This window comes from Pedobacter aquae (assembly GCF_008195825.1).
In the GTDB taxonomy this organism is placed as follows: domain Bacteria; phylum Bacteroidota; class Bacteroidia; order Sphingobacteriales; family Sphingobacteriaceae; genus Pseudopedobacter; species Pseudopedobacter aquae.
The window spans coordinates 633,344-1,556,089 of record NZ_CP043329.1; the positions used below are offsets into that span (position 1 = coordinate 633,344).

The 922,746-nt window shown below is 34.9% G+C and carries 773 protein-coding genes, 9 tRNA genes, 2 other RNA genes, 16 pseudogenes and 2 riboswitches (2 of these 802 only partly in view); of the genes and pseudogenes, 460 read left to right on the forward strand and 340 right to left on the reverse strand.

Annotated features, from left to right (window positions below):
- The 9 genes from FYC62_RS02900 to FYC62_RS02940 form a co-directional block, all read right to left on the reverse strand.
- On the reverse strand, positions 1-357 hold the 5' portion of the coding sequence (locus FYC62_RS02900) for an FMN-binding negative transcriptional regulator (protein ID WP_149073848.1). 252 nt of this gene lie to the left of the window's left edge; 357 of the gene's 609 nt are visible here — the first part of the coding sequence; it begins with the start codon at positions 355-357; its stop codon lies off the left edge, out of view.
- A gap of 27 nt (positions 358-384) precedes the next feature.
- Entirely contained in the window at positions 385-2,223 is a 1,839-nt protein-coding gene (locus tag FYC62_RS02905) for a UbiD family decarboxylase (protein WP_149073849.1), read from the reverse strand.
- Positions 2,224-2,614: 391 nt separating this feature from the next.
- On the reverse strand, positions 2,615-5,041 hold the full coding sequence (locus FYC62_RS02910; RefSeq protein WP_149073850.1) for a TonB-dependent receptor: 2,427 nt from the start codon (positions 5,039-5,041) through the stop codon (positions 2,615-2,617).
- A gap of 246 nt (positions 5,042-5,287) precedes the next feature.
- Positions 5,288-8,104, reverse strand: coding sequence for an alpha/beta hydrolase family protein (locus FYC62_RS02915; RefSeq protein WP_149073851.1), 2,817 nt, complete (start codon positions 8,102-8,104; stop codon positions 5,288-5,290).
- Positions 8,105-8,275: 171 nt separating this feature from the next.
- Positions 8,276-8,467 (reverse strand): cold-shock protein, encoded by a 192-nt coding sequence (locus tag FYC62_RS02920; RefSeq protein ID WP_026904784.1) that lies wholly within the window; start codon positions 8,465-8,467, stop codon positions 8,276-8,278.
- Positions 8,468-8,678: 211 nt separating this feature from the next.
- On the reverse strand, positions 8,679-8,870 hold the full coding sequence (locus tag FYC62_RS02925) for a cold-shock protein (protein WP_039451762.1): 192 nt from the start codon (positions 8,868-8,870) through the stop codon (positions 8,679-8,681).
- A 134-nt stretch (positions 8,871-9,004) separates the two neighbouring features.
- On the reverse strand, positions 9,005-9,331 hold the full coding sequence (locus FYC62_RS02930) for a DUF3276 family protein (protein ID WP_039451759.1): 327 nt from the start codon (positions 9,329-9,331) through the stop codon (positions 9,005-9,007).
- A 90-nt stretch (positions 9,332-9,421) separates the two neighbouring features.
- Positions 9,422-11,212: an ABC transporter ATP-binding protein gene (locus FYC62_RS02935; protein ID WP_149073852.1), complete on the reverse strand. Its 1,791-nt coding sequence runs from the start codon at positions 11,210-11,212 to the stop codon at positions 9,422-9,424.
- Positions 11,213-11,346: 134 nt separating this feature from the next.
- Positions 11,347-12,519 (reverse strand): IS4 family transposase, encoded by a 1,173-nt coding sequence (locus FYC62_RS02940; protein ID WP_149073853.1) that lies wholly within the window; start codon positions 12,517-12,519, stop codon positions 11,347-11,349.
- Positions 12,520-12,729: 210 nt separating this feature from the next.
- Here FYC62_RS02940 and FYC62_RS02945 point away from each other — a divergent pair, with 210 nt between their 5' ends.
- From FYC62_RS02945 to FYC62_RS02980, 9 genes are all read left to right on the forward strand, one after another.
- Positions 12,730-13,818, forward strand: coding sequence for a Glu/Leu/Phe/Val family dehydrogenase (locus tag FYC62_RS02945; protein WP_039451755.1), 1,089 nt, complete (start codon positions 12,730-12,732; stop codon positions 13,816-13,818).
- A 51-nt stretch (positions 13,819-13,869) separates the two neighbouring features.
- Positions 13,870-14,811 (forward strand): transcription antitermination factor NusB, encoded by a 942-nt coding sequence (gene nusB / locus FYC62_RS02950; protein WP_149073854.1) that lies wholly within the window; start codon positions 13,870-13,872, stop codon positions 14,809-14,811.
- 8 nt (positions 14,812-14,819) lie between these two features.
- A complete protein-coding gene (locus FYC62_RS02955; RefSeq protein WP_039451751.1) occupies positions 14,820-15,251 on the forward strand; it encodes a DUF1573 domain-containing protein in 432 nt (143 codons plus the stop codon).
- 14 nt (positions 15,252-15,265) lie between these two features.
- A complete protein-coding gene (gene yajC / locus FYC62_RS02960) occupies positions 15,266-15,565 on the forward strand; it encodes a preprotein translocase subunit YajC (protein WP_039451858.1) in 300 nt (99 codons plus the stop codon).
- 87 nt (positions 15,566-15,652) lie between these two features.
- Positions 15,653-16,600 carry a YbbR-like domain-containing protein gene (locus tag FYC62_RS02965; protein ID WP_149073855.1) on the forward strand — a complete coding sequence of 316 codons (948 nt, stop codon included), beginning with the start codon at positions 15,653-15,655 and terminating at the stop codon, positions 16,598-16,600.
- Entirely contained in the window at positions 16,600-17,196 is a 597-nt protein-coding gene (gene coaE, locus FYC62_RS02970) for a dephospho-CoA kinase (protein WP_205943764.1), read from the forward strand. Before FYC62_RS02965 ends, coaE begins: the two co-directional genes overlap by 1 nt.
- Entirely contained in the window at positions 17,193-18,131 is a 939-nt protein-coding gene (locus FYC62_RS02975) for an MBL fold metallo-hydrolase (protein ID WP_149073857.1), read from the forward strand. Before coaE ends, FYC62_RS02975 begins: the two co-directional genes overlap by 4 nt.
- The gene (locus FYC62_RS17010; RefSeq protein ID WP_168199362.1) at positions 18,131-18,289 is read left to right on the forward strand and encodes a DUF5522 domain-containing protein; all 159 of its coding nucleotides are present in this window, start codon (positions 18,131-18,133) and stop codon (positions 18,287-18,289) included. The genes FYC62_RS02975 and FYC62_RS17010 overlap by 1 nt, the downstream gene beginning before the upstream one ends.
- A 13-nt stretch (positions 18,290-18,302) precedes the next feature.
- Positions 18,303-18,752, forward strand: coding sequence for a MarR family winged helix-turn-helix transcriptional regulator (locus tag FYC62_RS02980; protein ID WP_149073858.1), 450 nt, complete (start codon positions 18,303-18,305; stop codon positions 18,750-18,752).
- 1 nt (position 18,753) lies between these two features.
- Here the strand turns inward: FYC62_RS02980 and FYC62_RS02985 are convergent, their stop codons facing one another.
- Genes FYC62_RS02985 through FYC62_RS02995 form a run of 3 tightly spaced genes read right to left on the reverse strand, consistent with a single transcriptional unit; the run spans position 18,754 to position 20,755 of the window.
- Entirely contained in the window at positions 18,754-19,458 is a 705-nt protein-coding gene (locus tag FYC62_RS02985; protein ID WP_039451737.1) for a ZIP family metal transporter, read from the reverse strand.
- Entirely contained in the window at positions 19,455-20,027 is a 573-nt protein-coding gene (locus FYC62_RS02990; protein WP_149073859.1) for a phosphatase PAP2 family protein, read from the reverse strand. Before FYC62_RS02990 ends, FYC62_RS02985 begins: the two co-directional genes overlap by 4 nt.
- Positions 20,024-20,755 carry an SAM-dependent methyltransferase gene (locus tag FYC62_RS02995; protein WP_149073860.1) on the reverse strand — a complete coding sequence of 244 codons (732 nt, stop codon included), beginning with the start codon at positions 20,753-20,755 and terminating at the stop codon, positions 20,024-20,026. Before FYC62_RS02995 ends, FYC62_RS02990 begins: the two co-directional genes overlap by 4 nt.
- A gap of 115 nt (positions 20,756-20,870) precedes the next feature.
- On the opposite strand from FYC62_RS02995, the gene glmM reads away from it, so the two are divergent.
- The 5 genes from glmM (at position 20,871) to FYC62_RS03020 (ending at position 25,353) form a co-directional block, all read left to right on the forward strand.
- Complete coding sequence (gene glmM / locus FYC62_RS03000; RefSeq protein ID WP_149073861.1) at positions 20,871-22,253, forward strand: phosphoglucosamine mutase; 1,383 nt, start codon at positions 20,871-20,873, stop codon at positions 22,251-22,253.
- A gap of 214 nt (positions 22,254-22,467) precedes the next feature.
- Complete coding sequence (locus FYC62_RS03005; protein ID WP_149073862.1) at positions 22,468-22,863, forward strand: four helix bundle protein; 396 nt, start codon at positions 22,468-22,470, stop codon at positions 22,861-22,863.
- Between the two features lie 95 nt (positions 22,864-22,958).
- Entirely contained in the window at positions 22,959-24,092 is a 1,134-nt protein-coding gene (locus FYC62_RS03010; protein ID WP_149073863.1) for a cysteine desulfurase family protein, read from the forward strand.
- A gap of 63 nt (positions 24,093-24,155) precedes the next feature.
- The gene (locus FYC62_RS03015) at positions 24,156-24,365 is read left to right on the forward strand and encodes a hypothetical protein (protein ID WP_149073864.1); all 210 of its coding nucleotides are present in this window, start codon (positions 24,156-24,158) and stop codon (positions 24,363-24,365) included.
- Between the two features lie 88 nt (positions 24,366-24,453).
- Positions 24,454-25,353, forward strand: coding sequence for an MBL fold metallo-hydrolase (locus FYC62_RS03020; protein ID WP_149073865.1), 900 nt, complete (start codon positions 24,454-24,456; stop codon positions 25,351-25,353).
- Between the two features lie 36 nt (positions 25,354-25,389).
- Here FYC62_RS03020 and accD read toward each other — a convergent pair whose 3' ends face one another.
- Positions 25,390-26,235, reverse strand: coding sequence for an acetyl-CoA carboxylase, carboxyltransferase subunit beta (gene accD / locus FYC62_RS03025; protein WP_039451722.1), 846 nt, complete (start codon positions 26,233-26,235; stop codon positions 25,390-25,392).
- A gap of 163 nt (positions 26,236-26,398) precedes the next feature.
- Between accD and fbaA the strand changes: the two are divergent.
- The 9 genes and pseudogenes from fbaA (at position 26,399) to rluF (ending at position 33,305) form a co-directional block, all read left to right on the forward strand.
- Positions 26,399-27,477, forward strand: a pseudogene (gene fbaA / locus FYC62_RS03030) (class II fructose-bisphosphate aldolase).
- A gap of 83 nt (positions 27,478-27,560) precedes the next feature.
- Positions 27,561-27,980 carry a GNAT family N-acetyltransferase gene (locus FYC62_RS03035; RefSeq protein ID WP_149073866.1) on the forward strand — a complete coding sequence of 140 codons (420 nt, stop codon included), beginning with the start codon at positions 27,561-27,563 and terminating at the stop codon, positions 27,978-27,980.
- A gap of 11 nt (positions 27,981-27,991) precedes the next feature.
- On the forward strand, positions 27,992-28,732 hold the full coding sequence (locus FYC62_RS03040) for an SGNH/GDSL hydrolase family protein (RefSeq protein WP_039451855.1): 741 nt from the start codon (positions 27,992-27,994) through the stop codon (positions 28,730-28,732).
- Positions 28,733-28,893: 161 nt separating this feature from the next.
- Positions 28,894-29,850: a fasciclin domain-containing protein gene (locus tag FYC62_RS03045; RefSeq protein WP_052176894.1), complete on the forward strand. Its 957-nt coding sequence runs from the start codon at positions 28,894-28,896 to the stop codon at positions 29,848-29,850.
- Positions 29,851-29,900: 50 nt separating this feature from the next.
- The gene (locus FYC62_RS17015) at positions 29,901-30,062 is read left to right on the forward strand and encodes a hypothetical protein (protein ID WP_168199363.1); all 162 of its coding nucleotides are present in this window, start codon (positions 29,901-29,903) and stop codon (positions 30,060-30,062) included.
- A complete protein-coding gene (locus tag FYC62_RS03050; protein WP_168199364.1) occupies positions 30,053-30,946 on the forward strand; it encodes a sensor histidine kinase in 894 nt (297 codons plus the stop codon). The genes FYC62_RS17015 and FYC62_RS03050 overlap by 10 nt, the downstream gene beginning before the upstream one ends.
- A complete protein-coding gene (locus FYC62_RS03055; RefSeq protein WP_149073868.1) occupies positions 30,927-31,673 on the forward strand; it encodes a LytR/AlgR family response regulator transcription factor in 747 nt (248 codons plus the stop codon). Before FYC62_RS03050 ends, FYC62_RS03055 begins: the two co-directional genes overlap by 20 nt.
- A gap of 21 nt (positions 31,674-31,694) precedes the next feature.
- The gene (locus FYC62_RS03060) at positions 31,695-32,402 is read left to right on the forward strand and encodes a hypothetical protein (RefSeq protein ID WP_149073869.1); all 708 of its coding nucleotides are present in this window, start codon (positions 31,695-31,697) and stop codon (positions 32,400-32,402) included.
- 81 nt (positions 32,403-32,483) lie between these two features.
- The gene (gene rluF, locus FYC62_RS03065; protein WP_149073870.1) at positions 32,484-33,305 is read left to right on the forward strand and encodes a 23S rRNA pseudouridine(2604) synthase RluF; all 822 of its coding nucleotides are present in this window, start codon (positions 32,484-32,486) and stop codon (positions 33,303-33,305) included.
- Between the two features lie 121 nt (positions 33,306-33,426).
- On the opposite strand, the gene FYC62_RS03070 is transcribed toward rluF, so the two are convergent.
- From FYC62_RS03070 to FYC62_RS03100, 7 genes are all read right to left on the reverse strand, one after another.
- Positions 33,427-34,722, reverse strand: coding sequence for an NAD(P)/FAD-dependent oxidoreductase (locus FYC62_RS03070; protein ID WP_149073871.1), 1,296 nt, complete (start codon positions 34,720-34,722; stop codon positions 33,427-33,429).
- 10 nt (positions 34,723-34,732) lie between these two features.
- Positions 34,733-35,053, reverse strand: coding sequence for a 2Fe-2S iron-sulfur cluster-binding protein (locus tag FYC62_RS03075; protein ID WP_149073872.1), 321 nt, complete (start codon positions 35,051-35,053; stop codon positions 34,733-34,735).
- Positions 35,054-35,055: 2 nt separating this feature from the next.
- The gene (locus tag FYC62_RS03080) at positions 35,056-36,069 is read right to left on the reverse strand and encodes an NAD(P)/FAD-dependent oxidoreductase (RefSeq protein WP_039451696.1); all 1,014 of its coding nucleotides are present in this window, start codon (positions 36,067-36,069) and stop codon (positions 35,056-35,058) included.
- Positions 36,066-36,500: a MarR family winged helix-turn-helix transcriptional regulator gene (locus FYC62_RS03085; protein WP_039451694.1), complete on the reverse strand. Its 435-nt coding sequence runs from the start codon at positions 36,498-36,500 to the stop codon at positions 36,066-36,068. The genes FYC62_RS03080 and FYC62_RS03085 overlap by 4 nt, the downstream gene beginning before the upstream one ends.
- A 180-nt stretch (positions 36,501-36,680) precedes the next feature.
- Positions 36,681-39,638, reverse strand: a complete 2,958-nt coding sequence (gene secDF / locus FYC62_RS03090) for a protein translocase subunit SecDF (RefSeq protein ID WP_149073873.1) — start codon at positions 39,636-39,638, stop codon at positions 36,681-36,683.
- Between the two features lie 104 nt (positions 39,639-39,742).
- A complete protein-coding gene (locus tag FYC62_RS03095; RefSeq protein WP_149073874.1) occupies positions 39,743-40,255 on the reverse strand; it encodes a dihydrofolate reductase in 513 nt (170 codons plus the stop codon).
- Positions 40,256-40,295: 40 nt separating this feature from the next.
- Complete coding sequence (locus FYC62_RS03100) at positions 40,296-41,090, reverse strand: thymidylate synthase (RefSeq protein ID WP_149073875.1); 795 nt, start codon at positions 41,088-41,090, stop codon at positions 40,296-40,298.
- Positions 41,091-41,172: 82 nt separating this feature from the next.
- Between FYC62_RS03100 and ispE the strand changes: the two genes are divergently transcribed.
- Positions 41,173-41,976 carry a 4-(cytidine 5'-diphospho)-2-C-methyl-D-erythritol kinase gene (gene ispE, locus FYC62_RS03105; RefSeq protein WP_149073876.1) on the forward strand — a complete coding sequence of 268 codons (804 nt, stop codon included), beginning with the start codon at positions 41,173-41,175 and terminating at the stop codon, positions 41,974-41,976.
- A gap of 1,067 nt (positions 41,977-43,043) precedes the next feature.
- Complete coding sequence (locus tag FYC62_RS03110; RefSeq protein ID WP_039451679.1) at positions 43,044-44,090, forward strand: tyrosine-type recombinase/integrase; 1,047 nt, start codon at positions 43,044-43,046, stop codon at positions 44,088-44,090.
- A 480-nt stretch (positions 44,091-44,570) separates the two neighbouring features.
- Here the strand turns inward: FYC62_RS03110 and FYC62_RS17205 are convergent, their stop codons facing one another.
- Complete coding sequence (locus FYC62_RS17205; protein ID WP_149073877.1) at positions 44,571-44,957, reverse strand: hypothetical protein; 387 nt, start codon at positions 44,955-44,957, stop codon at positions 44,571-44,573.
- Positions 44,958-45,147: 190 nt separating this feature from the next.
- Here FYC62_RS17205 and FYC62_RS03120 point away from each other — a divergent pair, with 190 nt between their 5' ends.
- The 10 genes from FYC62_RS03120 to FYC62_RS17215 all read left to right on the forward strand — a co-directional run bounded on the left by FYC62_RS03120 (position 45,148) and on the right by FYC62_RS17215 (position 57,883).
- The gene (locus tag FYC62_RS03120; RefSeq protein WP_149073878.1) at positions 45,148-47,370 is read left to right on the forward strand and encodes an N-6 DNA methylase; all 2,223 of its coding nucleotides are present in this window, start codon (positions 45,148-45,150) and stop codon (positions 47,368-47,370) included.
- Positions 47,371-47,571: 201 nt separating this feature from the next.
- Positions 47,572-47,877, forward strand: a complete 306-nt coding sequence (locus tag FYC62_RS03125) for a hypothetical protein (protein WP_149073879.1) — start codon at positions 47,572-47,574, stop codon at positions 47,875-47,877.
- A 117-nt stretch (positions 47,878-47,994) separates the two neighbouring features.
- Positions 47,995-49,545, forward strand: a complete 1,551-nt coding sequence (istA, locus tag FYC62_RS03130; RefSeq protein WP_039454395.1) for an IS21 family transposase — start codon at positions 47,995-47,997, stop codon at positions 49,543-49,545.
- 11 nt (positions 49,546-49,556) lie between these two features.
- Entirely contained in the window at positions 49,557-50,306 is a 750-nt protein-coding gene (gene istB / locus FYC62_RS03135; protein ID WP_039454396.1) for an IS21-like element helper ATPase IstB, read from the forward strand.
- Positions 50,307-50,401: 95 nt separating this feature from the next.
- The gene (locus tag FYC62_RS03140; protein ID WP_149073880.1) at positions 50,402-51,376 is read left to right on the forward strand and encodes an adenine-specific methyltransferase EcoRI family protein; all 975 of its coding nucleotides are present in this window, start codon (positions 50,402-50,404) and stop codon (positions 51,374-51,376) included.
- A 2-nt stretch (positions 51,377-51,378) separates the two neighbouring features.
- Positions 51,379-52,473 carry a GmrSD restriction endonuclease domain-containing protein gene (locus tag FYC62_RS03145; protein WP_149073881.1) on the forward strand — a complete coding sequence of 365 codons (1,095 nt, stop codon included), beginning with the start codon at positions 51,379-51,381 and terminating at the stop codon, positions 52,471-52,473.
- Positions 52,474-52,580: 107 nt separating this feature from the next.
- Complete coding sequence (locus tag FYC62_RS03150; RefSeq protein ID WP_149073882.1) at positions 52,581-55,301, forward strand: HsdM family class I SAM-dependent methyltransferase; 2,721 nt, start codon at positions 52,581-52,583, stop codon at positions 55,299-55,301.
- Positions 55,298-55,999 (forward strand): hypothetical protein, encoded by a 702-nt coding sequence (locus FYC62_RS03155; RefSeq protein WP_149073883.1) that lies wholly within the window; start codon positions 55,298-55,300, stop codon positions 55,997-55,999. Before FYC62_RS03150 ends, FYC62_RS03155 begins: the two co-directional genes overlap by 4 nt.
- Positions 56,000-56,297: 298 nt before the next feature.
- Entirely contained in the window at positions 56,298-56,870 is a 573-nt protein-coding gene (locus FYC62_RS17210) for a transposase (RefSeq protein ID WP_205943765.1), read from the forward strand.
- 41 nt (positions 56,871-56,911) lie between these two features.
- Positions 56,912-57,883, forward strand: a complete 972-nt coding sequence (locus FYC62_RS17215; protein WP_205943766.1) for a transposase — start codon at positions 56,912-56,914, stop codon at positions 57,881-57,883.
- A gap of 31 nt (positions 57,884-57,914) precedes the next feature.
- Here FYC62_RS17215 and FYC62_RS03165 read toward each other — a convergent pair whose 3' ends face one another.
- Both FYC62_RS03165 and FYC62_RS03170 read right to left on the reverse strand, forming a co-directional pair.
- Entirely contained in the window at positions 57,915-58,142 is a 228-nt protein-coding gene (locus FYC62_RS03165; protein WP_149073884.1) for a hypothetical protein, read from the reverse strand.
- 30 nt (positions 58,143-58,172) lie between these two features.
- Positions 58,173-58,373 carry a hypothetical protein gene (locus FYC62_RS03170; protein WP_149073885.1) on the reverse strand — a complete coding sequence of 67 codons (201 nt, stop codon included), beginning with the start codon at positions 58,371-58,373 and terminating at the stop codon, positions 58,173-58,175.
- Here FYC62_RS03170 and FYC62_RS03175 point away from each other — a divergent pair.
- From FYC62_RS03175 to FYC62_RS03240, 14 genes are all read left to right on the forward strand, one after another.
- Positions 58,363-59,220: a hypothetical protein gene (locus FYC62_RS03175; RefSeq protein WP_149073886.1), complete on the forward strand. Its 858-nt coding sequence runs from the start codon at positions 58,363-58,365 to the stop codon at positions 59,218-59,220. The genes FYC62_RS03170 and FYC62_RS03175 overlap by 11 nt on opposite strands.
- A gap of 186 nt (positions 59,221-59,406) precedes the next feature.
- Entirely contained in the window at positions 59,407-60,264 is an 858-nt protein-coding gene (locus tag FYC62_RS03180; protein WP_149073886.1) for a hypothetical protein, read from the forward strand.
- Positions 60,265-60,639: 375 nt separating this feature from the next.
- A complete protein-coding gene (locus FYC62_RS03185; protein ID WP_168199366.1) occupies positions 60,640-60,834 on the forward strand; it encodes a hypothetical protein in 195 nt (64 codons plus the stop codon).
- Between the two features lie 63 nt (positions 60,835-60,897).
- Positions 60,898-61,809, forward strand: coding sequence for a carboxypeptidase-like regulatory domain-containing protein (locus tag FYC62_RS03190; RefSeq protein WP_149073888.1), 912 nt, complete (start codon positions 60,898-60,900; stop codon positions 61,807-61,809).
- 459 nt (positions 61,810-62,268) lie between these two features.
- Positions 62,269-63,603, forward strand: coding sequence for a DUF3825 domain-containing protein (locus tag FYC62_RS03195; RefSeq protein ID WP_168199367.1), 1,335 nt, complete (start codon positions 62,269-62,271; stop codon positions 63,601-63,603).
- 267 nt (positions 63,604-63,870) lie between these two features.
- Positions 63,871-64,203 (forward strand): helix-turn-helix domain-containing protein, encoded by a 333-nt coding sequence (locus tag FYC62_RS03200; protein ID WP_205943767.1) that lies wholly within the window; start codon positions 63,871-63,873, stop codon positions 64,201-64,203.
- Positions 64,196-65,851 carry an Eco57I restriction-modification methylase domain-containing protein gene (locus FYC62_RS03205; RefSeq protein ID WP_149073890.1) on the forward strand — a complete coding sequence of 552 codons (1,656 nt, stop codon included), beginning with the start codon at positions 64,196-64,198 and terminating at the stop codon, positions 65,849-65,851. The genes FYC62_RS03200 and FYC62_RS03205 overlap by 8 nt, the downstream gene beginning before the upstream one ends.
- Before the next feature lies 1 nt (position 65,852).
- A complete protein-coding gene (locus tag FYC62_RS03210; protein WP_149073891.1) occupies positions 65,853-68,675 on the forward strand; it encodes a BpuSI family type II restriction endonuclease in 2,823 nt (940 codons plus the stop codon).
- Positions 68,672-69,877, forward strand: coding sequence for a DNA cytosine methyltransferase (locus tag FYC62_RS03215; protein ID WP_149073892.1), 1,206 nt, complete (start codon positions 68,672-68,674; stop codon positions 69,875-69,877). The genes FYC62_RS03210 and FYC62_RS03215 overlap by 4 nt, the downstream gene beginning before the upstream one ends.
- A gap of 164 nt (positions 69,878-70,041) precedes the next feature.
- Complete coding sequence (locus FYC62_RS03220) at positions 70,042-70,482, forward strand: DUF4844 domain-containing protein (RefSeq protein ID WP_205943768.1); 441 nt, start codon at positions 70,042-70,044, stop codon at positions 70,480-70,482.
- 62 nt (positions 70,483-70,544) lie between these two features.
- The gene (locus FYC62_RS03225) at positions 70,545-70,946 is read left to right on the forward strand and encodes a hypothetical protein (protein ID WP_149073893.1); all 402 of its coding nucleotides are present in this window, start codon (positions 70,545-70,547) and stop codon (positions 70,944-70,946) included.
- A gap of 188 nt (positions 70,947-71,134) precedes the next feature.
- Complete coding sequence (locus tag FYC62_RS03230; protein WP_039455209.1) at positions 71,135-71,860, forward strand: superoxide dismutase; 726 nt, start codon at positions 71,135-71,137, stop codon at positions 71,858-71,860.
- A gap of 10 nt (positions 71,861-71,870) precedes the next feature.
- Entirely contained in the window at positions 71,871-72,269 is a 399-nt protein-coding gene (locus FYC62_RS03235; protein WP_052177066.1) for a hypothetical protein, read from the forward strand.
- A 166-nt stretch (positions 72,270-72,435) separates the two neighbouring features.
- Positions 72,436-72,807: a DUF2490 domain-containing protein gene (locus FYC62_RS03240; RefSeq protein WP_149073894.1), complete on the forward strand. Its 372-nt coding sequence runs from the start codon at positions 72,436-72,438 to the stop codon at positions 72,805-72,807.
- An 81-nt stretch (positions 72,808-72,888) separates the two neighbouring features.
- Here the strand turns inward: FYC62_RS03240 and FYC62_RS03245 are convergent, their stop codons facing one another.
- The 3 genes from FYC62_RS03245 to FYC62_RS03255 form a co-directional block, all read right to left on the reverse strand.
- Positions 72,889-73,872, reverse strand: coding sequence for an aldo/keto reductase (locus FYC62_RS03245; protein ID WP_149073895.1), 984 nt, complete (start codon positions 73,870-73,872; stop codon positions 72,889-72,891).
- Positions 73,873-73,906: 34 nt separating this feature from the next.
- On the reverse strand, positions 73,907-75,184 hold the full coding sequence (locus FYC62_RS03250; RefSeq protein ID WP_149073896.1) for a hypothetical protein: 1,278 nt from the start codon (positions 75,182-75,184) through the stop codon (positions 73,907-73,909).
- 128 nt (positions 75,185-75,312) lie between these two features.
- Positions 75,313-76,614: a hypothetical protein gene (locus FYC62_RS03255; RefSeq protein WP_149073897.1), complete on the reverse strand. Its 1,302-nt coding sequence runs from the start codon at positions 76,612-76,614 to the stop codon at positions 75,313-75,315.
- A 173-nt stretch (positions 76,615-76,787) separates the two neighbouring features.
- Between FYC62_RS03255 and FYC62_RS03260 the strand changes: the two genes are divergently transcribed.
- The 7 genes from FYC62_RS03260 (at position 76,788) to FYC62_RS03290 (ending at position 83,579) form a co-directional block, all read left to right on the forward strand.
- Positions 76,788-77,222: a DUF2147 domain-containing protein gene (locus FYC62_RS03260; RefSeq protein WP_317131512.1), complete on the forward strand. Its 435-nt coding sequence runs from the start codon at positions 76,788-76,790 to the stop codon at positions 77,220-77,222.
- A gap of 316 nt (positions 77,223-77,538) precedes the next feature.
- The gene (locus FYC62_RS03265) at positions 77,539-77,904 is read left to right on the forward strand and encodes a response regulator transcription factor (protein ID WP_149073898.1); all 366 of its coding nucleotides are present in this window, start codon (positions 77,539-77,541) and stop codon (positions 77,902-77,904) included.
- 2 nt (positions 77,905-77,906) lie between these two features.
- Positions 77,907-78,344, forward strand: coding sequence for a hypothetical protein (locus tag FYC62_RS03270; protein ID WP_149073899.1), 438 nt, complete (start codon positions 77,907-77,909; stop codon positions 78,342-78,344).
- 74 nt (positions 78,345-78,418) lie between these two features.
- Positions 78,419-79,048 carry a HEAT repeat domain-containing protein gene (locus FYC62_RS03275; RefSeq protein WP_149073900.1) on the forward strand — a complete coding sequence of 210 codons (630 nt, stop codon included), beginning with the start codon at positions 78,419-78,421 and terminating at the stop codon, positions 79,046-79,048.
- 120 nt (positions 79,049-79,168) lie between these two features.
- A complete protein-coding gene (locus tag FYC62_RS03280) occupies positions 79,169-80,545 on the forward strand; it encodes a glycosyltransferase family 2 protein (protein WP_240534795.1) in 1,377 nt (458 codons plus the stop codon).
- Between the two features lie 12 nt (positions 80,546-80,557).
- Positions 80,558-82,615 (forward strand): LTA synthase family protein, encoded by a 2,058-nt coding sequence (locus tag FYC62_RS03285; protein ID WP_149073902.1) that lies wholly within the window; start codon positions 80,558-80,560, stop codon positions 82,613-82,615.
- 73 nt (positions 82,616-82,688) lie between these two features.
- Entirely contained in the window at positions 82,689-83,579 is an 891-nt protein-coding gene (locus FYC62_RS03290; RefSeq protein WP_149073903.1) for a glycerophosphodiester phosphodiesterase, read from the forward strand.
- Here the strand turns inward: FYC62_RS03290 and FYC62_RS03295 are convergent.
- The gene (locus tag FYC62_RS03295) at positions 83,566-84,681 is read right to left on the reverse strand and encodes a hypothetical protein (RefSeq protein ID WP_205943770.1); all 1,116 of its coding nucleotides are present in this window, start codon (positions 84,679-84,681) and stop codon (positions 83,566-83,568) included. The two genes, FYC62_RS03290 and FYC62_RS03295, sit on opposite strands and share 14 nt — an antisense overlap.
- A 68-nt stretch (positions 84,682-84,749) precedes the next feature.
- Positions 84,750-86,495 (reverse strand): YaiO family outer membrane beta-barrel protein, encoded by a 1,746-nt coding sequence (locus FYC62_RS03300; protein ID WP_149073905.1) that lies wholly within the window; start codon positions 86,493-86,495, stop codon positions 84,750-84,752.
- 228 nt (positions 86,496-86,723) lie between these two features.
- Between FYC62_RS03300 and FYC62_RS03305 the strand changes: the two genes are divergently transcribed.
- The 6 genes from FYC62_RS03305 to FYC62_RS03330 are packed head-to-tail and all read left to right on the forward strand — an operon-like array spanning position 86,724 to position 91,528.
- On the forward strand, positions 86,724-87,131 hold the full coding sequence (locus FYC62_RS03305; RefSeq protein WP_026903408.1) for a cytochrome c maturation protein CcmE domain-containing protein: 408 nt from the start codon (positions 86,724-86,726) through the stop codon (positions 87,129-87,131).
- A gap of 9 nt (positions 87,132-87,140) precedes the next feature.
- Positions 87,141-89,585 carry a heme lyase CcmF/NrfE family subunit gene (locus FYC62_RS03310; protein ID WP_149073906.1) on the forward strand — a complete coding sequence of 815 codons (2,445 nt, stop codon included), beginning with the start codon at positions 87,141-87,143 and terminating at the stop codon, positions 89,583-89,585.
- 1 nt (position 89,586) lies between these two features.
- Entirely contained in the window at positions 89,587-90,375 is a 789-nt protein-coding gene (locus tag FYC62_RS03315; RefSeq protein WP_149073907.1) for a Rossmann-like and DUF2520 domain-containing protein, read from the forward strand.
- Positions 90,376-90,395: 20 nt separating this feature from the next.
- Positions 90,396-90,728, forward strand: a complete 333-nt coding sequence (locus FYC62_RS03320; protein WP_149073908.1) for a 2Fe-2S iron-sulfur cluster-binding protein — start codon at positions 90,396-90,398, stop codon at positions 90,726-90,728.
- Between the two features lie 11 nt (positions 90,729-90,739).
- On the forward strand, positions 90,740-90,982 hold the full coding sequence (gene iscX, locus FYC62_RS03325) for a Fe-S cluster assembly protein IscX (RefSeq protein ID WP_026903412.1): 243 nt from the start codon (positions 90,740-90,742) through the stop codon (positions 90,980-90,982).
- Between the two features lie 15 nt (positions 90,983-90,997).
- Positions 90,998-91,528, forward strand: coding sequence for a KdsC family phosphatase (locus FYC62_RS03330; protein WP_149073909.1), 531 nt, complete (start codon positions 90,998-91,000; stop codon positions 91,526-91,528).
- Here FYC62_RS03330 and FYC62_RS03335 read toward each other — a convergent pair.
- Positions 91,518-92,084, reverse strand: a complete 567-nt coding sequence (locus FYC62_RS03335) for a hypothetical protein (protein WP_149073910.1) — start codon at positions 92,082-92,084, stop codon at positions 91,518-91,520. The two genes, FYC62_RS03330 and FYC62_RS03335, sit on opposite strands and share 11 nt — an antisense overlap.
- A 123-nt stretch (positions 92,085-92,207) precedes the next feature.
- Between FYC62_RS03335 and FYC62_RS03340 the strand changes: the two genes are divergently transcribed.
- Positions 92,208-92,774 (forward strand): Maf family nucleotide pyrophosphatase, encoded by a 567-nt coding sequence (locus FYC62_RS03340; protein WP_149073911.1) that lies wholly within the window; start codon positions 92,208-92,210, stop codon positions 92,772-92,774.
- 133 nt (positions 92,775-92,907) lie between these two features.
- Here FYC62_RS03340 and FYC62_RS03345 read toward each other — a convergent pair whose 3' ends face one another.
- On the reverse strand, positions 92,908-93,456 hold the full coding sequence (locus FYC62_RS03345) for a hypothetical protein (protein WP_039453041.1): 549 nt from the start codon (positions 93,454-93,456) through the stop codon (positions 92,908-92,910).
- A 71-nt stretch (positions 93,457-93,527) separates the two neighbouring features.
- Positions 93,528-94,316: a DUF4382 domain-containing protein gene (locus tag FYC62_RS03350; protein WP_149073912.1), complete on the reverse strand. Its 789-nt coding sequence runs from the start codon at positions 94,314-94,316 to the stop codon at positions 93,528-93,530.
- Between the two features lie 218 nt (positions 94,317-94,534).
- Here FYC62_RS03350 and FYC62_RS03355 point away from each other — a divergent pair, with 218 nt between their 5' ends.
- The 7 genes from FYC62_RS03355 to FYC62_RS03385 all read left to right on the forward strand — a co-directional run bounded on the left by FYC62_RS03355 (position 94,535) and on the right by FYC62_RS03385 (position 99,212).
- A complete protein-coding gene (locus FYC62_RS03355; protein WP_149073913.1) occupies positions 94,535-94,813 on the forward strand; it encodes a hypothetical protein in 279 nt (92 codons plus the stop codon).
- A 14-nt stretch (positions 94,814-94,827) separates the two neighbouring features.
- Positions 94,828-95,094 carry a hypothetical protein gene (locus FYC62_RS03360; RefSeq protein WP_149073914.1) on the forward strand — a complete coding sequence of 89 codons (267 nt, stop codon included), beginning with the start codon at positions 94,828-94,830 and terminating at the stop codon, positions 95,092-95,094.
- Between the two features lie 119 nt (positions 95,095-95,213).
- Positions 95,214-95,678, forward strand: a complete 465-nt coding sequence (locus FYC62_RS03365) for a hypothetical protein (protein WP_149073915.1) — start codon at positions 95,214-95,216, stop codon at positions 95,676-95,678.
- Between the two features lie 4 nt (positions 95,679-95,682).
- Positions 95,683-96,357: a response regulator transcription factor gene (locus tag FYC62_RS03370; protein ID WP_149073916.1), complete on the forward strand. Its 675-nt coding sequence runs from the start codon at positions 95,683-95,685 to the stop codon at positions 96,355-96,357.
- Positions 96,357-97,673: a sensor histidine kinase gene (locus FYC62_RS03375; protein ID WP_149073917.1), complete on the forward strand. Its 1,317-nt coding sequence runs from the start codon at positions 96,357-96,359 to the stop codon at positions 97,671-97,673. Before FYC62_RS03370 ends, FYC62_RS03375 begins: the two co-directional genes overlap by 1 nt.
- Complete coding sequence (locus tag FYC62_RS03380; RefSeq protein ID WP_317131513.1) at positions 97,673-98,269, forward strand: Crp/Fnr family transcriptional regulator; 597 nt, start codon at positions 97,673-97,675, stop codon at positions 98,267-98,269. Before FYC62_RS03375 ends, FYC62_RS03380 begins: the two co-directional genes overlap by 1 nt.
- Before the next feature lie 67 nt (positions 98,270-98,336).
- Positions 98,337-99,212, forward strand: coding sequence for a pirin family protein (locus FYC62_RS03385; RefSeq protein ID WP_149073918.1), 876 nt, complete (start codon positions 98,337-98,339; stop codon positions 99,210-99,212).
- Between the two features lie 153 nt (positions 99,213-99,365).
- Here FYC62_RS03385 and FYC62_RS03390 read toward each other — a convergent pair whose 3' ends face one another.
- Positions 99,366-100,265, reverse strand: a complete 900-nt coding sequence (locus tag FYC62_RS03390) for an IS982 family transposase (protein ID WP_149073919.1) — start codon at positions 100,263-100,265, stop codon at positions 99,366-99,368.
- A gap of 431 nt (positions 100,266-100,696) precedes the next feature.
- A complete protein-coding gene (nfi, locus tag FYC62_RS03400; protein ID WP_240534796.1) occupies positions 100,697-101,407 on the reverse strand; it encodes a deoxyribonuclease V in 711 nt (236 codons plus the stop codon).
- Positions 101,408-101,486: 79 nt separating this feature from the next.
- On the opposite strand from nfi, the gene FYC62_RS03405 reads away from it, so the two are divergent.
- The 5 genes from FYC62_RS03405 to FYC62_RS03420 all read left to right on the forward strand — a co-directional run bounded on the left by FYC62_RS03405 (position 101,487) and on the right by FYC62_RS03420 (position 105,827).
- Positions 101,487-102,002: a C40 family peptidase gene (locus FYC62_RS03405; protein ID WP_149073921.1), complete on the forward strand. Its 516-nt coding sequence runs from the start codon at positions 101,487-101,489 to the stop codon at positions 102,000-102,002.
- Between the two features lie 52 nt (positions 102,003-102,054).
- Positions 102,055-102,177: a hypothetical protein gene (locus tag FYC62_RS17765; protein ID WP_262713578.1), complete on the forward strand. Its 123-nt coding sequence runs from the start codon at positions 102,055-102,057 to the stop codon at positions 102,175-102,177.
- A gap of 63 nt (positions 102,178-102,240) precedes the next feature.
- Positions 102,241-103,206 carry a 3'-5' exonuclease gene (locus FYC62_RS03410; RefSeq protein WP_039453023.1) on the forward strand — a complete coding sequence of 322 codons (966 nt, stop codon included), beginning with the start codon at positions 102,241-102,243 and terminating at the stop codon, positions 103,204-103,206.
- A gap of 11 nt (positions 103,207-103,217) precedes the next feature.
- On the forward strand, positions 103,218-104,081 hold the full coding sequence (locus FYC62_RS03415; RefSeq protein WP_149073922.1) for an aldose 1-epimerase family protein: 864 nt from the start codon (positions 103,218-103,220) through the stop codon (positions 104,079-104,081).
- A 393-nt stretch (positions 104,082-104,474) separates the two neighbouring features.
- Positions 104,475-105,827: a GH1 family beta-glucosidase gene (locus FYC62_RS03420; protein WP_149073923.1), complete on the forward strand. Its 1,353-nt coding sequence runs from the start codon at positions 104,475-104,477 to the stop codon at positions 105,825-105,827.
- Between the two features lie 289 nt (positions 105,828-106,116).
- Here the strand turns inward: FYC62_RS03420 and istB (FYC62_RS03425) are convergent, their stop codons facing one another.
- Positions 106,117-106,866, reverse strand: coding sequence for an IS21-like element helper ATPase IstB (gene istB / locus FYC62_RS03425; protein ID WP_039454396.1), 750 nt, complete (start codon positions 106,864-106,866; stop codon positions 106,117-106,119).
- Positions 106,867-106,877: 11 nt separating this feature from the next.
- Positions 106,878-108,428: an IS21 family transposase gene (gene istA / locus FYC62_RS03430; RefSeq protein ID WP_039454395.1), complete on the reverse strand. Its 1,551-nt coding sequence runs from the start codon at positions 108,426-108,428 to the stop codon at positions 106,878-106,880.
- Between the two features lie 241 nt (positions 108,429-108,669).
- On the opposite strand from istA (FYC62_RS03430), the gene FYC62_RS03435 reads away from it, so the two are divergent.
- The 13 genes from FYC62_RS03435 to FYC62_RS03495 all read left to right on the forward strand — a co-directional run bounded on the left by FYC62_RS03435 (position 108,670) and on the right by FYC62_RS03495 (position 125,163).
- Positions 108,670-113,766 (forward strand): RHS repeat-associated core domain-containing protein, encoded by a 5,097-nt coding sequence (locus tag FYC62_RS03435; RefSeq protein WP_149073924.1) that lies wholly within the window; start codon positions 108,670-108,672, stop codon positions 113,764-113,766.
- 4 nt (positions 113,767-113,770) lie between these two features.
- The gene (locus tag FYC62_RS03440) at positions 113,771-114,211 is read left to right on the forward strand and encodes a hypothetical protein (RefSeq protein ID WP_168199368.1); all 441 of its coding nucleotides are present in this window, start codon (positions 113,771-113,773) and stop codon (positions 114,209-114,211) included.
- Between the two features lie 166 nt (positions 114,212-114,377).
- Positions 114,378-115,949 carry an RHS repeat domain-containing protein gene (locus FYC62_RS03445; RefSeq protein ID WP_205943771.1) on the forward strand — a complete coding sequence of 524 codons (1,572 nt, stop codon included), beginning with the start codon at positions 114,378-114,380 and terminating at the stop codon, positions 115,947-115,949.
- A gap of 7 nt (positions 115,950-115,956) precedes the next feature.
- Positions 115,957-116,418, forward strand: a complete 462-nt coding sequence (locus tag FYC62_RS03450; protein WP_149073927.1) for a hypothetical protein — start codon at positions 115,957-115,959, stop codon at positions 116,416-116,418.
- Between the two features lie 178 nt (positions 116,419-116,596).
- Positions 116,597-117,796: an RHS repeat domain-containing protein gene (locus tag FYC62_RS03455; RefSeq protein WP_149073928.1), complete on the forward strand. Its 1,200-nt coding sequence runs from the start codon at positions 116,597-116,599 to the stop codon at positions 117,794-117,796.
- An 870-nt stretch (positions 117,797-118,666) separates the two neighbouring features.
- Positions 118,667-119,314 carry a hypothetical protein gene (locus tag FYC62_RS03460; protein WP_168199369.1) on the forward strand — a complete coding sequence of 216 codons (648 nt, stop codon included), beginning with the start codon at positions 118,667-118,669 and terminating at the stop codon, positions 119,312-119,314.
- 260 nt (positions 119,315-119,574) lie between these two features.
- A complete protein-coding gene (locus FYC62_RS17220) occupies positions 119,575-120,966 on the forward strand; it encodes an RHS repeat-associated core domain-containing protein (RefSeq protein WP_205943772.1) in 1,392 nt (463 codons plus the stop codon).
- Positions 120,957-121,367, forward strand: coding sequence for a hypothetical protein (locus FYC62_RS03470; protein WP_149073930.1), 411 nt, complete (start codon positions 120,957-120,959; stop codon positions 121,365-121,367). Before FYC62_RS17220 ends, FYC62_RS03470 begins: the two co-directional genes overlap by 10 nt.
- A gap of 22 nt (positions 121,368-121,389) precedes the next feature.
- Entirely contained in the window at positions 121,390-121,701 is a 312-nt protein-coding gene (locus FYC62_RS03475) for a hypothetical protein (RefSeq protein ID WP_149073931.1), read from the forward strand.
- Positions 121,702-122,045: 344 nt separating this feature from the next.
- Positions 122,046-123,194, forward strand: coding sequence for an RHS repeat domain-containing protein (locus FYC62_RS03480; RefSeq protein ID WP_205943773.1), 1,149 nt, complete (start codon positions 122,046-122,048; stop codon positions 123,192-123,194).
- Complete coding sequence (locus tag FYC62_RS03485) at positions 123,191-123,484, forward strand: hypothetical protein (RefSeq protein ID WP_149073932.1); 294 nt, start codon at positions 123,191-123,193, stop codon at positions 123,482-123,484. Before FYC62_RS03480 ends, FYC62_RS03485 begins: the two co-directional genes overlap by 4 nt.
- Positions 123,485-123,511: 27 nt before the next feature.
- Positions 123,512-123,961 carry a hypothetical protein gene (locus FYC62_RS03490; protein ID WP_149073933.1) on the forward strand — a complete coding sequence of 150 codons (450 nt, stop codon included), beginning with the start codon at positions 123,512-123,514 and terminating at the stop codon, positions 123,959-123,961.
- A 623-nt stretch (positions 123,962-124,584) separates the two neighbouring features.
- A complete protein-coding gene (locus tag FYC62_RS03495) occupies positions 124,585-125,163 on the forward strand; it encodes a hypothetical protein (RefSeq protein ID WP_149073934.1) in 579 nt (192 codons plus the stop codon).
- Positions 125,164-125,802: 639 nt separating this feature from the next.
- Here the strand turns inward: FYC62_RS03495 and FYC62_RS03500 are convergent.
- Complete coding sequence (locus FYC62_RS03500) at positions 125,803-129,051, reverse strand: amidohydrolase family protein (RefSeq protein ID WP_240534797.1); 3,249 nt, start codon at positions 129,049-129,051, stop codon at positions 125,803-125,805.
- 65 nt (positions 129,052-129,116) lie between these two features.
- Between FYC62_RS03500 and FYC62_RS18110 the strand changes: the two are divergent.
- The 3 genes and pseudogenes from FYC62_RS18110 to FYC62_RS17405 all read left to right on the forward strand — a co-directional run.
- Positions 129,117-130,066, forward strand: a pseudogene (locus FYC62_RS18110) (RecQ family ATP-dependent DNA helicase); the annotation flags it as partial.
- A gap of 636 nt (positions 130,067-130,702) precedes the next feature.
- Positions 130,703-130,825, forward strand: a complete 123-nt coding sequence (locus FYC62_RS18115) for a RecQ family zinc-binding domain-containing protein (protein WP_394348900.1) — start codon at positions 130,703-130,705, stop codon at positions 130,823-130,825.
- A gap of 8 nt (positions 130,826-130,833) precedes the next feature.
- Complete coding sequence (locus FYC62_RS17405) at positions 130,834-131,001, forward strand: hypothetical protein (protein WP_240534800.1); 168 nt, start codon at positions 130,834-130,836, stop codon at positions 130,999-131,001.
- Here the strand turns inward: FYC62_RS17405 and FYC62_RS03510 are convergent.
- Both FYC62_RS03510 and FYC62_RS03515 read right to left on the reverse strand, forming a co-directional pair.
- Entirely contained in the window at positions 130,986-131,855 is an 870-nt protein-coding gene (locus FYC62_RS03510) for a glycosyltransferase family 2 protein (protein ID WP_168199370.1), read from the reverse strand. The two genes, FYC62_RS17405 and FYC62_RS03510, sit on opposite strands and share 16 nt — an antisense overlap.
- 479 nt (positions 131,856-132,334) lie before the next feature.
- Complete coding sequence (locus FYC62_RS03515; protein ID WP_052176941.1) at positions 132,335-133,381, reverse strand: helix-turn-helix domain-containing protein; 1,047 nt, start codon at positions 133,379-133,381, stop codon at positions 132,335-132,337.
- Positions 133,382-133,555: 174 nt separating this feature from the next.
- On the opposite strand from FYC62_RS03515, the gene FYC62_RS03520 reads away from it, so the two are divergent.
- The gene (locus FYC62_RS03520) at positions 133,556-133,951 is read left to right on the forward strand and encodes a hypothetical protein (protein ID WP_149073936.1); all 396 of its coding nucleotides are present in this window, start codon (positions 133,556-133,558) and stop codon (positions 133,949-133,951) included.
- Positions 133,952-134,016: 65 nt separating this feature from the next.
- Here the strand turns inward: FYC62_RS03520 and FYC62_RS03525 are convergent, their stop codons facing one another.
- Both FYC62_RS03525 and purB read right to left on the reverse strand, forming a co-directional pair.
- A complete protein-coding gene (locus FYC62_RS03525) occupies positions 134,017-134,568 on the reverse strand; it encodes a NifU family protein (protein ID WP_039452990.1) in 552 nt (183 codons plus the stop codon).
- 144 nt (positions 134,569-134,712) lie between these two features.
- Positions 134,713-136,059 (reverse strand): adenylosuccinate lyase, encoded by a 1,347-nt coding sequence (gene purB, locus FYC62_RS03530; protein ID WP_149073937.1) that lies wholly within the window; start codon positions 136,057-136,059, stop codon positions 134,713-134,715.
- 159 nt (positions 136,060-136,218) lie between these two features.
- On the opposite strand from purB, the gene FYC62_RS03535 reads away from it, so the two are divergent.
- The 4 genes from FYC62_RS03535 to FYC62_RS03550 are packed head-to-tail and all read left to right on the forward strand — an operon-like array spanning position 136,219 to position 142,736.
- Entirely contained in the window at positions 136,219-136,830 is a 612-nt protein-coding gene (locus FYC62_RS03535; RefSeq protein WP_149073938.1) for a TetR/AcrR family transcriptional regulator, read from the forward strand.
- A 7-nt stretch (positions 136,831-136,837) separates the two neighbouring features.
- Positions 136,838-138,190, forward strand: a complete 1,353-nt coding sequence (locus tag FYC62_RS03540) for a TolC family protein (protein ID WP_240534801.1) — start codon at positions 136,838-136,840, stop codon at positions 138,188-138,190.
- 25 nt (positions 138,191-138,215) lie between these two features.
- Positions 138,216-139,304 (forward strand): efflux RND transporter periplasmic adaptor subunit, encoded by a 1,089-nt coding sequence (locus FYC62_RS03545; RefSeq protein ID WP_039453105.1) that lies wholly within the window; start codon positions 138,216-138,218, stop codon positions 139,302-139,304.
- Positions 139,305-139,364: 60 nt separating this feature from the next.
- On the forward strand, positions 139,365-142,736 hold the full coding sequence (locus tag FYC62_RS03550; RefSeq protein WP_149073939.1) for an efflux RND transporter permease subunit: 3,372 nt from the start codon (positions 139,365-139,367) through the stop codon (positions 142,734-142,736).
- Positions 142,737-142,790: 54 nt separating this feature from the next.
- Here FYC62_RS03550 and FYC62_RS03555 read toward each other — a convergent pair whose 3' ends face one another.
- Positions 142,791-143,312 carry a DUF3347 domain-containing protein gene (locus FYC62_RS03555; protein WP_149073940.1) on the reverse strand — a complete coding sequence of 174 codons (522 nt, stop codon included), beginning with the start codon at positions 143,310-143,312 and terminating at the stop codon, positions 142,791-142,793.
- Between the two features lie 45 nt (positions 143,313-143,357).
- Positions 143,358-143,705 carry a hypothetical protein gene (locus FYC62_RS03560; RefSeq protein WP_039452970.1) on the reverse strand — a complete coding sequence of 116 codons (348 nt, stop codon included), beginning with the start codon at positions 143,703-143,705 and terminating at the stop codon, positions 143,358-143,360.
- Positions 143,706-143,983: 278 nt separating this feature from the next.
- Here FYC62_RS03560 and dinB point away from each other — a divergent pair, with 278 nt between their 5' ends.
- From dinB to FYC62_RS03615, 11 genes are all read left to right on the forward strand, one after another.
- Positions 143,984-145,078, forward strand: coding sequence for a DNA polymerase IV (dinB, locus tag FYC62_RS03565; RefSeq protein WP_317131514.1), 1,095 nt, complete (start codon positions 143,984-143,986; stop codon positions 145,076-145,078).
- Positions 145,079-145,474: 396 nt separating this feature from the next.
- Entirely contained in the window at positions 145,475-148,426 is a 2,952-nt protein-coding gene (locus FYC62_RS03570; protein WP_149073941.1) for a DNA polymerase III subunit alpha, read from the forward strand.
- Positions 148,427-148,558: 132 nt separating this feature from the next.
- Positions 148,559-149,752, forward strand: coding sequence for an N-acetylglucosamine-6-phosphate deacetylase (gene nagA / locus FYC62_RS03575; RefSeq protein ID WP_149073942.1), 1,194 nt, complete (start codon positions 148,559-148,561; stop codon positions 149,750-149,752).
- A 26-nt stretch (positions 149,753-149,778) separates the two neighbouring features.
- On the forward strand, positions 149,779-150,510 hold the full coding sequence (locus tag FYC62_RS03580) for a glucosamine-6-phosphate deaminase (protein ID WP_240534802.1): 732 nt from the start codon (positions 149,779-149,781) through the stop codon (positions 150,508-150,510).
- Between the two features lie 74 nt (positions 150,511-150,584).
- A complete protein-coding gene (locus FYC62_RS03585) occupies positions 150,585-151,649 on the forward strand; it encodes a LacI family DNA-binding transcriptional regulator (RefSeq protein ID WP_149073944.1) in 1,065 nt (354 codons plus the stop codon).
- Positions 151,650-151,781: 132 nt separating this feature from the next.
- Positions 151,782-152,990, forward strand: coding sequence for a Gfo/Idh/MocA family protein (locus FYC62_RS03590; protein ID WP_149073945.1), 1,209 nt, complete (start codon positions 151,782-151,784; stop codon positions 152,988-152,990).
- Positions 152,991-153,103: 113 nt separating this feature from the next.
- Entirely contained in the window at positions 153,104-154,123 is a 1,020-nt protein-coding gene (locus FYC62_RS03595) for a Gfo/Idh/MocA family protein (RefSeq protein WP_149073946.1), read from the forward strand.
- Between the two features lie 12 nt (positions 154,124-154,135).
- A complete protein-coding gene (locus tag FYC62_RS03600) occupies positions 154,136-155,491 on the forward strand; it encodes a Gfo/Idh/MocA family protein (protein WP_149073947.1) in 1,356 nt (451 codons plus the stop codon).
- A 12-nt stretch (positions 155,492-155,503) separates the two neighbouring features.
- Positions 155,504-156,826: a sugar MFS transporter gene (locus FYC62_RS03605; RefSeq protein WP_149073948.1), complete on the forward strand. Its 1,323-nt coding sequence runs from the start codon at positions 155,504-155,506 to the stop codon at positions 156,824-156,826.
- A 103-nt stretch (positions 156,827-156,929) separates the two neighbouring features.
- On the forward strand, positions 156,930-158,213 hold the full coding sequence (locus tag FYC62_RS03610) for a putative oxidoreductase C-terminal domain-containing protein (RefSeq protein WP_240534803.1): 1,284 nt from the start codon (positions 156,930-156,932) through the stop codon (positions 158,211-158,213).
- 4 nt (positions 158,214-158,217) lie between these two features.
- A complete protein-coding gene (locus tag FYC62_RS03615; RefSeq protein WP_149073950.1) occupies positions 158,218-158,871 on the forward strand; it encodes a carbohydrate-binding family 9-like protein in 654 nt (217 codons plus the stop codon).
- A 66-nt stretch (positions 158,872-158,937) separates the two neighbouring features.
- Here FYC62_RS03615 and FYC62_RS03620 read toward each other — a convergent pair whose 3' ends face one another.
- Entirely contained in the window at positions 158,938-159,606 is a 669-nt protein-coding gene (locus FYC62_RS03620; protein WP_149073951.1) for an outer membrane beta-barrel protein, read from the reverse strand.
- Between the two features lie 224 nt (positions 159,607-159,830).
- On the opposite strand from FYC62_RS03620, the gene FYC62_RS03625 reads away from it, so the two are divergent.
- From FYC62_RS03625 to FYC62_RS03640, 4 genes are read left to right on the forward strand one after another with little or no spacing between them, the layout of a single operon-like run.
- The gene (locus tag FYC62_RS03625) at positions 159,831-160,196 is read left to right on the forward strand and encodes a hypothetical protein (RefSeq protein ID WP_149073952.1); all 366 of its coding nucleotides are present in this window, start codon (positions 159,831-159,833) and stop codon (positions 160,194-160,196) included.
- 10 nt (positions 160,197-160,206) lie between these two features.
- Entirely contained in the window at positions 160,207-160,920 is a 714-nt protein-coding gene (locus FYC62_RS03630; RefSeq protein ID WP_168199371.1) for a head GIN domain-containing protein, read from the forward strand.
- Positions 160,921-160,974: 54 nt separating this feature from the next.
- Positions 160,975-162,303, forward strand: coding sequence for an MFS transporter (locus tag FYC62_RS03635; protein WP_149073954.1), 1,329 nt, complete (start codon positions 160,975-160,977; stop codon positions 162,301-162,303).
- Positions 162,304-162,360: 57 nt separating this feature from the next.
- The gene (locus FYC62_RS03640) at positions 162,361-163,098 is read left to right on the forward strand and encodes a (Fe-S)-binding protein (protein WP_149073955.1); all 738 of its coding nucleotides are present in this window, start codon (positions 162,361-162,363) and stop codon (positions 163,096-163,098) included.
- 52 nt (positions 163,099-163,150) lie between these two features.
- Here the strand turns inward: FYC62_RS03640 and FYC62_RS03645 are convergent, their stop codons facing one another.
- The 3 genes from FYC62_RS03645 to FYC62_RS03655 all read right to left on the reverse strand — a co-directional run bounded on the left by FYC62_RS03645 (position 163,151) and on the right by FYC62_RS03655 (position 165,410).
- On the reverse strand, positions 163,151-164,032 hold the full coding sequence (locus FYC62_RS03645; protein WP_149073956.1) for an SPFH domain-containing protein: 882 nt from the start codon (positions 164,030-164,032) through the stop codon (positions 163,151-163,153).
- A gap of 177 nt (positions 164,033-164,209) precedes the next feature.
- Positions 164,210-164,530, reverse strand: coding sequence for a bleomycin resistance protein (locus FYC62_RS03650; RefSeq protein WP_240534804.1), 321 nt, complete (start codon positions 164,528-164,530; stop codon positions 164,210-164,212).
- A gap of 61 nt (positions 164,531-164,591) precedes the next feature.
- Positions 164,592-165,410: a BRO-N domain-containing protein gene (locus FYC62_RS03655; protein ID WP_149073958.1), complete on the reverse strand. Its 819-nt coding sequence runs from the start codon at positions 165,408-165,410 to the stop codon at positions 164,592-164,594.
- Positions 165,411-165,677: 267 nt separating this feature from the next.
- Between FYC62_RS03655 and FYC62_RS03660 the strand changes: the two genes are divergently transcribed.
- The 5 genes from FYC62_RS03660 to FYC62_RS03680 all read left to right on the forward strand — a co-directional run bounded on the left by FYC62_RS03660 (position 165,678) and on the right by FYC62_RS03680 (position 178,032).
- Entirely contained in the window at positions 165,678-168,407 is a 2,730-nt protein-coding gene (locus tag FYC62_RS03660; protein WP_149073959.1) for an alpha-d-galacturonidase, read from the forward strand.
- Between the two features lie 5 nt (positions 168,408-168,412).
- Positions 168,413-169,954 carry an MGH1-like glycoside hydrolase domain-containing protein gene (locus FYC62_RS03665; protein ID WP_149073960.1) on the forward strand — a complete coding sequence of 514 codons (1,542 nt, stop codon included), beginning with the start codon at positions 168,413-168,415 and terminating at the stop codon, positions 169,952-169,954.
- A 26-nt stretch (positions 169,955-169,980) separates the two neighbouring features.
- Positions 169,981-171,543: a glycoside hydrolase family 28 protein gene (locus tag FYC62_RS03670; protein ID WP_039453553.1), complete on the forward strand. Its 1,563-nt coding sequence runs from the start codon at positions 169,981-169,983 to the stop codon at positions 171,541-171,543.
- 135 nt (positions 171,544-171,678) lie between these two features.
- Positions 171,679-174,477 carry a glycoside hydrolase family 95 protein gene (locus FYC62_RS03675; protein ID WP_149073961.1) on the forward strand — a complete coding sequence of 933 codons (2,799 nt, stop codon included), beginning with the start codon at positions 171,679-171,681 and terminating at the stop codon, positions 174,475-174,477.
- Positions 174,478-174,495: 18 nt separating this feature from the next.
- Positions 174,496-178,032, forward strand: coding sequence for a malectin domain-containing carbohydrate-binding protein (locus FYC62_RS03680; RefSeq protein ID WP_149073962.1), 3,537 nt, complete (start codon positions 174,496-174,498; stop codon positions 178,030-178,032).
- A 3-nt stretch (positions 178,033-178,035) separates the two neighbouring features.
- Here FYC62_RS03680 and FYC62_RS03685 read toward each other — a convergent pair whose 3' ends face one another.
- Positions 178,036-178,911: an AraC family transcriptional regulator gene (locus FYC62_RS03685; protein ID WP_149073963.1), complete on the reverse strand. Its 876-nt coding sequence runs from the start codon at positions 178,909-178,911 to the stop codon at positions 178,036-178,038.
- A gap of 185 nt (positions 178,912-179,096) precedes the next feature.
- Here FYC62_RS03685 and FYC62_RS03690 point away from each other — a divergent pair, with 185 nt between their 5' ends.
- From FYC62_RS03690 to FYC62_RS03815, 27 genes are all read left to right on the forward strand, one after another.
- Positions 179,097-179,780 (forward strand): DUF3826 domain-containing protein, encoded by a 684-nt coding sequence (locus tag FYC62_RS03690; RefSeq protein WP_149073964.1) that lies wholly within the window; start codon positions 179,097-179,099, stop codon positions 179,778-179,780.
- A 283-nt stretch (positions 179,781-180,063) separates the two neighbouring features.
- The gene (locus tag FYC62_RS03695) at positions 180,064-183,276 is read left to right on the forward strand and encodes a SusC/RagA family TonB-linked outer membrane protein (protein ID WP_149073965.1); all 3,213 of its coding nucleotides are present in this window, start codon (positions 180,064-180,066) and stop codon (positions 183,274-183,276) included.
- Between the two features lie 13 nt (positions 183,277-183,289).
- Complete coding sequence (locus FYC62_RS03700) at positions 183,290-185,158, forward strand: RagB/SusD family nutrient uptake outer membrane protein (protein WP_039453561.1); 1,869 nt, start codon at positions 183,290-183,292, stop codon at positions 185,156-185,158.
- Positions 185,159-185,229: 71 nt separating this feature from the next.
- Positions 185,230-186,159: a hypothetical protein gene (locus tag FYC62_RS03705; RefSeq protein WP_149073966.1), complete on the forward strand. Its 930-nt coding sequence runs from the start codon at positions 185,230-185,232 to the stop codon at positions 186,157-186,159.
- Between the two features lie 186 nt (positions 186,160-186,345).
- Complete coding sequence (locus FYC62_RS03710; protein ID WP_149073967.1) at positions 186,346-187,989, forward strand: pectate lyase family protein; 1,644 nt, start codon at positions 186,346-186,348, stop codon at positions 187,987-187,989.
- Positions 187,990-188,203: 214 nt separating this feature from the next.
- Positions 188,204-189,445 carry a PAS domain-containing protein gene (locus FYC62_RS03715; protein ID WP_149073968.1) on the forward strand — a complete coding sequence of 414 codons (1,242 nt, stop codon included), beginning with the start codon at positions 188,204-188,206 and terminating at the stop codon, positions 189,443-189,445.
- 41 nt (positions 189,446-189,486) lie between these two features.
- Complete coding sequence (locus FYC62_RS18120; RefSeq protein WP_394348901.1) at positions 189,487-189,651, forward strand: hypothetical protein; 165 nt, start codon at positions 189,487-189,489, stop codon at positions 189,649-189,651.
- 589 nt (positions 189,652-190,240) lie between these two features.
- Positions 190,241-193,393, forward strand: a complete 3,153-nt coding sequence (locus FYC62_RS03725) for a DUF6298 domain-containing protein (RefSeq protein ID WP_149073969.1) — start codon at positions 190,241-190,243, stop codon at positions 193,391-193,393.
- A gap of 7 nt (positions 193,394-193,400) precedes the next feature.
- A complete protein-coding gene (locus tag FYC62_RS03730; protein ID WP_149073970.1) occupies positions 193,401-194,795 on the forward strand; it encodes a glycoside hydrolase family 140 protein in 1,395 nt (464 codons plus the stop codon).
- Positions 194,796-195,034: 239 nt separating this feature from the next.
- Complete coding sequence (locus tag FYC62_RS03735; protein ID WP_240534805.1) at positions 195,035-195,886, forward strand: glycoside hydrolase family 43 protein; 852 nt, start codon at positions 195,035-195,037, stop codon at positions 195,884-195,886.
- Position 195,887: 1 nt separating this feature from the next.
- Entirely contained in the window at positions 195,888-197,732 is a 1,845-nt protein-coding gene (locus FYC62_RS03740) for an exo-alpha-sialidase (RefSeq protein ID WP_149073972.1), read from the forward strand.
- Between the two features lie 2 nt (positions 197,733-197,734).
- Positions 197,735-200,509, forward strand: coding sequence for a glycoside hydrolase family 2 protein (locus FYC62_RS03745; protein ID WP_149073973.1), 2,775 nt, complete (start codon positions 197,735-197,737; stop codon positions 200,507-200,509).
- Positions 200,510-200,511: 2 nt separating this feature from the next.
- Positions 200,512-202,980: a family 78 glycoside hydrolase catalytic domain gene (locus FYC62_RS03750; protein WP_240534806.1), complete on the forward strand. Its 2,469-nt coding sequence runs from the start codon at positions 200,512-200,514 to the stop codon at positions 202,978-202,980.
- Positions 202,977-203,264, forward strand: coding sequence for an alpha-L-rhamnosidase C-terminal domain-containing protein (locus FYC62_RS17410; RefSeq protein ID WP_240534807.1), 288 nt, complete (start codon positions 202,977-202,979; stop codon positions 203,262-203,264). The genes FYC62_RS03750 and FYC62_RS17410 overlap by 4 nt, the downstream gene beginning before the upstream one ends.
- 1 nt (position 203,265) lies before the next feature.
- Entirely contained in the window at positions 203,266-203,904 is a 639-nt protein-coding gene (locus FYC62_RS03755) for a DUF3826 domain-containing protein (protein ID WP_149073974.1), read from the forward strand.
- Entirely contained in the window at positions 203,864-205,048 is a 1,185-nt protein-coding gene (locus FYC62_RS03760) for a sialidase family protein (RefSeq protein WP_240534808.1), read from the forward strand. The genes FYC62_RS03755 and FYC62_RS03760 overlap by 41 nt, the downstream gene beginning before the upstream one ends.
- 16 nt (positions 205,049-205,064) lie before the next feature.
- Positions 205,065-206,207, forward strand: coding sequence for an iron-containing alcohol dehydrogenase (locus FYC62_RS03765; protein WP_149073975.1), 1,143 nt, complete (start codon positions 205,065-205,067; stop codon positions 206,205-206,207).
- Positions 206,208-206,210: 3 nt separating this feature from the next.
- On the forward strand, positions 206,211-207,152 hold the full coding sequence (locus FYC62_RS03770; protein WP_149073976.1) for a dihydrodipicolinate synthase family protein: 942 nt from the start codon (positions 206,211-206,213) through the stop codon (positions 207,150-207,152).
- The gene (gene pdxA / locus FYC62_RS03775; RefSeq protein ID WP_149073977.1) at positions 207,142-208,191 is read left to right on the forward strand and encodes a 4-hydroxythreonine-4-phosphate dehydrogenase PdxA; all 1,050 of its coding nucleotides are present in this window, start codon (positions 207,142-207,144) and stop codon (positions 208,189-208,191) included. The genes FYC62_RS03770 and pdxA overlap by 11 nt, the downstream gene beginning before the upstream one ends.
- 4 nt (positions 208,192-208,195) lie before the next feature.
- Complete coding sequence (locus FYC62_RS03780) at positions 208,196-209,350, forward strand: four-carbon acid sugar kinase family protein (protein ID WP_149073978.1); 1,155 nt, start codon at positions 208,196-208,198, stop codon at positions 209,348-209,350.
- 27 nt (positions 209,351-209,377) lie between these two features.
- Positions 209,378-210,961 (forward strand): sodium:solute symporter, encoded by a 1,584-nt coding sequence (locus FYC62_RS03785; RefSeq protein WP_039453510.1) that lies wholly within the window; start codon positions 209,378-209,380, stop codon positions 210,959-210,961.
- Positions 210,962-210,969: 8 nt separating this feature from the next.
- Positions 210,970-212,346: an alpha/beta hydrolase family protein gene (locus FYC62_RS03790; RefSeq protein WP_149073979.1), complete on the forward strand. Its 1,377-nt coding sequence runs from the start codon at positions 210,970-210,972 to the stop codon at positions 212,344-212,346.
- A gap of 15 nt (positions 212,347-212,361) precedes the next feature.
- On the forward strand, positions 212,362-213,252 hold the full coding sequence (locus FYC62_RS03795; RefSeq protein ID WP_149073980.1) for a sugar phosphate isomerase/epimerase family protein: 891 nt from the start codon (positions 212,362-212,364) through the stop codon (positions 213,250-213,252).
- Positions 213,253-214,722: 1,470 nt separating this feature from the next.
- Positions 214,723-218,148, forward strand: coding sequence for a glycosyl hydrolase (locus FYC62_RS03800; protein WP_240534809.1), 3,426 nt, complete (start codon positions 214,723-214,725; stop codon positions 218,146-218,148).
- Positions 218,145-220,178, forward strand: coding sequence for an aceric acid hydrolase (locus FYC62_RS03805; protein WP_205943775.1), 2,034 nt, complete (start codon positions 218,145-218,147; stop codon positions 220,176-220,178). The genes FYC62_RS03800 and FYC62_RS03805 overlap by 4 nt, the downstream gene beginning before the upstream one ends.
- Positions 220,179-221,218: 1,040 nt before the next feature.
- Complete coding sequence (locus FYC62_RS03810) at positions 221,219-222,076, forward strand: hypothetical protein (RefSeq protein ID WP_149073981.1); 858 nt, start codon at positions 221,219-221,221, stop codon at positions 222,074-222,076.
- Positions 222,077-222,225: 149 nt separating this feature from the next.
- The gene (locus FYC62_RS03815) at positions 222,226-223,128 is read left to right on the forward strand and encodes a leucine-rich repeat domain-containing protein (RefSeq protein ID WP_168199373.1); all 903 of its coding nucleotides are present in this window, start codon (positions 222,226-222,228) and stop codon (positions 223,126-223,128) included.
- Positions 223,129-223,298: 170 nt separating this feature from the next.
- Here FYC62_RS03815 and FYC62_RS03820 read toward each other — a convergent pair whose 3' ends face one another.
- Positions 223,299-224,858, reverse strand: coding sequence for an IS1182 family transposase (locus tag FYC62_RS03820; protein WP_149073983.1), 1,560 nt, complete (start codon positions 224,856-224,858; stop codon positions 223,299-223,301).
- 271 nt (positions 224,859-225,129) lie between these two features.
- On the opposite strand from FYC62_RS03820, the gene FYC62_RS03825 reads away from it, so the two are divergent.
- The 18 genes from FYC62_RS03825 to FYC62_RS03910 all read left to right on the forward strand — a co-directional run bounded on the left by FYC62_RS03825 (position 225,130) and on the right by FYC62_RS03910 (position 242,308).
- The gene (locus FYC62_RS03825) at positions 225,130-225,597 is read left to right on the forward strand and encodes a DUF2062 domain-containing protein (RefSeq protein WP_114237619.1); all 468 of its coding nucleotides are present in this window, start codon (positions 225,130-225,132) and stop codon (positions 225,595-225,597) included.
- Positions 225,598-225,648: 51 nt separating this feature from the next.
- On the forward strand, positions 225,649-226,479 hold the full coding sequence (locus FYC62_RS03830) for a universal stress protein (protein ID WP_149073984.1): 831 nt from the start codon (positions 225,649-225,651) through the stop codon (positions 226,477-226,479).
- Positions 226,476-226,952: a DUF2062 domain-containing protein gene (locus FYC62_RS03835; RefSeq protein WP_114237599.1), complete on the forward strand. Its 477-nt coding sequence runs from the start codon at positions 226,476-226,478 to the stop codon at positions 226,950-226,952. The genes FYC62_RS03830 and FYC62_RS03835 overlap by 4 nt, the downstream gene beginning before the upstream one ends.
- A complete protein-coding gene (locus FYC62_RS03840; protein ID WP_149073985.1) occupies positions 226,949-229,531 on the forward strand; it encodes a calcium-translocating P-type ATPase, PMCA-type in 2,583 nt (860 codons plus the stop codon). Before FYC62_RS03835 ends, FYC62_RS03840 begins: the two co-directional genes overlap by 4 nt.
- Before the next feature lie 217 nt (positions 229,532-229,748).
- Positions 229,749-230,402 carry a DUF2490 domain-containing protein gene (locus FYC62_RS03850; RefSeq protein ID WP_116545011.1) on the forward strand — a complete coding sequence of 218 codons (654 nt, stop codon included), beginning with the start codon at positions 229,749-229,751 and terminating at the stop codon, positions 230,400-230,402.
- Positions 230,403-230,462: 60 nt separating this feature from the next.
- Complete coding sequence (locus FYC62_RS03855) at positions 230,463-231,209, forward strand: carbonic anhydrase family protein (RefSeq protein WP_205943776.1); 747 nt, start codon at positions 230,463-230,465, stop codon at positions 231,207-231,209.
- Between the two features lie 172 nt (positions 231,210-231,381).
- Positions 231,382-231,675: a hypothetical protein gene (locus FYC62_RS03860; RefSeq protein ID WP_116544989.1), complete on the forward strand. Its 294-nt coding sequence runs from the start codon at positions 231,382-231,384 to the stop codon at positions 231,673-231,675.
- Positions 231,676-231,685: 10 nt separating this feature from the next.
- Positions 231,686-231,934, forward strand: coding sequence for a TFIIB-type zinc ribbon-containing protein (locus FYC62_RS03865; RefSeq protein WP_116544990.1), 249 nt, complete (start codon positions 231,686-231,688; stop codon positions 231,932-231,934).
- A gap of 513 nt (positions 231,935-232,447) precedes the next feature.
- Positions 232,448-233,644, forward strand: coding sequence for a hypothetical protein (locus FYC62_RS03870; RefSeq protein ID WP_149073986.1), 1,197 nt, complete (start codon positions 232,448-232,450; stop codon positions 233,642-233,644).
- Positions 233,645-233,648: 4 nt separating this feature from the next.
- On the forward strand, positions 233,649-234,221 hold the full coding sequence (locus tag FYC62_RS03875) for a condensin complex protein MksE (RefSeq protein ID WP_149073987.1): 573 nt from the start codon (positions 233,649-233,651) through the stop codon (positions 234,219-234,221).
- On the forward strand, positions 234,205-237,891 hold the full coding sequence (locus FYC62_RS03880; RefSeq protein WP_149073988.1) for an ATP-binding protein: 3,687 nt from the start codon (positions 234,205-234,207) through the stop codon (positions 237,889-237,891). The genes FYC62_RS03875 and FYC62_RS03880 overlap by 17 nt, the downstream gene beginning before the upstream one ends.
- Positions 237,891-238,742: a DUF7281 domain-containing protein gene (locus FYC62_RS03885; RefSeq protein ID WP_149073989.1), complete on the forward strand. Its 852-nt coding sequence runs from the start codon at positions 237,891-237,893 to the stop codon at positions 238,740-238,742. Before FYC62_RS03880 ends, FYC62_RS03885 begins: the two co-directional genes overlap by 1 nt.
- Positions 238,735-239,091, forward strand: a complete 357-nt coding sequence (locus FYC62_RS17030) for a hypothetical protein (protein WP_168199374.1) — start codon at positions 238,735-238,737, stop codon at positions 239,089-239,091. The genes FYC62_RS03885 and FYC62_RS17030 overlap by 8 nt, the downstream gene beginning before the upstream one ends.
- Positions 239,092-239,101: 10 nt before the next feature.
- The gene (locus FYC62_RS03890) at positions 239,102-239,764 is read left to right on the forward strand and encodes a hypothetical protein (protein ID WP_149073990.1); all 663 of its coding nucleotides are present in this window, start codon (positions 239,102-239,104) and stop codon (positions 239,762-239,764) included.
- A 166-nt stretch (positions 239,765-239,930) separates the two neighbouring features.
- On the forward strand, positions 239,931-240,647 hold the full coding sequence (locus FYC62_RS03895) for a hypothetical protein (protein ID WP_149073991.1): 717 nt from the start codon (positions 239,931-239,933) through the stop codon (positions 240,645-240,647).
- Positions 240,648-240,814: 167 nt separating this feature from the next.
- Positions 240,815-241,045, forward strand: a complete 231-nt coding sequence (locus FYC62_RS03900) for a hypothetical protein (RefSeq protein WP_149073992.1) — start codon at positions 240,815-240,817, stop codon at positions 241,043-241,045.
- Positions 241,046-241,274: 229 nt separating this feature from the next.
- The gene (locus FYC62_RS18125) at positions 241,275-241,448 is read left to right on the forward strand and encodes a DUF2158 domain-containing protein (RefSeq protein ID WP_394348902.1); all 174 of its coding nucleotides are present in this window, start codon (positions 241,275-241,277) and stop codon (positions 241,446-241,448) included.
- Positions 241,449-241,612: 164 nt separating this feature from the next.
- Positions 241,613-242,308, forward strand: a complete 696-nt coding sequence (locus tag FYC62_RS03910; RefSeq protein WP_149073994.1) for a hypothetical protein — start codon at positions 241,613-241,615, stop codon at positions 242,306-242,308.
- Positions 242,309-242,369: 61 nt separating this feature from the next.
- On the opposite strand, the gene FYC62_RS03915 is transcribed toward FYC62_RS03910, so the two are convergent.
- A complete protein-coding gene (locus FYC62_RS03915) occupies positions 242,370-243,542 on the reverse strand; it encodes an IS4 family transposase (RefSeq protein WP_149073853.1) in 1,173 nt (390 codons plus the stop codon).
- 214 nt (positions 243,543-243,756) lie between these two features.
- Between FYC62_RS03915 and FYC62_RS17035 the strand changes: the two genes are divergently transcribed.
- Both FYC62_RS17035 and FYC62_RS03920 read left to right on the forward strand, forming a co-directional pair.
- A complete protein-coding gene (locus FYC62_RS17035; RefSeq protein ID WP_168199375.1) occupies positions 243,757-243,897 on the forward strand; it encodes a hypothetical protein in 141 nt (46 codons plus the stop codon).
- A complete protein-coding gene (locus FYC62_RS03920) occupies positions 243,881-244,381 on the forward strand; it encodes a DUF6169 family protein (protein ID WP_149073995.1) in 501 nt (166 codons plus the stop codon). Before FYC62_RS17035 ends, FYC62_RS03920 begins: the two co-directional genes overlap by 17 nt.
- Before the next feature lie 199 nt (positions 244,382-244,580).
- On the opposite strand, the gene FYC62_RS03925 is transcribed toward FYC62_RS03920, so the two are convergent.
- The 3 genes from FYC62_RS03925 to FYC62_RS03935 are packed head-to-tail and all read right to left on the reverse strand — an operon-like array spanning position 244,581 to position 245,853.
- Positions 244,581-244,778, reverse strand: coding sequence for a transposase (locus tag FYC62_RS03925; RefSeq protein ID WP_149073996.1), 198 nt, complete (start codon positions 244,776-244,778; stop codon positions 244,581-244,583).
- The gene (locus FYC62_RS03930) at positions 244,775-245,515 is read right to left on the reverse strand and encodes a DDE-type integrase/transposase/recombinase (RefSeq protein ID WP_240534810.1); all 741 of its coding nucleotides are present in this window, start codon (positions 245,513-245,515) and stop codon (positions 244,775-244,777) included. The genes FYC62_RS03925 and FYC62_RS03930 overlap by 4 nt, the downstream gene beginning before the upstream one ends.
- 29 nt (positions 245,516-245,544) lie before the next feature.
- The gene (locus tag FYC62_RS03935; protein WP_205943777.1) at positions 245,545-245,853 is read right to left on the reverse strand and encodes a transposase; all 309 of its coding nucleotides are present in this window, start codon (positions 245,851-245,853) and stop codon (positions 245,545-245,547) included.
- Between the two features lie 89 nt (positions 245,854-245,942).
- Here FYC62_RS03935 and FYC62_RS03940 point away from each other — a divergent pair, with 89 nt between their 5' ends.
- Together FYC62_RS03940 and FYC62_RS03945 are read left to right on the forward strand one after the other, a co-directional pair.
- On the forward strand, positions 245,943-246,587 hold the full coding sequence (locus FYC62_RS03940) for a VOC family protein (protein WP_149073999.1): 645 nt from the start codon (positions 245,943-245,945) through the stop codon (positions 246,585-246,587).
- A gap of 92 nt (positions 246,588-246,679) precedes the next feature.
- On the forward strand, positions 246,680-247,516 hold the full coding sequence (locus tag FYC62_RS03945; protein WP_149074000.1) for a DUF6671 family protein: 837 nt from the start codon (positions 246,680-246,682) through the stop codon (positions 247,514-247,516).
- A 33-nt stretch (positions 247,517-247,549) separates the two neighbouring features.
- Here the strand turns inward: FYC62_RS03945 and FYC62_RS03950 are convergent, their stop codons facing one another.
- Both FYC62_RS03950 and FYC62_RS03955 read right to left on the reverse strand, forming a co-directional pair.
- Positions 247,550-249,847: a DUF5703 domain-containing protein gene (locus FYC62_RS03950; protein WP_149074001.1), complete on the reverse strand. Its 2,298-nt coding sequence runs from the start codon at positions 249,845-249,847 to the stop codon at positions 247,550-247,552.
- The gene (locus FYC62_RS03955; protein ID WP_149074002.1) at positions 249,848-251,281 is read right to left on the reverse strand and encodes a sialate O-acetylesterase; all 1,434 of its coding nucleotides are present in this window, start codon (positions 251,279-251,281) and stop codon (positions 249,848-249,850) included.
- A gap of 510 nt (positions 251,282-251,791) precedes the next feature.
- On the opposite strand from FYC62_RS03955, the gene FYC62_RS03965 reads away from it, so the two are divergent.
- Positions 251,792-253,051 (forward strand): glycoside hydrolase family 88 protein, encoded by a 1,260-nt coding sequence (locus FYC62_RS03965; RefSeq protein ID WP_149074004.1) that lies wholly within the window; start codon positions 251,792-251,794, stop codon positions 253,049-253,051.
- Between the two features lies 1 nt (position 253,052).
- Entirely contained in the window at positions 253,053-253,844 is a 792-nt protein-coding gene (locus FYC62_RS03970) for an endonuclease/exonuclease/phosphatase family protein (protein WP_149074005.1), read from the forward strand.
- 245 nt (positions 253,845-254,089) lie between these two features.
- Here the strand turns inward: FYC62_RS03970 and FYC62_RS03975 are convergent, their stop codons facing one another.
- The 3 genes from FYC62_RS03975 to FYC62_RS03985 form a co-directional block, all read right to left on the reverse strand.
- Positions 254,090-254,965 carry a Brp/Blh family beta-carotene 15,15'-dioxygenase gene (locus tag FYC62_RS03975; RefSeq protein WP_149074006.1) on the reverse strand — a complete coding sequence of 292 codons (876 nt, stop codon included), beginning with the start codon at positions 254,963-254,965 and terminating at the stop codon, positions 254,090-254,092.
- Positions 254,966-254,969: 4 nt separating this feature from the next.
- Complete coding sequence (locus tag FYC62_RS03980) at positions 254,970-256,163, reverse strand: lycopene cyclase family protein (RefSeq protein WP_149074007.1); 1,194 nt, start codon at positions 256,161-256,163, stop codon at positions 254,970-254,972.
- Between the two features lie 75 nt (positions 256,164-256,238).
- A complete protein-coding gene (locus tag FYC62_RS03985) occupies positions 256,239-256,973 on the reverse strand; it encodes a bacteriorhodopsin-like (protein WP_149074008.1) in 735 nt (244 codons plus the stop codon).
- Positions 256,974-258,316: 1,343 nt separating this feature from the next.
- On the opposite strand from FYC62_RS03985, the pseudogene FYC62_RS03990 reads away from it, so the two are divergent.
- The 9 genes and pseudogenes from FYC62_RS03990 to FYC62_RS04030 all read left to right on the forward strand — a co-directional run bounded on the left by FYC62_RS03990 (position 258,317) and on the right by FYC62_RS04030 (position 272,942).
- A pseudogene (locus tag FYC62_RS03990) lies at positions 258,317-261,087 on the forward strand (type I restriction-modification system subunit M).
- Positions 261,080-262,240: a restriction endonuclease subunit S gene (locus tag FYC62_RS03995; protein WP_149074009.1), complete on the forward strand. Its 1,161-nt coding sequence runs from the start codon at positions 261,080-261,082 to the stop codon at positions 262,238-262,240. Before FYC62_RS03990 ends, FYC62_RS03995 begins: the two are co-directional and overlap by 8 nt.
- Before the next feature lie 13 nt (positions 262,241-262,253).
- Positions 262,254-265,382, forward strand: coding sequence for a type I restriction endonuclease subunit R (locus tag FYC62_RS04000; protein ID WP_149074010.1), 3,129 nt, complete (start codon positions 262,254-262,256; stop codon positions 265,380-265,382).
- Positions 265,383-266,063: 681 nt separating this feature from the next.
- Positions 266,064-266,849: a hypothetical protein gene (locus FYC62_RS04005; protein WP_168199376.1), complete on the forward strand. Its 786-nt coding sequence runs from the start codon at positions 266,064-266,066 to the stop codon at positions 266,847-266,849.
- A 65-nt stretch (positions 266,850-266,914) separates the two neighbouring features.
- Positions 266,915-267,109, forward strand: a complete 195-nt coding sequence (locus FYC62_RS04010) for a hypothetical protein (RefSeq protein ID WP_149074012.1) — start codon at positions 266,915-266,917, stop codon at positions 267,107-267,109.
- A gap of 194 nt (positions 267,110-267,303) precedes the next feature.
- The gene (locus FYC62_RS04015) at positions 267,304-267,792 is read left to right on the forward strand and encodes a hypothetical protein (RefSeq protein ID WP_149074013.1); all 489 of its coding nucleotides are present in this window, start codon (positions 267,304-267,306) and stop codon (positions 267,790-267,792) included.
- 105 nt (positions 267,793-267,897) lie between these two features.
- Entirely contained in the window at positions 267,898-268,269 is a 372-nt protein-coding gene (locus FYC62_RS04020; RefSeq protein ID WP_149074014.1) for a hypothetical protein, read from the forward strand.
- A gap of 126 nt (positions 268,270-268,395) precedes the next feature.
- Entirely contained in the window at positions 268,396-271,710 is a 3,315-nt protein-coding gene (locus tag FYC62_RS04025; protein ID WP_168199377.1) for a reverse transcriptase domain-containing protein, read from the forward strand.
- 173 nt (positions 271,711-271,883) lie between these two features.
- Positions 271,884-272,942, forward strand: coding sequence for a hypothetical protein (locus FYC62_RS04030; protein WP_149074016.1), 1,059 nt, complete (start codon positions 271,884-271,886; stop codon positions 272,940-272,942).
- A 368-nt stretch (positions 272,943-273,310) separates the two neighbouring features.
- Here FYC62_RS04030 and FYC62_RS04035 read toward each other — a convergent pair whose 3' ends face one another.
- Positions 273,311-273,541: a helix-turn-helix domain-containing protein gene (locus FYC62_RS04035; protein WP_149074017.1), complete on the reverse strand. Its 231-nt coding sequence runs from the start codon at positions 273,539-273,541 to the stop codon at positions 273,311-273,313.
- Between the two features lie 605 nt (positions 273,542-274,146).
- Between FYC62_RS04035 and FYC62_RS04040 the strand changes: the two genes are divergently transcribed.
- Genes FYC62_RS04040 through FYC62_RS04055 form a run of 4 tightly spaced genes read left to right on the forward strand, consistent with a single transcriptional unit; the run spans position 274,147 to position 280,105 of the window.
- Entirely contained in the window at positions 274,147-275,463 is a 1,317-nt protein-coding gene (locus tag FYC62_RS04040; RefSeq protein ID WP_149074018.1) for a TlpA family protein disulfide reductase, read from the forward strand.
- A gap of 5 nt (positions 275,464-275,468) precedes the next feature.
- Positions 275,469-275,990 carry a carboxypeptidase-like regulatory domain-containing protein gene (locus tag FYC62_RS04045; protein WP_149074019.1) on the forward strand — a complete coding sequence of 174 codons (522 nt, stop codon included), beginning with the start codon at positions 275,469-275,471 and terminating at the stop codon, positions 275,988-275,990.
- 5 nt (positions 275,991-275,995) lie between these two features.
- Complete coding sequence (locus FYC62_RS04050; RefSeq protein WP_149074020.1) at positions 275,996-278,686, forward strand: SusC/RagA family TonB-linked outer membrane protein; 2,691 nt, start codon at positions 275,996-275,998, stop codon at positions 278,684-278,686.
- Between the two features lie 18 nt (positions 278,687-278,704).
- The gene (locus FYC62_RS04055) at positions 278,705-280,105 is read left to right on the forward strand and encodes a RagB/SusD family nutrient uptake outer membrane protein (RefSeq protein WP_168199378.1); all 1,401 of its coding nucleotides are present in this window, start codon (positions 278,705-278,707) and stop codon (positions 280,103-280,105) included.
- Between the two features lie 49 nt (positions 280,106-280,154).
- Here the strand turns inward: FYC62_RS04055 and FYC62_RS04060 are convergent, their stop codons facing one another.
- Positions 280,155-280,490, reverse strand: coding sequence for a hypothetical protein (locus tag FYC62_RS04060; RefSeq protein ID WP_149074022.1), 336 nt, complete (start codon positions 280,488-280,490; stop codon positions 280,155-280,157).
- Positions 280,491-280,662: 172 nt separating this feature from the next.
- Positions 280,663-281,058, reverse strand: coding sequence for a hypothetical protein (locus tag FYC62_RS04065; RefSeq protein ID WP_149074023.1), 396 nt, complete (start codon positions 281,056-281,058; stop codon positions 280,663-280,665).
- 266 nt (positions 281,059-281,324) lie between these two features.
- Between FYC62_RS04065 and FYC62_RS04070 the strand changes: the two genes are divergently transcribed.
- The 9 genes from FYC62_RS04070 (at position 281,325) to FYC62_RS04110 (ending at position 291,071) form a co-directional block, all read left to right on the forward strand.
- Entirely contained in the window at positions 281,325-282,167 is an 843-nt protein-coding gene (locus FYC62_RS04070; protein ID WP_149074024.1) for a LytTR family transcriptional regulator DNA-binding domain-containing protein, read from the forward strand.
- Positions 282,168-282,914: 747 nt separating this feature from the next.
- Positions 282,915-283,187, forward strand: a complete 273-nt coding sequence (locus FYC62_RS04075) for a helix-turn-helix domain-containing protein (RefSeq protein WP_149074025.1) — start codon at positions 282,915-282,917, stop codon at positions 283,185-283,187.
- 1,215 nt (positions 283,188-284,402) lie between these two features.
- On the forward strand, positions 284,403-284,969 hold the full coding sequence (locus FYC62_RS04080; protein ID WP_149073563.1) for a hypothetical protein: 567 nt from the start codon (positions 284,403-284,405) through the stop codon (positions 284,967-284,969).
- Positions 284,970-285,022: 53 nt separating this feature from the next.
- Positions 285,023-285,652 carry a DUF6266 family protein gene (locus tag FYC62_RS04085; RefSeq protein ID WP_149073564.1) on the forward strand — a complete coding sequence of 210 codons (630 nt, stop codon included), beginning with the start codon at positions 285,023-285,025 and terminating at the stop codon, positions 285,650-285,652.
- A 317-nt stretch (positions 285,653-285,969) separates the two neighbouring features.
- Positions 285,970-286,548, forward strand: a complete 579-nt coding sequence (locus FYC62_RS04090; protein WP_149074026.1) for a CHAP domain-containing protein — start codon at positions 285,970-285,972, stop codon at positions 286,546-286,548.
- A gap of 23 nt (positions 286,549-286,571) precedes the next feature.
- Positions 286,572-287,027 (forward strand): hypothetical protein, encoded by a 456-nt coding sequence (locus FYC62_RS04095; protein ID WP_149074027.1) that lies wholly within the window; start codon positions 286,572-286,574, stop codon positions 287,025-287,027.
- Between the two features lie 349 nt (positions 287,028-287,376).
- Entirely contained in the window at positions 287,377-289,602 is a 2,226-nt protein-coding gene (locus FYC62_RS04100; protein WP_149074028.1) for a heavy metal translocating P-type ATPase, read from the forward strand.
- Positions 289,603-289,613: 11 nt separating this feature from the next.
- Complete coding sequence (locus FYC62_RS04105; RefSeq protein WP_149074029.1) at positions 289,614-289,823, forward strand: heavy-metal-associated domain-containing protein; 210 nt, start codon at positions 289,614-289,616, stop codon at positions 289,821-289,823.
- 84 nt (positions 289,824-289,907) lie between these two features.
- A complete protein-coding gene (locus FYC62_RS04110) occupies positions 289,908-291,071 on the forward strand; it encodes a GTP-binding protein (protein WP_149074030.1) in 1,164 nt (387 codons plus the stop codon).
- A gap of 72 nt (positions 291,072-291,143) precedes the next feature.
- Here the strand turns inward: FYC62_RS04110 and FYC62_RS04115 are convergent, their stop codons facing one another.
- The 4 genes from FYC62_RS04115 to FYC62_RS04130 form a co-directional block, all read right to left on the reverse strand.
- Positions 291,144-292,532 (reverse strand): TolC family protein, encoded by a 1,389-nt coding sequence (locus tag FYC62_RS04115; RefSeq protein ID WP_081987694.1) that lies wholly within the window; start codon positions 292,530-292,532, stop codon positions 291,144-291,146.
- Entirely contained in the window at positions 292,529-293,899 is a 1,371-nt protein-coding gene (locus tag FYC62_RS04120) for an HlyD family secretion protein (RefSeq protein ID WP_149074031.1), read from the reverse strand. Before FYC62_RS04120 ends, FYC62_RS04115 begins: the two co-directional genes overlap by 4 nt.
- Positions 293,900-293,909: 10 nt before the next feature.
- Positions 293,910-295,592 carry a peptidase domain-containing ABC transporter gene (locus FYC62_RS04125; RefSeq protein WP_149074032.1) on the reverse strand — a complete coding sequence of 561 codons (1,683 nt, stop codon included), beginning with the start codon at positions 295,590-295,592 and terminating at the stop codon, positions 293,910-293,912.
- Between the two features lie 477 nt (positions 295,593-296,069).
- Positions 296,070-296,348 (reverse strand): hypothetical protein, encoded by a 279-nt coding sequence (locus FYC62_RS04130; RefSeq protein WP_149074033.1) that lies wholly within the window; start codon positions 296,346-296,348, stop codon positions 296,070-296,072.
- Between the two features lie 89 nt (positions 296,349-296,437).
- Here FYC62_RS04130 and FYC62_RS04135 point away from each other — a divergent pair, with 89 nt between their 5' ends.
- The 6 genes from FYC62_RS04135 (at position 296,438) to FYC62_RS04160 (ending at position 301,937) form a co-directional block, all read left to right on the forward strand.
- Positions 296,438-297,370, forward strand: a complete 933-nt coding sequence (locus FYC62_RS04135; RefSeq protein ID WP_149074034.1) for a LysR family transcriptional regulator — start codon at positions 296,438-296,440, stop codon at positions 297,368-297,370.
- Between the two features lie 45 nt (positions 297,371-297,415).
- Complete coding sequence (locus tag FYC62_RS04140) at positions 297,416-298,609, forward strand: porin (protein ID WP_149074035.1); 1,194 nt, start codon at positions 297,416-297,418, stop codon at positions 298,607-298,609.
- Positions 298,610-298,852: 243 nt separating this feature from the next.
- Positions 298,853-299,446, forward strand: a complete 594-nt coding sequence (locus FYC62_RS04145) for a YceI family protein (RefSeq protein WP_039454452.1) — start codon at positions 298,853-298,855, stop codon at positions 299,444-299,446.
- Positions 299,447-299,491: 45 nt separating this feature from the next.
- The gene (locus FYC62_RS04150) at positions 299,492-300,820 is read left to right on the forward strand and encodes a hypothetical protein (protein ID WP_149074036.1); all 1,329 of its coding nucleotides are present in this window, start codon (positions 299,492-299,494) and stop codon (positions 300,818-300,820) included.
- A gap of 86 nt (positions 300,821-300,906) precedes the next feature.
- Positions 300,907-301,503, forward strand: coding sequence for a YceI family protein (locus FYC62_RS04155; RefSeq protein WP_168199379.1), 597 nt, complete (start codon positions 300,907-300,909; stop codon positions 301,501-301,503).
- A gap of 26 nt (positions 301,504-301,529) precedes the next feature.
- A complete protein-coding gene (locus FYC62_RS04160; protein WP_149074038.1) occupies positions 301,530-301,937 on the forward strand; it encodes a hypothetical protein in 408 nt (135 codons plus the stop codon).
- Here FYC62_RS04160 and FYC62_RS04165 read toward each other — a convergent pair.
- A complete protein-coding gene (locus FYC62_RS04165; RefSeq protein ID WP_149074039.1) occupies positions 301,934-302,425 on the reverse strand; it encodes a D-glycero-alpha-D-manno-heptose-1,7-bisphosphate 7-phosphatase in 492 nt (163 codons plus the stop codon). The genes FYC62_RS04160 and FYC62_RS04165 overlap by 4 nt on opposite strands.
- A gap of 354 nt (positions 302,426-302,779) precedes the next feature.
- On the opposite strand from FYC62_RS04165, the gene gltB reads away from it, so the two are divergent.
- Together gltB and FYC62_RS04175 are read left to right on the forward strand one after the other, a co-directional pair.
- Complete coding sequence (gene gltB, locus FYC62_RS04170) at positions 302,780-307,309, forward strand: glutamate synthase large subunit (protein WP_039453223.1); 4,530 nt, start codon at positions 302,780-302,782, stop codon at positions 307,307-307,309.
- Positions 307,310-307,314: 5 nt separating this feature from the next.
- Positions 307,315-308,793: a glutamate synthase subunit beta gene (locus tag FYC62_RS04175; protein ID WP_039453222.1), complete on the forward strand. Its 1,479-nt coding sequence runs from the start codon at positions 307,315-307,317 to the stop codon at positions 308,791-308,793.
- 51 nt (positions 308,794-308,844) lie between these two features.
- On the opposite strand, the gene FYC62_RS04180 is transcribed toward FYC62_RS04175, so the two are convergent.
- Both FYC62_RS04180 and FYC62_RS04185 read right to left on the reverse strand, forming a co-directional pair.
- Positions 308,845-309,492 carry a DUF4397 domain-containing protein gene (locus FYC62_RS04180; RefSeq protein ID WP_149074040.1) on the reverse strand — a complete coding sequence of 216 codons (648 nt, stop codon included), beginning with the start codon at positions 309,490-309,492 and terminating at the stop codon, positions 308,845-308,847.
- 10 nt (positions 309,493-309,502) lie between these two features.
- Positions 309,503-310,033 (reverse strand): RNA methyltransferase, encoded by a 531-nt coding sequence (locus tag FYC62_RS04185; RefSeq protein WP_149074041.1) that lies wholly within the window; start codon positions 310,031-310,033, stop codon positions 309,503-309,505.
- A gap of 83 nt (positions 310,034-310,116) precedes the next feature.
- Between FYC62_RS04185 and FYC62_RS04190 the strand changes: the two genes are divergently transcribed.
- From FYC62_RS04190 to FYC62_RS04220, 7 genes are all read left to right on the forward strand, one after another.
- A complete protein-coding gene (locus tag FYC62_RS04190; RefSeq protein WP_149074042.1) occupies positions 310,117-311,427 on the forward strand; it encodes a DEAD/DEAH box helicase in 1,311 nt (436 codons plus the stop codon).
- 80 nt (positions 311,428-311,507) lie between these two features.
- The gene (locus FYC62_RS04195; protein ID WP_149074043.1) at positions 311,508-312,650 is read left to right on the forward strand and encodes a FecR family protein; all 1,143 of its coding nucleotides are present in this window, start codon (positions 311,508-311,510) and stop codon (positions 312,648-312,650) included.
- Between the two features lie 56 nt (positions 312,651-312,706).
- Positions 312,707-316,150: a TonB-dependent receptor gene (locus tag FYC62_RS04200; protein WP_149074044.1), complete on the forward strand. Its 3,444-nt coding sequence runs from the start codon at positions 312,707-312,709 to the stop codon at positions 316,148-316,150.
- 1 nt (position 316,151) lies between these two features.
- Positions 316,152-317,744, forward strand: coding sequence for a RagB/SusD family nutrient uptake outer membrane protein (locus FYC62_RS04205; protein ID WP_149074045.1), 1,593 nt, complete (start codon positions 316,152-316,154; stop codon positions 317,742-317,744).
- A gap of 233 nt (positions 317,745-317,977) precedes the next feature.
- Positions 317,978-318,832, forward strand: coding sequence for a polysaccharide lyase (locus FYC62_RS04210; RefSeq protein ID WP_240534812.1), 855 nt, complete (start codon positions 317,978-317,980; stop codon positions 318,830-318,832).
- Between the two features lie 72 nt (positions 318,833-318,904).
- Complete coding sequence (locus FYC62_RS04215) at positions 318,905-319,768, forward strand: hypothetical protein (protein WP_149074046.1); 864 nt, start codon at positions 318,905-318,907, stop codon at positions 319,766-319,768.
- A 13-nt stretch (positions 319,769-319,781) separates the two neighbouring features.
- On the forward strand, positions 319,782-321,299 hold the full coding sequence (locus FYC62_RS04220; RefSeq protein ID WP_149074047.1) for a DUF4955 domain-containing protein: 1,518 nt from the start codon (positions 319,782-319,784) through the stop codon (positions 321,297-321,299).
- A 4-nt stretch (positions 321,300-321,303) separates the two neighbouring features.
- On the opposite strand, the gene FYC62_RS04225 is transcribed toward FYC62_RS04220, so the two are convergent.
- Positions 321,304-321,900 (reverse strand): RNA polymerase sigma-70 factor, encoded by a 597-nt coding sequence (locus tag FYC62_RS04225; protein WP_149074048.1) that lies wholly within the window; start codon positions 321,898-321,900, stop codon positions 321,304-321,306.
- Positions 321,901-322,256: 356 nt separating this feature from the next.
- Here FYC62_RS04225 and FYC62_RS04230 point away from each other — a divergent pair, with 356 nt between their 5' ends.
- From FYC62_RS04230 to FYC62_RS04295, 15 genes and pseudogenes are all read left to right on the forward strand, one after another.
- The gene (locus FYC62_RS04230; RefSeq protein ID WP_317131515.1) at positions 322,257-323,141 is read left to right on the forward strand and encodes an AraC family transcriptional regulator; all 885 of its coding nucleotides are present in this window, start codon (positions 322,257-322,259) and stop codon (positions 323,139-323,141) included.
- A gap of 57 nt (positions 323,142-323,198) precedes the next feature.
- Positions 323,199-324,638: a sulfatase gene (locus FYC62_RS04235; RefSeq protein WP_168199380.1), complete on the forward strand. Its 1,440-nt coding sequence runs from the start codon at positions 323,199-323,201 to the stop codon at positions 324,636-324,638.
- Positions 324,639-324,649: 11 nt separating this feature from the next.
- Entirely contained in the window at positions 324,650-325,441 is a 792-nt protein-coding gene (locus FYC62_RS04240; protein WP_039453196.1) for a DUF1961 family protein, read from the forward strand.
- Between the two features lie 61 nt (positions 325,442-325,502).
- Positions 325,503-327,071, forward strand: coding sequence for a glycoside hydrolase family 43 protein (locus FYC62_RS04245; RefSeq protein WP_039453260.1), 1,569 nt, complete (start codon positions 325,503-325,505; stop codon positions 327,069-327,071).
- Between the two features lie 17 nt (positions 327,072-327,088).
- On the forward strand, positions 327,089-328,717 hold the full coding sequence (locus tag FYC62_RS04250; protein ID WP_149074050.1) for a sulfatase family protein: 1,629 nt from the start codon (positions 327,089-327,091) through the stop codon (positions 328,715-328,717).
- A 51-nt stretch (positions 328,718-328,768) separates the two neighbouring features.
- A pseudogene (locus FYC62_RS17230) lies at positions 328,769-329,625 on the forward strand (family 43 glycosylhydrolase); the annotation flags it as partial.
- 63 nt (positions 329,626-329,688) lie between these two features.
- Positions 329,689-330,363 carry a beta-xylosidase family glycoside hydrolase gene (locus tag FYC62_RS17235; protein WP_240534875.1) on the forward strand — a complete coding sequence of 225 codons (675 nt, stop codon included), beginning with the start codon at positions 329,689-329,691 and terminating at the stop codon, positions 330,361-330,363.
- Positions 330,364-330,374: 11 nt separating this feature from the next.
- Positions 330,375-331,136 (forward strand): sulfatase-like hydrolase/transferase, encoded by a 762-nt coding sequence (locus FYC62_RS04260; protein ID WP_149074051.1) that lies wholly within the window; start codon positions 330,375-330,377, stop codon positions 331,134-331,136.
- Positions 331,115-331,912, forward strand: coding sequence for a sulfatase-like hydrolase/transferase (locus tag FYC62_RS04265; protein WP_149074052.1), 798 nt, complete (start codon positions 331,115-331,117; stop codon positions 331,910-331,912). Before FYC62_RS04260 ends, FYC62_RS04265 begins: the two co-directional genes overlap by 22 nt.
- 24 nt (positions 331,913-331,936) lie before the next feature.
- The gene (locus FYC62_RS04270) at positions 331,937-332,977 is read left to right on the forward strand and encodes a glycoside hydrolase family 88 protein (protein ID WP_317131516.1); all 1,041 of its coding nucleotides are present in this window, start codon (positions 331,937-331,939) and stop codon (positions 332,975-332,977) included.
- Between the two features lie 153 nt (positions 332,978-333,130).
- Positions 333,131-333,781, forward strand: a complete 651-nt coding sequence (locus FYC62_RS04275) for an SGNH/GDSL hydrolase family protein (protein WP_149074053.1) — start codon at positions 333,131-333,133, stop codon at positions 333,779-333,781.
- A 3-nt stretch (positions 333,782-333,784) separates the two neighbouring features.
- On the forward strand, positions 333,785-335,326 hold the full coding sequence (locus FYC62_RS04280) for a hypothetical protein (protein ID WP_240534813.1): 1,542 nt from the start codon (positions 333,785-333,787) through the stop codon (positions 335,324-335,326).
- A gap of 62 nt (positions 335,327-335,388) precedes the next feature.
- Positions 335,389-336,603 carry a DUF2264 domain-containing protein gene (locus FYC62_RS04285; protein ID WP_168199381.1) on the forward strand — a complete coding sequence of 405 codons (1,215 nt, stop codon included), beginning with the start codon at positions 335,389-335,391 and terminating at the stop codon, positions 336,601-336,603.
- A 78-nt stretch (positions 336,604-336,681) separates the two neighbouring features.
- Positions 336,682-337,020 (forward strand): type II toxin-antitoxin system RelE/ParE family toxin, encoded by a 339-nt coding sequence (locus tag FYC62_RS04290; RefSeq protein WP_149074054.1) that lies wholly within the window; start codon positions 336,682-336,684, stop codon positions 337,018-337,020.
- 4 nt (positions 337,021-337,024) lie between these two features.
- Complete coding sequence (locus tag FYC62_RS04295; RefSeq protein ID WP_149074055.1) at positions 337,025-337,315, forward strand: helix-turn-helix domain-containing protein; 291 nt, start codon at positions 337,025-337,027, stop codon at positions 337,313-337,315.
- Between the two features lie 61 nt (positions 337,316-337,376).
- Here FYC62_RS04295 and yiaK read toward each other — a convergent pair whose 3' ends face one another.
- The 3 genes and pseudogenes from yiaK to FYC62_RS04310 all read right to left on the reverse strand — a co-directional run bounded on the left by yiaK (position 337,377) and on the right by FYC62_RS04310 (position 341,405).
- The gene (gene yiaK, locus FYC62_RS04300; RefSeq protein ID WP_240534876.1) at positions 337,377-338,270 is read right to left on the reverse strand and encodes a 3-dehydro-L-gulonate 2-dehydrogenase; all 894 of its coding nucleotides are present in this window, start codon (positions 338,268-338,270) and stop codon (positions 337,377-337,379) included.
- Positions 338,271-338,455: 185 nt separating this feature from the next.
- Positions 338,456-340,077, reverse strand: a pseudogene (locus FYC62_RS04305) (ABC-F family ATP-binding cassette domain-containing protein).
- A gap of 156 nt (positions 340,078-340,233) precedes the next feature.
- Positions 340,234-341,405: pseudogene (locus FYC62_RS04310) on the reverse strand (IS4 family transposase).
- Between the two features lie 85 nt (positions 341,406-341,490).
- On the opposite strand from FYC62_RS04310, the gene FYC62_RS04315 reads away from it, so the two are divergent.
- Positions 341,491-342,054 carry a hypothetical protein gene (locus tag FYC62_RS04315; RefSeq protein WP_149074057.1) on the forward strand — a complete coding sequence of 188 codons (564 nt, stop codon included), beginning with the start codon at positions 341,491-341,493 and terminating at the stop codon, positions 342,052-342,054.
- Between the two features lie 37 nt (positions 342,055-342,091).
- On the opposite strand, the gene FYC62_RS04320 is transcribed toward FYC62_RS04315, so the two are convergent.
- The 8 genes from FYC62_RS04320 to FYC62_RS04355 form a co-directional block, all read right to left on the reverse strand.
- Complete coding sequence (locus FYC62_RS04320; RefSeq protein WP_149074058.1) at positions 342,092-342,883, reverse strand: DUF3050 domain-containing protein; 792 nt, start codon at positions 342,881-342,883, stop codon at positions 342,092-342,094.
- A gap of 77 nt (positions 342,884-342,960) precedes the next feature.
- Positions 342,961-343,251, reverse strand: coding sequence for a DUF3817 domain-containing protein (locus FYC62_RS04325; RefSeq protein ID WP_039453175.1), 291 nt, complete (start codon positions 343,249-343,251; stop codon positions 342,961-342,963).
- A 1-nt stretch (position 343,252) separates the two neighbouring features.
- The gene (locus FYC62_RS04330) at positions 343,253-343,630 is read right to left on the reverse strand and encodes a hypothetical protein (protein WP_149074059.1); all 378 of its coding nucleotides are present in this window, start codon (positions 343,628-343,630) and stop codon (positions 343,253-343,255) included.
- A gap of 1 nt (position 343,631) precedes the next feature.
- Positions 343,632-344,981, reverse strand: coding sequence for an MATE family efflux transporter (locus tag FYC62_RS04335; RefSeq protein WP_039453169.1), 1,350 nt, complete (start codon positions 344,979-344,981; stop codon positions 343,632-343,634).
- A gap of 13 nt (positions 344,982-344,994) precedes the next feature.
- Positions 344,995-345,630, reverse strand: coding sequence for an RNA-binding domain-containing protein (locus FYC62_RS04340; RefSeq protein ID WP_149074060.1), 636 nt, complete (start codon positions 345,628-345,630; stop codon positions 344,995-344,997).
- Between the two features lies 1 nt (position 345,631).
- Positions 345,632-346,096 (reverse strand): GNAT family N-acetyltransferase, encoded by a 465-nt coding sequence (locus tag FYC62_RS04345; RefSeq protein ID WP_149074061.1) that lies wholly within the window; start codon positions 346,094-346,096, stop codon positions 345,632-345,634.
- Positions 346,097-346,582 (reverse strand): DUF4442 domain-containing protein, encoded by a 486-nt coding sequence (locus FYC62_RS04350; protein ID WP_039453163.1) that lies wholly within the window; start codon positions 346,580-346,582, stop codon positions 346,097-346,099.
- A gap of 73 nt (positions 346,583-346,655) precedes the next feature.
- Positions 346,656-347,174, reverse strand: a complete 519-nt coding sequence (locus FYC62_RS04355) for a hypothetical protein (protein ID WP_149074062.1) — start codon at positions 347,172-347,174, stop codon at positions 346,656-346,658.
- A 64-nt stretch (positions 347,175-347,238) separates the two neighbouring features.
- On the opposite strand from FYC62_RS04355, the gene FYC62_RS04360 reads away from it, so the two are divergent.
- The 4 genes from FYC62_RS04360 (at position 347,239) to rpmA (ending at position 350,007) form a co-directional block, all read left to right on the forward strand.
- On the forward strand, positions 347,239-348,618 hold the full coding sequence (locus FYC62_RS04360; RefSeq protein WP_039453160.1) for a dicarboxylate/amino acid:cation symporter: 1,380 nt from the start codon (positions 347,239-347,241) through the stop codon (positions 348,616-348,618).
- Complete coding sequence (locus FYC62_RS04365; RefSeq protein WP_052176946.1) at positions 348,615-349,115, forward strand: hypothetical protein; 501 nt, start codon at positions 348,615-348,617, stop codon at positions 349,113-349,115. The genes FYC62_RS04360 and FYC62_RS04365 overlap by 4 nt, the downstream gene beginning before the upstream one ends.
- 90 nt (positions 349,116-349,205) lie before the next feature.
- Positions 349,206-349,517 carry a 50S ribosomal protein L21 gene (gene rplU / locus FYC62_RS04370; protein WP_026903110.1) on the forward strand — a complete coding sequence of 104 codons (312 nt, stop codon included), beginning with the start codon at positions 349,206-349,208 and terminating at the stop codon, positions 349,515-349,517.
- A 52-nt stretch (positions 349,518-349,569) separates the two neighbouring features.
- Entirely contained in the window at positions 349,570-350,007 is a 438-nt protein-coding gene (gene rpmA / locus FYC62_RS04375; RefSeq protein ID WP_081987665.1) for a 50S ribosomal protein L27, read from the forward strand.
- A 222-nt stretch (positions 350,008-350,229) separates the two neighbouring features.
- Here rpmA and FYC62_RS04380 read toward each other — a convergent pair whose 3' ends face one another.
- The 5 genes from FYC62_RS04380 to FYC62_RS04400 form a co-directional block, all read right to left on the reverse strand.
- Entirely contained in the window at positions 350,230-352,101 is a 1,872-nt protein-coding gene (locus tag FYC62_RS04380; RefSeq protein ID WP_039453159.1) for an LTA synthase family protein, read from the reverse strand.
- A 59-nt stretch (positions 352,102-352,160) separates the two neighbouring features.
- Positions 352,161-352,832: a hypothetical protein gene (locus FYC62_RS04385; protein WP_149074063.1), complete on the reverse strand. Its 672-nt coding sequence runs from the start codon at positions 352,830-352,832 to the stop codon at positions 352,161-352,163.
- An 87-nt stretch (positions 352,833-352,919) separates the two neighbouring features.
- On the reverse strand, positions 352,920-354,986 hold the full coding sequence (locus tag FYC62_RS04390) for a ComEC/Rec2 family competence protein (protein ID WP_149074064.1): 2,067 nt from the start codon (positions 354,984-354,986) through the stop codon (positions 352,920-352,922).
- Between the two features lie 62 nt (positions 354,987-355,048).
- Positions 355,049-357,112: a helix-hairpin-helix domain-containing protein gene (locus FYC62_RS04395; protein WP_039453150.1), complete on the reverse strand. Its 2,064-nt coding sequence runs from the start codon at positions 357,110-357,112 to the stop codon at positions 355,049-355,051.
- Positions 357,102-357,902 (reverse strand): PorV/PorQ family protein, encoded by an 801-nt coding sequence (locus FYC62_RS04400; protein WP_039453148.1) that lies wholly within the window; start codon positions 357,900-357,902, stop codon positions 357,102-357,104. The genes FYC62_RS04395 and FYC62_RS04400 overlap by 11 nt, the downstream gene beginning before the upstream one ends.
- 81 nt (positions 357,903-357,983) lie before the next feature.
- On the opposite strand from FYC62_RS04400, the gene FYC62_RS04405 reads away from it, so the two are divergent.
- A complete protein-coding gene (locus tag FYC62_RS04405; RefSeq protein ID WP_149074065.1) occupies positions 357,984-359,030 on the forward strand; it encodes a metallophosphoesterase in 1,047 nt (348 codons plus the stop codon).
- Here the strand turns inward: FYC62_RS04405 and FYC62_RS04410 are convergent.
- Genes FYC62_RS04410 through FYC62_RS04420 form a run of 3 tightly spaced genes read right to left on the reverse strand, consistent with a single transcriptional unit; the run spans position 359,004 to position 361,284 of the window.
- A complete protein-coding gene (locus FYC62_RS04410; RefSeq protein ID WP_039453142.1) occupies positions 359,004-359,903 on the reverse strand; it encodes a diacylglycerol/lipid kinase family protein in 900 nt (299 codons plus the stop codon). The two genes, FYC62_RS04405 and FYC62_RS04410, sit on opposite strands and share 27 nt — an antisense overlap.
- A gap of 45 nt (positions 359,904-359,948) precedes the next feature.
- Complete coding sequence (locus FYC62_RS04415; protein ID WP_039453233.1) at positions 359,949-360,284, reverse strand: MerR family transcriptional regulator; 336 nt, start codon at positions 360,282-360,284, stop codon at positions 359,949-359,951.
- A gap of 31 nt (positions 360,285-360,315) precedes the next feature.
- The gene (locus FYC62_RS04420; RefSeq protein WP_149074066.1) at positions 360,316-361,284 is read right to left on the reverse strand and encodes a M23 family metallopeptidase; all 969 of its coding nucleotides are present in this window, start codon (positions 361,282-361,284) and stop codon (positions 360,316-360,318) included.
- Between the two features lie 145 nt (positions 361,285-361,429).
- Here FYC62_RS04420 and argS point away from each other — a divergent pair, with 145 nt between their 5' ends.
- Positions 361,430-363,202, forward strand: coding sequence for an arginine--tRNA ligase (gene argS, locus FYC62_RS04425; protein WP_149074067.1), 1,773 nt, complete (start codon positions 361,430-361,432; stop codon positions 363,200-363,202).
- A gap of 664 nt (positions 363,203-363,866) precedes the next feature.
- Here argS and FYC62_RS17240 read toward each other — a convergent pair.
- Positions 363,867-364,019: a hypothetical protein gene (locus FYC62_RS17240; protein ID WP_205943781.1), complete on the reverse strand. Its 153-nt coding sequence runs from the start codon at positions 364,017-364,019 to the stop codon at positions 363,867-363,869.
- Positions 364,020-364,595: 576 nt separating this feature from the next.
- On the opposite strand from FYC62_RS17240, the gene FYC62_RS04430 reads away from it, so the two are divergent.
- The 17 genes from FYC62_RS04430 (at position 364,596) to FYC62_RS04515 (ending at position 383,434) form a co-directional block, all read left to right on the forward strand.
- Positions 364,596-366,059 carry a ligand-binding sensor domain-containing protein gene (locus FYC62_RS04430; protein WP_149074068.1) on the forward strand — a complete coding sequence of 488 codons (1,464 nt, stop codon included), beginning with the start codon at positions 364,596-364,598 and terminating at the stop codon, positions 366,057-366,059.
- A 151-nt stretch (positions 366,060-366,210) separates the two neighbouring features.
- Positions 366,211-367,416, forward strand: coding sequence for an HNH endonuclease (locus FYC62_RS04435; RefSeq protein WP_149074069.1), 1,206 nt, complete (start codon positions 366,211-366,213; stop codon positions 367,414-367,416).
- 260 nt (positions 367,417-367,676) lie between these two features.
- A complete protein-coding gene (locus tag FYC62_RS04440; RefSeq protein WP_149075848.1) occupies positions 367,677-368,051 on the forward strand; it encodes an ArsR/SmtB family transcription factor in 375 nt (124 codons plus the stop codon).
- Complete coding sequence (merTP, locus tag FYC62_RS04445) at positions 368,048-368,647, forward strand: mercuric transport protein MerTP (protein WP_149074070.1); 600 nt, start codon at positions 368,048-368,050, stop codon at positions 368,645-368,647. The genes FYC62_RS04440 and merTP overlap by 4 nt, the downstream gene beginning before the upstream one ends.
- A 1-nt stretch (position 368,648) precedes the next feature.
- Positions 368,649-368,855, forward strand: coding sequence for a GDCCVxC domain-containing (seleno)protein (locus FYC62_RS17940; RefSeq protein WP_069796431.1), 207 nt, complete (start codon positions 368,649-368,651; stop codon positions 368,853-368,855).
- Positions 368,856-369,149: 294 nt separating this feature from the next.
- The gene (locus FYC62_RS04455; RefSeq protein ID WP_205943782.1) at positions 369,150-369,425 is read left to right on the forward strand and encodes a hypothetical protein; all 276 of its coding nucleotides are present in this window, start codon (positions 369,150-369,152) and stop codon (positions 369,423-369,425) included.
- Positions 369,426-369,615: 190 nt separating this feature from the next.
- Positions 369,616-370,479, forward strand: a complete 864-nt coding sequence (locus FYC62_RS04460) for a DUF3347 domain-containing protein (protein WP_149074071.1) — start codon at positions 369,616-369,618, stop codon at positions 370,477-370,479.
- A complete protein-coding gene (locus FYC62_RS04465; protein WP_149074072.1) occupies positions 370,480-371,040 on the forward strand; it encodes a helix-turn-helix domain-containing protein in 561 nt (186 codons plus the stop codon).
- Between the two features lie 93 nt (positions 371,041-371,133).
- Complete coding sequence (locus FYC62_RS04470) at positions 371,134-371,847, forward strand: heavy-metal-associated domain-containing protein (protein WP_149074073.1); 714 nt, start codon at positions 371,134-371,136, stop codon at positions 371,845-371,847.
- Positions 371,848-371,859: 12 nt separating this feature from the next.
- The gene (locus FYC62_RS04475) at positions 371,860-372,408 is read left to right on the forward strand and encodes a DUF2911 domain-containing protein (protein ID WP_149074074.1); all 549 of its coding nucleotides are present in this window, start codon (positions 371,860-371,862) and stop codon (positions 372,406-372,408) included.
- A gap of 9 nt (positions 372,409-372,417) precedes the next feature.
- On the forward strand, positions 372,418-374,646 hold the full coding sequence (locus FYC62_RS04480; RefSeq protein ID WP_149074075.1) for a multicopper oxidase domain-containing protein: 2,229 nt from the start codon (positions 372,418-372,420) through the stop codon (positions 374,644-374,646).
- A 349-nt stretch (positions 374,647-374,995) separates the two neighbouring features.
- Positions 374,996-375,670 (forward strand): response regulator transcription factor, encoded by a 675-nt coding sequence (locus FYC62_RS04485; RefSeq protein ID WP_149074076.1) that lies wholly within the window; start codon positions 374,996-374,998, stop codon positions 375,668-375,670.
- The gene (locus tag FYC62_RS04490; protein ID WP_149074077.1) at positions 375,667-376,953 is read left to right on the forward strand and encodes a sensor histidine kinase; all 1,287 of its coding nucleotides are present in this window, start codon (positions 375,667-375,669) and stop codon (positions 376,951-376,953) included. Before FYC62_RS04485 ends, FYC62_RS04490 begins: the two co-directional genes overlap by 4 nt.
- Positions 376,954-377,020: 67 nt before the next feature.
- Positions 377,021-378,409, forward strand: a complete 1,389-nt coding sequence (gene omp85, locus FYC62_RS04495) for an Omp85 family outer membrane protein (protein WP_149074078.1) — start codon at positions 377,021-377,023, stop codon at positions 378,407-378,409.
- 378 nt (positions 378,410-378,787) lie between these two features.
- Positions 378,788-379,177, forward strand: coding sequence for a helix-turn-helix domain-containing protein (locus FYC62_RS04500; RefSeq protein ID WP_205943783.1), 390 nt, complete (start codon positions 378,788-378,790; stop codon positions 379,175-379,177).
- Positions 379,174-382,305 carry an N-6 DNA methylase gene (locus FYC62_RS04505; RefSeq protein ID WP_149074079.1) on the forward strand — a complete coding sequence of 1,044 codons (3,132 nt, stop codon included), beginning with the start codon at positions 379,174-379,176 and terminating at the stop codon, positions 382,303-382,305. Before FYC62_RS04500 ends, FYC62_RS04505 begins: the two co-directional genes overlap by 4 nt.
- Positions 382,306-383,149: 844 nt before the next feature.
- On the forward strand, positions 383,150-383,434 hold the full coding sequence (locus FYC62_RS04515) for a DUF1016 N-terminal domain-containing protein (protein WP_205943784.1): 285 nt from the start codon (positions 383,150-383,152) through the stop codon (positions 383,432-383,434).
- Between the two features lie 438 nt (positions 383,435-383,872).
- Here the strand turns inward: FYC62_RS04515 and FYC62_RS04520 are convergent, their stop codons facing one another.
- The 5 genes from FYC62_RS04520 to FYC62_RS04540 form a co-directional block, all read right to left on the reverse strand.
- Positions 383,873-384,760, reverse strand: coding sequence for a 3-hydroxyacyl-CoA dehydrogenase family protein (locus FYC62_RS04520; RefSeq protein ID WP_149074081.1), 888 nt, complete (start codon positions 384,758-384,760; stop codon positions 383,873-383,875).
- A 13-nt stretch (positions 384,761-384,773) separates the two neighbouring features.
- Positions 384,774-385,382 carry a dethiobiotin synthase gene (gene bioD / locus FYC62_RS04525; protein ID WP_149074082.1) on the reverse strand — a complete coding sequence of 203 codons (609 nt, stop codon included), beginning with the start codon at positions 385,380-385,382 and terminating at the stop codon, positions 384,774-384,776.
- Between the two features lies 1 nt (position 385,383).
- Positions 385,384-386,490 (reverse strand): aminotransferase class I/II-fold pyridoxal phosphate-dependent enzyme, encoded by a 1,107-nt coding sequence (locus FYC62_RS04530; protein WP_149074083.1) that lies wholly within the window; start codon positions 386,488-386,490, stop codon positions 385,384-385,386.
- A gap of 6 nt (positions 386,491-386,496) precedes the next feature.
- Positions 386,497-386,742: a hypothetical protein gene (locus FYC62_RS04535; protein ID WP_149074084.1), complete on the reverse strand. Its 246-nt coding sequence runs from the start codon at positions 386,740-386,742 to the stop codon at positions 386,497-386,499.
- Between the two features lie 361 nt (positions 386,743-387,103).
- A complete protein-coding gene (locus FYC62_RS04540; RefSeq protein ID WP_149074085.1) occupies positions 387,104-387,886 on the reverse strand; it encodes an XRE family transcriptional regulator in 783 nt (260 codons plus the stop codon).
- A gap of 84 nt (positions 387,887-387,970) precedes the next feature.
- On the opposite strand from FYC62_RS04540, the gene FYC62_RS04545 reads away from it, so the two are divergent.
- Positions 387,971-388,339, forward strand: coding sequence for a GIY-YIG nuclease family protein (locus tag FYC62_RS04545; RefSeq protein ID WP_317131517.1), 369 nt, complete (start codon positions 387,971-387,973; stop codon positions 388,337-388,339).
- On the opposite strand, the gene msrB is transcribed toward FYC62_RS04545, so the two are convergent.
- The 5 genes from msrB to FYC62_RS04570 form a co-directional block, all read right to left on the reverse strand.
- Entirely contained in the window at positions 388,340-388,837 is a 498-nt protein-coding gene (msrB, locus tag FYC62_RS04550; protein ID WP_149074086.1) for a peptide-methionine (R)-S-oxide reductase MsrB, read from the reverse strand.
- A 41-nt stretch (positions 388,838-388,878) separates the two neighbouring features.
- Positions 388,879-392,031, reverse strand: a complete 3,153-nt coding sequence (locus FYC62_RS04555; RefSeq protein WP_149074087.1) for a peptidase MA family metallohydrolase — start codon at positions 392,029-392,031, stop codon at positions 388,879-388,881.
- A 39-nt stretch (positions 392,032-392,070) separates the two neighbouring features.
- The gene (locus FYC62_RS04560; protein ID WP_149074088.1) at positions 392,071-394,527 is read right to left on the reverse strand and encodes a transglycosylase domain-containing protein; all 2,457 of its coding nucleotides are present in this window, start codon (positions 394,525-394,527) and stop codon (positions 392,071-392,073) included.
- A 112-nt stretch (positions 394,528-394,639) separates the two neighbouring features.
- The gene (locus FYC62_RS04565) at positions 394,640-395,416 is read right to left on the reverse strand and encodes an amidohydrolase (protein WP_149074089.1); all 777 of its coding nucleotides are present in this window, start codon (positions 395,414-395,416) and stop codon (positions 394,640-394,642) included.
- Between the two features lie 3 nt (positions 395,417-395,419).
- The gene (locus tag FYC62_RS04570) at positions 395,420-396,565 is read right to left on the reverse strand and encodes a methionine aminotransferase (protein WP_149074090.1); all 1,146 of its coding nucleotides are present in this window, start codon (positions 396,563-396,565) and stop codon (positions 395,420-395,422) included.
- A 92-nt stretch (positions 396,566-396,657) separates the two neighbouring features.
- Here FYC62_RS04570 and FYC62_RS04575 point away from each other — a divergent pair, with 92 nt between their 5' ends.
- The 11 genes from FYC62_RS04575 (at position 396,658) to FYC62_RS04625 (ending at position 410,855) form a co-directional block, all read left to right on the forward strand.
- Entirely contained in the window at positions 396,658-397,437 is a 780-nt protein-coding gene (locus FYC62_RS04575) for a queuosine precursor transporter (RefSeq protein WP_039454409.1), read from the forward strand.
- Positions 397,438-397,455: 18 nt separating this feature from the next.
- The gene (locus FYC62_RS04580; protein ID WP_149074091.1) at positions 397,456-398,151 is read left to right on the forward strand and encodes a phosphatase PAP2 family protein; all 696 of its coding nucleotides are present in this window, start codon (positions 397,456-397,458) and stop codon (positions 398,149-398,151) included.
- Positions 398,152-398,844: 693 nt separating this feature from the next.
- The gene (locus FYC62_RS04585; RefSeq protein WP_168199382.1) at positions 398,845-399,522 is read left to right on the forward strand and encodes a hypothetical protein; all 678 of its coding nucleotides are present in this window, start codon (positions 398,845-398,847) and stop codon (positions 399,520-399,522) included.
- Between the two features lie 424 nt (positions 399,523-399,946).
- The gene (locus tag FYC62_RS04590) at positions 399,947-400,507 is read left to right on the forward strand and encodes a hypothetical protein (RefSeq protein WP_149074093.1); all 561 of its coding nucleotides are present in this window, start codon (positions 399,947-399,949) and stop codon (positions 400,505-400,507) included.
- A gap of 388 nt (positions 400,508-400,895) precedes the next feature.
- On the forward strand, positions 400,896-402,518 hold the full coding sequence (locus FYC62_RS04595) for a type I restriction-modification system subunit M (RefSeq protein WP_149074094.1): 1,623 nt from the start codon (positions 400,896-400,898) through the stop codon (positions 402,516-402,518).
- A complete protein-coding gene (locus FYC62_RS04600) occupies positions 402,508-403,635 on the forward strand; it encodes a restriction endonuclease subunit S (protein ID WP_149074095.1) in 1,128 nt (375 codons plus the stop codon). The genes FYC62_RS04595 and FYC62_RS04600 overlap by 11 nt, the downstream gene beginning before the upstream one ends.
- Positions 403,636-403,638: 3 nt before the next feature.
- A complete protein-coding gene (locus FYC62_RS04605) occupies positions 403,639-404,625 on the forward strand; it encodes a hypothetical protein (protein WP_149074096.1) in 987 nt (328 codons plus the stop codon).
- 148 nt (positions 404,626-404,773) lie between these two features.
- Positions 404,774-405,865 carry an AAA family ATPase gene (locus tag FYC62_RS04610; RefSeq protein WP_149074097.1) on the forward strand — a complete coding sequence of 364 codons (1,092 nt, stop codon included), beginning with the start codon at positions 404,774-404,776 and terminating at the stop codon, positions 405,863-405,865.
- A complete protein-coding gene (locus FYC62_RS04615) occupies positions 405,865-406,506 on the forward strand; it encodes a DUF4276 family protein (protein WP_149074098.1) in 642 nt (213 codons plus the stop codon). The genes FYC62_RS04610 and FYC62_RS04615 overlap by 1 nt, the downstream gene beginning before the upstream one ends.
- A 126-nt stretch (positions 406,507-406,632) precedes the next feature.
- Positions 406,633-407,646 (forward strand): virulence RhuM family protein, encoded by a 1,014-nt coding sequence (locus tag FYC62_RS04620; RefSeq protein ID WP_149074099.1) that lies wholly within the window; start codon positions 406,633-406,635, stop codon positions 407,644-407,646.
- Positions 407,643-410,855: a type I restriction endonuclease subunit R gene (locus FYC62_RS04625; RefSeq protein ID WP_149074100.1), complete on the forward strand. Its 3,213-nt coding sequence runs from the start codon at positions 407,643-407,645 to the stop codon at positions 410,853-410,855. The genes FYC62_RS04620 and FYC62_RS04625 overlap by 4 nt, the downstream gene beginning before the upstream one ends.
- Positions 410,856-411,135: 280 nt before the next feature.
- On the opposite strand, the gene FYC62_RS04630 is transcribed toward FYC62_RS04625, so the two are convergent.
- On the reverse strand, positions 411,136-411,858 hold the full coding sequence (locus tag FYC62_RS04630; protein WP_149074101.1) for an FKBP-type peptidyl-prolyl cis-trans isomerase: 723 nt from the start codon (positions 411,856-411,858) through the stop codon (positions 411,136-411,138).
- Positions 411,859-411,965: 107 nt separating this feature from the next.
- On the opposite strand from FYC62_RS04630, the gene FYC62_RS17415 reads away from it, so the two are divergent.
- The 4 genes from FYC62_RS17415 (at position 411,966) to FYC62_RS04645 (ending at position 415,383) form a co-directional block, all read left to right on the forward strand.
- Positions 411,966-412,817, forward strand: coding sequence for an exonuclease domain-containing protein (locus tag FYC62_RS17415; RefSeq protein WP_240534814.1), 852 nt, complete (start codon positions 411,966-411,968; stop codon positions 412,815-412,817).
- Entirely contained in the window at positions 412,814-413,338 is a 525-nt protein-coding gene (locus tag FYC62_RS17420; protein ID WP_240534815.1) for a hypothetical protein, read from the forward strand. Before FYC62_RS17415 ends, FYC62_RS17420 begins: the two co-directional genes overlap by 4 nt.
- A 31-nt stretch (positions 413,339-413,369) precedes the next feature.
- A complete protein-coding gene (locus FYC62_RS04640; RefSeq protein WP_149074102.1) occupies positions 413,370-414,947 on the forward strand; it encodes a M28 family peptidase in 1,578 nt (525 codons plus the stop codon).
- Between the two features lie 127 nt (positions 414,948-415,074).
- Complete coding sequence (locus FYC62_RS04645; RefSeq protein ID WP_039454415.1) at positions 415,075-415,383, forward strand: seryl-tRNA synthetase; 309 nt, start codon at positions 415,075-415,077, stop codon at positions 415,381-415,383.
- Positions 415,384-415,554: 171 nt separating this feature from the next.
- Here FYC62_RS04645 and FYC62_RS04650 read toward each other — a convergent pair whose 3' ends face one another.
- The gene (locus FYC62_RS04650; protein WP_149074103.1) at positions 415,555-416,598 is read right to left on the reverse strand and encodes a UDP-glucose--hexose-1-phosphate uridylyltransferase; all 1,044 of its coding nucleotides are present in this window, start codon (positions 416,596-416,598) and stop codon (positions 415,555-415,557) included.
- On the reverse strand, positions 416,598-417,755 hold the full coding sequence (gene galK / locus FYC62_RS04655; protein ID WP_149074104.1) for a galactokinase: 1,158 nt from the start codon (positions 417,753-417,755) through the stop codon (positions 416,598-416,600). The genes FYC62_RS04650 and galK overlap by 1 nt, the downstream gene beginning before the upstream one ends.
- A gap of 186 nt (positions 417,756-417,941) precedes the next feature.
- Between galK and FYC62_RS04660 the strand changes: the two genes are divergently transcribed.
- The 4 genes from FYC62_RS04660 to FYC62_RS17040 all read left to right on the forward strand — a co-directional run bounded on the left by FYC62_RS04660 (position 417,942) and on the right by FYC62_RS17040 (position 422,296).
- Positions 417,942-418,811: an AraC family transcriptional regulator gene (locus FYC62_RS04660; RefSeq protein WP_149074105.1), complete on the forward strand. Its 870-nt coding sequence runs from the start codon at positions 417,942-417,944 to the stop codon at positions 418,809-418,811.
- A 131-nt stretch (positions 418,812-418,942) separates the two neighbouring features.
- Positions 418,943-419,473 carry a hypothetical protein gene (locus tag FYC62_RS04665; RefSeq protein WP_052176892.1) on the forward strand — a complete coding sequence of 177 codons (531 nt, stop codon included), beginning with the start codon at positions 418,943-418,945 and terminating at the stop codon, positions 419,471-419,473.
- Positions 419,474-419,685: 212 nt separating this feature from the next.
- A complete protein-coding gene (locus FYC62_RS04670) occupies positions 419,686-420,972 on the forward strand; it encodes a citrate synthase (protein ID WP_039451634.1) in 1,287 nt (428 codons plus the stop codon).
- A 1,045-nt stretch (positions 420,973-422,017) separates the two neighbouring features.
- On the forward strand, positions 422,018-422,296 hold the full coding sequence (locus FYC62_RS17040; RefSeq protein WP_168199383.1) for a hypothetical protein: 279 nt from the start codon (positions 422,018-422,020) through the stop codon (positions 422,294-422,296).
- 90 nt (positions 422,297-422,386) lie between these two features.
- Here the strand turns inward: FYC62_RS17040 and FYC62_RS17425 are convergent, their stop codons facing one another.
- From FYC62_RS17425 to FYC62_RS04680, 3 genes are read right to left on the reverse strand one after another with little or no spacing between them, the layout of a single operon-like run.
- Entirely contained in the window at positions 422,387-422,887 is a 501-nt protein-coding gene (locus FYC62_RS17425; protein WP_240534816.1) for a putative nucleotidyltransferase substrate binding domain-containing protein, read from the reverse strand.
- On the reverse strand, positions 422,884-424,296 hold the full coding sequence (locus FYC62_RS04675; RefSeq protein ID WP_240534817.1) for a DUF294 nucleotidyltransferase-like domain-containing protein: 1,413 nt from the start codon (positions 424,294-424,296) through the stop codon (positions 422,884-422,886). Before FYC62_RS04675 ends, FYC62_RS17425 begins: the two co-directional genes overlap by 4 nt.
- Positions 424,297-424,312: 16 nt before the next feature.
- Positions 424,313-424,975: a 3'-5' exonuclease gene (locus tag FYC62_RS04680; protein WP_149074106.1), complete on the reverse strand. Its 663-nt coding sequence runs from the start codon at positions 424,973-424,975 to the stop codon at positions 424,313-424,315.
- Positions 424,976-425,101: 126 nt separating this feature from the next.
- Here FYC62_RS04680 and glgX point away from each other — a divergent pair, with 126 nt between their 5' ends.
- The 8 genes and pseudogenes from glgX to FYC62_RS04715 all read left to right on the forward strand — a co-directional run bounded on the left by glgX (position 425,102) and on the right by FYC62_RS04715 (position 440,899).
- Entirely contained in the window at positions 425,102-427,219 is a 2,118-nt protein-coding gene (gene glgX, locus FYC62_RS04685; RefSeq protein ID WP_149074107.1) for a glycogen debranching protein GlgX, read from the forward strand.
- Between the two features lie 2 nt (positions 427,220-427,221).
- Positions 427,222-429,021: a malto-oligosyltrehalose trehalohydrolase gene (gene treZ / locus FYC62_RS04690; protein WP_205943785.1), complete on the forward strand. Its 1,800-nt coding sequence runs from the start codon at positions 427,222-427,224 to the stop codon at positions 429,019-429,021.
- The gene (gene treY / locus FYC62_RS04695) at positions 429,018-433,187 is read left to right on the forward strand and encodes a malto-oligosyltrehalose synthase (protein WP_149074109.1); all 4,170 of its coding nucleotides are present in this window, start codon (positions 429,018-429,020) and stop codon (positions 433,185-433,187) included. The genes treZ and treY overlap by 4 nt, the downstream gene beginning before the upstream one ends.
- A gap of 58 nt (positions 433,188-433,245) precedes the next feature.
- Entirely contained in the window at positions 433,246-434,127 is an 882-nt protein-coding gene (locus FYC62_RS04700; RefSeq protein WP_149074110.1) for a mechanosensitive ion channel family protein, read from the forward strand.
- A gap of 452 nt (positions 434,128-434,579) precedes the next feature.
- Positions 434,580-437,285, forward strand: a pseudogene (locus FYC62_RS18235) (DUF7149 domain-containing protein); the annotation flags it as partial.
- A gap of 285 nt (positions 437,286-437,570) precedes the next feature.
- A complete protein-coding gene (locus FYC62_RS18240) occupies positions 437,571-438,338 on the forward strand; it encodes a TaqI-like C-terminal specificity domain-containing protein (protein ID WP_449406389.1) in 768 nt (255 codons plus the stop codon).
- On the forward strand, positions 438,338-439,351 hold the full coding sequence (locus FYC62_RS04710; RefSeq protein WP_149074111.1) for a DUF2971 domain-containing protein: 1,014 nt from the start codon (positions 438,338-438,340) through the stop codon (positions 439,349-439,351). Before FYC62_RS18240 ends, FYC62_RS04710 begins: the two co-directional genes overlap by 1 nt.
- A 957-nt stretch (positions 439,352-440,308) precedes the next feature.
- Positions 440,309-440,899 carry a hypothetical protein gene (locus FYC62_RS04715; protein ID WP_205943789.1) on the forward strand — a complete coding sequence of 197 codons (591 nt, stop codon included), beginning with the start codon at positions 440,309-440,311 and terminating at the stop codon, positions 440,897-440,899.
- A 59-nt stretch (positions 440,900-440,958) separates the two neighbouring features.
- Here FYC62_RS04715 and cobC read toward each other — a convergent pair whose 3' ends face one another.
- The 6 genes from cobC to FYC62_RS04745 form a co-directional block, all read right to left on the reverse strand.
- Positions 440,959-441,546, reverse strand: coding sequence for an alpha-ribazole phosphatase (gene cobC, locus FYC62_RS04720; RefSeq protein WP_149074113.1), 588 nt, complete (start codon positions 441,544-441,546; stop codon positions 440,959-440,961).
- Positions 441,547-441,548: 2 nt separating this feature from the next.
- Positions 441,549-442,313 carry an adenosylcobinamide-GDP ribazoletransferase gene (locus FYC62_RS04725; RefSeq protein ID WP_149074114.1) on the reverse strand — a complete coding sequence of 255 codons (765 nt, stop codon included), beginning with the start codon at positions 442,311-442,313 and terminating at the stop codon, positions 441,549-441,551.
- 545 nt (positions 442,314-442,858) lie between these two features.
- Positions 442,859-443,902 carry a nicotinate-nucleotide--dimethylbenzimidazole phosphoribosyltransferase gene (gene cobT / locus FYC62_RS04730; RefSeq protein ID WP_149074115.1) on the reverse strand — a complete coding sequence of 348 codons (1,044 nt, stop codon included), beginning with the start codon at positions 443,900-443,902 and terminating at the stop codon, positions 442,859-442,861.
- Positions 443,903-444,116: 214 nt separating this feature from the next.
- The gene (locus FYC62_RS04735; RefSeq protein ID WP_039451621.1) at positions 444,117-444,362 is read right to left on the reverse strand and encodes a hypothetical protein; all 246 of its coding nucleotides are present in this window, start codon (positions 444,360-444,362) and stop codon (positions 444,117-444,119) included.
- A gap of 298 nt (positions 444,363-444,660) precedes the next feature.
- On the reverse strand, positions 444,661-445,356 hold the full coding sequence (locus tag FYC62_RS04740; protein WP_149074116.1) for a DUF3291 domain-containing protein: 696 nt from the start codon (positions 445,354-445,356) through the stop codon (positions 444,661-444,663).
- A gap of 77 nt (positions 445,357-445,433) precedes the next feature.
- Entirely contained in the window at positions 445,434-447,593 is a 2,160-nt protein-coding gene (locus tag FYC62_RS04745) for a S46 family peptidase (RefSeq protein ID WP_449406390.1), read from the reverse strand.
- Positions 447,594-447,740: 147 nt separating this feature from the next.
- Here FYC62_RS04745 and FYC62_RS04750 point away from each other — a divergent pair, with 147 nt between their 5' ends.
- The 17 genes and pseudogenes from FYC62_RS04750 to FYC62_RS04830 all read left to right on the forward strand — a co-directional run bounded on the left by FYC62_RS04750 (position 447,741) and on the right by FYC62_RS04830 (position 470,232).
- Positions 447,741-448,208 (forward strand): GAF domain-containing protein, encoded by a 468-nt coding sequence (locus tag FYC62_RS04750; RefSeq protein ID WP_149074118.1) that lies wholly within the window; start codon positions 447,741-447,743, stop codon positions 448,206-448,208.
- Positions 448,209-448,231: 23 nt separating this feature from the next.
- Entirely contained in the window at positions 448,232-449,089 is an 858-nt protein-coding gene (locus tag FYC62_RS04755; protein WP_149074119.1) for a bestrophin family protein, read from the forward strand.
- A 313-nt stretch (positions 449,090-449,402) separates the two neighbouring features.
- Positions 449,403-449,777, forward strand: coding sequence for a hypothetical protein (locus FYC62_RS04760; RefSeq protein WP_149074120.1), 375 nt, complete (start codon positions 449,403-449,405; stop codon positions 449,775-449,777).
- Positions 449,778-449,904: 127 nt separating this feature from the next.
- On the forward strand, positions 449,905-451,092 hold the full coding sequence (locus FYC62_RS04765) for a glycoside hydrolase family 88 protein (RefSeq protein WP_317131518.1): 1,188 nt from the start codon (positions 449,905-449,907) through the stop codon (positions 451,090-451,092).
- 531 nt (positions 451,093-451,623) lie between these two features.
- Complete coding sequence (locus tag FYC62_RS04770; protein WP_149074122.1) at positions 451,624-452,211, forward strand: RNA polymerase sigma factor; 588 nt, start codon at positions 451,624-451,626, stop codon at positions 452,209-452,211.
- Between the two features lie 69 nt (positions 452,212-452,280).
- On the forward strand, positions 452,281-453,417 hold the full coding sequence (locus FYC62_RS04775) for a FecR family protein (protein ID WP_149074123.1): 1,137 nt from the start codon (positions 452,281-452,283) through the stop codon (positions 453,415-453,417).
- Positions 453,418-453,616: 199 nt separating this feature from the next.
- Positions 453,617-456,907 carry a TonB-dependent receptor gene (locus FYC62_RS04780; protein ID WP_168199384.1) on the forward strand — a complete coding sequence of 1,097 codons (3,291 nt, stop codon included), beginning with the start codon at positions 453,617-453,619 and terminating at the stop codon, positions 456,905-456,907.
- Positions 456,908-456,926: 19 nt separating this feature from the next.
- Positions 456,927-458,543, forward strand: coding sequence for a RagB/SusD family nutrient uptake outer membrane protein (locus FYC62_RS04785; protein WP_149074125.1), 1,617 nt, complete (start codon positions 456,927-456,929; stop codon positions 458,541-458,543).
- A 39-nt stretch (positions 458,544-458,582) separates the two neighbouring features.
- The gene (locus FYC62_RS04790; protein WP_168199385.1) at positions 458,583-460,115 is read left to right on the forward strand and encodes a right-handed parallel beta-helix repeat-containing protein; all 1,533 of its coding nucleotides are present in this window, start codon (positions 458,583-458,585) and stop codon (positions 460,113-460,115) included.
- Between the two features lie 123 nt (positions 460,116-460,238).
- Positions 460,239-461,453: an IPT/TIG domain-containing protein gene (locus tag FYC62_RS04795; protein WP_168199386.1), complete on the forward strand. Its 1,215-nt coding sequence runs from the start codon at positions 460,239-460,241 to the stop codon at positions 461,451-461,453.
- A 178-nt stretch (positions 461,454-461,631) separates the two neighbouring features.
- A pseudogene (locus FYC62_RS18130) lies at positions 461,632-463,719 on the forward strand (alpha-N-acetylglucosaminidase TIM-barrel domain-containing protein); the annotation flags it as partial.
- 93 nt (positions 463,720-463,812) lie between these two features.
- Positions 463,813-464,988, forward strand: coding sequence for a hypothetical protein (locus FYC62_RS04810; protein WP_149074130.1), 1,176 nt, complete (start codon positions 463,813-463,815; stop codon positions 464,986-464,988).
- A gap of 106 nt (positions 464,989-465,094) precedes the next feature.
- Positions 465,095-465,280, forward strand: a complete 186-nt coding sequence (locus FYC62_RS17945) for a hypothetical protein (protein WP_317131519.1) — start codon at positions 465,095-465,097, stop codon at positions 465,278-465,280.
- Positions 465,277-465,933: an N-acetylmuramic acid 6-phosphate etherase gene (locus FYC62_RS04815; protein ID WP_317131520.1), complete on the forward strand. Its 657-nt coding sequence runs from the start codon at positions 465,277-465,279 to the stop codon at positions 465,931-465,933. Before FYC62_RS17945 ends, FYC62_RS04815 begins: the two co-directional genes overlap by 4 nt.
- The gene (locus FYC62_RS04820; protein WP_149074131.1) at positions 465,927-467,201 is read left to right on the forward strand and encodes a sugar MFS transporter; all 1,275 of its coding nucleotides are present in this window, start codon (positions 465,927-465,929) and stop codon (positions 467,199-467,201) included. Before FYC62_RS04815 ends, FYC62_RS04820 begins: the two co-directional genes overlap by 7 nt.
- A 50-nt stretch (positions 467,202-467,251) precedes the next feature.
- On the forward strand, positions 467,252-468,808 hold the full coding sequence (locus FYC62_RS04825) for a right-handed parallel beta-helix repeat-containing protein (RefSeq protein ID WP_168199387.1): 1,557 nt from the start codon (positions 467,252-467,254) through the stop codon (positions 468,806-468,808).
- Positions 468,809-468,882: 74 nt separating this feature from the next.
- A complete protein-coding gene (locus FYC62_RS04830) occupies positions 468,883-470,232 on the forward strand; it encodes a Gfo/Idh/MocA family protein (RefSeq protein ID WP_149074133.1) in 1,350 nt (449 codons plus the stop codon).
- A gap of 366 nt (positions 470,233-470,598) precedes the next feature.
- On the opposite strand, the gene FYC62_RS04835 is transcribed toward FYC62_RS04830, so the two are convergent.
- From FYC62_RS04835 to FYC62_RS04870, 8 genes are all read right to left on the reverse strand, one after another.
- Positions 470,599-471,918, reverse strand: coding sequence for an ISAon1 family transposase (locus FYC62_RS04835; RefSeq protein ID WP_240534818.1), 1,320 nt, complete (start codon positions 471,916-471,918; stop codon positions 470,599-470,601).
- Positions 471,919-472,070: 152 nt separating this feature from the next.
- Positions 472,071-472,154, reverse strand: a tRNA-Ser gene (locus tag FYC62_RS04840).
- Positions 472,155-472,274: 120 nt separating this feature from the next.
- The gene (locus FYC62_RS04845) at positions 472,275-472,616 is read right to left on the reverse strand and encodes a cupin domain-containing protein (protein ID WP_149074135.1); all 342 of its coding nucleotides are present in this window, start codon (positions 472,614-472,616) and stop codon (positions 472,275-472,277) included.
- Between the two features lies 1 nt (position 472,617).
- Positions 472,618-473,604 (reverse strand): YihY/virulence factor BrkB family protein, encoded by a 987-nt coding sequence (locus FYC62_RS04850; RefSeq protein WP_149074136.1) that lies wholly within the window; start codon positions 473,602-473,604, stop codon positions 472,618-472,620.
- A gap of 9 nt (positions 473,605-473,613) precedes the next feature.
- Complete coding sequence (locus tag FYC62_RS04855; protein ID WP_039454997.1) at positions 473,614-474,021, reverse strand: acyl-CoA thioesterase; 408 nt, start codon at positions 474,019-474,021, stop codon at positions 473,614-473,616.
- Between the two features lie 3 nt (positions 474,022-474,024).
- Positions 474,025-475,074, reverse strand: coding sequence for an endolytic transglycosylase MltG (gene mltG, locus FYC62_RS04860; RefSeq protein WP_039455000.1), 1,050 nt, complete (start codon positions 475,072-475,074; stop codon positions 474,025-474,027).
- A gap of 18 nt (positions 475,075-475,092) precedes the next feature.
- Positions 475,093-475,401 (reverse strand): rhodanese-like domain-containing protein, encoded by a 309-nt coding sequence (locus FYC62_RS04865; RefSeq protein ID WP_149074137.1) that lies wholly within the window; start codon positions 475,399-475,401, stop codon positions 475,093-475,095.
- Positions 475,402-475,408: 7 nt separating this feature from the next.
- Positions 475,409-476,173: a PASTA domain-containing protein gene (locus FYC62_RS04870; RefSeq protein WP_149074138.1), complete on the reverse strand. Its 765-nt coding sequence runs from the start codon at positions 476,171-476,173 to the stop codon at positions 475,409-475,411.
- A 116-nt stretch (positions 476,174-476,289) separates the two neighbouring features.
- Between FYC62_RS04870 and FYC62_RS04875 the strand changes: the two genes are divergently transcribed.
- A complete protein-coding gene (locus FYC62_RS04875) occupies positions 476,290-477,282 on the forward strand; it encodes a D-alanine--D-alanine ligase (protein ID WP_317131521.1) in 993 nt (330 codons plus the stop codon).
- A gap of 645 nt (positions 477,283-477,927) precedes the next feature.
- Here the strand turns inward: FYC62_RS04875 and FYC62_RS04880 are convergent.
- Both FYC62_RS04880 and FYC62_RS04885 read right to left on the reverse strand, forming a co-directional pair.
- Complete coding sequence (locus FYC62_RS04880) at positions 477,928-478,341, reverse strand: acyl-CoA thioesterase (protein WP_149074139.1); 414 nt, start codon at positions 478,339-478,341, stop codon at positions 477,928-477,930.
- Positions 478,342-480,099, reverse strand: a complete 1,758-nt coding sequence (locus tag FYC62_RS04885; protein ID WP_039455184.1) for an SLC13 family permease — start codon at positions 480,097-480,099, stop codon at positions 478,342-478,344.
- A 178-nt stretch (positions 480,100-480,277) separates the two neighbouring features.
- Here FYC62_RS04885 and rpsO point away from each other — a divergent pair, with 178 nt between their 5' ends.
- Entirely contained in the window at positions 480,278-480,562 is a 285-nt protein-coding gene (rpsO, locus tag FYC62_RS04890) for a 30S ribosomal protein S15 (protein WP_039453799.1), read from the forward strand.
- A 73-nt stretch (positions 480,563-480,635) separates the two neighbouring features.
- Here rpsO and FYC62_RS04895 read toward each other — a convergent pair whose 3' ends face one another.
- Positions 480,636-481,796 carry an iron-containing alcohol dehydrogenase gene (locus FYC62_RS04895; RefSeq protein ID WP_149074140.1) on the reverse strand — a complete coding sequence of 387 codons (1,161 nt, stop codon included), beginning with the start codon at positions 481,794-481,796 and terminating at the stop codon, positions 480,636-480,638.
- A 158-nt stretch (positions 481,797-481,954) separates the two neighbouring features.
- Positions 481,955-483,126, reverse strand: a pseudogene (locus FYC62_RS04900) (IS4 family transposase).
- A gap of 159 nt (positions 483,127-483,285) precedes the next feature.
- On the opposite strand from FYC62_RS04900, the gene FYC62_RS04905 reads away from it, so the two are divergent.
- The 5 genes from FYC62_RS04905 (at position 483,286) to FYC62_RS04925 (ending at position 489,123) form a co-directional block, all read left to right on the forward strand.
- The gene (locus tag FYC62_RS04905) at positions 483,286-484,506 is read left to right on the forward strand and encodes an MFS transporter (protein WP_149074141.1); all 1,221 of its coding nucleotides are present in this window, start codon (positions 483,286-483,288) and stop codon (positions 484,504-484,506) included.
- Position 484,507: 1 nt separating this feature from the next.
- Positions 484,508-486,286, forward strand: a complete 1,779-nt coding sequence (locus FYC62_RS04910; protein WP_149074142.1) for a chloride channel protein — start codon at positions 484,508-484,510, stop codon at positions 486,284-486,286.
- Complete coding sequence (hemF, locus tag FYC62_RS04915) at positions 486,286-487,194, forward strand: oxygen-dependent coproporphyrinogen oxidase (RefSeq protein WP_149074143.1); 909 nt, start codon at positions 486,286-486,288, stop codon at positions 487,192-487,194. Before FYC62_RS04910 ends, hemF begins: the two co-directional genes overlap by 1 nt.
- A gap of 45 nt (positions 487,195-487,239) precedes the next feature.
- Positions 487,240-487,773 (forward strand): pyridoxamine 5'-phosphate oxidase family protein, encoded by a 534-nt coding sequence (locus FYC62_RS04920; protein ID WP_149074144.1) that lies wholly within the window; start codon positions 487,240-487,242, stop codon positions 487,771-487,773.
- A 180-nt stretch (positions 487,774-487,953) separates the two neighbouring features.
- Positions 487,954-489,123, forward strand: coding sequence for a hypothetical protein (locus tag FYC62_RS04925; protein ID WP_149074145.1), 1,170 nt, complete (start codon positions 487,954-487,956; stop codon positions 489,121-489,123).
- Between the two features lie 4 nt (positions 489,124-489,127).
- Here the strand turns inward: FYC62_RS04925 and dctA are convergent, their stop codons facing one another.
- Entirely contained in the window at positions 489,128-490,372 is a 1,245-nt protein-coding gene (gene dctA, locus FYC62_RS04930; protein ID WP_149074146.1) for a C4-dicarboxylate transporter DctA, read from the reverse strand.
- Between the two features lie 117 nt (positions 490,373-490,489).
- Here dctA and FYC62_RS04935 point away from each other — a divergent pair, with 117 nt between their 5' ends.
- Genes FYC62_RS04935 through FYC62_RS04955 form a run of 5 tightly spaced genes read left to right on the forward strand, consistent with a single transcriptional unit; the run spans position 490,490 to position 494,474 of the window.
- The gene (locus FYC62_RS04935) at positions 490,490-491,308 is read left to right on the forward strand and encodes a hypothetical protein (RefSeq protein WP_149074147.1); all 819 of its coding nucleotides are present in this window, start codon (positions 490,490-490,492) and stop codon (positions 491,306-491,308) included.
- A gap of 45 nt (positions 491,309-491,353) precedes the next feature.
- Positions 491,354-492,256 carry a histone deacetylase family protein gene (locus FYC62_RS04940; RefSeq protein ID WP_149074148.1) on the forward strand — a complete coding sequence of 301 codons (903 nt, stop codon included), beginning with the start codon at positions 491,354-491,356 and terminating at the stop codon, positions 492,254-492,256.
- A gap of 3 nt (positions 492,257-492,259) precedes the next feature.
- Positions 492,260-493,315, forward strand: a complete 1,056-nt coding sequence (locus tag FYC62_RS04945) for a nucleoid-associated protein (protein WP_039453775.1) — start codon at positions 492,260-492,262, stop codon at positions 493,313-493,315.
- A 15-nt stretch (positions 493,316-493,330) separates the two neighbouring features.
- Positions 493,331-494,104: a HipA family kinase gene (locus FYC62_RS04950; protein ID WP_149074149.1), complete on the forward strand. Its 774-nt coding sequence runs from the start codon at positions 493,331-493,333 to the stop codon at positions 494,102-494,104.
- The gene (locus tag FYC62_RS04955) at positions 494,091-494,474 is read left to right on the forward strand and encodes a DUF3037 domain-containing protein (RefSeq protein WP_149074150.1); all 384 of its coding nucleotides are present in this window, start codon (positions 494,091-494,093) and stop codon (positions 494,472-494,474) included. The genes FYC62_RS04950 and FYC62_RS04955 overlap by 14 nt, the downstream gene beginning before the upstream one ends.
- Positions 494,475-494,494: 20 nt before the next feature.
- Here the strand turns inward: FYC62_RS04955 and FYC62_RS04960 are convergent, their stop codons facing one another.
- Together FYC62_RS04960 and FYC62_RS04965 are read right to left on the reverse strand one after the other, a co-directional pair.
- Positions 494,495-494,719 (reverse strand): hypothetical protein, encoded by a 225-nt coding sequence (locus FYC62_RS04960; RefSeq protein ID WP_149074151.1) that lies wholly within the window; start codon positions 494,717-494,719, stop codon positions 494,495-494,497.
- Between the two features lie 352 nt (positions 494,720-495,071).
- Positions 495,072-496,007 (reverse strand): hypothetical protein, encoded by a 936-nt coding sequence (locus FYC62_RS04965; RefSeq protein ID WP_149074152.1) that lies wholly within the window; start codon positions 496,005-496,007, stop codon positions 495,072-495,074.
- Positions 496,008-496,996: 989 nt separating this feature from the next.
- Between FYC62_RS04965 and FYC62_RS04970 the strand changes: the two genes are divergently transcribed.
- The gene (locus FYC62_RS04970) at positions 496,997-497,296 is read left to right on the forward strand and encodes a hypothetical protein (protein ID WP_149074153.1); all 300 of its coding nucleotides are present in this window, start codon (positions 496,997-496,999) and stop codon (positions 497,294-497,296) included.
- A gap of 6 nt (positions 497,297-497,302) precedes the next feature.
- Positions 497,303-498,058, forward strand: a complete 756-nt coding sequence (locus FYC62_RS04975; RefSeq protein ID WP_149074154.1) for a methylamine utilization protein MauJ — start codon at positions 497,303-497,305, stop codon at positions 498,056-498,058.
- A 167-nt stretch (positions 498,059-498,225) separates the two neighbouring features.
- Here the strand turns inward: FYC62_RS04975 and FYC62_RS04980 are convergent, their stop codons facing one another.
- A complete protein-coding gene (locus FYC62_RS04980; protein WP_149074155.1) occupies positions 498,226-499,776 on the reverse strand; it encodes an IS1182 family transposase in 1,551 nt (516 codons plus the stop codon).
- 572 nt (positions 499,777-500,348) lie between these two features.
- Here FYC62_RS04980 and FYC62_RS04985 point away from each other — a divergent pair.
- From FYC62_RS04985 to FYC62_RS05000, 3 genes are all read left to right on the forward strand, one after another.
- The gene (locus FYC62_RS04985; RefSeq protein WP_149074156.1) at positions 500,349-501,830 is read left to right on the forward strand and encodes a metallophosphoesterase family protein; all 1,482 of its coding nucleotides are present in this window, start codon (positions 500,349-500,351) and stop codon (positions 501,828-501,830) included.
- Positions 501,827-504,151: an ATP-binding protein gene (locus FYC62_RS04990; protein WP_149074157.1), complete on the forward strand. Its 2,325-nt coding sequence runs from the start codon at positions 501,827-501,829 to the stop codon at positions 504,149-504,151. The genes FYC62_RS04985 and FYC62_RS04990 overlap by 4 nt, the downstream gene beginning before the upstream one ends.
- Positions 504,152-504,545: 394 nt before the next feature.
- Complete coding sequence (locus tag FYC62_RS05000; protein WP_205943790.1) at positions 504,546-505,550, forward strand: transposase; 1,005 nt, start codon at positions 504,546-504,548, stop codon at positions 505,548-505,550.
- 15 nt (positions 505,551-505,565) lie between these two features.
- Here the strand turns inward: FYC62_RS05000 and FYC62_RS05005 are convergent.
- Positions 505,566-506,707, reverse strand: a protein-coding gene (locus FYC62_RS05005; RefSeq protein ID WP_394348895.1) for an IS3 family transposase whose coding sequence is annotated in 2 segments (ribosomal slippage) — positions 505,566-506,446 and positions 506,446-506,707 — 1,143 coding nt in all. Because the reading frame shifts where the segments join, the coding sequence is not laid out codon by codon here.
- Positions 506,708-506,868: 161 nt separating this feature from the next.
- Here FYC62_RS05005 and FYC62_RS05015 point away from each other — a divergent pair.
- The 8 genes from FYC62_RS05015 (at position 506,869) to FYC62_RS05050 (ending at position 513,743) form a co-directional block, all read left to right on the forward strand.
- Entirely contained in the window at positions 506,869-507,498 is a 630-nt protein-coding gene (locus FYC62_RS05015) for a hypothetical protein (protein WP_149074160.1), read from the forward strand.
- Between the two features lie 219 nt (positions 507,499-507,717).
- Positions 507,718-508,290, forward strand: coding sequence for a UbiX family flavin prenyltransferase (locus FYC62_RS05020; RefSeq protein WP_149074161.1), 573 nt, complete (start codon positions 507,718-507,720; stop codon positions 508,288-508,290).
- Positions 508,291-508,414: 124 nt separating this feature from the next.
- Positions 508,415-509,671 carry a tRNA (N(6)-L-threonylcarbamoyladenosine(37)-C(2))-methylthiotransferase MtaB gene (mtaB, locus tag FYC62_RS05025; protein WP_240534878.1) on the forward strand — a complete coding sequence of 419 codons (1,257 nt, stop codon included), beginning with the start codon at positions 508,415-508,417 and terminating at the stop codon, positions 509,669-509,671.
- A gap of 16 nt (positions 509,672-509,687) precedes the next feature.
- On the forward strand, positions 509,688-510,851 hold the full coding sequence (locus FYC62_RS05030; protein WP_149074162.1) for a prolipoprotein diacylglyceryl transferase: 1,164 nt from the start codon (positions 509,688-509,690) through the stop codon (positions 510,849-510,851).
- Complete coding sequence (locus tag FYC62_RS05035) at positions 510,851-511,186, forward strand: GtrA family protein (protein WP_149074163.1); 336 nt, start codon at positions 510,851-510,853, stop codon at positions 511,184-511,186. The genes FYC62_RS05030 and FYC62_RS05035 overlap by 1 nt, the downstream gene beginning before the upstream one ends.
- A gap of 117 nt (positions 511,187-511,303) precedes the next feature.
- Positions 511,304-512,098: an inositol monophosphatase family protein gene (locus FYC62_RS05040; RefSeq protein ID WP_149074164.1), complete on the forward strand. Its 795-nt coding sequence runs from the start codon at positions 511,304-511,306 to the stop codon at positions 512,096-512,098.
- A complete protein-coding gene (locus tag FYC62_RS05045) occupies positions 512,095-512,580 on the forward strand; it encodes a heme-binding domain-containing protein (RefSeq protein ID WP_149074165.1) in 486 nt (161 codons plus the stop codon). Before FYC62_RS05040 ends, FYC62_RS05045 begins: the two co-directional genes overlap by 4 nt.
- A 20-nt stretch (positions 512,581-512,600) precedes the next feature.
- Complete coding sequence (locus tag FYC62_RS05050; protein ID WP_149074166.1) at positions 512,601-513,743, forward strand: putative sensor domain DACNV-containing protein; 1,143 nt, start codon at positions 512,601-512,603, stop codon at positions 513,741-513,743.
- Here FYC62_RS05050 and FYC62_RS17045 read toward each other — a convergent pair.
- Positions 513,732-513,908 carry a hypothetical protein gene (locus FYC62_RS17045; protein WP_168199389.1) on the reverse strand — a complete coding sequence of 59 codons (177 nt, stop codon included), beginning with the start codon at positions 513,906-513,908 and terminating at the stop codon, positions 513,732-513,734. The two genes, FYC62_RS05050 and FYC62_RS17045, sit on opposite strands and share 12 nt — an antisense overlap.
- Positions 513,895-514,170, reverse strand: a complete 276-nt coding sequence (locus tag FYC62_RS05055; RefSeq protein ID WP_149074167.1) for a hypothetical protein — start codon at positions 514,168-514,170, stop codon at positions 513,895-513,897. The genes FYC62_RS17045 and FYC62_RS05055 overlap by 14 nt, the downstream gene beginning before the upstream one ends.
- 183 nt (positions 514,171-514,353) lie before the next feature.
- A riboswitch (cobalamin riboswitch) is annotated at positions 514,354-514,544 on the forward strand.
- A gap of 211 nt (positions 514,545-514,755) precedes the next feature.
- Between FYC62_RS05055 and FYC62_RS05060 the strand changes: the two genes are divergently transcribed.
- The 5 genes from FYC62_RS05060 (at position 514,756) to FYC62_RS05080 (ending at position 519,265) form a co-directional block, all read left to right on the forward strand.
- Complete coding sequence (locus FYC62_RS05060; protein WP_149074168.1) at positions 514,756-516,561, forward strand: TonB-dependent receptor plug domain-containing protein; 1,806 nt, start codon at positions 514,756-514,758, stop codon at positions 516,559-516,561.
- Between the two features lie 35 nt (positions 516,562-516,596).
- Positions 516,597-517,175: a DUF6580 family putative transport protein gene (locus FYC62_RS05065; protein ID WP_149074169.1), complete on the forward strand. Its 579-nt coding sequence runs from the start codon at positions 516,597-516,599 to the stop codon at positions 517,173-517,175.
- A gap of 170 nt (positions 517,176-517,345) precedes the next feature.
- A complete protein-coding gene (locus FYC62_RS05070) occupies positions 517,346-517,849 on the forward strand; it encodes a bifunctional adenosylcobinamide kinase/adenosylcobinamide-phosphate guanylyltransferase (RefSeq protein WP_149074170.1) in 504 nt (167 codons plus the stop codon).
- 8 nt (positions 517,850-517,857) lie between these two features.
- Positions 517,858-518,550 (forward strand): SIR2 family NAD-dependent protein deacylase, encoded by a 693-nt coding sequence (locus tag FYC62_RS05075; protein ID WP_149074171.1) that lies wholly within the window; start codon positions 517,858-517,860, stop codon positions 518,548-518,550.
- Positions 518,543-519,265: a Dph6-related ATP pyrophosphatase gene (locus FYC62_RS05080; protein WP_149074172.1), complete on the forward strand. Its 723-nt coding sequence runs from the start codon at positions 518,543-518,545 to the stop codon at positions 519,263-519,265. Before FYC62_RS05075 ends, FYC62_RS05080 begins: the two co-directional genes overlap by 8 nt.
- Positions 519,266-519,726: 461 nt before the next feature.
- Here the strand turns inward: FYC62_RS05080 and FYC62_RS05085 are convergent, their stop codons facing one another.
- From FYC62_RS05085 to FYC62_RS17955, 4 genes are all read right to left on the reverse strand, one after another.
- A complete protein-coding gene (locus FYC62_RS05085) occupies positions 519,727-521,118 on the reverse strand; it encodes an arginine decarboxylase (RefSeq protein ID WP_149074173.1) in 1,392 nt (463 codons plus the stop codon).
- Positions 521,119-521,206: 88 nt separating this feature from the next.
- Entirely contained in the window at positions 521,207-522,124 is a 918-nt protein-coding gene (gene ctlX / locus FYC62_RS05090) for a citrulline utilization hydrolase CtlX (RefSeq protein WP_149074174.1), read from the reverse strand.
- A gap of 22 nt (positions 522,125-522,146) precedes the next feature.
- Positions 522,147-523,037: an arginine deiminase family protein gene (locus FYC62_RS17950; RefSeq protein WP_317131522.1), complete on the reverse strand. Its 891-nt coding sequence runs from the start codon at positions 523,035-523,037 to the stop codon at positions 522,147-522,149.
- Between the two features lie 23 nt (positions 523,038-523,060).
- Positions 523,061-523,588, reverse strand: coding sequence for an amidinotransferase domain-containing protein (locus tag FYC62_RS17955; RefSeq protein WP_317131523.1), 528 nt, complete (start codon positions 523,586-523,588; stop codon positions 523,061-523,063).
- Positions 523,589-523,707: 119 nt separating this feature from the next.
- On the opposite strand from FYC62_RS17955, the gene mnmE reads away from it, so the two are divergent.
- The 7 genes from mnmE to FYC62_RS17250 all read left to right on the forward strand — a co-directional run bounded on the left by mnmE (position 523,708) and on the right by FYC62_RS17250 (position 528,748).
- Positions 523,708-525,093 (forward strand): tRNA uridine-5-carboxymethylaminomethyl(34) synthesis GTPase MnmE, encoded by a 1,386-nt coding sequence (gene mnmE, locus FYC62_RS05100; RefSeq protein ID WP_149074175.1) that lies wholly within the window; start codon positions 523,708-523,710, stop codon positions 525,091-525,093.
- A 256-nt stretch (positions 525,094-525,349) separates the two neighbouring features.
- A complete protein-coding gene (locus FYC62_RS05105; protein ID WP_205943791.1) occupies positions 525,350-525,517 on the forward strand; it encodes a type I restriction-modification system subunit M N-terminal domain-containing protein in 168 nt (55 codons plus the stop codon).
- A 61-nt stretch (positions 525,518-525,578) separates the two neighbouring features.
- Entirely contained in the window at positions 525,579-526,103 is a 525-nt protein-coding gene (locus FYC62_RS05110) for a hypothetical protein (RefSeq protein WP_039453719.1), read from the forward strand.
- A 7-nt stretch (positions 526,104-526,110) separates the two neighbouring features.
- Positions 526,111-526,491, forward strand: a complete 381-nt coding sequence (locus FYC62_RS05115) for a helix-turn-helix domain-containing protein (RefSeq protein WP_149074176.1) — start codon at positions 526,111-526,113, stop codon at positions 526,489-526,491.
- 9 nt (positions 526,492-526,500) lie between these two features.
- A complete protein-coding gene (locus tag FYC62_RS05120) occupies positions 526,501-526,923 on the forward strand; it encodes a hypothetical protein (protein ID WP_149074177.1) in 423 nt (140 codons plus the stop codon).
- 209 nt (positions 526,924-527,132) lie between these two features.
- Positions 527,133-528,305, forward strand: coding sequence for a family 43 glycosylhydrolase (locus FYC62_RS05125; protein WP_205943792.1), 1,173 nt, complete (start codon positions 527,133-527,135; stop codon positions 528,303-528,305).
- A complete protein-coding gene (locus FYC62_RS17250) occupies positions 528,269-528,748 on the forward strand; it encodes a hypothetical protein (RefSeq protein WP_205943793.1) in 480 nt (159 codons plus the stop codon). The genes FYC62_RS05125 and FYC62_RS17250 overlap by 37 nt, the downstream gene beginning before the upstream one ends.
- A gap of 74 nt (positions 528,749-528,822) precedes the next feature.
- On the opposite strand, the gene sucC is transcribed toward FYC62_RS17250, so the two are convergent.
- Positions 528,823-530,013, reverse strand: a complete 1,191-nt coding sequence (gene sucC, locus FYC62_RS05130) for an ADP-forming succinate--CoA ligase subunit beta (protein ID WP_149074178.1) — start codon at positions 530,011-530,013, stop codon at positions 528,823-528,825.
- A 214-nt stretch (positions 530,014-530,227) separates the two neighbouring features.
- Between sucC and FYC62_RS05135 the strand changes: the two genes are divergently transcribed.
- From FYC62_RS05135 to FYC62_RS05155, 5 genes are all read left to right on the forward strand, one after another.
- The gene (locus FYC62_RS05135; protein ID WP_039453705.1) at positions 530,228-530,881 is read left to right on the forward strand and encodes an ABC transporter ATP-binding protein; all 654 of its coding nucleotides are present in this window, start codon (positions 530,228-530,230) and stop codon (positions 530,879-530,881) included.
- Between the two features lie 2 nt (positions 530,882-530,883).
- A complete protein-coding gene (locus tag FYC62_RS05140) occupies positions 530,884-531,627 on the forward strand; it encodes a hypothetical protein (RefSeq protein WP_149074179.1) in 744 nt (247 codons plus the stop codon).
- Positions 531,624-532,232 carry an HAD hydrolase-like protein gene (locus FYC62_RS05145; protein WP_149074180.1) on the forward strand — a complete coding sequence of 203 codons (609 nt, stop codon included), beginning with the start codon at positions 531,624-531,626 and terminating at the stop codon, positions 532,230-532,232. Before FYC62_RS05140 ends, FYC62_RS05145 begins: the two co-directional genes overlap by 4 nt.
- A gap of 74 nt (positions 532,233-532,306) precedes the next feature.
- Positions 532,307-533,902 carry a S41 family peptidase gene (locus FYC62_RS05150; protein ID WP_149074181.1) on the forward strand — a complete coding sequence of 532 codons (1,596 nt, stop codon included), beginning with the start codon at positions 532,307-532,309 and terminating at the stop codon, positions 533,900-533,902.
- A 94-nt stretch (positions 533,903-533,996) separates the two neighbouring features.
- Positions 533,997-534,263 (forward strand): hypothetical protein, encoded by a 267-nt coding sequence (locus FYC62_RS05155; protein WP_240534819.1) that lies wholly within the window; start codon positions 533,997-533,999, stop codon positions 534,261-534,263.
- A gap of 1,202 nt (positions 534,264-535,465) precedes the next feature.
- On the opposite strand, the gene FYC62_RS05160 is transcribed toward FYC62_RS05155, so the two are convergent.
- From FYC62_RS05160 to smc, 6 genes are all read right to left on the reverse strand, one after another.
- Positions 535,466-535,960 carry an FKBP-type peptidyl-prolyl cis-trans isomerase gene (locus tag FYC62_RS05160; RefSeq protein ID WP_039453696.1) on the reverse strand — a complete coding sequence of 165 codons (495 nt, stop codon included), beginning with the start codon at positions 535,958-535,960 and terminating at the stop codon, positions 535,466-535,468.
- Positions 535,961-535,993: 33 nt separating this feature from the next.
- A complete protein-coding gene (locus FYC62_RS05165; protein WP_149074182.1) occupies positions 535,994-538,000 on the reverse strand; it encodes a thioredoxin domain-containing protein in 2,007 nt (668 codons plus the stop codon).
- Positions 538,001-539,623: 1,623 nt separating this feature from the next.
- The gene (locus FYC62_RS17050; RefSeq protein ID WP_168199390.1) at positions 539,624-539,785 is read right to left on the reverse strand and encodes a hypothetical protein; all 162 of its coding nucleotides are present in this window, start codon (positions 539,783-539,785) and stop codon (positions 539,624-539,626) included.
- A 45-nt stretch (positions 539,786-539,830) separates the two neighbouring features.
- Positions 539,831-540,235, reverse strand: a complete 405-nt coding sequence (locus tag FYC62_RS05170) for a PIN domain-containing protein (RefSeq protein WP_205943794.1) — start codon at positions 540,233-540,235, stop codon at positions 539,831-539,833.
- A gap of 70 nt (positions 540,236-540,305) precedes the next feature.
- On the reverse strand, positions 540,306-541,190 hold the full coding sequence (locus FYC62_RS05175; protein WP_149074183.1) for a glycoside hydrolase family 25 protein: 885 nt from the start codon (positions 541,188-541,190) through the stop codon (positions 540,306-540,308).
- A 3-nt stretch (positions 541,191-541,193) separates the two neighbouring features.
- Positions 541,194-544,730 carry a chromosome segregation protein SMC gene (gene smc / locus FYC62_RS05180; protein ID WP_149074184.1) on the reverse strand — a complete coding sequence of 1,179 codons (3,537 nt, stop codon included), beginning with the start codon at positions 544,728-544,730 and terminating at the stop codon, positions 541,194-541,196.
- 61 nt (positions 544,731-544,791) lie between these two features.
- On the opposite strand from smc, the gene FYC62_RS05185 reads away from it, so the two are divergent.
- A complete protein-coding gene (locus FYC62_RS05185; protein WP_149074185.1) occupies positions 544,792-545,247 on the forward strand; it encodes a hypothetical protein in 456 nt (151 codons plus the stop codon).
- Positions 545,248-545,683: 436 nt separating this feature from the next.
- Here FYC62_RS05185 and FYC62_RS05190 read toward each other — a convergent pair whose 3' ends face one another.
- The 12 genes from FYC62_RS05190 to FYC62_RS05245 form a co-directional block, all read right to left on the reverse strand.
- The gene (locus FYC62_RS05190; protein ID WP_149074186.1) at positions 545,684-546,007 is read right to left on the reverse strand and encodes a type II toxin-antitoxin system RelE/ParE family toxin; all 324 of its coding nucleotides are present in this window, start codon (positions 546,005-546,007) and stop codon (positions 545,684-545,686) included.
- The gene (locus FYC62_RS05195; RefSeq protein WP_039455199.1) at positions 545,997-546,203 is read right to left on the reverse strand and encodes a hypothetical protein; all 207 of its coding nucleotides are present in this window, start codon (positions 546,201-546,203) and stop codon (positions 545,997-545,999) included. Before FYC62_RS05195 ends, FYC62_RS05190 begins: the two co-directional genes overlap by 11 nt.
- 1,108 nt (positions 546,204-547,311) lie before the next feature.
- Complete coding sequence (locus FYC62_RS05200; RefSeq protein WP_149074187.1) at positions 547,312-547,833, reverse strand: acyl-CoA thioesterase; 522 nt, start codon at positions 547,831-547,833, stop codon at positions 547,312-547,314.
- A gap of 5 nt (positions 547,834-547,838) precedes the next feature.
- The gene (locus FYC62_RS05205) at positions 547,839-549,161 is read right to left on the reverse strand and encodes a type IX secretion system plug protein (RefSeq protein ID WP_149074188.1); all 1,323 of its coding nucleotides are present in this window, start codon (positions 549,159-549,161) and stop codon (positions 547,839-547,841) included.
- 21 nt (positions 549,162-549,182) lie between these two features.
- Entirely contained in the window at positions 549,183-551,102 is a 1,920-nt protein-coding gene (locus FYC62_RS05210) for an ABC-F family ATP-binding cassette domain-containing protein (protein ID WP_149074189.1), read from the reverse strand.
- A gap of 54 nt (positions 551,103-551,156) precedes the next feature.
- Positions 551,157-551,546, reverse strand: coding sequence for an SMU1112c/YaeR family gloxylase I-like metalloprotein (gloA2, locus tag FYC62_RS05215; RefSeq protein WP_149074190.1), 390 nt, complete (start codon positions 551,544-551,546; stop codon positions 551,157-551,159).
- Between the two features lie 9 nt (positions 551,547-551,555).
- On the reverse strand, positions 551,556-552,530 hold the full coding sequence (locus tag FYC62_RS05220; RefSeq protein ID WP_039454337.1) for a polyprenyl synthetase family protein: 975 nt from the start codon (positions 552,528-552,530) through the stop codon (positions 551,556-551,558).
- A 21-nt stretch (positions 552,531-552,551) separates the two neighbouring features.
- The gene (gene rnr / locus FYC62_RS05225; RefSeq protein ID WP_039454336.1) at positions 552,552-554,681 is read right to left on the reverse strand and encodes a ribonuclease R; all 2,130 of its coding nucleotides are present in this window, start codon (positions 554,679-554,681) and stop codon (positions 552,552-552,554) included.
- Positions 554,682-555,882: 1,201 nt separating this feature from the next.
- Entirely contained in the window at positions 555,883-557,187 is a 1,305-nt protein-coding gene (gene murA / locus FYC62_RS05230; RefSeq protein WP_039454334.1) for a UDP-N-acetylglucosamine 1-carboxyvinyltransferase, read from the reverse strand.
- A 27-nt stretch (positions 557,188-557,214) separates the two neighbouring features.
- Positions 557,215-557,946 carry a DUF4290 domain-containing protein gene (locus FYC62_RS05235; protein WP_039454333.1) on the reverse strand — a complete coding sequence of 244 codons (732 nt, stop codon included), beginning with the start codon at positions 557,944-557,946 and terminating at the stop codon, positions 557,215-557,217.
- Positions 557,947-558,166: 220 nt separating this feature from the next.
- Positions 558,167-560,470: an ATP-dependent helicase gene (locus FYC62_RS05240; RefSeq protein WP_149075852.1), complete on the reverse strand. Its 2,304-nt coding sequence runs from the start codon at positions 560,468-560,470 to the stop codon at positions 558,167-558,169.
- A 64-nt stretch (positions 560,471-560,534) separates the two neighbouring features.
- Positions 560,535-561,992 (reverse strand): tetratricopeptide repeat protein, encoded by a 1,458-nt coding sequence (locus FYC62_RS05245; RefSeq protein ID WP_149074191.1) that lies wholly within the window; start codon positions 561,990-561,992, stop codon positions 560,535-560,537.
- A gap of 212 nt (positions 561,993-562,204) precedes the next feature.
- Here FYC62_RS05245 and FYC62_RS17055 point away from each other — a divergent pair, with 212 nt between their 5' ends.
- The 3 genes from FYC62_RS17055 to FYC62_RS05255 all read left to right on the forward strand — a co-directional run bounded on the left by FYC62_RS17055 (position 562,205) and on the right by FYC62_RS05255 (position 564,751).
- Positions 562,205-562,348: a hypothetical protein gene (locus tag FYC62_RS17055; RefSeq protein ID WP_168199391.1), complete on the forward strand. Its 144-nt coding sequence runs from the start codon at positions 562,205-562,207 to the stop codon at positions 562,346-562,348.
- Positions 562,349-562,458: 110 nt separating this feature from the next.
- A complete protein-coding gene (locus tag FYC62_RS05250) occupies positions 562,459-563,829 on the forward strand; it encodes a dipeptidase (protein ID WP_149074192.1) in 1,371 nt (456 codons plus the stop codon).
- Between the two features lie 292 nt (positions 563,830-564,121).
- Positions 564,122-564,751: a hypothetical protein gene (locus tag FYC62_RS05255; RefSeq protein ID WP_168199392.1), complete on the forward strand. Its 630-nt coding sequence runs from the start codon at positions 564,122-564,124 to the stop codon at positions 564,749-564,751.
- A gap of 56 nt (positions 564,752-564,807) precedes the next feature.
- On the opposite strand, the gene FYC62_RS05260 is transcribed toward FYC62_RS05255, so the two are convergent.
- The 4 genes from FYC62_RS05260 to FYC62_RS05275 form a co-directional block, all read right to left on the reverse strand.
- Complete coding sequence (locus tag FYC62_RS05260; RefSeq protein ID WP_149074194.1) at positions 564,808-566,070, reverse strand: nucleoside permease; 1,263 nt, start codon at positions 566,068-566,070, stop codon at positions 564,808-564,810.
- Between the two features lie 109 nt (positions 566,071-566,179).
- Positions 566,180-566,800: a bifunctional nuclease family protein gene (locus tag FYC62_RS05265; protein ID WP_039454325.1), complete on the reverse strand. Its 621-nt coding sequence runs from the start codon at positions 566,798-566,800 to the stop codon at positions 566,180-566,182.
- Positions 566,801-566,814: 14 nt separating this feature from the next.
- Positions 566,815-567,792 (reverse strand): electron transfer flavoprotein subunit alpha/FixB family protein, encoded by a 978-nt coding sequence (locus tag FYC62_RS05270; protein WP_149074195.1) that lies wholly within the window; start codon positions 567,790-567,792, stop codon positions 566,815-566,817.
- 26 nt (positions 567,793-567,818) lie between these two features.
- The gene (locus tag FYC62_RS05275; protein WP_149074196.1) at positions 567,819-568,556 is read right to left on the reverse strand and encodes an electron transfer flavoprotein subunit beta/FixA family protein; all 738 of its coding nucleotides are present in this window, start codon (positions 568,554-568,556) and stop codon (positions 567,819-567,821) included.
- 120 nt (positions 568,557-568,676) lie between these two features.
- Between FYC62_RS05275 and FYC62_RS05280 the strand changes: the two genes are divergently transcribed.
- Genes FYC62_RS05280 through FYC62_RS17960 form a run of 3 tightly spaced genes read left to right on the forward strand, consistent with a single transcriptional unit; the run spans position 568,677 to position 570,221 of the window.
- Positions 568,677-569,006, forward strand: coding sequence for a tetratricopeptide repeat protein (locus FYC62_RS05280; protein WP_149074198.1), 330 nt, complete (start codon positions 568,677-568,679; stop codon positions 569,004-569,006).
- A 49-nt stretch (positions 569,007-569,055) separates the two neighbouring features.
- Positions 569,056-569,937, forward strand: coding sequence for a chromate transporter (locus FYC62_RS05285; RefSeq protein WP_317131524.1), 882 nt, complete (start codon positions 569,056-569,058; stop codon positions 569,935-569,937).
- Positions 569,938-569,972: 35 nt separating this feature from the next.
- The gene (locus tag FYC62_RS17960) at positions 569,973-570,221 is read left to right on the forward strand and encodes a chromate transporter (RefSeq protein ID WP_317131539.1); all 249 of its coding nucleotides are present in this window, start codon (positions 569,973-569,975) and stop codon (positions 570,219-570,221) included.
- Here the strand turns inward: FYC62_RS17960 and dnaB are convergent.
- Entirely contained in the window at positions 570,218-571,765 is a 1,548-nt protein-coding gene (dnaB, locus tag FYC62_RS05290) for a replicative DNA helicase (protein WP_039454321.1), read from the reverse strand. The two genes, FYC62_RS17960 and dnaB, sit on opposite strands and share 4 nt — an antisense overlap.
- A 266-nt stretch (positions 571,766-572,031) precedes the next feature.
- Here dnaB and rlmB point away from each other — a divergent pair, with 266 nt between their 5' ends.
- Complete coding sequence (gene rlmB / locus FYC62_RS05295; protein WP_149074199.1) at positions 572,032-572,811, forward strand: 23S rRNA (guanosine(2251)-2'-O)-methyltransferase RlmB; 780 nt, start codon at positions 572,032-572,034, stop codon at positions 572,809-572,811.
- Between the two features lie 1,119 nt (positions 572,812-573,930).
- Here the strand turns inward: rlmB and FYC62_RS05300 are convergent.
- Positions 573,931-575,013 (reverse strand): mannose-1-phosphate guanylyltransferase, encoded by a 1,083-nt coding sequence (locus tag FYC62_RS05300; protein ID WP_149074200.1) that lies wholly within the window; start codon positions 575,011-575,013, stop codon positions 573,931-573,933.
- A 2-nt stretch (positions 575,014-575,015) separates the two neighbouring features.
- On the reverse strand, positions 575,016-575,981 hold the full coding sequence (locus tag FYC62_RS05305; protein ID WP_149074201.1) for a KpsF/GutQ family sugar-phosphate isomerase: 966 nt from the start codon (positions 575,979-575,981) through the stop codon (positions 575,016-575,018).
- A 91-nt stretch (positions 575,982-576,072) separates the two neighbouring features.
- On the opposite strand from FYC62_RS05305, the gene recQ reads away from it, so the two are divergent.
- Together recQ and kdsA are read left to right on the forward strand one after the other, a co-directional pair.
- Entirely contained in the window at positions 576,073-578,262 is a 2,190-nt protein-coding gene (recQ, locus tag FYC62_RS05310; RefSeq protein WP_149074202.1) for a DNA helicase RecQ, read from the forward strand.
- Positions 578,263-578,284: 22 nt separating this feature from the next.
- Positions 578,285-579,091, forward strand: a complete 807-nt coding sequence (gene kdsA / locus FYC62_RS05315) for a 3-deoxy-8-phosphooctulonate synthase (RefSeq protein WP_205943838.1) — start codon at positions 578,285-578,287, stop codon at positions 579,089-579,091.
- On the opposite strand, the gene FYC62_RS05320 is transcribed toward kdsA, so the two are convergent.
- The gene (locus FYC62_RS05320) at positions 579,084-581,000 is read right to left on the reverse strand and encodes an OmpA family protein (RefSeq protein WP_149074204.1); all 1,917 of its coding nucleotides are present in this window, start codon (positions 580,998-581,000) and stop codon (positions 579,084-579,086) included. The genes kdsA and FYC62_RS05320 overlap by 8 nt on opposite strands.
- Positions 581,001-581,038: 38 nt before the next feature.
- Positions 581,039-581,662, reverse strand: coding sequence for a 7-carboxy-7-deazaguanine synthase QueE (locus tag FYC62_RS05325; RefSeq protein WP_237612940.1), 624 nt, complete (start codon positions 581,660-581,662; stop codon positions 581,039-581,041).
- A gap of 73 nt (positions 581,663-581,735) precedes the next feature.
- Here FYC62_RS05325 and FYC62_RS05330 point away from each other — a divergent pair, with 73 nt between their 5' ends.
- From FYC62_RS05330 to FYC62_RS17445, 10 genes and pseudogenes are all read left to right on the forward strand, one after another.
- Positions 581,736-582,032 (forward strand): Rieske (2Fe-2S) protein, encoded by a 297-nt coding sequence (locus FYC62_RS05330; RefSeq protein WP_149074205.1) that lies wholly within the window; start codon positions 581,736-581,738, stop codon positions 582,030-582,032.
- A gap of 131 nt (positions 582,033-582,163) precedes the next feature.
- Positions 582,164-584,761, forward strand: a complete 2,598-nt coding sequence (gyrA, locus tag FYC62_RS05335) for a DNA gyrase subunit A (protein WP_039452596.1) — start codon at positions 582,164-582,166, stop codon at positions 584,759-584,761.
- Between the two features lie 41 nt (positions 584,762-584,802).
- Positions 584,803-585,981 carry a tetratricopeptide repeat protein gene (locus FYC62_RS05340; protein WP_149074206.1) on the forward strand — a complete coding sequence of 393 codons (1,179 nt, stop codon included), beginning with the start codon at positions 584,803-584,805 and terminating at the stop codon, positions 585,979-585,981.
- 156 nt (positions 585,982-586,137) lie between these two features.
- Positions 586,138-588,726, forward strand: coding sequence for a phosphoenolpyruvate carboxylase (locus FYC62_RS05345; protein WP_149074207.1), 2,589 nt, complete (start codon positions 586,138-586,140; stop codon positions 588,724-588,726).
- 102 nt (positions 588,727-588,828) lie between these two features.
- Entirely contained in the window at positions 588,829-589,596 is a 768-nt protein-coding gene (ku, locus tag FYC62_RS05350; RefSeq protein WP_149074208.1) for a non-homologous end joining protein Ku, read from the forward strand.
- A 1-nt stretch (position 589,597) separates the two neighbouring features.
- Positions 589,598-592,051: a DNA ligase D gene (gene ligD, locus FYC62_RS05355; RefSeq protein ID WP_149074209.1), complete on the forward strand. Its 2,454-nt coding sequence runs from the start codon at positions 589,598-589,600 to the stop codon at positions 592,049-592,051.
- Between the two features lie 27 nt (positions 592,052-592,078).
- Complete coding sequence (locus FYC62_RS05360) at positions 592,079-592,444, forward strand: hypothetical protein (RefSeq protein WP_149074210.1); 366 nt, start codon at positions 592,079-592,081, stop codon at positions 592,442-592,444.
- A 41-nt stretch (positions 592,445-592,485) separates the two neighbouring features.
- Positions 592,486-593,768 (forward strand): annotated as a pseudogene (locus FYC62_RS17435) (cation:proton antiporter).
- The gene (locus FYC62_RS17440) at positions 593,729-594,211 is read left to right on the forward strand and encodes a hypothetical protein (protein ID WP_240534820.1); all 483 of its coding nucleotides are present in this window, start codon (positions 593,729-593,731) and stop codon (positions 594,209-594,211) included. Before FYC62_RS17435 ends, FYC62_RS17440 begins: the two are co-directional and overlap by 40 nt.
- A 26-nt stretch (positions 594,212-594,237) precedes the next feature.
- Positions 594,238-594,696: a cation:proton antiporter regulatory subunit gene (locus FYC62_RS17445; RefSeq protein WP_262713585.1), complete on the forward strand. Its 459-nt coding sequence runs from the start codon at positions 594,238-594,240 to the stop codon at positions 594,694-594,696.
- 106 nt (positions 594,697-594,802) lie between these two features.
- Here the strand turns inward: FYC62_RS17445 and FYC62_RS05370 are convergent, their stop codons facing one another.
- The 3 genes from FYC62_RS05370 to FYC62_RS05380 are packed head-to-tail and all read right to left on the reverse strand — an operon-like array spanning position 594,803 to position 596,918.
- Positions 594,803-595,018 carry a VF530 family protein gene (locus FYC62_RS05370; protein ID WP_039452572.1) on the reverse strand — a complete coding sequence of 72 codons (216 nt, stop codon included), beginning with the start codon at positions 595,016-595,018 and terminating at the stop codon, positions 594,803-594,805.
- Between the two features lie 5 nt (positions 595,019-595,023).
- On the reverse strand, positions 595,024-596,145 hold the full coding sequence (locus FYC62_RS05375) for a DEAD/DEAH box helicase (protein ID WP_149074211.1): 1,122 nt from the start codon (positions 596,143-596,145) through the stop codon (positions 595,024-595,026).
- A gap of 47 nt (positions 596,146-596,192) precedes the next feature.
- A complete protein-coding gene (locus FYC62_RS05380; RefSeq protein ID WP_149074212.1) occupies positions 596,193-596,918 on the reverse strand; it encodes a ThuA domain-containing protein in 726 nt (241 codons plus the stop codon).
- A gap of 101 nt (positions 596,919-597,019) precedes the next feature.
- Between FYC62_RS05380 and FYC62_RS05385 the strand changes: the two genes are divergently transcribed.
- Entirely contained in the window at positions 597,020-599,146 is a 2,127-nt protein-coding gene (locus FYC62_RS05385) for an FUSC family protein (protein WP_149074213.1), read from the forward strand.
- Between the two features lie 7 nt (positions 599,147-599,153).
- Here FYC62_RS05385 and FYC62_RS05390 read toward each other — a convergent pair whose 3' ends face one another.
- The 9 genes and pseudogenes from FYC62_RS05390 to FYC62_RS05430 all read right to left on the reverse strand — a co-directional run bounded on the left by FYC62_RS05390 (position 599,154) and on the right by FYC62_RS05430 (position 607,539).
- Positions 599,154-599,921, reverse strand: coding sequence for a TIGR03915 family putative DNA repair protein (locus FYC62_RS05390; RefSeq protein WP_168199393.1), 768 nt, complete (start codon positions 599,919-599,921; stop codon positions 599,154-599,156).
- Positions 599,921-601,180: a putative DNA modification/repair radical SAM protein gene (locus tag FYC62_RS05395; protein WP_039452563.1), complete on the reverse strand. Its 1,260-nt coding sequence runs from the start codon at positions 601,178-601,180 to the stop codon at positions 599,921-599,923. Before FYC62_RS05395 ends, FYC62_RS05390 begins: the two co-directional genes overlap by 1 nt.
- A gap of 50 nt (positions 601,181-601,230) precedes the next feature.
- Positions 601,231-602,103, reverse strand: coding sequence for an SDR family oxidoreductase (locus tag FYC62_RS05400; protein ID WP_149074215.1), 873 nt, complete (start codon positions 602,101-602,103; stop codon positions 601,231-601,233).
- Positions 602,100-602,750, reverse strand: coding sequence for a DsbA family protein (locus FYC62_RS05405; RefSeq protein WP_149074216.1), 651 nt, complete (start codon positions 602,748-602,750; stop codon positions 602,100-602,102). The genes FYC62_RS05400 and FYC62_RS05405 overlap by 4 nt, the downstream gene beginning before the upstream one ends.
- A 63-nt stretch (positions 602,751-602,813) precedes the next feature.
- Positions 602,814-603,296, reverse strand: a complete 483-nt coding sequence (locus FYC62_RS05410; RefSeq protein ID WP_149074217.1) for a GNAT family N-acetyltransferase — start codon at positions 603,294-603,296, stop codon at positions 602,814-602,816.
- A gap of 59 nt (positions 603,297-603,355) precedes the next feature.
- Positions 603,356-604,351 carry a biotin synthase BioB gene (gene bioB, locus FYC62_RS05415; RefSeq protein ID WP_394348896.1) on the reverse strand — a complete coding sequence of 332 codons (996 nt, stop codon included), beginning with the start codon at positions 604,349-604,351 and terminating at the stop codon, positions 603,356-603,358.
- 59 nt (positions 604,352-604,410) lie between these two features.
- The gene (gene mgtE, locus FYC62_RS05420; protein ID WP_149074218.1) at positions 604,411-605,760 is read right to left on the reverse strand and encodes a magnesium transporter; all 1,350 of its coding nucleotides are present in this window, start codon (positions 605,758-605,760) and stop codon (positions 604,411-604,413) included.
- 39 nt (positions 605,761-605,799) lie between these two features.
- A pseudogene (gene corA, locus FYC62_RS17965) lies at positions 605,800-606,926 on the reverse strand (magnesium/cobalt transporter CorA).
- 1 nt (position 606,927) lies between these two features.
- Entirely contained in the window at positions 606,928-607,539 is a 612-nt protein-coding gene (locus tag FYC62_RS05430) for a WbqC family protein (RefSeq protein ID WP_039452556.1), read from the reverse strand.
- 40 nt (positions 607,540-607,579) lie between these two features.
- Between FYC62_RS05430 and FYC62_RS05435 the strand changes: the two genes are divergently transcribed.
- Both FYC62_RS05435 and FYC62_RS05440 read left to right on the forward strand, forming a co-directional pair.
- Entirely contained in the window at positions 607,580-608,479 is a 900-nt protein-coding gene (locus FYC62_RS05435; protein WP_149074219.1) for a lysophospholipid acyltransferase family protein, read from the forward strand.
- Entirely contained in the window at positions 608,466-609,482 is a 1,017-nt protein-coding gene (locus FYC62_RS05440) for a glycosyltransferase family 2 protein (RefSeq protein ID WP_149074220.1), read from the forward strand. Before FYC62_RS05435 ends, FYC62_RS05440 begins: the two co-directional genes overlap by 14 nt.
- On the opposite strand, the gene aroQ is transcribed toward FYC62_RS05440, so the two are convergent.
- Positions 609,483-609,896 (reverse strand): type II 3-dehydroquinate dehydratase, encoded by a 414-nt coding sequence (aroQ, locus tag FYC62_RS05445; protein ID WP_039452552.1) that lies wholly within the window; start codon positions 609,894-609,896, stop codon positions 609,483-609,485. It lies immediately after the preceding gene.
- A 36-nt stretch (positions 609,897-609,932) separates the two neighbouring features.
- On the opposite strand from aroQ, the gene xerD reads away from it, so the two are divergent.
- Positions 609,933-610,832 carry a site-specific tyrosine recombinase XerD gene (gene xerD / locus FYC62_RS05450; protein ID WP_039452628.1) on the forward strand — a complete coding sequence of 300 codons (900 nt, stop codon included), beginning with the start codon at positions 609,933-609,935 and terminating at the stop codon, positions 610,830-610,832.
- Here the strand turns inward: xerD and prmC are convergent.
- Together prmC and FYC62_RS05460 are read right to left on the reverse strand one after the other, a co-directional pair.
- The gene (gene prmC, locus FYC62_RS05455; RefSeq protein ID WP_149074221.1) at positions 610,817-611,635 is read right to left on the reverse strand and encodes a peptide chain release factor N(5)-glutamine methyltransferase; all 819 of its coding nucleotides are present in this window, start codon (positions 611,633-611,635) and stop codon (positions 610,817-610,819) included. The two genes, xerD and prmC, sit on opposite strands and share 16 nt — an antisense overlap.
- The gene (locus FYC62_RS05460; protein WP_149074222.1) at positions 611,613-612,680 is read right to left on the reverse strand and encodes a sensor histidine kinase; all 1,068 of its coding nucleotides are present in this window, start codon (positions 612,678-612,680) and stop codon (positions 611,613-611,615) included. The genes prmC and FYC62_RS05460 overlap by 23 nt, the downstream gene beginning before the upstream one ends.
- 59 nt (positions 612,681-612,739) lie before the next feature.
- Between FYC62_RS05460 and ribD the strand changes: the two genes are divergently transcribed.
- Genes ribD through FYC62_RS05475 form a run of 3 tightly spaced genes read left to right on the forward strand, consistent with a single transcriptional unit; the run spans position 612,740 to position 615,251 of the window.
- Positions 612,740-613,792, forward strand: a complete 1,053-nt coding sequence (gene ribD, locus FYC62_RS05465) for a bifunctional diaminohydroxyphosphoribosylaminopyrimidine deaminase/5-amino-6-(5-phosphoribosylamino)uracil reductase RibD (protein ID WP_149074223.1) — start codon at positions 612,740-612,742, stop codon at positions 613,790-613,792.
- Entirely contained in the window at positions 613,789-614,637 is an 849-nt protein-coding gene (locus tag FYC62_RS05470; RefSeq protein WP_149074224.1) for an EamA/RhaT family transporter, read from the forward strand. Before ribD ends, FYC62_RS05470 begins: the two co-directional genes overlap by 4 nt.
- Positions 614,637-615,251, forward strand: coding sequence for an IMPACT family protein (locus tag FYC62_RS05475; RefSeq protein WP_149074225.1), 615 nt, complete (start codon positions 614,637-614,639; stop codon positions 615,249-615,251). Before FYC62_RS05470 ends, FYC62_RS05475 begins: the two co-directional genes overlap by 1 nt.
- Here the strand turns inward: FYC62_RS05475 and FYC62_RS05480 are convergent.
- A complete protein-coding gene (locus tag FYC62_RS05480) occupies positions 615,244-616,542 on the reverse strand; it encodes a hypothetical protein (protein WP_039452542.1) in 1,299 nt (432 codons plus the stop codon). The two genes, FYC62_RS05475 and FYC62_RS05480, sit on opposite strands and share 8 nt — an antisense overlap.
- A 103-nt stretch (positions 616,543-616,645) precedes the next feature.
- Positions 616,646-617,086: an Hsp20/alpha crystallin family protein gene (locus FYC62_RS05485; RefSeq protein WP_039452539.1), complete on the reverse strand. Its 441-nt coding sequence runs from the start codon at positions 617,084-617,086 to the stop codon at positions 616,646-616,648.
- Between the two features lie 141 nt (positions 617,087-617,227).
- Here FYC62_RS05485 and FYC62_RS05490 point away from each other — a divergent pair, with 141 nt between their 5' ends.
- Both FYC62_RS05490 and FYC62_RS05495 read left to right on the forward strand, forming a co-directional pair.
- Complete coding sequence (locus FYC62_RS05490; protein ID WP_149074226.1) at positions 617,228-617,665, forward strand: acyl-CoA thioesterase; 438 nt, start codon at positions 617,228-617,230, stop codon at positions 617,663-617,665.
- Positions 617,665-618,048 carry an acyl-CoA thioesterase gene (locus FYC62_RS05495; protein WP_149074227.1) on the forward strand — a complete coding sequence of 128 codons (384 nt, stop codon included), beginning with the start codon at positions 617,665-617,667 and terminating at the stop codon, positions 618,046-618,048. Before FYC62_RS05490 ends, FYC62_RS05495 begins: the two co-directional genes overlap by 1 nt.
- Positions 618,049-618,067: 19 nt before the next feature.
- Here FYC62_RS05495 and FYC62_RS05500 read toward each other — a convergent pair whose 3' ends face one another.
- Positions 618,068-619,462 (reverse strand): FAD-binding oxidoreductase, encoded by a 1,395-nt coding sequence (locus tag FYC62_RS05500; protein WP_149074228.1) that lies wholly within the window; start codon positions 619,460-619,462, stop codon positions 618,068-618,070.
- Positions 619,455-619,832: a dihydroneopterin aldolase gene (gene folB / locus FYC62_RS05505; RefSeq protein ID WP_149074229.1), complete on the reverse strand. Its 378-nt coding sequence runs from the start codon at positions 619,830-619,832 to the stop codon at positions 619,455-619,457. The genes FYC62_RS05500 and folB overlap by 8 nt, the downstream gene beginning before the upstream one ends.
- Positions 619,833-619,915: 83 nt before the next feature.
- Between folB and FYC62_RS05510 the strand changes: the two genes are divergently transcribed.
- From FYC62_RS05510 to FYC62_RS05520, 3 genes are all read left to right on the forward strand, one after another.
- On the forward strand, positions 619,916-621,109 hold the full coding sequence (locus tag FYC62_RS05510; protein WP_149075853.1) for an acyl-CoA dehydrogenase family protein: 1,194 nt from the start codon (positions 619,916-619,918) through the stop codon (positions 621,107-621,109).
- A 60-nt stretch (positions 621,110-621,169) separates the two neighbouring features.
- On the forward strand, positions 621,170-621,382 hold the full coding sequence (locus tag FYC62_RS05515; RefSeq protein WP_149074230.1) for a hypothetical protein: 213 nt from the start codon (positions 621,170-621,172) through the stop codon (positions 621,380-621,382).
- Between the two features lie 110 nt (positions 621,383-621,492).
- Positions 621,493-621,873, forward strand: coding sequence for an SRPBCC domain-containing protein (locus tag FYC62_RS05520; protein WP_149074231.1), 381 nt, complete (start codon positions 621,493-621,495; stop codon positions 621,871-621,873).
- Between the two features lie 121 nt (positions 621,874-621,994).
- Here FYC62_RS05520 and lysA read toward each other — a convergent pair whose 3' ends face one another.
- Positions 621,995-623,176, reverse strand: coding sequence for a diaminopimelate decarboxylase (lysA, locus tag FYC62_RS05525; RefSeq protein WP_039452523.1), 1,182 nt, complete (start codon positions 623,174-623,176; stop codon positions 621,995-621,997).
- A gap of 22 nt (positions 623,177-623,198) precedes the next feature.
- Positions 623,199-624,512 (reverse strand): aspartate kinase, encoded by a 1,314-nt coding sequence (locus FYC62_RS05530; protein WP_039452520.1) that lies wholly within the window; start codon positions 624,510-624,512, stop codon positions 623,199-623,201.
- Positions 624,513-624,684: 172 nt separating this feature from the next.
- On the opposite strand from FYC62_RS05530, the gene FYC62_RS05535 reads away from it, so the two are divergent.
- The 3 genes from FYC62_RS05535 (at position 624,685) to FYC62_RS05545 (ending at position 627,907) form a co-directional block, all read left to right on the forward strand.
- On the forward strand, positions 624,685-626,421 hold the full coding sequence (locus FYC62_RS05535) for a phospho-sugar mutase (RefSeq protein WP_149074232.1): 1,737 nt from the start codon (positions 624,685-624,687) through the stop codon (positions 626,419-626,421).
- A gap of 152 nt (positions 626,422-626,573) precedes the next feature.
- Positions 626,574-627,182 (forward strand): transcriptional regulator, encoded by a 609-nt coding sequence (locus FYC62_RS05540; protein WP_149074233.1) that lies wholly within the window; start codon positions 626,574-626,576, stop codon positions 627,180-627,182.
- Positions 627,176-627,907 carry a DUF3307 domain-containing protein gene (locus FYC62_RS05545; protein WP_149074234.1) on the forward strand — a complete coding sequence of 244 codons (732 nt, stop codon included), beginning with the start codon at positions 627,176-627,178 and terminating at the stop codon, positions 627,905-627,907. The genes FYC62_RS05540 and FYC62_RS05545 overlap by 7 nt, the downstream gene beginning before the upstream one ends.
- Here FYC62_RS05545 and FYC62_RS05550 read toward each other — a convergent pair.
- Positions 627,902-628,135 carry a 4a-hydroxytetrahydrobiopterin dehydratase gene (locus FYC62_RS05550; RefSeq protein ID WP_149074235.1) on the reverse strand — a complete coding sequence of 78 codons (234 nt, stop codon included), beginning with the start codon at positions 628,133-628,135 and terminating at the stop codon, positions 627,902-627,904. The genes FYC62_RS05545 and FYC62_RS05550 overlap by 6 nt on opposite strands.
- 1 nt (position 628,136) lies before the next feature.
- On the reverse strand, positions 628,137-628,847 hold the full coding sequence (locus FYC62_RS05555; protein WP_149074236.1) for a membrane or secreted protein: 711 nt from the start codon (positions 628,845-628,847) through the stop codon (positions 628,137-628,139).
- 81 nt (positions 628,848-628,928) lie between these two features.
- Here FYC62_RS05555 and FYC62_RS05560 point away from each other — a divergent pair, with 81 nt between their 5' ends.
- The 8 genes from FYC62_RS05560 to FYC62_RS05595 all read left to right on the forward strand — a co-directional run bounded on the left by FYC62_RS05560 (position 628,929) and on the right by FYC62_RS05595 (position 636,664).
- On the forward strand, positions 628,929-629,294 hold the full coding sequence (locus FYC62_RS05560) for a hypothetical protein (protein ID WP_149074237.1): 366 nt from the start codon (positions 628,929-628,931) through the stop codon (positions 629,292-629,294).
- 75 nt (positions 629,295-629,369) lie between these two features.
- Entirely contained in the window at positions 629,370-631,730 is a 2,361-nt protein-coding gene (locus tag FYC62_RS05565) for a TonB-dependent receptor (protein ID WP_149074238.1), read from the forward strand.
- Positions 631,731-631,782: 52 nt separating this feature from the next.
- Positions 631,783-633,276, forward strand: a complete 1,494-nt coding sequence (locus tag FYC62_RS05570; RefSeq protein ID WP_149074239.1) for a PepSY domain-containing protein — start codon at positions 631,783-631,785, stop codon at positions 633,274-633,276.
- A 7-nt stretch (positions 633,277-633,283) separates the two neighbouring features.
- Positions 633,284-633,721: a hypothetical protein gene (locus FYC62_RS05575; protein WP_149074240.1), complete on the forward strand. Its 438-nt coding sequence runs from the start codon at positions 633,284-633,286 to the stop codon at positions 633,719-633,721.
- A gap of 1 nt (position 633,722) precedes the next feature.
- Positions 633,723-634,346 carry an SCO family protein gene (locus FYC62_RS05580; protein ID WP_149074241.1) on the forward strand — a complete coding sequence of 208 codons (624 nt, stop codon included), beginning with the start codon at positions 633,723-633,725 and terminating at the stop codon, positions 634,344-634,346.
- Positions 634,343-634,765 carry a c-type cytochrome gene (locus tag FYC62_RS05585; protein ID WP_149074242.1) on the forward strand — a complete coding sequence of 141 codons (423 nt, stop codon included), beginning with the start codon at positions 634,343-634,345 and terminating at the stop codon, positions 634,763-634,765. The genes FYC62_RS05580 and FYC62_RS05585 overlap by 4 nt, the downstream gene beginning before the upstream one ends.
- Before the next feature lie 14 nt (positions 634,766-634,779).
- Positions 634,780-635,180: RNase P RNA component class A (rnpB, locus tag FYC62_RS05590), an RNA gene on the forward strand.
- A 98-nt stretch (positions 635,181-635,278) separates the two neighbouring features.
- A complete protein-coding gene (locus tag FYC62_RS05595) occupies positions 635,279-636,664 on the forward strand; it encodes a sigma-54-dependent transcriptional regulator (RefSeq protein WP_149074243.1) in 1,386 nt (461 codons plus the stop codon).
- Positions 636,665-636,686: 22 nt separating this feature from the next.
- Here FYC62_RS05595 and FYC62_RS05600 read toward each other — a convergent pair whose 3' ends face one another.
- Positions 636,687-637,064, reverse strand: a complete 378-nt coding sequence (locus FYC62_RS05600) for a hypothetical protein (protein ID WP_149074244.1) — start codon at positions 637,062-637,064, stop codon at positions 636,687-636,689.
- Between the two features lie 106 nt (positions 637,065-637,170).
- Here FYC62_RS05600 and lepA point away from each other — a divergent pair, with 106 nt between their 5' ends.
- From lepA to FYC62_RS05620, 4 genes are all read left to right on the forward strand, one after another.
- The gene (lepA, locus tag FYC62_RS05605) at positions 637,171-638,955 is read left to right on the forward strand and encodes a translation elongation factor 4 (RefSeq protein ID WP_039452486.1); all 1,785 of its coding nucleotides are present in this window, start codon (positions 637,171-637,173) and stop codon (positions 638,953-638,955) included.
- Positions 638,956-639,037: 82 nt separating this feature from the next.
- Positions 639,038-639,916 (forward strand): bifunctional 5,10-methylenetetrahydrofolate dehydrogenase/5,10-methenyltetrahydrofolate cyclohydrolase, encoded by an 879-nt coding sequence (locus FYC62_RS05610; RefSeq protein WP_149074245.1) that lies wholly within the window; start codon positions 639,038-639,040, stop codon positions 639,914-639,916.
- A 72-nt stretch (positions 639,917-639,988) separates the two neighbouring features.
- Positions 639,989-640,246, forward strand: a complete 258-nt coding sequence (locus tag FYC62_RS05615; protein WP_039452483.1) for a DUF6364 family protein — start codon at positions 639,989-639,991, stop codon at positions 640,244-640,246.
- Positions 640,243-640,665: a type II toxin-antitoxin system VapC family toxin gene (locus FYC62_RS05620; protein ID WP_149074246.1), complete on the forward strand. Its 423-nt coding sequence runs from the start codon at positions 640,243-640,245 to the stop codon at positions 640,663-640,665. Before FYC62_RS05615 ends, FYC62_RS05620 begins: the two co-directional genes overlap by 4 nt.
- On the opposite strand, the gene FYC62_RS05625 is transcribed toward FYC62_RS05620, so the two are convergent.
- From FYC62_RS05625 to FYC62_RS17980, 4 genes are read right to left on the reverse strand one after another with little or no spacing between them, the layout of a single operon-like run.
- The gene (locus FYC62_RS05625; protein WP_149074247.1) at positions 640,662-641,258 is read right to left on the reverse strand and encodes a DUF502 domain-containing protein; all 597 of its coding nucleotides are present in this window, start codon (positions 641,256-641,258) and stop codon (positions 640,662-640,664) included. The two genes, FYC62_RS05620 and FYC62_RS05625, sit on opposite strands and share 4 nt — an antisense overlap.
- Before the next feature lie 3 nt (positions 641,259-641,261).
- Entirely contained in the window at positions 641,262-641,564 is a 303-nt protein-coding gene (locus FYC62_RS17970; protein WP_317131525.1) for an alanine racemase C-terminal domain-containing protein, read from the reverse strand.
- Between the two features lie 5 nt (positions 641,565-641,569).
- Positions 641,570-643,060 carry an alanine racemase gene (gene alr, locus FYC62_RS17975; RefSeq protein WP_317131526.1) on the reverse strand — a complete coding sequence of 497 codons (1,491 nt, stop codon included), beginning with the start codon at positions 643,058-643,060 and terminating at the stop codon, positions 641,570-641,572.
- Between the two features lie 26 nt (positions 643,061-643,086).
- Complete coding sequence (locus FYC62_RS17980; RefSeq protein ID WP_317131527.1) at positions 643,087-643,713, reverse strand: Mur ligase family protein; 627 nt, start codon at positions 643,711-643,713, stop codon at positions 643,087-643,089.
- Positions 643,714-643,765: 52 nt separating this feature from the next.
- Between FYC62_RS17980 and FYC62_RS05635 the strand changes: the two genes are divergently transcribed.
- From FYC62_RS05635 to FYC62_RS05665, 7 genes are all read left to right on the forward strand, one after another.
- Positions 643,766-644,230, forward strand: a complete 465-nt coding sequence (locus FYC62_RS05635; RefSeq protein ID WP_149074248.1) for a regulatory protein RecX — start codon at positions 643,766-643,768, stop codon at positions 644,228-644,230.
- Positions 644,231-644,348: 118 nt separating this feature from the next.
- Positions 644,349-644,421: transfer RNA gene (locus FYC62_RS05640), tRNA-Gly, on the forward strand.
- Between the two features lie 35 nt (positions 644,422-644,456).
- A tRNA-Leu gene (locus tag FYC62_RS05645) sits at positions 644,457-644,542 on the forward strand.
- 59 nt (positions 644,543-644,601) lie between these two features.
- Positions 644,602-644,677 (forward strand) — tRNA-Gly (locus FYC62_RS05650).
- 49 nt (positions 644,678-644,726) lie between these two features.
- Positions 644,727-644,812 (forward strand) — tRNA-Leu (locus FYC62_RS05655).
- 265 nt (positions 644,813-645,077) lie between these two features.
- A complete protein-coding gene (locus tag FYC62_RS05660) occupies positions 645,078-645,302 on the forward strand; it encodes a hypothetical protein (protein ID WP_039451488.1) in 225 nt (74 codons plus the stop codon).
- 152 nt (positions 645,303-645,454) lie between these two features.
- Entirely contained in the window at positions 645,455-646,477 is a 1,023-nt protein-coding gene (locus FYC62_RS05665) for a DNA/RNA non-specific endonuclease (RefSeq protein WP_149074249.1), read from the forward strand.
- Here FYC62_RS05665 and FYC62_RS05670 read toward each other — a convergent pair.
- Positions 646,474-646,905, reverse strand: coding sequence for a hypothetical protein (locus FYC62_RS05670; RefSeq protein WP_149074250.1), 432 nt, complete (start codon positions 646,903-646,905; stop codon positions 646,474-646,476). The two genes, FYC62_RS05665 and FYC62_RS05670, sit on opposite strands and share 4 nt — an antisense overlap.
- Before the next feature lie 245 nt (positions 646,906-647,150).
- Here FYC62_RS05670 and FYC62_RS05675 point away from each other — a divergent pair.
- The 12 genes and pseudogenes from FYC62_RS05675 to FYC62_RS05725 all read left to right on the forward strand — a co-directional run bounded on the left by FYC62_RS05675 (position 647,151) and on the right by FYC62_RS05725 (position 660,968).
- A pseudogene (locus tag FYC62_RS05675) lies at positions 647,151-648,763 on the forward strand (CTP synthase).
- A 22-nt stretch (positions 648,764-648,785) separates the two neighbouring features.
- Positions 648,786-650,573: a membrane protein insertase YidC gene (gene yidC, locus FYC62_RS05680; protein ID WP_149074252.1), complete on the forward strand. Its 1,788-nt coding sequence runs from the start codon at positions 648,786-648,788 to the stop codon at positions 650,571-650,573.
- 360 nt (positions 650,574-650,933) lie between these two features.
- Positions 650,934-651,329 (forward strand): response regulator, encoded by a 396-nt coding sequence (locus tag FYC62_RS05685; protein ID WP_240534822.1) that lies wholly within the window; start codon positions 650,934-650,936, stop codon positions 651,327-651,329.
- A gap of 3 nt (positions 651,330-651,332) precedes the next feature.
- Positions 651,333-652,415 (forward strand): sugar transferase, encoded by a 1,083-nt coding sequence (locus tag FYC62_RS05690; protein WP_149074253.1) that lies wholly within the window; start codon positions 651,333-651,335, stop codon positions 652,413-652,415.
- Positions 652,415-653,119 (forward strand): TolC family protein, encoded by a 705-nt coding sequence (locus tag FYC62_RS05695; protein WP_149074254.1) that lies wholly within the window; start codon positions 652,415-652,417, stop codon positions 653,117-653,119. Before FYC62_RS05690 ends, FYC62_RS05695 begins: the two co-directional genes overlap by 1 nt.
- Positions 653,106-655,082 (forward strand): exopolysaccharide transport family protein, encoded by a 1,977-nt coding sequence (locus FYC62_RS05700; protein WP_149074255.1) that lies wholly within the window; start codon positions 653,106-653,108, stop codon positions 655,080-655,082. Before FYC62_RS05695 ends, FYC62_RS05700 begins: the two co-directional genes overlap by 14 nt.
- Positions 655,083-655,102: 20 nt before the next feature.
- Positions 655,103-655,249 carry a hypothetical protein gene (locus tag FYC62_RS17060; RefSeq protein WP_168199394.1) on the forward strand — a complete coding sequence of 49 codons (147 nt, stop codon included), beginning with the start codon at positions 655,103-655,105 and terminating at the stop codon, positions 655,247-655,249.
- An 11-nt stretch (positions 655,250-655,260) separates the two neighbouring features.
- Positions 655,261-656,445, forward strand: a complete 1,185-nt coding sequence (locus tag FYC62_RS05705; protein WP_149074256.1) for a glycosyltransferase — start codon at positions 655,261-655,263, stop codon at positions 656,443-656,445.
- A 2-nt stretch (positions 656,446-656,447) separates the two neighbouring features.
- Positions 656,448-657,887, forward strand: a complete 1,440-nt coding sequence (locus FYC62_RS05710; protein WP_149074257.1) for an O-antigen ligase family protein — start codon at positions 656,448-656,450, stop codon at positions 657,885-657,887.
- Positions 657,888-657,995: 108 nt separating this feature from the next.
- Positions 657,996-659,153 (forward strand): acyltransferase family protein, encoded by a 1,158-nt coding sequence (locus tag FYC62_RS05715; protein WP_149074258.1) that lies wholly within the window; start codon positions 657,996-657,998, stop codon positions 659,151-659,153.
- Positions 659,150-660,346, forward strand: a complete 1,197-nt coding sequence (locus tag FYC62_RS05720; RefSeq protein ID WP_149074259.1) for a glycosyltransferase — start codon at positions 659,150-659,152, stop codon at positions 660,344-660,346. The genes FYC62_RS05715 and FYC62_RS05720 overlap by 4 nt, the downstream gene beginning before the upstream one ends.
- A 4-nt stretch (positions 660,347-660,350) precedes the next feature.
- Complete coding sequence (locus FYC62_RS05725; RefSeq protein WP_149074260.1) at positions 660,351-660,968, forward strand: acyltransferase; 618 nt, start codon at positions 660,351-660,353, stop codon at positions 660,966-660,968.
- Here FYC62_RS05725 and FYC62_RS05730 read toward each other — a convergent pair.
- Genes FYC62_RS05730 through FYC62_RS05755 form a run of 6 tightly spaced genes read right to left on the reverse strand, consistent with a single transcriptional unit; the run spans position 660,965 to position 665,677 of the window.
- Positions 660,965-661,813, reverse strand: a complete 849-nt coding sequence (locus FYC62_RS05730; RefSeq protein WP_149074261.1) for a beta-1,6-N-acetylglucosaminyltransferase — start codon at positions 661,811-661,813, stop codon at positions 660,965-660,967. The two genes, FYC62_RS05725 and FYC62_RS05730, sit on opposite strands and share 4 nt — an antisense overlap.
- A gap of 9 nt (positions 661,814-661,822) precedes the next feature.
- Complete coding sequence (locus FYC62_RS05735; protein ID WP_149074262.1) at positions 661,823-663,163, reverse strand: oligosaccharide flippase family protein; 1,341 nt, start codon at positions 663,161-663,163, stop codon at positions 661,823-661,825.
- A 1-nt stretch (position 663,164) separates the two neighbouring features.
- Positions 663,165-663,659 carry a hypothetical protein gene (locus FYC62_RS05740; RefSeq protein WP_149074263.1) on the reverse strand — a complete coding sequence of 165 codons (495 nt, stop codon included), beginning with the start codon at positions 663,657-663,659 and terminating at the stop codon, positions 663,165-663,167.
- A complete protein-coding gene (locus tag FYC62_RS05745; protein ID WP_149074264.1) occupies positions 663,659-663,994 on the reverse strand; it encodes an STAS domain-containing protein in 336 nt (111 codons plus the stop codon). The genes FYC62_RS05740 and FYC62_RS05745 overlap by 1 nt, the downstream gene beginning before the upstream one ends.
- 12 nt (positions 663,995-664,006) lie before the next feature.
- Entirely contained in the window at positions 664,007-665,131 is a 1,125-nt protein-coding gene (locus FYC62_RS05750) for a response regulator (RefSeq protein WP_149074265.1), read from the reverse strand.
- A 9-nt stretch (positions 665,132-665,140) separates the two neighbouring features.
- On the reverse strand, positions 665,141-665,677 hold the full coding sequence (locus FYC62_RS05755) for a hypothetical protein (RefSeq protein WP_149074266.1): 537 nt from the start codon (positions 665,675-665,677) through the stop codon (positions 665,141-665,143).
- 45 nt (positions 665,678-665,722) lie between these two features.
- On the opposite strand from FYC62_RS05755, the gene FYC62_RS05760 reads away from it, so the two are divergent.
- Together FYC62_RS05760 and FYC62_RS05765 are read left to right on the forward strand one after the other, a co-directional pair.
- Entirely contained in the window at positions 665,723-666,643 is a 921-nt protein-coding gene (locus tag FYC62_RS05760) for a glycosyltransferase family 2 protein (RefSeq protein ID WP_149074267.1), read from the forward strand.
- Positions 666,640-667,731 carry a glycosyltransferase family 2 protein gene (locus FYC62_RS05765; RefSeq protein WP_240534823.1) on the forward strand — a complete coding sequence of 364 codons (1,092 nt, stop codon included), beginning with the start codon at positions 666,640-666,642 and terminating at the stop codon, positions 667,729-667,731. The genes FYC62_RS05760 and FYC62_RS05765 overlap by 4 nt, the downstream gene beginning before the upstream one ends.
- An 85-nt stretch (positions 667,732-667,816) precedes the next feature.
- On the opposite strand, the gene moeB is transcribed toward FYC62_RS05765, so the two are convergent.
- From moeB to FYC62_RS05850, 17 genes are all read right to left on the reverse strand, one after another.
- Complete coding sequence (moeB, locus tag FYC62_RS05770) at positions 667,817-668,857, reverse strand: HesA/MoeB/ThiF family protein (RefSeq protein WP_149074268.1); 1,041 nt, start codon at positions 668,855-668,857, stop codon at positions 667,817-667,819.
- Between the two features lie 26 nt (positions 668,858-668,883).
- Positions 668,884-669,993: a 2-iminoacetate synthase ThiH gene (thiH, locus tag FYC62_RS05775; RefSeq protein ID WP_149074269.1), complete on the reverse strand. Its 1,110-nt coding sequence runs from the start codon at positions 669,991-669,993 to the stop codon at positions 668,884-668,886.
- The gene (locus FYC62_RS05780) at positions 669,986-670,750 is read right to left on the reverse strand and encodes a thiazole synthase (protein ID WP_149074270.1); all 765 of its coding nucleotides are present in this window, start codon (positions 670,748-670,750) and stop codon (positions 669,986-669,988) included. Before FYC62_RS05780 ends, thiH begins: the two co-directional genes overlap by 8 nt.
- A gap of 14 nt (positions 670,751-670,764) precedes the next feature.
- Positions 670,765-671,394, reverse strand: a complete 630-nt coding sequence (locus FYC62_RS05785; RefSeq protein ID WP_149074271.1) for a thiamine phosphate synthase — start codon at positions 671,392-671,394, stop codon at positions 670,765-670,767.
- Positions 671,391-672,143: a hydroxymethylpyrimidine/phosphomethylpyrimidine kinase gene (locus tag FYC62_RS05790; RefSeq protein ID WP_149074272.1), complete on the reverse strand. Its 753-nt coding sequence runs from the start codon at positions 672,141-672,143 to the stop codon at positions 671,391-671,393. Before FYC62_RS05790 ends, FYC62_RS05785 begins: the two co-directional genes overlap by 4 nt.
- Positions 672,116-672,727, reverse strand: coding sequence for a thiamine phosphate synthase (locus FYC62_RS05795; protein WP_149074273.1), 612 nt, complete (start codon positions 672,725-672,727; stop codon positions 672,116-672,118). The genes FYC62_RS05790 and FYC62_RS05795 overlap by 28 nt, the downstream gene beginning before the upstream one ends.
- Positions 672,727-674,610: a phosphomethylpyrimidine synthase ThiC gene (gene thiC / locus FYC62_RS05800; protein ID WP_149074274.1), complete on the reverse strand. Its 1,884-nt coding sequence runs from the start codon at positions 674,608-674,610 to the stop codon at positions 672,727-672,729. The genes FYC62_RS05795 and thiC overlap by 1 nt, the downstream gene beginning before the upstream one ends.
- 22 nt (positions 674,611-674,632) lie before the next feature.
- Positions 674,633-674,839: a sulfur carrier protein ThiS gene (gene thiS, locus FYC62_RS05805; protein ID WP_149074275.1), complete on the reverse strand. Its 207-nt coding sequence runs from the start codon at positions 674,837-674,839 to the stop codon at positions 674,633-674,635.
- Positions 674,840-674,904: 65 nt separating this feature from the next.
- A riboswitch (TPP riboswitch) is annotated at positions 674,905-674,999 on the reverse strand.
- A gap of 63 nt (positions 675,000-675,062) precedes the next feature.
- On the reverse strand, positions 675,063-675,779 hold the full coding sequence (locus FYC62_RS05810) for an RluA family pseudouridine synthase (protein WP_039451559.1): 717 nt from the start codon (positions 675,777-675,779) through the stop codon (positions 675,063-675,065).
- Positions 675,780-675,943: 164 nt separating this feature from the next.
- The gene (locus FYC62_RS05815) at positions 675,944-676,630 is read right to left on the reverse strand and encodes a response regulator transcription factor (RefSeq protein WP_039451562.1); all 687 of its coding nucleotides are present in this window, start codon (positions 676,628-676,630) and stop codon (positions 675,944-675,946) included.
- Positions 676,631-676,760: 130 nt separating this feature from the next.
- The gene (locus FYC62_RS05820; protein WP_149074276.1) at positions 676,761-677,879 is read right to left on the reverse strand and encodes a TlpA disulfide reductase family protein; all 1,119 of its coding nucleotides are present in this window, start codon (positions 677,877-677,879) and stop codon (positions 676,761-676,763) included.
- Positions 677,879-679,351, reverse strand: a complete 1,473-nt coding sequence (gene gatB / locus FYC62_RS05825) for an Asp-tRNA(Asn)/Glu-tRNA(Gln) amidotransferase subunit GatB (RefSeq protein ID WP_205943799.1) — start codon at positions 679,349-679,351, stop codon at positions 677,879-677,881. Before gatB ends, FYC62_RS05820 begins: the two co-directional genes overlap by 1 nt.
- Before the next feature lie 332 nt (positions 679,352-679,683).
- Entirely contained in the window at positions 679,684-680,130 is a 447-nt protein-coding gene (gene tnpA, locus FYC62_RS05830; protein ID WP_039451568.1) for an IS200/IS605 family transposase, read from the reverse strand.
- A 463-nt stretch (positions 680,131-680,593) separates the two neighbouring features.
- Positions 680,594-683,227, reverse strand: coding sequence for an alanine--tRNA ligase (alaS, locus tag FYC62_RS05835; protein WP_149075856.1), 2,634 nt, complete (start codon positions 683,225-683,227; stop codon positions 680,594-680,596).
- 59 nt (positions 683,228-683,286) lie between these two features.
- Complete coding sequence (locus tag FYC62_RS05840; protein ID WP_205943800.1) at positions 683,287-684,528, reverse strand: DEAD/DEAH box helicase; 1,242 nt, start codon at positions 684,526-684,528, stop codon at positions 683,287-683,289.
- 129 nt (positions 684,529-684,657) lie between these two features.
- Complete coding sequence (locus tag FYC62_RS05845; RefSeq protein WP_149074277.1) at positions 684,658-685,830, reverse strand: IS4 family transposase; 1,173 nt, start codon at positions 685,828-685,830, stop codon at positions 684,658-684,660.
- Between the two features lie 101 nt (positions 685,831-685,931).
- Entirely contained in the window at positions 685,932-686,408 is a 477-nt protein-coding gene (locus FYC62_RS05850) for a DUF6702 family protein (RefSeq protein ID WP_149074278.1), read from the reverse strand.
- A gap of 51 nt (positions 686,409-686,459) precedes the next feature.
- Here FYC62_RS05850 and FYC62_RS05855 point away from each other — a divergent pair, with 51 nt between their 5' ends.
- Positions 686,460-687,035, forward strand: coding sequence for a HupE/UreJ family protein (locus tag FYC62_RS05855; protein ID WP_149074279.1), 576 nt, complete (start codon positions 686,460-686,462; stop codon positions 687,033-687,035).
- A gap of 8 nt (positions 687,036-687,043) precedes the next feature.
- Entirely contained in the window at positions 687,044-689,377 is a 2,334-nt protein-coding gene (locus FYC62_RS05860; RefSeq protein WP_149074280.1) for a M1 family metallopeptidase, read from the forward strand.
- 410 nt (positions 689,378-689,787) lie between these two features.
- Here the strand turns inward: FYC62_RS05860 and FYC62_RS05865 are convergent, their stop codons facing one another.
- From FYC62_RS05865 to FYC62_RS05880, 4 genes are all read right to left on the reverse strand, one after another.
- Positions 689,788-689,949: a hypothetical protein gene (locus FYC62_RS05865; protein WP_205943801.1), complete on the reverse strand. Its 162-nt coding sequence runs from the start codon at positions 689,947-689,949 to the stop codon at positions 689,788-689,790.
- A 170-nt stretch (positions 689,950-690,119) separates the two neighbouring features.
- Positions 690,120-690,290: a hypothetical protein gene (locus tag FYC62_RS17065; RefSeq protein WP_168199395.1), complete on the reverse strand. Its 171-nt coding sequence runs from the start codon at positions 690,288-690,290 to the stop codon at positions 690,120-690,122.
- 329 nt (positions 690,291-690,619) lie between these two features.
- Positions 690,620-692,953 carry an AAA family ATPase gene (locus tag FYC62_RS05875; protein ID WP_168199396.1) on the reverse strand — a complete coding sequence of 778 codons (2,334 nt, stop codon included), beginning with the start codon at positions 692,951-692,953 and terminating at the stop codon, positions 690,620-690,622.
- Positions 692,940-693,131 (reverse strand): hypothetical protein, encoded by a 192-nt coding sequence (locus tag FYC62_RS05880; protein ID WP_149074283.1) that lies wholly within the window; start codon positions 693,129-693,131, stop codon positions 692,940-692,942. The genes FYC62_RS05875 and FYC62_RS05880 overlap by 14 nt, the downstream gene beginning before the upstream one ends.
- A gap of 580 nt (positions 693,132-693,711) precedes the next feature.
- Here FYC62_RS05880 and FYC62_RS05885 point away from each other — a divergent pair.
- Positions 693,712-693,927 (forward strand): hypothetical protein, encoded by a 216-nt coding sequence (locus FYC62_RS05885; protein WP_149074284.1) that lies wholly within the window; start codon positions 693,712-693,714, stop codon positions 693,925-693,927.
- 44 nt (positions 693,928-693,971) lie between these two features.
- Here the strand turns inward: FYC62_RS05885 and FYC62_RS05890 are convergent, their stop codons facing one another.
- Positions 693,972-694,835: an N-acetylglucosamine kinase gene (locus tag FYC62_RS05890; protein ID WP_149074285.1), complete on the reverse strand. Its 864-nt coding sequence runs from the start codon at positions 694,833-694,835 to the stop codon at positions 693,972-693,974.
- 205 nt (positions 694,836-695,040) lie between these two features.
- Here FYC62_RS05890 and FYC62_RS05895 point away from each other — a divergent pair, with 205 nt between their 5' ends.
- Complete coding sequence (locus tag FYC62_RS05895) at positions 695,041-696,237, forward strand: ROK family transcriptional regulator (protein ID WP_149074286.1); 1,197 nt, start codon at positions 695,041-695,043, stop codon at positions 696,235-696,237.
- A 390-nt stretch (positions 696,238-696,627) separates the two neighbouring features.
- On the opposite strand, the gene FYC62_RS05900 is transcribed toward FYC62_RS05895, so the two are convergent.
- A tRNA-Arg gene (locus FYC62_RS05900) sits at positions 696,628-696,699 on the reverse strand.
- A 204-nt stretch (positions 696,700-696,903) separates the two neighbouring features.
- Between FYC62_RS05900 and FYC62_RS05905 the strand changes: the two genes are divergently transcribed.
- From FYC62_RS05905 to FYC62_RS05955, 12 genes are all read left to right on the forward strand, one after another.
- Entirely contained in the window at positions 696,904-699,288 is a 2,385-nt protein-coding gene (locus FYC62_RS05905; RefSeq protein ID WP_149074287.1) for a heavy metal translocating P-type ATPase, read from the forward strand.
- Positions 699,285-699,467: a cbb3-type cytochrome oxidase assembly protein CcoS gene (gene ccoS, locus FYC62_RS05910; protein WP_039451594.1), complete on the forward strand. Its 183-nt coding sequence runs from the start codon at positions 699,285-699,287 to the stop codon at positions 699,465-699,467. The genes FYC62_RS05905 and ccoS overlap by 4 nt, the downstream gene beginning before the upstream one ends.
- Before the next feature lie 108 nt (positions 699,468-699,575).
- On the forward strand, positions 699,576-701,693 hold the full coding sequence (gene ccoN, locus FYC62_RS05915) for a cytochrome-c oxidase, cbb3-type subunit I (RefSeq protein ID WP_149074288.1): 2,118 nt from the start codon (positions 699,576-699,578) through the stop codon (positions 701,691-701,693).
- 11 nt (positions 701,694-701,704) lie between these two features.
- The gene (locus FYC62_RS17070; RefSeq protein WP_168199397.1) at positions 701,705-701,869 is read left to right on the forward strand and encodes a hypothetical protein; all 165 of its coding nucleotides are present in this window, start codon (positions 701,705-701,707) and stop codon (positions 701,867-701,869) included.
- A gap of 11 nt (positions 701,870-701,880) precedes the next feature.
- The gene (locus FYC62_RS05920) at positions 701,881-702,750 is read left to right on the forward strand and encodes a cbb3-type cytochrome c oxidase N-terminal domain-containing protein (RefSeq protein WP_149074289.1); all 870 of its coding nucleotides are present in this window, start codon (positions 701,881-701,883) and stop codon (positions 702,748-702,750) included.
- 111 nt (positions 702,751-702,861) lie between these two features.
- Positions 702,862-704,238 (forward strand): cytochrome c oxidase accessory protein CcoG, encoded by a 1,377-nt coding sequence (gene ccoG, locus FYC62_RS05925; protein WP_149074290.1) that lies wholly within the window; start codon positions 702,862-702,864, stop codon positions 704,236-704,238.
- Positions 704,239-704,246: 8 nt separating this feature from the next.
- Entirely contained in the window at positions 704,247-704,660 is a 414-nt protein-coding gene (locus tag FYC62_RS05930; RefSeq protein WP_149074291.1) for a FixH family protein, read from the forward strand.
- On the forward strand, positions 704,657-705,340 hold the full coding sequence (locus FYC62_RS05935) for a sulfite exporter TauE/SafE family protein (protein ID WP_149074292.1): 684 nt from the start codon (positions 704,657-704,659) through the stop codon (positions 705,338-705,340). The genes FYC62_RS05930 and FYC62_RS05935 overlap by 4 nt, the downstream gene beginning before the upstream one ends.
- Positions 705,341-705,443: 103 nt before the next feature.
- Positions 705,444-705,528: transfer RNA gene (locus tag FYC62_RS05940), tRNA-Ser, on the forward strand.
- A gap of 287 nt (positions 705,529-705,815) precedes the next feature.
- Positions 705,816-706,829: a LacI family DNA-binding transcriptional regulator gene (locus FYC62_RS05945; protein ID WP_149074293.1), complete on the forward strand. Its 1,014-nt coding sequence runs from the start codon at positions 705,816-705,818 to the stop codon at positions 706,827-706,829.
- A complete protein-coding gene (gene kduI / locus FYC62_RS05950; RefSeq protein WP_149074294.1) occupies positions 706,826-707,662 on the forward strand; it encodes a 5-dehydro-4-deoxy-D-glucuronate isomerase in 837 nt (278 codons plus the stop codon). Before FYC62_RS05945 ends, kduI begins: the two co-directional genes overlap by 4 nt.
- Positions 707,663-707,679: 17 nt before the next feature.
- The gene (locus FYC62_RS05955) at positions 707,680-708,477 is read left to right on the forward strand and encodes a gluconate 5-dehydrogenase (protein WP_039451462.1); all 798 of its coding nucleotides are present in this window, start codon (positions 707,680-707,682) and stop codon (positions 708,475-708,477) included.
- 296 nt (positions 708,478-708,773) lie between these two features.
- On the opposite strand, the gene FYC62_RS05960 is transcribed toward FYC62_RS05955, so the two are convergent.
- Both FYC62_RS05960 and FYC62_RS05965 read right to left on the reverse strand, forming a co-directional pair.
- Positions 708,774-709,907 (reverse strand): acyltransferase family protein, encoded by a 1,134-nt coding sequence (locus tag FYC62_RS05960; protein WP_149074295.1) that lies wholly within the window; start codon positions 709,905-709,907, stop codon positions 708,774-708,776.
- Positions 709,908-710,146: 239 nt separating this feature from the next.
- The gene (locus FYC62_RS05965; RefSeq protein ID WP_149074296.1) at positions 710,147-711,280 is read right to left on the reverse strand and encodes an acyltransferase family protein; all 1,134 of its coding nucleotides are present in this window, start codon (positions 711,278-711,280) and stop codon (positions 710,147-710,149) included.
- A 133-nt stretch (positions 711,281-711,413) separates the two neighbouring features.
- Between FYC62_RS05965 and nagB the strand changes: the two genes are divergently transcribed.
- Together nagB and FYC62_RS05975 are read left to right on the forward strand one after the other, a co-directional pair.
- The gene (nagB, locus tag FYC62_RS05970; RefSeq protein ID WP_149074297.1) at positions 711,414-713,333 is read left to right on the forward strand and encodes a glucosamine-6-phosphate deaminase; all 1,920 of its coding nucleotides are present in this window, start codon (positions 711,414-711,416) and stop codon (positions 713,331-713,333) included.
- Between the two features lie 26 nt (positions 713,334-713,359).
- The gene (locus FYC62_RS05975; protein ID WP_149074298.1) at positions 713,360-714,628 is read left to right on the forward strand and encodes a sugar MFS transporter; all 1,269 of its coding nucleotides are present in this window, start codon (positions 713,360-713,362) and stop codon (positions 714,626-714,628) included.
- A gap of 1,008 nt (positions 714,629-715,636) precedes the next feature.
- On the opposite strand, the gene FYC62_RS05980 is transcribed toward FYC62_RS05975, so the two are convergent.
- The 22 genes and pseudogenes from FYC62_RS05980 to FYC62_RS17465 all read right to left on the reverse strand — a co-directional run bounded on the left by FYC62_RS05980 (position 715,637) and on the right by FYC62_RS17465 (position 741,870).
- Complete coding sequence (locus tag FYC62_RS05980; protein WP_240534824.1) at positions 715,637-718,168, reverse strand: family 20 glycosylhydrolase; 2,532 nt, start codon at positions 718,166-718,168, stop codon at positions 715,637-715,639.
- 57 nt (positions 718,169-718,225) lie between these two features.
- Positions 718,226-720,178, reverse strand: a complete 1,953-nt coding sequence (locus tag FYC62_RS05985; protein ID WP_205943802.1) for a hypothetical protein — start codon at positions 720,176-720,178, stop codon at positions 718,226-718,228.
- A gap of 1 nt (position 720,179) precedes the next feature.
- Entirely contained in the window at positions 720,180-721,241 is a 1,062-nt protein-coding gene (locus FYC62_RS05990) for a dihydrodipicolinate synthase family protein (RefSeq protein WP_149074299.1), read from the reverse strand.
- Complete coding sequence (locus tag FYC62_RS05995) at positions 721,241-722,257, reverse strand: NAD-dependent epimerase/dehydratase family protein (protein ID WP_149074300.1); 1,017 nt, start codon at positions 722,255-722,257, stop codon at positions 721,241-721,243. The genes FYC62_RS05990 and FYC62_RS05995 overlap by 1 nt, the downstream gene beginning before the upstream one ends.
- 25 nt (positions 722,258-722,282) lie before the next feature.
- Positions 722,283-723,497, reverse strand: a complete 1,215-nt coding sequence (locus FYC62_RS06000) for an Nramp family divalent metal transporter (RefSeq protein WP_149074301.1) — start codon at positions 723,495-723,497, stop codon at positions 722,283-722,285.
- A gap of 1 nt (position 723,498) precedes the next feature.
- On the reverse strand, positions 723,499-725,025 hold the full coding sequence (locus tag FYC62_RS06005) for a PQQ-dependent sugar dehydrogenase (protein ID WP_149074302.1): 1,527 nt from the start codon (positions 725,023-725,025) through the stop codon (positions 723,499-723,501).
- A gap of 102 nt (positions 725,026-725,127) precedes the next feature.
- Positions 725,128-726,588: a BNR-4 repeat-containing protein gene (locus FYC62_RS06010; RefSeq protein ID WP_149074303.1), complete on the reverse strand. Its 1,461-nt coding sequence runs from the start codon at positions 726,586-726,588 to the stop codon at positions 725,128-725,130.
- A 115-nt stretch (positions 726,589-726,703) separates the two neighbouring features.
- On the reverse strand, positions 726,704-727,267 hold the full coding sequence (locus FYC62_RS17265) for a RagB/SusD family nutrient uptake outer membrane protein (RefSeq protein WP_205943803.1): 564 nt from the start codon (positions 727,265-727,267) through the stop codon (positions 726,704-726,706).
- A 206-nt stretch (positions 727,268-727,473) separates the two neighbouring features.
- On the reverse strand, positions 727,474-728,169 hold the full coding sequence (locus tag FYC62_RS17270; protein WP_205943804.1) for a RagB/SusD family nutrient uptake outer membrane protein: 696 nt from the start codon (positions 728,167-728,169) through the stop codon (positions 727,474-727,476).
- Positions 728,170-728,182: 13 nt separating this feature from the next.
- Positions 728,183-731,434: a TonB-dependent receptor gene (locus FYC62_RS06020; protein ID WP_149074304.1), complete on the reverse strand. Its 3,252-nt coding sequence runs from the start codon at positions 731,432-731,434 to the stop codon at positions 728,183-728,185.
- The gene (locus tag FYC62_RS17075) at positions 731,428-731,664 is read right to left on the reverse strand and encodes a hypothetical protein (RefSeq protein WP_168199398.1); all 237 of its coding nucleotides are present in this window, start codon (positions 731,662-731,664) and stop codon (positions 731,428-731,430) included. Before FYC62_RS17075 ends, FYC62_RS06020 begins: the two co-directional genes overlap by 7 nt.
- Before the next feature lie 193 nt (positions 731,665-731,857).
- Positions 731,858-733,027, reverse strand: coding sequence for a FecR family protein (locus FYC62_RS06025; RefSeq protein ID WP_149074305.1), 1,170 nt, complete (start codon positions 733,025-733,027; stop codon positions 731,858-731,860).
- Positions 733,028-733,107: 80 nt separating this feature from the next.
- Positions 733,108-733,683: an RNA polymerase sigma factor gene (locus FYC62_RS06030; RefSeq protein ID WP_039451342.1), complete on the reverse strand. Its 576-nt coding sequence runs from the start codon at positions 733,681-733,683 to the stop codon at positions 733,108-733,110.
- 181 nt (positions 733,684-733,864) lie between these two features.
- A complete protein-coding gene (locus FYC62_RS06035; RefSeq protein WP_149075860.1) occupies positions 733,865-734,662 on the reverse strand; it encodes a cation transporter in 798 nt (265 codons plus the stop codon).
- A gap of 90 nt (positions 734,663-734,752) precedes the next feature.
- The gene (locus FYC62_RS06040) at positions 734,753-734,947 is read right to left on the reverse strand and encodes a cold-shock protein (protein WP_039451338.1); all 195 of its coding nucleotides are present in this window, start codon (positions 734,945-734,947) and stop codon (positions 734,753-734,755) included.
- Between the two features lie 143 nt (positions 734,948-735,090).
- Positions 735,091-735,726: a peroxiredoxin gene (locus tag FYC62_RS06045; RefSeq protein ID WP_039451337.1), complete on the reverse strand. Its 636-nt coding sequence runs from the start codon at positions 735,724-735,726 to the stop codon at positions 735,091-735,093.
- 105 nt (positions 735,727-735,831) lie between these two features.
- Positions 735,832-737,193: an oxygen-independent coproporphyrinogen III oxidase gene (hemN, locus tag FYC62_RS06050; protein ID WP_149074306.1), complete on the reverse strand. Its 1,362-nt coding sequence runs from the start codon at positions 737,191-737,193 to the stop codon at positions 735,832-735,834.
- A 1-nt stretch (position 737,194) separates the two neighbouring features.
- Positions 737,195-738,232 carry a 2-hydroxyacid dehydrogenase gene (locus FYC62_RS06055; protein WP_149074307.1) on the reverse strand — a complete coding sequence of 346 codons (1,038 nt, stop codon included), beginning with the start codon at positions 738,230-738,232 and terminating at the stop codon, positions 737,195-737,197.
- A gap of 81 nt (positions 738,233-738,313) precedes the next feature.
- Positions 738,314-739,363: a response regulator gene (locus FYC62_RS06060; RefSeq protein WP_039451330.1), complete on the reverse strand. Its 1,050-nt coding sequence runs from the start codon at positions 739,361-739,363 to the stop codon at positions 738,314-738,316.
- A 1-nt stretch (position 739,364) separates the two neighbouring features.
- A pseudogene (locus FYC62_RS06065) lies at positions 739,365-740,548 on the reverse strand (PAS domain-containing sensor histidine kinase).
- A 48-nt stretch (positions 740,549-740,596) separates the two neighbouring features.
- The gene (locus tag FYC62_RS17460; protein WP_240534825.1) at positions 740,597-741,091 is read right to left on the reverse strand and encodes an acetyl-CoA hydrolase/transferase family protein; all 495 of its coding nucleotides are present in this window, start codon (positions 741,089-741,091) and stop codon (positions 740,597-740,599) included.
- The gene (locus FYC62_RS17465) at positions 741,088-741,870 is read right to left on the reverse strand and encodes an acetyl-CoA hydrolase/transferase family protein (protein WP_240534826.1); all 783 of its coding nucleotides are present in this window, start codon (positions 741,868-741,870) and stop codon (positions 741,088-741,090) included. Before FYC62_RS17465 ends, FYC62_RS17460 begins: the two co-directional genes overlap by 4 nt.
- Before the next feature lie 171 nt (positions 741,871-742,041).
- Between FYC62_RS17465 and FYC62_RS06075 the strand changes: the two genes are divergently transcribed.
- Positions 742,042-743,832 (forward strand): hypothetical protein, encoded by a 1,791-nt coding sequence (locus tag FYC62_RS06075; RefSeq protein WP_149074308.1) that lies wholly within the window; start codon positions 742,042-742,044, stop codon positions 743,830-743,832.
- A gap of 20 nt (positions 743,833-743,852) precedes the next feature.
- Here FYC62_RS06075 and FYC62_RS06080 read toward each other — a convergent pair whose 3' ends face one another.
- The 4 genes from FYC62_RS06080 to FYC62_RS06095 form a co-directional block, all read right to left on the reverse strand.
- Positions 743,853-744,833, reverse strand: coding sequence for a YpdA family putative bacillithiol disulfide reductase (locus tag FYC62_RS06080; protein WP_149074309.1), 981 nt, complete (start codon positions 744,831-744,833; stop codon positions 743,853-743,855).
- A gap of 87 nt (positions 744,834-744,920) precedes the next feature.
- Positions 744,921-745,580: a fructose-6-phosphate aldolase gene (gene fsa, locus FYC62_RS06085; RefSeq protein WP_026903537.1), complete on the reverse strand. Its 660-nt coding sequence runs from the start codon at positions 745,578-745,580 to the stop codon at positions 744,921-744,923.
- Between the two features lie 179 nt (positions 745,581-745,759).
- An RNA gene (gene ffs / locus FYC62_RS06090) (signal recognition particle sRNA small type) lies at positions 745,760-745,858 on the reverse strand.
- An 80-nt stretch (positions 745,859-745,938) separates the two neighbouring features.
- Positions 745,939-747,168, reverse strand: a complete 1,230-nt coding sequence (locus FYC62_RS06095) for a DEAD/DEAH box helicase (RefSeq protein WP_039451322.1) — start codon at positions 747,166-747,168, stop codon at positions 745,939-745,941.
- A gap of 48 nt (positions 747,169-747,216) precedes the next feature.
- On the opposite strand from FYC62_RS06095, the gene FYC62_RS06100 reads away from it, so the two are divergent.
- Entirely contained in the window at positions 747,217-749,529 is a 2,313-nt protein-coding gene (locus tag FYC62_RS06100) for a patatin-like phospholipase family protein (RefSeq protein ID WP_149074310.1), read from the forward strand.
- Entirely contained in the window at positions 749,526-750,068 is a 543-nt protein-coding gene (locus tag FYC62_RS06105; RefSeq protein WP_240534827.1) for a hypothetical protein, read from the forward strand. The genes FYC62_RS06100 and FYC62_RS06105 overlap by 4 nt, the downstream gene beginning before the upstream one ends.
- 3 nt (positions 750,069-750,071) lie before the next feature.
- Here FYC62_RS06105 and tamL read toward each other — a convergent pair whose 3' ends face one another.
- Positions 750,072-752,399 carry a translocation and assembly module lipoprotein TamL gene (gene tamL, locus FYC62_RS06110; protein WP_240534828.1) on the reverse strand — a complete coding sequence of 776 codons (2,328 nt, stop codon included), beginning with the start codon at positions 752,397-752,399 and terminating at the stop codon, positions 750,072-750,074.
- 76 nt (positions 752,400-752,475) lie between these two features.
- Between tamL and FYC62_RS06115 the strand changes: the two genes are divergently transcribed.
- The 3 genes from FYC62_RS06115 to FYC62_RS06125 all read left to right on the forward strand — a co-directional run bounded on the left by FYC62_RS06115 (position 752,476) and on the right by FYC62_RS06125 (position 753,462).
- Entirely contained in the window at positions 752,476-753,144 is a 669-nt protein-coding gene (locus FYC62_RS06115; protein ID WP_317131528.1) for an RNA methyltransferase, read from the forward strand.
- A gap of 43 nt (positions 753,145-753,187) precedes the next feature.
- Positions 753,188-753,258: transfer RNA gene (locus FYC62_RS06120), tRNA-Cys, on the forward strand.
- A 30-nt stretch (positions 753,259-753,288) separates the two neighbouring features.
- Positions 753,289-753,462: a hypothetical protein gene (locus FYC62_RS06125; RefSeq protein WP_026903530.1), complete on the forward strand. Its 174-nt coding sequence runs from the start codon at positions 753,289-753,291 to the stop codon at positions 753,460-753,462.
- A gap of 96 nt (positions 753,463-753,558) precedes the next feature.
- Here the strand turns inward: FYC62_RS06125 and FYC62_RS06130 are convergent, their stop codons facing one another.
- From FYC62_RS06130 to FYC62_RS06165, 8 genes are all read right to left on the reverse strand, one after another.
- Positions 753,559-753,849 (reverse strand): HepT-like ribonuclease domain-containing protein, encoded by a 291-nt coding sequence (locus FYC62_RS06130; protein WP_149074311.1) that lies wholly within the window; start codon positions 753,847-753,849, stop codon positions 753,559-753,561.
- A 46-nt stretch (positions 753,850-753,895) separates the two neighbouring features.
- Entirely contained in the window at positions 753,896-754,903 is a 1,008-nt protein-coding gene (locus tag FYC62_RS06135) for an ISAon1 family transposase (protein WP_449406386.1), read from the reverse strand.
- Positions 754,854-755,216 carry an ISAon1 family transposase N-terminal region protein gene (locus FYC62_RS06140; protein ID WP_039455242.1) on the reverse strand — a complete coding sequence of 121 codons (363 nt, stop codon included), beginning with the start codon at positions 755,214-755,216 and terminating at the stop codon, positions 754,854-754,856. The genes FYC62_RS06135 and FYC62_RS06140 overlap by 50 nt, the downstream gene beginning before the upstream one ends.
- 141 nt (positions 755,217-755,357) lie before the next feature.
- Entirely contained in the window at positions 755,358-755,663 is a 306-nt protein-coding gene (locus FYC62_RS06145) for a nucleotidyltransferase family protein (RefSeq protein WP_039451313.1), read from the reverse strand.
- Between the two features lie 37 nt (positions 755,664-755,700).
- The gene (locus tag FYC62_RS06150; protein WP_149074313.1) at positions 755,701-756,723 is read right to left on the reverse strand and encodes a quinone-dependent dihydroorotate dehydrogenase; all 1,023 of its coding nucleotides are present in this window, start codon (positions 756,721-756,723) and stop codon (positions 755,701-755,703) included.
- 130 nt (positions 756,724-756,853) lie between these two features.
- Positions 756,854-757,411, reverse strand: a complete 558-nt coding sequence (locus FYC62_RS06155; RefSeq protein WP_039451309.1) for a YciE/YciF ferroxidase family protein — start codon at positions 757,409-757,411, stop codon at positions 756,854-756,856.
- A 111-nt stretch (positions 757,412-757,522) separates the two neighbouring features.
- Positions 757,523-758,230 carry an LOG family protein gene (locus FYC62_RS06160; RefSeq protein ID WP_026904732.1) on the reverse strand — a complete coding sequence of 236 codons (708 nt, stop codon included), beginning with the start codon at positions 758,228-758,230 and terminating at the stop codon, positions 757,523-757,525.
- Positions 758,227-759,744: a sodium:solute symporter gene (locus FYC62_RS06165; protein WP_149074314.1), complete on the reverse strand. Its 1,518-nt coding sequence runs from the start codon at positions 759,742-759,744 to the stop codon at positions 758,227-758,229. The genes FYC62_RS06160 and FYC62_RS06165 overlap by 4 nt, the downstream gene beginning before the upstream one ends.
- A gap of 53 nt (positions 759,745-759,797) precedes the next feature.
- On the opposite strand from FYC62_RS06165, the gene recR reads away from it, so the two are divergent.
- The 7 genes from recR (at position 759,798) to trpA (ending at position 765,894) form a co-directional block, all read left to right on the forward strand.
- On the forward strand, positions 759,798-760,415 hold the full coding sequence (gene recR / locus FYC62_RS06170) for a recombination mediator RecR (RefSeq protein WP_149074315.1): 618 nt from the start codon (positions 759,798-759,800) through the stop codon (positions 760,413-760,415).
- Positions 760,416-760,417: 2 nt separating this feature from the next.
- On the forward strand, positions 760,418-761,194 hold the full coding sequence (locus FYC62_RS06175; protein ID WP_168199399.1) for a glycosyltransferase family 2 protein: 777 nt from the start codon (positions 760,418-760,420) through the stop codon (positions 761,192-761,194).
- 3 nt (positions 761,195-761,197) lie between these two features.
- The gene (locus tag FYC62_RS06180; RefSeq protein WP_149074317.1) at positions 761,198-762,013 is read left to right on the forward strand and encodes an SDR family oxidoreductase; all 816 of its coding nucleotides are present in this window, start codon (positions 761,198-761,200) and stop codon (positions 762,011-762,013) included.
- Between the two features lie 231 nt (positions 762,014-762,244).
- Positions 762,245-763,246: an anthranilate phosphoribosyltransferase gene (gene trpD, locus FYC62_RS06185; protein WP_149074318.1), complete on the forward strand. Its 1,002-nt coding sequence runs from the start codon at positions 762,245-762,247 to the stop codon at positions 763,244-763,246.
- Between the two features lies 1 nt (position 763,247).
- Positions 763,248-763,838 (forward strand): phosphoribosylanthranilate isomerase, encoded by a 591-nt coding sequence (locus FYC62_RS06190; RefSeq protein WP_240534830.1) that lies wholly within the window; start codon positions 763,248-763,250, stop codon positions 763,836-763,838.
- Between the two features lie 40 nt (positions 763,839-763,878).
- The gene (gene trpB / locus FYC62_RS06195; RefSeq protein ID WP_149074319.1) at positions 763,879-765,069 is read left to right on the forward strand and encodes a tryptophan synthase subunit beta; all 1,191 of its coding nucleotides are present in this window, start codon (positions 763,879-763,881) and stop codon (positions 765,067-765,069) included.
- Positions 765,070-765,120: 51 nt separating this feature from the next.
- The gene (gene trpA / locus FYC62_RS06200; RefSeq protein WP_149074320.1) at positions 765,121-765,894 is read left to right on the forward strand and encodes a tryptophan synthase subunit alpha; all 774 of its coding nucleotides are present in this window, start codon (positions 765,121-765,123) and stop codon (positions 765,892-765,894) included.
- A gap of 243 nt (positions 765,895-766,137) precedes the next feature.
- On the opposite strand, the gene FYC62_RS17275 is transcribed toward trpA, so the two are convergent.
- The 7 genes from FYC62_RS17275 to FYC62_RS06230 all read right to left on the reverse strand — a co-directional run bounded on the left by FYC62_RS17275 (position 766,138) and on the right by FYC62_RS06230 (position 770,687).
- Positions 766,138-766,290, reverse strand: a complete 153-nt coding sequence (locus FYC62_RS17275; protein WP_205943805.1) for a hypothetical protein — start codon at positions 766,288-766,290, stop codon at positions 766,138-766,140.
- Positions 766,287-766,799, reverse strand: coding sequence for a hypothetical protein (locus tag FYC62_RS06205; RefSeq protein ID WP_205943806.1), 513 nt, complete (start codon positions 766,797-766,799; stop codon positions 766,287-766,289). Before FYC62_RS06205 ends, FYC62_RS17275 begins: the two co-directional genes overlap by 4 nt.
- Positions 766,800-766,816: 17 nt before the next feature.
- Positions 766,817-767,182, reverse strand: coding sequence for a hypothetical protein (locus FYC62_RS06210; protein ID WP_149074321.1), 366 nt, complete (start codon positions 767,180-767,182; stop codon positions 766,817-766,819).
- An 80-nt stretch (positions 767,183-767,262) separates the two neighbouring features.
- Positions 767,263-767,727, reverse strand: a complete 465-nt coding sequence (locus FYC62_RS06215; RefSeq protein WP_149074322.1) for a hypothetical protein — start codon at positions 767,725-767,727, stop codon at positions 767,263-767,265.
- A 187-nt stretch (positions 767,728-767,914) separates the two neighbouring features.
- Complete coding sequence (locus tag FYC62_RS06220; RefSeq protein ID WP_149074323.1) at positions 767,915-768,652, reverse strand: DUF6794 domain-containing protein; 738 nt, start codon at positions 768,650-768,652, stop codon at positions 767,915-767,917.
- Between the two features lie 209 nt (positions 768,653-768,861).
- The gene (gene nhaA / locus FYC62_RS06225; protein ID WP_149074324.1) at positions 768,862-770,043 is read right to left on the reverse strand and encodes a Na+/H+ antiporter NhaA; all 1,182 of its coding nucleotides are present in this window, start codon (positions 770,041-770,043) and stop codon (positions 768,862-768,864) included.
- Positions 770,044-770,066: 23 nt separating this feature from the next.
- On the reverse strand, positions 770,067-770,687 hold the full coding sequence (locus tag FYC62_RS06230; protein WP_039451284.1) for an L-threonylcarbamoyladenylate synthase: 621 nt from the start codon (positions 770,685-770,687) through the stop codon (positions 770,067-770,069).
- Between the two features lie 208 nt (positions 770,688-770,895).
- On the opposite strand from FYC62_RS06230, the gene FYC62_RS06235 reads away from it, so the two are divergent.
- Positions 770,896-771,120, forward strand: coding sequence for a hypothetical protein (locus tag FYC62_RS06235; RefSeq protein WP_039451283.1), 225 nt, complete (start codon positions 770,896-770,898; stop codon positions 771,118-771,120).
- A gap of 105 nt (positions 771,121-771,225) precedes the next feature.
- Here FYC62_RS06235 and asnS read toward each other — a convergent pair.
- Positions 771,226-772,673: pseudogene (asnS, locus tag FYC62_RS06240) on the reverse strand (asparagine--tRNA ligase).
- A 186-nt stretch (positions 772,674-772,859) separates the two neighbouring features.
- On the opposite strand from asnS, the gene FYC62_RS06245 reads away from it, so the two are divergent.
- Both FYC62_RS06245 and FYC62_RS06250 read left to right on the forward strand, forming a co-directional pair.
- Positions 772,860-773,336, forward strand: a complete 477-nt coding sequence (locus tag FYC62_RS06245; protein WP_149074325.1) for a hypothetical protein — start codon at positions 772,860-772,862, stop codon at positions 773,334-773,336.
- Positions 773,337-773,521: 185 nt separating this feature from the next.
- Positions 773,522-773,595, forward strand: a tRNA-Arg gene (locus FYC62_RS06250).
- 1,105 nt (positions 773,596-774,700) lie between these two features.
- Here FYC62_RS06250 and FYC62_RS06255 read toward each other — a convergent pair.
- The 11 genes from FYC62_RS06255 to FYC62_RS06305 form a co-directional block, all read right to left on the reverse strand.
- Positions 774,701-775,063, reverse strand: a complete 363-nt coding sequence (locus FYC62_RS06255) for a DUF2200 domain-containing protein (protein WP_149074326.1) — start codon at positions 775,061-775,063, stop codon at positions 774,701-774,703.
- A gap of 18 nt (positions 775,064-775,081) precedes the next feature.
- Positions 775,082-775,432: an MmcQ/YjbR family DNA-binding protein gene (locus FYC62_RS06260; RefSeq protein WP_149074327.1), complete on the reverse strand. Its 351-nt coding sequence runs from the start codon at positions 775,430-775,432 to the stop codon at positions 775,082-775,084.
- 37 nt (positions 775,433-775,469) lie between these two features.
- Complete coding sequence (locus tag FYC62_RS06265; RefSeq protein ID WP_149074328.1) at positions 775,470-776,009, reverse strand: hypothetical protein; 540 nt, start codon at positions 776,007-776,009, stop codon at positions 775,470-775,472.
- A gap of 62 nt (positions 776,010-776,071) precedes the next feature.
- Positions 776,072-776,305 (reverse strand): hypothetical protein, encoded by a 234-nt coding sequence (locus FYC62_RS06270; RefSeq protein ID WP_149074329.1) that lies wholly within the window; start codon positions 776,303-776,305, stop codon positions 776,072-776,074.
- Positions 776,274-776,690, reverse strand: a complete 417-nt coding sequence (locus FYC62_RS06275; protein WP_149074330.1) for an SPW repeat protein — start codon at positions 776,688-776,690, stop codon at positions 776,274-776,276. Before FYC62_RS06275 ends, FYC62_RS06270 begins: the two co-directional genes overlap by 32 nt.
- A 5-nt stretch (positions 776,691-776,695) precedes the next feature.
- Positions 776,696-776,926, reverse strand: coding sequence for a hypothetical protein (locus FYC62_RS06280; protein WP_149074331.1), 231 nt, complete (start codon positions 776,924-776,926; stop codon positions 776,696-776,698).
- 43 nt (positions 776,927-776,969) lie between these two features.
- Positions 776,970-777,818, reverse strand: a complete 849-nt coding sequence (locus FYC62_RS06285; RefSeq protein ID WP_149074332.1) for a manganese catalase family protein — start codon at positions 777,816-777,818, stop codon at positions 776,970-776,972.
- Between the two features lie 103 nt (positions 777,819-777,921).
- A complete protein-coding gene (locus FYC62_RS06290) occupies positions 777,922-778,173 on the reverse strand; it encodes a hypothetical protein (protein WP_149074333.1) in 252 nt (83 codons plus the stop codon).
- A complete protein-coding gene (locus FYC62_RS06295) occupies positions 778,148-778,816 on the reverse strand; it encodes a DUF2243 domain-containing protein (protein WP_149074334.1) in 669 nt (222 codons plus the stop codon). Before FYC62_RS06295 ends, FYC62_RS06290 begins: the two co-directional genes overlap by 26 nt.
- 17 nt (positions 778,817-778,833) lie before the next feature.
- Positions 778,834-780,009 (reverse strand): zinc-dependent alcohol dehydrogenase, encoded by a 1,176-nt coding sequence (locus FYC62_RS06300; protein ID WP_149074335.1) that lies wholly within the window; start codon positions 780,007-780,009, stop codon positions 778,834-778,836.
- Positions 780,010-780,032: 23 nt separating this feature from the next.
- Positions 780,033-780,755 carry an SRPBCC family protein gene (locus FYC62_RS06305; protein ID WP_149074336.1) on the reverse strand — a complete coding sequence of 241 codons (723 nt, stop codon included), beginning with the start codon at positions 780,753-780,755 and terminating at the stop codon, positions 780,033-780,035.
- Positions 780,756-781,172: 417 nt separating this feature from the next.
- Here FYC62_RS06305 and FYC62_RS06310 point away from each other — a divergent pair, with 417 nt between their 5' ends.
- The 10 genes and pseudogenes from FYC62_RS06310 to FYC62_RS06355 all read left to right on the forward strand — a co-directional run bounded on the left by FYC62_RS06310 (position 781,173) and on the right by FYC62_RS06355 (position 790,865).
- The gene (locus FYC62_RS06310) at positions 781,173-782,288 is read left to right on the forward strand and encodes an NAD-dependent epimerase/dehydratase family protein (RefSeq protein ID WP_149074337.1); all 1,116 of its coding nucleotides are present in this window, start codon (positions 781,173-781,175) and stop codon (positions 782,286-782,288) included.
- Positions 782,289-782,297: 9 nt separating this feature from the next.
- Positions 782,298-783,209, forward strand: coding sequence for a hypothetical protein (locus tag FYC62_RS06315; RefSeq protein ID WP_149074338.1), 912 nt, complete (start codon positions 782,298-782,300; stop codon positions 783,207-783,209).
- Positions 783,210-783,268: 59 nt separating this feature from the next.
- Positions 783,269-784,312: an NAD-dependent epimerase/dehydratase family protein gene (locus tag FYC62_RS06320; RefSeq protein ID WP_262713586.1), complete on the forward strand. Its 1,044-nt coding sequence runs from the start codon at positions 783,269-783,271 to the stop codon at positions 784,310-784,312.
- Complete coding sequence (locus tag FYC62_RS06325; protein ID WP_149074340.1) at positions 784,309-785,316, forward strand: MDR/zinc-dependent alcohol dehydrogenase-like family protein; 1,008 nt, start codon at positions 784,309-784,311, stop codon at positions 785,314-785,316. Before FYC62_RS06320 ends, FYC62_RS06325 begins: the two co-directional genes overlap by 4 nt.
- Positions 785,316-786,308 (forward strand): Gfo/Idh/MocA family protein, encoded by a 993-nt coding sequence (locus tag FYC62_RS06330; protein WP_149074341.1) that lies wholly within the window; start codon positions 785,316-785,318, stop codon positions 786,306-786,308. Before FYC62_RS06325 ends, FYC62_RS06330 begins: the two co-directional genes overlap by 1 nt.
- Positions 786,295-787,389, forward strand: a complete 1,095-nt coding sequence (locus FYC62_RS06335; RefSeq protein WP_168199401.1) for a glycosyltransferase family 4 protein — start codon at positions 786,295-786,297, stop codon at positions 787,387-787,389. Before FYC62_RS06330 ends, FYC62_RS06335 begins: the two co-directional genes overlap by 14 nt.
- Before the next feature lies 1 nt (position 787,390).
- Positions 787,391-788,491 carry a CgeB family protein gene (locus FYC62_RS06340; RefSeq protein WP_149074343.1) on the forward strand — a complete coding sequence of 367 codons (1,101 nt, stop codon included), beginning with the start codon at positions 787,391-787,393 and terminating at the stop codon, positions 788,489-788,491.
- Positions 788,492-788,494: 3 nt separating this feature from the next.
- Complete coding sequence (locus FYC62_RS06345; protein ID WP_149074344.1) at positions 788,495-789,586, forward strand: CgeB family protein; 1,092 nt, start codon at positions 788,495-788,497, stop codon at positions 789,584-789,586.
- Positions 789,587-790,238: 652 nt separating this feature from the next.
- A pseudogene (locus FYC62_RS18135) lies at positions 790,239-790,669 on the forward strand (CgeB family protein).
- A gap of 10 nt (positions 790,670-790,679) precedes the next feature.
- Positions 790,680-790,865, forward strand: coding sequence for a hypothetical protein (locus tag FYC62_RS06355; protein ID WP_149074345.1), 186 nt, complete (start codon positions 790,680-790,682; stop codon positions 790,863-790,865).
- 105 nt (positions 790,866-790,970) lie between these two features.
- On the opposite strand, the gene FYC62_RS06360 is transcribed toward FYC62_RS06355, so the two are convergent.
- The 4 genes from FYC62_RS06360 to FYC62_RS06375 form a co-directional block, all read right to left on the reverse strand.
- A complete protein-coding gene (locus FYC62_RS06360) occupies positions 790,971-792,446 on the reverse strand; it encodes a sensor histidine kinase (protein WP_149074346.1) in 1,476 nt (491 codons plus the stop codon).
- Entirely contained in the window at positions 792,412-792,810 is a 399-nt protein-coding gene (locus FYC62_RS06365; RefSeq protein ID WP_149074347.1) for a response regulator, read from the reverse strand. The genes FYC62_RS06360 and FYC62_RS06365 overlap by 35 nt, the downstream gene beginning before the upstream one ends.
- 97 nt (positions 792,811-792,907) lie before the next feature.
- Entirely contained in the window at positions 792,908-793,555 is a 648-nt protein-coding gene (locus tag FYC62_RS06370; RefSeq protein WP_149074348.1) for a response regulator transcription factor, read from the reverse strand.
- Positions 793,552-794,868: a sensor histidine kinase gene (locus FYC62_RS06375; protein ID WP_149074349.1), complete on the reverse strand. Its 1,317-nt coding sequence runs from the start codon at positions 794,866-794,868 to the stop codon at positions 793,552-793,554. The genes FYC62_RS06370 and FYC62_RS06375 overlap by 4 nt, the downstream gene beginning before the upstream one ends.
- A 370-nt stretch (positions 794,869-795,238) precedes the next feature.
- On the opposite strand from FYC62_RS06375, the gene FYC62_RS06380 reads away from it, so the two are divergent.
- Positions 795,239-795,700, forward strand: coding sequence for an SdpI family protein (locus FYC62_RS06380; RefSeq protein WP_149074350.1), 462 nt, complete (start codon positions 795,239-795,241; stop codon positions 795,698-795,700).
- Between the two features lie 10 nt (positions 795,701-795,710).
- A complete protein-coding gene (locus FYC62_RS06385) occupies positions 795,711-796,679 on the forward strand; it encodes a sodium-dependent bicarbonate transport family permease (protein WP_149074351.1) in 969 nt (322 codons plus the stop codon).
- A gap of 658 nt (positions 796,680-797,337) precedes the next feature.
- Here FYC62_RS06385 and FYC62_RS06390 read toward each other — a convergent pair.
- The 5 genes from FYC62_RS06390 to FYC62_RS06410 form a co-directional block, all read right to left on the reverse strand.
- Positions 797,338-800,664, reverse strand: coding sequence for a glycoside hydrolase family 2 TIM barrel-domain containing protein (locus FYC62_RS06390; protein WP_149074352.1), 3,327 nt, complete (start codon positions 800,662-800,664; stop codon positions 797,338-797,340).
- A gap of 9 nt (positions 800,665-800,673) precedes the next feature.
- Positions 800,674-801,747 (reverse strand): mandelate racemase/muconate lactonizing enzyme family protein, encoded by a 1,074-nt coding sequence (locus FYC62_RS06395; protein WP_149074353.1) that lies wholly within the window; start codon positions 801,745-801,747, stop codon positions 800,674-800,676.
- A gap of 7 nt (positions 801,748-801,754) precedes the next feature.
- A complete protein-coding gene (locus tag FYC62_RS06400; RefSeq protein WP_149074354.1) occupies positions 801,755-803,956 on the reverse strand; it encodes an alpha-L-rhamnosidase-related protein in 2,202 nt (733 codons plus the stop codon).
- A gap of 257 nt (positions 803,957-804,213) precedes the next feature.
- Positions 804,214-804,741 (reverse strand): hypothetical protein, encoded by a 528-nt coding sequence (locus FYC62_RS06405; protein WP_149074355.1) that lies wholly within the window; start codon positions 804,739-804,741, stop codon positions 804,214-804,216.
- 169 nt (positions 804,742-804,910) lie between these two features.
- Positions 804,911-805,990 carry a formylglycine-generating enzyme family protein gene (locus FYC62_RS06410; RefSeq protein WP_240534832.1) on the reverse strand — a complete coding sequence of 360 codons (1,080 nt, stop codon included), beginning with the start codon at positions 805,988-805,990 and terminating at the stop codon, positions 804,911-804,913.
- Between the two features lie 108 nt (positions 805,991-806,098).
- Here FYC62_RS06410 and FYC62_RS06415 point away from each other — a divergent pair, with 108 nt between their 5' ends.
- Positions 806,099-806,596 (forward strand): RNA polymerase sigma factor, encoded by a 498-nt coding sequence (locus FYC62_RS06415; protein WP_039454513.1) that lies wholly within the window; start codon positions 806,099-806,101, stop codon positions 806,594-806,596.
- Positions 806,583-807,188: a hypothetical protein gene (locus FYC62_RS06420; RefSeq protein ID WP_149074356.1), complete on the forward strand. Its 606-nt coding sequence runs from the start codon at positions 806,583-806,585 to the stop codon at positions 807,186-807,188. The genes FYC62_RS06415 and FYC62_RS06420 overlap by 14 nt, the downstream gene beginning before the upstream one ends.
- Here FYC62_RS06420 and FYC62_RS06425 read toward each other — a convergent pair.
- Genes FYC62_RS06425 through FYC62_RS06435 form a run of 3 tightly spaced genes read right to left on the reverse strand, consistent with a single transcriptional unit; the run spans position 807,185 to position 810,629 of the window.
- Complete coding sequence (locus FYC62_RS06425) at positions 807,185-807,787, reverse strand: hypothetical protein (protein WP_149074357.1); 603 nt, start codon at positions 807,785-807,787, stop codon at positions 807,185-807,187. The two genes, FYC62_RS06420 and FYC62_RS06425, sit on opposite strands and share 4 nt — an antisense overlap.
- Before the next feature lie 10 nt (positions 807,788-807,797).
- Positions 807,798-810,101, reverse strand: coding sequence for a family 20 glycosylhydrolase (locus tag FYC62_RS06430; protein ID WP_149074358.1), 2,304 nt, complete (start codon positions 810,099-810,101; stop codon positions 807,798-807,800).
- 36 nt (positions 810,102-810,137) lie between these two features.
- Positions 810,138-810,629, reverse strand: a complete 492-nt coding sequence (locus tag FYC62_RS06435) for a DUF5362 family protein (protein ID WP_149074359.1) — start codon at positions 810,627-810,629, stop codon at positions 810,138-810,140.
- 170 nt (positions 810,630-810,799) lie between these two features.
- On the opposite strand from FYC62_RS06435, the gene ychF reads away from it, so the two are divergent.
- From ychF to FYC62_RS06460, 5 genes are all read left to right on the forward strand, one after another.
- Positions 810,800-811,900 (forward strand): redox-regulated ATPase YchF, encoded by a 1,101-nt coding sequence (gene ychF, locus FYC62_RS06440; protein WP_149074360.1) that lies wholly within the window; start codon positions 810,800-810,802, stop codon positions 811,898-811,900.
- 893 nt (positions 811,901-812,793) lie between these two features.
- Positions 812,794-814,353 (forward strand): IS1182 family transposase, encoded by a 1,560-nt coding sequence (locus FYC62_RS06445; protein WP_149073983.1) that lies wholly within the window; start codon positions 812,794-812,796, stop codon positions 814,351-814,353.
- 346 nt (positions 814,354-814,699) lie between these two features.
- Positions 814,700-816,925 carry a DNA cytosine methyltransferase gene (locus FYC62_RS06450; protein WP_149074361.1) on the forward strand — a complete coding sequence of 742 codons (2,226 nt, stop codon included), beginning with the start codon at positions 814,700-814,702 and terminating at the stop codon, positions 816,923-816,925.
- 2 nt (positions 816,926-816,927) lie between these two features.
- Positions 816,928-818,115 carry an MvaI/BcnI family restriction endonuclease gene (locus FYC62_RS06455; protein WP_149074362.1) on the forward strand — a complete coding sequence of 396 codons (1,188 nt, stop codon included), beginning with the start codon at positions 816,928-816,930 and terminating at the stop codon, positions 818,113-818,115.
- Positions 818,116-819,098: 983 nt separating this feature from the next.
- Positions 819,099-820,118 (forward strand): IS110 family RNA-guided transposase, encoded by a 1,020-nt coding sequence (locus FYC62_RS06460; RefSeq protein WP_149074363.1) that lies wholly within the window; start codon positions 819,099-819,101, stop codon positions 820,116-820,118.
- Positions 820,119-820,474: 356 nt separating this feature from the next.
- Here the strand turns inward: FYC62_RS06460 and FYC62_RS06465 are convergent, their stop codons facing one another.
- The 8 genes from FYC62_RS06465 to FYC62_RS17475 all read right to left on the reverse strand — a co-directional run bounded on the left by FYC62_RS06465 (position 820,475) and on the right by FYC62_RS17475 (position 832,333).
- A complete protein-coding gene (locus FYC62_RS06465; RefSeq protein WP_149074364.1) occupies positions 820,475-822,067 on the reverse strand; it encodes a sodium:solute symporter family transporter in 1,593 nt (530 codons plus the stop codon).
- Between the two features lie 81 nt (positions 822,068-822,148).
- A complete protein-coding gene (locus FYC62_RS06470) occupies positions 822,149-823,219 on the reverse strand; it encodes a Gfo/Idh/MocA family protein (protein WP_149074365.1) in 1,071 nt (356 codons plus the stop codon).
- 234 nt (positions 823,220-823,453) lie between these two features.
- Entirely contained in the window at positions 823,454-824,143 is a 690-nt protein-coding gene (locus FYC62_RS06475; protein ID WP_149074366.1) for an L-rhamnose mutarotase, read from the reverse strand.
- A complete protein-coding gene (locus FYC62_RS06480; protein WP_149074367.1) occupies positions 824,130-826,055 on the reverse strand; it encodes a right-handed parallel beta-helix repeat-containing protein in 1,926 nt (641 codons plus the stop codon). The genes FYC62_RS06475 and FYC62_RS06480 overlap by 14 nt, the downstream gene beginning before the upstream one ends.
- A 1-nt stretch (position 826,056) precedes the next feature.
- Complete coding sequence (locus tag FYC62_RS06485) at positions 826,057-828,462, reverse strand: glycoside hydrolase family 2 TIM barrel-domain containing protein (protein WP_149074368.1); 2,406 nt, start codon at positions 828,460-828,462, stop codon at positions 826,057-826,059.
- 9 nt (positions 828,463-828,471) lie between these two features.
- Positions 828,472-829,575 (reverse strand): glycoside hydrolase family protein, encoded by a 1,104-nt coding sequence (locus FYC62_RS06490; protein ID WP_149074369.1) that lies wholly within the window; start codon positions 829,573-829,575, stop codon positions 828,472-828,474.
- A complete protein-coding gene (locus FYC62_RS17470) occupies positions 829,572-831,347 on the reverse strand; it encodes a family 78 glycoside hydrolase catalytic domain (RefSeq protein WP_240534833.1) in 1,776 nt (591 codons plus the stop codon). The genes FYC62_RS06490 and FYC62_RS17470 overlap by 4 nt, the downstream gene beginning before the upstream one ends.
- On the reverse strand, positions 831,326-832,333 hold the full coding sequence (locus tag FYC62_RS17475; RefSeq protein WP_240534834.1) for an alpha-L-rhamnosidase N-terminal domain-containing protein: 1,008 nt from the start codon (positions 832,331-832,333) through the stop codon (positions 831,326-831,328). The genes FYC62_RS17470 and FYC62_RS17475 overlap by 22 nt, the downstream gene beginning before the upstream one ends.
- 226 nt (positions 832,334-832,559) lie before the next feature.
- Here FYC62_RS17475 and FYC62_RS06500 point away from each other — a divergent pair, with 226 nt between their 5' ends.
- On the forward strand, positions 832,560-833,093 hold the full coding sequence (locus FYC62_RS06500) for a DUF3575 domain-containing protein (protein WP_149074370.1): 534 nt from the start codon (positions 832,560-832,562) through the stop codon (positions 833,091-833,093).
- Positions 833,094-833,205: 112 nt separating this feature from the next.
- Complete coding sequence (locus tag FYC62_RS06505) at positions 833,206-834,417, forward strand: DUF6807 domain-containing protein (RefSeq protein WP_149074371.1); 1,212 nt, start codon at positions 833,206-833,208, stop codon at positions 834,415-834,417.
- A gap of 119 nt (positions 834,418-834,536) precedes the next feature.
- Here the strand turns inward: FYC62_RS06505 and FYC62_RS06510 are convergent, their stop codons facing one another.
- The 3 genes from FYC62_RS06510 to FYC62_RS06520 are packed head-to-tail and all read right to left on the reverse strand — an operon-like array spanning position 834,537 to position 838,721.
- Complete coding sequence (locus tag FYC62_RS06510; protein ID WP_149074372.1) at positions 834,537-836,153, reverse strand: fucose isomerase; 1,617 nt, start codon at positions 836,151-836,153, stop codon at positions 834,537-834,539.
- Between the two features lie 45 nt (positions 836,154-836,198).
- Positions 836,199-837,137 (reverse strand): dihydrodipicolinate synthase family protein, encoded by a 939-nt coding sequence (locus FYC62_RS06515; RefSeq protein ID WP_149074373.1) that lies wholly within the window; start codon positions 837,135-837,137, stop codon positions 836,199-836,201.
- A 24-nt stretch (positions 837,138-837,161) separates the two neighbouring features.
- Positions 837,162-838,721 (reverse strand): sodium:solute symporter, encoded by a 1,560-nt coding sequence (locus FYC62_RS06520; protein ID WP_240534835.1) that lies wholly within the window; start codon positions 838,719-838,721, stop codon positions 837,162-837,164.
- Positions 838,722-839,014: 293 nt separating this feature from the next.
- Here FYC62_RS06520 and FYC62_RS17285 point away from each other — a divergent pair, with 293 nt between their 5' ends.
- From FYC62_RS17285 to FYC62_RS06535, 3 genes are all read left to right on the forward strand, one after another.
- Positions 839,015-839,320 carry a rhamnogalacturonan endolyase family protein gene (locus tag FYC62_RS17285; RefSeq protein ID WP_149074374.1) on the forward strand — a complete coding sequence of 102 codons (306 nt, stop codon included), beginning with the start codon at positions 839,015-839,017 and terminating at the stop codon, positions 839,318-839,320.
- Positions 839,302-841,098, forward strand: coding sequence for a rhamnogalacturonan lyase family protein (locus FYC62_RS06530; protein ID WP_149074375.1), 1,797 nt, complete (start codon positions 839,302-839,304; stop codon positions 841,096-841,098). Before FYC62_RS17285 ends, FYC62_RS06530 begins: the two co-directional genes overlap by 19 nt.
- 68 nt (positions 841,099-841,166) lie before the next feature.
- A complete protein-coding gene (locus tag FYC62_RS06535) occupies positions 841,167-843,590 on the forward strand; it encodes a hypothetical protein (protein ID WP_149074376.1) in 2,424 nt (807 codons plus the stop codon).
- A gap of 1 nt (position 843,591) precedes the next feature.
- On the opposite strand, the gene FYC62_RS06540 is transcribed toward FYC62_RS06535, so the two are convergent.
- From FYC62_RS06540 to FYC62_RS06630, 20 genes are all read right to left on the reverse strand, one after another.
- On the reverse strand, positions 843,592-844,602 hold the full coding sequence (locus tag FYC62_RS06540; RefSeq protein ID WP_149074377.1) for a family 43 glycosylhydrolase: 1,011 nt from the start codon (positions 844,600-844,602) through the stop codon (positions 843,592-843,594).
- A gap of 2 nt (positions 844,603-844,604) precedes the next feature.
- Complete coding sequence (locus FYC62_RS06545; protein ID WP_149074378.1) at positions 844,605-846,575, reverse strand: alpha-L-arabinofuranosidase C-terminal domain-containing protein; 1,971 nt, start codon at positions 846,573-846,575, stop codon at positions 844,605-844,607.
- 22 nt (positions 846,576-846,597) lie between these two features.
- Positions 846,598-847,593 (reverse strand): glycoside hydrolase family 43 protein, encoded by a 996-nt coding sequence (locus tag FYC62_RS06550; RefSeq protein WP_240534836.1) that lies wholly within the window; start codon positions 847,591-847,593, stop codon positions 846,598-846,600.
- A 4-nt stretch (positions 847,594-847,597) separates the two neighbouring features.
- A complete protein-coding gene (locus tag FYC62_RS06555) occupies positions 847,598-849,154 on the reverse strand; it encodes an alpha-N-arabinofuranosidase (protein WP_149074379.1) in 1,557 nt (518 codons plus the stop codon).
- A gap of 106 nt (positions 849,155-849,260) precedes the next feature.
- Positions 849,261-850,712 carry an arabinan endo-1,5-alpha-L-arabinosidase gene (locus tag FYC62_RS06560; protein WP_205943809.1) on the reverse strand — a complete coding sequence of 484 codons (1,452 nt, stop codon included), beginning with the start codon at positions 850,710-850,712 and terminating at the stop codon, positions 849,261-849,263.
- A gap of 56 nt (positions 850,713-850,768) precedes the next feature.
- The gene (locus tag FYC62_RS06565) at positions 850,769-852,319 is read right to left on the reverse strand and encodes a RagB/SusD family nutrient uptake outer membrane protein (protein WP_149074381.1); all 1,551 of its coding nucleotides are present in this window, start codon (positions 852,317-852,319) and stop codon (positions 850,769-850,771) included.
- Between the two features lie 30 nt (positions 852,320-852,349).
- Entirely contained in the window at positions 852,350-855,688 is a 3,339-nt protein-coding gene (locus tag FYC62_RS06570) for a SusC/RagA family TonB-linked outer membrane protein (RefSeq protein WP_149074382.1), read from the reverse strand.
- 24 nt (positions 855,689-855,712) lie between these two features.
- A complete protein-coding gene (locus FYC62_RS06575) occupies positions 855,713-856,729 on the reverse strand; it encodes a FecR family protein (RefSeq protein WP_149074383.1) in 1,017 nt (338 codons plus the stop codon).
- A gap of 109 nt (positions 856,730-856,838) precedes the next feature.
- Positions 856,839-857,444 (reverse strand): RNA polymerase sigma factor, encoded by a 606-nt coding sequence (locus FYC62_RS06580; protein WP_149074384.1) that lies wholly within the window; start codon positions 857,442-857,444, stop codon positions 856,839-856,841.
- A 270-nt stretch (positions 857,445-857,714) separates the two neighbouring features.
- The gene (locus tag FYC62_RS06585; protein WP_149074385.1) at positions 857,715-858,746 is read right to left on the reverse strand and encodes a GntR family transcriptional regulator; all 1,032 of its coding nucleotides are present in this window, start codon (positions 858,744-858,746) and stop codon (positions 857,715-857,717) included.
- A 2-nt stretch (positions 858,747-858,748) separates the two neighbouring features.
- Complete coding sequence (locus FYC62_RS06590) at positions 858,749-859,690, reverse strand: glycoside hydrolase family 43 protein (RefSeq protein WP_149074386.1); 942 nt, start codon at positions 859,688-859,690, stop codon at positions 858,749-858,751.
- 4 nt (positions 859,691-859,694) lie between these two features.
- Positions 859,695-860,003, reverse strand: a complete 309-nt coding sequence (gene rhaM / locus FYC62_RS06595) for an L-rhamnose mutarotase (protein ID WP_039448668.1) — start codon at positions 860,001-860,003, stop codon at positions 859,695-859,697.
- A 22-nt stretch (positions 860,004-860,025) separates the two neighbouring features.
- The gene (locus FYC62_RS06600; RefSeq protein WP_240534837.1) at positions 860,026-861,606 is read right to left on the reverse strand and encodes a glycoside hydrolase family 31 protein; all 1,581 of its coding nucleotides are present in this window, start codon (positions 861,604-861,606) and stop codon (positions 860,026-860,028) included.
- Positions 861,588-862,433: an alpha-glucosidase domain-containing protein gene (locus FYC62_RS17480; RefSeq protein WP_240534838.1), complete on the reverse strand. Its 846-nt coding sequence runs from the start codon at positions 862,431-862,433 to the stop codon at positions 861,588-861,590. Before FYC62_RS17480 ends, FYC62_RS06600 begins: the two co-directional genes overlap by 19 nt.
- Positions 862,433-863,575: a glycoside hydrolase family 88/105 protein gene (locus tag FYC62_RS06605; RefSeq protein ID WP_205943810.1), complete on the reverse strand. Its 1,143-nt coding sequence runs from the start codon at positions 863,573-863,575 to the stop codon at positions 862,433-862,435. Before FYC62_RS06605 ends, FYC62_RS17480 begins: the two co-directional genes overlap by 1 nt.
- 423 nt (positions 863,576-863,998) lie before the next feature.
- The gene (locus tag FYC62_RS06610) at positions 863,999-865,597 is read right to left on the reverse strand and encodes an arylsulfatase (RefSeq protein ID WP_149074388.1); all 1,599 of its coding nucleotides are present in this window, start codon (positions 865,595-865,597) and stop codon (positions 863,999-864,001) included.
- Positions 865,598-865,636: 39 nt separating this feature from the next.
- Positions 865,637-866,422 (reverse strand): rhamnogalacturonan acetylesterase, encoded by a 786-nt coding sequence (locus FYC62_RS06615; protein ID WP_149074389.1) that lies wholly within the window; start codon positions 866,420-866,422, stop codon positions 865,637-865,639.
- A gap of 7 nt (positions 866,423-866,429) precedes the next feature.
- Positions 866,430-867,200 carry a rhamnogalacturonan acetylesterase gene (locus FYC62_RS06620; RefSeq protein WP_240534839.1) on the reverse strand — a complete coding sequence of 257 codons (771 nt, stop codon included), beginning with the start codon at positions 867,198-867,200 and terminating at the stop codon, positions 866,430-866,432.
- A 3-nt stretch (positions 867,201-867,203) separates the two neighbouring features.
- Complete coding sequence (locus tag FYC62_RS06625; RefSeq protein ID WP_149074391.1) at positions 867,204-868,208, reverse strand: family 43 glycosylhydrolase; 1,005 nt, start codon at positions 868,206-868,208, stop codon at positions 867,204-867,206.
- Between the two features lie 3 nt (positions 868,209-868,211).
- Positions 868,212-870,089, reverse strand: coding sequence for a rhamnogalacturonan lyase (locus FYC62_RS06630; RefSeq protein WP_149074392.1), 1,878 nt, complete (start codon positions 870,087-870,089; stop codon positions 868,212-868,214).
- Between the two features lie 168 nt (positions 870,090-870,257).
- Between FYC62_RS06630 and FYC62_RS06635 the strand changes: the two genes are divergently transcribed.
- Complete coding sequence (locus FYC62_RS06635; RefSeq protein ID WP_168199402.1) at positions 870,258-871,886, forward strand: right-handed parallel beta-helix repeat-containing protein; 1,629 nt, start codon at positions 870,258-870,260, stop codon at positions 871,884-871,886.
- A gap of 20 nt (positions 871,887-871,906) precedes the next feature.
- On the opposite strand, the gene FYC62_RS06640 is transcribed toward FYC62_RS06635, so the two are convergent.
- The 14 genes and pseudogenes from FYC62_RS06640 to FYC62_RS06705 all read right to left on the reverse strand — a co-directional run bounded on the left by FYC62_RS06640 (position 871,907) and on the right by FYC62_RS06705 (position 903,744).
- On the reverse strand, positions 871,907-874,030 hold the full coding sequence (locus tag FYC62_RS06640; RefSeq protein WP_149074393.1) for a hypothetical protein: 2,124 nt from the start codon (positions 874,028-874,030) through the stop codon (positions 871,907-871,909).
- Complete coding sequence (locus tag FYC62_RS06645) at positions 874,030-875,457, reverse strand: glycoside hydrolase family 28 protein (protein ID WP_149074394.1); 1,428 nt, start codon at positions 875,455-875,457, stop codon at positions 874,030-874,032. The genes FYC62_RS06640 and FYC62_RS06645 overlap by 1 nt, the downstream gene beginning before the upstream one ends.
- Before the next feature lie 23 nt (positions 875,458-875,480).
- Positions 875,481-878,327 (reverse strand): glycoside hydrolase family 2 protein, encoded by a 2,847-nt coding sequence (locus FYC62_RS06650; protein ID WP_149074395.1) that lies wholly within the window; start codon positions 878,325-878,327, stop codon positions 875,481-875,483.
- 12 nt (positions 878,328-878,339) lie between these two features.
- On the reverse strand, positions 878,340-881,192 hold the full coding sequence (locus tag FYC62_RS06655; RefSeq protein WP_149074396.1) for a glycosyl hydrolase: 2,853 nt from the start codon (positions 881,190-881,192) through the stop codon (positions 878,340-878,342).
- A gap of 181 nt (positions 881,193-881,373) precedes the next feature.
- The gene (locus FYC62_RS06660) at positions 881,374-884,214 is read right to left on the reverse strand and encodes a glycosyl hydrolase 115 family protein (RefSeq protein ID WP_168199403.1); all 2,841 of its coding nucleotides are present in this window, start codon (positions 884,212-884,214) and stop codon (positions 881,374-881,376) included.
- 186 nt (positions 884,215-884,400) lie between these two features.
- Positions 884,401-886,161, reverse strand: coding sequence for a RagB/SusD family nutrient uptake outer membrane protein (locus FYC62_RS06665; protein ID WP_205943811.1), 1,761 nt, complete (start codon positions 886,159-886,161; stop codon positions 884,401-884,403).
- 25 nt (positions 886,162-886,186) lie between these two features.
- Positions 886,187-889,381, reverse strand: a complete 3,195-nt coding sequence (locus FYC62_RS06670; RefSeq protein WP_149074398.1) for a SusC/RagA family TonB-linked outer membrane protein — start codon at positions 889,379-889,381, stop codon at positions 886,187-886,189.
- 27 nt (positions 889,382-889,408) lie between these two features.
- A complete protein-coding gene (locus FYC62_RS06675) occupies positions 889,409-890,833 on the reverse strand; it encodes a fasciclin domain-containing protein (RefSeq protein ID WP_149074399.1) in 1,425 nt (474 codons plus the stop codon).
- Positions 890,834-890,910: 77 nt separating this feature from the next.
- Positions 890,911-892,623, reverse strand: a complete 1,713-nt coding sequence (locus FYC62_RS06680) for a fasciclin domain-containing protein (RefSeq protein ID WP_039448642.1) — start codon at positions 892,621-892,623, stop codon at positions 890,911-890,913.
- A gap of 17 nt (positions 892,624-892,640) precedes the next feature.
- On the reverse strand, positions 892,641-894,146 hold the full coding sequence (locus FYC62_RS06685; protein WP_039448729.1) for a RagB/SusD family nutrient uptake outer membrane protein: 1,506 nt from the start codon (positions 894,144-894,146) through the stop codon (positions 892,641-892,643).
- 18 nt (positions 894,147-894,164) lie between these two features.
- Entirely contained in the window at positions 894,165-897,455 is a 3,291-nt protein-coding gene (locus FYC62_RS06690) for a SusC/RagA family TonB-linked outer membrane protein (protein WP_149074400.1), read from the reverse strand.
- Between the two features lie 1,865 nt (positions 897,456-899,320).
- Positions 899,321-899,680, reverse strand: a pseudogene (locus tag FYC62_RS18140) (fasciclin domain-containing protein); the annotation flags it as partial.
- A gap of 318 nt (positions 899,681-899,998) precedes the next feature.
- Positions 899,999-901,312 carry a rhamnogalacturonan acetylesterase gene (locus tag FYC62_RS06700; RefSeq protein WP_149074402.1) on the reverse strand — a complete coding sequence of 438 codons (1,314 nt, stop codon included), beginning with the start codon at positions 901,310-901,312 and terminating at the stop codon, positions 899,999-900,001.
- Complete coding sequence (locus FYC62_RS06705; RefSeq protein WP_149074403.1) at positions 901,309-903,744, reverse strand: glycoside hydrolase family 95 protein; 2,436 nt, start codon at positions 903,742-903,744, stop codon at positions 901,309-901,311. Before FYC62_RS06705 ends, FYC62_RS06700 begins: the two co-directional genes overlap by 4 nt.
- 265 nt (positions 903,745-904,009) lie before the next feature.
- On the opposite strand from FYC62_RS06705, the gene FYC62_RS06710 reads away from it, so the two are divergent.
- Together FYC62_RS06710 and FYC62_RS06715 are read left to right on the forward strand one after the other, a co-directional pair.
- Positions 904,010-907,198 carry a SusC/RagA family TonB-linked outer membrane protein gene (locus FYC62_RS06710; protein WP_149074404.1) on the forward strand — a complete coding sequence of 1,063 codons (3,189 nt, stop codon included), beginning with the start codon at positions 904,010-904,012 and terminating at the stop codon, positions 907,196-907,198.
- Between the two features lie 10 nt (positions 907,199-907,208).
- Complete coding sequence (locus tag FYC62_RS06715; protein WP_149074405.1) at positions 907,209-909,089, forward strand: RagB/SusD family nutrient uptake outer membrane protein; 1,881 nt, start codon at positions 907,209-907,211, stop codon at positions 909,087-909,089.
- 147 nt (positions 909,090-909,236) lie between these two features.
- On the opposite strand, the gene FYC62_RS17290 is transcribed toward FYC62_RS06715, so the two are convergent.
- The 7 genes from FYC62_RS17290 to FYC62_RS06740 all read right to left on the reverse strand — a co-directional run bounded on the left by FYC62_RS17290 (position 909,237) and on the right by FYC62_RS06740 (position 919,704).
- Positions 909,237-910,391: a discoidin domain-containing protein gene (locus tag FYC62_RS17290; protein ID WP_205943812.1), complete on the reverse strand. Its 1,155-nt coding sequence runs from the start codon at positions 910,389-910,391 to the stop codon at positions 909,237-909,239.
- Positions 910,392-910,453: 62 nt separating this feature from the next.
- Positions 910,454-911,581, reverse strand: coding sequence for a glycoside hydrolase family 35 protein (locus tag FYC62_RS17295; RefSeq protein WP_205943813.1), 1,128 nt, complete (start codon positions 911,579-911,581; stop codon positions 910,454-910,456).
- A gap of 15 nt (positions 911,582-911,596) precedes the next feature.
- Positions 911,597-912,877, reverse strand: coding sequence for a BNR repeat-containing protein (locus FYC62_RS06725; RefSeq protein ID WP_149074406.1), 1,281 nt, complete (start codon positions 912,875-912,877; stop codon positions 911,597-911,599).
- 141 nt (positions 912,878-913,018) lie between these two features.
- Complete coding sequence (locus FYC62_RS06730) at positions 913,019-915,172, reverse strand: SDR family oxidoreductase (RefSeq protein ID WP_149074407.1); 2,154 nt, start codon at positions 915,170-915,172, stop codon at positions 913,019-913,021.
- A gap of 1 nt (position 915,173) precedes the next feature.
- Complete coding sequence (gene glf, locus FYC62_RS17300) at positions 915,174-916,295, reverse strand: UDP-galactopyranose mutase (protein ID WP_205943814.1); 1,122 nt, start codon at positions 916,293-916,295, stop codon at positions 915,174-915,176.
- A 15-nt stretch (positions 916,296-916,310) separates the two neighbouring features.
- Positions 916,311-917,345 (reverse strand): glycosyltransferase, encoded by a 1,035-nt coding sequence (locus tag FYC62_RS17305; protein ID WP_240534840.1) that lies wholly within the window; start codon positions 917,343-917,345, stop codon positions 916,311-916,313.
- Between the two features lie 517 nt (positions 917,346-917,862).
- Complete coding sequence (locus FYC62_RS06740; protein WP_149074408.1) at positions 917,863-919,704, reverse strand: sugar-binding domain-containing protein; 1,842 nt, start codon at positions 919,702-919,704, stop codon at positions 917,863-917,865.
- Positions 919,705-919,859: 155 nt separating this feature from the next.
- On the opposite strand from FYC62_RS06740, the gene uxuA reads away from it, so the two are divergent.
- Complete coding sequence (gene uxuA, locus FYC62_RS06745) at positions 919,860-921,071, forward strand: mannonate dehydratase (RefSeq protein ID WP_149074409.1); 1,212 nt, start codon at positions 919,860-919,862, stop codon at positions 921,069-921,071.
- An 84-nt stretch (positions 921,072-921,155) separates the two neighbouring features.
- Here the strand turns inward: uxuA and FYC62_RS06750 are convergent, their stop codons facing one another.
- Positions 921,156-922,746, reverse strand: partial view of a DUF4982 domain-containing protein gene (locus tag FYC62_RS06750; RefSeq protein ID WP_149074410.1) — the 3' portion only. Its footprint extends 830 nt past the window's final position; only the last 1,591 of its 2,421 coding nucleotides appear in the window; the start codon falls outside the window, past its right edge; it ends in the stop codon at positions 921,156-921,158.

Here is a 922,746-nt window from a genome sequence, read left to right on the forward strand (position 1 = left end):
CTGATAGGCTAAAGATTCATCAGTTAAGATTTTACCAAAACCATAGGCATGAACTGAGATATAATTCCATGTAGGAACATTTAGTTCTTTTTCATAATTTTTGGGTGATATGTAGGCATGTGGTTCAGAAAATATGATTAAGTTTTTGTTATTTTCTATGCTCTGCCACTGCTGGTTAACTTTAGCAAAATGAGATGTTATCATGATTTTGCCATTTCTTAGCTCTGTAATAAAAGGTAAATGTGTGGCAACTGGTTCGTTGTTAATAGTTGTAATGATAGAACCAAAGCTGAATTTTTGCATAAACTGTATGCTTTCAGCTTGATCATCCATTAAATTAATTTTTGATACATACATGAGGGTAGATTCATTTTAAATACTAAATTAACTTATTCCATACAAACTACCACCTTTATCCCATAACCTATCAATTTTCTTTTCAACTTCTGGGTTTTGAATTAGTGGGGGAGCGTGATGAGGTTTTATTCTGGCATCAATCACAATTGGGCCTTTACAAGCCCAATGTTTATGTTCTATATAGCTATTGATACCGTAAATATCATGCGAAGGATTACTTCTGGTAAAACTCACCCAAACAAAATTATTAGGAGTTTTAGCCGTAAACTCAGCATCATCACATAAAATAATAAGACCTAAACCTCCTAAATCCTGTGTTTTTAAATAATCGTTTAGGATTTGAGTTTCTTCCTCGGCTTTCTTATAATCTGTAAAAGCAGGTGCTTGTATGGCTATTATACCCGGCATCACCATTTTAAATGCTGAATATAGATTTGGGACACTAAAACTTGCAGGAACTTCATTCCATAAAGTACGTTTTACCTCTCCGGCAATGGCAATGGCAACTTTAGAGCCTGCGTTAATATCGGTTCCGCTGTAATCTAAAGTATCAATAGTGGTTTTGGTGTAGAAATGTAAATCGCGGGTAAAATCTATTCTTTCCAAAACATGCTGCATAAAGGCAGGAATATCATGGATATCCAGCTCAGGATTATCTTCCTTAGCACAAATAAATAAGTATTTAGCTAAGCTGAGTTGATTTTTACCTAAAACATGGTTAGCAATGGTTAATATTTCCTGGGGTTTACGCTCTTTTAAATACGGAGTGTAGCGTTCGCTTCCTAAGGCAAAAAGTAAAGGGTGAACGCCTGCTGCATCTACAGCATTTACAGCATGTAAGCCCGGCACTTCCTGCGGTATGGCAGCTCCAGTAATTTCATGAATAAGCGCACCAAAGCTGGTATCTTCTTGTGGCGGTCTGCCTACAACAGTAAAACTCCAAATAGCATCTTTTTTATGGTAAACCTGATGCACTTTCATTAAAGGGAAAGGATGTGTTAAACTGTAATAGCCTAAATGGTCGCCAAAAGGTCCTTCAGGTTTGTTTTCTTGCGGATAAACAGTCCCAGTAATCACAAAATCAGCATCGGCAGAAATACAAAAACCTTCTTCATCATAAAAATATCTAAACCTACGATTGCCCAAAGCACCAGCAAAAGTCATTTCAGATAAGCCTTCTGGTAAAGGCATAACTGCAGCTAAAGGATGCGATGGTGGGCCGCCAACAAAAATGCTTACTTTTAAAGGTTTTCCTAAAGCATTTGCCTTGGTTTGGTGTACACCGATACCTCGGTGTAATTGGTAATGTAAGCCAATTTCCTTATCGGTGATGTATTCGTTTCCACTGAGTTGTATACGATACATCCCCAAGTTAGCATTCATGATACCTGGTTTTGCAATGTCTTCGGTATAAACCTGAGGCATAGTCACAAAAGGGCCGCCATCCATTGGCCAATTTACAATAGGTGGGATATCAGAAATTTTTGCTCTACCATAATTTATAGGACTATTTCTGCTGGTTTTCATAGGTAAGGCAGAAAGCGCTGTTAAAGAAACATCCAAATATTTAAAAGGCGCTTTTAAAGCTCTCATGGGGTCTCCTTTTAAATCTACCAACACTTTAAGTTTCTCTAAGGTATCTCTAAACATAAACTTGCTACGCTCTAGCGTACCAAAAAGATTAGATACGGCAGGAAACTTACTACCTTTAATATTTTCGAAATACAATGCTGGTCCCTGCTGTTCGTAAACACGATGATGAATAGCCGCAGCTTCTAAATAAGGGTCTACTTCCTCCTTAATCCTAACCAAATGTCCGTTACGTTCTAAATCGTTAACGCAGTCTCTTAAACTATGATATCCCATGATAGACAAATATCATGATAATGAATTTTGTTTTCAGGAAAAGATTAAATTTTTGGAAATAAGTAGAAAGACCTTGTAATGCGGATATCTAGGAGCTACCTTTAATATTAAAACCAAATCTTGACGGAGAAAGAAGCCGCTATCTGGCTAGAGTATCTCTACTTAAAAGAAGAAAGGCAAATCCTTGAAAAAGGAAATTCTTTGCTTTAGCATATACTTTCTATAGATAAAAGTGCTTAAAACAGCGATATTATACAAGGCAAATATAGAGAGTAGGATAAGGGTAGCTGTATCTTTCATACCTTAAATATAGTTTAATCTGTTAGTGAAAACAAAAAAAGCCTCAGGAAATTTCCCGAGGCCTCAAACTATAATTTAAAAAGGGTATTGATTAAAATTTCACACCTAAAGAAAGGTAAGCAATACGACCATCAGCAGGCATTAGACCCGGACCTGGATAACCTCCAGCTCTACGGGTAAAATAACGCTCATCTGTTAAGTTATTAACACCCGCTTTAATATTGTAGTGTTTTAAGAATTTATAACTTGCTGATAAATCTTGTACGCTGTAAGCCGGAATTAAACCTGTTGTAGCAGCAGCATTTGGTGTTTCTGTATTAGAAGCATCGGCGTAAGCCTTACCAATTTGACTTAACTGCCATGTCATAGAGAAACCTTTTAAGCTGTAAGTAGCACCAAAACGATTGATGCTTCTTGGCGCATTTTCCACTCTTTTTCCTGCTAAGTTACTTTCAACAATTTGTCCGTTGCTTACAGATGTAGTTTTGAAATCTTGGTAAGTAGCATCAATATGAGCTAATGAAGCAAATAAGCTTACGTAACCTACTTTAGAGCGTTTGAAAATTGCTGTAACTGGGTCTACTTCTACATAGGCTTCAAAACCTTTACTTACTGATCTACCTAAATTTGTGCGGAATTGGAAGGTTTGTGAAGTAGGATCATTAGGGTTGATTCTTTGTGCGATAGTTCCAATACGGTCATCATAACTTAAATGGAAATAGTCAATATCAAAATTTAAGAAATTACTTACCTGACCACGGTATCCAAAATCAAAATTATAACCTCTTGAGTCTTGTAAATTAGGGTCAATAACATCCGTAGTAGCTGGCGGAGTTAAATCAGAAATTAATACCGGACGATAAGCTTGTGAGATGTTTGAATAGAATTTAGTTGTTGGTGTAATTTTATACTCAGCACCTGCGCCAAAAAGTAAGAAGTTACGTTTACGGGTAATAGGAGCTAAGTTAGATGTTGCATTAAACTTTCCTTCCATAGTTGAACTGATGTTTTCTAAACGTACACCACCTGTTACTAGAAATTTATCAGTAATATGGAAAATATTTTCTACAAAGGCTGCTGAGTTTACGTTGGCAAAATCAAGATCACGTGGGTAAACGCCACTAGATAAGTTAAAATCCATCTCGGTACCGTTGGTTCCAACACCTTGTTGCTTACGGTCTATATGGCCATTAAAATATCTTACACCTGCCGCTAAAGTATTGTTTAAGCCTAAAGCGCTATATTCTGTTAATAAACGTAACTCAGAACCGTAAGTAGTATAATAATCGCGGTCTACTTGTCTGTTACCTAAATTATCAGGCGTTGTAATAGCATTGACAAAACCAACACTATTTCTTTCAGCAATGGTACCAAAAGCTTTCCAGCTAAGTTTAGTTTTTTCGTTAAAGATGTATTCGGCATTAAGCGTTGGTATTAACCAAGGAGTACTAAACCAGTTTCTACTTCTACTACTTTGGCGAGCATCTTGACTAAACTGTACATCAGTTAAACCACCAGGTTGCTGGCTCTCAGTAGTCATATAAGTAACCTCTGTTCCTATTTTAAACTTTTTAGAAACCGCATAGCTTAATTCAAAATGCGCATGGTCTGTATCAAAATATCCATTATCTCTCCATCCATCGCCTCTACGTTTTTGATAATAAGCTGTGTAACTTAAACGTCCCACAGTACCACCTATATAATTAAAAGTACTTAATAAGCCATTACTACCAACGGTGTTTTGAGATTCAAACGTTAAGCGGGTAGAGATATCCGGCTTACGCACCACGAAATTCATTAAACCACCAAACTGAGGACCATACTGTAATGATGAAGCACCACGAATAATCTCGATACGGTCTACAACTTCCATTGGTGGCGTGTAGTAAGCTTCAGGATAACCCATTGGATCTGGAGTAACATCGTAGCCATCCATTCTGACGTTAAATTCCCAAGAACGGTTAGGATTTAAACCACGTGAAGCAACTCCTAATTGTATACCAGAGCCATCATTTTCCCAAATTGAAATACCAGGTGTACGACCAAAAATTTGGCGACTGTTGTTCATAGCCAAGTTAGCATTGATATTATCTAACTTGATTAATTCGTTTTTCTTAGCCGCATTGATTCTGAAGTCAGTAACATCAGGAAGAGTTTCATTACCTTTTATACCTCTTCTTGTAGATACTGCAACTTCGTTTAAAGAGATGCCATCATCTTCAAGTTTAAAATCAACAGAAACACTTTGATTGTCTGATAAACTAACCTGAGAAGTTTTGCTTTTTAGGCCAACAAAACTTACTACGATAGTGTAATCGCCTTTTTCAAGGCCTTTGATAACATACTCACCTTTATTATTGGTTTGTGCAGCTCTTACCGTTCCTTTAAGAGTTATGGTAGCTCCAACTACTGCTTGCTCATTACGGTCTGTAACTTTACCGCTTAAAGAAGCTTTTTGTGCAAATACTATACTTGATAAGGAAACCAAGGCTAGTAATAAAGTAATACGCAATTTCATATACGCTTTATTAAATTAGTAAATTAGATTAATTATAAATAACGAGGCAAACGTATAGATTATTTAGATTAAATCCAAATAAAAAAGATTAGAAATTAATTTTTTTTGGAGGATTAATTTCTAAGCTTAAAACATCTTTATAGCACTTTAAATGATGTTTAAGATGAGTTTTATCATAAAAAAAAGCAGAGTACCAGACTATCGGGAGATAGTAACACAGTCTCTGCTTTTTTAAAATTGTTTCAGTTATTTAACCAGTTCTAAGCCAAAATTTCTGCCTTTTTGTACGGCAGGTACACCTTTTACCATCCAAACTGGGGCTGGGGCGTCTTTTAAATAATGATCAAAAAATTGTAATTCTCTTATGGAGATGTCTTTACGATTTTCTCTTTTAATAAGATTATGTGCTTCGCCATTGTATTGTAGCATCCACACTGGTTTGCCCAATCTTCTTAAGGCAGTAAACATTTCAATACCTTGATACCAAGGCACTGCACCATCAGCATCATTAGCCATAATAACTACCGGAGTTTCTACTTTTGGTAATTGAAACAGTGGTGAGTTTTTGATGTATAATTCTGGCTTCTCCCATAAAGTACTACCAATCCTGCTTTGGGTATGCTCATACTGAAATTGTCTGCTCATACCAGATTCCCAACGTATGCCTCCATAAGCCGATGTCATATTTACAACAGGTGCACCAGACCAAGCCGCAGCATACATATTGTTATGTGTGATAAGGTAAGCTACTTGATAACCTCCCCAACTTTGCCCTTGTATACCTATTTTAGAGCCATTTACCCAACTGTTCTTTTTTAAATGTTCTACCCCAGAGTTGATAAATTCCACAGCAGATGGGCCTGGTTCACCAATGGTATAACTGATGTCTGGTGCGAAAACCAAATAACCATTACTGGCAAACATGGCAATATCTAAACGAGATGGAGTAGGTGCCGGGGCTTGGTAACGGTATAAGCCATCAGACAATTTTTCATAAAAATAAACCACCATTGGATATTTTTTTGTTGGATCAAAGTTTTCTGGTTTGTATAAAATACCTGTTGAGGTATAGCCTTTTGGTGTTTTCCAACTCACCAATTCAGAGCTAAACCAATTATATTCTTTTTGTTGAGGATTGATATTACTCAGTTGCACTTCTTTTCTAAAATCGGTGCTGCTATATAAATCTGCTGGTTTAGCAACGTTAGATTTGGTATAGATATAAACCTCAGCATCTTTAGCTTTGATAGCTTCAGAATATCCCATAGGTACGAATGGCAACTGAGTAGGATTTTTTAAACTAGCAATGTTCTTTTTATAGTATGCCCATTGTTTGCTGATGGTATTTTGGGCCATTAACCATAAATCTTCTTTAGCACCAATAAAGTATTGTTTATCAACTGGGATGTTGTATCTGATAGTTGTTTTGTTTAAGCGACCTATATTGGTGAAATTTTGGCTTTCTGCAGTTATAGGATTGATTTTCCAAATATCATAACGGTCGTAAATTAAAACAGCTTCATCATTTTCTGTCCAAGCGGCTATACCATATGGTTGCGGGTCATCTGGCGAATCATTTTCTTCATCACTAAATGAAACTGCTATTCTACCAGTGAGATTTACCGTTTTGCGGGTAGCTGTAGCAAATGAGAACCAATTTTTTCGCTCATAATCATACCATATAACGTATTTGCCTGCTGGCGATAGTTGAAACCTTCCTTTAGCTGCCTTAGAATTAATAGGAATGCGCTCTTCGGTTATGGTAGATATTAAATAAGCGTGTTTTAACGTATTACCTTTCCACTGCATAGATACTCTTTTACCTGTATCTGTTACAGCTAATATATATGCTGCATGGTTAAGCTGCGCTACATAAGAATCAGAAAGGTATTCATCTTCTAGCTGAATAAATTTTTTATCTTTTTGCTGAGGATAAATAACCGCTAAAAAATTTTGTTGTAAATCTCTTCGCAGATTTTTAAGCTGCATAGGCTGCAAATAATCATCTTGGTAATGCCATATGTCTAATTTAGCCGTTTCAAAATCAACCTGTGTGGTATCTTGTGGGATAGGATTTGGTGCAGTACCAAAATAAAGTTTAGCTCCATTTTTATCAAAACGTAATCTAGAAAAGCCACTTGGCGACCAGTTTTCTTTCAATTGCTTATCATTATTAGCGATAAGAACCTGTGCCGTATCATTTACAAAATCATAATAGTACAAACTAAAAGGTTTTGATAAAGCTTTTTCAGGGTATTTTTCTGCAACAAAAGCAAATTGTTTAGCTTGCTCATCAAAAACTAGACTTTTATAAGTTCCTTTTCCAGAGCTAATCAATTTTGATGTTCCAGCCAAAACATCATACATATACAATCCGGATTTTACTTGTTTATTGTTCTTAGGAGCAGCTATTACATAAGCTATTTGTGTACCTTCTTTACTTATCTCATAATCCGTAACATGTTCAATTTCTTTGATACTACCATTTTTGAATTGAACAATTTTAAGAACAGCACCTGCTTTTTTACTTTCTAAAAGTTGGTCGCTTATTTTCTTAACTGTATCTGCAGCTGGTTTTTTTAAGGTGTCTTTTAGGGGAGTTTTAGTTGCTAAAAATGCTAAGAAAGCACCTTTTTCTGCCAGTTTAAATGATTTCGCATCCGGATATTTTTGAAGTTTACCTGTTTCTAAAGCAAGAATACCAATAGAATCTTTTGGCATTTCTTCTGGTTTTTTCTTCTTGATTTTTGCCTCTCTGGTATCTTTATACCAAGGTTTTATAGTGAAAATGGCGTATTTAGAATCAGAAGTGAATAAGGCAGAGTCACCACGACTTACACTTTGCAATAGCTTATTATTTACCGTTTTGATGTATAATTTAGCATCTCCCTGTTGCGGTTTTACTTGGTAAAGCACATACTTTCCATTATTACTTATTTTTGGGCTTGCTACACTTTGCCATTCGTCATAGACAGTATGGTCTAGCGGTTTTTTTGAACTTTGCTGTGCAAAGCCAATTTGATAAAGCAATAAGCTGAAGATTAGGAGTATAAATTTCTGCATGATACATTCGTTTTAACCAAATGTAACGAATAAGGTAGGTGGACATCTCTAAGAAACAGAAAAATTACTTAAGCTGAGGGAGGAGCTTTAGAAGACATAAAAAAAGCCATCACAATAATTGCGATGGCTTTTGTAATGACTTTAAATGTTTAATTATATAAAAAGCTGCAATTAAGCAAGTCTTACATTAGCAGCATTTAATCCTTTTTTACCATTTTGAAGGTCGAAAGTTACTTCGTCATTTTCTCTGATATCATCTACCAGACCCGAAACGTGTACAAAATACTCATTGTTTGTTCCGTCTTCTTTAATAAAACCAAAACCTTTGGTAGAATTAAAGAACTTTACTGTTCCATTATTCATGTTATAATTTTTAATTGAGGCAAATATAATAAAAATAAAAATGTAAAACTAATTTTTAATAAAATTAATAATTGGTTAAAATTAAAAGCTATATATTATTTATTTAACTCTGTAGGGATAATGGGGGAGTTGATTAAACAAAAAAGCCCTTGTTTCTATGAAACAAGGGCTTTGATGACTTTAAATGTGATCTATATTAAGAGACCTGCAATTAAGCAAGTTTAACATTCACTGCATTTAATCCTTTTTTTCCGTCCTGTAGGTCGAAAGTAACTTCGTCATTTTCTCTGATTTCGTCAACCAGACCTGAAACGTGTACAAAGTATTCTTTGCTCGTTCCATCTTCTTTAATAAAACCAAATCCTTTGGTTGAGTTAAAGAACTTTACTGTTCCATTGTTCATTGTAATTGTTATTAATTATATCAAATGTATATATAATAATTTAGAATTACTATTGTTTTAAATTTTCTCTAAAAATATGACAATAAAAAAGCCATGAAGGCTATTTATGGCTTTATATCGTTTAAAGGCAATAATTAAATCTCGAAAGAGAAATCGTCATCTACCTTTTGTGGTGCCCCATCAGGGTTATATTCGTATCTTTTTTCTACAACTTCTTGGTGTGATTTTATATAATCTACCGTTTCTGCAAGACCTTCAGCAAATTTCTCAAAATCTTCTTTGTAAAGGAAAATCTTATGTTTTACAAATACACCGTCTTCTAGTCTTTTTTTGCTTTCGGTTACAGTAATGTAATAATCATTTGATCTTGTTGATTTTACATCAAAAAAATAAGTTCTTTTTCCTGCTCTTACTTTTTTAGAAAAAACCTCTTCTCTCTCTTTGTTTTCGTAATCTCCCATTGCTGTTGTCAAGTTTTTAGTTTTGATTGGTTAAATAAAGAAAGAAAAAACTAAAGTTCCAAATAATTGTTAAAGCAAATTCATTAAAAATCAACTAATCTGCTCTTCTTCTAGCAATTGCTTCTCATATAAATCATAATACAAGCCTCTTTTAGCCAATAAACTTTCATGATTTCCAATTTCAGCAATTTCCCCTTGCTCTAAAACGATAATTTTATCAGCATTTTTTATGGTAGATACCCTATGCGCAATGATGACACTGGTTTTATGACGCATAATTTTCCCTAAATTATTTAAAATGGTTTCTTCTGTTTTGGTATCAACAGCAGATAAGCTATCATCAAAAATGAGTATTTGTGGAGCGTTGATGATGGCTCTGGCGATAGAAACACGTTGTTTTTGTCCGCCCGATAAGGTAATGCCTCTTTCTCCAATAAAAGTTTCAAATTGCTGGTCAAACTCCATAATGTTATGGTAAACAGCAGCATCTTTAGCTGCTTGTTCTACTTTAGGCATATCCATCTTATCTAAACTGAAAGCAATATTGCGGGCAATCGTATCAGAAAATAAGAAAACCTCTTGCGGTACAAAACCAATCTGACTGCGGTAGTTTTCTAAATTTAATTGATGAATAGGAGCGCCATCAATTAAAATTTCTCCTTTATCAATATCATACATCCTTAATAAAAGATTAGCCAGTGTAGATTTTCCAGAGCCTGTTTTACCAATAACAGCTAGTATTTCTCCAGATTTTACATCAAAGCTTACATTTTTTAAGGCTTCAATACCCGTATCCGGATAGGTGAAATTAACATTCTGGAATTGTATATCTCCGCTAATGGTCTTGGTTATGGCTTGCGGATGCGTAGCAATGTCTGGTTTTATGCTTAAAAAATTATTGATTCTTTTTTGTGATGCTGCAGCCCTCTGGATTAAAGAAGTTACCCATCCTAAAGACATCACCGGAAAGGTTAACTGGTTTACATAAATGATAAATTCAGCAATATTACCAGCTGTAATTTTTCCTTGCATAACCTCAATACCTCCCATATAAACGGTTATGATGGTACTTAAGCCAATCATCAATAACATAAAAGGATAAAATAAAGCTTGTACTTTAACTAGGGATAATGATTCTGATTTATAACCTTCGCTTTCTTTTGCAAAACCTGCTCTTATTTGTTCTTCTCTGCCATAAGATTTAATTACCCTAATGCCTGCAAAAGATTCTTGTACGTAAGAAGATAAATCGCTTAAGCGTTCCTGTATTTTCTCGCTTTTTAAGTTGATGATGCTGTTTACGTAATAAATAGCAATGGCTAATATAGGTAGAGGAGCTAAACAATATAGGGCTAGTTTTAGGTTAACACCTACCATAGTTATAATAATAAGTGCAAACAGTACAATGGTATTAATGGCATACATGATAGCCGGACCAACATACATTCTTACCCTACTCACATCTTCAGTAACACGGTTCATTAAATCTCCGGTGTTGTTTTTTCTGAAGAAAGCCATATCCAACTTCTGATATTGGTTATAGATGTCGTTTTTTAAATCGTACTCTATATGCCTAGAGGTAAGGATAATAGTTTGCCTCATGAAAAAGAGGAAAATACCACGAGTTAAAGCCATTAACAACACGAGCAAACCAAAAAATAACAGGCTGGTGCCAAATAAATCGTAAATAATTTCTTGCCTGTTGAAGCCAGAGAATAACCTGTATAAAGCTATATTTTCATTCACCAAGTCTAATGCCAAGCGAATAATTTGAGCAGGTACAACAGCAAAAAAGTTAGAGATGATAACGAATAGGATACCTGGTATAAGTTTCCAGCGGTACTTAAAGAAAAATTTATTGAGATAAGCTAATTCTTTCATGGATTTCATCAAAGTTACAGCATTATTTTGTTTATCACATTTAGTTTTTAAAACAAGATCAATACTGTCCTAAACGTTTATGAAAACATCAAAAGTAACGCAATAGCTTAAAATTTATGAGATAAAAATAGATTTCAGAAAAGAACCCCTTGAATAACTTGTTTATCTTTTAGCTCATCGGGTTCTTCAAAAGGCCTATCGAGCCAATTCTGTAGATTTATTTTCACAAATATGTTAAGTCTGATAAATGCGATAAGGTTGGAGAGCTGCCATCCATATTTAGCCATTGCTTTAAGTGCTTTAAGGATGAGGATGGTAATTAGCGCTGTCCATATCTGTATCATCACGGCATTTTCTGTGGTTCCGATAAATGATTTGATATGCAGGTTCTGTTTGATCTCTCTAAAAAAGATTTCAATCTGCCATCTGCTTTTATAAAGCTCACTGATGGTGTTTGCTGTCCAATACATTTGATTGGTAATAATTTCTATAGTTTGTTCATTTTTATCATCCCAAACAGCCACTCTTCTTAAGTTTTTGGGATAGCTGTCCTTTGATTTTGCGGTTTTAAGCTCAATAATCTCGTCAATCAGGATATTCTTATGCCTGTTCTCCGGCAATATATTTTCCTTAACTGTAGTATATTGGAGGTTTTCTTTATGTCTGATCACAAAAAATACGCCGTTGCTGTCCCAAACATTCAGCAGGGCAAAGTCATTATAGAATCGGTCTGCAACAATAACACTTCCTTTGTGTAAAGGCACATCATAAGCTCCTTTGTTATCCGCAGTTTTGCCGTTGGTAATATTGACATATGCTGGTAGATTGCCATCATAATCAAGCAGAGTATGCAGTTTAACCGCTCCTTTAGCTGTTTTGTACCTGGCCCAATCAAATAGAGAAAGACACAGACTGATAGTAGTGGAGTCTAACAGGAAGATTTTGGACTTAATCCTGAACTTTATTTGTTTAAAGCCTGCCTGCTGTCCCAAACTTTCTAACAGTATGAAATAATAGGACTTGAAGATGTTATAGTCCCTGTGCTTGTTCTGATAGCTTACACTAGATTTAGATGGAGCTTTTTGAATACCTAAATGATTGAGGTTGCCAGTAGCTGAACGAAGACCGTTACTAATATCACGTACCGATTGGCTTTTGGCAAACTGGCAGAACAACATCGATACTAGATGTGTCCAGCTTGTATAACCTTTATTATGTTTGTCGCTCTGAGATGTAGATACCAGTTTGTTGAACTTTGAACGCTCAAGTTTTGATATGATTTGGGAGAATAGTGTTACATTTACCATTGAGAAAGGGTTTGTTTTTGTGCAACCTCAAAGGTAACGATGAGTTAAAACTTTCCTTTCTCCTTTTTTATTCGTTTAGGACGCTATTGAAACAAGATATAAAAATGGCTATCCATTAAAATTGTTACGCTCTTGGCTGTTACTGTATATGAAATTCAAAAAAAACAGCTACTTTTGTCAAAGATCTTCGGGTTCAATTATATTGATTTTATGTCGTCTGTACGTTTAGAAGAAAGTTCCGTATTTAGCCAATTAGGCTTATTAAATCACCAGCAAGTTGTATTTTGTAACGATGAAGAAACTGGTTTAAAAGCTATTATCGCTATACATAATACTGTTTTGGGGCCTGCCCTTGGAGGTACCAGAATGTGGGATTACGCTACAGAGGCTGAAGCTTTAAATGACGTTTTGCGTTTATCGCAAGCCATGACTTATAAAGCAGCCATTACCGGTTTAAACTTAGGAGGTGGTAAAGCGGTAATTATTGGCGATAGCAGAAAAGACAAAAACGAAGTGATGATGCGCAGATTTGGACGTTTCATCCAAAACTTAAACGGTGCTTTTATTACCACACAAGATGTAGGAACCAGTCCTAAAGATATGGAGTACATCCGTATGGAAACTAAATATGTAACCGGTATACCTGAAGTAATGGGTGGAAACGGAGATTTATCTCCTGTTACAGCAAAAGGTGTTTTCATGGGAATAAAAGCCTGTGTTAAAGAAATGTTTGGGACAGATTCTTTAGCAGGAAGAACCGTTGCCGTACAAGGAACGGGGCATGTAGGCGAAAACTTGGTAAGTCTTTTAAGGGCAGAAAATGCTAAAGTTTATGTAAGTGATATAAATGAAGAGCGATTGATAAAAGTAGCTCGTCAATACGGTGCAGAAGCAGTAAACAACAGTCGTTTATTTGATATAGATTTCGATATTTATGCTCCTTGTGCTTTAGGTTCTACCGTAAATTCAGAAACCATAGCTAAAATGAAATGTGCTATTATAGCAGGTTCTGCCAATAACCAATTGGCAGATGAAAAAGCTGATGGACAACTACTTTTAGAAAAAGGCATTTTATATGCACCAGATTACTTAATTAATGCTGGAGGTTTAATTAACTGCTACTCTGAATTAGAAGGTTACTCTAGAAAAAGAACCATGCAACTTGCAGAAAACATTTATGAGGCAACCAGAGAAGTGTTAAAAAAATCAAAAGAAGAAGAAATTCCAACTTACTTAGCTGCTAATAAAATAGCAGAGAAGAGAATTGCAGATATTAGAAAAATAAAATCATCAAATTAATTATACCCAAACAAAAATTAGGTTTTTTAAAACCAAATCGTTCTTTAAAATATGTTAAATAGAAGGCATTTAAGAGTAAAAGTAATGCAAACGTTGTATGCATTTCAACAAACCGAGTCTACAGATTACAGGCTGCAAGAGAAAAATCTGCTAGCAAGTGTAGATAAAGTATATGAAATGTATATCAGCTTATTAGCTTTAATTAATGATGTTGTACAATATGCAGATATTGATGCCATAGAAAGGTCTAACAAGCATTTGCCTTCAGAAGAGGATTTAAATCCGAATCTTAAAATATTAAATAATTTATTTATAAAACTTTTGCTAGACTGTGAAGATTATCAGCAGGCTATAAAAAAGTATAGAACTTCTTGGGATTTTGATCCAGAACTTGCCCGTTCTTTATTTGCATCTTTAAAGGCTTCTACAGAATATCAGGAATACATCAAAGCTGAAGGCCAAGATTTACATACTGATAAAGATATCATCAAATTTATTTTCAAGAAAATCATCTTAAAATCTTCTTTAGCACAATCTGCTTTAGAAGAAAAACATATCAATTGGCAGGTAGACCAAGATGTTTTACAGGCCATGATTGCTAAAACCTTAAAGAATTTCTCTTCTTTAGAGGGAGACCATAAATTAGCGCAAATAAGCTCTAATTGGGCAGAAGATAAAGAGTTTATCATAGATTTATTTCATAAAACTGTGGCTAACGAAGCGTCTTTTCAAGAGCTTATTGCAGGTAAAACAAAGAATTGGGAAGCAGATAGAATTGCCATGATGGATGTCATCATCATGAAAATGGCTATCGCAGAAATGATTTACTTTTCTAGTATCCCGGTTAAGGTTACCATTAATGAATATCTTGAAATAGCAAAAGAATTTAGTACACCTAAGAGTAATTCATTCATAAATGGTATTTTAGACAAAATATTTGAGGAATTAAGCTCACAAAACAAAATAAGAAAATACGGAAGAGGTTTAAATTAAGAAGCGATATGAAAAAATGTTTTTTAGTACTAGGTGTTGCTATTTTTCTTTTTACAGGATGTAGCAATAATGGTTCAACAAAAAGTGATACTAACAGTGCTGATACTACCAGCGCATCTACTAAAGGTGCGGCAGCTATTACTTTTAAAGAAGGAACTTATGATTTTGGTAAGATAAAAGATGGCGAGAAGGTATCTCACGACTTTGTTTTTGAAAATACAGGAGAAGCACCTTTGATTATCTTAAATGCAACAGCAACTTGTGGTTGTACAGTTCCAGAATGGCCAAAAGAACCAATTGCAGTTGGCGGTACTGCAAAAATTACCGTAGTTTTTGATAGCGCAGGTAAAGTTGGCTTACAAGATAAAGTGGTAACTATTTTGGCTAATACCGTTCCAAACACCACACAAATACACTTAATAGGAGAAGTAACTCAATAAATTAAATGATAGATATGTTAAATTTTGTTTTATTACAAGCAGGCAGCGGAGTAATGCAATTCCTTCCAATGCTATTAATCGTTGTGGTTTTCTATTTTTTCATGATTAGACCACAAATGAAAAAAGCTAAAGACCATAAAAAGTTTGTTGCTGAATTAAAAAAAGGAGATAAAGTAATTACCACTGCCGGTATACACGGTAGAATTGTTGATTTAAATGAAACCACTATAGTTGTAGAAACAGAAGGTGGTGGTAAAATCAGATTTGAAAAAGCGGCAGTTTCTTTAGAATCTTCTAAAAGCTTAAATAGCTAATTAAAAAAGTAAATTAAAGATGCCGTTTTGATATATTCGAAACGGCATTTTTGTTGTAAATAAACAAATAGCCTTAATTTTTAATCTATGTCAATCATCCGGTTATCTGCAGCAGAGCGTAAAAAAATAAGTATCTTTTTTACTTGTTTGCTTTTAGCTGTTACCGCCTGGATGTTTTACTCCCTATCTCTTAAATATGATTATCAGCTTAAAACGTTGGTAACATTTAAAAATTTACCTCAATACAAAGCTTTTTACCCTTTACAGTCTGATACGGTTATGCTAAACGTACAAGGTACAGGCTGGCAGCTTTTATTTAATAGAATAGGAGTAGGTTCTAAAGAGATAAAAGTAGATTTAGCTTCCTTAGAAAAGCAGCATTTTGTAACTTTTACCGAGCAATTGCCAACCATCAATAAACAGTTTTCATCTTTACAAAAAATCATCAGCGTACAGCCAGATACTCTTTTCTTTGATTTTACAACTCGGAAAGTTAAGCGTGTACCTGTGAAGTTTATTGCTGATGTTAATTATAAAAAGCAATTTGGGCAATCAAAAGATACCAAATTAAAGCCTGCTTATGTTACCATAACTGGTCCTCAAGAGCAATTGCAGCGCATTAGTTATTGGGAAACAGATACTTTCAGGAAGAAAAATGTAGACGCTTCTTTATCCTCAAAGGTATATTTACAAGAGCCTTCAGAACCTAATATCAGCTTATTTCCACTATCGGTAGAAATGCAGCTGCCTGTAGAAGAATTTACAGAAAAAGTGATCACTATTCCAGTTAGGGTTATCAATAACCCAGATTACCAGCAGGTTAAAATCATCCCTGAAAAGGTTAGCCTTACGGTGATGGTTGCGCTTTCTTATTATGCCGATATTACTGAAGAAGACTTTACTGTAACGGCTGATTTAAGTTTATGGAGAAGATCTGGTGCTAACAAGCTTCCGGTTGTCATCAGAAATAAAAATGCTTATGTTAAGATAAGTCAGGTAATTCCTCAGCAGGTAGATTTTATGATTCTTAAATAATGATGAAAGTAGGAATTACAGGCGGTATTGGTAGTGGCAAAACCACAGTATGTAAGTTTTTTGAGCTTCTTGGCATTCCTGTTTTTTATGCTGATACAGCAGGGAAAGAATTGATGTTAAGTGATTTAGACGTAAAAAAAGCTGTCGTTAATTTATTTGGAGAGGCTGCTTATTTCCCAGATGCTAGCTTAAATAGGAAATATATAGCTGATATTGTTTTCAAGGATAGTCAAAAATTAGATGCTTTAAATGCTATTATTCATCCCGCTGTTAAAAATGCCTTTTTACTTTGGAGCGAGGAACAAAAAGCGCCTTACGTTTTAAAAGAAGCAGCTTTACTTTTTGAAAGTAAATCTTATTTAGATAATGATTATAATATTTTAGTTTCTTCGCCAGTAGCGTTACGGATTCAAAGGGTAATGGCAAGAGACCAAACCAGCAGAGAAAAAGTTTTAGAACGTATAGAAAAGCAGCTTCCAGAAGAAGAAAAAGAAAAACTTGCTGATTTTTTTATCCTCAATAATGAGGAATTACACCTCATACCACAGGTCTTAAAATTACATCAGCAATTGATGCTTTTAGCTCAACAGAAATGATTATAGATGATTTTTTAGTCCTTAAACCAGAAGGAATATATTGCCGATACGCTGATTTTTATTTAGATCCACAATTACCAGTACAGCATGCCGTAATTTCTCATGCACACGGAGACCATGCAAAGGCTAACAACCACAGCGTTTATTGTACCGCATTTACCAGAAAGTTAATGGAGCTTCGTTATAAAAAACAAGCCGCTAAAGATTTTATCCTTATCCATTATCATCAAGAGTTTTTTATTAAGGATGTGAAGCTAACTTTTTATCCGGCTGGGCATATTTTAGGTTCTGCCATGATAAAGATGGAATATCAAGGCTGCTCTTATTTATATACTGGTGATTATAAGTTACAAGAAGACGCTACCTGCGAGCCAGCCGAATTGGTTAAAGCCGATGTTCTGATTACCGAAACTACCTTTGCAAATCCAGAAATACAACATCCAAACGTAGAGGATGAGATAAAAAAGTTAAATAAAATAGAACAAAATATTATTCTTGGAGTGTACGGTTTAGGTAAAGCACAAAGGATTACAAGTTTAATAAACCAGTTTTGTCCACAAAAAGAAGTTCATCTTCATTATGCTATTTATCCAATACATCAGCTTTATGAAACTTTTGGGTACCAATTAGGTAAATATCAATTATATAATAGAAAAAGTTTAAAACAAAATCAGTTACATCAAGTATATTTAGTGCCACCATTAACTTTTAATAGTTATACAAGAGCTAAAGGAGTAGCTAGGGTATTTGCCTCGGGATGGAAATATTTACAAAAAGGTAATGATGCTGCTTTATATATTTCTGACCATGTAGATTGGAACGATATTTTGTATACCATAAAAGAGGTTAAACCTAAAGAAATTTGGACTTTACATGGTGATGGTATGGCACTTAAACAATATTTTAAAAAGGATTTAGTAGTTAAGTTGCTTTAATGTTGGTAGAAAATATTGATTATTATATTAACGAAGATGGTAATTTTGTATTTACAGAAGCTTACCATTTAAAGCGTGGCTATTGCTGTAAAAACGGATGTAAACATTGCCCTTGGTCTTATAAAAAAGAAAAGCCTGATAAAAATATAAAGAAGTAAACTTGCTTAAATTATGGAATTAGAAAAAGAGATATTTAGCAAAGGTTTTGATAGTTTTTACAATAAAGCTATCGTGAATATTCTTTACACACATGGTTGGTTAAGCAATCATTTAAAAAGCGAATTAGATAAATCTAATATTACTCCGCAACAGTATAATGTTCTTAGAATTTTAAGGGGACAACTTCCTAATCCGGCCACTATAAACTTATTAAAAGAACGTATGTTAGATAAAATGTCTGACGCCTCTCGTATAGTTGATCGTTTGGTTCAGAAAGAACTGGTTAAACGCTCTATCAATAAAAAAGATAGGAGAGCGGTTGATATCATCATTACTGATAAAGGGCTGAAATTGCTAGAAAGTATCCCTATGGAAGCACATGTTATCAATATTTTGAAAAACAATCTTTCAGAGGAAGAAGCAAAACAATTGAGCGATTTATTAGATAAATTTAGAGGTTAATTTAGTGTAAAAGGTAACCTACTAAAGCTAATAACAATCCTAAAGACACGGCTAAAGTCTTTTTTAAAGTAAAACGATGATCTACCGTAGATTCAAATAATATGGTGGTAGAGATGTGTAAAAATATACCAATTACAATACCCATAATAGAAGAATAATACTCGCCCAATAAAGCCCCATTTTTAAGAGAAAAGCTAAATAAATAGCCAAAAGGCGACATTAAGGCGAAAACAATCAATAAAATAGAGGTTGTTTTCTTGCTGATGTGGTTGCTTAATAAAACACTTCCTAGTGCAAAAGCGGCCGGTATATGGTGAATTGCAATTCCTAAAACCAATTCTTGATTATGAGCCGCTGCAATAGGCATTCCTTCTAAAAAAGCATGCAAACTTAAACTCAGCATAATTCCCCAAGGAAAGCTTTTCTGATGGCTGTGTTTATGGATATGGCCATGCTCAATACCATCAGAAAATTGCTCTAATAGTATTTGTAAGATAAAACCTCCTAAAATAAATAGGCCAACTTCATGGTTATTCCCTTGGTAAACATCAGGTAAAAGGTGTAAAACGGTTATGGCAAACAAATAAGCACCACTAAAAGCTAAAATAAGTTTAAGCCTTTGCGGATGATCTTTTTTAACAAAAAATACAGAAAAACCGCCTATGATTGCTCCGGTTGTAAGGATAAAGAGGATTAAATAATTCATGATTGCGTAGAAAGAGCAAAATATTTTTGATATAATTTAGCTATACCAAAGCCAATAAAAGAACCTAATAAAGCACCAACAGTAATATCTACAGGGAAATGTACCCCAACATAAACTTGGGCAATAGCTATAGAAGCTGCCCAAATAACACCTGTTATTAAAGTGTTTTTCCAGCGTTTTCTAAATATGGTGATAAGAAATACAGCTATTGCGAAATGGTCGGTAGCATGAGTGGAAGGGAAGCTTAAACCAGAACCACAAGGAACCCTACTGATTACCTGTTCTTTAAGCGCTGTATTATTGCAAGGCCTTACTCTTTTAAAGGCAGGTTTTAAGATACTGGCACTTCCAAAATCTGCTATAGAAACGCTAATAGCTAAAAAAATAACCAGATATAAACCTTTTATTTTATACCATTTGATAGCGAAAAATATAATAGCTAAATAAAGCGGAATCCAAGTGTATTTATTACGCAAGATAGGCATCAGGAAATCAAAAACTGGATTACTTAAGCCCTTATTGATAGCGAAAAATAGCTGATGGTCTAGTTGTATAAGCTGTTCTATCATATTTTTTTACAAACAAAAATAAGTCTATCAGATTGATTGATATCAAACTCATTTAATTGATAATCGCCAAAGGTATGAGATATTTCTAAGCCAGCTAGTTTAAACATCCTTTCAAAATCTGCTAGTTTAAAATCTCTTACTTCTTCTTTAAAAGAATAATGTTTAGCATGATGTTCAAAATCTATAGTTTTGATAATCTTACCCTCTTTAACCATTCTGCTGATATGAAATTCTATACCATCTACATCTTTTATTTCTCTTAAAACCAGTTTATTGATGATTTTCTGACTATTCATATAATCAAAAACTAGTTTGCCATCCGCTTTAAGCGATTTACGGAAACTTTTAAGCGCATTGATATGCTCTTTTTCTGTCTCAAAATACCCAAAGCTGGTAAACAGGTTAAAGGCAAAATCAAAATAATTGATGTAAAATAGGTGGCGCATATCATGCACTAAAAAGTGCAAGCGGCTATTTTCAAAAGAGTGTGCGTATTTTATATTGGCAATAGAAAGGTCTATTCCGCTAACGTCAAATCCTTTTTTATTGAGGTAAATGGCATGTCGGCCTCTGCCACAAGCAATGTCTAGCATTCTTGATTCTTTGGCAGGCTTTAGCAAAGTACAAAGGTTATCAATAAAAAGTTCTGCCTCTTCATCGTCTCTTTGTTTGTAAAGAATATGATAGAAAGGCGAGTTAAACCAATTCTGAAACCACTTTTTCGGCATAAATAACAATATTTTAAGAGTTGCAAATATAGCTAATTAAGCTTTCAATTTGTTTTTATCCCCAATATTAAGAATTGCAAATGCTTATGTTTATTTTTGCCCAAAATATACGATCGTGACTTTAATAAAATCAATCTCAGGAATAAGAGGTACTATAGGTGGTAAAGCAGGAGACGCTTTAACCCCATTTGATGTTGTGAAATTTACTGCCGCTTTTGGTAGCTGGGTAATACAACAAGGTGGCAATAAGAAGATTGTAGTGGGAAGAGACGCTCGTATTTCGGGAGAAATGGTGAGAAACTTGGTTGTAGGTACTTTACAAGGTTTAGGTATTGATGTTGTTGATTTAGGTTTATCTACCACACCTACAGTAGAAATTGCTGTACCCGATGAACAAGCCGGTGGAGGTATTATCTTAACTGCTAGCCACAACCCAAAACAGTGGAACGCTTTAAAATTATTAAATCATAAAGGCGAATTTATCAATGATGATGAAGGTAAAAAGGTTTTAGAAATTGCAGAAAGCGATGCTTTAACTTTTGCTGATGTGAATGATTTAGGTACTGTTAAATTTGATGATTCTTATCTTCAAAAACATATCGATAAAATTTTAGCATTGCCTTTGGTTGATGTTGAAGCTATTAAAAAAGCTAATTTTAAAATAGCTGTAGATGCTGTAAACTCTAGCGGAGGTATTTATGTACCCGCTTTATTAAGAGCTTTAGGCGTGGAAACAGTTTATGAACTCTATTGTACACCTGATGGGCATTTTCCTCATAATCCAGAGCCATTACCAGAAAACTTAACCGAAATTTCTAAAGTAGTGGTACAAAACAGAGCAGATTTAGGCATTGTTGTAGACCCTGATGTTGATAGACTTTGTTTTGTTTGTGAAGATGGTTCTATGTTTGGCGAGGAATATACTTTGGTAGCTGTTGCTGATTATATCTTAAAACATAATCCAGGTAATACGGTTTCTAATTTGTCTTCTACCAGAGCGCTAAAAGACGTTACGGAAGCTGCCGGTGGTATTTACAAAGCTTCTGCGGTAGGTGAAGTAAATGTTGTTAACCTGATGAAAGCAGAAAACGCTGTAATTGGTGGTGAAGGAAATGGTGGAATTATATATCCAGAATTACATTACGGAAGAGATGCTTTAGTTGGAATTGCTTTGTTTTTAACGCATTTAGCTAAATATGGTAAGTCTATTTCTTTGTTAAGGAAAAGCTATCCATCTTACTTTATTTCAAAAAATAAAATCACGCTTACACCAGAAATGGATATCGATAACTTGTTAAAGCAAGTTGAAGAAAAATATAAAAACCAGCCTTATTCTACTATAGATGGTTTAAAAATAGAATTTGATAAACAATGGGTACACCTACGCAGGTCTAATACAGAGCCTATCATCAGGATTTATTCTGAAGGAGATTCTGAAACTGTTGCAGATAACCTAGCTAATAAGATTATTGCAGATATTAAGGAGATATTGAAATAATATTGATTGATTTTTGAATGATAGAATGATAGATTAGATATTGAAGTAATATTGATTGATTTTTGAATGATAGAATGATAGATTAGATATTGAAGTAATATTGATTGATTTTTGAATGATAGAATGATAGATTAGATATTGAAGTAATATTGATTCATTTTTTAACAATAGAATAACTGATTTTGTATAGTGATTAACTGATTAGAATTAATAAATGGAAAGAATAAGTAAATCTGAATTTGCAGATGTTTTTAAGTCTAGAACCAAGCAATTCGTAATAGACAATATTGCACTTTTCAGGTTGCTTCCTAAAACAGAAGAAGCTAAAATAATAGGTAAGCAGTTATTAAGGTCTTCATCTTCAGTTGGTGCAAATTATAAAGCAGCTTGTAGAGCAAGGTCAAAAGCAGAATTTTATTCTAAATTATCAATTGTAGTAGAAGAGGCTGATGAAAGTGCATTTTGGTTAGAAGTTTTGGTTGAAAGTCAAATTTTAAAAATTTTACACGTAGAACGACTTTTAAAGGAAGCAAATGAAATCTTAAAAGTAGTTGCTTCAGCAAGAAAAACAGTATCAGTAAATAATAAGAAATTATTTATCATTCAATAAATATTCATTCAATCAAAAATCACTCAATCATTCAATAAATATTCACTCAATCAAAAATCACTCAATCAATAAATAAGTAATCACTCAATAAAAAAATGACCTGTGTATATTTAGATAATGCTGCAACTACGCCGCTTGATAAGGAGGTGATGAAGGCTATGGTAGAAGTGATGGAGCAAAGTTATGGCAACCCGTCTTCTATACATGCGCATGGTAGGGAGGTAAGAACTATTGTGGAGAAGGCAAGGAAAAACGTTGCCAACTTGCTTCATACAGCCCCGGCAAATATATTTTTTACTTCCGGAGGTACAGAGGCAGATAATACAGCTATACGTTCTGCTATCCAAGATTTAGGAATTACTCACGCCATCACTTCAAAAATAGAGCATCATGCTGTTGGGCATACTTTAGAAATGCTCGAGAAAACAGGTAAAATAACCCTTAGCTATGTGGATATTGATAGCAAGGGAAATATAGATTTTACCCATTTAGAGGAGTTATTAAGCAAAGCTGATAGATCTTTAGTGTCTTTAATGCATGCTAATAATGAGATTGCCACCATTACCGATATTGAAAGCGTAGGAGAACTTTGCGAGCAATATGGCGCTATTTTTCATTGTGATACAGTGCAAACCATGGGGCATTACCCTTTTGATGTAAGTAAGCTAAAGGCACATTTTGTTGTCTGTTCTGCCCATAAGTTACACGGCCCCAAAGGTGTAGGTTTTTTATATGTTCATCCATCTATCAAAATAAACCCTATGATTTATGGTGGTTCGCAAGAGCGTAATATGCGTGGCGGAACAGAAAATGTTTATGGCATAGCAGGTTTGTCTAAAGCGCTTTCTATCGCTCATGAGCATATGCAAGATCATCGAGAGCATATACAATCGCTCAAAACATATATGATGGAACAGTTAAAAGCAGCTATCCCAAATATCCATTTTAATGGAGAAACAGCTGCTGATAAAAGTTTATATACCGTTTTAAGTGTTTGTTTTCCGGAGATGGATATGGCAGATATGCTCTTATTTAATTTAGATATCAATGGTATTTCTGCATCGGGTGGTAGTGCATGTTCATCAGGAACGGATATTGGCTCGCATGTGCTTACAGCTATTGGTGCAGATGCTAACCGACCATCAGTAAGGTTCTCCTTTTCTAAACTTAATACCAAAGAAGAGATTGATTATGTGGTAGAAAAGGTTAAAGAAGTATATAAACTGTAAGTCTACTGGCAAGCTATTTGTTTTAAACATCATGCATAAATCTTTTATTTAAAACATGATGTTATGGAAAGTAAAGTAGAAAAGCTAAACGAGCTTAAAGAAAAAGAGCTAAAGCTAAAAGAAGAGTTGTTAAGAGAAGGGCATGAGGGTATAAAAGATAATAATCCAGACCCTGTTATAGATGCTAAAGATACTTTTACAGTATCGCCAGCAAATAAATCAAGAGCGCATAAAGGACATATTGGGCCTGATAAAGAACCCGGAACGTTTTAAAATAAAGGAGAGTCTGCCAAAAGCAGGCTCTTTTTTTTAGAACATTTTATCTTGCTTAACTGTAGTATGCTTGTAAACTATTAAACGTATGAAAAGAAGAGGTTTTATTAAAAGCGCTGCTTTGGCAGTTGCAGCTTCTCAAATACCAGGAAAATCCTGGGCTTCTTGGTTCGGTATGGCTGATTATCAAATCAGGATGTTGAGCGATAACTTAGGCATTTTTACAGAGCAAGGGGGCACTATTGCATTTTTAAAATCCAAGAGTGGAATAGCAGTGGTCGACTCTCAGTTTCCAAATCCGGCCCAACATTTAATTGATGAGTTGAGGAAAAGATATGATGAAACTCCTTTTCAATTATTGATTAATACACACCATCATGCCGACCATAGCAGCGGTAATATCGCTTTTAAAGGATTAGTGAAACATGTGGTGGCACATGAAAACTCTGCTAAAAACCAAATTAGAGTATCAGAAGAAGCCAAAAAAGTAGGTAAAGAAAGCGTGATTTTAGCTCCGGATAAAACTTTTCAAACCACGTGGAATTATAAATTAGATAAGGAAAATATCAAGCTCCATTATTTTGGAGCTGGGCATACCAATGGAGATTCATTTGTGCATTTTGAAAATCAAAACACAGTGCATACCGGAGATTTAGTTTTTAATAGAAGATTTCCTTATATCGATAAAACAGCAGGAGCAGATATCCAAAATTGGATTAAGGTTTTGGATAAAGCGATGGATACCTTTGATTCAAAAACGCAATATATTTTTGGTCATGCTTTAGACCCACAAAAGATTATTGGAACACAAGAAGATATTAAAGCCTATCAGAATTATTTAGAAAAGCTTTTAGAATATGTTTCTAAAGAGAAAAAAGCAGGTAAAAGCTTAGCCGAAATCTCAAAAGTTAAAGTTATACCGGGGGCAGAAGAGTGGCAAGGGCAGGGCATAGAAAGAGGTATAAGTGCAGCTTACCAAGAGTTATAAAACAAAAAGAGCCGATTTAAAATCGGCTCTTTTTGTTTAGTTATTCATGATTCTGATGAAAGTAGAGAGCTTATTTTTGATTTCTCTTCTATCCACAATAAAATCAAGGAAACCATGCTCTAAAACAAATTCAGATGTTTGGAAACCTTTTGGTAAGTCTTTTTTGATAGTTTCTTTGATAACCCTTGGGCCTGCAAAGCCAATTAAAGCGCCTGGTTCTGCAATATTAATATCGCCAAGCATCGCATAAGAAGCAGTAACACCACCTGTTGTAGGGTCTGTTAATAAAGAAATATAAGGGATTTTTGCTTTGCTTAATAAAGCTAGTTTTGCTGATGTTTTAGCCATTTGCATTAAAGAGAATGCAGCTTCCATCATCCTTGCTCCGCCAGATTTAGAAATCATCAGGAAAGGGATTTTGTGCTCGATACAATAATCTATAGATCTTGCAATTTTTTCTCCTACTACAGAACCCATAGAGCCTCCAATAAAGCTGAAATCCATACAAGCAATCACTAAATCTTGTCCGTCTATTTTACCATGGGCAGCTCTTATTGCGTCTTTTAATCCTGTTTTCTTATAACTTTCAACTAATCTATTTTTATATGATTTCGTATCTGTAAAATTAAGCGGATCGCCAGAGGTTAAATTACCAAATAGCTCTGCGAAAGCATTATCATCAAAGAAAATTTCAAAATACTCTTTAGAACCTACTCTTAAATGATAATCGCAATACTGACAAACGTATTTATGCTCAACCTGTTCAGAGTAATGGAGTGCTTTTTTACAATTAGGACACTTGTTCCATACGCCGTCTGGTGCTTCTTTTTTATCCTCTGTTGAGGTAAATATTCCTTTTGTACTTCTTTTAAACCAAGCCATTCTTTTAAAAAAGTGAGAATGCAAATAAACAAAAAATTGATGAATACTTAACCCTTAATGTTTTTTAGTAGGTGTAGAATTTACAAAAGGCTTATTTTCAATAACTATTCAGCCGGTTTAATAAATTTTTTTAACTTCGAGTCTTAGAAAAATTGAAATAGAAATGAGTTTAAAAGATTTTAAAGGGGTAATTACCGGAGAGCAAGTTCAAGAATTATTTGAAGCCGCAAAAAAACATCAGTTTGCTTTACCTGCCGTTAATGTAATTGGTACCAATTCTATTAACGCTGTAATGGAAACAGCTAAAGCTGTTAATTCGCCAGTTATTGTGCAACTATCTAACGGAGGGGCGCAATTTTATGCAGGTAAATCTCTTGATAATGATAAATTACAAGCATGCATTTTAGGTGGTGTTTCTGCTGCACAGCATGTGCATTTATTGGCAGAACATTACGGTGTTGCCGTTATTTTGCATACAGACCATTGCGCTAAGAAATTATTGCCTTGGTTAGATGGATTGTTAGATGCTGGAGAGAAATTTTACGCACAGCATGGCAAACCATTATTTTCTTCGCACATGATAGATTTATCTGAAGAGTCTATTGAAGAGAATATTGAAATTTGCAAAACCTATTTAGAGCGTATGAGCAAAATGGGTATGACTTTAGAAATAGAGTTAGGTGTAACAGGTGGTGAAGAAGATGGTGTTGATAATTCTGATGTTGATTCATCAAAACTATATACCCAACCAGAAGAAGTTTCTTATGCTTATGAAGAATTAAGTAAAATAAGTCACAGATTTACTGTTGCAGCAGCTTTTGGTAACGTACATGGTGTTTACAAGCCAGGAAACGTAAAACTACAGCCTGTAATTTTACACAACTCACAAGAGTATGTAAAACAGAAATTTAGCTTAGCTGCTGAGAAACCTATCAACTTTGTATTCCATGGTGGTTCTGGTTCTTCACAAGAAGAAATTAGAGAAGCTATTTCTTATGGAGCTATTAAAATGAATATCGATACAGATATGCAATGGGCATTCTGGGAAGGTATTTTAAACTACTATAAAGGAAAAGAAGGTTATTTACAAGGCCAAATTGGTAACCCTGAAGGTGATGATTCTCCAAACAAAAATATTACGACCCAAGAGTTTGGTTAAGAAAAGGTGAAGATCAATTTGTGAAGCGCTTAACCGCAGCATTTGAAGATTTAAATTGCATAGATGCAAATTCAAAACTTTAATAAAAATAATTGAGAGGAGAGGGTAGGAGAAATTCTACCCTTTTTTATTTGGTAAAAATGCCAAAATAAAATAAGTTTAAGGTATGATAGAAGTTAAAAAGGTAATAGCGCAAGAAGAGCTTGAAAAGGTTTTTGCTATCAGAAAAGAAGTTTTTGTGGTAGAACAAAATTGTCCGCCAGAGCTAGAATGGGAAAATGAAGATATCTCTCATCATTTTTTAGCTTTATTAAATGCAGAGCCAGCAGGCGCTTGCAGATGGCGCAAAACAGATAAAGGTTATAAGCTAGAGCGTTTTGCTGTATTAAAATCTTGTAGAGGTAAAGGAGTAGCGCAGGCTATGCTTAAAACAGTTTTGGCAGATTTACCCAAAGATGCTGAGTATGTTTATTTACATGCACAAATAACCGCTATGGGTTTATATCAGAAATTTAACTTTCAAGCGGTAGGCGATATTTTTGAAGAAGCTGGTATACAGCATTATAAAATGGTTTTAAATAAATAATGATAAACCTCATGATAAAAAGAAGAGCATTTTTAAAAGGCACCTCTATGGCAGGTGTTTTAGCTTTAAGCATACCTGAAATTGTACAGGCTGCTATGCCTAAAGCAGCAGGCATAAAACTCCAAAAAGGTGATGTTATCCTTTTTCAAGGAGATTCTATTACAGATGCTGGAAGAAAAAAAGATGATTTAAATTTTAACACCCCTAATAGCTTAGGTGGAGGTTATGCCGTACAAGCAGCAGCAGAAATGCTTCTAAAACATCCTGATAAAGAGCTTAAGATTTATAATAAAGGCATTAGTGGAAACAAAGTTTACCAATTGGCAGAAAGATGGGAAAAAGATTGCTTAGAGCTGAAGCCTCAGGTTTTAAGTATTTTAATTGGTGTTAATGATTATTGGCATAAACACAATGGTAAATATGATGGTACTATAGAAACCTATAAGAAAGACTTTAGGGCTTTATTGACTAAAACCAAAGCTAGTTTGCCCAACATTAAGTTTATTATAGGCGAACCTTTTGCTGTTAAAGGTATTAAAGCTGTTGATGAATCTTGGTATCCGGCTTTTGATGAATATAGAAAAGCAGCTAAAGAAATAGCAGACGAGTTTCAAGCGGTATTTATTCCTTATCAAAAGGTTTTTGATGAAGCGCAGAAATCTGCTCCGGGTGTTTACTGGACTTATGATGGTGTGCATCCTTCTTTGGCTGGTGCAAAACTCATGGCTGAAGCTTGGCTAAAAGCCATATAATTTCTCGCCTCAGATGAAAATTGCTCATCTGAGGGGAATTTTTAAAAACGTTTAAGTTTCCATTAGGTACAATTCATCCAATAAAATGGCTGCTTCAGTAGGTTAAGCAAATCTAATTTTCGTCTTTAAAGTTATTTGAACATAACATAAAACGAAAAATTATGAGAAGCACAGCAACAAAAAAATGGATGAAATTAGGCATCATCACAAGCCTAATTCTAGTAACAGTTTCTTTTACAGGATGTAAAAAAGACGATGAACCAGTACAACCACAAAACAACATTGTACAGTTGGTGGTAAACAACCCAGAGTTTAGTTTCTTAGAAGCTGCAGTAATTAAAGCAGATTTAGTAGGTGCATTAAGCGGTGCAGGCCCACTTACTGTATTTGCGCCAACCAACCAAGCTTTTATAGCAGCAGGTTTTGCAAATGAAGCGGCAGTTTCTGCTTTGTCAAAAGAGACTTTAGTTTCTATTTTAACTTATCATGTGGTTGGTAGCCGCATCCTATCGTCTCAGATTCAAACAGCATCTAATACACCGGTACAAACTTTAGCACAAACAAATATATTTGTAACTAAAGACCAAAGAGGTGTTTTTGTAAATGGTGCTCAAGTAACACAAGCAGATGTACAAGCTTCAAATGGCGTTATCCATGTAATTAACAAAGTTTTAATGCCAGCCGTTGGTAATATTGTACAAGCAGCACAAGGTAATGCTAATTTAAGTTATTTGGTTGCAGCAGTATTAAGAGCTAGCGAGGGCACTACCAATGTAGCTGCAGCATTATCTGCCGCGGGTCCTTTAACTGTATTTGCCCCAACCAACCAAGCTTTTATCAATGCAGGTTTTGCAACTACAGCAGCTATTCAAGCGGCTAGTCCGGCAACTTTAACCAGTATTTTAACTTACCATGTTATCAGTGCCAGAGTTTTATCATCAGATTTAACAGAAGGCGCAACACCAGCTACACTAAATGGCGGTACAGTTACCATAACTTTATCAGGTGGAGCTAAAGTTAGAGGTAGAGCTAATACTTCCGCATCTAACATCATAGCTGCAGATGTTATTACAACCAATGGTGTGGTACATGTCATAGATCAAGTACTGTTACCATAAATAAATTAATCAATAAAAATTCATAGTATTGATGTAAGAAATTTTCTAATATGTTTGGTTTAAAATATAGGTATATAATCATCGTAGCTTTAGGGATTTATTCTTACATCAATACCTATTTTACAGACTTTTTCAATCATTATCAAGTTAAGGCTTCATCAGAAGCCTTAATACTTTCTTTTATACTTATTGTATTTTTTGTTTGGGATTAAGTAGGCTGGCAGAGCAAGTTTTAAGACGCTATTACAGAACGCCATCGGCTGTTAAATTTTTGGCTCTTTTATTCCTAAGCAGTTTACCACTTACTTTTATTGCCGCCATTGTAGTTATTGCTATAGCTGGTATTTGGTATTCGGGTTATCAGCTTTCAGAAATCCAAACAGAGATTAAACTAACCTTTTTACTAGCTTTCAGAATCAATTTATTCTTACACTGTATCAACTCCATCGTATATTTCTTTAAGCAATTAAGAGAAAAACAATTAGAAGCAGAGGAGTTAAAAAGAGCACAAATTCAGGCTCAGCTACAGCAAATTAAAACCCAAATTAATCCTCATTTTTTATTCAACAATCTTAATGTATTGGCCTCTCTTATCATGAATAAAAGCGAAGAAGCCAATCAGTTTATAGAGAGTTTTTCTGAAGTTTACCGTTATATCTTAAAAAATCAAGAACAAGAGTTGGTTAGCTTAAAGGACGAACTTAAAGTGATGGATTTGTACATCTTCTTATTAAAAAAGCGCTTTGCAGAAGCTATTAAGTTTAATATTTCTTTTGATGAGCACCACCTAGAAAACACTTTTATTGTACCAGCAACCCTTCAAATTTTAATAGAAAACGCTATCAAACATAATATTGCATCTTCATCAAAACCACTTTCAATAGATATTGTTATAAACAGTAATACTTTGATGGTGCGAAACAATCATCAGCCTAAGCAAACACTAGAAAAATCTAGTCAGATAGGTTTAAAAAGCATCAATCAACAGTATAAAATAATCTGTGGAAAAGAAATTACCGTGAAAAACCAAGATGATTATTTTGAAATAACTTTACCTGTTTTAAAAGTAGAAAACTATGAAGTTTTTAATCATTGAAGATGAGCCACTTGCAGCAGAAAGATTAGGTCATTTAATACTTCAACATTATCCTCAAACAGAAAAAACCGAAACTTGTGATAGTGTAGAAAGTGCAGTTTTATGGCTTAGAAGCAACCCTATGCCTAATTGTATTTTTATGGATATTCAATTATCTGATGGTTTAAGTTTTAGCATTAGCCACGATGTTGAAATTACCTGCCCTGTGATATTTACAACAGCTTATGAAAACTATGCTTTAAAAGCTTTTGAACTATTTAGTATAGACTATTTATTAAAACCAGTAACTCTTAAAAGCCTTAAGCAAGCGCTTACTAAGCTAGAAACCTATACAAACGCTACCCTAACTGCGCAACAAAATTTATTAGATATTCCAGCATCAAAGTATAAAAACCGCTTTCTAATTAAGATTGGTAATAAAATGTTTTTTGTTGATGTAAGCGATGTAGCCTATTTTCTGTCTGATGATAAATCAGTTTACCTTTATACTACAGATGGAAAAGCTTTCCCGATAGATTATACTTTAGATAGCTTGATGGAGCACTTAAACGAAAAGGAGTTTTTTAGACTTAATAGGCAGGTTATTGCCAGAATTGATGCTATTAAGGATATTAAATTGTATACCAATAGACGATTAAAACTTAGCCTAAACAGCGGTAATGCAGTAAATGATTTTATAGTGAGTAGAGAAAGAGTGGCTGCATTTAAAACCTGGGCAGGAAACTAATTATTTACCCTTATTTTTATCATGAAGATTCAACTACTCGCTATCATTTTTATTGTTTTATTTGGCTTACAAAGCTTTGCTCAAAAAAAAGAAGATGTTATTTATTTGCTTAACGGATGGGTTATTCGAGGTAAAATCATTAATAAAGAACAGGATAAAATAAGTATACAATCTGTAGATAGGAATTTATACGTATTTAAATCCAATGAAATTAAAGAAATTAGAGAAGAGGAAATTCCTCCAGTTTTTAATATCAAGCAAAAAGGATTTGGACATTTTACCGAGCTTGGTCCGCTAGCTTCACAAAATACCGGCGAACTTAATGTGAATACCTCTGCATTTTCTTTTCAGACTATTAATGGCTATAAGTTTAATCAGTTTTTATTTGCAGGTGTTGGTGCCGGGATAGATTTATATGCGACACAAACTTTTTTCCCGGTGATAGGTACCTTACGTGGAGATTTTAGAGCAGGTAAGCAATTTGTACCCTTTTACTTTACTGATTTTGGTTACGGCTTTAACGGAACTAAAAATACCATAACCGGTATTTCTTATGAAGGTGGGACTGTTTTTGCAGCAGGTCTTGGATTAAAAATTGGCTTAAGTAATAATGCTGGCGTGATGATTAGTATTGGCTACCGCGATCAACGCTATGGTACCGTTCAACAAAATATCAATCTTCAAAATAATTATCAAAGAATAGCTTTAAGGGCTGGTTTTTATTTGTAGGGGGTGTGTTAGTGGCCTAAAAGAATACTCCTTAATATTAAACGTTAATTTTAATACTTTTGCTCTTCAGATTTTAGGATAATGAGTAACGCAAACGATTTACGTTTAAATAAAGCTATCAGCGATACAGGTTTTTGCTCTAGGCGAGAGGCCGATAGGCTAATAGAAGAGGGTAGGGTAACGATAAACGGTAAAACTGGTGTTTTAGGAGATCGTGTAAATCATGAAGATGATGTAAGGGTAGATGGTAGAAGGATAAAGTTTAAAAGTCCTGAGCAAGATATATATATCGCTTTTAATAAACCCCGAGGCATTACTTGTACCACAGAAAGAAATGTAGAAGGCAATATCATTGATTATATCAACCATCCTAAAAGAATTTTTCCTGTCGGGAGGTTAGATAAACCCTCTGAAGGTTTGATTTTCTTAACCAGCGATGGGAATATTGTGAACAAGATTTTAAGAGCTGGTAATAACCACGAAAAAGAATATGTGGTTACAGTGAATAAGCCTATCACGACAGATTTTTTACGAAAAATGGCTGCCGGAGTACCTGTTTTGGGTACCATCACCAATAAATGTGTGATTAAAAAGGAGAGCGATTTTATCTTCAAAATTGTGTTGACACAAGGTTTAAATAGGCAAATTAGAAGGATGTGTGAGTATTTGGACTATGAAGTTACCCGTTTAAAGCGTGTCAGGATTATGAATGTTTCTTTACAGAATATCCCTTTAGGTAAATGGCGTAATTTAACCAAAGAAGAATTGGCAGAGATCATGCAGATGGTGGCCCAATCTAGTAAAACAGAAGAGGCCTCAGTCATGAGCAAGCCTAAACAAAGCTATAAGCAATTTAAAAGCAAGGGGAACTATCCTCAAAAACGTGATAAACCGAAGTCTTAATTAAAGTATCGAGAAGATAGAAAAATCAAAAGCCCCGCAAATGCATGCAGGGCTTTTCTTATTTTTCTGTAGTTGTAATGATTCTTGACAGTGCTTAAAGGTAATCATTTAATATGAAATTTTAAATAGCCTCTGCTTCTTCTTTCATTAAATCTCTATCAAACTTCCTGATAATCAAACGTGTCCCTCTGTCGTAACTGAAATAGTTTACAATCCAATTCATCAGGGTAACCATTTTATTTCTAAAACCTACCAGGAAAAGGAGGTGAATAAACATCCAGGTTAACCAAGCAAAAAAGCCTTGGAACTTCCAGTATTTTAAATCTACTACGGCTTTATTTCTACCAATGGTAGCCATAGCACCTTTGTCATAATAATCAAAAGCTTGGGTAGGTTGGTTATTGATGATTCTAACTAAGTTTTTAGCCAATTGCTGCCCTTGCTGTATAGCTACCTGAGCCACACCGGGGTGACCATATGGATATTCAGGACTTTCTATAGCAGCTAAATCTCCAATAGCGAAGATATTGTTGTAGCCAACAATCAAATTATCGGGCTGTGTTTTAATACGGCCACCTCTAACAATTTGTGCTTTATCCAATCCCGGAATGGTAGCACCTTTAACACCAGCGCTCCAGATAACTGCTTTGGTAGGTAAAATTTCACCATCTTTTAAAACTACTCTATCGCCATCATAAGCAGCAACTAGTTTTTGAAGCATCACGGTAACGCCCATATTTTCTAAAAACTCTTGTGCTTTGTAAGAAGCTTGTTCAGAAAAAGGTGTTAAAACACGTTCAGAATTCTCTATCAAGAAAATACGCATCCTTTGTATATCCAGTTCTGGATAATCAGCCGGAAGTACGTGGTTTTTAAGTTCAGCTAGTGCACCTGCAGTTTCTACGCCTGTAGGGCCGCCACCTACTACTACAAAATTTAGAAGCGCATCTCTCCTGATGGGGTCTTCCTCAATAAGTGCTTCCTCTAAGTTCTGTAGAATTAAAGAACGTAAGTTTAAAGCTTCGGGAACGGTTTTCATCGGCATGGCATAATGCTCTATCTCTTTCTGCCCGAAAAAGTTAGTCTCAGACCCCGTTGCTAAAACCAAGTAATCATAATCAAAATCACCAATACTGGTACTAATGGTATTATTTTCTGTATGGATAGCTGTAACATTTGCCACCCTAAAGGCTAAGTTTTTTTGTTCGCGAAATACTTTACGGATAGGGAAAGCAATAGAATCTGGCTCTAAACCACCTGTAGCAACCTGATAGAGTAAAGGTTGGAAGGTATGGTAGTTATGCCTATCTAGCATCAAGATGTTTACTTCTGCATGTCTGAGCTTTTTAGCCAGTTGGATACCTCCAAATCCACCACCAATGATGATGACTTTTGGGAATTTTTTATCGCTTTTCATATCGTGATTATTAAGCTTCTTCGCCTCTAATTTTTACTTTGATGCCATTCAATTGTTCATTAACCTTCAACTGACATGCCAATCTGCTATCAGTACCTGCATCTGGGAGGGTGTCTAGCATATCTAGTTCGGCATCTTGGGCATCTGTCAATTGTTCTAAGCCTTCTAAAACCTGTACATGGCAAGTGGCGCATAAGGCCATGCCTCCGCAAGTGGCTAATATATTATATTCAGAAGCTTTTAAAACTTCCATTAAGTTGAGGTTAATATCCGTAGGAATTTCAATCTCTTGCTCTGTATCGTCTCTATCTACAACTGTTAGCTTTATCATATTTAAAAAGTATTTACACCATAAACGGTAGTATATTTAAAAGATAATTTTTGATCGGGATAAACATATTTAAAAGCGCTCTGGCACATTAAAGCTGCCTCATGGAAACCACTTAAAATGAGTTTTAGTTTACCCGGATAGGTGTTGATATCGCCAATGGCATAAATTCTTTCTACGTTGGTAGAATAGTCTTCTGTATTTACTGCAATAGCCGATTTTTCAATATTTAAACCCCATTCACCAATCGGGCCAAGTTTTGGGCTTAAGCCAAATAAGGGGATGAGATAATCTGCATCCAATATTTTTTCTTCTTTAGTTTTGCTAAGCAGATGCACTTTTTCTAAATGCGTATCGCCATTAATTTTGTTAAGGTGAGCAGAAAGAACCAGGTTGATTTTTCCCATTTCGGCAAGCTTAAATACTTTTTCTGCCGAGTCTGGTGCACCTCTAAAAGTATCACCACGGTGTACTAAAGTAACTTCTTGTGCAATATTAGCCAGAAAAATAGTCCAGTCTAAAGCAGAGTCGCCGCCACCAGCTAGTACCACTTTTCTATCACGATAAAGCTCTGGATCTTTCACCATATAGCTTACACCTTTACCTTCAAACAATTGAAGATTTTCTATATCTGGTTTACGAGGTTCAAAACAACCTAAGCCGCCCGCAATAACCACTACTTTACAGTGGATACTTGTCTTATCACTGGTCATCACCTGGTAGCTGCCGTCTTCTTGCTTAGTTAAGCGTTCAACTCTTTCTCCTAAGGTAAAGCCCGGGTCAAATGGTTTAATCTGTTCCATCAAATTATCTACTAGCTCCTGAGCTTTAATTTCTGGATAACCCGGGATATCGTAAATAGGTTTTTGAGGATATATTTCTGATAACTGTCCGCCTACTTGTGGTAAAACATCAACCAAGTGGCAACGCATTTTAAGTAAACCTGCTTCAAAAACGGCAAATAAGCCAACCGGACCTGCGCCTATAATGCAAATGTCTGTACTAATTTGTGTGTTCATATTTCTAGAGATTGATAGATGGTATTTAAAATTCTTTTTAAGTCTTCGTAATCTTTTTCGGTGAGGTTCTCCCAGGCTTTCATTCTTATTTCCGCAACTTTAGGAGCCCATTCTTCCATTTTTTGTTTTCCTTTTTCTGTAAGATGTATTGTAAAACAACGTCTATCGCTGGCTAATTGTCTTCGTTCAATCAATTCTTTTTTACACAGTAAATCAATAATACGGGTTAGGGTAGGATGGTCTTTCCCAATCTGCTCGGCCAACTCGCTTTGGTTTTGGTCATTTTCTTCATTTAATGATTTTAAAACCAGCCATTGGTCTACCGTAATATCAAAGCTTTCTTCTTTAAACCTTTTTTGTGCGAACTGTTTAATTCTTCTATTCGTACGGTCTAAGAGGTAAGAGTAGGTATTAAAAGATTCTTTTGTCATAACAATAATTAGTACAACAAATATATAGGAATTATTTTAAACTATACTATTTTAGTAGAGATTAATAGGCTAAATGATTTTGGATAGACAATTATTAGAGGCTGGGGGGGAGCTAATAGCTCAACAAAAAAGGCTTTCCGATTTAAATGGAAAGCCTTTTCATATGGGTTTAAAAGAAGATTATTTCTTTTCTTCTCCTTTATTTCTCATAAACTCAACAACTACTGGTGTTGCCACAAATAATGAAGAGTAAGTACCTACAATTACACCAATTAACATAGCGAAAGAGAAGCCTCTTAAAATCTCGCCACCAAAGATGAATAGGATAATCAATACAAATATGGTAGACAGACCCGTAACAACCGTTCTACTTAATGTGCTATTAAGGGCGTTGTTAATGATGGTTCCCATGGTTTCGTTTTTGTTTCTATTATCGTTTAAGTACTCTCTTACCCTATCGAAGATAACAACCGTATCGTTGATAGAATAACCCATTACAGTTAAAATAGCCGCGATAAATGATTGATCGATATCTAAAGAGAATGGTACAAAACCGTTTAGTAAGGAGAAGAAAGCTAATACTATTAAAACGTCATGCGCTAAGGCAATAATAGAAGCTATACCAAATTCTATTTTTCTAAAACGGATGAAGATATAAATGAAGATAGCGAAAATAGATAATAATACAGCGTAAATAGCGGATGTTTTAATGTCATTAGCTACTGTTGGTCCTACTTTCTGAGCATCCTTAATTTCGTAAGGAGCGTTTAACTTTTTAAGACCTTCATTAAGTTTATTCTCAACAATTTTTTCCGTATCGGCACCTTCATCAGTAATAAGATAATCTGTAGTTACTCTTACACCATTACCATAGCTTTTCACCTCTGGAGCATCGTTTTCAAATGCATCGGTTAAAACGTTTCTTACCTCTAAAGTGCTTATCTCTTTTTGGAATTCGATTACATAAGTTCTACCACCTTGGAAATCTACACCTAAACTGAAACCTCTAGTGAAGATAGAAATGATACCCGCAATAATGATGATAGAAGAGATGATATAGAATTTCTTACGTTCTTTTACGAAATCAAAAGTAGAGCCTTTGAATAATTTTTTGGTGAAAGAAGTAGAGAAAGGTACGTTCTGGCCTTTATCAACTTTTTGGTCTAATACCAATCTACTGATAAATATAGCTGTAAATAAAGAACAGATAATACCAATTACTAAAGTAGTTGCGAAACCTAAAATTGGTCCAGAACCCATCACCATTAAAATAACACCTGTTATTAAGGTTGTGATGTTAGAGTCTAAGATAGCCGAGTAAGAGTTAGAGAAACCATCGGCAACAGCCAATCTTAAAGATTTTCCAGATTCTAACTCTTCTTTAATTCTTTCATAAATCAATACGTTAGCATCTACCGCCATACCTATGGTAAGTACCAAACCTGCAATACCAGGTAAAGTCCATACAGCACCTAAAGATGCCATTACACCAATTAAGAAGAATAAGTTAGCTAGTAGGGCAAGATTTGCAATCCAACCTGCTCTGTTATAATAGAACAGCATGAATAACAATACCACTAATAAACCTGCTACAGAAGAAGCTAAACCTTTATCAATAGACTCTTTACCTAGGGTAGGACCTACAACGTATTCTCCAACAATTTTAGCAGGAGCAGGTAATTTACCAGCTTTTAATACGTTAGCTAAATCTTTTGTTTCTTCTGGTGTAAAGTTTCCTGATATAGAAGAGATACCATTAGGGATTTCTCCTGATACTCTTGGAGCGGTATAAACCATGCCATCTAAAACAATAGCAATAGATTTATTATCCTCTTCGCTTTGTGCAGAACCTGCAGCAGCAGCTGTAATTCTTTTCCACTCACGAGCACCTTCTGAGTTCATTACCATCACTACCTCAGGATTTCCTTTTTGGTCGAAATCGTCACGAGCGTTAGAGATAACGTCACCTTCTAAAGCTGGTTCTCCGTTTAAGCCGGTAGCTTTAATGGCATATAATTCAAAAACCTTATCAGTTTCTGAGATAGCTTTTACACCCCACATTAACTTTACGTTAGGCGGGATAACAGCTTTAATATCTTGCTCAGCAAAAATAGCGTTGATTTTAGCTGTATCTCTTTGGTTGGCATAACCTACTACAGCACCTGGTCTTAAACCTTGTTGGCCGTTAGCACCTTGGAAAGTTGCTGGAGCCAATAAAGCAAATAAAGGGTTAGACTTAGCTAATGCAGCACTTGCCGCAGCAGAGTCTTTTGCTACCGTATCTTTTTTAGCACTTAATAAAGCAGGTTTGTCACCAGCTTTTGCAAGGCTATCAGCACTTTTTATAGCTGGTTTTGCTTCCTCTTTAGGTTGTTTAGCAGCTAAAATATTGTTGATATTTTGAATAAGAGGGAAAATCTCTTGGTTTTCAAAAGTTTCGTAGAACTCTAATTTAGCAGAACCTTGTAATAGTTTACGAACACGTTCTTTATCTGTTACACCAGGTAGCTCAACCAAAATTCTGTTAGAACCTTCTTGTAATTGGATATTGGGTTGTGTTACGCCAAATTTATCTATACGAGTTCTTAAGATGTTGAAAGATCTTTCAACCGCAGAGTTTGCTTGTTTATCTAAGAAAGTTTTTACTTGAGCGTTGGTAGCATCTAACTTGAGCTCGGCAGCATTTTCTTTTGTCGAATAAAAAGTTGCTAGCTTACCACTAGGGCTTAATTTTTCATACTCTTGTACGAAAAGCGTTACTAAACTTTCCTGACTTGTTTTTAATCTGTTTTGAGCATTTTTTAATGCCTGATTGAAATTGGCGTCATCCGGATTGTTGGCTAAACTTCTAATCAATGCAGATAAATCTATCTCCATGGTTACGTTCATACCACCTTTTAAGTCTAAACCTAACTGTATTTCTCTTTCTTTTACATACTGGTAAGTATGACCAAGTAGAGGGTAAACAGGTTGTGAAGACATAGAATCTAAATAGATTCTTTCTTTTTCAGGATCGCCTTTTGCATACTCTTTAGCATCACTTTCTACCTTGTTGGCAAAAAATGTAAAAGAAAGGGCATACAAACTCAGTAATGTTAAAATAACTGCTGCAAACTTAATTACTCCTTTGTTTTGCATTTTGTTTTTAATTGATTATTAGTACTTCTCTTCTATATAAGACGGCAAAGCTAATTAAATTTTTAAATTATAAAATTTCTAAAATTAATTTATTCATATATGTATCAAGGCTTTTGCAGTATCAAGAAAGAATAATCATAAGCATGCTTCTCATCCTTACTAAAATCCTCTCTGCTTAGGATGTTCCAATCTTCTAATTTTAAGTCGGTTAGATAAGTGTCTGCCTCAAAAACATGATGTACCAGCGTTAAATAAATCTTATGAGCCAGGCCTAAAGATTGTTTGTAAATTTCTGCTCCGCCGATGATAAAAACTTCATTTTCGTTTTTAGTTTGTATTAAAGCTTCGGCAAGGCTGCTGTACAGCTCGGCACCATCAATTTGTAAATCTTTTTGGCGGGTAATGATGATATTTCTTCTATTAGGCAAAGGTTTACCTATAGAATCGTATGTTTTACGTCCCATAATAATGCTATGGCCAGATGTTGTTTTTTTAAAAAACTTCAAGTCGTTGGGTAAGTGCCATAGCAATTGGTTGTCTTTACCAATGGCATTATGTTGGTCTACCGCAACAATTAAAGATATATTTTGAGCTTCTTGAGCCTCTTGGTTTTGCATATTTTCTATTGAACGCTTTAATCTATGGTATGGATGAACTTTATACGGCTACTTCTGCTTTAATATGCGGATGCGGGTCGTAATTTAATAAAGTGAAATCATCGTATTTAAAACCAAAAATATCTTTCACCTCTGGGTTAATTTGCATGGTGGGTAAAGGTCTTGTCTCTCTACTCAATTGTAATTTGGTTTGCTCAAGATGGTTATTGTATAGGTGAGCATCGCCAAGGGTATGTACAAAATCGCCAGGTTTTAAATCGCAAACTTGTGCCACCATCATGGTAAGTAGGGCATAAGAAGCAATATTAAAAGGCACACCCAAGAAAATATCGGCACTACGTTGGTACAGTTGGCAGCTTAGTTTACCATCGGCAACGTAAAATTGAAAAAAGCTATGGCAAGGTGGCAAGGCCATGTTTTCTATTTCGGCAACATTCCAAGCAGAAACAATAATTCTTCTAGAATCGGGGTTGTTTTTAATTTGGTTGATGATTTGCGAAATCTGGTCGATATGCCTACCATCTGGTGTAGGCCAAGAACGCCATTGCGAACCGTAAACCGGACCTAAATTTCCATTTTCATCGGCCCATTCGTCCCAAATTCTTACCCCATTATCTTTTAAGTATTTGATATTGGTATCGCCACTTAAAAACCAAATCAACTCGTGGATGATAGATTTAAGATGCAGTTTTTTGGTGGTTACCATAGGGAAACCTTCTTCAAGGTTAAAACGCATTTGATAACCAAAAACACTGATGGTGCCGGTACCCGTTCTATCATGTTTTTGTGTGCCATTTTCTAAAACATGGCGCATTAAATCTAAATATTGTTTCATTTGGAATATACTGAACCTACAAATTAAAATAATCTATATTTGCTATCCTATTAATGTGCAAAACTCTTAATTGTTAATATCCATGATAGCTTTCCCAAATGCTAAAATAAACATTGGTTTAAATATCATCAGTCGTAGAAATGACGGTTATCATAACCTAGAAACTATTTTTTACCCTGTACAAATTAAGGATGCTTTGGAAGTTGTGGAAGCTAGCGACATGAGTTTTGAATCATCGGGAATAGAAATTCCGGGACATGCCAATGAAAACCTTTGTTTAAAAGCTTATGATTTATTAAGGAAAGATTTTGATTTACCCAATATCAGCATTCATTTACATAAGCAAATTCCTATAGGTGCAGGTTTAGGCGGAGGCTCGGCAGATGCCGCTTTTTTCTTGAAATTGATAAACGAGAAATTTGGCTTAGGCTTAAGCCTAGAGCAGCTGCAAGGCTACTGCCGTAAGTTGGGTGCAGATTGTGCTTTTTTTATAGAAAATAAACCACTTTTTGCACATGGAAAAGGAGATTATTTTGAGCCTATAGCCTTAGATTTATCGGCCTATTATATGGTTTTGGTGATGCCACCTGTACATGTTTCTACTGGCGAAGCTTACCGAGGCGTAAAACCACAAGCGCCTGCTATTTCTTTAAAAGACCTTGTACAATTACCTATTGGAGCTTGGCAGGGTAAAGTTAAAAACGATTTTGAAGGGCATATTTTACAAGCCCATCCTGCTATAAGAGGCGCAAAAGCTGCTTTACTAGAAGCAGGTGCTTTGTTTGCTTTGATGAGTGGGAGCGGGGCTTCTGTGTATGGTATCTTTAAAGCAGAACCAGATTTGAGTGCTTTGGCTAAGGATTGTGTTATTTTTAAGGGGATTTGAGGCGTATCGGTTGCAGGTTGTGAGTATTATTGATTGATTTTTGATGGATTGAATGATTGATTAAGCTTTCCTAGATTTTTTAATTTTGAATTTTTCCTTTTGAATTTTTCATTCAGTTGGCTGTTGACAGTTTTGAGTTTCCAGTTCTGGGTGGTGACTTTTCTTTAATTTTTAATTTTTCCTTTTGAATTTTTCATTCAGTTGCCAGTTGTGAGTTTCTTGTTTCCAATGTTATTGATTGATTTTTGATGGATTGAATGATTGATTAAGCTTTCCTAGATTTTTTAATTTTTAATTTTTCCTTTTGAATTTTTCATTCAGTTGCCAGTTGTGAGTTTCTTGTTTCCAATGTTATTGATTGATTTTTGATGGATTGAATGATTGATTAAGCTTTCCTAGATTTTTTAATTTTTAATTTTTCCTTTTTCATTCAGTAGCCAGTTGTGAGTTTCCTGTTTCCAGTTCTGGGTGGTGACTTTTCTTTTTTTTAATTTTGAATTTTTCCTTTTGAATTTTTCATTCAGTTGCCAGTTGTGAGTTTCCTGTTTCCAATGTTATTGATTGATTTTTGATGGATTGAATGAGTGATTAAGCTTTCCTAGATTTTTGAATTTTTAATTTTTCCTTTTGAATTATATTTAACCACCAAGTTCGCAGAGGACACAAAGCTGGGCAGAGACTTATAATATTCATATGATGATTTAAAGCTTTCGGCCTTCAGCTTTACACCTTCTCCCTACCATGTTCGAGACTTGTTCGGGAAATAGCCCCATTTTTCCGAAGGTGTCTGGGAGAAGCTTAAAAGAAGCCTCGAAGGAAGTATGGAGAAAACGTGGATAAAAGGTGGAGTATAGGTGGGCTATACGTGGACTTAAGTTAATGAATTTTCTTATTGATGTGGTTTGTTGTAATAGAGGTTAAACAAACTTAAGCAATGAAGCGTAAATTTCAAACAAAATTTATATTTAATAAGAAAATCTTTCTGAGTATTTTTAAAGCATACTTCTTTTTTGATTTTAAACGAATATTTACTTATTTAGAGTTAAATAATATTTTCCTTCTACCTCATGAATTGGAAAGCAGAAATAAAAACTCATAAAGGGCAAAAAAGAGTAGTTGTTTATTTTGATTATAACTCTTCAGCAATTGAAAGGTTAAAACAACTCGAAGATGCAAAATGGAGCAAGACTTTAAATGCCTGGCATTTACCAGCCACACAAGGAAATAGGATAAGGTTTAATTTAGAGTCTGATAGCAGTAGTATTATACCAAAAGAAGAAGCTATTATTCAGATAGAAGAATTTAGAAAATATTTAAAAACCAAACGTTATAGTTTAAATACGATTAAAACATATACTGAAGCTTTAAAATCTTTTTTAATATTTTATCGTGATAAGATGGTAGCTGAAATTGACAATAAAGATGTTATTAACTATCATCAGAACTATATTCTTAAAAATAATTTATCTAGCTCTTATCAAAACCAAATCATTAATGCCATTAAGCTATATTTTAAAACCTTAAAAAATACCAATATAGTTGTTGATAAAATTTACAGACCAAAAAAAGAGAGGCTACTACCTAATGTTTTAAGTAAGGAAGAAGTTAAGCTCATTTTAGATGCTCACGCCAATATTAAACATAAGACAATGTTATGTTTAATTTATAGTTGTGGTCTTAGACGGAGTGAACTCTTGAATTTAAAACCTAAGGACATAGATTCTAAAAGGAATTTGGTTATTATAAGACAGGCTAAAGGCAAAAAAGATAGAATTGCACCTTTATCTAAAGCTATACTTGGTTTATTAAGAAACTATTATAAACTTTATTCGCCAAAGGAGTGGTTGTTTGAAGGCCAGTACGCGGGTACACCTTATGATGAAAGAAGCTTAGGTAATGTTTTGAAACTTGCTTTAAAAAAAGCAAAAATATATAAACCAGTTACTTTACATTGGTTAAGACATAGTTATGCTACTCATTTATTAGAAAGCGGAACAGATTTACGCTACATACAGGAAATTTTAGGTCACAATAGTAGTCGTACCACAGAGATTTATACCCATGTGAGTACTAAAAGTTTACAGAATGTTAAAAGCCCTTTTGATGATTTATAGTATTTTTAGAAAAATAAGTAATAATCCAAGTTGCACAAATACCACCGTATTATGTTGTATTTGTGCAACTTTATGAGACATATATACAAGTTACCGCCAATTGTAAAACGACCGACACTACTATGAAATGTAAGCATTGCGACAGCAGGAACGGAAAAATTAATTCTACTTATAAATTCTACGACATTTTTGAATGCCATGATTGCCAAAGATGGACAAGGCAAATGATTGACGATTGTTGTAGAAGTCCTGATGAACAATATGTTTTTGGACTTCAAAACGGAGTTGTATTTACTGTTTACGTACAATGCTTGAATTGTTTTGGTTGTAAGAATCGAACAAAAGGACTTTCTCCAAAAACCTATTCTGATAAAGTAAGAAAAGAAAGCATCTTTCGTGAGACCGAATTCAAAAATTGGATTAAAGCCAAACAAGATGAATCTCAAGAAATTTATGAAATTGAAAAGCATTTGAATTATCTTAAGACCAACGACTATTTTTATAGAACTCATCTACAATCAGAATACTGGAAAACGATAAGGCTAAAGGCATTAGAAAGAGATAACAAAATTTGCCAATCCTGTAAACTGGAACAAGCCACAGAGGTTCACCATTTGACCTATAAAAATTTAGGAAACGAGTCTTTAGACGAATTAATATCATACTGTAGAGCTTGCCACGAAAAAGTTCACGAAAAGACAAATTTGGATTAAAAACATTTTTAGTCTTTAATTCAATAGTTTTTTTATCAGTTATTTTAAGCTTATAAATAATATCATAAACCGACGATGTTTGTAATTCTAAATTTAAGTCATCAACCATTTTATCAAGTTTCATGGCGTACAATTCTTTTTCTATATTTTTCATTATATTTAATTTAATGAAAGAAAAACAACTGGCGGTAACAACAAATTTGTGTTATAACGGCCGAAGTGCTTTTACTTCCTGTTATCTAATTAATTTACTTTTTTGCGGGTTGAAAAGCTATTGCTATAAAGCCATTACAACCCAAATTCGCAACCGTTACAGGCAAGCTTAAAAAAAACAGACGCAAAAAATGACAATAGACGAATTGACTTCAAAAAATATAAAAACCTTAGCCGACTTTGAATTATTATCAAATCGTGGTAGACAAGAGGGTTTATTCTTTGTGCCTGACACTATATCAAATATAGTTGCGGACTTAGCAAATATTTCAAATCCAAAGAATGCTATTGTACTTAATTCAAACTATGGCGAAATTTCCTCAAAACTTTCTGAAATTGAAAGTCTTGTAAGTATTGACATAAATGAAAACAACATTGAACTTTCTAAATATCTGAACCCAAAACTAACATTTATAAATTCAGACCCTTTAAGTTATTCTCTATCTGACAAGTTTGATTTTGTTGTTACTTTTCCACCACTTGGACAAAGACTTGAATTTAACGGGAGACGAACTTCAAGCGAAATATTATATATTGAAAAAGCACTTGATATGCTAAATGAAAATGGCGAAGCCATTTTCATTTTATCAAGCAATTTCTTGACAGCACCAGTTTACGCTGAACAAAGAAATTTAATTCTAAATAATTTTGGATTAAGCAAAATCATATCATTGCCACAAGGAACAATTAGAAACACCGGAATTGAACTTTCTATTTTAGTAGTAAGCAAAGCCAATGTTTTAAAAACAGATTATTATGCTGTCAATCAAGGGTTTAATTTGAAAAAGGCAAAACCAACTTTTTCGGTTTCCAAAGAAGAATTAATCGAAAGATGGGATTTGAATTTTCATAATCCCCAAAATCAAAAGTACCAAGAACAATTAAACGAAAACGAAACCCAAAAAATTGGAGATTTAGTTGAAATTTGCCTTGGAATCCCTTTTAACCAAGAAGAAAGGAAACCAAAAGGAACCTATAAAATTCTTTCTCCAAGAAATATTTTGAACGGTTTTCTTGAAGAAACAACAAGTGATAATTTTATCGAAAAAGATAATTTCAATACAAGGGAACAAAAAGCTATACTACGAAAAGGAGATATACTTTTTCCTCGATTCAACAGAGAAAAAGTTACGATATATGTTCACAATTTAGATGATAATAAATTTATTGCCAATCAACATATTGTTATACTTCGTGGTAAAAATGCTGAATATGTTGCAACTTACCTTAACACAGATAGCGGTTTAAGTTTGTTTAATCAACAAATTAAAAGACACGCAAGAGGTGGAGCACTTCCAACAATATCAATACAAGACCTAACAAATATTCAAATACCTATTCTTCCAATAGCAGATTTAGAATATGCTTCAAAAAGCAAACTTGAAAAATTATCGTATCAACAACTTCTTGATATAAAAGAGAAATACGATCTATTAAAAACCAAGTATTCTAATCTTAAAAATGAAAAAACAGTTAGTCCACACGAGGAACAATTACAAAGTTTGCAAAATACTTTACAGCAAGTTTTATCAAATCAACAAGAACACACTCGCAAGCTTACTATTATTGAAAGTAAAATTGATGATATTAAAACTGTAATTCTCAATTTGTCAGTTGATTTTAAAGAAATACAAAATTTACCACGTGAAATTGAGGATAAAATTTCACGATTAAACCAAAAATTGGAAGAACAAATTTCCAATCTACATTTTGAACAAAAACAAATTGACTCCTATATCAAAGAAATTAAAAATTGGTTTGACTATTATGACTTGTTAGAATCAAAAAGTCAAAAATATTTACCTGAGGCTGAATATATCTTCGACCAAATTTCAAAACTTGACAATCCAGACTACTCACCTTTCATTCTTCAATATTGTAGAGCATTGGAAAACGAATTATTAAGTAAAATATTTAGAGCGTATGTTCAATCGTTGATTAATAGAAATATTGATTTTGAAAAACAATTTGCTTGGGATTTAGGGAAAAAAGATTCAGGCAAACCAAATGATGAAAATACTTTTAGGTTATCGAAACATATTCAAAAGTGCCTTACTAAAAATAATGAAGAATGGTTTTTTGAATTAGGCTCAATGGAAGTAAATCTTAGATATTTAACAGGTAGGACAATTGAAAAAAGCCCACTATTGCAAGATTTAAAAGAGTTTGTTTTAGACCGTTTTGAAAAGGAATTATTAAATATTGAATATCTTGATGAAATAAAAACAATAATCAGGGACTATCGAAATCAATCGGCACACCCAAATTTAATGGACACTGAAAAAGCAACGACATTTCACAAACAAATGAAAGAATGTTTAATCAATTTAATGGAAAACTACAAGACGAAATAAAAAGCCAGCCTGTAACAGGGGTTTTGCAAAAAAGCGGGTTCAGTGCTAAATTGAACATTTGGAATTCTAATGAACTTTTGTGCTAAACTGAACATTTGAGCTTCTAATTCCGCTTCTTCGCAAAGCCCCAAAACGTTAGCGGCAAGCATAGACCTACACCAAACAGACACAGAAACAATATAAACATCATACTTTTGACAAATGAAATTCACGATATTATCAGCAGTTTTAATTCTTGCAACAGGACAGGTTTCAGGACAAACAGACCTTGCCTTTAATTTTACCAAAAAACCAAGTGGACAATTTTCAAGTTTAACAACCAAATCACTTGACGACATAACTTCAACAAAAGAAGTTCTTGTTAGACCATTCATTACAGACGATGCAAGAGTAGTTGGAGAACGACTTGCCCAACTTGAAACTTGGGTACGGTTTGACAAAGAAGCAGGACAACATTGGATATTAGGTGGAGATTCCGATGAAGTTGACCACCCTATTCCGATTTAACTTGACCAGTCATTCCGTTAGAAACTGACCAGTGTATTCCGCTGGAAACTGACCAGGTAAGGACGTTGAAAGATGCTGTAAGATCAAGCCTATTTTTGGGGGATTAACATCTCAGAAATGGCAAATACGACAATCAGCATGAATAAGATAAGACAAATCCTCAGGATGTCCCATCAGGGGCGCAGCATCATGTCCATTACGGTACAGAGCGGTTGTTCCCGTAATACGGTAAGGAAATACATTTCTGCCTTCAATCAGGGAGGCTTTAGCTTTGATGAGGTAAACGCCCTTAATGACAAAGAACTGGAAGACCTTTTTGGAAAGAGCAGGGAGCAGCCCCCTAGTTCTCGTATGCAAGCCCTTCAACGATGTTTCCCTGCTATGGACAAAGAACTCAAGCGTACAGGGGTAAACCGGCAAATGTTATGGGAGGCTTACCTGAAAGAATTCCCCCAAGGCTACCGTTACAGCCAGTTCTGTCTCTATTATAAGCAATGGAAGTCTCGTGTGAACCCGGTAATGCATATGGACCATAAGGCAGGCGATATGCTGTATGTTGATTTTGCCGGCCAGAAGCTGAGTTATGTAAATGAGGAAACCGGCGAAGTGATCCTAGTAGAGGTATTCGTCGCTATCCTTGGCGCCAGCCAGCTCACTTATGTAGAGGCGGTAGCAACCCAGCAGAAAGAGGACTTCATCATGGCCTGTGACCATGCCTTCCATTATATCGGAGGGGTGCCGGGAGCTATTGTGCCGGACAACCTGAAAGCGGCAGTGACCAAGAGCAGCCGTTATGAACCTCTGCTGAACGAGGCCTTTTCAGATTTTGCCGACCATTATGGCACCACAATATTGCCTGCCAGAGCCTATAAACCCCGCGATAAGGCTTTGGTAGAAGGAGCCGTCAAGATCATCTATTCCCGTGTCTATGCTCCTTTGAGGAAGATGGTTTTCCACTCCATCGAATCCTTGAATGCCGCAATAAAGATAAGCCTGGAAGAACATAACAACCAATTATTGAAAGGTCGTAACTACAGCCGGCGCCTACAGTTTGAAGAGATAGAACGGGGAGCCCTTTCTACCCTCCCTCTGATTCCCTACGAACTCAAAAAACAATGTTACGCTACGGTAATGAAGAACGGCCACGTCTGCCTAGGCATAGACAAACATTATTATAGTGTGCCATACCGCTTTATCGGGAAGAAGATAAAGCTGTTATATTCCAGATCCACAGTAGAGGCTTTCTTCCATTACGAGCGTATAGCGATACATAAACGTATCAAAAGCCCGTACAATTATAGCACCGACAAGGACCACATGGCCACCTCGCACAGGTTTGTGGCAGAATGGACACCGGAGAAGTTTCTGGGCTGGGCCTCCTCCATCCATGAGGATGTAAGGCTATATATCCTAAAAATACTGGAACGTAAACAACATCCCGAACAAGCTTATAAATCCTGTGTAGGAATACTCAGCTTTTCCAGAAAAGTAGGGAACGAGCGGCTTCAGATGGCCTGCAGAAGGGCGTTGGGCTATGGAATATACAACTATAAGACCATACAATCTATACTAGAAAACAAGATGGACAGCTATCAGGATAATCTTTTTGCGGATGAACTGCCCATGCCCAGCCATGAAAATATTAGGGGAGAAGATTATTATCAATAAACAAATAATATATGAACACCAACACTTTAGAAAAAATGAGGTCGATGAAATTCTTCGGCATGTTCCACGCTTTCAAAAGCAGCCTGGAGAGCGGGCAGACTGATGGTTATACTGGCGATGAGTTATTGGCCCACCTATTGGAAGCCGAATGGGATTACCGGCAGAACAGACGTATAGAACGACAGTTATTGTATGCCCGCTTCCGCTATAAAGCAACCATAGAGGAGATAAAGCACTATATAGAGCGAAATATCGACAGGAACCAGCTGATGCGCCTTGCCGAATGTAGCTTTATCGACCGCAATGAAAACCTGCTGATTACCGGAAGCACCGGTATCGGAAAGAGCTATGTGGCCTCAGCCATTGGACACCAGGCCTGCTTTTCAGGCTATAGAGTACTTTATGCAAGCACTCCTAAATTATTCGCTAAATTGAAGATGGCCAAGGCTGATGGATCCTATAGTAAGGAAATCCTTAAAATAGAAAGGCAACAGTTACTGATACTCGATGACTTTGGTATCCAGCCCTTTGATGCCCAAAACCGGGCAGCACTGATGGAAATCATTGAGGACAGGCATGGGAAATCCTCTATGATCATCACTTCCCAGCTTCCTGTCGGCAAATGGCATGAACTTATCGGTGAGAAAACCATTGCCGATGCAATCCTGGATCGTATCGTACATGATGCGCATAGAATGGAGCTACAGGGGGAATCGATGAGAAAAAAAAGAAATCAGGAACCACTAAAAAATCACTCATAAATCTTTAAAATAATTATTACTTTTATCGAAGATCATAAGGCATCTTTCAACCCTCTTCGCCAGCTTAATCACTGGTCAGTTTGCCACGGAATTACATGGTCATTTTCATCGGAATATACAACGACCCGAGAGTTAGTAATTTCTTCCATTATTTTTCACATAATTTCGAGAAACTCGGATTGAAAAAACTTATCACGACTTGTTATAAAAATCAAGAACGTGATTTATTCAGCCAACATAATTCTGAAAATGCAATTTATCTCGAATACAACGGAGATAAAAATGGAAATTTCGTTCCCGACATTAACGAAATTGGTATAAAACCACTAAAAGGCGATGGCGATTTTCGCAGTAGCGAAAGTATCAGCTTGCTAACGCAAGCCGATATTGTCGTTACAAATCCGCCTTTTTCATTGTTTCGTGAATACATTGCTCAACTTATTGAGTACGACAAAAAATTTGTAGTAATCGGACATCAAAACGCCACCAAATACAAGGAAATTTTTAGACTTATAAAGGATAATAAAATTTGGTTAGGAAACGGATTTAAAGGTGGAGCTGGTCATTTTATCAATGAACATTATGAAGATTATGCAACTGCAACCGACCGTAAAGAAGGGATGATTAGAGTTTCGGGTGTTCATTGGTTTACAAATCTTGACCTAAATAAACGACACGAAGATTTAATCCTTTACAAAACTTACAACGAGGAAGAATATCCCAAATACGATAATTACGATGCAATCGAAGTAAGTAAAACAAACGAAATTCCAATCGACTACGATGGAGTTATGGGAGTTCCAATTACTTTTTTAGACAAATACAATCCCGACCAATTCGACATTGTTGGTATGACTTCGGGCAGAGATGAATTTGAAGCGACACCAACGAAAAAATATATCAATCCAAAACAGCATAACGAAAACGGAACAATAACAAATGGAAGTAAAGCAAATACCAGTTCAACTATTCTTTACAAAACCAAACCCGAAGGAGTTTACTATACAGCGGATAATGCTGACGGATATTTGAAAGTACTTTATACCCGATTTCTAATCAAAAGAAAATAATAATGAACATAGAACTGAAAGAAATTACGATACGTGAATTAACGAACGGATACGAGGACAACAATGAAAATGGCGTGGTTGGTTTTGGTGGAAAACTTGACATCCGTCCTCCCTATCAACGTGAATTTATTTACAAGGACAAACAGCGTGAAGCTGTTATTGACACGGCAACAAAAAATTTTCCATTAAATGTAATGTATTGGGCTGTTCGTGAAGATGGAAATTTTGAAGTTATAGACGGACAACAAAGAACAATCTCAATCAGCCAATTCGTTGAGGGCGATTTTGCATACAAAAACAGGTTTTTTCACAATTTGCAAAAAGACGAACAAGAGCAAATTTTGAATTACAAATTGATGGTTTATTTGTGTAGCGGAACAGATAGCGAAAAATTAGATTGGTTTGAAACGATAAATATTGCAGGAGAAAAATTAACTGCTCAAGAATTAAGAAACGCTGTATATTCAGGTTCTTGGGTTTCTGATGCCAAAAGATATTTCAGCAAAAACAATTGTGTTGCTTATGGTTTAGGTGGCGATTATTTAAATGGTTCAGCAATTCGTCAAGACTATTTAGAAACTACAATAGGTTGGATTTGTGGCGATGCCAGTAATGACGGCATAAAAAATTATATGGCAAAGCAACAACACGAGCCAAATGCAAACGAACTTTGGCTGTATTTTCAAAATGTCATAAATTGGGTAAAAGTTGTTTTCCCAAAGTACCGAAAAGAAATGAAAGGTATTTCGTGGGGCTTTTTGTACAATGAATTTCACAAACAGAGTTTTGACTCCAAAAAGTTAGAAAAACAAGTTTCGGACTTAATGCAAGACGAAGACGTAACCAACAAAAAAGGCATTTACGAATACGTTTTGACAGGCAAAGAACGATACTTAAATATTCGTGCATTTACAGACAATCAAAAACGTGAAGCCTACGAACGACAAAAAGGAATTTGTCCAGTTTGCACCGAACATTACGAAATTGGCGGAATGGAAGGCGACCACATTACACCTTGGCATTTAGGCGGAAAAACTTCGGCTGAAAACTGTCAAATGCTGTGTAAGGAAGATAATCGCAGAAAATCGGGGAAGTAATCAAATTATTTCGGGCAAATTGCTAATGTTTCTTTTTCAAAGAAACCAATCAATATCTTTCTTTGGGAAGTATTTTTATGTAAATTTGTCGCTATATTAATTGATTTGTGATAGCTACAGGAAATTTACAAAAAGGACTTCAAGCGATTGGTTTTCAAATAAATGAAACCAAAGAAGATTCTATTGTATTTACTTCTGAACTTCGAAATTCAAACAAAAATCTTACACCTTTTCAAATTCTTGAATTAGAAAAGGCTATTTTGTTTAAAGCTGATGCTGTATTTTTCAGGTATTTTGAAGATAATCGTCCACCACTGCCACAAGTATATATCTATGATAATTCAAGCAATAGATTAAATAACGACTACACACAAATTCATAAAGAATTATGGAGTAGTTGTCATATTCCTACGTTTATCGTAATTGAAAACACTAAAATCAAATTCTTTGACAGTAGAAAACCTGTTTCGATTCTTTCTGATGGAAGTGTTTATACAAAAGAAATTGCATTAATTGATTTAGATGACATTGCTCAATACGCAAACGTATTAGAAAAGTATAATGCTGAAAAATTTAAAAACGGTAGCTTTTGGGAAAGTGAAGAAGCACACCAAAATTATTTATATGGCAAAACTGCCTACAATAATTTAATAGACAAATTAAAAGCACTTCGCAAAGAGTATAAGAAAAGTAGTAAAATTTCGACTCAATTATTTGATTATGTTATTATCATTACTACTCTTATAAAATTTTTAGAGGAAAATGGTGTTGATTCCAGCGGAGAGAATTTAGCAAGTAAATTTTTTCAAGAGTCTGTACAGTGTAATTCCTTTATTGAAATTTTAGAACAGAATAAATTAGTAGATATTTTAGAAAAATTATCGACAAAATTTAATGGTGGGATTTTCAACTTATCTGACGAGGGTAAAACCGCTTTAAAAGGAGCTGATTTAAGTCAAATCGTTACTTTCTTTGACACAAAAATTGATAGAAAAAGTCAATTAGTGCTATGGGATTTATATTCTTTTAAGCATATTCCTGTTGAGCTTATAAGTAATATTTACGAGGAATTTTTACCTGCGGAAGACAAAGGTTCTGTATATACGCCTCATTATCTTGTTAATTTCCTAATTGATGAATGTCTGCCAATTCCAACAATAAACAACTCTGTTTCATATAATAGAAAAACGATTGACGTTAGTTGTGGTTCGGGTATTTTCTTGGTAAATTGTTTTAAACGCCTTGTTGAAATTTATAAAATAAACGAGTATTATAAAACTAATTCTTTGCCTCAAAAATTGGGTATAACTACACTTCAAAAAATGTTGAAAGACAATATTTTTGGTGTAGATATAAACAAAAATGCTGTTGAACTAACAAAATTTAGTTTGCAGTTAGCTTTGTGTCAAATGTTGTCGCCTAAACAAATTTGGACAGAATTGACATTTCAAGATTTAGGGAAGAAAAACATTGTTCAAAGTGATTTTTTTGACTTTATTACCAATGAGAAAGTTGATAAAAACTTCGATTTAGTAATTGGTAATCCGCCTTTTAATCCACCGCCTAAACAAGACGGAACAGAATATAAAAATTCAGAGTATTTTAATGAAGTTGTTGAGAAACATAAAATACAACCTTACTCTATCAAAGATAGTAATGTTGCGTTATTATTTCTTCAACTATCTACAAAATTGTTAAAGGAAGAAAGCGGTTTATTATGTTTAATTCAACCAGCTTTGCCTTTACTTCACAAAAAAGATAATGAAGTATTTAGACAGGAATTGTTTTCATACCACAACGTTCTTCAAGTAATTGACTTTACAACGCATAGAAGAATTTTGTTTCCGTCTGCAACTATTCCAACTTGTGCAATATTCATTGAAAATTCAACGAAGAAAAACGATGAAATTACTCACGTTGTTATCAGAAGAACTAATCCGAGTAAAGAAAGACTTTATTTTGAAATAGATACTTATGATGTTCATAGTGTAAAAAGAGAAAATGCTTCTTCAAATTATGCTTGGAAAAGCAATTTATTTGGTGGATATAGATTATTTAATCTTGTAGAAAGAATAATATCGGGCAACGGATATGAAAAAGTAGAGAATGTCATTAGCAAGGCTGAAACGCAACCGATAACAAACTATTCGCTATTAAAAATAGTGAAAGAAAAAACTTTTCCTGCATTTGTAAAATCAAATAGTCTTAAAAAATATTTTGACAAATATTACAGCTTCCTTGTAGCATATATAGCGGGAACAAGCACAAGGCAAGGAATAGACAGACCGTATGATGTATTAAAATCCGACTTTTTAAAGTTACCTTTAATTGGAGAAAATACATTAACCAAAGCAGATGTTATTTTGGCAAATGACATTGCCGATTATAAAATTTCAGAATTTGGAAATGGAGAAAAAGCGGATACTAATAAAGAAATACAAGTAAAGGCGAGTAGCAAGATACCTAATTCTTTGGTTGATTATTCTGATGTTTATTTAGAAGCTATAAATTCAGTGTATGATGTAAACAACAAGAAGTTTAGATTAAAAACATTTTACAACACTTCTGCCTGTTTTATAATGCACTATGAATATAGTAATTCTGACATTACAGTTGAAATTGTTAAAAACGACAACTTCGATTTATCCACTTTAATAAGTGATAAAAAACAGACAATAAACATTAAAAAAATATCACTGATATACAGCCAAAATCAAATATTTATTATCAAACCAAAACAGTTACGTTATTGGTTAAAATCTGTTGCATTACTTGACGTTGATACAACTATTGCAGATATAATAAACTTAAATTTGGTTGAAAGATGATTTGCAATAGAAGTAATGAAAATCCTATAGGAAACACAACAATCCCTATTAAACCATTGATAGATAGTGTACTTAACTTTATTGACACGCATTTACCATTATTTCCTAATGCTCTGAAAAATAACGGCATAAATTCAGAAAATGAAGTAGAAAAATTGCTAAATCAGTATTTGATAGATTTTTTCAATGGACATTCTCATAATTTTAGCCCATATCTACAATGTAAATTTCTGTTCAGAAAAGATGATGAAAATAAAGGAACGAACTATAAGCCTGATATTGGAGTAACTATATGGAATAATCAGCTTCAAAATTTTCAAAAGCAATCATTTTTTCAAATCGAGTGTAAAAGACTTCCAATTCCCAATGTTTCAAGCACTCGAAGCGAAAAAGAATATGTAATAGGAATAGTAGAAAATACAGGAGGAATAGAGCGTTTTAAGAATAAAAAACACGGAGAGCATTTGGAAGAATCTTCGTTAATCGGATTTATTCAAGACGGGACTATAAATGATTGGCACATTAAAATTAACGAATGGGTAAAAATTGAAGTCGATAATAAATCTACTCATTGGACAAAAGATGATTATTTGACTACTGTTTCAAGTTCAATAATTCTAAACAGATACAGTTCATTGTGCCAAAGAGAAGATTTAAAGGAGATTACTATTCATCATTTCTTAATAAATATTCAATAGTAAGCTTGCTATGAAAAACTATTTAAGCTTGGAGAATAGCTATTAATAATTTAGACCATTATACGGACAATGAAAAGCCCAGCTGCCAACAGCAGTTTGGCAAAATGGCGGGTTTAGTGCTAAATTCAAGTTCAGTTCTTCGATTGAACTTATGTGCAAAACTGAACATTTGTGCTTCGATTTCCGCCACTTCGCCAAGCTGCAAACCGTCAAACTGTCTAAAAACCTTCACTAACTTTTCCACAGGCTCTTAATAAGTAAAGTACTTTTCCTATGCTTCATTTTGGTATTTTGTAATATGAAATTCATCACAGGAATAGATAGAAACCAAACCGAGTTTTTTTGCTTAGAGCAAGCCATCTCAAGGGATCATGAAGTTCGTTTGATAGACTTGTTTGTAAACACGATAAAGATGTCTGATTATGGATTTGCTATGGATTTTACAGATAACGGTCGTCCTGCGTACGATCCGGCAGATTTACTAAAGCTTTTTATTTATGGTTATCTTAATAGAACTCGCTCTTCTAGGCAATTGGAAAAAGAATGTCGCCGTAATATAGAGGTGATGTGGTTGATGAAAGGTTTGGTACCAGACCATAATACGATTTCTAATTTCAGGAAGGACAATCCTAAAGCCATTCGCAAAGTGTTTTCGGCAACGGTAGCATTAGCAAAAAACTTTGAACTGATAGGAGGAAAGTTGTTGGCAGGCGACAGCACTAAACTGCGAGCACAAAACTCTAAGAAGAACAATTTCAATCCTTCAAAAATAGAAAGGCATATCGCTTACATTGATGATAAGCTAGAGCAGTATCACACATTGCTAGCTCAAGAAGATGGAGATAGTATGAGTACAGATAAAAAGAACTGACCTATAAAATAGCAAAACACGATAAGCAAAGGAATAAATACTTGGGCTTTAAAAAAGCGCTTGAAGAAAGCGGAGAAGTACAGATTTCAACCTCAGACCCAGACAGTCGGCAGTTGATTACCCGAAACAATATTACAGAGGTTGCTTATAATGTACAGGCAACAGTTGATAGCAAATATAATCTAGCGATAGATTTTAAAGTAACCAATCAGAATGATAGTAAAGCCATGGGAAATATGGTACGCAGAGCAAAAGCCATATTGGGAAAGCGAGATTTTACCATACTTTACGATAAAGGCTACCATACAGGAACAGAGTTTGCTTATGCCGATAAACAAGGGATTGAAGTTATGGTAGCTATACCAGAGGTAGCCTCGCATGCTCCGGATATAGCATTTGATGTTGCCAACTTTACTTATGATAAAGGGCAGGATGTATATACGTGTCCAGCAGGAGCGACCTTAATCAGTAATGGCCGATGGTACTTAAAGAAGCATGGAAAAACCACCAACAGGATGAAGCATTATAAAACTGCTTCCTGTAAAGCATGTGCAATGTTTGAGAGCTGCACCAAGAACAAAGCAGGCAGATTGATAGAGCGAACTGAACATGCAGAGGTCATTGAAGCCAATAAACAACGAATCGAGCTTAACAAAGAAATTTACCGGAAGCGGCAGGCAATAGTAGAGCATCCCTTCGGGATCATCAAAAGGCAGTGGGATTTCTATTATATCATGACAAAGAAAACCATTAACCACGCATCAGCTGATGTAGGGCTTATCTTTACCGCCTTTAACCTGCGAAGGATATTCAATATTATTGATAAAAACCTACTGAAAGAGTACCTCAAAGTACTTGCCTTGATTTTGCTGCTACAGAAGGCTTATTTTAAGCACTTATCAGCAACAATTATTTCTTATAGCATGAAAGCAAAAGTGAAAACTACAGATTTTTTAATGCGCTATAATCGCTTATATTTAACTCCTGATAAGCTCGACTTTAACCTATTTTAGGTTTTTAGACGGACTGCCGTTAGCGGCAACCCTATTCAGACCAGTGTCCGAGAAGTTCCGTTAACATTTTTGCTTGGTTAAATGAAATTGGCATACAATTCAATTCTGAAATTGTTACATCGTGAGTAAGCAACTCTTTACCCTCATAGGTAAATTCAATTTCCATACATCCGAGCTTGTATCGGTTAGTATGATATTGGTTGTGGTTGTATTGTTTAACGAGTTTCCAACCAAGCTCTTTAATTTGTTCTTCTGTCATTTTATTACGATTTGTGAAGAAGGGCAGCCGCTAACATGGTATTAGCAATATGGCGGCAGACGTACTTCGGTTAAACATTTTTACTTTAATCAACTGTGGTGCTTCGTATCGGCTTTGGTGCGTAAAATCCGCCACATCGCTAATACCTACACCGTTAGCGGCAAGCATAGACCTACACCAAACAGACACAGAAACAATATAAACATCATACTTTTGACAAATGAAATTCACGATATTATCAGCAGTTTTAATTCTTGCAACAGGACAGGTTTCAGGACAAACAGACCTTGCCTTTAATTTTACCAAAAAACCAAGTGGACAATTTTCAAGTTTAACAACCAAATCACTTGACGACATAACTTCAACAAAAGAAGTTCTTGTTAGACCATTCATTACAGACGATGCAAGAGTAGTTGGAGAACGACTTGCCCAACTTGAAACTTGGGTACGGTTTGACAAAGAAGCAGGACAACATTGGATATTAGGAGCATACGGACCGAACAAAAAACTTGAACTGACAGTAGGAGGCGTTTATGGCTATCAAGTTGACCACGACAGCAAAAAGACTTTTTCATATGCTTTACCATTGCTACAAGCAAAAATTTTGTTTAAAGAATACAAACCAAACAAAGCACCCGGTTTTGGAATGGTAATGGGGACATTTTTACCAGTTGGACAAGGCTCATTTAAACCAGCAGGTTACGGAACTTTTGGCTATCTGACAGTTTCGCAATGTTTTGGCGAAGGTGACAAATTTTTATTTCACGGAAATCTTGGTGGAAACTATATACACATTGACGGCACAAACAATCTTATTCCAACGTGGGGCCTTGGGACGCAAATAAAAACCTACAAAGGACTGCACTTGGTGGGTGAAATATTTTCAGGCGACCCATACATTCCAGGAACAGGAACTTCTTGGCAAGCAGGTTATCGTTACTTTTTCAGCGACCTTGTACAAATTGATATGACAGTTGGTAATGGAATAGCAGGAGATATAATAATGCCATTTTGGGGCACGGCAGGTATCAGAATTGTGACAGAGAAATTCCTCAAAAAGAAGAATGCCAGCCGCTAACAGCCGTTTTGCAAAAGCGGGGGTTTTGTGCTTCTATGACAGTGAAGTGCTAAATTCAAGCTTCGTGCATCTAATGAACTTTTGTGCTAAAAATCCCCGCCTTCGCAAAGCGGCAAACCGTTAGCGGCAAGCATAGACCTACACCAAACAGACACAGAAACAATATAAACATCATACTTTTGACAAATGAAATTCACGATATTATCAGCAGTTTTAATTCTTGCAACAGGACAGGTTTCAGGACAAACAGACCTTGCCTTTAATTTTACCAAAAAACCAAGTGGACAATTTTCAAGTTTAACAACCAAATCACTTGACGACATAACTTCAACAAAAGAAGTTCTTGTTAGACCATTCATTACAGACGATGCAAGAGTAGTTGGAGAACGACTTGCCCAACTTGAAACTTGGGTACGGTTTGACAAAGAAGCAGGACAACATTGGATATTAGGAGCATACGGACCGAACAAAAAACTTGAACTGACAGTAGGAGGCGTTTATGGCTATCAAGTTGACCACGACAGCAAAAAGACTTTTTCATATGCTTTACCATTGCTACAAGCAAAAATTTTGTTTAAAGAATACAAACCAAACAAAGCACCCGGTTTTGGAATGGTAATGGGGACATTTTTACCAGTTGGACAAGGCTCATTTAAACCAGCAGGTTACGGAACTTTTGGCTATCTGACAGTTTCGCAATGTTTTGGCGAAGGTGACAAATTTTTATTTCACGGAAATCTTGGTGGAAACTATATACACATTGACGGCACAAACAATCTTATTCCAACGTGGGGCCTTGGGACGCAAATAAAAACCTACAAAGGACTGCACTTGGTGGGTGAAATATTTTCAGGCGACCCATACATTCCAGGAACAGGAACTTCTTGGCAAGCAGGTTATCGTTACTTTTTCAGCGACCTTGTACAAATTGATATGACAGTTGGTAATGGAATAGCAGGAGATATAATAATGCCATTTTGGGGCACGGCAGGTATCAGAATTGTGACAGAGAAATTCCTCAAAAAGAAGAATGCCAGCCGCTAACAGCCGTTTTGCAAAAGCGGGGGTTTTGTGCTTCTATGACAGTGAAGTGCTAAATTCAAGCTTCGTGCATCTAATGAACTTTTGTGCTAAAAATCCCCGCCTTCGCAAAGCGGCAAACCGTTATAAGTAATTGCCTCCGAACGAAATACATCTGTCAACGAAAGAAAGATAGAAGGGAATTATAAATCGAAAACTATGTACCAAACTTATTTAGTTCTGTACCGAATAAAGGGAAACTGAGTAAATGTCAGTTTTTAACTACATAAATTATGTATAAAGCAAAACAGGAGTAACAAGCCCTCTGAGAGCCTGAGTTTTAAAATGGATGAGGCATAAATTAATTTTGAAATGAAAAAAACAACAATTTTTTCAATCTTGACATTCTTAATAATGTCAACATCGGTAAGCCAAGCAAAAGCAGGCTGGTTATTTGGGAAGCATGAATATCATGAAGGCGCTTGGTCTGATGGTAATTGTGCTTATATTAGGCATTATTACACAAATCGTTTTTTCGGATTTGATGTAGGGGATGGAGGCTATTATGACGAAACAGTTGCATGTGTCGATTAATTGATTAAAAACGAACACATAAATTTAAGTTTATGTGTTCGTTTTGTATTAAATTCAAAAAAAATGAAAAAAAATGAAATTGTAACCTACTATTTATTATTCTTTTTAATGTTTTCAAGCTCATGTTTTTCTCAAGAAGAAAACAAATTGCCTGTTCCCTCTAGTAAGAAAAATAATACCTTTAAAATTAAAGTTAAAGACACAAATGGCAAATCAATCGAATCTGTGTCAATTGTATATTTAAAACATAATTTAGGAAATTATACTAATTCAAATGGAGAAGCTATTTTGCCTTTAATTAACGATTCATTAAAAGTAAGTTGTATTGGGTTTAGGGACACAATATTTATGCTAAATATTTCAAAAGAAAATGAAAAATTAATTGTACTTCAAAATCAAATTCAACAATTGCAAACCGTTAATGTATTTTCAAATTCCGCTTTTAAAAATGAAGTTCTTTTGGGACTGGATGAATCCACAAATAATTTTTTTAAGCCTGGATATGGAAATCAAATTGCTATCAAAATTTACAATTCTAAAATAGGACTTCTAAAATCAATAAAATTAAATCACTTGAAAACACAATATATTTCAGATATCAAAATTGAAATAAAATCTGATGAAAATGGATTTCCTTCTAATAATTCTTTATTAACTGACACTTTAGTTTCAACAAAGAAGGGAAAGCGATTTACCGAAATTGAATTTTTAGATAATAACATTATTTTAGAGAAAGGTTATTTTTATATCGTAGTAACTCATTTAGGGTTAAAGAATTTTTCCGATGGAGATTACATTAAATATAAAGGACAGCCAATTGAGCCTTTCTTTTTGTTAACTGACCAAGAAAAAAATGAAAATACTTATTTAAATTATCTAAATAGAAAGTGGCGGTTATATCCAAAATTGATGAATGAAAATAATGGTAAAGAGGTTTCTAATGTTGTTTTTTCTTGTAAAATATTATATCCCTAAATAATCATATCGGCTATTGCAACTACTTATAACCGCAAGTTTAATCTATGCCCGGGCGAAGTGCTTTTACTTCCTTTACTGCAAATTAATTATGTTTGTACTTGGACAGAAAGTAGTGCTATAAAACGGGCACAAATTAAACTAGCCAAACGTTAGGCGATATTTCACCTAACGTTTGGTTTTAAAGTTCTATCTAAATTACCGCACAAGCTACATTTTGAGCCTTTGCATTTTCCACGCTTCCAGTAATAACTATACAAGTGCTTACAAGAAGAAACATCGCCTAACAATGGTTTTGCCGCAGGCGGGGTTTTGTGTTTTAATGATATTTTCGTTTCCATATAAAATTTTGTGTTAAGTTGATAAATTCGTTTTCAAAAATCCCGCCCGACAGCAAAGCCATCGGACGTTATGTGTGATTTTAAAAGAAACGACAACAACAACTTAAACAATAATATAATGACAATCAAGGTAGGAAAAGTAAAATACTTCAACCCGACTGCATTTCACGGAATGATTTCAGTTGAAGGACTTGACAAAGACGTATATGTAAATACTCAAGACATACAAGAAGATGCCACTTATCTTTTGAAGGATGAAGAAGTACAATTTGAACTAATTCCCGGAAAATTAGAAGATAGTTTTGCTGCTAAGAACCTAACGAGAATAAAGAAAAGACATACTGGGATAGTATTAGATTTTGACGAAGGAAAAGGAACAATAAAATGTTTTCAGAATAATGAAGAGTATTCTCTTTATTATAGAGATTTTGTTACCACTTCTTTAGAACCAGCTTTTGAACGGACACGAATAAAAATAGAAAGTGGTGACGAACTTGAATTTGATGCAGAAGAAGATGATAGATATGGGAAAAAGGCGGTTAGGATATTTTATGATGGACGAAAACCACTTGATAGATTTGCCGTTTTACCAAATTGGGAGAGTAAAATTGCCCTATTAGCTACCACTTCACCCGAACCGTGGGACTACTTGAATTCAGACCCTGAGAACAGATTTTTACCTGTCTTGTCTAATTATCTTTACTACACTTTTTCAAGGTTACGAAAAGAAGAACATTTGTACAACGAAAAAAGAATAGCAATTGCAAAGACAGAGTTTTCTTACAGAGACAAGGTAACTAAAAAGTCAATCAAAAAGGAAATTGAATGTGCTTGTTTTAATACTGGTTTAGCTACTAAACACCAAGAAGAAATATTTGCATATTTAACAAAGAATAGTAACAAAAGAACGAAAATTGACCCTGATTGGGTTTTAAATAAATTTTGCAAATCAAGTGACCCAGAAATGAGTGCTTTTTCTGAGAAACCAGAATGGGCAAATTATTTCAAAGAAATGGAAGACCATTCGGAAATTCTTTATGATACAACTTTACACCACGAATTGAAATATGACCATATTTTACGTGACAGACAAGAACGTTTCCCTCCAGAACTAAAATCTTTACCTGACAGCGTTCTGAAAGACCTGCTCGACCAAGGATTAGACAAGGCAAGAAAAAGAGTTAGACGAAATTATAAAGCAGCTGTTCCACATTATTATAATGGTAAAATTCAACTCTTGTTACCATTAAGCCTTCTTTCACAAGACAAGGCAGACTTAGCATTAGCAGTTGAAAAAGAAGGGAAAAGATATATTAGTCGAACAGTTTTAAAATTGGAATGGGCGTATAGTAATGCAAGACTTTTAGCAAAACCTGACAGAGAATGGTTAGACCCAGTAAAAGAAACAGATAAAAGTACGCTTGAAGACAAAGCTAAAATGACAGAAGAATAAAAACCCACACATAACAGCACCTACCCAAAAGTGGCGGTTCAGTGGTTAAATCAAGCTTTGTACTTCTATCAAAGTTTGTACTTGGTTGACAGTGAAGTGCTTCGAAATCGCCACCTTCGGGTAGCTGCAAAACGTTATCGCTCAGTGTAAAAAGCCAACCGCACAAATGGCACATTTGGTTTTTCCGACACACAAGCCAACGCTCAAAAACCAAAAGAGCCATTTTTTTCCAACGCTCGACAACCAATTGAAAATAAATTATTATATTTGACCAAATTTAGACAAGTACAAAATAAGACAATGACACTTGGACAAAAAATAAGAGAATTAAGGGAACAGGCTGGCCTTAAACAAAGAGAGCTTGCATATCAGCTTGGAATTGGAGAAGGTTTTCTAAGCAAAGTTGAAAATGACCAAAAACCCTTAAAGAGAGAGGATTTAACTAAGTTGAATGAACTCTTTAAAATACCGATTGAAGAACTTGAATCATTGTGGCTTGCTAACAAGCTTTACTCAATTGTAAGAGATGAGGAATCAGCCTTGACAGCTTTAAAAGTAGCTGAAGAACAAGTAAAATATAAAAGTCTAAAAAATGCTTAATTACGTTTGTGAACCATACAAAGAATTAGAAGAGGTCGTTCAAACTTTTGAGGAACAATTAGAATTGTTCTTTTCAAAGGACTTTGAGACTAAAACCAACAAGCCTAAACAAGATGAAAATTTAGGGCAAGTTTTTACATCTGCAATTCTTGCAAAGTTTATGATTGGTTTATTGAAAGAAAGCCTAAAACCTTACTCCTCTATACTTGATCCGTGTATTGGACCAAACACATTTTTTAAAGCAATGAATGAGGACTTTTCAAATTGTAATTTGAAAGGAATTGAAATTGATATTAGTCTAATCACTGAAGAAATTAAAAAGTTTTACGAAAGCCCAAATAGAACTTTAATCAAGGGCAGCTTCTTTGATTTTCCAATTACTGAAAAGTTTGACCAGATTGTCCAAAATCCACCTTATGTAAGACAAGAACTATTGATTGAAGGTGCAAATTCAAAAGATAGTATAAGGTACAATGTGTCTTCACTTTTATCAACAATTCCATCACAATCAAATTTATATATCTACTTTTTATTGAAGTCCATTTTGCATTTAAAGGAAGGAGGCGTAATGGTTGCTGTGATATATGACAGTTGGCTTTACAGCAGTTTTGGAAAATTTTTAAAAGAATCATTCCTTAAACTAGGACGTTTAGAAAGTATTTATCATTTCAAGAAAAGTGCTTTTGATAATGTAGAAGTAGGTGCTACCGTAATAAAATTTGTAAAGGATAATAATCATAAGAAATCTATATCATATATTCCTCTGAATGATTTGAACGATTTAAGAACTTACAATGGATTAAATGCAAATTGTATAAAACTAAAACAACAAGAGTTGTTGACTTATAGCTTCAATAATCAAAGTCAAATCAATTACAAGTCCAGCCTCTTTAAAGAGCTTAAAACAATTGTATCACAACCAATCCAAAGAGGAACATCGGCAGTAGTAAATAGCCATTTTATCTTCTCAAAAAATGAACTCCCTGAACTAAAACCTATTATCAAAGATGTTTCACGGATTAAAACCTACACCGTGAACGAAGAGAATGCTTACATTCTAGCAGTTAATGGCTCAATATCTAATGAAACTAAACAGTATTTAGAATCAGTTAAAAACGAAATTCTAAAAACACCTACTCAAAAGTTTATAGCAGTAAAAAGAGATATTGAAACTAAAAGAGATTGGTATAAAATCAATTTGAAAGCAACAGGTAATTTTATTTTCAACTATTATTTACGAAACAATATTGATTTCATTTATAATCCAAACAAGTTTTTGTCTTCTGATAACTTTTATATTCTCAATATCAAGAATAATGAGTTAGCTAATTTTGCAATTTTAAACTCATCTTTTACGAGATTAAATACACTAAGCAATTCAAGAAGTCAAGGAAATGGCTTGAGAAAAATACAGCTTTACGAATTTAAAGAAGTAAAAGTAATTGACGTAAATAAACTTTCAGAGCTGACTATAAAAAAACTGGAATTACTGGGAAAAGAATTGATGAACGTTAGCAGGTACGAAGACGACCAAAAGCACATAATTGAAAGTATTGATTTGTTGCTGATTGAAGAATACAATGCAATTAATTGCTCTTCATTAACGATAGACGTGCTAATTAATGAAATAAAAGAATACTTGAATTAAAATGATAAACCTTTGGTATAACTCTGATGAGGTTGCTGACTTTCATCCGCTTGTTGAGAAAGCACTAAACGATGCTTTGGTGAATGTTGGTTACAATAATATTGCAGAAGTAATTCACCACCCTGCAATTCCTAATAGCACAATAATCCCCGACTTTGCAATAAAATTAAAAGGAAGCCAACGTTACGTTTTTATTGTTGAAGTAAAAAGAACTCAAAGAGATGTTGAATCACAGCGTTACCAAAATCAATCACGTTCTTACGTAACCGAATTTGGTCCTCATTGGGAACCGAGTTATCACAAATACTTTTGTGTAACCAACATTGAAAGGTTGGTTTTGTTTGCGGACAGAAATGGTGTACCGCTGACAAGTTGTTTACTTAAAGGAAATCCACGACAACATTCGCTTTTCAATCCAGTTAATCACGATGCGACAGCATCGGTAGCAGAACTGCAAGCAACTTTTGAAAATATTTTGCCGAAAATATTCAATCGTGTACCACCAGATTGGGATAACAACTGGCAGCTTGTAATTGAAAGTTTTCACAACAACTATGTTGCGTTAAATAATTTACTTGGCTATCCGGAAGCAGTAAAAAAGGAGCTGACACTTTACGAGTTGTTCCGACTTCTTGCATATGCTTACTTGAAAGATTACTATACACAAACTGCAAATCCGAATGCCGCATATTTCCACAACTACCCACCAAACAACGCAACACTACCGCAGTTCACAAACAATCTTTCAAATAATTACAACAGAATAATACAATTGGATTTTCAGCAAATTTTTACTGATCACCCAAATCAAGGACAACGACTTTTCCCAAATAACTTTACTGCAAACTACTTGCAGTATTTCAGAGATTTAATTCAGTGCTTTATTCAGCACAACGCTAATGCAGTTGCAAACAACCCTTCACCTTCTTATATCTTTAATCTTCTTACTTCAAAAATTTATATCAGAGAAGAATTACACAGCAAGGGAAAAGTTATGTCTGATGCTGAGTTATCAAACTTACTTGCTACTCTTTGCATTGATTCTCCAAACGCAAAGGTTTTAGACCCAGGTTGTGGTGATGGTGCATTGCTTGATGCTGCATATGACCAGATAAGTTTGCTTGCCGCGACAGCTAACCAAGCTAAGACACACAACCAAATTTTAAATCAAATTGATGGGATTGAAATTGACCCGTTCCTTTCGCAATTATCTGCTTTCAGGTTGCTTTCAAAAAATCTTGCACAGGTAAATAACAATACGTCTGCAAACATTGTAATTGGAGATATATTTCATAACGCAAGAGCAAATCAGTATGATGCTGTTGTAATGAATCCACCGTTTTTGCGGAACGACAACCCTGATGCACCAATAACAGCAGCGGATAAAACCAAAATGAGAACTGCAATTACAGGGCAAGGTTTGAATTACTTTGTTGCAAATGCTTCACAGCCTAACCTCTATTTCTACTTCACTAATTTCATTTGGCATTATTTGCGAAACAATGGCAAAGCAGGAATTATTTTAATGACAAAATTCCTGAACAATGAAGACGGTGAACATTTGAAACAATTTATCTCTGACAAGGTTGAAGCTATCGTTTCTTATCCGAGAAAATATTTTCAAGAGTTTGTTGTAACAACAGTAATTGTGATTTTGAAGAAGGGAAACAATTCGGCAAATGTTTCTTTCGTAAGAGTTTCAGATGAAAATATTTTGCTTAATCCAGATAATCTGAAAGCGATACTTGCTTTGAATGCGGATACAACAACGGCATCTTACAAACTAAGAATTGTTCCAAGAAACACACTTGTTCCAACTACAAATTGGAAACAATATTTGAATGATAAAAACTATGACGATTTCTTAAACTTAAATTTCTTAGTTGATATTGACCATCATTTTGCTAGTATTGGAAGAGGCGGTGCAGAAGCTAGTGGAGCATCAACAATTATTTTTCCAACGTTTGACCAACAAGCCAACAATTTTTTTGGCCTAGGCAAACGCCTGACACCTGCACAACGAAACGCAGGAGTTCAGAGAACAAGAATTAATATCCCAGTTGGACTTAATCCAAGAGTAAGTTACGGTATTCAAAATAATTTTCACCGTAGGAATTATGTATTGAGTATTAATGATATTGAACTTGATAAAGCATTTCACTTTCCTGCAAGAGCGGATAGAAATGAAGCCAATGCTTTACCAGTTGCATTACAAGGCAATCAAGATTTGGTTAACTTCTTCGATCATTGCGTTGCTGAATTTGGTTTGCAGAAATGGGGAACGATTGTAAATGCAGCTTTCAGAAACACTATTAATCCAAAAATTTTAATTCCTAGAGCAGACAGGACAAAGCATTGTGTTTATTACAATCCACACAATCACAACTTAACTCTTTCAACAAATTTCTTTTACTGTAATGATTTGCGAAATCAAAATGCTAATGCAACTGATGAACAACAATACAAATTCATAACCGCATTCTTGCTATCAGCATTCGGACAAATTCAGTTTGAACTCAATGCAAACAATCAAGAAGGTTTAAGAAAATTGGAGGGTTTTCAAATCAACCGCTTCAAAATTCCTGACTTGACACAATTTACACAAGCAGAAATTTTGTCTGTTGTAGCAGCGTTTGATGCAATCAATATTGCTAATCCCGATTTTAGTGGTGATGAAGGAATAATGACACCAAGAAGAAATCTTGATTTAGAAATTGCCCAAATCATTTTTACTAGAAATAATTTGGGCTTTGCAAATGCAATAGCAATGACAGATTATTTTGAACTCTTTTTAGCTGACCTAGTAGAAGACAGAAGATTATGAAAAAAAATAAGATTAAAGTAATAGGTTTATTTTCAGGATGCGGTGGTTTAGATTTAGGATTTAAACAAGCTGGCTATGATTTGATATGGGCAAATGATATTTTGAAAGATGCTTGTGATACCTACAGATTGAACATAGGAGGCCACATTGTAAATGAAGATATTACAAAAATTGACTTAAATACAATTCCAAATGCTGACATAATTATTGGTGGTCCACCTTGTCAAGGCTTTTCAGGAATCGGCAAACGAGACCCTAATGACAATAGGTCTGCATTAGTGTATTCTTACTTAGATGTTGTAAACAAAGTACAACCGAAAATATTCCTTTTTGAAAACGTCACGGGTATTAAATCATCTAAAGCAGCAGATGGTTCAAAAGTAATTGACAACTTAAAACAAGCATTTGAGAACATCGGTTATCATATCAATATTTTCACACTTAACGCAGCCGATTACGGTGTACCTCAAAGAAGAAAAAGAGTATTTATAATTGGCAACAAATTAGGAGTTGATATTTCAGTACCACCACAAACCCATTTTGAGAACAAAGAGGGTAAGAGAAAATGGATTTCTTCTTTTGAAGCTATCTCTGATTTGGATTCACCAACAGAAAATGGAGAAACAAAATATAAACACCAGCCGAAAAATGAATATCAGACGTTAATGCGAAAAAATGCTGACAAAACAACATTACATATAGTTCCTTATTCTAGCCCAACGGATAAACAAATTATTAGCCACGTCAAGCCAGGCGGTAATTATATGGACATTCCTGATAGTGTTTCAACAAAAAGAATTATGTATTTCAAGAGCACTGGAGGAAGAACTACAACTTATGGAAGACTTGACCCTGAAATGCCAAATTATACAATTAACACTCACTTCAATCGTCCAAATATTGGTTGTAACATCCATTACGAAGAAGATAGAATGATCACTATTCGAGAGGGTTTAAGATTTCAGTCATTCCCTGATGATTTTCAACTGATTTCAAAAACTCAAAGAAATTATTATGTACAAGTTGGAAATGCAGTTCCTCCATTACTATCGAAAGCTTGGGCAGAACATTTATTAAAGTATTTAGAAGATATCCCCTCACCTAAAGCCATACACATTGCCAAGTCGCTCGAAAGCCAAACGCACAAGCCAGAACTTGTCAATGAGTATGCCTTTGCCAACGCAGAAAACCATACCGAATGAAAGAACACCGAAGCGATAACAGGCGTTTGGCAAAAAAGCGGGTTCAGTGCTTAAATGAAGCTTTGTGCTTCGTATCAAGTTTAGTGCTGGCAGAAAATTTAGTGCTTCGAAATCCGCTTCTTCGCCAAGCGCCAAACCGTTATAGGGCATTTTAAAAGACGACCGTGAAACAGACAATAAACATAATATTCGGACTGACTTTATTTCTTTTCACTGCTTGTGGACAAGGACAAATAAAAACACCTAAAAACGCAATGACTAAATTTGACGAGTTTAAAAACAAAGAAAAATTTCTACAAGACGACAAACTATTTTATCCAGGAATTGGCGACCCAAACCTAAAACCTGTTTTAACAGAAAAAATAAACCTTGCAGCAGACGACTTTAAAAAACTTGCTGACAAAGGAAATGCAACAGACAAGGAATATCAAAACGTAATAAAATTTGGACTTGACCGATTTGCTGACCTTTACTTACAACTTGACACCGAAGACAGAGAACGAGTTTGTAGTTACTTTGAAGAACTAATGGACATTGTAGGACTTGAAAGTTCAGACGGACACTTGAACAACTTTATGTATGGTTTTGACCCGACAAAAAAATGAGATGGTTTCCAATACATATTGCAATCAAAGACTTGTCATTTATGGTATTTTACTTTGTAATTATGAAATACGATTTGACAAATGAGACTTATCTGCCGGAAACAATTAGTAATTTTCCGGGAGCCCCAAAAATGACATTCGGAAATATGATAAGTGCTTCATTATTTTATAACATAATTCCATTGACTGCAAGTTTTTTGCTTTATTATCCAATCGTTTATTTAGCAAAAAAGTTGTTTAAGAAACAAAACATTTTATCGTTGATATTGACAGGTTTAACCTTGACAGCCACAACTCCAATTCTCTATTTTGCATTTAGTGAATGGAAACATAACGACTATTACTTAAAAACTGCTGAAATAATTGCTTGGACACTTTGTTTCATAGTTTCTATATCGACTTATGTTTTATTGAATAAGAATGAACGAAAATATCAAACCGAAAGTATCAAACTTAACGAATGACAAGAAAAACGCCCTATAACACGGGTTTTGCGTCAGGCGGGGTGACGTGCAAACTTGAAGCTTTGTGCTTCTATTCAAGTTCAGTGCAGGTTGACAGTTTTGTGCTCCGAAACCCGCCCGAACGCAAAGCCCGAAAACGTTATGTGCAACCCTAAAAGACGACAGTGCAAACATTAAACATATAAAAAATGGACAGAAAAGATTTTCTAAAAACAGGACTTATACTTGGCGGAGCGACACTTGTTCCGACCGCTTCGGCATTTGCCCAAAACCTGACCGAGAACACTATTGACAAGTTGGTTGACAAGGACGGCAACTTTATTCATCAACCTTTGGCTTATACAAATAATCATTTGGAGCCATATATGGACGAAGAAACTTTGCATTTGCATTATACCTTTCATCACGGTGGAGCAGTAAAAGGGGCAAACAAAGACCAGCAGATGATTAGAAAGGCATTGGACGACAATAACCTTGAAACCGTTGACTTTTGGACAAAGAAATTGGCTTTTCATCTTTCATCGCATATACTTCATTCCATATTTTGGACTAACCTCACAAACAAAAAGAGCGACCCAAAAGGCGACTTGCTCAAACGTATTGAAAAAGATTTTGGCAGTTACGACAAACTGAAAATGTATCTCGCCAAGACTTCCAAAGACGTTGACGGAAATGGTTGGGGAATTTTAGGCTATCAACCTTACACCGACAAGTTGACAATTTTACAATGTGAAAACCACGAAAAATTGACGCAGTGGGGAGTTATTCCGTTGCTCGTAATTGACGTTTGGGAACATTCTTACTACCTCAAATACAAAAACAAAAGAGCTGACTTTGTGGACAATCTTTTTAACATTATCAATTGGGACAATTCAGCTTACAGATTAGAAAATGCCCTAAAACTTACGAAATAAACAAGAAAGAATGAATTTTAAAAGAACGATAATATTAGGCATAGCATTTCTAATTTCAACATTAACTTATGCCCAAGAACAAGAGAAAAAAATAGAAGAAAATCCAAAATGGGATATTGGTTTAGAAGGTATGTTAGGATTTGCAGTAGGTAAAGACTTTTACGCATTTAATGTAGGTGGTCCAAGCCTAATGTTAAGACTGAATAACAATTGGAAACTTGGTGTTGGTGCTTTACCATCTTTCTACATAAAGAACGGAAAGACAGGTGCTAAACTTGGAGTTGCCCCTCGAATTGACTATAAAAACTTCGCTTTAATTGCACCATTTTTCCATTTCGACAGCACAGACGAATGGGTTTGGTCAATTGGTTTAGGATATAGATTTCACAGGAAAGATAAAGCGAAATAAAGGGTATGCACATAACATCGGTTTTGCGTAATGGCGGGTTCAGTGCTTCGTATGACAGTTTTGTGCTAAGTTCAAGTTCAGTTCTTCGATTAAACTTTTGTGCTAAAAATCCGCCACTACGCAAAGCCGAAAACCGTTATAGCCAATGGTAAGAACCCAACACGTAATGAAGAAAATTTTCCTGATTTTGACACTTTCCCCTTTTTCCTTGCTTGCGCAGCAAAGCGACATAGGAAACTGGTTTATCTACTTTGGTGACAAAAAGATAAACAATAGATTCAATTGGCACCACGAAGTGCAGTATCGAAACTTCAATTTTATCGGTGATACAGAACAGCTACTGCTCCGTACGGGCATAGGATACAATCTGACCGAAAATAACAACAATGTTCATTTAGGTTATGCTTTTATATACAGCGAACCATACACTGCAGGAACCGATGACAAGACCAATTTCAACGAACATCGTGTTTACCAGCAGTTTATTACAAGGCAAGTATTTGGCAGTGTAAGCTCCCCAAAAACTAGTACCGTTTAAAACTATAACAATTCACTTTTAAACCAAAAAAGCCAAATCACTTCTAAAATGATATGGCTTTGTATATGCTAACAAAAATATTTACCAAAGCTGGTGAACATCTGCTTTGATATAAGTATCATAAATGTGTTTAATGGCATCTTTTTGTTGTTGGGTTAAAGCTGGTGCGTCTTCCATTTTTAAGTTGTTTAATATTTGTTGCGGGCTAGAGGCGCCTGGTATCACACAGCTAATCTCTTCAAATTCTAATATCCATTTTAAAGCTAAAAGAGGTAAGTCATAATCAGGGAACTGCTTTTTAAGTTCTTCTACAGCATCCAAACCTTTGTTATAATCTATACCAGAGAAAGTTTCGCCTTTATCAAAAGCTTCGCCATTTCTGTTGAAAGTTCTATGGTCGTCTTTACCAAAAGTGGTTTCTTTAGTGAATTTTCCGGTTAATAAACCGCTTGCTAAAGGCACACGAGCAATAAGACCGATGTTTTTCTTTTTGGCTTGCTCAAACAAAAGCTCTGTTGGGCGTTGTCTAAAAATATTAAAAATCAGTTGCAGGCTGCAAACATTGTCAAATTCTATAGCTTTTAATCCTTCCTCAATTTTCTCTACACTAACGCCAAGATTTAAGATTTTACCTTCGTCTTTAAGTCTGTCAAACAATTCAAAAATTTCTGGGCGGTATAAAACTTCAGTAGGAGGGCAGTGTAACTGAATAAGATCTATTTTTTCTAGATTCATATTTTTTAAGCTGCTTTCTACAAAGTTTCTTAAAGCTTTTACCGTATAAGATTGGTTAATGTGTGGGTTAAGCTGGCGGCCACACTTAGTAGCCACGTAAATTTCTTCTTTTCTGGCTTTTACAATTCTGCCAACGGCTTTTTCACTTTCACCATCGCCATAAACATCGGCAGTATCAATAAAGTTAATACCCGCATCTATGGCGGCGTTTAAGATGGTATCGGCATTGTTGTGGTCAAATGTATCTCCCCATTTGCCGCCCACTTGCCAGGTTCCTAAGCTAATTTCGGAGATTTTTAAGTTTGTTTTTCCTAAAATTCTGTAGTTCATGTATAATTAAAATTGGTTTATCTTTTTGCTGGGTCTACTTTACTTGATAACGATAAATAGAGCGTCCAAAGTTGCCATTTTTATCCATACCTTCAATCACAATTTTACGCATACCTTTATCATCACTATTAAAAAACTCGAAGCTAGCTTTCCCGTCTTTATCGGTGTTTATAAAAGGGTTCCAATAAATGGTAGAACGTATATCTTGTGCTTGTAGGCTAGTTCTTGGGCCAGTGTATTTTGGTTGATAGAATTGTCTTTCTACCGCATAGCCTTTTGGTTTAATGGTAACCACATTGGTTGGGGCAAACAATTCTTTAATTTGAGCCTGTGTAGCAGGTACTTTTTTAATCTCTTTCATGATGATAACTAAAACACCGCTGGTATTGGTTCTTCTGTTGATACCAGATAAGCCATCGTTATTAAAAACCTGAACAGATTCTATCCCTTTTGCATCCAAACTATTAAGGTAAGCAATGTCTACAGGCATATCGTTTACATAAATTTCTACTGGTACTCTTATCCCTTGGTTATAAGTTCTGGTGATGAATAAATTATTATCTACGAAAGTAAGTCCGGATGAAACTAAACAGTTGACCAATAAGCCACCACAGCCAGTGAGCTGGTCGCCGGTTGTACTTCTATCAGCCATCATATTTAATCCAGATAGCGCAGAAAAATCTAAATGACTTTTTTTAGTTGTAGCAGTAGATTTTACAACAACTTCTCGTAACATGAGCGAGTTGTTATTTATCATTTTACTGTTTCTGAGGTAAGTATTTAAAGTGCTATCTATATTTAAAATATCATCAGCAGCGTTTACATTGGCATAAACTGCGGGGAAAGCTTCGCCATCAACTTGAATTCTTAAATCTTTAGAGTTAAGGTTGTTACGGGCATTCACAATTACCTCGGCAGAATCTTTAAAAACCATATTACTGAATTTAAATTTACCTTCAGCATCAGTTAGGGTGGTGGTAGAATAGTATTTCTCTGGAATTTGCAAAAGCAATCGGCCTTTATCTAAAGGCATACCATTACTTTTTCTGATGGTTCCGGTAATATCAATACCCTGCTCTGGTAAAAAAGTTAAGTTTGGCGCTTTATCAGCAATAATATCTTTATAGCTAAACCTTCTGTAGCCTTGGGTAAGCATCAATAAATCTAGATGAGCAAGTTTTTGATCATCCATTTTATGGAAATAGTAATTAGGTTTTTCTATATAACCTTCTAGGTTAGAGCTTAGCAGTAAATTGCTGTAAATGGTGGTTTCGGTATCTTCATTTACAGGAACTTTGGTTTCATCTATCACGGCAACAGAAAAACTTCCCTCGGCAATTTCAGTCCCGCCGCTATTGGCAATGTTTACTTTAACTTTTTGTCGGCTATTATAAGCTTGTAAATCTGTATTTACATTGATTTTTAAATCGTCATTACGCTTTAAAAAATGATACGCTCGCTTAAAGGTTCTCCGGTTGAGGAAATCAAGGTAACTTGTAAAATACCGGTTGGGAATTTGTCTTTAGCTATTTGGCCAGTAAAAACGGTGCTTTTTAAATTACTTTGGGCTGCATAATAAACCACACCGGCACTTTTAGCAATGATGTAAAAAGTTTTATTTAAGTTTTTATCTACATACTTCTGGTTGGCATAAATTTTTAAAACCAAATTATCATCGATGGTTTTAAGTGCAATACGCATGCCTTCTGCTTTAACCTCTGGTAGAGGGATGGTTTTCTGGTTACCATCGGCAAAAGTAACTTTTGCCTGATATTTTTTATTTAACTCTGGTACAAAAGTGAATACACCCATACCTAAATGCTGTGAGGTAAATTGAGCTATCTCTTTACCGCTTTCATCCAAAATAACACCTTTTGAATGGATACCTAATCCGTCTGATTTTATCGCTTTAAAAGCAACTTGTGTAGGTATACCATCAATTAACTCTCCTCCTTCAGGAAAAAACTGAATATCATGTTCTAGCAAAGCCGTTTTTAAAGGGAAAGAAGCCTTTAAATTGGTAATGCTATTGATTTCTACTGTGGTAAAAAGTTCGCCACGGTTAATGCCAACTTTTGGCGAAGTGCTTATTTCTATGTTTACAAAGCCTTTATCATCAGTAGTTTCCCTGCCTTTGGCAACACGTTCAAAATCTGCCATAACTTCCCAGCTTACCTTTTTATTGATGATGGGCATGCCACGGTCATCTTTAAACTGAATTCTAGAGTTTATTTTAATGGCTTTATCTGTAAAAGTGCCTTTATAAGCAATGTTGGTATTTAAGTTTTTATTGATAGCATCGCCAACAACAATGTTTTTGCTAAATAAGTAAGCTTGGTTTTGGTTGAGCATCCATTTGGTATAGGCTCTAATGCGGTAATTACCTTGCTTATAATTCAGGTAATTTAAAACTAAGCTTCCTTGGGCTACGCTATTTTTTATGGGTAATTTTAAACTTTCTACCAAAGAGTCTTTGCTATTGATGAACTCGACATGTAAAACTTTACTTAGCGGCGAAGGCACATGCTGCTCTAGGGCAACATAAGCTTTAAACCAAATGGTATCGCCAACAGCATAATAAGGTTTATCAAAATGCAGGTGTAGTTTTTCTGCCGGATAGGTTTGATAATGTTTAGCAGTTTTTTCTAAAATATCTTTTAACGGTATTTCTGTTTGCGCCAAAGCGATAGCTACTTGGCAAAAAGAGAAAAGGGAAAGCAGTACGATTTTAATTTTGTTCATCAGGAAAATTATAAGCTAAAACAAAGGTTAAATATAAAGATAGCAGCTATTAAAACAGGATGTTTTAACATTTTTTACATTACTATTTATTTCTGAACAATTTTGAAACGATTTTGTAGTTTATGAGAGAGCTTAATTTTTAAATAATAAAACCAGTTTTAAACCGGCATGAAATGATGAGGAAAAGTTTATTCGTATTTACACTATTGGTAGCAAGTTTAAGCAGCTTTGCCCAAAATGCTGATGCAATTATAGGGAAATGGTTAAATAAGGATAAAAATGCGCATATCCAGATTTTTAAGAAAGGAAATACCTATCTTGGTAAGATAGCTTGGTTAAAAGAGCCTTTAAATGAGGCTAATAAACCAAAAGTAGATGTTCAAAATCCGGATGTAAATTTAAGAACAAGGCCAATTCTGAATTTAGAAATTTTACAAAATTTTAAATTTAATAATGGTATTTGGGAAAATGGTACAATTTATGATCCTAGATATGGGAAGACATATAGTTGCAAAATTTCTTTAGAAGGAAATGATAAGCTCAATGTTAGAGGTTTTATAGGTGTCTCTTTGATAGGAAGAACAGATACCTGGACCCGAGTAAAGTAAACTCCCTACATTTTAAAATACAGTTATGATGCCTCATTCCTTCGGGTTTGGGGCATTTTTTATAACATCATTTTTACACAGGTATAGTAATTGTCTTGTATAACCTTAGTAACGATATTCTTATAGTAAATATGCTGGTACAAAGGTGTAATAAGCTGTTTAGTGTACAATTAAGGGATATAAATAATTATTGAAATGGGTATAATTGTAGAGAATATTTCTGAGTGAGGAAATAATTACTCGTTTATTAAAAAATAATAAGTCTGTTTAAGATTTAATTACGTATAAAGTTTTACACATAATCATATTTGCGAAGATGGCTAAGATTTTAATTATAGAAGACGAAGAGCTCATGTTAAAAGCATTAGAGTTTAGATTAAAGAAAGATGAGCATGAAGTTGTGGTAGCTAAAGATGGTAGAGAAGCTTTGCAGAAAATTCAATCGGATACATATGATTTGATTATTACTGATATTATGCTACCATTTGTTAGTGGTTTAGAAATTATAGGTAAGGTTAAACAAACGCCTCATTTGGCTCATGTACCCATGATTGTTTTATCTGCTGTAGGTTTAGAAAATGTTATTCTAGAAGCTTTTGATTTAGGTGTAGATGATTTTATAACGAAGCCTTTCAATTTAACAGAGCTTACTATAAGAGTTAAAAAGCTACTTAAAAAATAGGCATGTTTATCATTCTTTCTACAGGCGCTTATTTAGAAAATCTGTTTTTTCACAGGTTACCATTTTTTCCAGAAAATATCAGGATATCTTTGTTTATTATCATGTTTTGCCTGATAGCTACTGTAGAAATTTACTTATATGTTTTTCTTAAAAAGGCTAAAATGAAGAGAGAGAAATATCTTCAGGCTAAATGGAAAGAAAAAATAAGTAATATGCTAAGTAACATTATTATTTATGGCGATGAAGATGATGGTTTAGAAAAAGTTGTTGATCATTTTCTTCCACGTTTTAAAAAGCTACCCTTAAATAATAAAAGGGTAAGAGAAATATTGATAGACGAAATTAGGGTCTACCATGCCAATTTCACAGGCTTTACTGCCGATGTTTTGAAAGAGCTTTTTGTAAGGCTAAAACTTTATCAATACACCTTAAAAAACTAAAAAGTAGGCTTTGGGAAGTACAAGTAGAAGGTATTAGAGAAGTAGCGCAATTTTGGCTTTATGATTATGATAGTTTGGTTTTTGCCTTAACAGATCATGAACATGAAATTGTGCGTATGGAAGCTCAAACGGCATATGTACGGCTAAATAAAGAATATCCTTTTAAATTTTTAGACCATATGCGAGGAAGAATTTTACCCTGGCATCAACTGATTCTTTTTGAAATTATAACCAAAGCTCAGCATGTTAAAATACCATCTTTTTCTACATGGTTAAGCTCTGCTAACGATTCTATCATTGTTTTTTGTTTGAAATTGATAAGTCATTACCAACAATTAGATGCCATAGGAGAATTAATTCGCTTGCTCAAACATCCTAGCGAAGAAATTAGAAAAATGTCTGTTATGGTGATAGGGAAGCTAGAGGCCGAGTTTGTGGAAGAAGAATTATTGCATATCTATCATCAGGAAACTTTAAAAGTAAAGGTGGAGATTCTTACATCAATTGGTAGAATATCCTCAGGAAACTATTTCGATTTTTTAAAGGGCTGCTTAGATGCAGATTTTTTTGAAATAAGAATGGCCGCTATGAAAGCCATATTAGGGCATGGTAGAAAAGGTAAATTGATGCTTGAGGAATTGCAAGAAAGGGTTTCTCACCAAAATAGGGAAATCATAACCCATGTTTTAGATACAAGAATATAATTATTATAAATGGACGCAGGTTTTTATTTTTTTGAGCAGATCTTCAACAGTGCGATATTTTATTTCGCTTTGGTGGTGATGAGCTCATACATTTTTCTTTGCTTTTTTTCTGCATTGGAAATGAAAGCCTATATGCGTAAAAATAGTTTTATAGATTATCGCGAAATTCTAGTTTCGCCATACGCTCCTTCGGTTTCTATTTTAGCGCCTGCTTATAACGAAGAAGCTACCATTGTTGATAATGTAAAATCTATCATGTCTTTGCATTATGGCAATTTCGAAATTATCATCATTAATGACGGTAGTAAAGATAATTCTCTACAAAAGCTGATAGATGCCTACCAACTAGAAAAGGTTAATTTTTGCGTTAATGAGCAGATAAATCATAAGCCTATACGTGGTATTTATAAATCTAGAAATTCATCCTATTCTAAATTGATTGTTATTGATAAAGAAAATGGTGGTAAATCAGATGCTTTAAATGCCGGAATAAATGTTTCTTCTAAAGATTTATTGTTATGTATTGATGTTGATTGTATTGTAGAACAAGATGCTTTATTAAAATTAGTAAAACCCTACCTGGAAGAAAAGAAAAGGGTTATTGCTACGGGAGGTGTGGTACGTATAGCCAATTCTTGCGAGGTAGAAGATGGACGCTTAGTTAAGGTTCACATGCCTAAAAATATCATTTCTAGGTTTCAGGTGCTTGAGTATATCCGAGCATTTTTAATGGGCAGGATGGCTTGGAGCCGTTTAAATGGCTTATTGATTATTTCAGGCGCTATGGGTTTATTTGATAAGGAAATTGTTATCAAATCTGGTGGTTATAGTCATGAAACAGTAGGAGAAGATATGGAGTTGGTAGTGCGTATGCGTAGGTATATGCATGATCATAATCTTAAATACCAGGTTGTTTATATCCCAGATCCTTTATGCTGGACAGAAAGTCCTATAGATTTTAAGGTTCTTGGTAGACAAAGAAATAGGTGGACAAGAGGTACTATAGAAACTTTATGGACACATCGTGATTTGTTCTTTAACCCAAAATATAGCATACTAGGCTTGTTAAGTTACCCTTACTGGTTGTTTTTTGAGTGGTTAGCCCCAATTTTAGAAGGTATAGGTATCATTTCATTTATATTATTGGCTTCTTTAGGTAAAATAAATTGGGAGTTCTCCGGTATATTGTTTTTTATGGTATACTCTTTTTCTATTTTATTATCTACCATAGCTGTACTTTTTGAAGAGCGTTCTTATCACCAGTATACCTCTGGAAAAGATGTTCTTAAATTATTGTTACTGGCTTTTATAGAGCCCATAGTTTACCATCCTTTAACCATATATTGGTCTGTAAGAGGTAATATTGATAAGTTTACAGGAAAGAAAACTTGGGGAACGATGACTAGGGCTGGTTTTGCAGGTAATCAAAAAAATAAGGTGGAGCCCACTACTGTAGCAGTAAGCCCTGTTATCATTAAAGAAGAACAAAGCGTTTAACCAATTTTTAATATGATTAAAGATCCATATAATTTTGATGAAGAAAATCTACTAATTAAAAAAACTAAAAGGGCTATATTACAATTTGCTCATGCTTCTTTGGCCTTCTTTATCATTATTTTATTGTTAAGATTGGTAGAAGTTGCTGTCATGATAAAGAGCTATCAAAATCCGGCAAATTGGTTACAGGTATCTGTTTATGCTTTATTATTAGATATTTTATTGTTTCTTAAGATTAGTTTTTTCTTCTTTATCATTTACCTGCTTACCGTTCAAATTGTAATTGGTGATAGGCGTACTCAGGTGTATGTTTATGCAGGTTTAAGTAGTGTAGGGCTTATTGTAGCCTTACTTTTAACCAAATATTACCATACAACTTTACTGCCTCTTGGCGATGATATTTATGGCTACTCTTTTGCGGAAATTCAGCAAACAGCTTTAGCCGGAGCCTCTGTAGATATCTTCTCTATCTTGTTTTTTTTAATCTTATTGGCGCTGCTCTGGATTCTAGTAATTTTCATCAGTAAACTAATTTTTATTCCGTTTAAAGTAGCCCTTGGGTTTATAGGCGTTTCATTTCTTGCTATTTTATCTGGTATCAGCTTTCTTCCCGAGTCTAAGAAGTTTAAATCTGATTATGATTTTAATTTAGCGGTTAACAAAACAGGTTTTTTCTTCCAGAAATCTTATGATTACTTTACCAGAAACGAACCCGAGGTTGATATCTATGCAGAAAATTACATTGAAGATTCGGCTCAAGGTAATAATAACGATGGTATAAATTCTTTTAAATATGTAGATGCTAAGTATCCATTTTTAAGAGAAAATGATACTAAAGATGTTTTAGGTAATTTCTTTGACAGATTTGACGCTCCTCCAAATATCATTTACATACAAGTAGAAGGCTTAGGTAGGGCTTTTAGCGGAGAAAGCTCTTATCTAGGTAGTTTTACACCTTTTCTAGATAGTTTAGCGCAAAAGAGTTTATACTTCGAAAATTTTCTTGCCGCCCAAGGCAGAACTTTTGCGTCTCTACCATCGGTATTAGGTTCTTTACCTTTTGCAGAACATGGTTTTGCCGATTTAGGTAATAAAATGCCTAACCATTTAAATCTGATTAATATCCTAAAAGCTAATAATTATCATACACGTTTTTTATCTGGTTTTGATTTAGCTTTTGATAATGAAGGACTTTACCTTTTGAAAAGCAAGATAGATGAAACAGTTTCTATCTCTAATTTTGGCTCTGGTTACAAGCAAATGCCAGCTAATAGTGGAGGCTTTACTTGGGGTTATGGCGATATGGATTTAATGCTGAAAAGCGCTCTTTATTTAAGTAAAGCTCCTACAAAACCTGGTTTAACTATCATACAAACGGTAAGTATGCATACGCCTTACCAAGTTCTTAACCAGCCGCAGTATGTGAAAAAGTTTGAGCAGCAACTTACAGCCTTAGGTGTTACAGAAGAGAAGAAAGAGGATTATAGAAAGTATAAGAATATTTATGCTACCATATTGTATAGCGATGATGCCATTAAAGCATTCATCAATAGTTATGCTAAAAATCCGGCTTTTAACAATACTATTTTTATCATTTCTGGTGATCATCGTTTACCGGAGATTCCTATAGCAACCAAAATAGACCGTTACCATGTACCATTAATTATTTATTCGCCTAAACTAAAGCGTACCGCTCGTATCAAGTCTATATCTAGTCATTTAGATATAACGCCATCTATTTTAGCTTTTTTAAATGTCAATTATAATTTAAAAGTACCCAAGCTAGTGAATTTTATAGGTTCTGGTTTAGATACGGTTAGGGCATTTAGAAGCGTACATAAATATCCACTCATGCAAACAAAGAATGAGCTTAATGATTTTGTTTATGGTAAGTTTTTTCTCAATCAAAATACTTTATTTGCTATAGATGATAAAATGGGCGTAGAACCAGTAGAGAATGAGCAGATAAAAATGCAACTAGTTAGCGAGTTGAAGCAATATAAAACTAGAAATAATTTAGTTTCTAAGGTAAATAGGTTGATGCCAGATTCTATTTATTTACAGTTTTAAATAGATTTAATAATTAAAACAAATAAATATTTTTAAACGTATAATAGAATATTTCACCATTAACAATTAATAAATGAAGATTATGTATAGAGATTTTCTTAGACATGCATTTTTTCTTCTTTTAATCTTACAGGTTTCGCTTTATGGGTGTAGAAAAATTATACCAGAAGCAGAAACTGATGTTTTATTTCTAGGGCACAAAGGTGCTGGAAGTAATAATTTTAATGATGTAAATATGGAAAATACCCTTAATGCAGTAAAGGAAGGGGTTACCAATTTAGATGGTGTTGAAATTGATTTACAGATGAGTAAAGATGGCACCATTTGGGTAAACCATAATTTTAGTGTTAATGATTTTAATTGTATCACTAATTTACCTGAAGCTTATATTCCTATATTAACAGATGCTGAAATAGAACAAATTGCTGTTTGCCATAAGGGTAAAAGAGACAGATTATATAAATTATCAGAAATTATTGATTATTGGAATACCACACTAGATGGTTTTTATATTTCTCTGGAAGTTAAGATATTTTATGACCCAATATTTAATCAGCTAGGAGGGGTAGATGCTTATTTAACCAGGATGGCGCAATCTATGGTTGCTACTTTAGCTAATGCTAATCATACCAATAAATTATTAATAGAAGTAAATAGTAAAGCTTTTATTGATATCATCAACGCTAATGAGAAGACTAAGGATATCAAATGTTTATTAATAAGGTCTGGAACACTTGAAAGAAGAATTCAAATAGCTCAGCAAGATGGTTATGATGGTTTAAGCTTAAATTATGATGATGAAGAATTAACTAAAGAAACGGTTAGAGCTGCAAAAAATTTAGGTTTATTTATCAATTTATACACACCTTATTATAAGTCTGAGATTGTAAGAGCTTTTGAAATGGAGCCTCATTCTATACAAACAGATAATATGGATGCTAAGCGCTATCTTAATGTGAAGTAGTTTTAGCTTTTAATTCTTGCTCATATCCGCTCACAATAGTATTAATCAGTGGATAGTAATATTCCCAAAAAAAGCTCACTCTTTCAGAAGCAATACTTCTATCGTAAAAGAATTTTCTAAAGAAATGTATTCCTTTAAAGCTAGAGGCATTTAATGCGATAGGATTATCGGCAAAGTCACCAGCAAAATAAAAGAATTTATAATCATCACGATAATGTTCTATAACTGCAGGAAATTGCGGTGGGATACCGTTATCTTCTAAAATCTTTCTTCCTTTATCATTTACTTTTAAATCATAAAAAGAGATGATATGATTTTCTCTAGAGGTTTGTACGATATCAAACCAAAAAGGATATTTCATGCTTAATGGAATATTGTATTTTTCTCTATCTTCTTTAGCAGTGAGAATATACGGTACCTCAGAATCTAGGTGTTCAATATTTTCAAGGATTAAAATTTTATCATCTTCATTAACAAAAGCAATCCCTGATTTATCAAATGGCCATTGAAAATTATTTTGAACCAGATAATTGTTGATTAGCCATCTAGGTAATTCTTTATTTTTATTAGTGTCTAAAGAATCAAAATACCTGCCCACCCAGCCAGTCCATTTCATTTTAAATTCTTTCTCAAAGTCTTCCCTTATTGGTTTAGGGGTTGGTGTACCTATACAATTAAATTCAGTTATGATTAGCTTATTTTTGGCTTTCATCTTCTTTAAAAATGTCAAATCGGGAACAGACATTCCGCCATAAATTAGTTTGGATCTTTCTGTACTTTCTGTTAATTCTAACCATTCTTTTAAATAAATTCCATAAGTATCTGTAATGTAGGTTAAGTCACTATCATCAGCTAATTGCTCTAATTGCTTTTCGTCAAACCTTTCTAATCCTTTTAGGGTGTATTCTTGATTAGGCTTTGGGAAAAATCCAAAGTAATCATTTCCAACATTATATAGTTTTTCTGATGTTTTAGAATACTTATTATACCTTAAAAACCAAGTTAAAGAGGCATGCTCTTGTCCTTTTTTATTTAAAACAGTTTTATCAACAATAGCAATTACCAGTTTTGTTTTAGGCCATAAAACCCAGACTAAATACATCCATAAGGGTAAGAATATAACCGCGAAAAACAATATCGAATTAAGTTTAAACTTCTTGTTCTTCATCCTTAAAATCTTCTGCTATAACTTATCCCAAAAGTATATTGATTTCCCCAGGTATCTGTAGCGTATTCTTCGTTTACCCAGCTGATATCTAAGCCTAACATATGCTTTCTTTTTAAAACCCTGTTATAGCTTATAGCGGCTTTATAAGATCTTAAATCCGCAAAACTATTGATAAAAAGAACCCTCACCGGGTCGTCAGGAGATACTCCAGTTCCGGCGGCAATATTTAAGAAATCATCCATGTCATCAGAAAAAAACAATCTGGCTGATGCTGTGAATGAGTATGACCATGCTGTTTCTCCGGGAGATACGAAGGAGCGGATATTATAAAAATTATTTCCTACATATTTACCTATAGCACCTGTAAATAGGAAGGTGTTTTCAGAAAATCTTAAATATCTAAATCCAATCTCTCCTTCAAAACTTTTGGGTAAAGAAGCAAATAAAGAGTAACCTGCTCTAAAGCGAGGGAATATAGGTGATTCCGAAACGGCAAAACCAATATACTGATAGCCAACGTTTTTTAATGTTGGATAAGCTTCTATTTCTCCTTGTAAGCCTTTAGATCCAAAGCGGTCTGCATAATAGAATCTGGTATTTACTCTTCCCAATTTTTTTGATCTGTAGCCATAACTAAGGGTTACAAAATTCCAAGGTTCATCAAAGCGTTTGTCAAAATCAACATATTCATAACTTATGCCTATTCTATTTCTCAGATGGGTTAGTTTTAAATCGTCTAAGTAAGCTTTTGCTGTACTGTCTTTTAATATTTTAGAATTGCTTTCTAAGAAATCAATAGCATCAAAGGGTTTAAACTGAGCGTTGATAACTTTTGCTTTTCCTATGTAAAACAAAGCCGTATCTGGATGATAATTAATGCCTAATTCAGCAGTTTTTATAGCCAAATCATACCTATCAGCCCAGTAATCAGCATCATAAATTCCGTTTAAAGCATCAATATCATCGTATTGCTTTAATAAAATTTTTTGATATTCATTTTTAGCGCTATCTGTTTTATCACTAAAAGTATAAAGCCTACCTAATAATATTCTTAAGTCTTTATAATCCGGACTTTGCTTAATGGCTTGTTTCATCAAAGCGATAGCTTTAGGATAGTTGTTATTACCGTAACCCTCCTTTTTAGCTAAAATCATTAAAGAATCAGAACTTAAACTAACCGGATTATCCCATATCTTTTTTCTTTCTTGGTAGGCGAGTTCTGCGTTTTGTACTACAGCTAGTTCTGTTTTAAATTTCTCTCTAATAAGGTTATTAAGCTTCCTAGACTCGCTAATGTCATCATTTAACAATAATGCTTTTAATTTTTTGATATAAAATGAACTAGAGTCTGGATAAAATTGGATTCCTACATCGGCAGCTTTAACAGCTTGTGGGTAAAGATTATTCCAATAAGAAACATCATAAAGACCATTGATAGCATCAATATTATTAGGTTCTTGCTTCAAAACTAAATCAAAAGCATTTTTAGCGCTATCTATTTGGTCTGAGAATGTGTAAATTCTCCCCAATAGCACTCGGATATCAGTATAAGTGGGGCTTTTTATCAACGCTTTTTTTAGTAATTCTACAGCTCTAGGATAATTATTATTAGTATAGGCCTCTTTTTTAGCCAATACCATCAAAGAATCAGAACTTAGTTCTTCTTGAGCAATACTGATTTTAGCGTTTATAAGTATAAATAGAGAGAGTAGGAAGATATTTTTAGTGACTTTGAGCAATATTTGCATTTTAAAAAAAGCTGAATTCTAGTTTAAAGATTGGTCAAATGCTGTTCCATATCATTTGCTTATTTATAATGATTCTAATTATATTAACATTCTTGATATAATTATACGTAAAACTTAGGGTTTTGTATTTTTGTAAAGATAAAATAAGATTATATATTTTTTTGAAACCTTTAATTAGGCAAAACATTGTAAAGCCCAGGAGGTTTATAAGGCAATAACTATAAAGAGATGAAAAAGAGTTCAATTATTGGGATGATTATAATTGCAATAGCAATTGGTGTTATCATGAGTACTTATGCAGATAGCAGTACCTATGGTTCATTTGGTGATGCACAAGAAACTCAAAAAGAATTACATGTTGTTGGTACTTTAGTGAAAGAGAAGGAGATGGTTTACAATCCTGAGAAGGATGCTAATTATTTCTCTTTTTATATGTTAGACAACAAAGGAAAAGAATGTAAAGTAGTGTTTAGTGGCTCTAAACCACAAGACTTTGAGCGTTCTGAACAAATTGTTTTAACCGGACAAATGGTTGGCTCAAGTTTTCATGCCAATAAAATTCTTATGAAATGCCCTTCTAAATACACAGAAGATCAAGTAGAGGTTGTAGAAGTTAGTGCACAAGCTAAAATTTAAAAATTTTTAATGGATATACAATTCGCAGGTGAACACCTGTTGCCGGGCAAGCTCGGCCAGTTCTTTATTATACTTTCTTTTGGTACATCTTTATTATCTTTAATTGCTTATTATGTAGCAACGGTTAATAAAGATAAAAGCGATTTATCTTGGGCGAAAATTGCCAGATATAGCTTTTTTGTTAATGTTTTAGCTATTATTGGAATAGGTTCTTGCCTGTTTTATATCATCTATAACCACATGTTTGAGTACCATTATGCATGGGCTCACTCCTCTACCAAGCTTCCTGTTTATTATATTATTTCTAGTTTCTGGGAAGGGCAAGAGGGTAGTTTCTGGTTATGGGCTTTTTGGCAAGCTGTTTTGGGTTTAATTCTTATTAAATATTCTAAAACATGGGAAAACGGTGTCATGACTGTGATGGCATTGTCTCAGTTATTCTTATGTTCTATGCTTTTAGGTGTAGAAATTTTAGGTATTAAAATCGGATCTTCTCCGTTTATACTTTTAAGAGATGCCATGGAAGCGCCAATTTTCTCTAGAGCAGATTATCTTTCTCTTATCCCTGATGGAAATGGCTTAAACCCATTATTACAGAACTATTGGATGGTTATACACCCACCAACTTTATTTTTAGGTTTTGCCTCCATGATTGTACCTTTTGCTTATGGTATAGCTGGTATTTGGGAGAGAAGATATCAAGAATGGGTAAAACCTGCTTTGCCTTGGTCTTTATTTGCTGTAATGATTTTAGGTACGGGTATCATTATGGGCTCTTTCTGGGCTTATGAGGCTTTAAACTTTGGTGGTTTTTGGGCTTGGGATCCGGTAGAAAATGCTTCTATTATTCCGTGGTTAACCTTAATTGCTGGTGTTCACGTATTGATAGCTTATAAAAACTCTGGACATAGCTATTTTACAGCCTTATTCTTAATATTTATAAGCTTTATATTGGTTTTATACGCTTCTTTTTTAACCCGAAGTGGTATTTTAGGAGATACATCTGTACATGCTTTTACCTCTATGGGTATGGATATTCAGTTATTGATATATCTAGGCGTGTTCTTTATCATTCCAACTATTCTGATAGTAAAACATTGGAAAAACTTCCCAATCACCAAAAAAGATGAGGATACTTATTCCAGAGAGTTTTGGTTGTTTATAGGAGCCATTACACTTTCAGTTTCTTGCATTCAGATTATAGCCACAACATCTATACCTGTATTTAATGCTATTTTTGGTACAGAAGTAGCGCCGCCAACAGATGTTATAGAACATTATAATAAATGGCAAATTGCTTTTGCTGTAGCAGTGGCAGTTATTTCTGCTTTCTCACAGTTTTTGAAATATAAAAAGACCGATGTACGTAAATTCTACATCAGTATAGCTGTTTCTTTTGTGGTTTCTTTATTAATTACTGCGGTTTTAGTTTACGTAACTAAAGTTTATACCAATTTCATGCACATCATGTTAACATGGGCAGCAGTATTTGCAATTTTATGTAATGCTAAAATTCTAGGTGAAGCCTTTAAGGGTAAGTGGAAACTTTCTGGTTCTGCGGTTGCACACATTGGTTTTGCTTTATTATTGATAGGCGCTTTAGTTGCTGCGGCTACCAATAAAGTAATATCTATCAATAATACCAGTATAGGTTTTGGCGAGGAGTTTGCGAAAAACAACAATCCAAGAGAGAATATTATTCTTTATAAAAATGATCCTGTGAAGATGGATAGGTATACGGTAACCTATCTGGGCGATTCAACATCAGGTGTTAATACCTATTATAAGGTAAATTACAAAGCTTTTGATGATGAGGGTAAAGTTAGAGAGAACTTTATTTTATATCCTAATGCACAGCAAAATGCAAAAATGAGACAAATTATTGCTTCGCCAGATACCAAGCATTATTTGTTACATGATGTTTATACCCACGTAAGTAGTGTGCCTTTAAAAGAAGAGGAGCATGTGCATGATGAGCATACAGACCATTCTGAGGACGAGCATTATGAAGAGCCTGTGCCTCATGAAGTTTCTATTGGCGATACCGTAAGATTTAGAGAAGGGATGATTATTGTGAGAGGTGTTAATAAAAATGCCGAGATAGAAAACATTGCACTTTCTAAAAATGATGTTGCTATTGGCCTACAACTAGATGTTGTTACAGAAAATAGTACTTATAAATCAGAGCCTATATTCTTGATTAAAGGAAATGCGAAAGTAGATTTTGGTAAAAAAGTAGATGAAGCTGGTTTAAAACTACGTTTCACTAATATTATGCCTGAAAAAGATAAATTAGAGCTTACTGTTTATCAAAAACCAAAACAAGATAAAAAGGATTGGATTGTGATGAAAGCCATCATGTTCCCTTACATTAATTTATTCTGGGGAGGTACCATCATCATGGTTATTGGCTTTATTCTTTCTATTTTTAGAAGACAAAAGGAATTAAAATAGGATGAATATTGCTGTTTTAGGAGCAGGAAATATGGCCTGGCATTTATCAAAAGCTTTGATACATGCCGGGCATCCCGTAAAACAAATCTGGAACAGAACAGCTGATAAGGCAGTAGCTTTAGCTTTAGAAATTGGTGCCGATTCTATCACCAATTTAAACCAAATTGATACCGATATTGATTTAATTATCATTGCTGTAAGTGATGAAGCTATTGCCTCTGTAGCTAAAGAGCTGAAACTATTACCGCAACAGTTATTGGTACACACATCCGGTTCAACCGTTTTAGATGTACTATTGCCATTTACCCAAAAAGCAGGCGTAATTTATCCTTTACAAACATTCTCTAAAGCTGTTGAGCTTGATTTTTCTCAAATTCCGATAGGTATAGAAGCCTTTGATGAAAGCAGTACACAGGCTTTATTTAATTTAGTTAAGGCATTATCTACCAAAACTTACTACATCAATTCTCAGCAAAGGTTAATACTGCATACAGCTGCTGTATTTGCTTGTAATTTTACCAACCATTTTTATAGCATAGCACAAGCATTAATGCAGCAATCTGGTCTTGATTTTAACTTGATAAGACCTCTAATACAAGAAACGGCTGCAAAAGTGCAGCAAGTACTGCCATCAGAAGCGCAAACTGGTCCGGCGAAGAGAAACGACCAGCTTACCATCCAAAAACATCTTGATTTATTACAAACTAATACAGCGTGGAAATTGTTGTACGAGCAAATAAGTCAAGACATAGTCAAAATGTATGCAAAAGACACGTCTTCGCTTAAATAAATTATTACTTTTGCCGAGGCATGAATATTTACAAGATTAAAATAAATTTCGAGGAAAAAGGTTTAGAGCCAAAGGAGCTGGCCATTGCAGAAGGTGAATCTGTCTTAGACATTTGTCTGGATAACGGTATAGAGTTACAGCATAATTGTGGTGGAGTTTGCGGTTGCAGTACCTGCCATGTTTATGTAAACAAAGGCGAAGACAATATTCAGGAAATATCTGATAAAGAAGAAGATTTTATAGACAGAGCGATAAATCCAAGAATTAATTCCAGACTAGGTTGCCAGTGTGTGATGATAGATGGAGATATAGAAATTACAATTCCAGACCAATCTCAATTCTTAGGTCATTAATATAATTATACATGAATAACGATAAATACGCTTTACCCATTCATTGGAATGACTATGAAGATATTGCCATGGGACTTTACGAAAAGTTTGGCGATGAATTTGGCGAATCTAAAATATACCGCATACGCTTTACAGATTTGATGAATTGGGTATTAGAACTACCTAGTTTTGCAGGTACTAAAGAAGAGTGTAATGAGGGGCATTTAGAGCAAATCCAATCTGCTTGGGTGTACGAGTGGAGAGACAATCAATAAGTTCTTTAAGTACACATGCTAGAAAAACTCAAAGATATAAGCACTTTCATTTTTGATGTTGATGGTGTTTTAACCAATGGTAATGTTTTAGTAACAGAAACCGGCGAGCAGTTAAGGCAATTCAATATCAAAGATGGTTATGCTTTACAATTGGCTGTAAAGAAAGGTTATAACATTATTGTTATTTCTGGTGCAAAATCTTCCGGAGTTGAGAAAAGACTTTTAGGCTTAGGTATCCAACATATATTTTTGGGTATCTCAGATAAAATAGCTGTATATCATCAACTTATTAAAGAAGAAAAGCTTAAAGCTGATGATTTTCTTTACGTGGGGGATGATATTCCTGATTTACCTATGATGCAAATAGCACCTTTAGCCGTTTGCCCGGCTGATGCTGTTGAAGAAATAAAAGCTGTAGCCCACTATATATCTCCCCAAAATGGTGGCTCTGGGGTAGCTAGAGATATTATAGAAAAGGTCTTGAAAATCCAGCATAACTGGTTTGATGCCCAGCCTAATGCGCATGATGGCTCTATCAGCAAGTAATATCTTTTAAAACATAATCCCATTTAAAATTATAAAGCCATTTTATATCCTTTTTAGAGTGGTAAAAATTTGGTGTTGTTGTTTGCTCATTAACCTTTATATGGGCTAAAATGGTATTCAATACCCTTCTGATACTTATCATACAACTCTCTACACCAAGTTTAGAATATCTATCTGTTTGGTATTTAGGGTCATCTGCGGTTTTTAAATTCATGATAACACTTTCCTCGCTGCTGTCAAATTCATGGTTAAAGGCTATACTTTCTATTTCTAACCAAAAGATGTTTTTTTGAGAAAAACAGTTGTTTAAAATTTTAATATAATCCCCAACTTGAGCTGTCCTCTGCACCTCGTAGCCAAAGCTATCATGTAAGATAAATTGAGCATTTAAATGTTGCAAATAGTGCTTCCCCCAGTCGTTAACCATCAATAAACGCTGTCTGCAATTTCTATATAATTGCCAAATTTGCGAGGTGTTGTCCATTCTTATAAACTCTCTAAACTCTTTTTCTTGATGAGTAGAAGGATGATGAATGGGTTGAAATTGGTTTTTCATGTTTCAAACTCCAGTAGGTATCTGCCAAAGCATCAACATAATTGATACCAAAAAATATAATTTTTAAAATAGCTGTTTATTTGGGCTATTTTTGCGGGCTTAAAGGCTATTAATTTCTAATTCATGAACACAAAACTATATCTGGCATCAAAATCACCAAGAAGACAAGAGTTATTAAACCTTATGGGATATAGCTTTGAGCTGCTTTTAAAAGATGTTGATGAAAGTTATCCTGGTGATTTAGCTCTTACAGAGGTAGCTGCCTTTATTGCGGATAAAAAAGCTGCTGCATTTGATATTCCTGATGATGGCATATTAATTACCGCTGATACCATTGTTTTGATAAATAATGAGATTTTAGGAAAACCTATAGATGAAACTGATGCTATAGCCATGATTGGTAAACTAGCAGGAAGAAAACACCAAGTCATTACGGGTGTAAGTGTAAGATCGGCGGTAAAGCAAATTACTTTTAGCGAGGAAACTTTGGTTTATTTTAACCCTTTAAGTCTTGATGAAATAAGCTATTATGTGAAAAACCATAGACCTTTTGATAAGGCAGGGGCTTACGGCATTCAAGATTGGATAGGTTTAGTAGCTGTAAATAGGATAGAGGGTTCTTATACCAATGTAATGGGTTTACCTACAGATAGGTTAAGAGCTGTTTTGAAAAAAGAATTTTCATGGTAAGGAATCTTTAAATATAAGGACCTGCTTCGGTTAGCTGCATCGAGAATCGTTTGGGGAAATCTCATAAATTGAAGCAGTTTTAAATTTACCAAAGCAGGTGCCTTATGGTACAACAGTTTTAATTGTTTTAGGGTTAATCTCTTTCTTTATTTTTACCGTTTCCATGGCCTTTACCTTTATGGCCGCGGTAGTTGCCCCTGTAGTCTCGGTCATAAGAAGCATACCTAGATCTATCATAACGGTCGTCGTCATCATCATCATGGTGTCTGTATCTTGGATGTCCTTTTACGATATAATATCTCGGGTTATTACTTCTATAAATAATAGACTGAGATCTATTGTGTTTATATTTCGAGTATCTAACTCTATGATCTCTAAAATGTAAATAGGGTCTTGGCGAGTTGATGACTACTTTATAACCACTATATAAATCGTAATTTCTATACCTAGTAGGCAAAGAAGTGGCAAAAACCCAGTTTCCATTACTAAGGTAAATAAACTGCCTGCTGGGCACATTATAATAGCTTTCTATTTCAGGTAAATAGTAATAATCTACTCGGTCATATCCAACCGGCCCCCAGGCTGGTTGAGAACCTATATTGACATTGATATTTACTTGTGATTGTGCGCTATGAGCGATAAAACCTATCATCGCTATAGCTATGAAAATTGCCTTCCTCATCTTTCTTGCTCCTTCTAAATGAAATGATTAAAAGGCAGGCTTTTTTCATTACCTGCCTTTCTGATATATAATTACGGTTTAAGTACTACGGTTCCAAGGCTTTTAATTTGCCCGGCAGTTACGCTCACATTGGTTATGGTAGAGTCTTTAAAACCAGCTACTGGTACAAATTTTACCGAATAAGTTCCGGCTCTTAAGCCTCCAACGGTAAATGCGCCAGTTTCTGCATGAGGTACAGTACCCACAGTATCAGTACCTGATATCACTAAAACTTCTGGCGCACTTTCTAATGGTAAAACAGTGCCAGCAATTAAACCTGTTGTAGCTGCCGTTATACCTCTAACTACAGGTTTTAAAAGATATTTGCCGTTTCCAGTTTTAACAATTGATTTAGCAGCATCAAAATCTAGCAATAAGGTATAAGCTGCACCAGATAATAATTCTGGATTTTCTGTGAGTTTAACTTTAAATCCTGATGATTGTCCGCTTGGCGTTTGTAGCGGCATTTCTTTACCATCAATAACAATGGTATTTCCTTCATTAAGTACTAATCTTATTTCTGTAATTTCTCCAGCAGGCATTTCTCCGCTTGCCACTAAAATATCTGGATTGCTGGTGCCAATTCTAAAATCAAGGATATTAAAAATATTGGTGGTTACCGGAAATACATAAGGCTCATCATCAGATAGCAATATAATTTCTTTAACATCTAAATTAATAGCGTCAAAGCTACCAGGTGCATCAGTCATCCTGATTTCTACTTTACTTTTACCATCTGTAATTTCTTCTTTCTGGCAAGCAGAGAATACACCTAAACCTAATACCAGTGCAAATATTGAATATGCTAATTTCTTTTTCATGTCTATAATAATTAAAAAGGTTAAACCATAAGTTTTACATCATCAAAGTTGTGAGGGCAACATGAAAAGAACATGAAAAAGAAATTTTTTTTTATTTCTAAAATTTCATCAAAATTTCATTTAAGGGATACATCTTTGTTGTACTTAACGAACTCCATGTTAAGGATAGGTAGATGAGTTTGTCTCCTCAGGGAGACAAACTTTTTTATATTTACAGCATGAACAGAATTTTTCCTCTTCGGTTATTGGCTTTAGCATTGTTATTTAGCGTGTATGCAAATGCTGTTGCTGCTTCGGAAGTTGATTTTTATCAAGAAAAGGATAAAAAAACGGTGGAGACAAAACAGGCAGACCCTAAAGAAACACAGGCAAAACCAGCACAGCCAGAGATAAAGCAAGTTCCTAAAGCAAAAAAACAACTTAAACCTGCTAGTGTAAAGCCTAAAGTGCAACCTAAAAAGATTAAGATTGTAAAGCCAAATATTAAGAAACGTTAATTAATATCTACCTCATGATTAGGAAAACTACATTTCTACTCATGCTATTGAATGTTTTAGCAGTTGCCTTAAAGGCGCAGACAGATACTGTAAAGGAGGCTAAAACATTAACATTAGCAGCTTTATACAACAGTAATATTAGTTATTACGGACAAGTAACATCAGAGAAACTACCCTATGCCTTGTTAAACGCTACGCTAAGGTTTCCTTCTGGTTTTTATGTTTCTGCCGGTTCTTACAGGTTGTTTAGTGATAGTTCTTTCGTTTCTGAAGGGATTTAGGAATAGGTTATGATTATGAAATTAATGATAAGTTTAGCGTTGGTCTTTCTTATTATAAATTCTTTTATCCTAAAAATTCACCTTTACTACAAGCAGCTAATACCAATAATGTAAGTTTTATGGCCACATATCATTTACCTTGGTTTAAAAGTGTTTTCAGTACAGATTATTCTTTCGGCAAAGCAGATGATATTTTCATGAGTTGGGGCCAATCAAAAGATATTTCTTTGTTTAATATCACAGAAAATGATTTAATATCTATTGAGCCTTGTATAGAGCTAGTGGCTGGTAGCCGAAATTTTTTTGAAACTTATACCATAGAAAAGGAAAAGAGAGGGAAGGGAAATAGTAAAAACCCCAATGCTGGAAGTGGTAATGCAGGCAATGCAGGTAGCGTTACAGAAACTATAGAAGCCTCTACTTTTAGTATGTTGGCCTATAATTTTAAACTACCTATAAATTACAGTCGGGCAAATTACTTAGCAGAACTTAGCTATCAATTCACCATTTTAGGGCATGAGACAGAGCCTGGTGTAAAACGAAATCAGTCTTTTTTTGGTTTAGCATTTTATTATCAATTCTAATTATATGAAAGTTTTAATCATAGAAGATGAAAAAACCTTGGCTTACGAAATGGAAACCTTTCTTAAGAAGGCTTTTTATGTTTGTGATTTGGCACATACCTTTCATGACGGATTAGAAAAAGCACAAATTAACAGCTATGATTTTATCCTGATAGATTTAGGTTTACCCGATGGTGATGGCCTTGATATTCTGAAAAAGATAAAAAAATCGCATCCAGAAGCGGTATTTATCATCATTACCGCCCGAGGGAATTTAGAAGATAAAATAACAGGTTTAGATTTAGGTGCTGATGATTATTTAGCAAAACCTTTTTACCTATTAGAACTACAATCTAGAATGCAGGCTATTGCCCGTAGGAAGTTTAACGTTCAGGATGAGTTATTAACTATAGGAGATTTTGAGATAGATATACAAAAACGCTTGGTTATCCATAACAAACAAGAGATAGAGCTATCCAGAAAGGAATTTGATTTGTTGAGTTATTTGCTTCTGCATAAAAACAGGGTGTTAACGCGTATGCAATTAAGCGAGCATATTTGGGGTACCTTTGCCGATGTAGATTATGATTCTAATTATATAGATGCACATATCAAGAACATTAGAAAAAAATTGAATGTTTTAGCCTCTACAGAATGGTTAGAAACTGTAAGAGGTGTAGGTTATAGAATAAGAAAATAATGAAACTAGCTACCAAATTGCTCTTGTTTATTGCTGGTTCTAAGCTTGCTGTTGCGGCTTTGTTTATTTTGTTATTGCCATTTTTGGTAGATCAAATTGCATCAGAATACACCAATTATATTTTAAAAGAGCAGCAAGAAAAGGTGATGGATATTGTTGCAGAAAATGGTATTCAGCATTACCTGCAAGGTGAAGATAGTTATGGTAGCTACACACTTTTAAAAGAAGAGTACATCGCTTTAGAGCCTCATCAAGAGAAAACCATTTTAGACACCATAAAAGACACCAAAAGAATTATTGAAGGAGATACGCTTAACTACCGAGTTTTAAGTTATACGTTTAACTATCAAAATAAGCCTTATTTATTAGAGGTGGGTAAAACTTTAGCCAGCATCCATCAATACAACCAACCTTTACAGCGTTTTGCATTGTATGTGCTCATTAGTTTAATTGTTTTTACTGTTTTAATTGATGTTACTTTTACCCGTTTATTGGTTAAACCATTAGGGCAAATTATTAAAACCAGATTGGTGAACCGTAAATTTCCGTTTAAAGATCAAGACACTAAAATAAATACCAGTACAACAGATTTTACCTATTTGGATGAATCTATCCTGATTTTGATGAAGCAAATTAATGAAGCTTTTGCCAAAGAAAGGGAGTTTACGGCCAATGCATCTCATGAATTGATGACGCCCATCAGCATTTTACAGCATAAGCTAGAAAACTTATTACGAGATGAAGATTTATCAGAATCTGCTGAATTAGGTATCCTCGAAACCATGAAAACTTTGGATAGGCTAAAGAAGATTTCGAGTTCTTTATTGCTTATCTCAAGGATAGATAATGAGCAATTTGTAAAAAAGGATGAAGTAAAACCTATAGCATTGCTACAGGATATTCTGGAAGAAATAAGTCATCGTTTAGAAGAGAAAAACATCCAAATTCATTTAAATCTAAAAGAAGATGTGTTGCTCAAGCAAGTTAATCAAGACTTACTTTTTCAGCTTTTTTATAACCTCATCAATAATGCCATCAAATTCAATAAAGAAAAAGGTAGCATTGAAATTTTTGACGAGTTATTAAGCTTTAATCAATACCAGATAACGGTAAAAGATACAGGTAGAGGCATCGCTAAAGCACAAATCCCTTTTATATTTAATAGGTTCAGAAAAAGTGATCAGGCAGAAAATCCTGGCTATGGTTTGGGCTTAGCTATAGTAAAAAGTATTGCATCTTACCATCAAATAACTATTCAGGTAAGTTCTGAACTAGGTAAAGGAACCAGTTTTAAAGTTTTATTTAATTTGTTTTAATGATGCTTGATAACTTTAAAAACTATATCCAAAAGCATTCTGATATTACTGATGAGCAATTTTTAGAAATTAGCCATTATTTAAAATCTAAATCTATTAAAAAAGGTGATTTTGTATTGCGGCAAGGAGAAATTTGTAGCTCTTCTTTCTTCGTATCAAAAGGTTTATTACGTTCTTACACCATTGATGAGCAAGGGAAGGAACATATTATCCAATTTGCGCCAGAAGATTGGATGATTGTAGATAGAAGCAGCTTTTTTTTTAATGAACCTTCTGAATTGTTTATTGATGCTGTAGAAGATACCGAATTGGTGATGCTAAATGAAGATTTTATCACCCTAGCCAGTAATATCAGTACGGTTTACAGGGCTTTTAACCATAAAGCATTGCATAGCCATATTAGGCATTTACAAAAAAGAGTAAATCTTTTATTGGGCGCTACTGCAGAGCAACGTTATCTAGATTTTATAAAACTTTATCCAGAACTTACATTACGTTTACCACAATGGATGATAGCTTCTTACTTAGGGTTAACGCCAGAATCTTTAAGTAGGGTACGTAAAGAATTAGCGAGAAGAAATTTCAAACCTCATTAATTTCTTATCATACATCAATGCCCAGCTTTTTTCTTTCCTGTAAATTTGAATCATAAAATTAAAAAAGATGAAAACTAAAAGCATTGAACATATTTTTACTCCGCCAGCACCACATATGGTAGGCGATGGTTTTAGAGTACACAATTTTATACCAGGAAGCTATGGTTTAAGCATGCAAAGGATGAGTCCTTTTATCATGTTAGATTATAATTCTAAATTTTATTTCCCACCAACAGATAAGCCAAGAGGTGTAAGCGTACACCCTCACCGTGGTTTTGAGACGGTAACCATAGCTTATAAAGGGAAAATAGCTCATCATGATAGCGCTGGAAATAGCGGTATCATAGGTGAAGGGGATGTGCAATGGATGACAGCCGCTTCAGGTATTTTGCATAAAGAATATCACGAGCAAGAGTTTAGCAAAGCTGGTGGCGATTTCCAAATGGTACAGCTATGGGTTAATTTACCTGCTAAGGATAAAATGTCTAAGCCTAAATATCAGGAAATCACCAAAGAAAATATTCAAAGATATACTTTGGATAACAATGGAGGAACTATAGACATTATTTCTGGGGCTTACCAAGATACACATGGTGCGGCGTCAACTTTTACGCCGGTTCATTTGCAAAATGCAAAACTTAATACAGGCGGCAAAGCAACATTCTCTTTTCCTGCGCATTACAATACCGCCTTATTGGTGGTAGAAGGCAGCATTAAGGTAAATGATGACAAAACTGTAGCTACCGATAATTTCTTGCTATTTAAAAATGAAGGGGAAGATTTTACCATTGAAGCATTAGAACATAGTGTGGTTTTAATTTTAAGCGGAGAGCCTATTTTAGAGCCTATTGCAGCTCATGGTCCTTTCGTAATGAATACCCGCGAAGAAATTGTCCAAGCCTTTGAAGATGTGAATTTAGGTAAGTTTGGTTATTTGGACTAGGTGGTTAGTTGATTAGTTTGTTAGGTGGTTAGTTGATTAGTTTGTTAGGTGGTTAGTTGATTAGTTTGTTAGGTGGTTAGTTTGTTAGGTGGTTAGTTTGTTAGGTATTAGTTTGTTAGTTGGTTGGGTTGTTAGGTATTAACCTGAGTTCGATTATAAAAATAGGCTCACCTGCGAGGTTTTTTGTACTTCATATTTGATAGCCGGTTTTTTAGGAAAGAAGCTGTAAGCGATTAGTCCTGATAAAATATTAGTCAAAAAATTACCAAAAGAGCGATGTCTTGAATGCTCAATCTGGCACATATTTTTTAATTCATCATTGATGGTTTCAATCACCGAGCGCTTTCTTAGCATAATTTTATCTTTCAATTCCATTAAACAATTCTTCATATTGTTTCTGATGTTGGTAATTAGATGTAATCCGTCCACAAACAGCATGTGGGTCAGTTCTTTGGATAAGTATCCTTTATCGGCATATAGCTTACCCTTGACAGCCTGGATAAACCGTTCATTTTTAAGCGGTTCTCTGTCATCTACATTGCCTTGGGTAATGACAAAGTTTAGAATTTCACCCTTGTCATTAATAATTAGATGAAGCTTAAACCCAAAGAAATACCCCATGGTCGATTTACCTACGGTAGCAATATCCTTGAATACCCGATTGCGTTTGATACGTTTGTTCTTACATACCCGGATAGGAGTAGAATCAACAAAAGAGATCCCTGTGCATTCGCCCAGGCACATCGTTTTAAGAAAGATTGTCATGGGTAAAACGGCTGATTGCATCAGCTCTGTAAATCGATTATAGGAAACCGTTTGAGGAAATTCTGATAGCAGATGTTTCTGAACATACTGCTGGTAAAAGTGCTTCATGTTTCTAAAACTGCCCGAGTGAAAAAGAACCATTAAGGTAATGACTTCGCTATCAGACATCAGGGGCTTCCTTTTCGGAATGTTTCCTATCCTAAAAGAGCTAATATTGGCTGTAAAATGATTGCAAAACTCATCTGTTAAATAGAAAATTTCAGTAACTTTATCAATGGTAATATTCATGTTTTGTTTATCTATATACTTAAATTTCAGATACTTAAATATATAAAACACAACTGAATATTACCTCTTTATTCCTAAGATTTATTTATCATTTATCCTTTTATTATTAATCGAACTCAGGTTATTAGTTTGTTAGGCCCGAGCTATCGGGTATTAGGTCATGGCGATGAGGAACGAAGAAGCAATCTTTTCTTATGGGTTGCTACTTCTTACTTTTTCCACCCATACTTCAGACAGAGGTCTACGAACTTCCTACTTTTTCCACCCAGACTTCTGACAGCGGTCTGCGGACGCTCAACTTCCTGCTTTTTCCACCCAGACTTCGGACAGCGGTCTACGAACTTCCTACTTTTTTTTACGCCCAGACTTCGGACAGCGGTCTACGGACTTCAGACAGCGGTCCTCGGACTTCAGACAGCGGTCTATGGACTTCAGACAGCGGTCTGCGGACGCTCAACTTTCACCTTATCCTCAATCCTAATCCTATTAACCAGTAAATGAGCTAATCGGGTTGGTTCTGGGATACGGTATTTGGTGATACAGTTTTTAATAATTTCTACGCTTTGGTCTAAAGAAATTTTATGACCAGGCGATACAAAAATAGGTTTGCACTTGGCTTTGCTTCTAAAGGCAAAGCCAACTGTTTCCTGTTTACTTAATAGTGGAGTTTTATCAAAAGGCTTACTGCCCGGTTCTTTATAAAGACCATGTAACCTGCTCTTTGCAGAGCCAATGCTAGGTATATCAGTTAATAAACCAAAATGCGTAGCAATACCCAATCTTCTTTCATGTGCTATCCCTTGTCCGTCTAATACCATCACATCTGGCAATTGCTTCAATTTTTTAAAAGCCTCTAACAAAGCTGGTATTTCTCTAAAAGCTAATAATCCGGATACGTAAGGGAAAGTAGTGCTAGAAATAGCGGTGGCTTCCTCAACAAGAATCAAATCTGGGTAAGTTAAAATCACAATACCAGCATAAACAGTTTCTTCATATTTATTAAAAGAAATATCAGCGCCAGCGATATAACGGATAGGTTGATCAAGCTCTTGAAGATTAATCAACGCTCTTAATTCTTTTTGATAAGCTATGGCTTCCCTAGGGCTTAAATCCTGATATTTTTCTGGTGCTATCATCTTCATTTCTATTTGTAGCGCTATCACAATAGTAATACCATATTAAATTTTGCGTTAATGCATCAATAAATTGTTAATTTTAACTATGCAAAAGAGGATATTACTATTTTACTTCCTTTCTACCTTTCTATTTATTTCCTGTTCTTCTAAGAAAAATATTACACAAGCATCCAAAAATAGTACGGCTGTAGTACAAAAATATGCCCGCTTAATGGATGTTCCGAAAAAGAAAATCAAAAATCCAGAGCTTTATCAGTTTATTGATGAATGGCTAGGGACAAGATATCAATTCGGTGGATTAAGTAAAAACGGTATAGATTGCTCTGGTTTTACCCATCTGCTTTATAAAGAAGTTTATGATAAAAGCATCCCCAGAAATACCTCAGAACAAGTAAATATCATTAAAAGGAAATATGAAGGGCAGCTTAAAGAAGGTGATTTAGTTTTCTTCAATTATGACAAAAAGAAATTTAGCCATGTAGGTGTATTTCTGCAAAATGGCTACTACGTACATGCCAGTACTAAAAAAGGTGTCATGGTTCAAAAACTTAAAGACCCTTACACTTATAAGTATTTTTCTAGAGGCGGTTCTGTTAAATAAGAAAATTTTGCTTTCTATAGCCATATAAATTACTCACCTTTGGTACAGGTTTATGAACAAAGACGATAAGGGATATAATTTTTGGGGCAAATACAAGCAATTTGCATCTAATGAAATATTGCTTTATCTCATTATGGTGGTAGGTATATGGTTAGGTATCCTTATATTGGGTTAAGGTTTTACCTTAAAGTCCATCATCAATAGGTTTATAAATTTCCATCTTTTAAGAGCAAAATAAATGAAATTAAAGCTAAAGCGCCCCCTGGCATTTTTTGATTTAGAGGCAACAGGAGTAAATGTTGCATCAGACCGTATTGTAGAAATCTCTATTCTGAAAGCTATGCCAGACGGTACCGAGCTGATTAAAACGCTTAAAATAAACCCTCAAATGCCTATTCCTTTAGAGTCTAGCTTAATACATGGTATTTATGATGAGGATATAAAAGATGCGCCAACGTTTAAAGATGTAGCTCAGGAAATTATAGATTTCCTAGGCGATGCCGATTTAGCCGGTTACAACTCCAATAAATTTGATATCCCGATGTTGATGGAAGAGTTTTTACGAGTAAAAGCTCCTTTTGATATTGATAATAGGCATTTTGTAGATGTACAAAATATCTTCCACCAGATGGAACAGCGCACCTTAAAAGCGGCTTATAAGTTTTATTGCGGAAAAGACATTATCAATGCGCACTCTGCCGAGGCTGATATAAAAGCAACTTATGAGGTTTTATTAGCTCAAATTGAAAAGTATGAGGGGAAAGATTGGGAAGATAGAAGTGGTAAAGTATCGCAACCGGTAGTAAATGACGTTGCCGCTTTACACCAATTTACCAACCTTAATAAACCTGTAGATTTTGCAGGTAGAATGGTTTTTAATAACGATAATATCCCTTGTTTTAACTTCGGTAAGCATAAGGGAAAAACTGTTTTTCAGGTTTTTGATGAAGAACCTAGTTACTACGCCTGGATGATGAACGGAGATTTTCCTTTATACACCAAGCATCGTTTAGAAAAACTTTGGAGCGATTATAAAAACCAAAAGAACGAAAACAGACAGCAACAACAGCCAAAGCCACAACAAGGACAGCAAATAAAAGCACAGTTTAACAAGCCTGTAGCTAAAGCTCAGGAGCCTGATTTGGCTAAACCAGCCGATGAAGACATGCTGAAAATGTTAGCCAGCAAATTCAAAAAAATTTAATTGTTACACCTATGATAATTTTAGAAAACAGCCAGCTAAAAGCTACTATCAATATGAAAGGGGCAGAGCTAAGCTCCCTCTTTGATAAAGAAAGTCAAACAGAATACATGTGGGATGCACAGGAAGATCTTTGGGCTTATCATGCGCCAAATCTTTTTCCCATAGTAGGTACTTTAAAAGATAATACACTTTTGGTTGATGGTAAAACTTATCAAATGAATAGGCATGGCTTTGCCAGAACCAGCACTTTCAGAAGGATAGAATCTGCACCAGACCATGCACATTTTGCTTTGCGTTTTAACGATGATACCCTGCAACAATATCCCTATAAATTCGAGTTTCAAGTGGTATATCAGCTTAAAGGGCGCTCTTTAAAAGTAATATACAAAGTCATCAATTTAGACGATAAACGTGTTTATTTTTCTATAGGTGCACACCCAGGCTTTAAAGTTCCGTTAACAGCAGGCGAAGCCTATGAAGATTATACCTTGTTTTTTGAGCATCCAGAACATTTAGAAAGCTCACTTCTTTCTGCCAATGGTTTATTTAACGGCAAAACCACACCTGTAGCAGATAAGGGCGAATTAAAACTGAATAAAACTTTATTTGATGCCGATGCACTGGTGTTTAAAAATCTAACATCCAGAAGCGTAACTTTAAAAAGCCAGCGAGGAGATAAATTTGTAAAACTTGATTTCCCTCATTTCACCTCCTTAGGTGTTTGGGCAAAACCTGGTGCAAATTTTCTTTGCATAGAGCCTTGGTTGGGTTATGCAGATAGCGATCAAGATTTGCAAGAAATCAGCAAAAAAGAAGCGATACAATTTGTAGAACATGGCCATGTTTTCGAAATCGATTTTACCATCAGCATCTAAAAACTTAACCATTTCTTCATCTTAAATAAACGTCAAGTTCATAAGCTATAGCTACTTTCATACATCATTAAAATAAAGCATGATGTATAACTGGTTTATAAAATATCTAGATAAAATAAAAGAACTGTTGTTTTTAAATAGGATACGTTCTTTATTTACGCACTAATCTTCGTTTACTAATAGGGTGTGTTTTGGGCGTTTTAACACGCTGTCCGCTGTATCTTTTTGGCAGAAAAAGCCAAAAAGGATGCCGCTTCCATCGTTAACGCAAAAGTCATAACGTTCAAACAGCTCAAATAACCAAAATAAATCGTTTCTAAAGCCACTAAATCCCAAAGCTGTTTTGATATCTAATTTTTGGATGTATTTTGCAGTCGTAATTTTTGTTAAGGCATGCCGTTAAATCCAGAAGAATTTCCATCTAAAGAAGCATTTGACCCTCATTTTAAATGGGGCGTTTCTGTTGCAGCTTATCAAATAGAAGGCGCTCATGATGCTGATGGTAAAGGTCCATCTATTTGGGATGTTTTTACCAGCAAAAGGGGCAAAGTCTTAAACGGAGATCATGGTAATATAGCTTGTGATTTTTATCATCGTTACACAGAAGATATTGCCCTCGTCAAAAAACTAAATATCCCCAATTTTAGGTTTTCCATTTCTTGGTCTCGTATTTTGCCAAAAGGTACAGGCGAAGTAAACCCTGCCGGTATAGCCTATTATCATCAACTTATTGATGAATGTTTGGCCAAAGGCATAACTCCTTGGATTACCCTTTACCATTGGGATTTGCCTCAAGAGCTAGAAAAACAAGGCGGCTGGACAAATAGGAAAGTCATCACTTGGTTTGAAGAGTTTACCCGATTGTGTATCACCACTTATGGAGATAAAGTACATAACTGGATTGTGATGAACGAGCCAGTAGTTTTTACCGGGGCAGGCTATTTTTTAGGGCTACATGCTCCAGGTAGGCGAGGGATGAGCAATTTTCTACCGGCTATTCATCACGCTACTATGGCTATTGCGGCTAGCGCCAGAATCATCAGGCAAATAAAACCAGAAGCTAATATTGGCACTACCTTTTCCTGTTCTTATTTAGAACCCTATCGCAATTTAGAGAGAGATAGAAAGGCAGTTGCCCGAGTAAATGCGCTACTAAACCGTTTATATATTGAGCCTTTATTAGGCTTGGGTTATCCTGTAAAAGAACTTCCCGTACTTAAAGGTTTACAGAAATATATCTTAGCAGGAGACTTAGAACAGCTAAGCTTCAATTTTGATTTCATCGGTATACAAAATTATACCAGAGAAATCATCAAAAACTCGTGGTTAACACCCTATATTGGTGCCTCCCTAATCAAAGCCGAAAAAAGAAAAGTACCCATCACCAGTATGAAATGGGAAGTTTATCCGGAAGCTATCTACCAAATGATAAAGCAGTTTAACGCTTATCCTCAAATAAAAAAACTCCTGATTACAGAAAATGGTGCTGCTTTTCCTGATGTTAAAAAAGACGGACATATTCATGATACAGAAAGGTTGAAATACCTTCAAGACAATATCAAACAGGTTTTAAGAGCTAAAGAAGAAGGTTATAAAGTTGATGGCTATTTCGTTTGGACCTTAACTGATAATTTCGAATGGGCAGAAGGTTATCACCCTCGCTTTGGCCTTGTTCATATAGATTTTGAGACCCAAGAAAGAACCATCAAAGATTCTGGTTGGTGGATAAGCAAATTTTTGTCTTGATGTTGGGAGAAGGAAGACCGAAGTTTGAAGACCGAAGTCCGATTTAGAAGAAATTGAGGATAAAGTATGGCTTAGTTTTAAGCTTGCAGTAAGCTATTAATACTTAGAAGAATAACTTTATGAGGTTATTGCAGTAAAAATATCACTTGAGAAAAACCGCTAGCCGTAGTGTATATTCCGATGAAAATGACCATGTAATTCCGTGGCAAACTGACCAGTGATTAAGCTGGCGAAGAGGGTTGAAAGATGCCTTATGATCTTCGATAAAAGTAATAATTATTTTAAAGATTTATGAGTGATTTTTTAGTGGTTCCTGATTTCTTTTTTTTCTCATCGATTCCCCCTGTAGCTCCATTCTATGCGCATCATGTACGATACGATCCAGGATTGCATCGGCAATGGTTTTCTCACCGATAAGTTCATGCCATTTGCCGACAGGAAGCTGGGAAGTGATGATCATAGAGGATTTCCCATGCCTGTCCTCAATGATTTCCATCAGTGCTGCCCGGTTTTGGGCATCAAAGGGCTGGATACCAAAGTCATCGAGTATCAGTAACTGTTGCCTTTCTATTTTAAGGATTTCCTTACTATAGGATCCATCAGCCTTGGCCATCTTCAATTTAGCGAATAATTTAGGAGTGCTTGCATAAAGTACTCTATAGCCTGAAAAGCAGGCCTGGTGTCCAATGGCTGAGGCCACATAGCTCTTTCCGATACCGGTGCTTCCGGTAATCAGCAGGTTTTCATTGCGGTCGATAAAGCTACATTCGGCAAGGCGCATCAGCTGGTTCCTGTCGATATTTCGCTCTATATAGTGCTTTATCTCCTCTATGGTTGCTTTATAGCGGAAGCGGGCATACAATAACTGTCGTTCTATACGTCTGTTCTGCCGGTAATCCCATTCGGCTTCCAATAGGTGGGCCAATAACTCATCGCCAGTATAACCATCAGTCTGCCCGCTCTCCAGGCTGCTTTTGAAAGCGTGGAACATGCCGAAGAATTTCATCGACCTCATTTTTTCTAAAGTGTTGGTGTTCATATATTATTTGTTTATTGATAATAATCTTCTCCCCTAATATTTTCATGGCTGGGCATGGGCAGTTCATCCGCAAAAAGATTATCCTGATAGCTGTCCATCTTGTTTTCTAGTATAGATTGTATGGTCTTATAGTTGTATATTCCATAGCCCAACGCCCTTCTGCAGGCCATCTGAAGCCGCTCGTTCCCTACTTTTCTGGAAAAGCTGAGTATTCCTACACAGGATTTGTAAGCTTGTTCGGGATGTTGTTTACGTTCCAGTATTTTTAGGATATATAGCCTTACATCCTCATGGATGGAGGAGGCCCAGCCCAGAAACTTCTCCGGTGTCCATTCTGCCACAAACCTGTGCGAGGTGGCCATGTGGTCCTTGTCGGTGCTATAATTGTACGGGCTTTTGATACGTTTATGTATCGCTATACGCTCGTAATGGAAGAAAGCCTCTACTGTGGATCTGGAATATAACAGCTTTATCTTCTTCCCGATAAAGCGGTATGGCACACTATAATAATGTTTGTCTATGCCTAGGCAGACGTGGCCGTTCTTCATTACCGTAGCGTAACATTGTTTTTTGAGTTCGTAGGGAATCAGAGGGAGGGTAGAAAGGGCTCCCCGTTCTATCTCTTCAAACTGTAGGCGCCGGCTGTAGTTACGACCTTTCAATAATTGGTTGTTATGTTCTTCCAGGCTTATCTTTATTGCGGCATTCAAGGATTCGATGGAGTGGAAAACCATCTTCCTCAAAGGAGCATAGACACGGGAATAGATGATCTTGACGGCTCCTTCTACCAAAGCCTTATCGCGGGGTTTATAGGCCCTGGCAGGCAATATTGTGGTGCCATAATGGTCGGCAAAATCTGAAAAGGCCTCGTTCAGCAGAGGTTCATAACGGCTGCTCTTGGTCACTGCCGCTTTCAGGTTGTCCGGCACAATAGCTCCCGGCACCCCTCCGATATAATGGAAGGCATGGTCACAGGCCATGATGAAGTCCTCTTTCTGCTGGGTTGCTACCGCCTCTACATAAGTGAGCTGGCTGGCGCCAAGGATAGCGACGAATACCTCTACTAGGATCACTTCGCCGGTTTCCTCATTTACATAACTCAGCTTCTGGCCGGCAAAATCAACATACAGCATATCGCCTGCCTTATGGTCCATATGCATTACCGGGTTCACACGAGACTTCCATTGCTTATAATAGAGACAGAACTGGCTGTAACGGTAGCCTTGGGGGAATTCTTTCAGGTAAGCCTCCCATAACATTTGTCGGTTTACCCCTGTACGCTTGAGTTCTTTGTCCATAGCAGGGAAACATCGTTGAAGGGCTTGCATACGAGAACTAGGGGGCTGCTCCCTGCTTTTTCCAAAAAGGTCTTCCAGTTCTTTGTCATTAAGGGCGTTTACCTCATCAAAGCTAAAGCCTCCCTGATTGAAGGCAGAAATGTATTTCCTTACCGTATTACGGGAACAACCGCTCTGTACCGTAATGGACATGATGCTGCGCCCCTGATGGGACATCCTGAGGATTTGTCTTATCTTATTCATGCTGATTGTCGTATTTGCCATTTCTGAGATGTTAATCCCCCAAAAATAGGCTTGATCTTACAGCATCTTTCAACGTCCTTACCTGGTCAGTTTCCAGCGGAATACACTGGTCAGTTTCTAACGGAATGACTGGTCAAGTTAAATCGGAATAGGGTGGTCAACTTCATCGGAATCTCCAGTTCAGGAAGAAGCAACTTATAAAGTCAAAGTTTACGCTGCTAGTCAAAGTTACTCACCTCTTATTTATCAGTATACTAAAGAAATGGTATCTCCTCCTCAGAATAATTCATATTATTCTGAATGTGCACAAACAATGATTCCAGGAACTTTAATTCCATTAGAATATATATCAGGAGATTTTAATGGTGATGGGTTAACAGATATAATTGGTATAGCGAAACCTCATACTTATATAACGGGAGAGCATTATGATTTTGAGTTTAACAGCTGTTCTCCAAACTTTGGGTTCAGTACAGTAGCTAAAACATATTTTATTAATATGGATAGGCGATTAAACGATGAAGCTCAAGAAATAGGAACATTATTACAACCTTATGATTCTATTGATAAGCTTTATACAGCTGATTTTAATGGAGATGGAAAAACAGACATTATGCATGTACGTAATGGTATTGTTTATGTTTATGGTTTAAATGCTACTAATCAATTAGTACTTCTTTGGCAAAAATCAAATTCTAGAATAAAAACCACTTTACCTCTTTTACTGGGAGACTATAATGGTGACGGAAAGATAGACTTTATGCAACCTGTTGCTAATGAAGGAAGCGACCGTAATCTATACGTTCATTTGTATTCAACAGGCAATGATTTTAAAGTATTTGAAAAAAGACATTCATTTAACTATGATAAACCTTTGCAAGATGGAAATACATTATATATATACAGTTTAATACCTACGGATTTAAATAGTGATGGGAAAACAGATTTACTATATACCAGAACGAAAACAGTAACAAATTCGTCTTCTGGCGAAATTATAACAATTGCATTTTATAATACAGGAATGCCTAATTTTCTAGAGGCTCATAGTTTTATAAGTTCAGGTATAAATACTAGATATGCAACTTTAAGGCATCATCCAATCCCAATTGCATTAAATCCAACAAAACCAAATCACAGACTAGAATTTGGTTTTATTAGTCATAATACGATTACCTTGTACAATTTCTTACGTGATGTTAGTAAAGAAACTCGATTAAAATCTGTATTTCAAGATGGTGTTTCTCATTCTTTTAATTATCAAACGCCAATAGAAGAGTCAGATCCTTATGATTATATGCCATTTTATAGTAGTAGCAGCTCACTAACATATCCATATAATAATTTGCGGCTTATACCAGGGCTAAACATGGTGAAGAGAATAGATCGAGTTACAAGTTCTAATACTTTACGACAAATATTTTCTTACAAAAATGCTGTTACCAATGTTGAAGGACTTGGGTTTATGGGATTTGGAGAAATTATTAAAAGTAACTGGCATGCTGATGAATATGATGAAAATAAAATATTCAATATCAATATTCATAATCCTTTACTAAGGGGAAGTTTGGTAAAAAGTTTTACATCAAAAAATCCATATATCAGTTCACTTATTAGTAATGTTGCTGCCTCAGAGCCGCATCTTAAAATGAATGATGTACAAACGGCAGCAAAAACAGTTAAAGCCTCTCAAACTGTAAGCTTGCTCCCTGGTTTTCAAGCAAATGCGAGTAATGGAGCCTTTATAGCTACTATAGCAAACCCGGCAACAGGCGTAGCAGATGGAGCAACATTGAATGATTACATCACCAGAACAGATTACACCTACCAAGCCGAATTGCTTTCAAATAAAGTTTATAAAAATCTTGCTACTTCTATATCTGTAAAAGATAACTTATCAGGAACCAACACTTTAAAAACTTTTGAATACGATAGCTACCTAAATTTAGTAAAAGAGCAGCAAAATTTCTCAGGGCAAGGGACAACTATAACAGAGATGACTTATAGTAATGATGTAGGTAATACCAATTATCATATAGGAAGACCTCTTAACAAAAAAACTACTGCAAATGCCGCAGGAGACGTTTATACAACAGAAGAAGAGTATACCTATACAGATTACCTACCTACACAAATCAAAAAGAAAGGACATAGCACCCCTTTTATTACGGAGAATTTAACTTATGATAATTTTGGCAATATTTTATCCAAAACACTAGTTACAGCTGATGGGCAGCGTACATCATCTAAAACCTATGACCCTACAGGAAGGTTTGTTGTTTCTGAAACAGATACGGAAGGGATGACTACGACATATACTCATAATCTTATAACAGGAAGTGTTTTATCAAGGACTAATCCTTATAATCAGACAGAAAGTTTTGTATATGATAGCTGGGGTAATTTAATCGAGACTACGAATTATTTGGGCTATAAAAGTTATACCTCTTATTCAAAATCTGGTTTTGATACTTATATCTTTCAAAGCAATGATGAAGGACAAGAGGCTCATGAAATCATCAATAATTTAGGCCAGAAAATACAAAGCTCATCTAAAGATTTATTAGGACAATGGATAAACTCAGACATAGAATATGATATTTATGGAAGATTAAAAAAGCAAAGTGAACCCTACTTTAGTAATAGTACAGTTAGTCAATGGAACGAAACTACTTACGACGAGTATGGGCGAAGCACCAGTACAACAAGTTATACAGGTAAGGTAACCAATATCAGCTATAATGGTTTAACAACCACTGTTAATGATGGTACAAAAACTACCATTACAACCAAAAATGCTTTAGGACAAATAGCCAGTGTGCAAGATCCAGGGGGGACCATCAACTATATTTATGATGCAGCCGGTAATTTAAAGACAGCTAATTATGATGGTATAGCCCAGCAAATTACTTATGATGGTTGGGGCAGAAAAATACAATTGACAGATCCCTCTGCGGGAGTTTATCAATATACTTATGACCAATTTGGACAAGTATTACAAGAAATAACGCCTAAAGGTACAACAACTTATACTTATCTACCTTCTGGCAGGCTAAATAGTAAAATTATAACGGGTGATGCTACCAATATGAGTTACCAGTACACTTATGATGCCAGCACTCGTTTACTTACACAATTAAATCTAACCAATGCAGATGGTAATAATGCTAACTATACTTATAGTTATGATAATTATAAACGTTTACTTTCTACTGTAGAGGATAATACTTATGCCAGATTTACCAAAACACTGGAATATGATATGTTTGGTAAAGTATTTTCAGAAACTTCAGAAGCAAAAAATAAAGCCAATAATAAAGTTGCACAAAAAACCTTGTTGTTTGAATATATGAGCGGAGAAGTATTTGCTTTACATGATGGACAAACAGGTCAAGTGATTCATCAATCAATAGGCTTGAATGAAAGAGGGCAGCCTACGGCGTCTTATTTTGAAGGAGGGCAGAGACTCATTAATACTTATGACCAATATGGCTATATTCAACAATCGCAATTAGAAAGGTATATGAATAATCCTAGTGTATTAATGACTCTTGGCTACACTTTTAATACATCCAGAGGCTTATTAACCAACAGAAGCAATAGCGCCTTTAGTTGGAACGATAGTTTTGCTTATGACAGCCAAGACCGTTTAACTAATTTTAACGATAATAATGGCAATAACAGTCATATTTATGATAATAAAGGGCGTATCACCAATAACAGCCAGTTAGGAGATTATACCTATAATAATTACCAACAAACCCAGTTAAATAATTTGGTAAGTACAGCTCAGACATGGTATCAAGATAGGGCTTTACAGCAAATTAACTATAACGCTTTTAAAAGCCCGGTAGAAATAAACGAAGAGGGTAAAGAAAGAATAAGTTTTCAGTACAATGCAGGTTTGCAGCGGGCCCACATGTATTATGGCAGCACAGCAACAGAAAAAATGGACCGTCCTTACCGTCGCCATTACAGTGAAGACGGTACAATGGAAATCACCGAAGATATACAAAACGGTACCACCAATTTTGTGTTTTATTTAGGAGGTGATGCTTATAGCGCACCTGCCATTTGGAAAGAAATACACCATAGCAATGCCCAACCTTTAGATGCGCAGTTATATTTTCTTCATCGCGACCATTTAGGTAGCATTGTGATGATTACAGATGCAGCAGGTAACATAGCAGAAAAAAGACAATTTGATGCTTGGGGAAATATCGTTAAATTAGAAAATGGAAATGGTGTTCCATTAAGTGCTTTTGTCATCCTCGACCGTGGATATACCGGGCATGAACATTTGTTAGGCGTAGGCTTGATACACATGAACGGCCGTTTGTACGACCCTAAATTACACAGGTTCTTACAGCCAGATAATTATGTGCAGGACCCTTATAATAGCCAAAACTTTAACAGGTATGGTTATGTGTTGAATAATCCATTGAGCCATGTGGACCCGAGTGGGGAGTTTATTTTTACAACGCTTGCAGCAATATTCTGTCCCCCATTACTCCCCGTAGCAATTGGTGCTGATTTGGGTATGTGGAGCGGTGGTAGTATGGCTAACGGGACAGCTAACCCTTTTAAGTGGGATTATAGTTCAGGTAAAACTTGGGGGTACATGTTAGGTGGTGCTATTACCGGAGGTTTGTCGGGAGGAGTAGCCAATACAATAGCAACTTCAGGAATTGCTTTCTCTAATACGCTTGCTATTGCTGGAGGTTCGTTAATCAATTCCGCTGGAACTTATATGTATACAGGAGGTAAAACAGACTTATCTATTAATTTTGGTTTTGGAAGCTATAATTTTTCAACTGGTGAATTTGGTTATTTGGGTAAGAAGGGTAATTCATTTATGGAAAATTTAGGGTATGGACTAGGAACTCTCGCTAACGTGAGTGATGTTTTGGCTGGTTTTAAACCGGGTGAAGTTCAGCTTAATACTGAAAACTCGGATGCAATAGGCCATAGTGCTCTTACAAAAGTAGGTGAAACAAATCCAGATAACTCTTTAGTTTCAGTAGGTCCCGATCCAGGAGGTAAGTGGATATTCAATCCTTTTAAATTTAAAAAGGGCACTAATAGTTGGAAAAATTATGTTGATGCTGGAGATGACGTCTCAAAAGTCAGTGTTAGAGGAGTTAATTTGGAACGGATTGCTAATTATGGATCAAATTTAAATAAGGGTGTAAACTATAACTTATATTTTAGTAGCTGTGTTAATCATACCGCAAGAGCCTTAACTTTAGCTGGTGTTCCTGCAATAGGGATTCATCCTTTTATTCTGCATTCACAAATGGTATTACGTTCAATCGGTATTAGACCGATGTTGTATTCGTATCATCTTTATCAATATTAATCTAATGATGATGGGTAAAATAATATTGCTGATTTCTTTTATATTATTAAGCTGTAATAGTATGTCGCAAAGTCAGAAAAGCATCGAACAAAATCAAGTTCAGAATTCAGATAAAAAAAGTAATGAAATGTTAAACACAGAAGAAGCCGAATTATTGAATTTTCTTCTAAAGGACTCAAGAGGTACATTTGATTTTCAGGGGAAAAAGATTGCTTTTATAATGGGGAGCTCTGGGAGCCGTATTTTGTCAAAAGCGGATTATTTCATTCAAATTAACCCTTGGTTAGAAAGAGGTAATAATCCCCAAATTTTTATGGTGTTACTAACACCTGAGCAGAAAGATAGGTCAGGAGGCTACGATGCGTTTGTCTTATCTTGGGTAAAAGTTTTTACTGATAGAAAAAAGGATAAGGTTATTGACGGACTGGCAGTCCGGTATCGTTGATAATAATACACTAAGCTGGAAAATGCCAATAAAGCCCTCAGATGGTGCAAGTATGAGTTGTGAGCAAGAGGGTAAAAGCTGCTTGTGTCTTTTGTGTAGTCTTATGAAACAGTAAGAGTATAAGACTACGGTTTCAATATTAAGAGAGTTTTAACTCATTTGTTCTTTGAAAATTAACTATAACGCCTTTAAAAGCCCGGTAGAAATAAACGAAGAGGGTAAAGAAAGAATAAGTTTTCAGTACAATGCAGGTTTGCAACGGGCACACATGTACTATGGCAGTACAGCAACAGAAAAAATGGACCGTCCGTATCGTCGCCATTACAGTGAAGACGGTACAATGGAAATCACCGAAGATATACAAAACGGTACCACCAATTTTGTGTTTTACTTAGGAGGTGATGCTTATAACGCACCTGCCATTTGGAAAGAAATACACCATAGCAATGCCCAACCTTTAGATGCACAGTTATATTTTCTTCATCGCGACCATTTAGGTAGCATCGTGATGATTACAGATGCAGCAGGTAATGTGGCTGAAAAAAGACAATTTGATGCTTGGGGGAATATTGTTAAATTAGAAGATGGGAATGGTGTTCCATTAAGTGCTTTTGTTATCCTCGACCGTGGATATACCGGGCATGAGCATTTGTTAGGCGTAGGCTTAATACACATGAATGGCCGCTTGTATGATCCTAAATTACACAGGTTTTTACAGCCAGATAATTATGTACAAGACCCATACAATAGCCAAAACTTTAACAGGTATGGTTATGTGTATAATAACCCGCTAAGCCATGTGGACCCTAGTGGGGAGTTTATACATTTAATAGTAGGAGCTGTAATAGGTGGTGTGATAAATTGGGCTGCTAATGGCGCTAAGTTTAGTTGGAAAGGATTAGCACATTTTGGTATTGGGGCTTTGGCTGGTGCAGCGGCGGCTGGTATTGGAGCAGGTGTTAATGTTGCTATGGCAGGCGGAAGTTTTGGCGCAGGATTTATGGGTACGGCTGCAGGAGTTTCATCAACAGGCTTTATTGCTGGTGCAGCTACCGGAGCAAGTGCAGGTTTTACCAATGGATTTGTTAGTGGAATTGGGAATACAGCATTAAATGGTGGGAATATAGGTGAATCTTTAGGTGCCGGTTTTAAAAATGGGTTTAAACAGGGAATAGCTGGAGGAATAACAGGAGGAGTTTTTGGAGGGATAGATGCTTTAACCAAGGATGTAAACTTTTTTACAGGGAAGGCTAATATGGATTTATCTAATGGAATCGGAGCTCATAACATATCTAATACCAATCAATCAGTAAGTAGTAAGTATGTAGGGAAATATGAAGGAACAAATGTATATGAATCTTCTCAATTAGGAAGTGGAAGAAATAGTGGTGGAATCACATTACCAGGCAAGGGTATTGTAGTTGGCAAAGGAGCATTCTCTAATACTATGAATCGTTATACAGAATTAATGCAACATGAGTTTGGACATATACTACAAGCGAAAGAAATAGGTAATATTGCGTTTTACAAAGTTATTGGTAAGCAAAGTTTAGTAAGTGCCTCTTTAGATGGAGTGGGAAGTTATGCACACCGGAATTTTTGGACGGAAACATGGGCTAATTATTTGTCAAGTCAATACTTTGGTTCGCGTTACTTGTACTCTTCTGAATTCCCAATAAAAAACATTAGTAGCGCTTTAAGATTAAATATATTTTTTTCAACACTTTTTCCTTTTTAATAATCTTATGAAATATTTATTGTTTTTGATGCTTTGTTTAATTTTATATGGTTGCCCTTCATATGATCCTCAAACAGCTGTTTTAACGGTATATAATTTATCTGACTCAGCAGTTTACGTATATAAGACTTGTGAAAACTCAATTGAAATACTGCCTAGACTAAAACTTTTTGAGGTATCTGGTGCAATTATGGAGGATGAGAAAGGTAATCAAATTGATTCTATATATTCTCCTAATTATAGAGTTAACGCATACAATAGTTCAGAATTTTCGGGCTTTGGAAATATTGATAATCCGACCATATTCTGCAATAATTCTGATTATATTAATTTATTTTTCATAAAAGAGACCACAATCAAAAATTATAGTTGGGAAGAGATTGTAGAGAAGCAAATTTATGTTAAGAAAATGAGGTTTAATAGTAAGCAACTAGATAGTTTAAATTGGAAGGTTAAATATATTCCTTAACCAGATCTGACCTCAGATGGCGCAAGGTGTGTCGTGAGAGTTGATGTGAATCAACACATGCTATATAAAAGATGGTAGTAGGTCTACCGCAATCGCTGTTGTAAGCGGAGGTTGCAATGCCCAACCTTTAGATGCACAGTTATATTTTCTTCATCGCGACCATTTAGGTAGCATTGTGATGATTACAGATGCAGCAGGTAACATAGCAGAAAAAAGACAATTTGATGCATGGGGAAATATTGTTAAATTAGAAAATGGAAATGGTGTTCCATTAAGTGCTTTTGTCATCCTCGACCGTGGATATACCGGGCATGAGCATTTGTTAGGCGTAGGCTTGATACACATGAATGGACGTTTGTATGATCCTAAATTACACAGGTTCTTACAGCCGGATAATTATGTGCAGGACCCATACAATAGCCAGAATTTTAATAGGTATGGTTATGTGTATAATAATCCGTTGAGCCATGTGGACCCGAGTGGGGAGATTGTATGGTTTGTACCTGCCTTAATCTTTATCGCTAAAGCGGCAGCAACAGGAGCAGCTATAGCTGCGGTTGGTTATACAGCTAGTGTAGCATTAAGTCCTGGAGGTTTTAACAACTGGGATTGGGGACAATTTGGGAAATCTGTGGGAATTGGGGCAATTTCGGGTGTAGTTACAGGAGGTATAGGGGAAGTGTTTGGACATGCTGCAGGTTCATTCTTAAATGAGGTCGGAAGAGCAGCAACACATGGTTTTGCTAACGGTGTAATATCCGAGTTTACTGGTGGAGATTTTATGCAGGGCTTTTTATCCGGAGGTTTAGGCTCATTAGCAGGAAGCGGTTTCCAGGCTTGGGGTGGTGATTTTGCAAAGAGTTTTGGCGGGACTGTTGGATTTTCTGCGCTAGCAGGTGGAGTTGGAGCAGAATTGAGTGGAGGAGATTTCTGGAGAGGAGCAGCAACTGGAGCTACGGTTGCAACTTTAAATCATTTTGGCGGTAAAGTGCTAGGGAATGATAAAAAGAAATCACAGCAAAAGAAAAGTGCTACAGAAAAAACTGAAGAAATAGCTGGTGGAGCAGGTATATATGCCAAAACTAAAGAAGCATTATTAGAAATTGCAAAAAGTGAAGGTGATTTGGGTAAAGCAGGAGAATACACATTAAAAACTGCTAAATGGATGGGAAGAGCGAGTGGTTTTACTCAGGTTGGAACTTCTTTCTATGAACTTCGTAACTCCGGTTTTCAATCTCATGGAGCTTGGGCTAAATTCGGTGTTTCAGTATTGTCATTAACAAAGTTAAATCCATATGTAAGTATAGGATTGGGAGTCTTAGATGCCTCAGGTGGAACAAAATGGATTTACAATAAAATTGATACATATGCTAAATAAATTGAACACTAGAAATCCTTTAAAAATTCTATTTATACTTATATATAAGACATATAAAGGAAGAAAATCAGATGAGGGAATTGAGTATTTTAGTGCAACTTGTTTTTTTTTAGCAATAGTTTATATCTATATATTCGCTTTATTTGAATTTCTTGGTCTCATTGATCAGATTTTTTCACCTCTATTCAAGCAAAATTATTTAGTAATCTTTTTAGTGTTTTTTTCAATAAGTGGTATATCTTATTTTGTTTTAAAATCATTTATTGATGAGAATTACGTTAATGAAATCCATTTTAGTAAACAGGGCAAGTTATTTGGAAATACCATTATTTGGATTACCCTTTTTATAGGAATTCTTCTGTCAATATTAGGTAATAATTATAATAGATGTAATGCGTTCTCGATGAAACCAGGTTATGGATTCACAAAAGAGGACCCTAGATGTTGTGAAAAATGTGAATAATGTTAAATAAAATAGTTTCCCCTTCAATGGCGCAAGAATGAGGAGTAAGCCAAGCGGGCAAAGGCTTCTTGTGCTGGGATGGAGCCAGGAATGGGGCTATTAGTGCAGGGTTAAATCATGCGGCACATATCATACAGGACAACGTATATTTAGAGCAGCTTGCCCGAAAACAGTTTGGAAAGGATTATAGAGAAGTATATGGGGTAAAGTCCCCTTCAATGGCGCAAGAATGAGGAGTAAGCCAAGCGGGCAAAGGCTTCTTGTGCCTTATAAAGCAGAAACTTTGAGATATAGCACTAAATGAAAGAAATTACAAGGCACAAGTATCCAATACACAGGCTTAGGCTACATACTTGCGCCATCTCTGGTGGGTATATGCGAAGTGGTTCAGTTATTAATTGGATAAAATGGTAATGGTTATGCGGTTAATTTTATTAGCTAGTCTGTTAAGTATTGTAAATACTGTGTATTCTCAGACAGAAAAAGAGATCTTAGAATCTGCAATTAAAAACTACAGGAGTATTCTTCCTACCTTAGAAAAACGAGCTTTAAAACTACTACAAAAATTAGATAAGGAAAAGAGAAAACTTAAGAAAAGAGAATTTGATCGGTATAATTTTATTATAATACCGATGTTTAAACTTAAAAAAGCTTATATAAATTATGAAGAGGGGGATATTTTTGCTAAAAACATTGACTTCTATAAATTTTATGATGATTTTACTGCTTTTGTGTTTAAAGACACAGTTTTCTGTGGATCTTTACACATGAGCAATTATGATAATTCATATTTTTCGTTAAATAAGCTAAACGCCAATAATACTTCAGCTTTTATGGCTCAATCTAACTTAGTAAAACAAATTATAAAGTTTAATCCAACTTTAGTCTTTTACACTCAATCCCCGTTGTTTATCTCTTTTATTAAAGATGATAAGTTATATATGGGCACTGGGAAAAAGCAAATGAAACCGGTGGATAATATTATTCTAATAGATGATGTTATAAAACAAGATAAGTCATTTATAAAAGATTTACATGAATTGAAATATCCCTAAATAGTCTCCTTGATGGCGCAATTTTAAATACCCCCCAATAGCAATTATGAGTTTTGGGCAAGAGTGTAAAAGCTACTTGTGCCTTTTTGTCTTATTCTTATGAAACAGTAAGAGTATAGGTGCAGACTACGGGTTCAATATTAAAAGACAATTTTAAACTCGTTTGTTCTTGAGTATAGATTAATGATAACGCTTTTAAAAGCCCGGTAGAAATAAACGAGGAGGGTAAAGAAAGAATAAGTTTTCAGTACAATGCAGGTTTGCAGCGGGCACACATGTATTATGGCAGTACAGCAACAGAAAAAATGGACCGTCCGTATCGTCGCCATTACAGTGAAGATGGTACAATGGAAATCACCGAAGATATACAAAACGGTACCACCAATTTTGTATTTTACTTAGGAGGTGATGCTTACAGTGCACCTGCCATTTGGAAAGAAATACACCATAGCAATGCCCAACCTTTAGATGCGCAGTTATATTTTCTTCATCGCGACCATTTAGGTAGTATTGTGATGATTACAGATGCAGCAGGTAACATAGCAGAAAAAAGACAATTTGATGCTTGGGGGAATATTGTTAAATTAGAAAATGGAAATGGTGTTCCATTAAGTGCTTTTGTCATCCTCGACCGTGGATATACCGGGCATGAACATTTGTTGGGCGTAGGCTTGATACACATGAATGGCCGTTTGTACGACCCTAAATTACACAGGTTTTTACAGCCAGATAATTATGTGCAAGACCCATACAATAGCCAAAACTTTAACAGGTATGGTTATGTGTATAATAACCCATTGAGTCATGTGGACCCGAGTGGGGAGTTAGCATTCTTAGCCATAGTAGGTATAGCTGCCTTAATAGGAGGAAGCGCAAATCTAACTGTAAAGATAGTTCAAGGAAAAGTAACAGATTTTAGTAGTGGATTAAAAGCTTTTGGCATTGGTGCTGTGGCTGGTGCAGCAGGGGCAATAACGGGTGGTGCTGCATTAGGGGCAAGTGGATTAGCAGGAGCATCTATTGCAGGTGGTGCATTAGCAGGAGCAGCTGGTGCAGCAGTAGCAAGTCCAATTCAGGGAATAGGAAATATGTTGTTCTTTGGAGATAGATACTCTTTAAAACAATGGGGTAAAGATGTTTTATTTGGAGGTATAGCAGGCGGTGTAGTTGGAGGAGCTACTGCTTTATTTAAGAATAAACCGACCAATGTATGGTGGGGTGATGATGTAGCTTCTGGAAGAACACGTTTTAGCTTTAATAATACAGCTAAATATACTTCAACTAATACAAACTACTCTATCACAATAGAAGGAATTCAGAGAAATATTACTCCAGATTATATTTCCGAGGCATTAGACAATTTCGGTATCCAGGCTCAAGTTAAAAACCCTATTTATAAATCTGTTGTTGATGATTATTTGAATCAAATGAATAACGGGACATTTAACTTAAAAAGTGGTGCTGGAGGTTTTATAAATGGTAATCAAGCGTTAATTACCGATGGACATCACAAAATTATAGCTGCGACTATAAAAGGTATGCAAACAGGTAATTATGGGATTCTTAATAAAATTTTAAATAACAGTAATTTCCGACAATGGTCATCGAGTTATGGTTATAACTTTTCAAAATTTCGCACAGTATGGCAATAGTGAAGATTAATGAGCTAATTATAAACTTAGATAAAAATGCAGAATCTTATGTTTTAGGTCCTAGTAGTAATTTTGTAATAAAAATAGAATCTGATGATTATGAAATATACAACAAAATATTATTTATGGGCTTTCCTAATAATGATAATAATTCTATTTCAAATATTATTTTATCTGAAATACTTGATATTAAATATCGGTTAAAATCTAATAATGCTACTTGTTTTCTTTATAGGATTTTAGAAGAAATATATAAATATGATTACTTCATATTATTTCCAGCAGGATTAGATCCAGCAGGCATAAATTTTTTAAAAAAATTACCAAGACTGTTTAAAGAAATAGACAAAAAAATTTATGTTGTAGATCAAATGAGTTTTTCAAAGCATTTTGATTTTTAGTGATTAGGAACTTTATAAAATAATGGAAATATCTACTAAAATAAGATTATCTCTACAGCGAGCTCTAATCGGCAATTTAAGCTCTCATGTAAGAGGTATATGTTGTGACTGGAATGAATCGGAAAAATGGTTTAAGTTAAGATATTATTTGGATATTGAACCAAATGCGGAGGAAAAAGAATTACAATCAATAGTAATGACAGAATTTGAATGTGATATAAAAGATTTTGAAAAATTACATGAAGAATGTATTTATTCAAATGAACCATTCCATGTCATAGACAAATTGAAATTAGTAATCTTATGGAAAAATGAAATTGATATATTTGGTTGAGAGACTATTAGTTGTTCACCTCACTGGTCTCAGGCTTGGGGTGGTGATTTTGCAAAGAGTTTTGGCGGGACTGTTGGGTTTTCTGCGCTAGCAGGTGGAGTTGGAGCAGAATTGAGTGGAGGAGATTTTTGGAGAGGGGCTGCAACAGGGGCGACTGTGGGAGCTTTAAATCATATGGGAAATAAGGTTTTAGGAGGAGATCCTAAAAAGGCAAAATCAAAGACAACCACCCCTTCAATGGCGCAAGAATGAGGAGTAAGCCAAGCGGGCAAAGGCTTCTTGTGCCTTATAAAGCAGAAACTTTAAGATATAGCACTAAATGAAAGAAATTACAAGGCGCAGGTTTGCAGCGGGCACAAATGTACTATGGCAGTACAGCAACAGAAAAAATGGACCGTCCGTATCGTCGCCATTACAGTGAAGACGGTACGATGGAAATCACCGAAGATATACAAAACGGTACCACAAATTTTGTATTTTACTTAGGAGGTGATGCTTACAGCGCACCCGCCATTTGGAAAGAAATACACCATAGCAATGCCCAACCTTTAGATGCGCAGTTATATTTTCTTCATCGCGACCATTTAGGTAGCATCGTGATGATTACAGATGCAACAGGTAACATAGCAGAAAAAAGACAATTTGATGCCTGGGGAAATATCGTTAAATTAGAAAATGGAAACGGTGTTCCATTAACAGCCTTTGTTATCCTCGACCGTGGATATACCGGGCATGAGCATTTGTTAGGCGTAGGCTTGATACACATGAACGGCAGGTTGTATGATCCTAAATTGCATAGATTCTTACAACCGGATAATTATGTGCAGGACCCATACAATAGCCAGAATTTTAATAGGTATGGTTATGTGTTGAATAACCCGTTAAGTCATGTGGATCCGAGTGGTGAGATTGTATGGTTTGTACCTGCCTTAATCTTTATCGCTAAAGCAGCAGCAACAGGAGCAGCTATAGCTGCGGTTGGTTATACAGCTAGTGTAGCATTAAGTCCTGGAGGTTTTAACAATTGGGATTGGGGACAATTTGGGAAATCTGTGGGAATTGGGGCAATTTCGGGTGTAGTTACAGGAGGTATAGGGGAAGTGTTTGGACATGCTGCAGGTTCATTCTTAAATGAGGTTGGAAGAGCAGCAACACATGGTTTCGCTAACGGTGTAATATCCGAATTTACTGGTGGAGATTTTATGCAGGGCTTTTTATCCGGAGGTTTAGGCTCATTAGCAGGTAGCGGTTTCCAAGCTTGGGGTGGTGATTTTGCAAAGAGTTTTGGCGGGACTGTTGGGTTTTCTGCGCTAGCTGGTGGAGTTGGAGCAGAATTAACAGGTGGAGACTTTTGGAGAGGCGCAGCAGTAGGGGCTACTGTTGGGGCTTTGAATCATATGGGAAAACATTTGGGTGACGGAGATAAAAAAGAACTGACGGAAAAGGAAATTCTTTCCGTGGAGGGAAACAGAGTAAAAGAGATGGAGATATGAAAAAATATCCAAAAGAATTTAACGATTGGTACCATCAGAAAGGTAATTCTAAGCATTATAAATTGCCTGGTCAACCTGATCCTGACTTAAATGATCCATATAATGACTGGTTGCAGTTAGGTAAGCCAAAGGCATTTACAGCACCTCAAACTAACTGGAGTTGGAATGATATGAGAAATCATATTTCTACAGTTACCGGTTTAACAGGAGCTGCATTAACTACATATATTATTATCTCAGAAGGTTCAAGATTTCTTTTTCCAGTTAGGAATCTGATTCCGATTCCTTAATATTTAAAATTATTTGTAAAAAAAATTATGAGTTGTATATTATCCATTTTAGGTGAAAATTTTGATGTCGATCAGTTTGTAAACAAAACAAATATTTCTTTTAGTATAAGACATCGTGGAGATATTATTTCTGGTACTTCACCCATTGTTCGTAAAAGTAAGTTTTCTATGGCTTCAATAAGTACTAGTGAGAAAAATTACTGCAATATTACTAACCAAATTGAAGAAACTTTAGATTTCCTAATCAAGCACAAGAAAAAACTCCAGATTATTAATACTTTTCCGAGTATTGATTTTGCTACTGTAAACTTTGGTATAGATTCTACTATTGATGAAGAACATCTTACTCAAAGCTTTTATTTTCCATTAGAGTTAATAAAGATTTGTGCGGAATTGGGAATATCAATAGAAACTACTTTATATAAAAATGACATGGAGATAATTTTAGAAAAGAAACATAAGAAGAAAAGCATATAGGTTTGTTTCCCATTTTGGCAAGTTTAAGTTTTGAGCAAGAGGGTAAAAGCTGCTTGTGTCTTTTGTGTAGTCTTATGAAACAGTAAGAGTATAAGACTACGGTTTCAATATTAAGAGAGTTTTAACTCATTTGTTCTTTGAAAATTAACTATAAACCTGAGTTCGATTATAAAAATAGGCTCACCTGCGAGGTTTTTTGTACTTCATATTTGATAGCCGGTTTTTTAGGAAAGAAGCTGTAAGCCCCCATTTTGGCGCAAGTATGCAGCCAGGGTAATGAGAAGAGGGTACTTGTGCCTGAGTAAGAATTTTGTATAATTATAACGGTATGATAGAGGTTATTAAAGGTTTTGCTAATAAAGGCACAAGTACTCAGCCGCACATGGCTAAGGCTGCATACTTGCGCCAAACAGGGCTACAGGTCATATGGGTATTATGAGAAATAATATGTCGCTTGTGTATACAAACGCAACTCATGTTGCTAGTACACCAATTACTGTTAAAGGTTGGGGTGATAAAAATTGGGTTTTTAGAAGATATACAGGTAAATAAAACATATTATGTTAAGAATATCATATATAACATTTATTATATTGTTAATAAATTGTAATTTAAGTAATAGTATGGCTGTTGATTATAAATCTACTGTTACGTTATTTTTCAAAGCTGAAAATCAACTTATAAAACATCGAATATTACAAAAAGAAATATTTAATGATCCTATAGAGATATTTGAAAATAAGTTAAGTGTAATAAAGAAAGAAGCGCCTTTGATATTAATTAATACTAAAATGTATGAAAAACATTTAATAATGATGCTTAGTGATAGTTCTTTAAAAAGAGATCAGGAAACAAATACTGACATTATATTTATTTTATATCATTTATGCTATAACGATTATATAAAATCACTCAGGAGTATATTTGAAATATATAAATCAAAAAAAATTCCTTTCGATGATTTTTCGTTTGCAGTTTATCAGGATTGTTTTTTCTCCTGCCAGCTTGTACAGAATTATCATGATGAAGAATTAAAAAAACTTTATAAAGAAGTTTTAATATTTATATCCGGAAAAAGGGATAGAAAATATATTATTTTGAAAGAAAATTTAATAGGAGTGTTGAATGGACAAGCTTGGGAAATATGTAAAAAAGATATAAAAATCCAGCCTCCTATTATAGGGAGTTGTAATAGCAAATAGAATAGTCTTCAGGTGGCTGAAATGAGCCTTAACCCCCTTTGTTATCCCCCAAATGGCGCAAGAATGAGGGGCAGGCTAAAGCGGTAACGGCTTCTTGTGCCAGATAAAGCAGGGAATTTAGTTTTTTGCATAAGCCAATAAAACCCTTATTTTCATACAATGAGCAGGAAGTATAAGTTTCGCGACTAAAGCCGATTGTATTTCATAAGTTTTGTAGTAGTCTATTAGATAGACTTATTTATAAGGATTTCCTCCCTCTTTTATTCTCCCTCCAGAGGGAGATACTGGGTGGCATATCTAACCAGTGTATTAAATAGAAATTATTATTTTATAAGAATAAAATTTATGCTCCTTCTACTTTCTACTCAAAATCCCTCCAGAGGGAGATACTAGGATGCAAACCTAGCAAGCGAGTTAAGCAAAAGCTCATTTTATAAGATAAAAGGTATCCTCCTCTTTGAGGAGGTGCAGGAGGAGGTAAATAAAACTATTTTTAAGAGGTTATCAATCAACCAACTAACTCCGGACAGTTATCGAGACTAACCACCTAACCACCTAACCAACTAATACCTAACCACCTAACCAACTAATACCTAACCACCTAACCAACTAACCAACTAACACCTAACCAACTAAACCCTAATCACACTCTGGTACAGTGAAAGTCCAGGTTTGTACTTCACCATCTGGTACTAAATAGTTTTCGGTTTTACTGTATTGCCACCAGAATTTACCTCTAGGCTGTATATTATCGCCTAATTCTCGCATGGTTTCGCCTTCAAATAAGCGGCCATTCATCATCACATATTGGATACTTTCTGTATTTCTGATGTCTTCCAATGGGTTTTCATTTAGCACAATTAAATCTGCTAGTTTGCCTTTTTCTAGAGAGCCAATTTCTTTACTCATACCCAAATAATCTGCACCGTTGATGGTAGCGGCTTTAAGGGCTTCATGTGGGCTCATTCCGCCTTGTGCCAACATCCACAGTTCCCAATGTGCACCTAAACCTTGTAATTGCCCATGCGCACCTAAATTTACTTTGGTGCCACCAGCAGCAAGTTGGTTAACAGCTTTAGAAACTTCTATATGGCCGTAATCGCCATATTCAGAAGTATTTCTTCTTCTAGACCTAGGGTCTATAATAGAACGAGGAACAAATTCGCCCAGTTTTTCATTCTCCCAAACATTGGTTCTATCGTACCAATAGTTTTCACCAGATTGCGAGCCATAAGAAACAATTAAAGTTGGGGTATAAGCTGTTTTGCTGGCATTCCAGAAAGTAGTCACGTCTTTATAAATAGGCACTACTGGAATATTATGCTCTATGCCCGTATGTCCATCGGCAATCATATTCATATTATGGAAGAAAGTAGAACCGCCTTCTGGCATCACTTCCATTTTAAGTTCTCTAGCGGCTTGCAAAACTTGTTGTCTTTGCTCTCTTCTAGGCTGGTTATAAGATTTTACAGAAAAAGCACCAACCGCTTGCATCCTTTTTAAATGGAATCTGGCATCATCAATACTATTGATAACGGCTTTGAAATCTCCATCGGCACCATATAAAATAGTACCGGTAGAGTATAATCTTGGTCCAATTAATCGGCCTGATTTAATCATCTCAGACTGGCTGAATACCATTTCTGTGTTGCTTGAGGGGTCATGAGCAGTGGTAACACCATAAGCTAAATTAGCAAAGTAAGACCAATCTTGTTGCGGACTAATGCCATCCGGACTGGTATGTAAATGTGCATGCACATCAATTAAACCGGGGATGATCGTTTTTCCATATACACCATAAACTTTTGCATCTGCTGGAATGGTTACTTCGCTCTCTTTTCCTAAGGCTATAATCTTATTTTTTTCGATGATGATGGTGCCATTTTCTATCACTTCATTATCTTTCATGGTGATAATTTTTGCGCCTTTTAAAGCTATTTTACCACTAGGCGTAGCGGTTTTAAGTTTTAAATCTATGAGCAGGCCAAGGCTATCTGTCTTGGTGATTTTACTGCCCGGTTCATCCACAAAATCAAAAGCATCTTTAATTTCTCTGCTATAGTATTTTGGGCCTAATGTCCAGTGGATAGCTTTGCTGTCTTTACTCCAATGTACATAGCTACCTGCATCTTTACTTAGTTTTTTTAGCGGATAAGCTTTTTGGTTAGCAGATAAATCTATGTTTTGTACGGTTTGTAGTAAAGGCACTAAATACACATTAAACAATTCTTGAAAAGCTAGCCATTTGCCATCTGGACTAGGAATAAAATCTGTGGTATAAGTTGAGGTATAATGAATTTTGGTGTGGTTACCATTTAAATCGCAACTGCTTAATGTTTTTTTGCCGTTTTCTCTGGCTTGGTAATAAATACGGTTATCTTGTTCATTAAACATAGGTTTAACACCTTTTTTGGTGATTAATTTTGCTTGTCCGCCGTTGGCAGATACCATATAAATACCCGGATTTTTGCCATAAGTATAGCCCAAAACATCATTACCAACACCTTTTACATATACAATTTGGTCGCCTTTGTTATTAAATTTTGGAGAATAGTAAAAGCCACGCTCCGGACTTATGGTCGTAATTCTTTTGGTTTTAAGATCTATTTTTTGGATGCTTCCGCGGAGTTCATCGTTCCAAGTGGTGTAAACGATAGATTTTCCATCAGGACTAAAGGATGGTTCAAATTCCCAGTCGTTGCCCTCTGTTAATCTTTCTACTTTTCCGCTAGGTAGGGCTTTGGTATAAATATATCCCGCAGCGTTAAAAGCTACCGATTTACCATCTGGAGAGGTAGCCAGTTGTCTCACCATTTTAACATCAAAATCATCTGTGAAAACAGTTTGGTTAAACCTTACCGCATCAGCAATGTTTTGTTTTACATTTACTTGAAACGGAATTTCTGTCACCACTAAGTTTTGTACATCAACTTTTTTGATTTTTCCTTTGGCATAAAATATTAAGGAGTGATTATCTGGTGTCCAATTAAAGTTTGGATACAAACCAAAAATAGCCCATGCTTCTTGTTGGTCTCTTGATAAATCATCAAAAACAGGGTATTCTTCTCCGGTTTCTAGGTTATGTACAAAAAGCTGAGATTTTAAACGCACCCTTTTTACAAAAGCTAGCATTTTGCCATCTCTGGAAATTTGCGGCCTAACAGCACCGCCTGGGCCACCTATAACAGTTTCTATGCTGCCATCATTGAAATTAAGTTTTTTAATGGCGTAAATATCCCCATTAGGGTCTTTATTGTATTGGAAATATGGTCCCGGACTAACATCTTCACTAAAATAGACTGATTTGCCATCAGGAGCAGTATGAGGCTCGCCCAAATCTTGCTGATCGTTTTTTCTTTTGGTGAGTTGGATGCCTTCTAAACCGCCAGAAATATGGTACATCCAAAGTTCTCCAGCACCTAAAGAACGGTAGCCGGTATAATGCTTTCTAGCGATGATATATTTGCTATCAGCCGTCCAAACGGCATTATTTAATAAACGGAAATCTTCTTTGGTAACTTGTTTTTTGCCTGTACCATCGCTATTCATGATCCAGATATTATCGCCTCCATTTTTATCACTGGTAAAGGAAATGTATTTCCCATCGGGTGAGTAGCGGGGTTGTACTTCCCAAGCAAAACCTCCAGATAGCAATTCTGCACTGCCTCCGGTAATAGGTATTCTGTAAATATCACCTAAAAGGTCAAATATGATGTGTTTTCCATCCGGACTAACATCTAAATTCATCCAAGTTCCTTCATCGGTTGTAAAGGATAATGGCTTTAAGGTAGTACCGGGGTTTTCTATATTCCATTTTTGATTTTCTTGTGCCAACGCTGCCATAGCGAAACCGCAAAGAAAAAGACTTAGTTTTAGAAAATTTTTCATCACAAATACATCTTATTAAAGCTGCAATTTAATAAATTTTATAGCTTTGGTTAGCTAGGCTTTTTATGACGATATACGAAATTTTAAAGCAATATTGGGGTTACGATAGCTTTAGACCACTTCAAGAGGATATTGTAACATCTGTATTAAACAAAAATGATACATTGGCTTTGCTGCCTACCGGCGGAGGTAAATCTATATGCTTCCAAGTTCCGGCTATGGCTATGCCAGGCATTTGTATTGTGGTTTCGCCATTAATTGCTTTGATGAAAGACCAGGTAGAGAACCTACAAAAAAAGGTATCAATGCGATGGCCATCATATCAGGTATGGGGAAACGGGAGATTGATATTGCCTTAGATAATTGTATTTATGGACCTGTAAAATTCCTCTACATATCTCCAGAAAGATTGGCTACAGATTTGGTTCGAGAGCGCATTAAATACATGAAAGTGAATTTGTTTGCGGTAGATGAAGCCCACTGTATATCTCAATGGGGATATGATTTTAGGCCTCCTTATTTGCAGCTTACCGCGATGCGGGCTTTACACCCAGATGTGCCTATGTTGGCCTTAACAGCATCGGCAACAGAGCAGGTACAGGCAGATATCATGCAAAAATTGGAGTTTAAAAGCGCTAAAGTTTTTAGAAAGAGCTTTGAACGAAGTAACCTTTCTTACTCGGTTTTAAACCTTGAAAATAAGTTACAAAAACTGATAGAAGTTTGTCAGAAAGTACCTGGAAGCGGTATTGTTTACGTAAAAACCAGAAAGGATACTGTTGAAATTGCTAAATATCTTTACCAACACGGTATTAGCGCTAGTTATTACCATGCAGGTTTAGATGCTGATGCCAGAAGTAAAGCCCAACAAATGTGGATTGGCAATCAGCTTAGGGTAATGGTAGCTACCAATGCTTTTGGTATGGGTATAGATAAGCCCGATGTGCGTTTTGTGATACATTACGAAATGCCCGAGAGTTTAGAAGCTTATTACCAAGAAGCGGGTAGGGCAGGTAGAGATGAGAAAAAGGCTTTTGCCGTATTATTTTATCAAAAAATAGATAAAATATTGTTTGAGAAGCGCTTTGAACAGAATTTTCCACCTTTAGAAGAAGTTAGAAGATACTACCATTTATTGTGTAATTATTTAAAAATACCTTTTGAAGCAGGGGAAGGGGTTATGTATGAGTTTCATGTTGGGGATTTTTGTCAGAAATTCCAGTTAGATGTTATTACGGCTTTAAGTGCTATTAAAACTTTAGAGCAAAATGCTTATTTGGCTTTAAGCGAGCAAGCTTTATTGCCAAGCAGAATTCAGTTTTTGGTTAACGGAGAAGATTTATATAAATTTCAGGTAGAGCAAGCTCGTTACGATTTATTTATCAAAAGTATTTTAAGAGCTTATGGCGGTGCTTTCGATTATTTTGTAGCTATAAAAGAGGTTGATTTGGCCTCTAAAAACCAAATCAGGTTTGATGATGTGGTGAAAATGCTTCAAGAAATGCATGATTTAGGCGTAATCAGTTATATCAAAAAAACAGATAAACCTTTGCTCACCTTTTTGAAACCACGCTATAAAACAGAAGATTTATACCTCGATTTTAACTTTTATCAAGAAAGAAAAGCCATTTACCAAAGTAAAATGACAGCCATGCTGGCTTATGTAGCACAAGATAAATGCAGAAGCGAGCAAATTTTAGCTTATTTTGATGAAACAGATACCAAATCTTGTGGCGTTTGCGATGTTTGTATCAATAAAAAAGAGCGCTTTTAAAAGCCGAGATGATTGCAGCCGTTTTAGAAACTTTAGCTTTTAAACCGCTTGGCTTGGATGATTTGGTAAAAGCTATTAAAATAGGTTCAGAAAAAGATAAGTTGAGTGTGATAAGGCTTTTGTTAGAAGCTGGAGATATTTATAAAGCCGAAGACCAGTATCAGCTTAAAAAATGATGTAACTGCAATAGCTTGTATAATTGTAGTTTTTTGATGGTAAAATAGCTTGGCTTTTCTTGTGCTAGACTTTTTCTTAAAAAAGGCTTTAAATTCTTTAATAAACTCAATAATCCAGTTTTCTGTAATATCAGATAATGACGAACAAGCGGAATTTCTTTTAAAAGATGATTATAACGAGGCTCTTTTATCAGTTGAGCTAAGTTTTGTACAGCATCATCAGTATCAGTAATAAATTCTTGGTTTGTTTTCAATTGCAGATGCATAACAGGGTTATCTAAATTTCTAATGGTATAACCCTTAGCTTTAGCCATCAGACCAAAAAGGACATCTTCATAGCCATAATGCGTTAAATCTTCATCAAATTGTACCTCCTTAAAAACTTCTTTTTTGATGAAGAAATTATTGCTATGGAAGGCTTGTTTTGCAGCCAACATTTCTTGTTTGGTGCCATAAAAATGATGTAAAGCTTCTTCTTCTTTAGTTTTTTCAGGATAATTTCTTAAACCACAAATAATATCAATATTGGGGTTTTGATGATGAAAATTGATGTAGTTGATGATGAAGTTTGGGTTTATGATATGGCTATCTCCATCCAAAAATAATAAAAAAGGGTAGGAGGCCTCAGTGGCTAAAAGGTTTCTAATGGCTGCTCTACCGATGTTTTTCTCTAGCAAAATGATTTTAAAACCCGCTTTTTTAAACTGTTGTAAATAGCTTTTTTGTGCTGGTAAAGAAGCATCATCAATAATAATAATCTCAAAATTTAAGCGCAGGTTTAAGCATTGCTGTTCTAATTCTATAAACAGCGCTTCATTAATGAAATTATAATGTGGTACAACTATAGAAAGCACTTTGCAAAATACAATTCTTTCATCTTAAATGGATAATGCTCTAAAACGTAATATTTTTATCACTATTCAATTTATTGATAAAGAGTGTTTTATAATTGTTTATAAGATGCTTAAATTTATATCATAAGCTACGGTATCTTATGATGCAAAGGTTAAACAAGAGGTGCTGTAGCTTATTAAAACTCTTTTTTTATTCTATCTATCCAACGAGAGAGTTCTGATATCCGGAGCTCTCTCATTTTTTTAGAATAAGCCTAATAATAAAAATAACAAGCATTAAAAATGCCAACCAAAAGCCTATAATAAGGTTGTCAATATTATGGGTATAAATGAGGTTTAATGCTGTAATAAAAATAAGAATGATAAGAGTAATTAAGATGATGATAATGCGCATAAATAGAGATATGCTGCAATATTAAGGGCATCTTTCTTTTTATTTAAGCTTTTGCTTAATTAGACTATTATATTATGCTTATGAATTAATAATCCTTTAGGCTAGCCCTTTTAGCCAAAGATTTTATCTGTTGCGATAGCTCTTTTGGATTTAACCCATAAGCTTCTTTAAAAATCCTAGAAAAATAGCTTTTATTAATAATACCAATCTGTTCTGCTATCTCGCTAATATTTAATTCGCCTAAAATAAGTTGGTCGCGGGCAAATTCTAATCTTAAGTTTCTAAGGTAGTTATTTACCGATGTTTCAAACATATGCTGGAAACCTTCTTGTAGCTTGGTGGTATTGGTACCTACTCTTTTAGCTAAATCTTTAATAGTAATGGGCTTGGCTAACTCTTCTTTAAGGATTTTAGCAGCGTTTTCAATTTGTCTTAAATCAGCTTTTCTAAGTATTTTTTTTCTAGAATCTTTACGTTGGTCGTCTTCAAAATCTTGAATTTGTATGCTCAATATTTCGTTTGCTTTACCTTCTAATAATAACCTTCTAGCAAAGCGTTTTTGTTTAGAAGAATTAATGTCTTGTATACATTTTGCCATAGCTAAACTATAATTGCCATGATAATAAAATAAATGTTTAGCTCTTAAATCTTTAAAAACACTTCTTAGTCTTTTGTCTAGATTATCGATATCGCAATCTATTTTAGTCTTAAAATCAGTACGATTAATTTCTAAGCTATTCATCCTAATTTGTGTGTTTTTAGGAAATATCAGCACATGCCCGTTTTTAGAAGAACTAGAAACCACCACATTCTGAAACTGATCTATTTGGTGGATGTCTTCTTTCTCCTCAAAACGATGTTTTAAACAGCCTTCGCTACAATAAATAAATTTTAAGGGGTGTATATTGTTTAAAGAGAAATGAATATGCACATCTTCTTTAAAAAAGCAGTTGTATTCTATTAAACCAAAACCCAGCGTAAAATTTATACCTCTAATTAATCCTTTACCATAAGTTGCTGGTATATTTAGGATATACTCGTTACAGTTTTTATCATAAGAAGTTTTCATTTCTTCTGCCAGGTTAGCAATTACATCTTTAAGAGGTAATGATCTTACATAGAGCTCCATCATGGTATTGGTAGTTATAAATATGTTATTTAAGTCAAATAAATACTTTACAATTCAATTGCCAGAAATGATAAAATCAACAAAAGGGGGCTATAAATTATTTGATTATAAGTGCTTTATATTTTGGAACGGTTTTTTAAGTATCCTACCTGCATTTATCAATTTATCTATACAGCTATGAAAACATCAATTTTAACAGCGGCAATACTTGCAGGTTCTGTGGCCTATGCTACAAATGTATTGCGGGTGTCTTCTAATGAAGCCATTTATGGTTATGAGCTTCTATCTGATACTACCGATACGAGTAGGAAAAACAAAAGTGATAAAACCATTAGAGATACAACTAGCAAGCCAATTTTAAAATCAGCACCTGTACCGGGTAGGTCTAATATTCCTGATCCAAAATATCCAGTACCTAATAACCCTATAGATACGGTTAGGGTAAACCCTGATGTTACTAAAGATCCAAACAGGCAGCCAAATGTGCCGCCTCCGGTTCCTACTCCAAGTCAGCCTAATCCGCCAACTTCGTCACCAGCACCTATTCAGCCCGGTACGCCACCACAACCTTAAGAAGTAATAAAAAAGGGATATCCTGTTTTAAGAATGTCCCTTTTTAAAATGTTTTTAACGGTATTTTAAAGTGCCTCAGAAACTACTTCTTTAACCTCCGGAACCATTCTTTGTAATAAACTTTGGATACCAGATTTTAAAGTAATGGTAGAAGAAGGGCAACCGCTGCAAGAACCTCTTAGCTCTACTGTTACGATACCATCTTCAAAAGATTTGTAGCTGATAGCACCACCATCTTGCTCCACTGCTGGTCTTACATAATCGTATAAAATTTGCTGAATTTTAACTTCTACCTCAGTACCTTCAAAATTTACATTTTCATCTTGTGCTTTTTCTTGTACATTGTATTCTGATTCTACAGCACCTTTTACAAATTCTTTTAAGATAGGTTCAATATCGTTCCAATCTGCATCTTCTGTTTTGGTAACAGTAACAAAGTTACTTGCGAAAAATACGCCATTAACAAAGCTAAATTTGTATAATTCTGATGCAAATCTTGATACAGAAGCACTTTCTTTAGTGGCGTAATCTACACTTCCGTTGATTAATAATTTGTTAACAATGAATTTCATTGTTGACGGGTTAGGTGTTGATTCTGTATATACTGTAATGTTCATGTCCTTGAGATTTTTCACAAAAATACTATCATTATGACTAACCCTATCATGTAGATTTAGTTTTTACCTCTTCATGACTGTTTAAAAAAGAAAACGCCAATTTGAAATGCATCAAATTGGCGTTTTACAAAGCTGAATTAAATCTTAAAATATCCCAGTATAATTAGACGGAGTAATTTGCTTCAATTCGGCTTTTATAGTATCAGAAACATCTAAAGTATTTACAAACTCTGCAATAACGGTGGCATTTATGCCTGTATTGGTACGTGTTAAGGCTTTTAAGGCTTCGTAAGGGTTAGGGTAGTTTTCTCTTCTTAAAATAGTTTGTATAGCCTCTGCTACTACAGCCCAATTGTCTTCTAAATCTTGAGCTATTGCATCTTGGTTTAACAATAATTTATTTAAACCTTTAACCGTTGATTTTAAGGCTATTAAAGTATGTGCTAATGGCACACCTACATTTCTTAAAACGGTAGAATCTGTTAAATCTCTTTGTAAACGACTAACCGGTAGTTTAGCTGCTAAATGCTCGTAAAGGGCGTTTGCAATACCCACATTTCCTTCAGAGTTTTCAAAATCTATCGGGTTAACTTTATGTGGCATCGCCGATGAACCAACTTCGCCAGCTTTTATTTTCTGCTTAAAGTAGTTCATAGAAATATAGGTCCACATATCTCTATCTAAGTCTAAAATGATATTATTGATTCTTTTTAGCGCATCAAATTGTGCTGCCAGATTATCATAATGTTCTATTTGTGTGGTGTATTGAGACCGACTTAAACCTAATTGTTGGTTTACAAATTTATTACCGAAATCTTGCCAATTGATATTGCCATAAGCTACGTGGTGGGCATTAAAGTTTCCAGTAGCACCACCAAATTTTGCCGCAAAAGGAACAGCTTTTAGTTGTTGATATTGTTTTTCTAAGCGCTCTACAAACACCAAAATTTCTTTACCCAGTTTGGTTGGCGATGCTGGCTGCCCATGCGTATGTGCGAGTAGAGAAATATCTTTCCAATCTGAAGCTAATTGTTTTAATAGCGCAATTACAGCCTCTATTTCAGGATAAATAACTTGTTCTAACCCTAATTTTAAAGAATAAGGGATAGCTGTATTATTGATGTCTTGTGAGGTTAAGCCAAAATGGATAAACTCTTTAAATTCACCTAATCCTAATTCATCAAACCTGTTTTTAATAAAATATTCTACAGCTTTAACGTCGTGGTTGGTGGTTTTTTCAATCTCTTTAATTTCTAAAGCATATTCTTCTTTAAAGTCTTGATAAATCTTTCTTAAATCAGGGAACTTTTTAGCGTCAAAGTTTTGAAGTTGCGGCAGCTTTACTTCGCACAAAGCGATAAAGTATTCTATTTCAACAAAAACACGGTATTTTATTAAGCCAGCTTCAGAAAAAAACTCACCTAATTGTTTAGTTGCTTGATGATATCTGCCATCAACTGGAGAAATCGCGTATAAAGAAGATAAACTCATGTTAAAAATTTTTGCAAAAATACAAAAATGAGCGGGATAGGCTAAGGAAAGATGAAATGATTCTTGTGAATTGTCATAAATCAGTCTATAAATAATTTTTTTAAATGGAAACTTTGGAAATGATAAAAGTTTCCATAGTTTTGTCGGCGATTAGAAATTATGGAAGAAGTGCAGTTATACATCATTAAAGAAGCAGAAAAGCTGTTTATGAAATACGGTTTGCGCAGTGTTACCATGGATGATATTGCTAAGCATTTGGGTATGTCTAAAAAAACACTCTATGTAAACTTTAAGGATAAGAATGATTTAGTAAACCACATGTTTACAACAATTTTAAAGGAAGATGAATGTCAGTTAGCATGTTGTAGTGCCGAGGCTGAAAACGCTATAGATGAGATGTTCAAAATTATGAATTATCTAAAAGATAGTCTTTCTGGTATCAATCCGATTGTTTTTTACGATTTAGAGAAATACCATGCAGAAGCAAACGGCATTATGAAAGATTTTAAACATGGCCATATTTTTCAGAAATGTAAAATCAATTTAGAACGCGGTATCAAAGAGGGTTTATATCGTGAGGATTTGAATATCGAAGTTTTGGCAGCTTCTAGGGTAAGCCAGATAGATTGGGTATTTGAATCAGACTTGGTACGTGGTGGAAAATACAGCCTTTATGAAGTTATCAATGAAATTACTTACCACTTTGTTTGTGGTGTAGTTAATGATAAGGGATCAAAATTAATTAATGAATATAAAGATAAGTACAAATAATAAACACATGATAGCCAACAGAATGCTGCTTGCAGCAATATTAAGTTTAATTTCTTCTTCTGTTTTACTGGCCCAAACAGATACGGTAACCACACACAGTTTTACCTTAGAAGAGTGTATTCAGTATGCTTATAAACATCAAACAGATGTTTTAAATGCAGACATAGACCAGAAAATTGCCGATGCTAAAGTAAAAGAAACGATTGGTATAGGTTTACCGCAAATTAGTGGAAATGCTAGGTTTCAGGATTTCTTGAAGATACCAACTTCTTTAATACCTTCAGAAATCTTTGGTGGGGCTCCAGGTACTTTTACACCAGTACAATTTGGGGTTAAGTACCAATCAACCACGGGTATAGATGTTAGTCAGCTTTTATTTGACGGAAGTTATATTGTAGGTTTACAAGCCTCTAAAACTTTTAAAGAACTTTCTCAAAGAGCTTTTACAAGAACTAAAATAGAAACTAATGTTTCTGTAAGAAAAGCTTATTACATGGTTTTAGTAAATAATGAGCAGTTAGACTTATTAAATGCAAACATTAGCCAATTAGGAGAGCAATTAAAACAAACAAAAGCTTTAAATGAAAATGGTTTTGCAGAAAAAATTGATGTAGATAGGTTAAATGTGTTGTACAATAACCTAGTTACAGAAAGAGAAAACATAAAACGTTTATTAGCATTAGGCAACCAAATGTTAAAGTTTCAAATAGGGATGCCTGTTGAGCATACTTTAATCGTAGAGGGTAAAATTGCAGATGTTAATTTAGCTGATAATGAAGAAGTTGTTTTAGATACCACAGCTTACAAAAGTAGAATTGAGTACAGCCTAACCCAAACTCAAATTAAGTTGAATGAGTTAGATTTAAAGAGATATAAATCTCAATACCTACCTAGTTTGGCAGCTTTTGGTTCTGGTGCTTACCAATTCCAAAGTAATAATTTTAACCAGCTTTACGATAATAGGTTTCCAACAGTAGTGGTAGGCTTACAATTAAATGTTCCCATTTTTAGTGGTTTCCAAAAAGCAAACCGAGTGGCGCAAGCTAAACTAGAACTACAAAAATCTAATAATAACTTGTTTCAGGTTAAAAACTCCATCAACCTAGATATTAAAAATAGCGCTACCAGTTTCAGAAATAGCATAGCCTCTTTAAACAACCAAAGAGCTAATTTAAACCTAGCTAATGAAATCTTAAGGGTTTCTAAAATTAAATACGAACAAGGTGTGGGATCTAGTATAGAAGTTACACAAGCGCAAACATCATTAAAAGAAGCAGAAAATAACTATATCAACGCGTTATATGATGCTTTAGTAAATAAAGTAAACTTAGACAAGGCAAGCGGTAAAATCAATGAATAATCAAAAAAATATAATCCATAATACAATGAGAAATTTTATATACCTAATCGTTATCGTGTTTTTAGCAGCTTGCGGAAGCGGCGATGATAATAAAAAAGCGCAGTTAGATAAGCTTAAAAAAGAACAAGCTGAGATAAATGCTAAAATAGCTAAGCTAGAAGCCGAGCTAGGTTCTAACAAAGACACTTTGTACAAAGATGTAAATGTTCACGAGGTTAAATCATCAACCTTTAAAAACTATATAGAAATACAAGGTAGGGTAGATGCCGAAGAAAACGTACAAGTTAACCCACAAGCTGCAGGTGTATTAACTAAAATATTTGTAAACATTGGGCAAAATGTTTCAAAAGGACAAGTTATTGCTCAGATAGATGATGCTGTTCTTCGTCAGAGTATGGCACAATTACAAACACAATTAGACTTAGCTACAAATCTTTACAACCGCCAGAAAAATCTTTGGGACCAAAAAATTGGTACAGAGGTACAGTTCTTAAATGCTAAAACTCAAAAAGAAGGTTTAGAAAAGCAAATGGCAGTTTTAAGACAGCAAGCTGCTATGTATCAAGTAAAATCGCCAATAAATGGTACCATAGATCAATTAGACTGGAAAATTGGTATGGCTGTACAACCAGGTGCACCAGGCGTAAGAATTGTAAATGCTAATGATTTAAAAGCAAAAGCTTTATTGTCTGAAACTTACGCATCAAGAATAGATAAAGGTGATGAAGTAGAAATCATCATTCCAGATGCTAAAGATTCTTTAACTACGAAACTTTCTTTTACTTCTAAAGTGATAGATCCAACTTCAAGAAGTTTTAGTATTGAGGTAAACTTACCAAGCAAGAAAATTTATCGTCCTAATATGTTAGCAGTTTTAAGAATTGTTGATTACGAAAAAGCAAATGCCTTAACTGTACCTATTAAAGCTGTACAAAAATCAGAAGCGGGAGATTATTTACTACTTGCTGATAATGGAAAAGCAAAACGCGTAGCCGTTAAAATAGGTAATGTTTATAACGGTATGGCAGAAGTGTTAAGTGGTTTAAATGCTGGTGATAAAGTTATTACCATAGGCTTTAACAACCTTAACGAAGGTGATTTAGTTAAGTTTTAATCGTACTATAAATAAGATGTTTTTACCTGTTCATAAACAGGGTTGATTAAATAAACAACAATGAAAGACGTACAAAAAGAATTTAAACCCGCCAGTTGGGCAATAGATAACAAGACGGCTATCTATGTCCTTACGGTGATATTATTAATAGCAGGTTACTTTGCCTATGTAAGCCTGCCTAAAGAAAACTTTCCGGAGATTTCTATCCCTAAGATATTTGTAACCACAGTATATCCGGGTACTTCTCCAGAAAATATGGAGAATTTAGTAACCAAGCAGTTAGAAAAGCAAATAAAGTCTCAGCAAGGGCTAAAAAAAGTTACTTCTAATTCTTATCAGGATTTTTCTTTCATCACAGCAGAGTTTAATGCCGATGTTGACATTAAAGATGCAAAACAAAGAATTAAAGATGCTGTAGATAAAGCTAAGCAAGATTTACCTACTGATTTGCCAGATGATCCTGAGGTTTTAGATATTAATTTATCTGATTTGCCTATCATGTATCTCAACTTATCTGGAGATTATGATTTGAAAACCTTAAAGCAATATGCTGATGATTTAAAAGATAGGGTAGAGGCTTTACCAGAAATTTCGGGTGTTGATATTGTTGGTGCTTTAGATCCAGAAGTTCAAATCAATGTAGATATGAATAAAATGGCGGCTGCACAAATATCTTTTTCTGATATAGGTAGAGCTGTTGAGTACGAGAATGTTTCAGCATCTGGAGGTACTGTTCCTATGGATGGCGTTAGACGTACCTTAAACATTAAAAAAGAATTTGCTTCTGCCGAGGAGATAGCCAATATCGTAGTTAAAAACCCGATGGGGGCGTCTGTTTATTTGAGAGACATTGCTCAAGTTGTAGATGGTTTTAAAGAGCAAGAATCTTTTGCTCGTTTATATGGTAAAAACGTAATTACACTAAACGTTAAAAAGCGTTCTGGAGAGAACTTAATTGAAGCTTCTGATAAAATAGAGGCTGTAATTGCCGAAATGAAGGCAAAGCAGTTTCCTAAAGGCTTAGAAATTGTTACTACCGGAGACCAATCAGACCAAACCCGTGTTACTTTACACGATTTAATCAATACCATCATCATTGGTTTTATTTTGGTTACCCTGATATTGATGTTCTTTATGGGAGTTACCAACGCGTTTTTCGTGGCATTATCGGTACCATTATCTATGTGTGTGGCTTTCTTATTGATGCCTACTATTGGTTTTACCATGAACATGATTGTATTGTTCTCTTTCCTACTCGCTTTAGGGATTGTGGTGGATGATGCCGTGGTGGTTATAGAAAATACGCACCGTATTTTCGATAATGGAAAAGTTCCTATTAAACAAGCTGCAAAAATGGCTGCTGGAGAGGTGTTTTTACCCGTGTTCTCTGGTACCATGACAACCTTAGCGCCATTTATTCCATTAGCATTTTGGCCAGGTATTATAGGCGAGTTTATGTTCTTCTTACCTATAACACTTATCATTACCTTGTTAGCTTCTTTATTGGTTGCTTATATCATTAACCCGGTTTTTGCGGTTGATTTTATGACTGCTCATGAGCATGATGATACACATAAGCCAACTTTTGATAAACAAGTTAAAAAGGTACTTAAATATTTTGCTGGTGCTGCTTTATTAGCCTATATCATTGATTTTGGCTTTGGTAATATGGTAGTTGTATTGGCACTATTTTACTTATTACAGCATTTTTATCTTAACAGGGTTATCTATAAATTCCAAAATCAAGTATGGCCAAGGTATCAAGATAAATATGCCAATTTCTTGAAATGGGCATTGCACAGGCCTTATACTATTTTAGGAAGTACTTTAGGTTTATTGGTGTTTTCCATCATCTTCACCATGATTATGAAACCTAAATTTGTATTCTTCCCAACGGCCGATCCTAACTTTACTTATGTATACATCAGTTTACCTGTTGGTACAGACCAAGCTTATACCAACGAAGTAACCAAAAAGGTTGAAGCTAAAGTTGCAGCCGTAGTAGATAGTATGGGGAAACACAATGTTTCTTCTATCATCTCTAACGTAACTAAAGGTGTAACCGATCCTCAGGATGAAGATCAAGGTGATTATCCAAACCGTGGAAAGGTTACCGTGGCTTTTGTGGAGTTTGGTAAACGTAGCGGCAAGCCAACAACAGAGTACATGGCTGCTATAAGAGAAGCTGTAAAAGGTGTTCCTGGGGCAGAAATTTCTGTTACGCAAGAGCAATCTGGTCCGCCAACTGCTAAACCTATAAGTATAGAAATTACTGGTGATGATTTAGACTCTTTAGTAGTAACATCAGAAAGATTAAAAAAATATTTAGTAGCTAAAAATATACCTGGGGTAGAGGAGTTAAAATCAGACTTCCAAAACAATAAGCCAGAAATCATTTTTGATATTGATAGAGAAAGAGCCAACCGCGAAGGTATTTCTACCGGACAAATTGCTCTTGATTTAAGAACAGCTCTTTATGGTAAAGAAGTTTCTAAATTCCGTGATTTGGATGAGGATTATGAAATTAATGTAAGAGCTCAGGAAGACCAACGTAATAGTTTAGAAGCTTTAAGAAACTTAAAAATCACTTATCGTGATATGGGTATGGGCGGCATGATTCGTCAAGTACCACTTTCTTCTTTTGCTGATATTGATTATGTAAATACTTACGGAGGCATCAAGCGTAAGCAACAAAAAAGAATCATTATTTTATCATCAAACGTATTGTCTGATTATAATGAGAACGAAGTTGTAGCCAATATTCAAAGAGAAATTAATCAGTTTAACGCTCCTGATGGCGTATTGGTGAAAATGGCTGGTGCACAAGAAGAACAGGCAGAAACGGCAGCTTTCTTAGGTCTAGCCTTAGGAGTAGCTTTCTTCCTGATTTTGATTATTCTGGTTATACAGTTTAACTCGGTAGGTAAGCCAATCATCATTTTAAGTGAAATTCTGTTCAGTATCATTGGGGTATTGTTAGGTATTAGCTTATTTAAAATGGAAATGTCTATTGTAATGATGGGGGTAGGTATTGTTGCGCTAGCTGGTATTGTGGTGCGTAACGGTATATTACTGGTAGAATTTGCCGATTTAATGATAGAGCAAGGTATGCAACCTTTTGAAGCTGTTTTAGAAGCTGGTAGAACCAGGATGACGCCGGTATTGCTTACTGCAACTGCAACCATGTTAGGTTTAGTGCCATTGGCGGTAGGCTTAAACTTAGATTTTGCTAAGCTCTTCTCAGAAGGTAATCCGCATATTTATTTTGGTGGAGATAACGTAGCTTTCTGGGGGCCTTTATCATGGACTATGATATTTGGTTTAAGTTTCGCAACCTTCTTAACCTTAATACTTGTACCTTCTATGTACTTGATTAGGATAAGAATAAAAGAAAGATTATTCAAAAAGAAAACTCAAGAAGTTGAGGCATAAAAAAAGGGAGCGAAAGCTCCCTTTTTTGTTTTTTATCAGATAAATCTGTTATCCTTATTTAATTTCTTCTTCTACTGTACCGCAAGACAACATCGCTTCGCCGTAATAAGGGTTTTTAATTTCTTTCTCACTTGCTAACCAGAAACCTCCCTTGCCATCATTAGCCATAGGGCAATGTTGTTTGTATATGGTTCCACCGCTTACTTGAGTGCGTATTTCTTTTAAGATATTCTCTGTAAAATCATTAAAAGCTAATCTTTTATCGGCAACGGTAGCTGCTGTGCTAATTTTGCCCGCTTGTACAGCTAAAGAGTCATTAGTGGTTTTTAAAATACCTTCTAAGCTAGCGCTTGCTTTTTTTGCGTCTTCTTCGTTATTAGCCACCAAAGCATTTTTTAAGCTGATATAACCTTGATAAATACTATCAGCTTTGCTGTCTTTGAAAGTTACTGGTGTGCTGGCCTCTGCCGTTACCGCTGTAGAGTCTTTTGTTTCTGTACCAGATTGTTGGTTGTTGCAACCGTAGCTAGCTAGTAAAGCAGCGCATAATACAGTGTGGATATAAATTTTCCTCATGATGTATGATAATAAAATAATTTGTTAATTGTAGATGAAGAAATGCTATTTCCTCATCTGATTTAGAATAACTTTAAAGCCTTCTTTAAGAAGTGGGAACAAAGAAAAGCTATTGTTGTTTTCTTCTTGCTCTTCTTTTTCGTCAGAACTAAAGCTAATGAAATCTTTAAAATAGTTAGAAGAAGGGGTTTCTTTTTTTACTTCTTTTGGTTTTGCTGCCGTTGTAGCTTTCTTTACAACTGAAGAGTCTTTCTTAACTAATGTTAAAGAAGTGTTTTGTGTGGTGTAATTTTTCTTTTGATTGATAAAAGGATGTATACCCGCTAATACTGATGATACCAGAAGTATAACAGCTATAGATGAGAGTAATATTCTTTTGGTAGAAAAATTCATATGTTCAAAAATAGAAATAATATTATAAATCGCAACAATTTATGTGTAAATTTTTAGCTATCTGTTTGATTGTGATTTGATTAATTTCTTGAGAATAAATTGTTGAAACATCTTTAATTTTATACTAATTATTTTAGTAAATTTGTATGAAAACTAATTTATTTAGTTTTTAAGTTTAAGAATTTGGATAAGATGGAAAGGCAAATCATACATATAGATTTAGATTCTTTTTTGTTTCGGTAGAATGCCGTAGCAACCCACGTTTATTAAACAGGCCTGTGGCTATAGGTGGTTCTGGAGACCGTGGCGTAGTAGCTTCTTGTAGTTACGAGGCTAGAAAATACGGTGTACACTCGGCCATGCCCGGTAAACTAGCCAAACAACTTTGCCCTGATTTAATTTTTGTCCGTGGTGATTATGAAAGTTATAGCCAAGCATCTTTAGAGGTTACTCAAATTATAGATGAGCAAGTTCCGGTTTTTGAAAAAACATCTATCGACGAGTTTTATATAGATATGACGGGTATGGATAAGTTTTTTGGAACCTTAAAACATGCCAGAGAGTTAAGAGAAAAAGTGATACATGAAACCGGTTTGCCTATATCTTTTGGTTTATCAAAAAATAAAACTGTTTCAAAAGTAGCTACTGGTTTAGCTAAACCCAACGGTTATAAGCATGTGGATTATGGTACAGAACGACCGTTTTTAGCACCTCTACCCGTTCAAAAAATACCTATGATTGGCGATAAAACGGCAGAAAGCTTACGCAGAATGGGTGTGCAAAAAGTACAAACTTTACAAGAAATGCCTTGCCGTTTATTAGAATCTGCTTTTGGTAAATCGGGTATCATGATTTGGGAAAAAGCAAATGGTATAGATTTGAGTCCGGTAGTGCCTTATACCGAGCGTAAATCCCTATCTAGCGAAAATACTTTTGAAAAAGATACCATGGATATAGAAATGCTGGAAGCTTTACTGGTTTCTATGACAGAAGATTTATGTTCTAAAATGCGAAAAGAGCATTTTTTGTGTGGATGCGTAGCTGTTAAAATACGATATTCTGATTTTAATACCCATACACAACAAATTAAGCTGCCTTATACTTCGGCAGATCATCTGCTTATTCCGCAAGTAAAAGAGCTTTTTAAGAAACTGTATAACCGCCGCATGCTCATCAGGCTCATAGGCGTACGTTTTAGCAATTTGGTTCATGGGCATCATCAAATTAATCTTTTTCAAGATAGCGAAGAGCAAATTCATCTTTACCAAGCTATGGATAAACTTAATAAAAGATTTGGTAGCAAAACCGTATTCCGGGCCATAGGTATGGGTATAGAAAATAAAAGTTTCAATCCGTTTAATGGGATGATATAAGAAGTCCGAAGACCGCAGACCGCTGTCTGAAGTCTAGGGTGGAAAGAATTGGAAGTTGAACGTCCGCAGACCGCAGACGGCTGTCTGAAGTCTGGGGTGGAAAGAGTTGGAAGTTGAACGTCCGCAGACCGCTGTCCGAAGTCTAGGGTGGAAAGAGTTGGAAGTAGCAATCAATAAGAAAAGATTGCTTCTTCGTTCCTCATCGCAATGACCTAATCACCTAATTAACCAGCTCCTAATGACCAATGAACCAATTCCTAATAACTAACCACCTAACCACCTAACCACCTAACCACCTAACAAACTAACCAACTAACAACCTAACCACCTAACCAACTAACCACCTAACAAACTAACCACCTAACAAACTAACCACCTAACAAACTAACCACCTAAATGTACCTCCACTGTCAAACCTATTTCAGCTTTTTGTATGGCACTATCAAGCCTCAGGATTTGGTGCAACAGGCTAGGAGTATAGGTTTAGAGCGTTTGGTTGTGGCAGATATCAATAATACATCGGCAGTTATAGAAAGTGTAAGAGTAGCCGGTAGTTTAGATATCATCCCCGGTATAGATTTTAGAAATGGTGTGAAGCAGCAATTCATCGGTATAGCTAAAAACGAGAAAGGTTTTGAAGAACTTAACCGTTTACTATCATCCTATCTAAAAGAAAAAAGTATCATTCCTGAGAGATGTCCTTACTTGAAGAATAGCTTTGTAGTTTATCCTTTTCATCCCGATAAGGTATTTACGGTGCTTCAAAATCATGAATTTATAGGGGTAAAACCTGCTGATTTACGCTACATCCACCTACCACGTTACCATAAATACCGCCATAAAATGGTATTGCTGCATACGGTTTGTTTTAACCATCCTCAAGACTGGAAATTACATAAATTGTTACGCTGTATAGATGAAAACACCATTTTTTCTAAAGCACCAGAGCTAACAACTAACGGAAAAGAAGTTTTTTTAGATGAAATGGCTTTCGCCGATGCTTATCAAGATTATCCGCAAATTTTGGCTCAAACAGCGCAGTTATTATATGCTTGTAAACCTGTAGATTTTAAACTGGGCGAACATAAAAATAAAGCCGTTTTAAGCTCGCATCTGGAACTCGAAGAAGCGTTAAATCTGGATTTTGAAAAGCTAAAAAAGCTTACTTACGAAGGAGCTAAAGAACGTTATAAAGATATTACATCAACTATAGAAACGCGTATCAAAAAAGAGCTAAATCTCATTAAACAGCAGCGTTATGTATCTTATTTCTTAATCAATCATGAGATTATTTCTTTTGCTAATCGACGTGGTTTTTACTACATAGGCAGAGGTAGCGGTGTCAATAGTATTGTAGCTTACTGTTTAAAAATTACCGATGTAGACCCTATCAAGCTCGATTTATATTTTGAGCGTTTCATGAATATGTATCGCAAAACGCCACCCGATTTTGATATCGATTTTTCTTGGCAAGATAGGGATGAAATTATCCAGTTTATATTTGATACCTACGGCACAGAGCATACTTGTTTACAGGCTACGTATACCACTTTTCAGGTTAAATCTGCCATTAGAGAACTAGGAAAAGTTTATGGTTTGCCCCTTGCAGAAATAGAAGAAATTTTGGCTCGATTAGAACTGCCAGATTCCTTGGAACCATTACACAAAGAAATTGTGCGTTTTGCTAAAAAATTGCATGATTTTCCGCGTAATTTAAGTATCCATGCCGGAGGGATTTTAATTTCTGAAAAGCCTATTTATTGTTATACAGCTACTTCACATCCGCCTAAAGGCTTTCCTATCAGTCAGTTTGATATGTATAATGCCGAAGATTTAGGGCTTTATAAATTTGATATTTTAAGTCAGCGAGGTTTAGGGCATATTAAAGATACCATTAGCATAGTGCAAGAAAACAGGGGAGTAGCTATTGATATTCATAATATCCCTCGTTTCATGGAAGATAAGAAGATTATAGCGCACTTAGAATGTGGTAACCTGATGGGCTGTTTTTATGTGGAATCTCCAGCCATGCGGATGTTACTAGCAAAATTAGCTTGTAAAGATTACCTCACTTTAGTAGCTGCTAGTTCTATCATTAGGCCTGGTGTAGCACAATCTGGTATGATGCGAGAATATGTTTTAAGGCATCAAATGCCCGATAATGGGGAGTCTATCGCTCATCCAACCATGTGGAATTTAATGAAAGAAACTTATGGTATCATGGTTTATCAAGAAGATGTTATTAAAGTAGCGCATGAATTTGCAAAACTAGATTTAGCTGAAGCTGATGTTTTACGAAGAGGAATGTCTGGTAAATACCGTTCTAGAAACGAGTTTCAGATGGTAAGAGAAAAATATTTTAACAATTGCCAGCAGTTAGGTTATGAGGCTGGTTTAGCAGCAGAAATATGGCGACAAATAGAGTCTTTTGCTGGTTATTCTTTTGCTAAGGGGCACTCGGCTTCTTTTGCGGTAGAAAGCTACCAAAGTATGTTTTTAAAAGCACACTTTCCTCTAGAATTTATGGTTGGTGTTATCAATAACTCGGGTGGTTTTTACCAAACCGAGTTTTATGTACACGAAGCCCGCAAGGCTGGCGCAACTGTAGAACTGCCGTGTGTAAACCAAAGCCATTACCTTACTCGTATAACGCAAACTACTATTTATTTAGGTTTAAGACATATTGGTAATTTAGAACAGCGTAGCATAGCAATACTTTTACAAGAAAGGCGAAAGGGTAATTATTTAAACCTAGCAGATTTTGTAGAACGTACAGCCATGAGTTTAGAGCAAACCATTATTTTAATAAGAATTGGTGCTTTTAGGTTTACTCAAAAAAGTAAACAGGCCTTGCTTTGGGAAGCACACTTTCTATTAAATAAGCCCTTACAAGCCCCTATACAAGATACTTTGTTTAGACAACCTGTAAATAGCGATTTTAAAATGCCAGCCTTGCATTATGATGAACGTAATGATATGCTTGATGAGCTAGAAATTTTAGGTTTTACCATCCAACCGCCTTTTAAACTGATAGATGAGCCTGATATTCGGGGTATAAAAGCTAAAGATATTCCTCAGTATCTAAACCAAGAAATACAAATTATTGGGCATTTAGTAACTACCAAATACGCCCGTACCAAACATGGTATAGTGATGTATTTTGGAACTTTTTTAGATGAAGAGGGTAACTGGGTAGATACCGTTTTGTTTCCTGATGTTGCTGCTAAATATACGTTTAAGGGGAAAGGTTGTTATCTGCTAAGAGGGAAAGTAACTTGTGAGTTTAACTTTTACACCTTAGAAGTAAACTATATGCGCAAGTTACACTGGTGGAATGCCAGAGATTAATAACAGACTATAGTTTTTTTGTAAGGGTATTGATGCTAGAATTTATAAAAGAAAGTGGTAAAAGGTATAGGAATTTTCAGTTAAAGTTGATAATTTCGGGTACGTACACAGTCAATCATAAATGAATCGTTAATGGCCAATCAATTAAAAATTATTCATGCAAAAGTTATTTTGCCATCTCAGATTTTAGAAGACGCAACGCTTCTGGTATGCGATGGTGTAATAACTGCCATAAGTGATAAAGATATAGATGCGCCTTTAGCAGATGTCCTAGATGCAGAAGGTAACTACTTGTCGCCTGGTTTCATAGATTTACATGTACATGGTGGCGGAGGATACGATTTTATGGATAGGAGTGTAGATGCATTCTTAAAAATAGCAGAAACACATCTGCGATATGGAACAACCGCTATGTTTCCTACTACATTAACCAGCACTACAGAAAAACTTATAGAAACTTTATCCTGCTATGAAGAGGCTCACAAGCTCAACCATAAAGGCGCACAATTTATGGGGATGCACTTAGAAGGGCCCTATTTTGCCATGAGCCAAAGAGGTGCTCAAGACCCAAGGTATATCAGAAACCCAGATCCAAAAGAATATCAAAAAATTTTGGAGACAGCAGGGCATTTGATAAAAAGATGGAGTGCGGCACCAGAACTAGAAGGCGCAATAGCCTTTGCCAAGCAATTAAAGAAATATCATATTTTACCGGCCATTGCACATACCGATGCTATTTATGAAGAAGTTATAGAAGCTTTCCATCATGGCTACACATTGGCAACGCATTTTTATTCGGCTATGTCTGGCGTAACACGTAGAAATGCATATCGCTACGCTGGTGTTATAGAAAGCGGGTATTTGATAGATGATATGGATGTAGAGATTATTGCAGATGGCGCTCATTTGCCTGCTCCATTACTTAAACTGATTTATAAAATTAAAGGACCCTCCAGAACAGCTTTGATTACAGATGCTATGCGAGCTGCCGGTATGCCAGAGGGAGAAACTATTCTTGGAGATGTAGAAGATGGAATTAAAGTAATTGTAGAAGATGGTGTGGCAAAACTTCCGGATAGAAGTGCTTTTGCAGGCAGTGTAGCAACGGCAGATAGATTGGTTAGAACCATGATAAATATAGCCGAAATACCTTTGCTAGATGCTATCACGATGATAACGGCTACACCAGCCAGAATTATGGGAATTCAAAAACAGAAAGGTTCAATTGAAATAGGGAAAGATGCAGATTTAGTGGTTTTTGACGATGAAATCAATATCAAAGCTACCATTGTAAAAGGAACTATTTTATACCAAAAACCTGAATAGCTAAAGTGAAATTTAAGAATAACATATTGAAAACACTTGTTTTAGAAAACAGAGAGGAACTAGGGAAGACTGCTGCTATAGCTGCGGCGACTTGTATTCAGCAATTATTGCAAACCAAAGATTATGTCAATCTAATTTTTGCTGCTGCGCCATCGCAAAACGAGTTTCTATCTAATTTATTAAAGCTATCTATTGATTGGGGAAGAATAAATGCTTTCCACATGGATGAATATGTGGGTTTGTTAGAAGATGCTCCACAAGGTTTTGGTAACTTTTTAAGAAGAAATATTTTTGATCAAGTTCATTTTAAAAGTGTTCACTTCATCAATGGTCAAGCAGTTTCTGCTCAAGAAGAGTGCGCTAGGTATACAAAGCTTCTTCAACAATTTCCGCCAGATATGGTATTAATGGGAATAGGAGAGAATACACATATTGCTTTTAACGACCCTCATGTTGCTGATTTTCAGGATAAGGAAATTGTTAAAGTTGTTGATTTAGATAGCGCTTGTAGGCAACAACAAGTTAATGATGGGTGTTTTTCTAGTTTAGTTGAAGTACCTCTTTATGCTATCACATTAACAGTTCCAATTTTGGTGTCAGCACCTCATATTTTTTGCATGGTACCGGGTGAAAAAAAATCAGAGGCTGTTTTACATACGCTCAAAAGTGAAATTTCTGAGAAATATCCATCAACAATTCTGAGAAATCATCCTAATGTGAATTTGTTTTTAGATAAAGATAGCGCCAAACTGCTTTAATAGTTGTCTGATTAACTTTCTTTTGATAAAAACCAATTAAACTTTAGTTTAGTTTAAAGAAACCAAAAAATTAAATGGATAAAGATTCTGAAAAAGAGCTGGTAGGCGTAAAAGAAATAGCTAGAAGAGCAAATGTTTCTATAGCAACGGTTGATAGGGTTTTGCATCATAGATCTGGCGTATCAGAAAAAACAAAAGCAAAAATCCAAGCTATTATAGAAGAGCTTGATTATAAGCCTAATATTCTTGCTCGTAGGTTAGCCTCAAAGAAAGTTCTTCATTTAGCCGTTTTAATTCCTCTGGTATCTCAAGAAACAGATTATTGGAATGCACCTTTGATGGGCATTGCACAAGCTGAAGAAGAGATTGCTTCTTATGGTGTTAAAATTCATAAATACTTTTTCGATTTAAATGATAGGAGTTCTTTTGTTGAGCAAGCTGATTTAATTGCAGATAGTCAATGCGACGGTGTTTTGCTAGCACCTATGTTTATAGAAGAATCAAAAAGTTTTATTCAAAACTGTATTGCAAAAGGTATTCCTTATGTGCTTATCAATTCTGATATTCCAGAGCAAAATAGCTTGTGTTATATAGGACCTAATTTATATGCAAGTGGGTATTTAGCAGCTCATCTTTCTGGTTTTTTGGTGACAGAAACAGATCAAATTTTAATTGTAAATATCTCTAAAGAAATAGATAATCATCACCACTTATTAAGAAAAGAAGAAGGTTTTAGAGAGTATTTTTCGGTTAATAACAAAGCTAACGATATTTTTAAAATAGATATCAGGCAAACTGCCTATGAATCTGTAAAATCAAGTATGCAAAAAGCGCTAGACAATAAAAACATTAAGCTAATTTTTGTTACCAATTCCAGAGTGTCTTCTGTAGCTAGGTTTTTAGAGGATACAAATATCAATGGCATAAAAGTAATCGGTTTTGATTTCTTAAAAGACAATATAGAGTTTCTGAAAAAAGGCACTATAGACTTTTTGATTTGCCAAAAACCTATTGAACAAGGTTATAAAGGCATCATGACATTGTATAATCACTTGGTTTTTTCTCAAGAGGTAGAAAAAGTATATCATATGCCCATAGATATCATCACTAAAGAGAACTATCTTTATTATAGAAATTAAAATGATGGTTCTTAGTTATTTGGGTTAAATCTATTTCATAAAACTTGTATTTCTTAGGTATAAACTATTTGTAAATTTTAAAATATTCTTTAACTTCGGTTACGTACACGGAACTAATAAGAATTATAAACCATGTCTCATAAAAAGCCAATCACAAGAAGAAAATTTATATCAGGTAGTGCTTTAACCTTAGCAACTTTAAGTACAATGAACTTAACTTCTTTTGCTCAAGAAAAGTCTAAAAAAGTAAGATTAGGACTTATTGGTTTTGGACAAAGAGGGGCCGGAATTGTGAGTGTTACTAAAGATATTCAAGGAATTGAATTTGTGGCTTTTTGTGATAATGATACACGTAGATTAGCAGAAGCCAAAAAATGGGGCAATGCACAAACACAGTATTTTTCTGATTATAAAAAGATGCTTGCCCAAGCAGAAATAGACGCTGTTATTATTGCTAGCCCTTTATTTATGCATTATGAAATGTGCTTAGAAGCTATTAAAAACAAGAAGCACATTTTTGTAGAAAAAACAATGACTTTCAATATAGAACAAGCATTGTCTTTAGTAAAAGAAGTACAAAAAACAGATTTAGTTTTTCAAGTAGGTCATCAATACCGTTATTACGATTTATACTATAAGGTAAAAGAAATTCTAGACAAAGGTTGGTTAGGTAAAATCTCTCATATAGAGTCTCAATACAACAGAAATTCTGATTGGCGCAGGCCTGTTTTAAGTGGTCAGGAAGAGCGTGTGATTAATTGGAGATTATATAAAGAGTTTTCTGGAGGTTTAGTTGCCGAACTTTGTGCCCATCAAATTGATGTTGTTAACTGGATGTTGGGCTCAAATCCTAAAAAAGTTATCGGTTTTGGTGGTGTTGATTATTGGAAAGACGGAAGAGATACTTATGATAATATTAGGGTTATTTATGAGTATGAAAACGGCATAAAGTCTTGTGTTACCTCTGTTTCTAATAATCAGCATAATAGCTATGCCATAAAAATATTGGGTTCTAAAGGCACCTTAGATATCAAACGAAATAATGTTTATTTCTATCCGGAGCCCGTAAAGAAAGAATTAGGGGTGGTAGATGGGGTAACTGGTGCAACTTTAGAAGCTATAAAGCCTGGTGAAGCTAAAGAAATTAAGTTTTCATCTCCTGATGGTGAAGATAGAGACCCAACTGTATATGCTTTATTAGATTTTATCAACTGCATACAAAATAATAAAAAACCTTTCTGTGATGTTGTTGCGGGTAAAAATGTAGCTATTGCTGTTCATATGGCAAATGCAGCTATTGAAACAGGAAATATGCAACATTGGAAAGAAGAATATTCTTAACAGTATGTTTTTATTTTTTACTGTATTTAAAAGATTATAGACTATCAGTTATCATAAATTTTAGGCATATTAAACTCCATTATCATTAATATTTGAGCGTATAATAAATCATCATGAAACATCCTTACAGCAGAAGAAAGTTTATTGAAATGGCAACTATAGCAGGTACTAGCATCGGTTTATCGGGAGTGCTGCATCCATTAATGGCAAAAAATATTAACCAAAAAGGGAAAAGAGTAGGTATTATAGGTTTAGATACTTCGCATGTTGTAGCATTTACTAAAACATTAAATGCCGAGGATTCAGCTAATACATATCTTGGTTATAAGGTAGTTGCGGCTTATCCTCATGGTAGCTTGGATATTAAAAGTAGTGTAGATAGAATTCCAGGTTATACAGAAGATGTTAAAAAGCTAGGTGTAGAAATTGTATCATCTATAGATGAGCTGCTAAAAAAAGTTGATGTTGTTTTATTAGAAACTAATGACGGTAGAAGGCACTTAGAACAAGCTTTACCTGTTTTAAAAGCTGGTAAACGTATGTTTATTGATAAACCTATAGCAGCTTCTTTGGCTGATGCTAAAGCTATATTTAAGGCTTCTGAAAAATATAAAACTCCTGTTTTTTCATCTTCATCATTAAGATATTTAGAAGGGTTAGATGATGCTAGAAATGGTAAATACGGGAAAGTTTTAGGTGCAGAAACCTATAGTCCAGCTCTTTTAGAGCCAACCCATCCAGATTTTTTCTGGTATGGGATACATGGTGTAGAAATGCTTTTTACCATTATGGGAACAGGTTGTAAATCAGTTTCAAGAGTACATACAGAAGATACCGACCTTGTTGTTGGTGTTTGGGAAGGAAATAGGATAGGGACTTTTAGAGGTATAAGAGCAGGTAAAAGAGATTACGGCGCTACAGTTTTTGGTGAGCATAGTGTTGTAGAATTAAAAAATTACAAGGGTTATAATCCTTTGTTGCAAAAAATAATACAGTTTTTTGATACGGGTGAAGTACCTGTAACTATGCAAGAAACCTTAGAAATTTGTGCATTTATAGAAGCTGCTGATGAAAGCAAAAGAAATAATGGAGCTAGCATAAGTATAGAAGCTGTTTTTAACAAGGTAAAGTAATTGATTTTAGATATGGAAAAAGGCAGCAACAACACAAGAAGAAGCTTTATCAAAACGGCAGTAACCGGTGCGGCAGCAGTTACCTTTGGTGGTGTTTTACCGGGCTTCAGCGCTAAAAGCTATGCTAGTATTTTAGGTGCTAATGAAAGGGTAAGGGTAGCCATGATGGGGGTAAATGCTAGAGGTTTAGCCTTAGCAACAAATTTTGCTATGCAACCCAACTGTGAAGTTATTTATGTTTGTGATGTTGATGAAAGGGCTGCCCAAAAATGTATTACCAAAGTAGAAGAAACTCAAAACAAAAAAACTAAGGCACAGCCCGATTTTAGGAAAGCTTTAGAGGATAAAAATTTAGATGCTTTAGTTGTGGCTGCTCCAGATCATTGGCATGCTCCAGCGGCTATCTTAGCATCAAAAGCTGGTAAACACGTTTATTTAGAGAAACCTTGCAGCCATAATCCTCATGAAGGAGAATTATTAGTTGCTGCGGTTAATAAGTATAAAAATGTAATCCAAATGGGCAATCAAAGGAGATCATGGCCAAATGTTGTTGCAGGTATTAAAGAGCTGCATAATGGCATAATCGGTCGCCCATATTTTGCTAAAACTTGGTATACCAACAATCGTAAACCTATCGGGATTGGAAAAGAAGCCCTTGTGCCATCTTGGTTAAATTATGATTTATGGCAGGGGCCAGCTCCGCGTAAAGCCTATAAAGACAATGTTATACACTACAACTGGCATTGGTTCTGGCATTGGGGAACAGGAGAAGCTTTAAACAACGGAACACATATGGTAGATATTGCTAGATGGGGTTTAAAGGTAGATTATCCTACAAAAGTTAGCTCAAACGGTGGAAGATATCATTATAAAGATGATTGGGAAACTCCAGATACCCAAATCATCAATATGGAGTTTGGTCATGATAAATTCATCAGTTGGGAGGGAAGAAGTTGTAACAGTGTGCCTGTTGAGGGTAGTATGGTAGGCGTGATTTTCTATGGCGAAAACGGTTCTTTACAAATTGACGGCTCTAATGCGTATAAGATTTTTGATTTAAAAGGTAAACTTTTGAAAGAAGTGAAAGACGATACCAAAGTTGAAGCCGCCAGTTTAACCAATCCTTCACAAGTATTAGATGCTTATCATCTACAAAATTTCTTTGACGCTATTAAGAAAGGGAGTTCTTTAAATTCTGATATGATGAGTGGCCACCAAAGTACGCTGTTGGTTCAGTTAGGTAATATTGCTTTAAGAACTGGTACTACCTTAAATATTAATCCTAAAAACGGAAGAATTATAGATAATCCAGAAGCTATGAAATATTGGAGCAGAGCTTATGAGCCAGGTTGGGAGCCTACTATTTAATCAAAATCAAGTATGAAAAATCATTTAGAATCAGTTGATGTAAACTCTCTAAGTAAGCGTGATACCACGATTTCTATCATGATTATAGCGGTATTATTCTTTATTTTTGGTTTTGTGAGTTGGATAAATGCTATCCTTATCCCGTATTTTAAAATCGCTTGCGAGCTTACAAATTTTCAATCCTATCTGGTAACCTTTGCATTTTATATATCTTATTTTGTGATGTCTATACCATCGTCTTTTCTTTTAAAAAAGTTTGGATTTAAAAAAGGGATGATGCTAGGTTTCTGGACAATGGCTATAGGTGCTTTTATTTTTGTGCCTGCCGCTTTTACTAGAACCTATGAAATCTTTTTAATCGGATTATTCACTTTAGGTTCTGGTTTAGCCATCTTGCAAACAGCAGCAAACCCATATATTACAGTATTAGGCGCAAAAGAAAGGGCTGCACAACGTATTAGTATTATGGGGATATGTAACAAAGGGGCAGGGATATTAGCACCTCTAATTTTTGCAGCCGTAATTCTTAAAGCTACAGATGGCGAATTGTTTAAACAACTTCCTACGATGGATGATGCTCAGCGAAATACCGCTTTAGACGAACTCATTAGGAGAGTAATCTTACCTTACGCTTGTGTTGGCGCTGTTTTGCTTGGTTTAGGCTTATTTGTAAGATACTCGCCTTTACCAGAAATTAATACCGAACAAGAAAGTGAAGCAGTTGCTCTAGCTAATTCAGATAAGACGAGTATTTTTCAATTCCCTCATTTAATATTGGGGGCTATAGCTATTTTCTTACATGTAGGTACACAAGTAATTGCTATTGATACTATAATTGGATATGCCGGCTCTATGAATATTCAACTCCTAGAAGCTAAAGTTTTTCCTTCTTACACCTTATTTTTAACTATTTGCGGTTACATCTTAGGTATCATTACTATCCCTAGATTTATGAGTCAGGTTAATGCTTTAAGGCTCTGTACTGTATTAGGCACTATCTTCACCTTAGCTATTATTTATACCGAAGGAAATATTAATTTTTTAGGTCATCAAGCAGATATTTCTATATGGTTTGTGGTTCTTTTAGGATTTGCGAACTCTTTAGTTTGGGCGGGTATTTGGCCTCTTGCTTTGGATGGTTTAGGTAGGTTTACCAAACTAGGCGCTTCTATCATGATTATGGGTTTATGTGGCAACGCTATAGTTCCTTTATTTTATGGTTATTTTGCTGATGAGTTTGGTTTAAAACAAGCTTATTGGGTGTTATTTCCATGTTATTTGTACCTTGTATTTTATGCAGTAAAGGGTTTTAAAATAAGGCGATGGAGCATTTAAACCGTCATTTAGAATGAAAGACAACTTCATAAAATTATCCGCTATTATTGTTCTTGTTTTAATTTGCTCCGCTTGTAGGGTACAAAAAAACAGCAAATTAGGTATGATTAAACTTTTAACCTTTAATCCGGGACATTTTCATGCAGCCTTAGTTCAAAAAATAATGTTTGATAAGGTGAGCAAAGAAGTTAATGTTTATGCCCCAGACGGTGCCGAATTAGCCACACATCTCAAACTGATAAATTCCTATAATACGAGAGAAAATAATCCTACCAACTGGCAATTAAAAATCTATAAAGGTGAAGATTATCTTCAGAAGATGCTGGATGAAAAGAAAGGCAATGTTGTCATCTTAGCAGGAAACAACCAGAAAAAAACTACTTATATCAATGAAGCCGTTCAAGCCGGATTAAATGTTTTGGCTGATAAGCCTATGGCTATTGATAAAGGAGGATTTGAAATTCTTGAAAAAGCTTTTCAAAAGGCAGATGCTCATGATTTACTTCTTTTTGATATCATGACAGAACGTTATGAAATCACAAACTTATTACAAAAAGAACTAGCACAAAACAAAGATATTTTTGGAACTATAGAGAAAGGAAGCCTTAAACAGCCTGCTGTGGAAAAGTTAAGTGTACATCATTTTTTTAAATATGTTTCTGGTGCGCCATTAATAAGACCAGCTTGGTATTTTGATGTTGAACAAGAAGGTGAGGGTTTGGTAGATGTTACTACCCATTTGGTTGATTTAATACAATGGTCTGTTTTTCCTGAGACGGTTTTTGATTATAAAAATGATGTGGAAATACTTTCCGCACAAAAATGGTCTACCCCTTTAAGTTTAGCAGAGTTTACCATGTCAACCAGATTAGATACTTTTCCTGATTATCTTAAAAAAGATCTTAAAAATGGTGTTTTACAGGTAAATGCCAACGGAGAAATGATTTATACTTTAAAAGGTGTACATGTAAAAGTTGGTGTAAAATGGGATTTTGAAGCGCCTAAAGGAAGTGGCGATACGCATTACTCTTTGATGCGTGGCACAAAAGCACATTTGCTTATTAAACAAGGTAAAGAGCAGAATTTTAAGCCTATTTTGTATATAAAACCATTAAAGCAAACAGCAGCTTATACAAAGCAATTAAATCAAAACATTAAAAAACTGAGTTTAAAGTATCCCGGTATAGCTTTAAAACCTTCTGATGAAGGTTGGGAAATTATCATTCCAGAAAAGTACCATGTAGGACATGAAGCTCATTTCGCAGAAGTTGCTAAGAAGTATTTTTCTTATTTAAAAAAAGGCGAGCTTCCGGCTTGGGAAAAATCTTATATGCTTACCAAATATTACACAACAACATCCGCTTTAAGTAAAGCATCATTAAAATAGGTTTATGTTGGATACGCACCCTCGCATTTTTGTGCCTGATATTTCTAAAGATATAAGCACTTTAGATTTAAATATTATAGCTAAACAACTAAACACTTTAAAACCTCATAAGCTCATAAACTCCTCTTGGCCTAGTTTCAAAACCGATACAGAATCGTCTTTTTATATTGCCCATTTACAGGATACTTTACTATTAAAATTTAAAGTTTCTGAAACCTATTTTAAAGCATCCACTAGAAAAATTAATGATGATGTTCATCTAGATAATGGTGTAGAGTGTTTTATTTCCTTTTTTAATGATGAAAATTACTATAACCTAGAATTTAATTGTTTGGGGAGTTTAAAAGTAGGTTATGGTGCAGGTAGGTTTAATAGGGAGCTATTGCCAGAAAAAATATTAAAATCGATAAAAACGTATACTACACTTCAACATGATAAGACATTAAATCAATTTAATTGGGAAATATTGATTTCAGTACCGATAGATGTTTTTATGTTTTCTAACTTAAAGACTTTAAAAGGATTATCGGCAAAAGCCAATTTTTACAAATGTGGAGATGATTTACCAAAGCCAGATTATCTTTCTTGGACTTTTATGGATACTCTTGAACCAGATTTTCATCAACCAAATTTTTTTGGCGATGTATTTTTTAGCTGATTTATAAACAAATAAAGCGAACCATTATGGCTCGCTTTATTTATTTCAATATCTATAGGTATTAGCTTAAAAAGCGAACCCTACAGAGAAAGATAAAACACGGTTATTTTTCTCTACGTTAGTTGAGCTGGTACTACCCGGACGTAAGTTTGTTAAACCTAAACCGTAACCTGCACCAATATTAAAGCCAGAGGTAAACTGGTATCCTGTTAAGAAATTAAAACCAAAATCTAGAGGTTTAATATCATCTCCAGAGTCGTTACCAATATTCATATCCGTTTCTCCTTCGTAATCAATACCAAAGAAAGAACCTTCGCCTTTTAATTGGCCTGCTACGTTAAAACCAGCATAAGGACCTGCACCTAAAAAGAATTTGCCTGGTCCGGCTGGTACATTTAAAACAAAGTTTACAGGTACCTCAACAGCTAAAACATTTTCTGTAAGTTCATTATTTCCGCTAGTATACTTAGCGCCTTTACCTTGTAAAGAAATACCAGGTTGTACAGAGAACATCCCTGATAAAGGAACATCAGCATAACCCGTTACATGAAAGTTTACCGCACTTTCAGTATCGTTAGAGGTGTTAGCGTCATCATCAGTAAACTGATACTTAGGTAAGTTAACTCCGGCTTTTAAACCAAATCTGGTTGCTCCGGCAGAAGATGTTGTAGTTGTTTGTGCATATACAGTGCTTCCGAAAATGAAAGCTGCTGCTACTAAAAAAACTTTTTTCATAATTGTGTTATTTAAAATTAAATAAGTTCAATGCCCTTTGTTCAATATCAGGTCCAATTGGCATAGCCTATCGTATTTTTACATTATCTAACTGAAAATGAGCCTGATTTTTGCTGTAAACAGGATACTGGCCTTTCTTTGGTTTGTAGTTTATAAAATACATTTGTGTCACTTTTACGTTACAATATGTCGATTAAAGTATCATCTATATTTAATTTTGTTTTATGCAGGAGTTCAGGAACATCAGCGTAAGCGAAGAAGAAAAAAATAAATGGCTAGGAGAGCAGCATAAAAAAGAATTATGCGTTTTCCTTAAATATCAAGAGACTTTAATACACGATTTAATTTTTAGCTATCATTATCATAAAAAAGAAAGGGTGTATGATTTAGTGATACAAGAAAATCAAATCTTTTATAAAACTGCTGATAGCGGATATTTTATAGTTCATTATCAGATAGGTTTTTTTAATGCTTGTGCAGATTTAGATTACCATGCACCAGAAAAAATGAAAATTGATTTTAATTTTACCGATACTACTTTACAGCTGAAGGGCGAGTATATCCCAGAAAGAGAACCAGATGAAATTTAAAACGAAAAACATGAGAAACTATATTTTTTACACATTAGCATTATTCATAACTGTATTATCCTCTTGCGGAGGTTCTGGCTGTATTACCGGTTCCGGAGAGCAAATTGTTGAACAAAGAAGTATTGGCGATTTTTCTAAATTAGAAATATCGGGCGATTTTAAGGTGTTGATATTCCAATCAGATTCTAGCGCTATGAGTATCATGGCTGATGACAATATTATCCCTCATGTAAAGCAAAAAATATCTGGCGATGTATTAACCATAGTATTGGATGAAGATATATGCGATGGTGGTCCGGTTGCCATAAGTTTATCTTCTAAAACTTGGAATGCTATTAAAGCATCCGGTGCGGTAGAAGTGATAGGAGAAAGTAAAATTGTAGCTCAAGATTTTGAATTAGATTTAAGCGGTGCAACAGATGTAGCTTTAGTTTTAGAAGCGGCAAGATTAACCACCAAAACATCTGGAGCGGCAGAAATAAGTTTAAAAGGGCAAAGCCGACAGCATTTTATAGAAACCAGCGGTTCTAGCACCATTAAAGCATTTGATTTTGTAGTTAGTGATTATAGGTTGGAAAGTAGCGGTGCTAGTGATGCGCAAATAAATGTTTTAAATAGTTTAGAGGTAAAATCATCAGGGCAAAGCAATATTGTTTATAAAGGAAATCCAAAAACCATTAAGAGAGATGAAAGTGGTGCTGCAAGCATCACGCAAGCAAATTAAGCTTGGGAAATTGCCGTGTTAGAATTATAAAATATTTCTATAATTTTAAGCCCAATGTTTAAAGACAATAAAAAAACCATTCGTTCATGGGCTATGTTCGATTGGGCAAATTCTTCTTATAATCTGGTTATAACATCAACTATTTTTCCGGCTTATTATACGGCTATAACCACTACAAAAACAGCAACAGGCACAACAGATAAAGTTTCTTTCTTTGGTTTAGAGTTTGTAAACACGGCTTTATCTAATTACGCTTTAGCTGTAGCTTATTTAATTATTGCTATAATCACCCCTTTTTTAACCGCTACTGCCGATTATCGTGGTAACAAAAAGGTTTTCTTACGATTATTTACTTGGTTAGGAGCTTTATCTTGTGCAGGTTTATACTTTTTTAAGTCTGATACATTAGAACTTGGCGTTATTTTATTTGCCCTTGCAGCTATAGGCTATTGCGGCGGAATTGTATTCATAAATTCTTATTTACCAGAAATTGCCAGTAAAGAAAAACAAGATGCTGTAAGTGCCAAGGGTTTTGCCTATGGTTATGTTGGTAGTGTTATTTTACAAATTATATGTTTTGTTTTTGTATTAATGCCTGATCTTTTTGGTATTACAGATGCTACTTTTCCTGCTCGTTTATCTTTTCTTTTGGTAGGTATCTGGTGGATAAGCTTTGCGCATATCTCTTTTAGGGTTTTACCTAAAGGAAGCCCCAATTTTAATAAAGTAGACAAAGCCAAGATACATAGTGGTTTTCAGGAATTATTAAAAGTTTGGAAACAGGTGAGTCAAATGGCAGTGTTAAAATGCTATTTACTAGCCTTCTTTTTCTATGCTATGGGTGTGCAAACCATTATGTTGGTAGCTGCAAATTTTGGCGAGAAGGTATTGCATTTAGGTACAGAGAAGCTCATCATCACCATCTTAATTATTCAGTTGGTAGCCATTATAGGAGCCATTTTAATGTCTAAACTATCTAAACGCTTTGGCAATATACAAGTACTTATTTTTGTGGTAAGTATTTGGATATTGGTTTGTATTGCAGCATATCATATTACAAATCAGATAGAATTTTTTGCTTTAGCGGCTGTTGTAGGTTTGTTTATGGGGGGTATACAATCCTTATCACGCTCTACGTTTTCTAAGTTTATTCCAGAAAATACACCAGATACGGCTTCCTTTTTTAGTTTTTACGATGTTACAGAGAAGCTGGCCATAGTAGCTGGTTTATTTAGTTTCGGATTGATAGAAGAACTTACAGGTAGCATGCGAAATTCAACTTTGGCTTTAGCGTCTTTCTTTACTGTAGGTTTATGGGTGCTTTTTACAGTTTTAAACTCACAAAAGAAGCATAAAAATCAGGCTAGTATTCAGGCAATTTAAAATTGCCTAACGCTTTTTAACTTATATCCTTTACTTTTGAGCTTTTAACGCCCACAAATGAACGTAGAACTATTTATACCTTGCTTTGTTGATCAGCTTTATGCAGAAACAGCACATAATACCGTAAAACTTTTAGAAAAAGCAGGTTGTAAGGTAATTTATAATCCAGAACAAACTTGCTGTGGGCAGCCGGCATATAACGCAGGTTTTTGGGATGAAGCTAAAGAAGTAGGAAGTAAATTTTTAAATGATTTTTCTGAACAAAATTATATCGTTTCTCCTTCTGCTTCTTGCACCGGGATGGTGAAAAACGCTTATAATAACTTGTTTTTCAATACCGCTATTCATAATAAATGCAGAACCATACAAAGCCATATTTTTGAGTTATCAGACTTTTTAGTAAACATCGCAAAGAGAGATTATTTTGGTGCCGAGCTAGAAGCTAAAGTTGTTTATCATGATTCTTGTAGCGCATTAAGAGAATGTAAAATTAAAGAAGAACCACGCTTGTTGCTAGCCAAAGTACATGGTTTAGAGCTGGTAGAGATGAAAGATAATGAAACTTGCTGTGGTTTTGGTGGTACTTTCTCTGTTAAATTTCCTGATATTTCATCGGCTATGGCGGATCAAAAAGTGCAAAACGCTTTAGAAACCGGGGCAGAGTATATTGTTTCTACAGATGCTTCTTGCTTATTGCAATTACAAGCTTATATAGATGCGCATCAATTACCCATTAAAACCATGCATTTAGCAGATGTTTTAACTACCGGTTGGATGGAAGATGCTTCTTTATAAACTATAAAATTTCTTAAGGGATGGTTTTCTAACCTCCCTTAAGAAATCGTATTTATTCTTTTACTTGAGGGCTTTCTATTTTATTTTCCACAACAATTTTAGTTGCACCAGCTCTTTGAGACATCACTTGTTTACCAAGGTCTTGCAAACCTTTACTTTCATAAATTTTCATAGCCGTAGAAACGTCTATTGCTTGTCTGGTTTGCTCATCTAAATCAAAAGTTAGGGTAATAAAATTTAGTCTAACGCCAAGCGGCTCTAGTATTTTATTACTTTTATTTAATAGATGAGATTCAATTTCTGATTGGTCTAATTCAACAATATCTTCATTGATAAAAACAGATTTTGCAACATCTTTAATTCTTTTATCAATCACCATATTTTCTGCACTTTCAAAAGCTTTTTCATTAATAGCATCTGGATCATCCGCATTAGCGTTTGCTCTGCCAATATGCTTAGCTTGTTTTATAAATGCTAGAGGTTCAGTAATAGAGTAATCATAATCAATGTGAACGTTGGCTCTAACCCTGTCTTTAAGGTTAGAAATAAATTTACTCTCGCCTTGCATAGGGTAGTTAGGAATTACAACCTTCATGTAACAAGCGTTTAAGCCACCTTTGGGTACAGCATCGCCGGCGTTAATTTTTTTCCAGCTCATACCGCAATCATCAGAAACAACTACTTGCTGGTTTGATTTTGCATAATTACAGCTTTGCACAGTGAATAAAACAGCTATGGCACATAAAGTCCAAACGTATTTAGCGCCTTTTACAAAAGCATAAATGGCTAATGAAACACCTAAAAGTATGAAAATGCCGTTGATAGGGTTGTTAATCATGTAATTGCCAAGCATAGCTTTTGTAACACTGTAGATGAAGATACTTACCATAGCAACTGCTATTGCGATGAGAAAGAGTTTAAGGGTTTTGTTCATATGAGTTTAATTACTGAGTATGATATTGAGATTCCAAATTCTTGTTTTTATTACAATTATAGCCGATTATTTTTTTAATTCTTTTTATGGTAACTGATTTGACTAACTATCTGTACTTAACAAATGTAATATGTTGGGTAGCTGCTTTTAAAAATCATAATAAATTCTAATGAATTTTTAAGCTTCTTCACCAAAAGTTAACAAGTTAAAATCAGGGTCTAACAAGGCAAATTCTTTTTGTCTCCAAGGTTTGGTTTCTAAAGGTCCATTAGGATGTATTTCTACTCCATGTGTGATAAAGCCTTGATAGATTTCATCAATAGCTTTCAATCTGATGTAAACCTGACCGTAATTGTTTTTAGGATCTAAATCTTTAAACTCAAAAAAATGTAGTTCAATCTGGTCTTTAGCAACTATAAGATAATCACCATAATCTCCAGATACTTTAAAACCAAGTTTATTTACATAATACTCTAGCGTTATAGTTTTATTACGCATAGGGAGTTTGGGGCAGGTGGATGTTAACATAGATAAATAATTATATGATGATAAGATAAGTTTAATTTTTATTTTCTTTTTTAGGAGGAAGAAAATTATCTCCAGTAATTATACTTTTCCCAGTTTTAGCCTCTAATGCTTTACGAGCATTTTTTGCAATTTTACCACCCTTTTTACTAGCTAAGGCATTTTCTTTTAATCCTTCTGCTTGCTCTACCTCAGCTATTTGACGAGTTGAGAGCTCTGCTAAAGCAGTAAAAAGTAACTCTGCTTCGCTCATATGATCTCTTAGGTTTTGCGATTTCAAGTTTTTAAGCTCTTTATGTTTTTTTACCGTTAGGCCAGTCCATTCTTGGTGTATAATATTTGTAAGGAGTGCAAACTCGTCTTGTTTACTGATGCCATTTTCTTTCCAATAATCTGTTAGCTTATTACGAGTTTCTTGACCAGTCATACGTTGCTGAATCCATTTTTCGCTTCGTCCCATCTTCTGCCAATTTTCTCGAGCTCTATCCATACTAAGACTAGGGTCTTGTATTTCTTGTAAACGTTCATATCCTACTTTGGCCAACCATTGTCTAAATGGTTCTGCTTTGGGAGAGGGGATGGATTGGATGAGTCGAAATATATTTTCGGTATCTCCAGCTAATGTTTTACGATTTTTTCCATTAGTTAACATTGCTACCTGGGGACAATTTGTCCCTATGTACAGATTAAGTTCATGATCACGTTTCCTCATCTTTTTTAAATAGTCGGTAGGGTTTAAAGAATCTGTAAGTGCGGCAACTATATCAACTAAAGAAAAATACCAAGTTTCTTTTTCTTCATCGTAATGTCTTCTGATTTGTTTACTCTCAAACACAGCTATTGAATTTTCCATAGATATTTTTTCAAATATTTTTTAATGTAAGTTTAAATCAATATTACAAAAAATAAAACCCAACCATAAAAAGATACTATTGAAAATAAAATTTTTAGTAAAGCTGAGCTTACTTCAATAACCTTCCTGTTACAGAGATAAGATGCTATAATTCTTAGAGAAAAAACTACAAAGAATAAGCCTTTTAATAACCTATTTTTGAATTTAATATGCTTAATAGCAATTGTTGTTAAGGTTTTTATAAAAATCTGCAAACCTAAATTATATATGAAGTTCATTCTCAGATTTACAGGATACACTGTTTGTATGATGTTTTCTTTACTGCTCAACTCGGCGATAGCCAAAACAGCCAAAGAAAAAATTAATGTTGTGATACCCGCACAAGCTAACGTAAGAGTAGTGTTTGGTGCTACACAGTTAGTAAAACAGCTTAATCAATTAAATTACCAAGCGCAAATTGCTAAGAACAATAAGCCCAATACAAGGGTGAAAAATATCACCTTAACCAATCAAAAAACAAATGGTAAAGAAAGTTATGCGATTGTTTCTGATGCGAAAGGAAACATCAACATAGCTGGTGGAGATGATTCTGGAATTTTATACGCTTTTACCACTTTAACAGAACAAGTTAAAGCGCAGGGTAAATTGCCTCAAAATCTACAAATTAAAGATAAGCCAGAAATGGTTTTGCGTGGTACGGCAATAGGTTTACAAAAGCCAGATTATCTGCCTGGTCGTGATGTTTATGAATATCCATACACTCCAGAAACTTTTCCTTGGTTTTACGATAAGCAACAGTGGATAGCCTACTTAGATATGATGCTGGCTAACCGTTATAACTCTTTGTATTTATGGAACGGACATCCTTTTTCTTCTTTAGTAAAGCTAAAAGAATATCCTTACGCTTTAGAAGTTGATGAAGCTACGTTTAAAAAGAACGAAGAGATATTTAAATTTTTAACCGAGGAGGCCGATAAACGTGGGATTTGGGTTATTCAGATGTTTTATAACATCTTGATACCAAAACCTTTTGCAGAAAAACACGGATTAAAAACTCAGGATAGAAACCGCCCAATCATCCCAATTATTGCAGATTATACGCAGAAATCTATTGCTGCTTTTGTACAAAAATATCCTAACGTAGGTTTATTGGTTACTTTGGGCGAGGCTATGGAAGGCGTAGGGCAAGATGATATTGATTGGTTCACAAAAACCATTATCCCCGGTGTACAAGATGGTTTAAAAGCGCTAGGAAGTAAAACCGAGCCACCTATTGTATTAAGAGCACATGATAGTGATGCGCCTGCGGTTATGAAAGCAGCTTTACCATTGTATAAAAATTTATATACCATGGCTAAATACAATGGCGAGGCTTTAACAACTTATACGCCACGTGGTAAATGGGCCGATTTACACCGTAGTTTGAGCAGAATAGGAACCGTACATGTTCAAAATGTACATATTTTAGCTAATCTAGAGCCTTTTAGATATGGCTCGGCAGATTTTATTCAAAAATCTGTACAGGCTATGCACCATGTTTATGAGGCTAATGCCTTGCATCTTTACCCGCAAGCATCTTATTGGGATTGGCCTTATACAGCCGATAAAGCACCAAATAGATTGATGCAGTTGGACCGCGATTGGATTTGGTATAAAGCCTGGGCCAGATACGCATGGGATTCTAAAAGAGAGCGTTCAGCAGAAATTGCCTATTGGTCTAAAGAGTTAGGCGCAAAATACGGTGCAAATCAAGAAACGGGTAAATATATTTTAGATGCTTACGAAGAATCAGGAGAGATTTCTCCTAAATTATTAAGACGTTTTGGTATTACCGATGGAAATAGGCAAACGCTTACTTTAGGGATGCTTACCACACAATTTATAAATCCTTTCCGTTACGGAGTTTTTACTTTGATGTACGAGTCTGAAGCGCCCGAAGGCGAGATGATTATTGACTATGCCGAGAAAGAGTGGAAAAAACAAGGTCATATAGGCGAAACGCCTGTTCAAGTTGCTAAAGAAGTGGTTGAGCATGGTAGAAAAGCTATTGCCGCAATAGAAAAAGCAAAAACTGGTGTAAAGGCAAATCAGGATGAGTTTGATAGATTGCTTAACGATATGTATTGCTACGATGCTATGGCAAACTTCTATGCCGATAAAGTAACCGCAGCATTATGGATTTTGAAATTCAAATATTCTAACGATGTTAAAGATTTAGACCAAGCATTACCATTCTTAGAAAGTAGCGTTCAGCATTATCAGAAATTGGTCAGACTAACAGAAAATCATTATTTATACGCCAACAGCATGCAAACCAAGCAGCGTAAAATACCTATGCGTGGTGTTGATAAAACTTTTATCCATTGGAAAGAAGTATTGCCTGTTTTTGAAACCGAATTGAAGAATTTTAAGCATAGTATAGATTCTTTAAAAAGTACCAAAACAGCCAGTAATATCGCCTTTAAGGCTTATGAAAATGCGGTAGTTAAATTTCAAGACAAGCAATTGTACTATACTGTAAAAGAGCAAGCTAAGGCTTTCACCGATGAAGATTTGCAAATAAAAGCTTTAACACCAGAACTTGTTGGTTTAAACGCTTTACAATTATCAGCGGAAGCACAAATAAAAAATGGTACGCAAATTACCTTTACCAATGTTAAACCTGTAACCGTTTTGGTAGGATTTTTTAATAAAAAGGATGCTCAGTTCTCACCAACGCCAGAGTTAGAGACTGATGCTAGTGCTAACAATTACGGACAAGCAGAAAGTAAACTTTCTAATGCTATCATTATAGAAAATTATCCGGCTATAAATGTACATGCTTATACTTTCCCTGCCGGAAAAAATACCTTAAGTTTAGCTAAAGGAAAAGCCTTAGTTTTAGGTTTTATAGATGCAAATCAGAAAATTAAAATTTTTGATGCAGGCTTAAATGGCAATGGCAGAGATATAGATTGGCTTTTTGGTCATTACGCACCAACTGATGTTAAATTGTAAAACCCATGAAGAAATTATTGTATAGCTTTTTAATAATCTTATGTGCTAAAACTTCGGTTTTAGCGCAGCAGGTAAATCTTAGCCAAAAATTAAATCAATACGTTAAGCAATTTAATACCGATGATAACGAAGCGGTAAAAAATCTGGTGCCTAATGCCGATGCTTATAACTGGTTGAATGAGAATATTCCTTTGTTAGATTTTCCTGATAAAGAGATAGAAGAGAAGTATTATTTCCGTTGGTGGTCTTTTAGAAAACATCTGAAACAAACGCCTGATGGCTACATCTTTACCGAGTTTATAGAACCTGTAAAACATGCCGGAAAGCATCAATCTATCAGTTGTGCTTTAGGTCATCATATCTACGAAGGTAGGTGGTTAAAAAATCAAGAATACATGAAGCAATATCTTAATTTTTGGTTGTATGATGCTGATAAAGGACAATCAAAACCACGTTTCCATCAGTTTAGCAGTTGGGTAGATGATGCTGTTTTAGCACAATACATGGTTCATCCTGATAAGGCATATCTGCAAAAAATACTACCTGCTTTAGATGCCGATTATGAAAAATGGGAGCAAGAGCGTAAGCTTAAAAACGGTATGTTTTGGCAGCATGATGTTAAAGATGGCATGGAAGAATCTGTTAGCGGAAGCAGAAAAGACGAGAATATGCGCCCAACCATTAACAGCTATATGTATGGTAATGCCAAGGCTTTAGCTTTATTAGCACAAGAAGTTAATAACCCAGCATTAAAGCAAAAATATACTAGCAGAGCAGCTGTTTTAAAGCAATTGGTTCTGGATTCTTTATGGGATGCCAAAGAGAAATTTTTTAAAACCAGAATGGCTAAAGGAGATACTTTAAATGGCGCCAGAGAAGCCATAGGTTTTATTCCTTGGTATTTTAACTTGCCTGCCGATAAAAAGGAATACGCCACAGCTTGGAGTCAGTTATTAGATACTGTTGGTTTCAAGGCTAAATGGGGCTTAACAACTGCCGAGCGTAGAGAGCCTACTTTTAGAACTCGCGGAAGCGGTCATGGCTGCGAGTGGGATGGTGCTGTTTGGCCTTTTGCTACCTCGCAAACTTTACGTAGTTTATCTAATTTATTGAATGATTACAGCAAAAAAGGTAAAATGAATGCTTCTGTTTTTTATGATGAGCTGCATAAATATGCTTGGTCTCAGCAAATGTACGGTAAGCCTTACATTGGCGAGTATCAGGATGAAAGTAATGGCGAATGGCTAAAAGGAGATCATCCGAGAAGTAAATTTTATAACCACTCTACCTTTATGGATTTGGTTATTCAGGATTTAATAGGCTTAAAGCCACAGCTAAATAACTCAATTATTATTAAACCCTTAATCCCGAAAGGTAAAGCAGATTGGTTTCAATTAAGTCAGGTGCCTTATAAAGGTAAAATACTCACCATTATTTGGGATAAAACCGGGGAGCGCTATCAAAAAGGAAAAGGTTTAATGCTTTTTGCTGATGGTAAACTTATAGCTCAATCTAAAAAATTGCAAACTTTAAAAGTTAATTTATAAATCTCACAAATTTTCATCAATATCACATGTTCAAGATTATTAAAAGCATAAGTTTTATTTGCTGCTTAAGTCTTTGCTTAAATGCTTACTCGCAAAACTTCTATAATGTTGTAAAATATGGTGCAAAAAACGACAGTAGCAAGCTAGCCACACAAGCTATAAGCAAAGCTATAGCAGCGGCCTCAAAAGCTGGCGGTGGTACGGTTTATTTTCCTGCTGGGAAATATTTAACAGGCCCTATTCACTTAAAAAGTAACATTACCATTTTTATTGATGCTGGTGCTGAGCTTCATTTTAGCGATAATTTTGATGATTATTTGCCGATGGTAAAATCTAGATGGGAAGGTACAGAGGTTACCAATTTCTCGCCATTTTTTTATGGTTATGAATTAGAAAATATTGCCATTGTTGGCAGAGGAAAAATAGATGGACATGGTAAAAAATGGTGGGCTTTTTCTGAAGTTCATGTAAAGAAATTAACAGAAGATTCTAAATGGCAAAAAGAGTTTAAAAGGTTAAATAAAGATGTTTTAGCTCCGGATTTACCGGGCTGGATAGAAAGAGGATTTTTACGTCCGCCTTTTATACAATTTATGTATTGCAAAAATGTGCAAATTAAGGATATTACTATTGTAAACTCTCCATTTTGGACGGTTAACCCACAATTTTGTGAAAACGTTACTATTGATGGCGTTACAATAGAAAATCCACCTTCACCAAATACAGACGGTATTAACCCAGAATCTTGCAATAATGTACATATTTCTAATTGCCATATTAGCGTTGGTGATGATTGTATAACGATAAAATCTGGTAAAGACCGCTCGGGCCGAAAATTAAATGTACCGGCCGAAAATTATACCATTACCAATTGTACCATGTTGCGTGGTCATGGTGGTGTGGTTATAGGTAGCGAAATGTCTGGCGGTGTTAAGAAAATCACCATTTCTAATTGTGTTTTTGATGGTACAGATAGAGGCTTGCGTATTAAAACCGCTCGTGGTAGAGGTGGCGTGGTAGAAGAAATCAGGGTGGATAATATCATCATGAAAAATATCCGAGACCAAGCTATTGTTTTAGATATGCAATACGCAAAAACAGATGTAGAGCCTATTTCAGAAAGAACTCCGGCATTTAGAAATATACATTTTAGTAATATCACCGCTCAGGTAAATCAAGCTGCATATTTGAATGGTTTAGAAGAAATGCCTATAGAAAATATCAGTTTTAATGATATTAATATTGATGCAAAAAGTGGCTTTAAGATTAAAAATGCAAATCGTATTTCTTTCCATAATGTGCAAGTAAATACCAAAATGGGCTCTGCCATAGTTGCAGAAAACGTAAAAGATTTAGTTATTGATGATGTTAAATCTTACAGTCCTATAAAAGGTGTTCCTTTAATTGATTTCATGAATGTAGAAGACGCTTTTCTTTACAATTCTTATCCTGTAAAAGGAACTGATATTTTCTTAAGATTAAAAGGCGAGTTAACCAAAGATATTACCGTTAAAAACAACTTGTTAAAGCATGTTGTAACGCCAGTATTAAAAGAAAAAGAGGTAAAGATTGATGTTGTTGCCGATTAATTATTTAGTTGTTTTAAACCCCGATTTTGTGTCAGGCTGAGCGGAGTCGAAGCCCTTTCTGAGTATATCAAAGAGAGCATGTTTTGACTACGTTAGAAATGGTTTATGGTTTAAGATAGCCTCAAAATGCAATTCATGAAAAATGTAATATTAAAATATTGTTTTTTATTGGGGATGATGGCTAGTCAGGTTGCTTATGCCCAGCAAAGCCAGCAACTTTGGTACAAGCAAGCTGCTGCAAAATGGACAGATGCTTTGCCTATTGGTAACGGTAGGCTAGGCGCTATGATATTTGCTGGCGTTACAGAAGACCATATCCAATTTAACGAAGAAACATTATGGACTGGCCAACCACGTAATTATAACCGAGAAGGTGCAGCGGCTTATTTGCCTAAAATAAGACAGCTTTTGGCCGATGGTAAACAAAAAGAAGCTGAGGATTTGGCTGCCCAGCATTTTATGGGCTTAAAAAGTAAAGAGGGAGATAAAGCTAGTTGGACAAAAGCTGTAAGCACTCAAAAATCTTTTGCTGAGGTAAATTTTAACGATAGTCAATGGAAAACTTTTCCAGTTCCTACTTATGAAGGTTGGGAATCTGCCGGATTAGAAGGTTTAGATGGCGCTTTATGGTTTAGAACAACTTTTACAGTACCAGAAAATATTGTCAATAAGAAACTAGTTTTAGATTTAAACAGAATCAGAAATTACGATTTAACCTACATCAACGGTAAATTAATTGGAAGCACAGAAGGGGATGGAGCTAGAAAATACAGGATCCCGGCAGGTTTATTAAAAGTTGGTAAAAACACTATTGCCGTACAAGTACTCAATTATTACGATAAAGGCGGAATTGCTGGTTTTAAAGATACTTCAAGGCATATTGGCATTTATCCAGAAGGGCAAAGTATAAAAGAAGGCATTTCTTTAAATGGCAATTGGAAATATTTTGTTCAAGATGATAATCCGCCAGAAGTAGCACAATTTCAGGCAGCTTATCAGCCTTTCGGCGATATATACTTGCGTTTTAAAGGGCATGAAAAGTATCAAAACTATAGAAGGACTTTAGATTTAGAAACCGCAATTAGCACTACCAGCTATACCGTTAACGGAGTAGATTTCAAAAGAGAATATTTTGCTTCGCAGCCAGACCAAGCAGTAGTTATGAGGCTAAGCGCTAATAAAGCTAAGAGTTTAAATCTCGAGGCTGTATTAGCATCAGTACATCAGAATTTTAGCTTAAGTAAGGTAGATAACCAAACCATAGCTCTAAAAGTAAAGGTAAAACATGGTGCTTTACATGGCGAAAGTTGGTTAAAAGCAACAGTTAAAGATGGTATTATCAATCAAAAAAATGGTAAACTTATCATCAGTAATGCTAGCGAAGTAGTTTTGTATTTGGTTGCAGCTAGTAATTTTCAGAACTATGAAAATGTAGGAGGAAATCCTCAGTTACTATGCCAGCAAGCTATGCAGAGGCTAAAAACAAAATCTTATCAAGATATTTTATCCTCTCACCTTAAAGAATATCAAAGCTATTACAAAGCGTTTTCTATAAAACTCGGGCAACAAGATTTGAGCTATTTACCCACCGATGTAAGGATAGACAAATTTGAAGAAGGCAAAGACGCAGATTTAGCAGCACTTTACGTACAATACGGAAGGTATTTATTAATTGCTAGCTCTAGACCGGGTACACAACCTGCTAACTTACAAGGTATTTGGAACGATTTACTATCGCCACCATGGGGAAGTAAATACACCACCAATATCAATGCTGAGATGAATTATTGGCCAGCAGAAGTCCTTAATTTATCGGCAACGCATCAAGCATTTTTTAAAATGGTTGAGGAATTGGCTTTTAGAGGTACAGAAACTGCACAAAAATATTATGGCGCAAGAGGCTGGGTTTTACACCATAATACAGATTTATGGCGAGGAACAGCACCCATAAACGCATCAAACCATGGTATTTGGCAAGGTGGTTCTGGCTGGGTGAGCAGTCATTTATACGAGCATTATTTGTTTACACAGGATAAAGAATTTCTGAAAAATAAAGCCTATCCTTTAATGAAAAGTGCTGCTCAGTTTTATGTTGATGTATTGGTAAAAGATCCAAAAACGGGGTGGCTCATCAGTACGCCATCAAATTCGCCCGAGAATGGGGGCTTAGTTGCTGGTCCAACTATGGATCATCAAATCATCAGAAATTTATTTAAAAGTTGTATAGCTGCCGCTGATGTTTTGGGTATTGATACAGATTTTAGAGATACTTTAAAGCAAAAATATCTGCAAATAGCACCTAACCAAATTGGTAAGCATGGGCAGTTACAAGAGTGGTTGCAAGATATAGACGACCCGCAAAATAAACACCGTCATGTTTCGCATTTATGGGCTGTGCATCCCGGAAATGAAATCAATTACGATGAAACACCAGATTTAATGAAAGCCGCTAAACAATCTTTAATTTACCGTGGCGATGAAGGTACAGGCTGGAGTTTAGCTTGGAAAATTAATTTCTGGGCTAGATTTAAGGATGCTGAGCATAGTTTAAAAATGCTTAAAATGCTCATTAAGCCAGCAGAAAAAGGTGGTGGTGCTTATGTAAATTTATTTGATGCGCATCCGCCATTTCAAATTGATGGCAATTTTGGAGGTGCTGCTGGTATTGCAGAAATGTTAGTGCAAAGTCAGTTAAATTACATCGATTTATTGCCTGCTTTACCAGCAGCTTGGTCTAGCGGAGAAGTTAAAGGCATTTGTGCCCGTGGTGGTTTCGAGCTTAGTTTTAGCTGGGCAAATGGTAAACTTAAAGAAGTTAAGGTTTTATCTAAAGCTGGGCAACCTTGTGTACTCAAATACGGAAATGCACAAATGACTATCCATACAGAAATAGGTAGAACTTACACATTAAATCAAGATTTAAAGCCATTATAATTTTCTGATTTCTAAATCATGATAAAAAACATCCTGAAAGGTTATACATTATTTTTAGTTGTCTTTTTACCGCTAATGAGCTCGGTTTTAAAAGCGCAAGAGCCTCGTATAAGTATTTCTTTAAATAGCAATTGGCGTTCAGTTGCAGATGATTATAACCCTAAGAAATATAACGGATTTGAAAATCCTGATTTCAAAGACCACGCTTGGGAAAAAGTTCAAGTTCCGCACAATTGGGATAAATATCATGGTTATAGGCGTATGCTACACGGCAACAGACATGGTTATGCTTGGTATCGTAAAAGCTTTAAAATCAATCAACAACAAAAGAATAAGCGTTATTTTTTATATTTTGAAGGTGTAGGTTCTTATGCTACGGTTTGGTTAAATGGTAAAAAAGTAGGTTACCATGCTGGCGGAAGAACAACTTTTACTTTGGATGTATCTGCAGTTATCAAACTCAATGGCGATGAAAATATTTTAGCTGTAAGAGCAGACCACCCCGCAGAAATTCGTGATTTACCTTGGGTAGATGGTGGATGCTCTACAGAACGTGGTTTTTCTGAAGGTTCGCAGCCTATGGGGATTTTTAGACCTGTACATTTAGTAGTTACCGATGCGGTAAGAATAGAACCTTTTGGTGTACATATCTGGAACGATAAACAAATATCAGCGAAAGCGGTAAAACTTTTCATCAATACCGAACTTAAAAATTACAGCGCCAAGAAAGAAGATGTTTTAGTACTGCAAGAATTTAAAAATCATGAGGGTAAAGTGGTTTTTACTTTACGTCAACAGGTGGTTTTAGAACCTCAAGCTACTAAAATAGCCAAACAAGAAACTACTATTCAGAACCCGCGGTTATGGTCTTTAGAAAATCCGTATTTGTATCAATTACAAACCAAAATCATTAGAAATAAGAAACTTACCGACGAGCTAACAACACCATACGGCATCCGTTGGATTAGCTGGCCTATAGGCGAAGATGCCCGACTTTCTAAACAGTTTTTGTTAAACGGGAAATCTGTTTTTATCAACGGAATTGCAGAATATGAACATTTAATAGGCAATAGTCATGCTTTTAGCGATGAGCAAATACGGTCTAGGGTTTTACAAATGAAGGGGGCTGGTTTTAACGCTTTCCGCGATGCTCATCAGCCACATAACCTTTTGTATCAAACCTATTGGGATAAACTAGGCATATTATCTTGGACACAAATGGCTGCGCATATTTGGTTTGATAATGAGGCTTTTAGAACCAATTTTAAAAATCTACTGAAAGATTGGGTGAAAGAACGAAGAAACAGCCCTTCTGTTGTGCTTTGGGGTTTAGAAAACGAGAGTACTTTACCCGAAGATTTTGCTAAAGAATGTTCAGAACTGATACGTTCTTTAGACCCAACAGCATCATCGCAAAGAAAAATAACCACTTGTAATGGCGGTAGCGGTACAGATTGGGATGTACCCCAAAACTGGACAGGTACTTATGGTGGCAATCCGCTAAACTATGGCGAGGATTTAAAAAGACAGATTTTGGTAGGGGAGTATGGCGCATGGCGAACATTAGATTACCATAGCGAAGGTCCGCATTTGCCCAATGTGAGCGATTATAACGAAGACCGTTTTACCGAGTTGATGGAAACTAAAGTAAGACTGGCAGATTCTGTAAAAAATGAAGTGACTGGGCATTATTTCTGGTTATGGACATCGCATGATAACCCGGGTAGGGTACAAGGTGGCGAAGGTTTAAGAGAGTTAGATAGAATTGGGCCGGTAAATTATAAAGGCTTATTAACACCTTGGGAAGAGCCTTTGGATGCTTATTATATGTTTAGGTCTAATTTTGCGCCCAAAGATAAAGAGCCAATGGTTTACATTGCCTCGCATACTTGGCCACAAAGGTGGACGAGCCCTGGTGTAAAAAACAACATCAGAATATATTCTAATTGCGATGAAGTAGAACTTTTTAATGATTTAAATGCATCTTCTTTAGGCAGAAGAAAGAAAAATGGTATAGGTACACATTTCCGTTGGGATGGAGTGATGATTAAGTACAATATCCTTTATGCTATTGCTTATGTTAACGGAAAAGCCGTTGCCCGGGATACCATTGTTTTACAAAATTTACCTAAAGCACCAAATTTCAATCTTTTATATGAAGGTGCTCAAAATATAACAGCATCAGCGAAAGCTTATAATTACTTATATAGGGTAAATTGTGGTGGCCCAGATTATCAGGATGAAAACGGACAAACTTGGATGGCAGATAGGTCATTACAAGATAAAAATACTTGGGGTTCAATATCCTGGGCAGCAGATTTTTCTTTGCAACCGACTTTCTTTGCTAGTCAGCGTAGAACCTTTGACCCCATAAGAGGCACAAAAGATTGGGCTCTTTTTCAGGATTTTAGGTATGGAAGGGACGAGTTAAGCTATCATTTTCCAGTACCAGATGGCGAGTATTTGGTAGAGCTTTATTTTACTGAACCTTGGCTAGGTACAGGCGGAGGGATAGATTGTACAGGCTTTAGGTTGTTTGATGTTGCTGTAAATGATGAAGTTGTGATAAACGATTTAGACATCTGGAAAGAAAGCGGACATGATGGTGCTTTAAAAAAATCTATTAAAGTACAGGTAAAAGGCGGTTTGCTTAAAATACACTTCCCAGAAGTAAAAGCAGGCCAAGCTTTAATTTCTGCTATCGCTGTAGCGAGCTTGAATCAGGATGTAAAGCCTGTAACTGCAAAGGCTTCTCTCATTAAAGAATTAAATGTTAAAGGCGATAGTTTTGAAGAAGCTAGCTGGTTAGATATTGGTCAGCAGCAATTTACCCAAAGTGATGAAACTTTTGTGAGCTTACCTGTTGTATTGTATGGTGCACATTGGTTAAAAAACTCAGGAAAAGTATTGGATGCATTAAGCTTCAAGGCTAAACAAAAACTCGATTTTTATATAGGCATTAAGCAGTCTTCAACCTTACCACTTTGGATAAAAGATTTTGAAGATACCCAAGCCTTTATCACCAACAGTAGCGGGGCGCAATATCGTGTTTACAAAAAGAAATTAGCCGAAGATGAATTGTTTTCTATTAACGATTTTAAGCAAGAAAAAGGAGTTTTTGTCGCTTTTATGCCAGAAAATAACTTACAACCAGCTTTCGATTTAAAGAAGAATACTTCTTACAAAGCAGCGCTTACATCGCTAGATAAAGGTGTAGAAAAACACCAATTGATGAATCAAGAAAGGCTAATATTTAAAGAAAATAATGCACAGGTTAAGTTTGATATTAAAGTTGGTGTAGCAGATGTTTATTCATTAACGATAAAATATCATAACCCTTTTAAAGAAGTTAAACAAGCCATTATTAGTGTTTTTGCTGCAGATGGTACTTTAATGAAAACAGCAGAATTGTTTGATTTAGAGCCTAGCAAAGAAGGTAAGTGGAGCTATTTCAGCACCACAACCGGTACCATGATAAACGCTGGTTCTTATCAGGTGATTATTACAGCAAAAGAGGCAGTTGGTATAAGTTTAGACGCTTTAGATGTACAATAAGCGTTAACTTCTATCTAAGTATTTCTTTTTGTAATCTAACGGAGTCATACCCGTTACTTTTTTAAAATGCCTGTAGAAATTAGATACATTGTTAAAACCGCAATCAAAGCAAATAACTTCTGTTGGGAGTTTATTTTCTACCAATAAGCGGCAGGCATGGCTAATTCTAATCTCAATCAAGAAATCGTAATAAGTTTTCTTGGTCATGAGTTTAAAATACCTACAAAAAGAGGTTACACTTAAATTACTGATGGAAGCAATTTCCTCTAAAGTAATATCCTTTTTATAATTACTGTGGGTGTAATTAAATACTTTATTTAATCGTATTGTGTCAGATTCGTTAGATTGATAGAAAGAACCTTGTCCGTTTACAATAGGTTCATATTCATGTGTTTCTGCTAATACTTTTAAGATAGAAAGGAGTAGAATAATTTTATCTAAACCTTCGGCTTGTGCGGTATTGCGCATTAAATCAGCAACTTTATCTCTAGCTTTTCCTTTAATAATCATACCACTTTTAGCTTTTTCATAAAGCTTTAAAAGCTGATAAGTTTCTGGTAAGGTAAGTAAGGTTTTACCCAAGCAGTCTGGTAAAAACTGCATTACAATACCTTCAATATTTAAATCTGTATTATTTTGATAGTAAGCCTCATTGCATCTCCATGCATGAGGTAAATTTTCGCCCAATAAAATAATCTCACCCGGTATAAAATTGCTGATATTATCACCAATAAAGCGTACACCTTCGCCAGCAATATTATAATGTAATTCAAGCTCTGGATGGTAATGCCATACATTGCCGTAATTGGGCATGATATGGTGCTTAATATTGAAAGAGCTTTCTATTTCTATAGATACTTTCCTGAATAAAGGTTTCATAAACGAAATTATTAATTGAAATAGGTTTATACTTTATTGTGATTAATAAAAGTAAAAATAGCAATTTTAAATGACAACATCCTATAAAAAATTGATAAAAATAAGCATTAATCACTTTTTATTATTGATGTACTTTGTATCATACCAGAATAGGTAGCCAATTATATTTTTTATCCATACAGAAGATGAAGTTTATCTCTCAAACATTATTTTTTATTTTCCTTATCTCTATTGGTCTTAATACTGCAAATGCACAAAATAGTAAACAAGATAAGGAAGCTTATCAGCAGGTTATTACCAAAAGAGCCGAAAAAATTGTAGCGCAGTTAGGTATCACGGATTCTACTCAATATAAGAGAGTAACATCAATTATTGCAAATCAATATTCAATAATAAATGAGCATCACGAAGATAGAGATGCGACTAACAAAAAACTCAAAGCCAATTTAAAAGACAATAAAGTTGAGCTAGAAAAACAATCGAAAGCTTATCAAGAAAAAGCAGATCAAAAGCTTGCTAAAATCCATAAGAATTACATTAAAAATTTAGAGAAAGAGCTTAATACAACGCAAATAGAGCAGGTAAAAGATGGTATGACTTACGGTGTTTTGCCCATAACACTTAAAGGTTATCATGAAATGTTACCAAATTTGAATGAATCGCAAAAAGCACAAATAAAAGCTTTTTTAACCGAGGCTCGTGAGCATGCTATGGACGCACCATCATCAGAAAAGAAACATGCTTGGTTTGGGAAATACAAAGGTAAAATCAATAATTATCTTTCTGCCCAAGGTATAGATATGAAGAAAGCTGGGCAAGAGTGGGAGCAACGTATAAAAGAAGCAAAAGAAAAGAAAAATAAGGGATGATAAAATGCTACAATATTTTGAAAAAATGCTATACAAAAGCAGCGTTTTTGCCTCTTATATTTGATATATAAATGTTGTAACCAATATTTTATAACCTAAATTATCATAAACGTATTTGAAGATTATAAGCTATAACTAATCGGTATATAATCCTGTATAAAAAGCAATAATAACTTTATAAAGCAGTAAAGATATGGTATCTTCTATTACTGTTGAGTGGTACTTATTGCCAAAAAAAGAACTAACCAAAAACGAATAATAACCAATTGAATCAAGAAGAACTATGAAGTTATCTTTACAAAAGCCACTAAACAAGCGTAATGTAATAAGGGCAGCCTGCGCTCCTTTATTATTAGCTTTGTTTTTGCCAGGTTCTGGCGTGGCGGCAGAGCGAAACGCCGGGTTGTCACTTCACATGGGGGCAACAAGTACTGCATCCCGTTGGGTAAATGTTACCGGTACAGTAAAAGACAGTAAGGGAGAGCCATTACCTGGTGTTGCTGTTAGAGTGAAGGGTACAAATACAGGTACCACAACAGATATTAATGGAGTTTTTAGATTAAACCTTCCTACAGGTAATGAAACTCTGATTGTATCATTCTTAGGTTTTACCACAAAAGAAATTCCTGCTGCTGGTAGAACTAATATCAGCATTACTATGGAAGAAAGTAGTAATGCCATGGATGAAATTGTTGTAACAGGTTACGGTCAGAAAAAGCGTTCAGAAATTATTGGTTCTGTGGCTACCGTTACAGGCGAAGAATTAATGGATATTCCGGCTCCAAATATAGCTGGTGCTTTAAGAAATAGGATAGCAGGTGTAGGCGTAAGTGAGGCTTCTGGAAGGCCAGGTGCTGGTATCAGATTAAATGTACGTGGTTCTTCTGCTTCTAGTAATTTATTTGGTGTTACGGATGAGCCCTTATATATTATAGATGGTATTACAGTTGCTGCGGAGAATTTTGAAAACTTAGATCCATCTATGGTAGAAACTATTACTATCTTAAAGGATGCATCGGCAGCTATTTATGGTGCTTCAGGAGCTAAAGGTGTTGTATTAGTAACCACTAAAAGAGGTAAAATAGGTAAGCCAAGTATCACTTATAATGGATATGTAGGTGTTTCTGATGCGGCAACGTCGCCTAAAATGTTATCAGCTTATGACCACGCCTTATTACTTAATGGTGATTTTGCAGTTAACAATGCACCAGCAGCTAATTTTTTTACTCCTGCTGATTTAGAAGTACTTAAAAACTCACAAATTAAAAGCTGGTATGATGAGTTATGGCAAGCTTCTACAACACAAAGACATAATCTTAGCATTTCTGGAGGAACGGAAAAAATTACATTTTTTGTTGGTGGTAGTTATCAGAATGAAAATGGTAATTATGCCGGTACAAAGCAAGATAAATATTCTTTTAGAAGTGGTTTAACAGCAGAAATTATACCTGGTTTAAAAGCAGATCTTAATTTTAACGTAGACCATAGAATAAGAGAGAGCCAGAATGATTTAGGTAACGAAACAGATGCTACTTTCTTTGAATCTATAGTTACAGTACCACAATGGGTACCTATTAGTATTGATGGTAAACCCGTTAACTTCAATAACAGAAATAACAGCCCCTTAGGTATTATAGGGTCTGGATATGCTGATACTAGAAGATCTCAAGGTTACCGCATTAATGCTAGTTTATCTTATGAACCAAAATTTTTAAAAGGTTTTAAAACAAGATTCCAAATTTCACAAGGCGGGGGTAATAGTAGCAACAGAGTTTACAGACCGCCATTTAATGTTTATGATTTTACCAGAACAGGCGGCAACAATTTGTTTTATACCAATCAGGTTTCTGCTACAAGAGTAGTTTCAGGCGGTACAAATAGCTTACTAGAACCAATATTAGGAAGAGATAACGGTTACCAAGGGTTTATTACTTTACAATATGGTAGAACTATTGGTAAACATACTTTAGATTTAACAGTAGGCGGCGAGCAAACTATAGGTTACTCAGAAAATTTAGGAGTAAGATGGATTAATCAATTATTACCTAACATAGGGGATTATTGGGCATTTGATCCTAACCTTATCACCAGTCGTGGTCTAAATATTTCAGAAAGTTCCAAACGCTCTTTCTTTGGTCGTTTTAATTACGATATAGATAAAAAATATATTTTGGAAGCTGTTGCTCGTTTAGATGCGTCTTCCAATTTCGCTACAGGAAACAGATGGGGGCTTTCTCCAAGTATTGGTTTAGGATGGATTGTAAGTAAAGAAAATTTCTTTATTGACAATGTTCCTTTCATCAATTTCTTAAAACTGAAAGCTAATTTCGGTATAACAGGCGATGATAGGGTAAATGCTAGATTGTGGCAAGAAAGATACGGAGTTGATGTTACCAATGGTTACATCTATGGAGAAACTAATACCGTTGGGATGAACCCTTCTGTTTTAGCAAATCCAGATATTACTTGGGAGAAGAAAAGTACTTTCAATGCCGGTATAGAAATGTCTATGTTGAATAATAAAATAGATGTTGGTATTGAGGTATTTAGAAATTACACTTATGACGGTTTTGATGGTGGTGTAAATGAAATATTCCCAATGTTTGTTGGTTTTGAATCACCAACAGTAAATTACCGCGAGGCTTATTCTTGGGGCTCTGAATTTACATTGGGATACAAAGCAAAAGTTGGTAAAGACTTATCTATTAATACCAGTATCAACTTTGGATACGGCAATTCTGTAGTAGATAGAACTTATTATAACATTTATCAATTATTTGAAAACACTCCACCAGATTGGAGAATCATGTTTGGTACAGATCCTAGAAGATTTAATAGTAGTAATATTGGTTTAATCAGTAAAGGTATGTTCAGAACTCAAGAAGAGGTTGATGCTTTCTTATCTCAAAATCCTAACTACACTATAGATGGTAAAGTACCACAACCAGGATGGTTGTATTTTGAAGACACCAACGGCGATGGAAGAATTACCGATAGAGATATGGTTCCAATGTTTGACAGAACAACACCTGCTTTTGCATCTGGTATTAATTTAAGCATAGGCTATAAAGCATTTAACTTAAGTACAAATATAGCAGCAAGGTTTGGAGGTAAAGTATTTTATGACAGTAGAGCATTAACTGCCCCTACCACCACCACTAATGCACTTGCTTTTTGGACAGACCGTTGGACACCTGAGAACCCAATGGAAGGTAAATTCCCAAGATTTGATGATGCAGCTTCAGTTAGAAGATGGAATTCAACTTTCTGGGCAGTAGATGGTACCACCATTAGGGTTAATAACATGACTTTAAGCTATAAAGTCCCTGCTAAATTAGCAAGTAAACTAGGTTTAGGTAGTGCAAGAGTATTGGCTACTGGTAATAACTTGTGGACAATTGTGAATCCATTACCTTATAAAGACCCATATACATCAAGTGCATATAACTACCCTACTTTAAGAACTATTTCTTTGGGGTTAAGTGTTAACTTATAAAATATTAAATAAAATGAAAACAATATTTAAAAAGGCTTTAAGAAATGCCCTTGTTTATTGTACTGTGATAGTTTCATTTTCAGCTTGTGTAAACAAAGATGAATTTTTTGAACTACCAGATAGAGGTGGGATAGATGCAAGAATCTGGAGCAACGAAGGTGCTATCCAAATGTTATTAGATGGTACTTATCGTTTAATCATGCCAGAGTTTCCTTATCAGTACACTATCAATCAATATGGTATACATTTAGCTAGTGATGAAAATTATTTTTCCGGAACAGAAGCTTGGGCAAGAAGAGCTATTGGTGTAAATGGTGTTTTAACAAATAATGATGTTAGATACGTAGCCACAAAATATCAAGGTTCTAACGTAGGTGATAATAGATATTTTGATATCGCTCGTTGTAATAACGCTATTAAAGGTATTCCAACTGGTACTTTACCAAAGGCAGCACAAGATAAATTGCTAGGTCAGTTTTATGCCTTAAGAGCTATGGCTTATTTTGAGTTAACCAGAATTTATGGAGGCGTCCCTTTAGTTTTAGAACCTCAAGATCCTGATAATATAACAGCTTCAGGAAGAGCAAAAGCAGTAGATTGTATCAATGCTATTGTGAATGATTTAGATTCTGCAATGGTTAAGTTAAATGGCGTTAGCTGGGCAGATGCAACAGAAAGAGGTAAAATTAACAGAGCAGCAGCAGCAGCTTTAAAAGCAAAAGTATTGCTTTATTGGGCTAGTCCTCAATTTAATCCTGTTAATGATCCTCAACATCCTTATGATGCTTCAAGATGGCAAAGAGCTTTTGTAGCAAATAAAGAGGCTTATGATATTTGTGTAGCATCAGGCAGAAGATTAATGACTAATTATGCTACTATTTTTCAAACAGAAGGTACGGCTAATACAGAAGCCATTATTGTAAGATCTTACAGTAGTACGCTAGAAAGAAGAGGGCATAATGTAGAGTCTAGAATAAGACCAGCTTCTGAAGGAGGCTCTCCTAATGATGCTTATTTTGCAACTACAAAATTATTAAATGCATATCCAATGAGAGATGGAAGACCAATTCAAGGTCATCCAGATTATGATGCTACTTTGTTCTGGAGAAATCGCGACCCAAGATTTGAAGCCACCATTGCTTACAATGGTAGTAACTGGAAATTAAGTGGTAATAACAATAGAAGACAGTGGACTTATGCTAACGCTCTTAATGAAAGCGGCAACAGAGGGGTTTATTGTAAGCGTTTTTCAAGTCCTGATCTTTCTGCATCAGCTGTAAACTATACTTCAAATATTGGTGGTAGTGGTATGGATTGGATAGAATTACGTTTTGCTGAGGTAATACTTAATTATGCCGAGTGTGCCAATGAAACTGGCGATATGGTATTGGCAAAAACATTAGTAAGAGAAATTAGAAGAAGAGCTGGTATCATTGAAGGTGCCGCAGGTAATGATTTTGGTTTAGGCTTAGCAACTACTACAGAGCAAATGAGAGAGCTTATCACAAACGAAAGAATGGTAGAGTTCGCGTTTGAAGCTAAGCGTCATCATGACTTAAGAAGATTAAGAAGAATGCACACTTTAACAGGTACCATAGAAGGTATTCAGATAGCAACTAAAACGACTGCTTTAAGAACGCATTTAGAAACCATTAATCCAACAACAGGATTAAGAAATAGAGATACTTTAAATATAAATGTTAGAAGTACATATCTATTCTATTTTAATCCTCATACAGTGGTTATCCCTGGAGGTAATGGTCCTTTTAGTGTTCCAGAGTATCATTATTTTTATACTTTCCACAATCAATTTATGAACTCTAGTCCTTTGTTAGAGCACACTATTGGCTGGGAAGGTGGAACCTTTGATCCTCTTAAATAATTTTATATAGTATTTAGGCATTACTATTCCATCAAAAAGGATGGTAATGCTTAAAGCAAACCTTTATTAAAATGAAAATAGTAAGAAGTTTAAAAATATTTGGGGTTATAACTGGTGTTGTAATATCCTTAACATCTTGTAAAAAAGAATCTGAAAACATTTTTAATATGTTTACAGATGTTAATGTTACTTTTAAAGGAGATCATCCTTTTAGCGTAACAGATTATAAAGAAGTAAATGATGGAGATAGTGTTTACATAGACTATACTGTTACTTCGGCAAAAGAAGATATGTATCAGATAAATGTTTTAGAAATTGGGAGTGCAGTGCCTTTTTTAAGAATACCTATCACTGATGAAACCAAAAGAAGAAGTTTTTCTGGTGTAGTAAAACTTAGAGCTAATGTAAAATCAGGCAAAACATCTTATCGTGTTTGGCCTGTAGATAAACGTGGTGTTTATATGGGCGATGGATACAAACAGGTGACCATTGATGTTAAACCTAATTTTACCCATATCTCTAATAGAAGAATATACCTACCAGACACTGTTGCAAAAGTATTGCCTTGTTATTTCTCTATAAAAACAGGAAACACTTATAGTTATACAACAGGCGAAGCAAGTTCAGCAGACATTGATTTTGGTATCTTTAGAACTACTAGTGCTACGCCGGTTATTAATTTATATTCTTTAAGTGCTAGCCCATTACCATTTGTACCTTATAATATTAGTACATGGACAAAAAGAGCTACTTTATTTAGTGCGCCAGTTAACGGGCATGCAAATACCTTTAACAATACTATAAGAACAGGAACACTCTTAGAAACAGAAGCTAGAAGAAGAACCATTAACCTAAGAGCAACAACAACTGGTTTAGTATCAGGTAGCGCTGTTTACTTTTTAACACCCGAAAATAAGTATGGTTGTATATTAGTAAATGCAGTAAGTTCTGATATTGAGGGTAAACCTTTTATCAATATCAGCGTGAAGGTTCAAAATTAATATTTTTAAAATTCAACATCATCAGCCGTTCCTTACTAAAGGAGCGGCTTTTTTATAGGCTAAAATCCTACAATACTTCGTAAAAATTATATAAATATGGTGTATTAGATATTCATATATTTGAAATAGTATACCTTATTGATATTGTATATTATCCTAAATTAAATTAATCAAATGAAGAAATTGATGAAGTCTACACTGCTAGGGGCTGTTGCGATGGTTGCTACTTATCAAGCACACGCACAATACCCAAGCATACCAGACGATGTACAAAAAGCAACGGCAGAATTAATGAAGCAAGCTACCAAGCAATCTGATTTAGCTTGGCAAAAAGCACTGCCTATTATAGAGCAGGAAGCAAAGCAGGGAAAACCTTATATTCCCTGGGCAGGTCGTCCTACAGATTTACCACAGGCAGATATTCTAGCTTTTCCTGGTGCAGAAGGTGGCGGTGCTTATGCTTTTGGTGGTCGTGGCGGTAAAGTTTATGTGGTTACTAACCTTAATGATAGTGGTCCTGGTTCTTTACGTTGGGCTTGCGAGCAAGGTGGTGCCAGAATAGTAGTTTTTAATGTAGCAGGTATTATCAGATTAAAAACGCCTTTAATCATCAGAGCACCGTACATTACCATAGCAGGTCAAACTGCTCCTGGAGATGGGGTTTGTGTAGCTGGCGAATCAGTTTGGTTAAATACCCACGATGTAGTGGTTAGATATATGCGCTTTAGAAGGGGCGAAACTTATGTAGGTAGAAGAGATGATGCTATTGGTGGTAATCCGGTAGGAAACATCATGATAGATCACGTATCAGCAAGTTGGGGATTAGACGAAAACATGTCTATGTATCGCCACATGTATAATGATAGTACTGGTAAAGCAGAGGTTAAGTTAGGTACGGTAAATATCACTATACAAAACTCTATTTTTTCTGAAGCTTTAGATACTTGGAACCATGCTTTCGGTAGTACTTTAGGAGGCGAAAATTGTGCTTTTGTTAGAAATCTTTGGGCAGATAATGCTGCAAGAAACCCGTCTATTGGTTGGAATGGCGTTTTCAATTTCGCTAATAATGTAATGTTTAACTGGGTACACCGTTCTATAGATGGTGGCGATTATACAGCACAATACAACATCATCAATAACTATTTTAAACCGGGGCCATTAACGCCAAAAACTCAACCTATAGGTTATCGTATTTTAAAGCCAGAATCAGGTCGTAGTAAACTACCTTATGTTGTTTTTGGAAGAGCACATGTGGAAGGCAATATTGTGGAAGGTAATACTAAAGTAACCCAAAATAATTGGGATGGCGGTATACAGTTAGAGAATAAAAAAGGTGAATCTATGACTTATGATGAAGCAAAGCCCTACTTTGCTGCCATGCGAGTTCAAAAGCCTTTACCAATGCCTAAAATGACAATTATTCCGGCACAACAAGCATACAATTATGTGTTAGATAATGCAGGTGCTACTTTACCAAAAAGAGACCCAGTTGATGCCAGAATTGTGAAACAAGTAAGAACTGGCGAGATAGAATATATAAAAGATGTAAAACTTCCAGAAGCTGATTTTAAACACCGCAGATTGCCGAAAGATTCTTATAAAGGCGGTATCATTACAGATATCAGTCAAGTAGGAGGTTATCCAAAATATGAAGGTAAACCATACAAAGACAGTGATAACGATGGTATGCCAGATGATTATGAAACTAAAAATGGCTTAAACGCTAAAGATGCTTCTGATGCAGGTAAAATTACAGCTTCAGGTTATTCAAACATAGAAGTTTACCTAAATAGTGTGGTTGATTTAAAGCAAGTAATACCAAATTAATATCAATTTTTCTTTCTATTTATAATCTCCGTTTGTTTTACATTCGGAGATTTTTTTTGCAGGTAAGTTTTCTCAAATCCTTTTCTTAATAACATTCGTAAAATAGAAGATGAAATTTATCTGTTCATTATCAGTTGTTTATTATAAAACATTTTAAATTATGAAAATAAAATTTTACATTAATCTTAAATTTTAAATCAATTTTAGTTTGCTAATGATATTAGCCCTATCATCATTAGCATTTTACTTATTAATTGTATACGCTGTGGAAAACTATATGCAGGAACTCTATATAGAAAAATATCTACCGAGTTTTTTAGTAAACTCTAAAACATATGCTGTTGTAGTTACAGATTTGGAAGGCTTTTATACGTATGTTAATTCTTACTTTTTTGATAAGTTTTCCTTTATTACAAATCATTTTATTGGTTTACATTCGTTCTTAACCATCAATCCTAAAGATCACGAAGCTTGTCTACATTCAGTACAGCAATGTTTTGTAAACTCTAATGCTGTTGTTAAAGTAGCTTTAAGAAAACCTGAAAATCATTTAAATGATTTTTACTGGACATCATGGGAATTCTCTTTATTAAAAGATGAAAACCAAGATATTTTAGGAGTACTTTGCATTGGGCATGATATTACAGAAACAGAGCTAGCTAGTAAAAGAGCCTTAGAATTTTCACAAAAAGTAGAAACCATTTTAGATAAAATGAGTGACGGGTTTATTCAGCTAGATCAAGAGCTAAAGCTTTTAAAAACCAATAAAGTTGCCCGAGATATTTTCTTCCCTAATCAAATAGAAATTTACGGAAATTGTATTCTTGATATCTTAAATAAAGATTTAGTGAGTAAATATTTAGCTCAATTTAAGAATGCTTTACATTCTAATATTTCTTTAGCTTTTGAAGATTTTCACGAGGAAACCAACCATTGGTTAAATATCGTTATACACCCAACATCAGAAGGATTAAGTGTTTTTATTAGGGATGTTTCGCAAGAGAAAATAAGTCAAATCGAATTAAGTAAATCAGAATATAAGCTTAAAGCTATTCTAGATAGTACTACAGATGGTAATCTCTTAATTAATCCGGAAATGAAAATCATCAGTTTTAACAAAACAGCTTTAAACGATTTTCATTTTTATTACAATAGTGAACTTAAAGAGCAATTAGATGTAAGAACATTTCTACCAGAAGAAAATAGAAAATTATTTGATATTTATTTCCCTTTGGCTTTAAAAGGACAAAAAAGTACAGTTGAACTAGAAAAAGAAATTGATGGTAAAAAACTTTGGTTTGAAGTTTCTTATTTACCCGTTTATAATGCCAATTCTCAATTAATAGGAGTTTCAAAAAATACTAGGGATATCACTGTAAGAAAGCTAGAAGAAATTAAAATCATCAAACAAATGAAGCTTTTAGGTCTATTGCTTGGCAGCAATCTCATGAATTAAGAAGGCCAGTTGCTAATTTATTAAGCTTATGCGATTTATTAATCAATGATAAAGACGAAAGGGAAGAAATTAAGGATTATTATATTGATAGTATTTTAAAAAGCACTAAAGAGTTAGATGTTATTATTAAGTCTATCATTCTGCTGGCTAGTGAAAATGAATTTGTGAATGAAATTAAAAATAATCCAAATTATCCTCATCAATAAAAGATTTTTATTAAGTCTACTTGTCTTGATAATATCCTACATTTTTTGGTAAAAATTATACAGGAAATAAACTGCTATAGCCGTTATATTTGTTTTATCATTTGTTAATGAATATTAATAAATGAGCGTTGATGTTTTGTTATATATGATATTTTCATTTTATGTAACGCTATAGAACAAAATATTCATACAAAGAATTTTCTTAGTCGAGTGGTTTCACTAGGAATTTTTTAACTCATACTTTAGGTATATTGGTTGGCTTAAAAGGAGGAGAACTGCCCATCGGTTTTTCCTCCTTTTTTTGTATTAAATTATTATTACTTACCACGCAATATATCTTAAATGTCCATAGTATCAAGTCTTATTATGTCTTTTTTAATGATGTTAATGCCTTTTTTTAATAAACATAATTGCTATTCGGTGTCATGGTAAAATAGTACAAGACATAGAGAAAATGCTACAAAAATAAAAGGTCTTTATCCATTAAATTTGTAGTAAAATGAACCAATTTATATCAATCAGGATAATTTCTATAAGCTTAAATGAGTAATTTGCTTAAAGAAAATTTTCGGATATAAATTAAGCCTAAATGATACTTGCTTTGCTAAAAAAAATACTTCAACATGGTGTAAATAGTCTTAGCTTAAACGGCTATAGTTTAGGTGTTTATTTGTGTTTAGGATTATTCCCATTAAGTGTTGAAGCGCAAAGAAAAGAAGCTCCAAAATCTCCTGTTTATCTTCAAAAAGATGGTAAGCTTGCATATACGCCAGATACTTTAGGTAATCGTATCCCTGATTATTCTTACAGCGGCTACCAAGCAGGTGAAAAAGCCATACCAAATGTTGCTGTAAAAATTGTTGTACCTGCTGTAGAAGGCGATGCAACTGCTACTATACAAGCAGCTATAGATGAGGTAGCTAAATTACCTTTAGATAAAAATGGTTTTAGAGGTGCTGTTCTCTTGCAAAAAGCTGTTTATCAGGTTTATGGAACTATCAAAATTAATACTTCCGGTGTTGTTTTAAGAGGCAATGGCTTTGTAGAAAATGGTACTACTATTTTAGGTAAAGGCACAAATAGAGAAATATTAATTCGGGTTTTAGGAAAACAAAATCAGGTAAAGCAAACACCTATTTCTATTACAGATGATTACGTTCCTGTTAACGCTTTTCAGTTTAAACTTACTGATATTGGCCCGTTTAAAGTAGGAGATCAAATCCTGATCCATCGTCCATCTACACAAGAATGGATTGCTAAACTAAATACCGTAACTTTTGGTGGGGGTTTAAGCAGTTTAGGATGGAAGCCCGGTCAAAGAGATATTTTTTGGGATAGAAAAATTACTGCTATCAATGGCAATACCATCACCATTGATGCGCCTATCACCACAGCTTTAGATAAACAATTTGGACAAGCTACTGTAACCCAATACCAATGGGATGGCCGCATTACCAACGTTGGGATAGAAAATCTGCAATTGGTATCAGATTACAATCAGCAAAATAAAAAAGATGAAGACCACCGCTGGAATGCCATCAACATAGAAAATGCGGTCGATGTTTGGGTAAGACAAATCACTTTCAAGCATTTTGCTGGTTCTGCAGTTTATGTAAACCAACACAGTAAGCGTGTTACTGTACAAGATTGTAAATCTTTAGCCCCGGTATCAGAAATTGGTGGCGAACGTAGGTATACTTTTTATACCAAAGGACAACAAACCTTATTTCAAAGGCTTTATTCTGAATTTGGTTACCACGATTTTGCGGTAGGTTTTATGGCAGCTGGGCCAAATGCTTTTGTACAATGCCAAGCCATAAATCCTTATAGTTTTAGTGGAGCAATAGACAGCTGGGCTTCAGGTTCTTTGTTTGATATTATGAATATAGACGGCCAAGCTTTAAGTTTTGCCAATAGAGGTCAAGATGGGCAAGGAGCAGGATGGACAGCCGCTAACAGCCTTTTTTGGCAATGTAGCGCTGCTAAAGTGTATAATGAGCAAGCACCCACAGCTCAAAATTGGGCTTTTGGTACTTGGGCACAATTTGCTGGCGATGGTTTTTGGGATATGTCTAATGAGCATGTAAATCCAAGAAGTTTTTATTATGCACAGTTAGAAGACCGTTTAGGAAAATCGGCAACAGCCAGAAAATTTTTATTACCCGTAGCATCAGAAGCATCTTCTAGTCCTTCTATAGAAACAGCTTTAGCATTAACGCAGCTAGCAGCAAAACCTGTTTTACAGTTAAGTCAGTTTATTGATGATGCTGGCTCAAGAACTCCGATAAGTACCGAAGCTAATGGCGCTAAAATTATAAAACCTATTATCGCTAAAGCAACTCCTAAAGTTGGCGATATGCAGGTGAAAAATGGTTTCATCGTTTACCAAAACAAGGTTATTACAGGTGCCAAGCAAGATATACAATGGTGGTCTGGCAGTGCTAGACCGTTCGCTTTAGCTAAAATGCGTCCACATATTACCCGTTTTGTACCTGGTGAAATTGGTAATGGTTTAACCGATGATTTAGAAGAACTTACTACTACCATGCAACAAAAAAATGTGGTTGCAATGGATCATAATTACGGTTTATGGTACGAGCGTAGGAGGGATGACCACCAACGTGTAAGAAGAATGGATGCTGAAGTTTGGCCTCCGTTTTACGAGCAACCTTTTGCCCGCAGCGGCAAAGGTACCGCTTGGGATGGCTTAAGTAAATACGATTTAACCACGTTTAACAAATGGTATTGGGGTAGATTACAACAGTTTGCCAACCTTGCTGATGAAAAAGGTCTAGTGCTTTTACATCAAAACTATTTTCAGCACAATATTCTAGAAGCTGGTGCCCATTATGCAGATTTCCCTTGGCGACCAGCAAATAATATCAATAATACAGGTTTTCCGGAGCCTGTACCTTATGCTGGTGATAAGCGCATTTTTATGGCAGAGCAGTTTTACAATGTTAATCATCCCGTAAGGAGGGCTTTACATCGCAACTATATTCGCCAATGTTTAGAGAACTTTAAAGATAATTCATCAGTGATACAACTTACCAGTGCAGAGTTTACGGGGCCTACACATTTTGTAGCTTTTTGGTTAGATGTGATTAAAGAATGGGAACAAGAAACCGGAAAGCAGTCCATTATTGGTTTAAGCGTTACTAAAGATGTACAAGACGAGATTTTAGCAGACCCCGAGCGTTCTAAATATGTTGATGTTATTGATATCAGATATTGGTTTTATCAAGAAAACGGTGTGGCTTATGCACCTAAAGGCGGACAAAATTTAGCGCCAAGGCAGCATGCTCGTTTAACTAAAGTTGGTAAATCTTCTTTTGAGCAGGTTTATAGGGCTGTGGCCGAGTATCGTTCTAAATATCCAGATAAAGCGGTTATCTATAATGCAGGTAATTACGATAGAATGGGTTGGGCAGTATTCATGGCTGGCGGGTCTCTGGCAGATTTGCCTCTTATCGCTGATGAAAATTTCTTAAAAGACGCTGCAACCATGAAACCGCAGCCACAATCGCAAAAAGGCGTTTACACTTTAGCAAATGAATCATCGGCTATTGTTTACCAAAATAATCAGGCAGAGGTAAAACTAGGAAACGGAACTTATGTGCTCAGCTACATCAGTCCACAAAGCGGTAAAGTTGTAAAGCAAAGCACTATAAAAATTAATAATCAAGCCATTAAAACAGAAGATTTAAAAAGTGATGTGGTGGTTTGGATAAAGAAAAAATAAGATAAAGATGAAGAGAATCATAAACATTGTTTTTTTGATAGCGATAGCATTTACTGCATGTCAAACTACTGAAGAGTATCATGGAGTGCAATTGCTTAAAATATCAGAAAACAAGAGGTATTTAATGACAGAGGATGGAGAACCTTTTTTCTGGTTGGGGGATACAGGCTGGTTATTATTCAATAAACTAAACAGGGCAGAGGCAGAAACTTATCTTGAAGACCGCAAGCAAAAAGGCTTTAATGTGGTACAAGCTATGGTTTTACATACCGTTCCTTCGGTAAATGTATACGGAGACTCTTCTTTAATAAACGCAAATGTTGCTACGCCAGATACCACAAAAGGAAACAACCCGCAAGATTCTTTGGCTTATGATTATTGGGATCATCTAGATTTTATCATCGATAAAGCTAGCGAAAAAGGTATTTACATGGCTTTAGTGCCTGTTTGGGGTACTAATGTTAAAGATGGAAAGGTTAGCGTAGCACAAGCAGAACAATACGCTAAATTTTTAGCTAAGCGATACAAAGACCGCAACAATATTATTTGGTTAAACGGTGGCGATATCAAAGGCAGTGATTCTTTAGCTGTATGGAAGAAAATAGGTGAAACTTTAAGAGCTCATGACGATAGGCATTTGATAACCTTTCATCCGAGGGGCAGAACAGCTTCATCAGACTGGTTTCATAAAGAAAGTTGGTTAGATTTTAATATGGTACAATCTGGCCATAGAAGGTACGACCAAGATACTTCAAAAAAAGAAGTGAAGCATTACGGCGAAGACAACTGGAAGTTTATGGAAGCCGATTTAAAATTAAGTCCGCTTAAACCAACTATAGATGGAGAACCTTCATACGAGGGCATCCCGCAAGGTTTACATGATACTTTAGAACCACGTTGGACAGATGCTGATGTTCGCAGATACGGCTACTGGTCGGTTTTTGCTGGTGCTTTTGGGTATACTTATGGTCATAACTCGGTGATGCAAATGCATCAAAAGACAGATTCTACAAGCGCTTATGGCTCAAAAGAATTATGGAGCCAAGCTATTCATGCGCCAGGAGCTAAGCAAATGGTTCATTTGAAAAATCTAATGCTGTCTAAACCTTATTTCAATCGTATTCCAGATCAAAGCTTAATTGCAGAAAACGGTGAAAAATATAACCGATTGATAGCCACCAGAGCCGATGATTATGCCATGATTTATACCTATACGGGTAGAAATATGAAAATCAATATGGGTAAAATTAAAGGTGATGAGGTGAAAGTTTCTTGGTTTAACCCACGCGATGGTAAATACAAAGAAGAAGCTAAAGTAGAAAACAAAGGTGTGAAAGAGTTTAACCCACCAGGTGATGTTAAAGAAGGGAATGATTGGGTGTTGGTTTTGGAGAGCTTTTAAAAGTAAAAAGTACAGAGTATAAAGTAGAAATAACTGGGTAAAAAGTAGAAAGTACAGAGTAAAAAGTATAAAGAACTGAGTTAGAGAGTAGCCAATAAGAATAAACAATGCAAAGAATTAATCATACAAGAAAATTAGATAAGCAACTATGGAAGTCCCTCTCCTTTGGAGAGGGATTTAGGGTGAGGCTTTTATTCGTCCTACTTGTACTTTTTTCTTCATGCAACCCAAATGTTTACATGTTTACTTCTTTTCATGAGCCAGCAACAGATGGTTTAAGATTGCTTTACAGTAAAGATGCTTACCATTGGGAAGATTTAAATCAGGTTTTCTTAAAACCAGAGATAGGTTACCAAAAAGTAATGAGAGACCCATCTATTGTACAAGGTCCAGATGGGGTTTACCATTTAGTATGGACAAGCAGCTGGAAAGGCGATAAAGGCTTCGGCTATGCCAGTTCTAAAGATTTAATGAATTGGTCGGCACAGCAATTTATTCCAGTAATGCAGCATGAAGCAACTACGGTAAATGTTTGGGCGCCAGAGTTGTTTTATGATGATGAAGAAAAGCAATTTATCATTATCTGGGCTTCTACCATTCCTTACCGCTTTGAAAAAGGAATAGAAGAAGAGCAGAACAACCACCGTATGTATTACACTACTACTAAGGATTTTAAAACTTTTACGCCTACAAAATTATTTATAGACCCCGGTTTTAGTGTCATAGATGCTGTAATTGTAAAAAGGGCTCAACAGGATTATGTTTTGGTTTTGAAAGATAACACTCGGCCAAACCGGAACATGAAAGTAGCTTTTGCTAAGCATCCTTTAGGGCCATATAACCAAGTTTCTGCTGCTTTTACGCCTCATTTAACAGAAGGTCCATCCGTAGTAAAAGTAGCTAACAACTGGCTTATTTATTACGACTCTTACGGAGATAAAAAATATGCCGCAGTAAGTACCCAAGATTTCAAAAGCTTTAAAAATATCAATACAGAAATTAAACTGCCTGAAGGGCACAAACACGGGACTATTTTTAAAGCCAAAGCAAAATATCTGAAGGCAATCATCAATAAAGCCGAAAAAAATTAATATGAAAATCATTCAGACCTGTATAGCCATAGCATTAAGCACCTCTAGTTTGCTAGCCCAGCAAGACACGGTGAGATATATTGGAAAAACGCTTTCTAATGTAGATTACCACCATGGGCAGTTAAACTTGGCGATAGGTGTACATAATATACAAGTGATGCGAGCAAACAGAACGCATCCAGAATATAACGCTGGCCATAATTTTACTTACAATCACCAACCCATGTTGGCTTATTGGAACAATACTTTCTTTTTAGAGTATTTGAGTAACCCCGTGGGTGAGCATATCGCAGAAGGTAAAACCTTGCTGCAAACATCTAAAGATGGCTACCAATGGTCGGCACCAGCAGTAGTTTTTCCGCCTTACAAAGTGCCAGATGGCTTTACAAAACCCAATCATCCCGGTAAGGCTAAAGATTTATATGCCATTATGCACCAACGTATGGGTTTTTATGTAAGTGCCAGCAATAGGTTATTGGTTTTGGGTTATTATGGTGTGGCTTTAGATGCTAAAGACGACCCTAATGATGGTAATGGCATTGGCCGAGTAGTGCGTGAAATTTATAAAGATGGCACTTATGGCTCTATCTATTTCATCCGTTTTAATGCTTCTTTCAATACCAAATTGGCTCAATATCCTTTCTATACAAAAAGTAAAGACAAAGGCTTTGTAGCTGCTTGTAACGAGTTACTTTCTAAACCTTTACTAATGCAGCAATGGTCTGAAGAGGCTGATAGAAACGACCCTTTAGTGCCTTACAAAAGAGCTATTAAAGCTTTTAGCTATTATACTTTACCCGATGGCAGAATTGCTGGCTTTTGGAAACATGCTTTAACCAGCATTAGCACCACTGGAGGTAAAAGCTGGCAATATGATGCTGTAAGAGCACCAGGTTTTGTAAATAGTAATGCTAAAATATGGGGGCAAAAAACTTCCGATGGTAAATATGCTACGGTTTACAATCCTTCAGAATACCGTTGGCCTTTGGCTGTTTCTGTGAGTGATGATGGTTTAAATTATCGCAATTTATTATTGGTAAATGGCGAAATATCTCCTATGCGTTACGGAGGCAATTATAAATCTTACGGCCCGCAGTATGTAAGAGGTATTTTAGAAGGTAACGGCATCCCGGCTGATAAAAATATGTGGGTTGGCTACAGCATGAATAAAGAAGATATGTGGGTAGCAAAAATTCCTGTTCCGGTTAAAGATAAAGTAGAAACACCTGTAAATGATGTTTTTGCAGATTTAAAAACTGGCGAAGAATTAAAAGAATGGAATATTTATAGTCCGCTTTGGGCTTCCACAAAAATAGAGCAAGCTCCTAATGGTAAAAAAGCTTTGGCTTTACGCGATAAGGATTTGTACGATTACGCTAAAGTAGAAAGAGTCATCCCTTCGGCAGAGCAAGTTTCTATCGAGTTTTCTTTTACGCCGGCTCAGGCTGATAAAGGCTTGTTACACATAGAACTATTAGACCAAAAAGGTATTGCCGCAACCCGCATTATTGTTGATGCTGATGGAGAATTGAAATCTAAAGCAGGTTATCGCAACAGTGGGATTGCTAAATACGAAGCCGGTAAAACCTATACTTTAAGATTAGAGGTAAATACCAAAACTCGTTCTTACAAACTGTTTTTAGACGGACAAGAGAAGGGGACAAAACTGTTTTTTGCTCCGGTAGCAGAAATTAGTAGGGTAGCTTTTAGAACAGGTGAAGTTCGTCGTTTTCCAGATGCGGATACACCAACCGATCAGGATTATGATTTAAAAAATCCGGGCGAGCCTGTAGCAGAAGTCGTTTATTTTATTCACGCTTTAAAAACATCAGCGCTAAGCAAATAATCATGTTCAAGAGCCTAAACATATATTTTACTTTGATTCTGTTTTTGATAACAGCTGGTTTATCTGCGCAACAAACAGAAAAAATTATGCTTTCTGGAACTGGTTTTGGCGATACCAAAAACTGGGATTTTTTCTGTACCGATGGTGCAAACTCTGGCAAATGGACAAGTATTGCCGTACCTTCTAACTGGGAGTTACAGGGCTTTGGTAGATATAATTATGGCTTTAATAAAGAGGTAAATAAAGGCAAAGAAAAAGGACTTTATAAATATAGTTTCACAGTTGCCGATGCTTGGAAGAACAAGAAAATCAATTTGGTTTTTGATGGTGTGATGACTGATGCCGAAGTTAAAATTAACGGAAAAGTAGCAGGAGAGATACATCAAGGTTCTTGTTATCAGTTTAAATATGATATTACCGAGCTAGTAAAATTTCAGGAAAGCAATTTGTTAGAGGTTACGGTAAGCAAGCATTCTGCAAATAAATCTGTTAATGCAGCAGAACGTGAAGCCGATTACTGGATTTTTGGAGGCATTTTTAGACCTGTTTTTTTAGAAGCTTTACCAAAACAACATATCCAACAAGTTTCTATAGATGCTAAAGCCGATGGCTCTTTTCAAGCTAAAGTTGCACATCAGGGCGAAGCCCAAAAACTAGTTTTAGAAGTTTTTGACCTAGCTGGTAAAAGGTTAGGGAAACATCAACAAGCATTATCGGGTAATTTAAATCTTATTAAAACAACTTTTAAAGCCCCTAAATTATGGTCGGCAGAGTTTCCAAACCTGTACAAAGCTGTTTTTTCTTTATACGATGGTTCTAAATTGCTTCATCAAATCAGTAAAAATATTGGTTTCCGTACGGTAGAGCTAAGGGAGCGTGATGGCGTTTACATCAATGGCGTAAAAATTAAATTTAAAGGGGTTAATCACCATTCTTTTTGGCCAGAATCTGGTAGAACAACAAGTAAAACCATCAGCATCAATGATGTAAAACTTATCAAAGAAATGAATATGAATGCCATCAGGATGGCACATTATCCGCCTGATAGTCATTTACTTGAAGCTTGCGATTCTTTGGGTTTATATGTGATGAACGAGCTAGCTGGCTGGCATGGGCATTACGATACGCCAACAGGTACTAAACTGCTCAAAGAAATGTTTGCTAGAGATGAAAATCATCCATCCATTATTTTTTGGGCAAATGGTAACGAGGGTGGCCATAATACAGATTTAGACCCATTATTTACACAACTAGACATCCAAAAAAGACCTGTTGTACACCCATGGGAAATTTACGGAGGTTTTGAAACTACGCATTACCGCGAATATAATTATGGTATTGGCAATTATGACCAAGGCAAAAATATCATCATGCCTACCGAGTTCTTACATGGGATGTTTGACGGTGGTCATGCCGCTGGTTTAGAAGATTATTGGAAAGCCATGTGGAGCAATCCGCTATCGGCAGGTGGTTTTTTATGGGATTTTGCCGACCAAGGCGTGGTACGTACCGATAAAAATGGAATATTAGATACCGATGGTAACCACGGTGCCGATGGTATTGTTGGTCCGCATCACGAAAAAGAAGGTAGCTTTTATGCTATAAAAGAAATTTGGTCGCCGGTTTTTATAGAACGCAGAGAAATTACCCCAGCTTTTGATGGTAAACTCATCATAGAAAACCGCTACCATTTTACCAATCTTAACCAATGCAGTTTCAGTTATAAACTAAGCAGATTAGCCACACAAGGCGAAAACTTGGTTAAAACAGGTCAAATAGAAGCTCCAAATCTAAAACCTTTAGAAAAAGGGGCATTACAAATACTTTTACCATCAGACTGGAACACTTTTGATGTCTTATTTGTAACGGCTAAAGATGTATACGGACAAGAAATTTTTACCTGGAGTTTCCCTATCACCAGGCCAGAAAATACCTTGAAAATAGCTTTATCTAATTCATTAAAAAACAAGGTAGAAGCTACAGAAAGTGCTAATGCTTATGTTTTAAAAGTTGCCGATTTACAACTCAATATCAATAAAACAACAGGAATTTTAGAGCAGGTACAAAATCAAAAAGGAGTAATTCCTTTTAACAATGGGCCTTTTATACAAGAAGGAGCTACAAACTTTAAAAATTTCAGCTTAAAGCAAGACGGCGATAATATCATCATCTCTTCATCTTTTGATAAAAAGGAAAGCTTTAACACTTTACAGTGGACAATATATCCATCGGGAATGGTGAAAATGCAGGTTAAATATTTCCCCGAGAGCTATTTTACCAGATATGTAGGTGTAAACTTTTCTTTTCCAGAAGAGCAAATAAAAGGGGTAGAATTTATGGGCTTTGGTCCTTACCGTGTTTGGAAAAACCGTATGAAAGGTAACCAATTTGGCATCTGGAAAAAAGATTACAACGATAATTCTACCGGAGAAATTCCTTTTGAATATCCAGAGTTTAAAGGTTATTACGCCAATATGTACTGGTGCAAATTCATCACCAAACAACAAAGCTTTAAGGTTTATACCGATAAGGAAGATATCTTTTTAAGGTTGTTTACACCTAAAAAGCAAAAAGATACCGAGTGGGAAAATATGCAAATGACTTTCCCTTCCGGGGATATTTCTTTCATGAATGGTATTGCAGCTATAGGTACTAAAACTCAAAAACCAGAAACTACTGGTCCAATGGGGATGAAACATATTTATTATGATTTTGAGAAAGAACCTAAAAGAGCTTTAGATATGACATTGTATTTTGATTTTACAGGGAAAGATTAAAGATGAAAAAGAACCTGTTCAACTATAAGACTTTTGTATTAACGCTGTTATGGCTCATAACAGCTGATGTATGTTTGGCGCAAATAAGTGTACAAAAACTAAGATCCGAGTCTTTAGAAAACCCATTAGCTATAGATAATACCCAACCTCGTTTAAGCTGGCAAATTAGCAGTCAGCAAAGAGGGGTTATGCAAACAGCTTGGCAAGTTTTGGTAGCTTCTTCTCCTGAAAAATTAACAGAAAAAGATGCTGATTTATGGAACTCTGGTAAAGTAAATACCAGCGAGTCTTTACACAACCCCTATGCAGGTAAAACTTTAAAAGCCAGAGAAAAATGCTTCTGGAAAGTTAAAGTTTGGACAAATAAAGGCGAAAGCGTTTGGAGTGAAACGGCTAACTGGACAGTTGGTTTATTGTATTATAAAGCTTGGAATGGCCGCTGGATAGGTTTTGACCGTCATTTTCCTTGGGATAATGAAGAGGAGCAAAAGTTATCTGCTCGTTATTTCCGCAAAGAGTTTGAGGTAAAAAAGCAAATCAAATCGGCAACAGCCTACATCATGGGCTTAGGTTTGTATGAGTTTTATATAAACGGACAAAAAATTAGCAATCAGGTTTTAGCGCCTGCCCCAACAGATTATCAAGAGAATATCCAGTACAATGCTTTTGATATTACTTCAAACATCAACCAAGGCAAACAGGCTATTGGTGTAATTTTAGGAAATGGCAGGTATTATGCCATGCGTCAGGCTAAGCCTTATAAAGTAAAAACTTTTGGTTTCCCTAAGTTATTGATGCAAATCCACGTACAGTATACAGATGGAACATCAGAAACTATTAAAACTGATGAAAGCTGGAAAGGTACTGCAAACGGCCCGATACTAGCCAATAATGAGTATGATGGCGAAATTTTCGATGCTAGAAAAGAATTTATAGGCTGGACACAAGCTGGGTTTAATGATAAAGAATGGCTTAAAGCCGAGTATGTGCAAGAGCCAGCAGGGAAATTTGAAGCTCAAAAAATAGCTCCCATGAAGGTGATGCAGGATATTTATCCTGTCAGCATCACGCCAAAAGGAAATGGCAAGTATCTGATAGACTTCGGGCAGAATTTTTCTGGCTGGATGAAAATAAGTATACAAGGTACAATTGGTGATACCATCAAAATGCGCTTTGCAGAGTCTCTACAAAGCAATGGCGAGCTCTTCACCACTAACTTACGTGATGCTAAAGTTACAGATACTTATATCCTTAACGGAAAAGGTAAAGAAGTTTGGGAGCCTAAATTTGTATATCACGGTTTCCGCTATGCAGAAGTAAGCGGTTTTAAAGGGCAACCTAGCAAAGAAAGTTTTGTAGGTAGGTTTGTTTATGATGATATGGCTACTACCGGAACTTTTCAATCATCAAATGCATTATTAAACCAAATTTTTAAGAACTCTTGGTGGGGTATAGCATCCAATTATAAAGGGATGCCAGTTGATTGTCCGCAACGTAACGAGCGCCAGCCTTGGTTGGGCGACCGTACCGTGGGTGCTTATGGAGAGAGCTTTTTATTTGATAATGCTACATTTTACACCAAATGGTTAGATGATATCAGATACGCACAAAAAGAAGATGGTGCTATACCAGATGTTGCCCCAGCTTTTTGGAGGTATTATAGCGATAATGTAAGCTGGCCGGCAACTTTAACTTTGGTTACCGAGATGCTTTACCGCCAAACAGCTGATGTTAAGGTTTTAGAGCAAAACTACCCCGCTATAAAAAAATGGCTTTCATACATGAAAGACCGATATATGAACGATAAAGGTATCATCACCAAAGATAGCTACGGCGATTGGTGCGAACCACCTTTAACAGCAGAAGACGGTCGTGGTGTAAATGCAGATCAAAAGCATCCCAGTGCTTTAATTTCTACGGCTTATTACTACCATTTACTTACCATCATGACCAAATTTAGTGTCTTAACAGGTAATACTCAGGATAGCTTGTATTTTACACAAGAGGCTGCTAAAATGAAAAAAGCCTTTAATCAGGAGTTTTATAAAAACGGTTATTATGGCGCTAATAAGCTAACAGATAATCTTTTACCATTAGCTTTCGGCATAGCAGAAGGAGAGCAAAGAAAGCAAGTAATTGCTCAGGTAGTAGACATCATCGAGAATAAAAACAAAGGGCATTTAAGTACAGGCGTAGTGGGTACGCAATGGCTTATGCGTACGCTAACCCAAATCGGAAGAAACGATTTAGCTTTTAAAATAGCTACCAACACCACTTATCCATCATGGGGCTATATGCTACAAAATGGCGCTACCACCATTTGGGAGTTATGGAATGGCAATACGGCAGCACCAAAAATGAATTCGCAAAACCATGTAATGATGCTGGGCGATTTACTCATTTGGTATTACGAAAGTTTGGCAGGCATCAGTTCTGATACACAGCAAACTGGCTTCAAAAAATCATCATGAAACCAGAAGAAATCAATGGGCTTAACTGGGTAAATGCAAGTTATCAATCTCCTTACGGCGAGATTAAAAGTTATTGGAAGAAAGAAAAATCAGCATTTAGCTGGCAAATAACCATTCCTGCAAATAGCAGTGCTTTGGTTTACATCCCTGTAAAGGATAAACAACTGGTAAAAGAAGGGAACCAGAAAATTAACGATTCATCAAACATCAAATACATTAAAACAGAAGGCGGCAAGGCTATTTACGAAGTGCTTTCTGGTAGTTACCATTTTAAAGTTAATTAATATGAAAAGTCTTCAATACATCATGCTGTTATGGCTGGCACTACCCATTTTGGTAAATGCCCAAACAGAGCAAGAGCAAAAAGCTGCCGAATGGGTAAGCAGCTTAAATTTAAATGATGCTGCCAAAGAAAGTCGTGTAAAAGCGGTTATCGCAAAGCATTTAACAGCAGTTAGAGATTGGCATAATAGCCACCCGGCAAGCACAGTTCCGGCTGGTATAAACCCTATTACGGGAGAGAAATTAAGCGATTTGCATCGTGAAATTATTGCTGACTCTGCCATGCCAGATAGCGTACACAAAAACTTAATGACAGGTTTAAGAGCCGATTTATCTCCAGAACAAGTAATTGCCATTTTAGATAAATACACCATCGGTAAGGTAGCATTTACCATGCAAGGTTATAAAGCCATTGTACCTAACATGACAGCTACTGAAGAAGCTTTTATCCAAAAGAATTTAGAAGAAGCCCGCGAAATGGCTGTTGATTATAAAAGCATGAAACAGATATCGGCCATTTTTGAGATTTACAAAAACAAGTGCGAGCAGTATTTAAACAACAATGGCAGAAACTGGCGACAAATGTATAAAGACTATGTAAATGCCCAAAAGGCAAAGAAACAAGCAGAAGCAAAAAAGTAAAACCATGTTAAAAAGACATATCATTTCCCTATTCATATGCTTTGGAGTTTCATCGTTGGCAACAGCGCAAGAAGCCAAATGGCGTAAAGGCATTTTAGTAGATGAATTTATTTACGATAAAGCGCCTTTTCCATCCTGTCACTCGGCTACTTTAGCAGAAACTCCTGAAGGCTTGGTTTATGCTTTTTTTGGTGGTACCAGAGAACGCCACCCTGATGTTGAAATATATGTAAGCAGACAGGTAAATGGTAAATGGACAGCTCCGGTATCGGCAGCAGATGGTGTACAGCCCGATGGGAAAAGATTACCAACATGGAACCCCGTATTGTACCAAGTTCCAGGTGGCGATTTATTACTATTTTATAAAGTTGGGCCTAAACCATCAGAATGGTGGGGGATGTTAAAAACATCAAAAGACAATGGTAAAACATGGTCAGCAGCACAAAAACTGCCTGATACTTATATCGGCCCTGTAAAAAATAAACCTGTTTTATTAAGCAATGGTAATTTGTTTTCTGCAAGCAGCACAGAAGGTAAGGGTTGGAAAGTTCATTTTGAAGTAAGTTCTGATTTTGGTAAAACTTGGAGAAAAATTGGTCCGCTAGATGCCGGAAAAGATAGCTTAAATGTAATACAGCCAAGTATTTTAGACCATGGCAATGGTAAACTTCAAATTTTAGCCAGAACAAGAAATAGGGCTTTAGCAGAAGCATGGTCTTACGATTATGGCGAAACCTGGACAGCACTTTCTAAAACCAATTTGCCAAACAATAACTCTGGTACTGATGCTGTAACGCTAAAAAATGGTAAACATGTTTTGGTTTATAACCATGTTTTACCTCCCGGAGATTTAGCAAAAGGCCCAAGAACACCTTTAAACGTAGCGGTTTCTAAAGATGGTAAAAATTGGAAAGCGGCACTTATTTTAGAAGATTCGCCTATCAGCCAGTATTCTTATCCGGCAGTTATCCAAACCAAAGACGGGCTTTTACATTTTGCCTACACCTGGCGAAGAGAGAAAATGAAGCATGTAGTGGTAGACCCATCAAAACTAAAATTAAAGAAAATAAAAAACAGACAGTGGCCTGCTTTAAAAGGCTATGAAGCACCTGTTTTAAAAGAAACTAAATCAGAAGAAGAATAAAATCCAACATCATAAAATGCAGTTATTAAACGTACATTTCCCGGGTAAATTGGTTTTCGGAAATGGTTCATTACAGCAGTTAACCAATGAAATTTTACAGCTTTCCTGTAAAAGAGTGTTGCTGTTAACTATTGAGCCGCTGTTAGCTACTTTAACAGATTTGAAAACCCAATTAGAACAAGCTGGGGTAGCATTAAGGATTGATACCAGTATTATCCAAGAACCTACTTTTCAGGATTTTAGGAGCTTACTGGCGGAGAGTAAAGATTTTAATGCTGATTTAGTGTTAGGAATTGGTGGTGGTAGCGTTTTAGATATCGCCAAATTAATAGCTGCACAACTAGACAATACTCAAACTTTAGAAGAAATTGTAGGGATAGGTTTCCTTAAAGGCAGAAATATTAAATTGATATGCGTACCTGCAACATCTGGTACCGGAAGCGAGGTTTCTCCAAACGCTATTTTGGTTGATGATGAAGGCCAAAAGAAAGGTATTATCAGTCCGTATTTAGTGCCAGATATGGTTTATGTAGACCCATTATTAACCATCAGCGTACCAGCAAGTATTACTGCCGCAACTGGTTTAGATGCTTTAACCCATTGTTTAGAAGCCTTTACCAATAAGTTTGCTCAGCCATTTATAGATATGTATGCCTTTGAAGGTATGCGCTTGATAGCTGCCCATTTGGTAGATGCTGTACAAGACGGAACAAATAAAACAGCTAGAGAACAAGTTGCCATGGGAAGTTTGTTAGGCGGCTTTTGTTTAGGCCCAGTAAATACAGCAGGTGTACATGCACTTTCTTATCCTTTAGGAAGCATGTTCCATTTGCCACATGGACTTTCAAATGCGCTTTTATTGCCTTATGTGATGGAGTATAACTATCCCGCAGACTTAAAAAAGTATGCACAGGTAGCACAAGCCTTAGGTTGCGAAAATCAAGACAATGATGAAAAAATGGCTCTAGCCGGAATTGCCAAAATCAAATCGCTGATAGCGGCTTGTGGTATTCCTGCTAAACTTAGTGATTTAAATATACCCAAAGATAAAATAGCCGAAATGGCAAAAGACGCAATGCAAATACAAAGATTATTAAAAAACAATCCGAGAGAGATAACTCTTGAGGATGCCATATCTATTTATACAGCAGCTTATTAATACATGAAGACAGAAAAGAAATTTCAAGGAACCATTGTTCCGGTTGTGGCGCCACTAACGCATGATTATAAGCTGGATAAGGAGGCTGTAGAAAGAATTTTTTCTCACCTATATAAAAGCAATGCTTCTCCTTTTATATTGGGTACAACCGGAGAATCTGCTTCTTTACCGCAATCCTATAAAGAAGATTACATAAAAGCAGTTGCAAAAATAAGATCTACAGATGTGAAACTCTATGCAGGTATTTCTTCAAATATTTTAGAAGAATCTATAGCGTTTGCAAAGCTATGTTTTAATGAAGGTGTTGATGCTGTAGCAGCAACTTTGCCAACCTATTATCATCTGTCAGAAGATCAAATGAAACGCTATTTTTTAGAGCTAGCAGATGAAATCCCAGGACCTTTAATCATCTATAACATCCCGGCAACTACACACATGTCTATTCCGCTTTCGCTGATGGATGAATTAAGTTTACACCCTAATATTGTAGGTGCTAAAGATTCTGAACGTAGCGAGAAAAGATTAGATGAGTCTTTAAACCTTTGGAAACACCGACCAGATTTTAGCTATTTCTTAGGTTGGGCGGCAAAATCTGCCCATGCACTTATCAACGGTGCCGATGGTTTGGTGCCTAGTACCGGAAACATCATACCATCTATTTATGCAGAAATGTGTAAAGCAGTTTTAAAAGGCGATGAAGGTTTAGCTTTCCATTATCAATCACAGTCTGATAAATTAGGTCATTTATACCAGCATGACCGCTCTTTGGGCGAGTCTTTATGGGCTTTAAAAGTGTTGATGAACGAGCTAGGTTTATGCGAAAGCCATATGATGCCGCCGCTTTGCAGCTTATCCTTAAAAGAGGAAAACGAATTAAGAAAAGGTTTCCACGAGTTAATTAAAAAAGAAAAAATTACCCTGAATTTATTAAGCCATGCCTCATAAACCAATCATCGGAATTACCATGGGCGACCCGGCCAGCATTGGGCCAGAAATTGCCGTAAAAGCACTTCTTGATTTTAAAATCTATGATTATTGCCGTCCTTTATTAGTTGGTGATGCTGCCGTTTTTAAGCACATCATTAAAAAGTTAGGTTTAATGGCACAAATTAATCCTATACAAAACATAGCCGATGCCCGTTTTGAAATGGGTAAACTAGATGTTTTTGATCTTCAAAATGTAGATTTAGAAAAGCTAGAATTTGGTGCTATATCTGCTATGGCGGGTGAAGCATCTTTCCAAGCGGTTAAAAAAGTAATAGAATTGGCTTTAGCCGGAGATATTGATGCAACCGTAACCGGACCTATCAATAAAAAATCTATCAATGAAGCTGGTCATCATTATGCTGGCCATACAGAAATTTATGCCGATTTAACCCATACAAAAAAATACGCCATGCTTTTGGTAGAAGATAACATGAAAGTTATCCATGTTTCTACCCATGTTTCTTTAAGACAAGCTTGTGATTTGGTTAAAAAAGAAAGAATTATAGAAGTTGTTGAGCTTTTACATCATGGCTTAATCTCTTTGGGCGAGAAGAATTTAAAAATCGGGATAGCGGGTTTAAATCCACATGCTGGAGATTCTGGTCTTTTTGGTACAGAGGATGATGAAGAGATTTTACCAGCCGTACAACAAGCTTTAGCTTTAGGTTATGATGTTGAAGGGCCTGTACCGGCAGATACCTTATTTTCTAAAGCTGCAACAGGTTATTATGGAGGTATCGTAGCGATGTATCACGATCAAGGGCATATTCCGTTTAAGCTTTCTGGTTTTAAATGGAACCCGCTTAAAAAGCAAATGGATAGCGTTAAAGGTGTAAACATCACGATGGGTTTACCTATCATCAGAACATCTGTAGACCATGGTACAGCTTTTGAAATTGCTGGAAAAGGCATTGCCAGTTCTGATGCCATGACTTTAGCTATAAACTCTGCTGTACAATTAGCAGCATACAGAAAAGCAGAAATCCAACAAGATTAGCTTCATGATGATAGCCGTTATTGCAGATGATTTAACAGGAGCAGCAGAAATTGGAGGCATTGCTTTAAGATACAACCTCACGGTAGAAGTGGTGTCTGCTTTGCAATATGCCAAAAAAGCTGATGTAATTGTGGTTAACGCCAATACTCGTTCTTTAACAGAAGAACAGGCTAGGGCTGTTATTAAAAGCATTTTTACTGATTTGCAAAAGCTAAATCCACAGTTGGTATTTAAAAAGATAGATTCTGTTTTACGTGGTCATGTCCTGCCAGAAATAGAAGAGCAAATGCTAGCAACAGGTCAGCAAAAAGCTTTAATATTGGCTGCTAGTCCGGCTTTAGGCCGAGCAATCAAAAATGGTCATTATTATATAGAAGGTAAACCTATTCATGAAACAGGCTTTGCTCAAGATCCAGAATATCCTGCAAAAAGTTCTTCTGTAAAAGACCTTTTACGTGTCACATCATCAGTTTTTCCGGTGCATGTTCAACATCACGAAAGTACTTTGCCAGCAATTGGAGTAACTGTAGGAGAGCTAGAGACTTTTGATGATTTTAACCACTGGCTAAAACATGCCAACCATGATGTAGCCTTGGCCGGTTCGTCAGCATTTTTTAATGCGCTTTTGGCACAACGCTACACCAACTTATCGGCAAACCGTAAAGAACGCTTGATGCTTAAAAGCCCCATCATTTACGTTTGCGGAAGTAAGTTTGATAAAAGTATACAATTAGTAAAGCAAGCGCAGCAGCAAGAAGTGGTAAGTTATATGCCTGCTGCATTGGCTCACGAAGTTAAAAATCAAGCTATTTTATTAAAGCAATGGCAGCAAGAAATCATCCAGATATTACAATCAAAATCTAAAGTGATAATTGCTGTAAATACTTTAGAACAAGCGCAAGAAGCCAAACCTGAGAATATCAAAAACCTGATGGCAAGCGTTTTAGAAATGGTATTGCAAGAGGTAAAGGTTAAAGAATTTATTATAGAAGGTGGTGCTACGGCATCGGCTATATTAGAAAAACTTAAAATAAACCGTTTGCTCATGGTGCAAGAAATTGCCCAAGGTTTAACCAGAAGTATTGCAAAAGATCAAAAAATAAATATTACTTTAAAGCCTGGTAGTTATACCTGGACAAAAAATATATGGAAGTTCTAAACTTCTTATAGCAACTAACCAATAAAAATGACTAAACCCGTTCTAGGAATAATTGATTACTGTATCATTATTGCCGTTTTACTAATTACCCTCTATTTTGGTTTGCGCTATGCCAGAAACCAAAAAACTACCGAGGCTTATTTTTCTGCCAAGGGTAGGGTGCCATCTTGGGCTATAGGGATGTCTTTATTAGCAACCTTAATCAGTAGCGTTACCTTTTTAGGTTATCCCGGCGAAGGTTTTTCTAATAACTGGATATTGCTTGTGCAAGGTTTAATGGTTCCAATTGTTTTGCTGGGCACTATTTGGTTTATTGTGCCGCTGTACAGAAAAGTAATTGGCCTAAGTACTTACGAGTATTTCGAAAAACGTTTTGGCTCTTTTGCCCGTTATTACAGCTCTATAGCTTTTGTTTTAAGGCAGTTTTCTGGTATGGGAACCGTGTTTTACCTCTTAGCCGTGGCACTTTCTAGCATGACAGGTTTTAATACTTTTTGGGTAATCATGGTAGTTGGTTTAATCATCATCATCGTAAACCTATTAGGCGGTATAGAAGCTGTTATTTGGTTAGATGTTTTCCAAGGTTTTATGCTTTTTGCCAGTGGTATATTGGTTTTATTGGTGATTATCTTCTCTGTAAACGGTGGTTTAACTACCATTTGGGAGGTGGCATCGGCCAACGGAAGAACAGGTTTTGGCCCTTATGATGTGGATTTTACCCGACTTACCTTTATCGTTATGGCTATAAACGGGATGTTTTATGCCATTCAAAAATATGGTACAGACCAAACTGTTATTCAAAGATATTTAACCGCTCGTTCAGATAAATCGGCAATAAAAGCTTCTTTATTAGGTATTTTACTAACCGTACCTGTTTGGTCTTTATTCATGTTTATTGGTACTGCTTTGTTTGTTTATTATCAACAGCAAAGCCTTCCGGCAGATGTAAATGCCAATAGCGTATTCCCATATTTTATCATGACAGAGCTACCTAGCGGCGTAGTAGGTTTTATTTTAGCCGCCATGATTTCTGCTGCTATTTGTAGCTTAAGTGCCGATTTAAACTCTCTAGCAGCCGTAGGTATTGAAGATTATTATAAGAAAATGCGTCCGGGTAAAATAGATAACGAATACTTATTAGCCAGCCGTTGGATGGTAGCTATATCTGGTTTTATAGCCATCGGGATAGGCGCTATCTATATTAATGTAGGTGGCGAGGGTGTTTTAGGCATCATCTTTACCTTATATGCAATTTTCTCTGGCGGTATTGTGGGTATATTTTTACTAGGCGTTTTTTCTGCCCGGGCAAATAGGCAAGGGGTAAATATTGCTATTTTAGTTTGTATCCTTTTCACTTCCTACGCTTTTTTAACCTCCACCAAAATTGGCTTAGGAGAGGAGAAATTCTTATTGCTAGATATGGGCCCTTATAATTTCACTCATGATAAATTAATGTTAGGCGTTTACAGTCACCTTATCGTGATAGGTGTAGGCTATATAGCAAGCTTATTTTTTCCTAAACCAATACTAGACCGTAATTTGCTTTACAGCGGATGGGTTGCTGGCAGGAGAGAAGAGAGAGCGCAAAATCTGGCAAATAAAAATCAATAGGTTTCATCATGAAAAAGATTCTTTTAATACTTCTTGTAGCTGCTTGTCACCTGCTTTATGCGCAACAAGATAGCGACAATCAATACAAAAGGCCCTTAAAAGAGGTGATTTCAGAAATAGAAAAACGCTTTGAGGTTAAAATAAAATACAGCGAAAACCAAGTTGCAGACAAATGGCTAAGCTATGCCGATTGGCGCTTTAGACCTAGTTTAGAAGAAACTTTGGATAATGTTTTTAAACCGCTTGACTTAAAACTCAATAAAGAAAAAGACAGAGTTTATAAGCTTAAAGAGTACGAGTATTACCGTTGGGAAGTGCAAGACGGTTGGGATAATTTAGACAGATTAGCTGCTTTATATAGCGATAAAACGTCTTGGGAAGCCCGTAGAGATTCTATTCGCCCACAACTTTATAAAGCACTAAAACTATCTCCTTTACCAGCATTGCCTAAAAGTAAACCTATCCTTACACCAAAAAGAGTGATGGACGGTTATACGGTAGAAAACATCGCTATAGAAATTATGCCGGGCTTATATATAAATGGTTCTATTTATAAGCCGTTGAAAATGAAGGGTAAAGTACCAGTTATTTTAAGTCCTGATGGGCATTGGTTTGATCATCGTTTTAGAGCCGATTGCCAAATCCGTTGCGCAATGACGGCTAAAATGGGTGCTATAGCTGTAAGCTATGATTTATTTGGCTGGGGCGAATCTGGCTTGCAATTTAAGTATGAAGATCATCGCAAAAGCCTAGCTCAAACCGTACAAACTTTAGGCGCTATCCGTTTGCTTGATTACCTCTTAACCTTAAAAGAAGCCGATAAAACCCGTGTTGGCATTTGCGGAGGTTCTGGTGGCGGCAGTCAAACTGTATTAATGGCCGCCATGGATCCAAGAATAAATTTAAGTATCCCGGTGGTGTCTTTATCATCTTATTTTTATGGAGGTTGCCCTTGCGAAAGTGGTATGCCGGTACACCTTTGTGGCGGAGGAACTAATAATGTAGAGTTAGCAGCTATCACAGCGCCAAACCCGCAACTGGTTATTTCTGATGGTGGAGATTGGACAGCCCATTTTCCTCAGCATGATTATCCTTACCTCAAAAAAATGTATGCTTATTATGGTAAAGCGTCACAAATACAAAATGTTCATTTACCAGAAGATAAACACGATTTTGGTTTCTCTAAACGTAAAGCCGTTTATGATTTTTTAATTGCTCAGTTTAAGCTGGATGCTAAAGCCGTTCAGGATAAAAATGGTAATTATGACGAGTCTACCTGCACCATAGAGAAGAAAGAAGCCTTGTATGTATTTGGTGATAAAGGCGAAAAACTTCCTAAAAATGCCATCATGGGTTATGAGCAGTTAGAAAAGCTTTTTAAATAATCATTCCAATCAAATATGTCTAATCGCCGTGATTTTATTTGTCAGCTGGGTGTTTTGGCTGCTGCTGCCTGTATGCCTCAAAGGCTTTTGGCTTTCGCCGATGTACCAAAACAGCGTTATAAAATAGCGGTCATAGATTTGATGATTCTAAAACGCCAGAAAATTTCTGCTTTCCAACTCGCCAAAGATATTGGCGCTGATGGTTTAGAGCTAGATATGGGAGGTCTTGGCAACCGCGAAACTTTTGATAATAAACTTGCCGATGAAGCCACAAGAGCAGCTTTTTTAGCGAAAGCTAAGGCATTGCAATTAGAAATTTGCTCGCTCGCCATGACAGGTTTTTACGCACAATCTTTCGCTACCCGGCCAACCTATCAAAAAATGCTTCAAGATTGTATAGATACCATGCAAGCCATGCAGGTGAAAGTAGCTTTTCTACCATTGGGCGTACAAGGAGATTTGGTTAAAAACCCCGAGCTAAGACCAGCTATTGTAGAACGTTTAAAAGTGGCAGGTGCTATGGCTAAAAAGGCTGGTATTATCATCGGTATAGAAACATCTTTAAGTGCCACAGAAGAGAAAAAGCTTTTAAAAGAAATTGGTTCTAAGCATATTCAAATCTATTTCAACTTTTCTAATCCGCTAAAAGCAGGTAGAGATTTGATAACAGAATTAAAAATCTTAGGTAAGAAACGCATCTGCCAAATCCATTGTACCGATGAAGATGGCGTTTGGCTACAAGATAATCCGCGTTTAAATATGTATAAAGTAAAAGAAACCTTAAATGCTATGGGCTGGCAAGGTTGGTTAGTGATAGAACGCTCCCGCGATGCCCGTTTCCCAACTAAAGTACTCGATAATTTCTCAGCCAATACCGCTTTTATGAAAAAGGTTTTTCAGTTATAAGTAAAAAGTACAGAGTAGAAAGTAGAAAGACCCTAAATTGAGATTTTTAGGAACTGCCTTTGAACATAAAACTCATCTTACCTAAGAACGAAGGACGGCCTATGAAGATTTGGAAGTGTAGGCAAATAAATCTTTTGCATAAACTTTCCTAGAGCATTATCGGAAAACAATCCGACGGGTGTTGTAAATACTTTAATCAAGCAAAAGCATTCACACCACTCAGGATTGTGGATAAAGATTTATTTAGGCGAAACGACAAATATTCATCAGCCTTGCCTGCCTGCCGGTAGGCAGGATTTATTCATTTTTTGTTTATGGTTTTCTTAGGCATTCATGAACTCGTTCCTCGTTTTTTGGGCACTTTTTTATCAAGAAAAAAGTGCCTAGGGCTGGCCGCCTATGAGGCCGGAAAGCCTTGTGCGTAATGGTCATAACAAGAAAAGAAAGAAGCCGCAACCCGGCTAGGGTTAGAAAGCCTTGTGCGCAACAGCCCATCATAATATCTTATTCGCCTCTATCGCCGGCGGGGCTCGTCCCTTTTGCGGGACCAAAAGGAACCAAAAGTCCTGATCAATCCCACAGGAGCCTTTGCCACACAAGGCTTACCCACACTCAAAAACAGGGAGTGCTTATTTTTGCTCGTTTATGCTTATTGAAAGTTAGTAAAAGCTCGAACGCAAAACCGCATGCGCTATAGGCTTTATTTAAGTATAAAGTAAAAAGTAAAAAGTAAAAAGATGCCTAAATATTCGATATTTCAGCCTAACAACCTCATCAACTATTAACGAATAAACTAATTGTTGCTCATGCGCTTCGGGATAGCCTGTTTTTTAGTAATGGTTGTTCCTGTCTGGGAGTATAAAGTAAAAAGTACAGAGTAGAAAGTAGAAAGACCCTAAATTGAGATTTTTAGGAACTGCCTTTGAACATAAAACTCATCTTACCTAAGAACGAAGGACGGCCTATGAAGATTTGGAAGTGTAGGCAAATAAATCTTTTGCATAAACTTTCCTAGAGCATTATCGGAAAACAATCCGACGGGTGTTGTAAATACTTTAATCAAGCAAAAGCATTCACACCACTCAGGATTGTGGATAAAGATTTATTTAGGCGAAACGACAAATATTCATCAGCCTTGATTTTTGGGCACTTTTTTATCAAGAAAAAAGTGCCTAGGGCTGGCCGCCTATGAGGCCGGAAAGCCTTGTGCGTAATGGCCATAACAAGAAAAGAAAGAAGCCGCTACCCGGCTAGGGTTAGAAAGCCTTGAGCAAAAACACCATTTCCAAAAGCTTCGTATACGCTTTATCTTTAAAACAATCACATCCAATCTCAAAGCTAACATCCTATAAAACAAAGAAAATATCTTACACGATAGACATGGCTTTCTATACTAAATTTGAAATATAAACCTTTTGATAATCAAATTTTATCATCGTACGGTAGATCATCCATTAAAAGAAAGAAAACATGAAATTTAAAGCATATCATGCTTGTTTTATTGCCTTTTTATTGTGTTTCAGTTCTTTCATGCCTTTACAAGCGCAAACATTAGCTCCTCATATTCAAAAAATAAATCACGAGGCTAAACCTTGGGTGTTTTGGTATTGGATGCATGCATCTTTCTCTAAAGAAGGTATCACTGCCGATTTAAAAGCCATGAACGAGGCTGGTATAGCAGGCGCTTACATTGCACCTATTAAAGGCAAAACCAATCCTCCTTTGTATGAGCCTGTGATAGAAACCTTAACGCCCGCCTGGTGGGATATTTTCAAATTTGCTTTAGAAGAAGCCAAACGATTTGATATTAAAATAGCCCTTTTGCCTAATGATGGCTTCGCTACCGCAGGTGGCCCTTGGATAACACCTCAGCTATCTATGCAAAAAGTGGTTTACAGCGCCGCAACTGTAAAGGGAGGTAGCTTGTTTAATACTACTTTAAAACAGCCAGAAGCTTACCAAAATTATTATCAAGATATAGCAGTTTTAGCTTTTCCAACGCCGGGTGGTAAAACACAAAGTACACAAGAAATAAAACCTTTAGTTACAACTAGTAACGGCCAGGATGCTTCTTTTTTAGCCGAAACGGGGCATAAAAAGAACTTTGGTAGTAATGAGCCTTGCTGGATACAATACGCTTTCGAAAAACCTTTTGTTTGTCGTTCTATTAAAATAAGCGTTAACAATTTCAATCATCAATCTAACAGATTATGGGTAGAGGTGAGTGATGATGGAAAAAACTTCAGAAGCTTAGGTCGTTTACAAGCCCCAAGAACGGGTTGGCTAGATTGGGATGCTCCAGTAACACATGAAATAGAGACTGTAAGTGCAAAATATTTTAGGTTTGTGTACAACCCAGAAGGTACAGAACCCGGTGCTGAAGATTTAGATGCTGCTAAATGGAAACAAAGCTTAAAAATTAACGGAATAGAGCTTTCATCATTACCAAAAATACATCAGTTTGAAGGTAAAAGCGGTTTAGTATGGCGAGTAGGCGAACATACCAAAACCATTCCTGATGATTTAGCCATACCCATTTCATCCATCATCAATCTCAGCGATAAGCTAGACACTGAAGGAAATTTAAAATGGACAGCACCAAAAACACATACCGAGTGGACAATCATTCGTATAGGACATACCTCTACCGGACATAAAAATGAAACCGCTGGTGCTGGTAAAGGTTTAGAAGTTGATAAGTTTAATCCAGAAGCAGTAAAACTACAGTTTGATAAATGGTATGGCGAGGCTTTACGTGTGGCTGGTGCCGATTTAGCCAAACAAGTATTAGGTGTTTTCCATGTAGATAGCTGGGAGTGTGGCAGCCAAAATTGGTCGCCGGTTTTTATGGCCGAGTTTCAAAAAAGGAGAGGTTATGACCCGACTTCGTTCTTGCCAACTTTGGCGGGTTTCCCTATAGCAAGTCCGGCAAAAGCAGAACAGTTTTTATACGATATGCGCAAAACCATTGCAGAGCTGATGCATGATAACTTCTTTGTCACCCTTAAAAATCTAGCACAGCAGCATGGTGCCATTTTTACTGCCGAAACCACAGCTCCGGTAATGCTGGGCGATGGTTTAAAACATTTCGGAACGGTAGATGTGCCTATGGGCGAGTTTTGGGCTAAAAGTCCTTCTCATGATAAACCTAATGATATGCTAGATGCCATTTCTGGGGCGCATATTTATGGTAAAAATATCATTCAGGCAGAGGCATTTACTACCGTAAGGATGGAGTGGAATGAGCACCCCGGAAATTTAAAAACTTTGCAAGACAGAAATTATGCTTTAGGGGTAAATAAACTGGTTTATCATGTTTATGTACACAACCCTTGGTTAGATAGAAAACCCGGTATGACCTTAGATGGCGTAGGTTTATACTTCCAAAGAGACCAAACTTGGTGGGAGCAAGGCAAAGAATGGGTTGCTTATGCAGAGCGTTGCCAATCTTTACTACAACAGGGTAAGCCAGTGGCAGATTTAGCTGTTTTTGTTGGTGAAGAATATCCATCAAGAGCTATACTGCCAGACCGTTTGGTAAATACCTTACCGGGCATTTTTGGAGATGAAAGAGTAGCTGCCGAAGCGCAAAGAATGGCCAATAAAGCTTTGCCTACACAAAAAGTAGCAGGTGTAACAACTTCGGCCAATATGGCCCAGCCAGAGCGTTGGATAAACCCTTTAAGAGGTTATGCTTATGACTCTTTCAATGCTGATGTTTTACAGTTGGCTAGCTTTAAAAATGGTAAAGTTGTATTTGCTAGTGGTGCAGAGTATCGCATTTTGGTGCTGCCCTTAAAACATCAGTTAAATCCTAACCAATATTATACAGAAACATCATTAGCTAAAATTTTAGAATTGGTAAATGCAGGGGCGCTATGTATCATCGGCGATAAGCCACAATTTAAAACAGGTTTAAAAGCCGATGAAAAGCTATTTAACCATGTAGTGGAAGCTATTTGGGGTGGTACTTTTGAAAATATTAAAGTAGCAGGTAGCTATTACGAATTTAAAAATTCAGGCAAAGGAAAATTCATTAAAGCTCCTTTTTTACCTAAAGATTTTAGTTTTTTAGGTGCTCATCAAGATGTTTTGGTAAAAGATGCTCAAGGAAAAGAAGCTCCTGTAATAGCCTGGAATCATCGTAAAACCGCAACAAAAGACATTTATTTTATTTCCAATCAATTAGATACTGAAAGAAATTTAAGTTTTGCTTTCAGCGTAAGCGATAAACAAGCTCGTTTATACGATGCTGTAAGCGATACCAATATTCCGTTAAAGCAATATCAAGTTAAAGATGGCTACACGCATATCTCTATAAAACTCCCGGCAAACGGTTCTTTATTTGTAATTTTTGAAGGGTCTTCATCCCTAAAGGAAATAAATAAAGGCTTCAATTATATCCAATATCAAAACCTAAAAAATATTTCTACTGCATGGAAGGTTAAGTTTAACCAAAGCCACGGTGGCCCTGCAGAAAGCATCATGTTAGATAGCTTACAAGATTGGAGTACCCACAGCAATCCGCAAATTAAATACTATTCTGGTACAGCTACTTACAACAATAGCTTTATACATAAAGTATCAAAAAACGAAGAAATATGGCTCGATTTAGGCGAAGTAGCCAACATTGCCAGTGTAAAAGTAAATGGTATAGATTGCGGTATTGTTTGGACACCTCCGTACCGAGTAAACATCAGCAAGGCTTTAAAGAAAGGCCAAAATCAATTAGAAATTAAGGTAAGCAATACTTGGGTAAATCGTTTAATTGGCGACCAACTACTGCCAGAAGATAAAAGAATTACCAAAACAACAGCCCCTTTTAGGCTAGAAGGCAAAGCCTTAAATAAAGCAGGCTTATTGGGCACTGTTTCTTTATTAAAAGTTATAGAATGATGAATAAGAAAATTTATATCAGCTTGTTAGCGAGCTTTTTAATGCTCAATAACAGTTACGCACAAAACAAAGCCATGGTAAATACAGCTGCTAGTCCTTACGCTAAGCTAAAAAGCGTTGATATGGGCGCTGTAAATTGGACAAATGGTTTCTGGGCAGAACGTTTTCAGGTATGTAAAGAAAGCATGGTGCCGCAATTATGGAAAGTTTATACCAGTGCAGACATTAGCCATGCTTACAGAAATTTTGAAATTGCTGCTGGTTTAGAGAAAGGAAACCATAAAGGTCCGTCTTTTCATGATGGCGATTTTTATAAAACCTTAGAGGCAGTAGCTAGCTTATATGCTTCTACCAAAGATGAGCAATTAAATAAAATGATGGATGAGGCTATCGCTACAATAGCTAAATCTCAAAGAGAAGATGGCTATATCTATACCAAAGCCATGATAGAAGAGCGAAATACGGGTGTTCGAAATCAGTTTCAAGACCGTTTAAGTTTCGAGGCTTATAATATTGGCCATTTAATGACAGCCGCTTGCATCCATTACCGGGCTACTGGAAAGCGTTCTTTGTTAAATGTAGCAGTAAAGGCCACAGATTATCTGTACAATTTTTATCAAAAAGCATCGCCAACTTTAGCAAGAAACGCTATTTGCCCATCGCATTATATGGGTGTGATAGAAATGTATCGTACCCTGGGTGATAAAAGATATTTAGAGCTAGCTAAACACCTGATAGATATTAAAGGAAAGATAGACGATGGTACTGATGATAACCAAGATAGAATTCCGTTTAGAGAGCAAAAAAAGGTGATGGGTCATGCTGTTAGGGCTAATTATTTATATGCTGGCGTTGCCGATGTTTATGCCGAAACAGGCGATACTACCTTAATGAGCCAATTAGATAAAATGTGGCATGATGTCACGCAGCATAAAATGTATATCACCGGAGGTTGCGGTTCTTTATACGATGGTGTATCGCCAGACGGAACTTCTTACAACCCTACCGAAGTACAAAAAATACATCAGGCTTATGGTCGAGATTACCAATTACCCAATTTTACAGCACATAATGAAACTTGCGCCAATATTGGTAATGTTTTATGGAATTACCGTATGCTACAGCTTAGCGGAGAGGCTAAATATGCCGATGTGATAGAATTAGCTTTGTATAACAGTGTATTATCAGGCATTAGTTTAGATGGTAAACGTTTTTTATATACCAATCCATTAAGCTATAGCGATGCTTTGCCTTTTAAACAGCGTTGGTCTAAAGATAGGGTAGAGTATATTTCATTATCTAATTGTTGTCCGCCTAATACCGTACGTACTCTAGCAGAAGTAAGTAATTACGCCTATAGCGTGTCTGATAAGGGTGTCTGGATAAATCTGTATGGCGCCAACGAGTTAAAAACTACTTTAAAAGATGGTTCTTCTTTATTAGTTAGCCAAGAAACAGCTTACCCATGGAATGGCGATATTAAATTAACCGTTAAAGAGAGTAGCAAAAACCCATTCTCTTTCTTTTTAAGAATACCAGGGTGGGCTTCAAAAGCTAGTATCCTAGTAAATGGTAAAGCACTTGAAACGCCTGCTAAACCTGGCACATATGCCGAAATTAATAGAAATTGGAAAAAAGGAGATGTTATAAGTTTAACTATCCCTATGGAAGCCGAGCTGATAGCAGCCAACCCATTGGTAGAAGAAAATAGAAACCAAGTAGCCGTAAAACGTGGCCCTGTGGTGTATTGTGCCGAGTCTGTAGATATGCCACAAGGTACCAGCGTTTTTTCTTTAACTATACCAGCAAGCGCCCAGTTTAAAGCCGTTCCTTTACAATTTGCAGATAGTAAAATGATGGCTTTAGAAGCCGATGTAAAAATGGTAAAAGCACAAAACTGGACAAACCAACTCTACCAAAAAGTAAATACCCAAACAGGGCAAGTAAAAGTAAAATTGATTCCTTATTATGCATGGGGCAATAGAGGTCATGTAGCAGAAATGTCTGTATGGTTACCTTTTAGTAGATAATGTTTATTGATTTTTGATGGATTGAATGAGTGATTCAGTTGCCAGCTATGAGTTTCCAGTTCTGGGTTTAGACTTTCCTGTTTTTGAATTTCTCTTTTTGAATTTAAAATCAGTTGTGAGTTTCCTGTTTCCAGTTCTGGGTGAAGATTTTTATTTATTGAAGGATTGATTTTAGAATGATTGATTAAGCTTTTAGCCTTTTGCTTTTTGGATTGATTTATTTTTTAATTTTTCCTTTTGAATTTTTAAATCAGCTTTCAGTTCTGGATGATGACTTTCCTGTTTTTTAATTTTTAATCAACCACGGAGTACACAGAGCACACAAAGCTGGGTGTAGACTTATAAAAAGCCCTCTGTGAACTTTGTGTTCTCCGTGGTTAAAACAATTCTAAGTTTTTATAAGAAAGAATAGATTGAATAAGGGAAATAATCAGTATTATTATGATGATTGAAGCTTTCCGCTTTAAGCTTTTAGCCTTCTGCTTTTTTGGTTGATTTTTGATGGATTGAATGATTGATTAAGCTTTCTGTTTTGATTAATTGATTTTTTAATTTTGAATTATGCCTTTTGAATTTTTCATTCAGTTTCAAGTTTTTAGTTTTGGATGCTGAGTTTCTTGTTTTTGAATTTTTCATTCAGTTACCAGTTGTGAGTTTCCTGTTTCCAGTTCTGGGAGGTGAGTTTTCTTTTTTTAATTTTGAATTATGCCTTTTGAATTTTTCATTCAGTTTCAAGTTTTTAGTTTTGGATGCTGAGTTTCTTGTTTTTGAATTTTACCTTTTGACTTTTGAATTTTACGTTTTGACTTTCAATAAATATTTACTTACTTAGAGTTAAAATCTGCCTTCATGAAAAATACCTATGGAATTGGATGTAAATTATACGCTAAAAAAAATAATAATAACATGATGACTTGCACATATACCACTGTTTTATGTTGTATTTGTGCAACTTTATGGGATATATATACAAGTTATGCCCAATGCTATGACGACAGCCAAAAAACATTTCAACTTACATAAACAACTAAATTTTCCAAATGAAATTTACGATATTATCAGCAGTTTTATTTTTTGCAACTAGACAGGTTTCAGCACAGACAGACCTTGCCTTTAATTTTACCAAAAAACCAAGTGGACAATTTTCAAGTTTAACAACCAAATCACTTGACGACATAACTTCAACAAAAGAAGTTCTTGTTAGACCATTCATTACAGACGATGCAAGAGTAGTTGGAGAACGACTTGCCCAACTTGAAACTTGGGTACGGTTTGACAAAGAAGCAGGACAACATTGGATATTAGGAGCATACGGACCGAACAAAAAACTTGAACTGACAGCAGGTGGCGTTTATGGCTATCAAGTTGACCACGACAGCAAAAAGACTTTTTCATATGCTTTACCATTGCTACAAGCAAAAATTTTGTTTAAAGAATACAAACCAAACAAAGCACCCGGTTTTGGAATGGTTATGGGGACATTTTTACCAGTTGGACAAGGTGCTTTTAAACCAGCAGGTTACGGAACTTTTGGCTATCTGACAGTTTCGCAATGTTTTGGCGAAGGTGACAAATTTTTATTTCACGGAAATCTTGGTGGAAACTATATACACATTGACGGCACAAACAATCTTATTCCAACGTGGGGCCTTGGGACGCAAATAAAAACCTACAAAGGACTGCACTTGGTGGGTGAAATATTTTCAGGCGACCCATACATTCCAGGAACAGGAACTTCTTGGCAAGCAGGTTATCGTTACTTTTTCAGCGACCTTGTACAAATTGATATGACAGTTGGTAATGGAATAGCAGGAGATATAATAATGCCATTTTGGGGCACGGCAGGTATCAGAATTGTGACAGAGAAATTCCTCAAAAAGAAGAATGCCAGCCGCTAACAGCCGTTTTGCAAAAGCGGGGGTTTTGTGCTTCTATGACAGTGAAGTGCTAAATTCAAGCTTCGTGCATCTAATGAACTTTTGTGCTAAAAATCCCCGCCTTCGCAAAGCGGCAAACCGTTAGTGGCAAGGCTATGACGACACAAACAATGAAAAACATAATATTAATCGGACTTTTTCCCATTTTGACCACATTTGGACAAGACAAAAAATGTTGCGACACATATGTTTACGAAGGCTATATTTTGACAGACCAAAATAAGAAACTCAAAATAAACCTCAATTTTTTAGTTCTTCTTGACTCTACAATGGTCGGTTCATATTATTATGACCCAAATTGGGGCTCATTGAAATTGGTAGGAAAACTAAAACCTGACTTTACTTTCTATTTGGTAGAGCGGGACAAAACAGACAGTATTACCGGCTTCTTTGAAGGAAAGCTAAATGCAGACTACAAATTAGCAAAAGGAAAATGGACAGACGGAAAAAAACAAAAAGTTTTCGATTTTGAAATTAAGCAAGTAATTGGAAAATCTTATTGGGACTACATAAAGAAAAATCGAGCTTTATATGAATACAAAAACATTAAGCAAGCAATTCGACAAAAACATAAAGTTTTGAGTATTGACGTAGCAAGCCAAGGGCTAAGCAAATTGCCTAATAAACTATCTCGACTTGACAAAATCGTTTCAATAAATCTATTAGGAAATCAATTTGAAACTTTCCCGACAGTTTTAAGCAAACTAACAACTCTTGACGAAATATCATTAAGTTCAAATGAATTGACAAGTGTTGGTGCGGAAATCGGACAACTGAAAAACTTGCGAATTCTAATAATGAACAACAATCAACTAAAAGAACTTCCAAAACAAATCGGAGAATTGACAAACCTCTTGTATTTAGAAATTGGAAACAATAAATTGACGAGTTTACCCGAAGAAATTAAGTATTTAACAAGTTTGCAAGAACTTCACATAGAACGAAATAATTTGAGCGAAACGGAAAAACAAATAATTAAAGAACTATTGCCGAAATGTATAATTCACTTTTGACAGAAATAAGCCCAGCCGCTAACAGCCGTAACTGTTGCACAACTCACAAAATAGTTATATAAAATCATTTTATTAATTAAAGAAGCGTTATTTAAAGCTGATATAAGCGAGGCTCATTTTTTTTGGTGTTTTATTGTTTGTAAAAAAAGCGAGTCTCTAAAAGGCTTATTTTAGTTCAGATATAAAGGGTTTAAGAAATTAAGTTTGGTATGCTGATTTAGCTTTAATACATCCACACTTAGGGTGTGATATTTAATTTTAGGACGAGAGAATTTCATCAATTTTTTCAGATTATAGGCCATAGCACTCATTAAGACATGTTTATTAGCGCTGATCATCCCTCTGGTGTTTAGCCGCTTCAAATTCATGAAGTTTATTAAAGTACCTAGTACAGGTTCTACCGTTCTACTCCTTATTTTACTGATAGCTTTTGCGTATAGAGGATTAGCTTTCAGTTTTTGGTGCATACGGTCGTAATAAGGTTTGTCAATACTATCCTCAATCTTTTTGAATTTTGTAGCAGCCCCACAACAAGTGATTCTTAATGGGCAATCTTTGCAATCTGTTTCACTGCTTCTATAGCTTTTCTTTTGATAACCTTTACTATCAGTTTTTATTCCTTTGAAGGCTAATACGGCAAAATTTCCATTCTTCTTTTTACACTCATATTGGTTGCGTAGTGGATTGTATTCAAACCCTTCCCTTTCGGCTTTATATTGACCAAAATTAGGGATGTAAGCATCAATATGATGGGCTTCACAGAAGGCGAGAGCCTCACCACTGCTATAACCAGCATCAGCGGTTATTTGGTCAACAGGAATGTGATGTATGCTTAGGTTTTGTATAGTTTGCGATAAGATGTCGGCAAGGTTTTGGCTGTCTTTATTACCAGCGCTACTAGCACAAGCGGCAGTGATAACATGGTGAGCATCATCCACGGCAAGCTGTCCTGCATAATTGAGCTGTCTTGCTTTTCCGGGTTTGGTACTTATTTTAGCATCTGGATCAGTAGGAGAGTAATGGGTATGGTTACTGAGGTATTTAGGTCGAATAATATTTCCGTTTTCATCGACTTGTTTAGGATGATCCACATGTCCAGGCATTCCCTTGTATTCTTTCTCTTTCCAAGCATGGTGTCGCTCTACAGCCTTTTTGATACTAGCTTTAACTTTATATTCAGAGCCTTCGTTCAGCTCGTTTGCATATTGTTCTACATCGTCAATAATTTCTTTTTCTACTAAGCTATCCATACTAGCATTAGCTTTGATATAAGCACTATCTATAGCTTGACGCTTACCTCTGACCATTCCTTTTGCTATACAAAGGCTAAGTACTTTTTGAAATAATGATAGAAATACATCTTCCCCATAGAGCTGTCTTGTTCTAGAGATGGTAGAATGCCAAGGCAAAGCCTCATCTAAATCGTACTTTAAATACCATCTTACATCTAAACAATTAGCGCAGAAAGCAATAAGCTGCCTATCAGAATTGATATTATTGAGATATCCTACCAAACAAATCTTGAAGAAAACAAGCGGATCAATACTTTCTTGTCCTTCTTTACCATAGTAAGATAATGTTTCTTTATAGAGAAAATTTAAATCAAGAGTTTGTTCAAGCTTACGATAGAAATTATCAGCAGGAACCAAATCATTGATGTTAACTTGATAGATGATTTTAGGTTGAATATGTTTACGCCCTTGCATGAGTAAATATAGTAAAAATATCATTAAATAACTGATAAACAGGTTGTTAAATAAAATTTTTCTTATTGTATTTATTGATGTAGGTATGGTATATTTGGATGGTATAGGAAGTTGTGCAACAAGCACAGCCGTTTTGCAAAAGCGGGGGTTTCGTGCTTCTATGACAGTGAAGTGCTAAATTCAAGCTTTGTGCATCTAATGAAGTTTAGTGCTGAAAATCCCCGCCTTCGCAAAGCGGCAAAACGTTATAGCCAATGGTAAAAAACACAGACAACATTCATAATTTGCAACTTTGATGAATAATAAACCAAAAATAAAGACAAGTTTCACTACAAGAATCAAGACAAGATTTATTAAATTGGCAAAGGAAAATTCAAGTGTAAATGAAATAGCTACAGGGGCGGCATTGGGAGCTTTTACAGGTGTTTTCCCATCATTTGGTTTTGGATTTTTAACGGTACTTCTATTACATAGGTTTTTTAAATTCAATATTTTTGCAGCAGCAACAGGTAGTTTAATTTCTAATCCTCTAACAAGTCCACTGTTTATGCTGTTAAGTTTTGAAACTGGAGAGTTGCTACTTAACACAGATGTTCGTTTTGACATGCATAATTGGTCTGCAAATTTAAAAGAAGCTGGCTATTCGATTTTTATAGGTGCAATAGCAGTAAGTAGTTTCTGTAGCTTTGCAACATATTTTATTACAAAATATATTGTAATTTATATTAGAAATAGGCAGAGCAATAGTTCTGAGAATTATTGACCAATAGGAAAAGACTAGAAAGAGTAAAACACACATTTAAAAAAAATAAAAATGAAACTACTAGTAACGACCGATTTTTCGGTAAATTCAAAAGGAGCAATTAGGTTTGCTCAAATGCTAGCAAAGCAATCAAATGAAATAGAAGCAACATTCTACCACACTGTACATTTTTTAAAGCCAACTAAATGGAGTGATATTTTCTATAAAACATTTATACAAGAAGAAATAGAAAGACTTACTGCTGAGCTTAAAAAGTTTGTTTATTCAACAATTGGAGAAGATAAAAATAAGTTTGCCAATATTAAGTTTGTTATTGACTCTGCTATCTCAACCGAGAAAGACATTATAAGATATGCCGAAAAAAACAAAATGGATTTTATTTGTATCGCAACACAAGGTGCTGGTGTATTGAGAAAGATAATGGGTACTCATACATCCTACATTGTAAATAATTCTAAAACTCCCGTTTTGGTTATTCCTAGTCATTATCGTGCTAAAGTATTAAAAAAAGTAACTTACTTATCAGATTTTGAAAACCTAAAGAAAGAAATAGATAAGGTTTCCAAATTTTCGGGTACTGTAAAATGCGGTTTAGATGTATTGCATTACTCATCTATTATTTTTGACAAAAATAAATTTGAACGCAATAAAAGTTTATTTAGTACAGAGGAATATAAAAACATTAAACTAAACATTGTAAAAAATAATCTGGAATTATCTCTTGTAGACAGAATCTCTCAGTTTATTTCTAAATCGAAACCTGAACTTTTAATCATGTTTACAAAAAGAGAAAAGAGTTTTTTTGAGACAATTTTTCTGCCGAGTAAATCTGCTGAACTTACCTATACCACTAAAATACCAGTATTGATATATTCCAAATGAAATCGGCTAAAGGTAACTTTGTTGTAAATATTTTTCGAAAAGCAAAGATTAGCTTTTTAAAAATATACTATGCAAGAGGGAGTGCTCATGAAATTGCATTAGGAGCAGCAATTGGAGCGTTTTGGGGTGTATTCCCAACCTTTGGGTTAAGTACAGTTTTATCTCTACTATTATACAAAATCTTTCGTTTTAACATAGTAGCCGCAATATCAGGTGCATTTATTTCTAATCCTTTAACAAGTCCTTTTTTATTGATGATAAGCTATAAAGTTGGAAGCTATTTTATTAAAACTGATATTCAATTTGATTATGACAATTGGTATAAAAATTTACCCCAAATGGGATATGTTTTAATTATTGGTTCTACCATAGTTAGTTCAGTAATGGGATTATTTGTTTATTATATCACTAAATATACTGTTGAGCGCAGGCGTAACCTAAAAGCTAACAACCCAATTCAAAAGACAAAATGAATCATCACATATTATCTGTTCATGAAACCCAACAATTGCTTAACACAAGCAAAAATGGTTTGCATCAATCTGATGCCGAAGAACGGTTGCTTGAAAATGGAAGGAATGAATTAGTTGAAAAAAAGAAAAACCCTTTTTGGATTCTTATGTTAAATCAATTTAAAGATTTAATGATATTGATTCTTCTCGTTGCAGCCGGAATATCAATCGCAATCGGAGATGTCAAGGATGCAGTACTGATAATAAGCATCGTATTAATGAATGCACTCATTGGTTTTATTCAAGAATACAAAGCTGAAAAGGCAATGGCTGCATTAAAAAAGATGTCTGCTTTAAACTCTTTGGTTCGAAGGAATGGTAAGCTTATTGAAATAGCAACATCGGAATTAGTAATTGGTGATATTGTTGTTTTAGAGACTGGCGACATTGTTCCTGCAGACATTCGACTTACTGAAACACATTCGCTTAAATTAGAAGAATCTTCTCTTACTGGCGAATCTTATGCCATAGATAAACAAACCCATCAACTCCATTTGGAAAACCTACCCATTGGCGACAGAAGTAATATGGCATTCAAAAGCACCATCGTTTCTTATGGCCGAGGCGAAGGCATTGTAGTCGCAACGGGAATGAATACCGAAATAGGACGTATTGCTGCACTCTTACAGGAAAAAGAAAATCTAACTCCTCTTCAAATTAAGCTAGCAAATTTCACTAAAAGATTATCTTTAATTATATTGATTATTTGTGCTATAGTGTATGTTTTGGGTTTACTAAGAGGCGAGGATTCTATAAAGATGCTGTTCATAACAATTTCTGTAGCGGTTGCAGCAATACCCGAAGCATTACCAGCTATTATCACAATCTCATTGGCCATCGGTGCTAAACGATTGGTAAAAAAGAATGCACTCATTCGCAGACTTCCTTCGGTTGAAACTTTAGGTTCAATTACCTATATCTGTTCAGATAAAACAGGTACAATTACCCAAAATAAAATGACGGTTACTGACATCTGGCAACCAAATGAAATAGTATCCTATCAAAACTTCAAAGAAGAAGAGTTGTTATTGTTTGCAATGGAACTAAACCATGATGTTTCTGTAGATGAATTGAATAAATTTAATGGAGATCCAACAGAAATTGCTTTAGTAACATACACCCGAAAACAAAAGCACTACAACGAATCATGGCGAGAAAATAAACGAGTTAATGAATTACCCTTTGACTCTGAAAGAAAACGAATGACAACCGTTTACGAATACAATGGTAAATATATAGCTATTACAAAAGGTGCTGTAGAATCGGTATTAAAATGTTGTACAACACAAGACGATACCGAAATTTTAAAAGTCGTTAATACATTTGCACAACAAGGTAAACGAGTTTTGTCTTACGCTTATTCAATATTGGATAAATTACCTGAAAAAAGTACCATCCAAAACACAGAACAGAATCTTAACTTCATTGGCATAGTTGCTATGATAGACCCTCCGAGAGAGGAAGCCAAACAAGCAATTGCCGATTGCCATTCAGCAGGCATTACACCAGTAATGATAACAGGTGATCATCCTATAACAGCTCACGCAATTGCATTAGAAACGGGTATTATTTACAAAAAAACAGATAAAGTAATTACGGGTGCAGTATTAGAGAGCTATTCTGATGAAGAGTTTGAAAAGGAAGTTGAATACATAAAAGTTTATGCCCGAGTATCGCCTGAGCAAAAATTAGAAATTGTAAAAATGTTACAAAAGAAAAATAATTTTGTAGCGATGACGGGAGACGGTGTAAATGATGCTCCTGCTTTGCGAAGAGCTGATATTGGTGTTGCTATGGGTATTACAGGAACTGATGTAAGCAAAGAAGCTGCCCAAATGATTTTACTGGATGATAATTTTGCTACCATCATTAAGGCAGTAAAAGAAGGTAGGAGAATTTATGATAACATCAGAAAATTTATAAAATATACACTTACGAGTAAGGGTGGTTTAATTTCTATTATCCTTTTAGCACCACTTGTCGGAATGCCCATTCCACTTATACCAATACAAATTTTATGGATTAACTTGGTAACAGATGGACTACCAGGATTAGCCTATGCAGCTGAACCTGCTGAAGAAAACATTTTACAACGACCACCTCGAAGGACAGATGAAACCATATTCACAAAGAGTTTAGGTTTCCATATTTTTTGGGTAGGTTTATTAATGGCAACCATTTGTTTATCTATACAAGCATGGGCGATTCATATTGGGAACGATAAGTGGCCAACTATGGTCTTTACAGTATTATGTATAAGCCAAATGGGGCAAGCCATGGCTATTAGAAGCGACATAAAATCACTATTTCAACAGGGAGTTTTTACCAATAAACAACTGGTTGGTGCTGTTCTACTAACCTTTGCTTTGCAAATGGCAGTAATTTATGTTCCTTTCTTACAGGACATTTTCATTACAAAATCTTTGACCGTTATTGAACTATTAATCTGTATAGGACTATCAAGTATTGTTTTCTGGATAGTAGAAGTAGAAAAATGGATTAAACGGAGAAGTCTAAACATCTCAAGGTCTAAGAAATAATCATGACACTAAAACTCAATACTGACAATGGTTTGCAAGGATGGTGGACAAGAACCACTGGCTATAACACGGGTTTGGCAAAAGTGGCGGTTCAGTGCTCCGCAGACACATTTGTGGTTAATCAAAGTTTGGTTCTCCGCATCAACATTTGTGGTGAAAATCGCCACCTTCGCCAAGCACGAAAACGTTATAGCCAATGGTAAGAACCCAACACGTAATGAAGAAAATTTTCCTGATTTTGACACTTTCCCCTTTTTCCTTGCTTGCGCAGCAAAGCGACATAGGAAACTGGTTTATCTACTTTGGTGACAAAAAGATAAACAATAGATTCAATTGGCACCACGAAGTGCAGTATCGAAACTTCAATTTTATCGGTGATACAGAACAGCTACTGCTCCGTACGGGCATAGGATACAATCTGACCGAAAATAACAACAATGTTCATTTAGGTTATGCTTTTATATACAGCGAACCATACACTGCAGGAACCGATGACAAGACCAATTTCAACGAACATCGTGTTTACCAGCAGTTTATTACAAGGCAAGTATTTGGCAGAGTTTCTGTTCAACACCGGTATCGTTTTGAGCAACGATTTTTTGAGGACGACTTTAGACTTCGTCTTCGCTACTTTCTAGCAGCAAATATTGCTCTCAACCACAAACAAATGGAAGATAAAACTGTCTATTTATCAATTTATAATGAAATTTTTATGAACACAGAGCAATCCTATTTTGACAGAAACCGACTCTATGGAGGAATTGGATATAGGTTCTCAAAATTTGCAAGAACCGAAATAGGAATTATGAATCAAACCACTAACAATGTTTCTCGAAATCAATTTAATCTGATTACCTTTCTGAATTTTTGAAAACAAGCGGAAAAGCCGAAAACCGTTCTACAAAGTAGGCAAAACAATAATAATAAACGAATGAAAAGTATTAAAATTCTAGCTGTAGCTATTGCTACTACGGTAATGGGGGCTTGTAATAATCAGCCCGAACAAAAAACAACAGAAATCCCCACAGAAGTGGAAGAGAAAGTGAAGCCACTTATCCAAGAAGTTTTAACAAAAGAACAGAGAGATGCTTTGTCCCCTGATGATGTGATAAAATCCTTCAAAGAAGGTAATGAACGCTTTGTAACCAATGAATTAACAGCAAGAGACCATTCTGCACAAGTGAGAAAAAGTGCAACAGGACAATTTCCTAAGGCGGTAGTGCTTTCTTGTCTTGATAGCCGAGTTCCCGTAGAAGATGTTTTTGACAGAGGTATTGGCGACATCTTCGTAGGTCGTGTAGCAGGTAATTTTGTGAATGAAGACTTGTTGGGAAGTATGGAATTTGGTTGTAAAGTAGCAGGTGCAAAAGTCATTTTGGTACTTGGCCACGAACACTGCGGAGCAATTAAATCAGCTATTGATGATGTGAAATTGGGCAACATTACTGCAATGCTTTCCAAAATCAGACCTGCTGTGGAGAAAGTGAAGTATGAAGGAGAACGAACCTCTGGAAACCCTGAGTTTGTTCATCAAGTTTGTGAAAGCAACGTAAAAAACACTATTGAACAGATACGAATAAATAGTCCAATCCTTAAAGAAATGGAGGATAACGGACAAATTAAAATTGTGGGAGGTGTTTACGATATGGATTCAGGAAAGGTGACATTCCTTGAATAGAAAAAATGGCTATAACGAATAAGGTTTCGTTCTGTCTGCAAGTTCGAGAATTAAACCTTATTTGTTTTGGCTAATCGTATGCGATACGACCAAAAAACAAAATCTTTGTCAAAATGTTGATGAAAGATTTGATTAACATCAAAACGATTTTAGCCTTTTTAACAATTGATTTATGAAGTATTTACCAAACAAACTTTTTGTAACTGTTGCAACAATGTTTTTCTTGACAGCCTGTGGTGACATAAGCAATAAAGTTGACAATAAACTTAACGAATTACAAAACAAGACGGAGTCTTTAGATTCTTTAATAAATAAAGAAGTTGACAAGGTTTTAACTCTTGACTCACTCATAAATATAGAAAGTGACAAGGTTAAAAAACTTGACACTTTAATAAATAAATCATCTTCTCAACTTGATTCAATCTCAAAGAGAGGAAGTAAGTTATTAGAAAAAATCACCAATTAATTTTAGTTATATGAAATGTCCAAATTGCAATGTGAATTTAGTAATGACAGACCGCAGTGGTATTGAAATTGACTACTGTCCAGATTGTCGTGGAGTCTGGCTTGATCGTGGAGAGCTTGACAAAATCATTGAACGCTCTTCACAAAATGGTAGGAATGCACAACAAGAAAATTATTCTGACAAACAAAGATATCCCACAGACAAGGAACATCAATACAAAAAGAAAAAGGGATTGTTTGGGGAATTGTTTGACTTTTAAAAAACTAAAAACTATTCTAAACTCAAGTCGACAACAGAAAATTGACAAGAACCACTGGCTATAACAGCGGTTTGGCGTAATGGCGGGTGCAGTGCTTCGTATGACAGTTTTGTGGTAGGTTCAAGTGCAGCGCTTCGATTAAACTTTTGTGATAAAAATCCGCCACTACGCCAAGCCGCAAAACGTTACCAGCAAGCGTAGAGAACGACACGACAACAACAAAACGACTGACTTAAAACAGAAAAAGTAAACCATTTTGACAGGTGAACACAGACATAAAAACGATACAACAAACGGACAGCGAGTAAGCCGACACTCATTGCCGACCCTTCTGTGTTTTAATTTTTTCCCCACCGCACAAAAAAAATTGAATTTCTATTGCTATCACACAAATGGCACATTTGCTTTTGCCCCAACCGCACAAGCCGACCCTTCGGCAAAAGCAAAAGAGCCATTTTTTTTCAACCCTACATTAAACTTTAAGGTCAATTTCATAAGTTCGTATAAATTCAAATGAATACATTTTCTAACATAAAAGAATTATTACGTGCCCTCAATGACGGACGCGACCTTCTGACAGAAATGTTTAAGAAGCGGAAATCTGCGGACTACAAATACGAATACGCACTTGACTTAATTGAACACAACGAAAATAGAATTCAATATTTAATTGACCGTTCTGTTATACGACAAAACGGGAACAACCTTGAAATAGACGACTTGTACTTACAATTCTTTGAACAAGTTTTAGAAGCAAACGAAGAAATAAATACCTCGTACATCAATGAAAATCTTGAAAAGGTGAAACAAAACATTGACTACTATTTCAACGAACATAACGAGCAAAGAAAGTATGAGTATTTAAGAGTAATCAAAAACACACTTCGAAAAATTGGAGTTATTACATTAAGGAATGTTGTTGATTTAAAACGCAACATTGACAATACTTTCAAAAGCGAACCAACTTTTAAAAACAAAAAAGCCAAACTCATAAATCTTGACAATAAACGTAAAGACATTACTAAACTAATTGAACAAACTGAATCTTTAATTTCAGAAGACGACATTACATTTTTTAAAACAGCAACAGACGAAGAATTGAATAGAATAATTGTTCAATTAAAATTGCAATTACAAAAATGTACGCACAACTTAATTGAAATAGAAAGACAAGTAATTGACTTCTTAAATCAAATTCAACAACAAAGCGGTGTAGTTGAAAAGTTGCGACAAATCAAATATCTAAAAGACCAATTTAGACTTGAAGCAGAAACAGACATCAAACAAGTTATATCAATAAACAATTCGGTAATTTTTGAACCTAACCCAAGTTATCCGCTAAAACTTTCTCTTGAATACTTACAAACTAGCGAAGAAGCATTTGCGAGTATTAAGAAAATTGCACAACGACAAAAATCAGGCATCAAGTTAAGCCAACCTGTTGCAGACATAATTTCTGACGAATATTTAGAAACCCAAATAGAAGAAGAAATTCAAATCAATTTGGAAGAAGTGAAAAACGGATTTGTTGCCGGAAGCTATAATCTTTTTGACTTTGTAATGAATTATAAATTTGGGAAAAAAGTCACATTTGACGAACGAGTTACAATTTATTGTCAAATGGTTTCTCAATATGAAACTGTTTTTGAAATAACCGAACAGTATTCAGAAAAGGAAGAAATTGAATTTGCAATGATTTATCCAAAATAAAGCAATGGAAGTACCAGCACAGACATCGGAAATATTCAAAATTCTAAGCAAAGGGCAATTTATCAGTTCTAATAGTTATGATAAAGCAATAAGCACTTTGTATAACGTGCTTGATGATGAACAAAATTTTGAAAATCTGTACGAATACTTTTTGAACATCAATTTCATTTTAGAAAAAGGAGATGGGTATTTTTATTTCAGCAGACCTGAAAATAAAATCGACCTTGAAAATAAAATTGACACCGCTTTTCGTTGGATTGATTATGTTGATTTTTTCAAAACCTTTGACAACTCGTTTGGTGCGGGCTACCGATTTACGCCTTCCGAAATTTTAGTAAGAATAAAAACTGATGCGGAATTAGAAACAAAACTTGAAAGTTTGAAAAAGCATACAGGCAAAGACAATCATAAAGATATTTTGGATAAGGCTTTAGATAAATTGATTTCAGATTCATTTGTGGAATTAGAAAATCCAATTACACACCAATACAAAGTTTTAACTTCATTCAAATATCTTGAACAACTTATTTTAACCATTAATATCCCTGATGACGTAAGAAATGAAATTCCTGAGTAAAATAATATTCATCAATAGTGCAGACAAATCACTGAAGTATGCCGAAGTAGATTTGGACGGAAACGTGCATTTTATAGGTACGCAAGGCGTTGGTAAAAGTACATTGTTAAGAGCAATTCTTTTCTTTTACAATGCCGACACTCAAAAATTAGGCATTCCCAGAGAAAAGAAAAACTACAATGAATATTACTTTCCATATCTAAATTCTTACATCATTTACGAAGTTCAAACTGAAACTGGAAAGTTTTGTGTTTTATCTTTTAAGTCGCAAGGAAGAGCAGCCTTTCGTTTTATAGATTCGGAATACGATAAAAGGTTTTTCATTGACAAAGATGGTAAAGCGTTTGAAACTTGGGATAAAACAAGAGAAGCACTAGGGAAAACCGATTTCACAAGAATTATTAGCAATTACGAAGAATACCGAAACATTTTGTACGGAAACAATAAGGGTTTACCAAACGAATTTAGAAAATACGCCCTAATTGAAAGCAAGCAATATCAAAATATTCCGAGAACAATTGCCAATGTGTTTTTAAATGCAAAGTTGGACGCAGAATTTGTAAAGGAAACAATTATAAAATCCTTAAATGAAGAAGAAGTTAAAATTGACTTAACTACGTATTCGCAGACACACCTCAAAGATTTTGAAACAAATCTGAACGACATTAAGAAATGGACAGAAGGAAATATAGGTAATCAAGCAGAAAAAGTAACAACAACTTATTCCGCTTTGCGATACTTAGAGCAAAAGAAAAAAGATTTGGCTTTTCAATTAGGCTATTCATTGAACAATGTTAAAGAGAAACATCCAAAGGTTCAAGAACAGCTAAACACAGAAGAGTTAAAGCGTGAAAGAGTATCAGAGAAACTCAAAGAACTTGACAACGTTTTTGACAAAAAGAAAGGCGAAATACAAAGACAGATTGGAGTTGTTTCAGAAAAATTAAAAGAAATTTCAGCTAAGAAAAAGGAATATGAAGCATTGAGAATTGAAACAATTCTTAAACGAGTTGCTAACAAACCGACATTGGATTTGGAAAAGAAAAACTTGTCGGAAGAAAGAGAAATTCTGACATCTAAATTTCTTGAAATACAAAAACGCTTCGAAGCACAATTAAATCAGTTGGAGAACCAACTTAAAGAATTTGAAAATAACAAGCAATCAGAAAAGAATACGGTAGAGCGAAATTTTACTCATTTCAGGGAAGATTTAAATAAACAATACGAATTGATAAATGATGAAATCCGAAAACAACACGAAGAAGAATTAAAAACAGCGAATGCTAAAGTAAAAGAAAAATCAAATGCAATTACTGATAACAAAATAAAATTATCTGAAGTAAAGCATAAACGTTTTTATGAAACTGAAATTGCAAATTGTAAAACAGATATATCCAAAATGAATTCTGCAATCACAAAAGCAGAAAACGAAAAAGAACAGGCAGACAACAAAATCAAGTCTATACAGAAAGAGTGGGAATTTGAAGAAAAGAGTATAAAGGCTGACATAAATAGAAAAATTGAACGCAAAACAGAAGAGCAAGTAGCATTCAATAAACTTATCGTTGCCATTGATACAAAAATTGAAAATAGCAAAAATTCACTTTATGGCTGGCTAAATGAAAACATTCCCAATTGGGATAAAACCATTGGAAAAATAATTGACGAAGAAAATGTATTGTTTCAACAAGGATTAAATCCTAAAATAGTTTCCGATTCAAATTTGAATTTGTACGGAATCAGTATCGACACAAGCGAAATCAATAAAAGTGTAAAAACGGTTGCAGACTTACAAAACGAGCAAGAAGACTTTAAATCCAAGATTGAAGAAATAAAACAATCTATTGCAAATCTTAACGCTCAATCTAATGACGAGTTAGAGAAATTGAAACGCAAATTTCAACCCAAAATTAAAGAGCAAAAGGAAATTATTCAGAATTGCGAGTACACTAAAGAAAACTGCAAAACTAAATTGGACGAACTTACAATTCGTCAAACTGAATTTGAAAAGAAGGCTAAAGCAGAACAAAAAGCAGAAATAGATAAAATTGACGCAATCATTTCTAAACTAAGTGAAGAAAAAACAAAGGCAGAAGAAGAAGTTCAGAAAATAGAATTCAGTATCACAAAAACTATTGAAGCAAAAAAGAAAGAAAAAGAAACCAAAATAAAATCAGAGCAAGAAAAAGTATCTATTATTCTTAACCAACTTGATGAACAAACTCAAGTAGAAAAGAATAATATAAACAAGAAAGTAGAAGCAATTAAGACGAATCGAAAGAAAGAACTTGATACAAAAGGTGCGGACACAAAGAGAATTGACGAAATTGATTTAAGACTTAATGCAATTAATTCTGAATTGTCCTTTATAGAATCTAACCGAGATAAAGTTGCTGAATACAATAAAGATAAAAGAGAATTGTTTGATAAAGAAGATGAATTTAAGAATAAAGAAACATTGCTTAAAAAGCAATTAGACACAGAAGCAGATAAGCACAACCAACAAAAGGAAAAATACATTCAAGAACTTGGTAAACATAAAGCTGAAATTGAAAAATTAAATCAGATTCTTTCAGCATATCAAAACGATTTGACCACTTTTGAAAACTTCACTAAAACTGAGATTTATCAATCTGTTGAACAGTTTGTTTATTCATTTAATGAAGTACACAGCACGGAACAAAATTGCAATCAGTTAATAAGCGAAATAAATACAACTGACAATACAATTATAAAACGCTATGTAGAATTGCAGGAAGCTATAAATAAGTTTACAGGCAATTTCCAAGAAAATAATTTATTCAGTTTTAAAGTGAAATTTGCTGAAAGAACAGAGTATTTTGATTTTGCCGAAATGCTGAAAGAATTTGTTGATGAAGACAAAATTTTAGAATACAAAAAACGAGTTGAAGAGCGTTTTGCTCATATCATTCGTCAAATCGGAAAAGAAACTCAATCTCTGATAGAGAAAGAGGGCGAAATAAGCAAAATAATAAGCGAAATAAATAAAGATTTTGTTGCCAGAAATTTTGTAGGTGCAATTAAAAGTATGGAATTGAAAACTGACAAAAGTGCAAATAGCATTTATCAGTTGTTAGTTGAAATTAAAATGTTTAATGACGAAAACACGTTTGACATAGGAACACCTGATTTATTTTCATCAAACGGACAAGCTAACAAAAATGAAAGAGCAATTTCATTATTGAAGCAACTGATTAAAGAAATGAACACTTCAAAGGAAAAAGAAATTACGCTTTCTGATTCATTTGAATTACTATTTAAAATTGTAGAAAATAACAATGACACAGGTTGGGTTGAAAAGCTTACCAATGTTGGTTCGGAGGGAACAGATATTTTGGTAAAAGCTATGATAAATATTATGCTTTTAAATGTGTTTAAAGAAAGGGCATCTAAAAAGCTAAAGGACGATTTCCGTTTACATTGTATGCTTGACGAAATTGGAAAACTTCACGCGACAAATGAAAAAGGAATTTTGAAGTTTGCAAATGATAGAAATATTCTACTTATCAATGCTTCACCGAATACATATAACGCAACAGATTATCGCCACACTTATATTTTAAGAAAAGATGATAAAAATGTTACAATGGTTAATCGACTCACATCGGTAAAGGGAAATGCAAAAATTGAAACTCAAGCGAACGTTTAATGAAGATTCCCGTCCACATAGCAGAAAAATTATTACAGCTTACAAAAGGCGATAAAATTCCATCAAGTAGTGCAAAACACACTTTGATTGACGAGTTAGTTAATGAAGGAATAATTGAAAGAAACGGAAGAATACAGAAGACGATACATATCACAAACATCAATTCACTATTTCAATACTTACAGAACAAACACGGAATTAACGACTTAAAAAAATACATTGAAGTAATTCATAAAGAAAATGTACAACGAAGTGAATTAGTAGAGGTTTCTTCTGATTCTAAAATGAAAAAAGTTAGAACGTTCAAAGGTTTTTTAATCAACAGTTACATTCCCATTCAATCAACTTTTAACACCAAACCGACAACGCTTAATTTTACGGACGGAATTTTTAAATTCATTTATGACTTTGAAAACTTCATTCCCGAACAAAGCATAACGATTGTTGGAATTGAAAACCCTGAAAACTTCCGTTTCATAGACAAACAAAAACACTATTTCAAAGACATTAAACCGCTTTTTGTAAGTCGTTATCCTCAGAATCAAAGCAAAGACTTAATAAAATGGCTTCAATCAATTCCCAATAAATACATTCACTTTGGCGACTTTGATTTTGCTGGAATTGGAATTTATTTAAACGAGTATAAAAAACATCTTTCCGACAAGGCGACATTCTTTGTTCCTGAAAACATCGACTTCTTAATTTCAGAAAACGGAAGTAAAGAACGATACAACAAACAGAAAGTAAACTTTGACAGAAAAACAATACAAGAAGAAAAATTAATTGAACTAATAAACTTAATCCATAAAAATAAAAAGGGCTTAGACCAAGAGAGATTAATAAATGAATGACCAACCTTCAAAAGCACACACATTGCCAAGTCGCACATCACGACACACAAGCCAAAACTTGGCAAAGAGTGTGCTTTTACCGACCCAAGAAGAAATTCAATTTTTTTTCTCCCTCCCTTCTGAAATAATTAAAACACCCGACACGCAAACCAACCCGACAAAGACAATGAAACTCAACAACGACAATGGTTTACTGACACAATGGACAAGAACGCCAGCTGGTAACAGGCGTTTGGCTCAATGGCGGGTGACGTGGTTAATTGAACATTCTACCTCGCATCAACATTTGTGGTGTATTGACAGTTTTGTGCTCCGAAATCCGCCACTGCGCCAAGCGCCAAACCGTTAGTAGCCATTTAATGAAAACAGCAGCTTCTGTACTTCTTATTATTTCCGGACTTGTAACTTTAAGTTGCTCGCAGCCTAAAACTGTGCAACAGGAACAAAAAGTTGCAGATGACCTAGAGCCTAAATTTTCAGATACAATTAATAGAGCCGAAACTATTGTTGCAAATAAGGAGCTCGAATTGAAGTTGAAAGGAGAAAAAGCTTCTATTGACGCCCTTGCCCCGGATACTAACTCATTAGTTCTATTGGCAAAACTACCAGGTAAACACAAGTTGGTTCGAGTGATTAACGATCAATGGCCTGAGGAGGTAGAAGCTTCTTATAATATTCTCAAGGAAAACTCTCAACTAAGATATTTTGTAGAAGTCCCGTTCAGTGAAAGTGGAGATTGGTTCATTGCTTACAAGAGCTATTTTGATTCTGAAGGACGACTTTTTGCTTTTCAAAAAGAAACGAACTTTTTTAATAGCGAATGCACTAATGAAGCCGCTCGTGAAATTTCTTTGAAATACTATGATGGCCAATTTCAACTTATCGATTCTGTATATACGCTGACCGACTCAAATAACAAGCCTTTGAAAAGAAGTTCCTGTTTTTTTCCATATGACTTTCCGTTCAAAATGTACAGGACCGTAGAGATTTTGAAGAACGAACTTAATATAAACGGCTACTAACAACGGCTCTGTTGCAATTGCTGCAGACGTGGTTTATGTAATTTCAGTGCTTTCTATTACATTAGTCTGGGTTTGAAGTGAGTGCAATTAATGCCGCAACAGCAACAAGCCTTAGCCGTTATAGCCAATTGTAAAACGACATCGCAACCGAATAGACAAATTGAACTTGATAGACAAAATAAAAGAGTTGACAACTAAGCAGGACAAATCACCCGAACTGAAAAAAGGAGAGATAAAACAAATTCTCATTCAGACGACAGGTGAAGTTTTGCCTGACTTTGAATTTTTAGCATATAAAAATAGTTGCTACTCATTTCAGCGACTAAGACAGGTAAACAATTTGACAGTTCACGAAATACTTCACATAATTTTTACTCTTAAAGACAAAAACTTTGCCTGCTCAATTGCTTCAAGACTAAATCCTGAATACATTTCTTCAAATAACTACAACATTGGACTTCTAAATCCTCACCAAGACTTGAAAGTCTTAATACATAATTCAGGTGCTTTAAACATTCAAGACGCTTACTATTTTCATAACGGACAAGTTGAAACCACCACAAGAACTGTCAAGGAAATTTTTGGAGATTACAAAAAATATGGACTACCATTCTTAGACAAACAACTTGAAAATTTGAAATCAAATGCAATTATTAAACGTGGTTTAGACTATATCGACAACTTACAAGCGGATAAAGGAAAACTGAAAAACGAGGTAACAGAAGAACTCAACAAAGGCGGACTTTTACTTTCAAGTATAAAACATCCAATTTATGTTGACCTCAAAGAAAATTTGCAATTAGTAAGCGGACAAACAAAAGAAGACAGACAACTAATACCGAAGACAGCTCACGAATTATTGGAAATATATTGGACGAGATGAAAAGAACAACTGGCTATAACAGGCCTTTGGCTCAATGGCGGGTGAAGTGGTTAATTGAACATTCTACCTCGCATCAACTTTTGTGGTGTATTGACAGTTTTGTGCTCCGAAATCCGCCACTGCGCCAAGCGCCAAACCGTTACCACCAATACTAAAAACTCAATATTATGGCAAAGAAAAATCTTGAAAATAACGGAAAGAAATGGACAAATGAAGAAGTTGAAAAACTTAAAAAGTTAGCAGACGGAAATAAACCGACACCTTTAATGGCTTACGAATTAAAGCGTACCGAAAACTCTATTAGGGCTAAAGCAAGACAAGAAAAGGTTAGCTTACAACCTACTAATAAATCACCGTATGATACTAAGGTTTCTGATGCGAAGAAAGGTAAAAAATAATATCTTCAAACTCTTTTCTTAATTCATTTGACCAAACGTAATCTTCGGGTAGTTGTGACCCCAATTGCATTAACAACTCATATATTCTATCATTCATAAATACAAATTTACTTAACACTTTTAATGAATTATATGATAGCTTACCACCAATACTAAAACCTAAAATGTGGTTAGCTGACTGACTTAAAATAAATGACTTATAAGATATAAAATGGAAAACGAAGAAAACATGACTACCTTTAAAATAGGTGATGTCGTACAATTAAAATCGGGTGGTCAAAAAATGACCGTAAAGAACTGCGTATTCGCAAATGTTAACGTAACTTATTTTGACGAAATAAGTAAAGAATTTAAGTTTCAAACTTTTGAGGACGAACTACTCGTTAAGGTCGAGGAGGGCTAGCAGTTTCTTATAAAGCACTCTTAACTCTGAATCATTAAAGCTGTACTTCTGTGCTATCTTTAATAGCTCTAATCTTATTTCTCTCTCTCTCATAATACAAAGGTACATACTGACTTTGATGTATTTTATTGGGGGTTAGCTAAGTAAATATTATCTTTAGATTTATGAAAAACATAATACTTTTATTTCTTAGTGTTTTCTTACTCTCATGTAAGAAGGACTGTAAAATTTTAAGTTATACTCAAGACGGGGGTGAGAAAAGTTCACTTGTGGACACTAACTCAAACTTACCCAAAAATTATATTTTTGATGAAAAAGGAAGAGTTGTATTCAATAAGGTAGAGTTAGGCTCGGATAGTTACGAATACAAGTATTTTTATAACACCTCTAATAAACTTTCAAAAGTCGTAAAAAACAGATTTACAAATGACTCAAACCAAAAACCAATTTTATTTGTCATTGATACTTATACGTTCAATTATGTAGAAAACAATCCCTCTGTAGTTCAAGTTAAATCAAAAGGGGTTAATAAAGGTATTGGTTTCAGTGATGATTACACATTAACGTACTATATAGAATATGAAGAGGATGAAATAAATTCTCATGACAACAGTTTAATTCAATTGGTAAAGTTTACACAAAAAGATATTGTAGGTAAAGGAGGTTACTTTTTACAAGAGCATTTTGGTGAATTACCTAACAAGTTAATAAAATCTATTGTTAAAACATCACCTAAAGAACCAAGTACTAAAGAAAACTACATATATTTAAAGAATGAGGAAGATAAAATTATAGGTATTAAGAATATTATCAATGGTACAAGTAATAAACCATTAGTAATAAATTCAATACTGTCCTAAACGTTTATGAAAACATCAAAAGTAACGCAATAGCTTAAAATTTATGAGATAAAAATAGATTTCAGAAAAGAACCCCTTGAATAACTTGTTTATCTTTTAGCTCATCGGGTTCTTCAAAAGGCCTATCGAGCCAATTCTGTAGATTTATTTTCACAAATATGTTAAGTCTGATAAATGCGATAAGGTTGGAGAGCTGCCATCCATATTTAGCCATTGCTTTAAGTGCTTTAAGGATGAGGATGGTAATTAGCGCTGTCCATATCTGTATCATCACGGCATTTTCTGTGGTTCCGATAAATGATTTGATATGCAGGTTCTGTTTTATCTCTCTAAAAAAGATTTCAATCTGCCATCTGCTTTTATAAAGCTCACTGATGGTGTTTGCTGTCCAATACATTTGATTGGTAATAATTTCTATAGTTTGTTCATTTTTATCATCCCAAACAGCCACTCTTCTTAAGTTTTTGGGATAGCTGTCCTTTGATTTTGCGGTTTTAAGCTCAATAATCTCGTCAATCAGGATATTCTTATGCCTGTTCTCCGGCAATATATTTTCCTTAACTGTAGTATATTGGAGGTTTTCTTTATGTCTGATCACAAAAAATACGCCGTTGCTGTCCCAAACATTCAGCAGGGCAAAGTCATTATAGAATCGGTCTGCAACAATAACACTTCCTTTGTGTAAAGGCACATCATAAGCTCCTTTGTTATCCGCAGTTTTGCCGTTGGTAATATTGACATATGCTGGTAGATTGCCATCATAATCAAGCAGAGTATGCAGTTTAACCGCTCCTTTAGCTGTTTTGTACCTGGCCCAATCAAATAGAGAAAGACACAGACTGATAGTAGTGGAGTCTAACAGGAAGATTTTGGACTTAATCCTGAACTTTATTTGTTTAAAGCCTGCCTGCTGTCCCAAACTTTCTAACAGTATGAAATAATAGGACTTGAAGATGTTATAGTCCCTGTGCTTGTTCTGATAGCTTACACTAGATTTAGATGGAGCTTTTTGAATACCTAAATGATTGAGGTTGCCAGTAGCTGAACGAAGACCGTTACTAATATCACGTACCGATTGGCTTTTGGCAAACTGGCAGAACAACATCGATACTAGATGTGTCCAGCTTGTATAACCTTTATTATGTTTGTCGCTCTGAGATGTAGATACCAGTTTGTTGAACTTTGAACGCTCAAGTTTTGATATGATTTGGGAGAATAGTGTTACATTTACCATTGAGAAAGGGTTTGTTTTTTTGCACCTCAAAGGTAACGATGAGTTAAAACTTTCCTTTCTCCTTTTTTATTCGTTTAGGACGCTATTGTAATAAATTATAGATTTAATTATGACTGTAATTAGAATTGGTAATATATTTGTAATGGTATGACGAATATATTATTTTTAATTACTAGGTTTGTACTACTAAATTATGTCACATAACAACTCACACATGGATACTAAAGCAAAAGAGAAATCTTACGTAAATCCTTTGATTAAAATGATGGCTGATAAGAAAAGAATCGTTATTGCTATTAGAGAAGGAAAAGCCTTGTCTACATTAAAGGGTATTAAAATTGTCTCTCCGATATAATATTACCAAAAATCCAGACGGTTCATATAATTTCATTACAGACGGTAATATAGAGTACGTTGCCTTTTTTACGTTATGTCAAATTAACGACAAAGAAGGGAACGAACATACTGTATACAGTTTTGGTTTTGAAAAAGCTGGTTCATATAAATCAGACAAATTCAAAACTAAATACGACTTAAAAGTAAAAGAAACTATCATCTTTATAATTAAAGAGTTTTTTAAACTAAATGGGGATGGCACTCTAATCTATTTTTGTTTTTCTGATGATGAATTTGCTAGGCACAGAAGTATTACTTTTAGTAAGTGGTATAGAGAATCGCTATTTGAAACTATTGAACATCATAAAAAGTCTGTTAAACAAAATGATGTTGTTTTTTATTGCGGTGCTTTAATAGCAAGGGAAAACCCACTTCGTGAGCTACTCATAGGTGCTATTAATTCTTATTTTAGTGATTTAGCTTCTTACAAGAACGACTTGTAAAGTTGAATAAAAGTACTGGTGGTAACAAAGGGTTTAAAAAATTGTTCCGAATGTGCCATGTTGTACTCCTACTGCTTTCTATTTTTTGTTTGTGCTGTGCGATAGTTTTGGTGGGTTCTAATATCACAACTTCTTAAACCCTTATAACGTTAGCGGCAACCTTACACGACCGTGTTCTAGCCCCCAATAAATCGGACACTTATTGACAAAGTTGCGAATTAATATTTAAGTTATTTAAATTTGTTTTACCCCCAAAATAAGGCGCTTCTAAGCAAGGGATTGAATTATCATCTTTCCCTTCTTTGAAGAAATTTTTAGCATAATATTCCTCAATAAATTTTTCTGGTGTTTTATAGTTTAGAGAGCCATGCAGTCTTTCCTGATTATAGCATTTCATATATCTATTGCATCTTTCATTTCATTAAAGGTGGTATATTCATTTCTGCTGAGGAATTCTCTTTGCAGAATACTATGAAAAGCTTCAATATGCCCATCATCTTCCGGAGTAGCTACCTGGGTAAACTCTTGATAAACGCCATGGTAGTAGAAGAAAGCTCTTACATCATTAGCTATAAATTGAGACCCATTATCACTTCTTACGGTAATAGATTTAAAGTCAGGTAAATCTGCTTTTAGCTTTTGCCATAAATCAATTACATGTTTCTTGCGGATGCTCCTACTGAACAAATGAGCTACTATTTTTCTGCTATAAACATCGATAACACTCAAGAGATAGGCATTTCTTGCCTCCTGATGGATATAGATATATTTAATGTCCATTTCAAAATAGTTTAAAGGTTTGTTTGCCTGTGGTTTTCTAAACTTGATGAAATTACGTTTTCCCACGCTTTTGATTCTTTGTTGCTTCAACAGATTGTGACTTTTCATCAAGCGGTATATTTTCTTTTTATTGACCACATAGCCTTCCTGATTTAATTGTTTGGTAACCTTGATATAGCCATAATCTAAGAACTCATGGGCCAGAAGCTCCCTTATCCTGGGGAGCATGGATTCATTGCTTACCCAATTACCATCAAACAAAACGCTTGAAGACGGTCTTCGCCCTCTTTTTGATCTAGAAGTCGGATAGTAATAGGTGCTCCGCTCCATAGAGACAGCTTGACATAAATCCATAATACTAATCTTTTGTGATGAATATTGATTTATGACCTGCTCTCTTTCGAGATTCGAAGAGATGTTTTTTTTATAAGCTCTTCTTTGATCTCGATGATCAGAGCCTGTTTAACGATGAGCTTTTTCAGCCTATCATTCTCTTCCCTTAACGATCTTACTTCCGGGTCTATCTTAGCTCCATATTTTAGAGCCTTTTCTCCTCCAGATATAAACTTGTCTTTCCATCGGTAAATTGCCCTGCTGGATATGCCATGCTTATGAGCCGCTTCGTTGAAGCCTATTTGCTCAGCTTCCTTTACAATATTTACGCGTTGTTCTACCGTAAATTGCTTTTTCATTGTACTCATTAGTTCTTAGTTTTAAAGTTAAAACTTTGTCACTATTTTGTCCAGTGATTTAGGGGGCTAGAACAATAACAAGGATTACAATGAACATTGACCATATTTTTATATTCACTGACGACAATGGAAAAGTTGCTGACGAATTAGTGGACTTCGGTTTGACAGAGGGAAGTAACAGAATTCACATTGGACAAGGAACAGCAAACCGAAAATTCTATTTCGAAAACTTTTTCTTGGAAATTTTATGGGTCCATAATATAAACGAGCTTACAAGCGACAAAACAAAGCCTATGGGACTTTGGCAACGAGCAGAATATAAAAACAACAATTTTTCGCCTTTTGGACTTTGCCTAGTAAACGCTGAAAACACTGAAGCAATTTTCAATAATGCTTTCAAATATCAACCTGATTATTTTCCACAAGGAATGGAAATTGATATCATAAAAAATGAAGACCAGACAGATTTACCATGGACATTTAGATTGCCGTTTAAAGGTCAAAAGAAAACCGAAAACGAGCCTTTAAGACATAAAAATGATATTTCTGTTTTAACAAATGCGATTTTTGAGTGCGAATCAATTTCTCAAAATACGTTTTTAGAGCATTTAAAAAATCAAAATCAAATTCAATTTATTGAGTCTTCAAGACATTGGCTGAACTTGATTTTCGACAATGGTAAACAAAGGAAAAAACGAGATTTTGAGAAACTTAAATTGACAATAGAATACTAATAATAAAATAGTAATAATAAAAAACTATGCATAAGAGCTTACATTAGCGTAAGATTAAAAAAAGAAATTGAAGCAAAGACAAATTATCGCTAATGTTCAACGGAAGAAAACTCATCATTGCTACCAAGCATCATAAAGAAAAGATTATTGCGCCTCTTCTGGAGAAAGCATTGGGGCTTACTTGTTTTGTAGATGAAACTTTTGATACCGATACCTTAGGAACATTCACGGGCGAGGTAGAGCGAACTTTAGACCCCATAGCAACAGCTCGGGAGAAATGCTTACAAGCCATGCATAAAAATAATTGCGATTTAGGCTTGGCTAGTGAAGGTTCTTTTGGTCCGCATCCATCGCTATTTTTTGTTCAAGCCGATGATGAATTTCTGATTTTTATAGACCTTAAACATGGTATAGAAATTATTGCTAGGGAGTTAAGCACTGCAACCAATTTTAATGCGAAAAGCATTGCTAATGAGGAAGAACTTCTAGCATTTGCGGCAGAAATTGGCTTTCCCGAGCATGCATTAATCCTGAGGCCATCAAAAGATAATTTTACAGCTATTCATAAAGGCATTAACGATGCTGAAACATTAAAGAAAGTATTCCATCAACTCAACAAGGAATACCAAAGTGTTTATGCCGAGACCGATATGAGGGCCATGCACAATCCCACCCGAATGGGGGTGATAGAAAAAGCTACCTATAAACTGCTAGAAAAAATACAATCGCAATGCCCACAATGCCAAATGCCGGGTTTTGCGGTAACAGCGGTCAAGCCTGGGCTAAAATGTAATTTATGCGGTTTGCCAACCAAATCAACGCTGAGTTATGTTTACAGCTGCCAGCATTGCCATTTCAGCAAAGAAGAAATGTATCCTAACCAAAAGCAAACAGAAGACCCTACTTATTGCGATTATTGTAATCCTTAGGCATGAAGCAAAAGCTTCGTAATCAATAACGTATCAATCTTTTATAAAATTGATGATATCTTTTCTTCGGTATTCGGGTGTTACTTTTAAGTGTTTTAGTTTACCGTTTTCTAAAGTTGCCTCAACGGTGGTTTGCTTGGGTGCGTATAGTTTAAAGCTTACGTCTTTGTTTTTCGGCCAAGCGGGGAAAAGCAATAGCTGATCTTCATGGCATTGTAGCAGCATTTCCTGTAAACCTATCATACCAGAGCCACCCCAATTATGGTCTGGTGTCCAATCAAACCCTGGTCCCCAAAAAGCTGGAAATCTTCTGCCAGAGTCTTTCAATTTTAAAGTGGTTAAGCGGTAAGCTTCATCAGTTAAACCTAAACGGGCGGCAAAAATATTATCCTGTTTCCAACCTACATGACTTCTAAATTTTAGCGCATCGGGGTCGTGTTTGTAAGTATGGATAGCAGTATCTAAGCCTGTTTTTCCGAGTCCAAATATCCCCCAAGGGTAAACCGGGTAGAGCTGAGGTGTTTCGGTATTGTTGATACGTTCCCAAAGTTTGGCTGGGGCAATGGTGGTTTTCCCGTCTAACACACGATAAGAAATAGGAGGGATACGCTTCAACATGGTTTCCCATTGCGTTTTTTGTGTGGCAGATAAATAAGTATCAGGCAAGGCCAGTAAACGTTCTAAAACTGTTTTTAGAGCTGCTATGGTAGAATTAGCATTGTAAGCCATTTTATAGGTCTCGGCAGCAGAACCGGGGTATAAAATTAAATGCCCATGAGCATCCAAAGCTTTGCTGCCTCTTTGTTTAGCTAAATAAGTATAATGCTCGTTAAAAAAAGTTAGGCAGCTTTCTATAAATGGGATATAGTTTTGGATATTTTTACCCGCATAGTTTTCTTGCTCTAGCATCATCATACAAAACTCTAAAACGGTATCCCATTCGTATTCTAGCCAGGCATTATACTCCATGCCTTTATCATAATCGGCAGGCCTTTTCCAACCATATTCTGCCGGGTTGGGCAGCCCAAAATTTTCTAATTGCTCTGTAAAAGATGCTCCTTTATGCTTCCAGTAAAATTGGGTGCGTAGTTCGGCATTTTTTAAAGTATTGAGGTAGAAATTAAATTGTGGCAACATCAAATCAAAATCTCCCGATTTTAACATGGGCCAATACAGCAATCTCTGGTTTTGGGCAGTATGCGTACCACCACCCCAATTCCTAAAATCTGGAGTAAATTTTTGGGTGCTATCTTTTAAAGAAGGGTCGTAAGTAAATAAGCCACCGTTAAATTTAGTAGGCCATTGCCCAAAAGCATTGCAAGCTAGCATATACCTAAAAAGCTGATAATTTCTACCTATTTGCCAATCTTCGGTATTTTCTTGGGCTTTGGTGTAGATATAAGAACGCTGCCAATAGCTGCGCCACCATAGCATGGTGTTGTCTTGCGCTTTCTTGTCTTTAAGAGCTTTCAGCCGAGCGGTTTTCAATTCATTTTTCCAGCTGTTGATGTCTGGCTTTTGCGCTTGGTATAAGGTAATGTTGATTTGCTGGTATTTACTGGCTTTGATGCTACTTAAGCTCCAACCTTTAAAATCAGTATCCAAATATTTTCCTGTATGCGTTCCGCTGGCTTTCATATTGCTTGCGCTGATGATTCCGCCTGAGGTTAAATACGCTAAAGGATTGTGTAAACTATCTTGAATAGCGGCTAAACCTTGCTGTTTAACGGTAGCATCAAAAACAGTTTTCTTACGGTTTTTATGGTAAAAAAGGATGTTATTTTGCTCAAAATTGATGCTATCGGCATAAACTACAACGGGTTCTTGTGGTGCCCATTTCCAAGAATTAGCATTGTTGGCTTTCCCTTTTAATGGCCTATCTTGGTAACGCCAGCTTTCATAAACCAATTGGGTATGTATGTCCTCTTTACTTTTTACCTCTACCCGAATATTCGGATGAAAAACATCTACACTTATTTTTACGCTTGTGCCTTTAGCTCCATCAATGGTAATGAAACCCTCTTTTAAATGAAGCTCTTGCTTAAAAATACCATCAGCAAAAGGGTTGGGGCTCAGTTTTATTCTTACCCTGCCTAGCTTCAAAAGCATATTATGCTCATCAAACGTACCGCTTTTAGATAAGTAAAAGAGGATGTCATTTCCCTCTGTCCAAACGTTTAAACCTATATCTCCACCTCCGCAAGGCATAGACTCTCCAGCGTTTTTACTTTGCGTGAGCCACACCGGGTGGTAAGCAGAAATATCCTGCGCAACAGCAGTTAACCGAAGTGCTAAAAGGAAAATCAGGCTATATAAATTTCGTTTTTTCATTTAAAAATCATCAGTTCTGAAAGATGAAAGCGGCAAGCCTTCGGTAGAGAATAGTTCGCCCACAACAAAATCTTTAAAAGCATATCTTACAGCAACGGGCTCTTTTACCATAGGAGAAGATACAACAACAGTACTGCCTTGTATAATGGCTTTCGCCGGATAATATTGTTTATTGGTCCCGGCAATCTCAAATTGTTGAAGCTCTTTGCTATAGCTGGTTAAGCCATTAGGGGCGGTTTTAAATTTTACAGTGATAACGCTTCCGCTGATTTGGGTGCTTTCAACTGCCGGACTAGCATATCCGAAGCCTTTTAAGCCATAAGTTTGAGCCAATGCTAATAAAGCCAAGCGGGTTCCAACTGGCTCTTTATGCATGGGGTGGATATTGTTTTCTTCACCAATATCTAACAAAACAGCCATGGCCGAGTTGTTTATTTTAGCTTCTACTTTACGCTGGGCATCTCTGATATAGGCCGAATTATATTTGCCACCAATACGATAAGGAGGCAATTGTGCATAATTATAAGGAGCTATTTGTGCATAATAAAAAGGGAAATCGCCTTGTTTCCATTCTTCTCTCCATTGTTTTACCACAGCCGGGAATAAAGACTCGTACTGGTCTGGTCTTTCGTAGTTAGATTCGCCCTGATACCAAATACACCCTTTTATCGCATAAGGAATAATGGGTTTTAACATGGCATTGTATAATAGGGTAGCGGTACGATTAGGGGATTTTATACTATCTTGCCTTTGCGGGATGTTGATGTCTTTGAAGTCCTGGAGGGCTTGTTTGCTCATCCAGGCTTCAGCAACAGAACCGCCATAACTGCAATTGATTAAGCCGATTGGCACTTGCAGCATTTCTTGTAAAAGCCTACCGAAATAATAGCCAGTAGCACTAAAATTAGCGATGCTTTCTGGTTGTGCTACCTTCCAAAAGGAAGTTTTACTGGTATCTTGTGGTAATAATTGAGAACCTCTGGGTACAGTATAAACCCTAATGTTTGGGTTAGATGATTTGAGTACCGCTGCATTGGCTTCCCAAATAGGCTGACTTTTAAAGCCTTTCATGGGCATTTCCATGTTTGATTGTCCGCTGCATAACCAAACCTCACCAATCAGAATATTTTGAAGTTTTACCTCGCCAGAAGCACTTTTAATCCTAATTTCTTGCTCAATAAAGCTGGCTTTTGGTGTTTGTAACTGTACCCACCATTCGCCTTTACTATTGGCTTTTATGGTCTGCTGTTTTTTGTTCCAACTACTATAAACCGATAGTTTTTCATTTGGCTTGGTCCATCCCCAAAGCTTTACATTTGCCTGCTGTTGTAAAACCATATGGTCTGTAAAAACACGAGCCAATTTTACTTGCGCTGTTAAGGAGAGACAAAAGAAAAGCAAACTAAGCACAAAGCCGTAAAAGCGTAAAATCATCGTTAAAAGAAATATTTAAAGTTTATTTAATGAAATTAAGCAAGTTGTGCCTTATACAGAAGTTTTTGCTAAGATGATACAGAACTTGGAGAAAATGGTATAATGGTTAGGGGGGAGTCCGATGTCCGCAGTCCGCTGTCCGAGGTCCGCTGTCGGAAGACCGCAGACCGATGTCCGAAGACCGCCGATCGAGGCTCGAAGTAAAGAGTATTAAGAATAAATCCTTAGCTCTCAACCCAAAACTGACAACTGATAACCGGAAACTGGCAACCGACAACCAACAACCAACAACTGACAACCAACAACTGATAACTGGCAACTGATAACCAACAACTGATAACTGGCAACTGACAACCAACAACTGATAACCGTCAACTGATAACCAACAACTGATAACCGTCAACTGATAACCAACAACTGATAAATAAATATGGGACTTTTTCCATCTCGTCGGTCATGATATAAAAGCTTTGGCTTTTGAAAAACCATAATTCCTTTTAAATTTAAGATATGAACAAGATTGTATTTACAACAAAACGAGGTTTTTATACGGTAGTAACTTTGTTTTTAATGTTAGCATTAAGCAGCCAGGCGCAAGATGATTTTGTAAAGAAAAGCTTTGCTACGGCGGCTCCACTTTACGAAAATCTATTGAAAACTACCGAAGGAAATTTTAAAGATTATCCACACGCTTTATACCCTGATGGTAGGTTGAAATATCTTCAAATAGACGAGTGGACAGGTGGTTTTTGGCCAGGTGCTTTATGGTATATGTACGAGTTTACCAAAGACGATAAATGGCGCAAACATGCTGAAGCATGGACAAATTCTTTAGAAACAAACCAGTACAATACTCAGCATCATGATATTGGTTTTATGATGTATTGCAGCTATGGAAATGCCATCAGGTTTAACCCAAATCCAAAATATCAAGAGATTTTGGTGCAATCTGCTAAGTCTTTATGTAAAAGATATTCGCCCGTGGTAGGCAGCATCCAATCATGGAACAAGCGTAAATCAAAAGGGAATATCAATACTTGGGAATACCCCGTGATTATGGATAACATGATGAATTTAGAATTGCTTTTTTATGCTGCTAAAGTTACAGGTGATACCATTTATAAACATATCGCTATCAAGCATGCCGAGCAAACCATGAAAAACCATATCAGAGCAGATTATAGCTCTTACCATGTGGTAAACTATGATCCTCAAACGGGTAAAGTCTTGCATCAACAAACTTTACAAGGTTTTTCTGATAACTCTACTTGGGCTAGGGGACAAGCCTGGGGAATTCATGGTTTTACCACTACGTATCGTGAAACTAAAGACGAAAGATTTCTAAAAACAGCTATCGGTTTGGCAGATTTCTTCATCAAACATCCTAACCTACCAAAAGATAAAATACCTTATTGGGATTTTAATGTTGGACAGCCAGGCTATAAACCCGATTGGAATTTTAACCCTCAGCAATACCAACCTACACCAAGAGATGCATCGGCGGCAGCTATAACCAGTTCTGCCTTATTAGAGTTGAGTACTTATGTGAAAGGAGCAAAAGCTAAACTGTACAGAAATACAGCTATCCAAATGTTAAAGTCTTTAAGTACTGATGCTTACCTCAATACAGATCAAGCTAATCCTTATTTCTTATTGAAGCATAGCACTGGTAATTTACCAAGCAATAATGAGGTAAATGTGCCGCTTATTTATGCCGATTATTATTTCCTAGAAGCTTTATTGAGGTATCAAAAATTAACAGCTAAATAAGATGAAAAAGCTGTTTTTTATAGCCCTTTTATTATTCAACTTTGCTGATTTAAGGGCTCAAAGTCAGGAAATATTACTTAAAGTGATGTCTTTCAATATTCACCATGCAAACCCGCCAGCAGAAGAACAAAGCGGTAAAATAGATATAGATGCGATTGCCAATGCCATTAAACAAAGTCATGCAGATATCATTGCCCTACAAGAAATTGATGAAAATACTAAAAGAAGTGGTAAAGGCAACCAAGCAAAGCTGATAGCTAAAAAGCTAGGCCTTAAAGTGTATTTCGCTAAAGCGATAGATTTTCAAGGTGGTGCTTATGGTATAGCTATTTTATCTAAATTCCCCATGAGCGAGCATCAAATATACCGCTTAACCAATCAGGCTGATGCCGAGGCAGAACCTAGAGTTTTGCAAACGGTAAAGATCAAACTACCGGGGAAACACTATATCCGCTTTGTCAATACGCATCTTGATTTCTTAGAGACAGGTAACCGCGAGTTGCAAGCACAGCAGATTGTAGACATCACTAAAACTGAAAAATTGCCTTTAATTATAGCGGGCGACTGGAATGCTAGTCCGCAAAGCAAAACCTTAAGCATTATGGATGGCGCTTTTACCAGAACCTGTACAGATTGCCCCTCAACCTATCCGGATGATAAATACAGTACCGCTATAGATTTCATTGCTTTTGATAAAAAAACAGGTTTTAAAGTGAAAAGTCATCAAGTTTTAAATCAGGTACAGGCATCAGACCATTATCCTATAGTAGCAGAATTGGTTTTGAATAAGTAATTCATGAGCAAAAGATCAGCAGCGTTTCCTAAAAGGAGCGCTGCATCTTACCAAACGCCCAAACCACCCAACAAACTAACCAACTAACAACCTAACCACCTAACAACCCAACCACCTAACAACCCAACCACCTAACAACCCAACCAACTAACCACCTAACAACCCAACAAACTAACCAACTAACAAACTAACCACCCAACAAACCAACCAACTAACCAACTAACAAACTAACCAACTACCCCCCCCTAACCCCCATAAAGCCTATGCATCACCAATACATGCGGTAAGGTAATCAGCGAAAGCAAGATGAAAGATTGTCCGATATTAAAATCAAAGAAATAGAGGTAGAGCGCAAATCCTGCTAAGGAAATAAGGCTAAAAGGCAGCATCGCTATAAAGAAATCTCTTTTACGTTTTTGATACCGCTGGGTATAGAATATCACCTGGTGCTGGGTAGATTGTAGCGCATGCCATAAGCAAAAAACCACAATAAAGCCAAATAATAAAGGCGTGAAAAGGTACCATAAGGTTACCAAAACAAGCTGTAAGCAATATTTAAGAAGATGCTGCTTTTGGTAAATATAGATGCTGATGAGGTAAGCAAAACCGAGTAATAATAGGGTTGCTATTTGCCAGTTAGTTAATGTAAGCGGACTGGTATCATAAATGAACTCGTTAAAATTACCCTTGCCAATCATGGCCTTGAAAATAAATAGCGCTTCTTCCAGATGTAAAACCACAGGGAAAGCCAGCAAAACAATACCCCATAAAATAGAAGGGAAGTAGCTGATGTTCTCATTCTCGAAATTAGACTGACCAAAATGATGGAAAGAAACCACAAAAAACACCAAAAGCGCCAATAAAGGGATAAAATACCATAAAAGAGCATAAGCCGCTATAATCCCTAAATAAAGCACTAGAAATTTTGCCATTCCCAACCAGTTTTGCTCTTTACGGTACAAATGGTCGTTAGCACCATGCGGAATACCTATGCTACATAATAGAATACCAGCCAGAAGAACCTGCGTAATTGGACCAAAATGGAAGAAGTAAAAAAGCAGTAGCAATACAAACTGCAAAATCATTTGTATGGTAAATAATTTAGAGTTGATGTATAGCATAGGTTTACTTTGTGAAATAGCGGATTAATGATTTTAAAAACAACAAGATAGGCAATTTAGAAAATATCATAACCTCTTCTTTGATGCTGGTTTCTTCATCCAAAAATTTTAATATTCTTGGAGTAGGTTGTTTCTTAAAAAGTGTTTGAAATATTTCTTTACCTCGTTGTGGCTGCGATACCAAAATTTGTAATAATATAGTGTCGTAAACCCTAAAGCGCCAAGGCCTATAAGTGGTGGGTAAGGCAGCATGGGTAGCCATCGCTTTAGCCAAATCATCAGCATATTTAGCCATCCTTTTAAAGCCGTAGCCCGTGGTGGGTTTTATGGCGCCTGCCAGTGTACCTAAGAAAATAATGTTTTCGTTTTTATGTAAAGTTTTGCGCTTGCTATCAAAATGGGTGGTCATGGGTATAGCGCCCACTTCTGTTTCTGTAATTTCGTAAGGGGTGTTTCTTGCGGCAAGGTAATCTTTCAGTAAAGCCTCGGCTGCTGTGGGGTTTAATTTTTCCTCACCAAAGCGGGTTATTTCTACTAAAGATTCTGTATCTGAAAAAGGCAACTCGTATAAAAATTGTGTTTGACCATTTTGCGGAATATCAAAATCCATTAAAGTCATACGCGAAGAATTAAAAACTGGCTTCAAGGTTTTTACTCGCCAGCCCACAAAAGACTGCCACATTAAAATATGCTGCTTATCGTTATTGTTTAAATAAGTTTTCAGTGGCTGCGAGCTAAAAACATCTTCTCCATCCGCTAAGGCAGATAAAAATAGCTTACTGGTTTTCCAAGATGCTTGTTTGGTTTTTACCATCAAATCCGGAGACTGTGAATAATCCTCAAAAGAAGTATATAACCAGCTAATATTCTCACATTTAGCTAATAGATTTTTCATTTTTAGATAAAAATCATTACTTCTAATATGGTAATAAGAATAGGGAAAAATACTTCCACTTTTAGAGGTAGCCTCTGCGTTAAGCGAATAATGCCAAACCTTATCTGCCAGTTGCTGGGGGCTAAGCTCTTCTTTAGCCCAATAGCACCAAGTTCTATCGTTAAACTTCTGGGTGTCTTGCTCAACAATAACAAGCGTTTTATGCTTTAATAATCCATGTTTATATAAAGCATAAGCCATCCATAAACCAGATGCGCCAGCGCCAATAATGGTATAGTTATAAAAAGTAGGGTTACTTTGCATAAACTGCTGCTAAAAAAGCTTGTAAAAACAAAACTTGTTTAAGGCTCCGTTTTGCTGTTAGTTAGTGTGTGTTAATTAAGCTTTTTTGCTATTGATAGCAATATTGTATACAACTAAACCAAAACCAATTTTGTTGATAGCATCAGCAATGTTATAGAATAAATCTACATTGCTAGACTCCCAACCTAAACCGGTATTTAACCATCCACCTGGCATACACATGTAACCAATTGGATAAATAGCCCAACCTACCAACACAAACCATCCTAAGGTATTGATACCTTTGATAACGGTACTGTCGCCAGTATTTTTAGCTAATTTTGCTACTTCACCATACCAAGCAGAGTACAATACGTACACATAACCAATGGTAGATAAAGTTCCCCATAAAGCTACCTGAGTGCTGTCTCCACCAGAGAAAGCTTCACCAATGTAACCTGTTACTAACATAAATACCGATGCAAGGATCAACTTCCACAATAAAGAAGTTTTAGCACCAGCAGATTTAGTTAATAAATAAAATTCAACACACATTAACGGTACCGTTAAAGTCCAGTCAATGTACCTCAAAGCAGTAGGCGTTTGGCCAGTTGCCAAATAATAGTCTCTCATGTAATAGTAATGTACTGCAGCAATACCAGTAATTAATGCAGAAACTAACATAGAGAGTTTCCATTTTCCGTCTACACTTCCTCTTTCAAAGAAGAAAAAAACAGATGCGGCTAACATAGCCATGTACCCTGTAAAGAAGGTAAAAGCAATCGGGTCATCCACAGGGATAGCAACCACGTTTAAAATTGATGAAATCATAAAATTTTGTTTAAGGTTTTACAATAATTGTTCAACAAAAATAAATATAAAAAGTTTTAAATGTTTGATAGCTAGTGTGTTGTTTTATTAACAAAATTTTATGATTTTATATAAATGTGCCTTTTTGAGTATGTAAAGCCTTATTTTATCGGGGAAAAATGTGTAATTTTTACCTCAAATATTTTCATATTAAGATAAAATTGTCTTTAAAATAGGTGGTTTTGTTCGTGATTTTCAGTTGCCAACTGCCATTAATTCAGTTTCTAGTTGAGAGTTTCCAGTTTCCAGTTCTGGATGGTGAGTTTTATTGATTGATTTTTGATGGATTGAATTATTGATTAAGAGATTTTTGTGTCATCGCGATGAGGAACGAAGAAGCAATCTATTTTTAATTTTTCCTTTTGAATTTTTAATTTTCCTTTTTAATTTTTAATTTTTCCTTTTGAATTTTTAATTTTTCCTTTTTAATTTTTCCTTTTTCCTTTTGAATTTTTAATTTTTCCTTTTTAATTTTTCCTTTTTCCTTTTGAATTTTTCCTTTTTAATTTTTAATTTTTCCTTTTGAATTTTTAATTTTTCCTTTTGAATTTTTCCTTTTGAATTTTTAATTTTTCCTTTTGAATTTTTAATTTTCCTTTTTAATTTTTAATTTTTCCTTTTTAATTTTTTCTTTTTCCTTTTTAATTTTTCCTTTTTCCTTTTGAATTTTTCCTTTTTAATTTTTCTTTTTCCTTTTGAATTTTCCTTTTTAATTTTTAATTTTTCCTTTTGAATTTTTAATTTTCCTTTTTAATTTTTAATTTTTAATTTTTCCTTTTGAATTTTTAATTTTTCCTTTTTAATTTTTAATTAGAAAAGCCCATGCCGTACTACTATCATCCGCCAGTCCGGTGCTTTGCTTAACTCCTCGTCCATTTTCCGCAAAAGCTTCAAATGTCCTGTGGGGTATCGCCCTCGCCCCGGTTTAGGTGGGGTGGGGTTGATACATGTAGGTTGCAATACCTTTCAAAATATAATTGGGTGATATGAAATTTTATACTCAAGTCAAAATAGAAAAGAGCCTAATATATCCACAACATTCAATTAATATTTTTACTGTTTCTTAGGGTGTATTCACTATATTGGACCTGTTAAATTAATTATCATTTTGTGAACTGAGTTAAAGAAATATTCAGTGATAAAAAGACTTCACAAACATGGCTTGTTGATAAAATAGGAAAGATCTATCAAACTAATGTTTACTACTTTCGTAATGTAAGAACCAAGTTTAAGGCATCAATGCCAAATCGAGTAAATCCTTGACGGTGATATCAAAGTATTAATTGTTTCAAACAAGAATAAATATGAACAAACAAAAACTCGCTGCTAAAATTTGGGCATCTGCCAATCAGATGCGTTCAAAAATTGAGGCTAACGAATACAAAGACTATATTTTAGGTTTTATCTTTTACAAATACCTTTCAGAAAAGGAACTTCAATTTACAAAGAAAGAAGACTTCACGGAGGCAGACATAAAAGCATTGAGCGAAGAAGATACCGAAACAGTTGAACACATCAAAAGTAATATCGGCTACTTCATCGCTTATGATAATCTATTTTCAACATGGATAAGCATAGATAAAGATTTTGATGTTGCCAATGTTCGTGATGCTCTTTCTGCATTTAGCCGTTTGATTAGTCCTGCTCACAAAAAATTGTTTGATGGCATTTTTGATACCTTACAAACTGGACTTAGCAAACTAGGCGATAGTGCAGCTTCTCAAACAAAAGCCATTCGTGACTTACTACATTTAATCAAGGATATTCCAATGGATGGCAGGCAAGACTATGATGTGCTTGGTTTTATTTATGAATATCTAATTGAAAAGTTTGCTGCAAATGCCGGTAAAAAAGCAGGTGAATTTTATACCCCCACGAAGTATCGGTTTTGATGTCGGAAATAATCGCCCATCATTTGCGAGACAAAAAAGAAATTCAAATTTATGACCCTACAAGTGGTTCGGGTTCTTTGCTCATCAATATTGGAAACAGCGTTGCAAAACACATAGATGATGAGAACAACATTAAATACTATGCTCAGGAACTCAAAGAAAATACTTACAACCTAACCAGAATGAACTTGGTGATGAGAGGTATTTTACCGAACAATATTGTAACTCGTAACGGCGACACCTTAGAGTATGACTGGCCATACTTTGACGAAAACGACCCTATTCATAGTTACAATCCACTTTATGTAGATGCAGTAGTTTCAAATCCACCGTATTCGCAAAAGTGGGACCCTGTTCACAAAGAAGCCGACCCACGTTATTCACGTTTTGGACTTGCACCAAAATCAAAAGCAGATTACGCTTTCTTACTGCATGACCTTTTTCACATCAAGCCTGATGGTATTATGGCTATTGTATTGCCGCATGGGGTGTTATTCCGTGGGGGTGAAGAAAGTATTATTCGTGAAAAGCTAATCGAATCAAATCATATTGACACAATCATTGGTTTACCACCAGCGATATTTTTCGGAACTGGCATTCCAACTATCGTGATGATTCTTAAACAGAAACGTACCAACACAGATGTTTTGATTATTGATGCATCCAAAGGTTTCGTAAAAGAAGGGAAAAACAACAAGCTAAGAGCGTCAGATATTAAACGAATAGCCGATACCGTTCGTGATCGTGAAACATTGCCCAAATTTTCTAAAGTTGTAACACGAGAAGAAATCCGAGAGAATGAATATAACCTGAATATTCCTCGTTATGTTGATTCTTCTGAAAACCCTGAAAGTTGGGACATATACGCTTCTATGTTTGGCGGTATTCCTGAAAATGAAATTGACGAATTGCAAGTATTTTGGGAAGCTTTTCCTAAACTTCGAGATACATTGTTTGCCAAAAACTCACCTGTTAACTCAAACCTGATTGTTGACGACATCAACACAGCTATAAAGGAACACAAAAGCGTTCACGCTTTTGTAAACGGTTTCAATACGGCATTTGCCGATTTTGGCAGTTACTTAAAAACCGAATTATTGACCAAAATCCTAACTGTAAAAGTCAACAGAGAAAAAACGGTGTTGAGTGATGACATATTTAAGCGACTGGAAAACATCAAACTGATTGATAAATATGAAGCCTACCAACTTTTAGACAATGAATGGGGCGTAATAAATGTTGATTTAGAGATTATACAAACGGAAGGGTTTGAAGCAACCAAAAAAGTGGACCCCAACATGGTTACCAAGAAAAAAGACGGAGTTGAACAAGAAGAGCAAGACGGATGGATGGGTAGAATTATGCCGTTTTTACTAGTGCAGGAAACTTATTTGAAAGACGAGCTAAACAGTTTAAGAACCAAAGAAAATAGAGTGGCTGAAATAGCCAGCGAGTTAGAAGAAATTATTGATTCACTTTCGGAGGAAGAAAGGGAAACAAGTATTTTAAATGACAATTATGATGCTTTTGTAGTAAAGGAGCTCAACGAATACCTGAAAGAAATTTTTGCTGATGTGGAAACGGAAGAAATCAAAGTATTGAAGGTGTATTTAAACTTGCTTGAAAGCAAAGCAAAAAAGCCAGAGAAAGAAAACTTCATAAAATCGCACAAAGAGGTGAATTGGTCGAAAATGGAGGCAAATAATGACGGCACTTTTGGCAAGGCAAATATCAACAAATACCTGTTTGAATTGCAATCAACTTTTACTTTCCCTGATGAATCTTTTGAAAACAAGATGGTGAAAGCATCAACTTTGTTGGTAGACGAAAAAGAGTTAAAAGCTCAAATAAAAGTAGCAGCAGCAGCACTACATTTAAAGACGAAAGAAACGATTGAGAACCTGACTGATGAACAAGTATTTGAATTGCTTGAGTTAAAATGGATTGTTCCAGTTGTTTCTTCATTGAACAATTTGCCCGAAACCATTATCACAACCCTTACCAACAAGGCGCAGACATTGGCAGACAAATACGCCATCACCTACTCTGATGTAGCCAAAGAAATTAAAGCAGCAGAAAGGACTTTGTCAATATTGATTGGCGACCTTGAAGGAAATGAGTTTGACATGAAAGGTTTGAACGAATTAAAATCACTTTTAAAAACCGAAAAGCAAAATGGCTAAAACAAATACAAATCCCGAAGTGCGATTTGCCGGTTTTACAGAAGCATGGGAAGAGCGGGAACTTGGTGACGTTGCAAAATTCAATCCTAAGCATGAGATTCCTGATGTTTTCAATTATGTAGACTTAGAATCAGTAGTTGGCACAGAAATGATTTCTTACAGAAAAGAATATAAAATAACAGCACCTTCAAGAGCACAAAGACTAGCAGAAAAAGGAGACGTTTTTTATCAAACAGTTAGACCATATCAAAAGAATAATTTACTGTTTGATAGGGAAGATAAGGATTTTGTCTTTTCAACTGGATATGCTCAAATGAGACCTGTAATTGAAAGTAGTTTCTTGTTTACGCTAATTCAAAAAGATGAATTTGTAAGAGTTGTTTTGAATAATTGCACTGGCACAAGTTATCCAGCAATTAATTCCACTGTCTTAGCTTCTATTAAACTGTATTTTCCTAAAAGCAAAGACGAACAAACCCAAATAGGCAACTTCTTTGAAAACTTAGACAATCTAATTACAGAAAACCAACAAAAACATACAAAGCTGCAATCGCTTAAACAAGCCATGCTCGATAAAATGTTTCCAAAACAAGGGCAGCTTATTCCAGAGATTCGTTTTAAGGGATTTGAGGGGAATTGGGAGGAAATCAATGTAGGTAGTATTTGCAAAACAACAATAGGTGTGTTTGTTATCAAAACAAGGCAAAACGATTTAAGTCCTTATCCAGTTTATAATGGAGGAGTTTCATATACTGGGTTCTATGATGAATATAATAATGAAGCTAATAAAATCGTCATAAGTGCCAGAGGAGCGAATGCAGGTTTCGTCAACATTGTCAGAACGAAATATTGGGCTGGTAATAGCTGTTATTCTGTTGATGTTTTGGACAAAGGATTATTTGATATTGATTTTCTTTTTTATTACATAAAAAAATATCAAAGGAGATTTCTTGAAAATCAACAATCGGCAAACATTCCATCAGTTTCAAAAAGTGATGTAGAAAGATTTAAAGTATTTTACCCTTCTAAAACTGAACAATCAGCGATTGCCAAATACCTATTGAGCCTTGACAATCAAATTTCTAATCACGATTTACAAATCATAAAACTACAAAACATTAAAAAAGCATTTTTAGCCAAAATGTTTATTTAAAAATTAGTACAGTATGACATTTACATCAGAAGCCGCATTTGAAGCCGCATTGATACAAGCTCTTTCTAATAAGGGTTGGGAAAAAGAAGTTTTGAAACGTCCTACTGAAAAAGACTTGTTGAAAAACTGGGCTAATATACTTTTTGAGAACAACAGAGCCAAAGACCGTTTAAATGACTTCCCATTGACCGAAGGGGAAATGCAACAAATATTGGAGCAGATAAATGCTTTACGAACTCCATTAAAATTAAACGGCTTTATTAATGGCAAAACAGTTTCGATAAAAAGAGATAACCCTGATGATACATTGCACTTTGGTAAAGAAGTAAGTTTAAAAATTTATGACCGATTAGAAATTGCAGCAGGGCAAAGCCGTTACCAAATTGCCCAACAACCTGTTTTCCCAACCAAGTCAAAAATATTAAACGACAGACGTGGCGACTTAATGCTTTTAATCAATGGAATGCCATTGATTCATATTGAATTAAAAAAGAACGGAGTTTCAGTAAGTCAGGCTTGCCATCAAATTGAAAAGTATTCACGAGGCGGAGTTTTTTCAGGCTTGTTTTCACTCGTTCAGATTTTTGTAGCAATGGAGCCAAAAGAAACGGTTTATTTCGCCAACCCTGGACCAGATGGCAAATTCAATAAAGACTTTTATTTCAATTGGGCAGACTTCAATAATGAGCCTATAAATGATTGGAGTGATATTGCTTCTTCGTTATTGTTTATTCCAATGGCTCACCAGTTAATCGGTTTCTATACCGTAGCAGATAGTAACGATGGCGTTTTGAAAGTCATGCGGAGTTATCAATACTTTGCAGCCAATGCCATATCGGATAAAGTGGCCAAAACAGATTGGAAAAGCAAACACGCTTTAGGCGGTTTCATTTGGCACACCACAGGTTCGGGTAAAACCATGACCAGTTTTAAATCTGCCCAACTCATTGCTAATTCGCAAGATGCAGACAAGGTGATTTTCTTAATGGATAGGATTGAACTCGGCACACAATCCTTGAAAGAATACCGTGGTTTCGCAAACGAAAATGAAGATGTGCAAGCAACGGAAAATACTGGCGTTTTGGTTACGAAACTTAAAAGTGATGACCCTGCAAATACCCTCATTGTTACGTCTATTCAAAAAATGAGCAACATCAAAGATGAAGATGTTGGACTAAATGCTCACGACATTCTACTCATGAACAAAAAGAGAATTGTTTTTATTGTAGATGAATGTCACCGTTCTACTTTCGGTGATATGCTTATCACGATTAAAGATACATTCTCATCTGCTATATTCTTTGGTTTTACAGGTACTCCAATTCAAGATGAAAATCAAAAGAAATTAAACACTACATCCACCGTTTTTGGTGATGAACTGCACAGATATAGCATTGCAGATGGTATTCGAGATAAAAACGTTTTGGGTTTTGATCCATATAAAATCCTTACATATAGAGACCGTGATTTGCGATTAGCTGTTGCTTTGGAAAAAGCAAGAGCCAACAATGAAGTAGAAGCATTGGCAGACCCAAGAAAAGCAAGCGTATTTAATAAATACATGAATAGAGTAAGAATGGCAGGGCATTTTGAAACTTCGGGTCGTTACGTTCGGGGTATTGAAGATTATTTGCCAACTGCGCAATATGACCGTGATGAGCATTTTGAAAAAGTAGTTGAAGATATTTTGAGTAATTGGATTGTGCTAAGCCAAAACGGAAAATTCCACGCCATTTTTGCCACAAGTAGTATTGCTGATGCAATCCATTATTACTGTCTTTTCAAGGTAAAAAATCCGCACTTAAAAATCACCGCATTATTTGATCCACACATTGACAATAATGGGAATGCAGCCTACAAAGAGGACGGTCTTGTAGAAATAATGACCGATTACAATGAACGCTATGAGCAAGATTTTAGGTTAGCCAATCATGCCAAATTCAAAAAAGATATTGCGGCAAGACTGGCACACAAAGAGCCTTATTTAAGAATTGAAACAACTCCCGAAAAGCAAATTGATTTATTGATTGTAGTTGACCAAATGCTTACAGGCTTTGACTCCAAATGGATTAATACACTTTACATGGATAAAGTGCTTCAATATGAAAATATCATTCAAGCATTTTCAAGAACCAATCGCCTTTTTGGACCTGATAAACCGTTTGGAACAATTCGCTACTATCGAATGCCACATACAATGGAACGCAACATCAATGATGCGATTAAACTGTACTCCGGCGACAAGCCAATCGGACTTTTTGTTGAGCATTTAGATGTCAATCTCTATTCGATGAATTACGTTTTCGGCGAAATTCAAAACTTATTCATAACAGCAGGAATTGATAATTTCGAGAGACTTCCTGATAATTTATCAGAAATAGGTCGATTTGCTATACTTTTTAAGACGTTCAATAATTATTTAGAAGCAGCAAAAATTCAAGGCTTCAATTGGAACAAATCAACCTACAGTTTTGGAAAAGGAAAAGATAAGGTAACCATTCAAATGGCTTTGAATGAAAATACCTATTTGATACTAGCGCTTCGTTACAAAGAACTATTTAATACAGGTGGTGGCGGTGGTGGCGGTGATGTGCCTTTTGAAATTGAAGGTTATTTGACCGAGATAGATACCGACAAAATAGATTCAGATTATATGAACTCTCGTTTTGACAAGTTTATCAAAGAACTTAAAAAAGGAGATGTTGACCCAACAGAATTACAAAACACGTTGGACGAATTGTATAAATCATTCGCTACTCTGACACAAGAAGAACAGAAATACGCAAACCTTTTTATTCGAGATGTTCAAACAGGTGTTGCAAATCTTGAAAGCGGAAAAACTTTTAGAGAATATATAACAGAATATGAGTTCAACGCAAAGAATGACCAAATAAAGATAATCTCAACACTATTCGGACTAGATGAATCAAAACTTCGATTACTCATGTCATCTGGCTTAACAGAAGCAAATATCAACGAATACGGACGTTTCGATGAGTTGAAAAACACGGTTGACAAGTACAAAGCAAAATCATATTTTGAAAAAGTAGAAGGGAATACTATTCCTGCTTTTAAAGTAAATATCAGAGTTCACAATCTATTACAAAAGTTTATAATTGAAGGTGGTTTTGATATTGAATAATATATTGTTTAAAGAATTAAATTTAAAATCTAACAAAGACTGTTGCATTGCTAAATAACCTTTATCGAAAACTCAGTCTATAACCTAAAACAGACGACTTAATATGCAAACTAAACAATGAAAAAACGCAAAAGGTTATATTAAAAAGAACAACTATCAAGAGGGTGATGCTTACAAAATACTATTACTTTCTTTTAATCACATTGTTATCATAGGAACAGAGTCTTTTAAAAGCTTAATTTAGTATTTTCTTTTAATAAGAGATTATCTTTTAAATACCAAATAATTGTAAAAAAATAACTTTTCCACAGTCATAAGATGCTGTAAATAAGTTTTTTATATAAAATAACCATTTGCAGATTAAATTTTAAAACCAATCTGTGGAAAACTCAAAACTGTATATTTCATAACGTACCTTAAATTTGAATAAGAGTTAATAATTTTGATAGCATTATCAAAAAAAGCCATCAGGGTTAGCGCCCCGATGACCTCTAAGTAGGCTCCCGAAAATAGGAAACATACCGTTTCGCAGCGGCAATTTTCATGAATCAAATCCATATATCCAAAAGTGGGTGTTCATAAATTTGTTAATATGTGTTAGTCCTCTATCGTTTGTTCTGCTTTTTATTTTGTTAACATTAACACAATCAGGCGAGAGCATGATTTTAAAGGAGGAAAATGATGTTGAAAACTAATTTCGAAAATTTACTTCATATAATTAAAGAATTAGATGAAGATTTAAACAAAAATGAAGTCCAAAAAGAGATTCAAAAGGTTATACTGGAACCCAGATTATCTCTTAAACAATTAGCGGCTTATCCATTGGCAAGTGCTAAAGCTAAGTTAAGTATTTTAACAAAGGCAAAGTATCCAGGAAGCTACATTCCAAGATTTTACGAGGAAGCTAGAAAAATTATTTGCAATACATTCTCTTCTAATTATCCTGATGCAGAAATTTATTTTGAAGAATTTGAGAGATATGCAAATATACTTCTTCAAGAGGCTCAGAGTCTAGATAGGGATAACAAGAAGAATAAGATATGCTCTTCAAATGCACTGAACGAAATGCGACATTTAAGTTCTATCCTTAATCCTATATTAGAAACTTTTATTCTGAATAGTAACCTAAAAAAAACTAGAGAACACCTTTACATACAAGAAGTGAGAATTGGCTGTATGGCAGATATATTAATCTATGAAAACGGAGGAGCTACTTTAACAGGGTTATTAAAATTCAATTTCACTAAAGCACCATTAAAAAAGAGAGAAGCGGAAAATATGTTGTACATAATGAAACTATTTTTTGAAAGAAATTCACAAGTTAGCTTTAAGAATAAGAATTGTATTCTTGTAGATGTCTTTGCTCATAAGCTTTATATATCAGCAAATGATGCTCAAATCAGTGTGGACATTAAAAATTCTTGTAAGGAAATAAGAGATACTTGGAGTCTGATCACAAAAAGTTAATCTTATAAATAAGTTAGACACGGAATCTTAAAATATTTAAAAAAGTCAATTAATATTAGCGAATAATGTTGACCTACAATGAACTTATTGATTTAAGGAGCAAGTTAGCTAATGATGAAATTCCCTTAGAACTTGCTAAGGAACTATATTGGAAGGATTTTAAAGGGGGAAACGTTCGTGGCACACAAAAGATTGGAAGGAAAGACGAGCTAAAATTCTTAAAGAAAAATGCGAAATATGCGATAGTACAAATACTTTAACTATTCAGCATCTTTCTCATCCAAAAAAATATGCAGACTATGAGAGAGAAGTAACAAGAAAATACACACAAATTTTTAAAGAAATTAATTCTGACATTGATAAATCAGAATTTAGGAAATATATCGTAGAAAACTATAATTACATAGCTGTTCCTTTATGCACAAATTGTGGAGACAACCGTCCTAATAAGAGGGTGAGGAAATTACCTCAGTATCGTTGTGCAGTATGCCAACACGAGTTTGATGAGCCAATTTATAAATCGTTAGAAGAACTCATCACAATTTTTTATAATAACGAAGAAGCTCTTGATGTTCGGGATAAGTGTTTTATATCGAAAAAATGGAAAAACAATCACAATTTATCTAGTATAAAATATTGGTTTCAAAGAGAAAAGGCTAAAAATAAAAATGAAGAAATAATCGAGAAAGAAGCATTCTTACTCTATTTAACTGACGAAATAAAATATCTATCATTTGAAGATACAATAACAGCTTGTAGAAGGTGTGCCTTTAACTATGATTTGAAAAATATGGAGTTATGCCCTAACTGCAAAGTACATTACAAAGGTATTCAGTATCAAACTTGTATTCCATGTTTGCCTGAAGATAAAAGAAAACTAGTTTTAGAAAGTATTGAGTTTGCTAAAGAAATGGAAGAAATACATAGAAAGCTTGGTCTATAAATCTCATTAATGATTTATTTCTTTTTGTGTTAATAATCCAAAAACAATTCTTTTCATATTTAAGAAAAATATTTCTATTATTACAATATAATTCTTATTTACGTTATGAAAAATTTCTATACCATACTATTAATTGCTTTATGTGCAGTATCTCTTAATATAAAAGCACAAGAAACACCTAAAGAACAGCCCACTAAAATCTCTATAAAAGAAGCCCCACAATACCTCAATAAACTTGTAACCATTTGCGACTCCGTTTACAGCACCAAAGCCTTAGAAAAATTAACCTTCTTAAACTTTGGCGGTAACTTCCCCAATGCACCAATAACATTGGTGGTTTTTAAAAGTGATGAAGCTAAATTTCCTCAAGAACCAGCCACCCTATACAACCATAAACGTATTTGTGTAACTGGAAAGCTTACGGAGTATAAAGGGAAATTGCAATTGGTTCTTAATGGAGTGGGGCAGGTTAATTAAACATATTATGAATTTATAGGGTGGATATGCGCTATGGGATAACGGATATTTACTAACCTGCAAGACTAAAAAACCAGTAGTGCAATCATTAATAAGACAGACAAAAAAGAAATTATACCAATGAGGATGTCAGAAATATCAAAAGAAGAACTTAAAGAAGCTTACATAAAACTCAAATCACATATTTACTATGATACGACAGAATTATATCAACGAAGAAAATTAGCTGAATTTGAAACAGGTTTACTTGATGATGATTATTTATTTGGTCAAAAGAAAACACCATATGCTAATGGTATTTTTAATCTCAATGTTAAGCTGGAAGATAAATTTGATAAAATTGTTGAATGGATAAACAATCACAAGAAGGAAAGCACATTTGAACAATTTCTTGACGATATCAAACTAATTTACCTCCCAAAGAAATTTAAAAAAACAGATAATGGAGATAATTTTCTTAGCAATCAGAGAGTTCAAGATCATTATGAAGTTGAAAGGGTCACCGTATTTGCTGACATACCAATCGAATTACATCTTGTAACAATTTTATGGTTGACACAGTATGGTTATAAATTAGATGTAAAACTTGACGAAAGTTGTGTTGGCAATAGATTAATACTAAATAAATCGAAAGATAGAATTGTAAAAGGAAGCGGTTTATTTAAGCCCTATTTTAGTCAATATCAAAAATGGAGAGACCAATCTGTTGAGGAAGCCCAAAGAAAGTTACAAAGTGGAAGTAAAGTAGCCTTTATTAATCTTGACCTCAAGGATTATTTCTATTCAGTCCGTATAAATTTTGAAGAAATTGAGAAAGTTATATTTGGTGAGTCTGGTTATAAAGGCGGTTCTAACATTCACGATATTTTTAAAGAGTTTCACTTTCGTTTTACTAAAAAATTAGCCGAAAAGAAATACCCCAACAAGTTTATTGAAAATATTCTTACAAGAGATGTGGTACTTCCAATTGGTATTGCTTCATCCTATGTCCTTGCCAATTATTACTTAAACGATTTTGATATTAGAATCAGAAAGTTAATCCCTCAAGTTTATTATAGTCGTTACGTTGACGATATTCTTATTGTTATTGAAAATCCCGACTTTGATTTTCATAAAAATGAAAAATGCGAAAGTGTAAGATTTAGTTTCAAAAAATACTATGAAAAAGAAAAGAGTAAAGAGAAAGTAACTTTTGCACAAACAGAGGAAGATTATTTCAATAAATACATCGTTTCAAAAACAGAAAGATTTATCTTAGAAACCCTATACCCATTGGTGAAATTGATTGACTTTCCTGATGAATTGAAAACCATAGAAGTCAATGATAAGGTAGAATGTTGTTCAGTAAAAAATGAAAAAAAGATTTTTAAAATCACTTGCTTGGAAGGAGCATATTTTCAAGGGGATAAAACATTATTGTATTACTTCGATAATGAAGAATCAACTGCAGTTATTGATAAATTAAAGCAAGAGTTAGAAGAGCGTACAAGTGAATTTAGAGATTTTCCTGAAGATGGAATGGGTGATGGTTCTTTTGACGAGCAGGCATATCATTTAGTTTTTGATGGAACGGAAGGCAAAATACGAACACTAAAAGATTACAAGGAAAATCGTTACGGATTAAGCGTTTTCTTAGCTAATAGAATATTTGCAGCACTTCGAAGGTCAAAAAAGGTTGACAAAAAGGAAACTGAAAAGCTATTGAAACTTTTTAAAGGGTTAAATAATTTAGAACATTTCAGACTTTGGGAAAAAGTATTTACATTTCTTCTAGTTAATGAAGACCAGGAAGGCTTCGTATTGTTTTATAAACACACTCTTGAGCAGATTCAAAAACTTAATAAAACTACTAAGATTCAAGATTCAGAAATCACTTACAATAATGTAGCAAATTCTTTAATGCAGTATTTTGACATTTCATTAGAAATGCCTTTAGCACTAAATCCTGATTTTATTAAAAAAGGTACTAAGCCATATAAAGACCTTGAAATATTCCATAACACTTACAAGGATGATGTAAGTTTTTGGAATAACATAACTTTGACCAAACCTGGTTCATTTTACATTTACAAATTTCGTATGTGTAATTTAATTAGACATAATTATGTGGCGCATCCATTATTAAACTATACAAAAGCTTCTGGTTGGTCACCATTAAATTTAGTTGACCGAAACTTACCAACTTCACAAAAGTCAATTGATAAATTAGAATTTTCTGACGAAAAAAAGGAGCTTTCACCTCGTCTTGTAAAGTTTTGGGAATGTTGCATTGCAATAACTACAAATAAATTGCTTAAAAATTCAAAAGATTTTATTGTGGGCGATGAAAGATACCAATATACAAGCATATTAAACGACAGTAAGAAAGATGAAGATTTTATTCTAGATGAAGCATTCAAACTATATTCAGAAATTAATGCTTCGCACTTTACTTCAGACTCTCCAGACATAAGTGACTTCTTTACACGTGTACACAAGAATATTACGCAACTTAATGGAGAAAATGAAGTTGAAATAAATGAATTACATATCAATACTAATGAACGGTTTATCGAAAAACCTTCAATTTCAATAGCAAATACTCAAGTCAAAATATCAAATATTGAATCCAGCATTAAGGGTAAACCTAACTTAAGTAATCAACGATATTTGACCTTTGCAAAACTTTTAAAGGATTCAAGAAAAGGAGGAGCAGATATTTTTGTTCTTCCTGAGTTTTCTGTTCCTTATGAATTTGTATCAAGTCTTGCAAAATATAGCGAGAAGAATCAAATGGCCATTATTGCAGGTCTAGAACATTGGAAAGTTGAAGACGTTTGTTATAACTTCATTGTTTCAATAGTTCCTGTAAAAATTAATGGTGTAAATGATGCTATTGTATTATATCGTCTTAAAAACCATTATGCACATGTCGAAGAGTTAATTATTAGAGGTTATGGGTACAGAGTGCCAAAACCAAAACCATATCGTTACGACTTGATAAATTGGCGAAATTTATATTTTACTTCTTATTACTGTTTTGAACTTGCGGATACCTTTCATAGAAGTATTTTTCGTTCAAAGATTGACTTGTTAATTGCATCAGAATGGAATAAAGACACTCCTTACTTTTCAAACATTGTGGAAGCACTTTCAAGAGATTTACATTGCTATATTGCACAAGTTAATACGAGTCAATTCGGCGACTCTCGTTTGACACAACCAGCAGAATCAGCGCTTAAAGACTTAATGAAGTTGAAAGGCGGTAAAAATGATACTATTATACTTGAGGACCTAAACATCAATGCCCTAAGAGAATTTCAACTCAAATATTTTGAAAGAATCAAAGCAGACCAAGACGATTCATTTAAACCTTTACCGCCTGACTGGAATAGAAAAGATGTTAACAATCGCATTGACAATAAAAACATATTTTCGAAGGATAAGCATGATGATGAATAGCAACATTTAGACATTTATAACTTTAGCATGCTGGCGGACAGAAGCCCAGCACATAACAGCACCTACCCAAAAGTGGGCTTCATTAGTTAAATCAAGCTTTGCGCTTGTTTTAACAGTTTTATACATCTCCCCGAAAGTAATAAACAATCAATCTTTAACAATTATAACGATTAATGTCTAAGCCAAAATTTTCAGCAAATCAGTTAGCGGATCCTCGTTTTGAGGATGTTAATTCAGCGGATATTCTTAGATATTTCATACAAAAAATAAGCAAAAATGAATTGAAAAAGTTGAAGATTTTTGAAAAAGAATATTTAATTATTTTAATGAAAAATATTGTTAAGGATGAGATACAAAATGAACTCAACCCTCCTGATTACATTTTAGCAAATAAGTTTAAATATCTAGCATTTAATCCTTATGATTATAAAGAACTAGATGAAGCTACCTTTAATCATTTAGTTCTATTTTATTATGATAATTTAGACTTTCTTATGCCCATTTCATTTACCTATAATGGAATAACAAGGCAATATACGAGAGAAGAGATTGATTTAGATCGTAATAAATTTAATCAACTTCTTTTTTGGTGGAAAGAGCAACTTAGTGTTGGTAATAAATCAAGTCCATTATTAAAAGAAATCAAGGATGAGTATCATAAAAAAGTAGAAATATTGAAAGAATATTTTAATCAGAGATCTTTTGGGTATAATTTATTTAAAAGAAACGTTTTAAAATGGGAGTGTCTAATGTTTTATATATACTTTATTATTAAGAAATATTTACAGTCTAGAGATGTAAAAGAGTTATGCGAAGTGGTAAATAACAAATACATTATTACAAATTACAGTTTTGTTCATATTCTTTCACGACATTATTTTGCTGACTTTAATACGATTTATTTTAACAAGACTGTTATTAGAGATGAAACATTGTTTGATCCATGGAATTTACCGCAAGGTGTAAAAATAATTATTGAACTATTTGAAGAACATCGTCCTAATTGGGATACCGAGAAAGATCACTTATTTTTCCGCTATAATTTAACAACGTACATATTATATTTCAAAGAAAAGTTTGTAGATAAATTAGGACATAAACTAAAGGAAATAAGAACTCTTTACCCAGTTTCTACCGAAAGTGATAATAAAAAGCTTACTATTTTAAAGACACAAAAAAAAATTATCGATTATGTATTTTTTATGATTAAAATTAGATTTTTAAGTTTATAAATTGAATGTATTAGAAAGATATATTTATTCAACTAATGATGAAATCTATCGCTAACTATCTTCTCTAAATTCCATGAAATTCATACATATCATCTACCTCATATTGATAACCATAATTATCATATTAGCCTATAACTCTATCCAAAAAATCAAATCTATGCGTGAAAAATACTATAGACCTAGTGTTACAACATCACTTAAGGCAGCTTAGTCCGCTCTCTAAAATATATCAGCCATCTTTTAACAAACTCCTATTTTTTAATTTTATTTAACTCTTTTCCCTTTAGAAGTTACGCTTTTACTATGACAAGATAGTTAAGAATCTATGAGAAAGCTTCAATTTTAAATGCTAATTCATTTATATTGTTTCAAGCATTAAAGTCTACTAATTCTTTAGCTTCTACACCTAAACCTTTTGCTAACTCAAAAATAGTGGATAATCTAACATCGAACTTTCCGTTCTCTATTTTAGAAATATTACTATCATCTAAATCACAATTTTGAGCAACCTTACGGAGCGTTAAATTCTTCTTTTTTCTCATTTGCTGGATTTTTTCACCAAACTTTCTCTTAATTTCTGTAGTATCTTTTTGAATCATTCAAAGTCTTATTACAAATCCTTTGAAGTTCTTTAGATTAAGAAAAAAAATTGCGGTTAAATATTACCATAAATTAAAATACTTTTTTATATTTGATTTTAACTTAAACAGGTATTAATAAGAGTCTTGCAACACCATTTCTGACGCCGTTGAAGCAAGAGCAACAGATTAGTACCCATATCTATGTGTAGATGTATATATTTGTACGTCGAAATAGATGTGGGACTGTTGTAAATCCATTTCAACGTAAGGCGTCAGAAACTTTAAGGTGTTATGGTATGCGGTCCCACATGTATTTAAGCATTCCATCAAAATAAGACTCGTTAACATCATAATATGAAAACGAGCAACATTTACCCAAGCAAACAGCAAAAAGCAATTAAAGCCAAAAGCTTTGCTGCATCCCTTAAAAATCTATTCAAAAACATCATTAAAAGTCCGGTATAGGGGCAAAGACATCAACCGGTCTGGCCCATTGCATCCCATGAAATAAGTTAAAAAGCTGTTAATAGCCCGGCCGGTTTTTTCTATCTGAGAAGAGTGCTTAATGATAACATTTCGACTCCGCTCCATGTGACAAATCCTTAAACCCAAACACAAAAAAAATGAACGATAAACATCGTATAGGATACCTATGGCCTTTTTTTAGGAGGTACAACCTTATTAAACTGCTTGTATTACTGCTAGTTGTGGTATCATACAGCAAAAAAGCCAAAGCCCAGCAAGCTTTAGCCAAAGCCAGTACTTTACCACAGCAAGAAATAACCTTACTATCAAACCCAGCCAGTAGCATAAGCTTTCCAGAAAAGAAGAAACCCTGTCTACTGGTGTTTTGGAATGCCAGCTGCAAAACTACCCAAAAGCAAATGCAGCTTTTAGATAGCCTGCAAGAGCAGTTTAGCGGGCAGCTACATATCTTAACAGTTACAGCAGAAGAGGGCGAGATAGCAAAGCAATGGCTTCAAAAAAGCCAAATCAAGTTAAACCTTCCTATTGCAGCAGCACATAATAACTTAAAGCAATACTTTCCGCATCAATTACACCCTCATGTAGTATGGCTTAATCAAGAAGGGCAGTTTCAGGCAACAAGTGCTTTAGATTATGTTACAGCAGCACATCTAAAAACTTTTATAACAGGTAAAATGCCCTTAATACCTCAAAAAGAAGACCGTATAGATTTTAAACCCGGTAAAAGTACTTTATTAAGAGAAAAGCTTAAAAGCTACAGCATGGTAGCGCCATACTTGCCAGGTGTAGAGCCAGCCTTTAAAGTCTGGAAGGATAGCAACACCGTATATACACAGGTCATCAATTTCAGCAGCTATACTTTATACCTGATGGCTATCAATAAATTCTTGGGCTATCCAGCCAACCAAATCATTTGGGAGGTAGCAGATAGAAATCATTATCAATTCCCTAAAGAGAAAATCAATCAAGATAGCTGGAAAAGAGCCCATAGCTATTGCTATGAATCGGCCATGCCTTTACACCTGCCCGCAAGTGCCCGGCTAGATAAAATGCGACAAGATTTAAACACCGCATTAAATGTTGATGTAAGGCTAGAACAGCGTAAAACCAAAGTTTGGCGCTTACATGCCTTAGGAGCAATTCAAGCTTCGGCAGGCGGCAAAGCTTATAATAATTTTGAGCAAGACACAGCCCTAAAACAAATGCGAAATGCTGGTTTAGAAGCCTTGCTTTACGAATTAAACCAGCGGGAAGAAAATCTACCTTTTATAGATGAAACCGCTTTTAGTGGCAAATTAGACCTAGACCTTTACCTACCTAAAGGTTTTATAGATAGTCAGGCATTGATAATAGCCTTAAGGAAATACCATATCGGTATGGAACAGGTAGAAAGAGAAATTCCATTTCTGGTATTTACAGAATCCAACTATTTAACAAATCACCTAAACCCATAAACAAAATGAAACATGTATTAACGCTCTTATGCTTGCTTTTCTTTAGTCGCTATACGGCTATGGCCCAAGGAACAGCCATTAGCGGAACCATAAAAAATAAAAATGGCGATCCCCTTGCTGGAGCCATCATCACTGTAGAGCCCTCATCCATAACAACCCAAGCAGATGCCAATGGTAATTTCAGCATCAGAACAACACAAACTGAAGTGAGCGTTAGCATCACCATGCTATCCTTCCAAAAGCAAGAATTTAGGCTCAAAACGCCTTTTCCAGAACGATTGAACATTACCTTATTGGAAGACCCTAAGCAATTGCAAGAAGTAGTCATCTCATCAGGTTACCAGCAGCTCAATAAGGAAAGAGCAACAGGAGCATTTGAGCAATTCAATACCGAGCTGTTGGAAAGAAATGTGAGCAGTGGTATTTTAGAAAGATTAGACGGCCTCAATGCTACTACTTTATTTGATAAACGTTCTTTTAATATTAACGCTCCACAAGGTGATGCTAATATCCTTATCAGGGGGTAAACACCATCAATGCCAACCGTAATCCACTTATCATCTTAGATAACTTCCCTTTTGAGGGTGAGCTAAACAGCATCAATCCTAATGATATTGCTTCGGTAAGTATTCTTAAAGATGCTGCTGCGGCATCTATCTGGGGAGCAAGAGCAGGTAATGGCGTGATTGTCATCACCACTAAAAGAGGAAAGCTCAACCAAAGCATGCAGCTCAGTTTTAATAACAATATCAATATCACTGCAAAGCCGCGGCTCTTTGATGATCCTATCATGAGCAGTAGCGATTATATAGACAATGAGATAGATTTATTTTCAAGAGGCTATTTCACAAGCTTAGAGAATAATGTACGCAGACCAGCATTAAGCCCAGTAGTAGAATTGTTAATCGCCAGAAGAGAAGGACGTATCACAGAAGCAGCACTCAATAGCCAAATCAATAACTTAAAGCAATTAGATGTCAGAAACGATTATCTAGATGCGGTATACAGAAGAGAAGTGAACCAGCAGTATGCCCTAAACTTAAAAGGAGGAAGTGCTAAGCATAGCTATTTCATTTCGGCAGGATATGACAAAGGCTTACAAGCTTTAAGAAGCAATAGCAGCCAGCGTAGCACCTTAAGGATGAACAATAGCTATAAACCCTTAAAAGGCTTAGAACTACAAAGTAACCTGCAATACAGTTTTAACCAACAAGAAGGGCAAAGCCGCTCGGCAGCTATGGGTTATGGTCGCCTGCTGATAGGTAACCGTCAGTTATACCCTTATGCCCGCCTGATAAATGAAGATGGTAGCCCCGCTATCATAGAAAAGGATTTCCGTAGCAGAAGTATTGCTGCCATAGGTAATAACCAATTGCTTGATTGGAATTACCGTCCGCTAGATGAGCTTAACTTTCCGGGAGAAACGCAGCATAACCAAACATTAATAGCAGATTTAGCTGCCCGCTATCAGGTTTTAAGCTGGTTATCAGCAGAACTGAAATATCAATATCAACAAGGTGTAACGGATAGAGAAGACCTCAACACCGCTGCATCCTATTTTAGCAGGAATTTAATCAACCGTTACAGCCAAGTCTCAGGGAATTTGCTCAACAGGCCCATTCCCTTAGGAGGCATCTTAGATGAATTTAGGTCGAACCAGCAAGCCCATTCAGGAAGGGCACAACTAGGTTTTGATAAAGCCTGGACAAATCATGAAATCCATGCTATTGCAGGAGCAGAAATCAGGCAAGCTGCCAGTAGCTTTAGCAGCAATAGAGCTTATGGTTATGATGAGAATGTCTTAACGGCTATTCCAGTAGATTATATAACGCTATTCCCGGGCTTCCAAAACTTATCACCATCGGCAAGAATACCTTATGTTGGTGCATTTGGAGAAACACTCAATAGGTATGTTTCTTATTATGCAAATGCCGCTTATACCTATCAACAACGTTATACCATTTCTACAAGTGTGCGTAAAGATGCATCAAACATTTTTGGAGTACGTACCAATGAGAAAGGCGTACCACTATGGTCGGCAGGTGCTTTATGGAATATAGCCAAAGAAGATTTCTATGCGTTAGACTGGTTACCACAGCTTAAGCTAAGAGGCTCTTATGGCTTTGCAGGTAATATAGATAATAGCTTATCGGCACTCACAACGCTCACTTATTTTAGTGGAGCAAACCCAATTACCAATTTACCCTATGCCAATATCTCAAGTCCGCCCAATGGCGAACTTAGATGGGAGAAAGTAGGAACCTTTAATGCTGGGCTAGACTTTGCCAGTAAGAATAACCGTATCAGCGGTAGTTTTGATATCTATAGCAAAAGAACTACAGATCTTTTAGGGATAGAACCTGCAAACCCATTCACAGGATTTACAACTTTGACGCTCAACGGAGCATCCAGCAAGGGTAGTGGTTGGGAGCTACAGCTCAATAGCCTGAATACAACAGGTAAACTAGCATGGACAAGTAATCTTTCCTTAGCACATAGTCGTTCAGAAATCACCCGATATAAAGCAGATGTTTTTGTATCTGGTCTGGTAGGGAATGGAATATCACTCAATCCGGTAGAAAACTATCCGGTATTTCCACTTTTTAGTTATAGATGGAGAGGTTTAGATGGGCAAAATGGAGACCCGGTAGGTGAACTAGCCGGAGTAAATAGTAAAGATTATGCCGCTATAGTGAACAATACTCCACTAGATGAATTGGTCCTGCATGGTTCAGCAATTCCTTTATACAATGGAGCATTCCGTAATACTTTAACCTATGGAGCTTTTAGCCTATCCATGAATATCACTTTTAGACTGGATTACTATTTCAGGAGCAGAAGTATCAGCTATACGGAACTCTATGCCAATGGAAAAGGTCATGCCGATTATGCCAAACGCTGGCAACAAGCCGGAGATGAAGCTTTTACCCAAGTACCATCAAAGATTTATCCTGCTATAGCCAACAGGGATATATTTTATAACAACTCTGAAATCACGGTCAGTAAAGGCGACCATATTCGCCTGCAAGATATACGTTTTGGATGGCAGCTTTTACCCAAGCCAACTAAGAAATTACCTTTTAGAAGATTGGAGCTTTTTACTTATGCCAATAACCTGGGAATCATTTGGAGAGCAAGTGAAGGGAATATAGACCCCGATTATGGTTTTGATAGCATAGCACCTTCAGCCATTTATGCATTAGGATTAAGAGCAGAATTTTAAATGATAAAAGCAAAAGACATGAAAACAAGTATACACAAACAAAGAAAACATAGCCTAGCAAGTTTAAACATGAAGCTTATCATCAAGGTAAAACTCATCCTATTGATGATAGGTATCAGCCTAAGCAGCTGTCAGGATTTCTTAGAAGCCAAGCCAGATAAAAGTTTGGCAGTACCAACCAGTTTAAGAGATATGAATGCTATATTGGATAACAATACCACCAACTTTTATTCCTTTATAGCAGAAGTAGCGGCAGATAACTTCTATCATACCGAAGCTTTATGGAATGCTGTACCCACAGAAAGAGACCGGAATATTTATATCTGGGAAAATACGGCAGCAGATGGAGATGGCGGAACATTGGCCGGACGGTACAGAACCATTTTTAATGCCAATATTGTTTTAGAAACCCTTCCGGAAATAAGCATTCAAGAATCTGAACGGGAAGAATATAAGCGTATACAAGGCTTTGCCTATTTCGCCAGAGGCTATGCGCTTTTAGAAATGGCGCAACTTTTTACAGAGCCTTATCAGGAAAGTATAGCCGCTACGGCTAAAGGATTACCCTTAAAATTAAGTGCTGATGTAAATGAGCCAAGTCCTAGGGCTAGTTTAGAAGAAACTTATAAACGTATAGAAGGTGATTTGAAACAGGCAGCACAATTATTGCCAGCTCAAAGCAGCTCGCCAACAAGAGCCAATAAAGCGGCAGCTTATGCTGTACTAGCGAGAATGTATCTTTACCAGCGTAAATATCCGCAAGCAGGTTTATATGCCGATTCCTCTTTACAAGTAAATAATCAGCTTTTAGACTATAAAACCATCAATAACAGCGCAACGCCTTTCCCTATTTTCAATCGTGAAAAGTTATTTTATGCCTATGCTAGCTCCAGTAATGTAACAGTAGCTAGAGCCAAGGTAGACACCTTGCTTTATGCTAGTTATGCCAACGGCGACCGTAGGAAGTTACTTTTCTTCAGAAGAAACGCTGATAACAGCTATGCCTTTCAAGGAAGTTATGCGCAGAGCACCATTACTTTTGCAATGGGGCCCACTACCGCAGAAATGTATTTAACAAGGGCCGAGAGTAGGGCAAGGGCAGGTAATAAAGATGAAGCCCTACAAGATTTAAATACCCTGATGCGAAACCGTTGGGACAATACATTTGTGCCTTTTACAGCAGCAAACGCCAATGAGGCATTAAGACTCATCTTAGCTGAAAGAAGAAAAGAATTGATATTTAGAGGGTTAAGATGGGCTGATTTAAGACGTTTAAATTTTGAGCCAGAATTTGCTCAGGTATTACAAAGAAAATTAGGAAACCGAACGTTTACCTTGTTACCCAATGATAAGCGTTATGTTTTTCCGATACCAGAAAGTATCATACAATTATCAGGAATAGCACAAAATGATAGATAGAAAGAACATCCGGGAGGGGATAGGCTTCTCCCGGATGAAATGGGGGTTCTTATTCTACACTACGCAATCTTACATCTTGTTGTTGTGTAGAAGGGTCTTGCAAAGCGGCATTGATTTGACTTTGCAAAGCAGAGGTAATGTCTGGTTGGCCTGGCGCACCTTCCTGCGCTCTAATGGCACAAACTTGTTCAGAACCTTCGCAACCCGGAGGCGTTTCCATACCACTGCTGTAGTTGGAAGGGTCTGTTACAGAGCCACTACCATCATACTGAAACCAAAGTTCTTGAGCTGCAATACTACTGCTATTGGCTTTAAAAGCAGAGAATAAAACAGCGCCTGAGATTGCTGCTACAGCAATCATAGGAATGATGAATTTTTTCTTCATCGTAGATTTGGCTTTGCTACACCTCGAAGCCATAGAGTTTTACATGATGATGCCTACTCTTTTTAAGGGTTTTCGGCATCCCCCTTTCATAGGTAGAAAATGTGAGAACAGCGGTGGTGTTTACTGCCACCACCAGCTGTTAACAGGGGATATCTTGCAGCTATCCCACTGATTAATTAAAATAGGTGATGTTAAAAGTTAAAACTTCAAGATTGCTATAAGCCAGCTCGGGCGTAAAATTGCTATTGCTACTTTCATTTAAGTTGAGCAGTTTTCCGCGGTCTTTACCATCATCTGAAACAGTTGATGCGTTCATTTTATTAAGACCAATTGGTAAACGATGAGCCATAAAATAGCTTCCTCTAGCAGCAGCCTGACTAACAAAGCGTTCATCAAGACTATAGAGGTAAGCTAATTGAGCTTCATCTAAGTCGAAATGTTCTGCAACCCAGAGTTTGAAATTCTGGTGTAAGGCATCAGCTACTAAATTTAATTCTTGGTCGCTCAAAGCATATAGAGTAGTTAATAATTGCTGTAAACCAGCGGGAGTAAAAGGAACTTTTTCCATAGAATATTTTTTAATAATGAATAGATAGGCCGGCCGGCTAAACAAATGTAAAGGGTGTTTTATAGAGAATAAGAAGGTTTTTTACCCCTAAAATGACGAACTACACAAATTAAATGATGAATAACACAGAGATTCTAGAAGAAGCCTAAGTTTTGTTGATGATTATGTTGAATCTTATAGAAATTAAGCTTAGAATCTGCTTTTTTTCTTGCTTTTTTTGTTAACGAGATATTATATTAGGTTTTAGAAGCTTAAATCTATTACCTATGAAACAAAAAAGCCTCATTCCTGAAGCTAAATCCGAGAAATATTTTCCTTTTTATCTTCGTTTGTTAGTTCCATTACTTGTATCACACTATTTAATCGTAGTTCCACAAACAAAATCTTTTTGGCAAATCATGCAACAGACAAATTATTATGTTGCTATGCTTTACAGTACTGGTATTGCTGTTTTTATCATACAAAGTGTTCACCTTATCAGTATTTATTTAGATCATCGTTTACCTTGGGAAGAGAATTGGTATAAAAGATTGTTATATCAATGCTTACTGGGCCTAATATTCATCTTACTCTTAAACTATTTAGCTATAAGGTTATATTTCTGGGTTTTCAATAATGATTTTAAGGCGAGCGGTTATATGCAGATAGAATTCCAGATTGTGTTATGGATGCTATTAAGCTTGAATATTATTTATGTGAGCTGGTATTATATACGTTTACATCAAAAGCAAATTGCATCAAGAGAAAAACCTGATGTTTTTATAGAAGGGAACTTAGGAAATAAGGTGTTTAAAATCAATTCAAAAGACATTGCAGCTATCATAAAAAAAGGAAATGTAGGTATTATATATACCCAAAACCAAAGGTCTTACACAAGTAACGATGCTATTCAGCTTCACATGCAAAAATTAGATAAAGCACATTTTATACAAATCAATAGATCAGAAATTTATTCCCGCTCTGTTATTACGGGTTACGAAAGATTAAGCAATTTTCGTTGTCGCTTACAGTTACAATATATATCAGAAGTACAACAAGAACCCATAGTGGCTCGTCAAAGATTGAAGTATTTTTTAAACTGGTTTGAAGAAGAAGAGCTAACAAATTAGTCAATCTTTCCAACCTTCAAGTTATCACATCATTTAGGCATCTTTCTACTCTGTACTTTTGACTTTCTACTTAAAAATATCCTCCCTCTTTCATTCTCCCTCCAAAGGGAGACACTAGCGGCATAACTTTCAAACGTATGAAATAGAAAGTCTTCTTTCTTTTAAAGATGTAGCTCTAAGCGATTTGCAAGGTATCCTCCTCTTAGAGGAGGTGCAGGAGGAGGCTCTATCCCTTTTTTACTTTCCACTTTCCAAGCTATCACATCATTAGGCAATCTTTCCAAGCTTTCCAACCTTCCAAGCTATCAGGATATTTAGGCATCTTCCTACTCAAAACTATCCTCCCTCTTTCATTCTCCCTCCAGAGGGAGACACTGGCGGCATAATTACAAACGTTTGAAATAGAAAGTCTTCTTTTTTTTAAAGATGCAGATCTAAGCCATTTACAAAGCGTCCTCCTCTTAGAGGAGGTGCAGGAGGAGGCCCTTTCTACTCAATCTTTCCACTTTACAACCAACCAACCTATCTCAGCATTTAGGCATCTTTCTACTCTGTACTTTATACTTTTGACTCTGTACTTCTCCACCTATTTCCTTTTTAATAAATATTTTTATTTTAGATTTATATAGCTTGCAGCAATCCCTTTCCTATTATCCTGCTATTACTGTAGCAATCTACCTGATATAAGTTCACAGCATCAGAAAACAAATCTTTTGCTTAAGACTAACTATCTTAATAACTGAGAACATGACAAAATTTTTTAAACTCATTAACATACTGTTAAATGTAGAAACGTTACTCCAACAAATACTTACTACTTTAAATAAACAACAGGAATTAGAACAAGAAGAAGAATGGATGGATGCTTATGAAGTAAGAGACTTTTTTAAAATTCATCGGAGTACTCTTTACCGTTGGCAGTGTGAAAAAATTATAGAGCCTAGCAGGATGGGCAGAAAAAATATGTACAGAAAATCCCATATCCAAAGAATTTTAGAACAAAGCCACAGAGATACCTGAGCATTATAGACAAAGTCTTCTTTATAATTTTTAATCAAATCATGGGGAGAGAGCCATTAAGGACTCTCCTCTTCATGATTTCATTGCTCATGAAAGTAAGAATTACTGCTGATGTACTTTACACTTTCCAACCAACCTATCACAACATTTAGGTATCTTTTTACTCCATAATTTTGACTTTCTACTCAAAAAAATCCTCCCTCTTTCATTCTCCCTCCAGAGGGAGACACTGGCGGTATACCTTTCAAGCGTATGAAATAGAAAGTCTTCTTTCTTTTAAAGATGCAGCTCTAAGCCATTTGCAAAGTGTCCTCCTCTTAGAGGAGGTGCAGGAGGAGGCACCTTCTACTCCAATCTTTCCACTTTACAACCAACCAACCTATCTCAGCATTTAGGCATCTTTCTACTTTCTACTCTGTACTTTCTACTTTTAAAACTCTCTTTAGGCTCCACCATATCAAGCCCTAGCATTACATCTCCTTTTACGCAGAACTCCGGCATGGCAAGATTTTCGGGTAGCATTATCCCAGCCTCAGCAGAAACATTCAAAGAAAATCTTCGAGCCAGTGTATTTTGGTTCCTTTTGGGCGACAAAAGGAACGAGCCCCGCCGGCGATAGAGGCGGATAACAATTGTTTAAAGATGTTTAAAATAAAATATGATGACATCAATCGATAAAATCGAAAAGCCATAATAAGCACTCGTTGCAAACGAGCGCAAGAAGAATAATCTTTCCACTTTCAAGCAACCTTCCAACCTTCCAAGCTATCACAACATTTAGGCATCTTTTTACACCGTAATTTGACTTTCTACTTTCAAAAACCAGTATGCGTTTCACTACCATAGCCACCCAACTCCCGAGCTATCAGGACTAACCACCAACTAACCAACTAACAAACTAACCACCCAACTAACCAACTAACCACCAAACACATACATCACACAGAGATCACACAGAGCAATCCGAAGGAACACCGAAGGAAGAAAACACCAAAAAATGAATTTTCTAAGATTTTTAGTTCAGAAGCAGCAAAAGCTGAAAGAAGCAATAGGTTCTATTTTGTTCTATAAAGGTTGCATAAGGTTCTATGATGTTCTTTTGAATGTTAGCCTATAGGATATTAATAATCAGCGTTTTAGGTTTGTGATGTCCAAAGCGTTATACCGGTATCAGCACAAAGACAGGTTTATTTTTTCACATTAAATTTTAACAACATGGCAAAGTCAAGAAACAACGTCATCACACATGGTTTATCAGGTTTAATAGGCGATTTACTGGTCTTTAGACAAAGGGCAGGAAAAACAATCGTATCAGACCGACCAAAAGTCAGGGTTGATAATCCAAATCCCGACCAACTAGAAGTAAGGGAACGCTTTATCAAAGCAGCAAGGTATGCAAAAGCAGCCATCAGTGATTTAACTATAAAAGCCTTATATCAGGCCGCTGCAAAGGCAGGTCAAAGCGCCTATAATGTAGCTTTTGCAGATTATAAGAAAGCCCCTGAAATTGAGGCCAATCCTAATTATAATGGATACTCGGGCCAAATAGGTTATCAAGTAGAAGCAACTGTTTATGATAATTTTATGGTTACAGCTGTCAAAGTAGAAATCAGAGACGCCTCTAATGCTTTGATAGAACAAGGAGACGCCATCCAACAAGATGATGTATCGAAATGGATTTATGCAACAACAGTAGCAAATCCTGATTATGCAACATCAAGTATCATCATAAAGGCATATGATATGCCCGAAAATGAAACCATCCAAGTAACCCAACTTTAATCATCTATTTGTCTGACATCGCAAGGTGTCAGACAATTTTAAAAACCAATATCATGGCATTCATAAAATCAGACAGCTTCTATGCAGGTCTTTCAGGGAAAGTAGGTGACCTTATATTCTGTAAGGGTACAAAAGGCACCATCGTAAGAAGAGCTTCACAAAATAAATCTAATCATCATCCAACACCAGGGCAAGAAGAATGTAGAAGCCGTTTTGTAATGGCCAATAAATTTCTACTCACAGCAGCTCATGTCCTTAAAATGGGAGCTATAGAAAATGAAGAAATTGAAGTCCAAAAAAGGAATCGTTCTGCAATTAGAAAAAGTATTGTAGGTGGGGTTTATCCTCATTTATTTATTGATTTTTCTAAACTCATTCTCACTAAAGGAAAGATGAGTTTACCTGATAAACTCAACATAAAACTGAAAGAGCATAAGCTCGAAATCAGTTGGAATAGCAGAAAAGTTAACACGCAAAGTGAACTCATTATTGCTTGCTACAGCGCCATTCAAAACTGCTGGATAACACAGCTTATAAAATTCAGAAAAGATGAACAAAGTCATCATTTTACAATTCCAAATAGCCTCCATGAAGGTTTCGAATGTTACGCCTTTGTAAGAGCTATAAACAGACAAGCGGTATCCAACAGTAAGTACTTCGGAGGTTTCCAATGCATAGTATAAAACTCTAAAGCAATATTTAAAATGAAAAGTATATACATAACTCCAAGATGGGTTTACAGTATTCCCATCCGTATCTATAAAGAACAACTTAGTATTATATTTTTATTAGTTCTTTTTTTGTACAGTTCAACAATTTTAAGACTAATAGATAGCAATGCCGCCCCGCTAGATGCAGGCATCCTAAGTGCTATCCTATTAGCCATTCTAGCTTTCCTGCTATTTAAAGCACTTACCTGGTGGCTGATTGAAAATATCTGGCCAGTATTGGGCAATTTCTCCAAAGAACAATTTTATACACACTTTAACCATCTATCCTCATGGCAAAAAATCATCATCTATTTAAGTTTCTATTTGTTTTTACTCTATGGCTTTATCTTCACACTCATAGCCATTCTGTAAAAGCAGGAACATTATCAGCAAACAGAACAAAGTTAAAACGTATCTACAGCCAAGAAATAGGCATAAGAGAAAAAAGCAACCGTAACGACGGTAGTCAAGTAGAAAGCTATCTCAAATATACTGGCCATAGCAAAGGCGCTCCCTGGTGTGCCGCCTTTGTAAGCTGGTGCTTAGGCCAAGCAGGTATCAGTAATCCACAGACTGCATGGAGTCCGGCATTATTACCCGCAAAGCGTATCATCTGGGAAAATACTTGGCAGAAAGAAAAGATACAGCCACAGGCAGGAGATGTATTTGGTATTTGGTACGCTTCCAAAAAACGTATTGCCCATTGTGGTTTTATAGATGCATGGGGCGAAAGCATCGTGATCACCGTTGAAGGGAATACCAATGAAGCAGGAAGCAGAGAAGGTGATGGGGTTTACCGCAAGCGGAGGCTTAAACGTACTTTATATGCCGTGGCAGATTGGATTACAGAAAGGAGGGTGAGTATATGAGAAAACTTATAATATTATTTCTCATGCTTGTACTAACAGCCTGTTCAAGTCAGAAATCCCGATATCAGCAACTCCTCACAGAACTAGAAAAGACCAAACAGGCTAGCATGATAAAAGATAGCCTGCAAAGTAAAAGCAGTACGATAAGCGCTACACAGCAGCAAGTAAAAGAAGGTATCGTCTTAGAAATGGATGAACTGTTTTACTGGCATCCAGATAGCGGCCTAAAGCAGCGACCGGGCTTTATTAAAGTGAAAGTTTATAAAAGCAGGAGTAAAGACAGTTTAGCGCAAGCTATCCATCAACAGCAAAGCAGTAGTATTAAAGCCCATCAGCAAGAACAAGAGTTGCTAAAGAAAACGACTCATAAAGCATTAGAAAAGGAAGTGGAAAGGAAAGGGAGTTTTATTGGAATCATATTCGGTATGATTTTCTTAGGCTTGGTGGTTTTAGGGCTTTGGTGGAGATTAAAATCTTGAATATTTAAGGTAAGTAGGTAAAAAACGATGTAATCATTCACTCATGTTAAGTACTGTTTGAAGGCAACGCAAGCCAGAGAGACTGCTTCATTCTTCGCTTGACAGAATCATCGAATAGAGTGAGGCAATTTCTACATCCAGCTTCGAGTCCTTTGCGCTCTCCGTGGTTAAAAAAAAAGCGATACCATCGCCACACCAAGTTAAGACCTCATTGCAAACGAGCTCAAGAGGATTCCTCCAAACTCTTTCATAAACCACCCACCACAAAAATTATATAACACTTTCCTAAAACTGTATAACACATTAGCTACTAAAGCCAGTAAATTTGTGTTATGAAAAGGAGGAAAAGATGGCAACAACAATAAAAACGCAAAACTTCCCGGTAATGGGGATGACTTGTGCGGGTTGTGCGATAAGTGTAGAGACTATGCTTGCAGCACAAGAAGGTGTAAAGCAGGCCGAGGTAAATTATGCCAGTCAATCAGTTAAGCTAAGCTTTAACCCAGAGCTGGTAAAGCCGCAAGATTTTCAGAAAGTTTTACAAGGCGTGGGTTATGATATCATTATAGACGAAGAAAATGCACAAGAAAAACAGGAAGAGGTGCAGCAGCAGGCTTACCATAGCTTAAAGCATAATTTTATTTTAGCGGCTATATTAACCACACCAATAGTGGTGATAGGGATGTTTTTGATGGATATGCCTTATGCCAATGAGCTGATGCTGGTTTTAAGCACACCTGTTTTATTCTTTTACGGCCGAAGTTTTTTCATCAATGCTTACAAACAGGCTAAACATGGCAAAGCCAATATGGATTCTTTGGTGGCTTTAAGTACAGGTATAGCTTATATTTTCAGCGTCTTTAATACTTTTAACCCACATTTTTGGCATCAAAGAGGGTTACATCCGCATGTTTATTTTGAGGCTGCGGCAGTGGTTATTGTCTTTATCATGTTGGGTAAGTTGTTAGAAGGCAGGGCAAAATCTAGCACCTCTACAGCCATCAAAAAGCTTATGGGTTTACAACCTAAAACGGTTATACGTTTAGGGGCTAGGGGCGAGGAAGAAGTGCCTATTAGCCAGGTTCAGGTAGGAGATTTAATTTTGATAAGGTCTGGCGAGAAGATACCTGTAGACGGTAGGGTAACAGAAGGCAATTCTTTTGTAGACGAGAGCATGCTTAGCGGAGAGCCTATTGCTGTAGCCAAGCAAGCAGACGATATCGTTTTTGCGGGTACCATAAACCAAAAAGGTAGCTTTAAGTTTACAGCAGAAAAGGTAGGAGAGCATACCTTATTGGCGCAAATCATCAAGCTGGTTCAGGATGCCCAAGGTTCTAAAGCGCCTGTACAAAAATTGGCAGATAAAATTGCCGGAATATTTGTTCCGTTGGTGATGCTGATAGCCCTATTAACCTTTGCCATTTGGATGCTTTTTGGCGGCGAGCATGCTTTTACACAAGGCATAATGGCTATGGTTACAGTATTGGTTATTGCTTGTCCTTGTGCTTTAGGTTTAGCCACACCAACCGCCATTATGGTGGGTATTGGTAAAGGTGCCGAGCAGGGTATACTCATTAAAGATGCCGAGGCGCTAGAAGCCGGTCACCAAGTAAATGCTATCATTTTAGATAAAACAGGAACCATTACAGCAGGACATCCTCAAGTGCAGCAAGTGCTTTGGTCAAAAGCAGCTTTGAATAAGTTGGAAACTTATGAAGCGGTTTTATTGGCGATGGAACAGCAGTCTGAACATCCATTGGCAGAGGCCATCATTAGTCATTTAAAACAAAAATCTTTGCCAACGGTACAGCCGAGACAGTTTAACAGCTTAACGGGTTTGGGTGTAGAAGCGGTTTTTGAGCAAGAAACGTATGTAGCCGCTAGCCATAAAATACTTCAGCAGCAAAATTTAGCTATCGCTGATGATTTGCAGCAGCAATTACTGGCTTTAAAAGAGCAAGCCTATACACTGGTATATTTTGCAAACAGTAAAGAAGTTTTGGCTGTTGTGGCTATCGCCGATGAGGTGAAAGAAGGCTCTAGAGAAGCTATACAGCAATTACAACAACAAGGCATTGCGGTGTATATGCTTACCGGAGATAATGAGCAAACCGCCAAAGCTGTGGCCCTACAAACAGGTATTCAGCATTATCAGGCTGATGTTTTACCTGCGGATAAAGCCGCATTTGTTGATAAATTGCAGCAAGAAGGCAAAGTGGTAGCCATGATAGGCGATGGTATCAATGATAGCCATGCTTTAGCACAGGCCAATGTATCTATTGCTATGGGTAAAGGTTCTGATATTGCCATAGATGTAGCTAAAATCACCTTGGTATCTTCAGATTTAAGGTTGGTGCCTAAAGCTTTACAGCTATCCTCACATACCGTAAAAACCATTAGGCAGAATTTGTTTTGGGCCTTTATTTATAACCTTATCGGGATACCCCTTGCGGCAGGAATTTTATATCCTTTTAACGGATTTTTATTGAACCCGATGCTGGCTGGTGCAGCAATGGCTTTAAGCTCCGTATCGGTAGTAACAAACAGTTTACGCTTAAAATATTTAACATCATAATTTACAAGAACATGGAAACTATAAAATTTAAAACCAATATTAAATGTGGTGGATGCATTGCCACCGTAACGCCAGCTTTAAATAGCCTTAAGGGACTTAACAAATGGGAAGTTGATACCGTTAATGCGGATAAAATACTAACCGTAGAAGCAGAAGGAATTAGCGCCCAGGAAATTGCCGATACGGTAAAGAAGGCGGGTTTTACCGCAGAGCAAGTTTAGACTTAAGTCGATAAATAAACATTAATGCAATTTTGTTGCATTAATGTTTTCCTCATGTTATATTTGCTTCAAAAGAAAGCAAATATGAATAAGAAATTACCTGTTACAGTTTTAAGTGGTTTTCTTGGAAGCGGGAAAACCACTTTGCTTAACCATATTTTACATCATAAAGAGAACTTAAAAGTTGCGGTGATAGTAAATGATATGAGTGAAGTAAATATTGACGCCCGTCTGGTTAAAAACGAGGCTACTTTATCTAGAACAGAAGAGAAATTGGTGGAAATGAGTAATGGCTGTATTTGTTGCACCTTACGGGAAGATTTGATGATTGAGGTAGAAAAACTGGCTAATGAGGGTAAATTTGATTACCTACTGATAGAAAGTACGGGTATTTCTGAGCCTATACCTGTAGCGCAAACCTTTACTTTTAAGGATGAGGAGAAGGGGATAGACCTCTCACGCTTTAGTTATATAGATCAAATGATTACCGTGGTTGATGCCTATAATTTCTTTAAAGATTTTGGAACATCAGAACTATTGAAAGATAGGCAGCTTACCGAAATGGAGGATGACAACCGTACCATCGTAAACTTATTGACCGACCAAATTGAGTTTGCTAATACCATCATTTTAAATAAGGTAGATTTGGTTAAACCTGCTGATGTAGCATTGCTAAAAGCTTTAATCAATAAACTTAATCCCGATGCCGGTGTGATAGAAACCGTATTTTCTAAAGTCAACATTCATGATATTTTGTATACGCATCAATTTGATTTTGAGAAGGCATCCTCATCTGCCGGATGGCAAAAAGAATTAGAACAAGAGCACATCCCGGAAACGGAAGAATATGGTATCAGTTCTTTTGTTTTTAGAAATAAAAGGCCTTTTCATCCAGAAAGATGGATGCTTTACCTGCAACAAGAGTTTCCGCATAACATCATCAGGTCTAAGGGTTTGTTTTGGATGGCCGATAAACCTCATGAAGCTTATAATTTTTCACAGGCTGGTGGCTCTTCTCGTTTAGAGGGCGCTGGTGTATGGTGGACAAGTATGCCTTTCGCAGAGCGTATCAAATATCCCGATTATTTGGAGAACAAAGATTATATAGAAAATAAATGGGATAAAAGGTTTGGAGACCGCTTAAATGAGTTGGTTTTTATTGGTCAAGATATGGATAAGGAACAGATTTTAAAAGATCTGGAAACTTGCCTCACTACAGACCAAGAATTATTTGCTTTTCAGCTTTAAGCTGATATACTTAAAATAAAAACGCCGGCAAGAGTATTTCTTGCCGACGTTTTACAACCAAACCTAAAAAAATTAATTTACCAAAGATCCCAACAACCACTCTTTCTTAAGTTTGTTTTTGAGCATCTTATTTTGTGTTTCTATCAGTTTTTCTTGTGCCTCTATCAATTTACTCTCTCGGGCATTGATAAGAAACAAAGAGCTATCTCCAAATTTAAAGCGCATTTCTTCGCCCTCCAAGAGTTTCTGGTTAGCTACCAAAGCTTCTTTAAGGGTGCGTAATTGATTTTGCAGGGCTCCAAATTCTGCTAAATTCTGACTTAGTTTTACGCTTAAATCATTACGTACTAAATCTTGCTCCAATTCTGTATTTCTGATTTTTATTTTCGCTTCTGCCAATTCTCCTCTTGCAGCAGCAAAAGTAAGGGGCATAGCTATCTGAAAGCTTACTTTATTGTTTTGCTCCCAAAATCTTCTGTTTACATTTCTCAGAAATTGTGTATCGTTATTTAATAAACCTACTTGTAAATCTATCGTTGGTCTTAAACTTTCAGCTTTTAAGCGCCTTTCTATTTGTAAATCACGCAGCTTAAAATCGTAACTTAAAAGTTTAGGGTTATTGGCAATATTTAATTCTGCACTTTCTGGTAAAGTAATATTAGCTTCTTGAGGCAAAGCGTTTAATTTCTCAATATCTACCGGGGTATTGTCTTCTAACCATAAAAAAGAGGCTAAAAGGTATTTGGCTACCTGTAAATCTAAATTAGCTTGTTGGTATTGTACTTCGCGTTGTTGTACCTGTGTTAATGCCTCCACAGTATCAATGGCTGGCCTGTCTCCACCTCTAAAACCTTCTTTCACCGCCTCAAACCTGACGGTGCTAAGTGCTAATGCCTGACGATAGACTTCGGCAATTTTATATTGGTTTTGCCAGCCTAAATAAGCCTCACCAGCGTTCAAAATTAAATCGTTAATGATTAATATTTGTTCATTTTCACTGGCTTCGGTAAAAATACGAGCCTGTTTTAAAGCAGCTCTTCTTTTATCCATCAATAAACCTTTACCTAAAGAAAAATTAACACCTACATTGCTTAAACCTTCTTTGGGTAATTTACTTTCTGGGTTAAGGAAAGCACCTTCGGCAGTAGCATAATTTCCTTTCAGTTCTATACCATACCATAAGGGTATTTTAACCTCGGGCGTTAAAAACTGAAAGTATTCTGTACCATCAAAAGCTTTTCTATCGTAATCTACAGACAGCTTTGGGTCAAAACCGCCCCAAGCTTGTTGCATGCGGGCTTTGGCTAGTCTGCCAACCAAATTAGCTTGCTGTGCTACCGGATGATAAGATCTGATAATCTCTTTAAAAGATTCCCATTTAAGGGTATCTGTAGGCTGTTGTTGTGCAAAAGCCGGCAGCAAAAACGCTATCAGAATAATAGAAACTAATAACCTTTTCATTTCTTATCGCTTTTTGCTTGATCTTTACCACCTGTCTTATTACCTGTACTTGTAGCTACATAATACTCAGGAGGGAAGCCATTTAGCTGACGCCATAGTTCGTAAATAACGGGCACATCTTTCAATAAGGCTATACCTTTAGCTCCGGTACCGTAGCTTAATTGTGGTGGCCATGGTTTCTCATTTTTATCTGGACGCACCCAAGCTCTAAATTTTCCGTTTAAACTGATGGATGGATCTACCGCAGCGATAACACCGCCAAAAGTACCGTAAGAAGTGTTGGGCCAGCCAGAGAATACAATAGCCGGGAAACCATCAAATTGTAAACGCACTTTCTGACCTTTATTAATCAAAGGTAAATCTAAAGGGTCTACAAAAATTTCTACAGCAACTTCAAAATTAATAGGTACAATCTCTAGCAGAGGGTCGCCTTCTTTAACTGTTTCGCCAATACCTGCTTTGGTAGTTCTTATCACCTGGCCAGATTGTGGCGCAGTAATCACATAAAAACCCCTTCTAATTTCGTAGTTAGACATTTGGTTTTTAAGCTTGGCAACTTCACTTTGGGTGGTAGCCATATCTGATAGGGTAGAGAGCCTATCGCCATTAGCTTTTAGTACTTTTTCTTGATATTCTTGCTCTACAGCATTTTGCTCTAGGCGGATGATTAATAACTCGTTACGACTGTTGTAAAACTTGTTTTCTGCCCCCATCTTTTTAGATAGCGCATCCTGATAAGCTTGTTGTCTTTGTTCATACTCGGTTAAAGATTTTAAGCCAGCATCGTATAATTGTTTTTGTCGTTTCAACTGCTCATCAGCAATTCTGAGCTGGTTTTCTGCTGCTACATAGCTGATGCTATCAGACTGTACAATTAAAGTGTATTGTTTAAGCTTATTCCTTAGCTGACTTAATTTTAAGGCTCTAGAGTTTTCTATAGCTATGGCTTGGTCGCCAGTCAATCTAGCCTTATTCTCATAAAAATCTATAGATGCTGATTTGGCTTTAATTTGCTCATCTACACGTATCAATTGAGATGGGTCTAAATATTCTTCCTTAATCTCCGTTATTTTTAATAAGGTATCGCCTTTTTTAACAATATCACCGTCTTTTACGTACCATTGCTCTATACGACCAGCAATAATACTGTTAATTTCTTGTGGTCTTTGTTGTGGGTTAAGCGTAGAAACCACACCATCAGGCTGTATATTTTGTGTCCACGGCAAACATAAAACTATTACTAAACCTATAAGAGTAAAGGTAAACCATTTTCTTCTTCTCGAGGTTCCATCACGCTCATGCATGATTCTGCCGAAAGACTTATATTTTGTAAAATGGTCTGAAGGTATCTTACTTTCTAAAAACATAATTAAAACGTTAATTTTCTACTAACTGGCCATTTTCTAAATAAATAATTCTCTCACACTGGTTTTTAAAGGTTTCATCATTACTGATGGCTACCAGTGTAAACTCATGATCTGGGTTGGTTAGGTAATTGATAACCTGTTGCCTAATCTGAGGCTCTATACCATTCCAATTATCTTCTACTAAAATAAGGGCTGGTTTGGTTACCAGACAACGAGCTAGTAATATTTTTTGGATGATATTGAAAGGTAATTTTTTTCCTTGTGGGTCTACATAAGTATCATAACCTTGTTGTTGTTTACTGATATAATCATCTAAACCAACAATTTTACATACTAAATCTAAATCAGCAAAACTTATTTCAGGATTACCTAAAGTAATATTATCGAAAATAGAACCGCTAAATACGTCTTCATCACCTAATAATGAGGATACATTTCTGTTTAAGGTTCTGGTATCTATCATTTTTAAAGGAGTATTGTTATATAAGATATTGCCTTTAAAGTCTTGATAAATTCCAGAAAGAATTCTTAGTAAGGTTGATTTACCCGATCCTTCCGATCCTATAATACAAACTTTTTCTCCTGATTTTATCTCAAGATTGATGTTTTTTAAGGTTAATGATTCATGAGGATAAGCAAAATCTAAAGATGTCATTTTAAGATTTAAGCCATTAGAGGTAGCAAAGGCTAAACTTTTTTCGTCGCTTACCTCATCATCTTGTGGTTTTGCCAATACTTTATTGAGTTTTTCTAGAGCAGTAAGAACATCATAAACAACTTCTAAGCTCAAAATCATTTTCTCTATAGAGCTTAAAATGGTAATGATTACAATTTCTGCTGCAATAAACTGTCCTAAGTTAATTTGCTGTTCTATAAATAGGTAAGAACCCAAAATTAACATTGCTGCGGTGGTAACCACTTTAAAAGCAGTAAGAATACGGTATTGAAACAACAAAACCGAAAAATGCTGGTCTCTGGAAGTTAAATAACCATTAACCAGTTTGTCGGTTCTCTTGAGGTGTAACTCATGATGCCTGTTTAGCTTGAAGGGTTTGACCGCTCTAGATATTTCTTCTAGCCAATGTGCTACATCGTATTTATAATCAGATTCTTTCATACTGGTAACAAAACCTTTGTCAGATGAAAAATAAAAGATTATAATAACCAATGTAAATATGGTAATCGCAAAAATGATAAATACCGGATGGTAAAAGCATAATAATGTTAAACCAAAAATAATTTGAATGCTGGCTGCCGGGAAGTCTAATAAAAGCTTTGAAAAACCTTTTTGAAGATTTGCAGTATCAAAAAATCTATTTACCAATTCTGGTAGGTAATAAGAATCAACACTTAACAAATTAAGCTTTGGGATGCGATAAGCATAAGCAAAAGTTAAGCGAGTAAATATTTTTTGTTGTAAGCGCTCTGTGATACGCATTTGCGCTATTTGCAAAATACCTGTAAATAATACACCGGCTATCACAACACCAATTAAAACAATTAATGAAGTACTTATGGTGCCTCCGAAGAGTAAATTTACAATAGCTTGAATTCCTAAGGGTAGAGAGAGCAGTATAAAACCATTAATAATGGCATAAAAATAAACGTTACTAATTTCTCTTTTCTCTAAATTAACCAGTTGGTTAAACCTTTTAATTGCTTTTCTTATAGAATAGTTTTCAGCATTCGCCATATAATTTTTTTCGCTTCTTTAATTTTCTTAAGACATACAGTTTTGTCTTCACTGCCTTAACAACGTTTATTTTAATATGAAGTTTAAACTAATGTTACTTTTTGTGCGCAACCTAGTATTTTTTCTTTAGCTAAGCTAATTTGATTATAAATTTTAATGCTTTTCTAATCTTTTTGTCTTTTTTCTTCTCAAATCGAGTGATTTATCCTTTTAATAACTGTTATTTTAATATTAAGGCAGGCAGCCTTGCGCTGCGCTGCCATAACAACATTTATTTGGGGATGAAGTTTAAACTAATGTTGCTTTTTTTGTACAACCTAGCGTTTTTTTGTCTAATTAAGTTGATTCTTTGGTAAATTTTAATGCTTTTATAGTCTTTTTGTGTAATTGTTCTTTTTTTGAATAATTTTTTGTCTTTAATAGCAGTTTTTGAAATATTAAGGCAGGCAGCCTTGCGCTGCGCTGCCATAACAACATTTATTTGGGGATGAAGTTTAAGCTAATACTGCTCTTAATGTGCAGCTTAGTATTTCTTTCTTTAGCTAAGCTAATTTCTTCTCTTATATTTTTTAATGCTTCCTCTAATTCCGCTATTCTTTTCAACTCATCAGCAGGAATAGATTTTTGTCCTTCATGGTTAATTAAAGATTGTCTATTATGATATTCTAATTTTGCATTATACAGTGTAGAAATTAAATGTGCGGCATCTTCTGCGCTAAAAGACCAGTCTATAAACGAAAATTGTTTTCCTTCCATGTTGTTTGCTTATTTAAACATCACAAACATATAAGGTCTTTTTCATATATTATTATTTATATTTGATATGAAATACATAACTAATTTTTATGAATTATACGCTACATCAATTACAGGTTTTTCTTAAAATAGTAGAAACAAAAAGTATTACAAAAGCTGCACATGAACTTTTTTTAACTCAACCTGCGGTATCTATTCAGTTCAAAAATTTCCAAGATCAATTTGACATTTCTTTAACAGAAGTTGTTGGTAAACAAGTATATATAACTGATTTTGGTTTTGAAATTGCCCGTATGGCGCAAAAAATTTTAGATGAGGTAAATGCCATCAATTATAAAACACAAGCTTATAAAGGCATCTTATCTGGTAGGTTAAAAATTGCGGTGGTATCTACCGGAAAATATATTATGCCTTACTTTTTAACAGACTTTTTAAAAGAACACCCCGGTATAGATTTAACGATGGACGTTACCAACAAGTCTAAAGTGCTTGAAAGTTTAGAAAATAATGAGGTAGATTTTGCTTTAGTATCTGTACTACCTCAAAGATTAGCCGTAAATGAGGAAGTGCTTTTAGAAGATAATTTATACTTATTGGGTAATAAAGAACATCAGTTTAACCAAGGGCCTTACAAGAAGAGTATTTTTAATGAGATACAGTTAATATATAGAGAAGTAGGTTCTGGTACCCGATTTATCATGGAAAGCTTTTTTGAACAGAGTAAGGTAAATGTTAGAAAAAAGTTAGAGCTTACCTCTAATGAAGCTGTTAAGCAAGCGGTTATTGCTGGTTTAGGTTTTTCTGTTATGCCTTTAATAGGGGTACATAATGAGGTAATGCTTAAAGATTTAAATATTATACCTGTGGCTGGTTTGCCTATTAAAACCAAATGGAGGATGATTTGGTTGAAAACCAAAAAGCTATCGCCTGTGGCCGAAACTTTCTTAGACTATACCAGAGAGCATAAAAAAGACATACAAGACAAAAGTTTTAGTTGGGTTAAAGAATTGAGTTTAGAATAAGCCACTAGATAAAAATTCTTATTTTCGGCTTTTAATCATTTGCGCATGAGATTTACATATTTTATAAGTTTATTTTTATTTGCAGGAGTTTTAACTCATCAAGCGGTAGCACAAACAGAGGTAGACGAGCGTTCTATGCAGTTTAAAGGTCTTAAGTTTGCATCTAAAGATTCTTTATTCTTTATAAATTTTAGATTTAGGATGCAAAATAGAATGGGTTTCGTGACCGAGGATGCAGATGATTTAGGTATCAGAGAATGGGATGCCCGTGTAAGAAGATTAAGACTTAGAGGTGATGGCTACATATTAGGAGAGAAGTTGGCTTATAGCGTACAGCTATCTTTTTCACGTGGCGATCAAGACACAGATAACACCGGTGTAGCTAATATTGTACGTGATGCGGTTATTTTCTATCATTTCACAGATAATTTTTATGTAGCCTTTGGGCAAAATAAACTTCCAGGAAACAGACAACGTGTAAATTCATCGGGGCAGTTGCAATTTGCAGACCGCTCTATTGTAAATGGTGCTTTAACGATAGATAGAGATTTTGGTTTAAAAGCCTATTATACCAATACCCTAGGAAATGCAGTTTATCAATTAAAAGGAGCTATTTCTACAGGGGAAGGTCGCTCTGTAAACACCACAGATAAAGGCTTGGCTTATACCGGAAGGGTAGAGTTTTTACCCTTTGGTAGTTTTACCAATGATGGAGATTACTCTGAAGGAGATTTAGAGCGAGAACAAAAACCAAAATTAAGTCTTGCTGGTGGCTATTCTTATAATAAGGCTACTACAAATACCGGAGGACAATTAGGTGAAGATTTATTTGCACCCGTAGATATGAAAACCTTCATGTTTGATGCTATTTTTAAATATAACGGTTGGGCTTATGCTGCCGAGTTTATTAAAAGAGATGTAAATAACCCTCTAACATATGATAGTGATGGTACTTTAAGCTATGCTTATGAAGGTTATGGTTTAAATAATCAGTTCTCTTATATTTTTAAAAATAATGTAGAAACAGCTTTTAGGTATTCTTATTTAACGCCTTCAAAAAGATTAGCCAATTTAGAAGATACCCGAGAGGTGTACGAATTAGGCTTAACCAAATATTTAAAAGGGCATAAAGTAAAAGCACAACTTAATATGAGTTATAATGTAGGCAACCAGAATTATAGCCTAAATCATGATAAAAATTATTGGGGCGCTATGTTCCAGATAGAATTAGGGATATAGAATTATTAGTCTTTCACCTTTTAAAAGTATTTAAATAACATTTAAACCCGCCCATAAAGCGGGTTTTATCATGATATAAGTCTGCTATATTGTTTAAAGCATATTTAAATGCGGTTTAAGAGCTATTAAGTGATTTTGGACACAAATATTATATTTTAAATCACTTTTTTTAATCCTTAAGGTCATTCTTTAGCTATGTAGGTCAGCATACCTTTGAACTATAAATCAAATAGTTCAACAGATATGAAACTTAACATCAACAAACTCACCAAAACAGCTTACATGGCATGTGTAATGTTGTTCACGTTTATTTACCTTCCTACAACATCAGCTCAAAATACTTATAAGATTGGCACCGGTTCGCAAATTAAAGTTATCGGAACATCTAACATACACGATTGGGATATGACCGCAGTAAACTTTGCTTTTGATGCAAACTTTACAGTGAAAGGAACAGATGTTCAGGATGTTTCTGCTTTAAGTTTTGTGCTTCCTGTAAAGAACTTAAAAGGTAAAGAAGATTTGTTAAACAGCAGAGCGCACAAAGCGCTTAAAGAGGAGCAGTTTGATAAAATATCTTTTAAACTAACAGATGCTGTAGTTGTGCCACAACAAAATATCATTAAAGCAACCGGAAACTTAACCATTTCTGGGGTAACTAAAAAAGTGCTTATCCAAACTACTTATACGGTAGGTGCAGACGAGAGCATCACTTGTAAAGGCTCTAAAGCTATTAAAATGAGCGAGTACAACATTAAAGCACCATCATTTATGATGGGGGCACTAAAAGTTGCAGATGAGGTTACCATCGATATACTCTTAAAACTTAAAAAATAAACATAAAATAATCAATTGTTCTATAATCACTCAATAATAACAATCATGAAAACTAGATTACTTTCAAACCTAAAATTTGGTGCAGCAGCGTTACTAGCTGTGGCAGCAAGCAATACTTTTGCTCAAGAAACAGAAGTTGCAAATCTTCGTCCTTACGATAAATCAGGTATTAACGTATTTGAAGCTCCAAAAGAAAACGATGCGGTTTTTAATAAACTAAAAGTAAGATTTGGTGCAGGTTTTACACAATCTTTCCAAGGCTTAAAACACGAAAATAAAGCTGGTGGATTGTATAAAGTTTCTCCAGGATTTAACACCGCTAATGCTAATCTTTTTATGGATGTTCAATTAGCAGATGGTATCAGGTTAAACTTAACTAGCTATTTGTCTTCAAGACACCATAACGAGACTTGGGTTAAAGGCGGTTACATCCAATTTGATAAATTACCGTTTAAAGGACAGTTCTGGTCTGATTTGATGAAAAACACAACCATTAAAGTTGGACACATGGAAATCAACTACGGAGATCAACACTTCCGTAGATCAGACGGTGGACATACTTTATACAATCCGTTTGCAGAAAACTATATCGTTGATGCCTTCACAACAGAAATTGGTGGTGAGATTTTATACAGAAAAGGTGATTTCTTCGGGCAGATTGCAGTTACCAACGGTATGATTAAAGGTAACGTAGATAGCTTAATTGCTACTCCGCAAGATAAAAACATTCACAAATCTCCTGCTATTCACTTGAAAGCTGGTTTCGACAAACAATTAACAGATGATTTAAGATTACGTTTAGCAGCTTCTTATTATACTAATAAAAGCTCTGGTGGCCAAACCTTATACGCAGGAGACCGTACAGGATCTAACTACTTTATGGTGATGGAAAAATTAGGAAGCACAGCAGCTGCACAATTTTCATCTGGTCGTTTAAACCCTGGTTTCAGCAAAAAAGTAGATGCTTTCCAATTAAACGGATTTGTTAAAGCTAAAGGTTTAGAATTATTTGGAACATATGAAGCAGCACAAGGTCGTTCTAAAACAGAAGTTGATGAAAGAAAATTATCTCAATACGCTTTAGATGTGGTTTACAGATTTGGAAGCAAAGAGAATTTATTTGTAGGTGCAAGATACAATGTGGTAACTGCAAAATTAGCTAATGTAGCAGCAGTAGGTGCAACTCCAGCAATTGTTTACAATGATGATATTGAAGTTAACAGAATAGCATTTGGTGCAGGTTGGTTCATAACAGATAACGTGTTGTTAAAAGGAGAGTACGTTAAACAACAATACAAAAAATTCCCTACAGCAGATTACCGTAACGGTGGCGAGTTTAGCGGATACGTAATACAGGCAGTAGTTGGTTTCTAGGCCTGAGTATAATAGGTGAGGAAAGGGTGTTCGGTTTTAATTTGAAAAATTAAAAAATCCGGATGCCCTTTTTTAGATTTAGAAAAATGAGACTTTTAAAGCTTTTTATATTTTTAGTTTGGATGCTGGTAACAGCTTTCAATGATAAAGCACCTGCAAGTAAATGGGTGATTTATAAAGCTTGTTCTTTAAAAGTTAATGGCAGTACCAATGTAAATAAGTTCGACTGTGTGATTAATAACTATTACAAGCCAGATACATTGTCTTTTGTTCAGTATAACCAACAAGATGCTGTGAAGATGATAGGTGCTATGAAATTAGATATCAATAGTTTTGATTGTCATAACCCCATGATGACTGCCGATTTAAGGAAGACATTAAAAGCCAAGCAATTTCCAAAACTCGTTATCAAATTCATCACACTAAGTAAATACCCGCAATTAAAAGGGCAACAGGTAACAGGATGGGTACAGATAGATTTAGCTGGTGTAAGTAAAAAGTTTCAGGTAGATTACCAACTTATTCCATCAGGAGCAAATGCCTTACAGCTTAAAGGCTTAAAACAAATTAAGTTTTCTGATTTTAATATAGAGCCACCAAGAAAAATAGGTGGGATGATCAAAACAGACGACGAATTAGATATAGAATTTAATCTTCACATTAAAATTATAAAAGACCTATAAAGAAAAATTTCACTAACCAAATTGTTATGAAAAAAGTTTTGTTATCTGGCCTTGGAGCCGGATTGATTTTATTCTTGATGAGCTATTGCGGGCTCCTGGCAGGAGTAACCTATTTCCCGGAGTTATTTGTAGAATACAATAACCCCTTGTTTAATTCTGATGGTAGTAGAGATTTGCTATTTTTTATGCACCCTTTTATCATGAGCTTTGCTTTATCATGGTTTTGGGCTCGATTTAAAAAACTATTTCATGGCACCATCTTTCTAAGAGGATTAGAATTTGGTTTTGTTTATGCCATAGTAGCCCTCTTACCTGTCATGTGGATTACCTTTAGCTCTTTAGATATTACACTTTTGATGATATCCAGCTGGTTCTTGTATGGTTTTTTCCAGGCGGTAATAGCTGGATTATTATTTGCTAAAATAAACCCTTAAGCAATGAAGTGAAGTATTTCACTTAAAGGTTGGTCTATTTCTATTTTAATGCCATTTACACCCGCAGCATCAGCAGCTTCAACATCTGTTACCTTATCACCAATAAAGTAGCATAAAGAAGGATCTAGGTTATACTCTTGTATGCCTTTTAGTAGCATCCCTGGTTTAGGTTTGCGGCAATCGCAATCGCCTGTAAAATTAGGATGATGTGGGCAATAATATACTGCCGTGATTTTTATACCGTATTTGAGGTATTCGTTTTTTAAATGCTCATGCATTTGATCAAGAATATCAACAGTATACCATCCTTTAGCCAAGCCGCCTTGGTTGGTAGCTATCATTAATAAGTAACCTCTGTCTTGTAATTCTTTTAAAGGCTTAAAATTATGTTCATGCACATGAAAGTCTTCAAACTTACATACATAGTCTCCTAGTTCACGGTTTAAAACACCATCACGATCAAGAAATACAGCCTTATTTTTTTGCATGATTTTTTATTAATTTTTGCGAAGGTATAAATTTATCAATAGCTTAAAAAGTCTATTTTATGGTCTAAGTTTTAGTACCCAAAAAGGAGTTGAAAATCAGAGTTTTTACAGCTTTTTATCAAAAATATGCCTTTTAAGATGATTTAAGCTATGTTTAAGGATTTGTAAAGTTTGTAAAATAGAAGCTCTAAATTAAAGGATTTGTAATTTACGGGGTATTACATTGTTAATAAATTAAGAAAATGAGTTTCAATTCGCTTTTTTATTATGAAAATTATAAAAATATTAGCAATGTTCTATTTGGGTGAAAAAATTTGTATTTTCGGTTTCAAACCGAAACTATAATTTATATTAATGAATCAATCTGATCAATCTCAGCAGGGCTTATACGATCCGAAATTTGAACATGATGCATGTGGGACAGGATTTATTACCAATATCAACGGTAAAAAATCGCACCAAATTATTCAGAATGCTTTAACTATTCTGGAAAATATGGAACATAGGGGAGCTTGTGGCTGTGATCCTGATTCTGGAGATGGTGCTGGAATTTTAATGCAGATTCCACATGAATTTTTTCTAGAGGAATGTAATGAATTAGAAATTGACTTGAAAGAACCAGGTCAATATGGTGTGGGTATGATGTTCTTGCCAAAAGACTCATTAGCAAAGAAGGCAATCCGTAAGATTATTACTGATTGTGCGGCACAGCTAAATATTCCTATTCTAGGGTTTAGAAAAGTGCCTGTAAATTCTTCTGTTATTGGTGAAACTGCAAGAACAGTAGAGCCACAAGTGAAACAGCTTTTTGTGGCTAAGCCAGAGCATGTACAAGATAATGATGAATTTGAACGTAAATTATACGTTTTAAGAAGATTAATAACCAGAACAGTTTCAGAAGAAGTTAAAACTAATGCAGATCAGTTTTACTTTACTTCTTTATCGTCAAGAGTTATTGTTTATAAAGGACAATTAACTACTTATCAAGTTCGCCAATACTACGCAGATTTACAAGACGAGCGTTTCATATCAGCTTTTGGTATGGTTCACTCTCGTTTCTCAACCAATACTTTCCCTTCTTGGAAATTAGCTCAGCCGTTTAGATTTATATCTCACAACGGAGAGATTAATACCTTAACCGGAAATTTAAACTGGTTCTATTCTGGCGTAAGATCTTTAGTATCGCCTTATTTTACACAGGAAGAGATGGAAATTCTTTTACCTGTCATTGATAATAACCAATCTGACTCGGCTTGTTTAGATAATATCGTTGAGGTATTAACGCATTCTGGCAGATCATTGCCACATGTGATGATGATGTTGGTGCCAGAAGCTTGGGATGGTAATGAAGCTATGGATCCATTAAAGAAAGCGTTTTATGAGTATCACGCTACGCTGATGGAGCCTTGGGATGGCCCGGCTGCATTAACCTTTACTGATGGTAAAAAATTAATCGGTTCTATTTTAGATAGAAACGGTTTACGTCCTTTACGTTATGTAATCACTTCTGATGGTACTGCAATTGTTGCTTCTGAGGCTGGTGTATTAACTATAGACGAAAGTACAGTACTTAGAAAAGGTAGGTTACAACCAGGTAAAATGTTCTTGATTGATATTGAGGACGGAAAAATTATAACCGACGAAGAGATAAAAGCACAAATTGCTGGTAGACAGCCTTACGGCAGATGGTTAGAGAACTACAAAATCAGGATGGAAGAACTTCCTGAGCCTCGTGTTTCTTTTACTAACCTTACAAAAGAATCTGTTTACCGTTACCAAAAAGTGTTTGGTTACAGTCGTGAAGATGTAGAAACCATTATTAAGCCTATGGCTTTAGATGGTAAAGAGCCTGTAGGTTCTATGGGTACTGATGTTCCTTTGGCTATCCTTTCAGACAGACCACAACATTTATCAAGCTATTTCAAACAGTTCTTTGCACAGGTTACCAACCCACCAATAGATCCTATCCGTGAGCGTTTGGTTATGAGTTTGGCAACTTTCATTGGTAACAATGGGAATATTTTGGATGAAGATAAAATGCACTGTCACTGTGTTACTTTAAAACATCCAATTTTAAGTGATAAAGAATTAGAGAAACTTAGAAGTATTGATACTGGTTTATTTAACGCTAAAACTTTACAAACTTACTTCAAAGCAGATAATGCTCCTGGAGCTTTAGAAAGAGGTTTAGAGCGTTTATGCCGTTATGCAGAAGATGCTGTTAATGATGGTTTTGAAGTTCTAATATTATCTGATAGGGCTATAGATTCTGAACATGCTGCTATTCCTTCTTTATTAGCAGTATCTGCAGTACACCACCATTTAATTAAAAAAGGCTTACGTGGCGCTGTAGGTTTAGTTGTTGAGGCTGGCGATGTTTGGGAAGTTCACCATTTTGCTTGTTTATTAGCATTTGGTGCAACCGCTATTAATCCTTATTTAGCTTTAGCATCTATCCATACTTTAAGAGAAGATGGTAAATTAGAAACTACTTTAGACGATAAAAAACTAGTTTATAATTATATTAAAGCCGTTTGTGATGGTTTATTGAAGATATTCTCTAAAATGGGTATCTCTACCTTACAATCTTATCACGGTTCTCAAATTTTCGAGATTCTAGGTATTAACAATGAGGTTGTAGAGAAATACTTTACAGGTGGTATTACTAGAATTGAAGGTTTAGGCTTAGATGAAATTGCTAAAGAAGCATTAAGTAAACACATTAGTGGCTTCAAAGGCGAAGATTCTGATAGCCATTTATTGTCTGAAGGTGGTATTTACCAGTGGAAGAGAAGAGGTGAAGCTCACTTATTTAACCCAGAAACTGTACACTTACTACAACACGCAACACGTTCAAACGATTACGAAGTTTATAAGAAATACGCAAAAGCTGTTAACAACCAAGCAGAGCGTATGTATACGCTACGTGGTTTAATGGATTTTTCTCATCACAGAGAGCCAATTTCTATTGAAGAAGTAGAGCCAGCAGAAAATATCATGACTAGGTTTGCTACAGGTGCCATGTCTTTTGGTTCTATCTCTCATGAAGCGCATAGTACTTTAGCTATTGCGATGAACAGAATTGGTGCAAAAAGTAATACTGGTGAGGGTGGTGAAGATGAGATGAGATATAAGCCACTTGCAAACGGAGATTCTATGCGTTCTGCTATTAAGCAAATTGCATCAGGAAGATTTGGTGTAACCATCAACTACTTAACCAATGCAGATGAGTTGCAAATTAAAATGGCTCAAGGTGCTAAACCAGGTGAAGGTGGGCAATTACCAGGTCATAAAGTTGATGACTGGATTGCAAAAACGCGTCACTCTACACCAGGTGTAGGTTTAATTTCTCCTCCTCCACACCACGATATTTATTCTATCGAAGATTTAGCGCAGCTGATATTCGACTTGAAAAATGCAAACAGAGCAGCTAGAGTAAACGTGAAATTGGTTTCTAAAGCAGGTGTAGGCACTATTTCTGCAGGTGTTGCCAAAGCACATGCTGACGTTATCTTAATTGCAGGTTATGACGGTGGTACCGGAGCTTCTCCTATAAGTTCTGTAAAACATGCTGGTTTACCTTGGGAACTTGGTTTAGCAGAAGCACACCAAACATTGGTAAGAAATAAGCTAAGAAGCAGGGTAGTTTTACAAGCAGATGGGCAGTTAAAAACCGGTAGAGACTTGGTGATAGCAGCTTTATTAGGTGCAGAGGAGTGGGGTGTTGCAACAGCAGCTTTGGTAGCTGGTGGTTGTATCATGATGAGAAAATGCCACTTAAATACTTGCCCAGTGGGTGTTGCAACGCAAGATCCAGAGTTAAGGAAATTATTTAGCGGTAAGCCCGAGCATGTTGTAAATCTTTTCAGATTTATGGCAGAAGAGATGAGAGAGATTATGGCTGAGCTTGGTTTCAGAACCATTAATGAAATGGTTGGCCGTGTGCAGTTCTTAAAATCAAGAGATAATATTACCCATTGGAAAGCTAAGAAAGTAGATCTTTCTGCAATCTTACATCCAGTATCATTCCCTAAAGGAATGACTTTATATAACAGCGAGTCTCAAGACCATGGTATGGATCAAATTTTAGACTGGCAGTTAATCAAAGAAGCTGAACAAGCTATCAAAGATAAAACTCCGGTATTTGGTACTTTCAATGTTAAAAACACCGACCGTACCATTGGTACCATGTTGTCTAATGAGATTGCTAAAGTTTACGGTTCTGCTGGTTTACCAGATAATACCATCAATTACAAGTTTAAAGGTTCTGCCGGACAAAGTTTTGGTGCTTTTGCAGCAAAAGGTATCTCTTTCGAGTTAGAAGGTGAAGCGAATGATTATGTAGGAAAAGGTTTATCAGGTGCTCAATTGGCTATTTACCCTGCTAAAGAAAGCAAGTTTAAGCCAGAAGAGAACATGATTGTAGGTAACGTAGTATTATACGGTGCTACATCCGGAGAGCTATTTATTAGAGGTATGGCTGGCGAGCGTTTCGCAGTACGTAACTCTGGCGCAACAGCAGTTGTTGAAGGTGTTGGAGACCACGGTTGCGAGTACATGACTGGTGGTAAAACATTAATTATTGGTAAAACAGGAAGAAACTTTGCTGCTGGTATGAGTGGTGGTATCGCTTGGATTTATGATATTGATGGCGACTTTGTAGATAATTGTAATCGTGAAATGGTTGATTTGGATCCTTTATCTCCATCAGATGAAGAGGAAATCATTAACTTATTACGTAAACATCATCAATTGACACAAAGTACAGTTGCTCAATTTTTAATTGAAAACTGGGGAAAAGAGTCAGTTAAATTTATCAAAGTATTCCCTCAGGAATACAAAAGAGTATTATCGCAAAAGCAAAAATTGGAGTCGATTAGCTAAGAGTCATGGGAAAAGTTACAGGATTTAAAGAATATCAAAGAGAACTTCCAGAGAAAGTTCCTGCCCAAGATAGGGTGAAAAATTATAAAGAGTTTGTTGGTTTATATAGTGATGAAAAACTTAACCAACAGTCTGCAAGATGTATGAATTGTGGTATTCCATTTTGCCATTCAGGTTGTCCGCTAGGGAATGTTATTCCTGAGTTTAACGATGCTGTTTATAAGGCAAACTGGGAAGAAGCTTATCAAATACTAAGCTCAACCAATAATTTCCCTGAGTTTACAGGAAGAATTTGCCCTGCACCATGCGAATCTGCATGTGTGTTAGGTATCAATAAACCTGCTGTAGCTATTGAGGAAATAGAGAAGCATATCATTGAAATAGCTTACGCTAAAGGATATGTTAAACCTCATGCTCCATTAATTCGCACTGGTAAAAAAGTAGCTGTGGTAGGTTCTGGTCCGGCTGGTTTAGCAGCTGCCGCACAGTTAAACAAAGCTGGTCATGAAGTAACTGTTTTTGAAAGAGACAGTGAACCAGGTGGTTTATTAAGATACGGTATTCCTGATTTTAAATTAGAGAAAACTGTTGTTGAGCGTAGGGTAGATGTAATGAAAGAAAGCGGTATTATTTTTAAATGTAATACTGAAGTAGGTAAAGACATCAACGCAAAAGAATTAACCAAAGAGTTTGATGCTGTTTTACTAGCAGGAGGGTCTACTATACCAAGAGATTTGCCTATAAAAGGTAGAGAACTTAAAGGCGTTTACTACGCTATGCAGTTCTTAAAGCAGCAAAACAAACGCGTAGGTAATGAGGCTGTAACTGAAGAAGAAATTCTAGCTACTGGCAAAGATGTAGTGGTTATTGGTGGTGGTGATACTGGTTCTGACTGTGTTGGAACTTCTAATCGCCAAGGGGCTAAATCTATCTTACAATTTGAATTGATGTTTAAGCCATCAAAAGAGCGTACAGACAATATGCCTTGGCCTACTTACCCTATGTTACTTAAAACAACAACTTCACATGAAGAAGGTTGCGAGCGTTACTGGGGTATCAATACTAAAGAGTTTATTGGTGATGAAAATGGCGAATTAAAAGAACTTCGTATTGTAGACGTACAGTGGGAAGTTGATGCTATGGGCAGACCAGTGAAATTTACCGAAGTTGAAGGTACAGAAAGAGTTATTCCTTGTCAAAGAGTATTTTTAGCTATGGGATTTGTGAACCCGCAGTACGATGGAATGTTAGAACAGTTAGGTGTTGAACTTGACGGACGTAAAAATGTACAAGCTACAGAAGGTGTTTACAGAACCAATGTAGACAGGGTATTTACTGCAGGAGATATGAGAAGAGGACAATCATTAGTGGTTTGGGCAATATCAGAAGGTAGAGAAGCTGCCAGAAAGATTGACCAATATTTAATGGGACACTCTAACTTGGAAAGTAAAGAAGCAGTAAATATGTTTGAAGAAGTAATGTAATATCAAACATATAGTAATAAGAAAGCCGACTTTTAGTCGGCTTTTTTTGTTTTAATTATTTACCAATACCGTAAAGGTGGGGGTTGTATTCCCAGATATAAACAAGGTATAATTCTTATTTGCCAGAAAATTAAAATTGGTAGTTAATATAGGTGTAGTACCGCCAGAAGCAAATATTCTTAAAACAGAAGCTGGTTCTACCTCAATATAGCTTGATGCTGTTTTAAAACCTAAGTTGCTAATTAAAGCTGCATCACTGGCGTTTCTAACCGTAATACCTGTATTTTGGTTAGCATAACTAAAATGTATGAACCTTACCCTGGCATTGTTTAATGCAGATGGTATACGGCTATCTTCTACTTGTAAAGCTGTATTTTGATTTCCTCCGCTAAAGAAATAGGTGTAAAACCTATCTGCTGTAGCTCTTAATGAAGAAGAGGAGTTTACAAAAGCAGTTCCTGTATTTTTAAACTCTATTTTACGGTTACCAGCGGGCAAAGCGCTATAACCTGTACTTTCTAAATAGCCAAGAGGTGTAATGGTAGATTTTGCATCATCAAAATAAATATCTTGCTTTGCAGAACCTTCTAAAACGTTGATGATATTTACTTGAGCTGTACCGCTGGTGATAGCGCTATCATCAGCACTACAAGAAGTAAATAAAATGGCTGCCAGTAAAAGCTTAAAAATATGATTCATAATGCGTTGATTATTTATGGAGTTTACTAAAAAAATCCCAAAGTACAATACCCGTACTGATAACGATATTGAAAGAATGTTTAGTACCAAATTGAGGGATTTCTAAGCAAGTATCCACATCTTTCATGACCTCATCGCTTACGCCATTTACCTCATTACCAAAAAATAAAGCAAACTTTTGATTACTGTCTGGTTGGTAATCTAACAAAGAAACGCTGTTTTCTGCTTGTTCAATAGCTACAATTTGGTAAGATTGTGCTTTTAGTTCTTTAACAGCATCTGCTACATGTTCAAAATACTTCCATTGGATAGATTGCGTTGCACCCAAAGCAGTTTTTTCTATTTCGCGGTGTGGAGGTTGTGCTGTAATGCCGCAAAGGTATAAAGCTTCAACTGCAAAACCATCAGCGGTTCTAAAAGCCGAGCCTACATTGTGTAAACTTCTTACATTATCTAAAACTACAATAATGGGTAGTTTTTCTTGTTGTTTAAATTCCTCAATTGATGGTCTGTTAAGTTCATCAAGCTTAAGTTTTCTCATGCCCTAAAGATACTATGCTTTTTCTTTATCAAATTGCTGTAAACAGATAAATTTAAAAGATATTTGCTGCTTAATTACAAGTTATGCTAAAAGAACTCCTTCAAAAATTACAAATCACAACATTAAATGAAATGCAAAATGCCGCTTTAGAGGCTATTGCACAAAAAAATGATGTTATGGTGCTGTCTCCAACAGGTTCTGGGAAGACATTAGCATTTTTATTGCCCATTGTAGAAAAGTTAAACCATCAAATAAAAGGAGTACAGGCTATTGTTGTGGTACCTTCAAGAGAATTGGCTATGCAAATAGACCAAGTTTTTAGGCAATTGCAATCGGGCTATAAAATAACTTGTTGTTATGGTGGGCATTCAACCAAAGTAGAAAGAAGCTCATTGTCAGATGCTCCAGCAATTATAGTAGCTACTCCTGGTAGATTAGCCTACCATATCAGAGCAGGTAATTTTGATGTTTCATCTGTTAAAACTTTGGTGTTAGATGAATTTGATAAATCTTTAGAGTTAGGTTTTGAGGAAGATATGGCAGAAATTGTTTCTTCTTTATTTAAGTTAGAGCAGAAAGTACTTACTTCCGCAACGCAGTTAGAAGATTTTCCAACATTTTTAGAGCTTAAACAATTAAAAACGCTCAATTTTTTAAATGATGCAGAGGCTATTCCGGATCTTAAAACGGTTATCCTGCAATCAAAATCTAAAGAGAAGTTTAATATTTTAATGGATGTTCTTTACAGAAGTAAAGATGGCCAAAGCTTGGTTTTCTGTAATCATAGAGATGCTGTAGAACGTATTACCTTAATGTTGGCTGATAAAGGAATTGAAAATGGCGTTTATCACGGCGGTTTGGTACAGCAAGACAGAGAAAAGGCACTTTTTAAGTTTAGAAATGGTACCTACAATATATTAGTTACTACAGATTTAGCTTCCAGAGGATTAGATATTCCTGAAATAGAAACGGTTATCCATTACCAAATTCCGCATACGCTTGATGCTTTTGTACATAGGAATGGTAGAACAGCAAGAATGAAAGCTAGTGGTAAGGCCTTCTTGTTATTATCAGAAGAAGAAACTGTTCCCACTTACTTGAATGAATATGAGTTTACTGATGCAGTGGTAGAAGAGCAGGAAGTAATTCTAAATCCTACAACATGGGTAACTTTTTATATTGCTGGCGGTAAAAAAGATAAGTTGAGTAAGATGGATATAGCAGGCTTGTTGTATAAAAAAGGCGATTTATCTAAAGATGAAGTGGGCTTAATAGCTATTTACGACCAAATGTCTTATGTGGCGGTAAAAAGAAAAAAGGCAAGAGAGGTGTTAAAGAAAGTTGCCCAAGAAAAGATTAAAGGAAAGCGCTACAAGATTGGTGTAGACGAGTAAATAAATATGAATATATTTGAAAACGCATATTTTTTTACAAATGATGTGTGTTCGCCACTGCATTTAGCTCTATTATTTTAATGACACAAGAAGAGTACATCAAGCTTTATGAAAAATATCAGGAGGGAAAGCTTACTGAGCATGAAGAACGTAGCCTGTTAAATTATCATGATGATTTTGAATTAGCAGAATACCAGTGGGATGATGAGAAAATGGGTGTTAAAGCCGATGTTCAGGCTGAAATTTACCAGCAAATTTCAAAAAATATTCATAAGACTTCTGCTAAGAGAAACTTTACCTGGTTGGCGGCAGCTTCTATATTATTAGCTGTATTTTCTTTGTTTTATTATTTCCAATCTCAGGATAAAAATTTAAATGAGAACCAAATCGCGAAAAAATCTACCATCCAAGAAGAGATAAATCCCGGTAAAGATGGCGCTATTTTAAAGCTATCTGACGGTTCTGAAGTTGTTTTAAATGAAACTAAAGATGGTTTTGTGAAATACGATGGAAATGCAAAAATCAATAAAGAGGATAATTTAATAAGTTACAGAGGTAGCGATAGAACTGATAAAACTGCTTTTAATATTATTTATACGCCAAGAGGTGGACAATATAAGGTTGAATTAGAAGACGGTACTAAAGTTTGGTTAAATGCTGCTTCATCTTTACGTTTTCCTACTGTTTTTAATGATGACCAAAGAGTTGTAGAACTTAGTGGTGAAGCCTATTTTGAGGTAGCTAAAAATAAAAATAAGCCTTTTAAAGTCTTGGTTAAAGATGCTTCTAACAATCAAAAAATGAATGTAGAGGTACTAGGCACTCACTTTAACATACAAGCCTATAACAACGAAGATTTTAAAACAACTTTAATTGAAGGTGCTGTAAAAGTTAATCAGACCCAAGAGAAGGGTTTTATTTTATCTCCAGGAGAACAAGCTACTTTGTCTTCATCAGATTTAACAGTGCAAAAAGCTAATGTTAAAGAAGCTTTAGCATGGAAAAACGGTTTATTTATTTTTAACAAAGAGCATATTAAAACCATCATGAATAAAATAGCAAGATGGTACGATGTAGAGATTGTTTATGAAGGTAATATGGATCAGAAAACCTTTGTTGGCACAATTTCTAGAGAAGAAAACCTTTCTGAAGTATTAAAGACCCTTGAACTTACCGGAACCATAAAATTTAAGGTAGAAGGTAGGAAAGTTATTGTAAAATAGCGTATCTTGCTGTAATACAATTGCTATTAACCAATTAAAATAAAAGGTCTTATTTCGTGAATTACTTAAGAGATGGCGACCGCTTTAGTAAACTTTTTGGCTCGTTTAAATTTTTTATAAGTTCTGCATTTGTGCGGATGATGATTGCGGTATTATTCTTTTTGTTAGCAACAACAAAGACTTATGCCCAGAAAATCTCTTTGTCTGAAAAAAAAGCTTCCTTAGAAAGTATTTTCCAGCTTATAGAGCAGCAAACTCCTTACCGCTTCGTTTTTAATACCATTATTCTTGAAAAAGGTAAGCCTGTAGCTATCAAAATTAAAAATGCCGAGATTGGCGAAGTCTTGGATTTGGTTTTTAGAAATCAGCCTCTTAGCTATACCATTGTTAAGCAAAATATCATTCTAAAAGAAAAAGAAATAAGCGAGCAAGAACTAACAGTTATTAATGGTTTGGTTACAGATGAAAAAGGTATTGGATATCCTGGTGCCAGAATCAGCATCAAAAGTAAAAATATCAATACCTTAACAGACCAAGAAGGAAAATATAAACTTGTTTTAACTGATGTAAGAGACCAAATATTAAGTATTGAAGCGCTAGGCTACCAAAAGCAAGAACTCGTTATTCAAGATGATTTTAATATAGATGTACAATTAAAGCCAGACCTTAAAATACTCGAGGAAATTATCATTGTAGGTTATGGCGAGGTTAATAAAAGAGATTTAACAGGCTCGGTTGGGGAGGTTAATATGAAAGACCTTGCCAAGGCTCCAGTGAAATCTTTTGATGATGCCTTTGCCGGACGTATTGCTGGCGTACAAGTTACCTCTCCAGATGGTCAACCTGGTGCAGTCCCCACCATTATCGTAAGAGGTGGGAACTCGGTAACACAAGATAATTCTCCACTTTACGTGATTGATGGATTTCCTATTGAAGATTATAACATCAATGCTATCCATCCGGATGATATTTCTTCCATAGAAGTTTTAAAAGATGCTTCCTCAACAGCCATTTATGGAGCCAGAGGGGCTAATGGAGTTGTAATTGTAAGTACTAAGAAAGGGATAAAAGGTAAATCGGTCTTTTCTTTTAATAATTATTACGGCTTACAAGGGAATACCTCACAAATAGAACTCATGCAGCCATTTGAGTTTGTTAAATATCAATTAGAACTAGATTCGGCCAGAGCTGCAAGTATCTATCTACAAGATGGTAAAACTTTAGAAAGTTATAGAGATGAAAAAGGTATCAATTGGCAGGATGAACTTTTTAGAGAAGCACCTATGTTAAGTTCTTATTTTGCTGTTAGAGGCGGCAATAAGGATAATAATTATGCTTTTTCAAGCTCGGTATTTGATCAAAAAGGTACGGTAATAGCATCTGGTTTTAAACGCTACCAAGCCAGATTGGTTATAGAACAGGCCTTAACCAAGCGCTTTAAAGTTGGTGTTAATGCTAATATGAGTGGTTTAAAAAGCTACGGAACAATTTTTACAGGAAGTAGAAATACTTTCTTTAATATCTTAATCAATACTTGGCAGTATAGACCTATTGCGGGTAACTTTTCTTTAGATGAGCTTTTAAGTAATGCGCAAGACCCCGCAGTAGCATCTGCAACAAATTACCAATGGAACCCGGTGCTTACTGCTACAAACGAACTTAGAGACCGTGTTAATAGCTTGTTAACTTCAAATGTTTATGGTATTTATGATATTAGTAAGTCTTTAAAATTGAGAATTACAGCAGGTTTAAACTTAAGTAAGCTAAGGAATGATGAATTTAACAATTCTAAAACCAGACAAGGAAATACGTCTAGCTCACTTGGGCAGCGTGGTGTAAATGGTTCTATTACCTTTACAGAGTTGAGTAATTTGATAAACGAGAACACTTTAACTTATCAAAAATCAATCGATAAAAAGCACTTTTTTACGGTACTTTCTGGTTTTACTATTCAGGAGAATAAGTTTGCCTATTATGGTTCTGGCGCTATTCGGATACCCAATGAAGCTTTAGGACTTGGAGGTTTAGCGCAGGGTGTACCCGTGGTTATTCAGCCTCAAAACTCAGAAAACAGGTTACTTTCTTTTTTAAGCAGGTTGAATTATAATTATAAATCTAAATACTTATTTACGGCTACTTTAAGAGCAGATGGTTCATCAAAATTTACAGGTAATAACCAATGGGGCTATTTTCCATCAGGTTCTTTTGCTTGGAATGTAGCACAGGAAAAGTTTATGCAAGGTGCCCATTTTCTATCAGAAACCAAATTAAGGCTAAGCTACGGCCTAACGGGGAATAATAGAATTAGCGAATATGCTTATTATGGCGCTATCAACCAAGGGGGAAATAATTCTTATATGCCAGGCGGAACATTTATAAGTGGTGCATTTGTTTCTAATTTAAGTAACCCCGATTTGAAGTGGGAAAGTACCGCAGAATTAGATTTTGGATTAGATATAGGCTTTCTTAATCAGCGTTTTACTTTAACCGCAGATATCTACAAGAAGAAAACAAACGATTTATTATTAAATGCACAGCTACCAACATCAAGTGGCTTTAGTAATGTTTTTCAAAACATAGGTGCGGTAGAAAATAAGGGTTTAGAGCTCACCTTGCAATCTTTTAATATCAGGAATGATAAAGTGAAGTGGAGTACATCTTTCAACATATCTTTCAATAGAACAAAATTGGTTGGCTTGGCTCAAAATCAAAAGGAGTTGTTAAGTACTGTAAGGTGGAACTCTGGAAATGATTATGCGCAAAACCCGGCTTATATAGCCAGTATTGGTAGGCCAGTAGCTATGTTTTATGGTTTTATTTGGGATGGTGTTTATCAGTTTGAGGATTTTGATAGAACAGCTACCGGTACTTATGTGCTAAAAGCAGATATCCCCAATAATGGTAATCCTAGACAAAATATACAGCCAGGCGATATCAAGTATAAAGATATTAATGACGATAAGGTTGTAGATATGCAAGACAGAACAGAAATTGGTAATCCAAACCCTAAGTTTTACGGAGGTTTAGCCAATAACCTCAGCTTTAGAAATTTTGATGTACATGTTTTCTTGCAGTTTGTTTATGGTAATGAGGTCATGAATGTAAATAGATATTTGATGGAAGGTGGTACAACTACATTGGGAGCTAATCAATTTGCAAGCTACCAGAACCGCTGGACACCAGAAAATCCATCAAACCAGTATTTTAGAACAAGAGGATGGGGTCCATCAGTATATTCATCAAGAGTTATAGAAGATGGTTCTTTTATTAGATTAAAAACCATAAATTTAGGTTATAAAGTAGAAAATAAATTATTGCAGCGCTTAGCAATAGCCAATTTAAGAGTTTATGTAGCTGCTCAAAACCTAATTACATTGACAAAATATTCGGGTAACGACCCAGAAGTTTCAGTATTTGATTCTGCCTTAACTCCTGGCTTAGATTATTCTGCATATCCACGGGCAAAGGTGGTAACATTAGGTTTAGATATTTCTTTTTGATATGAAAAGTCTAACATCCATAGCGTTTTTGTTTTTAGTGCTACATAGTTCTTGCGAGAATTATCTAGAAACAAAGCCTATTAACTTTGCCACACCAGAGACTTTTTATAATAACGAACAAGAATTAACAGCAGCTTTAATGGCTGTTTACTCTGAGTTGGGAAGCACAAATGAAGGTACTTATTCAAGGTTTTTATCATTAGAAGCACCATCTTCTAATGATGAGATACTAAGAAGAGGCGCTAATACAGAAGCTGCGGCTGATTCTTATAATGCCAGTGCTTCTTATGATAGGTTTTTCAATTGCTGGACAACGCTTTATTCTGGCATACAAAGGGCCAATTTGTTATTAGAAAACATCAATAAAGCCCAAGCATCTCAGGAAATTAAAAACAAGATAAAAGGAGAGGCTCTGTTTTTAAGAGCTTATTATCATTTTATTTTGGTGTCTTACTGGGGTGATGTGCCTTTGAAATTATCTTCAACAAATTCTTTAAATCAAATTTATATAGCCAGAACACCAGCAAAACAAGTTTACGAAGCCGTTATTCTAGATATGACCAATTCTTATGATTTGGTTGATGAGATTACGAGTTTCAACCATCCCGGGCGAGTGTCTAAAACTGCTGTAGCGGGTATTTTAGCAAGAGTTTGTTTACATGCGGCTGGGCGTTTGCAAGATGCTTCTTATTATCAGACAGCAAGAGCCTGGGCTTTAAAAGTAATGGAGTCTGGTATTCATAGCCTAAATCCTGATTATAAACAGATTTTTATCAACCACAGTGCTGATGTTTATGATATTAAAGAATCTATTTGGGAAGTAGAATTTGAGCAAGATAACGGTTCACAAAGAAATGAAGGTGAACGCTTTGGATCTACCATTGGTATCAGAAATAATGATGATAAAACCGGGTTTATGCAAGGTAATTATACAGCTACTGGTGTTTTATATAATTTATATGCGGCCGGAGATTTAAGAAGAGATTGGAATATAGCACCATTTTATTATCCTAATTTTGATAGAAATAATGCGGCAGTACTTTACTCATCTACCTATAGATGGGGCCGTTATGTAGCTAAATGGCGAAGAGAATATCAGACCAAAGACTTTAATAAAAACTTTGGAGGTACCAATTGGCCTTTATTAAGATATGCCGATGTTTTATTGATGTTTGCAGAAGCTGAAAATGAAATTAATGGCCCAACTCCAGCAGCTTACCAAGCTGTTAATTTAGTTAGAAGACGAGCTTACAGGTTATTTACCGAGCAAAATAATGTAGCAGATTTACCTATAGGTTTAAATAAGGCGTCTTTCTTTAATTGGATAAAGGATGAAAGAGCTAGAGAATTGGCTTTTGAAGGTCATCGGAAATTAGATTTAATACGGTGGAATTTACTCATCAGTACCATGCAGCAAATGGTTACAACCATCTCCACAGCGGCACCATCAGGTTCAAATACGGCTTTGGGTTATTCTGGTAGGGTATCTACTTTAAGATCTTATCAAAATTTCAGTAATCGTGATTTATTTTTCCCCATCCCTACACAAGAAATATCATTAAATAGCTTGATGATACAAAATACAGGCTGGTAAACTATTTCTAAAAATACCTATACTTTATGTGTGTTTAAGAGCTAAATACACTCTATCATTTTATAGCTTATTTAACCAATTGTAAATCTGTTTCAATAAAGTGAAGATGTTTCTTCCTCGCTATGATAAACAAGATTTAGGCTTATAATTATTAATCTAAATAAACGCTCTCATGGGTTTAATACCCGTTTTATTGCGATTAATTAACCAATTATAACCTAAAAATTAGAAAAATGATTCAAAAACATCAACCAAGAAACATGGTTTCTTTGTCTTTGCTTTTAATAGCAGGACTATTCACTGCATGTGAAAATGATTTACAACCGCTTATTGGCGAACAAAATGAAGCCACACAGGCAAGAGCTATTTACAGTACCAGAACCGTAAATTGGAACAACCTAAGCGATGGAACCTATACAAATACCGAAGCAGTTGCAGATTTTGGTAACGTAACAGGTTGGAATGAAGCTAGAGCCTATATTTCTTCTGGTACAGCCCGTGTAAAATTAGAACCTAATGCGCTTTCCGGTGCAGGAGGTATGATATCAAATATTGATATTTCTGATGGTAGCGAATATGAACTACAGTATGATGTAAAATTCCATAGTCAGTTTGATTGGAGTCGTGGCGGAAAAGTAGGCTTTGGTTTTAAAATTGGAGAAGGTAATACCGGATGCGATAAAGCTGATGATGGCAACGGCGGAAGTGCCAGAATGATGTGGTATACAGATAATAATGGGGTAACAAGATTAAAACCTTATATCTATTACAAAGATATGCCGGGTACTTGTGGCTATGATTTTGGTAAAGCCTATCCAGCATCAGGAAGTATACAAAAAGGAACTTGGTACACCATTAAAATTTATGTTAAAAGTAATACCGGAACCAGTACAAATGGTAGGATAAGAGTTACTGTTGAAGGAGAAACTATTTTAGATAATGCTATTAGATGGACAACCAATGATGCTAAACGTTTAATCAATACCATGGCTTTTACTTCATTTAGAGGAGGAAGTGATTCTTATTGGGAATCTAGCACCGTAGGCTATATCTATTACGATAATTTATCGTGGACTAAAATAAACTAATTTCACAATCACTTTAAAAGGTTAATTAATCAAAGCCAGATTCTGATATTTTAGAATCTGGCTATTTTAAAAATGAAAGCACTTAAACTACTTCTTTTATTAATTTTCTTTAAGAGCGGTTTGCATGCACAAAACCGTATAGAAGTAGATTTTTCTTCGGCTTACCAAACAGATAATTTTAAATGGTCTATTGCTGGTAATAGTCAAGGTCAAAACCCTAACATTTTATCAGAAGTAAGTTGGCGAAATCTAAAAGGCCCTGCCTTTAACTTAGATATTCACCTGCCTATCAGTTCTAAGTTTGCACTAAAAGCTAATTTAGGTCAGTTCTTTATTCTTAATGGGCGAGTAAATGATACAGATTATTTAGAAGATAACCGTACAAGCCCGTCATTCTCGGCAGATTTAGAGAGTAACAAAGGTTACAGTAGAAATTTTCTATTGGGCTTGAGTTATCAATTACATCTCCATAAACTTAGGCTACAACCTATGCTGGCTTATGGATTAACACAGCAACTACTTTATTTACAAGATGATAATAACCTAAATAGTACCTATAAAACTAATTGGTATGGTATAATGGCTGGTTTAAATCTTAAATATTCTTTATTTAAAAGCTTAGAACTTAACCATACTCTTCATTATCATCAACTAAAATATAGGGCAGTTGCTAATTGGAATTTAATAGAAAATTTTGCTCATCCTGATAGCTTTAAGCACTATGCTAATGGTTATGCAGTATCTGGAGATACTAAAGCTGTATTTCTTTTCCATCCTAAGATTAATCCATTTGCTTATTTCAGACTCCAACTTTGGAATACAGGAAAAGGTATAGATGAGGTTTTTTATGCTAACGGTACGCAATCATACACCCAATTACAAGATGTTGCCAGAAAAAGTGCTGCATTAGGTATTGGTATCCAATATAAACTCTAAAAATAACCTAAAAATGTTTAAAAAAATTACGCTTATCTCATTCATCCAAATCGCTTTAGGAAGTACTTATGCCCAAGAAGTATCGCCCTTATGGACAGATTTTTTAAATGCTAAAAAGACAGGTAAAGAAGCCGTTTTACCTGATTTTTCTTTTGCAGGATACCATTTTTCTGAGAAAAATATTCCTGATGTGAGCAAGCATAAATACTTTAATGTGAAAGATTTTGGTGCTTTACCTAACGATGATAAATTTGATGATGAAGCTATCCAGAAAACTATAAAAGCGGCTGAGGCTTATAACAAACCTGCTGTCGTGTTTTTTCCTGCTGGTAAATACCTTATTGCTCCTGATGAAGATTCTACCAAGCATATCAGAATAAGTAAAAGTCATATCATATTAAAAGGAGCAGGAAGTGGGGTTAATGGCACAGAAATATATCAGGCAAATAAAAGAATCAACGGCCGTCAGTTTGTTTTTAAGCCCGAGGATAGTAAGCCTGCCAGAATCACAGAAATTACAAATGAGGCTAAAAGAGCAAGTTTTGAAGTTGTAGTTGCTGATGCTTCGAAATTAAAAGTTGGGCAAGATGTGGTGATTAACCATAGGAGCGAGGCTTATACCAAGCAATATTTTGCGCCTTTAAATTTAAAACCACAGTGGACAAGGTTATTTGGGGATAATGGTGGAATGCAGATTTTTGAAATCCATACCATTACTAAAATTGAAGGAAACAAATTAACCTTTAAAAACCCTATCCATTTAGATATTAAAATGATTGAAGGTAAAAGCTGGAATTTATTAAGTTATCCATCTATAGAAGAATGTGGTATTGAGGATATTTTGTTCAGCAGTAATTGGAAAAGCTATCCAGAAGAATTTGTTCATCATAAAGATTTAATTCATGATTACGCTTATGAAGCCGTAGGGATGGAGTTTGTGAAAAATAGCTGGGTAAGAAACTGTGTTTTTCAAGATTGGAATGAAGGGATAAACATTCGCTCTGGTTATCAGGTAAGTGTGCTGAATACCCACTTTAGAGGTAAAAAAGGACATGCTTCTGTTCATGCTAGAACGGGTTATGGTATTTTAATTAAAAATTGTTCTTTTAATGGCGCACAACATCATGGTGCGGGTAATGGTTATAGTGCGGTAAATACGGTTATTACACAATGCACTTTAGGTAAAGATCAAAATTTTGATATCCACTCGGGCCAACCCATTGCAACTTTGTTTGATGCCATTGATGGTGGTGTGTTTTATAATTTAGGAGGTCCGGAGCCTGGCTATCCACATCATGGTAAGGATTTAGTGCTTTGGAATTTTAACCACTCGGCAGAGAAAAATCAGCATTATAATTTTTGGGATGAAACCAGAAGAAGAAATAATACCATAGCGCAACCCATTTTGGTAGGTTTTACCTCTAATACCACGGTAACTTTTGAAAAAATAGGTGTAAATGAATCTCAAGGGAAGAATGTGTTTCCAAAATCATTGTTTGAAGCACAACTAGAGCTAAGATTACGCAAATAATCTTCTAATAATTATCCATTATTCTGAGTAAAACCAGGATAATGGATAGATCTTTTAAAGCATTTCTTAAATGTTTTAAAGCGTGGGTAAGCTGGTTTTCTACCGTACGTTTAGAAATATTTAGCTTTTGGGCAATTTCATCATTAGAGAGATTTTCTTTTCTACTCATGATAAATATTTCCCTACATCTTTTAGGTAAGGCGGTTAAATAGCTATCTATTCGGTTCTCAAGGTCTAAATACTTTATTTTATCGTCTATGGGGTTGGCGTTATCAGCTTTATCATCAAGCAGGTCGTAATTTTCTACCAACTCTAACGGAGATGTTTTTATAGCCTTTAATTTTTTATAAACATGATATCTTGCAGAACTTGTTAAATAAGCTTGTAAAGATTCTATTTCTAGCTGTTCTCTCTTGTTCCAGATGTTCAGAAATAAATCATTCACAATTTCTGTACAAGCATCTTTATCCTTTAAATACCTGAAAGCTGTAGTAAAAACTTTAGACCAATACATGTCAAACAAAGCTCTAAAAGCCTTTTGATCATGCTGTTTTATAAGTTTCCATAATTCGTTATCCGTCAGTTTATCGTATCCTAGCATTGCTTTTAGCTTGTAAGCTCTTAATCATCTAATATTTAAAATCAATGATGTTACTATAAGACATTTTAAAGTCTTACAGGTATTTATCTCTGCTAAAGTTTTAATTGGCATCCAAATAAAGTAAAATATAAAGTCTTAAAAAAATTTAAAATTTTTATGTGTGTGCAAAGCTCTTTAAGTCTCTATAAGTTTAGTAAGAAGCCCAACTCAAGGCTTAAACTGTAAAACCAATTAAACTAAAGATAATACTTCTGTTTGATGAAATAGTAGAATGATGATAATTTACTTAAAGGTAAATTTTGTTTCACTATTGTCTTTGTTGATTTTATAATTTTTTAACTGATTTAATTAAGTTGATGATGAGACCACAATTATTAAAAGTTACTTCAGGACCGGTGCATTCTTTTACCGTAAGGCAGGATTTGTTACCCAATATTGATAAGTTGCATTATCATGCAGAGATTGAACTTATTCAAATTGTTAAAGGTAAGGGCACACAACTTATTGGCGATAGCATCAAAAGATTTGATGCCGGTGATATATTTTTAATTGGCTCTGGTTTACCTCATAATTTAAAATATGATGAACCTTATGTGCAAGAGTCAGGGAAATCATTAACAGAATCAAGGGTTATACAATTCCATGAGAATTTCTGGGGAGCATCTTTCTTGAACTTGCCAGAGAACAAAATCATCCGAGATTTATTAGAGCAATCTAAACGTGGTATACAAATTCAAGGGTTAACAAAAATTAAAGTAGCAGGTTATTTAGATAAATTGGTTGATGCTGAAGGGCCAGAAAGAATATTATTACTCATTTCTATCTTGCAAATTATAGCAAAAGCAGCTGAGGATGTTTGTTTACTATCTTCTATAGGTTTTAATAATGAAGTTAAAGATTTCGAAAACCATAGAATGACCTTAATTTACGAGTATACCTTAGCCAATTTTAAAAAGAAAATCCAATTGGATGAAATAGCTAAAATAGCACATATAAGTCCTCATTCTTTTTGCCGATATTTCAAATCAAGAACCAAGAAAACCTATTCTCAGTTTTTACTAGAAGTAAAAGTTGGGCAAGCTTGTAAACTATTAATGGATAATGATTTAAGTATAAAAGAATTGTGCTATGAAAGTGGCTTTAATAATTTTGCCAGTTTCCATAAATATTTCAAAATCATTACAGGTTTAAGCCCTTTGAGTTATAAAAAAGAATTTAACCAAAGACAACCCGCGGCCTAATTCAGACTAACCAATTTATATCTTATAATGATTAAAAAGTATCAAAAACGAGGCAATTTGAGTATTAAACAGCTAAGAACTATTTTTACCATTTGTTTAGTTTTTATTTGCCAGCTTGCTTGGTCTCAAGAAAAGCCCAATGTGTTATTTTTAATTATTGATGATTTAAACGATTGGGTTTCCATCTCCAAGAAATTCCCAGGAGTTAAAACACCCAATATAGATAGACTAGCCCAATCAGGAACTTATTTTGAGAAAGCTTACAGTCAGGCGCCACTTTGCGGCCCTTCAAGGGCTTCTTTTTTATCAGGTCTATTACCATCTAAAACAGGTGTTTACCTTCAAATAAAAGATACCGATCTTAAGCAATACCTCAATGATAAATTTCAGGTTGATTTTTTACCTAATTATTTCTCTAAAAACGGATATAAAACTTTAGGAGTAGGAAAGATTTTTCATAACGGAGAAGGTATTCAAGCTTTTGATGAGTATGGTGGTAAGTTTGAAGTTTATGGGCCCTTGCCAGAAAAACGTGTCAATTACGACCCTGCTTGGTTCGGACAAAAAGGAACACAAACAGATTGGGCTGCTTTTCCAGAGAAAGATGAGCAAATGCCCGATTATAAATATGCCAACTGGGTGGCTAGCCAATTTGCTAAAAAGCATGAAAAGCCATTTTTTATGGCCGTAGGTTTTATAAGACCACATGTGCCTTGGTATGTACCTCAAAAATGGTTCGATTTGGTGAAGAACTCGCCAACGCAAATGCCTCCATATCTTAAAAACGATATGGATGACATTCCACAAATAGGAAAATCTATTACTGAAGTTCTAGAAATGCCAACTACAGAATGGGCCATCAATAAAAATAATTGGAAAGATATGGTACAAGCTTACCTAGCTTGTATTGCTTTTGTAGATGCTCAAGTTGGTAAAGTGCTTAATGCTTTAGAAAAATCGGCTTATAAGGATAATACCTACATCGTATTAATTTCTGATCACGGTTACCATTTAGGCGAGAAAAACAGATTTGCTAAACATTCTTTATGGGAACGTTCTGCTCATGTTCCGCTCATTATTAGTGGGCCAGGTTTACAGCAAAATAAGGTAAATGCTAACCCGGTAGGCTTAATTGATATTTATCCAACTTTGGTTGATTTAAGCGGCTTACCTAAAAACAAACAAAATGAGGGTAGAAGTTTGGCTCCGCTTTTAAGAAACCAGGTCAAGCATTGGGATTATCCGGTTTATTCCTTTTATGGAGCTAACAATGTATCTGTGTACAAAAATAAATATCATTACATCAAATATGAAGACCTTTCAGAAGAGTTTTATGATTTAGAGAAAGACCCACAAGAATGGAAAAATAAAGCATCAGACTTAAAAGAATCTGTTTTATTAAATACTTTCAGGAAGTTGGCACCTGCTAAAACAGCGCCTTATGCGCCTAACTCTGTCATGGAGGGTAATGCTTATTTTAAATCTAAAAAACCTTAAATTATAATCTATTGAAGTATTGGATATTATATCTCTTAATTATTTTAAATACTGCTTTTGCGCAAGATTTGGCTCAAGCAGAGTTTAAAAATGTTAATGATTTGCAAGGCTGGAAGTTATCTTTTCAGGATGATGGAACAAAAGCATGGCAAAAAAACTGGTTCTTAGATGGCCTAAGGGCAAAAATTGAAAACTCTGAGCGTGGTTTATTATTTAGCGCTGGAGATGTGGATGGTGATGATGCCTGTCATGCCGTTTTATGGACAAAAAAATCATTCTCAGGCGATATCAAGATGACTTACCATTATACCCGTACAGATACAAGGCAAAACTGGGTCAACATTGTTTACATTCATGCTACCGGTATTGGAGAAAAACCTTACCACAAAGATATTTCTACATGGAGCAATTTAAGGATGATACCTTACATGTCTTCCTATTTCAAATACATGAATGCTTTACACATCAGCTATGCAGCTTATGATGATGATTTACCCAAAGGACAAGATTATATCCGTTTAAGGAAATATCCGGTAGCCCCAAAAGCAAACTTCTCTAAAACTACAGAAATAGGGCCTTCTTATTTTGATACCGGCTTGTTTGTGCCTGGCAAAGAATATCAAATTACCATCATCAAGAAGGCTAAACAGTTTTATTTTCATGTAAAAGGAGATGGTCAAGAGAAATTATACAGCTGGGATATATCATCTGCAGCAAACATTACAGAGGGAAGAGTTGGGCTAAGGCATATGTATACCAGATCTTCTTTGTACAAAAATTTTAAAATCTATACCCATAATTAATATGAAGAAATTAGTATTTAGTTTGTTATTGAGTGTTTTTATGATCGGGTTGTGCCAACGTTTGCATAGTCAAAATTATTATCAAAATCCTATCCTCAAAGGCTTTTATCCAGATCCGTCTATTTGTCGTGTTGGAAGCGATTATTATATGGTAACCTCAACATTTGAGTACTTTCCGGGTGTGCCTATTTTTCATAGTAAAGACTTAGTGAATTGGAACCAGATTGGACATGTTTTAAGCAGACCATCACAACTTAATTTAGATAGCGTAAGGATATCAGGAGGTATTTACGCACCTACTATTAGGTATCATAATGGAACTTTTTATATGATTACTACTTTGATAGGGACTAAGCAAGGCGGTAATTTTTTCGTAACAGCAAAATCTCCGGCAGGGCCATGGTCAGACCCACAATGGTTGCCTAAAGAAGCCATAGGTATAGATCCATCTTTGTTTTTTGATGACGATGGAAAAGTATATTATACCGGAAATAAAAAACCTATTAATCAAGCTCAGGAAACGCGTTACAGACAAATCTGGTTACAAGAGGTTGATTTAAAAACGAGAACATTTGTTGGCGAGCGTAGTATCATCTTGGAAGAAGGTGCTTTACATGGTGCGCATAATGCTGAAGCTCCGCATATCTATAAAAAAGATGGTTACTATTATTTGGTAATAGCCGAGGGCGGCACAGCCGATAACCATGCCGTTACCATTTTTAGAAGTAAAAACATTAGTGGTCCTTACGAAGGGAATAAGAAGAACCCAATTCTTACACATCGCCATTTAGGCGTAAATTATCCTATAACCGCAACCGGTCATGCTGATTTTGTTGATACCCAAAATGGCGAATGGTGGATGGTTTTACTTGGGATAAGAAAATACGGTGGCTTGCACTATAATTTAGGCAGAGAAACCTTTTTAGCTAAAATAGAGTGGCAAGATGGTTGGCCTATTGTTAACCCTGGAGAAGGTAAAGTTTTAGCTCAGCAATTGAAGCCTAACTTACCAGAATTTAACATCACGCAAGAGAATTTAAGAGATGATTTTTCATCCGATACCCTTTTTCATTACTGGAATTTTTTAAGAACACCCAGAACAGATTTTTGGTCGCTATCTAAAAGAAAAGGTTTTTTAAGACTGCAATTAGGAAAAGCACAAGTTTCTGAGTTAGCAGCACCATCTTTTGTTGGAAGAAGACAACAAGATAGCTCTTTTACAGCCGAAACATCTTTGCAGTTTAATCCCAAAAAAGAAAATGAGCTTGCCGGAATGGTTTTGATGATGAATGGCAATTTTCAATATCGTTTAGAGAAGATATTACAAAAAGGAAAACCTCATGTACAACTAATTAAAAGGTTTAAAGGTGTGGATGAGGTAGTAAATACCATAGCTATAGAGAAAGGCGATTTAGTGATGGGGATAAATGCTAAAGGACAAGATTTAGACTTCTACATCAAACAAAACGGAAAGAAACAAAACTTAGCTATAAAAGCAGATGGTAGGATACTAAGCGTAGTAAATGCAGGTGGTTTCACTGGAGTTTATATTGGTTTATATGCCAGTTCTAAAGGTATAGCATCAAGCAATTATGCTGATTTTGATTGGTTTGAATATAAAGGGTTATAATTTTTATTTCTGTAATCATGCTTAATAAAAATATAAGATACATTTTGATGCTAAGTATCGGTTTTACTTTGCTATCAAACCAATTTCTTAAAGCACAGGAAAAAGTAAAGCGTCCTAATATTTTATGGATTACCTGTGAGGATATGAGTGCTAATTTACCCATGTATGGAGATTCTACTATCCAAACACCGCATTTAAGCAAGTTTGCTCAACAAGCTGTAAAATATACTCGTATGTATTCGGTAGCTGGTGTTTGCGCTCCAAGTCGGTCTGGTATTATTACAGGTATGTACCCTCCAGCTATTGGCACCCAGCACATGAGAACAGGTACTGGTGGCGAAAAAGACCCAACTATACCAAGTTACCAAGCTGTAACACCGCCAGAGGTAAAAGCTTTTCCAGAGTATTTAAGAGCCGCAGGTTATTACTGTACCAATAATCAAAAAACAGATTATCAAATAGGGGAGCCTTTTACCGTTTGGGATGATTGTAGTAAAGATGCGCATTGGCGTAACAGACCAAAAGACAAGCCTTTTTTTGCTGTTTTTAACATCAATGAAACGCATGAATCTATGATATGGAAAAATGCGAACAGACCTTTACGAGTAAATCCTAAAGACATAAAATTACCACCTTATTATCCTGAGAGTGATATTATTAGAAATGATATAGCTCGTTATTACGATAATATTATGCTGATGGATAGCATTGCAGGTAGCATTTTAAAACAGTTAGAAGATGATGGCTTGGCAGAAAATACCATTGTTTTCTTCTTTAGCGACCATGGTGCTGCTTTACCTTGGTACAAAAGAGAAATTTATGAAAGAGGTTTACATGTGCCTTTTATGGTGAGATTTCCTGATGGTCAGCTGGCCAAAACAACCAATAACCAGTTGCTAAGTTTTATGGATTTAGCACCAACCGTTCTTTCCTTAGCCAATATTCCGCTGCCTAAGCATTTTAACGGACAAGCATTTCTAGGAAATCAAAAAGCTGAAAGTCCAAGGCAATACATATTTGCAGCTAGAGATAGATTGGATGAACATTATGATTTAGTTAGAACTGTAAGGGATAGCAAATTTCAATATATCCGTAACTACCAACCAGAAAAATTGAACTATATGGATGTTGGTTTTCGTAAGCAAATGCCTTTAATGGCAGAAATACTAAAATTAAAAGACCAGCAAAAACTAGATAGCATCCAAAGCAGATGGTTTAAAAGTAAGCCTGTAGAAGAACTTTATGACGTAGAAAAAGACCCTTTCGAATTGAATAATCTAGCTCAAAACCCTGCATACGCTGCAAAATTGCAAGAGCTAAGAGCAATACAAAATAATTGGTCTTTACAAATTAAGGATAAGGGCTTCATGTCTGAAAAAGATATGGTGCGTTTGATGTGGTCGGGCGGTATACAACCTATCACAGCTAAACCAGTTGCACAAATCATACAGCAAAATAAAGAAACTCAAATTGCTTTAAGTAGCCCTACAAACGGAGCTTCTATAGGCTATAAAATAGGAGATTCTGGTTCATGGGAATTATATCATCAGCCTATAACAGTAAAGAAAGGTGTTAAAGTGTATGCTAAAGCCATTCGCTATGGTTACAAAGAGAGTGAAGAAATAATGATTACCACAAATAAATAATATATGAAGCGTTTTATAGCATTTTTATATAGTGCCGTTTTGGTATTGATGATGAACAATAGTTTGGTACATGCTCAAGCTAAATCTACTTTTCAAAATCCTATTTTAAAAGGTTTTTATCCGGACCCATCAATTTGTAGGGTGGGAGACGACTATTATATGGTTACCTCAAGTTTTGAGTATTTTCCAGGAGTGCCCATTTTTCACAGTAAAGATTTAGTGAATTGGCAGCAAATTGGTCATGTTTTAGATAGGCCATCTCAATTAAATTTAGATAAAATTCATCCCTCTGGGGGGATTTTTGCACCTACCATACGTTATCATAAAGGAACTTTCTACATGATAACCACCTTAATTACCAATAAAAACAATACAGGGACAAATTTTTATGTAACAGCAAAATCTCCTGCTGGTCCTTGGTCTGAGCCTAATTGGTTAAAAGATGCACCAGGTATAGATCCATCTTTGTTTTTTGATGATGATGGAAAAGTATATTATACAGGAAACAGAACTCCTGATGATAAACCAACTGGTTCTAAGTACAGACAAATTTGGATTCAAGAATTAGATACCGCAAAGAAACAATTGGTGGGTAAAGTTACCGTTGCTGTAGAAGAAGGTGCTTTACATCAAGCAGTAGTGGCAGAGTCTCCGCACATGTATAAAAAGGACGGTTATTATTATATCATGATTGCCGAGGGAGGCACTGGAATAGACCATGCGGTAACCATTTTTAGAAGTAAAATCCACTTGGGCCTTATGAAGGAAATAAGAAAAATCCTATCATTACACATCGTCATTTAGGTAAGCAATATCCTGTAGCTTGTATAGGGCATGCAGATTTGGTAGAAACACAGCAGGGCGAGTGGTGGATGGTGTTACTAGGCGTTAGAACCTACGGCGGTTTTCATTATAATTTGGGCAGAGAAACATTTCTTACGCCCATTAACTGGCAAGAAGATTGGCCTGTTGTGAATATAGGAGTTGGTAAAGTCTTACTTGAAGAAAGAAAACCTAATTTACCAGCCTTCACAGCTAAAAAAGAAAATACTTTTGATGATTTTAATAGTGATAGCTTACATTACTATTGGAATTTTTTACGTACGCCTAGAGCTAAATTTTGGTCTTTAACAGACAAGAAAGGCTATTTAGCTTTACAGTTAAGGCCGCAATCTTTAGTTGATATCGCTCAACCTTCTTTTATTGGAAGAAGACAGCAAGACACCTCTTTCTTTGCAGAAACAAAAATGCTTTTTGAGCCTAAAGCAGCACACGAAAGTGCTGGTTTGGTAGTCATGATGAACAATAATTTCCATTTCAGGATAGAAAAGATATTAGAAAACAGCAAGCTTTATCTAAAACTCATCAGAAGACATGCTGGAAAAGAGGAACTTTTGGCTAAGCAAGAAGTTTTAAAAGGAGAGCTTGTTATAGGTGTTAAAGCTATCGGTCAGGATTACTTTTTTTATGTAAAGCAAAACGATAAAACCGTTTTTCTAAAAGAAAATGTTGATGGCAGAACGTTAAGTAGGGTAAATACCGGAGGATTTACCGGAACATATATAGGTTTATATGCCTCATCAAATGGTTTATCATCAAAAAATAAAGCATTTTATGATTGGTTAAACTATCAGCAAATAAAATAATCCAACATCATATGAAACCTAAATTTTTAGCTTTTTTAAGCTTAAGTTTCTTGTTTTTAACAACTGTTATTGCACAAGAACAAAAGAAACCAAATGTTTTATTCATTGCGGTAGATGATTTAAAACCTTATTTAAACTTTTATGGCTATGCGGCTGTAAAATCTCCAAACTTAGATAAGCTTGCGGAAAGAAGTACCGTTTTTATGAGTAATTATTGCCAACAGGCAGTATGTGCCCCAACAAGAGCAAGCTTATTAACGGGGCTACGCCCAGATAGAACTCAGGTTTGGGATCTAAAGACACTCATCAGAGATAAAGTACCTCAAGTAGTTACTTTGCCACAACTTTTTAAAGAAAATGGCTATACCACAGCTGCATTAGGCAAAATATTTGACCAAAGAAGTGTTGATAAAAAGCATGATGAAATCTCTTGGTCTGAGCCTTATAAAAACAAGTTTAAGTTTCCTGATGCTTATGGTGCACCAGTAGCTGGTCATTATCAAAATCCAGAGCTTAAAAAGAAATATGGCGATATATTAGAAGAAACACCTAATAATCCTAATGTGAAAGAGAATATTAAAGTTTCCACAGAGGCTTTAGATATTCCAGATGAAGCTTACGCTGATGGTGCTATGGTAACAGAAGCTATAAAAGATTTAAAAAAATACGGCAGCGCTGGCAAACCTTTCTTCTTAGCAGTAGGGATTCGTAAACCACACTTGCCTTTTGTGGCTCCAAAAAATATTGGGATTTGTATGATAGAAGCAAAATAGAACTTGCAAAATGGCAAAAGCCATCTATCGATGGACCTGCTATAGCTTATCATAATTCTGGCGAATTAAGAGGATATAATGATATTGTACCTTTAAACGCTGATGCAGAACAGCTAAGTTTAAGCGAAGATAAGCAGCGAGAACTTATACATGGTTATTACGCAAGTATCAGCTATATAGATGCACAAATAGGAAGGTTGCTTAATGAGTTAAAAGCATCTGGACTAGATAAAAATACCATTGTTATTCTTTGGGGAGACCACGGTTGGCATTTTGGCGACCATAGCCTTTGGAATAAGCATTCTACTTTTGAGCAAGCTACAAGAACCCCTTTAGTGATTGCCTTACCTGGCCAGAAAGAAAAATTGATGTACCAACATCCTACAGAGTTTGTAGATGTTTATCCAACTTTGGCAGAGCTAGCTCAAATTAAAACCCCTCAAGGTCTTGATGGTAAAAGTTTAGTTCCTGCTTTAAAAGGAGTACAAACGCCAATCAAAGATTTTGCGATTAGCCAATATCCACGTAAAGATAATCATATGGGTTATGCCCTAAGAACCAAAAAATACCGTTATGTAGAGTGGGTTAAGGATTTTAGAACAACAGGCAATTTTAATGCGGCCAATGTAAATGCTATAGAGCTGTATGATTATGAAAAGGACCCTCTAGAATCAAAAAATGTTGCTAACGACCCTACTTATAAAAAAATAAAAGAAGAGTTAAGCAATAAGATGCATACCTTTTATGCAGAACAAGCAGCAAAAGTTAAAAAATAAGCTAACCATCAATATATCTCAAGAATGAAAAATTTAAAATTATTAGTAAGTGTTGTATCGCTAGGGTTTTTAAGTGAAGTTTCTTATGCTCAGGATGTTAAGAATGCTTTTGCCCATGCCGAGCTACAAGCAACAGAAATGCTAAAGCAAGTGAAGCTGGCAAAAGAAAAAACTCCTGTTAACAGTAAAAATGAAGCTTTAGTTTCACCGCGTACTTTAGAAGATGGCGAACTTAAACTAGTTCCATCAAGAGACTGGACAAGCGGATTTTTCCCAGGTGAGTTATGGTATTTATACGATTATACTAAAAATCCTAAATGGTTAAACGCGGCAAAAGCTTTTACTGCTGATATTGAAAGAGAGAAACTAAACGCAACCACCCACGATATGGGTTTTAAAGTGTTTTGCAGTTTCGGAAATGCCTACAGATTAACAAATGATAGTTACTATAAAGATGTTATCATACAATCTGCTAAGACATTAGCCACAAGATTTAATCCTAAAGTTGGCGCTATCCGCTCTTGGGATCATAATACAGATAAATGGGATTTTCCTGTAATTATAGATAACATGTTAAATCTTGAGCTTTTATTTGAAGCTACCAAGCTAACAGGCGATTCTTCTTTCCATAAGATTGCTGTTACACATGCTAATACAACCTTAAAAAATCATTTCAGACCAGATTATAGTACTTATCATGTTATTGCCTATAACCCACAAACAGGTGCTGTAGAAAAGAAAAACACACATCAAGGTTATTCACATGAATCTGCATGGTCTAGAGGGCAAGCTTGGGGATTATATGGTTATACTTTATGTTATCGATATACAAAAGATAAAGCTTACTTAAAACAAGCAGAAAATATCGCTAAATATATCTTTACACATAAAAACCTACCGGCAGATTTAATTCCTTATTGGGATTTTGATGCCCCTAAGATTCCAAATGAGCCTAGAGATGTTTCTGCTGCAACAGTAATAGCCTCAAGTCTTTACGAGCTTAGTAAATACAGCAATAAGAGTAAGTTTTATGTAGATAAAGCCAACACCATGCTAAAAATTTAAGCACAAAATACATCGCTCCAAAAGGTACTCATAAAGGTTTTGTATTGTTAAACAGCACCGGGTCTAAGCCACACAATGGCGAAATAGATGTACCTATTATTTATGCAGAATACTATTATTTAGAAGCTTTATTAAGATTTAAAAATTTATAAGATGAGAAATTATAAGAGAAGATATTTAGGTTTTGCTACCCTATTGGTTGCTTTTACTTTTATAGCAGCAAGTTTTCAAACACCTAAAAATGTTTTAATTATTGGCGATTCTATTTCTATAGGATATACACCATTTATTCAGAAAGCTTTAACAGATGTTAATGTTGAGCATAATCCCGGTAACGGAGGCCCTACTACAAGAGGCGTACAAAACATAGAAAAATGGCTGGGAGATAGAGAGTGGGATGTGATAACCTTTAATTTTGGTTTACATGACATGGTTCATAGAGATTCCTCAAACAAATATGATGTTGTAAAAGGTAAAATCAGTGTTCCTTTAGAGGATTATAGAAAAAACTTACAAGCCATAGTAGATAAGTTAAAAGAGACTACAGCAACTATAATTTTCATCAATACTACAACAGTTCCAGAAAATGCAGCTGGCAGAAAAGTAGAATCTCCTGCACAGTATAATAAAATTGCTTTAGAGGTCATGAAAAAGAATAAAATAGAGGTTTTAGATCTTTATAAAACATCATTAACAGTACATCCGGCAAACTCTAAACCAGGTAATGTACATTATACAGAGCAAGGTTACGAGCTATTAGCTCAACCTATTACCGATAAAATTAAATCACTTTTAAAGAAATAACCCATGCTCAGCAACATAAAAATCGTCAAAGCTATGCGTCCAATCCATAAAATTGGTGTTGTATTATTAAGTTTAATGGTACTCTCTTTTACGTATTACAAAGAGTCAAAATTTTATAGCGTTAATAAAGACGGAAGTCTAACCTTTAAGCCCGATGAGAAAGGAAATATCATTCCTGATTTTAGCAGGGTAGGGTACCACATGGGAGATAAAGAAATTCCTGATGTTAAAGTAGTTAGAACCATTTCGCCTGCTGGCGATGGAAGTAGCCAAGAAATTATTCAAAAAGCTATCAATGAAGTTGCGGCTATGAAGCCTGATAAGGATGGGTTTAGAGGTGCTATTTTACTTAAAAAAGGAGTTTATAAAATCTCAGGAGCCATCACTATAAAAAACAGTGGAATTGTTTTAAGAGGCGAGGGTAATGATGCCAACGGAACAAAATTAATTGCTACCGGTAAAGATAGAAGAGTACTTATACAAGTTTCTGGCGAAGGTGCGCCTAGAGAGGTAAAAGGTTCAAGAACTGCTGTAACAGAAGATTATGTGCCTGTAGGTAGGTTTTATGTGGAGGTAGAAAAGCCAGAAAATTTTAAAGTTGGTGATGAAATTATCATTTATAGACCAGGTACTGATGCTTGGATTAAAGACTTGCAAATGGATAAAATTATAGAAAGACCTGGTACTGTACAATGGGAGGCAAAAGGCTATAATTTAACTTTTGAGCGAGCCATTACCGCTATAAAAGGTAATAAAATTTATATCAACCAACCTATTGTAATGCCTTTAGAGAAAAAGTATGGTGGTGCAGAAGTTTATAAATTTACTTTCGCAGGAAGAATACAAGAAGTAGGTGTAGAAAATATATTATTCGAATCTGAATATGCTTCAGATACAGATGAGGAGCACTCTTGGAAAGCCATAGAATTTGATAAAATCGATAATGGATGGGTAAGAAATGTTATATCTAGATACTTTGCAACTTCTTGTGTAAATGTGGATAGATATGCTAGATATGTTACCGTAACAGATTCTAAATGTTTAGATCCAAAATCGGTTATTACCGGAGGTAGAAGATATAGTTTTAATGTTGATGGTGCTTTTAATTTGGTTAAAAACTGCGAAACTACAGAAGGAAGACATGATTATGTTAGTGGCGCTAGAACCATGGGGCCAAATGTGTTTTACAATTGCAAAGCATCTAATACCCATGCAGATATTGGCCCGCACCACAGATGGTCTGCCGGTGCTTTGTACGATAATATTGTAACAGATGGCGAAATCAATGTACATGACCGTGGTAATTGGGGTTCTGGACATGGTTGGGTAGGTACTACCCAAGTTTTATGGAATTGTACTGTAAAAAGAGCTGCCGTACAAACACCATGGATTTCTGGTAAAAATTACTGTATTGGTTTAGTTGGACAAAAATATGCTGGTCGTTTAGAGGGTAAGCCCGATGGAGAATGGGAAAGTTTAGGTCAACATGTTAATCCGCAATCATTATACATAGCTCAACTAAAAGCTAGAAAAGGCAATAGATAATTTCAATACTGTTATATTTATAAAATAAACTTTATCCAAAAAGGGTAAAGTTTATTTTTTGTATGATGAAAAAGCTATTTACCCTATTACTGCTGACATTAATCAGTCAGAAATTTTACGCACAACAATTACCAGCGCCAGAAAAGCAAAGAAGCTATATGGTGAAGGCAATGTTGCAAATTGCCGACCCGGTTTTGCAAGCGCTTAGTAAAAACGAGCTAAAACAAACCATGCCTGTTGAGGCTAAGTCTCCAAACAATGCAAAATGGACTCATTTAGAAGCTTTTGGTAGAACCTTAGCTGGTATTGCACCTTGGTTTGCCTTAGGCGCTGATGATTCTTCGGAAGGAAAATTAAGAGCGAAATATATTCAATTAGCACAGTTGTCGCTTAAAAATGCTACTGATGAAAATGCTAAAGACTATCTCAATTTTACTGATGGTGGCCAACCTTTGGTAGACGCAGCTTTTCTTGCACAAGCTTTATTAAGAGCGCCAGACCAATTATGGAAACCTTTAGATAAGCAAACACAAGCTAATATTATTAAAGCTCTAAAGACTACTCGTAAAATTAAACCTTATTACAACAATTGGCTTTTATTTAGCGCAACAGTAGAAGCTGCCTTACTTAAATTTGAAGGTAGTTGCGATTTAATGCGTGTGGATTATGCCATAAAAGAACATTTAAACTGGTATAAAGGCGATGGTGTTTATGGCGATGGACCAGATTTTCATTGGGATTATTATAACAGTTTCGTTATCCACCCGATGTTTTTAGATGTGTTACAAACGCTTATAGGCGCAGGCATTAAAGAGCAAGAAACTTATGCTAAAGAACTTAAAAGAGCAGTACGTTATGCCGAAGTTCAGGAACGTTTAATAGCTCCAGATGGTACTTATCCTGTTATAGGACGCTCTATGGCTTACCGTTTCGGAGCTTTTCAGCTATTATCACAAATAGCTTTGATGAAGGCCTTACCTAAAAATGTATTGCCTCAGCAAGTGAGATGTGCTTTATATACCATGGTTAAAAATCAAATAGAGGCACCAAATACTTTTGATAAAAATGGTTGGTTAACCATTGGTGTTTATGGGCATCAGCCAGAACTTGGCGAAACTTATATTTCTACCGGTAGCTTATACCTATGCTCTGAAGTGTTTTTGGTTTTAGGTTTGCCTAATACTGATGATTTTTGGGCAGCACCCAATGCCAATTGGACATCTAGAAAAGTGTGGTTTGGTGAATCTATTGCTATAGATAAAGCTTTGAAGGATTAGGAGGCTAGGAGATAAATATTTTATATATTCCTGAAATTTCTTTTGAATAATAGTAACTTATAAGTTACCTTTGTTGAAATGAAAGTAAGAGAAGTTGTAGCTTTTAAAGATTATTTTGAAAATTTCTTACGTGAACAACCAATTAAAGTTCAGGATAAGATTTTTAAAATTATTGAAGCTATTGAAACTCTGGAAAGAGTTCCCTCTAATTATTTGAAATTCTTAGTTGGAACAAATGGCCTTTATGAAGCAAGAATTCAACTGGGTTCAAATATTTGGCGTGTGTTCTGCTTTTTTGATGATGATAAGCTTGTAATTCTTCCTAATGGCTTTCAGAAGAAAACTCAGAAAACACCAAAGAACGAAATTCAAAAGGCTCTTCATTTAATGGATGAATATTTTAACTCAAAAGTGTAAGAACATGGAAACAAAAAGTTGGAAAGAGATTAAAGATACGGTTTACGGTATTAAGGGTACAGAAAGAAGAGATGAGTTAGAAAGAGATGTTGAAGGTTTTAAAATAGGTTTATTACTTCGTAAAGCTAGAGAGGATAAACATTTAACTCAATCTGAATTAGCAGACTTAGTAGACAGGAAAAGAGAATATATATCCAGAATAGAAAATAACGGTAGTAACTTAACTTTAAAAACCCTTTTTGATATTGTAGAAAAAGGGCTAGGAGGTAAGGTTAAGATATCTATTGAGCTTTGAAAATAAGCGAAATAGTGCTATCAAAGATAGCATTAATTAAGTCCTGAACATTGCTAGCTTATTAAGCATTCAATAATTTATTCCACATTTGTTCATCAACGGGAATACCTCTTTCGGTGTTTTCTTTTCTGATGTGCAGGGTTCTTTCTCCGGGATAGTAAATTTCTTGTCCTTCAATAGTTTCTGCGGATTTGGTATAAGCCACAATTTCATCAATGATATTTTGGCTGTTTGGGAATAGCTTGGTATTTATACACATATAAACTTGTGAAATACCCGTTTCTTTATCGCTTTGGGTAATTTTAGCGGTAGAAGAGCCTCCGCTTAAAATGCTAACCAGCAAATCTAGCATAATACTTAATCCAGAGCCTTTCCACATACCAACAGGTAAAGTTCTTCTGGTTTTATATATAGCTGATGGATTTTTAGTCAACTCGCCATTAGCATCATAACCACCAAAATAGGGTAGCTCTTGCTCTTTAAGTTTGTATTCCTGAAGTTTCCCATAAGAAAACTGCGACATTGCCATGTCTAAAACAATATGTCCGTTTGGATGCGGTACTGCAATAATAAGTGGATTGTTACCAATAGTTGGTTTTTTTGCGCCCCAAGGAGGCATTATAGCAATGGTATTGGTAAAACTGATACTGATACAGCCAGCATCTGCTGCTTGCCAGCCATAAGTGCCGCCACGCATCCAATGGTTAGTATTTTTTAAGGCTATACAAGCTATGCCGTTTTCTTTAGCAACATCAATAGCTCTTTGCATACAAAAACTAGCGTTAAGCATACCTGGTCCAAAATTACCATCCCATTGTTCTAGTAAACCGTATTTGGCAATTTGTGTTGGCTCAGCATCAACATTTACCAAACCTTGTTTTACATAGTCTGCAAATACTTCAAACCTGTTTAAACCATGAGAATAAACGCCATCTAAACTGTTATTCGTGAAAATTTGGGCACATGCTTGGGCTTTATCATCCTTAAACCTAGTTTTTTTAATACCCTTACAATTTCCTGATAAAGTTCTTGATAGCTTACTCTTTTCATGTTTTAAAATTAATATTTTAATCTCCTTTAAAAAACAAAAACCCGATTGTTATTTCTAGCAATCGGGTTTATGAATATCAAAATTGAAGCTTATTTATAAAGTGCTTCTTTTTGTTCTTTTATGGTTTCATTAGTGATGTATTCATCGTAACTCATCAATTTATCAAGACCACCTTTTGGCGTAAGCTCAACAATTCTGGTGGCTACAGTTTGCGTTAACTCATGATCTCGTGAAGTAAATAGAACTACCCCCTTAAAATCAACCATTCCGTTGTTTAATGCCGTGATAGATTCTAAGTCTAAGTGGTTAGTTGGCTCATCCATCATCAAGACATTGGCACCTTCTAACATCATCTTAGAGAACATGCAACGCATTTTTTCTCCTCCAGATAAAACACTACATTTCTTTAAAACTTCTTCACCAGAGAATAACATCCTACCTAAAAAACCTCTAATAAAAGTTTCGTCTTTATCTGCCAAAGAATATTCTCTTAACCAATCGATAAGATTTTCTGTTTTACCATCAAAAAAGCCGTGGTTATCATTAGGTAAATAAGCAGGAACTACGGTAACACCCCATTTAAACTCGCCTTTAAAATCTTTATCATTACCAGAGATGATATCGTAAAAAGCATTGGTAGCCAAAGAGTTTTGAGAAAGAATAGCAATCTTGTCTCCTTTGTTTACAGAAAAGCTTACATCTTTAAATAAACCTCCCCATTTACAATTTTAGTAAGATTTTCTACTTGTAAAACCTGGTCGCCAAGCTCTCTTTGCATCTGGTTAAACATAATGCCAGGATACTTTCTGCTTGATGGTTTAATTTCATCAATATTGATTTTTTCTAAAGCTTTTTTACGACTGGTAGCTTGCTTAGATTTAGAAGCATTGGCAGAGAAACGTCTGATAAATTCTTGTAACTCTTTAACCTTATCTTCCATTTTCTTGTTCTGGTCTGAACGTTGTTTTAAAGCCAACTGAGAAGACTCGTACCAGAAAGAATAGTTACCCGTAAAGATATTCATCTTACTAAAGTCTATATCTACAATATGGGTACAAACGGTATCTAAGAAGTGTCTATCGTGAGAAACCACTAAGACAATGTTTTGGTAGCCTGCAAGAAAATCTTCTAACCAAGCAATGGTATCAATATCCAAATCGTTGGTAGGCTCATCCAGAATCAAAATATCAGGGTTGCCAAATAAAGCCTGAGCAAGTAAAACCCTTACTTTCTCATTACCATCTAATTCTTTTAATAATTTATAGTGTTTATCTTCCGTGATGCCTAAATTGCTCAATAGGGTAGCAGCATCGTTTTCTGCATTCCAACCATTCATTTCTGCAAAAAGATTTTCTAGCTCTCCAGCTCTTACACCATCGGCATCAGAAAAATCTTCTTTCATGTAAATGGCATCTTTCTCTTTCATGATTTCGTACAGCTCTTTATGCCCTTGCAATACGGTTTCTATCACGGTAAAATCATCAAATGCATAATGATTTTGGTTTAAAACAGCCATACGTTCGCCCGGAGTGAAACTTACAGAACCGCTGGTTGGGTCTACTTCGCCAGCAAGTATTTTCATAAAGGTCGACTTTCCAGCTCCGTTAGCGCCAATTACACCATAGCAATTGCCATGCGTAAACTTGAGGTTAACATCTTCAAAAAGTGTGCGTTTTCCAAAACGTAATGATAAATTAGAAACAGTAATCATGTAAAATCCTTATTTTGCGCAAAGGTAAGGTTTATCTGTGATAAATAAGGCTGGCTTTTATATTAATTGATGGATAAAGAACAATACTGTCCTAAACGTTTATGAAAACATCAAAAGTAACGCAATAGCTTAAAATTTATGAGATAAAAATAGATTTCAGAAAAGAACCCCTTGAATAACTTGTTTATCTTTTAGCTCATCGGGTTCTTCAAAAGGCCTATCGAGCCAATTCTGTAGATTTATTTTCACAAATATGTTAAGTCTGATAAATGCGATAAGGTTGGAGAGCTGCCATCCATATTTAGCCATTGCTTTAAGTGCTTTAAGGATGAGGATGGTAATTAGCGCTGTCCATATCTGTATCATCACGGCATTTTCTGTGGTTCCGATAAATGATTTGATATGCAGGTTCTGTTTGATCTCTCTAAAAAAGATTTCAATCTGCCATCTGCTTTTATAAAGCTCACTGATGGTGTTTGCTGTCCAATACATTTGATTGGTAATAATTTCTATAGTTTGTTCATTTTTATCATCCCAAACAGCCACTCTTCTTAAGTTTTTGGGATAGCTGTCCTTTGATTTTGCGGTTTTAAGCTCAATAATCTCGTCAATCAGGATATTCTTATGCCTGTTCTCCGGCAATATATTTTCCTTAACTGTAGTATATTGGAGGTTTTCTTTATGTCTGATCACAAAAATACGCCGTTGCTGTCCCAAACATTCAGCAGGGCAAAGTCATTATAGAATCGGTCTGCAACAATAACACTTCCTTTGTGTAAAGGCACATCATAAGCTCCTTTGTTATCCGCAGTTTTGCCGTTGGTAATATTGACATATGCTGGTAGATTGCCATCATAATCAAGCAGAGTATGCAGTTTAACCGCTCCTTTAGCTGTTTTGTACCTGGCCCAATCAAATAGAGAAAGACACAGACTGATAGTAGTGGAGTCTAACAGGAAGATTTTGGACTTAATCCTGAACTTTATTTGTTTAAAGCCTGCCTGCTGTCCCAAACTTTCTAACAGTATGAAATAATAGGACTTGAAGATGTTATAGTCCCTGTGCTTGTTCTGATAGCTTACACTAGATTTAGATGGAGCTTTTTGAATACCTAAATGATTGAGGTTGCCAGTAGCTGAACGAAGACCGTTACTAATATCACGTACCGATTGGCTTTTGGCAAACTGGCAGAACAACATCGATACTAGATGTGTCCAGCTTGTATAACCTTTATTATGTTTGTCGCTCTGAGATGTAGATACCAGTTTGTTGAACTTTGAACGCTCAAGTTTTGATATGATTTGGGAGAATAGTGTTACATTTACCATTGAGAAAGGGTTTGTTTTTTTGCACCTCAAAGGTAACGATGAGTTAAAACTTTCCTTTCTCCTTTTTTATTCGTTTAGGACGCTATTGGATAAAGAACAATTAACCAACTTTTTAAAGCATCATTACCAGAAGCAAAAAACTATTGATTTAGCTAAACAGGTAGAAAGTGGCTCCATCAGTATAAATGATGTTTTGCAGCTTTGCTTTCATCAAAATCAACAAATTGCTTTTAGAGCGGCTTGGCTTTTAGAATATGCAGAAATTGCAGCCCCTGATGTTTTTAAAGAACTAGTTCGACATTTTCTCGAACTTTATAAAACTACGGATAACGCTAGTGTACAAAGACACTTTTCTAAAATAGGCATGCGATTGGTGCATCGCAATTGGAAAGATTTTTATCAATTAACAGCTGAAGATTTAAGCGCCTTATTAGAGCCATCTTTTGATTGGTTGATAAACCCTAAAGTGCCAGTTGCTGTAAAATGTAATTGCTTAGATATCATTTATGCACTTTCTGATGAGCAAGATTGGGCTTTAGAAGAACTTAAAGTTGTTTTGCAAGATTTTTTAACTTCCTCTTCTCCGGCTTTAATCTCCAGAGCAAAACGGGTTTTGTATAAAATAAAGAGGAAAGGGCAAAGGGGTTAAAAATAATACGCTCTGCACTTTCCTTTTCTTAAAATATTTAAGCGGTTAATACCTGCTTTTTAGTCAAAAGTTCATGGTAAACACCATCCCAAAGTTGTATTCGTTTTTGTAATGATGCTATGGTTGCCGTTTTAGCTTCTTCCCAATATTGCTCATCATCTCCACATAAATTGGCGGTCATTTGTAAAGCTAAATGACTGTGATGATCTCCATCAACTTCTATGTGTCTTTCTAAGTAATATTTGAAAATAGAGATATTATCCGGGAATTCTTTATTGATATCGTTAATGATAGACATAAACATTCCCGGAATTAAATCTTCTCGTCCAAACGTAAAAATTGCCGACTGTAAATGACTTTTTTGGCTGGCAATGGTTTCAAAAGTGAAGTTTACAAAAGCTTTGGCAGCTTCCGGAGTATGTGCAATATCAAAAGCTTGATTTAAATCTTTGCCGCTTTTTAATGCATCAATAAAAGTATTGATTTCGCTTACATCGGCACCGCATTGTTGCATGGCATCTAAGTAAATTTCAAAATGACTTTTACGTACACCATGCATATCCACATCCGATTCTTCGCCAACCACAATTTCATTAATAAGAAAACGCGTATCAGCATCACCAACCGGAAACCAAGGTGTATTTACACAAGTAAGGTTGTTTTGTAGGGTTTTTAAGAGCGACATAAAATCCCATACAGCATAAACATGGTATTGCATAAAGAGCTTTAAATCATCTAAATCTTTAATAAGATGATAAACTTTATGGTTGATAATTTCTTGTCTTAGGGGCTCTATTTCTTCCTGAATTTTTTGAATGTGATGTTGCATGTTCCAATGTTTAAGATTCTTTAATCATCAGTTTAAAAACGAGAGTATGAGGGTATTGGTTTTAAAATTATCTAGATTTACCACTTAGAAAACCATTTACTATCGGCATAAAAAGTTCCGAAGGGTACTAATGAAACCAGAAAAGCTAAAGTCATTTGCCAGAATTTCCATTTTAAAACATAGCTCACTCTCAGCAAAAGCAATACGTAAAGCACAAAAAGAAGTCCGTGTGCCATGCCCACTACATAATTGGGTTGTGGCATAGCAAACTGATATTTCAAAATCATGGTGAAACCTAGTAAGATATAAGACCATCCTTCTAAAATGGCTATAGATCTAAATTGTTGGAGTGGCGTTTTAAATTGCATGTTATAATTGTTCTGAAACTCTTTTAAAAATGAAGGCGCTTAATCTTTTATTAATTTCTGATGCGTTTTGTAAATAAAAATCTAACTCTTGGGATGTTAAAAATCCGGCTATTACGCCAAATAACAATGTTTTTAGTTGGATGTTTGATTTTAATGCTTGTTGTAAGAGTTTAACCTTATCTAAGCTTTGCTGCTGAGAGAAATTCTTGTAGTTTTTCTGTAAGAAATCTGTACAAATACGTAATAAAACATCATTCTGAACCTTTAAAACGGCTCTTAAGGTAAAGTTTTGGAACTTGCTTAAATCTTCCCTTATGCTTTCAGGGTTTTCAATAACAATTTCAGGTCTGTTATGTAACAGAAATTCGTCTCGGTTCATCTTAAATTAATTTTTTAGAAAGCTTTTGAAAACGTAAAAAAAGGAGAATACTGGCTACCAATAAGCCCAAAGTAAGACCTATCCAAATACCACTTACACCAAAATTTAGTGTTATACCTAAATAATAGCCAACCGGTAAGCCAAATACCCAATAAGCCATAAAAGTAATAAGAGTAGGTAAGTTTACATCGCCCATACCTCTTAAAATGCCTAAGCCAACTACTTGTGCGCCATCAAATAATTGGAAAATAGCAGCTATCAGTAATAAACCTGCCGCAATTTCTATAACAGCGGTATCTTTAGAATAAAAAGCAGGTAAAATATTGTTTAGTCCCATAAATAGGGCTGCTGTTATACTCATGAAAATCAAAACAATGTGGTAACTGCTAATGGCAGATAAGCGTAGGTATTGGAAGTCGCTTTTGCCAAAATTATTTCCGGTTTTAATGGTGGCTGCCGCCGATATTCCGCTGGCCATCATATAAGTTGTTGCCGCTAAATTGATAGCAACTTGGTGCGCAGCTTGCTCCACAGCGCCAATGGTTCCAATTAAAATAGCGGCCCCACTAAAAGCACTCACTTCAAAAGTGTATTGCATGGCTGTTGGTGCACCTTGCTTAAATATTCTTTTTAACCTGATTTTATCAATAAAATTCCAAACAAAGTTTTTAAGATATTTTCTGAAGTGAACCGACTTGAATACATAAATCACCATCACAATAGCCATAATACTTCTATCAATAAGCGTACTGTAGCCAACACCTTTAACACCCATGGGACTGATACCAAATAAACCTTTTACAAAGATTATCCCTAAAATAATATTGATAACATTACCCCAAATAGAAATCATCATGGCTTGTTTGGTAAAGCCTAATCCTTCTGCAAACTGCTTAAAAGTAAGAAATACCATTAATGGGATAACAGATAAGCCTAATAAATTGAGGTATGGTTTTGCATGGTAAACAACTTCCGGAGATTGGTCTAAATGGTCTATAAACAATACCGAACCAAAGTAAATGAAGCAAAACAAAGCAATACCGGTAAAGATATTGATGATTAAACTATTGCTTAAGAGCTTACCACATTCTTCAAAATTGTTTTTACCGTTTTCCTGAGCTACCAAAGGGGTTAAGCCATACGAAATGCCAATACCCAATACCATGATAATCATGAAAATACTGTTGACTAAAGAAACAGCAGCAAGGGGAATAGTGCCAGCAAACTGACCAACGATAATACTATCTGCCGTGTGTACTAAAGTATGCCCTAATTGAGAAATCACTACCGGAATAGCCAGCGTTAAATTCTCTTTATAGTGAGGTTTATATTTATTGTAAATTCTTTTCATGTTGTAAACCTCTTTAAGAGGCTGTATAAAATTCTTCTTTTTCTGTTGTATGTACCCTTATTACGCCCGATAAAATAAGATTAACCATAATTCTTGATGCTCTTCTTCTAGAGATATTAAGTATTTGCGCATATTCTTTAAGCGTGATACGCTCGTTTTCCTCCAAATATTCTAAAAGGGCTTTTTCTTTAGAAGAGTAAGCAATCATAACACCTTCCTCATCTTGTTGTTTGCGCAAAACATCTACAACAATTTTGCTAGCCAACACACTTTTATCTTTTACCCTAATGTAAACCCACCATTTTTGGTCTTCGCCAAGTGCATAATGTGGCTTGGTATCGCTAGAGGCTATAGAAACTACTAGCACCAATTTATCATCAATATAAACTTCCTCAAAAATGGGCTCTAGCATAGGTTTTGCATAAAAAGTACATGCTTTTTCAATCATGTACTTTTCTTCATCTTCTGCTTTTACACCTTTAATTGTTCCATCATCGGCCACGCCAATTAATAATTTACCACCCTTGTTGTTAGCAAAAGAAACCATGGTTTTAGCAATTTTCTCGCAAGAGGTGATGGTTCTTTTAAAATCCAATGCTACACCTTCGCCTTCAAAAATTAGCTGCTTAATATGGTAGGGTCTCAGCATGTTAATGGGTTTGATAGGGTGTTAAAATCTCTAAAAATCTATCTGCTGACTTTAAAGGTTCAAAACCGAATTGCTTGTATAAACTATGTGCATCTAAAGTAGCTAATAGCCATCTTTTTATTCCTTTTAAATCATCATTATTGATGATGCTTTGCACCAACCACTTAGATAAACCTTGTTTTCTATAATCGGGTAAAATAAATACATCGGCTACATAGGCAAAGGTACTTTCATCAGTAATTAAACGAGCAAAACCTATTTGCTTTTGCTGATGATAAAGTCCGTAACAGATAGAATGCTGAATAGCTTTTTCTAAACGTTCTTTGCTGATACCTTTAGCCCAATAAGATTCTTGACTCAAGAAATTGAATATCATCTCAAAATCTAGCAAAGATTTATCTGTAGAAATGCTGAAGCCTTTTTTTAGGAAGGTATCATCATTCATAAAAGTTTTTATGATTCCCATCTAATAAGCAATTGTGTGGTGTTCTCCCTGATATAAATTTCTAACGTAAACCTCATTACTTACCACTGCACAAACTTCTCCTTTTTTGTTGGTCATAGATATGGGTAATGCTTTTACAAATTTACCTACTGTTTTAAGCTGATGTTCTGCTTCTGCAATATCTTCATCAGAAATAGAAATTTTAAAATATAAATCTGTATTGCCAGGTTTTAAATATTGTATATGAGCGCTTTTGAGCCAAACTCTAGTTTTATAGCCTTTTTTTCTGAAAATCTGATCAAAAAGTAAAGCATAAAAAGGGTCTGATGCGCTAAATATAGTACCTCCAAAAATGGTTTTATTGTAATTGGTATTAAAGATGCTTTTGAAGATTTTTACCTCTACCGATTTAAAATCGCTTCCAAATTTTTGCACCCAAATCCTTTGAAAGAATAAGGGAGGGTAAAACCTGAGCGCCCACTTTAAAGTTTTTGGAGATACTTTCATGAAGCATAAATATCTATAATATAAACAGCACCATAAAATTTAGCCCGCTTTATGAGCTAAATTTTACAAAGCCTTATTGGATGTCTTGCATGCTAAAGTAGTTGCGCTGAGTTTTTACTTCTGTAATTAGAGCATCAAATTCTTGCTGATAATCAAATTGTAAATCTTCATCTAGCTTAGGAATAAGCTTGTAAATTCTTTTTAATTGTCTGTATAATAAACCAATAAGCGGTTTGTGGCTGGTATGGCTTATTCCGGTATTTAAAAACAGTTGGCAAAAGTGTATGCCTAAGTCTAGCTCAAAAACTTTATTCCCCATAAACTTAATATGCTTATTCATAATTCTGATGGTTTTGCGTAGCACCTTGGTGCAGGTATAATCAGAATAGGGGAGTTTCTTAAAATCTTCGTCTAACAACTTTTTTACATCTTCAACATAATCATCTGCTCGCTCGTTAAAAAAGAGTAGAAAGTTTAGTAATTCTTTATTCTCCGTCTTGTATTTGGCTAATCTTAAACAATATTCTGCCAAAACCTCTTTGGGTAATTCTTGTAGCTCTTTTCGTATCAGATTTAATTTCGGGGCTTCCATCAGGATATGCTTTTGTGCTGTAAGCCAAAATAGTTACTTTTGTTGAATTCCCAACAAGCAATGCATGAAATTTAAAGCAAGTACTTTATTTACGCTCATCACTATTTTTGTAGCGGCACTTCTCACCTTATTAAATCATTATCAAATAGCAGCTATAGACAGCCAGGTTCTTATTGGCTTTAGATGGTTAGCCATTGTAGGTTTGTTTTTATATGGTTTGAGAAAAAAATCTTTAACATCATGGATATTAATATCTATGGTAGTTGGGGCCGAGATTGGAAATGACTTTCCTAACATCGGGATGGAATTACAGGTTTTAAGTAAGGTGTTCCTTAAAATGATTAAAACTATTGTAGCGCCTTTATTATTTGCCACTTTGGTTTTCGGTATTGCCGGACACTCAGATTTAAAACAAGTAGGTAGAATGGGATGGAAATCTCTGGTTTATTTTGAAGTTGTTACCACCATCGCACTTTTCTTAGGTTTAGCTGCCATAAATATTTCTAAAGCAGGTGTGGGCATTGGTAATCCACCGGGTGTTGCCGAGGAACTTCCTAAAGTAGAGGCACAAACCACTTCGGATATTATTTTACATATTTTTCCAGAAAACGTTGCCAAATCTGTAGCAGAAGGTCAGGTATTGCAAATTGTAGTTTTTAGTATCTTATTTGGTATCGCTTTAGCGATGGTAAGAGAAGATAAACGTCAGCCTATGTTGAAGTTTACAGAAAGCTTATCAGAGGTAATGTTCAAATTCACCAATTTGGTAATGTATTTTGCTCCTATTGGGGTTGGTGCAGCCATAGCTTATACCGTAGGACATATGGGCTTAGGTATTTTGGTGAATTTATTTCAACTATTAGCCACCTTATATGTTGCTTTAATAGTGTTTCTAATGGGCGTTTTATTCCCAATAGCACTTATTGTAGGTGTTCCTATTAAGAAGTTTTTAAAGGCTATTGCCGAGCCTGTGTCTATCGCATTTGCCACTACAAGTTCAGAAGCGGCTTTACCAAGAGCTATGGAAGCTATGGAGCGCATTGGTGTACCACGTAAAATTGTTGCTTTTGTGATGCCTACCGGTTATAGTTTTAATCTGGATGGTACCACGCTTTATTTATCTTTAGCAGCTATATTTGTGGCGCAAGCCGCCGGAATGGAGTTTAGTTTTGGGCAGCAATTGGTTATTGTGTTTACTTTAATGTTAACCAGTAAAGGTGTTGCAGGCGTACCTAGAGCTTCATTGGTAATATTATTAGGCACAGCGGCTTCTTTTGGGATGCCTGTATGGCCAATATTTATCATTTTAGGTATAGATGAACTGATGGATATGGCCCGTACATCTGTAAACGTAATAGGAAACTGTTTAGCCACCGTAGTGATAGCTAAATGGGAGGGCGAGTTTGATGAAAATGCAAATAATGAAGAGATAACCACGATATGAGTAACAAATCAAAAAAAATATTCTTAGCATTAAGTATTGTAGTGCCTTTTCTTTTATACTGTGTTTTTTACTACAGTAAAATGATTAGTAATGCACCTTATAAGTATTCCGAGTTTACTTCTATCACCTTAAAAGCGGGTTTAGGAAAAAACTATGAGAAGACTTTTAACTCTAAAACTCAAGATTTTCAATATGTGAATGTTAACGATTCGCTAGTGAAAACAAAAGTGAGATTAAATAAAGACGATTTGCTTTTCTTGCACAGAAAAGCTGCTGAACTTGGCTTTTGGGATTGGCCAGAGCAAATGATAGGTGATGAAACAGGTAAATCTCCGCGTTATTATTTAGAATATGAATACGAGCGCAAGAAAAAGTTTATAGAGATAGACGCTGATTATAACGAGAATACCAAATTAAGAGACGCTGCTTTACAATTGGTAAAAACGGTAGACCAAGCAATTTTGGATGCTCAAGACAGAGAAATTAAAGTAAAATAAAGGGGAAAATTAATTGATTAATAGCTTGTATTAAACAATTATATCCGTATATTTGCACCTCATTTTTAAAACAAAATAAATTATTTAACCATGTACGCAATAGTAAATATAGCAGGACAGCAATTCAAAGTTGCTAAAGACCAGCATCTTTTTGTACACAGATTACAAGGTGATGAAGGCGCTAGTATTGAATTTGACAATGTGTTATTAGTTGAAAACGAAGGTAAATTTACTGTAGGTACACCTGCTGTAAAAGGAGCAAAAGTTTCTGCTAAAATCGTGTCTCATTTAAAAGGTGATAAAGTAATCGTTTTCCACAAGAAAAGAAGAAAAGGATACAAAAAGAAAAACGGACACCGTCAGTTCTTCACTAAAATCCAGATTGATAGCATTACTATATAATTAATTAGGTAACAAAACGTTAAACATCGTTTAGCAAAAAAGATATAAAACCATGGCACATAAGAAAGGAGCCGGTAGCTCTAACAACGGTAGAGAATCCCAAAGTAAGCGTTTAGGTATTAAAATTTTTGGCGGACAAGCTGCTATCGCAGGAAATATCATCGTTCGTCAACGTGGTACTAAACACCATCCTGAGAAAAACGTAGGAATGGGTAAAGACCATACTTTGTTTGCTTTAATTGATGGTAAAGTAGTTTTCAGAAAGAAAGCAGACAACAAATCTTATGTTTCTGTAGTTCCTTTTGAAGTTGCAGCACCAGTTGTAGAAGATAAACCAGCTAAGAAAGCTGCTGCACCTAAAGCAAAAGCAGAAGTAGCTGTTGAAGCTGCTGCTGAAGAGCCTAAAGCAGAGAAAAAAGTAGCTGCTAAAAAAGTAGCTGCTAAAAAAGCACCTGCAAAGAAAGCTGATAAAGCAGAAGACGCAGAATAATCACATTCTCAAAAAATATAAAAAGCCTGTTAGAAATTCTAGCAGGCTTTTTTTGTGTCATTAGGTGTGGGGTTATTCAGTTATCAGTTGCCAGTTATCAGTTGTCTGTTATCAGTTATCAGTTGTCAGTTGTCTGTTGCCAGTTACTAGTTTTTTGTATTGAGTTACGTGTTACTATGCTCCACAAATGTTAATTTAATGAAGTGTTAGCTAGAACTCCCATCAATAATCTAAATAATCTTGATAAACACTTTGCATCATTGCTTTTGCTTTTAATAATAATGCTTCCTGCTTTTCTGGGCTCGTGGTTTTAGGTTTTTGATAAATGATAGTCTGACTGATAGGGTCATAAGAGATAGCTTGCTTGTCTTCAACTATCCCAAATCCATTATCCCAGTTGTAAAAAGAAAAACCTTTTGTAGCTGTATTCAGTAGGTTATTACTGTATTTATAGGCTTGTGCTTGTAAGCTTAATTGCCCCAATAAGGTTGCTGCAATATCTGTTTGATTACCAATTTTATCAACCACTTTACCTTTATAAGGCGCTTTTAGCGCACCACCAAAAACCAATAAAGGGATATGGTATCGCTCGGTCATAAAGCTTTCATAAATATTTTTTGGTAAACGATGCCCGTGGTCTGCAACCACAACAAATAAGGTGTTAGCGTACCAAGCTTCTTTTTTAGCTTCTTCTACAAAATTTAATAAGCATTCTGCTGTATAATGACTCGTACTTCTGAATTTATCTTCTATCGTCTGCTTGCCAAAAGCGCCTTCTCTAGGAAGTTCAAAAGGTTCATGATTACTCAAAGTTAAAAGGGTAGAAAAGAATGGCTCGCTTTCATGGTTTAAAAATTGAACTTGCTTTTTAAAGGTAACCTCATCATAAGCGCCCCATTTAGATGTTAAATCTTCGCTATTATAATCAGAAGCATCTTCTAATTTATGAACCTGACTACTTATTAGATAGGATTTGAAATTAGAAAATTCGGTATCGCCACCATAAAAAAATGATGTTTTATAACCCGCTTGTCCGAAAGATTTAATCAAAGATGGCAGCTTTTCTTGTTTATCGTTCTCTTTAATGATGCTCCTGATGGCTTGCGAAGGGAAACCACTTAAAATAGCTATCAAACCTTTATCAGTTCTATCGCCTGAGGAGTAAATATGACTAAATAATAAGCCTTCTTTAGTTAAAGTACTAAATGCTGGAGTAATACCTTGTTCTCCACCTAATTCGTGTACCACATCAGCTGTAAAGCTTTCCAGAATAATTAAAACGATGTTTGGCTTCTTTACATTTAATATCTTGATTGTGTTAGTAGTATCTGTTTCTGGATAAAGCTCTTTTAAAATAGCGTCTTGTTGTGTCTTATCTAAATATTGATATGGATTTTTCTTGTCTGCTTTTTTGAGGTAATTAGAAAGTAAAAGCCAATCGGTATTAATGGCTGCATGGTTTAAGATGGGTTTTTCGCTAAAATAAACTTTGCTTGGGTTCATAGGTGCTATTCCCCAACCGCCTCTGATAGCTAAAAAAGTTAAACCTAAAATCAATAAAGCCATAGGGAACTTTACTAAAAAATAAGATTTATCTAAATCTGGATCTTGCTTAAATATGATTTTATTGCTAAGGTAAAACCCAAACATACTTAAAGCAAAAACAATAAATAAGCTACTAAAAAGGGGAGAAGAAGCTGCCGAAGCCATGGCTTCAGATGGAGATTCGAATAAGAAATCTACAGCTCTAGCATTAATTTTTGTGCCCCACTCGGTATAAATATTAAAATCTACAGCTGTGATTACGGCTGTTAAAAAGGTGAAAACAAATGTATAGTTAAGAATGATTTTACCTTGTAAAGGTATTTTAGGAATTAACCAACTGATGATAAATAGGATAAACGGTATGACTGATAAATAACCAGCCATAGAAGCATCCATATGCATACCGTACAAGAAAGACAGGAAGATTTCATCGTTAGAAACATCGTCTAATCGTTCTATATTCCATCCAAAGAATACCATACGATTAACCAGAAAAAAAGCAATCCAGAAAAGGAAGTACCTGATAAAAAATGAGAGGCTTTTAAGCATGCTGCAAGTTAAATAACTTACATTTAGCTTAAAAGCCTTTTATGAAATTTTAAGGAAAATTATCTTCCAGACATGCTCATCAATTCTTCCATGGTCATTTGAGTATAACCTTCTGGAATTGTAAGATTTAAGCCTGTTACCGTTTCTGCTTTTAATTCTTTGAAGCTTAACTTAACTTTCATGCCGTTCATGTTGGTAACAAAAACTAAAGGTGTACCTTCTATTTTGTCTTTAAAAGCTTGGGTAAAGCTATTGCTAGGTATTTCTAAATCTTTGGTTGTCCAAATCTCTATTTGGTTACCTGTTTGTTTGTCTTTAGCATTGTACTTGATAGTGTTGTATCCTGATATTACTTTGCTTTCTGTTGTTTTAGCAAACTCGTAATCTGGCATCATTTCTTTTTGTTTTTCATAATCTGCCTCTGTAAATTTTACCGCAATTTTTTGTTTAGCCATTGGAATATCCATTAACATTAAGCCCGTATTGGTTTTACTGTCTGAGGTCATTTGGTTGGTCATCATACCTAAATCCATTACAAATTTGCTTAAATTTTCTTTGTAATAGATTTTATATTCTTTTGGAAGCATAGCAGCAGCCATTTGTTGGTCTGGTGGCAAATCATATTCTGCCGCATAGCTGATATAGCCTTCAGTAACTTTTTTTTGAGCTTGTGTAGCTAAGGATCCTAGGCAGATGAATGCGATAAGACCGAATGTTATCTTTTTTATCATAAATTTATTTTTATACTATGAAAGTAATGATTTTATTTCATCACCCATACACTTAGCTTTAAAATAAGTGTATTTAGACTAAAAAAATTATAGGTTTATTTCTAATGCTGGTTTTCTTTTTAAAACATGGGTATAAATTCCATTTTTTCGGGCTTGTTCTAACATGTTTTCTATTTTATAATCTTTGTTTTTACCATCTATAATAAAGCTTTTTGTTTCATAAAGTTTTGCTAAGTGTGGCAAATCAAAAATTTTATCTCCACTTAAAAGCAGCCAATCATGCTTGGTTTGGTCATGATCTAAATGTCGCATAATTTTTAAGCTTTTATTTTTGATTTTGATGATGCTATTAGGCGCTTGATTATGGGTATTGATGATAGCCAGTTTGGTAATTCTGCAACTATCTAAATATGGTTTAATAGAAAATTTGTAAGTATAATCATCAGGATTTAAATCGGTAAATAAAGTAGCTGTTCTTCCTTTTAGCATCGCAACAGCGGTATTTTTACGCAAGGTAAAGAATACTATTTTTTCTTGTTGTACATGCTGTAAAGTATGGTAACTGTGGATACTGATTAAAACGACAGCTAAAACACTTATGATTTTTAGCTTTAGGCTATCAGATGCAAATTTCATCAAAAGCAATAATAAAATGATATACATCAAAATGGTTTCTGCATGATGAAGCCATATTTGGTTGATGGTAGCATGAGGTATTTGTTCTATCAAAATCAAAAACTTATTGGTAAAATAAATGATTTGATTGAGGCATTCGCCTAGAATATTTGCTAATGTTTCTGAAAATGAAGCAATCACTAAAAATCCTAAACCCGCATACATAATCACCAAGGCCGGTAAGGCCATATATAAATTGCTGATGATAAAATACAAAGGGAATTGATGAAAATAATATAAACTGATTGGCGTAGTGGCTATTTGTGCTGCTATGGATACACTGGCGCATTGCCACATCCAATCTAAAATTCTGTTTTGCGGTTGAAACCATTGGTAAATAATAGGTTGCAAGTAAACCAAAGCCATTACTGCCAGAAAGGAGAGCTGAAAACCAATGTCCATCAAATTAAACGGATTGATGATTAATATGACGAATGCAGCAATACCTATCACATTAAAAATGTTTGTTTTTATGGTTTGATATTTAGCAATCAATATCAGCGAAAGCATTAAAGCAGCTCTTAAAATAGAAGGAGCTAAGCCTGTTATAAGCGCATAAAACCATATCAAACTCAGCATCAGCGTAAGCTTTATAGTTTTGCCATAAGGTAATTTTTCTAAAGGTTTAAAGAGAAGGTTTAAGAGTAATACTACAATAGCTACATGCATTCCCGAAACAGAAAGAATATGTAAAGTTCCGGTGTTAGCATAAGCTTGAAGAATTTGAGGATCCAAATCTGCCCGGTAACCTAAAATTAAGGTAGAGGCAACTGCTTTAGCATCTTCATAAGCCAGATATTTTTTAAACTTTTCTACTTGTTCTTCTCTAAATTTTAAAGCAAAGCTGATGATAGGATTCCCTTTTTCTGAGGCTAGTTTAACTGTTTCTTTAAGATGAATAAAGCTTTGATGATAGATTTGTTTATGCGCTAAAAACTTTTTATAGTTAAATTCGGCAGGGTTATAAGCAGGTTCTGTTTCTTTAATTTTTGATTTGATGAGTAATAAATCGCCATACCGATAAGGGAATTTTTTGGTAGTATCATAACGCATGGCTAATAATAAATTGCCTGATGCTTCTTGAAGCTTTTGATGAAACACATGCTGTTTGACCCTAACTGTAAACCTTGCAATATCTCCTTTAAGTTTAGGTTGCTCTGTAACAATAACTATATGATGATTGGCCTGATGCTTAGAAAAATGATGACTGTGATAAATCTCTTTAGAGGAATTGCAGAGAATAATGCCTGTTAAAAGAAATTGAAGCGCAATTAAAAATGTAGGCAAATAATGGTATTGATAAAGTTTTAAGCGCTTTGTAATAAATAAGTAGGCGGTTAAGATGAGGAGATTAATCGCCCATAAGCTATAAAAAAAGCCATGAGGTATTAAATCTAGACCAATAGCTAATGAAATACCAATCATGAAAAACCATAAATACCTGAAAAACGGAATTTCTCCTTTAAAATATGCTATCATAGGGTAGAAAAAAATGAATTGATTCTTTGTAGATGAAAAATCAATTCCTGTAAACGTTTTTATTAAAATTGATACCTAATTTGAGCTTTAACCTCTGATCTTAAATTGCCATTTATTTGGTCTAAACCAGAGCCAATAGTTTCTAAATCTGTAAAATGTGTGAAGCTGTATTTTAACCAAAAATCAACACCTCTTTTTAAAGTATATCTGCCATTAAGGTAAAATCTTAAGCCTTTATTTTGTAAGCCTGGGATAGAGAAACCGTAAAGAACATCATTTTCAAAAGCGTATATCCTGGTATCAAAACCTTCGGTATTGAAATACGCTATCCTAGCATTTCCAGATAATTTAGAGCTAAGTGGATTGTAAAGCACATCCTGATAAAGCAATAAACCATAAGTATTTTGGGTACTTTCTCTTTTAAACTGTGTAACTTCTGCTCGGTTTCTGAAACTGAAACTTTTATTTAGCGCATATTGTACCTCAAAACGATAATTTTGCCTTCTAACAGTTTCTAAAGTGTTTATAGGTGTAATTGCTCCGGAAACATTTTGTTGCTTTTCTTCTATGCGATACCTCAGGATAAATTTTGTTGTTCTTTTTGGCGAGTAGGTAAACTGACTAAAAATCTCGTGTCCTACAGAAGGAGCGTCAACCCTAAACCTTAGCCAAGGGAACTTAAACAAATCTGTATAAACGTTAAACTCATATTTTCTTCCAGATTTATATTGCAAACCACCAAAAAAACCTCGCTCATTAAAAGCTAAGCTACCCTCGCTAATTCCTTGGTTAAAATAAGAGTAATAATCTTTCTGATAATTTCTGTGAAATACCAAAGCAGAAATTTGAGGTGTTAAACTAGCAATAGCGCCGTTAATAAAAGCAATGCCCGAGTTTACACTATGGGCTAATTCTCCAAATAGGTAGATATTATTTACGGTATAACTATAATGAGCGCCTAAATTGGTGAGTTTTCTTCCGGTAAACTCAAATTGGTTATAAACAGCATTTCCAGGTGCAAAATTCTCGCTATAGTTAGATTGGTAGGCTGTTAAACCCAGCGATAGCTTGCGATAGTTATATTGTAAATTACCTCCTAAGACCAATTGAGCAATACGGTTTTTGTTGGCCAATTCATTAGGGGTGCGGTGTAAACCACTTATCTGTAAAGATGTTATTTCTGATAAATTGGTGGCAGCATTTAAGCTACTTCCTGCATCTAACCTTCTGAAAGAGATGAAAGGTGTAAAATCAAACCTGCCAAAATTAATTTGTGTAGCAAAACCTCTAAAGAAAGAAAACTCATTGATAGAGGTATAAGGTCTTAAACCTAAATCTTGTTTAGCGATAGAAAATAAATCGGCACCTTTACCAAAGCTTAAGCCGCTCCATAAGGTTAAACCTTGCCCAAATTGTAAGGAAAAATCGCCTAAAACTATTTTTTTAAATCTCGATACATCTTTAACATATAAACTGGCAGAAACGAAATCTGGCCCCAGCGTACGATTTTGGGTAGTCCAAAACTGCTCGCCAGCATCTTTATCAATATTTAAAGAAAACTGTAGGTTATTAAGGTAATTAAATCTGTAGCGAGTAAAAACTCGGTCTGGTGTGCCTAAATAACGCGAACGACCAGATTCTTCTGGAATGTTGAAGCCTGCTTGTTCTTCTAAAATACGTCCGTATCTTACTATCAAATCACTCCGGCCTTCTTTCTTTAAATTAGCCCAACTGAAGTTTTCAAAACCGGTGGGCGAGTTTATACTGCTGAAATTCAATAAAGTTTTAATGGTTTGTAAGTCAAAACCATCGATACTTTGAAGTTCTAAAATATCAATAAGTTTACCGTTAACAGCAATGTGGTCTTGTAGGTTGCTTATTTGTAAAGGATTTAAAAATACCAATTCCTGTAACTCATCTCTACTGGCTTTATTAAGGTTTAGCGGGTTTCTACGATAAAAATTTAAACGCTCTACAAGCTCGGTATAATCAAAATCTTCTGATTGATTCTCGGCAATTACCTCCAAGATATATTCAATGATAGGGTCGTTAGATTGCTGTGCTTGAAGTCCTAGACTAAAGAAAAGCAATCCCGAAAGGAGTAAAATTTTAATTCTAGAAAGCATATCCAAGAGCAATTTGAGGTGAATAGCCTAGTATGGGGTGCGAGCTGATAGCAAAATCAAGATTTATTTTTTGATGGATGATACCAAAACCACCAAACTGCTGGAAAGTATTTACAGATGTACCGCCTCTTAAAGCTAAAAATGGCGCAATCTTATATTCTAAGCCGGTTTTAAAATCCAATTTTCCATCTACAACTTGCTCAATTTCTGAGGTAACCAAAAGTTTATCTGTAAAAGTATAACTCGCACCAATTTGATATAAAGCGGGTAGGGTATTACTTTCTGTTTCTGTATATTGGCTTTTGTTAGGGTTGGCTGCATGTGCTGCTATCCAGAAATTTTTAAATACTTGATACTGGAAGCCAACTTGAAAGCTAAAAGTGTTGGTATTACCGTAATTTTGAATGCTGAGTTGATGATAGTTAAGTGTTAAGGCGGTAGAGAAGTTTTCGCCGAAGGCTTTTGCAAAACTAAGGCCCGATTTTAGCTCTTGATACACTGGCGAGCCATAAGATTGAAATGATGCTCCTAAGCTGTATCTTTTTAAAGGAATTACTATCGCAGCAGATTTAGTGCTCAATTCCTTTACAGAAAACCTGTTTTCGTAAGCAATAGCAAAAGCAGTATTTTCAAGTGAAGTAATACCAGCAGCATTGTTTTTAAGCGTCCAGATGTCTTGCATTGCAACGCCAGCATTTGCCATAGCCTGAATACGTGGACCGTTTAGATTTTGGGCAAAAACAGTGTAAGAAAATAGTGTTAAAATGAGTGTAGCGTAAAATTTTATCATCCATATTAAGTTGACGGATTGAAAATAGTAAAATGCTAGGTAAAAAGTGAAAAAATTAATAGGAACGGTAATATTTTTCTAATGTTTAATAATAATTTAACATTTGAGGTGCTTTTAATAGGAGATTCTGGGAATATTAGCAGAAATAAACCTGATGCTGCCTTAGAATTACTTAAAAATCATTTGCCGCAGCATGAAAACTCTGTTGTAATTTTTTTAGGCGATAATATTTACCCCAATGGATTACCAGCACCAGGTACTATTTTAAGAGAAGATGCAGAAACAGTACTCAAAAAACATCATGAAGCTTTAAAAGATTATAAAGGTAAGGTTGTTTTTATATCTGGTAACCACGATTGGAATAAAGGAAAAGCCAACGGTTTAGCCTTTGTTTTAAGGCAAGAAGAATACCTACAGCAATTGTTTGATGATAAATTCTCTTATTTACCACCTCAAGGTTGTCCGGGGCCATCAGAAGTTATTTTAAATGATGATTTGGTGCTGATTGCCATTAATACGCAATGGTGGGTGCAAAAAGGAGTAAGGCCCATTGGCAAACAATATGGTTGCGATGTAGAGAACGAAGCGCAATTTTTTACCAAGCTAGAGCAACTTTTAAGCAAACATCAATCAAAGAAAATTTTAGTCATAGGGCATTATCCTATTTACAGTTATTCTTTACATGGTGGGAAATATAAGCTCAAGCATCACTTATTCCCTTTTACTTTATATAAAAAGAAAGCCTATTTGCCACTGCCTTTTGTAGGTTCTTTATTGCCGCTTTACCGTAAATATGTTGGAGCTAGGGAAGATTTAGCTCATCCACGATTTAAAATTTTAAGAAAGCGTTTAAAAGAGATATTTAGAAAATATCCGGGTTTAATTTATGCAGCCGGACACGAGCATAATTTGCAATACATAGAGAAATACCACAACCATTATATTGTAAGTGGTGCAGCATCAAAAGCTACTTATGTTTTAGATGGTAAATATTCTAGGTTTGGGATATCTGGAAAAGGATTTTTTAAACTTAAGCTTTATAAAAACCTGAAAATTAAAACAGAGGTTTTAATTACAGATAAAGATAACCCTATGGGCGAGCTAGTCTATCAAGGTTGGATAGTTTAAGTTGGCAGGGATAATCACTTGTAAAGCAGCAGGTAAACAAATTAAGTTAATTTCTTTTGTTCTGCCTATTACTTCGCCATCAATTTGTAAAAGTGTTCTTCTCTTACTTCTTATGATAGCTTTTTTACAGCTAATGGTTTCAAAATAAGCCGAATAATTTAATCGGTTTCTAAACATTTTTATAGCAATAGAAAACAAGTGGATTTTAGCAAAAGGTTTAATAATGCAAATCTCAAACAAGCCATCGTTTAGTTTTCCTTCCGGATTAATGACTGCACCCGTACCATAGCGGGTAGCATTAGCAAAAGTTAAAGAAACAGCTTTTACTTTTCTGGTTTTCTCTTCTGTTTCTATCAAAAAATTTCTGGATTTGATGAAGAAAATCTCATTAAATAAATGCTTAGCATAGGTTATCAATCCGCGTTTACGGTCTAACTGAAACCTTTTTACAATTCTGGCATTTAGGCCAACATCAGCTAAATGGGCTGATACATTTTGGTTGATGCTTAATAAATCAATGGTGACTGTTTTTCCGGTTTGTAGTAGTTTGATGCATTCATCCGCAGCAGCGGGCATATTAAATTCTTTAGCCATACCATTGGCAGAGCCATTAGGGATAATCAATAATTTAATAGGCGTATTTTTGATGATACTGGCAACCAGATTAACGGTTCCATCACCTCCGGCGGCAGCCACAATAGCCGGTTCATATTGCTGAATAGCGCTTTTAATACCTTGTTCAGGATTATCTCCTAAATAATAGATGTGAAATTTGTAGTTTAATTGCTTACTTAAATCAACAATAATGTCTTTAAGATTGGTTGGTTTATCATCACCTGCTTTATGGTTTATAATAAACAAGATATTCTGCATCGTGGGCTTTTTTACTGAGAATGATAAACAAGAATCATACCCGCTTTATAGCTCTTCGTTAAGGTTAAGCATAAAAGCTTTTAATTTTTCTAAAGAGTCTATAATCTTTTGGTTTTCAGCAACTTCATTTCTGTTACCTTTCATGTAGTCTTTAGCTCCCTGTAAGGTAAAACCTTTATCTTTTATGAGGTGGAATATGATTTTTAAGTTCTCAATATCTTCTGGCCTAAATAAACGATTGCCCTTAGCGTTTTTCTTAGGTTGCAGTATCTCAAATTCCTTTTCGTAGAATCTAATCATCGATGTGTTTACCTGAAACATATCTGCAACTTCACCTATTGGGTAATACAGCTTGTTTATTTCTTTCTCTTTATAAGGCATTTTAATGGTATTGATGAAATAAAAATCAAAATTAATCAAAAGATTGGTTTTCTCTTGATGCTACTTCTAACATAGCCATATATTCTGATGGTGTTAAATCGTTAAAGAAGAAATTAATAGGGTTAATAGGTTTGCCACCTTTATAAACTTCATAATGCAGGTGTGGCCCGGTAGAAGCGCCAGTATTTCCTACATAACCAATAATATCGCCACGCTTAACTCTTTGTCCTTTCTTAGCTTTAAACCTGCTCATGTGCGCATATTTGGTAGAGTAGCCGTAACCATGGCTAATAATTACCCGATTACCATAACCTCTTTCATTACCAACGGCTGCTATGTAACCATCGCCAGTAGCATAGATGGGAGTGCCAATTGGAGCGGTAAAATCCATGCCTTCATGCATTTTTCTAATTTTATAGATAGGATGTATCCGATACCCGAAACCAGAAATAGCACCTCTTAACTTCCTGCTATCCACAGGTTGTACAGCAGGGATAGAAGCCATCATTTTTTCTTTAGAATTTACAGCTTTTGCCAGCTCATCATAAGATTTTGATTGTACGTAAAGCTGTTTAGAAAGAATATCAACTTTTTTAGTAGCCTCAATCATCAGGTTGGCATAGTCGTAATTTTCTAGGTTTTTATATCTGTTTATCCCACCAAAACCAGCATTTCTAACTTCTTTAGGTATCGGCTCTGCCTCAAAAATGACGCGGTAAATATTGTCATCTCGCTCTTGCAAATCATCCACAACAGCATTCAATTGCTTTAAACGATCTTGTAAAATCTCGTATTGTAAGCTCAATTGGTTAATTTCTCTTTTCAATTGCTTTTCCTTTGGCGAATCAAAAAAAGTATAAGCAAAGGCAATAATAATGAAAGAGAACACCAATGCGGTAGAAATAAAACCTAGTGCTTTTAAAACTTTAATCCCAAGACTAAGCCTTACCTTTTCATATTTAAGGGTTTGGGTATTAAAATAGTATTTCGTTTTTGCCATTTCTGATTTATTGTAGCAAGCATGAGCATGCGCTATCTTTCAAATTTAATTAAAATATTGAAAACGTATCAATTTGTGAAAAGGTATAAGGCTAAGATTTATGCGCTAAATTCGCTAACATTTAATATTTGATTATTTTTGCCCCATGAATTTTTTACCAGCAGCCATAAGTCAAGCTTTCAAAGCTTTATTTGATATTGAAATTGCAACAGCACAAATTAGTTTAGAACAAACTAAGAAAGAATTTGAAGGTCATTTTACTTTGGTTGTTTTCCCTTTTGTAAGACAAACAAAAAAATCTCCGGAGCAAACCGCAGCCGTTATAGGCGAATATTTAAAAAACAATTACCCTGAAGTTGCAGATTTTAATGTGATAAAAGGCTTTTTAAATATTGTTTTAGCCGATGCTTTTTGGTTAAATGTTTTGCAAAATGATATCGCCAAAGCAGCTTTTGGAAGTGTTTCTCCAAATGGTAAAAAGGTAATGGTAGAATATTCATCGCCAAACACCAATAAGCCATTACATTTAGGACACGTAAGAAATAATCTTTTAGGTTATGCTGTTGCCGAGGTTTTAAAAGCCAATGGTTATGAGGTTACCAAAGCCAATTTGGTTAACGATAGGGGAATCCATATCTGTAAATCTATGTTGGCATGGCAAAAATTTGGTGCTGGTGAAACGCCACAATCATCTGGTTTAAAAGGCGACCATTTGGTGGGAAAATACTATGTTATTTTTGATCAGGAATATAAAAAGGAGATAGAGGCTTTAAAAGAAGCTGGTAAAACAGAAGACGAAGCTAAAAAAGAAGCTCCTTTAATGAAAGAAGCCCAAGCAATGTTGCTGAAATGGGAAGAAGGAGATGAAGCCATCATCTCTTTATGGAAAACCATGAATGGCTGGGTTTACGATGGTTTTGATAGCACTTACCGCAAGCTTGGGGTAGATTTTGATAAGTTTTATTACGAGTCTAATACCTACTTATTAGGTAAAGATATAGTAGAAGAAGGTTTAGCTAAAGGTGTTTTCTTTCAAAAAGAAGATGGCTCTGTATGGATAGATTTAACCAGTGATGGTTTAGATGAAAAATTGGTTCGTAGGTCTGATGGTACTTCGGTTTACATTACCCAAGATTTAGGAACAGCACAGTTAAAATACGATGAGTTTGGTGTAGATAAATCTATTTATGTAGTTGGAAATGAGCAAGATTACCATTTTAAAGTGCTATTCTTAATCTTAAATAAATTGGGTAAAACCTGGGCCGATGGTTTATACCACCTTTCTTATGGCATGGTAGATTTACCAAGTGGTAAAATGAAATCTAGAGAAGGTACTGTAGTTGATGCTGATGACTTGATACGTGAGATGGAAGATACCGCCAGAGAAAAAACAGAAGCTTTAGGCAAAGTAGACCATTTTAGCGATGAAGAAAAAGCTAAATTGTTCTACATGATAGGTATGGGTGCTTTAAAATACTTCTTACTAAAAGTAGAACCTAAGAAACGTCTTTTATTTGACCCTAACGAGTCTATAGATTTCCAGGGAAATACAGGGCCTTTTATACAGTATACACATGCCAGAATACGTTCTGTAGTAAATAAAGCTAATTTTAAGGAAGCTACAACAGGTTTCCAAAACATCAACAGTTTAAAAGAAACCGAATCTGAATTGATACAGATTTTAAGTCGTTACCCACAAGTTTTAGCCGTAGCTGCCAGAGATTATAACCCGGCAGCCATAGCCAATTATGCTTACGAGCTTGCAAAAAGCTATAATAAATTCTACCAAACAGAAAGCATCTTAAAAGTAGAAGAGGAAGATATTAAGAACTTTAGGCTGTTACTTTCTTATCATACTGCCTTAACTATTAAAAAAGCAATGGGTTTATTAGGTATTGATGTTCCGGAAAGGATGTAGAGGGGGATTCAGTTGTTGGTTGTCTGTTGCCGGTTTCCAGTTCTGGGAGGATTGATTGATTTTGAATCAGTTGTTGGTTTTCTGTTGCCTGTTTCCAGTTCTGGGTGGTGAGTTGATAGTTTTTGAATTTTTCCTTTTGAATTTTGAATCAGTTATCAGTTGATAGTTTTGAGTTTCCAGTTCTGGGTGGTGAGTTGATAGTTTTTGAATTTTTCCTTTTGAATTTTGAATCAGTTATCAGTTGATAGTTTTGAGTTTCCAGTTCTGGGTGGTGAGTTGATAGTTTTTGAATTTTTCCTTTTGAATTAGTTTTCATTTCTGGATGTGAGTTGATAGTTTTTTAATTTTGAATTTTTCCTTTTGAATTTTGAATCAGTTATCAGTTGATAGTTTTGAGTTTCCAGTTCTGGGTGGTGAGTTGATAGTTTTTGAATTTTTCCTTTTGAATTAGTTTTCATTTCTGGATGTGAGTTGATAGTTTTTTAATTTTGAATTTTTCCTTTTGAATCAGTTATCAGTTGATAGTTTTGAGTTTCTAGCTCTGGGTGGATAGTTGGCAGTTTTTGAATTTTTCCTTTTGAATTTTGAATCAGTTATCAGTTGATAGTTTTGAGTTTCCAGTTCTGGGTGGTGAGTTGATAGTTTTTGAATTTTTCCTTTTGAATTAGTTTTCATTTCTGGATGTGAGTTGATAGTTTTTTAATTTTGAATTTTTCCTTTTGAATTTTGAATCAGTTATCAGTTGATAGTTTTGAGTTTCTAGCTCTGGGTGGATAGTTGGCAGTTTTTGAATTTTTCCTTTTGAATTAGTTTTCATTTCTGGATGTGAGTTGATAGTTTTTTAATTTTGAATTTTCACTTTTGAATTTTTCCTTTTGAATTTTGAATCAGTTATCAGTTGGTAGTTTCGAGTTTCCAGTTCTGGGTGGTGAGTTGGCAGTTTTTGAATTTTGAATTTTTACTTTTAAATTTTCCCATGTCATTACGATGAGGAACGAAGAAGTAATCTTTATACACAAAGCTGGGCGGAGAACTTCATGATTGATTAGCTACGTAATTAAACGCCAAGCTAGGTTTACGACTTTTAGGAAACTCCGAGAACTCTGTGCCTCCGTGGTTAAAAATACTGTTCTACAGATTGGTAAGCTTCCGTTTTATTAGGCGTTGGGTGTCTATAATTTTGACTTTCAATAAATATTTACTTATTTAGAATTAAATCTACTTCATGAAAAATACCTATGAGATTTGATAACAAATTATATTTAATAGAATTAGATAATAATATTCCAAGGTGTACATATATCACTGCTATATGTTGTATTTGTGCAACTTTATGGGATATATATACTAGTTACCACCAATATTAACAAACGACACCAAAAAACATGAGACAGTGAAAAAAGCTATTTTTATTCTATTGACAGCATTTACATTTAACTTGAATGCTCAAAATTTATTTCCAGTAAAACTTGACAACTGTAAAACTTCAAAATTTTGTCTTGACTGCGGAGACATAAAAGCAGGATACGTTGAAAAGGACTTTAAGAAATTAGAAGATAGACTAAATAAGTCTTTAAATCTTAGTGGCATTAGCGGTTCGGTTAAACTTCAAGTGCTCGTTGACTCAAAAGGAAAAGGATGTGTTCTAAGCCATACCGACCAATCAAACAGCCCGATTTCTTTGAAAATTATTGAAGAGCTGAACAAGTTTAGCAAGTGGACACCTGCGATAAAAGATGATGTTAAGGAAGAAAAATCTTCAATTAATTTGGTTCTTATAATCAAGGACAACCGCATATCAGGACAAATAGAACGTGTTGATATGAATGCTTTCAAAAAGGCTTTTGACAGACCTAAAAGTCCAGAAATATTTAACAAAGACTATGTTTACAAAAATGAAAACTTAAAGAATTACAAAATTACTGTTTGGAATTCAGGAAATTCAAACCTCCCAAACAATATGAATGACCACATTTCAATTGATAATAACGGATTAATTTGGCTTACAACAGACGAAGGACTTGTTACTTTCAATGGCAAGGAATTTCAAAATGCTGAACAGAACATTACCGATAAAGGAAAATATTTTAGATATTTTGGACTTGCTACTGACAATAGCAACACTAAATGGTTTTTCGCAACAGGAAACATTTATAGCTTTAATGACGGTAAGTGGACTAAATATGAAGAAAACGAAATAGGGATAAAAAGCGGATACAAAATCATAAACAACCCAAATACTAACGAAGTGTTTTTCACCTCTGACAAAGGTCTTACAATTTTAAAAAATGGTAAATGGAGTTTAATAAATCAAGAGAATACTCCTGGACTACCTTCAAATAGAGTTTCTTTTGCGAAACGAGATTCAAAAAACAGGATTTGGATTGGAACTTACAGCGGTAGCGTGATGATTGACGAAAACAGTCAGGTGACAAATTTTGAGAACACAGAAACAGTGCTGAAAGGAAAGTGCATTACTTCTATGGACGAAGATGAAAACGGAAACATTTATTTTACACTTTACGAATTTGACCGAAAAGACAAACAGAAGGTAAATAATGACGAAGGAATAGCTATTAGATATGCTGACGGAACTTTCAAGCAGTTTACAACAGAGAATTCAGGAATGCCATTTAATCATACAAATTGTGTTCTATATGACAAGAAAGAAAAAGCCCTTTGGATTTCCACAGACAGAGCAGGTTTAGTAAGGTTTGACCTAAAAGACGGTTGGGAAAACTATCATAACGAAAATTCTGATATTCCGACTTCCTACATTTCGACAATGACATTCGATAAGGAAGGCAATTTGTATTTGGCAACAAGACAAGGACTAGTAAAAATTGAAAGAAAATAGAAATACTGGTGGTAACAGGCGTTTGGCTCAATGGCGGGTGACGTGGTTAATTGAACATTCTACCTCGCGTCAACTTTTGTGGTGTATTGACAGTTTTTTGCTCCGAAATCCGCCACTGCGCCAAGCGCCAAAACGTTACCAGTAAGTGTAAATGACGACAACGACACCAAATATCAGTAAGGAACTTTTTGTAGAAATTCTGCAAGACAAAGACCTAGTGCAACCTGACGACCTTCTCATTTTTCAAACTTTATATTCACTCGACAAACAAGAAGCATCAGCGACAGACCTTGCAAGAATTATCGGTTGGTCAGACAAAAACGGTGTTGTAGGGAAAATTGTTGGACTTGGAAAACGAATCCTTAAAAAACACGACATTAAACAAACAGAGCGTGAAGATGGAACAAGAAAACTTTGGGACTTCTTTTTTACAGGATACTACAAAGGGACATTTTTCATTTATCAACTCAAACCAGAATTAAAAGAAGCATTAGAAGAATGTGGTTTGACAGAGAACATAAAACCGATTTCAATTCAAAATTCTTATCTCTTTGTTTGGAACCCTAACAAATGGAGCCAATGGACAGACCCAAACAATGAACCATACATTGAGAAAAACATTGAAGAACTTAAAAACACAGGTAAGGTAACTTTAATGTGGAGTTGCCGAAGTCATAAAAGTATTCGACCAGGCGACAGAGCGTTTTTAGCAAGAGTTGGTTCGACACCAAGAGGAATTTTCGCATCAGGAAAAGTTGTTTCAGAACCTTTTCTTTCACAACATTGGAGCGGTGAAGACAAAGACGTTCCGAGAGTATTAATTGAGTTCGACACTTTATTAAATCCCGAAAAAGAACCAATTCTAACAGTTGACAATCTCGACAAAGGAAATTTATCAAAGCAAACTTGGACACCACAATCTTCAGGAATTTCAATCAGACCTGAAGTTGCTGACGAACTTGAAGAAGAATGGTTTGAGTTTTTAAGAACACAGAATATTCGTTACAGCCCATTTTCAGAAACAACCGACACGACAATAACATATATTGAAGGTTCTGCAACACAGGTTACACAGACACGATACGAACGAAATATTTATGCAAGAAGGGAATGCTTAAAACATTACGGTTACTCTTGTTCTGTTTGCGACTTCAGCTTTGAAAAGTTTTATGGTAGTTTAGGCTACAAATTTATTAACGTTCATCATTTGACACAGGTAGCGACAATCAAACAAGAATATAAAGTAAATCCAATTCAGGACTTACGACCTGTTTGCCCAAACTGCCATTCAATGTTGCATAAGCAAAATCCACCATTGACAATAGACGAACTTAAAGACATAATAAAAAATGGTTGACAGCAGACACGACCGAAGAACACCTACTGGTAACAGCAGTTTGGCAAAATGGCGGGTTCATTGCTAAATTCAAGTTCAGTTCTTCGATTGAACTTTTGTGCTAAACTGAACATTTGTGCTTCGATTTCCGCCACTTCGCCAAGCTGCAAAACGTTAGTGGCAAGGCTAAGACACCACAACCCGACAGACAAAAGCGGGTTCTTTTTAACATTTTGTATTTAAGTAATTGCTTAAATAAACAAATTGACTATCTTTGTGCTATGGACAACAATTCTTGCATACGACAACAGGCGGACATTAAACAAATAAACCGCTGTAAAGACAGAGTTTCAGAACTCAACTGCTCGTTTGACTATTTATCGAACGGACTTGAATTGGCGGGAAACAACGTAAGGCTGAAAATTCTCTTTCTACTATATGAAGAAAAACGACTTTGTGTTTGTGATATAAGCGACATTCTCGGTATGACAATTTCAGCAGTTTCTCAACACTTGCGAAAACTCAAAGACCGAAAACTAATTGAAACCGAACGAGAAGCTCAAACCATTTTTTACTCATTGACAAAAGAGTATGAAAAAATGCTGAAACCGTTTTTCAAAATACTTGACGAAAACAAAATATTAGAAACATTATGACAACAGACAAAAAACTAATCGGAGCAGGACTTTTAACAGCAATTGCAGCTTCATTGTGTTGCATTACACCTGTCTTGGCTTTAATCGCAGGGACAAGCGGACTTGCTTCAACTTTTTCTTGGCTTGAACCTTTTCGACCTTATTTTATCGGTTTGACAATTTTAGTTCTTGGTTTTGCTTGGTATCAAAAGTTAAAACCTAAAAAGCAAATTGACTGCAATTGTGAAACAGAAGAAAAACCAAAATTCATTCAGTCAAAAATGTTTTTAGGAATAGTAACAGCATTTGCAATCGTAATGCTTGCATTTCCAAATTACTCAAGCATTTTCTACCCAAAGACAGAAAAGCAAATCATAGTAGTGGACAAATCCAATATTCAAAAAGTAGAATTTACGATTAGCGGAATGACTTGTGCAAGTTGTGGCGAACACGTAAATCACGAAGTAAATAAATTGACAGGAATAATAAGTTCAAACGCTTCTTATGAAAATGGAAATGCAATCGTAGAATTTGACAACTCAAAAACAAATATTTCTGAAATCGAAAGAGCAATAAACTCAACAGGATATTCCGTAACCGACAAAAAAGAAAATTAAAATGGAAATCAAATTACAATCAACAATCACTTGTCCCAACTGCGGACACAAGAAAGAAGAAACAATGCCGACAGACGCTTGTCAATATTTTTACGAATGTGAAAAATGCAAACAAGTTTTAAAACCAAAACAAGGCGACTGCTGTGTTTATTGTAGTTACGGAAGTGTTGCTTGTCCACCAATTCAGCAGGACAAAAAATGTTGCTGACAGACGAAAAACAAAGAAGCCCAGCCACTAACAGCGGTTTGGCAAAAGTGGCGGTTCAGTGCTTCGTATGACAATTTTTCGTAAATTTGAAGTGTGTGCTTCGTATGAACATTTGTGGTTAAATCGCCACCTTCGCCAAGCCGCCAACCGTTGTGCCTCATTGTAAAAAAGCCGACCGCACAAACAGCACATTTGGTTTTTACCGACACAAAAGCCAACGCTCAAAAACCAAAAGAGCTGTTTTTTGCCAACGCTTGACCGAATAAAATTTGTAAATTTGCGTTTTGAAACAGTATGACAAAATTTATTTACATAGCATTAATCACCCTGATTGGTTTCTTACTGACACCAACAGACATCTATGCTTGTGGGTCAAAATCTGAAAACATAGAAAATACTTGCACCAAACAATCTAATACGGAGACAGAAAAAAAGATTGTTGCGATAATAAAGAGAAAGGACAATGTGGTAAACACGGAAAAGATTGTGACGGAAACTGTGGTAATCCCGCTTGTCATTGTCCTACTAATTGCACAAACTTTACAATACCTTTTTTTGACGGATTTTTAGGAATTAAATCAATCGTTAGTATGCCTAACTTTTATTATCAAGACACCTATTATTCATCAGGTTTTCTTTCTATTTGGCAACCGCCAAAAATAGGCTAATTTCTTGCCTTGACAGCCATAGGTCTGTCTAATTGAAAGCATTTTTCTTGCTTTCAAATTCTATTATTCGTTAAACATTTAATTTTAAAAAGATGAAATCAATAAAAATATTGATGGCAATTACACTATTGCTATCATTCACAGCGTGTAACGCTCAAATAAAAAACGCTAAGACCGAAAGCGTAAAAATTTACGGTAATTGTGGAATGTGCGAAAGCACTATTGAAACAGCAGGAAATATTAAGAAAGTAGCACAGGTAGATTGGAATAAAGATACCAAAATGGCTACTCTTACTTACGACCCAAGTAAGACCAATCAAGATGAAATCTTGAAACGCATTGCATTGGCGGGTTACGATAGTGACCAATTTCTTGCACCTGATGATGTGTATGCCCAACTTCCAGAATGTTGTCAATATGAACGTGTGAAAAAATCGGAAACTGCAAAATCAGTGACGATTGCTGACCATTCAATGCACAACCATAATACAATGACTGATAAAACAACTGAAACAAAACAAGAAGTAAATCAACTTAAAGCAGTTTTTGACAACTACTTCGCTCTAAAAGATGCCTTAGTAGCCTCTGACGGCAACTTGGCTTCTGCCAAAGCAAAAGAATTGCTCAATGCTCTTAATGCTGTGCAGATGAATAAACTTTCAAATGAAGAGCATACTGTTTGGATGAAAGTAATTAAAGACTTGAAATTTGATACCGAACACATCGAAGAAACCAAAGATGTGGGGCATCAAAGAGACCATTTCAATACTTTGTCTGACAATATGTATCAGCTCTTGAAAGTTTCCAAACAAGAAACGCCTACGTATTACCAACATTGCCCAATGGCAAACAATGGCAAAGGTGCAAATTGGTTGAGCAAGGAAAATGCAGTTAAAAACCCTTACTACGGTTCTCAAATGCTTACTTGTGGTAAAACAGTTGAAACCATAGAATAAATGAAACTATATATCAAAAATATGGTGTGTAGTCGCTGCAAAATGGTAGTGAAGTCCGAGTTAGAAAAACTCGGACTTCAACTACTTGCAGTTGATTTGGGAGAAGTAGAAACCATAGAACCAATTACGGCACAAAAGAAAAACGAGATTGCAGAACATTTGAAATGTTTTGGTTTTGAACTGATTGATGACAAAAAAAGCCGTGTGATTGACAAGATTAAAACCTTGATTATTGAATTGGTGCATCAACAAAACGCTCAAATCAATTCCAATCTTTCCGATTATTTGTCTAATCATTTGGCACAAGATTATTCATCTTTAAGCAATTTGTTTTCGGAAGTAGAAGATACGACCATTGAAAAATACTTTATAAACCAAAAAATTGAAAAGGTTAAAGAGTTGCTTCTGTATGATGAATTGACTTTGAGCGAAATTGCTTTTCAAATGAATTACAGTAGTGTGGCGTATTTGAGCAATCAGTTCAAAAAGGTAACGGGCTTTTCGCCTTCGCATTATAAGCAATTGAAAGACAAAAAACGAAGGCAAATTGAAGACTTATAAATGTTACAACTCAAACCCAAAATACCGCAATAGTAATGAGTTGAAAGCTTCGGAACTTTGTGCCACAGTTTTTAACCTTTAAAATTCAAAATTATGGTACATACCTATCAAGTAACAGGAATGACCTGTTCAAGTTGCGAAGCGAAAGTAAAATCATCATTGTTAATGGTGGAAAATGTAGTTAGTGTTGAAGTTTCAAAAGATGAAAATTCAGCCACTATCACAATGGATAAGCACATTTCATTAGATAAGTTGCAAAAAGTCCTGCCTGAAAAATATCAGATTTCTGCATTGCAACACAACGAATTGGCAGAACAAACCAAAGGTTGGTTAGCAACCTACAAGCCCATTTTACTGATATTTTTTTATATCTCATTGGTAACGCTATTGGTGCAGTTTACCAATGAAAGTTTTGATGCAATGCAATGGATGCGACATTTTATGGCAGGTTTCTTTTTGGTGTTTTCGTTTTTCAAAATGCTCAATCTGAAAGGCTTTTCAGAAAGTTATGTAATGTATGATGTGGTGGCAAAGCGATTACCCGTCTGGGCTTATATCTATGCTTTCACAGAATTGGCTTTGGGCATTGCTTTTTTAGTCAATTTTAATCCGCTTATTACTAATAGTGTAACATTTGTAGTAATAAGTATCAGCATCATTGGGGTATTGCAATCGGTGTTGAACAAAAGGAAAATTCAGTGTGCCTGTTTGGGGGCTGTGTTCAATTTGCCAATGAGTACCGTTACCATTATTGAAGACACTCTGATGATTGCAATGAGTGGTCTAATGTTATTTTATCATTTCTAAACAATTTAAAATATGAAAAATCTATTTTTTATTCTCTTTCTATTCGTATCTGTGCCAAGTTTTGCCCAACACGAACACCACAATACAAAAACAGACAGCACAACCAAACCGAAAAGCCCAAGAACTTCGGCTATGGCAATGGTGGACGACAATCACGTACATATAGATTATGGCTCGCCAAGTGTAAGGGGGCGAAATATTTGGAACGGCTTAGTGGCTTATGGACAAGTGTGGGCAACAGGTGCACACAAAGCTACTTGGATTGAATTTTCGGAAGATGTAAAAATCAATTCGCAAATAGTTCCGAAAGGAAAATATGGTTTTTTTACCATTCCCGATAAAAAAGAATGGACAATTATCCTGAGCAAAGATTGGGATATGCACTTAGCCGATGACTACAAGGCTGAAAATGATGTAATCAGGCTAAAAGTAAAGCCGAAGAAAACCAAAGTTATTACAGAAGCACTTACTTATAAAGTGAAATCTTTGGACAATAAGAAAGGACAAATAAGTATGTCTTGGGAATATCTGACTGTTTCATTGAATTTTGAAAACCAATAAGCAAACAGAATGATAAAAAATATAAAGTATTTAAAATTCGCAATGTCCTTAGCATTAGCACTATTGGCAACTACAAACATTTTCGCCCAAAAAGTAGTGCGATATGACCTTTATGTAAAAGACACTATCGTTAATTTTACAAGTAAAGAAAAGCGAGCCATTGCAGTAAATGGTCAAATTCCTATGCCTACACTAATGTTTACCGAAGGCGACACAGCGGAAATTCACGTTCATAATAGGCTCAAAGAAAGTACGTCTTTACATTGGCACGGTTTGTATTTGCCAAATAAAGAAGATGGTGTTCCGTACCTTACCCAAATGCCAATTGAACCAAATACCACACATATTTACCGTTTCCCCATTATTCAGAACGGTACGCATTGGTATCATAGCCATAGCGGATTGCAAGAGCAAATTGGAATGTATGGCTCAATGGTGCTACTCAAAAGAGCAGACGACCCCACTTTCAGAAAAGGGATTGATGATTTGCCCTACGTCCCAATTGTTTTAAGCGAATGGACAGACTATAATCCTGATAATGTTCACAGAATGTTGCACAATGCCAATGATTGGTTTGCTATTAAGAAAAACACCGTTCAGAGTTACGGAGAAGCCATAAAAGCAGGTCATTTTAAAACCAAATTGACCAACGAATGGAAACGAATGTTGGCAATGGACGTGAGTGATGTCTATTATGACAAATTCCTAATTAATGGAGCTTCTGAAAGCCAACTTTCTCAATTTAAAGCAGGTGATAAGGTGCGATTGCGAATTTCAAACGGTGGTGCATCATCTTATTTTTGGCTTACTTATGCAGGTGGTAAAATGACCGTAGTTGCCAATGACGGCAATGATGTTGAGCCTGTTGTGGTAGATAGACTGATAATCGGGGTTTCAGAAACGTATGATGCTATCGTTACCATTCCAGCAGAAAATACTTCTTACGAATTTTTGGCTACACCAGAAGACCGAACCAAATCAGCATCAATTTATATTGGTTCAGGCATCAAACAGTTGGTAAGTCCTTTGCCCAAGCTGAAATACTTTGAAGGAATGAAGATGATGAACGATATGATGAAAATGGACGGCACAATGAACGATATGGGTATGGATATGTCATTACAGCAAATGGATATGAATACGGTGATGTATCCTGAAATTACGGGAGATAATAAGCCAAAAAAATCTAAACATTCCGACCATACTAATCATACAATGCCAAGCAATGACATTGTTACCTTAAACTATGCTATGCTAAAATCGCCCACCAAAACCACTTTGCCAAAAGATGCACCTATTAGGGAATTAAGGTTTGAATTAACAGGCAATATGAACCGCTATGTGTGGAGTATGGACAACCGAGTGCTTGCAGAAACAGATAAAATTCTGATAAAAAAAGGTGAAATAGTAAGGATTACGCTCTATAATAATTCTATGATGCGACACCCAATGCACTTGCACGGACACGATTTTAGGGTAATCAACGGTCAAGGCGATTATGCACCGCTTAAAAATGTGTTGGACATAATGCCAATGGAAACCAATGTCATAGAATTTGAAGCCAATTTAGAAGGCGATTGGTTTTTTCATTGTCATATTCTCTACCATATGATGGCAGGAATGAATCGTGTTTTTAGCACAGAAAACCAAGAACCTAACCCATTATTGCCTGACAAAAAATGGGCATACAAAAAATTACAACGAGAAAGCAACGAACTACATTTTATGTTCCAAAACGACTTTGCGACCAATGGTAATGACGGAATGACTATGTTACAGAATACACGTTGGAGTTTTGGCACAGAATGGCGTTTGGGCTATAACGACAAACACGGTTACGAAACAGAAACCCACATAGGACGGTACATAGGCAGAAACCAATGGCTAATGCCTTTTATTGGTTTTGATTGGCGTTACAGAAAACACGAAGAACCTGAAAGAAATCTTTTCGGACAAACAAACACCAAAGATAATCGGACACAGTTTAGTTTAGGGGTAGCTTATACTTTGCCGCTATTGCTCATTTTACAAACAGAAGTTTATCACGATGGAAATGTAAGAGTACAATTAAGACGTGAAGACATTCCACTTTCAAAAAGGTTTAGAGCCTCATTTATGGTAAATACAGACAAAGAATATATGTTTGGTCTGAATTATATAGCAAGTAAAAACTTAGGGTTCAGGACACATTATGACAGTGATATGGGTTTTGGAGTTGGACTGACATTAAACCATTAAAGGCAACACGCAAGCCATACACATTGCCAAGTCGCATCTGCCGACACGCAAACCAAAACTTGCCAAAGAGTATGGCTTCTCCAACGCTGACAGATTTACCCGACAACAGAGCGGATGAAAAAGAACAACGAAGGCACAACATCGGTTTGGCGTAATGGCGGGTTCAGTGCTTCGTATGACAGTTTTGTGGTAGGTTCAAGTGCAGTTCTTCGATTGAACTTTTGTGCTAAAAATCCGCCACTACGCCAAGCCGAGAACCGTTAGGTGCAAGCCTAAAGAACGACACCACCGAGACAAACCGACAACCAAATTCAAAATTTCTACAAAATTGAAATGGTAACTTTGACAAATGAAAATACTGATTATAGAAGACGAAAACGAACTTGCCGACAGCATCTCCGAATATCTTTCGGAAGAAAACTATTTGTGTGAGTTTGCCCGAACTTATAATCAGGCATTGGAGAAAATCGAATCATTTCATTACGACTGCATCTTATTAGACATAATGTTGCCTGACGGCAACGGAATGAATATTTTAGAAGAACTCAAAAGACAAGACAAACAAGACGGTGTAATTATTATTTCTGCAAAAAACGCATTAGACGACAAAATAAAAGGACTTCAAATTGGTGCAGATGACTACCTGACAAAACCTTTTCATCTTTCGGAACTAGCAGCAAGAATATATTCCATTATCCGCAGAAAACAGTTTAGAAATACTAATATAATTCAGCAGAATGAGCTGCAAATTGACTTACTTGGCAAAACTGTTAAATTCAAAAATCACCCTATTGAGCTTACAAAAAAAGAGTTTAACTTACTCTTATATTTTATTGGTAACAATAACAGGATAATTTCAAAAAGTACCTTAGCAGAACATCTTTCAGGCGACTTTGCCGATATGTTAGACAATCACGATTTTGTATATGCTCATATCAAAAATCTGAAAAAGAAATTGAATGAAGTAGGTTGTAAGAATTATTTGAAAACTGTTTACGGAACAGGTTATAAATGGGAAGGATGAATAAATTATTAAACAAATCACTAAAATCATTTACCATTTATGCTCTAATTGTATTAGCGACAAGTGTTCCAGCGTATTATTTTTTGGTGGACAGTATTTGGCTAAGAGAATTAGATGAACACAATGAAATTGTTGCTGACAGAACTGAAAAGGAATTAAATAATTTAAACTTGGCTGAAACTGAATTAAATCAAAGTATAACACTTTGGAACAAAATTCAGCCCGGTACTAATTTAGAAAAAACAACTTTAGATAAAAACAGAAAAGATAGCACATATACGGTTTTAAGAAAAAATCCTTATGTAGCACACGATGATATTGACCGTTTCAGGGGACTTTCAAGAGTAATTAAAATATACAGAGAAAACTACTTGTTAACCGTTGAAACCAATGTTGAAGAAACCGAAGAAACGGCAATTGCAATAGCCATACTTACGTTTTTGTTTTTCTTGATTTTGGTTGTCGGTTTTCTAATTCTTAACAGACGATTATCCGTAAAATTATGGCAACCATTTAGAAACACCTTAACGGAGTTAAAAACATTTAATCTTAATTCACAAAGTAATATTTCGTTTGAAAAATCAAACATCCTTGAGTTTGAAGAATTAAATGTGGCTTTGAATAAATTAATAGAACATACTGTTTCGGTTTACAAATCCCAAAAAGAGTTTACCGAAAATGCTTCACACGAATTGCAAACTCCTTTGGCAATCATCAAAAACAAATTGGACATACTTTTGCAAAAAGAAGCTTTAACAGACAGGCAATACCAAATTATTGAAGACATAAATAAAGCATTGACAAGGGTTTCACGTATCAACAAAAATCTATTATTGCTTGCCAAAATAGAAAACCATCAGTTTGATGATAGCGAAACAATAAACGTGAGCGAATTGACCGAAGAATGCTTGGAGCAATTGCAGGAACATTTTTCAAATAAAGAATTAAGTGTTCATACTTCGATAGAAAAAGATTGTGTCGTTACAGGAAATAGAGTTTTGATTGAAGTGCTCATCAATAATTTATTACTCAATTCGATTAGACATAACTCACAAAAAGGAATAGTCGAAGTTAAATTGAACCAAACAGGCTTGTTTATCAGCAATTCAGGAATAATAACATTGGAGAAGGAACATCTATTTAAGCGGTTTAAAAAAACTTCAGAAGAAAGCTCAGGAAGTGGGCTTGGCTTGGCTATTGTTGAGCAAATCTGCAAAAGACATCAATGGACAATAGACTATAAATTTCAACAAGAAAAACACACTTTTAAAATCAGCTTTTAGGGCAATTCAAAATTTCTTCTAAATCGCTTCGGAGTTTTGCAGGGTAACTTAAAAATTTATCAAATTTATGAAGCGTATTATAGCAACTCTGTTTATTCTGTTTTCAATCACAATCGTAAAGGCTCAAGAAATAGACAGTCTTTCATTCATCAAATCGAAACGAATGTCGGATGATGACCTTGCGAAAAAGCGAGAAGGAACATTTTTTACGGGAATACCCGATTTTTCTTCCGACCCAGTTACAGGCTTTGGCTTTGGTTTAAGAACAAATACCTATTGGAATGGAAATCGTGATAATCCTTTATTTCCTTACACACCTTACTTGGCAAAGCTGAAAGCGAATGCAGCTTATTACACTTCAAATGCAAGAGAATTAGCTCTTTCGCTTGATGTTCCCTATTACAAAGGAACACGTTGGAGATTTAAAATTGATTTTAAGGCACAACAAAACCCCGCCAATCTATATTTTGGATTAACAGAATCAACACTTGGAAAACTTCGCCTACCATCTGACGAAAACACAATTTTTTCAACCTACAAAGAATTTGACCGAGCAAGAAAAACATTAAGACCAGGCAGTATTGGCGAAGCTGATTTTGTAACAGATGCTTTATCAAACCGATTTAGGGAAACCGAATTTATGCTCAATCTAAAAGCCGATTATGCACTTGGAAATGGCAAATGGCGTATAATGGGTGGTTATGAAATTCAGCATTTGAGTTATGCAACTTTTGAAGGAATGGAAGCGGAAGCAATTGACCCGATTACAGGACAAAACACAACTGTACCAAACGGCATTTCACTTTTAAGACGAGATTTTGAAGACGGTTTAATATCAGGTGTTGATGGTGGTTGGGTTTCAATAATTCAAACAGCATTGATTTTTGACACAAGAGATTTTGAACCCGACCCAACGAAAGGATATTATTTTGAAGTTGCGAATGAATATTCGAGTAAATACATTGGTTCACAATTCGATTTTGTCAAATTATTCATTCAAGGAAGAGTATACCAAAAATTACCAGTTGGTAAACGTACGGTTTTGGCAGGACGATTTGGAGCAGGCAACATTTTTGGAAACAACGCACCATTTTTTGAATTTCAAGACCAATGGAGTCCAGAAGGAAGTATAAACGCTTTAGGTGGCAGACAGTCACTGCGTGGCTACAGAGCGAACCGATTTTTAGCTCGTTCAATGTGGTTTACAAATGTAGAATTGAGAGTACGACTAGTAGAAACAAAATTAGGAAAGCAAAGATTTGCATTTGGCGTAGCACCCTTCTTTGACGCAGGAACAGTAAGAGACCGTTGGCAAGACTTAAACTTTAAAAACATTAAAACTTCCTATGGCGGTGGACTTAGAATTGCTTGGAATCAATCCACAATTCTATCCTTTGACTACGGACATTCAAAAGAAGATAGGCTATTTTACTTTGGCATTGGACAAGCATTTTAGACTTCAAAACGACTGACTTAAGCATAAAAAAAGTATCTTAGTCGGACGAAAAACAAGAAGGCCAGCACCTAACAGCACCTACCCAAAAGTGGCGGTTCAGTGGTTAAATCAAGCTTTGTGCTTCTATCAAAGTTTGTGCTTGGTTGACAGTGAAGTGCTCCGAAATCCGCCACTGCGCCAAGCGCCAAAACGTTGGGTGCAAGCCTAAAAGACGACACATCCGACATCAAACGACCAGAAAAATGCCAACGCTTCGTAAAATTAAAAGAGCTGCAAACCGACACACAAGCCAACGCATTTGCAGCACATTTAATTTTACCCAACCGCACCCAAGCCCACCCACCACCCTGACACTTTTTTGAAAAACTTAGCGGACTTTTGAAAATCTTTATTAACTTTGCGAATTATAGGTCAAGTCAAAAATATGCAGATATAGAAATGGCAAGTTTCGGACATTTTATAAGGGAGGAAAGAGAAAAACACGGTTGGACACAAACCGAGTTTGGTGCTAAAATTGGCATCAACGCTTTTGCTATAAGTAAAATCGAAAACGGCTCTCAAAAATTCAGTAAAACAAAGCTGAAAGAACTTGCTGAGCTTTTAGAAATGGAATTTCAGAAAATAAACGACCTATTCTACGCAGACAAATTTGCTGTTGAAGCATACAAAAATCAATGTTCTGAAAATGTTTTCGTAGTTGCAGACGACAATGTGAAATATTTAAAAAGTACGAATGCCAAACAAGCCAAAATACGTTTTGACCAATGAGTGAGGAATTATTACAAAGAGATTTGATTAACAATTGCCAAAAGCTTGGCAAGTGGGATTTCTATAACATTGGTGCAACATCGGTTAAGGCATTAAAAGAACACGGAATTATTCGTAACGTAAACTACGGAGCTGAAGAGAAGAAAAAAGTTGACGGCTTAATTGTTCAGAAGAAAAATGTAATTGCTGTTATTGAATATAAAAAGCCATCTGAATTTAAAACCGCAGCACAGAAAACCAAGGCAATAAAACAAGAATTAGAAGTTGCCCGTAAACTTGCCGCTCATATAATTATTGCAACCGATACTAAGGAAACTGTTTGGGTAAATGTCTTGACAGGCAATAAAATTAAAGACGAGAGCGGTAAAGAAATAAAAACAAACTTTGACTTAAATGACGAGAAGTTACCAGAATTTATTGAAAAAATTATTTTTTCAATAAATGAATTAAATGACCAAATCAAGCCGAAACAATTGGTAAATCCAACTGACTTGGCTAAACAGATTTGGCAGGACATTTGGTCGGTAAGTGGAGCAACACCAGAAAATTGTCTTTATACATTTGTTGAGCTTTTCATTTTTAAATATTTAAGTGATTTAGGGGTCTTGCAAGGAATGTATAACTTCAATACTCTTTATGATAGTTTTAGCGGAAACACAGAGGACGAAGTTTTAGAGACGTATGCAAGTATTGTACGTCCTAAAATCAAAACTTTGTTTCCTGAAAATCCAGCAGACAAAACAACCATTATCAACGGAACAATTTTTGTCAGTAAAGACCAAAAGGCTGTAAAAGGATATAGCACAGTTTTCAAAAAAGTATTGACCAAGTTTAAAGACTACGGAAAACTTGAACATATTGATTACGATTTCAAAAGTCAACTTTTTGAAAGTTTCCTAAAAGAAAGTATCAGCAAGAAAAATTGGGGTCAGTTTTTTACACCTTTAAAGGTAGTTAGAGCCGTTGTAGAAATGGCAAAAGACGATATTAAAGTTGGGGCTAAAATTTGCGACCCAGCTTGTGGTGTTGGAAAGTTCTTATTAGAGCCTGTAATTACAAAACTTGACCAGTTCTACGAAATCAAAAAAGGTAAGTTAATTCCTAAAATAACTATACACGGCTACGACAAAGGTTTTGACAAAGACGAACAAAAAACAATCATATTGGCAAAAGCGAATATGTTGATTTACTTTTCTGATATTATCAAAGAAAACCCAGGGATTACAACTGAATTTGCTCAACTCTTTAATGACAGTTTTTTACTCAAAACAAATTCGATTTTAGGTTCACTTTCAGAACCAGTAGAAAATGAGTATGACCTTATTGTAACAAATCCGCCTTATGTAACAAGCGGAAGTAGTAACTTAAAGGAAGAGATTAAGAAAGATGGAACACTTGTAAATTACTACAAAATCAATGCTATTGGTGTTGAAGGTTTGTTTATGGAGTGGATTGTCAGAGCATTAAAACCAAACGGTAAGGCTTTTATAATTGTTCCTGATGGAATTTTCAATCGTCAAAACGATAAAAATTTAAGACAGTTCATAATAGATGAATGTTATATTGATGGTATAGTATCATTACCATTGAACACTTTTTTTACCACAAATAAAAAGACATACATTCTTTGTTTAACTAAAAAAGCAAACAAAAAAGATATTCAAACCGACCCTGTGTTCACGTATTTGGTAAGTGAAATGGGAGAAACAAGAGATGTTTACAGATTTGACATTGACCAAGATGATTTAAGTGAAGCTGTTACATTGTATTCTTTTTTCAAAGGTAATAAAGCAAGTTTTGCTAAAATTAATACTGATAAAAGGTGTAAAATATTTCCATTTACAGACTTCACAAGTTCATTAGAAAACTCTTGGATAGTAGATAAATGGTGGAGTGAAGAAGAAAAAATCGAACTTGGAATAAGTGAGAAAAAAGACAAGTTAGGATTGCTTGACTTTTCTTCATTGGTAGAGGATATGTCAATTTCTTTAAAGACTTTTCAAGAAGGCATAAAAGAATTGTCTGAAAAAAAAAAGTCTGAACTAAATAAGAAAACCTATAAGCTCAAAGACCTTTTTGATATTGAAAAAGGCAAATCTCTATACACTAAAAATTACGGTAACTTAAATAAAGGAGATAATCCTGTTTATTCTGCATCTAACAATGCCCCTTTAACCTATATCAACACAAATGATTATGATGGGCAATATCTAACTTGGGCAACAAATGGGTTTGCAGGTTATATGATGTTGATTGAAGGAAAGTTTTCAATTAATGGAGATAGAGGTTTATTAAAGCCTAAAATGCCAAACATTAACTTGCTTTATGTGAAAAATATAGTTGAGCCAAAATTAAGAGAATTAGCAAAAGGAAGAAAAGGAGAAAACGGTTCAGATGAATTTACAAAAGTTTACCCAAAAATGGTGGAAGAGGTTGAAATCGTTATGCCTGTTGATGAGGATGGAAACTTTGATTTAGAAACGCAAAAAGATGTTGTAGATAAAATCTTATATGTAGAAGATATCAAAAAAGCGATTGAAGAATATAAATATCAAATTAAAAACATATTAATAGAAATAGAAACCGAAAATTCAAGTAAAGAATTTCTTTTAAGTGATGTTTTTGACTTCCCTTCTATAAAAGGATTAACTGCAAGTTTCATTCAAAAAAATCAAGGTAATGTGCCTGTATATGGTGGTCGTAAAGACGAAACACCTATTGGATATATAAAGGATAATCTTTCCAGTGTGAAATATTTTGACAATTGCCTTGCTTGGAATAGAGAAGGTTCTGTAGGTTTTGTTTTTTGGCATAAACACAGATTTACAACGAATGACCATCATCGCCCCTTAATTGTTAAAACACAATTTGAAAAACTTATAGACTTGGATTATATGAGATATACCTTAGAAAAGGTTTTATTAAGCCAAGGATTTGAATGGAGCAAAACAGCCAGTAAAGAAAAAGTTGAAAAATTCAAGGTAACAATACCAATTCTAAAAAGTGGCACTATCGATTTGAATACTCAACAAGAAATTGCAGCAAAGTATCTTAAAATTGACGCTATAAAAAGGGGGATATTAGAAGAACTTGATAGGATTTCAAAAATAGAAATTGACTTTGAATAGCCAACTCATTTGGTGGCACATTTGCAGTTTTTCCAATCGCACAAAGCAAAGCAAAAAACAGCAAAAGAGCCACCAAGCCAACGCACCAAGACAGACACGAAATGACAACGAACAACCACGACAGAAAAGAAGGGCGAAGTGCTAACACGGGTTTGGCAAAAGTGGCGGTTCAGTGCTCCGCAGACACATTTGTGGTTAATCAAAGTTTGGTTCTCCGCATCAGCATTTGTGGTGAAAATCGCCACCTTCGCCAAGCCCGAAAACGTTATGCCTCATTCTAAAAAGACGACAGTGCAACAAACGAACGACAGAAATATGACGGAAAGAAAAGCCAACGCTTCGGCAAAATCAAAAGAGGTGCAACCCAACGCACAAGCCGACCCACAGTTGCACCACATTTGCTTTTGCCCCAACCGCACCACGACAACATTCACCGTATGACACAACTTCAAGCTGGCTAACTAAGCTAAATGCTATCCAACAAATAGCCTAGTTCTTTAGGTAGATTGATTTGACCTCATTATTTTTAACCACTAACCTAAAAATCATATTTATGATACTATCAAATGATATTGGAGAAAAGTGTTTGCTGTATTTCGCAGACAAAATATCCAGAATTATATGGAGAAGAAACTACTGTGCATAACAGCACCTTGCCAAAAGCGGGGGGGCGTGGTGGCAGAAACTTTTCGGCTCCGAATAAACATTAATCGTAGCTTGATAGATGATGCTCCGAAAGCCCCGCCTTCGAAACGTTAGCGGCATGCAGTGAGCGACACTTCAACATATAAAAATCTGCATGTGACAAGACCGTTTTCATAATCAATTTTTTACCTTTGACGAAATGGATATTGAACAATTAAAATATACCGACTTAATCAACCAAATTGGCGGACTTCTTCAAAAAGGGAGAGAGCAAGTTGCTAAGTCGGTAAACACAATTTTGGTTCAGACCTATTGGTTAATCGGCAGACACATCGTTGAATTTGAGCAAGGCGGTAAAGAAAAAGCAGCGTATGGAACTTTTCTATTTGAACAACTTTCCGAAGATTTAACTCAACTTTACGGAAAGGGATTTAGTAGAGATAACTTGTTGTATATGAGAAAGCTTTATTTAAACTTTCCATAAAGTGAGACACTGTCTAACGTATTGAGTTGGAGCCACTATTTTGAGATTCTACGTTCCGAAAACAAACTTGAAATCAGCTTCTACACTAAACAAGCCTCAATGGCGCAAGAATGAAGACCTAGGCAAGCGGGCAAAGGCTTCTTGTGCCGCCATATAGCGTAGATACTTTAATATTTTGCATAGATTACCCATCATTATTTTGACCACTAACCTAAATGATACTATCTCTTTTCTCAACCCAAGCACCAAACCTACGTACATAAACCGGGGCGAGGGCGGTACCCCGCAGGACATTTGAAGCTTTTGCGGAAAATGGACGAGGAGTAAAGCAAAGCACCGGACTAGCCCTTTAATAGCTGCAATAGCCCTGCTTTTCTAAATAAAAAACAGCTTTTATGGTTTATTGATGTTGTTTTGGTGTAAGAAACGCTATAAGAACTACCTAAACTTCTCGGCCACTACTAAATCTTTAGTGCCATGTTGGTAATTATAAAAACCTTCGCCAGATTTAACGCCTTTTTTACCTGAAGTTACCATGTTTACCAAAAGCGGACATGGTGCATATTTAGGATTTCCAAAGCCTTCGTGTAATACTTTAAGGATGGCCAAACAAACATCTAAACCTATAAAATCTGCCAGTTGGAGCGGTCCCATAGGATGAGCCATACCCAATTTCATAACAGTATCAATTTCTGTAACGCCTGCAACGCCTTCATACAAAGTATAAATAGCTTCATTAATCATAGGCATTAAAATCCTGTTGGCAACAAAACCGGGATAATCATTCACCTCGACAGGTATTTTATCTAGCTGCTGGGCAAGCGCCATAATTTTTGCAGTGGTATCGGCAGAGGTTGCATAGCCATTAATGACTTCTACCAATTTCATTACCGGTACGGGATTCATGAAATGCATTCCAATAACTTTATCTTGCCTTTGCGTAACGGCTGCAATTTGGGTGATAGCTATGGAAGAAGTATTGCTGGCTAAAATGGCTTCTGGCTTGGCATATTTATCAAGCTCTTGAAATATTTTCTCTTTTAAAACAGCATTTTCTGTGGCCGCTTCTACTATCAAATCTACATCTTTTACAGCCTCGGCTAGGTTGGTATAGGTAGTAATATTGGCTAAAGTTTGCTGTTTATCTGCTTCTGTAATGAGGTTTTTAGCTATCTGCCTGTCTAAATTTTTAGCTATAGTAGCGAGGGCTTTTGTTAAAGCATCGGCTTGTACATCTACCAAAGCAACTTTAAACTGATGTTGTGCAAAGCTATGTGCTATGCCATTTCCCATGGTACCAGAACCAATAACTGCAATACTTTTCATGTGCAAAAAAGGTTTATAATGTGAGGTGTTTCCCTGCTTCTTTAACGCTGTTTTTATCTAAATTGTTTAGCACCGGGATAGTTCCTAAATGTTTAAGCTTGGTATATTGGGTAATATAAGCTTCAGAATCTGGATTATGGCCATTAAAAAGAATACCTTTTACAGGGATGTTTCTGCTTTTTAACAATTCGTAACTTAAGAGTGTATGGTTAATGCTGCCTAAATAATGTTGAGATACTAAAATTACTTCTGCTTTTAGCTGAGCTATTAAGTCTACTATCAAAAACTGCTGATTTAGCGGAACCATTAAGCCACCAGCGCCCTCAATAACTAAGGTGTTTTGCGTTTCTGGTACTTTAATAGTGTTGATGTCTATTTCAATACCATCTAAACGGGCTGATAAATGTGGCGAAAGAGGCTGTGTAAGTTTGTAAACTTCTGGATGAAAATAAGTTTTATCGTTACTTACCAATTGTTTAACGGTGATGGTATCAGAGTTTTCTAAATCTCCTGATTGTATGGGTTTCCAATAATCGGCTTTTAAATGCTCTGTTACAATGGCTGATGTTACGGTTTTTCCTACGCCTGTGCCTATGCCTGTGATAAAAATGGGTTTCAACATATTATATTTTAGTTAAAGCTTCACTTAATTTTTCTATTTCTTCGTCTGTATTAAAGGTATGTAAACAAATTCTTAACCTTTCTTTGCCTTCTGGAACGGTTGGACTTAAAATGGGTCTGATATCAAAGCCGCTTTCATTTAAAGTAGCAGCTGCTTGTCGGCAAGCTGTATTTCCCTGAATGATTATTCCTTGGATAGCGCTATTGCTTGGCATTAATGCAATACCTAATTTGCTGGTTAATTGTTTGAAATAAGCTATTTTTTTCTGAATAAGAGTGCTGTAATCGCTACTTTTTAATTGCTCATAAGCTGCTTTTATGGTGTATAAGCTGTGTGGAGGTAGGGCAGTGGTATAAATAAAAGAACGGGCGAAATTGATGAGATAGCTTCTAAGTTCATCGCTACCTAATACAATAGCTCCGTGGCAGCCCAAAGCTTTACCGAAAGTAACTACGCGGGCAAATACTTGGTTTTCTAAACCCAACTCGCACACCAACCCTCTACCATGTTTACCAAATACGCCACTGGCATGTGCTTCATCTACAATGAGATGAGCGCCATATTGTGCTGCAAGTGCGGTTATTTCTTTTAAAGGTGCATGGTCTCCGTCCATAGAAAAAATACTTTCTGTAACGATGAAAATATTCCCTTGGCTATTTTTAATTTTTGATTCGAGATGCGCTAGATCATTATGTTTAAAGGTATAGCGTTGGGCATAGCTTAGTCTAGCACCATCAATAAGACTAGCGTGGATAAGTTCATCACAAATAATGGTATCGCCTTTTTGGGGCAGGCTAGAAAGTAAACCTACATTGGCATCATAACCAGAGTTAAAGATTAAGCCTGATGATGCCTGATGAAAACGAGCGATTTCTTTTTCTAAGGTTTCTGTAAAACTTGAATTTCCGGTGATTAACCTTGATCCGCCAGCACCATTTCTTGATTTTTCTGAATAGGCAATTTCATCAACCCATTCTTTTACAGATAAAGATTTAGCAAAACCCAGATAATCATTAGAAGAAAAATCAATAAGATTATTCTCGCTTTTTAAGGTTCTTAAAGCGTTAGCGGCAATTCTTTCCTGTAGTTTTTGATGGATGAAATTCAAGTTTTTTTATTCAAAAATAAAGAAAGATTTTGAAATGATTATTTTGTGTTTAGGCTGAGGTCTAATATCTACCTGCCGCAGGCAAGTATTTAATATAAATGATGATGAAATGACGTGTTTAGGTAATTCGATAGTCGAGCCTAAGCACAAACAACCGTTTACGCCCAATTCCGCCTTGGCGGTTGCGGCATCTACAGGACTAGCCCTAGCAGAACCTTTAGAAGCAAGCGGCGCAGCGGAGAGTTTATTCAATTAGCTTATTGTTTTTTTAAAGGCTTTCATGTGTTCGCTTAGCTCGGGTTTGGGTACTTTTTGCGGAAACATGCGAAGCATTCATGAAGGCCAAAACATAAAACTAATACTTTAAATAAAAGGACCTTGACATGGCCGGTCAAGAGGCCGGAAAGCCCTGTGTGAATGCCTGATTTTTAAATATTTATATAATAGCTTCAATGATAGCGGAGTCGAAGCCCTTTAATCCTTCGACTCCGCTCAGGATGACAAACTATCCTCTAAGAATGATAATTCTGTTCTCACTTTAAATTCCTATTTAATAAAGTAGTTATTCCAATGTAATGATGATTTTTAAAACATTATTCTATCTATTAATTTATCAGTTCGTTTTGTTTTTTTGCATTTCTACTAAAGATTTTTGCATTTGGGCCATCATGCTGGTTAGAGTCTCCATGGTAGGCTCTGGCATTGGCTGTGGTAATTCTGTAGAAATAAATGCTTTTGCTTTCCAGATTTCTAAAATATCTTCTGCTTCTATGGTATAAGGTTCGTAAACGGGGTTGTCTGATGATAATTTCAAACCCTTATCTGGTCTGAACTTGCTGCTTAACCTTTTATAAACTACACCTTCGTTTTTACTAATCACAATAGCAGTTTCGCCAGCTTTGATATCGTTATTCCAGTTTTCTACATACTCTGCAATAATGATTGAGCCTGAAGGCAGTGGTAGCATAGAATCTCCTTTAATTTCAAAAGCCCTATAAGTGCCTTGTTTAAAGATAGGTAAAGAAAAACGAGGTAGGGTGCTTACATACTCAGGGTCGCTATAACCATTAAGATAACCTGCACTAGCTTTAACCTGTACCAATTCTATGTTTTCTTTATCATCTTGGTCTACCGTAATACTCAGTACACGAAGGTTAGAAGGGTCTCCTTTTGGTTTAGGTGTCCATTTATCGTTTATCTTTTCATTGATGAAATCATCAATACTTAACTCAAAAAAGTCTGCGAATTTTTTTAGCAAATCATATTTTGGTTCTGCCCGGTCTTCTTCGTAGGCACCAATTAAAGATCTTTTAATTTCCATAACATCAGCAAATTGCTGTTGTGTAAGGCCTTTTTTCTTTCTGAGGTATTTTAAATTATCAGATATTTTTCCCATTTCTAAAAATATTTGCAAATACTAAAATTATTAGTATTTTTATGCTCATAAAATTAGCAATAAAAAATTAATAGCCAAATAATAATGTTAAAGAATTTAAATGCAGATCAAATGAAGAATATCGTTTTTATAGTTACAGACAGAAATAGAAATAATTTACATGTTGGTTTAAGTGCTGATTTAATAAAAACCATGAACTTCTACCGTAAAATGCCGAACCTATTTTTTGATGCTGGGCAACAGTTAACTCGCTTGGTTTATTTTGAAGAGTTAAGTTCTGAGACTATGGCAGCAGAGCGTTTTAAAATGATTAACCAATTTACCAGGTTACAAAAAGAGAAGATGATAAGAAACGTTAATCCGGATTGGATTGATTTAACTACCGGATTAGACTATGAGAAGATGTTAAAAACAGGCTTCCAAGTGAAACCTGTTTTTAGCTTTATGTCTTAATTATTGTTTGATGAATTTAAGTGCTGCCGAGTTGATGCAGTATCTTAAACCTGTAGGAGCGGGGCCATCATCAAAAACATGGCCTAGGTGTAAACCTGTTTTAGCTTCTATAACTTCATCTCTTACCATGCCATGGCTGTTGTCTTTTACCCAAATAACAGCTTTATCATTAATGGGTTTGGTAAAACTTGGCCATCCTGTACCAGAGTCAAACTTGTCTTCAGAACTAAAAAGTGGTTCGCCTGTAGCGGCACTTACATAAATTCCTTTTTCATGGTTATTGTAAAACTCATTTTTAAAAGGAGGCTCTGTTCCTTTGTTCACCATAATTTCATAAGCAACAGGAGATAATATTTTCTTCCACTCGCTTTCTGCTTTTTGAACAGGGAATACTAAAGCTTTTTGCTCATCTTTTTTAGAAGATGTATGATTATTTTGTCCGCAAGCAGCAAAAGTCATGACTGCTAAACTAAACACGATTGATATAAACTTTTTCATACTATTATATACGTTTGTAAGGCTATATCAGTTTTTTAAAATTACCATCCTGGTGCAAAAGCTAAACCAAATACAGGTTTCTGAATATCCACGCGGTTAAACGGAATTGCCAGATATGGTTCTAATACAAAATATCCAAATACGTTAACCCTGGCAGATATACCCGCACTTAAGGCTGGTACTCTTACATTTTCCTCGTAAAGAGCTGTATTTGTTGCTGCATCGGTTCCTATTCTTCTAGGGGCTTTTCTATCCCAGGCAATTCTATCGCCTTCATTCCAAGAAACTCCGGCATCAAAGAATAAGTTTAAATCAGAAAATAAGAATTTAGACGGGAATGCAGCTAATTTCTCTGGCCCGGTAAATGGTAGCCTTACCTCAAAGTTAGAAATTAACATTCTGTTACCTATCAATTGGTTGATGTTAAAGCCATTTTCTTCTCCTGTTAAGTTTCTGCCATTATAAAAGCTATTGGCTTCATAACCTCTAATTAAGAAAGGCATCCCTATAAAGAGTGGGAATAATTGGTTGTTTACATTTCCTATACGACCGAAACCATAAATTCTACCTGCAAAAGTTACTGGTTTTACCCTTACATATTTTCTTAAATCAATAATTGGAGCGGTAAACTGGAAAGTACCAAAATTTTGTTCTATGCCAATTCTGTATCTGTAACCACCCAATGGAGCAGCAACACCAGAATATGAATTATCGCCAACTAAAGCTGTGTTTAATTGGAAAACAGTAAAAGAACTTAAATTGAAACCTTGGTCTTCTAAAAACTCTTCTCTTGATAACTTTCTTCTATCTTGAAAAATAGGAAATCTGGTATTAGGATCGTAATAAGTACTAAACCTGTCTACACGGTAAGAGTAATAAGAAGCACCAGCGCCAAGCTCAAAACGGGTAGTTTTAGAGAAAGGATAAGAGGTAAAACCTTGTACAGATTCTTCAAAAGTTCTGATGATGTCTACATATTCTTCTATAACAGGCCTATCGGGTCCATTTTCTTGAGGCAAACCTGTAGCTTTTATACCAAACAAACCAGACTGAAAAGGTAGGTGAGATACAGAAGCTCCCCAGTTCCATCTGCTTTCTTGGTTGATATAGGCAAACTGAGCTCCAAAATCATAAATTTCTCCGTTAACAGCAGCGGCTGCGAAAATTTGGTTTCTACTTAAAATATCACTAAAAATAGCTTGTACGCCAGATTGCATACCTGTACCAAATCTGCTGGTAGCTACACCAACACCATTACTGGCTATATAATCTAATTGAAACTGAGATTTAAAAGGGATAGCTTTAACAGAATCTACAGGTGTATCATCATAAGCAAGGAAATTGTCTAAGTTTTTATTGATGATATTAACACCAACAGAACTTGGTGGTGGTAAGGTTGCTGCTGTAAAATCTACCGCATTGCTATTTACCAAAGTGCCTCTAAATTCAGTTACATGAGCATTGTAAAGGGTATAGCGTTGAGAGCGATAATAAGAATAAACAATATCGTTATTCTTTGAAATACTTAAAGCTGGCGAACTTTCTGTAATACCACTAATACCCGTGAAATAATCTGTTAATTGCTCTACATAATCTCTAGAAATGTTGTAACGATACATGTTTCTAAAACCATCTCTGTTTGATAAGAAATAGATATTTCTATCATTAGCATCAAAAACAGGGTTTAAATTATTGGCTTTAGGGAATACATTGATATTGGTTACTTTCTTGCTGGCTACATCTAGTATAGCTAAGCTCATGCTGATGAAAGCACTTAAATCTTTACCTAAATTTTGTCTATCTGTAGAAAAAACAATCTTTTTGCCATCTGAAGAGAAGCTAGGCTGATAATCTGTAAACCTATCATTGGTTAATTGTGTTACTTCTTTGGTTTCTAAGTTGTAAGAGAAAAGATCGCTTTGCCCATCTTTAAGACCAGAAAAAGCAATTTCTTTCCCTGTTGGAGACCAGTTTAAATTACCAAACTGTTCTACTTTACCCATAGATTTTTGTAAAACTGTTTTGCCATTATCAATATCTACAATAATGAGTTTATTTCTACCTTCAGAAAAGGCGCTAAAGGCAAACTGTTTACTATCGGGCGACCATGAGCCGGCAGATTCTATGTAATTAAACTCATCAATATGACTGTTTTTAATTTTGGAGGTTAACTTGCGGATGATTTTTCCTGTTTTAGCATCGGCTAGAAATAAATCTATAGAAAAGAGCTCTTTTTCTGAAAGGAAGACTACATATTTTCCATCAGGACTGATAGCAGGAGAGAGGTTCATATCTCCACCATTTTCATTATCTATCAGTTTGGTACCTATGGGTTTTTGTGTAGTATCTTTTAAATAAGGCGTATAAGCATTTTCTAAAGAACTTTTCCATAAGCTAGATAGCGTTTTTTCATCATAACCAAAAGTTCTTCTAATAGCCATTTCATAACCAAATTTAGCTGTTGATCTAAAGAAGGGCATGATAATCGTATCGCCGTAAGTAGAGCCTATAAAAGCCCAAAAAGCTTGTCCGTAACGGTAAGGAAAATATTTACTATTGGTTGTTAAATCATTTAAAGTTGGGATGTCTTTATTCAGCACAGCGTCACGCATCCACATAGCTGTATTGGCATCTACCTTACCTAAGGAAAGGTATTCTGCCATCCCTTCAACCATCCATAAGGGTAAATTTCCGATGTTTTCAAGCTGTGTAGAATCTCCTTCTATTAAAGAGTGGTACTGGAAAGCGTGAACCAACTCATGCCCAAGAACGTGTCTGGTTTGGAAATTACTTTCTTGAATAGGCATGAAAACCCTGTTTTTTAAACCTTCGGTAACACCGCCTGTTCCTACACTAATTTCTGAATTGATGATGGTAGTTTGTTGAAATTCTGGCGAGTTTCCGTAAAGGATAATAGGGTTGGGGCGCTTAAAAGTATCTCTAAAAATTTGCTGATGTAAAGCATACCAAGCTTCACTTTCTTTTGCGAAATTTTTGATTAAGCTATCATTCTCAGTATAGTAATATAGATGAAAATGTGGCGTCTCATAAACCTTAAACTTAAGATTTTTATACCTCACTTTATTTTGTCCGAAATATTGCGCTTGCGCATTTCCAGCAAACAATAAGAACAGGGAGCTAAAAAATAAAGTAGTGTATATTTTAGCTTTATTAAATGTAAAATTCTTTGTCATGTTATGGAGCTATAATTCTTAATCATTTTTATGGATGATTTACTCTTGTTCTTCTTTTCTTTTTTCTCGCTGCAATTTTCTTTCATCCTTTTTACTTAAAGGCGCTTCTGTTTCTTGCTTTTGAGTAACACCCTGTTTAACATCAGGAGTTTTATTCTGGTTTTTATTTTCAGTTTTTATTTCTGTTTCAGGATTTACTTCCTGGTTTTGCTGCGCCTCAGGATTTTCTATTTCCATCAGCATCAAAGAATCTACAGCCAAGCTATCTGTGCTGTTGGTATCTACAACAATTCTCGGACTAGGGCATATATAAGTACGAGTAATTTCAATATCTGGTTTAGGAAAAGGACCTGGCGTTATGCCTGTTTGTGGGTCGCGATATACTTTTTCCATAAACTTACCAAAAATAGGTAAAGCCGTTCTAGAGCCTTCACCTGTTTGTGCATCCTTAAAGTGTATACTTCTATCGTCTGCACCAACCCAAACGCCTGTCACTAAATCTTTGGTGATACCCATATACCAACCATCAACATAATCTGATGATGTACCTGTTTTACCACCAATTTGGTTATTTTTCTTCCACAAATCCCATTCCCATAAGGCTTGCGATGTGCCGCCGGGTTCTTCCATACCACCTCTAAACATATATAGCATTAACCATGCTATTTCTTCGCTTAAAACTTGTGTATGTTTTGCTTTAAATTCTTCGATGATATTGCCATCTAAATCGGTTATTTTCTCTACCAAAATAGGGTCTACTCTTTTTCCTTTATTTAGAAAAGTGCCATAAGCCCTTACCATTTCATAAACGCTAACATCATTAGAACCTAAACTTACAGAAGGTACGGATTGTAATTTACTTTCGATACCACATTCATGCGCTAATTCTACAACTTTATCCCAACCTACTTGCTCTGTAATTTGTGCGGTGATAGAATTTACAGATTTTCCCATGGCCCAGCGTAAGGACATTTCGCGGTAAGAGAAGTTCCAATCGGCATTTTTAGGTTCCCAAACTTCGGTCTTAGAGCCTATTTTATAGGCTATTTTAACAGGTTTATCGGTAAACTTATCACAAGGGTTTAAACCACTTTCTAAAGCCGCTAAATAAGCAAAAGGTTTAAAGGTAGAACCCGCCTGACGTTTAGATTGCTTTACATGGTCATATTTGAAGTAGTTATAATTATCACCACCAACCCAAACTTTTATTTTGCCAGAAAAAGGGTCTAAAGTCATCATACCTGTATTTAGCATTTTGGCATAATAAGTTAAAGAGTCTATGGTAGAAAACTCCACTTCTTTATCACCATCCCAGGTAAAGACAGTCATCTTTTTAGGCTTATTTAAATAATAATCTATAGAGTCGCGGTTATTTTTAAGACGCTTTTTAAAATCGACATACCAAGGCAATTTTTGTAAGTTGTTTTCTATAAAATTCGGAATAACATTTCCTTCAGAATCTCGCCAAGGCTCTTCATCTCCCCAAACATTATTAAACCTTCTTTGCAAGATTTTCATGTGGTTTTGTACCGCTTCTTCGGCATATTTTTGCAACCTAGAATCAATGGTGGTATAAATTTTTAAGCCATCCTCATATAAATCAAAGCCATTTTCATCACACCATTCTTGTAGCCATTTAGCAACCGCTGTTCTTAAATAAGAATCGCCATCATTCTTGCCGGTATCTTTACCTAAATTAAGTTTTAAAGGTTTTTTTACTGTTTTTTGATAAGTAGCATCGTTTATATATTCGTATTTAAGCATTTGTGCCAAAACAATGTTTCGTCTGTCTAATGCTTTTTCGGGGTTTTTAATAGGGTTGTAGGTTGATGTTGCTTTAAGCATTCCTACCAATAGGGCTGATTCTTCTAACTTAACTTTATCTACAGCTTTATTGAAATAATGCTTTGCTGCGGTGTTGATACCGTAAGAATTATTACCAAAAGGTACGGTATTGAGGTACATGGTGATAATATCTTCCTTAGAATAATTGGCTTCTAATTTATAGGCAGTTAGCCATTCTTTAAATTTAGAAACCAAGGTTCTTACTACCGGGATATGTTTAATAAAACCTTGAGATTTATTGTTTCTGGTACGATATAGATTTTTTGCTAGCTGCTGTGTGATTGTACTTCCGCCACGTTTATCTCCGGTAAGGGTAGAAATAACGCCAGAACCTATGGAAAGGAAATCAACCCCAGAGTGCTTATAAAACCTAGCATCTTCTGTAGCGATTAAGGCGTTTACAATGGTGCTATCAATCTGATTGAAATTAACAGGCGTACGGTTTTCTTTATAGTATTTGCCAATGAGTTTGCCATCTGAATAATAAACTTCTGAGGAAAGACTTAATGATGGGAATTTAATATCTTTTTTTACGGGAGAATAACCAAAAAGCCATAAAAAATTAAGCTCTACTGCACAAATGAAAATAATAAATAGGTAAATAACAATACTGAAGTATCTGAGAGGCTTATTAGGTATTTCTTTAAACATATATAAAGATGAAAAAAAGATGCTTTGATTTATAAATAGCTACAAAAATAATTAGCCAGCAGACTAAAACGCTAAATTATGGCTAAAATTTCAGTTTGCTAAATTTTAAATGTTAAATCAAGTTAAAATCATCAGCATCTTTCAAGAAAGGCATTTCTGTTCTTACCCTTTCTACTTCAGCTTTATTAATGGTAAAGGTATAAAGGTCTTCTTCGTCTCTTTTATAGTAGATAACATCTCCAGCAGGACTTAAACAAGTAGTATCTCCACTATAATAAATTTGTTTACCATCATAACCAACACGGTTTAAAGCGATGATAAATGATTGATTTTCAACTGCTCTGGCAGGGATCAGCATACGCCAGTGATGCGCTCTTTTCTCGGGCCAATTGGCAACCACCAAAAGTAAATCATATTGTTGTTGATGGTTTCTTAGCCATACCGGGAAACGTAAATCATAACAAATGGCCAATCTTATTTTCCAGCCTTTAAGCTCTACAATAACCTGTTTATCACCAGCTGTATAAGTTTTATCTTCCTCTCCTAAACCAAATAAGTGTTTTTTATCATAGGTTTCATAGCTCGCATCTGGGCGCATCCAAACCATACGGTTATAGAAATTGCCATTTTCTTCTATAATAAGGCTTCCGGTAACTACGGCATTGAATTTTCTCGCGGTATCTCGCATCCAGTTAACGGTTTTACCATCCATTTTTTCTGCATTTTCAACAGCATTCATGGTAAAACCTGTATTAAACATTTCTGGCAACACAATTAAATCTGTACGCTCTCTAATATCAGATAGCTTCAAACTTATATTTTGGAGATTCTTGGCAGCATTTTCCCAAAATAAATAGGCTTGTAAGAGCGTCACTTTTAATTGTTCCATTATTTAAATTTTAACTAGATTATTAACGGCTTTTTCTAATGTTTCTTGCTTTTTCGCAAAACACAGCCTTAAGGTTTTGTAATCTGTAGTTTTAGAATAAAATGGAGAGGCAGGTATACTGGCTACTCTATATTCTTTTAATAGTTTCATAGCCATGTCAGTATCTTTGTCAAAAGATATCTTCTCATAGCTAACCATTTGAAAATAAGAGCCTTCGCAAGGTAATAAAGTTAATTTAGTTTCTTGCAATAATTTTCTAAAAAAATCTCTCTTTTCTTGATAAAAGCTAGCCAATCCTAGATAAACATCGGGTTTTTGCATATAGGTATTTATAGCGTATTGCATAGGTGTATTCACAGAAAATATCTGGAATTGATGCACTTTTCTAAATTCTTTCATCAAAGCTTCTGGGGCACTGCAATAACCAATTTTCCATCCTGTGGTATGGAAAAGTTTACCAAAACTAGCCGTTACAAAAGTTCTTTCTTTCAGCTCGGGATAAGCCGCTAAGCTTAAATGTTTTCTGCCATCGTAGGTTAAATGTTCATAAACTTCATCACTCACAATAATAATATCTGTATTTCTGGTGATGTTGATGAGTTCTTTAATATCGGTCTCATTCAATGTTCTACCTGTAGGGTTATGAGGCGAGTTAACGATAATCATTTTAGTATTAGCAGAAACTAGCTTTTTTACCGTACTCCAATCAATTTCATATTCGGGAGGTGCCATTTCATAAGCCTTAACTAAGCCACCTAAAAGCCTTACCATGGGTGCATAAGCATCATAAGCAGGTTCAAAAATAATGACTTCATCATTTGGTCTTAAAATAGCGGTGATGGCTGTTGAAATGGCTTGCGTACCGCCAGCTGTAATGGTTATTTCTGTTTCCGGATGGTAATAAGACTGATGTAAATTTTCTATTTTAGCACTTAAAGTTTCTCTTAAAGCTAATAAACCAGGCATAGGCGCATACTGGTTATGGCCTTTTTTCATTTCTTTAAAAACCAGTTCTTTGAGTTTTTCATCACAATCAAAATCTGGGAAACCTTGAGATAAATTAATGGCATCATATTCTTGAGCCAAAGCACTCATCACAGAAAAAATAGTGGTAGTAACGTTGGGTAACTTTGAAATAATATTAATCACGAGCTTTAAATTAGAACATCCCAAATTAATATTATTTTTAAACTAACAGAAACCTAATCTTTTTGTTATAGAAGAATTATTTAAACTAAACCATGGACAATACCATTAGTTATCAATCTAAAGCCAATAAGTTATACATCATTTTAGGCGGTTTTTTTATTGCCAATGCTATACTTGCCGAATTTATAGGGGTAAAAATATTCTCCGTAGAAGAGTCTATAGGCTTAAAAAAGTTTGATATCGACCTTTTTGGGGTAGAGGGATTATCTTTTAACATGTCGGCAGGGGTACTAAACTGGCCTTTTGTATTTATCATGACGGATATTATAAATGAATATTATGGTGTTAAAGGCGTAAAATTCTTATCCTATTTAGGTGCTGCTTTAATAGCTTTTGCTTTTTTAATGGTAGGTTTTGCCATGTCTTTAAGTCCTGCAGATTTCTGGTTACTGCAAAATATTAACGGTGAAGCTTTAAATATGAATAATGCCTTCTCGGCAATTTTTGGCCAAGGTATGTGGATTATTATAGGCTCTATCACTGCATTTTTAATAGGGCAGGTGGCAGATGTTAGCATCTTTCATAAAATAAAGAAACTAACGGGCGAGCGTAATTTATGGCTAAGAGCCACAGGTTCTACTTTGGTTTCTCAACTGATAGATAGCTTTGTGGTGATTTTTATAGCTTTTTACCTTAACCCACAATACAGCTGGAGCTGGCAAATGGTTGCCGCAATAGGTTTGGTGAATTATACCTATAAGTTTATTGTCGCACTGCTTTTAACCCCCATCTTATATGTTTTACATAGTGCTATTGATAGGTATTTAGGAAAAGATTTGGCGCAGCAATTGATAGCCAAAGCTGCTCAATAATTATTCTTCATTTAGGCTATGATGATTAAAAACACTTATCAAAAGCTGGTTAAAACTTTGCTTTTGCTTTTTTCAGAAGCGGCAATTCTTTTTTTATTGTTGTTTACCGCACTTATCGTTTTTCTATTTACGGCAAAAATGGTGTTTATTGATGAACGCCTGGAGTTTGATTTATATGTTTTTAAGCTCTTACTTGAGCATGTAAACCCAACTTCTACTGCCATCATGCTGTTTTTTACGCAATTGGGTAGTTCGGTAGTTATCACCACAGGAAATCTTTTATTGATAGCCTATTTCTTGTTTTTAAAAAAACGACGATGGTTTGCCTTAAAAGTACCCGCAGTATCTTTAAGTAGTTTAGCTTTAATGCTAAGCTTGAAAAGCCTTTTTAACCGACCAAGACCGCTATCGCCTTTGCTTTACCAAGAGCTAGGCTTAAGTTTCCCAAGCGGACATGCCTTAAGCGCCGTAACTTTTTATGGTTTAATCATCTATTTAATCTCCATCAGCAGTTTAACCAAACAAACCAAGTTCTTTATTAACAGTCTTTTAGTTTTCATCATCTTTATGGTGGGTTTAAGCAGAATATACCTAAGGGTGCATTATACCAGCGATGTAATTGCCGGTTTTTGTGCTGGTATTTTATGGCTTTGGTTGGCGGTAAAAATATTAAACGGTATTGAGAAATTTAGTAGGAGGGAGTTGGGGGGGTAGTTTGTTAGGTGGTTAGTTGGTTAGGTTGTTAGTTGGTTAGGTGGTTGGATGGTTAGGTTGTTAGTTTGTTGGATGGTTAGTTTGTTGGGTGGTTAGGTGGTTAGGTGGTTAGGTGGTTAGTTTGTTGGGTTTTATTGATTGATTTTTGATGGATTGAATGAGTGATTAAGCTTTCCTAGATTTTTTAATTTTTAATTTTTCCTTTTGAATTTTGAATCAGTTGTCGGTTGCCAGTTTTGAGTTTTTAGTTCTGGGTGTGAATGTTATTGATTGATTTTTGATGGATTGAGTTTTGATTGAATGATTAAGAGATTTTTGTGTTATTGCGATGAGGAACGAAGAAGCAATCTTGATTTTATTGATTGATTTTTGAATGAGAGATTGATTGATTGATTTTTGAATTTTTAATTTTTCCTTTTGAATTTTGAATCAGTTGTCGGTTGCCAGTTTTGAGTTTCTTGTTTCCAGTTTTTAATTTTTAATTTTCACTTTTTAATTTTTCCTAATGAATTTTCCAAAAAAAATGTAAAATTTTAGTTTTCCACACTTGTAAGTTATTGTTTATCAGTATTATATTTTGTATTTTATTGTTTTAGCCGTATTAAAGGAAATTGCATGTGCAAAACTAAACATAATTACTATTTAACTGCTATTTAAATTTGTATTGATTGATGTAATCAGATACAAATAGCTATGAGAAAAATGCCGATATCTTCCGTTTCTATAAGCCAGCGTGGTGTTGCGGGTATACCTAAATCTAACTGTGAACTTGTTTTTAGGGGAAGATTAATTTTAAAGAATATTTATTTAACCTATCATTTTTCTACCGAGAAAGAATTAAAAACGGGTATGCAAATGCCCGAGGATTATTTCTTAGCTATTATTCCTTTTTTAGAGGAAGAGGGTTTAGATGCTGCTCATGAATATTTAAGCTTTAGTGCTGCTGGAATTGCTATTAAAGGGTTTGAAGGTGGTTACAGTCATTACAGCAGGGAAAAGTTAGCGCTTCTGTACATCATCATCAATTACGAGTTGGGGAGAAAGTTGCAAATTAACGCTTTAATTAAAGATGAGCTTATTGGTATTAAGAGCATGGCAGATTTGGTAGACTGGGTAAGCAACTATCAAAACGAAAAGGATATGCAGCGTATTTTAGAAAAAGATAATTTAAGTACAGCTACTGCTAGGCCGCATAAATCTAATCCTATAAGCCCAGATGATTTACTTACCCGAAAGGAGCTGGCTAGTAAATTAAATATCTCTACCAGAACCATTAGCAGGCATCCCGATAAGTTTGTTCCTATTTTAATAGGTAAGCGTTACCATTACAGTTTGCAAGATAGTTTAAGGTATAAAAATGTAAAACTTTAGGCTTTATATACTCAAAAATAGCTATCTCTTATTCCTTCATTCTTAGCTGCCCGGCTAGATAAATCATGCTAAACAAGGCTTAATTTCATCCTGGCTAAGCCTAAAAAAATCCCTCATCATTAAGCTTTTAGTTTTTGTCAACTTTTTTGATAAAAAAAGGTCTTAAATCTGTTATTTTCTTCAAGCTAGGTTCACCCTAGGATCACCCTACTATCACCCTAGGATGAACCTAGCTTAATTGAGCTTTTAAATGATGACACAAGTAGGAAAATAATGGACAAAAGATGACAAATTGATACAATTGAGACAGTTTTTAGTCAATAGTGTACATGTTTAGACATAGTATGCCAAAATTCTGGAAGCCTAAAATTAGCCTCTACTTTTGGGATATGAAGCAATGGAGCTTCTGTAAAATTTATTAAATATGGCTATAAGTCAGAACAACGTTATTACCCACGGTTTAACGGGTAAAATTGGAGATTTGCTTGTTTTTAAAAGGCAATTTGGTAAAACAGTGGTTACCAAGATACCTGCAAAAACCACTATTGCACCTACCAGCAACCAAACCGAGGTTAAAGATAGGTTTACCTTAGCTAGTAAGTTTGCTAAACAAGTATTACAAAACCCGGTATTAAGCTTACAATATGCCACTATGGCTAAAAAAGGGCAAAGGGTTTACAATGCAGCTTTTGCCGATTATTTTGTAGCCCCAAGTTTAAGCGACCCTAGAGGTGTTTATGATGGGGGAGTTGGTACCCAATTGGTGATTAAAGCCATTGATAACTACGAGGTAAAAGAAGTGCAGTTGGCTATTTATGATAGCACTGGCGATTTGGTAGAAGAAGGTAATGCTACCTTACTTATAAGTGGGGTAGACTGGCAGTTTACATGCGCTACTGCTTTTGCCAACCCCACTGGCTGCAAACTTTTATGGAGCGCTACAGATTGGGCTGGCAATACCACAGAACTAGAAATTACCGTGTAATTTAAAACTTATGCTAAAATTGTGAACGGCTACCAAAGATGATTTGGTAGCCGTATTGTTTTGGGGTATTTTTTTTAACTACAAATTAGAATTTAGATAATATTATTATATTCGTTTGCTTGAAAAACTTAAACATCTACGATATTTTTATAAGTGTCTTGATTTTATTGAATGATGGTTTAAATAAATTAAATGGTTAATAAGAAAACGCTTTCTGAACATGATATTTGCACAAATTTTACAAGAAAATGCAGCCTCCTGATTTAATCTTAAACATACAATCTATTAACTAGGGTAAAACAAGAGAGTAGATTTTTTAAGCTTTTATAAATACAAACTAAATTAGCAGAACTGCAAGCACTAGAATTTAAATATTTTTAACAGCATAATGGCAAAACAGAAGAAAGAAACCGACAACGAAGGTTTGCAAGCATCTTTGAAAACAAAAACAAAGCGTGAGCAAATAAAAGAAAAAACAATAGAAGTTACCCTTTGGGAAGCAGCAAATAAATTGAGAGGAAGCGTGGAGCCTGCAGAATACAAACACGTGGTGTTAGGGCTGATTTTCTTAAAATTTGCCAGCGACAAGTTTGAAGAACACCGAGCAAAACTGATTGCCGAAGGTAAAGAGAAATACATTGAAATGCCTGAGTTCTACAATATGAACAATGTGTTCTTTTTGGAAGAAACAAGCCGTTGGAGTTACCTGATTAAAAGAGCCAAGCAAAACGACATTGCCCTGCTCATAGATACTGCCTTGCACACCATTGAAAAAAATAACAAAGCATTAAAAGGTGCCTTGCCAGATAATTACTTTTCCCGTTTGGGTTTAGATGTTACCAAACTGGCATCCTTGCTCGATACTATTAACGACATTGACACCAACAAAGACCCTAAACAAGATGTAGTTGGCAAAGTGTATGAATACTTCCTTTCCAAATTTGCCTTGGCAGAAGGAAAAGGTAAAGGAGAATTTTATACGCCTAAAAGTATTGTAAACCTCATTGCCGAAATGATTGAACCTTACAAGGGAATCATTTATGACCCAGCTTGCGGTTCTGGTGGTATGTTTGTGCAGAGTGTTAAGTTTATAGAAGCACACCACGGCAACAAAAAAGAAATTTCTATTTACGGACAAGAATACACCAATACCACCTACAAACTGGCAAAAATGAACCTTGCCATACGGGGCATTAGTGGAAACTTAGGCGAAAAAGCAGCCGATACCTTTCTGGACGACCAACACAAAGACCTGAAAGCCGATTTTATTATGGCAAACCCGCCTTTTAACCAAAAGGACTGGCGGGCAGAAAATGAATTAACAGACGACCCACGTTGGAGAGGTTATGATGTACCACCCAAAAGCAATGCCAACTATGGTTGGATTTTGAATATGGTGAGCAAACTTTCTGAAAACGGTGTGGCAGGTTTTATCTTGGCTAATGGTGCATTAAGTGGCGGTGGCGAAGAATACAAAATACGCAGAAAGCTGATTGAAAATAATTTGGTGGAAGCGATTGTAATTATTCCAAGAGATACCTTTTACACTACTGACATCAGCGTTACGCTTTGGATTTTGAACAAAAACAAAAAAGCAAGAATGGTTGAAATAAACAGTAAACAGAAACACTACCGTGACCGTGAAAAAGAAATCCTGTTTATGGATTTAAGGCGTTGGGGGCAGGAATTTGAAAAACAGTTTATTGAATTAACTGACGAAGAAATTGGGCAGGTGGCGGAGAACTATCACAACTGGCAACAAGCCGACTACAAGAAAACCTACAAAAATGTGCCAGAGTATTGCTACTCTGCCAGTTTTGAAGAAATACAGGCAAACGATTTTTCATTGGTGCCAAGCAAGTACATTCAATTCATTGACCGAGACAGCGAAATAGATTTTGACACCGAAATGAAACGCATACAAAAGGATTTCAAAACTCTTTTGCAAGAAGAAAAGCAATCACAGGAACAGTTGATTAACGCATTTAAAACTTTGGGCTATGAGTTATAAGCGTATTGGCGATTATATTCATTTGGTGGACAACCGAAATAAAGATTTAGCGGTTACAACCCTATTGGGTATAAATATTACCAAGAATTTTATGCCTTCGGTTGCCAATACTTCTGAAACAGATTTATCAAAATATAAAATCATTAATAAGGGACAATTTGCATATAGTGCAATGCAGGTAGGCAGAGACGAAACCATCCGTTTAGCTTTATATACAGATGATAAACCTGCCATTATTTCCCCGGCTTATTTAGTAATTGAAGTAAATGACAAAAATGAATTGTTGCCCGAGTATATGATGATGTGGTTTCAACGACCAGAATCAGACAGATACGGTTGGTTTATTAGTGATAGTAGTGTAAGAGCAAGTTTAGAATGGGAACGCTTCTGCGAAATACAAATCCCAATTCCTGATATTAATGAACAACGAAAATTTGTAGCTCTTTACAAGGGATTACTCACCAACCAAAAAACCTACGAAAACAGTTTGGCTGACTTGCAATTGATTTGCGATAGCTACATTGAAAACCTGATTAAGACGGAAGAACCCGAATTGCTCGGAGAATACATAGAGCAATCGGATGAAAGGAATAACGATTTGCAGGTAACTTTTTTGCAAGGCGTATCAACCAATAAAGTTTTGATTGAAACTAAAGCCAATACAAATGGACTTAGTTTTCACAACTACAAAGTTGTAAGAACAGGCGAATTTGTTTATGTAGCTGATACTTCAAGGCGTGGCGATAAAATTGCTTTGGCTATGAATTCGGTTGAACCTTGTATTGTTTCCGCCATATACACAGTTTTTCGAGTTGTAAAAACTACGGAATTGCTTCCTGAATATTTGTATTTGTGGTTTGCTCGACCTGAATTTGACCGTTACGCAAGATTTCATTCTTGGGGCAGTGCAAGAGAAACATTTGACTGGGCTGATATGTGCAATGTGAAATTGCCAATTCCCGATATCAAAGTTCAAGAAGCCATTGTAACCATTTACCACACGTTGGAAACTCGTAAACGAATTAATGAGCAATTGAAAAATACCATTAAACCGCTTTGTCCAGTGTTGATGAAAGGTGTGGTGGAGAGTATGAAATTAGAAACAGTAGAAAATTAAACTATGCTTTTATTATTACCACAGAAACCTGCAAATTCAATCCAAGTCCACTATTGGTTTGCTGACGAGTCACACACAATGGATGCACTAGTACAAAACAGATGTGAATATGAGTTTCTAGCTTTAGTTAAAGAGATTGCTAATATTTATGATTTAGACATTGTAATTGAAACAGAGCCTTTAGCAAATGGAGGTTTAAAAAGATGGTATAAAGCGGTATTAAAAAAGGAAAGTAAAAGTGGGGTAATTAAAATTGCCCTTGTTACTTCATTGGCTACAGCTGTATTAGTAACACCCATTAATACGATTGTAGGTGAGTTGACTAAACACTTAATTGAAAAATTATTAGAAAATAAGAGTTTAGAAGAAGCAAAAAAGAAAAACATAGATCTTCAAAATGAGAAGCTGCAATTAGAAATTCAGAATTTAAAAGAGTCTAAGAAAGATGAGCAAATTTTTAACAATAACATAATTAAAAAGAGACGGTCTAATTTTTATGAAGCTATAGATAGACATTCAAAAATTACTAAAATATCATTTGTGTCTCAGAATGATTTAAAAGAGGATATTACAGAGGAATATACTATTAATAAATCTGACTTTAAAAAATTTATTCTAACAAGTGATGAAATTGAATCTGAAATTGTGCCGGAAGCCATTATAGAAATTATTGCGCCAGTCTTAAAAAAAGGTTCTTACAAATGGATTGGAATTTATAAAGGTGAAACTTACCATTTTAATATGAATTCAATTGAGTTTAAAACCTTGGTGCAAATTGGTGATGTGGAGTTTAAAAATGGTTCTTCAATTAATTGTGAATTAGAGATAAAGAAAAAATTAAACAGTGATGGGACTGAAAAAATTACTGGATATAATATAATAAGGGTAAATAGTTATTTCCAAAATAGTGAGCCAATAGAAACAAAAGAAGGTAAGCGCTACAGGCAATCACAAGAAGCAATTAAACAACAAACTAAATTAGATATTTAATTATTGTTCCAAAGCCACTGATTTTTGCTTCAAAAACTGAGTGAATTATTATTTAATGATAGGTGCTTGGTTCATTTTAACTAAGCTCAAATATTTTAAATTCGAATTTATTGTCCAAAAAATCGATAAAGAAAACTAAATTAGCTTAATGATTACCAAGATAGAAATAGAAGGTTACAAAAGTATAAAGCATTTAAGTATCAACTTATTGCCAATTAACATACTTTTAGGGGGGAATGGGGTTGGGAAAAGTAATTTCATTTCCTTGTTTACTTTAATTCGTAATATTTATAATCGAAATCTTGAAAATTATGTATTAACAAAAGGAGGCGCAGATAGTCTACTGCATTTTGGCAAAAAGAACACTAAGGAAATAAATATTGATATTTATTTTGGTACAGCGCTAAGAGCTGAAAATAGATTTATCTTGGGTTTGCAATCTGGTAACAATGACAACTTGTTTATAAAATACACTAAAACAGCGTTTAACTCATATGATCGTTGGCATATTCAAGACTTTGAAACAAATGTAAAAGAATCTCAATTTGCAACATTTAACCATAGACAAGCCTATTATGTAAATTATAGACTAATGCAGTTTGATGTTTATCATTTCCATGACACTAGCGATACATCACCGCTAAAAGGTATGTGTGATCTGCATGATAACATTAGATTAAGAAGGAATGGTTCAAATTTGGCCTCTTTCCTTTATTATTTGAAAGAAAAAGAACCTAAGCATTTTAAACGCATAGAGCTCACTGTAAAGTCAATAGCACCATTTTTCGATCGATTTGTTTTACAACCTAATAGGTTAAATGAGCGGAAAATACAATTGGAATGGCAAGAAAAGGGTTTTCCAGATAGCTATTTTAATGCCTCTCATTTATCTGATGGTACTTTAAGGTTTATCTGTTTAGCTACCCTTTTGATGCAACCTAAACCACCTGCTACCATTATAATTGATGAGCCTGAGCTTGGATTGCATCCTGTTGCAATAAATAAACTGGCAGCCTTAATCAGAAAAGCTTCTGAAAATACACAGATAATCATATCTACCCAATCTATTAATTTAATTGACAATTTTAGTCCAGAAGATATTATTGTAACAGATAGATCGAAAGATGGATCCGTATTTAAAAGACTTAATTCGGAAGATTTACAAGATTGGTTAACCGAATATTCCCTAGGAGATTTGTGGGGTAAAAATCAACTTGGAGCACAACCTTATAGTATATAATGAGTAGGCTGGTCTTTATCGTAGAAGGTGATACCGAGATTATTTTGGTTCAAAATCTAATAGTACCTTATTTTATAAATAAAGGATTTAACAATCCCATACATGCGCAAACTATAATAAGTAATCGCAAACAACACAAAAAAGGTGGAGTGGTTGGATATGATAAGTTTAAAAACGAAGTAAAAAGAACTTTGGCACAAGGAAATGTTATTGTGACTACATTTATAGATTTTTTTCGGATACCTACAGATTTTCCTTCCTATACCACTGACTCCAGCTTAGTAGATAAAATTGAAAATGCAATACACACAGATTTCAATAATCATCCAAATTTTATTCCTTACATACAATTACACGAGCTAGAAGCACTTATGTTTTCTAATATAGCTGGTTTTGATTTAGTAATCGATGATCAAAAAAGTCTGGATAAGATTAAAAAAATAATCGATGATTATCCAAACCCAGAAGATATTAATAATTCACCCGCCACTGCGCCCTCTAAACGATTAGAAAAGATTTACAATTATGATAAAACAGGAGATGGTGAGATGATATTCGAAATGATAGGCATTGATGCCATTATTGAGAAATGCCCTCGGTTTGCAAATTGGCTTAAAGTATTAGAGGAAAGACTAAGCTGAGAATGAAATTCACCGAAGAAAAATTAGAAAAGGCATTTACTGAGTTGTTGGGGCAGGAAGGCTTTCCCCACCACTTAGGCATTACGATAAGTCGAAAGCCCGAAGAAGTATTGATGAAAATTTGAAATGAACAGCGAAATCATCATATATCAAAACCCTGATGGCAACATTAAGATAGATGTTCGCTTAGAGGAAGAAACCGTTTGGCTAACCCAAGACCAAATGGCAACCTTATTTGGCAAAGCAAAATCCACCATCAACGAGCATATCAAAAATGTATTTGCAGAAGGTGAGCTTAACGAGGAAGTGGTCGTTCGGAAATTCCGAATAACCACTCAACACGGTGCTATAGCTGGGAAAACTCAAGAAGTAGAAGTGTTTGGCTACAATTTGGACGTTATCATTTCGGTAGGTTACAGGGTAAAATCGCCTCAAGGCACACAATTCCGAATTTGGGCAACTCAACGGCTTAAAGAATACATTATAAAAGGCTTTACCCTGAATGACGACCGTTTCAAGAGCGGCAGTTCTATGAATTATTTCAATGAATTGCAAGAACGGATTCGGGAAATACGAATTTCTGAACGCTTCTTTTATCAGAAAATCAAAGACATATACACCACAAGTATTGATTACGACCCGAAAGATGAAAAAACGATTGAGTTTTTTAAGGTAGTTCAGAACAAACTGTTGTGGGCAATCAGCGAACAAACAGCAGCCGAGTTGGTATATCGCAGGGTGGATGCTGCTTTACCTTTATTGGGTATGCAATCGTATGATAAGAAAAATGCTGTTTCCATCAAAAAATCTGACGTAAGCATTGCGAAAAATTATCTGAATGAAGATGAAATTAAGTTGCTTGGTTTGTTGGTTGAGCAATATTTAGCTTTTGCCGAAACAATGGCACAACAACGCACCCCAATGTATATGAAAGACTGGATAGAGCGTTTGGATACTATTCTGCAACTTAATGGCAGAGAGCTTTTGACACACGCAGGAAAAATTAGTCACGAAAAAGCACTTCAAAAATCAGAATCTGAATTTGAAAAATATAAAATTGCACAAAAAGCCATAGAGAAAGAACAAAGTTTGAAAGAGATAGAGGAAGATATCAAAAAGTTGAAGAAACCCAAGAAATGAAGTTCACGGAAGAAAAATTAGAAAAGGCGTTTACTGAGTTGTTGGGGCAAGAAGGATTTCCCCACCACTTAGGCATTACGATAACTCGTAAGCCCGAAGAAGTATTGATAGAAGAAGATTTGCAAAACTTTTTGTTAACTCAATACGCAGGGCAAGGCATTACCGTAAACGAAGTTAAATCTATCATTCTTCAACTCAAATCACTTTCATCTTCTGACCTTTACGAGAGCAACAAGACATTTTTAAGGATGCTTTCGGACGGTTTCATTCTAAAACGTGAAGACCGCAATCAAAAAGACATTTACATTCAGTTAATCAATTACACAGGCTTAAATAAACACCGCCAACCAAAAGAAGATGAAGTAATAACAATAGTGGCTGAAGCTGAAGAACAGTATTCTCCGGACAATAACATTTACAAGTTTGTTAACCAATTAGAGATTCTTGGTTCAGAAAAACGCATCCCAGACGGTATTGTGTATATCAATGGTTTACCTTTGGTGGTATTTGAATTTAAATCTGCCATAAGAGAAGAAGCTACTATTTATGATGCTTACACACAGTTAACGGTTCGCTACCATAGAGATATCCCAGAATTATTTAAATACAATGCTTTTTGTGTTATTAGTGATGGGGTTAATAATAGAGCAGGTTCCTTTTTTGCTCCATATGAGTTTTTTTATGCTTGGAGACGTACAGAAGGGCTAGCAAAAGAGGTAGATGGCATAGATAGTATGTTTACGCTAATTCACGGAATGTTTCATAAAAACCGTTTGCGTGACATTATTCGCAACTTCATTTATATTCCTGACAGCTCAAAGAAGAACGAAAAAATTGTTTGTCGATATCCACAATATTATGCTGCAAGGGCCCTGTATGACAATATCAAATTAGCCCAAAAGCCCGAAGGGAATGGAAAAGGCGGAACTTATTTTGGTGCTACTGGTTGCGGAAAGAGCTTTACAATGCTTTACCTCACAAGGTTGTTGATGAAAAGCGAATACTTTGAAAGCCCAACCATTGTATTGATAACCGATAGAACAGATTTAGACGACCAGCTTTCAGGTCAGTTTACCAATGCCAAAAATTTCATTGGAGACAATACCGTGGTAAGTATTGAAAGCAGAGCACATTTAAGAGAATTACTACAAGGCAGACAAAGTGGGGGTGTTTTTTTAACTACCATTCATAAATTTACAGAAGATACCGAACTGCTTACGGACAGAACCAATGTCATTTGTATTTCGGACGAAGCACACAGAAGCCAAGTAAACCTTGACCAAAAAGTAAAAGTGACAGAAAAAGGTGTTACCAAAACCTATGGTTTCGCTAAATATTTACACGATTCCTTACCCAATGCAACATTTGTAGGTTTCACAGGAACGCCCATAGATGCAACGCTAGATGTTTTTGGAAAAGTGGTTGATGCCTACACCATGACTGAATCAGTGAAGGATGAAATCACCGTGAGAATTGTATATGAAGGTAGAGCCGCTAAGGTGTTGTTGAATAATACAAAACTGAAAGAGATTGAAGCATACTATGCCAAGTGTGCAGAAATTGGAAGCAACGAAAATCAGATTGAGCAAAGCAAAAAAGAAATGGCACAGATGTATGCCATTATTGGAGACCCTCAACGATTAAAAGATGTAGCACAAGATTTTGTTAATCATTATGAGAATAGAATTTCGGAAGGGGCAACTGTAAAAGGCAAAGCAATGTTTGTGTGTAGCACCCGTGAAATAGCCTTTGAGTTGTATAAAAATATTTTGGAATTACGCCCTGAATGGAACGAAATACGAGCAGCCGAAGAGGGTGCAATCCTTACAGATAAAGACAAAAGAGAACTAAAACCGATTGAACGAATCAAAATCATTGCTACTAGAGGACAGGACGACCCTAAAAAAATGTTTGATTTGTTAGGGACGAAAGAACAACGTAAAGAACTGGACCGCCAATTCAAAAATGAAAAATCGAATTTCAAAATTGCCATTGTGGTGGATATGTGGCTCACCGGTTTTGATGTTCCTTTCTTAGATAGTATTTACATTGATAAACCCATTCAACAACACAATTTGATACAGACCATTTCAAGGGTAAACCGCAAGTTTGAAGGTAAGAACAAGGGTTTGGTTGTAGATTATATTGGCATTAAAAATCAAATGAATTTGGCGTTGAAGCAATACAGCGAGGGCGACAAAGACAATTTTGAAGACATTGCAGAATCTATTATCATTGTAAGAAATCATTTAGACCTTTTAGCTAAACTGTTTCATACCTTTGATGGTTCCAATTATTTCAAAGGCACAACCATTCAGCAATTAAATACTTTGAATTTAGCTGCGGAATATGTGCAGCAAACCAAAGAATTTGAGACCCGATTTATGGGCTTGGTAAAGCGACTGAAAGCTGCTTATGATATTTGTGCTGGAAGCGAACAATTAACGCAGTTAGAAAGAGATTATACTCATTTTTATTTGGCAATTCGTTCCATTGTTTTCAAACTCACCAAAGGTAATGCGCCTGACACAGCACAGATGAATGCAAAGGTTCGGGAAATGATAAAAGAAGCATTGCAGAGTGACGGTGTAGAAGAAATCTTCAAACTTGGAGACGAAGCAGAAACAGAACAAGATATTTTTGATGAAGATTATTTGGCTAAAATTGAGAAAATCAAATTGCCAAACACGAAAATCAAATTGCTTCAACAGCTATTGGCTAAAGTAATTGGAGAAATTAGAAAAGTAAATAAGGTAAAAGGCATTGACTTTTCTAAGAAAATGCAAGCTTTGGTAGAACGATACAACAACAGAGATGTAAACGACATTTTAAGAAGTGAAGTATATGAAGAAATGGCAAATGCCTTAACTGACTTGATTTGGGAAGCTCACAAAGAATTTACGGCAGGTGATGAGTTGGGCATTGGCTTTGAAGAAAAAGCCTTTTATGATATTTTGAAAGAGTTATGTGTGAAGTATGACTTCAGATATCCTGATGACAAAATGATTGAACTAGCAAAAGCCGTTAAATACCTAGTAGATGGGCAAGCTAAATTCCCTGACTGGAACAAACGTGACGATATCAAATCTGCTTTAAAAGTTGGACTTATTCTCTTGCTTGACGAGTTTGGTTATCCGCCTGTGGAGAGAGACGAAGTTTATGTTGAGATTTTTGAACAAGCAGAAAATTTTAAGAAAAATCAGTTATAATTTTAAAATCTATATTTTGGATGAATTCTTAAGATGACTAAAAAACGAGTATATGTATAGAATTAATTAAAGCATTCTTATCTTATGAAGCTATAACATAGACTAAGGCTAGATTTTACTATTCAATGTTAAGTTAAAAAAACGATACAATCGCCACCCCAATTAAGCACTCGTTACAAACGAGCGCAAGATGGTAAGATAAAGTTCAAGATGAAAAACACAAAAAAAGCCAAGAGCTTTACACCCTTGGCTTTTTAAGAAATTACAATTTTCTTATCTGTTACTGACCAATTTTAATCAGTTCAATTTCAAAAATTAAAGTGCTATAAGGAGGAATATCTTGTCCGGCACCATTTTCTCCGTATCCTAGTTTATAAGGAATATAGAATTTGTATTTAGAACCTACAGACATCAGTTGTACACCTTCTGTCCAACCCGGGATAACCCTATTTAATTGTAGGTTGATAGGCTCGCCACGGTCGTAAGAGCTGTCAAACTGTTTACCATCTAACAAAGTACCTTTATAATGTACGGTTACAAAATCTTCTGCTTTGGGTTTTGCACCAGTACCTTCGGTAATTACTTCATATTGCAAGCCGCTTGCAGTTTCTTTAACACCAGCTTTTGCTTTGTTTTCTGTCAAGAATTTTTCGTTGGTAGCAATAGCTTCGCTAAATTTTGCTTTGGTAGCCGCTTGTAAGAAACTGCCAATAGCGTTAGAAGCCTGCTCATCTGTTAAAAGGGTAGAGTCGCCTTTAAAAACATCTTCCATAGCTTTAGAAAGCATGGCATAGTTTAAAGAAGTTACACCATCTGCTTTTAAGCCTTGAGCTATTTTAAAACCAAAAGAATAGCTGGCAGAGTCTACCGCTGTTAATGCAGGCGCTACAACTGCTACTGGCGCTTTTGTAGCTGCTTTCTTTTTAGATTTAGTTTGTGCGTTAATACTTGTAAAGCTTCCTACTAAAAGTAAAGCTGTTAAGGTTAAATATGTTCTTTTCATTTAATTAAAATATGGCTAAATATATAAATAACAAACGAATCTAAAATTTTACAGGAATAGTTTTTTTGTTTGTGATGATTTGCTAAATAAATTAGTATTTTAGCTGTATGGATAGGTTGTATGCAATTGTGGATATAGAAACTACTGGAAGTCATGCTAGTGCCAATGGTATTACAGAGATTGCTATAGTGATATTTGATGGCACAAAGGTGATAGGAAAATTTGAATCTTTAGTAAATCCGCAACAAACCATACCGCCCTTTATACAATCCCTAACCGGTATTGATGATGAGATGACAGCCCAAGCACCTTTGTTTGAAGATTTGGCTCCGCAGATTTTCAATTTATTAGAAGGGAAGGTGTTTGTAGCACACAATGTAAATTTTGATTTTTCTTTTGTTCATTATCATTTAAAAAAGGCGGGTTATCAGCTCAATAGTAAAAAGTTGTGTACGGTACGCCTAGCCAGAAAAATATTACCGGGTCTCCCGTCTTATAGTTTAGGCAAACTTTGCAGGCAATTAGAAATCGGTATAGAAAATAGACACAGAGCCATGGGTGATGCCTTTGCTACAGCTTCTTTATTTAAAATCCTGATTAATAGAGATCATTCTGATGTAATTGCTTTGGCACTAAAAGCAAATTCTAAAGAGCAGATTTTGCCACCACTTTTAGATAAAGAACAGCTTCAAAAGCTACCGCATGCGCCAGGTGTTTACTATTTTAAGAATAAGCAAAAGAAAATTGTTTATGTAGGCAAGGCTGTAAATATTTATAAACGTGTTTGTAGTCATTTCGCCAATAATAATCCCGATGAAAAGAAACAAGCTTTCTTGAAGCATGTCAAATATGTAGATTTTGAAGTTTGTGGTTCAGAATTACAAGCTTTAATTTTTGAGGCTATAGAAATTAAAAGATTATGGCCCAAAGAAAATAGGGCTTTAAAAATCCGGAGTTGAGGTTTGCTTTGTATGTTTATGAAAATCAGGCAGGTTATCTTAGCCTTGGAGTTGGTAAAAAGATAAAGTATTTGAAGCCTTACCATAGCTTTAACAGCAAAGCAGAAGCTGTTTTGTTCCTCAGAAAATTGATAGAAAACTACGAGCTATGTCCTAAGTTTTGTGGCTTTAAAAGTGTTTTAACTAAAGAAACTTCTAGTACCATGTGTTGTAATACTTGCTTAAAACAAGAAGATGCGCTTACGTATAACCTAAGGGTTGCTGCTGCTTTAAATACCATTGCTGATGAATTTAAGAGCTATTTGATTATAGATGAGGGAAGAGACGGACATGAAAAATGCTGTATCTTGATAGAAAAAGGAGATTTTTATGGGATGGGCTACATGCCTAGTCAGGAAATTGTGAGTCAGCTAGATGATATCAAAACCAAAGTAACACCTTATCCTTCTTACAGTTTTATACAGAAAACTGTTTTTGATTTTGCCTTTAAAAACCCTGATAAACTAATCTTGTTACAATAAGTTTTAAAATAAGATGTTTATCTTCATCAATATGAAAAGAATATTTTTAACTGCTGCCATTATGGGCGTTTCCTCAATTATTTTTGCTCAGGATCAAACGCCTGTAAAATATGCACAAAGCATAACTGTTGCAGATGCTACCAAAAAATTAAGTGTTTTAGCTGCCGATGATTTTGCTGGTAGAGAAACTGGTGATTTAGGTGCGCAAAAAGCTGCTGATTATATCAAAAATCACTTTAAAAGTTTAGGACTTAAAGCTCCGGTAAACGGAGATTATTTTCAGAAACTAGATTTAAGAGAGCAATATCTTTCTAAAACCAATGTGATTGCTAATGGCGAGGCTCTAGAGTTTTTTAAAGATTTCTATATGAGTGGGGTATCGCAAGCTAAGCTCCAGAAGACATTTAAAAATTTTGTTTTTGTTGGTTATGGCATCGCATCAGAGAAATATGATGATTTAAGCAATCTAAATTTAGAAGGTAAAGTTGCTATTATATTGCCCGGAGAGCCTTCAAAAGATGGGAAATCTTTGATTACGGCTAATGGTAATTATTCTGATTGGACAAGCAACCGAACCAAGAAAATAGATGCATTAAAGGCCAAAAAGCCTCAGGCTATTATTATTGTGAGCGATCAGGTAAACCGTATGTCGCAGAACGGAACTAATAAAAATCGTCCGGCTTTGATATTAGGTGATGCTAAATCTAATACACCTATTATTTACTTAACCAAAGCGGCTTTAAGCAAGTTGATGAGTGGTACTAAGAAAGATCTTGCTACAGAAACGAATCAGATTCTTAACGGCCTTAAACCAGCATCTTTTACCTTTAATGGCAATTTAGATGTTGATGTAGAACTTACCATCAAGCCTTTAGAAGCTCATAATGTATTAGGATTTTTAGAAGGTACAGATGAAAAGCTGAAAAAAGAAGTTGTGGTTATTACGGCACATTACGACCATATAGGTGTTGCCGATGATGGCGATGTTTATAACGGTGCCGATGATGATGCCTCTGGTACAACAGGTGTTATGGAGCTAGCAGAAGCTTTTGTGCAAGCTAAAAAAGAGGGTAAAGGACCTAAAAGAAGTATTTTATTTATGACCGTAGTGGGCGAGGAGAAAGGTTTGTTAGGTTCTGAATGGTACTCTAGAAATCCTGTATTTCCTTTAGCTAATACCATCACTAACTTAAATATTGATATGATAGGTAGGGTAGGTGATATTTATAAAAGCAATCCAGATTCTGCCAATTATATATTCGTAATTGGTTCTGATAAGTTAAGTACTACTTTAAAGGAGATTAGTGAGAAGGCAAATAAAACCTACGCGAAAATGGTTTTAGATTATCGTTATGATGATCCAGCAGATCCAAATCGTTTTTATTACCGCTCAGATCATTACAATTTCGCTAAGCATAACATCCCGGTTATTTTCTATTTCAATGGTACACATGAAGATTATCATAAAAAGACCGATGAAATAGGGAAAATAAATTTTCCTTTATTGGTAAAAAGAGCGCAGTTGGTGTTTTATACCGCCTGGGATTTGGTAAACAGAGCAGAACGCCCGGCTGTAGATAGGCAAAATGATATGCCAAGTAATAGATAGTTTTTAGGACAGTTATAAAATGCTGCTGTAGCTTTTGATGATTTTGTAAGCTTTACAGCTGATTTCTTTATTTGGTACAATTTTTAATAGCATAAGAATAGTTTTATGAATAGCTAAACTTATCAATATGAAAAGATTAATTTACTTCGCATTAACAGTATTCATGTTTATGGGTTCTGTAAATGCTTTTGCATCGGGTGCAGAAAAACGTAACCCAGAATTAACAGAGCGTCAGAAAGTAAGGTTACAAGAAATTTCTCAGCGAGTTGAGGAAATCAAATCTTTAGATCGTTCTAAACTAAGTAGAGAAGAGCGTAAAGAAATTAAAAATGAGTTGTTAGAGATGAAAAAAGAATCTAAGGCATTGTCTGGAGGTGTTTATTTATCTGCTACAGCTATTATCATCATCTTATTAGTATTGATTTTAGTTTTCTAGAATTTATATCTCTTTAGGTAAAAAAAGAGGCTGTCTCAAATTACCATTTTGTGTCAGGCTGAGCGGAGTCGAAGCCTTTTCTAAGCATATCAGAGAACATTTCGACTCCGCTCAATGTGACAGATACTATTTTTGAGACAGCCTCCTTTTATCAATAATGACTTGCTTTATTTAACCTAAATAATGCTCTAAACTTAAATCTCTTAACTTTTTAGCAGCTTGCTCTGGCGTAATATCTCGTTGTGGATTAGCTAACATTTCATAGCCCACCATAAACTTTTTTACCGTAGCAGAACGTAATAAGGGCGGATAAAAGTGCATATGCCAATGCCACTCCGGATGGTCACCGTCGTTTACGGGTGCTTGGTGCATACCAGCAGAATATGGAAATGAGGTCTCAAATAAATTATCGTATTTGATGGTTAATTGCTTTAAAATTTCTGCTAAAGCAGTTTTCTCAACCTCGGTAAATTCAAGAATATTTTGAACTTGTCTTTTACTGATGATCATGGTCTCGTAAGGCCAAACTGCCCAAAAAGGTACTAAAGCAACAAAATGCTCATTTTCCAAAATCATACGTTCTTGGCTTTCTAGTTCTACCTCCAAATAAGCGCTTAATAAGCTTTTTTTATTTTCCTGATAATATTTTAGAAACTGTACACCTTCTTTTGCAGGCTCTACCGGTACCGAGCTTTGCGCCCAAATTTGTCCATGAGGGTGGGGGTTACTGCATCCCATTACATCGCCTTTATTTTCAAATATTTGGATGTGTTTTATCCAGCTATGAGAGGTAGACAAGTCTTTAAACTCTGTTTGCCATAAAGTAATAACAGCTTCTATAGCTTTTACTTCCATCTGCGGAAGCGTAAGATCATGTCGTGGCGAGAAACAGATAACCCTGCAAATGCCACGTTCGCTAGTGGCTTGTAATAAATTGTTTTTATTTACATTTCCTTCCGGAGTATCTTGTAATAAAGAAGAAAAATCGTTGGTAAATGCATAGGGGCCTGTATATGGGGGATTTACAGAACCATCAGAACGGGTATTACCCGGACATAAATAGCAGCTAGCATCATATTGCGGTCTTGGGGTATTGTTAACCGTTTCTACTTTACCTTGCCATGGTCTTTTGGTACGGTGTGGAGATACCATTACCCATTCGCCAGTTAATATATTTAAACGCTTATGCGGATGCTCATCAAAATTAAATTCCATTATGCTAAAATTCTTGTACCGTCTTCTATTTGCGATATGTAAACATTCATCCCTTTATTCAGCTTATTAAAATAAGCTTCTTTCACTCTTTTGATAACTTCGTCTAAATGCTCTTCTTTCACTAAAGAAATCACACAACCACCAAAGCCACCGCCCATCATCCTAGCACCTAAAATAGCTTCTTCTTTTTTGGTGCAGCTTACAATAAAATCAAGCTCTGGACAGCTTACTTCATACAATTCGCTTAAACCAGTATGGGTTTGGTACATTTTTTGGCCAAAAGCTTCTATGTTTCCGGCTTCTAAATCAGCGCAAGCGGCCAACAACCTGTTATTTTCTTCTACTACATATTTGCAGCGGTTATAAATATCCGGACTAGCATCATGCAAGCATTCTTCAACCATTTCTATGGTAGCGTCTCTTAAGAATTTAACTTCAGGGTATTTTTGTTGGATAATAGAAACGCCTTCTTGACACTGACTGCTTCTTACATTATATTCAGAAGAAGCTAAAGAGTGCTTCACCATAGAATCAAATAGTACTATTTTAATTCCTTTCAATTCGAAAGGAACATATTCATATTCCAAAGAGCGGCAATCTAACTTAATTACATGGCCTTTTTTACCAAAAACACTGGCAAATTGGTCCATAATACCACATTTAACACCTACAAACTCGTTCTCGCCTTTTTGTGCAATTTTAGCGATATCCATTTTAGATAATTCTAAGTTATAAAGCTCATTTAAAGCAAAAGCAACCGCACATTCTAAAGCTGCTGATGATGACATACCGGCACCTAAAGGAACATCGCCAGAAATAACGGCATTAAAACCTTTAATTTGCTTATTGGCTTTTAAAAGCTGGTCAACAATACATATAACGTAGTTAGGCCATCCTTTTTCAGAGAAGCTATAATTGCTTAATGAGGTTTCAATCTCATCATCCATATCTGCGGCTACCAATACAATTTTATCGTCGTCTCTTTTAGAAATAGCAATATAAGCAGCCTTGTTTACCGCAGCAGGTAGCACAAAACCCATGTTATAGTCGGTATGCTCACCTATAAGATTTACTCTTCCTGGCGAGCAAACAACCAAAGGTTGCTTATTAAACTTTTCTTTAAATGTTTCTAAAACAAGTTCATGTGAATTCTTCATATATATGGTGTTAACCTTTACAAAATTGGTTTTCATAATTTAGGGCCTTATGGAATATGCAAATAAGATACCCAAAAACTATGAGTTTTGAAAGTGTGAAATTAGAGTAAAGAAATAGTAACATAATGGATTATATGATGAAGTTATTGTATTATTTTATGTAGTTTTGGGTTTGAAAATTTAAAATTGAAGAAGAAAAAACAAGGCTTTGAAGGCGAGAGGATTCTTGAAATAACCGCTGTTAGACGTCATTTAATTGATAATCCTCAATTTTTGAGTTTTTCTGGGATGGGCTTTTTTCCAAAAGCTAAATACCATGCAGATGAGCAGCTGAAAGGTTATCACTACTATACCTTAATATATTGTATACAAGGTTTAGGTAAAGCACAAATCTTAAATGAGGATTTAGCTATTAAAGCCGGAGATTTTTTCTTCATCCCTAAAAACACTTCTTTTAAGTATATGGCAGATCATCAAACGCCATGGACAGTTTTTTGGTTTAATTTTGATGGCACTTTAGCCGATGATGTTCTTCAGTTATTTTATCAGCATAATCAATCTTATAAAGGTTTTTTAGCTTATGAGGAAGAACGTATTTTACTATTTGATACCATATATAAGAATTTAAAAAGAGGTTATAGCAAAGAGGTGATGACGCTATTAAATATGGGATTATTACATTTTTTAACTTCTTTTATCATCCATATTAGGCCTAAGCAAAAGGATAAAAACCAAGATTTGGTAAATCAGGTGATAGATTATTTTAAAAAGAATCTAGACAAGAATATCACTTTAACGGAGATGGCTCAATATATAAATATTTCTGTTCCTCATTTTTCTTCGGTTTTTAAAAAGAAGGTAGGCGTATCTCCGGTAGATTACTTTTTGCAATTGAAAATGCAACGAGCCTGCCAATATTTAGAATATACCGATGCTTTAGTTAAAGAAGTAGCTTTTAAAGTTGGCATAGAAGATGCACAGTACTTCTCTCGCTTATTTTCTAAAGTAGTAGGAATGTCTCCCAATACCTACAGAAAGACGCTTGGTCGCCAATAACATAAATTCATTTTTGTAATTCTTTGACTAAAGGATAAAGTATTCATTATCTATAAGATAGCGCTTAAATATAGGGAAACGCTCTATTTGGTCTGCTCTTTGTTTATGCGATGCATATCAAACAAATAAAAATGAAAAAAACAATGATTAAAATGTTTATTGTAGCAGCTACAATAACATCATACTTCTCTTTCAATCATGCACAAGCACAAACCACAAATCCTGATGGCTCAAGAACCCGCTTAGGTCTTGGCTTAGGTTTGGGTGTGCCAACAAAAAGCAATGTGGCAGATGTAGTGATTGCACCTGATTTAAGGTTACAACATGATTTAGGCGCTCGTACTTCTTTAACTTTAACCACAGGATATTATGGTTTTGTGGGTAAGCCAGAAGTACTGGGAGAAAGAATTGGTTCGGATTTAATTCCACTTAAAGCAGGGGCTAAGTTCTTTTTTGGAGATACCTTTTATTTGCAACCAGAAGCGGGTGTTGCTTTTTCTACAAAAGAAGGTTACGGAACACCTTTTGTTTGGGCACCAAGTTTGGGTTATGCCAATCAGAAATGGGATATAGCTCTTCGTTACGAAGGTTTTGAATATGAAAACGGAAGCAACGGAATGGTTGCTTTAAGAGCCGCATATTCTTTTAATTTATCCAAATAAGAATTTTTTTAAAATTTTGTAAAAAAGTCGACGAAAGTCGGCTTTTTTTGTTTTCAGGCAAACAAATTTTGAAATATATGCTTATACTTGAGGCATTGTAAGAAATACCTATTTAAAAATTACAAAAAGAAGATATTTCTAATAGAATATTAATACAATTATAATTTTTTAATTAATTGATTTAATTAAATTTGTTGCGTAACACCAATTTTATGTCAGAAACAGCAGAACTTAAATTAGATGGTAAGTCTATTCAGTTACCAGTTTTAGAAGGAACCGAAAACGAGAAAGCAATTGATATTTCAAAACTTAGAGATCAGACAGGTTATGTAACCCTAGATAGCGGTTTTAAAAATACCGGAGCCACCAAAAGTGCTATCACCTTTTTAGATGGTGAAAAAGGTATCTTAAAATATAGAGGCTACGGAATAGAAGAACTTGCAGAGAAATCTACTTTTTTAGAAGTTGCTTACCTTTTAATATACGGTAACTTACCAACTAAAACAGAGATCGAGGATTTCCAGCGTAAAATTAGCAGACATACATTGGTGCATGAGGATATGAAGAAGTTTTTTGATGGTTTCCCGTCAAAATCTCATCCAATGGGGCAGTTGTCTTCACTAGTTTGTTCTTTATCTTCTTTCTACCCTGAGTCTTTAGACCCTCACCAAACCAAAGAGGAGTTTGAGTTAACCATTATCAAATTGTTAGCTAAAATGCCAACCATTGTTTCTTGGATTTACAAAAAATCTTTAGGACATCCGGTATTATATCCTCAAAACAAATATGATTATGTTAGTAATTTCCTTTACATGACTTTTGGTCAGCGTACAGAGGAAATCACCATAGATCCTGTGGTTATTGATGCGATGAACAAATTATTAATTCTACACGCAGACCACGAGCAAAACTGTTCTACTTCTACAGTAAGAATTGTAGGTTCATCAGATTGTAACTTATATGCATCTATTTCTGCAGGTGTTTCTGCACTTTGGGGCCCATTACATGGTGGTGCTAACCAAGCGGTAATAGAAATGTTAGAGAAAATTAAAAACGATGGTGGCGATGTAGATAAGTGGGTTAACAAAGCTAAAGACAAAAACGACTCTTTCCGTTTAATGGGCTTTGGTCACCGTGTTTATAAAAACTTCGATCCGAGAGCGAAAATCATTAAAAAAGCTTGTGACGATATCTTAGCTAAATTAGGTATCAATGATCCTGTATTAGATATAGCTAAGAAATTAGAGGAAGTAGCTTTAAATGATCCTTATTTTGTAGATCGTAAATTATATCCAAACGTAGATTTCTATTCTGGTATCATTTACAGAGCTTTAGGTTTCCCTACAGAAATGTTTACCGTATTATTTGCTTTAGGCCGTTTACCGGGATGGATTGCTCAATGGAAAGAAATGAGAGAAAACAAAGAGCCTATAGGAAGACCTCGTCAGATTTACATTGGCGAAAAAGATAGAACTTTCGTTGATATTGCTTCAAGATAATTTCTTTAAGATATAGAGTAACAAAGCCTGATGAATTTCATCGGGCTTTGTTGTTTTATGTAGATAGGGTAGAAAGTACAGAGTATAAAGTAGAAAGTACAGAGTAGAAAGTATAAAGTACAGAGTACAAAGTAAAAAGATGTCTAAAAAGCGATATTTAGGGACTTCCAATAATATTAAATAAAACTTTTCCTAAGAACGAAGGACGGCCTATGAAGATTTGGAAGCGAAGTCAAATAAATCTTTTGCAGAATCATTAATAAAACACTATCAGAAAACAATCCGACGGGTGATGTATAAACTTTCACAAAGAAAAACCATTCACACCACTCAGGATTGTGGATTAAGATTTATTTAGACGAAACGACAAATATTCATCAGCCTTGAATTTTTGGGCACTTTTTTTTCAAGAAAAAAGTGCCTAGGGCTGGCCGCCTATGAGGCCGGAGAGACTTGAGCGAAAACGCCATTTCCAAAAGCTTCACTTAGTTTAGTAATCTCTAGTGATATCATTTATCCGCCTCAAGAGCCGGCGGGGCCCATTACTTTTTAGAGGAAAAAAGTAATCAAAATCCTTGAGCAATCCCGCTGGAGCTTTTGCCGCACAAGGCTCTCCCACACTCAAAATAATGAGCGCTTATTTTTGCTAGCAAGCGGTTTATGAACATTAGTGTAAACTCGAACGCAAAACCGCATGCGCTATAGGCTTTATTTAAGTAAAAAGTCAAAAGTATAAAGTAAAAAGATGCCTAAATATTGGATATTTCGGCCTAACATCCTAATCAACTATTAACGAATAAACTAATTGTTGCTCATGCACTTCGGTTTAGCCTGTTTTTTATCAAAGTTTGCTCCTATCTAGAAGTAAAAAGTACAGAGTAGAAAGTATAAAGTACAGAGTACAAAGTAAAAAGATGTCTAAAAAGCGATATTTAGGGACTTCCAATAATATTAAATAAAACTTTTCCTAAGAACGAAGGACGGCCTATGAAGATTTGGAAGTGAAGACAAATAAATCTTTTGTATAAACTTTCATTAAGCAGTATTGGGAAACAATCCGACGGGTGATGTAGAAACATTCAGAAAGCACAATCCTTCACACCACTCAGGATTGTGGATTAAGATTTATTTAGACGAAACGACAAATATTCATCAGCCTTGCCTGCCTGCCGGTAGGCAGGATTTATTCATTTTTTGTTTATGGTTTTTCTTTGGTATTCATGAATTCGTTCCTCGTTTTTTGTTTAATTTTTATCAAGAAAAAAGTAAACAGGGTTGGCCGCCTATGAGGCCGGAGAGACTTGTGCGCAACAGCCCGTCATAATATCTTTAAATAGTAATTATTTGCCTCTATCGCCGGCTTGAAGATGAATGCCTGATTTGAAAATCACTTTTCAAAAAAATCCAAAACCACTTAACCCAAAAGATTATTCGTAAACCTCATTTTTATACCTGCTTGAAAGTTTTCTATCGTCTTGAAAATTTCTTTTAAAGTAACCTGCTCAATACGAGTAAGGTTTTTAAGCTCTATATAATTATTAGGTTTTATTTTCTCGTGAATTACTTGCGAAGCTTGATTTTTTAGCCTTAAACTCATCAAATAATAATAAGACTGCATCAACTCATGAAACTGAGTTTCGGAAAAAACACCTTTTTCTTGTAAGGCTTTTAATCTTTCTCCGGTATTAAGCTTGAAAATTCTGTTTTGCAAAGCATAAACACGTACCAAATCTACTACAGGTGTCATGGCGTTTTTTATATCAAAAACCTCTGATTTCCCTAAAGTTTGTGTCCTGATATTATTAAAGAAAGTTAAAGGAGGATTATACTGAAGTGCATTTTTAGCAATAAAGACAAAGAATTTTTCCATCGGGTTTTTTAATTCTTCATCTAAAAAGTCTTGCAACTCGTTCATAATTTGTTCATCGCCATAAAGGTATCGGCAATCAAAAAAGTAGAGAATTTAATGGCACTTTCTGGTAAAGATTCCTCCATCCAACTCTTATAATTGCGTTTCCAGTGCGATAAAGAATGTGTCCATTTAGGGTTGCTAGCCATATAACCGCCCTCGCAATACACAAAACCTATATCATTTAATTTATCAGAAACACGTTTGGCAAATTCTAAGAAATAAGAGCGTACCAATTCTCGCTGCTCATTAGCCTTATCTTCATAAATGATGGCGTTATCTTGGTCGGTTTTAAGGGTTTGTTCTTTTCTACCTTCACTACCCAAAACCATGTAAACAAATTTCGCTGGTGGTTTGCCTAGTTCGCTAATCACTTCTTCAATTACTTTCTGGGCAATGGTATCGGCAATGGTGGTAATCACTTGATTGACAATTTCCGCATGAACCCCTCTGCCCAGCAGTTGTGTGATAATGAGCGGAACTTTCTCCCATTTTTGCTTTAATTCTTGAGCATTTAAAGCCAGTTTAACAGATTGTATAAACACTAAAGGAGATTGTGCTTGCTCGCTTAATAAGCGGTTTCTGCTTAAAAAACCTAAGTATTCGCCGTTTTTCTCTACCACCAAGTAGCGGGCTTTGGTTCTAAACATCAATAAGATGGCCTCGTATACATAAGCATCGGTAGCAATGGTTACAATTGGGTTATCCATAATGGTGTGGATAGCCTGTTTAGCATCTATACATTGGGCTATAACACGGTCTCTTAAAGTAATATCGGTAACAAAGCCTATAATTTTTTGTGCATCATCTTTTATAAATAAGCAGCTTACTTTTTTGTCTGCCATGAGTTTTGCAGCATCACAAATAGGGTAATCTGGTTTGCAACTGATTAAATCCCGGTAGGCAACAGCCTCAATTTTTCTAGAATATAATTGTTCTGATGCGATATAGCTTTCTTCAAAGGAAGGTGGTTTTTTAAAGAAATGTGCAAATTCTTCATCCTGCATCCGGTTGCCAAAATCGGTGGTGAAGTATTGAAAAAAGTCTTCATAAGCACTACATAAAGCTCTAAAATCTTTCCTCGGTAAGAAATAAACCAAAGTGCCTTTCTTTACAATAACAGATTTTAAAGCCTTTTTTCTGTTCAGCAATACCGATATACCGCCAAAGCAATAGCCCGTATGGTGTATTTCTACCGAACGTTTATTGTTTTGCCCATCATAAAAGAAGGTTTCATATTCACCTTCAGCAATGATATCCACACCTTTCATTTTGGTAATCTCTTGCCTGTATGCAAGCGTTTCCTTATTATATCTTATTTCCTGTAAGCTATCTGCTATGCTTAGCAAAACATCATCAGGTAGTAAATTAAAAGGGGTGGTATTTTTTAAAATGGTTAATCTTTTTTCAATCATCGTTTTATGATTAAGCTTAAAACATACTAAATGGCCAAATAGATTTACTTTTAGCTTTGGGCTGTTTCATTTTAAAATTAAACTGTTGTGTTTCCATTTGTTCTGCTGTAATATCGCCACGTTTAAGCATCTCAAAAAAGCAGGCTGCGGTAGCTTCAGCGTCTTTTAAAGCATGGTGCTGCTGTTCCATTTTCTCATCAAATAAAAAATGATACAATTCGCCAAGTCTTAAAAAGTTAACCGTTGGATTATGAACATATTTTGAACTGGCCAACATGGTACAAAACAAAGGACTATTTTCTATTGGGTTTTTAAGTTTAGCCCGGTAAGCATCAACACCTACAATATGAAAATCAAGCTCCATAAAATGAGCTATCAATAAAGGATTGTACTTTTTAACATCATAAGCAAATTTTTGTAGCACCTGTTTACGTTTAATGCCATTTTCTTCTAAAAAAGTAGGGGTTATGCCATGTATTTTAAAAGCAGAATCTTCTATTTTGAGGTCTTGCAACTTCATGTAGAAGTTTTCTCGTTTCACTTCTTCGCCACTTTTATGGTAGATAATCCATGCCAGTTGGATACAAGTAGGCCAATTATCAGTATCCTGATAAGGCTTATCCCATTTTTTAGGTAAACCTGATGTTTCTGTATCTATAAAAAGAAGGTAATCTTTCACTAGCCCGAAATTAGAATTTTATTACTCATATTTTATATAATTAAAAGATATACCAAAAAATAGGTACAATTTTTAGTGTTATTGATGATGATTTAAATATTTATCTATCATTAACAAAAATCATCTATGAATATAAAAGTATATCCGGGTAAGCCATACCCTTTAGGCGCTACCTGGGATGGCAAAGGCGTAAATTTTACCCTTTACGCCGATAATGCCACTGGCGTTGATTTATGTCTATTTAACACTACAAAAGACGAAACAGAATCGGTAAAAATCAGGATAAAAGAAAGAACTCATCAAATATGGCATTGCTATGTGCCGGATATTGAGCCGGGGCAACTTTACGGTTTTAGGGTTTATGGCCCTTATGAGCCGGCTAATGGTCATCGTTTTAACCCACATAAATTATTGATAGACCCTTATGCGAAAGCTATAGCAGGTACTATTCAATGGCATAATGCTTTATTTGCCTATCAGGTAGGGCATGAGGATGAAGATTTCTCTTTTAGCGAAGAAGATAGCGCACCTTATATCCCTAAAGCTGTGGTAATAGACCCTGCATTTGATTGGGAGGATGATAAATCACCTAATACTTCTATGCATAAATCTATCATTTACGAAACCCATGTGAAAGGTTTTACCATGCAGCATCCGGATATATCGGAAGAAATAAGAGGTACTTACAAAGCTTTAGCTCACGAAGCTACCATTGCTTATTTAACAGATTTAGGTATTACAGCCGTAGAATTAATGCCTGTTCACCATTTCGTGAGCGATAAGAATTTGCATGACCAAGGTTTAAATAATTATTGGGGTTACAGTACCATAGGCTTTTTTGCGCCAGATGTAAGGTATTCATCATCAGGAGTATTGGGCCAGCAGGTACGCGAGTTTAAAGAAATGGTTAAGGCCTTACATAAGGCCGGTATAGAAGTGATTTTAGATGTGGTTTATAACCATACAGCAGAAGGAAACCATTTAGGGCCTACCTTATCTTTTAAAGGTATTGATAATTGTAGCTATTATAGGTTAACAGAAAATCCGAGGTTTTACATGGATTATACCGGAACTGGTAATACCTTAAATGCCCGCTTACCTAATGTTTTAAGGCTCATTATGGATAGTTTACGCTATTGGATTACCGAAATGCATGTTGATGGCTTTAGGTTTGATTTAGCTTCTACGTTGGCCAGAGAACTCCACGAGGTACAGAAATTAAGTTCCTTTTTTGATATCATTCACCAAGCCCCTATTATTTCGCAAGCTAAATTGATAGCAGAGCCTTGGGATGTTGGTGAAGGTGGTTATCAGGTGGGGAAATTTCCGCCGGGTTGGGCCGAGTGGAATGGCAAATACCGCGATTGTATTAGAGATTATTGGATTGGTGCCGATAGTATGCTAGGAGAGTTTGCGGATAGATTTACTGGAAGCTCAGACCTTTATCAGGATGATTACCGCAAGCCTACAGCCAGTATCAATTTCATAACCGCTCATGACGGTTTTACTTTGCATGATTTGGTTTCTTATAACGAGAAGCATAATGAAGCTAACGGAGAAAACAATCAGGATGGCGAAAGTCATAACCGTTCTTGGAATGGTGGTGCAGAAGGCGATACGGATGATGAAGCTATCATCTCCTTAAGAAATCAGCAAAAAAGAAATTTCTTAACTACGCTATTTCTTTCGCAAGGCGTACCCATGATAGTTGCCGGAGACGAGTTTGGAAGAACCCAACAAGGGAATAACAATGCCTATTGTCAAGATAATGAGATTTCTTGGCTCAATTGGGATAATATGGATCATGAGCTTCAGCAGTTTACTGCATCGCTTATCAGGTTAAGGAAAGAACACCCTACTTTTTGCAGAAGGAAATGGTTTCAAGGGATGCCTGTAAAAGGAATAGGTTTAGAAGACATTGCTTGGTTTTTACCCGAAGGTATAGAAATGGATGATGAGCATTGGCAGCATGATTTTGCCCGTTCTTTGGCTGTTTATTTAAACGGAAAAGGTATCAGGTCTTTAAGTGAGCAAGGCGAAAAAATTATAGATGATGATTTTTATGTGATGTTTAACGCCCATCATGATACCATCATTTACCATTTGCCACCAGATAAATACAGCAAAAAATGGTTGAAGGTTTTAGATACCTCAGAGGCTACGTTTGATGAAGAAACCGTATTGCAATCAGAAGACGAAATCCCGGTAAAGGGTCGGTCGGTAGTTTTACTTAAAGCCATATAAGTATGACAAAAGCTTGCAGAAAAATAGGCGTAAACTATTGCCACGGTACTACAAAGATAAATTTATGGTGCCCCAATGCAAACAAAGTAGCAGTTTTAAAGCCTAAGGATGAAACCATTATTCATTTAGAAAAGGCCGATTTTGGTTATTGGCAAAAAACAACAGATTTACTACAGCCAGGGGATGAATATTTTATGCTGCTTGATGATAAAACTTTGCCAGACCCTACAGCTTTGCAGCAGCCTGATATTCATCAAGCCTCTAAAGTAGCCAATTTACATGCTTTTGAATGGACAGATGAGCATTGGCAAATCCCCGCCATGCAAGATTTTATCATTTATGAGCTGCATGTTGGAACTTTCACACCCGAAGGAACATTTGAAGCCATCATCCAAAAACTAGATGATTTGCTTGAATTAGGTATCAATGCTATTGAATTAATGCCTGTGGCTCAATTCCCTGGCAATAGAAATTGGGGTTACGATGGCGTTTTTCCTTTTGCGGTACAAAATAGTTATGGTGCTTATACAGGTTTGCAAGAGCTGGTGAATGCTTGTCATGAAAAAGGTATAGCTGTTATTTTAGATGTAGTTTACAATCACTTAGGCCCTGAAGGGAATTATTTAAACGATTTTGGGCCGTTTTTTACTGATAAATACCAAACTCCTTGGGGTAAAGCCATCAATTTTGATGATGCCGATTGCGATGCTGTACGTACTCTTTATATCGAAAACGTATTGTTATGGCTAAGAGATTTTCATATTGATGGCTTACGTTTAGATGCCGTACATGCCATTAAAGATTTTAGCGCTAAGCATATTTTGGCAGAAATTAAAGAGCATGTAGATGCTTTTAATCAGGAACATCAAAAAACACATTTCTTAATTGCCGAGTGCGATTTAAACGATAGAAGGTATTTAGAGCCTTTGAGCCAAAATGGTTTTGCAATGGACGCTCAATGGATAGATGAGTTTCATCATGCATTAAGGGTTAGTGCCGGGGGGGAGAAAAATGGCTATTATGAAGATTTTAGCGGAATTTCTTCTTTAGCTAAAGCCTATCAAGATGCTTTTGTTTTTGATGGCTTATACTCGCCACATCGTAAAAAGAAATTTGGTAGTAGTGCAGCTGGTTTGGCAGGAGAGCGCTTTGTGGTTTTCTCTCAAAACCACGATCAAGTGGGTAACCGGATGCTTGGAGAGCGTAGTAGCCAGCTTTTTAGTTTCGAGATGCAGAAATTGATGGCTGCCGCAGTTTTTATTTCGCCTTATATCCCCATGCTGTTTATGGGCGAGGAATGGTCGGCAAGTTCTCCATTTCAATACTTTATCAGCCATACAGATGAAGAGTTGATAAAAGCCGTACAAGAAGGTAGAAAGAAAGAATTTGCGGCATTTGTAAGCGAAGAAGAAGTTCCAGACCCGCAAGCTATCTCTACTTTTGAAGCTTCTAAACTCCGCTGGGACGAGCTTAATTTACCGCAATATAAAACCATGTTGGCCTACTATAAAGCCCTCATACAGCTTCGCAAAACGCATCCGGTATTTAAAAGCACCCAAAGAAAGGGTTTAAAAGCTTACGCTGATGAAACTCGGCAAATGCTTTACCTCAGCAGAAGTAGTGAAGATGTAAAGGTTTTATGTATCCTCAATTTTTCAGCTAAGCAGCAAAGCATTCAAAATTCAGAAATTCAAGCTTATGGATTGATTTTTGATTCTGCCGATGAAAAATGGGCTGGTCATCCTGTTGGAGAGGATGAAATTAGCCCTACAGCTATCAAAATCTATCAATCTAACTTATGAAAAACGCAACGCTACCTATGAAATATCCTGCTCAAACTTATCGTCTACAGTTCAACCATCAATTTACCTTTCAACAGCTTAAAGAAGTGTTAAGCTATTTTAAAAAGATAGGGGTTGATACCCTTTATGCTTCACCCATTTTTAAAGCTGTTAAAGAAAGTGTACATGGTTATGATGTGGTAAATCCACATCAGATAAATCCAGAAATAGGCTCATTATCAGAATTAAAAGCTATCCAGAGTTTTTTAAAAAAGAACCAGATGATGTGGTTGCAAGATATTGTATCCAATCACATGGCTTTTCATCCGGATAACGAATGGTTGATAGACGTTTTAGAGAAAGGTAATAAATCTAGGTTTAGAAGCTTTTTTGATACTCCTTTTAGCTCTAATTTCCTTAACGGAAAACTGATGGTGCCTTTTTTAGGTAGACCCTTGCAAGAGGTCATCAAGAAACAGGAGCTGCAATTGATTTATAAAATGGGTAGGTTTTATTTTCAGTATTTTGATGCTTGTTACCCGCTCAATTTAGCTTCTTATAAAAGCTTAATTAAATATGTAAAGCTAGATAAGCTGCTGCAACAGCTAGAAGATTTAGAGGACATTAACAATAAAGAAGCCTTTGCCAAAGCTTGGGAAAGTTTTATTCAAGAAAGTCATAAAAAATTAAAAGATAAGAAGATACATGTTTTATTAAATCAAACACTTCAAGATATTAACCAATCGCAAACCTTATTAAAAGCCATCATCAATAAGCAATATTACGAGTTTTGTTATTGGCAAGATACCAGTCAGCGTATCAATTACAGGCGTTTTTTTACCGTCAATGGCTTGCTTTGTTTAAACATTCAGGATGAGGTAGTTTTTAAGTATTATCACCAGTTTATCAAGAACCTTTTAGATCAAGATCTTATTCAAGCTTTACGTTTAGACCATATTGATGGTTTATACAACCCTACAAAATACCTGCAACAGCTTAAAAAGCTTGTTGGTGATAAATATATTGTCGCAGAAAAAATCCTTGAAAAAGGTGAAGAATTACCGCCAGAATGGGAGATAGCAGGAACTAGCGGTTATGATTTTTTAGGTTTGGTGAATAACATACTGACTTACAGCCCTTCAGGGGAAACATTTAATGCTTTATATCAAGAAATCATCCCTCAAGAAAAAAGTTTTGAAGAACAGGTACAGGAGAAGAAAGCTAATTTCTTATTCCAAAATATGCAGGGCGAGTTGTATAACCTTTGCAAATACTTCCATACTTTAAAATTAGTAACAGATGCTAGTGCCGAAGACATCAAACAAGCCATTGCTTGGTTTTTGGTTTATATGCCTGTGTATAGGTTTTATGGGGATAGTTTTCCATTAGCAGAAGAAGAGTTTAAGCGTTTACAAAGCATTTTCATCAGGCTTAAAGCCGATAAACCTGAATACCTTTTAGGTTTTAATACTTTAGAGTGTGTTATTTTAAATAGGTGGCAAGAGCAGGAAGACAAGCAAATAAGAAGCACAGCAAGTTTGTTTTATAAGCGTTTAATGCAGTTTAGTGGCCCATTAATGGCCAAAGGTGTAGAAGATACCTTAATGTATACCAATTTTAGGTTTATTGGACATAATGAAGTGGGCGACCATCCCGAAAGTTTTGGCATTTCTACCGCTTATTTTCATGAGTGGATGCAAAAGCGACAAGCGCTGATGCCTTTAACTTTAAATACCACTTCTACCCATGATACCAAAAGGGGCGAAGATGCCCGGGCAAGGCTAAACGTTTTAACCCATTTACCCAATTTATGGATAGAAAAAGTTAGGCAATGGCGCAAAATGAATCAGAATTTGGTGTTGAGGTTTAAAATACAGCCAAATGATGAGTATTTCATTTACCAAAATTTGGTGGGTAATTTCCCTATGCAAGGTAGTATTTCAGACGATTTCTTGCCACGCTTTGAGGCCTATTTGGTAAAAGCTTTAAGAGAAGGCAAAATACAATCAGACTGGAATAAACCCAACGAAAGCTATGAAAACAGTGTGAAGCAATTTGTAGCTGCGCTATTAAATCCAGAGCATCTGTTTATGGTAAGTTTTCAAGAGTTTCATCAGAAAATAGCCCCTTATGGGGTTTATAATGCTTTGGTGCAATTGTTATTAAAATTTACTTGTCCCGGTGTGCCAGATGTTTACCAAGGTACTGAGCTTTGGGATTTTACTTTTGTAGACCCAGATAACCGAAAACAGATAGATTACAAGCTTAGAAATCAATATCTGGATGAGATACAAGAGCTTAAGCCTCATCAAATCAAAGATTTATTAAATCATCCAAATGATGCTAAAATCAAATTATGGCTAACGCAATTTCTCATTCATCAGCGCAAGCGAAAAAAAGAATTTTATGCCCATGCTAACTACCAAGCTGTAAGTATTGAAGGAGCGTTTAAAGAGCATTTAATTGCTTTTAAAAGGGTGTTTAATGAGCAGGAAGTTTTGGTTGTTGCAGTATTGCATCCGGCATTGTTGTGCGAAAAATATCAGTGTAAACTAGAAGATATAGATTGGGGCGATACGCAATTGCTTGACACCCAAAACAAGCCCTGGAGAAATTTAATAACAGAAGAAATCACTGAAGCTGTTTATGTTAAGGATATTTTAGGCTATTTACCTTTTGCCATTTTAGAAAGTAAAAAGCAAAATAAACGTTCTGCTGGGGTGCTTTTACATATCAGTTCTTTACCTTCTGCCTATGGTATGGGCGATTTAGGCGAGCAAGCCTACCAGTTTATAGATTTTTTAAAACAGGCCCAACAGCACTATTGGCAAATATTACCACTAACACCTTTGGCAGCTTCAGAGTCTTTCTCGCCTTATAGCAGTTGGAGCAGTATGGCCGGTAATAATTTGTTTATAGCCTTAGAACCGCTGGTAGAAGAGGGCTATCTGCAACAAAAGGATTTAGATAAGGCTGCTATACATCCGGGAAACCGGGTAGATTATCTGCAAGTAGAAAAGCATAAAAAGTTACTGTTGAAAAAAGCTTGGCAGCAGGCCAAACAGCAATTACCACCTGCTTTTGAGCAATTTTGCCAGCGAGAAAGCTACTGGTTAAATGATTATGCTCTTTTTATGGCTTTACATCAGCAATATAAAAAGCCTTGGTACCAATGGCCTAGCGCTATAAAAAAGCGAGAATTGAAGGCTTTAATGGTAGAAACTGAAAAACACCAAGAAGCTATAATAGAAATTAAATGGCAACAATACCTGTTTGATTTGCAATGGCGACAGTTAAAAGCCTATGCCAAGCAAAATGATGTGGAAATTATTGGCGATTTACCTTTTTATGTCAACCATCAATCGGCAGATGTATGGGCGCAGCAAGATATTTTTGCTTTGGATGAAGAGGGGAAAATTAAAGGTATTGCAGGTGTACCGCCCGATTATTTTAATGAAGATGGTCAGCTTTGGGGGATGCCCGTTTTTAGGTGGGATGTTTTAAAAAAGCAAAATTACGATTGGTGGTTAAAGCGCTTGCAAAAGAATATCCAATGGTTTGATGTTTTGAGACTAGACCATTTTAGGGCTTTTTATGATTATTGGGAAGTACCAGCAGGAGCGCAAACGGCTAAAGATGGTACCTGGAAGGAGGGACCGGGAGCTGATTTTTTTGATTTTATTTTAAAACATTTCCCAGAAAAACCTTTTATAGCTGAAGATTTGGGCGATGTAAACCAAGGTGTTTTTCTACTAAGAGACCAATTTGAACTCGCTGGGATGAAAGTTTTACAGTTTTCTTTTGGTGATGATATGCCACAATCTTTGCACACACCGCACCATCATCAAGAAAATTTCTTTGTTTATAGCGGTACGCATGATAATAATACCTTGTTGGGATGGTATAAAGAAGCCGGAAATAACATCAAAGCTAACCTGAATTTGTATTGCAACAAGAAAATAAGCCAGCATAATGTGGCAGAAGAAATCATCCGCATGGCCTATGCTTCGGTTTGCAAAACGGCCATCATCCCTTTACAGGATATTTTAAATTTAGATGAACAAAGTAGGATGAACCTGCCCGGTACTACAGAACAAAATTGGTCTTTTAAGCTCGTGGGCGATGAATTAAAGCCTCAAATAGCGGCTAAATTGGCTGTGCTGACTAAAATATTTCATCGCAGTTAGCAGCCCTGATTAAATTTAATTGTCTTTTTCTTTAAATTTGATGTAGATTAAAGCCTATATGAATATTAAAGATATCACAGCTAAAGAAAGAAGTACCACTACAGAGCTACTTGTTATTTTTATTAAGCTTGTTGTTTATGCTACTTTGGTATATTTTAATATCAACCAGCCAGAAATTTATGTTAAAGTGCCCATTATTGGTAAAGTAGCTTACTCTTTACTGATTGTTACGGGGGCAAGTTTCTCTATTTCGGTGGTGCGTTTAATCATCATTTATTGGTATATCCGTAAGAATAATCTCAAGGCTAATATCAAAGACAATTTTATTTTGGGTATTAACCGCATTGTTTCGGTTTTAAATACAGTTTTCCTCATCATAGCTATTATGGTTTTTATGGGGATAGACCCTATCAAGTTTCTAACCAGCATTACCATTGTTGCGGCAGCTATTGCTTTGATATTTAAAGAGTACGTAACCAACATGATTAACGGCTTAATCATCATGTTTTCAGACCGTTTGTCTTTAGGAGATCATATCAAAGTGTTAGACCAAGAAGGGAAAATTTTAGACATTACCTTAATCAATATCATCATCCAAAATGAAGATAACGATATGGTGCTGATACCTAATTCGGTTATTTTTACCTCTTTAATTGTTAACCAATCTAAGCAAAATATTAAAAAACTTACGGTAGAGTTTGAATTGGATGTTAACTTAAACCAAACCCCAGCAAGTTTAGAAGCACATCTAGAAAACATCATCAAACCTTATGAAGATTATACCATGAAAGATGGTTTTTCTGTAAAAACCCTCGAAATCAGGAAGGATTATACCAAATTTAAAGTGCAAGTATTGCTCAATTACCACGATAGAGCCAAAGAAAAGGAAATCAGAAGAAAGCTAAATACGGCAGTGTTAGAGTTGAGAGGTGGAGTGTAGTTTGGTTGGTTAGTTTGTAGTTGGTTAGTTGGTTAGACTGTATTATTGATTGATTTTTGAATGAGAGAATGAGTGATTTTTGAATGAGAGAATGAGAGAATGAGTGATTTGAATCAGTTATCGGTTACCAGTTGTCGGTTCTGGGTGATGACTTTCCTGTTTTTTTAATTTTTAATTTTTCCTTTTGAATTTTTCTCTGTCATTGCGATGAGGAACGAAGAAGCAATCTTGATTATATTGATTGATTTTTGAATGAGAGAATGAGTGATTTGAATCAGTTATCGGTTACCAGTTCTTGGTGGATTGATGTGGATGATTTTTGAATTTTTTCTTTAATTTTTAATTCTCTTTTTGTTTTTTCTTTTTAATTTTCAACACTTAGATATCTTTCTAATAGAAAAACTTATTTTAACCACTTCAAGAAAACATAACTACGTAATGATAACAAAAGAATTGAAACCCAAAAAGGTACTAAACAAAGCTTTTTTAAAGGTAAAACCTAATAGGACTGATATTGAAGGTTTTAAGGTCAATCTCATTACTTTGTTAGACAGAACGAATGATACTGAGAGCGAAGAGTTTCACAAAAACTTAGTTTCAGATTTTCTTAAAGACACATATTATAAGCAAAATCATTTTATAAACACAAAAGGTAGAAATGACCTTGTTATTCATAACGGACAACATGCAAACTCTACGGTTGGCGTAATCATCGAAGCTAAAAAGCCTACTAACAAATCAGAAATGGTTACCACCAAAAAACTGAATGTTAAAGCTTTTCAGGAATTGGTATTATATTACCTAAGAGAAAGAATAACACACAAAAATCTTGAAGTAAAACATTTAATAGCTTCAAATATAAACGAATGGTTTATTTTTGATGCCACCTTATTTGATAGACTTTTTGCTCAAAATAAAACCTTTGTAAAGCAGTTTACGGATTTTGAAGAAGGGCGTTTGGCTGATACCAAAACAGATTTTTTCTACAAACAAATTGCTGAACCATTCATAGAAAGTATTACTAACGAAATAGAATTTACTTACTTTAACATTCAAGATTTTCAGAAACAACTTAGAAATACAGATAAAGCAGATGATAATGCACTAATTGCATTATTTAAATTGTTATCACCAGAGCATTTGCTAAAACTCCCTTTTACTAATGACAGCAACAGCCTTGATAAAAGATTTTATAGTGAGCTGTTACATATCATTGGTTTGACAGAAACTAAAGAGGGAAGTAAAAAGCTTATTGAGAGAAACAAAGAAGGAGCAAGAAATACAGGCTCTATTTTAGAAGATGCCATTATTCAGCTAGACAGTTTGGATAAAATAAGCCGTTTAGAAAACTCTTCTACATATGGCAGCACTTACCAAGAAAGACTTTTTAATGTTGCTTTAGAGTTATCTATAACATGGATTAACAGAATTTTATTTCTTAAGCTATTAGAAGGGCAGTTAATTAACTATCATAAGCGCAATTTGGATTATGCTTTTTTAAGCAACAAATTTATTAAAGAGTATGATGATTTAAATAGTTTGTTTTTTCAGGTACTGGCTAAAAATATGAAGACAGAAATGCAGATGTTAAAGCAGTATTTACTAAAGTACCTTATTTAAATTCTTCTTTGTTTGAGCCAACCGAGCTAGAACATCAAACTATTTTTATTAGTAATTTAAAAGATGATAAAACAATACCCATTATATCATCTACAGTTTTAAAAGACCCACAAGGCAAAAAAAGAACTGGAAGTTTAACCACCCTTCAATATTTATTTGAGTTTTTAGATGCTTATGATTTTGGTGCTGAAGGTGGCGAAGACATACAAGAAGATAATAAAACACTCATTAATGCATCGGTTTTAGGTTTAATTTTTGAAAAAATAAATGGTTATAAAGATGGCTCTTTCTTTACACCTGGCTTTATTACCATGTACATGTGCCGAGAAACAATTCGTAAAGCTGTTGTACAAAAATTTAATGAAACCAAAAACTGGAATTGTAACACACTAGAAGAACTTTATGATAAAATTGAAGACCGCAAAGAAGCCAATATTATTGTAAACAGTATTAAAATTTGCGACCCAGCAGTGGGTTCTGGACACTTTTTGGTTTCGGCATTAAATGAAATGATTGCCGTAAAAAACGATTTAAAAATTCTGCAAGACCGTGAAGGTAAACGCCTTAAAGAATATCTGGTAGAAGTAGTAAATGATGAGTTGATTGTAACCGATGAAGAAGGCGAACTTTTTGAGTATCACCCCACCAATAAAGAAAGTCAACGCATACAAGAAACACTTTTTCATGAGAAGCAAAGCATTATAGAAAATTGTCTTTTTGGGGTAGATATTAATACCAACTCGGTTAAAATATGCCGTTTACGTTTATGGATAGAATTGTTGAAAAATGCGTATTACAAAAACAGTACAGAGTTAGAAACCTTGCCCAATATTGATATCAATATTAAATGCGGAAACTCTTTAGTGAGCCGTTTTGCCATAGATGCCGACCTGAAACAAGCCTTAAAGAAAAGCAAGTGGAATATAGACAGCTACCGCATAGCAGTAGACACTTACCGAAATGCAGAAAATAAAGAGCAGAAAAGGGAAATGGAGAAATTGATATTAGAGATAAAACAAAATTTTTCTTCTGAAATACGGATGAACAGCCCACTTAAAAAACGTTTAGATAAACTGGCGAGTGAACTGTATCATCGTTTTACAGGAACATTTCTTTTTGAACCCGAAACTCCATATGGAAAGGCAAATAAAAACATTGAGAAAAAACGGAAGGCAGAACAACAAAAAATTGAAAAAGAAATAGAAGAAATAAGTTCAAAAATTGAAGAAATAAAAGCCAATAAGATTTTCGAAAATGCTTTTGAATGGCGGTTTGAATTTCCTGAAGTGCTAAATGATGATGGCGATTTTGTGGGCTTTGATGTTGTGATTGGGAATCCGCCTTACTTTTCATTGTCTAAAGTTAAAGAGCAGTCAGAGTATTTTTCAAAAGCAAATTATGTAACTTATTCTAAAGGAGCAGACATCTTTTGCTTATTCTATGAACTTGGTGGTAATATTTTAAAGCCGCTTGGCTTTTTAACTTACATTACTTCTAATTCTTGGCTAAGAGCAATTTATGGAGAGCCTCTAAAAAAATATTTTATTCAAAAATTACAGCCAATTGCATTAATAAATATTGAAGATGTTCAAATATTTGAAGAAGCCACCGTTGAATCAAACATTTTTACACTTCAAAAATCATTGAGTTCAAAACCATTTCAAGTAGTCAATTTATCAAAAGACTATTCAATAGGTGCTTCATTAGATGAATATTTCAATAAGAACAGCTTTGAATTTACTCCACCATCAACATCTGAATGGTTTATCGGAAATCAATCTTTTAGCACATTGAAAAGTAAAATCGAAAATGGTGCGAGACTATTGAAAGATTTTAATGTTAGAATAAACTTCGGTATAAAAACAGGATATAATGAAGCATTCATAATAGATGAAAACAAAAAGAACGAATTAATAAAGGCAGATGAAAAAAATGCTGAAATAATTAAACCAATAATTCGTGGAAGGGATTTAAAAAAATATTTTTATGAGTATGAAAATTTGTGGGTAATCTCCACATTTCCAAGTTTAAAAATTAATATAGAAGATTACCCTTCAATAAAGGACCACTTCATAGAAGTCGGAAAGAAAAGATTAGAACAAAGTGGTGAAATTGGAAGTAGAAAGAAAACATCTAATAAATGGTTTGAAACTCAAGACTCTATTTCTTACTGGAGAGATTTTGAAAAACCCAAAATTGTCTGGGGTGAGATTTCCGATAAACCAAAATTTGCTTTTGACGATGAAAAGTATTTTGCGGAAGCAACTACTTTTTTTATGACAGGTGAAAAATTGAAATTTCTTCTGGCAATATTAAATTCAAAAGTTTCAGAGTGGTATTTCAACCTAATTGGGACAACAACAGGGATGGGAACAAACAGGTGGAAGAAATACAAAATTGAATTGTTGCCTATAAAAATTACTTCTCAAGCCCAAGAAAAAGAAATTGAGATTTTAGTAAATCAAATTTTAGCTATTAAAAAACAAGACCCATTAGCCAATATAATAGAATTAGAAAACCAAATAAACCAATTGGTTTATCAATTATATGATTTAACAGAAGAAGAAATTAAGATTGTGGAGAGGGTATAATGACAAGAAATCAAAAAATTGATGAATACATTTCTAAAGCACAAGGATTCATCCCCGGTTTAAGAGCTAGTTCTATATTTTCTATGTTTGGTGGTGATGAAAAATCAGAACCAACTTCTGGTAAAATTGAATTAAGTGCAAAGTTTTTAAATGAGAAAGTTTTATCGGAGGGTAAAATTAAATTTACTCACTACACAAGCCTAAGAAATGCAATCAATATTCTAAACTCAGGAAGTATTAGGCTATATAATTGTTTTAATTTGAATGATAAAAACGAGATAAAATATCTTTTGGATAAATCACCTATTGATTTTAGTGAAGAAGAAATTGATAAATATAAACGAGAGCACTTTATATTATCTGGTTCATTAATACAAGATGATAACGAAGAGGATTATAATTTGTGGCGTTTATATGGTGATAATTGCAAAGGTGTTGCTATTATATTTGAAATAAGTGAAAAAATTACAAATTGGTCAAAAGTTTATTTACAAAAAGTCGCCTATGAAAGAGACAATAAAAGTAATATTTATGATTATTTAAAATTCCATAAAGAATTTAATGATAAGTATCTGCTTTTTGAGAATAAGCCCGAGCTTTTTGCGCTACTTTCTACAGGTGTAAAAAACGAAATATGGTCAGTTGAAAATGAGTTTAGGGTTATTGTGAAAAATCCATTTAATGAGTATTCATTAGAATCAAATGATTGTGTTGATTGTAATACTAACATTTCAAAAACTTTAAAACATGAATATAATTTTAATGGAAAGTTAGTATCATATGTTGAACTTCCATTACACATTAATGACAGGAAATCAGAATTAATAAATTTACCTTTATCAAGTAAACAAGTTGATTTAATTGATTACGTTCCTAATTTAGAGATCAAGAAAATAATTTTAGGGCCAAATAGCCATTTAGAAGATTATAGTAATTTTATTGACTACATAACTTGGGTTCAAAGTAGATTGAAATGTAAATTGAAGGTAGGTATGTCAAAATTTCAAGATTAGTTCTTTCTTTTTTATAGAGCTTACTATTTGAAGGATAAATTAAAGTTATTGGAAATTGTTAGAATGATTTAGGTTAATCGTTTTATTACTCATACACACTTAAGATGCCGCAATGATGAGCGTTAAGATAAATCACTCAAAGCCTTCTTGTGCCGCCATATATAGCGTAGATACTTTAATATTTTACACAGTTTACCCATCATTATTTTGACTACTAACCAAAAATTATATTTATGATACTATCAAATGATATTATCTCTTTTCTCAGGCCCAGCATCAAACCTATGTACATAAACCGGGGCGAGGGCGGTACCCCGCAGGACATTTGAAGCTTTTGCGGAAAATGGACGAGGAGTAAAGCAAAGCACCGGACTAGCCCTTTAATAGTAGTAATAGCCCTGCTTTTCTAAATAAAAAAGCTTTTTAGAATGAATTTATGTTTGTTGGAGTAAGAAACGCTATAAGAACTACCTAAACTTTTCTGCCACTAGTAAATCTTTAATACCGTATGGTAGTTATAAAAACCTTCGCCAGATTTTACCTCCAATGGCAAGTCTTAGCAAATAAGGATAAAGAGCGATAGCCTGACTTGTGCTTATTTAATAAAAGCACTAAATATAAAAATGAGTTCAAAATATAAGTTTAACAATCCAGAGAGGATATTTTTTGTTTCTTTTGCCGTTGTAGGATGGTAGATATTTTCACAAGACAAGTGTACAGAAATTTGTTTTTATAGAGTTTTCTTACAAAAGGGTATAGTCTTTATAATCTGATGTTTAAGTCTAATCAGAAACTAATGTAATACCATGAATTTGTTATGTATTATAATTTACCTTTCTAAAAAAAAATGCTTCCTTAGCTTTAATCATATTTACAATTAATTTTTAACCATTGGATATGAAAATGTAATACCGAAAGTGTATTACTTGTGAGTTGAGCGTAAAAAATAAAATACTGATGAATATGAAAGCTAAATTTTTAACCACACTTTTCTTGTTGATAGGATGGATGTCTTTTGCACAGGAGAAACACTTAACTTTTAAAGATGTTCCTATAAACGGAACAATGGCTGAGTATATTTCTAAAATGGAGGAAAATGGCTTCAACCATTTAGCAACAAACCTTAGAATAGCTACTTTAAGAGGTGATTTTGCAGGTTATAAAAATTGTATGTTGGAAGTTTCAACTTTATGGCAAAAAGATTTAGTTCATAAAATAGATGTTATTTTTCCTTTTAAAGAAACATGGTCGGCACTTTATGGAGATTATAGCGGTTTAAAAGTTATGTTAACTGAAAAATATGGAAAGCCAACTGAGTTTATGGAGAAATTTGTTGGACCTCATGCTATAGATGATGATAGAGCGAAGATGAGCCTTGTTAAAATTGGTAATTGTAAATATTATGCTATTTGGCGTTCAGATCAGGGAGATATCAAATTATCTATTGAACATAGAAATCACCAAAATTACCAATGTTTTGTACAATTAACTTATTTAGATAAAGTTAATAGTCAAATCGTAAAAGAAAAAACCTTAACAGATTTATAGTTTTCTTATTTTTATGATACCAAGCGACATGAATAATTTGTTAGGATGTAAGCTCACAATTAAACCCTTTCCGTTCTATTCACAAAAGCTATTTTAGTACTTTTAAACTCTTTTTGATAAACAATTTTAGTAATCGAGCTATAGCTAACCTCGAGGTTAAACGCATGCTCTAAAGGAAAATCAAGTACATAAGCTAAAATAGAACGTATCACGCCGGCATGGGTTACTACCACAATATCTTTGTTTCCTGTTGTTAAAATATCTTCAAAAAAAGCGGTGGAGCGTTCATAAAGTTCTAAGAAGTTCTCTCCATTGTTGATTTTGTAGTTTACAAAATCGGCCATCCAAGGTTCTAGTTCTTTGGGGTTAATTTTGTCCCAAGCTTGCATTTCCCAATCTCCAAAATGCAGTTCAGCAATACGTTCATCGGTAATAAAGTTGTCGTTAGATAGGTAATCGGCAAGTTTGCTACATCTTCTAAACGGACTGCTGTAAAAAGCTGTAGGGCTTTCAAGTGAACTTTCTAAGCTATCTTGTAACCAATCGAAATGTGCAGTAAAATTCTCTGCTAAAGGAATTTCTGATTGTCCGTAACAAAGTTTGTTGGGGTTGTAAACCTCTGTATGTCTAATGAAATAAATGTTCATGTTTAACCAAAATATTTAAAAATGAGGATGGTGCTCAGGTAAAATACCACTTCAGAAACTTGTTGTACGGTACCTAAGCAATCGCCAGTGTAGCCGCCAATCCATTTATTAAAATACCTGCTGAAATAAGCTTTCACCAAAAGTAAAGGGATGATGCTTAATAAAATCCATAAATTAGGAAAAAACAGGAGAGGTGCGATACCGAAAATGATAGCGATGATGAAATCATCTTTCCTCATTTTAGTGGCTAGGGGTTTAGCTTTACTCAATAAATCTTCCCGGGCATATTCATCAGTATAAATCAAGATAGCGCTATTTAAACGACTAATAGCATGTCCAGCAATTAAAACCGGAATGATAAAGCTTGGTCCGATTTCTTTTAAAGCGGTAAATTTTAAAGCTAAAATCAATACCAAACCTGCAACACCATAAGTACCAACTCTAGAGTCTTTCATGATGGTGAGGATTTTCTCTTTGGTCCAGCCGCCACCAAAACCATCGCAAACATCGGCAAAGCCATCTTCATGAAAAGCACCTGTGATGAGTAAAGAAGCTACCATGCTCAGAAGCAAAGATAATTCTAAAGAAAAGGCAAAAGAAGCCAGCCAGAACACCAAAGCACATAAAGACCCTACAATAATACCAATAAGAGGGAAGTACTTGCTAGAGCGATTTAAATACTCCTCAGAATGGTCTGTAGAAGGCGGACAAGGTATTCTGGTAAAGAACATCATCGCCGTAAAAAATATCCTGATTTCTTTTTTCATTGTTGTTTTAGGTGGTTAGGTGATTAGTTTGTTAGGTTGTTAGTTGGTTAGGTTGTTAGTTTGTTAGGTGATTAGTCATTAGTTCATTATTCATTACATAATTAGGCGTCTTTTACTCTCCACCCAGTCTTTCTACTTTTTACTCTCCACCCAGACTTCGGTCATCCGTCTTCGGTCCTCAGACTCTCCACCCCAGGCTTCGGGCAGCAGACATCGGTCCACGGTCTCTCCACCCAGGCATCGGACAGCGGTCAACGGTCCTCAGACTCTCAACCCCAGACTTCGGACATCGGTCAACGGTCCTCAGACTCTCACCCCCAGACTTCGGACAGCGGACATCGGTCCTCAGACTCTCAACCCCAGACTTCGGACAGCGGTCATCGGTCCTCGGACTCTCAACCCCAGACTTCGGACAGCGGTCAACGGTCCTCAGACTCTCAACCCCAGACTTCGGACAGCGGTCAACGGTCCTCAGACTCTCAACCCCAGGCTTCGGACAGCGGACATCGGTCCTCGGACTCTCAACCCCAGACTTCGGACTACAGTCAACGGTCCTCCGACTCTCTCACCCCAGCACTTTCAAAGCTAGACATTTCATTGATAAAGTTTACCGATGCTTGGATAATTGGCAGGGCTAATGCGGCACCAGTACCTTCGCCTAAGCGCATATTTAAATTTAAAAGAGGTTTTGCTTTTAAGAATTGGAGCATTTGTTTATGTCCAGTTTCGTCTGATTGATGAGCAAAAACACAATAGTCTAAAATTTGAGGGTAAAGTGCATGTGCAATTAACAGCGCAGAACTCACAATAAAGCCATCTACCACAATCAGCATTTTTTGTTGTGCAGCGCTAAGCATAGCACCTACAATCATAGCGATTTCAAAGCCGCCAAAAGTTTGTAAAATCTCCTCAGGTGTATAAGCAGGGTTGTTGATGATAGCTTGTTTGAGAATAGCAATTTTCTTTTCCAGTCCTTCATCATTTAAGCCCGTTCCTCTGCCAGCGCAGGCTTCCATAGCGATACCTGTAATTTTATGCATGATGGCTGCTGCGGCAGAAGTGTTGCCAATACCCATTTCGCCAAAGGCGATACAATTGCTGCCTTGATCATGAATCTTTTGAACCAAGTTAGCACCTTTCTCTAAAGCTTCATCTAGTTGAGCTTTCGTCATGGCGGGGCTATGTAAAAAGTTCTGTGTTCCCTTGGCAACTTTTAAATGTTGTAAAGGTAGAGCTGGGTCAAAGTCGTGGTTAACCCCAGCATCAACTACCAAAATATCCCAACCGTTTTGTTTGGTAAAGACGTTGATGGCTGCACCACCAGCTATAAAATTCATGACCATTTGCCAGCTTACTTCTTGTGGGTACGGACTAACACCTTCTTGGGTGATGCCATGATCACCAGCAAAAACTACCACAGTAGGAGATGCAATTTTAGGTGATACCGTTTCTTGAATAAGACAGATTCTTAATGCTAAATCTTCTAAAATTCCGAGGGCACCAAGAGGCTTTGTTTTATGATTAATGATGTGTTGTACTTGCTCTTGTATTTGGGTGTTAAGGCTATTAATTTCGAACTTACTTGTCATTTATTTGGCGTTTTGGTAGTACAGAATTATATTTTTTAACTATATTTAATAATTTGTAATACAGTATTTTATAAATTTTATTTGATGTATTTGTTTTAGTTTATAGATGTTTCAGGGCTTTATTCGCTGTAAATTACAAAATTATATTCTGTTTAAGGGTTTTTTATAATGTAACTATCTATTTTATAGGTTTTTATATATTCTGTATAAAGTGCTAATTATACTTCTTCCAAGTAGTCATAAAATCGGCTCTCATGTCCTGAAATCTGGCACTTACTCGCTTGATAAAGTCTTCATCTAAGAGTTCAAAAACGCTATCAACTCCGTTGATTAAATCCATTTCAGAAAGCTTGTAGGTTTGCTCTAAAGTACCTTGCTCAAACTTGATGATGTACTTCATGTTCATAGAAAAGATGGTAATCTTACATTCCGGATGTGGTAATTCTGCTACTACTCGCATGGGGGTGGTTGGTTAAAAAAAATAAAAAATTCAAAAGGAAAAATTAAAAATTCAAAATCGCTTAATCAATCATTCAATCCATCAAAAATCAATAAATAATTAAAAACAGATTGCTTCTTCGTTCCTCATCGCAATGACCTAAAAATTCAAAAGGAAAAATTAAAAATTCAAAATCGCTTAATCAATCATTCAATCCATCAAAAATCAATAAATAATTAAAAACAGATTGCTTCTTCGTTCCTCATCGCAATGACCTAAAAATTCAAAAGGAAAAATTAAAAAATCAAAAATCAATCAATCAAAAATCACTAGCCACTGGGTTTTTGCCCATCAACGTACCTTCGCTGCTTATGATTCTGAAGCGGGCAAAAAGCTCTTCGCTGTACCAGTCTTCGCTGCGGGTAAGCTTTACCACATCGGCGTGTTCTTTATCGCGGTAAGCGAATTTTTTTACGTCTTCTAAGGAATTCCAAACAGAAAAAGTAGCCTGTCTAATGAAAGGAGCTTCGCCGATACCTACCGAGGTGATGAAACCTTGTGAGCTGTTCATGATAGCAGATACTTTTGGTACGTTGGCCCAGAAATTTTTAAGTTTTGATGGTCTTATGGTTGCCCTAGTTAGTACACCAACCATACCTTCATGTCCTTTAATTTTAGGTTTCCCGAAAGGTTCTTTACCATCCCATTTGCCATGGGCTTCTATAGGTTCGCACAAAACAGTCCATTGTTCGGTGGTGAATTTTTGCCACCATTTGGCTATGAAAGAGCTGTTTTGAAATTTTCTGAAATCATCTTCATGCTCCCAAACAGCAAATAAACCCCATTGCTGGTAATCTGGGTTAATATCGAAGGTGCCGTTTTTGCCACAGCCCACCAGTTTCCAGAATGTACATGCTTTGTTTATCCAAAGAGGGAAGCGGTGTATCGCCATAGCGAAAAAAGCTAATGGAATATAGCGTTTAGGGTATCTTACAATAGTGATAGAAACAATCATGGTTGGCTAATTTCGGGAATTTAAAGCCAACCATGATGTAAAGTTGATAAGTTTTTGAATGTTAAGAATTAATGTGCTTATACACCTAATTCTTTTAAGACGCCGCTTGCCTTATCTATTTTAGATGCTACCCAAAGTACATAGCGGATATCTACACCTATAGAGCGACTGTAATTTTCGTTCCAGGCGTAATCATTAATGGTTGCTTCGTAAGCTCTATCGAAGTTTACGCCAATAAGCTCGCCATAAGCATTTAAAACCGGAGAGCCAGAATTGCCACCCGTAGTATCCATATCGTATAAAAAGCACACAGGCACATCGTTTAACTCGGCCATTTTAAACGGACCGAAATCTTTCTGCTCCCATAAGGTTTTAATTTGTTCTGGGTATTGATAATCTATATTTCCGCTTCTGCCTTTTTCAATAATGCCTTTAACGCTGGTGAAGGGAAGCATATAGCTGCCGTCAACAGGAGAGAAGCCCTTGATGTGGCCATAAGTTAGGCGTAAAGTACTGTTAGCATCGGGGATAAAGTTCTTTTGCAGGTACTGTTCTTTAACCGTCACATAATCAGCCATGAGCTTACTTAATTTAGCCTCTCTTTTATCTTGCGTTAACTTTTTTAAAGCTACTTCTTTAGATAGCTCTTGCTCAAAACTGAGGAAAGGATCATTATAAACCACCAATTGCTTCATGTCTTTGATTAAGGTTTTGGTGAAGTTTTCATTGCTTAATCGACTATAAGCAAACAGGTTACTAATGAATTTTTGAGCTTGCTCTGAGCTGTTAAAGCCACGAGTATTCTTATCTATAACAGCTATTTTTTGGCTAAGTGGAAGTTTAGATGCTCTTTCTAACATGTTGTTTAGTAGATTTTTATCTACATCAGTATCATAAGAATCATATAAACTAGAGATGACTTTTTCTAAGCGAGGAAGGTTAGTGGTGTAGAAGGTTTCTCGTTTATCCAAAGGTTGTTTTAGCAAAGCATCTTTAAAACCATTGATTTGTGCTGCTACTCTTAACAAATTACTTGAACCGTAAACCTGAGCATACCATAACTCTTGATAAGCACTGTTATTGATTTGTTTGTAGATATCATCTATCTCGTACATCAAATTACCGTATAGCTGTTTTAAATTAGCATTTTGGTTGATATAGCTTACCAACTGATTGTCTTCTTCTTGTTTTTGTTTTAACAGCTCGATGTTGTTTAAGCCTTTTAACTTGCCACGGTAATTTTTTAAAACGTTGGCATTGCGTTTAATACGTGTTGCCAGTTTTAGTTCTGTTGTACGTCCTTTGCTTTTACCTACCTCTTCCATGGTTTTATTTTGGAACTCGTATAAATCTGCTGTATAAGGTAATTGGTAGTTTTGTTGGTAGGCAATAAATTGAGCAGGACGATGCCTGAACGTTCTGCCAGGATAGCCCAACATGAAGGTAAAATCGCCATCTTTCACACCGCCAGCATTTATTTTAAGATGCTTTTTAGGTTTATAAGGAACATTTTCTTTAGCGTAGCTAGCTGCACTACCATCAGGTGCCACGTAAGCTCTCATGAAAGAGAAATCGCCAGTATGTCTTGGCCAAACCCAATTATCGGTTTCGCCACCAAATTCGCCTACATTTTGCTTGGGGATGTAAACCAATCTAACATCCCTAATGATTTTATATTTGAATAAAACATAGCTTTTGCCGATAAACATTTCAGACACTTCAGCATCAATACTTTTATCTGCTGCTTCTGTTCTGGCTTCTATAATTCTTATTTTTTCCTGAATTATTTTTTGGCGTTGCGATACATCATCAACACCACTAACAGCTGTTAATATCTCTTCAGATACATTCTCATAAGAATCTGTAATACGGCAGGTTAAACCTTTTGCTTCAATTTCTTGTTCAGGTTTATTGGCTACAAAACCATGGGTTAAATAATCATTTTCGGCAGTACTGGCCAACTGTACGGCAGAGAAAGCGCAATGGTGGTTGGTAATAATTAATCCGCTTTCAGAAACGAAAGAACCTGTACAACCGCCAACGTTAACTAAGGCGTCTATCAAGCTGGTACTATCGGGGTTATAAATTTCTTTCTGTGGGATTTTCAACCCGGCTTTTTGAAGATCTAATTTAGAAACCTCGCTTAGCGGAAACATACCTTCATCAAAAGGTTTGGTACTGATGCTTCCTAAGGCTAAAGCACTTAATGAAAATGTAAAAAGGACTTTTTTAGCTATCATCATGACAAAAAATTATAAACGTGAGATGGAGAAAATTAAGTAAAATAGCCTAATTAGCATTTATTAATTCTGTTACAATTGTAAAAAGGAGCTATTTTTCTAGATTTTTAAACGCTTTACAATTAGCGATGTTATTTTTGTGTTATGGCAGAGGATTTAAAAATAGTTAAAGGGCATAAGGAAGCACAATACCAATCTATCTACCCACAAATAGAGGCATTGTTAGGTGGCGAGACAGATGTGATTGCTAATCTGGCTAATATCGCGGCAGCGTTAAAAGAACAGTTTAATTGGTTTTGGGTAGGTTTTTATTTAGTTAAGGATGAAGAACTGGTTTTAGGTCCGTTTCAAGGTCCGGTTGCATGTACCCGAATACAAAAGGGCAGAGGCGTTTGTGGAACATCATGGGCACAAGCTAAAACGCTTATGGTAGAAGATGTAGATGCTTTCCCTGGGCATATTGCTTGTAGCAGCTTATCAAAATCAGAAATTGTTGTTCCCTTAATTAAAAATGAGGTAGTTTGGGGTGTTTTAGATGTAGATAGCGATACTTTAGCCGCATTTGATGAGCTAGATAAATTGTGGTTAGAGAAAATCATCAACTTACTATAGAAAACATCATATAACCCTATTACATGATTAATTATAATCCTAAAGAGTGGTTCACCTTTATTTTTCAAATACATAAAGCAGATACTTTTAGAAAGCTTTTGCCTTTAATGTTTGCTGTTAGTGTATATGCTGGTTTGGTAGCTTACTTAGAGCTAGAATATTGGCAGCTATCAGAAAGTAGTCATGTAAAAAACCTAAGCTTAATGCATAGCATATTAGGTTTTGTGATTTCACTTTTATTAGTTTTTAGAACCAATACAGCTTATGACAGGTGGTGGGAAGGCAGAAAACAATGGGGAGCTTTAACCAATAATTCTAGGAATTTTGCCATCAAATTAAAAGCTTTTTTAGCTGCTGATGATAGGAAGTTTTTTAATAACATGATTCCTAATTATGCTTTTGCTCTTAAAAGCCATTTAAGAGAGAATGAAGATTACCATGAAATAAATCCTGAATTAGATCTACATAAAGAGAAGCATTTACCCAATCAAATTGCTCATGCCATGTATGATAAGCTCTTTAAATTGCATCAAGAGCAGAAACTTTCAGCAGAGCAATTATTGATTTTGAACAGCGAGGCGATGTCTTTTACCGATATTTGCGGTGCTTGTGAAAGAATTAAAAATACACCAATACCTTTTTCTTACAGTGTTTTTATCAAGAAGTTTATTTTCTTTTTTGTGATGACTTTACCCTTCGGTTGGGTTTTTAGTTTGGGCTATTATATCATCCCGGTAGTGGTTTTTATTTTATATGCCTTTGCCAGTTTAGAGCTTATTGCAGAAGAAATAGAAAACCCTTTTGGTAACGATGCTAATGATTTACCTCTTGATGCCATTTGTATCAATATTAAAAAGCATGTTGGTGAGATTTTGGGTTAAGTTTATCAATATGTAGACAGGATTTTAAATTAAATATTGAATAAAACCTTTTTTTTAAAGCCCAAACACCATTATTCCACCTTTTTGTCTTGTTTTTTACCCCTTTAATAGTTATTAATAAACTTATTTTGTTTTACTTGTATATAATTTAAGTTTTAGGAAGTAAACCATTTATAAATTTAATATCTATTATTTTTAGCTTTAAAGAATGGAATTAGGGCTATAATCTAACTTAAAAAATAGTATTTATCGTAATACTGCTTTGGATAAACTCCTAAATTTATAATTACTGTAAAATAAAAACCAATTAGAAATGAAATTAAAAATAAGAATCTTATTAGGTTTAATCATCTTCAATTTAACCGTTGCACATGCAGCTATATCAGTTTCCCCTTTATTAGGAGATCATATGGTTTTACAACGTAACTCAACAGTTTTACAAATTGCCGGTGGTACCTCTACTGCTTTAAGTAATCAAGTTTGGGCTGTTTCTAATGCTGTTAATTTAACACGTGTAAAACCAGATGTAGGTGTTGCGCTAAAAAATATGAGCTCCAGATTAGATGAATATACTTTTGTTTATACCCAACCAGGTACTTACAAGGTGGCTTTTGAAGCTTTTAATATCAATGTTTACGGAGAAAGCAGAGCTATAAAAGAGCTTGAAGTTAATGTAGTAGCACCATAATTTTTTCATTATCCATGCCATTCTTTCGGGATGGATGATGATTTTATACAAATATATAATTCCAAATTATCAGTTCCATTTTATGAAAATTAGATTTTTAATCCTAGCCCTATCTTTAATAACATATGTGTCTTTTGCACAAAAGAAGCCCAATATTAATGTCGGTAATACTTTGTTGTTAGCTGATAAACAGTATAAAAATATGTTGCAGGTGTCTCAAGATTTGACCATGTATCCGAGAACACAAGCGAAAGATGGTACACTAAAATACGTGGGCATTAAAGACTGGACAGGCGGCTTTTGGCCAGGCAACTTATGGTATATGTATGAGTTAACTAAAGATAATTATTGGAAGCAGCATGCCTTAAGATGGACAGAATCTCTAGAGAAAAATCAATTTAATACTAGTAACCACGATTTAGGTTTTATGATGTATTGTAGTTATGGTAATGCTTATAAAAATACATCAAACCCTAAATATAAAGAAGTACTTATACAATCAGCTAAATCTCTTATTAGTAGGTTTAACCCAGTTATTGGAAGTATAGAATCTTGGAATTCACGTAAATCTTGGGACGGGAAAACTTTTTGGGATTACCCAGTAATTATTGATAATCTTATGAATTTAGAATTACTGTTTTTTGCATCAAAGGCAACAGGTGATAATATTTATAAGGATATCGCTATAAAACATGCAGAAACATCTTTAAAATATCATATCAGACCAGATTTTAGTACTTATCATGTAGTAAATTATGATACCTTATCAGGTAAAATGCTTCATCGTCAAACTTGCCAAGGTTATGCAGATAATTCTACTTGGGCTAGGGGGCAAGCGTGGGCTATTTATGGCTACACCATGATTTATAGAGAAACTCAAGATAAAAAGTTCTTGAATGCAGCTATAGGCTTAACAGATTTCTTTTTGAAACATAAAAATCTGCCTAAAGATTATATTCCTTATTGGGATTTTAATGTTAATGAACAAGGTTATAAACCTGATTTTAAATATAATGCCAGTATTTACAAAGAAATACCTAGAGATGCTTCTGCAGCTGCTGTTGTAGCTTCGGCTCTTTTAGAATTGTGTAAATACAGTCCAGAGAAAAAGACATATTATATAAACTCTGCTCAAAAAATTCTAGAGTCTTTAAGCTCACCTAAATATCTTGCACAAGTTGGTACCAATAATAATTTTTTACTTAAACATAGCACAGGAAGTCTCCCACATAATGAAGAGGTAAATGTTCCATTAGTATATGCAGACTATTATTATTTAGAAGCTTTATTACGCTATAAAAATTTTAACAACTAATAAAGCGATTGATTAAACAAAAAAGCCTTAAAATCTTATGATTTTAAGGCTTTTTTTATGCTAGGCGGAGAGTGAGGGAAAACAACAAAGTATTTTAAAAGTATATTAGAAAATAGTACAAGAATTTTTATAAAAATAAGAAAAAAGAGAGCTTCAAATTTAATAGGTTTAGTAGTGATTTATAATTTTATAGCTAGATAAAACTCATAAAAATTCTCACATCTAGTATTTTCTATTTATTATTTATATAGTGTTCAAGTATCGTTTAAAACATACTTACATTTAAGGTTAGTTTTACTAGAATGACTTTAAAAGAATACTGTTAATCAAACATTTAATAAGATGAAGTTTAGATATAATGAGTCAAAGTATATTTTCAATATAGATGAAAAAAGAATTTTGGTTAATTATTGCTTTTAAAATCAAATTGTGAATTGCTATCTTTAATAAAATCTATTAATTTAAAATGATTTATTCTTAAACAAATTAATTTTATTTGATAATTTCACGATATCTCTTATTTTAAAATAAATGACCGAACATAAAATACTTTCTGATTATGAGTTAGTTGGTTTGTTAAAACTTAACAATCAGAAAGCATTTGCCGAACTTTATGATAGGTATAAAGGTCTTTTATATGTTCATGCTACGAGACATTTAAAAGATCAGGAAGATGCAAAGGATATTATTCATGATATATTTTCTAATCTTTGGCAAAATAGAGCTTCATTAAATATTCAGGAAAATCTCGCTGCATATCTTTATCAGTCAGTAAGAAATAGAATAATTAATTTCCAATTAAAAAATAAAAGAGCTGATGAGTATGCGAATTCATTTCAAAGTTTTTTAAATAATTTTCATCAAGCAGATACCGACCATTTGATTAGAGAAAAAATGCTTGTTGAACTTATTGAATATGAGATTGCTTCTTTGCCTGTAAAAATGAGAACTGTTTTTGAAATGAGCAGAAAAGAAGGTCTTTCACACAAACAAATCTCAGAAAAATTAAATATCACAGAACAAAGCGTTAGAAGCCATGTAAAAGGTGCTCTTAAAATATTGCGCTTCCGTATTGGTTTTGTTCTTTTGACTGCTTTAATTACAGTTTTTTATAAATAATTTCATTTTATTACCCCCCTATAGACGTTTCGATTGTCTCTCTTATAAATATACTAAAAAGGAGAAAAATTGAAACAAGAGCCATCGAATGCTAAGGATATTCTAATCAGATATGTAAATGGACAATGTACAGAGGAAGAGAAGATCGTTGTAGAAAAATGGTATAAAGGAAATTACGATGAGACCTTTATAACAGATGAAGTTGTAGCAGATGAACATTTTAAAGATGTATGGAACAGTCTAAAGATTGATATTAATAAGAACAAGATAATTGTATTTAGGAGAATTGCTTCTATAGCTGCGTCTATTGCCATATTACTAAGTGTTGGGATATATTATTTGTGGGAATCATCTCAAAGAAAGCAAAAAATTGCTATTGAAGAAAAGATTGAAATATTGGCTGGTAGAAATCAGGCTTCACTAACCTTGAATGACGGACGAACAGTGTATCTTGATAGTATTAAAATAGGGAATTCTATTAAAGAAAATGGGATGGTCATCACTAAAATGGATGATGGTACGCTTTCTTATAAATCAGATCCAAATTATTTTTATAGAAACAAAGAAGCCTACAATACAATATCAACACCGCGTGGAGGTCAGTTTAAGGTTGTTTTACCAGATAATTCTATAGTATGGCTAAATGCTGCTTCTTCTATTAAGTTTCCTGTTATATTTTCAGACAAAAAACGTTTAGTTGAATTGGTAGGAGAAGGCTATTTTGAAGTTTCTCATAACAAAGCTAAACCGTTTATAGTATCTTCTCTTCACCAAGAAACTGTTGTTAAAGGAACAAAATTTAATATCACTTCTTACCCAGATGAAGATAAAATAACTACTACTTTATTAGAAGGTGCCGTTGTTGTAAAAACAAAAAATACTGTATTAAACGAAACTCTTTTAAGACCTAATGAACAAGTGATAGTTAGCGAGAGTTCTGTGACTAAGATAAAAGTAGATGCTAACGAATCTATAGCATGGAAAAATGGGAAGTTTATTTTTAATAATACACCACTTAAGGTTATAATGGTTCAATTATCTCGATGGTATGATGTGGAAGTCGAATACTTAAGTAATGTAGAAAAAATAACATTTACAGGATCTATTTCTCGTTTTGATAATATGCAGGACGTGTTAAGGAAAATTTCGCTTACAGAGAGTGTAAAGTTTGAAACAAGGGGAAGGAGGATAATGGTTAAACACTAAGCAAAAAAGTTAGTGTTCCTTAAAAAAAAAACCGAATTCTGGTTGCAACAGAATCCGGTTAATAATAGGATCATTAGCAATAATTATGATAAGACATCAATAATCGTAAACCGCTAATTTTTTCAAATATATGAATTTTTATTGTCATGTTACCACGTGGTTATTTTCCATACCTCCGGTAACATTAAGAAGAATCTTTATGAGGATACAAATTGTATTTATATTTCTTTTCGTACTGATTTTACAATTACAAGCTGATGAGTTAAAAGCTCAAAGATTATCATTAAGTGCTAGACAGACATCTTTAGAAGATGTATTAAAGCAATTTAAGACACAAACATCATATGATTTCTTATATAATCCTGATTTGGTAGAAAAATATGGTTTGCCTGTAACGCTTGATAATAAAAATATGGATGTTGAGGAGGCGCTAGTTAAGATTTTTCAAAATCAGCCTTACCTTTCTTATGTAATAGATCAAAAAACAGTTATCATACGTCCTAAAAAAGAAACTAGTAATAGTACGTTAATTATACAACTTATAGAGGTTAAAGGTAAAATTACTGACGATAAAGGAGATCCTTTACCTGGTGCTACAGTTGGAATCAAAGGAACAACTAGCGGGGTAGTTACAGACATTAATGGAATGTTCACTTTAAAAGCTGTAAATCCACAATCAATACTTGTTATAACTTATACCGGATTTACCACAGAGGAAATTCAAATTAACGGAAGAACCCAACTTGTAATTGTTTTAAAACAAGATATACAAACACTTAAGGAGTTAGTAGTTGTAGGTTACGGTACTCAAAAGAAAGTAAATGTTACGGGATCTGTTGAAACTGTTTCCAGTAAAATGCTAGAAAATAGACCTGCAACGGATGTTTCTAACCTTTTAACAGGTCAAGTACCAGGTCTAACGGTTATACAAAACTCTGGTCAGCCAGGTAGAGATCAGGGCACAATAAGAATTAGGGGTATTGGAACATTAGGTTCTGGTAATGATCCTTTAATTATTGTTGATGGAGTAGAGTCTACTATGTTTAATGTAGACCCTAACGATATAGATAATATTTCTGTATTAAAAGATGCTTCAGCTTCTGCAATTTATGGAGTTAGAGCTGCTAATGGTGTGATTATAATCTCTACTAAAAGAGGGCTGGCAGGTAAAACTAATATTACCTATAACGGATATACAGGTTTCCAACAAGCAACACGTTTACCAAAATTTTTAGGTTCAGTAGATTATGCGTTATTATTAAATGAAGCAATTATTAATGATGGTGGTATTGCTAGATATACAGAAGAGGAAATTGAAAAATTTAGGAATGCATCTGATCCTGTAAATTATCCAAATTCAGATTGGGTTAATGGCTTATTTTCAGAGTCAGGACTTCAGCAAAATCATCATTTAGGTTTGAGAGGGGGGACAGAAGTTTCAAAGTATGCTCTGTCTTTTGGATTTTTAAATAGGGGAGGATTGATACCAAATACATCTAGTGATAGATATGCATTAAGAGCAAATTTTGATCAGGATTTCTCAAAGAAATTTAAAATTAGTTTAAATTTATCAGGTACTCGTGTTGAGACTGACGATCCTTCTATTTCAGTGTTTGATTTAGTCCACAGGGCATATCGTGAACCCCCTGTAGTACCTATTCAGTACGCACCAGGAATTTGGGGTGCTTACATGAATGAGCATAACTCTATTGCTCAAGCCAAAGAAGGTGGATATAGAAAAGAGATAAATAATAAATTTATTTCTACTTTAAGCGGACAGTATGAAATTATCAAAGGTATAAAATTAAGAGGTCTTGCTGGAGTAACCAACCAATGGACCAACTTAAATACTCAAGCTAAAACACTTAATTTATATAATGCTTATGATGATGTTTTGCAGACGTATCCTGTAGCCAGAAGTTTTAGAAGTTTTTTTAGTGCTGACAGGTCAGAAACTTTAGAGTTGAATTTACAGTCTTTTTTAGATTATGAGCACACATTTAATTCTGTTCATAATTTAAAAGTATTATTAGGTTATAATCAAATAAGTACTAAAACTAACTGGATTGGAGCTAATATATTTGATTTAATAAGTAATGACTTAGATCAGTTAGATGCAGGTAATGCAGATACAGAAACAAATTATGGTTCTGCTATAGATTACTCTTTAAGGTCGTATTTTACTCGTTTAAACTATAACTTTAAAGAGAAATATTTGTTAGAGTTTAATCTAAGATATGATGGTACATCTAGATTTCCTGCAACAAATAGATGGGGGTGGTTCCCCTCTTTTTCTGCCGGATGGAAGATTTCTGATGAAACCTTTTTTCCGGAATTCAATTGGTTAGATAATTTAAAGTTTCGAGGTTCATGGGGACAGTTGGGTAATCAGGAGATTGGTAATTATGGTTTCATCTCTACCTATGTGCCCGGAGTTAATTATTCTTTTGGTGGTCAGTTAGTACCCGGAATAGCAGAAAAAGGAACGTTACCAGGTACTTCTCTTTTTAATAGGAGAATTAGATGGGAAACCACTTCAATAACAAACATAGGTTTTGATGCTGAATTTTTTAAAGGAAAATTATCATTAACAGGTGAATATTTTGTTAGGAATACTGATGATATTTTACTTCCAATAGATCAGCCATTTATACTTGGTGTATTTGGAAATCCTACGGTAAATGCTGGAGCGGTTTCTAATGAAGGCTTTGAGTTTGTAGCCCGTCATCAAAACAAAATTGGAGTTGTTAATTACTTTGTAAATGGTAATTTCTCTTACGTAAGAAATGAAATCACAGATTTAGGAGGAAGAGACGGTCCTGGAAGAGCAATAGGAGATCCTATCCAGAATATTTATGGATATGTTGCTGATGGCTTATTTAATAGTCAGGAAGAGGTTTATAATTATCCTTCACAAGCCGTATTAGGAAGCGCAGCTCCAGGAGATATTAGGTATAAAGATTTAAACGGCGATTATCTTATTGATGCTAAAGATAGAAAATCTTTAGGTAGTTATTTTCCGAAGATTAACTATGGGCTACAAATGGGAGTAATATATAAAAACTTTGACGCTTCTATTGCAGCCCAAGGAGTGGGAGAAGTTTATAATTTACTTTCTGGGCAAGCAACTCATCCATTCGTAAATGGAGCAAAAGCCTTAGATATGCACTTAAATAGATGGACTCCAGAAAACCTTAATGCAGCATACCCTAGACTTTCACTAGCTACTGCATCCAGGAATACAGTTCCTAACTCTTTCTTTTTACAGAATGCAAGCTATTTAAGAATCAGGAATTTACAGGTGGGTTACACTTTGCCAAAAGGGGTTCTTAAACAACTTAAGTTAGAAAGATTTAGACTCTATTTTAGTGCAGATAATCCCTTATTGATTACGTCCTTTGAAGGATTTGATCCAGAAGCACCTTTAGGAGATGGTAATTATTATCCGCAGGTAATGACTATTACGGGTGGACTAAACATAAATTTTTAATAACTAAAGAGACATATAAATGAAAAGAATCTATATAATAATATGGGGATTAGTTTTTCCTTTTCTGGTTTCTTGTAATAAAGATTTTCTAGAAGTTTCTCCAAGATCTGAATTAAGTGATGAATCTTTTTTTAGAAATCAGGAGGATGCCGAACAGGCTTTGACAGCTTTATATAATACTTTCTTAATAGATGATAAGCTGTTAATATGGAATGTTTTGGCTTATAATACCTGGTCTGATGATATGGTAAATGTGTGGAGAGGTTCTGATTATAATACACATGCTGCAGGGACTTATGCAGCCGATAGTTGGTTTATATATGATATGTGGGATCGTTTTTATACCTATATCCGCAGAGCCAATGTGTTCTTGAATAATATTAACAAAGTAGATATGCCAGATGCTGCGAGAAAAAGACTGATAGCTGAGGCGAAATTTATAAGAGCTTATTACTATCATAATTTAGTAATGCTATATGGAGGGGTTCCAATTGTTGATAAGCCATTATCATTAAATGAGCTTAAAATACCTAGGAATAAGAGAAATGAAGTTATTGATTTCATCATTACTGATTTAAATTCCTATCCATATTTAGCAGATAATCCTACACAAAAGGGAAGGGCTAGTAAAGGTGCTGCTTTAGCTCTTAAATCAAGAGTTCTACTTTATGAATATAGATTTGAAGAGGCAGCTGATGCTGCTCAGCAAGTAATGGACTTAGGTATTTATGATTTGTTTAGGGCAAACGGAACACAGAGTTATTTAACGCTCCATAATATAGGGAACGAAAATAATAATGAGGTTATTTTTGATATACAATTTATTGAAAATATTTTAGGTGGTCCGCATCAATTATGGCTAAACCTTCCCTCTATGGCAGGTTGGGGAGCATCTAATCCATTACAATCTATAGTAGATGCTTTTGAAGATAAACAAGGTAAGCCTATAAATGTATCTACAATTTACGATCCTAATAATCCTTATTTAAATCGAGATCCGCGTTTAGATATGGCAATAATAAGACATGGTAGCTCGGTGACAGATTATTTAGGAAATACAAAAACTGTTTATACACTTACTTCAAGTGCAGATAATGGTGGGTTATCTGGTTTTTTCGTAAGGAAGAATGCAGATCCAGCGTCTTTTGTTCCTACGTTAAGATCAGGACTAAACTATATACTTATAAGATATGCAGAAGTATTGTTGAATTATGCAGAAGCTAAGAATGAATTTTCTGGTCCCGATAATACGGTTTATGATGCAGTTAATGCGGTGCGTAATAGGGTAGGTATGCCAAACCTCCCTGCAAACTTAACCAAAAGTGATATGAGGGAGCGCATACGTCAAGAAAGAAGAGTAGAATTGTGTTTTGAAGGATTAAGAACTTGGGATATAAAACGTTGGGGAATAGCACCAGCGGTTATGAATGGTCCAATTTACGGAGCACTTAACCCCTTCACAAATCAGAATATCTTAATAGAGAGTCGCAATTTTGATCCAGCAAAGAATTATTTATTTCCTATCCCTCAAAGAGAAAGAGATTTAATAGGATCAGAAATTTTACTTCAGAATCCTGGATATGGTAATCCTGTCTTTAGAGATGATATTTGGCCAAAACCAGAAGTTTTTCAATAATTAGATAGAATGAAAAGTAATTATAAAATTAAGAATTACATGAAAGCAATATTATTGGCAATAATTATATTTTATGGCAATACAATGTTGTCAGCATGTAAAAAGGTTAATGATGTATCTCAAAAAGATCTACCTGCTAAAACATATTATGTAGCGGTAGATGGGGATGACACTAATAATGGTTCAATAGAATATCCTTTTAAATCTATTAATTATGCATTAAGTCAAGCTTTGGCCGGCGATAGTGTAATATTAAGAGGTGGTACTTATGTAGAAAAAGTAAAATTTCCTAAATCTGGTGTATTAAACAGATATATTACATTGAAAGCATTTAAAGGAGAAACTCCTGTAATTAGTGGTCAGGGTTTTGGAGTTTTTGGAAGTGAAGGACTTATAACTTTAAGCTCTGTAAGTTGGATTATTTTAGAAGGTTTAGAAGTTACAAATTTTAAAACCACAACCGGTTCTGCAATTCCTGATGGTATTTTAGTTAACGGAGCATCTAGCAACATCGTTATTCGTAAGAACAGAGTACATCACATAGAGCATAATGGAGATCCTGCAACAGGTAGACAGGCACATGCAATACATGTTATAGGTAATTCAACTAGTCCTATTATGAAAGTCATTGTAGAAGAAAATGAGATACATGATAATAATACAGGTACAAGTGAAAACTTAACTGTGAACGGTTATGTAATGGATTTTGTTGTAAGGAAAAACAAGATTTATAATGGTGAGAATATTGGTATATGTGTAGCTGGAGGATATTTGGGTAATCCTAATAAAGCTTTTAATTATGCTCGAAATGGTGTAGTTGCTGATAACGAAATATGGAATATTGATGGTTCTACTGGTCCTGTACCGGCATTAGCAAATCATGGAGCTATAGGAATATACATTGATGGAGCTAGACGTATTATTATAGAAAGAAATAAAGTTTATGATAGCGATAGAGGTATTGGAATAGTGAGTGAAAACGACGAATTTCCTACTGAAAGCTGTATTGTGAGAAATAATTTTGTATATAACAGCTGGTTGGTAGGTATTTACCTTGGAGGATATGAGAACTATACAGGTGGTGGTACAAAGAATTGCTTTGTTGTAAATAATACATTATATAATAATAATAGAATTTTGGGTCCAGAGGGGGTGGTCGAAGGAGAAATAAGACTCACTATTGGTTGTTTTAATAATGTTATTAAAAATAATATTCTCTATGCTAGAGCAGATAAAGGAGTATTTATTAACAAGCAAAATGCTGGTGGAGAGAATAATATTATAGGTAATAATCTGTATTACACCACAGGTACTATAACCAATTGGAAATGGGATGCTATTTCTTATAATAATTTTAACGACTGGATTGCAGCAAGTGGAGATAGCAATTCTCTATTTGGAGTAGATCCTTTGTTTGTTAATGCCGCTGCTTACAATTTAAGTTTACAAGCTTCTTCTCGAGCAATTGGTGTTGGGCAAATCAATAATCAAGAAGGCACAACAGATTTTTTCGGTAATCCGAGGACTAAAAATGGTTTAATTTCTATTGGCGCACATGAAGTGCATCAATAATAAAAATTATCAATTATGGGAACGAATGTTAAAAGTATAAAAATAATTTTAAAGACTGCTTTATGTCTATTGATTTTAGTGTCAGGTTGTAATGAAAAGGAAGTAGAATTAGTGGACGGAAATATGAGTTATAAACATGACTCTTCTCAACCAGTTCGTTTAGACTCTTTTTCTCCTTTAGAAGGCTCGCGTGATACAGAAATAATTGTTTATGGAAATAATTTTAGTAGTAACCCAAGAGATATTATAGTTACCATTAATAATATGAGGGCTACTGTACATGAAGCATATAAAGATAAATTGGTTATTACCGTACCTAATAAATCAGGATCTGGTAAAATAAAAATAAGTATTGCAGGTAGAGAGGTAGAGAGTACAGTAGACTTCAATTATATAAGAGGAACCTTAACTGTAAGAACGTTAGCAGGTACCGGATTATCAGGGTATAAAGACGGATCTTCATCAGAGGCGCAATTTAATTTTAGCATAAGAGGAGCAGGTATTGTAACAGATACTTATGGTAATGTTTTTGTTGCTGATGTTGGTAACCATGCTATTAGAAAAATAACTCCAAGTGGCTTGGTAAGTACATTTGCAGGAAACGGGACGGCTGGTAGTACAAATGGAATAGGTAATAATGCCAATTTCTATCACCCTTATGGTTTAGCAATAGATGCTCAAAATAATCTATATGTAGCAGATACATGGAATTGGCAAATTAGAAAAATAACTCCTCAGGGAGAAGTATCAATTTTTGCTGGAATACCTAACCCATGTGGAATAACTGTAGATAAAAGAAATGGAGATGTTTTTAGTATTTCTTATGATGCAGGTATTGTTTACCGTTTTTCAAGACAAGGTGACCTTATTGAGCAAATTAGAGTTAATGGTACAAGAATGCTTGGTGATATAGAAGTAGATAGTAAGGGTAATCTTTATGTGGTTGATAATTACGGTTGTAATATAGAAAAATTAAATGCAGGAACTTGGGAAAAATCAAGATTTGCTGGCTCAACAACTTATGGGTTTTTAAACGGTCCAGGTAATCAGGCACAATTTGCAAGTCCTTGGGGTATTGGTATAGATGTTAATGATAACTTATATATCGGAGGTACTGGCGATAATTCAGACAATACAAGTCCAGACCATACTATAAGATTTATTAATGGTACTACTAAAGAGGTTTCTAGTATTGCTGGAGCAGGAAAAGGATTCGCCAATGGAACAATTTCAAGAGCTAGATTTAGCTCACCTGCAGATGTTGCGGTTGATCCAACAGGAATAATTTATGTTTTAGACAGAAATAATCATTGTATTAGAAAAATTTCATTGGAATAGGAAATAAAGGGGGATGAATATGGTTACTAATCAGAAGAATCCCTACTTACTATCTTATTCAGTTTCACTGATATAAATACATTTTAAATTTTAAAGACTAAGTAATGAGAATATCAATTTTTTTGGTAATGTCCATACTATGCGCCTATAATTCGCATGCCCAAAATAAAAATGCGGTATTAAAGCTTATAGAAAGAGTTTTACCTAATCATCACAAGCAAATAGAAGTTCATTATTCTAAAGAAAATACTGAAAAAGATTGGTATGAAATAGAAACAAAAAAAAATAAAGTTATAATTAAAGCTACTAATAATGTAAGTATAGCTGCTGCACTTCATTATTATCTAAAGAATTACACTAATAGTAGTTTGTCTTGGACCGGATATCAAGAGCCAAAAGCGCTTTCTAAACTTTCAAAGAAAGTTGAAAATACCGTTATTTCTGATTATAGGCTTTATTTTAACTATTGTACATTCAATTATACCATGTCCTTTTGGAATTGGGAAAGATGGGAAAAGGAAATTGATTGGATGGCACTACGTGGAATTAATATGCCATTAGCAATGGTTGGGCAAGAGGCTGTCTGGCAGAATACTCTTCGTAGATTAGGTTATACTGATTCTGAAATAAAGGATTTTATTGGAGGACCCGCATTTAATGCTTGGTGGTTAATGGGGAATTTAGAAGGTTGGGGCGGGCCAGTTCCCCAAAGCTGGATAGATGAACAGGCCGAACTTCAAAAAAAGATTGTCAACAGAATGAGAGATTTAGGAATGAAACCAATTATGCAAGGTTTTTATGGTATGGTTCCTAATTCTTTAATAAAAAATATCCATCAGCTAAAATACACGATCCTGGTCTATGGGGTAGTTTTAAGCGTCCTGCGATGTTGCTACCAACAGATCCACTTTTTGGTAAAATTTCAAAAATTTATTATGAAGAACAAGAAAAGCTTTATGGAAGAACAAATTATTACCAAGGAGATCCATTCCATGAAGGAGGAACATCTGTAGGTGTTAATCTTGAAAGCGCAGGAGAGGCTATTTATAAAGCCATGGTAAACTTTAACCCAGATGCAATTTGGGTTTTACAAGCTTGGCAGGATAATCCTAAAGCTGCATTATTAAAAAATGTACCTAAAGGCAGAGCTATTATAACAGACTTAAATGCTGAAGCTCGTCCGCAATGGGGTGGTTATAGTAAATATTTATGGAATAGGCCAAACGGTTATGAGGGACATGATTGGATTTGGAGTATTATACCAAATTTTGGAGGAAGAACTGGTATGACAGGAAAGTTAGATAGCATGAATATAGATGTAAATTATGCTTTAAAGCATCCTATAGGAAGGGCTAGTTTGAAAGGACTAGGAGCTGCACCAGAAGCAATAGGTCAAGATGAAGTTTTGTACGATTTACTTTTTGATTTAGCATGGACTTCAAATAAACTAGATATAACAAGTTGGTTAAATACCTATGTCAATAGTCGCTATGGACAGAAAGATACAATAATGCAAAAAGTATGGAGTAAATTGAAAAATACTGTTTATAACTCTACTTATGGACGTAAAGATCCTCCATTAGAAACTATATTTTGCGCTCGTCCGGCATGGAATAAGACTAGTGCTTCTACCTGGGGGGAAGGGGAAATTGATTATAATAGAAAAGATTTAGAAGCGATATGGAAATTATCGATGAATGCAATTCCAAGTCTACAAAAAAATTCAAATTTTCAGTACGATATGGTTAATATAACTAGACAAGTCTTAGCTAACTACGGCCGTATTATCTATCAAGAAATGCAAACTGCATATGAGAAAAAGGATATAGAATTATTTGAAAAAAAAGCACAACAATTTTTAGAGTTAATTAAAGATCAGGATAGATTACTGTCTTCTAGAGAAGAGTTTATGTTAGGTCCTTGGCTTGAAACAGCGAAGAGCAGAGGGAATACAAAAGAAGAAAAACAATTGTATGAATTTAATGCAAGAACCCTTATTACAACCTGGAATGGTCAGTCTAGTGATTTGAATGATTATTCTTGTAGAGAGTGGTCAGGATTGTTGAAAGACTATTATTTGGTTCGTTGGGAAATGTTTGTTAATTCACAAATAAAGAAATTAAAAGGACAAAATACTGTTGATTTAGACTTTTTTGCCTTTGAAAAACAATGGGCTTCAGAAAATAATAATTATCCATTAACCCCAATGGAGCAACCACTAAAAATAGTACAGTATTTATTTAATAAATATAAAAATATTATGGAGTAATTGTTCTCTTATAATAAGGATTACCCCATTATAAGTGAAAAATTGTAAGTCATAAAAAACAACAAAAATTAATCAATTAAATCAAAAAAAATGAGAAAGAACTTTTTAAAATTATTAGGGCTTGTATATTTTTTATTTACAGGTCTTTCTTCAAAAGCAAATGAAGTTGTGATAGATGGTAGCTTTTCTGAATGGGGAACTATACCTATAAATTATACTAATACGTTTTACGGCAGTACACCACAGGTAGGAGTGCAAAATGTTGAACTCTTAAAAACAAAAGTAACTGACACTCACATATACTTCTATTTGGAAGGAAATTCAGGATTTACTTTAGCTGATAACGAAGAATTTTATCTTTTTTTTAACACAGATAAGAATGCTGGAACAGGCTATTCTAGTTTTGCATATGCTCCTTCAGGAGCAGATGTTGCATTTATTGGCAATAGAACCGCAGGAAGTGTTTACGATTTTGTTGGAACACAATCAACTGATTGGAGTTGGGCTTTTAAAGCTACATTTGAGTCTGCAATGAATTTCTCAACTGTTCTTGATTTAGGAAATGGTAAAAGAGCTATTGAATTCTCTGTTAATAGAAATATATTTGGTACTGTACAAGATTATGTCACTTTTTCTTTTTATCCTACAGCAGATTGGAAAGCGATGCCAGAAGCTTGGAATTCCAGATCTTTTATTCAAATAAATACTCCTCCAGTTACTCTTCCAGTAACACTAGTTTATTTTAAAGCCTTAGAAGTTGGAAATTTAGTACAATTAAACTGGTCAACATCATTAGAGAAAAACAATTCTCATTTTGAGATTTATAAATCCATTGATGGTGTTTTATTTAATAAAATTGGGGTTGTAAGTGGAAATACAAATTCTAATACCATTCAACTTTATAATTATGCCGATAAATTTCCAAACTCAGGAACAAACTATTACCAATTAAAGCAAGTCGACTTTGATGGGAATTCAAAAGCTTATGACATTATTACTGTAGATACAAAGTTTAAAAACACTTGGTTTAATGTATATAAGCCTTTAGGATCAGATGGAATAGAATTATTAATTTATTCTAGTGAAAATACAGACTCACGATTTTATCTATTAGATGCTAGTGGGAAAATTTTGATAAATAAACAAATAAATCTCTCACAAGGCTATCAAACTATAAGCCTTCCTGGGAATATAAAATCAAGAATTGTAATAGCATCATTAACTATGGCTTCTAAAAATATTACGAAAAAGATCCTAGTTAATTAAAGCTCTTAGCAAAAGATAATAGTCCGATCTATTTGAGAATAAATAGTCTTTTTAAATATATTTTATAATTAATGAAAGTTAATTTGATTTTCTAAATAAGAATTCAATGAATAAAGAATTATTAAATTTTATAAAAACAACAGAAATGCCTTCTCATTATCGCCATTTAGAAAAGATGAGTACAGAGGCAATATTAACTCATATTAATCATGAAGATTCTACTGTTTCAGGTAATGTAAAGAAAATTATACCATCTATTACTAAACTAGTTGATATAATCGCCAAAAAATGAAACAAGGAGGGCGAATGTTTTATATAGGTGCAGGTACAAGTGGAAGACTTGGAGTTTTAGATGCTAGCGAGTGCCCTCCAACATATGGAGTATCGGATGATTTAGTAATTGGAATTATGGCAGGCGGTGATGAGGCTTTGCGTTATGGTATTGAAGATGCGGAAGATAGCTTTGAGCAAGGATGGCTTGATTTAAAGAGCTATGACGTTAATTCTAAGGATGTAGTAATAGGTATTGCTGCAAGTGGAACTACCCCTTATGTTATTGGCGCACTTAAAGAAGCCCGCAATAATGGAATATTTACAGCATGTATAGTATGTAATTCAAATTCACCCATTTCTCAAAATTCTGATATCCCACTTGAAATAGTTGTAGGGCCAGAGTTTGTTACAGGAAGCACTAGAATGAAAAGTGGTACAGCACAAAAGATGATTTTAAATATGATATCTACAAGTGTTATGATTCGTTTGGGTAAAGTTTTAGATAACAATATGTTAAATATGCAGATTAGTAATGAAAAGTTAATAGATAGGGGCGTAAAAATGTTGATGGATAAATCTGGAATTACAAATTATGATAATGCAAAAGCTTACTTATTAAGATATGGAAATGTTAAAAATGCATTAGAAAATTTTGAAAAAGGGAAATGTTAGACAAGATATCTTTAAATAAAAATACGGATAGTTCACTATATGTAAGACAAATAGTTGTTCTTAGTTGTTTCTTTTTCCTTTTCGGATTTATAACCTGGATAAATGGTACATTAATCCCGTACTTACATATCGCTTGTGAATTAGAAGAATGGCAAGCTTATCTCGTAACATTTGCTTTTTACATTGCATATACTGTTATGGCACTTCCTTCAAGTAGAATTTTACAAATGATAGGTATGGTTAAAGGTATGCAAGTTGGTTTATTAATTATGGCTGCTGGGTGTCTATTATTTATTCCAGCTGCCTTATATCGTTATTATCCTTTTTTTCTATTTGGTTTATTTGTTGTAGGCACTGGAATAACTTTATTACAAACAGCGGTAAACCCTTATGTTACCATGCTAGGAGATTCTTCAAGAGCGGCCCAAAGAATAAGTATCATGGGTGTCTGTAATAAGTTTGGAGGAATTTTGGCCCCACTCATTCTAGGGGCAGTTATTCTTAATAATTCTGATAGTTTGATAGAAGAGCTAAAAAGATTATCTCTCATCGAAAAAATAATTCGTTTAGATGAATTGGCTCGTAGCGTTATCATGCCCTATTGTTTCTTAACTATTATTCTATTAATTATTGCATTCACGGTTAAATATATCAATTTACCAGAAATAGCTTTATCAAACTTAGAAGATGAAAGGAAAGCATTAGAAAATAATGAAGCTCAAATAAAAAAAACAAACAACAGGTTTATTTTTGGGTTTACAGCAATATTTGTTACAGTTGGTGTAGAGGTTGTTGCAGGAGATACTATTGGTAATTATGGTATCTATCATGGTATCAGTTTAGATACAGCCAAAAGTTTAACATCTTATACGTTAGTATTTATGCTTTTAGGATATATCTTTGGAGCATTGTTTATTCCTAGATTAATCTCTCAAGAAAAAGCATATTTATACTCTTCATTATTAGGTATTTTATTTACATCACTCGCTGTTTTTTCTCCAGGAAAATTATCCGTAGCATTTATTGCATTGTTGGGGCTTAGTAACGCTTTATTATGGCCGGCAATCTGGCCACTTACTTTAAGGGGCTTGAGTGGTAAAACACTTAACAAAGTTTCAGCAATTTTAATAATGGGTATTGCAGGTGGAGCTATATTACCATTGATATACAGTTGGTTGTCTGCTTTGTCAAATAATCAAATAGCATATTTAGTATTGATTCCGTGTTACTCATATAATATATATTATAAAATAATTAAAACAAGGTGATAGATTGTTTAATTAAAAAGAATGTTGATTTTAATTTAATGTTTAAAATAATGAAAAAAGAAATAAAATTTTATGATACTTTGTGTGTTCCAATTATAGTTTTTTTACTTTTAACAATTACATCTTGTAAAGAGCAAATTATAGAGCCTAATGTCGCTATGTCTTCTGTAACTGAATATTATGTTTCAGTAAGTGGTAACGATTACTCAAGTGGAACACAAACACAACCATTTAGAACTATAAATCATGCATTGTCTGTGGCAGGTCCGGGAGCTACAATTTTTGTTAGGCAAGGCACTTATGTTGAAAAAGTAAATTTCACTAGCTCAGGTACATCAGGTTTGCCCATAACTCTTAAATCTTTTCCCAACGAAAAGGCCACTATAAGTGGTTGTGGATTATCAGTAACAGGACATGAAGCTTTAATGAGGCTTTCATCAATTTCTTGGATTAATATTGAAGATTTAGAAATATGTGATTTAAGAACTTCTAGTGGTGGGAACATGGTAGATGGCATTTTAATAAATGGGGCTTCGTCTAACATAACTATTAAAAATTGTCATATTCATAATATTGAAAACAACGCTTCGCCTTCAGTTGGCAGAGAAGGCCATGCTATCAATGTAATAGGTAATTCTACATTACCAATAACTTCAATATCAATTGAAAACAATATAATTCATGATAATAATACTGGGACAAGTGAAAATTTAACTATTAATGGCTATGTATCCGATTTCGTTGTTTCGGGAAATCAAATTTATAATGGAGAGAATATAGCGATTTGTATAGCAGGAGGATACTTAGGTAACTCTAATCCATTATATAATTATGCTAGAAATGGAGTAATTAAAGAAAATAACATCTGGAACATTGATGGGAGAACCGGTCCTGTTCCAACACTTCAATCTATAGCTGGAACAATAGGAATTTATATTGATGGAGCAAGATATATTACAGTTGAGAAAAATAGAGTTAGAGATAGTGATAGAGGTATTGGACTTGTGAGTGAGAATAATGACTTTCCGACTCAATACTGTATTGTTAGAAATAATTTCATTTTTTGTAATAGAGCAGAAGGTATTTTAATGGGGGGATATTCTGGCTATACAGGAGGAGGAACTATTGGATGTATTATAACAAATAATACTTTATATGAAAATGCAAGAGAGTTGGGGTATTATGGAGAAGAGGTGGGTGAAATACGACTTAATACAAATTGTAGTTACAATGAAATACACAATAATATCATTTATGCAAGATATGATAGGGGTATGTTTGTTAGAAAAAATGATTCCACAGGAATATTTAACGGTATAAACTATAATTTATATTATACTACAGGGAGTTCAACTAAGTGGCTATGGAATGGTGCGGTTTGCAACACTTTTGCAAGTTGGAAAGGCAGTTCTGGAGGAGATTCAAATAGTCTTTTTCAAAATCCCCAATTTTTAAGCTTATCTCCATTTAGTTTAAACCTATCGAGCAGTTCACCGGCTATTAATATTGGATATAATGGGCATGGAGCGTCTGCAGGATTATTTGATATTGATAATCAAGCAAGATATAATGGGATAATTGATATTGGAGCTGATGAATTTTATTAACTATCATATAAGGATATTTTTATTAACTACCAATGATGGCTTTAATGAGCACCAATTAATTGAATTATTATAATATGAACCGTAGAAATTTTATTAAAAGCAGTACACTAACTACTGCAGGTCTAACTATCTTGCCTACAGGGCTATTATTTGCCAAAGACAAAGGTATCGTAAGATTAGGCTATATAGGTGTAGGACTAAGAGGACGTACACATATAGAAGAAGGCTTAAAAAGGAGTGATGTAGAAATTATAGCAATATGCGATATCCAAGAGAGCTCATTAAGAATATGTAGAGAACAATTTGTGAAGCATAAGAAGAAGCTTCCAAAGGAATATACCGGTGGAGTTGACGCCTACAAAAAAATGCTAGAGCGAAAAGATTTAGATGGTATTATAATCTCTACTCCATGGGAATTCCATCGTGATCAAGCAATAGATGCTATGCGAGCTGGCAAATATGTAGGTTGCGAAGTATTAGCCGGTTTAACAGTACAAGATCACTGGGATATTGTCAATGTATCAGAAGAAACTAATATGCCTTACATGACTTTAGAAAATGTATGTTACAGAAGAGATGTAATGGCAGCTCTAAATATGGTAAGAAAAGGAGTATTTGGAGAATTGTTACACTTAGAAGGCGGTTACGAGCATGATTTAAGACATGTATTGTTTAACGATGGTAAACACTTTTATGGTCATGGTGTGGAGTTTGGTAAAGAAAAATCTATTGGCGAAGCACAGTGGCGCACTCAATACAACATAGATTTAAATGCTGATATCTATCCAACACATGGTTTAGGTCCGTTAATGCAATATATTAATATAAATAGAGGAAATCGCTTAACAAATATGGTATCATTCTCATCAAAAGCGAGAGGATTGGCAGATTACGTAAATAAGAAATCTCCAGGACATCCAAATTCTAAAATAGATTATAAGAATGGAGATATTATTAAAACGCTTATCAATTGCGCAAACGGAGAAACATTAGCTATAACTCATGATACACATTTGCCACGCCCTTATGCCTTAGGTTTTAGAGTGCAGGGTACTAATGGCCTATGGATGGATGTTGCGAAGTCAGTACATATAGAAGGTATAAGTAAAGAACACGAATGGGATTCAGCAGAAGAATGGTTTAAGAAATATGACCATCCATTGTGGAAGCGTTATTCAAAAGAAGCAGAAGGGGCAGGACATGGGGGGATGGACTGGTTTGTGTTTAATGCTTTTATACAATCTATAAAACAAAAGCGTCAAACACCAATAGATGTTTATGATTCTGTAACTATGAGTGTGATTTTACCATTGTCTGCAAAATCATTGGCTGAAGGCAATGCTTCACAAGATATCCCTGATTTTACAAGAGGCAAATGGAAAGATAGAAAGAATACTTTCGCACTGGATGATTCTGGTTTTTAATTCTATTTTAATAGTTACAAAAGCCGGGGCTTATTACTCGGCTTTTGTAAGCTTTTACTCTTTGTTTCTTTGGGTATTCTATAAATTTATTAAATAAGTTTTTTACAGAATAATTTCTAATTATCTCTTCTGTGTTTCTATAAAATATCATTCAAAATTAATATGGGAAGACTGCTACTCATAAATTCGAGTAAAAGAATAAGTGGTGTTTAAATATTTTTAAATAGAGCAAAAGAATTCATGTAAGAATCATTAAAATAGTATATGATTTTGAATGCGGTTCCAAAAAATGTTTTTTATTTATAGAACGATATTTTATAATAAACCCTAATTTTAGGATCAAGCGTAAAAGTTGGGGAGGAGACATTAAGCGTATATTTTAGCTAGTCTAAAGAGGAAGAACTTCACATTTCTTACGCCTCTGAACTGCGATCGGAAAGCTTTTATCTTGGCATTGAAAGATTCTGCGGATGCATTTGTGCTTCTGTTATCAAAATAGTTCAATATGGTTTCATAATTGTTCTGAATGGTTCTAGCTATGGTATTGAAGGGTTTATAACCTAGTTTTTCTATCTTATTATACCATATTGCCAACTTTTTGAAAGCTATTCTTCTGTCTTTTGAACGGCTAAATATAGAGGACAACTCCTGGGAGATTTCATAGGCTTTCTGTAAATCTGGATATCGTTTAAACAACAGTTCTGCTCTATGATTTTGGGACGATGTCCAATTCACCTCTTTCTTAAACAGTAAATACCTGCTCCTTGCCAATAATTGCTTTAAGGTATCTCCATTTTCTAATAATTCTGGAATCCAAGGCTTCTTTATTTCTTTAGCAAGATCCATTTCCTTGTTTTCCTGTTCAATAGCATCCCATCTATGTTTTATCCTGATTTCCTGAACAGCTTCGCTGGCTAGCTGTTGCACATGGAATCTATCGGAGACAAGCTTTGCTTTTGGAAAGCTCCTTCGTACGATCTTAGCCATGGTGGGAGCTAGATCAAGAGTGACCTCTTTTACCTTTTTTCTCGCCCATTCTTTTATACGGCACAGAACTTTTATAACCGTTTCACTTTCTGTGCCTTTTACAATAGCAACCAAAGCACCTTTTTTGCCTTTTGCTGCTTTATTGGTAACAATGGTATATAGTTCCCCTTGTGAAAGGCTGGTCTCATCAATAGATAGATATTCACCAAGGTTGTCTGGAAAAAGCAACCAGTCCTGAGCATGTTCAGCTTGATCCCAACTCATAAAGTCACTCAAATGGCTTACATACTGTTCTTGCAGTCGTTTACCCTCAACTCCAAAGAATCTTCCAAGTGTTTTACAGCTTATTGGGCTTGAATCCAAATAGTCTCTCAAAAAAAAGGCAAACTCCTGAGTCATTTTTGTCCCTTCTGCTACCAAATTCCAATCTCTAAATACGATTTCTCCTGTCTCTACGATCATCCATTTCCGCCTTTTAAGCTTTAAAAAACAAGGTTTTCCGCGTAAGGGAAAGTCTCTGACAGAAATCTCTTCGAAAAAACCCTTAGAAATTAACTTTTGAGCGGTGAACTCTTTGGGTTGTATATTCCTTTCTTTAAGATAGATGTAATAAGAATCCGATACAGTCTCTACTTTGTCCAGTTCAAAGTATTCGCTAAGACCTTCGGGTAAGATTAATGATAGTAAGGTAGAATCCAAAACATTGATTTTCTACAAAAATAATCAAATCTGTAATCCTCCCCAACTTTTACGCTTGATCCTAATTTTAATGAAAGTGTGTTGAAGCTAAAAGAAAAAAGGTTGCTTTTTTTGGAGCAACCTTTTTTTGAAATTTCTTCAATATCGTTATGCGGAGAGTGAGGGATTCGAACCCCGGACCTGTTACAGTCAACAGTTTTCAAGACTGCCGCAATCGACCACTCTGCCAACTCTCCGCCGCAAAAGTACAAACTCAAAGCAAATCTCCAAAGTAGAAAATGTTATTTTTCTATTTTTTAACTTAACTTTTTATTTATCAATACATTAAAATTATTAAAAAGCTACTTGGCTTACTTTTAAGAGATGAAATCTTCTCTTAAAGGGTTAAATACATCAACTAAAATACCATCTTCTAAGCATTTTACGCCGTGTATAGTATCGGGTTTAATATAAAATCCATCGCCTTTTCTTAGTATTTGGGTTTCATCACCAATATAAACTTCAAAGCTTCCTTCGGCAACGTAACTCACTTGTACATGAGGGTGGGCATGTAAATCGCCAATAACATCTTTCTTGAAAAATACTTTAACCATCATCACTTGGTCATCATAACCAAAAATTTGTCTGCTTAATCCTTCTTTAATTTGTTCTTCGGCAATTAAACTAGAAAACTGGTAAGGGGCTTGTTTTGTTGTCATATTAAGGTGTTTTGATTTTGTTTTGAGGCTCTGATTTGAAAGAGTTAAATCGTGGCTTTACAATTTTGATACTCCTTTTTGATAAATCTAAACTGGCATTTAGCTCGAAACCAATTAATAGAATAAGCGAGTTGATGTAAAGCCAAATCATCACCACTAGCAAAGTACCAATGGAGCCATATAATTTGTTGTAAGCTCCAAAATTATTGATGTAATACGAAAAACCTATAGTACTAATGATGGCAAGCAAGGTAGCTAGCCAAGAACCAGCACTAAATAACTTCCATTTCTTAGAGTTTGCAGGGCCATATCTATAAAGTAAAGAAGTGGTAATAAAATATACAGCTATAATGATAATCCATCGGGTAATGGTAATTAAGAAAATCCAAAAGCCATTACTATCTAAATTTAAACCTGTTCTAAAGGTGTTGATAATAAACTCGCCAACTATAAGAACGGTTATCCCCAAGATAATAGAAAAAGCGATAAGAACAGTAAGATTAAAAGCAACAATTCTTTGTTTTAACCAGCCTCTTGTTTCTATAATCAAAGATGATTTATTAAAAGCCTGCATTAAGGTATGTATACCATTGGTGGCAAAAAATAAGGCCAAAATAAAACCTAAGGATAATAATTTGCCATTTTGATTTTTAACAATATCCTCAATGGTTGATTCTAAAGCTAAATAAGCATTTTTAGGCAATACCAAGGCTATAACCGTCATCAATTGGTCTTGAAAATTATCTATAGGGATATAGGGGATAAGCGTAAAAAGAAAAATGATGGAGGGGAAAATAGCCATCATAAAATTGTAAGCAAGTGAAGATGCTTTATTTACTAAAGAGTCTTTCTTAATTTCTTGGAAGAAAAATACGGCTACGGTATAAAAGGGTAGCGGACTAAAGCCCGGTAAAATTAAAACCTTTGTCCATTCTATAATATGCTGATAAAATCTAAACCTATATAAAAAGTTATGTAGCCACTGCATTTAACGAAGTTAATCAAAAAATACACTAATTTTTTCCATGAAGTTGCCTGGCGGATGGCATGGCTTGTTTTTCTTCATATCTACAAAAACCAAAGTTGTTTCGCCGGTATTCAAGTGTTCTTGTTTTTCATTAAACATATCGTAATGAAAAATGATTCTTATACCTGGTTTTTCCTTGATGGTTACTTTAACCGTAACGTTTTCATCATATTTAGCAGGCTTAAAATACTTGGTTCGCATTTCTAATACGGGCATCATCACGCCGTCTTGCTCCATAGATTTATAAGTCATGCCTAAACTTCTCAGCATTTCTGTACGGGCAACTTCATAAAAAGCTGCATAATTGCCGTAATAAACATAACCCATTTGGTCTGTTTCGGCATATCTTACTCTGATATTGGTTTCGTAGCTAAACATGCCTTATTTTTTGATGTTTCTTTGATTTAATGCTTGTTGGAATTTACGAGCATTTGCTAAATGGTCTGCTAAATTATCGGCAAAATTATGGTAACCAGAGAAATCTTCTTTGGCACACATATAGATATAATTGTGCTTTTCGTAATTTAAAACAGCATCAATAGCATTGATAGAAGGCATCATGATTGGCCCAGGAGGCAAACCTGTAACACGATAGGTATTATACGGAGATGCCTTTGTTAAATGTCTATTTAGTACTCTTCTAATGGTGAAATCTTGATTAGCGAAAATCACGGTAGGGTCTGCTTCTAACTTAATGCCTCTTTTAAGCCTGTTTAAATATAAACCTGCTATGGTAGGCATTTCCTTATCCATTAAAGCCTCGGCATCAACAATAGAAGCTAAAACAGATACTTCTTGCTGACTTAACTTTAAAGCTTCTGCTTTTTGTTTACGTTCTGCATTCCAAAAGCTGGTGTATTCTTTATGCATCCTGATAAAGAAATCTTCAGCAGAAACATTCCAGTACATTTCATAAGAATTGGGTATAAAAACCGTATACACATTATCCTTATTAAAACCATATTTCTCTATAAATGCTGTAGAATCTAACAATTGCATAAATTGTAGAGAATCAAACTCAAGTTTTTTTGAAATAGCAGCTGCTAAATTTTCTTTTAACCTTAAATTCCTGAAAGATACTTGAACAGGTTCTTGATTACCGGCAATAAGCATGTTAACTATAGCTCTGTTATTCATACCGGGTTTTAAAGCATATTTACCGGGTTTAAACTTTTTTTCTAATTCACGTTCTTTGGCTAAATCGTAAAAATACTGTGGGCGCTTAAATTGTGCTTTAGCGTCTAAAGAATCTTTAACCTGTTTAAAATCTGCATCAGAAGGTATATATAAATAAGTTTTTTCAGAAATATCTACATTGGCTGCAATAAACTTAAAGTAGAGTTTAGGTAAAATAAAAGCAGTAGCAGCAAATACAATAACAAATAATGCAATGGCAATTTTTCTTAAATTGGATGTTTTTTCTTGAGCCATATTGGGTAAAAGGGTAATTTATATCTTTCTTAATTTTAATAATCCGCCGGTAAGGTTTCTAACGTTTTTAAAACCGTTTTGGTTTAATATACTTTTGGCGGTTTTACTTCTCAATCCTCTTTGGCAAATCACAATGATAGCCTGTTCTGTATCAAAATCAATTTCATCTTCACTAATAAGGTTTTGTAATTTCCCTAAAGGGATGTTTATACCACCAACATTATGGGTATGAAATTCTAAAGGTTCTCTTACATCTAAAAGTAAATAGTTTTCTATAGCTCCGGATTGTTGCAGCGCTAAAAATTCATCAGCTAGAATATCATCCATAAATAAATTATTGGTTAGATAAGACCAAATTGATACGTGTGCCAATGCTTACTTTTACTACAGAATCTTGAACAGAAGGCGTTTGCGAGATCACAATAGCATTAGAGGTATCGCTTACATTACCCTCGTATAAAATATCTCCTAAAGTTAAGGATGAACCTTTTAAAGAGAATCTGGCTTCGCTTAAGGTAAGTCCGCGTAAATCTGGCACTTCAATTTCACTAGCACCCATACCATCTCCTAAAACCAAATCAATTTTAGAACCTTTTGGTATTTTTTGGCCAACACGTAAAGGTTGTCCTGCATAAGAATAAGCTAGAACAGCATCTCGGGCTATATCTGCTTTATAGGTAGTATCGCCAAGTTTTAAACCGTAATTGGATAGTATAGAAATCACTTCTACCAAAGTTTTATGGTCTATATCAGGGAAACTTACATCGGGTGTTTGCGAGCTTACTATCGTTAAATAAATAATACGATTAGTTTTTACATTAGTTTCTGGGTCTGGGTCTTGTTCTAAAACTAAGCCCGGCTTTTTATCCATCACAAAAACAGAATCTATTTGATATCTAAAACCATCTGCTTCTAATAGTTTAATAGCGCTTTCTATATCTAAACCTTTAAGATTTGGAACTGGTAAACCTTCGCCATGGCGGGTATAATATCTTAAACTTAAGAATACACTAAACAATAAAATTACAATGGCGGCAAAAGCAATAATCAATTGCTTGCGAAATTCGGGAGTTGCCAGATACTTGAAAAATTTATTCATTTAGTAAAATTGAATCAAAAATAATACCTCAAACTTAGCCAAAATTCAGGAAATAGAATCAAATTTTTTTAGTTCGGCTAGAGTTATATGTTATCATTTAAAATTATATTTGGCCCATGATGAAAAAGAATGTTGCCCTAGTTGCCGGAGGTTTTACTGGCGAAGCTGTTGTGTCTTTAAGAAGTGCAGCGCAGGTAGAAGAAAGTTTATCTAAAGCACCTTATCAGGTTTATAAAATTATTCTAGAAAAAGATAAGTGGTACTACCAAGCAACTGATGGTACTGTAACTTTTGTTGATAAAAATGATTTTAGCATCCATGTAAATGGAGAGAAGATAAAATTTGATTGTGCTTTTATTATTATTCATGGCGAACCAGGTGAAGATGGTAAGCTACAAGGTTATTTTGATTTAATAGGTTTACCTTATACCAGTTGCGATACTACAACTTCTGCCATTACCATGAACAAGGCTTATTCTAAAGCTATTGTTAGGGATATAGACGAATTATTTACGGCTCAATCTATCCAATTATTTGGAATAGATGGATATAGCCAAGATCATATTATAGCTAAACTGAAACTGCCTTTATTTATTAAGCCTAATAATGGTGGTAGTAGTATTGGTATGTCTAAAGTTAACGATTGGACAGATTTAGATGAGGCTATTAAGAAGGCTTTCGCTGAAGGTTCTGAGGTTTTGATAGAAGAATTTATATCGGGAAGAGAATTTACCGTTGGTTTGTATAAAGAAAAGGGGCAAATTAAGGTTTTACCGATTACCGAGATTAAAACCCAAAAAGAGTTTTTTGATTTCGAGGCTAAATATACCGATGGTATTACTGAAGAAATTACTCCAGCAGAACTTGATGTTAATATTAAAGATAGGGTGGGTAGCATAGTTTCTAAAGCATACCAAAAACTGAATTGTAAGGGTATGGTGAGGATAGATTTTATCTTAGAATCTCAACAACAAGATTTTTATTTTATTGAGATTAATACCATTCCGGGACAATCTGCTAATAGTATCATTCCACAGCAGGTAAGAGCTACTGGCCAAAGCATGCAAGATTTTTATTCTTTATTGATAGAGGAGGCGTTGGGGAAATAGGAAGTGGAGAGTCCGAAGACAGTTGTCAGAAGTTTGGATTGTTTAAGTAGAAAGTATAAAGTACAGAGTAGAAAGATGCCTAAAATATTGGATATTTCAGCCTAACAATCTAACCTTTCTTGCGCTCGTTTGCAACGAGTGCTTAAAGTGTTTTTTCGATTTTATCCTTTCTTGCGCTCGTTTGCAACGAGTGCTTAAAATGGTTTTCCGATTGTATCGATGGTTAAAATTACCTTCAAAAGAACGAAGCCGGCCTATGAAGAGTTGAAAGTGAAAAGTATAAAGTACAGAGTAGAAAGACGTCTTAAGAGCGAATATTTAAGAGCTACCTTTAACATTTAAACAAAACCTTTCCGAAGAACAAAATGGCCTATGAAGATTTGGAAGTGGAGACTAATAAATCTTTTGCATAAACTTTCATAAAGCAGTATCGGGAAACAATCCGACGGGTGTTGTATTAACTTTCACAATGCAAAACCATTCACACCACTCAGGATTGTGGATGAAGATTTATTTAGACGTAACAACAAATATTCATCAGCCTTGATTTTTGTTTCTTTTCATCAAGGAAAAGAAAAAGCTACCATTCGGCTAGACTTAGTAAGCCTTGAGCACAATAGCTGTTAGAATAAAGAAACCAATTTATCAAATAGAATATTTAGCAATCATTTCATCGCTAACTTCAACACCTCTACCAGTTTTCAAATCTATCATCACAAAATCAAACCAACCATCGGCACTTAGTTTATTGTTTTTTAGGTTTTTAATTTCGAAACTTACCTTACAACCTCTGTTGTTAATATCCACTAAACCTGTGGTAACGCTATAATGATCTCCTAAACCTAAAGGTCTTTTAAAGGCGATTTCTACTTTTTGCACCACCCAGCCATAACCTAGCTCTAAAAACTTCTCCATAGACATGCCGTAATGCGTGTCCATTTGTTCGTATCTGGCTGCTAATACATAATCCAGATATTTGCTATTATGTACATGGTTAAACATGTCTATATCGTCTGGCCTTACCTTATGGTTGGTGGTAAACCTGCTAAAATTTGTCATCTAAAAAGGAAAAAATATGGGTATGGTTATCAATAAAATAACCATCAAAATTAAGGTTAATAAACCACCTATTTTAACAAAATCAAAGAATTTGTATTTGCCTGGCCCATAAACCAAAATACAAGAAGGCTCAAAAGGGGTAAGGAGCGATACGGAAGCTGCCATCATGATACCAATAGCAAAGGTGATAGGGTTAAGCTGTAATTGTGCTGCTGTTTGCAAGCCAATAGGCAAAACCACCAAGGCGGCTGCGGCATTACTTAAAGGTTGAGTAAGTAAAACGGTTAATAAGATAAAGCCACCTAAAATACCGTAAGAGCCTAAAGGTTCAAAAATCTGAATGATAAAATCTGCCACAAATTTATCTGCCCCGGTTTTTGTCATGGCGATACCAAAAGCACTCATTCCGCCAATTAGAACCAATAAACGCCAGTCTATATCTTCATAAATTTCATTAGCATTGATACACCTAAATGCTACCGTTAAAAATGCTCCAAATAAAAAAGCAATAGATAATGGCATGATTCCGGTAGTTCCTAAAATAATAGCGACCAAGAAAAAAGATAGCGTTAAAATACCTTTCTTACGAAGGTTTAGATTAGGTTTGTAATCTTCAAGAATAATGAAATCGTCTATTTCTGTACGAATAAGATCTATACTTTCTTTATTGCCTTGTACTAAAATCAAATCGCCAATTTGTAAACGAAGTTTCCCTATTTTATCGCTAATGGTTTTTCCTTTGCGGAAAATAGCTAAAATGCTTATGCCATAACGCTGTCTGAAATTTAGTTTTTCTACGGTATTTCTTATCACATCAGACCTACCTAAAACCATAAGTTCTGCTAGGTGTAATTCATCGTCTTTGGTGTTAAAATCTAATAAATCGGCTTTTATTTCAACACCAGGAATGTCTTTGATTTTCAAAAGCTCATCAATATCACCTTTTATAATTAAAGTATCGCCTAAGCTTAATCTGGTGTATCTGTTAGGGATAAACTTTGTTTTATCTCTGATGATAGAAATGATGCTAAAGCCCATTTTGGCAATCTCAGATTCTACCATTTTTTGTCCCACCATAGGCGATTTTTCTAAAATAACCGCTTCGCTCAAGTATTTTCTAACGGCATAATCTTCTTCCAGATCTTCTTTAGAATTAACCGGAAGCATTTTTTTACCGATGGTTAGCATGAATATTATCCCTACACCTAATAAAATAAAACCGATAGGCGCAATATCAAACATGCCAATTCTTTCTAACCCCTGCTTGGCTATATATCCACTTACCGCCACATTGGTAGAAGTACCAATTAAAGTACAAGTGCCCCCTAAAATTGAAGCAAAAGCCAATGGCATAAGCACTTTTGAAGGCGCTAAACCTGATAATTTGGATAACCCTATGGTTGGATTAAGCATTAAAGCCGTAATGGTAGTATTGTTCATAAATGCCGATGTTAAGGATGCAAATAGCATAATGATGACGGTAAGTACCGTTGGCGATTGTTTTTTTACATTGATTACCCTTGAGATGAAGGTATCAATAACTCCGGTTTTTTTTAAAGCGCCTACCATTACGAAAATAGACGCTAGGATGATGATAAAATCACTTGAAAAACCTTCATAAGCTTCTTCGGGAGTTAAAATACCTAGCAAGGCTAAAGAAATGAGTAGAAAGATGGTTACCACATCAACAGAAACAACTTCTGTAGCAAATAAAATGATGGCCAGTAAAAGTAATCCCAAGACTAGGGCTATTTCCATAAATTGTATTTATTTCTCATAAACTAAGATGATGCCATATTTTGTTAGTTTTAACATACACTAGTTATGTATTACCTTCCTATAATATTACTATTAATAATGATTTGATTTTTAATTTTTTAGCCTTACCTTTGCAAGCAATTAATTAAATTTTTTACGCTTCAATATTATTCAGGTAATGTATTTAAGTACAGAGAAGAAGAAAGAAATCTTCAAACAACATGGTGAAGCAGAAACTAACACGGGTTCTGCAGAAGGTCAAATCGCATTATTCACTTACAGAATTGCGCATTTAACTGGTCACTTAAAGAAAAACAAAAAAGATTACTCTACCCAGTTAGCACTTCAAAAACTGGTTGGTAAGAGAAGAGCTTTATTAGCTTATCTTTTCAAAAAAGATATCAGCAGATATAGAGCTATCATCAAATCATTAGGATTAAGAGATATTATTAAATCTATATAATTCTTAAAGAGCTAAAATCTAAAAAGCCGCTTCGATATTATCAAAGCGGCTTTTTTATGTAATAAATTAAAACTTAGAACATTTCTTCTACAATTTCTTGATGGTCTTTTTCTGTGAGTGGGTAAACCATACCGCTTACTTTATTTTGAGCCAAATTATTTAATATCCTTTGCTTTTCTTTGATATTTATACCTGCCTCTGTTAAGCTAATTGGCGAATTCATTTCTTTAAAGAAAGCTTCTAAAGCGGTAATAAAATCTAAACCTAGCGCTTCATCATCAATAGAAGAAAATTCAAAAACATGTTTAGCTAAAAAGGCAAGCTTCTCTTTAATTTTGGGTAGCTGAATTTTTAACCACGCCGGGTAAACTATAGATAAGCCAGCTCCATGAGGAATATCATAAAGCACACTCAAAGTATGTTCTATATGGTGTACGCCCCAATCGCCCGGGCTTTTACCTGCACTAAGAGTTCCGTTTAAAGCATTGGTAGCCAGCCACATAATTTGCGCTCTGGTATCATAATCTTCTGGTTGTACCATCACTTTACGACCATAGTTCATAGCTAGTTTAATAATGTCAGCTGTGTAATGGTCTGTTAAAGGAGCATTTCCTTTTCCGAAAAACTGCTCTAAGGCATGTGCTATTAAATCCACAACACCATAAGCTGTATAATTAAGCGGTACAGAAGCTGTTAATTTGGGGTCTAGAAATGATACTTTAGGATAAAGTAAATCGTTAAGAATAGCTGTTTTAATACCGTTTTCACTATCCTGTAGAACAGTTGCGCTATTCATTTCTGAGCCTGTTGCTGCCAAAGTTAAGATAGCTATAATAGGTAATGCCTTTTTTGGTGTAGAAGCTTTTCTTAAATAAAAATCCCAAACAGAATGTTCTACATAAAAACCAGCTGCCACGGCTTTTGCTGTATCAATTACAGAACCACCACCTAAAGCAACAATCATATCTACTTGCTTTTCTTTAGCTAGTTTTACAGCAGCATCAGCATCCTGAAAAGTGGGGTTAGATTGTATGCCTTCGAAAGTATAATGCTCTAAGCCGCATATATTCATTAAAGAAATTACACGGGCATAAATACCATTTTGTTTAACTGAACCTTTTCCTATAATCAGTAAAGCTCTTTTACCGTAAGGAGAAATTTCCTGACAAATATCATCCACTACATCTTTTCCGAAAAGAATCTTAGTAGGATTATAATGTATGAAGTTTTCCATCAGACTATAAACTAAAAAAAAATAAAAATGTTTAGGTTTTTGTATTCTTTTCTTAAACAAAACTAAATTTATATCTTCTTAACCAATACTGTCCTAAACGTTTATGAAAACATCAAAAGTAACGCAATAGCTTAAAATTTATGAGATAAAAATAGATTTCAGAAAAGAACCCCTTGAATAACTTGTTTATCTTTTAGCTCATCGGGTTCTTCAAAAGGCCTATCGAGCCAATTCTGTAGATTTATTTTCACAAATATGTTAAGTCTGATAAATGCGATAAGGTTGGAGAGCTGCCATCCATATTTAGCCATTGCTTTAAGTGCTTTAAGGATGAGGATGGTAATTAGCGCTGTCCATATCTGTATCATCACGGCATTTTCTGTGGTTCCGATAAATGATTTGATATGCAGGTTCTGTTTGATCTCTCTAAAAAAGATTTCAATCTGCCATCTGCTTTTATAAAGCTCACTGATGGTGTTTGCTGTCCAATACATTTGATTGGTAATAATTTCTATAGTTTGTTCATTTTTATCATCCCAAACAGCCACTCTTCTTAAGTTTTTGGGATAGCTGTCCTTTGATTTTGCGGTTTTAAGCTCAATAATCTCGTCAATCAGGATATTCTTATGCCTGTTCTCCGGCAATATATTTCCTTAACTGTAGTATATTGGAGGTTTTCTTTATGTCTGATCACAAAAAATACGCCGTTGCTGTCCCAAACATTCAGCAGGGCAAAGTCATTATAGAATCGGTCTGCAACAATAACACTTCCTTTGTGTAAAGGCACATCATAAGCTCCTTTGTTATCCGCAGTTTTGCCGTTGGTAATATTGACATATGCTGGTAGATTGCCATCATAATCAAGCAGAGTATGCAGTTTAACCGCTCCTTTAGCTGTTTTGTACCTGGCCCAATCAAATAGAGAAAGACACAGACTGATAGTAGTGGAGTCTAACAGGAAGATTTTGGACTTAATCCTGAACTTTATTTGTTTAAAGCCTGCCTGCTGTCCCAAACTTTCTAACAGTATGAAATAATAGGACTTGAAGATGTTATAGTCCCTGTGCTTGTTCTGATAGCTTACACTAGATTTAGATGGAGCTTTTTGAATACCTAAATGATTGAGGTTGCCAGTAGCTGAACGAAGACCGTTACTAATATCACGTACCGATTGGCTTTTGGCAAACTGGCAGAACAACATCGATACTAGATGTGTCCAGCTTGTATAACCTTTATTATGTTTGTCGCTCTGAGATGTAGATACCAGTTTGTTGAACTTTGAACGCTCAAGTTTTGATATGATTTGGGAGAATAGTGTTACATTTACCATTGAGAAAGGGTTTGTTTTTGTGCAACCTCAAAGGTAACGATGAGTTAAAACTTTCCTTTCTCTTTTTTTATTCGTTTAGGACGCTATTGCTTCTTAACTACTTATTTACTTTCATAATTAGATGTAAATCTTATTTTTGCCGCTCACTTCCAGCTTTTTATGAATCCGTCGAATAATAAAAATGTAACCTTACTTATTGTTGTAGCTGCGCTAGGCTATTTTGTTGATATCTATGATTTAGTTTTATTTTCTGTTATTAGAGTAGCAAGTTTAAAATCTATAGGCGTTGCCCAAGAAGATTTACTTTCTGTAGGTGTAACCCTAATTAATGCGCAAATGATAGGCATGTTGCTAGGTGGAATTTTATGGGGTGTTTGGGGCGATAAAAAAGGTAGATTACAAGTTTTATTTGGCTCTATTTTAATGTATTCTTTAGCAAACATTGCCAACGCATTTGTTACCGATGTACCTACTTATGCTTTTATCAGATTTATTGCTGGTATTGGTTTAGCGGGCGAATTAGGTGCAGGTATAACCTTGGTAGCAGAAAGTATGAGTAAAGAGAAAAGAGGCTATGGTACCATGCTGGTTGCGGCTATAGGTTTACTTGGTGCGGTTGCTGCTGGCTTGGTTGGTGATAAATTTACTTGGCAAACCGCATATCTTATTGGAGGCGGAATGGGGCTTTTGCTTTTGGTATTACGCTTAGGCGTTATAGAATCTAGTATCTACCATAAAATTCAACATAAAAAGGTAAGCAAAGGCAATTTTTTAATGTTGTTTACCAGCTGGCCTCGTTTTAAAAAATACATCAACTGTACTTTAATTGCCTTACCAACATGGTTTGTGGTAGGCATATTGGTAACATTTGCTCCAGAATTTGGTATTGCTATGGGGGCTACCGAGCCACTTAGTGCAGGAAAAGGGATTATATTTACTTATTTGGGTATATCTGCCGGTGATATTTTAAGCGGTGTTTTAAGTCAGTATTTTAAAACGCGTAAAAAAATTGTTTTTGTGTTTTTAGTGGCCACTTTAGCCAGTATATTATTTTATTTATTCTCTAAAGGTATTGATGCTTCTACATATCATCTTATTTGCTTTCTTTTAGGCGTTTCTACTGGTTTTTGGGTTATATTTGTCACCATTGCTGCCGAACAATTTGGAACAAATTTAAGAGCTACTGTTACCACTACGGTTCCTAATTTTATAAGAGGTTCTTTAGTTTTAGTAACATTTAGTTTCGAGTATTTGAAGCATCAGGTAGGTATTATCAATTCGGGCTTAATAGTGGGAGTTACCACCTTAGTTATTGCATTTATAGCTGTTTATAACCTCGAGGAAACTTATGGCAAAGATTTAGATTATGTAGAGGAATAGTATGAAGTTTTGGAACCAGCATAAATTTATCATCAGGTCAATTCATCAACGCCTTAGTAGAAATCAGTTTTTGATTTTATCTGGCGTATTGGTTGGCTTATCTGCCGGTACCGCCGCTATTTTGCTCAAATCTATGGTACATTACATCCATGTACTGGTAAATAATCAGTTAGAAGTTTTTAACTATCCATATCTTAATCTTTTTTTACCCTTAACGGGGATATTAATTACCGTTTGGGTGGTTCGTAAATTTCTGAAAGGTAAAGATGGGAGAGGCGTAGCCAATATTCTATTAGATATAGCGCAAAGGTCTGGTGTTATTCCAAAGTTTAAAATGTACAGTCAGGTAATTGCAAGCGCTATAACTGTTGGTTTTGGTGGTTCATCGGGTTTAGAGGGACCTATAGCGGTTACAGGTGCTGCAATAGGTTCTAATTATGCCAGAACTTACAGATTAACCTACCGAGAGCGTATTTTATTATTGGCCTGTGGCGCATCCGCTGGTATAGCAGCGGTTTTTAATGCCCCCATAACAGGCTTAATGTTTGCTGTTGAGGTTATTTTGGTTGGTGTAGTTTTCTCTGATTTTATCCCCCTAATTATCTCTGCCGTTTCTGGTGCTTTAATCTCTAAAATCATTTTAAATGATGATATTCTTTTCGAGTTTAGGAGCTTAAAAGAGTTTGACCATAGTAATGTACCGTATTACATCCTTTTAGGTGTATTTAGCGGTTTGGTGGCTGTTTATTATTCTCGGGTATCTAGAAAAATAGATTATATTTTTCATCACCAACTAAAATGGAGTCCTTATAACAAAGCTATTTTAGGAGGATTAATTATTGCTTTATTATGCTTTATTTTTCCACCATTATTTGGCGAAGGCTACGGAGCTGTTAAATTCTTAGCCTCAAATAATCCAGAAGGCTTGTTAAAAGGTACATTTTTTAATATCCCAACAGAAAACAGCTGGATGATTATCCTTTTTACTGGTTTAATATTCCTAACCAAGGTTTTAGCAACCAGTTTCACCTTGGCAAGTGGTGGTAGTGGAGGTAATTTTGCACCTTCTTTATTTACTGGTGCTTTTATGGGCTTCTTTTTTGCTTCCTTGTTTAATAAAATGGGTTTCAATACTTTACCTGTCAATAATTTTACCTTGGTAGGGATGTGTGGTGTATTAAGTGGCGTTATGTATGCCCCTTTAACAGGGATATTTCTAATAGCCGAAATCACAGGCGGTTATGAGTTAATGATTCCTTTGATGTTGGTAGCTACATCTTCTTACGTTATTGCTAAGGTTTTTGAACCTCATTCTATGGATGTTAAAGATTTGATTGAGGATAAGAAAATATTTACCGACAATTATGATGAGAATATCTTAAGCTTAATAAAAATTCATGAGATATTAGAAACAGAGTATGATGAAATTTCGACAGAAAGTAAACTGGCAGATTTATTATGGGTACTTAAAAATTCTGACCATCAATTGATTATTTGTAAAGATAAACATCAGAAATTTGCAGGCTTTATTTGGTTTGAAAAAGTTAAAAAGGTTTTATTAGATACCGAGTTACAGCATAAACTTACCATTGAAGAACTTGTGACTAAAACATCAGTAAAACTAAAATTAGAAGATAATATATCAGAAATGGTTGGTTACTTTGATAAAACAGATTTATTGTATTTACCAGTTTTTGATGATGATACTTTTGTAGGTGTCATTTCTAAAACCAAATTACTTGCTGCATACAGAAACAAATTAAGATTAACATTAAGCTGATGCTAAAAAAAGAACACATTGCCGAAGAGTACAAGAATATTCAACAAGAAATAACCGATGCCTTAGAAGCATTAGATGGTGCTGCTTTGTTTGAAGAGGAGAACTGGGAGCGAAACGGCGGTGGCGGTGGTAGAAGCAGGGTTCTACAAAACGGTGCTTTGATAGAAAAAGGTGGTGTTAATTTTTCTGCTGTACATGGCAAACTTCCTGATGCTATTAAAAAAGCCTTTAAAACCGATAAAGAAGAGTTTTTTGCTACAGGAGTTTCTATAGTTTTGCATCCGCATAATCCTTGGGTGCCTATTATCCACATGAATATTAGGTATTTTGAAATGGAAAGCGATGGCCAAGAATCTATCCGTTGGTTTGGTGGTGGTATAGATGTTACCCCGCATTATGTTATACCTGAGGATGCTAAATTCTTTCATCAAACCATGAAAAAAGTTTGTGATGATACCAACCCTGAGTTTTATCCAAAATTCAAAAAATGGGCTGATGATTATTTTTTCATCAAGCACCGACAAGAAACCAGAGGTATTGGCGGTATTTTTTACGATAGGTTAACGCCCGAAAGTACTGGTAATAGCTGGACAGAGATTTTTGATTTTTCTAAAGCTGTTGGTCGTTCTTTTGCTAAGATTTATACTTATTTAGCCAATCAAAACAGAAATAAACACTTCACTTTAGAAGAAAAGCAATGGCAATATCAACGTAGAAGCAGGTATGCCGAGTTTAATTTAGTATACGATTCTGGTACAAAATTCGGATTAGAAACCGATGGACGAATAGAATCTATCCTGATGAGTATGCCTCCAATGGCTGCTTGGGTTTATGATTATAAAACGCCAGCAGGTAGCAAAGAAGAAGAAACTTTAAACTTGCTTAAAAAAGATATCAACTGGGTTTAATGGCTATGGAACAGTCTTTGTATTTCTACAACAAAAACAAAGACTATGGAAAACCAACAAGCATCAGAAAATAACCATACCCAATCTCTATCTGGTAAAGAAGCTATTGCTAAACTTACAGAATTGGCAGAAGGCGCAAAAACTTGCTTTTTTTGTACCAGTATAAAAACAGGTTTGCCTTTAACAGCTTCGCCTATGGAGTTGTTAAAAGTAGACAATGAAGGTAATCTTTGGTTTATGAGTACTAAAGACAGCCAAAGAAATCAAGAATTACAAACCGACCCTTTCACACACCTTTTCTTTCAAGAGCATCAGCATGCTGGCTTTTTAAATGTTTATGGTATATCAGAAATTATCCTTGATAAAGCTAAAATTGAAGAGTTATGGAAACCTTTACATAAAGTTTGGTTTCAAGAAGGTGTTGATGACCCAAATATTAGTCTTATAAAAGTTGTACCTACACAATCTTATTATTGGGACACCAAAAACGGGCAGGTAGTGGCTTTTGCAAAAATGGCACTGTCTTTGGTAACAGGTAAAACAATGGATGACAGTGTAGAAGGTAAATTGGAATTATAAAAACATCATAAAATAAGTTTGGGATTTAAGGCTTCGTTACTAACGAGGCCTTATTTTTTTGATTAAAATTAAAAACCTATGACATGAATTTAATGTTAATTTTATGTAAATTTAAAATAACCAAATTATTAACACATCGTGAAAGGTTTTACAAGATATTGCTTTCTTATCTTTTTTTTGATGTTTTTCTCTCTTTTAAAACAAGAGGTAAAAGCGCAGAATTTTGCCTTTCAGTTTTATGATGAAACCTTTAATTTCTCTACTGATGCATCTTTAGATATTCCTTTTGATGACGGACTTACCGCAGCATCTATTAGTCAGTTTTATAATCGTTTAAATAAAGGTAATTACCAAGCTATTATACAAACCTTAACGCAATACAAAGAAAAAAAACAGCTGAACGATTGGTTTTATTATCAATTAATTAGAAAAACAGCTCAACAAATAAGTCCAAAAGAAGATAATTATGAGCGTTATACGCTTTACAAATGGTTTTTGCTGGCAAAATCTGGCTATGATACTAAACTAGCTATAGGCCCTGGACAATTGTTGTTTTATGTTTGGAGTGATGAAGACATTGCCGACATCCCTTATTACTTAGAGGACGATAAGCAAATGATGTGTTTAAATTTTCATGATTACAAACAGGCTGATTATGCAAAAGATAAAATCATCCCGGTAAAATTAAATGTACCCGAAGCTACTAAAGCCTTTTCTTACAAGGTAACGCAAATACCAGATTTTAAGCCAGAAGATTATCGTGAAAAACAATTAGCCTTTAATTATCGACAAAAGGCGTATCATTTTAAAATAAAGCTTAACGCCGATATTCAGGCTATTTTTAAGAACTATCCGGGTGTTAATTTTGAGTCTTATTTTAATATTCCTTTAAGCAGAGAGACCTACAGCTCTTTAATTCCATATTTAAAGCATAATTTGAAAGGAATGAGTCAAAAGAAAGGTGTTGATTATTTGATGAGATTCACTAGAAATGCTTTTTTATACGAGAATGATGAGCAAAACTTTGGTAAAGAGAAGCGTTTATCGCCAGAACAAACCTTGTTTCAAGAATATAGCGACTGCGATGATAGGGTAGCCTTATTTTTTTATCTGGTAAAGGAGATTTATAATTTACCCATGATAGCTTTATTGTATCCTTCGCATATTACCATGGCGGTTAAATTTGATAAACCTATTGGAGAAGCCATAGAATATAAAGGAGAAAAATATAGCGTTTGCGAGCCCACTCCACAGAGAAAAGACTTAAAAATTGGTCAAATAGCTCCAGAGTTTCAGCATCAAAACTTTCAGGTAGTTTATCAATATCACCCTGGAAGTATCAACAACTAAATCGTTAGTTCTGATCAGCTAAAGCCAACTTATTTTTCTCTTCGTCAAACTCTTTCTCACTTTTGGCAACCACAATTGCAGCTACGCCATTACCAATTAAATTGGTGATAGATCTTGCCTCACTCATAAACCTATCAACACCAAGAAGAATAGCTAAACCTTCTGTTGGGATAACTTTTAAAGCGGTTAGGGTAGAAGCTAAGACAATAAAACCACTTCCTGTAACTCCGGCAGCACCTTTACTGGTAATCATTAAAATCCCTATAATGGTGAGTTGCTGCGTAAAACTTAAATCAACACCAAATACTTGAGCCAAGAAAACGGTACACATCACCAAATAAATGGTTGTTCCATCTAAATTAAAAGAATAGCCCGTAGGGATAACCAAACCCACCACAGATTTAGAACAGCCAAAACGCTCCATTTTATCTAGCATATTTGGTAATACAGATTCTGATGAAGACGTACCTAAAACGATAAGTATTTCTTGTCTGATAAACTTGAGATACTGCCACAAACTAAATTTATAGAAATAGCAAATCAGGTTTAGGGCTATGAAAATAAACAAGGCCATAGTAGCATAAACAGATACCATCAGTTTTCCCAAAGGCATTAATGCATCTAAACCATAAGTTCCAATGGTATAGGCCATCCCGCCAAAAGCACCAACCGGAGCCAGTTTCATGATAAATTTCATGATATTGAAGAACACCTTAGAAAGCCTGTCAAAAGTTAATAGTAAACTTTGCCCTGTTGTACCCATTTGGGTTAAAGCCAAACCAAATAAAATAGAGAAGAAAAGCACCTGCAAAATATCGCCCTCAGCAAAAGCATTAATAACATTAGAAGGCACTATATGAGTAAAAAACTCTAGCCATTTAATACCCTCGGCAGTTTCAACGTATTGATTAACCTTTTCATTAGCAGTGCCATTAAAGGCAAAACCATCTCCGGGTTTAACCCAATTCACAATAAAAAGTCCGAAGAAAAGGGCAAAAGTGGTTACAATCTCAAAATAAAGTAATGCCTTGCCGCCCACACGACCAACTTTTTTCATATCGCCCATACTGGCAATACCCAAAACAATGGTAAAGAAGATAATTGGCGCTATCACCATCTTTATCATATTGATAAATGTTTCGCTCAATATACGAGCGGTATCAGCAAACTCAGGAAAGAATATACCGGTTAAAATACCAGCAACTATAGCAATTAATACTAACGCTGTTAAGTTTTTAAAAATTTTCAATTTCTTGTGATTTGGTTTTATAACTAAAGTAAGGAATTATTTTAAACAGAAAAGTTAATAATGGCATTAAAACTGTCTTGCTAAACATAATCATCCACATTTTGTTAAATTTATATCATGAAAAAAGTAAGAACACTAGCTTGGCTAAATTTCATAGTTTACGTTTTGGCCTTTACCGCTTCTCAGTTATCGCAACTTAACCTTATTGGAAATGGTAATATGGGCGATATTTCTAAAAAATACGACACTGTTTTCACCCCGGCGGGCATAACTTTTGCCATTTGGGGAATTATTTATCTAGGTTTATTCGCCTTCACGATTTATCATCTTAGACAAGCCTACCAAAAAGATATCCATGCAGAGCCTAATCAAGTAATACAAAAAATAGGTTATTGGTTTATGATTAATAATGCTGCAACTTTTATTTGGGTTTTTGTTTGGTTAAACGAATATATTGGTCTTGCTTTAGTGATGATGATGATACAGTTGATTTCTTTAATAAAAATCAATATCAGTATCAATACATTTAATCCTGCTAAAAGCTTGTCTTCTAGGTTGTTTACCCAAATCCCTTTAAGTATTTATTTCGCTTGGATTTGCATAGCCACCATCGCCAATACATCTGTTTTTTTATATAGCATCAATTGGGATGGGGGTGTTTCCGGCTCCTTATGGACGATTATCCTGATAGCTGTAGCTTCATTATTAGCTTTTTATATCATCCGCTTTAAGCGTAACCCCTATTTTGGTTTAGTAGTGATTTGGGCTTTTTACGGCATACAATTGAAAAGAACGCAGGTAGATGCAGCCATGTATGAAACTGTTATTCAGGCCGCTTGGTTTGGTTTAGGCTTTATAAGTATTGCAGTTATCATTCAATTCATCAGTAACTATTACATAGTCAAGAAAGAAAAACCTGCCGAATTGGTTCCATAACACAGATGATAAGCTTATTTTCGTTGCTAAATTTCTTAACTTTTAATGCTTAAAATAGCTTACGATTCTATTTATGCCCATCCTTTGCCAGAGGGACATCGTTTCCCTATGCTGAAATATGAGCTTATTCCGCTACAACTTAAACATGAAGGTATCATCACGCAAGAGAATTTATACGCTCCCGATATTTTAGATGAAGAAATTGTACTCTTAACCCACGAAAAACAATACTGGGAAAAGCTTAAAAATTTATCCTTAACCTATCAGGAAGAGAAAAGAACAGGTTTTCCGCTATCAGCACAATTGGTAGAAAGAGAATTGCGTATTGCCCAAGGTACTATTGATGGCTGTTTTTATGCTATTGAAAATGGCGTGGCTTTTAATGTTGCTGGCGGTACACACCATGCTGGCAGCAATTGGGGAGAAGGTTTTTGTTTGTTAAACGACCAAGCTATAGCAGCTAATTATCTTATACATAAGCAAATATCCAAATCTATTTTAATTGTTGATTTAGATGTTCATCAAGGCAATGGTACCGCTCAAATATTTCAAAACAATCCTCAGGTTTTTACTTTTTCTGTTCATGGCGATAAAAATTTCCCTTTTAGAAAAGAACAGTCTGATGTAGATGTTCCTTTACCAGATGGCGTTGAAGATGATGAATATTTAACCATGCTCGACCAAAAATTAGATGAAGTATTTGATAAAGCTAAGCCCGATTTTGTTTTTTACCTTTCCGGAGTTGATGTTTTGGCTACCGATAAATTGGGTAAACTGGCTTTAAGCCCCGCAGCCTGCCAAAAAAGAGATGAAATGGTGTTTAAAAAATGCTTGGCTCAACAGCTTCCTGTTCAGGTAAGTATGGGTGGTGGCTACTCGCCCAATATAAAAGATATTGTTGATGCCCACTGCAATACCTTTAAAGTGGCAAATGATTTATATTTTTAGGGCATGATTACATTTTTTGAATCCGATTTAGAGCATATCTCTGTCCATAAAGTAGGAAATAAAGTACAAGACGAATATTTTACCCTTTCTGATAGCACCTTACACATACAAGACGAGTTTCTAAGAAATTTATTGATGCAGTATTTCCTAAAACCTTTTGAAAAGGTAAATGAGGTTTACCGTTTTATGCATTCTAGCGATTTAGCTTTAAATGAAATCTATCATTTTGCTAGTCAGATTTTTAAAGATACCACCAATTTTCATGAGCTTAGTCAGCAAATAACCCGTCATTTATACGATATTTCAAACCATCCAAAAATAAAATCGGGCGAGGTTTATATCGCTTTGTTTCACGATGTACAAATAGAAGGAGAGCTTCATCAGGCTTTAGGCATCTTTAAATCAGAAACCAAAGAAACTTACATGAAGGTTTACCCTGATGCTGGCGGCTTTGCTTTAACCTATGAACAAGAGGCTATCAACATCCAAAAACTAGATAAAGGTTGTTTAATTTTAAATACCGATAAAGAAGAAGGCTATAAAGTGGTGGTGATAGACCAAACCAACAAAACACAAGAAGCCGCAGTGTATTGGAAAGATGATTTCCTGAAACTAAAAATCAGAAACGATAACTTTAACCAAACCAATAATTACCTAAGTTTATACAAGAACTTTGTTAACGAGAAAATAGACGAGCAATTTGAAGTATCAAAACCAGATAAGATTGATTTATTAAACAAATCCATCAAATACTTTAAAGAAAAAGAACAGTTTGATTTTAACGAGTTTTCTGAAGAAGTTATTGGAAACGAAACCGCTGCAACATCATTTAAAGCAATGGTTCAGAATTTTGAGCAAGAGTTTGATACCCCTATAGGAGAGCGCTTTGATATTTCTACACAAGCCGTAAAAAAGCAAAGTAGCGCCTATAAAACAGTTTTAAAATTGGATAAAAACTTCCATGTTTATATCCATGGCGATAGACAATTGATAGAAAATGGCTTTGATGATAGCAAAGGCATGAATTATTATAAAATTTATTATAAAGAAGAAAAATAGCTGATATTTAGCTTGATGATGGAATTAAGGAAAGTAACGGTCACCAGATATGTAACTCCTTTAAGAGAAGGCGGTTCTATGCCTGCTATTGCCGAAGCGGATGATGGTTTTCTTTATGTTTTAAAATTTAGAGGTGCTGGCCAAGGTACAAATGCTTTAATTGCCGAATTGATAGGAGGGGAACTAGCCCGTAAATTGGGTTTTAAAATACCAGAGCTTGTTTTTGCAGATTTAGATGAGGCTTTTGGTCGTACCGAGCCTGATGAAGAAATTCAGGATTTGCTAAAATTTAGTACCGGATTAAACCTAGCTTTACATTACCTGTCTGGTTCTATCACCTACGACCCTGGCGTGTATCAGGTGGATCCTCTTTTGGCCTCAAAAATTGTTTGGTTAGATGCTTTCTTAATGAATATGGACCGTACCGCCAGAAATACCAATATGCTATGGTGGCACAAAGAGCTTTGGTTAATAGACCATGGTGCTTCTTTATATTTTCATCATTCTTGGGATAATTGGCAAGAGCAAGCAAAAAAATCTTTTACGCTAATTAAAGACCATGTTTTATTAAAGCAAGCTACCAAGCTTGATGAAGCACATGCCATTTTTAAAGCACAAATTACCCCCAATATTTTAGAAGAAATTGTACAGCTTATTCCTGATGATTGGTTAAATGGAACTTATTTTAACAATCCGGAAGAATACAGAAATGCTTATTTAGCCTTTTTAACTACTCGATTAAATCATGCCGATAACTTTTTAGAAGCCGCCAAAAATGCAAGAGCGTAATTTATATGAGTATGCGATTATTCGCCTTGTCCCTAAAGTAGAAAGAGAAGAATTTCTAAATATTGGGGTGGTATTGTATTGCGCTAAAGCTAAATTCTTAAAAGCTGTTTTTTATATAGATGAAAACAGATTAAGAGCATTTCCATCAGCTGTAGAAATTGATGATTTAAAGCAACACCTGCATATATTTGATTGTATTTGTAAAGGCCAAAATTGCGATTCGCCCATTGCCCAGTTGGATTTACCCTCTCGTTTTAGATGGTTAACCGCCACCAGAAGCACTATTTTACAATGTTCTAAAGTACATCCGGGTTTAACCCAAAACCCTGAGGAAACTTTAAGTCAATTACTAGAGCAATTTGTGAAGTAAGTTTTATCTATTGTAGAACTCTAGATTTTGATAGTTAATATTAGATAAGTAGCTAAATAAACTAGGAAAGAGATATAATCAATATAGTTTATCTTCCTATTGTCAAAAACATCAACATTTGACCCTCTAGATGGTGCAACGAATTCTTGTTTTTGAATTTTAATATTCACAAATCTTAAAACTTGAAAAACGATCAATAAAATAAATACGTTTCTTAAACCTAAAGCAGCATTACTATTGCCCATTTCTAAGTTTGGATTATTTTTAATCCCTAAATAAAAGAGAAATTGTATTAAGCTTATCCCAAGCCAAATCAAATAACTTGATAAGTTTCTTAAGGATTTAAAGCTGAATAAATACAAAAAAAGATGGTTGAAAATATATAATAAAATAACATTTTATTATTTGTATCAGTAGAATTTACATAGTTATAAAATACAAATACGATGATACTTATGAATACATATATAATAAATGTAAGCCTATCGTATTTATTTAAGTTTTCGAAATAAAAGAGCTTTTTATGCATTTACTTGGTTTAAATAGTTTAATCACGAACAAATGAAATGTTTTAATTTTAAAATTCATTAAAAATACCTATTCTATCTTTCCTTTTACATAGAGTGTTACCAAAGAAGCATGCTTAATGCCTAATGTATTTCCCGGCTCAATCTTTAGCATATTGGCTAAATAAACATCCAAAATACCTTGGAAAACTTTTCTTTGAGCTTTTTCGGTATCCTCATCAAAAGTAGGGAAATCATACACCGTTAATTTACCCGATGTTTCTACAATAACCCTAAAGGCAAAATTAAATTCTTTATAAGCTTTGCTGATGTTTACCTCGTATTCTGGATATAAATAAGCATAAGATTTACTTTGCGATAAAGCTTTATCAAACGTACTGGTTTTCTCTACGCTAATATTTTTACTGATGGCTGTAAACTTCACAGGGTTACGGGCTGCAAATAAATAATTAGAATCTAGCGGATGTAAATTTGCCTGTTTAGCCCTCTCGGTAACAAATAAAGTATCTTGTTTACTTGGTTTTCTTAGTTCTGCAACTGTAGTTTTAAGCTTGTTTTTGATATAATTATCTGCATAAAAAGTCATGTAAACATTAGAGCGTACATCGTTTTTAACACGTAAACTTTGTACTTCTAAACGCTGCAAAACAATACTGTCTTTTGCTAAAGAAATTACACTAAACCATTCTTTAGCGAAATTATAATAGCTTTTATGATCGTGGTGGAGGTAAAAACCAACCATTTTATTCATGGTAGGACTAAAAACATCTACAGAATCTTGAGCTTGGAAAGCTAAAGTCCATTCGGGTTCTTGCTGAAAGCCTATCTCATTAAAAGATAATCCGTTTTTAAATTCCCTTCTCACTTCATGGAAAACTATCCCTTTTAAGTCTTCAAAAGTAAGTTCAGAGTTATTAACCGTATTTTTATCAGATGAAGAGCAAGCCGTAAGCCATACACAAAAAACGATAAGTAAATAGGAGAGCACTTTAATTTTTGATGTCATATAAATTTTTGGAAACGCAAAAATAAGATGTTTTTGTATTGGTGGTGAGTTTTATTGATTGATTTTTGATGGATTGAGTTTTGATTGATTTTTTAATTTTGAATTTTACCTTTTGAATTTTCCTTGTCATTGCGATGAGGAACGAAGAAGCAATCTATTTTTAATTATTGATTGAATTTTGATGGATTGAATGATTGATTAAGCTTTCCGCCTTCTGCTTTTTTGATTGATTTTTTAATTTTGAATTTTACCTTTTGAATTTCCCTCTGAATTTTTCCTTTTGAATTTTTAATCAACCACAGAGTACGCAGAGGACACAAAGCTGGGTGGAGACTTATAAAAGCTCTCTGTGAACTTTGAGCCCTCCGTGGTTAAAATAATTATAAGCTTCTAGTATGCAGAGTCGGTAAAATAAAAGAAGAAAATCAATTTCTGTATGATGATTTGGAGCTTTTTGTATTAAGCTTTATACACTAAAACGCCTTCGGCTTTACACCTTCTCCGTATCATGTTCGAGACTTGTTCGAGAAATAGCCCCATTTTTCCGAATGTGTCTGGGAGAAGCTCAGGAGAAGCCTCGAAGGAAGTATGGAGAAAACGTGGATAAAAGGTGGGGTATAGGTGGGCTATACGTGGACTTGTGTTAATAAATTTTCTTGATGATATAGATTGCTATAGAAAAGGTTAAACAAACATAGTGAATATAGTAGGTAATTAAAACAAAAATAGCTGAAAGAGGAATAATTATTACATAAACAAGATTTGTCTTTAATTTTTGACTTTCAATAAATATTTACTTACTTAGAATTAAAATCTAAATATGAAAATACCTGTGAATTTGGATGTAAATTATATTTTATATAAAGATTATAATAACATGATGAGTTGCACATATACCACTGTTTTATGTTGTATTTGTGCAACTTTATTGGACATATATACTAGTTAGCAGTAATTATAAACAACGACACAACGTAAAATCAAACATTATGGAGACAACAGAAAACGAACAACAAAAGCAACCAGAGCAAAACATCAGACTAGAAAGAATTTTTGGTATCATTTTATTGATACCACCAATTATTGGTGTTCTACTTTTTTGTTTAAACCTACTATCAAATGACTTAGGTGAAATTGTAGAAATGAGTAATCTTAGTTCTGAATGGACAGGATATATGAACTACTCAAGCGAAGGTGGTGGCGGTGGTTATACATCGGCTGCACCTATTTACCTTGGACTTATGGCAATTGCGGGAGCATTACTACTTAAAGGAACAGACAAAAAGTAAGCATAAATGAGAATTTATAACGTAGAACTTTTAGTTTCAGGACCTGTTACAGTTAGACGACAAATTAATTTTAATACCGACAAAGAACTTGATTTTGGTAATGTTTTTCGTAGCGACATTTCTATAAAAAAACACCAACAAGGGTTTGTAATATCTTCAACTGTTTATACAGCAGACCAAGACAGAGCCTATAAAGTTGCTTTGCTTTTCATTGGAAAAATGCTTGACATTTTATCACTTAAAACAAAGTCGACACTAAATGTAAGTTTGAATGAGTATAGACAAATTGCAGACAGAAATATAGTTCGGGCAGTAATTGACGAAGAGGAGTTCAGATTTTGCTTTGACCTTGCAAGACAACTCAACTTAAATGAAAATAAACTTCTAAGAGCATTTAGTTGGTATAGAAAAGGACTCTACACAGAAGACCCATTTGATAAGTTTTTAGCATTTTGGAATTCTATAAGTGTTGTCGCAGACGGTTATTGCAATGACAACGAAAGAACGAGACAAGGAATAATAAATAAGATTTGGGACTGCTTTGTTACACTATGGGGCGACTGTGCAAATTGGGAGTATATCAACGGTAACGACAGGTGGGTAAACGACAATAACGAAATACGCAATAAAATTGCACACGGTGGCGTAACAGTTGACATTCAATATGTAGAAAATGTAATTAATCAACTTGAAACAGTTCAGAACGTTGCATACAAATTCTTGACACAATGGGCAGACAGACTTGGCAGACGAATAGAATAACTACTGCTAACAGGCGTAACTGTTGCACAACTCACAAAATAGTTATATAAAATCATTTTATTAATTAAAGAAGCGTTATTTAAAGCTGATATAAGCGAGGCACATTTTTTTTGTTGTTTTATTGTTTGTAAAAAAAGCGAGTCTCTAAAAGGCTTATTTTAGTTCAGCTATAAAGGGATTAAGAAATTAAGTTTGGTATGCTGATTTAGCTTTAATACATCCACACTTAGGGTGTGATATTTAATTTTAGGACGAGAAAATTTCATTAATTTTTTCAGATTATAAGCCATAGCACTCATTAAGACGTGTTTATTAGCGCTGATCATCCCTCTGGTGTTTAGCCGCTTCAAATTCATGAAGTTTATTAAAGTACCTAGTACAGGTTCTACCGTTCTACTCCTTATTTTACTGATAGCTTTTGCGTATAGAGGATTAGCTTTCAGTTTTTGGTGCATACGGTCGTAATAGGGTTTGTCAATACTATCCTCAATCTTTTTGAATTTTGTAGCAGCCCCACAACAAGTGATTCTTAATGGGCAATCTTTGCAATCTGTTTCACTGCTTCTATAGCTTTTCTTTTGATAACCTTTACTATCAGTTTTTATTCCTTTGAAGGCTAATACGGCAAAATTTCCATTCTTCTTTTTACATTCATATTGGTTGAGTAGTTGATTGTATTCAAAGCCGTCTCTTTCGGCTTTATATTGACCAAAATTAGGGATGTAAGCATCAATATGATGGGCTTCACAGAAGGCGAGAGCCTCACCACTGCTATAACCAGCATCAGCGGTTATCTGATCAACAGGAATGTGATGTATGCTTAGGTTTTGTATAGTTTGCGATAAGATGTCTGCAAGGTTTTGGCTGTCTTTATTACCAGCGCTACTAGCACAAGCGGCAGTGATAACATGGTGAGCATCATCCACGGCAAGTTGTCCTGCATAATTGAGCTGTCTCGCTTTTCCTGGTTTGGTACTTATTTTAGCATCTGGATCAGTAGGAGAGTAATGGGTATGGTTACTGAGGTATTTAGGTCGAATGATATTTCCGTTTTCATCGACTTGTTTAGGATTATCCACATGTCCAGGCATTCCCTTGTATTCTTTCTCTTTCCAAGCATGGTGTCGCTCTACAGCCTTTTTGATACTAGCTTTAACTTTATATTCAGAGCCTTCGTTCAGCTCGTTTGCATATTGTTCTACATCGTCAATAATTTCTTTTTCTACTAAGCTATCCATACTAGCATTAGCTTTGATATAAGCACTATCTATAGCTTGACGCTTACCTCTGACCATTCCTTTTGCTATACAAAGGCTAAGTACTTTTTGAAATAATGATAGAAATACATCTTCCCCATAGAGCTGTCTTGTTCTAGAGATGGTAGAATGCCAAGGCAAAGCCTCATCTAAATCGTACTTTAAATACCATCTTACATCTAAACAATTAGCGCAGAAAGCAATAAGCTGCCTATCAGAATTGATATTATTGAGATATCCTACCAAACAAATCTTGAAGAAAACAAGCGGATCAATACTTTCTTGTCCTTCTTTACCATAGTAAGATAATGTTTCTTTATAGAGAAAATTTAAATCAAGAGTTTGTTCAAGCTTACGATAGAAATTATCAGCAGGAACCAAATCATTGATGTTAACTTGATAGATGATTTTAGGTTGAATATGTTTACGCCCTTGCATGAGTAAATATAGTAAAAATATCATTAAATAACTGATAAACAGGTTGTTAAATAGGATTTTTCTTATTGTATTTATTGATGTAGGTATGGTATATTTGGATGGTATAGGAAGTTGTGCAACAAGCACAGCCGTTTGCCGCAATGGGGGCTGATGTGGTTAAATCAAGTGCAGTGCTTCTATCAACATTTGTGCTTGGTTGACAGTGAAGTGCTCCGAAATCCCCCACTGCGGCAAGCGGCAAAACGTTATAGCCAATGGTAGGACGACCGTTCCAAAGACAACAAACCGACCAAAATTTAAACATTAAAAAAAGACAAACCATTTTGACAGGTGACCAAAAACAATCAGACCATATTACAAAAAGTCAGCATTTAAACCGACACGCTGACCAACACTATATTTTTTATTTTTTCCCCAACGCACAAAAAAAAATGAAATTGTGCCAACGCACAATTGGCACATTTGCAAGCCGCACAAGCCGACACACAAACCCAAGCTTGCAAAAGAGCCAATTCTCCCACCCACCACAGCATGACAATGACCGCCTTAAGGATGAAAAATCGTATCTTAACCGACTGAAAATTGAATTGAATTAGATGGCAGAGGCAAACAAGTTATCAATATTACATATCTCGGATTTGCACAGGAGTAAAGGCTGTGAAATTTCAAACGTTGCTTTGCTTTCATCTCTAGTGAAAGATAAGGACAGATACTCGATTTCAGAAAATCCGAAAATTAAAAGCCCCGATATTATTATCGTTAGTGGAGATGTTATTCGTGGCTCAATAAAACCTGATGGATCTGAAGAAGAGGTACTAAAACAATATGAGGAAGCAATTGTGTTTCTTAATGACTTAACTAATCACTTTCTTGATGGAAATAAAAACAGAATTGTAATTATTCCTGGAAACCATGATATTGATTGGAAATTTTCTAAAGAAAGCATGGAGAAAATTGAAAGCTCTGTGGTTCTGGATGAAAAAAATAACCTCAAATGGGAAATTTTAAAAGAAGCTTTAAATCAAACTTCAATCACCCGTTGGTCTTGGAAAGATTTATCGTTTTATAGAATATCAGATATTAGCAAGTACAATAGGAGACTGGAAGCCTTTGCAAATTTTTATCATAACTTTTATGAAGGTAAAAGAACATACAGCATAGAACCCAAAGAACAATTTGACATTTTTGATTTTCCTGAATTTAATCTTTCAATAGCTGCTTTCAACAGTTGTTATAACAATGACCATTTGAGACTCGTTGGCGACATTCATCCTGAATGTATAGCTAATGTTAACATGAAACTCCGTTCGTTACAAAAGAAAGGGAGATTAATTCTTTCGACTTGGCATCATAATACTAAAGGCTTACCATATGATTCAAATTATATGGACAATAGCAGACTTAAAAACTTTATTGAATCTGGTATTTCAATCGGATTTCATGGTCACCAACACAAAACAGAACTCATTCATGAATTTAGCGATGTAATAGAGCAAAAGAAAATTATTGTTTTTAGTGCTGGTACTTTATGCGGTGGTCCAAATGAATTGCCAGTTGGAAATAATCGCCAATATAATTTGATTGAAATAGTAAATAAGGATGAGAATCCAAATTTAGAAGTCACTTTACATGTCAGAGAAAAAACGGATTCCTCACCATTTGACAATCCAATTTGGACAGCGGGCAGAATTGATTCAAAAAATGTAAGTCATTATACTTTAGAAATTGAAAAACCAATTGCATCAGATATAAGTGGAACTTTCATTGATATTGAAAGATTAATACATGATAAAAATTATCAAGATGCTAAATCAACATTACTAACTCTTGATACAAAAGATGCTTTCGTAAGAAAATTTTTAGCTGAGTGCATTTTACAAACTGAAGATTTTGAATTAGCAATTAGAGTTTTCTCAGACCCTCAAACGGATGAGGAGGCAATTACTGTTTTAAATGCAGCTATACAATTAGGGAAGAAAGAGCAAATGAAAGCAGTAGCTGAGAAAATAAATTTAAATGCACCAACAGCTAAAGCAGTAACCGATTTAATCAAAAAAATTGAAGCAATTACAAAATGAGCAATACAAGCAAATTATCGTTTCAAATTGAAGTCAGAAGGGTTTTAGAAATTCTTTCTAATGACATATATGATTCTCCTTACGCACTTCTTCGTGAGAATATTCAAAATGGATATGATGCCATATTGATGAGAATGCAGTTGGATGGTGCAGGGTCATTTGAGCCAAAAATAATTGTAAATATAGATTCCAAATACATTACAATTGAGGACAATGGAATTGGAATGAATAAAGATGTTGTAAGCAATAATTTCTGGAAAGCAGGCTCTAGTGGAAAAAATAATGAAATTGCTCAAAAAGCTGGTGTTGTTGGAACTTTTGGAATTGGAGCAATGGCAAACTTCGGAGTTTGCAAATCAATAAAAGTAATTACTCACTATGCTGTAGGTGATGAAACAATTGAAACATTTGCCAACCGCGAGTCACTTTCCATTACGGAAGAATGCATTGATATTAAAACTTTTCAAGAAAAACGAGAAGCAGGTACTCAAATTATTGCGGAACTTGATGATGCCCTAAATTTAACTGTTCAAGGTGCAATCAGTTACCTCAATCCATACATAAAGCATTTAAACATTCCAGTAATTATTAATGGCTCAGTTGTAAGCCAAAACAAATACACAGATATTTTTGAAGTAAGACCTGAAAATCTATACAAAAACGAGACATATAATGTTATAACTCCTAACAATTCAAGCTTCACTCTTCAATTGAATTATACAAATCAAAATATTGTAAAAGTTTATTGTTCCAATATTATTAGAAATGCACAGCCAATTATCGGAGACATCGCTTTGTCACAAGGAGCTGGAGGCATTTATGGTCTAAGAAACTATTTTGGATTAGCTCCAATTCCAGTGTCAGGTTTTTTTAATTTAGGAGGCGTTGTAAACTTATCAATACTCCATCCTACAGCAGGTAGAGAAGCATTGAGTAGAGAAAGTATAGAATTGGTTTCTCAAATTATTAATACAATTGAAACAAAAATTGCTGAATCAATTTCAAATTTAGAAATATCAGATTTGAATTCAGGCTTTTTAAACTACGTTTCATCTAACAATAAATTTGAGCTTGCAAAGAATCTTAAAATAGTAGTACAACCAAACGATGAAAGATGGAATTTAAACAAAATCGCTCCTACAGTCGGTGGTAAAAAAGTTTATTATTATTCAGGCCGAGACTCTTCAACCATCTTACAATTTGGGAATGAGAATTCTTATTTAATGCTTCTAAGCCAAGATAACCCAAGAAGAAGAATTCAACTTGAATATATAAAACGTTTAGGGGTTGAAGAAGTGCCTGATAAAGCAAGAATTCTGAAAGTGTTTGAAACAAAGGATTTATCTTTTTCAGAAGTAACATTGATACTTCGTATTACGAATATCTTGAACGAAGATTATTTAATAGCCGACTCTAAGGTTTATATCGCAGACATAAGTCATCAAGTACCAAGTTTAGTAGAATACAAAGACAATATTGTTATAGTGTATTTATCGAGACAATCAAGTGCTGTTCAGCAAGTTCTTCAAATCTATTCTACCGACTGGTCTTTGTTTGGAAGTTTTGTTAAAGACTTTGTAAGAAATCATTTATACCAGAAATTTTCTGCATATGTGCCTTCTTCAACTAGACAAGGGGCTGATGCATTACATAAAATACTTATGAGAAACAGAGAACTCTACAAGTACGAATATTCCGACTTGGGTGCATTAGAATCTTTATTGTCAGAATACGTTTCAGGTGACATAGATTTTCCAGAAGTATTGAAAAAATCTACGACAATTATCAGAACACATTCTCAATTTGTAAGACAAAATCAAGTTGGAACGGTAGAGCAGGAAATTCCAAGTATAATTGAAAACAATGCTGCTGAAAAAATTACATTTGATGAGTATGGTGCAGTTCCACCAATAATTAGACGAGAAACAAAAACTGACAAGAAGATTTTAAAAACAGATAAGCCCTATCCACATCTTAACAATTTTTCATTATTCTTAAGTTTATCAGATAAGATTTTTAAAAGTCAATTGGAATTCTTTTTAGAACCACACACAACAAAAGTTATTTGGAGTATGCATAAAGTAGTGTACATTTTTACACATGCTTCAAATAATCTTTCACTATATTATGACATTGAATTAAAGGAAAAGCTATCTGACGAATCCACCGGTGGAAAAGCAGTTCCAACGACAACCATAATTACTGAAAATAGAATATTCATACCAATTATTACTGAACTAAATAATTACTTTGACATACATGAAGGGACAAAAGAATTTTATGTTAGATACGATATTATCACTGACTTTAATAACTCGTAAAAGCCATCGCACAGGCCAAAAATTGCAAAAGAGCTTCCACCTCACCGACCCAAAAGATAGTTTCAATTTTTTTTTCCAACGCTTTAAAAAATAAAAACGCACCTAACAGCCGACACGACAATGACACAGAAACTCAATACTGACAATGGTTTGCAAAGTCTGTGGACAAGAACCACTGGCTATAACAGCACCTACCCAAAAGGCGGGGTTTCGTGTTCCAAAGACAGTTTTGTGGTTAATCAAACATTAGTTTTTCAAATTAAATTTTGTGGTAAAAGTCCCGCCCTTCGGGTAGCCGCAAACCGTCAAACTGTCTAAAAACCTTCAATAACTTTTCCACATGATATTAATAATTATAGTGCTTATGTTATAGCGTTTCTTAGTATTTTGTAGTATGAAATTCATCACAGGAAGAGATAGGAACCAAACCGAGTTTTTTTGCTTAGAGCAAGCTATATCACAGGATCATGAAGTGCGTTTGATAGATTTGTTTGTGAACACGATAAAGATGTCTGAGCATGGTTTTGCTATGGATTTTATAGATAATGGTCGTCCTGCGTACCATCCGGCAGATCTACTAAAGCTTTTTATTTATGGTTATCTTAATAGAATTCGCTCTTCTAGGCAGCTAGAAAAAGAATGTCGTCGTAATATAGAGGTGATGTGGCTCATGAAAGGATTAGTACCAGACCATAACACGATCTCCAATTTCAGGAAAGACAATCCTAAAGCTATTCGAAAAGTGTTTTCTGCAACGGTAGCTTTAGCAAAAAATTTTGACCTGATAGGTGGAAAGTTGTTGGCAGGCGACAGTACTAAATTGCGAGCTCAAAACTCAAAGAAGAACAATTTCAATCCTGCAAAAATAGAAAGGCATATCGCTTACATTGATGATAAGCTAGAGCAGTATCAAACATTGCTAGCCCAAGAAGATGGTGATAGTTTGTCTACTGATAAAAAAGAACTGATAGAGAAAATAGGTAAACACCATAAGCAAAGGAATAAATACTTGGGCTTTAAAAAATCGCTTGAAGAAAGTGGAGAAGTACAGATCTCAACCTCAGACCCAGACAGTCGGCAGCTGATTACCCGAAACAATATTACAGAGGTTGCTTATAATGTACAGGCAACTATAGATAGCAAACACAACTTAGCTATAGATTTTAAAGTAACCAATCAGAACGATAGTAAGGCTATGGGAAATATGGTGCGAAGAACAAAAGCCATACTGGGAAAGAGCGATTTTACTATGCTTTACGATAAAGGCTACCATACAGGAACAGCGTTTGATTATGCCCATAAACTAGGGGTTGAAGTGATGGTAGCTATACCAGAGGTATCCTCGCATGCTCCGGATATAGTGTGTAGGCTCCCCATTTTTAGTACATATCAAAAATAGACTTTATTTATCAATTTATTTATTTGTTACACATTCTTCCAAGCTCGAATGGAGCGTAGCGGAATGAGGGCTTGGAAGAATGATATTTTTCAACCTATATGCTACCGGGCTTATTCCTCCCAGAGCATCATGTGGTCTTTCTGTATTATAATCCCATACCCATTCATCTGTTAGCTCTCTTACTTGGTCTATACTTTCAAAAAGGTGTGCATCTAATACATGCTCCCTATAGCTTCTGTTGAACCTTTCTATTAACGCATTTTGTGTTGGTTTTCCTGGTTGGATATATTTAAAGTCTATCTGGTTTATTTCACTCCATTCCTTAGTAAGCTTTGCTATAAACTCTGGCCCGTTATCCATCCTAATCTTATCGGGTCTGCCATGTTTAGCAATCAAGTGACCTAATACCCAAACTACTCTGCTGCTCTTTAATGAATAATCGGTCTCTATAAATAACACCTCGCGGTTGTAATCATCTATCACATTGAAAGAGCGAAACTTACGACCATTGCTTAATACATCACTCACAAAATCGATACTCCAGCAACGAGTAAAGCGCTCTGGTATAACAATAGGCTCTTTCACTCGTAGCGGTAAACGCTTTTTTGCTTTTCTCCGCAAAGGAAGACCCATTTGTTTATACACACGGTGCAATCTCTTATGGTTTACCTCATAACCACGGTTACGCAAGCGAAAGTATGCTTTCCAAAATCCCTCTCTTGGATGATCTGAGGACAGTTTGGATAGTGCATCTTCCAAAAACAAATCATCCTTTACTGAACGGTAATTTAGACTGCTGCGGCTTGTACCCAGAAGATGACACGCCTTGCTGATGCCACGGGGATACAACAAAATTACTTCCTTTACCAACTCCCTTTTTATGCAAGGCTTTAAAGCTTTTTTTCGATAATGTATTTGGCCATATCAAGCTCCAACGCCAAATCTGCATACATCCGCTTTAGCTTTGAGTTTTCCTCTTCCAATTGCTTCACTCGCTTCAGCTCACTGGCTTCCATACCTCCGTAGCGCTGACGCCACTTATAAAACGTTGCCTTGCTGACTCCATATTCGCGAACTATCGTATGGATGTCTTTGCCTTGATCGAATTCCTTTAGAATCCTCGATACTTGTTCTGGATTAAAATTGCTCTTTTTCATCTTGCAGTTTAAAGTTAACTATTCTACTTTTAAACCGTACTATTTTTGGGGGAGCTTACACTATAAATAACTTGATAATGAAACATTTATCAAACCTTATCGTTTTTAAGATGTTATAAGTTTACATCATCAATAATAAAGGAAAGCATATCCTCTATATCATGAAAACAAATTATTTAATAACGCTGGGTTTTTCTATTCTTTTGCTGAATAGCGTGAATGCCCAAAGTTTAATCATCCCTGCAAAAGGAAAACACATTATAAAAGATAAATCCATTAAAGAATTAAGGTTAGACTCTTTGGTGCTCAATAAAAAGTCATCTTTAGAAATACAGGGCAAAAAAGATTTTACCATTTATGCTAATCATATCATCTTGGCAGATAAAACTTTTATCACTGCACTTGATGATAAAAATAATGGAACCAATCTTATACTATCTGGTAAGTTTATAAAAATTGGTAAAACGGTTGTAGATGTATCTGGTAGAACTTACGAAGTAGGAAATAAAACCGAAGCAAATGGTAATGGTGGTAAGTTAACCATTGTGTATGATAGCGATGGTTTAAAACCTCAGCACTTAGACAACAAAGAAAAAAATTACATCGAAACTTTAGCTAAAGGAGCTTCAACCAGTACAAACCCTTATGTTGATGTTCAAAATTTATGGTATCGGGTAGCTTTAGGCTCCGGAATTGGTCGCTCGCCAATGGGTTTACCACAAGGAAAAGTATATGATGCCAGCGAAGGTAAGGATGGAGAAGTAGAAATTAAGCCTTTAAATGAAAATTAATTTCCTTATTTTTTTATTTATTAACTCGGATAATCAATTGAAAAAAAACAAAAAAAATCTGTTAAAATTTTATAAATATTTTGGTAATAATAAAAATGTTCCTACATTTGTAATGCCCTCCCAAAGGGCATGTTTTCATAGGTAGATGTAGGGTCGAATACTTGTTATTCGGCCCTTTTTTATTTCAAACTAAATCTTAGCTTAGCCGTTAATATAATCATGAGAAAAAGAAAGATTGTTGTAGCCGTTACCGGAGCCAGTGGTGCTATTTATGCAAAACTTTTGTTAGATAAATTAGTGAAACTGCAAAATCAAATAGAAGCTGTAGGTGTTGTGATGTCTGATAACGCAAAAGACGTATGGCAATACGAGTTAGGTCATCAAGATTATCAAAACTATCCTTTTACTTTTTATGCTAAATCAGATTTCATGGCTCCCTTTGCATCTGGCTCTGCCAAATACGATACTATGATTATTGTACCATGTTCTATGGGTACAATGGGGCGCATTGCAGCAGGAATATCAAACGATTTAACCACCAGAGCTGCTGATGTTATCCTTAAAGAAAGAAGAAAATTAATCTTAGTTGCTAGAGATACGCCTTTAAATCTTATCCATATCACCAATATGAAAACAGTAACAGAAGCAGGGGGGATCATCTGCCCAGCTATACCATCTTTTTACAGCAGACCTCAAACTATTGAAGAAGTAGCCTTAACCGTAGTGAACAGAATTATTGATTTAGCAGGTTTAGATGATGATACTTACCGCTGGGGAGAAAATCAAGCTTAAAGCTGATGCTGATTTAAAAGACCTTTCAACCAAAATTAGTATCTTTGCCGCCATTAATAGAGATGAATAAAAAGTTGCTTTTTACACTTTAGGCTGTAAGTTAAACTATTCTGAAACTTCAACCATTGGCAGGCAGTTTAGTGCGGCTGGTTTTGATACGGTAGATTTTACCGATCAAGCTGATATATATATTATCAATACCTGTTCTGTAACAGAAAATGCCGATAAAAAGTGTAAGAAAGTAGTTAAAGAAGCTTTAAAACACTCGCCATCTGCATATATCGCTATTGTTGGCTGTTATGCACAACTAAAACCTCAGGAAATTGCCAATATAGAAGGTGTGGATGTGGTTTTAGGTGCTGCCGAGAAATTTCAGTTGATAGAGCATATTACCGATTTAACCAAGAAGCCTAAAGCAGAAATTTATAATCAACCTATACAAGAGGCTACAAGTTTTGTATCTGCCTTTTCTATAGGCGACCGTACCCGTACTTTCTTAAAAGTTCAAGATGGCTGCGATTATTCTTGTACTTTTTGTACCATTCCCTTAGCCCGTGGAGAAAGCAGAAGCGATACCATTGCTAATGTTGTGAAACAAGCAGAAGAAATTGCAGCGTCTGGTATTAAAGAAATTGTGCTTACAGGTGTGAATTTGGGAGATTTTGGTATTCGTGATGGTAAAAGAGAAGACAAATTCTTTGATTTGGTTAAAGCTTTAGATGAAGTGGATGGTATCAACCGTATTCGTATATCATCTATAGAGCCTAATTTATTAAGTACCGAGATTATTGAGTTTGTAGCACAGTCTAACAAATTTGTACCTCATTTCCATATTCCATTACAATCTGGAACCAATAAAATATTAGCCTTAATGAAAAGGCGTTACCGCCGAGAGCTCTACGCAGATAGGGTAGCTACCATAAAAAGTATCATGCCTAATTGCTGTATTGGTGTTGATGTTATTGTTGGTTTTCCCGGAGAAACTCGTCAGGATTTTTTAGATACTTATGATTTTTTAAATCAATTAGATATATCATATTTACACGTATTTACCTATTCTGAAAGAGAAAACACACCTGCCGCAACTATGGAAGGTATTGTACCTATGCATGAAAGGGCAGAACGTAGTAAAATGCTCCACATCTTATCAGATAAAAAAAGAAGGGCTTTTTATGAAACCGAAGTGGGTAATATAGCCGAAGTTCTTTTTGAAGGTGATATTAAAGAAGGTTTTATGCATGGTTTTACCAGAAATTATGTGAAAGTAAAAGCCAAGTACGACCCCATTCTGGTAAACGAAATTAAAACTGTAAAATTAGAAGCCATTAGTGCCGATGGAGATATGTCTGTTTCAGAAATACAGGAAATCTTAACCCATTAAAAAAACCAAAAATAATATGTTCCCTACGCTATCTTATCTTATCGAGTATTTAACAGGTGTAAATATTCCTTTGCCTATCCAAACTTTTGGTTTTTTTGTTGCCTTAGCTTTTATGGCCGGTTATTGGGCTTTCTCAGAAGAGTTTAAAAGAAGAGAAAAACTAGGCGAAGTACATCCTTTTCAAAAAACGGTCATCATAGGAAAAGGACTTAGCACCAATGAAATTATCTTGAACGGTATATTTGGCTTTTTAATAGGCTTCAAACTGGTATACGGTATTTTTAATTATGCCGAGTTTGTAAACAGTCCGCAAGACGTTTTATTATCTACCAAAGGGAATTTTGCTGCTGGTTTTTTAGTGGCTATTTTATTTATTTATTGGGCTTATGCCGAGAATAAGAAACAAAAACTTGCTCAACCTAAAACAGTAGTTCAAACGGTTCATCCACATGAATTAATGGGAACTTTAATTGCCTGGGCAGCTATAACAGGTATTTTAGGGGCTAAAATTTTCGATAATTTAGAATATTGGGATCGCTTTATGCAAGACCCTATCCAAAACCTATTATCATTTAGTGGTTTAACTTTTTACGGCGGATTAATTTGTGGTGGCGCAGCGGTGCTATACATCGCCAATAAAAATGGCATTAAACCAGTTCACATGTTAGACATTGGCGGACCCGGTATGATGTTAGCTTATGGTGTAGGGCGTTTAGGCTGTCAATTATCTGGCGATGGAGATTGGGGAATAGAAAACTTAAGCGCAAAACCTAACTGGTTAACTTGGTTGCCAGATTGGGCTTGGGCTTCCAAATATCCGCATAATGTGATTAACGAGGGTGTGCCAATTGCCGGCTGCGAAGGTAAGTTTTGTTTCGAGTTAGCTAATCCTGTTTATCCTACACCACTATATGAAGCTTTTATCTGCATCCTACTTTTTGCCTTTCTTTGGGCTATAAGAGATAGAATTAAAGCTCCGGGTTTGTTGTTTTCTATTTACCTGATTTTAAATGGTATAGAACGTTTTTTAATAGAAAGTATTCGTGTAAACTCTAAATATGAAGTTGCCGGACTTTCCTTCACACAAGCCGAATTAATTTCATCAATCATGATATTAGCAGGTATAGGAGGCATTATTTGGTCTGTAAAAAATTATAAGTCGGGAAGGGCGGTAGCCTAATGCCTGTTTTATCAAAATCAGAGACTTTAAATGCTTTTTATCAACATAAAATGGTGCGTTTTTTCCTTTCTGCAGGAATTGCCACCATTACAGATGTTTTGGTGTATTATACCATCATCAATTATGTATTAAAGCATCAGAGTATACAATTTAACCAGTTTAGGGCTAGTGCCCACGAGTTTACTTTAACTATTTCTTACTCGGTTGGTATTATTGTTAACTTCTTAATTACCAAATACACCGTATTTAACGAATCTAATCTGAAAGCCAGAAAGCAGTTTATACGCTTTGCTACCATAGCTTTTATTGGTTTTTTGCTAACTACGCTTTATTAAGATTTTTTGTAGAGCTGTGTGGTTTTTGGCCTACGGCCGGGCGTATTAGTTCTGCTTTAAGTTTAGGTTTTGCCAGTTACTACATCCATAAATTATTTACGTTTAAAGTTCGTACCCATGCTTAACTATCAGGAATTGTGTGATGAAGTTATCCGTATTGCTAAAGAAGCCGGAGCTTTTATCAGAAAAGAATCAGCATTATTTCAATCCTCAAAAATAGAATATAAAGGTACCAATGATATGGTTTCTTACGTGGATAAAACCTCTGAAGAAATGATTATATCAGCCTTAGCAAAAGTTTTACCTGGTTCTGGCTTTATTGCAGAAGAAGGAGAACATCAAAAAGCCGAAACTTTTAATTGGATTATAGACCCTCTAGATGGCACTACCAATTTCATTCATGGTATTCCGGCTTTTGCGGTAAGCATAGCTTTGCAAGAAGGAGATGAACTGGTTTTAGGTGTAGTTTATGAAATTGGTAAGGACGAATGCTTTTACGCTTGGAAAGGAAGCGCTGCTTTCTTAAATGGTAAAGAAATAAAAGTCTCTGCTAGTACTAAAGTAGCCGATAGCTTGCTAGCAACAGGTTTTCCTTATTATGATTTTACCCGTAAAGATGCCTATATGGCTTTATTTGGAGATTTAATACAAAGCTGCCACGGTTTAAGAAGGATAGGAGCTGCTTCTGTAGATTTAGTTTATACAGCTTGTGGTCGTTTTGATGCTTATTTTGAATATAATTTAAAACCTTGGGATATTGCCGCAGGGATGTTTATTGTACAACAAGCAGGCGGAGAAAATTTTGATTTTGAAGGTGGGAAAAATGCTTTAAAAAATTGCGATATTGTCTCCACAAACGGACACATATCACAAGAATTATTAACGGTTATAAACAAGTATTTTAAATCATGAAGAAGAAAATTTTATTAGGCTTATTGGCTGTTTTGGTGATTATACAATTTATCAAACCAGAAAAAAATGTAAGCTCTACACCATCTGTTAACAGTATACACAATAAGTTTCCTGCAAATGAGGAAACCATGCAGATTTTAAAAACTGCTTGTAATGATTGCCATACCAACAATACCGTTTACCCTTGGTATGCTCATATACAGCCAGTGGCTTGGTGGTTAGATAGCCATGTAGATGATGGTAAAAAACATTTAAATTTTGATGAGTTTTTAACTTACAAACTTAAAAAGCAAGACCATAAACTAGAAGAATTAATAGAGTCTCAGGAAGACCATTGGATGCCTTTAGATTCTTATACTTGGATACATAAAGATGCTAAGTTAGATGAAAAACAAAGACTTGCATTGGTTAATTGGGCTAAAGAAACACGTTTAAAAATTCAAAGCGACCCTGCTTTTGCATTAGAAGAAGATAAAAAATAGAAAAATGTATAATGGCTTCTATGCAATACTCCCCAAAGTATCAGTCGGCAAAAATTGTTGCTCCTAAAATAGAGGAGCACTTTCTGCATCATATTGCTTTAGCAAGCCATAAAGGAGAGCAGGATATTGCTACTATACCGCAGGTAAGTATCATAGAAGCTATTATTGATGTTTGTTTCTGGGCGAGTTTTAGAAGTGAAGAAGGTAAATATCCACGTATTTCTTTAGCTTTTTTATCTCCCGAGCAAGCTTTACATCCGGTAGTATTTCAAGAGAAATTAAGTTTAAATGCTTATGTACTTTCTAAATTAGCCCCAGGTATAGAAGGTGCCGGTATACATTTAGGCGTTTGGTATCAGGATGGTGAGCTTTATGTTTGGGGCTCTACCACCAGCATTCCCGATTATTGTTTCGTTTTAGATGTTTCTGAACCTGGCTTATTGGTAATCAAACATAAGCGTATTAATGGTTACGGAAAATTTACCAACGTTGTCATCCTCAAGGGTGATGAAATTAAAATTGTGAATGAAGATAGTGGTATGCTACCTGATAGTCCGCAAATTCTGAAATCACTTTTAGGTTTTACGGCACCATATTTAAGAAACGATACGGCTAACATCCTGATACAATTAGCAGTTTTTATGCGCTCTCATGGTAGAGGAGGAACTTTGCTGCTTACCCCATCGGCTGACGAGCAATGGAAATCTTCTTTGATACAGCCTTTTCATTATCAGTTAAATCCGCCGTTTGAAGGCTTAGCTAATTTAATTTTAAAAGACGGTGCTAACATCAGCGAAAGCTTATGGGTAAGTAAATTAAAAAGAGAAGTTGACCATATTGCAGGTTTTACAGCTATAGATGGCGCAACTATTATTAATGATAAATATGAGCTTTTAGCCTTTGGCGTAAAGATTGGCAAACGTGAAGGAAATACCAGCGTAAAAAAGATAGCTTTTATTGAGCCTGTTATAGGTGGTGAGGCTTCTTTGTTAGAAGTTTCGAGATTGGGGGGTACCAGGCACCTTTCTGCCGCTCAGTTTGTTTTTGATAATCATGATTGTATTGCTTTGGTAGCTTCGCAAGATGGATATTTTACAGTGTTGTCTTGGTCAGAAAGTATGAAATGCGTACAAGCGCATCGTATAGAAACTTTACTTTTTTAACTTCTTTTTGTTTGAGCTTTCATTATCTGTTTCAAAAATAGAAACAGGTTTATTAGCAATCTCATCGTTTCTTTTTACCAATAAATCTCTTTTAGCTTTTTGCTTTTTCCAGTCTTTTCTATTGGCTTGTGGTTCATCAAAAGTCATAGCTTTAAATTTTAGCATGTCTAAAAATTAATAAATTAACCGTTAAAACTGCAGCACCCAATAGAAACTGAAACATATCGCCAAAAGGCAATAATTTTAAAGAAATAATCCAGCTGCCTATACTCAAAATTGATAAAACATAGAGTAAACTAGTGTATAACACATGCTGTTTGCCTTTATTTAGTTCTTCACTTAGTCTGTGTTGATGATGATTAAAATTTGTTTGTAGTGCGCTTTTGCTTTTTAAAGCTTTTACGTTACTGGCGATATTGATTTTCATAGCGATAATATTTTGGTAGACTATAAACTATAATCGATAACTGTACCAAAAAAATAATAAAATTGATTTTATGAAAAATATATCATTTTGATGGATTAAAACTTCTTTTCTTTTGGTTTTTTATAATTTTTTGGTGCTTATTGTGAATTGTTTAAAAAAAATGAAACAATAAAATATTTTCCTCTTATCTTTGCGGCGTTATGGTTCTCGTTTTAGAACGAGATTAAAAGGGAATGAAGTGTAATTCTTCAACTGTCCCGCAGCTGTAAGCTCTAGAAAACTGTTTCTTAAAGCGCCACTTGTTTGATACTTCAAACTGGGAAGGTTAGAAACGGGGAGTAAGTCAGAAGACCTGCCTAACTGTTAAAAATTCATAGCTTTCGGGGATTGAAGCGTTTGAATGAGAATACTACCATAAGGTATTTCAATTTCAAAACCAATTTTCTGTTTGCTGTGGGCTAAAACTCACAACAAAATGAAAAGAAAAACATTTACGTTGCAGCAGGCCTAGGGCTTGTTCAACTGGCATTAACAGATGCCCGGCTTTATGCACAATCGCAAAAGCCCAGTTCATTAAGCGAGGTCGTGGTAACAGCTTCTCGTTCTCCAAAAAAAATCAGTGATATTGGTAAAATGGTTAGGGTAATCTCTCGAGAAGAGATAGAACGCTCTCAAGGCAGGACCTTACCAGAATTGTTAAACACTGTTCCCGGTTTAAACGTTACCGGTAGCGGTAGTGCTTTGGGCGAAGTAAAATCAGTTTACCTAAGAGGTGCTTCTTCTGCCAATACGCTTATTTTAATAGACGGTATTCCGGTGAATGATGCATCAGGAATTTCTGGTGAATATAATTTAGCAGCTATCGCAATAGACCAAATAGAAAGAATAGAAGTATTAAAAGGTGCTAGCTCTACTTTATATGGTTCAGATGCTGTAGCAGGTGTTATCAATGTCATCACTAAAAAAGGAGAGGGCAAGCTTAAAACAAATGCCTTGTTAAGTGGTGGCTCTTACAATACTTACAAACAAGCTGTTGGTCTTAATGGTAATATCAATAAAACAGCTGTAGCTTTAAATTTTTCTAATTTAGATAGTAAAGGTTTTTCGTCTGCCCAGCCTTTAAATGCAGCTTCTCTTTTTGAGAAAGACAAATTTAGTCAGCAAGGTTTAAGTCTTAATTTATCTCAATACCTTAACAACACCGTAAAAATATTAGGTGGTTTACAACTTAATAATAATAAATCTGGTTTAGATGGTGGAGCTTTTCAAGACAATACTAATTATAACTACAATAAAGTAGCTTTATTAGGAAATATTGGCCTTAATGTAGCTTTAAGAAAAGGTAATTTAAGCTTAATAGCTAGCCAAAATAATGTATCTAATAAGTTTAATAATAACGGCGCTAATAGTTATTACAAAGGCAGTATTACCAATGTAGAAGGTATATTCTCATACAAAGTGAATAACTTTTTAGATTTAACATCAGGGGCTAATTATAAATACAGTGCTACCGACCAATTTAGTGGTTTTGGTGCGCCACTTACTGCAGGAAATGCTAATAACAATATCGCTAGTCTTTTTACCTCTCTATTCTTTAACGTAAAAGATGTTTTTAGGATGGAGCTAGGTGGTAGATACAATAACCATAGCGCTTTTGGAGATAATTTTACTTATACTTTTAATCCTTCTGTATTACTATTCAATAGTATTAAGGTTTATGGTAATATTTCTTCTGCTTTTAGAGTACCAAGTTTATATCAGCTTACTTCAGAATATGCAGACCCTAATGGATTAAACCCAGAGACATCTTTTAACTATGAGGCTGGCTTTAGTACAGATTTATTCCAGAATAAATTAAACATCAATACCAGCGTCTTTTTTAGAGAGATTGATGATGTGATTGATTTTGGCTCTAGAGCAGATGGTAGCTTTGGTTATTTAAATCAGAATCAGCAAAATGATGAGGGTATAGAAACCGAAATTGGCTTTAAACCTAGCGATAAATTAAGCATCAGTGCATTTTATGCTTATGTATATGGTAGGGTAATTAAATCTCCGGGTACGCCAGGAGCTTTTAATCTTTCTAGAAGACCAGTAAATTCATCAGGCGCTAATGTGAGCTATAACTTGAATAAAAACTTAAGTTTTAGCCTATTATACAAATGGACAGATAGTAGAAGAGATATTTATTACGATACCGATTTTAACGAACAAAATGTAGTTTTAACATCGTATCATAAGTTTGATGCCTATGTACAGTATAAAACAAAGAAAAATGTTACGCTTTTCGCGGATGTAAAAAATCTCTTTGATGCCAGATATAATGATTTTGCAGGCTATAATACCATGGGTACAAACTTTAATGCAGGTATAAGCTTTCTTTTTCAATAAGATTTAATAAATTTACCATTCATAATTTATAACATATGTCTTTAAATAAAATAAACGTAAGAAACTGGGTATTGGTAGTGATGATTCTTGCCGCAGCTGCTACAAGATTTTTTAGCTTAGGCGAACAAACTGCTTGGTCTAATTTTACCCCTGTAGGTGCAATTGCTATGTTTGGTGGTACTTATTTTACCAATAAATACAAAGCTTATTTAGTTCCTCTAATTACCCTTTTTATAAGTGATATTTTTGTAACCTATTCTTACACAGGAGAGTTTACTTTATTTTACAATGGTTTTATTTGGGTTTATATCTGCTTTGTAGCTATGGTATTTATTGGAAGCTTAATTAAAACAGTTAATGTAAATACTGTTTTATTAGGTTCATTAGCTGGTGTTTTAATTCATTGGTTAGTTACTGATATTGAACCTTGGTTAGGTGGCACTTTATACAATAAAGACATTACAGGTTATTACCAATCTTTAATTGCAGCAATTCCTTTTGAGAAAAACCTATTGTTAGGAAACTTAGTATTTGGTGCAGTTTTATATGGTGGTTTTGAATTAGCAAAATCTAAATTCACTATCTTAAAAAGTCAAAAAGAATTGGCATACTAAATACTAAATAGCATACCATAAAGAGGTTGTCTAAATAATCGTATTTGTCACATTGAGCGGAGTCGAAATGTACTCTGAGTTACTCAAAAGGCTTCGACTCCGCTCAGCCTGACAAAAAATGATGTTGTAAGACAACCTCTTTTTTTATGTTTAAAATTTAAGAAAATAGCATGATTTACTATATATCCGGAGGTGCCCGTTCTGGGAAAAGCAGCTACGCACAAAACCTAGCTTTATCTTTAACCAATAAGCCTGTTTATTTGGCTACAGCCCGTAATTGGGATAAAGATTTTGAAAAACGTATCATCAGGCATCAACAAGACCGAGATGAGCGCTGGGAGAATATAGAAGAAGAGAAATATCCCGCTAAAATTGATTTTACAGGCAAAGTAGTAGTTATAGATTGTGTAACCTTATGGCTTACCAATTTTTTTGTAGATACTAAATACAATGTAGAAGCATCTTTAGAACAAATAAGACAAGCTTTTGATGATTTAACGCAACAAGAGGCTACTTTCATCATCATCTCTAATGAATTAGGAATGGGCTTACATGCCGATACAGAATCCGGAAGGAAGTTTACCGATTTGCAAGGTTGGTTTAATCAATACATTGCTAAAAAAGCGGATAAAGCTATCTTTATGGTATCAGGTTTACCACTTACGCTAAAATAAATTGCCTTATGAAAAAGAAAATCATTGTTTTAACAGGTGCCGGTATTAGTGCAGAAAGTGGCTTAAAAACTTTTAGAGATGCCGATGGCTTGTGGGAAGGTTATGCCATTGAAGATGTTGCTACGCCAGAAGCTTGGCAAAGAAACCCAGTCTTAGTACAGCAGTTTTATAATGAAAGAAGAAAAGGTGTTTTAGCAGCAGAACCTAATCCTGCACATTTTGCCTTGAAAAAATTAGAAGAAAAGTTTGAAGTCTTAATCATCACCCAAAATATTGATGATTTACATGAGCGAGCAGGTTCTTCAAATATTATGCATTTACATGGAGAAATTGTTTATGCCCGTTCTTCGCAAAACCCAGCCTTGCTATATAAATTAGATAAGCCTGAAATAGAAATGGGAGAATTATGTGAGTTAGGCAGTCAGCTACGCCCACATGTGGTGTGGTTTGGCGAGGCTGTACCCATGATTACCAAGGCTATGCATGAAATGCCTTTGGCGGATATAGTTATCTTAATTGGCAGCTCATTAGCTGTGTATCCCGCTGCGGGTTTATTAGAGCTTGCTCGTAAGGAGGTACCTGTTTATGTTATAGATCCTAAAATACCTGAAGTTAGAATCTCCAATCCACTTATTAAAATAGAAGAGAAAGCTAGCCTTGCTGTTCCTCTTTTAGTTGAAAAACTGTTGAAACATGAATAGGAAACCATGTATTTTTAATTGGAGCGGGGGTAAAGACTCAGCTTTAGCTTTATATTACTTATTGCAAAATCCAGATTATGAGGTTAAATATTTGGTAACTACTATTAATGATAGTTTAAATCGTATTTCTATGCATGGAGTACGAGAATCGCTCTTGTTGCAACAGGCAGCAAGCTTAGGTATTCCATTATATCAAATTAGATTACCAGAAATGCCAGGTATGTCAGTATATGATGAAATCATGCATCATCATTTAACCATTCTGAAAGAAGAAGGAATTACACATTCCGTTTTTGGAGATATTTTTTTGGAGGATTTAAAAGCTTACCGCGAAGCGAAATTACAAGAAGTAGGGATGGAGGCCGTATTTCCACTGTGGCAAAAAGATACTAAAAAATTAATTCACGACTTCTTGAATTTAGGTTTTAAAACTGTAATAGCTTGCACACAAGAAAATTTAGGAGCTTATGTAGGGAAAGTTATTGATATAGCTTTAATAAACAGTTTGCCAGAAAATATAGACCCATGCGGAGAAAACGGAGAATTCCACACTTTTGTGTTTGAAGGCCCCATTTTTAAAAACGCTATTCCTTATACTTTAGGCGAGAAAGTTTTTAAAAGCTATCCAACACCCAAAAACGAAGACGATGTTTGCTTCACTAAAGACGACAAACCCAAAAACCTAGGCTTCTGGTATGTGGATTTGGTGGGGTAGGTGGTTAGGTGGTTAGTTTGTTAGGTGGTTAGGGGTTAGTTTGTTAGGTGGTTAGTTTGTTAGGTGGTTAGTTTGTTAGGTGGTTAGGGGTTAGTTTGTTAGGTGGTTAGTTTGTTAGGTGGTTAGTTTGTTAGGTGATTAGGACCTATAAAATTCAATAATTAGTCTTAAAAACAAAAAATGCCTAAACTCTATAGAATTTAAGCAATTTGAATTTTTATTTTTTACTTTTCAACTCAACAGTTACTCTTAACTTATTACGCAAGTAAGCACTTTTGAATTTTTACTTTTAAAAGCACTTTTGAATTTTCACTTTTGACTTTTTAATTTAATAAGCACTTTTGAATTTTTACTTTTGAATTTTTAATTTAATAAGCACTTTTGAATTTTTACTTTTGAATTTTTACTTTTGAATTTTTACTTTTGAATTTTTAATTTAATAAGCACTTTTGAATTTTCAATTAAATATATCCCAGAATCTTCAAAACTTGTTTACTGTTTTGCTCTTCGCCAAAAACCTCATAGTTAAAAGTTTCGTCTCTATTTCTTCTGATGATGACATGCTTAGGTGAAGGTAGTAAACAATGGTGTATACCACCGTATCCACTTAAAACTTCTTGATAAGCACCCGTATGGAAGAAACCTAAATATTGTACTTTACGTGTTTTAGGCATGAAAACGCTGTTCATGTGTGCTTCTTGGTTGTAATAATCTTGTCCGTCGCAGGTAATACCACCTAAGTTAACACGTTCATATTCAGCATCCCAATTATTAATAGGTAATAAAATATAACGTTGATTTAAAGCCCAAACATCAGGAAGGTTAGTGATAAAAGACCCATCAAGCATTAACCACTTTTCACGATCGTTTTGTTGTTTTCTACCTAATACTTTGTATAGGATACCAGAAGCTTCGGCACAAGTGTATTTGCCAAATTCGGTAATAATATCTGGTTCCATTACCTCATGTTCGGCACAAATTTCTTTAATACGTTTTACAATCTCATTGATCATGTATTCATAATCAAAATCAAATACCAAAGAATCTTTAAATGGCATACCACCACCAATATCTAAAGTATCTAATTCTGGATTGATTTTCTTGAACTTACAATATAAGGTAACGTATTTTTCTAACTCGTTCCAATAATAAGGTGTATCAGAAATACCAGAGTTGATGAAAAAGTGTAGTAGTTTAACTCTAAAATTAGGGTTTTTACTGATTTTAGAATTATAAAAGTCTATAACATCTTCTTGTCTTATTCCTAAGCGTGAGGTGTAGAACTGAGAATCTGGCTGCTCTTCTGCTGCAATTCTAATTCCTAAGTTACAAGGGATATCTAGCTCAACTTCATCATCATATAAATTAAACTCTTCTTTATTATCTAAAACAGGAATGATGTTTGTAAAACCATCATGCAACATATCTATAATATATTGCTTGTATTGAAAAGTTTTAAAACCGTTGCAAATAACCGTAATATCTTTAGTAACAGCACCTTTCTTCTCCAAAGCATCAATCATAGGCATATCAAAAGCCGATGATGTTTCTAAGTGAATATCATTTTTTAGAGCTTCCTCTACAATATGCTTAAAGTGCGAGCTTTTGGTGCAATAGCAATACTTATAGCTACCACGATAATTATTTTTAAGAATAGCAGTTTGAAAAAGAATTTTTGCCTGCTGAATTTTTTTACTGATGATAGGTAAATAGGTGAAGCGCAGGGGAGTACCATACGTTTCAATCATCTCCATTAGGTTTAGATCATGAAAATATAATTCATCATCAATAATGTCAAAACCTTCTTGTGGGAAACCAACACTGAGGTCTAAGAACTCTTCGTAACTCTGCATTCTTTAGATTAAAATTTTCGCAAAAATGTAATTAAAAAATGAAAAAATGTTAGTCTTAATGTAAAATTAATTTGAACATGCTTTTGCGCTATGATAAAGACGGTAAATGAACTTCTGCTATCATGCAGCGGGCACTTCCACCACCGTTTTTTTCTATGGTTTCTAAAGGTACGTTTAAGATATTTACAAACTGTTCAATTTCTTGTATTTGTTTGGATGTTAAGCTTTTAAACGCACTTCTAGACATCACCAAAAGGTGCTCGCCATGGGTGTTTTGTAACTCTAGCATATTTCCAGCAAATTGGTTCATCTGCGCTAAAGAAATCTCTATCAATAATTTGCCAGTTTTACTTAAACTTTCTTTTATGATTTGCTGCTCTTTTAAATCCTTAACTGCATCCATACAAACTATAGCAAATTTTGTAGCCATGCACATCATCACATTGGTATGGTAAATAGCTATGCCCTTAGCATCTTCTGCATGAAACATGATGGCTTCATAACCACTCCTTTGGCAAAATTCTTTTAAAACATCTTCATGCGTTCTGGCAGATAGGCAAGCATAAGCTATTTTATTTTCACGGTCTAGCACCATACTACCCGTACCTTCAAGAAATTTATGCTCTTTCTCGTAAAAGCTTAAATCTGTTAATATTTTAACCTGATAGTGCTTTTTTAAACTTTCAATAATATCTGCTCTTCTCTCTTGTCTACGGTTTTCTGCCAGCATCGGGAAAAGAAAAATTTCACCGTTTTCATGAAAAGAAATCCAGTTGTTGGGGAATATGGCATCTGGTGTATGCGGCTCTAAGGTATCTTGTATAACATTGATATGTATATGATTAGCTTTTAGCACTTCAACAAAAGCATCAAATTCTTTTAAAGCTTTTTCTTGTACTTCTTCTTGTTCAGTTTGCGCATCCTGAAAAGCATTACTGGCTAAGGTTTGTTGGTTAAGTGCAAAGGCAACAGGCCTTATCATCAATATCTGAGACGTGGTTTGCATGATGTTTCTTATTGATCAATAATTAAATATCTGCTCTTAACAATGGCATACTCATACAATGGAAACCACCACGAGCTCTTGAAAGCTCTGCCGATGGCATGGTAATGAAAGTATCTGTTAAATCTTCTACCTGTAACTCGTTGTTTTCTAGCTTTTGCAGCAGTTTCTTTACAGGGATAACTTTAAATCCTTTTTGCTTAAAAGCTTCTATGGTACGGTCGTTTCTATCATAACCTAAGACAACACCTTCTTTAATAGCCAGCAGGTTACAAGAGTCTGTCCATTGCTCACGAGAATCGTAAGGGAATTTTTGGTTACCAGAATATATAAATTCTACTTTCTCTGTTGATTTTAAATCGTTTACACTGATATCTTCTAGTAAATCTTCAATACAAGCAAATCTTTTGGGATACTGAATTTTGCCTTTAACAAATTGTGTAATTTCTGCTTTTTCTGATATTTGTTCTTTCAATAAATGGTCTATAGGTTCAGAACCATCGCCACTAAAATCTGCTTTTCCAATAGCGTGTAAAATTACCCAAACATTGCGTTTTACCTGAGTAAAGACAGTGTCTATATGCATAAAATCTCGTTTATGCGGAATTTTAACTACCGAAACTTTATCAACCACGTTCTTCTCGAACAGTATCTTGATGGCTTCATTAATACCACGAGCAGATGTTCTTTCGCTATGCCCTATAAGCACATGGTTTTTGCTCACCACCATCACATCACCACCTTCTAAAGTGTTTTTTTCTATTTGCTCTTCACCTGGCCTTAAGAAATACTGCAAAGAATCAGGAATTTCAATAATATTGGCTTTATAAGCTTGAAATAAAGGGTGATTAAAAAAAATGTATTTAGCTAAAAGAGCTTCTCTAGAACGGGCTTTTTTAGCAGGTTTATTAAGCAAAACAAAATTATTGATGGTAATGCCTATATCCCTAGTAAAATAAGATTAGGGATAGGCGCAAAAATCATGGTATCATCATTTAAAGAACCAGAAATCATCACTTTAGCCAAATCCTCTGGCGAAGTTGTCAATAGTTCTTGCTGCAATAGGTAATTGCAATCTTCTATAGCGCAAACTGCCGCAACCAGCTTTTTCTTGATGTTTTCATCCGTAAGGATATCTTTAAGCAAAAGCTGTATTTCTATAACTTTATCAGATTTATAAAAATTAGGATGACCAGGTTTATAAAAATCTCTGCTTTTATCGGCATCAATATCTTTAAGCTTTCCTCTAATTTTAGAAGGGTCTAAAAAGTACAGGAGTAGTTTTACATAATAATCATACTCGTCTTTTCTGATGGTATCTAAATGAACAATATCTTCAAATAGCCAATCTTGTGCTTTAGAAGGTACAACTCGGCCCAATCCGCTATCCGGACTGTGGATGAGCAATCTTTCTAAAGTTCCAATTTCTGAGCTTACTTGTAATTTAAAATGTGGGTCTAATAGCATAAATTTATCTATTTACCACAATTTAACAGTTTTACCTTAAAATAGGTGTTAAGCCCATACAAAATTTACAATAGCAGGTTTCAACATCATCTAACATAAAACAATATCTTTGCAGGTATATGTCTTTACATCAAGAAGAAACCATTGTTGCGCTGGCAACACCAGCAGGAATAGGGGCTATAGGCGTTATCAGGCTATCAGGTCCAGAGGCTATAAGCATCACCAATAAAGTATTTTATGGTAAAAATTTAGAAGCACAAGACTCGCACACCATACATTTTGGAACTTTAAGAGACGGAGATTTTATCATTGATGAAGTTTTAGTTTCGCTTTTTGTAGCTCCAAAATCATATACCAAAGAAAACGTGGTAGAAATTAGCTGCCACGGTTCAGATTATATCATTGCCAGCATCATTAAATTGATGATAAAAAATGGTGCAAGAGCAGCAAAAGCAGGCGAATTTACTTTAAGAGCTTTTTTAAATGGAGGCTTAGATTTATCTCAGGCAGAAGCTGTTGCAGATTTAATTGCTTCAAGTTCAAAATCGGCACACCAATTAGCTTTACAGCAGATGCGTGGTGGTTTTTCTAACGAATTAAAGAACCTAAGAGAGCAACTCATTCATTTTGCTTCTATGATAGAGCTGGAATTAGATTTTAGCGAAGAAGATGTAGAATTTGCAAACCGCGACCAGCTTAAACAACTTATCTTGGCTATTAATAAAGTCGTTTCAAGGTTAATACAATCCTTTGAGATGGGTAACGTGATTAAAAATGGTGTACCTGTGGTAATTGCAGGTAAGCCCAACGTTGGTAAATCTACCTTGTTAAATGTTTTATTGAATGAGGAGAGGGCTATTGTTTCTGATATTGCTGGCACTACCAGAGATACCGTAGAAGATGAAATTACTTTGAAAGGTGTACGTTTTAGATTTATTGATACCGCCGGGATAAGAGAAACAGCAGACATTATTGAGGCAAAAGGAGTAGAGCGCACTTTCGAGAAGATAAAATCATCTGCCATTGTGCTTTACCTGTTCGACCCAAGAGAGACATCCTTAACAGAATTAAAAGCTATTATGGATGATTTGCATCAAGTTATCCAAGAAAATAATAGCAAACTGCTTTTAGTAGCTAATAAAACCGATGAAACACAAGTTAACAATGCTTTAACAGGCTTTGAGTCTTTAGGCGAGATTTTGAACATCTCCGCAAAGGAAAAATACAATATCCAATTGTTAGAAGATGAGCTTTTGAAAGCAGCAAACCTTAGTCAAATTAATAAAGATGAAGTAATTGTGAGTAACATACGCCATTTAGAAGCCTTACAAAAAACAGAAGCATCATTAAGCCGGGTTTTACACGGTATAGATAACCCCGTAACTTCTGATTTTTTAGCTATGGATATTAAACAGGCTTTATACTATCTGGGTGAGATAACAGGCACTGTTACCACAGATGATTTGTTGGAGAATATTTTTAGTAAGTTTTGTATAGGAAAGTAGATTTTTTATTGACCTAATTGTGTGTTGGCTTTCGCCGATGTATAAAAAGATTTATTAATGAAGTTTCTTACCTTGTAAAAATTGAAAATTATATGTTATAGCATATAAATCATTCTTTTTCGTGGATTTTATATGTAAAAGCATATAAAAAAATAGTTTTATTGCTTAAATCCTTATTTGCAAAACTATTAAATAAAATTATATTTACCCTTAATCTATCAGTTTCTTATTTTATAATATTTTTTTTAAAAACTTAATGTCTAAAGAACAAGAACGCGACGAACTCCACAGAGCCATTTGGCAGATTGCAAACGATTTAAGAGGAAGTGTAGATGGATGGGATTTTAAATCCTATGTATTAGGACTGCTGTTTTACCGTTTCATATCGGATAATCTAGCTTACAGATTAAATTATTTATCATAGTTAGTTGTGTTAAATCAAAACTTAACTTATAAGTGAAGTATCTATTGCATTTTAATTTTAAATGAATAACTTTGTACAAATAAAAAAAGTGGCGCAGTATGATAAAGTATCATACTATTCTGTAACCATAAATTCAGAAACCACTTCTTTATTTGAACAATTTATAGCAACACATACGGCTAATAATAAAGAAAAATTAAATCATATACTCGCCTGGTTACAGGAAATAGGTATAAAATATGGTGCTCAAACATATCTTTTTCGTCCCGAAGCGTATTTGTCAGATACATCAGCTTTGCCTCCAACAGGTAAAGATAAAGAACCCACTTATATAGAAAATGGAGAAACAGAAAGTAATAATTTAAGGTTATACTGTTTTAGACTTAATGAAAATGTTGTTGTACTCTACAGCGGAGATTTAAAAACCGCAGATAAAGCCCAAGATTGTATTAATGTTAAATCACATTTTTTATTAGCTAATAAGCTAACTAGAGCATTAGAAAACAGTATTAAAGAAAATGAGGTTTACTGGAATGAAGATTGTACAGATATAATTTTTGATTCAGATTTAGAAATAGCATACTAATTAAAATATGGAAAATAATATCATTTCTAATTGGTTGAAAGAGAATGGAGATCCATCCATCCGAAAGGCAACAGAAATAAACTTAGCAATAGCAACTAAAATTAATAATATACTTCAAGCAAAAAGCTTGAAAGCAGTTGATTTAGCTGTTAAGTTAAATAAGAATCAATCCGAAGTAAGTAAATGGTTAACGGGGATGCACACATTTACTACTAAAACTTTGGCGAAAATTTCTTTGGCCTTGGAAGAAGAGATTATTTTCACTGAGCCAAAAACTAAGAATATTTATTTCACTGTTTATAAAAATGAGAATGTAAATGATGGTACAGAGTATGAAACATCAGAAATATTAGCATCATCTATAGATTTAGATAGAAAGATTTCATAACCCAATAAATTGATAGATCCGCTTAAAATACATTTAACCAACATTGTTAAATTAACAGAAACCATTTCTTCTGATTGCTTAAACCGTAGTGTTGAAGAAATGGAAATGGACATCTCTCACCAGATGATGCACAATCTGGAAAAAAAGAAAGTAAAACTCAATATTCAGATTGCTTTTTTATGTAAAGACAAGCCTGACCAGCAATTAGCAGCTTTTTCTTATGATTTCTTTTATACCATCGATGATTTAGAGGTGCATTATCAATTAACTAACGAAAAGCCACTTTTCGATGGCTTATTTGTATCCACTTTATTAGGTATATCTTATTCCACCATTAGAGGGATTCTTTTTCAGCAATTAACAGAAGCTCCTTTAAAAAATATACTACTTCCTGTAATTAACGTACCAGATTTATTAAAGAGTAAAAATTAGTTCTTAAATAGTCTACATTTTTCTTTCATACAACCCACAACGTAAGATAAACGTAGGATAAACGTAAGACAAAACATAAACAAGACTCTAATTACACCATATTTAAATGGTGATGACCATTTAAGCGTTTCTCCGTCATGGAAATTATGAGCATTCATAAATAGGTTCTAATGATAAGTTTCTTATCATTGTAATTTAATTTATAACAAATGCGTTTGATTTTTTTTAAGCACTCTCTTTGGCAGTCTCCTACCATATGGGTCATTCTTTTCAGTATCTTCTTTACTCAGCAAAGTTTGGCTCAAAAGCTGAATATAAAAAATAACATTTTCTGGAATACCCAAGAAGGAAAACCTATTTACAGTCAGGGTGGTGGGATATTTACCTTTAAAGACCCCAAAACTGGTCAGGAGAAATATTATTGGTACGGAGTTCATTATAAAGGTGGACAAGAATATCGTGATTCGCCTAACAAAACAATTTCAGATGCCAGTTTTGAATCAGTCACCTGTTATACGTCCACAGATTTAGTAAACTGGACTTTTGAATCTGATGCTTTAACAAAAGCAGATGCTAATGAAAAGGGCAAAGGTGGATGGTTAGGTAGACTAGGCGTGACTTACATGAAGGATATTAAGCAATACGCTATGTTTATTCAACATGGTAATGGCGTGTTAATAGCTGTTGCTGATGAACCTGCTGGGCCGTTTAAGTGGCATCATAAAATTAGTATGCTTGATAGGATAGGAACTCCAAACACCGGAGATCAAACTGTTTTTACTGATGAGGACACTGGTAAATCTTACTTGGTTTATTCTTACGGAAGAGGTAGAAATAAAATTTACCTTTCTGAGATAGGCATTAAAGATGGTAAGGTAGACATATTGAATGTAGAAAAGGTTTATGAAGGTGAAGGTAGAGAGGGAAACTGTATGTTTAAATACAAGGGTAAGTATTATATGGCTGCGTCTAATCTTTACGGTTGGGATGCTTCATTTGCCTATTATTTGGTAGCAGATGATATTTATGGACCTTATACACCAAAAAACAACATGTTGGTTATAGAGGGGAGCGAAAAGGATTATGCCCATGTTACCCAAACCGGTTTTTTTGTAACGCTTAGAGGTACAAAGCAAGAAACCGTTGTTTATTGTGGCGATAGATGGGCTGATTTCGCAGGTAATGGCTTAGGATATAATCAATGGGTTCCATTATCTTTTAACGGCGCAAAACCTTATTTCAATTCGCTAGATTCTTGGAACCTTGATGCTAAAACTGGCGAATGGGAAGTTGCTACCCATAATAATTGGGTTAAAAATGGAAGTTTTGAGGCTGATAGAAAAAAATGCCTAGCCCCGTTAAACCAGTACAAACTTTTTTAATAGGATGGGAGACTACTATTTTAAAAGGAAATAAGATTTCACTTGATAGCGCAACTTCGCCAACGCTAAACTTTGCGAATAGCGAAGAAGATAGAAAAAGAGTGATAGGAGAAAGAAGCCTACATATAAGTGATAAGGTTGATTTTAAACGCCAGGTTTCGCAAGTGATAAGTTCTTCTCCCTATGTTAAATTACCTGATGGTTTTTATACCCTTACAGCAAACATTAGAAATAGCAAAGGTTTTTCTAAGTTAGAGATGTATGCAGAGAGCTCTGGAAAACGTATGAGAATGAATATAAAAGGAGCTCATCCAAAATGGGAGACCATACATTTAAAAAGGGTACTCGTAAAAGATGGTCAAGTTGAGATTGGTTTCAAGGCCAACGGAAAAGCAAATGCTTATTGCCAAGTGGATGATGTTTCATTCATAAGGGAATTATAGTTTAGCGAGGATACAAAAACAAAGCCCTATGAAATGCATCATAGGGCTTCGTTATATTTTAAGAGCTTAAAAGCTTATGCTAATACTTCAGAAACTAAATCAGCAGCTTCTTTTAATAAGATAGCAGAGAAAACTTTCAATCCTGATTCATCAATTAATTTCTTAGCTTCTTCTGCGTTTGTACCTTGTAAACGTACAATAATAGGTACGCGGATATCTCCAATTTCTTTATAAGCATCAATAACACCTTGTGCCACTCTGTCACAACGTACAATACCACCAAAAATATTAATTAAGATAGCTTTAACGTTAGGGTCTTTTAAAATGATGTTAAAAGCAGCTTTAACCGTAGTAGCGTTTGCAGTACCACCCACATCTAAGAAGTTTGCAGGCTCGCCACCAGCAATCTTAATGATATCCATAGTGGCCATAGCTAAACCAGCACCGTTAACCATACAACCTACGTTACCATCTAATTTAACGTAGTTAAGGTTAGATTCTGAAGCTTCAACTTCAGTTGGATCTTCCTCCGAAGTATCACGCATAGCTGCATAATCCGGGTGACGGAATAAACCGTTATCATCTAAATCAACTTTAGCATCAACAGCTAAAATTTTGTCATCAGATGTTTTTAAAACCGGGTTAATTTCAAACATAGAAGAATCTGTAGCTTCGTAAGCTTTGTATAAAGCAGCGATGAATTTAGTCATCTCTTTAAAAGCATTTCCAGATAAACCTAAATTGAAAGCAATTTTTCTAGTTTGGAAACCTTGCAAACCAACTTTAGGATCTATTTCTTCTTTAAATATTAAATGAGGTGTGTGTTCTGCTACTTCTTCAATGTCCATACCACCTTCTGTAGAATACATGATGATATTACGACCTCTAGAACGGTCTAATAATACAGAAACATAAAACTCTTTAGTTTCAGACTCTCCAGGGTAATAAACATCCTGAGCAATCAATACTTTATTAACTTTTTTTCCTTCTGCACCGGTTTGAGGAGTAATCAACTGCATTCCAATAATATCAGAAGCTCTTTGCTTAACCTCGTCTAAATTTTTAGCTAGTTTTACACCTCCGCCTTTACCACGTCCGCCTGCATGAATTTGTGCTTTTACCACAACCCAGTCAGAACCAAAATCTTCTTTTAATTTTTTGGCTGCTTCAACAGCTTGTTCAGGTGTATCTGCTACTATACCTTCTTGGATACGTACGCCAAAACTTTTAAGTATTTGTTTGCCTTGATATTCGTGAATGTTCATCTTGTAAAAATTTGCCGTGAAAATACAAATACAAAGCTATAAATGAAATGAAAACAGAAAAATAATTGGATAATTAGCTAAATCTCTTCCTGTTATTACAAATCCTTTACATAGCTCTACATTTTGAAAGGGTATTTCTTTAATATTTGGCATCAAGCGTGTTACAATTTCTGATTTACTTAGGCATCTGCTTAAAAAATTATAGTTTTGTAATATGCTTAAAGCGCAATCCATCAAAAGAAAATTTGGCGATTTATCTATCCTCAAAGGTGTAGATATTGATGTCGCTAAAGGAGAAATTGTAAGTATAGTAGGGGCTTCCGGAGCAGGAAAAAGCACCTTATTACACATCATAGGAACTTTAGACAAGGCCGACGAAGGTTCTGTAGAAATAGACGGAATAGCCATAAATCAGCTAAATGCTAGAACATTAAGTCGTTTTAGAAATAAAAACATAGGTTTTATTTTTCAATTCCATCACCTTTTACCAGAATTTACGGCCTTAGAAAACATCTGTATACCTGCTTTTATTGCTAAAACCAGTAAAAATGAGGCCGAGAAAAGAGCTATGGAACTTTTAGCTATTTTAGGTCTAGCAGATAGAGCGCACCATAAACCAGCGGCACTTTCTGGTGGCGAGCAGCAAAGGGTAGCTGTTGCTAGGGCTTTAATTAATAAACCAGCTTTGATTTTAGCTGATGAACCTTCTGGAAACCTAGACTCGGCCAATGCTAAAGAATTGCATCAACTTTTTTTTAGTCTGAGAGACCAATTTAACCACACTTTTATAATTGTAACCCATAACGATGAATTAGCCGAAATGTCTGATAGAAAAATCACGATGAAAGATGGCTATATATTTTCTTGATTTTGAAAAAAACACTCATAACCACAGCATCTAATGCTACAGCTTATCAGTTGGCTTATCATTTACCTCATCATGAAATTTTATTTGCCGATACTAAAGATCAAAAGCTCATCATCCCAGAAGGGAATAAATTGTCTTTTGCACATGAGCTTTTAAGCTTATGTCTTGATTTGGATATAACTCTTGTTTTTCCTCTAAAATTAAGCGAGCAAAAAGCTTTAGCAGAGGCTAAAATATTGTTTGAAGAGTACGGAATCACCTTGGCTTTACCAGATTTAATACAGGCTCAAAAAATCAATCCATTAGCGCATTTATATCCAGAACAAGTTATTAACTACCAAACAGTAACAGATTATGCTTCATTTTCTAAAGCTGTTTTAAGTTTAGGTTATCCTGATAAGCAGATTGCAATTGGACATCATGAAGGAGTAGGAGAATTAATCATCATCCAAGATGATAAAAAAAGTGACATTTTCTCTGGAATAAAAACTATGCCTTTTACTTTGGCAGGAAAAGTTTTAAACCAAAACCCTTTTACGGCTATTCATTTATGTGCTTTGGAGGGTGATATGCAAATTGTGCGGTTTATAAAACTAGAAGACGATTTAATTTATGTAAACGATGTTTCTGAGGAGATTAAGAAACTTATTGAAAGTTTGGTAAGTCATTTATCTTCTTTGGGTTTTTATGAGATGATATGCAGCCAGGGTAAAATCATAAGGTTAAATTTAGTTGCTGTTGTATGATAAGTTATAGTGATTTAGATGCTGATAAAAAGGCTTTTATATTTGAGTTAGATGATGTTTTAATTCCTGAAAAGGATTACGATTTACAGGTTTATTACCTGTTTGCCAATTTTGTGGAGTATCTAGAGACTTTTCCTCCTGCACAAGACGTGGTTGATTTTGCCAAAAAGCGCTACGAAATATACGGCAAAGAAGATATGTTTAAGGCATTACAAGAAGCTTTTGCTATACCTGTAAAGTATGAAGAAAATTTAAATTTACTTTTTACCAATGCTCGTTTACCCTTAAAATTACTCTTGTACAAAGAGGTTTTAGAGTTGCTGCAAGAAATTACCATCAACAGAAAAGAGCTTTATATTTTAACATCAGGAAACCCTGTAACACAGCTGAATAAAATTACGCAAACCGAGTGGAATGGTTTAGAAAAATACCTTAAAGTATATTTTGTAGATGAATTTGAGCCCAAACCCTCATTTACGAGCCTTGATTTTTTACTTGAAGAAAACAAGTTAAACAAAAGCGACGTTACTTATATTGGTAAAAATTCTTTAGATGAGCAATTTGCCATAAATGCAGGCGTTTCTTATCAAGCTGTTTTATCTTAATTTTTTTAATTTCTTAAACCGATAGAAAAAACCTAATTGGTTTTTTTTCGTAAGTTTATGTAAAGCTACATGGTATGTTGAAAAGAGTTTATGCAATAGCATTTATAATAATTATAGGTTTTGCTTCATGTAAAAAAGATAAAGCAACAACAGACAATAACAAGCCTACACCAACCACCATTAGGGCAGAACTTACTAAAGATTCTATATTTCTATACGCGAAGCAAGTTTATTTATGGAATGATGCTATACCTGATTATAGTGCAGTTAAACCTAGAAATTTTAATTCCTCAAGTAATCAGTTGGATAATTTTAATAGTTTATTATTTGATATTACACAGTATTCTAGAAATCCAAATAACGGCAATAGACCCTATGAGTACTGGGATGACTACCCTAACGAGCCTAAATTTTCTTACATAGAAGATTTAGTTGCTAGTGGACAAATTGCTATCGTAAATCCTAAAAAATCATCTGTAAATTTAAATGGGGAGGGTAATGATACGGGATTGAATATTGGTTTTTATGGTAATGGAAATACCGCATTTAGAAGAGATTATTTTCTCATCATAAGGTATGTAAATGAAAATTCCTCGGCAGCAGATAAGAAATTAAATAGGGGAGATACCATTTTAACCATAAATGGCAAAACTTATGGTGCCAATTTTGATCAAGAATCAGATGAAGTCTTTGACAGGTTAGAATTAGATAATATAATCGTTACAGGAAAGAAAAGGGGCACTGGAACTTCATTTTCATTTACCCTAAACAAGACCAAATACACCGCTTCTCCTATTTTAAAAGATACTGTCTTCACCGAAACAGGAGGTAAGAAAGTTGGATATTTTGCTTATGCTCGTTTTTCTGATGAGACCAACTCTATTCCTGCTCTTAATGCTGTATTTGATAAGTTTAATACTGCTGGTGTTACAGATTTAATTGTTGATTTACGTTATAATGGTGGTGGCTTTGTTTCTACTGCAGAACATTTGGTAAATTTAATTATACCAACCCAGCATAATGGTAAAAAAATGTTTTCAGAATTCTTTAACTCAACCATGAGAGAGGGAAAAGCAACCATTCTTAAAAACCAACCAAGAAGAGATCAAAACGGTAATATAACAAGAGGTAATTATTTTGATAATACCGATTATAGTGTAGCAGGAAATACAACTAATATTAGTAAGATAAGTGGTTTAGCAAATGTAAATAGAGTGGTATTTATTACAGGGCCAGGTACAGCATCGTCTAGCGAATTGGTTATCAATTCTTTAAAACCCTACTTAGGAGCCAATTTAAAGATTGTAGGCGAACAGTCTTATGGGAAACCTGTAGGTTTTTTCCCTATTAGGATAGATAAGTATGATGTCTACTTTTCTATGTTTGAAACTCAAAATTCATTAGGGCAAGGGGCGTATTATGATGGTTTTGTACCTGATTTTAATACGGGATTTGATGATGCTGGAAAATCTTTTGGAGATAAAAATGATTTAGCTGTTTCACAAGCTATCAACTTCATCAAAAACGGAAGTTTTAGTTCTTCAAATGTAGCTAATACTAAAGGTGCCTCTGTAAGTAGTACCTCTACAAACAACATGAAATCTTTAGATCCAAAAGACCTTTTTTCAAGAGAATTTAAAGGAATGATTGATTATCCCGGTAGGAGATAACTAAGCTTTTCAAATATATTTTTTACAAAGATTAGGACACATAGTTGCTATATTGAGCGTTGTAAGATTAATTATAAACTCTAAAAATCAAATTATGGTAACCGGACTAATTGCAAAAGAAGACATCTTAAATTACAAAATTGTTCATGCAGTAGATCATCATAACGAAGAACTACAAGAAAAGCTTGTGAATGCAGTGCGGTTAGGAAATACTTTTAAAACAAAAGTAAGCATCACGTTTATGACGGCTGACGGCCCTAAAAAAGTTGAAACCACCATTTGGAACGCCACTAAAGAGTATATTGAGCTAAAAGGTGGTGTTTTGATAGCTACTAAAAGCTTATTAAATATAGAGTATTAGGATATTGTTAGGAGCGAAGTCGAAGCCTTTTTTCTTCGACTTCGTTTATTATTCTATCTCCTTCGTTTTTTATTGATATACCTAAAGTATTAATGCTCTTGCTTTACTGCCTCACAGATTGTTATCAATTAAAGAATTTAGAAATAATAATTATTTGTTTAAGAGCCTTGTATTTTAAGTACTTATTATAAAAGAGTCCATTAAGGGCTGTTGCGCACAAGGCTTTCCGGCCTCATAGGCGGCCAACCTTATTTACTTTTTTCTTGATAAAAAAGTAAACAAAAAATCAAGGCTGATGAATATTTGTCGTTGCGTCTAAATAAATCCTTATCCACAATCCTGAGTGGTGTTAATGTTTTTGCTTTATGAAAGTATCTACAACACCCGTCGGATTGTTTTCCGATACTGCTTTATGAAAGTTTATACAAAAGATTTATTTGCCTTTACTTCCAAATCTTCATAGGCCGTCCTCGTTCTTCGGAAATTTTTATTTAATTATTGAAGACAGCTCCTAAATATCCGACTTTCAAGGTATTTATACTTTCTACTCAGTACTTTATACCTCCAGAAAAGAACAACCATTCATAAATAACAGTCTAAACCGAAGCGCATGAGCAACAATTAGTTTATTCGTTACTAGTTGATGAGGTTATTAGGCCGAAATATCTAATATTTAGGCATCTTTTTACTTTATACTTTTGACTTTTTACTTAAATAAAGCCTATAGCGAATGCGGTTTTGTGTTCGAGTTTGTAAAAAGTTTCATAAAGAACTACCGAGCAAAAATAAGCGCTCAATGTTTTTGAGTGTGGGAAAGGGATGTGCGGCAAAGGCTCAAGAGGGGATTGATCAAGGGTTTGGTTACTTTGCCCTCACAAAGTAACGAGCCCAGCCGGCGATAGAGGCGGATGATCATTGTTTTAAAGATTATGAAATAAATGGCTATTTCGCACAAGGCTTTCCGACCAAATCTTTACAGGTCATCCTTAGTTCTTAGGAAAGTTTTGTTTATCATAATTAAAGGCAACTCCTAAATATATATCATTTAAACTGAGGAATAAAAAAAAGAGGCTGTCTCAAATTACCATTTTGTGTCAGGCTGAGCGGAGTCGAAGCCTTTTCTAAGCATATCAGAGAAAATTTCGACTCCGCTCAATGTGACAGATACTATTTTTGAGACAGCCTCTTTTTTGCTTTAATACTTAGTGATGATGACCACCTTCACCATGAACATGACCATGGTCTATTTCTTCTTGTGTTGCAGGTCTTACATCTTGGATGGTACCGTTAAAGTGTAACTCATGACCCGCCATAGGGTGGTTTAAATCAACTAAAACAGCATCTTCAACTACAGATACCACTCTGCCTTGAAATTGGTTGCCATTATTATCCTGTAAAGGTAAAACTGTACCAACTTCTGGTAAACCAGCTTGTGCAAACATATCTTTAGGTAAATTAGCTATTGCAGCTTCGTCATACTCTCCATAAGCATCAGCAGCATCTAAAGAAAATGCATAATTATCGCCAACGGCTAAGCCGCTTAAGTGTTCTTCAAATTTTGGTAGCATCATGCCAACGCCAAATAAAAAAACCAAAGGTTTTTCTGTTGTAGCGCTTTCTACGTGTTTTCTTTCGCCCTCTTCTGTAACGTATAAATCATAGGTTAATGATACTACGTGATTGTTTTCAATTTTCATGCTGTTGTTTTTTGGAATGGTTATGAACCATTTCTATTTAAATATTTGTTTAATTGCTTCGCTTACTTCGCTTTGGGGTAATTGGCAGGTTTTGTTTTCGCAAACAAAAATTCTGGTGTCACCAACAAACTTGTCTTGCAGCAAAGGTAAGTTTCCTTTTTCGCCTCCTAAAATAATCTTATTAGGAATATAATATTTTTCTATTTCTTTTCTTTTATCTTCGAAATCTGTACCTGTAATAGCTATTTCGAAACTTCCCTGAATCTCGTCTAACAATAAAGATGCCCAATTTGAATAAGCTGAAGCATAAGATTTTATGTGAGGTTCTACCGTTTTTAGCATGTGCTGATAGATATGCTGGTAATTTTGGCAATTGTAAAAAATAGCAAGTTTCTTAAAATTACAAGCTAAAACCGAGTTTGAAGCAGGTATTACATTATCCATCACTTCATATTTTCTAGCAATTAAGGCTTCATCCTCATCAGAAGTATAAAAGAACATTCCTGATTCTTCATCATGGAAATGGTTGACTACAAAATCACAAAGTTTCTTGGCCTCTTGTAACCAGTTTTCATCAAAGGTAATTTCATACACGCTTATAAAAGCTTCGGCTAATAGCGCATAATCATCTAAAAAAGCATTGATACTGGCTTTACCATCTTTATAGGTTCTATATAGGCCTCCGCTTTCTTTGTATAAATTTTTGAGGATGAATTGAGCATTGTTTAAAGCCAAACTTTTAAATTCTTCATCAGCGAAAGCTTTATAAGCATCGCATAAGCCTTTAATGGTTAAGGCATTCCAAGAAGTTAAAATCTTATCATCTAAACCTGGTCTTACTCTGGTAGAACGCTGTTGAAACAAAATAGCTTTTGCTTGCTTTATCTTGCTATTAAAATCATCTATAGCTAAACCAAAATGCTTGGCTACATCTTCTTTTTCTTTTCTTATCCAAGGGTTATTGATTTCTTCTTCTTCCCAGTTTCCTTCTGCCGTAATTTCAAAATAGGTATTAAATAATTCAGCATTGGTACCTAAAAGCTCATCAATTTCTGTTTTATGCCAGGTGTAAAATTTACCTTCTACGCCTTCACTATCGGCATCTAAGGCCGAGTAAAAGCCTCCTTCTGGGGATGTCATCTCTCTTTTTAACCATGCTACGGTTTCATAAACCACTTCTTTATAGCGCTCTTCTTTACACCATTTATAAGCATCGGCATATAAACTTAACAACTGACCATTATCATACAGCATTTTTTCAAAATGGGGGATATGCCATTTGCCATCTACCGAGTAGCGAGCAAAACCTCCGCCTAAATGATCATAAATACCGCCAGCAGCCATTTTATCTAAAGTTAACCTCACGATAACATGGGCTGCTTCGTCTTTAAGCAAGTGTGCAGTTTTCATCAAGAAGGCCCAGTTATTAGGCATTGGGAATTTTGGTGCTCTGTTATGTCCACCTTCAGAGAAATCAAAAAGTCTCTTCCATGGTTTTAAAGTATCTTCAATATTTTTTAAGCTATATACTTGATGTTCTTTAACAATGGCCAATTTATCTGCCTGTTGGATACCTTCTGTTAACTTTACAGCATATTCAGTAGCTTCATCTGGTTTAGTATCCCAGAAATGGGCTAAATTGGTTAATAAGTTTTTCCAATCTTTTTTAGGGAAATAGGTGCCGCCATAAATAGGGCGTTGGTCTGGCAAGCAAAAACAATTTAATGGCCAGCCGCCTCTGCCAGTCATCAATTGTACGGCATTCATGTAAATTTGGTCTATATCTGGCCTTTCTTCCCGGTCTATCTTAATGCAAACAAAAAAAAGGTTCATCAGCTTTGCTACTTCTTCATCTTCAAAGCTTTCATGTTCCATCACATGGCACCAATGGCAAGCCGAGTAGCCAATACTTACCAAAATCAGTTTATTTTCTGTTTTGGCTTTGGTTAAAGCTTCTTCTCCCCAAGGGTACCAATCTACCGGGTTATTGGCGTGTTGTAATAAATAAGGTGATGAGGAATGTATAAGTCTGTTAGGCATCGTAATGTTTTATTGAAATCGAATCAAAAATGAAACCATGTTTTAATGGTGGTAAAATAATATTTAAACGAGGAATAAGAGGAGGAATATTTTAAATATTACAATACACGGATGATGATTATTTTTTAGAGATTGTTAACTAATTGGCTATTGCGCACAAGGCTTTCCGGCCTCATAGGCGGCCAGCCCTAGGCACTTTTTTCTTGAAAAAAAAGTTCCCAAAAAACGAGGAACGAGTTCATGAATACCTAAGAAAACCATAACCAAAAAATGAATAATTCAAGGCTGATGAATATTTGTCGTTGCGTCTAAATAAATCTTAAACCACAATCCTGAGTGGTGTTAATGTTTTTGCTTTATGAAAGTATCTACAACACCCGTCGGATTGTTTCCCGCCTGTGCTTTATGAAAGTTTATGCAAAAGATTTATTTGCCTTCACTTCCAAATCTTCATAGGCCGTCCTCGTTCTTCGGAAAGGCATATTTAATTTTCAAAGGAGCTTCCTAAATATCCACATTTCAGGTTCTTTATACTTTTGCCGTCTTGAAAGAAACAACCATTCATAAATAACAGTCTAAACCGAAGCGCATGGGCAACAATTAGTTTATTCGTTACTAGTTGATTAGGTTGTTAGGCCGAAATATCTAATATTTAGGCATCTTTTTACTTTATACTTTTGACTTTTTACTTAAATAAAGCCTATAGCGCATGCGGTTTTGCATTCGATCTTACACTAACGTTCATAAACCGCTTGCTAGCAAAAATAAGCGCTCACTGTTTTTGAGTGTGGGTAAGATTTGTGCGGCAAAGGCTCCAGCGGGATTGTTCAGGACTTTTGGTTCCTTTTGGTCCCGCAAAAGGAACGAGCCTAGCCGGCGATAGAGGCGGCCAGCCTTAGGCACTTTTTCCCTCTAAAAGTAATGAACCCTCCGGCTCGTGAGGCGGATGTTTATTGTTTTATAGAGATTTTGAACTAATTGGCTATTGCGCACAAGGCTTTCCGGCCTCATAGGCGGCCAGCCCTAGGCACTTTTTTCTTGAAAAAAAAGTTCCCCAAAAACGAGGAACGAGTTCATGAATACCTAAGAAAACCATAACCAAAAAATGAATAATTCAAGGCTGATGAATATTTGTCGTTTCGTCTAAATAAATCTTCATCCACAATCCTGAGTGGTGTGAATGTTTTTGCTTGATGAAAGTATCTACAACACCCGTCGGATTGTTTCCCGCCTGTGCTTTATGAAAGTTTATGCAAAAGATTTATTTGCCTTCACTTCCAAATCTTCATAGGCCGTCCTCGTTCTTCGGAAAGGCATATTTAATTTTCAAAGGAGCTTCCTAAATATCCACATTTCAGGTTCTTTATACTTTTGCCGTCTTGAAAGAAACAACCATTCATAAATAACAGTCTAAACCGAAGCGCATGAGCAACAATTAGTTTATTCGTTAATAGTTGATGAGGTTGTTAGGCCGAAATATCCAATATTTAGGCATCTTTTTACTTTATACTTTTGACTTTTTACTTAAATAAAGCCTAGTGCGGCAAAGGCTCCTGTGGGATTGATCAGGACTTCTGGTGTAAAAGTTAGTTGTACAGTTGATAAAGTCTAATAATTATTAAATTACTGTCCAACAAGTTTGGTCTTATTTTCTGAAAGCTTCTTTTTGATATATGCTTTCAATTCATCAAAAGTCATGTTCTGAGTTTCAGCACTTATCTGAGATCTGATTTCTCTCATCATTTTAACAGCATCAAACTGTTTTTCTTTTTTATTCGTTTCCATAATTTACTAAGTCTTTTGGGCTTCTAATTTCAATCATTGAATATCCTAATCGTAATTTACTGAATTATATCCTTTTATTCTATCGAGATTTACAATATGCTTAAAGTTCCAGCTTGCTAAAACATCTACTTTGTTTATAGTTGCTAATGCGATATGCCGACAATCTTCTAAGCTAGTTCTACCAACTACTTTTTCACTAATGTAAGTATCAGCAAGTTTTACCGCTTCTTCGGTTAGTTCAACCCTCTGAAATTTATCGGCAGAATACTTTAATAAAAGTTCTCTAACTTTTAGAGGAGCGTTTATCAATTCTAAATCAAGTAAATCAGAAACAACAAAAATAATTTCATGATTATCAAGTCGTTCAAACAGCTTTAATGTTGCTTCTTTAAACTCTTCATCAAAATAACCACCAACTATTGAAGTGTCAATGTAAATCCTTTGTTTCATAAATATAAAGATATTCAAATTTTATATGGACTATCGCTCAATTGAAATAAAGGCTCTTAATTTTATAATTTTAATAGCTTTTCTGAATCAATAAAGCACTTAAATCTACTTCATCGCCATTAAAAACATTCATATCTACTTTACCTTTAATACCATCTATATGGGCATTATCGGCATGTTGCCAAAAATGCCAAGCAGTTTCGGGTAATTTTAGCTTAGGCTGATAGTAATGAGCTATCCAAATGGTATAATCGCTAAACTTATCTTTTATATTGTCTTCAAAGAATTTATAACCCGTATAAATGATAGGTTTTGTTTTGGTTTTAGCTTCAATTTCATTAAGAAACTCTTGTAAATTTAGTTGAAGTTCTAGTTTGCTTAATCCTCCGGTTTCTTCAATATCAATAACAGGAGGGAGGTCGCCGGCTTCTAAATTAACAGTTTGCAAAAAGAATTTGGCTTGCCATTTTCCAGATTTTTTAGGTTTAAAATAATGATAAGCTCCTCTAATGATACCTGCTTCTTTACTTTCTCGCCAATTTCTTTGGAAATAACTATCTACCAAGGTAACACCCTCTGTAGCTTTGATAAACGCAAAAGATAGCTTTACGTTGTATGATTCCATTGCCACTACTTTTTCCCAATTAATCTTACCCTGATAGGAGGAAACATCTATACCATGCACATGGTACTTACGTGGAATGCGGATACCAAACTCATCATGATGAGGGTATTCATCAAAAACAAATAAATCTTTAACCCATCTACCTGTAGAAACGGCTGTTCTAAAAAGTTTGCCATAATACAAAGGAGAAAACAGTAAAAGAACAACCAAAATAATGATAAACTTAAGTTTATGCTTTTGAGCAAATGTCTTTTTGGTGTTTCTTTTCTTTCTAGTAGTAACTGGCTTTCTCGTGTTTGTACGGTTTGTTGTTTTTCTTATTGGAGGCATAAATTAGGCTACTTCTCTTAAATCTACTGCTACAACTCTAGAAACGCCTTGTTCTACCATGGTTACGCCATAAATAATATCTGTACTGGCAATGGTACGCTTATTATGAGAAACTACAATAAACTGAGATTCGTTAGAAAACTTACGTATGATATTGTTGAATTTATCAATATTGGTATCATCTAGCGGGGCATCAACCTCATCAAAAATACAGAAGGGTGCAGGTTTTAATAAGTATAGCGAAAACAATAAAGCTGTAGCGGTTAAGGTTTTCTCACCTCCTGATAATTGATTGATAGACAATGGTCTTTTACCTTTTGGTCTGGCAATAATATCAATATCAGAATCTAAAGGCATATCCGGATGGGTAAGAATTAAATCGCAGTTATCTTCTTCATTAAATAATGAGCGGAAAACACGCATAAAGTTTTCTCTTACATGAGTAAAAGCTACCATGAATTTCTCTTTCGCTGTATCGTCAATCTCTTTTATGGTTTGTAAAAGAGAGGCTTTCGCTTCTGATAAATCTTTCTTTTGAGCTTGGATAAAGGTATAACGCTCTTCCATTTCTTTATAGGCTTCCATAGCCATGGGGTTGATAGCACCAAACTCATCCAATTGTTTTTTGATTTTATCTACCTTTTCTCTGGTATCTTGTTCTTCGGCTCCTTCAGAGATTTCGGTATCTAATAAATCCTCAATTTCTATATTAAACTCTACCGATAAACGCTCTTTTAAAGCATTTAATTCTAGTTTGAGGTTGTTTTTCTGGTCTTTAATCTCCGTTAGTAAAACATCGGTGTTTTCTTTTTTTCTTCTGATTTCTGATAGCTGATTTTCTAAATCGTTAACCAAACCACGTACCGCATAATAGTCTTTTTCTGCTTCTTGAAGCGCTTTTTCCATTTCTTCTTTTTGGTTGTACATGGCAATAAGGTCTTCATCATCATGGTCTACAAACTGTAAAGTATCTTTAATGGTAAGCTTGGTTTCTTCTAGCTCGGCACTGTGTTTATTGATTCTGTTTTCCAGATTTTCTTGTTGCGATTCTCTATACTCTAAATCTTTATCTAAACTGCTAACTTTATTTTGCTGTTGGTGGAATTTGATATTCTCGGCATTAAAAGCAGAGGAACGCATGGTTAAAACCTCGCTAAGCTCGTTAAAGGCCAATTGTTGTGCTATTAATTGCTCGTTTATGATTTGCTTTTGAGCAATTAACTCGGCAATTAAAGGCTGTTTTTCTAGCAATTCTGAAGCTATATGTTGTAGCTTTTGCTCAATATCCTGTTTTCTATTCTGACTGTTTTCTATAAAGGATTGATATTGTTCTTGTTTGGTTTGCACCGATATCAACTCGTTTTGTAGAAGATTAATCTGAGCTGATAAGGTATTAATCTCCTGTATTTTAGTAGCCGCTTTAAGTGTTTGTACTTTTAAAGTGCCTTCTTCTATATGGTCTTTAAGTTTTTTAAGCTGTACTTCTGCCTCTTTAATTTCTTTATGGAGGTTTTCAAGATTTTTAGCCCTACCAATTCTTTTACCCTCAAATAAACCAACCGAACCTCCCGAAAGGGTGTATTTACTTTTATTAAACTTCCCTGATTTTCCTATCAATACCATAGGAGAATTTAAAAGTTCAGCGTTTAAATCTTGCTCTCGGCTATCATCAACTAAAAAAACATGACTTAGCAAATGGTTGAATAGCTTTTTGTATTTCTTATCTGTTTCTGTAACAGATAATACGGGTATAGCACCTTCAGGAGCTGCTAATTCTTGCGCTTCTTTGTCTTCTAAATTATTTAATATAAAGAAGTTAGCCTTTCCTCTTGAAGAATTACTTAAAAGCTGTATAGCCTCAATAGCATCGCTATATTGCTCTACTACATAATGGTTCATCAAAGGTTCTAGAAAATTTTCTATGGCTACACGATACTCCTCATTACAAAAAAGAATATCAGAAAGTAGCGGAGCCTTTTTTGTCCATTGGGTATTCTTTCTTAAAAAGCGAATAGATTCTGGAAAACCTTCCAAATTGTCAACCATACTTTTGGTAAGGTTATATTCATTTTGTTTGGCATCCAGCTTTCTGCTGATACTGTTAAATTGTTCTTTATTATCGGCCAAAATAGCCTCTGTAGAAGCTAAATTCTCTTTTAACTCTTCTTCTAGCTCTTGTAAATGTTCTAGCTGATGTTTCTTACTTTCTAAACTTTCAGAAATATCGGCTATAGCCTTATTAAAATTAGATAATTCAATTTTTCTAGAGTCTGTATCGGCTATATTTCTACGTGTTTCTTGGTCTAAAGCTTCCTTTTGGATATTTAAAATCTCAATATCTTTCTCTACCTGGTAAACCTGATTTTGCAAAGCATTAGATTGGTTTTGCATTTGGTCTAGCCCTTGTTTAGATGATTGCTGCTGTATACGCAATTCCTCAACCTCGGCTTTTAAAGCCTCTAATTTAGTGCTGATGCTTTGCAGATTTTGCTCTTCCTGTAATCTTTCCTCGTTTAAGCGTTTGATATTATAAAAAACGTGATTCAGTTGTGTTTTATCTTTCTCTAAATCATCATTAAGTTTACTCTCTTTGTCTTGTAAAAACTTAAGCTGTTCGTTTTTAATCTTTTTCTCGCTTTCGTATGCTCTAATTTTACTTACAAACTCGTTAGTAGCTTTTTGCTGAACGGATAAGTTTTTCTCTTTCGTGAGGTTATTAAATTTATGCTTCTGGATGTCTGCATCCAACTGATCAGCTAAAGTATTGATACCTTGTTTAACTTCTAATTGCTCTTTTTCCCGTTCGTCTAGCTGAGCTAACGAATCTCTAAAACCAATAATCCTGAAAGATGCCAATACAATGCTTAAAGCATGATATTGTTCCTTTAATCGATAATATCGTTCGGCCTTTTTAGCCTGATTTTCTAAGGTTTTAAGGTTTCTTTCAATCTCGAAAAGTAAATCTTCAACCCGACTTAAATCTGCCTCTGTATCTTTTAACTTATTAAAAGTTTGCTTTTTGCGGAGTTTATATTTTGATATTCCTGATGCTTCTTCAAATAAAGCCCTTCTGGAGTTTTCTTTATTGGTGATGATCTCATCTATCATTTTTAACTCGATGATAGAGTAGGAGTCTGGCCCAATACCGGTATCTAAAAATAAATCGGTAATATCTTTTAGCCTACATTGTACATCGTTTAAACGATATTCTGATTCGCCAGTACGATAAAGTTTACGGGTTATGGTTACCTGCGAAAACTCTGTCGGCAGGATATTTTTGGTATTGTCAAAAGTTAAAGATACTTCAGCAAGGTTTGCAGGTTTTCTGGATTTTGTGCCATTGAAGATGATGTTTTCCATTTTCTCTGATCGCAGCATTCTGGTACTTTGCTCGCCCAAAACCCATCTGATAGCATCTACCACGTTAGATTTACCACAACCATTTGGCCCTACAATAGCAGTTACGCCTTCATTAAAGTTGATGGTAATCTTATCTCCAAAACTCTTAAAACCCTTAATTTCTAATTTGTTTAACTGCATGCTTTATTAAAACAGTGTATCTTTTAATTCCTCAAAACTAATTAATTTCTTAATTTGCAGTATGGAAAACCTCATATACATTTTAGCACCTATCGCACTTTTTCTCTTTAAAGCTTACCAAAACTTCCAAAAAGAGCAAGAGAAAGCTAGAAAACGTAATTTAAGCATCCCAGAACAGCCAGAAATTACGGTTAAAGATGAGGTACAAACCCAACCTATGATAGAAGAGCGTACTGAGGCTACCGAACTTAAACCTGATTATAAACTTTCTAAGCCAGAAAAATACGAAAAAGAACAGTACGAACGTATGGTTTATGAGCGATTAAAAACTCCAAACCAAAAGCCTAAAGACTATTATAATCCTGAAATTCCTAGTGCAGAAGTTATGAAAAGCAGAGCTATCCATGAAAAACACAAGCATGGTGTTAGCTTACCTAAACAAGAGGTGCAAGAAAGCTACGACTTTGATTTAAGACAAGCGGTAATTAATGAAGCGGTATTGAAAAGACCTTATTAGGTGGTTAGGTGGTTGGTTAGATGGTTGGTTTGTTAGTTTGTTAGGTGGTTAGTTTGTTAGGGTCGTTATTTCGATGAAGAACGAAGAAGTAAGTTGTTTTTTAATTTTCCCTTTTGAATTTTTAATTCTCCCTTTTGAATTTCTATTGATTGATTTTTGATTTAGTGAATGATAGATTAACTTTTGACTTTTTAATTTTTCCCTGTCATTGAGATGAGGAGCGAATAAATGTAATATATAGTGCATTTTTAAAACTCATTATCTTTTAATTATAAAGTTTGTACTATGTAAATGGTCATTATGTGAATTGTCTCTCATAACTATTTCTAGATTACCTTTTTTTTAATCTTATCAAATCTTAAACTCTAACTACTTAAATTCTAATTATTGATTCTTTTTTGAAGAGTTGGATTGACTCTATTAGATAATTTTGATTTTAAATATAACTTAATAAATCCTTTAATTCTTTATCTGTTAGATTCTCTTTGTCAGATTTATCGTATATAGAAAGTAGATATACAACCTCATCGCTAAGGACTATGTTAGTTATAATTCTTTCACCGCTGCTTTTACCTTTTGCTTTGGAAGCTATAGCTAAACGAATTTTAAAGCAGTTTTTACCAACATTAATACCTTGTTCGGGATTTTGCTCTAAGCTTTCAATAAGTTTTAGAAACTCTTGTTTTAAAGAAGGGTATTTCTTGTATAATCGTATTAATTGTTTATCAAAAGGCGGAATAGTTAAAACACTATAACTCATTGTATAATGCTCTGGCAGTTTTTACCTTAAGTTTTCCCTCTTTCGCTAATTTTAGATTGTCAACCGCTTCTTTAATTTCCTCTATGAGTATAGCCTTTTCATTAGAAATAGTTTTTGTCTTTACATAAGGTAAGCTTTTTAAAACTTCTAATAAGTGCAGAGCTTTGTCGTCTTTTATATCTAATAATATTTTCATTTTGAGTAACCTTTAAACGATATTATTGTATTATTTAATGTAATAAAGATAGTTGATTATTATACCTTTACAAAGGTAAGATATATATTCCCATTGTAACCAAACTTACGCTCATTTATAACAAGCGCTTAAATGTTTAACGATAATATTGTTTATTAACAACAAAGTTAAATGATGACTTTTTAACTTATTGATTGATTTTTGATTGAGTAAGTGATAGATTGATTTTTTTTGAATTTTTAATTTTCCCTTTTTAATTCTCTTACATTGCCTCCGTTTGTAACGAGTGCTTTTATGGTTTAATGATTACATCGTTTATTTATTTAACCACAGAGTTCACGGAGAACACAGAGCTGGATGAAGACTTATTTGTTGAGTGAGTTTTTTGTCATGGCGATGAGGAGCGAAGAAGCAATCTGTTTTTATTGATTGATTTTTGATTTAGTGAATGATAGATTAACTTTTTCCTTTTTAATTTTTCCTTTTTAATTTTTCCCTGTCATGGCGATGAGGAGCGAAGAAGCAATCTATTTTAGTATTGAGTGATTTTTGAATTTCTATTTATTGATTTTTGATTGAGTGAATAATAGATTGATTATTTTTACTTTTGAATTTTTCTATTTATTGAAGGATAGATTGGTTTTTTTTTGACTTTTGAATTTTTCCTTTTGACTTTTTAATTCTCCCTTTTTAATCTCTCTTACATTGCCCCCGTTTGTAACGAGTGCTTTTATGGTTTAATGATTACATCGTTTATTTATTTAACCACAGAGTTCACGGAGAACACAGAGCTGGATGAAGACTTATTTGTTGAGTGAGTTTTTTGTCATTGCGATGAGGAGCGAAGAAGCAATCTGTTTTTATTGATTGATTTTTGATTTAGTGAATGATAGATTAACTTTTTCCTTTTTAATTTTTCCTTTTTATGGCGATGAGGAGCGAAGAAGCAATCTATTTTAGTATTGAGTGATTTTTGAATTTCTATTTATTGATTTTTGATTGAGTGAATAATAGATTGATTTTTTTACTTTTGAATTTTTCTATTTATTGAAGGATAGATTGGTTTTTTTTGACTTTTGAATTTTTCCTTTTGACTTTTTAATCTCTCTCACTGCTTCGCTGCATTAAACAAAGCTTTTAGTTCTGTAGCGTCATCAGGATTCATCCTACCTGAAAGGATTAACCTCAACTGCTTACGTCTTAATGCGCCATCATAAAGTGCTTTTTCTTCATCAGATTCTGGGATTAACTCTGGAACAGGAACTGTTTTACCTTCATCATTTAAAGCTACGAAAGTATAATAGGCCTCGTTAGATTTGATACGTGTGCCCGATGGAATGTTTTCAGCCCAAACATCTAACCTAACTTCAACAGAAGTATGGAAAGCTCTAGTAACTTTGGCATTTATCGTCACCACATCACCCAATTTTATGGGGTGCTTAAAAGAAACATTATCTACAGAAGCGGTTACCACAATACGGTTGCTATGTCTTTGTGCAGAAATCGCTGCAGCAATATCCATCCAATGTAATAGACGACCACCCATTAAATTATTTAAGGTATTGGTATCATTGGGTAATACCAATTCGTTCATGGTAATTAATGAATCTTTTGCTTTCTTGCCGCTCATATATTTTAGTTTGTTCTGGGTAATTGTCTACTGTTTAATTCTCGAAAGGCTATTAACTCTTCAAATCTTGAAGCCGGTGCCCTATAATAAACCAATATTTGGTAATCATTCTCGGTTTCAAAAAAAGAACCATCAAAAGCATGATCATTAATGATTTTGCCATCTTCTGTAGCCCAAGTGTATTTATAATCATAAACACCTTGTTTTAAAAGCATCGTTTTAGAAAATTGTTTGTTTTCAGGATGATAAATCAATCTGCTATCTGCATTTTTCTGATAAGCATTAAACTGCCCAATGATATAAGCATGTCCGTTAGCATCTGGCTCTTCGGCGTTTAAGGTAAAAGTTACAGCTGCATAATCACCAGCATAATCATCACTATTACCATCTTGATTGATGATGTAAAACTTACCATTTTCATCAAATTGATAGGAGTAGTTAGGCGTGTTTAAAGCAGCATCAGGAAATAATAAAATTCTATACAAACTATCTAAAACAATTTGCCCCACACGTTCTGATTTAAACCTTAAACTACGGGTATCAAATCTTCTAAACTCATTAGCACCATCAAAATCATTGGTTAAATTATCAGCATAAACCAATAAGTTGTTTCGCACAAAAAGTGGCTTATTGATGGTCTTCATTAAATCTGTACGGTTATTTTTTAAGGTAACGATTCTAATTTCCTGATAAGGATTTTGAATAGCTAAACCTGGATGTGCAATGTTGATATTCACCTTCTGACGTTCGTCTCTTTTAGCTACAATTGCAGATTGTGTAATTTCTGCTTGTACATTAACCTTTGCCTGTACAATATATAACCTTCTACTGATGAGTATTTTACGCTGGTCGCCATCTTCATAAACTTTAAGTAAGTAATTACCAGATATTTTAGGGATGATACTGCTATTAGGCAAGCTTAACTCGTAATGCGTATAGCTAATAAAAGTACCAAAGGAATATCTAAAGTTATTAATACGCTCTTCGGTAAAGCTTTGTAAATACTCAATAGGAGATAAGGATGAAGGTTTCCAATCTGCATCACAATGTTCTAGGGTGTAAAATAAATTTCTGCTTCCACCACGTAAATCATCAAACTTTAAAATAACTTGTTGGCTGCTGCCTAAACTCAAAACCGGAAAGCTTTGGTCTTTCTCGGCATTAAAAAACTCTACACTTTTAATCTCCGGGATATAATTTTTATTATCATAAACCGTCACAGATTCTGGTGTAACAGCTACATAAGCCCTCACTTTTTTAGGCTTTTTTTGGGCAAAAGTAGCTAAACTTAATAGCATCAAAAACAGATATATCAAACTCTTCCTCATACCATTAAGTTTATTTAATATTTAGCCTTCTAAAATCAATATTTCATCAGCTAGTTGCTCCCAATGTAATTGTAAAGCACCTAATTGTTCTTTTAAATGATGATAACGCTCGTTCACCTCTTTTAATTTTTGAGGATTGCTATAAACTTCTTCTTTGGCAATTTCTGCTTCTGCTTCTTTCACCAATTTATCTTGTGCCGCTACGTCATCTTCTAGCTTTTGCAATTGCTGGTTTAGCTTTTTCAGTTGCTTAGCTTTGTCATCAGAAACTTGTGGCTTAGCTTCTTCTTTTTTAGCTTTTTCTACTTTAGCATGTTTGATACCACCGCCGGGTACAATTTCCTTTAACCTTTTAGCTTGCCACTCTTCATACTCGGCATAAGTACCAGGATATTCTTTAATTTGTTGATCCTCAATAAACCAAATCTTGTTGGCAACGCTATCTAAGAAATACCTATCGTGGGAAACAGCAATAAAAGTACCCTCGTATTGCTCTAAAGCTTGTATCAAGATATTTACCGATTGTATGTCTAAGTGGTTGGTTGGCTCATCCAGAATCAGGAAGTTAGAATCTGTAGTTAAGGACTTAGCTAAGGCAACCCTAGATTTTTCTCCTCCAGATAATACCCTGATTTTCTTAAACACATCATCACCAGTAAACAAGAAACAACCTAATATAGAGCGTAGCTCGGTATCAGAATGTTTAGGTGCAAAAGCCTGTAATTCCTCTAAAATAGCATTATCTAAGTGTAAAGATTCTAATTGGTGCTGTGCAAAAAAAGTGGTTGTAACATTATGTCCGTTTTCACATTTCCCGCTGAAAGCTTCCGTACCTGCAATCATCCTCAATAGGGTAGATTTACCCTTACCATTGGCTCCAATTAAAGCTATTTTATCTCCTTTTTCTATAAGCGCTTCTGCCTGGTCTAAAATATTAATATTTGGGTAGCTTTTAGAAGCATTTTCTATTCTGATGACATGCCTTCCTGAAGGTTTAGAGAATTTAAACCTGAAGTTTACAGTAGGGTTATCATCATCAACATCTTCAACACGCTCCATTTTATCTAAAGCTTTCATTCTGGATTGCGCCATTTTAGCTTTAGATGCTTTAGCTTTAAAACGTTCTATCAAACGCTCTTCTTGTTTAATTTTAGCTTGTTGGTTTTTAAATTCGCCTTTCTGAATTTCTGATCTTAAGGCTTTTTCTTCTAAATAGAAGGTATAATTACCAGAATAGATGGTTAATTTTCCTTTACGAGATTCTACTATACGATTTACAATTCTGTCTAGGAAATACCTATCGTGAGATACAATCACAATAGCACCTTCAAAACCATTTAAATAAGTTTCTAACCACTTGATAGAGGGTAAATCCATGTGGTTGGTAGGCTCATCTAGCAGTAAAATATCTGGGTTTTGTAGTAATATTTTAGCTAACATGACACGCATACGCCAACCTCCAGAAAAGGTGTTTAGCGGCCTGTGTTGGTCTTCTGTACTAAAACCCAATCCGGCTAAAATCTCATTGGCTCTATACTCGATGTTATAACCATCTAAAGCCTCAAACTCTTGTTGTTTATCACTTAATTTATTGATGAGCTCGTCAGAATAATCAGTCTCAATTTTCTTAAGTAAAACTTCAATTTCATCATGCAGCTGGTTTTGGCGCTCAAAAGCTTCCATAGCTACGTGTAAAATGGTATGATGAGAATCGTAAGAAAGTAAATCTTGGTTGAGGTAACCTATTTTAATGTCTTTAGACATAGAAACGGTACCTTCAGAAGGCGAATACTCGCCAACTATAATTTTTAAAAGTGTAGATTTTCCGGTTCCATTAGCACCAATTAAACCTATTTTTTCTCCTGGTTTGATATGCCAGTTAGCTTCTTCATATAAAGCTCTTGAACCTATACGGAAAGTTAAATTATTTATTGCAATCATTTGGGCGCAAAGGTACGCAATTTTAGATAGCTTTTATTTCAGATTTCTGTTACACTAACACTCGTAAAATTCTATGGGTAATCCATCAGGATCTGCAATAAAGGTGAATTTTTCACCTGTAAACTCATCTACTCTAATATCCTCAACTTCAATGTTTTGATTTTCTAATGTTAACTTAACTATTGCTAAATCATCCACAGCAAAAGCTAAATGTCTTAGTCCGCAAGCTTCGGGAAATGACGGACGGGGAGGAGGCTCAGGAAAAGAAAATAATTCTATACCATAATCATCACCTAAAGCTAGGTCTAGTTTGTAAGAATCTCTAGCCTCACGGTATACTTCTCTTACAATTTGAAGTCCTAATATTTGGGTATAAAAATGCTTTGATACCGGATAATTACTGCAAATAATGGCAATATGATGGATATTTTTGAGCGCTAACATCAACAATTATTAATTATCTCTTAGCATCAATAAATCTGCAAATTCTTTTAAAACAGTTTTTCTTTCTTCATCAACTGCAATTTTATTTAAAGCAGCTAAGCCTTTTGCAGCATAACCTTCCATTTCTTTTTTAGCAATTTCTTGAATATTTAAGCTGTTATAAATAGCGGTAACGGCTGCAACCTTCTCTTGTGTGTTAAATGTGGTTTGGCTTAGCCAGTTTTGAAGCTCTTCTTTTTGTGCTCCTTTGGCAAGCTCTAACGCTCTGATCAGTAAAAAGGTTTTTTTATTGGAAATGATATCGCCACCTACTTGTTTTCCAAATTTCTCTGGGTCGCCATAAACATCTAAAATATCATCTTGAAGCTGGAAAGCGATTCCTAATTTCTCACCAAAATCATATAATAAATGAGCATCATTTTCTGCTGCTTCACCAATTAAAGCACCAATTTTTAACGCTCCACCCAATAAAACAGCTGTTTTGAGCCTAATCATATTGATATAATCATCAACTTTTACTTCTTGGTGGTTTTCAAAGTTCATGTCTATTTGCTGACCTTCGCAAACTCCAACGGCAGTATCATTAAATATCTTTAAAATATTTGGTAGGATAGCGGGTTTAACCTGCATGATGAGTTTATAAGCTTCTACCAGCATCACATCTCCGGAAAGGATAGCTACAGCCTCATTCCATTTGGCATGTACCGTAGGATTTCCTCTTCTCAAAGGTGCTTTATCCATAATATCATCATGCATTAAGGTGAAATTATGAAAAACCTCAATCGCTAAAGCTGGCTTAATGGCCTTTTCTACATCGCCTTTGAATAGGTCTGTAGCCATTAACAACAAAGCAGGCCTTAACCTTTTACCACCCAAATTCATGAGATAACTGATTGGCTCATACAGTTCTGATGGGTTTACAGGATATTTTTGTTGAGCTATAGCTCTGGTGATTAATTGTTGAAGATTAGAAATGCTGTACATTTAACTGTAAAAGATAATGGATTAGGAAATTAACGTAAAGTCTATTTGTCTCTTGCTTAAATCTACTCTTTTTACCCTGATACTCACTTCATCACCCAACTGATAGACTTTCTTTTTTCTTTGCCCAATAATACAATAATTTTTCTCGTCCAAGGTATAGAAATCATCAGAAATATCTCTTAGCCTAATCATTCCCTCACATTTATTCTCTTCAATTTCTACATACATTCCCCATTCTGTAACGCCAGAAACTATCCCTAAATAGGTTTGCCCGATATTATCTTGCAAAAATTCTGCTTGCTTATATTTGATAGAAGCCCTTTCTGCATCGGCAGCTTTTTTCTCCATTTGGGAAGCATGCTGACAAAGTTTTTCGTAATGTTCTGCACTGGCATTGGCACCACCATCTAAATAATGTTGTAGTAAACGGTGTGTCATCACATCGGGGTAACGACGAATAGGAGAGGTGAAGTGTGTGTAAAAATCAAAAGCTAAACCATAATGACTGCTACTTTTTGTGGTATAAATAGCTTTCGCCATAGAACGGATAGCTAGTTGTGTTAAAACGTTTTGCTCTTTTTTACCTTCAATATCGGCCATTAATTTGTTTAAAGATCTGGCCGTATCACGGTCTGATTTGGTAGAGATTTTATGTCCGAATTTTAAGGCAAACTGAGAAAAGTTGGCTAAGCTTTCTGGTTTTGGCGAATCGTGAGCCCGGTAAACAAAGGTTAATTTGTTTTTTCCTTTACCTTTTTTAGCGATAAACTCAGCAACTCTTCTGTTAGCCAGCAACATAAAATCTTCGATAAGTTTATGTGCATCTTTACGTTCTTTGATGTAAACACCAGTAGGTTTTCCTTTTTCATCAAGTTTAAATTTCACCTCGGTAGATTCAAAACTGATAGCACCATGTTTAAACTTACGGTCTCTAAGTTGATAAGCTAAATCATTTAAAATCAATATCTCATCAACAAAATCGCCTGCCTTTTGCTCAATAATTTCTTGCACTTCTTCATAAGCAAAACGTCTGTCTGAGTAAATAACCGTTCTGCCAAACCATTCGTTCTGAATATTTGCTTCGGCATCTAATTCAAAAACAGCAGAAAAACACAGCTTTTCTTCTTTTGGTCGTAAAGAACATAAACCATTTGATAAACGCTCTGGCAACATCGGTATCACCCTGTCTACCAAATAAACCGAAGTTCCTCTGTCAAAAGCTTCTTTATCTAATTCTGTTTCTGGTATGACGTAATGAGAAACATCGGCAATATGAACACCTACCTCATAGTTTCCATTTTCTAATTTTTGGAAAGAAATAGCATCGTCAAAATCTTTTGCATCAAATGGGTCTATGGTAAAGGTGGTAATTTTTCTAAAATCTCTTCTTCTAGCTATCTCTTCTTTAGAAATCTGGTCTGATATGTTATTAGCCTCTTTTTCTACCACTTCTGGGAAGGCTAATGGGAAACCATATTCTGCTAGAATGGCGTTCATCTCGGTGTCGTTTTCACCTTGTTTTCCTAAGATGCTTTTGATAATACCTACCGGGTTTTTAGCGCCATCAGGCCAATCTACAATTCTTGCTAATGCTTTCACACCATTTCTAGCGCCATTTAAATCCTCTAGAGGTATAAAAATATCATGAAGCATTTTTCTGTCATCAGGAATAAAAAACGCAAAATGTTGAGATACTTTAACCAAGCCCGTAAATTCTAATTTAGCTCTAGTGATGATTTCTACCACTTCACCTTCTTTACGCTTACCTTTTTTACTTGCGTAAACATATAATTTTACGATATCGCCATGCAAAGCGGTTCTTAGCTTACGTGGAGCTATATAAATATCATTTTCAAAGGTATCATCAGGAATTAAAAAAGCCGAGCCATCATTAGCCATATCAATTCTTCCTGTTACAAATGTTTCTATTTCATGTAATTGATATTTGCCTTTCTCTTTTTCTATGAATAAGCCTTCTTTGGTAACATCTTTAAGAATATCTGCTATGGTTTCTTTTGATTCTGGGTCGCTGATATTCAGTTTAGCAGCTACTTGTTTATAGTTAAGAGGCTTATTACCGTTTTTTTCAAAAATATCGGTGATAAGCTGTGTAAGAACATGTTTGATATTATTTCCTTTATGATTAGACATATTGTGACGTGTTTGTTCTAAATATAGTCTTAAAAGCTTAAAATGAGGATTAAGTTTTAAAGAATTTTTAGATTTTCATGAATTTAGTTAATCGATATCATTAAATAAGATGATGATATCAAAAAATCTACCATAGACTTCTTTATTAGGTTTTAAAATTAGGTGTTTTTGCTTTAGCAGGGTAGTGGTTTCTTTTTTATTGGCAATTACGCACAAGTCTTTCCGGCCTCCTAGGCGGCCAGCCCTATTCACTTTTTTCTTGATAAAAAAGTGAACAAAAAACGAGGAACGAGTTCATGAATGCCTAAGAAAAACCATAAACAAAAAATGAATAAATCCTGCCTACCGGCAGGCAGGCAAGGCTGATGAATATTTGTCGTTTCGTCTAAATAAATCTTTATCCACAATCCTGAGTGGTGTGTAAGTTTATGCTTAGTGAAGGTTTATACAACACCCGTCGGATTGTTTCCCGATACTGCTTATTGAAAGTTTTTGCAAAAGATTTATTTGACTCCACATCCAAATCTTCATAGGCCGTCTTTCGTTCTTCGGAGAATTTCTTTAATGATTAAAGGCAGTTCTTGACTATCCGCTCTTTAGGCTCTTTTTACTTTATACTTTTGACTTTTTACTTAAATAAAGCCTATAGCACATGCGGTTTTGCGTTCGAGTTTTTACTAACTTTCATAAAGCATTAACGAGTAAAAATAAGCGCTCCCTGTTTTTGAGTGTGGGTAAGGGATGTGTGACAAAGGCTCCTGTGGGATTGTTCAGGACTTTATTCATTAGTTTTTATTGATTTTAAAAGGTATTCATGAATTCACTAAAGCTTCATTTTGGTTCCTTTTGGTCCCGCAAAAGGAACGAGCCCCGCCGGCGATAGAGGCGGATATTTATTGTTTTAGAGATTGTGAACTAATTGGCTGTGCGCACAAGGCTTTCCTGCCTCATAGGTCATCGATATAATCGAAAAACCATTTTAAGCACTTGCTGCAAACGAGCGCAAGATGAAAGTGAAGCTTTTGGAAATGGCAATTTCGCATAAGTCTCTCGAGCCTCATAGGTCATCGATATAATCGAAAAACCATTTTAAGCACTCGTTGCAAACGAGCGCAAGATGGTATTTCTACTTTCTACTCCGTACTTTCTACTTTCAAGACCTATAAACAAAAAAACTCTCCTAAAAAGGAGAGTTTGGAAGTTAAATTCTTCTAATATCAGCACCAAGTGCTCGTAATCGGGTATCAATATCCTGATAGCCTCTTTCTATTTGTTCAATATTATAAATGGTAGACCTTCCTGATGCAGAAAGTGCAGCTATTAATAAAGAAACTCCTGCTCTAATATCTGGCGAGGTCATTTCTATACCTTTCAACTGATATTTCTTATCTAAACCAATAACAGTCGCTCGGTGTGGGTCGCATAAAATAATTTGTGCACCCATGTCTATCAATTTATCCACAAAGAATAAACGACTCTCGAACATTTTTTGGTGAATCAATACCGAGCCTTTTGCTTGTGTAGCCACTACCAAAACGATAGAAAGTAAATCTGGTGTAAAGCCTGGCCAAGGAGCATCAGCAACAGTTAAAATAGAACCATCAATAAATGTGTCTATTTCATAACTTTGTTGAGCCGGTATAAAAATATCATCACCACGTAATTCCATTTTAATACCTAACCTTTTGAAAACATCAGGAATGATACCTAATTCTTGGTAACAAACATTTTTGATGGTGATTTCTGACGCTGTCATGGCAGCTAAGCCAATAAAAGAGCCAATCTCTATCATATCAGGTAATAAACGATGTTCTGTACCAACCAAAGCATCAACACCTTCTATGGTTAATAAATTAGAACCAATACCTGTAATTTTTGCACCCATGCGATTAAGCATTTTGCAAAGTTGCTGTAAATAGGGCTCGCAAGCTGCATTATAAATGGTAGTAGTACCTTTAGCAAGAACTGCCGCCATTACAATATTTGCTGTACCAGTTACAGAGGCCTCATCTAATAAAATAAATGTTCCTTTTAATTCTGTAGCATCAACATTAAAGAAATTAGTTTCTGCATTATAAATGAACTTAGCGCCTAATTTCTCGAAGCCCAAAAAGTGAGTATCTAAACGTCTTCTGCCAATTTTATCTCCACCTGGTTTAGGAATTGCAGCCTTACCAAAACGGGCTAAAAGCGGACCTACAATCATGATAGAGCCTCTTAAACTGCCTCCTTTGGCTTTAAAAGTTTGAGATTGAAAGAACTCTAGGTTGATGTTAGCTGCCGTAAACTCGTAAGTATCTTTTGATAATCTGTTAACTTCTACACCTAGGTCTCCTAAAAGCTCAATAAGTTTATTAACATCTTTAATATCGGGTATATTGCTTATGGTAACTTTTTCTGGCGTTAATAAAACAGCAGAAAGAATTTGCAATGCTTCATTTTTTGCTCCCTGGGGTATAATTTCTCCTTTTAAAGGTTTACCACCACGAATCTCAAATGCATTCATCATATAAAATATTTTTTTGGGGTTTGATTAGTTTGACCTTTTTCCTCCGCCATTATTTTGGAAGCTCCTAGGACGGTTTTTATTGTTGTTATTTTGGTTATTGTTTTGTCTTTGACCACCGCCACCTCTGTTGTTTTGGTTTGTCTTTTGAGAACGACCGTTGTTATTATTACTGCTAGATGGGGTATTTGGTTTTACATCAACTTTGTTAAGTACAACCTGACTTAAATCTAACTCTCCGGCAGATAAATCATTCAAATCAGAAATGATTTGCTCATCAGCAACGTGGTCTTTATTCCAAAGTACATAAGCCATTTTCATGAAGTTTGCTATAGAATTCACCATGTGCTGCTTTTTTTCAGGCTCGGTAATTTCTTTTGCTCTTTTAATCATGAGCTCAATGGTTTTTCCGTAATGTTTAAATTTAATACGGTTTTGAGGATAACTTAAAACTTCTGGTCTAAAGTTAATACCTTCCTTTGTAGGGGTAGGGTAAGGCGAATCAACATCTATCCTAAAACCTGAAATGATATGTAAATGATCCCAAAGTTTATGTTTAAAATCTGGAACATCTCTTAAATGAGGATTTAAAAATCCCATCATATCTATCACCACTTGGGCGTATTTATTTCTTTCTTCTTTGGTGGGTAACTCGCAGATATACTCAACCATATTCTGCACATTTCTACCATACTCTGCCAAGATGAGTTTATCTCTTGAAGTATTGTAATCAAATTTATTTTCAACAGTGTTATTCATTTTTGAATTATTAAAGCTAAATGGTGTAAGCTTTCTTTCTATACTGATAATATTTTTTAATGTAATGATTAACCTATCCGTCTGATTATGAGATTATAACAATCAAAATAATTTAATAAAAGCGGGTTAAAAACAGTATGTAATTTTAATTTTTGTAGCTAAAAGCTGCAATTTAAGAAAATAAATAAAATTGCAATGTTTTTATTTATTCCTCTTCACGTTAATTTTTAACAATCCTCAGTTTTGCAAATTTCAGTAGTAATTGTTTTTGCCCAATCTCTTTAAAGAAAATAGTTGCTTTGATATCAGGTTTAGAGCCTTCTAAATTAATCACTTTTCCAAAGCCAAAGCGTTCGTGTTCTACCTCTTCGCCTACTTGTAGGTTAGAAGTATCATCTGGTGTAAACCCTTCGGTAGGCACATGTGCTTTTGCTAATAGGGAAGTAGTTTTTACTTTGCCAGCTACCGGTGGTTTAGGCTTAGAAAAATAATCTCCGCTACTAGTATTACTAGAACTGGTTTTACTTTGCCATTGTGTACGTTCATTCTCAAAAAACGGATTACCTGCTGGGGCCTTCTTAACAAAATCTAATTCTAAATATTTAGGGTCTATTTCATCTAAAAACCTAGAAGGCTCACAATTAATTAAGCTACCAAATTTAAATCTGGAAGTTGCATAGCTGATATGCAATTTCTTTTCGGCCCGGGTAATGGCAACATAAAATAAGCGACGCTCTTCTTCCAAATCTGCCCTAGAGTTTAATGCCATTTGAGAGGGGAAGAGATTTTCCTCTAAGCCTACGATATAAACTTGAGGAAACTCTAAGCCTTTAGAAGAGTGGATAGTCATTAAAGAAACGGTATCCTTATTATCTCCTTTATCGTTATCATCATTGGTTAATAAAGCAATATCTTGCATAAAAACATCCAGACCTTTATCTTCAATATCCTCACGCTCAGAAAATTCTTTAATACCATTCAGCAATTCCTGGATATTTTCATATCGGCTTAAGCCTTCTACAGATTTATCATCATATAAATCTTTTAATAAACCAGAATGCTGGGCAATATGTAAAGCAGCATCATAGGCACTACTATTTTTTGCAACTGCAGCAAAACTTTTAATAGTAGTGGCAAAATTACTCACAGATAATGCCGCTCTATTATCAAGGTGTTGAGCAGCATCGCTAATAATTTCAAACATGGTTTGGTTTTGCTGATCTGCAGCTACAATAATTTTATCTATCGTAGTTTTTCCAATTCCCCTTGCCGGATAATTGATAACTCTTTTAAATGCCTCTTCATCACTTGGATTAAAAGTTAAGCGGAAATAAGCTATCAAATCTTTAATCTCTTTTCTTTGATAGAAAGATAAACCGCCATAAATTTTATAAGGAATGCTTAGCTTCCTTAAAGCCTCTTCCATAGAACGAGACTGAGCGTTTGTTCTGTATAAAATGGCAAAATCGCTCCAGTTTAAAGCGTTATTGCTTCTTTCTTGTAGAATAGATTCGGCAACACTTTTACCTTCCTCATTATCAGAAAAGGAGCGGGTTATTTTTATCTTATCACCGATATCGTTCTCAGAGAAAACATTCTTATCTAACTGATTTTTATTATTTGCAATGATGCTATTGGCAACATTTACTATATTTTGAGTAGAGCGATAGTTCTGCTCTAGCTTATAAATTTTAACGTCTGGATAATCCTTTTGGAAATTTAAGATATTTTGGATGTTAGCACCTCTAAAACCATAAATACTTTGCGCATCATCACCAACTACACATAAATTATAATTTACTGCAGCTAGCTTTTTTACAATCAGGTACTGCGAGAAATTAGTATCCTGATACTCGTCTACCATCAAGTATTTAAACTTATGTTGATATTTATGTAAAACGTCTGGATGTTCTTTTAATAAAACATTGGTTTTAAAAAGTAAATCGTCAAAGTCCATTGCTCCAGCTTTAAAACAACGGGCAGCATAGGTTTCATAAACTTTACCCAACATGCCTCTGCCGGTAGAAAAATCTTCGGCTTGTATTTGCTCGTTCTGGTTGTATTCTGCAGCAGATATCAAATTGTTTTTGCACATAGAAATTCTTCCATACACAAAATTTGGGTTGTATAGCTTATCATCCAGATTCATCTCTTTCAGAATAGCTTTAATTAAGCTTTTGCTATCATCGGTATCGTAAATGGTAAAATTATTAGGATAGCCTATTTTATGTGCTTCTACACGGAGTATTTTGGCAAATACCGAGTGGAAGGTACCCATCCAAATATTTTTGGCTTCTGCACCAACTACCTTCATGATACGCTCACGCATCTCCTTTGCCGCTTTATTGGTAAAAGTAAGAACCAGTATCTGAAACGGATCTACACCTTTTGATATTAAATGCGCTACACGATAAGTAATAACTCTTGTTTTACCAGAACCGGCACCAGCAACAATCATTACTGGGCCTTGTGTTTGTTCTACAGCTTGTCTTTGTGAAGTGTTTAATCCTTTTAAATAATCCAAATCGTCTCCTTTTAACAAGACGCTAAATTAAAGAATGCTTAGGAAATAATCTTCATGTTATAGCCTAAAGATTTCCACTATCTTGGTTTGGATTTTTTAAACCATGTCTGGATGGGTCATGCAAAGCAATATTGATATCCATAATTTGTTCATCAATATCATCCACACATTTTTTCATTTGTACGATACATTCCTTTTCCTCAATTAAATTATCCTGCGAAAGCATAATTAATCCTTTTAAAGTAGCAACAGGTCCACGTACTTGATGGGAGAGGTGGTAAGAATATTCGGAAAGTTTTTGATTTTTGCTGAGTAGGTCTTTGGTACGCTCGGCAATGATTTCTTCTAATTTGAGGTTTATTCTATCTAAATCTTCTTTCTGACGAATAACTTCTTTATTTAAGGCTATAAGTTCTTGATTACTTTTTTCAGTTTTTCTTTTACTTCTAATGAGGATAAATATGATGATAGCAGAAAGAATAGAAACGATGATAGCAGCCATAAAGAGTATTCTGTTGTTTTTTTGGCGTTCTAAGCCAACCTCGTATTGTTTTTGAATTTCTGCATTTTTGATTTGTTCCTCGTTGAGTTTTACAATATTCGCTAAATTTTTTTGATATTCTATGCTATCTAATGAGTGAACTTCTTTGAGATATTCCGATGCTAACTTATAATTTTGTTTTTTTAACTCGATTTCATATTGAAGAAATTTATATTCATAAATATATTTTTGGTTAGCTAGTTTTTTAGCTAATGAGTATCCTAAATCAGCATAATTTTGTGCTTTTTGTAAAATATTTTTATAAACATAAATATATGCAAGTATATCATAACTATATAGTTTAATTGTCTCAAGCCTATTTTCATTTGCAATTTCTAAAGCCTTAATAGCATATTCTTCAGATTTAGTTATTTCATTTACATAATAATATGACATTGCAATATTAGAATAAGAAGTTGCTAAACCGATATTATTGCTAATTTTTAAAAATATACTTATTGCTTTTTCAAAATATGGTATAGAATTTTTGTAATCATTTTTTTCTATATAAAGAGTACCAATGTTAGAATTACAACCTGCAATTAAATCTGGAATGTGAGATTTATTAGCCATTGAAAGAGCTATTTTGTAATATTTAAGAGCTTGATTCTGATTCAAACCCTTATAAATACCACCTAAATTATTGTAACATCTTGCTATCCCTTCGGTGTTTTTGTTTTTTTTGAATATTTCTAATGCTTTATGATAATACTTGATACAACTATCTATTTTATTTAAAACGCTATAATTTAAGCCTATAATTCTCAATGATTCTGCTAATCCATTCTGATAGCCTATTTTTTGAGAAAGCTTTAAAGCATCATTTGCTCTTTTAATTCCTTTTAGAGGTTCAGAAAACTTTAAAGCTGACGCTTCCTTATTCAATTTTTCAACTAAAATTGTATCTGTAGAATTTATAGCAGAAACATCTAAACCTAAACAAGTTAGAAATAGTATAAAGACAATGTAAATAAACTTCATTATAATAAATAGAAAAGCTAAGTAAATGTATTTAATAAAATTAATTTTTTTTCATTGAGTATTAAAAAAACTAAAACAACATCTATTAAGAAAATAATTATTTAATTAAATAAATACTTTTTTTAATATTTAAAATTTGTTTTATTTTGTAAATATAGGTTTATATATTTAAATATTATTTCATTAAATCAAATTAATTAAATCTTATAATCATGAAAAAATTATTATTATTATCATTCTTAGCAGTTTCAGTTTTAATGGGTTCATGTAAAAAGGAAGAAGTCTTAGAAATTAAAAAAACAGACTCGAACACAGTTATGAACGGTGCTAAATTAAGACCAACATACGACGAATAATACACCATATCATATAGGGAATTGCCAAAATCTTGTAACAATTCCCTTTATAATTTACATCTCCAAATCATCATATTCAGATAATCTTATATTTGCATAAAAGCAATTTTATGCAAGAGATAAAAGAATATATAGAGCAACATAAGCCTCGTTTTTTGGAGGAGTTATTTGCCTTATTAAGGTTTCCATCAGTTAGTGCAGACCCTAAATACAAAGGTGATGTATTAAAAACGGCTGAATTTGTAGCTTCTAAACTAGCTGAAGCTGGTGCTGATTTGGTAGAAGTTTGTCCTACGGCAGGTTATCCTATTGTTTATGGCGAAAAGCTTATTGATAGCAGTTTGCCTACAGTTCTGGTTTACGGGCATTATGATGTTCAGCCGCCAGACCCTTTAGAGCTTTGGGATACGCCTCCTTTTGAACCAACAGTACGTGATGGTAAAATATTTGCCCGCGGTGCTTGTGATGATAAAGGTCAGTTTTACATGCATATTAAAGCATTTGAAACGATGATGAGTACCCAACAACTTCCTTGCAATATCAAATTTATGATAGAAGGAGAAGAGGAGGTAGGTTCTGATAATTTAGGACAATTTGTAAAAGATAATAAAGCCAGATTACAAGCCGACGTAGTGCTTATTTCTGATACTTCTATGATTAGCATGGAAAACCCATCTCTGGAAACAGGGTTAAGAGGTTTAGCCTACATGGAGGTTGAAGTTGTTGGCCCTAATCGAGATTTACACTCTGGTGTTTATGGAGGTGCTGTTGCAAACCCCGCAACAATTCTTTGCCAAATGATTGCCTCTTTACATGATGAAAATAATCATGTTACCATACCCGGTTTTTATGATGGCGTTATAGAACTTTCTGATGCTGAAAAACAAGCCTTAAATGCAGCTCCTTTTGATTTAGATGAATACAAAAAAGATTTAGCTGTTGATGATGTTTGGGGAGAAAAAGGTTACAGCACTTTAGAGCGTACAGGCACCAGACCAACTTTAGAAGTAAATGGTATTTGGGGTGGTTATACTGGGCCAGGTGCTAAAACAGTTTTACCTTCAAAAGCTGAAGCTAAAATTTCTATGCGACTTGTTCCAGGGCAAGATTGGCAAAGAATATCAGATTTATTCAAAAATCATTTCGAAAGTATTGCTCCAAAATCTGTTAAAGTTAAAGTAACGGCTCACCATGGCGGTATGCCTTATGTAACACCGGTTGATTCTGTTGCTTTCAAAGCAGCTTTCAAAGCTATTGAAGAATCTTTTGGTAAAGCACCTGTGCCTACTAGAGGCGGAGGCAGTATTCCAATTGTAGCTTTGTTTGAGCAGGAATTAAACATTAAAACTGTTTTAATGGGTTTTGGCTTAGATAGCGATAACCTACATTCTCCTAATGAGAAGTATGATATTTATAACTACTATAAAGGCATAGAAACCATACCGCTGTTTTTTAAACATTTTGCGGATTTGAGTAAGTAAACAAAAAGAGGCTGTCTTAAATTTCACCACTTTGTTTCAGGCTGGGCGCTTGCCTGCCTGAGGTAGGAGTGGAAGCATTTTCTATCCTTCGACTCCGCTCAGGATGACATTTCTTTCGACTCCGCTCAGGATGACATTTCTTTTGACTCTGCTCAGGATGACAAAGACTCAGCTTCATGTGGTAAATATGATTTCTGAAACAGCCTCTTTTTTAAGCGCCTTATTTATCATTAAGAATTTTCATCATAAAATTAAAGAATGAAAAAAATTATTAATTTTATCTTTAATTATTATGAGACACCAAAGAAATATTAATCTTAAAAAAATATTTAAGATAATATTCATCCTAACTTTCACTACATTAATTCTGGCTTGTTCAAAAGAAGAACCCGAGTTTACTTGCAATGGAGATTTCTTCTTAGAAAAAAGGATTGTAAGAGATACCAGTCCTGAGTACATTAACGCATTTCCCGCTGTAAAAAAGTGTTTTAAAGTTGTTGCTGTGACAAAGCACAGTAGAAATAATCAGTTAGAGATTGATGTGAATTTGGCAGAAGTTGGTGATGGTGCTTTAGGGAATTATTTAACTTTTACCCTTTCGTATTCTAACGTAAATAGCTTAAATCAAAATCAGGAAGCAGATATTTACAGTAATAAGGCAGAAGATTTTAAATTAAATATTCATCAATATTTGCATGACCATAAAAATACAGGAGTAAACTTCAATGCTGTTTCTAATATCTCAACATTTAAATCATCTATTAAAATGAAAGCTGGAGCTTATAATTTCAAAGTCTTAAATACAGACAAAGCTACCAGAACATTAACTTTTAGTATAGACAAGATAGTAGGGATAAGCGGACAAGATTCTTATATAGAATATCTTGGTTTTAGTCCTATCACCATCCAAATACCTGAATAAAAAAACCGATGCACATCTCTACATCGGTTTTTTTATATTTTCGAATATCTTCTTAATTAAGCTGCAGCTTTTTGTATTACACTTGAATCTTTATAGTATTTATTTTTAAAAATAAAAGGAAATATCAAAGCTAAAACCAAAGCATATCCTGCAAAGCTTAACCATATCCCTGTCCAATCCTTACTTTGATCTGCTAAAGTAAAATATTTATCTATAACAATTCCGCTAGCGAAACTCCCTAAAAGAGCACCAAAACCATTAACCATCATCATAAATAGGCCTTGTGCGCTTCCTCTTATATTGGCTGATGTTTGAGTTTCTATGTACAAAGAACCAGATATATTGAAGAAATCAAAAGCCATTCCGTAAATGATACATGATAAAATAATCATCCAAAGACCATCGGCAGGATTTGCAAAAGCAAATAATCCGAATCTTAAAACCCATGCTATCATACTGAAAAGCATCACTTGTTTGATGCCAAATTTTCTTAAGAAAAAAGGAATAGCTAATATAAAAAGCGTTTCAGAAATCTGTGAAATAGACATGATAATGGCAGGATATTTCACCGCAATTAAATCTTTGTAAGCATCAACTTTATTGAAATCATGAATATAGGTGTCTCCATAAGCATTGGTAAGTTGTAAAGCAGCACCTAAGAACATAGAAAAGATAAAGAAAATAGCAAACCTACTTTCTTTAAAAAGTTTAAAAGCATCTAAACCTAAAGCGTTAATAAAAGATTTAGTATTCTCTTTTTTAAGTAATGGAGGGCATTTAGGAAGTGTAAATGCATATAAACCTAAAAACAAAGAAACAGCTGATGCAATATAAAATTGATTGGCTGAGGTTTCATTATGCGTTAAACTAACTACCCACAAAGCGGCTATAAAGCCTATAGTTCCCCATACTCTGATAAGTGGATAATCTTTTATAACATCATAATTATTATTCTTTAGGGCGGTATAAGCAACCGTTATCGATAAGGATAGGGTTGGCATATAAAAAATCATGTTTAATAAAATAACCCAGAAAAAAGTGGTAGGATTATCTACAAGAGGAAGGTAAAAAAGAACTAAAGATCCTAAAATATGCATAACAGCATATAATTTCTCTGCATTGATAAATCTATCAGAAATGATACCTATGATAGCAGGCATAAATATGGCTGAAATCCCCATGGTAGAAAATATAGCTCCAAACTCTGCGCCAGACCATTGTTTGTTTTGAAACCAATAGGCACCAATGGTAATGAGCCAAGAACCCCAGATGAAAAATTGCAGAAAGCTCATAACCGTTAAACGGAACTTCATATTCATTATATAAGGATATTATGATTTAAAACTTAAAATTATTTTTTTAATATACGATGTTTTAAGTTTTTTCTAGAAGAGTAAAACAATTTTTAACAAAATAAATGAAATAAGATTATGATGATTTTCTTTTATTAAGTTCATCTCTAATTTTAGCGGCTTTTTCATAGGCTTCTTCTGCCAAAGCTTCCTGAAGTTTAGTTTGTAATTCTTCTGTAGAATAGCCGGTAAATTTATCTTTTCCACTAGGGGAATTTGTTGTTGAAGTGGTTAAAGGGCCATCTTCTGCAACGGGTTCTATATTGTCTAAAAACAAGAAATCATTACCCTCAATCACTATTCCTGCTGATGCTAGTATAAACTCGTAAGTATAAATGGGGCATTCAAACCTTACCGCTAAAGCAATAGCGTCTGATGTTCTGGCATCAATTTCTAAAGTTTTCTTGCCATCATTACAAATGAGCTTAGCGTAGAAAATGCCTTCAACCAGGTTATAAATGATAACTTCTTGGATATTGATATGATAAGCATCCGCAAAAGATTTGAATAAATCATGCGTTAGCGGACGGCTAGGGGTCATTTTTTCAATTTCAATGGCAATAGCCTGAGCTTCAAATCCGCCGATAATAATGGGTAGCCTTCTTCTTCCATTAACCTCGCCCAATACCAGGGCATAAGCCCCGGATTGAGTTTGGCTGTATGATAATCCTATGATATCTAATTTTAATTTCTTCATTTAATTAGACAAACCTAGTTATTTGCTTTGAAAGATTTAAGCTCTTCAATTAATTTTGGTACAATTTCAAAAGCATCACCAACTATGCCATAATCTGCAACTTTAAAAAATGGTGCCTCAGGGTCTTTATTAATCACCACAATAACTTTTGATGATGAAACACCTGCCAAATGTTGTATAGCTCCAGAAATGCCAATAGCTATATACAAATTAGGACTAATGGCTATTCCTGTTTGTCCAACGTGTTCAGAATGTGGCCTCCAATCAGCATCAGAAACAGGTTTAGAACAAGCTGTAGCAGCACCTAAAAGATTAGCCAATTCTTCAACCATAGCCCAGTTCTCCGGACCTTTTAATCCTCTACCAGCAGAAACTACCAACTCGGCATCAGGTAAAGAAACTTTATCTGTTGCCCTCACAATATCTTTAATTAAAGCAGTTAAGTCTGTTGGTTTAACTGTAGCTGCAAAGTCTTCTATAGCAGCCTGTCCTCCTGCTTCTACAATTTTATAGGAGTTTGGAGTTAATGAAATAACTTTTTTATCGGCATGAAGCTCTACATAGGCGAAAGCTTTATTTGAGAAAGCTGTTTTTTTAACAATAAATTTCCCATCATTTAGCTCTGGTAAAGATATAGCACCATCTACCAAACCAGCGTTTAATTTTACAGCTATACGAGGGGCTAAACCTTTTCCGGAGAAAGAATTAGATAAAACTACTACAGAAGCAGCTATTTTTTCTGCTGCCTCAGCAATAACAGAAGCATAAGCTTGGTTGATAAAACTCTTTAACGCATCCTGATTTACATTTAAAATTTTTGCAGCACCATAATTACCCAATTTTTGTAATTCGTCTTGGGCAACATTACCTATAGAAACAGCTGTTAAGCTGGTGTTTAATTGGTCTGCAATTGCTTTTGCATAAGATACGGCTTCAAAAATTGATTTTTTGAATTTGCCTTCTGCATTTTCTACATATACTAGAACTGACATCTTTTCTTAATTTTTTAGTGGATAGATTAAATAACTTTGGCTTCTGCGTGTAGTAAGTCTACCAATTTCTGCGGCTCTGCAGCATCAATCAGGGTAACTTGTCCGCGAGGTGCAGGTGTCTCAAATTTCACGATTTTAGAAGAAGTTTGCACTTCAATAGGCTCTAAAACTTGTAAAGGCTTTGTTCTTGCAGACATAATACCTCTCATATTAGGAATTTTCCATTCGGCAACACCTTCGGCTGTACCAGCTACGAAAGGGAAGGGGATAGCTAATACTTCTTTACCGCCTTCTATTTCTCTTTCTACCACGCCCATATTACCTTCAATATTTAACTTTTTGATGATAGAAACAGATGGGATATCTAAAATTTCTGCCAACATAGCCGGCACTTTAGCACCATTATAATCTATAGATTCTCTTCCCGCCAAGATTAAATCAAAATTTTGGTCTTTAGCGTAAGCAGCTATTTGTGTGGCTACAAAAAAAGCATCAGTAGGTACGGCGTTTACCCTTACCGCATCATGTGCGCCAATAGCCAAGGCCTTTCTTATGGTAGGCTCGGCAGAAGCATCACCAACATGTATAACGGTTACCGTTCCAGCTCCGTTATCTGTTAATTCTATAGCTCTGGCCAAAGCAATTTCATCATAAGGATTAAGAATAAATTGAACCCCGTTTTGGTTAAACTGTGTATCGTTATCACTAAAAGTTATTTTTGTAGTGGTATCGGGTACATTACTTATACAAACTAGTATTTTCATCTTTCTTGTTTATTTTGGTGTAGATAATTGATTTTATATTTTAGCATATGATGATTTCAAAACTATATGTAGTTTTATCACCTCTTAAAACAAATTTAATTAATTAAGCGAAATTCTCTCATGCCAATAAATAGATTAGAACGATTATTAGAATTCTTTAACAATGAGCCCAATGACCCCTTTCTAAAATACGCATTGGCTACAGAATATGTTCGGTTAAATAACGAAGATTTAGCTTTAAAGTTTTACCTTGATTTGGTAAAAAACCACGAAGATTATGTAGGGACTTATTATCATTTAGGTAAACTTTATGAAGGTTTAAATCAAAAAGAAGAAGCTCTTAAAACTTACGAGAAGGGTATCCAAGTAGCTAGAAAGATAAAAGATCAACACGCTTTAAACGAACTTTTAGGGGTATATAATAATTTACAGGACGAATTATTTGATTGATATTTTGAGAAAAAGGCACATCATTTTTTTAAGAGATGTAATACTATTTATGCTTACCTCTTTTGGGGGGCCACAAGCACATATCGCTATTCTTTTGAAAGATTTTGTGTTTAAAAGGGCATACCTCACAGAAGAAGAATTGTTAGAGTTGTATTCTCTTTCTCAGATTTTACCTGGGCCTGCATCCACACAAACCCTTATTGGGATAGCTTATAAAGTAGGTGGTTATTTTTTGGCTATCCTTACATTTTTCATTTGGGCTTTACCTTCTGCTGGCATCATGTGTTTTTTGGCTATCAGCTACAAAAGTTTAGCATTAAGCCAGGTATTTGTTAATATAAACCATTATATACAGCCCATAGCATTGGGGATTGTTGCTTTTGCGGCTTATTCCTTTGGTAAAAAAATCATCAAATCTAAAGTTACCCTTACTTTAACTATAGGTGCTGTTATTTGTTCGCTCATTCTTAAAAATGCTTATGCTTTCCCCATCATGATTTTGATAGGAGGGATCATTACATCAGCCACAGAAACAAAAAAGGAAGAAAACGAATTGAGGGTGAGGCTTTTTTCTAACATCAATATTAAAAAAGTCATTTACTTTATTGGGGTATTACTTTTCTTTGGTTTATTAGGCGCAACCATCAACAGAACATCGCCTTTTAGCTTACCTGTAAGGTTGTTTGAAAACTTTTACAGAAACGGAATACTGATTTTTGGAGGCGGAAATGTATTGGTGCCTTTAATGTATACCGAGTTTGTGGAGATGAAACATTATTTAACCAGTAACGAGTTTCTAAGTGGTTTTGCTATTCAGCAAGGTTTACCCGGACCTACTTTTTCTTTTACTTCTTTTCTTGGTGCCATGACTTTAGCTAACAATGGTTATGGCATTAGTGGGCAAATGATGGGGCTTTTATTGCTGTTTTAGGGATCAATTTACCCGGAATCATCCTCATTTTATTTATAGTTCCCTTTTGGGATGATTTGAAAAAGATTACCCGTATCAAAAAATCATTATCAGGAATTAATGCAGTTGGTGTTGGTTTTATGGTAGCTGCTTTTATCCTTTTAATGATTCCTATAGGTACAAGCTATACTTCATTATTAATTGTTTTAGCAACCTTTTTATTGCTACAGTTTACCAAAATAAAAACCCCATACTTGATATTAGCTGGGGTTCTATTGGGTTGTATTCCTTTATTTTTTCCTTAAAAAGGCGGGTCTTCATCATTATCCCAATTCTTAGGTTTTAGGGTGATGCTCTCAAACTGTGTAGAAGGACTTATTCCTGAGAAAGGATCTACTTGGGTATCTTTACTGCCCATGGATCCAAATCCGTCATCTAAATCAGTAAATTTCACATATTTACCAATAAATCTTAGTTGAACAGTACCTGTTTCACCATTTCTATGTTTAGCGATGATTACCTCACCAACGCCGGCAGTAGAATTACCATTTTCATCTTGTTCTAAACCGTAATATTCTGGTCGGTATAAGAATAATACCATATCCGCATCCTGTTCAATAGCACCAGATTCACGCAAATCTGATAGCATAGGTCTTTTAGAACCACCCGGACGATTTTCTACCGCTCTACTTAATTGTGAAAGTGCAATAACAGGTACGTTAAGCTCTTTAGCAACTTGCTTTAAAGCTCTTGAAATACTTGAAATCTCTTGCTCACGGTTACCGCCACCTTTACCATCAGCCTTACCTTGCATCAACTGCAAGTAATCGATGATAATCATCTGAATATCGTATTGAGATTTTAGTCGTCTACATTTAGCTCTAAACTCAAAAACGTTAAGTGCTGGGGTATCATCAATAATTAGTGGTGCTTCACTTAAATTACCAATTTTAGAAGTTAACTGATGCCACTCCCAATCTAATAAATTTCCCTTTCTGATTTTTTCTTGCTCTATTTCTGCCTCACCAGCAATTAAACGATTGGTTAATTGAACAGAAGACATCTCTAGAGAGAAAACAACTACCGGTTTGTTAAATTGTACAGCAGCATTTCTAGCGCAGCTTAAAACGAAAGCTGTTTTACCCATCGCTGGACGAGCAGCTATAATCACTAAATCAGATTTTTGCCAGCCATTGGTCATCCTATCTAAAGCCGTAAAGCCAGAAGGAACACCTGTTAAAGAATCGTCTTTATCTTTTAAAGACTCTAACATTTTTAGAGATTCTTTAACGATATCATCCATTTTACGAGAATCTCTTCTCAAGTTATTTTGGGCAATATCAAAAAGGTTTTTCTCTGCATAATCTAAGAGTTCAAAAACGTCGCTGGTATCTTCATAAGACTGGTTAATAATATCTGTAGAAATTCTAATCAACTCTCTTTGAATAAATTTCTGGGAGATGATACGAGCGTGATACTCAATATTAGCTGCAGAAGCAACACGGTTAGTAAGTTCTGTGATATAGTAAGCACCACCCACCATCTCAATATCGCCTTGTTTTCTTAATTGGGCGGTAACGGTTAAAATATCTACCGGAGATGATTGCGTAAATAATGTTTGTATAGCTTCAAATATTTTCTGATGCGCATCTTTATAAAAAACATTAGGCTTTAAAATATCGATAACAGCAGATAGGGCATCTTTCTCTAACATCAAAGCTCCTAAAACAGCTTCTTCAAGGTCTAAAGCTTGTGGCGGTAATTTACCTAAACCAGAAACCATAGAACTTAATCTGTTTCTTTTATCTTTCGATAGGGGAGACTTATTGGATTCGGCTTCTAAACTCATAACTACAAAAATATATAAATTTCCTGCATCATGTGTAAGAGTTCTTAACTATGCAAGCATAGTAAATTTAAAAACCTCATAATTAAAAGGCATTTATCATGAGTATTCAACACTCGGATGTTCATAAGCTGTTGATAAACAAAATAAAGCGGCTTTAAGATATCAACATGGGCTTGTTGATAAAAAGTGGTACTGTTAACTTATAAAAATAACTTCTTGATAGAAGGGCTTTCAGCCTGTAAAAAAACGCTATCTTTACCACAATTATGGATAGAAATTTTCAAAGACAGCCAAAAGAATCTAATCAGATGATTTTTGGTATAAGAGCAGTTATTGAAGCTATAAAATCTGGTAAAGACATAGAGTCTTTATTTTTACAAAGAGGTATAGCTGGCGGCTTAATGTCTGAATTGAAAACCATATTAAGAGAATATGATATTCCTTCGCAGCAAGTACCTGTAGAGAAATTAAACCGAATTACGGCTAAAAATCACCAAGGTGCTATCGCTTTTATATCGCCTATAACTTATCAAAAAATTGAAGATATCATTCCTACTATTTTTGAGAATGGCGAAGTTCCTTTGATTCTTATTTTAGATGGGATAACTGATGTTAGGAATTTTGGGGCTATTGTACGTACCGCAGAATGTTCTGGTGTACATGCCATTGTTGTCCCTAAAAAAGGCTCAGCTCAAATTAATCCAGATGCGGTTAAAACATCGGCAGGAGCATTGTATAAAGTGCCGATTTGCCGACATGATAATTTGCTGAGCATTGCCAGATTTTTAAAAGACTCTGGCTTACAAGTGGTGTCTTGCACAGAAAAAACAGATGATTTCATTTATAAACCCGATTATACAGCACCTACAGCTGTAATTATGGGAGCAGAAGATGAAGGTATCTCATTCGATTTAATCAGAAACTCTGATTACCTAACCAAAATTCCCATGATGGGAGAGATAGAAAGTTTAAATGTTTCTGTATCTGCCGGCATTATTTTGTATGAAGTGGTAAGGCAAAGGGTAGGAGCTTCTGCTTCTCAATAAACTCATCGAAGTTTAACAGTTTTGTCATAGCGAACGCAGTGAAGCTATCCCTTCATACAGGTCTTCATTATTTGTCATAGCGAACGCAGTGAAGCTATCTCTCAATGTAACTTTTAAGAAAGACTGCTTCGTTTCCTCGCAGTGACAAATCCTATTATTTTGTCATAGCGAACGCAGTGAAGCTATCTCTTCATACAGGTCTTCATTATTTTGTCATAGCGAACGCAGTGAAGCTATCTCTTCATGCAGGTCTTCATTATTTTGTCATAGCGAATGCAGTGAAGCTATCTCTTCATACAGGTCTTCATTATTTGTCATAGCGAACGCAGTGAAGCTATCTCTCAATGTAACTTTTAAGAAAGACTACTTCGTTTCCTCGCAGTGACAAATCCTATTATTTTGTCATAGCGAACGCAGTGAAGCTATCTCTAAAAGGTAAGAGGTAAGCTTCGCTCTTGATGATTACAAAAGTAGAAAGATGATACTACCTAAAAAGTATTTTAATTTACCTCCTCCTGCACCTCCTCCAAGAGGAGGACACCTTGCAAATGGCTTAGGAATAAGCGATGATAAGAAATATTGTCGCTGCGAGATACAAAGAAGTCTCTTTGTTTATATATTCTAAAAGAGATAGCTTCACTGCGTTCGCTATGACAAAGCGTTTGTCACTGCGAGGAACGTGGCAGTCTAGCTTCACTATGTTCGCTATGACAAGATTAAATGCTTTTACCTCCTCCAAGAGGAGGACACCTTGCAAATGGGTTAGGAATAAAAGATGATAAGAAATATTGTCGCTGCGAGATACGAAGAAGTCTCTTTGTTTATATATTCTAAAAGAGATAGCTTCACTGCGTTCGCTATGACAAAGCGTTTGTCACTGCGAGGAACGTGGCAGTCTAGCTTCACTGTGTTCGCTATGACAAGATTAAATACTTTTACTTCTTCCTACACCTCCTCCAAGAGGAGGACACCTTGCAAATGTATTAGGAATAGCCTATCTTTAAAATACAGGCTAAAAGAAAAAAGCTTCGTTTCGCAAATGAGAAAACCTAAACATCCACCTTTCAGGCTCTTTTAACTTTATACTTTTTACTTTCTACTTTTTACGACTTATAACTCCTAAATAAACTTGCTTCCAAACTTGTGCTTAACATCTGCAACTACTTGTTTCACATGTTGCTCGTTATTTCTTGGGCAAATTAATAGGGTATTGTTAGATTCTACCACGATATAATCATGTAAACCTTCTAAAATCACCAGTTTATCAGAGGGTACATTTACCATGCAGTTAGAAGAATCGTACATCATGACTTTTTCTGAATTGATGACAGCATTACCTACATAATCTTTCTCAGAAAGGTCGTAAACAGAAGCCCATGTACCTAAATCAGACCAGCCAAAATCTGCTGGCATAACATATACGTTTTCTGCTTTCTCCATTACACCATAATCTATAGAGATATTAACACACTTCTGGAAACCAGCTTGTATATATTCTTTTTCTCTTGGGGTATTGTAATGCTTTTCGCCTTCACTAAATATCTCAGCAATATCTGGTAAAAACTGATTGAAAGATTTAGCAATAGCTTTGGCAGACCATACAAATATGCCGGCATTCCATAAGAAATCGCCACTAGCTAAGAAAGTTTCTGCAATTTCAAGACTAGGTTTTTCTGTAAAAGTTTTAACCTTATGTAGGTTATCAAGCAAAGTTTTATCTGAATATTGGATATAGCCATAACCCGTATCTGGTCTAGATGGTTTAATACCTAGGGTAATTAAACAATCGTGTTTGCTGGCAGCATCTAAAGCTTTATTGATGATTTCAACAAAGTTTTCTGTATCTAAAATTAAATGATCAGACGGTGCTACAATAATATTAGCATCAGCATCAATGAGCTTTATTTTAGCCGTACCATAAGCAATACAAGGTGCTGTATTACGCATAATAGGCTCGCAAATAATTTGATGGTCTTGTAAATCGGGAAGGTGTTCTTTAACCAAATCAAAATAACTTTCATTGGTTAAAATAAAGATATTTTCTTTGGGTAATATCTTTAAAAATCTATCGTAGGTATTTTGTATTAAACTTTTGCCGGTTCCTAAAATATCTAAAAATTGTTTAGGATAAGTGGTTCTGCTAACTGGCCAAAAACGACTGCCAATACCGCCAGCCATGATAAGTGCAAAATTCTTGCTCATTTTTATATAATTCCCTCTTTAAGTAAATCATGCAAATGTATCACACCATTATAGTTATGGTCTTTAGTCACAATAAGCTGTGTAATATTATGCTGTTTCATCAATTTTAATGCATTAACCGCTAATTCATCACTTGCTATGGTTTTTGGTTGAGCATGCATGATGTCTTTGGCAGATAATTCATCAAAGTAAGTAAATTTTTCCATCATTCTTCGTAAATCTCCATCAGTAATTACACCTTTTAATTCATTTTCTAATGTTACAGCAACCACACCAAGTCTTTTTTTCGTGATTTCTAAAATAACTTCTCTAATACTTGCATCAGGATGAACTTCTGGTTTTTCATTTAAAACCGATAAATCTTGTACTTTTAGGTATAAGCGTTTTCCTAACGAACCGCCGGGATGATATTTCGCAAAATCTGCACTGCTAAAAGCTCTGCATTCTAATAAAGCTACTGCCAAAGCATCGCCCATAGCTAACTGGGCGGTGGTGCTGGTAGTAGGGGCTAAATTATGCGGACAAGCCTCTGTTTCTACAGTAACATCTAATTTATAATCAGATTGTTGCGCTAAATAAGATTGCATATCGCCTACAATACAGGCTAGTTTATTGTCTGCTTGTTTCAATAGCGGAATTAAAACTTTAATCTCTGCTGTATTACCACTTTTTGATAAGCATATCACCAAATCATCTTTTTGTATGATGCCTAAATCACCATGAATAGCATCGGCAGCATGCATAAATATAGCGGGCGTTCCGGTAGAGTTAAACGTGGCCACAATTTTTTGTGCGATGATAGCACTTTTACCAACGCCAGTCATAATAACCCTTCCTTTAAGATTTAATATCGCCTCAACAAGATGATAAAAATCATGATTTAATTTATAAGATAAATTTAGAATCGCCTGTGATTCAGTCACTAAGGTTCTTTTGGCTATATCAAGAATTTCTTGAGGTGATTTCAAAATGAAAAAAGTTTAAATTTTAATGTTATATAATCACAAAAATATGTTATTTTGATGTTTAAAATTAGCATAGGTTAATTTTTCCTTAAAAATGCAGATTAAAAAATCATTAATTGATAATTTACAAACGTTTTTTGGCTTTGATAATTTCAAAGGAGACCAGGAAGCTATTATAACCAGTATCTTAGAAAAGAAGGATACCTTTGTTATTATGCCAACTGGAGGCGGTAAATCTATCTGTTACCAGTTACCAGCGCTTATGAGCGAAGGTACAGCAATTGTTATCTCTCCGTTAATTGCCTTGATGAAAAATCAGGTTGACCAATTAAGGGCTTTTGGAGGTTATGATAGTATTGCGCACTTTTTAAATTCATCTTTAACCAAAACAGAAATCACAAAAGTTAAAGAAGATGTAACTGCTGGGCAAACCAAGCTCTTATATGTTGCGCCAGAATCTTTAACAAAACAAGAAAATATAGACTTCTTAAAATCTATAACGGTTTCTTTTGTGGCTGTAGATGAAGCCCATTGTATATCAGAATGGGGACATGATTTTAGACCTGAGTACAGAAAAATCCGTCAGGTAATCAATAATATTAGAGAAAATATACCTGTTATTGCTTTAACGGCAACAGCAACACCAAAGGTACAGCATGATATTCAGAAGAATTTGCAGATGACTAAAGCAAATATCTTCAAATCATCTTTTAACCGCCCTAATCTTTATTACGAGGTAAAACCTAAATCTGATGTTTTAAAAGAAATCATCAGGTATGTAAAAAGCAATCTTGGAAAATCTGGTATTGTTTACTGTTTAAGCCGTAAAAAGGTTGAAGAGGTAGCTAATGCTTTAGAGATAAATGGTGTTAAATCTTTACCCTATCATGCTGGTTTAGACCCTAAAGTAAGAGCCGATACACAAGATAAATTCTTGATGGAAGATGTGGATGTAATAGTGGCTACCATTGCCTTTGGTATGGGTATAGATAAACCTGATGTACGATATGTGATACACCATGATATTCCTAAAAGTATGGAAGGCTATTACCAAGAAACGGGTAGGGCAGGTAGAGATGGAGGAGAAGGGCATTGTTTAGCTTTCTATTCTGATAAAGACGTAGAAAAGCTAGCTAAGTTTATGAAAGATAAGCCTGTTTCTGAAAGAGAAATAGGTACGCAAATATTAAAAGAAGTTATAGATTACTCTGAATCTGCCGTTTGTAGAAGAAAACAAATTCTGCATTATTTTGGAGAAAACTTTAACGAGGCAGGTTGTAACAATATGTGTGATAACTGCCGGGCACAAAAACAATCTTTTAATGCTGAAGAGCATTTAAGTAAAGTGCTAAATATGGTGCAAGAATTTGGCGAAAAGTTTGACGACCATTATGTCATTAACGTATTGATGGGACAAGAAACCGCACAAATTCAGTCTTATAAGCATCACCAATCCTCATATTTTGCTTCTGGCAAAGCAGAAGGCTTATTTTTATGGAAATCTGTTCTTAGACAAGCTGTTTTAAATAATTTCTTAGCTAAAGATGTAGATAATTTTGGTTTGTTAAGGTTAACCAAAAACGGTCAGTCTTACCTTACTAGTCCTTACGCTTTAAGGTTTGTGATGAACAGACCTATGGATATCCCTGAAAAGGATGATGATTCAGCTGTGCAACATGGTAGCGGCGCTTTAGATACGCAGCTCTTGCAGATGTTAAAAGACTTAAGGAAGAAAATCGCTAAGCAAAAAAATCTGCCTCCTTTTGTTATCTTCCAAGATCCATCTTTAGAAGAAATGTGTACGCATTATCCTATCAATATGGATGAGCTGAAACATATCTCTGGCGTTGGTAATGGTAAAGCTTCTAAATTTGGAACTCCTTTTATAGAACTGATCAATAAATATGTTGAAGATAATGATATTGATAGGCCAATAGATTTTGTTGTTAAAACAACAGCTAATAAATCTGCTTTAAAGGTTTCTATCATCCAAAATATTGACAGACAAATTTCTTTAGAAGATATAGCGGCGTCTAAAGGCATTACTTATGAAGAAATACTGAAAGAAGTAGAATCTATTGTAAGTTCTGGTACCAAGTTAAACTTGAACTATTTTATTGATGAGGTTATTGATGAAGATAGACAAGACGAAGTATTTGATTACTTTAAAACCGCAGAAGTAGACTCTATTGATAAAGCTTTAGAAGATTTAGGTTCTGATGATTATAACCGCGAAGAAATACAATTAATGAGAATCAAGTTTATGTCTGAGTTAGGAAACTAAAACATAAACTTATAGCAACATGATGAAACTAGACAAATTAAAACACACCCATACCAACAATTTCTTCTTAATGGCTGGCCCTTGCGCTATAGAAGGTGAGGATATAGCTTTAAGAATAGCTGAAAGAATTGTTGAGCTTACCGATAAGCTGCAAATACCTTTCATTTTTAAAGGTTCTTTTAAAAAAGCCAACCGCTCTAGGGTTGATTCTTTTACGGGCATTGGTGATGAAAAAGCACTAAAAATACTACAAAAAGTTTCTCAAACTTTTGATGTACCTACGGTAACTGATATACACGAAAGTACGGATGCAGCAATGGCCGCAGCTTATGTAGATGTTCTGCAAATACCTGCTTTTTTATGTCGACAAACAGATTTACTGATAGCAGCTGCACAAACAGGCAAATATGTAAATGTTAAAAAGGGACAGTTTTTATCTGCTGGCTCTATGAAATTTGCTGTAGATAAAATTAAAGATGCAGGAAATAATAACGTTATCTTAACAGATAGAGGTAATACCTTTGGATATCAGGATTTAATCGTTGATTTTAGGGGGATACCAGAAATGAGAAGTTTTGATGTGCCTGTGGTGATGGATTGTACACACTCTTTACAGCAGCCCAATCAAACATCGGGGATTACAGGCGGTAAACCTGCCTTAATAGAAACCATTGCTAAAGCTGCTATTGCTGTTGGTGCTGATGGACTTTTTATAGAAACACACCCCGACCCAAAAAATGCCAAATCTGATGGTGCGAATATGTTACCATTAGATTTATTGGAAGATTTGTTAAAGAAATTAATCAGAATTAGAGAAGCTATTATTTAATAGTTTCTCTGATTTCTGTAATCACAAACTCTGTTCTTCTATTGCTAGCCCTTCCTTCAGGCGTAAGATTATCTGCAATAGGATTTGATTCTCCAAAGCCTTTATATTTAATTCTGTTTTCGTTAATTCCAGCTGTTAAAAGATAGTTATAAACAGATTTAGACCTATTTTGAGATAGTAATAAATTAGACTGATTATCGCCTATATCATCTGTAAAGCCTCTTATTTCTATAACCACTTTAGGGTTCTCTGTTAGAAATTCTATTAGTTTTTCAAGTTCTACTTTAGATTCTGTTTTGATGTTAAACTTATTAGAATCAAAGAAAATATTTCTTAAAATAACTTTATTACCTACGGCAATTTTATGTAGAGGAACATCTAAAAAAACAGGTTCGCCAAGTTTATGGTGCTCTACAGAAAAGCTTTCAGAATAAAATAAATAGCCTTTTTTAGAAACATTTAAACTGTATAATTTATCATGGGGTAGGGTAGCCATAAAGGTTCCATCAACTTTATTGGCATAAGAAGCGTAAAGAGAATTTTCTGTTCTTAAATCAATAATATCAACCACGGCATCTAAAGGTTGTTGGGTTTGCGCATCATAAACTTTACCTTTTACATAATTAACCGTTTTAGGTTTTAAAGCATTGGGTAAATCAAAAGAATAAATATCAAAACCACCAAAGCCATTAAAATTATTGGAAGAGAAAAATGCCTTATTTCCAGATGCATTAATGGTTAAACCGCTTTCTTCTCCATACGTATTAATAGGGTAGCCTAAATTTTGGGCATCAGACCAATTACCACTTTTATCTAAACGAGAAATAAAAATATCCTTATTACCTAAACCTACCCAACCGTTAGATGAAAAATACAAAGTTTCATTATCTGGATGAATAAATGGCGATTGCTCATCATAAGGAGTGTTTATTTTAGATCCTAAATTGATAGGATTAGCCCATTTACCATCATCTGTAAGCTCGCTTTTCCAGATATCATAACTTCCAAAACCATCTTCACGGTCACTCACAAAATATAAAGTTCTACCATCTGCAGAAATAGAGGGTTGAGATTCCCAGCCTTTGGTATTGATAGGGTTTCCTAAATTGACAGGCTTACTCCAGCCATCACCTTCTCTTTGTGATACATAAATATCACATCTGCCCAAACCATCTGGTCTGTTGCAGCCTGTAAAAAAAAGAAATTGCCCATCAGGAGAGATACATTGTGCACCTTCATTATAATTAGGCGTATTGATATTGGTACTTAAATAATTTGCTTTTTCCCAGTTAGCATTTTTCTTTTTAGCGATGTAAAAGTCTTCGTTGTTATTAATCTGACGGGTAAAAATTAAAGTATTTTCGTCTGTTGTTAAAGCAGCTAAATATTCTTGATCGCTGGTGTTCACACTCGGACCTAAATTCTCAGGTTTAAAAGAAACCGGATTTTTAAGGGCTAATAGTGCAAAATCACAATCTTTAAGATACTTATTTGTTAAAGCTAACCTTTTAGCTTCTTGTGGCTTAGCTTTAGAAAGATAATGATTTAGGTGGATGATGGCTTCTTTATAATCTCCGGTTTTAATTTCGCATTCGGCTAAATAGAAATACCTTTCTGGGGCAAAATCTGGATGGATAGCAAATGCTTTACGATAGGTAAGTTTAGCGTTAACCAAATCAAAAGTTACCCTGTAAACATCAGCTAATAATAAATAGGCTTCAATAAATTCAGCATCTTGTTTAACAGCATAATTTAGTTCTACTTTTGCTTCTGTAAAACGATTTAAATCTAAGAAATAACTGGCTTTCTCATAACTCCTAATAGCAGTCTTATCTTTTGAGGAATATTTATCCTGTCCAAAGCATAGTATACTTATGCTTAACAATAAGAAACAGCATAAAAATCTCATCTGTATAATTTAAGTTCAGTTAACTAAATTATGTATTATTAGGGGATATTCAAATATTTATGCGTTTGTAAAGATATTTCCCATTTTGGATTATTCTTTACATAATCTATAATTAAAGGAAGCATTTCATTAGCCTTAGACCATTCTGGTTGTAAATACAATTTACAATTGGGGCCAACTAATAAAGCATGTTCCTCTGCCCAGGCAAAATCACTCTTATTAAAAACGATAATTTTGAGCTCATTTGCAAACTTTGCTATAGATGGGTTAGGGGCTTTAAACTTTTTTGGAGATAAGCAAATCCAATCCCAATTGCCAGATAAGGGATAAGCACCAGAAGTTTCAATAAAAGTTAAAATATCGTTTTCTTTTAACTTTTTGGTGAGGTAATCAAGATTGTATAATAAAGGCTCTCCACCAGTAATCACAACTGCTTTACCCGGATATTGCGTTGCATTATTAACAATATCATCACTCGGCGTAAGCGGATGTAAATCAGCATCCCAGCTTTCTTTTACATCACACCAATGGCAACCTACATCACAACCACCTAATCTAATGAAATAGGCCGCTTTACCTGTATTAAATCCTTCGCCTTGTATGGTATAAAACTCTTCCATTAAAGGAAGTAAAGTGCCGTCTTCTGGGATAAAATTCTTCAAGCTAATCTTTTTAATTTTGCAAAGATAATGCTATTTTGCTTAAAAATCCTGTTTTTATAGAGTAGAAGCTAATATGCAGTGGATTAAAGTTTTAGATTACCTTCCAGAACCTGAATCTATGGTACAAATTAAAGTGTACCATAAGAAAATTAATATTACCCAATATCAACATCAATTTTATGCTTTTGCTTCTAAATGCCCACATGCTGGTGCCGATTTAAGTAGTGCTTGGTGCGAGGAAGGTTATATCATTTGCCCCATACATCGTTATGGATATTGTTTAAAAACCGGAAAGGGCAAAATTGGGCAGGGCGATTACCTGAGAACTTATCCTCTAAAAATTGAAGATAATGGCGTTTTATCCAAATAAAAAAACCTTGGTGGATGATATCTTGATTAACATTCAAGAATTTTTCCACAGGAAGAAGCAATTACATCTAATTTATTAACTTCGCAGTTATGCTTTTACATAAGCACTTTCTTTTATAGAATATTTTAAATATGGCCGAAGAAACTGATAATCAAAACGAAAACCAACACGACAAAATTATACCTATTAATATTGAGGAGGAAATGAAGTCAGCATACATTGATTATTCAATGTCTGTTATCGTTTCCAGGGCTTTACCTGATGTAAGAGACGGTTTAAAACCGGTTCACAGAAGGGTATTATTTGGTATGTTAGACTTAGGTTTGGCAAGTAATAAACCTTATAAGAAATCTGCCCGTATTGTGGGTGAGGTATTAGGTAAGTATCACCCACATGGTGATGCATCTGTTTATGATACCATGGTGCGTATGGCACAGCCTTGGTCTTTACGCTATCCTTTGGTAGATGGGCAAGGTAACTTTGGATCTGTAGATGGCGATTCGCCCGCTGCGATGCGTTATACCGAGGCTCGTTTCAAAAAAATGGCAGAAGAGCTATTGGCAGACATCAATAAAGACACCATTGATTTCCGTCTAAATTTTGACGATTCCTTAGAAGAGCCTACTGTTTTACCTTCCAAATTCCCTAACCTTTTGGTTAACGGAGCATCGGGTATTGCTGTTGGTATGGCAACAAATATGCCTCCACACAATTTAAGTGAAATTGTTGATGCTACAGCCGCTTTAATTGATAATAGAGATATCGAGATAAGTGAGCTGATGAAACATGTTAAAGCTCCTGATTTTCCTACCGGAGGCTTTATTTATGGTTATGAAGGCGTAAGAGAAGCTTTTGAAACGGGTAGAGGTAGGGTGATGATGCGTGGTAGAGCAGAAATTGAAACTTTTGGTAACGAAAGAGAGCGTATCATTGTTACAGAAATCCCTTATCAAGTGAATAAGGCGATGATGATTGAGCGTACCGCCGAGTTGGTTAACGAGAAGAAAATTGAAGGTATTTCTGAGATCAGAGATGAGTCTGATAGAGATGGTATGCGTATCGTTTATGAAATTAAACGAGATTCTAACGCAGCTATCGTACTTAACAACCTTTATAAATACACGGCCTTACAAACTTCTTTTAGCGTTAATAACATTGCTTTAGTTAATGGCCGACCAATGCTTTTAAATCTTAAAGATTTAATAAGACATTTTGTTGACCACAGGCATGAGGTTGTTATCAGAAGAACCAAATTTGAGCTAAACGAGGCTCAAAAAAGAGCTCATATTTTAGAAGGTTTATTAATTGCTTTAGACCATTTAGATGAGGTTATAAAATTAATCAGAAGCTCGCAAACGCCAGATGATGCCCGTGAAGGCTTAATCAGTCAGTTTGGTTTAACAGACATTCAGGCAAGAGCTATCTTAGACATGACGCTGCGTCGTTTAACAGGTCTTGAAAGAGATAAGATTAAAGAGGAATATGCGGAGTTGATGAAATTAATTGAGCGTTTACAAGCTATTTTAAATGATGAAGGCTTAAGAATGCAAATTATTAAGGATGAATTAACCGAGATCAAAGAGAAATACGGCGACGAAAGAAGAACAGAAATTGTACACTCTGCAGCTGAACTTTTAACAGAAGATTTCATTGAGGATGAGGATGTTGTAATCACCATCTCAAGAGAAGGTTACATCAAAAGAACTCCTTTAACCGAGTATAGAACACAAGGAAGAGGTGGTAAAGGCTCTATGGGTTCAACCTCAAGGGATGAAGATTTTATTGAGCATATTTTCATCGCATCTAACCATAACTATTTATTATTCTTTACAGATAAAGGTAAATGTTACTGGTTAAGGGTATTTGAAATTCCGGAAGGAACAAGAATAAGCAAAGGAAGAGCACTTCAAAACATCATCAATATTGAAAAAGAAGAAAAGATAAGAGCTTACATTAAAGTTGTTAATCTTAAAGACCAAGACTATCTAGAGAACAATTTCATTATGATGTGCACCAAGAAAGGTACCATTAAGAAAACTACGCTTCAAGCTTACAGTCGCCCAAGAACTAATGGTATAAATGCTATCAATATTAATGATGGTGATGAGCTATTAGAAGCAAACTTAACTACGGGTTCTTCAGAAATTATTATGGCTTTACGTTCTGGTAGAGCAATTAGATTTAATGAATCTACGGTAAGACCAATGGGTAGAACAGCTACCGGTGTAAGAGGTTTAAGACTAGCTCATGATAAAGATGAGGTGGTAGGTATGATTAGTATTGATTCTCCTGAAGCAACCATTTTAGTAGTTTCTGAAAAAGGATACGGTAAACGTACAGATTTAGAAGATTACAGAGTAACCAACCGTGGTGGTAAAGGTGTTAAAACCATTAAAGTAACTGATAAAACTGGCGAACTTGTAGCTATTAAAGACGTTACCGATAAAGATGATTTAATGATTATCAATAAATCAGGTATCGTTATCAGAATTGCGATGAGCCATTTAAGAGTTATGGGACGAGCCACACAAGGGGTAAGGTTGATAAATCTTAAAGCTAATGATGAGATTGCTTCTGTTGCTAAAGTAGAGCATGATGAAACAGCTGAGGAAGATACTGACGCAATTGTAACGGATATTGAAGTTATTGAAGCAGATCTTGCTGATGAAGATATAGACGAGGATGATGACGATGCAGTTGAAGACGAAGGAGAAGAAACAGCAGAATAAATAAAATAATTAATCGTTTAACATATACAATTAATCATAAAATGAAAAAACTATTATCGAGCCTTGTAGCATTAAGTCTTTGTACAGTTGTTATGGCTCAAAAATCTGAAATTAGTGCTGCAAAAAACACTTATGCAATTTTTGAAGTAGGTACGCAAACAAAAGCCTCAGCAAAGAAGCAATTAGAAACTTTAAACACAGCTAAAGCATCTATTGACAAAGCCACGGTTCATGAAAAAACTTTAAACGCTCCGGATGCTTGGGGTTATAAAGCTTTAATTTACTCGGCTATTGCTGTAACAGATACTGTTAATATGAGTAATGCTGATGCTGCTTTTAAAACAGCACAAGAGGCTATTGCAAAAGCTAAAGAGTTAGATAAAGAAGGAAAAGAGAAAAACAACATCGAAAGTTCTGAAAGAAACCTTTCTATTGTGATGCAAAACAGAGGTGTTTCTGCATTCAATAAAAAAGATTATAAAACAGCTTATACTTCTTTCAAGTACATCTCTGATGTAATGCCTAAAGACTCTTTATTTAGCATGTATACTGCAATTGCAGCTAACAGTGCCCAAATGACAGATGAGGCTATCAAGTATTACAATAAAACCTTAGAATTAAATACTAAAAACCCTTCTTTATACCAAGAGTTAGGTCGTTTATATATGGCTAAAGCCGATACTAATAGTGCTTTAAAAGTTATTGAAGCAGGTAGAGCAGTTCATCCAAACAACTTGAACTTGATTTACGATGAGTTGAATGTTTATTTAGCAAGAGGCCAAGCAAACAAGCAAATTTCTAAGATTGAAAGCGCTATTGCTCAAGAGCCTAAAAATAAAACCTTACATTTTGTTGCTGGTGTAGCATATGCTTCTAATAAACAATTAGATAAAGCAGAAGAAGCTTATAATAAAGCTTTAGAAATAGATCCATCTTATGCTGATGCTGTTTATAACCTTGCAGTTATTTATATTGATAAAGGAAATGCTTTTATTAACCAAGCTAACGCCTTACCTAATAATAAAGGTACTGAAGCAAAATATAACGCTTTAAAAAGTCAATTTAACGCTCAATTAACTAAAGCGGCTCCATTATTAGAGAAAGCAAGAGAATTGAATCCTAAAGATAGAAACGTGGCTAAAGCGCTAAGAGAAGTTTATGTAAAACTAAATAAGTTAGACAAAGCTGCTGAATTGAAAAAGCAATTAGACCAAATGTAAAAGAGTCTTTCTTTTAAAAATTACAACAAATAGCTCGCAATTTGCGAGCTATTTGTTTTTAAAAGCTTATTTTTTTAATGAAATATCATTTATTTTGGCTTTTAATTGCAATTTTATTTGGATTGATTTTGAGATTAACGTAATTTTCGCCCAATTATGTTTACACTAAGACCTCAACTAAATTCCAAAGAGACTGTATTTAAAAACGAAATCACTACAAAGTTCGAATTATACAACAGTCTTTTCCTCACGCTACCATTTTATCGTGTAAAAAATACAGGTTTAGCACTTCCTTATTTCTTTGCGCATTGCGAGAGTGGAGTAGAAGAAAAACAAAGACCTGATGATATTATAGAGTCTTTCTTTGCTAAACAAAAAGGTATTACAGACCAACATGAAATTACCGACTTACTTTTTAGATTTATTCAATACATAGAAAGGCAAGTTGTACTTTTTGATGCTGTGGAAGATGCTGCTTTTGTGAAGACAAGATCTAACGAAGACTTAAGCTCTTTAAGTACCTTAATGAGCAGTGCTTTAGAAGATGAAGAGCTGTACAAACGTATTCAGGATTGTTTAAGAGAATTTAAATTGAGATTGGTTTTAACAGCACACCCAACTCAGTTTTATCCAGGTCCGGTATTAAGTATCATGACAGACTTAACCGAGGCTATCAAAAATAATGATGTTAATGCTATCAATCTTCTTTTACAACAGTTGGGTAAAACACCTTTCTTCAAGAAGAAAAAGCCAACCCCGGTTGATGAAGCGGTTAGCTTAAATTGGTATTTAGAAAATATACTTTACCAAACAGCATCAGACGTACACAATAACCTAGAGGAAGTTTTTAAACTTAATTTAGGAAACCATAGTTTAATAGAATTAGGTTTTTGGCCTGGAGGCGATAGAGATGGAAATCCTTTCGTAACAGCCGAAACAACGAAACAAGTATCTGTTTTCTTAAGACAAGCACTTTTTAGATGCTATTACAGAGATTTTAAGAAACTAAAACGTAGAATTACTTTTAACGGTACCGAGCAATCTTTAGAAGAGTTAGAAAACCTTATCTATAATAATGCTTACCAGCAAAATACATCTTGCTTAAACATTAAAGAAACCTTATTAAGCAATTTAAGAAAAGTTAAAGAGGTTCTTGTTAATCATCACGATAGTTTGTTTATTGAGCTTGTTGATGATATGATTTGGAAGGTTAAGCTTTTCGGTTGCCATTTTGCTTCTTTAGACATCAGACAAGACAGTCGTATTTTACGTAAGCTATTTAAAGAGTGTATAGAATCAAAAGAGTTAAAAGGTCTTTTACCAGAAAACTATTTTGATTTAAGTGAAGAAGAAAAAATAGCTGCAATACCTTTAAACGAAGCCGATTTTACCAATTACAGCTCTTTTGAAGAGCTAAGTAAAGATGCTTTAGATGTTATCCGTTTAATTAAAAAAATGCAAACAGATAATGGAAAAAGAGCTTGCCATAGGTTTATCATTAGTAATTGCCAAAAAGCATCTGATATTCTTCAGTTAAAACAACTATTCTTATGGAGTGGTTGGAAAGCAGAAGAACTAGATGTAGACTTTGTACCACTTTTTGAAACTATCGACGATTTAAAGTTTGCCGATAACGTGATGGAAAGTTTATATACGCATACTATTTATAACCAACATCTTGAAATTAGAAAGAAACGTCAGGTTATTATGCTGGGTTTCTCTGATAGCACCAAAGATGGCGGTTATTTGATGGCCAACTATTCTATTTTCTACGCAAAATCTAGCTTAACAGCTGTTTCTAGAAAGTACGATATTGATTTAGCCTTTTTTGATGGCAGAGGAGGGCCACCAGCAAGGGGTGGAGGTAAAACTCATAAATTCTATGCTTCATTTGGAAAAGATATCGCTAACAAGCAAATCCAAATGACGGTACAAGGCCAAACCATTAGTTCGCATTACGGAACTTATGAAAGCTCTACCAATAACATGGAGCAATTGATTCATGCTGGTATTAATTCTGCTCTAGAAAAACAAGGTAGCAATACTATGAATGATGATGAGAAAGTACTTTTCTCTCAAATGGCAGAAATAAGTTATCATGCGTTCATGGATTTAAGGAAACATCCTTTATTCTTGAAATTTATGGAGGTACAAACTCCATTAAAAATGCTATCTCAAATCAATATCAGTAGTAGACCAGTAAAAAGAAACTCTGATGCAGAATTGAAATTGGAGGATTTAAGAGCTATTAGCTTTGTTACTTCATGGAGTCAGGCTAAATTAAACATCCCAGGTTTCTATGGTGTGGGTACAGCTTTAAAGACTTTGAAAGAATCTGGACAGTGGGAGCAAGTAAAAAGCTTGTATAAAAACTCTGGTTTCTTTAAAACGGTTGTGGATAATTGTATGATGTCTATGAGCAAAGCTGATTTTAGATTAACCGAGTATTTATCTGAGGATGCTACATTTGGCGATTTCTGGAAAGGTATGAAGGCTGAATTTGACCTTACCCAAAGTTTATTATTAGAACTCTCTAATACAGAAACGTTGATGGAAAATTATCCGACAGATAAGCGCTCTATCTCTTTAAGAGAAAAAATTGTATTGCCTTTAGTTATCATCCAAAGATATGCTATTATCAAATCCTTATCAGATGATGTTTCTGATGCGCAAAAACTGATTTATAACAAGCTTATACTAAGAACCCTTTATGGTATTGTAAATGCAGCCAGAAACTCTGCATAACACATAAAAAACGTTAAGTGAGCCTTCTGCAAAAGCAGAGGGCTTTTTTTATGACCTTTTTCTTTGGAATAGTAATTGTTTTTAAAAAATAAAACAGCTACTATGAGATCTATCTGGAATGGCACCATTGCCTTTGGTTTAGTAAATATTCCTATCAAGCTATACTCGGCTATAGACAATAGCACTTTAGATTTAGATATGTTGGATAGTCGAGACCATGCCCGTATTCGCTTTTTACGAGTTAATGAGAAGACAAAGAAAGAAGTCCCTTATGAAAAGATAGTTAAAGGATTTTTCTTGAAAGATGATTATATCATTCTAGAAGATCAAGATTTTGAAGATGCAAGTCCGGATAAAACCAAAACTATTGATATTCAAACATTTGTAAAAGCAGCAGAAATTAACCCGATGTTGTTTGAAACTTCCTATTACGCTGAGGCCACTAAACAAGGGCAAAAAGCTTATGCTTTACTTTTAAACGCTTTAAAAAAGACAAAAATGGCAGGCGTAGGGCAGTTTGTATTGAGGCAAAAGGAGAATTTATGCATCATACATCCACAAGACAATGTTATTGTAATTTCCAGAATACGCTTTGCACAAGAAATAAAAGACACATCAGAAATCAACACTCCTGATGATTTGAAAATCCCTAAAAAAGAACTAGATGTAGCTTTAGCTTTAATAAAACAATATACTGCCGATTTTAATATCGATAAATATAAAGACACCTATACCGCAGAACTTTTAAAAATTATAAAAGCAAAAGCTAAAGGAAAACGACCAACCATCAAAAAATTGAAACCAAAAAAAGCTAAAAGTGATGATTTGTACGAACAATTATTAGAAAGCTTGAATAAGAAAGGAGCGTAAAATGTCTTTAACAAAGTATCAGGAAAAAAGAAATTTTGAGCAAACTACAGAACCCAAATCTCAGAAAAAGACAACTGGAAAAACATTAAGTTTTGTAGTACAAAGACATCATGCATCGCACTTACATTATGATTTTAGGTTAGAAATAGATGGTGTTTTAAAAAGTTGGGCAGTTCCTAAAGGTCCGTCTTTAAACCCCAAAGATAAACGTTTAGCCATGATGGTAGAAGACCATCCTTACGATTATAAAAACTTTGAAGGCGAAATTCCTAAAGGAAATTATGGCGCTGGTACAGTTTATATTTTTGATGAAGGGAACTATCAATCTTTATCAAAAACCAGAAAAGAAGATGAAAAAGAACTAAAAAAAGGTTTAGCCGCTGGTAGCCTAAAATTTAAACTGAATGGTAAAATTCTTAAAGGAGAATTTGCCTTGGTTAAGCTTAAAAACTCTGAACAAAATGCGTGGTTACTCATCAAACATCAAGATGAATTTTCTGTAAATAAGCGTTTTAATATCGAAAATCTTATCCCTAAAGAGGTTATCAAAGCAGGTAAGGATTTTAAAAAGCAAAAGCCAGAAAAGAAACATCAACCAAAAGAAAGAGAAAAAATAGTTGAAGAGCATGGCTATTCACCCATGTTGGCCAAATTATCAGACCATATTTTTAAGGATAAAAACTGGCTTTTCGAAAGGAAAATAGATGGTTACCGGATTATTGCTAGCACTGGCGAAAAAATCTCATTAACCTCAAGAAATGGGATTGATTATACTTCAAAGTATCAACAAATTAGTAATAACCTCAAAGAAATATCTGCTGATGCCATTTTAGATGGAGAAATTATTGCCGAAAATAAAGCTGGAGTACACCAGTTTCAGTGGCTACAACATTTTGATACGAATTCTAAAGGACTTACGCTTAAATATTATGTGTTTGATATTTTAAAACTCCATGGAAATGAACTTCTAGATATGCCTCTTTTAAAAAGGAAAGAACTTTTAAAAGTGTTGATAGAGAAGTATAAAGCTGAAAATATTGTATTTAACGATTATACTTTGACTGATGGCGAAAAGCTTTTTGAAGAAGCCAAAAAGCAAAAATGGGAGGGAGTGATTGCCAAAAGAATTGATGATGAATATTATCCTGGTAAAAGAACCGACTCTTGGTTGAAAATTAAATTGAGTAACAGCCAAGAAGCTATTATTTGCGGCTTTACAAAACCAGCCGGAAGTAGAAAGTATTTTGGAGCTTTAGTTTTAGGGATGTATGATGATAATCAAGAGCTTAGCTATATAGGAAATTGTGGTACAGGCTTTAATGATGAAACTTTGAAAAATCTTCATCAACAAATGGAAGCTATTATTACTTCAGAAAAGCCTTTTACTGATCAAGTAAATATGGAAAGTAAGGTAACTTGGGTAAAACCTCAACTCATTTGTGAAGTAAATTATACCGAATGGACTTTAGATCATCACCTAAGGCATCCTGTTTTTAAAGGATTAAGATTAGATAAGGAAATGGAAGATGTAAAAGAAGAAAAAGTTTCTAAAAGCGAAGAAACTAAAATTTTTGGAACTAAAAAGGTGAAATTGACTAATTTGGATAAGTTATATTGGCCTAAGGAAAAAATAACCAAAGGAGAGCTGCTAAATTATTATGAAAGTATTGCCGATTATATTTTACCTTATTTAAAAGATAAGCCACTTTCTTTAAACAGACACCCAAACGGAATCACTAAACCTGGCTTTTATCAAAAAGATGTAGACTTAGAGCAGATTCCGAAATGGGCAAAAACAGCTCAAATACATTCTGAAAGCAATAATAAAGAGATTGATTATCTGGTATGTAACGATAAAGCATCATTATTATACATGGTAAATTTAGGTTGTATAGAGATAAACCCATGGTTAAGCACTTATAAAAAGCCAGAAAATCCAGAATATATGGTGATAGATTTAGACCCCGATAAAAATAATTTCAAAGAAGTTGTACAGGTAGCTTTAGCAGTAAAAGAAGTTTATGACGAGATGAATATTAAAAGCTTTGTAAAAACTTCTGGTTCTAGCGGTATTCATATTTTTATTTACTTGGCAGCAAAATATTATTATAAAATTGTAAAGAACTTTGCTGAATTTATTGCGCAAAAGGTACATGAAAAAACATCAGAAATTACCAGTTTAGAAAGAAGTCCTTCTAAAAGAAAAAACTTAATTTACATAGATTACTTGCAAAACAGAAGAGGACAAACCATAGCAGCACCATATTCTGTAAGACCAAAACCTGGTGCAACAGTTTCTTTACCATTAAGTTGGGATAAAGTAAATAAAAACTTAGATATGAGAGATTATCATATCAAAAATGTTTTAAAGCTTATAAAAGATAGAGAAGACCCATGGCGAGATATTAAAAATAACAAAATAGACATTTTAAAGACACTTAAAACTCTTAAATAGCTGTTTTTTTTTATTATATTTTGCCTCATGAGGGTTTTATTTGCTATAACGACTATTATTTTCATCTTCTTAGCTAAAGAGGGTTTAGCCAATACGCATAAAAAACAAACTTCTTTAAAAAAGAAAGAATACTTTTTGGGTTATAAGCATCAAAAAGAACATCATGAGAGTCATAAAGCTTTAATTCTAGATAATGATATTGATAAAAATATTGCAATAAGGAAAAACAATAGACCACTTGTTGCTTCTTATTTAAATAAATCTTCCATCAATTTTGAAAATAGTTTTGAAAGCAAAATAAACAATGTTGTTATAAGGCATACAAGATCCAAACATCATTATATATCTCAGTTATTGTTTCCATATCATAGTTTTCTCGAACAGCTTACTTAAAGCGTTAAGAATTCTATTTTAATAATAATACAGATATATTTATGATACACTTACCAAATTTAATTACCGATTTAGGACTTATATTAGGCGCTGGAGCCATTATTACGCTTATATTCAAATACTTAAAACAACCTTTAGTTTTAGGTTACCTTATTGCCGGATTTCTAGTAGGCCCACACTTTTCATTATTTCCCACCATTGTAGAAACAGAAAACGTAGCTGTATGGGCAGAAATAGGTGTAATTATTCTCTTATTTAGCTTAGGGTTAGAATTTAGCTTCAAAAAGCTGATGAAAGTAGGGGGTTCTGCTTCTATAACTGCTATAACAGAAGTAGTGGTGATGCTTTTGTTAGGTTATTTTACAGGAAAAGCTTTTGGCTGGTCTACCATGGATAGTATTTTTCTTGGCGGTATACTTTCAATATCGTCAACAACTATTATCATTAGAGCCTTTGAAGAACTAGGAGTAAAGGGACAAAAATTTGCAGGCTTAGTATTTGGAGTACTTGTGGTAGAAGATTTGGTTGCTGTAGTGCTTTTGGTTTTACTATCTACATTAGCAGTTAGTCAGCAATTTGCAGGCTCAGAAATGCTATTTTCTATATTAAAGCTTATCTTCTTTTTAGTGATTTGGTTTGTACTAGGCATATTCTTTTTACCAAGTTTTTTAAAAAAAATTAAACCATTAATAAGCGAAGAAATGTTGCTGATTATTTCTTTGGCATTATGCTTTTTAATGGTGATTGCAGCAACAAAAGTTGGTTTCTCTCCGGCTTTAGGGCATTCATCATGGGCTCAATATTAGCAGAAACCAGCCAGGGTAAAAAAATAGAACATTTAGTAATGCCTATTAAGGATTTATTTGGCGCAGTATTTTTTGTTTCCGTTGGGATGTTGATAGACCCGGCCATGTTAGCAGAACATGCTTTACCTGTAATAATTATTGTTTTAGTAACCATATTAGGAAAAATATTTAGCTCTTCATTAGGAGCTTTAGCATCAGGGCAACCTTTAAAAACATCAGTTCAAACCGGTTTTAGCTTGGCACAAATAGGGGAGTTTTCTTTCATTATTGCCACTTTAGGAGTAACACTAAACGTAACAAGCTCATTTTTATACCCAATTGCGGTAGCAGTATCCGCTATTAGTACTTTTACCACGCCATATCTTATCAAATTATCTTTTCCCTTTTATAATTGGTTAAATAAGGTTTTACCATCAAAATGGATAGAGAATTTAAATAAATATAGTTCTGCTACCCAAAGCGTTACTACAGTTTCTAATTGGCAATTATTTGTAAATCATACACGGCCAATACTTTAATCCACTTTAGCATAAGCTTAGCTATTATTTTACTGTCTTCTAATTATTTAAGTCCGTTTATACAAGGTAAAACAGAAAATGCGGTTTGGAGCAATATTGCATCATTGGTTATTACCATCATTGTTTTATCACCATTTTTATACGCCTTAAGCTTTAGAAATCTCTATAATGGGGTAGTGGTTGAGTTAAAAAATGAGCGCTTATACCGCAACTTAGTTTTAGTAATGCGCTTATTTAGGCTTTTATTATCTGCTGCATTAATCATTACTTTACTAAATAATTTACTTTCTGTAACGGTTGCACTTTATGCTGCATTGTTTATAATCGTGGTATTATTTATTTTCTGGAAGCAGGTTCAAAATGTGTATCTAAAATTAGAAATGCTATTCTTAAAAAATTATCATGATGAAGAGCAACAACCAAAAAAGAGCAACAAATATTAGCACCATGGGATGCCCACTTTACAGAAATAGAAGTTAAACCAGAGTCGCCAGCTGTAGGAAAGACCTTAATGGAGTTAAAATGGCGTGAAAGGGCCGGTATAAATGTAGCTATGATAAACAGAGGAAGTATAACCATCCATTCGCCAGAAAGTAATACTATTATTTATCCAGGTGATATTTTAAATATTATTGGTACTGATACGCAAATCAGGAAACTAAGCTCTATCATTAGGCCAGATAAAAAAACTATCGAACAGCAAGATAATTATCAACCTAAATTACATAAGCTATTGGTGAGAAAGAATTCATTTCTAGAAGGTAAATCTTTAAAAGAATCAAAAATTAAAGATTTAACCGATGGAATTGTTGTAGGTATAGAAAGGAACGCCGAGCGTATTGTAAACCCAGAATCTAATTGGGTATTTCAAGAAAATGATATGGTTTGGATTGTAGGAGATAGCGCTAAAATACAATCAACTTTATAATAATAGGTACTTCCCTTAAAGGGAGGTTATTTTATTACTTAACATAATGTTAATTATAAGACATAAATATCTATCGGTTTTTTAGGAAAGTCTAATGGATACAAGTTTATCTAAACGTTCTTATCCAAAGTTCTTCAACTTTGGTACGAGCCCAATCTGTTTTTCTAAGAAATTTTAAACTAGATTTAACACTTGGATTTTCATTAAAACATTTAATCTTAATTTTTAATCCAAGTGCTGGCCATCCGTAAAAATCAACCAAATCATTTAGAATAGCTTCTAAAGTTCTGCCATGTAACGGATTGTTTGGTTGCTTCTCCATAGCTGTTAAATGCTAATCTTTTCGAAATAGATATTTAGCTCTTTTTCTAAAGCTGTAATTTTCTCTAATTCTGATGGCGCTACAAATGCCAAGGAAAGTCCTTTATTTCCGGCTCTGGCAGTTCTTCCGCTACGGTGCGTAAAATATTCTAGCTGCTCTGGTAATTGGTAATGAATAACGTAAGATAAATTACTAACGTCTATTCCTCTGGCAGAAATATCTGTAGCTATTAAAACTTGTAATCTTTCGCTTTTAAAAGCTCGCATTACTTTTTCGCGGTCTCTTTGTCCTAAATCTCCGTGTATAGACTCTACCTTTAAATTTTTGGCTAATAATTGTTTAGCAAGCGTTTGCGCACCAGCTTTTGTTTTACAAAATACAATGCCACGCTTATCATCGTTATTCTTAATAAAACTCTGTAAAAGATTTGGCTTGTCTTTAATATCACAAATCACATATTGATGTTTAATGGCTGTATTCATCACATCTTTATGGTCAACTTCAATTTTATAAGCATCATCAGCCATATAATCGCTTATAATTTGCTTAATAGCTGATGGTATGGTTGCAGAAAAAAGCCAAATATTTCTATCTATTTGTGCGGTATGACTTAAGATTTTATCAATATCTGGCTTAAAGCCCATACTTAACATTTCATCGGCCTCATCCAAAATAATAGTTTTAACTTCTTTTAAATCAACTGCTTTACGCTCTAATAAATCTATTAATCGACCAGGTGTTGCTACTAAAATTTGCGTTGGGCGTTTTAATCTACCTATTTGGATATCAATTTTTTCGCCACCGTAAACGGCTTCAACAAAAATCTTTTTGCTTACGTATTTGGTGAATTTAAAAAGCTGTTTGGCTATTTGCTGCCCTAATTCTCTGGTTGGACAAATGATAATGGCTTGAATGCTTTTTTGTTCTGGATTTACCAATTGTAATAATGGTAAACCAAATGCTGCTGTTTTTCCGGTTCCGGTTTGTGCTTGGCCAATAAAATCTGTTTTATCTTTTAATAAAACAGGAATTGCTTGCGTTTGGATTACCGTTGGCGTGTTTATGTGTAATTCATCAAGGGCTTGTATAAGCTCTTGATGAATTCCTAAATCTTTAAAATTGCTCAAAATATGATATTTAAGCAGGCAAAGTTAAGCTTATTTATAGGTTTATGCTATTTTAAGACATATTCTATGCCTCCGGTTAAATGTTTTAGAAATAATTCGTCTTCAAAATCTTCTATCGTGTGGCCCAAACCAGTATAAAAAACTTTTCCGCCATCAAATTCATGATACCACGCCATCGGATGAAAATCGGGCATTTTACCACCAGTATAGCTCTTTTCATCAACCGTCATGATTACTTTTACATCTTTATTGAAATCTTTAAAATTATACCATTCGTCTGTATGCATCCAAGGGTTTGGTAAATCTTTTGTTGCAGGATGATTTGCATCTAAAATATCAAGTTTAGCTTCTTGAACTTTAGGATGCCCAGCAAAAAAGCCGCCAACAAGCTTACCATACCATTCCCAGTCGTAGTTACAATCTGTAGCTGCATGTACACCAACAAAGCCCCCTCCTCTATTGATATATTTTTTAAAAGCAGCTTTCTGAGCATCATCAAATAATGACTTTCCGGTAGGATTCAAAAACAATAATACTTTAAATTGCTTCAGATTTTTATCATTAAAATCTGCTGGATTTTCTGAATGTACAATGGTATAACCTTTTTCTTTTCCTATTTTTTTGATGGCTTCTAAACCAGGTTCAATACTTTTATGTCTAAATCCTTTGGTACAAGAAAAAACTAATATTTTAACCTCTTTCTTTTTGGCAATAAAACTGCTTAGCGATAAGAAAAATGCAGTAAGGATTAGGCCTGTAATTAAATTTTTCATTTATAAGGTTTTATGGTTTAATAACACAAAGGAATAAAAACTTCCTTAATTTAATTGTATTAATCAATATAAATAAATCAAACAATTTATAAATTGCGGCTATGCTACTTCAGAAACCGTTAGATGATTTCAGAAACTTCCTATACACCCAGTATTTTTCTGACGGTATTAAAATTACTATTGGGGTGCTTCTCCCCTCTTTAATTTTTGCTCAGTTTAACCTCTTAGAAATTGGCATTAACCTTTCTTTAGGGGCTGTTTGTTGTAGTATTGCAGATACGCCAGGGCCTTGGTTGCATAGAAGAAATGCCATGCTAATTACCAATTTTCTGGTGTTTTTGGTAGCCCTTATAACCTCTATTATTAATCATAATCAAATTTTAGTTGGTATAGAAATACTTACTTTTTGCTTCATTTTCTCTATGTTTTACATTTATGGGGCAAGAGCATCATCTGTAGGGACAGCAGCGCTATTAATTATGGTTTTAAACGTTGCTAACCATGAAACTACTTTAAATTATTATGAGCATGCAGGTTTAGTTTTAGCAGGCGGAATATGGTATTTTTTACTAAGTGCGTTATTTTCCTTTGTTAGGCCATTTAGGTACGCTAGGCAAACCTTAGGAGAATGTGTGCAAGAAGTAGCAGGTTATATGCGCATGAGGGCTGATTTTTATAACGATAAAATTCCCGTAGAAGATATTTTTAAAACTTTGGTTGATAAACAGGTTCTAGTACATGAAATGCAAGATAATGTAAGAGAAATACTGTTTAAAACAAGAAAGCTTGTTAATGAATCAACTAGTGATGGTAGACTTCTCATCATGATTTTTGTTGATATGGTTGATTTATTTGAGCAAACCATGGCTACCCACCATGATTATGAAATTATAAGAAAGCGTTATAAAAATCATGATATTTTACCGGCTTATGCTTTACTGATTCATAAACTAGCATCAGAAATTGAGTATATAGGTTTTTGCCTAATTCATCAGGTAAAACCAAGGAAACATGCTGTAAAAATTGAGGATTTAGATAAGCTTAAAAAACAGCTTGATGAATTAGAAAAAGCAGGAATATCTGTTCTGGTTTTAAAGAAAATATTGGTTAATCTTAGACATATATTTTCTAAAACCAATACCATTTTTGGTTATTTTGATAAAGAGAGTTTTATTAAACAAGCTAAATCTGGCTCAACAGATCATGATAAATTTGTTAGTCACCAAAGTTTTGATTTTAAGCTTCTTAGAAACAACCTCAACTTAAAATCTGGTAATTTCAGGTATGCTCTTAGGGTTTCTTTAGTTGTTTTTACAGGTTATCTAGTAGGTTTCTTATTACCTGTTGGGCATCATAGTTATTGGATTATTTTAACCATACTGGTGATTTTAAAACCCGGCTTTAGCACTACCAAACAAAGAAATATTGAAAGAGTTATAGGAACCATTATAGGCGGTATTACAGGAGCTTTAATTATTTATTTTATTAAAGATGAAACTGCCAGGTTTATCCTGATGGTTTTATTCATGCTGATAACTTATAGTTTACAAAGGGTAAACTACTTCATCAGTGTGGTATTTATGACACCTTTTATTCTCATCTTATTTAGCTTTATTAGCTCAACTATTAACGAGAGTTTGGCTGTAGAAAGAATTATAGATACCCTTATTGGTTCTGGTATTGCTTTTTTATCTAGTTATATAGTTTTACCTAGCTGGGAGTCTTACCAGTTTAAGAATTATATGCTAGATATGCTTAAAGCCAATCAAAAGTATTTGGATGCTATGTTTAGAAGGTTTAATCCTCAAAATCAAATCAATATTACGGAGTATAAATTGGCTAGAAAGGAAGTTTATGTAAATACGGCCAATTTAGCGGCTGCTTTTCAAAGAATGCTTAATGAGCCTAAAAACAAGCAACACAATGCGGTTTTAGATGTCCATAAATTTGTGGTTTTAAATCATATTCTATCTTCTTATTTAGCAAATTTATCAACCAGCTTGCAAGATTCTCAGCTAGTATTTAATGCCGAGCAGCAGAAGCTTTTCAGGAAATCTCAGCATTATTTAAAACTTGCTATAGAATGGTTATCTGAAACTACACACGAGCAAGAATTTGTTCATGTTTTTGAGGGTACAACAGAAACCAATGAGGATTTAGCTACAGAACAATTAGAACTTATTGTAAAAGTATCAGCAGATATATTGAAAATTACAGAAAAGCTTTAAAACTATTTTAAACCACAAATTTTTCGGTAAGATATTTCCAGTACCTTTTAGGTACGTGTTGAATATGTAATCGGGAATTTTTTCTAGCTTGAATGGTTGTTTTCTTAAAATAAGTTTGCCATAAATGTTGATATAGTTTTTCATCCTTAACCAACATCTCTAAACCTTCTTGTTTGTTTAAATGGTTAGCAAACTTCATTTCTACCAATTCAACCTTATGTAAATCATAATAAATACCATAAGTTCTTTTATGGTCAAAAATCATCCATTTTTGGTCTTGATAGCGGTCTTTAAAATGTTTTGCAATAACCGGTAAAACGTTAAAATCTGGTTCTATTTCGGCATAATAAATACCATCTAAGGTTAACCTAAAACGTACAAAAGCTTCCATCCTATGCTTCTCGCGATGCACCATTTGCTCATATTGAGATAATTTTAAAACCGAAGGATGAGAAAAATCCTGTATGATTTTTCGTTGTGGATGATCTAGTGCATACTGCACAACCGCCCATAAATGTGTTTCTATATCTTCATCTTCTGATAAAAAAGTGTATAACATCCGGTGTAAACCTAAATCTCCAATGAGAGATTTTAATTTCTGATATACCCTTTCTGCCTTAGGTGCTTGTGTAAATACTTTTCTTGTTTGGGCAAAAAGCTGCTCGGTTTGTAAAGCCTCTTTTACAATTTTTACTTGTTTTAATTTGAATTCATAAGCTTCAAAAACTGCGGTTAAGAAGCCTTCAAAAGTATGGTCATACAGTAAAATATTCATCAGAATAAAGCTAATTGAGCGTTATATTGGTCTTGATACTTACTTTTAGTATTACCTAAAATAAATTGTTTTAAATTACTGCTATTCAAAAACTTAAGATTACCGAAATGTATTCCGTAGGTAATAAAGTATTTGGCTCTGTTAAGGGCTACACCTAACTTTTTTAAATGATTTTCATTTAACTGACTAAAGCGTCTGGCTTCAATAATTTTCCAAGCAGATTTTACGCCAATACCTGGTACTCTTAAAATCATCTCAAAATCTGCTTTTTGAATATCTATAGGAAAAATCTGCTGATTTCTTAGCGCCCAACTCAATTTAGGGTCAACATCTAAATCTAAAAAAGGTAAGTTTGGGTCTAGTATTTCATCGGCTTTAAAGCCATAAAAACGCATTAACCAATCTGCCTGATAAAGTCTGTTTTCTCTTACCATAGGTACTTTACTTTGCAAAGAAGGTAAACGAGCATCATCGGCGATGGGAACATAGCCAGAATAATAAACCCTTTTCAGCTGGTAGTTTTTATAAAATGAATCGGCGGTTTGGATGATTTCTAAATCGTTCTCTTGTGTAGCACCTATAATAAGTTGCGTACTTTGCCCAGCAGGAGCAAATTTAGGTGTATTCCTGAAAAGCTTTTTTTCTTCTTTAAAAAGAATGATTTCGTTTTTAACATAATTCATGGGCTTTATCATGTCTTCCCTATTTTTGTCAGGCGCTAAAAGCTTTAATCCTTTTTCTGTAGGAAGTTCTAGATTAATGCTTAATCTATCAGCATAAAGTCCGGCTTCTTTCATCAACTCATCAGAAGCGCCAGGAATACTCTTTAGGTGGATATAACCATTGAAATTTTCTTCTAAACGGAGTTTTTTAGCTACTAAAACCAATCGTTCCATCGTAAAATCGGCATCTTTAAATATGCCTGAGCTCAGAAATAAACCTTCTATATAGTTTCTTCTGTAAAAGTTTATGGTTAAATCAACAACTTCTTGAACGGTAAAAGCGGCTCTTTTAATATCGTTACTTTTACGAGTTACGCAATAAGCACAATCGTAAATGCAATGGTTGGTTAGTAAAATTTTGAGCAAAGAAACGCATCGTCCATCTTCTGTGTAAGAATGGCAAATACCCATTCCGGTAGAATTTCCTAAACCTTTTTTTTGATTATTTCTTTTGGCACCACTGGATGAGCAGGAAACATCATATTTAGCCGCATCAGCCAGAATTTCTAATTTTTCTGTTATCCTATCAAAATTCATAATCAAATTTACTAAAATATTTAGTAAATTTTAAACTAAAAATTTTAGTTTTATTTCTGAATTCTGATGGTATAATCTTTTATAGTTTCTTTAGGTTGGCCCAATTCATCCCATGTGAATTGAGAGACAAATTTTTCCTCATACTTGTTAAGCGCCTCTAAAATATGGTAGATATAATTGATTTTATTTGAAAATTTACCCATAAACTTTAGCACACCAATTGGCGTTTTAAATACGTTTAAACGTTTCCTTTTATAGTTATCGATAAAAATTCTTACTGCCTCTTCTGGATAATAAGCTTCTGGACCTTGAACGTTGTATTCTCTATTTTCATCAGTTAAAACCTCAAAAGATTTGGCAACTTGTTTACCATAATCGGCACCAGAAATCCAATACATTTTAGCTTCTGCTTTGCCTGCTAAATTCATCTGATTACCATTCATGAAGCTACCTTTATCAAAGTTCTCCATGAAACTGCTTGGGTAAAAAATGGTATAAGGAATTTTGCTGCTTTTAAGAATTTGAACGGCTTTTTGTTTAACATCAAAAACCCACCAATTGAAATTATTTTGCCCTTGATAATCTTTAACCAAAGAAGATAAATAAGTAATTCTTTGGATGTTATTTTCTTTTGCCGCTTCTATTAAATTTAGCAAACCAGTTGTTTCTGGCATGAAATCTTTAGGTTTAGCGTGTTGCGGAATATGAAGATTTAAATAAACAGCCTCTTGCCCTTTTAAGGCTTGAGATAAGGTAGTTCTAGAAGCTAAATCGGCAAAAACGATGCTAGCTTGAGGAAATAATTCCTTAGCTTTTTTAATATTTCTGGCTAGAATGGTTACCTCGAAACCAGCTTTTATCAACTCATCTGTAACTGGTTTTCCTAGCATACCAGTAGCACCCAACACCGCTATTTTCTTCATAGAGCCATCTCTTTTAATACATTCTGAACACGTAATTCCATAGTTTCTAGGTTAGCGTATCCTTTAGCTATCATATAAAATTTAAGCTCGCCAGTTCTGATAAATGCTGCCGGATAGCCCGTAACCTGCAACTGTCTTGCTAAGGCAAAATCATAATAGGCAGCTTGTTTAAATTCTTCCTGATTAAGTTTGCTTATAAACTCATCAACAGGAATTTGATATTTTTCTGCTAAATAAACATAGCTATCATCTTTACTTAAATCTAAACCATGAACATAAATGGCAGATTGTAAATCGTGAGCAAACAAAATAGCCTTTTCTGGAAAATAAGATTTAAAAACAGCTAGTGCTATCGCCGGTTTTTCTGAACTTAAGAATAAATCTCCTTTCTGCAATTCGGCCAAGAAAGCTTCGCCAAACTTAACACCTGTAGTGTTTTCAACATCTTTATAAGCTGTTTTAATGTAAGGAGCCACATCATTAATAGTACCTTCACGTTCGCCCATCATCATGCCACCAGATAAAACTTCGAAATCAAATTTATCGGCATAATTTTCAAAAAGACTTTTCATAACCGGACTAAAACCATAGCACCAGCCACAAATAGCATCGTAAACATAAATGATAGAAGGCTTCTTATTTTCCATAAAAACAAAGCTAAAGGAAAGCTTTTTCAAAAGTGTTTATGGATAGTCAAATTAGACTTTGAATTATAAAGTCATCGTCATTTTTAAAATTGGATAGCTTTGATTTTTGTAAGTGATGCTAAAATCATTATCTATAAAATGAAAACCATATTTAAGATAACATTGTGCCGCCACTTCGTTGTTAGAGAGCAAGTATAAGTCTATACGCTTAATTCCAAGCTCTAGTTTAGCTTCATTAATCAATAAAGTTATCAATTGTTTACCTAAACCTTTTCCTCTATTTTGGCTTTCGCCGATGAGTAAATGCCCTAAACGAGCAGACTCATTTTCTTGTGGAATAACTTCGCCATAAGCTATGGGCTGGTTTTCATCATCAATACCTAAATAAATAAGCCTTTCGGGATGCTTTTGTATATAGCTTAACATTTGTTCTCGCGTAAGCGGATATTGGAAAGCTATACCTGCAAATTTGAGTAAGGTATCTTCATCTTTCATCCAATTTGTTAAAATTGGGATATATTGTTCTTCAAAAGGAATGAGTTTCATCTTTAAACAAAAAAGGACAATCCCAAAAGATTGCCCTATTCAAATAATTTATGTGTTGATTAAGCAGTTACTTCTTCTGCTTTTTGATTTGGTTTGCCATTTTTAAAAGCTTTTCTAGGCGTTAAACCTAAAAGCTCAAACATAGCCATATCATCTTTAAAATCTGGATTTGGGGTGGTTAACAATTTATCACCAGCAAAAATAGAGTTTGCACCAGCCATAAAGCATAAAGCTTGTTCTATGGTGCTCATTTCTGTTCTTCCGGCAGATAATCTTACGCAAGTTTTTGGCATGGTAATACGGGCCGTTGCTATCATACGAACCATATCCCAAATAGGAACACGAGGTTGATTTTCTAAAGGTGTACCTTTTACCGGAACCAAAGCGTTCACCGGAACAGATTCTGGATGCTGAGGCATATTAGCCAAAACACGCAGCATAGAAACCCTATCGTTAACAGTTTCTCCTAAACCTATAATTCCACCACTACAAACCGTTAATTTTGCTTTACGAACGTTTTCTATGGTTTGTAAACGATCATCATAAGTACGGGTACTGATGATTCTCTTATAATCTTCTTCTGAAGTATCTAAATTATGATTGTAGGCATATAAACCAGCATCAGCAAGTCTTTGTGCTTGGTCTGCATTTAGCATCCCTAAAGTACAGCAAACCTCCATATCCATTTCGTTTACAGCCTTTACCATATCAATAACCTTATCAAAATCGCGGTTATCACGTACTTCTCTCCAAGCTGCACCCATACATAAACGAGAAGCACCACCGTCTTTAGCTTTTTTAGCGGCATCTAATACTTCATCTACCTTCATCATGGCATGCACATCAACATCTGTATGGTAACGGGCTGCTTGTGGGCAATAAGAACAATCTTCTGGGCAACCGCCAGTTTTAATAGATATTAAAGAACTGATTTGTACTTCTGAATAGTCTTTATTAGCTCTATGAATGGTAGCAGCTTCATACACTAAATCTAAAAATGGTCTATTATAAATTTCTAAAATCTCTTCTTTTGTCCAGTTATGTTTTGTTTGCATGATTTGTAATTTTTTGAGCATTGACTATTGCTAAAAGAGCATAGCCAAATTTGCTACAATTATAGTAATAATTTTGAGGCTAAGCCTAATAAAAGCAAGAATCCGAAAACATCGGTAAAGGTGGTAATGATGATGGATGAAGCAATTGCAGGGTCTATACCAACACGTTTTAAAACCAACGGTATGGATGAGCCTGCTAGGCCAGCTATCATTAAATTACCTGCCATAGCTATGAAAATTACCAAGCCTAATAATGGATTTGAATCATAAAAAAGTGCTGCCATAAAGACAATTAAGCCTATGATGGCTCCGTTTACTAAACCCACGGTAAACTCCTTTATTACAGTACGATAAGCCTGATTATCTGATAAATCACTTAAAGTAATTCTTCTTACGGTTACAGCTAAAGCTTGGGTTGCTGCATTACCACCCATACCGGCAATAATGGTCATGTAAGCAGGTAAGATTAAAATATGGGTGATGGTAGGTTCAAAATATCTAATCACAGAGGAAGCTAAAAATGCCGTTACAAGATTAATAACCAACCAAGGTAACCTAGATTTTACAGCTGCTTGCCAATTACCACTTAATTCCTCATCTTCAGAAACTCCGGATATTTTCAACATATCCTCGGTATTTTCTTCTTCTAAAACATCAATAACATCATCAAAAGTAACTCTTCCCAAAAGTTTCAAATGATCATCCACTACAGGGATACTGGTAAGATTGTATTGAGAGATTAAATCGGCAACTTCCTCTTGGTCTACCTGGGCTTTAACATATATAAAGTCTTCATTAATTAAATCGGCAACTTTAACACTTGCTTTTGCTTTGATAAGGTTTTTTAAAGAAATGATACCTTTTAGTGTATCAGATTCATCAACAACATAAACGGTATAAAACTCTTCTATTTCTTCGCTTTGTTGAATAATTTCATCAATAGCCTGCTTTTTAGACATATTAGCGTATATCTTTATCAGCTGGGTATTCATCAAACCACCGGCAGAGTCTTCTTTATAGCTTAATAAGTTACGGATGTTTGATGCGTCTTCAGTATCTAAATCCTGAAGAATTTCTTGTTGATCTTCTTCATCAAGCTGGGCAATGATATCTGTTGCATCATCATAATCAAGTTCTTCAACAATTTCTTGTCTCCGTTCTGGATCTAGTTCTAGTAAAAGTTCTTCTGGGTGAGCCTCAAAATCCATTTCAGAAAGTACTTCTGAAGCGGTTTCTGCGGGTAATAAATTGATGATTCGCTTTTGCGATTCTAAAGGGATTTTACTGAAAAGGATAGCAATTTCTGATGCGTGATATTCCCCTAAAAGCTTAACTAACTCCTCCTCATCGCCTTCTAAAGCTTGTTTTAGTTTTAAAACGTCGGTTTTATCAATTTCAAATGATTGCATCTTTGCGAATTTAAGCTAAAAATCCTCAATTCGGTATTTTTAATCTTTAAACCATCCCTTTTTACCAAAATACCATAATTGCCCAATAACGATGATGAGCATCACCACACAAACTATGATATAACCGTTTGGCATATATAATTCTGGCATGTTGTAGGGTAATATTTCTCCGGTTTTAGGGTCTTGGTAAGAAAAATTCATCCCATAAATACCAACAATAAAGGTTAAAGGGATAAATAACGATGAAATGATGGTTAAGAATTTCATCACTTCATTCATCTTATTACTCATTAAAGACAGATAAACATCCATTAAACTTATGGAGGTTTCTTTATAAGATTCTATCAAATCTATAATCTGAACGCTATGGTCATAAGCATCTTTAAAGAAAACGGTAACCTCTGGATGAATAATATGGGTTGGCTTTTTTAGAATTTCTATTAATTTATCTCTTTCAGGCCAGGCCGCTCTCCTCATGGCTATCATGATTTTTTAACACCCAAAATCCTGTACATTAATAATTTATGAGGCCTTTGATAAAGATGCTCTTCAACAATTTCTAACTCATCTCCTAACCTATTAACGATGGTAAAATAATGGTCTATAACGGTATCCATTAAAGCATAAAGCAAATAAGAAGGCCCGAGAGATCGTAAATTACCGCCTGCTTTAGTTTTAAGTCTTACTCTTACAGGTTCTAAAACATCTTGATAATCTTCTTGAAAGGTGATTAAGGTATCTTTAAAAATGAGGAAAGATAATTGTTCATTACGCATAACCAAGCCGCTATCTAGTTCAAGCATTCTGCTGGTAATGAACATATAATCCTCATAATCATCGCATTTTGGCCTTTGGTAAGTATTTACAATATCTTCCATTACTAAAGAATTGATGTTGTAATACTCTTGAACTTGGTTTAAAACTTCTTGCGAGCCTAGGCCTTTAATATCTATCCAATAAAAGTTGTTTGGATACTCTTGAATAAATTTAAAAGCTTCTTCTATTTGTTGTGTTTCAAATTCTTTAATCTGATTTTGATGATATGCATACACCACAATTTTACTGGTTAAAGCATTTTCTGTAATTACAAACGTACCTGGTACTTCGCCAGGTTTACTTCTACGTTGTTTAGCTTTAATATTAAAAAATTGTGGTGTTTTTACCATTTTAAAGATGTTTTATAGCCTGCGGACCTTGATTAAATAATAAATCAACAATACTTAAATTAGGTATAAAATTGTACTTATCTTCAAAAACCTGATAATATTTTTTAGGCTGATAGTTACTTGTTATTTTAGGATGAATACCGCTTCTAAAATCTTTTAACTGTGGATATTCTGCTTGGTAACTTTCAGTAAAATTTAAAGCTAGGTTTTGCTTCAAAAGCTTCAAAATGGTATTTAAGAGCTCTAAATTATAATCAAACAGAAAATCAAATTTCTGATGATAAAATGGCGCAAAAGCATCTTCATAAAACTCGAAATAAGCAGAACTTCTGTAAGATGCTTGTAAACTCATCCAATGTATACGTTGCCAATTAGCGTCATAACTAATTTTAACATCTTTTACGGAAGTATGTAATTTAGACCCTTTTAACACCGGGACTGTAATACTTAAAGCACCATTAGCGCCATAAATACTTGCTCTATTTCTGTAAGTTTGTTTAGGGAAATGCTCGTTTTTATCAATTAAGATTGTTTCATTTTTAAAGTTTAATAGCTCTTTAAAAAATTCTATAGGTGGTAAATAAAGTAAAGGAAATATTGCACCAGATTCCATTTCAAAATATTTATGTTTGCAATTAAAACCAACGAAAATAATGATAAATAAATGGCTTTCTTACGTAGCAGCGTTTTTTTTGTACTTAGTTTCTTTACTTCCTTTAAGATTGCTTTATCTGTTATCTGATTTTGCTTTTATCATTATCTTTTATGTTGTAAAATATAGAAGAAATGTGGTAAGAATGAATTTAACGAATGCTTTTCCTGAAAAAAGCATAGAAGAAATTAAAGGCATCGAAAAAAGATTTTTTAGATACCTATCAGATTTAATATTTGAAGTGATTAAAATGCTTTCTGTTTCTGAAAAAGAAGCTTTAAAGCGTTTTACATTTACCAATTTAGATTTACTAAAAAAGCTTGAAGACCAAAACAAGAGTTATTTATTTGCAGTTGGGCATTATGGAAATTGGGAATGGTGCACCATTGTTACTCCCTTAATTATAAAAGGAAAGCCACTTATCATTTATAAACCTTTAAATAACAACGTTTTTAACGAAGTTTTTAAAAAGGCAAGAGAAAAAAGTGGCACTTTAATGGTGAGGATGAAGATGACATTACGTGAAATGGCCCGATTTAAAAATCAACTTACGGTTACTGTTTTTGCTGCAGACCAAACGCCTGCCTTGGCAGATCCTCATGAGTGGATAAAATTTTTAAATCAACCTACAGCAATCTTTATGGGGATAGAGAAAATAGCTCGTTCTACAAACTATCCGGTTGTGTTTTGTGATGTTGATAGAGTTAAAAGAGGTTATTATTCTTGCGATTTCAAATTGGTTCATGATAACCCAGCCACTTCAGAAGACAAAGAAATAACCCTAAAACACGCTAAATTTCTAGAAGATAGGATAAAACAAAAACCAGAATTTTGGCTTTGGTCTCATAAACGTTGGAAATTTAAACCAGCAGCAAATACTATTATTCATGAATTATCCTAAAGTTGCAGTTGTTATCTTAAACTGGAATGGAGAAAAACATTTAGCAAATTTTCTCCCTTCGGTATTTAATAGTACTTATCCGAATATGGAAATTATTATTGGTGATAACGCATCAACAGATAATTCTATAAACTTCCTTAAGAATAATTTCCCTTTAGTAAAGGTCATCATCAATCATCAAAATTATGGTTTTGCAGAAGGGTACAACCAGGTTTTAAAACAAGTAGAAGCTGATTATTTTGTTTTGCTTAATTCTGATGTTGAAGTTACACCAAACTGGATAGAACCCGTTATTGCGATGATGGAGGCTGATGTTAAAATAGCGATAGCCCAACCAAAAATACGTTCTTATTATAATAGAGACAGTTTTGAATATGCCGGTGCCGCCGGAGGTTTTATAGATACTTTTGCCTACCCTTTTTGTAGAGGTAGAATATTTGATACCATAGAAAAAGATAATGGCCAATATGATGATGAAAAAGAAATATTTTGGGCATCTGGATGCGCTTTATTCATTAAATCTAGTATTTGGAAAGAAATTGGTGGTTTAGATGAGCATTTCTTTGCGCATATGGAAGAAATTGATCTATGCTGGAGAGCCAAAAACAGAGGATACAAAGTGATGTATTGCGGCTTTTCTACAGTTTACCATGTTGGAGGAGGCACTTTACAAGCAGAAAGTCCGTATAAAACCTATTTAAACTTTAGAAATAACCTCTATCTCATTAAAAAGAATGAGCCTCTTTCTAGATCTATATTTTTAATTCCTTTTAGATTTTGTTTGGATTTTTTAGCTCTTATCAAGTTTTTGATGGATAAAAAAACAGATAATGCTTGGGCTATTTCTAAAGCTCACAGGCATTTTATAAGTGCTTTATTTGAAGGAAAAATCAAAAATAGCTATATATCTCCACAGCAAAACCTTAAGGGTAAATACCACAATAGCATTGTTTTTGATTATTTTGTTAGAGGAAAAAAGCTTTTTAAAGAGATTTGGAAATAGTTATAAGAAACTTTTTAAAGCTAATTCATAAGACATTAAACCAAAACCTGTGATAATACCTTTGCAATTTTTAGCCATCATACTATGATGCCTAAATTCTTCACGGGCATATACATTAGAGATATGAACCTCAATTACAGGTGTTTTAATACCAGCAATAGCATCGGCAATAGCAACAGAAGTATGGGTATAAGCACCTGCATTTAAGACAATACCATCATAATCAAAACCAATTTCATGTAGCTTATTGATAATTTCGCCTTCTACATTACTTTGGTAATAGCTTAACTCTACTTCAGGATATTTAGCTAAAAGCTGTTTATAAAAGCTTTCAAAACCCTCGCTACCATAAATTCCAGGTTCGCGTTTGCCTAATAAATTTAAATTTGGTCCGTTGATAATTTGTATCTTCATCACTTCAAACTTATCATTAAAAATTCAAAAGATAAAGTGGAATGGCAATCATTTAAAAAAGGATTTAAATCTTTTTTGAAATTAGAGAAATCCTTATCAGAAAATTCTGTTCAGGCTTATGTACGAGATGTAGAAAAGCTGGTTCAGTTTTTAGAAATGAAAACCACACCCGTTTCTCTGTTAAAAGCTAAACCTCAAGACTTAAGAGATTTCATCAAATGGATTACTGAGTTAGGAATGTTAGCTACCACACAAGCCAGAATCATTAGTGGTATTAAAGCCTTCTATAAATACTTAATACTAGAAGATTTATTAGAAGCAGACCCTTCTGCATTATTAGAAACCCCAAAAACAAGAAGAAAATTACCCGAGGTTTTAAGCGTACATGAAATAAATTTATTGCTTGATGGTTTAGATTTATCAAAACCAGAAAACACCAGAAATAAAGCTATGTTAGAGATTTTATATGGCTCAGGACTTCGCGTTAGCGAGCTGGTAAACCTCAAACTATCAGACTTATATCTTGATTTAGAATTTCTAAAAATTAAAGGAAAAGGAAATAAAGAAAGGCTGGTGCCCGTAGGCAGTTCGGCATTAAAATATCTGGATATTTATTTAGAAAATATTAGAAAGCATTTGGATATTAAAAAAGGTCATGAAGATTTTATATTTCTAAATAAAAGAGGTACAAAGCTCTCTAGAGTGATGATTTTTATGATTATTAAAGACCTTGCAAAAGCTGTAGGAATTAGTAAAACCATTAGTCCGCATACGTTTAGACATTCTTTTGCAACGCATTTAATTGAAGGCGGTGCAGATTTAAGAGCCATACAAGAAATGCTAGGTCACGAAAGCATCACCACAACAGAAATTTATACCCATTTAGATAGAGACTTTTTAAAACAAACCATTACGCAATTTCACCCTAGAAGTTGAGCTTTAATAAAACGCTCGTTATTGTTTAAATCTTTGATGATTTGAGCTTTAAAACCCTTCTTCTGGATAAGCTCTTGAGTTGCTATGCCTAAATTCTGATTGATTTCAAAAAATAATACTCCGTTTGGATGAAGATTAGTGAGTGCAAAATCAGCTATTTTATCATAAAAAATCAAGGGATTTTCATCATCAACAAACAAAGCTAGATGCGGCTCGAATTTCACAACATTATCATGCATATTTTGCTTTTCTGATGATGCTATATAAGGCGGATTACTTACTATAATATGAAATTTAGGATAATCATCGGCTTTTAAAGCCAAAGCATTATCTTTTTTAAAATGTACCTCTACCCTATTTTCTAGAGCATTTATATGGGCAATTTTTAGCGCATCTTCACTAACATCCATAGCATGAACTTGAGCAGTTTGTAAGTTCTTTTTTAAGGAGATGGCAATACATCCGCTACCGGTACCTATATCTAAAATTTCTTGATTTGGTTTTTTAATGCATTCTTGCAGAATCATGTAAACCAATTCCTCTGTTTCTGGTCTTGGAATAAGTACATGATCATTCACCTTGAATTTTAAATTATAGAAATAAGCATAGCCGAGAATTTGCTGAAGCGGTTGTTTTAAAGCTAGTTTAGTTAAATAATTTTCAAATAGTTCTTTTTGTTGTGGCTCGGGTAAAGTTGCTAAATCTTCGCTAATCCACTTATATACAGCATTTATTTCTTCTTTTTCATAAACACCTTCAAGTACTTTAAAATAATGTGCTTTAATAGCTTGCTTCTCTAACATGAACTTCTTTAAAAAGTGGCAAAGTAAATAAAAATGTAGAACCTTGTCCTTTTTTACTTTTTATATCAAAAGAACCATTGTTTTTTCTGATAAATTCCTGACAAAGAATTAAACCTAAACCTGTTCCTTTTTCATCATTTAAACCACTGGTACTATAAAAATTACGCTTATAAATTTCTTTAATTTCCGCCGGAGAGAGTCCGATACCATTATCTTGAACAGAAAATTGAGCCATATCTCCATTTGCTGTACAGGCTATCATAATTTCGCCATCTTGAGGAGTAAATTTTAAAGCGTTATTTAACAGGTTTCTAATGATAACATTAACCATTTCTTTATCAGCATAAAGCTGTAAATCATCAGGTACGTTTACCACTATTTTTATGTTTTTTTGATGGATGTTATACTTCTGTAGTGCAATATTATCTTTTACAACTTTTAAAACATTGAAATGAGACTTTTGAAGTTTTTCTCCTTGCATTTGGCTTTTAGCCCATATCAATAAATTATCTAATAAGTTAGATGTGGAGTTAAACTGAGATTTAAGCTCTCCTATCAATAATTTAGATTCTTTTTCATCTAGTAAATGTTCATCAAATAAATTCAAAGTCCCTTTTAAAGACAAAAGCGGACCTCTTACATCATGAGAAATAATAGAAAAAAACCTGTTCTTAAGATTGTTTAACTCTTCTAGTTCTTTCTTTTGTTTGTTAATTTCTTCATTTTGTTCTTTTAAAATTCTATTATTTGTTTTGGCTCTTCTACCGCTTTTATACAATCTAAAAGAAAGAAATAGTGCTGTTAAAGAAAATATCAAAATCACGTAAATGAGCGAGTTACGATTTTCTATTTTCAACTCATTACTTAAATTCTGCTTTTTTAAATCATTATTTTCATGATGCAGACTATCTAGAATATCTCCAACAGGGCTTTCTTCTAAATTACTAAAATAAAGGTTATCCTGCTGTGTTTGGTGAGCATGAGCCTTTAAAAAGCAAAATAAAAAGAATAAATAAAACAATATGGCAGACTTCTTTATAGTCATGAAATTGTATTAAATGTTTTTAAATAAAAGCCTAAACGACTAATTATTATCTTTGATACGTGACCAAGCATGAAATTGTTTTACAAAGAGCTATAGACTTAGCAAAATTAGGTGCCGGCTATGTAAGTCCTAACCCAATGGTTGGTGCTGTTATCACGCATCAAGGTAAAATTATAGGTGAAGGTTATCATCAAAAATACGGCGAAGCACATGCCGAAGTTAATGCCGTTGCAGATGTGTTTTTGAAACATGAAAACGCTGCTGAGCTATTGAAAGAAGCAACTCTTTATGTCACTTTAGAACCTTGCGCCCATTTTGGTAAAACCCCACCTTGTTCTGATTTAATTATCCAACATCAAATACCCGAAGTAGTTATTGGCTGTACAGATTCTTTCTCTAAAGTAAATGGTAAAGGGATAGAGAAATTGCAAAATGCAGGTATAAAAGTTACTACAGGTATTTTAGAGCAAGAGTGTTTAGCTTTAAATAAACGCTTTTTTACACGTGTAGAAAAACAAAGGCCCTTTATTATTTTGAAATGGGCACAAACTATAAATGGTTATTTTGCTACTAAAGATGGTTCTCAGAAATGGATAAGCGGTAAAGAAGCAAAAATGCTGGTACACCAATGGAGAAGTGAAGAAGATTGCGTTTTAGTAGGAAAAAGAACTGCTGAAATAGATAATCCACAACTTAATGTAAGATTGGTTAATGGTAAAAACCCTAAAAGAGCAGTTATTGATAGGGATTTAAAACTTGATCAAAATCTGCATTTATTTGATAATACGATAGAAACTTTTGTCTTTAACAAAGACCATACAGCTATAAATGGACAAGTTAAATACATCGGTATAGAAGATTTCGACTATTTCTTACCACAGTATTTATTGTATCAGTTATACTTACAAGATATACAATCTGTTATTGTAGAAGGCGGTATTAAAACCTTACAAATGTTTATTGCCGCTGGTTTATGGGATGAGGCTAGAATTTTCATCTCTCCTATTGCTTGGGAAGATGGTTTAAAGGCTCCAGAAATTAATGGTATACAAGAAAATATCACCAATATTGGTAAAGACAAATTATTAACGCTTACACCTCAACATCCATGATATATTTAGCTATTGCTATTTTGTGCAGTGTTACAGTTAGTATCAATTTCAAATTATTAAAAAGATATTATACTAACGCTTACCAAGCTATTGTTTTTAATTATCCAACTGCAGCATTGTTGTGTTTCTTGTTTTTTAAACCAGATTTAAGTGCTCATCCAAGTCCGCAAAATTTCTCACTTTACGGTCTTACAGCAGTTTTATTATTATCTATTTTTTACTTCATTAGTAAGAGTGTTGCTTCCTCTGGAATGGTATTAACAGTTATAGCGCAACGTTTATCATTAGCTTTACCTGTTTTAGCATCTTTTTTATTGTTTAGCGAGCAATTGACGCCATTAAAAATTGTAGGTCTTGTTGTTGGTTTCTTAGCTATTATTGCCTCTAAGCCAGAAGGTAAGTTTGATTTAAAAGACATGAAATTTTGGTTTCCTATTATCGTATTTTTAGGAACCGGGATAATTGATATCCTTTTTAATTTCCTCACTAAAATAGATGGAATCAGCTTTACAACTTCTTTATTTTACATTTTCTCCATAGCTACAGTTTTGGCCTTTGCTAGTTTAGCATATCAAAAAATAAATGGCACATTAAAATTTCAGACCAGAGCAGCTTTAGCAGGCATAGTTTTAGGCTTGTTTAATTTTGGGTCTATCTACTTTTATATTTTTGCGCTACAAATAGAAAAAGACCGACCATCAGTTGTGTATTCTGCACTAGATATAGGTGTAATTGCTTTAGGTTCTTTAGTGGGCTTAGTTTTATTTAAAGAGCGTTTAAGTGTTTTAAATAAAATAGGTTTGCTTTTGGCGATTATAGCCATTATTATTCTTACGTTTTCTTAATGCTTTTTGACGATACTTATAAAACTATACAAAGCCCAGCAGAAGGTATTTTTAGAGATAAAGGAAGCAAGTTTATAGCTTATGCTTTTCCTTTCTCACATGAAAATGATTTAAAAAGTATCCTTGCTGATATTAAAACAGCGCATCCGAAAGCCAGACACCATTGTTATGCTTATAGGCTTACGCCGGATAAAAATATTTATAGAGTTAATGATGATGGTGAGCCCTCTGGAACTGCCGGACGACCTATTTTAAATGTCTTACTTTCTAAAGAACTCACCAATATTTTAGTAGTTGTTGTAAGATATTTTGGTGGCACTTTATTAGGTGTGCCCGGCTTAATAAATGCTTATAAAACGGCTACTGAAGATGCTATCTTAAATGCTCAAATTGTTGAGCAAACCCTAAATGATGTTTATGAACTAAAGTTTGATTATTTATTGATGAACGATGTTATGAAAATCATTAAGGAAGATAAACTCGAAATTCTTAGCCAAGAATTTGATTTAAATTGTGTTATAAAACTCAGTATTAGAAAAGCCGATCTCAACAAAACGCTACCTAAATTAGAAAACTTAAGATCTATAGAGATAACGTTTTTAAACGCTATATGATCTCTGCAATCTCCTCTATATCAATAATATATTTATTTTGAATCAAGAAATCAAAAAGTGGTTTTGCTTCTGGTGAAACTTCCACGTTTTTGGTAGTAACAATGGTTTTGTTTTTTATATCCCGGTAAGGGTAAGTGAGTAATTTTACATTTCTGCTAAATAAATCACTTATGTAAACTAGCAATTCGTTAGTGTAATTTTCTCCGTAATATTCTGATTGAAAGATATGTTGTAAATTAGAAATATTGGTTGTTATCCCTACACTTTTAGGTTTTGCGAGTCCTAAATATTTAGCCAATTTATTATGTCTGTTGAAATTAGATACAATTACATAATGCCCTTTTTCAGAAATTTCTCTAGCTCTTTTTGCTACACGTTTTAATAAATCCTCATCACTTTTATCGGCCTTTTCCATCATGTTATTCAAGGTGAGCTCGGCAAGTGTAACCAATTCGGTTTCAGTAATAGCTAATGTAGTTTTGTATTGAGCTACAGCTTGGTGAAATAAATCAAAATCTGGTAATACTTTTTGGTTAAAACGAGTTCTTAAAATCATGATGTGCTTTTTATACATCAAATCTTTAGCTTGTTTTGCTTTAGCATGATGATCAAAAATAGCAGCTCCTGAAAATCCTTTTTGTATGAGATATAAATTTACCAGAATATCATCTAAAAATTCAAATACAGGTCCTTTTAAGCTAATTAAATCTATTTCTACCGAACCTTGTGATAAATTATCAGCTAAAGACTCAATCATAGCTTTAGGGTCATGATGTAGGTGAAAAGCAGCATAAACTAAATTAACACCTAAAATACCCAATACATTTTGTTGTAAACTAGCATCGCTATCTAGTAATCTTACGTGGAAAATTATTTCATGTGGCGGCCCATAAGGCTCTAGCTGAAATTTAATACCTAACCAACCATGTGGGTCGTTAGTTTTACTATAGTTTAGCGTTGTTACGGTATCAGCGAAAGCGAAAAAAGTTTTGGTTTGATATTTATCTCCAAATAACCTGTCTTCCAAGAGCTTAAATTCATAATCAAGCATTTTTATTAATCTTGATTTTGATACGTAGCGTCCAGACTCTTCATGACCATAAATTTCATTACTGAAAGTCATATCGTAAGCAGACATGGTTTTGGCAATGGTACCAGAGGCAGCGCCAGCAGTAAAGAAGTTTCTGGCTACTTCTTGTCCGGCTCCAATTTCAGCAAAAGTACCGTAAATATCTGCATTAAGATTAATTGTTAAGGCTTTTCGGCGGGTATCTAGAATTTCTAAACTCATGCTCAAATTTAATAAATAATGTTGGTTTTGAAGTAAAAAAGCAATCCCGTTTCTGCTAACAAAAACGGGATGCCAATCAAAAAACTAAACCTAAAAATTATGATTAACTTATTGCTATTTCCCTTGATTGGATTTTAGCTTCTTCTTTTTTGCCAACAGTTACATACAACACACCATCTTCATATTTTGCATCTATTTTAGCAAAATCTACAGTTTCTGGTAAGGTAAAAGATCTAGCGAAAGCGTTATAACTAAACTCTTTTCTAGTAACTTTTCTATGGTTGCTTTCTGTCTCGGTGGCTTTTTCTGCTGAAATTTTTAACACATTTTTCTCTAGTTGTAGTTTAAAATTATCCTTTTTTAAACCTGGCGCAGCAACTTCTATGTGATAAGCATCTTCGGCTTCAAAAATATTAACCGCCGGTACTTTATTCAAAGTGCTATCATTATAATAGCTGTCTTTAAAAAAGCTATCAAATAAATCATTAAATGGCGAATAATTTTTTACACCGTTTTTCTCGTTATTAAATTTTACTAAAGTCATTTTTATATCCTCCTTATAAATTATTTTAAATTTGTTTACGTTAAAGGATGAATCAACTCTAATACCAATGGTATTTTTGTTAGAAAATAATGACTTTTTGTCGTTAATTTATTTATTTTACTGACTTTATTGCAGTTTACTATGAAATTAGAAGAAAATATTTCCGCTTTTACCTATAAAACTCCTATCTCTATTAGGTTTGCAGATATGGATATGTTTGGTCATGCAAATAATGCCGTTTACCTTACTTATTTTGAGCAAGCCCGATCTGCTTATTGGAAAGATATTATTGAGTGGGATTGGAAAGCAACAGGAATAATATTGGTAAAATCTGAAGTAGAATACTTAAAACCAATAATTTTAGAAGATAAAATAACAGCTTGTGTTAAAACCACTAGAGTTGGTAATAGTAGTTTTGATATTGCTTATTTGCTATACGCCGAAGAAGGAGAGCATTTTATTTTGAAAACCATAGGCAAAACCACACAAGTAGCTATTGATTATAAATCAGGAAAACCTGTAGCTATTCCGCAAGCAGAAAAAGCTAAAATGATTGCTTATGATAATCCAGAAATGTAATGTTTAAAGAAAACTTTGAGGTTAGAGATTATGAATGCGATTTACAAGGAATTGTAAATAATGCTGTTTACCAGAATTACTTAGAACATACTCGACATCAATTTTTAAAGCATAAAGGTTTAGATTTTGCTAAACTACACCAAGAAAATATAGACCCTGTAGTTTACCGTATAGAAATTGACTATAAAAAGCCTTTAAAAAGTGGTGATAAGTTTCATGTATGCCTGCAAATAGAACAAGAAGGAAACCTAAAATTCATCTTTAAGCAGCAAATTTTTAGAGGAGAAGAATTAATAACAAAAGCTAAAGTAATTATTGTTTTTACTTCTTTAGGAAAACCTATTTTACCACCTAAAGAAATTATAGAAACGATTTTAAGTTAGTAAATATGAGCTTTGGTGTTTAAAATATCTTACCCGGATTTAAAATTCCTTTAACATCAAATACATTCTTTATAGCTCGCATAAGGTTTAAATGTGTTTCTGTGTATTTGATATGCATATACTCTTTTTGTACTAAGCCAATGCCATGTTCGCCAGATATAGTGCCGCCTAAAGAAACGGTAAGTTCAAAAATTTCTTTAATACCGTCTTTAAGTTTCATATTCCAATCAACATCACTCATGTTTCCTTTAATGATGTTGACATGTAAATTACCATCGCCAGCATGGCCATAACAAATAGCCTCAAACCCGTATTTCTCACCTAAAACTTTAATACCTTTAATGAGTTTTGGTAACGATGCCCTTGGCACTACAGTATCTTCTTCTTTGTAAATAGAATTTGATTTTACCGAGTGCGGCATTAAACGCCTCACTTTCCAAAGTTCTTCTTTTTGGGTTGATGACTCGGCCAAAAGCACATCTAAACAATGATATTGTTCTAAAACAGTATTTATAGTTTCGCAATCTTGATACAAAACATCTAAATAATTACCATCAAGCTCTATCAGCAAATAAGCTTTGGCATCATCCAAAATATTAAAATTCAGTTGAGCATAATTCACCACCCACTCTACCCCTTTTCGCTCCATAAATTCTAGAGCAGAAGGTGTAATTCCTGATTTAAAGATTGCAGAAACTGCAGCACAAGCTTCTTCTTCTGATGTAAAAGCAGCCATCATTAAAAGCTGATGAATAGGCTTAGCTATCAACTTCACAACAGCTTTAGTTATAATACCTAAAGTACCTTCTGAACCTATAAACAGCTGCGTTAAATTATATCCTGATGCATATTTTAAAGTATTGGCACCTGTCCAAATGATATCGCCATTAGGTAATACCACTTCTAGATTGAGTACAAAATCTCTTAAAGTACCATATTTAACCACTCGTGGTCCGCCAGAACCATGGGCAATATTACCACCAATAAAACAAGAACCTTTACTTGATGGGTCTATTGGATAATACAAGCCTTTTTCAGTTGCTGCATCCATCAATACTTGTGTAATAACGCCTGTTTCTACAGTGGCTTGTAAATTTTGTTCATCTATCTGGATAATTTTATTGAAGCGTTCTAAACTTAAAGATACACCACCAAAAACAGGCAAAGATCCGCCACTTAAACCTGTTCCGCCACCACGCGGAGTAACGGCTATTAAATGTTCATGGCAGTATTTTAAAACATCAGAAATTTGCGATGTATGGTTGGGTTTTAAAACTACCTCGGGTTTAAAACTTAAATCCTCGGTCTCGTCTTTACTGTATTTTAAAAGCGAATCATCATCAATAAAAACAGCATCTTCTCCACATATTTGTTTAAAGAAAGCTATATCCTGATGATTTATGGACTTAAACATGCTCTGCTTGATAAGTTAGTTCTACTAACGAATTTTTAATCTCGGCCTGTATAGGTGGATTTAGTTTTTTTATTTGGATGTTGATATACGCTAAAAACGGATAAGCAGCCAAAATATCATCTAAAATACCATGTGCAACATGCTCTAATAATTTGGCTTCTTTAGAAAAATGATTTTTAGCAATATCATAAAGTTTGCTATAATCAACAGTATGGTCTAAGTTATCTGTATCCTGCTGATGATGAAGTGTATAGCTAACATAGGCAGAAAATAAAAAGTTATTCTTTAAGATTCTTTCTTCCTCAAAAAAACCTATCGGAGCATTAAATTTCACCTCTTCTAAGGCAATTTTTCTTTTGATAACAGACATTTTATAAATATGAATGAAAAACTAATGATATCAAAGGGAACAAATAAAATATTGTTTTGTTAAATTTAACAAAAGCCAATGCCATGAACCAAAAATCTTCAAAAACCGATTTATACCAACATCCAGATTATTACCTAATGGATGAATTGCTTAGCGATGAGCATAAACTCATTAGAAGTACTGTTAGAGATTGGGTAAAAAAAGAAGTCAGCCCAATTATTGAAGACTATGCCCAAAATGCACAATTTCCTAAACATTTAATCAGCGGTTTGGCAAATTTGGGTGTGTTTGGCCCAACCATTCCACAAGATTATGGCGGTGCTGGTTTAGATTATATCGCCTATGGTATCATGATGCAGGAAATAGAACGTGGCGATTCTGGTTTGCGCTCAACCGCTTCTGTACAGGGTTCTTTAGTGATGTACCCCATATTCGCCTTTGGTTCTGAAGAGCAAAAGCAAAAATACTTACCTAAATTGGCGTCTGGAGAAATGATGGGATGCTTTGGTTTAACCGAACCTAATCATGGTTCTGACCCTGGCGGAATGGAAACCCGTATTCAAGATATGGGAGATTATTTTCTTCTTAATGGTGCTAAAATGTGGATTTCTAATGCTCCTTTTGCTAATTTGGGTGTTGTTTGGGCTAAAGACGATACACAAACCATTAGAGGTGTAATTGTAGAACGTGGTATGGAAGGATTTACAACACCAGAAACACACGGAAAATGGTCTTTAAGAGCCTCAGCCACAGGTGAACTTATTTTTCAGGATGTTAAAATTCCGAAAGAAAACATATTACCTAACATACAAGGCTTAAAAGGACCTTTAAGTTGTTTAAACCAAGCGAGATTTGGTATAGCTTGGGGCGCTTTAGGTGCTGCTATGGATTGTTATGATACTGCTCTTAGATACGCGAAAGAAAGAAAGCAATTTGGCAAGCCCATAGCTGGCTTTCAGTTACAACAAAAGAAGTTAGCCGAAATGATTACAGAAATAACCAAGGCTCAACTACTAGTTTGGCGTTTAGGAGTTTTGAAAAATGATAACAGGGCTACTCCTGCTCAAATCTCTATGGCTAAAAGAAATTCTGTAGAAACTGCTTTAAACATAGCCAGAGAAGCTCGGCAAATGCTAGGTGGCATGGGAATTACCGGCGATTTCTCTATCATGCGCCACATGATGAATTTAGAAAGTGTAATTACTTATGAAGGCACTCATGACATACATTTATTAATTACAGGTTTGGATGTAACGGGTGAGAATGCTTTTACGTAATCTTGATGGTATAGTGTTTGTGTATTATAGTTAAATATTTTTAACAAAAACATTACTACTATGAACAGATCATTAGGAATTATTTTAACCATAATCGGTATTGTTATGCTGGTTTGGGGTGGCTTTTCTTATACCAAACAAGAAAAAATTATAGATGCTGGTCCTATACAAGTTTCGGCAGATAAAAAGGAAACCGTTAACTGGCCACCTTATGTTGGCGCAGCCGTTTTAGTTGCAGGCATCATTTTGCTAGTTTCTAAAAGAAAAACTTAAATATTGCTCTGAAGTCTTAGAAAGTATTTCTAAATATTTAAATCATCAACATCATTTTAAAATCTTAATACTTTTAGACTAAATTTGAGCTTTTATTTAGAACTCAAATCATGAAAGATTATAAAAAATATTACCTTATTCCGGCAACTCAAGAAGAAGTTTATTTAGCCTTAACAAATCCTTTAAGTATTAAACTTTGGACTGGTGCTGAAGCTGAAATGAGTAACCTAGCGGGGTCAGAGTTTTCTTTGTTTAATGGTGATATTGTAGGAAAAAATCTAGAGTTTATTGAAAATCAAAAAATTGTACAAGAATGGTATTTTGACGGACAAGAGGGAAAATCTATCGTAACCATTAAACTACATGAGCATAAAAAAGGTACTTCAGTAGAATTATTACATACCAATATCCCAACAGAAAGCTATGAAGAATTTGTTGATGGCTGGGATAGCTCTTATTTTGGAGAATTATTAGAATTTTTTGAAGAGTAATTCTTTAGGTAATTTTCTCTATTCTACAATAGTTTCTAATAAAAAAAGCTCTTCATTAAAAGATATTTAATCTAATAAATGAAGAGCTTTTTAATTTATGGCTTTAATCTGCTACAAATTGTTATAATTCGTTATAAACGTGTCTGATATCTGGCCTCAAATTATAAGCAGAAGCCATAACCTCGCCATAAGCGCCTGCCGTTCTCAATGCTATTAAGTCTCCTCTTTTTGTTTCTGGTAAAGCAACTTCTTTTCCAAAACAATCAGATGATTCGCAAATTGGCCCAACAACATCGTAATTAATTATTTTTGATTCTTGATTTTTGATTTCAGAATTATCTAATTGTCGGGAAATGTTTTCTATTTTATGATATGCCTGATACAAAGCTGGACGCATTAATTCTGTCATACCAGCATCTACAATCGCAAAATTCTTTTTAATACCATGCTTTACATATAAAACACTAGTAATTAAGCTACTACATTGGGCAACTAAAGCCCTACCTAATTCAAAATGTACTTCTTGATAAGGTTTTATCTCTAAAAAATCTTTAAAAATCTGGAAGTAGCTATTAAAGTCTGCTATATTATTTTCATCAGGGTGATGATAATCTACACCCAAACCACCGCCAACATTTAAAACTTTTACAGGCATACCACGCTCTTCAAACCAAGACTGAACTTCATTAACCTTAACACAAAGGCTTTTGAAAACATTCATATCTGTAATTTGAGAACCCACATGGAAATGTATACCTAAAAATTCTAAATGGCTACATTTTTTTAATGTTTCCGAAACATCAGCAAGTTCCCAGGCATTAATACCAAATTTATTTTCATCTAAACCAGTAGTAATATAATGGTGGGTATGCGCATCTACATTAGGGTTTACACGAATAGCAACCGAGGCTTTTTTACCTTTCTTAGCAGCTAATTCATTTATAACCTCTAATTCTTGAATAGATTCTACATTAAAACAAAAGATATTTTTGTCTAAAGCATCGTTAATTTCTCTGTCTGATTTTCCTACACCCGCAAATACAACCTGCTTAGCATCAAAACCTATTTCTAAAGCTTTTTTAACTTCGCCACCAGAAACGCAATCAGCACCAAAGCCAAAATCTTTAATCACCTGTAAAACACGGTTATTAAAATTGGCTTTTAAAGCAAAATGTACATGAAAATGGTGCGGTAAAGAAGCCTCTTTACAAGCCGTTAAAGTGTTTTTCAACAACTTTAAATCGTAATAGTAAAAAGGAGTCTCTTTATCTTTAAATGAATCTACTATTTGGGCATTAAACATTTGCCTTACCATCTGCACTAAATTATTCAAATAAACGATTGTGTAAACTTCTTAATGCTTCTACTTTATCCTCGGTTTTAACCAATAAAGAGATATTGTAGTTACTTCCACCATAAGAAATCATCCTTAAAGGGATATGTTTTAAAGATTCAAAAACTCTTGAAGCAAAACCATGTGTATCAGCACCCATATCCCCTACTATACAAATGATAGATTGGTTTACATCAACTTCAACAGTTCCAAAATCACTTAATTCTTTGGTGATTTCTCCTAAGTATTTAGTTTCATCTATGGTAACAGAAACTGCCACTTCTGAGGTTGTAATCATATCAATTGGCGTTTTATAACGCTCAAAAACTTCAAAAACTCTCCTTAAGAAACCGTAAGCCAAAAGCATTCTGCTAGATTGTATTTTAATAGCTGTAATACCATCTTTTGCTGCAATAGATTTAATTTTTCCTTTTTCACTCTCAGAACTAATTAAAGTACCAAAAGCTTTAGGCTCCATCGTATTTAACAACCTAACCGGAATTTTATAACGTTGTGCAGGAAAAACAGATTGTGGGTGTAAAATTTTAGCACCAAAATAGGCTAATTCAGCAGCCTCATCAAAAGATAAACGAGCAATTGGCTTTGTACCTTTTACAATACGAGGGTCGTTATTGTGCATTCCGTCAATATCTGTCCATATTTGAACTTCTTCAGAACGTATACCAGCACCAATTAAAGAAGCGGTATAATCACTTCCTCCTCTTCTTAAATTATCAATCTCACCAAAAGAATTTCTACAGATATACCCTTGCGTGATAAACAAATTTATAGAAGGATTTGCATCTAAAAGTGGCGTAAGTTTTTCTGTAATAAAATCTACAATAGGCTCATTATCTTCATCAATCTTCATGAACTCTAAAGCTGGCAATAACACAGATGGAACACCAATTTCTTGTAAGTAAATGTGATATAAAGTTGTTGATAAAAGCTCGCCTTGTGCTAAAACAACTTTTTCTTCAATTGCGGTAAATAAATCATGTGAAAAAGCATCTAATAGCTCAAAATGAGAATCAATAACCTCTTTTCCTTTAGCTAGAAACTCGTCCTTTTGAAATAGTTCTTTAATGAAAATCTCATACTTATCCTTTAAAGCCTTTACAAGTTCCTTCGCCTTATTTTTATCAGACGCAAGATAGGCTTGAGATATCTCTACCAAGCTATTGGTTGTACCAGAAACTGCAGATAGTACAACTATCTGTCTTTCAGACGGATTAATGATGTCTAAAAGTTTTTTCATTCTTTCAGGGCTTCCTACAGATGTACCCCCGAATTTTAGAACTTTCATTTTTACTAGTTTTTATATGATTTTTAATTCAGGCGCTAAAAATAGATAAAAGCTTGATATTATCAGGAACGAATAAAATAAAATTGTACGATTTTTGATTAATAACAATTATTTACATTAATAATTATATTTTTATCCATCCTATTTTTATATAAATAAAAGCCTTTATAACATGCAGGAATTAGAACTCTCTATCCAATCTAAAATTAACACTTGGTTACAAGGAAATTACGATGCCGAAACCAAGCAAAAAATCCAAACTTTATTGGATGATAAATCTTTTACAGAATTAACCGATTCTTTTTATAAAGATCTTGAATTTGGTACCGGAGGCCTACGTGGTATTATGGGCCTAGGTTCTAATCGTATTAATAAATATACAATTGGAGCTGCTACACAAGGTTTAGCCAATTATTTAATCAAAAAATATCCGGGCGAAGCCATAAAAGTTGCTATTGCACATGATAGTCGTAACAATTCCGATTATTTCGCTAAAATAACTGCTGAAGTTTTATCTGCTAATGATATTCATGTTTATTTCTTTAAAGCTTTAAGACCTACGCCAGAACTTTCTTTTGCCGTAAGGGAGCTAGGTTGTAAAAGTGGTGTGATGTTAACAGCATCTCATAACCCTAAAGAATATAATGGTTATAAAGCTTATGGTGCAGATGGCGGGCAGTTTGTAGCCCCAGATGATAAAATGGTGATGGATGAAGTAGCAAAAATCACCAATATAGACGATGTTAAATTTACGGCCAAGCCTGATAATATTTCTTATATAGGCGAAGAAATAGATGAAAGTTACTTGAGCAAAATAGTTTCCTTATCTGTTTCGCCTGATGCTATTAAGCGTCAGCATGATCTAAAAATCGTGTTCTCTCCTATTCATGGTACGGGTATCACTCTAGTGCCACCTGCTTTAGAGAGATTTGGCTTTACCAATATTACATTAGTAGAGCAACAGGTTAAACCTGATGGAAATTTTCCTACCGTTATTTATCCAAACCCAGAAGAAAAAGAAGCCTTAACTTTAGCTTTACAAAAAGCTAAAGAAGTTGATGCTGATTTGGTTTTAGCAACTGATCCTGATGCAGACCGTGTAGGTATTGCTGTTAAAAATCACGATGGTGAGTTTGAACTTTTAAACGGTAACCAAACTGGCTGTTTATTGGTTAATTACATGTTAGAAGCTTGGGAGAAAGAAGGGAAATTTACCGGTAAAGAATACGTAATTAAAACCATTGTTACTTCTTACCTAATAGATAAAATTGCTGCTTCTAAAAATGTGACCTGCTACAATACCTTAACTGGTTTTAAGTTTATTGGGCAGATTATGACACAATTACAAGGTAAGGAAACCTTTATTGTGGGTGGTGAGGAAAGTTATGGCTATTTAGTTGGCGAATTTGTTAGAGATAAAGATGCAGTAATTTCTTGTGCATTTATTGCAGAAATGACTGCTTTTTACAAAGATAAAGGTAGCAGCTTGTACGATGCTTTGATAGATATGTATGTGAAATACGGTTTCTATAAAGAGAAGTTAGTATCTATCACGAAGAAAGGTAAAACCGGTGCCGAAGAAATTGTAGCTATGATGGAGCGTTTTAGAAATAATCCGCCACAAAGCTTAGGCGGCTCTAAAGTGGTTACTTTAAAAGATTATACTTTAAGAAAAGAAACTGATTTAAATTCTGGTATCATTAAACAAATAGATTTACCAAAATCTGATGTTTTACAGTTTGTTACCGAGGATGGTTGTATCATTTCTGCTCGTCCGTCTGGTACAGAACCAAAAATTAAATTCTATTGCAGCGTAAACACGCCTTTAGCAAATAAAGAAGCATTTAAAGAAACTGATGCTTTGTTAGATGAAAAAATCAATCAGATTATGACTGATTTAGGAGTTTAAAAATCATAAGGCCCGTTTAAAGCGGGCTTTTTTTATACGCCATCTTTAAAACACAAATTATTGCGTAAACCAACGATAATTAAAAATATCGCACAAATAGACGATAATTAAAAATATCGCGTAATTAAGCGATAATTACTATATTGCATATTATGATGCAAGCAATTTTAACCGGAGATATCATCAGCTCAAGAAAAGTTGATTCTGAAATATGGCTCAATAGCTTAAAAACACTGTTTGGGCAATATGGTGTGCAACCTAAAGATTGGGAAATTTATCGTGGTGATAGTTTTCAAATCAAAACAGAACCCGCATTTGCACTTAAACTGGCTTACATTATCAAAGCTAATGTTAAAAAGTTAAGCAAATTAGATGCAAGAATTGGTATTGGTATTGGAGATATAAATTATCAAAGCGATAAGCTATCAGAATCTAATGGTAATGCTTTTATTTTTGCTGGCGAAAGTTTTGATAACTTAAAGACTAATAATTTGGCAATAAAAACTACATGGCCGCAGTTTGATTTAACCATAAACACCATGTTAGAAATTTTTGCGCTTACCGCTGATGGTTGGACATCAACATCGGCAGGAATGATATTGAAGGCTTTACAACATCCAGGGCTTAATCAGCAACAGCTTGCTGCCGCGTTAAATAAAAAAAGCCAAAGTGCTATAAGTGCGGGCTTAAAAAGAGGTGGTTATGATGGATTGCTAAAACTGCTAAATTATTATCAGCAACAGCTACAAAACCTATGTTAACATTATTATTGCAACTGCTATTAGCACATCTTATTGGCGATTTTGTTCTGCAACCCAACAAATGGGTTGAACATAAAAAGTCGTTCAAAATAAAATCAAAATACCTTTATTTCCACGCAGCCATCCATTTACTGCTTTTGTTATTAATAACAGCATTTAAAACGCAATATCTATTGGGTATTATGGCAATTGTAATCAGTCATTTAGTTATTGATATACTTAAAATTTACGTAGAGAAACCCAAATACAGCAAAGCATACTTTTTTGCAGACCAGCTTTTACACTTCTTTGTTATAGCAGTGGTAGTTTACGCTTATTATCCTTACGCGGTAAATCTCCAATACCTGCAAACGCCACAATTTTTATTAATGGTTACAGCTGTATTGAGTGTAAGTTATGTAAGTGCCATTGTTTTAAGAGTTTTGTTAACGCAATGGAGTTTACAAATTAAGCAAGAAACATCAGAACTTATTCAACACAATAGTAACCATGCAGGTAAGTATATTGGTATTTTAGAGCGCTTGTTTATCTTCTTTTTTGTAGTGATAAACTTTTGGGAGGGTATTGGCTTTTTACTAGCCGCTAAATCTATTTTTAGGTTTGGCGATTTAAAAGATGCTAAAGACATCAAGCTTACAGAATATATCCTGATAGGAACTTTACTAAGCTTTGGAATGGGTATTTTATGTGCCGAACTTTATTTAGCTGTTTTAAAAATCTTATAAAAGCGCATCAATAGCTTGGGCTAAAGCTTTATCTTTTTCTGTAACGATATTTCCTTCATCATGGGTTTGAAGCCAAATTTCAACCTTATTATAGGTGTTTTTCCATGTGGGATGATGCTGGGCTTCTTCTGCTAAAACTGCAACTCTTTTCATAAAAGCAAAAGCTTCAGCAAAATCTTTAAAGCTGAAGCTTTTGTAAAGTGAATTATTTTCTTCTTTCCAGTTCATGTTATTTAACCTGCGACCAGATTTCGTAAATTTTTTCTCCTTTAGAGCTTAAACCGCTGTGGTGCCAGTCGCCATTTTCTAGTTTGCCATCAAAGCTTAAAGAAGCACCTACTCTATTATTATCTCTAGAGAAAAACTCAATTGTTTCTACATATTTACCATCTTTAAAAGTATAAGAACCTCCACCAGTACCATTAAACAACTTAACAGCTGGGTCTATAGCCAACCATTGGAACTTACTTCCTGTTAATATTTTATAAGTAACTCTGGTACCTGTTTGGTGTATAGGTACAACTTTACCATCGGGCTGCATTCTAGAGGTTATACGCCAAACGCCAGCCAAAGGTGCATTACCATCATCAACTCTTTTAAATTTTAGAATCTTACTGCCAGGCATTAAAGTAAGTTCATCATTTAAGAAAGTATAAGGTAAATGTATTTTTTTGCCCACAGCATCGGCATTAAGATTATGTACCAACATATTAATCACCAGCTCTTTATCGGTACGCTCAAAAGTACCGCCATGTAAATTTATAAACTCGTTATCCTTATAAATGGTATGGAAAATAAAGTCATGCTCTATTAATAATAAATGGTTGGTATCACCATCTTTTAAATGCCAAGCACCTTTTAATTGTGCTATTAAATCTTGTGTAGTAGTCATCATCAATAAAAGTAAAAAGATTTTAAAAATACGAAGAGGCTTTTTCATATGCGTATTATTTTTTCTTAAATCTAAGAATTATATAGTGTATTTTCTTTGGTTTGATGATACTAAATTTATATTTGCAGCATGTTTCAACGCATAATTGCATATCTGTTAATCTGCACTATTATTTCTACTCATTATAGTAAAATATATGTGTTTGCAGGTTTTGAGTTGAACAAAAATTATATTGCAGCACAACTTTGCGAAAACAAAAAAAAGCCGCAATTACAATGTTTTGGGAAATGTTTCTTGAAGAAAAAACTAGAACAAGCAGAAAAAAAGCAAGCACAACAGGAAAGGCAAAATCAGAAAAACTTATTTCAAGAAATTGCTACTGTAAACAACTATGCTTTTCGCTTTAACACAAGTTTAATTCTTGAAATTAACACCCCAGTTCAACTCCACTACAACTTAGTTCGTGTATTCCCTATTTTCCACCCTCCTGCTTAAGCCTGCATAAATTTTATTTAACATCATCTCAAGCGTTTAGATGATATTTTTTATTGCAGACTTAAATAAAATCACATGAAATTTTATTTGATAATGGTTTGGTACATCCTCGCCATTGTAAACACTTATGCACAAGATATAAGTGGAATCGTATATGAGGAGTTTACAAAAACACCCATCAGTGGAGCTATTATTAAAGTTGAAAACCAGAATTTGGTAAGTTTAACCGATGCTTCCGGAGCTTTTTATATCAAAAGCTCAAAAGATAGTACAAATTTGTTTATAACAGCTTTAGGTTATGAAAATCAAGAATTTATTGTAAAAACTAATCATACAGTTTATATCGCTTTAAAGCAAAATAACAGCAATTTAAATGAGGTTGTTGTTACAGCAAACAGAGAGGCTTCTTTAAGAAGCCAAACTCCTATAGCTATTAGTAAATTATCGGCAAAGCTTATTGATGAGACAAAGGCTAATCAGGTTTTTGAAATCATTAATAAAACACCAGGAGTTATCATGCCGAGTTATAATAACGAGCAACATGGAATGTCTATAAGGCAACCTATGGGCACAAGTGCTTATTATTTATATCTGGAAGACGGTGTACCCATAAGACCTTTAGGAGTTTTTAATCATAATGCTTTATTGGAAGTTAACCAATTTGTTATCAATAGTATTGAAGTTGTAAAAGGACCTGTTTCCTCTATTTACGGACCCGAAGCTGTGGGTGGGGCTATTAATTTTATTATGCAAAGGCCTACCCCCGTACCTACTGCAAAAGTGGGCGTTCAGTTTGACAATTGGGGATTTAGACGGATACAATTTGGAGCCGGAGCTCAACTAAAAAAGTTTGGCTTTTATATTGGAGGCTTAAGCAGTAAACAAACCAATTCTTGGATGGCAAGTTCTGATTATGATAAAACATCATTAAATGCCAGATTAGAATACAATTTTAGTAATAAAACTCGCCTCATAGGAAACTTCATCTACGGAACTTATTATTCGCAAATGGCCGGAAACGTAGATAGTACCATGTTTTACAGCAGAAATTATGTAAGTACATCAGATTTTACTTATAGAAAATCTGATGCTTACCGTTCTCGCTTAACCTTAGAACATGATTGGAATAGCCATTCTAAATCTTTCATTACGCTATTTCATAGAAACAATAAGCATGGACAAAATCCAAGTTATGCCATTAGATGGAATCCTGTATCAAGTGCAACAAACGACCCTACCAAGGCCCGAGGTGAACTAAACTCTAATGATTTTGAGAGTTACGGATTCATCGCTCAACATAGTCAAAAGTTTAATTTTTTAAACTCGAAACTTCTTGCAGGTGCAGTTTTAGATTTAACAGAAAACACCTATTGGTCTTATTTAATTGATTTAAATGCACAACTAGATCCAAGTAATAGATTTGTAGAAAAGTATAGTATAGCTAGAGAAAGACCAGATTCTCCAATAGCAAATTATAATGGCGATATAAAAAACTATGCCACCTATTTACAATATGATTTTGAGCCTGTCAATAAGTTACGCTTTTCAGTTGGTGGCAGATATGATGTGATGGATTTAGATTATATCAATAACATTAATTCAACATCTGGGAATATCATTTACCAAAGGTTTACGCCTAAAATTGGCGCAACTTATGAGATTGATAAAAATAAGGGTGTTTATGCTAATTTTTCTCAGGGCTTTTCGCCGCCATCTTTAACTGCTATTTTCAGACCAAGACCTAATACCAATCCGGTAGAATTTTATACCAATTTAAGCCCTGCTTACTTTAATAATTATGAATTGGGAGGATGGATTTCTTTTCTTAAAAACAAATTTTATTTGGATGTTACGGCTTACCAAATGGATGGCAGAAATGAATTGCTCAATATCCGTCAACCAGATAATTCTTTTGATTTTCAGTCGGCAGGAAAAACCTTACACCGTGGTTTAGAATTTGGATTTAACGCCAAACCAACAGCAGAATACTGGTTTAGATTTGGAGGTACAACCGCCATCCATCGTTTTAAAGATTTTAAAATTAGCGATAGACCAAATGACCCATTTCAAAACCTAGCTGGGTTTGACATGCCTAGCTCACCACGCTGGACATGGAATAGCGAATTTTCATATTATCCTAAATGGGTTAAAAACTTTAGAACATCTATAGAATGGCAATATCTTTCATCCTGGTATCAAAACCAAATTAATACGGTAAAGTATGAAGGTTATCATTTGTTAAATTATCGAGTTGGCTATAAGTGGAAAGCTATTGAGCTTTATGCCAATATTATGAATTTTACTGATGAGTTATTTGCAAACTCGGCAACTAGAGGTAATAACCTTACTGATAGAAGCACCTTTAACCCTGGTGCGCCAAGAACGTATGTAATGGGTATTCAATATAATTTTACTGGTAAGAATAAAATCAATTAACTAAAAGAGCTTGCTTTGAATTTAAAGCAAGCTGTTTTTTAGCATCATTAAAATGAAAAAATATATCAAACAAAACATCTATAAATGGCATAAAATTATAGGTTTAATTACCATTATACCTGTAATTTTTTGGACATTATCTGGCCTTATGCATCCATTTATGGCCCATTGGTTTAAACCTACTTTGCCAAAAGAAAAATTAGAGATTAGCGTAATAGATACTACAAAAATAAAATACAGTATTCAAGAAGTTTTAAAAGCGCATCAAATACACCGATTTTTAAACTTCCGTATTGTTTATTTTAAAGGAAACTCTTATTATCAAATTATAAGTATAGATAAAAAGATAAGATATTTTAATACAACAACTAGCGAAGAACTCTTAAACGGTGACCAGCATTATGCTACATATTTAGCAAAATATTATTTAGCAGATACAGCTATTAAGCCTTCAAATATCAGCTTACAAACTACTTTTAGCCAAGACTATAAATACATCAATCGGCTTTTACCAGTTTGGAAATTATCTTTTGATAAAAACGGAGGTACAGACTTATTTATAGAAACCACTAGCAGTCGCTTAGCTACTTTTAATAATCAAAACCGTAAAAATTTCCTCTTAATTTTTGATTTATTTCATAATTGGTCTTTTTTAGATGCTATAAGCAATAACCAAATACGTATTGTAATGATGATGATTTGCTTAAGCATCATTATATTATCAGCGCTAAGCGGAATACTTATTTATGGATTTATGTGGGGTAAATTCAAAAAAACACCTATAAATAGTAAAAGTATTCTGAAAAAGTACCACAGGCAAATTGGCATTGCGACCGCTTTTGTTACCTTAACTTTTGCTGCTAGTGGCGCTTATCATGCTACCACAAAATGGAATCCAAACAAAGAAACAGGATTAAAATATGAGCCTATCATTAAAATAGAGCACCTCAAAAAAGACTTTTTAAAGCTTAATCTATTTTGGGATAAATTATCCAATATTTCAATTGTTACTTTAAAAAAGGACACTTTATATCAAGTAGTTTATAATAAAACAGATGACGAGCCTCAAGAAATTTTATATTTTAATGTTAGAACTGGCAAAGAAACTTTAAATGCTGATATTGAGTATGCTAAGTATTTAGTTAAAAAGTTTACTTCTACTACACAACAAGAAGATATTATTTTACCAGATTGCTGCTTAAAAACCGATGAAAACAATAATTTTTTTGAAGCAAAACTATTAAATACAAAGACACTGTATTCTTTTTCAAGAGATTATGGTTTTGTATTTAAAAGGCTGCCTGTTGTGCAGTTAGATTATGATACCCCGCAAAACGACACCTATTTTATTGATACCCAATTTTCAACCTTAGCTTCTCATATAACAGATGAAGATAGAATAGAAGGTTATAGTTTTGCCATATTTCACAAATTCTTGTTTATGGATTGGGCTGGTAAAAACATTAGAGATTTTACCATGTTAATTTCAGCACTAGGTGTATTAATTGTAAGTTTGTTTGGCCTTGCCATATTTATTAAAAAATAAGATAAAGATGAATAATTTAAAAATGATACTTGTTGCAATATGCTTTAGTTTTTTGGCATGTAATAACGATAAAGAAGAGCAACAAAAATTACAAAAGCAAGTTATAGATAAACATGATGTTTTAATGGCTAAGATGGATTCTTTAACAGAAAACCAATTAAGATTAGACAGTATAACTTTAAAATACAAGAAAATTAAGTCAGAAAACCCAAGTCTTGATAGCAACACATTAATAGCTAAAATTGATAGTGCAAAAAACTTATTAAACAATGCCGATGAAGCTATGATGAATTGGATGCATCAGTTTAATCCAGATTATACTGGAAAATCTAGCAAAGAAATTTTCGATTATTTAAAAAGTCAGGAACAAAAAATAGATTCTGTAAAAACTTTATTTGATAAATCTTTAGCACATAGCAACGCTCTTATTAAACAATATAAATAACATGAAAATCAATATTTTAATAGCTATTTCTTCTTTATTTCTAACAATAGTATCATGTAAGCAAAACCCTGCTAAACTGCCTATTTTGGGTAATCGTGAAGTTGCTGCTAATGGTAAAGATACTGTTTATCAAAGCATTCCTGATTTCAACTTATTAAATCAGGATAGCGTTTATATAAATAACGATTCTTTGAAAGATAAAATCTATGTTGCTGATTTTTTCTTTACCTCCTGCCCTTCTATATGCCCAATTATGAAGAAGCAGTTATTGCGTATTCATGATAAGTATAAAGATAATAACCAAGTAGCTATCGTATCACATACTATAGACCCTAAGCATGATAGTGTACCCGTTTTAAAAAAATATGCAGATAAACTCGGCGTAAGCAGTAAAAAATGGCACTTTTTATATGGCGATAGAGATGTTATTTACAATATGGCCCGTAATGGTTATATGAATTATGCCGATAGAGATTCTTTAGCACCAGGAGGTATCAGTCACTCTGGCTATTTTATTTTAGTAGATAAAAACAGGCATATTAGAGGCGCTTATGATGGTACTGATGAAAAGCAAGTAAGCCAACTGATGGATGATATGGATATTTTATTAGCCGAGTATAAATGAGAGCAAAAATTATAAGTTTGGCCTTTAGTATGCTCATTGCTTGTATCTTTCTAAACGCTTGTACTGAGGATGAAGTAAAATACCAACGCTATTATGCGGATGGTTCTCAGGTTTACCAAGTACATTGCCAAAATTGCCACATGAAAGATGGAAGTGGTTTGGCAAATGTCATCCCTCCTTTAACAGATAGCACTTTTTTAAGAGAGAACAGAAAAGACTTGGCTTGCTATATTGTTTATGGTTTATCAGATACTATAGTGGTAAATGGTATAACGTACCAAACTCCTATGCCTGCAGAAAAACATTTAGCAGCAATAGATATTGCTAAGGTTTTAACTTATATCACCAACTCATTTGGTAATAAGCAAGGTATTTATGATGTTAAGGAAGTAGAAAAGAATATCAATAACTGTAAGTAAAAGCCTATCTTTGTGGGGCAAATCGCTCTATCGCTGTCCCGATTAATATCGGGATGGAGGAAAGTCCGGGCAACACAGAGCATCCTGCTTCCTAACGGGAAGGCACCCCACAAAGGTGACAGAAAGTGCTACAGAAAATAAACTACTTCCGTTTAACGGGAGAAAAGGTGAAAACGTGAGGTAAGAGCTCACGACTTTGTATGGCGACATGCATCGTGGTAAACCTCAGGAGTTGAAAGACCAAATAAACCTTAACCGTCGGGGCTGCTCGTTCCGCTGCGCTTGTCGCTATTAAGGAGGGTAGGTCGTTAGATCATAATAGCAATATTATGGCAAGATAAATGATAGAGAATCCTGAAATCCAAAGCAATTTGGATCAGGATGACAGAACCCGGCTTATAGATTTGCTTTTTATAACGATATTCTGAAAGTCCTGCTCCAATGCAGGACTTTTTTTATGCATAATTGTATAGATTAGTATACATTTTTAAACCCCAAACGTTAAATATTTGTATGGCAAAAATTTTAATTATTGATGATGAAAGAGCTATCAGAAATACGCTAAGAGAAATTTTAGAGTATGAAGATTTTGAAATTGAAGATGTAGACAACGGCGTTGACGGTTTAGACTTAATTAAAAGAAAGAATTATGATTTAGTTCTTTGCGATATTAAGATGAATAGAATGGATGGAATGGAAGTTCTATCTGCAGGCTTAGAAATAAGACCTGATTTACCTTTCATCATGATATCAGGACATGGAACCGTTGAAACTGCTGTTGAAGCTTCTAAAAAAGGTGCCTTTGATTTTATTTCTAAACCGCCAGATTTAAATCGTTTATTAATTACCGTAAGAAATGCTTTAGATAGAGGTTCTTTAGTTACAGAAACTAAGGTATTAAAGCAAAAAGTAAGTAAAACCAAAACCAGAGAAATTTTAGGCGAATCTCCATCTATCAATAAAATTAAAGAAACCATAGAAAGGGTTGCCCCTACAGAGGCCCGTGTTTTAGTTACTGGAGCCAATGGAAGTGGTAAAGAACTGGTAGCAAGATGGCTACACGAAAAATCTAACAGGGCTCAAGGGCCTATGGTTGAGGTAAACTGTGCTGCTATCCCATCAGAATTGATAGAATCAGAATTATTTGGACATGAAAAGGGTTCTTTTACATCAGCTGTAAAACAGCGTATTGGTAAGTTTGAGCAAGCTAATGGTGGTACGCTATTTTTAGATGAAATTGGCGATATGAGTGCATCAGCGCAAGCGAAAGTTTTAAGAGCTTTACAAGAAAGTAAAATTACCAGAGTAGGCGGCGAAAAAGAAATAGATGTTAACGTAAGAGTGGTTGCTGCTACCAATAAAGATTTGCTTAAAGAAATTGAAGCGGGTAATTTTAGAATGGACCTTTACCACAGACTAAACGTTATCCATATCCATGTACCGCCTTTGGTAGAAAGAAAAAGTGATATTCCACTATTGTCTGAGACCTTTTGTGAAGAAATTTGCAATGATTATGGAATGCCTGTTAAAAAAATATCAGCCGGAGCTTATGAAGCACTTAAAAATTTACCTTGGACAGGTAACATACGTGAGCTTAGAAATGTGATAGAACGTTTAATTATTTTAAGCGATAAAACCATTACAGAGGATGATGTTAAAGCTTTCTCCAACCCTAGTGGAAGTATTTATGAGCCAGAAACTACCAGTAAATCATCGGGCTTAAACTTTGATGAATTTGTTAATTTCCAAGACTATAAAGATTATGCCGAGAAAGAGTATATCAAATTTAAGCTAGAAAAAAACAATTGGAACGTTTCTAAAACAGCCGAAGATATTGATATCCAAAGAAGTCACCTTTACTCTAAAATTGAGAAATTTGGCCTAAAAAGAGGCGAATAACATAAAAGGGATAGTTTTTACGCTATCCCTTTTTTAATAAAGCTCTATTTTCTTTTCTAAAAATCTTCTCTTTCTCCTTTTTCATCTTTATTTCAATAACGCCATTTTTAGCATCTTCTCCGTATTTATTTATGGCTATAGCATCTTTTAAAACTTTAATGGAATCTATATCCTGAGGCTTTAACTTTATCTTATCAAGTGGTATATTTCTGAAAACCAGCTGGTTTTTACCAAAATATAAAACATATAAAAGCTGTGGCCGATTTAGCATTTCTGCTCTACTAGGCATACACATTCTTACAACTACTTTATCTGAAGATTTAATACTATCAGGTTTCACTTGTGCAAATACATTTAATTTGATAATAATAGCAAAGAGTAGCAGTAAAAATGATTTCATAAATAAGATAGCTAAATGTGTTTTAAATCTACAGAATAATCTTTTTAATTCTTAAGCCTAAATTTATAATTTATTTGGAGCTAAAAATCTATCTTTGCTCTCCAATATGAAGCATATACGTAATTTTTGCATTATAGCACATATAGATCATGGTAAGAGTACTCTTGCTGATAGACTATTAGAATATACTAAAACCATTACCCAACGTGAAGCGCAAGCACAATTGCTGGATGATATGGATTTAGAACGAGAACGTGGGATAACGATTAAAAGTCATGCTATACAAATGAATTATTTGTATGATGGCCAAGAATATATCTTAAACCTGATTGATACACCCGGACACGTAGATTTTTCTTATGAAGTTTCGCGTTCTATTGCTGCTTGTGAAGGTGCTTTGTTAATTGTTGATGCTTCACAAGGCATACAAGCGCAAACCATTTCTAACCTTTATTTAGCTTTAGAGCAAGATTTACATATCATCCCTATTTTAAACAAGATGGATTTACCTGGTGCTATGCCAGAAGAAGTAAAAGATCAAATTGTTGATTTAATAGGTTGTGATAGGGATGAGATTATACCTGCGTCTGGTAAAACCGGGTTAGGTATTGAAGCTATCTTAGAAGCTGTTATAAAACGTGTTCCAGCTCCTGTTGGCGATCCTCAAGCACCACTTCAAGCGCTTATTTTCGATTCTGTTTTTAACTCATTCCGTGGTATTATAGCTTATTTTAAAGTTGTAAACGGCGAAATTAGAAAAAATGACAGGGTAAAATTTGTTGCTACAGGCAAAGAATATATTGCTGATGAAGTTGGTATTTTAAAACTAACGCCACAAGCTAAAGATGTTGTTAAAACTGGTGATGTAGGTTATATCATTTCTGGTATTAAAGAAGCAAGAGAAGTAAAAGTTGGCGATACCATTGTTTTAAAAGATAAACCTGTTGAAGGTATACAAGGCTTTGAGGAAGTAAAACCAATGGTTTTTGCTGGTATTTACCCTGTTGATACTGATGAGTTTGAAGAATTAAGAGAAGCAATGCACAAGTTGCAACTGAATGATGCTTCTTTGGTTTTCGAGCCAGAGTCTTCTGCGGCTTTAGGTTTTGGTTTCCGTTGTGGATTCTTAGGAATGCTGCATATGGAGATTATTCAAGAGCGTTTAGAGCGTGAGTTTGACATGACGGTTATTACAACTGTACCAAACGTTTCTTACATAGCGCACTCTACTAAAGGTGATCCTATTATTGTAAACAACCCATCAGAGTTGCCAGATCCATCTAAGCTAGAGTTTGTTGAGGAGCCTTATATCAAAGCAAATATCATTACCAAAGCAGAATTTGTTGGCCCGGTAATGTCTCTTTGTATTCAAAAAAGAGGTGTTATTGTTAATCAGCATTATTTAACTTCAGACCGTGTTGAGCTGATTTTTGAAATGCCAATGGGCGAAATTGTATTTGATTTTTATGATAGATTAAAAACAATTTCTAAAGGTTACGCTTCTTTTGATTATCACCAGATTGGCTATAAACAATCTGACTTAGTAAAGCTAGATATTATGCTTAACGGAGAGCATGTTGATGCTTTATCTTCATTAATCCACAGAAGCAATTCTTATGATTTTGGTAAAAAAATCTGCGAAAAATTAAGAGAGCTTATCCCAAGACAACAATTTGAAATTGCTATACAAGCATCTATAGGTGCTAAAATTATTGCTCGTGAAAACGTTAGAGCTTTAAGAAAAGACGTTACAGCAAAATGTTACGGTGGCGATATTTCTCGTAAACGTAAATTACTAGAAAAACAGAAAAAAGGTAAAAAACGTATGCGCCAAGTTGGTAACGTAGAAATCCCACAATCTGCATTTATGGCGGTTTTAAAATTAGATTAATTTAGTTGGTTAGATAGTTAGGTTTTAGTTGTATAGCTATTATTCTAACAAACTAACCAACTAATTCCTAATAAACTAAAAAATGACATTATTAGACGGAAAATTAGTTTCTGAAGAACTAAAAAAACAAATAGCTGTAGAAGCAGCAGAACTTTTAGAAAAAACTGGTCGTAAACCACATTTAGTAGCCGTTTTAGTTGGTAATGATGGTGGTAGCGAAACCTATGTAGCCAGCAAAATGCGTAACTGCGAAAAAGTAGGCTTTAAATCATCATTAATAAGATACGATCATACAGTAACAGAAGAAGAGTTACTGAATAAAATAAAAGAATTAAACGAAGACAAAGAAGTAGATGGCTTTATCGTTCAACTTCCTTTGCCTAAACACATCAATCCTGATGTAATTACAGAAGCTATTGATTACCGTAAAGATGTTGATGGTTTCCATCCTATTAACTTAGGTAGAATGCAACGTAATTTACCATGTTTTTTACCTGCAACGCCTTACGGTATTATGTTGATGCTAGAATATTATGGTATAGAAACCGCTGGCAAGCATTGCGTTGTTGTTGGTAGAAGTAATATTGTAGGTAGTCCAATGAGCATCTTAATGGCTAGAAACGCTAAGCCTGGAAATTGTACCGTTACCTTAACCCATAGCAGAACACAAAATCTTAAAGATTTTACTTTAAAAGCCGATATTTTAATTGCCGCAATTGGCAAGAAGAACTTTATTACAGCAGATATGGTTAAAGATGGTGCTGTAATTATTGATGTTGGCATGAACAGAGAAAGTTCTGAAACTACCAAATCAGGCTTTAAACTTTATGGTGATGTTGATTTTGATGAAGTTGCACTAAAAAGTTCTTATATAACACCGGTACCAGGTGGCGTTGGATTAATGACTATTGTAAGCTTATTAAAAAATACTTTAGCTGCTGCTAAAAGAGAGATTTATTAAAAATACGTATAGATTATTTTTGTTTTACGTATAAATATTTATTTTTGTTGAGATTTAAAATTCTACTTTATTATGGATACAAAAATAACCCTCTCTTTTGATGAAGAAATCATCAAAAAAGCTAAAGCTTATGCTGCTGAAAACAACATCAGTTTATCAAGATTAATAGAGTTTTTATTAACAAAAATCACCACTAAAGAATATAAATCATTAGAAGATTATCCTATTGCAGATTGGGTTTCTGCTGTTGCAGAAGGTGAAGCTATTTATCAAACTAAAAAGGCTTCTAGAAAAAAACTTAAAGATGATTTTTTTGCATCAAGAAAATGAATATATTTCTTGATGCCAATATTCTAGTTTCTGTATTGAATAAAGAATATCCTTTGTTTACCTATTCTTCAAGGATTTTAAGTTTAGCTAACCAGCCTAAATATAACCTTTACACCTCTCCTGTTTGCTTGGCCATAGCTTTCTATTTTACTGAGAAGAAGTCTAAATCGGCTTTAGCCAAACAAAAAATTGAAACTTTGTGTGAACATATTTTAATTGCAGATAATACTTCAGCAGCAGTAAAAAACACCCTTTTAAACAAAAAAGCTCATGATTTTGAAGATGGCTTAGAATATTATGCCGCTATAGAAAAAAAATGCTCATGCATCATCACAGAAAATAAAGAGGATTTCTATTTTGCAGAAATTGAAGTTTTATCTTCTAAAGAGTTTTTCAATCAATATATGCTCAAAAATTAATCGTGTAAGCTACTTACCCCGCCAGAAACTATAAATTTCATTGCTTGTGATGATGATATAGGTAAAGGCTTAATTTTATCAGCTTTTACAATAACCAATTCACCAGCAAAAGAATAAGACCAAGGGAAATAAACAGCCACTTCATCGGTTAAACCTAAAATTTTCAAGTCTTTTTGTGTTAAGAAACCAATTTTCTTTGTTCCATCGCTTGTTTCTACCAATACAGGTTCGTTTAATTTTTTCTCATCGCCTACAATAGCTTCTGTAATATCTTTTACAGAGGAGTATAAAAATTTAAAAACCGGAATTCTGTTTAACCATCTCCCAAACCAATTGTAAATAGGTTCTGTGATGAGGTATGTAGCAATAATTCCAAAAAAAAGAATAATTACTATTACCGATAAAATACCTAAGCCTGGTATGTAAAGCGGTTCTCCTGTATTAGGGTCGGTAATGAAACTATCGCTAAAATTTAAAACAGAATCTAAAGAAGTAAAAGCCCAAAACAAGATTAAAATTGCTGCACCCATAGGTAAAATCAACAATAAACCTTTTATAAAATATCTCAGTAAAGCATTAATAATTCTTTTCATAACTTATTCGTAGTAATATACACGTTTAACCCTTTGTGAAATATTGGTAAGCACCTCATAAGGAATGGTTTGTAGCTGCCCTGCTATTTTATAAAGTAAAGGTTGCGAATCAAAAATAATAACCTCATCTCCTTCTCTAACATCTTTACCGGTAACATCCAACATACACATATCCATACAAATATTGCCAATGGTAAATACTTCTTGATGATTGATAAACATACTCCCCACACCTTTTCCTAAAGCTCTTGGATAACCATCGGCATAGCCAATTTTAACTGTTGCAATTTCACCGTCTTGCTGCATTACACCTACTCTACCATAACCAATAGTATCGCCTTTTTTAGCTTTTTAACTTGTGATACCGTAGTTTTTAAGGTTGCTACCTGATATAAGCTTGTATCATCCTTAGATAAATTATCTATACCATATAAGCCAATTCCTAAACGCACCATATTAAACTGTGCTTGTGGCCATCTTCTTATGGCAGATGTGTTGCAAATGTGCTTTATAAATGAATAACCAATTTCTGTTTCCAAATTTTGGCAAAAAGCATCAAATTTTTGAATTTGAGACTTTGTATAATCATCATGCTGCGGGGCCTCGCTAGCAGCTAAATGAGAGAATACTGTTTTAACTTTTACCGTTTCATTATTTAATAAAAACGATTTAATAGCAGATAAATCTTTCTCCTCAAAACCTAAACGATGCATACCGGTATCTAATTTCAAATGGATGGGGTATTGCGTTCTATGTAGTGTTTTAAGATATTGATGTAAAGATGATAAAGCCGTAAAACTAAATATTTCTGGTTCTAGATTGTATTTCACAATGGCGTCAAAAGAAGAAACTTCTGGGCTCATCACCATAATTGGTAACGTTATACCTGCTTGTCTAAGCGCTATACCTTCATCAGCGTAAGCAACAGCTAAATAGTCTACTTTATTGTATTGTAACAAGTTAGCTATTTCATAACTTCCGCTTCCGTAGGCAAAAGCTTTTACCATAGCCATTAATTTTACTCCCGGCTGTAATTTTGATTTATAATAATTTAAGTTTTGCTCTAAAGCATTTAGGTTGATTTCTAGAATGGTTTCGTGAACTTTTTGAGTTAATATCTTAGAAATTTTTTCGAACTTAAATTGCCTTGCTCCTTTTAATAAAATGGCTTCATTGTTAAAATCATCCAGATTATACTGTTTAAGAAAAGTATCTGTATCTAAAAAAAACTGACTATTAGCATTAAAAAACGTTTTAAAATTTGATAACTGTGAGCCAATAGCAATTAATTTATCGATCTTTTTAGCTTTTAAAAGCTTAGCAACTTTGCTATAAAGCATCTCACTCTTCAAGCCAGATTGTTGAATATCTGATAAAATAAGGGTCTTTACAGGATGCTGGTTTTGTTGATTAAGAAAATCTAAAGCAATTTCTAAAGAAGAAATATCAGAGTTGTAGCTATCATCAATAATAGAAGTTTGGTTGATACCACTTTTTAACTCTAACCTCATTTTAACTTGATGCAGCTTTTCTAATCTGGCTGAAATCACAGGTATGGATACCTTTAATGCCAATAAAGTTGCCAAACAGGTAATAGCATTCTCTATAGATGCTTTATCTGTAAAAGGGATTTTAATATTAAAATCTTCTTGCTGATAAGAACAGGTTAATAGCGTATGTTGGTCTACTAAAGTTTGATTTTTAATTATTAAATCAGCATCTTGAGTAAAACTCCAAGTAAAAACATTAACCTGAGGAGCTTTAAAAGAAACAAATTCTTGATTACAGATGAGTAATTTCACTTCTTGAAAAAGCTCAAACTTCTCTTTTATTTTTCTGCTCTGTTTATAAAGCCTTCATCATGCGGACTACCAATATTTGTTAAAATACCAATATCGGGCTTAATGATATTTTGAAGTCTAAGCATTTCATGAGGTAAGGATAGGCCAGCCTCAAAAATGCCAAAATCAAACTGCTTATCCATTTGCCAAACAGCAAGTGGTACTCCTATTTGCGAGTTATAACTTTTAGGACTTCTTACCACATAATAGTCTGGTGCTAATAGCTGAAAAAGCCATTCTTTAACAATGGTTTTACCATTACTTCCGGTAATACCAATAACCGGATAATGAAATTTACTTCTGTGATGAGCTGTTAACTGTTGTAAAGCATTTAAAGTATCAGGAGTGTAAATGAAATTTGCTTCTGGAAAATCTTTAATATTAAAATCTTGCTGATGATAAACAAAAGCTCTTACACCAGCTTTATATAAAGCTGGGATGAACTGATGAGCATCTTTTCTTCCTTTTAAAACAAAGAAAACAGAGGAATGTGCATCAGAAACCTTTCTACTATCTGTTAAAATAGTATGAATAATTTGATTTGGATGAACTAAAACGCATTGCTCTCCTATTAAAGTGGCTATTTCCTGAATTGAATATATTTCTGAATTCATTTGAAGCAAATTTGGCGATTATATATGAATAACACTAATTTTATGCTTCAACATGGAAAAAGAAAAACCATTAAAATACATTGATAAAAAAACAGCTTTACTAAAAGCAGAAGCGTATTGTGCTTACCAAGAAAGAAGTCAGTACGAAGTAAGAACCAAACTTTTAAATTTAGGCTTAAAATTTCAAGAACTAGAAGAGGTTATTACAGCTTTAATAGAGAATAACTTCTTGAACGAAGCCCGCTTTGCGCAAGCCTTTTCTCAAGGAAAGTTAAGGATGAAAGGTTGGGGAAGAAACAAAATTAAGCAAGGTTTGGTTGCCAAAGGTGTATCTGTACCCATTATAAAATCTGCTTTACAAAAAATAAATAAAGAAGAGTATGCCGATAAGCTTACAGATGTGTTGAAGAAAAAGCATAAAGAATATCAGTTTAAAGATGATTATACTACTAAAAATAAGCTCATAAAGCATGCTTTGAGTCGGGGTTTTGAGTATGATTTAATTTTTTTGTACTGAATAATAATGGCTTAAAGCAATAATTGAAAATTTTTGCAAAGAGGACTTGCAAACTCTTTTTTTCTGCCTATATTTGCACTCCCTTCACAGGGAAACGTTCTTTAAGAATTTAAATTATGCGAAAGTAGCTCAGTTGGTAGAGCACAACCTTGCCAAGGTTGGGGTCGCGAGTTCGAATCTCGTCTTTCGCTCTAAGGGATGAAAATCCTGATTTGTGGTAACACAAGCTGAAGTGGTGGAACTGGTAGACACGCAGGACTTAAAATCCTGTTCGCCCTAAAGCGAGTGCGGGTTCGATTCCCGCCTTCAGTACAAAAATCAATCAAAAGGCTTTGATTGTTATTCTTTAGCAAGTAAAGAATATAATACATGCGAAAGTAGCTCAGTTGGTAGAGCACAACCTTGCCAAGGTTGGGGTCGCGAGTTCGAATCTCGTCTTTCGCTCCATGAGAACCTTCCCTACCAGGAAGGTTTTTATTTTACAGCTTCTAAAGCTGCTGAAGTGGTGGAACTGGTAGACACGCAGGACTTAAAATCCTGTTCGCCCTAAAGCGAGTGCGGGTTCGATTCCCGCCTTCAGTACAAAAGCCCGGTATGAAAATATCGGGCTTTTTTGTTTTATTTCCACAAAATAGAAGAAGAAAATATTTAAAAAGCTTTATTGTTATTTATGATTTATAGTTTAAAGTTTTGAATAATAAACAATTAGACTCATGAAGAGCAGTAAAGAATTGTAAACAGCGTTTAACTGTACCCCATTAACCTTTATTTAATTTAAAAAATAATATTCATCTTTTTTAAAACAAAAATAATATTGCATATTGTATCAATTAATTTTAAAAATCATATGAAAAAAATTCTTTTTTTAGCACTTATTGCTTTATCAATGTCTAGTTGTGCAACCGTATTTGGCGGAAAGGTTACTGCTTATCAAAAAACAAAACCAAAAGATGGTGAACAACAACGTTCTGTTAGACCTGTTCCTTTAATTGCAAACATTATATTGTTTCCTCTAGGTTTAGTAGTTGATTTTGCAACTGGTGCGGCATATAAGCCAGAACCAAAAAAATAATTTTATTCAGCGCCTCTTTATTTGAGGCGCTGCTTTAATCTTAATAGGAATTAAATTTATATCTACTTTAAGAAGCTTAATCTTCTTAACTCCTTCTCGCATTCTCTAAAAGAATCTTTTACATTAGCTGCTTAAAGATTTTTAAAATTTCCATGAAGAAACTAATACTTATTTATCTTTTTGTTTTTGCTTTTTATAATGTATTTGCACAACAAGAGGCTACTACAAAAAGTGGCAAAAAAGTTTGGTTATGGAAAAACGGTACTTGGACTTATGCTGATAACTTACAAACTGAGAACTTTAGGCCTTCTAAAACTCCTAAACTAGAACTTCCTAAGCTTACAAAAAGTGATATCATTATACAACATAGCGGATTTTCACTTTCTTATAATGAATTGCATGAGCAAGCTAATTGGGTGGCTTATGAGTTAACCAAAGAAGAAACAGTTAAAGTTCATAGCAGAACAGATAAATTTTTAGAAGATCCAAAAGTTAAAACCAGAACAGCTAACGCTAAAGATTACGCTTCGTCTGGTTATGACCGTGGACATTTAGCGCCTGCTGCGGACATGGTATGGTCTGCAACAGCTATGGCAGAAAGTTTTTATTACAGCAATATGAGCCCACAAAACCCCGGTTTTAACCGCGGTATATGGAAAAAATTAGAAGAACTAGTTAGGACCTGGGCTGTAGAAAATGAAGCTTTATACATAGCAACTGGCCCTGTTTTAAATAGTGGTTTACCAAGTATAGGAACAAATAAAGTAAGTGTACCCAACTATTATTATAAAGTAATTTTAGACTATAAAGCACCCGAAATTAAAGGTATAGGCTTTATTTTAGAGAATAAAAGTTCTAGCCAACCGCTTCAATCTTATGCAGTTAGTATAGATAGCGTAGAAAAATTTACTGGTATTGATTTCTTTGTTTCTTTACCTGATGAAGAAGAAGCAATTATCGAGAAGAAGATATGCTTAGCTTGTTGGTCTTGGGATAGTACAATACCCAAAAATGAAGCAAATACGCTAAAACAAGAAAAACCCTCAGAAGAAAACAATGTTAACAAAGCTGAAGTTAAAACATCATCAGCTGTACAATGCTCAGGAATTACAAAAGCTGGCGCAAGATGCAAGCGTAGAACTACTAATGCTAACGGAAAGTGTTATCAGCATTAAACTTTAAAGCTTAACTCGCATAATAATATCTCGCCAGAGGCATCATCAATTTCTGCTACTTCGTCAAGAAATAAATCCCAATCTCCATCAGTAAATAAATTGCCTTCATATTCCTGAGTTTGGCTATAATAGTTAAAATGCCACTCGTCTATCTCATCTAAATCATCTAAAGAGTAAGAACGTACGCTAAAGCCATCTTCGCTGATGTTGACACTCCAAATAGCAGTTAAAGCACCGCTTTGTTTTGAGATAGAGAAAGAAATATCAAAATCGCCAACAAGCTCTGGCATGTTTTCTAAGTAATTTTTGATTTTTTGCGCAGCAATTTGTTGCTCTTCTTTTATGAGATCTTTATCTTCTATTAACTGAAAAAACTCAATAAAATAGTTCTGATATCTGATAAGTAGGTTTCTGAATATATGATCCATAAATTGTGATTTAAGCACAAAAATAACAGAAATAATATGTAAAAAATAAAATTGCTGAGAAGGGCTGATTACTAATCCTTTAAATTAATATGTTGCCATATTTTAGCTTATCCACAAAGGCTATTTTCTCCACACCTCTTATACTATCAGAAAAAAACCTTACTTTTGAATCCCGTACAAAAAGATTTAGAAAAAAGGCATTTTTCGAGCTCCAATTCTAAGTTTTTAAAGATTATCCACATACAATGACTAAGTATATTTTGTTACGGGCGGCGTTACATCGTCTTTAGGGAAAGGTATTATTTCCGCATCATTAGCTAAACTTTTACAAGCAAGAGGTTACAGCGTAACTATCCAAAAATTTGATCCTTATATCAATATTGATCCAGGAACGTTAAACCCTTATGAGCATGGCGAGTGCTTTGTAACTGAAGATGGTGCCGAAACAGATTTAGACTTAGGTCACTATGAGCGTTTCTTAAACATCCCAACATCGCAAGCTAATAATATAACTACAGGTAGAATCTACCAAAACGTTATCAATAAAGAAAGACAAGGCGAGTTCTTAGGAAAAACAGTACAAGTTATTCCGCATATTACCGATGAGATTAAACGCAATATGCGCTTATTAGGTGAAAGCGGTAATTTTGATATCGTTATTACTGAGCTTGGCGGTACCGTTGGTGATATTGAATCTTTACCTTACATAGAAGCTGTAAGACAGTTTAAATGGGAAGTTGGCTCTAATAATGCGCTAGTTATCCATTTAACATTAATTCCGTTTTTGGCTGCTGCCGGAGAATTAAAAACTAAACCTACACAGCACTCGGTTAAAATGTTGCTAGAGTATGGCATACAGCCAGATATTCTGGTTTGTAGAACAGAACACCACATCAGCCAAGACATCAGAAAGAAGATTGCTCAATTTTGTAACGTAAATTTAAATGCCGTTATAGAATCTATTGACGCAAGCACCATTTATGATGTGCCTTTGTTGATGTTAAAAGAGCAATTAGACCGTACAGTTCTAAGTAAATTAAAACTTCCTCTTAAAAATGAACCTGATTTAGAAAGTTGGAAAGATTTCTTAGGCAGATTAAAGAATCCTACCGCAGAAGTTAGAATTGGTTTGGTAGGTAAATATGTAGAGTTACCCGATGCTTATAAATCTATAACAGAATCTTTTATACATGCCGGAGCTTTTAATGAGTGCAAAGTACGTGTAGAGTGTATCCACTCTGAAGGTATTACAGAAGAAAACGTTAAAGCTAAACTAGGTAAACTGGATGGTGTTTTAGTAGCGCCAGGTTTTGGTGCCCGTGGTATTGAAGGTAAAATTACTGCTATAAAGTTTATTAGAGAGAACAATATTCCTTTCTTTGGTATCTGTTTAGGGATGCAATGTGCAGTTATAGAATTTGGAAGAAATGTTTTAGGACTAACACATGCCCATAGTACAGAAATGAACGAAGATACAGAGCATGCTGTTATTTCTATGATGGAAGAGCAAAAGAAAGTTACTTTAAAAGGTGGTACTATGCGTTTGGGTTCTTACCCTTGCGAGCTTAAAAAAGGCTCTAAAGCTTATAGTATTTACGGAAAATCTAAAATTACAGAGAGGCACAGACACAGATATGAGTTTAATAATGCTTTCTTAAAACAATATGAAGATGCCGGAATGATAGCCTCTGGTATTAACCCAGAGAATAATTTAGTAGAGATTGTAGAGTTAAAGAACCATCCATATTTCGTTGCTTCACAATTTCACCCCGAATTAAAATCAACAGTTGCTAATCCTCACCCACTTTTTGTTAAATTTGTCGCCGCTTCATTAGAACATTCTAAAAAGAAGCATTAAGAACAGCATATAAATAGATATAATGGATAGAAATACGTTTACAGGTTTATTCCTGATTTTAGTAATATTAGTTGGCTCAACATTTTTATTAAAACCATCTGAAGAGCAACTCAAAAGAGAAGAATTTGTACAAGACTCTATTGCTAAATCGAAAAAAGGAGTTAAACAACCTACTGTTGTAGCAAAAACTACGGCTACCTTACCTACAGATACCAACGCACAAAATCTATCTGTAGAAAAAGAGGAGATTTTAACCTTAGAGAATGATAAAATAAAAGTATTTATATCAACCCTTGGTGGTAAAGTTTCCAGCGTTGAACTTAAAAATGAAACAAATCAGCTTAATCAGCCAGTTGTATTATTTAATAAGCAAAACAACTTCGGAATAGAATATAGCCAAAACAATCAAAATCTTAATACAAGTAACCTTTTCTTTGCTAAAGAAGCTGTACAGGATAATAAGTTGGTTTTAAAAGCTACTCAGGCCGATGGTTCTTTTGTGAGTTACACTTATACTTTAGCTAAAGAAAGTAATAAAGTAGATTTTAAAATTAGTTTAAGCGGTTTTCAAAATAAAGTTAATGCAGATAAAGGCTTAACTATTAACTGGGCAGCAGAACTACAACAACAAGAAAAAGACATTAATAACGAGCGTATTTATTCTACCACTTACTTTAAAATAGCTAATGATGATGTAGACTATTTAAGTGAGACAGAAAGTGAAGAAAAGTCTTTTACAGAGGAAACCTTAGCATGGGTTTCTTTTAAACAGCATTTTTTCTCTGCTGCTTTAATGAGTAAAGATGGCTTTACAAATAGTACACTTAAAGTACAAACTATTGCCAATAACTCTGCTGTAAAAGCTTATCAAGCTAAATTAAACTTGCCGTTTAAAAACCAACAAGTCAACAATTACGAATTAGAATACTATTTTGGTTCTAATAAATTTTCTCAGTTAAGAGAACAAGGCAATGATTTAGAGAAGCAAGTAAAAATGGGTTGGGGCCCATTAAAATGGATTAACAGATACTTAGTTTTACCCGTTTTCAATTTCTTTGAAGGCTTTAACGTGAGCTATGGTATCATTATATTATTGTTAACCATCATCTTAAAAACGGTATTATTTCCGTTTACTTATAAATCATACTTATCAATGGCTAAAATGAGAGTTTTAAAGCCAGAGATGGATGAGATAAAAAAGAAAGTTGGTGATGACAACCCTACCCTTTTACAACAAGAATACTTAAAACTATACAAGCAAGCTGGTGTAAACCCATTAGGCGGGTGTTTACCTTTATTATTCCAGATGCCTTTTATATTAGCATTCTTTTATTTCTTCCCTAACCTGTTTGAACTAAGACATGAGAGCTTCTTATGGATGAAAGATTTATCTACTTACGATGAATTAATCACCTTTGCTCCTATTCCGCTTTTAGGTTGGAGTCATATCAGCTTAATGTGTTTATTGATGACCATTTCTACCTTGATTTATACTTATTTCAACAATCAGGTTTCTGGTGCACAAGGACAAATGAAGTATATTGGTTATATAACACCTATCATTTTCTTTGGTGTCTTAAATGCTTATCCAGCTGGTCTTAACTACTATTATTTCTGTGCTAATATTTTAACCTTTGCGCAGCAGTATTTAATTAGATATTTTGTTGATGATGAAAAAATTCATGCACAAATTCAAGAGTTTAAGAAAAAGCCCGAAAGCGCAAAAAAGAAAAGTGGTTTCCAGAAAAAACTGGAAGATATGATGAGACAACAACAACAATTGAAAGAACAACAGAAAAAGAAAAAATAAGCTAAAGCCCCAATTAATTGGGGCTTTTTCTTTTTCCCATTCAAGATTATTTTCCACACTTGTGGATTTATAACCCCAACACAAATAATAGAAGGTCTTTTAGCATGATTAAAATGATATGAATAAATAATTAAAATTACTTCATATTAAATTTAACTTAATTGACATTCTATCAAATAAAAGGCACTTAAATAAAAAAATATTTATTTAAGAAGTGTTTTAGTTAGCTTTTTCTAAAATAATAATAAAGTTGATTTAGCACTTAAATAATTAGTTATGACTTATAGATTAATATGTTTAAAAATATAAATCTAAAGGCATCATTTATGCGTAAGGGTTTGTATATTTAAATTAATTTTTATGAAACTAATGGATAAGGCTCAAAATACTTCAAAGAAAAAAATTCTTTTGGTTGATGATGAATTAGCTATTTTGAAATTATTAGAATTCATATTAAAAGATGAGTACGAACTAATAACTAGAAATAATGGTTTTGATGCGCTTAGCTGGTTAGATAATGGAAATATTCCAGATTTAATTATTTCAGATATGGAAATGCCTTATTTTGATGGTGCTGATTTAGTTAAATCTATTAAAGTAAGTGGTTTTTATAGAGAAATTCCTATTATTGTATTATCAGGTTCAGAATCTTTAGAAAATATCAAAGCTAAAATACCTTATGATATTAGTGGACTCATGGCAAAGCCTTTTAATCCGGGATTATTAAAGGAAAAAATTAAAACCCTGCTTAATTAAAGAATGCAATTTCAAGATTTTAAAGATTCCTCATATTTAAATAATCCATCAAAAATTAGTATTCTTTACTATGCTGATATTTATAAAAATGATATATCAGAAACCTTTAATGATGAATCATTTGAAATCTTAAGCTTTTCTAGTTTAGCAGAATTACAGAGCGCTACGCAAAAACTTACTATAAACGAACTTAACAGTACTATTCTTTTAGAAGTAAGTCAGCAAAATATTAATGAAGCTGTTGATTTTATTGAGTCTCTAAAGAAGAACTGGCTTACCAGAAATCTTATTGTTTTCTTTCTTCTCCATGAAAACGATAATCAGTTATTTCAAATCGCATTAAAATTAGGAATAAGTGATTGCTATAAACCAACTATAAATTTTAATGACGTAAAAGAAAGACTAAGATTTCTTACATTTTATAAATTATTACGCTCTCAGGTTAGTAACATATCCGAAACACCTTCGGTAGAATATAAAATCCCTTTTAGTAAAAGATTAATAGACATTATTTTATCACTTTCAGCTTTAATTTTTTTAAGTCCGTTTTTTTTAATTATATCCCTACTTATCAAATTAGATTCAAAAGGTCCTATATTTTATATCAGTAAAAGAGTTGGTACCGGTTATAAGATTTTTGATTTTTATAAATTTAGATCGATGCGACAAGATGCAGATAAACTAGTTGCAGACTTAGCTAAGAAAAATCAATACGGAAATTCTGCTTTTTTCAAAATAGAAAACGACCCGCGAGTAACTAAACTAGGCAATTTCTTAAGAAATACTAGCATAGATGAGCTTCCACAGCTTTATAATGTTTTAAAAGGCGATATGTCTTTGGTTGGCAATAGACCTTTACCCCTTTATGAAGCAGAGCAATTAACAACCAACGAGTGGTCTATGCGCTTTTTAGGTCCTGCCGGATTAACTGGTTTATGGCAAATAAGTAAACGAGGAAAAAAAGATATGTCTGACAGGGAAAGAAAAAAATTAGATAATTTTTACGCGTCTAATTACTCAATTTGGTTAGATTTAAGGATTATTTTAAAAACCATACCTGCATTAATACAAAAGGAAAAAGTTTAATGATTAGAAACTTTAAAATATTACTACTATTCCTCATCATTTCTTTTGTTGTGCCTCTTAAGAGTAATGCACAAGAATCTGTTATTAAAGGAATTGATTATATTTTTTTAGATACACTTATTGAAAAAGCAAAAGTAAATTACCCAAGGAATAAGATTTTAAAAGCTAAATCAGAAATCGCGAAAAATGATATTGCGAAAAATAATTTTTCTTGGTTGGATGTATTAAACTTTACCTATTTATACAGACCTAATAACAACTCTACCATTAACCTTCAAGATCCAAATCTTCTAAATGGTTATCAGATAGGTGTCAACTTAAACTTAGGAAATGTTATAGCAAAACCTTTCACTATTAAAAACTCAAAGTCAACTTATAAAATTTCGAAATTAGAAGAAGAAGAATATTCATTAACTTTAGAAAGAGAAGTTAAGAACAGATATTATGAGTATTTAAAATATGTTAATTTATTAAAAATCAGTTCAAAAGCTACTCTAGATGCAGAATCTCTTTTAAAAGAGATGAAATATAAATATGAAAAAGGTGAAGTTAGTCTTGAAGTTTATACCAATGTTTTGCTAAATACTACTGATCAAAACAAAAGTCGTATAGAAGCAGAAGCAGAAGTTTTTAATGCAAAGGCCTTATTAGAAGAACTAGTAGGCGAAAAATTAGAAGATATTAAAATAAATGGACGTAATTAAGTTTCTAAAATATTTATATAAAAGAAAATATGTCTTAATTATCGTACCTATTATTACGGTTATTATCACATATTTTTTAGGTAAAAATATCTTAGATAATTATGTGTCTGAGGCTCAAATATCTACTGGCTTTGTAGATGAGTCTCAACAAGTACTACAAGAAAAGGAAACTTACGTTCAAGAATCAAGAATTTCACAAAGATTTAATAATCTCATAGAAATTATGAAGTTGAAACTGATTACCGATCAGATTTCATATAAGTTAATGCTTCATGATTTAACGAGTAAAAAGCCGTTTAGAAATTCTAGTCAACTTTTAAAAGAATTAAACGCTTCTGCCAGAAAACATGCTGTAGAAGTATATACTCAGAAATATAATAAAATGGAACCTTTATCTCTTTGGGATAAAGACCAAAGAGGCCTATATCAGGTTTTGGTTTCTATGAAATACGATGAGGAATCTTTAAATAAAAAGTTAAGGATTTATAGAAACACAGATAGTGACTTTATTATTGTAAGCTTTGAGTCTGAAAATCCTGAGTTATCCGCTTTTGTTGTAAATGCTATTTGCCAAGAATTCATCAAATATTACGCTTTCACAAGTAAAGAAAACGAAAATAAAGGGGTTGCTTATCTAAGTTCACTACTGGCTCAAAAAAGACAGTCATTAGATGAAAAAATGAGCCAGCTGAGGGATTATAAGATTAAAAATAATGTTATAAATCTTTACGAGCAATCTAAAATTCTCTATGGCGAAATTATGGATTTTGAGAGTAAAAAATTAGAAACTCAAAAAAGTATTGATTCTTACTCGCAAACACTTCAAAATATTAATGATAAATTTAACCCTACGGAGAAAAAATATTTAGAATCAACCTTATCAAAAATTAATAGAGAGATAGTTTCTACCAAAGAAAAAATAAAATCTATAACAGAAAAATACGTTCAAAGCTCTTTTAATCCTGTTTATAATAAAAGCCTAGACTCATTAAATAACATTTTAGCTAACCAAATTAATGATGCCTCTGATAAATACATTATAAGTCCTTTAAATACTAAAGAGAAGCTTATAACGGAAAAAATCACGCTTGAAATTACCGGAGATTTAGCTAAATACAGTTTAGCAACAATAGAAAACCATTTAAATAGTCTCAATCAAAAATTTAAAACTTTAGTTCCTTTTGATGCCGTTGTACAAACTTTAGAAAGAGATATTGAAGTTGCTAGTACAGAGTATTTGGATGTATTAAATAAATACAACCAAGTAAACATGCAAGCAAATTCTAATACTAAATTAAGACAGATTCAATTAGCGATGCCTGGTTTACCGCAGCCATCAAAAAAAATGCTATTGGTTATACTTAGTGGTATGATTAGCTTTATCTTTTGTACTTTAGTTTTCTTTATTCTTTTTGTTTTAGATAGATCTATAAAAAGTGTTGAGGAGTTAGAAAAAACTACTGAAATACCTGTTATAGGAGAATTAAGCTATTTAAAGAGTTTTACCGATTTAAAAGATATTTGGCTTAATAAAACGCCAGACCAAGACACACTAAACTTTAAGAATTTATTGAGAGCCATAAGGTTTGAGGTTAAAACCAAGATGCTTTATAATAATAATAAAGTTTTAGCTGTAACCAGTATGATTCCTAACGAGGGTAAAACCTTTTTCTCTTTGTCTCTAGCCTATTCTTTTGCCATGCTAAATAAAAAAGTATTGCTTATAGATGGCGATTTTGATAAACCTGATATTTCTGAAGCATCAAATCATAAAACTTATATTGAGGATTACGTAAAAGATAGAATTTTACCTGAGGATAATGCCATTACCATTATTGGCAATAAAGGAGGTGATTCTTCTTTGCTAGAAGTTGTAGAAGAGCATGTGATTGAGTCTATTTTTGAAGATTTTAAAAAGAAATTTGATGTTATTATAATTGATACCTGCTCTTTAAAAGTTTAAATAAAGCAAAAGAATGGATTATGTATGCTGATAAAAATATATCTGTATTTGAGTTTGGTAAACAAGTATATAGCCATTACAATAAAGACCTTGATTATTTAACTTCATTAGATGATAAATATATTGGTTGGATATTAAATAAAGTAAAAGAAGAGTCTAAGTTTTAAATAAAATTGTTTTGGATAATTTATTTGCGATACTTTTTGTATTCATTCAAATAATCATTGGAATTAATTTAGTTCTTCCACTTATACTTTTTATTTTTTGGAGATTTTTCGCTAATAAAAATAGCATTATACCATACGTAAAACACCAACAAGATTTTGCAATTATTGTTACTGCATATCAACAAACAGATTTAATTCCTGAAGTTGTAAAATCACTTCTAGCAATAGATTATGAGAATTATCATATCTATATAGTTGCTGATAATTGTAAAAAAAACGAAAACCTAAACTTTAACCATTCTTCTATTAGTGTTTTATATCCAGAACAAATTATCGCCAGTAATACAGGTTCACATTTCTATGCTATTAACCATTTTGTTCGTCAGCATGAAGCTTTAATGATTATAGATAGTGATAATATGGTTGATAAAAACATCCTTAAAGAAATCAACAACTATTTTCATGTAGGTTTTGAAGCTGTACAAGGTATTAGAGCAGCAAAAAACTTAGATACTATGATTGCCAAACTAGATGCAGCCAGAGACATTTATTATCATTTTTTTGATGGAAAAGTTTTGTTTCAACTAGGTTCTTCTGCTACCTTAGCAGGCTCTGGAATGGCTTTTACCGTTGATTTATACAAAAAATGCCTAGAAAATACCACAATTAAAGGAGCAGGTTTTGATAAAGTTTTACAATATCTTATTCTTTGTCATCAAAAAAGAATAGCTTTTTGTGAAACGGCTATTGTATATGATCAAAAAACATCACAATCAGATCAATTGGTTAATCAAAGGTCTAGATGGATTAATACTTGGTTTAGGTATTTTAAATTTGGTTTTAAGTTGATATCACAAAGCATTAAGAACTTCAATTTTAATCAATTTTTATTTGGGATTATATTATTACGCCCACCACTATTTTTATTGATTTTACTTTCAGGCTTATTTTTCCTCATCAATAGCTATTTATTAAACATAACAGCTATGATTATTTGGACGATTAGCTTTTTAAGTTTCATTATTACTTTTGTCCTCGCTTTAAACGTATCACATACAGATAAAAAGATTTATAAAGCATTATACTCAATACCTATATTTATTTATTACCAAGTAATATCTTTATTGAATGCCAAAAATGCTAATCAAAGATCTGTAGCTACTAAGCATCAGGTTGTTAAAAAGCAAGAATCGTAGATATGAAGTCAAATTTATTTTCTTCTGATATCTTTAGAATTATTATAATCACCCTTCTAGGTATATTATTGGCCTGGTTAGTTGGCTCATTAACCGTTAAAATGGAGCTCTTGGCTTTAGTTGTTACAATTGCCTTAGCATCAGGGATAGTTTACCTTGTCTTAGTATTTAAAGAGCCCAAAATTGCATTTCTTTCTTACGTTGTTTACTGTTTCATCATCTCCGGATTATTAAGAAATAACCCACAATTACCATTTGGGCCTGTAATGGAAGCTTTACTAGCACTTTCATGGCTTGCCATCATCTTTAATTATCCGAAATACAATTGGAGTAACCTTAATAACGACTACTGTATACTCGTATTGGTGTGGTTCATTATCAACATTCTAGAAGTACTAAACCCTGCTGATGCCAGCATTTTAGGTTGGTTAAATGAGATAAGATTTACTGCTTTAAATTGGCTTCTTGTAGCTCCTATTGCCTTTTTACTATTAAATAGAAGGAAAGACCTTAATATCTTTTTAGCCATTATTATCTCTATGTCTGTTTTAGCAACCTGTTATGGTTTAAAACAGTTATGGTTTGGCGTTTCTGTAGGTGAGCAAATATGGCTTGACGCAGGTGCAGATTTAACCCACGTTCTATTTGGTCAACTAAGAGTATTTTCTATGTATACCGATGCTGGACAATTTGGAGCATCACAAGCCCATGTAAGTTTGGTAGCGCTTGTTTTAGCTTTAGGTCCGTTTAAACTTTGGAAAAAAATTGCATTAGGATTAGCAGCAGGCATTCTTTTTTACGGAATGCTTATTTCTGGTACTCGAGGGGCATTATTTGCTTTAGCCGCAGGAGGTTTTTTTGCAATATTTTTAACTAAGAACTTTAAGGTTTTAATTCTTGGAACCATCATGTGTGTTCTTTTTTATGGATTTCTTAAATACTCTACCATTGGAAGTGGAAGCTATCAAATTAACAGGTTAAGAACTGCTGTAGACCCTAAAGATGCCTCTCTTAACGTAAGATTTAATAATCAGAAAAAATTGAGACTAGCCATGGAAGATTTACCTTTTGGTGGCGGTGTTGGTATAACTGGTGTTAATGGCGATAAGTATAATGCTGATAAATATCTCTCACATATACCGCCGGATAGTTATTGGGTAAAGATTTGGGTGATGTATGGTGTAGTAGGCTTAGTGGTTTGGTTTAGTATTGTGATGTTTATATTAGGAAAATGCTGTGGTATTGTGTGGAATTTACAAGATCATGGTTTAAGGGTAAAATGTATAGCTCTAACGGCTGGTACCGCCGGACTGTTTTTTTGTAGCTACGGTAATGAAGTTATGAACGGGCTACCATCATCTATGATGCTTTACATGTCATGGTCTTATGTAATACTTGCACCAAAGCTTGATAAAGAAACAGATGTAAACAAATATGTATAAATATGCCATTTGAAATTATAGCCTTACCTGCAATTGTATTTTTTCTTTGGGGATTTTATAGTGGATATAAAACTAATATGAAAAAAGCGAAAAGAAATTTTAAAATTAATGATTAAACTACTACAAAATATACCACATAAATTAGCTAGAGTAACTTCTGGTAGAAAGCTCATAAGTGAAATTGATGGATTAAGATTTATAGCCATAGTACCTGTGATGATACAACACATGGCAGAGCGGTTTGAGCGAAATACAACTATCAAATTTAGCACTTCATTAGAAGATGATTATAGTAGTTTTTTAGCTTCAAGAGGTTTTTTAGGCGTTTTTATCTTCTTCGTGATTAGTGGTTTTATTTTGGCCTTACCCTTTGCATCTTATCATTTAAAAAACACAAAAAAAGTTAGTCTTAAGGAATATTTTTGGAGAAGAATAACCCGATTAGAACCACCTTATATCTTTTGGATGACGGTATTCTTCATTGTATTTATCGTTTATCATCAACAAAGTTTTTTAGCTTATTTACCACATTATTTAGCTAATATTACCTATACGCATTCTTTAATTTATCAAGATTGGTCGCCGTTTAACCCCCCTACCTGGACATTAGAGATAGAAATACAGTTTTATATATTAGCACCTTTTATGGCTTTAGCTTTATTTGCTATTAAAAATAAAATCTGGAGGAGAATAGCTATTATAAGCTTTACTGCTATTATAATGGGTTTACAACAATATTTCAAATTTTACCTTGCTCCTACTAGCTTAACTATTCTAGCTCATTTGCACTACTTTTTAATAGGTTTTCTTTTAGCTGATATTTATTTATGCGATTGGAATCATATCAAAAGAAATATCGGTTATGATATTCTTGGGCTACTTTCTATCATCTTACTCATAACTTTTTGGAGTTGGGATTTTGAATTATCGAATAGAATAATTGTTGTTTTAGCCTTGTTTTTCTTCTTCTACGCTGCGTTTAAAGGCATCTATATCAATAAATTTATTTGCAATAAATGGATTATGGCTATTGGCGGTATGTGTTATACCATTTACTTGGTTCACTTACCTATATCAGAGTTTATCATTAAATTCACCAAACATATTTATATTACCGATAGCTATTTTATAAATTTAGCTATTCAATTATTGATATTTTTACCGGTAACTATTTGTTTAAGCGCAATTTTTTTCTTGTTATTTGAGAAACCCTTTATGGATAAAAATTGGCTGCAAAATTTTCGCTCTAAACTTAAAAATTTATGATAAGTGGCAAAGACATCGTCATTGTAGGGCAACAAGCTTGGGATGTTGAAATTGGCAGCAATTGTAAAAATATTGCCCTCGAGTTTGCTCAGGATAACCGTGTTTTATACGTCAACAGCCCAATTAAAAGAAAAGAGTTTCTTAAAAAGAATCCCGATGAGAAATTACAATTCAGAAAGCGTGTTATAAAAAAAGAAGTCTCGGGTTTAGTGGAAATAGACCATCATTTTTGGAATCTATTTCCTGATTGTTATAGCGAATCTGTTCATTGGCTACCAGATAATTTTATTTTTGATATGGTAAACAAAATCAACAATAAGCGCTATGCTAAAACAATAAAAAAAGCACTTAAAGAATTAGGCTTTAAAGATATTATCTTGTTTAATGATAACGATTTACATGATAGCTTCCACCTTAAAGAGCTATTAAAGCCAAAGCTTAGCATTTATTATTCTAGAGATTACATTTTAGCTACCGAATATTGGAATAAACATGGTAAAAAGCTTGAACCTTTATTAATAGCAAAAAGTGATTTAGTTGTTTCAAATTCTCTTTATTTAACCAATTATTGCAAGCAATACAATCCATCTTCATACTACGTTGGTCAAGGTTGTGATTTTGATTTATTTCTTCATCCAGAAAGTATCCCTAAAGCTGAGGAACTTAAAGACATCAAAACTCCTATTATTGGTTATGTAGGCGCTATCACAAGTTCTAGATTAGATATAGAAATTATGCAAAAAATAGCTTTAGATAAACCAGAATGGACAATCGCTTTAGTAGGAAATGAAGATGATGCTTTCCAGAAAAGTAATCTTCATCAACAAGACAATGTTTTATTCTTGGGCTCTAAAAAGGTTGATGAATTAGCTAAATATATTAATAGCTTTGATGTTTGTATCAATCCACAGTTGCTAAATCAATTAACCATTGGTAATTACCCACGTAAAATTGATGAGTATTTAGCATTAGGAAAACCTGTGGTAGCAACCCAAACAGAAGCTATGGAAGTTTTTAAAGATTATGTGTTTTTAGCAAAAGATAAAGAAGAATATACCACTCTCATTGAACAGGCATTATTAACAAATACACAGCAAATTGCTCAACAAAGAATAGCATTTGCTCTGACACACACATGGAAAAATTCTGTAAAAGAAATTTACAAAGCCATTAGTACAAAATTAAAAAGTTAATGATATGTCCGTTTTAGAAAGAATAAAATCCGATCCATTTTTAAAAAAAATAGCTTTATGGTTGTTAATCCCACGAAATAGATATAGCCCAAGATTATGGGTGAAGCTTTTTCTAAATCCGTTTAAGCATCATAAAGGAAAAGGTACTATCATTAGAAGACGAAGCAGGTTAGATGTTTTTCCTTTTAAAGCATTTAATGTTGGAAAAAATGCTTTGATAGAAGATTTTACTGTTATTAATAATGCTGTTGGTGATGTAAATATTGGTAACGATGTTGTTGTTGGTTTATCAAACGTTATTATAGGACCTGTTAATATAGGGAACAATACAATTATTGCTCAACATGTGGTTATTTCTGCTTTAAATCATCAGTATGAAGATATTCATGTAGCACCTAAAAATCAGAAAATACTTACTAAACTGGTTGATATTGGTGATGATGCTTGGATAGGTGCTAATTGCGTAATCACGGCTGGAGTTAAAATAGGAAAACATTGTATTATAGGTGCTGGTAGCGTGGTAACTAAAAATATTGATGATTATAGCGTTGCCGTTGGTAATCCGGCGGTAGTGGTAAAAAGATATAATTGGGAAACTAAAAGCTGGGAGAAAGTAGTTTAATGAGCTTCTCTAAGTGAATCTATTTCTTTTAATAAATTAGCACTTTTTATTTCATCAAATTTTCTGGCAAAGAAATCTTTAGACTGCTTTAAACTTTCTAAATCTGATAGTTCAAGAGTTTTAGGGCTATCATTTCCTTCAGACCAATCAATATACCTTAAGTTGTTATTTACTATTTGATCTTTATAGATAGAATTGTATAAAATGGTTTGGAAAAAAAACTCATCGCAGCCCCATGTTAACCTAAAATATTTGATATAAGCAGGATGATTTTCTACATACTGCATCATGTATTTAAGATGTACCATATTTACTGTAAACCATTGTGAGCGCCCAACAGGCTCTAAACCGTAAGGTAATTTCCTTTTAGGTAAAAGAAAGTTTAAAACAGATGCTATTTTAAATTTTCCAACGAAGTCAAAATCATCGAAATGATATTCAAATATTCTGGAATGTACATCAGGCCAATCGGTTTTTATAAACCAATAATGCATGAAAGAAAAATCTTTATTTTGTTCAAGAAAATTATGAAAACTAGAGGTGCTTCTTAAAGGATAATCTTGACCGCTTAATAGGTTCACAAAATCAAAATCTACAGGAAAACTTAAAATTTCATTAAAGCCATTTAAGGTAGCTTTAACCATGCTGTAAGTCCCCCATTTCACATCAACTCTATCTTTAATAAAAACTACCCTATCAGATTTAAATGGTGATTTAAAAGCGTTTAAATCTGCTTTAAGATCTAAATGGATAAAAAAATACGCTTCCGGATGCTCTAAACTACTTACCAATCTTTGTAGTTGTTTAGGGCTTTGATGAGTTAAAATTAAATGCGCTATTTTCATAACCTAACCCTAAACTTTTAAACTCTTATTAAAAATCAATTTAATTTCATTCAAACTAGTCACCCAAATATCCAAAAAACTAAAATTTAGATATTTCTTTAATGAATAGTAACCAAAAGCTATCCCTACAGAAAAAGTAAAGAAACTGGCTAAAGCAACTCCAATAATAGAATTTAAAGTATAAATCCCTATAACATCAAAAATAATATTCACTACTAACATCAAAATCACTTTTATGAAATTGAGCGAGGGTTTATTGATAATATCTAAGGTAACTCCTAAAAATCTATCTAATGGATATAAAATCGTAAATGACATTAAAATCTGATACGTAAAAACAGCATCAGTAGTTATATATTTTTCTCCTCCTATTAAAGAAACAGCAAGGTGTGCCAATAAAACTGCTATAATTGATACGGGTAACAAGCCAAAAGTTAGCAAACCCATATACTTGTTCATGATATGAGTTAAATCTTTTAATTTATTTTGATTAAAAGCGTTGGACATGGCAGGCATTGCAGTCGCCATAAAACTTCTTAGCGGAATCTCGATAATTTCCATTAGCCTTAAAGGGATACTGTACATGGCCACAGCAGCCGGACCTAAGAAAAACATGATGATAAAATTATCAGAACTTCTTAATAAATAAGAGCTCACCATACTGCCAACACTGTATTTACCAAAATGGAATAATTCTTTTACATTTTCTTGAGTTCTTGAAAACCAATATTGTATACCCGACCATTTTTTAAGGATAGTAAATAAGCTGGTCATACTTAACGCGATTAAATTGGCTATTAAGACCGAGTTTAGATTTAAATTTTCAGTATAAATTAAGGCTAAAACAAATAAAATCAATAAAATCTGGTTGATAAGTCTTAAAAGTAACAACCTGTCAAACCTTTGGTCGGCTTGTAAAATCCAAGTGCTAACGTTATAAGGTAGAGACATTAAAAAAGTTATCCCAAACCATTTAACGGCAGTTTGAAAATCTGGATTAGCATCATTTAATAAAGATAAAACGACATATAAAATCAAATTGATACCAAGGAATAAAAGCGTTAAAATAACTGCTATATACCAGGTAGCACCTAAAATTATTTTAGCTTTAGCATGCGCTACCCCAGAGTAAAATTTAATGAGAGCTGTTTGCAAAAAGCCAGATCTAAAACCATCTATTAGCGTAAAAATAGTTTGGAAAAACACCCAACTACCCATTTGTACCAAACTTAAATTTCTAAAAAGTATAGCAACTGTAAGCATTGCTAATACTGCCATAGATCCATTCCCGGCTAATGACAAAAAATGCTTATTATTTACTTTTTGGATAATCGTTTGGATAAAAGCCATTCTAGTTTAAAGTTAAGCTAGCACAAAACACATTGGTTTTATCCTCTTTGTTATATTGATAAATAAATTCTTCTGAGGCTCTTATGACAATCTCAAAACCAAAATGTTCTGGTATTAAATTGATATTTTCCTGCTGTTTATCATCTCTTAAAATAAACTGAAAACTATCTCTATGAAGCTCTATAAAAGCATAATTTAAAAGGATATCATGAGAAAGAATTAAATCACCGATTTTAAATTTTGGAGCTTTATCTATTTTTTTCAGACGCAAAATAGGCTTATCTAGCTCTGCTTGTATGATATTTACCTCATCAGTAACATGTTTAATAGCGTTGGTACAATATTCAATTAAAATAAGTTTAATGTTAGATAAAAGTTTAGCATTGGGCTGAATGTGTTGAGTAAGTAACTCAACAAATGCCTTAATAAAGCTATTGATATCCTCTGGTTTTTGAGGAGCTTCTGCTTGAATAATGATAGGTAAAGCTAAACTCATTAAAAAATATTTGAAGCTTCTACAACATCATCTTTTATTTCGAAAACTTTATCTAAACGGGTTAATTCAAACAAGTTTTTAATATCTGTATTTAATTCTACCAGAACCAATTTGCCCTGAAGCGGGATAAGATGCTTCAATACGGCAACTACAGCGCCTAAAAAAGAACTATCCAAATAATCTACCTGCTTAAATGATAGTATTAATTGATGATTTCCTTTTTCTATTTCTTGAAAAACAAGCTCTTTAAACTGGTCTGATTTTGAGAAGTTTGCCTCAGCCTCTTCTATGTTTATGATAAGCGCTTTATCGGTTTTTACTGTACTAATTTTCATAGCTTTAAATTATTATTTTCTTTTGATGATGATAAAACTGCAATCATCTATTTGTGAAACCTCTTTATTAAACAAAATTTCTTTGATTTCTTCTGTTGACTTTCCTGAAACTTTTAAATCGTACAATCTTTTTTTAAGTAGATTGATATCGGATTTTTTAACCGCATTAACTTCAAAATCTATCATCCCATCAGAAACTAAATAAGCTTCTTCTCCCACTTCAAAATTAATATCTTGTTCAGAAAAAGTACTATTCTCTAAAAATCCTAGTAAAATACCGTCTGATTGATGAGACGAAAGTTCATCATGTTGATGAGAGAATTTTAATAGAGGTAAATCTCCGGCTCCGGCGTAGGTAATTTTGGCTTCCTCATCATCAACCAAAACCATACTTAGGGTAGAGAAAATATCTTTTAAAAACTCATCAGCATAAATAACCTTATTAATCTTGCTCAGAATCTCTTTCAATGATAGATTTTCATCAAGTACACATATCCTCACTGCTGATCTGATGTAACTTAAAAAACTAAAAGAGAAAAACCAAGCACCCCACTTCTTCCCCATCACATCGCCCAAAATCAAGACCGTATAACGCTCGTTAATTTTAATAAAATCTATAAAATCTCCACCCGGATGATTTTGATAAGATTGGTTGAAATAGTGTATTTCGAAATGCTTTAAGATGGGTGCTTTAGCTGGTATATTACTTAAATTAAGCTTTTTAGCAATGTTTTTAATTTCAGATAATGATTTCTGGTAATGCTCATGTACCGTATTCATCAAGTTATTAATTTTTGCTAATAACTGGCTTGGAGGTATATTTTTAGGGATATAATCTAAGGCTTGTAAGTCTAAACCTTTTTGTACCAAATCTTCCTGATTAAAAGATGTTAAAAACAAAAAAGGAACATTTTTTAAAGCATCGTTTTTTAAGAGTTTTTCTCTAAAAACAAAACCATTAGCCTCAGGCATTTCATAGTCAGAAATAATCAAATCTGGAATTTGATGTTTCAAAACAAGCTCGGCCTCTTGTACAGAAGTCACAGAAATACACTGATATCCATCAGATTTCAGTAATCTTTCCATGATTTTCAGTTGTAAAACTTCGTCGTCTACTAAGAGTATTTTATTATTCAAGCTGCTTTGTTATTTGTTAAATTTAAAAAAAGATTTAATGACGATATAAACTCCGGTAGCAATAATTAAAAGCGAAATTAAATCCATCAGCGTAACACCATCATCTGGGTTAAACCAAAAAATGGTAAACATCTCAAAAGAATGTGGCGTAGGCAAAATAATCATGGCAAATCCTAAGGTGATCATTAAAAAGCCTATTAACATCTTAACTAACCTTAATAAACCTACTTCTATTTTAATTTTACTGGCCTGTTTAGAATCTATATGGTTGTTGTTTAACAAAATTTCTAGCTGATTTAGCTTTTCAAGATTGTCTAGATTTTTCATAGAAACATCCTTGATTTCGCTAATGGCATTTTTCTGTGCTATCTTTTTATCCACAACTCGGTTAAATTTCTGCTGCATCTTTTTGATGCTATCTGTATCTAACTCGTTTTTTTCAAGCAATAAAATCAATTCATCTAACTTTGTTTCCAAACTTAAATCTTTATTTTCAAGGTCTTTAAAGGCCTTAAATTGCTCGGATATATTTTTTTCGTCAGACAAAATCTTTTATTTTGAAAGCTGTATATTTTTTGTTCTCTTTAACCAATGAGTTTAGTCTCCATCATCACTGTAAACTATAATCAGCCACAAGCTACTATAGATTTTCTAAAATCAGTTAAGGCACATTATTCAACTGCTAATTTAGAAGTTATTTTGATAGATAACGGCAGTGATGAAAATCATCATGAAACATTTCTTAAACATTACCCAGAAATAGTTTTTATACGCTCAGAAAAAAACCTTGGTTTTGCAGGTGGTAACAATTTAGGTTTACAAGTTGCCAAAGGAGATTATCTCTTTCTTTTAAATAACGATACAGAAATAATCCCAGGTTGCATAGAAACCATGATTTCTGAAATGGAACAAAACCCACAAATTGGCTTACTCTCTCCATTAATTCTTTATCATGAAGATAAAAGTCTGATACAATATGCAGGCTTCACTCCTCTTAACTATTTAACTGCTAGAAACGATTGTATAGGCCAGTTTGAAACCAACAATGGGCAATACCAAACAACAAGTAACGAGACTGGTTTTTGCCACGGTGCCGCTGTGATGTGCCGTAAAATCGATTTACAAAAAGCCGGGAAAATGGATGAAAATTATTTCTTGTATTACGAAGAATTAGATTGGTGCGAGAAGTTTAAAAGATTGGGCAAAAAAATATGGTTCACCGGAAAAACGCATATTTACCATAAAGAATCGGTAAGTGTTGGCAAAGAGAGCGCATTAAAAACCTTTTTCTCTGTAAGAAATAGGATGCTCTTCATCAGAAAAAATACTAGCTCTTTAAACACTTTTGCTTTTAGTATTTATTATTGTAGCATTGCCTGCCCTAGAATGATGCTTCAATACCTTTTAAAAGGCAGAAAAGATTTAATAAAATGGGTTTTAAAAGGTGTTTTATGGAATTTTTCTAATTCAATTGACAGTAAGAACTTGGGCTTTAAAATCAAAAATTCATGATAGCTTTTTTCTGGTTTTCTTTATTTGTGGTGTTTTATGCTTTCCTAGGCTATGGAATTTTACTTTTTATATTGATAAAGCTTAAGAGAATTTTCAAACCTAAAAAGGATATCAAAAACCTGGTGGATAGCCATTTACCTAGTACAACTTTATTAATAGCTGCTTTTAATGAGGAAGATTTTATAGAAGAAAAAATTCAGAACTGTTTGGCTATAGACTATCCAAAAGATAAGTTTCAGATTTTGTTTATCACAGATGGCTCATCAGACCAAACGCCGCAAATTATTAGCCAGTATAAAGATATAGAACTGCTTCACCAAGACAACAGAGCGGGTAAAATGGCGGCTATTAAAAGAGCTATATCACATATTAGAGGAGAAATTACCGTTTTCACGGATGCTAATACTTTCTTAAATTCTGAGGCTATAAAAGAGCTTGTAAAACATTACCAAATAGCTAAAGTTGGTGCTGTGGCTGGCGAAAAACGCATTATGGTTGATGAAAAAGCTGATGCTAGTGCTGCTGGAGAAGGTTTTTATTGGAAATATGAATCGGCTTTAAAAAAATGGGATTACGAGCTTTATTCTAGCATTGGCGCAGCCGGAGAGCTTTTCAGTATCAGAACTGCTTTATACCAACCTGTAGAAAGTGATACCATTATTGACGACCATATGATAGCCATGCGTATTGCAGAGCAAGGTTATATTATTGCTTATGAACCAAAGGCTTATGCTATTGAAACCGCATCTGAAAACTCCGCAGAAGAACTTAAAAGAAAAATTAGAATTGTAGCTGGCGGAATACAATCTATTTTTAGGTTAAAAAAGGCGGCTAATCCTTTTAAAAATCCTATTTTAACTTTTCAATACATCAGTCATAAAGTATTAAGATGGGCCGTTACACCAGCTTTAATGTTGGTAGCTTTTATTTTAAACTGTTCAATTGTTTATCAATATCCAGATTTACTTCTGTATCAAACTATATTGATGCTACAAATATTTTTTTATGTAGCATCAGCTTTAGGTTGGTTATTAGAGCAAAAAAAGTTGAAAATCACGCTGTTTTTATCCCTTATTATTTTTGTTTAATGAACTATGCAGCTTTAGCAGGTACTATCAGATATTTCAAAGGACAGCAATCTGCTGCATGGGAAAAATCTAAAAGAAAAGCAGCTTAACACTCTTCTATACCGTTTTTCACACTATAAACTTCCTTATCAGGATATTGGTCTTTAATAAGTTTTACTGCTATTTTACTTTTATTACCATAATTACAGCAGCAAACAATTTTATCCTCTCCTGCTAATACATGCAATTGCTGAGGTAAAAGATTTAAAGGAATATTGGTACCTCCTTTATTAAAATCTTCAAACTCCCACTCCTCTCTTATGTCTAATAAATAATAATTCCCTAGTTGATCTAAATCGTTAAATTCAATTTCTGTAGCCACGTTTTTATCTATTTTTAATGGTCTTTTTTTTATTTTTGGTTTAGGTTGTGCAAGTTGATAAATCTTAAAATCATTCTCTAAAGTATCATAAACCAACAATTTACCCAATAAAGTTTCACCAATATCGCAAATAAACTTGATAGCTTCATTAGCCATGATCAAACCTATTAAACCCGGTAGAATTCCTAAAACACCAATTTCGGCACAATTGGGTACTGTACTTTCATCTGGAGCTTCTGGGTAAACATCACGATAAGTATTTGCAGTTTCGGGATGAAAAATAGCAACCTGACCTTCGAATTTAAAAATAGAACCAAATACCCATGGTTTCTTTAAGCTAACACAAACATCATTAACCAAATACCTAGTTTTAAAATTGTCAGAACCATCAATTATTAAATCATAGTTTTGGATAATTTCTGAAGCATTTTCATCACTTAACTTAAAGGAATAAGAATCAGTATTAACTAAAGGATTTAACAAAGACAATTTTTCTTTGGCAACTAAAGCTTTGTTTTTACCAATATCTAAATGGTTATATAAAATTTGACGATGGAGATTACTTTCATCAACCAGATCATGGTCAATAACACCAATATGTCCTACTCCTGCCGCAGCCAGATATTGTAAAACCGGGCAACCTAAACCTCCAGCACCAACCATTAAAACTTTGGCATTTTTAAGTTTATTCTGGCCAGATAAACCTAGCTCAGGTAAAATGAGTTGTCTGTTATATCTTATCTTTTCTGCCTCGTTTAAGTCCATCTTATCATATTTAAAAGCTCAGCAATTTACAAAACTTGATCCCAATCTTTCCAAACAACCTCATATCCGCTGTTTTTTATCATTTGGGCAATTTCTTGCGGACTGCGTTCATCGCTGATTTCAAACTGTTCTAAAGATTCTGGCGCTACGGTATAGCCGCCTGGGTTGGTTTTACTTCCGGCACTTATAGAGGTAATTCCCATTTTAATGATATGATTTCTAAAAGAAGTTGATTCTCTGGTAGATATAGATAGCTCTACTTCCTCATTAAAAATCCTGTAAGCACAAATTAATTGGGCCAATTCTCTATCATTCATGGCTACTTTTGGTTCTAAACCACCGCTAAAAGGTCTCAATCGCGGAAACGATAAGCTGTATTTTGTTTGCCAATAGGTTTTTTCTAGATATTGCAAATGCAAGGCTGTAAAAAAGCAATCTGTACGCCAATCTTCCAAGCCAATTAAAACACCTAAACCCATTTTATGGATTCCGGCTCTTCCCAACCTATCAGGTGTTGCTAAACGATATTCAAAATTTGATTTTTTCCCTTTCGGGTGATGTTTTTTATAATCCTCCTGATGATAAGTTTCTTGATAAACCAAAACAGTATTTAAGCCTAGCGGGATTAAAGCTTCATAATCTTCTTGGTCTAAAGGCTGTACTTCCATAGATATGTGTGAGAAATGAGGTCTTATTAAATCTAAAACCTTTTTAAAATAATCTACATGTACCGTTTGGTTGGCTTCGCCTGTAACCAGCAAAACATGGTCGTATCCCATATTTTTGATAACACTCACCTCCTGCATAATCTCTATGGGGCTTAGCGTTTTCCTTTTGATTTTATTATCGAGGCTAAAACCACAATAAGTGCAAATGTTATTACACTCGTTAGATAAATAAAGTGGAATATACATTTGCAGGGTCTTACCAAAGCGCTTTTGCGTAAGCTGATGACTTAATTGTGCCATAGGCTCTAAATAAGCCGATGCTGCTGGCGAAACCAAGGCTTTAAAGTCTTCTAAACCTCTTTTCGGGTTGTGCAAAGCCTCTTCAACATCAATATGGTTTTTATTGTAGATAGATGCTTTAACATCATCCCAATGGTATTGCTTAAATATTTCTAAAAACTCAGACATCTAAAAAAGAAGTTAATGGACTACTTGCAACCGCATGGTTTACTGTTTTTGCTAATTTAGCTTCGTAGGCTTTTCTACCTGCTTCAACAGCCATTTTAAAAGCTATAGCCATCTCTACAGGGTTGCCAGCAACAGCAATAGCGGTGTTTACCAAAACAGCATCGGCACCTATCTCCATGGCTTTTGCTGCATCTGATGGCGCACCAATGCCGGCATCAATAACTACAGGGACTTTACTTTGCGAGATGATAATCTCCAAAAAATCAATAGTTTTTAGGCCTTTATTACTACCAATTGGCGAGCCTAAAGGCATTACGGCTGCTGTACCTGCATCTTCTAAGCGCTTACACAATACTGGGTCGGCATGTATGTAAGGCAATACAATGAAACCCAACTTTGCTAATTCTTCTGTAGCCAATAAAGTTTCTATAGGGTCTGGCATGAGATATTTTGGATCAGGATGTATTTCTAATTTAACCCAATTGGTTTCTAATGCTTCACGAGCCAGTTGTGCTGCATAAACCGCTTCTTTAGCATTTCTAACACCCGATGTATTGGGTAATAAATTTAAATGTGAATGATTTAAATGCTGAAGAATATCGTCTTCTTTATGCTGTAAATCAACACGTTTTAAGGCTACCGTTACCAATTCTGACTCGGATGCTAATAAAGCTTCTTCCATCAACTTGGCAGAGCCAAATTTACCAGTACCTGTAAATAAACGTGATTTAAAGGTTTTATCTGCTATTTTTAACATAGATGTTTTATATTTTATTCTGCTTCTAATAAGCTATGTATTTCCTTAATTAGTTGATGTTTATTATTGGCATTGGTTAACTCGCCAGATAGCGCAACCCCATATACACCTTTGCGTTTTAACTCTGAAATATCAGTTTTAACAATACCACCAATGGCAATAATTGGTGTTTTATAACCGTATTCTTTCATTTTTTGGATAATGGTACGGTAGCCTTGTGCACCTAAAACCGGACTTAAGTTTTCTTTCGTTTTGGTGAATCTGTATGGGCCTAAGCCTATATAATCTGCTCCATCCGTAATACGCTTTTCAACATCAGCAAAAGTATTAGCTGTTCCACCAATAATCATTTGATAACCTACTATTGCTCTGGCTTCTTTGATAGGCATATCATTTAAACCTAAATGTAAACCAAAAGACTTTACTTCCTTAGCTACCAATGGGTAATCATTGATAACTAATTTTGCTTCATAGACATTGCAAAGTAATTTTACTTCTTTTGCAGTAGCTAAAACCAGAGCTTCATCAAACTTTTTCATACGTAATTGAATCCATTTAGCGCCTGCTTTTAACACGCTTTCTATAGCCATTAAATGCGCTTCAGGAGTTTCTCCTTGTGAGATATAGTGTAGTTTCGAAATCATAAATGATGGTATCCTAAAAGTCCTTTTTCACTATTTAAAAATTGTTCTGTATAGGTTTTGGCTAAATCACAAGATTCAGTTAAACAAAAACCTAAAGCCAAGTATGAAGTAATTGCGGCAGACAGCACACAGCCAGAACCATGTTTAGGATAAACTAAAGTTTCTGATGGCATAAAGCGCTTAACTTCTTGATTTGTAAAGAGAAAATCAATACCTAAATGTTCAGTATGATGTCCGCCCTTTAATAAAATATTCCCGTATCTGGCCCATTCTTTTGTTGCTTCTAGTACCTCTTTATTTTGTGATAGTATTTTCATTTCTAGGTAATTGGGTGTTATTAATTCAACCTTAGATAACAGTTTTTTCCACGATTGTTCTCCGTCATAACTCATAAAATCAAAACCTGATGAACTTTTAAGAACAGGGTCTACTATAATCTTTATATGAGGGAGTTTATCTTTAAGAAAATCAACTATTTGTAGTAATAAATCAATATCCTTTACAATACCTATTTTACAAGCTTGGATAGGATATGTAGCAACTAAAGGCTCTAGCTGTTTCATGATTTGATTCTCATCAAGCCAATTGAGCTCATATACATTTGCTTCATCTTGTACAGTAATGGCAGAACTTACTCCAAAACCATAAACCTTTAATTGCTCAAAAACTTTACAATCAGCTATTAAGCCTGCTCCTGCACTAGGGTCTAAACCTGCAATACTTAATACATAGGGTCTTGTTGTAGGCATAACGATTTTAATAGTTTAAATTCCTCAACAGGGTTTACGGCTTCCCAAATAGCGCCTAAAACTGCCGCTCCTTTAAATTCTAAAGCATTTAACTGCTGTATATTAGCTTTCTCCACTCCTCCAACCGCAAAAACTGGAAAATCATTTCTTTTTAAAGCATTTATCCAGTTATCATGAGATTTAGCCATATAGCCAATTTTTGAAATACTGTTAAAAACAGGCCCCAGAAAAGCATAATCAAAATGAGCTAAAGTTTGAATATCCTTTGCATCATGTATAGAAGTGCTTAAAGTAAAGCCTTCTAACTTTAATTGTGCCAGTTCTAAAGAGCTACTGTAATGCCTATCTCGCTCTTTAAAATGCAAATGTTTGATATCAAAATCTTTCACCAAATGATGAAATTGGTGTAAAGCTATTTTAGCTAAATCAGCTTTATCAAAGGCATTTAGAAAGTCTTTACACTGCTCTAGAGTTGCCTTGGGCTTACGGAAATGAAATTTAGTTAAACCATTATTAAATAACTGTTTAACTAAATCCACTTCATCATAAACTTCAACAGGATTAGAAATAACGACTAATTCCATTACAGATAAATTTCGCTTCCTTTGGCTGTAAATTCTTTAGCTTTTTCTTCCATACCTTTTTCCAAAACTTTGGTTTCATCTAAACCGTTTTCTGCGGCATAAGCTCTTACATCTTGCGTAATCTTCATTGAGCAAAAGTTTGGCCCACACATAGAGCAGAAATGAGCAATTTTAGCACCTTCAGCTGGCAATGTCTCATCATGAAATTCTTTAGCCGTATCGGGGTCTAAAGACAGGTTAAATTGGTCTTCCCATCTAAACTCAAAACGGGCTTTACTTAAAGCATTATCTCTGTATTGTGCTCCCGGATGTCCTTTAGCTAAATCAGCAGCATGTGCAGCAATTTTGTATGTAATTACACCATCTTTAACATCTTTTTTATTAGGTAAACCCAGATGCTCTTTTGGTGTAACATAACAAAGCATTGCCGTACCATACCAACCTATCATGGCTGCACCAATGGCAGAAGTAATATGGTCATAGCCCGGGGCAATATCTGTTGTTAGAGGGCCTAAGGTATAAAATGGAGCTTCACCGCAATGCGCTAATTGCTTTTCCATATTTTCCTTTATCAAATGCATGGGAACATGCCCCGGACCTTCAATAATGGTTTGTACATCGTGTTTCCAAGCTATTTTGGTAAGCTCTCCTAAAGTCTCTAATTCACCAAATTGGGCAGCATCATTAGCATCAGCAATAGAACCGGGTCTTAAACCATCCCCTAATGAAAAAGCAACATCATAAGCTTTCATGATTTCGCAAATCTCTTCAAAATGTGTGTATAAGAAGTTTTCTTTATGGTGTGCCAAACACCATTTGGCCATAATAGAACCCCCTCTTGAAACGATACCTGTAATTCTTTTAGCTGTTAATGGAACATATCTTAACAAAACGCCAGCATGAATGGTAAAATAATCTACACCTTGCTCTGCTTGTTCTATTAAAGTATCTCTAAAAAGTTCCCAAGTTAAATCTTCTGCTTTACCGTTTACTTTTTCCAAAGCTTGATAAATGGGTACTGTACCAATAGGCACTGGGGAGTTTCTGATGATCCATTCGCGGGTTTCATGGATATTTTTACCAGTGGATAAATCCATAATGGTATCGGCACCCCAACGACAAGCCCAAACTGCTTTCTCTACCTCTTCTTCTATACTTGAGCTTACTGCAGAATTACCAATGTTAGCATTAATTTTTACCAGAAAATTTCTCCCAATAATCATAGGCTCAAGCTCCGGATGGTTAATATTACAAGGAATAACCGCTCTTCCACTAGCAACTTCTTGTCTAACAAATTCTGGCGTTATCATTCCCTTTGGGGTTAAAGCACCAAAACTATTACCTTGATGTTGCGCTGCCATAGTTTCAAACTGATCACCTAATTGTTCTTTTAAAAGTGCTATTTGTTGATTTTCTCTAATGGCAATATATTCCATCTCTGGCGTGATGATTCCTTTACGAGCATAATGCATTTGCGATACATTTTTACCCGGTTTTGCTTTAAGAGGATTAGCATTTCTACTAAATCTTAACTCATCTAGTTTACTATCATTTAGGCGTTTTTTACCGTATTCTGAGCTTATTTCTGACAATTGCTCTACATCATTTCTATCTAAAATCCATTGTTGACGAAGCTTTGGCAATCCTTTTTTTACATCAATATCCATATTTGGATCTGTATAAGGGCCACTGGTATCATAAACAGCTACAGGCGGATTAGGTTCTGTTAAACCAAAACCGTTATGAATTTTAGTTTCGCTTAGCGTGATTTGCCTCATGGCAACCTGTATGGGATGTAGCTCGCCTTTTACATAAATTTTCTGAGATGCAGGAAAAGGCTCTCTTGATATTTTTTGCTCGGTTGGAATTTTGTCTGTTTTCATAATTTGATTTTTTTAATGAGGATTAACCGCCTTGAGTAGCTTTTATAATGTCAATTTGATCGTTTTCGTGGATGAGTAAAGTATCCCATTGAGATTTTGGGATAACTGTTTGGTTCACAGCCAAAGCCATCCCAGCAAAATCTCCGGAAGGAAAAACATGCTGAATAAGCTCTTGTACAGTTGGAGCTGCTGTAAACTCGAAAAATTGATTGTTGATTTTTATTTTCATTCCTGAACAGTTTAAAAACAAACTTTAGGAATGACCTTTAAGGAAAGCCAAACGAAAAAAGCTATAGAAAGCTTTTCACTTTTCCCTTCGGCAGTATGAACTGCATCAGGTTCAAAGGGTATAATCTCAGCCCGCAAACGGGACACCCCTAAAGTTTTGCTAAAACTAGGGATTATTTATGGAAATGCAACAAAAATTTAAAATTCTAATTTGCTTTAGAGTATTAAACGTCGTTTTTTTCTAACAACTTTAACAAAACAGCAAAATCTTTAGGATATGGCGCTTCGAAAGTTCTTTCTTCTCCATTTAACATAGTAAAAGTAGATTCTTTTGCATGTAAAGCAAACCTTTTCATGATAGGTTGCTCTTCTTCATCTGTTAAACGGTAACCTCTTTTTATTTTGGATAAAAAAGCTGGTTTACCACCATACATATCATCTCCGGTAATAGAAGCTCTTTGGGTAGCCAAATGTATCCTGATTTGGTGCATCCTACCAGTTACCGGCCTGGCCTCTATAAGTGTATAATGTTTGAAGTATTTTAGAGATTTGAAATAGGTATCGGCTTTTTTTCCCTCACTTCTGCTAATCATCACATTACCTTTACCAGCATTTAAAATGGGTAAATCAATCAATAAATCTTCAAAAATATGCGTTCCGTCTACAATTGCGTGATAAACTTTTTTCACTTTACGATGCTCAAACTGCATAGCAATATGCCTGTAAGCTTCTGGGTTTTTAGCAACGATTATTAAGCCTGAAGTTTCCTTATCTAAACGGTGGCAAATTTGAGCATCGGCATGGTATTGTTTGGCAAGTCTTAATAAATTGATATCGCCACCTTCCCTTTCATCTAATGATGCTAAGAATGGAGGTTTATTTACGATAATTAAATCATTATCCTCAAAAATAATAAGGTCTTTAAAATTTGGAAACTTCATAAGGATGGCAAAGATAAGAAAATTGCTTGTGTTTTAACAGTTAGCATCCTGATATCAAGCTTAGCCTAAAACAAAAAACGTATCAATATGGATTGACACGTTTTAATATTTTAATATGGTATTATCTATTTCAATTATTTATAAAGTCTTGGCTAGATAAAATATTAAGCTTCAAACTTATAGCCAACACCTTTAACGGTGCTTACATAATCGTCTCCTAGTTTTTCTCTTAACTTTCTAATGTGTACGTCTATAGTTCTGTTGGTAACCACTACAGAGTCTTCCCAAATATTTTTCAAGATAACTTCGCGGGTGTAAACTTTACCAGGTTTTGAGGCTAAAAGGTATAAAAGCTCGAATTCTTTTTTTGCTAAAACTACTTTATTACCGTTTTGGTAAACTAAGAAAGATTCTCTATCGATTACTAAATCGCCAATTTCTACCTTATTTTCTACCAATTCATCGTTCTGAACATTTCTTCTTAAAATGGCATTTATTCTACTTACTAAAGCTCTTGGTTTAATGGGTTTGGCTATGTAATCATCGGCACCAACATTAAAACCAGCAATTTCAGAATATTCTTCGCTTCGGGCAGTTAAAAATACCATGAATGTATTCTTAAATTCTGGCATAGAACGCATAATTCTACAGGCTTCTATCCCATCCATTTTAGGCATCATGATATCAAGAATAATTAAATCTGGTAAATGCTTACGAGCTTCTGATACTGCTTCTTGTCCGTTACTAGCCGTAATTACATGATATCCTTCCTTACGTAGGTTGTATTCTATAAGCTCTAGAATATCAGGTTCATCATCTACAATTAAAATTTTTTGCTTGTTAACGTTCATGCTTTATTTATTTGTAGCTAATTTATGAGCTTAAGTGAATGTTTTAGTTAAGCCAATATTAACAAATTGTTAAAGTTCATACTATTTTAACAACAATTTGTCAGAAATCAAACTTCATGCTAAACATTAATTATAAAGTCTTCTGTAAAAAGGCCTCTAGCTCTTCTCCTCTTAAGTTTTTAGCGATGATTTTTCCTTCCGGATTAATTAGAAAAGAAGCTGGTATTGCATTAACATTGTATAAACGAGCATTTTCAGAATCCCACTGTTTCATTTCAGAAATATGTGTCCAGTTTAGGTTATCTGCCTGTATGGCTTGTTGCCATTTACCTTTATCATCATCTAAAGAAAAACCAAGAACGGTGAAGTTTTTAGCTTTAAACTGCTGGTAAACCTTAACAATATTAGGGTTTTCTTGTCGACAAGGTGCACACCAACTTGCCCAAAAATCTAGCAACACATATTTACCTTTAAAATCAGAAAGTTTAATGATTTTTCCTTCCGGAGTTTCTGCACTAACTTCTGGTGCTAACTGGCCTATAGCTGTTTTACTAGCCATTTCCATTTGTTGCGCAAATGCTTGTACAGCGGGGTTATTGGGGAAATTTGCTTTTGCTTCTTTACTGTATGCTATTAATTGAGATTCGTATGCCGTTGCATTAACGCCCATCATCACATTAGCAGCAAAAAAAGCAGTCAGAGATTTTTTATTAGTCTCAATAAAATCATAAGAATTCTTTAGGAAAGGTTTTGCTATTTCTTGAGATTTTGCTGTGTATTTTGCTATTAAAGAGTCTTTTAAATCTGGGTTGCTATCAATCATTTTACTGTATTGCTCTGCCATAGCACCTGTTTTACTTGTAAAAGTTGTGGTGATTCTATTGTAGGCGGTAATCTTTTCTGCTTCCTCAGAACCTTCTACTTGGTAAGCGCCAGAATTGTCTCTTAAATCGGTTTTAAAGTCTATTTCATCACCATTAGAAGCTATCAGCATATAAGATTTATTCCCGATTACTAATTGAAAGAAATCTGGCTTTTCTGATTTGTATTTTAAAGTAAACTCTTGATTTTCATCAAAAAAAGTAGAATCAATTGGAGCCATTTGACCCATATTATTGCTAGCGTATAAATAAATTTTTTGCTGTTCGCCTTTATTTTTAACTGCACCGTTTATCACAAACTCAGTTTTGTTCTTACATGAAACAAAACCAATAGCTAAACATAAAAAAGCTATAATTCCTTTTGCCATTATTTTAAACTTTCTATTTTACTGATTAATACCTGGTTGGCTTTTTTAGGGTCTATCTTACCTTTTGAAATTTTCATCACCTCGCCCATAAACAATCCTAAAACGCCTTTTTTACCATTATGGTACTCGGTAACTTTATCAGGAAATTTAGCCACTGCAGCATCAATAAAACCTTCTAATTCATCATGATTATCATTAATGATAAGATTTAGCTCTTCTGCTAAAAGCTTCACTTCTTTATCAGGATGATTGATTACCGCTGGGAATAACACATCTTTAGCTTGATTGTTGTTTAATTTCCCTTCTTCTACCAAATTGATGATAGCTGCAATTTTATCAGCGGCAACGCTAAAATCTGTAAAATTTAAACCTTTATCGTTTAAATAGGATTTTACCGGCCCCATCACCCAATTAGAAGCTGCTTTGCAATTTTCGCAGCTGTCTGTTATCGCTAAATAGTAATCGGCCATAGCTTTTTCTGCTGTTATGACACGAGCATCGTATTCTGGTAAGTTCATTTCTTGTGTAAACTTAGCTACCAATTGCTCTGGCAGGGCTGGCATTGCTGCTTCTATCTCATTGATATAAGCTTCGCTTAATGCTATAGGTAATAAATCAGGCTCGGGGAAATAGCGATAATCATTAGCCATTTCTTTAGAGCGTAAAGGTGTAGTGATACCTGTACTGGCATCAAAATTTAAAGTATTTTGCTCTATAATTACGCCTTCTTCAATCAGATTTATTTGACGAATGATTTCGTATTCTATGGCTTTTTGAACGTTTTTAATAGAATTTAAGTTCTTTACCTCGCAACGCTTACCTAAAGCTTTTTCTCCTTTTAAACGAACAGAAATATTAGCATCGCAACGCATAGAGCCTTCTTCCATGTTACCATCACAAATATCAAGGTAACGTACTAATTTTCTAAGCTCGGTTAAATAAGCTGCGGCTTCTTCACCAGAAGAAATCATAGGCTCGCTCACCACTTCTAAAAGTGGTACGCCTGCTCTATTTAAATCTATGTATGAGTATAATGGATCTATGTCGTGAATACTTTTACCGGCATCCTCTTCCATGTGGATACGGTTTAATAAAATATCCTTTGTTGTGCCATCGTTTAAGATGATTTTTAGCTTTCCGCCTTTGCAAATGGGTTGGTTATCTTGGGTAGTTTGGAAACCTTTAGGCAAATCGGCATAAAAATAATTTTTACGGTCGAAGTAATTGAAACGGTTAATTTCTGATTGTATAGCTAAGCCTAGTTTTACCGCACTCTTTATCATAGCCTCATTGGTATAAGGCAAAGCGCCCGGTAAACCTAAGGAGACAGGGCTGATATTGGTATTTGGCTGATTGCCAAAACTTGCAGAATCTGAACAAAAAGCCTTTGACTTTGTAGATAATTGAACGTGAACTTCAAGGCCTATTACTGCCTCGTACTTGTTTAAAATAGCTTCTGAAATAACCGTCATTCTTATAATTCGCCTAAAAAATTGATGGGCACATTTCATCAAATATAATTTAAAACATACATATAGCCATTTTTAAGGCAAATTTTACGAATAATGTAAAATATTGGTAGTATTTATAGTTGGTTTTGAGATAATGATAAATAGAAGTGTTTTTAGATGTGGGATGATTAAAAATCAATCATCAAAAGATGATTAAATACCTTAAAATGGTTAAGCTATAGGAGATACGTATTTCTGAGTTTTAATCAATTCTTCCTTCGGTGCTCCTTCGGATTGCTCTGTGTGATCTCTGTGTGATGTATGTGTCACGAAGGTTTATTAACTATAATTTATCACCACAGGTATTTCTCTTCAAATTCAATTCCGTGTTCATCAAGTAAAGCAATGTACTCTTCTTTAAAAGTTTTTTCGCCATGATGCTCTTCCTGATTTTTAACATATTTGATGACTCTTGCTTTTTCTTTGATGCTGTAAGTAAAAGCACCGTAACCACCTTGCCAACCTATAAAATTTTCAAATAGTTTTTTTTCTTTAATGTATAAAGAGCTAGCTACTTTAATGTCTTTTACCAAAGATGCTAAGGATACTGAGGGATGTAAATGTGTTACAATGTGGATGTGGTCTTCAACACCATTTATACGATATAAGTGACATTTTTTACTTTCTAAAATCCCCCATATGTATTTAAAAAGTTCTTTTCTGTTATTCTTGGTTAAGACGCGTTCTCGGTATTTAGTGCTAAATACGATTTGATAGATGATTTGTGTATAGGTACTCATGATGTTTATGGTGTATCACACAGGTTTTACCTGTGGTTAATCAAGTTTAAGCCCTTTGGGCTTAGCCTGAAACTTGATAATGAAATGCTTTTTATTTTTTTGTTTAAGTTAATAATAATTAAAGAGGCAAATTCTTTACAAACTAATATATACAAACTTAGATATAAAACTAAAAAAGCACCTAATTACTCATAATCCCAACGGGATTAAATATCAATAACACTAGGTATATCCTAGTGAAATAACACTAGGTATATCCTAGTGAAATAACACTAGGTATATCCTAGTGAGATAAACATAGATATATCCAAGCAAGACACAATACTACCAACTCATAATCCCAACGGGATTAAATTTCAATAAAGTTCAATAAAGCTAGGTGTATCCTAGCGAGATAGGTGTATCCTAGCGAGATAGGTATATCCTAGCGAGATAGGTGTATCCTAGCGAGATAAGTATATCACTATAAATAAGCTTTAGCTTTGTCTAAAGCACTTTTTAAACCATCAGGGTTTTTACCACCTGCGGTAGCATAAAAAGGCTGACCGCCACCGCCACCTTGTATTTCTTTGGCTAACTCTCTCACGATAGTGCTGGCATTTAAACCTTTATCTTTCACTAAATTATCAGAAAGCATAACGGTTAAATTTGGTTTACCATCAAAAGTAGCACCTATAACCAAGAATAAATTATCTACCACATCTTTCAGCTGGAAAGCTAAATTTTTTACCGCATCAGCATGAGGTAGATCTACCAATGCTGCAATAAACTGAATGCCGTTTATTTCTTCCGCTTTATCTTTTAAAGCATTTTTTAAACCTGATGCTTTTTCAGAAACAGATTTTTCTACTTCCTTTTTAAGCTTGCTGTTTTCTTCTAACAAAGCTTCAACGCTTTTAGCAAGGTCTTTAGGATTTTTTAACAACTCCTTTAAACTAGCTAAAAGTTGATTTTGCTCTTGTATAAACTGCTCTGCTGCAATAGCCGTGATGGCTTCTATCCTACGCACACCTGCTGCAACAGCACTTTCAGAAACAATTTTAAAATACCCGATTTGCCCAGTTGCTTTTACGTGAGTACCACCACAAAGCTCTTTGGAGTAATGGTCATCAAAAGTTATTACACGAACAAAATCGCCATATTTCTCACCAAATAAAGCCGTTACGCCGCTTTCTATAGCTTTTTGGTAAGGCACATTTCTTTCTTCTTTTAAAGCGATGTTTTCTCTAATCTTCTCGTTAACAATAGCTTCTACTTGATGAATTTCCTCATCAGTAAGTTTAGAGAAATGAGAGAAATCAAACCTTAATTGATCTGCATTTACCAAAGAACCTTTTTGATTCACATGGTCGCCCAGTACCATTTTTAATGCAGCATGTAGTAAGTGGGTTGCCGAGTGGTTATTTTCTGTTAAAGTTCTGCTTAGCGAGTTTATTTTAGCTACAAACTCTGTCTCTAAGTTTTGAGGTAAAGCATCGGTAAAATGAATAATTAAGCCATTTTCTTTCTTGGTATCGGTAATGATAACCTCTTCACCCTCACCAATTAAAATACCACTATCTCCTACCTGACCACCACTTTCTGCATAAAAAGGAGTACGGTCTAATACCAATTGGTACTGCTCTTTTCCTTTAGCCTTTACTTTACGGTATTTTAAAATTTTAGCTTTAGCTTCCCAATCATCGTAACCTAAAAATTCTACTTCTTCGCCTTCGCTAACGATAACCCAGTCTTCTGTATCAATGGCTGTTGCTGCTCTGGAACGAGTTTTTTGTTTTTCAAGTTCTACAGCAAAGCCTTCCATATCTACACTTAAGCCCTTTTCTCTAGCCATCAGCTCGGTTAAGTCTATCGGGAAACCAAAAGTATCATACAACTCAAAAGCAAAAGGACCGTTCATCACCGTACCTTTATTTTCCTGAATGTATTTTTCGAAACGGATAATTCCGTTTTCTAAAGTTCTTAAAAAGGCATTTTCTTCTTCTAAGATTACTTTTTGAACAAAATCTTGTTGCGCTATCAATTCATCAAAAACACCTTTGAACTGCGCTGCCAATAAAGGCACCAATTTATTCATGAAGGGCTCTTTGAAGCCTAAATATTGATAAGCATAACGTATTGCTCTTCTTAAAATACGACGAATAACATAGCCTGCTTTATTATTAGAAGGCAACTGCCCATCTGCAATAGCAAAAGCAATAGCCCTGATATGGTCTGCCATTACACGCATCGTAACGGCTTGTCCCCAATCCTGATCACCCGGTTGCGCATCAGCGTTATAAGCTACACCCGCAGATTTCGAAATAAATTCAATCATCGGTGTAAACACATCAGAATCGTAATTTGAGGTTTTACCTTGTATTACACGCACCAAACGCTCGAAACCCATTCCGGTATCAACATGTTGGGCAGGAAGTTTTTTTAGAGAGCCGTCTTTTAAACGGTTAAACTCCATAAAAACGTTATTCCAGATTTCTATCACTTGAGGGTCATCGGCATTTACCAAAGTAGCGCCATTTATTTTAGCCCTTTCTTCGTTAGAACGACTATCGAAATGGATTTCTGAACATGGGCCACATGGACCTGTTTCTCCCATTTCCCAAAAATTATCTTTTTTATTTCCGGTAAGGATGCGCTCTTTAGGTACAAATTGCAACCATAAATCGTAAGCTTCTTGGTCTTTTGCCAAACCTTCTTTCTCATCGCCTTCAAATATGGTTACATATAAACGCTCTTTATCTAGCTTATAAACCTCGGTAAGTAGCTCCCAACTCCATTCTATGGCTTCTTTCTTGAAATAATCGCCAAAGCTCCAGTTCCCCAGCATCTCAAACATGGTGTGGTGATAGGTATCAATACCTACCTCTTCTAAATCATTATGCTTGCCAGAAACCCTTAAACAACGTTGCGTATCGGCCACACGAGGATATTTTATAGGTGCTTCCCCTAAAAAAAGATCCTTAAACTGATTCATACCAGCGTTGGTAAACATCAAGGTTGGGTCGTTTTTAACAACAATAGGTGCAGATGGAACAATCTGGTGGCCTTTAGAAGCAAAAAAATCTAAAAATGCCTGACGGATTTCTTTAGCAGTCATACTCATAGCCTGCAAAGATAAATTTGATTTTGGATTTTTAAAGATAAGATTTAAGAATACTAAGCCTGCTTAGCTTGTTGTTGCTGAGGCTTTTTGTTTTTATTGAACTTTTTCTTCTTCCAATTGCTTTTTCCGCTACCTCCGCCAGATGTATTTGGCTTATATACAGGCGCTTCCCCTAAACTCTCGGGCAAAGCTATTTTAGGAACTTCACGCCCCATTAAAGCTTCTATCCTTCCAAATTTATTTTGGTCTTTATCATTAATAAAGGTTATAGCCGTTCCGGTGGTTTCTGCTCTGGCTGTACGGCCAATACGGTGAATGTAATCTTCTGGATCTGGTGGTACATCGTAATTGACTACTAAGCTGATACCTTCAACATCAATCCCTCTAGAAATAACATCGGTGCCAACCAAAACACTTAGCTTTTTACCTTTAAACCTACTCATGATATCTTCACGCTGTTCTTGGTCTAGGTCTGAGTGGAAAGCTTCTGCCGCTATTCCTTTTTTATTCAGCTCGGAATTCAATTTTTTAACAATCTCCTTACGGGATGCAAAAATGATAATGCTACTATAAGCTGCATCGGCTAAAATGGTTTTGAGTAAAGGTATTTTTTGCTCATCAAAAGCCATATAAGCTTGCTGATTGATACCCTCTGATGGTTTAGAGATGGCGATATTAACTTCTACCGGGTTACGAAGGATTTTATTAGCTAAAGTCCTGATTTTATGCGGCATGGTAGCAGAAAACATAATATTCTGACGTTCTGCCGGCAGGTAACTCATGATACGAACAATATCATCAAAGAAACCCATATCCAGCATACGGTCGGCCTCGTCTAAAACCAAATGTTGTAGCTTAGAGAAATCTATCTTTCCTGCTGTTAAATGAGCAATTAAGCGTCCAGGAGTAGCCACAATAATGTTTACTCCTTCTGCTAAAGATCTTTTTTGCTGCTCGTAATTGATACCATCGCCACCGCCATAAACGGCAATAGAAGTGCAACCTGTAAAATAAGCCAAGCCCATAATCTGCTGGTCTATTTGTAAGGCTAACTCTCTGGTTGGCGCTAAGATGATGGTATTGATATCATCGGTTCCTAATAATTGGATTTTATGCAGAACAGGCAATAAATAAGATGCTGTTTTACCCGTACCTGTTTGTGCACAAGCTATTAAATCTTGATTGTTTAAAATAACAGGAATAGCTTGTTCTTGTATTGGGGTTGCTTTGGTGAAGCCCATGGTATCTAAACCTTCTTGTAATGAGCTTACGAAATTAAATTCTTCGAATTTCAAATGACTGTGTAATTATATTTTCTGTAAATATATCTTAAATATTGTATAATGAAGCAATACTGTCCTAAACGTTTATGAAAACATCAAAAGTAACGCAATAGCTTAAAATTTATGAGATAAAAATAGATTTCAGAAAAGAACCCCTTGAATAACTTGTTTATCTTTTAGCTCATCGGGTTCTTCAAAAGGCCTATCGAGCCAATTCTGTAGATTTATTTTCACAAATATGTTAAGTCTGATAAATGCGATAAGGTTGGAGAGCTGCCATCCATATTTAGCCATTGCTTTAAGTGCTTTAAGGATGAGGATGGTAATTAGCGCTGTCCATATCTGTATCATCACGGCATTTTCTGTGGTTCCGATAAATGATTTGATATGCAGGTTCTGTTTGATCTCTCTAAAAAAGATTTCAATCTGCCATCTGCTTTTATAAAGCTCACTGATGGTGTTTGCTGTCCAATACATTTGATTGGTAATAATTTCTATAGTTTGTTCATTTTTATCATCCCAAACAGCCACTCTTCTTAAGTTTTTGGGATAGCTGTCCTTTGATTTTGTGGTTTTAAGCTCAATAATCTCGTCAATCAGGATATTCTTATGCCTGTTCTCCGGCAATATATTTTCCTTAACTGTAGTATATTGGAGGTTTTCTTTATGTCTGATCACAAAAAATACGCCGTTGCTGTCCCAAACATTCAGCAGGGCAAAGTCATTATAGAATCGGTCTGCAACAATAACACTTCCTTTGTGTAAAGGCACATCATAAGCTCCTTTGTTATCCGCAGTTTTGCCGTTGGTAATATTGACATATGCTGGTAGATTGCCATCATAATCAAGCAGAGTATGCAGTTTAACCGCTCCTTTAGCTGTTTTGTACCTGGCCCAATCAAATAGAGAAAGACACAGACTGATAGTAGTGGAGTCTAACAGGAAGATTTTGGACTTAATCCTGAACTTTATTTGTTTAAAGCCTGCCTGCTGTCCCAAACTTTCTAACAGTATGAAATAATAGGACTTGAAGATGTTATAGTCCCTGTGCTTGTTCTGATAGCTTACACTAGATTTAGATGGAGCTTTTTGAATACCTAAATGATTGAGGTTGCCAGTAGCTGAACGAAGACCGTTACTAATATCACGTACCGATTGGCTTTTGGCAAACTGGCAGAACAACATCGATACTAGATGTGTCCAGCTTGTATAACCTTTATTATGTTTGTCGCTCTGAGATGTAGATACCAGTTTGTTGAACTTTGAACGCTCAAGTTTTGATATGATTTGGGAGAATAGTGTTACATTTACCATTGAGAAAGGGTTTGTTTTTGTGCAACCTCAAAGGTAACGATGAGTTAAAACTTTCCTTTCTCTTTTTTTATTCGTTTAGGACGCTATTGATAATGAAGCTATTACTTAAAGCTAAAGAAAGCCCGGTTCTTTGGGTTGTCTAGTTTTGTACTGGTTTTAGTGTCTCCAGCTAGCACATTTAAAATGTTTACCTGACTATCATGCTGTTTAAATAAAACATCATTAAAAACCTCTAATTTATTGATTTTAGCAACTTTTTCTGTTTCCAGATAACACCAGGCCGCATCTTCTTCTATCTCAAAACCTAAAAAATTAGCCGACATAGTTTTACCATTTGCTACCACATACAAATGTTTTTGTAAGTAAGCCGCTATTAATTTTTCTAGCGCTGCTTTATCTGTTGGTTTTAGGATATTGATTTCTTGTCCGCTCTCTTCTTTTATAGCTTTTTCTAAATCATCAAAGAAAATTTTGGTACTTATTTGTATGGTTTTACTTTCTGGGTTTTGCCTTATTTCTGTAACACTTACATAGAAAGGATGAAAAAAGACAAACAATAAACTTAATATCTTCAGCATTATTAATAACTTCAAGATTGATTTAACATCCTAAATTAAGAAAAATTATAGATGCAAGACTTTTCTTTGTTTTTTGAACTCGGCTGGCAGCATATTTTAGACTGGCAGGGTTATGATCATATTTTATTTGTAACAGCACTTTGCGGTACTTACCTCGTTAAAGACTGGAAAAAAATTTTAATTCTGGTAACCGCCTTCACCGTTGGGCACTCTTTAACCTTAGCACTTAGCGTTTTCAATAAAATCTTAATTCCTAGTAGCTGGATAGAGTTTTTAATTCCAATAACCATTTTAATTACTACCATTTTAAACATCATCAATAAACAAACCATCAGAAAAAACATCAATACCTCTTATTTGCTTGCGCTGATGTTTGGACTGATACATGGCCTTGGTTTTTCTAATTATTTGAAGAGTTTGATGGGAAAAAGCAACAATGTTGTTGCAGAGCTACTTGCTTTTAACTTAGGATTAGAATTTGGACAAATAATTATCGTATTTTCGATACTTGTCTTATCATTTTTATTGGTAAATATGATAAGAGTACAAAAAAGAGAGTGGAATTTGTTTATTTCATCCGCCATTTTTGGGATTTCACTCCTCATGGCTATAGAAAGAATACCTTAATATAAATTATGAAGAAAGTTTTAGCTTTTATTTTCTTGCTTGTTGCTTCTATAGCATATACGCAAGCACAATTTTTACAACACAACCCCAATGCTAACCACGGTAATAAATTTGAGCAGCTAGAAACCATTTTAAGAAGCCCAAATATGTACCGCTCTGCTTCTGGTGCACCGGGCCCAAAATACTGGCAACAAAAAGCAGATTATGATATTGATGTAGAAATTGATGACACCAAGCAAATATTAAAAGGCTCTGAAACGGTGGTTTATACCAATAACTCGCCAGACCCATTAACTTATTTATGGCTACAATTGGATGAAAACGAGCATAAAGCTGACGGCGAAAACCAAAAGTTTGATGGTAGCAAGATGAGCGAGAAAATGACCTATAACCAACTTAAAAGAATTAATGGTGTTGAGGATGGTTATGGCGTTAACATTTTAAAAGTTACTGATGCTGGCGGTAAAAATCTAAAATATACCATTAACCACACCATGATGCGTATAGATTTACCTAGCACCCTTAACCCAGGCGGTAAATACACGTTTAAAGTAAGCTGGAACTACAAAATCCCGAACAGAATGGTACAAGGTGGCCGTGGTGGATTAGAATATTTTGAAGAAGACGATAATTACCTGTACACCATAGCACAATGGTTCCCTAGAATGGCTGTTTACTCAGACTTTCAAGGTTGGCAAAACAAACAATTTACTGGTCGTGGTGAGTTTGCTTTAGCTTTTGGCGATTATAAAGTAAATATTACCGTACCTGCAGACCATGTAGTGGGTGCTACGGGCGAATGTCAAAACTACGCTCAAGTTTTAAATAGCACACAGCTAAACAGATGGAAACAAGCACAAACCGCTAAAGAACCTATAGAGATTGTGACTTTAAATGATGCTAAAAATGCGATGAAGAAAAAATCATCGGCAAAAAAAACTTGGGTTTATAAAGCTACCAATGTAAGAGATTTTGCTTTTGTAACTTCCAGAAGATTGGTTTGGGATGCGATGAAGGTAAATGTAGAAGGTAACAGCCCAATGGCAATGTCTTATTACGGCCCAGAGGCTTATCCACTTTACAGAAAATACTCTACCAAAGTTATTGCTAAAACATTAGAAGTTTATTCTAAACATACTATCCCTTACCCTTATCCGGTTGCTATTTCTGTTGAAGCTGCAAACGGTATGGAGTACCCTATGATTTGTTTCAACTACGGGAGAGCAGAAAAAGACGGTACCTATTCTGAAGCTACTAAATATGGGATGATAGGCGTTATTATTCACGAAGTTGGGCATAATTTCTTCCCGATGATTGTAAATTCTGATGAACGCCAATGGAGCTGGATGGACGAAGGTTTAAACACTTTTTGCCAGTATTTAACAGAGCAAGAATGGGATAACAACTACCCATCAAAAAGAGGTCCGGCACATTTAATTGCAGATTATATGCGCTTACCTAAAAATGAGCTTGAGCCTATCATGACCAACTCAGAAAACATCATCAATTTTGGGCCAAACGCTTATGGCAAACCTGCTACCGCTCTTAATATTTTAAGAGAAACCGTTATGGGCCGCGAGCTGTTTGACTATGCTTTTAAAGAATACGCTAAAAGATGGGCTTTTAAACACCCTACTCCGGCAGATTTCTTCAGAACCATGGAAGATGCCTCTGCGGTAGATTTAGATTGGTTTTGGAGAGGCTGGTTTTACGGAACCGATGCGGTAGACATCTCGCTTGATGCCGTTAAATATTACCGTATGGATACTAAAAACCCAGAAATTGAAGCTGCTTACGATAGAAAACTTTATGATGAAGAAGGCTATAGCATCAGCAGAAAAAGAAACCGCGAGGCCAATATTAACTTCGCTGTGGAAGCTGATACTTCTTTAAACGATTTTTATAATAAATGGGACAGATTTGCTGCTACCAAAGACAAAAAAGCACAGTTTAAAAACTATTACGATGCTTTAAGCCCCGAAGAAAAAGCCCTTTACGATAGCAAAACCAATTTCTACGAGTTAGAATTTAGCAATAAAGGTGGTTTGGTGATGCCTATCATCATCGAGTGGACTTATACCGATGGCACAAAAGAAGTAGATTATATCCCGGCTTATATCTGGAGAAAAAATGAGGAAAAGGTAACCAAGGTATTCGCTAAAACCAAGGAAATGGCTTCTGTAAAGCTAGACCCTTATAAAGAAACCGCAGATATAGACGAAAGTAATAACACTTTCCCAAGACAATTAGCCCCTACCCGTTTCGAGTTGTTTAAGCAACAAAAAGCTCCGGCTAGAGGTGCATCTACAGGTGTAAACCCTATGCAAAGAGCAAGGCAATAATTGTTTTTTAGAAAATATGATGGAAAGCAGCGTTTCTGGAAAAGGAGACGCTGCTTTTTTTGTTTTGTAAAGCAAAGGCTGTGAAACTATTTTCCGCTAGTCCGGTGCTCTGCTTTATTTTTTGCCCACTCAAGGCCTAAGCTCAAAAAACCGAGGCAAAAAGATACCGATGCCGCCCCGGTTTATTTAAGTTGGGTTAGGTGCGTTTGGGTTATAAAATGAGCTTTGCTTAATTTTTAAAGAAGAGGTCGTTTCCAAAAATCGTATTAGTCACATTAAGCAGATTCGAAGCAATTGTCATCCTGAGCGGAGTCGAAGGATAAGAAAAGGCTTCGACTCCGCTCAGCCTGACACACAATGGTGATATAAGACAGTCTCTTCTTTATAAGAGATAGAGGTAAGATCAAAAATTATAAACTTTTTTGTGATTTTGAAACGCTCTTATTTATCATATTTAAAACGTCCATACGGAGTTCGTATTCGTATTGGTCACGTTCTTGTGTTCCAACTTTACCGATATACTTGTCTTTCATCTCGGCAAGCGAGTAGCTTTTTAATTCTTTAGTTGCCATGGTGATTAATTATATCTTTATATCGCAAGTCTTAGCGGGCTGATTTAAGAAAGTCCTGACTTATGATGATGTTTTTTTGGCTTAATTTCAATTTTCTTATCTAAAGCACAAGTCATCCCATCTCTTTTGCCTCCTCACGGAAGACTTGTGCTAGAAAGGGTGTACAATATCTATTTTCTGAACGTAATAAAAGCCGTTGGCATCCACCAAATATTTAGCCCAAAAGCTACTGTTACAACTTCATAACCGTCTTTGGTTTTTTCATTAAGGATATTTTCTACTTTTCTTTTTAATGAGTTTGTTGACAACATTGTAGATTCTTTGATAATTGTATAAGTCATATTTTATGTATTTATATTCTTACTCTTTTAGCTTTTCGATGTCACTCTGTTTTTATTGGTTATTCTTGCCACTAATCTACGAATATCAAGATTTGTAAAAGAAGGATTTAAATTCTAGTCTGACATTTTGTTACTATTATTTAAAATCGTTTTATAACGGTTTGCAGCTACCCGAAGGTGGCGATTTCTAAGCACTTCACTGTCAACCAAGCAGAAACTTTGATAGATGCACAAAGCTTGATTTAACCACTGAACCGCCACTTTTGGGTAGGTGCTGTTAGCTGTAGAGATTCGTTCAATATTTTGGTAGTCCTTTATCATTTAAGGCTTTAAGGTTCAATTAAAGGAAAAAGTCGAATTGCACCACTCTTTGTTTCCCAATAAGATCCAGACTTATTTCGGTCTGGTAAAGTTCCATTTATTGGGCAAACCAATAAGTCAGCTAATTTAATTGTTGATTTTGCAAAATCCTCAATATCACTATCACTGACTAAAGCACCATCAAAAGTAAAGTGAGCCCCAACCTGATTCCTAATAGCTTTCAGGTTTTTAATCTCATCTATAACTGGTTTTAAAAAAATCTCATCATCTACGTTATTGTTACAAAACTTCCCATCTTCCAAACGAGCCATTCTTTGCACCTTAAGTACTTTAAGCAAGTCTTTTGATAGGCAATCTAACAGTTCACTCAGCGTGTAATCATTACCAGGTTTTCTTTTCAAGCGACTTTGAAAATTAAATGATAAAAAATCCAGAATTGCTTCTAAAAATCTGCCCGTAGCTCCTGAAAGATTTTCACGGTGGAAAAACTCTGGTGAACTTAAATAATACTTAATTTCATCTAAAACTAGTTGTGGTTTTGCTATTGTAATACCTCTTTCCATTGACCACCCTCGTAATTCCAAAAACTGAATATTGAGATTTGGTGCTCTGTTATTTCTATATCTTTCCCGCCACGGTCGATAATGCGTAGAAATAAATACGTGAGCAAAATTTTTAGCTTCATTATGAATAAGGGAAATAATTCTGTCTAAATGTCTTTCATCTACTGACATTACAACATCATCCAGTATGAGTATAACATCTTTATTACTCTCCTTCTTTGCAAGTGCAATAAAAATACATAGCCCTAAGGTATCTAAGTGTGATTCGCTATAAACAGATTGTGGGGTAATATTTGATTCCGTATGGAAATTTGCAGAAAGATTAAGAGAACTTTGAAACGTATGATTTAAGAAAAGCTTCACGTTCCCTAAACCTTCATTCGGATGAATTTCCTGATACATTGTTTCAACTTCATCAGAAATGGACACTAATTCGCTGTCAATAAATTTCTTCCGCGTATCCTCTAATATACCTAAAGCGGCTTTTGCTTGGTTAAATAATTTATCTAACTCACTACATTTTTTTGTGAGTTTAAGGATGCTTTCATAATTAGATTTTATTGAATTATGGAGTACGACTGACTTATTAACTGTTTGATTATGCTTTGATAATTTTTCTACTTCTGTCGTGAGTTTTAAAGAAACATCATTGAATAATTTGTAATTTTCTTTTGTGGTATTTGTTTCTAGAATTTCACTTAATTTATTGGTGAATTCAAAATCAGGCAATTTAACGGCTGAGTTTTTGAAACCTATCAATTGAGTGTTGAAAGGTTCAATCTGTCCCTGCAATCTGTTGTATAATTTATCCCTTTCAACCTTAGATGAGTTTATAGCTTGTGTCAGTTTATTTAGCTCTTGCATTTTTGCTATTCTTCCATCAACATTTTTAAGAAGTTCCTGCTTGTCATTATCCTTTTCACACACTGGACATTTGTCAACTTCGGTTTTTGCCGTAAGGAATTTTCTAGTTTCATTTAGAACAGATAGTAAATCAGTTTCGGAATTAGGGTTCTTAAGTTGATATTCTTTAAGTTTTTTTTCCGCTTCTAAGAAGTTGTTTTTTGCTGTTACATATTTTGCATTTTCCGTTTTAATGCTTGAAACAACAGATTGCAATGAACTCCATTTTTGCAAAACAGAATTGTTTTCTTTAAGATCTTCAGCAAGTTTTGAATTGTTCTTTTTAATTTCTGACTGAACCCAATCTTTGAAATTACCAAGTGGTTTTTCTTCCTTATTCCAAATATCAGTCAGTGTATTATTAGCATCTAAAAGACTTTTACGGTTTTGCCCAAGTTCTTTGTCTAATGTTGTAATTAATTTTTTTAATTCTCCTTCTGATTTTTGAATATTTGAAACATCAATGAATGATGAAAGAACCTTATACCTTGCCGATGGTGTATCTTCAATAAAAGAGGTGATTTGAGCTCTTCTTAGTGCTTTTACTTTCGGTAAACCATCCGTTGGATTCTTTATTATTTTATTTGAGTTTGCTGAAAGTGTAGCCTTAAATGTTTGGGCATCTGTCTTTAGTTCAATCAATAAGTCAGAGTTACTGGCACCTAAAGATTTTAGAAAAGAATAATCTTTATTCGATTTGTCATCCAAAGATCCAGCACCATCAGTACATAAACAGGCCAAAGCATCTGCAATTGAGGATTTACCATTCCCGTTTTCAGCATAGATTAACGTAATATTCTTGTCCTGACTAAAATTCAAGGTAAGAGGCTTAGTCGCACCTCTGAAGGCTTTGATATGTAAACTACTCAGTTTCACCCTTAGTCTTTTTTTCTGCGTTTATTATTTGATTCTCAATAATTACTTTCCAATCAATTTCTCTGATAGTTCCGTTAGCAATTTTACTTTCCAAATTGATTTCTTCATCTGCAATCAATTTCTCTGCTTTTAGCTGCTTTACTATTTCTTTCGCAACTATTGTATTGTTATCACTCATATGTTCGCTATTATATTTTTAGTCATCTTGGTTTTTTTATCCTTACAGCTAACAGATATATATGTATAATTTTACTTCCGTAATAAAACTAATATTAGGCTTATTACGGAATTTATATATTCTTAATACAAAGAATAACTTATGAAATAGCTTAAAAACAATGATTTCACACATCCAATTTCATAGGCATTTTCATAAATTAGATTTTAACTCTAAGTAAGTAAATATTTATTGAAAGTCAAAAGTAAAATTCAAAAGGTAAAATTAAAAATTAAAAAACAGGAAAGTCAGTTAAATTCAAAAGGAAAAATTAATCTTAGAGCTGAAAGCGTAAAGCAAAAGGCTGAAAGCCTTATCAATAATTCCCTCATTCGAAAATCAATCAATAAAACTAACCACCCAGAACTGGAAACTCTTAACTGATAACTGGCAACTGAACGAAAAATTCAAAAGGAAAAATTAAAAATTCAAAAACAAGAAACTAACCACCCAGAACTGGAAACTCTTAACTGAAAACTCTTAACTGATAACTGACAACTGATACTGACAACTGAATGAAAAAACAATATCTTTGAGCAATATGGAATTTTTTCAAGTACCGGGTATTTTTAAGGATAGTATTTGCAGAGCTAAAGAAGAGAAAAATGGTGTTTATACCATTTCGTTAAATGCTGTAAAGATTGGTTCAATTGTAAAAGAAAATGGTGGCTGGCGCTTGTTAGAGCAATTAAAAGAAGAGTTAAGCGCAGAAAATGTGCAACTGATTGGCCAAAGGATTGATGAAAGAAACCATTAGTCAACCCCCAGAATTTCTCCGGGGATTAACAATGGCATTCCAAACTAAACAACCTGATCTTTATTCATAAAAGTTTCGTGATATTTGATTAACCCATCTATCGGGTTTCTAATAACATTTCCTACAGACATGTTAAACTCTGCCGCCACCTCTATTAAAAAAGGTAAGTAGTTGTGCGCTACAGAGCCCACACAGTTAAAGCTATATTTTTGGTAATCGGGGTAATGGCAAATGATATTGGTAAACAAAGCTCTAAAGGCATTTTTTACTAAATCTATAATGTATGGGTGCGCTATATGCTCGCCCACAAACCTACTAAAGCTTGCACTAAACCTATTTGGTAAAGGTTTGGTATAAATTTGATTGATCACTTCATCAGGCGTGATTTTAAAGGTATCCCAAAAAAGTTCTTGTAAATCTTTAGGTAACAATGCTCTGCAATAAGCTATTAACAATTGTTTACCTAGGTATGCTCCGCTCCCTTCATCACCCAAAACAAAACCTAAAGAATCTACTTGGTAAACCATTTTTTCGCCATCAAACAAACAACTATTGGTTCCGGTACCTAAAATAGCTACAAAACCTGCTTGGTTACCTAAAACAGAACGAGCGGCGGCTAATAAATCAGACTGTACGCTTATATTTTCGGCATGTTTAAATACACTTTGTAAGGCTTGCGCTACAACAGGTATTTTATCGGTACTGCAACCGGCACCGTAAAAATAAATGGCAGCAACTTGTGTTACATTTATATCAGCTGGTAAATGGTTGGTAATTGCATCAGCAATGTATTTACTATCAACATAATAAGGATTAAAGCCTTCTGTGTTGAAATAAATATGCTCTTTACCGGGTTGTAAATAACACCAACTGGTTTTTGTTGAACCACTATCTGCAATTAAAATCATGCTTGTTTATCGTATTTATATGGGGTGAAGATGATGTACTCGCCTTTCACAAAATCAAAAATAGCAAAAGAATCTAAAACTTTAAAAAAATATTAAAAAGATATGAATTTATATTTAAATATTTTTTAAACATATTCCTCTTTTCAAAAAATACTAGTAATTTTTTTATATTGCCCCAATAAGTTGAGTTACCTAAATTTGCACAATGTTTAATACCAATAAGAAAAATGCTAAACTCTATTTCGATATTATACAGCAATTGTATTATGGCGGGATATTATCATGTGCAGACCTCAGCAATTTAATTGATAAAAGTATCCCATTGGTTACCAAATCATTAAATCATCTTATAGAAACTGGCTTTGTGGTAGAGAAAGGTTATGCAGCATCTAGCGGTGGCCGTAGACCATTGATGTATGCTGTTAAGCATGATAGGCTGTTTATTGTTACCGTAGCCATGGATCAGCTTTTAACCAGAATTGGTATTATAGATTTAGCAAATCATTACGTATCTCCGGTTGAGTTTGTAAGCCTTAAACTAAAAGACAACCCCAATGCTTTAGAAAAGCTTACAGAAATTATTGATGCTCACATTCAAAAATCAGGAATCGATAGAGAAACAATTATTGGCGTAGGCATTGGGATGCCGGGTTTTGTAAATACGCAAGAAGGTATCAACTACACGTATTTAACTAACAAAGAAAAAAGTATCACCAAACATATCGGTAAGGCTATTGGCTTGCCGGTGTTTATAGATAACGACTCGAGTTTAATTGCCCTTTCTGAGCTTAAATTTGGTTTGGCAAAAGCTATTAAAAACGTGATGGTGATTAACCTCAGCTGGGGAATTGGTTTAGGGATGATTATCAACGGGCAACTTTTTAGAGGTGAAAACGGGTTTGCCGGAGAGTTTAGTCATATCCCCATTTCAGAAAATGGAGTTTTATGCTCTTGCGGTAAGCAGGGTTGTTTAGAAGTTGAAGCTTCTTTATTGGCTGTTACTGAAAAAGCTATTCAGGGTTTAAAAGACGGCCGAAAATCTAATTTTAAATATCAGGAAGAAGAATCTAGACTGGCTGTAGCCGATGCTTTAATAGAGGTAGCCAATCAAGGCGACCAATACGCTATAGAGCTAATTTCTGAAGCGGCTTATAAAATTGGTAAAGGTTTATCTATTTTAATACATATTACCAACCCTAAAGCTATTGTGATTAGTGGTCGTGGTGTTAAAGCCGGAAATTTACTCTTACCTCCTATTCAGCAAGCTTTAAACCAGCATTGTATTCCGCGTTTATCCAGAGATACTGATATTTACATTTCTGATATTGGTTTTGATGCTGAGTTGATTGGATCTGCTATTTTAGTGATGGAGCAGTATGTACCGAAAGGGGCTAAGGTTTAAAGGGGGGGTGAGTTGAGAGTGGTAAGTTGTAGGTTGTAGGTTTAAAGTGGTAAGTTGGGAGTGGTGAGTTGTAGGTTTGAAGTGGTAAGTAGTAAGTTGTAGGTTGTAGGTTTGAAGTGGTAAGTGGAAGGTTGGAACTTAATTAAAAATTCAAAAATAGGAAGCTTATTTTCACTCATTCAAAAACCAATCAATAAAACTCACTATCCAAAACTGGCAACTAATTCAAAAAAACTATCAATCTCTCATTCTAAACTCATTCAATAACAACAGATTGCTTCTTCGTTCCTCATCGCAATGACCTTGAAAATTCAAAAGGAAAAATTAAAAATTAAAATTAAAAACAGGAAAATCAATCAATCAAAAATCAATCAATCAAAAATACCTTTGCGCCTCCGAAGGGATTCGAACCCCTACCAATGGTACCGGAAACCATCATTCTATCCATTAAACTACGGAGGCTTTGTTGCAAATATAGAAATACATTTCGATTATTTTAGGGGATAAACCATAAGCTATAAGGGCGTTTTTTGTAAGTCTTCCTTTCTGCAATGCTGTTATTTTTTGAAACCTAAAATCAATTTTACAGTATAAATATGATCATCATCATATTTTGTTTAAAGCTAAATCATTTCCCTGCCCACCTTAAATCAGCAGTTTTGTTTTATGGCTATACTAACCGGAACTACATGCTACCACTGTGGTAATGATTGTTATACAGAAGAACATCAAAAAGATGAGAAATCTTTTTGTTGCACTGGCTGCTTTAATGTTTACACTATCCTATCTAAAAGTAAACTAGGTAATTATTATCAGTTAAACCAACATCCCGGTGAAACTCAAGTATCAGGAAATAAACAATTTGCTTATTTAGACGAACCAGAAATTATCCAACAGCTTATTGATTATACCGATGAGCAAAAAACCATTATCTCTCTTTACGTTCCTGCTATACATTGCAGTTCTTGTATTTGGTTATTAGAGCATTTGTATACCCTGCATCCCGGTATTTTAGAAAACCGTGTTGATTTTCTTAAAAAACAGGTTTATATCCAATTTAATCCTCAACAAATTAGCCTAAGAGCTTTGGTTGAGCTGATGAGTAGCATAGGCTACGAGCCTTTGATAAGCTTACAAGATGTGGTAAAGAAAAGTAGCGGACAAAAAGACAACCTCTCTAAAAAGATTGCTGTTGCGGGTTTTTGTTTTGGTAATGTGATGTTACTGAGCTTTCCGGCATACTTTGGTCTATCAGAAACGGAGGCTAAGTTTGGGGAGTTCTTTAGTTTACTGAATATCTTATTCTGTATTCCTGCTTTCTTTTACTCAGGTAAAGATTATTTTGTTAATGCCTGGCAAAACCTAAAAGTTGGTGTTTTAAATATTGATTTCCCACTAGCACTAGGCATTTTTGTGCTCTTTGTTAGAACCATTGTAGAATACGTTTTCCATACCGGGCATGGCTTTGCTGATACCCTAACAGGTTTGGTATTTTTCTTATTGATAGGTAGGTTTATGCAGCAAAAAACCTATTATCATTTATCTTTTGAAAGAGATTACCGTTCTTTTTTCCCGGTTGCGGTACAAGTTTTAAATGAGGATGGAAGCGAAAAATCTGTAGCTCTTGAAAAATTAGCTCAAGGCGATAGAATCCTCATCAAAAACCAAGAAATTATACCTGCTGACGCTATTTTACTCAAAGGCGATGCCTTAATTGATTTTAGCTTTGTTACCGGAGAATCTTTACCTGTAAGCAAAACTTTGGGCGAAATTATTTATGCTGGTGGTAGGCAAACAGGTAGCGCTTTAGAATTAGAAGTGATCAAACCAGTTTCGCAGAGTTATTTAACCAAATTATGGAATAACGAGGTTTTCCAAAAGCAAGAATCAACAAAAATTAAAACCTTTTCTACCAAAGTGAGCCATTATTTTAGCATTGCTTTGCTGGCTTTGGCTTTTGGTACTTTATTGTTTTGGCTACCACAAGACTGGCGTACAGGATTATCTGCCTTTACCGCGATATTGATTATTGCTTGCCCATGTGCATTGGCGCTAAGCACACCTTTTACCATGTCGGCAGCTTTAAGCATCTTAGATAAAAACAAATTCTACCTTAAAAATACCGATGTGGTTGAGCAACTTGCCGCCATAGATACCATCGTGTTTGATAAAACAGGTACGGTAAGTATAGCAGAAAATCAAGGTGTTATCTTTAAAGGGCAGTTAAATCATCTAACAAAAGATATTATTTATGCTGCTTGTAAAAACTCCTCTCACCCACATAGCAGAAGAATTTGCTCTTTTTTAGGGCACAGAAATACGGTGGCTATCTCCCATTATCAAGAACTCACTGGAAAAGGAATTTCTGCCATATATGATGGTAAAGAAGTTTTAATAGGTAGCAGACAACTTATTATAGATCAGAAAGATGCTAAACAAGAATTCCCTGAGGTACACATCAAAATTGGCGAGCAGTATATAGGCTTTTTCGAACTTAAACAAAGGTTTAGGAAAGATTTAGATCAGCTGTTAAGCAACATCAATAAAAATTATCATACTTATTTATTATCTGGCGATTCTAACCAGGATGCTGAGGTATTACAATCTTATTTTAAGAGTCCGTTTCATTTGCAGTTCAAGCAATCTCCGCAAGATAAACTCAATTTCATTGAAGAAAAGCAAGAGCAACAAGCCAAAGTGATGATGATTGGCGATGGCTTAAACGATTCTGGTGCATTGAAACAAAGTGATGCTGGTATTGCGGTAACAGACCATATCAATAATTTCACCCCTGGTAGTGATGCTATTTTAGATGGCTCGGCTTTACACCTGCTACCACAATTCTTGAAATTTTCAAAATCGGCAGTAAAAGTTATTCATATTTCTTTTGGGATATCTCTTACCTATAACATTATAGGGTTAAGCGTAGCTGTTACCGGGCAATTATCGCCACTTTTTGCAGCTATTTTAATGCCTTTAAGCACTGTTACTATTATATCTTTCACCAGCCTGGCAACACATTACATGGCTAAAAAACATCAATTATCATGAGTACCATTTTCTTTTTAATAGGCTGCAGCGTTTTAGTAGCTATTGTTTTCTTACTTGCCTTTTTATGGGCTCAAAACAACGGACAAAATACAGATTTGTATACCCCATCTATAAGAATTTTAATGGATGATGCTGACGATAAACAAACAACGGAAGAGCAATTTCCTGCTTCTAAATAGCCATTATTTAAAAATGTGATATGGCTCACTTTTATGAATAAGCAAAGTCATTCTATTGTCATGAGAGCCAAAGTAATTTTACACCATCAAAAAAGCTAATCTTTAATTATGCAGCCAGATAAATTTTATTACGACAACAAAATTGTAAGAGACTTTACCATTGCCACCTTAGTTTGGGGTATTATTGGTATGTTGGTAGGTTTATTGGTAGCCGTACAATTGTATGCACCAGCAGCCAACCTAGACTCGCAGTACACCACTTTTGGGCGTGTACGTCCTTTACACACCAACGCGGTAATTTTCGCCTTCGTTGGTAATGCCATTTTCATGGGCGTTTATTACTCTTTACAAAGGTTATTAAAAGCCAGAATGTTTAGCGATGTCTTAAGCCGTATCCATTTCTGGGGATGGCAATTAATCATCGTCTCGGCTGTTATAACCTTACCTTTAGGACTGACCAGTTCTCACGAATATGCAGAGTTAGAATGGCCTATTGATATTGCTATTACCTTAATTTGGGTAGTATTTGGTATCAACATGTTTGGTACCATCATTAAAAGAAGAGAAAGACACTTATACGTAGCAATCTGGTTTTACATAGCCACTTTTGTAACGGTTGCTGTTTTACACATAGTCAACTCTTTTCAACTACCTATTTCTGCCTTTAAAAGCTATTACCTATTTGCTGGTGTGCAAGATGCCTTGGTACAATGGTGGTACGGACATAATGCAGTTGCGTTTTTCTTAACCACACCTTATTTAGGGATGATGTATTACTTCTTACCTAAAATGGCTAACAGACCGGTTTATTCTTACCGTTTAAGTATTTTACACTTTTGGGCTTTAATATTTATTTATATCTGGGCGGGCCCACACCATTTGTTATATACTTCTTTACCAGGATGGGCGCAATCTTTAGGCGTAGTTTTCTCTATCATGCTTATTGCACCAAGCTGGGGCGGTATGATAAACGGTTTACTTACCCTACGTGGTGCTTGGGATAAAGTTAGAGATGATGTAACCCTTAAATTTATGGTAGTTGCCCTTACCGCTTATGGTATGGCAACATTTGAAGGTCCATTGCTGTCTTTAAAAGAAGTAAATGCGGTAGCGCACTTTACAGACTGGATAGTAGCACACGTTCACGTGGGGGCTTTAGGCTGGAACGGATTTTTAACATTTGGTGTAATCTATTGGATGATACCTAGAATGTATAAAACTAGTTTATACTCACAAAAATTAGCTTCTTTCCACTTCTGGATTGGCACTTTAGGTATCTTATTTTATGCTATACCGATGTACTGGGCTGGTTTCACCCAAGGTTTAATGTGGAAAGAGTTTACACCAGAAGGTTTGTTAAAATATCCAAACTTCTTAGAAACTACTTTAAGAATTATCCCCATGCACATTATGCGCTCTATTGGTGGTACCATGTACCTTGCCGGAGTTATTGTAATGGCATATAACATCTACAAAACCATGACTTTAGGTAAGTTGGTAGAAAACGAAGCTGCGGAGGCTTTACCATTACCTAAAATGGATGAAGCGGAGGCTAAAAAAGAATTCTGGCACCGCAAGTTAGAGCGTAAGCCAATGGCTTTATTGGTATTCAGCTTAATTGTGATCTTAATTGGTGGTGTTGTAGAGATGATTCCTACTTTCTTTATTTCTTCTAACGTACCAACAATCAGCTCTGTAAAGCCATATACAGCTTTAGAGGTTCAAGGTAGAGATTTATACATCAGAGAAGGTTGCGTAAACTGTCACTCACAAACTATTAGACCATTTAGATCTGAAACAGAACGTTATGGCGAGTACAGCAAAGCTGGTGAGTTTGTTTACGACCATCCATTCTTATGGGGTTCTAAACGTACCGGGCCAGATTTACACAGACAAGGTGGTAAATATAGTGATGCTTGGCACTACAACCACATGCTAGACCCTAGAACCATGTCGCCAGGAAGTATTATGCCAGCTTATGATTGGTTAATCAGCCAAGAGTTAGATACCACTACAACGGCATCTAAAATTAAAGCACTACGTACACTAGGTGTTCCTTATCCTGATGGATACGAGCTTATCGCTAACCAAGATTTAGATAAACAGGCTAAAGGTATTAGCCAGAACTTGGCTAAAGACAAAATTAAGGTAGGTAGCAATAAAGAAATCGTAGCCATTATTGCTTATTTACAAAGATTAGGAACAGATATTAAAGCTAAAAATTAAAAATTACAGCCATGTTTAAACAATTGAATGATCTAAACGGAAACGAAATATACATGCTATTATCGCTGTTCATCTTTTTCACCTTCTTTGTTGGGGCTACTATAGCGCTTATCAAAATGAAAAAGAGCCATGTAAACTATATGGAAAACATTCCATTAGCATCTGATAACGATTAATACTCAAGAACATGAAATTTATAAAACCCATATTTGTTTTCATGATGTTGCTGTTAACAGCACAATCAACCTTTGCCGCTAATGGCGAGTTGATGAATAATATAGCATTGGTTGCCATTTTGGCCATGCTGGTTTTAATTGGTATCGTTTGTTTGGTATTGCTTAAAACTTTTAAAGTAATGGCTGCTTTGTTGTTAAAACCAGAAGAAGCTAAAGCAGCAGCTGCAACTGAGAATCATCCAGATTACGAGTTTGTTTTGCAAGCAGAGAAACCTACTAAACCAACATTCTGGCAAAAAGTACTGTCTTTAAAACCTTTATCAGAGGAAAAAGACATGATGATAGACCATGATTATGATGGAATTCAGGAGTTAGACAACCCTACTCCCGGATGGTTTATGTACCTTTTTTATGCAACTATTGCTTTTGCTTTTGTGTATATCTTAAACTTCCATGTGTTTAATTTAGGTAAGTTACAAGATGAAGAATATGCTATTGAGGTTAAAGAAGCAGAAACTGCAAAAGCGGCATTCTTAGCACAATCTGCCAATAATGTTGATGAGAATACTGTGGCATTAAGTACCGATGCCGGTGTTATTGCAGAAGGAAAAGCCCTTTATACCAAAAACTGTGTGGCATGCCATGGTGCAAATGGCGAAGGTACCGTTGGGCCAAACCTTACGGATGATTATTGGATACACGGTGGCAAAATCAATAATGTATTTAAAACCATTAAATATGGTGTACCAGAAAAAGGTATGGTTTCTTGGGAAAAACAGCTTACACCAAAACAAATTTCTGATGTTGCTAATTACATTAAATCTTTAGCAGGCACCAATCCGCCTAACGGGAAAGAGCCGCAAGGTGATAAAGAATCCTAAGGATTTTTAGCATATAGATTTACGATTTTAGAATCATCCTAAAATCGTAAATCTTGAACTTTCCCATACCTATCTAAAACATATAGTAGAACCCTTTATTTATCATTCCACATGCAAGAAATAACTTATCATAGCACTGTAGAAGCAACCGGGAAGAGAAGATGGCTTTATCCATTAGTGAGGAAAGACAGGTGGTATCAATACAGAAGCTATCTAAGCTATTTTCTTCTTTTATTTTTATTTGCTGCGCCACATATCAAAATACAAGGGCATCAATTTTTGCTTTTCAACATCATCGATAGAAAATTTATTCTCTTCTCTCATGTTTTTTGGCCGCAAGACTTTTTCATTTTTGTATTAGCTACACTCCTATTTTTGGTGTGTATTGTACTTTTTACCATTGCTTTTGGCAGGGTGTTTTGTGGTTGGGTTTGTCCTCAAACCATTTTTATGGAAATGGTTTTCAGAAGAATTGAAATTTGGATAGAAGGCGAACCTGCTGCTAGAAAAAAGCTAGATGAAGGGCCATGGACTAGCGATAAAATCATCAAAAAAACAATTAAACACAGCTTATTTCTATTAATCTCTTTCCTTATAGCCAATACTTTTTTAGCTTACATTATTGGTAGCGATGAGTTGATTCAAATCATGATTGAGCCTCCTGCTCAACACCTGGTAGGTTTTATTGGTATTTGGATATTTACTTTGGTGTTTTACCTCGTATTTACCAAAGTTAGAGAGCTGGTTTGTATTGTAGCTTGTCCTTATGGCCGTTTGCAAGGTGTAATGCTAGATAAAAACTCTTTGGTTGTTGCTTATAATTATTTAAGAGGAGAACCAAGAGGAAGAATTAAAAAAGCAGAGAAACAAGAAAATCTTGGCGACTGTGTGGATTGTAATTTATGCGTAGCTGTTTGCCCTACCGGGATAGATATCAGAAAAGGAACGCAGTTAGAATGTGTAAACTGCACCGCTTGTATTGATGCCTGCGACCAAGTGATGGATAAAATACATAAGCCTAGAAACTTGATAGGTTTTTATTCTGAAGAAATGATTAAAAATCAGACAAGCCCTAGGTTTACTTCAAGAATGAAAGCCTATACTGTGATTATTTTATTATTAGCTTCTGTACTTACCTATTTCATCATGAGTAGAAAAGATATTGATATTACCGTTTTAAGAGCGGCAGGTATGCTGTATCAAGAGCAGCCTGGCGGTTATATAAGTAATCTGTATCATGCCGAGCTCATCAATAAAACAACAGAAAAACTTAACATTTCTATTAAACCGCTTGATGACAGAATTAAAATAAAATGGATACAAGCGGTAAACGATGTAGAAAAAGAAAGCGTTAGTAAGACAACATTCTTTTTATTAGTACCTTCAAATATGATAAAGGAGACTAAAACCAATATCAGTTTGGATGTGTACAGAGGTAAAGAGAAACAATACACTATTAAAACAAATTTTTTAGGACCGGTAAATTAATTTCAAATATGAATTGGGGAAAAGGATTAGTCATTGGATTGGGGCTTTTTATGAGCTTTGTGATATTTCTTGTGGTGATGATGTTTCAAGCGCCAGACGATAGCTACGATAAAGACTATTATGAAAAAGGCTTGGCTTATGATAAAGAATTTGATCAGAAAAAGCAGGTTATAACAGACCAAGCCACGCCAAAAGTACAGGTGAGTGATGATTTTATATACATTAGTTTTAATGATTTAAGTGCTGGTACTGCAGAATTTAAAAGACCTTCTGACAAAGCTTTGGACAAAACCTTTGATTTAAAAGATAAGCAAGTACAAATACCCAGAACAAGTTTAGCTAAAGGCGAGTGGAAACTTATCATCAGATGGCAAAACCAAGATAAAAGCTACTGGCATGAAGAAAACTTATTCTTACCATGAACCACTTACAACTAGCCTTTATGATAGGTTTATTGGGTAGTTGGCATTGTGTTGGTATGTGTGGGCCATTGGCTTTTGCTATACCCGGCAACACCAATAAAACTACTTTAATACTAGAAAAACTAAGTTATAATTTAGGAAGAGCTATTTCTTATGCTTTCTTGGGTTTATTAATAGGTTTATTAGGTAAACAATTATGGATTGCTGGCTTCCAACAAAGTTTAAGCATCATAAGTGGCGCTTTAATTGTGATGGCGGCTATGATACAGCTTATCCCTCGGTTAAACAGTAAAATAGGTTTAGGTAAATTATCGAGCTTTAATCCTATACAATCACTTATCATAAAAGCTATAAAATTTAGAAGCGGGCATTTTATAATTGGGATGCTAAATGGCTTTTTACCTTGCGGATTTGTTTACTTAGCCTTGGCTACCGCCTTAAATACCAGTAGTGCTACACAGTCTGCTTTGTTTATGTTTTTCTTTGGTTTAGGCACCCTCCCATTAATGCTTATTGCTACTTTAGGTTTTAATTTTGCAAAACCTAGTTTGCGGAAAGCTATCAACAACGTACTTCCTTGGTTTATGCTTTTAATGGGCTTATGGTTAATTTTAAGAGGTGCTAATTTAAATATTCCGTTTTTAAGTCCGGTTTTAAGCGAAGGCGCTATCTGTCATTAAGCTTAAATTCTGGTTTTTAGAGTTTATCTGTAAGATTATCAATACATTAAAAAATAGTTAAAATTAAATTTGCGTAAAGCAATAGCTTTTGTACTTTTGCGGCGGAGAGTTGGCAGAGTGGTCGATTGCGGCAGTCTTGAAAACTGTTGACTGTAACAGGTCCGGGGGTTCGAATCCCTCACTCTCCGCTGATATTCTTATCAAATCTTATTAAAAGCCTGTAAATCAAATGATTGCAGGCTTTTTTGGTTTTAAGCATCTATTTAAAATCCCCTTTTCTAACTCTATCTACCCTAACTAAAAAACTTAATAAATTGCAAGTAGTATTGCAATTACCAAACAAACACCTTTATTCTAGTGCTCTTCTGCCCTGCTCAGATATTAGACAATAAAATTATCATCTTTTAAAGTTTAAAAAATATTTAATACAAACGTTTGCACAAATACAATAAATAGTTTAGATTTGGGAACCTAAATGACAAAGAAAGTAACCATAAAAGATATTGCCCGCGAGTTGAATACTAATTATTCTACCGTTTCTAGGGCATTAAATGATAGCCCTAAAATTAGCGATGCTACCAAACAAAATGTTTTAAAGCAAGCAAAATTAATGGGTTACCAACCAAATTCTTTCGCTCAAAAACTTAAGAAAGGTTACAGTGATACCATTGGCTTAATTGTACCACGTATTAATCGGGTTTTCTTTTCTAATGTGATACATGGCGTAGAGACTATTGCCAAACAACATGGTTTTAATGTAATTATTTGTCAATCTAACGAGAGTGTTAAAGACGAAGAAGATAACGTTAAAACCTTACTCAGTAACAACGTTGCTGGCATTATCATGTCTATCTCTAAAGAAACTCAAACCGAAGATTCTTTTCAAGAGATTTTAAATAATAAAATCCCTTTTGTGATGTTTGACAGGGCTTTGAACAATTTAGTAAGTAACCAAGTTGTTAATGACAACTTTAAAGGAGCTTATGAAGTTACAGAACATCTTATCAAACAAGGTTATCAAAAAATTATTCATTTTAGTGGCCCACTTTACATCAACATCTATCAAGATAGGTTAAAGGGTTATAAAAAGGCTTTAGCAGATTATCAGATAGCTTTTAACCCTTCTTTTGTAATAGAAAACACACTTACTAAAGATAAAGGTATTGCCGCTGTTGAAGAACTCTTGAAACAAAAAGTTGATTTTGATGCCATTTTTGCTTCCGGAGATTACTCTGCCTTAGGTGCTATTTTACGTTTAAGACAACAACACATTTTAGTGCCAGAGCAAGTAGGTGTTGCAGGTTTTGCTAATGAACCCTTTACAGAATTGCTCGACATTACATCTGTAGAGCAGTTTAGTACAGAAATGGGGAAATCTGCCGCTAGTTTATTAGTAGAGAAAATACAGCATAAAGAAGTATCAGATCAACATCAAAATATTGAAATATTACCGCAATTAATTATTAGAAAATCAACTCAAAAGTTATGAAATATACAGAAAGATATGCTGCGCATCCGGCAGATTTCAAAAATTACGACACCACAAGAATTAGAGAAGAATTTTTAATGCCTGATTTATTTCAGCAAGATGAAATAAGCTTGGTTTATTCTCTTTATGACAGATACATTGTTGGTGGTGCTTTACCAGTAAACAAAACGCTAGTTTTAGAAACTATCGATCCTTTAAAAGCGCCTTATTTCTTAGAAAGAAGAGAGCTAGGAATTATTAACGTAGGCGGTAAAGGTACTGTTGTTGCTGATGGTGTTAGCTATGAATTAGCTTACAAAGAAGCCTTATACATCGGTAAAGAAACTAAAGATGTAAGTTTTAGCTCGGCAAATGCACAAGAGCCTGCTAAGTTTTATATCAACTCTGCTCCTGCTCATCATAAATTCCCTAGCAAAAAAGTAACGCTAAAGGAAGCAGAAATTGTAGAAATGGGAAGTTTAGAAACTTGTAACGCTCGTAGAATTTGCAAACTATTGGTAAGCTCTGTAGTAGAAACTTGTCAGCTACAAATGGGTTTAACCGAGCTTAAGACAGGTAGTGTTTGGAATACCATGCCAGCACACACGCATAACAGAAGAATGGAAGCTTATTTCTATTTTGAAATTCCGCAAAACCAAGCAGTTTGTCATTACATGGGTCAGCCAGATGAAACGCGTCATATTTGGTTAAACAATGAACAAGCTGTATTCTCTCCATCTTGGTCTATCCATAGTGGTGCTGGCACATCAAACTACTCTTTTATTTGGGGTATGGCTGGTGAGAACCTAGATTATGGCGATATGGATATTGTACAACCTTTTCAACTTAAATAATTAAAAAAACAATGAATATGAACTCTTTATTTGATTTATCCGGCAAAGTAGTACTTGTAACCGGAGGCACACACGGAATTGGTTTTGCTATTGCTACAATGTTAGGAAAAGCTGGAGCTAAAATTTGTGTTAACGATATTTTTGAAGATAAACTTGAAGCTTGTAAAGTAGAATACAAAAAGCATGGTATAGATGCTTATACTTTAAAATTTGATGTAACAGATGAGGCTGATGTTGACCGCGGAATTACCCAAATTGAAAACGAAGTTGGTAGCGTTGATATTTTAGTAAATAATGCTGGTATCATTAAAAGAATTCCAATTTTAGATATGCCAATTGCTGATTTTAAGCAAGTTATTGATATTGATTTAATTGCTCCTTTAATTATTTCTAAGCGTGTTGCGCCTAACATGATTAAAAAGAGATACGGTAAAATTATCAATATGTGTTCTATGATGAGTATTTACGGAAGAAATTCTGTTTCTGCTTATGCTGCTGCAAAAGGTGGTTTAAAACTATTAACTGCCAATATGTGCTGCGAGTGGGCTAAATATAATATCCAAATTAATGGTATTGGCCCAGGTTATATTGCAACTTCACAAACGGCTGCTATCAGAGAAGGAAACCATCCTTTTAACGATTTAGTAATGACTAGAACACCTGCCGGAAGATGGGGAGAACCAGAAGATGTGGCTAATGCTGCTTTATTCTTAGCTTCTAAAGCTAGTGATTTTGTTAACGGACATATCTTGTTTGTTGATGGTGGTATCTTAGCCAACTTCGGTTATGTTAAAGGTGAAAACGATATCGTTTAAACGCTATTAAAACCATATTTAAAGACCGATTAAGCTGAAAAAGCTTAATCGGTTTTTTTGTTTTATAAAAGAAATATTAAAAAACACTGACCCTTTGTTTAATAAACCGGGGCGGCAGCGGTATCTTTTTGCCATCAGAATTTTCATGTTTCAAGATTACTTTTTGGCAAAAAATTTAGCAGAGCACCGGACTAGCGGAAAATAGTAGCCATGTAATTGCTTTTCTAAAAAAATAAAAAAAGGCTCGAAGCAGAATTTCCAAATTCTAAAATCATTCCTTCAAAAATCAAAAATTCTTACACCTTCACATATATCTTTCTTTTATCTAACACATAGCCTATCAGCCAAAGCAATAAAGTATAAACAACTGCAAAAGCTAAGGATGCATTTTTATCTGATAACCAGGGCATAAACAAATTCTCAAAAGCCAATTTTGATAAAGAAGTACCATCAATTTTGATAAGATGTAAAATCTTAATCAACAAACCTGATAATACATAAATAAACAGCGGATTTCTACCAAAGACCTCAAAGAAATAAGTCCATTTGCTATAGTTTGCAATTTCTATCACATAAATTAAAAAGGCCAACAATAACAAATCCCAACCGGTACTGTATATCACATAAGAACTTGTCCACATTGGTTTATTGATAGGTAGCACCGTATCCCAAAGTAATGCAATAGCCACTAAAACACCACCACCGATTAAGAAATTCAAAGCTATTTTAGTTTTGTTGGTATTTTCTTGAATGTACTTACCAATTAAAAAACCAAAAGTTACATGTACAATAGCGGATATATGACTTAATAATCCGGATGGATCAAAAGGAACAGGAAAACCTTTATATAAATTTTCTGCCGGGAATAACCATAAATCTACCTGTCTTACTACATTGGTTTCTAAGCTATATGGGTCTGCCCCAGAACCAAATGCATATAAAAAAAACCAATAAAACAGCAATAAAGCCACACTTATAGTGATAATAGCTGCCCTTTTAAAATAATATACAATTAAAGCACCAAATAAATAACAAATGGCAATACGTTGTAAAACTCCCCATAACCTTTGGTCTAAAAAGTTTTTAGCTACCAAATCACCATCTTTCCATTCTATAAATGGGAAATAGCCCAACAAAAAGCCTATCAGGAATATCATGAATGCTCTTTTAAATACTTTTCTCAGGAAAGCAGCATCACCCTGTGCTTTTAATTTCTGCATCCCGAAGCTCAAAGCATTACCTACCACAAATAAAAAGGTCGGGAAAACCAAATCAGTAATGGTAAAACCATGCCATGCAGCATGTTTAAAAGGGGCATAAATATAACTCCGGCTACCAGGGGTATTCACCACAATCATTAAGAATATGGTTAAACCTCTTAAAACATCCAAAGACAAATACCTTGATGGGTTAAGTTTAAATTGTTTCATGCGTTAGCTATTGCTTCTTACAATAAAAATTATTCTCTGGCTCATCTCTTAGAGGTAACAAACATCATGAAGCATGCTTATATATCCCATATATACTGCGTTTCCATCAAGCTATTCAAAAACCAGATTTAATTGAATTGTAAAAGTTTATAATGGTTTAATACCTAAAGATATAAACTTTAGAGAAGTTTTAATATAACCTATATCCTGAGCTCAAAAACCAGTACCTCCCTCAAGCTCTAAACCTTCACATATATTTTATTCTTATCTAAAAAGTAGCCAATACCCCATAATAACAACATGTAAACAATTGCAAAAGATAATGACGCATTTTCTCCTGATAACCAAGTGGTAAACAAATTTTCGTAGGCTAATTTGGACAGAGAAACATCGTTAAATTTGATCAAGCTTAAGAGCTTAATAAACACCCCTGCTAAAACATAAATAAAGAGTGGGTTTCTGCCAAAAACCTCGAAAAAATAGGTCCATTTATGGAAATTAACTACTTCAATCACATAGATCAGAAAGGCAAGTAAAAGCAAATCCCAGCCTACGGTGTAAAGTACATAAGAACTTGTCCAGATAGGTTTATTAATAGGAAAAACAGTATCCCACCATAAAGCTAAAAACAAGAAAACTATGCCTGTTATAAGTAGTTGTAGAGCGGTTTTACTTTTGTTAGCATGTTCTTGAATATATCTGCCAGCTAAATAACCAAAAGTAACATTCACTATAGCGGGCAGGGTACTTAAAAGTCCTTCGGGCTCAAACGGAATACCAAAGCCTTTGTATAAATTTTGTGCTGGTAATAGCCATAAATCTACCTGTGTTACTATATTGCCTTCTAAACTGTAAGGGTCTACAGTATTGCCAAAAGCATATAAAATAAGCCAGTAAATAAGCAAGAAAGATACACTGATGATGATAATAGAAGCTCGGTTAAAATAAAAAACAATAAGAGCACCTAATAAGTAACAGACTGCAATTCTTTGTAAAACACCCCACACCCTTAGCTCGAGAACGTTTTTAGCTACCAAATCGCCTTCCTCCCACTTTATAAAAGGAAAATAACCTAACAAAAAACCTATCAGAAATATCAATCCTGCTCTTTTAAACACTTTTTGCAGAAAAGCGGCATCACCAGCTGCTTTTAATTTTTGCATACCAAAACTTAAAGCATTACCCACCACAAATAAGAAAGTTGGGAAAACTAAATCAGTAACCGTAAAGCCATGCCAAGCTGCATGTTTAAAAGGGGCATAAATTTGGCTCCAACTCCCCGGAGTGTTTACCACAATCATAAGGCAAACGGTAAGACCTCTTAAGACATCTAAGGAAAGGTATCTAACTGTAGTAGGTTTTATAGGTTCCATACAAATTGATTTTAGACTTATTTATTGCAACTTAATAAATATTTTAAAAAGATTTTAACAAAATATGATTTTTTTATTAAGTTTGAAATAGAATTAACATAGCATATTTATTTTACATATAAAAGATTCAACAATGTCTCGTTTAAACCTTCTTGAAGAAACCCGCTTTGAAAAATTACCGGTTAGTGTATTTACAAACCAGCATGCTGCTTCTATAAATGTAGCACAAAGAATTGCAAATCTGATAAAAACAAAGCAAGAAAAAGGCGAAAAAGCTATCTTAGGATTGGCTACTGGCGCTACCCCTGTTGGTGTTTATGCAGAATTGATACGTATGCATAAAGAAGAAGGTTTATCTTTTAAAAACGTGGTTACCTTTAATCTGGATGAATATTACCCTATGAAACCAGATGCTGCACAAAGCTATGTTACTTTCATGAGCGAGCAGCTTTTTAACCATATAGACATTGAAAAAGAGAACATCCATATCCCTGACGGTACTTTGCCAGAAAGTGAAGTGGCAGATTTTTGCTTAAACTACGAGAAGAAAATAAGCTCTTACGGCGGTTTAGACCTTCAAATTTTAGGTATCGGTCGTACCGGGCATATCGGTTTTAACGAACCTGGTTCTGCACCAAACTCGGGCACTCGTTTAGTTACCCTAGATGATTTAACCAGAAGAGATGCTTCCAGAGATTTTGGTGGTAAAGAAAATGTTCCTACCAAAGCCATTACCATGGGTGTGGGCACCATATTCAAAGCCCGCGAAATCATTTTAATGGCATGGAACCAGAAAAAAGCGCCTATCATTAAAAAAGCGGTTGAAGGTGAAATCTCTGCCGAAGTACCTGCTACCTACCTACAATTATCAGATCAGGTAGAGTTTATTTTAGATAGCGATGCAGCATCAGAACTAACTCGTTTTGATACACCTTGGCTGGTAAGAGATTGTGTTTGGGATGCTAAAACCATTAAAAAAGCAGTTATTTGGCTAGCCAAAACGGTTAATAAACCTATCTTAAAGCTTACCGAAGAAGATTATAACAATAACGGTATGGCGCAACTGGCCACAGAAAAAGGTCCGGTTTATAACATCAATATCGATATATTTAACAAATTACAGCATACCATTACAGGCTGGCCTGGTGGTAAACCCAATGCAGATGATAGCCAAAGACCAGAAAGGGCAAATCCTGCTAAGAAAACTTCTATCATCTTCTCTCCGCATCCAGATGATGATGTAATCTCTATGGGTGGTACTTTCATCCGCCTAGCAGACCAAGGGCATGATGTACATGTCGCTTATCAAACATCAGGTAATACCGCAGTTTGGGATGATGATGCTTTGCGCTATTTAGAATTTGCTATTGATTTTGCTAAAGTACAAGGTAATGATGCTTCTACCTTAGAGCAAACTTACAAGGATGTAAGAAGCTTCTTAGAGAAGAAAAAACCTAATCAGCCCGATATTAAAGAGCTTTTAACTGTAAAAGGATTAATTAGAAAAGGTGAAGCTATTGCCGGTGCCCGATTTGCAGGTTTAAAAGATACTCATATCCACTTTATGGATTTACCTTTTTACGATAGATTTAAAGCCAGTAGCAAAGTAAGTTTTGAGGATGATATCATCCAAACTATGGAATTATTGAAGAAATATAAGCCACAACAAGTTTTTGCTGCTGGTGATTTTGCCGACCCTCATGGTACGCATAAAGTGTGTTTCAATATCATATTAACGGCTTTACAAAGGTTAAAACTTACCGAAGACTGGATAAAAGACTGCTGGCTATGGTTATACCGTGGTGCTTGGCATGAGTTTGAGATTCATGAAATACAAATGGCTGTTCCGCTTTCTCCGCAAGAGGTAAAAAGAAAACGTTTGGCTATATTTAAACACCAATCTCAAAAAGACTTACCTGTTTTCCCTGGAGATGACTCTAGAGAATTCTGGGTAAGAGCCGAGGAAAGAACCAGCGAAACTGCTAAAGCTTATGACCAATTAGGTTTGGCCGAATATGAAGCTATGGAAGCTTTTGTGAGATGGGAATATTAAACGAAATTAAATACTAAACAAATTATATGACCCAATCTTCATCTTATCAGCCAGCGCAAAAGTCTGGTTTGAACCCAATATTTATTATTGGGGCTTTATTTTTCATTTTTGGCTTTGTTACTTGGTTAAACTCGGTACTTATCCCCTATTTAAAAATAGCTTGCGAGCTTAACCATTTCCAGTCTTATTTAGTAGCTTTTGCTTTTTACATTGCTTATTTGGTGATGGCCCCGGTTTCTACCAAAGCTTTAAACGTATTTGGTTTTAAAAATGGGATGGCCGTTGGTTTAGTTATTATGGCTATTGGTGCTTTGTTATTTATCCCTGCCGCCATGACCAGAACTTACAACCTTTTTCTATTAGGTTTATTTGTGCAAGGTAGCGGCTTAGCAATTCTACAAACTGCATCTAACCCCTATATCACCATTTTAGGGCCTGCAGAGAGTGCTGCTAAGCGTATCAGCATCATGGGTATATGTAATAAACTTGCTGGTGCTGCTGCTCCTGCAATTTTAGGTTCTATCATTTTAAAAGACACTAAAAGTTTCGAAGAAAATTTAGCCAACTTAAGTGAAGTTGCTAAAGCTGCTCAGTTAGATGAATTGGCTGCTCGTGTAATCACGCCTTATCTAGCTATCATAGCTGTTTTGGTCATTCTTGCTTTTTTAATTTACCGTTCTAGCTTACCGGAAATAGATACCAATGCCGAGGATGAAAGTGTAGCCGCATCAAACTCTGGCAAAACTAGTGTATTACAGTTTCCGCATCTGGTACTGGGTGTTATTACTCTATTCTTGTACGTTGGTGTTGAAGTTATTGCAGGCGATACTATTATCAGTTATGGTTTAAGCCAAGGTATTGAACCTGATACGGCTACTTTCTTTACCACTTATACCTTAATAGCCATGGTAGTAGGTTATATTTTGGGTATTATCTGTATTCCTAAATATATTAAGCAAGAGAACGCGTTAAAACTTTGTGCTGTTTTAGGGATCGCTTTTGCGATGCTAGCTATCTTCTCTAGCGGTTATAATTCTGTTTTAGCTATTGCATTATTAGGTTTGGCAAATGCTTTAATGTGGCCAGCTATTTGGCCATTGGCTTTAAATGGCTTAGGTCGATTTACCAAAGCAGGCTCTTCCCTATTGGTGATGGGTATCGCAGGTGGTGCTGTAATCCCATTATTATATGGCGCTTTAGCGGATGCCTTTAATGCTCAACAAGCTTATTGGATTATGGTGCCTTGCTACTTATTCATCTGGTTTTATGCCGTAAAGGGAAGTAAGATTAGGTAGTTGGTTAGGTGGTTAGTTTGTTAGGTGGTTAGTTGGTTAGATGGTTAGGTGGTTAGTTGGTTAGTTGGTTAGGTGGTTAGGTGGTTAGTTGGTTAGATGGTTAGTTGGTTAGTTTGTTAGGTGGTTAGGTGGTTAGGTGGTTAGTTGGTTAGTTTGTTAGGTGGTTAGGGCCTAAAAGGTTTAAAGTACTTAAGGCTTCAAAACTTCATAGGTTGTTAGGATTTGACTAACCGTTTCTATAGATTTTAAAAGCGTCTCTTCTTTTTGTGATGAGGCGCTTTTTTTTTGATTTAAAACGTCGTTTTTATTAGAATTGAAATATCATCTCATCTTTTGTTCTTTTATAACGAGTGCTTAATTGAGGCAATGATTGTATCAATACTCATATTTTGCTAAGTATGCCGCTTGTGTCTCCCTCTGGAGGGAGAATTAAAGAGGGAGGATTTTTGAGTTGAATTAAAAAGTACAGAGTAGAAAGATTAAATACCATCTTGCGCTCGTTTGTAACGAGTTGCTTAATTGGGCTAACGATTATATCATTTTTGAATATTTCTTATCGCAGATATTTCAACTTAATTTTTGTTATACCTCCACCTACACTCCCTCCAAGAGATACTTTTCATATAGTCTAGGGACTAATCTATTTAAAGAAAATCAATCTCATACGCTTGCTAAATATGCCGCTTGTGTCTCCCTCTGGAGGGAGAATTAAAGAGGGAGGATTTTTGAGTTGAAGTAAAAAGTACAGAGTAGAAAGATTAAATACCATCTTGTGCTCGTTTGTAACGAGTGCATATTTTAGCTAACGATTATATCGTTTTTGATATTTTTAATCTTCTGAAAGCTTATAAAATTCAAAAACCACCCAGAACCGCAAACTCACAACTGTTAGATGCTAAAAGCAAAAGGCGGAAAGCTTAAAGCTTCAAAAAGAAAATTCAAAATTCAAAAACTAGCACCCCAAGAACTGAACCTAACAATCTAACCACCTAACAAACTAACTCAAAATCAATCAACTAAACTTGTCACCCTTCCTCCCCTGCCTTGGCTATCAAATGCTCTGAAAGATACATGCCCTTTATCAGCTAAAGGCCTTGTGTACACAGAGCTATTGGCTTGTGGTTGGCTTCCATCTGTAGTATATCTTATGGTGAAGCCTGGTAATTGGATATTCGCTTTTATGAGTCCGTTTTCTTTGATAACACCTACCGGAGGGATACGGTATTGGTAACCACCGTTAAGATAAGCTAAACGCGGTAATTCTCTTTTTCCTAGCAAGTTTACAAACCAGTTCCAATCTTGCTTATAAGTATTTTCTGCCAATACGCTATCCGTTGTAGAAGACCAAACAGGTTCTGCTGCCCAAGCTCTTTCTGCAAAACCCAGCAGTTTAGGTAATAACATATATTCTAATTGCTGTGGACCGCTAATCTTCTCAGACCAAATTTGGGCTTGCAAACCCACAATATTACTTTGTCCATAAGCGGTTAAACGTTCTTTATTTTTTAAGATAGATTTATCTAAAACATTGCCTTGTAAATCTTCTTTGGCACTTTTATAATAATCAAAAGGATTAAAATAGAAAGGCTTATCCACATCTACATAAGAACCCCAATATAAACCGGGCTCTTCTGCATCTTTTTCGTAAGCCAAATCAAAATAGAAATTGGTTACAGGTGCTAAAACAACTTTATAACCTGCATTGGCTAAACGGTAAGCCAAATCTTCTTGGCCCCAACCCCAAACGTTATTCCATACATAAGCATGAAAATTTTGAGAGGTAAAATCAGGATTTGCGATGTATTGGTTTTTACCATCTAGCTTGGTTTTACGCATGGCAACCTCTTCCCAGCCAGAAAGGTATAAGCCTTTTTGCTTTAAAATAGCATTGGCTTTCGCCAGATAATGGTACCATAAATCATCATATTCTCTGATGTTTTCTTTTTGCATCAGCTGAGCAATAGCAGATGATTTTTGCCAAACGCCAGCCGGAACTTCATCGCCACCTAAATGAATGGTTTTTAAAGGCGCATCAGCTTCTTGATACATAGCCAACACCTCATCTACCACTTTTTCTATAAAATTATAGGTGGATGGTAGGGCAACATTCATCACATTATCATGATAGCCTTGTACAGATTTATAAATAGATTGATCTAACGTATCTCTTAATAAATATCTTTTTGCTTCTTCCGGATTTCCTGCTTTCATGAAACGTTCATATCGGGCATCCATAGTTTTTATAGCTGCCCTAGCATGGCCAGGGGTTTCTATTTCTGGGATGATTTGGATATGCCTAGCTTTAGCATAGCGTAATATTTCAATAAAATCTGACTTGCTATAAAAACCGCTTCCCGGGAAAGCACTAGTATCTGACCCCGAGCCATAAGAGGGTTGTAAGTTTTGCTTATCATCTAAAGTATGACCTCTTTTAGCGCCCACTTGCGTAAGTTCTGGTAAAGCCGGAATTTCTAAGCGCCAACCTTCATCATCATTTAAATGGAAATGAAGGTTGTTTAGTTTATATAAGGCCATCAAATCTAAAACCTTTAATATTTGAGCTTTAGTTTGGAAATTACGGGCAACATCTAACATAAAAGAGCGGTAGGCAAACCTTGGCTCGTCTGTGATTTCTATAGCCGGGATAGTAATTTGCGTTTGCTGTGCTTTCCAAACCGATAAAGGCATCAGCATTTTTAAAGATTGTATAGCATAAAAAGCACCTGCTGTTTGCGTTGCCGCGATGATGATAGAATCGGGTTTAACCCTTAGCTGATAAGCTTCTTTAGCCAAATCGTTCACCTTTTTTAGGATGATGATAGGTGTTGAAGCATTGTTAGAAGGCATCAGTTTTTTACCTAAAAACTGAGTGATATCTGCTTGCAAAAGCTTAGCCTCATTGCTAAAAAAATCATCATAAACAAGGGCTGTTTTAGCATTTAAAATAAAATTACCCTGTAGCTTTATCGCACTTACCGGAGATGGTAAAATGATTTTGCTGTCTGATAATGTTTCATTTTTTATAGCTTCATTCTTCTGATAAATAAGTGCTGGAGAAAGCTTTAAACTTGCTTTTTCTTGCGCTGGCACAGCATTAACCCTAAAATTTTTAATGGGATATGCTTTTTGAGGTTCCTTATCAAAAACTAAATACAAGCCACTTGGCGCATCGGTATAGGTGAAAGACCTACCCTCTGCCACATAAGTGATAACAGCTTTTGATGCCGGGGCAAGTGCTTTAAAATTTACTGATGGAGTTAAACTGCCAAACTCGCCATTGATGGTTTGCAGCACCGCATTGGCACTTAAAACTTGAGTAACTTTTCTTGGGTAAGAAAAATATAGTTTCCAGCCATTTGCTGGTAAGCTTTGTTTGCTTTGGTTATGAATAGTGAAAGATGCTGTAAACTGGTTTTTACCTTCATAATGATTAGCTAATAAATTCCACGCTACGGCTATTTTATCAACAGCTATAGGTTGCGCCATCAAGTTAACACTAAACAGTAAGGTTAAGCAGCTTAAAAGTATTCTCTTCATCATCATTTTATTTTAGGTATTTGATTGTGTTTACAGCACTTTATTCAACGTCACTTTACGCTATGGCGTATATTTCCATAAATCGGTATTTTTTCTGAAATAGATATTTCCAGAAGCATCCATCGTTAATAAACTAGCCCCTTGGTCTAAAATGGTAACTTCTTTAGTTTTTGGATCGAGCTTAAAGAAATGATTGTTTCCCGTTCCATAAATCATCCCAGATGGATGAAAGGTTAAGAAAGCACTTCTCCAGATATGGCTTTTAAAAGGCGGAAAATCATACAATTTGTGGGTAGAAAGTACTACTCTTTGGGCTGCATCATAAATGAATAAGGTACCATCTGCAACACCCCAAATATAGCCATCTGGTCCTTTCATTAAACAAGTTATAGCCGTTGCACCCGCCACAGGTACTATTTGATGCGTTTTTTGGTTTTTATCTAAATCCCAAGAGAAAAGAACTGCTTCTTTGGTAGCTGGCGCAATACCCAAACCACCAGAAATGGTTGTACCTACCAAAACTTCTTTGCCTGTATATGCCAAACTAGAAATAGCTTGTTGCTTTACCGGTTCATCAAAAGCTTTTAATTCTTTGGTGTTTACATCAAGCGTGATTAAAGAACCACCTAGTTTACCGTATTCTGGTATCATCCCAAAAATCATTTGCTGGCGCTCTGGAATGCTTAAAACAGCAAAAGATCTACTTTGTCCTTCTATCTCGCCTAGTTTTTTAGGGTTACCGGCTTTTATATCCCAACTTTGTTTGGTATTAAACTCGTAAAATTTTCCTTTCGGATATATCCCAAAATAAATAGCGTTCCCTTGTGCTGCCATACCTTCAGTTTGGTCTAAACCGGGTAATTTAGTTTTTTGCCCGTTTACCGGATGATAAGTTGCATGTCCGCCAGCTAAATAACCACCCATCCAGATATTTCCATCGGGGCCATACATTAAAGCATTTATAGGAATAGGCTGTGCCGGAATTTCTAATTTAGTTTTCTCTGAAGCTTTATTTTTGAGATTGTATTTCACCAAATTAGCTCCAGAAGTTAATACATAAACATCATCATGAATTAATTTAATGGCATTAGCTGTACCAACATCGGTCAAAAGCTGTTTTGCTAAACCAGCAGATTTAGCAGCGTTAAAACTCATCAAAGAACCTTTAGTTGTATAAAAAGCAGCTTTCCCTTTCTTATCGGCAGCAACAGCTTTCATATCAATATCTTGTATTTCTTGCTCTACCTGCATGGTTTTAAGGTTATACACCAAAGTAGTGTTTCCTGTAGTAAGCAAAGCCATTAAACGGTCGGCACCATTTTTACCTGGCACAATTTCTAGGCTATATACAAACTCTCTATCTTGGTATTTCTTTGGTAAAAGCTCTTTCTTAGCTCCGTTAATCGGATTCAATTCTATCAGATGTGCATGAGAGCCAATACCAGCATATAAAAGTCCGGTTTTAGTGTGGTAAGCTAAGCTTCTTACATAGTTTTCGCCTGCTACTAAAGGGCCTTTGGCTACATCAGAAAAGCCATCTTTAGGATGATACCTAAACACCCTACAACCCGGATAGGTAGCACCAAAAACCTCCCCATCTTTACCTGCTGTAAGGTTCCATAAATAGGTTTCGCCTTTTAAAGCTGTACCTAAATCTTCTACTTCTTGTGTACCCGGTAGGTGTCTAAAAAGATTACCTCCTGCACCCGGAATATATAAATAGCCATCGCTGGCTTGTGCCATATCCCAAACACCATCCGATTCTGGAAGGGCTTTATCTAACACTAATTTTTTGCTTTTTACATCAAAAGCAAGTAAATGAGCTGGCTCTCCTCTAACTACGGTATACACTAAAGGATTACCTTGTTGGTCTTCTACAAAAATGCTTCCCTGTATCATAGAAGCAAATACTTGCGGACCTAAATTGCTAAACTTTCCTGTTTGTACTTGCGCAAAAACAGACAAAGAAATCCCTAACGCTATTACTAGCGTTAACATATTTTTAAGTTTCATCTTACTGATTGTTTTTTAAAAATTCGCTTACGAATGCATCATCGTTTAAATGTGGATAGGCTTTATAAACACGATCTATCTCTTCCATTTGTCCTTCAGAAAGTTCTTCTTTAGGGTTTAAGCACCATCTGCCTTCTAGCAAACCTTGTCTTCTTAAAACTTCATGTATACCCGGTATACAACCGTGGAAAGCATGAGATGGATCAAACAAAGCGGCGTTAACATCCGTAACTTCTATACCTTTTATCAAAAGCTCATGTGCTTTTTGGGCTGTAGGGTTTGCCCTATGTTCTTTAATCTCCTCAAGCAGATCTACAGCTTTCTTTGTCCAAACTGCCCAATGCCCTAACAAGCCGCCAATAAACTGCTTCTCGAATATTTTACCTTCAACCTCAAAGCGATAGCTGGTTAATAAATCGGCAACAATATTATCATCATTACCAGTATACATGGCTATTTTATCTCTTCTAGAGGAATAACTAACAGCTCTCATCACATCTAAAGTTTGGTAACGATTAAAAGATGCACATTTGATAGCTTCAACATTCTCAATCTCGGCAAACTGTAACCAAAAATCGTAGCTAAATATTCTACCACCTACAGATGGTTGTAAGTAAAAACCAAAAACAGGCATCACAGCAGCAACGGCTCTTACACGGTCTAAAATTTGTTCCTCAGACCAAGTTTGTAAGCCTCCCATACTTAACAAACCAATATCATAACCGTATTTTAAAGCTATTTCTGCTTCTTTAACAGCTTGTGCAGTTGGCCCACAAATACCTGCCACTTTAATAAACGGGCGGTCTAAATTGGCTTTGGCAACTTCTTCAGAAGCCCATCTTAAAACGGTTTCAAAAAGATTTACTTCCGGGTCTCTAATTTCAAACTGGGTAGAGTGAACTCCAACAGCAATACCGCCAGCACCACTGGCCATGTAATATCTGCTTAACTGTCTTTGTTTATCCTCATTTATTGTTCTATCGGCATTTAATGATAATGGATGCGCTGGTATAACCGTTCCAAAATGTAAATGTCTTTTTAGTTCTTCTGATAATACTTTCATTAGAATTTACCTCCTCTTTCTTGAAAATGTGTTGCTTTACCAAATTCATCGCCACCCTGTTGTAACCAAGTAGCAGTGATGTCTATAATTTCTCTTACCGTAACTTTAGGATAACCAAATAATTTATGGCATTCTGATGCATTATTTAACAATGCGGTACCTTCTGCTTGGTAGATAAACTTAGGTTCGATACCGAAAATCTTCCCGAATTGGTTTGCTATCCATTTGATGGATAAGGTTTCTGGCCCGGTAACGTTTAACATTTTTGCGGGTGCTTCGCAATGCAATAAAGAGCGTAAAGCAATCTCATTGGCATCGCCTTGCCAAATAACGTTTACATTTTCTGTACGTAAATCAATCTCTCTGCCTTCGAGAACAGATTTAGCAAGTTCCATCATCACGCCATAGCGAAAATCTACCGCGTAGTTTAAGCGGTAAATAAGTGTAGGAGTTTGATTTTTTTGGGAGAAATACTCGAAAATACGTTCTCTACCCAAACAAGATTGTGCATACTCGCCAATAGGCTCTGGCGTAGTTTCTTCTGATACACCGCCCGATGTTACTGGCACAAAAGGCAAAACATTGCCTGATGAAAATGCTACGATATTTGAGTTTTTATATTTTTCTGCTACCCTACCTGGTAAATAAGCATTCATGGCCCAAGTAAAACCTTCTTTACCCGTTGTACCAAATTTATTTCCGGCTAGGTAAATCACATTTTTAGCATCAGGAAGTGCTTGCAATTCTGCATCATTTAATAAATCACAAGAAATGGTTTCAATACCTACCGCTTCTAATGCTGCTTTAGCTTTAGCATCAGAAAACCTTGAAACACCAATAATTCTTTTGTTTACACCTGCGGCTTTGGCTGCTGCAACAGCTAATTTGCCCATACTTGGACCCATTTTACCACCAATACCTAAAAGAATAATATCTCCTTCTATTTTAGCCATATCAGCAATTAATGCTGCCGATGGTGCTAATAATTCGGATTCTAATTTTTCTAAATCTTTCATTCGTTTCTTGCTTAATCTTCTATAATTATTTAATAAATAACTCGTAAAAATTCCAAACAGCTAAGGAGCTTAATAAGATGAGTCCTATTGCTCCACCAATTCTGGCGAAACTGCTGTTTACATACTTGCCCATCATTTTCTTATCATTAGCGATAGAAAACATGGCTATACCTATAATGGGAACTAAAAAGATGGTGACACTTTGTGCGAAAATGATGAGCTCTAAAGGCAATTTCCCGAAGATGAGAGAAATGCTTGCTCCGCAAACCATAACTAGCGCTATTAATAACCTTACAGCTTTAGAACTTAGTTTACTGCCATAACCCAAAGAGTCTCCAAGTAAACTTCCTCCAACGGTTGCGTTACCTACCAATGATGAGAAAGAAGCTCCAAATAAACCTGCTAGAAATAAATCGGCGGCGTAAGTACCAAATAAAGGCTCTAAAGCTTTAGACATTTCTGATGCCGAGTTTACCTTTATACCTTGCGGATGTAATACAGCGGCAGCGCAAATGATAACCACCGCACTCATGATACCTAAAATATAAATACCTGTTGCACTTTTATTCTTCTGAGGCTCGGTACCAGGTTTTCTGCTTTCTTGTATCAAATAAGCCTGATAAAAAGCACCTACAATAGAAAAACAAGAAGCCATAAAAGCGATTAATAAACCTGTAGAGCCCGCTGGAAAACTTGGAACAAAGCCACTTGCAATACCGCTTAATGAGGGTTTACTTAAAAACAAAGTTGTTAAGAAAGATACCAGCATTAAACCCACCAAAGCAATCATTAAGCGCTCAAGCGTTTTATAGAAACTTCTAAAAAACAATAAGGCAATTCCTAAAATATTGAAGACTAATACCCATATCCAAGGCTTGGTACCGCTAGCTTCTGCTATGGCAATACCTACGCCAATAGAGTTACCCGCTTGGAAAGAGGTGGTGACTAAAAAAACGCCAAAACCTATAATGATACCTGCTTTATTACCCCATTTAACTTTAATTTGAGACAGCAAACTATCTGAACTACTAAGCCCTATACGAGCCCCCATATTGGTAAAAATGAACATGAAGAATATCGCTACCACAACTATCCAAAGGGTTGCGTAACCGTACTCGGCACCTAGTTTAGAAGTGATAGTCATTTTACTTGGGCCAAAAACTAAAGCTGCGGTAATGATACCAGGCCCTAAGCCTTTTAATATTTTTATCAGCTTATTTCGCTGATTTTTCTCTTCCATACTAGCGATTTTGTTTAATTTCTTTTTCGGTTACTTTAGCTGCTTGATTTCCCCAACTTTGTCTAATATAATTCATAACAGCCGCTAATTCATCATCTTTTAAAAAAGCGAAGCCTGGCATTTTTTGTGGATTTTCTGCTCTGTTTATACCTTTTAAAAGAGCTTTAACTAGGTTAGATGAAGAACCATTAACCAAATTAGAGCCCGCTAAAGCCGGAAAAATCCCCTTCACTCCTTTTCCGTCTGCTTGATGGCAAGAAACACAATAATTTTGATAAAGCTGTGCTGCATCAATCGCTTTATCTTTGGTATCTGCTAGCGCTGATACTTTTGAACCTAACAATGGCTTTTTCAAAGCTTTATCCGTTAAACTAATTTTCAAGATTTTATCATCGCCAGCTAAAGGAAAACCAACCTGTGGTTTCCAATCTTTATTACTTGTAGAGATATAAACAGCGCCATCGGCATCTACACAAACATCGCGTAAGCGACCATAATGGTTGTCGAAAAATATCTCTTCGGAAGTGATGGCTTTGCCTTCCTCATCAAGTTTTAAAACCCTTAAACTTTTTGCCTTTAAGGTGCTAAGTAACAAACTGTTTTTCCACTCGGCTATGGCCGAAGAACCATAATAAGTAATACCTGAGGGGGCAATTACAGGTGTCCATGATTTAACTGGCTCTTTGGTATGATTTGCTTTAGCAAAAGCGATTTCTTGTGGTAAATTATGTAAGCCCTCAATAGCTGGCCAACCATAATTGCGGTCCTTTTCAATTAAATTAACTTCATCTTCAATAGCATCGCCATGTTCTGAAGTAAAAATATAACCTTTATCTGTAACGGTTAAGCCTTGCATATTTCTAAAACCTCTGGCCCATACATAGCTTTTAGGGTTTGGATTATCTGATGGGATGCCACCATCAGCGTTTAAGCGTAAAATTTTTCCGTTTAGAAAGTTTACATCTTGAGATTCATCGCCGTTATAAGCATCTCCGGTAGCCCATAGCAATTTACCATTATTAGAAAAAGCCAACCTACCACCATTATGTGCCGTAAAACCTTTAATTTTCAATAATTCTTTCGGAGATATTAAAGTATCTCCTTTAAGGGTATACCTCACCAAATGATTATAAATTAAAGAATCTGTTTTGGTAGTATAATGCACATATACATATGGGTTTTGTTTAAAATCAGGATGAACCGTTAAGCTTAATAAGCCTGCTGTTCTTTTATGCCAAACTTCTGGTATTACTAATATTTTTCTTTGCTGATTTGTCTCTAAATTGATAACCGATACCGCCCCATATTGCTCTGTAAAGAAAAGATTTCTATCATTAGAAACAACCATATCCCATGGCACTTGAAGACTATCACTTAAAACTTCTACTTTAAGTAAGCTTTTATCAAGCTGCACATAATCAATAGTTTGTAAATCGTTCTTTTTATCTGAACAAGCAATCAGTAAAATAGCTAAAACTGAAATAAAGCTTAATCTTACAATTGTAATTGGTGTAGGTATAATTGGCATAACCTATCTTTGGATTTAGTATTTAATAGTTTAAAGTTATTAAATATTTTAAAAAGTAAAATATATTTTTAATATATTTTTTATCAAAGCTAATATAACACCTTATCTATTTATCTTTTTTATGCGTATAGGCTTTGCAAAATCTGTTGTAATTATAGTTGGTAATTGATAAACATTACCCTTGATATCAGCAAAATACAATCTAGAAACAGACTTTTGCCTTCCATGCCCATCGGCCCAAAAGGCATAAAAATCTGGATGAACATTTACCGGTCTTCTGGCATAAGAATGATTGTACATACTACCAGCGGTTAAAGCTTTACTTTTCCAGGTTTTACCTTGATTTTTGCTTGTCCAAAGCACCATTTCACCGCCAGTATTGTAAGGTTGCGGACCTGTTGTTGTTGGGCCAATTACTCGCCACACACCTTTTTCATCTATATATAAAGAACCCATATCATAATTATTCCCTGATGTAGTTATAGGATAGATTTCCCAATCAGTACCAGTAAATCTGGCTGTATGCCAAATACGCGGACCTTGTTCTGGCCCTGCTTCATAACCCTTACTGGTGAGGTACAAAATTACTGGATTTCCGCTTTGGTCATAAGCTAAATCGTTGATATAAACATTTAAACCATCGCTATAATAATCTTTTACAAGTGCTTGGTTTTGAATATCTTTAAGAGGGACATTTAAAGTTTCTCCTTTAGCATTCTGCCAGCTTTTACCAAAATCAGAAGTTTGTATATAGTAAAGATTACTTCTATAATTGAGTCCGTTTTCGCCCACTTTAATAGGATGAAAATTAAAACTTGTACCAACTGTATTCTTAAAACTTCCGCTAGTTTGGTAATGACCTTCTTCTATAGTACCTATATCTTTCCAATCAGAATAGTTAACGCCGTTTTGGCTTGTCATGAAACTGATGGTTCTTCTTGGTTTAGAGGGTTGCCCCGGAATAACCTTTCTATCGTAATGGGTAAATAAATTGATAAAGCCATTATCTGGCTGATACCAAGTTTGTAGATAAGAGAAGTTGTTCATGGCTACTACTTCGCCATTAACTAGCTTAGTAGCTTTAATTTCTTCAAACTCATTAATATCGTAAGGCTTTTTACTTTTATGGATATAAGAAGGACTATTGGTACCATGCGCTGTAGAAAAAAGCCAGATATAGCCTTCTTTATCAATATTCATCACCGGGTTATCATGCGCATTATCAGTTTTCTTATCTAAAACCACTGTTGGTTTTGGAACCATACCTGTTTGATGGTCAAAATAAGAAACCGTATGAAGTAAGGTTTTCCCTGAAGCATCGCTCCCGCCATAACAAAAGAAAGTTTTATTAACCTCTTTTACATAAATAGAAAATGGATAATGATTGGCAGGATAAGTTCCTAAGCCGCCGCTGTATTTATATACATATTCATCATTAGAAGGTTGGTTGCTATACCAAATGCCTCTATAACCATTGTCTTTTTGGTTTAATGTTAAAGGATTTTCTTGAGCTATAGCTAAAGTGTTAAAACTTATAAATAATAAAAGACATAAATTCTTCATGGAAAAGCAGTCTGAAGGAAAAGAAAAAGGGCTAAAAGCATAAAGAAATAATTAACACCAGAAATACTATCCAATTATAGCCAGTGAAATCTCTATGTTTTAGCCCTTATATAAATTAATTATAGCCCGGGTTTTGGGTTATTTTAGCTTTGTTAATATCTATTTGCGTTTGCGGTATAGGGAATAAAGCTTCATGCACTTCCATTCCTTTAGAACTTAATAAAGTTAAAGCTCTATCTGTTCTTACCAAATCAAACCAACGGTGACCTTCAAAAGCTAGCTCCACAAATCTTTCTTGTTCTATAGCTAATCTGAAAGCTGCTTGGTCTGCCACTCTTAAAGCTAAATTAGCATTATTGCTGGTTTTAATAGGTAAACCAGCTCTAGTTCTAATCTGATTTAAGTAAGTAAATGCAGGTCCGTCAGCAACATAACCTAGCTCATTTAAAGCTTCTGCGTACATCAAAAGAACATCAGCATACCTCAAAACAATCCAGTTATTATCACCATCTATATTAGCCGCTGGTGTACCAGAATATTTCACGATGTAATTATGAGTAACCGTGTTTCCGGATAAAACATAGCTGGTACGCATAGAAACTGCTTTTCTTGCATCATTAGCTTCATAAGCATTGTTCATTTCTGCTGTAGGGATATTTTGTCCTAGAGGGTTACCCACCGTTACAACTGCCGTACCAGAACCAATAGGTGCAAATTGGTTGGTAAAAGGACTGCCTTCTCCGTTAGAAGCTCTTTTAAACTGAACTTCAAAAATAGACTCGCGGCTATTCTCATTTGCAATACCAAATACGCTTGCATAAGACGGTAGTATCTGATATTTAGTTTGTGCTTGTGCATCAATAACTTGTTTAAGCTTTTGAGCGGCTAAATCCCATCTTTTTGTGTTAAGTAAACTTTGCCTAATAAAGACATAGCAGCACCTTTTGTTGCTCTGCCAATATCTCCACCTGTATATTCAAAAGGTAAAGCTGCTTCAGCATCTGTTAAATCTGTTATGATTTGATTGTAAACGTTTTCTACAGACTCTCTACCATAATCATAACCTTCTTGCGGGTTAACAATAACTTTGGTTACCAATGGAACAGCACCATATACCCTTACCAAATTAAAATACATCAAAGCTCTTAAAAATTTAGCTTCAGCAGTGTATCTGGCTTTTAAAGTTTCATCCATGGTTACAGGCTGTATCTTCTCAATCACAATATTGGTATTTTGTATAGCTTGATAGTGGCCAGCCCATGTGGTGCTACTGATAGAGGTTGTAGGTAAGTTTACAAACTTGTCTACCGCGTCTAAATCTGCACCAGCGTTTACATTTGTAATTTCTGTATTATCAGAACGTAAATCGCCAATGATATGCATAGAAGAATAGTATAAACCAGCATACTGCAAACCTCCATAAGCTGCTGTAAGCGCATTTTTCATGTCGTCTCCAGTCTTATAAAAGTTGTTAGCATTTTGCTGAGCTACTGGTGCTAATTCTAAAAAATCTTTTTTGCAACTACTTGCAGTAAGTAATACAATTACGCCTGCAGTGAATAATGTTTTAATATTTCTCATGTCTATAACTGTATTAGAATCCAAAATTTAATCCAAACATAAAGGTGCGGGCTAAAGGATAACCTCCAGAATCAACACCTGGTACTAAAGGATTAGCACCTTCAAAACTTACCTCTGGGTTATAGCCTTCGTATTTGGTGAAAGTATAAGCGTTTTGGATGGTAAAGCTTAATCTGGCATTAGCAACTTTTAAGGCTTTAAGAGCCGATGCTGGCAAGTTATATCCTAAAGTGATATTTCTGATTCTTAGGAAAGAACCATCTTCTACAAACTGAGAAGTAACGTTATTGATCACAGATGCAACACCTAGCGCACCAAAATTACGATCAATTTGTGGGCTTACGCCATCTCCGCGATCGGTTTCTGATTTCCAACCGTTTGAAGTACTTTTTAACACATTGTAAGAACCAGCGTAGTTACCATAAAATCTTCTAGCTGCATTTAAAACTTCAAAACCTTGTACACCTTGTAAGGTGAAAGCAAAATCGAAGTTTTTATAAGCAAAGCTATTGGTCATACCGTAAGTAAAATCCGGAAACGGGCTACCTAATCTTGTTCTGTCATCAGCAGTGATTTCACCATCGCCATTTACATCGGCAAATTTTAACTGACCAGGTTTAGATAGCTTCACATTAGCTGCATTTTCTACAGCAGGACTGTTAGCTACATCATCAGCATTTTGGTAAATGCCGATAACTTTATAACCAAAGAAAGAACCTGGCTCGGCACCAATTTGTGTAATATGGGTATTACCAGCTGCAAAAGTAGTTTGTCTGTTTAAAATAGCAGAACCATCAGGACCTAAAGCAATTACTTTAATATTATTGGTAGAGAAGTTAAAATCGGTAGTCCATTTAAATTCTTTAACCATATTACGGCTAACCACAGTAAACTCAAAACCTTTATTATTAATCTCGCCAATGTTACGTAAAGCGGTAGAATAGCCTGTTAAAGTAGGTACAGGTACGTTTAACAATAAGTCTGAAGTTGTCTTGTTATAATAATCAAAAGACATAGAGAAACGATTTTGTAATAAACCAAACTCTAAACCAGCATCAAACTGTTTGTTTCTCTCCCAACCTAAAAGACTGTTGGCAATAGTAGTTTGTCTGATACCGTTATTTACAATACCGCCACTTGGGCCAAAAATATAGTTTTCTATACCTGTTAAACCTATAGAACCATAATTGGTAATGAAGTTATTTCCTGTTAAACCATAACTGGCTCTAATTTTTAACTCGCTTAACCAATTTACATCTTTCAAGAAATCTTCTTCAGAAACTCTCCATCCTAAAGATACAGAAGGGAAAGTTCCCCATTTATTATCGCCACCAAAACGCGATGAACCGTCTTGTCTGAAAGTTGCTGTTAATAAATATTTATCATTATAGCTGTAATTTAAACGAGCTATATAAGACAATAATGACCATTCTTGAGGACCAGATGCTGCTCCTACAGTTACTAAACCAGCTGCATTGATAGTTCTTACAGCATCACTAGCATAATTGCTTCCGCTTAAACTCGTTAAATCTGTTCTTTCCTTTTGGATGGTATAACCAGCTAATACATCAAAAGCGTGTTTATCAAATGTTTTCTTATAATTTAAAGTAAATTCTGATAACCAGTTTCTACTATTAGACTCATCATAAGAACCTACCGGAAGTTTAGTTGCATTGGTGTTGTTAGGGTTAATGATAGAAGGATTAAATACATCCTGATCAAAATTTCTAAAATCTGCACCTACTAAAGTTTTAAAATTTAAGTCTTTAGCTAAGTTAACATCAACAAAAGCAGTACCTAGTAATCTTAAGGTATTTTGTTGTTGGAAATATTCTTTAGCAATTTTTACAGGGTTATCAACCTCACTAGTTCCTACACCTTGCCCAGTAATTTGGGTGTAATTTCCGTTTGCATCATAAGGTTTAAGGTGTGGCGCAGCTGTTAAAGCCGATTGGATGATACCACCACCTTGCCAGTTTCCTTCTGCTAAAGTTTGGTTAGAGAAAGTAAATGATGGCGTTAAGTTTGCCCCTACTTTTACTCTTTTATTTAATTGAGATTCTACATTAGCTCTAAATGAATAGCGCTTCAAATCTGAACCTATGATGATACCGTCTTGTGTTAAATAACCTCCAGAAACAAAGAATTTAGTTTTATCATTACCTCCAGAGAAATTTAACTGATAATTGCTCATGGGTGCAGTTCTGAAAATCTCGTTCTGCCAGTTAGTACCTTCGCCTAAAGACTCTGGATCAGAAAATACAGCTGGTAATAAGTACATCACGTTATTTAAACGGGCAGAGTTAGGATCTGACGCAGAACGACCAGGACCTGAATTCACCCAAGCATTATTTCTAGCTTCATTGATAAAATAAGCGTATTCTTTAGCATTTAAAACATCTAAAGTTTTTTCTACTTGTTGTAAACCAGTATTTAAACTAAAATCAATCTTAGAAACGCCACTTTTACCAGATTTTGTAGTGATGATCACCACACCATTAGAACCTCTAGAACCATAAATAGCTGTTGCTGATGCATCCTTTAAAACCTGAATATTATCAATATCCGCCGGGTTAATGGTATTTAAAGGATTATTTCTTTGGTTATAATCATTAGTAACCGGGAAACCATCTACTACATATAAAGGCTCGTTTCCTGCACTTAAAGAACCAGCACCTCTAATTCTTACTGTAGAACCACCACCCGGTGCACCTGTTGCTTGCGTAACTTGTACACCCGCCATTTGTGCCGCCATAGCATTGTCTAAACTTACTACAGGTTGGTCTTTAATTCTCTGTGCATTTATAGAACTGATAGAACCCGTAACATCTTTACGTTGTTGGGTTCCATAACCTACTACCACAACGGTATTTAAATTTTGGCTATCTTCTACCAAGCTTACGCTGATGTTATTTTTACCAGCTACTGCAATTTCTTGTACCACAAAACCTGTATAGGTTATCACAATAACCGCATTATCTGCCAAGCCATTTAAACTAAAATTACCGTTTACATCAGTTTGGGTAACTTTATCAGAACCTTTAACTTTTATGGTAGCACCTGGTAAAGGCTGACCAGATTTATCTGTAACCTTTCCTTTTAAATCAACCGGTAATTTAGGTTGAGGCTTAATTTCAATTTTATTAACTACTATAGTTTTATTATCAATAGAATAGCTAAAAGGTTGTCCTTTAAAACTCTCTTGTAAAGCTTTTTCAAGACTTGCTCCTTTTAAATTTAAGGTAACAGGCTTAGCATTTACCAACTCGTTATATTTATAAAAAAGAAATAGCCACTTTGCTCACCAATGGTAGTAAGTGCTTTTTCTAAAGAAATATTTTTGCCTGTAATACTTATGCTTTGCGAAAAACTTTTTGCGCTAAGCTGTAAACATCCAAGGGTTAATAAGATGACCGTCAGTTTCATAATACGAAACGTTTTCGAAGGGAATAATCCGGATACCTTCCGGATTTTACCGTAAACATTTAATTGCATACTTTTGTAAAGTTTGGGTTAATAGATTAAGTTCCTTCCACAGAATTTTTTAAGGGTTAATCCAAACCGGAATAGCTTTTTATAAAGCTTCCTTAAGACCGGTTGTGTTGGTAGCACATCCGGTTTTTTTGTTGGATTAGATATACAGTACTTATGTCTTCATATCTTATCTTTTTATTAGGTTAAACATTATTTAATTGGTTATGATAATTTTATCACCTTTAATGGTGGTATTTATTTTACTCAGTTGTAAGATTCTTAAAACCTCAGATACGTTTTCACTTCTGTTGATTTTCCCTACAAATAAATCTTCAGATATTTTTCCACGATACTCTACATCAACATTATACCATCTGGAAACTTGTCTCATAATGGTTTGGATATTATCTCTATTAAACTTAAAATATCCGTTTTTCCAGGCTACAGCAGCTTCTTCATCTGCTGTAGATACTTTGAAAACTTTAGCGTTTGCAGCCAGTATAGCTTGCTGACCAGGTTTTAAAATGGTAGAGATATTTTCTTCTTTACCCTCTGTATTGAGTTTATGAATTTTAACACTTCCTTCTAAAAGTGTGGTTTTATCTGCACTTTCATCATCATAAGTATTGATATTGAAATGAGTACCTAATACCTCTATAACTTGATGAGCTGAACTAACTTTGAAAGGCATATTTCTATTTTTAGCAACTTCAAAATAAACCTCACCAGTAATTTCTACTTTACGCTCTGCTCCGGTAAAAACCGTTGGAAATTTGATAGATGAAGATGCGTTTAACCAAACTTTGGTGCCATCGGCTAAGGTTAATTGATATTGCCCGCCACGAGGAGTGCTTATCATATTTAAAGCAGCGTTTTGTGCAGATTGCTTGCTGCGATAAACAATTTGTCCATCTTTTGTTTTTACAATCTCTGCTCCTGCATCTTGCGTGATAAGACCATTCTCTTTATCATTTAAAATGATAGAAGAGCCGTTGGCAAGTGTTAAAACAGCTTTATTACCCCCTGGTGAGATATCTAGCTGGGCAACTTGTTCTTCTGGTTTGCTTGCAAGGTTTGTTGTAGTTTGTTTAGTAAAGAGGTATGAAGCAAAGCCTATAAATAATAAAGCAGCCGCTGCAGCAGCCCATTTCTTTATCCAAATTACTTTGGAAGAGCTTTTACGCTCTTCCGCAGCAATCTGTTCACTCAAACCAACTTTTATAGTGTTTTTTAATTGGGCTTTCGCCTTATCTTCCATCCCGTCTAGCACATTCTCTTCAACCTCAAAAAGGTCATAATAAGCTTCAAGAAAAGCTATTTCTTCTGGTGTAGCTATTCCCTCTCTATATTTACGAAGAATGGTATAAAATTCTTTTTGATCCATCTTTAGTAGACTCAATATTATGAGCCTTTATAAACATGACCGCCGAGGAACGAAAAGTCCCACAGGAAATAAAAAATATTTTAAAAATTTTGTAACAAGAACACCAAATATAAAGGACCTAAAGACTCTCTTAATTGGGCCATACTCTTTCCTAATTGGTTTTGTACAGTTTTTCTGCTGATTTGCAGTTTATCAGCTATTTGTTGTGTAGTTAAATCTTCGTGATAACGCATCCTAAAGATTTCTTGTTGAGACGGAGTTAGAGAATTTATTAAACGTTCATATTTAATTAAAAACTCTTTCCTAAGTATTTCAGCATCAGCTTGGTCTTTAGCAATACCCAGTTGAGCTAAAACTTCAGGAATTGGTGTATATTTTTGTTCCTTTTCTATCCATTTAAAGACATTATTTCTTACAGATGTATGCAAATAAGAAACTAAATTATCTATAGAAAGCTCTTTGCGACGAAGCCATAATTGAAGAAAAATATCTTGGGTAATATCTTTTGCGTAATCTGCATCCTTAAGTCGTTTATAAGCTGCATTATAAATTTGCTCCCAATATTTATCATAAAGCGTATCAAATGCTAGGTTATCATCATCTTCCTGCATTTGCAATAAAAGCAACTTATCTTCCTCTTTATGGCTAATAAACATCTTAAAATGAGATCAGATTTACTCAAATTTATTGAATATTTTTAATAATACAACCCAACTTCATTAAAAGCTTTATTACAAAGGGCAGATTTTAAATTTATTAATTAACCTTTTAAAAACTATTCATCGTTAAGCTTAATCTACTTAACTTGTTCGTTTATCCTCAAAATCGATTTTTTTCTTAGGCTTTAGATAAGTTTAAGATTCTAAAAGCACCTCTGGCTACAATAATAAAAACTATGGCGCCAATAATTAAATCTGGATAAGGAGATTGTGTAAAATAAACCATCAGCGCAGCTAGGATAACACCTATATTAACCACTACATCGTTTGAAGTAAAAATCATACTGGCTTGCATATGTGCTTCTTTACTCCTACTTTTTTGTAAAACATATAAACAAGCTGCATTACCCAATAATGCCAACAAAGAAATTAATATCATGGTATGAACATGAGGTAGGTTTTCTAAACCATAAAAACGTTTAATAACTTCTACAAAGCCCCATATAGCTAATAGTAATTGTAAATAACCACTTGTTTTGGCTATGTTTTTCTTGAAGATGATAGATTTACCAATAGCAAAAAGAGCTAAGCTATAAACTAAACTATCTGCTAACATATCTAAGCTATCGGCCAATAAGCCCATAGAATCTGCTATTAAACCCGCAATAATTTCTATCAGAAATAATGCAAAATTTATCAGAAGTACTATCCAAAGCAGTTTTTTATCTACTTCTTGCGCTAAAGGTAAAACAAGCTCTTCTGCAACTGTAGTTTCTATAAGTGATGTATTAAAATGAAGGCTATCTAGTTGCTGATGAATATCTATGGCATCATCTTCATGATAAACGACCAATTTCCTGTTTGGGATATCAAAATTTAAAGATTTGATAGTAGGAAAACCTTCTAATTTCATTCTGATGATTTGCTCCTCAGAAGGGCAATCCATTTTTTCTATATAGAAGCTTGATTTATTCATCACCAAAAGGGAATTTGTATAAGATTGTCTGAAAAATAAAAAAGTCCTGAACATTGTTCAAGACTTTTAAAATTTAAGCTTCTATGTTTTTTAAACTTTTTTTACATTAACAGCTTGAGGACCTTTTTTGCCATCAGCAATCTCAAATTCTACATCATCATTGTCTGAAATAGCATTTACGCCTCCGATAACATCTTTAAAGTGAACAAAAATGTCTTTTCCATCGCAAATAATGAAGCCAAAACCTTTTTGAGCATTAAACCATTTTACTTTACCCGTTTTCATAATTAATTTAAGTGTTTTAATAATAATCAGACCTAAATTTCTTACTGAAGGGGGTAAAATAATTTAAGAAAGATTGTAATTCTATTTATTTCTTAATCTCTAAAATATAAAATTTATTCTAAAAACAACAGATTTTATAAAAATTACTTGTTGGGCTGTGGTGTTGTTCTTAAGTAAGGTTTAATTTCTTTAAATCCTTTTGGAAACTTAGCCGGAATATCCTCTGTTTTAATAGCTGGCGCAACAACTACATCTTCCCCATCTTTCCAATCTGCTGGAGTAGCAACACTATGGTAAGCGGTTAACTGTAAAGAGTCTATTACCCTTAAAATTTCTTGAAAATTTCTACCTGTTGATGCAGGATAAGAAATAATCAACTTAACGGTTTTATCTGGCGCTATAATAAATAAAGATCTTACTGTAAAAGTTGTGGATGCGTTTGGATGCAACATGCCATAAGCCTCAGAAATGCTTTTATCTTCATCGGCAATGATAGGGAAATTAACTTCCACGCCTTGCGTTTCATTAATATCACTTATCCAACCTTTATGAGATTCTACAGAATCAACACTTAAAGCCATTACTTTTACATTTCTCTTAACAAACTCATCGTTTAAAGCTGCTGTACGACCTAATTCTGTTGTACAAACTGGTGTATAATCTGCCGGATGCGAAAATAAAACACCCCAGCTATCACCTAAATATTCATAAAAATCAATTTCTCCCTCAGAGGTCTTTGCCTTGAAATTTGGAGCTACATCACCTAATCTTAACATAATTTGAAATTTTTAATTCCCTACTAATTTAGTAGACATATTTTTAATAAACAAGAAACCACAATCATGCCATTTATTATATGACATTCAAATTTGATTTCTAAGACCTTAACCTATGCTAAATAATTGCTTTTCTGGCTTAGTAGCTTGTAAACGAGCATCAAAAACGGCACAAACATTACGCAGAAAGCGTTTCCCTGTTTTGGTAACTTTTAAAGATTGTGGCTCTTGAATAATTAAACCATCTTCTACCAGCTCTGGCAATCCTGATAAATTTTCTCTAAAAGCATCGTTTTGTAAATCTTCATCTGTCCAGGTGGTTACACCTTTACACATGATATTTAAAATATGCCTCCTGATTAATAAATCCTCATCATTTAACACATGTCCTTTTACCACAGGTAATTCTCCGGCATTTATCAAATCCAAATACTCTTCTTCGCTTTTTACATTTTGCGCAAAAGCATCCCAAGTATCGCTAATAGAAGAAACACCCAAACCAACCAATAAACGGGTGTATTGGTGTGTATAACCCATAAAATTACGGTGTAACTTTTTACTTTGTGCAGCTACATTTAGGCTATCATAAGCAAAAGCAAAATGATCCATCCCGATATCTAAATAGCCGGCAGCTAAAAGCATTTCTCTACCTTTTTCGTACAATTCTTGTCTTAAATGGGTATCAGGTAAATCGGCCTCGGTAAACTTACGCTGACCAGATTTTACCCAAGGCACATGAGCATAGCTATAAAAGGCTATTCTATCTGGCTTTAAGCCGATAACCTTTTCTACCGTAGCAGTAAGACTATTAACCGTTTGTAATGGTAAGCCATAAATTAAATCGAAATTTATGGAAGTATAACCTATTGCTCTGGCTTGTTTACTTACTATATCTACCTCTTCTACAGATTGTATTCTGTTAATCATGATTTGCACTTGCTCATCAAAATCCTGAATGCCTAGACTTAATCTTTTAAAACCTAAAGCATACAATACTTCAAGGTGAGCTAAAGTGGTATTTGCCGGATGAGCTTCAAAACTAAATTCTGCATCGTCATGAATTAAACAATCTTCTAAAATACCTTTGATTAAAAGCGCTAAGTTTTCAGGAGAGAAAAATGTTGGTGTACCACCGCCCAAGTGTATTTCTTTTAACTGCGGTTGAGCACTAAAAACCGCTTTATATAATTTCCATTCTTTTATAACGGCTTGTAAATAGGGCTCTTCTACCCCATGGTTTTTAGTAATGCGTTTATTACAAGCACAATAAGTACATAAACTTTCGCAATAAGGTAAATGGATATAAACACTTATACCATCTTTATGATTACTAATATCAAAAGATTGCTTCACTTTTTGCAACCATAAAGACTTGTTAAAAGTACTTTCATCCCAAAACGGAACTGTAGGATAACTGGTATACCTTGGTACAGGTACCGTATATTTAGTAATAATATTTTGGGTAAGCATACTATAATTGATGAGGTAGTAATTGTTTTTCTTTGATAGTTTCTTTTTGGCAATTCTTAGCACAAGCACAAGCCTTACCCACACATTTATTTTCTTGCCAAAGGTCTAAGCTTTTAATGGTAAGCTGTGCTATTTCTTGTAAAGCCTCTGTAGTTAAAAAAGCCTGGTGTGGTGTTATCATCACATTTGAAAAAGCTAATAACTGCTGCAATAAACAATCTTTTTCTTTGTCTTGATGATGATTTTCAAAAAATAAACCATGCTCATATTCATAAACATCGGCACCTAAAGCACCAATTTTACCAGATTTTAGGGCTTGTAGAACATCATTAGTATTTAACAACCCTCCTCTTCCGGTATTGATGAGCATTACCCCAGGTTTCATTTTAGCAAGATTCTCTGCGTTAATGATGTGTCTGGTTGCATCATTTAAAGGGACATGTAAAGAAATGATATCTGATTTAGCATAAAGCTCTTCTAAACCAACTTGCTGTATACCTGTATGCTGATATTTTACTTGGTTATAAGCCAAAACTTTACAACCAAAACCATTAAATATTTTTGCTGTGATAAGACCAATCTCGCCTAAACCTATTATACCAACGGTTTTACCGTACAAAGTAAAACCTACTAAACCATCTAACCTAAAATCGAAGTTTTTACTTCTTTGTGTTGATAATAAAATTTTACGATTTAAAGCTAAAACAAGCGTTAACACATGTTCTGCTATGCTATGCGGTGAGTAAGAAGGAATATTGGCTATTTTGATATTGGCTGCCGCAGCGGCTTTTTTATCAATATGATCTGTACCTACAGAGCGTGTGGCAATATATTTAACCCCATAATGAGCCAACTTTTGAATAACAGATGCCGAGACATCATCACTTGTAAAAACTACAACAGCATCTTTACCTTCTGCATAAGATGTAGTTTCATCAGTCAGAGGGTTAGATATTAAAGTAATATCATGCTTTTTTTGATTGGCCTTTGCCAGCAATTCCTTCTCAAAAGACCTCGTACTGTAAACTACAACTTTCATTTGCTTCACTTTATGTAAGCAAAGCTAGCAGCTATAATCCTATTGTAACATGAGTATAGTCAGCAAGAAAAGTGATTAAAATCAATTTTTCATGTTTTTTAATCGGTTCACATCTAAGATGTGTATCTCGCCTCCTTTTTTCTCAATCAGTTTCTCTTCTTTAAAATCACTTAGTGTACGACTAACTGTTTCTGTTGCCATACCAGCCATTGCGGCTAAATCATCTCTAGAAATTTTAAAAATATCTTGGTTTTTATTCACCTCTCTAATACGCATTAAAGTTTCTGCCAAACGCTTTCTTACTGAGTGATAAGCTAATTGAACCAACTGTTCTTCTTTCTGATGGATATGGGCAGAAAGCAGCTGAATAAATTGCATAGCAACCGCTGTATTGTTGTTTAGCAGGGCATTTACTTGGTCTTTATGTAACATACAAATACTGCTATTCTCCATAGCCTCTGCCGTTTCTGTATGCAATTGACTTATCAAAGCATCATGTACACCAAAATATTCATCAGTATGGTAAATTCCTGTTAAAAGTTCTCTACCATCTTCACTTAATTTAACCGTTTTAATTTTACCCTCTAAAACCAAATAAATACCTTGTGCATGGTCTTGGTCGTAATAAATAATCTGACCTTTTTTAACCTGTCTTATTTTCTTTTGCGAGATTAAAGATTTTAAATCTTGCTTATCTTCTACCTGTGAGGCAAAATCTTCTAGATTTTTTAATCCCTTAGTGTAAAACTCTTCTTGTTTTTGCTTTTTATTAAGCCTGCTTTCTATAGCATTTAAAAGCTCCATATCGTCAAAAGGCTTAATCAGGTAATCATCTGCACCCATCTCCATACCTTTGCGCATATCTGCTCTTTCTGCCTTTGCGGTTAAGAAAATAAAAGGAATATTAGCCGTTTCCGGATTTTTATTCAGCAAATACAAAACACCATAACCATCAAGTTCTGGCATCATAATATCGCAAATAATTAAATCTGGAAGGTATTTCTGAGCCTTATCAGCCCCAAGTTTGCCATTAACTGCAGTTTCTACTTCGTAACCAGCCAAACCTAATATTTCAGCCGTTCCTTCTCTAATATCCTCGTTATCTTCTATAATCAGGATTTTCTTTTTCATACTAAAGATTAAAAATCAGGGTAAATTTAGCGCCTTTATTTTCAGAACTCTCAAACTCCACCTCGCCATTCATGAGTTTAATATAACGATTAACAATATTTAATCCTAAGCCAGTACCAGGTATACTCCCTGTATTATTAGCTCTAAAGAAAGGTTCAAATAAATGCTTTTGATCATTCACAGGGATACCAATACCATCATCCTTAATGATAACCATACAGCGTTTTTCATCAAGCTCGGTATTAAACTCTATAAAAGTGTTTTCACCAGAGTATTTAATGGCATTAGCAATCAGGTTGATGATACAATTTTTCAATAATGCAGCATCTAAAGTAACCAAACTACTTTTTCCGGTATGTTGATAAATGATGTTTTGATTTTGCTTGGCTATCAATTGCATTTCTTCGGTAATTTCTTCTGCAAGCTTTACCAAATCAAATGGTGCTGCCTGCGGATTAATTTTACCAGCTTCTAGCCTTTCTAGGGATAAGAAATCATTAAGAATGTTGGTGAGGTTGCCCACACCAACTTTTATTTTACCTACGTGTTTACTAATGTTAGGATTTTGATACTCTTGAGCATATTTTTCTATCAATGATGCCGAGAGCTGTATAGAACTTAAAGGCGTTCTAAACTCATGCGATGCCATAGAAACAAAACGACTTTTCAATTGGTTAAGTTCCTTCTCTTTTTCTAGAGATAAGCTTACTTCTTCTTTAGCATCTTGCAATTGCGAAACAATAGATTGTAAAGCTTCTGTACGCTCTTCAACTAAATGCTCAAGCCTGAATGTATATTTTTTAATTGCTCTTCGGCATCCTTTTCTCTACTTAAATCATGTATAAAGCCGGTATAAACTATCCTGCCTTCATACTGCACCTTACTTACCGCAAGTCTAAATGGAAATTGGCTTTTATCTTTTCTTAAACCTGTAACTTCTCTTCCAATACCAATAATGTGTGCTTCGCCCGTTTGGTTGTAACGATGAATATAACCATCATGCTGAGACCTGTAAGGCTCTGGCATTAACATCGATATATTCTTCCCTACTACTTCACTTACCTGATAACCAAACAGTTCACACGCCGATGGATTTATAGATTCAATTAATCCTTTTATATCTATAGTGATGATACCATCAATGGCATTATTAATAATTGCTTCAAGTAAAGCCTCTTTATCCATTCGGCTAATTTATCTTAAAAGTATTATTAATAAAAATACTAATGAAGATTATTTATATCGCTCATCAAATGCTTTTTCTAAAGCTTCTCTATGGTCTGGATGCGCTATCTCAATTAAAGCTCTTCCTCTTTGTTTCAGGCTTTTTCCGTACAAGTTTACAATTCCATATTCGGTTACTACCCATTGTACGTGTCCTCTGGTAGTTACTACACCTGCACCTTCTTTTAAGAAAGGAACAATTCTGGAAATACCTTTATTAGTGGTTGATGGTAGGGCTATAATAGGCTTACCACCTTGTGATAAAGATGCTCCTCTGATAAAATCCATTTGGCCACCAATACCAGAGAATTGATATGTTCCGATAGAATCTGCACAAACCTGACCTGTTAAATCTAATTCTATAGCACTGTTGATAGCAATTACTTTAGGGTTTTGACGGATTATACTCGTATCATTCACGTAATTAATATTCATTACCCTTACGGATGTATTATCATCAACAAAATCATATAATTTTCTGGTACCCACCATAAAAGAAGTCACGTTTTGCCTCTGTTAAGCTTCTTCATGCTATTATCAATCACACCGCTTTCTATTAAGGGGATGACACCATCAGACAACATTTCTGTATGCAAACCTAAGTTTTTATGGTTCACTAAATTTTTTAAAACTTGATCTGGAATACTTCCAATTCCTAATTGTAAGGTAGAACCATCCTCTATTAAAGACGCCACATTTTTACCAATTTGTACCACCACATCGCTAGCTTTGGCAGAATAATCTACCTCAGGAAGCTCTGCCTTTTGCCAAACCAAAGCATTTATTTTATTGACATGGATAAATCCGTCTCCGTGTGTTCTTGGCATAAAAGGATTAACCTGAGCGATGACATATTTTGCATTTTCTATAGCCGCCCTAGCAATATCTACCGATGTACCTAAAGAACAATAACCATGTTTATCTGGTACTGATACATGAATTATAGCTACATCAATAGGTAAATAGTTTTCGTTAAAAAGAATAGGAATCTCACTTAAAAATACAGGCACATAATCTCCAAATTGGCTATTTGCTACCGATCTAGAATTTGCCGATACAAATAGAGAATTAAAGAAGAAACTCTCTCTATATTTCTCATCATTAAAATTTACATCTCCTAAAGTTGTAATACTTACCAACTCCACATTTTTCAATTCCTCGTATCTATGTTGTAAGGCTTTTATAATATGTACTGGTGTTGCAGCACTTCCATGTAAAAATACCCTATCACCTGATTTTATTGCTTTTACGGCCTCTGCGGCGCTTATATAATTAACATCCATCTCGTTTGTTTTTATGCTCAAAATAGCTGCATTTTAAGACTTTAAAAAATGACAATCGTCATCAAAAAAGGTTTCTCTTATCTCTAAAAATTATCAAAAAATAAAGCTTTAGTGACTTAAATCATATTCTAAAACAATTATTAATCGGTATTTCGTAAAAAAATTAATTTAATGAGTCATACATTTCATATTCCTGTTTTAGGTTTAGCATATTCTGTTGATACGCCGCTAAAAGTGGGCCGTTATGGTATCTCTTCTGTAGCATCTATTGTTGATGATAATTTAATAGAAAGAATGCGAGAATACCACGCAACGCAAAACCAGGAAAATTATACTCCAATTCAAGATAACAAAGCAAACTTTAGAGCGAAAAGAATAACTGCCTATTTAAATTTGATGCAAGACTTGCTTGATAAACAATTTGAAGCTTTAAAAGAACAAGCCTTTGAACCTGGTACAGATTTAACAAGATATTTTGATTTACAACCAGACCACTCTGCCCTTAAAAAAGCTTATTTACAAATGCTTAATATTCAAGATGATGAATTAAAAGCGATTGTCCAAAAGCAATTAAAAGATAAAATGCAAAAAGGAGCCATAGATGTAAATATTATGGCTAAAGTAGATAAACTAAATAGCCCCATCAATGGCGAAGAGCAATTAAGCGATGCGCTAGCTTCTTTACAAGGTTTTGCAGAAAGTAAATTAAATGCTGGCGTAGTTTTATCTGCCGGGATGAACCCTAGATTATACGCCCACCTAGAAAACTTTAAAGATTTTTATCCTGATGAAAATCATAAACTTCAAAAGACTATTATTTTAAAAGTTTCTGATTTTAGATCGGCCTTGATACAAGCTAAATTCTTAGCAAAAAAAGGTTTATGGGTTTCAGAATTTAGGATAGAATCTGGCTTAAATTGTGGCGGACATGCCTTTGCTACTGATGGTTATTTACTGGGTCCTATTCTAGAAGAGTTTAAAGTAAAAAGACAAGAAATGCTTGCCGAACTTTTTGGGATGTACAAAAATGCTTTGACACAAAAAGGTTATACTGGTAATTTAGAAACACCTTTAATGAAGATAAGTGTACAAGGTGGTATAGGTACAGCAGAGGAAGACAACTTTTTATTGCAACATTATCAATTAGATGCAACGGGTTGGGGCAGTCCGTTTTTATTGGTTCCAGAAGCTACCAATGTTGATGAAGAAACGCTTAATAATTTAGCTGAAGCAACCAGAGAAGATTTTTACATCAGCGGCTCATCGCCTTTAGGTGTACCCTTTAATAATTTCAGAAAAACTACAGCAGAAAAACTTCGTTTAGAGCGTATTGCGAAAGGAAAACCAGGCAGTCCCTGTACCAAAAAATATTTAGTTTCTAATACCGAGTTTACCAAAGAACCTATTTGTACGGCATCCAGAAAATATCAAAACTTAAAAATAAAATCGCTTCAAAACAGTGATTTAGGCGAGCAAGAGTTACAAACCAAAATAAACGAAGTAACAGAGAAGATTTGTCTTTGCGAAGGTTTAGTAACATCTGCTTATTTAAAGAATGATATGATAAAACCAAAAGAAAATAAAGCGGTTACCATTTGCCCCGGACCTAACATTGCTTATTTTTCTGGTAAGTTTTCTTTAGATGAGATGGTAAAACACATTTACGGCAAAATCAACTTATTGGCAGGTGCAGAACGTTCTAATATTTTTATTAACGAGCTTAATTTATATATCGAGCATCTTAAAAAAGATATCAGCATGAGTTGGCAAGATTTATCTGATAAAAAAATTAAATACTATACCAAGTTTAGAGAGCAGTTAGAACAGGGCATCAATTACTATAAACAGCTTATTCCAGAGATTCAAAACCAAACGGATGTATATAAAAACAAGATGCTTAAAGAGCTACAAGAAGCAGAGGAAAGACTTAAAATGATGATTTTCTCTACAGAAAATGCATAATATAAAAATCAGTTGTTCGATTAAACAACTGATTTTTTGCTTTTAGCCAATATGGAAGTAATAATCATATCGGCATGTATTCTAGAATTTTCTATAAACCAAAGGTGCGTATCCATACCCCCACAAATAACACCGGCTAAGTAAATACCTTCCCTATTTGTCTCCATGGTATCTGGGTTATGTTGCGGATATTTTTTATCATCCTCGCTCATGGCGACCCCCATTTTATTTAAAAACTCAAAATTTGGTTGGTAGCCTGTTAAAGCCAAAACAAAATCATTTGCTAAACTTAACTCTCCTTCCGGAGTATCAACAATAACCTCTTTTGCTTTTATTTCTTTAATAGCTGATTTGAAATAAGCTTTTATAGCGCCCTCTGCTATCCTATTCTGAATATCGGGTCTAACCCAATATTTAACGCGTTCGCCAATATCTTCCGCCCTGATTATCATGGTAACATCTGCTCCTTTTCTGTAACATTCTAAAGCAGCATCTACCGATGAATTGCTAGCACCTACAACAATTACCTTTTGTAAGGCAAAATAATGCGGGTCTTTATAATAATGATAGACTTTGGGTAAATCCTCACCAGGCACATTTAGCAAAGCAGGTAAATCATAAAAACCGGTAGATAAGATAATATTCTTGCCTTTGTATGTATTTTTTGAGGTGATGATTTCATAATCATCCTTTTTATCTAAAGTTTGCACCTTCTCAAAAAGCTTGATGTTGAGTTTAAATTTTAAGGCTACCCTACGGTAATATTCTAGCGCTTCAGAACGAGTTGGTTTTGGATTATTAGAAACAAAAGGGACATCTCCAATCTCTAACTTTTCTGATGTAGAAAAGAAGGTCATGTTTTGCGGATAATTATAAATAGAGTTTACTAAACATCCTTTTTCTATGATAACATAGCTAAGCCCTGCTTGCTTTGCTTTAATACCACAAGCTAAACCAATGGGGCCTCCACCAATAATGATGATGTCATAAACTTCTTCCATAAATTGCTTTGTTTCTTGTACGAATATCGGTAAAACAAAAAAGCTTCCAAACTATGGAAGCTTTTAAAATTTTATTTCAATTTGATATTATTTACCTGCTGCTTTAGCGTGGTCTGCTAAAAACTGAGCTAAACCGTTATCTGTTAATGGGTGTTTTAATAAGCCCATGATAGAAGATAAAGGTCCTGTCATTACATCAGCGCCAATTTTAGCACACTCTACAATATGTACAGAGTTTCTGATAGATGCAGCTAAAATTTCTGTTTCGTATCCGTAATTATCAAAAATTAAACGGATATCCTCAATTAAACCGAAGCTATCTGCACCAATATCATCTAAACGACCTAAGAAAGGAGATACATAACTTGCACCTGCTTTAGCAGCTAAAAGTGCTTGTCCGGCAGAGAAAATTAAAGTACAATTGGTTCTAATTCCTTTGCTGCTGAAGTATTTTAAAGCTTTAATACCATCTTTAATCATAGGGATTTTTACTACAATTTTAGGGTTTAAAGCAGCTAAAGCTTCACCTTCTTTTACCATACCTTCAAAATCTGTAGAAATTACTTCCGCACTTACGTTATCGTCTACTAAATCGCAAATAGCTCTGTAGTGGTTTAAAACGTTTTCTTCTCCGGTAATACCTTCTTTAGCCATTAAACTTGGGTTGGTAGTTACGCCATCTAATACACCTAAATCTTGTGCTTCTTTAATTTGTGCAAGGTTTGCGGTATCTATGAAAAATTTCATGTTGTTTAAAATTGAAAAATGTGAATATGTATATGGTTAATTTTTTGATTAAATATTATTGATGTATCAATATTGATGCAAATCTATTAAAATAATCCTTTTTTAATCATTTAAATCGATTGTTTTAACAGAAAATAACAGAAAAATTAGAAATGGGTAGAAATAAAGAAAGAAAAAAAGTGGGCTAGCACCTTCTATCGCACCGCTACAACCTCTTACCCTTGCTGCGTTCCCACCCTGGGGGAGTTCAGAAGGAGCTGGTCGTAGAAGACTAACCCGGCACAAAGGTATAATTTTTATGCGTTTTAAAGCAAATTTTCTTGTTTTATAAACAAGTGACTGATTATCAAAAAGAAAATTATTTTTTCTTCCTCTTTTTAAGTGGTTCTTGGGCTGCTTCTTTCAATAAACTCTTCCAATCATGAGGGTTATCTTCAGAAATAGCCAAAGTTTCTTCATATTCTGTATGGCGTATTTCCATTGTTTTAATAGGATTGGTTAAGTAAGTTTCTATTTCGGCAAGTATCGTTTTTTCTTCTTCACTACAAAATGAAATAGCTTTACCCCTGCTTACCCCTCTACCTGTACGCCCAATTCTATGAACATAATTTTCTGCTACATCAGGCAAATCGTAATTAATAACATAGTCTACACCTTTAACATCAATCCCTCTAGAACTTACATCAGTAGCTATTAACACCTTTATTTTTCCTATTCTAAAATCATCTAAAACATCAAATCTATCTTGTTGCTCTTTGTCGCCATGTATGGTTGCCGTTGCAATAGCCACCCTTTCCATAGCTTTTGCCACACGCTCTGCCCTAACTTTGGTTCTTACAAAAACCATCATTTTCGTTTCCGGATGTTCCTTTATTAACCTTTCTAAAAAGAACCTTTTATCATCCATTTCAACATAAATAACCGCATGGTCTACATTTTTAGAAACAGGGTCTTTAGGCGATAATTGAATCCTTACCGGCTTACTTACCAAAGCATAAGCTAAATCTTTAATGGTTTCATTAATGGTAGCAGAAAAAAACATGGTTTGTCTTCTTCTAGGTAAAAAGGTAATGAGTTTTTGTATATCGGCATAAAAACCTTTCGCCAGCATATGATCAGCCTCGTCTAAAACCAAATAGTCTATTTTTTTCAGGTTAAGGATACTTTTATGTACCAAATCCATAATACGGCCAGGCGTAGCAATTAAAATATCAACGCCAGCTTTTATTTCTTGAAGTTGAGGGTCTATATCTACACCACCAATTATAGCGGCAGTTTTAATGCTTGTATATTTAGCTAATTCAATAAACACATCTTGTATTTGTAAAGCTAGTTCTCTGGTTGGCACCATCACTACAGCCTTTACATGTTGTTCTTGCTGGTAGCGTTTCTTCTCTTGCAACATGCTAATTAAGGGTATGGCAAAAGCGGCAGTTTTTCCTGTTCCGGTTTGTGCTATAGCTAAAATATCTTGTCCAGATAAGATTTGAGGTATAGATTTGAATTGTATATCCGTAGGTTTTTTGAAACCTAATTCTTCTAAGCTTCTTTTTAACTCTGGTGAAATATGGTATTTATTGAATTTCATGCTGTCCAAAGGTAGCAATCTTTAAACTAATTGATTATTTTTAGCTACGTGAAAAATATAATCCTACTAATCTTTATTGTTTGCATTAAAAGTACTTATGCCCAAAAAGTAGGATTAGTTTTTAGTGGTGGTGGCGCTAAGGGTCTAGCTCATATTGGTGTTTTAAAAGCTTTAGAAGAAAATAATATCCCGATAGATTATATTACCGGGACATCTATGGGTGCTGTAGTTGGCGCTATGTACGCTGCCGGATATTCGCCAGAAGAAATAGAATATATAGCTTTAAGCGATGAATTTCAGAATTGGGTAAGTGGTAAATACAGTAGCAATTACAGCTTTTTTTATCAGAAAAAACCAGAAAATCCCTCTTTTTTTACTGCTAAAATTCAAATTGATTCTGGTTTTAATTTAAAACTACGCTCTAACCTTATCAATGATATTCCTTTAAACTTTGCTTTGATAGAACTGCTATCTCAGGCATCTGCCAATGCGAAAGATAACTTTGATAACTTATTTATCCCTTACCGTTGCATGGTTTCTGATGTGCTTTCGCAAGAAATGATTGCACTTAAAAAAGGAAATCTCGCGGAAGCTGTAAGAGGTAGTATGACAGTTCCTTTGGTTTATCGTCCAATAAAAATAGATGGTAAATATGTTTTTGATGGCGGTTTGTACAATAATTTCCCGGTTGATGTAATGAAGAAAGATTTTAACCCCGATGTGATTATTGGTGCTAATGTATCTTCAAAAAACTTTACAGATTACCCCAAAGACAATGATGATAAATTGATGAACCGTTTATTGGTTTACCTCTTTTTAAGTAAAACAGATTCTAGTGCAATTGGTAAAAACGGCATTTATATAGAGCCAGAAATGGCCAATTTTAGCGCAACTAATTTTAAACCTGTTAAAGCCATTATACAAGCTGGGTATTTACAAACACTAGCTAATATGGAAGAAATTAAGGCTAAAATTACTCAAAGAACATCATCAGAAGAACTTATTGCCAAACGTAAAGCTTTTACCAATAAAAACCCCTACTTAACTTTCAACCAAGTAAATGTTTATGGGGTAAATTCTAAAAAGCGCTCTTACATTAAAAACACCTTTAATTATGATAATAAGCAGCTATCGCTTTTAGAAATTAAAGAAGGTTATTATAAGCTTTTAGGCGATGATAATTTTGAAACCGTTTACCCAAGCTTAAAATTTAAACCAGAAACAAACAATTACGAATTTGATGTTCAGGTACAATCTGAAACCAATTTTAAGGTTGATTTAGGTGGTAATATTTCTAACAGACCCATCAGTAATATTTATTTGGGTTTGCAATACAACTACTTAAATAAACGGGCTTATACTTTTAATAGTAATTTTTATTCAGGCCGATTTTACCAATCGGCACAAAGCGCCATAAGGGTTGATTTTCCTTTTAAAACTCCAGTCTTTTTAGAAACCGAGTTTGTGTATAACAATTGGGATTATTTTAGCTCGGGCGAGTTATTTGCCATTAACAACCGCCCACCAGCTTTCATCAAACAATCTGATAAAAGAGCGGGCTTGAAATTTGGCATCCCCATAAGGAATAATACGATGTTAACTTTACAGGGAGCTTATTTTCATAACCGAGATAATTACAGCCCTACGGATAATTTTAACGTTGGTGATGTCTTAGATCAATCAACTTTTGATGGCTTTTTATCTTCTATCAGATACACCAAAAACAAACTTAATTATAAGCAATACGCTAATACAGGCTCATATTTAAGCTATGGTTTATCTTATTATGCCGGTACAGAAAACTATAACCCCGGCAATATTTTACGAAACACCCCCGAATTTAGCCTCATCACTTCATCTGCCAATAACAGACAATGGTTTAAATTTGATGTTAAAGCAGAGAAGTTTTACCGCATATCGCCACATTACCATTTAGCTTATGTTACTGATAATGTTTACTCTAACCGACCAACCTTTACCACTTTCAAAAGTAATTTATTAAGCACAGCTGCATTTTATCCTCTACAAGACTCTCGTTCTATATTTCTAGATAATTTAAGAGCCGATAAATATTTGAGTTTAGGAATGAAGCATATCTTTTTATTAAAAAGAAACTTAGATTTGCGCTTTGAAGGATATGTTTTTCAACCTTTTAACGAGGTTAATTTGAAAGGCTTACAACAAACAAAATTTGGGACTCTTTTTTCAGACAGACACCTCATAGGTGCAAGTTCTGTGGTGTATCATAGTCCGGTTGGGCCAATTGCATTAAATTTAAACTATTATCAAAATCAACCTCGTCCGTTTGGGATTTTATTCCATATTGGATATTTACTTTACAACAAAAGAGCTATAGAATGATAAAAAAAAATACCCTATTTCTTTTCTTATTATTTGGTATAACAAGGGCTTTTTCACAAACGCCAGAGAACTTCACCATCAAAAACTTCATCATTAAAGAAAGCTTTTTAAAAGCTGATAAAATAGCTGTTATAGTTACAGATTCCCTTAAAAACCCAAGAACATCTATCAACGGAACTTATAAATTTGACATTAACGGTTTTAGTAAAGATTTGATTTTTCAGGATGGTGTAGCTAATTGCGATATGCCTATAGAAAAATCTACTTTCATGTACATTAAACATGAAAACGATGAAACTGATGTTTCTAATTTGTATTACATCTATAAATCAAGCGAAAGCTTAACCCCTATGAGTATAAGTTGGTATTTTTTATTAGCCATACCTATTGGTTTAATCTTGCTAGGCTATATGTTTAGAAAATTAATAGGCTTAATGGTTTTTATCTTGATGGCTTATATCTACTTTAATTACAGTAAAGGTTTATCTATCGGTACTTTTGTAGAAAGTATTTTTGATGGCTTAAAAAACCTGTTTTAGGTGTTAGAAAGGCATCCCTATACCAAACTGAATTTGTGTAGTTGAAAACCTATCGGGATTGTTGGTGATGGCGTATCTGGCCTTTAAATCTTTCTTAGCTTCTCTATCAAAATAATATTGAGTTATCCATTGGTCTGAGCCTCTAAACTGTGGGTCTTTAACTTTAAAACCAGCATCTAACCTAAACACAAAGAAAGAAACATCAAAACGCAAACCTACACCTGTTCCTATTGCCATTTGCTGCCATAATTTATCGAGTTTTATTTGTGCGCCCTCAAAGCCATTATCTCTCAGTTGCCAAATATTTCCAAAATCAACAAATGTGGCACCTTTTACTTTTGTACCAAAGAAATTATCTAGAATTTTAAAACGATACTCTAAATTTCCTTCAAACTTTAAATCTCCTAATTGGTCAATATTTCTTAAATTTAAACGTGTAGAATCACTCTCTAAAGAGCTTCTGTTATAATTACCCGGACCTAAAGTACGAGCCTGCCAACCTCTAATGCCGCTAGAACCACCTGCAAAAAACTGCTTATCGAAAGGTAAAGCCTTTACATTACCATAAGAATAGCCAATACCAGGGTTTAACCTCACTACAAACTGTTTGTCTTGACCAAGATATCGGTAAAATCTAATATCGGTTTCTAGTTTAGCAAATTGGTAATATGGCACACCTAATAAGGTTTTTTGTCCTCTACTATTGTCTTTACCTATAAGCTGTGCCGCCAAAGCAGCGGTATTACCACCAACTTCAACTATTCCGTTAAAAAAGGTAAAATTACTAAGGGTTGATAGTTTGGCTAGATTTAATGTATAGTTATAAATAGAACTTGATACCAATTGCGAGCGTAAAGTATTTAAGAAAAACGCATACCCTCTATTAATTAAATCTTGTTCAACAACAGGGTCTATCATACCCAAAGCATATTGAACATTTATGGGGGTTAAAGAGTGTAACTTGTATTTAGTTTCTAACCAATCGTGGGTAAAATTGGCACCCACTGCCCTTCTTAAGTACCTATCTTTTAACTCGTATATCTGAAAACTTGCTCCTAATCTTGTTCTTGGTATACCACTATAACCAATAAAAGGCAGGTTAAAAGGCGTTACCAATCTAGGGAAAGTTAAACTTGCTCCTACTTGGTAATCTCTACTTAAAAGTCTGTCGTTTAAACCGCCTGTAAGATTTTTATCAAACTGTAAACCGCCCCTTAATTTAATCTCTAAAATTTCTGCTCCACCAAAAATATTTCTGTTTTGATAAGTTAAGCCCAAGTTGGCTCCGGTAATGCTAGAGTTAAAGGTATAATCTCCATCTATTCGGTTTGATTTCTTTTTTAATGGAATGATATCAATTAAGCCTATTAATTCGGTAGAATTTGGTCTTTTTCTAAAATCAATAGATACGCTTTTAAACACATTAAGCTCAAATAAGCGTTGGTTGGTCAATTCTACATTTTCTATAGAATATTGCTCTCCTTTATTTAAGAAAATATAAGGAGCTACTTTTTTAGCCTTAAAAAATCTTGAATAATCATAAAAACGATATTGAGAGTCTATTACAGCGGTATCTCTTTCTGCACCTTGTTTTATAATACCCGTACTAGGCTGTATCCTGATATAAGTATTGGCTATAGAATATTGCTGATGCGGTATAGAATCTGGATTTAAAATCTCTATAGTAACGTTACCCTGACTATTATTTAGGTTAGTATCTATTTCTGCTCTTACATACTGCCTGATAAAATCATAATAACCATTTTTTTTCATCAGGGTATAAATCTGATCTCTCTCATAAGCGATACTATCTTCATCTAACCTTTCGCCAGGTGTTATACGGGTAAATTTACCTCTGGTAGATAAATAAAGGTCTTTAATTTCTTGATCTTTAATATCGAAGCTTACATCTTTGAATTTAAAAGACGGACCTTGAGTTGCTGTGAAACTAATGCTAGCTCTTTTTTTCTTTACCTCGATAGCGCTCTCAACTTTAGCATTTAAAAAGCCTTTGGTGTTTAAGAATTTCTGAATTTGCCCTCTTGATACTTCTACCAAAGAACTATCTAAAATATGCGGTGCCTCGCCCAAATTTTTCTTCCCTTTTTTATTAAAAGTATTGTAAACCCATAAATTAAAGGGAGAGTTAGGTCTAATATCTAAAGAAACATAAGATTCTGCCTGTTCTTCAAATACCTTATCTACCCCATTGATGCTAAGCTTTGTAATTAAGGCTTCATTTTCTTTTAATCTTTTAGTAGACCTACAAGCACCTAAAATTAAAGTGAAAAGAAGTAATATTGTAACAGGATAAATAATATATGCTTTCAAAATCTCAAATAAGTTTTATCAAATCCTTACACCAAAAAAATACCGTAAAGAAAGCGGCCTTTTTTTGGTTGAAGGTATGAAATCTATAACTGAATTTTTAAACTCTCAGTATAGTGTCCAAAGTATTTATTGTTTGGCTGCTCATATTCCAAAATTGCCTAAATTATCTCAAAAACAAAAAGTTTTTGAGGTGAGTGAACAAGATTTAATTAAAATAAGCACTTTAAAAACACCTCAAGAGGCTTTAGCAATTTTAGAAATCCCTAAAGAAGATGATTTTACTAGGCTAAAAGCTAAAGAAGAACTTGTTTTTGTACTAGATGGCGTACAAGACCCAGGAAATTTAGGTACAATTATTAGAACTTTAGATTGGTTTGGTTTTGGTAAAATCATTTGTTCACCAGATACTGTAGAAGTTTATAACCCCAAAGTAGTACAAGCTACTATGGGTTCTTTAGCAAGGGTGAAAGTAGCTTACGCAGATTTAAAAGAACTTTTAAGCGAAGAAAAATTACCAATTTATGGAACTTTATTAGATGGCAAAAATATTTTTGAAGTGAAATGGCCCTCTTCTGGATATGTTGTTTTAGGAAGCGAGGGAAATGGTATCTCTAAGGAAATCAAAGCTTTAGTAACAGAAGCTGTTACCATACCAGGAGCCGGACATACAGAATCTTTAAATGTTGCCATTTCTGCGGCTATTTGCTGTACAGAAATAAAGAGAATTAATTACATTAAAAATTGACTTGTATTAAAATTTTACTATTTTTGCAGTCCTTAAAAGAAAAGGTCGAGTGGCCGAGTGGCTAGGCAGAGGTCTGCAAAACCTTGTACAGCGGTTCGAATCCGCTCTCGACCTCGTTTAAAGTTTTATATATATAAAAAAGTCATGGCAGTAACGCGTTTAAAAAGAAAAGACAGAAGAAATAAGACCGTTTCACGTCTTGAAGTTCAGTTTCTTAAGAATGCTTCTAACATTGAAGTAGGAAGTCGTTCTAAAGAAGGAAGAAGTCAAGTTGTAAAAAATAATGAAGTATTAGCTTCATTAAACGCATCTAAATAATTCGATAGAATTAATCTTCTAAGATTTAACCTATATATCGGCCGGTATATAGGTTTTTTTATGGATTTTTTTTAAGGGATGATTGATTGAGAAAAATCAATCGTTATCATTTAATAATTGAGAAACTTGCTCTTTCAATAATATTAAGTCTTTAGTAATTATTCCCCAAATAATCATGTTATCAACATTATCATAAGCATGTATTACCCAGTTTCTAAGGCTAATAATTCTTTTTGCGTTAGAGATATTAATAGAATTATCAATTTTAAGAATTCTGTTTGTTGCTTCTCCAATAATCTCTAATTCTCTTTCAATCGCTCTACGAAGTAATTTATTTGATTCATATTTATTGAAATGGATCAAGCGTAAAAGTTGGGGAGGAGACATTAAGCGTATATTTTAGGGATCAAGCGTAAAAGTTGGGGAGGAGACATTAAGCGTATATTTTAGCTAGTCTAAAGAGGAAGAACTTCACATTTCTTACGCCTCTGAACTGCGATCGGAAAGCTTTTATCTTGGCATTGAAAGATTCTGCGGATGCATTTGTGCTTCTGTTATCAAAATAGTTCAATATGGTTTCATAATTGTTCTGAATGGTTCTAGCTATGGTATTGAAGGGTTTATAACCTAGTTTTTCTATCTTATTATACCATATTGCCAACTTTTTGAAAGCTATTCTTCTGTCTTTTGAACGGCTAAATATAGAGGACAACTCCTGGGAGATTTCATAGGCTTTCTGTAAATCTGGATATCGTTTAAACAACAGTTCTGCTCTATGATTTTGGGACGATGTCCAATTCACCTCTTTCTTAAACAGTAAATACCTGCTCCTTGCCAATAATTGCTTTAAGGTATCTCCATTTTCTAATAATTCTGGAATCCAAGGCTTCTTTATTTCTTTAGCAAGATCCATTTCCTTGTTTTCCTGTTCAATAGCATCCCATCTATGTTTTATCCTGATTTCCTGAACAGCTTCGCTGGCTAGCTGTTGCACATGGAATCTATCGGAGACAAGCTTTGCTTTTGGAAAGCTCCTTCGTACGATCTTAGCCATGGTGGGAGCTAGATCAAGAGTGACCTCTTTTACCTTTTTTCTCGCCCATTCTTTTATACGGCACAGAACTTTTATAACCGTTTCACTTTCTGTGCCTTTTACAATAGCAACCAAAGCACCTTTTTTGCCTTTTGCTGCTTTATTGGTAACAATGGTATATAGTTCCCCTTGTGAAAGGCTGGTCTCATCAATAGATAGATATTCACCAAGGTTGTCTGGAAAAAGCAACCAGTCCTGAGCATGTTCAGCTTGATCCCAACTCATAAAGTCACTCAAATGGCTTACATACTGTTCTTGCAGTCGTTTACCCTCAACTCCAAAGAATCTTCCAAGTGTTTTACAGCTTATTGGGCTTGAATCCAAATAGTCTCTCAAAAAAAAAGGCAAACTCCTGAGTCATTTTTGTCCCTTCTGCTACCAAATTCCAATCTCTAAATACGATTTCTCCTGTCTCTACGATCATCCATTTCCGCCTTTTAAGCTTTAAAAAACAAGGTTTTCCGCGTAAGGGAAAGTCTCTGACAGAAATCTCTTCGAAAAAACCCTTAGAAATTAACTTTTGAGCGGTGAACTCTTTGGGTTGTATATTCCTTTCTTTAAGATAGATGTAATAAGAATCCGATACAGTCTCTACTTTGTCCAGTTCAAAGTATTCGCTAAGACCTTCGGGTAAGATTAATGATAGTAAGGTAGAATCCAAAACATTGATTTTCTACAAAAATAATCAAATCTGTAATCCTCCCCAACTTTTACGCTTGATCCATTGAAATCTCTATCTTCCCCCAAATACTCTTCAATAGAATTAATTGAATTTAGGATATCAAACAAATACATATCAACTTTATGCTGCATATAATAGATGTTTTGTCTTCTCTACACTTTCAATAAAGTAGGGGTTTGAAAGAGACCTATCAGTTAGTAAATCTACCTTTCTTTCAAACAATTTTTCTAGTTTTTCATGCAAGTCGAAATAGTTGTCGGTATATTTTTCTATTGGGATTTGCTTAAAGGAAATCAAAATATCAATATCACTAAACTCATTAAATTCCGAGGTAATGGCAGAACCAAAAATATGCATTGTCTTTACATCAAACTTCTCGCAAAGCTGATTAATTTGCGTTTTATGATTTTCTATAAAGCTTAACATTTTGTTTTTATTTCAAATATAGTCATTCACAATTCAATCACCTTACCAATCCCTTCAAAATACGCTTTACTAAACCAGGTCCTTCATAAACAAAACCTGTATAAACTTGTACCAAGCTTGCACCAGCTTCTAATTTTTCTTTGGCGTCTTTAGAGCTATGTATACCCCCCACTCCAATAATAGGAAAAGCTTTATTAGATTTTTCTGATAAATATCTAATTACCTCGGTAGATCTTTTCCCTACCGGCTTACCACTTACACCACCCATTTCATTTTTTAAAGATGCTGGTGCTTGTAAACCATCTCTAGAAATGGTGGTATTGGTAGCTATAATACCCGCAATTTTTGTTTCTTGGACAATTTCTATGATATCATCTAACTGAGAATCTGTTAAATCAGGAGCTATTTTTAATAGTATAGGTTTAGAAAGGCCATCCTTAAGATTTCTTTGCTGTAAAGTATTTAGAATATGCTTTAAAGGTTCTTTTTCTTGTAATGCTCTCAAATTTGGTGTATTGGGAGAACTTACATTCACCACAAAATAATCAACCACATTAAACAGTCTATCAAAACATTTGATATAATCGTTTACGGCTTCTTCATTGGGTGTGTTTTTATTTTTGCCAATATTACCACCTATGATTAAGCCATTGCGTTTAACGCTTTCTAATTTTCTGGCTAAAACATCAACACCTTTATTGTTAAAACCCATTCTATTGATTAAGGCTGCATCTTCTTGCAGTCTAAACATTCTAGGTTTATCATTACCCGGCTGTGGCAAAGGTGTTACCGTACCTACCTCAATAAAACCAAAACCAAAATTTGCAAGCTCTTCTATGTACTCACCATTTTTATCAAAACCTGCGGCCAAACCAACCGGATTTTTAAATTTCAAGCCAAAAAGTTCTCTTTCTAAACTAGGATGATCAAAACCATAAACTTTTTTAAGTAAAGCTGCTAAGCCCCAAATTTTTTGAGCATTTTTTAAACTTCCGGTAACGAAATAGTGAATTTTCTCTGGGTCGAATTGAAAAAATAACGGTTTAATAAGTTTGTACATGCTAGCAAATCTACAAATTTTTAAATCCTAATACGAAGTGAACCTTTGTATAAAGCAAAAATCTTAAAACAAAAAAGGATTGCCTACTTGATGTAAAACAATCCTTTTCCTTGAATTAAGCAAGCGAGAATTATTCAGCGCTAGCTTCTTCATTAATAGAGTTTTCTGCAAGTTCTGTCAGTAAAACATCTGTTTCTTTCTCTTCGTTTAAAGTTTCTTCTAACAAAGCTTGTGCTTCTGTAAAACCAAGTGTTCCGGCTAGAGATCTTAAAGTGCCATAAGTAGCTATTTCATAATGCTCTACTTTCTGAGCTGCTGCAATTAAGGCTACATCTCTCACTTCTGTACCATCTTCGGTTTCTTCTATCAGCTCTTCGGCTTCTTTAATTAAGCCTTCCATAGCATCGCATTTTTTTGCTGTAGCTTTTTCTCCAATAGACTCAAAAACACTTTCTAAACGTGTAATTTGATTTTCTGTTTGGGTTAAATGCTCTTCAAAAGCTGTTTTTAATTGTTCTGAAGTAGCAGCTTTAGCCATTTTTTTCAGGCTTTTTGTGAGATGCTTCTCGGCCCAAAGGATGTCTTTTAGAGAATCAACAAATAATTCTTTTAAAGCTCCTGATTCTTTTTCTGTTCTTGCCTTTGCAGCACCTTGTGCTTTTGAGGCTTTTGTTTTTGTAGTAGGCATGTTATTTCTTAGGATATTTTAATTTCTATAAACTAACCAATAACGATGCCATTAAAAACAATCTCACACTAAAAAATCTAAATATACGACGCGTTTAAAGCGCTATCATTTTTAGAAGTTTGGCTTAAGAACGTATTTCTCGTAAAATCTAAAAATATGCTCTGCAGCTTCTTCAGCGGTATCTACCAGCCTAAAAAGATTCAAATCTTCCGGACTGATATTTCTTTCTTGCTCTAGCATGGTGTTTTTTATCCAATCTATAAGGCCTGTCCAGTAATCCTTACCGACTAAAACTATTGGGAAACGAGCTATTTTTCCTGTTTGTATTAAAGTCATGGCTTCAAAAAGCTCATCCATAGTACCAAAACCACCAGGTAAAACAATATAGCCTTGAGAATACTTCATAAACATCACCTTCCTGATAAAGAAGTAATCAAACTCTAATATTTTATCTCTATCGATATATCTGTTATGAAATTGCTCAAAAGGTAGTTCTATATTTAAACCTACAGACTTCCCTCCTGCCTCAAAAGCACCTTTATTACCGGCTTCCATAATACCAGGGCCACCACCAGTAATTACACCATAACCACGTTCTGTTAATAGTTTACCAGTTTCTACAGCTATTTGGTAGTACTTATTTTCTGTTGGTGTTCTGGCAGAACCAAAAATAGATACACAAGGACCTATTTTAGCCAACTTCTCAAAACCATCAACAAACTCGGCCATGATTTTAAATATCTGCCAAGAGTCTGTTACTTTTATTTCTTGCCAAGTTTTGTTCTCAAACGCACTTCTTATTTTCTCATCATTTGTCATAAACTTCTGTTATATAGTTTCTCTTCGGCTGTAGTTTTGGTAGATATTAAATACAAGCCTAAAAATGTTATCAATCCGTTAATTACTATCAATTCATTATCAAAAACATAACCACCCAAAATTGTTTTAGAATTTATGTTTAAAACGTAACATATTGCGGGTGCTGCTAAACAAATAAGAGGCACCCATTTATCTTTTACGCCTTTATGCGCAAATAAACCAAAAGCATATAAACCTAATAAAGGGCCATAGGTATAAGATGCTACCGTAAAAATAGCACTCACCACCGCTTTGTTATTGACTTGGTTAAACAAAATCACAACCAAAAACATCAATACCGAAAAGCCAACATGTACGGCATGCCTTATTTTAATGTATTTAGCATCATTGATATTTTCTTTCTTATCAAAATTTAAAAAATCTACACAAAAAGAGGTAGTTAAAGCGGTTAATGCCGAGTCTGTTGTGGCAAAAGTAGCCGCCGTTAAACCCAACATAAATACAATGGCAGGTATAACTGTTAAATGGTTAAGGGCTATCTCTGGAAAAAGAAAATCTGTTCTGATGTTACCCGCATCATCAACCGGAATGGCAATACCATTTTTGCTTGCATACACATAAAGTAAAGCCCCAACACTTAAAAAGAAAAGATTTATCAATACAAAAATCCCTGTAAAGGTAAACATGTTCTTTTGTGCCTCTTTGATGTTTTTACAACTTAGATTCTTTTGCATTAAATCTTGGTCTAAACCTATCATGGCAATGGTAACAAACATCCCTCCTAGTATTTGCTTAGCAACGTGAAACTTGCTATCCATAAAATTCTCAAAGAAAAATATTTGGGAGTAGCCGCTATATTTAATGGTTTCAAAAGCCTCAAATATATTTAGGTTTAAGCTATTGCAGATGAAATAAATGGTTAAAAGTACTGATAATACTAAAAAGGTAGTCTGTAAAGTATCTGTAATGATGATGGTTTTTAAGCCTCCTTTATAAGTATAAAGCCAAATTAAAGCCAGTGAAAGCAAAACCGTTAACCAAAACGGAATACCAAAAGCATCAAAAATGAAACGTTGCATCACAATAACAACCAAATACAACCTAAAAGCCGAGCCTATGGTACGGCTCATTAAAAATATGGCGGCTGCGGTTTTATAACTTACAATACCCAGCCTTTTTTCTATATAACCATAAATGGATGTTAGGTTTAAACGATAATATAAAGGCAATAACATTGTAGCTACAATGATAAAACCTAAGGCATTACCCAAAACAAACTGAAAATATTGAAACTGATTGCCTGCTGGTGCACCCACCTGCCCCGGTACAGAGATAAAGGTTACGCCACTTAAAGCTGTTCCTATCATCCCGAAAGCCACTAAATACCATGTAGAATTTCTATTGGCTATGAAAAAAGTTGAATTGTCTGACGATTTTTTTGAGGTGATAAAGGATATCAATACCAACACAAAAAAATAAGACAGAATAAAGAGTAATAAAGTTATGGGCGACATTTTAAGCTTGTTATATCAATCGCTATTTAACATTTAATTTTTAATTTAGCAAAATGAATTTCTCCTCTAAATTATTAGAGAATGCCGTTAACGAGTTTGGTAACTTACCAGGAATAGGTAAAAAAACTGCATTAAGATTAGTTTTACATCTTTTAAAAGAAAGCAAAGAAGACGTAGATACCTTTGCTAGCAGCATTATTACCTTAAAAAACAACATCAAATACTGCAAAACCTGCCACAATATTTCCGACTTTGATATTTGCGAGATTTGTAACTCTTTTAAAAGAGACCATTCTTTAATTTGTGTGGTTGAGGATACCAGAGATGTGATGGCTATTGAAAACACCAACCAGTACAACGGTTTATATCACGTTTTAAACGGATTGATATCTCCTATGGATGGTGTTGGCCCTGCCGATTTAATGATTGATTCTTTAGTAGAGCGTATTAAAAATCAAGAGGTTAAAGAAATCATATTTGCTCTTAGCGCTACAATGGAGGGCGATACCACCATATTTTACCTGCATAAAAAACTTAAAGACTTTAACCTTAAGATTAGTACCCTAGCTAGAGGTATTGCCTTTGGCGGAGAAATAGAATATGCCGATGAAATTACTTTAGGAAGATCTATCACCACCCGTGTTCCTTATGAAAACACTTTAAATAAATAAGCTTGAAACTGTCTATCGTTATTGTAAACTATAATGTAAGGGATTTGCTACAACAAGCAATTGATTCATTATTAGATGCATGTAAGGAGATAGAATACGAGTTTTTTGTGGTAGATAATGCCTCTGATGATCAAAGTGTGGAGATGCTACAAAGTCATTATCCAACAATAAAAGTCATCAGTAACAACATAAATATTGGTTTTTCTAAGGCTAATAATCAGGCGATAAAGCAGGCCAAGGGAGAATATATTTTAGTCATTAACCCAGACACCATCACCAGCAAAGATACGCTAAGTAAAACCATCGCTTTTATGGATGAACACCCTGAAGCTGGTGGTTTAGGATTGCGAATGATAAACGGACAAGGAGAATTCTTACAAGAATCTAAAAGACAAATTCCTGGTATTTCAACGGTGTTATTCCATTTTTCTGGTTTAAGCAAACTGCTACCTCAATCAAAGTTTTTTAGCAGCTATTACGCACATCAAGTTGGCGAATTTGAAACTGCCGAAGTAGATATTTTAGCTGGTGCTTTTATGTTATTGAGGAAAAAAGCTTTAGATAAGGCAGGTTTGTTTGATGAAAATTTCTTTATGTATGGCGAGGATATAGACCTTTCTTACCGTTTAAAACTTAGTGGTTATCAAAACTACTATTACGGTAATACCTATATCATTCATTTTAAAGGGCAAAGCACCAAAAAGTATAATTGGCGATATATCAAGAATTTTTACGGAGCAATGCTGATATTTGCCCGTAAGTATTTTTTTAAATTTTAAATCATGGATTTTCAAAACAAAGTTGTAGTTATTACAGGCGCATCTAGCGGTATTGGCAAAGCATTGGCAGAGGAATTTGCTAAAAAAGGAGCCCATATTGCTATAGCTGCAAGACAGTATGTTAAACTTTGCGAAATTACCAATGAAATTCAGGAAAAATACAAAGTAAAATCCTTAGCCATTCAGGCTGATGTAACGCAGGAAGAGGATTGTAAAAACATCATCAACCAAACTTTATATACCATGGGCCGCATTGATATTTTAATTAATAATGCGGGTATTTCTATGCGAGCCTTGTTTAGAGATTTAGATTTAGAAGTCTTAAAACAAGTAATGGATATTAATTTTTGGGGCGCTGTTTATTGTACCAAATATGCTTTACCAGAATTAATCAATAATAATGGCTCTGTAGTTGCCATATCCTCTATTGCAGGTTATAAAGGTTTACCAGGCAGAACGGGCTACTCGGCTTCAAAATTTGCTATGAATGGTTTCTTTGAAGCTTTAAGAGTAGAAAATTTAAAAACAGGTTTACATGTAATGGTAGCTTGCCCTGGTTTCACCGCATCTAACATCAGAAATGTAGCTTTAAACAGCGAAGCTCGTCCGCAAGGAGAAACCAGTATGGATGAAGGTAAAATGATGACTGCCGAAGAAGTAGCTCATAAAATTATTGGCGGCATAGCTAGCAGAAAAAACACTTTAATTATGACGGCCCAAGGAAAACTAACCGTTTTCTTACAAAAGATAGCCCCTAGCTTCTTAAATAAATTGGTTTACAACCATTTTACTAAAGAAAAAGACCCTTTAATTAGGTAAATTATAATCTGCTTGTCTGTTTTTTAAGATAATCGGTTTTTTTATTTTTTAATTTTTAAAAAAATATCATATTTGCTTTTGCAATGAGACATACAAGCGTAAATACAATTTGGTGGTGGCATTACGAACAATCGTAAGGCAAAACCTATTTGTATATACCTGATAAGATACTGTTAAGGGGCTGCCGTTGAGGATGCCCCTTTTTTATTTGATTTTTTTGAGCATATTTTGATGAAAGAAATTCTAAACCATTTATTTGAACATAAGACTTTTAGCACCGCAGAGTCTAAAGAGATATTAAAGAAAATTACCTTAGGCAATTATAATAACTCGCAAATGGCGGCTTTTATGACAGCCTATTGCATGCGTTCTATTACCGTAGATGAGTTACAAGGCTTTAAAGATGCTATGCTAGAGCTTTGCCTACCTGTTAAACTTAACCAAAACTTCAACCTGATAGATTTATGCGGTACCGGTGGCGATGGTAAAGACACTTTTAATATTTCTACATTAGCTTCTTTTGTAGTTGCTGGTGCTGGTTATCATGTTGCAAAACATGGTAATTACGGTGTTTCATCTGGTTGTGGCTCATCAAACGTGATGGAATATTTAGGCTATCAATTCACCAATCAAGAAGATAAACTATTAAAAAGTTTAGACCAGGCCGGAATTTGCTTTTTACATGCTCCTTTGTTTCATCCGGCTATGAAACATATTGCTCCTCTTCGTAAAGAACTTGGGGTAAAAACATTTTTCAATATGTTGGGGCCTATGGTTAATCCGGCGCAACCGCAAAACCAAATTGTTGGTGTATTTAGTTTAGAGCTAGCCCGTTTATATGCTTATATCTATCAAAAATCAAATTTAAACTATACCATTTTACACGCTTTAGAAGGTTATGATGAGGTATCTCTAACCTGCGATTTTAAAACTTTCTCTAACCAAGGCGAACAATTGTATGCCATTAAAGACATAGGTTTTGATAAAATTGATGCTGAAACCATTACAGGTGGCTCAACTGTTGAAGATTCAGCTAAAATATTTTTAAGTGTTTTAAACAACCAAGCGAGTACAGAACAAAGCAGCGTTGTTTTGGTAAATGCAGCCTTAGCTATCAAAACCATAGAGAATGATTTAAGCTTTTCAGATTGCTTTTATAAAGCAGAAACGGCCTTGCTCAATGGCAGTGCATTAAAATCTTTTCAAAAACTTATAGCAATTAGCAAGAATTAAGATGAGCTTAAAAATAAAAGTTTGCGGAATGAAATATGAGGCTAATATCAACGAATTAGGCTCTTTAGAACCAGATTTTATGGGTTTTATATTTTACCCTAAATCTGCCCGATTTATTGGTGTTGATTTTGACCGTCAGGACGTGTTAAAGCTTCCTAAACATATTATCAAAACTGCTGTTTACGTTAATGCACTAGCGCATGAGATTGTAGAGTTTAGTAGAATTTATGGCATAGGCACAGTGCAACTTCACGGAGAGGAAAGTCCAGAGCTTTGCCTAAACCTAAAAAAAGAAGGTTTTAAAGTAATCAAAGCATTTGGTATTCATCCTGATTTTAATTTTGATGAATTAACAGCTTACGCAGATGTTGTTGATTTATTTTTATTTGATACAAAAATTGATTCCTACGGCGGTTCTGGTAAAACTTTTGACTGGAATATCTTAAATCAATATCAATTAAACATACCGTTTATGTTAAGTGGAGGTTTATCTTTAAAAAACCTCGAAAAAGTTAAAAAACTAACGCACCCACAGCTATATGGTGTCGATTTAAATTCTAAATTTGAAGTTGAACCTGGTGTTAAAATATAGCATTATTAGAAGAGGCATTTAAAATTATCAGATCATAGTTATGGCACATACAAACTATAGAGTAACAGAGAAAGGATATTACGGAGATTTTGGCGGGGCTTATATCCCAGAAATGTTATACCCTAATATTGAGGAGCTTAGAAATAATTATTTAAATATTATAGCGCAGCCAGATTTCCAAGCCGAGTTTCAATCGCTATTGAAAGACTATGTAGGCAGGCCTTCTCCTTTATATCTCGCTAAAAGATTATCAGAAAAATATGGTGCTACCATTTTCTTAAAACGCGAAGATTTAAACCATACTGGTGCTCATAAAATTAACAATACTGTTGGGCAAATTCTTTTAGCCGAGAAATTAGGCAAAAAAAGAATCATTGCGGAGACAGGTGCCGGGCAACATGGTGTAGCAACCGCTACAGTTTGTGCATTAAAAGGTTTAGAGTGCATTATATATATGGGTGAGGTTGATATAGAAAGACAAGCACCAAACGTTGCCCGTATGAAAATGATGGGCGCAACAGTTATACCTGCAACTTCTGGAAGTAAAACACTTAAAGATGCTACCAACGAAGCTATGAGAGACTGGATTAACAACCCGGTTGATACGCATTATATCATTGGTTCTGTAGTTGGGCCACACCCCTATCCAGAAATGGTTTCTCGTTTTCAATCTATCATTTCTGAGGAAACAAAAAAACAATTGGTAGAACATACAGGCTCACCATCTCCAGATTATGTATTGGCTTGTGTGGGCGGCGGTAGTAATGCTATGGGTATGTTTTACCATTTTTTGGATGATGAGCATGTAAGACTTATTGCTGCAGAAGCCGCTGGTTTAGGTGTAAACTCTGGCCACTCGGCAGCAACTTCTGTATTAGGAAAAGAAGGCGTACTGCATGGTTCAAGAACTATTTTAATGCAAACAGAAGATGGTCAAGTGATAGAACCTTATTCTATCTCTGCTGGTTTAGATTACCCTGGTATTGGTCCTCAGCATGCGCATTTACATAAAACCAAGCGAGTAGAATATGTAAGTATTACCGATGCTGAAGCTATGGATGCTAGTTTATTGCTTTCTCAGTTGGAAGGTATTATACCAGCTATAGAATCGGCACATGCCTTAGCACAATTAGAGAAAATGACCTTTAAAGGTGATGAAATTGTGGTGATTTGCTTATCAGGCCGTGGCGATAAGGATTTAAATACCTTTATGAAATATTTCAACCTTTAAATATTAGATAAACAACCTTTAAAGCTTGTTTAAAGCTTTTATATTTTATACATGAACCGACTTAAACAACTATTCGATAAAAAAGACAAAGATATTTTATCGGTATATTTTACAGCAGGATACCCTACTTTAGATGCTACACTTAAAATTGCTGAGGAGCTTCAAAATGCCGGAGCAGATTTTTTAGAGATAGGTTTCCCCTACTCGGACCCCTTAGCAGATGGCCCTGTTATTCAAAAAAGTTCTGAAGTGGCTATAGAAAATGGTATGACATTAAAAGTACTGTTTGAGCAATTGAAATCTTTGAGAGAAAAAATTCATATCCCTGTTTTACTGATGGGCTATGCCAACCCCATGATACAATATGGTGTAAAAGAATTCTGTAAAAAAGCCGCAGAAGTTGGTGTAGATGGTGTTATTGTACCAGATTTACCGATGTACGAATATGAAGAACTGTATAAAAATGATTTCATAGATAACGGTTTAAGTAATGTTTTCTTGGTTACACCACAAACTTCAGAAGAAAGAATCAGAAAAATTGATGGTTTATCTCATGGTTTTATTTATTTATTATCATCATCATCAACCACAGGTAAAGCCTTAAACGTATCAGATGAAATTGGTATTTACTACCAAAGGGTAAAAGACATGAAACTTAACAACCCTTTGATTATTGGTTTTGGTATATCAGATCAAAAAAGCTTTGAAAGAGCTAACCAATATGCAAACGGAGCTATTGTAGGTAGCGCATTCGTTAAAACTCTTGCCGATAAGGATGATTATTTAGCTCATATTCCTGCTTTTGTTAAGGGGATTAAAGGGTAGAGTTAGGGTGGAAAGTTTAAAGTTGGAGGTCTGGGAAGTCGGATGTCCGATGACCGCGGTCCGAAGGTTGGTGTTATAAGTTTAGAGTCGGATGACCGATGACCGCAGGCTGGGTGCTGAGAGTGGAAAGTGCTGGGTGGTGAATGATGAAATACCTTTTTTATTAAAACATAACTGATAAAGAGAAAGAAGCGGATTTTTTAGAAATTTCGCTTTTTTTTGTTTTAGGGATTTCATCAAAATTCAATATTTACTCATATCGATATCATCAAAATCTTTAATTTCTGAAAGTTTAGCTAATTGTTTCACATCAATTTTCTTCCAAGTTTCTTTGTAAATCTCTTTCCCTTTAGGGGATACTTTTACAACCTCTTTAATTAATTTTTTCTTTGTCAAAAATTGATGCTTGTTTCATCAAATGTAATTCCATCAAAAACATAATTACTTCTATAAACGCTTTCATAACCAATAAGCTTAAAATCAGTATTTATAGCTTTGAAAACATACATCCAAGAACCATATCTACCATGTTCATAAGAAATATTAAGATTTCCATTTTTAATACTAATAGCTAGTTCTGGAGCATAATAAACGCCTCCATCTTCATGCTCAGAAGAAAAGCAATCGAGGTTTTTTAAAGCCAATTCAAAGGAATCTTTTTTGTCAAATAAAATGATTATCCCTCTTCGGTTTCGGTCTAATTTTCCACGATATTCATCTACAACAAATTGCTCTTTATCAGTAGCTTTTATAAGCAAAACAACATCTTCTATTCCATCCCTATTTAAGTCGCCTTTTATTTCTTCATGAATAATGAAACCTTTAGGCAAAAAATTGCTTACACTCTTAGTTTTTATTTGGCTAAAAGTTATTAACGTTAAAAAAATAGCAAGTGTAGATTTCATAGTTTTAGATAAAAATTCTAGATTTTTGACATCAAAAATATACCCAAACCAATCTTTAATATAAGCTCTGTTTCTGTTAGTTTAAGAATTTCAAATTCCATTTTTTCACCAGATGCATTTAAAATTAAGGCTTTAGAATCTTTAGAAAGCGCCCATTTACCTACCATATTTTGTCCTAGAATATAACCTGTAAAAGCGCTATTACTTTTAAATTCTAGAGACATTTTATCGATAACATGAGCATTCAAATCTTTACGCCCTCTCGCATCTATTCCTTTATTCAAAGCTTTTTTAAAAATCCATTTACCTTTTAAAACATCAGCAGTCTGAGCATTTAAAGAGAAACTTATGATTAAAAAAACAAAAACTGTAAAAATTTTCATCTTGTTTTATTTAAACTTTATAATTTTAACTATCCGTATTTAAGAATTTAAGTCTTGAATTTTTAGTGCTAGAAATAATCTTAATTCTTCATTTCAATATTTAATTGCCTTCCTTCTGCTACAGCTTTTTTATCCATTGAGGAGCCAATTGCATAGCCTATAACAAAACCAAATGGTAAGCCTATACCTAAATAACCAATATTTCCTAAACTTAAACCTATGGCTACTCCTATTGGCAAACCAAAAGATGTAAAACCAAATATCATCCAAAGGTTTCTGTAATAGTTTATAGGAACAATTTTAAGTTCTTTTTCAATTTGCTTTAAAATTGAGGTTTGTTTTTGCCTTATTAGTTTAAAGAGCTGACTTCCTGTTAAAGAAGAAGAGTTTATTTCATCTATGGCATCGTTAATTAATTTTTCAATATCTTCTGGTAATTCTCTTTTTCTTAACTCATTTAAAAGCGCAGCAAATTGAGTGTAAACTTTATACTGTTTATCCTCGGTAGAAATATCTTGTCTTTGGTTTAATTCTTTAATGTTCATGTTTTTATTGGGGATAAGAGATTGATTTTGAGTTGGGTTAGGTTAATTTTTAACGTTTTGCGTATATGACTTGTGGCGGTTTTCGAAGTGCTTTCTTGTCGGTTTGCAACAAACTTACTTAAAAGCACAAAACTAGAATTTACCACTTACCCGCCATAAGTTATATACGCTGTTGTGGTGTCGTTTTTTATTTTCCTTTCAGTCGAAACGAAGTATGATTTTCTATTATAACTGTGTCGTTCTGAACATCATTACATTTTTTAACTCGCTTCATTTTATTCGCTTCAACATAATTGTCAATATGAACGATAAGCTTGTTGTCTGTAGTCCATTCCACAACTGTTCCTTCAATTTTTGTCTTCATTCCAAGGTCAAGTAGTCTGCATTGATAGCCTAGATAACCAACGACCTTTTTTCCTTTTGTCCATTCAGCTTTTTTCTGCTCAAAACGAACTTGTTTGAGAGAGTCTTGTTTTGCTTGAATCATTTTTTGATAGGCGGTGTCAGTCTTAAGTCTTTGGAAATGCTCATTTGACTTCTTCCAATAGTCTTGATAGTACTTAACTTGTTCATCTACTTTCCATTCTTGGTCATGAAGTTCTCTGTAATAAGAAGTCAGAATAATTCCCAACATGTCGTCTGGGTGATAAATGCCGATGGAATTAAAATAGTCCGCAAGTTCTTTGCCTTTCCACAGTCCCCAATTGTTTCTCATCCACATTCCGAGTCCCATATGAGCACCACCCATATATTCGTCTTCCGTCATTTCGAGAATTTTCTGCTTGGTCGTGTCGTGATGGATAATTTTTAGTTGTTCAACAGCTTCTTCTAAGTTGAGAGGCTTGTAATTCTCTTTCTTCGATTCTGTCTGTCCAAAAATGGATGAAGAGGCAAAAAGTAATATGATTAGAATACTGTTTCTCATGTTCGTTTTAATGCACCACAACTTATATATATGTATAGTTTTACTTCCGTAATACACCCAAAACTTGGTGTATTACGGAAGTTTTTATTATTTAAAAAATCAAATCCTTGCTATAAAATAACAGGTAGCTACAAATTTCATTAGGCAATTAAATATTTCCATCTAAGAAAATTAATATTTCTTAAAAGTCAAAATTTAACAGCTTTTATCTAAACAGATTTTGCTCCTCGCTTCGCTATGGTATTTAAAACCAAATAGCCTAAAATACCAGCCAGTACAGATGCTATCAAGATAGAAAACTTAGCTTGCAATTGGTTCTCGTACTCGCTAAAAGATAAGAGCGCAATAAAGATAGACATGGTAAACCCTATGCCAGCTAGTAAGCCTAAACCTAAAACTTGTTTCCATTTTACGCCGCTTGGTAAAGTACTTATTTTAAGTTTTACTGCTAAATAAGACATTAGCGTAATACCTAAAGGCTTCCCTATTATCAAACCTAAAATAATACCTAAGCTTAAAGGGCTAGTTAAGCCATTTAACATGGCAGATTCAAATTTGATATTGGTATTGGCTAAGGCAAAAACAGGCATAATGAAGAAGTTTACTGGTTTCACCAACAGGTGTTCTAATTTCTCTAACGGAGATTCTTGGTCGTCTTCAGTAGTAGGTAAGAAAAATGCTGTTAAAACCCCTGCTATAGTAGCATGTACACCAAAACCATGTACAAAATACCATAAGCATAATCCCGGGATGATGTACATCCAAATTCTTTTTACATTGAAATAATTGAGTGCAAACAATAAAGCTAAACAAACCAAAATATAAGGCAAGTAGGCTAAATGTAGCTCCTCGGTATAAAAAAACGCAATCACGAGGATAGCACCCAAATCATCTACAATAGCTAAGGCGGTTAAAAATATTTTTAAGGATAATGGAACTTTATCTCCTAATAAAGAAATTACGGCTATTGCAAAAGCTATATCTGTGGCCATAGGTATGCCCCAACCATGTAAAGTTGGTGAAGAAAGATTAACCAAAGCATAAATTAATGCCGGAGCCAACATACCTCCTATGGCTGCAAATATGGGTAAACTGGCTTGTTTTATAGATGATAACTCGCCCTCTACCAACTCTCTTTTAATTTCTAAACCTACTAAGAGGAAAAATATAGCCATTAAGCCATCGTTTATCCATAACAATACCGGGTAACGCAAATGCAAGGCATCGCTATGGTAACCAACTTCTTTGTTTAAAAAATTTTCTAAGGCGGGGCCTAAACTGGTATTGGCAATGGTTAAAGAAATGATAACACATATCATCAATAAAATACCACCAGCAGATTGCGACTGGAAGAAATCTTTAAATACTTTTAAATTGATAAGTTTCGGCATAGAAATAAGGATTTTGGGGTTTGTTATAAATATTCAGATAAGTCGCCTTTTCCTTCACGGATGATGTCAAATTCACCATCAAAACAGCTTACTACGGTAGAGGCTACGTTATCTCCATAGCCACCATCAATAACCAAATCAACCTGGTCTTTATATTTCTCGTAGATTAATTCTGGATCTGTAGAGTATTCGATAATATCATCATCATCATGGATAGAGGTAGAAACAATAGGGTTACCCAACTCTTTTACAATACAACGGGCTATATTATTATCTGGAACACGGATACCAACCGTTTTCTTTTGACTAGATAAAAGCTTTGGAACTTTATTGCTAGCATTAAAAATAAAAGTAAAAGGACCTGGCAAAGCTTTCTTTAAAACTCTGAAAGTGGTATTGTCTATGGGTTTGATATAATCTGAGATATGGCTTAAATCGTAACAAATGAAAGAAAAATTGGCTTTCTCTGGTTTTATTCCTCTTAAACGAGCTATCTTTTCTATGGCCTTGCTGTTGGTAATATCGCAACCCAAACCATATACCGTATCTGTTGGGTAAATGATGATACCCCCCTTTCTTAATACCTGTACTACTTGTTCAATAGCTTTCTCGTTTGGATTCTCTTCGTATATACGTAACAGCATTATATTTCTCTTTTTTTACCTTTAAACTAACCTAAACTGTATAGTATGCTATACAATTTTCATGCCTTAATTTTCATAAAATATGCTTTTATGGATACAAAAAGCCATTTTTCCATTAAAGAAGCTTTAATATTCACCCATTAGGCTCTTATAAAAGCGATAATGGCATAATATTCGTATTTCTATTAATAAATCTAATATTAAAATTATGAAAACTATGATAACGGAAGCAGCTAAAGACATGATAAGGAAGTTTGACCAAGAATTGTTCTCGATTTTAAGAGAGGATGTTAAAAAATTCCGTCAAAGTCATCAAGATAACATGATAAACTTCAATACCAAGAGGTTTGATATGGAGCTAAAACAAATTTTAGCTGCCGAATTAGAACAGTTTAGAAAACAAAGTGCTACCCCATTAGTTAAGGTAGGATAATTAAGCTACACTCTATCATATAATATATCAAGTAATCATATCATCCTAAAAAATGATTACTTAACGTGAAACAAAAAAGGCCAGATTTTCATCCGGCCTTTTTTATTAAAATTCTGCATTTTTTGGAAAACGTGGGAAAGGTATCACATCGCGGATATTGGTCATACCGGTTACAAAAGTACTAACCTCTCAAAACCTAAACCAAAACCAGCATGTGGTGCGCTACCAAAACGACGTGTATCTAAATACCAGTATAATTCATCTTGCGGAATACCCAGTTCTTGCATGCGCTGGGTAAGTTTATCTAATCTTTCTTCTCTTTGCGAGCCACCAACAATCTCCCCTATTCCTGGGAATAAAATATCCATAGCAGCAACCGTTTTTTGTCCGTTTACTTCTTCTTCATTTTGTCTCATGTAAAATGATTTGATATCTGCCGGATAATTGGTTAAGATCACTGGTTTTTTGAAATGCTTTTCTACCAAATATCTTTCGTGTTCGCTCTGTAAATCGGCACCCCACTCATCAATAATATAATTGAATTGCTTTTTCTGATTAGGCTTAGAGCGTTTTAAAATCTCTATGGCTTCTGTATAAGTTAAGCGCTCAAAATTGTTATCTAAGCAAAAATGTAATTTCTCTAATAAGTTAAGCTCGCTACGTTCTGCTTGAGGCTTATTTTTCTCTTCTTCTAATAAACGGTTTTTTAAGAACTCTAATTCATCTTTACAGTTTTCTAAAGCATGTTTGATAACATATTTAAGAAGATCTTCCGCTAAGTTCATATTGTCTTCTATATCAGCGAAAGCTACTTCTGGCTCTATCATCCAAAACTCTGCTAAGTGTCTGGTGGTGTTTGAGTTTTCTGCTCTAAAGGTTGGCCCAAAAGTATAAATCTCACCTAAAGCCATAGCGCCAAGCTCGCCCTCTAGCTGACCAGAAACGGTTAAATTAGCAGAACGACCGAAGAAATCTTCTTTGAAGTTTACTTCTCCAGTTTCTGTACGTGGGGTTTTATCAAAATCTAAAGTAGTTACTCTAAACATCTCACCAGCGCCTTCTGCATCAGAAGCGGTGATGATTGGCGTATGTAAATAAACAAAGCCTCTTTCATGAAAGAATTGGTGTACCGCAAAAGCTAAATGATGTCTGATTTTGAAAACCGCATTAAAAGTATTGGTACGAAAACGTAAGTGTGCTATTTCTCTTAAGAACTCTAAGCTGTGCTTTTTAGGCTGTAGCGGGAATTTCTCAGCATCACTTTCGCCTAAAATTTCTACCGAGCTTGCCTTCACTTCTACCGTTTGGCCTTTCCCTAAAGACTCTACTAGTTTACCTGTAATCTTTAAGGCTGCACCTGTAGTTATTTTTTTTAATATTTCATCCGGAGTTTGCTCAAAATCAACCACTACCTGTAAATTGGCCATGCAAGAACCATCATTTAAAGCGATGAATTGGTTATTTCTAAACGTTTTTACCCAACCCATTACTATTACTTCTTTGCCAAATGTGGTAGCTACCAGCAGATCTTTAACTTTTTCTCTCTTAATCATATTCAATCGGATGTTTTTGATAAAGGCCAAAAATACAAACCTTTCTGTTAATTAAAACAAGAAATAGAACTAATAAGACAATTAAAGCAGGCAGGTGTTAATTTTTGTTAAAATTGTTTTGATGTAGATGATGTTATTAAACCATTATCATAATTTGTGTTCTTACTTATATAAAATTCAAACCACATGATGATGAAAAAATTAATTCAAAAAATTTCTATGGTTGGTATGTTGGTGCTAGCTGTAGCTATGAGTGCGCAAGCACAAGAAGGTCCAAAAAGAAAAGGTCCACAAGGTGGGGGCCCAGGCAGACCAGATGCGCCAGGAAGAGAAATGGTTGCTAACATGACCGAAGAGCAAAAAGCTTTGGCTAAAGCAAATATGGAGCAACAAAAGGCAGACCGTGAAGCTTTAAGAGCTACTTTTACCGAAGAGCAAAAAGCTATTATGGCAGACCAAGGTAAGGATATGTTAGAAAAGAGAAAAGCCTTAGAAGCTAGCTACTCTGCTGCACAAAAAGAATTGGTTGCTAAGCAAAGAGAAAAAGCTAAAGCGATGAGAGAGAAACTAGAGGCTACTTATACTGCAGAGCAAAAAGCAGCTATGAAAGAAAGAAGAGCGCAAATGGGTGAAATGATGAAAGAAAAGAAAAAAGCTGAGTAATATTTCTTTCCATTGATGAAGACCGATGATATGATTTATTTAGAAACATCATCGGTTTTTATTTTTATAGGTTGATAAATTATTAAGAATGAAAGCTTTGTAATGTTTTTTAATAATTTTTAAAGAAATATTGCAGAATATGATTTGTAAGCCTATATTTGCACCACTTAAGCAATTTAAGTGATGGTTGCATAGCTCAGCTGGATAGAGCAACTGCCTTCTAAGCAGTAGGTCTTTGGTTCGAATCCAAATGCGACCACTAAAAGCCGACGAAATGTCGGCTTTTTTTGTTTCTAAAAAAATGATTTTTAGAGTATAAAGAATCCTCTTGCGCTCGTTTGCAACGAGCCGCTTAAAATGGCTTTTCGATTATATCGATGACTTATAAGGTCGGAGATACTTGTGCAAAAATGTCATTTCCAAAAGCTTCACTTAGCTCAGTAATCTTTAATGATAATAATTATCCGCCTGAAGAGCCGGCGGGGTCCATTACTTTTTAGAGGAAAAAATAATCAAAATGAGCCTATGCGAATTCATGAATACCTTTAAAAATCAATAAAAACTAATGAATAAATCCTTTAACAATCCCGCTGGAGCCTTTGCCGCACAAATCTCACCCACACTCAAAAACAATAAGCTCTTATTTTTGCTAGCAAGTGGTTTATAAATGTTTTTACAAACTCGAACGCAAAACCGCATTCGCTATAGGCTTTATTTAAGTAAAAAGTCAAAAGTAAAAAGTCAAAAGATGCCTAAATATTGGATATTTCGGCCTAACAACCTCATCAACTAGTAACGAATAAACTAATTGTTGCTCATGCGCTTCGGGATAGTCTGTTCTTTATGAATGGTTGCTCTTTTCTGGGAGTAAAAAGTACAGAGTAGAAAGACTTAAAAAAGTAAAAAATCAAAAGTAAAAATTAAAAAGCCCCTAAAGAACGGATATTTTAAAGTATAAAGTACAGAGTAGAAAGTATAAAGGCACCTAAAGAGCTGACATTTTGAGCTGTCTTTAATAATTAAATCAAACTTTCCTAAGAACGAGGACGGCCTATGAAGATTTGGAAGTGTAGGCAAATAAATCTTTTGCAAAAACTTTCGTAGAGAACTATCTGAAAACAATCCGACGGGTGTTGTAGAAACTGTCATCAAGCAAAAACCATTCACACCACTCAGGATTGTGGCTAAAGATTTATTTAGACGAAACGACAAATATTCATGAGCCTTGAATTTTTGGGTACTTTTTTTTCAAGAAAAAAGTGCCTAGGGTTGGCCGCCTATGAGGCCGGAAAGCCTTGTGCGAAAGCAAAAAAAAGACTTATACGAAAAGACCAATAAATAAATAAAACTAACTAACTAACTAACTAACCCCTCAAAACCTTCTCCATCTTCTTCCCTTTTGCTAATTCATCAACCAATTTATCTAAATACCGAACATTTTTAGTTAGCGGATTTTCTATCTCTTCTATTTTATAACCGCAAATACTACCTTTTATCAAACTTGCTAAAGGGTTTAAATGGGCTTTATCAAAAAAATCTTTAAAAGTTAGACCATCAGCTATAAAAGCTTCAATTTCGGCATCATGAAAACCTGTTAGCCAGGTAATCACTTGATGAAGTTCTTCTTTTGTTCTCCCTTTACGCTCTACTTTTGCTAAATAATGAGGATAAACAGATGCAAAAGTTATTTTTACCATGCGCTCATCGTGTTCAGGAGTAGTATTCATATTTAAAAAAACAAAAAATCAGGCAAGATTATGAGCAATTACCAAAGCACTTAATTTAGGAGGTGCTACATGGCAATAAGCAACATGAAGAAGGTCTTTTAAAATATCAGCTTGTATGTGGGTATATTGAACTAATGTCCACCCATGACCGCCAAATTTATTAGGTACGGCATAAACAACATTAGGAAATAACCTGCTAAAAACATCCTGATCAACCAAATTAAACTTTAAGCAGCAGCGATTGGCTTCATGATTAAAAGTAGCAAATATCTTCCCTTTAACTTTAAATGCAGTTTTTTGATGATGTGGCGCTTCTTTAACTTCTGGCAGTGCCAAAGCAAAATTCCTGAATGTCTCAAAGTTTACCATAAGCTTTTATTTAAGCTAAGATAATGATTTGGCGTATTTATAAATGTCCGCCCGACTTAAAGTCGCTTTTCCCTTGCTTGGTTCTACATTCGGCAGGTAAAAACACAAAAGATTTTCCAGTATAATCTACCAAGGCTTTGTTTATATTGTTAGATGATTTGCTTGGTAGCTCCTCTATCTTTTGGCCTTGTATAATTTGTTCTTCTCTTATTAAAAAAGTGATTTCTTGCATTTGTTCTGTTGAAATATCTCTTACCTCAATGGTTAAAGTATCACCTTGTATTTTCCCGGTAAAAGCCCCATACATAGGTTTTCTATCATCATTATATTGATATAAAATTTTACCATCAAGCTTTTTATCATGCTGCTTGATTTCTAAAAAAGCAGAGTCTTTACCAATAGTGGCCAAATAACAAGGTTCTAAATTAATTTCTGCTTTTCGTACGGTATCTGTGCCAACACTACCTAAAGAATCTACCTCATCTAAAGAAACATCAGTGTTTTTAGGGTTGTTACAAGCATAAATCCCTAAGCTTACACTTAGGATAATAAAGGGTAAAAAGTTTAGTTTTTTCATATCCTTAAAATAAAAAAAGAGCCTGCCTAAAATATTTCAGACAAGCTCCAAACGCAACGAGGTTAATCGTGACCTTCTGTTTTCACAATTTTATTATAAATGCCAAATAGTAAAAAAGGCGCTACCCACTGCCCTATAAATAAAGCAGTATGTTTTTTACCCATAAGTTTTAAGGTTAAAGAAGTACCCATAGCCGCCACTGCAACCCATAAATAAGCATCTGATGGCACTTGAGCGGTTTTATCTTCTATAGTTTTTGCAACTTTACCTTCTTGATATTGATTTTGATTTTCCATAACGGTATTTTTTTAAAATTAAAGTTTGCTGTTCTTTTTCTTCTTGTGAATTTTTATCTGTAAAAAGCCCAAATAAAATGGCTAAACCACCAATAAGTACATGTGGAATAGTGACTTCTTGATAAAAATTAAATAACCAAGGAGAGGCAGCCAGAAATATCCCAGTAAAAACATCTACATACAAGTGAGTTTTCATGCTGATAATTTTTTGAAAGCCACCTTCATACCTGGTTAATAAAGACATCATAAGAATCATTAATCCAACTATAATGGCTATTAATCTGGCTGATGCCACATGTTCAAACTGAAATAGCCATGGTGCTAACAACAGGAATACACCTGATAAATAATCAGCAACAGCGTGTAATAACCTACTTATTTTCATGATGTTTAGCGTGTTGTTGTGTTGGTATCAGAATTATCATTCAGCATGGTATCAGCATTATTATCTAAGGTATCTTGATAGCTGTTACCGCCAGAAGGTGCTGTTCCCATACCATCTTCTTGGTCATGCTGGTCTGAATTTGCAGGAGATTTATCTCTGTCGTTACCACCACAGGCGGTTAATAAACTGCCTACAATTAACATAGATGCAGCTAAGGTTAAAAATGACTTTTTCATAATGTTTTTATTTAATAGATAGATGTTTTGATAAAGAGCTTTATTAAAATTGCTCATTGGGTTTAATTTTTTGTTCTGTTTGTGCGTAAGCTTCATCAATGGGAGGTGCTAAATTAGGTTCATTACCTTCAGGAACGCCATTTACAAACTCAAAACTACCTTTACCGTCTGGAGATTGTCCCATAGTCCAACGTTCTCCCGGGTCTTCCGGATTATTGATATTGGTAGAAACAAAAGCATAGTTAAAGGCAAGATTTTCTTTATCCTGAGGGAAGCTATTAGGAATAGGATGAACACCTTTTAAGCCACCTAAATCTTCCAATACGGCTAACCATTGGTTTTGGTGCATGGTATCTCTGGCAATTAAGAATGATAACATATCTTTCATACCAGGGTCTTCTGTAGATTTCCATAAGCGGGTAGCTAACAACCTACCTGTAGATTCTGCCATAACATTGGCATACATATCGGCAGCTAAATTACCACTAGCTACTACCCACGAACCATTAAATGGCACTCCGTTGCTATCTGCTGCCATAGCTGCTAAGCCTGCTGACAGGTAATGACGAGGATCCATACCACCCATAATTTGTTTAACCACCGGGTTGCTAGATACTACTTCATCAATAATATTACCTTTTGCACCTTCAAGGTTTAAGGCCACTGCGGTACATAGCATCTCTATATGAGAAATTTCTTCTGTACCAGTTTCTAATAACATATCTCTGTATTTCTGCGGGCCACGGTTGCCCCAAGCCTGAAAAAGATATTGTAAACAAACCCTTATTTCGCCTTCTATACCGCCTATGGCTTGTTGTAGTAAACGAGCAAATTGTGGGTCTGGCTTATCAACCTTTACTGTGTACTGTAATTTTTTGTCGTGAAAAAACATAATTCTAATTTTTAATGGTAGATGATTCTTGAATTATTATTGCCAAGCAAGTGCCATAAGTACAGTTATTTATACGGTTTTTGATGTGATAAATACTTAAATATTAGGTGGCTTTACCCTTATGTTCCCAATGATCTTTTATCATATTACCGGATGTATCTTCTTTTAAACGACGAGCAAACCTTTCCCCTTTGATATTCCCTTTTTCATCAAGTCTACCTAAAAACAATAAGATTGGTCTGCCCTTTTCATCGGTTTTAAAAACCAAATCATACTGTTGGTAACGTGTATGTATTTTAGAAGATGCCTCGTAATTTTTATTTAATATTTTAAGAATTTGTTCGCCAATTTTCATGATGTATGTTTTTGATTTTATAGATGAGAAAATACCCTAAGACAATAATGAGTATAGAAAAAGCTAGGAAAGATATATTCCAGATTTGCGGATTTAAATCAAAATCTTTAACCGTATGAAACTTAAATACATGATGATTGAATAGCCCTTCTATAAGGTTAAAAAGTCCCCATCCCATAAGTAAGCCACCTATAAATAAATTCCGATGTTTTAGAACTTGATTTTGTTGTAACAGCTTATACAAGAGCAGGATACCAAAAAATGTAATAAGTAAAGTAAAAGCATGAAAAATACCATCCCAAAACATATTGATGCTTTTTGAAGTAAAATCTAGCGGGATAATTTTTGCCGAAACCATTTCATGCCATTGTAATATTTGATGAAAAACAATGCCATCAATAAAGCCACCCAAACCAATGCCCAAAACGCAGGCTGCTGCCACCAATGGACTTTGGCTTAACAACGCTTGAGGCTTATTTTTAAAAGCCAAAGCTTTATATCCCACAAAGGCGGTTAACAAGCCTAAAAGTATAAAAGGGATAAATAGCTGTAGCATTTCTATTTCTGTTAGGCTAGCGCTTATAGCCTTTTGTAAGGGTCTGTTGCAGGTAACACAAAAAATCAACATCCATAAATTATTCATAGCTAGCTAATTATATATTAATTAAATGGTTTAAAAACAGCCCGCATACATTTATTGGTTTTGTTATTAAACATTTCATAAGCATTTTGTCCTACCTCTAAAGAAACAGGGTGTGTTAGTAAAAACTCGGGGTTGATGATTTCTCTCCTGATTAAATCAAACAACATGGGTACATACCTTTGTCCATGCATTTGCCCGCCTCTTATGGTTAAGCCTTTGTTCATGAAAAGCCCCATCGGAATTTTATCTACCAAACCAGCATAAACCCCAACAACAGAAACCGTCCCTCCTTTTCTACAAGCCATAATAGCTTGTCTTAAAACGGCTGCTCTATCAGACTCTAGTCGTAATAACTGTTTTGTTTTATCGTAAATATGCTCTATACCAGTAGTATGTGCTTCCATACCTACAGCATCAATACAACAATCTGGACCTCTACCGCCTGTTGCCTCTTTAAGCTCTTCTAAAACATCGGTATCTTCATAATTTAAAATATCAGCTCCGCTATATCTTGCGGCATAAGCTAAACGGTAATCTATCCTATCTATAGCAATTACGCGTTCTGCACCCATCGCATAAGCGCATTGTATAGCCATTTGACCAACACCACCAGCGCCCCAAACGGCTACAATATCTCCAGGTTTAACAGCTGCCATTTCTGCGGCCATATATCCAGTAGGCACTCCATCAGAAACAAAAACAGCTTTTTCATCTGATATATCTTCGGGGATTTTAAAAGCCCCGTGGTCTGCAAAAGGAACACGAATATACTCGGCATGACTACCCGCATAACCACCAAAAAGATGCGAATAACCAAAAATACCTGCTGTTGGGTATTGGTAAATTTTCTCTTGTAATAATCCGTTGGGGTTAGAATTATCACATAAAGACCATGTTTCTTCCTTACAGTGTTGGCACTCGCCACAACCAATTACAGAAACCACAACCACACGGTCTCCTTTCTTTAGGTTTTTAACTCCAACTCCAGTTTCAACCACTTCGCCAATAAACTCATGACCAATAATATCACCAGCCCGCATAGAGGGTACAAAGCCATTAATCAGATGCAAATCTGAGCCGCAAACCGAACTCATGGTAACTTTTATAATGGCATCTTTAGGATTTAAAATTTCAGGATCTGGTACGCGTTCAACTCTTAAATCGCGTACGCCATTCCAACATAAAGCTCTCATAAATAATGTTTTTAGGTATGATATTATTTTCTTCCAGACGCTTGTCCTTTAGTGGTAGCCACTTCACCAGCTTCTATAACTTGTTTAAACGCTCTGATATCCTCTTTTAAAAGTGTTTTAAAAAGTGGGTTAAAAAGTTTTGCTACCCCCTCGCCTAAAGCACCTGCCGGCGGATGGTAACTAAAAATAACTTTCAGAACGGTGCCTTGACCTCTTGGAGCATCGTAAAACTCTACCTTACCAGCATTATCAATGGTAGAATTTTCTACAGATTGCCAGCCTATCAACTCGTTAGGTATTTCCTTTACAATCTCAGCATTCCATTTAATAGTACCCACGCCACCTGGTATTTTAGCTATCCATTCAGATGTGGTATCGTTTTTTTGTTCAACACGTTGTAAATGGCTCATAAAAAATGGTAAATTTTCTAACTGTCGCCAATATTTATACACCTCTTCCCGGGGTTTATTTACAGTAAAAATCACCCTCGTGTTAATGGCATTTGTTTCATTACTATTTTTATCTAAGCCGGTATATAAAGGGCAGTTACCACTTATACCTCTGTAAACTAAAAAAGCCCCGGTTAGTACTTTAAGAGGGCTTGCTAAAGGATGTTTGTAATGTTTGGCCAACAAAATGCCCCCAGCAGCAAGAGAAAGTAGGCGTTCTGCCATATTCACATTATTAAATTCTTTTTTCCACTTACGCTGATGTTTGCCTGAATGTGTTACTTGTTCTGTTTTCATGATAGTGTTTTTAGGTAATGAGTAAAAGTCCAAAGTTTATGCCGCAGAAAGCCCATAAACATGAAAACAGTATTAATACGCTTTACAGGATATTAACCAAAGAAGCACTAAAACAATTAAAACCACCATAATTAACAGAAACTAATTTTCTTAAAAACAAGCAAAATTAGAGGGAAACAAAAATTCAAGTATTTACACCCTAAAAAAACCGTATTTACCGGTTCTACTTCTGCATCATATTTGTTTTTACCTATAAGGATTAGCCAAAGCTATAAAAAGAGGAGTTTTATAGATTTTAAAAAGCCCTACATCTACCTATTCTCATAAAGCTTGTATGGCGAAAAGCCATACAAGTTTTATAGAGATGATGAAATAGCAGCAGACTATCCAAAGTTTATCTACCAAATTGAAACATTTATGAAAAAAATTCTCATAACTGGCGGAGCCGGTTTTATAGGTTCGCACCTATGCGATGAATTAATTGCTAAAGGTTATGATGTAACCGTTTACGACAATCTTTTACCACAAGTACATGGCCACCAAGCGCAAAGACCAGATTATTTAAATAAGAAGGTGCGTTTAATTATAGGCGATGTTAGAGATAAAGACCATTTAAAAGATGCTTTACAAGATATAGATGTAGTATTTCATTTTGCTGCCCGTGTAGGTGTTGGACAAAGTATGTACGAAATTAACGAGTATACGGATGTTAACAACCGTGGTACAGCTGTTTTAATGGAGCTATTAGCAGAAAAACCCATCCAAAAATTAATTGTGGCTTCTAGTATGAGTATTTACGGAGAAGGCTTATATGTATCAGAAAATGGAGAGCGCCACTGCAACATTTCAAGAACTAAAGAACAGTTAAAAAACGGCCATTGGGAGCCTTTAGATAAAGAAAATCAGATATTAATTCCCATACCTACTCCAGAAGATAAAACTCCAGATCTAGCATCGGTTTACGCCTTGTCTAAATACGACCAAGAGAAGCTTTGCTTAATTACCGGGCAAGCTTACCATATCCCAACGGTTGCTTTAAGATTTTTTAATGTTTACGGTACCAGACAAGCGCTTTCTAACCCGTATACCGGTGTATTAGCCATTTTCGCATCCAGATACCTCAATAATAAAGCCCCTATGATTTTTGAAGATGGCTTACAGGAAAGAGATTTTATCCATGTGAAAGATGTATGTAAAGCTTGTATTCTGGCTATGGAGAAGCCAGAAGCCACTCATCAGGTTTTTAACATTGGTAGCGGCCATAAGTATAACGTTAGGGAAATTGCCCTTCAAATGGCAGAAGCTTTAGACAAGGCGCATATTATGCCCATCATTAACGGAAAATATCGCGTAGGCGATATCAGGCATTGTTTTGCCGATATCCAAAAGGCAAAAACAGTTTTAGGTTTTACCCCATCGGTATCTTTTAAATATGGCTTGCAAGAGCTGGCAGCATGGTTAGAAGAGCAGGTTGCTATAGACGAAGTTGATAAAGCTACCCTAGAGTTAGAGACCCGCGGTTTAACGGTTTAATAAAATAACATGAGTACAAACGGAATCATAAAACCACAAATAGGCTTACTAGAGTGGTTTCATATTGGCGAATATGAGCGTGTTGAAAACAGTATAGAACGCTTTCAACAATTAGGTATTAAACACCTAAGAACAGGAATTTCTTGGGCAGATTATTATAGCGAAGAAGGTGTAAAATGGTATAATTGGCTTATCCCTCGTTTAGCTAAAGAGGTAGAAATTTTACCTTGTTTTTTATATACGCCACCATCAGAAGGCTTATTGCCTAAAACATCATCGCCACCTAAAAACCCTAAAGCTTTCGCTGATTTTTTAGACACCATAGTAAGCAGCCATGGGAAACATTTTGAATGGGTAGAGCTATGGAACGAGCCTAATAACCAAAGCGAATACGATTATACTTTAGACAGGCATTGGTCGGTTTTTACCGATATGATAGGCAAAGCCGCCTATTGGATGAAACAGCTCCACAAAAAAACATTATTAGGCGGCATGAGCCCTGTAGACCCCAACTGGTTGCAACTTTTGTTCAACCGCGAAGTGATGAATTATATTGATGTAATTGGTATACATCACTTTCCTCATGTTTTTGATGATAAATGGTACGGCTGGGAGCATCTCATCAATCAAGTAAAAGAAATTATACAGCAAAACAACGGACAGCAAAAAATATGGATAACAGAAACGGGCTACTCTACTTGGCAACATGATGAAAGAAAGCAACTTGAAGTGTTTCTTGAAGCCAGCAAAGCCCCTGTAGAGCGTATTTATTGGTATGGTTTAAATGATTTAGACCAAAAATACCCTACCGTAGATGGTTTCCATAAAGATGAACGTGAATATACTTTTGGTTTGGTTAAAACCGATGGAACAGAGAAATTGCTTTATCGCTTATTGGCAGAAAAAAAGCTACTGATTTAGGAACCGATAAATGGTTATCCTCTAGCTATAAAACCTTCCACAATAAAAAGAGTAATCTCATTTTTGGTGGCGCAGGCTTTATAGGAACCAATATGGCTAAAACCTTACTCGATAAAGGCGAATATGTAACCATCTTTGATAACCTCAGCAGACCCGGAGTAGAAAGAAATTTACGCTGGTTAAAAGAGCAATATCCAGAAAAACTCAATATTGAAATTGCCGATATTAGAAATAAATACGCTGTTCATCAAGCGGTAGCTCAGGCAGATTTTGTTTTTCATTTTGCAGCTCAAGTGGCTGTAACCACCAGTTGCGAGTATCCTGAAACAGATTTTGACATCAATGCTAAGGGTACTTTAAACATTTTAGAAGCTATTAAAAATAGCCAGCACCAACCTCCTATCCTATTTACCTCTACCAATAAAGTTTATGGTGCTTTAGATGATATAGATTTAGTTTTAGAAAATAACAGATACCAACCTGCTGATGACCATATTCTTGAACATGGCGTTGCAGAAAGCAGAAAGCTTGATTTTCATAGTCCTTATGGCTGTTCTAAAGGTATTGCCGATAGCTATATCCAAGACTATATCAGAACATTTGGTATTAAAGGCACCATTTTTAGGATGAGCTGTATTTACGGCCCGCATCAATTTGGTACAGAAGACCAAGGTTGGGTTGCCCATTTCTTACTTAAAGCTATGCGAAATGAGCCTTTAACCATTTATGGCGATGGTAAACAGGTAAGAGACATTTTATTTGTGGAAGATTTAATTGAAGCCATGTTAATAGCTAAAAACCAAATAGATAAGGTTAACGGAATGGCCTTTAATATGGGTGGTGGTGCATCTAACAGCATCAGCTTATTAGAATTGGTTGCTAAGATTAATGATTTACAAGACACTAAAATCCCTTTAAAATTTAGCGAATGGCGCCCAGGCGACCAAAAATATTACGTTTCTGATACCCGCCTTTTTAAAAATTTAAGCAGTTGGGAGGCACAAACATCAGCTCATGAGGGTATTAAAAAGCTGTACTACTGGCTCTTGAATGTGCAAGACAAAGCCACCCTACAACAAAAAGCTAAAAAAGTAATTGTATGATAGCACCATCTATAGCCAAAGAAGAAGAAATTAAAGATATAACACTTTATCAGGCTGCTGTTTTAGAACATCCTAGGCATTTTACCCTTCGTGATGAACAACTAAGAGAGCCACAAGATGATGAAGTTTGTGTGAAGCTACAAGGTTGCGGCCTTTGCGCATCCAGCATACCTTTATGGCAGGGGCGCCAGTGGTTCACTTATCCCGCAGAGGCTGGTGCCCCAGGCCATGAGGCTTGGGGAATTGTTCATGCAGTAGGTAAAAACATCCATCCCGATTTAATTGGAAAACGTGTGGCTTTATTATCTCATCATGGTTTTGCTCATTATGATTATGTTACCGAAAATCAATTACTCATCATCCCAAATGAGTTGGCAAACATACCTTTCCCTGGTGAACCATTAGCGTGTGCCGTTAATATTTTTAGACGTAGTAATATCCAAAAAGACCAAACAGTTGCTATAATAGGTATGGGCTTTTTAGGGCTTTTACTTTTACAATTAGCCAAGCACAAAGGAGCTAAAGTTATGGCACTTTCTAGAAGAAGCTTTGCTTTAGAATTAGCTAAAGAAATGTCTGCTGATGAGCAAATTATCTTAGATGATCATTACCAAATTATAGAACAGGTAAGAGGTTTAACTGATGGCCAATTTTGCGACCATGTCATAGAATGTACAGGTAAAGAATGGCCCCTAAACCTAGCTGGCGAACTTTGTAAAGAAAGAGGACAAATCACCATTGCGGGCTATCATCAAGATGGAATGCGACAAGTAAATATCCAGCAATGGAACTGGAAAGGTTTAGATGTGATTAACGCCCATGAAAGAGACCCACAACAATACATGAAAGGTATGCAAGAGGCTTTAGATTTGGTAAGTAATGCTACGCTAAAACCCCATAAATTATACACTCACCACTTTCCTTTGGCGCAAATAAACGATGCTTTTGCTTTACAAGAAGATGCGCCAGAAGGTTATGTCAAAGCTTATATAGAATTTAATTGATGATGGAGAATTATAAACCAAGTTTAGGATTTTTAGGCGTTGGCTGGATAGGTAAAAACAGAATGAAGGCTGTAGCACAAGCCAACATTGCTGAAATTACGGTTATTGCAGACCAATCTGTAGAAATATTATCTGCTGTAAACCTTGATAAACAAGTATTTAAAGCCAATAATCTTAATGGTTTATTAAGTTACCAACCAGACGCTGTAGTTATTGCTACGCCTAGTGCTATGCATACGCAGCAATGTTTAGAGGCTTTAAATCATCAAACAGCAGTATTTTGCCAGAAACCTTTAGGCAGAAATGCCCTAGAAACTGCTGAAATTATAGAAACAGCGAAAAAGCAAAATCGCTTATTAGGGGTTGATTTTTCTTACCGATTTACTTGTTTTAAAGCCTTGCACCACCTTATAAGTGAAGGCCAATTAGGTAAAATACATGCTATAGAAATGTGTTTTCATAATGCCTACGGACCAGATAAAGGATGGTTTTACCAAAAGCAGCTTTCTGGTGGTGGTTGTGTAATAGATCTAGGCGTACACCTGATAGACCTCGCCTTTTGGTGTTTGGGAAACCAAGCTATTAGCGTTAAAAATTCGCTTTTATATGCTAAAGGAAAAAGATTAAAATACCCGGTGCAGGAAGTAGAAGACTATGCTGTAGCTATTATGGAGGCAGAAGACGGCACTGCCTTACAGCTTAATTGCTCGTGGAATTTACCTGCCGGGAAAGAAGCAGAAATATATTTTAAAGTTTACGGCGAGTATGGTGGCGCTGCTTTCCAAAATAAAAATGGCTCTTTTTATGATTTTGAAGTCTTGAAGTTTGAAGGTACAAAAACCACTGTTTTAGAAAGCGGCAAGGCAAACTGGGGCGGTAAAGCACTTATTCATTGGTGTAAACAATTGGCTGTTAGTAAAGCCTATCATCCAGAAATAGAGGGCGCCTTAAAAGTTTCTCAAGTAATTGATGCTATTTATGAAAAAGCCTAATAAAATACTCATGACAGCAGATACCATTGGCGGTGTTTGGACTTATGCCATAGACCTTGCAGACTGTCTTAGTAAAAAAGGCATTCGTGTGCATTTAGCTACTATGGGGGCTTTCGCCGATGAAGACCAGGTTGAACAAGCAAAAAAAATCAAAAACTTAAAACTTTACCAAAGCAATTATAAACTAGAGTGGATGGATAACCCTTGGCATGATGTTGATGCTGCTGGCCATTGGTTATTAGAACTTCAGGAAAACATAAAACCCAATTTAATTCATTTAAACAATTACTGTCATGGTCATTTACCATGGAAAGCCCCTGTTTTAATGGTTTGCCATTCTTGTGTTTTATCTTGGTGGCAGGCGGTTAAAAATGAGGATGCTCCGCCCTATTTTCAAGAATATCAGCAAAGAGTACAAGCAGGTTTGCAAGCTGCAGATTTGGTAATTGCTCCTACACAAGCTATGCTCAATAGCATTTGTCATATTTACGGCGATTTATCGCTTAAAAAAACAATTCCTAATGGTTCTTCCATACAGCATCAAGATCCTAAAAAAGAAGATTTTATCTTTTGCATGGGGCGTATTTGGGATGAAGCTAAAAACATCAGTTTGCTGAATAAAATTACCCATTTGGTGAAATGGCCTATTTTAACGGCCGGCGATCAGCAGCTGGAAAATAAAGCATCAACATCATTTACAGGCTTAGAAAGTTTAGGAAGGTTATCATCGGCTTTAGCTATAAAAACATTAGAAAAAGCAGCTATTTACGTTTTACCTGCTAAGTACGAACCTTTTGGACTCTCTGTTTTAGAAGCCGCACAGGCTTCTTGTGTATTAGTTTTGGGCGATATCCCAAGCTTAAAAGAAAACTGGCAAGACGCTGCATTTTTTGTTGATACGGATGATGCTCTGGCTTTAGCCATGCTTCTGAATATGTTGATAGAAGACCCAGAACTGAGAGAAATTTATAGCAAAAAGGCTTATGAACGAGCGCAAGAATTTAAAAGCAGTCAAACAGCCCATCATTACCAAATGGCTTACCACCAATTATTAAATGAAACCACATCTACCTCTATCTAATATGAAAATTATACTTTTTTATCACTCTTTAATATCTGATTGGAACCACGGAAACGCCCATTTCTTACGTGGCATTTGTACAGAGCTTATCAGATGCGGGCATGAAGTTACCGTAATGGAACCAGAAGATAACTGGAGCTTAAAAAACTTATTAGAAACACGTGGAGATGTGATTTGGGATGAGTTCGAACACTTTTATCCGAAACTTAAAACTAGATTTTATAATCCTCAAAACCCAGATTTTTCTGAAGCGCTTTTATTTGCAGATTTGGTTTTGGTACACGAGTGGAATGAGCATCATATCGTAAAAATATTAGGCACTTTAAAGCAGCAATTTGGTTATAAACTACTTTTTCATGATACCCACCACAGGGCTGTTACAGATAAAGATGGTATTGCAGATTACGATTTAAGTAAATACGATGGCGTTTTGGCTTTTGGCAATGTGATAAGAGATTTATACCTGCAAAATAAGTGGGCAAAAAAAGCTTGGACATGGCATGAAGCCGCTGATACAGAAATTTTTAAACCCTTAGCGGGGATAGCAAAAACAGGCGATTTGGTGTGGGTTGGTAATTGGGGCGATGATGAACGAACCGAAGAATTGATTGAGTTTTTGATAAAACCTGTTCAAACTTTAGGATTAAAAGCTACCATGTATGGCGTACGTTATCCAGAGCATGCACTAAAATTATTACAAGAAGCAGGTATACATTATGGCGGTTATATTCCATCTTACCAGGTACCACAAGTGTTTGCTCAGCATCGTTTTACAGTACATATTCCTAGAAGACCTTATACCCAATTTTTGCCTGGCATACCTACCATTAGGCCATTTGAGGCTTTGGCTTGCGGTATTCCGCTGATTTCTGCCCCTTGGCAGGATACGGAAAATTTATTTCAAGTAGGAGATGATTTCCTCATGGTTAAAAACGGCGAAGAAATGATACAAACCATGCAGCAATTATTAGCCAATGAAAACTTACAAAAAAAACTCAGCAAACAAGGTTTAGAAACCATTGCGAAAAAGCATAATTGCCAGCAAAGGGTTAAAGAACTTATCAATATTTACGATCAGATAAACGAAAAAATCATCATCTAAAACATGGAAAACACTTATAAAATAGCTTTTTTAGGATCTAGTTTGCTTTCTGCCTATTGGAACGGAGCTGCTACTTATTACCGTGGAATTATTAAAGAACTGTATAAACTGGGGCATGAGGTTACTTTTTTTGAACCCGATATTTATGATAGGCAACAACACCGAGATTTACCAGATGTAGATTGGGCAACATCAGTGGTTTACGATGCACATTTAAACGAAGTAGAAAAACTTGTAAGTAATTTAAATGATTTTGATATCATCATTAAAACCAGCGGAATTGGCGCTTTTGATAATTTTTTCGAGCAAAAACTGCCTGATTATAAGCAAGAACATCAATTACTAATATTTTGGGATGTTGATGCGCCAGCAACTTTAGATAGGATGCGCCAAAACCCGAAAGATGCTTTCAGAGAAAATCTGCAAAAGTTTGATTTGATACTTACTTACGGTGGCGGACAACCTGTTATTGATGCTTACCTTTCTTTTGGCGCTAAAGCTTGTATACCCGTTTACAATGCGCTAGACCCAGAAACGCATTTCCCAACCGCTACAAACCCAGCCTTTGAATGTGATTTGGCTTTTCTAGGTAACCGCTTACCTGATAGGGAAACTAGGGTTGAAGATTTTTTTATTAATGCTGCGCAACAATTGCCTCAAAAGCAGTTTCTTTTAGGTGGCAGCGGATGGGAAAATAAAGACCTTCCGCAAAACATCAAATTGGCTGGTCATGTCTATACCAAAGACCATAACGCTTTAAATTGTACTGCTCTTGCTGTGCTTAACATCAGTAGAGATAGCATGGCGGCTTATGGCTTTTCGCCCGCTACAAGGGTGTTTGAAGCAGCTGGTGCTGGTGCTTGTATCATTACCGATGATTGGCTGGGTATAGATTATTTTTTTGAACCCGATATTGAAATATTGGTTGCCAAAAACGGACAAGAAGTAGCCGATATTTTAGCTAACCTTACACCAGAGCGAGCTAAACTTATTGGCTCAGCTGCTTTAAAACGAGTTTTAAGAGACCACACATATACTTTAAGAGCTGAAGAAGTGCAAGCTATTTTTAAACAATACATCACACATAAAAATTAAGATTATGAATATTTGTATTTTAGGTTTATCTATTACATCATCTTGGGGAAATGGCCATGCTACTACTTTTAGGGCATTGGTAAAACAACTTTATTTACAAGGCCATGAGGTTACATTTTTTGAGCGAGATGTACCTTGGTATGCCTCGCAAAGAGATTTGCCCCAACCACCCTATTGCAAATTGGTATTATATAAAGATTTAGAAGAATTAACCGCTAACTATACACCATTTATAACGCAGGCAGATTTGGTAATGGTAGGTTCTTACGTACCGGAAGGCGTAGCCGTTGCCAGTTGGGTATTTAGTTTTGCCAGTGGGATAAAAGCTTTTTATGATATAGATACCCCAGTTACCTTAGCTAAAATAGAACGAGAAGATTACGAATATTTGCACCCAGATGATATAGCTCTTTTTGATCTTTATTTATCTTTTACGGGCGGCCCAATCCTTTCCTTATTGATGCAAAAATATGGTTCACCAATGGCTAAACCATTATATTGTTCTGTAGATACCGAATTATACTTCCCTACCAAAACTCCTAAAATTTACGATTTAGCTTATTTAGGAACTTACAGTATAGACAGGCAAGCGCCTTTAGATAAACTTTTAACAGAGGCTGCCCAGCAATGGTCAGAAGGTAATTTTGCGGTTATGGGCCCACAATATCCAGAACATATCACTTGGCCAAAAAACGTTATTAGGAAAGAGCATTTAGCACCGTCACAACATAATTTATTTTACAACCAGCAAAGGTTTACCTTAAATATCACCCGGGCGGATATGGTAAAATGGGGATATGCACCAAGTGTAAGATTATTTGAAGCCGCCGCCGCTGGTACACCTATTATTTCTGATTATTGGGAAGGTTTAGATTCTTTTTTGCTTTAAATGATGAAATATTGATCGCCCAAAACGCACAGGATACACTATCCTATTTGCTAGACATGAGCGATTCTAAAAGGCTAGACATTGCCCACCGAGCTTTACAAAAAGTATTGAAAAACCATTCATCTGCCGTAAGGGCCAAAGAACTTATCAGCTATACACAAGAAGCTATTAACAAACAAAGCATTTCTAACTAATAAATACACCATGAAAAACAAAGCTAAAGACCAACAAAAAACAGAGATTAAAGTAAGAGAAACAGACATCATCAAAGGTGCTAAGCAAGAAGACCAATTAGAAAAACTAGCACCTAAAAACGATGAAGAACGCAACCAAAAAGAGAAACAAACAGGCGCAACACCAACCAAACATGTGGATGATGGTGGTGGATAAGGGTTTGTTGGTCACCAGTTTTTGTTGGTTGTCAGTATATCAGTTCTGTTTTAAGTAAGCTTTTCAGTAGTTTAAACGCTTATACTTACAACTATAAACTCCATTTCAACCCAACAAAGGCAGGCTAAACCAAAATTCTGAGCCTTGGCCTTCATCGCTTTCTACGCCTATTTTACCATGATGTTTGAGGATGATTTCTGCGGCTATGTACAGGCCCAATCCTAAACCCATAAAGGTATTTTTGGGTAAAGTATCTACACGGTAAAAACGGTCGAAAACAGCTTGTTGTTTCTCTTTGGGGATGCCAATACCAAAATCTTTAACGCTTACTTTAACTTCATTAGCCTGTTTTTCCATGCTAATTTGAACTTCGAATTTGTCTGGCGAATATTTAATGGCATTGGTTAAAAAGTTGATGATAACTTGGCCAATACGGTCTTTATCCCCTTCTATTAATATAGTTTCATCATCAATAAGCTCACATTTAAATTGATGTTGAGGGTTTGCTGTTTTTATACCTTCTACGCAGTCTCTCACACAATTTGTTAAGTTAAATAAAGCAAAATGATAGTTTAACTCTCCGGCTTTAATATGTGTAGACTCTAGCATATCAGTAATTAAACCTAATAGCTTATTGAGCTGGCCATCCATCTTATACAACATTTGTAGAAAATCAAAATAAAGGCTTTTATCTATGCTCATTTTATGTATCAGCAATTGTAAATAACCTTTTAGTACCGTTACCGGAGATTTTAGCTCATGTGTTGCCATATGAATAAAATCTTCCTGCTGTTTTTCTTTCACCACTCTTTCCGTAACATTATTAAAGTGAAGTACCAGTGCTTCTATGTTAGATTCTTGCAAAAGGTTAGCTACACTTAGCTCGGCCCATACTTGATTTCCATCGGCTGCAATAAATTGGTGCTGTTTATTTTTAAAGCTGCCTTTATGGGCTACAAGTTTCATCAGTGATAAAGTAAAATTGTCTACCTCTTGTTGGTGCAGCAGTGCTGTTAAAGCTTTACCCTTAAGCTCTTTTTCCTGAAAGCCTAAGAATTTACTTACAGACGGACTGCTGTAAAGAATAACACCTTCTCTATCTAGCATAAAAAAACCTTCATCTGTTTGTTCTACCATGCCTCGGTATTTTTCTTTACTGCTAAGCAACTTTCGTTGGATAACCTGAATATGCCTTACCAAAATGCTGATGAGGAAACCATTGATGAGGAAAACTACCGCTTGAAATGCGGCAATTTTAAAATGCTCTTCTAACAATGATGAACCAAAAAACAATAAATATAAAGTGAAGCCAAAAGTGATGATGGTAGCATAAAAGGCTGATTTGCTACCTCCATAAGATGCGCTTACCAAGATAACAGATACAAACATTAAATAAGGCACCACAAAAAAATCATGGTTAAAAAAACTAAACTTAAACCAAATGGCTATTAGCGCCAAAGCCAGAGGAACCAAAAACATTTTTAAATTGCTCCTTCGAGCCATTTTCTGGGTGTTAAAAATATAGGTATACCATATTTTCTGCATGTCAAAGTTCATCATGATGGGTAAGATTTTTAACATGAATTAATATAGTAGTTAAATCAAAGGGTTTAGATAAGAAGACATCATAGCCATAATTACCTAAAGAATAAATGAGCTTATCAAAAGCAGACATGAGTATAACAGGTATTGCTACTGTTTGTGGATTTTTCTTAATGACCGAACAAATTTCACCACCGTTAAGTCCGTTAATGAGAAAATCAAGAATAATAAGCCGGGGCTGATGTTCTTGAATGAGGATAAAAATATCAGCAGTATAGGAAGCGGTTACAACTTCAAAACCATGGTTTTGAAGATAAGATTTTAAAATGTCCAGAAACTCCTGATCATCATCTAAGATTAATATTAAAGGCATAAACTCCAAATAGGTAGCCTGCAACCTCATGGTAGATGAAGAGTTACAGGAAGCACTAAATTACATAGGTAAATTAACTCTTTAACAAGTTTAAATACCCATTATATACCGTATAAATACGGTAAAACTACTCTATAATTCCGTTTAAAACAGCGTATTTTATTAATGCTGCAGTATTTTTAACCTTGGTTTTATCAATAAGATTTTGCCTATAACCTTCTATAGTTCTTTTACTGATGAAAAGCTTATCAGACATTTCATTATTGGTATAGCCTTCAGACATAAGATGTAAAATTTCTATTTCCCGGGCAGAAAAATCATGATGTAAAGCCCAATTTTTTCTTTGTGATGGTAAATTCATCAACCTATCTAACAACCTTAAAGAAAGCTCTGTACAGATATACCTATTGCCAGTATGAACATGTTTTAAAGCAAAAATTAATTCATCTGCACTGATGTTTTTGAACAAATAGCCCGATGCCCCTTCTTTAAAAGCTTCAATAATGTATTGCTCATTATCTAGCATAGAAAGAATAATAATGGGTACATCAGGATATTTTTGTTTCATCTGTTTTAAAAGACTAATCCCATCCATATCAGGCATATTGATATCAGCTAAAATGATACTGGCTTCTATACCTGTTTGCAATAAATTTAATACTTCTTTACCGTTTTCTGTTTCAGCTACTACCTTTAAATCTGCATCTCTCTCTAATAATATTTTAACGCCGTTTCTAACAATATTGTGGTCTTCGGCAAGTATAATGTTTATCATGATAGGTGTTTTATATTTAAAATAACAGACAATGCTGCTATAGCATCCGCTATCCTGAACCTGATAGCAATATGTGTACCTTTTCCCTTTTTAGATTGAATATTGAGCGTTCCATTCAATAAAAACACCTTGTTTTTTATCTCTCTAATACCAGAACCTCTTAAAATTTCTGGATGCTTGGCATCAAAACCTTTACCATTATCATGTACTGATAAATCTACCTTTTCATCATCAGTGAAAACAATAATTTCTGATGCTGTGGCTTGGGCATGTTTGATGATATTATTAAGTAACTCTTGAATAATTCTGAAGAGAGACAACTGAACCTCGGGATGAAGCTTATCTGATAGCGTGTTTACATAAGCCTTAATATTAAAATTTGCGGTACTTAAACGCTCTGCCAGTTCTTTAACGCCAGTAACAAAACCAAAATCTATTAAAATAGAAGGCTTTAAATCGTAAGCAATGGCTCTGGTTTCTTTTACTGCTTGGTCTAGCAAGCGATTGATATTCACAAAAGCCTCATTTTTAAAGCCAGAAAGTTGTAAGCCCTGTATATTAAGCCTTATACCGTAAAGTAACTGACTAACACTATCATGTAAAACCTCACTTATTTTCTTTCGCTCTTTCTCCTGTGCCCAATAAGTAGCATCTAAAATAACACGCTGCTGGTTTAAGCGTAAATTTTCTGCTTGCTTTTGCAGGTTTTTCTTTTCTGTAACATCAATTAAAATACCAGCTAAATAATGTTTATCAGCATTATGCTTAAGCATATGCCCTCGCATAGCTAAATAAACTGGGTAATTTTGCTGGTTTAAAACCCTAAATTCTATATCTAATTCCGTATGCTTTTCTGCAGCTTCTAATATGGCTTTTTGTACTCTTTCTATATCTTCTTGGTAGATAAGCTTTGTGAAATCTTCTATGAGATAAAAAATGGCTGTTTTAGTTTTAGGGAACAGCATCTTACTAAAATTATTGATTTTGAAGGTTAAATCATCTAAATTAAAAACCCAAGTAGCTATTAAAGAAGATTTTAGAATCATACTTAATTCTTGCTCTTTCACAAAATTAGCATCTAGCTGTTGCTGCACCAAGTTTACAAAATATACCTTGCCCTTTTTTGCCTTGTTCTTTTTTATAAGCATGGTATATTTTATTTCTGATTGGTTTAGCTGAAAAACGAAACTAAAAACCTCATTTAACATCATGTTTTTTAGCTTGTTTCTAATGAGTTTTTGCTCTTTTTCTTTAAGATGCAGCGTTTGTAGAAAATCAGCATGAGCTAATAGCGCATCTGGTATATTAAGCAATTTAAAAACTTCTTGATTGTAGTATAAAACTGTAAAATCAGTCTTTAAAATAAGACATGGAACAGGCAAAAACGCTAAAACTTCTGAGGTTATCTTATCAAAATCAGAATCTTGAAGCGCTGTTTTACCAGATTTTTGTATTTCCTTTTGGTTGATGATAGGTTGATAAACTATTTTTTCAACGATGTAAATGATTTAACTATGAATAGCTTAACAAATTTAGTTCCATCCTTTTTATTGCTTGAAACGCTATTTTATAGGGAGGATTCCACAAGCATTACCATAAACTTCTTTTATGATAATCATATAAAGTATAAATAATAATTTATGAATTTTAAGTTTCAAATTTGGAGCGTTAGAAATATCAAACATGAAAAGAATATTCTACTACACCCACAAACTACTTGCTCCTTCCCTATTTGCTATATCTCTTTTATTAATCATTAACAGTTTTATAACTGATGAACCTTTTAGCAAACTGGGTTTGGTTGTAGCGATTCTTACATTAATATGGATAGGAAAAAAGCAAATGGAATTGAGCCTAAAAATGACCAGTAGGAAACTAGCTGATGGTAAGAGAGATCATCTAGCAACTACAGAAAACAATTTAGAATGGAACTTTAATAGTAATAACAAACAGACAACAAAAGTTGATATCCCTAAAAAAAGTCATGATATAAACTTTAATCATTTGGCTTTAAAGCAAGATACAAACCATAAAAAGCTCACAAAAAATTACCCTAAACAATTTCATAAACATGGTATTGAAGTAGCCCAGTTAGAAAGTAACGATAGCTATAGCATTGCCAACAAAGCAATTTTCCCTAATTAACCCTAAACTAATGGATCTTCATCTTTTAATTGACAACTTAACAAACCCTGCTCTTTTATTTTTTATTCTTGGAATTGTAGCTGTAAGACTTAAAAGTGATTTAGCTATACCAGACCAAACATCAAAATTCATTTCTCTTTATTTATTATTCTCTATTGGTTTTAAAGGCGGACAAGAATTAGCGCATAGCGAGTTTTCCATGTCTATTATTTACGCTATCATCTTCGGGATGTGTACAGCCACCATTATCCCGGTTTATACTTTCTTTATCCTCAAGAAAAAGCTCTCTGTTTATAATGCTGGAGCTATAGCTGCCGCTTATGGCTCTGTAAGTGCAGTTACTTTTGTTACAGCAGTTTCTTTTTTAGAAATCCAAAACATAGGCTTTAATGGCCATATGGTTGCTGTAATGGCATTAATGGAAGCGCCTGCCATCATCATTGGGGTAATTTTAATTAGAATTTTTGTTAAAAACGATGCTTCAAAAGAACAACAAAGCTTAAAACAAATTATTAAGCACTCCTTTACCAATGGTAGCGTACTACTTATTTTAGGAAGCTTAATCATTGGGCTTTTAGCTAGCGATGAACAAGCTATGGGCATTAAACCTTTCACTACTGACATTTTTAAAGGTTTCCTTGCGATATTTTTATTAGATATGGGTATTGTAAGCGGTAGAAAGCTTCAAGACTTCTTAAAAAGCGGTAAATTCACTATTCTTTTTGCTACGGTTATTCCGCTTGTAAATGGACTTATTGTAGCTTATCTAAGCAGAATCATCACGCAAGAACCTGGCGATAGGTTTATTATGGCTGTTTTAGCAGCTAGCGCTTCTTATATAGCCGTACCAGCTGCCATGAAAATTGCAGTACCCAAAGCAAATCCCGGTATTTTTATTCCAATGGCCTTAGCCGTAACTTTTCCTGTAAATATCACCATAGGAATGCCTGCTTATTTAGCGGTAGTCTTATGTAGTTGAGGTTGGGTGGTTAGTTGGTTGGGTGGTTAGTTGGTTAGGTGGTTAGTTGGTTAGTTTGTTAGGTGGTTGGTTTGTTAGTTGGTTAGTTTGTTAGGTGGTTGGTTAGTTTGTTGGTTAGTTTGTTAGGTGGTTAGTTGGTTAGTTTGTTAGTTGGTTAGGTGGTTAGGTGGTTGGTTTGTTAGTTGGTTAGGTGGTTAGGTGGTTAGTTTGTTAGGTGGTTGATTTGTTAGTTGGTTGGTTAGGTGGTTAGTTTGTTAGGTGGTTAGTTTGTTAGGTTCTTAGTTGGTTGGGTGGTTGGGTGGTTTTGATTTTTTTTCATTTTGAATTTTACGATAATTAAACCAATGATTACCTAGAGAGTGCAAAAGTTGGATAAAGACTTGTAAACCTCTATTAAACGTTGGTTTCAAATTTTGAATATTCCTTTTGAATTTGTGCAGATTCTAAAAATCAGACCATTCAAGGAGAATTCTAGCTGCAGCAAACAATATGTTTTCTGAGTTCCCTAAAAACCTTGTAATTAGCATGATATATATTTTTTAAGCTTAGTTAATCCATAAAAACGTTATCCAGCTTTTTATTTTCTGCCTACTGTTGGCTAATTATTTTAATTATCAAAAAAATCACCTGCCTTAGCTTCGTATTGCAATTAGATGCGCTAAAAAATTAACTTCTTAGCTAAAGCACCTTCTTTTTCTTTTAATGCTGTAATTGGGTACAAATAAAAGCTGTAATTGTAATTTTTAGCCTTGTTTTGATATTGCACTAAAGGCTGAGCAACATCAGACCAGGTATCATTACCGCCTACACCCATTTGTATCAAATCTATATTCAAGGTGATAAAGCCAGCGTCTTTAAGTTTATGCCAATGTTTGGTTTCTGATATATTTTTCTCTGTAAAAGGCCAAGCGCTCATGCTTAATAAACTATCGGCTACAACCATTAAGCCTTGCCCCTTGTTGTTATTGAGGAACATCCAACGAACATCTGTTCTGTTACCGTTTTCTTGAGGATATACATAAGGTTCCATAAACTGAGCTAAAGATTGGCTGTAAATGGCAGCATCAAAACCGTAGCGTCTGTCTACATAATTTTCTAATTCGCCACGTCCATACCATTTGATTTGGCTATAATCACGAGCGGTTGCTGTTTGCATACCAATTTTAGGGATGTTAGGCAGTGCCGGATGCGCTTCTAAAGCATAATCTACTTTTATTACCCCATCGCCATTAATGCTATAAAGAACATTTACACGGGCACTATCTTGAATTAAGGTATAAGAGCTCTTGATTTTAATATTGTTAGCTAGGGTTTGGTCTAAACTGATGGATGCTAATTTAATTTCGCTATCATACCAAGGTTTAAGTTTTTTTGTTGGTTTCCAACCACGACGGTCGTTATCTGTTTGTGGGCGAGTAAAATCTGGCAATAAAGGTTGGAAAATTTGTTCTTTACCAGCCACTACATAAGAAACTAAAGCCCCATTTGCTTTATTAAACTTAACCGTGAAGGTTTTACCTTGTAGCTGAAACTCGTGTGGGCTTTCTTTAACCGTGATGTTAGCATAATTTCTTTTATACTTTCTATGCTGGGCCAATCCTGTTAAAGCAAATTGATTGGAAGCTATTTCATGACCTTTTTTAGCCCAAAGCTCATCTTTAGCAAGGGTAAAATGTATATCAGCCAAATACTCGCTGCCCGCTTTAAAACTAGGTAAATATTTAGCTATGCTAATTTCAGTTTCTTTTCCTGCTTCAAGATTTAAAATTGGCAAAGGTTTATTCAGGATAATTTCTCCATCTTCTCTGATGATGAGATGGATGTTATAACCCGCTAGTGATTTACTAGCATGACGATTTTGAATTCTCAAAACACCTTTTTCAGCATCAATTAAGGCTGTTTCTACAGGCTGGTAAATTCTTTTACACTCGTAAATAGCGGCTTTGGGTCTGCCATCTGATGCAACAATACCATTAAGATTAAAATTACCGCTGTGGTTTTTCTCTCCAAAATCTCCTCCATAAGCTAAAAACTCTAGCCCAGTTGAATCTTTTTTATACAAGCCTTGGTCTTTATAATCCCAAATAAAGCCACCTATTAAGCGTGGCTGACTTCTAAAAATATCCCAAAACTCTTTCATGTTACCTGTAGAGTTTCCCATAGAATGCGAGTATTCTACAAAAAGTATTGGTCTTTTATCCCCGTTTTGCTGATTAAGCAGAAGTTCTGGGGTGTAAACTCCCGGGTAAAACCTGCTTACCATGTCTACATAATATTGATCCACTGGGTTTTGTAAACGATGCGAATGGTCGTTAGTTTTAGGATAACGTGGGTCGCCCAATTCTATATAACCTTCTTCGGCATGACTACCCATAGCAGGTTCGTAATGTACTGGCCTGGTAATGTCAAAATCATGCAACCAAGCGGCCATAGCAGCGGTACTTGGACCTCTACCCGCTTCATTTCCTAAGCTCCACATGATGATAGAAGGATGATTTTTATCGCGGTAAGCCATTCTGGTAACACGCTCTAAATGTGCCGCTACCCAAGCTTGGTCATTAGCCAATTTACCACCTAAACCATGGGTTTCGTAATTGGCTTCATCCATCACTAAAATGCCATACTCATCGCACAACTCGTAAAAATAAGGGTCATTTGGATAATGACTGGTTCTGATGGCATTAAAATTAAACTGCTTCAATTGTGAAACATCTCTTTTGATATCATCACGCGTAAGCGCTTTACCCCTTCTTGGGTCGTGGTCATGACGGTTTACACCATACAAATAAGTCTCTTTACCATTAATAAGCAGTTTGCTATTGGTTTTAGAAAACTCTACACTTCTAAAACCTACTTTGCAGCTTTTAGCCTCTAAGAGCTTACCATTTTTATCAAGCAAAGAAATTACTAAAGTGTATAAATGAGGCGTTTCATCGCTCCATTTTAAAGGATTTTTAACTTCGGCTTCAAGCAAACCAAATTTTACGTTATCTAAGCGTGGGTAAGATTCGTTAATAATAGACTCGGCACTGCGCTCTAAAGGTTTGCTAAATACAGGCTGCTTTTGCTGATTGTATAATTGTGCTTTTACGATATAACCATCCGGGGCAACACCGGTAAAATTATCTAAACGTGGTCTTAAGCTAAATTTAGCATCTTGGTAGTTTTTATCCAGTTTAACCTGATAATGAAAATCAGCAATGCGTATTTTAGGCTCTGCCAGAAGCATCACCTCGCGTTGTATACCGCTCATTCTCCAATGGTCTTGATCTTCCAAATAAGCACCATCGCTCCAGCGGATAACTTGAACAGAAATGATATTCTCTCCACTTTGCAAATAAGGTGTGGCATTAAACTCTGATGGTAGGCAACTATCCTCTGCATAACCTAAAAACTTACCGTTTAACCAAACTTTAAAAGCAGAACTTACCCCACCAAAATGTAAAGTAATATTCATGTCTTGCCAGTTTTGCGGTAAAGTGAAAGTTTTTTGAAAAGAACCTACAGCATTATAATCTTTAGGTACCCTTGGTGGGTCTATGGGGCGAAAAGGATATACCGCACTTTTATAAATAGGAATGTCATAACCTTTTAGTTCCCAGTTTGATGGAACTTCTATTTTATCCCAGTTTTTAACCCTTTGTTTGTAAAAATCCTGAGGAGCATCGGCAGGTTTAAAAGCAAATTTAAAATCCCATTCTCCGTTAAGGAGTAACATTCTGGATTTCTCTCTTTTACCTTCTAAAGCATCGGCCTCGCTGGCAAAAGAATAAGCGGTAGCCCTTGCAGCATCACGGTTGATACTGGTAATTTCTGGCTGCTCCCAAGGTTCTGCATTAAAGATACCAGGCACAGGCGGAACAGTAGCTGGCAAACCATCAACTGTTTGCGCTTGCGCTTGATAAAAAGCAAAAGCAGACAAGCCAAAAGCTAAAGAAACTCGCTTAATAAGCTTACGGCATATAATATGTTTTTGATAATTCATTTTTGATTTTTATACCTGTCTTAAGTACTCGTCTTTAAATTTGAAGCCCCATCCTGGCGTGTTATGCGGTGTAGCCATGCCGTCTTTTATCTCTAAAGGATGATCAATAAGCGTGTCTATCCAATCGAAAGACTCGGCGCCAGCCCCATTAGAAATGGTACATAGTAAAGGGATATCGTAATCTTTATAATAATGTGGCAAAACGCTTACATTAAAACTTGCCGCAAGTGCAGCACTATTTCTCCAAGCTTCTACCCCACCTAATCTTAAAATATCCGGCTGCCAAATATCAATGGCATTTCTTTGTAAAAGTTCTCTTAAAGGTGTTAAAGAGTACTCACGCTCTCCCATAGCAATAGAAATACCTGCTTGGTTTCTTAGTAACTTAAAACCCTGATAATCATCATGTAAAATAGGTTCTTCAAACCAATTGATATGCAGGTTTTTAGCAGCTTGTGCTAGTTGTAAAGCATTAGCCACATTCATCCCTTGGTTGGCATCCATCATGATATTGATTTCGTTACCAACGGCTTCTCTAACCAGCCTTAAGCGTTCTAAATCTTCTTTCCAATCTTGCTTACCTACTTTTATTTTAACGGCTTTAAAACCTCTGCTTTTGTATTGAGTAACTTCATCTATCAGTTCATCGGTGCTGTAAGAAATCCAGCCGCCACTACCATAAATAGGGATTTCTCTTTTTGATGCACCTAGAACTTTCCAAACAGGCTGACCTAATATTTTAGCCCAAGCATCCCACATGGCAATATTAAAAGCGCCTTGTGCCCAACGGTTTAAGCCCTCCATACCAAAATATTCGTTGGCATGGTTTAGTTTATCAAATACCTTTACGGTATCAAAAACCTTTTCTCCTAAAAGCAGTTCACCGGCATCTTTTAAAGCTCCAATAATGGCTTGAGGGTTGTATTGAAAGCTCAACAAATACGACTCGCCAATGGTACCATCTTTAAGACGGATACGTAAAACGATGAAAGAAATTTCTGTTAAAGTATGTGTAGCATCTGCTATGGGCTTTTCTAGTTTAGCTTTAGCTGTAAAAACAGCATAGCTTTTAATGGAATGCATGCGTAAATTATAATTTGTATTTAACGGTATATTCTTTATTTGACGGGATGCTTAACTCGTAATAGTTTGGCCCAATTTGCTTAACGCTGATGCCTTTTGCCTGAGGTTTTATTTTACTTTTTAAACGTAAAGTTCCGGTACCGCTATCTGCTTTAATTTTTATGGCTGATGTTGAGCAGTATAAACTGATATCGCCATTGGGTGTAGGTACAGTACCTTGCATCCATTGTAAACCGCCCAGATGCGGTTCTACCAAATATTGCTGATATCCAGCTGTTAATGGTTTTACACCTAAATAATATTTACCTAAAAGGTAAACCGGACTAGCGCCCCAAGAGTGGCAAAGACTTTTACCAAAATCTCGACCGTACATGGCATAATGCTCTGTGTCTTTTTTACTAGGATTATATTCTTCCCAAAATGAGGTAGCGCCTAATTTTAACATTCCGCCCCAATAGTTTTTCATCTCTTTCATCACATAATCATGCTCGCCCATAGCACATAAAGCTTCTAGCTCGTAAAAGCGCATATAAGGTGTCATGATTTTTTGGACTTTATCATTCAGCAAGACATTTTTCTTTACGCCTTCTTTTTGTTGAGTGTTGAGGTAATCAAAGAAAATAGCGAACATATTGGCATAGCGGGTTACATTTTCTGTTTGCTTGCCCTCTATCCTGCTGTGTACAATAGCTTGTTTATCCGCGTTCCAATAGCTATTGAAAAACTTGGTTTTAAGCTGCGCTGCTTCATTTTTATAGTATGCTGATGCCTTATCATCGGCTGCTAAATCTGCACATAAAGCGATGGTTTCTAAACTTCTGCATAAAAGCAATTGCTCAAAACTTACTTCACCTTGTTTACTTAAACCGTCTGCCCAGTCAATAAAAATCCAATCGCCGGAAAGACCTTGCATAAAGCCGTTTTGGTTTCTACGCTGTAAGCAAAAATCCATTAAGCTTTTCATTTTAGGATAAACTAAGTTGATAAATTGCTTATCGCCAGTGTATTGGTAATAATCTTGAATGCTTAAGAACCAATAAAAGGTATAATCCATAATGGTATTGATATGGCTGGTAACCGGGTCTTTACCTCTTAAAGCCAAAATGGTTCTTCTTACGCTGGCTTCATCAAAACCTAAATAATAATTCATTAAATAGCTTTGGTAAGCATCTCCACTCCACATCCATCGGTCGCGTTTAATACCATCAATAAAAAACTCACGCGTGGTAAGTTCCATGGTGTATTTAGAAACTTGCCATATTTTATTCAGTTCGGCATCAGAAGAAGTGAAAGTACCTCTGTCTTTAACAGGCAAATACTCGTACAACATAGAAACCGAATCTAGCTTTACCCCTGCATCTGTTTCTACCTGTACATATCTGAAAGCTTTAGAGAGTTGTAAGGTAGAATCCTGAGCTTTAGCTAGATTAACATCTACAAAATCAATGGTTTCGCATTTTTGCGGACTTAAAGCTTCTTCTTTAGACTCGCCATAATAAATTCTTAACTGCCCATTTCCTTTTAAACCATGTAGTTTGATGAATCCGAAAGTTTCCTGTCCAAAATCTATCAATCTGGAAGCACCTTTAACATCTGTTTTAATAGCATATTTAGGTTTAGTGCTTAATTTAAAATTTGAAGGTTTTTGATTGGGCGAATTGAAATTCCATGTCCCTGCATTTACATAGGTTGTACCAGAAGCATCAGAAGCTTTTCCTGTTTCATCTATCCATTCTTTATCCTCAAAAGTTGCTAACCAAGAAGCGTCAGTTTTTACAGTTTTTCCGTTGATATAAATAGCCGGAACTTTATCCTGTGCATAAACTTTGATATTGATTTTTTGTCTCCCGGCCGCTAATTGCAGCTTTTTAGGATAGCCAGAAAGCATTTTCCCGTTCAGCTTTACATTGTATTGTCCTTCTGTAAAAAGCTCTATTTCTTCGGGCTGTGTAAGATTAAATTCTTTATGAAATTCTACCAAAACGTAATGACTATCCATACGCCAGAAAGGTGGAAAGAAAGTGCCACGCTCTGTTCTTCTGTTTTGCATTTGGTTGCTTAACCAAACTTCAAAATCTCCGGGATACCATATCCAAGTGGCTTGTGTAGTTTTATTTTGTGCTTGTACTTTAGAACTGAATAGAAAGCCATTTAATAAGCACATACATGCGAAACAGCTTAATAAAAGTCTTTTGTAGAAAATTTGCATAGCTTTTAATATAAAAAGGTGTTAACCAAATATTTAACACACTTTAGGTTTATTAGTAAAGCTATCAACTAAAGCAAATGCTTTTCTGCACTATTTTTTCAAGCTATTGTATGATGTTAGCATAAGGGTTTTAAAGTAAAGAGTTCAAAGTTGAAGGTGTAAAGTTGGAAGTTACCATTAATTTCTCCGGGGATAAAATTCGGGCAATTTTAATTAATCTTATATTATACTTTTGGAAACATTACAAATTCTTGTTTTTACTCTTCAATTCTTTGGTATTTAATTATGTTGGCGTTTTCATCAATATAAACACAAATTCTTATAGGAGTATCATCAAGTATAAATAATATTTCCCTTGAGTAAAATTCAGGATATTTTAAATTATACACTACTCCATCACTAAATAGTTCATTTCTATAATCAAATGAGCGAAAGTTTGCAGAATTTGTGATTTCACTTATTATTCTGTGTTTATCTTTTTGAGTAATTTCAACTTCTGTTTCCTGTATTCTCTCCGGCATTCCTGAGACTTTATTATTTTTGATTTCAAAGTCGTCTTTTAACTCAATACCTAGGTATTTTAGTTCTATAATTATATCATTTTTTGAAATAGTAAACTCATCTATTGTATTAGTTAGCGATACCAAGGTGACTAATAATATCAATATTACAGAAATTGTCAATCCAATTTTAGAGCTTATCCTAATCGAGTAAATAAATAGTCCTATTCCTATACTTAAAAATATTAGTAAAAAGACTAAACCATAAATAAAAATCATCCCCATTTTTATATGTTAGTATTATCTAACAGTATTCCGCATAGCAGAGTAGAAATTATCGGTAATATGAATTGTAACTAAAACAAAACTTTCACAAATAGAAATTTAAATTACAAAGTTTAAAAGACTAAACCAAACACCTAATTCCCCAGTTATGGACTAACCACCTAAAACACTACCTCACACATCTAAAACCCATATTGCTTAAGCCAGAGTCTGGGCTGCTTTTCATACGCCTTGCTACGCGGTAGCCAGAGCAATAGCTATCATTACACAAGAAAGAACCACCTCTTGCCACTTTTTTAGGTGTATAAGGCTCGTCGGGGTCATAGCTGTCTGTTGGGCCTTGTGGATTGGTGATCCCGCCTGCTTGCTTAGCGGTTTCGTAATAGTTGTTTCTGTACCAATCTTCACACCATTCCCAAACATTACCTGCCATATCATACAATTGGTAGCCATTAGGCTTGAAAGATTTTATTGGTGCTAAACCATCAAAACCATCATTTTTAAGATTTTGATAAGGAAAATTCCCTTCCCATGAGTTTGCTTTTATTCCTTTACTGATATGCTCATTACCCCAAGGATAAATAGCATTTTGTAAACCTCCACGGGCTGCAAATTCCCATTCGGCTTCGGTTGGCAGGCGTTTTCCAGCCCATTTGCAATAAGCCATAGCATCATCCCAACTGATGTGTACCACAGGATAATTGTCTTTTCCTTTAATATCACTACCCGGGCCTTCTGGGTGTTTCCAGTTAGCGCCTTCTACCCAACGCCACCATTGACTGTAGTCGTTTAAATCTACTGCGGCAGCGGTTGGGGTAAAAACTAAGGATGCTGCTACTAACTGACTTTCGTCTGGTTTGGGTGTGCCCGGAGGAAGCTGTTTTTTTAACTCCTCCCAATTAGGTTTTCGCTCGGCCGTGGTGATATAGCCTGTAGCCTCTATAAATTTGGCAAACTGGGCATTGGTAACCTCATGCTCATCCATCCAAAAACCAGAAACCGTGACTTGATGTTTTGGAAATTCATCTTTATCGGCTTGTTCATTATCGCCACCCATCATAAAAGTACCACCAGGAATGTATACCATACCTGTTTTAGAAGTATCGCCATTAAAATCGATATTTACGAGGCTATCTTTATCGCTATCGGTACCAGCAGCTTGTTTAGTTGTTTGCTGACAAGAAACAATAGCTATACTTAATACGCTTAAAATTAAAATACTTTGTTTAAATCCGAAATGATTCATCATGTAAGGGGAATATGTTGGCTTATAAAATTTAAAATTATCAAAATTATTCTTCTAATTTGTAACAATTAAAAGCAAAACCTATCTCAATTAAAAAAACTACTCACATAAATGTCTCAGAAGGAACAAATTTTTAAGGAAATTTTTCAGGCTAATTCTAAGAAAATATATCGTTTATGTTTTGGTTATACCAATGATGAAGATAGTGCGAATGATTTAATGCAAGAGACTTTCTTGAAAGTTTGGCAAAATCTGGATAAATTCAGAAACCAAGCCATGATTTCTACTTGGATTTACCGTATAGCTGTAAACACTTGTTTAACCTACCTTAAAACAGAAAAAAGACAAGCTAAGGACGAGTTAACACCAAACATCATAGAAAACAAGGCCGAGGAAACTTCAGAAAAACAAGAACAAATAAAAACGCTTTACAGTTGTATTGCCCAATTAGAAGAAAATGAAAGACTCTTGATTACTTTGGTGATGGATGAAGTGCCGTATCCAGAAATTGCAGAGATTTCTGGTATTTCTGAAGGAAATTTGAGAGTTAAAATTCACCGTATTAAACACAAGCTTACAGAACTTTTTAATAAGCATGAAAGACTTTGATTCTATATTAAATATTTGGAACGAACAAGCCGATAATACTCCTAAAGTTGATTATAAGGAGCTAATTTCTCGTTATAAAAAATCGAGGAATAAATTTAGCGCTAAAATTTGGATAGAACTTATCTGGATGATTTTAGCAGCTTTTACCATTGGCTATTTGTGGGCTACCCTTTCTTTTAATACTTGGACTACCCATATTGCCATGTTCATTTTTGAGCTTTGCTGCTTTTACTATATCTATACCCAAATTAAAAACTTAAAAACATTAAATAACGATTCTCTTTTAGAAACTCCTGAAAAGCATATAGCCTATATTGAGGGCTTTAGAAAAGAGCGTTTTCAACAAAATACCCGTAATTATTATATCTATACCCTTGCTTTAGCCTTGGCTTTGGGTTTGTATTTTATCGAGTTTTTTAACCATGTAAATACCATAACGTTGGTGCTTGCGGTAGCTTTTTCTATCACCTGGTTTGCTTTATGTACCTTCTTAATTAGGGTGGTTTATATCCGTAAAGAAGAGAAACGCTTTAACGAGCTTATCGCAGAACTAGAACGTTTAAAAAAGCAATTTACCAACCAAGAAAATTAATTTTCTTTGATTTCGGTAATATCAAAAGTATTGCTTCTGATGCTGTATTCTATAAGTTTTTTGGCTGTTGGTTTTGCTTTTGGATCGGGATTTTCATATAAATCAAAAGCTCTTCTGAGTTTACCTTGGTGAAGGTAAAAATTATCTTTCCCGCGGTATAATTTGGATGTCTTACTGGTTAAAGCAGGAAATTTAATTCGACTAGGCTCGCCATTATTATACTCTAAACAGTATAATTCGGCAGTTTTAGTAGCATCATTTAAAGTGGTATAAATTAAAATCTCCGGATTACCATCAGTATCCATATCGGTATTAAAAGCTTCTATAAACTTACCTTCTATTTCTAAATTATAAGCTGTATTTTCTTGCTTTAAGGTATCGCTACGTAAAACTAAAACGGCGCTTAAGGTATCAGCACCTTCTCCCCAGTTCATAACATGAAAATCTAAACCAGGTCTTACCATCAATTTCTGTATGCTTTTAAAAGGATGAGGTAAAACTACTTTAGTTTCTGGGGCTTTATTTTCTGCTTGCTCTGCCTCGCCGCAAGCAGCTAAGCCTAAAGTACATGCTAAAACGTATATCAATATTTTATTCATCGTATAAAAACTAATTAAACATCATTACTACGGGTAATTCTATTTTCTTTCCGTCGGTACCTTTAACAGATAATTTCAAGGCCGAACCTAAACCATCATCAAAATAAGCTAATTTAATTTTGTGTAGACCTGGTCTTAACCAAACCCCAGCAGATCGCTCATAGCGAGCATGCTTACCATCATTCTCTACAATCAATTCATCATCAATATATAACCTAGCGCCATCATCGCTTAACAAAGAAAACTCAAAAGTTGCATCTTCATTTACTTTGATGTATCCGGTAAATACCAAACCGTAACTTCTTTCTTTGCCACTTATTTTACTTAAGGTTAGCTGATTAACCAAACCTCTTTTGGTGGCCAAATTGGTATCAATTTCTAAAACGCTGGTAAATTTACCCGGCACATAATGGTATTTTAAACTACCAGAAACGGCAGGTGTATCTTTAACAGCCTCTAAAGCTTTACGATTAACCAACCACGTGGTAACCACAGCACTACGTTTGCCAGAAGGCGTTATCACGATAGATTTTACCGGAATACGCTCTCCCTCTTTTACGGTAACTTCTAAATTTCCTTGATAAACTGAACAAGTTGCATCAGGTATTCTCCCATCTAATGTATAGTATATAACAGCATCTTTTACAGAAGGTTTCCATGTAAATGTATAACTCGTTTGTATATTTAGCGTGGTATCTTTAGCACCAATAGCTGTAGGCACTCTGTACAGGGTTGATGTTTGATCTAACAATCCCAAATGCAATGGTAAACGCTGGTTAGCAAAGTTTTGATAATCTTTTTGGGAAGTATTTGTCCATGCTACTTCTGCTAAAGCCATAACCCTAGGAAAAAGCATATACTCTACCTTTTGTGTGGTAGGCATATATTCTGTCCACATATTGGCTTGTACCCCTTTGATGTATTTTTGTTGTGCCGCAGTTAAAACCGCAGGCGTAGGATTGTATTGATAAAGCAGCTCTATCCTACCATCGCCACCAATGGAAAGCGGCTCTTGGTCTGAGCGACCTTGAACATGGTCTAAATATAAACCGTTTGAGCTAGGTGTCATAATCACATCGTGGTTTTGCTGTGCGGCTGCAATGCCACCTTTTTCTCCTCGCCAAGACATTACCGTAGCATTGGGTGCTAAACCACCTTCTAAAATTTCATCCCAACCTATAATTTTTCTACCGTTTTTGTTTACAAATTTTTCTATCCGTTGGATAAAGTAAGATTGTAGCTCTTCTTCGTTTTTAAGCTTTTTAGCTTTGATACGTTTTTGGCAATAAGTACAAGTTTTCCAACGTGTTTTAGGTGCTTCATCGCCACCGATATGGATATAAGATGATGGAAAAATAGCCATCACTTCGGTAAGAATATCTTCTAAAAAACTAAAAGTTTCTTCTTTACCTGCACAAAAAATATCAGGGAAAACGCCCCATTTTTCTTCTACTTTAAAAGGACCGGGATGCTCGCCACAGGCAAACTCTGGGTACGATGCTAAAGCGGCAACAGCATGGCCGGGTAATTCTATCTCCGGAATAACGTTGATGTATTTTGATGCTGCATAAGCTACAATTTCTTTAGCTTCTTCTTGTGTGTAAAATCCGCCGTAAGGCTTATGATCAAACCATTGCGGCATACGGTCATGAAAATTACCAATTAATGTTTGTGCCCTGTATGCACCAATTTCAGTTAGTTTTGGATATTTTTTAATCTCTAAGCGCCAGCCTTGGTCTTCTGTTAAATGCCAGTGAAAGTTATTGAGCTTATACATCGCCATGATATCGATATACTTTTTAATAAAATCTAGCGGATAGAAATGCCTGCCCACATCTAAATGCAAACCACGATACTGAAACCTTGGTTGGTCTTTAATGATAGCTTGCGGAATGCTTAGGTTATTTTTATTTAACTGATACAATTGTGCTAAACTTTGCATGGCGTAGAAAAGCCCTTGCTCTTGCCCACTTATGGTAATTTGCTTTTCGCTGATGTTGATTTCATAAGCTTCTGGGTTTTGCTGAGAGGCATCATTAACGAAGCTGATTAAACGTTCTGGTGACTGAATAAAATTTTTAGCCACCACCAACTCAAAACCGCTATGCTGTTTTACTAAATCTCTAAATAACTCGGCAATTTTTCTGTCTGTATCTTGCTGATAAAGAATAGCCGTTTGTGGGCTAAGCACAAAAAAACCTTCTTTGAGTACCACTTCCTGTGGTGCTGGTATAATACCTAGGTTATTGTTTACAGGCTGACTAAATACAGAACAAGAGAGTAGAGCAAAGAGAATAAAAAAGTAAAAACGCATAATGATGTTGAAATATTTAAAGCTTAGTATTTGTAATTAAGAACCCATACTCATGAAAATGGCCGATGCAATACCAAATAAGAAAGCAATGGCGTAGAAAACCAATAAAATAATCACTAAAATACCCCAAAATTTATAAACCGATTTTAATCTGGAAAACGCATAATCCAAAGATTCTTGGTCTTTAATTAAAACAGCTTGTTTGATGTAAACGGCAAAATCATACAAATATTTAGAAGGGAAATAATAAACTAGTCCCATTAACATATAAATAAAACCTAAAGCTGCACCTCCTATAGCGCCCAAAGGAGAGTTTGATAACATTGAGGTTCCAAAAACAGATAGTGCTAAGCCCACTAAAACAATAAGACCTGTAAACACAAAGCCCATGATGGCTAAAAATTTACCCCATTTGGCGGTTTCTAGTAATAAATCTTCTATAGAGAGATTAAAAACCAATGTTTTAGGCTCTTCTTTATTTAAGTTTTCTTGATTTTGTAGATTTTCTGAGTAGTTGTTTTCTTCCATGTTTAGTAAAATTTAAATTTTTATGAATATAAATGAAATTCTTTAAAAAGGAAGCCACACTTAAACCAAAATTTTATACTTAAACTATTATCTTTGCGCAAATTTTAATCTTGGTTTCTTGGTAAAATCAAGATGAGCATCAAAAAATACAAATCATAATATAAAGAAATATGGCACTACAGTGCGGAATAGTTGGTTTACCCAACGTAGGCAAGTCTACCCTATTTAATTGTTTGTCTAATGCAAAAGCGCAGGCAGCAAACTTTCCTTTTTGTACTATTGAACCCAATGTTGGTGTGATTACCGTTCCGGATGAAAGGTTAACCAAACTAGCCGAACTGGTAAAGCCACAAAAAGTTGTTCCTAATACGATTGAGATTGTTGACATCGCTGGTTTGGTAAAAGGTGCTTCGCAAGGTGAAGGCTTAGGAAACCAATTTTTAGGAAATATCAGAGCTACTAATGCTATTATCCACGTTTTACGTTGTTTTGATGATGGTAACGTGATCCATGTTGATGGTTCTGTAGACCCTATCAGAGATAAAGAAATTATTGATACCGAGTTACAGTTAAAAGATTTAGAAACGGTAACTAAGCGTATTCAAAAAGTTGAAAAAACCGCTAAAACAGGTACAGATAAAGATGCTAAAAAAACTTTTGAGATATTATCTGTAGTAAAATCTCATTTAGAGGCTGGAAAATCTGCCCGTACCGCTCCTATCACTATTGAGGATTTTGAGTTTATTGAAGACTTAAGCTTGTTAACCGTTAAACCAGTGTTATATGTTTGTAATGTTGACGAAACCTCTGTTAATACAGGAAATAAATATGTAGACTTGGTAAAAGAATCTGTGAAGGATGAAAATGCTGAGGTTTTGATTATTTCTGCTAAGATAGAATCTGAAATTGCTGAGCTAGAAGATTATGAAGAACGCCAAATGTTCTTGGCTGATTTAGGCTTAACAGAATCTGGCGTGGCTAAATTGATTAGAGCGGCTTATCGCTTATTAAATTTATCAACTTATTTTACAGCTGGTGTACAAGAAGTTAGAGCTTGGACAATTACGCAAGGCTTTACAGCCCCGCAAGCTGCTGGCGTTATCCATAGTGATTTTGAAAAAGGCTTTATTAGAGCCGAGGTGATTAAATACCAAGATTTTGTGACTTTAGGTTCTGAAAATGCTTGTAAAGAGGCAGGTAAATTGGGTGTTGAGGGTAAAACTTATATAGTTGAAGATGGCGATATTATGCACTTCAGATTTAATGTTTAAAAATCATTTTTGAGATAGAGAAAAGCCAAATCTTTGAGGATTTGGCTTTTTTGTTTTTTTGGGGTGTGGTGAGGTTGATTAATTACTATCAAAACAAATACTATAAATCTTCAAAAAAGAAGTAAAAGGACAATATCAGTTAACAGTAGTACAACCTGTCCCGATTTTTCATCGGGATACGGTGGTGTGAGAGGCATACTCTGTCAGTTTTCTGGTGGAGCCGTGTACTCGATTAGGCGACGTTATTTTTAATTCGTTCAATTTTTCGTTTTCTAAGCAATTGGGTCATTAAAAATGAAAAAGCTAAGGTCAATTAAAGCCAATATTCATACTTAAAAGCCCAAAAGATAAAAGGTGGAATTATCACAATCCATTCTATAAATAATATTTGTCTAGTTCTTAATTTAGTTAATTTAAATCCGATTATGTCTAGGATAATAATTGAGAGATAAAAGTAGAATATTATTAAGAGTCCGTAAGTAAAGAACAAAAAAGGAATAGTTGCTAAACTTAAAAAAAGTTTCGTATTCCAAGCTTGGTCGTTATCCATCAAGACCTATAATTCTAAAAAAAATTAGGCTTACATAAGTCGAAGCGTAAAAGCCGAGCAAATGTATCCAGTTCGTCGTCGCAATTTTTAGTACGTTTTTCAAGTTTTATAATGTTGCCTAACGTTTTTGGGCTTTGCGTAGTGGCGGATTTTTGCACTACTGTTGATACGAAGCACCAAAGTTCAAATTTAGTAAAAAGTTTCATACGAGGCACTTCGCCCGCCATTACGCAAAACCCTTGTGCTTGTTGCACAACTTCCTATACCATCCAAATATACCATACCTACATCAATAAATACAATAAGAAAAATTTTATTTAACAACCTGTTTATCAGTTATTTAATGATATTTTTACTATATTTACTCATGCAAGGGCGTAAACATATTCAACCTAAAATCATCTATCAAGTTAACATCAATGATTTGGTTCCTGCTGATAATTTCTATCGTAAGCTTGAACAAACTCTTGATTTAAATTTTCTCTATAAAGAAACATTATCTTACTATGGTAAAGAAGGACAAGAAAGTATTGATCCGCTTGTTTTCTTCAAGATTTGTTTGGTAGGATATCTCAATAATATCAATTCTGATAGGCAGCTTATTGCTTTCTGCGCTAATTGTTTAGATGTAAGATGGTATTTAAAGTACGATTTAGATGAGGCTTTGCCTTGGCATTCTACCATCTCTAGAACAAGACAGCTCTATGGGGAAGATGTATTTCTATCATTATTTCAAAAAGTACTTAGCCTTTGTATAGCAAAAGGAATGGTCAGAGGTAAGCGTCAAGCTATAGATAGTGCTTATATCAAAGCTAATGCTAGTATGGATAGCTTAGTAGAAAAAGAAATTATTGACGATGTAGAACAATATGCAAACGAGCTGAACGAAGGCTCTGAATATAAAGTTAAAGCTAGTATCAAAAAGGCTGTAGAGCGACACCATGCTTGGAAAGAGAAAGAATACAAGGGAATGCCTGGACATGTGGATCATCCTAAACAAGTCGATGAAAACGGAAATATTATTCGACCTAAATACCTCAGTAACCATACCCATTACTCTCCTACTGATCCAGATGCTAAAATAAGTACCAAACCCGGAAAAGCAAGACAGCTCAATTATGCAGGACAGCTTGCCGTGGATGATGCTCACCATGTTATCACTGCCGCTTGTGCTAGTAGCGCTGGTAATAAAGACAGCCAAAACCTTGCCGACATCTTATCGCAAACTATACAAAACCTAAGCATACATCACATTCCTGTTGACCAAATAACCGCTGATGCTGGTTATAGCAGTGGTGAGGCTCTCGCCTTCTGTGAAGCCCATCATATTGATGCTTACATCCCTAATTTTGGTCAATATAAAGCCGAAAGGGAAGGGTTTGAATACAATCCACTACGCAACCAATATGAGTGTAAAAAGAAGAATGGAAATTTTGCCGTATTAGCCTTCAAAGGAATAAAAACTGATAGTAAAGGTTATCAAAAGAAAAGCTATAGAAGCAGTGAAACAGATTGCAAAGATTGCCCATTAAGAATCACTTGTTGTGGGGCTGCTACAAAATTCAAAAAGATTGAGGATAGTATTGACAAACCTTATTACGACCGTATGCACCAAAAACTGAAAGCTAATCCTCTATACGCAAAAGCTATCAGTAAAATAAGGAGTAGAACGGTAGAACCTGTACTAGGTACTTTAATAAACTTCATGAATTTGAAGCGGCTAAACACCAGAGGGATGATCAGCGCTAATAAACATGTCTTAATGAGTGCTATGGCCTATAATCTGAAAAAATTGATGAAATTCTCTCGTCCTAAAATTAAATATCACACCCTAAGTGTGGATGTATTAAAGCTAAATCAGCATACCAAACTTAATTTCTTAAACCCTTTATATCTGAACTAAAATAAGCCTTTTAGAGACTCGCTTTTTTTACAAACAATAAAACACCAAAAAAAATGAGCCTCGCTTATATCAGCTTTAAATAACGCTTCTTTAATTAATAAAATGATTTTATATAACTATTTTGTGAGTTGTGCAACAGTTACCCTTGTTATAGGTAGCTCCTTTTCTCGGTCGCTTTGTTGAGCGTTGGGAAAAGCAAGCTCTTTTGCAATTTTGGCATTGTGCGGTTGGTCTGTGAGAATTGCAAATGTGCTTGCTTTAGCGATGGTGTTAATTAGTTCAAGTTTTTCTTGCGAGTTTGAAATTTGTCCGTAAATTTGTCCGTGTCCGTAAAAATGTCCGTAATATGGTAAACGTGAAATTTTATTTAGATAAAGCTGATAAGTCAAAGCACTTTCCAATTCATTTGGTTTTAAGACAAAAAGATGTCCAAGTTAAAGTTGCAACTGGTGAAAAGGTTTTGCGAAAAGATTGGGATGCAAAAAATCAACTTGTCAAGGAAACAGAATACACACATAAATCAATCAACAAATTTTTGTTGTTTTTAAAGCAAGAAGTTGAGAAACATTTTGCATCTGCTCCGCATAGTCAGCTTACTGATGTGAAAATTAAAGAGAAAATTTTGTCATTGGTAAATAGTCGAAAACAAAATACGGATGTGTCAATGGTTTGTGAAGATGCTCCCGAATATGGAAGAATGCAAAAAGTATCATTTCTCGATTTGTTTGCTGGTGCAGGCGGTTTTAGTGAGGGCTTTTTACAAGCCGAGTATGGAAATAAATTTTATGATTTCCGATTAGGCAGTGATATTAATGAAAATTGCGAATTGACACATTTGGCTCGTTACAATTACCAATTAGGAATGGATGCTGATTTTTTGCGTCAAGATATTACTGAGCCAGATTTTATTGATAATTTATTGAAAAAAGTCAAAGGTCAAACTATTGACGTTGTTTGTGGCGGGCCACCTTGTCAGAGTTTTAGTTTGGCGGGAAAACGAAAAAAGTTCGATAAAAAAGATGATTTGTTTGCTCATTATTTGAATGTCATAAAGCTACTCCGTCCAAAATATTTTGTGATGGAAAATGTGAAAGGAATTTTGACAAAAGAAGGCGGAAAAATTAAAGAAATGATTTTGCAAGAAATCCGTTCTATCATTGACTTAAAAGAGTTTTATCAATTAATTCATTTCGTAGCTAATCTTAAAAAGTCGAGTTCCGAAAATCAATTTATACTTGATTGTTATTTACAAAGATTAAATTTTGAAAAAGCTGTTGACAAAGAATTGGATGCTATTCGAGAAAGCTATATTCAAAACATAGAAAATAAATTTCGAGTTCTAGCCCCAAAAATAGCGGATTATAAAACGAGCAAAACCGATATGAATTTTGCAACTATTCGCCACGGATTTAATATGTTGAAAAGAGCAAAGGAATTGGCGTACATTAGAAAAAAAGTCATTCAAGAGAAAAATCATAATGATTTGGATAATGATTTTTTCGCTCCAAAATTTGATGATTTTTTGGTTTCAATTGAGCCTAATAATATCATTGAAGAAGTTCATAATGCTTTCCAAAAATTAAATCCAGCATCAACTTTTAAAAATGAGATTGCAGATATTATTTTGGCTTTAGAAATTTATAATTATTCTTTTGACGAATGTGTTCAAGGCTTAACAGAAATTTCTAAAAGACAAAAAAGCGAAGAAAAATTGAACGCAATTCTTGCCCAAATTCGCTTGTATAACATCGAACAACCGTTTGTGGCTTTAGCTTCTGATTATGGAGTTCCACAAAATCGGGAAAGAGTTTTGTTTATTGGTTGTAGAAAAGACCAAAAATTAATTAAAACAGTTCCTGCAACTGTTTCTCCTAATGAAAAAGTAACCGTTTTTGAAGCTTTATATGATTTAGATTTTATCGGAAATGACGATGAAAAATACAATTATGAAAATATTGATTTAAAAGCAAAATACAATGGAACTACAGAGCAAATGAAAGCCTTGATAAAAAAACGCTCTTGCGATGGCAAACCCAATGCAAAAAATGGTTTAACTTATGCAGAATGGTCTAGGCAAGGACGACTAATAGGACGTTTTTCTAATGCAAAAAATCCTTTTTATGTTAGAAACTCTGAAGAATTAGAAAATATCTTAACACACGTTGTTGCACCACTACAAAATCATAAAACCAGTAAACAAAATGACGATGTAGTGAAGCGGTTGGACGTAATTCTTAATGCAGGAAATTACAATGATGCAAAAGAAGAATTAAAAAGAATAGGACTTACTTCTGATAAAAGAAACTATAATGTTCTAAAGGCAGACGGGCAAAGTTCTACAATTATGACTATTCCAGATGATTATGTCCATTACGCAAGTCCAAGAGCTTTGACTGTTCGTGAAATGGCTCGCTTGCAGTCTTTTGATGATAGTTTTGTTTTTCAAGGGAAACGGTCAACTGGTGGAAACAAAAGAAAATTTGAGGTTCCACAGTTTACTTTGGTTGGTAATGCCGTTCCGCCTTTAATGGCGAGAGCAGTGGCTTTGGAAATATTAAAAAATATAGACTAAAGATGAGGCAGTTAACTAAAGTAGAGATTGAACGAATTAAACTTCTGACAGAAAAATCGGTTGAAGTAACCTTAATTGAACCAACTAAAACAGGGCTTGAAAAATCTATTCTAGATGCAACAGGTTCTGTTCGGTCGTATTTAAAAGATAAAAGCATTCACGATTATGAACATCAAGGTCAAGGTGCAAAAGAGAATGGTGTTTATGTTAATACATTTTTAATTAGTCCTGATAGATTAATACAGTCAGTTGCTTCATTATACAGACCAAATACAAAAAATGGAGACCCAAGAATTTGGTTCAAAGGTTTGGGTTCTTATTCCAAAGCAAATGACATTTTAGGAATTATTTCTTATGAAAATGATTTATATGTTGTCAATGTTACACAACTTGATTTTGAAAGCTTGATTAATGGTTTAGCAAATAATCCTTTGAAAGAATTAGTAAATGAAATCAATTCTTTGTCGAGAGAAGTCGCAGATGAATTACTGATGTTGTTGAGGAAAATAAGTTTGCAAGGGGCAATTCCTGCAATGTTGCAAGCTGATACGGCAATTGGCAGAACTTTAGAAACTCTTTTAGGAATTAACATTAATTCATCAAAAAAACCAGATTACAAAGGCATTGAGCTGAAATCATTCCGAGATAAAAAAGGAAACCGAAAAAATCTTTTTGCACAAGTTCCAGATTGGTCAGCAAGCAAATTCAAAAGTTCGGCAGAAATTCTGAACGGATTTGGCTATCAACGTGGCGATGATTTTAAATTATATTGTACAGTTTCTGCAATTGTTCGTAATTCACAAGGTTTAAAGCTTAAATTGGACACTGATGTTCGACAATTAATTGAAAATTCTGATAAAGCTTCGGTTGGTGATTTTGTTGTTTGGGGCTTAGAAACATTACACAAACGTTTGCTTGAAAAACATAACGAAACTTTTTGGGTGGCAACAGATACTTTAATAATTGATAACAAAGAGCATTTCATTTATAAGTCAGTTGAACATACCAAAAAGCCGATTGTTTCCCAGTTTGATATTCTGCTCGAACAAGGAATTATTACACTTGACCATTTGATAAAACGAACTTCTGTCGGAAAAGTTATTGAAAAAGGTCCATTATTTAAGATAAAACCAAACGCATTGAATATGTTATTTCCGCCAAGTCAGTCTTACGATTTGTTGTCAAAGTAATGTCGAGCGTTGGAAAAATTCAAGCTCTTTTGGTTTTTGTGTGTCGGCTTTGTGCGGTTGGAAAACTAAATGTGCTTGAATGTGCGGTGGGTTTCAGGAGTTGCCTATAACTTATATATATGTATAGTTTTACTTCCATAATACACCCAATACTGGCTGTATTACGGATTTTTATTTGTTTTATTACGAAAAATATCTTATGAAAATAGCTTTAAAATCAATTATATCGAACATCCAAATTCACGGGTATTTTCATAAAGTAGAATTTAACTCTAAATAAGTAAATATTTATTGAAAGTCAAAAATATAGAATATCTGGTTTATACTAAAGCTTTTTATATTCCATCTTTTTTGTTTTAATTACTATTATATTTACTATGTTTGTTTAACCTTTTCTATAGTAGCTATAAAATCACGAAAATTTATTAACACAAGTCCACGTATAGCCCACCTATACCCCACCTTTTATCCACGTTTTCTCCATACTTCCTTCGAGGCTTCTCCTGAGCTTCTCCCAGACACATTCGGAAAAATAGGGCTGTTTCCCGAACAAGTCTCGAACATGGTACGGAGAAGGTGGAAAGCGGAATGCCTTAAAGCTTAATGCAAAAGGTTTTAAATCATCATACAGAAATTAGTTTTTCTTCTTTTATTTTATCGATTCTTCATACTGGAAGCTTATAATTATTTTAACCACGAAGGGCTCAAAGTTCACAGAGAGCTTATAAGTCTCCACCCAGCTTTGTGTACTCCTATGTTTATAAATCTATAAATTTATAGATATAATTGATAAAAGAATGAGAGCACATTTGCGACCAAATAACTCAAAGAAGTATATTGACACAGAGAAACAGCCTCATTCTTTAATATCTTTTAGAGTCTGAACAGAATGTAAGGAACTAGTTAATAGAGATAGTATCCAGAATATCCAACCAGGAGAAAAGACGAAGGGAGATTCATCAATTATATTAAAGAATAAATCGATGAAAAAAGTATTAAAACAAGTATTGGGCATAGATGTAGCTCAAAAAGAGTTGGTTGTAACATTAGGAAGAACGTTAGAAGATTTTACTAGCGAACTTTATGCGTACAAAGTTTTCAAGAACACCGATAAAGGGATAATCATTCTATTGGATTGGGTTTCAAAGCAGACTGATGAAGGAGTGAAAGTACTTTTTGTAATGGAAGCAACAGGTGTTTACCATCAAAAACTTGCTTATTACTTAGATGAACATGGTTACGAATTAAGTATTGTATTGCCAAATAAAATCAGTAATTACATGCGAACCTTAGAAACCAAGACGATTACCGATAAAACCTGTTCAGAGGCAATTGCACAATTTGGTTTAGAAAGAAAGCTTGAGAGATGGTACAGACCTAAAGTATCGTATAAAACATTACAACAGCTTACTAGAGAAAGAGATCAAATTGTACAAGAACGATCTAGCGTTAAAAACCAGTTACATGCAGAAGAATCAGAAGCTTATCCAAATAAAAACAGTTTGAATAGGATACAAGCAAGAATTGCCTTCTTAAACTCGCAAGAAAAGGAAATCAAGTTAGAAATAAAAGAGCTGATAGTAAGAGATTTAGAACTTCAAAATCAAATAGAAAAATTGACCAGTATTAGCGGCGTGGGAGAATTAACGGCTGTAATAGTTCTGGCAGAAACTAATGGTTTTGAGCTGATTAGAAATAAAAAGCAGTTGACTAGCTATGCAGGCTTAGATGTAAAAGAAAAGCAGTCTGGTACATCGATAAAGGGCAAACCTAGAATTTCTAAAAAAGGGAACACTAGTTTGAGAAAGGCGTTATATTTACCAGCATTGTCAGCTGTGAAATGGGATGATAGATTTAAAGAAATGTACGTAAGAATAGTATCCAAAAATGGAATAAAAATGAAAGGACTGGTAGCAATTCAAAGAAAATTATTAGAAATGATGTACACTTTATTCAAAAATGATACCTTGTATGATAAGGAATATTTAACCAAAAAAAAATAGCGCACAAACACAAGCTGCATAAGTACGCTATACTGGCTGGTTCTTGACCGCCTTAGAAAACAAAAGTAATGAAAATTAATATTTCATTTGGAATTTAACACAGAATCTCTGTGGTTGATTTTAAATTCAAAAGAAAAAATTTAAAGAAAATTCAAAAGTAAAAATTCAAAAGTAAAAACAGGGAAATATAACTTATTCAAAATCAATCGTTCTCTCATTCAAAAATCAATCAATCTTCTGAGCAAAAGACTGAAAGCAGAAGGCTAAAAGCTTAATCAATCATTCTAAAATCAATCCATCACTAAATAAAATCTCCATCCAAAACTAGAAACCGATAACTCACAACAGGCAACTGATTAATGCCCATTAAAAATAATGTACAAAGTCACCATCACCACCATCAATAAAACCCAAGCTATTTTTACCTTTTTAGAAGTAATCTCTCCTGCGGAGACATCAACCAAGCTGGCATTATAAGCTACAGGATTTCTATCTAACAATGATGTAAAGATTGCTGCAAGTAATAAAATGACAAAAGTGTAGAAAGACAACATCAGATAATGTGGCCAGAATTGGTATTGGTCTGATGGGAAAATCCATAGATAACACACCCCAACGCCTAAACTAAAAATAGATCCTGCGGATAGCGTTAGATTTACAGCTAAGCGAGTGGTTCTTTTCCAAAACACGGTAAGTAAAAAAACCACAGATAATGGCGGGGCTATAAAACCTAATACCGATTGAAATACATCAAAAAGATTTAAACCTTTAATACTATCTATAGCTAAAGCTACCGCAACGGCAAGCACACAACCAAAAATTACGGTTATTCTTCCCATTTTAATGAGCTCTTTTGTACTGGCATTGGTGTTGATTTTCTTGGCATAAACATCCATCGTAAAAACGGTACTTAATGAGTTTAACGAAGAGCCAATAGTACCTACCAAAACTGCTATTAAAACAACAATCACCAAACCATTCATCCCCGGAGGGAAAAGGTTGGTAACCATGGTCATGTAAGCTTCATTAGGATCTTTTAAACCCGGAAATAAAATATAACAAAGTATTCCCGTAAGGATAAATAAGGGTAAGGATAAGATTTTTAGCCAGCCAATAAAATTTACACCCAATTGCCCCTGCTCTAAACTTTTTGCTCCTAAAACAGATTGAACCATGGCCTGATCTGTACAGAAAAAAGCAATTGCCGCTACCGGATAACCTAATAAAATTGCATACCAAGGATATTTAGGATCACTTGCTGGTTGTACTAAATTCCAATAATGGCCAGGTACTGCATGATAAACTTCCTTAATACCGCCAACTTTTATAATGCCCAAAATGGCTAGGGTAAGAGAAACGCCTATCAGTAAAATCATTTGAAAAACGTTTACTTTAGCAATGGCTTTTAAACCTCCCATAAAAGCAAAAAGCCCCGCAAACAATACCAAAACGATAACAGATTGCCACATGGAGATGCCTAAAATTTGTCTTACTAGAAAGCCTCCGGCAAATAAACCTAGAGAAAGCCATGAGATTAAAATTTTTATAAGTGCATACCAAGCCAATATATTTTGGGTAGATGATCCGTAACGGTTTCCCATAAACTCAGGCATGGTACTAACCTTTGCCGCCAAATATTTGGGGGCAAATACTACAGCAAGTAAAAATAGAAATACAAAAGCATACCAATCAAAATTTACGGCTACAATACCGGTGCTATAACCAATACTAGCGAAGGCTAATAACATAGAAGGCCCTACGTTTGTACCCCACATATTAAACCCAATACTTGGCCATTTTAAAGATTTCTGAGCTAGAAAAAGTGTTTCATCTTCATCTGTTTTATTTTTAGAAAAACTAGCTCTATAACCGATAACCATTAAAATAACAAGGTAAACGATAACGATAGCGTAATCCAATAAGGTTAAACGCTCTATGATATTGCCCATTTTTGATTGTTTATTAAAGCTTTATATTTATTAACGAGATCTTTTTTATTTCTCGATTTATTGTATATAATCGTTTAAATCCTAAAGTACAAGACCATAGGTATCTAAAATATCTTTTATTTTAATTGGCGTACCTGTTTTTAAGGATTTATCCATGGCTTGTAATAAAGCTACGGTTCCTATCCCCTCTTGCATATCTGGGTAAGCTGTGAAGTTTTGCTCTATGCTATCAGCAAAATATTCTAAATAGTTTTGATACTCGCCCGCATGGTGACTTTGCCCTTCGAAACGGAAATAATATTTTAAGGTGCTATCGCCCCAAATGATTATTTTTTCTTCTCCTGTTTTATCGGTTACGGCATAGCGCAATTCGTGGTAATCTGCCTGGCTGGCTCCTTCTGTCCCTCTTAAAATGGTACTCATCCCGCTATCTCTTTGTGCAGGTTGCGTAGGGCCGGTATAAGCACCACTTACTCTGGCAATTCTGCCATCGCTAGCCTTAAAGATGAAGTGCATGGTGTCTTCATTTTTTAAGCCACCTTTTTTACCGTTTTCGCTTAACATGCCATAGCCCATCACTTCTTCTATGTTGGGTAAATACCAACGTATAAAATCTACCGGGTGACTTAAACCTCCGTACAACCATTTAAAAGATGATTCTAAAGCCCAAGGCTTTTCTAAAAACCACCTATGGTCTGCATGGTATTGCGCTTCTATGGTAATTAAATCACCAATTAAGCCTGCTTCAAAATCTTTTCTTTGTCTTTTAGCAGGCTCGAAAAAACGAGAACTTTGTCCAACAAATACTTTCTTGCCGCTTTGCTTACTTAATTCTAAAAGCTCTTTAGCATCAGCCAAATCATCAATAAATGGTTTGGTACAGATAACATGCTTACCATGCTTAAGTGCCATTTTCACATGTTCTGCATGTAATTTATCAGGCGTATAAATAGCAACGGCATCTATCTCCGCATCATTTAACATTTCCTGATAACTGGTAGTGTAATGATGAAAATCAAACTCTTTAGCTCTTTGTTTGCAAGCTTCCTCGCTTAAATCGCACATGGTTTTTAACTGCCACTTTTTGCTATTTAAAGCTGCTGATATGGTGCTTCTTCCTTCACCCAGTCCTAATATTCCTAGTTTTAACATTGTCTAGTTGGTTAGTTGGTTAGTTTGTTAGTTTGTTAGGTTGTTAGTTGGTTAGGTTGTTAGTTGGTTAGGTTGTTAGTTTGTTGGTTGTTAGTTGGTTAGGTTGTTAGTTGGTTAGTTGGTTAGTTTGTTAGTTGATTAGTTGGTTAGTTTGTTGGTTTGTTAGTTAGACAAGCACTTTTTAATTTTTAATTTTTAATTTTCACTTAATACTTATAACTTTTCACTCACAACTTATCCCCCCTTAAAAAACACCCAAGTTTCGCCTTTGGCGGTTCCGCTTATTCCTTCTTGATATTTACTCATAATTTTATTCCACTCGTTTACCCTAGGGTTATTTTGTGTAGTTTTTGGGTTTAACTCGTCTAAAGTTTTTCCTTTCGGGATGCTGATGACCAACATCAATTGTCTGCCGTTTTTAAACAAAAGCAATTGTTGGAAACTGGCATTACAAAAGCCTTTTGAAACCTCTGGCCACTCTTTAAACTGTGTAGCATGATATTTTAAATATTCGTTTTGTAAAGTAGTATCTGCTACTAAATTGGCTGTTAACAGGATGTGTTCCCAATCCTTAGCTGTAGTCGTATCGGTACAATAAGAATGGTTAAACTCATAAAACAAATCATCATATTGTTTAAGTTCTGCTTCGGGAAATCTCATTTTTAAGCTATCGCCTAAAGCGGAATTAAGGCCTTTTCCATAAACTACAAAATGCGTTTTCCATCTAAAAAGATGCTCATCTTCTTTCAATAAAGCTTTTAGCTGATTGATGGTCGCCTCACTAGTATCCTGATAAAGCATTTCTATGATAGCTGGCTTTTGTACATCAGGCTTTTGCTTTGGAGATTGGCAAGCGTAAACTTGTACCATCATCCAAAAGGAAAAAACAAGGCTTATGTACTTAAAAAAACTACTTTTTAGCATCGTTATAAAAATTAATTTCCCAACGTTTATCTGCTGCAACTTGCTCTTTTAAAAGGTGTTGATATGATTTTTGTAAGCCAGCCGCCTGCTTAATTTCTGTTTTAACCATAGGGCCATTATTTATCCATATGTTATTAGGACCGTTGGCGTTTTGCAGGAATTTCTCTGCCGGACACCAATTGTCTTTTACGGTAAAATAACTCGTTCCTTCATCGGTATAGAAATAAAACCAATGCTCTGGTAAATGGGCATAAGGTGCTTTGTAAATACTATCAACCACATTTTCTGTGATGCTAGAACCCGGCTGAGCCGATAAAGTATAAACCCCAGCAACATCATACAAATGTTTAGCATAATGATGTATTTTATTAGCATGTATGCGATTATTGCTCATGGCGTTGATGGTTTTTGTCCAACCCCAACCTACGGAGATTCCAGTATAAGAAACCTCATTTATTTCATTGTAAGCGATGTTAATTCCTTTCACAAAACCTGCCCCAATGCCTACGGTACCCCAATCTTCATGGGTAACATTGGTAATGAGGTTATTAGTAATTTGTAAATTTTGGGTTAGCTCTCTTTCATCTTTAGGCTGATAAGGCAAATGGGCTTCCATAGCTTCATCAGAAAAAACACCCGCTAAAATGGCCGAGCCACCAATATCTTTAAATAAATTGCCATTGATAGTATCTTGCAAATTACCTCTCTGGTAGTCTAAACCGGTAGAAGATAGGTATTGGAAACGGCAATTTTGAAAACTAGTTGCTGTTGTATAAGCTGCTTCTACGGCTGCTTTTGGTCGGCCTACCCAAGCTTGATTTTCTAGACCTGCTTTGTCTGGCGTTCCAGGGATTTTTAATTTATAGGCATCCAAAAGAAACAAGCCAGCTTGCAAAGGCACATGCCCTTGTTGCGACGGACGTAACCAATTACTGTATTGGAAGGCAATATTATCAAACCTTACATGACTTACAGGCTGCTCTGCTGTACCTTGTATTTGTACTAAATTTTCTAGAACTGGCGCTATAACTTCGGTTTTATTAAGCTGCTGATTTGCTTTTGGCCAGTAATAAATTTTTCTGTTGGCTTTATCTAAAAACCATTCGCCGGGCTCGTCTAAAAACGCTAAAGCATTACTGAGGTAATAAGCCGAGTTTCCGGTTTCTTTGGAAATCCACGGTGCTGGCCAAGGGTGTTCTGATTGTATTTTACTTTCTGGCTGGAAAAAAAACAGCTCGGCTTGATTGCCTTTTGTTTGTATACTTTTAATTCTAAGAACTGCTATTGCCCACCATTGGTGGATGAACATTTCCATGCCAGGTGAATATTTTAAACCCGATTTTGGAATTTCTATGGTGCAGCTTTCTGTGGCTTTATTCCAAGCTAAAATTCTATCCATTTTAACTCCTGGGGTACTTTTTGCTCTGGTAGCTTTATTGCCCCCTACCCATAACTGCCTAAAATCTATCGCATTATCAGCGAAGACAGGTACATCAGCCACATAAACATTTCCTTGCGCTATTGCTGGCAAGCCTGCTATTTTACTTGTTACTTTTTTCCAGTTTTGGATATTGATACCGCCACTTAAAATAGCTTGTTCTTTACCTAAAGATTTGATAATGGTTGGCGATTGTGCCGTTCCAGAATCTTCTGGTCTAATAAAAACCGGCTGCTCTAACTGGTAAACTCCGCCTTCTAGGTAAATGGTAATACCGTCTTTTATAGCCGGATTTTTTAATCGTCTTAATTCTCTCGCTTGTCTTAAAGCGGCATCTAAACTAGCTAAAGGCTGCTCTTTTGTTCCTTTATTTTGGTTATTCCCTTTCGGGGATACAAAAATTTCTGTAGCAGCAATAAAATGATGATGAAGGATGAATACTGCAAAAGCTGCTATAAATTTCGTTTTTATCATCTTATTTAGTTTTGATATTGATGCTTACAGGTTTAAAGCCATCCGCCTGAGCGGTTAAAACTATTTTACCCGATTTCTCCGTAGCTTTTACAATGGCTAAAGCTTTACCCTTCCAAAGTTTACGATTAGGTTTACTTAGTGAGCTTAAATCGGCCTGATAACCGTTATCTGTTCCTGCAATTTGCCCTGCTCCACTAATGGTAAATTTGATAAGATTATCTGCATCTGGGACGATTGTACCAGCCTCGTCTACTAATGTTGCGGTAACAAAAGCCAAGTCGTTTCCATCAGCTTTAAGCTTATTTCTATCTACATTTAAAACAATATGGTGTGGAGCGCCAGCAGTACGAATCTCTTTCTCTAAAACAACTTTACCATTTAGATAAGAGATAGCTTTTAATGTACCTGCCTCGAAAGGAACTTTCCACGAAACATGCAATTCATCAGTAGTTTTGGCTTTTTTACCTAAGGATTTACCATTCAAAAATAGTTCAACCTCATCAGCCTGGTTATAATAAGCCCAAACATCAACCACCTTTCCAGCTTGCCAATTCCAATGCGGTAAAAGATGTAAAACAGGCTGGTTTGTCCACTCGCTTTGGTACATGTAATATACATCTTTAGGAAAACCTGCTAGATCTATAATACCATAATAAGAGCTTCTGGCAGGGAAATCATAAGGAACGGGTTCGCCTAAATAATCAAAACCTGTCCACACAAAAATGCCCGACATGAAATTTCTGTCTTTTACCGCTTTCCAAGCTTTTTCATGACTGGTACCCCAATAAGCAGCAACATTATCATAAGCGGTTACGGTATAATCTGGGTTGCCGTTTACCACAAATTTATCTTTAGAGCTTGCTGGCCATAAACGTAAGGTATCGGCTAAATCATAAACCCCACGGGTTTGTAATGCCGATGTTGTTTCTGCAGCAATTAAAGGAATATAGCCAAAACGTTTTGGTAAACTATCATAATCAAAATATTTATAGTTGAAGCCTAAAACATCTAAAGCATTGCTTTTCCAGATGAAGTTTTTTGCAGGCTCTGTCTCTGTTAAAGCGGTGGTAACTGGCCGGGTATTATCATGCAATTTTACAATTTTACTCAGGTTGGCTGCTATTTTAGTTCCGGTACTGTCAAATTGTTCTCTAATCTCGTTACCAATGCTCCACATAAAAACCGATGGATGGTTGCGGTCTCTTTTTACTAAATCGGCTAAATCACGTTCATGCCACTCTTCGAAATCTCGGTGATAATCAAACTTATTTTTGCGTTTCTTCCACATGTCGAAAGCTTCATCCATTACCAAGAAACCCATTTTATCGCATAAATCTAAAAACTCTGGCGCTGGTGGGTTGTGCGCTGTTCTTATAGCATTAGTACCCATGGCTTTCAGCATTTCTAATTGCCTTTCCATAGCTCTAACATTTACAGTAGCGCCTATGGCACCTAAATCATGATGCAGACAAACTCCTAGAATTTTGGTAGGCACATCATTTAAGTAAAAACCATTCTTAACATCAAATCTAAAACTTCTAATTCCTGTGGTGGTCTTTAGCTCGTCTACCAATACTTTGTTTTGATATACTTTGGTGATGACCTGATACAGGTTAGGCTCTTGTGGCGACCATAAAGCAGGATTTTTAACATTTAGATTTTGTGTGACGATTCCACTTAATTGATTAACCGGTACCGTTTGAATGTTACGAGCAACCAGTTTGCCTTTGGCATTTAAAACTTTGACTTCTACTTCTAATGGTGATTTTAAATCACTCGTGTTTTGTAGCTGTAGCTGATGTTTTAGTGTAGCTTCTTTTGCAGAAACTTGTGGTGTGGTTACAAAAACACCATTTTGCGCAATAGCTATTGGGTTAGTAATGACCAATTTTACATTTCTGTAAATACCAGAACCACTATACCATCTAGAGTTTGGCTGCTCGCTATTGTTCACCCTTAGGGCGATGATATTTTCTTGATTTACAGGTTTTAAATGTGGCGTAATATCATACTGAAAAGAAATATAACCGTTTGGTCTTTTACCTAAAAGTACGCCATTTATCCAAACTTCGCTATGCTGGTAAATACCATCAAATTGTATAGAAACTTCTTTATTGAGGGTATTTGATGGTGTTTTAAACGTTTTACGATACCAAGCAATTCCGCCCGGTAAAGCACCACCTTGATTGGTTGCCGGGTGCTCTTTAGCAAAATCAGCCTCGATGCTCCAATCATGAGGTAAGCTTAATTTACGCCAAGCATCATCATTAAAAGCTATATTTTTTGCTTCTGGCTCATCGCCTAGCTTAAACTTCCAATCGTAATTGAAATTTATTTGTGTACGAGGCTGTGCAAAAACCTGAGTGTATAAACTAAGAATAAAAATAAGGCTCCAGAGTTTCTTCATGATGATGGATTAATCGGCTTTAAAATTGATGTTACTTTTCCCCAAATCTTTGGATGTGGCCACGGCTATTCCCCTATCACCAGCTTTATTAACAGCACAATAGAAATGATAAACAATGCCTTTATACTTTAAAACACAAGATTTATGAGCATATAATTCGTCGTAAGGTTCTGATGATTGTATGAGATTTTCGCCTTCCCAATCTGTCCAGTTCACTAAATCTTTAGAGGCTGCAAAACGGTTAAAAGCACCATTTCTATCTTGCCAAAACGCCCCAAAATAGAACATCACGTAGGTATCTCCCATTTTTTGGATAACACCATCTCCGGTAATTCCTACCGGATGATGAACAACTGGATTTTTCTGAAAACGCTTCCAACTTACCATGTCGTCAGAAACAGCCATCCCAATACGCTCATACCAACGGGTTTTCTTGTTATTTACTAAAGAATCTCCAACTGCGTTGTAGTACATCACAAAACGATGTCCGGTTAAACGCTTTTTATCTTCTATAACCGAGCTTTTAAATAACTTATTACGGTTTTCCCACCAGCGTACATCGGCATCAGATGAGCTTAAAACTGGCTTTGCTAATCTTTCCCATTCATGTGCTTGAATTGGTTTTTTTGAAGTATAAGCCATCCCAATAGACAATGGCTCGGGCTCGTAGCCTTTGCTGTTTCCTCCGAAATAAGACATCCAATATTTACCCTTGAAACGGTGTAGTTTATAATTACCACCCCATTTGGTATCAACTAAAGCATTATAACCCGCTTTCTGGTGTGCATCCCAACTGGTATCATCACTAAAAGAAAGCTGCTTACCCAAAGTTTCCCATTGAAGAAGATTGGCGCTGCTAGCCAGCCAAGTTTCATAACCTATACCATCAAAAACCAAATAACTCATGTACCACTTACCTGCTTTACGGTAAATGGTTGGGCAATCCATTTTTTTCTCTTTAGACGCCGTAGTGAGCACCAAACCATATTTGTACGGGGTTTTTACTGCCTCGTAAATGGCTTGCATTTCTGCTTTTAAAACACCTTTATCTTGTGCTTTAAGTGCATTGATAGCAAAAATAATGGTTATAATAAACAGACTTATTCTTCTCATTCGATAGTAAATTGATAGCTTCCTGAACCTACTTTTAAAATCACACGATCACTCTCAACACCCTGATTTACAATACTCTTATCGCTAGAAATATCCTTACCAGCTTCAAAAATTTTATTTGTTTTGCCTTTCGGCAGATAAACGAGGGCTGTTGTATTTGCAGGAATATCTACTTGTAATTGGAAATTTTGAGGATTCTTTTTCCACGATGATTGGATTAAACCATAAGAAGACTCATACGCAGCTTCCGCGGATGTAACATCGCCAACTAAAACTGGATAAATCTTTATCTTGTTAAAAGCAACAGATTCTTCTTCTTGTCTGATACCTGCCAAGCCGCTATAAAACCACTCCATTAAATGCCCCAACATAAAATGGTTGTTAGAAACATCTGGCAAAGCTTGCCAACTTTCTGTTAAAGCTGTAGCGCCTTTTGCCAATTGATATCCATAACCCGGAACATCAGAACGGCTGTTCATATCAAAAATAACATCAGAACGACCAGCTTCTTCCAGCACCCTTAAGACATAGCGGTAACCAATATCTCCGGCTGTTAAAGCATTGTTTCTGCTCTTGATATCTTGAATAAGATTTTCTAAAACTGCTGCTCTGTTAGGTTCTTCTACTAAATTCATGTATAAAGCCATAGCATTTGCTGTTTGGCTGCCTGTTGCGTATTGCTTAGTTTCTGGATTAAAAAAAGTTTGGTTAAAAGCTGTTTTTACTTCTTTGGCTAGTTCCTGATATTGCTTAGCATCATCGGGTTTACCCAATAAAAGGGCTATTTGTTGTAAAATATTTAAATCGTAATAGTAAATAGCTGTACCAGTTAGGCCTTTTGGGGTTTGCTGCGATACGCCTGGTCGCTCTGGACCGATATCATACCAATCTCCTAAACCTTGTTTTAAAATATGACCATCTGCTTTGCTTTTTAGGTAAGTGATGTAACGCTGCATGCTTGGATAAGCCTTTTCTAAAACTTGCGTATCGCCATACCATTTGTACAAATACCAAGGCAAAATAATGCCTGTACTGCCCCACTCTGGCGAGTCTCTAAACATATCGCCACCCCAAGTAAATTTTACATATTCTGGAGCTATTTCTGGAATTAAACCATCTTTTAATTGTGATGAAATGATATCATCAACCACTTTTGAAGCTAAAGTGGCAACATCGTAATTGTACATGACAGAAGAAATCATGAGGTGAGATTGCTCTAACCAGCCTAATTTTTCGCGGTGTGGGCAATCGGTAAAAACACTCATCATATTACTTTTAATAGCCCAATCTATTAAAGTGTTGGTTTGATTAAACAAAGTATTTGATGATGTGAAATTTCCAACTCTGGAAGCTGCATTTCTTATATGTAAGCCTTTTAGTGCTAATAGTTGAGGTAAAGCTGTGTTTGTACCTTTGGGTGCAGCACCTTTAACTTGTAAATATCTAAAACCATAATAGGTAAAACGAGGTTGCCATTCTTCCACACCATCACCTTTTAAAATATACTCGAAATAAAAAGGACTACCCGTTGGTTTTTGGTTCGCTTTTAAATCTTTTAATAATTCTGAAGGGAAAATTCTAACGGTATCACCTCTTTTTCCTTGAACTTTTAAACTGATGATACCAGAAGCATTCTGCCCTAAATCATACACCCATTCTTTCGCATTGAGTTGATGAAGTAATTTGGCATTAAAATGCTCAAAAATACGCAGAGGTTCTGCCAACTGAGGTTTTACTTGCGGAGGGCCATCTACAAGCAATGCATTTTCCACTTTTTATCAGCTTTAAACTGCGGACTGTCCCAGCCTTTTTGTTCTAAAAGGGCATCATAATCTTCTCCACCGTAAATACTTGAAAAAGTTATAGGGCTAGCACTGGTTTGCCATTTTTCATCGCTGATGATATTTTCTTCTGTACCGTCTTGATATTTTAGTACCAAAAGGCACATCATTTTAGGGTATCCAAAAGATGTTTTAAGTTTTCTAAACCGTCCTTTAACTGGCGGCACATAATAAAAACCATTACCAAGCATTACGCCAAGGGTATTTTTACCTGTTTTTAGGGCTTTGCTAACATCAAAAGTTACGTATAACGCTTCTTTATCATACTTTACCCAGCCAGCATCTAAAAAATGATCTCCTTGCTTTTTACCATTAATGCTTGCTTCAAAATGTCCTAAACCGCTGATGTAAAGCATTGCTGATGATAACTTCTTCTTTACCTTGAAATCTTTTCTCAACAAAGGCAAAACATTACTACCAAAATGCTTATCCTTTTTATTATCTGAGGCTAAGACATCTACTAAAGAATCTGCTAAACGCTCATAAGCAATCCATTTAGCACCTTTCCAATCTTCTTTATTGGATAATCCGGTATGAAAACTAGCTATTTTACTAGTTGCTATATTCCCATGATTATCTTTTACTATAACCTTCCAATAATAAGTTGTTGTAGCTTGTAAAGCTTTTCCTTGATATTTTACTTGGATAGATGTTGAGCTTAACTGCTCGCCAGAATCCCAAACATTAGCTTTATTTTCATTTAGATGGATTAAATCATTGGCAACTAAAACATGATAGGATGTTTGAATGGTATTTCTTTGACTAGCTAATAATTTCCAACTAAAAAATAGATGCTTAGGGTTCACACCTTGCGGATTTTCTGCATCATTAATTTTAAGTTTTTGAATATGCAATAAAGGCTGTGCACATACCTGTAAACTTAATAATACAAGAATAAGGCTTGTTATTTTACGCATATTTATTTGGCTCGACTTATTTCTAACCTGTTTTTAGAAGCTTAAGATTAGGTTATACACAAAAATAAAATTGTAGGGGCTTTATTATTTGTATCAAGTTCTCTATCTATTGTAGGATATTAGCCTTATAAGCCTCTAAAAATCCTTACTATTTTAACATCTTATTATAATTACTTGTAACACTTTGTCTAATTTATTCGTCTAAGCAGCAATCAATAATTATAAAATGAAAAAAAACTTACTTTTAACATTGGTACTTTTAGGAGTATTAACATCAAAAATTTCAGCACAAGAAGTAAACAACACGGTTAAGCTAAACCCTTTAAGCGCCCTTTTTAGAATAGGTTCTGTTTTTTACGAGCGTAAAATGAATGATAAAATATCTCTTCAATTGGGCGTTGCTTATACCGGCTTACGAATTGATGAAACCAAGTTCTCTGGCTTTTCTACTACACCAGAATTAAGGTACTACCCTAAAGCGAATGCATTAAATGGTCTTTATTTAGGACCTTTTTTACGTTACCAAAGCTACAGTGTTAAAGATGATTTTAATAAAGGTACATACTCTTCTTTTGGAGGTGGTGCTGTCATTGGTCGTCAGTGGGTTTACAAAAGTGGTTTCACTTTAGATTTATTCTTTGGCCCAAGCTACAATGCTGGTAAATTTAAATCAGAAGATGGTAGCGGCGAACCTGATATTAGCGGTGGTATAGATGGTTTTGGTTTAAGAACTGGTATTGCTATTGGTTTTAGTTTCTAATTAACCTAAACATAAAAAAATGGATGTTTTAGCTGGCTCAAATTCAGACTTAAACATCCATTTCCTTTTTACAAGAAATTCTACTTAATTTGATGATTAACAAAAAATCATCATGAAAACACAAATTAAGCTCTTTAGGCTTTTAGCATTACTCTTTTTTACACTACCAACATTTGCACAACAAACACAAATTAAAGTTGAAGCAGGTGATTATCCTAGAAAACAAAGCATCATTACTTTAGCGCTACCTATATCTTACAATCAAAAAAATTATCAATTAGAGAATCTCAGAACTGGTAAAAAGGCCATCATACAACAAAAAAAAGATAATCTATATACTTTTATATTGCCTGATGAATTGGCAGCAAAATCTACAGCTGTTTATAAAATTACTGAAGTTAAAAACTCAAAAACATCTAAAAACTTAGTTAAGCTATCTAAAAATGCAGAAAAAATTGAGGTTAAAATAGCAGATAAAAAACTTTTTGATTACCATATACAAACGGTTTATCCGCCTAAAGGCTTTCCTGATTATTATGCTAGAAGCGGTTTTATTCATCCACTATACAGCCCCAATGGAAGTGTTTTAACTGATGATTTCCCTAAAGGACATATGCACCAACATGGTATTATGATGGCTTTAACCAATACCACTTTTAAAGGCGAAAAGCATGATTTTTGGAATCAACACAGCAAATTGGCTAATGTAAAACATACGGAAGTTTTGGCTATTGAAGAAGGCCCGGTTTTTAGCAGTTTTAAAGTAAAACATCAACATTATAGCTTAAAATATGGAGCTGTTTTAGATGAAATTTGGACCGTTAGGGTATATTCTTTTCAAAATAAGTTCTTATTTGATATCGTATCTGAATTAGAAAATATAACTAAAGACACGCTATTTGTTAATAAATATCATTACGGCGGAATGGCTTTTAGGGCGTCTAAACACTGGAATATAGATGATAGTCTGCATTACCAAAACAAGTGGCAAATTAAAACCAATAATGGCGATGATGTTGCTACAGCTAATGCTAAAGCAGCTAAATATGTATCGGCTTCTGGGTTATTAAATGGCAAAACTGCTGGTTTAACCGTATTTGGTTTTCCGCAAAACTTAGCTTATCCGCAGCCCATTAGGCTACACCCAACAATGCCTTACTTTAGCTTCTCGCCCATGGTAAATGCCGCTTTTACTATAAAACCTCAAGAAGTTTTCACTTCACAATACAGGTATTTAAGTCATGATGATTTGCCTCAGGAAAAATATATAGAAAGCTTAAATGCAGATATTGAGTTTCCTCCTGTGGTGAAGTTTATTCCATAGAAAGGAAATTTTATTCTACGAGTATTTCTTGTCATACTGAGTAGAGTCGAAATATTTATTACCCTTCAACTACGTTCAGGGTGACACTTCGACTCTACTCAATACAACCCAAATATTTACTATTTTAACCCTGCTACATCGCCACAGAAATGTACCTGCATACCCATTGCTGTTAAAGCAGCGGCTTTAATACGGCATGCTTGATGTGCCGAAACTTCATCTGTTGTGTAAACCACCTGAATATGGTTTGCCTGATGTTTTGCCATCATTTGGTTACGGCTTACGCCTGATAAAGTAGCATGCATGATAGGCCATTGCGGTGTAGTTTCTTGCCAGCGTCTTTCTGTTTCTTCTTCTAGTAAGAGAACCGCTTTCCCAACGCCTAAATCGCAATGCAAAGCATTATCCATTACATAAACCCTACTCCAGACTAAATCTCCGGGTTTACTGATGCCTTTTAGGCTTCCTCCGCCCAATCTAAAATACATAGCCGGTTGTCTATCGCTAGAAGCGCCTTCGTAACCACCAATAAAATGCGCTGGTGGTGCTGCACCTGATATTAAAAATAACCATACAAAATCATCTATACCATTTCCGGTGTAATGTTGCCCCCAACGTAAATCATGTAAAGTATTTTCTCCGGGCATGCCTAGCTCTTTCCACAAATGGTAAGTTACCAAAGCGTCAATACCGGCACATTCATCAACTTCATTAAAATGAGGTAAAGCTTCGCCTGCGAAAAGTTCTTTTCCGCTTTCTGAGAAAACAGGTGGTCTATCTTGGTTATTTAATAAACCTTCTACCAAATCACTAGCAACTGTTAAATCTTTTAAACCTTGTTGATATTGTATACCAATGGTATCGCAACCAAATTCAGCCGCTATTCTTACAGCTGCGATGTACATTTTGCACTGCTCTAGGGTTTGTTCTTTGGTTAGCTCTGTTTCACCGTGAGTTCCCCAATTAAACTTCATCCCTTTATTAAGTAACCAGTTAAGTACAGCTTCTGCTTCTTGGTCTTTTACTTCCAACATTTTAGCATATAGGGCAGATTGACTTAAACGCTCTTTAAAAATCCCAGTTTTATGAAGCAAATCATCAGGAACAATGGCGTTAAACATCCCCATACAACCTTCATCAAAAACGCCCATAATAGCTTTATTATCTTTTAAACGCTCGCCAAACGCTTTACCAAAAGCTAAATCTTTCTCAGGAATTTGAACAGATTGGAAAGACCTTACATGACTTAAATCATGTGTAACTTTACCAGTATCAAACCATTCTTTTAAACCGTTTTTAAAAAAATCATCTTTAAAATCTTCGCTCCATAAACTGCTATATACCACGCCTGCTTTGGTTAAAGAACCATTTAGGTTTAACATACCTACTAAACCTGGCCATTGTCCGCTCCAATTGGCTAGCGTTAAAATAGGACCTTCATGCGTGGTTAAACCTGCTAAAACATGGTGCGTATATTGCCAAACACTTTCTGCAACAATTAAAGGAACATTTTTAGGAATTTTCTTAAACACCTCTATCCCCATTCTTTGCGAATCTATAAAACCATGCTGCTTTACTTCATCATAAGCATGTGCTCTTACCAGTTGCCAGCCTGCTGCATTAATGGCTTGCTCTAACTCTTTTTCCATGGCTGCCTGCGCTGCCCAGCAACTTTGGTTTGCTGATAAACGTAAATCGCCACTGCTTACCAAGTAAACTTGTTTCTCTGTATTCATTCTTCTTTATTTATTGAGATTTATGGATTATCAGGATAATATTTCTTAAACCAATACTGGTTTAATCTCTAATTCAGATACTAAGGCATCATAATCAACCGCTAACTGATAAATATTGGCCTTCACTTGCTCGTTAAAAACGCCTATATTTTGCCTTCTTGTAAAAGTAGAAATATCTAAACCTCTCTTTTGTAAGTAATATTTAGAAATGGTTGGATAAACATTATGCATCACATCCATTTGTTTAATGAAAAATGCTTGTACTTGCGCAACTTCTTGTTGTAAAGCTTCATTGTTATAATTCTTACAAAGCCAAACAATAAGCTCTGGAAAGAAATTACCCTGAATACAAGACAGACCTGCCGAACCTGCTTTTAAAGACGCTACTGCATGTGCCATATAAGCATCGTATAAACCAAAATCAGCACCTTGTGTTGCAGCTAGTTTGGCCTTAATTTGTGTAATGTCTAAACAAGTATCTTTATGGTAAGTTACCCTGCCTGTTTTTACCAAATCACCCAATTGTTGCGGACTAATGAGTCTTTTATAAGGAACAGGACATTCGTAAAAACCTAGTGGAATATCATCAGTTTGAGCTAATAAATCGGCTACGCGGTCATTAAAAACATTATCACTTTCTTGTTCACTGGCAATTAAGCCTGTAATTCCGATAACGGCATCTACACCTGTAGCATATATCTTTTTAACAAAATCAGCTTGTTTTTGAATTGGCCCTCCAAAAGTTCCGGTAGCTACCACTGGTACCGCACCCGCTGCAACATCTACAACATGTTTTACAATTGCTAATCGCTCTGCCTCAGAAAGTTCAAACATTTCACTTGATAAACAATTGGCAAATAAACCTGCCGAACCAGCTTCCACATATAACTCGGTAAGCTTGCTTAATCCATCAAAATCTATAGCTCCGTTATCTTTAAAAGGGGTAAGCATTACCGGGATAAAGCCTTTTTCTGATTTATTCATATTCTTTTTATGTTAAATGATTATTTAGATGTTTTTAGATTTTAATCGAGTGATAAAAGCTCCCGTTAGGTAAATGGTTAAAGTACCTACAACAATAGTCATGTTGGCGTGTAGCGGATTTTTCAGATAAGCATAATCAACCGGAATAAGGTTAGATAGTGATAACCAAATGATAACCAAAATACCTACAATAGTAGCTGCAAAAGCTTCCATATTGCCAGATTTTTTACTGATGATACCTAGTAAAAACAAGCCCAGCATCCCTCCTGCAAATATGCCAGACAACTGCCACCAGATATCTAAAATACTTTTTACCCCTATCATGGCTATGCCGCAAATCATCCCAAGCAAACCAAAAACCACAGTGGCTATATGTAGTAATTTCATATTTTGCTTTTCGCTGATATTTGCCTTGAAATATCTTTTATAAATATCTTCTGAGAATACGGTTGCCGATGCATTCATTCCAGAACTGATGGTACTCATAGCCGCCGATAATATGGCTGAGACAATTAAACCGATTAAGCCTGTTGGAATCATCGTAACCATAAAATGAGGCATAACTTTATCGCCATAATCTGCTGGTTGTAAACTGGCGGCTAGGTTTTTAATTTCTATTGAATTGGCATTTAAACCCAGCCTTTCTGCTGCTGCTTGTAGTTTTACTGCTTCTATAAGCTCTGGATTTACCTGATAGTAAGCATATAAACAAGTTCCTATAATGAAAAACATTAAAGATGCTGGTACATATATCCACACACATAACCATACAGATTTTGCAGCTTCTTTCTCTGAGGATGCAGTATGATACCTTTGTACATAATTTTGATCCATACCAAAATTGTTAAGGTTAATAAAAAAGCCATACAACAACACAACCCAAAACGTTGCTTGGGTAAAATCAAGAGATAAACTGCCTAAACTAAATTTATCATCCTGCTGGCCTATTGCTATAATCTTAGAAACTCCGCCCGGCATATCTACCACAATCAGATAAACTATCAATACAGCTCCTAAAGTTTTCAAAACACCTTGCACAACTTCTGTCCAGATAACAGCTTCAATACCGCCCATTACGGTGTAAATGATAATACAAATTCCGGTCACCAGCATGATGGTTTCCATGCTATAGCCCGTTAAGGCTTGCAGGGTTAAAGAAATCCCAAAGAAAATAGAGCCCATTCTGGCTAATTGGGTAAGTAAAAAACATACAACCGCATAAGTTCTCGCCCACGCACCAAAACGTTTTTCTAAATTGGTATAGGCAGAAACTTCGCCTGTACTGCGGTAAAACGGAACAAAATATTTAGAAGCCACCCAAGCTGCTAAGGGCATAGATATGCTAAATACAAAGGCATTCCAATTTCCTCCAAATGCTTTTCCCGGCACACCTAAAAAAGTATTACTACTTAAAAAAGTTGCATATATAGACAAGCCTATAGCCCAACCCGGTATTAATCCTGATGCTTTGGTAAATTGGTCTGAGCTATTATTCCTCCTCGAAAAATAAACACCTACCAAAACCATGGCTACCAGATATATGGCAATAATTGCTAAATCTAGCAAGGGAAGATTTTTTATCATTACTAATATTTATTCAGGTTTAGGCGTAAAAGAATTGATTATAATCTCTTTACAAGACAAAGCTATTTAGAATATACATGGAAGAACTAGCATATTTTCTCCAGCTTATGTAGGATATTATCATTTTAGAGGAAACTGAATCATCATCCTATCAGGATGGGTCAGGTTGACAAGTTTAGGAACAATAAGTAATCTAGTACTTTATTCGATTATAAACCTATTTTCTTATTATTATGGTTAAAAGCTCTACACAGAAGTTTTTTTATATTCTCGTATTGGTTTTCTTTAATCTCATGTTTGCTTATGGCCAAAGCACAAGCTTAGCTAAGCAAGTTGAAAGGTTAGACCGTGGCTTGGTAGCTATTAGAGCAACTACAACTAGAGTTTTTGTGAGCTGGAGATTATTTGCTACAGACCCTGATGATATTGCTTTTAACGTGTATCGTTCTGGGGTTAAACTTAATAACACCCCCATTACAAATGCTACCAATTTTGAAGATAATACGCCATTAAATGGTACTTATACCGTAAGACATGTTATTAATGGAACAGAGTTTACAGATTCTAAGGCTGCTAGTATTTGGCAGCAAACTTTTTAAGAATAGCCTTAATACCCCCAGCAGCTGGTGTTACACCTTCAGGCGAAAATTTCACTTATACTGCTAATGATTGTAGTGTGGGTGATGTAGATGGTGATGGCGAATATGAAATTTTCTTGAAATGGGACCCCTCAAATGCTAAAGATAATTCGCAATCTGGTTATACAGGTAACGTATTTATTGATGCTTATAAGCTAAACGGAACCAGACTTTGGCGTATAGATTTAGGTAGAAACATAAGAGCCGGAGCGCATTATACCCAATTTATAGTTTATGATTTAGATGGCGATGGAAAGTCAGAAATGGCTTGTAAAACTGCTGATGGAACTATAGATGGTGTTGGAACAGTTATAGGAAGTGCTACCGCAGACTACAGAAATTCTAGCGGTTATATTCTATCAGGTCCTGAGTTTTTAACCGTTTTTAACGGAGAAACAGGTAGAGCCATGGCCACTACCAATTATTTACCTGCCAGGGGTACGGTTTCTTCATGGGGAGATAGTTATGGTAACCGTGTAGATAGATTTATTGCTGCCGTAGCCTATTTAGATGGGAACAGACCTAGTTTAATTATGGGACGTGGTTATTACACCAGATTGGTTAGAGTAGCTTGGGATTGGAGAAATAACCAACTTACACAACGTTGGATTTTTGATAGTAATGCATCAGGAAACGCTACCTATGCCGGACAAGGAAACCACCAGATGACCATTGGCGATGCTGATAATGATGGAAAAGACGAAATTTTTAATGGATCTAGTGCAATTAACGATAACGGAACCGGACTATGGTCTACCAGACGTGGACATGGTGACGCCTTACACATGAGCGATATGGATCCTGATATTGCTGGGCAAGAGATGTGGATGTGTTATGAAAGCCCTACAGAGCATAGAGGTTTAGGTTTAACTTTAAAAAGAGCAAGTACTGGAGAAGTGCTTTGGGGTGTTGCTGCAACTGGTGATGTTGGTAGGGCTTTAGCTGCTGATATAGACCCTAATTTCCCAGGTTATGAAATGTGGGGCGCAGCTGGTGGTGCAGTATATAGCAATAAAGGAGCGGTTATCAGCAATAGCGTACCATCAATGAATTTTGCTGTCTGGTGGGATGGCGATTTAAGTAGAGAATTATTAAACGGAACAGCATTAGATAAATGGAATAGTGTAACAAAAAGAAGCGACCGCTTAATGTCTATTAACAATTTTGGAGCAGCTGTATCTAATAACGGCACTAAAGCTACACCAGGTCTAAGTGCTGATATACTTGGCGATTGGCGTGAAGAAATGATTTTCCGTAGTTCAGACAATAGAAGTTTGCTTATTTTTAGCACCACCATACCTACTACTGAGCGCATTTTCACTCTTATGCATGATACCCAATACCGTACTGCTATAGCTTGGCAAAACTCTTCTTATAACCAACCCCCGCACCCTAGTTTCTTTTTAGGAACAGGAATGACAAAACCAGCCAGACCAAATGTAGTTTATCCTGGACCTATACCAACATTTTTTAGAGAAGTTAAAGAAGAAAGTTATAACTTACCCTTATACCCTAACCCTGTTTATAATGAGTTAAATATCAACTTAAAAACATCTGAAAAAATGCTAAAACTTACTTTTTCAGATAGTAATGGAAGGGTAATTTTACAACAAGAAGGTAGTCTTGAGAACTTAAACAGTTTATTAAACAGTAAGTTAAATCAAATAAGTCCAGGAATTTATACCCTTAGCTTGTTAGATGGTAATAAATATTACAGTACAAAAATTATAAAAAATTAAAATTTAACAACATCAATACTTATAAAAAAAACATCCTTTTAATATTATTATTTACAACCTTTTACTTCTTGTGCCAGGCACAAGAAGTAAAAAGGAATGTACTTTTTTTTGAAAAAATATACCTGCATACAGACAGAGAAGTATACGCCCCGGGAGAGAACATTTGGTTTAGTGCTTATTTGGTAAATGCGCAAAATAATGCTTTAGTTTCTACCAGTAATACTTTATATGTTACGCTAAAATCTAAAAACCATAACGACCAAGACAGTTTGATTTTAAAAAGAATCATCAGGATGGACAATGGCAGGGGTTTTGGCGATTTTAACCTTGCAGACTCTATCCCTGCGGGGCTTTATAAACTTTCTGCCTGGACAAACTGGATGCGAAACTTTGGTAACGAGTTTGTTTTTGAAAAAGATATTCAAGTTTTAGATAATGGCAAAATTATAGCTAAGGCCGATAAAAATTCTGCTAATGCAAAAGGTGTTATTCCGCAATACACAACAACAAAAGAAAGCATTTACTTTTTCCCAGAAGGAGGCTCTTTAATTGATAGCGTAATGGGTTTAGTAGCCTTTAAAGCTGTTGATGATTTAGCTAAACCTATAGATTTTGAGGGTACTGTTTACGATAGTAAAGGAGAATCTGTAACAGAAATATCAAGTAAGGCTGGTTTAGGTATTTTTATGCTACAGCCTTTATTAAGTGAAAACTATATAGCCAAAGGAACTTTTAGTAATGGTAAAACATTTACCTATTCTTTACCAAAAGCATTATCTACTGGCATTGGTTTACATGTGATAGAAAAAGATAGCTTATTTAATTTTATGATAAGCACCAATACAAAATCTCAAAACATTGGAAAATATGGCTTAATACTAATCAAAAGTAAAGGGAAAGTAATTCTCAAGAAAGAGTTTCAATTCCAAAATATCCAAACCTTAATAAGAATTGCTAAAAAGGATTTACCCAACGGCATCACAACGGTAACTATTTATGACCAAAGTGGTAAGCCTCAAAGTGAAAGATTAATTTACATAGAAAATCATCAGCAACTAAAAGTAAATATCAATACAGATAAGGCTTTTTATCGTCCTAAAGAGCAAATTCAAATAACTCTAAAGGTAACGGATGTTAAAAATGCGCCTGTTAAAGGCTTTCTATCTTTTGCTGCGGTAGATTCTACTCTTACAGATTTAAACCGCATGAATATTGCTTCTTACTTGCAATTAAGCTCAGAAATAAAAGGTACGATAGAAAATCCTCAGCAATATTTTAACAAACAAAATCCAAACAGATTCAAACAACTAGATTTACTCTTGCTTACTCAAGGTTGGAGAGAATATTTGTGGCGAAGACTAGCCGATACTGCACTTAAAATATCCCATATCCCTGAAAAAGGCATTACCCTATCGGGAAGTGTAAAACACAATTTTTCTGAAAAGCCTATTGCTAACGCTAATGTAAGCCTATTTGCTAATGGCGCTACTGGCGATAAACTTTTTGCTACCCAAACCGACTCTTTAGGTAAATATTATATAGATGGCTTGAAATTTTATGGTGAACAATCGTTAAGACTAAACTCGGTAAGTGGTAAGGGGAAAAATGTAGGTTGGATAATTTTAGATTCTTTATTTAAAACCAAACCTTACCAAGTTGAAGCAAAAACGGTAGAACAAATAGTTGCTAATAATAAAGCTTCAGAAATTCTTAGAAGAAGTATACAAGCTAAAAAGCTATCGCTTTCTGATACTATTTTGTTAAACGAAATTAAGGTTACTGATGATAAAAATGTAAGACTTTTTGATAGAGTAGCCAGCACATTTGGTTATAAACCAGAGGATTTTACGGTAACACCTAAAGATTACGATTACACTAATCTGATGCATTATATCTTACATAAATCTTCTCAGGCGAGAGAGTTTACCAATCCAGAAGATGGCATCTCTCGACTAGTTTTCCCTTATATGGGCAAAAATTTTCAGCCTAGATTTGTGATTAATAATAAAGAACTACCTTTTACTGATAACGACCCACAATATATGCGAGATGATTATTATAACACCTACTTAACCCTTCCTATGAACAAGGTAGAGCGTGTTGTTATCAAACATTTATTAAGCTCGGATCAATTAATTCAAAGTGAAGAAACAGGTATGTCGCAATCTATAGCTGCCGATGATATTTTCATGATTTATCTTTACCTAAAACCTAATGCACTTGTTAAAACAAAACCAAATGCTATTTTAGAAGAATTAGATGGTTATTACCAAGCAAAAACTTTTTATCAGCCTAAGCTAAGTGCAGATAACCCATCACCAGATGAGCGTACCACCATTTTCTGGAATCCAAACATCATTATTAATGAAAACGGAGAAGCTAAGATAAACTTTAGAAATTCATCATCTAAAACAAAAATAAGGTTAAGTATAGAAGGCGTTAGTGAAGAAGGTGGCTTAATCAATCATCATCAAACGTATGATATAAAATAAACTATTCTACTTCTGGCCAGCTATTTATCCATTTTAGTTTTTCTATTCTAAGTTTCGATATGCCTTTATCTTGAGCATCATAACCATGAAAAACTAAATAATCGGTGTTGCTTTTTTCATCGTAGAAAACAGCATTATGCCCTACTCCATTCCAGTTTTCGTTACCAGCAAGTAATAAAGTGCCACCACCATTTGCTAAGGCAATATTATTTTTATCTAAATAAGGACCTTTTACGTTTTTAGAGCGGCCAACAATCATCTTATAAGTACTTTTTGGACCTTTACAGCAGTAATCTGTAGAAGCAAAAAGATAATACCAACCATCTTTTTTATAAATAAATGGCGCTTCTATTGCGTTTCCTCCGGCATCTTTAGGGTTGTCATCTACCGCAGGAGGATTATCTTTACCCGGCTTTTTAACTCTCGTAGCTATGGTTGCTAGCTTATTTACATCTTCATCAAGCGTAAAGCGGTCTTTCTTTAGTTTCACCAATTTTAATCCCTCCCAAAAAGAACCAAAAGACAAATAGGCTCTTCCCCTATCATCAGTTATTAAATTTGGATCTATAGCATTCCAATTGGTTTTGCCAGGGTATGATTGAATAACTTTACCCATATCAACCCATTTATAATTTGGATCTTGCGGATGCAGCGTGGTATTAACAGCTAAACCTATGCAAGAGGTATTTTTACCAAATGCCGATATAGAGTAATATAAATAATATTTTCCTTGGTGATAAGAAATATCAGGTGCCCAGATATGATTTTTGAATCCTGGCACTGCTTTAACAGCCCACTCAGGAGCTTCATTAAATATTGCTTCTTCTTTCTTCCAATTTTTTAAATCTTTTGATGACCAATTGCCTATGCCCCTGCCCGTACAAAAAAGATAATATACGCTATCTTGTTTGATTAATACAGGGTCATGCACAGGAATATTTTGTTTAAGTTCTTGTGCCATTACACAAGAACTTAAACAAATAAAAGCTAGTTTGAAGAAGATATTTTTCATGATTAATTAAGCTTAACGCGGATAACACTTAAAGAATTTGGTGCTAACTGATGGACAATTTGCTTTTTCTTTACTGCCAATGTGCTTTCTTTAGGAAAAACTTGTTTAGGTTTATCGATAGAATTTACATCGTCTAAACTGTTTGAAGTAAGACTAGTAAGTTTGGCCTGTGTTTGTATACCTTTAGCATTATCGATATCAAAAGTTACTTTTTGCTCTTTATCTGAAGCGTTTACTACTTTAATAATCAACTCATTACTTTGCTTATCAATAACTGTAGAAGCATAAATTCCATTCTCACCAACTGCTGCTTTGGCGTTTTTACTAGTTAAACCTACAACGTGTGTACCTCTGTTGGTAGAATACAATTTTTGCACAAAATAATTAGGTGTACCATAAGCTTGTAGGTTATCAACCCAAATTAAATCTGGTGTCCACTGCCAACCCTCTATATGTGCAAAAAGAGGTGCATAAGAAGCCATAATTACCACATCAGCGTTACGCTCTAAACCTGTTAAAAATGCAGCTTCAGAAATAGCACCTTTTAAGTTATTTCTATTGTTTACGCTTACAACTTTATCTGTTTGTGCAGCATATTCACCAGCAAAAATCTTAGATGCATTTCTTGGATAATTATCATATCTGGCAGCATTTTGTAAAAACCACTCGGGTTTACGGTAATAATGCTCGTCAATAATATCGGCATTCATTTTTCTTAACTCGGTGTTTAGATAGTCAAAACGCTCTCCGTCTGGGTCTGTACCTCCACTGTTTACCAATTTTATTTCAGGATATTTAGTCTTGATAGCTTTGGTAAACAATTTCAATCTTTCTATATACTGCGGCCCCCAGTTTTCATTACCTACGCCAAGAACTTTTAAGTTAAAAGGTTTTGGATGCCCCATTTGTGCCCTAACCTTACCCCATGCTGTATTTACATCGCCATTGGCGAATTCTATTAAATCTAAAGCATCTTGTATGTAAGGTTCTAATTGGTCTAAAGGCACAACCTCTGCTGTATTAAACTGACAAGCCATGCCACAATTTAAAATTGGTAAGGCTTGTGCGCCAATATCTTCTGCTAATTGAAAATACTCATAAAAACCTAAGCCAAATGTTTGGTAATAATCTGGTGTTAAACGATGAGCAAATTCGGTATTCCAACGGTTAACTATTAATTCTCTTCCCTCTACCGGACCAATAGTTTTTTTCCATTGGTAACGGGTAGATAAATCATGCCCTTCAACAATACAACCACCAGGGAAACGTACAAAACCAGGTTTTAAGTCGGCCAGAAGCTGCACCATATCGGCTCTTAAACCACCTTTTCTTCCCTTCCAAGTGTCTGATGGGAATAAAGAAATCATATCTACATCTATAGTACCTTCACCGCTAAAAGTAACTCTAAATTTGCCTTTATTAGCAGTTGCAGTAGCGTTAAAACTTACTTCTTGTTTGTGCCAAGTATCACCAACTGAAGTTGGTATAATTTCTCCTTTACCGATAACCTCATTTTTCTCGTTCAATAACTCTAGCTGTAGCTTAATACCAGGTTTAGCTTGGCGATAGAGGAAGGAAAAATCATACCTCAAACCAGCTTTAATCCCCATACCTCTAAAACCTTCATTCACCATGCTTTTAGGTTCTTTATTTACCAGAACTCTTAAAAAACGAGGATTAGAAGAGTTTGCTTCACCTCTGTTGAGCACCAGCATTTCTCCTTCAACTTTTTTGCCTTCTAATGTCCATCCCATTAAAGGCTTATAAAACTCGAAAGAGCGATTTTTTATTAATTCTGCATAAATACCACCGTCTGCTCCCATGTTAATATCCTCAAAAAAAACACCCCACATGGTAGGTTGTATTTCTGTTTTGATTTGGTTTGGCTGCACTTTAAACACCGTTTGAGCCATAGTGGATAGACTTGTTAAGGTAACTGCAAAAATTAATGGTATAGATTGTTTAATTTTCATGATGTATAATTTTGTGGTTTCTTTATTTAACTGGTTTAATGCCTTCTGTGGTCATGATTACTCTTTTGATAGACCCATCTTTATTATAATATAAATTATCTATACAAACCGAACGGTGAAAGCTACCTGCATCGGCTGCTAAAGCCCCATTATGGTAAATAAAATAGTCTTTTCCTTTAAAATTGATGATAGCTTGATGATTGGTATTACTGTTTCCGGCAATTTCATTTATGATGCCTTTAAACTCCCAAGGCCCATGGATGCTTCTACTCATGGCGTAAGCGATTTTCTCTGGAAACTCGTATGCATAAGACAGGTAATACCAACCTTTTCTTTTATGTATCCATGGGGCTTCAGTAAAGTTAGGCACATCAATGGTTTTAATAGGACCATCCAATTCTATCATATTATCTTTTAATTTCACATACCTACATTTGGTATTACCCCAAAAAAGATAAGCTCGCCCATCATCATCAATGATAACAGAAGGGTCTATATCATCCCAACTTATTTTAACATCAGTTGTCATATCGTTGGTAATTAAAGCTTTCCCTAAAGCATCTTTAAATGGCCCTGTTGGGCTATCAGAAACGGCAACGCCTATAGCTTTACCATGTATAGTAGCATGAGAAATAGAAACAAACCAATAAAATTTACCATTTTTTTCTATCACTTGTGAGGCCCAAGCATCGTCTTTTGCCCAAGAAAAATCGGTAGTTTTTAAAGGTACTTTATGCTCTTTCCAGTTTACCATATCGCTAGAAGAATAGCAAAGCCACTCATGCATTACATAACGGTTTTCGCCTTTAGCAGCCACATCATGCCCAGTGTATAAATACACCTTATCCTGATAAACTAAAGCTGCGGGGTCTGCCGTAAACTTATCTTTAATGATGGGATTACCAACCTTTACTAAGCTATCTTTAAGCTCTTGTTTATCAAAGCAAAAAGCATTGTTATTTAAAGCTAAAATAGCTACACCAATAACTATAGATTTTTTAAAATGAGTTATCATCATTTAATTATTTTAGGGCCAAAACCACAACACTATGAGCAGGTAAAACCACCTGAATTTGATTGCCTTTTAACTGAGCATCTTTAAAAACAGCGGGCTTAATTAAATCTGGATTTTGAAAACTATTAAAATCATTCAATTTTGCCGAGTTTACAATTCTTCCTGAAATGGTTTTATAGGCTTGATCTTGAATATTGATTTTTAATTCATGCGTTTTTTTAGCATCTATATTTACCAAAGTAATATGCGTAACCCCATTTTTATCTATTGATGCAGACGCTGATAAAGCTGGCAGTTTTTCATCGCCTAAAGCATATTCTTGGGTATTTATGCTTAAAGGGATTAAAGTTGCATCTTGATGAACCTTATACATTTCTAAAACGTGATAAGTGGGTGTTAAAATCATCTTCTCTTTTTCTGTTAAAATAACTGCTTGCAATACGTTAACGGTTTGTGCTAAATTAGCCATACGTACTCTTTCTGCATGATTATTAAAGACGTTAAGGGTAACACCAGCTATCATGGCATCACGAATGGTATTTTGTTGATATAAAAAGCCTGGATTAGTGCCTGGCTCTACCTCGTACCAACCACCCCACTCGTCTACAACCAAGGCAATTTTCTTATCAGGATCATATTTATCCATAATTGCAGAATGCTTAATTACCAGCTCTTCCATGTGTAAAGCGCTTTTCATGGTTGCAAAATATTGTTGCTCAGAAAACTGTGTAGCAGAACCCTTTTTACTCCAAGTTACATTGGCGTAATGGTGTAATGCGATACCTTCAATTAAGTTTCTTGGGATGTTTTTCATCAATGTTTCAGTCCAATTGTAATCTCCGCCATTAGCGCCAGAAGCAATCCTAAATACTTTAGAAGAATTTTCCCAATCTGTCATGAAAGTTGCATACTTACGGTATTCATTAGCATAATAATCTGGCTTCATGTTACCTCCACAACCCCAAGCTTCGTTACCAACACCCCAAAATTTTACTTTCCAAGCGGTATCTCTGCCATTTGCTCTTCTTAATTTAGACATGGGGCTATCGCCGTTAAAATTCACATACTGTACCCAGTCTGAAAGCTCTTGTACGGTTCCGGTAGCTAAATTACCTGCTAAATAAGGCTCTGTATTTAATAGCTCGCACATGTTTAAAAAATCATGCGTACCAAAGCTGTTATTTTCTGTTACACCGCCCCACCAAGTATTTACGATAGATGGACGGTCTTTTTTAGGGCCAATTCCATCTTTCCAATGGTAGGTATCTGCAAAACAACCTCCTGGCCATCTTAAATTTGGGATATTTAGATTTTTAAGAGCAGCTATAATATCATTTCTGACCCCGTTGGTGTTGGGGATAACTTTATTTTCTTCACCAATGTAAAAACCATCATAAATACATCTACCTAAATGTTCGGCAAAATGACCATAAATGTGTTTACTGATTTTGGTTTTAGATTCTTTAGGCTTCAGTGTAATTTCATTAGCCTGTTGTTGTGCTATCGCAGAAAAAGCGAAGGCTGTAGTTAAAACAAAAAGTAATCTCAATGATTTGAGTTTCATGAGTAAAGGGTTTATAATTAGAACTTAGTTTATATGAGCTTACAAAAAAATACGTAAGACCTTATACAAATATAAGTGTCTTACGTACACGTAATTTACAAAAAAATTATTTCTTTTTCATCCAAATGGAAGTGCCACCTCCATTTAAACCTGTCATTACGATGGTTGATGTTTTTCTCTTCTCCCAGTCTCTCTCTCTGGATACGTGTAGTTTATCAATAAATAAACCACCTGCCCATCTTAACTCTAACCAAGGAGCAGTATAAGTCCATGTGTTATTAGGGTCTCCGTTGATTCGGCCATCCGCACCTAAAGTAGTTTGAAAAGCATTGTTGTATTGAGGGTCTAATTGTTCATTTGCATAACCAGGTACTACACTATAGCCTTGTACAATTTGCTCGTAATCTCCGGCAATTTCTTCGGCTGTAACAGGTGTATTAGGCACATTAGCGTATCGTTGTGGAGAAACAATTGGCCAACCGTCTTGAGTCCAGAATATTTTACGAACATGTAAAACCATAAAGGCTAAATCAACCCCTGGTCTACCTTGATGTGCCATAAAATAATTATCGCCATCTTTAAAAACAGAACAATGAGATACACCAGCCCAACCACCATGATCCATAAATTTATATGGAGCTAAAATCATTGGTCCATTATCTGCTGCGTTATCTACGTTAACACCATTCCAATCTAAAAAAGGTCCGGTTGGACTGTTTGAGCGAAATACCCTAACATTGTATTTAGTAGCCAACCAATCATAAGCAACAAACAGGTAATACATATTAGTTTGAGGGTTAAAGATGATCTCTGGCGCTTCTAAATTACCATTAAAAATATTATTGGTTCTGCCTCTTCTTACAATTCTAACACCTTTATCATTAGAAGCTAAAGCCAGGCCTGTTTGAGGGTTTAATTGTACCTCGTATAACCCATCCCAAGCAGAACCGTAAACCATCCAGTGTTGGCCACTTGATGTAACTACTACAGATGGATCTATAGCATTTGTACCTGGACCAGAATTGGTTGAGGTAACAGCCAAACCTCTTTCTACCCAGGGACCTTCTAATGATGATGAGGTAAGTAAACCAATAGCACTTGTTCTGCCCTCTCTAGGGGCTAAAGAATAATACAATCTAAACTCCGAACCTACTTTCATGATGTAAGGAGCCCAAATACCATCTACTGGCTCTGCACCATTTGCTTTTATATAACTTACAGCTTGAGATGGTAGGCCATTAATAGCCCAACCTATATACTTCCAATCTACAAGATCTCTAGATTTACGTACCATGATACCCGGTTTTACAGGTGCTCCATAGGCAACATCAGTACTAAAACTATAAAACCACTCTCCTTCTTTAATAATGGAAGGGTCATGTGCATTGTAAGGCCCCCATTGACGATAAAATGAAGGTGAAGCTATATTACCATAAGTATCAAGTATATTATTGATGTTAAAAGGTTTTTCTGCGAAAATACCTGGATCAACCTCTGTTAGAGGTTCTACATCTTTTTTGCAACTTCCCAACATCAATACTATTGATGTTGAAAGCATTATATTTTTTATAGTTTGGTTTATCATTTATTTATCTATTAAGATTTCGCTATCGATTAATTTGCAGGATTACGTGAAAGATTCTTGTTTGCTGCCAATTCTGATTCTGGAATAGGTAAATACTCGTTACCCGGAGTCCAAGTATTGAAATCAGTATCATGCGCCTTTAACATTTCTAGTTTAGTTGGGTTATACAACCATCCCCATCTAATGATATCATTGATTCTTTGACCCTCGATAGAAAACTCTAAAGCTCTTTCATGGAAAATTTGCTCACGCATTTGATCTCTGTTCATTCCTGGTTTAACGGTAGCAAGGTTTGGTAATCTTGCTCTATCACGTACCGTTTGGATTAAAGGATAAGCCTCGGCAGTTCTGTTTAGCTCGTTTAAAGCTTCAGCGTACATTAATAGAACATCTGCATAACGTATAATTCTATAATTTATACCACCACCTTCAAAAGTTTCAAAAGGCACACCTAAACCATCGTAAGTGTATTTTCTAGGATAAATTCTGTCTAGTGGATGTGGCCAATTTACACCATAAGCCATGGTAGAATTATCTGCTGGCTCATAAGATGCTATGGTAGCAAGTAAACGTGGGTCGCTTTTATTGTCTACTGTTTTTTCTAATTTAAACTCATCGTAAATCCAACGGGTTGGTAAATAATCAGAGAAGCCTTTGCCATCCATACCGTAAGTGATAGAAACCGCAGAAAACTGACGCCAGTTCGCATTAGGCTCGCCTGTCCAGTTTGGGACAGAACCACCGCTTGCGCTAAATTGCACTTCAAATAAAGACTCTGCATTATTCTCACCAACATCTCTAAAATTATCGCGGTAATTTGGCATTAAACTATAAGCTCCCTGTAAAGGTGCTACAAAGAATTTAGCAAATTCATTAGCTGCTTTTTGCCAATCTTTTCTATATAAATAAGATTTACCCAACATACCTGTTGCTGCCCCTTTAGTGGCTCTACCTTTTTGTCCTCTATCTGGTCCATCAACCGTATCATAAGAAACGGGTAACATATTTGCGGCTGTACCAAAATCGCTAAAAATTTGGTTCCAAATGGCGTCTTCCGTTGCTGTAGACGGGAAATAATCATTTTGATCTTTTGGGGGCGTGATAATTAGTGGTACCTCTTTAAAGGTAGTTGCTAAATTATAATAAGCTAGACCTCTTAAGAAATATGCTTGACCCATAATTCTTGATTTAGAAATATCATCAACAACAGAAGCATCCATAGCGCCAACATTAGCAATAACTTGGTTAGCTCTATAAACAATCATATAAAGATCTCTCCATATCCACTGTACTGGTGCAGAATTATTGGGAATGATAAATTTACCTGCTTGCTCTAAATCTGGCCAAGGGCTGTCGCCTCTAAAATCATCTCCTCTACTATCTGTTAGACCAGGAAAAGAACGCTGGTAAGTACCATCAGTAATTAAAGCATTATAAACTCCGGTGATGGCAGCAAATGCGTGGTCTTTAGTTTTCCAATAACTTGCCGCAGTTGGACCATTAGGGTTGACTAAATCTAATTTTTTATCGCAGGCTGTTAGGAAAGCCAAAACTATTATACAGTATTTAAAATTTTTCATCTTTCTTGCTTTTAATATTCATTCAATTAATTAAAAACCAACTTGTACACCAAGCATTATTGTTCTGGGTCTAGGAAAAGAACCATTGTCAAAACCAGGCTCAAAAACTCCGGCAGTAAAATCAGGATTGTAGGCTTTATACTTTTGAAAAGTGTATAAATTTTGAGCTGTTGCATAAAGTCTTGCATTAGAAATACCTTTTATGAATGATTTTGGTAAAGTATAACCTAAAGAGACGGTATTGATTCTTACAAAAGTTCCGTCTTGCAACCAGCCTTCACGATTAGAGTTTCTACTGTTTTGGTTAACATCATTCCAATCTAATCTTGGAATATTAGTATTGGTATTAATTGTTGTCCAACGGTTAAGCATATCTTCATGGTAATTAGCATCGCCACCGGTATGCATTAAATCTCTGTACAATCTGCTATTGATCAAAAATTTTGCACTTCCTGATAAGAAAACAGTAAAGTCAAATCGCTTATAAGATGTGCCGATATTTAAACCATAAGTATAACGAGGGATACCACTACCTAAATAAGTTCTATCATCTTCATTGATGATACCATCATCGTTTAAATCTTTAAATCTGATATCTCCAACAGTTGTTCCTGGAAATTGCGTAGCATGATTATCAACTTCTGCCTGGGTTTGGAAAATTCCATCAGCCACCCAGCCATAGTGTCTACCAACCTCGCCACCAATTTCTGTATAAGAACCTATTCCTTCTCTAAATTGAACATCATTACCTAATGATAAAACTTTGTTTTTAATAGTAGTGAAGTTGGCCGTAATATCATATTTGAATTCGCCAGTCATTTTACGATAAGTAGCGCTTAACTCTACCCCTCTGTTTCTCAAAGCCCCAGCGTTTACGATAGGAAAACTATTGATAGATCCTACCGAAGCTGGAATTGGAATACCTACCAAAATATCAGAACTTGTACTATTATAGTATTCTGCAGATAAATCTAATTTTCCGCTAAATAAAGTTGCATCTATACCTATATTTGAAGTTTCTCTTTCTTCCCATTTAATGGTTTCAGATACTACATTAGTTTGTAAACCACCAAGTACACGAACATCATTAAAAGTATAAACGATATTAGGGTTTATAGATGCAAAATATAAGTAGTTAGGAATATTTTCATTTCCTAAACGACCCCAGCTTGCTCTAATCTTTAAATCGGATACTAAAGATTTTGGAAGTTTAAAGAAAGATTCTTCACTAATTTTCCATCCTAAAGCTACAGAAGGGAAATTGCCATAACGGTTTGCTTTAGCAAATCTTGATGAACCATCTCTTCTTAAAGTAGCGGTAAGTAAATATTTATTGTCATAATTGTAGTTAAGTCTACCTAAATAAGATGCTATGGTATGATATGCTTCAAATGCAGATGAATTACTTGTAGACCCATTTGCTAAAGTGGGAAAATATGGTTTTACAAAACCTTCTGCATAAGCAAATTTAGTTAGTGCTAAATCTCTTTGATACATTTGCCCCGCTAATAAAGCTACTGTGTGTTTGCCAAATGTTTTATCGTAACTTAGAGTGTTTTCTATAAGTGTACTTCCGTATGTTCTAGAGTTATCTGTTAATCTGGCATTAACATTTTGGAAGAAATAGCCTAGATCAAAGGTTGGGATAAAGCCATTATCACGGGCAAAAACTCTATCATAGCCAACATTAAGTTTATATTTTAAACTATGACCATTACTTTTTAAAAGTTGTAACTCGCCAAATATGGTACCAAACATTCTATCAACATCAGTTTTATTAGTAACTAAACTGTTGTAACCAATGCCGTTTAAAGAAATAGCGTCTTCGCGATTTTGAAGTGTACCACCAAAGCCACCATCAACAGTAGGGTCATATAACGCCATGGTTGGTATAGCAAAAACTAAATCGTTAATTAAAGGCGGACGAGCACCTAAGAGTACACCATCACTATTGGTTAATGTGTTCTCATTAGAGCGGGTATAGTTAAATGTTTGCCCAATTTTAAATATTCCTTTTTCTGCCATGGTATTTACCCTAGCAGTGTATCTTTTATAAGTTGGGCCATTACCTACGAAAGTTCCGTTATTATCAAAAAGATCTAGAGATACATTGTAGGTTGTATTATTACCACCACCAGAAAAGTTCACATAATGGTTTTGTCTGTTCCCTGTTTTTAAACCTTCTTTTTGCCAGTCTGTATCAATATTTGTAATGTATCGGTTTGAATTAGGGTCGTTAGCCGGGGCTAGAGGCTTACCTGCATTAAATCTTGCTTCGTTATTTAAAGCTTGATAGTTTGCCCTGCCCGTTACAGGCATAATTTGCCAAACTTCATCAACACCGTAATAACCTGCGTATTCTACTTTTAAAGGAGAATTTTTCTTTCCTTGTTTAGTAGTAATGATAACAACCCCGTTTGCTGCTCTTGAACCATAAACAGCACCGGCAGAAGCATCTTTTAATACTTGAACGCTTTCTATATCATTAGGGTTAAAATCTCTAGGTACACCATTGATTGGTACTCCGTCTATAACATATAGTGGGTCTGAGTTTCCAAAAGTGCCAATACCCCTTATTCTTACTTGCGGGAAGGCTCCAGGCTGCCCATCGCTGTTTACAGCAACACCAGAAACACGACCTTGTAAAAGTTGCCCAACATCATTTGATGAAACTTGAAGCATATCATTCGTATTCACAATAGCTACAGAACCTGTGATATCGGCTTTTTTCTGCGAACCGTAACCCACAACAACAACTTCGTTTAAGGTTTTAGAGTCATCTATAAGTGTTATATCTACACTTTTTTGATTGTTTACAACAATTTCTTGGCTAGTAAAACCAATAAAACTAAATACCAATACAGTACCGGTATTGGGTATATTGATAGCGTACTTACCATTAATATCGGTTGTAGTACCTGTTGTTGAACCCTTTATGCGTACACTTACGCCTGGTAAGGGCATTCCAGCGGCATCAACAACTTTCCCTGTAATAGCAATATCTGCTAAATTTTTCTTGTTTTTGTAAATGATGTACTGGCTTTCTTTTACCTTCTCATAATTAAGATCAAACGGACTTAATAATTGTAATAAAACTTGCTCTAGAGGGTTGCTTTCTTTGACAATACCTACTTTAACAAGTTTATCTTTTAATAATTTGCTATCGTAGTTGAAACGAACTTTATATTGTTCTTCCAAATATTTTAGCATGGTTGATAATTGCTGCCCCTGCTCCCCAACAGGTTTAGTTGAATCTACTCTGGTACTACTGCTTGCATAAGCGTAGGTTTTAGAATAGGCAATGGGTTGTGAATAGCCATTCTCTGCTATCTGCAACACCGCAAAAATTCCTAGTATAAAACTTCTCATTTTTTAGATTTATTGGTTATTGGATTAGTTATTTATAATTAAGTTATTCTCTTGTTTTTGTATACTGATATTGAACGTTTTTTGAAGTATGGTAAATAATAAATTGATGTTTTCTGTATTTGCAGTACCTGTGAAAGTAAGGTTGGCTAATTCTTTATTAACAAATTTCACTTTGTAACCATAATTATCTTCTAATAGCTGGGCAATCTCTTCCAGACTTGTATCTTCAAAAACCAGTTCTTTATTTACCCAAGCGCTAAATACTTTTGTTTTAACTGCTTTTTTAACAAAAGCTTTGTTGTTAGATGAGAAATCTACCAACTCACCCGGTTTCATATCAACTTCTTGATTTTTTTCTTGACGTAAGAATAGCTTAACCTTACCCGAGTTTAGGACTACTCTGGTTTTGCTAACTCTGGCATTTACATTGAATTTGGTGCCTAAAACTTGTACATCTAAATCATTGGTATGAACTATAAATTTTTGATGATTGGCTGTATGTGTAACCGAGAAAAAGGCCTCGCCTTCTAACCAAACTTCTCTTGGTGATTGCTCGTCCCAATCATCAGCAAAAGAAACGGAAGAGTTAGCATTTAAAACCACGAAAGAGCCATCTGGCAATTGTATTTTTTGATTTTCTGCGTATTGTGTAGAAATACTAACCTTCTGATTAAGCAGAAAAAACAGGAGAGACACTACTATACCAAAGCCTACAAACACAGCAGCAGCTTTTTGCCATGTTTTAATTAAGCTTAATTTATGACCTACCGCATTTTGTCTAGCTTTTTCTTGATCAAAAGCATCATTGCTAGCTTCTATCCTTCTCCATAAATCATTTAACTCATCTTGTATAGGTTCATCAACATCCTTAACTAATTCTAAAATAATAGCTTTAGCTTGCTCTAGCACCAGTTGGTTTTCTTCACTTTTTGCAGCCCAGTTTACCCAAAAATTTCCATCTACAGTATCAGGGTCTTTAACCCACGAAATAAATTTGGCATCTAGTATTAAATCTTCTAAAGTGATGTATGGAGCATTCATGTTCTAATAATTGGCTAATGGCTTTGTTACTATTAGACATGAAGAATGATTTTTTACCAAAGAATTTTCAATTTTTTTAAAAAAAATTGAAAAGCCTTTTAAATGCTATTTAAGGCAGGTAAAAAATCATAAGAATGGCAGCGCCAGCCATTTGATTTTTTAAAATTTGGATGGCATTAAAAGTAGTATTATAAATGGTACGTATAGAAACCGACATGATTGCAGCTACTTCTGCCGGACTTAAGTTATTATAATAAAGTAAAAAGATAACTTCTTTTTGTTTATGACTTAGACTTTTTAAAGCATCAAGAAGTTTCTTCTTATTTTCTGTATCTAGTTCTTTTAAAACTAAAACATCTTCATTAGAAGGCGCTAAACCAAAATCTAGCTCACTTAAGCTTTCTTCTTGTATAAACTTTGCAGTCTTACTATGCTCTCTTAAAATTTTGTTTCTTAAAGATTTTACCAAATAGTTTTTAACAGAAGCAGGAACAGATAGATTCTCTTTATTTTTCCAGATGGATGTGAATAAATCATGAATGGCATCTTTAACCAATTCTTTATCGGTACTGATTTTACAGCCATATCTAAATAAGAGTGCCGAGTATGTTTTATAGAAATGCGCATAAGCTAATTTATCTCCTTCCTTGAATTTAATCCAAAGAACAAGTTCATTATCTACCTCTACAAATTTAAATCTTCCTTCTACCTTCATCTAGTAAACCGAAAAAACAAATACTTTATATAAAAAGACTGAAAATAAAATACGAATGGTACGTTTCAGTTATAATTGGTTACTCAATAATAAGTAAAATATTTTAAAATGTTAAATACACACTTATTTATTTTTTTATTTTCTTCTCTTGATGATACATAAGTATAAGATATTAAGCTTAGGTGTTTCGGTTTGTGGTTTAATAAAGGCTTTTCTAAAGTAAAAACTACATTTATGAAGCGTATCCTGCCCCATCATGATGAAAAAAAACTATAAAGAAGGTCTTAGTGTAACATAAAAAGGAACAGCATGGTGCTCTTGATTATTGGTTTTAATCATTTCGGCGGTTAAATTCCCCATCAATTTAAAATCTGTAGAAATGGTGGTAATACCGTTTAATAAAAGTTTTTTAAGTGGTGTTTCATTGTAGGATATTAAACCTACATCTTTACCTAATACTAAATCCAAGGAGATGATTTTTTCTATCAAGGTTACCAAATCATCCTCCATTAAATTGATATAAACTTCGCCAGCGCTAATAGGTTCTAACTTAATATCGCTTACGATAACATGATTAAAAGCATATTGCTGGCAAAATCTAATAAAACCGTGAACTATTTCTTTTGGGAAATAACTCTTCTTAGGAAACAGTAATTTTAGGGTATTGTATTTACTTAACTGCTCATTTAACTCGGTTAAAGCATTATAAATATCCTTCTCGAAATTCTCATAAACTGCCCCATAAGAACCTTCTACACCATTTACCTTTTTATCTATGAGTATCAATTTTTCTTTGGGTAACTGATTGATGATTTCATAAGCATTCTCGCCACCTTCTAAAAAATGGGGAGCTATTACGAAATGAGAATAATCTGTTCTTCTGTTTAGGATGAGCTTTTTAAAGATGGTAAAATCGTTATTATAGATATAAAAATCTACAGCAGCATCTGGACCTAAAGCGGCTACAAATGCATCGTAAATCATTTTTTTATGTACCGATAACTTATTAAAGAGTAAGAATACCTTTATTTTCTTTTTAAAGTTTGCATTACCAACATAATAACCTCTACCCGGTACGGATACAATAACGCCTAGCTTCTTTAGGTATTTGTAACCTCTTTCTGTGGTGTCTCTTGATATTTCTAAAACATAGCTTAACTCGTTAATAGAGGGCAAAACATCATCTTTCTTTAAATGATTATTTTCTATAGCAGAGATAATAGCATTACTCAGCTGCAAATATTTCGGCGTAGCAGAGTATTCATCTACCTGAAGAAATTTATATAAGTCGGTTGGTTTCATATTTATTCTACCATTTTAACATGTATCAACTTTTGCAATTCTTCTTCGGTGATGTTTAAAATGGAGCCATGTCTAATCCCTTTAGGCAGGCTTATTTTAGCAGATATATCTTCCCAGTTTTCTAAATCTCTAGAGCTTAAAGCTCCGTATTGTTTTAAGGTATATTTATCAAAATAAACTATCCAATTACCTTGGTGTTTAAAAGCGGTTGGCCCTTCTGCCCAATAATTGCCTGTAAAAGGTTTACTGGCTGCACTGTAAGGACCGTTTATTTTCTTGCTGTAAGCTATTTTTAAATTCTTTTGAACAGGCTCTCGTGTTTCATCTTTTAGAAACATGACATAACGCTTTCCATCTTTTACAATAGAAGCATCAATAACATTAAAACCGGGCTCGTATAATAAACGTGTTGGGCTAAAAGTTTTAAAGTCTTTAGTTAAGGTGTAGTACATGCGGTGATTATAACCACTTTCTTTTTCTGATGCTGTTTCTAAAAACTTACCTTTTATGGTTGTTGCCCAATAAATCATGTATTGCTTTTTCTTAGCATCGTATGTAATTTCTGGTGCCCAACAGTTTCTAGCGCCTTCTTCATGTGCCATAACCGGAATAGCTATTTGCGGAGACCAATAAATTAAATCTGTTGATGATGCATAACCGATAGTTTTATCTGTCCAACTAACTGTCCAAACCATATGAAACTTACCATCTGCCCCTCTGATGATGCATGGATCACGCATCAATTTATCTTTAGAGACTTCTGGTTTTAGAAAAGATTCATCGTTTTTTAAGGCTTGCCAAGTTAAACCATCTCGGCTGTAAGCCAAATGCAAACCATCTTGTCCGTTGTTTTTAAAGTAGGAGAATAAATAAACCGTATTCTTTTCTTGCGCTTGAATAGCCAATGAAAGAAGAAGCATCGATAAAATAAGAATCCTTTTCATATGCTTAATCAAGATGAAAAACCTGTTTTAAAGGAATACTTACCGGAGAATTATCCGGATTGGTTTCCATAATATCTGCCATGTAAGCCCACCATTTTTGTACTATTGCAGTTGAGCCTAAATCTTGCGATGATGAACCCGATTGTTGTTGTACAGCAAATAGCGTATTAGTGGCTTCTTCTAAAAATATCGAGTAATCACTTATCCCGTTATCTTTTAAAAGCTGGGCTAATTCTGGCCAAATCTCATCATGTCTTTTCTTATACTCGGCTTCGCAGCCAGGTTTTAATTTCATTGCAAATGCTATTTTCATATGATTTAGCTAAGCTTAATTTTTATTGAATAACTACCTCAAAAGCGCCACTGGCTTCTAGCATAACATAGTTTTTGCTGTTATCGTACTTCCAGCTGCTTAGTGGTAATTCTTGATTATTGACTTTAACTGATGTTGGTTTTTGTTTAAAACCATAAACCTGTAATTGAAATTGCTGAGCTATTGGCTGATAATCGCCTACAGGCTTAGCTACAATAATTTTTACAGCATCTTTTAACTCTTCTGAAGTGATTTTGGTTGTAGCAAATTTTCCTTTTTGATAGTCTAAAGTTTTACCATCATCCTCATACAAATTAAATTCTGATTTCCCTGAGGGATAAACCGCTAGCGTGATATTTTTAACAGCTTGCTCATCGGTATATTTCATATCTTGTTGCATAGGGATAATACCTCCACCTCTTACAAAAAGCGGGATGGTATCTAAAGGAGCAACTACATGTATGTACTGAGAACCAGAAATTTTCTTACCTGTCCAGTAGTTATACCAATTGCCTTTCGGCAGATATAAAGAGCGTGTTTTGGCAGCTTTAACAGTTACCGGGCAAACCATTAAATTATCCCCAAGAAGATATTGGTCATCTATGTTATAAGTATTTACATCATCCTGATGGTTTAATACCAAAGCTCTCATCATAGGAATACCCGTTTGATGATTTTGATACATACTTGCATACAGATACGGCAATAAACGATAACGTAACTTATCGTAATTTCTAAAATTACGAAGTGCGTCTTCGCCATAGTTCCAAGGTTCTTTATAACCCGGATGATCCATACCAAAAACTAAAGCAACCGGACTTAACATCCCAAATTGTACCCATCTGATATACAATTCTGGATCTGCAGGGTGCTCAAAACCACCCATGCAATGTGCCCAATTACTCACTCCGGATAAACCGATATTTAAACCTGCTTTAATAACCGGAGCAAAATATTGCCACTCGCTAGGCCAATCTCCAGCAAAAATAAATGGATAGCGCTGTATGCCTGCATAACCTTCGCGGGTTTGGTTTAAACCTCTTATTTTGTTTAGCTCTTGAAACTTCTCGTAAGGTGCTTTTGCATAAGCTATTGGAAAAATATTATGTAAGCGTTCTGCTTCTTGCCCTGTTGGGCCAACTTTATCACTTTCGTTTGCTTTATGACCAAAGGCACTTCCTTCGTCTGTTTTAAGAAACATGGCACCTTGTTTTGCTACACGCATCACGCCGTTTTCCCACCACCAGTCGACAGCTTTTTCATCAAAAAAGTTTACAAATTCGCCGGGCTTACCATCTTCTGGATAGGTAAAACCTTTTTTACGGGCTTGGTCTAAAAGGTTTAGTTTTTTAGCATTATCAAAACGCGGACGAAGGTGTAAACCCACCATTTTATAATCCATCGCATAAATACTATCAAACATAGCTTTAGGATTCTTGAAGGTCTCTCTCCACTCGAAAGTAGTAGCACCTTTACCCCCATTTTCGCCAAATAAACGCCAAGTAGAATCTAGCCAAATGATATCAGCAGGAATATTTTGCTGACGAAGTTTTTGCGCCAAAGCAATTACATACTGGGTGCTGGTCATTTCTTCATGCCCCAAGTACCACCGCTATAAGTACCTACATGTAAGCCCAAAGCAAATTTAGGCATCAATGGTGCTTTACCTGTTATGTTGGTATAATCTTGAATTAAAGAAGGGAAACTAGGGCCATAGATAAAATAATAATCTAACTCGCCATTTTCTGGGGCAAAGCTGTATTGGTTTGGATTGCTAGTGCCCATATCCCAATTAGAAGCATAGGAAGTATGCAAATAAATACCATAACCTTTGGTACTCATGAAAAAAGTAACCGGGCAGTAATTGGCTTCTAAGACATTATAAGCGCCAACTTCATGCGGTAAGCCTTCGCCTCTACCCACATTTAACCTTAGCTTTTTACCCTTTCGGTCTAAAAAATCCATTCTTTCGCCAAAACCAAAAAAATGCTCGTTGGCTTGCATGGTTTTGGTTATGGTTTTTGCTTCGCCTTTTATTTGGGCAGGTAAAGCATCTTCATTAATAAGTAAACCTTTATGGTTATAAACTTTGATTAAAAATGGAGTTTTCTGAATTTCTAGCTTTAAACTATCAGAATTGATGGTGATTTTGTTTTGATTTTCTACATGGTTAAGCTGTACTGCAGACCAATTGTAATTATTAACCATGTAATTTTCTTGAGCCACAAAAGTGCCATTAGCACTGTATCTTACTCTAAAAACTTTAGGTGAACAAAACTCTATTTTAATAGTAGTGCCGTTTTGTTGAAAGGTAAACTCGTTTCCCTTTTTTATAATAGTTTCTATTGCTCTCTCCTGAGACAGTACCGAAGTACTGCCCAGAAAGAAAACACTTAGAAAAATGATTAGAAAATTCTTTTTAATCAGCATTATTTACCTCCAAGTTTATACATCTCGGCACCAGCTAAAAGAAAACATCCTAAGCCATAATCTTCAAAATCTGGCATGCTGGTATAGGTTACCGGCTGTCCGTCTTTAGGCTCTTTGCCTGTACCTTGTACGTATCCTAAAAATCCGTTTGGATGTACTGCTTTAGTTACCATAGCATTCCATGCTTTATTGATAACCGGTAAATAAGTTGCTTTGTCTAACAAACCGTTATTGATACCAAAAGCCATTCCGTAAACAAAAAGAGCAGTTCCGGTGGTTTCTGGGCCACCAAAATTGTTGGGATCATTTAAACTAACATTCCAGAAACCATCTTCTCTTTGTAAAGGCACTAAGGCTTTCATCATTTCTAAATAGGTTTTTATATATTCTTCACGATGAGGGCCATCTTTAGGCATAATATCTAAAACCCTAACCAAGGCTGCTACTACCCATCCGTTACCACGACTCCAGTAGCAATCATCGCCATTAGGCTCTTTATAAGGCGGTACAAAATCTTTATCTCTCCACCATAAGCCTTCTTTAGCGTTGTATAAACCACCACCTTCTACTTCTTTGGTATGCATATACATTTTATACATATACTCAAAGTAGGCTGGGTTTTTCTCTAAAACACCTAATTGCGCAAACACAGGCATTGCCATTTGGATAGCATCAATCCATGTCCAATCGTTTACTTTACCAGATGCCATCATTAAATCCATAGATGCTTTAATATCTTTGATACGTTCTGGTTTTTTATCGATATAATACAAATCAATATAAGTTTGACCGCAAGCTTGATCATCACCATTACGGGTTTTAATACCGTTTCTTAATCCCCATTTATGTTTCTCGCCCCATTCTACGGCATAATCATAATATTTTGGATTTTTATCTATTTGATAAAGCGCCATTAAACCTTCATAATAAACCGCTCTAGTCCAGATATTACTTGGTCTTAAAACATTGGTAAAAATAGGTTTGTATGGGTCTGGCCATTTATTCATAAAATAAGCGTTTGTAGAACGCATTACTTTTAAGATTTCTTCTTTTTGAGCTTTTCTTTGCTTTTGAGCAGCACAAGAAGAAAACAGCATAACAGCCACGCTTAAGATGAAAATTTTTGATAGGAATTTTGACATGATAGTATTATTTATAATCATTTAATTTGCTACTTGTACAAAAAATTTCATCAACTTTTACTCTTAGAGAGGTTAAAGGCCAATAAAATTTAGCGACAAAATTGTATAACTGGTTTGATTTACGATGTTAAGGAAATATAAAATGGACAGCAACCTGCTGTGTCCTGTTTAAGTGTAAAAAACTCATTAGAAACTATAAAAACCTTGACAATTAAATTTCAAGGTTTTTTTAGCGAGTGTTAAGATTAATTTTTTGAGAGATTACCAATGTCAATATATGACAATATCCTACATAAAATAAAGACTATTTGATTTTTGGTTTTAGCTATTACCCATTAGATTCTAAAATCTAAAAAAAACAAGTCTTTACAATAAGCCTAAATAAAATAGATTGATTTGGATGAGCAAGTAATTATCAAGAAGCTAGGGCTTCTTTTTATCTAACAATTCAAAAGGAATAACACCTGTATGTTGCGCCCATTCATGATACAAAACAGCCATTTCTTTTACCCTCTCAGGAAATTGTGAAACAAGATTTTGCTGCTCGGCCCGGTCTTTAGATAAATCATACAATTCCCATTGGTTTGCAGGGTAAGTAGATACTAATTTCCATGAGCCAACTCTAACTGCCCTGTTACCTTCATGCTCAAAAAACAAAGCTTTATGCCCTTCCCATTGCTTTTTCTGAAAAACAGGAACTAAGCTTTTTCCTATTGTAGGTAGAATTTTATTACCCTGATGGGTTTCAGGATAATTTACTCCGGCTAAAGCCAAACAAGTACTCATTATATCTATAATATGTGCTGGCTGATGGTTAATTTGAGGTTTTATCCATTTTGGACCGTAAGCAATAAAAGGTGTTGCTGTACCACCTTCGTATTCCCAATGTTTAAAAGAACGGAAAGGTGTATTACTCACATTGGCACCCCAAAAATCATAAGCTGTAAATGATGAAGGATTTGATGCTGGCATTTTAGATGCTTCTATAATTTGAGGCGTAAAACCATTAGCATTGATATTTTCATGACTTGCACCATTATCCGAAAGGAACATAAAAACGGTATTCTCATCTTCCCCAATTGCTTTTAGCTCGGCTTTAAGCTTACCAATATTTTTATCCATACGGTAGATCATAGCGGCATAAACAGCCATTTTTTCATCCCAATCTTCTTTTTCTTTTTGCGATAAGCTATTCCAATCTGGTAAATTGGCATCTCTAGGAGATAGTTTTTGGTTAGCCGAGATGATACCTAATTGCTTCTGCTTTTGAAAACGCTGTTCTCTTAAAACATCCCAACCTTGCATAAACTTACCTTTAAATAAGGCTATGTCTTCTGGTAAAGCATGTAAAGGCCAATGTGGCGCTTGGTAAGCTAAATATAAAAAGAAGGGCTGTTTTGGGTCTTTTCTTTCTTTGATAAATTTAATGGCAAAATCTGTATAAGCATTGGTAGAATAATAACCATCGGGAGTTTGATATTGATCTTCGCCCAAGGCTATAGTTAGCTTTTGATTTGGACGATAAGGTCTGTTCTCAAAATAGCTATTAGCACCATCAATTAAACCAAAATATTTATCGAACCCCCTTTTAGTTGGCCAATTATCTTTTACTTGCCCTATATGCCATTTACCCGCCATAAAAGTAGCATAACCATAGGTTTTTAAAGCTTCGGCGATGGTGACACAATTTTTATTTAAGTAACCTTGATAAGCTGGCTGAGGTCTGGTATTCACCATATCACCTACACCAGCTTGATGCGGATAGAGCCCTGTCATTAAAGAAGCCCGTGTTGGACAACAACGAGAAGCATTATAAAAATTAGTCATTTTTAAACCTTCTTTAGCCATTTTGTCTAGAACCGGAGTTTCCATTTCTGAGCCAAAACTGCCTAAATCTGAAAAACCCATATCATCAGCTAAAATTAAAATGATATTTGGGCGTTTCTGAGCTTTATTTTTTTGGGCAAACACCTCGCTAACAACTATGAAGCTTAAAAACAACAGCGACAAAAATCTATTCATGACAATAAAAGGTTTATGATATGGATGCCCTAATTTAAATTATCTTTTTATGTATTTAGCTAAATTTAAACCTTTAGTAGCTTTAATACCATCTACTACTTTTTTAGCGTTAAACTTTGCGCCTTCTTCTATGGTGTGGGTATTATCTTTTAGCCCAAAATATACTTGATTGACTTTTTCTGTACCTAAGGCATCATATTCATCAGCGATAAGCTTATTTAAATCAATAAAAAAAGCATTTTCTTGTTCTGCTGCAGCTTTTGCCCAAAGCGCATACTCTGCCCGGTTTACTCTAGCGTCTTTCCATGCGTTTCTGGGTACTAAAGAACAAACAATAGGAATAGCACCTTTTGCTTTTGTTTCTTTGATAAATTGCCTGATATACCATCCATAAGTATAAACCACCTCTTGTTTTTTTAATATGGGATTATAAATTTCTTTACTTTCATTACCATTCCCACGGATGGTTCCTCTGGCTCTAACCGTATCATCTAAAGGGCTGCTATCATTATGCCCAAATTGTATGATGACATAATCTCCAGGTTTTAACTTCAATAAAACACTATCCCACAAACCTTTAGACCTAAAAGTTCTAGAACTTGTGCCTCCAAGCGCATGGTTTTCTATATTGATTTTATTGCTATCAAAAAAATCGGGAAGGAAATGACCCCAACCCCATAAACCACCAGCACCATTATCTCTACCATTTTTTACGGTAGAATCGCCAATGAGAAATAAGGTAGGTTTATCTGCTTTTTTAAGCGCTAAACATGAAATAGCTAGTACTAAAACAGGAAGTAATAAGATTTTATATTTTTTGAACATGCGTCTTTTATGATTTGATTAAGAACTTTTTTAATCTCTTTTCTGATGATGCTTTAATACCTTCTACAATAGATTGCGCATTAATTCTTGCGCCTTCTTTATTGGTATGGGTATGGTCGCCTGCAAAAAAATCTTTCACTTTATCTGGTCCTAAGGCGTCATACTTATCAGCCGTTATAGCATTTAAATCAATAAAAGTAACATCTTCTTCTTGTGCTACTGTTTTTGCCCATAAACCAAAATCCTTATCTACACGTTTCACTTTTCCATTAGCCCATTGGTTACGTGGTATCATAGATAAAACAATAGGAATAGCACCTTTAGCTTTACTTTCTTTGATGAACTTTCTGAGGTAATAACCATGCGTATAAACAGTTTCTACAGTTCCGTCTTTCCAGGTAAGGTTAACAGTTTCTTCGCCAGTGCCACGTAAAACACCACGATAACCTGCTTTAGAAGTATCGGGTTTACTACCATCATTATGTCCAAATTGCATTAAAACATAATCTCCTGGCTGTAAACTATTTACAACTTTCTCCCAACGTTGTTCTTTAACAAAAGTACGGGTGCTTCTGCCTGCCATAGCGTGGTTTTTAATAGTTACTTTGGTAGAATCAAAAAAAGTTGGTAAAAGACTACCCCAACCCCACTGGGCTTTATCATTATTTCTTACGGTAGAATCGCCAATTAAATAAATGGTTGGCTTATCTTGAGGTTTAAAAGCAATTAAAATGGCAAAAAAACTGGCTAATAAAAAAGCAAACTTTTTCATCTTCATACGTTAAGGTTTATTTAGGTTTAAGTTGAGGTAAACAGGTGCGTTTCTATCACAAGTGATGATGCCGTTTTCGTATTTTAACTCGGCAACTTGTATGCTGCTTCTTCTTTGTTCATAAGTATCTTTCCCTTTATTTTCTGGGGTTTTGCCTGGGTGAGTAAAGTAAAAAACATAAGCTTTATCACCTCTTACTACAACATCGGGGTGACCACCTATAACGCCATCATCTACACCTGTACCAGGCTTTTCTAGTATGTTTTCTTTTTGTTTTTTCCAGGTGATTAAATCTGTTGAAGCGTAAATTCCTAATCCACGCCACATATCTACCACCATCCAATATTTATCTTTCCATTTAAAAACTTTAGGGCCTTCGCCACGGGTAGCAAGTGCTTTGCCTTTGTCTGTCCAGTTATATAAATCCTTACTATCTGCATAATAAACAGATTTACCATCGTTTTCATTATTGTACCACATACGCCATCCGCCTTCAGGCAAAGGGAATACACAGGCATCAATAACTTTATCTTTAGCTAGTTGAAGCTTACTTTCAAATTTCCAATCTAGCAAATTGGCACTGGTAAGGTGAAGGATGTATCTTGGATGCTGCCAATCTTTAAAAATACCGGGAACATAGGTTAAATACATATGGTAAAGCCCTTCATGCGCTATAACTTCAGGCGCCCAATGGGTATAATCAGCGTCTCTATATTTAATATTTGCGGTATCCAGATAATTCCATTTAGCACCGTTTATAGATTCTGCAATACCTATTCTGGTACCATGTACCCAAGTTACTCCGTCTAAATCTGAAGCATTTGCTCTTCTGTTGGTGTAAAACATAAGCCATTTTTGAGTTTTAGTATTAAAAATCACTACAGGGTCTGCTGCACCATCAAAAATAGGGTCTCTAAAAAGTGGTTTATCTGCCTGTTCTAAGGTGCTTTTTTTTACAAAACAGGATGAAAAACAAAGAATAATGGCTAAAAAGCATAATCTAAAAAGCATCATAAATTAAGGGTGACGGTAGTTTACTATGTTAATAAAAGGTTTAGGTGCTGGTTTCATCCCTTTACCCATATAAAAGCCGGTGTGTGGTGGCTGGTTATAGCCAACATTTTGCCAAGCAATACTTAAACGATAATGCGGGTCATGCATTAAGGTATATTGTCTTATGGTGGTAGGGATGGTTGTGGTATAGATACGCAATTCCTTATTATCAGCACTGCGGAGGATGAGTTCTTCTCGCCAATCGCCTAAAATATCAGCAGATAATGCGGGTGTAGATTTTGTGCCGTTGTTAGAAACAGCACCATCAGCAGTAAAAATTCTGCCTTTTCCATACTTCTCAATATAGTTTCCGTTTAAAAGTTCTCTACTTAAATCGCCATCCCAATAAATTAAAAAATTAGTTGAGCGAGGTGCCAAACCTATTTTTTCTCCTTTTATCGTATATAAATCTGGAGAACCAGCCCACCACATTTGAGCGCCTACTCTTGTGGTATCAATATTTGCAGCTACGCCTCTTCCAATATCCTCGTTATCGGCAGCTTTAAATAAAATCTTACCCGTAGCAGCTTCATAAAGGGCAACACCAGGACCTGTAGTACCTTCCTCTATTTCATGTACACCAAATACCTCTAAGCCGGGATGATCAGGGTCTAAATCGCTTACATGAAGGGCATCGCCATGTCTTAAGCCTGTTGAGTATAAACCTTTACCATTATCATCAACCACCATAGCGCCAAAAACAATTTCGTCTTTTCCGTCTTGGTCGACATCGGCAACAGATAAATTATGATTTCCCATCCCTGAAAAAGGATTTTTACCATCTTTAGAATCAAACACCCACCTAGAGCTTAGTTTTCCTTCTCTAAAATCAAAAGCGGCTAAAACAGTTCTACCATAATAGCCTCTGCCCATCACCAAACTTGGGCGTTTACCATCTAAATAAGCAATGCAAGCGGTATATCTGTCTACTCTATTTCCTGTCTTATCATTACCACCATTACCACCAACCCCGCCCCAAGTACCAATATCTCCTCTTGAAGGAATATAATCAACTGTAGCTAAGGCTTCTCCCGTTTTACCACTAAATATGGTCAAATACTCCGGCCCTGATAAAATTTTACCATAAGTAGGCGCTCTTTTATTTAAGGTATCTCGCCAATCTGTCTGGGCATCTCCGATAATTTTTCCTTTACCGTCTGTAGTACCATCTGCTGTTTTGCAAGCAAATTCGGCTATGCCATCACCATCTAAATCATACACCATAAACTGGGTATAATGGGCGCCTTCTCTGATGTTTTTTCCGAGATTAATTTCCCAGAGAAATGTACCATCAGACTTATAAGCTTGAAAAATGGGTGGGTCTGTTAAACCTGCTGAGCTATTATCTCTGCCCCTACCAGATTGATGTAGAATAAAATCATATTGACCATCGCCATCTAAATCTCCTACAGATAAATCATTAGGAACGTAACCCGTGATGTTTTTTAAAGGGATAGACAAATAAGGTTTTTCTTCGGCGTTAGCAGCAATGGTAAATTCGCCTTTTTCTGTTTGTTCTTTTTTGTTAATAATGCTTTTAACAAACCATGTATTTACTTTGGTTTCTTTAGCTGTTGAATCTATAATACAAGTAGCACCTGTTATAGGTCTAGCATTTATTTTAACGGGCTGTTCATCACCAGATTTTCTGTAAACATTAAAAGCTACATCAGGCGCATCGGTACCTAAAACACGCCAACTCACATAATAATGATGATTGCCCTTATAAATAGCAACCACGCCACGGTCTAGCGCCTCCATTTGCTTTTGCGCAAACAAGAAATTTATGGTAGCAAAAAGAAATACGAGTAGTAAACCAGATTTTTTTAGACTTATAGTCATGTAGTTTAAATAATTATAATTGGTAGCTCCAAAATATGAAATTCTATTTATGCAGGCATCATGTACCATCCTGAAAAGCAAACATCAATCATTTATTTATCAGGATGAAACAGGATGATTAATCATTTGATTATTTACAATTTGCTTCAACCAATTATTAAATTTCTCATGTTTATAAAAACACCAAAATACTCCCTCATTCTAGTATTGAGTTTATTTTATGCACAAAGCTTTGCAGCAAAATATTACGTTGCGCCCAATGGTAGCGATAGCAATACGGGAACGATAAGCTCTCCTTTTTTAAGTATCCAAAGATCTCAAGATGCTGTAAGTGCTGGCGATACCGTGTATATACGAGGTGGAACTTACATGATGACAGAAAGCCAAATTGCTTTAAAATCAAGCATTTTTGCTTATGTAACATATCTGAATAAAAGTGGAACCGCAGGGAAAATGATTAAATATTGGGCCTACCCAGGAGAGAAACCTGTATTTAACTATAGCAATGTTAAACCTGCAGATTACAGGGTACATGCCTTTGAAGTTGTGGGTTCATATATCCATTTAAAAGGTTTAGAAGTTGTGGGTGTACAGGTTACTATTCTTACCCATACACAATCTATTTGTTTTGAAAACCAAGGGAATAACAATATTTATGAACAGCTAAGTATGCATGACGGACAAGCTATTGGCTTTTACTTAACCAAAGGCGCTAATAACTTAATTTTAAACTGCGATGCTTATAATAATCATGATAATACATCGGGCAATAAACTAGGAGGTAATACGGATGGGTTTGGTAATCATCCATCATCAGCGGCTCATACAAATAATATTTTTAGAGGTTGCCGAGCTTGGTTTAATAGTGATGATGGCTATGACTGTATCAGTGCAGATGCCCCTACGGTGTTTGAAAACTGCTGGGCTTTTTATAATGGCTATTCAACAAATTTCACCAGCTTAGGCGATGGAAATGGCTTTAAAGTTGGTGGCTATGGTTCTTCTCCACTTAGTAATTTACCAGCGATAATCCCCAGAAACACCACAAAATCTTGTTTAGCTGTTAGAAATAAAGCTAATGGTTTTTATGCTAACCACCATTTAGCAGGTAATTATTGGTACAACAATACGGCTTACTTAAACGCATCTAATTACAATATGCTCAATAGAAAAGCGGCTAATAGTACCGATTATTTGACTGATGTACCCGGATACGACCATGTGATGAAAAACAATTTAGGTTTTGCTGCAAGAGGCACAGAGACCAGTCAAATAGATGCACCAAAATGCGATTTATCTTTCAACTACTTTACTTTGCCTGTTACCGTTAATAGTAGTGATTTTGTAAGTTTAGATTTAGCACAACTTACCCAACCGAGAAAAGAAAACGGCGATTTACCCGATATTAATTTTATGAAATTAGTTTCTGGAAGCGATTTAATTGATGTTGGTATTGATATTGGGATTGCTTTTGAAGGTGCTAAACCAGATTTAGGCTACAGAGAGTTTAAATCTATCACAACCGGAATAGAAAAATACCCTACTTACAAAGGCTTTAAATTATACCCAAATCCAAGTCAGGATTCTTTAAATATTACCTTACCCAACCATAATGAGGCTGTCATTTTAAAAATTTATAATATGGAAGGGAAATGTGTAAAAGAGGAGACTTTATCCATCAAAGAAAATATACGAATAGATATTTCTAAACTAGCTCAGGGTTCTTATATCTTAAACTTAAGTTTAAAAAAGAACTATATAACTTTAGTTAGTACTAAGTTTATTAAAAGCTTATAATTTTAATAGTGAAGGTTATATTAAAACATCTTCTTAAAACCCTCGCTCCTTACTTTCCAAGTGCCATCTTTGGGAAAACCTATGTTTGGCGTTTCTTGTCCATCCCAACCTGCACACATTAAAGCTACTGCTGTTAATAAGCCTCCGTTTCCGGGAAGGTAAATCCTTAATCTATCATCTTGATAATTATGGCCATTTACTAAATAAGTATTGGTTTTTATGGGCATCAATAAAGCATCTATAGCTATATTTGGCATGTTTAAACGGGCTGCTGTCATGGCGGTCATCGGGAAATCCCAGCCCCAAGTATCATTCCAACTCCAATCTTTTAGGATAAGCTCAAAAGTATTTTTCATGATGGTTGTATCTACCATACCTGTTTGGGGTAGCATCCCAAAAGCACCTAAAACAGAAGGATGATCGGTTTTATATTCTGGATTGGTATAAGAATCTGTTGCACTTTCTGTAGCTAAATAAACATGGTTTTGAACGGGTAGCGGCGCTAAATTATTCATCACCATATTCCACTTTTCATTTTCGGGTAAGCCTAAGCGTTTCCTCCAAGTTTGAGCAGTTTGTAAAGCCCATTTCCAGTAACAAAGCTCATAAGTAGGATTAAAAGTTTCCTCGGCTTTAAAACGTTCTTGTGCAGGTATCAAAACCGGGCCTAAATCGTACTTTTTTGTTTTAGGATTAAGGTGCGCAAAAGAAGCCATAAAATCTGCAGTAGCAAAAACTAAATCTTTATAGCGATGTAAAATGCTATCACTAGGTTGATCTCTGTACAATAACTCGGTAAAAGTAATGGGGTGTGGCTGTTGCCAAATTAACATAGCACCAACGCTTGAAGGGACTTCTGCACCTTCATTATCTGTCATTTTTTGCCACCTCACACCATCAAAACCTTGCCTTTGGGCGATAGCTTTTGCGCCTTCTTTTACGTTGAAATACCAATCGGTACTTTTTCTTAAAATATCTGCTCTTCCCCATAAAGCAAAATGTACCGCATGCCACCAATGCATTTCTAAATGGGGTTTTCCAAACCAGCTATTGTAAGTTAAGCCCGTTTCTTGTGGCGGGTAATTACCAGCACATTGTATTTTGGTAAGGTATTGTGATAAAATAATTCTTCTTTCCAACTCTTTAGCTCTGGTATCTGTACTGCCAGAAAAATCTACGGCAGCACCACTTTGCCAAAAGTCTTCCCAAGCGTTTAAGTTGTTTTCCTTTAGCTCTTGAAAAGCTATGGATTGAAAATCATTTGTTTGAGAAAATCTTACAGAAAACTCAAATGAAGCCATTGATACAGCCGGACTCAGCACAAACTCATGCTTATTTTGCTCTTTCAATTGTGCTTTACCACTCCAATCTAAACTTGTGAAATAGCTACTTCCTTGTAATTGATGCTTAATAGATGAAGTAGAAATGGTTTTCTTAATGATTTGGGTTTGATGTTTCTCTGCCTCCCCGTAATAGTTACCCACATCTGCCCACTGCCCGTTTGGATATGGAAATTTCAACCTTACTTTTAAACGCCCTTTAGCAATTAAAGCAGATTGAACGCTAACCAAAACGCCATCTTCATTTTGGTTAGCTATGGTTTTAACCTGTACTTTTTCACCGTCAACTTCATATAAAGAGCTAATGATTCCTGTATACATGTTTAATTCTTGATGGATACTTTTGATAGCAGAAATACCAAGCTCTTTACCTTCTTTATCATAAAATAAGAAGCCTAAATTACCTAGTTGCAAACGGTGTTTATTTTGTCTAAACCAATTTGAAGCTTCTTTGGCTTTCGCCGATGTATTGTTTTGAACAGCATAAGTAACCGCTCTACCATATTGCTGATAAGCTTTAAAACTGTTTTCTAATTGATGACCAGCTGTATTTTTAAAGCTATCCCATGCCCATTCTGCCTGTGTACCAAGTGGCACACCTTCAGCATAAAAATCCGGAAAAGTTTGTAAGCCGGTAACATCAACCGTCATAGCAAATTTGCCATTACCAACCGTTAAAGACGCTAAAGCATCTGCATGTTCTATTTTTACAGTATGGCGCTCTACCAAAGCTTTACGATCTATTTTTTGTGCAAAAGATGAAGAGACACAGAACAAAATCGCTACAATGCTAAAGAACTTCATTACTTAAAATTTACTTCGTTAGATTTTTCAACTTTTACTTTTGAATTGTCTTTAGCTTTAATAATGATATTTTTAAGTGTCCAGTCTTTGGCATAAGTTATAGTACCAGCCATTTCAACCTCCAAATTAACATTGGTAAAAGTAAAATTCTCTACCGGCGAGCCTTCTAAACCCGCAACATTAAACGCTCTTTTAACACCTACACCTTGTACATTGCTGATATGTATATTCCTAAAAACCGGGATACCTTTTTCCGCAGGCTCTACCCTATTTAGCATTTTTTGCCAATGTACAGGCACTTCATCATATTTATACTCTTTGGGTAAAGTAGAATAGCTGTAAGTAGGATTCCAATTTTTACCAATTTGGAAGGCAACTGTTACGCTATCCATTTTTAGATTTTTGAGGTAGATATTTTCTACACCACCGCCACGCGTTAAGGCCGATTTGATATTTACTCCATTTGAAGTACCTAAGCCAGTTAAATTTTTGGCTAAGATGTTTCTAATCATCCCTGATGTTTCACTACCAAAAGTGATTAAGCCTGCACCACGCCTTGCAATATTATTTTGGATAACCACATATTCTGTTGGGCGATTTACCCTTAAACCATCCCAATCTCTACCGGCTTTTAAGCAAAAATTATCATCATTACAGTCGATATCACAATTTTGTACCAATACCCACGATGAAGAATCAATATCAACACCATCTGTACTTGGGCCTTTACCTTTGGTATTATTTCTAATGATTAAACCATCAACCGTTACATAAGTACTGTATAAAACTTGTACGCTCCAAAAGCCGGCTTCACGAATGTTAAAGCCTTTCAATTCTATATTTTGGCTGCTTTGTACCAATATGGTTCTTGGTCTTTTAGCATCGTAATCTACAATCCAGCGTAAACCTTTGGGCTCATAAGCTTTACGCATAGTCCAATATAAATCCCAAAAAACTTTTCCTCTTCCGTTAATAATACCGCTACCTGTAATAGCAGCATTTTTTTGCTCTATAATATTTACCAAAGCTGCTGGCCATTTCATCTCCATACCTGCAACACGAGTATCAATCAAAGGATAATCTTCTATATTTTGGCTACCCATAAGTTCTACATCGGCATCAATCATCAATTTAACACCGCTTTTAACAAATAGAGAACCTGTAAGGTATTTACCAGGCAATAATTTAACCACGCCGCCACCTGCTTTTTCACAAGCATCTATAGCTTGTTGTATAGCTTTGGTGCTTAAAAAAGTTGTATCGGCCTTAGCGCCATAGCTATTGGCTACGAACTCTTGTTTCTTAAATTTAAGTTTAGGAGAACCTACTTTTTTTGCCCAAGATGGGTCTTTTTCTCCGGCGAAAGTCGAAAAACTTAAAGATAAAAAAGCAAGTAATGTATATATTTTGATGGTATTAATTTTCATTATTAAAGTTTTAAATTCTGCTATTAATCTGTTAAGATATTCACTTTAGGCATCACAAAATTGTTTGGCTTGTCTGATGGTTCTAAACCAAAAAAGAAGTATAAAGTACGTTTTTGCTCGCCTGTAAATTCATTCATTTCTCCGGCTGGGCCGTACATCTGCGGACGAGGTGTAATTCTTAAACCCAATTTACTTCCCACGGCTGGTATACCTTCCAGAAAAGAAATATCACCAACGGGCAAAGCTGGATGTGGCTGCATGCCAGATAAACCATAAAAATCAAACAATCTCACAAATAAATCTTCTTGTGGTGTAGCAATGGTAAATTTCCCTTCTACGGTATTCATTTGCAACCAAGTGATGTTTGAATAATAACCCTTAAATTCTGGAAAAACCCACGGAGCAGAACCTGTTTGGGTATTATTATTAAAATTCTCCCATGTATTATAGGTAACACCTTGTAAACGGTTTTTCCAAACTCTAAATGGTCCTTTACCTAAAAATTTAGCCCCTAAAACATAATTTTCCGGATAATTGAAGCTGATACCTGCAAAAGGATACTTTCCGTTTAAAGCAAAGCTATAATCCATTTGTAGCCAACCGCTTGGGTACATGGTGTATGTAACAGTTTTCATATCGCCCGTGTATTGTACCTCTACTATGGCTTTATCACCTTCTTCGCGGTAAGCTATTTTAGAAAAAGCAGCATTACCACTTACCAAAACTGGTCCGTCTCTAAAAGATATAGCTGCGCTTTTATCATTAGCTAAAGCAGACAATCTACCTGTGTTTTTACTAAAGCTTACGCTGATTTCGCCACCTTTTAAAGTAATTAAGCTATCTTTTTCTGTAACTGTTGCTTTTGCACTTAACTTACTTTTTAACAGCGGGTTAATGAGGTTTTCATTGGTTTGGATTTTCCATACCCAACGGTAAATTTCCTCGCCATGTTGGTCTTTTGCGGTAAGGGCTAAAGCCTGATAGCTTTTCCAATCGGCCGCTAGAGGGATCTGAAAGCTACCTTTTTCAAAAGGTTCTAGGTTTGGCGCTATGGCAGTGCCACTTTTTAAAACTTTATAACCTGCTGTTTTATCTTCCGGAAGGTTAAAATTTAAAAGTTCCCAGCTTAATTTACAGGTATTTAAGTTGGTGAAATTGTATCGGTTTTCTACCTCAATTTTACCATCAAAATTGTCAGGCAGCTTTTGAAGCACTATTTTAAAAGGCGAGTATATTTCTTTAATAGCATTGTAGCTACCCTCTTTTTCGCGGTGTGGGCCCAATAAACCATCCGGAGCGTTAACGCCATTGGCATCTAACATCCCATTTCTATCGGTACGTACAATGGCTTCATCGGCGAAAGCCCAAATAAAACCGCCAGCACCTTTTTTGGCATTCCAATGCAAATCCCACATATCAGACAAACCAGCTGCACCAGCGCCATCATCTTGAGCATGCATAAATTCTGTTGGCATGTAAATATTGGTATCGGCAAGTATTTTTTGAGTACTGTTATAATCTTCGTAGTGATTGCAATCTATACCGTTAATGGCATTACCTGGTCTGTGGTGACCATGAATAACCGTACGTTTTGATAAATCATACTTAGCGTAATCATCAATTAAACTAAAGTTATGGCCGCCTTCATTTCCATTGCTCCAAAATAAAATAGATGGATGATTAGCGTCTCTTATCACCATTTCTTTTACCAAAGGCTCGCCTGCTTTTGTACTGTAAGCTTTTTGCCAACCCGCTAATTCATCTAAAACATATAAACCTAAAGAATCGCAATAGTTTAAGAAGGCTTTATCTGGCGGATAGTGCGAGCACCTTACTGCGTTCATATTCATACCTTTGATTAGTTTTACATCTTGTAAATCTAATCTAGCATTTACGCTTCTACCTGTTTCTGGCCACCAAACATGCCTATTAACACCTTTTAACTTGATTTTCTTACCATTCACATAAATACCATCTTGCTTTCTTACCTCAATGGTTCTGAAACCAAACCTATCTTGTGTTTGATGAATGTTTTTTCCTGCTTGGCTTATATAGGTTTTCACCTGATAAAGATGTGGTGTTTCTGCTGTCCATAAAGCCGGATTTTTAACTGTTGTTTTTAGAGTAACAACAGAATCTGCTTGACTATTGATTTGCTTTGTAGTAGCTACCAGATTGCCTTTTAAATCGCTAATTTCTGCAATTATTTCTGCACCTTTTAAGGGGTTCTTAAGGTTCACATTCATGGAAAAACTACCATCCGCTTTAGCGTCTATAGCTGTCCAATCTATATGCTGTTTTGGCGATGCAGCTAAGTAAACCGGACGGTAAATACCACCAAAAATCCAGTAATCTGCTAAACGCTCTGCATTATTTACAGAGTTATCGGCAGACATTTTACTTACTGTAACTTCTAATAAATTAGCTTGACCATATTTTAGCTTATCGCTGATGTTATACTTAAATCTATAAAAAGAACCTTGATGAATTGCCCCGGCAGATTTGCCGTTAACTTTCACTTCGGTATCTGTCATAGAGCCTTCAAAAACGATGTAAACATCTTTTCCCTTCCAAGCTGCTGGTACGGTAAACTGATGTTTATACAAGCCTTTTTCATCGGCAAAACGAAAGTTTTTACCGTAAGTAACATAATCTCTTCCGTAATTATATTCGCCAAAACCTTGTTGCTCCCAATGTCCAGGAACGTTAATTTTTGTCCAAAAACCTGCTTTTCTACCTCCAGTACACCAAAAATCCCAAGCTACGGTTTGTTCATTATCTTTACCAGATAGGTATTGGATTTGCGTTTGGGTTTGCGCAAAGCTTTGCAAGGCGCAAAAGGTTAAAAAGCATAAAAATAAGTTCTTCATCTTGATGAAATGTTAGGGCTTAAAATGCGTTAACGGTATTAAAGAAACCTGACTGGTTAAGCCAGAAGGTTTAGGCTGCCAATTTTTAGCAGTAAATAAACCATCGGCACCGCGGTTTTCTGGCAACCTTGATGACATATTGATATTGTAGAATATCTTATAATTCTGGTTGGTTTTATCCATCCATGATGCTCTGTTTGCCATACCGTTAGCCACTTGAATTTCTAAAATATTTTTTTTCTGGATTTTAGAAGCAGGAATTTCTAACTTATAATCTGGACCTATTAAAGTAGCCAATAACTCGCCGTTAAGGATAACTTTAGCGCTTTGTTCTACCTTGCCTAAGTCTAACAAATAAAAATCCGCTTTAGCTTTTGGCTGTTTAAATGAAGTGGTATAAGCGGCTGTTCCTGAGAATTTCTCGTAATCTGCACCGTTAACTGTCCAAGATTTTAGCTCTTTTAATACCAAAGGTTGAGGCAAAACAGGTCCGCCTTTAATGAACGTTACTTTCCACTCGTTACCTAACGAAATTGCGTTTCCTGCTGCTTTAGCATAAGGATAGCTAGTTTCATTAATCTCATTATCAAAAGTTTGTAGGATGCAGCTTTCGCCTTTCTTTAACTGCAAATAAACCTGTGTGCCTTTAGCATCTTGACGGATAGCGGCATAACCTTTTTCGCCCGTCATAGGGTTAAATAATGCTACGCTATTGGCTTTGGTATTGATATTAACCCAAGTATCTACAGCTGCTGCACTTTCATTTAAAATGAAATAATATTTACCACCTTCGTAAGACCTACGTATGGTTGATAAACCTTGTATCTTCATGGTTTCTGCTTTTATCTGCGCAGCATCCATTAAAGCAGGTATTTCATCGCTTATTATAATGCTTCCTTTACCCACCAAGGCTTTCTTTAATTTACCGTTTTGCTGAAACTGAAGTAAACCCAAAACATCTTTAAAAGCCTTTTGTCTTTCTGCTAAGTTTGCTAAGCCCGGTACATCTTGAGGTAAGCTTTTATAAAATGTGATGTTAGCACCAGCATCGGCAAGTTTTAACAATTGCTGAATGGTTTCTAAAGGCATAAACTCTGCCGCAGGCACTAGAATGGTTTTATAGCTTATATCGGCAGTTTTAATTTGGTTGTTGGCTACGCTTGTAGCTAATATTTGCTTATCAGAAATATAATCAAAGGCATAACCGCTTTTGTTTAGGCTAGTAGCAACATGTTCAAAAGGTGTATTTTTAAAGCCATGTTCTATACCGTCATAATGTCTGATGATAGCTTTTTCTCTTTCTGCATAAGAATCTGCCATTGGCAAATACAAGAGAATATCATTATCTGCTTTTCCTTTTTGTAAGAAAGATTGAGAACGAGCCACATAGTTGTTTAAGGCCGAAAAATCATCCCAAAAACTATTGTTTGGCGTAAAATGAACAGCTGCATAAAATATCCACCCTGGCCAAGCAGCATCTTTTGGAGTGTAATTAGCTCCATGATAAAAATTATGGTTGATACCACCTAGGAGAAATACATCTAAAGCTTTTTTAACATCACTAAGGCTAGACAAGAAATGGTCGTTCTCCCATGTTGCCGCTTCTGATGAGGATAATAATTTACCCGTTACATGTGCCGCAGAGGAAGCAAATTTTACTCTTAAAATATCTGTTCCTTCTGCTTCAGGAATATCTGTTGCAGCATATAAATCTAAAATATTAGCTGGCGAACCATGTGCTTGGTTACGGATAAGTTTACCTTTTCCTTGCGCCCATTTATGCCAAGCTTCGGTATAATTTTCTAGTAAAAGGTCTGATATGGTTTGACGATAATCTATCAAAACTCTGGTTGCTTGCAGTTTATCATCTGTAGCGCCAAAAAGAGCTGGAAGAAAATTTCTTAAATCATAGCCTCTTCTGGTTTTAAACTCGGTAAGGAAATCTGGTGTCCAACTGGCTTCGCCAAAAGCATCATCAACCTCGTAAGAATCATTAAAAAATGCTCTTAGGTAAGATAAATCATAACCGTTAAAAGCTTTATCAAAATAGCTTAAATAATTTTCGGTAGCTTTTAAAGAAAAATGATCTATGGCATAACCCTCGCCACCGGGGCCGGCTCTTTCAACCATTTTACCATGTAAACCTTGGAAAAGCGCATATAAAGTCCAGTTACCTTTACCTTTTGGAGCCGTCCAATTTAATTGCCCTTGTTGGTCTAGCTTATCGGTTAAATCTAAAATTTCTCCTTTGGTAGAATAGCCAATTAAGGTTTGAGCTTTAAGTTTTTTAGGATACCTTACCTGATCAAAAGCATGTAATTGCAAATTTTCATTAGCGGTTATAGGTTCTTTTATTTTATCGATACTGATTTTCTCGCCTACAATTCTTAAAACCGTTTTTTGGTCGTACAATACAGGCGTACTTAACTTTTCGCCTTCTTTTAAGGTATAGGTTTGAGGAGCAAAATATTTACTAGCATCTTCATCTTTAACCCATGGGCCGCCAAATGGCCAGCCAGATGCTTGTGCCATATCTATACCTAAATCTAACTTTTTAGCTGTTTTTAAGGTATAAGTTAGCATATCCATCCATTTAGGTGATGTAAAATTGATAAACTTACTTTCCTGTCCTTTTACACCATAAATTGGTGTAATTTCTAAACCACCTAAACCAGCTTTTTGGTATTGATTTAACATCCAGGAAAGGTTAGCTGTATCTACAGCACTACCCTCCCACCACCATCTTGTCCATGGTTTAGTTTGTTGGGTAATTTGTGGCCACGTAGGCTGGTTCTGAGCAAATAATGGTGATAATGCCCCACTAAAAAATAAGGCTAAAGCAATTTTCTTGTATGGTTTTTTCATAATCTAGTAATCGAAGCAATTAAAACAGCGATTTAAAACGCTAAAAGGTTTCATCATCAAGCTTGTATACAAGCTTATTTAATGCTTTGATAATTGGTTAAAATCTATTCTTCTAAAATAGGCTATTTTATATATTCACCTATCCTGCTGTGTCCTGAGGAAAGAATAAAAAGCTATTTAACTATTTAGTTTCCGCTATCAAACCATAAGCTTTTGGATGGTCTTTTAAACTTATTAAAACCCTATCAAACATAATTTCTGGATCTAAAGCCATAATTTCTAATTGGTGTTTACCGGGCTTTAAATCATCAAAAACGAAAGTTTTAACAGCATTGTTACGCAATACATTTTCTTTCCACTCGGTACTTCTTCCTTGTACCACAAAATTTTTAATTTGCCATGTACCACCATCAATTCTAACAGCATATTTTAAACTGTATAAATTGTTTAATGGATGTGTAGGAATGGTAAAAACATCAACTTTAGCTTTCGCCGATGTGGTATTTATAAAATGGTAAGACAAAATTATGCTGTCTTGAGCAGAACCTATTTGACGGTTAAAATTACTTTTAACAACACTACCTGCATAACCTAAGCCATCAATTTTCTCCCATTTAAAATTTGAGGTTTCTTTTTTAGCCGAATAATTTACCGCATGGATAGAAACTATTCCGTTTTGCTCTATAAAAACATCGTCTTCTTTAGGTTGTGGATGATAAACTAATTGAAGCGTTTTTACACCCAAATTGGTTTGCAGCTTTAGATAAGCTATTTGCTTTTCTTGCTTTAACTGTGTAACATCGGGCTTAAGCCAAATTCTAATTTCTTTGCTTGCTAGCGATAGATTTCCGCTGTTTTTATATATTTTAAGCCATTTTGGAATTTCTAAAAATTGCCATGATAAGGTGACAGCCTGTTTCAAGAAAACATCTACGAAAGTAGAGTCTGATGATTTACCATAAAAAATAGGAAAACTGATGGTATCTGCTTGATGTGTTGGTGCTGTACCTTCAACATGAAGCCCCCAGGCTTCTGAACTTGATGTATTAAGTGTTGTGTTGGATTTTTTTGGCAAATCAAAAACTGGTAAACCACGTGGTTGAGCATGCATCATACCTTTCCATTTACCTGCGCTTAAAGAATCGTTATAAAATTTGGTAAGCTGGTGGATGTTATTAAAAGCTGTAGCAACAGAATCTTGATAAGATGTTGCGCTTAATCTGCCTTGTTGTTGGTATAAAACTGCTTTATCATGATATAAGAACTTCTTATTCATTTCTGAAGCAGCTAAAACCGGATAGGTGATTAATTGGAAATAGGCGTCTTGAAGATGAGTTGGGATAGTTTTTTTAAGCTGCAAAACTTCATGTTCTAATTGCTGATATTGCTTTATTCTTTTCTGACCTTCATCGCTATAAGCAAAATGATTGTATGCTGTTAGCTTAGTTGGCGTTGTGGGCTCTGTTTGACTCCAACCCATATATTCTGGCTTACGCTCAAAAGCCAATTGATAATATTTTTGAAGGATAGAATTTAACTTTTGAGCAATATTGGTACTAAAAATTTGCTGATACCATTGGTTTAAATGCTTCTGTATATAATTTTGCTGATGAAATGGTGTAATATCATAAGCCATATCTAAAAATAATTGCGTTTGATACTCGGCCGGTTTTATATCTCCAACGTTTAAAATCCATGTATTTTTAGCCTCATTACGGTAAGCTTTAAGCATTTCTTGATGAATTAGAGCGGGTGGCGTAGTACATAACCACAGATAATCATGCGGCCTGCCCCAATAAGAAACATGATAATAAACCCCCTCACCACCTTTTCTCTTATTTTCATCAGGATTACCTAATCTTCTGATATAACCGTAATTATCATCGGGCCAAACTAGGGTTACATCATCCGGAACAGCTAAACCATCATCATAAATATCTAAAACCTCTTTATAAAGTGTTAAAGCCTGTGGAATAGCTTTTATATCTTTTTTCAAAGTGTTTTTAAGCATCTGACGCTGGGCAGTAAAAACATCACCTAAAACTTTAATGGCTTCTTTGTTATTTTTAACGCCCTCCATCCCACTATCATGCACACCTCTTATTCCTAGGCTATAAATAGCATTAATGGAAGTTGTTTCGTTGATTCTTTTTTGCCAATAATCATTTATACTAGATGAATTATTAACATAATTAAAAGCGCCCATGGTAGTTTTATCCCATTCGTCTACATTATTTCTGAGCATAGGTTCTGCATGCGAAGAGCCAATGATGATTTCATATTGCTTGGCAATTTTTAGATTATCTGGGATATTAAAAAAAGCTTTTGTTCCTGGGTGCATAGCAGGCCAAATGGTATTTGCTTTAAGGCGTAGCAAAAGCTCGAAAATTTTAGCATAAGTATTAGGCCCTATGTTTTGTAGATTTTTATCGATGTTTTGCGCTGCCCAAGGTCTTAAGCCCCAATCTTCATCGTTTAAAAAAATACCTCTGTAAGTTACCGATGGGGTTTTAGAAATGGTATCCTTTATAGAAACACTCAGTTGCTTTTTCTTTTGCGGGGTAACATCTGCCCAGTAATACCAAGGATGAATACCTATTTTTTCTGAAACATGAAAAACACCATAAGCTAAGCCTCTTGCATCGCTTCCGGTAATGATGAGTACATCTTTAATGTTAGCTGTTGGATTTTTCAACCTTTTGATAGCGAATACCTCAAACTGGTTTTCAATTTCTTGAGCATGATAATTTCTAAATGATTTTGCCGGAGAGTTTTTAACCTGACCTAATATAATAACATTGCCTTTAGCTTGTTTAAGATTTTGAAAAATTTGGGGTTTGTATCCGCAAACAGCTTCTATATCTTGAGCTAGTAAATTGGCTACTACAGCATCTAAACCAGAAGACTTAGGATTACTTACTATACTTACTTGATTTTTAACACTATATAAATCAAAATCTTGTGCTTTGATATGAAAACACAGCATGGTAAGAAGAAGAGATAAGAAATGTTTTTTTGCCATATGGAAGTTGTAAATCATCATTAAAAAAATAAAGGCCGCTTTTACAAAAACGACCTTTATTAGTGGCGGGAGCCACGCTTATTAAACCAATTTTAAATTATGCAAACGAGTTAATATCTTTTGCAAAGGAAGCTCAAAACTAGGTGAATAAAACATGCTCCGCAACCTGTTGTATCCTGTACAATATTAATCTAACTTAAATGGTAAATACCAATTATTAGGATCTAGTAATTTATTTCTTACAGCTGTAGCGTTAGGATTACCTTCTCTTAATAATTTATTATAAATTCTATCAGCAAGGTAAGCTGGTTCACTTCTTCTTCTTGCAATACGCATTAAATCTCCCCAACGGTTACCTTCAAAAGCGGTTTCTAAACCAGCTTCTGTTATTAAATCGTTTTCTATGGTTAAGGTACTATCGCCAACTACGGTTCTTGCAGGTAAATTGGCTCTGTTTCTTAAACCATTATGGCGGTGCCAATTTGCTCTAAAGAAAGGAAAATCACCATTTCTAGCGTCAAAATCATAAGGTGCAGCGTCAAATGTTTGTTGTATGTTTGAAACATTTCTACCTGACACACCAGGTGTAGGATCGAAAACATTATTGATACCCGTATTTAAAAAGGCACCTGCTAGTTTATGTCTGTTATCACGGTTTGCTGCTTCCGCAAAACGTAGGTGTAAAGTTGCTGCTCTGTATAAAAACCAATTACCTTCTTTTTCAAATAAAACACGTGGAGTTAAAGTTCTATCATCTAAATAATAATAAAGATATTTCATTATAATTGGCCTAGATGGATGCTCCTGAATAGAAAGTACTTTACGAGCATCATAAGGGATACCGTTTCTTTGCGTTTCTGAATTCCAATTGTGTATACCTTGTGCAGATGGTTTTAAAAGATATTTACCACCATTTACAGAAAACAACTCGATAAAAGGATTTTCTGGCTGAAAGTTTTTACTGAAAGGTAGCGCCCAAATCCATTCTTGGTTCCATAACTCATCTCTACCTCTAGCAAAAATAGATTTCCAGCCTTGCGTAATGCTATTGATTAAAGCTGTAGCATCTTGCTCTCTGAAACGGATATAACCCACAGAAATATCATTATTGGTGGCTACTTCGGCAAATCTAACTTTGTAAATATTAAACCTATCGTTATCATTACCTGTATTTTCAAAACTTGTCATAACAGCTTTATAAGCTGTAGCGGCAGCTCTATAATTACCTTTCCAAAGGTTTAAATCGCCAATTAAGCATTGTTTATTGATGAAAAATTTTGCTGTTGGGTAACCGTCTACTGTTGTAATTAAAGAAGCGTTATTAGCATAAGTGTTTTTATAAGGTAAACCTTCAACAAAGGGAACCAAAATATCTAATAACTGATCAAAGTTTACACGTGGAAACTTATTGGTGTCTTTAATATCATTTAAATCTTCTAAAGGATCTGTAATGTAAGGGATAGTACCGAAATGGATACCCAACTGTAAGTAAACCCATGATCTGATACAAGCAACATCAGAATAGCGTTGGTTGTATTGGTCTTGTGTAAACTTATTTTCTCTTAGCATGATATCGAAATTTGCTAAGACATCATTACAGTTTATAATAACTTCATAAAATGGTTTAGGGCTAATGTAAGGGTTAGCAGCGCTTACTTCATGGTTATTAATTTCACGTAAAAAAGGGTCAGAATTTTCTGTAACCGTCATGTAATCTGCTCTTAATTCGTTTAAGATTACATATTGCTTGGCTAAATTCATCATTTTACCATAAACCCCTAGTACGGCAGCATCGGCATCAAATACGTTTCTATAGTATTGCTCTTTTACTAATCTATCTTGTGGTTCTACTTCTAAAAATTTATTACAAGACACAGTGGTTACTGCTAACATAGCAATTGCCGCATAGCTTAACCATTTTCTTTTATTGATTTTTAATTTCATCATTTCTATGCTAAAAATTCTACTGTGGTTATAGTCCTAATTTGAAACCTAATTGGAAAGTTCTTACTTGTGGTACTAAACCAATATCAACACCTTGGGCAAATAAAGCCGAGTTAGCGCTAAACTCTGGATCAAAACCTAAATAGTTAGATACAGTAAATAAGTTATTTGCTGTTACATAAACTTTAGCTGCTTTAAAGATTTTGCTTTTTACAGGCACATCATAAGCTAAAGCTAAAGTTCTTAACCTTAGGTAAGAGCCATCTTCTATCCAACGGTCAGAAAATTGTGCGTTACCCATAGGGTCTCCCCAGTTTGCTCTTGGTGTGTTGGTTATTTGTCCATCGGCTCTCCATCTGTTTAAAGCTACTTGAGTTTGATTTTCGAAACCAGACATGCTCTCTAGCTTATTTCTGGTACCGTTATATAAATCATTACCAATAGAAAAATTAAAGAACGCGTTTAAAGAGAATCTTTTGTATGTTAAAACACTATTGAACATACCTACAAAATCTGGATTAGGATTTCCGATAACTTTTCTATCTAAATCGTCAATAATATTATCGTCATTTAAATCAACAAAACGAACATCGCCACCTTCATAAGGCACTAAAGATGCGTTAGGTAATCTTCTTAATAAACCAGATGCGGTAGCTTCTGCCTGTGTAGCAAAAATCCCGTTGCTGGTTAAACCATAGAATAAATTAGCATCCTGACCTTCTTTGGTGATATAAGTAGCCCCACCAAAATTGGTCAAAAACTCGCCAGATGGCAAAGAAGTAATTTGGTTTTTATATCTAGAAATGCTTAAGCCTAAATCTAATTTTAGTTTAGATTTTCCTATAACTCTGCTGTTTGCGGTAAACTCGAAACCATTGGTTCTCATGGCTGCGTTGTTGTTGATAGCAAAATCAAAACCGGTGAAAGCGTTTAATCCTTCAAACACAATCATGTTTGTAGTTTGGTTGTTGTAGTAATCAAAAGTAAAGCTTAATTTTTCTTTTAATACGGCTACATCAAGCCCAATATTAGCTTTTTTAACAGTTTCCCATTGTAAAGCAGAGTTACCAATATTACCTCTTACTAAACCTTGTATACCAATTAAGTTTTGAGATACATAATAAGATCTTGAAGCGTAATTACCAATATCATCATTACCGGTAATGCCATAAGAAGCTCTTAGTTTTAAGAAATCTATAAAATTATTATTGGCCATAAAGTCTTCAGAAGAAATTAGCCATGCTGCACCAATAGATGGCATGAAAGCAAATTTGTGCTGACCAATTTTTACAGCGCCATTGTCTGCATCTCTTCCAAATCTGCTAGAACCATCTAATGCAAGGTTAAGCGTAAGGAAGTATTTATTCATTAAACCGTAATTGTTAGCCATATAAAGGTTCATCCAATTCCAGCTTCCTAAGGCTCCTCCTATTTGTCTTAAAGTAGTGCTACCTGCACCTACGCTTAAGAAATCATCAGTTGCAGAGTTAAAACCTAACCCTAAATCACTTTCAGAATCATTACTTTGAGTACGTAGACCTAGTCTTGAGCTAAAGCTGTGTTTATTAGCTATAGTTTTTTTATAGTCTAAATAGGTATCGTTATAAACACTAAATAATCTAGAAATCTCGCTACCAGACCTGTTTAAAGCAACTGCTGTTCTTAAGGTATCACTAGTTACACCTAACTGTGGTAAAAAGAAATTTTCTCTGCCTTTATCAAAAGTAATAGCGGCAATAGTAGCTAAATTAAGGTCTTTGCCTATTTTATAGTTAAATTGTAGGTTACCAAAAAATCTATAATTTCTATTGATACCAACTGTATTATCAGAAACTAAAACTGCAGGGTTACTTACATTAAAAATATCTGTATTTGCAAAATTTGGAGACTGTGTACCATCTGCACCAAAAACATTAGATGCTAAGAAAGGTGCTTTTGTTAAGCCTAAATAAAGCGGACTGGTGGTGTTAAAGTTATTTCCTTGGTCTCTTAAATTTTGTTGGTTGTAATAGAAAGATAAGTTTGCCTGCATGGTTAATTTAGGCGTTAAGTTTAAATCGCCATTTAACCTCATGTTGTACTTAGAAAAATCGGTGTTTTCTACTGCACCATCATTATTTACATAACCTAAAGATAATGAGTATTTTGCTATATTATCACCACCTGTTACTTTCATGTAATAGTTTTGATTGTAGCTATCTCTTAAAACCCTGTCTTGCCAATTTGTATTGTTATTGTAGGTGTAAAAATTTGCATTTGCTGAATTGTCATTCATAAAAGGCTGAGCTTGAATTTGCGTTTGACTTAAACCTCTGGTTTGTAAAACCTGAGTTAAGTAAGAACGATATTGGCCAGCATTTAATAAAGGTATATTCTGTGGCTGTTGATTAAAGCCTCCGTATACCGCAAAATCCATTTTTGTAGTTAACTCTTTAGCATGGCTAGTACTAATTAAAATTACACCATTTGCGCCTTTGGTACCGTATAATGAAGAACCATCTTTAATGATGCTGATATCTTCGATATCCTTAACATCAATATTGGCTAGGGCATTATTGAAGTTATTTCCCATCAATTCTGAGCTATAATCTTCCGTATCGTAAATAGCACCATCAACAATAATTAAGGGTTTATTAGTTGCGTATAAAGAGTTAAAACCTCTTAACCACAAAGTAACATCGCTATTTGAGGTGCCAGAACGGCGAACAGCATTAACACCAGCTAACCTACTTTGTAAAAAAGTACCAGGAGTTTCTGATGCTGCTTCCCACTGCGTTTTATCAACATTTAAAGACTTGGTAGCAAAAGTAACTTGGCTTTCTGGCTTTACCCCAACTGGAGTATTAACTTCTTCATAAAAGGAGGTGTAACCAGATTCATAAAGAACAATATCTACCTCTTGCCTGCCTTTTAAAGCAACCTCTTTGGTTTGATAACCACTACCACTAATAAGAATAGTAGAGTTTGGATAACGTACGGATAAGGTAAATCTACCTTTATCATCAGTAATATTAGCTGAAAAATTTGGCTGAGAAACGTTTATACCAGCTAAGGGCATCCCTGTAATAGCGTCTTTAACTACACCATTTATTTTAATTGCTTTGGCTGTTAGAGTTGCGTTTATAGTAACACTATCTTTTTGTTGAGCAATAACGTTAAAGCTTAAGACACTTAAAGTAAATAAGCAGCTATAAGTTAGTATATGTTTAGGTTTTATTTGCATCTTAATAATTCTATATTTTAACAATTATTACTTTATAATTGGAACCAGCCTTAAATAATCAAGCGTTACGGTATTGTTTCCATTAGTGGTAACTGTAGCGCCAATTAAAGCAAGTGGTATATTTGCTGTATTTGTAAGAGTAAAATCGCCAATGTAAACTTCAGTGTAATCGTTTACATTAACATTAAGATAAGGGAAAGTTGTAATGGTATTAACAACTAAACCAGCTGCGTTTCTTACACCACCTACTCTTAATCTCTGTTGGAAAACATTGGTTTGTATATCGTTTATAGCTCTCCAAAATACCCTGTAAGTTGTACTATACAATAAAGGTGTATTATAGCCTACTTCAAATAATGAAACACCGTGGTTTTGTACCATCAAATCATTAAATAAAATACCTTGTGGGTCTCTTTTATTTCTGAAATAAGTATTACCTCTTCTATCTCCTGGAATAAATTGTCTAGGGTTTTCTCCTTCTATTTTAGTGGTAACTAAACGGTGTCTTAATTCTACGTTCATATTTCTAACGATATGAATAAGACCGTTACTTGTTTTAATAGTTTCTATAATATTGTTTCTGTTAACAGGAACTTTGACACCAAATTTTGAAATTAAAGTATCTGGAAGGTTACTTGCTTTTAACTCGCCAGGAAAAACTAAATCTCTGATAGCGTATTGAGTAGCAATGTTTGTATTGGTGTCTATAGATGGTCTTAAAAAGTAAGGTAATAATTTATTTACCTCTATAGTAAGCGCTGCATCTTGCATTAAAAACATGGTATATTTTACCTCTTCGTTTCTGATGTTGTAGGTCTCGCGGGTAAACTCATTATCAAATAAAACATTGCCAGTATTGGTTTGGCCATTAGGGTATATATTGATGGTGTCTAAAGCAGTAATGAAAGCCGCTTGGCGGTAAGCAGTATTATTACTTCTAAGATATTCCCAAATACTACTTCTAGGAGTTAAAGCACCATTAATGATGTGATAAATACCATTAGCTGCAAATTTATTAGCCGTAGTAATTTGAATTTCATCTATCTCGTTTTGTAAAAAAACCAAATTTTTACCGCTTAACATTTTAAGGTTTAAAGAATCTGAGGCCATATCTGTACGGTAGGCCGATATTGCAATATGGTTTGCAACAAATCTCTTAAGTTGTGCGGTATCATTTATTAATGATGGACTTAAGGCTGTAATAACATCATTATTAGGCGCAAAAACGGTATAGGTTTTAGATGCGGCTATAACTGTATCATAACCGGTTTTTACCAGAAGTTTATTAAACTCTGATAATTCGTTATTTTCTGAAAGCTGCTCAAAAAGATTATCATTAACAATCTCATCGGTAACGGCTACATGCTCATCCCATTTATCATTACATCCGTAAATTGCTAAAGAAAGCAAGGTGGCTGATAGTAGTGTGTTTATATGTTTGCGAATATTCATCCTTTATGGATTATTTATAAAACTTAATCATCAGCTATTCTGAAAATACAATAGCCGATGATTATATTTTTGGTTAATTAATAAACTATCTCTCCGTTAGGTCCAAACCTTGGTGTTAACTGGTTTTGATCTACTGGTATAAAATGTATCATATCAATTGTGGTAGATAGCGCATTACAATTGGTTAACGGATCAAGTCTAAAAATATGTCTATTAGTGGTTTGAATATCCATAGTACCTAAAAAGCGACAATTCCAATTAAAGCTGTTAAATGTAATAGGATTTTTAAATCCTTGTGCTTCTAACTCTTCTGCAGACGGATCTGTGGCAACAGAACCTGGATCTGATTTTGTTCTGATTCTGGACTCTCCGAAACTAACTGTTCTTGAGAAAGGCACACCATTTAGAGAAGCATTAGCAATATTCTGACAGTTACCACTACCACGTAGTGCTCTAAAAGAAATCCATACTTTGTAGCGCCCTCTAATGATAACTGGTGTTCTAAACTCTATCCATTGCGCAACTGCAGTCCTTAAATTAATACTGATATAGTCTGAAAAATATGCCCCTGCAAAATTACCTGTACTATTACAACTATAAGTTAGTGCAGGGTTTAAAAGCCCACCCCATTTAATGTCTCTTAAACTATTTAATGGAAAAGCCTGTGATCTACCAGATACTCTAAAAATAGAAGGTAACTGACGAAACTCTGGTTGATCTGCAACATCCCAAAAAACAGCTGTTGGTACTCTTTTCTTGATAGAAAAATCTCCATTAACGAAGTGTAATACACCATTTGTGGTAGATACATCACTTAACTGACGGTTAGCACTTACCCCTTTTTCTAAAACTCCGGCAAAAATATCCTCGTTAAACAACACTGTATCCTTAGATAGCTTAACACTAATAATTTCTAAAGGAGCTTTGGTTTCATGTGATGGAGCAGTAACAATATCTGCCATGTATTTTAAACCTGGTAAAACTTTATAGGCTATATAAAGATTTAAACTGTCGGTTAAATTTAAAGGATTATTAGTTGATGAATATTTATTTTTTAAATCAGTAAACGAGTTTATTCCTTCTCTTCTATAAACATCATTGGTTATAGCCAAAACAGCTACATAACTTGGTGTACCATTGTTTACTGTTACAGGAGCATTTAATTTAATATCCCAGCCTGTAGCAATTAAAGCTTCGTTAAATATAGAAAGTTCTGGTTTAGAAGCTATTTCTTGTGCCAATGTCCTTACAGATTTTTGTAAGACACGGTCTAAACAATGTATAATACCATTACCAACTTTTATATTGCTTCTGGTAATACGGGCTGTTTTATTAATGATGATACTGGTGATACCATCTTCATTGGTTGCACCAGAGGTTAAAAACTGACCTAAAGCTGTAGGTGTTTTAATTTTACCATCAGTAAATGAAGTTGTTGAAATGGTATCTTGTATGATGTGTAATTTTACAACATCTTTTAAAACATCCAAATCTACTTGCTCTAAACTGGTTTTGCCTTGTTCTTCTAAAAATAGCTTAAAAGCATTATTATTAGGAGCAAAAACAGTATAGGTGCCATAAGCAGCTAAATAAGAGGCATTGCCTGTTAATTTTAATGCCTTCTTAAATTCAGAAAATTCAGAAGCCTCCTGTTCAAAAAAACCTGTAATATTTACACTATCATCTGTAGTTTGTGTAAATAATTCTTTTCTACAAGCGGAAACACTTAATATTAATAATAGAATTATTGCTATTATAGGTAAACGGTTGTATTTAAAAAACTTTTCCATATTCTATTTAATTAGATTTATTTATAAAAAGGATTTTGTACCAAAGCTTTATTCGTTCTTAACTCTGTAAAATTTACAGGCAAGTAATGGCTATTAAAGTCTCTATATTTAGAAATAATAGATCGCTGTTTATCTGGCGGTGCACTAGCGGTAACCATGTCAATAATTAAATCTAAACGCTGGTAATTATTCCTTTTTGCATTTCTTAAGACATCAAACCATCTTTTTCCTTCAAAAGCAAATTCTCTTGCTCGTTCTTGCAAAATATAATCAGTTACCCCAGGTTTATCAGAATCTGGATCTGCAAAATCTGTACGTGTTTGTGTAAGAGCATTTGCTCTTGACCTAATCATTTCTATATATTCAACAGCTTTTTTACCATCTCCAATTTCATTAAGTGCTTCGGCTTTCATTAATAAAACATCTGCATATCTATATGCGAACCAGTGGGTAAAAGATTGCTCTAACGTTTTTCTAGTGTTTCTATCCTCACCTAAATATTTATAGATGGTATTATCGCTAGCTATTAAAGAAGCACCATTTCCTCTAATATCAAATTTTGTTTCATCGGTAAAATCAATTTGATATACTTGTTCCATAACCCTAGTAGAAGCTAAAAATCTTGGACGTTGAAAAAACATCACATAAAAAGGATTTAGTTGTTGTAAATCAAATTGAAACTCAAAAATACCTTCTGAAGAATTACCATTTGCATAGAGCGTACTAAACCAAGCGTTATTGCCTGGTACAAGCGAGAATCTACCAGAATCTTCTATTTTCTGACATGCCTCTATACATTTGTTATAATCTTCTAACCAAAGGTAAAGCTCTGCCTGCATGGCATTAATCGTATGTTTTGTAATACGCCCTTTATCTGCAGCTACACTACCATGTGTAGTTTTAGCTTTAGCTTCTGCCTCTATTAAATCTTTCTCTATCTGCTGAAAAACCTGTAACTGTGTTGATTGTGGTATTTGGAAATTATCAGCATCACTTTTAGTTGCTGTTAATTTTAAAGGTACATCGCCCCAGGTTTTAGCAAGAGTTAAATATAAAAATGCTCTTAAACCTAATGCCTCTGCTACATAGCCATTTAATTCTGTTTGTGTTAGTGTTGGATCTCTTTGTAAAACAGCCGGAGCCAAATCAATAACATTATTGCAATAGTTAATAATTCTATAAAATGTTCTCCAATTAGTAAGGTTACTGGTTTCTAAAACGTTAACTTCAATTAAATCAATTTCATCAATACTTGCAAAAGGCCCCTGTGTAACCATATCTCCTCTTAACTCGCCATACATAAATAACAATTCTACTAATGGAGCATCTCGGTTTCCCGGAGGAGAGGTTAACAAAGAACTATAACATCCAATTACAGCGGATTGAACTTGCTCTTTAGTTTGCCAAAACTCACTACCTACGATACCATCTTGTGGTTTTAGCTCTAACCACTTATTACAAGAAGTAAAACTTCCTAAAAACAGGGTTAATAAAAGCGTAATATAAATTTTTCTAAGTTTCATAACTTTAATTCTTTTCAATTAAAACCTGGTTGATAAGCCGAAAGTAAATCTTTTTGTAGGGGGAGTTCTAGAATTGTCTAGTGCGATTCCGAAAACACCACGCTGCATATTTACCTCAGGGTCTTGACCTCTATAATTGGTTAATGTGAAGATATTCTCACCAGTTAAAAACACTCTTACATCAGCAAGTTTAAGTTTCTTTAACATATCTTTTCCTAAGCTATAGCTAAGTGTTGCTGTTCTAAAACGTACAAATGACGCATCCTCTACGTATCTGTCTGAACCTAACCAATTAAATCCTGATGCAAATAATGCTCTTGGAATATCCGTTTCATCTCCTGGATTTCTCCACCTTCTTAAAACTGCGGTACTTTGATTATTGAAACCTGTTAAATTAGTGGTTAACATATCTGTTTGGTTAATAACCTCATAACCAATTCTGTAACTAAAAAACAAAGCTAATCTAATACGATTTTTATAATTGAATGAAGGACCAAAACCACCAGTGAATTTAGGATTACTATTACCTAGATATACAATATCTCTAGAGTCTATATTTCCGTCGTTATTGATATCCTCATACATGGCGTCTCCTGCCTGAAAAATGTAATCCGTTCTAGGATAGTTAAAACGCATATAAATTGGCTGACCATCTGGACCAAAAATTTGGTTACCATCTGCATCTCTTGCAATGGTTGCATCTTGATCTTTATAAACCCCTTTAAATCTGTATCCGTAAAAAGAACCATAAGGATTGTTCATTCTTAAGAAACGCTTATAACTACCGTTTCTATCGGCAAAACCTTCTTCTGCAGGAAAGAATTCGGAAATTTCACGTATGATATTTACGTTTCTAGCGATGTTGAAACCAAAATCAATCGTTAAATTTTTTGATTTATATGGGGTAGCATTAATACCAACTTCCCAACCTTGGTTATCTAATTTACCATAGTTTAAGTCGATATCATTAAAACCAGAAACAGAGGAAACTTGTAAGTTTTCAAATAATAAATCGGTAGACCTGTTTCTATATAAGTCAACATCAATTTTTAATTTTCTGTTGAACATTTCTAGGTTAAAACCAAGGTTAGAACCTGCTACGGTTTCCCATTTTAAATTGTTAAGCTCTATATTGGCAGGAAAAACTCCTGATAAGCCTAAGTAGTTAGATTGGAAATTATTGTAGAAATTATAGAATAAATAATCTGCTCTTGGCACCCTTCCAGACTCTCCGTAACTTGCTCTTACGCTCAAGTCATCAATAAATTTGAACTTCTGCATAAATTTCTCTGCAGACATTCTCCAACGTGTTGATATAGATGGGAAATATCCAAATCTATTATTAGGGCCAAATTTTGAGCTACCATCTGCTCTGATACCAACGTTAACAATATATCTATCATCATATTTATATTGTGTACTAATTAAAGTACCAATATTTCTAGACTCACCAATGCTGGTTAATAATCTTAACTCGGTATTTTGAGTTCTTGATGGAACAGATGGATCTGTTAATAAAGAAGATGCTGTATTTGAAGTTAAAGCTTCATGGAAAACACCTCTATAATCATCTGTTTGGATAGAAAGAATACTTTGCCACTCATGCTTCTCGCCAACAAAAGGCTTAAAAATAATATTAGCTTTAGATTGAACTCTAAATTGATCTAAATCAGAGTCTCCTGCTCTGTTAACAACGGTTTCTGTATATGGTCTACCTGTTGCATTTTGAGGTAAGAAATTATTGATTTTGCTATTATTGATATCAAACATTACAGAGAAATCAGAAAAGAGCACATTAGGAATGATATCGTATTTTAAGTTAAATATTGGTGTTATCCTCTCTCCTCTTTGTCTGTTTGAGGCAAACTCTGCCATGGCTACAGGATTGTAAGTACCAGGAAAAGCACCCTGAATATTTCTTGCTGGAGAAAAGAAATTTGGTGTTAAATTTCCAAATTCATCATATTCATAAATGCTCATGTTAGGCATTTTGGTATTGGCAACACTTCTTAATCCGTCTAGGTTATCACGGTCTCCGTTAACATAATTTCTATCTGTTACAGAGTGGGTATAGGCAATATCAGTTCTAAATCTAATTCTATCAGAAACGGTATAATCTAAGTTTAAACGAGCAGAAATCCTATCTAAACCAGTCCCTCTGGTTACCCCAATTTGGTCTAAATACCCAACTGAAGTATAGTATTTAGCTTTCTCTCCACCACCTTGAAGGGATAAGGTATGGTCACCAGATAAACCTGTTTGTGTAATTGCATCTATCCAATCGGTATTATTACTATAGTTTTTATACCAATAAACATCACTAGGGTCATACTGAAACTCTTTTACCGTTAAAGTATTTAAAGGTACACCATTTCTATTCATCACCATTTCTGGAATTAACTGCGAATATTGGTCTCCGTTTAAAAGAGGTATACCTAAAGGCACTGTAGCTAAAGAACCTCTAAAAGAATAATTGATAGTAGGTTTACCAATAGCCCCTCTTTTTGTAGTAATTAATAAAACTCCGTTAGAAGCTCTTGCACCCCAAACAGCAGTTGCAGCAGCATCTTTTAAGATGGTGATGGTTTCTATATCTGCCGGAGCAATATTTAATAACTGAGCATAACCATCTTGATCTGCGGTACCGAAGTTAAAATCTGATGGTACAGATGTTTCATAAGGTAAACCATCTACAACAATTAAAGGATCTGCAACACCACTGATAGAAGATGTACCTCGAATTCTAATGGCCATACCAGAACCTGGGTCTCCAGAGTTTGATGCAATATCAACACCCGCGATTCTGCCTTGTAAAGCCTCATCTATTGAGGTAGATTGCATCTCTTGCAATGATCTTGCGCTAATAGAAACACTTGAAGTTGTTAAATCTCTTTCATCAATAGTCATTAAACCAGTGTTGCCAGATTTTGCTGCACTTACGGTTACTCCCTCTAGTTCATTAAAGTTTGATTCTAAAGAAAAATTAATACTTGTTCTACCATTAACTACTGCTACTTGTGATTTATACCCCAAATAAGACACTGAAATGGTATGCTTAGGGTCTTTCATTTTTAAAGCAAAGTTTCCGTTTAAATCTGTAACAACCCCAGTTACAGTACGCTTATCTTTATCTTGTTCTACAACAGATGCACCAATAATAGGTTGTTTATCTGTTCTATCTATTACCCTTCCTCTTACAATAAACGTAGTAGAAGCGGCTGGGCTTTGAGCCATAAGCACTTGTGCACTTAATACACAAGCTATTACAGCTAATACCCTTAAAAAATAACTATTTAATATATTTCTCATTTCTATCTATAATCAAGATAATTATCAACTAAATGAATTAAAGCTCTGTCTGCAAGGTTATTACTTGGCCCATTGATGACCCTTGCCGTACGGTTGTTGTTCTGACCAGAAAAAGAAAGATTATTTAACTGATTATTTATTCTCACAGTTACTATTTCATCATTTATATTTCTGAACAGAGTCTCTGTAGAGGTTATATTTTGATTACCATCTGGCGCTACCGTATTTCTTACCAAAATATGGTATCTGATAAAAGAAGAAACTCTTTCTATATCTAAAGCGTTTGTAGATGTTGCGCTTGCAGGTAACAGCCCGGCTGTGACAGCGGCCGCTATAGAAGCATTGTTAGGTATTAATAGCGTATATGATGTACCTAATGCTACTCCATTTATAGCGCCAGTTGTACGATTATAAAGTGGAGAGCTATTTAAATAATCAAAAAATCTTCTAAATTCTGAACCAACTGGTGCTGCTAAAGCTGCTAATTCTAAGCCTATTGATCTTTCACTAAACTCTAGTATGTTATCTGTATAATAAACCCTACCGTTTCTGGTGTCTTCAAAGCCTGTAATGTTTACAATATTGCCTAAATCTTCATTACCAGCCGCAAATACAGTATTATTATTCCACTTGATATATTCACCTGGGATATCTCTATCTCCTGTTCTAATAATACCAGAACCTGATAAATTATTTAACTCATTATTAGGTGTTGCAACAATATGATTATATAATATTCTTTGTAATCTTAATCTTGCTACTGGACCAGATACTCTTACACCTGTTGCCGGAGATACATAAACCCACTCATTTCTAGTTCCGTCAAAATCAAATCCTTTTGCTTTTAGAACTTGATCAGACATCATAAACAAAGTAAATCTTATTCTTAAGTTATTGATGATTCTTCTGTACTCTTCGTTAAGGGCCCTTGTCATTAACGTAAAAGCCGGATTTAAATAAGGCGCACTGTAAACAGAATAGAAAGTATTGGCTTCTTGTACTTTATTAGTACCATAGAAAATACCATTACTTAACATTTTTTTATCTACAATATTGGTATTAGGATTAAATCTGGCTTCTTCTTCTAAAAGATTAATACTTGCATTAAACTTACTAGGCCACACCGTAGTTTGCCACATATGTGCATTTATCAAATCTGTTAAAATATAGGTTGGTAATGCATCTAAAGAAGGATAATGTTCTAATATAACGTTATTGATAAAATCTTGAAGAACGGCATTTGTTGGCACAAACATGCTATAACCATCTGCCTGTCCATCATTATCCATAACTTTTAGAAAATTTTCATTATTAGGTGAAAATGCCAATGCCGGATGATAAACTTTTATAAAAACATCTTCTGTGCTTCCTGTTAATATTCTATATCTTCTAGTAGCAAGTTCATTTCTTTGGTAGGTAACTAAATACTTATCTAAAATAGATTTAAACAAACTATATTCTGGCTTGCTAGCTAAATATTGATCTATACTTGGTAAAGGAACATTAACTGAAGTTACTTCGTGAATAACACCATTTTCAGCTAGAATATCTGCTGTTTTAACAGAACCAGCACCCACATTAAAACCAGTGTAAGTTTGGTTAGGGTAGAAATAATTATAATCAGCAGCGGTTAAACCAGCAGCTGTCATATACTTTTCATGAAAATATGGAATAAACTTATTATTGTTATCCCCATCTACATAATAGGGTGTACCTAAACTACTTAAGGAGTTATTTCTATTAGAAGAAAAAACAACACGTTCTTGTCCATTAACTACCTCTTTGTAAAAACCATCGTAATAAGCGGTTCTTCTTTTATAGGCAACGTTTGGTACCCAACCTAAACTAGACTGATAATCAGAAATTCTATCGGTTTTAAATGCGTTAAATACTAATGCATATTTTACAATTTTTTCTGCCAACTCTTTAGAAACAGCATCTGCATTGGTAATACCGTTTTCTTGAAAATAAAGCTGGAAAGCTTCATCATTAGGGGCAAAAAGTGTCCAGTATCCTGATTTAGATAGAATATCTTTATAGGACGCTTTATCTATGAGTTTAATAAAGCTGGTAAAATTACCTTTTGCAACCAATTGCTGGTAAATAGGATCGGCTAGAGAGTCTGGCCTTCCATAGTACTCGTCAAATTTATCTTTTTGGCAGCCTAGCAACATAACATTGGCGGCAATAACCAAAAGGATAACACGTTTAATTGATGTTAACATAATCGGGTATATCTAAAAAAAATATAAAGTGGATTCTTATAAAAAAGAATGATAAAAGGTTTATAAACCTTTACTTAGTGTATCATGTACTTAGAACTACTACATCATCTACACTTAAATAAGGCTTACTTTGGTTAAAGTAAAATTTAGTCATGTTTTGGTTTTATTAGGTTACTATTTGGTTTTATAACAGCATCATACATTACTGCTATTGGTTATCATCTAAGGTATACCAATTAAAAAATAACCGCAACCTGTAGTATCCTGTAAGGTAGCCTGATGACCTAAAAAATATCATTATAGAGCTAAAAAACCGGATTAATTCCCATCAGGCTTTACTAAATCGTTTCTTAAACTTAAAGGCCAAATCCAAGTAGCTGGATCATCTGGCTTAGCAGGATAGTAATTTTTAAAATTCTTGATGTACTTTTTTAAACGTATATCTTGCTGCATGATTTCTTTAACGATTATTTTCGCAATCTGAAAAGCACCATAAGTACTAAAGTGTGTATTATCTGCAATGGCTTGTGTTTGGCCGGGGTAAGTATTTGCAGCATAGTGTACTAAAGCTTTTTTTGACTCTTCTTCTCCTAATGCTTCGTACAATATTTTTGTTGCTTTGTTAAGGTCTATTAAAGGAACATTTAATGCTTGTGCTACTTTTCTTGCTGCGTCTGGAAAATCGCCTAAAGTTTCTACCACTTTACCTTCTTTATTAAAAGACCTTCTGCTGGTAGAAGTAAGAATAATAGGGATGGCATTTTTACTGCGGGCACTATTTACAAATAACTTCAAACGCTCTGTATAAGATTTATAAGCACCATCATCTGGGCCTTTATCTTTTTGGTCATTATGTCCAAATTCTATAAACAGATAATCGCCGGGTTTTATAACACTTAAAATTTTATCTAAACGTTTTGAGCCTAAAAAACTACCTAGCGTTAAACCAGATTCGGCATGGTTAGCAATAGCAACACCGGGTTTAAAAAAGTAAGGTATCATCTGCCCCCAGGCAGCCCAAGGCTCGGTATCTTGATTAACCACCGTTGAATTTCCTGCCAAGTAAACAGTTATTTGATCATCAACCGGAGTGATTTCTAAAGCAGCTAAAGAGGTTTTACCGTTAAACTCGATGGTTAATTTATCATCCCAATCTAGTTTAGTAAGCTCTCTTTCTTTTAAAGCTACTTTCTTGTCTGGCGTTATGTTTCTGTCTTTGATGTTTACAATAAAGCTTTCATACTTATATTTCCCTTTCGGGATTTTAACATCTTTTAGCATCAGCCTTCTAGACTCTGCTTTTACGGTACTAAGTGCATCACCATGAGGGTTTGCTAAAAGCACTTTTACTTCATAGTTACCTTCTGGTAAATTTACCGAGAAATAAAAAACTTTGTCTGATGAAACTACATCATAAGCGCCCTTTTTTACCTCACTAAATGTAGGCTGAGTTTCAAAATCAAAACCAAAAACTGATGCTTTGCTGTATTTATCGCCTTGTTTAATATTTTTATATTCAGCGCCTAAATCGGCTTTGCCAAAATCAAATTTATAACTAGGTCTAGCAGCTTGTTGAGCCTGTAAACTCCCTGAAAAGGTAAAAGCTAAAAGTAAAAAACTTAGTATCCTCATATTTTTGTAAGGGTGTGTAATTGGTTGCTTTTGGTTTTAAAATTTAGTTGATGATAGGTTTTGTTATTGATGGTTATTTGCTTACTCAACTGGCCTGTTTCCTGTATTTTTAAGGGAACCAAACTTAAAATATTGCAATCTTCGCCTTTACGAGATAATATTTCTGCTTTGGCCAATTGCTGTTGTGCCCAAGACATATTGATAAGGAAATTTCCTCTGGCTACTAGCCCTTTTACCTCGCCCTCAGGCCAAGCGCTTGGTAAAGCAGGCAATAATTGTACATACTGTAAATGACTTTGTAAAAGCATCTCGGTTATGCCAGCTGTTGCGCCAAAGTTTCCATCTATCTGAAATGGCGGATGCGTATCAAATAAATTGTTTAGGGTTGAGTTTTTTAACAGTTCTTGATATAATAGATAAGCATGGTCTCCGTCTAATAACCTTGCCCAAAAGTTAATTTTCCAAGCTTTGCTCCAACCTGTTCCGCTATCACCTCTCATGTTTAATGTTTGTTTTGCAGCATCGGCATATTTACCTGTTAATAATGGAGATATTTGCCTACCGGGATGCAGTCCAAATAAATGCGAAACGTGTCTATGTTGAGGGTCTTCGTCTTCCCAATCGCCGTACCACTCCATTAAATTACCTTTTTTGCCAATTTGTAATGGATGTAAAAGAGCTTTCTTTTGTTCGAGCCTTTTTATCAGTTCTTCATCGGTATTTAAAACTTTTGCAGCCTCAATAACATTGGTAAATAAATCCCAAATAATTTGCATATCCATGGCTGATGCTATAGTTACCGCACCTTTATAACCTGCCGGATGTAGGTAAACATTTTCTGGTGATGTTGAGGGCGCTGTTACTAACTCGCCTTTATGCTCTACCAACCAATCTTCGCAAAAAGCAGCTGCTGTTTTCATTAATGGATAAGCCACATTTTTAAGGTATTCTTTATCTTTTGTGAACTGATAATGCTCAAATAAATGCTGAGATAACCACGGACTACCTAATGACCAATTTGCCCATTTTGGGTCGCCACCACCTTCACCTACCGGATTAGTTTGAGCCCATACATCAGAATTATGGTGCACCACCCAGCCTTTCATTTTATAATAGTTTTGTGCTGTGGCTGTTCCGTTTTTAGCCATTAAAGCGATATGATTTATCAAAGGCTGTGTAAGCTCAGACAGGTTAGTCATTTCTGCAGGCCAATAATTCATTTGTAGATTGATATTTGTGGTATAATTACTACGCCATGATGGTCTGAGTAAATGATTCCAAATCCCCTGCAAATTTGCTGGCGGACTGCCTGCTCTAGAACTAGATATTAATAAGTATCTACCAAACTGATAATATAAAATCTCTAGTCCTGTATCTTTCTTTCCACTTTTATAAAGCGCTAAGCGTTGTTTGGTATCAAAATCTGGTTGATATTCTCCTTTTAGCGATAAAGACAACCTATTAAAATAAGATTGATAATCTTGCTGATGTGCTTTTAGCAAAGTTTGGTAGCTTTTTTTAGCCACTCGGTTTATATCATTGGTTACAGCCTGTTTTTCATCTTTACCATCTTTATCCGGGCATTTATTTATCCCATTAAAAGAGGTTTGCGCTGCTATGATGAGTACTACTTCTGTAGCATTTTTAAAGCTGAGCGTACTATCTTTAGAATTGATTATACCATCGTTTTTCAGGATTTTCACTCGCCACTCAAAACGCATTCCTTTACAAGCTTCATCATCGTTAAAAATAATAGGTTTAATGTTTCTGCGTTCATCACTTTCTATTCTTGCTTTTCCTTGTAACACCAATTCGTTTTGTTTATTAACAAAGCTTTTATGTTGTAGCAAATGAGAGTTAGAGATACTAAAATTTAGCATTTTAGCTTTATCACTACGTATACGTAAAACCATCACTTGGTCTGGATAAGAAGAAAACATTTCTCTGGTATAGGTAACGCCATCAAGCTGAAAAGTTGTGGTAGCTAGTGCTTTCTCTATATCTAAAGTTCGTTTATAGTTTTTTACTTCTTTATTTATTTCTTGGTGGATGAGTATATCGCCCAAAGACTGATACATATTGGTATTTAGACCTTGCATTTTCTTCAATAAAGAAATTGCTTTAGGCACACTATCGGCAAACAAAGCTGAGCGTACTTGCGCTAAATAAGGAAAAGCGTATGGGTTGGGATTTAAATCTGCCGGACCACCTGTCCAAAGTGTGGCTTCATTTAATTGTATCAATTCTTTGGATGGATGCCCAAATATCATGGCTCCTAACCTACCATTGCCAATGGGTAAAGCTTCATTCCAATCTTTAGCTGGCTCTTTATACCAAAGTTCTAACTTTTCTTTTTGCGTATCCTGAGCTTGACTATCGAAAAAAACAAATAGTAAAGTTGCAGTTAGCAAATAGCATAAAAAGCTTTTCATTGTGTTGTTTATAATTGGCGTTTGAAAGATATAAGATAATATTCCAAAATGCATCCTGTAGCATCTTGTATAAAATAATGTTCAGGACACCGCAGGTTGCACTCCTTTATGGGTATTTATAGTTTAGCAAACATCAATCTTGAAAATATTTTTTAATTATAGCCAATAGTACCTATTTAAACAATTTCTTATATCCGTATTCATTCGGCTTGCTTTTATTTTTTCAAGATTGGTAACAACCTTTTGTTAACCAAATTATTTCACTATGAAAATTAAACTCTATTCGCCTCTTTGCAGGTATTTGCAAGGTGTTTTCCTACTCTTTATCCTTTGTACTTTAAGCCTCAAAACATTGGCTCAACAAAGTATTAGCGGGCAAGTAAAAGATGATGCCGGTCTAGGTATACCTGGTGTTTATATTTCTGTTAAAAACGGAAAAAACACAACTTTAACAGATATTGATGGAAATTTTAAGATTACCGCTAACGTAGGTGAGACATTGGTTGTAAAATCATTAGGATATACAACCAAAGAAATTTTAGTTACACAAGCAACTAGCAGCTTACAAATTCAGCTAGAAACCAATACCGAAAAATTAACAGAAGTGGTGGTGGTTGGTTACGGTACAGTAACTAAAAAAGAAGCAACCGGAGCTATTGCCCAAGTATCATCAAAACAAATTGAAGAAGTACCAGTACAAAACGCCATACAAGCATTACAGGGAAGAGCTGCTGGTGTTGATGTAACTTCTAACGCCCGACCGGGTGAGCTAGGAAGTATAAGAATACGTGGAAATAGATCTTTACTAGCTGGTAACGACCCCTTATATGTGGTAGATGGCATACCACTTACCGCTGGCGGGATAGACGCTATAAACCCACATGATATTGAAACTATTGATGTTTTAAAAGATGCTGCTTCTACCGCCATATTTGGTTCAAGAGGCGCTAACGGTGTAGTGATGATTACCACCAAAAAAGGTAAAAGCGGTACAGCAAAAATCAATTACAACCTCATTACCAATTTTGATTACATCAATTACTTGGATGAAAATTTTACTGCCGGAGAATATGCAGAATACAGAAGAGATGCTTACCGGGCCTTATCAAACAACCCAAGTTCTGGTTACTCTACTCCTTACCCAAACCCAATAGAAGATAAACGTATTTTAGGTAACGACCCTAATGCTTGGGAAAATATTGCAAGAGGTTATACTTGGTTAGACAAAGAAAACCTTATTCCGCAAACAAGGCCAACAACAGCTGCCGAGCAAGCTTTATGGGGTGTAAGTCAAGTTCCTATCTATAATGGAGATTTAATACCTACTACCAATTGGACAGATTATGTAAGCAGAACCGGTATTACCCAAGACCATACTTTAAGCTTAAGTATGGGTTCAGAAAAAATGAATGCTTATGTTTCTGGCGGGTATTTAGACCAAGTTGGCACCAATAATGGACAAGATTATAAAAGATATAACCTTAAAACCAGTTTTGATTTAAAACCTACTACATGGTTTAGTTTAGGAGGTTCTATCACAGGAACATGGAGCGTACAAAATTTTGGCTTTATGGGTACTGGTAGCAGAGGTGCAAACGGTATTTATGCTGCTGCATTAGGCATGTTACCTTTTGCCGTTCCTTACGATGCTAATGGGCAATTTATTTACAACCCAGGGGCAGACATCAACATCGTAAACCCTATACAGGAAGATAAATTTGTGATTAATGAGAGAACAAGTTTAAGAGCTTTAGGTAGCTTGTATGCGGAGCTAAATTTCTTAAAAGATTTTAAATACAGAATCAACTTCGGACCAGATTTTAGAAATTTCAGAAACGGACAGTTTCAAGACAAGCAATCTCTATTAAGAGGTGGTGGCGCCCCAACATCTACCAATTTTGCAAGATTAAGCCAAAACCAAGCTTTTGCATGGACATTAGACAATCTTATTTATTATGATAAAACCATCAACAAGCAACATAAAATTGGTTTAACCTTATTACAGAGTTCTACTTTTAATCGTAACGATGGTTCTGATATGTCTGCTATAGACTTACCTTATAACAGTCAGTTATGGTATAATTTAGGTTCAACATCACAAGGAAAATTACAAGGCTGGGGCTCTAATTATAGCAAATACACCTTATCATCCTACATGGCTAGGGTTAATTATTCCTTATCAGATAAATATATCTTAACAGCCTCTGCAAGATGGGACGGCTCATCTGTTCTAGCAGAAGGTAATAAATGGGATTTCTTCCCCTCAGCATCAGTTGCATGGCGAATGGAGCAAGAAAATTTCATCAAAAATATCAATTGGATATCGCAATTAAAACCTCGTTTAGGTATCGGTGTAACCGGAAACTCTTCTGTTGACCCCTACTCTACAGCAGGAGCCATAATTTTAATGCCTATTGTTTTTGGCTCTCAGGTTTCTATGGGATATATCCCATCTGACCCTAAAGCAGCAAACCCTGGCACTTTACCCAATAGAGAGTTAAGCTGGGAAAAAACCACATCAGTAAACTTGGGTGTTGATTTTGGATTTTTTAGAGATCGGATATCAGGAAGTATAGATGTTTATAGAACCACTACTAACGATTTACTATTTAACCGCCCCGTGAATTTAGTAACGGGCTTTACTTCCATTTTCTTTAATACCGGCCAAACACGTGGTAAAGGTTTAGATTTTAGTGTAAATACTGTAAACGTAGACAGCAAAGACTTTAGATGGAACACCACCATTAACCTTTCTTTAAATGATGCTGAAGTTGTAGAAACCGCCTTTGGTAAAGTTGATGATGTAGGACAAAACCTTTTTATAGGAGAAAATCCATACATTTTTTATGATTACAAAAAGATAGGAATTTGGCAAACTTCTGACACCGATGAGCTTGCAAGATTTAATGCCAATGGTTCTAATTTTAAACCCGGTGATATACGTGTAGAGGATGTTAATGGAGATTATAAAATTGATGCGATTAATGACAGACAAATTTTAGGTAACCGCTTTGGAACTTGGAATGGAGGGATCACCAATACCCTAGCTTACAAAAATTGGACTTTATCTTTCTTTGTTATAGCCCGTGGTGGCTTTCTAATTGAAGGTGGCGCATCTGATTTACAAGGGCGTTATAACTCTAGAAAAGTTAATTATTGGACACCAGACAACCCAAGTAATGAATACCCTAGAGCCGATTTTGGTAATGGAGGACAACCTCTTTTCTATTCTGCTATGAATTATCAGGATGGTACTTTTGTTAAAGTTCGTAACATATCTTTAGGCTATAATCTTCCTAAAAAAGCTATTCAGCCTTTAAAAATGAGCAATCTAAACATCTATGCTCAGGTATTAAATCCATTCTTATATACCAAAAATGGGTTTATAGACCCAGATATTTTCAGCTCTATTAGTTCTAGAACTTTTGTATTAGGCCTTAACGCTTCATTTTAAAAACATCATCATGAAAAAGATAAAAAACTTAATTATAGCAGGGCTGGCAAGTACAGTTTTAACTATGCCTGCTTGCAAAAAATTTATAGACGAAGAATTGGTTGCTACCTTAACCAATGATTATTATAACACACCAGACGGAATTGAAAAACTTGTTACCGGTATGTATGATGGTTTAAGATTTCATTTTAACTATGAATGGGCTTATACTACTACCAATTATGGTGTAGATGAGTTTACCAATGGTGGAGGTTTAGACCGAGTTTATATGAACACCTATTCTAGCGTTTTTGACCCCAGGGTAGAAGATATTAATGCTGTTTGGAATAATATGTATGCAAACATCAATACTGCAAATACAGGTATCAGTAAAATTCCGCAGGTTTTTCCGCAAGGTGGTACATTAGCTAATACGCGTTTAGGCGAGTGTTATTTCATGAGGGCTTTTGATTATTTTAAACTGGTAAAGCAATTTGGTGGTGTACCTTTAAAATTAACACCAACAGAGGGCTTACTTACCGAGTTTTCTAGAGCTAGTGCAGAAGAAGTTTATGCGCAGATTATTACAGATTTTAGAAAAGCTATTGATTTATTACCGCCAACAGCTGCACAAACGGGCAGAATTACCAAAGCTGCAGCACAACACTGTTTGGCGAAGACTTATTTGTATAGAGCGAGTGAATTAAATGCTGCTTTTAGTAAAACTACAGATTTAGACAGCGCCATATTTTATGGCAAACAGGTTATAGAAGCTTCTACCCATCGTTTAGCTACAAATTTTGCAGATATTTTTAGATACACCAAAGTAAATGATGTAAATGAAACTAATCCGGAGATTATTTTAGCTGCCCAATTTGATAATAATGATGCCTTAGCCGGTAGGTACGGAAATCAAACACACCTACATTTTTTATCGGTTTACCAAAACCTGCCGGGTATGACAAGAGATTTAATTAATGGTAGAGAGTTTCAGCGATTAAGACCTACCAATTATGCGTTAGATATTTATGATAGAACCAACGATTCTAGGTTTTACAAAAGTTTTAAAACTTCTTACTTAGCTAATAATGCTAACACTTTACCAAGCTGGAGTGCCGCAAACGCCCCTACTCCGGCACAAGTTGGCCAAAGAAAGTTCTTAGTTGGCGATACATCTATTATTTACATTGTTAATGCAGCAAACGATACTAGGTTTACACTGCAAACCATTAACCGCTCTGCTCCATCTTTATATGTAAGATATTATTTAGATAATGGGGTAGTAAAAACCAATTGGAGCTTAAGTCAGTACCCAAGTTTATCAAAATATTTAGACCCTTTTAGAACATCAGTTGCTAGCCAATTAGGTACTAGAGATGGTATTATAGCCAGAATTGCCGAAACCTATTTAATTGTAGCAGAAGCTTATGGCCGAAAAGAAGATTATGCAAATGCTGTCATCTATATCAATAGGGTAAGAGAAAGAGCCGGCTACGATACTAATGAAACACGTAGCCCTGTTTATTTTAGAGCGCAAAACTTGCCAAATACGGCAACTGGTTCTACCAAAAATGCGATGCTAATTACAGAAAATGCCTTTGTACCAGGTACTACCGAGGCTGCCAAAGAGCTATATATTTCAGGTGTTAATACCAAGAAAGATGGTTTTGTACATTTCATGTTAAATGAAAGATCAAGAGAATTGATGGGCGAATTTCATCGTTGGGAAGATTTATCTAGAACCAGAACATTGGTGAGCAGAGGTAAGGCTTTTAACCCAGAAGCAGCACCAAACCTAAGCGATAAGTTTTTATTGAGACCAATTCCTCAATCTTTCTTAGATGTTAACGAGAAAGATGGCAGACCCTTAACGCCAGAAGAAAAACAACAACAACAAAATCCGGGTTGGTAATTATCAAAAACTTAGAAAACAATAAAGGGATTCTCCGCTAAAAGAGAATCCCTTATTTATTATAGAATGATTCGCAATAATCATCATTATTTACAGCCTAACCGATAGAAACCATCATCAATAAACTAAAAAACACATTCCTCATACTTAAAATTTAAAAGGTTCTTGTTTAAGAAAAATTCGGTAATCTTTTACCATACCGTTTTGGCTTTTATCAGATCTGGGAAGGTATCTTAGGCTACTAACTTCTACTAATTCTCCTAAATCTATTACAATTTGGTGTGGATGTTTGGGTTTTGCGCCAACAGCCTGTGTTTGCCAAAAAGTAGACTCCTGCTGGTCGTAAACTTTATCAGCCGCATGGTTAGCTGCTGTAATTTCTTCAGAATCGGCATAAATAACCTTCCATTTGAGGGTTGATAGCGTTTGTCCGTCTGTACTGGTAAGTTCTAACTCGGCAATAGAGCTTAAAACATCTTTTTCTTGTTGCGCATTTAAAGCCTCAAAGCATAAGTATTGGGCTTTTACAGAGGCGTTAAACTTTACTTCTTTCCAGCCTGTACCGGCTGTAAAACTTCCAACAGCAATAGGTTTTTCTGCTGCTAAATCTAAATTTTGGTTTTTCTTACGATGAAGCAAAGACTCATCGGGGTTTAGTTGGTCTAAAATAGCTTCTTTTAAACCAGCCAATTTGGGTTCTTTGGGGCTATCAACATCTAGAACAATAACTTCATTTTTACCCTTTTTAAGCCAAGCACCGGGTATAAATAGCGTTTGTTGCGGACCAATTTTCCAGAACCTGCCCATATTGTATCCGTTTACCCAAAGCATGCCCTTACCCCATGTACTTACATCTAAAAAGGTATCTCCTACTTTATCTATTACAAAATATCCTTTATACCACCCTGGAGTTTGTATTTGTTGGGTTTTAAACTTCGCCTTGGTTTGAAATTCATAATCTACCGGGAAATTGTAAACCGTCCAATTAGTAAGTATCGTTTTATCATTCCCATGGATGATTTCTACCTTTTCTGTGATACCTTTTCTATCTATAATAGCTTTACCATAATTTACCCTTCCGGTAGCTTCAACTAAAATATCTAATCTGGCAGTTTTAGATAAAGCTGGTATTTCTAAGGTATTATCGCCTCTTCTTCTATCTAATCTGCCAATAGATTTTCCGTCTATAAACACATTAGCCCAGTCATGCAACTCGGTAATTAAAAGTTTTTGCTTTTGCGCTGATGGCTTTAAATAAGTTCTATACAAGATACGGCCCCAACCTTGGTTAAACATTTCCATAGGTTTAATATCTTTTGAGGGGATGCCTTTAGGGAGATTATCAAAAATAGAAGCTGCTTGGTTTAACTTAAATCAGGAATTTCTATAATGGGCATAGCTGGCGGAATTTCGCCTAAAGTCTCGCCTTCCTGAAGGTAATTTTTCAATAAATTTCTTACGGCATAAAACTTTTCGGTGGTATTTCCTTGTTCGCCGATAGGCGCATTATAATCGTAAGAAGTTGCCATAGCAGAATAAGGTGGAGCGTTTGCACCTCCCCATTGACCAAAAGAAGTTCCACCGTGTGCCATATATAAGCTAAAAGATATTTTTCTGTCTAACATATCTTTTAAACTTCCAATAAATGAAGATACTGAGCGTGTTTCATGCGGGCGCCCCCAGTGGTCAAACCAACCCGACCAATACTCGCTACACATTAAAGGCGAGTTTGGGTATTTCTCTTGAAAAGTTTTAAACTGTTTATCAATATCAGAACCTGCACCAAAATTTAAGGTGGTGGCTACGCCGCCTAACTCGTACTTACTAAAATTTGAAGACCAATCGCATCTAAATAGTTGAACTTTATCAAAACCTGCTATTCTTAACTCGTCTCTTACAGCTTCCATATAAGGTTGCTCGTTCCCAAAGGCAGCAAATTCATTTTCTACCTGCACCATAATAATGTTTCCACCATTTTGGATTTGTAAAGGAGCCAACTGCTTAGCTACTTCTTTTAAGTATTTAGCGGTTCTTTGCATAAAGAAAGTATCTTTTGCAGTGCGTACTTGTATGTCTTGCTTTTTTAAAAGCCACCAAGGTAGGCCACCCATATCCCACTCTGCACAAGCATAAGGGCCTGGCCTAACAATGCAATACATCCCATTATCTTGAACCAACTTCACAAAAGCAGCAACATCTTTTTGTCCACTAAAATCAAAAACATCTTGCTCTTGCTCATGTAAATTCCAAAACAGGTAAATACAAATGGTATTCATGCCCATGGCTTTACAAAGCTTAATCCGCTGATCCCAATACTCTCTAGGGATTCTTGGAAAATGCAATTCGCCAGCCCTTATTACATAAGGTTTTCCGTTAAGCAAGAAACTTTTATCGCCAGCAATAAAGGTTTGGTTTTGAGAAGTTTGAGCAAAACCAGAAAAGGATAAAAAAACTAAATATAAGCCTATTAAAACGGCACTTATTTTCTTCATGTTCTTGATAAGCTATTATTTTAAATCTACTTGGATAATCTTCACCATTTGAGCTGGCTTATGCTCGGTTTTTTCACCATCGCCCTGCCCGGTTTGCTGCACAAATAGCTGAAGTTTATTTTTTCTTTGCCATAAGGAGGTATCATAAGAAGGTTCCCATTGTTCCTGACTTTCGGCTGAGACATCTTTCACTTGCCATATTCCTTTTTCTATGTCTTTGGTGGTGGCTACAGAAATTTTGCTACCTCTTTCTTCATCTCTAAAAACCAAAGCTATTTGTTTTTTATTCACTACAATCTGAGGTCTGGAAATAGGAATTCTTTTAGTACCTACACCGCTTAAAGTAAAAGGTGTTTTCCTTTCTGCTACCTGCTTTATCAGCCATTTTTCACCATTGTAATAGATAATTTGGTATTGCGGAATATTAGAATTTGCCGAACGCCAATAGCTGGCGATGTAAGGCATACCGCTTGGACTGGTTGTCATAGATGTGGAGTTTATCAACTCACTTTTTTGCGGTATCAACACAATGGGCATGGTGTTTTCTATGTTCATAGGGATAGGATATGCTTTACCTGTTTCAGAAATCCAGGTTTTACCCTCGTCTAAAGATTTCGCATAGCTCATATCATGATTGGTAGCTACATCACTTTGCTCTCGCCATACCCAACTGATGTGGAATACACCATTTTTATCTATACATGCTTGCCAATAGGCATTTCTTTTCCCTTGCCCATCAATTAAATTATCATGAATACGTTCCCATTTATTTGTTTTGGTATAGTATCGGTTTAAAACCAAATTACCTTTTCCAGAAGCGCCTTCGCGGTAAAGAAAAAGTAAATCGCCATTTTTTAAAGCATAAAACTCGGGGTAAGTAGCTTTTTGCTCGTTCTTAGCAATCATAGCTATTTCTGCCCCTAGCTCTAAAGAACCTGGCGCTATGCTTTTAGCATATCTTAACTTGCTAGCGTGTTGATCCCAAGAGACATGTAAATATCCATTACCATCAAGGATGATACTGATACTGTTATGTGCATCTTTTATGTTTCCACGATATTGGCTTTGTTTAACTTCCCATTGGTTAGCATGAAGTTTTCGCTTAGCTAAAACTAGATAACCAGCATCATTATAATAAGAAGTGTATTGCCAGTTTTTATGACTGATAACCGAGTTTTTTCTGAATACAACGGTATTTACGCTGTTACCTGCCCAGCCTAAACCAACATCAGAAACCTGAGCGGTTGCTACTTGAAAGCAAATGGTAAATAAAATGATAAGCCTTTTTAGCTTCATATAATTTAGAAAATTACCATCAAATGATTAGAAAGCTAATATTTTAGGTAACAAGTTTTAATGGGATGAACAAGTTAATTGGATGCTCTAATTTGAATAAAATTAGTTAAAAAAGCATCCTGCATTGTCCTGCTATTAAAATTATACTACTAAATCCTGCCATTTAGTTTCTTCAAAATAGCGTTTTAAGGCATTATTTAAGGTAGGTAATAAAGAACCGTTTTTACTTGCAAGAACACTATAAAGAGGTCTTTTAGCCTTCAAGTTTATTTCTTGAATAGGTTTGGTTATAATTAAAGACTCATCTAAACCTTGGTGTTTAGCTATAAGAAGTACAAATTCTGAAAAGCTGAGCGACTCTGTATTGGCAAGATGCCAAATTCCGCTTTCGTTATCTATCAATAAATCTAAACTCGTATTAACCAAATCTGGCACATAGGTTGGCGAAACCACAACATCATTTGGGGCAATAAAAGGTAAACCCGCTTTCAAACAATTTATAACCTGATGAACATAGTTATACTCATCCCAAGGGCCAAAAAAAGTGCTGCTTCTTATAATTAATCCATTTGGGTGATGTTTAAGCACCTCTTCTTCTCCCCTAACTTTACTTTTACCGTAAATATTTAGAGGGTTTACCTCATCATCTTCTGTATAGGGATGATTTTTAGCCCCATCAAAAACCAAATCTGACGAAAATGTTAGCAGCTTTACGCGATACTTCTCGCAGAGGATAGCTAAATTTTTGCATCCGACAGTATTGGTCTTGTAGCAATCTTCTTGCTGTTCCTCAGCATCATCAACCCTTACAAAACCTGTGGTATTGATAATAGCCCAAGGCTGCTCTTTTATAATAATTTGTTCTATTTGTACTGGGTTAAGAATATCTACATCGGCCCGGCTTAAAAGCTTAAAATACAAGTCTCTTTTGGTACAAATTTTAGCGAAGGCATTTCCTAAAGTACCCGTTTTACCTAGTATCAAAATTGGTTTGCAATCAAAATTACTGGCTAATTCTTCTGGTAATTCACCATACAATACTCGGTAGTGTTTTTCCCACCAACCACCACCACAAAGAACCGGGTGAGTAAAATCTTGATTTTTAGCTAAGGCTTTAACCATTGCTGCCAAAGCTGTTTTTCTTAATATTCCAGCTCTTATATCAAACACGCCTGATTCATAATTTCCATTTGGCTGTGTTAAAAGTTTATCCCAACCAAATGCGCCCAATAATGCCCAAACGGTTATAGCTTTTAGAGCAATACCTTCATTTTCTAATTGTTGAGCTTCTTGATGAACGTAATTCAACCAACGCATTTGCTCTTCTCGGGTACAATGTAAATGCACTTCGGTAAGGGCTAATGGAATTTCATATCTGCGCCAAGCCTCTTTTAACAATTGATAAGGACCTAAAATATTTACTTTTGATGATCTTACAGCTTCAATATCTGCGTATTGATGTTTGCTGTTTCCTCCATGAGTATGTTTAGGATAAATATCCAAATCTTCATCTATAAAACGTTCTGAAGTGATGTAATAATTAAAACCTAAAACATCAGGTACACAGGTATGCTTTTCAAAAAAAGCTATTTCTGCTGCTGTAATACCATTTTCTATCAAATAGTTATATAAGGGGTGATGTTGATTAACCTTACCACACAATAAATCTAAACCTAGCCACCTACGCTTATTTTCTAAGTCGGCCTGATAGCTTAATAAAGCCGTAGCATGAGTTTTACCCAAATCTTCTGTATGCACCAGCTTAGCATTAGGGTTTACCGTTCTTATGGCCTGCATAGCCAAAACAGTAGCTTTACACTCTTGAAATAATATCTTTATGAAGCTATAATCGTTGCTTTCATGTGGCCACCATAAACCATATAAACCGCAGAATCTAGCTGTGGTTAAAGGCTCATTTATTGGGGTATAATGGTTTATCCAAGGGAAAGCCTTTGCAACTTCTTTGGCATATTCGGCTAAGCCGATAGAGAAAGAATCATTTAAAATATCAACATGTACAGGGCCACTTCCGTGATGGACCAAGCCAGCAATAATTTCTATGTTATGCTCTTTTAAATACAGAAGTTTTTCACGGGTTTTGCTCCAATCTATAAAAGTATTTTGCTTGGGCTGATGTTTTTCCCACAAAACCGGATAACGGATACTGCTTATACCCAATGCTGCAATGGCTTCTAAATCAGTTGGTCTATCATCATGCCTGGCATCATCTAGCTGACTAAAATATTGGTTTCCAACCCTATTGATGGTACATTCTAAACCTCCCCAAATCTCCATATTATTCTATTAAAGTTTCGGTAACTTCTGCTTCTTTTTTCAGGATATTTTTAAAAGTAGCCAAGGCTTGCGCCACTACCTGATCCATATTGTAATATTTATAAGTGGCTAAACGCCCTACGAAATAAGTATTCTCTAGTTGCTTAGCTAAAGCTTGATATTTGTCATATAAAGCCGCATTATCTTCTTTAGGGATAGGATAATAGGGATCTCCTTCTGCCTGCGGAAACTCGTACACTATAGATGTTTTATGATGCTTTTGCCCACTGATATACTTAAACTCAGAAATTCGAGTAAAAGCATAATCGTTTGGATAGTTTACAGTTCCGGTTTCTTGAAACTTTTCTTGGTCATGCGTTTCAAACTTAAATGCTAAAGAACGGTAAGGTAATTTACCATAACAATAATCAAAATATTCATCTACCGGGCCTGTAAAAATGAGCTTCTTGTAATTAATCTCACCTATAATCTCCTTATAATCTGTATTTAACATGATTTTTATATTCGGATGATTTAACATGTGCTCGAACATTTTGGTATAGCCATGTAGCGGCATAGCCTGATAAGTATCGGTAAAATACCTATCGTCTTTATTGGTTCTTGTTGGCACTCTAGCTGTTACAGAAGCATTAAGTTCTGATGGATCCATTGCCCATTGTTTACGGGTATAGCCTCTAAAAAATTTCTCATAAAGCTCCCTTCCTACTTTGGCAACCACCACATCTTCAGAGGTTTTTACTTGTTTCACATCTTCGGCCCTTGAGGCAAAAAAATCTTCTAACTCATCAGAATTAAGGTTTAAACCATACATGTTATTGATGGTTGTAAGGTTTATCGGTATAGGAAGCATCTGCCCGTCTACACTAGCCAAAACGCGGTGTTGGTAATTACGCCATTCGGTAAACTCAGAAAGGTAATCAAACACATCTTTACTATTGGTATGGAAAATATGAGGCCCATATTTATGAACCAATATACCTGCCTCATCATAATGGTCATAAGCATTCCCAGCAATATGATTTCTTTTATCAATCAATAAAACTTTTTTATCAGCTACACGAGCCAAACGCTCGGCCAGTACGCTTCCTGCGAAACCAGCGCCAACAATTAAATAATCAAACATAGGTTTTCTTTAAAATTAGCTGGCTATAGATATATTTTGTTTACTGTTAAGGGTTTTCAACATGAGTTCTTGCATATTTTGGCAAGTATTATCCCAAGAGTTATCTGCTAAAAAAGCGTCTACTTTTGCTAACCATTCTGATTTATCTTTTTGACCAAGTTCTATTGAAATAGCCTCAATAAATTCGGCATTGTAGTTAGCTATATGTACAAAGTTTTTCACGCCATAAGGTTTAACCACATCTCTTATAGCCGATGATACCACAGGTACGCCAGCAGCCAAATATTCAGGGGTTTTAGTTGGGCTGATAAATCTGGTAGACTCGTTTAACATAAAAGGAATTAAAGCTACATCCCATCCAGAAAGATAAGCTGGTAATTCGGCATAACTTTTTTGCCCTAAATAATGGATGTTTTTGTTTTTTGGTAAAGTTGCAGGGTCTATTTTAACTACTGGGCCTATCAAAACAATTTGCCAATCTGGTTTTTCTGTTGCAATGGCTTCAATAAGCTCAATATCAAAACGTTCATCTATTACGCCATAAAAACCAATTTTAGGACCTACAATTTGTTGTTGGTCTACCGGGTGTGTTTTTATAGTTCTGGCTTTTTGAAAATGCTCTTTTTCTATGCTGCTTGGGAAAGGATGAATGTTAGCATGTAAATGCTTTTTAGCCTCGTACAAAGAATGGCCTCCGGTGAAAATAATATCGGCTCTTTCTATCAGTTTTTTCTCTAAAATTTTTAGCTCTTTTGGCGCAAATTTAAAAGCTGATAATTCATCCATACAATCGTATATGGTAAGTTTTGGTCTAAATTTATCCGTAAAAGCTAATGCCATTGGGGTATAGTACCAAAAAGCAAAATCTTCTAAATCTTTTTGCGATAAGAAATTACTTAAAAAGCTTGTTAATAAATTATTGATTTCCTCTTCTTCTAAACCTGCTGGCAAATGTGGTGTGCAAACCCATAAGCCGGGCAGTTTATTTTCAACAGAGAAATAAGGTTCATCGGCATCAAAAAATGGTTCCTCTATAAAATAGGTTTTCATTTGTTTGGCAAACCTGCTTAATAAATGTTGTGGCCTTTGAAATACGAAATCCCATCTTAAATGAGAGAAGCATAGCAAATTTTTCGGTAGTGATTTAGTGATGTTTTTCATAATAAATAGCTGTCATAAGAGGTAGATAATGGTATGGTAAGCATAAATACTATAGTATTTTATCTTAGCATACAGCCGCCAATTTTTAAACGACTGTATTATAAAATTCAAAGTTTGTGCCGTTAGTGAGATATCAAAAACAATATTACATGCGTTATTAGCTTTCAAGAAGAATATTTAACCTATACAAAACCACTCATTTACAAGACTTTAATTAGACTATTAATTAGCATCTTTTAGACTATAGTTAAGCATATTAACCGTCTAACTACTTAAAAAAATGGCATTTAAACTATAAACCAAGTATTTAAGCTTTGGTAAAGCATTTTAAAATAGTACAATTTTAACTACAAGGAATAGAACAAATAGAAGCTGTAGCTATACAATTTCCTTTTTAGATGATGATTTATAAGTTGTTAGAATTTAACAAACCAGCAGCCACATCTAAAGCACCGGTTTTAAAATCAATAATACCATTCTTCTCGTCTTCAATATTGGTAGCTTGCGTATAAACATCGCCAGCAATTCCTCTTTTTCTTAATTCGGTTTTAAACTGTTTGATAAAAGTTTCTCGCTGTGCGGCATCTTGAGGTCCACCATAATCAGCAAAGCCAAAACCACCCCACTCGCTCACCAATAAAGGCACTTGTTTACGGTAAAAAAACGGATCGCCAACTACCAACGGTAAAACTGCTACGTGGTCTATCTGACCTGAAATTAAACTATCTAGCATTTCTTTCCACTTCTCTAAATCAGCTGTATATAAATGAGCTGTTAATAAATCGCTTTTTAAGCGGCCTTGATAAGAAATATGTTGCCAACCATCATTATCAACAACTAAAAACTGAGGGTGTTCTATCTGCATAAAATGATACCTATCCATGATGTAATTACGAGTTTCTATGTTACTGGCAATATCTTGTGCGCCCCAATCCTCATTATACAAACTCCATATCACAACAGATGGATGCGTTTCTATTAAAGCCAGCATCCGATGCAGTTCTTCTTGATGATTTATACGACTTTTATGGCTAGAACTATGCGGACTAGGTACTTCTACCCAAAGTAAAAGACCAATTTTATCGGCAATTTTATAGATACGAGGGTCTACGCCAGCAATATGAATTCTCACCAAGTTACAACCCAGTTCTTTCATGGCATACATATGCCTTTTTATTTCCTCATAAGTAGCAGTACCGGGCTGATAAAGGATGCCATCTAAATAAATTCTCTGGTTATTGAGGTAAACACAAGAGCCCCGAGCTTCTATTTTCCTCAACCCGAAATGCGTTTCTATTTCTGCGGCATAACCATGAGTATCTACCAATTGTGCCACCAAGCGGTATAAGTGTGGTGTTACTGGCGACCAATACTTAGCTTCAGGAATTTCCATGACTAACCTTTGTTGTTTTTCTCCTGCACTTAAGCGTAAAGGAAACTCATCTATAGCAATTGGCTCTTCGCTTTCTTGCTTTTTATGGTAAACTTTAAGTTTGATGGTGTACAAACCCGGGTCGTGTATGCGAGTAGTGAAATTAAACCTCACCAAATTATCCTCAACAACACTTACCACACCTACTCTAGAGCGTAACCTGTTTCTTTCTACTGTTTCTAGCCATATACTTCTAACCGCCCCAGTATAAGTTTGATACCAAATGCCGCCTCTTTTGTAAACATGAGATTCTTGTTTCCCTCGGGGGATATCTGCATCCATACTAACCGCAATTCTTACCGTAATGCGGTTATTGGCTTGCAAAAGCATCTCATCCAATTCATAAGAAAAAGAGGTGTATTCGCCATAATGTATATCCTCACCATCAATAGTTTTTAAATGATGACCGTTTAACCAAACTTGAGTTTCATAACCACAAGCGCCAAAGGTCAATTGCAGTTGCGATGATGGATGTATATCTTCTTTAGGCAAAACAGGCTTAGGAAAGCTTCTTTCGTACCATACCACATACTTATCGTACCAACTTACATCAGATTGTAAACCATTTTTGATATGCTCTTCTACGCTTCCAGGCCATTGGGCGGTATATTTAAAATCATGATTTACATACCAGCTTTCTTGTAAACCTACATTCTCTGGGTCGACAGAAAATTTCCACTCGCCATCTAATAAAATAAAATGATTTGGACGTATAACTGCTCTTGGCAAAGGACTTATAAAGTTTTCATCTAAGGAGTTTTCATCTTTACTTTTTGATAATCCGTAATTAGGGTGTGTAGGGGTTATTTTAATCATGATTTTTATGTTTTCCAATGAAGATTATGTCTAAAATGCTCAATACGTATGCCATACCTTAAAGTAGCTCTAAAACAATAATGCCACCGATTGCAATTATTATCTAACATTTTCTATTTTTGAGACTCGAGAATATTTTTTTTTAACAATCAATTATGGCATTAGAAAAAACCTGGCGCTGGTTTGGAGCTAAAGATTCTATACAATTATCAGATTTAAAGCAATTTGGCGTAGAAGGTATTGTTACTGCCCTACATCATATTAAAGGTGGTGCTGTTTGGCCTATAGATGAAATTTTAAAAGTTAAGCAGGAAATAGAAAGCCATGGTATGCGTTGGAGCGTGGTAGAAAGCCTTCCTGTTTCTGAAGAAATTAAAATTTGTAGCCCCAAAAGAGCCGAATTGATAGAGAATTATAAAACTTCTTTGCGAAACTTAGCAGCATGCGGTTTGGATACGGTTTGCTATAATTTTATGCCGGTGCTAGATTGGGCTCGTACGAGCTTGCATTATACGCATGAAAGCGGAGCAGAATCTATGCTGTACAACCACGAAACTTTTGCTGCTTTTGATATTTTTATTCTTGCCAGACCTCATGCCGCACAAGACTATCCTATAGAAGTTGTTGAAAAAGCAAAAGCCATTTTTGATGGGATGAGTGAGGATGAACAAAACACCCTTGCTTTTAACATCATTGTGGTAACCCAAGGCTTTATTAATGGTACTGTTGATAATGCCGCAACCTTCAAACAGGATTTCCTATACTACTTAAGCAGGTATTCGCATATTGATAAAGCTATTTTAAGAGACCATCTATCATTATTTTTGGAAGATGTTTTACCTGTTGCAGAGGAATGTGGTATTCAATTATGTATCCACCCAGATGATCCTCCTTTCCCTTTATTAGGTTTACCTAGAATTGCCAGCACCGAAGAAGATTTTGAATGGTTGTTTAACCAGCATACTTCTTTAAACAATGGCTTAACTTTTTGCAGTGGTTCTTTATCTGTAAGAGAAGATAATGATTTGGTAGCTATTGCTAAACGTTTTGCTGAGCGTATCCATTTTGTACACCTCAGAAATATTAAAAAACTTGGTGAAAGAAGTTTTTACGAATCGGCACATTTAGATGGTGTGGTTGATATGTATAGCGTTTTAAAAGTTTTATTAGAAGAACAAAGAAGAAGAATTGCAGAAGGTAGAAAAGATACCCGTATGCCTTTTAGACCAGACCACGGCTTAAAAATATTAGACGATTTTAATAAAAAAAGTAATCCCGGTTATCCATTAATTGGGCGTATGAAAGGACTTTGTGAAATTGCAGGCTTAGAAATGGGAATTGAAAAGGGCTTAGAAGTATGGAGTTGAAAGTTAAAAGTTATAAGTTATAAGTTCAAAGTTGAAAGTTAAAAGTACTTGTTCAACTAACTAACTAACTAACTAACTAACTAACTACTCACTACTAAGCGCTAAAACACCATCTTTCAATCCTCCACCACTTACTAAAAGCTCTATTTTACCAGCTTTTTTTAACGATTGTACCAACAACACCAACTTACCACTAAACAGTTTCATGGTGGGTAGGTTAAACTGCTCTAATGAAGTAGCATCGCCATTACAAACGGCTTTAAAAACACCTTCTCCTTTTACTTTAAAATTTAATTGGTTGTTAGCCGTAGGACAAGGATTTCCATCCTTATCAACTACAGAAACGGTTACAAAAGCAATATCATCACCATCGGCATGGATAGTCTTACGGTCGGGTTCTAATACAAGACGATGAGGCTTACCCGCTGTTACCATTGTTTTTTCTGCCGCTACCTTTCCATCATCATCAAAGGCCACAACTTTGACAGTTCCCGGTTCGTACTTTACATCCATCCACATTAAGCGGTATTGGTGTTGCAGACTGCTCTTATTTTTACGCTGTACGCCCATACTTTTGCCATTAATAAAAAGCTCGGCACTTTTAAAATTGGTATAGACAAAAATTGGTGTTGTTTGCCCTTCCCTTCCTTCCCAGTTCCAATGTGGTAAAATATGTAAAGTAGTATCACGGGTATTCCACTTACTGCGGTATAAATAATAACGGTCTTTAGGTAAGCCCGCTAAATCACAAATACCAAAATAAGAACTTCTTGATGGCCACTTATCATCATAAGGTGTTGGCTCGCCTAAATAATCAAAACCTGTCCACACAAACTGCCCAATAACCCAAGGTTTGGTATCTTCTAAAACAAAATCATCTTCGGGTAAATTAGACCATCTGCAATATTCTAAATCGTAAGAAGAGCATTGATAATCATCATGCTGCTTATCGCTAGCTTTAACAACCGGAAATTTATAAACCCCTCTTGAGCTTACGGTAGAACCTGTCTCAGAACCTAAAATTAAACGTTGTGGAAAAGCTTTATAAGCATCTTCATACAAATGTGTACGGTAATTTAAGCCCGGGATATCCATAACAGCACCAAAACCGCTGGCCATAGTGGCTTTCACCTGATCCATCCCTACCGTAACCGGACGAGTGGGATCTTCTTTATGAAAAATATCTTGCAACCACTTGGCAAGTTTAGCTCCATCAGAACCAAATTGGTCTGGCACCTCGTTACCAGAGCTCCACATTACAATACTAGAGTGATTTCTGGTAGCCCTAACCAAATTCACAATATCCTTTTCAGCATCTGTTTTAAAAAAACGATGATAACCATTGGCTACTTTTGCTTTAGCCCATTCATCAAAACTTTCTGCTAAAAACATAAAGCCCATCTCATCACAAAGCTCTAGCTGCTCTCTAGAAGGCATATTATGTGAACTTCTAATGGCATCGCAACCCATATCTTTCAATATTCTTAACTGCCTACGCATGGCAGCAATATTTACCGCAGCACCTAAAGGTCCTAAATCGTGGTGTAAACAAACTCCTTTAAATTTACGCACTTGGCCATTTAAGCTAAAGCCTTTATTAGGGTCAAAAGCAATACTTCTGACACCAAATTTTGTACGCAATTCATCCTTTAAAACACCTTTAGCATATAATTTA

What these genes read in the sequence shown, in the direction of transcription:
- FYC62_RS04330 (WP_149074059.1), bottom strand. Translation starts at nt 343,630, where the DNA reads ATGAACCGAGACGAATTTCTGTTACATAACAGACCTGAAATTGTTATT.
- FYC62_RS05955 (WP_039451462.1), top strand. Translation starts at nt 707,680, where the DNA reads ATGAACTCTTTATTTGATTTATCCGGCAAAGTAGTACTTGTAACCGGA.
- FYC62_RS03070 (WP_149073871.1), bottom strand. Translation starts at nt 34,722, where the DNA reads ATGAAAAGCGATAAAAAATTCCCAAAAGTCATCATCATTGGTGGTGGA.
- FYC62_RS04415 (WP_039453233.1), bottom strand. Translation starts at nt 360,284, where the DNA reads ATGCCTTATAAAGAGAAAGAAATAAACAAGCTGTATTACCCAATAGGT.
- FYC62_RS03300 (WP_149073905.1), bottom strand. Translation starts at nt 86,495, where the DNA reads ATGCAAATATTGCTCAAAGTCACTAAAAATATCTTCCTACTCTCTCTA.
- cobT (WP_149074115.1), bottom strand. Translation starts at nt 443,902, where the DNA reads ATGACAAGTAAGTTCGAAATTAATAGCCTTAACACCCAAATACAAGAG.
- FYC62_RS05550 (WP_149074235.1), bottom strand. Translation starts at nt 628,135, where the DNA reads ATGAACTGGAAAGAAGAAAATAATTCACTTTACAAAAGCTTCAGCTTT.
- merTP (WP_149074070.1), top strand. Translation starts at nt 368,048, where the DNA reads ATGACAACAGACAAAAAACTAATCGGAGCAGGACTTTTAACAGCAATT.
- FYC62_RS05175 (WP_149074183.1), bottom strand. Translation starts at nt 541,190, where the DNA reads ATGCCTCCAATAAGAAAAACAACAAACCGTACAAACACGAGAAAGCCA.
- cobC (WP_149074113.1), bottom strand. Translation starts at nt 441,546, where the DNA reads ATGAACATTTATTTCATTAGACATACAGAGGTTTACAACCCCAACAAA.
- FYC62_RS02985 (WP_039451737.1), bottom strand. Translation starts at nt 19,458, where the DNA reads ATGAATTATTTAATCCTCTTTATCCTTACAACCGGAGCAATCATAGGC.
- FYC62_RS04795 (WP_168199386.1), top strand. Translation starts at nt 460,239, where the DNA reads ATGAGTTATAAACATGACTCTTCTCAACCAGTTCGTTTAGACTCTTTT.
- FYC62_RS04005 (WP_168199376.1), top strand. Translation starts at nt 266,064, where the DNA reads ATGTTGAAAACTAATTTCGAAAATTTACTTCATATAATTAAAGAATTA.
- FYC62_RS03825 (WP_114237619.1), top strand. Translation starts at nt 225,130, where the DNA reads ATGAATAATAAACCAAAAATAAAGACAAGTTTCACTACAAGAATCAAG.
- FYC62_RS05320 (WP_149074204.1), bottom strand. Translation starts at nt 581,000, where the DNA reads ATGAGATTTTTATGCTGTTTCTTATTGTTAAGCATAAGTATACTATGC.
- FYC62_RS03385 (WP_149073918.1), top strand. Translation starts at nt 98,337, where the DNA reads ATGAAAACTAAAAGCATTGAACATATTTTTACTCCGCCAGCACCACAT.
- FYC62_RS05665 (WP_149074249.1), top strand. Translation starts at nt 645,455, where the DNA reads ATGAAGAAACTAATACTTATTTATCTTTTTGTTTTTGCTTTTTATAAT.
- FYC62_RS04035 (WP_149074017.1), bottom strand. Translation starts at nt 273,541, where the DNA reads ATGATTCAAAAAGATACTACAGAAATTAAGAGAAAGTTTGGTGAAAAA.
- FYC62_RS04560 (WP_149074088.1), bottom strand. Translation starts at nt 394,527, where the DNA reads ATGTTTAAAGAAATACCTAATAAGCCTCTCAGATACTTCAGTATTGTT.
- FYC62_RS04165 (WP_149074039.1), bottom strand. Translation starts at nt 302,425, where the DNA reads ATGCAAAAAAATAAGGCTGTATTTCTTGATCGTGATGGTGTTTTAAAC.
- FYC62_RS04360 (WP_039453160.1), top strand. Translation starts at nt 347,239, where the DNA reads ATGAAATTTAAAGCAAGTACTTTATTTACGCTCATCACTATTTTTGTA.
- FYC62_RS06705 (WP_149074403.1), bottom strand. Translation starts at nt 903,744, where the DNA reads ATGAAAAGCTTTTTATGCTATTTGCTAACTGCAACTTTACTATTTGTT.
- FYC62_RS05245 (WP_149074191.1), bottom strand. Translation starts at nt 561,992, where the DNA reads ATGAAGTTTATTTACATTGTCTTTATACTATTTCTAACTTGTTTAGGT.
- FYC62_RS03860 (WP_116544989.1), top strand. Translation starts at nt 231,382, where the DNA reads ATGAAGTATTTACCAAACAAACTTTTTGTAACTGTTGCAACAATGTTT.
- FYC62_RS04125 (WP_149074032.1), bottom strand. Translation starts at nt 295,592, where the DNA reads ATGGCGAATGCTGAAAACTATTCTATAAGAAAAGCAATTAAAAGGTTT.
- FYC62_RS05760 (WP_149074267.1), top strand. Translation starts at nt 665,723, where the DNA reads ATGAGTTTAGTCTCCATCATCACTGTAAACTATAATCAGCCACAAGCT.
- FYC62_RS04385 (WP_149074063.1), bottom strand. Translation starts at nt 352,832, where the DNA reads ATGATAAAAAAGATAACATTCGGTCTTATCGCATTCATCTGCCTAGGA.
- FYC62_RS03020 (WP_149073865.1), top strand. Translation starts at nt 24,454, where the DNA reads ATGAAAAGAAGAGGTTTTATTAAAAGCGCTGCTTTGGCAGTTGCAGCT.
- FYC62_RS05080 (WP_149074172.1), top strand. Translation starts at nt 518,543, where the DNA reads ATGAATAGGAAACCATGTATTTTTAATTGGAGCGGGGGTAAAGACTCA.
- FYC62_RS04520 (WP_149074081.1), bottom strand. Translation starts at nt 384,760, where the DNA reads ATGAAAAGTATTGCAGTTATTGGTTCTGGTACCATGGGAAATGGCATA.
- FYC62_RS03865 (WP_116544990.1), top strand. Translation starts at nt 231,686, where the DNA reads ATGAAATGTCCAAATTGCAATGTGAATTTAGTAATGACAGACCGCAGT.
- FYC62_RS03075 (WP_149073872.1), bottom strand. Translation starts at nt 35,053, where the DNA reads ATGATAAAGCTAACAGTTGTAGATAGAGACGATACAGAGCAAGAGATT.
- FYC62_RS17945 (WP_317131519.1), top strand. Translation starts at nt 465,095, where the DNA reads ATGAATAAAGAATTATTAAATTTTATAAAAACAACAGAAATGCCTTCT.
- FYC62_RS05475 (WP_149074225.1), top strand. Translation starts at nt 614,637, where the DNA reads ATGCTTTTTGACGATACTTATAAAACTATACAAAGCCCAGCAGAAGGT.
- FYC62_RS04625 (WP_149074100.1), top strand. Translation starts at nt 407,643, where the DNA reads ATGAAGTTCACGGAAGAAAAATTAGAAAAGGCGTTTACTGAGTTGTTG.
- istB (WP_039454396.1), top strand. Translation starts at nt 49,557, where the DNA reads ATGAACACCAACACTTTAGAAAAAATGAGGTCGATGAAATTCTTCGGC.
- FYC62_RS05980 (WP_240534824.1), bottom strand. Translation starts at nt 718,168, where the DNA reads ATGATGAAGAGAATACTTTTAAGCTGCTTAACCTTACTGTTTAGTGTT.
- FYC62_RS03945 (WP_149074000.1), top strand. Translation starts at nt 246,680, where the DNA reads ATGTTCAACGGAAGAAAACTCATCATTGCTACCAAGCATCATAAAGAA.
- FYC62_RS04470 (WP_149074073.1), top strand. Translation starts at nt 371,134, where the DNA reads ATGGTACATACCTATCAAGTAACAGGAATGACCTGTTCAAGTTGCGAA.
- FYC62_RS04435 (WP_149074069.1), top strand. Translation starts at nt 366,211, where the DNA reads ATGACGACAACGACACCAAATATCAGTAAGGAACTTTTTGTAGAAATT.
- FYC62_RS03180 (WP_149073886.1), top strand. Translation starts at nt 59,407, where the DNA reads ATGAAATTCACGATATTATCAGCAGTTTTAATTCTTGCAACAGGACAG.
- FYC62_RS03405 (WP_149073921.1), top strand. Translation starts at nt 101,487, where the DNA reads ATGCAAAAGAGGATATTACTATTTTACTTCCTTTCTACCTTTCTATTT.
- FYC62_RS03875 (WP_149073987.1), top strand. Translation starts at nt 233,649, where the DNA reads ATGGAAGTACCAGCACAGACATCGGAAATATTCAAAATTCTAAGCAAA.
- FYC62_RS03240 (WP_149073894.1), top strand. Translation starts at nt 72,436, where the DNA reads ATGAAGAAAATTTTCCTGATTTTGACACTTTCCCCTTTTTCCTTGCTT.
- FYC62_RS04790 (WP_168199385.1), top strand. Translation starts at nt 458,583, where the DNA reads ATGAAAGCAATATTATTGGCAATAATTATATTTTATGGCAATACAATG.
- FYC62_RS05220 (WP_039454337.1), bottom strand. Translation starts at nt 552,530, where the DNA reads ATGTACAGCATTTCTAATCTTCAACAATTAATCACCAGAGCTATAGCT.
- FYC62_RS03460 (WP_168199369.1), top strand. Translation starts at nt 118,667, where the DNA reads ATGGTAATGGTTATGCGGTTAATTTTATTAGCTAGTCTGTTAAGTATT.
- FYC62_RS03500 (WP_240534797.1), bottom strand. Translation starts at nt 129,051, where the DNA reads ATGAAAAATTTTCTAAAACTAAGTCTTTTTCTTTGCGGTTTCGCTATG.
- FYC62_RS04665 (WP_052176892.1), top strand. Translation starts at nt 418,943, where the DNA reads ATGAAAAAAACAATGATTAAAATGTTTATTGTAGCAGCTACAATAACA.
- FYC62_RS03780 (WP_149073978.1), top strand. Translation starts at nt 208,196, where the DNA reads ATGATGATAGCCGTTATTGCAGATGATTTAACAGGAGCAGCAGAAATT.
- FYC62_RS06420 (WP_149074356.1), top strand. Translation starts at nt 806,583, where the DNA reads ATGAAAGACTTTGATTCTATATTAAATATTTGGAACGAACAAGCCGAT.
- FYC62_RS06400 (WP_149074354.1), bottom strand. Translation starts at nt 803,956, where the DNA reads ATGCAAATTTTCTACAAAAGACTTTTATTAAGCTGTTTCGCATGTATG.
- FYC62_RS04465 (WP_149074072.1), top strand. Translation starts at nt 370,480, where the DNA reads ATGAAACTATATATCAAAAATATGGTGTGTAGTCGCTGCAAAATGGTA.
- istB (WP_039454396.1), bottom strand. Translation starts at nt 106,866, where the DNA reads ATGAACACCAACACTTTAGAAAAAATGAGGTCGATGAAATTCTTCGGC.
- FYC62_RS06055 (WP_149074307.1), bottom strand. Translation starts at nt 738,232, where the DNA reads ATGAAAGTTGTAGTTTACAGTACGAGGTCTTTTGAGAAGGAATTGCTG.
- FYC62_RS06260 (WP_149074327.1), bottom strand. Translation starts at nt 775,432, where the DNA reads ATGGTAAACTTTGAGACATTCAGGAATTTTGCTTTGGCACTGCCAGAA.
- argS (WP_149074067.1), top strand. Translation starts at nt 361,430, where the DNA reads ATGAATTTTTTACCAGCAGCCATAAGTCAAGCTTTCAAAGCTTTATTT.
- rpsO (WP_039453799.1), top strand. Translation starts at nt 480,278, where the DNA reads ATGTATTTAAGTACAGAGAAGAAGAAAGAAATCTTCAAACAACATGGT.
- FYC62_RS06680 (WP_039448642.1), bottom strand. Translation starts at nt 892,623, where the DNA reads ATGGAAAAGTTTTTTAAATACAACCGTTTACCTATAATAGCAATAATT.
- FYC62_RS06335 (WP_168199401.1), top strand. Translation starts at nt 786,295, where the DNA reads ATGAAAAAGCCTAATAAAATACTCATGACAGCAGATACCATTGGCGGT.
- rlmB (WP_149074199.1), top strand. Translation starts at nt 572,032, where the DNA reads ATGGATAGAAATTTTCAAAGACAGCCAAAAGAATCTAATCAGATGATT.
- FYC62_RS05785 (WP_149074271.1), bottom strand. Translation starts at nt 671,394, where the DNA reads ATGATTTCGAAACTACACTATATCTCACAAGGAGAAACTCCTGAAGCG.
- FYC62_RS03380 (WP_317131513.1), top strand. Translation starts at nt 97,673, where the DNA reads ATGATGCTTGATAACTTTAAAAACTATATCCAAAAGCATTCTGATATT.
- FYC62_RS06340 (WP_149074343.1), top strand. Translation starts at nt 787,391, where the DNA reads ATGAAAATTATACTTTTTTATCACTCTTTAATATCTGATTGGAACCAC.
- FYC62_RS03615 (WP_149073950.1), top strand. Translation starts at nt 158,218, where the DNA reads ATGTTGGATACGCACCCTCGCATTTTTGTGCCTGATATTTCTAAAGAT.
- FYC62_RS03475 (WP_149073931.1), top strand. Translation starts at nt 121,390, where the DNA reads ATGGAAATATCTACTAAAATAAGATTATCTCTACAGCGAGCTCTAATC.
- glgX (WP_149074107.1), top strand. Translation starts at nt 425,102, where the DNA reads ATGAATATAAAAGTATATCCGGGTAAGCCATACCCTTTAGGCGCTACC.
- thiH (WP_149074269.1), bottom strand. Translation starts at nt 669,993, where the DNA reads ATGTCTGAGTTTTTAGAAATATTTAAGCAATACCATTGGGATGATGTT.
- FYC62_RS05205 (WP_149074188.1), bottom strand. Translation starts at nt 549,161, where the DNA reads ATGAGGAAGAGTTTGATATATCTGTTTTTGATGCTATTAAGTTTAGCT.
- FYC62_RS05115 (WP_149074176.1), top strand. Translation starts at nt 526,111, where the DNA reads ATGGAAAATAATATCATTTCTAATTGGTTGAAAGAGAATGGAGATCCA.
- FYC62_RS04885 (WP_039455184.1), bottom strand. Translation starts at nt 480,099, where the DNA reads ATGGAAATAGCCCTAGTCTTGGGATTACTTTTACTGGCCATCATTTTA.
- FYC62_RS06725 (WP_149074406.1), bottom strand. Translation starts at nt 912,877, where the DNA reads ATGAAGCTAAAAAGGCTTATCATTTTATTTACCATTTGCTTTCAAGTA.
- FYC62_RS05855 (WP_149074279.1), top strand. Translation starts at nt 686,460, where the DNA reads ATGCAAGACTTTTCTTTGTTTTTTGAACTCGGCTGGCAGCATATTTTA.
- FYC62_RS17240 (WP_205943781.1), bottom strand. Translation starts at nt 364,019, where the DNA reads ATGAAAACTAATTCAAAAGGAAAAATTCAAAAACTGCCAACTATCCAC.
- FYC62_RS06550 (WP_240534836.1), bottom strand. Translation starts at nt 847,593, where the DNA reads ATGATGATAACTCATTTTAAAAAATCTATAGTTATTGGTGTAGCTATT.
- FYC62_RS03370 (WP_149073916.1), top strand. Translation starts at nt 95,683, where the DNA reads ATGAAAGTTTTAATCATAGAAGATGAAAAAACCTTGGCTTACGAAATG.
- treY (WP_149074109.1), top strand. Translation starts at nt 429,018, where the DNA reads ATGAAAAACGCAACGCTACCTATGAAATATCCTGCTCAAACTTATCGT.
- FYC62_RS04905 (WP_149074141.1), top strand. Translation starts at nt 483,286, where the DNA reads ATGAATCCGTCGAATAATAAAAATGTAACCTTACTTATTGTTGTAGCT.
- FYC62_RS06560 (WP_205943809.1), bottom strand. Translation starts at nt 850,712, where the DNA reads ATGCTTTCAACATCAATAGTATTGATGTTGGGAAGTTGCAAAAAAGAT.
- uxuA (WP_149074409.1), top strand. Translation starts at nt 919,860, where the DNA reads ATGGCATTAGAAAAAACCTGGCGCTGGTTTGGAGCTAAAGATTCTATA.
- FYC62_RS03235 (WP_052177066.1), top strand. Translation starts at nt 71,871, where the DNA reads ATGAATTTTAAAAGAACGATAATATTAGGCATAGCATTTCTAATTTCA.
- FYC62_RS06285 (WP_149074332.1), bottom strand. Translation starts at nt 777,818, where the DNA reads ATGTTTTTTCACGACAAAAAATTACAGTACACAGTAAAGGTTGATAAG.
- FYC62_RS05565 (WP_149074238.1), top strand. Translation starts at nt 629,370, where the DNA reads ATGAAATTTTATTTGATAATGGTTTGGTACATCCTCGCCATTGTAAAC.
- FYC62_RS04845 (WP_149074135.1), bottom strand. Translation starts at nt 472,616, where the DNA reads ATGACAACAAAACAAGCCCCTTACCAGTTTTCTAGTTTAATTGCCGAA.
- FYC62_RS06620 (WP_240534839.1), bottom strand. Translation starts at nt 867,200, where the DNA reads ATGAAGATGAAAAAGTTTGCTTTTTTATTAGCCAGTTTTTTTGCCATT.
- FYC62_RS02925 (WP_039451762.1), bottom strand. Translation starts at nt 8,870, where the DNA reads ATGAACAATGGAACAGTAAAGTTCTTTAACTCAACCAAAGGATTTGGT.
- FYC62_RS06080 (WP_149074309.1), bottom strand. Translation starts at nt 744,833, where the DNA reads ATGGAAGAAGTTTATGACATCATCATTATTGGTGGAGGCCCCATTGGT.
- FYC62_RS03900 (WP_149073992.1), top strand. Translation starts at nt 240,815, where the DNA reads ATGGCAAAGAAAAATCTTGAAAATAACGGAAAGAAATGGACAAATGAA.
- FYC62_RS04825 (WP_168199387.1), top strand. Translation starts at nt 467,252, where the DNA reads ATGAAAAAAGAAATAAAATTTTATGATACTTTGTGTGTTCCAATTATA.
- FYC62_RS05235 (WP_039454333.1), bottom strand. Translation starts at nt 557,946, where the DNA reads ATGAATAACACTGTTGAAAATAAATTTGATTACAATACTTCAAGAGAT.
- FYC62_RS06275 (WP_149074330.1), bottom strand. Translation starts at nt 776,690, where the DNA reads ATGAAAATAAGTAGGTTATTACACGCTGTTGCTGATTATTTATCAGGT.
- FYC62_RS05995 (WP_149074300.1), bottom strand. Translation starts at nt 722,257, where the DNA reads ATGAAAGATTTAGAAAAATTAGAATCCGAATTATTAGCACCATCGGCA.
- FYC62_RS06245 (WP_149074325.1), top strand. Translation starts at nt 772,860, where the DNA reads ATGATGATGAAAAAATTAATTCAAAAAATTTCTATGGTTGGTATGTTG.
- FYC62_RS06570 (WP_149074382.1), bottom strand. Translation starts at nt 855,688, where the DNA reads ATGAGAAGTTTTATACTAGGAATTTTTGCGGTGTTGCAGATAGCAGAG.
- FYC62_RS03840 (WP_149073985.1), top strand. Translation starts at nt 226,949, where the DNA reads ATGAATCATCACATATTATCTGTTCATGAAACCCAACAATTGCTTAAC.
- FYC62_RS04350 (WP_039453163.1), bottom strand. Translation starts at nt 346,582, where the DNA reads ATGAAAGTATCTCCAAAAACTTTAAAGTGGGCGCTCAGGTTTTACCCT.
- ccoN (WP_149074288.1), top strand. Translation starts at nt 699,576, where the DNA reads ATGCAGCCAGATAAATTTTATTACGACAACAAAATTGTAAGAGACTTT.
- FYC62_RS06300 (WP_149074335.1), bottom strand. Translation starts at nt 780,009, where the DNA reads ATGAGAGCTTTATGTTGGAATGGCGTACGCGATTTAAGAGTTGAACGC.
- FYC62_RS03040 (WP_039451855.1), top strand. Translation starts at nt 27,992, where the DNA reads ATGATAAAAAGAAGAGCATTTTTAAAAGGCACCTCTATGGCAGGTGTT.
- FYC62_RS03035 (WP_149073866.1), top strand. Translation starts at nt 27,561, where the DNA reads ATGATAGAAGTTAAAAAGGTAATAGCGCAAGAAGAGCTTGAAAAGGTT.
- purB (WP_149073937.1), bottom strand. Translation starts at nt 136,059, where the DNA reads ATGAGTTTATCTTCTTTATACGCGATTTCTCCAGTTGATGGCAGATAT.
- FYC62_RS03055 (WP_149073868.1), top strand. Translation starts at nt 30,927, where the DNA reads ATGAAGTTTTTAATCATTGAAGATGAGCCACTTGCAGCAGAAAGATTA.
- FYC62_RS03215 (WP_149073892.1), top strand. Translation starts at nt 68,672, where the DNA reads ATGAAAAAAAATAAGATTAAAGTAATAGGTTTATTTTCAGGATGCGGT.
- FYC62_RS06555 (WP_149074379.1), bottom strand. Translation starts at nt 849,154, where the DNA reads ATGAAACTCAAATCATTGAGATTACTTTTTGTTTTAACTACAGCCTTC.
- FYC62_RS05820 (WP_149074276.1), bottom strand. Translation starts at nt 677,879, where the DNA reads ATGGCAAAAGGAATTATAGCTTTTTTATGTTTAGCTATTGGTTTTGTT.
- FYC62_RS04485 (WP_149074076.1), top strand. Translation starts at nt 374,996, where the DNA reads ATGAAAATACTGATTATAGAAGACGAAAACGAACTTGCCGACAGCATC.
- FYC62_RS05050 (WP_149074166.1), top strand. Translation starts at nt 512,601, where the DNA reads ATGCAATACTCCCCAAAGTATCAGTCGGCAAAAATTGTTGCTCCTAAA.
- FYC62_RS04395 (WP_039453150.1), bottom strand. Translation starts at nt 357,112, where the DNA reads ATGCTTTCTAGAATTAAAATTTTACTCCTTTCGGGATTGCTTTTCTTT.
- FYC62_RS03880 (WP_149073988.1), top strand. Translation starts at nt 234,205, where the DNA reads ATGAAATTCCTGAGTAAAATAATATTCATCAATAGTGCAGACAAATCA.
- FYC62_RS05405 (WP_149074216.1), bottom strand. Translation starts at nt 602,750, where the DNA reads ATGGAAAATAAGAAGCCTTCTATCATTTATGTTTACGATGCTATTTGT.
- FYC62_RS03100 (WP_149073875.1), bottom strand. Translation starts at nt 41,090, where the DNA reads ATGAAACAATATTTAGATTTAATGCGCCATGTTTTAGAAAATGGCACA.
- FYC62_RS03770 (WP_149073976.1), top strand. Translation starts at nt 206,211, where the DNA reads ATGAAGACAGAAAAGAAATTTCAAGGAACCATTGTTCCGGTTGTGGCG.
- FYC62_RS17060 (WP_168199394.1), top strand. Translation starts at nt 655,103, where the DNA reads ATGTATGCTGATAAAAATATATCTGTATTTGAGTTTGGTAAACAAGTA.
- FYC62_RS04365 (WP_052176946.1), top strand. Translation starts at nt 348,615, where the DNA reads ATGAGTAACAAATCAAAAAAAATATTCTTAGCATTAAGTATTGTAGTG.
- FYC62_RS04105 (WP_149074029.1), top strand. Translation starts at nt 289,614, where the DNA reads ATGGAAACTATAAAATTTAAAACCAATATTAAATGTGGTGGATGCATT.
- FYC62_RS03260 (WP_317131512.1), top strand. Translation starts at nt 76,788, where the DNA reads ATGATGAGGAAAAGTTTATTCGTATTTACACTATTGGTAGCAAGTTTA.
- FYC62_RS06305 (WP_149074336.1), bottom strand. Translation starts at nt 780,755, where the DNA reads ATGAAAACAGAACAAGTAACACATTCAGGCAAACATCAGCGTAAGTGG.
- FYC62_RS03950 (WP_149074001.1), bottom strand. Translation starts at nt 249,847, where the DNA reads ATGAAAAAACGAAATTTATATAGCCTGATTTTCCTTTTAGCACTTCGG.
- FYC62_RS03330 (WP_149073909.1), top strand. Translation starts at nt 90,998, where the DNA reads ATGCTAGAAAAACTCAAAGATATAAGCACTTTCATTTTTGATGTTGAT.
- FYC62_RS17270 (WP_205943804.1), bottom strand. Translation starts at nt 728,169, where the DNA reads ATGAGAAATATTAAAACATTATTCACTGCAGGCGTAATTGTATTACTT.
- rpmA (WP_081987665.1), top strand. Translation starts at nt 349,570, where the DNA reads ATGGCACATAAGAAAGGAGCCGGTAGCTCTAACAACGGTAGAGAATCC.
- FYC62_RS04985 (WP_149074156.1), top strand. Translation starts at nt 500,349, where the DNA reads ATGGCAGAGGCAAACAAGTTATCAATATTACATATCTCGGATTTGCAC.
- FYC62_RS05280 (WP_149074198.1), top strand. Translation starts at nt 568,677, where the DNA reads ATGCCAATAAATAGATTAGAACGATTATTAGAATTCTTTAACAATGAG.
- FYC62_RS04515 (WP_205943784.1), top strand. Translation starts at nt 383,150, where the DNA reads ATGGATATTGAACAATTAAAATATACCGACTTAATCAACCAAATTGGC.
- FYC62_RS05660 (WP_039451488.1), top strand. Translation starts at nt 645,078, where the DNA reads ATGAAAAAAATTCTTTTTTTAGCACTTATTGCTTTATCAATGTCTAGT.
- FYC62_RS06220 (WP_149074323.1), bottom strand. Translation starts at nt 768,652, where the DNA reads ATGAGAAACAGTATTCTAATCATATTACTTTTTGCCTCTTCATCCATT.
- FYC62_RS04895 (WP_149074140.1), bottom strand. Translation starts at nt 481,796, where the DNA reads ATGGAAAACTTCATACATTATAATCCTACTAAGATTCTTTTCGGAAAA.
- FYC62_RS03140 (WP_149073880.1), top strand. Translation starts at nt 50,402, where the DNA reads ATGGTCATTTTCATCGGAATATACAACGACCCGAGAGTTAGTAATTTC.
- FYC62_RS04490 (WP_149074077.1), top strand. Translation starts at nt 375,667, where the DNA reads ATGAATAAATTATTAAACAAATCACTAAAATCATTTACCATTTATGCT.
- FYC62_RS06490 (WP_149074369.1), bottom strand. Translation starts at nt 829,575, where the DNA reads ATGAGAAGAATAAGTCTGTTTATTATAACCATTATTTTTGCTATCAAT.
- FYC62_RS03230 (WP_039455209.1), top strand. Translation starts at nt 71,135, where the DNA reads ATGGACAGAAAAGATTTTCTAAAAACAGGACTTATACTTGGCGGAGCG.
- FYC62_RS06380 (WP_149074350.1), top strand. Translation starts at nt 795,239, where the DNA reads ATGAAAAGAATATTCTACTACACCCACAAACTACTTGCTCCTTCCCTA.
- FYC62_RS05285 (WP_317131524.1), top strand. Translation starts at nt 569,056, where the DNA reads ATGCTTACCTCTTTTGGGGGGCCACAAGCACATATCGCTATTCTTTTG.
- FYC62_RS05720 (WP_149074259.1), top strand. Translation starts at nt 659,150, where the DNA reads ATGATAAGTGGCAAAGACATCGTCATTGTAGGGCAACAAGCTTGGGAT.
- msrB (WP_149074086.1), bottom strand. Translation starts at nt 388,837, where the DNA reads ATGAAAAAGTTTATATCAATCGTGTTTAGTTTAGCAGTCATGACTTTT.
- FYC62_RS04150 (WP_149074036.1), top strand. Translation starts at nt 299,492, where the DNA reads ATGAAAACTAGATTACTTTCAAACCTAAAATTTGGTGCAGCAGCGTTA.
- FYC62_RS02910 (WP_149073850.1), bottom strand. Translation starts at nt 5,041, where the DNA reads ATGAAATTGCGTATTACTTTATTACTAGCCTTGGTTTCCTTATCAAGT.
- FYC62_RS06540 (WP_149074377.1), bottom strand. Translation starts at nt 844,602, where the DNA reads ATGAAAAATATCTTCTTCAAACTAGCTTTTATTTGTTTAAGTTCTTGT.
- coaE (WP_205943764.1), top strand. Translation starts at nt 16,600, where the DNA reads ATGATGAAAGTAGGAATTACAGGCGGTATTGGTAGTGGCAAAACCACA.
- FYC62_RS05585 (WP_149074242.1), top strand. Translation starts at nt 634,343, where the DNA reads ATGAGAGCAAAAATTATAAGTTTGGCCTTTAGTATGCTCATTGCTTGT.
- FYC62_RS03805 (WP_205943775.1), top strand. Translation starts at nt 218,145, where the DNA reads ATGATGAATAAGAAAATTTATATCAGCTTGTTAGCGAGCTTTTTAATG.
- FYC62_RS02965 (WP_149073855.1), top strand. Translation starts at nt 15,653, where the DNA reads ATGTCAATCATCCGGTTATCTGCAGCAGAGCGTAAAAAAATAAGTATC.
- FYC62_RS03585 (WP_149073944.1), top strand. Translation starts at nt 150,585, where the DNA reads ATGGATAAAGATTCTGAAAAAGAGCTGGTAGGCGTAAAAGAAATAGCT.
- FYC62_RS05370 (WP_039452572.1), bottom strand. Translation starts at nt 595,018, where the DNA reads ATGGAGAAGCAACCAAACAATCCGTTACATGGCAGAACTTTAGAAGCT.
- FYC62_RS05990 (WP_149074299.1), bottom strand. Translation starts at nt 721,241, where the DNA reads ATGAAAGTATTATCAGAAGAACTAAAAAGACATTTACATTTTGGAACG.
- FYC62_RS05850 (WP_149074278.1), bottom strand. Translation starts at nt 686,408, where the DNA reads ATGCTGAAGATATTAAGTTTATTGTTTGTCTTTTTTCATCCTTTCTAT.
- FYC62_RS03485 (WP_149073932.1), top strand. Translation starts at nt 123,191, where the DNA reads ATGAAAAAATATCCAAAAGAATTTAACGATTGGTACCATCAGAAAGGT.
- FYC62_RS03265 (WP_149073898.1), top strand. Translation starts at nt 77,539, where the DNA reads ATGGCTAAGATTTTAATTATAGAAGACGAAGAGCTCATGTTAAAAGCA.
- ligD (WP_149074209.1), top strand. Translation starts at nt 589,598, where the DNA reads ATGTCTTTAACAAAGTATCAGGAAAAAAGAAATTTTGAGCAAACTACA.
- bioB (WP_394348896.1), bottom strand. Translation starts at nt 604,351, where the DNA reads ATGCAAACAAAACATAACTGGACAAAAGAAGAGATTTTAGAAATTTAT.
- lysA (WP_039452523.1), bottom strand. Translation starts at nt 623,176, where the DNA reads ATGTTTAATGCCCAAATAGTAGATTCATTTAAAGATAAAGAGACTCCT.
- FYC62_RS03655 (WP_149073958.1), bottom strand. Translation starts at nt 165,410, where the DNA reads ATGGAAAATTCAATAGCTGTGTTTGAGAGTAAACAAATCAGAAGACAT.
- FYC62_RS03915 (WP_149073853.1), bottom strand. Translation starts at nt 243,542, where the DNA reads ATGGTAAATGTAACACTATTCTCCCAAATCATATCAAAACTTGAGCGT.
- FYC62_RS17765 (WP_262713578.1), top strand. Translation starts at nt 102,055, where the DNA reads ATGAACAAAGACGATAAGGGATATAATTTTTGGGGCAAATACAAGCAA.
- FYC62_RS04010 (WP_149074012.1), top strand. Translation starts at nt 266,915, where the DNA reads ATGTTGACCTACAATGAACTTATTGATTTAAGGAGCAAGTTAGCTAAT.
- istA (WP_039454395.1), top strand. Translation starts at nt 47,995, where the DNA reads ATGGCAAATACGACAATCAGCATGAATAAGATAAGACAAATCCTCAGG.
- FYC62_RS05155 (WP_240534819.1), top strand. Translation starts at nt 533,997, where the DNA reads ATGGTAACCGGACTAATTGCAAAAGAAGACATCTTAAATTACAAAATT.
- FYC62_RS03415 (WP_149073922.1), top strand. Translation starts at nt 103,218, where the DNA reads ATGATAATTTTAGAAAACAGCCAGCTAAAAGCTACTATCAATATGAAA.
- FYC62_RS04070 (WP_149074024.1), top strand. Translation starts at nt 281,325, where the DNA reads ATGAAACAAAAAAGCCTCATTCCTGAAGCTAAATCCGAGAAATATTTT.
- ccoG (WP_149074290.1), top strand. Translation starts at nt 702,862, where the DNA reads ATGCAAGAAATAACTTATCATAGCACTGTAGAAGCAACCGGGAAGAGA.
- FYC62_RS05300 (WP_149074200.1), bottom strand. Translation starts at nt 575,013, where the DNA reads ATGAGCAAGAATTTTGCACTTATCATGGCTGGCGGTATTGGCAGTCGT.
- FYC62_RS03980 (WP_149074007.1), bottom strand. Translation starts at nt 256,163, where the DNA reads ATGCAAAGTAACCCTACTTTTTATAACTATACCATTATTGGCGCTGGC.
- FYC62_RS05735 (WP_149074262.1), bottom strand. Translation starts at nt 663,163, where the DNA reads ATGGCTTTTATCCAAACGATTATCCAAAAAGTAAATAATAAGCATTTT.
- FYC62_RS06480 (WP_149074367.1), bottom strand. Translation starts at nt 826,055, where the DNA reads ATGATAAAAACGAAATTTATAGCAGCTTTTGCAGTATTCATCCTTCAT.
- FYC62_RS05725 (WP_149074260.1), top strand. Translation starts at nt 660,351, where the DNA reads ATGTCCGTTTTAGAAAGAATAAAATCCGATCCATTTTTAAAAAAAATA.
- FYC62_RS04965 (WP_149074152.1), bottom strand. Translation starts at nt 496,007, where the DNA reads ATGACATCAAAAATTAAAGTGCTCTCCTATTTACTTATCGTTTTTTGT.
- trpD (WP_149074318.1), top strand. Translation starts at nt 762,245, where the DNA reads ATGAAAGAAATTCTAAACCATTTATTTGAACATAAGACTTTTAGCACC.
- FYC62_RS02915 (WP_149073851.1), bottom strand. Translation starts at nt 8,104, where the DNA reads ATGCAGAAATTTATACTCCTAATCTTCAGCTTATTGCTTTATCAAATT.
- FYC62_RS04155 (WP_168199379.1), top strand. Translation starts at nt 300,907, where the DNA reads ATGAGACTTTTAAAGCTTTTTATATTTTTAGTTTGGATGCTGGTAACA.
- folB (WP_149074229.1), bottom strand. Translation starts at nt 619,832, where the DNA reads ATGTCTGTTATCAAAAGAAAAATTGCCTTAGAAGAGGTGAAATTTAAT.
- FYC62_RS05490 (WP_149074226.1), top strand. Translation starts at nt 617,228, where the DNA reads ATGAAATTAGAAGAAAATATTTCCGCTTTTACCTATAAAACTCCTATC.
- FYC62_RS04640 (WP_149074102.1), top strand. Translation starts at nt 413,370, where the DNA reads ATGAAAAGAATATTTTTAACTGCTGCCATTATGGGCGTTTCCTCAATT.
- FYC62_RS17475 (WP_240534834.1), bottom strand. Translation starts at nt 832,333, where the DNA reads ATGCGTAAAATAACAAGCCTTATTCTTGTATTATTAAGTTTACAGGTA.
- FYC62_RS05715 (WP_149074258.1), top strand. Translation starts at nt 657,996, where the DNA reads ATGATTAAACTACTACAAAATATACCACATAAATTAGCTAGAGTAACT.
- FYC62_RS17015 (WP_168199363.1), top strand. Translation starts at nt 29,901, where the DNA reads ATGTTTGGTTTAAAATATAGGTATATAATCATCGTAGCTTTAGGGATT.
- dnaB (WP_039454321.1), bottom strand. Translation starts at nt 571,765, where the DNA reads ATGAGTTTAGAAGCCGAATCCAATAAGTCTCCCCTATCGAAAGATAAA.
- FYC62_RS03740 (WP_149073972.1), top strand. Translation starts at nt 195,888, where the DNA reads ATGAAAATCATTCAGACCTGTATAGCCATAGCATTAAGCACCTCTAGT.
- glf (WP_205943814.1), bottom strand. Translation starts at nt 916,295, where the DNA reads ATGTTTGATTATTTAATTGTTGGCGCTGGTTTCGCAGGAAGCGTACTG.
- FYC62_RS03835 (WP_114237599.1), top strand. Translation starts at nt 226,476, where the DNA reads ATGAAATCGGCTAAAGGTAACTTTGTTGTAAATATTTTTCGAAAAGCA.
- FYC62_RS05635 (WP_149074248.1), top strand. Translation starts at nt 643,766, where the DNA reads ATGGAAAAAGAAAAACCATTAAAATACATTGATAAAAAAACAGCTTTA.
- FYC62_RS03520 (WP_149073936.1), top strand. Translation starts at nt 133,556, where the DNA reads ATGAAAACATCAATTTTAACAGCGGCAATACTTGCAGGTTCTGTGGCC.
- FYC62_RS04780 (WP_168199384.1), top strand. Translation starts at nt 453,617, where the DNA reads ATGAGGATACAAATTGTATTTATATTTCTTTTCGTACTGATTTTACAA.
- FYC62_RS05190 (WP_149074186.1), bottom strand. Translation starts at nt 546,007, where the DNA reads ATGAGTTATAGTGTTTTAACTATTCCGCCTTTTGATAAACAATTAATA.
- FYC62_RS05390 (WP_168199393.1), bottom strand. Translation starts at nt 599,921, where the DNA reads ATGAATATTTTACTGTATGACCATACTTTTGAAGGCTTCTTAACCGCA.
- omp85 (WP_149074078.1), top strand. Translation starts at nt 377,021, where the DNA reads ATGAAGCGTATTATAGCAACTCTGTTTATTCTGTTTTCAATCACAATC.
- FYC62_RS05975 (WP_149074298.1), top strand. Translation starts at nt 713,360, where the DNA reads ATGACCCAATCTTCATCTTATCAGCCAGCGCAAAAGTCTGGTTTGAAC.
- FYC62_RS03205 (WP_149073890.1), top strand. Translation starts at nt 64,196, where the DNA reads ATGCTTAATTACGTTTGTGAACCATACAAAGAATTAGAAGAGGTCGTT.
- FYC62_RS05000 (WP_205943790.1), top strand. Translation starts at nt 504,546, where the DNA reads ATGAAATTCATCACAGGAAGAGATAGGAACCAAACCGAGTTTTTTTGC.
- FYC62_RS17030 (WP_168199374.1), top strand. Translation starts at nt 238,735, where the DNA reads ATGAATGACCAACCTTCAAAAGCACACACATTGCCAAGTCGCACATCA.
- FYC62_RS04285 (WP_168199381.1), top strand. Translation starts at nt 335,389, where the DNA reads ATGATGAAAAAGCTATTTACCCTATTACTGCTGACATTAATCAGTCAG.
- mltG (WP_039455000.1), bottom strand. Translation starts at nt 475,074, where the DNA reads ATGGCTCAAGAAAAAACATCCAATTTAAGAAAAATTGCCATTGCATTA.
- FYC62_RS04630 (WP_149074101.1), bottom strand. Translation starts at nt 411,858, where the DNA reads ATGAAAAGAACATATTTAACCTTAACAGCTTTACTTTTAGTAGGAAGC.
- mgtE (WP_149074218.1), bottom strand. Translation starts at nt 605,760, where the DNA reads ATGCAATCATTTGAAATTGATAAAACCGACGTTTTAAAACTAAAACAA.
- FYC62_RS03255 (WP_149073897.1), bottom strand. Translation starts at nt 76,614, where the DNA reads ATGAACAAAATTAAAATCGTACTGCTTTCCCTTTTCTCTTTTTGCCAA.
- FYC62_RS17955 (WP_317131523.1), bottom strand. Translation starts at nt 523,588, where the DNA reads ATGCTATTAGACCCACATTTTAAATTACAAGTAAGCTCAGAAATTGGA.
- FYC62_RS06040 (WP_039451338.1), bottom strand. Translation starts at nt 734,947, where the DNA reads ATGAAAACGGGTAAAGTAAAATGGTTTAATGCTCAAAAAGGTTTTGGC.
- FYC62_RS04455 (WP_205943782.1), top strand. Translation starts at nt 369,150, where the DNA reads ATGACAAAATTTATTTACATAGCATTAATCACCCTGATTGGTTTCTTA.
- FYC62_RS05170 (WP_205943794.1), bottom strand. Translation starts at nt 540,235, where the DNA reads ATGAAACAAAGGATTTACATTGACACTTCAATAGTTGGTGGTTATTTT.
- FYC62_RS05160 (WP_039453696.1), bottom strand. Translation starts at nt 535,960, where the DNA reads ATGAAAATTGAAAACAATCACGTAGTATCATTAACCTATGATTTATAC.
- FYC62_RS02975 (WP_149073857.1), top strand. Translation starts at nt 17,193, where the DNA reads ATGATTATAGATGATTTTTTAGTCCTTAAACCAGAAGGAATATATTGC.
- FYC62_RS03440 (WP_168199368.1), top strand. Translation starts at nt 113,771, where the DNA reads ATGATGATGGGTAAAATAATATTGCTGATTTCTTTTATATTATTAAGC.
- FYC62_RS03310 (WP_149073906.1), top strand. Translation starts at nt 87,141, where the DNA reads ATGGATATACAATTCGCAGGTGAACACCTGTTGCCGGGCAAGCTCGGC.
- FYC62_RS05530 (WP_039452520.1), bottom strand. Translation starts at nt 624,512, where the DNA reads ATGAAAGTTCTAAAATTCGGGGGTACATCTGTAGGAAGCCCTGAAAGA.
- FYC62_RS03340 (WP_149073911.1), top strand. Translation starts at nt 92,208, where the DNA reads ATGAACACAAAACTATATCTGGCATCAAAATCACCAAGAAGACAAGAG.
- FYC62_RS04290 (WP_149074054.1), top strand. Translation starts at nt 336,682, where the DNA reads ATGAAAGTAAGAGAAGTTGTAGCTTTTAAAGATTATTTTGAAAATTTC.
- FYC62_RS03590 (WP_149073945.1), top strand. Translation starts at nt 151,782, where the DNA reads ATGTCTCATAAAAAGCCAATCACAAGAAGAAAATTTATATCAGGTAGT.
- FYC62_RS03545 (WP_039453105.1), top strand. Translation starts at nt 138,216, where the DNA reads ATGAGAAATTTTATATACCTAATCGTTATCGTGTTTTTAGCAGCTTGC.
- FYC62_RS06715 (WP_149074405.1), top strand. Translation starts at nt 907,209, where the DNA reads ATGAAAAAGATAAAAAACTTAATTATAGCAGGGCTGGCAAGTACAGTT.
- FYC62_RS03175 (WP_149073886.1), top strand. Translation starts at nt 58,363, where the DNA reads ATGAAATTCACGATATTATCAGCAGTTTTAATTCTTGCAACAGGACAG.
- FYC62_RS06565 (WP_149074381.1), bottom strand. Translation starts at nt 852,319, where the DNA reads ATGAAAAATTTTAAATACTGTATAATAGTTTTGGCTTTCCTAACAGCC.
- accD (WP_039451722.1), bottom strand. Translation starts at nt 26,235, where the DNA reads ATGGCTTGGTTTAAAAGAAGTACAAAAGGAATATTTACCTCAACAGAG.
- FYC62_RS05470 (WP_149074224.1), top strand. Translation starts at nt 613,789, where the DNA reads ATGATATATTTAGCTATTGCTATTTTGTGCAGTGTTACAGTTAGTATC.
- FYC62_RS05620 (WP_149074246.1), top strand. Translation starts at nt 640,243, where the DNA reads ATGAATATATTTCTTGATGCCAATATTCTAGTTTCTGTATTGAATAAA.
- FYC62_RS04880 (WP_149074139.1), bottom strand. Translation starts at nt 478,341, where the DNA reads ATGACAAATTTTAGCAGGTTTACCACCAACCATAAGGTAAGGCCAGAC.
- FYC62_RS03195 (WP_168199367.1), top strand. Translation starts at nt 62,269, where the DNA reads ATGACAATCAAGGTAGGAAAAGTAAAATACTTCAACCCGACTGCATTT.
- mnmE (WP_149074175.1), top strand. Translation starts at nt 523,708, where the DNA reads ATGTCTTTACATCAAGAAGAAACCATTGTTGCGCTGGCAACACCAGCA.
- FYC62_RS06485 (WP_149074368.1), bottom strand. Translation starts at nt 828,462, where the DNA reads ATGAAGAAACTCTGGAGCCTTATTTTTATTCTTAGTTTATACACTCAG.
- FYC62_RS04700 (WP_149074110.1), top strand. Translation starts at nt 433,246, where the DNA reads ATGAATATTAAAGATATCACAGCTAAAGAAAGAAGTACCACTACAGAG.
- FYC62_RS04960 (WP_149074151.1), bottom strand. Translation starts at nt 494,719, where the DNA reads ATGGGCAATAGTAATGCTGCTTTAGGTTTAAGAAACGTATTTATTTTA.
- FYC62_RS04605 (WP_149074096.1), top strand. Translation starts at nt 403,639, where the DNA reads ATGCTTTTATTATTACCACAGAAACCTGCAAATTCAATCCAAGTCCAC.
- FYC62_RS05105 (WP_205943791.1), top strand. Translation starts at nt 525,350, where the DNA reads ATGTCTAAAGAACAAGAACGCGACGAACTCCACAGAGCCATTTGGCAG.
- FYC62_RS04140 (WP_149074035.1), top strand. Translation starts at nt 297,416, where the DNA reads ATGAGATTTACATATTTTATAAGTTTATTTTTATTTGCAGGAGTTTTA.
- FYC62_RS02945 (WP_039451755.1), top strand. Translation starts at nt 12,730, where the DNA reads ATGTCGTCTGTACGTTTAGAAGAAAGTTCCGTATTTAGCCAATTAGGC.
- FYC62_RS03965 (WP_149074004.1), top strand. Translation starts at nt 251,792, where the DNA reads ATGAACAAGATTGTATTTACAACAAAACGAGGTTTTTATACGGTAGTA.
- FYC62_RS04390 (WP_149074064.1), bottom strand. Translation starts at nt 354,986, where the DNA reads ATGATAGCATATTTTAAAGGAGAAATTCCGTTTTTCAGGTATTTATGG.
- FYC62_RS03335 (WP_149073910.1), bottom strand. Translation starts at nt 92,084, where the DNA reads ATGAAAAACCAATTTCAACCCATTCATCATCCTTCTACTCATCAAGAA.
- FYC62_RS17035 (WP_168199375.1), top strand. Translation starts at nt 243,757, where the DNA reads ATGGATACTAAAGCAAAAGAGAAATCTTACGTAAATCCTTTGATTAAA.
- FYC62_RS17050 (WP_168199390.1), bottom strand. Translation starts at nt 539,785, where the DNA reads ATGGAAACGAATAAAAAAGAAAAACAGTTTGATGCTGTTAAAATGATG.
- FYC62_RS05810 (WP_039451559.1), bottom strand. Translation starts at nt 675,779, where the DNA reads ATGAAGTTTCCAAATTTTAAAGACCTTATTATTTTTGAGGATAATGAT.
- FYC62_RS05905 (WP_149074287.1), top strand. Translation starts at nt 696,904, where the DNA reads ATGGCTATACTAACCGGAACTACATGCTACCACTGTGGTAATGATTGT.
- trpA (WP_149074320.1), top strand. Translation starts at nt 765,121, where the DNA reads ATGAACCGACTTAAACAACTATTCGATAAAAAAGACAAAGATATTTTA.
- FYC62_RS04610 (WP_149074097.1), top strand. Translation starts at nt 404,774, where the DNA reads ATGATTACCAAGATAGAAATAGAAGGTTACAAAAGTATAAAGCATTTA.
- FYC62_RS05615 (WP_039452483.1), top strand. Translation starts at nt 639,989, where the DNA reads ATGGATACAAAAATAACCCTCTCTTTTGATGAAGAAATCATCAAAAAA.
- FYC62_RS04295 (WP_149074055.1), top strand. Translation starts at nt 337,025, where the DNA reads ATGGAAACAAAAAGTTGGAAAGAGATTAAAGATACGGTTTACGGTATT.
- FYC62_RS06025 (WP_149074305.1), bottom strand. Translation starts at nt 733,027, where the DNA reads ATGGATCAAAAAGAATTTTATACCATTCTTCGTAAATATAGAGAGGGA.
- FYC62_RS04980 (WP_149074155.1), bottom strand. Translation starts at nt 499,776, where the DNA reads ATGATATTTTTACTATATTTACTCATGCAAGGGCGTAAACATATTCAA.
- FYC62_RS03320 (WP_149073908.1), top strand. Translation starts at nt 90,396, where the DNA reads ATGAATATTTACAAGATTAAAATAAATTTCGAGGAAAAAGGTTTAGAG.
- FYC62_RS04130 (WP_149074033.1), bottom strand. Translation starts at nt 296,348, where the DNA reads ATGGAAGGAAAACAATTTTCGTTTATAGACTGGTCTTTTAGCGCAGAA.
- FYC62_RS05580 (WP_149074241.1), top strand. Translation starts at nt 633,723, where the DNA reads ATGAAAATCAATATTTTAATAGCTATTTCTTCTTTATTTCTAACAATA.
- FYC62_RS05745 (WP_149074264.1), bottom strand. Translation starts at nt 663,994, where the DNA reads ATGAAAATTAGTACAGTAAAAACCGATAAAGCGCTTATCATAAACATA.
- FYC62_RS05085 (WP_149074173.1), bottom strand. Translation starts at nt 521,118, where the DNA reads ATGCAGAGTTACGAAGAGTTCTTAGACCTCAGTGTTGGTTTCCCACAA.
- FYC62_RS03785 (WP_039453510.1), top strand. Translation starts at nt 209,378, where the DNA reads ATGACTAAACCCGTTCTAGGAATAATTGATTACTGTATCATTATTGCC.
- FYC62_RS06395 (WP_149074353.1), bottom strand. Translation starts at nt 801,747, where the DNA reads ATGCATTCCATTAAAAGCTATGCTGTTTTTACAGCTAAAGCTAAACTA.
- FYC62_RS04830 (WP_149074133.1), top strand. Translation starts at nt 468,883, where the DNA reads ATGAACCGTAGAAATTTTATTAAAAGCAGTACACTAACTACTGCAGGT.
- FYC62_RS04215 (WP_149074046.1), top strand. Translation starts at nt 318,905, where the DNA reads ATGAAAGCACTTAAACTACTTCTTTTATTAATTTTCTTTAAGAGCGGT.
- rhaM (WP_039448668.1), bottom strand. Translation starts at nt 860,003, where the DNA reads ATGAAAATAGCATTTGCAATGAAATTAAAACCTGGCTGCGAAGCCGAG.
- nagB (WP_149074297.1), top strand. Translation starts at nt 711,414, where the DNA reads ATGTCTCGTTTAAACCTTCTTGAAGAAACCCGCTTTGAAAAATTACCG.
- FYC62_RS03710 (WP_149073967.1), top strand. Translation starts at nt 186,346, where the DNA reads ATGAAGTCTACACTGCTAGGGGCTGTTGCGATGGTTGCTACTTATCAA.
- FYC62_RS17210 (WP_205943765.1), top strand. Translation starts at nt 56,298, where the DNA reads ATGAAATTCATCACAGGAATAGATAGAAACCAAACCGAGTTTTTTTGC.
- FYC62_RS03870 (WP_149073986.1), top strand. Translation starts at nt 232,448, where the DNA reads ATGAATACATTTTCTAACATAAAAGAATTATTACGTGCCCTCAATGAC.
- FYC62_RS06710 (WP_149074404.1), top strand. Translation starts at nt 904,010, where the DNA reads ATGAAAATTAAACTCTATTCGCCTCTTTGCAGGTATTTGCAAGGTGTT.
- FYC62_RS05065 (WP_149074169.1), top strand. Translation starts at nt 516,597, where the DNA reads ATGTCTTTAAATAAAATAAACGTAAGAAACTGGGTATTGGTAGTGATG.
- FYC62_RS02920 (WP_026904784.1), bottom strand. Translation starts at nt 8,467, where the DNA reads ATGAATAATGGAACAGTAAAGTTCTTTAATTCTACCAAAGGTTTTGGT.
- FYC62_RS03640 (WP_149073955.1), top strand. Translation starts at nt 162,361, where the DNA reads ATGAACGTAGAACTATTTATACCTTGCTTTGTTGATCAGCTTTATGCA.
- FYC62_RS03085 (WP_039451694.1), bottom strand. Translation starts at nt 36,500, where the DNA reads ATGACAAAAGAATCTTTTAATACCTACTCTTACCTCTTAGACCGTACG.
- FYC62_RS06660 (WP_168199403.1), bottom strand. Translation starts at nt 884,214, where the DNA reads ATGGCAAAAAAACATTTCTTATCTCTTCTTCTTACCATGCTGTGTTTT.
- FYC62_RS04225 (WP_149074048.1), bottom strand. Translation starts at nt 321,900, where the DNA reads ATGCTAGGATACGATAAACTGACGGATAACGAATTATGGAAACTTATA.
- FYC62_RS05845 (WP_149074277.1), bottom strand. Translation starts at nt 685,830, where the DNA reads ATGGTAAATGTAACACTATTCTCCCAAATCATATCAAAACTTGAGCGT.
- FYC62_RS03725 (WP_149073969.1), top strand. Translation starts at nt 190,241, where the DNA reads ATGATACTTGCTTTGCTAAAAAAAATACTTCAACATGGTGTAAATAGT.
- FYC62_RS05385 (WP_149074213.1), top strand. Translation starts at nt 597,020, where the DNA reads ATGCTACTTCAGAAACCGTTAGATGATTTCAGAAACTTCCTATACACC.
- FYC62_RS04145 (WP_039454452.1), top strand. Translation starts at nt 298,853, where the DNA reads ATGAAACTTAACATCAACAAACTCACCAAAACAGCTTACATGGCATGT.
- FYC62_RS04120 (WP_149074031.1), bottom strand. Translation starts at nt 293,899, where the DNA reads ATGTTTTTAGAAAGTAAGATACCTTCAGACCATTTTACAAAATATAAG.
- FYC62_RS06415 (WP_039454513.1), top strand. Translation starts at nt 806,099, where the DNA reads ATGTCTCAGAAGGAACAAATTTTTAAGGAAATTTTTCAGGCTAATTCT.
- FYC62_RS05575 (WP_149074240.1), top strand. Translation starts at nt 633,284, where the DNA reads ATGAATAATTTAAAAATGATACTTGTTGCAATATGCTTTAGTTTTTTG.
- ispE (WP_149073876.1), top strand. Translation starts at nt 41,173, where the DNA reads ATGATAGCTTTCCCAAATGCTAAAATAAACATTGGTTTAAATATCATC.
- FYC62_RS05540 (WP_149074233.1), top strand. Translation starts at nt 626,574, where the DNA reads ATGATGCAAGCAATTTTAACCGGAGATATCATCAGCTCAAGAAAAGTT.
- FYC62_RS04025 (WP_168199377.1), top strand. Translation starts at nt 268,396, where the DNA reads ATGTCAGAAATATCAAAAGAAGAACTTAAAGAAGCTTACATAAAACTC.
- FYC62_RS03095 (WP_149073874.1), bottom strand. Translation starts at nt 40,255, where the DNA reads ATGCAAAACCAAGAGGCTCAAGAAGCTCAAAATATATCTTTAATTGTT.
- FYC62_RS06370 (WP_149074348.1), bottom strand. Translation starts at nt 793,555, where the DNA reads ATGATAAACATTATACTTGCCGAAGACCACAATATTGTTAGAAACGGC.
- FYC62_RS03795 (WP_149073980.1), top strand. Translation starts at nt 212,362, where the DNA reads ATGTCTAATCGCCGTGATTTTATTTGTCAGCTGGGTGTTTTGGCTGCT.
- FYC62_RS06060 (WP_039451330.1), bottom strand. Translation starts at nt 739,363, where the DNA reads ATGAAAAAGAAAATCCTGATTATAGAAGATAACGAGGATATTAGAGAA.
- FYC62_RS04030 (WP_149074016.1), top strand. Translation starts at nt 271,884, where the DNA reads ATGTCTAAGCCAAAATTTTCAGCAAATCAGTTAGCGGATCCTCGTTTT.
- FYC62_RS04580 (WP_149074091.1), top strand. Translation starts at nt 397,456, where the DNA reads ATGATGATTAAAAACACTTATCAAAAGCTGGTTAAAACTTTGCTTTTG.
- rplU (WP_026903110.1), top strand. Translation starts at nt 349,206, where the DNA reads ATGTACGCAATAGTAAATATAGCAGGACAGCAATTCAAAGTTGCTAAA.
- FYC62_RS04405 (WP_149074065.1), top strand. Translation starts at nt 357,984, where the DNA reads ATGTTTAATAATAATTTAACATTTGAGGTGCTTTTAATAGGAGATTCT.
- FYC62_RS05435 (WP_149074219.1), top strand. Translation starts at nt 607,580, where the DNA reads ATGATAAATAAATGGCTTTCTTACGTAGCAGCGTTTTTTTTGTACTTA.
- FYC62_RS06345 (WP_149074344.1), top strand. Translation starts at nt 788,495, where the DNA reads ATGGAAAACACTTATAAAATAGCTTTTTTAGGATCTAGTTTGCTTTCT.
- FYC62_RS05045 (WP_149074165.1), top strand. Translation starts at nt 512,095, where the DNA reads ATGAAGAAGAAAATTTTATTAGGCTTATTGGCTGTTTTGGTGATTATA.
- FYC62_RS06590 (WP_149074386.1), bottom strand. Translation starts at nt 859,690, where the DNA reads ATGAAAAGGATTCTTATTTTATCGATGCTTCTTCTTTCATTGGCTATT.
- murA (WP_039454334.1), bottom strand. Translation starts at nt 557,187, where the DNA reads ATGAATGCATTTGAGATTCGTGGTGGTAAACCTTTAAAAGGAGAAATT.
- FYC62_RS03610 (WP_240534803.1), top strand. Translation starts at nt 156,930, where the DNA reads ATGATTAAACTTTTAACCTTTAATCCGGGACATTTTCATGCAGCCTTA.
- FYC62_RS03890 (WP_149073990.1), top strand. Translation starts at nt 239,102, where the DNA reads ATGAAAACAGCAGCTTCTGTACTTCTTATTATTTCCGGACTTGTAACT.
- FYC62_RS05360 (WP_149074210.1), top strand. Translation starts at nt 592,079, where the DNA reads ATGAGGGTTTTATTTGCTATAACGACTATTATTTTCATCTTCTTAGCT.
- FYC62_RS03060 (WP_149073869.1), top strand. Translation starts at nt 31,695, where the DNA reads ATGAAGATTCAACTACTCGCTATCATTTTTATTGTTTTATTTGGCTTA.
- FYC62_RS06625 (WP_149074391.1), bottom strand. Translation starts at nt 868,208, where the DNA reads ATGATGCTTTTTAGATTATGCTTTTTAGCCATTATTCTTTGTTTTTCA.
- tnpA (WP_039451568.1), bottom strand. Translation starts at nt 680,130, where the DNA reads ATGAGTACCTATACACAAATCATCTATCAAATCGTATTTAGCACTAAA.
- FYC62_RS05700 (WP_149074255.1), top strand. Translation starts at nt 653,106, where the DNA reads ATGGACGTAATTAAGTTTCTAAAATATTTATATAAAAGAAAATATGTC.
- FYC62_RS04480 (WP_149074075.1), top strand. Translation starts at nt 372,418, where the DNA reads ATGATAAAAAATATAAAGTATTTAAAATTCGCAATGTCCTTAGCATTA.
- FYC62_RS06205 (WP_205943806.1), bottom strand. Translation starts at nt 766,799, where the DNA reads ATGAAATCTACACTTGCTATTTTTTTAACGTTAATAACTTTTAGCCAA.
- FYC62_RS03745 (WP_149073973.1), top strand. Translation starts at nt 197,735, where the DNA reads ATGTTCAAGAGCCTAAACATATATTTTACTTTGATTCTGTTTTTGATA.
- FYC62_RS05200 (WP_149074187.1), bottom strand. Translation starts at nt 547,833, where the DNA reads ATGAGCGGCAAGAAAGCAAAAGATTCATTAATTACCATGAACGAATTG.
- bioD (WP_149074082.1), bottom strand. Translation starts at nt 385,382, where the DNA reads ATGTTGAAACCCATTTTTATCACAGGCATAGGCACAGGCGTAGGAAAA.
- nfi (WP_240534796.1), bottom strand. Translation starts at nt 101,407, where the DNA reads ATGAAGATGATAGCACCAGAAAAATATCAGGATTTAAGCCCTAGGGAA.
- FYC62_RS05255 (WP_168199392.1), top strand. Translation starts at nt 564,122, where the DNA reads ATGAGACACCAAAGAAATATTAATCTTAAAAAAATATTTAAGATAATA.
- FYC62_RS03910 (WP_149073994.1), top strand. Translation starts at nt 241,613, where the DNA reads ATGAAAAACATAATACTTTTATTTCTTAGTGTTTTCTTACTCTCATGT.
- FYC62_RS03935 (WP_205943777.1), bottom strand. Translation starts at nt 245,853, where the DNA reads ATGAAAAAGCAATTTACGGTAGAACAACGCGTAAATATTGTAAAGGAA.
- FYC62_RS03625 (WP_149073952.1), top strand. Translation starts at nt 159,831, where the DNA reads ATGCAGGAGTTCAGGAACATCAGCGTAAGCGAAGAAGAAAAAAATAAA.
- FYC62_RS03645 (WP_149073956.1), bottom strand. Translation starts at nt 164,032, where the DNA reads ATGAACAAAACCCTTAAACTCTTTCTCATCGCAATAGCAGTTGCTATG.
- FYC62_RS03600 (WP_149073947.1), top strand. Translation starts at nt 154,136, where the DNA reads ATGGAAAAAGGCAGCAACAACACAAGAAGAAGCTTTATCAAAACGGCA.
- FYC62_RS18125 (WP_394348902.1), top strand. Translation starts at nt 241,275, where the DNA reads ATGACTACCTTTAAAATAGGTGATGTCGTACAATTAAAATCGGGTGGT.
- FYC62_RS03680 (WP_149073962.1), top strand. Translation starts at nt 174,496, where the DNA reads ATGATAAAAAACATCCTGAAAGGTTATACATTATTTTTAGTTGTCTTT.
- FYC62_RS03715 (WP_149073968.1), top strand. Translation starts at nt 188,204, where the DNA reads ATGATATTAGCCCTATCATCATTAGCATTTTACTTATTAATTGTATAC.
- FYC62_RS06730 (WP_149074407.1), bottom strand. Translation starts at nt 915,172, where the DNA reads ATGGAGATTTGGGGAGGTTTAGAATGTACCATCAATAGGGTTGGAAAC.
- FYC62_RS04260 (WP_149074051.1), top strand. Translation starts at nt 330,375, where the DNA reads ATGAAACCTAAATTTTTAGCTTTTTTAAGCTTAAGTTTCTTGTTTTTA.
- gltB (WP_039453223.1), top strand. Translation starts at nt 302,780, where the DNA reads ATGAATCAATCTGATCAATCTCAGCAGGGCTTATACGATCCGAAATTT.
- FYC62_RS04060 (WP_149074022.1), bottom strand. Translation starts at nt 280,490, where the DNA reads ATGAAGAAAAAATTCATCATTCCTATGATTGCTGTAGCAGCAATCTCA.
- FYC62_RS06115 (WP_317131528.1), top strand. Translation starts at nt 752,476, where the DNA reads ATGAAATCTATAACTGAATTTTTAAACTCTCAGTATAGTGTCCAAAGT.
- FYC62_RS04740 (WP_149074116.1), bottom strand. Translation starts at nt 445,356, where the DNA reads ATGATTGTTTCTATCACTATTGTAAGATACCCTAAACGCTATATTCCA.
- FYC62_RS06545 (WP_149074378.1), bottom strand. Translation starts at nt 846,575, where the DNA reads ATGAAAATTAAACAATCTATACCATTAATTTTTGCAGTTACCTTAACA.
- FYC62_RS17415 (WP_240534814.1), top strand. Translation starts at nt 411,966, where the DNA reads ATGGATAGGTTGTATGCAATTGTGGATATAGAAACTACTGGAAGTCAT.
- treZ (WP_205943785.1), top strand. Translation starts at nt 427,222, where the DNA reads ATGACAAAAGCTTGCAGAAAAATAGGCGTAAACTATTGCCACGGTACT.
- FYC62_RS05710 (WP_149074257.1), top strand. Translation starts at nt 656,448, where the DNA reads ATGAAGTCAAATTTATTTTCTTCTGATATCTTTAGAATTATTATAATC.
- FYC62_RS04400 (WP_039453148.1), bottom strand. Translation starts at nt 357,902, where the DNA reads ATGATAAAATTTTACGCTACACTCATTTTAACACTATTTTCTTACACT.
- FYC62_RS05125 (WP_205943792.1), top strand. Translation starts at nt 527,133, where the DNA reads ATGCGTTTGATTTTTTTTAAGCACTCTCTTTGGCAGTCTCCTACCATA.
- ychF (WP_149074360.1), top strand. Translation starts at nt 810,800, where the DNA reads ATGGCACTACAGTGCGGAATAGTTGGTTTACCCAACGTAGGCAAGTCT.
- FYC62_RS03455 (WP_149073928.1), top strand. Translation starts at nt 116,597, where the DNA reads ATGATTACAGATGCAGCAGGTAACATAGCAGAAAAAAGACAATTTGAT.
- FYC62_RS17010 (WP_168199362.1), top strand. Translation starts at nt 18,131, where the DNA reads ATGTTGGTAGAAAATATTGATTATTATATTAACGAAGATGGTAATTTT.
- FYC62_RS06430 (WP_149074358.1), bottom strand. Translation starts at nt 810,101, where the DNA reads ATGCGTTTTTACTTTTTTATTCTCTTTGCTCTACTCTCTTGTTCTGTA.
- FYC62_RS03365 (WP_149073915.1), top strand. Translation starts at nt 95,214, where the DNA reads ATGGCCACATATCATTTACCTTGGTTTAAAAGTGTTTTCAGTACAGAT.
- FYC62_RS06450 (WP_149074361.1), top strand. Translation starts at nt 814,700, where the DNA reads ATGGTAAACGTGAAATTTTATTTAGATAAAGCTGATAAGTCAAAGCAC.
- FYC62_RS06470 (WP_149074365.1), bottom strand. Translation starts at nt 823,219, where the DNA reads ATGTTAAAACTAGGAATATTAGGACTGGGTGAAGGAAGAAGCACCATA.
- FYC62_RS05985 (WP_205943802.1), bottom strand. Translation starts at nt 720,178, where the DNA reads ATGAAACTTAAAAATATGTTAACGCTAGTAATAGCGTTAGGGATTTCT.
- FYC62_RS04380 (WP_039453159.1), bottom strand. Translation starts at nt 352,101, where the DNA reads ATGCTTAAAAGCCTCTCATTTTTTATCAGGTACTTCCTTTTCTGGATT.
- FYC62_RS05345 (WP_149074207.1), top strand. Translation starts at nt 586,138, where the DNA reads ATGTTTACACTAAGACCTCAACTAAATTCCAAAGAGACTGTATTTAAA.
- FYC62_RS05185 (WP_149074185.1), top strand. Translation starts at nt 544,792, where the DNA reads ATGGAAAACCTCATATACATTTTAGCACCTATCGCACTTTTTCTCTTT.
- FYC62_RS04335 (WP_039453169.1), bottom strand. Translation starts at nt 344,981, where the DNA reads ATGAAAAGAATTTACAATAAATATAAACCTCACTATAAAGAGAATTTA.
- yajC (WP_039451858.1), top strand. Translation starts at nt 15,266, where the DNA reads ATGTTAAATTTTGTTTTATTACAAGCAGGCAGCGGAGTAATGCAATTC.
- FYC62_RS04355 (WP_149074062.1), bottom strand. Translation starts at nt 347,174, where the DNA reads ATGGAAGCCCCGAAATTAAATCTGATACGAAAAGAGCTACAAGAATTA.
- FYC62_RS03225 (WP_149073893.1), top strand. Translation starts at nt 70,545, where the DNA reads ATGAAATACGATTTGACAAATGAGACTTATCTGCCGGAAACAATTAGT.
- FYC62_RS03630 (WP_168199371.1), top strand. Translation starts at nt 160,207, where the DNA reads ATGAGAAACTATATTTTTTACACATTAGCATTATTCATAACTGTATTA.
- FYC62_RS04920 (WP_149074144.1), top strand. Translation starts at nt 487,240, where the DNA reads ATGGAAAACCAACAAGCATCAGAAAATAACCATACCCAATCTCTATCT.
- FYC62_RS05020 (WP_149074161.1), top strand. Translation starts at nt 507,718, where the DNA reads ATGAGAAAAAGAAAGATTGTTGTAGCCGTTACCGGAGCCAGTGGTGCT.
- gatB (WP_205943799.1), bottom strand. Translation starts at nt 679,351, where the DNA reads ATGACGGTTATTTCAGAAGCTATTTTAAACAAGTACGAGGCAGTAATA.
- FYC62_RS05210 (WP_149074189.1), bottom strand. Translation starts at nt 551,102, where the DNA reads ATGATTGCAATAAATAATTTAACTTTCCGTATAGGTTCAAGAGCTTTA.
- FYC62_RS03755 (WP_149073974.1), top strand. Translation starts at nt 203,266, where the DNA reads ATGAAAAGTCTTCAATACATCATGCTGTTATGGCTGGCACTACCCATT.
- FYC62_RS05440 (WP_149074220.1), top strand. Translation starts at nt 608,466, where the DNA reads ATGAATTATCCTAAAGTTGCAGTTGTTATCTTAAACTGGAATGGAGAA.
- FYC62_RS05250 (WP_149074192.1), top strand. Translation starts at nt 562,459, where the DNA reads ATGCAAGAGATAAAAGAATATATAGAGCAACATAAGCCTCGTTTTTTG.
- FYC62_RS05070 (WP_149074170.1), top strand. Translation starts at nt 517,346, where the DNA reads ATGATTTACTATATATCCGGAGGTGCCCGTTCTGGGAAAAGCAGCTAC.
- sucC (WP_149074178.1), bottom strand. Translation starts at nt 530,013, where the DNA reads ATGAACATTCACGAATATCAAGGCAAACAAATACTTAAAAGTTTTGGC.
- FYC62_RS04585 (WP_168199382.1), top strand. Translation starts at nt 398,845, where the DNA reads ATGAGAAAAATGCCGATATCTTCCGTTTCTATAAGCCAGCGTGGTGTT.
- FYC62_RS04080 (WP_149073563.1), top strand. Translation starts at nt 284,403, where the DNA reads ATGGCAAAGTCAAGAAACAACGTCATCACACATGGTTTATCAGGTTTA.
- rluF (WP_149073870.1), top strand. Translation starts at nt 32,484, where the DNA reads ATGAGTAACGCAAACGATTTACGTTTAAATAAAGCTATCAGCGATACA.
- FYC62_RS06160 (WP_026904732.1), bottom strand. Translation starts at nt 758,230, where the DNA reads ATGACAAATGATGAGAAAATAAGAAGTGCGTTTGAGAACAAAACTTGG.
- FYC62_RS04100 (WP_149074028.1), top strand. Translation starts at nt 287,377, where the DNA reads ATGGCAACAACAATAAAAACGCAAAACTTCCCGGTAATGGGGATGACT.
- FYC62_RS03560 (WP_039452970.1), bottom strand. Translation starts at nt 143,705, where the DNA reads ATGAATTTTTCTACCAAAAGAATATTACTCTCATCTATAGCTGTTATA.
- FYC62_RS05400 (WP_149074215.1), bottom strand. Translation starts at nt 602,103, where the DNA reads ATGAAGAAAATAGCGGTGTTGGGTGCTACTGGTATGCTAGGAAAACCA.
- FYC62_RS04785 (WP_149074125.1), top strand. Translation starts at nt 456,927, where the DNA reads ATGAAAAGAATCTATATAATAATATGGGGATTAGTTTTTCCTTTTCTG.
- FYC62_RS06215 (WP_149074322.1), bottom strand. Translation starts at nt 767,727, where the DNA reads ATGAACATTAAAGAATTAAACCAAAGACAAGATATTTCTACCGAGGAT.
- smc (WP_149074184.1), bottom strand. Translation starts at nt 544,730, where the DNA reads ATGCAGTTAAACAAATTAGAAATTAAGGGTTTTAAGAGTTTTGGAGAT.
- FYC62_RS06635 (WP_168199402.1), top strand. Translation starts at nt 870,258, where the DNA reads ATGTTTATAAAAACACCAAAATACTCCCTCATTCTAGTATTGAGTTTA.
- FYC62_RS04000 (WP_149074010.1), top strand. Translation starts at nt 262,254, where the DNA reads ATGACATTTACATCAGAAGCCGCATTTGAAGCCGCATTGATACAAGCT.
- FYC62_RS04975 (WP_149074154.1), top strand. Translation starts at nt 497,303, where the DNA reads ATGAGAATTTATAACGTAGAACTTTTAGTTTCAGGACCTGTTACAGTT.
- FYC62_RS05815 (WP_039451562.1), bottom strand. Translation starts at nt 676,630, where the DNA reads ATGAACGTTAACAAGCAAAAAATTTTAATTGTAGATGATGAACCTGAT.
- FYC62_RS03420 (WP_149073923.1), top strand. Translation starts at nt 104,475, where the DNA reads ATGCCGTTAAATCCAGAAGAATTTCCATCTAAAGAAGCATTTGACCCT.
- FYC62_RS06425 (WP_149074357.1), bottom strand. Translation starts at nt 807,787, where the DNA reads ATGAATAAAATATTGATATACGTTTTAGCATGTACTTTAGGCTTAGCT.
- FYC62_RS05670 (WP_149074250.1), bottom strand. Translation starts at nt 646,905, where the DNA reads ATGGATCATATATTCAGAAACCTACTTATCAGATATCAGAACTATTTT.
- FYC62_RS04855 (WP_039454997.1), bottom strand. Translation starts at nt 474,021, where the DNA reads ATGTTTAGCTACGAAACCAATATCAGAGTAAGATATGCCGAAACAGAC.
- ccoS (WP_039451594.1), top strand. Translation starts at nt 699,285, where the DNA reads ATGAGTACCATTTTCTTTTTAATAGGCTGCAGCGTTTTAGTAGCTATT.
- FYC62_RS04540 (WP_149074085.1), bottom strand. Translation starts at nt 387,886, where the DNA reads ATGGGAAAAATATCTGATAATTTAAAATACCTCAGAAAGAAAAAAGGC.
- FYC62_RS17055 (WP_168199391.1), top strand. Translation starts at nt 562,205, where the DNA reads ATGAAAAAATTATTATTATTATCATTCTTAGCAGTTTCAGTTTTAATG.
- FYC62_RS05265 (WP_039454325.1), bottom strand. Translation starts at nt 566,800, where the DNA reads ATGAAGAAATTAAAATTAGATATCATAGGATTATCATACAGCCAAACT.
- FYC62_RS02930 (WP_039451759.1), bottom strand. Translation starts at nt 9,331, where the DNA reads ATGGGAGATTACGAAAACAAAGAGAGAGAAGAGGTTTTTTCTAAAAAA.
- FYC62_RS05965 (WP_149074296.1), bottom strand. Translation starts at nt 711,280, where the DNA reads ATGGAACCTATAAAACCTACTACAGTTAGATACCTTTCCTTAGATGTC.
- FYC62_RS03790 (WP_149073979.1), top strand. Translation starts at nt 210,970, where the DNA reads ATGAAAAAGATTCTTTTAATACTTCTTGTAGCTGCTTGTCACCTGCTT.
- FYC62_RS06035 (WP_149075860.1), bottom strand. Translation starts at nt 734,662, where the DNA reads ATGAATAAATCAAGCTTCTATATAGAAAAAATGGATTGCCCTTCTGAG.
- FYC62_RS05535 (WP_149074232.1), top strand. Translation starts at nt 624,685, where the DNA reads ATGCAGGAATTAGAACTCTCTATCCAATCTAAAATTAACACTTGGTTA.
- FYC62_RS02980 (WP_149073858.1), top strand. Translation starts at nt 18,303, where the DNA reads ATGGAATTAGAAAAAGAGATATTTAGCAAAGGTTTTGATAGTTTTTAC.
- FYC62_RS17250 (WP_205943793.1), top strand. Translation starts at nt 528,269, where the DNA reads ATGCCTAGCCCCGTTAAACCAGTACAAACTTTTTTAATAGGATGGGAG.
- FYC62_RS03005 (WP_149073862.1), top strand. Translation starts at nt 22,468, where the DNA reads ATGGAAAGAATAAGTAAATCTGAATTTGCAGATGTTTTTAAGTCTAGA.
- FYC62_RS03360 (WP_149073914.1), top strand. Translation starts at nt 94,828, where the DNA reads ATGATTAGGAAAACTACATTTCTACTCATGCTATTGAATGTTTTAGCA.
- FYC62_RS03355 (WP_149073913.1), top strand. Translation starts at nt 94,535, where the DNA reads ATGAACAGAATTTTTCCTCTTCGGTTATTGGCTTTAGCATTGTTATTT.
- FYC62_RS03670 (WP_039453553.1), top strand. Translation starts at nt 169,981, where the DNA reads ATGTTCAAGATTATTAAAAGCATAAGTTTTATTTGCTGCTTAAGTCTT.
- FYC62_RS06125 (WP_026903530.1), top strand. Translation starts at nt 753,289, where the DNA reads ATGGCAGTAACGCGTTTAAAAAGAAAAGACAGAAGAAATAAGACCGTT.
- FYC62_RS03705 (WP_149073966.1), top strand. Translation starts at nt 185,230, where the DNA reads ATGAAAATAGTAAGAAGTTTAAAAATATTTGGGGTTATAACTGGTGTT.
- FYC62_RS03080 (WP_039451696.1), bottom strand. Translation starts at nt 36,069, where the DNA reads ATGAACACACAAATTAGTACAGACATTTGCATTATAGGCGCAGGTCCG.
- nhaA (WP_149074324.1), bottom strand. Translation starts at nt 770,043, where the DNA reads ATGCCGAAACTTATCAATTTAAAAGTATTTAAAGATTTCTTCCAGTCG.
- FYC62_RS06460 (WP_149074363.1), top strand. Translation starts at nt 819,099, where the DNA reads ATGAAAAAAGTATTAAAACAAGTATTGGGCATAGATGTAGCTCAAAAA.
- FYC62_RS03820 (WP_149073983.1), bottom strand. Translation starts at nt 224,858, where the DNA reads ATGATATTTTTACTATATTTACTCATGCAAGGGCGTAAACATATTCAA.
- hemN (WP_149074306.1), bottom strand. Translation starts at nt 737,193, where the DNA reads ATGCTTACCCAAAATATTATTACTAAATATACGGTACCTGTACCAAGG.
- FYC62_RS17205 (WP_149073877.1), bottom strand. Translation starts at nt 44,957, where the DNA reads ATGAAAAATATAGAAAAAGAATTGTACGCCATGAAACTTGATAAAATG.
- FYC62_RS03765 (WP_149073975.1), top strand. Translation starts at nt 205,065, where the DNA reads ATGCAGTTATTAAACGTACATTTCCCGGGTAAATTGGTTTTCGGAAAT.
- FYC62_RS03675 (WP_149073961.1), top strand. Translation starts at nt 171,679, where the DNA reads ATGAAAAATGTAATATTAAAATATTGTTTTTTATTGGGGATGATGGCT.
- FYC62_RS05165 (WP_149074182.1), bottom strand. Translation starts at nt 538,000, where the DNA reads ATGCCTAACAGACTTATACATTCCTCATCACCTTATTTATTACAACAC.
- FYC62_RS05330 (WP_149074205.1), top strand. Translation starts at nt 581,736, where the DNA reads ATGCAGTGGATTAAAGTTTTAGATTACCTTCCAGAACCTGAATCTATG.
- FYC62_RS04160 (WP_149074038.1), top strand. Translation starts at nt 301,530, where the DNA reads ATGAAAAAAGTTTTGTTATCTGGCCTTGGAGCCGGATTGATTTTATTC.
- lepA (WP_039452486.1), top strand. Translation starts at nt 637,171, where the DNA reads ATGAAGCATATACGTAATTTTTGCATTATAGCACATATAGATCATGGT.
- FYC62_RS05150 (WP_149074181.1), top strand. Translation starts at nt 532,307, where the DNA reads ATGTTGAAAAGAGTTTATGCAATAGCATTTATAATAATTATAGGTTTT.
- FYC62_RS04180 (WP_149074040.1), bottom strand. Translation starts at nt 309,492, where the DNA reads ATGAATCATATTTTTAAGCTTTTACTGGCAGCCATTTTATTTACTTCT.
- FYC62_RS05795 (WP_149074273.1), bottom strand. Translation starts at nt 672,727, where the DNA reads ATGGAATTAGTCGTTATTTCTAATCCTGTTGAAGTTTATGATGAAGTG.
- FYC62_RS06520 (WP_240534835.1), bottom strand. Translation starts at nt 838,721, where the DNA reads ATGATAAAAAATCTTCCCTTGCTAGATTTAGCAATTATTGCCATATAT.
- FYC62_RS04095 (WP_149074027.1), top strand. Translation starts at nt 286,572, where the DNA reads ATGCTTGTACTAACAGCCTGTTCAAGTCAGAAATCCCGATATCAGCAA.
- FYC62_RS03285 (WP_149073902.1), top strand. Translation starts at nt 80,558, where the DNA reads ATGATTAAAGATCCATATAATTTTGATGAAGAAAATCTACTAATTAAA.
- FYC62_RS05685 (WP_240534822.1), top strand. Translation starts at nt 650,934, where the DNA reads ATGAAACTAATGGATAAGGCTCAAAATACTTCAAAGAAAAAAATTCTT.
- FYC62_RS06010 (WP_149074303.1), bottom strand. Translation starts at nt 726,588, where the DNA reads ATGAAGAATTTATGTCTTTTATTATTTATAAGTTTTAACACTTTAGCT.
- FYC62_RS17480 (WP_240534838.1), bottom strand. Translation starts at nt 862,433, where the DNA reads ATGCTGATTAAAAAGAATTTTCTAATCATTTTTCTAAGTGTTTTCTTT.
- FYC62_RS06650 (WP_149074395.1), bottom strand. Translation starts at nt 878,327, where the DNA reads ATGAAGAACTTATTTTTATGCTTTTTAACCTTTTGCGCCTTGCAAAGC.
- FYC62_RS03685 (WP_149073963.1), bottom strand. Translation starts at nt 178,911, where the DNA reads ATGAAACCTTTATTCAGGAAAGTATCTATAGAAATAGAAAGCTCTTTC.
- FYC62_RS04590 (WP_149074093.1), top strand. Translation starts at nt 399,947, where the DNA reads ATGGCTATAAGTCAGAACAACGTTATTACCCACGGTTTAACGGGTAAA.
- FYC62_RS04555 (WP_149074087.1), bottom strand. Translation starts at nt 392,031, where the DNA reads ATGACAAAGAATTTTACATTTAATAAAGCTAAAATATACACTACTTTA.
- FYC62_RS03515 (WP_052176941.1), bottom strand. Translation starts at nt 133,381, where the DNA reads ATGATGGAGCTCTATGTAAGATCATTACCTCTTAAAGATGTAATTGCT.
- FYC62_RS05515 (WP_149074230.1), top strand. Translation starts at nt 621,170, where the DNA reads ATGAACAGATCATTAGGAATTATTTTAACCATAATCGGTATTGTTATG.
- FYC62_RS17305 (WP_240534840.1), bottom strand. Translation starts at nt 917,345, where the DNA reads ATGAAAACCTATTTTATAGAGGAACCATTTTTTGATGCCGATGAACCT.
- FYC62_RS04760 (WP_149074120.1), top strand. Translation starts at nt 449,403, where the DNA reads ATGAAATTAAAAATAAGAATCTTATTAGGTTTAATCATCTTCAATTTA.
- FYC62_RS17075 (WP_168199398.1), bottom strand. Translation starts at nt 731,664, where the DNA reads ATGCAATTAAATGTTTACGGTAAAATCCGGAAGGTATCCGGATTATTC.
- FYC62_RS06255 (WP_149074326.1), bottom strand. Translation starts at nt 775,063, where the DNA reads ATGAATACTACTCCTGAACACGATGAGCGCATGGTAAAAATAACTTTT.
- FYC62_RS03620 (WP_149073951.1), bottom strand. Translation starts at nt 159,606, where the DNA reads ATGAAAAAAGTTTTTTTAGTAGCAGCAGCTTTCATTTTCGGAAGCACT.
- FYC62_RS05885 (WP_149074284.1), top strand. Translation starts at nt 693,712, where the DNA reads ATGGAATTTTTTCAAGTACCGGGTATTTTTAAGGATAGTATTTGCAGA.
- FYC62_RS03550 (WP_149073939.1), top strand. Translation starts at nt 139,365, where the DNA reads ATGAAAGACGTACAAAAAGAATTTAAACCCGCCAGTTGGGCAATAGAT.
- FYC62_RS03605 (WP_149073948.1), top strand. Translation starts at nt 155,504, where the DNA reads ATGAAAAATCATTTAGAATCAGTTGATGTAAACTCTCTAAGTAAGCGT.
- FYC62_RS04065 (WP_149074023.1), bottom strand. Translation starts at nt 281,058, where the DNA reads ATGGAAAAAGTTCCTTTTACTCCCGCTGGTTTACAGCAATTATTAACT.
- FYC62_RS03850 (WP_116545011.1), top strand. Translation starts at nt 229,749, where the DNA reads ATGAAGAAAATTTTCCTGATTTTGACACTTTCCCCTTTTTCCTTGCTT.
- ctlX (WP_149074174.1), bottom strand. Translation starts at nt 522,124, where the DNA reads ATGCAAACCACGTCTCAGATATTGATGATAAGGCCTGTTGCCTTTGCA.
- FYC62_RS06280 (WP_149074331.1), bottom strand. Translation starts at nt 776,926, where the DNA reads ATGAAAAAGTCATTTTTAACCTTAGCTGCATCTATGTTAATTGTAGGC.
- FYC62_RS06190 (WP_240534830.1), top strand. Translation starts at nt 763,248, where the DNA reads ATGAGCTTAAAAATAAAAGTTTGCGGAATGAAATATGAGGCTAATATC.
- FYC62_RS03690 (WP_149073964.1), top strand. Translation starts at nt 179,097, where the DNA reads ATGAAGTTTATCTCTCAAACATTATTTTTTATTTTCCTTATCTCTATT.
- FYC62_RS03280 (WP_240534795.1), top strand. Translation starts at nt 79,169, where the DNA reads ATGAAAGCCTATATGCGTAAAAATAGTTTTATAGATTATCGCGAAATT.
- FYC62_RS04755 (WP_149074119.1), top strand. Translation starts at nt 448,232, where the DNA reads ATGATTAATTATAATCCTAAAGAGTGGTTCACCTTTATTTTTCAAATA.
- FYC62_RS17405 (WP_240534800.1), top strand. Translation starts at nt 130,834, where the DNA reads ATGATTGCAGCCGTTTTAGAAACTTTAGCTTTTAAACCGCTTGGCTTG.
- FYC62_RS05560 (WP_149074237.1), top strand. Translation starts at nt 628,929, where the DNA reads ATGTTTCAACGCATAATTGCATATCTGTTAATCTGCACTATTATTTCT.
- FYC62_RS03695 (WP_149073965.1), top strand. Translation starts at nt 180,064, where the DNA reads ATGAAGTTATCTTTACAAAAGCCACTAAACAAGCGTAATGTAATAAGG.
- FYC62_RS06700 (WP_149074402.1), bottom strand. Translation starts at nt 901,312, where the DNA reads ATGAGGATACTAAGTTTTTTACTTTTAGCTTTTACCTTTTCAGGGAGT.
- FYC62_RS06180 (WP_149074317.1), top strand. Translation starts at nt 761,198, where the DNA reads ATGGATTTTCAAAACAAAGTTGTAGTTATTACAGGCGCATCTAGCGGT.
- rnr (WP_039454336.1), bottom strand. Translation starts at nt 554,681, where the DNA reads ATGTCTAATCATAAAGGAAATAATATCAAACATGTTCTTACACAGCTT.
- FYC62_RS04205 (WP_149074045.1), top strand. Translation starts at nt 316,152, where the DNA reads ATGAAAAGTCTAACATCCATAGCGTTTTTGTTTTTAGTGCTACATAGT.
- FYC62_RS03245 (WP_149073895.1), bottom strand. Translation starts at nt 73,872, where the DNA reads ATGAACTACAGAATTTTAGGAAAAACAAACTTAAAAATCTCCGAAATT.
- alaS (WP_149075856.1), bottom strand. Translation starts at nt 683,227, where the DNA reads ATGACTGCTAAAGAAATCCGTCAGGCATTTTTAGATTTTTTTGCTTCT.
- FYC62_RS03410 (WP_039453023.1), top strand. Translation starts at nt 102,241, where the DNA reads ATGAAATTAAAGCTAAAGCGCCCCCTGGCATTTTTTGATTTAGAGGCA.
- FYC62_RS03495 (WP_149073934.1), top strand. Translation starts at nt 124,585, where the DNA reads ATGGCTGTTGATTATAAATCTACTGTTACGTTATTTTTCAAAGCTGAA.
- FYC62_RS06585 (WP_149074385.1), bottom strand. Translation starts at nt 858,746, where the DNA reads ATGAAACCAACCGACTTATATAAATTTCTTCAGGTAGATGAATACTCT.
- FYC62_RS04505 (WP_149074079.1), top strand. Translation starts at nt 379,174, where the DNA reads ATGAGTGAGGAATTATTACAAAGAGATTTGATTAACAATTGCCAAAAG.
- FYC62_RS06455 (WP_149074362.1), top strand. Translation starts at nt 816,928, where the DNA reads ATGAGGCAGTTAACTAAAGTAGAGATTGAACGAATTAAACTTCTGACA.
- FYC62_RS17295 (WP_205943813.1), bottom strand. Translation starts at nt 911,581, where the DNA reads ATGAAGAAAATAAGTGCCGTTTTAATAGGCTTATATTTAGTTTTTTTA.
- FYC62_RS03760 (WP_240534808.1), top strand. Translation starts at nt 203,864, where the DNA reads ATGCCCAAAAGGCAAAGAAACAAGCAGAAGCAAAAAAGTAAAACCATG.
- FYC62_RS03660 (WP_149073959.1), top strand. Translation starts at nt 165,678, where the DNA reads ATGAAGTTCATTCTCAGATTTACAGGATACACTGTTTGTATGATGTTT.
- kduI (WP_149074294.1), top strand. Translation starts at nt 706,826, where the DNA reads ATGAAATATACAGAAAGATATGCTGCGCATCCGGCAGATTTCAAAAAT.
- FYC62_RS06615 (WP_149074389.1), bottom strand. Translation starts at nt 866,422, where the DNA reads ATGTTCAAAAAATATAAAATCTTATTACTTCCTGTTTTAGTACTAGCT.
- FYC62_RS05110 (WP_039453719.1), top strand. Translation starts at nt 525,579, where the DNA reads ATGAATAACTTTGTACAAATAAAAAAAGTGGCGCAGTATGATAAAGTA.
- FYC62_RS02990 (WP_149073859.1), bottom strand. Translation starts at nt 20,027, where the DNA reads ATGATAGAACAGCTTATACAACTAGACCATCAGCTATTTTTCGCTATC.
- FYC62_RS06655 (WP_149074396.1), bottom strand. Translation starts at nt 881,192, where the DNA reads ATGAAAAAACCATACAAGAAAATTGCTTTAGCCTTATTTTTTAGTGGG.
- FYC62_RS03885 (WP_149073989.1), top strand. Translation starts at nt 237,891, where the DNA reads ATGAAGATTCCCGTCCACATAGCAGAAAAATTATTACAGCTTACAAAA.
- FYC62_RS06505 (WP_149074371.1), top strand. Translation starts at nt 833,206, where the DNA reads ATGAAAACACAAATTAAGCTCTTTAGGCTTTTAGCATTACTCTTTTTT.
- FYC62_RS04085 (WP_149073564.1), top strand. Translation starts at nt 285,023, where the DNA reads ATGGCATTCATAAAATCAGACAGCTTCTATGCAGGTCTTTCAGGGAAA.
- FYC62_RS05935 (WP_149074292.1), top strand. Translation starts at nt 704,657, where the DNA reads ATGAACCACTTACAACTAGCCTTTATGATAGGTTTATTGGGTAGTTGG.
- istA (WP_039454395.1), bottom strand. Translation starts at nt 108,428, where the DNA reads ATGGCAAATACGACAATCAGCATGAATAAGATAAGACAAATCCTCAGG.
- FYC62_RS05600 (WP_149074244.1), bottom strand. Translation starts at nt 637,064, where the DNA reads ATGAAATCATTTTTACTGCTACTCTTTGCTATTATTATCAAATTAAAT.
- FYC62_RS03925 (WP_149073996.1), bottom strand. Translation starts at nt 244,778, where the DNA reads ATGAAATGCTATAATCAGGAAAGACTGCATGGCTCTCTAAACTATAAA.
- FYC62_RS04770 (WP_149074122.1), top strand. Translation starts at nt 451,624, where the DNA reads ATGACCGAACATAAAATACTTTCTGATTATGAGTTAGTTGGTTTGTTA.
- FYC62_RS03750 (WP_240534806.1), top strand. Translation starts at nt 200,512, where the DNA reads ATGAAAAAGAACCTGTTCAACTATAAGACTTTTGTATTAACGCTGTTA.
- FYC62_RS04615 (WP_149074098.1), top strand. Translation starts at nt 405,865, where the DNA reads ATGAGTAGGCTGGTCTTTATCGTAGAAGGTGATACCGAGATTATTTTG.
- FYC62_RS03955 (WP_149074002.1), bottom strand. Translation starts at nt 251,281, where the DNA reads ATGATTTTACGCTTTTACGGCTTTGTGCTTAGTTTGCTTTTCTTTTGT.
- iscX (WP_026903412.1), top strand. Translation starts at nt 90,740, where the DNA reads ATGAATAACGATAAATACGCTTTACCCATTCATTGGAATGACTATGAA.
- FYC62_RS06105 (WP_240534827.1), top strand. Translation starts at nt 749,526, where the DNA reads ATGATAAAAAAAAATACCCTATTTCTTTTCTTATTATTTGGTATAACA.
- FYC62_RS04055 (WP_168199378.1), top strand. Translation starts at nt 278,705, where the DNA reads ATGAAAACAAGTATACACAAACAAAGAAAACATAGCCTAGCAAGTTTA.
- FYC62_RS05730 (WP_149074261.1), bottom strand. Translation starts at nt 661,813, where the DNA reads ATGAAAATAGCGCATTTAATTTTAACTCATCAAAGCCCTAAACAACTA.
- FYC62_RS06510 (WP_149074372.1), bottom strand. Translation starts at nt 836,153, where the DNA reads ATGAATACAGAGAAACAAGTTTACTTGGTAAGCAGTGGCGATTTACGT.
- FYC62_RS05780 (WP_149074270.1), bottom strand. Translation starts at nt 670,750, where the DNA reads ATGTTAAAAATAGCAGATAAAACCTTTAAATCACGTTTATTTACAGGT.
- FYC62_RS05765 (WP_240534823.1), top strand. Translation starts at nt 666,640, where the DNA reads ATGATAGCTTTTTTCTGGTTTTCTTTATTTGTGGTGTTTTATGCTTTC.
- FYC62_RS05920 (WP_149074289.1), top strand. Translation starts at nt 701,881, where the DNA reads ATGAAATTTATAAAACCCATATTTGTTTTCATGATGTTGCTGTTAACA.
- FYC62_RS17065 (WP_168199395.1), bottom strand. Translation starts at nt 690,290, where the DNA reads ATGACTTATACAATTATCAAAGAATCTACAATGTTGTCAACAAACTCA.
- FYC62_RS03305 (WP_026903408.1), top strand. Translation starts at nt 86,724, where the DNA reads ATGAAAAAGAGTTCAATTATTGGGATGATTATAATTGCAATAGCAATT.
- FYC62_RS03570 (WP_149073941.1), top strand. Translation starts at nt 145,475, where the DNA reads ATGTACCTCCACTGTCAAACCTATTTCAGCTTTTTGTATGGCACTATC.
- FYC62_RS04475 (WP_149074074.1), top strand. Translation starts at nt 371,860, where the DNA reads ATGAAAAATCTATTTTTTATTCTCTTTCTATTCGTATCTGTGCCAAGT.
- FYC62_RS05055 (WP_149074167.1), bottom strand. Translation starts at nt 514,170, where the DNA reads ATGAAAATCAATATCGCCAGTAACGTAAAAGCTTTAAAAAGCAAAAGC.
- FYC62_RS04440 (WP_149075848.1), top strand. Translation starts at nt 367,677, where the DNA reads ATGGACAACAATTCTTGCATACGACAACAGGCGGACATTAAACAAATA.
- FYC62_RS03525 (WP_039452990.1), bottom strand. Translation starts at nt 134,568, where the DNA reads ATGAACATTACAGTATATACAGAATCAACACCTAACCCGTCAACAATG.
- fsa (WP_026903537.1), bottom strand. Translation starts at nt 745,580, where the DNA reads ATGAAATTTTTCATAGATACCGCAAACCTTGCACAAATTAAAGAAGCA.
- FYC62_RS06315 (WP_149074338.1), top strand. Translation starts at nt 782,298, where the DNA reads ATGAGTACAAACGGAATCATAAAACCACAAATAGGCTTACTAGAGTGG.
- yidC (WP_149074252.1), top strand. Translation starts at nt 648,786, where the DNA reads ATGGATAGAAATACGTTTACAGGTTTATTCCTGATTTTAGTAATATTA.
- FYC62_RS03120 (WP_149073878.1), top strand. Translation starts at nt 45,148, where the DNA reads ATGACAATAGACGAATTGACTTCAAAAAATATAAAAACCTTAGCCGAC.
- FYC62_RS03815 (WP_168199373.1), top strand. Translation starts at nt 222,226, where the DNA reads ATGAAAAACATAATATTAATCGGACTTTTTCCCATTTTGACCACATTT.
- FYC62_RS03985 (WP_149074008.1), bottom strand. Translation starts at nt 256,973, where the DNA reads ATGATTTCATCAATTTTAAACGTGGTTGCTATCCCTGTGGATGACCCG.
- FYC62_RS04280 (WP_240534813.1), top strand. Translation starts at nt 333,785, where the DNA reads ATGCTCAGCAACATAAAAATCGTCAAAGCTATGCGTCCAATCCATAAA.
- FYC62_RS03970 (WP_149074005.1), top strand. Translation starts at nt 253,053, where the DNA reads ATGAAAAAGCTGTTTTTTATAGCCCTTTTATTATTCAACTTTGCTGAT.
- FYC62_RS06405 (WP_149074355.1), bottom strand. Translation starts at nt 804,741, where the DNA reads ATGGGGATGATTTTTATTTATGGTTTAGTCTTTTTACTAATATTTTTA.
- FYC62_RS04250 (WP_149074050.1), top strand. Translation starts at nt 327,089, where the DNA reads ATGCTTAATAAAAATATAAGATACATTTTGATGCTAAGTATCGGTTTT.
- FYC62_RS05595 (WP_149074243.1), top strand. Translation starts at nt 635,279, where the DNA reads ATGGCAAAAATTTTAATTATTGATGATGAAAGAGCTATCAGAAATACG.
- FYC62_RS04595 (WP_149074094.1), top strand. Translation starts at nt 400,896, where the DNA reads ATGGCAAAACAGAAGAAAGAAACCGACAACGAAGGTTTGCAAGCATCT.
- FYC62_RS03125 (WP_149073879.1), top strand. Translation starts at nt 47,572, where the DNA reads ATGAAATTCACGATATTATCAGCAGTTTTAATTCTTGCAACAGGACAG.
- FYC62_RS06325 (WP_149074340.1), top strand. Translation starts at nt 784,309, where the DNA reads ATGATAGCACCATCTATAGCCAAAGAAGAAGAAATTAAAGATATAACA.
- FYC62_RS03155 (WP_149073883.1), top strand. Translation starts at nt 55,298, where the DNA reads ATGATTTGCAATAGAAGTAATGAAAATCCTATAGGAAACACAACAATC.
- FYC62_RS04725 (WP_149074114.1), bottom strand. Translation starts at nt 442,313, where the DNA reads ATGAAAAAAGAAATCAGGATATTTTTTACGGCGATGATGTTCTTTACC.
- FYC62_RS06605 (WP_205943810.1), bottom strand. Translation starts at nt 863,575, where the DNA reads ATGTCAAAATTCCTATCAAAAATTTTCATCTTAAGCGTGGCTGTTATG.
- FYC62_RS04045 (WP_149074019.1), top strand. Translation starts at nt 275,469, where the DNA reads ATGAAACATGTATTAACGCTCTTATGCTTGCTTTTCTTTAGTCGCTAT.
- FYC62_RS02955 (WP_039451751.1), top strand. Translation starts at nt 14,820, where the DNA reads ATGAAAAAATGTTTTTTAGTACTAGGTGTTGCTATTTTTCTTTTTACA.
- FYC62_RS04710 (WP_149074111.1), top strand. Translation starts at nt 438,338, where the DNA reads ATGACAAGAAATCAAAAAATTGATGAATACATTTCTAAAGCACAAGGA.
- FYC62_RS04230 (WP_317131515.1), top strand. Translation starts at nt 322,257, where the DNA reads ATGATGAGACCACAATTATTAAAAGTTACTTCAGGACCGGTGCATTCT.
- FYC62_RS04645 (WP_039454415.1), top strand. Translation starts at nt 415,075, where the DNA reads ATGAAAAGATTAATTTACTTCGCATTAACAGTATTCATGTTTATGGGT.
- FYC62_RS04910 (WP_149074142.1), top strand. Translation starts at nt 484,508, where the DNA reads ATGAAGTTTTGGAACCAGCATAAATTTATCATCAGGTCAATTCATCAA.
- FYC62_RS04340 (WP_149074060.1), bottom strand. Translation starts at nt 345,630, where the DNA reads ATGCTGAGACCCTACCATATTAAGCAGCTAATTTTTGAAGGCGAAGGT.
- FYC62_RS05015 (WP_149074160.1), top strand. Translation starts at nt 506,869, where the DNA reads ATGAAAACAAATTATTTAATAACGCTGGGTTTTTCTATTCTTTTGCTG.
- FYC62_RS03735 (WP_240534805.1), top strand. Translation starts at nt 195,035, where the DNA reads ATGTTTACTTCTTTTCATGAGCCAGCAACAGATGGTTTAAGATTGCTT.
- FYC62_RS03810 (WP_149073981.1), top strand. Translation starts at nt 221,219, where the DNA reads ATGAAATTTACGATATTATCAGCAGTTTTATTTTTTGCAACTAGACAG.
- FYC62_RS05260 (WP_149074194.1), bottom strand. Translation starts at nt 566,070, where the DNA reads ATGAATATGAAGTTCCGTTTAACGGTTATGAGCTTTCTGCAATTTTTC.
- FYC62_RS02940 (WP_149073853.1), bottom strand. Translation starts at nt 12,519, where the DNA reads ATGGTAAATGTAACACTATTCTCCCAAATCATATCAAAACTTGAGCGT.
- FYC62_RS04270 (WP_317131516.1), top strand. Translation starts at nt 331,937, where the DNA reads ATGAAAAATTTAAAATTATTAGTAAGTGTTGTATCGCTAGGGTTTTTA.
- FYC62_RS06295 (WP_149074334.1), bottom strand. Translation starts at nt 778,816, where the DNA reads ATGAATAATTTATGGATGTTGATTTTTTGTGTTACCTGCAACAGACCC.
- FYC62_RS06575 (WP_149074383.1), bottom strand. Translation starts at nt 856,729, where the DNA reads ATGAATGCTCCATACATCACTTTAGAAGATTTAATACTAGATGCCAAA.
- FYC62_RS04575 (WP_039454409.1), top strand. Translation starts at nt 396,658, where the DNA reads ATGGACAATACCATTAGTTATCAATCTAAAGCCAATAAGTTATACATC.
- FYC62_RS03940 (WP_149073999.1), top strand. Translation starts at nt 245,943, where the DNA reads ATGAACATTGACCATATTTTTATATTCACTGACGACAATGGAAAAGTT.
- FYC62_RS06475 (WP_149074366.1), bottom strand. Translation starts at nt 824,143, where the DNA reads ATGCTAAAAAGTAGTTTTTTTAAGTACATAAGCCTTGTTTTTTCCTTT.
- kdsA (WP_205943838.1), top strand. Translation starts at nt 578,285, where the DNA reads ATGAAACTAGACAAATTAAAACACACCCATACCAACAATTTCTTCTTA.
- FYC62_RS06000 (WP_149074301.1), bottom strand. Translation starts at nt 723,497, where the DNA reads ATGGAAGAGAAAAATCAGCGAAATAAGCTGATAAAAATATTAAAAGGC.
- FYC62_RS04815 (WP_317131520.1), top strand. Translation starts at nt 465,277, where the DNA reads ATGAAACAAGGAGGGCGAATGTTTTATATAGGTGCAGGTACAAGTGGA.
- FYC62_RS05570 (WP_149074239.1), top strand. Translation starts at nt 631,783, where the DNA reads ATGAAAAAATATATCAAACAAAACATCTATAAATGGCATAAAATTATA.
- FYC62_RS03450 (WP_149073927.1), top strand. Translation starts at nt 115,957, where the DNA reads ATGAAATATTTATTGTTTTTGATGCTTTGTTTAATTTTATATGGTTGC.
- FYC62_RS03390 (WP_149073919.1), bottom strand. Translation starts at nt 100,265, where the DNA reads ATGAATATTACCATTGATAAAGTTACTGAAATTTTCTATTTAACAGAT.
- FYC62_RS06230 (WP_039451284.1), bottom strand. Translation starts at nt 770,687, where the DNA reads ATGCTGTTACGTATATACGAAGAGAATCCAAACGAGAAAGCTATTGAA.
- FYC62_RS17290 (WP_205943812.1), bottom strand. Translation starts at nt 910,391, where the DNA reads ATGGAAATGTTTAACCAAGGTTGGGGCCGTATCTTGTATAGAACTTAT.
- FYC62_RS04110 (WP_149074030.1), top strand. Translation starts at nt 289,908, where the DNA reads ATGAATAAGAAATTACCTGTTACAGTTTTAAGTGGTTTTCTTGGAAGC.
- FYC62_RS06390 (WP_149074352.1), bottom strand. Translation starts at nt 800,664, where the DNA reads ATGAATTATCAAAAACATATTATATGCCGTAAGCTTATTAAGCGAGTT.
- FYC62_RS03345 (WP_039453041.1), bottom strand. Translation starts at nt 93,456, where the DNA reads ATGAGGAAGGCAATTTTCATAGCTATAGCGATGATAGGTTTTATCGCT.
- gyrA (WP_039452596.1), top strand. Translation starts at nt 582,164, where the DNA reads ATGGCCGAAGAAACTGATAATCAAAACGAAAACCAACACGACAAAATT.
- FYC62_RS06290 (WP_149074333.1), bottom strand. Translation starts at nt 778,173, where the DNA reads ATGAAAATTGGCGAACAAATTCTTAAAATATTAAATAAAAATTACGAG.
- FYC62_RS06270 (WP_149074329.1), bottom strand. Translation starts at nt 776,305, where the DNA reads ATGGAAAATCAAAATCAATATCAAGAAGGTAAAGTTGCAAAAACTATA.
- FYC62_RS17980 (WP_317131527.1), bottom strand. Translation starts at nt 643,713, where the DNA reads ATGAATTCAGAAATATATTCAATTCAGGAAATAGCCACTTTAATAGGA.
- FYC62_RS17285 (WP_149074374.1), top strand. Translation starts at nt 839,015, where the DNA reads ATGTTTGCTTATGGCCAAAGCACAAGCTTAGCTAAGCAAGTTGAAAGG.
- FYC62_RS06465 (WP_149074364.1), bottom strand. Translation starts at nt 822,067, where the DNA reads ATGGGCAATATCATAGAGCGTTTAACCTTATTGGATTACGCTATCGTT.
- FYC62_RS02905 (WP_149073849.1), bottom strand. Translation starts at nt 2,223, where the DNA reads ATGGGATATCATAGTTTAAGAGACTGCGTTAACGATTTAGAACGTAAC.
- FYC62_RS05035 (WP_149074163.1), top strand. Translation starts at nt 510,851, where the DNA reads ATGCCTGTTTTATCAAAATCAGAGACTTTAAATGCTTTTTATCAACAT.
- FYC62_RS03270 (WP_149073899.1), top strand. Translation starts at nt 77,907, where the DNA reads ATGTTTATCATTCTTTCTACAGGCGCTTATTTAGAAAATCTGTTTTTT.
- FYC62_RS05510 (WP_149075853.1), top strand. Translation starts at nt 619,916, where the DNA reads ATGAACCAAAAATCTTCAAAAACCGATTTATACCAACATCCAGATTAT.
- FYC62_RS04275 (WP_149074053.1), top strand. Translation starts at nt 333,131, where the DNA reads ATGAGAAATTATAAGAGAAGATATTTAGGTTTTGCTACCCTATTGGTT.
- FYC62_RS05040 (WP_149074164.1), top strand. Translation starts at nt 511,304, where the DNA reads ATGCTTAACTATCAGGAATTGTGTGATGAAGTTATCCGTATTGCTAAA.
- FYC62_RS05340 (WP_149074206.1), top strand. Translation starts at nt 584,803, where the DNA reads ATGAAAAAACTATTATCGAGCCTTGTAGCATTAAGTCTTTGTACAGTT.
- FYC62_RS05030 (WP_149074162.1), top strand. Translation starts at nt 509,688, where the DNA reads ATGTTCCCTACGCTATCTTATCTTATCGAGTATTTAACAGGTGTAAAT.
- FYC62_RS03490 (WP_149073933.1), top strand. Translation starts at nt 123,512, where the DNA reads ATGAGTTGTATATTATCCATTTTAGGTGAAAATTTTGATGTCGATCAG.
- FYC62_RS03315 (WP_149073907.1), top strand. Translation starts at nt 89,587, where the DNA reads ATGAATATTGCTGTTTTAGGAGCAGGAAATATGGCCTGGCATTTATCA.
- FYC62_RS05625 (WP_149074247.1), bottom strand. Translation starts at nt 641,258, where the DNA reads ATGAAAAGAATTATTAATGCTTTACTGAGATATTTTATAAAAGGTTTA.
- FYC62_RS06685 (WP_039448729.1), bottom strand. Translation starts at nt 894,146, where the DNA reads ATGAAACTTAGAAAAATTTATATTACGCTTTTATTAACCCTGTTTTTA.
- FYC62_RS03930 (WP_240534810.1), bottom strand. Translation starts at nt 245,515, where the DNA reads ATGGATTTATGTCAAGCTGTCTCTATGGAGCGGAGCACCTATTACTAT.
- FYC62_RS04620 (WP_149074099.1), top strand. Translation starts at nt 406,633, where the DNA reads ATGAACAGCGAAATCATCATATATCAAAACCCTGATGGCAACATTAAG.
- FYC62_RS05945 (WP_149074293.1), top strand. Translation starts at nt 705,816, where the DNA reads ATGACAAAGAAAGTAACCATAAAAGATATTGCCCGCGAGTTGAATACT.
- FYC62_RS03290 (WP_149073903.1), top strand. Translation starts at nt 82,689, where the DNA reads ATGAAGATTATGTATAGAGATTTTCTTAGACATGCATTTTTTCTTCTT.
- FYC62_RS05500 (WP_149074228.1), bottom strand. Translation starts at nt 619,462, where the DNA reads ATGTTTAAGTCCATAAATCATCAGGATATAGCTTTCTTTAAACAAATA.
- FYC62_RS06610 (WP_149074388.1), bottom strand. Translation starts at nt 865,597, where the DNA reads ATGAATAGATTTTTGTCGCTGTTGTTTTTAAGCTTCATAGTTGTTAGC.
- aroQ (WP_039452552.1), bottom strand. Translation starts at nt 609,896, where the DNA reads ATGAAGATACAAATTATCAACGGACCAAATTTAAATTTATTAGGCAAA.
- FYC62_RS06675 (WP_149074399.1), bottom strand. Translation starts at nt 890,833, where the DNA reads ATGAATATTCGCAAACATATAAACACACTACTATCAGCCACCTTGCTT.
- FYC62_RS06445 (WP_149073983.1), top strand. Translation starts at nt 812,794, where the DNA reads ATGATATTTTTACTATATTTACTCATGCAAGGGCGTAAACATATTCAA.
- FYC62_RS06075 (WP_149074308.1), top strand. Translation starts at nt 742,042, where the DNA reads ATGAGTCATACATTTCATATTCCTGTTTTAGGTTTAGCATATTCTGTT.
- FYC62_RS05410 (WP_149074217.1), bottom strand. Translation starts at nt 603,296, where the DNA reads ATGAAACTCATTCCTTTTGAAGAACAATATATCCCAATTTTAACAAAT.
- FYC62_RS06580 (WP_149074384.1), bottom strand. Translation starts at nt 857,444, where the DNA reads ATGAAGGTAGAAGGAAGATTTAAATTTGTAGAGGTAGATAATGAACTT.
- FYC62_RS04190 (WP_149074042.1), top strand. Translation starts at nt 310,117, where the DNA reads ATGCTAAAAGAACTCCTTCAAAAATTACAAATCACAACATTAAATGAA.
- FYC62_RS03995 (WP_149074009.1), top strand. Translation starts at nt 261,080, where the DNA reads ATGGCTAAAACAAATACAAATCCCGAAGTGCGATTTGCCGGTTTTACA.
- FYC62_RS03650 (WP_240534804.1), bottom strand. Translation starts at nt 164,530, where the DNA reads ATGCGTAATAAAACTATAACGCTAGAGTATTATGTAAATAAACTTGGT.
- FYC62_RS17425 (WP_240534816.1), bottom strand. Translation starts at nt 422,887, where the DNA reads ATGAACGAGTTGCAAGACTTTTTAGATGAAGAATTAAAAAACCCGATG.
- nusB (WP_149073854.1), top strand. Translation starts at nt 13,870, where the DNA reads ATGTTAAATAGAAGGCATTTAAGAGTAAAAGTAATGCAAACGTTGTAT.
- FYC62_RS05880 (WP_149074283.1), bottom strand. Translation starts at nt 693,131, where the DNA reads ATGAGTGATAACAATACAATAGTTGCGAAAGAAATAGTAAAGCAGCTA.
- FYC62_RS06330 (WP_149074341.1), top strand. Translation starts at nt 785,316, where the DNA reads ATGATGGAGAATTATAAACCAAGTTTAGGATTTTTAGGCGTTGGCTGG.
- FYC62_RS06640 (WP_149074393.1), bottom strand. Translation starts at nt 874,030, where the DNA reads ATGAAGTTCTTTAGCATTGTAGCGATTTTGTTCTGTGTCTCTTCATCT.
- FYC62_RS04810 (WP_149074130.1), top strand. Translation starts at nt 463,813, where the DNA reads ATGAGAAAGAACTTTTTAAAATTATTAGGGCTTGTATATTTTTTATTT.
- FYC62_RS04420 (WP_149074066.1), bottom strand. Translation starts at nt 361,284, where the DNA reads ATGGCAAAAACGAAATACTATTTTAATACCCAAACCCTTAAATATGAA.
- FYC62_RS04410 (WP_039453142.1), bottom strand. Translation starts at nt 359,903, where the DNA reads ATGCAGAATATCTTGTTTATTATAAACCATAAAGCAGGTGATGATAAA.
- FYC62_RS04320 (WP_149074058.1), bottom strand. Translation starts at nt 342,883, where the DNA reads ATGCAACATCACATTCAAAAAATTCAGGAAGAAATAGAGCCCCTAAGA.
- FYC62_RS05860 (WP_149074280.1), top strand. Translation starts at nt 687,044, where the DNA reads ATGAAGAAAGTTTTAGCTTTTATTTTCTTGCTTGTTGCTTCTATAGCA.
- FYC62_RS06155 (WP_039451309.1), bottom strand. Translation starts at nt 757,411, where the DNA reads ATGCCTACTACAAAAACAAAAGCCTCAAAAGCACAAGGTGCTGCAAAG.
- FYC62_RS05075 (WP_149074171.1), top strand. Translation starts at nt 517,858, where the DNA reads ATGAAAAAGAAAATCATTGTTTTAACAGGTGCCGGTATTAGTGCAGAA.
- recQ (WP_149074202.1), top strand. Translation starts at nt 576,073, where the DNA reads ATGCAGATTAAAAAATCATTAATTGATAATTTACAAACGTTTTTTGGC.
- FYC62_RS03470 (WP_149073930.1), top strand. Translation starts at nt 120,957, where the DNA reads ATGGCAATAGTGAAGATTAATGAGCTAATTATAAACTTAGATAAAAAT.
- FYC62_RS04945 (WP_039453775.1), top strand. Translation starts at nt 492,260, where the DNA reads ATGATTACATTTTTTGAATCCGATTTAGAGCATATCTCTGTCCATAAA.
- FYC62_RS06665 (WP_205943811.1), bottom strand. Translation starts at nt 886,161, where the DNA reads ATGATGAAATTAAAAATCAATAAAAGAAAATGGTTAAGCTATGCGGCA.
- FYC62_RS05690 (WP_149074253.1), top strand. Translation starts at nt 651,333, where the DNA reads ATGCAATTTCAAGATTTTAAAGATTCCTCATATTTAAATAATCCATCA.
- FYC62_RS05480 (WP_039452542.1), bottom strand. Translation starts at nt 616,542, where the DNA reads ATGAGTTTAGAAATTCTAGATACCCGCCGAAAAGCCTTAACAATTAAT.
- FYC62_RS05520 (WP_149074231.1), top strand. Translation starts at nt 621,493, where the DNA reads ATGAAAGATTATAAAAAATATTACCTTATTCCGGCAACTCAAGAAGAA.
- FYC62_RS03855 (WP_205943776.1), top strand. Translation starts at nt 230,463, where the DNA reads ATGAAAAGTATTAAAATTCTAGCTGTAGCTATTGCTACTACGGTAATG.
- FYC62_RS06165 (WP_149074314.1), bottom strand. Translation starts at nt 759,744, where the DNA reads ATGTCGCCCATAACTTTATTACTCTTTATTCTGTCTTATTTTTTTGTG.
- FYC62_RS06435 (WP_149074359.1), bottom strand. Translation starts at nt 810,629, where the DNA reads ATGGAAGAAAACAACTACTCAGAAAATCTACAAAATCAAGAAAACTTA.
- FYC62_RS04870 (WP_149074138.1), bottom strand. Translation starts at nt 476,173, where the DNA reads ATGAATAAATTTTTCAAGTATCTGGCAACTCCCGAATTTCGCAAGCAA.
- thiS (WP_149074275.1), bottom strand. Translation starts at nt 674,839, where the DNA reads ATGAAAATAAAAATCAACAATCAATTTTTCGAGTTTACAGCAGCTCCA.
- FYC62_RS06095 (WP_039451322.1), bottom strand. Translation starts at nt 747,168, where the DNA reads ATGAAATTCAATAAATACCATATTTCACCAGAGTTAAAAAGAAGCTTA.
- FYC62_RS17940 (WP_069796431.1), top strand. Translation starts at nt 368,649, where the DNA reads ATGGAAATCAAATTACAATCAACAATCACTTGTCCCAACTGCGGACAC.
- FYC62_RS05740 (WP_149074263.1), bottom strand. Translation starts at nt 663,659, where the DNA reads ATGAGTTTAGCTTTACCTATCATTATTCAAGCAGAAGCTCCTCAAAAA.
- FYC62_RS04325 (WP_039453175.1), bottom strand. Translation starts at nt 343,251, where the DNA reads ATGCAATTTAAAACGCCACTCCAACAATTTAGATCTATAGCCATTTTA.
- FYC62_RS17465 (WP_240534826.1), bottom strand. Translation starts at nt 741,870, where the DNA reads ATGGATGTTAATTATATAAGCGCCGCAGAGGCCGTAAAAGCAATAAAA.
- FYC62_RS03535 (WP_149073938.1), top strand. Translation starts at nt 136,219, where the DNA reads ATGGAAGAAGTGCAGTTATACATCATTAAAGAAGCAGAAAAGCTGTTT.
- FYC62_RS05695 (WP_149074254.1), top strand. Translation starts at nt 652,415, where the DNA reads ATGATTAGAAACTTTAAAATATTACTACTATTCCTCATCATTTCTTTT.
- hemF (WP_149074143.1), top strand. Translation starts at nt 486,286, where the DNA reads ATGCTAAAAAAAGAACACATTGCCGAAGAGTACAAGAATATTCAACAA.
- FYC62_RS04220 (WP_149074047.1), top strand. Translation starts at nt 319,782, where the DNA reads ATGTTTAAAAAAATTACGCTTATCTCATTCATCCAAATCGCTTTAGGA.
- FYC62_RS17410 (WP_240534807.1), top strand. Translation starts at nt 202,977, where the DNA reads ATGAAACCAGAAGAAATCAATGGGCTTAACTGGGTAAATGCAAGTTAT.
- FYC62_RS04715 (WP_205943789.1), top strand. Translation starts at nt 440,309, where the DNA reads ATGAATATGAAAGCTAAATTTTTAACCACACTTTTCTTGTTGATAGGA.
- FYC62_RS04040 (WP_149074018.1), top strand. Translation starts at nt 274,147, where the DNA reads ATGAACGATAAACATCGTATAGGATACCTATGGCCTTTTTTTAGGAGG.
- FYC62_RS03210 (WP_149073891.1), top strand. Translation starts at nt 65,853, where the DNA reads ATGATAAACCTTTGGTATAACTCTGATGAGGTTGCTGACTTTCATCCG.
- FYC62_RS05495 (WP_149074227.1), top strand. Translation starts at nt 617,665, where the DNA reads ATGTTTAAAGAAAACTTTGAGGTTAGAGATTATGAATGCGATTTACAA.
- FYC62_RS05545 (WP_149074234.1), top strand. Translation starts at nt 627,176, where the DNA reads ATGTTAACATTATTATTGCAACTGCTATTAGCACATCTTATTGGCGAT.
- FYC62_RS03730 (WP_149073970.1), top strand. Translation starts at nt 193,401, where the DNA reads ATGAAGAGAATCATAAACATTGTTTTTTTGATAGCGATAGCATTTACT.
- FYC62_RS06150 (WP_149074313.1), bottom strand. Translation starts at nt 756,723, where the DNA reads ATGTACAAACTTATTAAACCGTTATTTTTTCAATTCGACCCAGAGAAA.
- FYC62_RS04075 (WP_149074025.1), top strand. Translation starts at nt 282,915, where the DNA reads ATGACAAAATTTTTTAAACTCATTAACATACTGTTAAATGTAGAAACG.
- moeB (WP_149074268.1), bottom strand. Translation starts at nt 668,857, where the DNA reads ATGGACTTAAACGAGGCAGAAAAGATAAGATATAACAGACAACTCATT.
- FYC62_RS06210 (WP_149074321.1), bottom strand. Translation starts at nt 767,182, where the DNA reads ATGAAAATTTTTACAGTTTTTGTTTTTTTAATCATAAGTTTCTCTTTA.
- FYC62_RS04850 (WP_149074136.1), bottom strand. Translation starts at nt 473,604, where the DNA reads ATGCAGTGGCTACATAACTTTTTATATAGGTTTAGATTTTATCAGCAT.
- FYC62_RS04675 (WP_240534817.1), bottom strand. Translation starts at nt 424,296, where the DNA reads ATGATTGAAAAAAGATTAACCATTTTAAAAAATACCACCCCTTTTAAT.
- FYC62_RS05275 (WP_149074196.1), bottom strand. Translation starts at nt 568,556, where the DNA reads ATGAAAATACTAGTTTGTATAAGTAATGTACCCGATACCACTACAAAA.
- FYC62_RS04210 (WP_240534812.1), top strand. Translation starts at nt 317,978, where the DNA reads ATGATTCAAAAACATCAACCAAGAAACATGGTTTCTTTGTCTTTGCTT.
- FYC62_RS06630 (WP_149074392.1), bottom strand. Translation starts at nt 870,089, where the DNA reads ATGACTATAAGTCTAAAAAAATCTGGTTTACTACTCGTATTTCTTTTT.
- FYC62_RS04935 (WP_149074147.1), top strand. Translation starts at nt 490,490, where the DNA reads ATGAAAAAAGTAAGAACACTAGCTTGGCTAAATTTCATAGTTTACGTT.
- FYC62_RS18115 (WP_394348900.1), top strand. Translation starts at nt 130,703, where the DNA reads ATGCTGGCTTATGTAGCACAAGATAAATGCAGAAGCGAGCAAATTTTA.
- FYC62_RS03555 (WP_149073940.1), bottom strand. Translation starts at nt 143,312, where the DNA reads ATGAGGAAAATTTATATCCACACTGTATTATGCGCTGCTTTACTAGCT.
- FYC62_RS03165 (WP_149073884.1), bottom strand. Translation starts at nt 58,142, where the DNA reads ATGACAGAAGAACAAATTAAAGAGCTTGGTTGGAAACTCGTTAAACAA.
- FYC62_RS03700 (WP_039453561.1), top strand. Translation starts at nt 183,290, where the DNA reads ATGAAAACAATATTTAAAAAGGCTTTAAGAAATGCCCTTGTTTATTGT.
- prmC (WP_149074221.1), bottom strand. Translation starts at nt 611,635, where the DNA reads ATGTTAGAGAAGCAAGCTATTAAAGCACATTATTTTAAAGTACTTGAA.
- FYC62_RS05790 (WP_149074272.1), bottom strand. Translation starts at nt 672,143, where the DNA reads ATGCCTACAACAAGACCCTATGTATTAAGTATTGCAGGTTTAGACCCT.
- FYC62_RS03015 (WP_149073864.1), top strand. Translation starts at nt 24,156, where the DNA reads ATGGAAAGTAAAGTAGAAAAGCTAAACGAGCTTAAAGAAAAAGAGCTA.
- FYC62_RS03045 (WP_052176894.1), top strand. Translation starts at nt 28,894, where the DNA reads ATGAGAAGCACAGCAACAAAAAAATGGATGAAATTAGGCATCATCACA.
- FYC62_RS04545 (WP_317131517.1), top strand. Translation starts at nt 387,971, where the DNA reads ATGTTAAAGAATTTAAATGCAGATCAAATGAAGAATATCGTTTTTATA.
- FYC62_RS03375 (WP_149073917.1), top strand. Translation starts at nt 96,357, where the DNA reads ATGAAACTAGCTACCAAATTGCTCTTGTTTATTGCTGGTTCTAAGCTT.
- FYC62_RS04115 (WP_081987694.1), bottom strand. Translation starts at nt 292,532, where the DNA reads ATGAAAAGGTTATTAGTTTCTATTATTCTGATAGCGTTTTTGCTGCCG.
- FYC62_RS04175 (WP_039453222.1), top strand. Translation starts at nt 307,315, where the DNA reads ATGGGAAAAGTTACAGGATTTAAAGAATATCAAAGAGAACTTCCAGAG.
- nagA (WP_149073942.1), top strand. Translation starts at nt 148,559, where the DNA reads ATGGCCAATCAATTAAAAATTATTCATGCAAAAGTTATTTTGCCATCT.
- FYC62_RS06500 (WP_149074370.1), top strand. Translation starts at nt 832,560, where the DNA reads ATGAAAAAAAACTTACTTTTAACATTGGTACTTTTAGGAGTATTAACA.
- FYC62_RS04185 (WP_149074041.1), bottom strand. Translation starts at nt 310,033, where the DNA reads ATGAGAAAACTTAAGCTTGATGAACTTAACAGACCATCAATTGAGGAA.
- secDF (WP_149073873.1), bottom strand. Translation starts at nt 39,638, where the DNA reads ATGCAAAACAAAGGAGTAATTAAGTTTGCAGCAGTTATTTTAACATTA.
- FYC62_RS03435 (WP_149073924.1), top strand. Translation starts at nt 108,670, where the DNA reads ATGGTATCTCCTCCTCAGAATAATTCATATTATTCTGAATGTGCACAA.
- FYC62_RS04600 (WP_149074095.1), top strand. Translation starts at nt 402,508, where the DNA reads ATGAGTTATAAGCGTATTGGCGATTATATTCATTTGGTGGACAACCGA.
- FYC62_RS04820 (WP_149074131.1), top strand. Translation starts at nt 465,927, where the DNA reads ATGTTAGACAAGATATCTTTAAATAAAAATACGGATAGTTCACTATAT.
- FYC62_RS03540 (WP_240534801.1), top strand. Translation starts at nt 136,838, where the DNA reads ATGATAGCCAACAGAATGCTGCTTGCAGCAATATTAAGTTTAATTTCT.
- FYC62_RS05135 (WP_039453705.1), top strand. Translation starts at nt 530,228, where the DNA reads ATGCTTAAAGCGCAATCCATCAAAAGAAAATTTGGCGATTTATCTATC.
- FYC62_RS06515 (WP_149074373.1), bottom strand. Translation starts at nt 837,137, where the DNA reads ATGAATAAATCAGAAAAAGGCTTTATCCCGGTAATGCTTACCCCTTTT.
- FYC62_RS17045 (WP_168199389.1), bottom strand. Translation starts at nt 513,908, where the DNA reads ATGCTAAAATTTAAAGCTATGACTTTTGATGAACCACAAGCCAATAGA.
- FYC62_RS04735 (WP_039451621.1), bottom strand. Translation starts at nt 444,362, where the DNA reads ATGCGAGTAGTAGCAGAATTACCACATCCGGAATGTAAGATTACCATC.
- trpB (WP_149074319.1), top strand. Translation starts at nt 763,879, where the DNA reads ATGGCACATACAAACTATAGAGTAACAGAGAAAGGATATTACGGAGAT.
- FYC62_RS02995 (WP_149073860.1), bottom strand. Translation starts at nt 20,755, where the DNA reads ATGCCGAAAAAGTGGTTTCAGAATTGGTTTAACTCGCCTTTCTATCAT.
- FYC62_RS06005 (WP_149074302.1), bottom strand. Translation starts at nt 725,025, where the DNA reads ATGCCAATTATACCTACACCAATTACAATTGTAAGATTAAGCTTTATT.
- FYC62_RS04925 (WP_149074145.1), top strand. Translation starts at nt 487,954, where the DNA reads ATGTTTTTCTCTCTTTTAAAACAAGAGGTAAAAGCGCAGAATTTTGCC.
- FYC62_RS03595 (WP_149073946.1), top strand. Translation starts at nt 153,104, where the DNA reads ATGAAACATCCTTACAGCAGAAGAAAGTTTATTGAAATGGCAACTATA.
- FYC62_RS05485 (WP_039452539.1), bottom strand. Translation starts at nt 617,086, where the DNA reads ATGACTTTAGTAAAATTTAATAACGAGAAAAACGGTGTAAAAAATTAT.
- FYC62_RS04195 (WP_149074043.1), top strand. Translation starts at nt 311,508, where the DNA reads ATGACACAAGAAGAGTACATCAAGCTTTATGAAAAATATCAGGAGGGA.
- FYC62_RS03800 (WP_240534809.1), top strand. Translation starts at nt 214,723, where the DNA reads ATGAAATTTAAAGCATATCATGCTTGTTTTATTGCCTTTTTATTGTGT.
- FYC62_RS05270 (WP_149074195.1), bottom strand. Translation starts at nt 567,792, where the DNA reads ATGTCAGTTCTAGTATATGTAGAAAATGCAGAAGGCAAATTCAAAAAA.
- FYC62_RS03635 (WP_149073954.1), top strand. Translation starts at nt 160,975, where the DNA reads ATGTTTAAAGACAATAAAAAAACCATTCGTTCATGGGCTATGTTCGAT.
- FYC62_RS03830 (WP_149073984.1), top strand. Translation starts at nt 225,649, where the DNA reads ATGAAACTACTAGTAACGACCGATTTTTCGGTAAATTCAAAAGGAGCA.
- FYC62_RS03975 (WP_149074006.1), bottom strand. Translation starts at nt 254,965, where the DNA reads ATGCTATACATCAACTCTAAATTATTTACCATACAAATGATTTTGCAG.
- FYC62_RS04750 (WP_149074118.1), top strand. Translation starts at nt 447,741, where the DNA reads ATGGCAGAGGATTTAAAAATAGTTAAAGGGCATAAGGAAGCACAATAC.
- FYC62_RS03010 (WP_149073863.1), top strand. Translation starts at nt 22,959, where the DNA reads ATGACCTGTGTATATTTAGATAATGCTGCAACTACGCCGCTTGATAAG.
- FYC62_RS05890 (WP_149074285.1), bottom strand. Translation starts at nt 694,835, where the DNA reads ATGATTTTAATTGCAGATAGTGGTTCAACAAAAACCAGTTGGTGTTAT.
- FYC62_RS03190 (WP_149073888.1), top strand. Translation starts at nt 60,898, where the DNA reads ATGAAAAAAAATGAAATTGTAACCTACTATTTATTATTCTTTTTAATG.
- FYC62_RS04865 (WP_149074137.1), bottom strand. Translation starts at nt 475,401, where the DNA reads ATGGATGATATTCTAGCTGATGAATTTTTAGCGCTGCAACAATCCGGA.
- FYC62_RS05865 (WP_205943801.1), bottom strand. Translation starts at nt 689,949, where the DNA reads ATGGCAACTAAAGAATTAAAAAGCTACTCGCTTGCCGAGATGAAAGAC.
- FYC62_RS04565 (WP_149074089.1), bottom strand. Translation starts at nt 395,416, where the DNA reads ATGGAACAATTAAAAGTGACGCTCTTACAAGCCTATTTATTTTGGGAA.
- FYC62_RS05430 (WP_039452556.1), bottom strand. Translation starts at nt 607,539, where the DNA reads ATGGAATCTGGTGCAATATTTCCTTTACTTTATTTACCACCTATAGAA.
- FYC62_RS06360 (WP_149074346.1), bottom strand. Translation starts at nt 792,446, where the DNA reads ATGTTAAAAATCTTACCCATCATGATGAACTTTGACATGCAGAAAATA.
- FYC62_RS04970 (WP_149074153.1), top strand. Translation starts at nt 496,997, where the DNA reads ATGGAGACAACAGAAAACGAACAACAAAAGCAACCAGAGCAAAACATC.
- FYC62_RS06145 (WP_039451313.1), bottom strand. Translation starts at nt 755,663, where the DNA reads ATGTTAAGCTTTATAGAAAATCATAAAACGCAAATTAATCAGCTTTGC.
- FYC62_RS06385 (WP_149074351.1), top strand. Translation starts at nt 795,711, where the DNA reads ATGGATCTTCATCTTTTAATTGACAACTTAACAAACCCTGCTCTTTTA.
- recR (WP_149074315.1), top strand. Translation starts at nt 759,798, where the DNA reads ATGAATTTCTCCTCTAAATTATTAGAGAATGCCGTTAACGAGTTTGGT.
- FYC62_RS03295 (WP_205943770.1), bottom strand. Translation starts at nt 84,681, where the DNA reads ATGTATTTAGTCTGGGTTTTATGGCCTAAAACAAAACTGGTAATTGCT.
- FYC62_RS03110 (WP_039451679.1), top strand. Translation starts at nt 43,044, where the DNA reads ATGAATTGGAAAGCAGAAATAAAAACTCATAAAGGGCAAAAAAGAGTA.
- FYC62_RS05930 (WP_149074291.1), top strand. Translation starts at nt 704,247, where the DNA reads ATGAATTGGGGAAAAGGATTAGTCATTGGATTGGGGCTTTTTATGAGC.
- FYC62_RS03145 (WP_149073881.1), top strand. Translation starts at nt 51,379, where the DNA reads ATGAACATAGAACTGAAAGAAATTACGATACGTGAATTAACGAACGGA.
- FYC62_RS06235 (WP_039451283.1), top strand. Translation starts at nt 770,896, where the DNA reads ATGAAAACTATGATAACGGAAGCAGCTAAAGACATGATAAGGAAGTTT.
- FYC62_RS06265 (WP_149074328.1), bottom strand. Translation starts at nt 776,009, where the DNA reads ATGAAAAAACTAAACTTTTTACCCTTTATTATCCTAAGTGTAAGCTTA.
- FYC62_RS06740 (WP_149074408.1), bottom strand. Translation starts at nt 919,704, where the DNA reads ATGATTAAAATAACCCCTACACACCCTAATTACGGATTATCAAAAAGT.
- FYC62_RS04650 (WP_149074103.1), bottom strand. Translation starts at nt 416,598, where the DNA reads ATGGAATTTAATTTTGATGAGCATCCGCATAAGCGTTTAAATATATTA.
- FYC62_RS06030 (WP_039451342.1), bottom strand. Translation starts at nt 733,683, where the DNA reads ATGTTTATTAGCCATAAAGAGGAAGATAAGTTGCTTTTATTGCAAATG.
- thiC (WP_149074274.1), bottom strand. Translation starts at nt 674,610, where the DNA reads ATGAAAACAGACAAAATTCCAACCGAGCAAAAAATATCAAGAGAGCCT.
- FYC62_RS04460 (WP_149074071.1), top strand. Translation starts at nt 369,616, where the DNA reads ATGAAATCAATAAAAATATTGATGGCAATTACACTATTGCTATCATTC.
- FYC62_RS06645 (WP_149074394.1), bottom strand. Translation starts at nt 875,457, where the DNA reads ATGAAAATTAATACCATCAAAATATATACATTACTTGCTTTTTTATCT.
- FYC62_RS06310 (WP_149074337.1), top strand. Translation starts at nt 781,173, where the DNA reads ATGAAAAAAATTCTCATAACTGGCGGAGCCGGTTTTATAGGTTCGCAC.
- FYC62_RS05960 (WP_149074295.1), bottom strand. Translation starts at nt 709,907, where the DNA reads ATGAAACAATTTAAACTTAACCCATCAAGGTATTTGTCTTTGGATGTT.
- FYC62_RS04020 (WP_149074014.1), top strand. Translation starts at nt 267,898, where the DNA reads ATGAAAAATTTCTATACCATACTATTAATTGCTTTATGTGCAGTATCT.
- FYC62_RS03665 (WP_149073960.1), top strand. Translation starts at nt 168,413, where the DNA reads ATGAAGAAATTATTGTATAGCTTTTTAATAATCTTATGTGCTAAAACT.
- FYC62_RS04875 (WP_317131521.1), top strand. Translation starts at nt 476,290, where the DNA reads ATGATGAAAAAGAATGTTGCCCTAGTTGCCGGAGGTTTTACTGGCGAA.
- FYC62_RS03350 (WP_149073912.1), bottom strand. Translation starts at nt 94,316, where the DNA reads ATGAAAAAGAAATTAGCATATTCAATATTTGCACTGGTATTAGGTTTA.
- FYC62_RS04670 (WP_039451634.1), top strand. Translation starts at nt 419,686, where the DNA reads ATGTCAGAAACAGCAGAACTTAAATTAGATGGTAAGTCTATTCAGTTA.
- FYC62_RS05895 (WP_149074286.1), top strand. Translation starts at nt 695,041, where the DNA reads ATGTTTAATACCAATAAGAAAAATGCTAAACTCTATTTCGATATTATA.
- gloA2 (WP_149074190.1), bottom strand. Translation starts at nt 551,546, where the DNA reads ATGTTAGCGCTCAAAAATATCCATCATATTGCCATTATTTGCAGTAAT.
- FYC62_RS04345 (WP_149074061.1), bottom strand. Translation starts at nt 346,096, where the DNA reads ATGGGAATCATAAAAACTTTTATGAATGATGATACCTTCCTAAAAAAA.
- FYC62_RS05195 (WP_039455199.1), bottom strand. Translation starts at nt 546,203, where the DNA reads ATGAAAATATTATTAGATATAAAAGACGACAAAGCTCTGCACTTATTA.
- FYC62_RS05460 (WP_149074222.1), bottom strand. Translation starts at nt 612,680, where the DNA reads ATGACTATAAAGAAGTCTGCCATATTGTTTTATTTATTCTTTTTATTT.
- FYC62_RS06690 (WP_149074400.1), bottom strand. Translation starts at nt 897,455, where the DNA reads ATGAGAAATATATTAAATAGTTATTTTTTAAGGGTATTAGCTGTAATA.
- pdxA (WP_149073977.1), top strand. Translation starts at nt 207,142, where the DNA reads ATGCCTCATAAACCAATCATCGGAATTACCATGGGCGACCCGGCCAGC.
- FYC62_RS17970 (WP_317131525.1), bottom strand. Translation starts at nt 641,564, where the DNA reads ATGCAGCAAGACGGTGAAATTGCAACAGTTAAAATTGGCTATGCCGAT.
- FYC62_RS06410 (WP_240534832.1), bottom strand. Translation starts at nt 805,990, where the DNA reads ATGATGAATCATTTCGGATTTAAACAAAGTATTTTAATTTTAAGCGTA.
- galK (WP_149074104.1), bottom strand. Translation starts at nt 417,755, where the DNA reads ATGAAGAATTCACATGAACTTGTTTTAGAAACATTTAAAGAAAAGTTT.
- FYC62_RS04940 (WP_149074148.1), top strand. Translation starts at nt 491,354, where the DNA reads ATGCTTAAAATAGCTTACGATTCTATTTATGCCCATCCTTTGCCAGAG.
- FYC62_RS06355 (WP_149074345.1), top strand. Translation starts at nt 790,680, where the DNA reads ATGAAAAACAAAGCTAAAGACCAACAAAAAACAGAGATTAAAGTAAGA.
- ku (WP_149074208.1), top strand. Translation starts at nt 588,829, where the DNA reads ATGAGATCTATCTGGAATGGCACCATTGCCTTTGGTTTAGTAAATATT.
- FYC62_RS17070 (WP_168199397.1), top strand. Translation starts at nt 701,705, where the DNA reads ATGTTTAAACAATTGAATGATCTAAACGGAAACGAAATATACATGCTA.
- FYC62_RS06365 (WP_149074347.1), bottom strand. Translation starts at nt 792,810, where the DNA reads ATGAGGTTGCAGGCTACCTATTTGGAGTTTATGCCTTTAATATTAATC.
- FYC62_RS02935 (WP_149073852.1), bottom strand. Translation starts at nt 11,212, where the DNA reads ATGAAAGAATTAGCTTATCTCAATAAATTTTTCTTTAAGTACCGCTGG.
- FYC62_RS06670 (WP_149074398.1), bottom strand. Translation starts at nt 889,381, where the DNA reads ATGCAAATAAAACCTAAACATATACTAACTTATAGCTGCTTATTTACT.
- FYC62_RS05395 (WP_039452563.1), bottom strand. Translation starts at nt 601,180, where the DNA reads ATGAATTTTGATAGGATAACAGAAAAATTAGAAATTCTGGCTGATGCG.
- FYC62_RS05380 (WP_149074212.1), bottom strand. Translation starts at nt 596,918, where the DNA reads ATGAAAAATTTAATTACAGGCCTAATCCTTACTGCATTTTTCTTATCG.
- FYC62_RS04955 (WP_149074150.1), top strand. Translation starts at nt 494,091, where the DNA reads ATGCAAGAGCGTAATTTATATGAGTATGCGATTATTCGCCTTGTCCCT.
- FYC62_RS04950 (WP_149074149.1), top strand. Translation starts at nt 493,331, where the DNA reads ATGATGGAATTAAGGAAAGTAACGGTCACCAGATATGTAACTCCTTTA.
- FYC62_RS04135 (WP_149074034.1), top strand. Translation starts at nt 296,438, where the DNA reads ATGAATTATACGCTACATCAATTACAGGTTTTTCTTAAAATAGTAGAA.
- FYC62_RS04090 (WP_149074026.1), top strand. Translation starts at nt 285,970, where the DNA reads ATGGCAAAAAATCATCATCTATTTAAGTTTCTATTTGTTTTTACTCTA.
- FYC62_RS05145 (WP_149074180.1), top strand. Translation starts at nt 531,624, where the DNA reads ATGATAAGTTATAGTGATTTAGATGCTGATAAAAAGGCTTTTATATTT.
- FYC62_RS05610 (WP_149074245.1), top strand. Translation starts at nt 639,038, where the DNA reads ATGACATTATTAGACGGAAAATTAGTTTCTGAAGAACTAAAAAAACAA.
- FYC62_RS05555 (WP_149074236.1), bottom strand. Translation starts at nt 628,847, where the DNA reads ATGAAAAAGCCTCTTCGTATTTTTAAAATCTTTTTACTTTTATTGATG.
- FYC62_RS06130 (WP_149074311.1), bottom strand. Translation starts at nt 753,849, where the DNA reads ATGTCTCCTCCCCAACTTTTACGCTTGATCCATTTCAATAAATATGAA.
- FYC62_RS04990 (WP_149074157.1), top strand. Translation starts at nt 501,827, where the DNA reads ATGAGCAATACAAGCAAATTATCGTTTCAAATTGAAGTCAGAAGGGTT.